The sequence below is a fragment of the Pseudomonas oryzihabitans genome, assembly GCF_024652905.1.
In the GTDB taxonomy this organism is placed as follows: Bacteria; Pseudomonadota; Gammaproteobacteria; order Pseudomonadales; family Pseudomonadaceae; genus Chryseomonas; species Chryseomonas benzopyrenica.
Map to the genome: position 1 here is coordinate 181073 of NZ_CP102428.1, position 904308 is coordinate 1085380.

At 64.7% G+C, this 904308-nt stretch carries 826 protein-coding genes, 7 tRNA genes, 10 pseudogenes and 1 riboswitch (2 of these 844 only partly in view); of the genes and pseudogenes, 426 read left to right on the top strand and 417 right to left on the bottom strand.

Translation table 11 applies throughout. The annotated features are described in order from the left end of the window. Positions 1 to 37: the 3' portion of a hybrid sensor histidine kinase/response regulator gene (locus NRG74_RS00855; RefSeq protein WP_257705505.1), read on the top strand. The gene continues 2153 nt to the left of window position 1, outside the view; only the last 37 of its 2190 coding nucleotides appear in the window; its start codon lies off the left edge, out of view; the stop codon is at positions 35 to 37. A gap of 3 nt (positions 38 to 40) precedes the next feature. Here NRG74_RS00855 and NRG74_RS00860 read toward each other — a convergent pair whose 3' ends face one another. The 4 genes from NRG74_RS00860 to NRG74_RS00875 all read right to left on the bottom strand — a co-directional run bounded on the left by NRG74_RS00860 (position 41) and on the right by NRG74_RS00875 (position 4281). Then, positions 41 to 1042, bottom strand: coding sequence for an alpha/beta hydrolase (locus NRG74_RS00860; protein WP_257705506.1), 1002 nt, complete (start codon positions 1040 to 1042; stop codon positions 41 to 43). 20 nt (positions 1043 to 1062) lie between these two features. Further along, positions 1063 to 1923, bottom strand: a complete 861-nt coding sequence (gene ypfJ, locus NRG74_RS00865; protein ID WP_145156245.1) for a KPN_02809 family neutral zinc metallopeptidase — start codon at positions 1921 to 1923, stop codon at positions 1063 to 1065. A 118-nt stretch (positions 1924 to 2041) separates the two neighbouring features. Further along, positions 2042 to 3109 (bottom strand): NAD(P)-dependent alcohol dehydrogenase, encoded by a 1068-nt coding sequence (locus NRG74_RS00870; protein ID WP_173149502.1) that lies wholly within the window; start codon positions 3107 to 3109, stop codon positions 2042 to 2044. 239 nt (positions 3110 to 3348) lie between these two features. Continuing rightward, positions 3349 to 4281: a LysR family transcriptional regulator gene (locus NRG74_RS00875; protein WP_257705507.1), complete on the bottom strand. Its 933-nt coding sequence runs from the start codon at positions 4279 to 4281 to the stop codon at positions 3349 to 3351. Positions 4282 to 4446: 165 nt separating this feature from the next. Here NRG74_RS00875 and NRG74_RS00880 point away from each other — a divergent pair, with 165 nt between their 5' ends. From NRG74_RS00880 to NRG74_RS00890, 3 genes are all read left to right on the top strand, one after another. Then, positions 4447 to 5511 (top strand): SDR family oxidoreductase, encoded by a 1065-nt coding sequence (locus NRG74_RS00880; protein ID WP_017638618.1) that lies wholly within the window; start codon positions 4447 to 4449, stop codon positions 5509 to 5511. 102 nt (positions 5512 to 5613) lie between these two features. Continuing rightward, on the top strand, positions 5614 to 6384 hold the full coding sequence (locus NRG74_RS00885) for a sulfite exporter TauE/SafE family protein (protein ID WP_257705508.1): 771 nt from the start codon (positions 5614 to 5616) through the stop codon (positions 6382 to 6384). 470 nt (positions 6385 to 6854) lie between these two features. Beyond that, entirely contained in the window at positions 6855 to 7742 is an 888-nt protein-coding gene (locus NRG74_RS00890; RefSeq protein ID WP_257705509.1) for an alpha/beta fold hydrolase, read from the top strand. A 203-nt stretch (positions 7743 to 7945) separates the two neighbouring features. Here NRG74_RS00890 and NRG74_RS00895 read toward each other — a convergent pair whose 3' ends face one another. From NRG74_RS00895 to NRG74_RS00920, 6 genes are all read right to left on the bottom strand, one after another. Next, the gene (locus NRG74_RS00895) at positions 7946 to 8917 is read right to left on the bottom strand and encodes a D-2-hydroxyacid dehydrogenase family protein (protein ID WP_257705510.1); all 972 of its coding nucleotides are present in this window, start codon (positions 8915 to 8917) and stop codon (positions 7946 to 7948) included. 122 nt (positions 8918 to 9039) lie between these two features. Beyond that, entirely contained in the window at positions 9040 to 9846 is an 807-nt protein-coding gene (locus NRG74_RS00900) for an ABC transporter ATP-binding protein (RefSeq protein WP_257705511.1), read from the bottom strand. Next, on the bottom strand, positions 9828 to 10841 hold the full coding sequence (locus NRG74_RS00905) for a FecCD family ABC transporter permease (protein ID WP_017638613.1): 1014 nt from the start codon (positions 10839 to 10841) through the stop codon (positions 9828 to 9830). Before NRG74_RS00905 ends, NRG74_RS00900 begins: the two co-directional genes overlap by 19 nt. Next, positions 10838 to 11815 (bottom strand): FecCD family ABC transporter permease, encoded by a 978-nt coding sequence (locus tag NRG74_RS00910; RefSeq protein WP_437181173.1) that lies wholly within the window; start codon positions 11813 to 11815, stop codon positions 10838 to 10840. Before NRG74_RS00910 ends, NRG74_RS00905 begins: the two co-directional genes overlap by 4 nt. 59 nt (positions 11816 to 11874) lie before the next feature. Beyond that, positions 11875 to 12819 (bottom strand): ABC transporter substrate-binding protein, encoded by a 945-nt coding sequence (locus NRG74_RS00915; protein ID WP_257705513.1) that lies wholly within the window; start codon positions 12817 to 12819, stop codon positions 11875 to 11877. Positions 12820 to 12967: 148 nt separating this feature from the next. Beyond that, positions 12968 to 15091: a TonB-dependent siderophore receptor gene (locus NRG74_RS00920; protein ID WP_257705514.1), complete on the bottom strand. Its 2124-nt coding sequence runs from the start codon at positions 15089 to 15091 to the stop codon at positions 12968 to 12970. Positions 15092 to 15256: 165 nt separating this feature from the next. Here NRG74_RS00920 and guaB point away from each other — a divergent pair, with 165 nt between their 5' ends. The 3 genes from guaB (at position 15257) to NRG74_RS00935 (ending at position 20034) form a co-directional block, all read left to right on the top strand. Next, positions 15257 to 16726, top strand: coding sequence for an IMP dehydrogenase (gene guaB, locus NRG74_RS00925; protein ID WP_017638609.1), 1470 nt, complete (start codon positions 15257 to 15259; stop codon positions 16724 to 16726). Between the two features lie 87 nt (positions 16727 to 16813). Beyond that, positions 16814 to 18391, top strand: coding sequence for a glutamine-hydrolyzing GMP synthase (guaA, locus tag NRG74_RS00930; protein WP_133862639.1), 1578 nt, complete (start codon positions 16814 to 16816; stop codon positions 18389 to 18391). 347 nt (positions 18392 to 18738) lie between these two features. Next, a complete protein-coding gene (locus NRG74_RS00935; protein ID WP_257705515.1) occupies positions 18739 to 20034 on the top strand; it encodes a hypothetical protein in 1296 nt (431 codons plus the stop codon). A 556-nt stretch (positions 20035 to 20590) separates the two neighbouring features. On the opposite strand, the gene NRG74_RS00940 is transcribed toward NRG74_RS00935, so the two are convergent. The 3 genes from NRG74_RS00940 to NRG74_RS00950 all read right to left on the bottom strand — a co-directional run bounded on the left by NRG74_RS00940 (position 20591) and on the right by NRG74_RS00950 (position 26747). Then, complete coding sequence (locus NRG74_RS00940; RefSeq protein WP_257705516.1) at positions 20591 to 23038, bottom strand: AAA family ATPase; 2448 nt, start codon at positions 23036 to 23038, stop codon at positions 20591 to 20593. Positions 23039 to 23520: 482 nt separating this feature from the next. Continuing rightward, on the bottom strand, positions 23521 to 25467 hold the full coding sequence (locus NRG74_RS00945; protein WP_257705517.1) for a putative bifunctional diguanylate cyclase/phosphodiesterase: 1947 nt from the start codon (positions 25465 to 25467) through the stop codon (positions 23521 to 23523). A gap of 245 nt (positions 25468 to 25712) precedes the next feature. Next, entirely contained in the window at positions 25713 to 26747 is a 1035-nt protein-coding gene (locus tag NRG74_RS00950; protein WP_257705518.1) for a LysR family transcriptional regulator, read from the bottom strand. A 76-nt stretch (positions 26748 to 26823) separates the two neighbouring features. On the opposite strand from NRG74_RS00950, the gene NRG74_RS00955 reads away from it, so the two are divergent. Next, entirely contained in the window at positions 26824 to 27738 is a 915-nt protein-coding gene (locus tag NRG74_RS00955; RefSeq protein ID WP_257705519.1) for an NmrA/HSCARG family protein, read from the top strand. 379 nt (positions 27739 to 28117) lie between these two features. Here the strand turns inward: NRG74_RS00955 and NRG74_RS00960 are convergent, their stop codons facing one another. From NRG74_RS00960 to NRG74_RS00990, 7 genes are all read right to left on the bottom strand, one after another. Continuing rightward, positions 28118 to 28795 (bottom strand): type 1 glutamine amidotransferase domain-containing protein, encoded by a 678-nt coding sequence (locus tag NRG74_RS00960; protein ID WP_017640032.1) that lies wholly within the window; start codon positions 28793 to 28795, stop codon positions 28118 to 28120. A gap of 146 nt (positions 28796 to 28941) precedes the next feature. Further along, positions 28942 to 30192: a hypothetical protein gene (locus tag NRG74_RS00965; protein WP_257705520.1), complete on the bottom strand. Its 1251-nt coding sequence runs from the start codon at positions 30190 to 30192 to the stop codon at positions 28942 to 28944. Positions 30193 to 30369: 177 nt separating this feature from the next. Further along, positions 30370 to 31545: a chromate efflux transporter gene (gene chrA / locus NRG74_RS00970; protein ID WP_257705521.1), complete on the bottom strand. Its 1176-nt coding sequence runs from the start codon at positions 31543 to 31545 to the stop codon at positions 30370 to 30372. 11 nt (positions 31546 to 31556) lie between these two features. After that, a complete protein-coding gene (gene arsC / locus NRG74_RS00975) occupies positions 31557 to 31982 on the bottom strand; it encodes an arsenate reductase (glutaredoxin) (RefSeq protein ID WP_257705522.1) in 426 nt (141 codons plus the stop codon). Further along, positions 31979 to 33025, bottom strand: a complete 1047-nt coding sequence (gene arsB / locus NRG74_RS00980) for an ACR3 family arsenite efflux transporter (RefSeq protein WP_257706545.1) — start codon at positions 33023 to 33025, stop codon at positions 31979 to 31981. The genes arsC and arsB overlap by 4 nt, the downstream gene beginning before the upstream one ends. Before the next feature lie 83 nt (positions 33026 to 33108). Beyond that, positions 33109 to 33432, bottom strand: a complete 324-nt coding sequence (locus NRG74_RS00985; RefSeq protein WP_064309359.1) for an ArsR/SmtB family transcription factor — start codon at positions 33430 to 33432, stop codon at positions 33109 to 33111. A gap of 71 nt (positions 33433 to 33503) precedes the next feature. Then, positions 33504 to 34427 (bottom strand): LysR family transcriptional regulator, encoded by a 924-nt coding sequence (locus tag NRG74_RS00990; protein ID WP_257705523.1) that lies wholly within the window; start codon positions 34425 to 34427, stop codon positions 33504 to 33506. 64 nt (positions 34428 to 34491) lie between these two features. On the opposite strand from NRG74_RS00990, the gene NRG74_RS00995 reads away from it, so the two are divergent. Both NRG74_RS00995 and NRG74_RS01000 read left to right on the top strand, forming a co-directional pair. Next, a complete protein-coding gene (locus NRG74_RS00995) occupies positions 34492 to 35025 on the top strand; it encodes a GNAT family N-acetyltransferase (protein WP_257705524.1) in 534 nt (177 codons plus the stop codon). Continuing rightward, the gene (locus NRG74_RS01000; RefSeq protein WP_257705525.1) at positions 35025 to 36185 is read left to right on the top strand and encodes an MFS transporter; all 1161 of its coding nucleotides are present in this window, start codon (positions 35025 to 35027) and stop codon (positions 36183 to 36185) included. The genes NRG74_RS00995 and NRG74_RS01000 overlap by 1 nt, the downstream gene beginning before the upstream one ends. A 20-nt stretch (positions 36186 to 36205) precedes the next feature. Here NRG74_RS01000 and NRG74_RS01005 read toward each other — a convergent pair whose 3' ends face one another. Continuing rightward, positions 36206 to 37519, bottom strand: a complete 1314-nt coding sequence (locus tag NRG74_RS01005) for a methyl-accepting chemotaxis protein (RefSeq protein WP_160923334.1) — start codon at positions 37517 to 37519, stop codon at positions 36206 to 36208. A 101-nt stretch (positions 37520 to 37620) separates the two neighbouring features. Further along, a complete protein-coding gene (mntR, locus tag NRG74_RS01010; protein WP_017640022.1) occupies positions 37621 to 38070 on the bottom strand; it encodes a manganese-binding transcriptional regulator MntR in 450 nt (149 codons plus the stop codon). Positions 38071 to 38363: 293 nt separating this feature from the next. Here mntR and NRG74_RS01015 point away from each other — a divergent pair, with 293 nt between their 5' ends. Both NRG74_RS01015 and NRG74_RS01020 read left to right on the top strand, forming a co-directional pair. Beyond that, on the top strand, positions 38364 to 39635 hold the full coding sequence (locus NRG74_RS01015; RefSeq protein ID WP_017640021.1) for an Nramp family divalent metal transporter: 1272 nt from the start codon (positions 38364 to 38366) through the stop codon (positions 39633 to 39635). Positions 39636 to 39760: 125 nt separating this feature from the next. Further along, the gene (locus tag NRG74_RS01020) at positions 39761 to 40768 is read left to right on the top strand and encodes a hypothetical protein (protein WP_257705526.1); all 1008 of its coding nucleotides are present in this window, start codon (positions 39761 to 39763) and stop codon (positions 40766 to 40768) included. Positions 40769 to 41123: 355 nt separating this feature from the next. On the opposite strand, the gene NRG74_RS01025 is transcribed toward NRG74_RS01020, so the two are convergent. Beyond that, entirely contained in the window at positions 41124 to 42059 is a 936-nt protein-coding gene (locus tag NRG74_RS01025; RefSeq protein WP_257705527.1) for a DNA/RNA non-specific endonuclease, read from the bottom strand. Positions 42060 to 42212: 153 nt separating this feature from the next. On the opposite strand from NRG74_RS01025, the gene NRG74_RS01030 reads away from it, so the two are divergent. After that, the gene (locus NRG74_RS01030) at positions 42213 to 43568 is read left to right on the top strand and encodes an OprD family porin (protein WP_257705528.1); all 1356 of its coding nucleotides are present in this window, start codon (positions 42213 to 42215) and stop codon (positions 43566 to 43568) included. Positions 43569 to 44078: 510 nt separating this feature from the next. Here the strand turns inward: NRG74_RS01030 and NRG74_RS01035 are convergent. The 3 genes from NRG74_RS01035 to NRG74_RS01045 all read right to left on the bottom strand — a co-directional run bounded on the left by NRG74_RS01035 (position 44079) and on the right by NRG74_RS01045 (position 51402). Continuing rightward, positions 44079 to 49211 (bottom strand): DUF4011 domain-containing protein, encoded by a 5133-nt coding sequence (locus NRG74_RS01035; RefSeq protein ID WP_257705529.1) that lies wholly within the window; start codon positions 49209 to 49211, stop codon positions 44079 to 44081. A gap of 140 nt (positions 49212 to 49351) precedes the next feature. Continuing rightward, on the bottom strand, positions 49352 to 50734 hold the full coding sequence (locus tag NRG74_RS01040; RefSeq protein ID WP_257705530.1) for a heavy metal sensor histidine kinase: 1383 nt from the start codon (positions 50732 to 50734) through the stop codon (positions 49352 to 49354). Beyond that, positions 50731 to 51402, bottom strand: a complete 672-nt coding sequence (locus tag NRG74_RS01045; protein WP_027598269.1) for a heavy metal response regulator transcription factor — start codon at positions 51400 to 51402, stop codon at positions 50731 to 50733. Before NRG74_RS01045 ends, NRG74_RS01040 begins: the two co-directional genes overlap by 4 nt. 120 nt (positions 51403 to 51522) lie before the next feature. Between NRG74_RS01045 and NRG74_RS01050 the strand changes: the two genes are divergently transcribed. From NRG74_RS01050 to NRG74_RS01065, 4 genes are all read left to right on the top strand, one after another. Then, a complete protein-coding gene (locus NRG74_RS01050; protein ID WP_017640014.1) occupies positions 51523 to 52134 on the top strand; it encodes a hypothetical protein in 612 nt (203 codons plus the stop codon). 65 nt (positions 52135 to 52199) lie between these two features. Further along, positions 52200 to 52826: a cytochrome b/b6 domain-containing protein gene (locus NRG74_RS01055; RefSeq protein ID WP_017640013.1), complete on the top strand. Its 627-nt coding sequence runs from the start codon at positions 52200 to 52202 to the stop codon at positions 52824 to 52826. Beyond that, complete coding sequence (locus NRG74_RS01060; protein WP_257705531.1) at positions 52813 to 53568, top strand: molybdopterin-dependent oxidoreductase; 756 nt, start codon at positions 52813 to 52815, stop codon at positions 53566 to 53568. Before NRG74_RS01055 ends, NRG74_RS01060 begins: the two co-directional genes overlap by 14 nt. Before the next feature lie 201 nt (positions 53569 to 53769). Next, a complete protein-coding gene (locus NRG74_RS01065; protein WP_059315753.1) occupies positions 53770 to 54651 on the top strand; it encodes an NAD(P)-dependent oxidoreductase in 882 nt (293 codons plus the stop codon). Positions 54652 to 54693: 42 nt separating this feature from the next. Here NRG74_RS01065 and mqo read toward each other — a convergent pair whose 3' ends face one another. The 3 genes from mqo to NRG74_RS01080 all read right to left on the bottom strand — a co-directional run bounded on the left by mqo (position 54694) and on the right by NRG74_RS01080 (position 57627). Continuing rightward, a complete protein-coding gene (gene mqo, locus NRG74_RS01070) occupies positions 54694 to 56199 on the bottom strand; it encodes a malate dehydrogenase (quinone) (protein ID WP_437181174.1) in 1506 nt (501 codons plus the stop codon). Between the two features lie 26 nt (positions 56200 to 56225). Beyond that, positions 56226 to 56621: a cupin domain-containing protein gene (locus tag NRG74_RS01075; protein WP_017640009.1), complete on the bottom strand. Its 396-nt coding sequence runs from the start codon at positions 56619 to 56621 to the stop codon at positions 56226 to 56228. Between the two features lie 97 nt (positions 56622 to 56718). After that, positions 56719 to 57627: an AEC family transporter gene (locus NRG74_RS01080; RefSeq protein ID WP_017640008.1), complete on the bottom strand. Its 909-nt coding sequence runs from the start codon at positions 57625 to 57627 to the stop codon at positions 56719 to 56721. A 440-nt stretch (positions 57628 to 58067) separates the two neighbouring features. Between NRG74_RS01080 and NRG74_RS01085 the strand changes: the two genes are divergently transcribed. Further along, positions 58068 to 58892 (top strand): AraC family transcriptional regulator, encoded by an 825-nt coding sequence (locus NRG74_RS01085; protein WP_068383790.1) that lies wholly within the window; start codon positions 58068 to 58070, stop codon positions 58890 to 58892. On the opposite strand, the gene NRG74_RS01090 is transcribed toward NRG74_RS01085, so the two are convergent. Together NRG74_RS01090 and NRG74_RS01095 are read right to left on the bottom strand one after the other, a co-directional pair. Next, complete coding sequence (locus tag NRG74_RS01090) at positions 58872 to 59459, bottom strand: LysE family translocator (protein ID WP_093254550.1); 588 nt, start codon at positions 59457 to 59459, stop codon at positions 58872 to 58874. The genes NRG74_RS01085 and NRG74_RS01090 overlap by 21 nt on opposite strands. Before the next feature lie 207 nt (positions 59460 to 59666). Beyond that, positions 59667 to 61889 carry an ATP-binding protein gene (locus NRG74_RS01095; protein ID WP_257705533.1) on the bottom strand — a complete coding sequence of 741 codons (2223 nt, stop codon included), beginning with the start codon at positions 61887 to 61889 and terminating at the stop codon, positions 59667 to 59669. 253 nt (positions 61890 to 62142) lie between these two features. On the opposite strand from NRG74_RS01095, the gene tadA reads away from it, so the two are divergent. Next, positions 62143 to 62646 (top strand): tRNA adenosine(34) deaminase TadA, encoded by a 504-nt coding sequence (gene tadA, locus NRG74_RS01100; RefSeq protein ID WP_257705534.1) that lies wholly within the window; start codon positions 62143 to 62145, stop codon positions 62644 to 62646. On the opposite strand, the gene NRG74_RS01105 is transcribed toward tadA, so the two are convergent. The 5 genes from NRG74_RS01105 to NRG74_RS01125 form a co-directional block, all read right to left on the bottom strand. After that, positions 62643 to 63041: a SufE family protein gene (locus NRG74_RS01105; RefSeq protein WP_093254558.1), complete on the bottom strand. Its 399-nt coding sequence runs from the start codon at positions 63039 to 63041 to the stop codon at positions 62643 to 62645. The two genes, tadA and NRG74_RS01105, sit on opposite strands and share 4 nt — an antisense overlap. After that, positions 63038 to 64246 carry an aminotransferase class V-fold PLP-dependent enzyme gene (locus NRG74_RS01110; RefSeq protein WP_257705535.1) on the bottom strand — a complete coding sequence of 403 codons (1209 nt, stop codon included), beginning with the start codon at positions 64244 to 64246 and terminating at the stop codon, positions 63038 to 63040. Before NRG74_RS01110 ends, NRG74_RS01105 begins: the two co-directional genes overlap by 4 nt. Positions 64247 to 64296: 50 nt before the next feature. Beyond that, positions 64297 to 65331, bottom strand: coding sequence for a 2,3,4,5-tetrahydropyridine-2,6-dicarboxylate N-succinyltransferase (gene dapD, locus NRG74_RS01115; protein ID WP_042137936.1), 1035 nt, complete (start codon positions 65329 to 65331; stop codon positions 64297 to 64299). Between the two features lie 73 nt (positions 65332 to 65404). Continuing rightward, the gene (locus NRG74_RS01120; RefSeq protein WP_007160615.1) at positions 65405 to 65767 is read right to left on the bottom strand and encodes an ArsC family reductase; all 363 of its coding nucleotides are present in this window, start codon (positions 65765 to 65767) and stop codon (positions 65405 to 65407) included. A 276-nt stretch (positions 65768 to 66043) separates the two neighbouring features. Further along, the gene (locus NRG74_RS01125; RefSeq protein ID WP_064307427.1) at positions 66044 to 66484 is read right to left on the bottom strand and encodes a YhcB family protein; all 441 of its coding nucleotides are present in this window, start codon (positions 66482 to 66484) and stop codon (positions 66044 to 66046) included. Positions 66485 to 66669: 185 nt separating this feature from the next. Between NRG74_RS01125 and NRG74_RS01130 the strand changes: the two genes are divergently transcribed. The 6 genes from NRG74_RS01130 (at position 66670) to rpsI (ending at position 71666) form a co-directional block, all read left to right on the top strand. After that, positions 66670 to 67305, top strand: coding sequence for an alpha/beta hydrolase (locus tag NRG74_RS01130; protein ID WP_257705536.1), 636 nt, complete (start codon positions 66670 to 66672; stop codon positions 67303 to 67305). A 33-nt stretch (positions 67306 to 67338) separates the two neighbouring features. Next, complete coding sequence (locus tag NRG74_RS01135) at positions 67339 to 68685, top strand: tryptophan--tRNA ligase (protein ID WP_231354648.1); 1347 nt, start codon at positions 67339 to 67341, stop codon at positions 68683 to 68685. A gap of 86 nt (positions 68686 to 68771) precedes the next feature. Beyond that, the gene (gene zapE, locus NRG74_RS01140; RefSeq protein WP_017640912.1) at positions 68772 to 69866 is read left to right on the top strand and encodes a cell division protein ZapE; all 1095 of its coding nucleotides are present in this window, start codon (positions 68772 to 68774) and stop codon (positions 69864 to 69866) included. Positions 69867 to 69920: 54 nt separating this feature from the next. Further along, positions 69921 to 70622, top strand: a complete 702-nt coding sequence (gene nfi, locus NRG74_RS01145; RefSeq protein ID WP_184286129.1) for a deoxyribonuclease V — start codon at positions 69921 to 69923, stop codon at positions 70620 to 70622. Between the two features lie 207 nt (positions 70623 to 70829). Further along, positions 70830 to 71258, top strand: coding sequence for a 50S ribosomal protein L13 (gene rplM, locus NRG74_RS01150; RefSeq protein WP_007160609.1), 429 nt, complete (start codon positions 70830 to 70832; stop codon positions 71256 to 71258). Positions 71259 to 71273: 15 nt separating this feature from the next. Beyond that, complete coding sequence (rpsI, locus tag NRG74_RS01155; protein WP_017640910.1) at positions 71274 to 71666, top strand: 30S ribosomal protein S9; 393 nt, start codon at positions 71274 to 71276, stop codon at positions 71664 to 71666. Positions 71667 to 72176: 510 nt separating this feature from the next. On the opposite strand, the gene rne is transcribed toward rpsI, so the two are convergent. Continuing rightward, positions 72177 to 75452, bottom strand: coding sequence for a ribonuclease E (gene rne / locus NRG74_RS01160; protein WP_257705537.1), 3276 nt, complete (start codon positions 75450 to 75452; stop codon positions 72177 to 72179). A 705-nt stretch (positions 75453 to 76157) separates the two neighbouring features. On the opposite strand from rne, the gene rluC reads away from it, so the two are divergent. From rluC to sppA, 3 genes are read left to right on the top strand one after another with little or no spacing between them, the layout of a single operon-like run. After that, positions 76158 to 77111 (top strand): 23S rRNA pseudouridine(955/2504/2580) synthase RluC, encoded by a 954-nt coding sequence (gene rluC / locus NRG74_RS01165; RefSeq protein ID WP_017641874.1) that lies wholly within the window; start codon positions 76158 to 76160, stop codon positions 77109 to 77111. Further along, on the top strand, positions 77104 to 77790 hold the full coding sequence (locus NRG74_RS01170) for an HAD-IIIA family hydrolase (RefSeq protein WP_257705538.1): 687 nt from the start codon (positions 77104 to 77106) through the stop codon (positions 77788 to 77790). Before rluC ends, NRG74_RS01170 begins: the two co-directional genes overlap by 8 nt. Next, complete coding sequence (gene sppA / locus NRG74_RS01175) at positions 77783 to 78775, top strand: signal peptide peptidase SppA (RefSeq protein WP_184286132.1); 993 nt, start codon at positions 77783 to 77785, stop codon at positions 78773 to 78775. Before NRG74_RS01170 ends, sppA begins: the two co-directional genes overlap by 8 nt. A gap of 18 nt (positions 78776 to 78793) precedes the next feature. On the opposite strand, the gene NRG74_RS01180 is transcribed toward sppA, so the two are convergent. Then, positions 78794 to 79372 carry a Maf family protein gene (locus NRG74_RS01180; protein ID WP_257705539.1) on the bottom strand — a complete coding sequence of 193 codons (579 nt, stop codon included), beginning with the start codon at positions 79370 to 79372 and terminating at the stop codon, positions 78794 to 78796. Positions 79373 to 79471: 99 nt separating this feature from the next. Here NRG74_RS01180 and NRG74_RS01185 point away from each other — a divergent pair, with 99 nt between their 5' ends. The 13 genes from NRG74_RS01185 (at position 79472) to NRG74_RS01245 (ending at position 89468) form a co-directional block, all read left to right on the top strand. Beyond that, on the top strand, positions 79472 to 79999 hold the full coding sequence (locus tag NRG74_RS01185) for a YceD family protein (protein ID WP_081594602.1): 528 nt from the start codon (positions 79472 to 79474) through the stop codon (positions 79997 to 79999). A 10-nt stretch (positions 80000 to 80009) separates the two neighbouring features. Beyond that, positions 80010 to 80192, top strand: a complete 183-nt coding sequence (gene rpmF, locus NRG74_RS01190) for a 50S ribosomal protein L32 (RefSeq protein ID WP_007160601.1) — start codon at positions 80010 to 80012, stop codon at positions 80190 to 80192. Positions 80193 to 80225: 33 nt separating this feature from the next. After that, on the top strand, positions 80226 to 81188 hold the full coding sequence (gene plsX / locus NRG74_RS01195; protein WP_082731510.1) for a phosphate acyltransferase PlsX: 963 nt from the start codon (positions 80226 to 80228) through the stop codon (positions 81186 to 81188). A gap of 82 nt (positions 81189 to 81270) precedes the next feature. Beyond that, positions 81271 to 82206, top strand: coding sequence for an ACP S-malonyltransferase (gene fabD / locus NRG74_RS01200; RefSeq protein WP_017641879.1), 936 nt, complete (start codon positions 81271 to 81273; stop codon positions 82204 to 82206). A gap of 14 nt (positions 82207 to 82220) precedes the next feature. Continuing rightward, on the top strand, positions 82221 to 82964 hold the full coding sequence (fabG, locus tag NRG74_RS01205) for a 3-oxoacyl-ACP reductase FabG (RefSeq protein ID WP_257705540.1): 744 nt from the start codon (positions 82221 to 82223) through the stop codon (positions 82962 to 82964). A 167-nt stretch (positions 82965 to 83131) separates the two neighbouring features. Continuing rightward, the gene (gene acpP, locus NRG74_RS01210; RefSeq protein ID WP_007160597.1) at positions 83132 to 83368 is read left to right on the top strand and encodes an acyl carrier protein; all 237 of its coding nucleotides are present in this window, start codon (positions 83132 to 83134) and stop codon (positions 83366 to 83368) included. 137 nt (positions 83369 to 83505) lie between these two features. Next, a complete protein-coding gene (gene fabF / locus NRG74_RS01215; RefSeq protein ID WP_026083937.1) occupies positions 83506 to 84750 on the top strand; it encodes a beta-ketoacyl-ACP synthase II in 1245 nt (414 codons plus the stop codon). Continuing rightward, positions 84750 to 85562 carry an aminodeoxychorismate lyase gene (gene pabC / locus NRG74_RS01220; RefSeq protein ID WP_257706546.1) on the top strand — a complete coding sequence of 271 codons (813 nt, stop codon included), beginning with the start codon at positions 84750 to 84752 and terminating at the stop codon, positions 85560 to 85562. The genes fabF (NRG74_RS01215) and pabC overlap by 1 nt, the downstream gene beginning before the upstream one ends. A gap of 3 nt (positions 85563 to 85565) precedes the next feature. Continuing rightward, on the top strand, positions 85566 to 86624 hold the full coding sequence (mltG, locus tag NRG74_RS01225; protein ID WP_064307435.1) for an endolytic transglycosylase MltG: 1059 nt from the start codon (positions 85566 to 85568) through the stop codon (positions 86622 to 86624). After that, on the top strand, positions 86621 to 87259 hold the full coding sequence (tmk, locus tag NRG74_RS01230; RefSeq protein WP_017641884.1) for a dTMP kinase: 639 nt from the start codon (positions 86621 to 86623) through the stop codon (positions 87257 to 87259). The genes mltG and tmk overlap by 4 nt, the downstream gene beginning before the upstream one ends. Next, entirely contained in the window at positions 87252 to 88235 is a 984-nt protein-coding gene (locus NRG74_RS01235) for a DNA polymerase III subunit delta' (protein WP_017641885.1), read from the top strand. The genes tmk and NRG74_RS01235 overlap by 8 nt, the downstream gene beginning before the upstream one ends. A gap of 39 nt (positions 88236 to 88274) precedes the next feature. After that, a complete protein-coding gene (locus tag NRG74_RS01240) occupies positions 88275 to 88631 on the top strand; it encodes a PilZ domain-containing protein (RefSeq protein ID WP_017641886.1) in 357 nt (118 codons plus the stop codon). Between the two features lie 54 nt (positions 88632 to 88685). Then, the gene (locus NRG74_RS01245) at positions 88686 to 89468 is read left to right on the top strand and encodes a TatD family hydrolase (protein WP_017641887.1); all 783 of its coding nucleotides are present in this window, start codon (positions 88686 to 88688) and stop codon (positions 89466 to 89468) included. A 215-nt stretch (positions 89469 to 89683) separates the two neighbouring features. Here the strand turns inward: NRG74_RS01245 and NRG74_RS01250 are convergent, their stop codons facing one another. Next, positions 89684 to 90814: an aminotransferase class V-fold PLP-dependent enzyme gene (locus tag NRG74_RS01250; protein WP_017641888.1), complete on the bottom strand. Its 1131-nt coding sequence runs from the start codon at positions 90812 to 90814 to the stop codon at positions 89684 to 89686. 171 nt (positions 90815 to 90985) lie between these two features. Here NRG74_RS01250 and NRG74_RS01255 point away from each other — a divergent pair, with 171 nt between their 5' ends. From NRG74_RS01255 to NRG74_RS01270, 4 genes are all read left to right on the top strand, one after another. Then, positions 90986 to 91627, top strand: coding sequence for a TetR/AcrR family transcriptional regulator (locus tag NRG74_RS01255; RefSeq protein ID WP_007160588.1), 642 nt, complete (start codon positions 90986 to 90988; stop codon positions 91625 to 91627). Positions 91628 to 91692: 65 nt separating this feature from the next. Beyond that, complete coding sequence (locus NRG74_RS01260; protein WP_064307437.1) at positions 91693 to 92661, top strand: GTP 3',8-cyclase MoaA; 969 nt, start codon at positions 91693 to 91695, stop codon at positions 92659 to 92661. A gap of 87 nt (positions 92662 to 92748) precedes the next feature. After that, positions 92749 to 93363 (top strand): DUF4823 domain-containing protein, encoded by a 615-nt coding sequence (locus tag NRG74_RS01265; protein ID WP_017641890.1) that lies wholly within the window; start codon positions 92749 to 92751, stop codon positions 93361 to 93363. Between the two features lie 11 nt (positions 93364 to 93374). Continuing rightward, positions 93375 to 93935 carry a DUF1285 domain-containing protein gene (locus NRG74_RS01270; protein ID WP_257705541.1) on the top strand — a complete coding sequence of 187 codons (561 nt, stop codon included), beginning with the start codon at positions 93375 to 93377 and terminating at the stop codon, positions 93933 to 93935. 32 nt (positions 93936 to 93967) lie between these two features. On the opposite strand, the gene NRG74_RS01275 is transcribed toward NRG74_RS01270, so the two are convergent. After that, positions 93968 to 95617, bottom strand: a complete 1650-nt coding sequence (locus NRG74_RS01275; RefSeq protein WP_017641892.1) for an electron transfer flavoprotein-ubiquinone oxidoreductase — start codon at positions 95615 to 95617, stop codon at positions 93968 to 93970. Positions 95618 to 95909: 292 nt separating this feature from the next. Here NRG74_RS01275 and NRG74_RS01280 point away from each other — a divergent pair, with 292 nt between their 5' ends. The 5 genes from NRG74_RS01280 (at position 95910) to NRG74_RS01300 (ending at position 101098) form a co-directional block, all read left to right on the top strand. Beyond that, positions 95910 to 96662 carry an electron transfer flavoprotein subunit beta/FixA family protein gene (locus NRG74_RS01280; RefSeq protein ID WP_017641893.1) on the top strand — a complete coding sequence of 251 codons (753 nt, stop codon included), beginning with the start codon at positions 95910 to 95912 and terminating at the stop codon, positions 96660 to 96662. Next, positions 96662 to 97591, top strand: a complete 930-nt coding sequence (locus tag NRG74_RS01285) for an electron transfer flavoprotein subunit alpha/FixB family protein (protein WP_017641894.1) — start codon at positions 96662 to 96664, stop codon at positions 97589 to 97591. The genes NRG74_RS01280 and NRG74_RS01285 overlap by 1 nt, the downstream gene beginning before the upstream one ends. A gap of 217 nt (positions 97592 to 97808) precedes the next feature. Next, positions 97809 to 99242, top strand: a complete 1434-nt coding sequence (locus tag NRG74_RS01290; RefSeq protein WP_017641895.1) for a PLP-dependent aminotransferase family protein — start codon at positions 97809 to 97811, stop codon at positions 99240 to 99242. Positions 99243 to 99347: 105 nt separating this feature from the next. Further along, positions 99348 to 99875 carry a hypothetical protein gene (locus NRG74_RS01295; RefSeq protein WP_160923362.1) on the top strand — a complete coding sequence of 176 codons (528 nt, stop codon included), beginning with the start codon at positions 99348 to 99350 and terminating at the stop codon, positions 99873 to 99875. A gap of 113 nt (positions 99876 to 99988) precedes the next feature. Next, complete coding sequence (locus NRG74_RS01300; protein WP_160923363.1) at positions 99989 to 101098, top strand: Gfo/Idh/MocA family protein; 1110 nt, start codon at positions 99989 to 99991, stop codon at positions 101096 to 101098. A gap of 60 nt (positions 101099 to 101158) precedes the next feature. Here NRG74_RS01300 and NRG74_RS01305 read toward each other — a convergent pair whose 3' ends face one another. Together NRG74_RS01305 and NRG74_RS01310 are read right to left on the bottom strand one after the other, a co-directional pair. Continuing rightward, entirely contained in the window at positions 101159 to 101326 is a 168-nt protein-coding gene (locus NRG74_RS01305; RefSeq protein ID WP_007160578.1) for a DUF2897 family protein, read from the bottom strand. A gap of 48 nt (positions 101327 to 101374) precedes the next feature. Next, positions 101375 to 101830: a multidrug/biocide efflux PACE transporter gene (locus NRG74_RS01310; RefSeq protein ID WP_257705542.1), complete on the bottom strand. Its 456-nt coding sequence runs from the start codon at positions 101828 to 101830 to the stop codon at positions 101375 to 101377. A gap of 82 nt (positions 101831 to 101912) precedes the next feature. Between NRG74_RS01310 and NRG74_RS01315 the strand changes: the two genes are divergently transcribed. The 5 genes from NRG74_RS01315 to NRG74_RS01335 all read left to right on the top strand — a co-directional run bounded on the left by NRG74_RS01315 (position 101913) and on the right by NRG74_RS01335 (position 107557). Continuing rightward, a complete protein-coding gene (locus NRG74_RS01315) occupies positions 101913 to 102788 on the top strand; it encodes a LysR family transcriptional regulator (protein WP_257705543.1) in 876 nt (291 codons plus the stop codon). 90 nt (positions 102789 to 102878) lie between these two features. Next, the gene (gene pyrF / locus NRG74_RS01320; protein WP_064307442.1) at positions 102879 to 103577 is read left to right on the top strand and encodes an orotidine-5'-phosphate decarboxylase; all 699 of its coding nucleotides are present in this window, start codon (positions 102879 to 102881) and stop codon (positions 103575 to 103577) included. Between the two features lie 103 nt (positions 103578 to 103680). Further along, positions 103681 to 104598, top strand: coding sequence for an AAA family ATPase (locus NRG74_RS01325; protein ID WP_026083939.1), 918 nt, complete (start codon positions 103681 to 103683; stop codon positions 104596 to 104598). After that, positions 104568 to 105551 (top strand): DUF58 domain-containing protein, encoded by a 984-nt coding sequence (locus NRG74_RS01330; RefSeq protein WP_257705544.1) that lies wholly within the window; start codon positions 104568 to 104570, stop codon positions 105549 to 105551. Before NRG74_RS01325 ends, NRG74_RS01330 begins: the two co-directional genes overlap by 31 nt. Next, positions 105548 to 107557, top strand: coding sequence for a transglutaminase TgpA family protein (locus tag NRG74_RS01335; protein ID WP_257705545.1), 2010 nt, complete (start codon positions 105548 to 105550; stop codon positions 107555 to 107557). Before NRG74_RS01330 ends, NRG74_RS01335 begins: the two co-directional genes overlap by 4 nt. Here NRG74_RS01335 and NRG74_RS01340 read toward each other — a convergent pair. The 3 genes from NRG74_RS01340 to NRG74_RS01350 all read right to left on the bottom strand — a co-directional run bounded on the left by NRG74_RS01340 (position 107539) and on the right by NRG74_RS01350 (position 110058). After that, positions 107539 to 107718: a hypothetical protein gene (locus NRG74_RS01340; protein ID WP_257705546.1), complete on the bottom strand. Its 180-nt coding sequence runs from the start codon at positions 107716 to 107718 to the stop codon at positions 107539 to 107541. The genes NRG74_RS01335 and NRG74_RS01340 overlap by 19 nt on opposite strands. A 74-nt stretch (positions 107719 to 107792) precedes the next feature. Next, positions 107793 to 109067 carry a methyl-accepting chemotaxis protein gene (locus NRG74_RS01345; RefSeq protein ID WP_257705547.1) on the bottom strand — a complete coding sequence of 425 codons (1275 nt, stop codon included), beginning with the start codon at positions 109065 to 109067 and terminating at the stop codon, positions 107793 to 107795. 160 nt (positions 109068 to 109227) lie between these two features. Beyond that, positions 109228 to 110058, bottom strand: coding sequence for a TatD family hydrolase (locus NRG74_RS01350; protein ID WP_257705548.1), 831 nt, complete (start codon positions 110056 to 110058; stop codon positions 109228 to 109230). A gap of 88 nt (positions 110059 to 110146) precedes the next feature. Between NRG74_RS01350 and NRG74_RS01355 the strand changes: the two genes are divergently transcribed. After that, the gene (locus NRG74_RS01355; protein WP_257705549.1) at positions 110147 to 111577 is read left to right on the top strand and encodes a transglycosylase SLT domain-containing protein; all 1431 of its coding nucleotides are present in this window, start codon (positions 110147 to 110149) and stop codon (positions 111575 to 111577) included. 153 nt (positions 111578 to 111730) lie between these two features. Further along, positions 111731 to 112036, top strand: a complete 306-nt coding sequence (locus tag NRG74_RS01360) for a hypothetical protein (protein ID WP_064307449.1) — start codon at positions 111731 to 111733, stop codon at positions 112034 to 112036. On the opposite strand, the gene NRG74_RS01365 is transcribed toward NRG74_RS01360, so the two are convergent. The 4 genes from NRG74_RS01365 to NRG74_RS01380 form a co-directional block, all read right to left on the bottom strand. Next, positions 112020 to 113096: a GGDEF domain-containing protein gene (locus tag NRG74_RS01365; RefSeq protein WP_257705550.1), complete on the bottom strand. Its 1077-nt coding sequence runs from the start codon at positions 113094 to 113096 to the stop codon at positions 112020 to 112022. The genes NRG74_RS01360 and NRG74_RS01365 overlap by 17 nt on opposite strands. Before the next feature lie 168 nt (positions 113097 to 113264). Then, the gene (gene greB / locus NRG74_RS01370; RefSeq protein ID WP_257705551.1) at positions 113265 to 113768 is read right to left on the bottom strand and encodes a transcription elongation factor GreB; all 504 of its coding nucleotides are present in this window, start codon (positions 113766 to 113768) and stop codon (positions 113265 to 113267) included. A 3-nt stretch (positions 113769 to 113771) separates the two neighbouring features. Next, complete coding sequence (locus NRG74_RS01375; RefSeq protein ID WP_257705552.1) at positions 113772 to 116282, bottom strand: ABC transporter permease; 2511 nt, start codon at positions 116280 to 116282, stop codon at positions 113772 to 113774. Next, positions 116279 to 116953 carry an ABC transporter ATP-binding protein gene (locus tag NRG74_RS01380; protein WP_257705553.1) on the bottom strand — a complete coding sequence of 225 codons (675 nt, stop codon included), beginning with the start codon at positions 116951 to 116953 and terminating at the stop codon, positions 116279 to 116281. The genes NRG74_RS01375 and NRG74_RS01380 overlap by 4 nt, the downstream gene beginning before the upstream one ends. A gap of 148 nt (positions 116954 to 117101) precedes the next feature. Here NRG74_RS01380 and NRG74_RS01385 point away from each other — a divergent pair, with 148 nt between their 5' ends. The 3 genes from NRG74_RS01385 to NRG74_RS01395 all read left to right on the top strand — a co-directional run bounded on the left by NRG74_RS01385 (position 117102) and on the right by NRG74_RS01395 (position 119088). Further along, positions 117102 to 117656: an arylesterase gene (locus NRG74_RS01385; RefSeq protein ID WP_257706547.1), complete on the top strand. Its 555-nt coding sequence runs from the start codon at positions 117102 to 117104 to the stop codon at positions 117654 to 117656. Positions 117657 to 117754: 98 nt separating this feature from the next. Continuing rightward, positions 117755 to 118036 (top strand): hypothetical protein, encoded by a 282-nt coding sequence (locus tag NRG74_RS01390; protein WP_017641915.1) that lies wholly within the window; start codon positions 117755 to 117757, stop codon positions 118034 to 118036. Positions 118037 to 118110: 74 nt separating this feature from the next. Then, entirely contained in the window at positions 118111 to 119088 is a 978-nt protein-coding gene (locus tag NRG74_RS01395; protein ID WP_017641916.1) for a L,D-transpeptidase family protein, read from the top strand. 122 nt (positions 119089 to 119210) lie between these two features. Here NRG74_RS01395 and NRG74_RS01400 read toward each other — a convergent pair whose 3' ends face one another. Next, positions 119211 to 119462 (bottom strand): Lpp/OprI family alanine-zipper lipoprotein, encoded by a 252-nt coding sequence (locus tag NRG74_RS01400; protein ID WP_007160560.1) that lies wholly within the window; start codon positions 119460 to 119462, stop codon positions 119211 to 119213. Positions 119463 to 119911: 449 nt separating this feature from the next. Here NRG74_RS01400 and NRG74_RS01405 point away from each other — a divergent pair, with 449 nt between their 5' ends. Continuing rightward, a complete protein-coding gene (locus tag NRG74_RS01405; RefSeq protein ID WP_064307454.1) occupies positions 119912 to 120193 on the top strand; it encodes a GNAT family N-acetyltransferase in 282 nt (93 codons plus the stop codon). 58 nt (positions 120194 to 120251) lie between these two features. Here NRG74_RS01405 and NRG74_RS01410 read toward each other — a convergent pair whose 3' ends face one another. Then, the gene (locus tag NRG74_RS01410) at positions 120252 to 121331 is read right to left on the bottom strand and encodes a 3-deoxy-7-phosphoheptulonate synthase (RefSeq protein WP_017641918.1); all 1080 of its coding nucleotides are present in this window, start codon (positions 121329 to 121331) and stop codon (positions 120252 to 120254) included. A 165-nt stretch (positions 121332 to 121496) separates the two neighbouring features. Here NRG74_RS01410 and NRG74_RS01415 point away from each other — a divergent pair, with 165 nt between their 5' ends. The 3 genes from NRG74_RS01415 (at position 121497) to cysB (ending at position 123501) form a co-directional block, all read left to right on the top strand. Further along, positions 121497 to 121823, top strand: a complete 327-nt coding sequence (locus NRG74_RS01415; protein WP_068383835.1) for a thioredoxin family protein — start codon at positions 121497 to 121499, stop codon at positions 121821 to 121823. 108 nt (positions 121824 to 121931) lie between these two features. Further along, positions 121932 to 122414 carry a universal stress protein gene (locus tag NRG74_RS01420; protein WP_017641920.1) on the top strand — a complete coding sequence of 161 codons (483 nt, stop codon included), beginning with the start codon at positions 121932 to 121934 and terminating at the stop codon, positions 122412 to 122414. Between the two features lie 112 nt (positions 122415 to 122526). Then, positions 122527 to 123501 carry an HTH-type transcriptional regulator CysB gene (gene cysB / locus NRG74_RS01425; protein WP_064307456.1) on the top strand — a complete coding sequence of 325 codons (975 nt, stop codon included), beginning with the start codon at positions 122527 to 122529 and terminating at the stop codon, positions 123499 to 123501. 151 nt (positions 123502 to 123652) lie between these two features. Here cysB and NRG74_RS01430 read toward each other — a convergent pair whose 3' ends face one another. After that, positions 123653 to 124576, bottom strand: coding sequence for a LysR family transcriptional regulator (locus NRG74_RS01430; RefSeq protein ID WP_173149397.1), 924 nt, complete (start codon positions 124574 to 124576; stop codon positions 123653 to 123655). Between the two features lie 102 nt (positions 124577 to 124678). On the opposite strand from NRG74_RS01430, the gene araD1 reads away from it, so the two are divergent. Then, positions 124679 to 125674 carry an AraD1 family protein gene (araD1, locus tag NRG74_RS01435; RefSeq protein WP_257705554.1) on the top strand — a complete coding sequence of 332 codons (996 nt, stop codon included), beginning with the start codon at positions 124679 to 124681 and terminating at the stop codon, positions 125672 to 125674. 152 nt (positions 125675 to 125826) lie between these two features. After that, positions 125827 to 127404, top strand: coding sequence for an aldehyde dehydrogenase (NADP(+)) (locus NRG74_RS01440; protein WP_160923375.1), 1578 nt, complete (start codon positions 125827 to 125829; stop codon positions 127402 to 127404). 227 nt (positions 127405 to 127631) lie between these two features. On the opposite strand, the gene NRG74_RS01445 is transcribed toward NRG74_RS01440, so the two are convergent. The 8 genes from NRG74_RS01445 to NRG74_RS01480 all read right to left on the bottom strand — a co-directional run bounded on the left by NRG74_RS01445 (position 127632) and on the right by NRG74_RS01480 (position 137094). After that, positions 127632 to 128780, bottom strand: a complete 1149-nt coding sequence (locus NRG74_RS01445; RefSeq protein ID WP_257705555.1) for an aldose epimerase family protein — start codon at positions 128778 to 128780, stop codon at positions 127632 to 127634. Positions 128781 to 128872: 92 nt separating this feature from the next. Further along, the gene (locus NRG74_RS01450) at positions 128873 to 130612 is read right to left on the bottom strand and encodes an IlvD/Edd family dehydratase (protein WP_257705556.1); all 1740 of its coding nucleotides are present in this window, start codon (positions 130610 to 130612) and stop codon (positions 128873 to 128875) included. A gap of 83 nt (positions 130613 to 130695) precedes the next feature. After that, positions 130696 to 131664: an L-arabinose ABC transporter permease AraH gene (gene araH / locus NRG74_RS01455; RefSeq protein ID WP_059315695.1), complete on the bottom strand. Its 969-nt coding sequence runs from the start codon at positions 131662 to 131664 to the stop codon at positions 130696 to 130698. 44 nt (positions 131665 to 131708) lie between these two features. Further along, the gene (araG, locus tag NRG74_RS01460) at positions 131709 to 133235 is read right to left on the bottom strand and encodes an L-arabinose ABC transporter ATP-binding protein AraG (protein ID WP_257705557.1); all 1527 of its coding nucleotides are present in this window, start codon (positions 133233 to 133235) and stop codon (positions 131709 to 131711) included. Positions 133236 to 133450: 215 nt separating this feature from the next. Next, positions 133451 to 134455, bottom strand: coding sequence for a substrate-binding domain-containing protein (locus tag NRG74_RS01465; protein WP_007160547.1), 1005 nt, complete (start codon positions 134453 to 134455; stop codon positions 133451 to 133453). A gap of 220 nt (positions 134456 to 134675) precedes the next feature. Continuing rightward, positions 134676 to 135545, bottom strand: a complete 870-nt coding sequence (locus NRG74_RS01470; protein ID WP_257705558.1) for an SMP-30/gluconolactonase/LRE family protein — start codon at positions 135543 to 135545, stop codon at positions 134676 to 134678. An 80-nt stretch (positions 135546 to 135625) separates the two neighbouring features. Further along, a complete protein-coding gene (locus NRG74_RS01475) occupies positions 135626 to 136312 on the bottom strand; it encodes a FadR/GntR family transcriptional regulator (RefSeq protein ID WP_017641929.1) in 687 nt (228 codons plus the stop codon). A gap of 29 nt (positions 136313 to 136341) precedes the next feature. Next, positions 136342 to 137094, bottom strand: coding sequence for a FadR/GntR family transcriptional regulator (locus tag NRG74_RS01480; RefSeq protein WP_017641930.1), 753 nt, complete (start codon positions 137092 to 137094; stop codon positions 136342 to 136344). Between the two features lie 268 nt (positions 137095 to 137362). Here NRG74_RS01480 and NRG74_RS01485 point away from each other — a divergent pair, with 268 nt between their 5' ends. Next, positions 137363 to 138673: an MFS transporter gene (locus NRG74_RS01485; protein WP_257705559.1), complete on the top strand. Its 1311-nt coding sequence runs from the start codon at positions 137363 to 137365 to the stop codon at positions 138671 to 138673. On the opposite strand, the gene NRG74_RS01490 is transcribed toward NRG74_RS01485, so the two are convergent. The 3 genes from NRG74_RS01490 to pabB all read right to left on the bottom strand — a co-directional run bounded on the left by NRG74_RS01490 (position 138646) and on the right by pabB (position 142000). Then, positions 138646 to 139926, bottom strand: coding sequence for an MFS transporter (locus NRG74_RS01490; RefSeq protein WP_257705560.1), 1281 nt, complete (start codon positions 139924 to 139926; stop codon positions 138646 to 138648). The genes NRG74_RS01485 and NRG74_RS01490 overlap by 28 nt on opposite strands. Positions 139927 to 139987: 61 nt before the next feature. Then, positions 139988 to 140608 (bottom strand): phosphoadenosine phosphosulfate reductase domain-containing protein, encoded by a 621-nt coding sequence (locus NRG74_RS01495; protein ID WP_059315687.1) that lies wholly within the window; start codon positions 140606 to 140608, stop codon positions 139988 to 139990. A 48-nt stretch (positions 140609 to 140656) separates the two neighbouring features. Continuing rightward, positions 140657 to 142000, bottom strand: coding sequence for an aminodeoxychorismate synthase component I (gene pabB / locus NRG74_RS01500; protein WP_257705561.1), 1344 nt, complete (start codon positions 141998 to 142000; stop codon positions 140657 to 140659). 154 nt (positions 142001 to 142154) lie between these two features. Between pabB and NRG74_RS01505 the strand changes: the two genes are divergently transcribed. From NRG74_RS01505 to prpD, 4 genes are all read left to right on the top strand, one after another. Then, the gene (locus NRG74_RS01505; RefSeq protein WP_017641935.1) at positions 142155 to 142856 is read left to right on the top strand and encodes a GntR family transcriptional regulator; all 702 of its coding nucleotides are present in this window, start codon (positions 142155 to 142157) and stop codon (positions 142854 to 142856) included. A 4-nt stretch (positions 142857 to 142860) separates the two neighbouring features. Next, the gene (gene prpB / locus NRG74_RS01510) at positions 142861 to 143748 is read left to right on the top strand and encodes a methylisocitrate lyase (protein WP_064307466.1); all 888 of its coding nucleotides are present in this window, start codon (positions 142861 to 142863) and stop codon (positions 143746 to 143748) included. Positions 143749 to 143803: 55 nt separating this feature from the next. Then, complete coding sequence (gene prpC / locus NRG74_RS01515; RefSeq protein ID WP_257705562.1) at positions 143804 to 144931, top strand: bifunctional 2-methylcitrate synthase/citrate synthase; 1128 nt, start codon at positions 143804 to 143806, stop codon at positions 144929 to 144931. Positions 144932 to 145043: 112 nt separating this feature from the next. Continuing rightward, positions 145044 to 146528 (top strand): 2-methylcitrate dehydratase, encoded by a 1485-nt coding sequence (prpD, locus tag NRG74_RS01520; protein WP_257705563.1) that lies wholly within the window; start codon positions 145044 to 145046, stop codon positions 146526 to 146528. 111 nt (positions 146529 to 146639) lie between these two features. On the opposite strand, the gene NRG74_RS01525 is transcribed toward prpD, so the two are convergent. The 6 genes and pseudogenes from NRG74_RS01525 to NRG74_RS01545 all read right to left on the bottom strand — a co-directional run bounded on the left by NRG74_RS01525 (position 146640) and on the right by NRG74_RS01545 (position 152261). Next, a complete protein-coding gene (locus NRG74_RS01525) occupies positions 146640 to 146969 on the bottom strand; it encodes a hypothetical protein (RefSeq protein ID WP_064307468.1) in 330 nt (109 codons plus the stop codon). A gap of 26 nt (positions 146970 to 146995) precedes the next feature. Beyond that, a complete protein-coding gene (locus NRG74_RS01530) occupies positions 146996 to 148591 on the bottom strand; it encodes an isocitrate lyase (protein ID WP_064307469.1) in 1596 nt (531 codons plus the stop codon). Between the two features lie 594 nt (positions 148592 to 149185). Then, positions 149186 to 150106, bottom strand: a complete 921-nt coding sequence (locus NRG74_RS24500) for a methyl-accepting chemotaxis protein (RefSeq protein ID WP_437181175.1) — start codon at positions 150104 to 150106, stop codon at positions 149186 to 149188. A 3-nt stretch (positions 150107 to 150109) separates the two neighbouring features. Next, positions 150110 to 151219: pseudogene (locus tag NRG74_RS24505) on the bottom strand (FIST signal transduction protein); the annotation flags it as partial. Positions 151220 to 151463: 244 nt separating this feature from the next. Next, positions 151464 to 151886: a GFA family protein gene (locus tag NRG74_RS01540; protein ID WP_064307471.1), complete on the bottom strand. Its 423-nt coding sequence runs from the start codon at positions 151884 to 151886 to the stop codon at positions 151464 to 151466. Between the two features lie 93 nt (positions 151887 to 151979). Next, complete coding sequence (locus NRG74_RS01545; RefSeq protein WP_064307472.1) at positions 151980 to 152261, bottom strand: peptidylprolyl isomerase; 282 nt, start codon at positions 152259 to 152261, stop codon at positions 151980 to 151982. Between the two features lie 153 nt (positions 152262 to 152414). Here NRG74_RS01545 and NRG74_RS01550 point away from each other — a divergent pair, with 153 nt between their 5' ends. Then, complete coding sequence (locus NRG74_RS01550; protein WP_257705565.1) at positions 152415 to 153263, top strand: CAP domain-containing protein; 849 nt, start codon at positions 152415 to 152417, stop codon at positions 153261 to 153263. On the opposite strand, the gene NRG74_RS01555 is transcribed toward NRG74_RS01550, so the two are convergent. Next, positions 153260 to 153640, bottom strand: a complete 381-nt coding sequence (locus NRG74_RS01555) for a VOC family protein (protein ID WP_257706548.1) — start codon at positions 153638 to 153640, stop codon at positions 153260 to 153262. The genes NRG74_RS01550 and NRG74_RS01555 overlap by 4 nt on opposite strands. 61 nt (positions 153641 to 153701) lie before the next feature. Continuing rightward, on the bottom strand, positions 153702 to 154037 hold the full coding sequence (gene copM, locus NRG74_RS01560; protein WP_257705566.1) for a CopM family metallochaperone: 336 nt from the start codon (positions 154035 to 154037) through the stop codon (positions 153702 to 153704). Between the two features lie 417 nt (positions 154038 to 154454). Between copM and NRG74_RS01565 the strand changes: the two genes are divergently transcribed. Together NRG74_RS01565 and NRG74_RS01570 are read left to right on the top strand one after the other, a co-directional pair. Beyond that, positions 154455 to 155645 (top strand): sugar transporter, encoded by a 1191-nt coding sequence (locus tag NRG74_RS01565; RefSeq protein WP_064307474.1) that lies wholly within the window; start codon positions 154455 to 154457, stop codon positions 155643 to 155645. Positions 155646 to 155802: 157 nt separating this feature from the next. Then, positions 155803 to 156270: a DUF4442 domain-containing protein gene (locus NRG74_RS01570; protein WP_257705567.1), complete on the top strand. Its 468-nt coding sequence runs from the start codon at positions 155803 to 155805 to the stop codon at positions 156268 to 156270. 196 nt (positions 156271 to 156466) lie between these two features. Here the strand turns inward: NRG74_RS01570 and NRG74_RS01575 are convergent, their stop codons facing one another. Continuing rightward, the gene (locus NRG74_RS01575; RefSeq protein ID WP_257705568.1) at positions 156467 to 158860 is read right to left on the bottom strand and encodes a DEAD/DEAH box helicase; all 2394 of its coding nucleotides are present in this window, start codon (positions 158858 to 158860) and stop codon (positions 156467 to 156469) included. Between the two features lie 181 nt (positions 158861 to 159041). On the opposite strand from NRG74_RS01575, the gene NRG74_RS01580 reads away from it, so the two are divergent. The 3 genes from NRG74_RS01580 (at position 159042) to NRG74_RS01590 (ending at position 161602) form a co-directional block, all read left to right on the top strand. Then, positions 159042 to 160403 (top strand): cation:proton antiporter, encoded by a 1362-nt coding sequence (locus tag NRG74_RS01580; protein WP_257705569.1) that lies wholly within the window; start codon positions 159042 to 159044, stop codon positions 160401 to 160403. 29 nt (positions 160404 to 160432) lie between these two features. Beyond that, on the top strand, positions 160433 to 161059 hold the full coding sequence (trhA, locus tag NRG74_RS01585) for a PAQR family membrane homeostasis protein TrhA (RefSeq protein WP_093254650.1): 627 nt from the start codon (positions 160433 to 160435) through the stop codon (positions 161057 to 161059). Between the two features lie 144 nt (positions 161060 to 161203). Further along, positions 161204 to 161602, top strand: coding sequence for a septal ring lytic transglycosylase RlpA family protein (locus NRG74_RS01590; RefSeq protein WP_257705570.1), 399 nt, complete (start codon positions 161204 to 161206; stop codon positions 161600 to 161602). Positions 161603 to 161608: 6 nt separating this feature from the next. Here NRG74_RS01590 and NRG74_RS01595 read toward each other — a convergent pair whose 3' ends face one another. Further along, entirely contained in the window at positions 161609 to 162625 is a 1017-nt protein-coding gene (locus NRG74_RS01595; RefSeq protein ID WP_017641952.1) for a GGDEF domain-containing protein, read from the bottom strand. Between the two features lie 246 nt (positions 162626 to 162871). On the opposite strand from NRG74_RS01595, the gene NRG74_RS01600 reads away from it, so the two are divergent. Further along, entirely contained in the window at positions 162872 to 163504 is a 633-nt protein-coding gene (locus NRG74_RS01600) for a DJ-1/PfpI family protein (protein WP_257705571.1), read from the top strand. Then, on the top strand, positions 163498 to 164121 hold the full coding sequence (locus tag NRG74_RS01605; protein WP_231354699.1) for a glutathione S-transferase family protein: 624 nt from the start codon (positions 163498 to 163500) through the stop codon (positions 164119 to 164121). The genes NRG74_RS01600 and NRG74_RS01605 overlap by 7 nt, the downstream gene beginning before the upstream one ends. Before the next feature lie 39 nt (positions 164122 to 164160). Here NRG74_RS01605 and NRG74_RS01610 read toward each other — a convergent pair whose 3' ends face one another. The 8 genes from NRG74_RS01610 to NRG74_RS01645 form a co-directional block, all read right to left on the bottom strand. Beyond that, complete coding sequence (locus NRG74_RS01610) at positions 164161 to 164508, bottom strand: cupin domain-containing protein (protein ID WP_007160512.1); 348 nt, start codon at positions 164506 to 164508, stop codon at positions 164161 to 164163. A gap of 102 nt (positions 164509 to 164610) precedes the next feature. After that, entirely contained in the window at positions 164611 to 165639 is a 1029-nt protein-coding gene (locus tag NRG74_RS01615; protein ID WP_257705572.1) for an ABC transporter substrate-binding protein, read from the bottom strand. Beyond that, positions 165630 to 166766, bottom strand: a complete 1137-nt coding sequence (locus NRG74_RS01620; protein WP_257705573.1) for an NAD(P)/FAD-dependent oxidoreductase — start codon at positions 166764 to 166766, stop codon at positions 165630 to 165632. The genes NRG74_RS01615 and NRG74_RS01620 overlap by 10 nt, the downstream gene beginning before the upstream one ends. Further along, the gene (locus NRG74_RS01625; RefSeq protein WP_257705574.1) at positions 166763 to 168124 is read right to left on the bottom strand and encodes an NAD(P)/FAD-dependent oxidoreductase; all 1362 of its coding nucleotides are present in this window, start codon (positions 168122 to 168124) and stop codon (positions 166763 to 166765) included. Before NRG74_RS01625 ends, NRG74_RS01620 begins: the two co-directional genes overlap by 4 nt. Beyond that, on the bottom strand, positions 168121 to 168411 hold the full coding sequence (locus NRG74_RS01630) for a (2Fe-2S)-binding protein (protein WP_026083946.1): 291 nt from the start codon (positions 168409 to 168411) through the stop codon (positions 168121 to 168123). The genes NRG74_RS01625 and NRG74_RS01630 overlap by 4 nt, the downstream gene beginning before the upstream one ends. Positions 168412 to 168428: 17 nt before the next feature. Next, the gene (locus NRG74_RS01635) at positions 168429 to 169223 is read right to left on the bottom strand and encodes an ABC transporter permease (protein WP_027598975.1); all 795 of its coding nucleotides are present in this window, start codon (positions 169221 to 169223) and stop codon (positions 168429 to 168431) included. A gap of 4 nt (positions 169224 to 169227) precedes the next feature. Beyond that, positions 169228 to 170094, bottom strand: a complete 867-nt coding sequence (locus NRG74_RS01640) for an ABC transporter permease (RefSeq protein WP_257705575.1) — start codon at positions 170092 to 170094, stop codon at positions 169228 to 169230. Further along, the gene (locus NRG74_RS01645; RefSeq protein WP_257705576.1) at positions 170091 to 171110 is read right to left on the bottom strand and encodes an ABC transporter ATP-binding protein; all 1020 of its coding nucleotides are present in this window, start codon (positions 171108 to 171110) and stop codon (positions 170091 to 170093) included. Before NRG74_RS01645 ends, NRG74_RS01640 begins: the two co-directional genes overlap by 4 nt. 239 nt (positions 171111 to 171349) lie before the next feature. Here NRG74_RS01645 and NRG74_RS01650 point away from each other — a divergent pair, with 239 nt between their 5' ends. Next, entirely contained in the window at positions 171350 to 172180 is an 831-nt protein-coding gene (locus NRG74_RS01650) for an IclR family transcriptional regulator (protein WP_257705577.1), read from the top strand. 222 nt (positions 172181 to 172402) lie between these two features. Here NRG74_RS01650 and NRG74_RS01655 read toward each other — a convergent pair whose 3' ends face one another. Next, positions 172403 to 172870: an RNA methyltransferase gene (locus NRG74_RS01655; protein ID WP_208692104.1), complete on the bottom strand. Its 468-nt coding sequence runs from the start codon at positions 172868 to 172870 to the stop codon at positions 172403 to 172405. 97 nt (positions 172871 to 172967) lie between these two features. On the opposite strand from NRG74_RS01655, the gene NRG74_RS01660 reads away from it, so the two are divergent. Next, a complete protein-coding gene (locus NRG74_RS01660) occupies positions 172968 to 173711 on the top strand; it encodes a class I SAM-dependent DNA methyltransferase (protein ID WP_257705578.1) in 744 nt (247 codons plus the stop codon). Positions 173712 to 173850: 139 nt separating this feature from the next. Here NRG74_RS01660 and NRG74_RS01665 read toward each other — a convergent pair whose 3' ends face one another. Beyond that, positions 173851 to 174609 carry an SDR family NAD(P)-dependent oxidoreductase gene (locus NRG74_RS01665; RefSeq protein ID WP_257705579.1) on the bottom strand — a complete coding sequence of 253 codons (759 nt, stop codon included), beginning with the start codon at positions 174607 to 174609 and terminating at the stop codon, positions 173851 to 173853. Between the two features lie 152 nt (positions 174610 to 174761). Here NRG74_RS01665 and NRG74_RS01670 point away from each other — a divergent pair, with 152 nt between their 5' ends. Beyond that, positions 174762 to 175637, top strand: a complete 876-nt coding sequence (locus NRG74_RS01670; RefSeq protein WP_257705580.1) for a LysR family transcriptional regulator — start codon at positions 174762 to 174764, stop codon at positions 175635 to 175637. A 343-nt stretch (positions 175638 to 175980) separates the two neighbouring features. Here NRG74_RS01670 and NRG74_RS01675 read toward each other — a convergent pair whose 3' ends face one another. From NRG74_RS01675 to NRG74_RS01705, 7 genes are all read right to left on the bottom strand, one after another. Continuing rightward, positions 175981 to 176463, bottom strand: a complete 483-nt coding sequence (locus NRG74_RS01675) for a GNAT family N-acetyltransferase (protein WP_064309061.1) — start codon at positions 176461 to 176463, stop codon at positions 175981 to 175983. A 48-nt stretch (positions 176464 to 176511) separates the two neighbouring features. Continuing rightward, positions 176512 to 177645: a GGDEF domain-containing protein gene (locus NRG74_RS01680; protein WP_257705581.1), complete on the bottom strand. Its 1134-nt coding sequence runs from the start codon at positions 177643 to 177645 to the stop codon at positions 176512 to 176514. Between the two features lie 190 nt (positions 177646 to 177835). Beyond that, entirely contained in the window at positions 177836 to 178885 is a 1050-nt protein-coding gene (locus NRG74_RS01685; protein ID WP_257705582.1) for a hypothetical protein, read from the bottom strand. A 180-nt stretch (positions 178886 to 179065) separates the two neighbouring features. Beyond that, positions 179066 to 180793 carry an AIPR family protein gene (locus tag NRG74_RS01690; protein WP_257705583.1) on the bottom strand — a complete coding sequence of 576 codons (1728 nt, stop codon included), beginning with the start codon at positions 180791 to 180793 and terminating at the stop codon, positions 179066 to 179068. Between the two features lie 103 nt (positions 180794 to 180896). Beyond that, positions 180897 to 182147, bottom strand: a complete 1251-nt coding sequence (locus NRG74_RS01695) for a ribonucleotide-diphosphate reductase subunit beta (RefSeq protein ID WP_017641969.1) — start codon at positions 182145 to 182147, stop codon at positions 180897 to 180899. A gap of 180 nt (positions 182148 to 182327) precedes the next feature. Beyond that, complete coding sequence (locus NRG74_RS01700; RefSeq protein ID WP_257705584.1) at positions 182328 to 185243, bottom strand: ribonucleoside-diphosphate reductase subunit alpha; 2916 nt, start codon at positions 185241 to 185243, stop codon at positions 182328 to 182330. A gap of 605 nt (positions 185244 to 185848) precedes the next feature. After that, a complete protein-coding gene (locus NRG74_RS01705) occupies positions 185849 to 186589 on the bottom strand; it encodes a 4'-phosphopantetheinyl transferase family protein (protein ID WP_257705585.1) in 741 nt (246 codons plus the stop codon). A 377-nt stretch (positions 186590 to 186966) separates the two neighbouring features. Here NRG74_RS01705 and NRG74_RS01710 point away from each other — a divergent pair, with 377 nt between their 5' ends. Further along, on the top strand, positions 186967 to 188313 hold the full coding sequence (locus NRG74_RS01710; protein WP_051226179.1) for a dicarboxylate/amino acid:cation symporter: 1347 nt from the start codon (positions 186967 to 186969) through the stop codon (positions 188311 to 188313). A gap of 411 nt (positions 188314 to 188724) precedes the next feature. Here NRG74_RS01710 and NRG74_RS01715 read toward each other — a convergent pair whose 3' ends face one another. The 3 genes from NRG74_RS01715 to fabA form a co-directional block, all read right to left on the bottom strand. Then, entirely contained in the window at positions 188725 to 189939 is a 1215-nt protein-coding gene (locus NRG74_RS01715) for a sugar MFS transporter (RefSeq protein WP_064308390.1), read from the bottom strand. A 254-nt stretch (positions 189940 to 190193) separates the two neighbouring features. Next, positions 190194 to 191411 carry a beta-ketoacyl-ACP synthase I gene (fabB, locus tag NRG74_RS01720; protein WP_017641974.1) on the bottom strand — a complete coding sequence of 406 codons (1218 nt, stop codon included), beginning with the start codon at positions 191409 to 191411 and terminating at the stop codon, positions 190194 to 190196. A gap of 11 nt (positions 191412 to 191422) precedes the next feature. Next, a complete protein-coding gene (gene fabA, locus NRG74_RS01725) occupies positions 191423 to 191938 on the bottom strand; it encodes a 3-hydroxyacyl-[acyl-carrier-protein] dehydratase FabA (RefSeq protein WP_007160484.1) in 516 nt (171 codons plus the stop codon). A gap of 377 nt (positions 191939 to 192315) precedes the next feature. On the opposite strand from fabA, the gene NRG74_RS01730 reads away from it, so the two are divergent. Genes NRG74_RS01730 through NRG74_RS01755 form a run of 6 tightly spaced genes read left to right on the top strand, consistent with a single transcriptional unit; the run spans position 192316 to position 196326 of the window. Then, the gene (locus NRG74_RS01730) at positions 192316 to 193350 is read left to right on the top strand and encodes an NAD(P)H-dependent glycerol-3-phosphate dehydrogenase (RefSeq protein WP_064308389.1); all 1035 of its coding nucleotides are present in this window, start codon (positions 192316 to 192318) and stop codon (positions 193348 to 193350) included. A gap of 31 nt (positions 193351 to 193381) precedes the next feature. Beyond that, a complete protein-coding gene (locus NRG74_RS01735) occupies positions 193382 to 193681 on the top strand; it encodes a DUF4389 domain-containing protein (RefSeq protein ID WP_093254715.1) in 300 nt (99 codons plus the stop codon). Then, positions 193678 to 194133 (top strand): phosphohistidine phosphatase SixA, encoded by a 456-nt coding sequence (sixA, locus tag NRG74_RS01740; protein WP_257705586.1) that lies wholly within the window; start codon positions 193678 to 193680, stop codon positions 194131 to 194133. Before NRG74_RS01735 ends, sixA begins: the two co-directional genes overlap by 4 nt. A 20-nt stretch (positions 194134 to 194153) precedes the next feature. Further along, positions 194154 to 194591: a hotdog fold thioesterase gene (locus NRG74_RS01745; RefSeq protein ID WP_160923413.1), complete on the top strand. Its 438-nt coding sequence runs from the start codon at positions 194154 to 194156 to the stop codon at positions 194589 to 194591. Between the two features lie 37 nt (positions 194592 to 194628). Then, positions 194629 to 195510, top strand: a complete 882-nt coding sequence (locus NRG74_RS01750; protein ID WP_257705587.1) for an alpha/beta fold hydrolase — start codon at positions 194629 to 194631, stop codon at positions 195508 to 195510. A gap of 6 nt (positions 195511 to 195516) precedes the next feature. Continuing rightward, the gene (locus NRG74_RS01755) at positions 195517 to 196326 is read left to right on the top strand and encodes a DUF4892 domain-containing protein (protein WP_257705588.1); all 810 of its coding nucleotides are present in this window, start codon (positions 195517 to 195519) and stop codon (positions 196324 to 196326) included. On the opposite strand, the gene NRG74_RS01760 is transcribed toward NRG74_RS01755, so the two are convergent. Continuing rightward, the gene (locus tag NRG74_RS01760) at positions 196323 to 197513 is read right to left on the bottom strand and encodes a CynX/NimT family MFS transporter (protein ID WP_257705589.1); all 1191 of its coding nucleotides are present in this window, start codon (positions 197511 to 197513) and stop codon (positions 196323 to 196325) included. The two genes, NRG74_RS01755 and NRG74_RS01760, sit on opposite strands and share 4 nt — an antisense overlap. A 343-nt stretch (positions 197514 to 197856) precedes the next feature. Here NRG74_RS01760 and selD point away from each other — a divergent pair, with 343 nt between their 5' ends. The 5 genes and pseudogenes from selD to NRG74_RS24515 all read left to right on the top strand — a co-directional run bounded on the left by selD (position 197857) and on the right by NRG74_RS24515 (position 202462). Beyond that, the gene (gene selD, locus NRG74_RS01765) at positions 197857 to 198891 is read left to right on the top strand and encodes a selenide, water dikinase SelD (RefSeq protein ID WP_017641981.1); all 1035 of its coding nucleotides are present in this window, start codon (positions 197857 to 197859) and stop codon (positions 198889 to 198891) included. Next, positions 198891 to 199991, top strand: coding sequence for a tRNA 2-selenouridine(34) synthase MnmH (gene mnmH / locus NRG74_RS01770; RefSeq protein ID WP_257705590.1), 1101 nt, complete (start codon positions 198891 to 198893; stop codon positions 199989 to 199991). Before selD ends, mnmH begins: the two co-directional genes overlap by 1 nt. A 78-nt stretch (positions 199992 to 200069) precedes the next feature. Beyond that, entirely contained in the window at positions 200070 to 200360 is a 291-nt protein-coding gene (locus NRG74_RS01775; protein WP_257705591.1) for a hypothetical protein, read from the top strand. A 1028-nt stretch (positions 200361 to 201388) separates the two neighbouring features. Next, positions 201389 to 201529 (top strand): annotated as a pseudogene (locus NRG74_RS24510) (hypothetical protein); the annotation flags it as partial. 219 nt (positions 201530 to 201748) lie between these two features. After that, positions 201749 to 202462 (top strand): methyl-accepting chemotaxis protein, encoded by a 714-nt coding sequence (locus tag NRG74_RS24515; RefSeq protein WP_437181176.1) that lies wholly within the window; start codon positions 201749 to 201751, stop codon positions 202460 to 202462. A gap of 9 nt (positions 202463 to 202471) precedes the next feature. On the opposite strand, the gene NRG74_RS01785 is transcribed toward NRG74_RS24515, so the two are convergent. Genes NRG74_RS01785 through NRG74_RS01800 form a run of 4 tightly spaced genes read right to left on the bottom strand, consistent with a single transcriptional unit; the run spans position 202472 to position 205946 of the window. Beyond that, positions 202472 to 203206, bottom strand: a complete 735-nt coding sequence (locus tag NRG74_RS01785; protein WP_257705593.1) for a YciK family oxidoreductase — start codon at positions 203204 to 203206, stop codon at positions 202472 to 202474. An 8-nt stretch (positions 203207 to 203214) separates the two neighbouring features. Next, complete coding sequence (gene mupP / locus NRG74_RS01790; protein WP_184286353.1) at positions 203215 to 203886, bottom strand: N-acetylmuramic acid 6-phosphate phosphatase MupP; 672 nt, start codon at positions 203884 to 203886, stop codon at positions 203215 to 203217. Between the two features lie 3 nt (positions 203887 to 203889). Next, positions 203890 to 204588 (bottom strand): bifunctional 2-polyprenyl-6-hydroxyphenol methylase/3-demethylubiquinol 3-O-methyltransferase UbiG, encoded by a 699-nt coding sequence (ubiG, locus tag NRG74_RS01795; protein WP_059315629.1) that lies wholly within the window; start codon positions 204586 to 204588, stop codon positions 203890 to 203892. A 32-nt stretch (positions 204589 to 204620) separates the two neighbouring features. After that, entirely contained in the window at positions 204621 to 205946 is a 1326-nt protein-coding gene (locus NRG74_RS01800; protein ID WP_257705594.1) for a TRZ/ATZ family hydrolase, read from the bottom strand. Between the two features lie 118 nt (positions 205947 to 206064). Here NRG74_RS01800 and mtnA point away from each other — a divergent pair, with 118 nt between their 5' ends. The 4 genes from mtnA (at position 206065) to pheA (ending at position 212379) form a co-directional block, all read left to right on the top strand. Further along, positions 206065 to 207138: an S-methyl-5-thioribose-1-phosphate isomerase gene (gene mtnA / locus NRG74_RS01805; RefSeq protein WP_257705595.1), complete on the top strand. Its 1074-nt coding sequence runs from the start codon at positions 206065 to 206067 to the stop codon at positions 207136 to 207138. Positions 207139 to 207371: 233 nt separating this feature from the next. Next, positions 207372 to 210200, top strand: coding sequence for a DNA gyrase subunit A (gene gyrA / locus NRG74_RS01810; protein WP_257705596.1), 2829 nt, complete (start codon positions 207372 to 207374; stop codon positions 210198 to 210200). Continuing rightward, positions 210197 to 211282, top strand: coding sequence for a 3-phosphoserine/phosphohydroxythreonine transaminase (serC, locus tag NRG74_RS01815; RefSeq protein WP_257705597.1), 1086 nt, complete (start codon positions 210197 to 210199; stop codon positions 211280 to 211282). The genes gyrA and serC overlap by 4 nt, the downstream gene beginning before the upstream one ends. 2 nt (positions 211283 to 211284) lie before the next feature. Continuing rightward, positions 211285 to 212379 (top strand): prephenate dehydratase, encoded by a 1095-nt coding sequence (pheA, locus tag NRG74_RS01820; protein WP_017641992.1) that lies wholly within the window; start codon positions 211285 to 211287, stop codon positions 212377 to 212379. A 25-nt stretch (positions 212380 to 212404) separates the two neighbouring features. On the opposite strand, the gene NRG74_RS01825 is transcribed toward pheA, so the two are convergent. Further along, positions 212405 to 212881, bottom strand: a complete 477-nt coding sequence (locus NRG74_RS01825; protein ID WP_257705598.1) for a DUF4124 domain-containing protein — start codon at positions 212879 to 212881, stop codon at positions 212405 to 212407. Between the two features lie 288 nt (positions 212882 to 213169). Here NRG74_RS01825 and mgtE point away from each other — a divergent pair, with 288 nt between their 5' ends. Further along, entirely contained in the window at positions 213170 to 214615 is a 1446-nt protein-coding gene (gene mgtE / locus NRG74_RS01830) for a magnesium transporter (protein ID WP_017641994.1), read from the top strand. A 51-nt stretch (positions 214616 to 214666) separates the two neighbouring features. Here mgtE and NRG74_RS01835 read toward each other — a convergent pair whose 3' ends face one another. After that, positions 214667 to 214981, bottom strand: coding sequence for an Arc family DNA-binding protein (locus NRG74_RS01835; RefSeq protein ID WP_007160462.1), 315 nt, complete (start codon positions 214979 to 214981; stop codon positions 214667 to 214669). Positions 214982 to 215240: 259 nt separating this feature from the next. Here NRG74_RS01835 and NRG74_RS01840 point away from each other — a divergent pair. The 9 genes from NRG74_RS01840 to NRG74_RS01880 all read left to right on the top strand — a co-directional run bounded on the left by NRG74_RS01840 (position 215241) and on the right by NRG74_RS01880 (position 223551). Then, positions 215241 to 215317: transfer RNA gene (locus NRG74_RS01840), tRNA-Arg, on the top strand. 245 nt (positions 215318 to 215562) lie between these two features. Continuing rightward, positions 215563 to 216585, top strand: a complete 1023-nt coding sequence (locus NRG74_RS01845) for a glycosyltransferase (protein WP_026083951.1) — start codon at positions 215563 to 215565, stop codon at positions 216583 to 216585. A 47-nt stretch (positions 216586 to 216632) separates the two neighbouring features. Continuing rightward, positions 216633 to 217697 carry an FAD-dependent oxidoreductase gene (locus NRG74_RS01850; protein ID WP_017641996.1) on the top strand — a complete coding sequence of 355 codons (1065 nt, stop codon included), beginning with the start codon at positions 216633 to 216635 and terminating at the stop codon, positions 217695 to 217697. Further along, positions 217678 to 219309 (top strand): hypothetical protein, encoded by a 1632-nt coding sequence (locus tag NRG74_RS01855; protein WP_257705599.1) that lies wholly within the window; start codon positions 217678 to 217680, stop codon positions 219307 to 219309. The genes NRG74_RS01850 and NRG74_RS01855 overlap by 20 nt, the downstream gene beginning before the upstream one ends. Before the next feature lie 5 nt (positions 219310 to 219314). Continuing rightward, entirely contained in the window at positions 219315 to 220103 is a 789-nt protein-coding gene (locus NRG74_RS01860; RefSeq protein WP_257705600.1) for a pyridine nucleotide transhydrogenase, read from the top strand. Continuing rightward, on the top strand, positions 220103 to 220936 hold the full coding sequence (locus tag NRG74_RS01865; RefSeq protein WP_257705601.1) for a sugar phosphate isomerase/epimerase family protein: 834 nt from the start codon (positions 220103 to 220105) through the stop codon (positions 220934 to 220936). Before NRG74_RS01860 ends, NRG74_RS01865 begins: the two co-directional genes overlap by 1 nt. Then, on the top strand, positions 220933 to 221289 hold the full coding sequence (locus tag NRG74_RS01870) for an SMR family transporter (protein ID WP_007160456.1): 357 nt from the start codon (positions 220933 to 220935) through the stop codon (positions 221287 to 221289). Before NRG74_RS01865 ends, NRG74_RS01870 begins: the two co-directional genes overlap by 4 nt. Positions 221290 to 221302: 13 nt before the next feature. After that, on the top strand, positions 221303 to 222151 hold the full coding sequence (locus NRG74_RS01875; protein WP_257705602.1) for a glycosyltransferase family 2 protein: 849 nt from the start codon (positions 221303 to 221305) through the stop codon (positions 222149 to 222151). A gap of 44 nt (positions 222152 to 222195) precedes the next feature. Further along, positions 222196 to 223551, top strand: a complete 1356-nt coding sequence (locus NRG74_RS01880; protein ID WP_017642001.1) for an MFS transporter — start codon at positions 222196 to 222198, stop codon at positions 223549 to 223551. Positions 223552 to 223593: 42 nt separating this feature from the next. Here NRG74_RS01880 and NRG74_RS01885 read toward each other — a convergent pair whose 3' ends face one another. The 4 genes from NRG74_RS01885 to flgA form a co-directional block, all read right to left on the bottom strand. Continuing rightward, a complete protein-coding gene (locus tag NRG74_RS01885) occupies positions 223594 to 224328 on the bottom strand; it encodes a flagellar brake protein (protein ID WP_017642002.1) in 735 nt (244 codons plus the stop codon). Positions 224329 to 224417: 89 nt separating this feature from the next. Further along, entirely contained in the window at positions 224418 to 224885 is a 468-nt protein-coding gene (locus tag NRG74_RS01890; RefSeq protein WP_257705603.1) for a flagella synthesis protein FlgN, read from the bottom strand. 60 nt (positions 224886 to 224945) lie between these two features. After that, on the bottom strand, positions 224946 to 225254 hold the full coding sequence (gene flgM / locus NRG74_RS01895; RefSeq protein ID WP_017642004.1) for a flagellar biosynthesis anti-sigma factor FlgM: 309 nt from the start codon (positions 225252 to 225254) through the stop codon (positions 224946 to 224948). Between the two features lie 160 nt (positions 225255 to 225414). Continuing rightward, positions 225415 to 226143, bottom strand: a complete 729-nt coding sequence (flgA, locus tag NRG74_RS01900; protein WP_082900444.1) for a flagellar basal body P-ring formation chaperone FlgA — start codon at positions 226141 to 226143, stop codon at positions 225415 to 225417. A 98-nt stretch (positions 226144 to 226241) separates the two neighbouring features. On the opposite strand from flgA, the gene NRG74_RS01905 reads away from it, so the two are divergent. From NRG74_RS01905 to NRG74_RS02050, 30 genes are all read left to right on the top strand, one after another. Continuing rightward, on the top strand, positions 226242 to 227174 hold the full coding sequence (locus tag NRG74_RS01905; protein ID WP_017642006.1) for a chemotaxis protein CheV: 933 nt from the start codon (positions 226242 to 226244) through the stop codon (positions 227172 to 227174). Positions 227175 to 227216: 42 nt separating this feature from the next. Continuing rightward, a complete protein-coding gene (cheR, locus tag NRG74_RS01910; protein WP_257705605.1) occupies positions 227217 to 228044 on the top strand; it encodes a protein-glutamate O-methyltransferase CheR in 828 nt (275 codons plus the stop codon). Positions 228045 to 228266: 222 nt separating this feature from the next. Next, complete coding sequence (flgB, locus tag NRG74_RS01915) at positions 228267 to 228689, top strand: flagellar basal body rod protein FlgB (protein ID WP_017642008.1); 423 nt, start codon at positions 228267 to 228269, stop codon at positions 228687 to 228689. Between the two features lie 2 nt (positions 228690 to 228691). Then, on the top strand, positions 228692 to 229129 hold the full coding sequence (gene flgC, locus NRG74_RS01920; RefSeq protein ID WP_017642009.1) for a flagellar basal body rod protein FlgC: 438 nt from the start codon (positions 228692 to 228694) through the stop codon (positions 229127 to 229129). 12 nt (positions 229130 to 229141) lie between these two features. Next, on the top strand, positions 229142 to 229852 hold the full coding sequence (locus tag NRG74_RS01925; protein ID WP_017642010.1) for a flagellar hook assembly protein FlgD: 711 nt from the start codon (positions 229142 to 229144) through the stop codon (positions 229850 to 229852). A gap of 26 nt (positions 229853 to 229878) precedes the next feature. Then, the gene (gene flgE, locus NRG74_RS01930; RefSeq protein WP_017642011.1) at positions 229879 to 231228 is read left to right on the top strand and encodes a flagellar hook protein FlgE; all 1350 of its coding nucleotides are present in this window, start codon (positions 229879 to 229881) and stop codon (positions 231226 to 231228) included. Between the two features lie 169 nt (positions 231229 to 231397). After that, positions 231398 to 232141, top strand: a complete 744-nt coding sequence (locus NRG74_RS01935; protein ID WP_017642012.1) for a flagellar basal body rod protein FlgF — start codon at positions 231398 to 231400, stop codon at positions 232139 to 232141. 46 nt (positions 232142 to 232187) lie between these two features. Continuing rightward, positions 232188 to 232973, top strand: coding sequence for a flagellar basal-body rod protein FlgG (flgG, locus tag NRG74_RS01940; protein ID WP_017642013.1), 786 nt, complete (start codon positions 232188 to 232190; stop codon positions 232971 to 232973). Positions 232974 to 232994: 21 nt separating this feature from the next. Continuing rightward, positions 232995 to 233690, top strand: coding sequence for a flagellar basal body L-ring protein FlgH (gene flgH / locus NRG74_RS01945; RefSeq protein WP_257705606.1), 696 nt, complete (start codon positions 232995 to 232997; stop codon positions 233688 to 233690). Positions 233691 to 233701: 11 nt separating this feature from the next. After that, positions 233702 to 234802, top strand: coding sequence for a flagellar basal body P-ring protein FlgI (locus NRG74_RS01950; RefSeq protein WP_017642015.1), 1101 nt, complete (start codon positions 233702 to 233704; stop codon positions 234800 to 234802). A gap of 12 nt (positions 234803 to 234814) precedes the next feature. Beyond that, positions 234815 to 236032: a flagellar assembly peptidoglycan hydrolase FlgJ gene (gene flgJ, locus NRG74_RS01955; protein ID WP_017642016.1), complete on the top strand. Its 1218-nt coding sequence runs from the start codon at positions 234815 to 234817 to the stop codon at positions 236030 to 236032. A gap of 8 nt (positions 236033 to 236040) precedes the next feature. After that, a complete protein-coding gene (gene flgK, locus NRG74_RS01960) occupies positions 236041 to 238080 on the top strand; it encodes a flagellar hook-associated protein FlgK (RefSeq protein ID WP_257705607.1) in 2040 nt (679 codons plus the stop codon). 11 nt (positions 238081 to 238091) lie between these two features. Continuing rightward, positions 238092 to 239390: a flagellar hook-associated protein FlgL gene (gene flgL, locus NRG74_RS01965; protein WP_257705608.1), complete on the top strand. Its 1299-nt coding sequence runs from the start codon at positions 238092 to 238094 to the stop codon at positions 239388 to 239390. 92 nt (positions 239391 to 239482) lie between these two features. Beyond that, positions 239483 to 240235 (top strand): class I SAM-dependent methyltransferase, encoded by a 753-nt coding sequence (locus tag NRG74_RS01970; protein ID WP_257705609.1) that lies wholly within the window; start codon positions 239483 to 239485, stop codon positions 240233 to 240235. Next, positions 240232 to 240837: an HAD-IB family phosphatase gene (locus NRG74_RS01975; RefSeq protein WP_059315603.1), complete on the top strand. Its 606-nt coding sequence runs from the start codon at positions 240232 to 240234 to the stop codon at positions 240835 to 240837. The genes NRG74_RS01970 and NRG74_RS01975 overlap by 4 nt, the downstream gene beginning before the upstream one ends. Next, entirely contained in the window at positions 240813 to 241466 is a 654-nt protein-coding gene (locus NRG74_RS01980; protein WP_257705610.1) for an NTP transferase domain-containing protein, read from the top strand. Before NRG74_RS01975 ends, NRG74_RS01980 begins: the two co-directional genes overlap by 25 nt. Before the next feature lies 1 nt (position 241467). Then, entirely contained in the window at positions 241468 to 246768 is a 5301-nt protein-coding gene (locus NRG74_RS01985; RefSeq protein WP_257705611.1) for a glycosyltransferase, read from the top strand. 227 nt (positions 246769 to 246995) lie between these two features. After that, a complete protein-coding gene (locus NRG74_RS01990) occupies positions 246996 to 248447 on the top strand; it encodes a flagellin (protein WP_257705612.1) in 1452 nt (483 codons plus the stop codon). Between the two features lie 75 nt (positions 248448 to 248522). Next, on the top strand, positions 248523 to 248891 hold the full coding sequence (locus NRG74_RS01995; protein WP_257705613.1) for a flagellar protein FlaG: 369 nt from the start codon (positions 248523 to 248525) through the stop codon (positions 248889 to 248891). 63 nt (positions 248892 to 248954) lie between these two features. Beyond that, complete coding sequence (gene fliD, locus NRG74_RS02000; protein ID WP_257705614.1) at positions 248955 to 250400, top strand: flagellar filament capping protein FliD; 1446 nt, start codon at positions 248955 to 248957, stop codon at positions 250398 to 250400. Positions 250401 to 250484: 84 nt separating this feature from the next. Then, entirely contained in the window at positions 250485 to 250865 is a 381-nt protein-coding gene (fliS, locus tag NRG74_RS02005) for a flagellar export chaperone FliS (protein ID WP_027601660.1), read from the top strand. A 14-nt stretch (positions 250866 to 250879) separates the two neighbouring features. Next, positions 250880 to 251191: a flagellar protein FliT gene (locus tag NRG74_RS02010; RefSeq protein ID WP_257705615.1), complete on the top strand. Its 312-nt coding sequence runs from the start codon at positions 250880 to 250882 to the stop codon at positions 251189 to 251191. A gap of 164 nt (positions 251192 to 251355) precedes the next feature. Beyond that, positions 251356 to 252834, top strand: coding sequence for a sigma-54 dependent transcriptional regulator (locus tag NRG74_RS02015; RefSeq protein ID WP_257705616.1), 1479 nt, complete (start codon positions 251356 to 251358; stop codon positions 252832 to 252834). A 239-nt stretch (positions 252835 to 253073) separates the two neighbouring features. After that, positions 253074 to 254228: a sensor histidine kinase gene (locus tag NRG74_RS02020; protein WP_257705617.1), complete on the top strand. Its 1155-nt coding sequence runs from the start codon at positions 253074 to 253076 to the stop codon at positions 254226 to 254228. Beyond that, on the top strand, positions 254225 to 255607 hold the full coding sequence (locus NRG74_RS02025; RefSeq protein ID WP_257705618.1) for a sigma-54-dependent transcriptional regulator: 1383 nt from the start codon (positions 254225 to 254227) through the stop codon (positions 255605 to 255607). Before NRG74_RS02020 ends, NRG74_RS02025 begins: the two co-directional genes overlap by 4 nt. 240 nt (positions 255608 to 255847) lie before the next feature. Beyond that, a complete protein-coding gene (gene tkt, locus NRG74_RS02030; RefSeq protein ID WP_257705619.1) occupies positions 255848 to 257932 on the top strand; it encodes a transketolase in 2085 nt (694 codons plus the stop codon). Beyond that, on the top strand, positions 257929 to 260748 hold the full coding sequence (locus NRG74_RS02035) for a bifunctional transaldolase/phosoglucose isomerase (protein ID WP_257705620.1): 2820 nt from the start codon (positions 257929 to 257931) through the stop codon (positions 260746 to 260748). The genes tkt and NRG74_RS02035 overlap by 4 nt, the downstream gene beginning before the upstream one ends. Before the next feature lie 18 nt (positions 260749 to 260766). Further along, positions 260767 to 261744, top strand: coding sequence for a phosphogluconate dehydrogenase (NAD(+)-dependent, decarboxylating) (gene gnd / locus NRG74_RS02040; RefSeq protein ID WP_257705621.1), 978 nt, complete (start codon positions 260767 to 260769; stop codon positions 261742 to 261744). Between the two features lie 83 nt (positions 261745 to 261827). Then, on the top strand, positions 261828 to 263384 hold the full coding sequence (zwf, locus tag NRG74_RS02045) for a glucose-6-phosphate dehydrogenase (protein WP_257705622.1): 1557 nt from the start codon (positions 261828 to 261830) through the stop codon (positions 263382 to 263384). Further along, positions 263366 to 264184: an HAD family hydrolase gene (locus NRG74_RS02050; protein WP_257705623.1), complete on the top strand. Its 819-nt coding sequence runs from the start codon at positions 263366 to 263368 to the stop codon at positions 264182 to 264184. The genes zwf and NRG74_RS02050 overlap by 19 nt, the downstream gene beginning before the upstream one ends. A gap of 213 nt (positions 264185 to 264397) precedes the next feature. On the opposite strand, the gene NRG74_RS02055 is transcribed toward NRG74_RS02050, so the two are convergent. Then, positions 264398 to 265300 (bottom strand): LysR family transcriptional regulator, encoded by a 903-nt coding sequence (locus NRG74_RS02055; protein WP_257705624.1) that lies wholly within the window; start codon positions 265298 to 265300, stop codon positions 264398 to 264400. Positions 265301 to 265462: 162 nt separating this feature from the next. On the opposite strand from NRG74_RS02055, the gene NRG74_RS02060 reads away from it, so the two are divergent. After that, positions 265463 to 266191 carry an SDR family oxidoreductase gene (locus NRG74_RS02060; RefSeq protein ID WP_257705625.1) on the top strand — a complete coding sequence of 243 codons (729 nt, stop codon included), beginning with the start codon at positions 265463 to 265465 and terminating at the stop codon, positions 266189 to 266191. On the opposite strand, the gene NRG74_RS02065 is transcribed toward NRG74_RS02060, so the two are convergent. From NRG74_RS02065 to NRG74_RS02115, 11 genes are all read right to left on the bottom strand, one after another. Next, positions 266188 to 267108: a LysR family transcriptional regulator gene (locus NRG74_RS02065; protein WP_257705626.1), complete on the bottom strand. Its 921-nt coding sequence runs from the start codon at positions 267106 to 267108 to the stop codon at positions 266188 to 266190. The genes NRG74_RS02060 and NRG74_RS02065 overlap by 4 nt on opposite strands. A 62-nt stretch (positions 267109 to 267170) precedes the next feature. Beyond that, positions 267171 to 268169, bottom strand: a complete 999-nt coding sequence (locus NRG74_RS02070; protein WP_257705627.1) for an acyltransferase family protein — start codon at positions 268167 to 268169, stop codon at positions 267171 to 267173. A 356-nt stretch (positions 268170 to 268525) separates the two neighbouring features. Further along, positions 268526 to 269233: a GntR family transcriptional regulator gene (locus NRG74_RS02075; RefSeq protein ID WP_064308347.1), complete on the bottom strand. Its 708-nt coding sequence runs from the start codon at positions 269231 to 269233 to the stop codon at positions 268526 to 268528. 57 nt (positions 269234 to 269290) lie between these two features. After that, positions 269291 to 270316, bottom strand: coding sequence for a proline racemase family protein (locus NRG74_RS02080; protein WP_257705628.1), 1026 nt, complete (start codon positions 270314 to 270316; stop codon positions 269291 to 269293). A gap of 10 nt (positions 270317 to 270326) precedes the next feature. Next, positions 270327 to 271808, bottom strand: a complete 1482-nt coding sequence (locus NRG74_RS02085; RefSeq protein ID WP_257705629.1) for an aldehyde dehydrogenase family protein — start codon at positions 271806 to 271808, stop codon at positions 270327 to 270329. Positions 271809 to 271821: 13 nt separating this feature from the next. Beyond that, on the bottom strand, positions 271822 to 273081 hold the full coding sequence (locus NRG74_RS02090) for an NAD(P)/FAD-dependent oxidoreductase (RefSeq protein WP_257705630.1): 1260 nt from the start codon (positions 273079 to 273081) through the stop codon (positions 271822 to 271824). Positions 273082 to 273270: 189 nt separating this feature from the next. Further along, positions 273271 to 274149 (bottom strand): dihydrodipicolinate synthase family protein, encoded by an 879-nt coding sequence (locus NRG74_RS02095; RefSeq protein ID WP_184286486.1) that lies wholly within the window; start codon positions 274147 to 274149, stop codon positions 273271 to 273273. A gap of 25 nt (positions 274150 to 274174) precedes the next feature. Continuing rightward, a complete protein-coding gene (locus NRG74_RS02100) occupies positions 274175 to 274840 on the bottom strand; it encodes an amino acid ABC transporter permease (RefSeq protein WP_158890917.1) in 666 nt (221 codons plus the stop codon). A gap of 7 nt (positions 274841 to 274847) precedes the next feature. After that, positions 274848 to 275519, bottom strand: a complete 672-nt coding sequence (locus NRG74_RS02105) for an amino acid ABC transporter permease (RefSeq protein ID WP_064308342.1) — start codon at positions 275517 to 275519, stop codon at positions 274848 to 274850. 10 nt (positions 275520 to 275529) lie between these two features. Continuing rightward, positions 275530 to 276351, bottom strand: coding sequence for an amino acid ABC transporter ATP-binding protein (locus NRG74_RS02110; RefSeq protein WP_017642044.1), 822 nt, complete (start codon positions 276349 to 276351; stop codon positions 275530 to 275532). Positions 276352 to 276406: 55 nt separating this feature from the next. After that, entirely contained in the window at positions 276407 to 277252 is an 846-nt protein-coding gene (locus NRG74_RS02115) for a transporter substrate-binding domain-containing protein (RefSeq protein WP_257705631.1), read from the bottom strand. Between the two features lie 352 nt (positions 277253 to 277604). Between NRG74_RS02115 and NRG74_RS02120 the strand changes: the two genes are divergently transcribed. The 3 genes from NRG74_RS02120 (at position 277605) to NRG74_RS02130 (ending at position 281452) form a co-directional block, all read left to right on the top strand. After that, positions 277605 to 278951, top strand: coding sequence for an aspartate aminotransferase family protein (locus tag NRG74_RS02120; RefSeq protein WP_257705632.1), 1347 nt, complete (start codon positions 277605 to 277607; stop codon positions 278949 to 278951). Between the two features lie 57 nt (positions 278952 to 279008). Then, the gene (locus NRG74_RS02125) at positions 279009 to 280502 is read left to right on the top strand and encodes a CoA-acylating methylmalonate-semialdehyde dehydrogenase (RefSeq protein ID WP_017642047.1); all 1494 of its coding nucleotides are present in this window, start codon (positions 279009 to 279011) and stop codon (positions 280500 to 280502) included. Between the two features lie 212 nt (positions 280503 to 280714). Further along, positions 280715 to 281452 carry a hypothetical protein gene (locus tag NRG74_RS02130; protein ID WP_257705633.1) on the top strand — a complete coding sequence of 246 codons (738 nt, stop codon included), beginning with the start codon at positions 280715 to 280717 and terminating at the stop codon, positions 281450 to 281452. Positions 281453 to 281455: 3 nt separating this feature from the next. On the opposite strand, the gene NRG74_RS02135 is transcribed toward NRG74_RS02130, so the two are convergent. The 3 genes from NRG74_RS02135 to NRG74_RS02145 all read right to left on the bottom strand — a co-directional run bounded on the left by NRG74_RS02135 (position 281456) and on the right by NRG74_RS02145 (position 283504). Next, complete coding sequence (locus tag NRG74_RS02135) at positions 281456 to 281998, bottom strand: invasion associated locus B family protein (protein WP_257705634.1); 543 nt, start codon at positions 281996 to 281998, stop codon at positions 281456 to 281458. A 75-nt stretch (positions 281999 to 282073) separates the two neighbouring features. Continuing rightward, complete coding sequence (locus NRG74_RS02140) at positions 282074 to 282412, bottom strand: zinc ribbon domain-containing protein YjdM (protein WP_026083960.1); 339 nt, start codon at positions 282410 to 282412, stop codon at positions 282074 to 282076. Between the two features lie 78 nt (positions 282413 to 282490). Continuing rightward, positions 282491 to 283504: a sensor histidine kinase gene (locus NRG74_RS02145; protein WP_064308339.1), complete on the bottom strand. Its 1014-nt coding sequence runs from the start codon at positions 283502 to 283504 to the stop codon at positions 282491 to 282493. 259 nt (positions 283505 to 283763) lie between these two features. On the opposite strand from NRG74_RS02145, the gene NRG74_RS02150 reads away from it, so the two are divergent. Next, positions 283764 to 284138 carry a response regulator gene (locus NRG74_RS02150; protein WP_017642052.1) on the top strand — a complete coding sequence of 125 codons (375 nt, stop codon included), beginning with the start codon at positions 283764 to 283766 and terminating at the stop codon, positions 284136 to 284138. A gap of 82 nt (positions 284139 to 284220) precedes the next feature. Here the strand turns inward: NRG74_RS02150 and NRG74_RS02155 are convergent. Next, positions 284221 to 284296: transfer RNA gene (locus NRG74_RS02155), tRNA-Asn, on the bottom strand. Between the two features lie 82 nt (positions 284297 to 284378). Then, on the bottom strand, positions 284379 to 285581 hold the full coding sequence (locus tag NRG74_RS02160; RefSeq protein WP_257705635.1) for an amino acid aminotransferase: 1203 nt from the start codon (positions 285579 to 285581) through the stop codon (positions 284379 to 284381). Positions 285582 to 285828: 247 nt separating this feature from the next. Here NRG74_RS02160 and uvrB point away from each other — a divergent pair, with 247 nt between their 5' ends. From uvrB to flhB, 33 genes and pseudogenes are all read left to right on the top strand, one after another. Beyond that, positions 285829 to 287838 carry an excinuclease ABC subunit UvrB gene (gene uvrB / locus NRG74_RS02165; protein WP_093254813.1) on the top strand — a complete coding sequence of 670 codons (2010 nt, stop codon included), beginning with the start codon at positions 285829 to 285831 and terminating at the stop codon, positions 287836 to 287838. Between the two features lie 78 nt (positions 287839 to 287916). Next, entirely contained in the window at positions 287917 to 289398 is a 1482-nt protein-coding gene (gene gltX, locus NRG74_RS02170) for a glutamate--tRNA ligase (protein ID WP_257705636.1), read from the top strand. 57 nt (positions 289399 to 289455) lie between these two features. Further along, positions 289456 to 289590, top strand: a complete 135-nt coding sequence (locus NRG74_RS02175) for a hypothetical protein (RefSeq protein WP_257705637.1) — start codon at positions 289456 to 289458, stop codon at positions 289588 to 289590. A gap of 154 nt (positions 289591 to 289744) precedes the next feature. Further along, a complete protein-coding gene (gene hisC / locus NRG74_RS02180; RefSeq protein WP_064308335.1) occupies positions 289745 to 290857 on the top strand; it encodes a histidinol-phosphate transaminase in 1113 nt (370 codons plus the stop codon). After that, a pseudogene (locus NRG74_RS02185) lies at positions 290850 to 291773 on the top strand (prephenate dehydrogenase/arogenate dehydrogenase family protein); the annotation flags it as partial. The gene hisC and the pseudogene NRG74_RS02185, both read left to right, overlap by 8 nt. 20 nt (positions 291774 to 291793) lie before the next feature. Beyond that, a complete protein-coding gene (gene cmk, locus NRG74_RS02190; RefSeq protein WP_007160398.1) occupies positions 291794 to 292480 on the top strand; it encodes a (d)CMP kinase in 687 nt (228 codons plus the stop codon). A 140-nt stretch (positions 292481 to 292620) separates the two neighbouring features. Then, positions 292621 to 294300 carry a 30S ribosomal protein S1 gene (gene rpsA, locus NRG74_RS02195; RefSeq protein WP_059315566.1) on the top strand — a complete coding sequence of 560 codons (1680 nt, stop codon included), beginning with the start codon at positions 292621 to 292623 and terminating at the stop codon, positions 294298 to 294300. A gap of 187 nt (positions 294301 to 294487) precedes the next feature. Then, positions 294488 to 294775: an integration host factor subunit beta gene (ihfB, locus tag NRG74_RS02200; protein ID WP_007160396.1), complete on the top strand. Its 288-nt coding sequence runs from the start codon at positions 294488 to 294490 to the stop codon at positions 294773 to 294775. A 244-nt stretch (positions 294776 to 295019) separates the two neighbouring features. Then, the gene (locus NRG74_RS02205; protein ID WP_017642060.1) at positions 295020 to 295241 is read left to right on the top strand and encodes a hypothetical protein; all 222 of its coding nucleotides are present in this window, start codon (positions 295020 to 295022) and stop codon (positions 295239 to 295241) included. Between the two features lie 139 nt (positions 295242 to 295380). Then, entirely contained in the window at positions 295381 to 296355 is a 975-nt protein-coding gene (locus NRG74_RS02210) for an NAD-dependent epimerase/dehydratase family protein (RefSeq protein ID WP_017642061.1), read from the top strand. Next, complete coding sequence (locus NRG74_RS02215) at positions 296352 to 297410, top strand: MraY family glycosyltransferase (protein ID WP_082900443.1); 1059 nt, start codon at positions 296352 to 296354, stop codon at positions 297408 to 297410. The genes NRG74_RS02210 and NRG74_RS02215 overlap by 4 nt, the downstream gene beginning before the upstream one ends. Before the next feature lie 10 nt (positions 297411 to 297420). Beyond that, complete coding sequence (locus NRG74_RS02220; protein ID WP_017642063.1) at positions 297421 to 299403, top strand: polysaccharide biosynthesis protein; 1983 nt, start codon at positions 297421 to 297423, stop codon at positions 299401 to 299403. Positions 299404 to 299624: 221 nt separating this feature from the next. Beyond that, a complete protein-coding gene (rfbB, locus tag NRG74_RS02225; protein ID WP_064308332.1) occupies positions 299625 to 300689 on the top strand; it encodes a dTDP-glucose 4,6-dehydratase in 1065 nt (354 codons plus the stop codon). 72 nt (positions 300690 to 300761) lie between these two features. Further along, positions 300762 to 301643 (top strand): glucose-1-phosphate thymidylyltransferase RfbA, encoded by an 882-nt coding sequence (gene rfbA, locus NRG74_RS02230; protein ID WP_007160390.1) that lies wholly within the window; start codon positions 300762 to 300764, stop codon positions 301641 to 301643. Continuing rightward, positions 301643 to 302179: a dTDP-4-dehydrorhamnose 3,5-epimerase gene (rfbC, locus tag NRG74_RS02235; RefSeq protein WP_017642065.1), complete on the top strand. Its 537-nt coding sequence runs from the start codon at positions 301643 to 301645 to the stop codon at positions 302177 to 302179. The genes rfbA and rfbC overlap by 1 nt, the downstream gene beginning before the upstream one ends. Then, complete coding sequence (gene rfbD / locus NRG74_RS02240; RefSeq protein WP_257705638.1) at positions 302176 to 303090, top strand: dTDP-4-dehydrorhamnose reductase; 915 nt, start codon at positions 302176 to 302178, stop codon at positions 303088 to 303090. The genes rfbC and rfbD overlap by 4 nt, the downstream gene beginning before the upstream one ends. A gap of 59 nt (positions 303091 to 303149) precedes the next feature. Next, complete coding sequence (locus NRG74_RS02245) at positions 303150 to 303443, top strand: ComEA family DNA-binding protein (RefSeq protein ID WP_173149256.1); 294 nt, start codon at positions 303150 to 303152, stop codon at positions 303441 to 303443. A 145-nt stretch (positions 303444 to 303588) separates the two neighbouring features. After that, a complete protein-coding gene (gene fliE / locus NRG74_RS02250) occupies positions 303589 to 303930 on the top strand; it encodes a flagellar hook-basal body complex protein FliE (protein WP_257705639.1) in 342 nt (113 codons plus the stop codon). A gap of 14 nt (positions 303931 to 303944) precedes the next feature. Continuing rightward, a complete protein-coding gene (gene fliF / locus NRG74_RS02255) occupies positions 303945 to 305753 on the top strand; it encodes a flagellar basal-body MS-ring/collar protein FliF (protein ID WP_257705640.1) in 1809 nt (602 codons plus the stop codon). Further along, entirely contained in the window at positions 305740 to 306750 is a 1011-nt protein-coding gene (gene fliG, locus NRG74_RS02260; RefSeq protein ID WP_017642070.1) for a flagellar motor switch protein FliG, read from the top strand. The genes fliF and fliG overlap by 14 nt, the downstream gene beginning before the upstream one ends. A 67-nt stretch (positions 306751 to 306817) precedes the next feature. Then, positions 306818 to 307597, top strand: coding sequence for a flagellar assembly protein FliH (fliH, locus tag NRG74_RS02265; RefSeq protein ID WP_257705641.1), 780 nt, complete (start codon positions 306818 to 306820; stop codon positions 307595 to 307597). Beyond that, positions 307587 to 308933, top strand: a complete 1347-nt coding sequence (fliI, locus tag NRG74_RS02270; RefSeq protein ID WP_017642072.1) for a flagellar protein export ATPase FliI — start codon at positions 307587 to 307589, stop codon at positions 308931 to 308933. Before fliH ends, fliI begins: the two co-directional genes overlap by 11 nt. A gap of 6 nt (positions 308934 to 308939) precedes the next feature. Continuing rightward, a complete protein-coding gene (gene fliJ / locus NRG74_RS02275) occupies positions 308940 to 309383 on the top strand; it encodes a flagellar export protein FliJ (RefSeq protein WP_017642073.1) in 444 nt (147 codons plus the stop codon). A gap of 48 nt (positions 309384 to 309431) precedes the next feature. Then, positions 309432 to 309788 carry an Hpt domain-containing protein gene (locus NRG74_RS02280; RefSeq protein WP_093254832.1) on the top strand — a complete coding sequence of 119 codons (357 nt, stop codon included), beginning with the start codon at positions 309432 to 309434 and terminating at the stop codon, positions 309786 to 309788. A 75-nt stretch (positions 309789 to 309863) separates the two neighbouring features. Beyond that, on the top strand, positions 309864 to 311270 hold the full coding sequence (locus NRG74_RS02285) for a flagellar hook-length control protein FliK (protein ID WP_257705642.1): 1407 nt from the start codon (positions 309864 to 309866) through the stop codon (positions 311268 to 311270). 119 nt (positions 311271 to 311389) lie between these two features. Beyond that, positions 311390 to 311911, top strand: coding sequence for a flagellar basal body-associated protein FliL (fliL, locus tag NRG74_RS02290; protein WP_017642076.1), 522 nt, complete (start codon positions 311390 to 311392; stop codon positions 311909 to 311911). 8 nt (positions 311912 to 311919) lie between these two features. After that, on the top strand, positions 311920 to 312891 hold the full coding sequence (gene fliM / locus NRG74_RS02295) for a flagellar motor switch protein FliM (RefSeq protein ID WP_017642077.1): 972 nt from the start codon (positions 311920 to 311922) through the stop codon (positions 312889 to 312891). Positions 312892 to 312946: 55 nt separating this feature from the next. Then, positions 312947 to 313402 carry a flagellar motor switch protein FliN gene (gene fliN / locus NRG74_RS02300; protein ID WP_017642078.1) on the top strand — a complete coding sequence of 152 codons (456 nt, stop codon included), beginning with the start codon at positions 312947 to 312949 and terminating at the stop codon, positions 313400 to 313402. 3 nt (positions 313403 to 313405) lie between these two features. After that, on the top strand, positions 313406 to 313819 hold the full coding sequence (fliO, locus tag NRG74_RS02305; RefSeq protein ID WP_160923475.1) for a flagellar biosynthetic protein FliO: 414 nt from the start codon (positions 313406 to 313408) through the stop codon (positions 313817 to 313819). Beyond that, entirely contained in the window at positions 313816 to 314613 is a 798-nt protein-coding gene (fliP, locus tag NRG74_RS02310) for a flagellar type III secretion system pore protein FliP (protein ID WP_093254838.1), read from the top strand. The genes fliO and fliP overlap by 4 nt, the downstream gene beginning before the upstream one ends. A gap of 28 nt (positions 314614 to 314641) precedes the next feature. Further along, on the top strand, positions 314642 to 314911 hold the full coding sequence (gene fliQ / locus NRG74_RS02315) for a flagellar biosynthesis protein FliQ (RefSeq protein ID WP_017642081.1): 270 nt from the start codon (positions 314642 to 314644) through the stop codon (positions 314909 to 314911). 3 nt (positions 314912 to 314914) lie between these two features. Further along, entirely contained in the window at positions 314915 to 315691 is a 777-nt protein-coding gene (gene fliR, locus NRG74_RS02320; protein WP_017642082.1) for a flagellar biosynthetic protein FliR, read from the top strand. A gap of 12 nt (positions 315692 to 315703) precedes the next feature. Then, positions 315704 to 316852: a flagellar biosynthesis protein FlhB gene (flhB, locus tag NRG74_RS02325; protein ID WP_064308324.1), complete on the top strand. Its 1149-nt coding sequence runs from the start codon at positions 315704 to 315706 to the stop codon at positions 316850 to 316852. Here flhB and sodC read toward each other — a convergent pair. Further along, positions 316845 to 317372 carry a superoxide dismutase family protein gene (gene sodC / locus NRG74_RS02330; protein WP_017642084.1) on the bottom strand — a complete coding sequence of 176 codons (528 nt, stop codon included), beginning with the start codon at positions 317370 to 317372 and terminating at the stop codon, positions 316845 to 316847. The genes flhB and sodC overlap by 8 nt on opposite strands. Before the next feature lie 225 nt (positions 317373 to 317597). Between sodC and flhA the strand changes: the two genes are divergently transcribed. The 14 genes from flhA (at position 317598) to NRG74_RS02400 (ending at position 331870) form a co-directional block, all read left to right on the top strand. Next, complete coding sequence (flhA, locus tag NRG74_RS02335) at positions 317598 to 319724, top strand: flagellar biosynthesis protein FlhA (protein WP_037064353.1); 2127 nt, start codon at positions 317598 to 317600, stop codon at positions 319722 to 319724. Between the two features lie 10 nt (positions 319725 to 319734). Next, on the top strand, positions 319735 to 321063 hold the full coding sequence (gene flhF / locus NRG74_RS02340; protein WP_064308323.1) for a flagellar biosynthesis protein FlhF: 1329 nt from the start codon (positions 319735 to 319737) through the stop codon (positions 321061 to 321063). A 92-nt stretch (positions 321064 to 321155) separates the two neighbouring features. Further along, on the top strand, positions 321156 to 321986 hold the full coding sequence (gene fleN / locus NRG74_RS02345) for a flagellar synthesis regulator FleN (RefSeq protein ID WP_017642087.1): 831 nt from the start codon (positions 321156 to 321158) through the stop codon (positions 321984 to 321986). After that, positions 321983 to 322723 carry an RNA polymerase sigma factor FliA gene (fliA, locus tag NRG74_RS02350; protein ID WP_026083964.1) on the top strand — a complete coding sequence of 247 codons (741 nt, stop codon included), beginning with the start codon at positions 321983 to 321985 and terminating at the stop codon, positions 322721 to 322723. Before fleN ends, fliA begins: the two co-directional genes overlap by 4 nt. 87 nt (positions 322724 to 322810) lie before the next feature. Then, positions 322811 to 323185, top strand: coding sequence for a chemotaxis response regulator CheY (locus NRG74_RS02355; protein ID WP_169853335.1), 375 nt, complete (start codon positions 322811 to 322813; stop codon positions 323183 to 323185). Between the two features lie 19 nt (positions 323186 to 323204). Further along, positions 323205 to 323993, top strand: coding sequence for a protein phosphatase CheZ (locus NRG74_RS02360; protein ID WP_093254844.1), 789 nt, complete (start codon positions 323205 to 323207; stop codon positions 323991 to 323993). A gap of 26 nt (positions 323994 to 324019) precedes the next feature. Then, a complete protein-coding gene (locus NRG74_RS02365) occupies positions 324020 to 326263 on the top strand; it encodes a chemotaxis protein CheA (protein WP_257705643.1) in 2244 nt (747 codons plus the stop codon). Between the two features lie 82 nt (positions 326264 to 326345). Further along, on the top strand, positions 326346 to 327464 hold the full coding sequence (locus tag NRG74_RS02370; RefSeq protein ID WP_257705644.1) for a protein-glutamate methylesterase/protein-glutamine glutaminase: 1119 nt from the start codon (positions 326346 to 326348) through the stop codon (positions 327462 to 327464). 34 nt (positions 327465 to 327498) lie between these two features. Beyond that, on the top strand, positions 327499 to 328239 hold the full coding sequence (locus tag NRG74_RS02375; RefSeq protein ID WP_026083965.1) for a flagellar motor protein: 741 nt from the start codon (positions 327499 to 327501) through the stop codon (positions 328237 to 328239). 11 nt (positions 328240 to 328250) lie between these two features. Beyond that, positions 328251 to 329114 carry a flagellar motor protein MotD gene (gene motD / locus NRG74_RS02380; protein ID WP_257705645.1) on the top strand — a complete coding sequence of 288 codons (864 nt, stop codon included), beginning with the start codon at positions 328251 to 328253 and terminating at the stop codon, positions 329112 to 329114. Between the two features lie 35 nt (positions 329115 to 329149). Further along, complete coding sequence (locus NRG74_RS02385; RefSeq protein ID WP_017642094.1) at positions 329150 to 329938, top strand: ParA family protein; 789 nt, start codon at positions 329150 to 329152, stop codon at positions 329936 to 329938. Between the two features lie 57 nt (positions 329939 to 329995). Continuing rightward, entirely contained in the window at positions 329996 to 330901 is a 906-nt protein-coding gene (locus tag NRG74_RS02390; protein WP_160923479.1) for a chemotaxis protein CheW, read from the top strand. A gap of 73 nt (positions 330902 to 330974) precedes the next feature. After that, complete coding sequence (locus NRG74_RS02395; protein ID WP_007160357.1) at positions 330975 to 331454, top strand: chemotaxis protein CheW; 480 nt, start codon at positions 330975 to 330977, stop codon at positions 331452 to 331454. Next, positions 331454 to 331870 (top strand): DUF2802 domain-containing protein, encoded by a 417-nt coding sequence (locus NRG74_RS02400; RefSeq protein ID WP_007160356.1) that lies wholly within the window; start codon positions 331454 to 331456, stop codon positions 331868 to 331870. Before NRG74_RS02395 ends, NRG74_RS02400 begins: the two co-directional genes overlap by 1 nt. A 28-nt stretch (positions 331871 to 331898) precedes the next feature. Here the strand turns inward: NRG74_RS02400 and NRG74_RS02405 are convergent, their stop codons facing one another. Next, positions 331899 to 332822 carry an aspartyl/asparaginyl beta-hydroxylase domain-containing protein gene (locus tag NRG74_RS02405; RefSeq protein ID WP_017642096.1) on the bottom strand — a complete coding sequence of 308 codons (924 nt, stop codon included), beginning with the start codon at positions 332820 to 332822 and terminating at the stop codon, positions 331899 to 331901. A 170-nt stretch (positions 332823 to 332992) separates the two neighbouring features. Between NRG74_RS02405 and NRG74_RS02410 the strand changes: the two genes are divergently transcribed. After that, a complete protein-coding gene (locus NRG74_RS02410; protein ID WP_017642097.1) occupies positions 332993 to 333532 on the top strand; it encodes a DUF2058 domain-containing protein in 540 nt (179 codons plus the stop codon). Between the two features lie 9 nt (positions 333533 to 333541). Here the strand turns inward: NRG74_RS02410 and NRG74_RS02415 are convergent, their stop codons facing one another. Further along, positions 333542 to 334186, bottom strand: coding sequence for a YciC family protein (locus tag NRG74_RS02415; RefSeq protein ID WP_257705646.1), 645 nt, complete (start codon positions 334184 to 334186; stop codon positions 333542 to 333544). A 30-nt stretch (positions 334187 to 334216) separates the two neighbouring features. Continuing rightward, on the bottom strand, positions 334217 to 334783 hold the full coding sequence (locus NRG74_RS02420) for a cysteine hydrolase family protein (protein WP_093254853.1): 567 nt from the start codon (positions 334781 to 334783) through the stop codon (positions 334217 to 334219). Positions 334784 to 335057: 274 nt separating this feature from the next. Between NRG74_RS02420 and NRG74_RS02425 the strand changes: the two genes are divergently transcribed. Further along, the gene (locus tag NRG74_RS02425) at positions 335058 to 335834 is read left to right on the top strand and encodes a DUF2076 domain-containing protein (RefSeq protein ID WP_257705647.1); all 777 of its coding nucleotides are present in this window, start codon (positions 335058 to 335060) and stop codon (positions 335832 to 335834) included. Positions 335835 to 335893: 59 nt separating this feature from the next. Here NRG74_RS02425 and NRG74_RS02430 read toward each other — a convergent pair whose 3' ends face one another. Next, a complete protein-coding gene (locus NRG74_RS02430) occupies positions 335894 to 336352 on the bottom strand; it encodes an Lrp/AsnC family transcriptional regulator (protein WP_257706549.1) in 459 nt (152 codons plus the stop codon). A 128-nt stretch (positions 336353 to 336480) separates the two neighbouring features. Here NRG74_RS02430 and yedA point away from each other — a divergent pair, with 128 nt between their 5' ends. Further along, positions 336481 to 337386, top strand: coding sequence for a drug/metabolite exporter YedA (gene yedA / locus NRG74_RS02435; protein ID WP_257705648.1), 906 nt, complete (start codon positions 336481 to 336483; stop codon positions 337384 to 337386). A 226-nt stretch (positions 337387 to 337612) separates the two neighbouring features. Continuing rightward, entirely contained in the window at positions 337613 to 338278 is a 666-nt protein-coding gene (locus tag NRG74_RS02440; RefSeq protein ID WP_064308317.1) for a YceH family protein, read from the top strand. Here NRG74_RS02440 and NRG74_RS02445 read toward each other — a convergent pair. The 6 genes from NRG74_RS02445 to NRG74_RS02470 are packed head-to-tail and all read right to left on the bottom strand — an operon-like array spanning position 338266 to position 344897. Continuing rightward, positions 338266 to 339849, bottom strand: coding sequence for a BatD family protein (locus NRG74_RS02445; RefSeq protein WP_257705649.1), 1584 nt, complete (start codon positions 339847 to 339849; stop codon positions 338266 to 338268). The genes NRG74_RS02440 and NRG74_RS02445 overlap by 13 nt on opposite strands. Beyond that, a complete protein-coding gene (locus tag NRG74_RS02450) occupies positions 339846 to 341519 on the bottom strand; it encodes a tetratricopeptide repeat protein (protein ID WP_257705650.1) in 1674 nt (557 codons plus the stop codon). The genes NRG74_RS02445 and NRG74_RS02450 overlap by 4 nt, the downstream gene beginning before the upstream one ends. Further along, the gene (locus NRG74_RS02455; RefSeq protein ID WP_017642106.1) at positions 341516 to 342514 is read right to left on the bottom strand and encodes a VWA domain-containing protein; all 999 of its coding nucleotides are present in this window, start codon (positions 342512 to 342514) and stop codon (positions 341516 to 341518) included. Before NRG74_RS02455 ends, NRG74_RS02450 begins: the two co-directional genes overlap by 4 nt. Further along, positions 342507 to 343001 carry a DUF4381 domain-containing protein gene (locus tag NRG74_RS02460; protein WP_184286583.1) on the bottom strand — a complete coding sequence of 165 codons (495 nt, stop codon included), beginning with the start codon at positions 342999 to 343001 and terminating at the stop codon, positions 342507 to 342509. The genes NRG74_RS02455 and NRG74_RS02460 overlap by 8 nt, the downstream gene beginning before the upstream one ends. Further along, positions 342998 to 343936 carry a DUF58 domain-containing protein gene (locus NRG74_RS02465; RefSeq protein ID WP_064308312.1) on the bottom strand — a complete coding sequence of 313 codons (939 nt, stop codon included), beginning with the start codon at positions 343934 to 343936 and terminating at the stop codon, positions 342998 to 343000. Before NRG74_RS02465 ends, NRG74_RS02460 begins: the two co-directional genes overlap by 4 nt. Before the next feature lies 1 nt (position 343937). Next, positions 343938 to 344897, bottom strand: coding sequence for an AAA family ATPase (locus NRG74_RS02470; protein ID WP_017642109.1), 960 nt, complete (start codon positions 344895 to 344897; stop codon positions 343938 to 343940). A 317-nt stretch (positions 344898 to 345214) separates the two neighbouring features. Between NRG74_RS02470 and NRG74_RS02475 the strand changes: the two genes are divergently transcribed. After that, on the top strand, positions 345215 to 347305 hold the full coding sequence (locus NRG74_RS02475; RefSeq protein WP_257705651.1) for an LTA synthase family protein: 2091 nt from the start codon (positions 345215 to 345217) through the stop codon (positions 347303 to 347305). 55 nt (positions 347306 to 347360) lie between these two features. On the opposite strand, the gene NRG74_RS02480 is transcribed toward NRG74_RS02475, so the two are convergent. The 3 genes and pseudogenes from NRG74_RS02480 to NRG74_RS02485 all read right to left on the bottom strand — a co-directional run bounded on the left by NRG74_RS02480 (position 347361) and on the right by NRG74_RS02485 (position 348642). Beyond that, positions 347361 to 347576: a cold shock domain-containing protein gene (locus NRG74_RS02480; RefSeq protein WP_160923550.1), complete on the bottom strand. Its 216-nt coding sequence runs from the start codon at positions 347574 to 347576 to the stop codon at positions 347361 to 347363. Positions 347577 to 347744: 168 nt separating this feature from the next. Continuing rightward, positions 347745 to 347978 (bottom strand): annotated as a pseudogene (locus NRG74_RS24405) (cold shock domain-containing protein membrane protein); the annotation flags it as partial. A 193-nt stretch (positions 347979 to 348171) separates the two neighbouring features. Next, positions 348172 to 348642 (bottom strand): Dps family protein, encoded by a 471-nt coding sequence (locus NRG74_RS02485; protein WP_017642112.1) that lies wholly within the window; start codon positions 348640 to 348642, stop codon positions 348172 to 348174. 211 nt (positions 348643 to 348853) lie between these two features. Here NRG74_RS02485 and aspS point away from each other — a divergent pair, with 211 nt between their 5' ends. From aspS to NRG74_RS02560, 15 genes are all read left to right on the top strand, one after another. After that, positions 348854 to 350629, top strand: a complete 1776-nt coding sequence (gene aspS, locus NRG74_RS02490; protein ID WP_064308309.1) for an aspartate--tRNA ligase — start codon at positions 348854 to 348856, stop codon at positions 350627 to 350629. A 105-nt stretch (positions 350630 to 350734) separates the two neighbouring features. Then, positions 350735 to 351481 (top strand): YebC/PmpR family DNA-binding transcriptional regulator, encoded by a 747-nt coding sequence (locus NRG74_RS02495; protein WP_017642114.1) that lies wholly within the window; start codon positions 350735 to 350737, stop codon positions 351479 to 351481. Continuing rightward, positions 351481 to 352041, top strand: coding sequence for a crossover junction endodeoxyribonuclease RuvC (ruvC, locus tag NRG74_RS02500; protein WP_007160336.1), 561 nt, complete (start codon positions 351481 to 351483; stop codon positions 352039 to 352041). Before NRG74_RS02495 ends, ruvC begins: the two co-directional genes overlap by 1 nt. A gap of 46 nt (positions 352042 to 352087) precedes the next feature. After that, positions 352088 to 352690: a Holliday junction branch migration protein RuvA gene (gene ruvA / locus NRG74_RS02505; RefSeq protein ID WP_231354808.1), complete on the top strand. Its 603-nt coding sequence runs from the start codon at positions 352088 to 352090 to the stop codon at positions 352688 to 352690. Between the two features lie 4 nt (positions 352691 to 352694). Beyond that, a complete protein-coding gene (gene ruvB, locus NRG74_RS02510) occupies positions 352695 to 353747 on the top strand; it encodes a Holliday junction branch migration DNA helicase RuvB (RefSeq protein WP_017642116.1) in 1053 nt (350 codons plus the stop codon). Positions 353748 to 353798: 51 nt separating this feature from the next. After that, positions 353799 to 354248, top strand: coding sequence for a tol-pal system-associated acyl-CoA thioesterase (gene ybgC, locus NRG74_RS02515; protein WP_017642117.1), 450 nt, complete (start codon positions 353799 to 353801; stop codon positions 354246 to 354248). 2 nt (positions 354249 to 354250) lie between these two features. Then, the gene (gene tolQ / locus NRG74_RS02520; protein ID WP_026083969.1) at positions 354251 to 354943 is read left to right on the top strand and encodes a protein TolQ; all 693 of its coding nucleotides are present in this window, start codon (positions 354251 to 354253) and stop codon (positions 354941 to 354943) included. 11 nt (positions 354944 to 354954) lie between these two features. Further along, positions 354955 to 355401, top strand: a complete 447-nt coding sequence (gene tolR / locus NRG74_RS02525) for a protein TolR (RefSeq protein ID WP_017642119.1) — start codon at positions 354955 to 354957, stop codon at positions 355399 to 355401. After that, positions 355398 to 356504 carry a cell envelope integrity protein TolA gene (tolA, locus tag NRG74_RS02530; RefSeq protein ID WP_231354809.1) on the top strand — a complete coding sequence of 369 codons (1107 nt, stop codon included), beginning with the start codon at positions 355398 to 355400 and terminating at the stop codon, positions 356502 to 356504. Before tolR ends, tolA begins: the two co-directional genes overlap by 4 nt. Beyond that, the gene (gene tolB / locus NRG74_RS02535) at positions 356501 to 357799 is read left to right on the top strand and encodes a Tol-Pal system beta propeller repeat protein TolB (protein WP_017642121.1); all 1299 of its coding nucleotides are present in this window, start codon (positions 356501 to 356503) and stop codon (positions 357797 to 357799) included. The genes tolA and tolB overlap by 4 nt, the downstream gene beginning before the upstream one ends. Positions 357800 to 357858: 59 nt before the next feature. Further along, positions 357859 to 358380 carry a peptidoglycan-associated lipoprotein Pal gene (pal, locus tag NRG74_RS02540; protein ID WP_017642122.1) on the top strand — a complete coding sequence of 174 codons (522 nt, stop codon included), beginning with the start codon at positions 357859 to 357861 and terminating at the stop codon, positions 358378 to 358380. Between the two features lie 6 nt (positions 358381 to 358386). Beyond that, a complete protein-coding gene (gene ybgF, locus NRG74_RS02545) occupies positions 358387 to 359214 on the top strand; it encodes a tol-pal system protein YbgF (protein WP_017642123.1) in 828 nt (275 codons plus the stop codon). Between the two features lie 71 nt (positions 359215 to 359285). Further along, positions 359286 to 359936 carry a 7-carboxy-7-deazaguanine synthase QueE gene (gene queE, locus NRG74_RS02550; protein ID WP_257705652.1) on the top strand — a complete coding sequence of 217 codons (651 nt, stop codon included), beginning with the start codon at positions 359286 to 359288 and terminating at the stop codon, positions 359934 to 359936. Between the two features lie 2 nt (positions 359937 to 359938). Then, on the top strand, positions 359939 to 360613 hold the full coding sequence (queC, locus tag NRG74_RS02555) for a 7-cyano-7-deazaguanine synthase QueC (RefSeq protein WP_017642125.1): 675 nt from the start codon (positions 359939 to 359941) through the stop codon (positions 360611 to 360613). A 60-nt stretch (positions 360614 to 360673) separates the two neighbouring features. Further along, a tRNA-Lys gene (locus tag NRG74_RS02560) sits at positions 360674 to 360749 on the top strand. Positions 360750 to 360927: 178 nt separating this feature from the next. Here NRG74_RS02560 and NRG74_RS02565 read toward each other — a convergent pair. From NRG74_RS02565 to NRG74_RS02580, 4 genes are all read right to left on the bottom strand, one after another. Beyond that, positions 360928 to 362058 carry a site-specific integrase gene (locus tag NRG74_RS02565; RefSeq protein WP_186327067.1) on the bottom strand — a complete coding sequence of 377 codons (1131 nt, stop codon included), beginning with the start codon at positions 362056 to 362058 and terminating at the stop codon, positions 360928 to 360930. After that, a complete protein-coding gene (mobH, locus tag NRG74_RS02570) occupies positions 362055 to 363920 on the bottom strand; it encodes a MobH family relaxase (protein WP_144948964.1) in 1866 nt (621 codons plus the stop codon). The genes NRG74_RS02565 and mobH overlap by 4 nt, the downstream gene beginning before the upstream one ends. 210 nt (positions 363921 to 364130) lie before the next feature. Next, on the bottom strand, positions 364131 to 364853 hold the full coding sequence (locus tag NRG74_RS02575; protein ID WP_108576350.1) for an anti-sigma factor family protein: 723 nt from the start codon (positions 364851 to 364853) through the stop codon (positions 364131 to 364133). A 29-nt stretch (positions 364854 to 364882) separates the two neighbouring features. After that, the gene (locus tag NRG74_RS02580) at positions 364883 to 365395 is read right to left on the bottom strand and encodes an RNA polymerase sigma factor (RefSeq protein ID WP_027597937.1); all 513 of its coding nucleotides are present in this window, start codon (positions 365393 to 365395) and stop codon (positions 364883 to 364885) included. Between the two features lie 130 nt (positions 365396 to 365525). On the opposite strand from NRG74_RS02580, the gene NRG74_RS02585 reads away from it, so the two are divergent. The 4 genes from NRG74_RS02585 (at position 365526) to NRG74_RS02600 (ending at position 369038) form a co-directional block, all read left to right on the top strand. Beyond that, positions 365526 to 365879, top strand: a complete 354-nt coding sequence (locus tag NRG74_RS02585) for a DUF305 domain-containing protein (RefSeq protein ID WP_051398701.1) — start codon at positions 365526 to 365528, stop codon at positions 365877 to 365879. A gap of 5 nt (positions 365880 to 365884) precedes the next feature. Further along, positions 365885 to 367345 (top strand): YncE family protein, encoded by a 1461-nt coding sequence (locus NRG74_RS02590; RefSeq protein ID WP_037007585.1) that lies wholly within the window; start codon positions 365885 to 365887, stop codon positions 367343 to 367345. A gap of 25 nt (positions 367346 to 367370) precedes the next feature. Continuing rightward, entirely contained in the window at positions 367371 to 367745 is a 375-nt protein-coding gene (locus tag NRG74_RS02595) for a COG4315 family predicted lipoprotein (RefSeq protein ID WP_027597935.1), read from the top strand. Positions 367746 to 367874: 129 nt separating this feature from the next. Continuing rightward, the gene (locus NRG74_RS02600) at positions 367875 to 369038 is read left to right on the top strand and encodes a TDT family transporter (RefSeq protein ID WP_027597934.1); all 1164 of its coding nucleotides are present in this window, start codon (positions 367875 to 367877) and stop codon (positions 369036 to 369038) included. Positions 369039 to 369203: 165 nt separating this feature from the next. On the opposite strand, the gene NRG74_RS02605 is transcribed toward NRG74_RS02600, so the two are convergent. From NRG74_RS02605 to NRG74_RS02625, 5 genes are all read right to left on the bottom strand, one after another. Next, the gene (locus NRG74_RS02605) at positions 369204 to 369554 is read right to left on the bottom strand and encodes a DUF190 domain-containing protein (protein WP_027597933.1); all 351 of its coding nucleotides are present in this window, start codon (positions 369552 to 369554) and stop codon (positions 369204 to 369206) included. 10 nt (positions 369555 to 369564) lie between these two features. Further along, positions 369565 to 369948, bottom strand: a complete 384-nt coding sequence (crcB, locus tag NRG74_RS02610) for a fluoride efflux transporter CrcB (RefSeq protein ID WP_027597932.1) — start codon at positions 369946 to 369948, stop codon at positions 369565 to 369567. A 107-nt stretch (positions 369949 to 370055) separates the two neighbouring features. Continuing rightward, a riboswitch (Fluoride riboswitch) is annotated at positions 370056 to 370116 on the bottom strand. 151 nt (positions 370117 to 370267) lie between these two features. Further along, positions 370268 to 371539, bottom strand: a complete 1272-nt coding sequence (locus NRG74_RS02615; protein WP_257705653.1) for an IS3 family transposase — start codon at positions 371537 to 371539, stop codon at positions 370268 to 370270. Positions 371540 to 371769: 230 nt separating this feature from the next. After that, entirely contained in the window at positions 371770 to 372123 is a 354-nt protein-coding gene (locus NRG74_RS02620; protein ID WP_144948969.1) for a type II toxin-antitoxin system RelE/ParE family toxin, read from the bottom strand. 3 nt (positions 372124 to 372126) lie between these two features. Continuing rightward, the gene (locus NRG74_RS02625) at positions 372127 to 372408 is read right to left on the bottom strand and encodes a type II toxin-antitoxin system ParD family antitoxin (protein WP_144948972.1); all 282 of its coding nucleotides are present in this window, start codon (positions 372406 to 372408) and stop codon (positions 372127 to 372129) included. 230 nt (positions 372409 to 372638) lie between these two features. On the opposite strand from NRG74_RS02625, the gene NRG74_RS24450 reads away from it, so the two are divergent. Further along, positions 372639 to 372887 carry a hypothetical protein gene (locus tag NRG74_RS24450; protein WP_367576073.1) on the top strand — a complete coding sequence of 83 codons (249 nt, stop codon included), beginning with the start codon at positions 372639 to 372641 and terminating at the stop codon, positions 372885 to 372887. Positions 372888 to 372934: 47 nt separating this feature from the next. On the opposite strand, the gene NRG74_RS02630 is transcribed toward NRG74_RS24450, so the two are convergent. From NRG74_RS02630 to NRG74_RS02660, 7 genes are all read right to left on the bottom strand, one after another. After that, complete coding sequence (locus NRG74_RS02630) at positions 372935 to 374473, bottom strand: conjugal transfer protein TraG N-terminal domain-containing protein (RefSeq protein ID WP_144948979.1); 1539 nt, start codon at positions 374471 to 374473, stop codon at positions 372935 to 372937. A 22-nt stretch (positions 374474 to 374495) separates the two neighbouring features. Continuing rightward, a complete protein-coding gene (locus tag NRG74_RS02635; RefSeq protein WP_144948982.1) occupies positions 374496 to 374876 on the bottom strand; it encodes a hypothetical protein in 381 nt (126 codons plus the stop codon). A 2-nt stretch (positions 374877 to 374878) separates the two neighbouring features. Then, complete coding sequence (locus NRG74_RS02640) at positions 374879 to 376270, bottom strand: integrating conjugative element protein (protein WP_391564162.1); 1392 nt, start codon at positions 376268 to 376270, stop codon at positions 374879 to 374881. Further along, complete coding sequence (locus NRG74_RS02645; protein WP_186327069.1) at positions 376267 to 377214, bottom strand: TIGR03756 family integrating conjugative element protein; 948 nt, start codon at positions 377212 to 377214, stop codon at positions 376267 to 376269. The genes NRG74_RS02640 and NRG74_RS02645 overlap by 4 nt, the downstream gene beginning before the upstream one ends. Then, positions 377211 to 377648 (bottom strand): TIGR03757 family integrating conjugative element protein, encoded by a 438-nt coding sequence (locus NRG74_RS02650; RefSeq protein ID WP_186327070.1) that lies wholly within the window; start codon positions 377646 to 377648, stop codon positions 377211 to 377213. The genes NRG74_RS02645 and NRG74_RS02650 overlap by 4 nt, the downstream gene beginning before the upstream one ends. 412 nt (positions 377649 to 378060) lie before the next feature. Further along, the gene (locus NRG74_RS02655; protein WP_027602314.1) at positions 378061 to 378342 is read right to left on the bottom strand and encodes a hypothetical protein; all 282 of its coding nucleotides are present in this window, start codon (positions 378340 to 378342) and stop codon (positions 378061 to 378063) included. A gap of 1407 nt (positions 378343 to 379749) precedes the next feature. After that, positions 379750 to 379983, bottom strand: a complete 234-nt coding sequence (locus NRG74_RS02660; protein ID WP_144949569.1) for a hypothetical protein — start codon at positions 379981 to 379983, stop codon at positions 379750 to 379752. A gap of 233 nt (positions 379984 to 380216) precedes the next feature. Here NRG74_RS02660 and NRG74_RS02665 point away from each other — a divergent pair, with 233 nt between their 5' ends. Beyond that, positions 380217 to 380393, top strand: coding sequence for a hypothetical protein (locus NRG74_RS02665; protein ID WP_155951382.1), 177 nt, complete (start codon positions 380217 to 380219; stop codon positions 380391 to 380393). A 441-nt stretch (positions 380394 to 380834) separates the two neighbouring features. Here NRG74_RS02665 and NRG74_RS02670 read toward each other — a convergent pair whose 3' ends face one another. The 14 genes from NRG74_RS02670 to NRG74_RS02735 all read right to left on the bottom strand — a co-directional run bounded on the left by NRG74_RS02670 (position 380835) and on the right by NRG74_RS02735 (position 390635). Further along, the gene (locus NRG74_RS02670; protein ID WP_144944358.1) at positions 380835 to 381170 is read right to left on the bottom strand and encodes a hypothetical protein; all 336 of its coding nucleotides are present in this window, start codon (positions 381168 to 381170) and stop codon (positions 380835 to 380837) included. Next, on the bottom strand, positions 381154 to 381333 hold the full coding sequence (locus NRG74_RS02675; RefSeq protein ID WP_144944360.1) for a hypothetical protein: 180 nt from the start codon (positions 381331 to 381333) through the stop codon (positions 381154 to 381156). The genes NRG74_RS02670 and NRG74_RS02675 overlap by 17 nt, the downstream gene beginning before the upstream one ends. After that, positions 381314 to 382000: a DsbA family protein gene (locus tag NRG74_RS02680; RefSeq protein ID WP_144944362.1), complete on the bottom strand. Its 687-nt coding sequence runs from the start codon at positions 381998 to 382000 to the stop codon at positions 381314 to 381316. The genes NRG74_RS02675 and NRG74_RS02680 overlap by 20 nt, the downstream gene beginning before the upstream one ends. Then, positions 381997 to 382305, bottom strand: a complete 309-nt coding sequence (locus tag NRG74_RS02685; protein ID WP_144944364.1) for a hypothetical protein — start codon at positions 382303 to 382305, stop codon at positions 381997 to 381999. Before NRG74_RS02685 ends, NRG74_RS02680 begins: the two co-directional genes overlap by 4 nt. Next, positions 382302 to 385328: a conjugative transfer ATPase gene (locus NRG74_RS02690; protein ID WP_144944366.1), complete on the bottom strand. Its 3027-nt coding sequence runs from the start codon at positions 385326 to 385328 to the stop codon at positions 382302 to 382304. The genes NRG74_RS02685 and NRG74_RS02690 overlap by 4 nt, the downstream gene beginning before the upstream one ends. After that, positions 385328 to 385774 (bottom strand): TIGR03751 family conjugal transfer lipoprotein, encoded by a 447-nt coding sequence (locus tag NRG74_RS02695; protein WP_058783932.1) that lies wholly within the window; start codon positions 385772 to 385774, stop codon positions 385328 to 385330. Before NRG74_RS02695 ends, NRG74_RS02690 begins: the two co-directional genes overlap by 1 nt. Continuing rightward, on the bottom strand, positions 385752 to 387272 hold the full coding sequence (locus tag NRG74_RS02700; RefSeq protein ID WP_058783933.1) for a TIGR03752 family integrating conjugative element protein: 1521 nt from the start codon (positions 387270 to 387272) through the stop codon (positions 385752 to 385754). The genes NRG74_RS02695 and NRG74_RS02700 overlap by 23 nt, the downstream gene beginning before the upstream one ends. Continuing rightward, positions 387256 to 388173 carry a TIGR03749 family integrating conjugative element protein gene (locus tag NRG74_RS02705; protein WP_058783934.1) on the bottom strand — a complete coding sequence of 306 codons (918 nt, stop codon included), beginning with the start codon at positions 388171 to 388173 and terminating at the stop codon, positions 387256 to 387258. The genes NRG74_RS02700 and NRG74_RS02705 overlap by 17 nt, the downstream gene beginning before the upstream one ends. Next, a complete protein-coding gene (locus NRG74_RS02710; protein WP_058783935.1) occupies positions 388170 to 388826 on the bottom strand; it encodes a PFL_4703 family integrating conjugative element protein in 657 nt (218 codons plus the stop codon). Before NRG74_RS02710 ends, NRG74_RS02705 begins: the two co-directional genes overlap by 4 nt. Beyond that, on the bottom strand, positions 388823 to 389203 hold the full coding sequence (locus NRG74_RS02715; RefSeq protein ID WP_058783936.1) for a TIGR03750 family conjugal transfer protein: 381 nt from the start codon (positions 389201 to 389203) through the stop codon (positions 388823 to 388825). The genes NRG74_RS02710 and NRG74_RS02715 overlap by 4 nt, the downstream gene beginning before the upstream one ends. Positions 389204 to 389218: 15 nt before the next feature. After that, positions 389219 to 389587, bottom strand: a complete 369-nt coding sequence (locus tag NRG74_RS02720; protein WP_144944368.1) for a TIGR03745 family integrating conjugative element membrane protein — start codon at positions 389585 to 389587, stop codon at positions 389219 to 389221. 20 nt (positions 389588 to 389607) lie between these two features. Continuing rightward, positions 389608 to 389847, bottom strand: a complete 240-nt coding sequence (locus NRG74_RS02725) for a TIGR03758 family integrating conjugative element protein (protein WP_058783937.1) — start codon at positions 389845 to 389847, stop codon at positions 389608 to 389610. Continuing rightward, a complete protein-coding gene (locus tag NRG74_RS02730; protein WP_241493299.1) occupies positions 389844 to 390140 on the bottom strand; it encodes an RAQPRD family integrative conjugative element protein in 297 nt (98 codons plus the stop codon). Before NRG74_RS02730 ends, NRG74_RS02725 begins: the two co-directional genes overlap by 4 nt. 165 nt (positions 390141 to 390305) lie before the next feature. Beyond that, positions 390306 to 390635 carry a hypothetical protein gene (locus NRG74_RS02735; RefSeq protein ID WP_144944372.1) on the bottom strand — a complete coding sequence of 110 codons (330 nt, stop codon included), beginning with the start codon at positions 390633 to 390635 and terminating at the stop codon, positions 390306 to 390308. A 149-nt stretch (positions 390636 to 390784) separates the two neighbouring features. Between NRG74_RS02735 and NRG74_RS02740 the strand changes: the two genes are divergently transcribed. After that, on the top strand, positions 390785 to 391096 hold the full coding sequence (locus tag NRG74_RS02740) for a hypothetical protein (protein ID WP_058783940.1): 312 nt from the start codon (positions 390785 to 390787) through the stop codon (positions 391094 to 391096). Positions 391097 to 391107: 11 nt separating this feature from the next. On the opposite strand, the gene NRG74_RS02745 is transcribed toward NRG74_RS02740, so the two are convergent. The 10 genes from NRG74_RS02745 to NRG74_RS24520 form a co-directional block, all read right to left on the bottom strand. Continuing rightward, positions 391108 to 391770, bottom strand: coding sequence for a competence protein CoiA (locus tag NRG74_RS02745; protein WP_144944374.1), 663 nt, complete (start codon positions 391768 to 391770; stop codon positions 391108 to 391110). Between the two features lie 26 nt (positions 391771 to 391796). Continuing rightward, positions 391797 to 393254: a UvrD-helicase domain-containing protein gene (locus NRG74_RS02750; RefSeq protein ID WP_257705654.1), complete on the bottom strand. Its 1458-nt coding sequence runs from the start codon at positions 393252 to 393254 to the stop codon at positions 391797 to 391799. Between the two features lie 108 nt (positions 393255 to 393362). After that, positions 393363 to 394109, bottom strand: coding sequence for a TIGR03747 family integrating conjugative element membrane protein (locus tag NRG74_RS02755; RefSeq protein ID WP_144944378.1), 747 nt, complete (start codon positions 394107 to 394109; stop codon positions 393363 to 393365). A 40-nt stretch (positions 394110 to 394149) separates the two neighbouring features. Then, entirely contained in the window at positions 394150 to 396408 is a 2259-nt protein-coding gene (gene traD / locus NRG74_RS02760) for a type IV conjugative transfer system coupling protein TraD (protein ID WP_144944380.1), read from the bottom strand. A 2-nt stretch (positions 396409 to 396410) separates the two neighbouring features. Further along, complete coding sequence (locus NRG74_RS02765) at positions 396411 to 396668, bottom strand: hypothetical protein (RefSeq protein WP_144944382.1); 258 nt, start codon at positions 396666 to 396668, stop codon at positions 396411 to 396413. 9 nt (positions 396669 to 396677) lie between these two features. Continuing rightward, positions 396678 to 397178, bottom strand: coding sequence for an integrating conjugative element protein (locus tag NRG74_RS02770; RefSeq protein ID WP_144944384.1), 501 nt, complete (start codon positions 397176 to 397178; stop codon positions 396678 to 396680). Beyond that, on the bottom strand, positions 397175 to 397753 hold the full coding sequence (locus tag NRG74_RS02775) for a transglycosylase SLT domain-containing protein (RefSeq protein WP_186326998.1): 579 nt from the start codon (positions 397751 to 397753) through the stop codon (positions 397175 to 397177). Before NRG74_RS02775 ends, NRG74_RS02770 begins: the two co-directional genes overlap by 4 nt. Further along, a complete protein-coding gene (locus NRG74_RS02780; protein ID WP_144944386.1) occupies positions 397738 to 398490 on the bottom strand; it encodes a TIGR03759 family integrating conjugative element protein in 753 nt (250 codons plus the stop codon). The genes NRG74_RS02775 and NRG74_RS02780 overlap by 16 nt, the downstream gene beginning before the upstream one ends. A 12-nt stretch (positions 398491 to 398502) precedes the next feature. Beyond that, on the bottom strand, positions 398503 to 399207 hold the full coding sequence (locus NRG74_RS02785) for a methyl-accepting chemotaxis protein (protein WP_144944388.1): 705 nt from the start codon (positions 399205 to 399207) through the stop codon (positions 398503 to 398505). Positions 399208 to 400158: 951 nt separating this feature from the next. Next, complete coding sequence (locus tag NRG74_RS24520; protein WP_115946590.1) at positions 400159 to 400371, bottom strand: DUF7740 domain-containing protein; 213 nt, start codon at positions 400369 to 400371, stop codon at positions 400159 to 400161. A 107-nt stretch (positions 400372 to 400478) separates the two neighbouring features. On the opposite strand from NRG74_RS24520, the gene NRG74_RS02795 reads away from it, so the two are divergent. The 4 genes from NRG74_RS02795 to NRG74_RS02810 are packed head-to-tail and all read left to right on the top strand — an operon-like array spanning position 400479 to position 404088. Next, positions 400479 to 400913, top strand: coding sequence for a LexA family protein (locus NRG74_RS02795; RefSeq protein ID WP_042133106.1), 435 nt, complete (start codon positions 400479 to 400481; stop codon positions 400911 to 400913). Further along, entirely contained in the window at positions 400906 to 402174 is a 1269-nt protein-coding gene (locus NRG74_RS02800; RefSeq protein ID WP_257705655.1) for a Y-family DNA polymerase, read from the top strand. Before NRG74_RS02795 ends, NRG74_RS02800 begins: the two co-directional genes overlap by 8 nt. A 46-nt stretch (positions 402175 to 402220) precedes the next feature. Then, positions 402221 to 402775: a Pycsar system effector family protein gene (locus NRG74_RS02805; RefSeq protein WP_144944392.1), complete on the top strand. Its 555-nt coding sequence runs from the start codon at positions 402221 to 402223 to the stop codon at positions 402773 to 402775. Then, a complete protein-coding gene (locus tag NRG74_RS02810) occupies positions 402763 to 404088 on the top strand; it encodes an adenylate/guanylate cyclase domain-containing protein (RefSeq protein WP_257705656.1) in 1326 nt (441 codons plus the stop codon). The genes NRG74_RS02805 and NRG74_RS02810 overlap by 13 nt, the downstream gene beginning before the upstream one ends. A 15-nt stretch (positions 404089 to 404103) precedes the next feature. Here the strand turns inward: NRG74_RS02810 and NRG74_RS02815 are convergent, their stop codons facing one another. Next, positions 404104 to 404508: a DUF6173 family protein gene (locus tag NRG74_RS02815; RefSeq protein WP_144944394.1), complete on the bottom strand. Its 405-nt coding sequence runs from the start codon at positions 404506 to 404508 to the stop codon at positions 404104 to 404106. 195 nt (positions 404509 to 404703) lie between these two features. On the opposite strand from NRG74_RS02815, the gene NRG74_RS02820 reads away from it, so the two are divergent. Both NRG74_RS02820 and NRG74_RS02825 read left to right on the top strand, forming a co-directional pair. Then, a complete protein-coding gene (locus NRG74_RS02820; RefSeq protein WP_058786674.1) occupies positions 404704 to 405333 on the top strand; it encodes a recombinase family protein in 630 nt (209 codons plus the stop codon). Positions 405334 to 405567: 234 nt separating this feature from the next. Further along, positions 405568 to 405819 (top strand): helix-turn-helix domain-containing protein, encoded by a 252-nt coding sequence (locus NRG74_RS02825; RefSeq protein ID WP_241493298.1) that lies wholly within the window; start codon positions 405568 to 405570, stop codon positions 405817 to 405819. Between the two features lie 265 nt (positions 405820 to 406084). Here NRG74_RS02825 and NRG74_RS02830 read toward each other — a convergent pair whose 3' ends face one another. Further along, positions 406085 to 406474 carry a Cd(II)/Pb(II)-responsive transcriptional regulator gene (locus NRG74_RS02830; protein ID WP_437181166.1) on the bottom strand — a complete coding sequence of 130 codons (390 nt, stop codon included), beginning with the start codon at positions 406472 to 406474 and terminating at the stop codon, positions 406085 to 406087. A gap of 334 nt (positions 406475 to 406808) precedes the next feature. Between NRG74_RS02830 and NRG74_RS02835 the strand changes: the two genes are divergently transcribed. Continuing rightward, positions 406809 to 409019, top strand: a complete 2211-nt coding sequence (locus NRG74_RS02835; protein ID WP_425326784.1) for a heavy metal translocating P-type ATPase — start codon at positions 406809 to 406811, stop codon at positions 409017 to 409019. Between the two features lie 372 nt (positions 409020 to 409391). On the opposite strand, the gene NRG74_RS02840 is transcribed toward NRG74_RS02835, so the two are convergent. After that, the gene (locus NRG74_RS02840; protein ID WP_184286725.1) at positions 409392 to 410819 is read right to left on the bottom strand and encodes a heavy metal sensor histidine kinase; all 1428 of its coding nucleotides are present in this window, start codon (positions 410817 to 410819) and stop codon (positions 409392 to 409394) included. A 5-nt stretch (positions 410820 to 410824) separates the two neighbouring features. Next, on the bottom strand, positions 410825 to 411499 hold the full coding sequence (locus tag NRG74_RS02845; protein WP_058786670.1) for a heavy metal response regulator transcription factor: 675 nt from the start codon (positions 411497 to 411499) through the stop codon (positions 410825 to 410827). A 265-nt stretch (positions 411500 to 411764) separates the two neighbouring features. Here NRG74_RS02845 and NRG74_RS02850 point away from each other — a divergent pair, with 265 nt between their 5' ends. From NRG74_RS02850 to NRG74_RS02865, 4 genes are all read left to right on the top strand, one after another. Further along, on the top strand, positions 411765 to 412973 hold the full coding sequence (locus NRG74_RS02850) for a TolC family protein (protein ID WP_058786669.1): 1209 nt from the start codon (positions 411765 to 411767) through the stop codon (positions 412971 to 412973). Between the two features lie 47 nt (positions 412974 to 413020). Beyond that, positions 413021 to 414289: an efflux RND transporter periplasmic adaptor subunit gene (locus NRG74_RS02855; RefSeq protein WP_391564147.1), complete on the top strand. Its 1269-nt coding sequence runs from the start codon at positions 413021 to 413023 to the stop codon at positions 414287 to 414289. A 9-nt stretch (positions 414290 to 414298) separates the two neighbouring features. Beyond that, positions 414299 to 417436: a CusA/CzcA family heavy metal efflux RND transporter gene (locus tag NRG74_RS02860; RefSeq protein WP_058786668.1), complete on the top strand. Its 3138-nt coding sequence runs from the start codon at positions 414299 to 414301 to the stop codon at positions 417434 to 417436. A 91-nt stretch (positions 417437 to 417527) separates the two neighbouring features. Continuing rightward, positions 417528 to 417737: a hypothetical protein gene (locus NRG74_RS02865; RefSeq protein WP_058786667.1), complete on the top strand. Its 210-nt coding sequence runs from the start codon at positions 417528 to 417530 to the stop codon at positions 417735 to 417737. 495 nt (positions 417738 to 418232) lie between these two features. Here NRG74_RS02865 and NRG74_RS02870 read toward each other — a convergent pair. Further along, positions 418233 to 419165 (bottom strand): annotated as a pseudogene (locus NRG74_RS02870) (ISNCY family transposase); the annotation flags it as partial. A 323-nt stretch (positions 419166 to 419488) separates the two neighbouring features. Here NRG74_RS02870 and NRG74_RS02875 point away from each other — a divergent pair. The 8 genes from NRG74_RS02875 to NRG74_RS02910 all read left to right on the top strand — a co-directional run bounded on the left by NRG74_RS02875 (position 419489) and on the right by NRG74_RS02910 (position 426714). Further along, positions 419489 to 419755, top strand: coding sequence for a hypothetical protein (locus NRG74_RS02875; protein WP_241493296.1), 267 nt, complete (start codon positions 419489 to 419491; stop codon positions 419753 to 419755). 316 nt (positions 419756 to 420071) lie between these two features. Then, positions 420072 to 420266, top strand: a complete 195-nt coding sequence (locus NRG74_RS02880; RefSeq protein WP_058786665.1) for a co-regulatory protein PtrA N-terminal domain-containing protein — start codon at positions 420072 to 420074, stop codon at positions 420264 to 420266. A gap of 127 nt (positions 420267 to 420393) precedes the next feature. Next, the gene (locus NRG74_RS02885; protein ID WP_058786664.1) at positions 420394 to 422238 is read left to right on the top strand and encodes a copper resistance system multicopper oxidase; all 1845 of its coding nucleotides are present in this window, start codon (positions 420394 to 420396) and stop codon (positions 422236 to 422238) included. A gap of 122 nt (positions 422239 to 422360) precedes the next feature. Then, positions 422361 to 423230: a copper resistance protein B gene (locus NRG74_RS02890; protein WP_258196363.1), complete on the top strand. Its 870-nt coding sequence runs from the start codon at positions 422361 to 422363 to the stop codon at positions 423228 to 423230. Between the two features lie 53 nt (positions 423231 to 423283). Continuing rightward, entirely contained in the window at positions 423284 to 423661 is a 378-nt protein-coding gene (gene copC, locus NRG74_RS02895) for a copper resistance system chaperone CopC (RefSeq protein ID WP_058786663.1), read from the top strand. 2 nt (positions 423662 to 423663) lie between these two features. Next, positions 423664 to 424596: a copper homeostasis membrane protein CopD gene (copD, locus tag NRG74_RS02900; RefSeq protein WP_044340847.1), complete on the top strand. Its 933-nt coding sequence runs from the start codon at positions 423664 to 423666 to the stop codon at positions 424594 to 424596. 55 nt (positions 424597 to 424651) lie between these two features. Next, positions 424652 to 425338, top strand: a complete 687-nt coding sequence (locus tag NRG74_RS02905) for a heavy metal response regulator transcription factor (RefSeq protein WP_044340846.1) — start codon at positions 424652 to 424654, stop codon at positions 425336 to 425338. Beyond that, positions 425335 to 426714 (top strand): heavy metal sensor histidine kinase, encoded by a 1380-nt coding sequence (locus tag NRG74_RS02910; protein WP_044340845.1) that lies wholly within the window; start codon positions 425335 to 425337, stop codon positions 426712 to 426714. Before NRG74_RS02905 ends, NRG74_RS02910 begins: the two co-directional genes overlap by 4 nt. Positions 426715 to 427052: 338 nt before the next feature. Here the strand turns inward: NRG74_RS02910 and NRG74_RS02915 are convergent, their stop codons facing one another. From NRG74_RS02915 to NRG74_RS03125, 43 genes are all read right to left on the bottom strand, one after another. Then, positions 427053 to 429296, bottom strand: a complete 2244-nt coding sequence (locus NRG74_RS02915) for an SNF2-related protein (RefSeq protein WP_144944398.1) — start codon at positions 429294 to 429296, stop codon at positions 427053 to 427055. A 116-nt stretch (positions 429297 to 429412) separates the two neighbouring features. Beyond that, positions 429413 to 430864: a DUF6094 domain-containing protein gene (locus tag NRG74_RS02920; protein ID WP_058786661.1), complete on the bottom strand. Its 1452-nt coding sequence runs from the start codon at positions 430862 to 430864 to the stop codon at positions 429413 to 429415. Positions 430865 to 430918: 54 nt separating this feature from the next. Next, positions 430919 to 431497, bottom strand: coding sequence for a hypothetical protein (locus NRG74_RS02925; RefSeq protein ID WP_144944400.1), 579 nt, complete (start codon positions 431495 to 431497; stop codon positions 430919 to 430921). A gap of 65 nt (positions 431498 to 431562) precedes the next feature. After that, positions 431563 to 431928, bottom strand: a complete 366-nt coding sequence (locus NRG74_RS02930; RefSeq protein ID WP_257705657.1) for a hypothetical protein — start codon at positions 431926 to 431928, stop codon at positions 431563 to 431565. Positions 431929 to 432005: 77 nt separating this feature from the next. Then, positions 432006 to 432638, bottom strand: a complete 633-nt coding sequence (locus NRG74_RS02935) for a DUF3275 family protein (protein ID WP_058786265.1) — start codon at positions 432636 to 432638, stop codon at positions 432006 to 432008. Positions 432639 to 432922: 284 nt separating this feature from the next. Beyond that, complete coding sequence (locus NRG74_RS02940) at positions 432923 to 433627, bottom strand: ABC transporter substrate-binding protein (RefSeq protein ID WP_184286730.1); 705 nt, start codon at positions 433625 to 433627, stop codon at positions 432923 to 432925. An 80-nt stretch (positions 433628 to 433707) separates the two neighbouring features. Continuing rightward, the gene (locus tag NRG74_RS02945) at positions 433708 to 434262 is read right to left on the bottom strand and encodes a hypothetical protein (RefSeq protein WP_184286732.1); all 555 of its coding nucleotides are present in this window, start codon (positions 434260 to 434262) and stop codon (positions 433708 to 433710) included. A gap of 64 nt (positions 434263 to 434326) precedes the next feature. After that, positions 434327 to 434758, bottom strand: a complete 432-nt coding sequence (locus tag NRG74_RS02950) for a hypothetical protein (RefSeq protein WP_184286734.1) — start codon at positions 434756 to 434758, stop codon at positions 434327 to 434329. Positions 434759 to 434874: 116 nt separating this feature from the next. Next, positions 434875 to 435099: a hypothetical protein gene (locus tag NRG74_RS02955; RefSeq protein WP_044340834.1), complete on the bottom strand. Its 225-nt coding sequence runs from the start codon at positions 435097 to 435099 to the stop codon at positions 434875 to 434877. A gap of 51 nt (positions 435100 to 435150) precedes the next feature. Next, complete coding sequence (locus NRG74_RS02960) at positions 435151 to 435318, bottom strand: hypothetical protein (protein ID WP_165904673.1); 168 nt, start codon at positions 435316 to 435318, stop codon at positions 435151 to 435153. A gap of 141 nt (positions 435319 to 435459) precedes the next feature. Then, the gene (locus tag NRG74_RS02965; protein ID WP_184286736.1) at positions 435460 to 435930 is read right to left on the bottom strand and encodes an STY4534 family ICE replication protein; all 471 of its coding nucleotides are present in this window, start codon (positions 435928 to 435930) and stop codon (positions 435460 to 435462) included. Positions 435931 to 436033: 103 nt separating this feature from the next. Continuing rightward, a complete protein-coding gene (locus NRG74_RS02970) occupies positions 436034 to 436273 on the bottom strand; it encodes a hypothetical protein (protein ID WP_044340832.1) in 240 nt (79 codons plus the stop codon). Positions 436274 to 436576: 303 nt separating this feature from the next. Further along, positions 436577 to 436702 carry a hypothetical protein gene (locus tag NRG74_RS02975; protein WP_007160880.1) on the bottom strand — a complete coding sequence of 42 codons (126 nt, stop codon included), beginning with the start codon at positions 436700 to 436702 and terminating at the stop codon, positions 436577 to 436579. 256 nt (positions 436703 to 436958) lie between these two features. Then, positions 436959 to 437378, bottom strand: a complete 420-nt coding sequence (locus NRG74_RS02980) for a hypothetical protein (protein ID WP_184286738.1) — start codon at positions 437376 to 437378, stop codon at positions 436959 to 436961. Positions 437379 to 438631: 1253 nt separating this feature from the next. Continuing rightward, positions 438632 to 440668, bottom strand: coding sequence for a DNA topoisomerase III (locus NRG74_RS02985; protein WP_184286740.1), 2037 nt, complete (start codon positions 440666 to 440668; stop codon positions 438632 to 438634). 108 nt (positions 440669 to 440776) lie between these two features. Beyond that, entirely contained in the window at positions 440777 to 442669 is a 1893-nt protein-coding gene (locus NRG74_RS02990) for an acyltransferase family protein (RefSeq protein ID WP_184286742.1), read from the bottom strand. A 203-nt stretch (positions 442670 to 442872) separates the two neighbouring features. Continuing rightward, positions 442873 to 443310, bottom strand: coding sequence for a type IV pilus biogenesis protein PilM (pilM, locus tag NRG74_RS02995; RefSeq protein WP_257705658.1), 438 nt, complete (start codon positions 443308 to 443310; stop codon positions 442873 to 442875). A gap of 20 nt (positions 443311 to 443330) precedes the next feature. Then, positions 443331 to 444746 carry a shufflon system plasmid conjugative transfer pilus tip adhesin PilV gene (gene pilV / locus NRG74_RS03000; protein ID WP_257705659.1) on the bottom strand — a complete coding sequence of 472 codons (1416 nt, stop codon included), beginning with the start codon at positions 444744 to 444746 and terminating at the stop codon, positions 443331 to 443333. After that, positions 444743 to 445678 carry an ATPase, T2SS/T4P/T4SS family gene (locus NRG74_RS03005; RefSeq protein ID WP_058778672.1) on the bottom strand — a complete coding sequence of 312 codons (936 nt, stop codon included), beginning with the start codon at positions 445676 to 445678 and terminating at the stop codon, positions 444743 to 444745. The genes pilV and NRG74_RS03005 overlap by 4 nt, the downstream gene beginning before the upstream one ends. A gap of 6 nt (positions 445679 to 445684) precedes the next feature. Next, complete coding sequence (locus tag NRG74_RS03010) at positions 445685 to 446209, bottom strand: type 4 pilus major pilin (protein WP_058778673.1); 525 nt, start codon at positions 446207 to 446209, stop codon at positions 445685 to 445687. Between the two features lie 34 nt (positions 446210 to 446243). Further along, positions 446244 to 447335 (bottom strand): type II secretion system F family protein, encoded by a 1092-nt coding sequence (locus tag NRG74_RS03015; protein WP_184286746.1) that lies wholly within the window; start codon positions 447333 to 447335, stop codon positions 446244 to 446246. Continuing rightward, entirely contained in the window at positions 447325 to 448941 is a 1617-nt protein-coding gene (locus NRG74_RS03020) for a GspE/PulE family protein (protein WP_184286748.1), read from the bottom strand. Before NRG74_RS03020 ends, NRG74_RS03015 begins: the two co-directional genes overlap by 11 nt. Positions 448942 to 448956: 15 nt before the next feature. Next, on the bottom strand, positions 448957 to 449562 hold the full coding sequence (gene pilP / locus NRG74_RS03025) for a type IV pilus biogenesis protein PilP (protein ID WP_184286751.1): 606 nt from the start codon (positions 449560 to 449562) through the stop codon (positions 448957 to 448959). A 28-nt stretch (positions 449563 to 449590) separates the two neighbouring features. Continuing rightward, positions 449591 to 450925, bottom strand: coding sequence for a type 4b pilus protein PilO2 (gene pilO2, locus NRG74_RS03030; RefSeq protein WP_257705660.1), 1335 nt, complete (start codon positions 450923 to 450925; stop codon positions 449591 to 449593). Positions 450926 to 450929: 4 nt separating this feature from the next. Next, complete coding sequence (locus NRG74_RS03035; protein ID WP_257705661.1) at positions 450930 to 452666, bottom strand: PilN family type IVB pilus formation outer membrane protein; 1737 nt, start codon at positions 452664 to 452666, stop codon at positions 450930 to 450932. Continuing rightward, positions 452663 to 453871, bottom strand: coding sequence for a TcpQ domain-containing protein (locus tag NRG74_RS03040; RefSeq protein ID WP_257705662.1), 1209 nt, complete (start codon positions 453869 to 453871; stop codon positions 452663 to 452665). The genes NRG74_RS03035 and NRG74_RS03040 overlap by 4 nt, the downstream gene beginning before the upstream one ends. Before the next feature lie 170 nt (positions 453872 to 454041). Next, on the bottom strand, positions 454042 to 454788 hold the full coding sequence (locus tag NRG74_RS03045; protein WP_257705663.1) for a hypothetical protein: 747 nt from the start codon (positions 454786 to 454788) through the stop codon (positions 454042 to 454044). Between the two features lie 163 nt (positions 454789 to 454951). Continuing rightward, the gene (locus NRG74_RS03050; RefSeq protein WP_257705664.1) at positions 454952 to 455653 is read right to left on the bottom strand and encodes a DUF6236 family protein; all 702 of its coding nucleotides are present in this window, start codon (positions 455651 to 455653) and stop codon (positions 454952 to 454954) included. Between the two features lie 566 nt (positions 455654 to 456219). After that, positions 456220 to 456690: a single-stranded DNA-binding protein gene (locus NRG74_RS03055; RefSeq protein ID WP_257705665.1), complete on the bottom strand. Its 471-nt coding sequence runs from the start codon at positions 456688 to 456690 to the stop codon at positions 456220 to 456222. A gap of 1 nt (position 456691) precedes the next feature. Beyond that, on the bottom strand, positions 456692 to 457267 hold the full coding sequence (locus NRG74_RS03060) for a DUF3158 family protein (protein ID WP_257705666.1): 576 nt from the start codon (positions 457265 to 457267) through the stop codon (positions 456692 to 456694). Positions 457268 to 457272: 5 nt separating this feature from the next. Continuing rightward, on the bottom strand, positions 457273 to 458070 hold the full coding sequence (locus NRG74_RS03065; RefSeq protein ID WP_257705667.1) for a PFL_4669 family integrating conjugative element protein: 798 nt from the start codon (positions 458068 to 458070) through the stop codon (positions 457273 to 457275). After that, complete coding sequence (locus NRG74_RS03070; RefSeq protein WP_257705668.1) at positions 458063 to 458809, bottom strand: hypothetical protein; 747 nt, start codon at positions 458807 to 458809, stop codon at positions 458063 to 458065. The genes NRG74_RS03065 and NRG74_RS03070 overlap by 8 nt, the downstream gene beginning before the upstream one ends. Continuing rightward, positions 458806 to 460101, bottom strand: a complete 1296-nt coding sequence (locus NRG74_RS03075) for an STY4528 family pathogenicity island replication protein (RefSeq protein ID WP_184286788.1) — start codon at positions 460099 to 460101, stop codon at positions 458806 to 458808. The genes NRG74_RS03070 and NRG74_RS03075 overlap by 4 nt, the downstream gene beginning before the upstream one ends. Beyond that, the gene (locus NRG74_RS03080) at positions 460098 to 460874 is read right to left on the bottom strand and encodes a DUF2857 domain-containing protein (RefSeq protein ID WP_257705669.1); all 777 of its coding nucleotides are present in this window, start codon (positions 460872 to 460874) and stop codon (positions 460098 to 460100) included. The genes NRG74_RS03075 and NRG74_RS03080 overlap by 4 nt, the downstream gene beginning before the upstream one ends. A 37-nt stretch (positions 460875 to 460911) precedes the next feature. Further along, a complete protein-coding gene (locus NRG74_RS03085) occupies positions 460912 to 462660 on the bottom strand; it encodes a ParB family protein (protein ID WP_184286794.1) in 1749 nt (582 codons plus the stop codon). Further along, positions 462657 to 462935 (bottom strand): Arc family DNA-binding protein, encoded by a 279-nt coding sequence (locus NRG74_RS03090; RefSeq protein ID WP_184286797.1) that lies wholly within the window; start codon positions 462933 to 462935, stop codon positions 462657 to 462659. The genes NRG74_RS03085 and NRG74_RS03090 overlap by 4 nt, the downstream gene beginning before the upstream one ends. Continuing rightward, the gene (locus NRG74_RS03095) at positions 462932 to 463171 is read right to left on the bottom strand and encodes a hypothetical protein (protein WP_007160909.1); all 240 of its coding nucleotides are present in this window, start codon (positions 463169 to 463171) and stop codon (positions 462932 to 462934) included. Before NRG74_RS03095 ends, NRG74_RS03090 begins: the two co-directional genes overlap by 4 nt. Further along, entirely contained in the window at positions 463168 to 463557 is a 390-nt protein-coding gene (locus tag NRG74_RS03100) for a hypothetical protein (protein ID WP_184286800.1), read from the bottom strand. The genes NRG74_RS03095 and NRG74_RS03100 overlap by 4 nt, the downstream gene beginning before the upstream one ends. Before the next feature lies 1 nt (position 463558). Then, positions 463559 to 463990, bottom strand: a complete 432-nt coding sequence (locus NRG74_RS03105) for a hypothetical protein (protein ID WP_184286803.1) — start codon at positions 463988 to 463990, stop codon at positions 463559 to 463561. Further along, positions 463987 to 465399, bottom strand: coding sequence for a replicative DNA helicase (gene dnaB, locus NRG74_RS03110; protein WP_257705670.1), 1413 nt, complete (start codon positions 465397 to 465399; stop codon positions 463987 to 463989). Before dnaB ends, NRG74_RS03105 begins: the two co-directional genes overlap by 4 nt. Continuing rightward, complete coding sequence (locus NRG74_RS03115; protein WP_184286806.1) at positions 465396 to 466097, bottom strand: DUF2786 domain-containing protein; 702 nt, start codon at positions 466095 to 466097, stop codon at positions 465396 to 465398. Before NRG74_RS03115 ends, dnaB begins: the two co-directional genes overlap by 4 nt. Next, the gene (locus NRG74_RS03120; RefSeq protein ID WP_184286809.1) at positions 466097 to 466858 is read right to left on the bottom strand and encodes a hypothetical protein; all 762 of its coding nucleotides are present in this window, start codon (positions 466856 to 466858) and stop codon (positions 466097 to 466099) included. Before NRG74_RS03120 ends, NRG74_RS03115 begins: the two co-directional genes overlap by 1 nt. A 1-nt stretch (position 466859) precedes the next feature. Further along, a complete protein-coding gene (locus tag NRG74_RS03125; RefSeq protein ID WP_437181167.1) occupies positions 466860 to 467744 on the bottom strand; it encodes a ParA family protein in 885 nt (294 codons plus the stop codon). A 372-nt stretch (positions 467745 to 468116) separates the two neighbouring features. On the opposite strand from NRG74_RS03125, the gene NRG74_RS03130 reads away from it, so the two are divergent. Together NRG74_RS03130 and NRG74_RS03135 are read left to right on the top strand one after the other, a co-directional pair. Further along, positions 468117 to 468596 (top strand): hypothetical protein, encoded by a 480-nt coding sequence (locus NRG74_RS03130; protein ID WP_017642126.1) that lies wholly within the window; start codon positions 468117 to 468119, stop codon positions 468594 to 468596. Positions 468597 to 468841: 245 nt separating this feature from the next. Continuing rightward, positions 468842 to 469240: a hypothetical protein gene (locus NRG74_RS03135; RefSeq protein ID WP_017642127.1), complete on the top strand. Its 399-nt coding sequence runs from the start codon at positions 468842 to 468844 to the stop codon at positions 469238 to 469240. Positions 469241 to 469451: 211 nt separating this feature from the next. On the opposite strand, the gene NRG74_RS03140 is transcribed toward NRG74_RS03135, so the two are convergent. From NRG74_RS03140 to NRG74_RS24530, 3 genes and pseudogenes are all read right to left on the bottom strand, one after another. Continuing rightward, a complete protein-coding gene (locus tag NRG74_RS03140; RefSeq protein ID WP_257705671.1) occupies positions 469452 to 471443 on the bottom strand; it encodes a putative bifunctional diguanylate cyclase/phosphodiesterase in 1992 nt (663 codons plus the stop codon). A 175-nt stretch (positions 471444 to 471618) separates the two neighbouring features. Continuing rightward, entirely contained in the window at positions 471619 to 472491 is an 873-nt protein-coding gene (locus NRG74_RS24525; RefSeq protein WP_437181177.1) for a methyl-accepting chemotaxis protein, read from the bottom strand. Between the two features lie 33 nt (positions 472492 to 472524). Then, a pseudogene (locus NRG74_RS24530) lies at positions 472525 to 473535 on the bottom strand (methyl-accepting chemotaxis protein); the annotation flags it as partial. A gap of 553 nt (positions 473536 to 474088) precedes the next feature. Here NRG74_RS24530 and NRG74_RS03150 point away from each other — a divergent pair. From NRG74_RS03150 to NRG74_RS03160, 3 genes and pseudogenes are all read left to right on the top strand, one after another. Beyond that, a complete protein-coding gene (locus NRG74_RS03150; RefSeq protein ID WP_257705673.1) occupies positions 474089 to 474331 on the top strand; it encodes a DUF1654 domain-containing protein in 243 nt (80 codons plus the stop codon). A gap of 149 nt (positions 474332 to 474480) precedes the next feature. Next, positions 474481 to 475004 (top strand): annotated as a pseudogene (locus NRG74_RS03155) (N-acetyltransferase family protein). Positions 475005 to 475276: 272 nt separating this feature from the next. Beyond that, positions 475277 to 478321 carry an autotransporter domain-containing protein gene (locus NRG74_RS03160; protein ID WP_437181178.1) on the top strand — a complete coding sequence of 1015 codons (3045 nt, stop codon included), beginning with the start codon at positions 475277 to 475279 and terminating at the stop codon, positions 478319 to 478321. 91 nt (positions 478322 to 478412) lie between these two features. On the opposite strand, the gene NRG74_RS03165 is transcribed toward NRG74_RS03160, so the two are convergent. The 3 genes and pseudogenes from NRG74_RS03165 to NRG74_RS24540 form a co-directional block, all read right to left on the bottom strand. Beyond that, positions 478413 to 479333, bottom strand: coding sequence for a substrate-binding domain-containing protein (locus NRG74_RS03165; RefSeq protein WP_257705675.1), 921 nt, complete (start codon positions 479331 to 479333; stop codon positions 478413 to 478415). Between the two features lie 14 nt (positions 479334 to 479347). Then, on the bottom strand, positions 479348 to 480061 hold the full coding sequence (locus NRG74_RS24535) for a methyl-accepting chemotaxis protein (protein ID WP_437181179.1): 714 nt from the start codon (positions 480059 to 480061) through the stop codon (positions 479348 to 479350). A 192-nt stretch (positions 480062 to 480253) separates the two neighbouring features. After that, positions 480254 to 481333: pseudogene (locus NRG74_RS24540) on the bottom strand (methyl-accepting chemotaxis protein); the annotation flags it as partial. Positions 481334 to 481704: 371 nt separating this feature from the next. Here NRG74_RS24540 and NRG74_RS03175 point away from each other — a divergent pair. The 6 genes from NRG74_RS03175 (at position 481705) to NRG74_RS03200 (ending at position 490545) form a co-directional block, all read left to right on the top strand. Beyond that, entirely contained in the window at positions 481705 to 481986 is a 282-nt protein-coding gene (locus NRG74_RS03175; RefSeq protein ID WP_017642136.1) for a hypothetical protein, read from the top strand. 302 nt (positions 481987 to 482288) lie between these two features. Beyond that, positions 482289 to 482552 carry a hypothetical protein gene (locus tag NRG74_RS03180; protein ID WP_093252677.1) on the top strand — a complete coding sequence of 88 codons (264 nt, stop codon included), beginning with the start codon at positions 482289 to 482291 and terminating at the stop codon, positions 482550 to 482552. A gap of 288 nt (positions 482553 to 482840) precedes the next feature. Then, the gene (locus NRG74_RS03185; protein WP_257705677.1) at positions 482841 to 485030 is read left to right on the top strand and encodes a TonB-dependent siderophore receptor; all 2190 of its coding nucleotides are present in this window, start codon (positions 482841 to 482843) and stop codon (positions 485028 to 485030) included. A gap of 83 nt (positions 485031 to 485113) precedes the next feature. Further along, positions 485114 to 486367 carry an enterochelin esterase gene (gene fes, locus NRG74_RS03190; RefSeq protein WP_257705678.1) on the top strand — a complete coding sequence of 418 codons (1254 nt, stop codon included), beginning with the start codon at positions 485114 to 485116 and terminating at the stop codon, positions 486365 to 486367. 21 nt (positions 486368 to 486388) lie between these two features. Continuing rightward, the gene (locus NRG74_RS03195; protein WP_160923498.1) at positions 486389 to 486595 is read left to right on the top strand and encodes an MbtH family protein; all 207 of its coding nucleotides are present in this window, start codon (positions 486389 to 486391) and stop codon (positions 486593 to 486595) included. A gap of 11 nt (positions 486596 to 486606) precedes the next feature. Beyond that, positions 486607 to 490545 (top strand): enterobactin synthase subunit F, encoded by a 3939-nt coding sequence (locus tag NRG74_RS03200; RefSeq protein WP_257705679.1) that lies wholly within the window; start codon positions 486607 to 486609, stop codon positions 490543 to 490545. Here NRG74_RS03200 and NRG74_RS03205 read toward each other — a convergent pair. From NRG74_RS03205 to fepD, 3 genes are read right to left on the bottom strand one after another with little or no spacing between them, the layout of a single operon-like run. Next, complete coding sequence (locus NRG74_RS03205) at positions 490542 to 491348, bottom strand: ATP-binding cassette domain-containing protein (protein WP_257705680.1); 807 nt, start codon at positions 491346 to 491348, stop codon at positions 490542 to 490544. The two genes, NRG74_RS03200 and NRG74_RS03205, sit on opposite strands and share 4 nt — an antisense overlap. After that, positions 491345 to 492343, bottom strand: coding sequence for an iron-enterobactin ABC transporter permease (gene fepG, locus NRG74_RS03210; RefSeq protein WP_160923500.1), 999 nt, complete (start codon positions 492341 to 492343; stop codon positions 491345 to 491347). The genes NRG74_RS03205 and fepG overlap by 4 nt, the downstream gene beginning before the upstream one ends. Further along, positions 492340 to 493335 (bottom strand): Fe(3+)-siderophore ABC transporter permease, encoded by a 996-nt coding sequence (gene fepD, locus NRG74_RS03215; RefSeq protein ID WP_257705681.1) that lies wholly within the window; start codon positions 493333 to 493335, stop codon positions 492340 to 492342. The genes fepG and fepD overlap by 4 nt, the downstream gene beginning before the upstream one ends. 126 nt (positions 493336 to 493461) lie before the next feature. Here fepD and entS point away from each other — a divergent pair, with 126 nt between their 5' ends. After that, positions 493462 to 494691 carry an enterobactin transporter EntS gene (gene entS, locus NRG74_RS03220; protein WP_017642145.1) on the top strand — a complete coding sequence of 410 codons (1230 nt, stop codon included), beginning with the start codon at positions 493462 to 493464 and terminating at the stop codon, positions 494689 to 494691. Positions 494692 to 494753: 62 nt separating this feature from the next. Here the strand turns inward: entS and fepB are convergent, their stop codons facing one another. Beyond that, positions 494754 to 495722, bottom strand: coding sequence for a Fe2+-enterobactin ABC transporter substrate-binding protein (fepB, locus tag NRG74_RS03225; protein WP_064308276.1), 969 nt, complete (start codon positions 495720 to 495722; stop codon positions 494754 to 494756). A gap of 283 nt (positions 495723 to 496005) precedes the next feature. Between fepB and NRG74_RS03230 the strand changes: the two genes are divergently transcribed. From NRG74_RS03230 to dhbA, 4 genes are read left to right on the top strand one after another with little or no spacing between them, the layout of a single operon-like run. Beyond that, positions 496006 to 497193 (top strand): isochorismate synthase, encoded by a 1188-nt coding sequence (locus tag NRG74_RS03230; protein ID WP_257705682.1) that lies wholly within the window; start codon positions 496006 to 496008, stop codon positions 497191 to 497193. Further along, positions 497190 to 498815 (top strand): (2,3-dihydroxybenzoyl)adenylate synthase, encoded by a 1626-nt coding sequence (locus tag NRG74_RS03235; RefSeq protein WP_257705683.1) that lies wholly within the window; start codon positions 497190 to 497192, stop codon positions 498813 to 498815. The genes NRG74_RS03230 and NRG74_RS03235 overlap by 4 nt, the downstream gene beginning before the upstream one ends. A gap of 8 nt (positions 498816 to 498823) precedes the next feature. After that, positions 498824 to 499687, top strand: a complete 864-nt coding sequence (locus NRG74_RS03240) for an isochorismatase family protein (RefSeq protein WP_257705684.1) — start codon at positions 498824 to 498826, stop codon at positions 499685 to 499687. A gap of 10 nt (positions 499688 to 499697) precedes the next feature. Then, the gene (gene dhbA, locus NRG74_RS03245; protein WP_059315463.1) at positions 499698 to 500453 is read left to right on the top strand and encodes a 2,3-dihydro-2,3-dihydroxybenzoate dehydrogenase; all 756 of its coding nucleotides are present in this window, start codon (positions 499698 to 499700) and stop codon (positions 500451 to 500453) included. A gap of 389 nt (positions 500454 to 500842) precedes the next feature. Here the strand turns inward: dhbA and rapA are convergent, their stop codons facing one another. Continuing rightward, a complete protein-coding gene (rapA, locus tag NRG74_RS03250) occupies positions 500843 to 503677 on the bottom strand; it encodes an RNA polymerase-associated protein RapA (RefSeq protein WP_257705685.1) in 2835 nt (944 codons plus the stop codon). 250 nt (positions 503678 to 503927) lie between these two features. Here rapA and NRG74_RS03255 point away from each other — a divergent pair, with 250 nt between their 5' ends. From NRG74_RS03255 to NRG74_RS03270, 4 genes are all read left to right on the top strand, one after another. Next, positions 503928 to 504194, top strand: coding sequence for an aspartate-semialdehyde dehydrogenase (locus NRG74_RS03255; RefSeq protein WP_257705686.1), 267 nt, complete (start codon positions 503928 to 503930; stop codon positions 504192 to 504194). 3 nt (positions 504195 to 504197) lie between these two features. Continuing rightward, positions 504198 to 504782: an alpha-ketoglutarate-dependent dioxygenase AlkB family protein gene (locus NRG74_RS03260; RefSeq protein ID WP_160923508.1), complete on the top strand. Its 585-nt coding sequence runs from the start codon at positions 504198 to 504200 to the stop codon at positions 504780 to 504782. Next, positions 504779 to 504937: a hypothetical protein gene (locus tag NRG74_RS03265; RefSeq protein WP_007160293.1), complete on the top strand. Its 159-nt coding sequence runs from the start codon at positions 504779 to 504781 to the stop codon at positions 504935 to 504937. Before NRG74_RS03260 ends, NRG74_RS03265 begins: the two co-directional genes overlap by 4 nt. Before the next feature lie 129 nt (positions 504938 to 505066). Further along, complete coding sequence (locus NRG74_RS03270) at positions 505067 to 505513, top strand: Hsp20 family protein (RefSeq protein ID WP_017642155.1); 447 nt, start codon at positions 505067 to 505069, stop codon at positions 505511 to 505513. Positions 505514 to 505579: 66 nt separating this feature from the next. On the opposite strand, the gene NRG74_RS03275 is transcribed toward NRG74_RS03270, so the two are convergent. Beyond that, complete coding sequence (locus NRG74_RS03275) at positions 505580 to 506488, bottom strand: LysR family transcriptional regulator (protein WP_184286867.1); 909 nt, start codon at positions 506486 to 506488, stop codon at positions 505580 to 505582. Positions 506489 to 506581: 93 nt separating this feature from the next. On the opposite strand from NRG74_RS03275, the gene NRG74_RS03280 reads away from it, so the two are divergent. From NRG74_RS03280 to aroQ, 6 genes are read left to right on the top strand one after another with little or no spacing between them, the layout of a single operon-like run. Further along, positions 506582 to 507532 (top strand): ketopantoate reductase family protein, encoded by a 951-nt coding sequence (locus tag NRG74_RS03280; protein ID WP_257705687.1) that lies wholly within the window; start codon positions 506582 to 506584, stop codon positions 507530 to 507532. Next, entirely contained in the window at positions 507529 to 507924 is a 396-nt protein-coding gene (locus NRG74_RS03285) for a VOC family protein (RefSeq protein WP_257705688.1), read from the top strand. The genes NRG74_RS03280 and NRG74_RS03285 overlap by 4 nt, the downstream gene beginning before the upstream one ends. Before the next feature lie 8 nt (positions 507925 to 507932). Beyond that, positions 507933 to 508391 carry a MaoC family dehydratase gene (locus NRG74_RS03290; RefSeq protein ID WP_257705689.1) on the top strand — a complete coding sequence of 153 codons (459 nt, stop codon included), beginning with the start codon at positions 507933 to 507935 and terminating at the stop codon, positions 508389 to 508391. Further along, positions 508388 to 509620: a CaiB/BaiF CoA transferase family protein gene (locus tag NRG74_RS03295; protein ID WP_257705690.1), complete on the top strand. Its 1233-nt coding sequence runs from the start codon at positions 508388 to 508390 to the stop codon at positions 509618 to 509620. Before NRG74_RS03290 ends, NRG74_RS03295 begins: the two co-directional genes overlap by 4 nt. Beyond that, positions 509617 to 510435, top strand: a complete 819-nt coding sequence (gene aroE, locus NRG74_RS03300) for a shikimate dehydrogenase (protein WP_257705691.1) — start codon at positions 509617 to 509619, stop codon at positions 510433 to 510435. Before NRG74_RS03295 ends, aroE begins: the two co-directional genes overlap by 4 nt. An 8-nt stretch (positions 510436 to 510443) precedes the next feature. Beyond that, the gene (gene aroQ, locus NRG74_RS03305) at positions 510444 to 510890 is read left to right on the top strand and encodes a type II 3-dehydroquinate dehydratase (protein ID WP_017642162.1); all 447 of its coding nucleotides are present in this window, start codon (positions 510444 to 510446) and stop codon (positions 510888 to 510890) included. 357 nt (positions 510891 to 511247) lie between these two features. Here aroQ and NRG74_RS03310 read toward each other — a convergent pair whose 3' ends face one another. Then, on the bottom strand, positions 511248 to 512078 hold the full coding sequence (locus tag NRG74_RS03310) for a GNAT family N-acetyltransferase (RefSeq protein WP_257705692.1): 831 nt from the start codon (positions 512076 to 512078) through the stop codon (positions 511248 to 511250). Further along, entirely contained in the window at positions 512069 to 512590 is a 522-nt protein-coding gene (locus tag NRG74_RS03315) for a cupin domain-containing protein (RefSeq protein WP_257705693.1), read from the bottom strand. The genes NRG74_RS03310 and NRG74_RS03315 overlap by 10 nt, the downstream gene beginning before the upstream one ends. Before the next feature lie 87 nt (positions 512591 to 512677). Between NRG74_RS03315 and NRG74_RS03320 the strand changes: the two genes are divergently transcribed. The 6 genes from NRG74_RS03320 to NRG74_RS03345 are packed head-to-tail and all read left to right on the top strand — an operon-like array spanning position 512678 to position 520097. Next, positions 512678 to 514909, top strand: coding sequence for an ABC transporter substrate-binding protein (locus tag NRG74_RS03320; protein WP_257705694.1), 2232 nt, complete (start codon positions 512678 to 512680; stop codon positions 514907 to 514909). Further along, positions 514906 to 515883, top strand: coding sequence for an ABC transporter permease (locus NRG74_RS03325; RefSeq protein ID WP_257705695.1), 978 nt, complete (start codon positions 514906 to 514908; stop codon positions 515881 to 515883). Before NRG74_RS03320 ends, NRG74_RS03325 begins: the two co-directional genes overlap by 4 nt. Before the next feature lie 5 nt (positions 515884 to 515888). Next, a complete protein-coding gene (locus tag NRG74_RS03330) occupies positions 515889 to 517346 on the top strand; it encodes an ABC transporter permease (protein WP_257705696.1) in 1458 nt (485 codons plus the stop codon). Continuing rightward, positions 517343 to 518995 (top strand): ABC transporter ATP-binding protein, encoded by a 1653-nt coding sequence (locus tag NRG74_RS03335; protein ID WP_257705697.1) that lies wholly within the window; start codon positions 517343 to 517345, stop codon positions 518993 to 518995. Before NRG74_RS03330 ends, NRG74_RS03335 begins: the two co-directional genes overlap by 4 nt. Further along, positions 518992 to 519528, top strand: coding sequence for a GNAT family N-acetyltransferase (locus tag NRG74_RS03340; RefSeq protein ID WP_257705698.1), 537 nt, complete (start codon positions 518992 to 518994; stop codon positions 519526 to 519528). The genes NRG74_RS03335 and NRG74_RS03340 overlap by 4 nt, the downstream gene beginning before the upstream one ends. After that, the gene (locus NRG74_RS03345; RefSeq protein ID WP_160923521.1) at positions 519525 to 520097 is read left to right on the top strand and encodes a GNAT family N-acetyltransferase; all 573 of its coding nucleotides are present in this window, start codon (positions 519525 to 519527) and stop codon (positions 520095 to 520097) included. The genes NRG74_RS03340 and NRG74_RS03345 overlap by 4 nt, the downstream gene beginning before the upstream one ends. Before the next feature lie 38 nt (positions 520098 to 520135). Here NRG74_RS03345 and NRG74_RS03350 read toward each other — a convergent pair whose 3' ends face one another. The 13 genes from NRG74_RS03350 to NRG74_RS03410 all read right to left on the bottom strand — a co-directional run bounded on the left by NRG74_RS03350 (position 520136) and on the right by NRG74_RS03410 (position 534626). Next, on the bottom strand, positions 520136 to 521347 hold the full coding sequence (locus NRG74_RS03350; RefSeq protein ID WP_064308266.1) for an MFS transporter: 1212 nt from the start codon (positions 521345 to 521347) through the stop codon (positions 520136 to 520138). 389 nt (positions 521348 to 521736) lie between these two features. Continuing rightward, positions 521737 to 522252 carry a DUF4142 domain-containing protein gene (locus NRG74_RS03355; protein ID WP_064308265.1) on the bottom strand — a complete coding sequence of 172 codons (516 nt, stop codon included), beginning with the start codon at positions 522250 to 522252 and terminating at the stop codon, positions 521737 to 521739. 123 nt (positions 522253 to 522375) lie between these two features. Beyond that, entirely contained in the window at positions 522376 to 523131 is a 756-nt protein-coding gene (locus NRG74_RS03360; protein WP_257705699.1) for a hypothetical protein, read from the bottom strand. Beyond that, positions 523131 to 523325, bottom strand: a complete 195-nt coding sequence (locus NRG74_RS03365) for a hypothetical protein (RefSeq protein ID WP_064308263.1) — start codon at positions 523323 to 523325, stop codon at positions 523131 to 523133. Before NRG74_RS03365 ends, NRG74_RS03360 begins: the two co-directional genes overlap by 1 nt. Before the next feature lie 94 nt (positions 523326 to 523419). Then, on the bottom strand, positions 523420 to 524661 hold the full coding sequence (gene alaC / locus NRG74_RS03370; RefSeq protein WP_184286906.1) for an alanine transaminase: 1242 nt from the start codon (positions 524659 to 524661) through the stop codon (positions 523420 to 523422). A gap of 74 nt (positions 524662 to 524735) precedes the next feature. Continuing rightward, the gene (locus tag NRG74_RS03375) at positions 524736 to 525458 is read right to left on the bottom strand and encodes a hypothetical protein (protein ID WP_184286910.1); all 723 of its coding nucleotides are present in this window, start codon (positions 525456 to 525458) and stop codon (positions 524736 to 524738) included. Then, positions 525455 to 526597, bottom strand: coding sequence for a methyl-accepting chemotaxis protein (locus tag NRG74_RS24410; RefSeq protein WP_307773997.1), 1143 nt, complete (start codon positions 526595 to 526597; stop codon positions 525455 to 525457). The genes NRG74_RS03375 and NRG74_RS24410 overlap by 4 nt, the downstream gene beginning before the upstream one ends. Before the next feature lie 390 nt (positions 526598 to 526987). Continuing rightward, complete coding sequence (locus NRG74_RS03385; protein ID WP_257705700.1) at positions 526988 to 528235, bottom strand: acid phosphatase; 1248 nt, start codon at positions 528233 to 528235, stop codon at positions 526988 to 526990. Between the two features lie 68 nt (positions 528236 to 528303). Then, complete coding sequence (locus NRG74_RS03390; RefSeq protein ID WP_017642176.1) at positions 528304 to 528876, bottom strand: ANTAR domain-containing response regulator; 573 nt, start codon at positions 528874 to 528876, stop codon at positions 528304 to 528306. An 11-nt stretch (positions 528877 to 528887) separates the two neighbouring features. Beyond that, entirely contained in the window at positions 528888 to 530084 is a 1197-nt protein-coding gene (locus NRG74_RS03395) for a CmpA/NrtA family ABC transporter substrate-binding protein (RefSeq protein WP_064308259.1), read from the bottom strand. Between the two features lie 244 nt (positions 530085 to 530328). Then, complete coding sequence (locus NRG74_RS03400) at positions 530329 to 532710, bottom strand: penicillin acylase family protein (protein WP_257705701.1); 2382 nt, start codon at positions 532708 to 532710, stop codon at positions 530329 to 530331. Positions 532711 to 532835: 125 nt separating this feature from the next. Beyond that, on the bottom strand, positions 532836 to 533615 hold the full coding sequence (locus NRG74_RS03405) for a hypothetical protein (RefSeq protein WP_257705702.1): 780 nt from the start codon (positions 533613 to 533615) through the stop codon (positions 532836 to 532838). Between the two features lie 42 nt (positions 533616 to 533657). Then, positions 533658 to 534626: an alpha/beta hydrolase gene (locus tag NRG74_RS03410; protein ID WP_257705703.1), complete on the bottom strand. Its 969-nt coding sequence runs from the start codon at positions 534624 to 534626 to the stop codon at positions 533658 to 533660. Positions 534627 to 534761: 135 nt separating this feature from the next. On the opposite strand from NRG74_RS03410, the gene aroC reads away from it, so the two are divergent. The 13 genes from aroC (at position 534762) to NRG74_RS03475 (ending at position 545648) form a co-directional block, all read left to right on the top strand. Further along, the gene (gene aroC / locus NRG74_RS03415) at positions 534762 to 535853 is read left to right on the top strand and encodes a chorismate synthase (RefSeq protein ID WP_160923530.1); all 1092 of its coding nucleotides are present in this window, start codon (positions 534762 to 534764) and stop codon (positions 535851 to 535853) included. A 14-nt stretch (positions 535854 to 535867) separates the two neighbouring features. Beyond that, a complete protein-coding gene (locus tag NRG74_RS03420; RefSeq protein ID WP_257705704.1) occupies positions 535868 to 537031 on the top strand; it encodes an MFS transporter in 1164 nt (387 codons plus the stop codon). Positions 537032 to 537154: 123 nt separating this feature from the next. After that, on the top strand, positions 537155 to 537769 hold the full coding sequence (locus NRG74_RS03425) for a methylthioribulose 1-phosphate dehydratase (RefSeq protein ID WP_017642183.1): 615 nt from the start codon (positions 537155 to 537157) through the stop codon (positions 537767 to 537769). Continuing rightward, positions 537766 to 538317 carry a 1,2-dihydroxy-3-keto-5-methylthiopentene dioxygenase gene (locus NRG74_RS03430; RefSeq protein ID WP_017642184.1) on the top strand — a complete coding sequence of 184 codons (552 nt, stop codon included), beginning with the start codon at positions 537766 to 537768 and terminating at the stop codon, positions 538315 to 538317. The genes NRG74_RS03425 and NRG74_RS03430 overlap by 4 nt, the downstream gene beginning before the upstream one ends. Next, positions 538314 to 539000: an acireductone synthase gene (gene mtnC / locus NRG74_RS03435; protein WP_257705705.1), complete on the top strand. Its 687-nt coding sequence runs from the start codon at positions 538314 to 538316 to the stop codon at positions 538998 to 539000. The genes NRG74_RS03430 and mtnC overlap by 4 nt, the downstream gene beginning before the upstream one ends. Before the next feature lie 105 nt (positions 539001 to 539105). Beyond that, a complete protein-coding gene (locus NRG74_RS03440; protein WP_026083979.1) occupies positions 539106 to 539318 on the top strand; it encodes a PLD nuclease N-terminal domain-containing protein in 213 nt (70 codons plus the stop codon). Positions 539319 to 539414: 96 nt separating this feature from the next. Further along, positions 539415 to 540266, top strand: a complete 852-nt coding sequence (gene speE / locus NRG74_RS03445) for a polyamine aminopropyltransferase (RefSeq protein WP_257705707.1) — start codon at positions 539415 to 539417, stop codon at positions 540264 to 540266. A 104-nt stretch (positions 540267 to 540370) separates the two neighbouring features. Next, positions 540371 to 540712 (top strand): ribonuclease E inhibitor RraB, encoded by a 342-nt coding sequence (locus NRG74_RS03450; RefSeq protein ID WP_257705708.1) that lies wholly within the window; start codon positions 540371 to 540373, stop codon positions 540710 to 540712. 257 nt (positions 540713 to 540969) lie between these two features. Continuing rightward, positions 540970 to 542379, top strand: a complete 1410-nt coding sequence (locus NRG74_RS03455; RefSeq protein WP_017642188.1) for a circularly permuted type 2 ATP-grasp protein — start codon at positions 540970 to 540972, stop codon at positions 542377 to 542379. Positions 542380 to 542441: 62 nt separating this feature from the next. Continuing rightward, positions 542442 to 543395 carry an alpha-E domain-containing protein gene (locus NRG74_RS03460; protein WP_017642189.1) on the top strand — a complete coding sequence of 318 codons (954 nt, stop codon included), beginning with the start codon at positions 542442 to 542444 and terminating at the stop codon, positions 543393 to 543395. Next, complete coding sequence (locus NRG74_RS03465; RefSeq protein ID WP_017642190.1) at positions 543392 to 544192, top strand: transglutaminase family protein; 801 nt, start codon at positions 543392 to 543394, stop codon at positions 544190 to 544192. The genes NRG74_RS03460 and NRG74_RS03465 overlap by 4 nt, the downstream gene beginning before the upstream one ends. 95 nt (positions 544193 to 544287) lie before the next feature. Further along, positions 544288 to 545025, top strand: a complete 738-nt coding sequence (locus tag NRG74_RS03470) for a proteasome-type protease (protein ID WP_017642191.1) — start codon at positions 544288 to 544290, stop codon at positions 545023 to 545025. A gap of 533 nt (positions 545026 to 545558) precedes the next feature. Then, positions 545559 to 545648: transfer RNA gene (locus NRG74_RS03475), tRNA-Ser, on the top strand. Positions 545649 to 545722: 74 nt separating this feature from the next. Here NRG74_RS03475 and NRG74_RS03480 read toward each other — a convergent pair. The 3 genes from NRG74_RS03480 to NRG74_RS03490 form a co-directional block, all read right to left on the bottom strand. Then, complete coding sequence (locus NRG74_RS03480; RefSeq protein ID WP_257705709.1) at positions 545723 to 546535, bottom strand: HDOD domain-containing protein; 813 nt, start codon at positions 546533 to 546535, stop codon at positions 545723 to 545725. Positions 546536 to 546719: 184 nt separating this feature from the next. Next, positions 546720 to 547448 (bottom strand): UDP-2,3-diacylglucosamine diphosphatase, encoded by a 729-nt coding sequence (gene lpxH, locus NRG74_RS03485; RefSeq protein WP_257705710.1) that lies wholly within the window; start codon positions 547446 to 547448, stop codon positions 546720 to 546722. Next, the gene (locus tag NRG74_RS03490) at positions 547445 to 547939 is read right to left on the bottom strand and encodes a peptidylprolyl isomerase (protein ID WP_007158996.1); all 495 of its coding nucleotides are present in this window, start codon (positions 547937 to 547939) and stop codon (positions 547445 to 547447) included. Before NRG74_RS03490 ends, lpxH begins: the two co-directional genes overlap by 4 nt. Before the next feature lie 146 nt (positions 547940 to 548085). Here NRG74_RS03490 and NRG74_RS03495 point away from each other — a divergent pair, with 146 nt between their 5' ends. Further along, on the top strand, positions 548086 to 549774 hold the full coding sequence (locus tag NRG74_RS03495; protein WP_257705711.1) for a glutamine--tRNA ligase/YqeY domain fusion protein: 1689 nt from the start codon (positions 548086 to 548088) through the stop codon (positions 549772 to 549774). Beyond that, positions 549774 to 551159 (top strand): cysteine--tRNA ligase, encoded by a 1386-nt coding sequence (gene cysS, locus NRG74_RS03500; protein WP_257706550.1) that lies wholly within the window; start codon positions 549774 to 549776, stop codon positions 551157 to 551159. Before NRG74_RS03495 ends, cysS begins: the two co-directional genes overlap by 1 nt. Positions 551160 to 551749: 590 nt before the next feature. Here the strand turns inward: cysS and NRG74_RS03505 are convergent. Next, a complete protein-coding gene (locus NRG74_RS03505) occupies positions 551750 to 553060 on the bottom strand; it encodes a DEAD/DEAH box helicase (protein ID WP_257705712.1) in 1311 nt (436 codons plus the stop codon). 138 nt (positions 553061 to 553198) lie between these two features. Here NRG74_RS03505 and NRG74_RS03510 point away from each other — a divergent pair, with 138 nt between their 5' ends. Further along, positions 553199 to 555091 (top strand): alkaline phosphatase family protein, encoded by a 1893-nt coding sequence (locus NRG74_RS03510; RefSeq protein WP_257705713.1) that lies wholly within the window; start codon positions 553199 to 553201, stop codon positions 555089 to 555091. 18 nt (positions 555092 to 555109) lie between these two features. On the opposite strand, the gene NRG74_RS03515 is transcribed toward NRG74_RS03510, so the two are convergent. From NRG74_RS03515 to NRG74_RS03545, 7 genes are all read right to left on the bottom strand, one after another. Beyond that, entirely contained in the window at positions 555110 to 556186 is a 1077-nt protein-coding gene (locus NRG74_RS03515) for an FUSC family protein (protein WP_257705714.1), read from the bottom strand. A gap of 243 nt (positions 556187 to 556429) precedes the next feature. Next, positions 556430 to 557674, bottom strand: coding sequence for an NAD(P)/FAD-dependent oxidoreductase (locus NRG74_RS03520; protein ID WP_257705715.1), 1245 nt, complete (start codon positions 557672 to 557674; stop codon positions 556430 to 556432). A gap of 53 nt (positions 557675 to 557727) precedes the next feature. Further along, entirely contained in the window at positions 557728 to 558969 is a 1242-nt protein-coding gene (locus NRG74_RS03525; protein WP_160924524.1) for a zinc-dependent alcohol dehydrogenase, read from the bottom strand. A gap of 155 nt (positions 558970 to 559124) precedes the next feature. Beyond that, positions 559125 to 559901, bottom strand: a complete 777-nt coding sequence (locus tag NRG74_RS03530) for an NYN domain-containing protein (protein WP_017642202.1) — start codon at positions 559899 to 559901, stop codon at positions 559125 to 559127. Positions 559902 to 559913: 12 nt separating this feature from the next. After that, positions 559914 to 560840 carry a histone deacetylase family protein gene (locus NRG74_RS03535; protein ID WP_173148029.1) on the bottom strand — a complete coding sequence of 309 codons (927 nt, stop codon included), beginning with the start codon at positions 560838 to 560840 and terminating at the stop codon, positions 559914 to 559916. Then, complete coding sequence (locus tag NRG74_RS03540; protein ID WP_184286951.1) at positions 560837 to 561469, bottom strand: exopolysaccharide biosynthesis protein; 633 nt, start codon at positions 561467 to 561469, stop codon at positions 560837 to 560839. The genes NRG74_RS03535 and NRG74_RS03540 overlap by 4 nt, the downstream gene beginning before the upstream one ends. Then, positions 561466 to 563082, bottom strand: a complete 1617-nt coding sequence (locus NRG74_RS03545) for a histidine kinase famiy protein (RefSeq protein ID WP_307773998.1) — start codon at positions 563080 to 563082, stop codon at positions 561466 to 561468. Before NRG74_RS03545 ends, NRG74_RS03540 begins: the two co-directional genes overlap by 4 nt. 170 nt (positions 563083 to 563252) lie before the next feature. On the opposite strand from NRG74_RS03545, the gene tesB reads away from it, so the two are divergent. The 3 genes from tesB (at position 563253) to NRG74_RS03560 (ending at position 566068) form a co-directional block, all read left to right on the top strand. Then, positions 563253 to 564113, top strand: coding sequence for an acyl-CoA thioesterase II (gene tesB / locus NRG74_RS03550; protein ID WP_257705716.1), 861 nt, complete (start codon positions 563253 to 563255; stop codon positions 564111 to 564113). A gap of 112 nt (positions 564114 to 564225) precedes the next feature. Next, on the top strand, positions 564226 to 565674 hold the full coding sequence (locus tag NRG74_RS03555) for an ATPase domain-containing protein (RefSeq protein ID WP_093252542.1): 1449 nt from the start codon (positions 564226 to 564228) through the stop codon (positions 565672 to 565674). Between the two features lie 25 nt (positions 565675 to 565699). Further along, complete coding sequence (locus NRG74_RS03560; RefSeq protein ID WP_017642208.1) at positions 565700 to 566068, top strand: response regulator; 369 nt, start codon at positions 565700 to 565702, stop codon at positions 566066 to 566068. Positions 566069 to 566149: 81 nt separating this feature from the next. Here NRG74_RS03560 and NRG74_RS03565 read toward each other — a convergent pair whose 3' ends face one another. After that, a complete protein-coding gene (locus NRG74_RS03565; protein ID WP_017642209.1) occupies positions 566150 to 566401 on the bottom strand; it encodes a CsbD family protein in 252 nt (83 codons plus the stop codon). A 136-nt stretch (positions 566402 to 566537) separates the two neighbouring features. On the opposite strand from NRG74_RS03565, the gene NRG74_RS03570 reads away from it, so the two are divergent. The 3 genes from NRG74_RS03570 (at position 566538) to cadR (ending at position 568950) form a co-directional block, all read left to right on the top strand. Continuing rightward, positions 566538 to 567941 (top strand): hypothetical protein, encoded by a 1404-nt coding sequence (locus NRG74_RS03570; RefSeq protein ID WP_257705717.1) that lies wholly within the window; start codon positions 566538 to 566540, stop codon positions 567939 to 567941. A 170-nt stretch (positions 567942 to 568111) separates the two neighbouring features. Next, positions 568112 to 568291: a hypothetical protein gene (locus tag NRG74_RS03575; RefSeq protein WP_017642211.1), complete on the top strand. Its 180-nt coding sequence runs from the start codon at positions 568112 to 568114 to the stop codon at positions 568289 to 568291. Between the two features lie 188 nt (positions 568292 to 568479). Then, the gene (gene cadR, locus NRG74_RS03580) at positions 568480 to 568950 is read left to right on the top strand and encodes a Cd(II)/Pb(II)-responsive transcriptional regulator (RefSeq protein WP_017642212.1); all 471 of its coding nucleotides are present in this window, start codon (positions 568480 to 568482) and stop codon (positions 568948 to 568950) included. 7 nt (positions 568951 to 568957) lie between these two features. On the opposite strand, the gene rimO is transcribed toward cadR, so the two are convergent. Next, positions 568958 to 570283, bottom strand: a complete 1326-nt coding sequence (gene rimO / locus NRG74_RS03585) for a 30S ribosomal protein S12 methylthiotransferase RimO (protein ID WP_093252824.1) — start codon at positions 570281 to 570283, stop codon at positions 568958 to 568960. A gap of 306 nt (positions 570284 to 570589) precedes the next feature. Between rimO and NRG74_RS03590 the strand changes: the two genes are divergently transcribed. Beyond that, entirely contained in the window at positions 570590 to 572431 is a 1842-nt protein-coding gene (locus NRG74_RS03590; protein WP_017642214.1) for a potassium transporter Kup, read from the top strand. A gap of 46 nt (positions 572432 to 572477) precedes the next feature. Here the strand turns inward: NRG74_RS03590 and NRG74_RS03595 are convergent, their stop codons facing one another. The 5 genes from NRG74_RS03595 to NRG74_RS03615 form a co-directional block, all read right to left on the bottom strand. Further along, the gene (locus NRG74_RS03595; protein ID WP_257705718.1) at positions 572478 to 572783 is read right to left on the bottom strand and encodes a hypothetical protein; all 306 of its coding nucleotides are present in this window, start codon (positions 572781 to 572783) and stop codon (positions 572478 to 572480) included. A gap of 238 nt (positions 572784 to 573021) precedes the next feature. Then, positions 573022 to 574296 carry a virulence factor family protein gene (locus NRG74_RS03600; RefSeq protein ID WP_184286963.1) on the bottom strand — a complete coding sequence of 425 codons (1275 nt, stop codon included), beginning with the start codon at positions 574294 to 574296 and terminating at the stop codon, positions 573022 to 573024. Positions 574297 to 574303: 7 nt separating this feature from the next. Beyond that, complete coding sequence (mprF, locus tag NRG74_RS03605) at positions 574304 to 576961, bottom strand: bifunctional lysylphosphatidylglycerol flippase/synthetase MprF (RefSeq protein ID WP_256562900.1); 2658 nt, start codon at positions 576959 to 576961, stop codon at positions 574304 to 574306. A gap of 190 nt (positions 576962 to 577151) precedes the next feature. Then, positions 577152 to 577228, bottom strand: a tRNA-Met gene (locus NRG74_RS03610). 91 nt (positions 577229 to 577319) lie between these two features. Next, complete coding sequence (locus tag NRG74_RS03615; RefSeq protein WP_017642218.1) at positions 577320 to 577466, bottom strand: hypothetical protein; 147 nt, start codon at positions 577464 to 577466, stop codon at positions 577320 to 577322. A gap of 173 nt (positions 577467 to 577639) precedes the next feature. Between NRG74_RS03615 and NRG74_RS03620 the strand changes: the two genes are divergently transcribed. The 3 genes from NRG74_RS03620 to dinB all read left to right on the top strand — a co-directional run bounded on the left by NRG74_RS03620 (position 577640) and on the right by dinB (position 579414). Then, positions 577640 to 577957: a hypothetical protein gene (locus NRG74_RS03620; protein WP_017642219.1), complete on the top strand. Its 318-nt coding sequence runs from the start codon at positions 577640 to 577642 to the stop codon at positions 577955 to 577957. Positions 577958 to 577989: 32 nt separating this feature from the next. Continuing rightward, positions 577990 to 578223, top strand: coding sequence for a hypothetical protein (locus NRG74_RS03625; RefSeq protein WP_017642220.1), 234 nt, complete (start codon positions 577990 to 577992; stop codon positions 578221 to 578223). A gap of 93 nt (positions 578224 to 578316) precedes the next feature. Beyond that, positions 578317 to 579414, top strand: coding sequence for a DNA polymerase IV (gene dinB, locus NRG74_RS03630; protein WP_017642221.1), 1098 nt, complete (start codon positions 578317 to 578319; stop codon positions 579412 to 579414). Between the two features lie 4 nt (positions 579415 to 579418). Here the strand turns inward: dinB and NRG74_RS03635 are convergent, their stop codons facing one another. Continuing rightward, complete coding sequence (locus tag NRG74_RS03635) at positions 579419 to 582187, bottom strand: response regulator (RefSeq protein ID WP_017642222.1); 2769 nt, start codon at positions 582185 to 582187, stop codon at positions 579419 to 579421. Between the two features lie 211 nt (positions 582188 to 582398). On the opposite strand from NRG74_RS03635, the gene NRG74_RS03640 reads away from it, so the two are divergent. The 5 genes from NRG74_RS03640 to mazG all read left to right on the top strand — a co-directional run bounded on the left by NRG74_RS03640 (position 582399) and on the right by mazG (position 588838). Further along, positions 582399 to 583289: an alpha/beta hydrolase gene (locus NRG74_RS03640; protein ID WP_173148021.1), complete on the top strand. Its 891-nt coding sequence runs from the start codon at positions 582399 to 582401 to the stop codon at positions 583287 to 583289. A gap of 80 nt (positions 583290 to 583369) precedes the next feature. Further along, positions 583370 to 584269, top strand: a complete 900-nt coding sequence (gene cysM / locus NRG74_RS03645; protein WP_017642224.1) for a cysteine synthase CysM — start codon at positions 583370 to 583372, stop codon at positions 584267 to 584269. Further along, positions 584256 to 585620, top strand: a complete 1365-nt coding sequence (rlmD, locus tag NRG74_RS03650) for a 23S rRNA (uracil(1939)-C(5))-methyltransferase RlmD (RefSeq protein WP_257705719.1) — start codon at positions 584256 to 584258, stop codon at positions 585618 to 585620. The genes cysM and rlmD overlap by 14 nt, the downstream gene beginning before the upstream one ends. A 63-nt stretch (positions 585621 to 585683) precedes the next feature. Beyond that, on the top strand, positions 585684 to 587924 hold the full coding sequence (relA, locus tag NRG74_RS03655) for a GTP diphosphokinase (protein WP_093252518.1): 2241 nt from the start codon (positions 585684 to 585686) through the stop codon (positions 587922 to 587924). Positions 587925 to 587992: 68 nt separating this feature from the next. Further along, a complete protein-coding gene (gene mazG, locus NRG74_RS03660; RefSeq protein ID WP_257705720.1) occupies positions 587993 to 588838 on the top strand; it encodes a nucleoside triphosphate pyrophosphohydrolase in 846 nt (281 codons plus the stop codon). Positions 588839 to 588952: 114 nt separating this feature from the next. Here the strand turns inward: mazG and NRG74_RS03665 are convergent, their stop codons facing one another. Together NRG74_RS03665 and NRG74_RS03670 are read right to left on the bottom strand one after the other, a co-directional pair. Next, positions 588953 to 589267 carry an EscU/YscU/HrcU family type III secretion system export apparatus switch protein gene (locus NRG74_RS03665; protein WP_017642228.1) on the bottom strand — a complete coding sequence of 105 codons (315 nt, stop codon included), beginning with the start codon at positions 589265 to 589267 and terminating at the stop codon, positions 588953 to 588955. After that, complete coding sequence (locus tag NRG74_RS03670; RefSeq protein WP_257705721.1) at positions 589264 to 590838, bottom strand: flagellar hook-length control protein FliK; 1575 nt, start codon at positions 590836 to 590838, stop codon at positions 589264 to 589266. The genes NRG74_RS03665 and NRG74_RS03670 overlap by 4 nt, the downstream gene beginning before the upstream one ends. A gap of 107 nt (positions 590839 to 590945) precedes the next feature. On the opposite strand from NRG74_RS03670, the gene ccmA reads away from it, so the two are divergent. From ccmA to NRG74_RS03720, 10 genes are read left to right on the top strand one after another with little or no spacing between them, the layout of a single operon-like run. Then, complete coding sequence (gene ccmA / locus NRG74_RS03675; protein WP_257705722.1) at positions 590946 to 591551, top strand: cytochrome c biogenesis heme-transporting ATPase CcmA; 606 nt, start codon at positions 590946 to 590948, stop codon at positions 591549 to 591551. Further along, positions 591548 to 592219 carry a heme exporter protein CcmB gene (ccmB, locus tag NRG74_RS03680; RefSeq protein ID WP_017642231.1) on the top strand — a complete coding sequence of 224 codons (672 nt, stop codon included), beginning with the start codon at positions 591548 to 591550 and terminating at the stop codon, positions 592217 to 592219. The genes ccmA and ccmB overlap by 4 nt, the downstream gene beginning before the upstream one ends. Positions 592220 to 592229: 10 nt before the next feature. Beyond that, complete coding sequence (locus tag NRG74_RS03685; RefSeq protein ID WP_184286989.1) at positions 592230 to 592976, top strand: heme ABC transporter permease; 747 nt, start codon at positions 592230 to 592232, stop codon at positions 592974 to 592976. Beyond that, positions 592973 to 593149: a heme exporter protein CcmD gene (gene ccmD / locus NRG74_RS03690; protein ID WP_017642233.1), complete on the top strand. Its 177-nt coding sequence runs from the start codon at positions 592973 to 592975 to the stop codon at positions 593147 to 593149. Before NRG74_RS03685 ends, ccmD begins: the two co-directional genes overlap by 4 nt. Beyond that, a complete protein-coding gene (gene ccmE, locus NRG74_RS03695) occupies positions 593146 to 593601 on the top strand; it encodes a cytochrome c maturation protein CcmE (RefSeq protein WP_257705723.1) in 456 nt (151 codons plus the stop codon). Before ccmD ends, ccmE begins: the two co-directional genes overlap by 4 nt. After that, positions 593598 to 595559: a heme lyase CcmF/NrfE family subunit gene (locus NRG74_RS03700; protein WP_257705724.1), complete on the top strand. Its 1962-nt coding sequence runs from the start codon at positions 593598 to 593600 to the stop codon at positions 595557 to 595559. Before ccmE ends, NRG74_RS03700 begins: the two co-directional genes overlap by 4 nt. Beyond that, positions 595559 to 596092 carry a DsbE family thiol:disulfide interchange protein gene (locus NRG74_RS03705; RefSeq protein WP_017642236.1) on the top strand — a complete coding sequence of 178 codons (534 nt, stop codon included), beginning with the start codon at positions 595559 to 595561 and terminating at the stop codon, positions 596090 to 596092. The genes NRG74_RS03700 and NRG74_RS03705 overlap by 1 nt, the downstream gene beginning before the upstream one ends. Then, positions 596089 to 596538, top strand: coding sequence for a cytochrome c-type biogenesis protein (locus NRG74_RS03710; RefSeq protein ID WP_257705725.1), 450 nt, complete (start codon positions 596089 to 596091; stop codon positions 596536 to 596538). The genes NRG74_RS03705 and NRG74_RS03710 overlap by 4 nt, the downstream gene beginning before the upstream one ends. Further along, positions 596535 to 597722 (top strand): c-type cytochrome biogenesis protein CcmI, encoded by a 1188-nt coding sequence (ccmI, locus tag NRG74_RS03715; protein ID WP_257705726.1) that lies wholly within the window; start codon positions 596535 to 596537, stop codon positions 597720 to 597722. Before NRG74_RS03710 ends, ccmI begins: the two co-directional genes overlap by 4 nt. Before the next feature lie 35 nt (positions 597723 to 597757). Then, on the top strand, positions 597758 to 598660 hold the full coding sequence (locus NRG74_RS03720) for a hypothetical protein (protein ID WP_257705727.1): 903 nt from the start codon (positions 597758 to 597760) through the stop codon (positions 598658 to 598660). Here NRG74_RS03720 and NRG74_RS03725 read toward each other — a convergent pair. After that, a complete protein-coding gene (locus NRG74_RS03725) occupies positions 598586 to 600691 on the bottom strand; it encodes an NAD(P)-binding protein (protein WP_257705728.1) in 2106 nt (701 codons plus the stop codon). The two genes, NRG74_RS03720 and NRG74_RS03725, sit on opposite strands and share 75 nt — an antisense overlap. Positions 600692 to 600896: 205 nt before the next feature. On the opposite strand from NRG74_RS03725, the gene NRG74_RS03730 reads away from it, so the two are divergent. Beyond that, positions 600897 to 607466, top strand: a complete 6570-nt coding sequence (locus NRG74_RS03730; RefSeq protein ID WP_257705729.1) for a response regulator — start codon at positions 600897 to 600899, stop codon at positions 607464 to 607466. A gap of 6 nt (positions 607467 to 607472) precedes the next feature. Continuing rightward, entirely contained in the window at positions 607473 to 608387 is a 915-nt protein-coding gene (locus NRG74_RS03735; protein ID WP_017642241.1) for a diguanylate cyclase domain-containing protein, read from the top strand. 18 nt (positions 608388 to 608405) lie between these two features. On the opposite strand, the gene NRG74_RS03740 is transcribed toward NRG74_RS03735, so the two are convergent. The 8 genes from NRG74_RS03740 to NRG74_RS03775 all read right to left on the bottom strand — a co-directional run bounded on the left by NRG74_RS03740 (position 608406) and on the right by NRG74_RS03775 (position 617178). Further along, entirely contained in the window at positions 608406 to 609434 is a 1029-nt protein-coding gene (locus tag NRG74_RS03740; protein ID WP_017642242.1) for a GGDEF domain-containing response regulator, read from the bottom strand. Between the two features lie 96 nt (positions 609435 to 609530). Next, positions 609531 to 610568: a chemotaxis-specific protein-glutamate methyltransferase CheB gene (gene cheB / locus NRG74_RS03745; protein ID WP_257705730.1), complete on the bottom strand. Its 1038-nt coding sequence runs from the start codon at positions 610566 to 610568 to the stop codon at positions 609531 to 609533. Then, positions 610565 to 612745: a hybrid sensor histidine kinase/response regulator gene (locus NRG74_RS03750; RefSeq protein WP_257705731.1), complete on the bottom strand. Its 2181-nt coding sequence runs from the start codon at positions 612743 to 612745 to the stop codon at positions 610565 to 610567. Before NRG74_RS03750 ends, cheB begins: the two co-directional genes overlap by 4 nt. Beyond that, positions 612742 to 613269 carry a chemotaxis protein CheW gene (locus tag NRG74_RS03755; RefSeq protein WP_064308947.1) on the bottom strand — a complete coding sequence of 176 codons (528 nt, stop codon included), beginning with the start codon at positions 613267 to 613269 and terminating at the stop codon, positions 612742 to 612744. Before NRG74_RS03755 ends, NRG74_RS03750 begins: the two co-directional genes overlap by 4 nt. Beyond that, the gene (locus tag NRG74_RS03760) at positions 613266 to 614513 is read right to left on the bottom strand and encodes a CheR family methyltransferase (protein WP_184287021.1); all 1248 of its coding nucleotides are present in this window, start codon (positions 614511 to 614513) and stop codon (positions 613266 to 613268) included. The genes NRG74_RS03755 and NRG74_RS03760 overlap by 4 nt, the downstream gene beginning before the upstream one ends. Next, the gene (locus NRG74_RS03765; RefSeq protein WP_184287024.1) at positions 614510 to 614965 is read right to left on the bottom strand and encodes a chemotaxis protein CheW; all 456 of its coding nucleotides are present in this window, start codon (positions 614963 to 614965) and stop codon (positions 614510 to 614512) included. Before NRG74_RS03765 ends, NRG74_RS03760 begins: the two co-directional genes overlap by 4 nt. Positions 614966 to 614967: 2 nt before the next feature. Then, on the bottom strand, positions 614968 to 616773 hold the full coding sequence (locus NRG74_RS03770) for a methyl-accepting chemotaxis protein (protein WP_017642248.1): 1806 nt from the start codon (positions 616771 to 616773) through the stop codon (positions 614968 to 614970). 204 nt (positions 616774 to 616977) lie between these two features. After that, positions 616978 to 617178, bottom strand: coding sequence for a general stress protein (locus NRG74_RS03775; protein WP_017642249.1), 201 nt, complete (start codon positions 617176 to 617178; stop codon positions 616978 to 616980). A gap of 644 nt (positions 617179 to 617822) precedes the next feature. Here NRG74_RS03775 and NRG74_RS03780 point away from each other — a divergent pair. From NRG74_RS03780 to cysE, 3 genes are read left to right on the top strand one after another with little or no spacing between them, the layout of a single operon-like run. Next, positions 617823 to 618365: a helix-turn-helix domain-containing protein gene (locus tag NRG74_RS03780; RefSeq protein WP_017642250.1), complete on the top strand. Its 543-nt coding sequence runs from the start codon at positions 617823 to 617825 to the stop codon at positions 618363 to 618365. A gap of 9 nt (positions 618366 to 618374) precedes the next feature. Next, positions 618375 to 618941: a GNAT family N-acetyltransferase gene (locus tag NRG74_RS03785; protein WP_093252478.1), complete on the top strand. Its 567-nt coding sequence runs from the start codon at positions 618375 to 618377 to the stop codon at positions 618939 to 618941. Positions 618942 to 618956: 15 nt separating this feature from the next. Continuing rightward, a complete protein-coding gene (cysE, locus tag NRG74_RS03790; RefSeq protein ID WP_093252473.1) occupies positions 618957 to 619745 on the top strand; it encodes a serine O-acetyltransferase in 789 nt (262 codons plus the stop codon). Here cysE and NRG74_RS03795 read toward each other — a convergent pair. Further along, positions 619727 to 620467, bottom strand: a complete 741-nt coding sequence (locus NRG74_RS03795; RefSeq protein WP_257705732.1) for an NUDIX domain-containing protein — start codon at positions 620465 to 620467, stop codon at positions 619727 to 619729. The two genes, cysE and NRG74_RS03795, sit on opposite strands and share 19 nt — an antisense overlap. Positions 620468 to 620472: 5 nt before the next feature. Beyond that, positions 620473 to 622998: a mechanosensitive ion channel domain-containing protein gene (locus NRG74_RS03800; protein WP_257705733.1), complete on the bottom strand. Its 2526-nt coding sequence runs from the start codon at positions 622996 to 622998 to the stop codon at positions 620473 to 620475. 473 nt (positions 622999 to 623471) lie between these two features. Here NRG74_RS03800 and NRG74_RS03805 point away from each other — a divergent pair, with 473 nt between their 5' ends. Genes NRG74_RS03805 through NRG74_RS03815 form a run of 3 tightly spaced genes read left to right on the top strand, consistent with a single transcriptional unit; the run spans position 623472 to position 626315 of the window. Then, entirely contained in the window at positions 623472 to 624557 is a 1086-nt protein-coding gene (locus NRG74_RS03805) for an ABC transporter substrate-binding protein (protein ID WP_257705734.1), read from the top strand. Further along, positions 624538 to 625530: an ABC transporter permease gene (locus NRG74_RS03810; protein ID WP_257705735.1), complete on the top strand. Its 993-nt coding sequence runs from the start codon at positions 624538 to 624540 to the stop codon at positions 625528 to 625530. Before NRG74_RS03805 ends, NRG74_RS03810 begins: the two co-directional genes overlap by 20 nt. Further along, positions 625524 to 626315: an ABC transporter ATP-binding protein gene (locus tag NRG74_RS03815; protein WP_160924494.1), complete on the top strand. Its 792-nt coding sequence runs from the start codon at positions 625524 to 625526 to the stop codon at positions 626313 to 626315. The genes NRG74_RS03810 and NRG74_RS03815 overlap by 7 nt, the downstream gene beginning before the upstream one ends. Positions 626316 to 626349: 34 nt before the next feature. On the opposite strand, the gene NRG74_RS03820 is transcribed toward NRG74_RS03815, so the two are convergent. After that, entirely contained in the window at positions 626350 to 627384 is a 1035-nt protein-coding gene (locus NRG74_RS03820; protein ID WP_257705736.1) for an AraC family transcriptional regulator, read from the bottom strand. Continuing rightward, positions 627381 to 628403, bottom strand: coding sequence for a carbon-nitrogen hydrolase family protein (locus NRG74_RS03825; RefSeq protein ID WP_257705737.1), 1023 nt, complete (start codon positions 628401 to 628403; stop codon positions 627381 to 627383). The genes NRG74_RS03820 and NRG74_RS03825 overlap by 4 nt, the downstream gene beginning before the upstream one ends. Before the next feature lie 196 nt (positions 628404 to 628599). On the opposite strand from NRG74_RS03825, the gene NRG74_RS03830 reads away from it, so the two are divergent. The 3 genes from NRG74_RS03830 to NRG74_RS03840 all read left to right on the top strand — a co-directional run bounded on the left by NRG74_RS03830 (position 628600) and on the right by NRG74_RS03840 (position 633189). Next, positions 628600 to 630654: an NADPH-dependent 2,4-dienoyl-CoA reductase gene (locus NRG74_RS03830; protein WP_257705738.1), complete on the top strand. Its 2055-nt coding sequence runs from the start codon at positions 628600 to 628602 to the stop codon at positions 630652 to 630654. 286 nt (positions 630655 to 630940) lie between these two features. Further along, positions 630941 to 632254: a chromosome partitioning protein ParA gene (locus NRG74_RS03835; protein WP_177323674.1), complete on the top strand. Its 1314-nt coding sequence runs from the start codon at positions 630941 to 630943 to the stop codon at positions 632252 to 632254. Positions 632255 to 632265: 11 nt separating this feature from the next. Next, positions 632266 to 633189, top strand: coding sequence for a 1-aminocyclopropane-1-carboxylate deaminase/D-cysteine desulfhydrase (locus NRG74_RS03840; protein ID WP_257705739.1), 924 nt, complete (start codon positions 632266 to 632268; stop codon positions 633187 to 633189). On the opposite strand, the gene NRG74_RS03845 is transcribed toward NRG74_RS03840, so the two are convergent. Next, positions 633162 to 634142 (bottom strand): DUF1853 family protein, encoded by a 981-nt coding sequence (locus tag NRG74_RS03845; protein ID WP_257705740.1) that lies wholly within the window; start codon positions 634140 to 634142, stop codon positions 633162 to 633164. The two genes, NRG74_RS03840 and NRG74_RS03845, sit on opposite strands and share 28 nt — an antisense overlap. Positions 634143 to 634182: 40 nt before the next feature. Between NRG74_RS03845 and NRG74_RS03850 the strand changes: the two genes are divergently transcribed. From NRG74_RS03850 to NRG74_RS03860, 3 genes are read left to right on the top strand one after another with little or no spacing between them, the layout of a single operon-like run. Then, entirely contained in the window at positions 634183 to 635067 is an 885-nt protein-coding gene (locus NRG74_RS03850; protein WP_007158929.1) for an NAD(+) kinase, read from the top strand. Beyond that, the gene (locus NRG74_RS03855; protein WP_017642264.1) at positions 635067 to 636026 is read left to right on the top strand and encodes a metallophosphoesterase; all 960 of its coding nucleotides are present in this window, start codon (positions 635067 to 635069) and stop codon (positions 636024 to 636026) included. Before NRG74_RS03850 ends, NRG74_RS03855 begins: the two co-directional genes overlap by 1 nt. After that, a complete protein-coding gene (locus NRG74_RS03860) occupies positions 636023 to 636892 on the top strand; it encodes a rhomboid family intramembrane serine protease (protein ID WP_184287061.1) in 870 nt (289 codons plus the stop codon). The genes NRG74_RS03855 and NRG74_RS03860 overlap by 4 nt, the downstream gene beginning before the upstream one ends. On the opposite strand, the gene NRG74_RS03865 is transcribed toward NRG74_RS03860, so the two are convergent. Beyond that, a complete protein-coding gene (locus NRG74_RS03865) occupies positions 636893 to 637216 on the bottom strand; it encodes a hypothetical protein (RefSeq protein ID WP_257705741.1) in 324 nt (107 codons plus the stop codon). A gap of 69 nt (positions 637217 to 637285) precedes the next feature. Beyond that, positions 637286 to 639052, bottom strand: coding sequence for a thiamine pyrophosphate-requiring protein (locus NRG74_RS03870; protein ID WP_017642267.1), 1767 nt, complete (start codon positions 639050 to 639052; stop codon positions 637286 to 637288). 111 nt (positions 639053 to 639163) lie between these two features. On the opposite strand from NRG74_RS03870, the gene prmB reads away from it, so the two are divergent. Together prmB and NRG74_RS03880 are read left to right on the top strand one after the other, a co-directional pair. Continuing rightward, complete coding sequence (prmB, locus tag NRG74_RS03875) at positions 639164 to 640078, top strand: 50S ribosomal protein L3 N(5)-glutamine methyltransferase (protein WP_064308961.1); 915 nt, start codon at positions 639164 to 639166, stop codon at positions 640076 to 640078. Positions 640079 to 640128: 50 nt separating this feature from the next. Further along, the gene (locus NRG74_RS03880; RefSeq protein WP_017642269.1) at positions 640129 to 641448 is read left to right on the top strand and encodes a DEAD/DEAH box helicase; all 1320 of its coding nucleotides are present in this window, start codon (positions 640129 to 640131) and stop codon (positions 641446 to 641448) included. A 55-nt stretch (positions 641449 to 641503) separates the two neighbouring features. On the opposite strand, the gene NRG74_RS03885 is transcribed toward NRG74_RS03880, so the two are convergent. From NRG74_RS03885 to NRG74_RS03900, 4 genes are all read right to left on the bottom strand, one after another. Next, entirely contained in the window at positions 641504 to 643336 is a 1833-nt protein-coding gene (locus NRG74_RS03885) for a putative bifunctional diguanylate cyclase/phosphodiesterase (protein WP_257705742.1), read from the bottom strand. A 114-nt stretch (positions 643337 to 643450) separates the two neighbouring features. Further along, positions 643451 to 644413: an L-histidine N(alpha)-methyltransferase gene (egtD, locus tag NRG74_RS03890; protein ID WP_173147962.1), complete on the bottom strand. Its 963-nt coding sequence runs from the start codon at positions 644411 to 644413 to the stop codon at positions 643451 to 643453. Positions 644414 to 644416: 3 nt separating this feature from the next. After that, the gene (gene egtB, locus NRG74_RS03895) at positions 644417 to 645700 is read right to left on the bottom strand and encodes an ergothioneine biosynthesis protein EgtB (protein ID WP_257705743.1); all 1284 of its coding nucleotides are present in this window, start codon (positions 645698 to 645700) and stop codon (positions 644417 to 644419) included. A 98-nt stretch (positions 645701 to 645798) separates the two neighbouring features. Then, on the bottom strand, positions 645799 to 647025 hold the full coding sequence (locus tag NRG74_RS03900; RefSeq protein WP_257705744.1) for a maltoporin: 1227 nt from the start codon (positions 647023 to 647025) through the stop codon (positions 645799 to 645801). A gap of 206 nt (positions 647026 to 647231) precedes the next feature. On the opposite strand from NRG74_RS03900, the gene NRG74_RS03905 reads away from it, so the two are divergent. Further along, positions 647232 to 648176, top strand: a complete 945-nt coding sequence (locus tag NRG74_RS03905) for an NAD(P)-dependent oxidoreductase (RefSeq protein ID WP_257705745.1) — start codon at positions 647232 to 647234, stop codon at positions 648174 to 648176. A 53-nt stretch (positions 648177 to 648229) separates the two neighbouring features. Further along, the gene (locus tag NRG74_RS03910; RefSeq protein WP_257705746.1) at positions 648230 to 652573 is read left to right on the top strand and encodes a DEAD/DEAH box helicase; all 4344 of its coding nucleotides are present in this window, start codon (positions 648230 to 648232) and stop codon (positions 652571 to 652573) included. Between the two features lie 16 nt (positions 652574 to 652589). Here NRG74_RS03910 and NRG74_RS03915 read toward each other — a convergent pair whose 3' ends face one another. Then, the gene (locus NRG74_RS03915) at positions 652590 to 653315 is read right to left on the bottom strand and encodes a TorF family putative porin (protein WP_257705747.1); all 726 of its coding nucleotides are present in this window, start codon (positions 653313 to 653315) and stop codon (positions 652590 to 652592) included. A gap of 465 nt (positions 653316 to 653780) precedes the next feature. On the opposite strand from NRG74_RS03915, the gene NRG74_RS03920 reads away from it, so the two are divergent. Continuing rightward, complete coding sequence (locus NRG74_RS03920) at positions 653781 to 653912, top strand: hypothetical protein (RefSeq protein ID WP_256204554.1); 132 nt, start codon at positions 653781 to 653783, stop codon at positions 653910 to 653912. An 81-nt stretch (positions 653913 to 653993) separates the two neighbouring features. Here the strand turns inward: NRG74_RS03920 and NRG74_RS03925 are convergent, their stop codons facing one another. The 5 genes from NRG74_RS03925 to NRG74_RS03945 form a co-directional block, all read right to left on the bottom strand. Beyond that, complete coding sequence (locus NRG74_RS03925) at positions 653994 to 654758, bottom strand: ABC transporter ATP-binding protein (RefSeq protein WP_257705748.1); 765 nt, start codon at positions 654756 to 654758, stop codon at positions 653994 to 653996. 34 nt (positions 654759 to 654792) lie between these two features. Further along, complete coding sequence (locus NRG74_RS03930; protein ID WP_257705749.1) at positions 654793 to 655905, bottom strand: succinylglutamate desuccinylase/aspartoacylase family protein; 1113 nt, start codon at positions 655903 to 655905, stop codon at positions 654793 to 654795. Positions 655906 to 655942: 37 nt separating this feature from the next. Continuing rightward, entirely contained in the window at positions 655943 to 656653 is a 711-nt protein-coding gene (locus tag NRG74_RS03935) for an ABC transporter permease (protein ID WP_064308978.1), read from the bottom strand. Next, a complete protein-coding gene (locus NRG74_RS03940) occupies positions 656650 to 657390 on the bottom strand; it encodes an ABC transporter permease (RefSeq protein ID WP_184287087.1) in 741 nt (246 codons plus the stop codon). Before NRG74_RS03940 ends, NRG74_RS03935 begins: the two co-directional genes overlap by 4 nt. A 102-nt stretch (positions 657391 to 657492) precedes the next feature. Then, positions 657493 to 658272 carry an ABC transporter substrate-binding protein gene (locus tag NRG74_RS03945; protein ID WP_064308980.1) on the bottom strand — a complete coding sequence of 260 codons (780 nt, stop codon included), beginning with the start codon at positions 658270 to 658272 and terminating at the stop codon, positions 657493 to 657495. A 350-nt stretch (positions 658273 to 658622) separates the two neighbouring features. On the opposite strand from NRG74_RS03945, the gene NRG74_RS03950 reads away from it, so the two are divergent. Both NRG74_RS03950 and NRG74_RS03955 read left to right on the top strand, forming a co-directional pair. Further along, positions 658623 to 659060: a GNAT family N-acetyltransferase gene (locus NRG74_RS03950; protein WP_257705750.1), complete on the top strand. Its 438-nt coding sequence runs from the start codon at positions 658623 to 658625 to the stop codon at positions 659058 to 659060. Between the two features lie 3 nt (positions 659061 to 659063). After that, positions 659064 to 659549: a hypothetical protein gene (locus NRG74_RS03955; RefSeq protein WP_257705751.1), complete on the top strand. Its 486-nt coding sequence runs from the start codon at positions 659064 to 659066 to the stop codon at positions 659547 to 659549. Here the strand turns inward: NRG74_RS03955 and NRG74_RS03960 are convergent. The 31 genes and pseudogenes from NRG74_RS03960 to NRG74_RS04115 all read right to left on the bottom strand — a co-directional run bounded on the left by NRG74_RS03960 (position 659489) and on the right by NRG74_RS04115 (position 697078). Continuing rightward, on the bottom strand, positions 659489 to 660523 hold the full coding sequence (locus tag NRG74_RS03960; protein WP_257705752.1) for an FUSC family protein: 1035 nt from the start codon (positions 660521 to 660523) through the stop codon (positions 659489 to 659491). The two genes, NRG74_RS03955 and NRG74_RS03960, sit on opposite strands and share 61 nt — an antisense overlap. A gap of 72 nt (positions 660524 to 660595) precedes the next feature. After that, positions 660596 to 662317, bottom strand: coding sequence for an ATP-dependent DNA ligase (locus tag NRG74_RS03965; protein ID WP_257705753.1), 1722 nt, complete (start codon positions 662315 to 662317; stop codon positions 660596 to 660598). Further along, entirely contained in the window at positions 662314 to 663333 is a 1020-nt protein-coding gene (locus tag NRG74_RS03970; RefSeq protein WP_257705754.1) for a ligase-associated DNA damage response exonuclease, read from the bottom strand. Before NRG74_RS03970 ends, NRG74_RS03965 begins: the two co-directional genes overlap by 4 nt. A gap of 61 nt (positions 663334 to 663394) precedes the next feature. Beyond that, complete coding sequence (cobA, locus tag NRG74_RS03975; RefSeq protein ID WP_257705755.1) at positions 663395 to 664141, bottom strand: uroporphyrinogen-III C-methyltransferase; 747 nt, start codon at positions 664139 to 664141, stop codon at positions 663395 to 663397. 239 nt (positions 664142 to 664380) lie between these two features. After that, positions 664381 to 665181, bottom strand: a complete 801-nt coding sequence (locus NRG74_RS03980) for an ABC transporter ATP-binding protein (RefSeq protein WP_184287133.1) — start codon at positions 665179 to 665181, stop codon at positions 664381 to 664383. 197 nt (positions 665182 to 665378) lie between these two features. Further along, positions 665379 to 666224 (bottom strand): nitrate ABC transporter permease, encoded by an 846-nt coding sequence (gene ntrB, locus NRG74_RS03985; RefSeq protein WP_257705756.1) that lies wholly within the window; start codon positions 666222 to 666224, stop codon positions 665379 to 665381. A gap of 31 nt (positions 666225 to 666255) precedes the next feature. Next, positions 666256 to 667580 (bottom strand): annotated as a pseudogene (locus tag NRG74_RS24455) (CmpA/NrtA family ABC transporter substrate-binding protein). 236 nt (positions 667581 to 667816) lie between these two features. Further along, complete coding sequence (locus NRG74_RS04000; RefSeq protein ID WP_257705759.1) at positions 667817 to 669061, bottom strand: nitrate- and nitrite sensing domain-containing protein; 1245 nt, start codon at positions 669059 to 669061, stop codon at positions 667817 to 667819. Positions 669062 to 669124: 63 nt separating this feature from the next. Then, positions 669125 to 670795: a bifunctional protein-serine/threonine kinase/phosphatase gene (locus NRG74_RS04005; RefSeq protein WP_257705760.1), complete on the bottom strand. Its 1671-nt coding sequence runs from the start codon at positions 670793 to 670795 to the stop codon at positions 669125 to 669127. Positions 670796 to 670868: 73 nt separating this feature from the next. After that, a complete protein-coding gene (locus tag NRG74_RS04010) occupies positions 670869 to 672902 on the bottom strand; it encodes a M13 family metallopeptidase (RefSeq protein WP_257705761.1) in 2034 nt (677 codons plus the stop codon). 315 nt (positions 672903 to 673217) lie between these two features. Continuing rightward, positions 673218 to 674669 (bottom strand): NADH-quinone oxidoreductase subunit NuoN, encoded by a 1452-nt coding sequence (gene nuoN / locus NRG74_RS04015; protein WP_257705762.1) that lies wholly within the window; start codon positions 674667 to 674669, stop codon positions 673218 to 673220. A gap of 7 nt (positions 674670 to 674676) precedes the next feature. Continuing rightward, complete coding sequence (nuoM, locus tag NRG74_RS04020) at positions 674677 to 676209, bottom strand: NADH-quinone oxidoreductase subunit M (RefSeq protein ID WP_064308993.1); 1533 nt, start codon at positions 676207 to 676209, stop codon at positions 674677 to 674679. A gap of 27 nt (positions 676210 to 676236) precedes the next feature. Next, a complete protein-coding gene (nuoL, locus tag NRG74_RS04025; protein ID WP_257705763.1) occupies positions 676237 to 678084 on the bottom strand; it encodes an NADH-quinone oxidoreductase subunit L in 1848 nt (615 codons plus the stop codon). Continuing rightward, positions 678081 to 678389, bottom strand: coding sequence for an NADH-quinone oxidoreductase subunit NuoK (nuoK, locus tag NRG74_RS04030; RefSeq protein ID WP_257705764.1), 309 nt, complete (start codon positions 678387 to 678389; stop codon positions 678081 to 678083). The genes nuoL and nuoK overlap by 4 nt, the downstream gene beginning before the upstream one ends. A gap of 25 nt (positions 678390 to 678414) precedes the next feature. Beyond that, positions 678415 to 678927: an NADH-quinone oxidoreductase subunit J gene (nuoJ, locus tag NRG74_RS04035; RefSeq protein ID WP_257705765.1), complete on the bottom strand. Its 513-nt coding sequence runs from the start codon at positions 678925 to 678927 to the stop codon at positions 678415 to 678417. Between the two features lie 9 nt (positions 678928 to 678936). Continuing rightward, positions 678937 to 679485, bottom strand: a complete 549-nt coding sequence (gene nuoI, locus NRG74_RS04040) for an NADH-quinone oxidoreductase subunit NuoI (protein ID WP_017642306.1) — start codon at positions 679483 to 679485, stop codon at positions 678937 to 678939. Between the two features lie 10 nt (positions 679486 to 679495). Further along, positions 679496 to 680506 (bottom strand): NADH-quinone oxidoreductase subunit NuoH, encoded by a 1011-nt coding sequence (gene nuoH, locus NRG74_RS04045; protein WP_017642307.1) that lies wholly within the window; start codon positions 680504 to 680506, stop codon positions 679496 to 679498. Continuing rightward, positions 680503 to 683220, bottom strand: a complete 2718-nt coding sequence (nuoG, locus tag NRG74_RS04050; RefSeq protein ID WP_257705766.1) for an NADH-quinone oxidoreductase subunit NuoG — start codon at positions 683218 to 683220, stop codon at positions 680503 to 680505. Before nuoG ends, nuoH begins: the two co-directional genes overlap by 4 nt. Positions 683221 to 683358: 138 nt before the next feature. Beyond that, complete coding sequence (nuoF, locus tag NRG74_RS04055; RefSeq protein WP_093252346.1) at positions 683359 to 684708, bottom strand: NADH-quinone oxidoreductase subunit NuoF; 1350 nt, start codon at positions 684706 to 684708, stop codon at positions 683359 to 683361. Further along, complete coding sequence (nuoE, locus tag NRG74_RS04060) at positions 684705 to 685205, bottom strand: NADH-quinone oxidoreductase subunit NuoE (RefSeq protein WP_017642310.1); 501 nt, start codon at positions 685203 to 685205, stop codon at positions 684705 to 684707. The genes nuoF and nuoE overlap by 4 nt, the downstream gene beginning before the upstream one ends. Positions 685206 to 685207: 2 nt before the next feature. After that, on the bottom strand, positions 685208 to 686992 hold the full coding sequence (gene nuoC / locus NRG74_RS04065) for an NADH-quinone oxidoreductase subunit C/D (RefSeq protein ID WP_017642311.1): 1785 nt from the start codon (positions 686990 to 686992) through the stop codon (positions 685208 to 685210). Positions 686993 to 687043: 51 nt separating this feature from the next. Beyond that, positions 687044 to 687718 (bottom strand): NuoB/complex I 20 kDa subunit family protein, encoded by a 675-nt coding sequence (locus NRG74_RS04070; RefSeq protein WP_007158886.1) that lies wholly within the window; start codon positions 687716 to 687718, stop codon positions 687044 to 687046. Between the two features lie 10 nt (positions 687719 to 687728). Next, a complete protein-coding gene (locus tag NRG74_RS04075) occupies positions 687729 to 688142 on the bottom strand; it encodes an NADH-quinone oxidoreductase subunit A (protein ID WP_007158885.1) in 414 nt (137 codons plus the stop codon). A 259-nt stretch (positions 688143 to 688401) separates the two neighbouring features. Further along, positions 688402 to 689163, bottom strand: coding sequence for a secretin N-terminal domain-containing protein (locus NRG74_RS04080; protein WP_257705767.1), 762 nt, complete (start codon positions 689161 to 689163; stop codon positions 688402 to 688404). Continuing rightward, the gene (locus tag NRG74_RS04085) at positions 689160 to 689690 is read right to left on the bottom strand and encodes a hypothetical protein (protein ID WP_093252342.1); all 531 of its coding nucleotides are present in this window, start codon (positions 689688 to 689690) and stop codon (positions 689160 to 689162) included. Before NRG74_RS04085 ends, NRG74_RS04080 begins: the two co-directional genes overlap by 4 nt. A gap of 12 nt (positions 689691 to 689702) precedes the next feature. Continuing rightward, positions 689703 to 690881 carry a ribosomal protein uL16 3-hydroxylase gene (locus tag NRG74_RS04090; protein WP_257705768.1) on the bottom strand — a complete coding sequence of 393 codons (1179 nt, stop codon included), beginning with the start codon at positions 690879 to 690881 and terminating at the stop codon, positions 689703 to 689705. A 201-nt stretch (positions 690882 to 691082) separates the two neighbouring features. Further along, positions 691083 to 692453, bottom strand: coding sequence for an adenylosuccinate lyase (gene purB, locus NRG74_RS04095; RefSeq protein WP_017641462.1), 1371 nt, complete (start codon positions 692451 to 692453; stop codon positions 691083 to 691085). Positions 692454 to 692536: 83 nt separating this feature from the next. Beyond that, positions 692537 to 693157, bottom strand: coding sequence for a high frequency lysogenization protein HflD (gene hflD, locus NRG74_RS04100; RefSeq protein ID WP_017641461.1), 621 nt, complete (start codon positions 693155 to 693157; stop codon positions 692537 to 692539). Then, the gene (gene mnmA / locus NRG74_RS04105; RefSeq protein WP_221433671.1) at positions 693154 to 694236 is read right to left on the bottom strand and encodes a tRNA 2-thiouridine(34) synthase MnmA; all 1083 of its coding nucleotides are present in this window, start codon (positions 694234 to 694236) and stop codon (positions 693154 to 693156) included. Before mnmA ends, hflD begins: the two co-directional genes overlap by 4 nt. Before the next feature lie 28 nt (positions 694237 to 694264). Continuing rightward, entirely contained in the window at positions 694265 to 694717 is a 453-nt protein-coding gene (locus tag NRG74_RS04110) for an NUDIX hydrolase (RefSeq protein WP_257705769.1), read from the bottom strand. 129 nt (positions 694718 to 694846) lie between these two features. Continuing rightward, entirely contained in the window at positions 694847 to 697078 is a 2232-nt protein-coding gene (locus NRG74_RS04115) for an NADP-dependent isocitrate dehydrogenase (RefSeq protein WP_257705770.1), read from the bottom strand. Positions 697079 to 697501: 423 nt separating this feature from the next. On the opposite strand from NRG74_RS04115, the gene NRG74_RS04120 reads away from it, so the two are divergent. Beyond that, positions 697502 to 697711: a hypothetical protein gene (locus NRG74_RS04120; protein ID WP_007158876.1), complete on the top strand. Its 210-nt coding sequence runs from the start codon at positions 697502 to 697504 to the stop codon at positions 697709 to 697711. Between the two features lie 425 nt (positions 697712 to 698136). Here the strand turns inward: NRG74_RS04120 and NRG74_RS04125 are convergent, their stop codons facing one another. The 3 genes from NRG74_RS04125 to NRG74_RS04135 form a co-directional block, all read right to left on the bottom strand. Next, positions 698137 to 699603: an inorganic phosphate transporter gene (locus NRG74_RS04125; RefSeq protein ID WP_173147933.1), complete on the bottom strand. Its 1467-nt coding sequence runs from the start codon at positions 699601 to 699603 to the stop codon at positions 698137 to 698139. 224 nt (positions 699604 to 699827) lie between these two features. Next, positions 699828 to 700184 (bottom strand): 6-carboxytetrahydropterin synthase QueD, encoded by a 357-nt coding sequence (gene queD / locus NRG74_RS04130; protein WP_257705771.1) that lies wholly within the window; start codon positions 700182 to 700184, stop codon positions 699828 to 699830. A 106-nt stretch (positions 700185 to 700290) separates the two neighbouring features. After that, on the bottom strand, positions 700291 to 700548 hold the full coding sequence (locus NRG74_RS04135; protein ID WP_093252321.1) for a hypothetical protein: 258 nt from the start codon (positions 700546 to 700548) through the stop codon (positions 700291 to 700293). A 114-nt stretch (positions 700549 to 700662) separates the two neighbouring features. Between NRG74_RS04135 and NRG74_RS04140 the strand changes: the two genes are divergently transcribed. Beyond that, entirely contained in the window at positions 700663 to 701280 is a 618-nt protein-coding gene (locus tag NRG74_RS04140) for a hypothetical protein (protein ID WP_257705772.1), read from the top strand. Here the strand turns inward: NRG74_RS04140 and NRG74_RS04145 are convergent. The 3 genes from NRG74_RS04145 to NRG74_RS04155 all read right to left on the bottom strand — a co-directional run bounded on the left by NRG74_RS04145 (position 701235) and on the right by NRG74_RS04155 (position 704718). Beyond that, positions 701235 to 703106, bottom strand: a complete 1872-nt coding sequence (locus NRG74_RS04145) for an ABC transporter ATP-binding protein (protein WP_257705774.1) — start codon at positions 703104 to 703106, stop codon at positions 701235 to 701237. The two genes, NRG74_RS04140 and NRG74_RS04145, sit on opposite strands and share 46 nt — an antisense overlap. A 104-nt stretch (positions 703107 to 703210) precedes the next feature. Then, complete coding sequence (locus NRG74_RS04150) at positions 703211 to 703765, bottom strand: peptidylprolyl isomerase (RefSeq protein WP_026083888.1); 555 nt, start codon at positions 703763 to 703765, stop codon at positions 703211 to 703213. Between the two features lie 62 nt (positions 703766 to 703827). Next, the gene (locus NRG74_RS04155; protein WP_064309000.1) at positions 703828 to 704718 is read right to left on the bottom strand and encodes a LysR family transcriptional regulator; all 891 of its coding nucleotides are present in this window, start codon (positions 704716 to 704718) and stop codon (positions 703828 to 703830) included. A gap of 172 nt (positions 704719 to 704890) precedes the next feature. Between NRG74_RS04155 and NRG74_RS04160 the strand changes: the two genes are divergently transcribed. The 3 genes from NRG74_RS04160 to rarD all read left to right on the top strand — a co-directional run bounded on the left by NRG74_RS04160 (position 704891) and on the right by rarD (position 707312). Next, the gene (locus NRG74_RS04160) at positions 704891 to 705481 is read left to right on the top strand and encodes a DUF3060 domain-containing protein (protein WP_257705775.1); all 591 of its coding nucleotides are present in this window, start codon (positions 704891 to 704893) and stop codon (positions 705479 to 705481) included. Positions 705482 to 705555: 74 nt separating this feature from the next. Then, positions 705556 to 706407 carry an EamA family transporter gene (locus tag NRG74_RS04165; RefSeq protein ID WP_093252313.1) on the top strand — a complete coding sequence of 284 codons (852 nt, stop codon included), beginning with the start codon at positions 705556 to 705558 and terminating at the stop codon, positions 706405 to 706407. Continuing rightward, the gene (gene rarD, locus NRG74_RS04170; RefSeq protein ID WP_257705776.1) at positions 706404 to 707312 is read left to right on the top strand and encodes an EamA family transporter RarD; all 909 of its coding nucleotides are present in this window, start codon (positions 706404 to 706406) and stop codon (positions 707310 to 707312) included. The genes NRG74_RS04165 and rarD overlap by 4 nt, the downstream gene beginning before the upstream one ends. On the opposite strand, the gene NRG74_RS04175 is transcribed toward rarD, so the two are convergent. Genes NRG74_RS04175 through puuE form a run of 4 tightly spaced genes read right to left on the bottom strand, consistent with a single transcriptional unit; the run spans position 707309 to position 710254 of the window. Continuing rightward, entirely contained in the window at positions 707309 to 707809 is a 501-nt protein-coding gene (locus NRG74_RS04175) for an ureidoglycolate lyase (protein WP_257705777.1), read from the bottom strand. The two genes, rarD and NRG74_RS04175, sit on opposite strands and share 4 nt — an antisense overlap. Continuing rightward, entirely contained in the window at positions 707806 to 708813 is a 1008-nt protein-coding gene (gene alc / locus NRG74_RS04180) for an allantoicase (protein WP_257705778.1), read from the bottom strand. The genes NRG74_RS04175 and alc overlap by 4 nt, the downstream gene beginning before the upstream one ends. 23 nt (positions 708814 to 708836) lie before the next feature. Beyond that, a complete protein-coding gene (gene uraD / locus NRG74_RS04185) occupies positions 708837 to 709349 on the bottom strand; it encodes a 2-oxo-4-hydroxy-4-carboxy-5-ureidoimidazoline decarboxylase (RefSeq protein WP_257705779.1) in 513 nt (170 codons plus the stop codon). Further along, complete coding sequence (puuE, locus tag NRG74_RS04190) at positions 709346 to 710254, bottom strand: allantoinase PuuE (RefSeq protein ID WP_184287200.1); 909 nt, start codon at positions 710252 to 710254, stop codon at positions 709346 to 709348. Before puuE ends, uraD begins: the two co-directional genes overlap by 4 nt. Positions 710255 to 710468: 214 nt before the next feature. On the opposite strand from puuE, the gene uraH reads away from it, so the two are divergent. Continuing rightward, positions 710469 to 710840, top strand: coding sequence for a hydroxyisourate hydrolase (gene uraH, locus NRG74_RS04195; protein ID WP_257705780.1), 372 nt, complete (start codon positions 710469 to 710471; stop codon positions 710838 to 710840). A gap of 69 nt (positions 710841 to 710909) precedes the next feature. Here uraH and NRG74_RS04200 read toward each other — a convergent pair whose 3' ends face one another. Together NRG74_RS04200 and NRG74_RS04205 are read right to left on the bottom strand one after the other, a co-directional pair. Then, positions 710910 to 711956 carry an SGNH/GDSL hydrolase family protein gene (locus NRG74_RS04200; protein WP_257705781.1) on the bottom strand — a complete coding sequence of 349 codons (1047 nt, stop codon included), beginning with the start codon at positions 711954 to 711956 and terminating at the stop codon, positions 710910 to 710912. Between the two features lie 178 nt (positions 711957 to 712134). Continuing rightward, positions 712135 to 712458, bottom strand: a complete 324-nt coding sequence (locus NRG74_RS04205; RefSeq protein ID WP_017641441.1) for an ArsR/SmtB family transcription factor — start codon at positions 712456 to 712458, stop codon at positions 712135 to 712137. 92 nt (positions 712459 to 712550) lie between these two features. Between NRG74_RS04205 and NRG74_RS04210 the strand changes: the two genes are divergently transcribed. Further along, positions 712551 to 713648, top strand: a complete 1098-nt coding sequence (locus NRG74_RS04210; RefSeq protein ID WP_257705782.1) for an NADH:flavin oxidoreductase/NADH oxidase — start codon at positions 712551 to 712553, stop codon at positions 713646 to 713648. A 153-nt stretch (positions 713649 to 713801) separates the two neighbouring features. Here NRG74_RS04210 and guaD read toward each other — a convergent pair whose 3' ends face one another. Genes guaD through xdhA form a run of 4 tightly spaced genes read right to left on the bottom strand, consistent with a single transcriptional unit; the run spans position 713802 to position 719779 of the window. Then, positions 713802 to 715106: a guanine deaminase gene (gene guaD, locus NRG74_RS04215; protein WP_257705783.1), complete on the bottom strand. Its 1305-nt coding sequence runs from the start codon at positions 715104 to 715106 to the stop codon at positions 713802 to 713804. A gap of 20 nt (positions 715107 to 715126) precedes the next feature. Continuing rightward, positions 715127 to 715951, bottom strand: a complete 825-nt coding sequence (xdhC, locus tag NRG74_RS04220) for a xanthine dehydrogenase accessory protein XdhC (RefSeq protein WP_257705784.1) — start codon at positions 715949 to 715951, stop codon at positions 715127 to 715129. Then, positions 715948 to 718347 (bottom strand): xanthine dehydrogenase molybdopterin binding subunit, encoded by a 2400-nt coding sequence (gene xdhB, locus NRG74_RS04225; protein ID WP_257705785.1) that lies wholly within the window; start codon positions 718345 to 718347, stop codon positions 715948 to 715950. The genes xdhC and xdhB overlap by 4 nt, the downstream gene beginning before the upstream one ends. Then, complete coding sequence (gene xdhA, locus NRG74_RS04230) at positions 718340 to 719779, bottom strand: xanthine dehydrogenase small subunit (protein ID WP_257705786.1); 1440 nt, start codon at positions 719777 to 719779, stop codon at positions 718340 to 718342. Before xdhA ends, xdhB begins: the two co-directional genes overlap by 8 nt. A 314-nt stretch (positions 719780 to 720093) precedes the next feature. Between xdhA and NRG74_RS04235 the strand changes: the two genes are divergently transcribed. After that, positions 720094 to 722670 carry a bifunctional diguanylate cyclase/phosphodiesterase gene (locus tag NRG74_RS04235; RefSeq protein ID WP_257705787.1) on the top strand — a complete coding sequence of 859 codons (2577 nt, stop codon included), beginning with the start codon at positions 720094 to 720096 and terminating at the stop codon, positions 722668 to 722670. Here the strand turns inward: NRG74_RS04235 and NRG74_RS04240 are convergent. Both NRG74_RS04240 and NRG74_RS04245 read right to left on the bottom strand, forming a co-directional pair. After that, positions 722667 to 723293: a LysE family translocator gene (locus tag NRG74_RS04240; protein ID WP_257705788.1), complete on the bottom strand. Its 627-nt coding sequence runs from the start codon at positions 723291 to 723293 to the stop codon at positions 722667 to 722669. The two genes, NRG74_RS04235 and NRG74_RS04240, sit on opposite strands and share 4 nt — an antisense overlap. A 181-nt stretch (positions 723294 to 723474) precedes the next feature. Beyond that, positions 723475 to 724926: an efflux transporter outer membrane subunit gene (locus NRG74_RS04245; protein ID WP_257705789.1), complete on the bottom strand. Its 1452-nt coding sequence runs from the start codon at positions 724924 to 724926 to the stop codon at positions 723475 to 723477. Between the two features lie 96 nt (positions 724927 to 725022). Here NRG74_RS04245 and NRG74_RS04250 point away from each other — a divergent pair, with 96 nt between their 5' ends. The 7 genes from NRG74_RS04250 (at position 725023) to NRG74_RS04280 (ending at position 734680) form a co-directional block, all read left to right on the top strand. Beyond that, positions 725023 to 725640: a TetR/AcrR family transcriptional regulator gene (locus NRG74_RS04250; protein ID WP_257705790.1), complete on the top strand. Its 618-nt coding sequence runs from the start codon at positions 725023 to 725025 to the stop codon at positions 725638 to 725640. A 76-nt stretch (positions 725641 to 725716) separates the two neighbouring features. Further along, the gene (locus tag NRG74_RS04255; protein ID WP_257705791.1) at positions 725717 to 726832 is read left to right on the top strand and encodes an efflux RND transporter periplasmic adaptor subunit; all 1116 of its coding nucleotides are present in this window, start codon (positions 725717 to 725719) and stop codon (positions 726830 to 726832) included. Next, a complete protein-coding gene (locus NRG74_RS04260; protein ID WP_257705792.1) occupies positions 726829 to 729897 on the top strand; it encodes an efflux RND transporter permease subunit in 3069 nt (1022 codons plus the stop codon). Before NRG74_RS04255 ends, NRG74_RS04260 begins: the two co-directional genes overlap by 4 nt. Before the next feature lie 38 nt (positions 729898 to 729935). Beyond that, positions 729936 to 730742 carry an oxidoreductase gene (locus NRG74_RS04265; protein WP_257705793.1) on the top strand — a complete coding sequence of 269 codons (807 nt, stop codon included), beginning with the start codon at positions 729936 to 729938 and terminating at the stop codon, positions 730740 to 730742. 73 nt (positions 730743 to 730815) lie between these two features. Further along, a complete protein-coding gene (locus NRG74_RS04270) occupies positions 730816 to 732276 on the top strand; it encodes a DHA2 family efflux MFS transporter permease subunit (RefSeq protein ID WP_257705794.1) in 1461 nt (486 codons plus the stop codon). Between the two features lie 164 nt (positions 732277 to 732440). Beyond that, a complete protein-coding gene (gene fabF, locus NRG74_RS04275) occupies positions 732441 to 733727 on the top strand; it encodes a beta-ketoacyl-ACP synthase II (RefSeq protein WP_257705795.1) in 1287 nt (428 codons plus the stop codon). A gap of 338 nt (positions 733728 to 734065) precedes the next feature. After that, complete coding sequence (locus NRG74_RS04280; RefSeq protein WP_017641426.1) at positions 734066 to 734680, top strand: TetR family transcriptional regulator; 615 nt, start codon at positions 734066 to 734068, stop codon at positions 734678 to 734680. A 194-nt stretch (positions 734681 to 734874) separates the two neighbouring features. On the opposite strand, the gene NRG74_RS04285 is transcribed toward NRG74_RS04280, so the two are convergent. Genes NRG74_RS04285 through NRG74_RS04295 form a run of 3 tightly spaced genes read right to left on the bottom strand, consistent with a single transcriptional unit; the run spans position 734875 to position 737658 of the window. After that, positions 734875 to 735801, bottom strand: a complete 927-nt coding sequence (locus NRG74_RS04285; RefSeq protein WP_257705796.1) for a sugar ABC transporter substrate-binding protein — start codon at positions 735799 to 735801, stop codon at positions 734875 to 734877. A gap of 46 nt (positions 735802 to 735847) precedes the next feature. Then, complete coding sequence (locus NRG74_RS04290; protein WP_133861009.1) at positions 735848 to 736636, bottom strand: TIM barrel protein; 789 nt, start codon at positions 736634 to 736636, stop codon at positions 735848 to 735850. Positions 736637 to 736641: 5 nt separating this feature from the next. Next, positions 736642 to 737658 carry a Gfo/Idh/MocA family oxidoreductase gene (locus NRG74_RS04295; protein WP_017641423.1) on the bottom strand — a complete coding sequence of 339 codons (1017 nt, stop codon included), beginning with the start codon at positions 737656 to 737658 and terminating at the stop codon, positions 736642 to 736644. Between the two features lie 182 nt (positions 737659 to 737840). Here NRG74_RS04295 and NRG74_RS04300 point away from each other — a divergent pair, with 182 nt between their 5' ends. After that, positions 737841 to 739826 carry a sigma-54-dependent Fis family transcriptional regulator gene (locus NRG74_RS04300; protein WP_017641422.1) on the top strand — a complete coding sequence of 662 codons (1986 nt, stop codon included), beginning with the start codon at positions 737841 to 737843 and terminating at the stop codon, positions 739824 to 739826. An 81-nt stretch (positions 739827 to 739907) separates the two neighbouring features. On the opposite strand, the gene NRG74_RS04305 is transcribed toward NRG74_RS04300, so the two are convergent. The 6 genes from NRG74_RS04305 to cydP all read right to left on the bottom strand — a co-directional run bounded on the left by NRG74_RS04305 (position 739908) and on the right by cydP (position 745448). Continuing rightward, entirely contained in the window at positions 739908 to 741869 is a 1962-nt protein-coding gene (locus NRG74_RS04305) for a methyl-accepting chemotaxis protein (protein ID WP_257705797.1), read from the bottom strand. A gap of 214 nt (positions 741870 to 742083) precedes the next feature. Further along, positions 742084 to 742380 (bottom strand): cyd operon YbgE family protein, encoded by a 297-nt coding sequence (locus NRG74_RS04310; protein ID WP_257706552.1) that lies wholly within the window; start codon positions 742378 to 742380, stop codon positions 742084 to 742086. Beyond that, entirely contained in the window at positions 742367 to 742483 is a 117-nt protein-coding gene (cydX, locus tag NRG74_RS04315; RefSeq protein WP_007158843.1) for a cytochrome bd-I oxidase subunit CydX, read from the bottom strand. The genes NRG74_RS04310 and cydX overlap by 14 nt, the downstream gene beginning before the upstream one ends. A gap of 25 nt (positions 742484 to 742508) precedes the next feature. Further along, complete coding sequence (cydB, locus tag NRG74_RS04320; protein ID WP_257705798.1) at positions 742509 to 743648, bottom strand: cytochrome d ubiquinol oxidase subunit II; 1140 nt, start codon at positions 743646 to 743648, stop codon at positions 742509 to 742511. A 10-nt stretch (positions 743649 to 743658) separates the two neighbouring features. Next, positions 743659 to 745272, bottom strand: coding sequence for a cytochrome ubiquinol oxidase subunit I (locus tag NRG74_RS04325; protein ID WP_257705799.1), 1614 nt, complete (start codon positions 745270 to 745272; stop codon positions 743659 to 743661). A gap of 32 nt (positions 745273 to 745304) precedes the next feature. Then, positions 745305 to 745448: a cytochrome oxidase putative small subunit CydP gene (gene cydP / locus NRG74_RS04330; protein ID WP_017641416.1), complete on the bottom strand. Its 144-nt coding sequence runs from the start codon at positions 745446 to 745448 to the stop codon at positions 745305 to 745307. A 259-nt stretch (positions 745449 to 745707) separates the two neighbouring features. On the opposite strand from cydP, the gene NRG74_RS04335 reads away from it, so the two are divergent. Then, positions 745708 to 745968, top strand: coding sequence for a hypothetical protein (locus NRG74_RS04335; protein ID WP_017641415.1), 261 nt, complete (start codon positions 745708 to 745710; stop codon positions 745966 to 745968). 65 nt (positions 745969 to 746033) lie between these two features. Continuing rightward, positions 746034 to 747035 (top strand): membrane dipeptidase, encoded by a 1002-nt coding sequence (locus tag NRG74_RS04340; RefSeq protein ID WP_064309025.1) that lies wholly within the window; start codon positions 746034 to 746036, stop codon positions 747033 to 747035. A gap of 35 nt (positions 747036 to 747070) precedes the next feature. On the opposite strand, the gene NRG74_RS04345 is transcribed toward NRG74_RS04340, so the two are convergent. The 6 genes from NRG74_RS04345 to NRG74_RS04370 all read right to left on the bottom strand — a co-directional run bounded on the left by NRG74_RS04345 (position 747071) and on the right by NRG74_RS04370 (position 755818). Then, positions 747071 to 748210, bottom strand: a complete 1140-nt coding sequence (locus NRG74_RS04345) for an NAD(P)/FAD-dependent oxidoreductase (protein WP_051226162.1) — start codon at positions 748208 to 748210, stop codon at positions 747071 to 747073. Positions 748211 to 748454: 244 nt separating this feature from the next. Beyond that, positions 748455 to 750923: a PAS domain-containing protein gene (locus NRG74_RS04350; protein WP_257705800.1), complete on the bottom strand. Its 2469-nt coding sequence runs from the start codon at positions 750921 to 750923 to the stop codon at positions 748455 to 748457. A 237-nt stretch (positions 750924 to 751160) separates the two neighbouring features. Next, the gene (locus tag NRG74_RS04355; protein ID WP_257705801.1) at positions 751161 to 752609 is read right to left on the bottom strand and encodes an amidase; all 1449 of its coding nucleotides are present in this window, start codon (positions 752607 to 752609) and stop codon (positions 751161 to 751163) included. Positions 752610 to 752629: 20 nt separating this feature from the next. Further along, entirely contained in the window at positions 752630 to 753847 is a 1218-nt protein-coding gene (locus NRG74_RS04360) for an MFS transporter (RefSeq protein ID WP_257705802.1), read from the bottom strand. A 10-nt stretch (positions 753848 to 753857) separates the two neighbouring features. Next, positions 753858 to 754784, bottom strand: coding sequence for a SphA family protein (locus tag NRG74_RS04365; protein ID WP_257705803.1), 927 nt, complete (start codon positions 754782 to 754784; stop codon positions 753858 to 753860). Positions 754785 to 754849: 65 nt separating this feature from the next. Continuing rightward, positions 754850 to 755818: a helix-turn-helix domain-containing protein gene (locus NRG74_RS04370; protein ID WP_257705804.1), complete on the bottom strand. Its 969-nt coding sequence runs from the start codon at positions 755816 to 755818 to the stop codon at positions 754850 to 754852. Positions 755819 to 756001: 183 nt separating this feature from the next. Between NRG74_RS04370 and NRG74_RS04375 the strand changes: the two genes are divergently transcribed. Together NRG74_RS04375 and NRG74_RS04380 are read left to right on the top strand one after the other, a co-directional pair. Continuing rightward, complete coding sequence (locus NRG74_RS04375) at positions 756002 to 756994, top strand: dienelactone hydrolase family protein (protein WP_257705805.1); 993 nt, start codon at positions 756002 to 756004, stop codon at positions 756992 to 756994. Positions 756995 to 757204: 210 nt separating this feature from the next. Further along, entirely contained in the window at positions 757205 to 758437 is a 1233-nt protein-coding gene (locus tag NRG74_RS04380) for a glutamate carboxypeptidase (RefSeq protein ID WP_064309028.1), read from the top strand. A 56-nt stretch (positions 758438 to 758493) separates the two neighbouring features. On the opposite strand, the gene NRG74_RS04385 is transcribed toward NRG74_RS04380, so the two are convergent. Further along, positions 758494 to 759465 (bottom strand): endonuclease, encoded by a 972-nt coding sequence (locus tag NRG74_RS04385; RefSeq protein ID WP_026083883.1) that lies wholly within the window; start codon positions 759463 to 759465, stop codon positions 758494 to 758496. Between the two features lie 230 nt (positions 759466 to 759695). On the opposite strand from NRG74_RS04385, the gene NRG74_RS04390 reads away from it, so the two are divergent. Next, positions 759696 to 759890: a hypothetical protein gene (locus tag NRG74_RS04390; RefSeq protein ID WP_017641404.1), complete on the top strand. Its 195-nt coding sequence runs from the start codon at positions 759696 to 759698 to the stop codon at positions 759888 to 759890. 137 nt (positions 759891 to 760027) lie between these two features. Here the strand turns inward: NRG74_RS04390 and NRG74_RS04395 are convergent, their stop codons facing one another. The 5 genes from NRG74_RS04395 to NRG74_RS04415 form a co-directional block, all read right to left on the bottom strand. Further along, entirely contained in the window at positions 760028 to 760282 is a 255-nt protein-coding gene (locus NRG74_RS04395; RefSeq protein ID WP_017641403.1) for a DUF2790 domain-containing protein, read from the bottom strand. A gap of 170 nt (positions 760283 to 760452) precedes the next feature. Beyond that, on the bottom strand, positions 760453 to 761625 hold the full coding sequence (locus tag NRG74_RS04400; RefSeq protein WP_017641402.1) for an MFS transporter: 1173 nt from the start codon (positions 761623 to 761625) through the stop codon (positions 760453 to 760455). A 76-nt stretch (positions 761626 to 761701) separates the two neighbouring features. Further along, positions 761702 to 762190 carry a DUF3237 domain-containing protein gene (locus NRG74_RS04405; protein ID WP_257705806.1) on the bottom strand — a complete coding sequence of 163 codons (489 nt, stop codon included), beginning with the start codon at positions 762188 to 762190 and terminating at the stop codon, positions 761702 to 761704. Positions 762191 to 762228: 38 nt separating this feature from the next. Beyond that, the gene (locus tag NRG74_RS04410; RefSeq protein ID WP_257705807.1) at positions 762229 to 763563 is read right to left on the bottom strand and encodes an alginate export family protein; all 1335 of its coding nucleotides are present in this window, start codon (positions 763561 to 763563) and stop codon (positions 762229 to 762231) included. 127 nt (positions 763564 to 763690) lie between these two features. Continuing rightward, a complete protein-coding gene (locus NRG74_RS04415) occupies positions 763691 to 764953 on the bottom strand; it encodes a serine hydrolase domain-containing protein (RefSeq protein WP_437181168.1) in 1263 nt (420 codons plus the stop codon). Positions 764954 to 765096: 143 nt separating this feature from the next. Here NRG74_RS04415 and NRG74_RS04420 point away from each other — a divergent pair, with 143 nt between their 5' ends. Then, a complete protein-coding gene (locus NRG74_RS04420) occupies positions 765097 to 765744 on the top strand; it encodes a TetR/AcrR family transcriptional regulator (RefSeq protein ID WP_257705808.1) in 648 nt (215 codons plus the stop codon). Positions 765745 to 765762: 18 nt separating this feature from the next. Here the strand turns inward: NRG74_RS04420 and NRG74_RS04425 are convergent, their stop codons facing one another. Continuing rightward, positions 765763 to 766953, bottom strand: coding sequence for an aromatic amino acid transaminase (locus tag NRG74_RS04425; protein ID WP_257705809.1), 1191 nt, complete (start codon positions 766951 to 766953; stop codon positions 765763 to 765765). 258 nt (positions 766954 to 767211) lie between these two features. Between NRG74_RS04425 and NRG74_RS04430 the strand changes: the two genes are divergently transcribed. The 3 genes from NRG74_RS04430 (at position 767212) to NRG74_RS04440 (ending at position 768749) form a co-directional block, all read left to right on the top strand. Beyond that, the gene (locus NRG74_RS04430; protein WP_257705810.1) at positions 767212 to 767631 is read left to right on the top strand and encodes a CidA/LrgA family protein; all 420 of its coding nucleotides are present in this window, start codon (positions 767212 to 767214) and stop codon (positions 767629 to 767631) included. Then, positions 767624 to 768310: an LrgB family protein gene (locus NRG74_RS04435; RefSeq protein WP_257705811.1), complete on the top strand. Its 687-nt coding sequence runs from the start codon at positions 767624 to 767626 to the stop codon at positions 768308 to 768310. Before NRG74_RS04430 ends, NRG74_RS04435 begins: the two co-directional genes overlap by 8 nt. 223 nt (positions 768311 to 768533) lie before the next feature. After that, the gene (locus tag NRG74_RS04440; protein WP_231893098.1) at positions 768534 to 768749 is read left to right on the top strand and encodes a hypothetical protein; all 216 of its coding nucleotides are present in this window, start codon (positions 768534 to 768536) and stop codon (positions 768747 to 768749) included. A gap of 139 nt (positions 768750 to 768888) precedes the next feature. Here NRG74_RS04440 and NRG74_RS04445 read toward each other — a convergent pair whose 3' ends face one another. Beyond that, entirely contained in the window at positions 768889 to 769134 is a 246-nt protein-coding gene (locus NRG74_RS04445) for a hypothetical protein (protein WP_064309036.1), read from the bottom strand. A 671-nt stretch (positions 769135 to 769805) separates the two neighbouring features. Then, on the bottom strand, positions 769806 to 770234 hold the full coding sequence (locus NRG74_RS04450; protein WP_257705812.1) for a nuclear transport factor 2 family protein: 429 nt from the start codon (positions 770232 to 770234) through the stop codon (positions 769806 to 769808). A gap of 171 nt (positions 770235 to 770405) precedes the next feature. On the opposite strand from NRG74_RS04450, the gene NRG74_RS24460 reads away from it, so the two are divergent. Beyond that, positions 770406 to 770633 (top strand): diguanylate cyclase domain-containing protein, encoded by a 228-nt coding sequence (locus NRG74_RS24460; protein WP_367576069.1) that lies wholly within the window; start codon positions 770406 to 770408, stop codon positions 770631 to 770633. Between the two features lie 181 nt (positions 770634 to 770814). Here NRG74_RS24460 and NRG74_RS04455 read toward each other — a convergent pair whose 3' ends face one another. From NRG74_RS04455 to NRG74_RS04465, 3 genes are all read right to left on the bottom strand, one after another. Then, positions 770815 to 772209, bottom strand: coding sequence for an OprD family porin (locus NRG74_RS04455; protein WP_257705813.1), 1395 nt, complete (start codon positions 772207 to 772209; stop codon positions 770815 to 770817). 72 nt (positions 772210 to 772281) lie between these two features. Beyond that, positions 772282 to 772845, bottom strand: coding sequence for an antibiotic biosynthesis monooxygenase (locus NRG74_RS04460; protein ID WP_257705814.1), 564 nt, complete (start codon positions 772843 to 772845; stop codon positions 772282 to 772284). A gap of 66 nt (positions 772846 to 772911) precedes the next feature. Next, positions 772912 to 773598, bottom strand: a complete 687-nt coding sequence (locus NRG74_RS04465; protein ID WP_257705815.1) for a hydrolase — start codon at positions 773596 to 773598, stop codon at positions 772912 to 772914. A 269-nt stretch (positions 773599 to 773867) separates the two neighbouring features. Here NRG74_RS04465 and NRG74_RS04470 point away from each other — a divergent pair, with 269 nt between their 5' ends. Continuing rightward, the gene (locus NRG74_RS04470; RefSeq protein ID WP_257706554.1) at positions 773868 to 774329 is read left to right on the top strand and encodes a Rid family hydrolase; all 462 of its coding nucleotides are present in this window, start codon (positions 773868 to 773870) and stop codon (positions 774327 to 774329) included. On the opposite strand, the gene NRG74_RS04475 is transcribed toward NRG74_RS04470, so the two are convergent. Further along, the gene (locus NRG74_RS04475) at positions 774326 to 775327 is read right to left on the bottom strand and encodes a LysR family transcriptional regulator (RefSeq protein ID WP_257705816.1); all 1002 of its coding nucleotides are present in this window, start codon (positions 775325 to 775327) and stop codon (positions 774326 to 774328) included. The genes NRG74_RS04470 and NRG74_RS04475 overlap by 4 nt on opposite strands. Positions 775328 to 775904: 577 nt before the next feature. On the opposite strand from NRG74_RS04475, the gene NRG74_RS04480 reads away from it, so the two are divergent. From NRG74_RS04480 to NRG74_RS04500, 5 genes are all read left to right on the top strand, one after another. Next, positions 775905 to 776903: a response regulator gene (locus NRG74_RS04480; protein ID WP_257705817.1), complete on the top strand. Its 999-nt coding sequence runs from the start codon at positions 775905 to 775907 to the stop codon at positions 776901 to 776903. Positions 776904 to 776961: 58 nt separating this feature from the next. Continuing rightward, on the top strand, positions 776962 to 777330 hold the full coding sequence (locus tag NRG74_RS04485; RefSeq protein ID WP_017641385.1) for a response regulator transcription factor: 369 nt from the start codon (positions 776962 to 776964) through the stop codon (positions 777328 to 777330). Next, positions 777330 to 782801, top strand: coding sequence for a trifunctional serine/threonine-protein kinase/ATP-binding protein/sensor histidine kinase (locus NRG74_RS04490; protein ID WP_257705818.1), 5472 nt, complete (start codon positions 777330 to 777332; stop codon positions 782799 to 782801). Before NRG74_RS04485 ends, NRG74_RS04490 begins: the two co-directional genes overlap by 1 nt. An 84-nt stretch (positions 782802 to 782885) precedes the next feature. Then, on the top strand, positions 782886 to 783464 hold the full coding sequence (locus tag NRG74_RS04495) for an AraC family transcriptional regulator (protein WP_017641383.1): 579 nt from the start codon (positions 782886 to 782888) through the stop codon (positions 783462 to 783464). Between the two features lie 649 nt (positions 783465 to 784113). Continuing rightward, on the top strand, positions 784114 to 784551 hold the full coding sequence (locus tag NRG74_RS04500; RefSeq protein ID WP_257705819.1) for a hypothetical protein: 438 nt from the start codon (positions 784114 to 784116) through the stop codon (positions 784549 to 784551). 274 nt (positions 784552 to 784825) lie between these two features. On the opposite strand, the gene NRG74_RS04505 is transcribed toward NRG74_RS04500, so the two are convergent. The 4 genes from NRG74_RS04505 to NRG74_RS04520 form a co-directional block, all read right to left on the bottom strand. Further along, a complete protein-coding gene (locus NRG74_RS04505) occupies positions 784826 to 785143 on the bottom strand; it encodes a hypothetical protein (protein WP_093252168.1) in 318 nt (105 codons plus the stop codon). A 314-nt stretch (positions 785144 to 785457) separates the two neighbouring features. Further along, complete coding sequence (locus NRG74_RS04510; RefSeq protein WP_160922723.1) at positions 785458 to 785949, bottom strand: DUF4126 domain-containing protein; 492 nt, start codon at positions 785947 to 785949, stop codon at positions 785458 to 785460. 111 nt (positions 785950 to 786060) lie between these two features. Further along, on the bottom strand, positions 786061 to 786792 hold the full coding sequence (locus NRG74_RS04515; protein WP_257705820.1) for a TrmH family RNA methyltransferase: 732 nt from the start codon (positions 786790 to 786792) through the stop codon (positions 786061 to 786063). Next, positions 786792 to 788441 carry an NAD(P)/FAD-dependent oxidoreductase gene (locus tag NRG74_RS04520; protein ID WP_184287349.1) on the bottom strand — a complete coding sequence of 550 codons (1650 nt, stop codon included), beginning with the start codon at positions 788439 to 788441 and terminating at the stop codon, positions 786792 to 786794. The genes NRG74_RS04515 and NRG74_RS04520 overlap by 1 nt, the downstream gene beginning before the upstream one ends. Positions 788442 to 788686: 245 nt before the next feature. Here NRG74_RS04520 and rlmE point away from each other — a divergent pair, with 245 nt between their 5' ends. Continuing rightward, positions 788687 to 789307, top strand: coding sequence for a 23S rRNA (uridine(2552)-2'-O)-methyltransferase RlmE (gene rlmE, locus NRG74_RS04525; RefSeq protein WP_017641377.1), 621 nt, complete (start codon positions 788687 to 788689; stop codon positions 789305 to 789307). Between the two features lie 361 nt (positions 789308 to 789668). Further along, entirely contained in the window at positions 789669 to 790040 is a 372-nt protein-coding gene (locus NRG74_RS04530; protein ID WP_093252156.1) for a hypothetical protein, read from the top strand. Positions 790041 to 790179: 139 nt separating this feature from the next. Here the strand turns inward: NRG74_RS04530 and NRG74_RS04535 are convergent, their stop codons facing one another. Next, positions 790180 to 791838 (bottom strand): methyl-accepting chemotaxis protein, encoded by a 1659-nt coding sequence (locus NRG74_RS04535; protein WP_257705821.1) that lies wholly within the window; start codon positions 791836 to 791838, stop codon positions 790180 to 790182. Positions 791839 to 792527: 689 nt separating this feature from the next. Between NRG74_RS04535 and hpaR the strand changes: the two genes are divergently transcribed. After that, complete coding sequence (hpaR, locus tag NRG74_RS04540; protein WP_017641374.1) at positions 792528 to 792992, top strand: homoprotocatechuate degradation operon regulator HpaR; 465 nt, start codon at positions 792528 to 792530, stop codon at positions 792990 to 792992. On the opposite strand, the gene hpaI is transcribed toward hpaR, so the two are convergent. From hpaI to NRG74_RS04580, 8 genes are all read right to left on the bottom strand, one after another. Continuing rightward, positions 792989 to 793786, bottom strand: coding sequence for a 4-hydroxy-2-oxoheptanedioate aldolase (gene hpaI / locus NRG74_RS04545; RefSeq protein ID WP_257705822.1), 798 nt, complete (start codon positions 793784 to 793786; stop codon positions 792989 to 792991). The two genes, hpaR and hpaI, sit on opposite strands and share 4 nt — an antisense overlap. A 9-nt stretch (positions 793787 to 793795) precedes the next feature. After that, complete coding sequence (gene hpaH, locus NRG74_RS04550) at positions 793796 to 794599, bottom strand: 2-oxo-hept-4-ene-1,7-dioate hydratase (RefSeq protein ID WP_257705823.1); 804 nt, start codon at positions 794597 to 794599, stop codon at positions 793796 to 793798. Between the two features lie 3 nt (positions 794600 to 794602). Next, positions 794603 to 795910, bottom strand: a complete 1308-nt coding sequence (locus NRG74_RS04555; RefSeq protein WP_257705824.1) for an MFS transporter — start codon at positions 795908 to 795910, stop codon at positions 794603 to 794605. Between the two features lie 44 nt (positions 795911 to 795954). Beyond that, positions 795955 to 796356 (bottom strand): 5-carboxymethyl-2-hydroxymuconate Delta-isomerase, encoded by a 402-nt coding sequence (locus tag NRG74_RS04560; RefSeq protein WP_257705825.1) that lies wholly within the window; start codon positions 796354 to 796356, stop codon positions 795955 to 795957. A gap of 22 nt (positions 796357 to 796378) precedes the next feature. After that, complete coding sequence (hpaD, locus tag NRG74_RS04565) at positions 796379 to 797302, bottom strand: 3,4-dihydroxyphenylacetate 2,3-dioxygenase (protein WP_257705826.1); 924 nt, start codon at positions 797300 to 797302, stop codon at positions 796379 to 796381. A 63-nt stretch (positions 797303 to 797365) separates the two neighbouring features. Further along, complete coding sequence (gene hpaE, locus NRG74_RS04570) at positions 797366 to 798826, bottom strand: 5-carboxymethyl-2-hydroxymuconate semialdehyde dehydrogenase (RefSeq protein WP_257705827.1); 1461 nt, start codon at positions 798824 to 798826, stop codon at positions 797366 to 797368. 2 nt (positions 798827 to 798828) lie between these two features. Then, positions 798829 to 799617: a fumarylacetoacetate hydrolase family protein gene (locus NRG74_RS04575; RefSeq protein ID WP_257705828.1), complete on the bottom strand. Its 789-nt coding sequence runs from the start codon at positions 799615 to 799617 to the stop codon at positions 798829 to 798831. Next, the gene (locus NRG74_RS04580) at positions 799614 to 800276 is read right to left on the bottom strand and encodes a fumarylacetoacetate hydrolase family protein (protein WP_257705829.1); all 663 of its coding nucleotides are present in this window, start codon (positions 800274 to 800276) and stop codon (positions 799614 to 799616) included. The genes NRG74_RS04575 and NRG74_RS04580 overlap by 4 nt, the downstream gene beginning before the upstream one ends. 125 nt (positions 800277 to 800401) lie before the next feature. On the opposite strand from NRG74_RS04580, the gene hpaA reads away from it, so the two are divergent. Beyond that, complete coding sequence (gene hpaA, locus NRG74_RS04585) at positions 800402 to 801337, top strand: 4-hydroxyphenylacetate catabolism regulatory protein HpaA (protein WP_257705830.1); 936 nt, start codon at positions 800402 to 800404, stop codon at positions 801335 to 801337. On the opposite strand, the gene hpaC is transcribed toward hpaA, so the two are convergent. Together hpaC and hpaB are read right to left on the bottom strand one after the other, a co-directional pair. Beyond that, positions 801334 to 801843, bottom strand: a complete 510-nt coding sequence (gene hpaC, locus NRG74_RS04590; protein ID WP_160922713.1) for a 4-hydroxyphenylacetate 3-monooxygenase, reductase component — start codon at positions 801841 to 801843, stop codon at positions 801334 to 801336. The two genes, hpaA and hpaC, sit on opposite strands and share 4 nt — an antisense overlap. 11 nt (positions 801844 to 801854) lie before the next feature. Beyond that, complete coding sequence (gene hpaB / locus NRG74_RS04595) at positions 801855 to 803417, bottom strand: 4-hydroxyphenylacetate 3-monooxygenase, oxygenase component (protein ID WP_017641363.1); 1563 nt, start codon at positions 803415 to 803417, stop codon at positions 801855 to 801857. A gap of 206 nt (positions 803418 to 803623) precedes the next feature. Between hpaB and feaR (NRG74_RS04600) the strand changes: the two genes are divergently transcribed. After that, the gene (gene feaR, locus NRG74_RS04600; RefSeq protein WP_257705831.1) at positions 803624 to 804574 is read left to right on the top strand and encodes a transcriptional regulator FeaR; all 951 of its coding nucleotides are present in this window, start codon (positions 803624 to 803626) and stop codon (positions 804572 to 804574) included. On the opposite strand, the gene NRG74_RS04605 is transcribed toward feaR (NRG74_RS04600), so the two are convergent. From NRG74_RS04605 to NRG74_RS04635, 7 genes are all read right to left on the bottom strand, one after another. Further along, positions 804571 to 806067 carry an aldehyde dehydrogenase family protein gene (locus tag NRG74_RS04605; RefSeq protein ID WP_257705832.1) on the bottom strand — a complete coding sequence of 499 codons (1497 nt, stop codon included), beginning with the start codon at positions 806065 to 806067 and terminating at the stop codon, positions 804571 to 804573. The genes feaR (NRG74_RS04600) and NRG74_RS04605 overlap by 4 nt on opposite strands. A 130-nt stretch (positions 806068 to 806197) precedes the next feature. Then, positions 806198 to 806965 carry an SDR family oxidoreductase gene (locus NRG74_RS04610; protein ID WP_064308550.1) on the bottom strand — a complete coding sequence of 256 codons (768 nt, stop codon included), beginning with the start codon at positions 806963 to 806965 and terminating at the stop codon, positions 806198 to 806200. 1 nt (position 806966) lies between these two features. Beyond that, on the bottom strand, positions 806967 to 807758 hold the full coding sequence (locus NRG74_RS04615; RefSeq protein ID WP_017641359.1) for an SDR family NAD(P)-dependent oxidoreductase: 792 nt from the start codon (positions 807756 to 807758) through the stop codon (positions 806967 to 806969). Then, positions 807755 to 808567 carry a molybdenum cofactor biosynthesis F family protein gene (locus tag NRG74_RS04620; protein WP_064308549.1) on the bottom strand — a complete coding sequence of 271 codons (813 nt, stop codon included), beginning with the start codon at positions 808565 to 808567 and terminating at the stop codon, positions 807755 to 807757. The genes NRG74_RS04615 and NRG74_RS04620 overlap by 4 nt, the downstream gene beginning before the upstream one ends. An 88-nt stretch (positions 808568 to 808655) precedes the next feature. Beyond that, positions 808656 to 809309, bottom strand: a complete 654-nt coding sequence (locus NRG74_RS04625) for a helix-turn-helix transcriptional regulator (RefSeq protein ID WP_257705833.1) — start codon at positions 809307 to 809309, stop codon at positions 808656 to 808658. 2 nt (positions 809310 to 809311) lie between these two features. Next, positions 809312 to 809677, bottom strand: coding sequence for a cupin domain-containing protein (locus NRG74_RS04630; protein WP_017641356.1), 366 nt, complete (start codon positions 809675 to 809677; stop codon positions 809312 to 809314). A 25-nt stretch (positions 809678 to 809702) separates the two neighbouring features. Next, positions 809703 to 811001 carry an NAD(P)/FAD-dependent oxidoreductase gene (locus tag NRG74_RS04635; RefSeq protein WP_160922706.1) on the bottom strand — a complete coding sequence of 433 codons (1299 nt, stop codon included), beginning with the start codon at positions 810999 to 811001 and terminating at the stop codon, positions 809703 to 809705. Positions 811002 to 811363: 362 nt separating this feature from the next. Here NRG74_RS04635 and NRG74_RS04640 point away from each other — a divergent pair, with 362 nt between their 5' ends. From NRG74_RS04640 to feaR (NRG74_RS04650), 3 genes are all read left to right on the top strand, one after another. Next, on the top strand, positions 811364 to 812863 hold the full coding sequence (locus NRG74_RS04640) for an APC family permease (protein ID WP_017641354.1): 1500 nt from the start codon (positions 811364 to 811366) through the stop codon (positions 812861 to 812863). A gap of 1 nt (position 812864) precedes the next feature. Continuing rightward, positions 812865 to 813440 (top strand): DUF3156 family protein, encoded by a 576-nt coding sequence (locus NRG74_RS04645; RefSeq protein ID WP_017641353.1) that lies wholly within the window; start codon positions 812865 to 812867, stop codon positions 813438 to 813440. Between the two features lie 115 nt (positions 813441 to 813555). Further along, positions 813556 to 814497 (top strand): transcriptional regulator FeaR, encoded by a 942-nt coding sequence (feaR, locus tag NRG74_RS04650; RefSeq protein WP_257705834.1) that lies wholly within the window; start codon positions 813556 to 813558, stop codon positions 814495 to 814497. A 24-nt stretch (positions 814498 to 814521) separates the two neighbouring features. Here the strand turns inward: feaR (NRG74_RS04650) and NRG74_RS04655 are convergent, their stop codons facing one another. Then, on the bottom strand, positions 814522 to 815274 hold the full coding sequence (locus NRG74_RS04655; RefSeq protein ID WP_257705835.1) for a DeoR/GlpR family DNA-binding transcription regulator: 753 nt from the start codon (positions 815272 to 815274) through the stop codon (positions 814522 to 814524). A gap of 104 nt (positions 815275 to 815378) precedes the next feature. Between NRG74_RS04655 and NRG74_RS04660 the strand changes: the two genes are divergently transcribed. Beyond that, entirely contained in the window at positions 815379 to 815975 is a 597-nt protein-coding gene (locus NRG74_RS04660) for an NUDIX domain-containing protein (protein WP_257705836.1), read from the top strand. An 80-nt stretch (positions 815976 to 816055) separates the two neighbouring features. Here NRG74_RS04660 and NRG74_RS04665 read toward each other — a convergent pair whose 3' ends face one another. After that, positions 816056 to 816616 (bottom strand): DUF1993 domain-containing protein, encoded by a 561-nt coding sequence (locus NRG74_RS04665; protein WP_257705837.1) that lies wholly within the window; start codon positions 816614 to 816616, stop codon positions 816056 to 816058. A 41-nt stretch (positions 816617 to 816657) separates the two neighbouring features. Next, positions 816658 to 817290, bottom strand: a complete 633-nt coding sequence (locus tag NRG74_RS04670) for a pyridoxamine 5'-phosphate oxidase family protein (protein WP_257705838.1) — start codon at positions 817288 to 817290, stop codon at positions 816658 to 816660. Between the two features lie 307 nt (positions 817291 to 817597). Between NRG74_RS04670 and NRG74_RS04675 the strand changes: the two genes are divergently transcribed. Then, positions 817598 to 818302, top strand: a complete 705-nt coding sequence (locus NRG74_RS04675; protein WP_257705839.1) for a glutathione S-transferase family protein — start codon at positions 817598 to 817600, stop codon at positions 818300 to 818302. 108 nt (positions 818303 to 818410) lie between these two features. Here NRG74_RS04675 and NRG74_RS04680 read toward each other — a convergent pair whose 3' ends face one another. Together NRG74_RS04680 and NRG74_RS04685 are read right to left on the bottom strand one after the other, a co-directional pair. Beyond that, positions 818411 to 819556 (bottom strand): mechanosensitive ion channel family protein, encoded by a 1146-nt coding sequence (locus tag NRG74_RS04680; RefSeq protein ID WP_257705840.1) that lies wholly within the window; start codon positions 819554 to 819556, stop codon positions 818411 to 818413. 477 nt (positions 819557 to 820033) lie between these two features. After that, entirely contained in the window at positions 820034 to 822061 is a 2028-nt protein-coding gene (locus NRG74_RS04685) for a peptidase U32 family protein (protein ID WP_184287407.1), read from the bottom strand. Positions 822062 to 822421: 360 nt separating this feature from the next. Between NRG74_RS04685 and NRG74_RS04690 the strand changes: the two genes are divergently transcribed. Then, a complete protein-coding gene (locus tag NRG74_RS04690) occupies positions 822422 to 823495 on the top strand; it encodes an MFS transporter (protein ID WP_257705841.1) in 1074 nt (357 codons plus the stop codon). 300 nt (positions 823496 to 823795) lie between these two features. Further along, positions 823796 to 828892 (top strand): ATP-binding protein, encoded by a 5097-nt coding sequence (locus tag NRG74_RS04695; RefSeq protein WP_257705842.1) that lies wholly within the window; start codon positions 823796 to 823798, stop codon positions 828890 to 828892. 392 nt (positions 828893 to 829284) lie between these two features. Here the strand turns inward: NRG74_RS04695 and NRG74_RS04700 are convergent, their stop codons facing one another. Further along, positions 829285 to 830151, bottom strand: coding sequence for a LysR family transcriptional regulator (locus NRG74_RS04700; protein WP_257705843.1), 867 nt, complete (start codon positions 830149 to 830151; stop codon positions 829285 to 829287). 103 nt (positions 830152 to 830254) lie between these two features. Here NRG74_RS04700 and NRG74_RS04705 point away from each other — a divergent pair, with 103 nt between their 5' ends. Both NRG74_RS04705 and NRG74_RS04710 read left to right on the top strand, forming a co-directional pair. Beyond that, positions 830255 to 831781, top strand: coding sequence for an NADH-quinone oxidoreductase subunit L (locus NRG74_RS04705; RefSeq protein WP_257705844.1), 1527 nt, complete (start codon positions 830255 to 830257; stop codon positions 831779 to 831781). Beyond that, positions 831778 to 834225: a YbcC family protein gene (locus NRG74_RS04710; RefSeq protein WP_257705845.1), complete on the top strand. Its 2448-nt coding sequence runs from the start codon at positions 831778 to 831780 to the stop codon at positions 834223 to 834225. The genes NRG74_RS04705 and NRG74_RS04710 overlap by 4 nt, the downstream gene beginning before the upstream one ends. An 86-nt stretch (positions 834226 to 834311) precedes the next feature. On the opposite strand, the gene NRG74_RS04715 is transcribed toward NRG74_RS04710, so the two are convergent. The 3 genes from NRG74_RS04715 to NRG74_RS04725 all read right to left on the bottom strand — a co-directional run bounded on the left by NRG74_RS04715 (position 834312) and on the right by NRG74_RS04725 (position 836851). Then, positions 834312 to 834728: an NUDIX hydrolase gene (locus NRG74_RS04715; protein WP_257705846.1), complete on the bottom strand. Its 417-nt coding sequence runs from the start codon at positions 834726 to 834728 to the stop codon at positions 834312 to 834314. A 339-nt stretch (positions 834729 to 835067) separates the two neighbouring features. Further along, a complete protein-coding gene (locus NRG74_RS04720) occupies positions 835068 to 835283 on the bottom strand; it encodes a hypothetical protein (RefSeq protein ID WP_160922692.1) in 216 nt (71 codons plus the stop codon). 110 nt (positions 835284 to 835393) lie between these two features. Then, complete coding sequence (locus NRG74_RS04725) at positions 835394 to 836851, bottom strand: efflux transporter outer membrane subunit (protein ID WP_257705847.1); 1458 nt, start codon at positions 836849 to 836851, stop codon at positions 835394 to 835396. Positions 836852 to 837340: 489 nt separating this feature from the next. On the opposite strand from NRG74_RS04725, the pseudogene NRG74_RS04730 reads away from it, so the two are divergent. Together NRG74_RS04730 and NRG74_RS04735 are read left to right on the top strand one after the other, a co-directional pair. Beyond that, positions 837341 to 838647: pseudogene (locus NRG74_RS04730) on the top strand (ATP-binding protein). Positions 838648 to 838732: 85 nt separating this feature from the next. Next, complete coding sequence (locus NRG74_RS04735) at positions 838733 to 840535, top strand: ABC transporter ATP-binding protein (RefSeq protein WP_257705848.1); 1803 nt, start codon at positions 838733 to 838735, stop codon at positions 840533 to 840535. Between the two features lie 201 nt (positions 840536 to 840736). On the opposite strand, the gene NRG74_RS04740 is transcribed toward NRG74_RS04735, so the two are convergent. Continuing rightward, positions 840737 to 840949, bottom strand: coding sequence for a hypothetical protein (locus NRG74_RS04740; RefSeq protein ID WP_017641334.1), 213 nt, complete (start codon positions 840947 to 840949; stop codon positions 840737 to 840739). Positions 840950 to 841244: 295 nt separating this feature from the next. Then, positions 841245 to 842132, bottom strand: coding sequence for a LysR family transcriptional regulator (locus tag NRG74_RS04745; protein WP_257705849.1), 888 nt, complete (start codon positions 842130 to 842132; stop codon positions 841245 to 841247). A gap of 203 nt (positions 842133 to 842335) precedes the next feature. Here NRG74_RS04745 and NRG74_RS04750 point away from each other — a divergent pair, with 203 nt between their 5' ends. The 5 genes from NRG74_RS04750 to NRG74_RS04770 are packed head-to-tail and all read left to right on the top strand — an operon-like array spanning position 842336 to position 848948. Continuing rightward, complete coding sequence (locus tag NRG74_RS04750; protein ID WP_017641332.1) at positions 842336 to 843718, top strand: glutamine synthetase family protein; 1383 nt, start codon at positions 842336 to 842338, stop codon at positions 843716 to 843718. A gap of 11 nt (positions 843719 to 843729) precedes the next feature. Further along, positions 843730 to 845223, top strand: coding sequence for an aldehyde dehydrogenase (locus tag NRG74_RS04755; RefSeq protein ID WP_257705850.1), 1494 nt, complete (start codon positions 843730 to 843732; stop codon positions 845221 to 845223). 55 nt (positions 845224 to 845278) lie between these two features. Then, complete coding sequence (locus tag NRG74_RS04760; protein WP_257705851.1) at positions 845279 to 846556, top strand: NAD(P)/FAD-dependent oxidoreductase; 1278 nt, start codon at positions 845279 to 845281, stop codon at positions 846554 to 846556. A gap of 45 nt (positions 846557 to 846601) precedes the next feature. Continuing rightward, complete coding sequence (locus tag NRG74_RS04765; RefSeq protein WP_257705852.1) at positions 846602 to 847348, top strand: gamma-glutamyl-gamma-aminobutyrate hydrolase family protein; 747 nt, start codon at positions 846602 to 846604, stop codon at positions 847346 to 847348. A 58-nt stretch (positions 847349 to 847406) separates the two neighbouring features. Continuing rightward, positions 847407 to 848948, top strand: coding sequence for an APC family permease (locus NRG74_RS04770; RefSeq protein WP_257705853.1), 1542 nt, complete (start codon positions 847407 to 847409; stop codon positions 848946 to 848948). Positions 848949 to 848978: 30 nt separating this feature from the next. Here the strand turns inward: NRG74_RS04770 and NRG74_RS04775 are convergent, their stop codons facing one another. Beyond that, positions 848979 to 850124: an MFS transporter gene (locus NRG74_RS04775; RefSeq protein WP_257706555.1), complete on the bottom strand. Its 1146-nt coding sequence runs from the start codon at positions 850122 to 850124 to the stop codon at positions 848979 to 848981. A 173-nt stretch (positions 850125 to 850297) separates the two neighbouring features. Between NRG74_RS04775 and NRG74_RS04780 the strand changes: the two genes are divergently transcribed. Continuing rightward, positions 850298 to 850903, top strand: coding sequence for a TetR/AcrR family transcriptional regulator (locus NRG74_RS04780; protein ID WP_257705854.1), 606 nt, complete (start codon positions 850298 to 850300; stop codon positions 850901 to 850903). A 61-nt stretch (positions 850904 to 850964) separates the two neighbouring features. Here the strand turns inward: NRG74_RS04780 and NRG74_RS04785 are convergent, their stop codons facing one another. Together NRG74_RS04785 and NRG74_RS04790 are read right to left on the bottom strand one after the other, a co-directional pair. Further along, the gene (locus NRG74_RS04785; RefSeq protein WP_064309585.1) at positions 850965 to 851507 is read right to left on the bottom strand and encodes a nuclear transport factor 2 family protein; all 543 of its coding nucleotides are present in this window, start codon (positions 851505 to 851507) and stop codon (positions 850965 to 850967) included. A 205-nt stretch (positions 851508 to 851712) separates the two neighbouring features. Then, positions 851713 to 853419, bottom strand: coding sequence for an amidase (locus NRG74_RS04790; RefSeq protein ID WP_257705855.1), 1707 nt, complete (start codon positions 853417 to 853419; stop codon positions 851713 to 851715). Between the two features lie 228 nt (positions 853420 to 853647). On the opposite strand from NRG74_RS04790, the gene NRG74_RS04795 reads away from it, so the two are divergent. Beyond that, positions 853648 to 854586 (top strand): cation diffusion facilitator family transporter, encoded by a 939-nt coding sequence (locus tag NRG74_RS04795; RefSeq protein WP_093251969.1) that lies wholly within the window; start codon positions 853648 to 853650, stop codon positions 854584 to 854586. Positions 854587 to 854596: 10 nt separating this feature from the next. Here the strand turns inward: NRG74_RS04795 and NRG74_RS04800 are convergent, their stop codons facing one another. Both NRG74_RS04800 and NRG74_RS04805 read right to left on the bottom strand, forming a co-directional pair. After that, the gene (locus NRG74_RS04800; RefSeq protein WP_184287457.1) at positions 854597 to 855850 is read right to left on the bottom strand and encodes a DUF2254 domain-containing protein; all 1254 of its coding nucleotides are present in this window, start codon (positions 855848 to 855850) and stop codon (positions 854597 to 854599) included. Positions 855851 to 855856: 6 nt separating this feature from the next. Beyond that, the gene (locus NRG74_RS04805) at positions 855857 to 856489 is read right to left on the bottom strand and encodes a cyclodeaminase/cyclohydrolase family protein (protein ID WP_017641321.1); all 633 of its coding nucleotides are present in this window, start codon (positions 856487 to 856489) and stop codon (positions 855857 to 855859) included. Positions 856490 to 856674: 185 nt separating this feature from the next. Here NRG74_RS04805 and NRG74_RS04810 point away from each other — a divergent pair, with 185 nt between their 5' ends. From NRG74_RS04810 to NRG74_RS04830, 5 genes are read left to right on the top strand one after another with little or no spacing between them, the layout of a single operon-like run. Continuing rightward, positions 856675 to 858042, top strand: coding sequence for a GntT/GntP/DsdX family permease (locus NRG74_RS04810; RefSeq protein WP_017641320.1), 1368 nt, complete (start codon positions 856675 to 856677; stop codon positions 858040 to 858042). A 13-nt stretch (positions 858043 to 858055) separates the two neighbouring features. After that, positions 858056 to 858607, top strand: coding sequence for a chromate transporter (locus NRG74_RS04815; protein WP_093251952.1), 552 nt, complete (start codon positions 858056 to 858058; stop codon positions 858605 to 858607). Beyond that, positions 858604 to 859128: a chromate transporter gene (locus tag NRG74_RS04820; RefSeq protein ID WP_257705856.1), complete on the top strand. Its 525-nt coding sequence runs from the start codon at positions 858604 to 858606 to the stop codon at positions 859126 to 859128. Before NRG74_RS04815 ends, NRG74_RS04820 begins: the two co-directional genes overlap by 4 nt. Positions 859129 to 859177: 49 nt before the next feature. Continuing rightward, a complete protein-coding gene (locus tag NRG74_RS04825; protein ID WP_257705857.1) occupies positions 859178 to 859660 on the top strand; it encodes a GNAT family N-acetyltransferase in 483 nt (160 codons plus the stop codon). Further along, a complete protein-coding gene (locus NRG74_RS04830; RefSeq protein ID WP_257705858.1) occupies positions 859657 to 860568 on the top strand; it encodes a bestrophin family protein in 912 nt (303 codons plus the stop codon). The genes NRG74_RS04825 and NRG74_RS04830 overlap by 4 nt, the downstream gene beginning before the upstream one ends. 154 nt (positions 860569 to 860722) lie before the next feature. On the opposite strand, the gene NRG74_RS04835 is transcribed toward NRG74_RS04830, so the two are convergent. Then, positions 860723 to 860920 carry a DUF1272 domain-containing protein gene (locus tag NRG74_RS04835; RefSeq protein WP_257705859.1) on the bottom strand — a complete coding sequence of 66 codons (198 nt, stop codon included), beginning with the start codon at positions 860918 to 860920 and terminating at the stop codon, positions 860723 to 860725. Positions 860921 to 860936: 16 nt separating this feature from the next. Continuing rightward, positions 860937 to 861923, bottom strand: a complete 987-nt coding sequence (locus tag NRG74_RS04840) for a GlxA family transcriptional regulator (RefSeq protein WP_257705860.1) — start codon at positions 861921 to 861923, stop codon at positions 860937 to 860939. A gap of 138 nt (positions 861924 to 862061) precedes the next feature. On the opposite strand from NRG74_RS04840, the gene scpB reads away from it, so the two are divergent. Continuing rightward, entirely contained in the window at positions 862062 to 862805 is a 744-nt protein-coding gene (gene scpB, locus NRG74_RS04845; RefSeq protein WP_257705861.1) for an SMC-Scp complex subunit ScpB, read from the top strand. 170 nt (positions 862806 to 862975) lie between these two features. On the opposite strand, the gene gap is transcribed toward scpB, so the two are convergent. Further along, positions 862976 to 863980 (bottom strand): type I glyceraldehyde-3-phosphate dehydrogenase, encoded by a 1005-nt coding sequence (gene gap, locus NRG74_RS04850; RefSeq protein WP_257705862.1) that lies wholly within the window; start codon positions 863978 to 863980, stop codon positions 862976 to 862978. 136 nt (positions 863981 to 864116) lie between these two features. Here gap and edd point away from each other — a divergent pair, with 136 nt between their 5' ends. From edd to NRG74_RS04910, 12 genes are all read left to right on the top strand, one after another. Continuing rightward, a complete protein-coding gene (gene edd, locus NRG74_RS04855) occupies positions 864117 to 865946 on the top strand; it encodes a phosphogluconate dehydratase (protein WP_257705863.1) in 1830 nt (609 codons plus the stop codon). Next, entirely contained in the window at positions 865943 to 866920 is a 978-nt protein-coding gene (locus NRG74_RS04860; protein WP_257705864.1) for a glucokinase, read from the top strand. Before edd ends, NRG74_RS04860 begins: the two co-directional genes overlap by 4 nt. 262 nt (positions 866921 to 867182) lie before the next feature. Beyond that, positions 867183 to 867923 (top strand): response regulator, encoded by a 741-nt coding sequence (locus NRG74_RS04865; RefSeq protein WP_257705865.1) that lies wholly within the window; start codon positions 867183 to 867185, stop codon positions 867921 to 867923. After that, positions 867913 to 869361, top strand: a complete 1449-nt coding sequence (locus tag NRG74_RS04870) for an ATP-binding protein (RefSeq protein ID WP_307773999.1) — start codon at positions 867913 to 867915, stop codon at positions 869359 to 869361. Before NRG74_RS04865 ends, NRG74_RS04870 begins: the two co-directional genes overlap by 11 nt. Positions 869362 to 869484: 123 nt before the next feature. Further along, complete coding sequence (locus NRG74_RS04875) at positions 869485 to 870747, top strand: ABC transporter substrate-binding protein (RefSeq protein WP_184287483.1); 1263 nt, start codon at positions 869485 to 869487, stop codon at positions 870745 to 870747. Between the two features lie 141 nt (positions 870748 to 870888). Then, positions 870889 to 871806: a carbohydrate ABC transporter permease gene (locus NRG74_RS04880; protein ID WP_017641308.1), complete on the top strand. Its 918-nt coding sequence runs from the start codon at positions 870889 to 870891 to the stop codon at positions 871804 to 871806. Next, positions 871799 to 872629, top strand: a complete 831-nt coding sequence (locus NRG74_RS04885; protein WP_140216771.1) for a carbohydrate ABC transporter permease — start codon at positions 871799 to 871801, stop codon at positions 872627 to 872629. Before NRG74_RS04880 ends, NRG74_RS04885 begins: the two co-directional genes overlap by 8 nt. Positions 872630 to 872640: 11 nt before the next feature. After that, positions 872641 to 873741 carry an ABC transporter ATP-binding protein gene (locus NRG74_RS04890; RefSeq protein ID WP_257705867.1) on the top strand — a complete coding sequence of 367 codons (1101 nt, stop codon included), beginning with the start codon at positions 872641 to 872643 and terminating at the stop codon, positions 873739 to 873741. A gap of 128 nt (positions 873742 to 873869) precedes the next feature. Then, positions 873870 to 874775, top strand: coding sequence for a carbohydrate kinase family protein (locus tag NRG74_RS04895; protein WP_017641305.1), 906 nt, complete (start codon positions 873870 to 873872; stop codon positions 874773 to 874775). A 40-nt stretch (positions 874776 to 874815) separates the two neighbouring features. After that, the gene (locus NRG74_RS04900; RefSeq protein ID WP_257705868.1) at positions 874816 to 876027 is read left to right on the top strand and encodes an AGE family epimerase/isomerase; all 1212 of its coding nucleotides are present in this window, start codon (positions 874816 to 874818) and stop codon (positions 876025 to 876027) included. Between the two features lie 205 nt (positions 876028 to 876232). After that, positions 876233 to 877633 carry a carbohydrate porin gene (locus NRG74_RS04905; protein WP_184287496.1) on the top strand — a complete coding sequence of 467 codons (1401 nt, stop codon included), beginning with the start codon at positions 876233 to 876235 and terminating at the stop codon, positions 877631 to 877633. 92 nt (positions 877634 to 877725) lie between these two features. Further along, complete coding sequence (locus NRG74_RS04910) at positions 877726 to 877899, top strand: DUF1289 domain-containing protein (RefSeq protein ID WP_082900493.1); 174 nt, start codon at positions 877726 to 877728, stop codon at positions 877897 to 877899. A gap of 231 nt (positions 877900 to 878130) precedes the next feature. Here the strand turns inward: NRG74_RS04910 and NRG74_RS04915 are convergent, their stop codons facing one another. Further along, entirely contained in the window at positions 878131 to 879006 is an 876-nt protein-coding gene (locus tag NRG74_RS04915) for a LysR family transcriptional regulator (protein ID WP_257705869.1), read from the bottom strand. 141 nt (positions 879007 to 879147) lie between these two features. On the opposite strand from NRG74_RS04915, the gene leuC reads away from it, so the two are divergent. The 18 genes from leuC (at position 879148) to NRG74_RS05005 (ending at position 897274) form a co-directional block, all read left to right on the top strand. Next, complete coding sequence (gene leuC / locus NRG74_RS04920) at positions 879148 to 880572, top strand: 3-isopropylmalate dehydratase large subunit (protein WP_257705870.1); 1425 nt, start codon at positions 879148 to 879150, stop codon at positions 880570 to 880572. An 11-nt stretch (positions 880573 to 880583) separates the two neighbouring features. Continuing rightward, positions 880584 to 881228 carry a 3-isopropylmalate dehydratase small subunit gene (leuD, locus tag NRG74_RS04925; RefSeq protein ID WP_064309567.1) on the top strand — a complete coding sequence of 215 codons (645 nt, stop codon included), beginning with the start codon at positions 880584 to 880586 and terminating at the stop codon, positions 881226 to 881228. 45 nt (positions 881229 to 881273) lie between these two features. Then, complete coding sequence (locus tag NRG74_RS04930) at positions 881274 to 882038, top strand: class I SAM-dependent methyltransferase (protein ID WP_017641298.1); 765 nt, start codon at positions 881274 to 881276, stop codon at positions 882036 to 882038. Between the two features lie 19 nt (positions 882039 to 882057). Continuing rightward, positions 882058 to 883140 (top strand): 3-isopropylmalate dehydrogenase, encoded by a 1083-nt coding sequence (gene leuB, locus NRG74_RS04935; RefSeq protein ID WP_257705871.1) that lies wholly within the window; start codon positions 882058 to 882060, stop codon positions 883138 to 883140. 57 nt (positions 883141 to 883197) lie between these two features. Next, a complete protein-coding gene (gene asd / locus NRG74_RS04940; RefSeq protein ID WP_007158663.1) occupies positions 883198 to 884310 on the top strand; it encodes an aspartate-semialdehyde dehydrogenase in 1113 nt (370 codons plus the stop codon). 78 nt (positions 884311 to 884388) lie between these two features. Further along, positions 884389 to 885384, top strand: coding sequence for an aspartate-semialdehyde dehydrogenase (locus NRG74_RS04945; RefSeq protein ID WP_231355027.1), 996 nt, complete (start codon positions 884389 to 884391; stop codon positions 885382 to 885384). A 123-nt stretch (positions 885385 to 885507) separates the two neighbouring features. Beyond that, a complete protein-coding gene (locus NRG74_RS04950; RefSeq protein WP_257705872.1) occupies positions 885508 to 888186 on the top strand; it encodes a FimV/HubP family polar landmark protein in 2679 nt (892 codons plus the stop codon). 71 nt (positions 888187 to 888257) lie between these two features. Next, complete coding sequence (truA, locus tag NRG74_RS04955) at positions 888258 to 889109, top strand: tRNA pseudouridine(38-40) synthase TruA (protein ID WP_017641294.1); 852 nt, start codon at positions 888258 to 888260, stop codon at positions 889107 to 889109. Between the two features lie 54 nt (positions 889110 to 889163). Then, a complete protein-coding gene (locus NRG74_RS04960; RefSeq protein WP_026083875.1) occupies positions 889164 to 889793 on the top strand; it encodes a phosphoribosylanthranilate isomerase in 630 nt (209 codons plus the stop codon). Positions 889794 to 890004: 211 nt separating this feature from the next. Continuing rightward, a complete protein-coding gene (gene accD, locus NRG74_RS04965; protein ID WP_017641292.1) occupies positions 890005 to 890874 on the top strand; it encodes an acetyl-CoA carboxylase, carboxyltransferase subunit beta in 870 nt (289 codons plus the stop codon). Then, positions 890871 to 892163, top strand: a complete 1293-nt coding sequence (folC, locus tag NRG74_RS04970; RefSeq protein ID WP_257706556.1) for a bifunctional tetrahydrofolate synthase/dihydrofolate synthase — start codon at positions 890871 to 890873, stop codon at positions 892161 to 892163. The genes accD and folC overlap by 4 nt, the downstream gene beginning before the upstream one ends. A gap of 3 nt (positions 892164 to 892166) precedes the next feature. Next, entirely contained in the window at positions 892167 to 892826 is a 660-nt protein-coding gene (locus tag NRG74_RS04975) for an SPOR domain-containing protein (protein ID WP_160922661.1), read from the top strand. Between the two features lie 54 nt (positions 892827 to 892880). Beyond that, the gene (locus NRG74_RS04980; protein WP_017641289.1) at positions 892881 to 893426 is read left to right on the top strand and encodes a CvpA family protein; all 546 of its coding nucleotides are present in this window, start codon (positions 892881 to 892883) and stop codon (positions 893424 to 893426) included. Between the two features lie 82 nt (positions 893427 to 893508). Beyond that, complete coding sequence (gene purF, locus NRG74_RS04985) at positions 893509 to 895017, top strand: amidophosphoribosyltransferase (protein ID WP_017641288.1); 1509 nt, start codon at positions 893509 to 893511, stop codon at positions 895015 to 895017. Between the two features lie 10 nt (positions 895018 to 895027). Further along, positions 895028 to 896239, top strand: coding sequence for an O-succinylhomoserine sulfhydrylase (locus NRG74_RS04990; RefSeq protein ID WP_017641287.1), 1212 nt, complete (start codon positions 895028 to 895030; stop codon positions 896237 to 896239). Further along, positions 896236 to 897003 carry an SDR family oxidoreductase gene (locus NRG74_RS04995; protein WP_017641286.1) on the top strand — a complete coding sequence of 256 codons (768 nt, stop codon included), beginning with the start codon at positions 896236 to 896238 and terminating at the stop codon, positions 897001 to 897003. Before NRG74_RS04990 ends, NRG74_RS04995 begins: the two co-directional genes overlap by 4 nt. 80 nt (positions 897004 to 897083) lie before the next feature. After that, positions 897084 to 897159: transfer RNA gene (locus NRG74_RS05000), tRNA-Val, on the top strand. A gap of 38 nt (positions 897160 to 897197) precedes the next feature. Continuing rightward, positions 897198 to 897274 (top strand) — tRNA-Asp (locus NRG74_RS05005). A 481-nt stretch (positions 897275 to 897755) separates the two neighbouring features. Here NRG74_RS05005 and kdgR read toward each other — a convergent pair. Further along, a complete protein-coding gene (gene kdgR, locus NRG74_RS05010) occupies positions 897756 to 898538 on the bottom strand; it encodes a DNA-binding transcriptional regulator KdgR (RefSeq protein ID WP_026083874.1) in 783 nt (260 codons plus the stop codon). A gap of 300 nt (positions 898539 to 898838) precedes the next feature. Between kdgR and NRG74_RS05015 the strand changes: the two genes are divergently transcribed. The 5 genes from NRG74_RS05015 to NRG74_RS05035 all read left to right on the top strand — a co-directional run. Further along, entirely contained in the window at positions 898839 to 899822 is a 984-nt protein-coding gene (locus tag NRG74_RS05015; RefSeq protein ID WP_257705873.1) for a sugar kinase, read from the top strand. A gap of 4 nt (positions 899823 to 899826) precedes the next feature. Next, positions 899827 to 901038 (top strand): D-mannonate dehydratase ManD, encoded by a 1212-nt coding sequence (gene manD / locus NRG74_RS05020; RefSeq protein WP_064309558.1) that lies wholly within the window; start codon positions 899827 to 899829, stop codon positions 901036 to 901038. Positions 901039 to 901052: 14 nt separating this feature from the next. Next, on the top strand, positions 901053 to 902081 hold the full coding sequence (locus tag NRG74_RS05025) for a Zn-dependent oxidoreductase (protein ID WP_257705874.1): 1029 nt from the start codon (positions 901053 to 901055) through the stop codon (positions 902079 to 902081). Positions 902082 to 902150: 69 nt separating this feature from the next. After that, complete coding sequence (locus NRG74_RS05030) at positions 902151 to 903428, top strand: MFS transporter (RefSeq protein WP_257705875.1); 1278 nt, start codon at positions 902151 to 902153, stop codon at positions 903426 to 903428. Then, positions 903425 to 904308 carry the 5' portion of a mannitol dehydrogenase family protein gene (locus NRG74_RS05035; RefSeq protein WP_257705876.1) on the top strand. It continues 550 nt past the right edge of the window, so the window shows 884 of its 1434 coding nt (coding positions 1-884); it begins with the start codon at positions 903425 to 903427; its stop codon lies beyond the right edge, outside the window. The genes NRG74_RS05030 and NRG74_RS05035 overlap by 4 nt, the downstream gene beginning before the upstream one ends.

Genomic DNA, 904308 nt, shown 5'->3' on the forward strand with positions numbered 1-904308 from the left:
GGAGCTGCTGGGCAAGCCCGAAACCCTGGAAGGTTGAGCGCTAGCCGCCAGCGCCGAACAGCGCCCGACGACCCTCGGGCGAGGTGAAAAGGGCATCGCCGTTGTGACCGACGCCCGGCACCTCCACCAGCTGCTGGCGCAGCTCCGGATGACGGCCCTGCAGGTAACGGTAGTAGTTCAGTCCGCGGGCTAGACGATAGGGGCCCTGGGCCTCGGCGGCGCAACCCTTGTCCAGCGCCGGATGGTTGGGGTCGGTGTCCTCGGCGCCGAGCAGGTAGGTGATGTCCAGCCCTGCATAGTGCTGTTCCAGACGGGTGGCGGTCCGTCCCTCGGCATAGGCCGGTAGACCCTGCATGCCGTATTTCCAGGTGTCGAAATCTAGGCAACTGGCCGCGCCGGCGAAGGGCACGGGCCGGCCCTGGGCATCCGGACGGCGGGCATCGAAATAGGCATAGGACGACGGATTGGCCACCACGTATCTCAGGCGGATGCCCGTGGCGGCGAGGGCGCGCTCGCCCTGGCCGAGCACGGCGTAGCGCTGCACCACCTGGCCACCGCCGGAATGCCCGGCGATCACCACCTCCTGCAGATTGGGCAGGCGCTGGCGGTCCGCCAGGCGGGCGAGCAGGGCGTCGAACACCGCGAAGCTGCTCAGCGGTTGCGGACCCAGGGCGGGCTCGCCGCCCATCCAGGCATTGCCTTGCCAGCGCAGCAGGGTGTCCGGCAGTCGATGACGCCGGACGTCCGTTTCGTTGAGGAATTGCGGGGCGATCACCAGGGTGTCCGCCGTGGCACCGGCCGCTGCCGTGGCCGTTTCGCCTGAGCGGAAATAGGTCGCGGCGTTGCGCAGGCGGCCATGCACGATGACCAGGGCGCGGTGTATTTCCGGATGGGGCCGGTCCCAGTCGGTGGACAGCTGCAGCGCGGCCTGTGCCTGGCCGATCGGCAGCCGGTCGCTGACGATACGGGCGACCCCCTCAGGGGGCGCCGCCAGGGCGGAGCCCCAGGCCAGGGCCAGGCACAACGCGAGCAGGCGACGCATCGGGGATCTCCCGCTAGAGGTCAGAGCGCCTTGGCGGCGAAGGTGTCGCAGCTCTCCACCTTGCCACTGTCGAAGCCGGTGCGGAACCACTTGACCCGTTGCGCGGAGCTGCCGTGGGTAAAGGAATCCGGTACCACGCGACCCTGGGATTGGCGTTGCAGACGGTCGTCGCCAATGGCGTTGGCGGCGTTCAGCGCCTTCTCCAGGTCACCCGGCTCCAGCCAGTTCAGCCGCTTCTGGGCGTCGTTGGCCCAGACCCCGGCATAGCAGTCGGCCTGCAATTCCAGGCGCACCGACAACCCGGTGGCACCCTCGGTGGGAATACCGCGGCGGCGCGCCGCTTCCATCTTGCCCGTGGTGCCGGTGAGGTTCTGCACATGGTGGCCCACCTCGTGGGCGATGACGTAGGCGCGGGCGAAGTCGCCGTCGGCGCCGAAGCGCTGCTGCAGTTCCTGGAAGAAGGTCAGGTCCAGGTAGACCTTGCTGTCCACCGGGCAATAGAAGGGGCCGCTGGCCGCGGTGGCGCCACCGCAACCGGATTGCACCTGGCCGTTGAACAGCACCAGCTTGGGCGGCTGGTACTGCTCGCCATGCGCCTGGAAGATGCGCGTCCAGGTGTTTTCGGTCTCACCCAGCACCACGCGGACGAAGTCCACCTGGCGATTGTCGGCCGGGGCGGTGGTCTCCTGCTGGCTGGGCGCGCTCTGGCCGCTGAGGCTGATCAGGTTGCCGAGGATCTGCGTCGGACTCTGGCCGCTGAGCAGGCCGAACACCACCACCAGGGCCACGCCACCCAGGCCCAGGCCGCCGCCGATCTTCATGCCGCGTCCGCCGCTGGCCTGTTGCACGTTGTCGCTACGTTGTCCCTTGTCCCACTGCATGGCGCTTGCCTCCTGATCTTTGCTATCGATAAGACCGCAGGTCACAGCAAAAATGCGTTACCGGAAATGACAACGCCCGCGACGGGCGCGGGCGTTGTCAGCGGAGCGGAGCGTGGGATCAGGCCGCGGTCTGGCCCTGCTTGAGGCTCTGCATGTCGATCACGAAGCGATACTTCACATCGCTCTTGAGCATGCGCTCATAGGCGTGGTTGATGTCCTGGATGGCGATCTGCTCGATGTCCGAAACGATGCCGTGCTTGGCGCAGAAGTCCAGCATCTCCTGGGTCTCGCGGATGCCGCCGATGAGCGAGCCGGCCAGCTGGCGGCGCTTCATCACCAGGTTGAAGACGCTGGGCGCCGGGTGCGGCTCGGCGGGTACGCCGACCAGGGTCATGGTGCCGTCCCACTTGAGCAGGGTGAGGAAGGCGTCCAGGTTGTGCGGCGCGGCCACGGTATTGAGGATGAAGTCGAAGCTGTTGGCGTGCGCGGCCATCTCGTCTTCGTTCTTCGACACCACCACCTCGTCGGCGCCCAGACGCAGGGCGTCGTCCTTCTTGTTGGCGCTGGTGGTGAAGAGCACCACGTGGGCACCCATGGCGTGGGCGATCTTCACGCCCATGTGGCCGAGGCCACCCAGACCGACGATGCCGACCTTCTTGCCCGGGCCGACCTTCCAGTGGGCCAGCGGCGAGTAGGTGGTGATGCCGGCGCAGAGCAGCGGCGCCACGGCGGCCAGGTTCTCGGTGTGGCTCACCTTGAGCACGAACTTCTCGTTGACCACGATGTGGTCGGAGTAGCCGCCCTGGGTGTTTTCGCTGCCACCGTAGAGGTTGCCGTTGTAGGTGCCGGTGAAGCCGTTCTCGCAATAGGACTCTTCGCCGGCATCACAGGGCGCGCAGTGCTGGCAGCTGTCGACCATGCAGCCGACGCCGACGCTGTCGCCGACCTTGAAGTTCTTCACGTGGGCACCGACCGCGGTGACGGTACCGACGATCTCGTGGCCGGGCACGGACGGATAGAGGGTGTTGTTCCACTCGTTGCGCGCGGTGTGCAGGTCGGAATGGCAGACGCCGCAGAAGAGGATGTCGATCTGCACGTCGTGGGCGCCGGGTTCGCGCCGCTCGAAGGAGAAGGGCGCCAGGGGCTGGTCGGCGGACTGGGCAGCGTAGCCTTGGGCTTGGCTCATGAGATACCTCATCTAGATGGTGGAACTGCAGGGTGGAGCGGGGCGGCCAGGCGGGCCTGGCCAGCTAGCAAACCGTCGATCCTGCGCAGCCAGGCACGGCGGCACCAATCGATCGTCTCGATATCGGTCATGCCGCCCATCAATGGAACTCATGGGCGGGCAGGGCACGAGGTCTTACGACCGGGGTGCCAGAGCAGATGTTCCCGCCCTTGCCACGGCCCGCCGTCGACCGGTCGTGCCTAGCGGGACAGCCTGGGCGCCACGGTGGGCAACAGCCGGGTGGCCAGGTGATCGAGCAGCAGCCGGACCCGTGGCAGGGTCTCGCGACTGCGTGGCCATACCAGGTTGATCGGCGAGCCCTCGACGCCATGTTCGGGCAGCGCATCGACCAGGGCGCCACTGGCCAGGTGCGTGCCGATCAGCCAGGTCGGCAACTGGGCGATGCCATGGCCGGCCAGGGCGGCCAGCACCTCGCCTTCGCCATCGCCTACCACCAGGCGTGGCTGGAAGATCCAGCGTTCGCTGTCGCCCGGCTGCTCGCCGCGCAACTGCCAGGGGCTGATCAGGCCGTCGGCCTGGCGAAAGCCGATGCACTGGTGCTCGACCAGGTCGGCTGGGGTCTGGGGTCGGCCATGCTGGGCGAGATAGGCCGGAGCGGCGCAAAAGACCTGGCGCTGGGTGCCCAGGAAGCGATGCCCCAGGCTGGCCGGCCAGGCGTCGGAGCCGCCGATGCGCACCAGGATGTCGATGCCCTCGTGGACCGGATCGACGAAGCGATCCGACAGCGACAGATCCGGTTGCAGCAGGGGGTAACGATGCAGCAGCTCCAGGATCAGCGGCAGTACGTGCAGGCGGCCATAGGAAGCGGGCAGGTCGATGCGCACCCGGCCATGGGGCTCGCCGTCCTGCGCGGTCAGCCCCAGCTCGGCCTGTTCCAGCTCGGCCAGCACCCCGGTGCAGGTGCGATAGAAACTGGCGCCGGCCTCGGTCAGGCGCAGACGGCGGGTGGTGCGCTGGAACAGCCGCACGCCCAGTCGGCTTTCCAGTCGCGCCACGCTCTTGCCGATGGCCGAACCGGTGAGATTGAGGCGCTCGCCGGCCGCGGTGAAGCTGCCGAGATCGGCCACGGTGACGAAGACGTCGAGGCCCTTGAGGCGTTCAGAGGAATACAAGGCTGGCTTCCTATTATGGAATCTGATTCCTATTAAATAGGAATTTATACCCAGGATACGCCGTTAATTCTCCAATAGGCTGGAATCAACCCTGAGACAAGGCACTCCCTTATCTACAGCGCCTGCACTGCCGCAGGCCCCTTTTCTTCCCTATCTGGAGGTTTCATGCGCAAGGGCACCGCTCTTATCGTCGGCGTCACCGGCATTTCCGGCTACAACCTGGCTCATACCCTGGTGGCCTCGGGTTGGACCGTCTATGGTCTGGCCCGCAAACCCGTGGCCCAGGAAGGCGTCATCCCGGTGGCCGCCGACCTGCTCGACGCCGAGTCCACCCGCCAGGCCCTGGCCGGCCTGCCGATCAGCCATGTGTTCTTCTGCACCTGGACCCGCCGTGACACCGAGAAGGAAAACGTCGAGGCCAATGGCGCCATGATGAACAACCTCTGCCAGGCCCTGGACGGCGCGCCGCTGCAGCACCTGGCGCTGGTCACCGGTACCAAGCATTACCTGGGCTCCTTCGAGGAATACGGCAGCGGCAAGGCCGAGACGCCCTTCCGCGAAAGCGAGCCGCGCCAGCCCGGTGCCAACTTCTACTACACCCTGGAAGACATCCTCTTCGCCGCCGCCGAACGGCATGGCTTCGGTTGGAGCGTGCACCGCTCCCACAGCATGATCGGCCAGGCCAAGGGCACCAACGCCATGAACATGGGCCTGACCTTGGCAGTCTACGCCTCCCTGTGCAAGGCCACCGGCCAACCCTTCGTCTTTCCCGGCTCCCGTACCCAGTGGGACAGCCTGACCGACGTTACCGACGCCGGCCTGCTCGCCGAGCAGCTGGAGTGGGCGGCCCTGGCGCCGGCGGCGCGCAACCAGGCCTTCAACACCGTCAATGGCGATGTCTTCCGCTGGCGCTGGCTGTGGAGCGAGATCGCTGCCTTCTTCGACCTGGAGCCGGCACCCTATCCCGAGCAGCCCATGCCGCTGGAAGCACGGATGAAGGACACGGCCCCGGCGCAGTGGCGCAAGCTGGCCGAGGAACATGGCCTGGTGGAGGCCGATGTCGACAAGCTCGCCTCCTGGTGGCACAGCGACGCCGACCTGGGCCGTGAAATCGAGTGCCTCAACGACATGACCAAGAGCCGCGACCTGGGCTTCTTCGGCTATCGTGACACCCGGGCGAGCTTTCTCGACCTCTTCACCCGCCTTAGAGCCCAGCGCCTGATTCCCTGAGTCGCTCTGGATCGCCGGTTCCCGTGAACGCGGGCAGCCGGCGGTTTTCACGAGCCGTTCCGGGGGCGCAGAATGCGATTTCTTGTCGCAGGATGCGCTTTCATGCTCGAAACCCTCGCTGCCCTCGTTCCCGCCTTTAGCCCGCTCGACTGGCTGTTCATCGAAGCCATCGTGGTCCTGGCCTACCTGATCTTTGGCGTGGCCGGTTTCGGCAGCGCCCTGGTCGCCGGTCCCTTGCTCACCAGCTGGATGCCGCTATCGCGCATCGTGCCCTTGCTGGTAATGCTGGATTTCCTCGCGTCCTTCCACAACTGGCTGCCGGATCGCCGCGCCATCGCCGGGCGCGAACTCAAGCGATTGCTGCCCATGCTGCTGCTCGGCGCCGCCCTGGGCACCTATCTCTTGATGCGCACCGATGCCCGGCTGCTGATGCTCTGGCTGGGGCTCTTCGTGGTCGCCTATTCCACCTACAGCCTGCTCACGCCCAAGGGTTTTCGCCAGCTGGCGCCGGCCTGGTCGATCCCCGCAGGTGGCGTCGGAGGCCTCTGCGGCGCCCTGTTCGGCAGCGGCGGTTTTCTCTATGCGCTCTATCTCAATGGCCGCCTGGAAGACAAGAACGCCATCCGCGGCACCCAGAGCTTTCTCATCGGCTGCAGCGCTTCCATTCGCATCGTCCTGCTGCTGATCGCCGGTGCATACAGCGACGGCAGCCTGCTGCTCTTGGCCGTCTGCCTGCTGCCGGCCATGCTGCTTGGCGGCTGGATCGGCCGCCACCTGCAGCGACGTCTGTCCCGCGAACGCTTCACCCGCCTGGTGACCTGGCTGGTGCTGGTCTCCGGCGTGACCCTGATCGGACGGTATCTGGCGGGGTAGTCAAGTCATCCTGGGCGGAAGACCCGTAGGTTGGGTTGAGACAGCTCCATCGTCGAAGCCCAACGGGGCCGGATCCCCGCGTAGGGCTTCGCTGCGCTCAACCCAACCTACGTCGCTGGCGATCCTGATCGGACGGTATCTGGCGGGGTAGTCAGGTCATCCTGGGCGGAAGACCCGTAGGTTGGGTCGAGACAGCTTCATCGTCGAAGCCCAGCGCCAGGCCGCACCGTGGAATGTTGGGCTTCGCTGCGCTCAGCGCCAACCTACGTCGCTGATCGCGGCCATGCCGGTGCGTCGTAGCGACCGCTCCTACGGGAAGCGGATACTCCCGTAGGAGCGGCCCATGGCCGCGATGCTCTTGGATCGCCATAGGATGGAAAACCGCCTGGCGTTTTCCCCGACGCCTCGACGTCGGGAACTCCCAAGCCCACCTGAGTCTCCGCTCTAGAGCCCCTTTGCGGAGAACTCCCATGCTCACCTCCATCCAGGCAGGCGTATTGGACGTGACCTATCAGGTCCAAGGACCGGAAACTGGTCCGCCGGTCCTGCTGCTGCACGGCTTTCCCTACGACATCCATGCCTATGACGAGGTGGCTGAAGAACTGGCTGCGCAGGGCTGCCGGGTCTATGTGCCCTACCTGCGTGGCTATGGCACGACGCGCTATCTGAGCGCCGACACCCCGCGCTCCGGCCAGCAGGCCGCCCTGGCCCATGACGTCCTGGCGCTGCTCGATGCCCTGGGTCTCGAGCGGGCGACCTTGGCTGGCTATGACTGGGGCGGTCGCGCCGCCGGTATCGTGGCCGCGCTCTGGCCGGAACGGGTCGCGGGGCTGGTGCTGGGCGACGGCTATCCGATCCAGGACATCGCCGCCGCGGCGACCCAGCCGGCCGAGCCGGCGGCGGAGCTGCGCTATTGGTACCAGTACTACTTCCACGGTGAGCGGGGCCGCGCAGGCCTGGCGGAACATCGTCACGACTTCTGCCGACTGCTCTGGTCACTGTGGTCGCCCAGCTGGCGCTTCAGCGACGCCACCTACGCGCTTACCGCCGCGGCCTTCGACAATCCCGATTTCGTCGACACCGTGATCCACTCCTATCGCCACCGCTACGGCCTGGCACCGGACGATCCGGCTTATGCCGAGACCGAGCACCGGCTCGCCGCGCAGCCGCCCATCAGTGTGCCCACCACGGTCTTGGCCGGCGCGGACGACGGGGTGACCCCGGTGCAGGGCGAGGCTGCCGTGGCGCGGCATTTCCATGGATCTTTCCGCTACGAGGTGCTGCCACGCTGCGGCCACAACATCCCCCAGGAAGCCCCGGCCGCCTTCGCCGCCGCGGTAAGGGAGCGGCTTCCGTAGGTTGGCGTTGAGACGGTTCCACCGTCGAAGCCCAACGCCGGACCGCGCCGTGGATTGTTGGGCTTCGCTGCGCTCAGCGCCAACCTACGTCGGCTCGCCAGGGTGCCGTAGGTTGGTGCTGAGACGGCTCCATCGTCGAAACCTACCGGATACAACTAAGCCAAGGTGGTGAAAACGCTGCCGCCTTGGCGTGTGTATCGAAGCTACCGCCCCAATACCTCCGGGTTGGCGACACCCGTCGGTTCACCCGCGAAGAAGCCCACCAGGTTGGCGAAGGCCTCGCCGAAATAGAGCTCGTAACTGTGCTTTTCCACATAGCCCAGATGCGGCGTGCAGAGCACCTTGGGGTGGGCGAGCAAGGGGTCATCCGGTGCCACGGGTTCCTGCTCGAAGACATCCAGCGCCGCCTGGCCGGGATGCCCCCGTTCCAGCGCCGTGAGCAGGGCGCCGGGTTCGATCAGGCCGGCGCGGGCGGTGTTGACCAGCAGGGCGCTCTTCTTCATCCGCGCCAGGTCCTCGGCGCGCACGCAGCCGCGGCTGCGCTCGCTGTATCTGAGGTGCAGGCTGATGACATCGGCCTCGGCGAAGAAAGCCTCCTGGCTGGCGGCCGCGCGGTGGCCGTCGGCTTCGGCGCGGGCGCGCGAGGCCTCGCTGCCCCAGACCAGCACCGGCATGCCGAAGGCCTGGCCGTAGCGCGCCAGGCGCTGACCGATCTTGCCGTAGCCCCAAATGCCGAGGATCTGTCCATCCAGCCGTTCGCCCAGGTTGACCTGCCAGCGCCCGGCATAGAGGGCGTCGATGGCCGGCTTGAGCCGGCGGCGGGCCATGAGGATCAGGGTCCAGGTCAACTCGGCGGTGGAGACCGGCGAGCCGCTGCCTTCGCAGACCGCCACGCCCTGGTGAGTGCAGGCGGCCACGTCGAGATGGGCGGTGGCCTTGCCGGTCTGGCTGATCAGCTTGAGCCGCGGCAGGTGCGCCAGCAGCTCGGCGTCGATACGGGTGCGCTCGCGGGTCAGCACCAGGGCATCGGCATCGCGGAAGCGCTCCACCAGCACCTGGGGATCGCGCTCGGCGTCGTGATAGAGCGTCACCTGGTGCCCGGCGCGCTGGAGCAAGGGATAGCAATCCAGGGTTTCGACGACGTGCTGGTAGTCGTCGGGGATGACGATATGCATGGCGGGCTCCGTTGTTGTTCTGAACCGCCAGTGGAGCACCTGCAAGGTCGTCCGACAAGATCCGGCATCGCTCTCGTAGGTTGGGCTGATACGGCTTCACCGTCGAAGCCCAACGGCCAGGCCTAGTAAGGAATCACCAGCGGCGTGCCCGCCAGGGGATTCTCGATCACCGCGCATTTGAGGCCGTACAGCGCCTCGATCAGCTCGGGCGTGACGATTTCCGCCGGTGGCCCCTCGGCGAGGATGCGCCCGGCGCGCAGGGCGATGATGTGGTCGGCGTAGCGACAGGCCTGATTGAGGTCGTGCAGCACCGCCACCAGGGTGCGACCACCCTCGCGATTGAGCCGGCAGAGCAACTCCATCAGCTCCACCTGGTGAGCGATGTCCAGGTAGGTGGTGGGCTCGTCGAGCAGCAGCAACGGGGTCTCCTGGGCCAGTGCCAGGGCGATCCAGACGCGCTGGCGCTGGCCGCCGGACAGGCTGTCCACCGCCCGCTCGGCCAGTTCCAGGGTATTGGTGGCTTCCAGGGCGTGCTGCACCGCGCGCTCGTCGGCATCCGTCCAGCCGGCGAAGGCCTGGCGATGGGGATGGCGCCCACGCGCCACCAGATCGCTGACCAGGATGTCGTCCGGCGCCACGGCGCTCTGCGGCAGCAGGCCGATGCGACGGGCCACCTCGCGGGTCGGCAGGTCCTGGATCAGCCGGCCGTCCAGGCGTACCTCGCCGGCACTGGGGCGGATCAGCCGCGCCAGGCTGCGCAGCAGGGTCGACTTGCCGCAGCCATTGGGACCGATGATGACGGTGAAGCGGCCATCGGGCAGCCGCACATCGAGGTCGGCGCAGATCGGCTGGCCGCCGTAGCCCACGGTAAGGCCGTGAGCGGCGAGGCGGCTGGAGGGGGCGTCTTGGCTCATGAGGTCCGCCGCCATTCGCGGCTCAGCAGGAAGATCAGATAGAGGCCGCCCAGGGCGCCGGTGAGCAACCCGACCGGAATCTGGAAGGGCGCCAGCAACCGCTGGGCCAGCAGATCGGCCAGGGCGGTGAGGCAGGCGCCGAGCAGGGCGGGGGCGAGGATACCCAGATCGGCGCTGCGGGTTAGGCGACGGGCCAGTTGGGGCGCCGCCAGGGCGACGAAGCCGATGGGGCCGGCGGTGGCGATGGCCAGGGCGGCCAGGGCCACGGCGACGGCCAACAGCAGATTCTGGCTGGGCAGTACGGCCAGGCCTAGGGCGCGGGCCAGGTCGTCGCCCAGCTCCAGCAGGCGCAGCCGGCGCGCCAGCCAGGCGGCCAGCGGCAGCAGCAACAGGCAGCCGGCGAGCAGGGTCAGGGTGCGGCTCCAGGTCAGCATGTCCAGGCTGCCGAACAGCCAGAGCCGGGCCTCCTGGGCTTCGTCCAGCTCGGCGCGGGTCAGCAGGTATTCGTTGAGCGAGGCGAGCAGGGCGCTGATGGCGATGCCCAGCAGGATCATCCGCTCGCCGCGGATGCCGGCCAGGGCGGCGAGTCCGGCCACCAGTACCGCGGCCAGGAGACCGCCGCTGAGGGCGCCCAGCATCAGCGCCGCGCCGCCCAGTTGCAGCCAGAGCAGGGTGATCAGCGCACCGCTGGCCGAGCCGACGGTGAAGCCCACCAGATCCGGACTGGCCAGGGGATTGCGCGCCAGCCGCTGGAAGATGGCACCGCTGGCACCCAGGGCCGCGCCGACGCCAAAGGCCGCCAGTAGTCGCGGCAGGCGCAGCTCCAGCAGGATCAGACTGGCCAGGGCGTCGCCCCGACCGAGCAGGGTGGCCGCCACCCGGTGCGGCGCCGGAGCGAAGGCGCCGCCGCTGAGGGTCAGGGCACAGATACCGATGGCCGCCAGCAGGAGCAGCAACAGGCAGGCCTTGAAGCGCGCCGAGCGGCGGGGGGCGAAGCGATGGCGACTCAAGGGCGCACCCGCCGGGCGGAACGGATGATCAGCGCGAGGAGCACCGGGGTGCCGAGCAGGGCGCAGACGATTCCCGCCTCCAGCTCGCCCGGCAGGGCCACGCGGCGGCCCAGGGTATCGGCCAGCAACAGCAGATTGGCTCCGGCCAGGGGCGCCAGCGCCAGGATCCAGCGCCAGTCGGCGCCCACCAGCAGGCGCAAGGCGTGGGGCACTACCAGGCCGAGAAAGCCGATGGGTCCGGCCACCGCAGTGGCGGCGCCGCACAGCAGCACGATGGCGACGAAGGCGAGCAGCCGCAGTTGTCCGGGGCGGGCGCCGAGGGCGCGACCGAGGTCGTCGCCCAGGGCCAGGGCATTGAGCCGGCATCCCAGGGGTAGGCCCAGCAGCAGGCCGATCAGCAGCAGCGGCAGGATGCCGAGGGCGCCACCTGGCGTCTGGCCGCTCAGGGCGCCTACCGCCCAGAAGCGATAACTGTCGAACACCGCGCTGTCGAACAGGGTGATGATGCCGGTGCAGGCGTTGAGGCTGGCGCTCAGGGCGATGCCGGCCAGGATCAACCGTATGGGCTGACCGCGGGCCGGGGCACTGCCACCGAGCAGATAGACCAGGCCGGCGGCCAGGGCCGCGCCCAGCAGGGCACAGGCCAGGCGCGTCGGGGCATCGTCCAGCCCCAGCAGCGACAGCCCGGCCACCACGGCGAAGGCCGCCCCGGCGTTGATGCCCAGCAGTCCGGGGTCGGCCAGAGGATTGCGCGTCAGCGCCTGCATCAGGGCACCGGCCAGGCCCAGGGCCGCACCCACCAGCAGTCCGAGCAGGGTGCGTGGCAGACGCAGCTGCCAGAGCACCACGGCCTCGGTGGAGTCATCGGGCGCGACGAGCAGGTGCAGGATCTGCGCCGCCGACAGCGACCGTGCGCCTATGCCCAGACTCGCCACCACCGCCAGCGCCAGGACGATCAGCAGCAGGACCAGCACCAGGCCACCGCGGGCGGCGGATGCCCGTTGTGCAAGAGGCGCGGGGCGGGCCGGCGGGGTCATGTCATCCCCAGGGCGCCGGCGACCGTGCCGATCACCTGGCGGGCGGCGAGGGGCCCGGCGTTGAGATAGAAGGCGTCGGTATCCACGCGAACGGCCCGGGACTGACGCACCGCAGTCAGCCGCGGCCACAGCGGTTGCCGCGCCAGGCTGGCCAGGGCGGTGCCCTGCTCGGCGTAGAACAGCCAGTCGGCGTCGGCCAGATCCAACAACTCGGGGCTGACATCCCGCGAGGTGCCCTTGAAGCGCTGCGCCGCCGGACGGGTCACGCCCATCGCCTGCAGCAGCCCGCCGGCAAAGGAATCCGCGCCCATCAGGCGCAGTCGCGCGCCGCTGGAAAACAGCAGGGAGGCGGAGGGTGGCTGGGCGCCGAAGCGCTGCGCCAGGCCGGCGAGATCCCGATCCAGCTCCGCCAGCAGGCGCTCGGCCTGCTGGCGCCGCCCCAGGGCATCAGCCAGCACCAGGAAGTCCGGCCGCCAGTTGCCACCGGTGCCGCGCGCCACCACCGTGGGGGCGATGCGCGAAAACAGCTCCAGGCCGCCGGCCTTGAGCACGGTGCGATTGAGCACGATGAGATCCGGCGCCAGGCGCGCCAGGGCTTCCAGATCCGGCGCCTGACGACTGCCCAGGTCGACCATGGCGTCCAGCTCGCTGGCGCGGCTGGCGAGGACGGTGCGCAGATAGCCGGGCGCCAGGTCGCGATTGTCCACCCGGGTGGTGCCGGCCGGGATCACGCCCAGGCTTAGAGCGGCGTCCAGCTGGCCGGTGGAGATCACGGCCACCCGCTGGGGTTGGCGTGGGATAAGGGTGCTGCCCACCACATGCTCCACCTGCCGCGGGAATTCACCATCCGCCGCCGACGCACGTGCGCATACCCGACCCGGCAGCCCGGCGAGCAGGGCGGTACCGGCGGCGAATTGCAGAAGGGCGCGGCGATCGAGCATGACGGGGACTGGCTGAAGACCGAAAGAGGCCCGCCAGGCGGGCCGAGGCCCCACGGCGGGGCGGCTAGGATAGAGCATCAACACGGGGCTGGCATTCTTTACCCCCTCTCCCCCTGGAAGAGGGCTGGGGTGAGGGCAGGCCGCTGGCTTAGAAGCTCACCGTGGCACTCAGCCGCGCCGTCCGCGGCTCACCCACGGCCACCTGCAGCGGGCTGTTGGCGCTCGACGGGTAGTATTCCTTGTCGAACAGGTTATCCACGTTCAGCTGCAGCCGGGTCTGGTAGCCGGTCACCGGCAGGTCCCAACGCAGGAAGGCGTCGGCCACGGTGTAGCTGCTCATGTAGAAGCTGTTGGCCGCATCGCCGGCGCGCTCGCCGACGTAGCGGGCGCCGCCACCGAGGTGCCAGCCACCCAGGTTGGACGGTACCAGCAGGTGATGGGTCAGATAGAGACTGCCGCTGTGCTCGGGTGCCTGGGTCAGGCGATTGCCTTCGTTGCTGGGGTCGTCGAGCACCTTGGTCTTGTTGTAGGCATAGGTGGCGACCATGTCCCAGCGTTCGGCCAGGCGACCGGTGAGATCCACTTCCACGCCGCGGGAGCCGACCTTGCCGGCGGCTTCGCTGACATTGAGCCTACCGGTCGGCACGACAACATTGGTCTTTTCAATGTCATAGAGCGCCACGTTCAGATTGAGCCCGGGTGCGAGGTCGTACTTGGCCCCCACTTCGTAGCTACGGCCTTCCTCCGGATCGAAGGTATTGCCGGAGCCATCCTGGGTGTTCGGGACAAAGGAGCGGCTATAGTTGCCGTAGAGCGACAGCGCATCGGTGGCCTGGAACACGACACCGGCCAGGGGCAGCAGGGCATTGTCCTGGCGATCCAGGGTTTCGCGACGGCTGCTGCCGGTGCCCACGCGACCGTACTGGTCGAAGTGCTGATAGCGACCGCCCAGTACCAGGATCCAGCGATCGTTCAGGTGCCAGTTGTCCTTGACGTAGAGCGAGGTGGATTCCAGTTCGCTGACCAGATCGCTGGTCGCGGGATCGACTCGGCTGGGCGCAGCCAGGCGACCATAGCTGGGATTGAAGATATTAAAACTCGGCGTGGCACCGGTGTTGCGGTAGGTCTTGCCGCGCACCTGGCTGTTGTCTTCGTGATCGACACCGACCAACAGATCGTGCCGTTGGCCGAACAGCTCCTGGCGACCGACGACGTCCCAACTGGCGTACTTGGTCTCATAGTCATAGTGCCCGCCATTCGCCTGGCGATTCAGCTGGCCAGTGGTCGCCAGTTGATTGGACGTTTGCGGCTGAGCGAACGAAAGCCCATAGCGGTCGTTGTTCCAGGCATAGGTCAAACGGGTCTTCCAGTCATCGCTGAGCTGATACTCATAGCGCGCACTGGCGGTCTCGGTGATACCGTCGCCCTTGGCCCATTGCTCGTCCAGGCGCTTGTTGTAGTCGACTTTGGCCGGATGCCCATTGACGAACACCGTCCCCCGATCCACCGGGCCGCTGTAGTCGTTATAGGAATAGGCCAGGGTCAGGCTGGCGCGCTCGCCGGTCCAGGAGAGCGACGGCGCCACCAGACTGTGCTGATCCACGCCATAATTGCGCCAGTAGTCCTCGTTCTGGCGCTCGGCGATCAGCCGATAGGCGAAGCCGCTGTCACCCAGGGGGCCGGTGGTGTCGACGCCGAGATTGCCGCCGCCCTCGCTGTAGGCCGAGCCGCTCAGGGTGGTGCGTTGCTGGTACTGCGGCTGCTTGCTGACCACGTTGATCAGGCCGCCGGGCTCCAGGGCGCCATAGAGCAGCGAGGCGGGGCCCTTCAGGACTTCCACGCGCTCGGCGGTGGCATCGAAGTTGTGCGACAGATTCGAGCGCACCCCATCGCGAAAGATGGAGCCATCGGCGTTGCTGCCGAAGCCACGTTTGACGAAGGCATCCTTGGTCCCGGCCAGGGTGTTGCTCTGGGTCACGCCGCTGACGAATTTAGAGGCGTCGTCCAGGGTCCGCACCTCGTAGTCTTGGAGCAGTTGCGGAGTCACGGTCTGCACCGACTGCGCCTCTTCCTTGATCGGCACGTCGCTCTTGCTCGCGGTCGAGGCGCGGGTCGCCCGATAGCCCTGGTCGGCCTCGCTGGCCGTAGCGGAGATGTCCATGGGGGCGAGGGTGGTGTCAGCCGCTGCCAGCAGATCCGAACTGGTCGCCAGGGCCAGGGTGCTGAAGGCGAAGGGCGCGAAACGGCGAAGGGCTCTGGGCGGCGTGTTCAAGGGCGTTCTCGGGAGGGGCGGAAAAGGTGGCGGCGATTCTATGTTGATAGTCATTCTCACGTAAATCGAATCCTCTTACCGTTGATGCTCGGGTGCGTTGCCGCCCATCCCCAAGCGCAGGTATAATGTCGCGCTCCTAAATTTTCCCGCCCGGGAGCGCCCGCCATGCTGCGCATCAGCCAAGAAGCCCTGACGTTCGACGATGTTCTCCTCATCCCCGGCTATTCGGATGTCCTGCCGAAAGACGTCAGTCTCAAGACCCGCCTGACCCGTGGCATCGAGCTGAACATTCCCCTGGTGTCCGCCGCCATGGACACCGTGACCGAGTCCCGCCTGGCCATCGCCATGGCCCAGGAAGGCGGCATCGGCATCATCCACAAGAACATGACCGTCGAGCAGCAGGCCGCGGAAGTCCGCAAGGTCAAGCGCTTCGAGGCCGGCGTGGTGAAGGACCCCATCACCATCGACGCCGACGCCAGCGTGCGCGATCTGTTCGACCTGACCCGCCTGCACAACATCTCCGGCGTCCCGGTGATCTCTGGCCGTGACTTGGTGGGTATCGTCACCTCCCGCGACGTGCGCTTCGAGACCCGACTCGACGTGCCGGTGCGCGAAGTCATGACCCCCAAGGATCGCCTGGTCACCGTGCGCGAAGGCGCCGACAAGCAGGAAGTCCGCGAGCTGCTGCACAAGCACCGCATCGAGAAGGTGCTGATCGTCGACGAAGCCTTCGCGCTCAAGGGCATGATGACCGTTAAGGACATCGAAAAGGCCAAGGCCTACCCCAACGCCAGCAAGGACGACGCCGGTAGCCTGCGCGTCGGTGCCGCCGTCGGTACCGGTGCCGAGACCCCCGAGCGCGTGGCTGCGCTGGTCGCCGCTGGCGTCGACGTCATCGTGGTCGACACCGCCCACGGTCACTCCAAGGGCGTGATCGAGCGCGTGCGCTGGGTCAAGCAGACCTACCCGCAGGTGCAGGTGATCGGCGGCAACATCGCCACCGCCGAAGCCGCCAAGGCCCTGGCCGATGCCGGCGCCGACGCGGTCAAGGTCGGCATCGGCCCGGGTTCCATCTGCACCACCCGCATCGTCGCCGGTGTCGGCGTGCCGCAGATCTCCGCCATCGCCAACGTCGCCGCCGCCCTCGAAGGCACCGGCGTGCCGCTGATCGCCGACGGCGGCATCCGCTTCTCCGGTGACCTGTCCAAGGCCATCGTCGCCGGTGGCTACTGCGTGATGATGGGCTCCATGTTCGCCGGTACCGAAGAGGCCCCGGGCGAGGTCGAGCTGTTCCAGGGCCGCTCCTACAAGTCCTATCGCGGCATGGGCTCCCTGGGCGCCATGTCCCAGACCCAGGGCTCCAGCGACCGCTACTTCCAGGACTCCGCCTCCGGCGCCGAGAAGCTGGTCCCCGAAGGCATCGAAGGCCGCGTCCCCTACAAGGGCCCGCTGGCGGCGATCATCCACCAGCTGATGGGCGGCCTGCGTGCCTCCATGGGCTACACCGGCTGCGCCACCGTCGAGCAGATGCGCACCAAGCCGCAGTTCGTGCGCATCACCGGCGCCGGCATGGCCGAATCCCACGTCCACGACGTGCAGATCACCAAGGAAGCGCCTAACTACCGCGTTAGCTGATTCCTAATCTGTTGTTCTTATCGTTGCGATTCGGGGCTGTCTAGACAGCCCCGAATCGTCTGAACCTAGCGCTATCGAGACCTGGCCATGTCCCAAGACATCCACGCCCACCGCATCCTCATCCTCGACTTCGGCTCCCAGTACACCCAGCTCATCGCTCGCCGCGTGCGCGAACTGGGCGTCTATTGCGAGCTGCATCCCTTCGACATGGACGACGCCGACATCCGCGCCTTCGCTCCGCGCGGCATCATCCTTGCCGGCGGGCCCGAGTCGGTCCATGAGGCCGGCAGCCCGCGCGCACCCAAGGCGGTGTTCGACCTGGGCGTACCGCTGTTCGGCATCTGCTACGGCATGCAGACCATGGCCGAGCAACTCGGCGGCAAGGTCGAAGGCTCCAACATCCGCGAATTCGGCTATGCCAAGGTCGACGTGGTCGGCAAGAGCCGCCTGCTCGAAGGCATCCAGGACCACCTCGACGACGACGGCGTACTCGGCCTGGACGTCTGGATGAGCCATGGCGACAAGGTCGGCAAGCTGCCGGAAGGCTTCCACATCGTTGCCAGCACCCCGAGCTGCGCCATCGCCGCCATGGGCGACGACGAGCGCGGCTGGTACGGCGTGCAGTTCCACCCCGAGGTGACCCACACCAAGCAGGGCGGGCGCATCCTCTCGCGCTTCCTGAAGGACATCTGCGGCTGCGAAGCCCTCTGGACCCCGGCCAACATCGTCGAGGACGCCATCGCCCAGGTGCGCGCCCAGGTCGGCAGCGCCAACGTGCTGCTGGGCCTCTCCGGCGGTGTCGACTCCTCCGTGGTCGCGGCCCTGCTGCACAAGGCCATCGGCGACCAGCTGACCTGCGTCTTCGTCGACAACGGCCTCTTGCGCCTGCACGAGGGTGACCAGGTGATGGCCATGTTCGCCGAGAACATGGGCGTCAAGGTGATCCGCTCCAATTCCGAGCAGCGTTTCCTGACCAACCTGGAAGGCGAAGCCGATCCGGAGAAGAAGCGCAAGATCATCGGCCGCACCTTCATCGACGTCTTCGACGCCGAAGCCAGCAAGCTCGACAACATCAAGTTCCTGGCCCAGGGCACCATCTACCCCGACGTCATCGAGTCGGCCGGCGCCAAGACCGGCAAGGCCCACGTCATCAAGTCCCACCACAATGTCGGCGGCCTGCCCGAGGAGATGAACCTCAAGCTGGTCGAGCCGCTGCGCGAACTGTTCAAGGACGAGGTGCGCAAGATCGGTCTGGAACTGGGCCTGCCCTACGACATGGTCTACCGCCACCCCTTCCCGGGCCCGGGCCTGGGCGTGCGCATCCTCGGCGAAGTGAAGAAGGAATACGCCGACCTGCTGCGTCGCGCCGACGACATCTTCATCAGCGAACTGCGCAAGGCCGACTGGTACCACAAGGTTAGCCAGGCCTTCGTCGTCTTCCAGCCGGTGAAATCCGTTGGCGTGGTCGGCGACGGCCGCCGCTACGCCTGGGTCGTCGCCCTGCGCGCGGTGGAAACCATCGACTTCATGACCGCCCGCTGGGCCCATCTGCCCTACGAGCTGCTGGAAAAGGTCTCCAACCGCATCATCAACGAAATCGACGGCATCTCCCGCGTCACCTACGACGTCTCGAGCAAACCGCCGGCGACGATTGAGTGGGAGTAAGTTCAAGTCCGCCTTGAACCGACAAAAAGTCATAAAGGTATCCCGAAAGCCCGCTTAAACGCGGGCTTTCGCTTTTTTGGGTTTGCTAAGTTGCGACAGTATTCTGCTCCATAGCTGTAGTGTTAATCTGGCAGGGTATTGAGCCGTCGAAAGACTAATATTGCTAGAAATAGAAAATAAATGAGTTTTATGTGTTTTAATGTATTGGTTGCTCGGGGCGATTGAGATCTTCTTATTGATGGCTTCGGATTGAAAGTGAATATGTGATTAATTTAGTAAGTTGGTCCATTTTCTTCATGTAAGCCTCTGCTAAAATAGTTAATCACTGCCATCTCGCGGTAGTTCAAATGAATGAATTTAATAAGATGGAAAATGAGGGGCGAGATGATTTCTCGCAGCCTACGAAGGATTTGATCGCTAAACGATCTGGCTACATTTGCGCATATCCGAACTGCAAGCGAATGACGGTCGCTGGATCAGATGACCGAAAGTCTGGTCTTACCTTGACTGGCGTTGCAGCGCATATCACAGCCGCGTCTCAAAAAGGACCTAGATATGATCCTGGTATGAGTAAAGACGAGCGCGGCAGCGCGGCAAATGGAATATGGATGTGTCAGATCCATGGGAAACTTATTGATGACAACGCTAGCAGGTGTTCAACCGTCGAGCTCCATCGTTGGAAGGCGCAGCACGAAAAGTGGGTATTTGACCGAGTTGAAAGTGGTTTTGAACTCTTACATCGAGGAGTATCACAAATAAGCTTCGGGGGGGTAGGGGTATTTTCCGATGGTTTGAAGGTGGCACTGCGTCGAAACAATATTTTGGTGGGTGATAATGAATCGGGTAAAACGTCATTTTGCGAAATTCTATCCGCATTTTCTGGTGGTGATCACTGGAAGCAGTTCAATCGAAGATTCAGGTTTTCAAAAAGAGCGGCCGATCACGCCTATATTCAGCTTTCATATCAGGATGACGGTATTGTAAGGAGTGTCAGGATCAGTCCGCAGGTAATTAGCGCTGGTAGGAAAAAAACGGAAAATTTGCGTCAGCGAATTCATGTGGAGGTTGATGGTTGTCCTTCTTTTGATTGGCCTAGATCAATGCTCAGAATTTTGTATTTCAAAGAGCAGCTATATCGAACGCATCACTCGGATCCCAAAGACATTTTTGTCAAAGCCCTTAGATATCTAGCTACCGTGTTTGGTACCACAGAAGATCTTGTCTGGGACTCTTTACGAGAGGAATTTTTCACAAGTTCGACATTTGGATACCGGTTCAGACGCACTGGCCATCGAAGCGTTGAAGTACTTGTGCCAGATGGCCGAGATTTTTTTCTTCACCATGGGTCCTTGAGCTCCACAGAGAGGCAACTGGCTTTTCTTGAAATAGCGCTAAAGCTAGTTTCCTGTGCTTCAGGAAAAGAAAGTTGGATTTATATATTTGATACTGACTACTTTCAGCGATTGCACCCGGTTAGAAAATCGGATGTGTTCAAGAAACTAGCTGAATTTACAAATAAAAACGTTCAGACTGTATTTTGTCTCAATTCTGTAGTTGATGCTGAGCTGCTCAAAAATATCCATTTTGATAAGTGGGTTAACGCTGAGCGTTTCGGAGAATTAACAATGCATTCATTTTTATGACGAAGCTCCCGGTATAGTCATTCATTATGTGGTTTATGATGCTAGATAAATTTATTATTTAGAGTGTCTAATCCCGGATAGGCCAGATGACAATGATTTAACAGGGTTCGGGGGCAGCTTTAACTGACTGTCTCTGGCTATGTCCGTCGGAATTTTTGGTCGGTTACTTATAGTTCGGGTGCCGGTTTTTATAGACAGCCGTTGATGTTCTTGTATAATCTTTTAAATAACTGGTGGGTCAATTGTGAGTTAATCGTATGGAGTAAGAGTGGCAGTCTGTATAGTTAAATAAGATTTTTCTATAATTTAGCGTGCTAGATTTATTGGCTTAGTTTTGTCCGCTAGCTATAAGTGTTGGGCGAAGGAGGCTGTCACCGACCGCTGCTGTAAACACAAAGCTACGATTTACGAAGGAAAGGAAGTGGCCAAAAACGGACTTCTAGAAACGTTCTTGGAGGCGCCCATCAAGCTGGGTATGGCTCAGTTCAAGTATTGGGAACAGACAAAATCTGTTTAGTCGGCGGCCGCGAGGCGCACCGACTAAAGTTGAATCAGGTTAGAATGGGATGTCCGAGTCAGAACCAGAATCATCTGTCCCTACCGAATATGGTTTTGGCGCACGCGTCGCGACCATAGAGGTAATTAAAGATGCAGTAGTGCCTGCGGGATCGGTGGGGTTTTCACTACTAGGCTTGCTGGAAACTATGATAGACGTAGTTGTTTCAATAGTAGCGTCGCCAGCATCTCCTGATGAATCTTCATCTTCCGTCTCATCCTCTGCTGGATCTAAATCGACAAAGTTGCGGCCCATCATCATTTTGTAATGAGGCATATGGCCCATGATCTTGAATATTTTAAAGAAGATTCTCATGTAGCTGTGCGCCATACCATCGCTTATTGCTACGTACAGCTCATCTGGTGAATAGTGGGACCCATCGTTCACCCAGCTAATCAACGACTGGCACTGGACTTTTTCCTGTCCTTCGAGTTTTCCGATAATGACATTTGTATCTGTATTACCCAGAATTTTGAAGTAATTTTCTAGAATTCTGCGCATCGTGTTCTGGATGGTAAGCGTAGGCAATGGATTTTTCGCTAGCTCTGCCCACAAAAGCTGGTAAGAAGTCTTGATTGGGTTGGTTTCAAATTTTTCAATTCTCGAGAAGTAGTCTGGCTTCCGCACTATCCAAAATGTTTCATCTTTAATAGGATCATCACCAGCCCTTTGAGGGTTAAACGTGATTTCTTTGTGAAAATGCACATTATGGGTTAGGACAAAGACCTGCTTGATATTGTTCCCTTTCTGGCGAGCCTCGTGAAAGAGTTTTTTGATTAAGCTACTTACAATGAATAGCACGTCGCTATCCAGGCTTGAAACTGGGTCATCAATGACGACAATTCGATCAGTATTGATACCCGAGGTCGTGATGCTTCCCCTCAGCAAATGATAGAAATACAGGAAGGTAACGAAGGTCTTTTCGCCTTCACTGAGCGTTGCCTTAGCATCAGTTCCATCGCTTCTAATCAGTCGATATGAATTTTCGGTACACGCAGTATCCAGGGAAAAACTTCGAAAGCCGAAATCTTTGAGGATTTTGTTGATCGCAATTACGGTAGGCCTCACGCTTGTCAACGAGGTTTCGATACTTGCAATCTCCGCGTCAGCTTTAGAGATGTCTAATTCTGCCTTGTCCAGGCTTGCGCTAATGCCAGCAATTGCTTTGCTAATACGATTAATATCAGTGGTGTAGTCAGTGAGAGTGTCTTTAAGCTCAACGTCGAGAAGATATCGCCAAACCGAGCCGGTTAATTTTTTTTGTTCGACGGAGAAGTCTGAAACAAGGCGATTATGCTCAGAGATCTTTAAGTTGGCTGAATTGATCAATTTAGAAATTTTTTTCGTAACTTCAGCAAGATCTTCCAGCGCTACATCAATACTGGGGCTGGCTATTTTTTGATCAATGCGCTGTCTGTTCACCAATATAATTGCATTCAGGGCGTGTAATTCAGTCTCAAATTTTTCTTTGTCTAAATGCTTGCAGTCTGTGGTCAGGAGTGTCTGAGCTTGGGCTAATAGTGTATCTGCTGTTGACCGATAAGTATCGCGAAACTGCGATAGAGCTCTAGTGTCAGCCTCAAATGTTTCGTCGAAGTAATCTTCAAGTCTTTTCTCGAAATCATGAGGTAGTTTCTGTTGACAGAAAGGGCAGTCATCATCGGTATGGCCCAGATACTTCATGCCTTGCCTAATCCAGTCACTGTTCCCTAAGTGCTGGATCATCGCAGACACACTGACATCCTCTTTGCCAAGCACTTTTTTGCTGAGCACAGGATTTTGCTGAAGCCCTACTAAACGAGATAGGTCAAGGCTAGGAGCAGTAATTATTATTGATGGTGCGTCACGATAGAGAACCTCCGCTCGTTTGCGCAAGTCCTCTAATTCAGCCAGCTGCGATGTATTGTCTCTGCACTCCTGCAAAACCCTACTCTTGAAGGCTTCCTTGTTGTTTCTCAGACCTGAAAAAGCTATTTGAAAATCTTTGTCGTGTTTTTGTTTTTGTTCCCAACACCGTGTTAATAGCTTTGCTTCCAGCGCTTTTTTTTCGCCGATCTTGCCGCTTTCGCCATCGAGACCTTTCAGGTTTTCTTGTGCTCTAGTTTTGACTTGTTCGTAACCGCGTCTTTCTCTCTGAAGCGCCTCTAAACGATCAAGCTGCGCCTTCTCGGTTTTCCCCAGCGTGAAAACACCCTTGAACTGCTTCGAATCAGTAAAGTTCGCAGCGATGAAGTCGTTGTTATAGACCATGGCAGGGATCGGATTGCCCTTTGCCCAAGTGACCTTGGAGGCGGGCGATAGTGCTGGCTCGCCTATCAGCCTGCTGATCGTTGTTTTTCCTGCTCCATTTGCACCGTAGAAATAATTTACAGTCTTCAGGTCTTGAATCATTTCGGGGGTTACGGAACTGTAGGTCGCTATGTCGGAAAGGGTGATCGATTCAATCATGTCTCTCATCCATGGGAGGGAAGTGGGGGAGCAAGCCAAAGGGTGGCGCTAATGCCGCACCATCACCTTGGAATCTAGGGCAGGAAGTGGCATTTTGAGGTCTCAGAATAGACCACTACACAAGCTCGTGAAGCCGGTTGCGCTTAAGAATAGCATCGCGAGATCGGAGTGGTGATCTTGCCTATATTTATCCGTCGCTCTAGGAAGTGGTTAAGCGCGTCCTACGATACCAGCCACAGTTAACCACCGAGTATCTCCTAAAATTGGGAATCATCGAAAAGGGAGCATATTTATTTTTCGACCGCTTTCCGCTTGTGGCAGGTTTCTATTAGTCATGCTGGGTATCCTCCAGAATCGGACAGTCTTTTCGTAGACTGAGAATGCTGCTCTTTAGGCTTGAGGAAAATTACGAATTAGGCGCGGTTGACGGATTAGGACTGCCGCGGGGATATGGCCACAAGCTCCCTGGCCCTCCTAACAGATCAAACCGCTAGTACCCTGTTCAAATGCTCCCCCTCCAACCACCCCCTAATATCACTCGCCCGCATAGGCTTGGCGAACAGATAACCCTGTGCCCGAGTACACCCAAGATTCTTTAGCGCACCCAGTTCTGCCGCGGTTTCCACCCCCTCCACGATGCATTCCAGCTGCATGTCCTGGCACAGGGCGATCAGGGATTTGACAATCTTGAAGCTGGCCGGGTCGAGGTGGAGGTTGGTGACGAAGGTGCGGTCCACCTTGAGTTTGGTCAGGGGTAGCGCGTGGATCTGGCTCAGGCTGGAATAGCCGGTGCCGAAGTCGTCGAGGGAGATGCCGCAGCCCAGTTCGCGAAAGCGGCTGATGGCGCGCTGGGTCTGGGGCAGGTCCTGGATGGCGGCGGTTTCGGTGATCTCCAGGTCGAGGCAGGCCGGGTCGAAGCCGCTGCGCTTGATCAGTTCGACGATCTGCTGGGCGGCTTCCTCGGAGGCACAGTCGTGGGCGGAAAGGTTGAAGGCCAGGCGGATGCCGGCGGGCCAGCGCGCGGCCGCGTTCAGCGCCTTGTTCAGCAGCGGCAGGGTGAGTCTATTGACCATGCCGACGCGCTCGGCGGTGGCGATGAAATCTCCCGGCGGGACGTTGCCCAGCTCCGGGCTTTCCCAGCGCGCCAGGGCCTCGAAGGCCACCGTCTGCTTGCTGTGGATGTCCACGATGGGCTGGAAGACCATGTAGAACTCGCGCTCCAGGTCGGCCCGACGCAGGGCCTGTTCGGTCAGGCCTTCGCGATTGAGTTGCTGGCGATGGGCGGTGCTGAACAGGCAGGCCGTGCCGGGGCGGTGGCGCTTGCTCTGGTACAGGGCGTAGTCGGCGTGTTCATAGACGTCCGTGGCGGAAAAGGCCTGGTCGGGAAAGGTCGCGATGCCCAGCGAGCCACTGATCTGGATGGGCATGTCCACCAGCAGGAAGGGCTCGCGCAGGCTGGCGCAGACCTTTTCGCCAAAGGTCCGCAGCTGCTCGTCGTTCAAGACCCGGGTGATGATCAGGCTGAATTCGTCGCCGCCCAGGCGGGCCAGGTGGACGTCCTCGTCGAGCAGTCCGCTCAGGCGCTGGCCGACCTGATAGAGCAGCCGGTCGCCCACGCTATGGCCATAGATGTCGTTGACCGGCTTGAAGCCGTCCAGGTCGATCAGGCCCACGGCGAGACGGGTTCCCTGGGCGCGCGCATCGGCCAGCAGCCTATCGAGGCGGGCGAAGAACTGCCGCCGATTGGCCAGGCCGGTCAGGCTGTCCTGGTTGGCCAGCTTGAGGTTTTCCTCGCTGAGCTTGGCTGTTTGCGCCTGCATGTTCACCAGGCGGGTGAAGTCACCGTACTGCGCCTTGAGGATGACCAGCATGGCGATGGACACCAGCAGGACGTCGATCGCCGTGGCCACGAAGGTGCCGATGGTGGTGGAAGCGAAGAACACCACGAAGGCCGTGTTGACCACGGCGGTGGTGGCCAGGGCCGCGGGCAGCAGGTGCATCATGCAGAAGATGCAGCCGATCACGGTGATCGCCATGTAGAAGCCCACATGCGCCTGGGTATAGCTGTCGCCATAGGGAAACAGCGCCAGCGCCCAGGCGGTGAAGGCCGAGGCGACGATGGGCGCGAGCCTGTTGGTGCGCTTCAGGGCCGAGAGCATCTGCGCCGGACTGCGCGGCTGTTTGCGCGTGCGGAACCATTCGGCCGCCCGGATCACGCCGAACAGCGTCATGAGCAACGGGCAATACACCACCAGCCAGCGCGGCGCGACGGCATAGTGGGTGCCGGCCAGCATCAGGGTGTTGGTCAGCAGGATGAAGTACATCATCGGCAGCTGGCGAGACAGCGCGAGGTATTGCGCCTTGACCAGGCCAGGATTGTCCTTGGGCACGGACATCAGGGCGCGCACGCCGAGCAGGATTTTCTTCATCGGGCAATGCTCTGAAAATACGACCAGGTAACCAACTGCACGGAATATCCTTTCCAGCCTGGGCGGCGCAGGGTTAGAGGCTGCGCTCATGGAGAGGCTGTCGGCTGGCGCCTGCTTTTCTGCAGTCTTCGCGACTAATGGCACTTGGCCGGAGTTGCGGGCCTTTACCTTTCCAGGGCCGATACATTGCTGTGAAGCCTTTGGCAAAGGCCGGCTTTCCACGCCTGCGCGGTCTTCGCTTACCGTCAGGAAGCTGCACCTTCCTTGCGCGAAGCCCTGGACGCAGCCAATTGCCCGAGTGTTGCAGCGCCGGGTTCCACGGCACGTCTGCGTGGTACCCAGGCGACGACCGCATCGATGAAGGCACGCACCTGAGGCGGCAGAAAGGTACGGTCGGGATAGACCAGCGCGATATGCAGTTCAGTGCCGACGACGTCGGCGAGGACCTGCTGGAGCGCGCCACGCTCCAGGTCTCGCGCTACCAGGTCTTGGGGAAGAAGCGCGATGCCAAGCCCGGCTACGGCAGCCTCGCACAGGAGGGTGATGTCGTTCGAGAAGAAGGTGCCTTCCACATGAAGCTTGCTTCCGGAGGTCATGGGCCAGTGAGTGTCCGGGAGCTCGCCACGCGTGAAGCCGAGCAAGCAGTGGTGATGCTTGAGATCGTGGTGCGTGCGCGGTACGCCGCGAGCGGCCAGGTAAGCAGGCGCCGCAATGGCGATCATTCGGTCGCGCAAGAGGGTACGGGCGATCAAGCCGGGCTCGAGCTGGCTGCTGGCCCTGAGCGCGACATCGTAGTCACCGCGAAGCAGGTCGACGTGATGGTTTGACGTGTGGATATGGACGCGTAGCTCGGGATAGCGCGCCGCGAATTCGCAGAGCATGGCATGGAAGCCAAGACCCGGCATGGGCGGCGTCGAGACGCGCAAATCACCACGCACTACGTCGTCTGTCCTGCGCACGCTCTGCTCGGCAAGACGCACCGCCTCGAGTGCGATGCAGGCCTCCCGATAGAACACCTCGCCCACCTCGGTAAGGACCAGACTGCGCGTGGTGCGAAGCAGCAGGCGAGCGCCAAGACGTTCCTCGAGGCGGGCAAGACGTCGGCTCACGGTGGCCCGCGGAATGCACAATTCGGCCGCGGCGCGCGAAAGGGATTTGGCCTCGACCGTCTTGGTGAAGGCGACGAGTTCGGCTGTTTCTATTGGCTCGCTCATATGGATCAAATCATAGCAAGTGATGCCATTTTTTGGAGAATTGATGCATCGGTCAGCCAAACGCAAGATGGCGTTCGAGTCACCCTGACAAGCGCGCTTGGCATCCGGCTAGGCGCCCGATCGAGATCGAACGAGGTAAAGGATGTCTAGCGAAAAGCAGCTGATCGCCGTATTCGGTGCGAGCGGAAATCAAGGTGGAGGGGTCGTGCGGGCCTTGAGCCAAGGCGGGCAATTCAGGGTGCGTGCGCTCTCGCGTGACCCGGCTGGGTACGAGGGACCCGCTGACGAAGTGGTCGTCGCGGATCTGGAGCGGCCCGAGACGCTCGCCGCGGCGCTCGAAGGGGCCTATGGCGTCTTTCTCGTCACCAACTTCTGGCAAGCCGGTACCGATGAAATCAAGCAGGCCGGGGCGGCGGTCCAGGCAGCGAAAGCCGCCAACGTGCAGCATCTGATTTGGTCCACCCTGCCGGATGTCGAGGCCATCAGCGGCGGCGAATTCAAGGTGCCTCAGTTCACTGGGAAGGCGAAGGTTGACTCGATCGTCAGGCAGGCTGGGTTTTCGCGGCATACCTTCGTCATTCCACCGGCGTACTACCAGAACTTCATAGGGCCGTACGGGCCGCAAACGCAGCCGGACGGAAGCCTGGGTTGGACGCTGCCTATCGATCCAGCGGTGCGTTGCCTGCACATGGGTGACATAGGCGAGCTGGGCGATCTCGTGGCGGGCGCCTTCGCGCATCCGGAAGAAACGGGGGACGGTGCCTACCTTCCGCTGGTGGGCGACTTCATGAGCTTCAACGACCTGGTCGACACCTTCAATGGCCTGGGGCTCAAGGTGACCTTCACCCAGGTTCCTCGCGAGGCCTATGCAGGCTTCTTTCCCGAAGCCGACGCCCTGGGCGAGACGCTGGCCTACTATCAGACCTACACCTACCTCGGGCCGGGCTCCCACGACGCCGGGATCGCGCTGGCGAACAGGGTGGCGGGTAAGACACCGACGCCCTTTGCCGTCTGGGCGCGGGACAGGCTCCGCCTCGCCGTCGTGCCCTCGGCCTGAATCCTCGCGTTTCTCGACTGAGGCAGAGGACGGCGATAGCTGGACGCGCGAACTGGTGCTGGCTATTGGCTCAGAGTGTACGACTCCGGGCAATAGGGTGCCTCGATGGTGCCAAGGCTTGCGCCAGACGTTTACCGATCAGGAGAGCTGGCGTATCGCGGCGGTAGTTGCTGTCGTCCTTATCACGAGTGGCGTCGTGCCCTCTCGACCGCACCAGAAGCGGCGCCTGCGTGTTGAGCGTCCGGAATCTTCTGGCCGGTTCGATACAGCTGATCGATCCTTGTGGACGATTGATCAGGGGTACGAGCGATTCCCACGGAGCCTGGAGCCGCACCCGCAAAAGCCCGCCATTAGGCGGGCTTTTGCCTGTCCGGGCCGCTCAACCCAGCTTGGTCAGCAGGGCATCCGCCGCGGCTTCCGAGCTGGCTGGATTCTGGCCGGTGACCAGGTTGCCGTCCTCGACCACGAACTCGCCCCAGTCCGGGCCCTTCTCGTAGCGGGCGCCGAGCTTCTTCAGCTCGTCTTCCACCAGGAAGGGCACCACGTCGGTGAGTTGCACCCCGGCTTCTTCGCTGTTGGTGAAGCCGGTAACGGTGCGACCCTTGACCAGCGGGGTGCCGTCGGCGGCCTTGACGTGGCGCAGCACACCAGGGGCGTGGCAGACCAGGCCGAAGGGCTTGTTGGACTGGGCGAAGGCTTCGAGCAGGGCGATGGAGTCGCGGGATTCGGCGAGGTCCCAGAGCGGGCCATGGCCGCCGGGATAGAAGAGGCCGTCGTAGTCGTCGGCGTGCACTTCAGCGAGCTTGACGGTGCCAGCCAGCGCCTTTTGCGCCTCGGGATCGGTCTTGAAACGCTCGGTGGACTCGGTCTGGGCGTCGGGGGCGTCGCTCTTGGGATCCAGCGGCGGTTGGCCACCGGCGGGGGAGGCTAGGGTGATCTCGGCACCGGCATCCTTGAACACGTAGTAGGGGGCAGCGAATTCTTCCAGCCAGAAGCCGGTTTTCTTGCCGGTGTCGCCGAGCTGGTCGTGGGAGGTCAGGACCATCAGGATCTTCATCGCGCGTTCCTCGTGTTCGGAAGGGTATCGCTAGACAGACCCTGGGTTCCTGCTGTGAGTGCCCGGCTCTTGTGGTAAGCCACGAATACCTCACAGAAGCAGCCGGCGAGCCGCCCGGTTGGGGCGGCCGTGGCGTTCAGGGGCGATCAACCCCAGCCAAGCGTGCCGCCCGGCTCATAGCGCTCACGAGCGGAAACGGTGCTGGCGACGTCATCGAGGTTATGAACGCCTACCAGTTTGATCAGCGAGTCCAGGTTGTCGACCTGGCCTTCGTAGCCTGCGTCACGGAAGACATAGGTGTCCTGGCCATAGTGGAAGACGGCGGCATTGACCAGACCGGTGGTGGACTGGGTCACGGTGTTGAGCGCGGCGAACAGGCTGGTCGCCTTCGCCAGGGCGGCGTCCTGGATGGTGACCACGGCTTTCTCGTCGTACACCGCGAAGCCGAAGATGATGTGGTCATCGTTCGCGTTGTAGTCGGTGACCGTCACATGGTTGGCGGCCAGGGAACGGTTGGCGGTGGCGCTGCTACTGCCATCGAAGTTGACCAGACTGGGTTCGAGGGTGAGGTAATCGGGCCCTTCGCCCAGGGTAATGGTGGCCCCGTGACCGTAGCTGCCGCTCAGGTTGGCGTTGTGGGCGGCCACGCCTTTGGTGAACAGCAGGTCAACGTAATCGTTGCCAGCGCCGGCGTTGATGGTCACATCAGCCTGCTGGATATGGGCGTTGATCTGATCGCCACCGGCGCCGGTATCGACGGTGATGGCCTTGACCCGCGAGTGGGCGAGGGAGGCGACGCTATCCAGTTCCGCGGCGGCGATGGTGCTGACACTCACCGAGTCCTTGCCGCTGCCGGTGATCACGCTCTTCAGGAAGGCGCTCTGGCTAGCATAGGTGTAGTCATGGCCTTCGGTGTAGCCATGCAGGAAGTCAATCGACAGGCCGGCAGTGGAAGTAGAGCCATCGAAGGTCTGCAGGCCATCGAAGTTGTTCAGGGTGATGATGTCGCCTTCATTGAACTGATTGGTCGGCACGTCGGTGAGGCTGACGGTCAGCTTGGCAATGGACGAATCGAGGGTGCTGTCGCTGGCGGTGGCACTGCGGGTATGGCCGTCGAGACGCGTCAGCTGGTCTTCCCAATGACCGGTCAGGGTCAGTTCGCTCAGGGTCGAGGCGGCCGCAAAGTGCGGGCCCTTGGCATCGAAGGTCTTGGCGAAGCCGACGTATTCGGGGGCGGCGTTGATATCGAGGGTGAGCCGCGGCTGGCTCTGGAAGGCGTAGTAGGTGACGCCATCGAAGGTGCCGGCTGGCTTGGCGGGCGCGGCGGCCAGGGGCGCCTTGGCGAGGGCAGCGGTGAACAGCGGGGCGGTGGTGTCCAGGGGGTTCTTGTAGGTCATGGCGGTCATCCTTAATGCATGTCAGGCCGAGCGCTCGCTGGACACGTTCTCGCGCAGGGCAAGACGTTTCATACAGCTGAACGTCACGCCGACAGTGCCTAGCTTTCCACGGAGCTACAGCGAACCACGCCGCAATTTCATCGGGCCACTAGTGGCACGCCGCCAAACGGTAGTGCGCTAAAAGTTCAATAGACTGACGAATAGAACGACCAACAGCGCGATCAGCACCGGCGACCAGTGGGTCCGCAAGAGCAGCGCCAGGGCCAGCGCGGCGAGGGCGACATCCAGCGGACCGCGGATGGCCCCCGTCCAGACCGGATCGTAGAGCGCCGCCAGCAGCAGGCCGACCACGCCGGCGTTGAGCCCAGTGAGGGCGCGCTGCCAGCCGGGGTTCTGGCGCAGGGTCTGCCAGAAGGGCAGGGCGGCGAGCAGGACGAGGGCGCCGGGCAGAAAGATCAGCAGGGTCCAGAGCAGGCCGTTGAGCCAGGCGGGCAAGGCCGAGGGCACCAGGGCGCCGAGGTAGGAGGCAAAGGTGAACAGCGGGCCCGGTACCGCCTGGGCCAAGCCATAGCCAGCCATGACCTGGCCATCGCTGACCAGGCCGTTGGGCACCACCACCGCCTGCAGCAGTGGCAACACCACATGGCCACCACCGAAGACCAGGGCGCCGGCGCGATAGACACCCTCGGCCAAGTTGCTCCAGGCGGGCAATAGCAGCAGCGGCAACAGGAACAGCAGCAGGGCGACCACCCCCAGGCGCCGGGAGGTTCCCGTTTGCAGGCCCAGGGCCGGTGGCGTGGCGGTCGGCGCCAGTACCAGGCGACCGACCAGGGCGGCCAGGCCCAGCCCCAGCAGTTGCCCCGCCGAACCGGGCAGCCAGAGCGCCAGGCCGGCGACGACCAGCGCGAGGAGGCGGCGCGGCGTATCCGAGCACAGGCTGCGGCCCATGCTCCAGACCGCCTGGGCCACCACCGCCACGGCAAAGACCTTGAGGCCATGGACCGCCGCCGAGTCGGCCAGCCTAGGATAGTGGGCCAGGCCCAGGGCGAAGAGGATCAGCAGCAGGGCCGAAGGTAGGGTGAAGCCGAGCCAGGCCGCCAGCAGGCCCCAGCCCCCGGCGCGGCCCAGACCCAGGGCCATGCCGACCTGGCTGCTGGTCGGACCGGGCAAGAGCTGACAGAGCGCGACCAGCTCGGCATAGGCAGGCTCGTCCAGCCATTGGCGGCGGGTGACGAAGGCCTGGCGGAAATAGCCCAGGTGGGCGATGGGGCCGCCAAAGCTGGTGCAGCCCAGGCGCAGAAAGATCAGGAAGACCTGCCAGGCGCTGTCCTTATCGCGGGCAATGTCGCGCATGGCGGCCCCGATCAGCCGCGCGGCGCGGCAGGCGGTACCACTACCTCGCCGTCTTCCTTGACGAAAGGCCCGCGTTGCGGCTCGGGCAGGATCTCCAGCACCCGTTCCGAGGGCCGGCAGAGCCGGGTGCCCAGGGGCGTCACGACGATGGGTCTGTTGATCAGGATGGGATGGCGCAGCATGGCGGCGATCAGGGCCGCGTCGTCCAGTTGCGGATCGTCCAGGCCCAGTTCGGCATAGGGCGTGCCTTTCTGGCGCAGCAGGTCGCGCACGGGCATGCGCAGGTCCGCGATCAGCCGTTCCAGCTGCGCCCGGTCGGGCGGTGTCTCGAGATAGTGGATCACCGTCGGCTCGACGCCGCTGTTGCGAATCAGGCCCAGCACGTTGCGCGAGGTGCCGCAGGCGGGGTTGTGATAGATCGTGATGTCGCTGTTCATGGACGGTCTCGACGGGAGGAAAGGGCGCCGCGTTCGTACCAGCCGCGCGAGCCGTTCACCAGGCGCACGACCAGCAGCATCAGCGGTACCTCGATGAGGACTCCCACCACGGTAGCCAGGGCGGCGCCCGAGTGGAAGCCGAACAGGCTGATGGCGGCGGCCACCGCCAGTTCGAAGAAGTTGCTCGCGCCGATCAGCGCCGACGGACAGGCGACGCTGTGGCTCTCGCCCACCAGGCGATTCAGCCAATAGGCCAGCGCCGAATTGAACAGCACCTGGATCAGGATGGGCACGGCCAGCAGGGCGATCACCAGCGGCTGCGCCAGGATGGCCTCGCCCTGGAAGGCGAACAGCAGCACCAGGGTGGCCAGCAAGGCGCCCATCGAGAAGGGTCCCAGGCGGGCCAGGGTGCGCTCGAAGGCAGCCTGGCCCTGGCGCAGCAGCGCGCGTCGCCAGAGCTGGGCGAGGATCACCGGCAGCACCAGATAGAGGATCACCGAAAGCAGCAGGGTGGCCCAGGGCACCGCGATCGACGACAGCCCCAGCAGCAGTCCGACGATGGGGGCGAAGGCGAAGACCATGAGGGTGTCGTTCAGCGCGACCTGGGACAGGGTGAACAGCGGATCGCCCTGGGTGAGGCGACTCCAGACGAAGACCATGGCGGTGCAGGGCGCCGCCGCCAGCAGGATGAGCCCGGCGATGTAGCTGTCCAGCTGGTCGCTCGGCAGCCAGGGGGCGAAGACTTCCCGAATGAACAGCCAGGCGAGCAGCGCCATGGAGAAGGGCTTGACCGCCCAGTTGACGAACAGGGTGACGCCGATCCCGCGCCAGTGCTGGCGCACCTGGCCGAGGGCGCTGAAATCCACCTTGAGCAGCATCGGCACGATCATCACCCAGATCAGCAGGCCGACCGGCAGATTGACCTGGGCCACCTCGATCCGGCCGATAGAGCGGAACAGGCCCGGTGCCAGCTGGCCGAGGGCGATGCCGGCGAGGATGCAGAGCGCTACCCAGAGGCTGAGGTAACGCTCGAAGCTGTTCATTGGGGGTGCTGCCGGTGGGCAGGCGTGGGGACTGTGCATGGCGGGCCTGGTCTTGCGGTCGGTGGATGGGGGTTGGTCGAGGATCAGCAGGAACAGCGCAAGGGTTCGCTGACCACGCAGTCGCCGCCGGCGCAGCAGTGCTCGGTCAGGTAGCCGAGCAGGGCGTTCATCTGGTCGTAGGCCGCGCGATAGATGAGGTTGCGACCCTGCTGTTCCACCGACACCAGGCCGGCGGTGGCCAGCTCCTTGAGGTGGAAGGAGAGGTTGCTGCGGCTCACTTCGAGCTGGTCGGCCAACTGGCTGGGGGTGAGGCCACCCGTGCCCGCCACCACCAGGGCGCGAAAAACCCTCAGGCGTTGGGCGTGAGCGAGGGCGGCGAGGGCGGATACGGCGCTGTCTTCATGCATGATTAGATAATTCAATGATCGTTGAATCATTGAATGTTAAGGCGTGTTCGTTGCCAAGTCGAGCCTCTCGATCAGCGGCGCAACCGCCGCAGCGCTTCCAGTACCTGCTGCAGCGGACGGCTCAGGGGTTTGTCGCGGCGCAGCACCAGGGCCAGGGTGCGCGTCAGCGGCGGCGCCAGCGGCTGGACCCTCAGGCCCTGGCGATGGTGTTCGGTGGCCACGGCGATACCGGGCACCAGGCTGTAGCCGAGACCGGCGGCCACCAGTTCCTTGAGGGCTTCGATGCTGCCCAGCTCCATCACCGGTCGGCTGGGCTGGCCCGCGCGGCGAAACCAGTCGTCGATCAGCAGTCGGGTGCTGCTGCCGGTCTCGAAGGCCAGCAGCGGCGCTTCGGCTAGCGCCGCCGGCGCCAGCGCGCCCCTGGGCAGCGGACTGGCAGGCGGGAGCAGGGCGACGAAGGCATCCTCCAGCAGCGGCTCCACCTGCAGGTTGCGGCCACTGGCGGGCAGGGTGACCAGCCCCAGGTCGAGGCGGTTGTCTTCCACCGCGCGCAAGACGTCCAGGGTGTTGCCGGTGCTGACGCGCACATCCAGCTGGGGAAAACGCTGGCGCAACTGGCCCAGCAGCGGCGGCAGGAGATGGATGCAGGCGGTGGCGCCGGTGCCGATGGCGACCCGTCCGCTGACCGTCTCGCCATGGCTGGCCAGGGCCTGCAGGGCCTGGTCCACCGCCGTCTGGATATGGTCGGCGTGTTCCAGCAGCAGACTGCCGGCGGCGGTGGGCTTGAGGCCGCGCCCCAGGCGCTCCAGCAACTTGAGCCCCAGGCGCCGCTCCAGCTGGCGAATCTGCAGGCTGACCGCCGGCTGGCTCAGCCCCAGGCGATCGGCCGCGGCAGAAAAGCTGCCGGTGGCGACCACCTGGACGAAGGTCTGCAGTTGGGTGAGGTTGAGGTCGGCCATGCCAAGGTTTCGCTTATACCGGGGATAACCGAGCATAGCTTTATCTTTGGCTGGGCGTCCCGGCATGATCGCCCCATCGCCCCCTGGATGGACCACCCTCGTGAACACCGCCCTGCAATTGCGTGACGCCACCCCCGCCGATCTTCCCGCCATCCAGGCCATCTATGCCCAGCACGTATTGCACAGCTGCGCCAGCTTCGAGCTAGAGCCGCCGGACGTGGCCGAGCTGGAACGGCGCCTGGCGACGGTGCGTCAGGCCGGGCTGCCCTATCGGGTGGCCGAGCGGGACGGCGAGGTGCTGGGCTATGCCTATGCGGTGCTCTATCGACCGCGCCCGGCCTACCGCCATACCGCGGAAGACTCGGTGTACGTGCGCGACGGCCTGGGTGGCCAGGGGATCGGTCGGCGGCTGCTGGAGGATATCGTCGCGGCCTGCACGGCGGCGGGCTTTCGCCAACTGGTAGCGGTGATCGGCGACAGCGCCAACCAGGGCTCCATCGCCCTGCACCAGCGGCTGGGCTTTCGCACCGTCGGCACCTTCGAGGCGGTGGGCTTCAAGCATGGACGCTGGGTGGACACGGTCCTGATGCAACTCAGCCTGGGCGAGGGCGAGCGTACCCCGGGGACACGCTGATGACGCCGATGCCGAGCGATCGCGCCATCTGGCAGCTGGGGTTGATGCAGTTGCTGGCCTGGGGCCTGGCCTTCTATCTGCCGGGGGTCTATGGCCCGGCCATGGCTGCGGGACTGGGTTGGGATGCGCGCTGGGTCTATGGCGGCTTTTCCCTGGCGATGCTGACCATGGGTCTGATCTCGCCCTTCAGCGGCGCGGTGATCGAACGCCTGGGTGGCTGCCGCACCCTGCAGCTCGGTTTGGTGCTTGATGCCCTAGGCTGCCTAGGCTTGGCCGCGGCCCAGTCGGCGCCATTGTTCTATTTGGCCTGGGTGACCCTGGGGGTGGGCATGCGGCTGTCGCTGTACGACGCCGCCTTCGCCACCCTGGCGCGCCTGGCCGGCGAACGCTCGCGGGCGGTGATGGTGCGCATCACCCTGCTCGGCGGGCTGGCATCGGCGGTGTTCTGGCCCCTGGGGCATTGGCTGCTGGAGGCGCTGGGCTGGCGCCTGGGGCTGGTGGTCTATGCCGGCATCGCCCTGGCCGGCCTGCTGCTGCTCCTGCCGCTGCCCAATGTGCGCGGACGCTTGCCCAGTGCCGAGCTACCGCCCATGGCGGGGGGTGGCTCGCCACGCCTCGCCGGCGTGCTGTTCGCCACCGGGATGGCGTTGATCGGCTTTCTTTCGGCGGGGTTGTCGGCGCATCTGCCGGCGCTGCTGGCCGAGCGTGGGGTGCCGGTGGGGGTGGCGGCGCTGTGGGGCATCGGCCAGGTCTGCGCGCGGCTGGCGGAGCTGGCCTCCGGGCAGCGGCTGTCGGCGCGTCAGCTCAATCTGCTGCTGGGCCTCGGTCTGCCGCTGAGTTTCGCCCTGGCGCTGGCGAGCGAAGGCCATCTCGGCCTCACCGCCGGCTTCGTCTTTCTTTATGGCGCCCTCAACGGCCTGGTGGCGGTGTTGCGGGCCAGCCTGCCGCTGGAATTGTTCGACCGGGCGCTCTACGCACGCCTGACCGGCAAGCTGCTGGCGCCGAGTTTTCTGCTCTCGGCGGCCGCGCCCTGGTGCTATGCCCTGGCGCGGGAGAGTTGGGGCGATCGGGGCCTGCTCGGACTGTGCCTGCTGGTCAGCCTGGGCGTGACCCTGGCGGCGCTGGGGCTGCTCCGGCGGCGGCGTCCGGCGCCGGCCTGAGGCGGGAGCCGGCCCGCGAGCTAGTTCAGGCGGCGGGCGAACTGACCCACCGCACCGACCACACGCTGGGCCCCGTCCTGGATCTCGGTGATGCGGGTACCCGCGGCGTTGGCCAGCTGCAGGCCCTGTTCCGCCTGGTGCTTGCTCGCGGCCATGTTGGCGACCGCGGTCTGCGCCAGTTGCTGGTTCTGCTGCACCACGCCGACGATCTCTTCGGTGGCCTTGCTGGTACGACCGGCCAGCTGACGGACCTCGTCGGCCACCACGGCGAACCCGCGGCCCTGTTCACCAGCCCGCGCCGCCTCGATGGCGGCGTTGAGCGCCAGCAGGTTGGTCTGCTCGGCGATGCCGCTGATGGTCTTGACGATGGTGCTGATCACCAGCGATTGCTCGCCCAGGGCCTCGATGCCGTTGGAGGCGACCTGCAGCTCCTCGGCGATCTTGCGCATCACCGAGACGGTGTCCTGCACCACCTCCGCCCCCTGACGGGCGCTCTCGTCGGTCTGCTGGGAGATGTCGAAGGCCACCTTGGCCGCCTCGGCCACCGCCTGTTCCTGCTCGACCTGTTCGGTGATGACGGTGGCGAACTTGACCACCTTGTACAGTTCGCCGCGGGTATTGAGTACCGGGTTGTAGGAGGCTTCCAGCCAGACGGTACGCCCGTGGCTGTCGATGCGCTTGAAGCGGCTGGCGATGAATTCCCCGCGATTGAGCCGCGCCCAGAACGCCTGGTAGTCGGCGGAGTTGGCTTCTTCGCTGGTACAGAATTGCCGGTGATGCTTGCCCTGGATCTGCTTGAGCGAATAGCCCATGCCCTGCAGGAAGCGGTCGTTGGCGGTGAGCACCTCGCCGGCCAGATTGAATTCGATGACTGCGGTGGAGCGCAGCAGGGCGTTGATCAGGCCGGAATGCTCGGTGGCGGTTTCCACCTGTTCGGTACGGTCGTTGGCGTAGCAGATGGTCTTGTGGATGCGGCCAGCGGCGTCGCGCAGCGGCTGCCAGGTCGCATAGAGCCAGGCTTCCTGGCCGTTGGCCCGCAGCAGGCGGTACATGCCGCTGGTCTGGGTACCCTGGCTGAGCGCGCTCTTGAGGTCGCGATAGCAGGGCAATTGTTTAACGTATTCTGGAATGAAGGCGTCCAGGGGACGCCCCACCACGTTCTCGGAGCGGTAGCCCATCTCGCGGCAGAAGCGCTCGTTGACGCGCTCGATATTGCCGCGGTCATCCACGGTAAGACTCAGCGCCTGGCTTTCGAAGCCGGCGTGCAGCTGACGCAATTCGGCGACCTCGGCCCGCAGTTGGGCGAGTTCGGTCTTGAGAGGGCGATTGAACATGGCAGGGCACCAAGAGGAGTGAAAGTATGACTTCCACTACTTCGACGGTACCCGGATTTTCTGAAGGGGGAGCCGTGGCGACTTTCGACTAAAGCCGCAGCCTACGCCTGACGACTGGCGATGAAGCGCCGGAAGACTGCCAGGGTGGCCTCGCTGACATGGTGCTCCATGCCTTCGGCGTCGCGGCGCGCGGTATCGGCGTCCACGCCCAGGGTCAGCAGGAAGGTCTCCACCACATGGTGGCGCGCGCGACTGGCTTCGGCCAGGGCCTCGCCTTCAGGAGTGAGGAAGACGCCGCGATAGGGGCGCTGCACGATCAGGCCGGCGGCGGCCAGGCGCTTGAGCATCTTGGCCACGGTCGGCTGGGCCACGCCGATGCGCGCGGCGATGTCCACCTGGCGCGCTTCACCGCCGTCCCGGATGAGATCGGAAATGAGCTCGACATAGTCTTCGATCAGCTCCTGACGATGCGCCTCGCGGACCTGTTGAAAACCTTCCATATGAATGGATGGATCGACCAACCGATTCAGCAGTTCGTCGTCCTTTGTCATGTTGCCCACCTGAATGACCTTCTCCGCAAAGACCTGAGGCGCGTCAAGAGGACGCGTTCGGGCGCCATTTTGACCGAGTTGCGGGCGAATACCAAAGATTCCTTCGCCAATGGGCGTTATCGACGGATGAGATAGAGATTTTTTATTGCTGAATGTGTGAATTTTAGCCTAGGCTAAATTCTCCAAAGGGTATTCCTATTTTGCCGCACGAGTCCGCCATGAAAGAATCCGCCAGCTATGTCGAGCCAGCCTGGCAGGAGTCCGCGCCTTCCGCCCGGCCCAGTCTGGGGCGGATGAATGCCAGCGTGCCGGTACCCGAGGGTGGCAGCTGGTTACGCCGGCTGCTGGCCTTCGTCGGCCCGGGCTACATGGTCTCGGTGGGCTACATGGATCCGGGCAACTGGGCCACGGACCTGGCCGGGGGCTCGCAATTCGGCTACCTGCTGTTGTCGGTGATCCTGCTCTCCAACCTCATGGCCATCCTGCTGCAGGCCCTGGCCGCGCGGCTGGGCATCGCCACCGGGCTGGACCTGGCCCAGGCCTGTCGCGCACGTTATTCGCGGCCGGTCAGTCTGCTACTGTGGATCGCCTGCGAGATCGCCATCATCGCCTGCGACCTGGCCGAGGTGATCGGTACCGCCATCGCCCTCAATCTGCTGTTCGGCATCCCGTTGATGTGGGGCGCCATCCTCACGGCGCTGGACGTCTTTCTCATCCTGCTGCTGATGAATCGCGGGTTTCGCTGGCTGGAAGCCTTCGTCATCGCGCTGCTGACGCTGATCTTCGTCTGCTTTGGCGTACAGATGGTGCTGGCCCAGCCGTCCATCGCCGCGATCGCCGACGGCTTCCTGCCCAAGGCGGAAATCATCACCAATCCGGCCGCTCTCTACCTGGCCATCGGCATCATCGGCGCCACCGTGATGCCCCATAACCTCTATCTGCATTCCTCCATCGTCCAGACCCGCGCCTATCCGCGCACCGAGGAGGGGCGGCGCATGGGCCTGCGCTGGGCGGTGGCCGACAGCACCCTGGCACTGATGCTGGCGCTGTTCGTCAACGCCGCCATCCTGATCACCGCCGCGGCGGTGTTCCACAGTGCCGGGCGCACCGACGTGGCCGAGATCCAGGACGCCTATCACCTGTTGTCGCCGATGCTGGGCGTGGGTATCGCCTCGCTGCTGTTCGCGGTCGCCCTGCTGGCGTCGGGTATCAACTCCACGGTCACCGCGACCCTGGCTGGCCAGATCGTCATGGAAGGCTTTCTGTCGCTGCGCATCCCCGACTGGGCGCGGCGGCTGATCACCCGCGGTATCGCCGTCATCCCGGTGGTGGTGGTGACCGGTCTCTATGGCGAGAGCGGCACGGCCAAGCTGCTGGTGTTGAGCCAGGTGGTGCTGTCCATGCAGCTGCCCTTCGCGGTGATCCCGCTGGTGCGCTTCGTGTCGGATCGCCAGCTGATGGGCTCTTTCGTGATCGGTCGGGTCACGCAGGTGCTGGCCTGGGCGATCGCCGGACTGATCGTGGTGCTCAATGTGAAGCTGCTGGCCGATATCCTGTTGGGTTAGAGGATATCTGAGGTCTGATGATCTTCGGTGGCTCTGGCGTGCTGGTTTGGGAACTTGTGAAAGCGGAAGGGTATCCATCCGTTACCACAATAAGTTCTTCCCTTAACCATCCCGGAGCACTCGCCATGTCCTACGACGCCCGCCAAACCCCAGCCTATGCGGCCACCACGGCCACCGCCCCCTTGCTCAAGCGTATCTCCTGGAGTTCGATCATCGCCGGCGTGGTCATCGCCCTGACGGTTTCGCTGCTACTGAGCCTGCTCGGCACCGCCATCGGCACCGCCTCCATCGATCCGCAGCAGGAAGCCAATCCGCTGGATGGCCTGGGCAAGGGTACCGGTATCTGGGTCGGCGTCAGCGCCGTGGTCTCGGTCTTCATCGGTGCCTGGATCGCCGGTCGCCTGGCCCAGCGCGAAGGCGCCCTGCACGGCATCCTGGTCTGGGCCAGTGTGACCCTGGTCAGCGTCTATCTGGTGTCCAGCGCAGTGAGCGGCGTGGTGCGTACCGGCCTCAACGTGGCGGGCAGCGGCCTGTCGATGATCGGCAGTGGTCTGTCCCAGGCCGCACCGGCGTTGACCAACCAGGTTCAGGATCAACTGCGCCAGCAGGGCATCCAGCTCGACCTGGGCGATCTGCAGAACGAACTGGAAACCGCCTTGCGCCAGACCGGCAAAGCCGAACTGCAGCCGGAAAATCTGCAGCAGCAGGCCCAGGGCGCCCAGCAGGATGCCAAGAACACCGCCCAGAACAGCGCCAACAACCCACAGCAGACCGATGACCAGCTGACCGCCCTGCTGGACCGTCTCAAGGCCCGTGGCGACCAGGCTTGGAACGCCGCCGACCGTCAGGCCCTGGTCAACCTGATCAAGGCCCGTACCGGCAAGAGTGACGCCGAGGCCAATGCCATCGTCGACAAGGCCCAGCAGACCTACCAGCAGGCCTATGCCAAGTACCAGGAGCTCAAGGCCCAGGCCGAGCAGAAGGCTCGTGAAGCCGCTGACGTGGCCGCCCGCAAGGTCTCCCAGGCCAGCTGGGTGCTGCTGATCAGCCTGGTGATCGGTGGCATCGTTGGCGCCATCGGTGGTGCCCTGGGTCGTCGTACCCAACCGGCCAACAAGGTGGTCGCTGCCTAAGCGCCCCCTCTCGCGGATCCTTCGGCTTCCGCTGTAAGACTAGATGCCCGGACTGGCGACGGTCCGGGCATCGGCGTTTTTGGGTGATCGCTTTTTCCAGCTGTCTGGCCGCTCGGCACGAACAGGTGGCGATAGGTCAGCGGGGAGACCAGGATGGGCCTGAGCCTGGCCTGGCCGCGCACCGCACTACTGACGGCCTGCTAAATGTTGAGCGACCTGGCCTTCTACCGACCGGCCCTGGCGGTCAGCACCTGGGCGCTGCGCCTGGGGTTGGCGAATGCTGCCGAACTCTACCTGACCGGGCTCTCCTGCTGGGGCTGCGCAACAGCCTGTCACGCGCCTGCGGCCAACCCAGCTAGAGCAGGATGTCCCCCGGTCCCTGGATGGCCTGCTCCACCGCCTGGCCTGTGGCGCGCTCTTCGTTGGAAAAGCCGTCATGGTCGCGCAGCGGGCCGAAATCGATGCCGGTCAGTTGTTCGATGCGCACGACGCTGCACTGGTAGGTGCGCAGGCGGCCGAAGGCGATGGACAGCTCGTCCAGCTCCCGGCGCTGGTCGATGAGGTAGGCACTGGCAGAGGGTTTGCCGTCGTCACCGAGAAAGGCCACCACCTTCCAGAAGGCCTCGGGAATCCGGGCGTCGCGATAGACACGGTCGTCCGGGCGCAGCACCGGGCCGCTGAAGACGGTGATGCGTGCCTGCCAGCGCTGGGTGTTGTCGAGCAGATAGTCTTCCAGTTCCAGCCAGGTCCGCTGGTTGAAGGCGGCCATCTGCGGCGCGCAATTGGTGAAGTGGAAGGTATCGCGGTTGGCCTGGGCGGCGGCGGGGCCCCAGTTGGGATCCTGGCGCCGCACCAGGTGGCCGCGGTCGAGCAGGTTGTCGGCATAGAGCGCCTCACCGAGCTGGGCCTCCAGCGGCACTCGACCGTCATAGGCCCAGGCGTCGCGGCTACGCGGCACGTCCCGGTGCTGGCCGCCATCGATATTGACCCCGACCCAGAGCGCCATCCGTCGGCTGCGCGAGAGGGTGACCGAGAAGTGGGTGTAGTCCAGGCGATCGCCCGAGGCGGGCAGGGGATGGACGTCGGTGGCCAGGGCGGCGCTCGGGTCTGGCCAGGGGACCTGGAAGTCACCCAGGAAAGCGGCCTGGTAGCCCTGCCGATCCGCCAGGTTGGCGGCGGGCGTGATGCGGGGTTCGGCGCGCAGGCCGGCGGGTTGCGCTGGCAGCAGGGGACGCAGATCGGCGAGGCGCGGGCGATAGGCGAGATCGACGGCAAAGGGCTGGCTGGGCATGGGTTATCTCGGGCGCAGAGGGCGAACCGTCAGCGCAGCACAGGAAGGTGACCGGACGATGACCACGGTCAGCGAAGTGGTATGCGCCGGCGCTAGCTGGCAAACTCGTTCGCGACCTAACGATTTCCACCGAGATCCCCGAGTGAACCGCCCATGAAGCTATCGCTGTTTTCCCCCCTTGCCCGTCGGCGTACCTGGCTGCTCGGCGTGCCCGGCCTGCTCCTTACTGGCGCGGCCCTGGCCAGTCAGCAGTCCGATGCCAAGGGCTTCGTCGAAGACGGTGACCTGACTCTGCTGCTGCGCAACTACTACTACCTGCGCCAGAACGAGGGCGACGGCCATGGCGCCGAGGCACGCAACAGCCGGGATCCGCGCAGCTGGACCCAGGCCTTTCTGCTCAACTACACCTCGGGCTTCACCCAGGGCACCGTGGGGGTCGGGGTGGACGCCTATGGCTACCTGGGCCTCAAGCTCGACGGCGGCGATGGCCACGCCAATACCCCGAACATGCCGGTGGACGGCGACGGCAGCCAGCGCAGCGAATTCAGCAAGGGCGGAGCGGCCGTCAAGCTGCGCGTTTCCAACACCGTGCTCAAGTACGGCGACCAGCAACCCACGGCGCCGGTACTGGCGGCGGGCGGTAACTGGCTGTTTCCCCAGACTGCCCGTGGCTGGAGCCTGGTGAGTCAGGAGGTCGATCACCTGATGCTGGAAGGCGGTCACTTCACCGCCGCCACGGCGCCGCGCACCACCGGCGCGGACGGCGGCATCTTCGCCGGCTACGCCGGCGTGGAAGCGGCCTCGGCCAGCTATGCCGGGGGCGTCTACAAGTTCAGCGATCATCTCAGTGCCTCGCTCTACGCCGGGCACTTCGAAGACGTCTGGGACCAGTACTACGGCAACCTCAACTATGTGCTGCCGCTGGCCACCGAGCAGAGTCTGACCTTCGACGCCAACCTCTACCGCACTCTGGACGCCGGCAGCGCCAAGGCCGGCAGCATCGCCAACACCGCCGGCTCGCTGGCCGCCGCCTTCCAGACCGGCGCCCACACCTTCACCCTGATCCACCAGCGCATCCACGGCGACCAGCCCTTCGACTACGCGGTGTTCGGCGCGCCGGTGCCAGGTGCCTTCGGTGATTCCATCCTGCTCGGCAACTCGATGCAGTTCTCCGACTTCAACGGTCCGGGCGAGCGCAGCTGGCAGGCCCGCTATGACCTGGACATGGAAAGCTACGGCGTGCCGGGGCTGAGCCTGATGGTGCGCCATACCCGTGGCAGCGGCATCGACGGCAGCAAGGTAGCGGCGGATTCGGCCTATGCCGGGCTCTATGGCGACGGCGACAAGGAACACGAGACCGATCTGGAGGCCAAGTACGTCCTGCAGAACGGCCCGGCCAAGGATTTGAGCTTCCGCCTGCGTCAGGCCTGGCATTCCGGCAGCCAAAGCACCGGCGGCACCGTGGCCGAGACGCGGCTGATCACCGAGTATCCGCTGAATATTCTTTGATACCGCTGAGTGGTGGGCAAATCGCCGTAGGTTGGCGCTGAGCACAGCGAAGCCCAACGGTGCCGAGGTCGAGCGCGGCTTGTTGGGCTTCGGCGATGGAGCCGCCTCAGCCCAACCTACGGTGCCAGACAAACCGCCGTAGGTTGGCGCTGAGCACAGCGAAGCCCAACGTTGGCGAGGTCGAGCTCGGCTTGTTGGGCTTCGGCGATGGAGCCGCCTCAGCCCAACCTACGGCATCAGGCAAACCGCCGTAGGTTGGCGCTGAGCGCAGCGAAGCTCAACGGTGCCGAGGTCGCGCCCGGCTTGTTGGGCTTCGGCGATGGAGCCGCCTCAGCCCAACCTACGGCATCAGGCAAACCGCCGTAGGTTGGCGCTGAGCACAGCGAAGCCCAACGTTGCCGAAATCGAGCCCGGCTTGTTGGGCTTCGGCGATGGAGCTGCCTCAGCCCAACCTACGTACCATTCTCGTAGGTTGGCGCTGAGCACAGCGAAGCCCAACAGGCCTCACCCTCAGGCCTTCGCCCGCGATTCTTCCAGCAGCCGCTCGATCTCCCCATGCAACCGCTCGGTCGCCCCGGCGCGGTCGATCCACCATTCGGTGGACCAGACGCGCAGCAGCGTCCAGCCGAGACCCTGGAGGATGGCGCTGCGGGTCTTGTCGCGGTCGCGGGCGGTGGCGGCACTGTGATAGGTGGCGCCGTCGCATTCGATGCCGACGAGGTAGTCCCCCGGGCGGTCGGGATGGACGATGCCCAGGTCGATGCGGAAGCGCGAGACGCCGATCTGCGGCACCACCCGCCAGCCCTTGGCCTGCAGCGCCTGGGCCACGGCTTCCTCGAAGGGCGAGTCGTGTCCACCCAGCGAACCCTTGACCGCGGCCGCCAGGGCCTGGGGACCGCGCTGGGCGAATTCCAGGAACAGCTTGAGATCGCGCACCGCGCGGGCATTGGTGCGATTGAGGTCGATCAGCCCCGGATCGAAGGAGGAGAACACCAGCATCTCCCGGCGCGCCCGGGTTACGGCCACGTTGAGGCGCCGCCAGCCACCGTCCTTGTTCAGCGGACCGAAATTCATCGACATCGTATTGGCGCCCGGCTCGGTGGGACCGAAGCCGATGCCGAGCATGATCAGGTCGCGCTCGTCGCCCTGGACCGTTTCCAGGTTCTTGACCACCACCGGCTCGGCCAGGTCCTCGGCGAAGTGCGCCTCGATCTCCGGGTGCTGCTGGCGCGCGCGGTCGAGCAGGTCGGTGACCAGCCGCTGCTGTTCGCTGTTGAGGGTGATGATGCCCAGGCTCAGCCCGGCGAAGGCCGGATCGAGCAGGCGCTTGACCGCCTCGGCGACCATGGCCTGGGCCTCAATGGCATTGTGGCGGCCCTTGCCCTTGGCGTAGACGCCGTCGACCCGCCGCCATTCCACCGCGCTCGGACGGATCTCCGGGGCGGGGAAGGTGATGAGCTTGCCGTCGTAGTAGTGGTGGTTGGAAAAGGCGATCAGGCTCTCATGGCGACTGCGGTAGTGCCAGTTGAGGCTGTGGCTGTAGATGCCGGCGCCCAGGCATTCGTCAAGGATGCTTTCCAGGTCCTCCGCGGTGTCGTCCTCGCCGGCGGCGCGGTCGAAGAAGCGGGTCGGCGGCATCTGCCGGGGGTCGCCGGCGATCACCACCTGCACGCCGCGGGCAATGGCACCCACCGCATCCCAGGGGGCGATCTGCGAGGCTTCGTCGAAGATCACCAGGTCGAACAGGCCGCCGTCCGGGGGCAGGTACTGGGCGATGGACAGCGGACTCATCAGCATGCAGGGCGCCAGTCGCGCCAGGGCGTCGCCCATTTCCAGGGCCAGCTGACGCAGCGGTCGGTGCCGACGCTGCTTCTGCAACTCGTGCTTGAGCACGGCGAAGCCGCCACCCTGGCGCGCCGCATCGTTCTTCGGTGGCAGGCCGTGGCAGAGAAGGGCGCGGATATGGCGCACGGCAAGGGTCTGCAGACGGTCGTCCAACCGGCGATAGGCCTGGATGTCGCTCTCGTGCTCGGCCGGGACGAAATCGCGCAGCAGCGGCTCGGCGTCCAGGGCGGTGGCGGCGAACCAGCGGGCATAGGCGGTCTCGAACAGGGTCGGGAGATCGTCGGCCGCGGCGGTCGTGGCGCGGGCGATCAGGGGTGCCAGGCCGAGGGCGTCGGCTTCTTCGCGGACGCGTTGCCAGTCACACCAGGCCTTGAGTCGACCGGGCTGCCGCAGCAGCGCGGCGGCGGTGCGTACCAGCTCGGCGGCGGCGGTATCACCGGCCAGTCCCGCCTGCGCGGCGAATGCCTGGCGAGCGGCTTCGGCTGCATCCAGGGCCTCGGCGAAGGCACTGCTGGCCGGGGCCAGGGTGGTGTCCACCGGCTGATCCTCGGGATGCTGCAACCGCCGCGCTGCCGCCTGGCGTAGGGCCAGCAGCTGCTCGGGCGTTTCCGCCAGGGTTGGCAGCGCCGTGCTCAGCCTTTCCGCCAAGGCGCGTCGGGCGAGCAGGGCGTCGAGGTCGCTGGTGACGCCCTGCCAGCCGGCGATACCGGCAAGGGTGGGCGCCAGATCGTCCAGCTCGGTGAGCAGGGTGCGCTGGCGGCGCAGGCGCGGCAGGTCGGCGGCGACATCGGGTTGGCCCTGGGTTTCGCCCTGGCGGGCGAGGTCCTGGGTGACCTGTCGCTGGGCGCGGCTGGCGAAGATCCAGAAGCGTCGAGCGGCGGCATCCCAGGCGGTTTCCAGCTGGGTCAGGGCGACGCGGCGACAGGCTTCGGCGGCATAGGGCACCGACAGCTCGCGCTCCAGCGCCTGGTAGTCCCGCAGCAACTCCAGGGCGCGCCCCAGCTGGCGCTGACGCTCGGCAGCGCCAGGGCCGAAGGCGAAGGCCAGATCCTGGCCGGCGGCGCTCCGCAGCAGCTCGGCGAATTCCAGCAGGCGACGGGGCGCCACCTGGTCCGCCAGTGGCAGACCGAGGACATCGCGCAGGCGTTGCCGCGCCTGCTGCAAGGCGTGTTGGGTGTCGCGCAGCCGTTCGGCAGCGGTAACCAAGGCATCCTGCCAGGCGTTGGACCAGGGATGGGCCGGCAAGAGGGCGAAATCCGCCGCCAGGCTGCGCCCGGTCTCGGCATGCAGGGCCAGGCGGCGTACCGCGGTGCGTAGTTCGGCCAGGGCCTCGGCGTCGTGGGCATCGGCCTGGGACCATGCCAGGCGTGGAGTATCGGGAGCAGCGTCGCGCAGGACGCGGCCAATGCTCTGCTGCAGGGTCAGGCCATTGGGCCAGCGGCGGTGCAGGCGCTCCACCACGGCGTTGAGACGATCCCGCAGGCGCTCCACCTCGGCGGCCTCGGCCAGCCATTCCTCTTCGTCGAGGCCGTCGCGGGTATCCCAGGCGCGCTCCAGCTGCTTGAGCACCTCGGCCTTGGAGGCCTTGCTCGAATGCAGCTCCAGGCAGAATTCGCCAAGCCCCTGGGCCTCCAGGCGGCGATACACCACGTCCAGGGCCGCGCGCTTCTCGGCGACGAACAGCACCCGCCGGCCAAGCGCCAGGTTGTGGGCGATCATGTTGGCGATGGTCTGGGACTTGCCGGTGCCGGGCGGGCCGTCGAGGACGAAATCCTGGCCACCGGCCGAGGCCAGCACCGCCGCCAGTTGCGAGGAATCCGCCGGCAGCGGGGTGAAGAGTTCGGCCGGGGTTACCTGGCGATCCAGCTCGCGTTCGCGGGGAAAGCTGCCGCCGCTCAGGTAGGCGCCAGATTCGGTGGTGCGCTCCAGCAGGTGCCGCACCAGCGGGCTTTCCATCAGCTGGTCGCTGCGCTCGGTGAGGTCCTTCCACATCAGGTACTTGGCAAAGGAAAACTGGCCGAGCAGCAGCTCGCTGCTGACCTCGAAGCCGGGCAGGTCGCGTACCGCGCGGCGGACCTTGGTCCAGATCCCGTCCACGTCGATGCCGTTGCCATCGCCGGGCAGCGGGCCGTCGAGCCCGGGGATGTCCAGGTCGAAATCGTGGCGCAGCAGTTCCAGCAGGGTGAGGTTGAAGCGCGGCTCGTCCTCGAACAGGTGCAGGGTGATGCCGCTGGCGGCGCTCTGCCGTTCCAGGCGCACCGGCAGCAGGATCAGCGGCGCACGGTAGTGCTTGGGATCGTCGGCGGCCTTTTTCCAGCGCAGGAAACCCAGCGCCAGGTAGAGGGTATTGGCGCCGCCCTCGTCGAGATCGCTGCGGGCGCGCCGATAGAGTTCCACCAGCGCCGCGTCCAGCTTGGTCGCATCCAGGGGGGCGACCACCTCGCCACGGGCCAGGGCGCCGCGGGCGTATTCGTCTTCGAGATTCTCGTGCTCGCGGGCCTCGTGCAGCACCGCGTCGCGCCCGCTCACCGCCAGGTCCGGCAACGGCACCAGGCGCAGCGCCCGGCCCTCGGCCAGACGATCTTCCAGCGCCGCCGGCTCGGGGCAGAGCAGGGGTACGCTGCGGGCGTTTTCCGGCACGTGCAGCAGGCGATTGCGGGTGGTGAGGTCGAGCAGCTTGCGTTGCCAGAGCGCCAGGCGACCGACCGGGGTGGTGGGCGCGGCCTCGACGTCCACGTCGAAGGCTGGCAGCGGCGGGGCCTCTTCCAGGGCTTCGCCCGGCAGCAGCAGGCCGTCCAGGGGGGAGGCGAGCTGTCCGGGCACCGCCAGCGGGCGGATGCGCTGCAGACGGGCACGGCGGACGTCCAGGGCCAGTACGAAGGTCTCGTCGTCCAGCTGCCGCTCGGCCAGTTGCACCGCCTGGCTGAAGGACGGCGGCGGGGAAGCGGTGGCCTGGGTGGTCTCGAACACCAGCAGGTCCTTGAGCGCCACCCGCTTGCGTACCGGCTCGGCGTCGTCGGTAAGCAGCTGGGCGAATTCCTGGGGCTGCAGCCAGACGCCGGCGAAGGCATGGCCGCGGGTAATGACCAGCAGCGGATTGAGGCCGGCCTGTTCCAGCGCCGCGCAGGCGAGCAGCGCGAGATCCAGGCAGGTGGCCAGGCCACCGTCGAGGATGGCGCCGGGCGTGCGGATCTTCTGGCCCTGGCGCTCGAAGCTGGCCGGCGGCACCGCGTAGGTCAGCTGCAGGCCGCACAGGGCCGACCAGAGCGCCGAACCGAGCTCCCAGACCCGGCGGCGCGACTCCCCCTCGTAACCATCCAGCGCCGTGGACTTGCCGGCGCGGCGCAGGACCTCGGCGGCTGCCCCCAGCAGGCGATCCACCGCCGGGTCGTTGGGCATGACGAAGGCCGCCGCCAGCTCGGGCATGCTGTCCACGCCGCCCCACTGGTTGCGGGCCAGCAGCTCGACCGGATAGCGCCGCGTCTGCAGGATCTCGTCACCCTGGCGCACCGTGAAAGTCAGCTGGGCGACCAGGCTTTCCTGGAGGCTGCCGAGCAGGGCGGCGTCGAATTCGAGGTCGCGATCATCGAGATAGAGGGTGCCCTGGGGATCGAGGCGCTCCAGGTGCCAGGTGCGTGGCACCACGAAAGCCGGCTCGGCGGTCACCGTGAGGCTGAGGTCAGCCAGGGGGGCCTGGCCGCTGTGGGTGAGGCGCAATTCACGCAGCACGGGCACCGCGTTCTGGTGCGCCGCGAAGCCGATCTTGCCGGCCAGCACCAGTTCGACATCCACGCTCATCGCCTACCACCCTTGCTTATTGCCTAAGGTAGATGAATGTACAGTAGTGGGCGGGTCGATGCAGCCCATAGCCCGCCTGGGCAAGCGGAAAAAGTCCTTTGGTGACGGGCGGTTGCGTGGTTTGAGCGGCAGGTCGCGGTTCAGGCGGCCGGGGTCGGGAAGACCAGGCTGAAATGGATGCCCCGCGCATCCTGCTCGACCTCGGCACGCCCACCATGCAGACGCATGATCGCGGCGACGATGGCCAGGCCCAGACCGTTGGAATCATGGGGCTGATGACGCGAGGGATCGGCGCGATAGAAGCGATCGAATAGCCGTCGCAGGTGTTCCGGCGCCAGGGCGGGACCGGCATTGCTGACGCGGATGCGCCCGCCGTCCGCCTGCAGCTGGATCTCGCCATCCGGGTCGGCATAGCGGATGGCATTGGCTACTAGGTTGCTCAAGGCGCGACGGAGCAGGAGCGGATCGGCGATCACCTCACCGCCGCCTGCCACGACCAGGCGCAGGCCGCGCTCGTCGGCCGGCCCTTCGAAATAGTCGGCGATGCGTGCCAGCTCTTCGTCTAGTCGCAACGGTTGCGGGGTCAGCACCGCCTGGGCGTCGTCGGCGCGGGCAAGGAAGAGGATGCTTTCCACCAGGCGCGAGATGCGCTCCAGCTCTTCCAGGTTGGACGCCAGCAGCGCCTGGTAGTCCTCGGCGCTGCGCACCTGGCGCAGGGCGACCTCGGTATGGCCCATGAGGGCATTGATCGGGGTGCGGATCTCGTGGGCGAGGTCGGCGGAAAACTGCACCAGCCGGCCATAGCCGTCGGCCAGGCGCGCCAGCATGGCGTTGTAATTTTCCACCAGCGGCTGCAACTCGCGCGGGGCATCGGCCAGCTCCAGCGGCGCGGCCAGGCGGGTCGGGGTGATGCCGCCGGCATGGCGGGCGATACGCCGCAGCGGCGCCAGGCCGCGTCGCAACAGCAGATAGCCGAGGCCGGCGGTACACAGGAAGGCCAGGGTCACCGCGCCGATCAGGCCCAGCTGGAAATCGGCCAGGGTGGTGTCTTCGTTGCGCAGCACATGGGCGGCGGTCAGTTCCACCGGGCCTTCGGGGGTGTTCACCGCGACCCGCGCCGCGCGCCAGCGGGTGCCGTCGGCCAGGGTGCCTTCCCGTATATCGGCCGGCGTCGGTCGCCGCGTCTGGGGTACCACGGCAAGATCCGGGAGGGCGATATTCAGCGGATTGGAGGCGATCACCGGCTTGGCACCCGGCGCGCCGATGAGAAAGACATCCTGCTCGTTGCCCAGCATGTTGGCGAACAGCTGCGGACTGCGGCCCAGGGTCTCCAGCGACAGGTCGGCGCTGAGCAGGCTGCGAAAATGCGCCAGGCGACCGAGCAGAGCGTAGTCGGCGCGCTCCAGCACCGTCCGTTCCAGGCTGTGGTAGAGAAACAGGCCGGCACCGCCCACGGCGAGCAGCGCCACCAGGGCGAATCCCAGGGTGGCGCGCAGGATCAGCGAGGGTGAGCGCGCACTCAAGGCCGAACCTCGCAGACGTAGCCGATACCACGCACGGTATGGATCAGCTTGACCGGGTAGGGGTTATCGACCTTGGCGCGCAGCCGCTTGATGGCCACGTCCACCACGTTGGTGTCGCTGTCGAAATTCATGTCCCAGACCTCGGCGGCGATCAGGGTGCGCGACAGCACCTCGCCTTCGCGGCGCAGCAGCAGGTGCAGCAGGGCGAATTCCTTGTTGGTCAGCACGATGAGGTCGTCGCCGCGGGTTACCCGTCGCCGCAGAAGATCCAGCTGCAGATCGGCCAGGTGGAAATGCTCGGGCTCGCGCACCACGCCACGGCGCAACAGGGTGCGGATGCGCAGCAGCAATTCGACGAAGGAGAAGGGTTTGACCAGGTAGTCGTCGGCGCCCAGCTCCAGGCCGCGGATGCGATCCTGCAGGCCGTCGCGGGCGGTGAGAAAGAGCACCGGCACGTCGAGCTTCTTGCGCAAGACCTCCATGATCTGCCAACCGTCGATGCCGGGCAGCATGACGTCGAGGATGATCAGGTCGTAACGGCCGTCCAGGGCCAGGTGCAGGCCATCGGCGCCGTGCTGGGTCCAGTCGACCGCGTAGCCGGATTCGCCGAGACCCTTCTTCAGGTACTCGCCGGTCTTCTGGTCGTCTTCGATGAGGAGAATGTGCATGACGTAATGGTAGGGCCTCCGGTCGCTTCGCTGGGTGACATTTTTGTCATTCGCCGGTCATCTTGCTGACCCCCCACGCGTCGCACTGTGGCGGGGCGATTCCCTATCCCAGGAGGCTTCATGCGTACCCAGACTCTGCTCCGCGGTTCCCTTGCCCTGCTGCTCGCCAGCAGCGCCCTGCTGGCCCAGGCCGCGCCCATGCCCACCGTCAAGCCCATGCGCGGCACCGTAGACAGCGTCCAGGGCGACACCCTGGCCTTCACCACCCGCAACGGTGCCCACCAGACGCTGATGCTGGACGACAAGACCAGCTACCGCGCCGTATCCAAGGCCAACCTGGATCGCATCGAAGCCAACAGCTTCATCGGCTCCGCCGCCACCCCTCAGCCCGATGGCACCCTCAAGGCGCTGGAGGTGACCGTGTTCGAGGCCAGCCTGCGCGGCTCCGGTGAAGGCCACTACGGCTGGGAAAACGCTGACGGCAGCACCGGCACCATGACCAACGGTACCGTGGGCGAACTCAAGAAGGCCAATGGCCGTACCCTGACCGTGCAGTACAAAGGCGGCGAGAAGCAGCTGGTAGTACCGGAAGACGTGCCCATCGCCTATGTCGAGAAGGGCGACCGCAGCCTGCTCAAGCCCGGCGCCAAGGTGGTGCTGTTCCCCGCCGAAGACGGCAAGCACGCCAAGGGCGTGGCCGTAGGTAAGGACGGTTTCACCCCGCCCATGTAAGACCCCCCGCGGTCGCCTGATTGGGATGGCGACCGCCTCCATCTCGCGGTGAAGAGGGACAGATCATGACCACCTCGCGACGGCGTCTGGTGCACCGCTGGCCGGTGCGCCTCACCCATTGGCTCAACGCCCTGGCAATGCCCTGCATGTTCATGAGCGGCTGGGCAATCTACAACGCCTCGCCGCTGTTCCCCTTCACCTTTCCCGCCTGGGCGACCCTTGGCGGTTGGCTGGGCGGCGCCATCGCCTGGCACCTGGCGGTCTTCTGGCTACTGCTGGCGAACGGCCTGATCTATCTGCTCTATGGCCTGTTCAGCGGCCACTTCCGGCGGGATTTCCTGCCGCTGTCACCGCGCGCCATCGGCCGTGATTTCGCCGCGGCCGTGCGCCTGCGTCTGGGTCATCACCTCGGCACCTATAACGCCGTGCAGCGCCTGCTCTACTGGGGCGTACTGGCCCTCGGCGTGCTGGTGGTGCTCTCCGGCCTGGCGATCTGGAAACCAGTGCAATTGCAGGGGCTGGCGGCCCTGCTCGGCGGCTTCGACACCGCTCGCTACGTGCATTTCTTCGCCATGGCCGGCATCGGCGCCTTCGTCGTCGTGCACCTGGCCCTGGTCATCCTGGTCCCCCGCACCCTGCCGCCGATGATCACCGGTCGGGCGCACGAGGAGGTTAACGATGAGTCGGCGTGAACGCCTGCGCCTGGAACCGGCGCAACAGCGGCAGGTGGAGAATCTGCAGCGACGCCTGCTGCTCAAGCAGGGCCTGACGGTGGGCGCCCTGGCCATGCTCAGCGGCTGCAACCTGCAGGACGGCGACAGCGTCGACAAGGTGCTCTGGTCCATGTCGCGCTTCAACGACCGGGTGCAGGCCTGGCTGTTCGGCCGTGAGCGCCTGGCGTCGACCTATGCCGCCAGCCAGATCACCAATCCCTTTCCCTTCAACGCCTTCTACCCCGAATACAACGTTCCGGAAGTGGACCTCAGCGATTACCGCCTGGAGGTCTCCGGCCTGGTCGCCAACAAGCAGGCCTGGACCCTGGAAGACCTGCGCCGCCTGCCGCAGCGCGCCGACATCACCCGCTTCATCTGCATCGAAGGCTGGAGCGCCATCGGCCAGTGGGGTGGGGTGCCCCTGCGTACCTTCCTCGAACGCATCGGCGCTGACACCACGGCCAAGTACGTCGGCTTCAAGTGCGCCGACCGCTACTACTCCAGCATCGACATGGCCTCGGCGCTGCATCCTCAGACCCTGCTGGCGCTGGACTTCGGCCAGGTGGCCTTGCCGCCGGACTACGGCTATCCGCTGCGCCTGCGGGTGCCCACCAAGCTCGGCTTCAAGAATCCCAAGCACATCCAGGCGCTGTTCGTGACCAACGACTATCCCGGCGGGTACTGGGAGGACCAGGGCTACAACTGGTTCAGCGGGATCTAGGCGCAACGTCTGCTGCGCGTCGGCCGAACTGCGTTGAAAAGACCTTCGGAATGCTCATTTACCACTCGTAAACTGCGCTTCCTCAGGTCTTTTCGCCTTGTTTGGCTCTAGCTCGCGAGACTTTGCCTAAGCTTTTGATGGCGGAACCCCGGCCCGGAGGTAGAGTCGAGATACCACCATCCTCTACCGGGAGCTCCCCTCATGTCCGCTCATCCCTCGATCGGTTTCATCGGCTTTGGCGCCATGGCCCAGCGCATGGGCGCCAACCTGCGCGAGGCCGGTTATCCGGTCCGCGCCTACGCCGAACACCAGCAGGACGGCGAGCGCCACGGCACGCCCATGGAGCCCCTGGCGACCCTGTTGCCCCAGGCCGAGGTGGTGATCGTTTCCCTGCCCAACGACGCCATCCTCGAACAGGTGCTGCTCGGTGCCGACGGCGTCCTCGCCCGTCTGGAAAGCGGTCGCCTGCTGATCAACACCAGCACCAACTCGCCCGCGCTATCGCTGCGCCTGGAAGCGGCCGGTCGCGCCCGTGGCATCGCCGTGGTCGAGGCACCGGTGTCCGGCAGCACCCCCGAGGCGGAACAGGCGCAACTGGTGGTCCTGGCCGGTGGCGAACCCGAAGCGGTGGAGCGGGCGCGGCCGATCCTCGAAACCCTGGGCAAGACCGTGCATCACGTCGGTCCGACCGGGCAGGGCGCGGCCATCAAGCTGGCCATCAACGGCCTGATGGGCGCGGGTCTCGCCGCCCTGGCCGAAGCCCTGGCCTATGCCACCCGCGCCGGTCTCGATGCCGAGGTGTTGTTCGAGGTGTTCGGTGACCTGGCGGTGCTCTCGCCCCACCACCAGCGCAAGCTGGCAGCCCTGCGCGAGGGCGACTTCGCGCCGCAATTCCCGGCGGCGCTGATGCACAAGGACATGGGCCTCCTGCTGGCCGAACTCAATGCCACCTTCCAGGGCGCGCCAACCCTGGCCGCCGCCGCGCAGCAACTGGCCCTGGGCGCCGAGCTGCATCCCGACGCGGACTACGTCATCACGGCCGATGTCCTGTTGGAAGAAGCCGAAGACGCCGCTACCCGGTAAGGGGGATGGCCGCATGCCCGTGCATGCGGCCAAGGAGGAGCCTCACACGTCGGCGATCCCCAAGACCTTGGCGGTCTCGGCGCGACTCTGCCGGCAGGCTGCCGCGTCGGTCTTCAAGTCGAGGCCGTAGGTCGGCAGGATGCGCCGCAACGCCGGCAGCCAGGCGTCTTCGGTGAGACGCTCCGGGAAGCAGGTTTCCAGCACCTCCAGAGCGATGGCTGCGGCTGTCGAAGCACCCGGTGAGGCGCCGAGCAGCGCGGCGATGGAGCGATCCGCGGCGCTCACCAGTTCAGTGCCGAATTCCAGTTCGCCCTTCTTGCTCAGTAGGCCATGCTGGCCGGTGGGCTTGATGGTCTGCACCCGTTGCCCGGCCACCGCTTCCTGCCAGTCGCGCTTCTTCGCTAGGGGGAAGAACTGCTGCAGCATGGCGAATTGCTGGCTGGAGCTCTGGAAGATCTGCCCGATCAGGTATTCGGTCAGGTCCAGGTTGTCCTTGGCCACGTTCAGCAACGGCAGGATGTTGTCATGACGCAGCGAGGTGAAGAGATCGGTCAGGGCGCCGTGTTTGAGGAAGCGCGAGGAAAAGCCCGCATAGGGTCCGAACAGCAGCGAGCGCTGGCCGCCGACGATGCGGGTGTCCAGGTGTGGGACCGACATGGGCGGCGAACCCGAGGGCGCCTTGCCATAGACCTTGGCCTGATGCCGTTCGGCCAGCGCCGGGACGTCGCAGCGCAGCCAGATGCCGGAGATGGGAAAACCGCCGAAACCGTGCCCTTCGGGGATGCCGGACTTCTGCAGTAACGGCAGCGAGCCGCCACCGGCACCGATGAAGATGAACTTGGCGGTGACCTCCGTGCGGCCGCCGTGGTCGACATCCTCCACCGTCACCCGCCAGCGACCGCCATCGGTACGCGCCAAGTCCACCACCCGTTGGTGATAGTGCACGGCGAAGCCCGATTGCTGGCTGAGCTGACGCACCAGCAGGTGGGTGAGGGCCCCGTAGTCGACGTCGGTGCCGGTCACCATGCGCGTCGCGGCCACCGGTTCGTCGGCGCTGCGCCCCTCCATGATTAGCGGCGCCCACTGGGCGATCTGCGTGCGGTCCTCGCTGTATTCCATGCCGTGATAGCAGTGATGGGCGCTCATCGTCCGATAGCGTTCGCGGAGGAAGGCGACGTTGTCCGCACCCCAGACGAAGCTCATATGGGGGCAGGCGTGGATGAAAGCCTGCGGGTCCGGGATCGCACCCTTGCGGACCAGGTAGGCCCAGAGCTGGCGCGAGAGATCGAACTGGGTATTCACCTTGAGCGCCTTGGCGATGTCGACGCTGCCGTCATTGCGCTGCGGCGTGTAGTTCAGCTCGCAGTTGGCGGCATGGCCGGTACCGGCGTTGTTCCAGCCCTGGGAACTCTCCTGGGCGCAATCGTGCAGGCTCTCGAACAGCGTCACGCTGAGGCTGGGGTCGAGTTCCTTGAGCAGGGTACCCAGGGTAGCGCTCATGATGCCGGCGCCGATCAACACGACGTCGGGCGAATCCGTGGAAGACAATGACGACATGACAGTTTCCTCAGGCATTACGCCGGCTGGTTGGGAACGAAGCGCAGGTTCGCGTTGGGCTCGTAGATGACGTAGGCACGCCGCCAGGGCTCGTCGCCGAGCAGCTTCCAGCGGTGCCCGGAGCCAGTGTCGTCCTGGGCCAGCAGGACGTCGCCGGGCCGCAGCACGAAGGTCTTGCCCGACTTGACCTCGAACTCCAGGGTGCCGCTCAGGGTGATGACGAACTGGGGCTGCGGGTCTTGGTGCCATTCGAAGGCACCTCCCGCCGTGGTTTCCTGGAAGGACAGCTCGTTTACCGCGATGGGCAGGCCTGAGGCCTTGCCATGCAGGCCTTCGCCCAGTTCCAACTGCCCTTCCTCGAACAACGAATTACCGTCGTTGCCGGTCCAGAGCCGTACACATCGAATGGCCATTTCTGTCTCCTGAAACATCGGTAGGTTGCTTGCGGCGCGGGTTTCACCAAGGCAACGGGGCACCCGCCGGGCCCCGGTTCACGTGAGGGCCGGCCTCTTACAGGCTGGCCGCCAGTACGATGCCCAGGGCTATTCCGGGAATGGCGAGCAGGGTGCTGAACAACACGCTGCGCGCTGCTTCCTCGGCATAGACGCCCTGGGCCATGGCCAGGCTGGGCGCCGCGGTGGCCGATGGCAGCAGGCCGAGCAGGAACACCTGCTGGAGCAGCTCGCCGTGCAGGCCCAGCGCCAGACCCATACCCAGCAGCACTAGCGGCTGCAGCAGATTCTTCAGCAGCAGGTTGCCGAGGATGTCCCGGTCGAAGCTTGGGCGGATGCTGGCCAGGATCAGGCCCAGGGTGAACAGGGCGACGCCGCCTGCCGCCCGGCCGATTTCGTCCGTCGCCGCCACCAGCAATGCCGGGGGCCGCAGGCCGAGCAGGGCGCAGGCCAGTCCCAGCAAGGGCAGCAGCACCAGCGGTTGGCGCACGGCCTTGGCGAGCGCCTGGGCGGCCCCGCCACTGCTCAAGAGCACCAGCGACAAGGGAATGATCACCAGGGTGACGATCAGGTTGCCGACGATCACCGCCAACAGGGCGGACGGGCCGACCGCCGCGAGCAGGACCGGCGGCCCGCAGTAGGCCATGTTGGGAAAGGCCACGGTGATGCCACGCAGGGTCGCCTCGCGCCAGTTGTGTCCGCCGCGCACGCGACCCAGCGCCAGGCCCAGTAGCCAGATACCGATCAGGCCGGTTGCCAGGGTCGCCACATAGGGCAGGTTGAGGATCTGTTCGGGCCGGGTCTTGGCGGCAGCGAGAAAGAGGCTAATGGGCAGGGCGAAGGTGACTACGAAGGCGGCGAGGATCTTGCTCGCCTCCGCGGGCATGACCCGCCAGCGACCGGCACACCAGCCGAGGGCGGTGACGAAGACGATGGGCGCAAGGGCCTGGGCGATGATCTCGATCATGGCCGCGCCCTCCCAGGGATGACGAGGGCGCCAGGGGCAGCGGCTGAAGGTGGTTGGCAGGTGAGTCGCGCGGGGATGTCGGCGGTACGACGGTTCATCCGAAACTCCTGAGCTGGGATCGACAATGTGTCGCTCCAGGCGTGTCCTACGGCAGAGGTGGTGGCCTCGCCTAAAGCGCTCTGGAAGGCGGCTTTGCTCTCTTATTGATGGTGTTTAGAAACTTTTGTTTACAAATAATGTGCGGCAAATTGTCGCATCTAGACCTTGGTCGGATTCCCGTGCTTGCCTTCTTGTGGGTCTTCATCTCGCTCTTCGCGCGGCTGCGCTTCCGCGCGCAGCGTCGGTCGCTCCTGGATGCGGGAGCGTTGCCCTTCCTCTAAGCTACCGGCTGGATTCCCGGGGCGGCCCGGGCACTGGCGGTCCTTGCGGGGAGAAGGATGATGACCACCACCCCGAGTTTCTGGCGCGATCCCGCGCTGCCCTTTCTCGAAGCCCGATCCATCCAGGACGGTCGCGCGCTCTGCTATGCGCCCCATTCCCACGAGAGCTTTTCCATCGGCACCGTGCTGGGCGGTCGTAGCCGCTATCGCAATGGCCCGACCCGCGAACTGGTGGGGGCGGGCACCCTGGTGCTGATGAATCCCGGCGACGTCCATGCCTGCAATCCCCAGGGCGAGGACGCCTGGCGCTATCGCATGCTGCACGTGGACGCCACCTGGCTGGCCGGGCTGCAGCGTCCGGGCGCCGACGACTTCCAGCCGCTGGCCGTGCAGCTGTCCGGGGATGTCACCCTCTACGCTGGCCTGGAGGCCCTGCATGCCTGCCTGGTCGCCCCCGACAGCACCACACTGCAGCGCCAGAGCCGGGCGCTGCTGTACTTCGAAGCCGTGCTGGCGCGCCTGGGTCGCACGCCCGTTGCGATGTCGCTAAGGCGCGAGGATCGCCGCCTGCGTCGCGCCGCCGAGTTTCTCGATGCCCACTGCGGCGAGGGCGTCAGTCTCGACCAGCTCAGCCAGGTGGCGGATCTCTCGCCCACTCAGCTGATTCGCAGCTTTCGCCGGCGCTATGGCCTGACGCCCCACGCCTATCTGATCGACCGCCGCATCCGGCTGGCGCGGCAACGACTGCGCCAGGGCGAGGAGTTGGCGGAGGTCGCCCTGGCCACCGGCTTCGCCGACCAGGCGCATCTGCAGCGCACCTTCAAGCGCCTGGTGGCAGCTACCCCTGGCCAGTACCGCGCCGCTTCAACCCTCCCACAGCAGTGAGGCGGCGCACAGCACCAGCAGCACCGCCAGGCCGCGATTGAGCAGGCGCAGGCGGGGCGCCGCCAGGGCGCGACCGCGCAGCCATTCGCCGGCCACCGCCCAGCAGGCGAGCGAGGCGAAGCAGATCACCAGATAGAGGACGGCGAATAGCGCCAGGCGCCCGCGATCCTCGCCGACGAACAGGGCCACCCCGGCCGCGGCGGCGAGCCAGGCCTTGGGATTGAGCCACTGCAACAAGGCACCATCACGAAAGCCCGGACAGTGCCGCAGCTGGCCGGTGCCCAGGTCCCCGGAGGCCCTCGCCAGTTTCCACGCCAGGTACAGCAGAAAGAGCGCGCCGGCCGCGCGCAAGACCCAGAGCAGCATCGGCCAGGCCGCCAGCACCCCATGCAGGCCAAGGCCGACCGCCACCAGCAACACCACGAAGCCAAGGGTGGCGCCCGCGACATGCCACAGGGCCGGGCGCCAGCCATGGGTCAGGCCGGTGTTGAAGCCCACCAGGTTGACCGGGCCGGGCGAAAGGGAAGCCACCAGGGCAAAGGTGGCCATGGACAGGATCAGGGTCAGGGTCATCGCTAGGTCTCGTCGATTGCGCAGACCTGACCCTAGCGAGCGTGACCGTCCTCCGTATTGAAGAAAATGACTCTTCGAGCCCGACGAAAGGCAGGAATTCGCGGCGTTGCATTGACGTCCATTACAGCGAGCCGAGCGCTCCCCCGGTGGTTTCAACGTCGCTGTCGGCCACCGGGGCTTTCTTCTTTCACGTCCTGACGGCTAGGGCGCGATGGGCAGGGTGAAGGTGAAGGTACTGCCCTCGCCCAGGGTACTGGTGACGCTCAGCTCGCCACCATGGGCCTCGACGATGCCCTTGGCGATATACAGCCCCAGCCCATGGCCGGTGGGGTTGTCTTCCTGCACATGCCAGAAGCGCTCGAAGACCCGCGCCTGCTGCGCCTGGCTCATGCCACGACCGTTGTCGCTCACACTGATCTGGGCCATGGGACCGACCCGCTGCATGCTCAGCTGGACCAGACCACCCGGCGCGGTGAACTTGATGGCATTGCCCAGCAGATTCATCAGCACCTGGAAGATGCGCTCGGCTTCGACCATCACCTGAATATCCTGATCGGCCGCGTATTCCAGGCTGATGTTCTTGATCTCCGCCAGCGGTCGCGACAGCAGGATGGGTTGCGCACAGACGTCGGCCAGACGCGCCTGCTTCAGATCCAGCGCCAGGCGATCGGATTCGATCTTCGACAGGTCTAGCAGGTCGCTGATCAAGGCATTCATGCGGTTGGCCGCGGTCTCTATCACCTCCAGCGAACTGGGCAGGCGGTCATCGCCCAGCGCCAGCTTTTCCAGCTGGCGCTGCAGCATCCCGACCTTCATCAGGATGATGGTGATGGGGCTGCGCAGGTCGTGGGAGACCGCCGCGACGATCTCGTCGCGCAGGCGTACCGCCTGGCGCTCACGCTCGACCTGACGCGCCAGGTCCAGCTCGATGGCCGAACGGCGCAGGTCCTTGGCGGCGAACAGGTCGGATGGGCGCCAGCGCTGGGAGCGCAGCTGTACCAGTTCTTTCCAGGCGTCGAAGGAGCGCCGTGGATGGGGATAGTTGAGGCCAGGACCCGAGGCGGGCGCGGTGGGCTCCAGCTTGGCCGGATTACCGCTCCAGACCACGGTGGTCACGATCTCCGGGCGGAACCAGAGCACCAGGTTACGTACCGGTTTGGGGAGCGCCAGCGCCAGGACGCCGCTGGCCCGGTCGCTGTAGCGACGGGCATCGGGCAGTTCGTCGGCCAGGCAGCGCGTCGCATAGATGCCCGAGGCGTCCATCTCGGCGGTGACCCAGGCGGCGAGGATACGGGCGTCTTCCGCACTGGGGCATTCGCCCAGGCTGCAGAGTTCGTCCTCCACCAGCACCGCGACACCGGTGGCATCCACCAGCTCCAGCAGATCCGTGGCCCGCTCGCACAGGCCGCTGAGCACCTCGCCGCGGCTGTCGCACATCCCCTGGATCAGCGCGGCCAATTGCGCCTCGCGGGCATCGATCTCGCGCTGGACCTGGCGATTCTCCAGCGCGCGGATCATCAGGGACACCAGCACCCCGACCGAGCGGCAGGCCATCCGGGTGCGATAGGGCAGATACAGCGGCTCGCGATGGCCACAGCTGATCAGCCCCCAGAGCTTGTCGTCGCTGATCAGCGAAACGCTCATGGAGGCACGCAGACCCTGGTTGCGCACGTACTGGCAATGGATGGGCGACACGCTGCGCAGCACGGCGTGGGTCAGGTCGATCGGATCCCGCTCGCTGCCGTGTAGAAAGGCCGGCACCAGGGGCACTGCCTGGTACTGGGCGTCGGGAATGTTGCGGATCCAGTTCTCGTGATAGAGCGCCCGCGCCTGGGCAGGAATGTCGGCTGCTGGGAAGTGCATGCCCAGATAGCTGTCGATATCCTCGACGCGGTCCTCGGCCACCACCTGACCATCGCCACCGTCGTCGAAACGATAGACCACCACCCGATCGAAGCCGGTCAGCGCCCGCACTTCCCGTACCGCGCCTTCGCACAGCTCGGGCAGGGTACGCGCCTGTTGCAGACGCGCCAGAGCGCGGGCCAGGCCCGCCGGCTCGACACCGCCGTGGTCATCCGGCTCGAATTCCAGGAACACCAGCCCATGGTTGCGATGCAGGATCACGTCCATGTCGCGAATCGGGCGCGTCCAGCTCAACGGATTGGCTTCTTCCAGATGTTCCAGCGTCAGCGCCTGTCGCACCTGTTCCAACAGGTCGACGGGCAGGACCTGCTGCAGCGGCCGACCCAGCAACTCCACCTGCGGCTTGCCCAGCAACTCGGGCAGGTTGTGACTGACATGCTTGACCAGCCCCTCCACCTCCTCGAAAGCGATGAGATAGCCATGTGCCTGGATAGCGCCTGGAATGCGGATCGGCTCGCTTTCGCAGCTTTGCAGCGACTGACCGGAAGGTGCAGCAATCATGCGACTGTCTCAAATGAACTCTTGAATAGGACCGCTCCAGGGCGATCCTGTTAAAGCTTTAGCACCGAATGGCTGTGAATGTGATGCCGGTCACGCAGTTTCAGCATCCGTTGCACTAGTTTCGCATTCGCAGTAGCCGATAACGATTATTGCGCTTCTCTTTCGGACGAAGGGTTCTTGGACTGACCTGAGATGTCCTGGCTGGCCTCCCTGCCTGACGGCGGTATCATGGACTTTTGCCCAGAGTCTCGACATGGCCCGCTTCCGTCCCTTGCCCATCATCGACCGCAGCCGGGATGACCTATTCATGCGTGAGGCCCTGGCCCTGGCGGAGCAGGGCGCGGGGCAGGGCGAGGTGCCGGTCGGCGCGGTGGTGGTGCTGGACGGAGAAGTCATAGGCCGGGGGTTCAATCGGCCCATCGGGGCCCATGATCCCAGCGCCCACGCCGAGATGCAGGCCATCCGTGATGCCGCCGCGCGCCTGGCCAACTACCGGCTGCCGGGGGCGACCCTCTATGTGACGCTCGAACCCTGCAGCATGTGTGCCGGCCTGATCGTCCACAGTCGCATCCAGCGGCTGGTCTATGGCGCCAGCGAGCCCAGGGCCGGCATGGCGCAAAGCCGCGGTCGCTTCTTCGAGCAGGACTTTCTCAACCATCGGGTGCTGGTGGAAGGCGGGGTGCTGGCCGAGGCCTGCAGCCAGGTGCTGACCGAGTTCTTTCGCGCGCGACGCCATCCGGTGGCTGGCAAGGGTTAGGCCGCCAGTTCGCGCATCCGCGTGAGTACCGCATTCAGGCCATTGCTGCGCGATTGCGACAGCTGCCGTTCCAGGCCCAGCTCGGTCAGCCAGCCATGGATATCGAGACGGCCCAACTCGTCGCGGGTCAGGCCATTGGCCCGCACCAGCACCACCGCGAGCAGCCCTTTGAGTACCCGGGATTCGCTGCTGGCGCGAAAGAAGTGGCGATCGCCCTGGGCTTCATGGGTCAGGCGTACCCGGCTCTCGCAGCCCTGTACCAGATCCTCGTCGCGTTCTTCGCGTACCGCCGGCAGGCGCTCGGCCCACTGCAGCAGCAGGCGCGAGCGCGCCTCCCAGCCCTTGGCGATGACGAAGGCGCGGCGGGCTTCCGCTGCATCGGGAAGCAGATTCATCGCAAGAGCTCCAGGGCGTTGTCGAGTGCCGTGAAAAAGCGCTGCAGGTCTTCGGCATCGTTGTAAAGGCCCAGGGACACCCGCAATGCACCCGGTGTCTGCAGGGTCTGGAACAGCGGCATGGCGCAGTGCTGACCGGCACGCACCGCGATGCCCTGTTCACCCAGCAGGTGGGAAAGATCGCCGACATCGACGCCAGCTACCTGGAAACTGGCCAGGGCGATCTGCGGCTCGCCCAGTACCCGGACGCCCTCGCGGGCGGCTAGCCCGGCCAGCAGCTTCAGACTCAGGGCCTGCTCGTGACCGCGGATCAGCGTCTCATCCTGGCCTTGCAACCAGTCGACCGCCGCGCCCAGGGCGATGGCTGCCCCTATGGGCGGCGTCCCCGCCTCGAAGCCCATGGGGGCGGCGTGAAAGCGGGCGTCGGTGAAGGAGGTGTGCTGCACCATCTCACCACCGAATTGCCAGGGCTTGAGCTGCGCCAGGCAGTCGGCCTTGCCCCAGAGCACACCGATGGCCTCGGGCGCATAGAGCTTGTGGCCGGAAAAGACATAGAAATCGGCGTCGAAGTCGCCTGGGCGATGACGTCCGTGGACCGCGCCCTGGGCGCCGTCCACCACCAGCCAGGCCGGCGAGCGTGCCCGTACCAGGGCGGCGAGCTCCGCCAGCGGTTGCCAGGTACCAAGGACATTGGACAGCTGGCTGACCGCGACCACACGCGTTCTCGGCCCCAGCAACCGCTCGGCGGCTTCCAGGTCCAGATGACCGCTCGGGTTCAGGGGGATGACCCTGAGTTCAAGGCCTCGACGCCGGGCCAACTGCTGCCAGGGCAGCAGGTTGGCGTGATGTTCCAGGGCACTGATGAGGATCTCATCCCCGGCGGCAAGGGCGTCTTCCAGACCATAGGCCAGCAGGTTGAGCGCCTCGGTGGCACCGCGGGTCAGCACCACCTCGTGCGGCGAGGCGGCGCCCAGCCAGGCGGCGATCCGCCCCCGGGCGCCTTCGTAGGCAGCGGTGGTACGCTCGGCCGCCCAGTGCTGGGCCCGGTGCACATTGGCCGCGCCCAAGCGGTAGCTGGCCAGAAGGGCATCCAGCACCACCTGGGGCTTCTGCGCCGTGGCGGCGCTGTCGAGATAGGTGATGCCATCGGCGGCGAAGGCGGTAAAAGCCGGAAATTCGGCTCTCCAAGGGGAGGGTAGCGACATGGCGACAGCTCCGGGGTAGCCCGCATGGCGCGGGCTGCCCGGTTGTGGACTCAGTTGTGCGCGTGCAGCGCTTCGTTGAGTTCGATGGCGGTCTTGTTGGTCTTGCATTCGACCGCGCCGGTTTCCGAATTGCGGCGCAGCAGCAGATCGCTCTGACCGGCCAATTCGCGGGCCTTGACCACCCGCACCAGCTGGTTCTGGTCGTCCAGCACCGCCACCTTGGTCCCGGCGGTCACATAGAGACCGGATTCCACGGTGCAGCGATCGCCCAGCGGGATGCCGATGCCGGCGTTGGCGCCGATCAGGCAGCCTTCGCCGACGCTGATGATGATGTTGCCACCGCCCGACAGGGTGCCCATGGTCGAGCAGCCGCCGCCCAGGTCCGAGCCCTTGCCGACGAAGACGCCCGCGGAGACGCGGCCTTCGATCATGCCGGGGCCGGCGGTACCGGCGTTGAAGTTGACGAAGCCTTCGTGCATCACGGTGGTGCCTTCACCCACGTAGGCACCCAGGCGCACGCGGGCGGTATCGGCGATGCGCACGCCGGCCGGCACCACGTAGTCGGTCATCTTGGGGAATTTGTCCACCGAGAAGACTTCCAGCAACTTGCCGCGCAGACGGGCTTCCAACTGCTCGGCCGGCAGCTCGGCCAGGTCCACGGCGCCCTGGTTGGTCCAGGCCACGTTGGGCAGCAGGGCGAAGATGCCGCTGAGGTTCAGGCCATGGGGTTTGACCAGGCGATGGGACAGCAGATGCAGCTTCAGGTAGGCCTCGGGGGTGGAGGCGGGGGCGGCGTCTTCGGCCAGCAGGGTGGCCACCAGCGGCTTGGTGCTTTCCGCCAGGCGGGTCAGCAACGCCGATTGCACGGCATCAATGCCCTTGAGGGCTTCGGCCAGACCGCGTGCCTGGGCCGGCGCGAAGGCGATGGCCTGGTTGCCGCCCTGGTAGTCCAGCAGCGGTGCGACCGCCTCGACCAGCGCCGCCGGCGGATTCAGCAGGGGCTGCGCATAGAAGACTTCCAGCCAGGCGTCCTGGCGATTCTGGGTGCCGACACCGAAGGCGATACTGAAGAGGGCATTCGACATATGACTGTTCCTGTGCAGAGGCACCGATCCGGTCGGTGCGAGATGTTCGGTAGTAGGGGCGGAGGCCGCGGGGTCAGTTCAGGGCCGCGGCATAGAGCTCGGGCTTGAAGCCCAGCAGGGTACGGTCGCCGAGATCAAGCACGGGGCGCTTGATCATCGAGGGTTGCGCCAGCATCAGGTCGATGGCCTTGGCGGTATCGAGGTCGGCCTTCTGGGCGTCGTCGAGTTTGCGGAAGGTGGTGCCGGCGCGATTGAGCACCTTGTCCCAGCCATGTTCCGCGCACCAGGCCGCCAACCGTTCGCGGTCGATGCCGCTCTGCTTGTAGTCATGGAAGTGATAGGCCTGGCCGTGCTCGTCGAGCCATAGGCGGGCCTTCTTCATGGTGTCACAGGCCTTGATGCCGTAGAGGCTCAGGCCACTGGCCGCTGCGGGCATGGTGTTCTCCTGCGAAAGACTAAGAGCCTGCTCAAAGTCTGCTGCGCGTCGGCCAAACGGCGTTAAAAATGGCATTCGGAATGCTCATTTACCACTCGTAAACTCCGCTTCCTCAGCCATTTTTGCCTTGTTTGGCTCTAGCTCGCGAGCCTTTGAACAGGCTCTAACAACCGCGGATTATGCCATGACGGGCCGGAAAAGGGCCGGACGTCGCGTCCCGAGTGACGAGGGCGGGCGCCGGAAAGCAGAAGGCCGGGGAGTCCCCGGCCTTGGCGATCAACCGCGGCTTTTCACGCCGTAGGTTTCGTCGAGGGTGCCGGGGGTGCCGTCACCCTTGGGCGCGTAGTCCCGCGGCGCTTCGGTCGGACCGTCGATGCGCTCGCGACTGGATGGGTAACGCTGCTCGGCGCTGTGCAGCGAGGCCAGCAGGTGCTGACGGGTCAGCTCGTCCTGGGCCAGACGCTCGGCGCCTTCGGACAGGTGCGACTGCATGTCCTGGTAGGTCTGGGTGAGCTTGCGCACCAGGCCGGCGGTGGTGCTGAAGTGGCTGGTGACCTCGTGCTGGTAGTCGTCGAACTTCTTCTGCAGGTCATCCAGCTGGCGCTGCACGCGGCTCGGCGCGGCACCCGGCACCAGGCGCGCCAGCAGAAAACCTATCCCGACCCCGATCAGCAGCGCGATCAGGGGCAACAACCAGGTAGTGAGCGACTGTTCCACGAAACTTCCTCTATGAGCGGCTTTGCTTTACGGTAACGGCAGACCGGCGAGCCTGTACACTGGGTTGCGTCTTCTGCCATTCGCTGGGCGTCATCATACCCCGCACTCAGGCATCGCGCAGGATCGACCCTATCAAAATCAACTCCTTGGATGAGCACTGTTCGTCCGGGGTCACGGAGTCAAGCGTGTCAGCCCGTGAACAATCTCTGCTGCTGGAGGGCCCCGCGGGCACTCTGGAAGCGCTGTACCAGAGCCCGGACGCCCCTGCCGGCGCGGTCCTGCTCTGCCATCCCCATCCGCTCCATGGCGGCGCCATGCAGAACAAGGTGGTCGCCACCCTGCAGCGCATCGCCCGGGACGCCGGCCAGGCCACCCTTAGATTCAACTTCCGTGGCGTTGGTGCCAGCACCGGCGTGCATGCCGGCGGTGAAGGCGAGATCGACGATGCCGCGGCCGCCGTGGCCTGGTTGCGCGAGCACCATCCCGACCTGCCGCTGACCCTCTGCGGCTTCTCCTTCGGTTCCTGTGTCGCCGCCTGCCTGGGCGGCCGCCTGGAAGGCGAGGGCGTCGCGGTGGAGCGACTGTTCATGCTGGCGCCGCCGGTGGAGCGTTTCACGGTCGATGGCCGTCTGCCCACGCGCGCACGCCTCACCGTGATCCAGCCCGAAGCCGACGAGGTGGTGACCCCCGAGCGGGTCTATGCCTGGTCCGCCGCGCTCGAACAGCCGCACGAATTGCTCCGCGTCGCCGAGTGCAGCCATTTCTTCCATGGCAAACTCGTCGAACTCAAAGATCTGGTCCTGCCGCGCCTGCAGGCCTGACCCCAGTTAGTCTCTCGGATTTCCAGCGCCTCCATGACCACTCGTATTCTCACTGGCATCACCACCACCGGTACCCCGCACCTGGGCAACTACGCCGGGGCCATTCGTCCCGCCATCCGCGCCAGCCTGGCCGCCGATGCCGATTCCTTCTATTTCCTCGCCGACTATCATGCCCTGATCAAGTGCGACGACCCGGCGCGCATCCAGCGTTCGCGCCTGGAGATCGCCGCCACCTGGCTGGCCAGCGGTCTGGATCCGGAGCGCGTGACCTTCTATCGCCAGTCCGACATTCCCGAGATCCCCGAACTGACCTGGCTGCTCACCTGCGTCGCCGGTAAGGGCCTGCTCAATCGCGCCCATGCCTACAAGGCCGCGGTAGACCGCAACCTGGAGCAGGGCGAGGATCCCGACGCGGGCGTGACCATGGGCCTCTACAGCTACCCGGTGCTGATGGCCGCGGACATCCTCATGTTCAACGCCCGGCGCGTACCGGTCGGGCGCGACCAGATCCAGCACGTGGAAATGGCCCGCGACATCGGTCAGCGCTTCAACCACCTGTTCGGCAACGGGCGCGACTACTTCGCGCTGCCCGAGGCGGTCATCGAGGAAAGCGTCTCCACCTTGCCCGGTCTCGACGGCCGCAAGATGTCGAAGAGCTACGACAACACCATCCCGTTGTTCGGCAGCGCCAAGCAGCTCAAGGACGCCATCGCCCGGATCGTCACCGATTCGCGCCTGCCCGGCGAGCCCAAGGATCCTGACAGCGCCCATCTCTTCACCCTCTACCAAGCCTTCGCCACCCCCGAGCAGAGCGCGGCCTTCCGCGCGGCCCTGCAGGACGGTTTGGCCTGGGGCGAAGCCAAGGGTCAGCTGTTCGAGGTACTGGATGCCGAGCTGGGCGAGGCCCGCGAGCGCTATGCGGCGCTGATCGCCCGCCCCGACGATCTGGAAGATATCCTGTTGGCCGGCGCCGCCAAGGCCCGCCGCGATGCCACGCCCTTCCTCGGCGAACTGCGCGAAGCCGTGGGCCTGCGCTCGCTCAAGACCCAGGTCGCCGTCGGCAGCACCAAGAAGAAGACCAGCAAGACCGCCCGCTTCGTCAGCTTCCGTGAGGGTGATAGCTTCCGCTTCCGCCTGCTCGACACCGACGGCACCGAACTGGCGCTGTCGATCCCCTTCGCCGAAGCCAAGACCGCCGGCATCACCAGCAAGCAGCTGGTCGCGACGCCGGCCAGTGTCGTGGCGGGAGACGGCAATGGCTTCCAGCTGCTGCTGGACGATCAGGTGGTGGCCGAAGGCGTCGCCAGCGATTCCCCCGCCGCCCGTGACGCCCTTGTCGAGCGCACCCGCGCCGCCCTGGCGCAATTGGCCGAAGCCTAAAGGGCACCCGCGGTCCCCGGCGTTGTCAACGCCAGGGACCGCCATTACAGTGACCACCCTTTTTTCCCACCCGACCAGAAGCCGCCATGACCCCCCTCGAGCGTTACCAGGCCGACCTCAAGCGCCCGGAGTTTTTCTACGATGCTGCCCAGGAAGAGGCCGTCCGCCATCTGCAGCGCCTCTATGACGAATTGCTCGCGGAGCCCGCGGCCAAGGGTGGCCTGTTCGGCAAGCTGCTCGGGCGCAAGACGGTCACGCCGGTCAAGGGGCTGTATTTCTGGGGTGGGGTAGGGCGCGGCAAGACCTATCTGGTCGATACCTTCTATGACGCCCTGCCGTTCAAGCAGAAGATGCGCACTCACTTCCATCGCTTCATGAAGCGCGTGCATGAAGAGTTGCGCACCCTCAAGGGCGAGAAGAATCCCCTGACCATCATCGCCCGGCGCTTCGCCGACGAGGCGCGGGTGATCTGCTTCGACGAATTCTTCGTTTCCGACATCACCGACGCCATGATCCTGGCGACGCTGCTCGAAGAGCTATTCAAGAACGGCGTGAGTCTGGTCGCCACCTCGAACATCGTGCCAGACGGCCTCTACAAGGACGGCCTGCAGCGCGCGCGCTTCCTGCCGGCCATCGCCTTGCTCAAGGAGCACACCGAGATCGTCAACGTCGACAGCGGCGTGGACTATCGCCTGCGCGCCCTGGAGCAGGCCCAGCTCTTTCACTATCCGCTGAGTGAGGAGGTCGAGGCCGCGATGGCCAAGAGCTTCCGTTCGCTCACCGTCGAGTGCAACGACCTCTGCGAAGACGTGCCGCTGATGATCGAGAATCGCGAGATCCGCGCCCGCCGCACCTGCGAAGACGTCGCCTGGTTCGACTTCCGTGCCCTCTGCGACGGTCCGCGCAGCCAGAACGACTACATCGAGCTGGGCAAGATCTTCCAGACGGTGCTGGTCAGCAACGTCGAGCAGATGGATGCGCTCAAGGACGACATGGCGCGGCGCTTCATCAACCTGGTCGACGAATTCTACGATCGCCAGGTCAAGCTGATCCTGTCCGCCGAGGTCGAACTCAAGGACCTCTATTCGGGTGGCCGCCTGGAGTTCGAATTCCAGCGCACCCTCAGCCGTCTGCTGGAAATGCAGTCCCACGAGTACCTTGCTCGACCGCACAAGCCCTGAACCCTGGCTGGGTTGAAGGATCAATCCTTTGACCCAGGTTTTCGGGAGGTACGTGTGAATTCTGACCCCTTCGCCGATTGGGATGGCTCGCCTACCCAGGCGCGCATCCTGCAAAAGCAACTGGCCAAGCAGGTCCTGTTGCACGACGACTTCGGCTCGCCGCGGCGTTATGCCGGTGTCGATGTAGGCTTCGAGGAGGGCGGCGAGATCACCCGCGCGGTCGCCGTCCTGCTGGATGCCGAGACCTTGCAGCCGCTGGCCCATGCCGTCGCCCGCATCCCCACCGTGATGCCCTATGTGCCAGGCTTGCTGTCCTTTCGCGAACTGCCGGCGTTGCTCCAGGCCTTGGCGGAATTGCCAGAGACCCCCGAGCTGGTGTTCTGCGATGGCCACGGCATCGCCCATCCACGCCGATTGGGTATCGCCGCTCATCTGGGCGTGGTCACTGGTCTGCCGACGATTGGCGTGGCCAAGAAGATTCTCACCGGTCACCACGCCGAACTCGCCGAGAGCCGTGGCAGTCAGGTCGAGTTGCTGGATCGCGAAGGCGCGTTGATTGGGTCGGTGCTGCGCAGCAAGGATCGGGTCAAGCCGCTGATCGTCTCGCCCGGCCACCGGGTCAGTCTGGCCACCGCGCCCGCGCTGGTCATGGCCTGCGTCAGACGCCACCGCCTGCCGGAACCCACACGGCTGGCAGACCACCTGGCCTCACGCCGTCAGGGCTCGGCGGCTACCCAGGCGCTCTTTTCCTTCTGATTCTCTGCTTGCTTTTTTACCCTGAGCGGGTATCATGCCGCAGCTTTCTTGGCGGGGGATGCCTAAGCCTGCCGAGATCGCCGTAGCGGACGCCGACCCGAGCCCCCGAAGAGCGTCTGTTTCCGGCTGCCCCTGACTTGTCTGGGGTTGCACTGTTGTGTAGAATTTGCCGTCTTTTTACCAGGGCGGCCTCTGAGGCCATAGAGAATGAAAACTTTCACCGCAAAACCGGAAACCGTTAAGCGCGACTGGTACGTCGTCGACGCTGCTGGCCAGACTCTGGGTCGTCTGGCTACTGAAATCGCCACTCGCCTGCGTGGCAAGCACAAGCCCGAATACACCCCTCACGTTGACACCGGCGACTACATCGTCGTCATCAACGCCGAGCAGGTTCGTGTGACCGGTGCCAAGACTACCGACAAGATGTACTACCATCACTCCGGTTTCCCGGGTGGCATCAAGTCGATCAACTTCGAAAAGCTGATCGCCCGTGCTCCCGAGCGCGTCATCGAGACCGCCGTCAAGGGTATGCTGCCGAAGAACCCGCTGGGCCGCGACATGTATCGCAAGCTCAAGGTGTACAAGGGTGCGAACCATCCGCACACCGCTCAGCAGCCCCAAGAACTCAAGTTTTAATCGGGATAGTACAACATGTCGGCAACTCAAAATTACGGTACCGGCCGTCGTAAGACTGCCACCGCTCGTGTCTTCCTCCGTCCGGGCACTGGCAAGATCTCCATCAACGATCGCGCTCTGGACACCTTCTTCGGCCGCGAGACCGCGCGCATGGTCGTGCGTCAGCCCCTCGAGCTGACCGAGACCCTGGAGAAGTTCGACATCTACGTTACCGTCGCTGGCGGTGGTGTGAGCGGTCAGGCCGGTGCTATCCGTCACGGCATCACCCGCGCTCTGATCGAGTATGACGAAGGCTACCGCAGCTCCCTGCGCAAAGCCGGTTACGTCACTCGTGACGCCCGTGAAGTCGAGCGTAAGAAAGTCGGTCTGCGCAAAGCGCGTAAGCGTCCGCAGTACTCCAAGCGTTAATCCTTCGGGATACGCTCGAAAAACCCAGCCAAGCGGCTGGGTTTTTTTATGCCCGGCATTTTTCCAGCAGGGATGTCGTAGGTTGGGCTGAGGCAGCTCCACCGCCGAAGTCCGGCAGCGACCGTACCTTGAGGCGTTGGGCTTCGCTACGCTCAGCGCCAACCTACGGGAGTATGCCTGGGCAACGTAGGTTGGGCTGAGACGGCTCTATCGTCGAAGCCCAGCAAGCAAGCAATGCATCCCTGCTGGCATTGGGCTTTGCTACGCTCAGCGCCAACCTACGGGGGGTTACCCAGGCAACGTAGGTTGGGCTGATACGGCTCTATCGTCGAAGCCCAACAGACAATGCATCCGTGCTGGCATTGGGCTTTGCTACGCTCAGCGCCAACCCGTGGGGATGTATCCGGGCGGCGTGGGTGGGGCTTACCAGCTACCGCAGGCCCTGGCACCTCCTTGAATTCCGGGCATGAAAAAGGGCGCCAAGGCGCCCTTTTTCATCTACCGCCAGAATCAGCGGGTGTGGTTTTCCCGCGACTCGTTACGCTTGCGGTCGATCTCGGCCTGAGCGGCTTCATCTGCCTGCACCGTGTCGGCCTTGGGGGCTTCGGCGGAGCTATCGTGCTCACCGGTCAGGGCGACGTTGGCCGCTTCTTCCTGGGCAGGGCTAGGCACGACTTCGACGGGCTCTTCCACCACGATTGGCGCGGACTCGGCTTCAGCGGCGGGCAGCTCTTCGGCGGCCTGGACGGGCTGAGCCTCGGGTGCCTGCTGCGGCTCTACGGTCCCTACCGCTGCGGTAGCGAAGGTTTCCTCGGTTTCCGCGATGGCGCCCAGGGCAGGGGCTTGCGCATCCTGCTCGGCCTGCTTTGCACGGGCAGCCTCAGCTTCACGGGCCAGGCGCTCACGGCGACGACGCTCGCGCGGATCATTGGAGGCGCGACCTGCAGCCGATTCTGCCGAGTCGGTCTCGACCGGTGCTGTGGGGATGGGCGCGGTTGCAGTTACCGGAGCGACCTGCTCGGCGACCGGTGCGGCGATTTCCACTTCCTGATGCGGTGCACGCTCGTCCTGCAGCTGGCTCACCTGGGGGGTGAGGATCTCCGGCTGGGCAGGGGCGTCGGCGGCAGGCTGCTCCAGCGCAGCTTCCTGATTCGCTTCGGCGGCGGCAGGAGTGGTGTCGGCAGCGACTGTCGGTTCCTGCTGGCGAACGTCACGAACCTCTTCCTGGGTAGCAATGGCGGTCACGCTTTCGCTGACCACGACGGCGGTACCCAGGGCGACCGCGGCCGGCGCGACAGGGGCATCGGTGGCTGCAGTACTCTGCTCTTCGTCTTCGATGAAGTTGCCGTTGGCATCACGCTGACGCTCGCGACGGTTGCTGCGACGACGCTGACCGCGCGAACGGCGACGCGGACGCTCTTCGCCTTCTTCCAGCTCCTCGTTGCCGTCCAGTACCTCTTCTTCGTTCAGCTCTTCGGCACTGGCCGCTTCCTGACGCTCTTCGCGCACCTTGCGTTCTTCGCGCGGTTGACGCTCTTCACGCGGCTTGCGCTCTTCGCGAGCCGGACGCTCTTCGGCACTCACGCGCTCTTCGCGCGGCTGACGCTCCTCACGAGGTTGGCGCTCTTCGCGGGGCTGACGCTCTTCACGCGGCTGGCGCTCTTCGCGAGAGGCGCGCTCCTCACGCGGCTGGCGCTCTTCGCGCGGCTGACGCTCCTCGCGGGGCTGGCGTTCTTCACGCGGTTGACGCTCTTCGCGATTGGCGCGCTCTTCGCGGGGCTGACGCTCCTCGCGAGCCGGACGATCTTCACGGGCCTGACGCTCTTCGCGGGGCTGACGCTCTTCACGCGGCTTGCGCTCTTCGCGGGCCGGGCGCTCGCTACGCTCGCCACGGTCGGCGCGGGGCTGACGCTCTTCACGCGGCTTGCGCTCGTCATCACGACGGCCTTCGCGGCGGCGATTCTGCTGGCGACCGTTGCGGCGCTCGTCCTGGCTGCGCTGCTCGTCGCTGCTCTTGGCGGCGACCGGCGCGGCAACGGCCTTATCGGCCATCGGCTGCTCTTCGGTCTTGCCGGCGAACAGGCTGACCAGGGACTTCACCAGGCCCTTGAACAGGTTCGGCTCGGCAGTGGCCTTGGCTGCGGGGGCGGCGGGCGCCACCACTTCGGCGGTGACCGGAGTAGGGGCCGGCGCGCGCTCGGGCGCGACCTTCACCGCCGCTTCCTGGCGCACCAGGGTGCGGGTGGAGCTGACCGGTTGCACCTCTTCGGCTTCGGTATTGGCCATCTCGTAGCTGGACTGGCTGTTCAGCAGCTCGGGATTGTCGTCACGCAGACGCTGCACTTCGAAGTGCGGGGTCTCGATGTGATCGTCCGGCAGGATGATGATGCGCACGCGGGTACGCAACTCGATCTTGGTGATGCTGTTGCGCTTCTCGTTGAGCAGGAAGGACGCGACCTGGATGGGTACGTGGGCACGGACCTCGGCGGTGCGATCCTTGAGGGCTTCTTCCTCGATCAGGCGCAGGATGGCCAGCGACAGGGATTCCACATCGCGGATGATGCCCTGGCCGTTGCAACGGGGGCAGACGATGCCGCTGGTTTCCCGCAGGGAAGGGCGCAGGCGCTGACGGGACATTTCCAGCAGGCCGAAGCGCGAGATGCGACCGATCTGCACGCGAGCGCGGTCGGCTTCCAGGGCTTCGCGGACACGATCTTCCACGGCGCGCTGGTTTTTGACCGGGGTCATGTCGATGAAGTCGATGACGATCAGGCCGCCGATGTCGCGCAGGCGCAGCTGGCGGGCGATTTCCTCAGCCGCTTCCAGGTTGGTCTGCAGGGCGGTTTCTTCGATGTCGCCACCCTTGGTGGCGCGCGCCGAGTTGATGTCGATGGACACCAGGGCTTCGGTGGGGTCGATGACGATGGAGCCACCCGACGGCAGCTTCACTTCGCGCTGGAAGGCGGTCTCGATCTGGCTTTCGATCTGGAAGCGATTGAACAGCGGGACGCTGTCCTGGTACAGCTTGATCTTGCTGGCGTACTGCGGCATCACCTGGCGGATGAAGCTCAAGGCTTCTTCCTGGGCTTCGACGCTGTCGACCAGGACCTCGCCGATGTCCTGGCGCAGGTAATCGCGGATGGCGCGAATGATGACGTTGCTTTCTTGATAGATCAGGAAGGGACCCTTGCGCTCGCCCGAGGCTTCGTTGATGGCGGACCAGAGTTGCAGCAGGTAATCGAGGTCCCACTGCAGCTCTTCGGTGCTGCGGCCCAGGCCGGCCGTGCGCACGATCAGGCCCATGTCGCCCGGAGCGTTCAGGCCGTTCAGGGCTTCGCGCAGTTCGTTGCGCTCTTCACCCTCGATGCGACGGGAGATGCCGCCCGCGCGGGGATTGTTGGGCATCAGCACCAGGTAGCGACCGGCAAGGCTGATGAAGGTGGTCAGGGCGGCGCCCTTGTTGCCGCGCTCTTCCTTTTCGACCTGGACGACTACTTCCTGGCCTTCGGAGAGCACTTCCTTGATGTTGACGCGGCCTTCCGGGTTCTTCTTGAAGTATTCCCGGGAGATTTCCTTCAGCGGCAGGAAGCCGTGGCGATCGGCGCCGAAGTCGACGAAGGCGGCTTCCAGGCTGGGTTCGATGCGGGTGATGCGGCCTTTGTAGATGTTGGCCTTTTTCTGTTCGCGGGCTCCGGACTCGATGTCCAGATCGAACAGGCGTTGACCGTCGACCAAGGCAACCCGCAATTCCTCGGGCTGGGTCGCGTTGATGAGCATTCTCTTCATGTAATACCACTACGTTCCAGGCTCTCGGCCCGCGTGGTGGCAACAGAATTCAGGAGAAGGGTGCACGGGGTCGTATCGAAACCGGAGTAGCTCCGGTCTTCGTGTCCAGCAGCAGGCCCGGGGGCGTGCCGCGACTACGTCTCCTGCAGGCGCTTGAGCGACTGCCTTTGCAGCTCCGCAGAAGGAGGAATCAACCAGGCATGGTGCGGGCGTGACAGCCGAAAGGCTCGGGCAGCCGGGTCGTCGCGGGATTCGTGTCAGGTGTCGCGGTTGGAGCATCGGCCGTTGGCCTTGAGGCTTCCACCTGCGATCGTCACCTTGGCCGAAGCTGGGCGCGAAGCGGGCTGCAGGCGTACTGTCAGGCTACGCGATACGCTGGTTGTGCATCTCCATCCTGCACACAATCTTCAGGAATCTGGTGCCGCCCGCAAGGTCCGGAGCGGTTGTCGTTTTACAGCTGGCACCCTGGGTGCCGCTGCCTTGGTTACCAGGCGGATCGCAGCTCGCCACTCACCCCCTTGGGCAGAGTCGGCGGTCTGCTGGACGGCCAGACGTCCAGTGACTATTGCATTTGCAGCCTATTATTCGCGGGCGGAATCGACGGCCTCGCGAGCGGTGCCATCCAGACAGGACTGATAACCGCCTCCGGACTATAGCAGCAAGCTTTAAGTGCTTCAAATAAGGGAAAATTGCTATCATCTGCCGATGACTAAGCCTCCTTCTCCCAGCACCGGCGTTCAACTGCTCGATGTGCCCGCCGACTATGCCGGCCAGCGTATCGACAACTTCCTGCGTACCCAACTCAAGGGCGCGCCCAAAACCCTCATCTATCGCATCTTGCGCAAGGGCGAAGTGCGGGTGAACAAGGGGCGCATCAAGCCCGACTATCGTCTGCAGGCAGGCGACCAGATTCGCGTACCGCCGCTGCGCCTGTCCGAGCCCGGCGAGCCGGCACCCCTGGCCAAGGGGCTGCTCGAGCGGCTGGAAGAGTCCATCGTCCACGAGGACAAGGCCCTAATCGTCATCAACAAGCCGGCCGGGATCGCCGTACACGGCGGCAGTGGCCTGACCGGCGGGGTCATCGAGGTCTTTCGCCAACTGCGTCCCGAGGCCCGCGACATCGAACTGGTCCATCGCCTCGACCGGGATACCTCGGGCCTGCTGATGATCGCCAAGAAACGCAGCATGCTGCGTTTCCTGCACGAGGCCTTGCGTGGCGACGGCGTCGACAAGCGCTATCACGCCCTGGTGCGCGGCCATTGGCCGGCGGCCAAGAAGAAAATCAATGCGCCTTTGCTGAAGAACACCCTCAGATCCGGCGAGCGCATGGTCGAGGTCAACGACGAAGGCAAGGAAGCGCTCACCGAATTCCGCGTGCTGCGGCGCTATGGCGAATTCGCCACCCTGGTCGAGGCGCGGCCGGTGACCGGGCGGACCCATCAGATTCGCGTCCATGCCCGTCACGCCGGGCACGCCATCGCCGGTGATCCCAAATACGGTGATGAAGACTTCTCCCAGGAGATTCGCGAGCTGGGCGGCAAGCGGCTGTTCCTGCACTCGGCGAGTCTGGTGATCCCCTTGCCCGAAGGCGGTGAGCTGCGCCTGGAAGCGCCGGTCGACGGCACCTGGAGCCAGACGCTGGAGCGGCTGGATGCCTGACTACCAGCTGCTGATCTTCGACTGGGACGGCACCCTGGCAGATTCCATCGGCCGGATCGTCGAGGTGATGCACGTGGCGGCCGAACAGCTGGGGCTGCCGCCGCGTAGCGACGTGGCCATCAAGGGCATCATCGGCCTGGAGCTGGTCGCGGCCATCCAGGCCCTCTATCCGCAGCTGGTGACTCCGGCGCAGATCGAGGGCTTTCGCGATGCCTACAGCGCCGAGTTCGTCCGCCGCGAGCAGGAGGCATCGCCGCTGTTTCCGGAGGTGATGAGTGGGTTGCAGCGCTTTCGCGCCCAGGGTTACCAACTGGCCGTGGCGACCGGAAAGAGCCGGCGTGGGCTGGCCCGCTCGCTGCAGCAGCATGGCCTGAGCGAGTTCTTCGATATCACCCGTTGCGCCGACGAGACAGCTGGCAAGCCCGATCCGCAGATGGTGCAGGAGATCCTCGCCCATTGCGGTGTCGCCCCGGAGCGTGCCCTGCTGGTGGGAGATGCGGTGTTCGACCTGGAAATGGCCCGGCGCGCCGGGGTCGCCGCGGTCGGGGTCGCCTATGGTGCCCAGCCGGCCGAGGTGCTGAGGGATTTCGGACCGCGCCTGGTGATCGAAGCTTTCGCGGACCTGGCGCTGTGGCTGGGTGACAACGTTGTGGGCAGAAGTGAGGTAGGGCATGGCTGACGAGTGGAAGGAAGACAATGGGCGTGCGCGTCCGGCGGACGACAAGACCTGGGCCCTGATCGAGAAGACCATGCTCGCCAGTGTGCGCGAGCAGCGGCGGGCGCGGCGCTGGGGCATCTTTTTCAAGCTGCTGACCTTCGCGTACCTGATCGTCATGCTGGTGCTGTTCACGCCGCTGCTGTCGTTGGGCAAGAAGGGTGGGGTGACCGAGTCCGGTGCCCATACCGCGCTCATCGAGCTCAAGGGCGTGATCGCCGACGACGAGAAGGCCAGTGCCGACAACGTAGTTACGGCCCTGCGCAAGGCCTTCGACGACAGCAACACCCGTGGCGTGGTGCTGCGCATCAACAGCCCAGGCGGCAGTCCGGTGCAATCCGGCTACATCTATGACGAGATCAAGCGTCTGCGCGGCATGCATCCAGACATCAAGCTGTACGCGGTGATCACCGACCTGGGTGCCTCGGGCGCCTACTATGTGGCCAGTGCGGCCGATGCCATCTACGCCGACAAGGCCAGCCTGGTCGGCTCCATCGGCGTGACCGCGGCTTCCTTCGGCTTCGTCGGCACCATGGAAAAGCTGGGTGTGGAGCGGCGCGTCTACACCTCTGGCGAGCACAAGGCTTTCCTCGATCCCTTCCAGCCGCAGAAGCCCGAGGAAACCCGCTTCTGGCAGCAGGTGCTGGATACCACCCATCAGCAGTTCATCGACAGCGTCAAGAAGGGGCGTGGCGACCGGCTCAAGGTCGAGGGTCATCCCGAGCTGTTCTCCGGATTGGTCTGGTCCGGCGAGCAGGCCCTGACCCTGGGACTGATCGATGGCCTGGGCAGTGCCAGCTACGTGGCGCGGGATGTGATCAAGCAAGAGCGGCTGGTGGACTATACCCAGGAAGATTCGCCCTTTGATCGCTTCGCCAAGCGCCTGGGCGCCAGCGTCGCCGAGCGTCTGGCCCTCTATATGGGCTGGCAGGGTCCGACGCTGCGCTAGGGCAGCGTCCAGCAGGTCTCAGGGGGCCTGCAGTCCTGCCTCGCGCAGCAGCGCGGCGAGCCGAATGAGGGGGAGGCCGATCAGACTGGTCGGATCCTCTCCCTGCATGGCGTCGAAGAGCGCGATGCCGAGGCCCTCGGCCTTGAAGCTGCCGGCGCAGTCATAGGGCTGTTCCGCCAACAGGTAGCGGTCGATCGTCGCCGCGTCGAGCGGGCGAAAGCGCACCTGGAAATCCACCACCTCGCTACGGCACTCGCCGGTGCGACTGTCCAGCAGGGCGAGCCCGGTATGGAACACCAGGGTGCGGCCACTGGCCCGGGCCAGTTGCTGGTGGGCCCGTTCATGCGTCAGGGGCTTACCGAGAATCTCGCCATCGATGGCGGTTGCCTGATCCGAGCCGATGATGAGCGTGGGCGCTGGCTGGTCGGCCAGGGCGGCGGCCTTGGCCCGCGCCAGTCGCTCTACCAGCGCCCGCGGGCTTTCGCCGGGTAGCGGCGTCTCGTCGATGTCCGGCGACTGGTGGGCGAAGGGCAGGTGCAACCTTTCCAGCAATTGGCGGCGGTAAGGTGAGCTGGAAGCGAGTAGAATGAGAGGCATCGGTTTGTTCTCGGGCGCGGTCGACCAGAGGTCGGTCGGAATCGCTTCGGGGTTAATTTCCTTTGACAGCCGTAAGGCCGTCCCTATAATGGCGCGCTTATGTTGAATGGGCCAATTCCACCTCAGGTCGATCCTCGCAAATTGGCGGATCGCGGCGTAACCCTCAAGGGTGAGCTGCCTCTCGCGAACATGCGGCGTGTCGGCGAGCAGCTCGTGAAGTCCGAAGGCGCGGTAGCCGTCGTCCTCGACTTCGGGCGTGATCAACAAAAGCAATTCGTCATCCATGGTGTCCTGGATACCGCGGTCGAGATGATTTGCCAGCGTTGTCTGGAGCCGGCAGTGCTTCCCATTAGCAGCGAATTCGATTTCGCCGTGCTCTGGGAAGGGAAGTCGGCCGATGCCTTGCCACAGGGTTACGATGCCCTGGAGGTTGGTGAAGAACCCCTGGATCTGCATAGCCTGATCGAAGAAGAGCTGTTGCTCGCTCTGCCGATCATCCCTGTGCATCCGGAAGGTGCTTGCCAACATCCGGAAGGTTTCGAGGCGCCCGAAGAGCCGGCGGACGAGGAAAAGCGACCCAACCCGTTCAGTGTACTTGCGCAGTTGAAGCGTGACCCAAACGTTTAGGAGTTAAATCATGGCTGTTCAGCAGAACAAAAAATCCCGTTCCGCTCGCGACATGCGTCGTTCGCACGACGCCCTCGAAGCGAACGCTCTGTCCGTGGAAAAGAGCACCGGTGAAGTTCACCTGCGCCACCACGTGTCGCCCGACGGTTTCTACCGCGGTCGCAAAGTGATCGACAAGGGTTCCGACGAGTAATCCTCGATCGAAATCGTCATCGCGATCGATGCAATGGGCGGGGACTTCGGTCCCCGCTGCATTGTTCCTGCTGCACTCGACGCTCTCGAGCGTTTCCCCGCCTTACAGCTTCTCCTCTGTGGTCAGCGCGACGCCCTGTCGGCCTGGTCACCGCCTGCCTCCCTCGCCAACCGCCTGCAGTTCGAATACGTCGATGCCCTCGTCGGGCCCGATGAGCGACCCGCTGCTGTGGTACGAAGTCGCACCCGGACCTCCATGCATGCCGCCCTCGAAGCGGTCCAGCAGGGGCGTGCCCAGGGCTGCCTGAGTGCCGGCAATACCGGGGCCTGGATGGCGCTCGCGCGACAGCTGCTCGGGACGCTGCCGGACATCGATCGACCCGCCATGGTATCGGCGCTGCCCGGGCGGGACAGGCATCAGACGCTGCTGCTGGATCTCGGCGCCAACCTCGACACCTCGGCCGAACAGCTGGTGCAGTTCGCCTATCTGGGCGCGGGGGCGGCCCAGGCGCGGGGTCTGGTGCGGCCAAGGGTCGCGCTACTGAACGTCGGGCGCGAACCGGGCAAGGGCACGCCGGTGATCCAGGACGCCGCCCGGCGCCTCGCTCAGAGTCAGGCCTTCGATTTTATCGGCTTCGTCGAAGGCAGCGATCTCTATGCCGCCGCAGCCGACGTGGTGGTCTGCGATGGCTTCACCGGCAACGCCGTGCTCAAGTCCGGCGAGGCGCTGCTGCGCCTGTTGGTCGAGCGCAGTGGCACGGCCTCCTGGCTCGAACGTCGGTTGCTGCAACCCTGGCTGGCCCGCCGTTTCCGTCATTGGAATCCGGAGCTGCACAATGGCGCGAGCTTTCTCGGCTTGAACGCGGTGGTGGTGAAGAGCCATGGCGCGGCAGGCGAAGTCGGTCTCGTTCAAGCCATCGAGCGCGCTCTGCGCGACGTGGAGACTGATCTGCCTGGCCGTATCCGGTTAAACTTGGCGGCTCTGAAAGCGGTGTGACCGACCGGTCGACACCGACATCTCAGTCTGTCAGTGGCGGAATCGCGGTTTCGCCAGCAATGGACCTACAAGAGACCTGCCTATGTCCGCCTCTCTCGCTTTCGTCTTTCCCGGTCAGGGTTCCCAGGCCCTGGGCATGCTGGGTGAGTTGGCCACGCACCATGCGCTGATCGGCGAAACCTTTGCCGAAGCCTCCGCCGTCCTCGGCTACGACCTCTGGGCGCTGACCCAGCAGGGCCCCCAGGAGTCGCTCAACCAGACCGACCGTACCCAGCCCGCCATCCTGACCGCCTCCATCGCGTTGTGGCGTCTGTGGCTGGCCGAAGGCGGCACCAAGCCGGCCTATGTCGCCGGTCACAGCCTGGGCGAGTACTCGGCGCTGGTTGCCGCGGGCAGCCTGCCGTTCGCCGAGGCGGTACGCCTGGTGGCGCGTCGCGGTGAGCTGATGCAGCAGGCCGTGCCGGCCGGGCAGGGTGGCATGGCCGCCATCCTGGGTCTGGAAGATGCCCAGGTGCTGGCCGCCTGTGCCGAAGCCGCCCAGGGCGAGGTCGTGAGCGCCGTCAATTTCAATGCCCCGGGTCAGGTGGTGATCGCCGGTGCCGCCGCCGCGGTAGCGCGCGCCATCGAGGCTTGCAAGGCGCTGGGTGCCAAGCGCGCCGTGGCCCTGCCGGTCAGCGTGCCGTCCCACTGCGAGCTGATGCGCCCGGCGGCCGAGCGGTTCGCCGAGGACGTACGCGGCTGCACCTGGAGCCAGCCGGAGATTCCGGTGGTGCAAAACGTCAATGCCGGCGTCAACACCGACCTGGACAGCCTCCAGCAGGATCTGCTGGCCCAGCTCTACAGTCCGGTGCGCTGGGTCGAATCCGTGCAGTACCTGGCTGCCCAGGGCGTCACCCACCTGGTGGAGTGCGGCCCCGGCAAGGTGCTGGCCGGTCTGAACAAGAGATGCGTCAAGGGCGTGGAAACGCTGGCCCTGGACACCCCCGACGCCTTCGCCGCCGCGCGCGCGGCTTTTTGAATCGAGGAAACGAGATGAGTCTGCAAGGTAAGGTCGCCCTGGTCACGGGCGCCACCCGTGGTATCGGTCAAGCCATCGCCCTGGAACTGGGCCGCCTGGGCGCCACTGTGATCGGCACCGCGACCAGTGAGGCGGGCGCCCAGCGCATCGCCGAGTCGCTCAAGGCCAACGGTATCGAAGGCACCGGTCTGGTGCTCAACGTCTCCGACAACGCCTCCGTCGCGGCTGCCCTCGAGCAGGTCCAGGCACAATTCGGCGCCCCGTCGATCCTGGTCAACAACGCCGGCATCACCCGCGACAACCTGATGCTGCGGATGAAGGACGACGAGTGGTTCGACGTGATCGATACCAACCTCAACAGCCTGTTCCGCCTGTCCAAGGCTGTGCTCAAGGGCATGACCAAGGGGCGCTGGGGTCGCATCGTCAGCATCGGCTCGGTGGTGGGAGCCATGGGCAATGCCGGCCAGGCCAACTACGCCGCCGCCAAGGCCGGTCTCGAGGGCTTCACCCGGGCGCTGGCTCGCGAGGTGGGTTCGCGCAGCATCACTGTCAACGCCGTTGCGCCTGGCTTCATCGACACCGACATGACCCGTGAACTGCCGGAAGCCCAGCGCACCGCGCTGCTGACCCAGATCCCGGCCGGCCGCCTCGGCCAGGCCGACGAGATCGCCAAGGTGGTCGGCTTCCTGGCCGGCGAGGGCGCGGCCTATGTGACCGGCGCCACGATCCCCGTGAACGGCGGAATGTACATGAGCTGACCGGCGTTACCCCCGCGCGGCTATTGCGCTAAGCTGGTAAACTGTCGGACCAGCAATGGCCGTGCATACGTCTTGATGTCGCGTCAGCTTGAAATACGGAAATCCCTTTCTATACACTTACGCGCAATCCGTTGTGCGGATTTTTCCTTTAGGAGTGAGAACACGGTATGAGCACCATCGAAGAACGCGTTAAGAAGATCGTCGCTGAGCAGCTCGGCGTGAAGGAAGAGGAAGTTACCAACAGCGCTTCCTTCGTCGAGGATCTGGGCGCCGACTCCCTTGACACCGTCGAACTGGTGATGGCTCTGGAAGAGGAATTCGAGACCGAAATCCCGGACGAGCAGGCTGAGAAGATCACCACCGTCCAGGAAGCTATCGACTACATCGTTGCTCACCAGCAATAAGTAGTCGCCAGTTTCGGACACAAGAAGCCGCACGTCCTGTAGGGCGTGCGGCTTTTCTTTAGGTCCAAGGTCAAGATCGCTGGAATCGGCTTTTTTTAAGAGGGGTGGCCGCCCCGGAAGGACAAGAGGAGTTGGGTGTGTCGCGTAGACGTGTCGTGATCACGGGTATGGGCATGGTATCGCCGCTTGGCGCCGATGTGGCGAGCAGCTGGGAAGGCATCCTGGCCGGTCGCAGCGGTATCGCGCCGATCGAGCATATGGACGTCTCTGCCTTCAGCACGCGGATCGGCGGATCGGTCAAGGGATTCGACGTGGAACAGTACCTGTCCGCGAAGGAAGCCCGCAAGCTGGATCTGTTCATCCAATACGGTCTCGCTGCCAGCTTCCAGGCCATGCGTGACAGCGGTATCGAGGTCAACGATGGCAATCGCGAGCGCATGGGTGTCGCCATGGGTTCCGGCATCGGCGGACTGACCAATATCGAGGCGAATTGCCAGTCGCTGCTCGCCCAGGGTCCACGCCGTATTTCCCCCTTTTTCGTCCCGGGCTCCATCATCAACATGGTGTCCGGTTTCCTGTCGATCCATCTGGGTCTGCAGGGTCCCAACTATGCCATCGCCACCGCCTGCACCACGGCGACGCATTGCATCGGCATGGCGGCGCGCAACATCGCCTACGACGAGGCCGATGTCATGGTCGCCGGCGGTTCGGAGATGGCGACCTCAGGTCTGGGTCTGGGTGGCTTCGGCGCGGCGCGTGCCCTGTCGACCCGCAACGACGATCCGACCCGCGCCAGCCGGCCCTGGGATCGCGACCGTGATGGCTTCGTGCTGTCCGATGGCGCCGGTGCCCTGGTGCTGGAAGAGTACGAGCACGCCAAGGCGCGGGGCGCCCGCATCTATGCCGAGCTGATTGGTTTCGGCATGAGCGCGGACGCCTTCCACATGACCGCACCGCCGGAAGACGGCGCGGGTGCCGCGCGCTGCATGAGAGCGACCCTCAAGGACGCCGGCATCGCGCCGGAAGCGGTCGACTACGTCAACGCCCATGGCACCTCCACGCCAGCCGGCGACCTGGCTGAGGTGGCTGCCTTGAAGCAGGTGTTCGGTGAGCAGGCCAAGCGTCTGAGCGTGAGTTCCACCAAGTCCATGACCGGTCACCTGCTGGGTGCCGCGGGTGCGGTGGAGGCCATCTTCACGGTACTCGCCCTGCGCGATCAGGTGGCGCCGCCCACCATCAACCTGGACCATCCCAGCGACGGCTGCGATCTGGACTTCGTGCCCCACGAGGCGCGGCAGCGGCCCATCGAAGTGGCCCTGTCCAATTCGTTCGGCTTTGGTGGCACCAACGGTAGTCTGGTGTTCCGGCGCTTCGACGCTTGATCCAGGACTGGCTCAATGGCCAACCGCTGGATCCCGGCCTGCAACGCGACCGGGGTCTGGCCTATGGCGATGGGCTGTTCGAGACCATCGCGGTACGCCGGGGCCAGCCACGTCTGTTGGACCGTCACCTGCAGCGGCTGGCCACGGGTTGCCAGCGGCTGCGTATTCCCGGCGACATCGCGCAGCTGGACGCCGAGATCCGCGCCTATGCGACGCTGCTGGGAGAGGGCGTCGCCAAGCTGCTGCTCACCCGTGGTGATGGCCTGCGCGGTTATGCCCCGCCGGCCGAGCCCGAGGTGCGACGGCTGTTGCTGGGCTCCCCGGCACCGGCCTATCCGGCAGTCCAGGCCACCGAGGGCATCGCCCTCTATCCATGCACCACACGCCTGGCACACCAGCCGCTGCTGGCCGGACTCAAGCACCTGAATCGACTCGAACAGGTGCTGGCGCGTGGGGAGTGGAGTAGCACCGAGTATGCCGAAGGCCTGATGCTGGCTCAGGACGGCAGGCCGATCGAAGGGGTATTCAGCAATCTGTTCCTGGTTCGCGCGGGGCGGCTGCTGACCCCCGCGCTCGATGATTGTGGCGTGGCCGGCGTGATGCGTGGCCTGCTGCTCGACATCGCCGCCGCGGAGGGCATCCCGACCGAGGTGCTATCGCTGTCGCTGGATGACCTGCTCGGTGCCGACGAAGTTTTCCTCTGCAACAGCCAATATGGTATCTGGCCCGTGCGCCGGTACGCAGCCGCGAACTGGTCCGTGGGACCGGTGACCCGTAAACTGCAAGGTTCGATAAACGAGATTCTGGAATAGCCGATGCGCAAGGCGAGAGCTCTGCTTACGGCGCTGCTGGCCACTGGCGGCCTGCTGCTGGTCCTGGCCGGTTGGCGCCAGCACCAGGCGCTGATTCAGCCGCTGAAGGTCGACGGCGAGCAACTGATCGAGATCCCCAAGGGGGCGACCCCAGGCGGCAGTCTGCTGCGCCTGGAAGAGCAGGGGGTGCTCGACGGCGCCTTCTGGCTACGCCTGTACTGGCGCTTCAATCTGGCCGGGCAGACGCTGCATAGCGGTGAATACCGCCTGACCCCAGGCATGACCGTGGAGCAGCTGTTCGGCCTCTGGCGCAAGGGCGAGGTGGTGCAGTACGGCCTCACCCTGGTGGAAGGCTGGAATTTCCGGCAGGTGCGCGCTGCCCTGGCGCGGCAGCCCAAGCTCGAACACGATACCGCCGAGCTGGACGATGCCGCCCTGATGAAACGCCTGGGGCTGGAGGGCCAGCATCCCGAGGGGCGCTTCTTTCCCGATACCTATCGCTATGTGAAGGGCCAGCGCGAGTCGGATCTGTTGCGCCAGGCCAATCAGCGCCTGCAGGCGGTGCTCGACCAGGAATGGCAGGCGCGCGATCCCGCAGTGCCCTACAAGGACGCCTACCAGGCCCTGATCATGGCGTCGCTGGTAGAGAAGGAGACCGGCGTGCCCGAGGAGCGCGACGAGATCGCCGGCGTCTTCGTCCGGCGCCTGGCGGCCGGCATGCTGCTGCAGACCGATCCCACGGTGATCTACGGCATGGGCGAGCGCTACAACGGCCGGATCACCCGCGCCGATCTGCGCGAGCCCTCGCCCTACAACACCTATCTCAACGCGGGATTGCCGCCGACGCCGATCGCCATGCCGGGACGCGAAGCCATCCATGCGGCGCTGCATCCCAAGGATGGCGACAGCCTGTATTTCGTCGCCCGTGGCGATGGCAGCCATGTCTTTTCCAAGGACCTGGAGGCGCACAATCAGGCGGTCCGCGACTTCCAGCTCAAGCGGCGCTCCGACTATCGCTCCAGTCCCGCTCCGCAGACGCCCGAAACCAAGGAAACCCCATGACGGCAAACGGCCTGTTCATCACCCTCGAAGGCCCCGAGGGCGCGGGCAAGAGCACCAACCGCGACTATCTCGCCGAACTCCTCGGCGCCAGTGGGCGTGAAGTGGTGCTGACCCGCGAGCCGGGTGGCACGCCGCTGGCCGAGCGCATCCGCGAGATCCTGCTGGCGCCGGCCGCCGAGCCCATGGCTGTGGATACCGAATTGCTGCTGATGTTCGCCGCCCGTGCCCAGCATCTGGCCCAGGTCGTCCGGCCCGCCCTGGCGCGGGGTGCCCTGGTACTCTGCGATCGCTTCGTCGATGCGACCTATGCCTACCAGGGCGGCGGTCGCGGTGTCCCCGTGGAGCGCATCGCCACGCTGGAAGCCTTCGTGCTGGGCGATCTGCAACCCGACCTGACCCTGGTATTCGATCTGCCGGTGGAGATCGGCCTGGCCCGGGCGGCCCGCCGTGGTGCCCTGGACAGATTCGAGCAGGAGCAGCGCGCCTTTTTCGAAGCGGTGCGCCAGACCTATCTGGACCGCGCCCAGGCCGTGCCAGCGCGTTATCGCCTGATCGATGCCTCGCGCAGCCTGGCCGAGGTACAGGCGGAGCTGCGCGCCCTGGTCGCCACCCTGGAGCCGACGTCAGGTGGCTGACGTCTATCCCTGGCAGCAGGCGCTCTGGGCGCGGATCTCGTCCCGGCGGCAGCATGCTCATGCCTATCTCCTGCATGGTCCCCGCGGCATCGGCAAGCGCGACCTGGCCGAGCGCTTGGCCGCGTTGCTGCTCTGCCAGGCGCCCCAGGGCGATGCCGCCTGCGGCCAGTGCAAGGCGTGCTCGCTCCTGAGGGCAGGTACGCACCCCGATTATTGTGTGATCCAGCCGGAAGAGGCCGAGAAGCCCATCCGTGTCGATCAGATCCGCGGCCTGGTGGACTTCGTCTCCCAGACCGCCCAGTTGGGTGGGCGCAAGCTGATCCTGCTGGAGCCGGTCGAGGCGATGAACCTCAATGCCGCCAATGCCCTGCTCAAAAGTCTGGAAGAGCCCTCGGGCGCTACCGTGCTGCTGCTGGTGAGCCACCAGCCGAGTCGTCTGCTGCCCACCGTGCGCAGCCGCTGTGTGCAGCAGGCCTGTCCGGTGCCCTCGCGCGCCGAGAGTCTCACCTGGCTGGGCGAATGCTTGCCTGACCTGGACGCGGAAATCCGCACCCAGTTGCTGGTGCTGGCCGGCGGCTCGCCGCTGGCAGCCCTGCGTCTGCATGGCGAGGACGTGCTCGCCCGCCGGGCCCTGGTGGTGGAAGGAGTGAAGCGCCTGCTCAAGCGCCAGGCAGCACCCAGTCAACTGGCCGAGAGCTGGAACGCCGTACCCCTGCCGCTGCTGCTCGACTGGTTCTGCGAATGGACCCATGGCGTGCTGCGTCAGCAGTGGGGTGGCGCCGATGCCGAAGCCGCGCCGGACATGGCCAAGGTGCTGGGTTACCTGGCTGAGAAGAGCGTGCCGCACGAGGTGCTGGCCCTGCAGGAATGGCTGCATGCCGAGCGGCAGAAGGTGCTGGGCAAAGCCAACCTCAACCGCGTATTGTTGCTGGAATCGCTGTTGATCCGCTGGGCCGGCCTGGTGCCCGGACGCTAGCGATCCGCGCGTTCGTCTTGCCTGTCTCGAGAGAATCTCATGAGTTTGCCGCAGAACCTGGGCCCCCGTAATGGCATCCTGTCCCTCACCATCAAGGACAAGTCGGTGCTCTATGCCGCCTACATGCCCTTCATCCGCAACGGTGGCCTGTTCATTCCCACGGGCAAGACCTACAAGTTGGGTGACGAGGTCTTCATGCTGCTCAACCTGATGGACGAGCCGGACAAGATTCCGGTTGCCGGCAAGGTGGTTTGGATCACCCCCAAGGGCGCCCAGGGCAATAGAGCCGCCGGAGTCGGCGTGCAGTTCAACGAAGGCGACAATACCGCGCGCAACAAGATCGAAACCTATCTGGCCGGCTCGCTGAAGTCGGACCGTCCCACCCATACCATGTGAGACTGTCGCCGTCCCGCTCGGGGCGGGGCCTCTCCTGATTCAAGGCTATTTCTCGTGCACTTCGTCGACTCCCACTGTCACCTGGATCGACTCGATCTTTCCCTTCATGACGGCTCCCTGGATGCAGCGCTGGATGCTGCGCGCGCTCGGGGCGTCAGCCAGTTCCTCTGCATCGGCGTCGATGCCGGCAACGCGCCCACGGTGCAGGCCCTGGCCGAACGCTATGCCGATGTCCACTGCGCGGTGGGCATTCACCCGCTGGATGCCGCCCAGGGCAGCGCCATCGATCTCGACTGGCTGCTGGAGCGGCTGGCCCATCCGCGCGTCGCCGCCATCGGCGAGACCGGCCTCGACTATCACTACCAGCCCGACACCGCCGAGATCCAGCAGCAGTCCTTCGCCCTGCACCTCGAAGCGGCCCGCCGCACGGCGCTGCCCCTGGTGATCCATACCCGGGAAGCGCGCGCCGACACCCTGGCGATGCTGGGCGCCGCCGACCTGCCGGGCGCCGGGGTGCTGCACTGCTTCACCGAGGACTGGGCAACGGCCAAGGCCGCTCTGGACCTGGGCTTCTACATCTCCTTTTCCGGCATCCTGACCTTTCGCAATGCCGCCGAGCTGCGCGACGTCGCGCGCCAGGTGCCGGCCGATCGCCTGCTGGTGGAAACCGATTCGCCCTATCTGGCCCCGGTACCTCACCGCGGCAAGGCCAATCTGCCGCAATTCGTGGTCGAGGTCGCTCAATGTCTGGCCGACGTGCGAGGGGTGAGCTTGGCAACCCTTGCCGAGCAGACCACCGCCAACTTCCGCCGGCTGTTTCCCCGCGCTGCCCTCTAGGCAAAAAAATGGCCCGGGTATCCTGGGATACCCGGGCCGGACCAGCGGATCGCCAAGACAGAGAACCGCCTCCCTGGCCCGCGCCGCGGGGGTCGACGCGGCCAGTCACTTGAGTATTGGCCAGCGCGGGGAAAGGTCCAGTCGGGATTGGACGTTTTTTAAACAGTTTTGGAATAGCGCTGCCCCAACACTGGCTATCCCGTGCCTTTCGACCATTAGAAGCGCGCCAGCGCCCCCACCAGATCCAGGGTCTGCTCCAGCACGTGCTCGCTGGTATAGAAGTGCGGCGATAGGCGAATGCCCGGACCTCGCTGGGCGCAGACCACGTCGGCGGTCTTGAGGCGTTCGAACAGTTGGCGGTTGTCCCAGCCTTCGAGCGAGAAGGTGAGGATGCCTGAGCGGCGCTCGGCATTGACCGGCGAATGCAGGATCGCGCCGGGCAGGCGACGGATATGGCTGTCGAGCAGCTCGATCCGCGCCAGCAAGTCCTTACCGACCTGCTCCATGCCGGCATCTTCCAGCAGTGACAGACTCGCCTCCAGGGCCACGGCACCCAGCATGTTGGGGCTGCCGCACTCGAAGCGCATCGCCGTCTTGGCCGGTTGCCATTCGCGCTGGCTGTAGTCGCCGGCGTTGTCCAGCATGTGCCAGCCGTATTCGTGCAGTTTCAATTGCTCGCGCAGATCGGCGCGGCAATAGAAGACCCCCAGGCCTTCCGGGCCAAGCATCCACTTGTGGCCATCGGCCATGGCGAAGGCGCAGTTGCAGGCCTGGGCATCGAAGGGCAGGGCGCCCAGTTGCTGGATGGCATCGACGCACAGCAGCACGCCCTTGGCGTCGCAGCCCTGGCCCAACTGAGGCAGATCCAGCCGCAGGCCACTGGCGTACTGCACGGCGCTGATGGCCATGAGTCGGGTGCGCGGACCACAGGCGGCCAGCAGATTGGCTTCGGGGGTGTCACCCAGGTTGACTTCCACCACCTCGACGCCAAAACGCGCCAAGGCTTCCCAGACCACCCGATTGGAGGGGAACTCCTCGTCGCTGATCACCACCTGGTCGCCACTCTGCCAGTCCAGGCCAAAGGCCACGAAGGAGAGGGCCTCGGAGGTGTTCTTCACCAGGGCGATGTCGCTGCTGGACGGCGCATTGAGCAGGCGGGTCAGGCGATCGCGCAGGCGCTGCTCCAGGACCAGCCAGGTCGGATAGTTGCGCGCACCATACTGGCAGTTCTCGGCGGCGAATTCGGTGACGGCCTGCGCGGCGCGCTTGGGCCACGGGGCCACGGCCGCGTGGTTGAGGTATCTCATGGCGTAGGCCTGAGGGAATTCGTGCTTCCAGGAAGACATTGACTCGATCCGTACAATCTGGGTGTGATGGGGCATAATAAGGGGCGCGCCCGCGCGGTTCACCGATGCTTTCGGTGGAGCTCGCCCAAGGTGTGACGAAGTGCCGGTATGCCGAGGGGCAACTGGCGATTCGAAGGCCCTATCCCTTTTCAAAACAACAAGTGGGCTGCCATGCAGAAAGAATCCCGCAAAGTCCGCGAGTTCCGTCGCCGCGAACAGGAAATCCTCGATACCGCTCTGCAATTGTTTCTCTCCGAAGGAGAAGACAGCGTTACCGTCGAGATGATCGCCGAGGCGGTCGGTATCGGCAAAGGCACCATCTACAAGCACTTCAATTCCAAGGCCGAGATCTATCTGCGCCTGATGCTGGATTACGAGCGGGACCTGGCCGAGCTGTTCCAGTCGGACAACGTCGCCCGGGATCGCGAAGCGCTCTCCCGCGCCTATTTCGAATTCCGCATGAGCGATCCGCAGCGCTATCGCCTGTTCGATCGACTCGAGGAAAAGGTGGTCAAGACGCGTCAGGTGCCCGAACTGGTCGAGCAGCTGCACAGCATCCGCACCTCCAATTTCCAGCGGCTGACCAGCCTGATCGAAGGTCGGATCGACGAAGGCAAGCTCGAGGACGTCCCGCCCTATTTCCATTACTGCGCCGCCTGGGCGCTGGTGCACGGGGCCGTGGCCCTTTACCATTCGCCGTTCTGGCGCGACGTGCTGGAGGATCAGGAAGGTTTCTTCCAGTTCCTCATGGAGATCGGCGTGCGCATGGGCAACCGGCGCAAGCGCGACGTCGAAACGCCTGTCCGATCCTAGGGTCCGATAGAGGCAAGGGATGCCGCGTCATCCCTTTTCTCTTGTTCTAGTGGAGTACCCCCAAGATGATCGTCGACCGCCAGGGTAGGGCGTTTCGCAACTTGCGGATCAGCCTCACGGCGGCCTGCAACTATGCCTGTACGTACTGCGTGCCCAATGGCAAGCGGCTCGTGGCGGCGCAGGACGAACTCAGTGCCGAGACCATGGCCCGGGGCGTGGAATACCTCATCGATGCCGCCGGCATCGAACGGCTGCGCATCACCGGGGGGGAACCCCTGGTCACGCCGCGGCTGGAGCCCTTTCTCGCCCGTGTCTCCCAGCTCGGTCTCAAGGACATAAGCCTGACCACCAACGGTCAGCTGCTGCCACGCAAGCTGGATTTCCTCATCGATCACGGCATCCGGCGCCTCAACGTCTCGCTCGATACCCTCGACGCCGAGGCCTTTCCTCGTCTGGCGCGCGGTGGTGACCTGGCCACGGTGCTGGCCGGACTGGAAGCGGCGCGGGCCGCCGGTCTCAAGATCAAGCTCAACATGGTGCCCCTGCGCGGCCAGAATCTCGACCAGGTGCTGCCGCTGCTGGACTACTGCCTGGAGCGGGGTTTCGAGCTGAGATTCATCGAGCTGATGCGCATGGGGCACCTGGCCAAGAATCCCGCGACCTTCAACAACCAGCTGGTACCCCTGGCCGAATTGCTGGAGATCATAGGTTCGCGCCATGCCTATGTGCAGGCCGATGCCCCGGTGGATTCCACGGCGCTGCGCTATCGCGTCGAGTCGGGCGGCCACTTCGGCGTTATCGCCAACGAAAGCGTGCCCTTCTGCCGGACCTGCTCGCGGCTGCGCCTGTCGTCCACCGGCTGGCTGCATGGCTGCCTGTCGTCAAGCAACCGCCACTATGTCGGCGATCTGCTGGACAAGCCGCGTCATCTGGCCCTGCCGGCGTTGCAGCGGTTGCTGGTCAAGGCCTTGGGCGACAAGCAGGATGTGGCCTTCTCGGGCGGCGTGACCGTCATGAAGATCATCGGCGGCTGATTCACCCGTTGCGCCTGGAGCTGGCGCGAAAGCTGCTAAGGCCCCTGTATCGACGACAACTTGGCGCCGGACAGGGGTCTGCTTTTCATGGTCAAACTGCGTTTTCTCTTCATTTCCGTGCTGCTGGCCTGCCTGGGTGGCTGCATGAACGTCAGCGACATGGCGTCCGGTGTCGAGTACCACCTGCGCGACGCGGGGCTGCTCGACTACAGCAAGACCCAGCGGCTGAACAACTTTCGCTTGCAGGCCGACTCCTATATCTACATAGCCCAGGGCGCCTTCGTACCCATCGGCCATCCTTATGCTCGACCCAACGTGGTAGCCGAAGAGGCCTTCAAGGGCTTCGTGGAGTTTTTCCCGCGGGTAAGGCGCGCGGACAAGCCCGAGGGCTTCGATGAAGCCATGGCCAAGGCCCGGCAACTGGGCGCCCACTATGTGCTCTATACCCGCTTCGCCGGCGCAGACGATCGCATTGGCACCTGGGAGGAGTGGGAAGATCAGGACGATATCGGGCGGGTCGGTCGCGATCGCAGCGTCGTGCAGATGATGCTGGTGGAGGTCGCCACCTTTCGCCTTGTGGACACCGCGCGGATCCGTAGTCGTGGCGGTTTCCTGACGTTCTACGACGAGCGCCCGGAAGACCTGCTCGGACCAGCGCTCAATCAATACGCCCAACGCCTGCTAGGGTTGGGCAGTCGCTAGAGGAAAAAGACGTGAGCCAGGCCGATGTGACGCGCAACCTGTTGGCGCAACTGCCGACGGGCGAAGAGGGCAGTCTGCCGCCCGTGGACCTCTGGCATCCGCCCTTCTGTGGCGACATCGACATGCGCATCGCCCGTGATGGGACCTGGTACCACCAGGGTACGCCCATCACTCGCCCGGCCATGGTGCGCCTGTTCTCTACCATCCTGCGTCGCGATCCCGAGCGCTATGTACTGGTGACGCCCGTGGAATGCGTGGGCATCCAGGTGGAAGACGTGCCCTTCCTGGTCGTGGACGTCGAGTGGAGTGGCAGTGGCAAGGCGCAGGCCCTGGATCTGGTCACCAACGTGGGCGACAGGGTCGCCGTCGCTGCCGAGCATCCGCTGCGCTTCGAAGAACAGGATGACCAGCCGGCACCCTATGTACGGGTGCGTGGCGGGCTGGACGCGCGGCTCAATCGGGCGGTGTTCTATCGGCTGATGGAGAGGGTCGAGGAGGGCACCCACGAGGGCCGGGCCTGGCTCGGCCTCTGGAGTCGCGGCAGCTTCTTTCCCGTCGCGCCCGTTGAATAGAGAAAGGGCCCCGAAGGGCCCTTTTTTTACGCTTACATGTTGGGGTAGTTGGGACCACCGCTGCCTTCCGGCGCCACCCAGGTGATGTTCTGCGCCGGATCCTTGATGTCGCAGGTCTTGCAGTGGACGCAGTTCTGGGCATTGATCTGGAAGCGCGGCTCGCCGCCATCGCGGACCACCTCGTAGACCCCGGCCGGGCAATAGCGCTGCGCCGGTTCGTCGTACAACGGCAGATTCTGCGCGATGGGAATCGACGGGTCCTTGAGCTTCAGGTGAACCGGCTGGTCTTCCTCGTGGTTGGTGTTGGAGAGGAACACCGAGGACAGCTTGTCGAAGCTCAGCTTGCCATCCGGCTTGGGATAGCTGATGCGTTGCGCCTCGTCGGCCTTCTTCAGGCAGGTGTGGTCCATGCGTCGGTCGTGCAGGGTGAAGGGCAGGGCGCCACCCAGCAGGTTGTGCTCGACGAAGGCGAAGGCCGGGCCCAGCAGCGGACCGAACTTGTGCATGGCCGGACCGAAGTTGCGGCTGGCATGGAGTTCTTCCTGCACCCAGCTGCCCTTGAAGCCATCCACGTAACCCTGGAGTTCGTCACCCTCGCGACCGGCTGCCAGGGCGGCGACTATGGCGTCGGCGGCGAGCATGCCGGACTTCATGGCGGTGTGGCTGCCCTTGATCTTGGCCGGGTTGAGGGTGCCCAGGTCGCAACCGATCAGGGCGCCACCGGGAAAGACCATCTTCGGCAGGGAATTCAGGCCACCCTTGACCAGGGCACGGGCGCCATAGGAGACGCGCTTGCCGCCTTCCAGGTACTGGGCCACCACCGGGTGGTGCTTGTAGCGCTGGAATTCGTCGTAGGGCGAGAGGTGCGGATTGCTGTAGGCCAGGTCGACGATCAGACCAACCACCACCTGGTTGTCTTCCAGGTGATAGAGGAAGGAACCACCCGGATTCTCCTTGTCCAGCGGCCAGCCGGAGGTATGGATCACCAGGCCCTGCTCGTGCTTGGCCGGATCGATCTCCCACAGCTCCTTGATGCCGATGCCGTAGTGCTGCGGATCGGCACCTTCGCCAAGCTTGAATTTCTGGCCCAGCTGCTTGCCCAGATGGCCACGGCAGCCTTCGGCGAACAGGGTGTACTTGCCGCGCAGCTCCATGCCGGGGGTGTAGACCCCCTCCTTGGGCTGGCCTTCGCGATCCACGCCCAGGTCGCCGGTGATGATGCCGCGCACCACGCCCTGCTCATCGATCAGCGGCTCCTGGGCGGCGAAGCCCGGATAGATCTCCACGCCCAGGGCTTCGGCCTGCTGGCCGAGCCAGCGGCACAGGTTGCCCAGGGAAATGATGTAGTTGCCCTCGTTGTGCATGGGCTTGGGCACGAAGAAATTCGGCACCTTGGTCGCCTGACGATCATCCTTGAGCAGGTAGATGTCGTCGCGTTTGACCGGGGTGTTCAGGGGCGCGCCGAGTTCCTTCCAGTTGGGAAAGAGCTCGTCCAGGGCGCGGGGTTCGAAGACCGCACCGGAGAGAATGTGGGCACCGACCTCGGAGCCTTTCTCGACCACGCACACACTGATTTCCTGGCCGTTTTCGGCGGCCTGCTGCTTGAGGCGACAGGCCGCGGACAGGCCCGCGGGGCCGGCCCCGACGATCACCACGTCGAATTCCATGTATTCGCGTTCCACGGCTTACTCTCCTCAGGCAAAACTCACGATCTGGTTATTTATGTAGGGGTGCAACAAAAGACTTCATTATATCCGGCGTGCTCCCTGGCACCCATTCAAACGTTTGTTTAAATTTTCTGCAAGCCTGTTAGACTCGGGAGTTACCAGCCCCTGACGGACTGTCGCGTTGACCCCTGCTGCCGTGGAGGTCAACATAAGAAGAATTTGCAACAAGCTTGGAGCGGCAGGGGTCGTGTCCAACGCAAGGTCGCCTTGGCGTCCTGTTTATTCACCAGAATAAATCGAGGGATTCATGAAGGTTCTCGTAGCTGTCAAACGCGTGGTGGACTACAACGTCAAGGTCCGCGTCAAGGCCGACCAGACCGGTGTCGACCTGGCCAACGTCAAGATGTCCATGAACCCCTTCTGCGAGATCGCCGTGGAAGAAGCGGTGCGCCTGAAGGAAAAGGGTATCGCCAGCGAGATCGTGGTGGTGACCGCAGGTCCCGCCCAGGCGCAGGAACAGCTGCGTACCGCTCTGGCACTGGGCGCCGATCGCGCCGTGCTGATCGACACCGGTACCGCCGAGCTGTCGTCGCTCACCACGGCCAAGCTGCTCAAGGCGGTGGTCGACAAGGAACAGCCCCAGCTGGTGATCCTTGGCAAGCAGGCCATCGACAGTGACAACAACCAAACTGGCCAGATGCTGGCGGCCCTCACCGGCTTCGCCCAGGGCACCTTCGCCTCCAAGGTGGAGCAGGCCGGTGATGGCCTCAACGTGACCCGCGAAATCGATGGCGGTCTGCAGACGGTATCGCTCAAGCTGCCGGCGGTGGTGACCACCGATCTGCGCCTGAACGAGCCACGCTACGCCTCGCTGCCCAACATCATGAAGGCCAAGAAGAAGCCGCTGGAAACCCTGACCCCGGACGCCCTGGGCGTGGCGGTGAACGCCTCCTACGAGGTGGTCAAGGTGGAAGCCCCGGCCGGTCGCCAGGCAGGCATCAAGGTCAAGTCCGTGGCCGAACTGGTCGAAAAACTCAAGAACGAAGCGAAGGTGATCTGATGGCCATTCTCGTCATTGCCGACCACGACAACGCCAGCCTCTTCGGCGCCACCCTGAATACCGTGGCCGCGGCCCAGGCCATCGGCGGCGATATCCATGTACTGGTCGCCGGCCAGAATGCCGAGCCGGTCGCCGAGGCCGCCGCCAAGATCGCTGGCGTCAGCAAGGTGCTGCTGGCCGACAACGCCGCCTATGCCCATCAGCTGCCGGAAAACGTCGCGCCGCTGGTGGTCGAGCTGGCCGCCAACTATAGCCACGTGCTGGCCGCCGCCAGCACCAATGGCAAGAACTTCCTGCCGCGCGTGGCCGCGCTGCTGGACGTCGACCAGATCTCCGAGATCATCGCCGTCGAATCCGCCGACACCTTCAAGCGGCCGATCTATGCCGGTAACGCCATCGCCACCGTGCGCTCCACGGCCCCGGTCAAGGTGATCACCGTGCGCGCCACCGGTTTCGACCCGGTCGCCGCCGAAGGTGGTTCCGCCGCCATCGAAGCCGTGAGCCTGGTCAAGGACGCTGGTGTTTCCAGCTTCGTCGGCGAAGAGCTGGCCAAGTCCGATCGTCCCGAGCTGGGCGCCGCCAAGGTGGTGGTCTCCGGTGGCCGCGGTCTGCAGAACGGCGACAACTTCAAGATCCTCTACGCCCTGGCCGACAAGCTGGGCGCGGCGGTAGGTGCCTCGCGCGCCGCGGTGGACGCCGGCTTCGTGCCCAACGACATGCAGGTCGGCCAGACCGGCAAGATCGTCGCGCCCCAGCTGTACATCGCCGTCGGCATCTCCGGTGCCATCCAGCACCTGGCGGGCATGAAAGACTCCAAGGTGATCGTCGCCATCAACAAGGACGAGGAGGCGCCGATCTTCCAGGTGGCCGACTATGGCCTGGTAGGCGATCTGTTCGAACTGATCCCGGAGCTGGAAAAGGCCATCTAAGGTTTTTCGCCAGCCAAGAGCCCGCCCTTTGGCGGGCTTTTTCACGGGCGCGGCAAGCCTCTCGGCAGAGCCCTTGGCGTCAAGGAGGGGTGCGCCGGTTCCTTGTCGTTTTTGGACATTGCCGCCCCGGGAAGGGAAGCGGTAAGGTCGAGGCTAGCTGTACCGGTATACCTCCAGAATAGCCTGCTACTGTTCCGTTCTCGTCCAGGAAGACGCCATGACCAACCTGTTGCTCTATCAGCGCATCGCCCAGCAATTGGCGAACGATATCCGCACGGGGGTCTACAAGCCCGGCGAGCGGGTGCCGTCGGTGCGCAAGCTGAGTCAGCAGCTGGGCGTGAGCCATGCCAGTGTCCTGCAGGCCTATGCCACCCTGGAAGACCAGGGCCTGATCCGTGCCCGACCGCAGTCGGGATTCTATGTGCACCAGACTCCGGCGCTGACCGCGCCGACGCCGGATATCGCCACGGTGGAGCGACCGAGCCTGGTGACCCGCGCCGGCATCATCAGCCAGGTCCTCGCCGAATCCCGGCGCGAAGGGGTGGTGCCCCTGGGCATGGCCGTGCCCCAGACCGATTACCTGCCGCTGCGGGCGCTGCACCAGCAACTGTCCAAGGTCACCCGCTTCCAGGCCCGTGCGGCTTTCTCCTATCTGCACAGTCCGGGCTTCGAGCCCCTGCGCCGTCAGGTGGCGATCCGTCTGCGCGATGCCGGGGTGGTGGTGGGGCCGGAGGAGGTGGTGATCACGCATGGCTGCGTGGATGCCCTGCAGATGTCGCTGCGGGTGCTGACCAAGCCGGGCGATCTGATCGCCACCGAGTCACCGTCCTACTATGGCCTGTTGCAACTGGCCGAGGTGCTCGGTCTCAAGGTGATCGAGATCCCCTGCGACCCCGAGACCGGGCTCAGCGTCGAGGCGCTGCAACTGGCGGCCAGCCAATGGCCGGTCAAGGCCCTGGTAGTCACCGCGCGCCTGAGCAATCCCCTGGGTGGCAGCATGCCCGAGGCACGGCAGAAGCAGCTGCTCAGGCTGGCGGCCGAGCGCAACATCGCCATCGTCGAGGACGACATCTACGGCGAACTGACCTATGAGAGCGGCTCCAAGGCGCTCAAGGCTCTCGACAAGCAGGGGCGCGTCATCTACTGCTCGAGCTTTTCCAAGACCCTCTCACCCGGGGTGCGCATCGGTTGGGTGGTGGCCGGACCCTATCAGGAAGACATCTGCCGGCTGCAGACCTTTACCACCCATTCCGCTTGCAGCGTGACCCAGATGGGCGTCTCGGCCTATCTGGAGAACGGTGGCTATGATCGCCACCTACGCGCCATTCGCCAGGAATACCGGCGCAACATGACCGCCTTCCAGCTGGCGATCCAGGAGCACTTCCCGGAGGGTACCCAGATGAGTCGGCCCAAGGGTGGCTTCATCCTTTGGGTCAGCCTGCCGATGCGGGTGGATACCCGCCTGCTGCACCAGCGGGCGCTGGATCAGGGGGTGAGCATCGCCCCGGGCATGATCTTCAGCAACACCGACCAATTCAACCACTGCATCCGCCTCAATTGCGGGCTGCCCTGGGGGCGTGATGCCCAGCGGGCGCTGATGACCCTCGGACTGCTCGCCCGTCAGCTCTGCCAGGAAACCCTGGCCGCCTAGCGGCGCCCTCGGAACCCGCTGCCGGCCAGGAAGGTCGGTTGTAGTGACTGACTCCTATCGCGTCTGCCGCTCCGGTCCAGGCGCGATGCCTTGAGTGGTGGGCCCATGCGTGAATACCTGGCGATGATGGCGCTGGCAGTGCCCCTGCTGCTGGTGGGTTGCGACAATGATTCGCCGCCAGCGACGGCCAAGACCTCCTCCGCACCAACGCCTGCGCCGATGGCCCAGTCGCCGGTGAGCAAAGCGCCACCCGCCACTGCCGCCGATCTGCGCGCGTATCGGCTGGATCCGCTCCCGGCCAAGGCCTTGGTGCTGCCTGCGCCGCCGCCGAAAAAGCGGGACCTGGCCAAGAACAGTCAACTCAAGAAACCTGCCGTGCCCAAGGCCACGCCGACGCCGGCCCATCCGCTCGACCTCAGCGTACCCAGTGAGGCCGATACGCCTCAGGCCTTGAGGTCGCATCCCGGGGCTGCCAAACGTGCTGAAAACAGCGTGGCCGAAGCAGGTCTGCTGCCGCAGCTGTTTCGCAAGGAGGACGACCCTGGTCGTTTCGAACTGGGCGGTCGAGTGATCAGCCGGGATCGCAGCGACGATTTCGAAGGCGCGGAAGTCGAGTTGCGCTTTCGCCGCTAATCCGATGAGGGCGGCCTGCCGTTGTTGAACAGCGGTCCGGAACTTACTCGCCACGACGCTTGCCGACAGTTCAGGTGGCGGACACAACGTCCGCCTGGATTCGGGAGCGTTCCATGCCCAGTGCGACAGGCAAGATTCGTTATGCGGTGGTAGGCGGTGGCTGGATTTCCCAGGGCGCCTTCATGCCTGGGGTCGGCCAGACCGGCAATTCCGAGATGACCGCCCTGGTCACCGGCGATCCCATCAAGGCGCGGGACCTGGCCGCCAAGTACGGCCTCAAGAGCTACAGCTACGAAGAATTCCCGGCGCTGCTGTCATCCGGCGAGATCGATGCCATTTACTTGGCCACGCCCAATTTCCGCCATCTGGAATTCGCCGTACCGGCGCTGGACGCCGGCATTCACGTCCTGCTGGAAAAGCCCATGGCGATCAGCGAGGAAGAATGCCAGGCGATCAATGCCGCGGCAGAACGCTCCGGAGCCAAGCTGATGATCGCCTACCGCCTGCACTGTGAGCCGGGCACGGTGGAGATGATTGAGCGGGTACGTAATGGCGAGATCGGCGATCCGCGCCTGTTCACCTCGACTTTCACCCAGCCGGTCGACACGGCCAATCATCGCGCCCAGAGTGGCTTCTGGGCCGGTCCCGTCACCGACATGGGGCCCTATCCGCTCAATGCCGTGCGAGCGCTCTTCGCTGACGAACCCATTGAGGTCAGTGCGGTAGGGGTACGGACGCCCGGGCGAGACGTCACCACCTGGGATGCCGTGACCGTGACCCTGCGCTTTCCCGAAGAGCGGCTGGCGAGCTTTACCGTCAGCTTCAGCGGCCCCAACACCGAGCGTTTCCAGCTGGTCGGTCGCAAGGGCGAGATCGAGGCCTCGCCGTGCTTTGGCTTCGGGGAGGGCGTCGCCATTGGCTACCGCCTGACCGTGGAGGGCGAAACCCAGGAGCACAAGGCGCCGGTAGTGGATCACTTCGGCGGCGAGACGGCCTATTTCTCCGATTGCATCCTGCAGGATCGGCAGCCGGAAATGGACGGGGAGGAGGGCTGGCGCGACGTGCGCGTGCTGGCGGCCATCGAGCGCGCCCTGGAAAGCGGTCAGCCGCAACGCCTGGACCCGCTACCCAAACGCCAGGGACCGACCCGTGAGCAGGTACGCAGCCTGCCGCTGGCGCAGGTGCCAGAGTACGTCAACACCAAGGCGCCGTTGGAATCCTGACGAAGCAAGGCCCTGCGGCACGCTGGTGCGGCAGGGCCTTGTCTGGGAGCCAGGGTGCGCTTAGCGGTCCTGGGCCTCCTTGGCATCCATCTCGGCATTGCGCTGCCGGATCTTGGTTTTCTGTTCGTCGGTCAAGGGCACCTTGCGGGCCGTGTCCTTGAGCATGAGCAGGCTGCCGACCACCGAGCCGATGGCGACCAGCAGGATCAACCAGGCATACCAGGGCATCTTTCTTCTCCTTGAGTGGCTGTAAGGCTTCGACCACGGGAGAGCTTATCAGTGCGCCCGGCAAGTCGTGTTCGTACGCTTCAGCCAGGCGGCATAACCCAGGTCGTAGAGCCAGTTGAACGCCAGGGTATAGGGCAGGAAGAACAGGATCAGTCCCAGGTCTAGCAGCAGGGCTTGCCACAGGCTGATGGACAGCCACCAGGCGGCCAGTGGCACCAGCACCAGGATCAAGCCACCTTCGAAGCCGAGGGCGTGCAGCAGCCGTACACCCAGGCCACGGATGAAGCCCAGGCGCTGTTGCAGCCGATCGAAGCCCAGATTGAACACCAGGTTCCAGAGCATGGCGATGGCGGAAAAGGCTGCGGTGAGCAGGCCCATGTGCCCCAGAGACCGATCCAGTAGCCAGGCCAGGGTTGGTGTGGCAAGCAGTACCGCGATTCCCTCGAACAGCAGGGCGTGCAGGATGCGGGCGCTGACGGGACGCTGGGTGAGCGGGCTGGACATGAGATGCCTCCACGATGGACAGGCCTTCAGTCTCATCGGTTAAGCTAGGGAGATCAAAATGGTATCCATAGGCTGAGCCGATATGTATCCCAATGCCGACGCCCTGGAGGCCTTCGTCGAGGCCGCTGCGGCAGGCTCCTTCAGTGCGGCAGCGCGAGTGCTGGGCAAGCGCCAGTCCAGTATCAGCGAGAGCATTGCCCGGCTGGAAGACGAACTGGGTGTGCTGCTGTTCGATCGCCAGGGCCGCTATCCCCAGCTCACGGCGGCCGGCGAGCAACTGCTCGACCAGGCCCGCGCCGTGCTGTCGGCTCACGATCGCCTGGCCAATCGCGCCACCCAGCTGGCGGCCGGGGTGGAGCCACGCCTGACCCTGGTGATCTCCGATACCTATCAGCCCACCCGGTATGAGGCGCTGCTGACGGAGCTGGACCAGCGCTATCCGGATCTCGAATTCGAATGCCTGATCGCCGAGGACGCCGATGTGCTCAACCTGGTGCAGGGGCGAGCGGACTTGGGCCTGCTGGCGGGTCAGCCACCCTATCCGGCGGATATCGAAGCGGCGACCCTGGATGGCCTGGTGACCTTTGGCCTCTATGTCGCTGCCGATCATCCGCTGGCCGCGCTGGAGCGGGTCACACCGGCTGACCTGGCACCCTACCGGTTGCTCCGTCTGAGCACCGTGACCGAGGCCTCCCAGCAGGTCAGCCGTCTGCCGGATACCCGTGGCCGCTGCTGGTCGGCCCCGGACTATCTGCTGCTGCTGGACATGGCGGTGCAGGGCTTCGGCTGGGCCGAGCTGCCGCTGTGGCTGGTGACGACCTTCGGCCAGGGCCGCCTGGTGGAGCTGGCCGTGCCGGGCTGGCCGCAACGGGTGGCGGTGGACGTGGTCTGGTCGCGGCGGCGGCCGCTGGGTCCGGCGGGCAACTGGCTGCGCGAGCGATTGCTCAAGCCGAGTTGAAGGAGGGGAGCGCATGCAGACAGCGGCCAAGTGCCGGCGCGGCGCTTTTCTGCGAAAATGCCGGCCTTTGCCGTTTTGCCGAGAGCTCCCATGTCCGCCTGCCCGTCTCCCATCATCGTCGCCCTGGATTTCCCTTCGTCGTCCGCTGCCCTGGCGCTGGCCGACCGCCTCGACCCCGCCAGCTGCCGGGTCAAGGTCGGCAAGGAGCTGTTCACCGCCAGCGCCGCCGGGGTGGTGGAAGCCCTGCGCACGCGTGGCTTCGAAGTCTTCCTCGACCTGAAATTCCACGACATCCCCAATACCACCGCCATGGCGGTCAAGGCCGCGGCGGAAATGGGCGTCTGGATGGTCAATGTCCACTGCTCGGGTGGCCTGCGCATGATGACCGCCTGTCGCGAGACCCTGGAGGCCTTCCAGGGCCCCAAGCCGCTGCTGATCGGTGTCACCGTGCTGACCAGCATGGAGCGTGAGGACCTGGCCGACATCGGCCTGGACGTGGATCCCCAGGAGCAGGTCTTGCGCCTGGCCGGCCTCGCCGCCCGCGCGGGAATGGACGGCCTGGTGTGCTCGGCCCAGGAGGCCTCGGCGCTCAAGGCCGCGCAACCGGCGCTGCAACTGGTCACTCCCGGCATCCGCCCGGCCGGCAGCGCCCTGGACGACCAGCGCCGCATCCTGACTCCACGCGAGGCGCTGGACGCCGGCTCCGACTACCTGGTGATCGGTCGACCCATCGCCCGTGCCGCCGATCCGGCGCGCGCCGTGGAAGACATCCTCGCCACCCTGAAATAAGCGGTAAACCTCCAGGGCAGCGGTCGCCAGCAAAAGGTGCTGCTATTCTCGTTCTGCAGGCCGACGCCTTCTCGCGTCGGCGCAAGGCGAGAGACCTCAGGGTATGCACGATAGGTTGAACGCCTGTCTCAAGGCGGTAGACGGCGTTTTGTTGGGCAAGGAAACCCAGGTCAGGCTGGCGCTGGCCTGCCTGCTGGCACGGGGGCACCTGCTGATCGAAGACCTGCCCGGCATGGGCAAGACCACCCTCAGCCATGCCCTGGCCAAGGTGTTGGGGCTGTCCTTCCAGCGTATCCAGTTCACCTCGGATCTCTTGCCCGGCGATATCCTCGGCACCTCGGTGTTCGATCGCGACAGCGGCCAGTTCGTCTTCCATCCCGGGCCGGTGTTCGCCGAGTTGCTGCTGGCCGACGAGATCAATCGCGCCACGCCCAAGAGCCAGAGCGCACTGCTGGAAGCCATGGAAGAGGGGCAGGTGACCATCGAGGGCGCCACCCGGCCCTTGCCCGATCCCTTCTTCGTCATCGCCACCCAGAATCCGGTCTCCCAGGGCGGCACCTTCGCCCTGCCGGAATCCCAGCTCGATCGCTTCCTGATGCGGCTGTCGCTCGGCTATCCCGGCCGCGCCGCGGAACGGGCGCTGCTGCTCGGCGGCTCCGGACGCGACCAGCTGCCGCGGCTGGAGCCCCTGCTGGATCACGCCCAGCTGCGGCTGATCCAGGCCGAGGTGCCGCGCATCCATGCCAGCGAGGCGGTGGTGGACTATGTACTGCGCCTGGTGGAAGCCACCCGCACCCAGACCTCCTTCGCCCTCGGCCTGTCGCCCCGCGGCAGCCTGGCGCTGCTGGCCGCGGCGCGGGCTTGGGCGCTGCTGGCGGGCCGTGACCATGTGCTGCCCGAGGATGTCCAGACGGTGCTGCCAGCGGTGGCCGGGCATCGCCTGCGCGACATCGCCGATCCCGCCGGGCACGGTGGCGGCGCCCTGGTGCAATGGCTGCTGCGCGAAGTCCCGGCGCTGTGACCGGCGGCGCCTGGCAGCGCTATCGAGACGGCTGGCTGGCCCGACGGATTCCCCCGGCCACGCGCATCACCCTCGATCAGCGGCGCATCTTCATTCTGCCCACCCGCCAGGGCGGCGCCTTCGCCATCGCCCTACTGCTGATGCTGCTGGCCGGCATCAACTACCAGAACAGCCTGGCCTATGGCCTGACCTTCCTGCTGTTTTCCCTGGCGCTGGTGGCCATGTTGCACACCTATCGCAACCTGGCCGGCCTGCAACTGGCCAGTGGCGGCGCCAGCCCGGTGTTCGCCGGAGAGGCCGCCGGCTTTCGCCTGCGCCTGGAGAGCGATCGCCGCGCGCACCAGGGCATCGCCCTGGGCTGGCGCAACGAGCCGCTGGTGCTCAGCGACGTACCAGCGGGGGAGAGCGTCGCCCTGCAGGTCTTTCATCCGGCGCCGAGCCGTGGCTGGCTGAGGCCCGGGCGACTGCGGGTGGAGAGCCGTTTCCCCCTTGGCCTGTTCGTCGCCTGGAGCTGGTTGGACCTGGACGTACGCGCCCTGGTCTACCCGCAGCCACTGGCGACCACGACACCGCTGCGCAGTGGCCAGGCTGCCGGAAGCGAAGAGGGCCAGCGCCAGACGGGGCAGGGCGCCGACGACTTCCAGGGGCTGCGGCCCTATCAGCCGGGCGATTCGCGTCGGCGGCTGGACTGGAAGGCCTTTTCCCGAGGCCAGGGCCTGCTGGTCAAGGACTTCACCGCCCTGGCCGGTAGCGAACTCTGGCTGGATTTCAGCGTGCTCGATGGCGACACCGAGACGCGACTGTCCTGGCTGTGCCAGGCGGTGCTCGATTACAGCGCCCGCCAGCTGCGCTTCGGCCTGAGGGTGCCCGGGGTAGAGCTGCCGCCGGCTGGCGGTGAAAGCCATCGCGACGCGGCGCTGCAGGCCCTGGCCCTGTTCGGGAGGCCGGCATGAGTGGCGCCGTGCCGCAACCCATTCCGCGCATCGCCCTGATCTGGCTGCTGGTGGCCCAGGCCCTGGTGATCCTGCCGCACCTTACCCATCTGCCGCCCTGGGTCGGGCTGCTCTGGGCCTTTTGCGCCGGCTGGCGGGTGCTGCTGTTTCGCATGAGGGTGCGGGCGCCGACGCGGATCGAAAAGGGCGGCCTGCTGCTTTTGACCATGGGCGGCATCTGGCTGTCGCGCGGCTCCTTCATCGGCCTGGACGCCGGCGCCGTGCTGCTGCTGGTGACCTTCGCCCTCAAGCTGATCGAGATGCACAGTCGCCGCGATGCCCTGGTGGTGATCTACCTGGGTTTCTTTTCCGTAGTGATCGCCTACCTGTTCGAGGACGGCCTGCTCGCCGCGCTCTACAGCCTACTGCCGGTGACCGCCCTGGTGGCGGCGTTGATCGGGTTGCAGCAGAGCATCCTGGCCAGCCGCCCGCTGGCGACCCTCAGGGTCGCCGGCACGCTGCTGCTGCAGGCGGTGCCGCTGATGCTGCTGCTGTTCCTGGTGTTTCCCCGTATCGGTCCGCTGTGGTCGCTGCCGCAACCGGGCGACCAGGCGCGCACCGGGCTGGGCGACAGCATGGCGCCCGGGGAGATCGCCCAGCTGTCGCAGTCCGCCGAGCGGGTGTTCAGGGTGAGCTTCGACGGCGAGCGGCCGGCGCAGCGCGACCTCTACTGGCGCGCCACCACCTACGAGCGCTTCGACGGCGCGCGCTGGTCGGTCGACCCCGACACGGCCTGGAGTCCGGAGCCGGCCTGGACGCCCGTTGGACCCCGGCTGGACTATCAGGTGGTGATGGAGCCGAGCGGTCGACCCTGGCTCTATGGCCTGGACGTGGCGCGCAGCGATCAGCGTGACGTGCGCTTGGCCAGCGACTTCCATCTGCAGCGCCGCCGTCCGGTGGACCAGGCGTTGCTTTATCGGGTATCCAGTTGGCCACAGGCGACCCGCGAGGCGGAGCGGCTGTCCGCGTCCAGCCAGCGCCGAGCGCTGCAGCTGCCCAGCGGCGGCGAGCCGCGCACCCGCGCCTGGGTGACCGGGCTCAAGGCGCGTGCGCCGACCCCTGAATCCCTGGCCCAGGCGATCCTGGCCTACTTCCGCCAGCAGCCCTTCGTCTACACCCTGCAGCCGCCCACGGCCAGCGTCGATGCCATCGACGCCTTTCTCTTCGATAACCGTCGCGGTTTCTGCGCCCACTATGCCGGCGCCATGACCTTCGCCTTGCGGGTGGCGGGAATCCCGGCGCGGGTGGTGGCGGGCTACCAAGGTGGCGAATTCAATGCCGCGGGTGGCTATCTGCTGGTGCAGCAATTCGATGCCCATGCTTGGGTGGAGTACTGGCTGCCGGGGCGGGGCTGGATCAGCGTCGATCCTACTGCCCAGGTGGCGCCCGAGCGGGTCGAGCGCGGCTTGCAGGAGGCTCTGGCGGCCCAGGGCGCGGCCAGTGAATTCCTCGCGGACAACCCCTTCGCCGCCAATCGCTATCGCGACTTGGCCTGGCTCAATGAGCTGCGTCTGGGCTGGGACCGGATCAACTACGGCTGGCAGCGGTGGGTGCTCAACTACCAGGAGGATACCCAGGGCGAATTGCTCAAGCGGTTGCTCGGCGAGGGCTCATTGCAACGGCTGGGGCTGGTCCTGGCGCTGCTAGTATTGGGCGTGCTCGGGGTAATGACGCTGCTGGTGCTCAAGCCCTGGCAGCGGACCCGGGATCCCTTGCTGGCACGCTTCGCCCAGTTCGAACGCCTGCTGGCACGCCAGGGGGTGACGCGCGAAAGCGGCGAAACGGCCGGCCGCTTCGCCGGGCGCGCCATGGCAGAACTGCCAGCGGCACGCGCGGCGATCCTAGCCTTTGCCCAGGAATTCCAGGCGCAGCGCTATGCCGGTCGGCCGCAGGACACGGCGGCTCTGACCGGGGCGCTGAAGCGATTGAAACGCCAGCTGCGTGGCCGTCAGGCGCGCAGCGACTGAGGCACGGGAAGGGTGTCAGGCGCTTGCAGGGCGAAGGCTACCAGGCAGACGACGGCCGCCAGGATCAGCGGTTGAGGGTGTGCGCTGCCCAGCGCCTGGGCAATGCAGCCCAGGCCCAGCAACAACAGCACGGCGGAAGTGAGGGTGGTGACCGAGCGCATGACGGTTCTCCGAAAACGTGCGGGCATCTTGCCGCCTGTCGGGCAACCGTGCGAATGCGCTCTCGCTATGGAGGCTATAGGCGCAACTGGCGGATCGCCTGATTCAGGGTTCCTGCAAGGGCGGCCAGTTCGGTGCTGGTGCTGGCCGACTCCTGCGTCAGCAGCATGGTCCTTTCCGTGACATCGCGGATGCCTACAACCGACCTGCTCATCTCTTCCGCCACCTGGGCTTGCTGTTCCGCGGCCACGGCGATCTGGGTGTTGCTGTCGCGCATCAGGGTCACGGCGGCGGTGATGTCGGCCAGGGCCTGCCCGGCGGCGCCGGCCTGGACCACGCAGTCGTCGGCCTTGAGCGAACTCTCGCGCATGAATTCCACGGCATCGCGGGTGCCCGCCTGGAGACCGTCGACCATGCGGGTGATCTCGTCGGTGGAACCCTGGACGCGCTTGGCCAGGTTGCGTACCTCGTCGGCCACCACGGCGAAGCCACGGCCGGCCTCGCCGGCGCGGGCGGCTTCGATGGCGGCGTTGAGCGCCAGGAGGTTGGTCTGCTCGGCGATACCGTGGATGACGTTGACCACGCTGGTGATGCGCTCGCTGTTCTCGGCCAGCTCTTGGATCATCACCGCGGTCTGCTGCACGCCCTGGGACAGGTCGGCGATGGAATGGCTGACGCGCTCCACCGCCTGCTGGCCGGCGCCGGCCAGGCGGTCGGCTTCCTGGGACTGGTCGCGGGTGCCGGCGGCGTGCTCGGCGATCTGCTGCACGGTGGCGCTCATCTCGTTGATGGCGGTGGCGGCCTGATCGGTCTCGTGCTGTTGATCCTGCATGCCGCCGCGGACGCCCTGCATGCCGCTGGCCAGGCGCCCGGCGCCTTCGTCCAACCGCGAGGCGCTGGCGGCCACGGTACCGACGACGCGGGTGTAGCTGTCCTGCATGGCGTTGAAGGCCTGGGTCATCTGCCCGACCTCGTCATGCCCGCGCACCTCGACCCGGGCGGTGAGATCGCCGTCGCGCTCCACCCGCAGCATGGTGTCCTTGAGGCGTTGCAGATTGCCGAGGATGAAGCGGATCAGGAGCTGCGAGGCCACCAGCAGCACCAGCATCAGCACACCCACGGCCAGGGCGTATTCCGGCGCTCGGGCCAGGAAGATGTCGCCGAAGGTCGGGGCGCTCAGCTTGGCCGCCGCGTCGCCCACGGCGACCTTGACCGCCTTGAGCTGTTCGGCGCGACCGGAGACTTCCAGCTGCATGGCGAACAGCACCAGCAGCAGGCTGGTGACGAAGGCGACGGCATTGACCGCCCAGAACTTGTACTTGAGAGAGATATCGCGCAGCCAGGCAAACATAGGGGGCCTCCAGTCGGCGGGGCCGCACAGCCTGGCAGGCCGGCGCGCCCCGGATCTTGACTGGCGTCAACGTCCCGCGAACAGGGGCGCAACGCCGTGGAACAAGCCCTGAGTTTAACGGCCCGCGCGGCCTCGACTTTAGCGCAGCGGCGTCCTGCGCCTAGTCGAATTCCTCGACCCGCTCTGGCACGGCGATCTCCGGCAGCGCAAAGAAGGCACGAGCGGTGGCGGTGGTGTGCAGGGCGGTCTGCTCGGCCGTTTCGTCGCGCAGGCGCGCCACGGTACGCAGGATCTCGGGGAGGAAGGCCGGTTCGTTGTGGCCATGGCGCGGCTTGGGTCTGAGAGTGCGTGGCAGCAGGTAGGGGGCATCGGTTTCCAGCATCAGCCGCCCGACCGGGATCTGCCCGACCAGCTCGTGCAGGTGCAGGCCACGGCGCTCGTCGCAGATCCAGCCGGTGATGCCCAGGTGCAGGTCGAGATCCAGATAGCCATAGAGCGCCTTGCGCTCGCCGGTGAAGCAGTGCACCACCGCCGCCGGCAGATGGTCGCGATAGTCGCGCAGGATCGCCAGCATTCGCTCGCTGGCGTCGCGCTCATGGAGAAACACCGGGCGGCGTAATTCGGCGGCCAGCGCCAGCTGTTCCTCGAAGCAGCGCTCCTGCTGCGGTCGCGGGGTGAAGTCGCGATTGAAATCCAGGCCGCATTCGCCCAGGGCCCGCACCTTGGGCTGGCTGACCAGGTCACGCAGGGTCCTGGCAGCGGCCGCGTTCCAGGTCGAGGCTTCATGGGGATGGACGCCGGCGGTGCTGAACAGCGCTTCGCCTGCGTCCAGGCGCAGGCAGAGATTGAGGGCGTTCTCGCTGTCTTCCAGGGTGGTACCGGTCAGCACCAGTTGCATCACACCGGCGGCCTGGGCCCGCTCGATCACCGCGTCCACCTCCTTGAGCAGACTGGGGTGGGTGAGGTTGACGCCGATGTCGATCAATTGCATGGTGCGGACCTTCTACAGACTTTGTTCGCTCATTCTATCCGTAGTCCGGGTGCTATCGGCGCTGTCCCGGCCAGGTCAGGAGTCCTGGATGCCGTTTCGATTCACCCTTGCCATCCTCGGCTGCCTGCTCGCCGGTTCCGCCCAGGCGCGGCTCGGCGCCCTGCCACCCGAGGCGCCGCGCCATGTCGCGGCCCGCGATCTGGTCGCCATCGAGCGTGCCGGAGAATTGCGCGTCCTGGTCAACCAGAGTCGCCACAGCTCCGGCGAATGGAACGGTCAGGCCCTGGGCATCGAGTATCGGCGTCTGGAGGCCTTCGCCCGCTACCTGCGGCACCAACCCGGGGGCCGGCCGTTGCGCCTGGTCCTTGTCCCCAAGGCCAAGGACGATCTGCTGGCGGCGCTGCAGAGAGGCGAGGGCGATCTGGTGGCGCCGGGCGAAACCCTGCTGCCACCGCCGCATTCGGTGCTGATCGCCGCGTCGGTGGCGGCGCCCACCAGCCTGGTGGTGGTGGGTGGACGCGGCCAGCGCCTGCCGCGTCAGCTGGAACAACTGGCCGGGCGCCGGGTGGTGCTGCCCCAGGGCAGTGCCGCCGGCCCGGCCCTGGCACGGCTCAACGCCCAGCTGGAAAGGCGCCGGCTGCGGCCGGTACAGGTCGAGTGGGCCGATCCGACCCTGGCGGTGGAAGACGTCCTGGAACTGACCCAGGCCGGCATCTATCCGCTCACCGTTGTCGAGTCCGGGCTGGCCCATCGCTGGGCGCGGGTGCTGTCGCGCCTGCGGGTGGCCGATCGGGTGGTGGTGGCCCATGACCAGGCACAGCTCTGGTATCTGCGCGCCCCGGCGCACCAGCTCGCCGAACGAATACGGGCCTTCGCCCGGCAACCCCAGGCGCATGACGACGACAAGGCCTTTCGCCAGGCCTCTGCGCGCCGCTACCAGGTGCGCGATCCGCTGCAAGCCCACGACCGCAAGCGCCTGGCCCAGGTGCGACCGCTGCTGCAACGCTACGCCAAGGCTTACGACTTCGACTGGCTGACCCTGGCCGCCATGGCCTACAAGGAATCCGGCCTGGATCCCCACGCCCGCGGCGCCGGACGGGCGGCGGGACTACTGCAGATCACCCCCCGGGCGGCGCGCAGTGTCGGGGTGCGCAACCTGCATTCCGCCGAAGACAACGTCAAGGCCGCCACCCGTTATCTGGCTCGCCTGCGCCGGGAATTCTTTTCCAGTCCACGCCTGACCGAGCGCGAACGCCGCGCCTTTACCCTGGCGGCCTACAACCTGGGCCCGGAGCGCGTCCAGGCGCTCAGGGCCAAGGCCCGCAAACAGGGGTTGGACGGTGATCGCTGGTTCTTCCAGGTCGAACGCATCGCCGCCGAGGAGGTGGGCATCGGGGTGGTCAACTACGTGGCCAGCGTCAACAAGTATCGGGTGGCCTTCAGTCGCGAACGAGCACGTCTCGAGGCGCCGGCAGTGGCCACAACGAACGCCAAAGGTGCCAGGCACGAAGACGGTTGAGGGTCGCTTGACAGGGCGGTCGAGCCCTCCCTAGGATGATCCTGCGCCGATTTAAACAGCAACTTGCGGGGCGCTCCCAAATACCGCTAAAGCGCTGGACGGAACAGGCCTCGTACTACCGCCCAGCTGGATCCACGAGGCGGAATTTCGTCCATGCTACCGCTCCCGCTACGCCTTACTCCGCTCACCCAGGGCAAGCTCGCCTGTCATCCGGCCATCCTGCTCGGCGGTCCCGACCAGCCCACCCTGCTGCGTTATCTCGAAGGCTGGCCCAAGCGCTGGCCCCACAGCCGTACCCTGCAGATCCGCTTCGCCGACCGCGCCGAGCAGTTGCGCGGCTTCGGCGACGACAGCTTCGACTTCGCCGTGGTGCAGTCGCCGGGCCAAGCCGGTCTCGCAGCCCTGGTGCGGGAATTGACTCGGGTGGCGCGCCAGGGCGTGATTACCCGACGGCGCTAGCACAGGTATCCGCCAGCCTGAAGCCGCCCTTGCCGGCCAGCTTGGTGGTGTAGAGCGCCTGGTCCGCCCGCGCCAGCAGGGTCGGGCTGTCCTCCATGGCCCGCTGCAGGGCGATGCCGATGCTCACGCTCGTGCCCTGTGACACCAGGCGTCCGAGGATACGCCGGGCCAGGTCCCGAGCCCCGTCTTCGGTGGCGTCCTGCATCACCAGCAGAAACTCGTCGCCGCCCAGGCGTCCGGCGAAATCGCTCTGCCGCACGCTCAGGGTCAACACCTCGCCGCAGGCTTGCAGCAGACGATCGCCAGCGGCATGGCCCTGGGAGTCGTTTACGCCCTTGAAGTCGTCCAGATCGATATAGAAGACCGCCACGCGCCCGGACTCCGAGCGAGGCCGGTACAGGGCGCCTTCGAGCAGCGCGAGAATGCCAGCGCGATTGTAAAGTCCGGTCAGGCTGTCGTGAGTGGCATGCCAACGGCTATCGACTTCGGCCGTCAGGGCGCGCACCAGGGTGCGGTTGAGCCTGTCCAGCAGCATCCAGTTGGCCGTCAGATAGAGCGGTGCCTGCAGCAGGAACAGTCGCAGCATGGGCTCGGGCTGGAACAGGGTGGCCAGTTTCATCGGAATGTCGGTCAGCAGGATCTGCAAGAAGGCATAGCGCGGGATGCCCTGGTTGCGCATGGTGATGGCACCGTTCATGGCCACCGCCGAGGTACAGCCCAGCACCTGCAGCACCACATCGCCGCTGAGGACGCAGGCGGCCGTGCCCAGGCCCAGGGTGGCCGTCCACAGCAGCCCGAGTAGCAGGGAGACTTCGCTGAGCCGCGGCGGTGCGAGCCCTTCCATCAGCTGGATGCAGTGCAGCAGCAACAGACGGGTGATCCAGATCAGGGTATCGAGAATCATCCAGCCGATGAACAAGGGCGTGGGATGCAGGAGGGCGCAGGTCCAACTGATCAACAGACTGTTCAGGGCCCCGACGAACATAGAGCCCCGCGAGGAAAACGGGCCGGCCAGCAGCTGCCGCAGCAGATTTTCGTCGAGCGGGTCCCTGCTGGTCACGAGCCAGCGCAGTAGGCGTTGATTGGGCAAAGCGTAAAGCGTCGGCGCTCTCATGCAGCGAATCCTTGCTTGAGAAGGTGGCGGTCCTCCGCCGGTTGCGCCCTAGATGTTGCCCTATTTATGTGACTTGAATCACATTTTTTCAGACGGAAGCGCCTGCCGAAGCGATCAGTTATCGAGGTACTCGATCTCGACGATATACCAGCACTGTTCGCCGGCCGGCGTCTGCAGGCGGACTTCCGCGTCCAGTGCCTTGCCTACCAGGGCGCGCGCCAGGGGTGAGTCGATGCTGATGAGATTCTGCCTGAGGTCCAGTTCGTCCGGGCCGACGATGCGGTAGCGCTTTTCGGCGCCCGCTTCGTCTTCCAGGGTGACCCAGGCGCCGAAGTAGACCTTGGTCGTATCGGCGGGCCGCGCGTCGATCACCTTGAGATTTTCCAGGCGTTTGCGCAGGAAGCGTACCCGGCTGTCGATCTCGCGCAGCATCTTCTTGCCGTAGATGTACTCGGCGTTCTCCGAACGATCACCCAGGGCGGCCGCCTCGCTCACCGCCTGGGTGACCTGGGGCCGGCGCACGTTCCACAGCTCGTGGAGTTCGGCGCGCAGCCGGGCTTCGCCGGCGGCGGTGATCAGCGGCGTGCCGGCGGTGCGCGGCGGACGATAACGACTCATGGATCAGCTTTCTCTCAGGATGAGTAACGGACTGGCGGTAAGGGCCCGCCGCGTGCCCAGCAGACCGGCCGCGCCGACCAGCAGGGCGCCCAGCACCGGCAAGAGCAGCAGCCAGGGATGGGGTTGCCAGTCCAGGTCGAAGGCCAGCCGGTAGAGCAGGGCGCTGACGATCTCGCAACCGAGCGCCGCGAGCAAGCCGCTGGCGCCGCCGAGCAGGATGAATTCGGTCCGCCGCGCTCGTTGCAGCAACTCGCGCCGGGCGCCCAGCGCACGCAGGAGGGCACCCTGGCGAATGCGCTCGTCGAGGGTCGCCTGCAAGCCGGCCAGCAGCACGGCGATACCGGCGGCCAGCACGAACAGGAGCACGAATTCCACCGCCACGCTGACCTGGCGCAGGATGCTGCGCAGCTGATCGAGCAGGGCGTCGATGGGCAGCAGGGTCACCGCCGGGAATTGACGGGCCAGGGCCAGCAATTCGCGGTCGTGGCCGGGCGGCAGGTAGAAGCTGCCCAGGTAGGTGAAAGGCACGTCTTCCAGGGCGCCCGGGGCGAAGATGACAAAGAAGTTTGGCTGGAAGTTGTCCCAGCCGACCTGGCGCAGACTGCTGACTCGCGCCTCGATCTGGCGGTCGCCGATGACGAAGCCCAGGGTGTCGCCCAGCCCAACGCCGAGGCTGCGCGCCAGCTCGCTTTCCAGCGAGACGCCGGGCAGATCGCCGGCGGGCAGCGCATCCCACCATTGACCGGCTTCCAGGCGGTTGCCGTCCGGCAACCCAGCCGACCAGGTCAGGTTGAGGTCGCGTCGAGTGGCGCGACCGCCGCGGGAGTCGTCCTCCAGGCCTTCCTGCGCCGGATGCCCTTTCACGCTGACCAGACGGCCCTGGACAATGGGGTAGAGCGGACTGGCATGGGGCGAAAGGCCGGTCACCGCCGAGGCGAAGGCCTGGCGCTCGTCCGGCAGCACATTGAGGGCGAAGTGATTGGGCGCTTCGGCCGGCAGTTGCGCCTGCCAGCGTTCCAACAGCTCGCCCCGCAGCAGCACCACCAGGCTCATGGCCAGCAGGATCAGGCCGAAGGCCAGGGTCTGGCCCACCGCCGCCAGCGGATGACGCAGCAACTGGCCCAGACCCAGCCGCCAGGCCAGGGGCGCACCCTGCATGGCCCGACGCAGGCCGCGCAGGGCCAGGTACAGCAGGCTGCCGAACAGCAGGCCGGCGACCAGGCCGCCCACCAGCAGCGCCAGGGTCAGACGCAGATCCAGCGACAGGCGCCACATGATCAGCCCCAGGGCGAGCAGGGCGCAGCCGTAGACCAGCCAGGTGCGCAGGGGCACGGGTTGCAGATCGCTGCGCAACACCCGCAGCGGCGGTACCCGGCCCAGGGCGGCCAGGGGCGGTAGGGCGAAGCCCACCAGGGCTACCAGCCCGGTACCCATGCCAGCCAGCGCCGGACCGATTCCGACCGCTGGCAGGCGCGCTGGCAGGAGTCCGTGCAGCAGTTCGAACAACACCAGCTGTGCCAGCCAGCCGAGCAGGGCGCCGAGCAGACTAGCCGCCAGCCCCAGCAGGCCCAGTTGCAGGCCATAGAGCAGCAGGGCATCACGGCGGGTCAGGCCCAGGCAACGCAGCAGGGCGCTGGCGTCGAAGCGCCGCGTGGCGAAGCGATTGGCTGACAGCGCCACGGCCACGCCCGCCAGCACTACCGCCACCAGACTGGCCAGGCCGAGATAGCGCTGGGCGCGCTCCAGGGCGTTACCCAGCTGCCGATTGCCGTCGCCCGGTCCCTCGAAGCGCTGGTTGGCGGCCAGAGCCGGCGTGAGCGCCTGGCGATAGGCGGCCAGGGCCTGGGCTTCGCCGCGCCAGAGTTCGCGATAGCGCACCCGGCTGCCGGGCTGGATGACCCCGGTGGCGGCCACGTCGTCGAGATTGATCAGCACCCGCGGCGTCAGGCTGTAGAAGTCACCGGCGCGATCCGGTTCATAGGTGAGCACCCGGGTGATGGTGAGGGTCTTGCGCCCAATGTCCAGGCGATCCCCGACCTTGGCGTCCAAGGCCAGCAGCAGGCGCGGCTCGACCCAGGCCTCCCCGGGCGCCGGGGCGCCACCCGGCTGGTCGGGCGCCTCTAGCGCCACGGCGCTGCGCACCTCGCCGCGCAGCGGAAAGTTGGCCTGGACCGCCTTGACGCTGGCCAGCTGCAGGGCCTCGGCACCCGCCGCCATGGTGCTGAAGTTGAGCGAGCGGCTGTGGTCGAGGCCGAGCCGCAGACCGGCGTCCACCTGCTCCGGTCGCGCCGGTTCGCTGCCCAGCAGCACCAGGTCGGCCGCGAGGAATTCGCTGGCGCGATTTTCCATGCCCGCGCCGAGGCGGGCGGTGAAGTAGCCGATGGCGACGCTGGCGGCGACCGCCACCACCAGCGCCAGGCAGAGCATGCGGATCTCGCCGGCGCGGAGCTCGCGCAGACTCTGGCGCCAGGCCAGTCCGAACAGCCGCGTCAGCGGTAGACCGGTGCGCCTCATGCCGCGACCTGCCGGCCGCCTTCCAGGCGCAGTTGGCGGGCGCAACGCGCGGCCAGGCGTTCGTCATGGGTCACCAGCACCAGGGTCGTGCCCCGCTCGCGATTGAGCTCGAACAGCAGATCGCTGATGTGGGCGCCGGTGCGGCTGTCGAGATTGCCGGTGGGCTCGTCGGCGAAGAGGATGCTGGGGCGCGGGGCGAAGGCGCGGGCCAGGGCCACCCGCTGCTGCTCGCCCCCGGAGAGCTGGCGCGGGTAGTGCCGCAGTCGCTCGCCCAGGCCGACCCGTTCCAGCAGGGCCACCGCCTGCTCGCGGGCCTGGCGCGCACCCTCCAGCTCCAGCGGCAGCATGACGTTTTCCAGCGCGGTGAGGCTGTCCAGCAACTGGAAGGACTGGAAGACGAAGCCCACCCGTTCCGCACGCAGGCGGGCGCGGGCGTCTTCGTCGAGGGTGTCCAGTCGCTGGCCGGCGAGATGCACCTCGCCGCTGCTGGGCAGGTCGAGACCGGCCAGCAGCCCCAGCAGGGTGGACTTGCCGGAACCCGAGCTGCCGACGATGGCCAAACTGTCGCCGGCTTCCAGTTGCAGATCCAGCGCCTGGAGGATTGGCAGCGCGCCTTCCGCGCCCGTGACGACCTTGCTAAGGTCGCGTGCCCGCAAAATGACTTCGCTCATGAGGTATCCGATGCCGTATTCGAGGGGCCCGCACGCGGGCGGCTGTGGCGAGTTAGAGTCAAAAAGCCGGACGAAGTCCAGCGCACCTTTGCGCCAAGGCATTGCCTGGCTGCTGGCCCTGCTCTGTCTGACCCTGACACCGCTGGCCATGGCGCGCACCCTGCTGGTGGTGGGCGACAGCATCAGCGCTGGCTACGGCCTGGCCGAGGGTCAGGGCTGGGTGCGGCTGCTGGAGCGGCGCCTGCAGGAGCAACAGCTCGACTATCAGGTGGTGAATGCCTCCATCAGCGGCGACACCACCACCGGTGGCCTGGCGCGACTGCCCAGACTGCTGGCCGATCACCAGCCCGAGGTGGTGGCCATCGAGCTGGGCGGCAACGACGGCCTGCGCGGTCAGCCTCTGACCCAGATCGAACGCAACCTCACCGCCCTGGTGGCGCAGGCCAAGGCCCAGGGTGCCCGTGTCCTGCTACTGGGCATGCGCCTGCCACCCAACTACGGACCGCGCTACACCGACGGCTTCGCCCAGGTCTACACGGACGTGGCCAAGGCCCAGCAGGTGGCCCTGGTGCCCTTCCTGCTCGAAGGGGTAGGGGGCGACCCCGCCTTCATGCAGCCAGACGGCATTCATCCCCAAGCCAATGCCCAGCAACGGCTGCTGGACAACGCCTGGCCGCAGCTGCAGCCGCTGCTGCGCGACTGAACGTCGGACTTTTCCCCGACGGGGCTTTCCGCTAAGGTTGCGCGCCCCGCCGGTCCGGCCAATCGACCGCCTGGCGGAACCGCCCCTGGAGTATCCCGATGTCCCGCCTTTCCCGGTCCATGCACGGCTATCAGCTGATCCAGCCCGATGCCCAGCTCGACCTGTTCGCCTGCCGCGAGGGTCGGGTCCATATCGTCGCCCGGCAGCTGGAGCTGGGCTCGCCTACCGACCGGACCCTGTGCGGCACCCTGCTGCCGGCGCGGCCGCGGCTGCACCCGCTGGATCGCCGCGGACTGGCGCTCAAGACCCTGTGCCCGGCCTGCCTGCAGCGGTTGCAAGGCGCCAAACGGGGGCTGCCCAATCCGTTACAGGCTTTTTGAGGCCCTGCCGGACGCGGATCGAGGCGTGTACAATTCGCGCCGTCACCTTTTTGCTCCTTGCAAGGATTCATCCCATGCCCGCGCGCGTTTCGACCCTGGTCGGTTCCCTCTCGCTGTTTGGTCTGTTGAGCGCGGGTACGGCGCAGGCACTGGAGTTGCCGCTGCCGCCGCCCGGTGAAGACGTGGTCGGCGAGGTTCAGGTCATCAAGGCCGCCTACGAAGACACCTTTGCCGACCTCGGCCAGAAGTACGACCTGGGCTACACCGAGATGGTGGCCGCCAACCCGGGCGTGGATGCCTGGCTGCCGGGCGCCGGTACCGAGATCGTGCTGCCGACGCGCTTCATCCTGCCGCCCGGCCCGCGCGAAGGCATCGTCATCAACATCGCCGAGTACCGTATGTACTACTACCCCAAGGGTGGTCACTCGGTGTTCACCTATCCGCTGGGCATCGGCCGCGAAGGCTGGGGCTCGCCCATCGGCGTGACCAAGGTGGTGGACAAGATCAAGGATCCGGCCTGGTATCCGCCGGAGTCGGTGCGTGCCGAGCATGCCGCCGAAGGCGATCCGCTGCCCAAGGTGGTGCCGCCTGGTCCGGACAATCCCCTGGGTCCCTACAAGATCCGTCTGACCCTGCCGGGCTATCTGATCCACGGCTCGGACAAGAAATTCGGCATCGGCATGCAGGTCAGCCATGGCTGCTTCCGCATGTACAACTTCAATGTGACCGAACTGGTCAGCATGCTGCCCGTGGGTACCCCGGTGCGCATCATCGATGAGCCCTACAAGTTCGGCGTGAGCCAGGGCAAGCTCTACCTGGAAGCTCACCAGCCGGTGACGGTGAAGGGCGATCCGACCGAGATCGACCGTCAGGCCGCGGTGGTCAATGCGTTGATCAAGCGTGACGACCTGCTGCAGGCCAACAGCGCGGTGAATTGGAACACGGTGCGTGACGTGGTCCAGGGCCAGGACGGCCTGCCGGTGGAAATCGCCGACCTGCCTGCCGGCATGGTTACCGGTACGGTGGCCAAGGCGCCCGCTAAGTCGCTGTGAGCTGGACTGGCTGAGCGCGCTCAGCCGGCCAGGCAAACAAAAAGCCCGCCATCTGAGATGGCGGGCTTTTTGTTTGCTCCGGGAAAGGCGACTGTTGCCACTCGCCTTTCCAGCCGAGGCGCTTACTTGCGGCTGGCTTTTTCCAGCATACGCAGGGCGCGCTCGTTGGCTTCGTCAGCGGTCTGCTGAGCTTTCTGAGCGGCGGCCAGAGCCTCGTCAGCGTGACGGTAGGCTTCGTCAGCACGAGCCTGGGCGCGGGCAGCGGCGTCTTCGGTAGCGGTCAGGCGAGCTTCGCTTTCCTTGTTAGCGGTGCTGCAACCAGTGGCCAGAGCAGCGGCCAGAGCCAGGGCGGCGAATTTCAGAGCATTGTTCATCGTAAACCCCTTGAGGTAGACATCCTGTTTTAAGATCAATTTTCCAGGTGGAAAATTGCGGCTACATACTACTCATTACCGGTCGTAAGTAAACTGAGCTAAACCCGTTGAAGAAAGATTTTTTGCGGAAATCCTCCTTCGCTCCCCCGAGTTCGTCCCCGAATGCGTGCAGCCGGTATCAGCAACTGCTTGGATGGCTGAAAGCCACGAACGTTTCAAAACAAAACGTTAGAGGATGACCGGAAGTTGTCAAGTTCAAAGCCGCGCCTGCTCCCGCGCAGGCCGCCTGATATAGTGTGATTTCTCGGTGCGACGGCTGGTCAGAACCTGCTTCTTCCGGAGGGGTCTGACGCGCTGTGGCTCAGTCCCGCACAGGAAGGGTGCGTTCTCGTCTTCGGGTATCACCGATAACAATGGATAAGGCGGAGCCAAACCGCCAAGGAGTAGTCATGAACGAGTCCCTGCACGTGGAACACGATGAAGCCAATCATCAGTTCCAGCTTTCCGTCGACGGCCAGCGCGCCTATCTCGCCTATATGGATCTGGGCAAGCAGACGATGGATTTCTATCGCACCTTCGTACCCGATACCCTGCGTGGGCGCGGCCTGGCAGCGCGGCTGACCGAGCATGCGCTGAACTACGCCGAGAGTCGCGGCTACAGCGTCATTCCCTCCTGCTCCTATGTGGAGCACTACCTGGAGCGGCGTGGCCAGGTGACGCCGCTGGCCTAAACGGCCGCGCCATGAAAAACGCCGGGCTGAGCCCGGCGTTTTCGTATCCGCTGCTGGATCAGCTGCGCGCGCGGCGCGGCAGCACATCCTTGAGCTTGCGGTGCATGTCGAGAATGCTCTTCTCGGTCATGGCCCAGTCGATGCAGGCGTCGGTCACCGAGACGCCGTACTCCAGCTGCGACAGATCCGCCGGAATCGGCTGGCTGCCGAAGCCCAGGTGACTTTCCACCATCAGGCCGACGATGGAATTGTTGCCCTCGACGATCTGGTTGGCGACGTTGTCCATCACCAGCGGCTGCAGGGCCGCATCCTTGTTGGAGTTGGCGTGGCTGCAGTCGACCATGATGTTCGGCTTGACCTTGGCCTTGACCAGCGCCTGCTCGCACAGGGTGACGCTGACCGAATCGTAGTTGGGCTTGCCGTTGCCGCCGCGCAGCACCACGTGGCCGTAGGGATTGCCCTTGGTCATCACCACCGAAACCTGGCCGCGCTGGTCGATACCCAGGAAGCGGTGCGGGCTGGAAACCGACTGCAGGGCATTGATGGCCACGGTCAGGCTGCCGTCGGTGCCGTTCTTGAAGCCGACCGCGGAGGAAAGGCCCGAGGCCATTTCCCGGTGGGTCTGGGATTCGGTGGTGCGGGCGCCGATCGCCGACCAGCTGATCAGGTCCTGCAGGTACTGGGGGGAGATGGGATCCAGGGCCTCGGTGGCGGTGGGCAGGCCCTTTTCCGCCAGGTCCAGCAGCAGCTGGCGGCCGATGTGCAGGCCGTCCTGGATCTTGAAGGAGTCGTCCAGATAGGGATCGTTGATCAGACCCTTCCAGCCCACCGTGGTCCGGGGTTTCTCGAAGTAGACGCGCATGACCAGATAGAGGCTGTCGCTGACCTGGGCGGCCAGGGTCTTGAGCCGCTCGGCGTATTCGTGGGCGGCCTTGATGTCATGGATCGAGCAGGGGCCGATCACCACGAACAGGCGATGGTCCTTGCCGTCGAGGATGTCGCGAATGACCTGGCGGCCCTGGGCGACGGTGTCGGCGGCGAGATCGCTCAGCGGGATCTCCTGTTTGAGCTGCTCGGGCGTGATGAGCGGCTCGTTGGCTTCGATGTTGAGGTCGTTAAGGCGGGGCTGTGCGGCCATGGTGCTACTCGTCGGTCACGGCGCTGCGACAGGACGGGGCCCGTGCAGGCAAAATACGGTGGAGAGGGTGGGGCACCTTAACGCGTGTCCCGCCTGCTCACAATGGTTACGACGCTATTGGCGCGCCCGAGGGCGGGCTTTGGCGATGATCGCGACGAGGAAGCGATGGAATTGGACGATGGCACGGCGGATGCCGTCCTGCTGGCGGCGTCTGGGCGCTCGCTGCTGATCTTTACCAGCGCTGGCTGCGCCACCTGCCGCCTGGCACGCCAGGTACTGCCTGTGGCGACGTTGCCGGTCGAGCGACTGTACTGGGTGGATGCCGAACGCAGCGGGGGACTGGTGCAGCGCTATGGCGTCTTTCATCTGCCGGCGTTGTTCCTGGTCCGGGATGGCGATTTTCTCGGTCCGGTGCAGGCGCCGCTACGGGAGCCGGCGCTGGTGGCGGCGATCCTGACCGCCGCGGAGCGCGAGCCCGAGGAGCTGCCCTGAAAGGGCTCTGGTGTGCGGTTCGCAGCGTGAACCGCAATCCCCTGCTACGCTGGAAAGGGCTATCCCGCGTCGTACCGGCCTGATCGGCTGATCTGGCCAGGAGGAATCGTGATCCGCTCGCTGCTCTATGCCACGGACCTGGGCCTGTGTTCGTCCTATGTCTTTCAGCACGCCTTGAATCTCGCTCGCATCCATCAGGCCCGGCTGTATGTCGTCCATGTGGTGGAGCCGCTCGGCCTCCTGGCCTCCACCCTGCTGCAGCAGTATCTGGATGGCGAATCTCTGGATCGCCTGCGCAATGGCGGTCTGGACCTCGTCCTGGAGACCATCGAACAGCAGGTGTTCGAGTCCCTGCGCGAGGACCTGCAGGAAACCCCCGCCACCGTGGGCCTGGTGAGGGCCGTACGGGTGGTGCAGGGCGATCCGCCAGTGGTCATCCTCAAGCAGGCTCAGGAGTTCGCCGCGGATTTGCTGGTGATCGGCAGTCGCAGCCAGGGCGATGCCCAGGTCGCGCCGTTGGGTCGTACTGCCAGCCGCCTGCTGCAGACCGCGCGCATCCCTGTGTACCTGGTGCCGCTGCGCCAGGGGTGATCCGCCAGCGTCAGCCCTTGTCCCCCAGCGACTTAATTCGATTTCGGTCTAGAAAAAGCTTGAAGCCTGCTTTACTGTTATATGCTTGCGCATGGGTCAGCGAGGAGCCGGCATGAAGCTGCAACAGTTGCGATATATCTGGGAAGTCGCCCACCACGATCTGAACGTCTCCGCCACGGCCCAGAGCCTCTATACCTCGCAGCCCGGCATCAGCAAGCAGATCCGCCTGCTCGAGGACGAGCTGGGGGTCGAGGTCTTCGCCCGCAGCGGCAAGCACCTGACCCGGGTAACGCCGGCCGGCGAGCGCATCATCCAGACCGCGGGCGAGATCCTGCGCAAGTGCGAGAGCATCAAGCAGATCGCCCAGGAATTCTCCAACGAGCGCAAGGGCACCCTGTCCATCGCCACCACCCACACCCAGGCGCGCTATGCGCTGCCGGACGTGATCAGCGAGTTCATCAAGCAGTATCCGGACGTGGCCCTGCACATGCATCAGGGCTCGCCGACCCAGATCGCCGAGATGGCCGCCGACGGCACCGTCGACTTCGCCATCGCTACCGAAGGCCTGGAGCGCTTCAATGATCTGGTGATGATGCCCTGCTATCGCTGGAACCGTTGCGTCATCGTTCCGCAGAACCATCCGTTGGCCAAGGTCGAGAATCTGACCCTGGAACAACTGGCGGAACAGCCGCTGGTGACCTACGTCTTCGGTTTCACCGGGCGCTCCAAGCTCGACGAGGCCTTTGCCCGCCAGGGCCTGGAGCCCAACGTGGTGCTGACCGCGGCGGACGCCGACGTGATCAAGACCTATGTGCGCCTGGGCCTGGGCGTGGGCATCGTCGCCGACATGGCGGTGGACCACAAAGCCGATGCCGACCTGGTCTGCCTGGACGCCAGCCACCTCTTCGAGGCCAGCGTGACCAAGATCGGCCTGCGCCGCGGCACCTTCCTGCGTGGCTTCATGTGCGACTTCATCGGCCGCTTCGCGCCGCACCTGACCCGCGATGTGTTGACCGAGGCCATGCAGACGCCGACCCGCCAGGAGCTGGAGACGCTGTTCCATGGGGTGACGCTGCCGACGTATTGAGAGGGCTTCTTAGCGGCGTTATCGCGGCCACGGCGGTCCGCCGATGCGGCCGCTGCAGCAAGTCAGACCAATCGCGGCCATGGGCCGCTCCTACAAGCACGGACGCTAATGTAGGAGCGGCCCATGGCCGCGATGCGTTTGCCCACCTACCTCACCCCTCCAACCGCCACTGCTCCAGCAGCAGCTGCGCCGCGGCCGACAACCCCGCGCCCTGGCGCACCAGGATCGAATAGGGTTCGTTGCGGGTGCGCTGGACGACCGGCAGGCGACGCAGCAGGCCGTGTCTTGCGCCGAACTGGGCGATGTCGCTGGGCAGCATGGCCACCTGGTTGGGGTCTTCCTGCAGCAAGCCGAGCAGGGTGAAGGTCGAGGCGGTTTCCACGGGATAGCGAGGAAACTCCAGCTCCGCCGCGCGGAATTCCCGTTCCAGGGTCAGGCGCATCGGCAGATTGGCCGGATAGACGATCCAGCGACTGTCGACCAGGTCGGCCAGGCTCAGCGCTGGCGCCTCGGCCAGCGGATGGCGGGGGTGGCAGACGATCTCCAGCCGCTCTTCGCGCACCTCCAGGCAGTCATAGGCATCCGGACGGCGGCTGACGCTGCTGCGGCAGATGGCCAGTTCGATGCGGCCGGCGTCGAGCAAATCGAGCAGGCGCACACTGGTGTCCTCGATGATCTCGATGCCGAGCTGCGGTTGCGCCGCGCCCAGGCGCGATACCGCGGCGATCAATCGCGGCACGGCGCCCATGATCACACCCACCGCCAGACGGCCGCCTTCCCCCTGGAGGATGCCGAGCATCTCTTCGCGCAGATGGGCCAGGTCGCTCTCGATCAGTCGTGCATAGCGGATCACGCAGCGGCCCAGGTCGTTGGGCTGCAGGCCCTGGTGGGTGCGCAGGAAGAGGGTGGCGCCCAGAGTGCTCTCGATTTCGTGCAGCGCCTTGGTGGCCCCGGGCTGGGAAATGGCGATGCGTTCGGCGGCCTTGTGCAGCGAGCCTTCTTCGTCGAGGGCGATCAGCAGCCGTAGCTGACGCAGGCGCAGGCGAGAGGCGATGGAGCCCAGGGATGGCAGCATGGGAATAACCGTTGGTTATCACGGGATAGGGAGCTCTCATTAGGCAGGCCCTGTAGCGCCGAGTAAAGTCTTCCTCAGGCGATAACCAACAAGGAGAATGCCATGCACCTGATTCAGTTCGAAGACCAACAGGGCCAGCGTCACGTCGGCGTGGTCGAGCGCGGCGAAGTCCAGCAGGTCCGTGGTGCCACCAGCACCCGGACCCTGGCGCTGCAGGCCATCCGTGCCGGCGTTTCGCTGGAGTCTCAGGTGCAGACCCTGGGCCTGGAGCCCGGACCGGCCTATGCCGAGCTGCTCGACGGCGGCCGTCTGCTGCCGCCGCTGGACCATGAAGATCCGGCGCACTGCCTGGTCACTGGAACCGGCCTGACCCACCTGGGCAGCGCCGCTACCCGCGACAAGATGCACCAGCAGAACAGCCAGGAGGAGGCCAAGCTGACCGACTCCATGCGCATGTTCAAATGGGGCGTAGAGGGCGGTCGGCCCGCCGCTGGGACCGCCGGTGCCCAGCCGGAGTGGTTCTACAAGGGCGACGGCGGCATCCTGGTGCGCCCAGGTGCCGACATCCCCCTTCCGGAGTTCGCCGAGGATGCTGGCGAAGAGCCTGAGTTGACCGGTCTCTATGTGATCGGCGACGACGGCAAGCCCTATCGCCTGGGTTATGCGGTGGGCAACGAATTCTCCGACCACGTGCTGGAGCGCAAGAACTATCTCTATCTGGCCCATTCCAAACTACGCTATTGCAGCTTTGGTCCGGCGTTGCGTACTGGGGAGTTGCCGCGCCATCTGGTGGGTACCAGCCGCATCCGTCGCGGCGAGCGGGTGGTCTGGAAGAAGGAGTTTCTTTCGGGCGAGGACAACATGTGCCACAGCCTGGAGAACCTGGAATATCACCACTTCAAGTATGCGCAGTTCCTACGGCCGGGCGATGTCCATGTGCATTTCTTCGGCACGGCGACCCTGTCCTTCGCCGACGGTGTGCGCGTCGAACCGGGCGACAGATTCGAGATCGCGGTGCCGGAATTCGGCGAGCCGCTGAGCAATGGCGTCAAGGCCGGCACGGTAGCCTTCCAGCCAGGGCAGGTCCGCCAACTCTGATAGTTGTATGATGACTGCTGACTATGCGAATGCTAGAGTGGGTATCGCACAGGCTGGCCCGGCCGCTCAGACGCTGAGCGTGCCACCCTTTCGAAGACCGCCCCGAGGCGGGTGGTCTTCCCTGAACCCCTAGGTATAAGGAGTCGAGAACAATGCAGATCCAAGGCAAGAACTACATCGGTGGCGCTCGCAGCGGCGAGGGCGAGGTGCGGGTCTACAGCATCGACGCCAGCACCGGCGAAAAGCTGCCCTACGAATTCTTCCAGGCGTCCGCGGCCGAGGTCGATGCCGCCGCCCGTGCCGCCGAGCAGGCCGCGCCCCTGTACCGCAAGCTGAGCGCCGAGAAGCGCGCGGCCTTCCTTGATGCCATCGCCGACGAACTGGATGCCCTGGGCGATGATTTCGTCCAGCTGGTTTGCCAGGAAACCGCGCTGCCGGCTGGCCGTATTCAGGGCGAGCGTGGCCGTACCAGCGGCCAGATGCGCCTGTTCGCCAAGGTGCTGCGCCGCGGTGACTTCCACGGTGCCCGTATCGACACCGCGCTGCCCGATCGCAAGCCGCTGCCGCGTCCTGACCTGCGTCAGTACCGCATCGGCCTGGGTCCGGTAGCCGTCTTTGGCGCCAGCAACTTCCCGCTGGCCTTTTCCACCGCCGGTGGCGATACCGCCGCGGCCCTGGCCGCCGGTTGCCCGGTGGTGTTCAAGGCCCACAGTGGCCATATGGTCACCGCCGAATACGTGGCCGATGCGGTGATCCGCGCCGCCGAGAAGACCGGCATGCCCAAGGGCGTGTTCAACATGATCTACGGCGGTGGCGTGGGCGAGCAACTGGTCAAGCATCCGGCCATCCAGGCCGTGGGCTTCACTGGCTCCCTGCGTGGTGGTCGTGCCCTGTGCGACATGGCCGCGGCTCGTCCGCAACCCATCCCGGTCTTCGCCGAGATGTCCAGCATCAACCCGGTAGTCGTGCTGCCCGAGGCGCTCAAGGCCCGTGGCGACGCCATCAGCGGTGAACTCGCGGCCTCCGTGGTGCTGGGCTGTGGCCAGTTCTGCACCAATCCTGGCCTGGTCATCGGCGTGCGTTCGCCAGAATTCAGCAGCTTCCTGGAACGCCTGGCCGGTGCCATGAACGAGCAGGCACCCCAGACCATGCTCAATCCGGGCACCCTGAAGAGCTACGAGAAGGGCGTCGCGGCGCTGCTGGCCCATTCGGGTGTACAACACCTGGCCGGCGCCAACCAGGAAGGCAACCAGGCGCGTCCGCAGCTGTTCAAAGCTGACGTGAGTCTGCTGCTGGAAAGCGACGAGCTGCTGCAGGAAGAAGTCTTCGGCCCCACCACGGTGGTGGTCGAGGTAGCCGACGAAGCCCAGCTGCACCAGGCGCTGCAAGGCCTGCATGGTCAGCTGACCGCGACCCTGCTGGCCGAGCCGGGCGATCTGCAGCGCTTCGAAGCCATTATCGGCCTGCTGGAGCAGAAAGCCGGTCGCCTGTTGCTCAACGGCTATCCCACCGGCGTGGAAGTCTGCGATGCCATGGTCCATGGCGGTCCCTATCCGGCGACCTCCGATGCCCGCGGCACCTCGGTCGGCACTCTGGCCATCGATCGCTTCCTGCGCCCGGTGTGCTACCAGAACTACCCGGATGCCTTCCTGCCGGAAGCCCTGCAGAACGCCAACCCGCTGGGTATCCAGCGCCTGGTGAACGGCGAGAACACCAAGGCCGCGATCTGATCGCGCTGTCTTGAGTGAGAGAAGACCCGGTGTCGCGAGACGCCGGGTTTTTTATTGGGTGGTGGAAAGGGCTCGTTGCTTTCCACGCTACCAGGCACCAGGCTACGGGCCGCGTCGGAGCAACCCTCTCTCCCTTTGGGAGAAGGTTGGGGTGAGGGAAGCGCCCGGCACGAGCCCAACAGAAAAGGCCGCTCCTGAGAGCGGCCTTTCTTGCATCAGGAGCAGCCTTACTTGCTGGCGAACTTGAAGATGGTCGTCTGGGTGTAGGTCTGGCCGGGATCCAGGCGGGTGGTAGGGAAGTTGGGCTGGTTGGGGGCATCCGGGTAGTGCTGGGTTTCCAGGGTGAAGGCACCCCAGTGGCCATAGGTCTTGCCGGCCTTGCCCTTGATGTTCCCCTCCAGGAAGTTGCCGGTATAGAACTGCACGCCTGGTTCGGTGGTGTAGAGGGTCAGGGTGCGGCCGGAGCCCGGGTCGGTCACCACGGCAGCGGCTTTCTGCAGATCGCCAGCGGTGTTGAGCACCCAGTTGAAGTCATAGCCACCCTGCTTGGGTTCGGCGTACTTCAGTTGCTGGTTGTCGTCGGCGATGTGCTTGCCGATGGCGGTCGGCTTGCGGAAGTCCATCGGCGTGCCGGCCACCGGTGGCAACTCGCCGGTGGGGATCAGCTTGGCGGTCACTGGCGTGTATTTGTCGGCATTGAGCATTGCCACCTGCTTGAGCACGGTGCCACTGCCGGCGCCCGCCAGGTTGAAGTAGCTGTGATTGGTCAGGTTGAGCACCGTCGGCTTGTCGGTGGTGGCGCGGTACTTGAGGGTCAGCTGGTTGTGCTCGTCCAGCTGGTAGGTCACCTGAGTGGCCAGGGTGCCGGGAAAGCCCATCTCGCCATCGGGGGAGACATAGCTCAGGGTCACGCCGACCCAGCCGTCGCCCTTGGCCGGCTCGGCCTTCCACACCTTGGTGTTGAAGCCTTGGGGGCCGCCGTGCAGGGCGTTGGTCTTGTCGTTCTGGGGAATCTGGTAACTCTTGCCATCGAGGCTGAAGCGGCCCTCGGCAATGCGGTTGCCGAAGCGGCCGATGGTGGCGCCAAAGAATACGGTGGGGTTGTCGAGATAACCCTGGACGTCATCGAAGCCCAGCACCACGTCTTCGCTGTGGCCCTTGCGGTCGGGCACCTTGAGCGCCTGCAGCACGCCGCCGTAGGTGATTACCGTGGCCTGCATGCCGTGGCTGTTGGTCAGAACGAACTTCTCGATGGGAGTGCCATCGGGCAGCTTGCCGAAGCTCGACTGCTGGCTGGTGAGGCCGGCCGCCTGGGCGGTAAGGGTGCTGATCATGAGTGACAGTCCAAGTCCGGTGAGGGCTAACGTGCGTTTCATCTCGACCACCTTTTCGGTTTGTTGTTGTACAGGGAACAGCGGGTGTTGTGGTTTGTTGGGCTTCGCGTTGCTCAACCCAACGGTAGAGCCGGTCAATGGGAGTGACGGGGCACTTCGGAACCGCGGCAGCCGACCAGGAAGTCGAAGTCGCAGCCTTCGTCGGCCTGCAGCACATGGTTGACGTAGAGGCGGCGATAACCGCCGGCCAGCAGCTGGTCGGCCGGCGGTTGCCAGTCGGCCAGGCGCGCGGCCAGTTCTTCGTCGGGAATGTCCAGATGCAGGCGGCCGGAAGCGCAGTCCAGCTCGATCATGTCGCCTTCGCGCACCACCGCCAGCGGACCGCCGGCCGAGGCCTCGGGCGCCACGTGCAGGACCACGGTGCCGTAGGCGGTGCCGCTCATGCGGGCGTCGGAGATGCGCACCATGTCGGTGATGCCCTTGGCCAGTAGCTTGGCCGGCAGGCCCATGTTGCCCACCTCGGCCATGCCCGGGTACCCCTTGGGTCCGCAATTCTTCAGCACCATCACGCAGGTCTCGTCGATGTCCAGGTCCGGATCGACGATGCGCGCCTTGTAGTCTTCCAGGTTCTCGAACACCACGGCGCGACCACGGTGCTGCATCAGCGCGGGGGTCGCGGCCGACGGCTTGAGCACCGCGCCCTTGGGCGCCAGATTGCCGCGCAGCACGCAGATGCCGCCATCGGCGCGCAGGGGGTTGTCCAGGGCGCGGATGACCTCGTCGTCGCCATAGATGGGCGCCTCGGCGCAGTTGGCCCAGAGGCTCTTGCCGTTGGCGGTCAGGGCTTCGGGGTGGGGCAGCAGCTTGGCTTCGCCCATGCGGCGGATCACCGCCGGCAGACCGCCGGCATAGTAGAACTCCTCCATCAGGAAGCGCCCGGAGGGTTGCAGGTCGACGATGGTGGGGGTGCCGCGGCCGACGCGGGTCCAGTCGTCCAGCTCCAGGTCCACGCCGATGCGGCCGGCGATGGCCTTGAGGTGGATCACCGCGTTGGTGGAACCGCCGATGGCGGCATTGACGCGGATGGCGTTCTCGAAGGCTTCCTTGGTGAGGATCTTCGACAGTCGCAGGTCTTCTTCCACCATTTCGACGATGCGCATGCCGGACAGGTGCGCCAGCACGTAGCGCCGCGAATCCACCGCCGGAATGGCCGCGTTGTGCGGCAGCGAGGTGCCCAGGGCTTCGGCCATGCAGGCCATGGTGGAGGCGGTGCCCATGGTGTTGCAGGTACCGGCCGAACGCGACATCCCGGCTTCGGCGGAGAGGAATTCGTTGAGGTCGATGGCGCCCGCCTTGTAGGCCTCGTGCATCTGCCAGACGATGGTGCCGGCGCCGATGTCGCGACCGTGGTGCTTGCCGTTGAGCATGGGGCCACCGGTGACGACGATGGCCGGCACGTCACAGCTGGCGGCGCCCATCAGCAGCGCTGGCGTGGTCTTGTCGCAGCCGGTCAGCAGCACCACGGCGTCCACCGGATTGCCGCGGATGGCTTCTTCCACGTCCATGCTGGCCAGGTTGCGGGTCAGCATGGCGGTGGGTCTGAGGTTGGATTCGCCATTGGAGAACACCGGGAATTCCACCGGAAAGCCGCCGGCTTCGTAGATGCCGCGCTTGACGTGTTCGGCGATCTTGCGGAAGTGGGCGTTGCAGGGGGTCAGTTCGGACCAGGTGTTGCAGATGCCGATGACGGGCTTGCCCTGGAATTCATGGTCCGGGATGCCCTGATTCTTCATCCAGCTGCGGTACATGAAGCCGTTCTTGTCGTTGCTGCCGAACCACTGGGCGGAGCGGAGCGGGCGTTTGGGCGTGGTCATTGTCTTGTCCTCGGGCATTTCACGGGCAAAGCGGTCCCCGGCACGGCGCACCTGGCGCCGCGGGGGGAGGGCGAAGTCTGGGTTTAGCGCTGCTTGAAGCGGTCGATCACCACCGCCAGCAGCAGGATGGTTCCGCGGATGACGTACTGGTAGAAGGTGTCGATGTTCTTCAGGTTCATGGCGTTCTCGATGATCGCCAGGATCAGCACGCCGGCGATCACGTGGCGGATCATGCCGATGCCGCCGGCCAGGGAGACCCCGCCCAGCACGCAGGCGGAGATCACCGTGAGTTCGAAGCCCTGGCCGATCATCGGCTGGCCGGAGGTCATGCGCGAGGCCAGGACCACGCCGGCCAGGGCGCCGATCACTCCATGCATGGCGAAGATGATGATCTTGGTGCGGTCGACGTGGACACCGGCCAGCAGCGCGGCCTCCTCGTTGCCACCGATGGCCATGGTGTTGCGACCGAAGGTGGTGTAGTTGAGCAGCCAGCCAAAGAACAGGATGCACAGCAGGGTGATGACGATGGGCACTGGCAAGCCGAACAGCTGGCCGTTGCCGAACACGAAGAACTGCTCCTGGGAGACGCCCACGGCCTTGCCGTCGGAGAAGATGTAGCCCAGGCCGCGCACGATCTGCATGGTCGCCAAGGTCGTGATCAAGGCGTTGATCTTGAGCTTGGCGATCACCAGCCCGTTGATCAGGCCCACCACCAGGCCCATGGCCAGGGCGGCGGCGACGCCGAGAAAGACGCTGTCGAAGTCGCGCATCACCACCGCCGCGACCACGCCGGCACAGGCGATGACCGAGCCCACCGAGAGGTCGAAGTGGCCGGAGGCCAGGCAGAACAGCATGGTGCAGGCGGCGATGCCCACGGTGGAGATCGCCAGGCCCAGGCCACGCATGTTCAGCGGCGAGAGGAAGTTCTGCACGAACAGCGCGCAGAGGGCGAAGATGACCAGCGCGGCCAGCATCATGGCCCAGTCGTCGAGGAAGCGACGCATGTCGAAGCCGCGGCGCGGCGGGGTCAGGCTGTGGGGTTGAGCGGACATGGATAGGACCTCTTTATTGTTATCTCGACCAGCAAGGCGCGCCCTCAGGCGCGGGTACGGGGCAGGGCGAGCTGCAGCAGCCGCTCGTCGTTGAACTCGGCGCGGGCCACCTCGCCGGTGATGGCGCCTTCGCTCATCACCAGGATGCGGTCGGCCACGCCCATGACCTCCATCAGGTCGCTGGAGACCACCACCACGGCGATGCCGCGGGCGGCGAGGTCATGGATGATGGCGTAGATCTCCGACTTGGCACCCACGTCGATGCCGCGGGTGGGTTCGTCGAGCAGGAGCACCTGCATGGGCATCGACAGCCAGCGACCGAGAATGGCCTTCTGCTGGTTGCCGCCGGAGAGATTCTTGATCTTCTGCCCGGCATGGGGCGTCTTCACGTTGAGCGCGCGAATCTGCTTTTCGGCGTTGGCCTTTTCCCAGCGACCCTGGATCAGGCAGCCAAGGCTGGCGTGATGGGCGCGGGCGCTGATGTTGATGTTCTCGGCCACGCTGGCCAGGGGCACGATGCCTTCCTTCTTGCGATCTTCCGGGCACAGCAGGATGCCGGCGGCGATGGCGTCGCGTGGGGACCTGAGGCTGACCGGGGCGCCCTTGAGGCTCAGGCTGCCAGCCTTGTGCTTTTCCAGGCCTGCCAGCAGGCGCAGCAGCTCGGTGCGGCCGGCGCCGACCAGGCCGAAAAGGCCGAGGATCTCGCCCTGGCAGACCTCGAAGCCCACCGGCTGCTGCAGGCCCTGGCCGAGCAGGCCCTCGACCCTGAGGCAGCCGCCGCCGATCTCACGCGGCCGGTAGTCGTAGATGTCGGCGAGATCCCGGCCGACCATCAGGGTGATCAGCTGGTCGGGAGTGATGTCGGCCAGGCGCTCGATGGTGCGCACGTGGCGACCGTCCTTGAATACCGTCACCGCGTCGCAGATGCGGAAGACCTCTTCCATGCGGTGGGAGACATAGAGCACCACCCGGCCTTCGTCGCGCAGCCGGGCGATGATGGTCATCAGCCGATCGGTCTCGCGGGCGGACAGCGAGCTGGTGGGTTCGTCGAAGGCGATGACGCGGGCGCCGCGGGAGAGCGCCTTGGCGATCTCCACCAGCTGACGCTGACCGAGCGACAGGCGCCCGACCTTGGTATTGGGGTCGATCTCTTCGGCCAGACCCTTGAGCAGGTCCAGGGCCTGGCGGCGCAGGTGGCCGCGATTGACGATGCCGTAACGCGCGGGCAGGTGACCGAGAAAGAGGTTCTCGGCGACGGTCATCTCCGGCACCAGCTGCAGCTCCTGCTGGATCACCGCGACGCCGGCGCGGATGGCTTCGGCGGTGCTCTTGAACACCAGCTCCTGGCCGTCGATGTTGAGATGTCCGGTGGTGGGGGTGTGGTAGCCGCTGAGGATCTTCAGCAGGGTCGACTTGCCCGCGCCGTTCTCGCCCATGAGGGCGTGCACCGAGCCGGGACGCACGTTGAAGGAGATGTCGGCGAGCGCCTTGACGCCGGGAAAGGTCTTGCCGATGCCGACGAAACCGAGGCTGTCGGCGCTCTGGGCGGTGGTGTGTTCCAAGGCTGCCATGAGGCACTCCTGTCACAACCTTTTTACGATCTGCTGCGCGTCGGCCAAACTGTGTTGAAAAGCCTCTGGAGGGCCAGCCCCGTCGGAATGCTCATTTACTAATCGTAAACTGCGCTTCCTAAAGCCTTTTCGCCTTGTTTGTCGCTAGCTCGCTAAATCGTAATAAAGGCTCCATATGAAAGGGGGCGGCGCCAGGACCGGCGCCGCCGGGGTCATCACTTCCAGAGGCCGATCTTTTCCAGCTCCTGCTGGAAATTGGCGCGGGTGATGAGGGTGACCTTGTCCATCGCGGTGTACTTGGGCGGTTCCTTACCGGTGGTGACCCACTCGTACATCATGCTGGCGGTCTGGTAGCCCTCTTCGTGGGGGCTGGGCAGCATGGAGCCGAAGAAGCCGCTGTTGGGTTTCTTCAGTTCGCCGATGGCGTCGGTGCCGTTGATGCCGATGCCGATCACCTGCTCGGCCTTGAAACCGGCGCTTTCGGTGGCGCGGACGCCGCCCAGCACGGTGTTGTCGTTCATACCGCCGATGATCAGGTGCTTGGCGCCCGAGGGCAGCTTGACCAGGGCCGAGGTGGTGGAGTCCATGCTGCCAGGCACGTCGAGGGTCTTCTGCGGGGCGAAGATGATGTGGTCGGCGGGCAGGCCGGCCTTCTTCAGGGCTTCCACCGAACCGTCGGTGCGCTTCTTGCCGGTATCCAGCTCGTTGTAGGTGTTGATCACCGCATAGGTGTCATCCCACTTCCAGCCACGCTTCTCGGCTTCGGCGGCCATGGCCGCGCCCTGCTGCTGACCGACCTCGAAGGCGGCCATGCCCAGGTAGGGCACGTCTTCCATGAACTTGCCCTTGGCGTCGACGAAGCGGTCGTCCACCGCCATCACCTTGAGGTCGTTGAGCTTGGCCTTGGCCACGATGGCCGGGCCGAGGGAGACGTCGGGCGGGCAGATCACGAAGCCCTTGGCGCCGTTGGCAGCCAGGCTGTCAATGGCGGCGAGGGTCTTCTCGCCATCCGGCACGGCGATCTTGAGCAGGGTGAAGCCCTTGTCCTTGGCGGCTTTCTCGGCGAAGGCCCACTCGGTCTGGAACCAGGGTTCCTCGGGTTGCTTGACCAGGAAGCCGATCTTGACCGGATCGGCGGCGAAGGCGGAGAGAGACAGGCTGACGGCACCGGCGGCGAGGGCGGCACGCAGCAGAGAACGAACTCCCGGAACACGGAACATAGCTGGAACTCCTTGTTTTTATTGGTGTGGCCAGGCAATGCAAGGCGGCGGGCTGCCGTCGTGGAGGTCAGACGACGCCGCTCTTTATTGATAGTATGATTGGATGAATGCGGGCGCAAGGAAAAGGTGACAGGATTTTTCGTCACCTCTGTCACCAGGCTGTTACATAGGGTCTGGCGCTGAAAGGCGCCGCAGAGGGCGCCAGGGTCGGTAGGATGAATCAGCCAGCAAACCTGTGGCAGGGCATGCCGGCTACCGGCGCGGTCGCCGTGAGCAGGGCGCCGTCGAGGACGCCATCGGCGGCGGCGCTGGTGACGTAGAGGGTGCGCAGATCCGGTCCGCCGAAGACGCAGCTGGTGGGGCGCTGGACCGGCAGCTCGACGATCTCCAGCAACTCGCCCTCGGGCGAGAAACGCAGCAGGCAGTTGCCGTCCCAGCGCGCGTTCCACACACAGCCTTCGCTGTCGATGGCCGAGCCATCCGGCGAGCCGCGCTCGTGGGGACCGGCCCAAACGGTGGGTTCGCCCAGGTTGCCGCTGGCATCCAGCGGATAGCGATAGAGGGTGTCCTTCAGGGTATCGGCACTGATGACGTGGTTGTCGGCGGCGCTCCACACCAGGGTGTTGGCGATGCCGAGATCGCTGGCGTGACGACTGACGCTGCCATCGGGGTCGATGCGGAACAGCCCGCCCGAATGGCGATCGATGGCCACATCGCCACCCTGGGCATCGAGATTGTTCTGCATGGTGCCGAGCCAGAGCCGGCCCTGGGCATCGCAGCGCGCTTCATTGCCGCGATTGCCTGGATCGGGATCGGCGACGCAGAACAGCTCCAGGGCGGGACGCTCTGGCGGGGAATCGAGATCCAGGCGGAAGACGCCATCCGGCAAGGTCACCAGGGCGTCGCCACGGATTGTAGGCACGAAGGCGGAGCAGGGCCTATCCAATTGCCATTCCTGGTAGTGCTCGCCGCGCAGGCGGCAGGCCTTGAAGCCGGCGATGTCCACCCAGTAGAGCGCCTGGGTCTCCTGGTCCCAGAAGGGACCCTCGGCCAGTTTGAAGCGCTGGGGAAGCAGCGGCTGCCAATCCATCGTTCACCTCTCTTGTTGTGGCAGGACGGAAAATCCAAGCATAGGAACCTGGAGAGACGCCGAGGTTGCCGACCGGGACGTCAGTCGGTATAGCGGGCCAGGGTCACCGCTGCGCTATCGATCAGCATCATGCAGGCCCAGACGGCGCGCGCGGCATCGCGGGAGGCGATGCCATCGGCAAGGGTCTTGTGCAGGGGGAGGGTGCGTCGCAGCTCGTCGGGGTCGGCCGACGACAGGGTGAAGGAGGCCGCCAGCAGCGCGCCCAGGGCGGGCACCATCTGCTCGATGAACTGATTGTGGCTGGCCGCCAGGACGCATTCGTGGAAGCGCTGGTCGGCGGTGTTGTAGTCGCCACCGTCGAGGGAGGCTTCCAGATGCTGGTAGGCGACCTGAATCGCCTGGACCTGCTCGGGGGTGGCTCTTTCGCAGGCCCAGCGCACCGCGGCCGGCTCGATGGCGTGGCGCAGGTCCAGCAGGTCCTTGACGAAATGCGCGGGCAGGCCGCCCGTGGCCAACCAGCCCACCACTTGGGTGTCGAACAGGTTCCAGCGGCTGAGCGGCAGGACCCGGGTACCGACCTTGGGGCCGACTTCCAGCATGCCTTTGGCCGCCAGAGTCTTGATCGCCTCGCGCAGGATGGTACGGCTGACGCCGAGTTCCTGGCAGAGGTCCGCCTCTACCTTGAGCGAGCTACCGGGTGGGAATTGCCCAGCCGCCAGACGCTGGCCGAGCTGTTCGACGGTGGAAGCGTGGTAGCTGCTGGACATGAGGGCATACCGCGAGTGGGTTATTGCCCTTAATGATCATACGAAACTTCCTTGGCAGACAAGGGATCCGTCCGGAAGGTCTCGGTGACCAGGTCATCGACCCCGGCCAGCTGCGCGATGGCGGCATGGCGGGCGCAGATCGGATCGCGATGCTGAATGGCGGTCAGGATGGCCTTGTGTCGTGGTACCAGCAGACCGAGGCTTTCATCCTTGAACAGCGCCGCAGAGCGTTCCAGGTAGTCCCGTACCGGGATCAGCATGATGCTGTAGAGGTGAATGAGCAACTCGTTGTGCGTGGCATTGGCGATGGACAGATGAAAGGCCATGTCCGGCTCGGCCATGGCGGTCAGATCCTCGGCCTGCTCCATGCGCTCATAGGCTTCTTCGATCGCCGTCAGGTCTTCGGGCTGGGCATTGGCCGCCGCCATGGCAGCGACCTCCGGCTCGATGATGTTACGCACCTTGACCAGGGTTTCAAAAAAGGAGTGCCGGGAATCACTCTGCAACAGCCAATGCAGGACGTCGGGGTCGAGCAGATGCCACTCGTTGCGTGGCTTCACAACGGTTCCGACCTTGGGCTTGGATCTGACCAAGCCCTTGGCGACCAGCACTCTGGTGGCTTCCCGCAGGACGGGCCGGCTCACCTCGTAGTCTTCGCACAGTTGCGACTCGGGAGGCAGGCGTTGTTCTGGCAAAAACTGGCCAGACACGATCTGAGTACCGAGTTCGTGGACGATGCGAGCGTGTCTGCTTTTGCGCGGCAGCGGTGTCTTGTAATTCATCGAAAGGCATCCGAAGTCGTCGTGCCATCACTATAACACCATCAGCGCGATAACCGATGTTATCGCGGGCCAAGCGGCTCTGTAACGGGGATCAGCGGAAATCAAGAGGTAAGATTTCCTACTTCGTAACAATATTTTAGTATTATCAAAATTACCTTAAGAGTCGATTAATGGCCTAAATTGGGTGTTTAACGATTCAATGATAGTACGTTAGAATTTTGAGCAATCTGCGCTTCAACCGCACAACAACAACAAGTCGGAGAACGCCATGCACCCCGAATCCGTCCTCATCCGCCGGATCACGCGTAAGCTGATCCCCTTTCTCGTATTGCTCTATCTGGTCGCCTACATCGACCGCTCTGCCGTGGGCTTCGCCAAGCTGCACATGGGCGCCGACGTCGGCATCGGCGATGCCGCCTATGGTCTCGGTGCCGGCCTGTTCTTCATCGGTTACTTCCTCTTCGAGGTGCCCAGCAACCTCCTGCTGGAACGCTTCGGTGCGCGTCGTTGGTTCGCCCGCATCCTGATCACCTGGGGTGCCATCACCATGGGCATGGCCTTCGTCCAGGGGCCCAACAGTTTCTATGTCATGCGCTTCTTGCTAGGGGTCGCCGAGGCCGGCTTCTTTCCCGGGGTGCTCTACTACCTCACCCAGTGGTTCCCGGTGCGCCACCGCGGCAAGATCATGGGGCTGTTCATCCTCTCCCAGCCCATCGCCATGCTGATGACGGGACCGCTGTCGGGCATGCTGTTGCAGCTGGATGGCGCCCTTGGTCTGCACGGTTGGCAGTGGCTGTTCCTCTGCATCGGCGCCCCGGCGGTGCTGCTGGCCTGGCCGACCCTGACCCGGCTGCCGGACGGCCCGCAGCAGGTCACCTGGCTGGACGCCGAAGAAAAGCGTTGGCTGGCCACGGAGCTGGAAAAGGACCTGCACCTCTTCGACCAGACCCGCCATGGCAATCCCCTGCATGCGCTCAAGGATCGTCGGGTACTGCTGCTAGCGCTGTATTACCTGCCGGTAACCCTGAGCATCTACGGTCTCGGATTGTGGCTGCCGACGCTGATCCACCAGTTCGGTGGCAGCGATCTCACCACCGGCTTCATCTCCGCCATCCCCTATGCTTTCGGCATCCTCGGCCTGCTCATCGTGCCGCGCAGTTCCGATCGTCTGGGCGATCGCTATGGGCACCTGGCGGTGCTCTATGCCGTGGGCGCCCTGGCCATGGCCGGCAGTGCCTGGTTCGGTACCGCGGTGCTGCAGCTGGCGGCGCTGTCGGTGGTGGCCTTCTGTCTGTTTTCCCTCACCGCGCTGTTCTGGACCCTGCCGGGTCGCTTCTTCGCCGGAGCCAGCGCCGCCGCCGGTATCGCCCTGATCAATTCGGTGGGCAACCTCGGCGGCTATCTCGGCCCCTATGGCATCGGCGCACTCAAGGCCGCGACCGGTACCCTGGCTTCGGGGCTCTATCTGCTGGCCGCGGTGCTGGTATTCGGCCTGCTGCTGACCGGCATCGTCTATACCCGCCTGGAGCGCAAGAACCGTCGGGAAGAGGGTTATGCCGCGGAGCGTTCCGCCGGCTGACGCCCCGGGCAGGTCTCGGCGGCGAACCAGGCGGCGCCGAGACAGACCAGATTGGCCAGCAGCAGATAGGCGGCCGGCGCCATGCGATCCCCCGTGGCGCCGATCAGCCAGGTCACCACGATCTGGGCCGTGCCGCCGAAGGCCGCCACGCCTACTGCGTACACCAGGGAGAAACCGGTGGCCCGCACCTGTTGGGGAAAGCTTTCCACGAGCAGCACGATCAGCGCCGCGCCGCTCATGCCGTGCAGGCCGGAGAGCACCGCCAGGGTCAACAGGAAGGTGCCGGAGCCAGGCGCCTGGGTGATGAGTTCCAGGGCCGGATAGAGCAGCACCAGCAGCAGTAATCGCGGCAGGATCAGCACGATGCGCCGGCCATAGCGATCACTGAGCACGCCGCCCAGGATCGAGCACACCGCCATGGCCGCGCCCATCACCAGGGTGGCGAGCATGGCGATCCCGGCCGGCAGCTTCAGTTCCACCAGGGCGAAGGTGGTCATGTAGTTGAGGAAGTACTGGGTGATGGTGCTGCCGGAGAGGATCAGCAGCCCCAGCAGCAGCGGTCGCCGCTGGGTGGCCAGCACCTCGCCCAGCACCGCGCCGGTGCCCCGGGCTTCGCCGACGTGGGTATCCACCAGGCCGCGACGGATATAGAGGCCGATGGGCAGGATCGCCAAGCCCAGCAGGAAGGGCAGGCGCCAGCCCCAGGCCAGCAGTTGCTCCGGCGTCAGCCAGAGGGTCAGGCCATAGCCGATCAGCCCGGCCGCCACCGCGGCCAGGCCCTGGGCCACTACCTGCCAGCAGGCGTAGGTGCCCCTCTTGTGCAGCGGCGCCGCTTCCAGGATGTAGGTGGTGGCCGGGCCGGCTTCGCCACCCCAGGCCAGGCCCTGCAACAGGCGCGTCAGCACCAGCAGGATGGGCGCGGCGATACCGATCTGCTCGTAGCCTGGCAGCACGGCGATGCCACCGGTGCCCAGGGCCATCAGCACCATGGTCAGCAGCATCGCCGGCTTGCGCCCGACGCGGTCAGCCCAGGCGCCGATGAGAATGGCGCCCAGCGGGCGGACGACGAAGCCTACGCCAAAGGTGATGACGCTGGCCATCAGGCTGGCGAAGGGATTGTCAGAAGGAAAGAACACCTGGCCGATCAGCACGGCGAAGGTGGCGTAGACGCCGAAGTCGAAGAACTCCACGGCGTTGCCGAGCACCACGGCAAAGACGCCCTTGCGGGAGTGGATAGGGCGGGAAGCGGTCATGGGCGATGTTTCAGCAGGAACAGGGCACGCGCCCGGAACCGAGCGCGCGGGAGGTGTCGACTCAGTGGGCGAGGTGCAGGCCGCACTCGCGGTTTTCGTCACCCTTGGTGGGGTCGAAGTAGTCGAATTCGTTGGGCAGGTCGTGGGCGGTCAGGTACTGGTAGAGGTCCTTGGAGGTCCAGTGCAGCAGGGGGGCGACCTTGATCAGGCCGTCCGGGTTGACGCTGACCGGATCCATCTGGGCACGCACTGCGGTGTCGGTGGCGCGCAGGGCGGTGAACCAGACCTCGGGCGCCGTCTCGCGCAGGGCGCGGGCGAAGGGTTCCAGCTTGACCTCTTCGGTGAAGGCGGCATGGCGCGGATCGTCCAGCCCCGGCACCGAGCCGTCGATGGCCTCGCGGTGGGCGCGCGAGCGCTTGGGCAGGTAGGTCACCAGGTTGAGATCGAGCTTGCGCACGATCTCGTCGGCGCAGCGGTAGGTCGCGGGGGTGTTGTAGCCGCTGTCCATCCAGACCACCGGGATGTCCGGCTTGACCTGGCTGACCAGGTGCAGGATCACCGCCTCGAAGGGGCGGAAGTTGGTGGTGACGATGGCACTTTTACCCAGCCCCAGGGCCCAGGCGACGAGCTTTTCGGGATCGCGGCCAAGGTCGGCGTTGATGCGGGCGAGATCGAGAGACATGGCGGGCTCCAGCCGGCGAGAGGATGCCCCCATGGTAGCAAAGCCGGATCAGCTGTGGGCTTCCAGCGTCTCCAGCAGCACCCGCACCTTGGCCAGGGATTCGGCGTATTCGTCTTCCCAGTGGGAATCCATGACTATGCCGCCGCCGCCCCAGCAACTGAGTACCCCGTCTTCGGCCAGCAGGCTGCGGATCAGGATGGAGCTGTCGCTCTCGCCGCGTACGTCCAGATAGAGCAGCGAGCCGCAGTAGGGGCCACGGCGGGTCTCTTCCAGCTCGTCGATGATCTGCATGGCGCGGATCTTCGGTGCCCCGGTGATGGAGCCACCAGGGAAACTGCCGGCCAGCAGGTCCAGGGCGTCCAGCCCAGCGGCCAGTTCACCGGTGACGGCGCTGACCAGGTGGTGGACGTTGGGATAACTCTCCAGGGCGAACAGCTCGGGCACCCGTACCGAGCCGGTCCGACAGCTGCGGCCGAGGTCGTTGCGCAGCAGGTCGACGATCATCAGGTTCTCGGCGCGGTCCTTGGGGCTGGCCAGCAGGGCGCGGGCTTCGGCGGCGTCAGCCTCAGCATCTGCCTGGCGCGGCCGGGTGCCCTTGATCGGCCGGGTCTCCACCTGGCCGCGACTCACTCGGAGGAAGCGCTCGGGCGAATGGCTGAGCAGGGCGCCCCTGTCCAGTGCCAGGTAGCCGGAGAAAGGCGTCGGGCAGGCCGCACGCAGGGCCCGGTAGGCGCGCCAGGGCGAACCCTGGAAGGGCGCGCGGAAGCGCTGGGCGAAGTTGACCTGGTAGCAGTCGCCCGCGGCGATATAGGCCTGGATGGCCTCGATGCGCTGGCGATAGGTGGCGCGGTCGATGTCGGCGGCGAAGGGCGCGGTCAGGCGGAAGCCGTCGGCCTCGGGGCGTGCATCGGCAGCGAACAGCGCGATCAGGCGTTGCCTTTCCGTCTCGTCCAGCCTGGGATGAAAGACCAGTTGGCTGGTCCGCGCCTGATGATCGCTGATCAGCGCCCAGGCATAGAGGCCCAGGCGGGCATCGGGCAGCTGCAGGTCAGCGCGGGCGCCGTCCGGTAGGCGCTCCAGGCGGCGACCGAAGTCATAGCCGAGATAACCCAGCAGGCCACCGGCGAAGGGCAGGTCCACGCCCTCCGGCAGGTCCGCTTGGCCCAGGCTGGCCAGGGCGGTGCGTGTCCGGGCGAAAAAGGCTCGCCCCGACTCGCCGAAGTCGGGTTGCAGCACTTCGCGCGGCCAGGCCGCCATCAGGTCGTAGCGACCGCGCTCGGCTACCGGCCGCCCGGAGTCCAGCAGCACCGCGCCGGGCTCGCCCTGCAACAGGGCGAACCGCACCGTGGGATCGGCGTGGTAGGGCAGGGGATGCAACTGGCAGAGGGGCATGGCGAGGTCGGCTGGGGTGGGCGGCGCGCTAGTGTAGCGAACCGCCTGGGGCGAGAGCGAGATACAGGGTGTCACAGCTGGATTGTCGACAAAGATTGACTGTAATGGCGTTCAGGCGTAGTTATCTGACCCATAAACACAAAAGGTGTCGACAATGATCGATAGCCCCTTCCAGGTCGAAGCGCCCGAGACCGACAGTGGGACCCTCTCCGAGCAGGTCTTCCGCCGGATCCGCGAGGCCATCGTCCGTGGCGACGTGGCGCCGGGCAGCAAGATTTCCGAGCCCGAGTTGGCGCGCACCTACGGCATCAGCCGCGGGCCGCTGCGCGAGGCCATCCACCGGCTGGAAGGCCAGCGCCTGGTGGTGCGGGTGCCCCATGCCGGCGCGCGGGTCGCCGCCCTGAGTCTGGCTGAGCTGGTCGAGCTCTACGAGATCCGCGAATCCCTCGAAGGCATGGCCTGCCGCCTGGCGGCCGAACGCCTCACGCCCCAGGGCATCGACGAACTGCGCCAGCTGCTGGATACCCACGAGCGCGATCCGGCGTTCCAGGCCGGCACCGGTTACTACCTGCAGGAAGGCGACCACGACTTCCACTACCGCATCATCCAGGCCAGCGGCAACGGCATGCTGGTGCGGCTGCTCTGCGGCGAGCTCTATCACCTGGTGCGCATGTACCGGCTCAAGGTCTCCGCCACCCCCAATCGGCCGCGCCAGGCCTTCGCCGAGCACCATCGCATCCTCGATGCCCTGGCCGAAGGCGATGGCGAACTGGCCGAACTGCTGATGCGCCGCCACATCGCCGCCTCCAAGCGCAACCTGCAGCACCATCCCCTAGTCACCGATCAGTCGAGGTAACGCCATGCCTGCCGTCAGTCCCGGCCAGAAATTCCGCGCCGCCGTCGCCGCCGAACGCCCGCTGCAGGTGGTCGGCACGCTCAACGCCAATCATGCGCTGCTGGCCAAGCGTGCCGGCTTCCAGGCCGTCTACCTCTCCGGCGGCGGGGTCGCGGCCGGCTCCCTGGGGTTGCCGGACCTGGGCATCAGCGGCCTGGAAGATGTGCTGATCGACGTCCGCCGCATCACCGATGTCTGCGATCTGCCGCTGCTGGTGGACGTCGATACCGGCTTTGGTGCCTCGGCCTTCAACGTCGCCCGCACCACCCGCGCCCTGATCAAGGCGGGCGCGGCGGCCATGCACATAGAGGATCAGGTAGGTGCCAAGCGCTGCGGTCATCGACCCGGCAAGGAAATCGTCAGCCAGCAGGAGATGGTCGATCGCATCAAGGCGGCGGTGGATGCCCGCACCGACCCGGACTTCGTCATCATGGCACGCACCGATGCCCTGGCCGTGGAAGGCCTGCAAGCGGCCATCGATCGCGCCTGCGCCTGCGTCGAGGCCGGCGCCGACATGATCTTTCCCGAGGCCATCACCGAGCTGCCCATGTACCGCCAGTTCGCCCAGGCGGTAGGGGTGCCGATCCTCGCCAACATCACCGAATTCGGCGCCACGCCGCTGTTCACCACTGAGGAGCTGGCCGGCGCCGACGTCAGTCTGGTGCTCTATCCGCTGTCGGCCTTCCGTGCCGCCAATCGCGCCGCCGAAAACGTCTACACCGCGATCCGCCGCGACGGCAGCCAGCAGGCGGTGGTCGACACCATGCAGACCCGCGCCGAACTCTACGACCGCATCGACTATCACCGATATGAAGACCAGCTGGATCGCCTGTTCCAGCAAGGCAAATCCTGACGCTCCACCCTGAACGCCCGCTTTTTCGCACAACAACTCCAAGAGGAGCGAGACGATGGCAGACAGCAAAACCCTCGGCGGCGCCGGCCTGCGTGGCCAGGTCGCCGGCCGCACCGCGCTATGCACCGTCGGCAAGACCGGCGCCGGCCTCACCTACCGGGGCTATGACATCCGTGAGTTGGCTGCTGGGGCCGACTTCGAGGAGGTGGCTCACCTGTTGCTCTATGGCGAGTTGCCTACCCAGGCGCGACTGGACGCCTATCGCCAGCGCCTGGCTGCGTTGCGCGATCTGCCGCAGCCGCTCAAGGAAGGCTTGGAGCGCATTCCCGCCAGTGCCCACCCCATGGATGTGATGCGCACCGGTGCCTCGCTGCTGGGTACCCTGGAGCCGGAGCACAGCTTCGCCGACCAGCAACAGGTCGCCGACCGCCTGCTCGGCGCCTTCCCGGCGATCCTGCTCTACTGGCATCACTTCAGCCAGAGCGGCACCCGTATCGACTGCAGCAGTGACGCCCCGGACATCGCCAGCCACTTCCTCACCCTGTTGCATGGCAAGGCACCCAGCGACCTGCATGCCCGGGTAATGAACGTCTCGTTGATTCTCTATGCCGAGCACGAATTCAACGCTTCCACCTTTACCGCCCGGGTCTGCGCCTCGACGCTGTCCGACCTCTATTCCTGCGTCACCGGTGCCATCGGCTCCCTGCGCGGGCCGCTGCACGGTGGGGCCAACGAGGCGGCCATGGCGCTGATCGAGCGCTTCGCCTCGCCCGAGGAAGCGGTCACCGGCCTCAAGCAGATGCTCGAACGCAAGGAAAAGGTGATGGGCTTCGGTCACGCCATCTACCGCGACAGCGATCCGCGTAACGAGGTGATCAAGGACTACGCCCGGCAACTGGCGGCGGAGGTGGGCGACAGGGTGCTGTTCCCGGTCTCGGAAGCCATCGACCGCACTATGAAGGAAGAGAAGGGGTTGTTTCCCAACGCCGACTTCTATCACGCCTCGGCCTATCACTTCCTCGGCATCCCGACGCCGCTATTCACCCCGATCTTCGTCTGCTCGCGCACGGCCGGCTGGTGTGCCCATGTCTTCGAGCAGCGCGCCGACAACCGCATCATCCGCCCCAGCGCGGACTACATCGGTGTCGAGCAGCGGGCCTTCACGCCCATCGCCAATCGCTGAACATCTCTGATCGCGGCCATGGGCCGCTCCTACGGGAGCGATCCATGACCAAACTTGTAGGAGCGGCCGCATCGGCGGACCGCCATGACCACGATGTAAGGAACCAAAACCCATGAGCGCCAACGTCGATCTCAACAACCGGCCCGACTACGACCAGGTCATCCAGGACCTGGCCGACTACGTGCTGAACTATCAGGTGGAATCCCAGGAAGCCCTGGACACCGCCCGCAACTGCCTGATGGACACTCTGGGCTGCGGCCTGCTATCCCTGCGCTTCCCCGAGTGCACCAAGCTGCTCGGCCCTCAGGTGGAAGGCACCGTGGTGCCCCAGGGCGCGCGGGTGCCGGGCACCAGCTATCGCCTGGATCCGGTCAAGGCGGCCTGGGACATCGGCTGCATCATTCGCTGGCTGGACTACAACGACACCTGGCTGGCGGCCGAATGGGGCCACCCTTCCGACAACCTCGGCGCCATCCTGGCGGTGGCCGACCACCTCTCCCAGCGCCGCGTCGCCCAGGGCGAAGCACCCCTGACCATGCGCCAGGTGCTGGAGGCCATGATCATGGCCCACGAGATCCAGGGGGTGTTCGCCCTGGAGAACTCCTTCAACCGCGTCGGCCTGGACCATGTTTTCCTGGTCAAGCTGGCGTCCACCGCGGTCAGCGCCAAGCTGATGGGGGCCAACCGCGAGCAGCTGCTGTCAGCCCTGTCCCATGCCTTCGTCGATGGCCAGGCGCTGCGCACCTATCGCCATGCGCCCAATGCCGGCAGCCGCAAGTCCTGGGCCGCCGGCGACGCCTCCAGTCGTGGCGTGCGCCTGGCCGACATCGCCCTGCGTGGCGAGATGGGCATCCCTGGCGTACTCAGCGCACCCCAGTGGGGCTTCTATGACGTGCTGTTCAGCCACACCAACAAGGACCTGGCCACCAAGCCCGTCGACCAGCGCCAGTTCCGCTTCCCCCAGGGCTTCGGCAGCTACGTGATGGAGCACGTGCTGTTCAAGATCAGCTTCCCGGCGGAATTCCACGCCCAGACCGCCGCCGAGGCCGCGGTGATCCTGCATCCCCAGGTCCGCGACCGGGTGGACCAGATCGAGAAGATCGTGGTGATCACCCACGAATCGGCCATCCGCATCATCTCCAAGCAGGGCCCCATGGCCAACGCCGCCGACCGTGACCACTGCCTGCAGTACATGATCGCCGTGCCGCTGCTGTTCGGCGATCTGGTCGCCGAACACTATGAGGACGCCTTCCACCAGGCCCATCCACGGATCGACCAGCTGCGCGAGAAGATGGAGATCGTCGAGGACGAGCGCTACAGCCGCGAATACCTGGAAGCCGACAAGCGTTCCATCGCCAACGCCCTGCAGGTGTTCTTCACCGATGGCAGCAGCACCGAGAAGATCGCCATCGAGTACCCGGTAGGTCATCGCCGTCGTCGTGAAGAGGGCATTCCGCTGCTGGAGCGCAAATTCCAGAGCAACCTGGCGACGCGCTTCACGGCCGCTCGCTGCGCCCAGATCTTCGAGCTGTGCAAGGACCAGGCGGGACTGGAAGCCACCCCCGTGCACCGCTTCGTGGATCTGTTCGTTCTTTGAATAGAGGAGGCGACTCGATCGAGCCTGCAGGGCCATGCAGGATCAGGCGAGTCGCCTCGAAGGTGGGGCAGGGCATGGCGGGTGGTCAACTACCCGTCGCGCCCTTTTCTTTTAGTAGTAACGGTCCACATAGGCCGGGCGTTGCTGCCGACCGGCCAGGCGCCAGTGTTCCTGCAGGGCAGCGTGGACGCTCCTGATGAAGTGCTCGTCCGCTGCCGCCGATTTGCCGACGTAGCCGCCGCCTCTGTTGTAGGTCTTGAAGCGGATGCGCAGGCTGGGATGGCGCTGCTCGAACTGCTCGGGCGTCTCGCCGCCGGGCAGGCGGTCGACATGCACCGCGCCGCTCTCGCAGACCCAGAGGATATGGTTGTGGTTCTTGTCCTTGAGCCCGGCGAAGAGTTGCTTGAGATCGTCCAGGCTGGGGTTGTCGTTCAGGTTCATGAGCGTGTCCTCCACAGTGGCCGTGATCAATGGAATTGGTTCATGGTGTTGTCCTTGCCCGCCGCCTTGAGCGCGGCTTCCCCGGCAAAGTATTCCTTGTGGTCGTCGCCCATGTCCGAGCCGGCCATGTTCTGGTGCTTGACGCAGGCGATGCCCTGGCGGATCTCCTGGCGCTGCACGCCCTTGACGTAGGCCAGCATGCCTTCCTCGGCGAAGTAGCCCTTGGCCAGGTTGTCGGTGGACAGGGCCGCGGTGTGGTAGGTGGGCAGGGTGATCAGGTGGTGGAAGATGCCCGCTTCCCGCGCTGCATCGCGCTGGAAGCTCTGGATCCGCGCATCGGCCAGACGCCCCAGTTCGGTGTCGTCGTAGTCCACGCTCATCAGCTTGGCGCGGTCGTAGGCGGACACGTCCTTGCCTTCGGCCTGCAGGGCGTCGAACACCTGCTGACGGAAACTCAGGGTCCAGTTGAAGGAGGGGCTGTTGTTGTAGACCAGCTTGGCGTTGGGCACGACTTCGCGGATGCGGTCGACCATGGCCTTGATCTGGCCGACGTGGGGCTTCTCGGTCTCGATCCACAGCAGGTCGGCGCCGTTCTGCAGCGAGGTGATGCAGTCCAGCACCACCCGGTCCACGCCGCTGCCGGCACGGAACTGGAACAGGCCGCTGGCCAGGCGCTTGGGCTTGAGCAGCTTGCCGTCGCGGCTGATGAGGACGTCGCCGTTGCCCAGTTGGCTGGCGTCCACCTCGTCGCAGTCGAGGAAGCTGTTGTACTGGTCGCCCAGGTCGCCCGGCTGCTTGCTCACGGCGATCTGCTTGGTCAGGCCGGCGCCCAGGGAGTCGGTGCGGGCGACGATGACGCCCTCGTCCACGCCCAGTTCGAGGAAGGCGTAGCGCACCGCGTTGATCTTGGCCAGGAAGTCCTCGTGGGGCACCGTGACCTTGCCGTCCTGGTGGCCGCACTGCTTCTCGTCGGAGACCTGGTTTTCCAGCTGGATGCAGCAGGCCCCGGCTTCGATCATCTTCTTGGCCAGCAGGTAGGTGGCCTCGGCGTTGCCGAAACCGGCGTCGATGTCGGCGATGATCGGCACCACGTGGGTCTCGTAGTTGTCGATCTTGGCCTGGATGGCGGCGGCCTTGGCGTTCTCGTCGGCGGCGCGGGCGGCATCCAGCTCGCGGAACAGCATGGCCAGCTCGCGGGCGTCGGCCTGACGCAGGAAGGTGTAGAGCTCTTCGATCAGCGCCGGCACGCTGGTTTTCTCGTGCATGGACTGATCGGGCAACGGGCCGAATTCCGAGCGCAGCGCGGCGATCATCCAGCCGGAGAGGTAGAGGTAACGACCTTTCGTGCTGCCCAGGTGCTTCTTGATGGCGATCAGCTTCTGCTGCCCGATGAAGCCGTGCCAGCAGCCCAGCGACTGGGTGTAGGCGCTGCTGTCGGCGTCGTAGGCGGCCATGTCCCGGCGCATGATGGCCGCGCAGTGGCGGGCGATGTCGAGACCGGTCTTGAAGCGGTTCTGCAGACGCATCCGCGCGGCGTATTCCGGGTTGATGGCGCTCCAGTGATTGCCGGCAGTGGTCTTGAGGGCGGCGATGGCCTGAACGTCGTTCTCGTAAGCGGACATGAGTCGATCCTTCTCGATGAGGTTGGCTTGGGTACCAGTCTTTTCCCAACGTCCGGCAGCGGGGTGGCGGTTGCCACCCGGATACCGGTCGCGAAGGCGAAAGGTCAGCCCAGCTGTCGAGTCATGTCGCCGTACGTACCTGCATGGATCCGGACGTCACCTCTGGCGACGCTGCCTCGAGCAGCGCGGCATTTCAGTCGTCTTCTCTTGTAGTGCCTCTTGAGCATCACTACGCAAGACGGCCCGAGGGTCACCCGGAGCCCAGGCGCGACCCGCATGGATAGAGGGTTCGCGTCCGGTGCAACTAAAGATTTGCAGGAGATCAGCATGTCGTCAACCGTGTTTTGTAGTGCTTTCGTATAGTCACTACAAAAGTCGTAGAAGCGGCCGGGAGCGGGTTTGGGGCGTCTATTGCTGACTCATGGGTCGCAGGTTTCGGCAAAACAGGGCCGTAAGCCACGGCACTGGCCGTGACCCTGCGGTCACTCGGGAGGTGCTCCGTGGGGCTCTGGTCTTTGCCCCCGGTGGGGGCAGAGGCGAGGAGGGCGGTGGGACTTGCCGGTCAGTGCCGACGAACGGTAAGTCCCTTGCGGCCTAGGACGACGTGGCGGCAGTGAGGCCGGTCAGGGTGTCGGCGATGTCCTTGGTGCGGTGGGAGGTCTGGGCGGTGAGGCGACCGGACTCGCGCAGGGCGGCGAGCAGCTCCTGCAGCGATCCCACGTCCTTGGCCTGGCCGGCGATATGGGCGCCGACCTCGCTGATGGCGCGGGACAGCTGGTCGATGTCGGCCCCGATCTCGGCGGCGTTCTTGTGGGTGATGGCCGCGAGGTTGCGTACCTCGTCGGCCACCACCGCGAAGCCCCGACCGCTTTCGCCGGCGCGCGCCGCCTCGATGGCCGCGTTGAGCGCCAGCAGGTTGGTCTGGCCGGCGATCTGCTGGATCACCTGGACGATGGACTGGATGCGCAGGCTCGACTGGCTCAGCTCGTTGGCGCTGCGCACCACCTCCTCGGCCTGGTCGGTGAGGTTCTGCACGGTGCCGTCGGCCTGGCGGGTGACTTCGCCCTGCTGCAGGATGTTGCCGGCCAGATCGTCCATGCTGCTGTGCAGTTCGCCGGAGTAGTGCCGCAGCTGCTCACCGATCTCCTGGCGACTCTGGTGGGCCTGGCGCAGGACCTGGCCGAGATCGGCGAGGCCGCCGAACACCGCCTGGATGGAGTCGTCGAGGCCCTGGGCATCCACGATGCCGGTGAAGTTCTGCCGCTTGAATTCGTCGATCTGGTTGACCACCACCTGGCTCAGGCCCGCCAGCTTCTTGATCTGTCGCCGTAGGAAGAAGGCCTTGAATTCGCCGTAGTGGGCGGCGAAGTTGTCGACATAGTCGTCGCGGAAGGGGGCGCCTTCGGGGGTGCGGAAAAAGAACACCGCGGTGAGGGTCTGGTTGAGATTGAGGCCAAGGATCTCGCCAAAGGTGGAAAAGCCCACCACCGGCGTCTGGCCGAACACCTCGCCCATGCGCGGCAGCTCGGCGCCGTTGTTGGCGCGGCGCAGGATGCAGTCGTTGAGCACGCCCACCAGCGGGGTGCCGCTCTTGCCCTGCAGGAAGCGGGCGAAGTCCTGGCGGGTGGTGTCCACCAGGGAGGTGCGCTTGACCATCACCAGCTCCTCACCGGGCGCCACGTCGCAGAACAGGTGGATGCGCTCGCGCTCGTAGTCGATGCGGGCGATGGAGCGAACGAACAGCTCCTCGCCGACGCGGATGGCGAAGGAGTAGTCCGCCAGGCGCTGTTCCAGCTGGTCCGCGCGGCAACTCAGGGCCTCGCAGAGGGCGGCCACCATGCTCTTGATCTGGCCGCGGCTGTCGACCACCTGGCTGATGTAGCGTTCTTCCAGGGAGGCGGTGAGGACATTGAGGCTGAGCGGCGTGGCGCTGAAATTCTGGCTCTTGAACACCCCGAAGCGGGTGTTCCTGGCCATCTTCAGAAAGACCAGCTGGGCGTGGTTTTCATAGGCCTTGCGGCCATCGTGCAGCAGCGTCTGGCGGAAGTCGCCCTTGCCGCCGGCGGAACCGCCGACGAACAGGCAGGGGAAGCGACCGGACTCGTACAGCGCCTCCATGAAGAAGGATTCCGAGGCGGACAGGCCATCGAACAGCACGAAGGCCAGGGTATCGCGGTGATCGATGGGCGTGCGCACCTGCAGGTGCTTGAGCGACTCGGTCAGGCGGGCCAGGCGTTCCTTCATGCTGCGCCGCGGTCCGCCACGGCGGATGTCCTCGCTGTCGAGCGGCACGTGCACCACCTCGGCCGAGGCGATCACCGAGGCGTCGAAGAATTGCAGCACCAGCCGGTCCCAGGCGCCATCGACGGCGCAGTACAGGCGCTGTTCGCTGCCGCAGAGTTCGCCGGAGGTGGTACACAGGCTGATGGAGGCTTCGGGAAAGCGGGCCACCAGTTGCCGGGCGATGACGTCCAGGTCCAGGTGCGGCGAGACGAAGCCGGTGATGAAGGTAGGCTGGAGGGCGACGCCGCCAAGGCGGTCGCCTAGTTCGCGGGCGGAGCAGGTCAGGCTGAACACGCCACTACCGCCCAGGCGGGCGCGCGCGCCGAAGCGTTGCAGAAACCCCATGATTGTTCCTCTTGTGGGCAGGCTGGGAAAGGGAGCTCACCCAGGCATCGGCGCCGTTGGCGGCGGCTTGATAGGGGCGTGCGCTCAGGCCGCAGGCAAGCGGGCAACGGCATCAGAGGGCGAAAGGAGGCCGAGGCTCTGGCACGAGCCTTGGCGCGATAAGGATCGCGGCGGACGCCTTGAGGACAGTCTGACCCAGGCGACCGGCGGTCATGACGGACGCGGAGAACGGAGCGCGGCTGGACTAGTCCTGTTCGCCGTGCTCGGCGAAGGCCTCGGCGCCGGTCAGCCGACGACGCGAGTGCCCGAAGCAGTACCAGGCTGGCTGTTCCTCGATGAAGATCTCGCTGTCCAGCACCCAGTCCTCGCCCTCGAGCAGGCCTACCGGTATGGCGTAGTGCGGCTCGGCCTTGAGGCGATAGAACAGATGGGTGCCACAGTGGCTACAAAAGCCACGCTCCGCCCAGTCGGACGAGGCATGCACCATCAGGGCGTCGCTACCGCCGATCACGGGAGGCTGGGTGCATTCCACCGCCAGCAGCGGGCCACCGCTCCAGCGACGACAGGTTCGGCAATGGCAGGCGGATACGTGGGCGTTGTCGAGACGGCAATCCAACTGGACGGCGCCGCACAGGCACTGGCCGTGACGTTCGAGGGGAAGGGACATGGCGCTATCCTCGGGAGGCAGGAAGTCTGCAGGATAGCCGGTTGGGCGCAGGGAAGGGCGGTGCCCCCGCCGCGAGCGGGAGCACCGGCGCGATCAATCCTCGCGGCTGGTGACTTCCACCAGGTGATAGCCGAACTGGGTCTTTACCGGACCCTGGACCTGGTGCAGCGGGGCGCTGAACACCACGGTGTCGAATTCCTTGACCATCTGGCCCGGGCGGAAGGTGCCCAGGTCGCCGCCCTGACGGCTGGAGGGGCAGCTGGAGTTGTCCTTGGCCACCTGGGCGAAGTCGGCGCCCCCTTCGATGGCGGCTTTGAGTTCGTTGCACTTGTCTTCGCTGGAAACCAGGATGTGGCGGGCAGAGGCTTTGGCCATGGGAGAGACTCCTGTTGAATGAGCGGGCGAGCCTACTCCAATCACCCCTGCAAGCAAACTGCCATCCGTTCCTCGGCTGGCGAGCCGTTTGGGTTGCGCCCCGGGTGCCGGGCGGGTAAATAGCGCTTCCCTGTTTTCCGGATCGGCCCGCCCATGCCTCGCCTTCTTGCCTTTTCCCTGCTGCTGACCACAGGCCTGCTGGCCGATGTCGCCCTGGCGGCGACGCCCGAGGAGGCACGGCTGGTCAGTCTGATCAACGCCTATCGCGCCGCGCCCCAGGGCTGCCCCGGCGTGCGCGCCGCCGCGCCCCTTGCCGCCGACAGTCGCCTGGCCGCCGTCCGGCTGAGCGGCCGGGATCGCCTGCAGAGCGATCTGCGCGCCGCGGGCTACCAGGCGTCGGCGGTGCAGGTGATCATGCTGGCGGGCGCGCCCACCGCCCAGGCGGCCATGGCCGGGCTGCGCCAGCAGTACTGCCGGCCGCTGGCCAGCAACGACTATGCCCAGATCGGGGTGAGTCAGCAGGGACCACGCTGGCAGCTGGTGCTGGCGCGCCCGGTGGTGAGCGCCGGACTGGGTGACTGGCAGAGCGCCGGTAAGGCCGTCCTGGCCGAGGTCAATCGCGCCCGGGCCCAGGCCCGCACCTGCGGTACCCGGCGCTTCGCCGCCACCGCGCCGCTGCGCTGGAGTCCGGCCCTGGCCAATGCCGCCCTGGCCCACAGTCAGGACATGGCCGGCCGCGACTACTTCTCCCACACGGCGCCCGGCGGCGGCACCGTGGCCGAGCGGGTGGCCAAGCAGGGCTACGGCTGGACTCGGATCGGTGAGAACATCGCCGCCGGTGCCGGTTCGGTCACCCAGGCCATGCAGGGCTGGTTGGCCAGCCCGGGGCACTGCGCCAACCTGATGAATCCGGAGTTCACCGAGATGGGGGCGGCCTACGCCCTGAATCCGCGCAGCACCCACAGTCTCTACTGGACCCAGGTGTTCGGTCGGCCGCGCTAGGTCGGGTACTCGGCGATCTCGATCAGGTTGAGATCGGGATCGCGGACATAGACCGAACGGATCGGTCCGGTCGCGCCGGTGCGTGCCACCGGGCCTTCCAGGATCGGCCAGCCTTCGCGTTGGAGATGGGCGATCACGGCGTCCAGCGACTGGCGGGCGATAAAGCAGAGGTCGAGGGCGCCCGGCGCCGGCAGGTGCGCCTTGGGTTCGAATTCGTGCCCCCGCTCGTGCAGGTTGATCTTCTGGTTGCCATAGCGCAGCGCCTTGCGCCCCGCACCGAATACCTCCAGGCGCATGCCCAGCACCCGGGTGTAGAAATCCTCGCAGGCGGCGAGGTCCGTGGTGGTCAGGACCAGATGATCCAGACGATCGATCAGCATGGCGGTCTCCGCGACCGGACTGGCCTTTCACTGTGCCAGTCCCGGGCGCGGCGCACCATCACTTGGCGTGGGCCTTGATCCAGCGATTGAGCTGATCGATCTCCTTCTGCTGGGCCTGGATGATGTCCTCGGCCAGCGTGCGCATCTCCGGGTCCTTGCCGTGCTGGAGCTGGTAGCGGGCCATGTCGACGGCGCCCTCATGGTGGGCCAGCATGCCCTTGGCGAAGGCCAGATCCGGATCCTTGGCCTTGAGGCCTTCTTCCATGCCCTGGTGCATGGCCTCCATGCTCTTCTGCATATCCTGGTGGTTCTGGTGCTGGGTTTCGGCGGCCTGGGCGACGCCGCCCGCCAGTAGGGTGAGGGCGAGCAGGATGGAGGAAAGGACGATACGCATGTTCGGACTCCTGACTGGGCTGATGACGCCGAGGCTAGAGCTTGCCCCTGGGGTAAGGTCAAATCATCCGGCGCGTTTCGCTCGGAGCCGGCGCCGGGTAAAAGGTTTCGCGATGTTTTGTCGCAGCGCCAGGCGGTCAGCGCGCTGAACCCTGGGCGAAAAAGCGACGCCGATCAGGCAGTTGGCCGCTTCGACCAGACGATCGCCATCACTGGGCGCAACTGCGAGAGGTTGTGATGGTCCGACGCAGCAGCGTAGAATTTTTACTACATCCAATTCCAATCCCTACCTACAGCAGACTTCTCGCTCGCGACCCGGCGTCGCAGGCGGGCCAAGCCTTTGCTCGTGGGTTTTCGTCGTCGGCTTTCTGACCGGAAGTCGCTATCCACCCCTTCGCTCTGGAGTAGAAGACCCCCCATGGATGCTACCGCCGAAGCCCGGAAGCCCAGCTGGTCCGGTGTCATCGCCCTGGCCCTGGCCGCCTTCATCTTCAACACCACGGAATTCGTCCCGGTGGCGCTGCTCAGCGACATCGGTCGCAGCTTCGACATGCGTCCCTCGCAGGTCGGGCTGATGCTGACCATTTACGCCTGGGTGGTCGCCCTGATGTCGCTGCCGATGATGCTCGCCACGCGCTCCATCGAGCGGCGGCGGCTACTGATGTTCGTCTTCGCGGTGTTCGTCGCCTGCCACGGCCTGTCCGGGGTGGCCTGGAGCTTCGAGGTGCTGGTGGCCAGTCGCATCGGCATCGCCTTCTCCCATGCGGTGTTCTGGTCGATCACCGCCTCGCTGGCGGTGCGCATTGCCCCGGCCGGCAAGCAGACCCAGGCGCTCGGCCTGCTGGCTACCGGTACCTGCCTGGCCATGGTGCTGGGCATCCCATTAGGCCGGGTGCTGGGCGAATTGCTGGGCTGGCGCTACACCTTCGTCGCCATCGCGGCGCTGGCGGTGGGCACGGTGCTCTGGCTGGCGCGCAACCTGCCGCTGCTGCCCAGCGAGAATTCCGGTTCCCTGGCCAGCCTGCCGGTATTGTTCAAGCGCCCCGCGCTGCTGTGCATCTACCTGCTCACCACCCTGGTGGTGACCGCCCATTTCACCGGCTACAGCTATATCGAGCCCTTCGCCGTGGAAGTGGCGGGCATGGGCGGCATGCAGATCACCGCCTTGCTGCTGCTGTTCGGCGGTTCCGGGGTCATAGGTTCGCTGCTGTTCAGCCGCTACAGCCTGAGATTCCCCAATGGCTTTCTGGTCGCGGCCATCGCCGGCATCGCCTTGTCGCTGCTGTTGCTGCTGCCCTTCGCCTGGAAGAGCTTCATGCTGGAAGGCCTGAGCGTGGTCTGGGGCATCGCCATCATGAGTTTCGGCCTGGCGCTGCAAGCCAAGGTACTGGCCCTGGCCAAGGACGCCACGGACGTCGCCATGGCGCTGTTCTCCGGCATTTACAACGTCGGCATCGGCGGCGGCGCCCTGTTGGGCAGCGTGGTGGGGACCCATGTCGGCATGCCCTACGTCGGCCTGGTCGGCGGTAGCCTGGCGGTGGCCGGCCTGCTGTTCGCGGTGTTCATGACCCGCCGCTACGCCGAGCAACTCAACGCCAATCCGCTGTAAGGCTTGCGGGCGCCTCCTCGACGAGACGCCCCGGCTACGCGACCCAGGGGTCGCGAACTGTCTACCGGGCCGCGCCCGCCAGTCGTGGAGCGGCCCGGGACGAAGCGCTAAGCTGCGGGCTCCTGGCGCCTTGGCCAGACTGCCGGATGCGCTCGCCATGAATCGACTGCTGTTCAATCTCTTTGTCTGGACCAAGGTGCCCATCGCCAAGATCGCCGGCCTGCGCCTGCGCCAGCTGGACGATGCCGGCTGCCAGATACAGGTCACCCATGGCTGGCTGAACCAGAATCCTTTCAAGAGCATGTTCTGGGCGGTGGAGGGCATGGCGGCGGAATTTTCCACTGGCATCCTCGCCGACCGGCACATCCGCCGTTCCGGCAGTCGCTACGCCATGCTGGTGGTGGCCATGAGCGCCCGCTTCACCAAGAAGGCCGTGGGCACCCTCGTCTTTCGCTGCGACCAGGGCGAGGCCATCGCCGAGGTGCTGCGGCTGGCCCGGGACACGGGCGAGCCCCAGGTGCTGCAACTGCGCAGCGTCGGCACCGACGAGAGTGGCGAGCAGGTGGCGGAATTCTTCTTCACCTGGAGCTTCAAGGCGCGGATGCCGGTGGCGACGTCTCGGTAAGAGCGGCCGGCCGGTAGCGTGAAAATCGCGTAGCGTTTTCCACGGGCAAGCCCAACGCAAGACGGTGGAAGGCCGCGCCGTTATCCACCCTCCGCGGCCAACCGCCCCCTCTCCCGGCGGGAAAGGGGGAGAGGCGATCGCGGGTAGGGGTGTCCACGTTGTTGGGCTTCGCTGCGCTCAGCGCCAACCTACGAAACTAACGCCCGAAGCGCCCACCCCGGCGCTCCCCACGCCCCTGACGGCGGCCACCCTTGCCCTGACCCTTCTCCTGGCCCCGCGGCCGACGGCGGCGCGACAACTCGCGGGTGATGGCGTCGTTGAGCAGGTCGCGATGCTCCTGGCCGCGTTCCAGGGCGGGAAACAGTTCGGGCAGGCTGCGCGCCAGGTGCAGATAGGTTTCCACCACGTGCAGAGCGCTTTCCAGGCCGGCGAGATCGGTTCCCAGGGGGATGCGCGGCAGGTCCACCGGCTCGCCCCGGGTCACCAGGCGCAGCCAGCGCTGGGCCTGGCCGCTGGCCGGGCCTTCCAGGCCGCCGCGGATCGGCGTGCAGGCGAAGATCCAGCGCAGCTGGAAATCGATGCCGGGCAGGTCGATCAGCTTGATCCACTCGGCCAGTTCCTCGGGCAGCACCGAGACGAAGGCATCGCCATAGTTGATGTTGCGGTTGAAGGTCAGCCAGGTGCGCAGCAGGCTGGGCTCTTCCATGAAGTCGGACAGGGCGCGCAGGTGCTCCAGGCTCGGCCGCACCTGGAACTGGTGCAGGTCTACCGGATCGTCCGGGCTGTGGAACAGCCGCTTGATGTTGCGCAGCACATGGGGTTCCAGCGCGGTGATCTCGCCTTCGGCATGATGGCCGAAGCGCCCGGCGCGGCCGCCGATCTGCTTGACCTCCTGCACCCGTAGCGGTCGATTCTGCACCCCGTCGAACTTCTCGTCGGTGTAGAAGCACAGGGTATGGGCCGGCAGGTTGAGGCCCATGCCCACCGCATCGGTGGCCACCATGATCTCGGTCTCGCCGTCACGGAAGCGCCGCGCCTGCTCCCGCCGTACCTCCGGCGAGAGGGCGCCATAGACCACCGAGACCCGGCGGCCGGCCATTTCCAGCAGGCCCTTGAGTTCCAGCACCAGCCGCCGGCTGAAGGCCACCAGCAGCGACCCGGGTTCCAGGCGTTCCAGGGTGGTGGCGTGGCGCGCCACCGTGACCGGCGACAGGCGCTTGGTGGGCTTGAGCTCCAGGCGGTCCTCGCACAGGTCGCAGAGGGTGCGTAGCGAGGGTTCGATCAGCGCCGGACCGGTCATCAGTAGGCGCTTGGTGTGGGCGCTGACCAGGGCATCGACCCAGGCCCAGCCGCGTTGCGGATCGGCGAGCATCTGCACCTCGTCGACCACCACCACTTCCCATTGCTGGCGGCGGAAGCGGGCAAATTCCTCGACGGTGCAGCAGAAATGGGTGGCACCCGGGCGGATGATCTCTTCCTCGCCGGTGACCAGGGAGCAGGGCACACCGAGGGATTCCAGGCGCTCCTGGTTCTCCAGCGCCATCAGCCGCAACGGTGACAGGTAGATGGCGTGGGTCACCGCCGCCATGGCTTCGATGGACCTGTGGGTCTTGCCGCTGTTGGTGGGGCCGAGCAGCGCGGTCCAGGTGCGGGTCAGGCGCCGGGCCGGATAGTTCTGGTGGTACTGGCCGAAGCGCGGATTGTTTTCCAGCAGCACGGCGAAGGCCATCTTCTCGCGCTGCTGGCCCACGGCGTGGCGCAGGGCGCGACGCAGCTTGTCGCTCTCCAGGCGCATCAGCTCCTGCAGGCGCGGTGTGCCGAGCTGGTGCAGATCGAAGTCCAGGATGTCGGCTTCGCCCACCAACACGGCGAAACGCTCGCGCAATTCCCCCTCCGCGGTGGCCTTGAGCGCGGCCACATCGGCGTCGCCAAGCAGACGCCCCTGGTTGGCCGCCAGCCGTCGGGGGATCTCCAGGCGAATGTCCTCGTGGGTCAAGACCACATTGAATCTCAACTCGTGGCGCGTCTCGTTGAGCACCTCCACCGCGCGCGGCAGGAAGTCGTCCAGGCGGATCAGCGCCTGGGGTACCCGCTCCAGCACGCGCTGGCGATCCTCCTCGGCCATCTCGGCGAAGGGTGCCGCCAGGATGCTCAGCCGCTCGCGCACGGCATCGCCCAGGCGCTGGCCGACCGCCGCGGCAAAGGTCTCGGCGGAGTCACTGTCGGCCAAGTTCAGTGCCCAGTGCGGTTCGAGCAGCTCGCTCGCCGCGCCGCCGGTGAAGAGCTTTTCGCTGCCGAAGACGTCCACTGGATAGCCGAAGGTCTTGCTGGCACTGAGCAGTGCCTGGCCCAGCAGACGGTCGGGATCGGGCGCACTGCCGGCGGCCACCGCCGCGGCCTCGTCGAGACCCAGCCAGAAGGCCTTGGCGATACGGCCCAGGTGCGGCAGGGGATAACCCGAGTAGCGTTTGAACCAGAGTTCCTGATGCTGTTGCCTGGCAACGAAGTCGGGATGGGTGCGGCCGGCCCAGTCGAGGAAGCGTTGCAGACGTTCGAGGCGGCGTTGCTTGCGGAGGCGGTGATCGCTCATGCGAGAAGAGGCTTTCCAGGAGGACTATTAGGACATGGGACCCTGGCCGGAGCCACGGGGTCACCGCGTGGTGCGCCATTCGGCAGATAGGGGGCACCGCCAAGGCCTTGGCGCAGTCTCCATCAGGAGGGTGGCGTCCGTCACCCACTCTTCCTCTCCTGTTCTGGATCACGCCACCCACATGACTTTTCTCGTCTGGGTCGGGGTATTGGGATCGTTGTTGATGATCCTCGCCCTGACCTCCGCCTATTTGCGCTGGCTACCGGTCACCACCTCGGTGGTCTGTCTGGCCTTCGGCATGCTCATCAGTCCCATCGGCCTGGGGCTGGCCGAGGTCAACTTCCAGCAATCGGCGACCTGGATCGGCCACCTGACCGAGGTGGCGGTGCTCTTTTCGCTGTTCGTCAGCGGCCTCAAGCTGCGGCTGTCCTTCCATCGTTCCTCCTGGCACGGCGCCTATCTGCTGGCCGGGCCGGTGATGATTCTCAGCATCGCCGGCGTCTGCCTGGTCGCTCACTACCTGCTCGGCCTGCCCTGGGGCGTGGCCTTGCTGATCGGCGCCATCCTCGCGCCCACCGATCCGGTGCTGGCCGGGCTGGTGCAGGTCAACCACGCCCAGGATTTCGACCGGGTCCGCTTCGGTCTCTCCGGCGAGGCAGGCCTCAACGACGGCACCGCCTTTCCCTTCGTCCTGCTCGGCCTGCTGCTACTACAACATGGTCAGTTGCAATGGGACTGGACCCTGGAGTGGTTTCTCAAGAGCGTGGTCTGGGGTGTACCGGCTGGGCTGCTGCTGGGCTACTTCATGGGCAAGGGCGTGGGTCGGCTGATGATCTATCTACGCACCCGGCATGGCGACAGCACCATCTCGCCCAACGACTTCCTCGCCCTGGCACTGATCGCCCTGTCCTATGTGCTGGCCGACGAGATCGGCGCCTTCGGCTTTCTCGCGGTGTTCGCCGCCGGCCTGGGCTTACGCCAGGCGGAAGTCCAGACGTCGGGGCATGCGGAAACGCCTTCCGAGCACCTGGCGCAGCCGGTGATCGGGCATCTCACCGGCGCACCGGAGCGCGCCACGGTCGCCAAGGCGGAGGACATCGAGGAGCCGCGCATGGCCGCCGGCGTGATGATGGGCGACATGCTGGCCTTCGGCAGCCTGGTGGAACGCTCCTTCGAGGTGCTCCTGGTGACCCTGCTGGGCGTGGTGCTCATCACCCACTGGGACAGCCGCGCGCTGCTCCTAGGCGCCTTGCTGTTCGTGGTCATTCGCCCGCTGGGAGTGGCGACCATGCTGCCCTTCACCCGCATCGATCGCCAGCAGGGGGCACTGATCGGCTGGTTCGGCATCCGCGGCATCGGTAGCCTGTATTATCTGTGCTACGCGCTCACGCATCACGTCACGGCCGACTGGGCCGGGACCATCGTCGACCTGACCCTGTCGGTGGTGGCCTTGAGCATCGCGGTCCACGGGATTTCCATCCAGCCGCTGCTCGACCGCTACGAGCGCCTCACTGCCCGTCGCGAGGGCTCGGCGAGACCCTGAGCCCGTTTGCGACCCATACCGGAGGACGCATGTATCACGGTGAACGTCTCAATGCCTGGACCCATCTGATCGGTGCCCTGCTGGCCCTGGCCGGTGCCGTCACCCTGGTGGTGCTGGCCAGCCTGCAGGGGGATCCCTGGCGCATCGTCAGCGTGGCCATCTATGGGGTGGCGCTGGTGATCCTCTACAGCGTCTCGACCCTCTACCACAGCGTGAAGGGGCGGGCGAAACGCCTGTTGCAGAAGCTCGATCACCTGTCGATCTATCTGCTCATCGCCGGCAGCTACACGCCGTTCTGCCTGGTGACGCTGCGCGGGCCCTGGGGCTGGACGCTGTTCGGCATCGTCTGGGGCTTGGCGCTGATCGGCATGGCGCAGGAGCTCAAGCCGCGTTCGGAAGCGCGCATCCTGTCGCTGGTGATCTACGCCGTCATGGGCTGGATCGTGCTGGTGGCGGTGGGGCCGCTGCTGGATCGCCTGGGCGGTGAAGGCTTCGCCTGGCTGGTGGCCGGTGGGGTGCTCTACACCGTCGGCATTCTGTTCTTCGTCTTCGACGATCGCTTCCGTCATTGGCATGGCATCTGGCACGGCTTCGTCATGGCCGGCAGCGCCCTGCACTTCGTCGCCATCCTCAGGTATGTGCTGCCGGCGCCCTAGGGCGGTCTTGAGGGGTTCGTCACAGATATGGCGGCCTATGGCCATGCCTCGCGAACCCTTGGGTCGCGGATCGGTTCAGAGATAGCTGAATCCACTCCCCAGTGCGTTGCTTTCCCAAAACGAAGAAGAAGAGGAAGGTGAAACGTGTTCAGCCGTTCCAGATCCCTCGTACTGCTCCTGATGCTTGCCTGCACCGCCTGCCAGGAAAAGGACGCCAAGACCGTAGCGGCGCCGATCAAGAAGGACGCCAGCTTCGAACAGCGCGGCAAGGCGTCCTTCTATGCGCGCAAGTTCCACGGCAGGGAAACCGCCAGTGGCGAGACCTTCAACAACAACGAACTGGTCGCCGCCCACAAGACCCTGCCGCTCGGCACCCGGGTCAAGGTGACCAACCTGGAAAACGATCGCGCCGTGGTGGTACGCATCAATGACCGCGGACCCTATATCCGGGGTCGCATCATCGACCTCTCAAGGGCCGCTGCGCGGCGGGTGGACATGGTCGACGACGGCACCACCGCGGTAAAGGTGGAAAAGCTGGATTAACGCCACTCAGTGTGGCCAGACCATCTGGTCTTTGCCCTGGCGTTTGGCCTGATAGAGACCTTCGTCCGCCCGCCGCAGCAGCTCGTTGAGAGAAACTTCCGGGTCGAGCCGAAGCGCCCCGGCACTGAAACTGATGCCCAAGGGGGCGGCGGCGGCCAGGCGGTTACGCAAGACTTCCAGCAGGTGGCTCACCCGCGCATCGTCCAGGCCGCGGATCAGCAGGCCGAATTCCTCGCCACCCAGGCGACCGACCTGCAGCCTCGGATCGAGCTGATCGATTTCCCGCGCCGTGGCGACCAGTACCTGATCGCCGACCTGATGACCGTGCCGGTCGTTGATCTCCTTGAAGTTGTCGATATCGAGCATGACGAAATGCGCAGGCGTCTGCCCGCTCTCGCCGCGAGCCTCGTCCAGCTGCTGCAGGAGCTTGCGGCGATTGGCGATCCCGGTCAGTTCGTCGGTTTCCGCCAGGATCCGATAGCGCTCCTTGAGAATGAAGGTCCGTCGCATCCATTGGCTGTTGGCGTGGTTGTAGGCGATGCCGATGGCCAGGGTGGCACTGGCCAGCAACCAGACCAGGTGTATTGGCATGGCGGTGGGAACCAGCTGGGTCTGACCGATGAACAGGATGAAGGCGGCGCCGGCGAGGGTGATCAGGTAGTGGGAGAGACGATAGGTCATGCCGCAGGTGCCCAGGACGATGATCACGGCGATGGGCAGATTCCAGTAGTGGCCCACGGCGCCGCCATCCTGGATCTGGATGCGAAAGGCTAGGGCGAGCGCCCAGATGTTGCCGGTAAAGGTAAGACTCATCATGCGCGCGCTGCGTGCAACGCTGAGCAGGGCGCTGATCGCCAGCAACAGCAGCATCACGGCGAAGTAGCGTGGCTTGTAGGGGCTGCCAATCAGCGGATTGCTCCACAGACTCAGCGGCCACAGCGCCAGCATCAGAGGCTGCAATACCTGCAGGGGGGTGCGCAGCACCCGCCGGACATGCTGTTCATAACGAATATCATCGTCCATCGACATCTCGGAACGGGGTAAGGCCGATGGGCGATGGCAAATCGGCAGGCGTTTCGGCCAAGGGGTGGGCCACTGTAATGGCTAAGTGCTATCTCTTCCAGTGGCTCGGCGGTGCTATGGCGCGGTTTAGAAGGGTTTCCGGCGAATGGCCTGACTGTATGGCTGGCCTGGCGCGGCGCTGTATCTGGCCAACTCGCCTGGATGAGACCGAGACTCTCGGCTCACCCCCGCGCACCTGGTAGCCCCATGCACCTCGCCATCCTGACCTTCGACGGCTTCAACGAACTGGACTCCCTGATCGCCCTGGGCATCCTCAATCGCATCAAGCGTCCGGACTGGCGGGTGTCGCTGCTGGCGCCCACGCCCTGGGTGACCTCCATGAATGGCGTCCGTCTGGAGCGGCAGGCCGGCTTCGACGAACTGGCCGACTGCACCGCCGTACTGGTGGGCAGCGGCAGCCGGACGCGTGAACTCGCCCGGGATGCTGACCTGCTGGAGCAGCTTGCCGTGCTCGATCCCGTGCGCCAGCTGATCGGCGCCCAGTGCTCCGGCACCCTGTTGCTGGCGCGTCTCGGCCTGCTCGACGGCGTACCCGGCTGCACCGATCTCACCACCAAGCCCTGGGTACAGGAGGCCGGCATCGAGGTACTGGCACAGCCCTTCTTCGCCCGCGGCAATCTGGCCACCGCCGGTGGCTGCCTGGCCTCCAGCTACCTGGCGGCCTGGGTCATCGCCCGGCTGCTGGGCCGCGAGGCAGCTGCCGAGGCGCTGCACTATGTAGCCCCGGTGGGTGAGAAGGAGGACTATGTGGCGCGTGCGCTCTGCAACATCGAGCCCTATCTCGACCATGAACCCCTGGAGGTCGCCTGCGCATGCTGAAGGTCCTTGGCCGCGTCTCTTCGATCAACGTGCGCAAGGTGCTCTGGTGCCTCGACGAACTGGGCCTGGGCTATGAGCGTGAAGACTGGGGCGCCGGTTTTCGCTCGGCGCAGTCCGCCGACTACCTGCAGTGGAATCCCAATGGCCAGATCCCGGTCCTGCTGGACGGCGACTTCGTGCTCTGGGAATCCAACAGCATCCTGCGCTACCTGGCCAACGCCCGGGGCGGCGAGGCGTTGTATCCCGCCGCACCGCGGGCACGGGCGCGGGTCGATCAGTGGCTGGACTGGCAGGCCAGCGAACTCAATCCGGCCTGGAGCTACGCCTATCTGGCCCTGGTGAAGCAACAGCCGCCGCAGCCCGATCCGCAGCGCCTGGCGCAGGGCATCGCCACCTGGAACGGGCGTATCGCCATTCTGGAGGCGCACCTGGCGCAGCACGGCCCCTATGTGGTCGGCGAGCGCTTCAGCCTGGCCGACATCGCCCTGGGGCTGTCGCTGCACCGCTGGCGCAGCACCCCCATGAAGCGGATCGCGGCACCAGCCATCGAGGCCTATCTCGCGCGCCTGGCCACGCGACCGGCCTGGGCCTGCTATGCCAGTGATGCCACGCCCTGAGCAGCCCGCCGGGCAGCGCCGGTAGGCGCCGCTCGCACGTCAGGCGAAGACGAAATACTTGCGCACCGTCTCGACCACTTCCCAGGTGCCCTTCATGCCGGGTTCGACGACGAAGATGTCGCCGGCCTTGAGGTGAATGGGTTCCTGGCCATCGGGGGTGATGATGCAGTACCCCTCCTGGAAGTGGCAGTACTCCCACTTCACGTAGTCGACGCGCCACTTGCCGGGGGTGCAGATCCAGGTGCCCATGATCTTGCTGCCGTCATCGGAGGTGTAGGCATTGAGGTTGACGGTATGGGGCTCGCCTTCGATGCGCTCCCATTTGCAGGCATCGACCACGGGCAGGGGTTGGGTGTCGCGCAGAACGGTGATGGGCGGGTTGGCCATGGCGGCTCTCCTGGTGATGGAAGCCGCCAAGGGTGAGGGGTCGCCCCGAACCGGGGTTGTCCAGGGTCGACACCGACCAGCGTATTTGCGCTATTCGGCCGACTAGCGCTCCACCTGCCGATTCCAGCGGGCGTTCCACTGCGGCCTTACCTTGTTGACCTCGTCCCAGTCGATGGTCACGGCGGTCTTCAGGTAGTTCTGCATGGCCTCCACCTGGCCGCGGGTCTTGTCGGTGGTGGGGGTATTGGGGTTGGACGGGATCTGGTCGCCCAGTTCCAGCGCCGGGGCCTGGGCCTCGGGGGTCAGCAGGTACTCAGCCAGTTGCTGGGCCAGCTCCGGCTGGTCGTTGTTGGCGGTCACGCATTCGGCGACGTTGAGCACCACGGCGCCCTCCTTGGGCGGCGCGTATTCCACCGGGATGCCCTTGAGCTTGAGAGCGGTGACCTGGGTGGGCGTCAGCGGGAACAGCGCCGCCTCGTCGGTCTGCACCATCTCCGAGAGCTTGGCCGAGCTGGGGATGTACTCCAGCACATTGGGGCCGACGGTGGTGGGCCAGGCCTTGAAGCCGGGGTCGACGTCCTGCTCGGTGCCGCCCTTGAGACGGTTGAACATCAGGAAGCCGTGCAGGCCGAAGGTGGACGAGGACAGCGACTGGAACACCACCTTGCCCTTGTACTTGGGATCGGCCAGATCGGCCCAGGAGGTCGGCGCCGCCCAGCCTTTTTCCTTGAACAGCCGGCTGTTGTAGGCAAGCCCTGTCACGCCCAGGCTGACGGCAGCCGCCTGGTCCTTGATCTTGGCCTTGTCGGGGATCTGCGCCAGGCTCGCGCTGGGCTTGAGCGGACTGCACAGATTCATGCCGATGGCGCGGTACATGATGCCGTCGTCGAGAAACATCACATGGATCGGCGGCTTCTGCGGACTGGCCTGGACCTTGGCGAGGATGTCCGCCGAGGTGCCGGGCACGATCACCACCTTGACGTTGTGCGCCTTCTCGAAGGCGGGCAGCACGCTGTCGGCATAGAGGCGCTCCATGGTGCCGCCATTCATGCCGAGGTAGAGCGTCGGTTCGGCCACGGCGGCCAGGGGCAGGCCGGCGAGGGCCACGAGCAGGGCAGGGGTCAGGCGCATGATTGGGAACTCCTGGGCTGGGAAGGGAAACGGGCGATGGAAAAGGCCTGCAGGCTGTGCCGGGGCGCGCCCTGCAGGATGCACTCGGCCAGGGCTTCGCCAGCCGCCGGCCCGATCTGGAAGCCCGCACCGGCAAAGCCGAAGCCGTGCAGCAGGCCGGGGGTGGTGAGACTGGGGCCAAGCACCGGCTGGTGATCCGGCAGATAACCCTCGACGCCACTCCAGGTGCGGATCGCCTGGGCCCCGCTGAGCGCCGGATAGAGTTCGGCGGCGTTTCTAAGGATGTCGAGGATGGCCAGCTGGCCGGGGCGGGCGCGGTCGGCGTCGAGGGCGAAGCCGCGCCCGCCGCCCAGTACGCAATTGCCACGGGCCACCTGGCGGGCATAGATGCCGCCGCCTTCCACACCGGTGCTGGCGGTCATGAAGGGCGGCAGCGGTTCGGTCACCAGCATGGCCGGATGGGCCGCGGTGAGGGGCACCGGCTCGCCGAAGCGGGCGGCCAGCTCCGCTGCCCAGGCGCCCGCGCAATTCAGCAGCCAGGGCGCGGTGAGGGTCTGGCCGCTGTCAGTACGGAGCTGGAAGCGCTGGCCGTCGTGCTCGACGGTGGTCACGGCGGTCCGTTCGAGGATTCGGGCGCCCGCGCGGGCAGCCGCCTGGGCGAAGGCCGGGGAGACCAGGCGTGGATTGGCGTGGCCGTCTTCGGGGCAGAAGGAGGCGCCCACGGCGATGTCGCCGACCCAGGGAAAGCGCCGGCGCAATTCGCCCCGGTCGAGCAGTTGCAGATCCAGGTCGAAGCCCCGGCTGGCCTGGGCATAGGCCTGCAGGGAGGCGAAGTCGGTCTCGCTGCGGGCCAGCTTGAGGTGGCCGGATCTGAGGTATTCGCCATCGGTACCCAGCAGGTCCCGCAGACCGCCCCAAAGCTGATGGGCGCGACTGGACAGTGGCAATTGCACCAGCGGCCGCCCCTGGCGGCGCACCCCGCCATAGTTGACGCCACTGGCCTGGGCGCCGCAGAAATTGCGTTCCAGCAGGGCGACGCGCTGGCCGCCCTGGGCCAGGAACAGCGCCGCGCTGCTGCCGACGATACCGCCGCCGATGATCAGCACATCCACGTCCAGCCGGCTCATGGCGCCAGCTCCACGCCAAAGGGCAGCGGCTTGATCGGCGCCTGGGCACGCAGCCGGCCGATCTGGTCCAGCGGGCGACCACTGGCGCAGGCGATCAACTCGGCCGCCGCGGCGCCGCAGATCCGTCCCTGACAGCGGCCCATGCCGACCCGGCAGGTGGCCTTGACCCTGTTGATCTCCCAATGACCCTGGGCCACCGCGGCGCGGATCTCCCCGGCGCTGACCTGTTCGCAGCGACAGACCATGAGTGCGTCCGGCGCCTTGGCCGCCCAGTCCGCGGGGAAGGGGAAGGCCCGCTCCAGGCCCTGGCGAAAGACCTCGAAGCGCGCCAGGCGTGCCTGCAGGGCCTGGATACGCGCCCTGTCCACCGGCACGCCACGATCATCCAGCAGACTCAGGGCCGCCAGTTCGCCCGCCAGTTCGGCGGCATCGGCACCCTGGATACCGGCGCCGTCGCCGGCCAGGTAGACCCCGGCCTGGCTACTGCGGCCGCCGTTGTCCCGCACCGGCAGCCAGGCGCGATTGAGCGGATTCCAGGCGAACTCGCAGCCCAGCAGATCGGCTAGCTGGGTCTCGCTGCGCAGCGTCTGGCCGAAGCCCAGGGCGTCGCACGCCAGCCGGTGCTCCTCGCCATCGGCGGCGCGCCAGCGCACGGCAGCCACTCGGCGTTCGCCTTCGACCGCCAGGAGATCGGCGCCCTGGTGCACGGGCACGCCGTGCAGCGCCAGCCAGCTGCGGTAGTAGAGGCCCTTGGCAAAGGTGGCCGGTTGACCGAGCAGCGCCGGAGCTGCAGCGGCCTGGTCGCGGAAGGGCGCGCTGTCCAGCACCGCCAGCGGCTTGGCCCCGGCCTTGGCGTATTGATAGGCGACCAGATAGAGCAACGGGCCGGTACCGGCCAGCACCGGTCGGCTGCCGATGGCGCAGCCCTGGAACTTGAGCGCCACCTGGGATGCGCCCAGGCTGTAGACGCCCGGCAGGGTCCAACCCGGCACCGGCAGGATGCGGTCGGTGGCACCGGTGGCGACGATCACCTGGTCGAAGGCCAGACGATCGACGTAGCGGCCCTGGCTCAGGGTATCCAGAGCGCTTTGCTCGGCATTCCACACCAGGGTGTCGGGTCGATAGTCCAGCGTCGTCTGCATCTCGGTCAAAGCACCGTGCAGCGCCTGAGCCTTGCCGGCTTCGAAGCCATAGAGCGCCTTGAGCGGGCGCCGGAAATTGCCCGGTTGCTGGCGATAGATCTGGCCGCCGCCGCAGGCGCTTTCGTCCAGCAGCACCGGCTCCAGGCCATGGGCGACCAGGGTCTGGGCCGCGCGAATGCCCGCCGGCCCGGCGCCTATCACCACGACGGCGCTCACAGCGGCCGCCCCGGATCGCGGCTGACCTGCTGGCCCGCTTCGAGAAAGGTGGCGCAGGCACGCACCCGGCGGCCGTCGGCCAGGCGCACCCAGCAGTCCTGGCAGGCGCCCATCAGGCAGAAGCCGGCGCGGGGCTCACCGCCGAAGTCGCTGCCGCGCAGGTGATCGCTCTGGGTGAGGATGGCGGTGAGCAGGGTATCGCCCTGCAGGCCCTCGGCCGGCTGGCCGTCGAGGGTAAATGCCAGGGTCGGGCGGTCGCCTTCGGCCACCCGCTTGAGCAGTGCCATGGACGGGGCTCGGCTATTCATTGTTTGCCCACCAGCACGCGATCCAGGCCATAGATGCGGTCGAGCAGGATCATGGTGGCCGCGGTCAGGGCAATCACCAGCGCCGACACCGCCGCCATCATGGGGTCGATGGATTCGGTGGCGTAGACGTACATCCGCACCGGCAGGGTCTGGGTCGCCGGCGAGGTGACGAAGATCGACAGGGTCACCTCGTCGAAGCTGTTGATGAAGGCCAGCAGCCAGCCGCCGGCCACCCCGGGCAGGATCATCGGCAGGGTGATGCGGCAGAACAGCGTGGTGCGACTGGCGCCCAGGCTCTCGGCCGCCTGCTCGGCGCTGCGGTCGATGCCGATGGCGGCGGCGATCACCAGGCGCAGCACATAGGGGGTGATCACCACCACGTGGGCCAGCACCAGCCAGCTGAAGCTGCCATTCACCCCCAGCAGCGCGAACAGCCGCAGCATGGCCACGCCCAGCACCAGGTGCGGGATGATGATCGGCGAGAGGAACAGGCCGTTGAGAAAGCCCTGGCCGGGAAAGCGGTAGCGGGTGATGGCCAGCCCCGCCGGCACCGCGATCAGCGTCGCCAGGGTGGCCGACAGCGCCGCCAGCTGCAGGCTGTTGTAGAAGGCGGTGAGGAAGTCCGCCCGCTCGAACACGGCGGCGAACCAGCGCAGCGAGAAGCCGGCGGTGGGCAGGCTGAGGGTGTTCTCCGGGGTGAAGGCCACCAGGCAGACCACCACCAGCGGCGCCAGCATGAAGACCATCACCAGGGTATGGAAGGCGAGCCCGAGCGGGCCGTTGCGGGTCATGCGGTCAGACTCCCAGGGCACGTTTGTAGCGGCGTTCCACCAGGCGATTCCAGCCCAGCATCACCAGCAGGTTGAGCAGCAGCAGGGCCACCGCCAGGGTGGCGCCCATCGGCCAGTTCAGCTCGGCCAGGTACTGGTCGTAGATCAGGGTGGCGACCATCTTCAGCCGGCGTCCGCCCAACAGACCGGGGATGGCGAAGGAGCTGGCGGCCAGGCCGAAGACGATCAGCGTTCCCGACAGCACCCCGGGCATCACCTGAGGCAGCACGATGCGCCGCAGCACCGTCAGGTGACTGGCGCCCAGCGACAGCGCGGCCTGTTCGGCGGCGGGATCGAGTTTCTGCAGCGAGGTCCACACCGGGATGATCATGAACGGCAGCATCACGTGGACCAGGCCGACGATCACCGCGAAGGGGGTGTAGAGCAGCTTCAGCGGCCGCCCGCCCAGGGCCACGATGGCCTGGTTGACCAGTCCATCGGCGCCCAGCAGCAGACTCCAGCCAAAGGCGCGCACCACCACCGAGATCAACAGCGGCGTCAGCACCAGGATCAGGAAGATCGAGCGCCAGGGCGCGCCCATGCGACTGAGGACGATGGCCTCCGGTACCCCGATCAACACGCAGAGCAGGGTGACCAGGGCGCTGATCCAGAAGGTGCGCAGGAAGATCTCGTAGAAGTAGGGATCGCCCAGCAGGCTCAAGTAGTGGGCCAGGGTGTAGCTGCCTTCCTTGATCCCGGTTTCGTAGTCGAAGACGTTGAAGGATAGCGCCAGGGTCAGCGCCAGGGGCGCCAGCAGCAGTCCGGCGAACAGCACCAGGGCCGGGGCGCTGAGCAGATAGACGCGACCGGTGCCGCGCAGCAGGGTGCTCATGCGGCGGTCTCCGCGGCTTCCAGTTGGCGCAGCAGACCGTCGTCCCAGTGCAGCCCGACGCGCTGACCCTCGTCCAGCGGCGGCAGCCCATCGTTGCTGCGCAGCACCGACACCTCGCCCAGCGCCGTCTCCAGCCGATACAGCCACTGGCTGCCGAGGAAGAAACGGGTCAGCACCCGCCCTTGCAGACGTCCCTCACCGGCGGGGCGCAATTCGATCTTTTCCGGCCGCAGCGAGATCGCCAGGGCGCCGCCGGCGGCGATCTGCGGCCGACCCTGGGCATCCAGGCTGCCGGGCAGCAAGTTGGCCTTGCCGACGAAATCGGAGATGAATCTGTTGCGCGGGTGTTCGTAGAGGCGATAGGGCGCATCCACCTGGGTGATGCGGCCAGCTTCCATCACCACCACCCGGTCGCTGATGGACAGCGCCTCGGACTGGTCGTGGGTCACCATCAGGGTGGTGATGCCCACCTCGCGCTGGATGCGGCGGATCTCGAACTGCATCTCCTCGCGCAGATGGGCGTCCAGGTTGGACAGCGGTTCGTCCAACAGCAGCACCGGTGGTGCTATCACCAGCGCTCGGGCCAGGGCCACCCGCTGGCGCTGACCGCCGGAGAGTTCGCGGGGATAGCGCTCGGCATGCTGACCCAGATGCACCAGGCCCAGGGCTTCCTCGACGCGCCGCGCCAGTTCGGCGCCCGCCACCTTGCGCATGCGCAGGCCGAAGGCGACATTGTCGCGCACCGTCATGTGGGGAAACAGCGCATAGCTCTGGAAGACCACCCCGAGGCCGCGACTGGCCGGCTTGGCGTGGGTGATGTCCTGGCCGTCGAGCAGGATGCGCCCGCTGCTGACGTCGACGAAGCCGGCGATCATCTGCAGGGTGGTGGTCTTGCCGCAGCCGGAGGGGCCGAGCAGGGAGACGAATTCGCCGCGCTCGATGGCCAGGGTCGAACCGGCCACCGCGTAGCTGTCGCCGTAGCGCTTGCTGAGATTGTCGAGAGTCAGGAAAGCCATGGCCGCAATGCTCCTCCGGTCGCGCCCACGGGAGAGGTGGGCAAGGTTTTGGCAGGGCGAAAGACAGCCTGGATCTGGGACGTTGGCGCTCGCTCGATTGGCGGCGTCCGGTGATTGTGAGTATCGCCCTATGGACCTGAAGGTAAGGGCGACCTAGGATGCGGGACAAGCAGGTTTTTCACTGAATGAACTCTTTTTTCAGATTTATTCACTCAGTGGAATATTTTGGAGTGCGGTAGATGGAAGATTCCAGTGAAAGAAAGACAGCGGCAGGTGAGGTAGGTGTTGGCGCCATCAGCCGGGTGTTCGCCGTGGTGCGCGCCCTGGGTGAGGGTGATCCCGAGGGGGAAAAGGTCACCCGCCTGGCCGAGCGCGTCGGCCTGTCGCAACCCACCACCCACCGGCTGCTGCGTGGCCTGGTGGAAGAGGGCATGGTCGAGCAGTGCGCTCGTAGCAAGAGATACCGCCTGAGCCTGGATTTCTTCGCCCTGGCGGCCCGCGCCGGCCAGGTCGGCAACCTGCGCGACCTGGCGCGGCCGAGTCTGCTGCGGCTGTCGGCGTCCCTGGGCGACTCACTGTTCCTGCTGGCGCGCAGCGGCTTCGACGCCATGTGCCTGGACCGCAGCGAGGGGCCCTATCCGATCCGCACCTTCACCGGCGACATCGGCGGTCGCGTGCCCCTGGGCGGCGGCCAGGGCGCCCTGGCGATCCTGGCCTTCCTGCCCGAGGAAGAGCGCGACGAGGTGATCCGCTACAACCTGCCGCGGCTGCGCGATGCCCATCATTACGATGAGGTGCTGCTGCGCGCCGAGATCGACAACGTCCGCCAGCAGGGCTACGCCGCGCGCAACACCGGGGTGCTGGCCGGCATGTCGGGCCTCGCCGTGCCCATCCTCGACCGCAATGGCCGGGCGGTAGCGGCCCTGAGCGTGGGCACCCTGAGCGAACGCCTCAACGCCCAGCGCCTGCCCACGGTGATCGAACTGCTCCGCCGCGAAGCCGGGGTGATCGCCGCGCGCATCAACCCCTTCGATCCGGTCTTGCGCCGGCCGACCCAGGGGTTTGGTTGAAGACGTTGGGACTTGTCTGAAAAGTCGCCGAGCGAAGGTGAGGCAAGGCGCAACGACCAACGGGAGTAACAGCCGAAGGCTGGCCCGAAGGGTGAGCGCCAGCGAATCAAATCAGCGAGGAAGCGGAGTTTACGAGGGGTAAATGAGCATTCCGACCGGGCTGGCGATCCAGCTGATTTTTAACGCAGCATCACCGATGCGCAGGCAGTTTTCAGGCAAGGCCTAGAACAGCGGACCGGAGCGGGTGTTATTCCCCTTCGCCAGCCGGTCATAGAGCACCACGTTGACCGTGGCCGCCAGATTCATGCAGCCCTGGGTGGGGATGTACACCACGTCCTCGCACCAGTCGCGCAGCTCCTGGCTCAGCGAACCGTCCTCCGAGCCGAACAGGTAGAGCGCGCGATCGGGATGGGTGTATTCGGGCAGCGGCCGGGCGCCCTCCACCAGCTCCACCGCCACCGGTACGCACCCCAGCGGCAGGATGCGGCGCAGGTCGTCGATGTTGATCAGCGGGATATCCTGGTGGACCTTCTTGGTATCGGTGACGAAGTCCTTGGCGCGGTCGTAGCGGGTGCCGGTATAGAACACCGAGGCCACCCCGTAGCAACCCGCCGCCCTCATGATGGACCCGACGTTGGACGGCGACTTGGGGTTGCTCAGGCCGATGCAGGCGTATCTCTTGTTGCTCACGTCAGGGGACTCTCGGGAAAACCGCCAGTATAAAGCGTCCATCATCGCGAAAACCGACTAAGATGCGCGCCCGCGTCTCCAGCCCCGAGCCCCTGCGATGTCCGCCACCGCCCTCTACACCGACCTGTCGGCCTACTACGACCTGCTCTGCGCTGACATCGACTACCGGGCCCAGAGCCAGGCGGTACTGCGCCTGCAGCGACTGTTCGGCAACGGTGGCAGTCGTCATCTCGACCTCGCCTGCGGCACCGGCCCCCATGTGCGGCATTTCCTCGATGCCGGCTTCCAGAGCAGTGGGCTGGACCTCAATCCGCCGATGCTCGCCCAGGCCGCGCTGCGTTGCCCGGAGGCGGACTTCTCCTGCCAGGACATGTGCGCCTTCGAGCTGGAGCAGCCGGTCGATCTGATCACCTGCTTTCTCTACTCCCTGCACTACAGCGGCAGCCTCGCACGCCTCCAGGCTTGCCTGATGCAGGTCCGGGCGGCCCTGACCCCGGGCGGCCTGTTCTGCTTCAACGCCGTCGACAAGCGCCGTATCGACAATGCCTCCAGCGTCGGCCACAGCGTCGAACGGGCCGATGGCCACTTCAGCTTCGCCTCCGCCTGGCATTACCCGGGCGAGGGCGAACACCAGCAACTCCGCCTGCGCATCGAACGCCGCCACGCCGGCGCGCAGCAGACCTGGCAGGACGAACACCCCATGGTGGCGGTGGACTTCCCCGAACTGCTGGCCCTGCTGACGCCGCACTTCGAGGTGCAGATGCTGGAGCACGACTATCAGCGCATCGAGCCCTGGGCCGGCGAGGCGGGCAATGCGCTGTTCGTCTGCGTCAGGCGCTAGAGTCTGTTCAAAGTCTCGCGAGCTAGAGCCAAACAAGGCGAAAATGCCTGAGGAAGCGGAGTTTACGAGTGGTAAATGAGCATTCCGAAGGCTTTTTCAACGCAGTTTGGCCGACGCGCAGCAGGCTTTGTACAGAGTCTTAGTGGGCATGGGCGTGCATCCCGCCATCCACCGCGATGACATCACCGGTGAGGTAGCGCGCCAGCGGTGAGACGAGAAAGGCCACCACCTGGCCCACGTCCTCCGGCTCGCCGAAATAGCCGATGGGAATGTGGCGAGCGATAAAGGCCTGGCGCGCCTCGGGCGTCGGGTGCAGCCGCTGCAGGATCTGCTCGGAATTGATCCGCCCCGGCGCGATGGTGTTGACCGTGATGCCCTCGGCCGCCAGTTGGCTCGCCAGCCCCTTGGACCAGAACTGGATCGCCGCCTTGGCCGCCCCGGCGCCGTTCAGGTCCCGCGGCTCCATGCTGCCGCTGAAATTGACGATGCGTCCCCAGCGCCTTTCGCGCATTCCGCCCAGCAGCGCCTGGGTCAGGCGGCGGGTCGCGGTGAAGTTGAGATTCCAGGCTTCGTCCCAGGCCGCATCGTCCGCCGTCACCGAAAGCGGTCTTGTGCCGCCGGCGTTGTTGACCAGGATGTCCACCCGGCCCAATCCCTGCTCCGCTTGCCGCGCCAGGCGCTGGACGTCTTCGGCGTCGGTGATATCCGCGACGATCACCAGCGGCCGGGCATGACCCGCCGCCACGATCTCCTCGGCCAGAGTCTCCAGGGCGTCCCGCCGCCGCGCGGTGATCGCCAGCCGAACGCCTTCGGCAGCCAGGACGCGGGCGATGCCCGTGCCTATGCCCATGCTCGCGCCGGTCACCAGGGCAGTACGGTCGTGCAGTTGCAGATCCATGATCGATTCTCCAGGGGTGAGGATTTTCGTAGGTTGGGCTGAGCGCAGCGAAGCCCAACACTTCGCGACCTCACCCACACCACTAGCCTCACCCATTACCCAAATGAGATAAACGCCACCTAGGTGTAAGGATTCCTTAACAGGAGTGTTGAATGGATCTGCTCGACAGCATGCAGGTGTTCGTTGCCGTGGTGGAGCGCGGCAGCCTGGCCGCTGCGGCCCAGGCCCAGGGCATCTCGCCGACCATGGCCGGCAATCACCTGCGCGGTCTGGAGAAGCGCCTGGGCCTGCAATTGCTGGTACGCACCACCCGGCGCCAGCGCCTGACCGCCTTTGGGGAGGGCTACTACGCCCGCTGCCGCGAGATCCTCGCCCTGGTCGCCGACACCGACCGCCAGGCCGAAACCCAGCGCCTGGCGCCCGCCGGCATCCTGCGCGTCTCGGCGCCGGTGTCCTTTGGCACCTACGGCCTTACGCCGCGACTCGGCGACTATCTGGCGCAGCATCCCCAGGTCACCCTCGATCTGGTGCTGAGCGACCGGGTCCAGGATCTGGTGGAGGAGGGCATCGACATCGCCATCCGCATCGGCGAACTGGCCGACTCCTCGCTGGTGGCGCGACCCCTGGCGCCCTATGTGATGTGGTGCTGCGCCGCGCCCGGCTATCTCGCCCAACGCGGCATGCCCGAGCGACTGGCTGATCTGGAGGCCCACGACTGCCTTGGCATGGACCCTCGCGCCCTGCACCAATGGCGCACCCAGACTGGCACTAACTTCGGCCCGCTGCCACCCGGTCGCCTGCACCTCAACAACGGCCCCGCCCTGCGCCTGGCCGCCCTGCAAGGCCTCGGTGTCATACTCCAGCCCGCCTTCCTGCTGCAGGACGACGTCGCCGCCGGCAGCCTTGTGCGTCTCTTCCAAGGCCAGGAGCTCACCCGCCCCCTGACGGCGCTCTATGCCCAGACGAGATGGCGCTCGGTGACAGTGAGGAGCTTCGTGGAATTCCTGTTAGCGGAGTTCACCCCGTAGCGTGGAAAACGGCGCAGGCCTGTCCACGCCCGTCGGCCACTACCTATTCGTGGTTTACCTACCGCCCCCATGGAAGCGGACTGAAACAAGCGACGTAGGTTTGGCTGAGACAGCTCCACCGTCGAAGCCCAACAATCCAGAGCCAGCGTTGGGCTTCGCTACGCTCAACCCAACCTACCTCGCAAGGCATCGCGCGGACCACCGAGGCCTTGCCCACTAAATCCCCATAGAGGCAGGTCGGGATATGGGACGTAGGTTGGGTTGAGACAGGTCCATCGTCGAAGCCCAACAAGCTGGGACCAACGTTGGGCTTCGCTGCGCTCAACCCAACCTACCTCGTGAGCTATCGCGGCCAATCGATGCCTTGGCCACTATCGCCCAGCCGCTTCTCCATGAACACACTCAACGGATCCTCCCGATACGCCCCAAAAGGACCACGCCGCTGGTAACCCGCTGACTCATAAAGCCTCAAGGCCTCCGGCTGATAGGGCCCCGTTTCCAGTCGTGCCAACTCACACCCGCGGCCTGCCGCTTCACGCTCCAGCTCCGCCAGCAGGCGACCGCCCAGCCCTTGCCCGCGAGCCTTGGGGCTCACATACATCCGCTTGATCTCGCCATAGCCCTCATGCAGCACCATGGCGCCACAGCCCAGCGCGTGACCGCCGTCATCGCGGGCGACCAGGAACAGCACGTTCGGCTGCATGAGCGATGCGAGATCCAGCGCATGGCGGCTTTCAGGTGGATAGAGGCCGTCCTGATAGGCATCCAGTTCGGCGATCAGGGCGATCATCTCGGGTTGGTCGGGGGATTCGAGGGCGATGGGCATGGTGGCTCCGGTCAGGCAGTCGCCCAAGCCTAAGCCATCAGCGCGCCTTCATCCCAGACTCATCCGCAAGCCATCCCGCCCGCCACGCTTGGCGGCGTAGAGGGCACCGTCCCCGCGCTCCAGCAAGGCCGCCAGGTTTTCCGGCGGCTGATCGAACAGCACCGCGCCGATGCTCAGGGTGACGGGCTCGGGCGTCCGCAGGCGCTGCGCCGCCAGCTGGTTGAAGCGCTGGCGCAGTGTGTCTGCCAAACGCACGACATCCGCATCGGCCGCCTCACCCAGCAGCACCACGAATTCATCGCCCCCCAGCCGGGCGGCCAGCGCCTGGCGGGGCAGGGAGGTGCGCAATAGGTCGCTCAGGGCGATCAGCAGGCCGTCACCCGCGGCGTGGCCATGGAGGTCGTTCACCAGCTTGAAGTTGTCCAGATCGATCAGCAGCAGGGCGCCGGGTCGAGCCGGGGTCGCCTGGCTGAACAGTCGTGGCGCCTCGGCTTCCAGGGCGCGGCGATTATGCAGACCGGTCAGGGGATCGCTGCCGGCCAGGCGCTCGATATGCTGCTCGCGGCGATAGCGCACCGTGCCGGTCATCGACAGGGCGATCAGCATCACCGCCATCACCCCCTCCACCAGGGAGATCTGGATGATGACGCCGCGATAGACCGCCAGATCGATCAGGCTGCCGGGGGTGAGCGGCGGAATCATCTTGATCAGATAGAAGAGTCCATGGATCAGCAGCACCGCGCGCAGCTGCCGCTCTCCGGCATTGCGCCGGCGCAGCAGCAGGCTCGCCCGTATCGCCAGGATGCCGATCATGAGCGACTGCACCACCAGCAGCACCTTGGACCACCATGGCTCGTTGGGCAGCAGCAACATCCCGAGCCAGATCGCAACGAAGGCCCACCAGCCCAGACTCAAACGCCGCGCCGTGAAGCGCGCCACGCCGATCAGAAAGAGCCCATGCACGAAGATCAGCAGTCCATTGGCGAACCAGATGCCCACCAGCAGCAGTCCCTGGCTGCGCAACAGCGCCAGGGTGCTACCCACGCAAATCAGGGCGAAACCCGTGCTCCAGTACAGCAGCGCCGACTCGCGCACCGATCGCCACTCGATGGCCAGATAGCCCGCCGCGGCAGCCGCTAGGGCGATGGTGAGGGTCAGCATGGTGGGGGCATCGAGTGCCATGGGCGAATCGGACCTGTCTGGATACGAGAAGGGCGCTCCCTGCCGGGGGCGAGCACACGCCAAGGCGGAGCCGCACCGCAGTCTTATCGACACGGCAGGCGCGGGCTTGAGGCAGAGGATTGCGCGCCATGATGACGGGCCGATAAAGCTAATTCAAACCTGACCTGAGGCTTGCCAGGCGGACCGTCCGTTACTGGGGTTTCACCAGCGTCCGAATCGCCGATGCCGGCAACCGCGCCATGCTGCCATCCGCCAGCCGCAGCACGAAGGCCTCGCCCAGTGACCAGACCACCTGTACCTCCTTGAGCACGCACTGGTCATCGGTGGGCAGCACCCTCGCCTGGTCCTTGGCGCAATAGGCGGTATCCAGCACGATAGCTTTGGCTTGGTAGTTACCCAGGCCCAGCGTCTTGACCATGGTCTCGGGCAGGGTGGTGAGCACCCCGCTATAGCCGGCCAGAAAGAGGGCGAAGAACAGGGAAAACATCATCGCGGCCTTCCAGCCAGCGATGAAGATCATGGAGGTCATCGTCACGACGAAAGCAATGGCGAGAGGCGCGGCGCAAAGCGTTGCCCATTTGGTAAGGAGAGGCCACTCGTTCACCAGTGGATAGGCCTTGCCCAGCATCCAGACGATGAAGTAGCCGACGACCATTACCGGGACATACGCTTGCCAGACGAACTTCAAGAAGCTGAAAGAAGGCAGCGCGAACAGCCATTGAACAACGACACCTGCCACTAGTGTGATAAGTACGGGAGCCAACAGTGAAACGCCTAGGAATAGCTCCGGGTCAATGAAGAACAGAATAATTGCATCGCTCAGCCCTATTAGTAGATAAGGCACGAAGAATACAAGTGCCATCAATAGCATGAGTTTGCGAAAGCGACCTTCACCGCGATAGGGCAGGGCGTAGATGATGTCTTCCTTGATCGCCGGCGTATTGATGAAGCCGTAATAGACCCAAGCTCCTGGTAGGAATAGCGCGGCAACGAAGGCGCCTATGGTCAGAAAGCCCATGCAGGCGGCCGCCAGCAGCAGTGACGAAAACTGGAAGAGATCGAAGCTGGGATAGAAGTGATTGCGGGCGAAATAGGCCAGGAACATCCCGAAGCCTAGGGTCGGCGGTAGTACCTTGGCCAGCAGCGAGGCATGGTGCCGCAGGGCGGTGCCGAAGAACGCGAGGATGAAATCGAAGACGGCATCCGTGTCGGTAGCGGGTTGGTCGGTCCAGCGGGGCATGGGGTCGTCCTTGATCGGAAGTACCAGAACGCCTGGTTTCCGTATTGAAACTTAATCTGTCACTCGAATAGGCATAAGCGACTAAAGCTTATAGAGTTCTAGACTTAATGATCTATCAATGGACAATTTTTCAATTGTCCATGCTGTCAGAATTAACATGTGGCTGTGATTACCGCTGTGTTATTTTTTTATGGTGTTTCTCATGATCTCTTTAAGTTCCGAAGTGTGTAATGAGCGCTTTAAACGATCCTTTGTTGCCCATCCGCCTGCTTCAATTATATTCTTGCAATTTTCAAAGTATTGGAAGTAATCGTCTCTGGGTTTATTTAATTCCTCAATGATATTGAGGCAGTACTTCGTAATTTTTTTTGAATTAAGTTCTGGAGACTTGTCTGCTCCGTTAATTACATATTTTAGTAGCATGAGGCTATGCCAGCGGTATTTCCCAAAATTTCCTGGGAATTTCTTACTGTTGAAGAGTCTATTGAACTTATATAGCGCTAATGTTGCGCAATAATAAGCGATTTCATTTTGGTTGTCTTCGAAAAGTTGACTTCCTGATTGTTCGAAAATTTGCGTTGGGTAACTCGCGGCAGTATGGGGAACCTCTAAGAACATTGATGCAAATGCTCGTGCAACAGATCGAATGTCAAAAACTTTGGTTTCTAGTATACCTCTTCCTGAATATTGATTTTCTCTCCTCTCAAAATATATTTTCGAGTCTTCGGTAGTGTCATCATTCCAGCTATTAAAATAGCTTTCCACCGACTTTGATTTTGACTTCAAGGAAAGAAATTTCTCGTTGGAGACATGGCTTTGATTATTTGTTGCTTCAACGATTTTGTTGATAATTTCCTGATTATCAACTTCAATGACCTTTGCGGTTATCATTGTGTTGCTGTCAATTAAGTCATAGTTTCGATACAGAACATGACTGGTTTGACAGCCATTCACTATTTGATAGTTGAATAAGCTAATAGAATCGCTTTGCACCCGAACATCTGGCGATACGATAGTTATGCCGTTATTTAGAAGCGCAAAGTATTCTTGAGAGTTCTGGCTAGCGAGAGTGCTTCGGATTTCTGAATTAACGTCATTGTCTTCGCCGAGATAGGCTCGAACGTTTTCGTCAAATATACCCCCGCGCATTTTTCCATCTTCTGCTTTGAGTAGAGAGTCTACAAAATTTCTTGCGGGAATAATGGAGATATAGGATTCTTCTACTCCATTCATTTCGTTGTAAGGCACATACCCTTTGACTTTGACAACTGCCTCAACAGGTTGGTGAATTGAGCTCCAGAGTTTTATCAGCTCATCTCTGTCAATTTTTAAGCTTGTAACTTTATTGAAGAATCCAGTTGCTTTTATCTTCTTTTCAGTTGTTTTTAGTGCAGCGTTTAGCTCTTTTGTATCTGGCCAGGTCCCTGTAGCAACAAAATAGGTGGTTGCATTTGGCTTCCCGTTCTTAACTCTATCTACGTTATCAACTACAGCTTCAAATATGCGGCGCGCTTCAGAAAGTACATCGTCTTGAGGGAATTCCGATTCGTCACAAGAAAAATCAAAAACGCCCTCGCCAAAGTTTGTTATTTCTTTTTTTTCAAAGCTTTCAGATGTTTTGGATTGAATGAAAACAAAATCAATTTCAATGCTTCTTTTGTGACTTTTAAATAGAGCCTCAATCTCATCCACAGTTGTAATGATTTCAGAGTCTGCAATGATTGCTACTCCATCGATTCCAGCGTCATCTTCATCGGTTGTGACGTCTCGAATATCAAATTTTCCTGAGTAGAATCGACTGATTAGACAGTGGTTTGCAAACATTTCAAATTGATGTTCTGCGTTTAAGTCAAGAAGCTCTTTTTCTGTAGCAAATTTCTTTAAATGTGTCTGGATAATACGATGCATTTAAGACTCCAAAACAAAGGCCCCGCACTGGCGGGGCCTTTAAATTGCGATCCCAACATCCATGGCAGGTGTTAGGTCAATCTACTCTGTGAAGAGCGTCACATCAATCCCAGCTCAACGCCCCACCGGTCTGATACTCGATCACGCGGGTCTCGAAGAAGTTCTTCTCCTTCTTCAGGTCCATGATCTCGCTCATCCAGGGGAAGGGGTTGGTGGCGCCCGGGTATTCTTCCTTGAGGCCGATCTGGGTCAGGCGGCGGTTGGCGATGAACTTGAGGTAGTCCTCCATCATCGCCGCGTTCATGCCGAGGACGCCGCGGGGCATGGTGTCGCGGGCGTATTCGATCTCCAGCTGGGTGCCCTGGAGGATCATCTGGGTGGCTTCGTCCTTCATCTGGGCATCCCAGAGGCTCGGGTTCTCGATCTTGATCTGGTTGATCATGTCGATGCCGAAGTTCAGGTGCATGGATTCGTCACGCAGGATGTACTGGAACTGTTCGGCGGTGCCGGTCATCTTGTTGCGGCGACCCATGGAGAGGATCTGGGTGAAGCCGCAATAGAAGAAGATGCCTTCCAGTACGCAGTAGTAGGCGATCAGGTTCTTGAGGAACTGGCGATCGGTCTCCGGGGTGCCGGTCTTGAACTCGGGGTCGGAGATGGAACGGGTGTATTTCAGGCCCCAGCTCGCCTTCTTCGCGACGCTCGGGATCTCGTGGTACATGTTGAAGATCTCGCCTTCATCCATGCCCAGCGACTCGATGCAGTACTGGTAGGCGTGGGTGTGGATCGCCTCTTCGAAGGCCTGGCGCAGGATGTACTGGCGGCACTCGGGGTTGGTGATCAGGCGGTAGACGGCCAGCACCAGGTTGTTGGCGACCAGGGAGTCGGCGGTGGAGAAGAAGCCGAGGTTGCGCTTGACGATGCGGCGTTCGTCCTCGGTGAGGCCGTCCGCGCTCTTCCAGGTCGCGATGTCGGCGTTCATGTTCACTTCCTGGGGCATCCAGTGGTTGGCGCAACCATCCAGATACTTCTGCCAGGCCCAGTCGTACTTGAAGGGCACGAGCTGGTTGAGGTCGGCGCGGGCGTTGATCATCTGCTTGTCGCCGACGTGCACGCGCGCGGAGGAACCTTCCAGGTCGTCCAGGCCTTCCTGGATGTCCAGCTCGTTCAGCGCGGCCTTGGCGCGGGCCACTGCATCGGAGTCGTCGGCGGACAGGGCGCGGGCGTCATGGACCAGGGCGTCGCCCTCGGAGTCCAGGCGCTCGGTCTGGGCGGGCGCCTGCTGGCCAGCGGCCTGCGCGGGCTTGGCGGGGGTGGCGTCGTCGTCTTTGTCGAATTCTTCCCAGTTCAGCATGGGGTGTCTCCTGGGTGGCTGTGCGGTGGGGGCGGGGCGGCGGGCCCTCACCCTAGCCCTCTCCCGGAGGGAGAGGGGATAAGAGTGGTGCGCGGGTGCGGGATTTGGCCCTCACCCTAGCCCTCTCCCAGGGGGAGAGGGGATAAAGAGCAGCCCTCTACTGGGAGAGGGCTTGGGGTGTTACTGGCAGGCTTCGCACTCGGGATCGTCGAGGCTGCAGGCCTTGGGCACCGGAGCCGGTGCGGGGGCGGGAGCAGCTTCGGCTTTCTGGGCCGGGGCGGGGGCCGCGCTGGCCTGGACGCCGGTGATAGGATCGGCGCTCACGGCGTTCAGCTTGCCGGTGTTGATGGTGGACTTCTCGGTGCTGGTGGCAGCCAGGGCACGGAGGTAGTAGGTGGTCTTCAGACCGCGGAACCAGGCCATGCGGTAGGTCACGTCGAGCTTCTTGCCCGAGGCGCCGGCGATGTACAGGTTCAGCGACTGCGCCTGGTCGATCCACTTCTGGCGACGGCTGGCGGCCTCGACGATCCACTTGGTCTCCACTTCGAAGGCGGTGGCGTACAGGTCCTTCAGATCCTGCGGGATGCGCTCGATCTGCTGCACGGAGCCGTCGTAGTACTTGAGGTCGTTGACCATTACCGAGTCCCACAGGCCGCGGGCCTTGAGGTCGCGTACCAGGTAGGGGTTGATGACGGTGAATTCGCCCGAGAGGTTCGACTTCACATAGAGGTTCTGGTAGGTCGGCTCGATCGACTGGGACACGCCGGTGATGTTGGCGATGGTCGCGGTCGGCGCGATGGCCATGATGTTGGAGTTGCGGATGCCCTTCTTGGCACGCTCGCGCAGCGGGGCCCAGTCCAGGGTCTCGGACAGGTCGACCTCGATGTACTTGGCGCCGCGCTCTTCGATCAGGCGCTTCTCGGAATCGATCGGCAGGATGCCCTGGGACCACAGCGAACCCTGGAAGCTGGAGTAGCTGCCACGCTCTTCGGCCAGGTCACAGGAGGCCTGGATGGCGTAGTAGCTGATCACTTCCATGGAGGTGTCGGCGAACTGCACGGCGGCATCCGAGCCGTAGGCGATGTGCTGCAGGTACAGCGCATCCTGGAAGCCCATGATGCCCATGCCGACCGGACGGTGCTTGAGGTTGGAATTCTCCGCCTGGGGCACCGAGTAGTAGTTGATGTCGATGACGTTGTCGAGCATGCGCACGGCGGTCTTGACGGTGCGGGCGACCTTGGCGGTGTCCAGCTTGCCATCGACGATGTGGTTCACCAGGTTCACCGAACCCAGGTTGCACACGGCGATCTCGTCCTTGTTGGTGTTCAGGGTGATCTCGGTGCAGAGGTTGGAGCTGTGCACCACGCCCACGTGCTGCTGCGGGCTGCGCAGGTTGCACGGGTCCTTGAAGGTCAGCCACGGGTGGCCGGTCTCGAACAGCATGGACAGCATCTTGCGCCAGAGGTCCTTGGCCTTGATGGTCTTGTGCAGCTTGAGCTTGCCGTACTCGGTCAGGGCTTCGTAGTACTCGTAGCGCTCTTCGAAGGCCTTGCCGTAGAGGTCGTGCAGATCGGGCACGTCGGCGGGGGAGAACAGGGTCCAGTTGCCGTCCTCGAAGACGCGCTTCATGAACAGGTCGGGGATCCAGTTGGCGGTGTTCATGTCGTGGGTACGACGACGGTCGTCACCGGTGTTCTTGCGCAGTTCGAGGAATTCCTCGATGTCCAGGTGCCAGGTTTCCAGGTAGGCGCAGACCGCGCCCTTGCGCTTGCCGCCCTGGTTGACCGCCACGGCGGTGTCGTTGACCACCTTGAGGAAGGGCACGACGCCCTGGCTCTTGCCGTTGGTGCCCTTGATGTAGGAGCCCAGGGCACGCACTGGGGTCCAGTCGTTGCCCAGGCCGCCGGCGAACTTCGACAGCATGGCGTTATCGTGGATGGCGCCATAGATGCCGGACAGGTCGTCGGGCACGGTGGTCAGGTAGCAGCTGGACAGCTGCGGACGCAGGGTGCCGGCGTTGAACAGGGTCGGGGTGGACGCCATGTAGTCGAAGCTGGCCAGCAGGTTGTAGAACTCGATGGCGCGGGCTTCTTTATCTTTTTCCATGTGCGCCAAGCCCATGGCCACGCGCATGAAGAACAGCTGCGGCAGCTCGAAGCGGGTGCCGTGGCTGTGCAGGAAGTAACGGTCGTACAGGGTCTGCAGACCCAGGTAGGTGAACTGCTGGTCGCGCTCGTGATCGATGGCGGCGCCCAGGCGCTCCAGATCGAAGCTGGCCAGTTTCGGGTCCAGCAGCTCCAGCTCCACGCCCTTGGCGACGTAGGCGGGCAGGGCCTTGGCGTAGAGGTCGGCCATCTCGTGGTGGGTGGCGGACTCGGCGACGCCGAGGAAGCTCAGGCCTTCGGCGCGCAGGCTGTCCAGCAGCAGGCGGGCGGTGACGTAGGAGTAGTTGGGCTCACGCTCGACCAGGGTGCGGGCGGTCATCACCAGGGCGGTGTTGACGTCCTTCTCGGCCACGCCGTCGTACAGGTTCTTCAGGGTTTCCTTCTGGATCAGCTCGCCGTTCACCTCTTCGAGGCCTTCGCAGGCTTCGCTGATGATGGTGTTCAGGCGACCCATGTCCAGCGGCTGGGTGGTGCCGTCGGCCTTGGTCACGCGGATGCTCGGGTGCGGCTCGGCGATGTCGCTGGCGGCGCCCTGCTTGCGCTCCTGGCTGCGGGCCTCACGGTAGATCACGTAGCTGCGGGCGACCTTCTGCTCGCCGGCGCGCATCAGCGCCAGTTCGACCTGGTCCTGGATCTCTTCGATGTGAATGGTGCCACCGGAGGGCATACGGCGCTTGAAGGTGCTGCTGACCTGGTCGGTGAGCTGCTTGACGGTGGTGTGGATGCGCGAGGAGGCTGCAGCGGTACCGCCTTCCACGGCGAGGAAAGCCTTGCTGATGGCCACGGTAATCTTGTCGTCGGTATAGGGGACGACGGTACCGTTGCGCTTGATGACGCGCAGTTGACCGGGGGCGGTGGCGCCCAGGTCCTGGCTGTCATCTTGCGCCGGGCGGCCCTGCTGGGCTTGCTCGCGGGTCAGGTCGGTGTGCATGCGGAACTCCCTTGATCGGAAAGAGGGGATCGTCGGCGAGCCGGCGATCCGGAAGAGTGTTGGCCCTGGGCCTGCGCGACGACTGCCTGTCGCGCCATTAGCAATGAAGATTCCAACGAAAAGCCGTATCGGCACCGATTCCCGAGGGAGCCGGCGTTCGGGGTCAGGGACCCTGGAAATTCATGATTCGGGCGACAGGATAAGCCCTCCTCGCTAGGGAAGACAGTCTTGACAGAGGGGTGTTTCGCCGTCCCAGGCTATACCGACGAACTGCTATATATGGTGGTGCGGGGGTGCAAAGGCCACTAGATGTCGCGTTTGTCACGTTTTCAGCTGTGGATAAGACGTGGATAAGCTGTTCGGGACTGGGGGGTATCCTGGGGGTGGTACCCGGTCAGTGCGCGTGAAGGCTGGGATCAGAGCGAGGTGGTCAAATAACGTACAACGTGGCGGAACCGGCATGACAAAAGCGTCGAGGGATATACCGGTTCGCTATGAGCACTTTCTCCACCATAAGAAAACGTTCGATGGCCGCTGCGACGTTCTGCCCCGGCCAACCTCCGCGGACCTCATCGACCAGAGAACCCTTCCTCTGTAGGCATCCCTCAGTGCCGAGGCGCGACCAGCGTCAGCAACCGCTGTTGCTCGTCCAGGCGGAAGTGACCGCGCAGGGATGTCCCGGCGGACCAGCGCGGCGAGAGATCGAGCAGCAGACGGATGTCGAAGGTACCGCCGGGATCGGTGCCAAGGATCTCGGCATCCTGGAAGAAGAACATCTGCCCGACCTGGGGGTGCAGCGCCTTGAACAGACTTTCCTTGGCGGAAAACGCCAGGGTGATGGCAAAGGCCTGCCGATCTTCGTCCAACGCCTGCACGCTTTCCCGTTCGGCCGGGGTGAGGATCTGGTCGGCCAGACGTAGGGCCTTGGCCGGTTCGAGCAGATTCTCCACATCCAGACCGAGACCCTGGTAGTCCCGGGCGCTGCCCACCACCGCGGCTGCCCAGCCATGGCTATGGGTGATGGCGCCGACCCAGCCGGTCGGCCAGGCGGGTCCGCGGTCCGTGGTGCGATGACCGGGCACCGCAGCAGTACCGCTCAGCTGGCGCAGCGCCTCGCGAGCGCAGAGACGACCGGCCAGGTACTCGGCCTGGCGCTTGGCCACGGCGCGGCGGATGTTGTCCGGAGGCAGGGCGCCCAGGCGCAGGGCGTCGCGCTCGAAGCTCACCTGGGCGGGATCGAAACGGCAGTGCAGCAGGCTCAGGGAGGCAAGTTCCGCCGCCAGGGGCGGTAGCAGCTCGGGCGCTGTGCAGCAGCCGGGCAGGTCGGCGGGGGGCAAGACAGGCATCTCAGCCGACTACTCGTGGAGGGTAGCTACGGATCACGACAGGCTCCGAGGGAAGGGCGCGCAAAGGATAGCCGACTACCGGCTCTGGCTGGCGGAAAACCGCCTCGGATGGTGGGGGATTTCCGCCCCTTTTCGTCGGGTGGCGAGGTTCCGCCCGCCGCGGGCTACTAGACTTTTGGCTGAAAGGTGCATGAAAGCTGGCCTTTTGATTGCGCAGCCAAAAGTGGAACGACGATTGCTTAGGTTTAGCCAGATACTGGCGTCACCGTCGCGCGGCCGCCAGATCCACAACAAAAAGCTCTCAGGATGAGAGAGCCAACATCAGTCAGGTGCCCACTCAGACAGGACGTCAGGCAGTGGCCACAAGGGAAAGAGCCATGACAGCAACCGTCGACACAACAACTACTACAGCTCCCGCGCCCAAGCGACCCGTCAAGCAGCCGATCTACAAGAGCCTGTACTTCCAGGTAATCGTGGCGATTGTCCTGGGTATCCTGCTCGGCCACTTCTATCCCCAGACCGGCGCGGCCATGAAGCCGCTGGGCGACGGTTTCATCAAGCTGATCAAGATGGTCATCGCGCCCATCATCTTCTGCACCGTGGTGACCGGCATCGCCGGCATGCAGAACATGAAGGCCGTGGGCAAGACCGGCGGCATGGCGCTGCTGTACTTCGAGATCTTCTCTACCATCGCACTGCTGATCGGCCTGATCGTGGTCAACGTCGTCCAGCCGGGCGCCGGCATGAACGTCGACGTCAGCACCCTGGACACCAAGGGCATCGCGGCCTACGCGGCAGCTGGCGAGAAGCAGAGCACCATCGACTTCCTGATGAACATCATCCCGTCGACGGTCGTCAACGCCTTCGCCACCGGTGAGATCCTGCAGGTCCTGTTCTTCGCCGTGCTGTTCGGCTACGCCCTGCATCGCCTGGGCGAGACCGGTCAACTGGTGTTCAACTTCATCGACCGCATCTCCCACGTCTTCTTCAACATCATCAACGTCATCATGAAGCTCGCCCCCATCGGCGCCTTCGGTGCCATGGCGTTCACCATCGGCAAATACGGCGTCGGCACCCTGGTGCAGCTGGGCTACCTGATGGCCTGCTTCTATATCACCTGCCTGCTGTTCGTACTGGTGGTACTGGGCGCCGTGGCGCGCATGCACGGCTTCAGCATCCTCAAGTTCATCAAGTACATCCGTGAAGAACTGCTGATTGTGCTGGGTACCTCGTCCTCCGAGTCCGCCCTGCCGCGCATGCTGACCAAGATGCAGAAGCTGGGCGCCGAGAAGTCGGTGGTAGGCCTGGTGATCCCCACCGGCTACTCCTTCAACCTCGACGGTACCTCCATCTACCTGACCATGGCCGCGGTGTTCATCGCCCAGGCCACCAACACCCAGATGGACATCACCCACCAGATCACCCTGCTGCTGGTGCTGCTGATCTCCTCCAAGGGCGCCGCAGGCGTCACCGGTAGCGGCTTCATCGTGCTGGCCGCCACCCTGTCCGCCGTCGGTCACGTACCGGTCGCTGGCCTGGCGCTGATCCTGGGTATCGACCGCTTCATGTCCGAAGCCCGCGCCCTGACCAACCTGGTCGGCAACGGCGTGGCCTCCATCGTGGTCGCCAAGTGGTGCGGCCAGCTGGACGAGCAGACCTTGAAGACCGAACTCGCTCGCGGCCCGAACGCCGTCGAAGTCGAGGAAGCTCGCCAGACTGCCTGAGCCTAGCGCGAGGACCGCTCCTGGAGCGGTCCCGCCGGCAAGTGCGAAACGCCCGTATCGAAAGATGCGGGCGTTTTCTTTTGCCTTGGATTTGCTGAGGGAGGGACGCAGGCGCTGTGCCCTGGCGGAAACGCCGAGCGATCAATTGGCTGGGGTTGCCTCAACCGCCGGCCAGGGTGCCTGGGCTGCGGCTCCATCACGCTCTTGGGTGGCAGCCAGGATGCAGTGGAAAGCAGGGGGGGGCGCTGTATGCGGGCCTTGCGAGCGTCGTCTTGCCGGAGGACGAGCAGGCGCAGGTAAGGTGACCAGGCTGCGTGGTCGCAGGCAGGTTGCCGAAGCAGAGGGGAAGGGGACGGGTAATAGCAGGAGGAGGGGTGAAGCGCTGGCAGACCGCCAGCGCTTCGGGGTGGATCAGCGGCGCAGGCTGGGACGGTAGCCCATCACGCCGTAGAACAGGATGTAGAGGTAGCAGACCAGGGGGATAAGGAAGGAGGGCAGCAGGCCGATGGTATCGGCGAAGTAGCCCTGGATGGCCGGCACCAAGGCGCCGCCGACGATACCCATGCACAGCAGACCCGAACCCTTGGAGGTGAACTTGCCCAGGCCCTTGAGCGCCAGGGAGAAGATGGTCGGGAACATGATGGAGTTGAAGAAGCCGATGGCCAGCAGGGCCCACATGGCGACCTTGCCGCCTTGCAGCACGGCCACGGCCAGCAGCACGCCGATGGCGATGGCGTTGAAGCTCAGCACCAGGTTCGGCCGCACCTTGGTCATGATCACGCCGCCGATGAAGCGACCGACCATGGCGCCACCCCAGTACAGCGACAGGTACTTGGCGGCGGTAGCGGCGTTCAGGCCGGCCACGTCCGGGCTTTCCATCAGGCTCACCAGGTAGCTGCCGATGGACACTTCGGCACCCACGTACATGAAGATGCCGACCACGCCGAGCAGCAGGTGGCGATAGGCCCAGACGCTGTTGGCGGCCAGGGCGTTCTCGTCGGTGGCGTTGTCCTGTTCGGTGTCCTTGATCTGCGGCAGGCGGAAGAGGCCAATGATCACCGCCAGGGCGACCAGCATGCCGGCCAGGATCAGGTAGGGCAGCTGCACCGAATGGGCGGCGGAGTCTTCACCGACCAGCGCCAGGATGGTCACCGCGCCCACCAGTGGGCCGACGGTGGTGCCCAGGGAGTTGAAGGCCTGGGTCAGGTTGAGGCGCGAGGCCGCGGTTTCCGGCTTGCCGAGGATGGTGACATAGGGATTCGCCGCTACCTGCAACACGGTGATGCCGGCCGCCAGTACGAACAGGGCGGTCAGGAAGAAGCCGTAGGAGTGGGCTCCGGCCGCCGGGTAGAAGAGCACGCAACCAACGCCGGCAGTGAGCAGGCCGACGATGATGCCCTTCTTGTAGCCCAGACTTTCCACCAGGCGACCCGCCGGGAAGGAGACGATGAAGTAGGCGGTGAAGAAGCAGAACTGGATCAGCGAGGCCTGCAGGTAGCTAAGGGTGAAGACCGCCTTGAGGTGGGGGATGAGGATGTCGTTCAGCGAGGTGATCAGGCCCCACATGAAGAACAGCATGGTGAGGACGATCAAGGGTCCGCGGTAGCTCTGGTTTTGATTGTGCATTGGGGCTCCATGGGTACAACAGTTTCTTGTTTCTGCCCGCGATTCTCGGACAGCGCTGTCTAGGACGGCTGCGCAGACACAGCGAAGCGGCGCGAGATTAAGCTATTCGCGCTGCTGAATCCATTCTTCCTGGAGGTTCGCAGGCGAAGTGCCGGCGCCTTCGACCGCGGGGCCGGTGACCGGTTCAGCGGGGCACGGCGCAGAAATGAAAAACGGCGCCAGAGGCGCCGTTTGGGTCACACAAGCGAGGGTTATCAGCCTTGCCAGCGCTTGAGTACCAGGGTGGCGTTGGTGCCGCCGAAGCCGAAGCTGTTGCTCATGACGAGGTCCAGCTTGGCGTCTTCCTTGGTCTCGCGCAGGATCGGCAGGTCAGCGACTTCCGGATCCAGTTCGTCGATGTTGGCCGAGCCGGCGATGAAGTTGCCTTCCATCATCAGCATGCAGTAGATGGCCTCATGGACGCCGGCGGCGCCCAGGGAGTGGCCGGACAGGCTCTTGGTGGAGCTGATGGCCGGCGCCTTGTCACCGAACACGGCGCGTACGCCCTTGATTTCGGCCACGTCGCCCACCGGGGTGGAGGTGCCGTGGGTGTTCAGGTAGTCGATCTCGCCGTCGACGGTGGACAGCGCCTGCTGCATGCAGCGGATGGCGCCTTCGCCGCTCGGGGCGACCATGTCGTAGCCGTCGGAGGTCGCGCCGTAGCCGACGATCTCGGCATAGATCTTGGCGCCACGGGCCAGGGCGTGTTCGAGTTCCTCGACCACCACCATGCCGCCGCCGCCAGCGATGACGAAACCGTCACGCTTGCTGTCGTAGGCACGGGAAGCCTTTTCCGGCGTCTCGTTGTAGTCGCTGGAGAGCGCGCCCATGGCATCGAACAGCATGCTCTGGGTCCAGTGCTCTTCCTCGCCGCCGCCGGCGAAGACTACGTCCTGCTTGCCGAGCTGGATCTGCTCCATGGCCAGGCCGATGCAGTGAGCGCTGGTGGCGCAGGCCGAGGCTACGGAGTAGTTCAGGCCCTTGATCTTGAAGGGGGTGGCCAGGCAGGCGGAGACCGTGCTGCTCATGGTCCGGGTCACGCGGTAGGGACCGACGCGCTTGACGCCCTTCTCGCGCAGGATGTCCAGGGCTTCCATCTGGTTGAAGGTGGAAGCGCCACCCGAGCCGGCGATCAGGCCGGTGCGAGGGTTGGAGACCTGGTCTTCGGCCAGACCGGAGTCCTTGATCGCCTGCTCCATCGCCAGATAGGCGTAGGCGGCGGCATCGCCGACGAAGCGCTTGACCTTGCGGTCGATCAGTTCTTCGAGGTTCAGGTCGATGGAACCGGAAACCTGGCTGCGCAGACCCATTTCGGCATATTCCGGATTGTGACGGATGCCGGCACGGCCTGCGCGCAGGTTGGCGGAAACGGTGTCTTTATCATTGCCCAGGCACGAAACGATACCCAGACCGGTAATGACGACGCGACGCATGCGAAAAGCCCTTAGAAGCTATCGGTGGAAGTGAACAGGCCGACGCGCAGACCTTCGGCGGAGTAGATCTCGCGGCCGTCCACGCTAACGGTGCCATCGGCGATGGCCAGAATCAGCGACCTGTTGATGGTGCGTTTGATATGGATATTGTAGGTGACCTTCTTGGCGGTCGGCAGTACCTGACCGAAGAACTTCACTTCGCCAGAGCCCAGGGCGCGACCGCGACCCGGATTGCCCTGCCAGCCAAGGTAGAAACCGACCAGCTGCCACATGGCATCCAGGCCCAGGCAGCCCGGCATCACCGGATCACCTTCGAAATGGCAACCGAAGAACCAGAGGTCGGGACGGATATCGAGTTCCGCCACCAGTTCGCCCTTGCCGTATTTCCCGCCTACCTCACTGATATGCGTGATCCGATCGATCATCAGCATGTTCGGTGCGGGCAATTGGGCATTGCCCGGACCGAAGAGCTCGCCACGGCTGCAGCGCAGCAAGTCTTCGTAGGTAAAGGCGTGTTGTTTGGTCATGCAAGCTCCTGTAGCTGGCCTAGGTCCAGGCTCTGGCGACTCCGAAGGTCGCTCTGGGTATGGCTTCGTGTAGCAGTAGACTGCCGGGGCATCGGGAAAGTCACAGGCCAGCGCCCCGCTCGTTAACGGACCATTGTGCACTTTCCGCAGTCAATTCTCCATCCTGGGAGGCCGTTCAGGATCTTGCGGTCCTTGGGTCAGCGAAGCGGGCAGGGCCGAGAAAGAGCTGTTTACCGGTGCTAAATGTGCATCGCGCAGCCGTTTTCAACACCGTTCGGCCGAAACGAGGCAGATCGTGAACAGGCCCTGAGGCGTTCGTGCGGCTACCGTATACTGGGCGGCGAGGCCGCGCGATCGCGGTGATGACGAGAGTTTCGATGACAGTCCAATCCCCCATCGCCGTCCTGGGTGGCGGCAGTTTCGGTACCGCCCTGGCCAATCTGGTCGCCGAGAACGGGCTGCCGGTGCGCCTGTGGATGCGCGATCCGCAACAGGCCGAGACCATCCGCCGCGAGCGCGAGAACCCCCGCTACCTGAAGGGTATCAAGGTGCACGCCGCGGTCGAGGCCACCAGTGATCTGCCGGGCGCCATCCAGGGCTGCGAGCTGATCCTGGTCGCGTTGCCGTCGAGCGCGCTGCGCCAGGCGCTGGCGCCCATCGCCCAGCAACTGGAGGGGCGTTTCCTCGTCAGCACCACCAAGGGCATCGAGGCGCATTCCTTCATGCTGATGAGCGAGATCCTCGCGGAAATCGTGCCGCGCGCGCGCATCGGCATCATCTCCGGCCCCAATCTGGCCCGCGAGATCGCCGAGCATCAGCTCACCGCCACCGTGGTGGCCAGCGAGGACGAAGCCGTGTGCCGGCAGGTCCAGGCGGCACTGCACGGCCGTACCTTCCGCGTCTATGCCAGCGCCGATCGCCTCGGCGTCGAACTGGCCGGCGCCCTGAAGAACGTCTACGCCATCATCGCCGGCATGGCCGCGGCCCTGGCGATGGGCGAGAACACCCGCAGCATGCTGATCACCCGGGCCCTGGCCGAGATGACCCGCTTCGCCGTGCAGCGCGGCGCCAATCCCATCACCTACCTCGGCCTGGCCGGGGTCGGGGACCTGATCGTGACCTGCTCGTCGGAGAAGAGCCGCAACTACCGGGTGGGTCACGCCCTCGGGCGGGGACTGACCCTGGACGAGGCGGTGGCGCAGATCGGCGAGACCGCCGAAGGCGTCAACACCCTGCGCGTGCTCAAGGAAAAAGCGGATGAGCTGGGCGTCTACATGCCCCTGGTAAACGGCCTCTATGCGATCCTGTTCGAGGGTCGCAGTTTGGGGCAGGTGATCGAGGCCCTGATGGGCGGTGAGCCCAAGACCGATGTCGATGTGGCGGACGCCGCCGAGATCCTGAACAGGCTCTGAGCCGCTACACTGTCTGAAAAGAGGAATTCCCATGTCCCAACCCGAGCATTCCCGCGAGCTGCTAGGCCTGCGCCTGATCTGGATGCTGCTGTTCCTGTTCGTCTGGCTGGGTGCGCAGTACGTGCTGGCGGTGGTGGTGCTGGTGCAACTGGTGGTGCGCCTGATCAAGGGCGAGGCCAACCCCGGGCTGATCGCCTTTGGCGCGGCCCTGGGCGCCTATCTGGCGCAGATCGTCCGCTTCGGCACCTTCGCCAGCGAAGTGAAGCCCTGGCCCTTCGCCGATTGGCCGGCCACCGAGCCCGCCGACGATCGCTCCGCCACCGCGCCATGAAGCTCTGGCTGCTGCGGCATGGCGAAGCCGAGGCGCGGGCGTCCAGCGACGAGCTGCGCGAGCTGACCATGGCCGGGCGCGCCGAGGTGTTGCGCAGCGCCCTGCAACTGCAGGGTGCCCAACTGCAGCTCATCCTCGCCAGTCCCTACGTACGGGCGCAGCAGACGGCGGCTCTGGTTCAGCAGCAACTGGGCTGGCCAGGCGAGGTGCGCAGTGCCTCCTGGGCCACGCCCGACGGCGAGCCGGAACGCGCCCTGGACGAGCTGGAGCGCCTGGGTGTGGAGGAGCTGCTGCTGGTGACCCATAATCCCTTCGTCGCTGAACTGGCCGGCTGGTTGCTGCACGGTCATCGGCAGGCACCGGTAGCCATGTGCACCGCGTCCCTGCTGTGCCTGGAGGCGCCGCTGTCCCTGGCCGGCGGTTTCGAGCTGGTCAGTCACTTCCATGGCTGACGCCCTTGCAAGGAAAGTACATGAGCATCTGGCAGACCCTTCCTGATCCTGAGGACCTCGGGCGTGCGCTCGAAAATACCCTCGCCGAACACCTGGACATGCGCATCGAAGCCTGGGACGACAGCAGCCTGACCGCCAGCATGGTGGTCGACCGGCGTACTCACCAGCCCATGGGGCTGCTGCATGGCGGCGCCTCGGTGGCCCTGGCGGAAACCGTGGGCTCGATCGCCAGCATGCTCTGCGTGGATCGTTCGCGCTTCTATTGCGTGGGTCAGGAAATCAACGCCAACCACGTGCGCGGCGTGCGTTCCGGGCGGGTAACGGCGGTCGCGCGACCCCTGCACCTGGGGCGCAGCAGCCATGTCTGGGACATCCGCCTGAGCGATGAGGAAGGACGCCTGACCTGCGTATCGCGGCTGACCGTGGCGGTGGTCCCGCTGCAACGGGACCCCTCCTAGGCATGGCCAGCGTCTGGCTGGCAGGGGAGGCAAGCACATGACGGCCCAGGTGCAGGAGCTGCGCCTGGAGCTGCCTCATATCGAGCTGAGCGCCCGGGTGTTCGGCCCGGAAGACGGCTATCCGGTGCTGGCGCTGCATGGCTGGCTGGACAATGCCATGACTTTCGCCCAGCTCGCCCCCCGCCTGCAGGGTCTGCGCATCGTCGCGCTGGACCTGCCCGGGCACGGGCTGTCGGCACATCGTCCCGCTGGCGTCGGATATGCCATCCAGGACTATGGACTGGATGTGCTCGCTGCCGCGCGGCAACTGGGCTGGGACCGCTTCGGCCTGCTCGGGCACTCCATGGGCGCCATCGTCGGCGTCATCGCCGCCGCGGCCCTGCCGGAGCAGATCGAGCGCCTGGCGCTGATCGATGGCCTGCTGCCCTACACCACGCCGGCGGAGGAGACGTCGGAGAAACTCGGCAAGGCGCTGCTCGCCGAGCTGGAATTGCCCAATCGACGCAAGCCGGTCTATGCCACGGTGGAAGACGCCGTGGCGGCGCGGCTGAAGGGGGCGTTGACGGTCAGTCGCGAAGCCGCCGAGTTGCTCGCTGAGCGCGGCTTGATGGCGGTGCCGGGTGGCTATACCTGGCGCTCCGATCCGCGCCTGCGGCTGCCCAGTCGGATGCGTTTCACGCCGGAGCAGGCGGCTGCCTGCCTGGACGCCGTGCGCTGCCCGACGGCGCTGGTGGTGGCCGCGGGCGGCCTCGTGGCGCCCCATGCCGAGGCCATGCGCCTGGCACGGCAGCAGCCACACTTCAGCCTCCATGAGCTGCCGGGCGGGCACCATCTGCACCTGGACGATGCCGCGGGCGCCCAGGCCGTCGCAGATTGTTTCAATGCCTTCTTTGCCGCCAGCACCGGGCGCGACGAATAATGCGGCATGCCTAGCCGACCGTTCTGCCTCTGCACCACTCTCGTCCGCCGATCCCTGCTGATCGGCCTGCTGTTTTCCACCTGTGGTGTGCAGGCCGCCGTACTGCCCGAAATCGCGCCCATGGATCATGCCCAGCTCGTTCGCGAAACCGGACCGGCAACTGCCGAACGCCTCTATCCGCTGGGGCCGGCCAGTCGCATCGGCGGTCGCCTGCGCCTGGAGGATTCCTTGCAGGTGGAGGGCGAACTCCAGACCCAGACCTTCGAGCTGGCCCCTGGACATCCGCCGCTGGCGCGCCTCGACAGCGAACGCCAGCGCCTGCAGCAGCAGGGTGCGACGCTGCTCTACTGGTGCGAGGGGCGTGACTGCGGCGCCAGCAGCGTCATCGCCAACAGCCTGCTGGGCGATGCCATGCTGTTCGGGCCCGACGACCAGCAGGGTCTGCTGGTATTGCAGCTGGCGGAGCCACAGACGGTGCTGACGCTCTATGGCATCACCCGGGGCAACCGCCGCGGCTACCTGCATGCCGAGCGGCTGCAGGCCGGCCAACCCCTGCCCGAGTTGTTGCCGAGCGCTGCCACCCTGCTCAAGGAATTGCAACGCGACGGTCAGCTGCTGCTGCCCGTCATGGAGCGGACGCCGGAGCAACCCTGGATCGCCCGCCTGGCGGCGGCCCTGGCGCTCAATGGCGATGTCGCCGTGACCCTGGGCGGCGACCAGGCCATGGCCTGGCAGAGCGTCCTGCGCGAGGCGGGAATCCGCGCGCCGCGACTGCAGACCGAAGCCGGTCGAGCCGCCGGGCTCTATCGCCGCTAGACGTCGTTGACGTAGCGGGTCCGCCCCGCGCCCAGACCAAAGAGCGTGGCCAGCACGGCGATCAGGGTGAAGAGCACGCCCATGGGTGCCCAGTCGTGGGTGGCGTCATGGAGGATGCCCACCAGCAGCGGGCCGAGCGAAGCCAGGCTGTAGCCCGCGCCCTGGGCCATGCCCGACAGCCGCCCGGCGGTTTCCGCATCCCGCGAGCGCAGCACCAGCAGGGCGAGCGCCAGGCTGAAGGTGCCGCCCTGGCCCAGGCCGAGCACGACGGCCCACAGCCAGAGACTACCCAGCGGCGCATAGAGGCAGCCCAGCAAGCCGGCGAGGGTCAGGCTCATGGCCACCACGATGGCCAGGCGCTGGTCTCTGCCGCGGGTCGCCAGCCAGGGGGCGGTGAGGGCGCTGACCAGCTGGGTCATCACCGAACCCGACAGCATCAGACCCGCCTGCACCATGCCCAGGCCGCGATCCATCAGCAGGGTCGGCAGCCAGCCAAAGACGATATAGGCCAGCGACGACTGCAAGCCCATGTACAGGGTGATCTGCCAGGCCAGTCGGTTGCGCCACAGCGAACCGCCGGCACCCCGGTGCGGTGCGATGGTGGGCGGCTGGCGCAATTGCGGCAGCCAGACCAGCAGGGCCACCACGGCGACCAGGGCCCAGGTGGCGAGAGCAGGTTGCCAGCGGCCGTCGAAGGCTGCGGCGAGGGGCGCGGTGGCGCCAGCGGCCACGGCGGCGCCAATGCACAGCATCATGGTGTAGAGCCCCATCAGTTGGCCGGCCTGGGCGGGAAAGTCGCGCTTGACCAGGGCTGGCAGCAGCACGCCGAGGATGCCGATGCAGGCGCCGGCGATCAGGCTGCCAAGAAACAGCCCCAGGGGTGGCAGCAGACTGCGCAGGACGATGCCGCCGGCGAGCAGCGCCAGGATGGCGCCCAGGGTACGTTCGCTGCCCCAGCGGCGCGCCAGGCGCGGGGCCAAGGGCGCGAATAGCCCCAGGCAGAGTACCGGCAGGGTGGTGAGCAGGCCGATGGCGCTGCTGGAAAGGCCCGTGCTGGCTTCGATCTGCCGCAGCAGGGGCGCCAGGCTGGAGAGGGCCGGGCGCAGGTTGAGGGCGATGAGCATGAGGCTGGCGAGCAGCAGACCGCGTTGCCAGGGCGTGAGGTGGGACGTCGCTGAAGAAGACATGAGCACTGCTATGACCGGGGAAACCGGCAATGCTAGCGCACCCTGGCCATAACGCACGGCGCTTCCGTTCGCTACCCTTCAGCGGGAAAAAATAGTTGGCGGACCGGCTAAAAAATCGCCAGTTCGTCCATCGCCGCACCGCCGCTCGCTTGTCCGGGGTCGGCCGGAGGTTTTCCACGAGGTTATCCACAGCAACTGTGGATTACCGCCAGAAAACAGTCCTTTTGCTTTGGCTGGCGATCTGTTAGGCGCGGTCGTTCCCCGCCGGCTGACAGGCATTTGCTACTATTACGCCCCTTCGCGCTGGCTGTCGAACCAGCGCCACCGCTGAACCGGAGTAACGATGACCGATCCCATTCGCCTCACCCAATACAGCCACGGTGCCGGTTGTGGTTGCAAGATCGCCCCCAAGACCCTGGAGACCATCCTGGCCGGCAGCGGGGCCCAGCATCTGGATCCGCGGCTGTGGGTGGGCAATGCGTCGCGCGACGATGCGGCGGTCTATGGTCTGGATGACGAGCGTGGGGTGGTCTCCACCACCGACTTCTTCATGCCCATCGTCGATGACCCCTTCGATTTCGGTCGCATCGCCGCCACCAATGCCATCAGCGACATCTATGCCATGGGTGGTGACCCCTTGCTGGCCATCGCCATCCTCGGTTGGCCGGTCAATGTGCTGCCGCCGGAAGTGGCGCGCGAGGTCATCGCCGGCGGTCGGCGGGTCTGCGACGAGGCCGGCATTCCCCTGGCCGGCGGCCATTCCATCGACGCGCCCGAGCCGATCTTCGGCCTGGCCGTGACCGGGATCGTGGAGAAGCGCCACCTCAAGCGTAACGACACCGCGACCTTGGGCAGTCGTCTCTATCTGACCAAGCCGCTGGGCATCGGCATCCTCACCACCGCCGAGAAGCGCGCCCTGTTGCGGCCGGAGGATCGCCATCTCGCGCGTGACACCATGTGCCAGCTCAATCGTCCCGGCAGCCGTTTCGGCCGCCTGGCCGGGGTGACGGCGATGACCGACGTCACTGGCTTCGGGCTGCTCGGCCACTTGGTGGAGATGGCCGACGGCAGTGGCCTGACCGCCGAACTCGACTTCGCCGCCATTCCCCGTCTCGACGGGGTGGATTTCTATCTGCAACAGGGCTGCGTGCCCGGCGGCACCGAGCGCAACTTCGACAGCTACGGCAGCCGCATCGCCCCGCTGGACGAGGCCCGCCGCCAGCTGCTGTGCGATCCCCAGACCAGTGGCGGCCTGTTGGTGGCCGTGGCCCCCGAGGGCGAGGCGGAATTCCTTGGCGTGGCCGCGGAGCTGGGTCTGGCCCTGCAACCCATAGGGCAACTGGTGGCTCGGCGCGCCCATGCGGTCGAGGTGGCTTGATGAACCAGCGTGAGGATGCCCGCGACCTGCGAGCGCTGTTCCTGAGCGATGTACCCCTGATCGATGTCCGTGCCCCGGTGGAGTTCGGCAAGGGTGCCTTTCCCCAGGCGACCAACCTGCCATTGATGAACGACCTGGAGCGCCAGCGCGTGGGCACCCGCTATAAGCAGCAGGGCCAGCAGGCGGCGTTGCAACTGGGTCATCAACTGGTGTCCGGTGCGGTCAAGGAGGCGCGCATCCAGGCCTGGGCCGATTTTGCCCGGGCCCATCCGGAGGGCTATCTCTATTGCTTTCGCGGCGGCTTGCGCTCGCAGATCAGCCAGGAATGGCTGCGCAGCGAGGCCGGCATCGCCTATCCGCGGGTGGTGGGTGGCTACAAGGCCATGCGCACCTTCCTTATCGACACGCTGCAGCAGGCCCTGGCCGAGTGCCGCTTCGTGGTGGTGGGCGGCATGACCGGTACCGGCAAGACCGAGGTGGTGGCCCAACTCGACAACGCCGTCGACCTCGAAGGGCATGCCAACCACCGCGGTTCCAGTTTCGGCAAGCGCGCCACGCCGCAGCCGGGCCAGATCGATTTCGAGAATCGCCTGGCCGTCGATCTGTTGCGCCGCCGCCAGGCGGGGCAGGGGCAGTTCGTGCTGGAAGACGAGTCACGGCTGGTCGGTCGCTGCTCCTTGCCGTTGGAATTGCACCAGGACATGCAGCAGTACCCGCTGGTCTGGCTGGAAGACAGCCGGGAAAATCGCATTGAGCGCATCCTGCGCGACTACGTCATCGACTTGGCGGCGGAATTCCTTGCCCTGCACGGGCCGGAGCAGGGCTTCGCGCTGTTCGCCGAGCAGCTGCGCAAGAGTCTCTCCGGCATCGCCAAGCGCCTGGGTGGCGAACGCTTCCAGAGACTGTCGACCATTCTCGAAGACGCCCTGGCCGAGCAGGAGCGCTCGGGCGACGTTGCCGCGCATCGTGGCTGGATCGAGGGCCTGCTGGCCGAATACTACGATCCCATGTATGCCTATCAGCGCGAGAGCAAGGCGTCGCGGGTGATCTTCAGCGGCGACCAGGCCGCGGTGGTCGAGTTTCTACGCAATCGAGGCTGAACAGCGGCCACGGTTAGCGGTCTACGCTGCGGTTATCCGGCCGTTCCGGCCGGTCGCAGGTCGCAAGGAGAAAAAGAGATGAAAGCGAAACTGGTTCCCGTCCTGGTCGCTACGTTGGCTACCGTGGTGCTCGCGGGATGCTCGGGCAAGGTGGTCAATCGCGACAGCTGCGCCAGCCAGACCCGCTCCGCCTGGCAGGAACTCGACCTGGCCAAGGCCGAAGGTTTTTCCGGCACCGTGAGCTATTCCAAGGCGCTGGCGCTGCTGTCCACCGCCAAGACCCAGCAGCAGGTCGAGGCCTACACCGGTTGCGTGAAGAATGCGGAAAAGGCGCGCTTCTATACTCGCGAGTCTCGCGCCGGTCGTTGATCGTTCGTGCGGCTGGCAAACGGCCGCCATCCAAAGCGACGTCGGCATAACCGAGTGCGACGGATAGCGGCTCGTTAGCCACCCAGCCCCTCAAGAATCGGCTTCTGCGGACGACAGCGTCGGTAGAACTCATTCCGTTGGGGTGCCGTATGAAAGGGATTGCCCGCTATCGCCTGGCCAATTGGCGAACCGCGACCAAGCTGGCGGTGGGCTTTGCTCTGGTGCTGCTGCTGACACTGGTGGTAGCCCTCCAGGGCGGCCTTGCGCTCAAGGATGTCGAGCATCGCTTCGGTTCCCTGCGCGACATGGCGGCGATCAACCGGCAGGTGATGCAGGTGCGCGCCCTGGAGCAGGGCTTTCGCCTGAGTGGCGAGGCCGCCCAGGCCGAGCACCTGCGGCAGGCCCTGCCGGTGGTACTCGAGCGGTTGGGGCAGTTGCAGGCGGAGGTGGGCAATGCCAACGCTGCCGATGTCGATGCCGCCCGCGAGGCCACCAAGGCCTATGGTGCCGCCTTCGCCGACTTCGAGCGCCTCAATACCTCGCGCCGTCTGGCCATGGAAGGGGCGGCCTTCCTGGTGGAGGGCGCGGCCAACAGCCTGGATATCCTCCAGTCCGGTCTGCTGGATGACGGCGCCTATGCGCTCAAGGATTCCGCTGGCAAGCAGGGCGCCGAACTCCTGACCCTGTCGCAGCAGGTCGGCGAACTCTATCGCCTGATGCTCAAGAGCCTCGACGAAGCTCAGGCGCGGGCAGGCAAGAACACGGTGGATGACCAGCCCTTGCCCTCGGCCAGTGCCGCCCTCGAGCTGCTGGCCAAGGTGGAGCCGCAGCTGAGCGATCCGGCCTATTCCTCGGTCATCCAGGATGTCTCCACCAATATCAAGGAATTCATCCGCCGCCTGGGCGACTATGCCGCCGCCCTGGCCCAGGAGCAGACCGCCGGTGCGCGGATGACCAGCCTGGCCGAGGCCGCCGTGGAGCGGGTCGATGCCCTCTATGGGCAACAGGAAGCCGAGTTGCAGGCGATGATGACCAAGCGCCTGCTGACCATCGGCGGCGTTGCGCTGCTGGCGCTGATCGTCGGTGCCCTGGCCGCGCTGATCATCACCCTGGCCATTGTCCGCCCGCTGCGCAAGGTGATCGCTGCCGCCGAACGCATCGCCCAGGGCCAGCTGGATGTCGAGTTGACCGTGGATCGCGGTGACGAGATCGGCCAGCTGCAACGTTCCAGCGCCAGCATGGTGGCGGCGCTGCGCGGCATGGTTCTGCAACTGCAGAATGGCATCGGCCGGCTCGGCCAGTCCGCCGCGGCCCTCGCCGAGCAGGCCCGGGAGGCGCAACTGGGCGTGACCCGCCAGCGCGAGGAAACCGATCAGGTGGCGGCGGCCATGGCTGAATTGGCCGCCACCGCCCAGGGCGTCGCCGCGGACGCCGAGGCCGCCGCCGGTGCCGGCGACCAAGCCGAGCGCCAGGTCAGCGACGGCCAGGCGGTGATCGGCCGCAGTCTGGCCAATATCGAGACCTTGGGGGTGGACGTCCGGGCAGCTGCCGAGCGCCTCGAAGGCGTGTCCCACGACAGCCAGGCGATCAGCAGTGTGCTGGACGTGATCAAGGCAGTGGCCGAGCAGACCAACCTGCTGGCGCTCAACGCGGCCATCGAAGCGGCCCGCGCCGGTGAGCAGGGGCGAGGGTTTGCTGTGGTCGCCGACGAAGTCCGCGCCCTGGCGCGCCGTACCCAGCAGTCGAGTGTCGAGATCGAGCAGCTCATCGTGGTGTTGCAGAAGGGCAGTGGCGAGGCGGTCGCGCGGATGCAGCAGAGCGAGACCCTGCTGGCCGGTACCCTGGGCAGTGCCGGCGATACCCGGCGGGCCTTCGCCGGTATCGCCACGGCGGTGGCCAGCATCCAGCAGAAGAATCAGCAGATCGCCGCGGCGGCCTTGCAGCAGCGGGGCGTGGCCGAAGAGGTGGCGGTCAATGTCACCCGGATTCGCGACGGCGCCGATCAGTCCAGCCAGGCGATGGCGGCGACGGCGTCAGCCAGTCGGGAGCTGGCCGAGCTGGGCGACGAGCTCTCGCGACTGGTGCAGCGCTTCCACGTCTGACCGAACCCGCTACTGGGCGTTGAGCGCCTGCCCGGTGGTGCCTCGACTGTCGGGGCCGAGCAAGTAGAGATAGACCGGCAGGATGGCCTCCGGCGCGGGCACCCGGGCAGGATCTTCCTCGGGATAGGCCGCCGCGCGCATGGCGGTGCGGGTGCCGCCCGGGTTGACGCTGTTGACCCGGATGCCGGCTTCTCCAAGCTCCTCGGCCCACACCTGCATCAGGCCTTCGGTGGCGAACTTGGACACCGAATAGGCGCCCCAGCTGGCCCGTCCCTTGCGACCGACGCTGCTGGAGGTGAAGATCACCGAGGCCGCATCGGCGGCCCTGAGCAGCGGCAACAACGCCTGGGTCAGGGCGAAGCCTGCCTGGACGTTCACCTGCAGCACCTGCGCCAGGGCCGTGGCGGAGGTTTCTTCCAACGGCATCCGCGGTCCCAGCAGGCCGGCGTTGTGCACCAGGCCGTCCAGGCGGCCATGACCTCGCTGCAGGCGCTCCGCCACGGCGGCATAGGCCGCCGCGTCAGCCTGTTCCAGATCCAGTACCAAGGCCTCGGCCTGGCCACCACCGGCCTGGATCTCCTCGCACACCGCATCCAGCGCCGCGGCATCGCGACCCTGGAGGATGACCTTGGCACCCAGGGCCGCACAGCCCTTGGCCAAGGCGGCGCCGATGCCGCGGTTGGCGCCGGTGACGAGGATGACGCGGTCTTTCAATAGCTCGGCGGGAGCCTGGTAGTCGAACATCTGAACCTCTAGCAGCCGCACAGCGCGCGATCGAGCAGGGCGCGCAATTCCAGCGGGTGGTCGATGATGGCGTCGGCACCCCAGTGCTCGGGGTGGTCGTCCGGATGGATGTAGCCGTAGCGTGCCGCCACCGTCTTGCTGCCGGCGGCGCGGCCCGACTCGATGTCGCGCAGGTCGTCACCGATGAACAGGGCGGTCTGGGGATCGACATCCAGTTGCCGACAGGCCAGCACCACCATCTCCGGGTCCGGCTTGCTGTGCGTGACGTGATCCGGGCAGACCAGGCAGGCCGAGCGTTCGGCCAGGCCCAGGCGCTGCATGATCGGCTCGGCGAAGCGCACCGGCTTGTTGGTCACCACGCCCCAGCGCAGCCGGGCGGCGTCGAGATCGCGCAGGATCTCGTCCATGCCCTCGAACAGCCGGGTATGGACCGCGCAGTGCGTCTGGTAGCGTTCGAGAAACTCCAGGCGCAGGGGCTCGAGTTCGGTGCCCAGCGGGTCGACCTCGAAGCCGGCCAGGATCATGGCCTTGGCGCCACCGGAGATGACGCCGCGCAGGCGGGCTTCATCGGCGAGCGCGAGGCCCCTGTCCTGGCGCATGCCCTGGATGATGGCGATGAAGTCCGGCGCCGTGTCCAGCAGGGTGCCATCCATGTCGAATAGGACCGCTTGCAGACGCATGGCCTAGTCCTCGCGCTGGGTGCGCACCATGTAGTTCACCGTCACGTCGCCTTCCAGCTTGTATCTCTTGGTCAGCGGGTTGTAGGTGAGGCCGATGACGTCGCGCAGGTTGAGGCCGGCGGCACGGGCCCAGGCGCCCAGTTCCGAGGGGCGGATGAACTTGCGGAAATCGTGGGTGCCGCGTGGCAGCAGGCGCAGCACGTATTCCGCGCCGACGATGGCGAACAGATAGGCCTTGGGATTGCGGTTGATGGTGGAGAAGAACACCTGGCCGCCCGGCTTGACCAGGTCGTGGCAGGCCTTGATCACCGAGGAGGGATCCGGCACGTGTTCGAGCATTTCCAGGCAGGTCACGATGTCATAGGTGCCGGCGTGCTTGCGCGCGTGGTCCTCGGTGGTCTCCTGGATGTATTCCACCGGCACGCCGGACTCCAGCTGGTGCAAGCGGGCGACGGCCAGGGGCGCCTCGGCCATGTCGATGCCGGTCACCTGGGCACCACGTTGGGCCATGGCCTCACTAAGGATGCCGCCACCGCAGCCGACGTCCAGCACCTTCTTGCCGGCCAGGCCGGCGTGCTGGTCGATCCAGTTGACGCGCAGCGGATTGATGTCGTGCAGCGGCTTGAATTCGCTCTCGCGATCCCACCAGCGGTAGGCGAGGGCCTCGAACTTGGCGATCTCGGCGTTATCGACGTTGGACATGGGGTTCTCCAGAGGCAAGGGAGCGGGGCGCGTCAGGCGCCCTGCTGGATACGGGTGGCCCACTGCTGCGCATTGGCTATGAGTTCGGCCTCGTCCAGGCGCACGAGTTCGCTCTGGCGCAGCAGCGGCACGCCGCCGACCCAGACGTCGCTGACGCGGTCCCGGCCGGTGGCATAGATGAGTTGGGAAACGGGGTCGTAGAGCGGCTGCTGGGCAAGGCCGCTGAGGTCGACGGCGGTCAGATCGGCGGCCTTGCCGACTTCCAGCGAACCCAGGCAGCGCTCCAGGCCCAGGGCGCGGGCACCGTTCAGGGTCGCCATGCGCAGCGCGCGATGGGCATCCAGGGCAGTGGCCGAGCCGGCGACGGCCTTGGCCAGCAGAGCGGCGGTGCGGGTTTCGCCGAGCAGGTCGAGATCGTTGTTGCTGGCCGCACCATCGGTGCCGATGGCCACGTTGACGCCGGCCTGCCAGAGGCGCTCCACCGGGCAGAAGCCGCTGGCCAGCTTGAGGTTGGACTCGGGGCTGTGGATGACGTGGCTGTTGGTTTCGACCAGGTTTTCCAGATCCTCGTCGTCCACCTGGGTCATGTGCACGGCCTGGAAACGCGGACCGAGCAGGCCCAGGCGCCGCAGCCGGCTGAGCGGCCGCTCGCCGGTCTGCTCCAGCGCCTGTTCCACCTCGAAGGCGGTCTCGTGCACGTGCATCTGGATCGGTGCCTGCAGCTGCTCGGCCAGCACCAGGATCTCTTCGAGCTTGGCGTCGGCCACGGTATAGGGCGCATGGGGACCGAAGGCCACGCTGATGCGCTCGTGCAGCTTCATGTCGTCGAACAGCTCCAGGCCACGACGGATCATGTCGTCCGCCGTGCGGGCGCCGGGAATCGGGAAGTCGAGGATCGGCAGGCAGACCTGGGCGCGCACGCCAGTGCGATGGATCGCCTCGCAGGCCACCTGGGGATAGAAGTACATGTCCGAGAAGCAGGTGATGCCGCCCCGGATCTGCTCGGCGATGGCCAGGGTGGTGCCGTCGCGGACGAAATCCTCGTCGACCCAGCGGCCTTCGGCCGGCCAGATGTGATCCTGCAGCCAGGTCTGCAGCGGCAGGTCGTCGGCCATGCCGCGAAACAGCGTCATGGCGGCGTGACCATGGGCATTGATCAGCCCGGGGATCAGCACCTTGCCCGGCAGCTCCAGGGTTTCCTTCGCCGGCTGGCGCAGGGCCTCGGCGCGCGGGGCGAGCAGGGCGATGCAGCCATCGCGCACCCCCAGGGCGTAATCGCGCAGGACCACCCCGGCAGGCTCCACCGGCACGATCCAGCTGGGGAGCAACAAGAGGTCCAGGGGCGCGGGGGTGGGCATCGGCGACGATTCCAAGAGGGGCGAGCCGGCAGTATAGCGGTCCTTGTGGCGCTACCGCTAAATCCGCGCGCCGATGCCGGTATACTGGCGGGCTACAGATTCAGGTCGAGGAGAGATCATGCGAGAGCGTCTGCTGGCGGCGGAAAAGATCAAGGCGATCGACTGGCGGGACGGTGCCCTGCACCTGCTCGACCAGCGCCTGTTGCCGCTGCGCGAACACTGGGTCGCCTGTCACAGCGCCGCCGAGGTGGCCCAGGCCATCCGCGACATGCTGGTGCGTGGCGCGCCCGCCATCGGCATCAGCGCCGCCTATGGCGTAGTGCTGGGCGCCCGGCAGCGCGCCGCGGCGGGTGAGGACTGGGAGGAGACCGTCAGCGCCGACTTCGAGCTGCTGGCGGCGTCGCGGCCCACCGCGGTCAACCTGTTCTGGGCGCTCAACCGGATGCGCGAGCGTCTGACGCGCGCGACCGGGGAAGGCGCCCTGGCGGCGCTGGAAGCCGAGGCGGTGGCCATCCACCTGAGCGATCGCGAAGCCAACCTGACCATGGCCCAGCTGGGCGTCGAACTGATCCGCAAGCACGACGCCAGCAAGCAGACCTTCCTCACCCACTGCAATACCGGCGCCCTGGCCACCGGCGGCTTCGGCACCGCTCTGGGCGTGTTGCGCGCGGCGCACCTGGACGGCCTGGTGGAATGCGTCCACGCCGACGAGACCCGCCCCTGGCTGCAGGGCTCGCGCCTGACCGCCTGGGAGCTGGCCGGGGAGGGCATTCCGGTCAGCCTCAACGCCGATGCCGCCGCGGCGCACCTGATGAAGACGCGCAACGTCGCCTGGGTGATCGTCGGCGCCGATCGCATCACCGCCAATGGCGACGTGGCCAACAAGATCGGCACCTACAACCTGGCGGTCATCGCCATGCACCACGGGGTGCGCTTCATGGTGGTGGCGCCCAGTTCCACCATCGACATGAAGCTCGCGTCCGGTGACGACATCCCCATCGAGGAGCGCGCCGGTCACGAGTTGCTGGAAGTGGGCGGGCAGCGCATCGCCGCCGGCGTGGACGCCTTCAATCCGGTGTTCGACGTCACCCCGGCCGATCTCATCGACGCCATCGTCACCGAGCGCGGCGTGGTGGAGCGCCCGGACGCCAAGAAGATGGCCGAGTTGATGAATCGCCGACGCCTGCATTGAGGTGATCGCCAGGGGCGGATACCTCCCTGAATGTGTTAGAATTTCGCTCTTTGCACAGGCTTTGTTCGAAAGCCCTCGGCAGGCGGTGATGCAGTGCTGAAAACCGGTCGGGGCGCCCTTTGCGCCGCTGGTGACGGGCGCCGCCAGACGGGCTTTCGCCTCTCCTATATCAGGCTCGGCCGACGTGCGGACGAGCCCTAGCGCTTTTCAGATCAGAAGGAACCAGGCTTCTCATGGGTGAACTGGCCAAAGAAATCCTCCCGGTCAATATCGAAGACGAGTTGCGGCAGTCGTATCTCGACTACGCGATGAGCGTCATCGTCGGCCGGGCCTTGCCGGATGTGCGTGACGGCCTCAAGCCGGTGCACCGGCGCGTGCTCTACGCCATGAGCGAGCTGGGCAACGACTGGAACAAGCCGTACAAGAAATCCGCCCGTGTGGTGGGTGACGTCATCGGTAAGTACCACCCCCACGGCGACACCGCCGTCTACGACACCATCGTGCGGATGGCCCAGCCCTTCTCGCTGCGCTACATGCTGGTGGACGGCCAGGGCAACTTCGGTTCGGTGGACGGCGACAACGCCGCGGCCATGCGTTACACCGAAGTGCGGATGTCCAAGCTCGCCCACGAGCTCTTGGCCGACCTGGACAAGGAAACCGTCGACTGGGTGCCCAACTACGACGGTACCGAGCAGATCCCGGCGGTGATGCCCACGCGCATCCCCAACCTGCTGGTCAACGGTTCCAGCGGCATCGCGGTCGGCATGGCCACCAACATCCCGCCGCACAACCTCGGCGAAGTGATCGATGGCTGCCTGGCGCTGATCGAAAACAGCGAGCTGACCGTCGACGACCTGATGCAGTACATCCCCGGTCCGGACTTCCCGACTGCGGGCATTATCAACGGTCGTGCCGGCATCATCGAGGCCTATCGAACCGGTCGTGGGCGCATCTACGTACGGGCCCGCGCCGAGGTCGAGGACATCGACAAGAGCGCCAATCGCCAGCAGATCGTCATCACCGAGCTGCCCTACCAGCTCAACAAGGCACGGCTGATCGAGAAGATCGCCGAGCTGGTGAAAGAGAAGAAGATCGAAGGCATCACCGAGCTGCGCGACGAGTCCGACAAGGACGGCATGCGCGTGGTCATCGAGCTGCGTCGTGGCGAAACCCCCGAGGTGGTGCTCAACAACCTCTACGCCCAGACCCAGCTGCAGACGGTGTTCGGCATCAACGTGGTGGCCCTGCTCGACGGCCAGCCGCGGACCCTGAACCTCAAGGAACTGCTGGAAGCCTTCATCCGTCACCGCCGTGAAGTGGTGACCCGGCGGACCGTCTACGAACTGCGCAAGGCGCGCGAGCGTGGCCACATCCTCGAAGGCCAGGCGGTCGCCCTGTCCAACATCGATCCGGTCATCGAGCTGATCAAGAGCTCGCCGACCCCGGCCGAAGCCAAGGAACGCCTGATCGCCACGCCCTGGGAATCCAGCGCGGTACGCGAGATGGTCGAGCGCGCCGGCGCCGATTCCTGCCGTCCGGACGAATTGCCCGAGCAGTATGGTCTGCACGAGGGCAAGTACCACCTTTCGCCGGAACAGGCCCAGGCCATCCTGGATCTGCGTCTGCACCGCCTGACCGGCCTGGAGCACGAGAAGCTCATCGCCGAGTACCAGGAGATCCTGCTGCAGATCGGCGAACTGATCCGCATCCTGACCAACCCCGAGCGGCTGATGGAAGTCATCCGCGAGGAGCTGGAAAAGGTCAAGGCCGAGTTCGGCGACAAGCGTCGCACCGAAATCATCGCCTCCCAGGTGGACCTGACCATCGCCGACCTCATCACCGAGGAAGACCGCGTCGTCACCATCTCCCACGGCGGCTATGCCAAGTCCCAGCCGCTGCACGCCTACCAGGCCCAGCGCCGGGGCGGTCGCGGCCGTTCGGCCTCGGCGGTCAAGGAAGAGGACTACATCGAGCACCTGCTGGTCGCCAACAGCCATACCACCCTGTTGCTGTTCTCCAGCCTGGGCAAGGTCTACTGGAAGCGTACCTACGAGATCCCCGAGGCCTCCCGCGCCGCCCGCGGCCGGCCGCTGGTCAACCTACTGCCGCTGGCCGAAGGCGAGCGCATCACTGCCATGCTGCCGGTCGATCTGGAAGCCGTGCGCCAGCAGGCGCCGATCGGTGAAGAGGACCTGGGCGAGCAGGACGACAACCTGGACATCGAAGACGCCGTGCTGGTGGAAGACGAGGTCGAAGGCGAAGAGGGCGAGCTCCTCGACGCCGAGCAGGACGAGCCCACCGGTGCCTACATCTTCATGGCCACCCGCAACGGCACCGTGAAGAAGACCCCGCTGGTGCAGTTCAGCCGTCCGCGCAGCAACGGCCTGATTGCCCTGAAGCTAGAGGAGGGCGACAGCCTGATCGCCGCCGCCATCACCGACGGTGCCCGCGAAGTCATGCTGTTCTCCGACGGTGGCAAGGTCATCCGCTTCAAGGAGCGCCATGTGCGCACCATGGGCCGTACCGCCCGCGGCGTGCGCGGCATGCGTTTGGCCGAGAACCAGCGGTTGATTTCCATGCTGATCCCCGAGCCGGGCGCCGAGATCCTGACCGCCAGCCTTAATGGCTTCGGCAAGCGCACCGCCATGGCCGAATACCCGCAGCGTGGTCGCGGTGGTCAGGGCGTGATCGCCATGGTCATCAACGAACGCAACGGTCCCCTGATCGGTGCCATCCAGGTACTGGACGGCGAAGAGATCATGCTGATCTCCGACCAGGGCACCCTGGTGCGTACCCCGGTCGAGGGCATCTCCCGTACCGGCCGTAACACCCAGGGCGTGACCCTGATCAAGCTCGGCAAGGGCGAGAAACTGGTGGGCCTGGAGCGGGTGCAGGAGCCTTCGGTGGACGAAGAGCTGCTGGACCACGAAGCCGAACTGGACGACGAACTGCTCGACAAGGAATTGCCGGTCGACAGCCACGAGCCGGGCCAGGACGATGTGCTGCCCGGTGCCAGCGACGTGCCGAGCGACGACCTTCCGAACGAGGATGACGAGCGATGAGCAAGCGTGCCTACAACTTCTGCGCCGGCCCGGCGGCCCTGCCCGAAGCTGTGCTGCGCCAGGCCCAGGCCGATCTGCTGGATTGGCAGGGCCGTGGCCTGTCGGTAATGGAGATGAGCCACCGCGGTGAAGACTTCACCGCCATTTCGAGCCAGGCCGAGGCCGATCTGCGCGAGTTGCTGGCCATTCCCAGCAACTACAGGGTGCTGTTCCTGCAGGGTGGCGCCAGCCTGCAGTTCGCCCAGCTGGCGATGAACCTGCTGCCCGAGGGCGGCACCGCCGACTACATCGACACCGGCATCTGGTCGCGCAAGGCCATCGAGCAGGCGCAGCACTATGGCACCGTCAACGTCGCTGCCAGCGCCAAGGGCTACGACTACTTCGCCATTCCGGCGCAGAGCGAATGGCAGCTGTCAAAGGACGCCGCCTACGTTCACTACACCCCCAACGAGACCATCGGCGGCCTGGAATTCGACTGGATTCCGGATGTGGGCGACGTGCCCCTGGTGGCGGATGCCTCTTCCGACATCCTCTCGCGCCCGCTGGACGTCTCGCGTTTCGGGCTGATCTACGCCGGCGCGCAGAAGAACATCGGGCCCAGCGGCCTGGTGGTGGTGATCGTCCGCGAAGACCTGCTGGGTCGCGCCCGCGCCGCCTGCCCGACGCTGCTGGACTACAAGGTCGAGGCCGACAACGGCTCCATGTACAACACCCCGGCCACCTTCTCCTGGTACCTGTCGGGCCTGGTGTTCAAGTGGCTGAAGGAGCAGGGCGGTCTGCCCGCCATGGAGCGCCTGAATCGCCAGAAGAAGGAGCTGCTGTATGGCTTCATCGACGCCAGCGACTTCTACAGCAACCCCATCGCCAAGAACGACCGTTCCTGGATGAACGTGCCCTTCCGCCTGGCCGACGAGCGCCTGGACAAGGCCTTCCTGGCAGGCGCCGAGGAACGTGGCCTGCTGTATCTGCAGGGGCACCGTTCGGTGGGCGGTATGCGCGCCTCCATCTACAACGCCGTCACCCTGGAAGCCGTCCAGGCGCTGGTGACCTATCTGGCCGAATTCGAGAAGGAGCACGGCTGATCATGTCGGAACACGAGCTCAAGGCCCTGCGCCTGCGGATCGACAGTCTGGACGAACGCATCCAGGAGCTGATCAGCGAACGTGCCCGCTGCGCCCAGGACGTGGCACGGGTCAAGATGGGGACGCTGGCGGAGGGCGAAAAGCCCGTGTTCTACCGACCCGAGCGCGAGGCCCAGGTGCTCAAGCGGGTGATGGAGCGCAACGGCGGTCCGGTCCGCGACGAAGACATGGCGCGGCTGTTCCGCGAGATCATGTCCTGCTGCCTGGCCCTGGAAGAGCCGCTGCACGTGGCCTACCTCGGCCCGGAAGGCACCTTCTCCCAGGCCGCGGCGCTCAAGCACTTCGGCAAGGCCGTGGTGACGCGGCCTATGGCGGCCATCGACGAGGTCTTTCGCGAGGTCGCCGCCGGCGCCTCCAACTTCGGCGTGGTGCCGGTGGAGAACTCCACCGAAGGGGCGGTCAACCACACCCTGGACAGCTTCCTCGAGCACAACCTGTCGATCTGCGGCGAGGTGGAGCTGCGCATCCACCACCACCTGTTGATCGGCGAGAACACCAAGGCCGACAGCATCACCCGCATCTATTCCCATGCCCAGTCGCTGGCCCAGTGCCGCAAGTGGCTGGACTCCTACTACCCGAGCGTCGAGCGGGTGGCGGTGGCCAGCAACGCCGAGGCGGCGCGGCGGGTGAAGGGGGAGTGGAACAGCGCGGCCATCGCCGGCGACATGGCGGCCTCGCTCTATGGCCTCACCCCGGTGCAGCAGAAGATCGAGGATCGCCCGGACAACTCCACGCGCTTCCTCATCATCGGCAATCAGGACGTGCCGCCCAGTGGCGACGACAAGACCTCCATCATCGTCTCCATGCAGAACAAGCCGGGTGCCCTGCACGAGTTGCTGCTGCCGTTCCACACCAACAACATCGACCTCAGCCGGATCGAGACGCGGCCTTCGCGCAGCGGCAAGTGGACCTACGTCTTCTTTATCGATTTCCTCGGCCACCAGGCCGATCCGCTGATCCGCGACGTGCTGGAGCGCCTGTCCACCGGCGCCGTGGCGCTCAAGGTCCTTGGCTCCTATCCCCGCGCCGTGCTCTGACGGCGCCCTCGATCGGCTGCGTGCGTCAGCGTCGACGCACGCAGCCGTGCTCGTCGAAGGTCACCAGGCGCGAGCGTTCCTTGCGCTGGCGTCCGTCGTAGTGATAGCGGGTCAGGGTATCCAGCTGGGAAATCCGCCGCGGTTGTCCCAGGGCGTTCTCCACGTCCGCTCGGCTCATGCCGACCCTGACCTGTCCGCGGATGATCGCCTGCCGCTTCTCGCTGGCGCTGAGCCGATCACCGCACCCATCCGTCTTGGCGGCTACCACGGTTGGCGCACGCGAGACCTCCTTACGGGGTGCGGCTTTGGGTTTCGCCATCAGGGTGGGCCTGGCGCCACCCGGACGGGGGTTGTCCGCGCGTTGCAGTCTGCTGTCGCTGTCCGAAGCGCAGCCGCTGGCGGAAAAGGTGAGGTGGCCGCTGGCATCTTCGCAGCGATAGACCGTGGCCGAGTGGGCCGGGTCGCAGCCCAGCAACAGGCCGAGCACGAGCAGCTTCTTCATGGGACGTCCTCCTTGACGTAGGCCTCCAGCTTAGCGAAGTAAAGGTCGCTGCACGAGAACCAAAATCGCCGTCTCGATACCCTGCCAAAGCCCTTGCAAATAGCTGTTTTGAAACCCTTTTGCCTTCGCACCGGCAACCGGTCCGGTGTATCATCCCCGCCGTCAGCCCCGCCGGGGCAGTGGTCATCCCCCCTTATGGACTTACCCAGTCAACACTCAATCGCCTTTTTCGTCCCGTTGTTGAGATAGGGTTCGTCGGTGCGCTCCGCCGGCGGGCCGGAGTGCGCTATGACCGTAGTGAAAGAAGCAGACATCAGAAAGCCCCACGAGACGCTGCAGGAGCGGCTCGCCCAGGTCGTCGAGTTGCTGGAGCGCTACGACCTCGCTGTCGAGGCGCGTGAAGACCAGGACCGCGCCCCCGTAGCCCCCGCCGATATTCCCGAAGAAGGACTCGAAGAGCTGCGTGCCCGCCTAGACGAGCTGCACCCGGCCGACGTCGCCTTCATTCTCGAAGCCCTGCCGCAAGAAGATCGTCTGACCGTCTGGGGGCTGGTCAAGACCGAGCGTGATGGCGAGATCCTACTGGAAGTCTCGGACGCCGTCCGCGAGACGTTGATCGCCGACATGGACGATCAGGAAATCCTCGCGGTGGCCGGCCAGCTCGACGCCGACGAACTCGCCGATCTGGCCGCGGACCTGCCGCGCGATGTCGTCCATGAGCTCATGGACGCCCTGGACGCCCAGCAGCGCGAGCGGGTGCGTTCCGCGCTGTCCTACGAAGAGGATCAGGTCGGTGCCCTGATGGACTTCGAGATGGTCACCATCCGCGACGACGTCGCTCTGGAAGTGGTGCTGCGCTACCTGCGCCGGCTCAAGGAGTTGCCCGACCACACCGACAAGCTGTTCGTGGTCGATAACGACAGCATCCTCAAGGGTGTGCTGCCGATCAAGCGATTGCTGGTCAACGATCCGGACAAGCTGGTGGTCGAGGTCATGGCCAAGGAGGCGGTGGCCTTCCATCCGGATGGCGACGCCTATGACGCGGCCCAGGCCTTCGAACGTTATGACCTGGTCTCGGCCCCGGTAGTGGACAAGAACGGCAAGCTGATCGGTCGTCTCACCATCGACGAGATGGTCGATCTGATCCGCGAGGAAAGCGAAAGCGAAGTCCTCAACATGGCCGGTCTGCGCGAAGACGAAGACGTCTTCGCCTCGGTGTGGAAGTCTGTGGGCAATCGCTGGACCTGGCTGGCCACCAACCTCATCACCGCCTTCATCGCTTCGCGCGTCATCGGGCTCTTCGAGGGTTCGATCGAGAAGCTGGTGGCCCTTGCCGCGCTCATGCCCATCGTGGCCGGTATCGGCGGCAACTCGGGCAATCAGGCCATCACCATGATCGTCCGCGCCATGGCGCTGGGGCAGATCAGCGTCACCAGCACCACGCGGCTGCTGCGCAAGGAAATGGGCGTCGCCCTGTGCAATGGGGTCATCTGGGGTGGGGTGATAGGGCTGGTGGCCTTCTATCTCTACAGCAGCTGGTCACTGGGCCTGGTGATGATGGGCGCCATGACTCTCAATCTGCTGTTGGCGGCCTTCATGGGGGTGCTGATTCCCATGACCCTGCAGCGCTTCGGTCGCGACCCGGCCATGGGCTCGAGCGTACTGATCACCGCCGTGACCGACAGCGGCGGCTTCTTCATCTTCTTGGGACTCGCCACCCTGTTCCTGATGTAGGGCAGGGCGGACCGCAACGGGCTGCCCAGGTGCGGGGCAGCCCGGACGCCGTCAGGAGGCGGCGTCGATGTCGTGGGCGATCAGCGAGATCAGGGCATTCTGCTGTCGACCCGAGAGTTGCCGAAAGCGCTGCAGCAGTTCCCGCTCACTGGCGGTGATCTCCGGACTGTCCAGGCGAAGCCCGGGTTCGTCGCCTAGGGCGCCCTCTTGCTGCAAGCTCTGCTCGAGGCGCGCGATGATCTCGGAGTTCATGCTGCGATGATGGTTGCGGGCCACATCCGCGATGCGCTCTCGCATGCCCTCGGGCAGACGCACGACGAATTTGTCAGCGGTACGGCTTGAGTAGGATCTAATGGCCTGGGTCATTGAGGTACTTCATCTGGAGTCAAAAATCAGTGAAGGCGTAAGCCCTCGTCTCGTTCCGCTAGCACTCACGGCACCTTGGACTCTGTAACGACCTGTCCCTAGGCGTCTGTTTTTATTGACGTCAATTTACCGACGTACTGGGCAAATTGCAAAGCTAACGAAGAACTTCCTTCCTCTGCCAGCCTTGCATGCCCGCCTGGATCAGCCGAGCTGGAACATGACAAACGGTTCGCTGCTCGTTAACATGAGTCCCTTTCCTGTCTCAGTAGCTCAATTGGATAGAGCATCCCCCTCCTAAGGGGAAGGTTGGTGGTTCGACCCCACTCTGGGACACCAGATTCCTTTCCAGTACCTCTCCTCGCGGCCCGACGCCGTCAAGCACCCTTGCCGAACCGTTACAGCAGTTCGGAGGATAGGGCAAAAACAGCGACCTTGTCCGACTTCCAGGCTCTTCCAGCAGCGATTTGTGGTTGTGATCACAGCGTAGAGCAGCAGAAGAAAACCTGTCGAATTTATCTGTACTCTCCGTTGGCTAACCGTCTGCATTGCATGAATCTGGAGCGCCTCTGGAGGTTCGCGTCATGGCCTTTTATCCCGTCCTACTTTCAGTCGTCTTCGTCGTTCGTAATCAGGCAACCGAGTTGCAAAACGTGCTTGAGCGCGCCGCAACTGTCATCGGTCCCTTGGTAAGTGATTACGAACTTATCATCGTCGACAACGCCTCCTCTGATGACAGCGTAGCTCGATTAAAGCAACTCACCAGTATCAATGGCCTGCCCAATCTGCAGGTATATGCCCTGACCAAGGAAGTGGATTCGGATACCGCCGCCTGGGTGGGGTTGGAAAATGCCCTGGGCGACTTCGCAGTCGTCATAGATCCGGAAACCGATGACATCGCCTTCCTGCCCGACATGTTGCAACAGGCAGCCGGTGGGGTAGACGTGGTCTTTGCCAACAATCAGCAGAAAGTTCGGCAGACTCTGTCTTACAGCCTTTGCTCCAATGGCTTCAACAGTCTCTACAAGAGATTCAACGGGGTGGATCTGGCCAAGGACGCGCCCCAGTTCCGAATGCTCAGCAAGAAGGTCATCAACTACATCCTGCGCCATCCCGCGCCGGCGTTGACCTACCGGCATCTACCCGCCACCGCAGGGTTCTCGCGCATCAACCTCGAATACAGCATGCCGCCGCGCAGCACCAAGCCCAAGCGGCTGTCCGGCAGTTTCGATCGGGGTGCTCGACTGCTGGTGTCCTCCACCCGCAAGCCCATGCGCATGGTCAGTTTCCTGTCCATCGTGGGGGCCCTGTCCAATCTGCTCTATTCCATCTACGTCATCGCCATCGGCGTGTTCAAGGATGACGTGGCACCCGGCTGGGTGACGATTTCATTACAGCAGTCCGGCATGTTCTTTCTCATTTCGCTGGTCCTGCTGGTGCTTGGCGAATATGTCCTGCAGTTGACCCACAGAGTCAACGAAGGGCCGCTCTATCATGTCGCCCAGGAGTTCACCAGTGCGGTCATGACGCGGCGCGACAAGCTCAATGTCGAAGTGGTGCAGGGCGGTAATGCCGCAAGGCCGGCTACTCAATCCGGCATGGCCTGACGATCATGAGAGATGCGATCGTCATAGGTGGCGGATTCTATGGGGCCATGACGGCCCTGTATCTCATGCGGGTGAGAGGCTTTGCGAAAGTCACGCTGATCGAAAGGGAAGAGGGGCTGTTGAAGCGCGCCTCTTATCATAATCAGGCTCGGGTTCATAACGGCTATCACTATCCCCGCAGTTTCGTCACGGCCTTTCGCAGTCGGGTCAACTTGCCGCGCTTCCTGCGCGACTATCCCGATGTGGTGGTGCGGGACTTCACCAAGTTGTATGCCATCGCCCGCAACAACTCCAAGGTGACGGCCAAACAGTTCGAGCGTTTCTGCCAGGGTATCGAGGCTTCCTTACAGCCCGCACCCGAAGAATTAAGTCGACTGTTCGACGACCGATTGATCGAGTCGGTGTATCTCACCGAGGAATATGCCTTCAACTCCGCGGTGCTCGCCGCGGAAGTCGGTCGTGAACTCGATGCCGTCGGCGTGGAGTTGCGCTTCAAGAGTCGAGTAACGGCGATCCGTGGTGAAACCGGTGGTCTGGGCGTGGAGGTGGTGGACGAAGCGGGCGGGCAGGAGGAGATGCACTGCCGCTATCTCTTCAACTGCACCTACAGCGGTCTTAACCAGTACGGCGGTGATTTCCCCGGTACCACCACGCGTCTGCGTCACGAGATCACCGAGATGGCCCTGGTGGAGATGCCTCCGGAGCTGCGCAATCTCGGCGTGACGGTCATGGATGGTCCGTTCTTTTCCATGATGCCCTTCCCGGCGCGCGGTCTGCACACCCTGTCCCATGTGCGCTACACCCCGCACCTCAACTGGGAAGACGCCAATGGCACCGATCCCTATGCGCTGCTCGACGACTACGACCGTGCCTCGCGGGCGGACTGGATGGTGCGGGATGTGGCCCGCTACATGTCGGCGGCGGCACGGGTGGAATACCGGGATTCGCTGTTCGAGGTGAAGACCATCCTGATGAAGAACGAAGGGGACGACGGCCGTCCCATCCTCTTCGAACAACACCCCCAGTTGCCCGGCTGCTATTCGATGCTGGGCGGCAAGATCGACAACATTTTCGATGCCTTGGAGCGCCTCGATGCCGAACCCTTCCACTGAAGCGACACCCAGGGGGGTGTCCGGCGTCGCCGGTTTCATCAGCGTTCTGGCCTTTTCCATCATCAACTTCTTTCTGTTCGGCAAGGGCGTCATTCTCGACCCCTTCCACCAGGGGGAATATTTCGCCACGCTGCCGACGCTGCTGCACAGTCAGCCGGGCGCCCATGCCTTCACCATCCATGGCGGGCTGGATTTCATCCCGGTATGGCTGGCGCAGACCTGGTTCGGCGCCCAGCACACCTTCCTGGTGACCCAGATCCTCTATGGCCTGTGCAACACCGGCGCGGCCTTGCTGCTGTGGGGCACGGCGGTATTGCTGTGCCCCGTGCCCAAGGGCCGCGCGCGCCTGATCCTACTGGTCGCCGTGGGTGCCCTGGCGACCCAGGTGGTGGGCTATCGCGATCTCTTCCTGCTGTTGTCGCTGTTCCTGTTCTGCCTGCATCGCAAGGTGGAGACCACGCCGCGACGCCTGGTGTGCGAGGTGTCGCTGGGGCTGGCGGCGGGCTTCAATCTGTTCTGGTCCTATGACCGCGGCATCGCCGGGGTGCTGGCCATCGGCTCGGCGGTAGTACTCGCCTTGTTGCTGCAACGGCGGCATCTGCTATCGATCCTGAGTTTCGCGGCGACCATTGCCTGGCTTGGCTTTGGTACCGATTTCTTCGCCCTGACCGACTACGTCAAGAACCTGACCTTCCTGCTGGAAACCTCTTCCCAGTGGGGCTATGGCCTGAGCGCCCGTCCTCTGGCGCTGAGCTTGCTCCTGGTAGTGCCCACGGCCCTGGCAGGTTTCGCCCTGATCCGCTGCCTGCCCTGGCCGTGGCGTTGGAGCGAAGACCTGCCGCTGATTGGCGCCCTGGCGGTGCTGCTCGCGATCTTCTTCAAGATCGGGGTCAATCGCGCGGACTTTCAGCATATCCAGATGGGTTTCTGGGTGCCCTTGCTGAGCCTGCTCTATGCCGCCCGTCGGCAGCGCCTTGCGCGCAATGGCGGCTGGGATCTCTCGGCCCATCCACGGGCGGCAGCAGCCGCCATTGTGGCTTCCGTACTGCTCGGGCTGGTCGGGCTTAATCCCTCACCGTTCTTCGCGGTGTTGCTGGCGGGTGCCCTGCTGGCCTTCAGCCGGCGGCTGCTGGTGCCGGCATTGGCGGCGCTGCTGGTGCTGCTCGCTGCTTTCAATCTGTACAAATCGCCGGTGGAGCGGGTGTGGGCCCAGGGGCTCGCCTGGGTGCCAGCGCTGACCGCCTTGCCGGATGACGCGGCGCTGGCGACACCCGGGGTGCAATGGGCTTCGCGCCGTCTGCAGGAAAGTGGCGCCCAGTGCGTGTTCGACCTGGCCAACAACGGGGTCATCAACGGGGTGACCGATCTGCCGGCCTGCACCAAGTACATCTATCCGGTCTATGCCACGCCGCCCTACGAGGCGGACCTGCTCAGCGATCTGCAGCACGCCGATCCGCCGGCGGTGGTGTATTCGACGACCTTCTGGTCGTTCAACCTGAACAACATTTCCATGCACGACAAGTTTCCACGACTCAAGGCCTACCTGGACGCGCGATATCCCGTCGAGGAGTGCCAAGTGGACTATTGCCTGAGATTCAAGACCAAGGGGTGAGCAACATGAAGACCGACGCATTGATAGGGTACAGCGGCTTCGTAGGGTCGACGCTGCTCAAGCAGAAGGCCTTCGGCGCGCTGTTTCGCTCCACCAATATCGACCAGATCGGCGACCAGCCCTATGGCCAGGTCATCTGCGCCGGTGCCCCCGCGCAGAAATGGATCGCCAACCGCGATCCTGAGGCCGATCGCCAGAAGATCGATGGCCTGATCGATCATCTCTCGCGGATCCAGTGTGATTCCTTCGTGCTGATCAGCACCGTGGATGTCTTCAACCAGCCACTCGGCGTGGATGAAACCACCGCGGTGGACGAAGAGGGGCTGCACGCCTATGGCGCCAATCGCTATCGACTGGAACAGTTCGTCCGTGAGCATTTCGCCAAGGCGCTGATCGTTCGCCTGCCGGGCCTGGTCGGGCCGGGGCTGCGCAAGAACGTGATCTACGACCTGCTCAACGACAACAACCTGCACGCGGTGGAAAGCCGCGGCGTCTTCCAGTTCTATCCGATGGTCAACCTGGGTTATGACATCCAGACCGCCCAGGCGGCCGGGCTGGAGCTGGTGCACCTGACGGCCGCGCCCATCAGCGTGGCGGACATCGCCCGTCAGGGCTTTGGACGCGAATTCGGCAACACCCTGGACGGTACGCCCGCGCGCTACGATTTCCGCAGCGTGCATGCCGAGGTCTTCGGCGGCCGTGACGGCTACCAGTACAGCGCACGCGACACCCTGCTCGCGGTACGGGCTTACGCCCAGTCGGAACCTCCGGTCATCAAGGCGGAGGGTCAGTGATGCGCATCGCCATTTCCAATATCGCTTGGGACGTGGCCGACGACGCCATGGTCGCCGAGATCCTGCAACAGCATCGAGTGGATGCCATCGACATCGCCCCCGGCAAGTATTTCGCCGATCCCAAGACGGCCACCGCCCAGGAGATCCAGGCAGTGCGGCAGCAGTGGCAGGCCCGGGGTATCGAGATCACCGGCATGCAGGCGCTACTGTTCGGTACCACGGGACTCAACGTCTTCGGTAGCGACGACATCCAGCGTGCGTTGCTGGCGCAGCTGGAAGGCGTCTGCCGGGTGGCCGAGGGCCTGGGGGCAACGCGCCTGGTATTCGGCTCGCCGCGCAATCGCGATCGCTCCGGGCTGAGCGACGAAGAAGCCCTGGTGCAGGCACGCGACTTCTTCCGCCGTCTGGGCGATGTGGCCACGGCCCATGGCGTGCAGATCTGCCTGGAGCCGAATCCGCCGCGCTATGGCGCCAACTTCATGACCGACAGCGAATCCACCGCCGCTGTGGTGCGCGCCGTGGAGCATCCGGCGATCCGCATGCAACTCGACACCGGCGCCCTGACCATCAACGAGGAAGATGCCGCACGGGTGCTCGAAGAGCATGCCGAACTGATCGGTCATGTCCATGCCAGCGAGCCGGATCTGGTGACCCTGGGGGAGGGTGGTACCAACCACGACGGCATCGCCTTCGCCCTGACCCGGCGGCTGCCGGAGCAGGTGGTCAGCATCGAGATGCTGCCGGCCAAGCAGGGCTCCAACCTGGCCGCGCTGGAGCGTGGCGTTCAGGTCGCGGTCAAGGCCTATCGTGAGCTGCCGGAGGCCGCGGCATGAAGTGGCTGATCCTGATCCTGGGCATCGCTTCCAACGCCTCGGCGAGCGTGCTGGTGAAGCTGGCCATGTTGCCGCCGCGCCGCTTTCCCAGTCTGAGCGATCCCATGGGTGCCCTGGCCAACTGGCCGTTCTGGCTGGGGCTGTTCATGTATGGCCTGGCCTTTCTGCTGTACGCCGCCGCCCTTGCCAAGCTGCCGCTGAACGTGGCACATCCGGTGCTGACGGCCGGCGCCATCGCCAGCGTCGCCCTGCTGTCGGTGGTGATCTTTCGCGAAGCCTTTCCCTGGACCACGGCGGCAGGCATCGTCCTGATCATCGCCGGCGTCGCCCTCATCACGGCCCGTGTCGGTTGAACCTGGAGGACCTATGACTACTGCAATTCCCGCCACCGAGCGCGCCCTCTGGCAGGTGCCCAGCTATTCGACGACCTTCTGGAACGGTCGCAGCCGTCCGCACTGCGTGGTGATTCCGGTCATCAACGAAGGCGAGCGGATCCTCAACCTCCTGCGGCGCATGGCGGCGGTCAAGATCGCCGACATCGCCGATGTGATCATCGTCGACGGTGGCAGCACCGATGGCTCGCTGGAGCCGCAGCGGCTGCAGGAACTGGGCGTCCGCGGGCTGCTGGTCAAGACCGCATCGGGCAAGCTCAGCTCCCAGTTGCGCTGCGCCTATGCCTTCGTGCTCGACGAGGGTTATACCGGCATCGTGACCATCGATGGCAACGACAAGGACGATCCGGACGCCATCCCGCGCTTCATCGACGCCATCGAGCAGGGCTACGATTTCGTCCAGGCCTCGCGCTTTCTGGCCGGCGGTGTGGCGGAGAACACGCCCAAGTCCCGCGACTTCGCCATTCGCTTCATCCATGCGCCCATGCTGAGCCTGGCCTCGGGTTTCCACTGGACCGACACCACCCAGGGTTTCCGCGCCTACAGCCGGGCCATGCTGCTGGATCCGCGGGTGGCGCCGTTCCGCGACGAGTTCACCACCTACGAGTTGTTGGCCTATCTTTCCTATCGGGTACCGAAATTGGGCTATCGCTGCGTGGAACTCCCCACCGTGCGGCGCTATCCGAAGGGCGAGGTACCCACCAAGATCAGCAGCGTCAGAGGTAATCTGTCGGTGCTGCAGGTACTGATGAAGGCCTGTGCAGGCCACTACAACCCACGCCTGGGCGAGGACGCCCAGCTGGCGGCGCAACGACGAAGCTGATCCCGTCGCGCTTGCCGGGTGCGCAAGAGACGATGGAGTAGGCAATGGTGCGTGTGCTGTCGGCGTTTCGCGGGCTCTATTTCGCGACGCTGTTGATGTTGATCGGGACCGGTCTGCTGAGTACCTATCTGGGGCTGCGACTGGCCGCCGATCAGGTGCAGGGACTCTGGGTCGGTGCCCTGACCGCCGCCTATTACGCGGGACTGGTGATAGGCGGCAAGCTCGGGCATCGGCTGATCGCCAAGGTCGGCCATATCCGTGCCTATGTGACCTGCGCCGGCGTCGTCGGCGCCGCGGTGCTGGGCATCGGCTTGCTGCCCTGGCTACCGATGTGGCTGGCGCTCAGGGTGCTCATCGGCATGGGCATGATGTGTCAGTACATGGTGCTGGAAAGCTGGCTCAACGAGCAGGCCGGCCCTGGCGAGCGCGGCAAGGTCTTTTCCGGCTACATGACCGCCTCCTATCTCGGCCTGGCGCTGGGCCAAGTGGTGCTGGTGGTCTCGCCCGATCTGGGCGTCGACAAGCTGATGCTGGTCGCCATCTGCTATGCCCTGTGCCTGGTGCCAGTAGCGGTCACCGGCAAGATCCACCCGGCGCCGCTCAAGCCTGCGCCGCTGGAACCCACGTTCTTCATCCAGCGGATTCCGCAGTCGCTGACCACCACCCTGGTGGCGGGACTGGTGATCGGCTCCTTCTATGGTCTGGCGCCGCTCTATGCCAGCGCCCAGGGCCTGCCTACCGAACGCATCGGCCTATTCATGGCCTGTTGCATCTTTGCCGGCCTGATCGCCCAGTGGCCGATTGGCTGGCTCTCGGACCGCCATGATCGCAGCTGGCTGATCCGGGTGGTGGCCATCGCCCTGACCCTGGCTGCGCTGCCGCTGGCCGTGCTGCCCCATGTGCCGCCGGTGGTGCTGCTCCCCCTCGGCCTTATCGCCAGCCTGCTGCAATTCGTGCTCTATCCGCTGGCGGTGGCGCTGTCCAATGACCATATCGAGGGGGAGCGGCGGGTATCCCTGAGTGCCATGCTGCTGGTGACCTTTGGCATCGGTGCCTGTATCGGTCCGCTGGTGGTGGGGGCTCTGATGAATCTGGTCGGGCCCAACATGCTCTATGCCTTCGTCGTGCTCTGCGGCGCGATCCTGATCTGGCGCATCCGTCCGGATGCGGTCACCGGCAAGCACCTGGTCGACGAGGCGCCGCTGAGTCATGTGCAGATGCCCGAAGGATCGACCAGTTCACCGCTAGCGGCGGCCCTGGATCCCCGCGTCGACAGCCAGGTGGTGCAGGAGCAGATGCACAGCGAGCCGGTGGTGGAGGAAGAACCTGCCGAGGAGGGGGCACCTCTGCAGGAGGAGATCGAGTTCCCGCAGAACCCAGCTGAGCCCAAGGCGACTTGAGAGGTGGAGGAGGGCGCCCAGTAGTCGTGGGCGTCCGGTCGGTCACTCGAAGCGACGATTTTCTCGCTGCAACTGATAGATGAAACGCTCGATCTGACGCTGCGCAGCGCCCGTCAGGCTGTTGAAGCAGACACCGACGTCGCTGAATTCCATACGCTCCGTGCAGGCCACGTGGCGAATGGTCACCGGGGTATTGATGGCCCCAATGGGCAGTTCGGCGGTAAAGCTCTGCACCTGCTGACCCGGCTGCAGCAGATGGGTGACATTACCGGGAAAGCGCAGCTTGCAGCCCGTGGCTGACAGGTCGATCAACTGGCCGCGCAACTGGATCTGGCTGCTGCCCTGACTCAGTTCTGCAGTGGCGGGCTGGGTCAACAGCAACTTGACCCGATAGGCATTGCGCCGCTGGTGATAGGTGAGCTCCGCGGGCAGGCCGATCCAGTAGCACCGCGTGCCGTCCAGTTCGCTGAACTCGACCGGACGGTCGATCTGCCAGGTGACCTTGATACCTTCGTGAAAGCTGTCCACCCGAAAGGACTGACCTTGCTCCAGCAGGCGTTCGGCCTCACGGGGAATGAATTCGTCCAGCGCGATCAGGCCCTTGGCTTCGTCGATCTCGACGACGAAGCTCTGGAATTGCTGCCCTTGGCGATTGAAGGTGATCCGCAGCGGGATGTGCTGCTGTTGCGCCGGCCGCAGACACGCCAGGATCTCGCCCTTGGAGCGATAGACCTGGGGGGGTTGGGGGGCATTGTCGCTAGCGGAAGAGCCTTGCACCTGGAAACTCCTGTAAACAGCGGTCAGCAAGGATAATGGCTAACGGCCAGCTGTACAGCGAAAAACGCGCTGTGAGAAAAATCCACTGCTCACGCCGAGCTCAGCGGGCGCTGATAGCCACCGCCGGTCTGGTTACCGCGACGGTTGTACAGCGTGGGCGCCGAGGTACCCTGCAGCACATTCAGCAACTTGCCCACCACGAAACGATTGGCCTGGATGATTTGGCCATTGCGGACGTTATGGGCTTTGCATTGCTCCATGAGCTGCGCGAGCTGACTGGAGAGAGCCAGCAGTTCCTCGCCATCGGGCTGTCGGGCGGCATAGGCCTGCAAGCCCGGCAGATCCGCCCGCAAACCCTGAGCCTGAAGCAGGACGGTGCGCTGCTGGGCATGCTGGTCGAGCTGCTTGAGCAGGATCTGCTTGGGGCCCAGCAGCGCTTCCAGCCGATCGAGCTGGCGCTCACTCAAGGCTTGGAACTCCTGCTCGATCAGAGCCAGCAGTTGTTCGCTCAGGTCGATGTCGTGGCGGGTGATGTCGAGCAAGGTAGCACTGGGCATGGCGCGGTTTCCGTTCGAACGTTAACGGCGATCGTCAGAAGGGCCATGCCGAACCGGGCGTCAGGACTCGAACGCCATCAGCTTGTCGGCCACCTTCTGGCTGTCGACCTTGTATGAGCCATCGGCGATGGCCTGTTTCAGGCGGCTGACCTTGTCGCTGTCGACCACCGGCAGATCCTTGAGCCCTGCGGTCAGGGAACTCAGTTGCTTGGCTTCAGCGCTCAAGCTCACCGACTCGCCGGAGGCGGTGCCTTGGGTGGCCTTGACGTCGCTGGTCTGAGCCGTGGATACGTCCTTGGTAGAGGCAGCCTTGGTGTTGCCTATGCCTGCAGTAGAGGACGAATTCAGGCGATTGATATCTAGAGCCATGAGTGGAGATCCTCGTGTCGTCTCGTTCGCATATCCGGCTTATCGGCGTGCTGAGCCGAAACTTTAGCCGTAGACCTGTGCGCCGTGTCACATCCTTCGACAGGATGGCACGCAGAGGTTCAGGATGCGGACGTTCAAGGTACTCCTTTTGCCGCTCTCGCTAAAGCGCTACCTCCACCTGCCCCTGATCGACCACCCGACCGCGGATCACCCGGTTCGAACTCAGGTTGCGTACGCGGATTTCCTCGTCCTTGGCGCCCGCGCTGAGGGCTTCGCCCTGCATGCGAATGCTGAAGGAGGCGCTACGGGCATTGATGACCACCTGTTCACCCTTGCGAATGAGTTCTGCTTGCTCGATAAAGGAAGGCGCCATGACCTGCCCGCTGACCACCTGGCGTTTCAGTTGGGTCCCCAGCACCTGTTCCAGGCTGGTCAGATAACCCTGGGTCAGGGTGCCGACGTCTCGCTCCACCAGGGCCACGTTCTGGTCATCCAGCACCGCACCGCGCAGCAGGGGCTGCAGGGTAACCACCACGGGCCGATACAGCTTGACCTGGACCGGCACGAACACCGTCCAGGGACTGCTGCCTTCGCAGCGGACCTTGATGTTGATCCGGCCCACCGGCGTGGGGTTGCCTTGCTGTGAAAGCGTCAGGGGTTTGTCGCAGGCCGCCAGGCGTAACCGGGGATCCAACGAGTTGATCTGATTTTCGTGGCGTGCGTTGGAACTGGTCTCCAGCAAATATTCCTGCACGCGCTCCTCAAGAAAACTTTCGACAGCGCCGATAAGTTCGTCAGATGAGGTGTAGTCGCCTTCTGCATAGGCCTTTCCGCCCAGGCATGTCAGGATCAACACAAGATTCGCAGCCCAGCGGCAAGAGGTTTTCATAGGTCGGAAACACGTCGCTTCGATCTTCATGAGTCACATCTAAGCAAGCCCTGTGCCGAGTTTTTCAACCGGTCTGTGGCAACGAGAGGAGTCGCCAAATGGCTGGTGTATTGGACGCAGTCAACCAACGTACCCAACTGGTGGGCCAGAACCGTCTGGAACTGCTGCTGTTCCGCCTGGACGGCTCGCAGCTCTACGGCATCAACGTCTTCAAGGTGAAGGAGGTGCTGCAGTGCCCCAAGCTCACCGTGATGCCGAAATCGAGTCCGGTGGTACGAGGCGTGGCCAGCATTCGTGGCGGCACCTTTCCCATCATCGACCTGGCCATGGCCACCGGTCGCCGCGGGTTGCCGGACATCAACAATTGCTTCGTGATCATTACCGAGTACAACACCAAGGTGCAGGGCTTTCTGGTGCGTTCGGTGGAGCGCATCGTCAACATGAACTGGGAAGGCATCAACCCGCCGCCCAAGGGCACCGGGCGTGATCACTACCTTACCGCCGTTACCCGCGTCGACAACCAGCTCGTCGAGATCATCGACGTGGAGAAGATCCTGTCCGAAGTGGCGCCTTCCGTCGAAACGGTGTCGGCCGGCGTCATCAGCGAAATGGTACAGGCCAAGGCCGTCACCAAGCGCGTCCTGATCGTCGATGACTCCTCGGTGGCGCGCAAGCAGGTGAGCCGCTGCCTGGAAACCGTCGGGGTAGAGGTCATTTCCCTCAACGACGGTCGTCAGGCGCTGAACTACCTGCAGGCCATGGTGGCTGAAGGCAAGCGCCCGGAAGAGGAATTGCTGATGATCATTTCCGACATCGAGATGCCGGAAATGGACGGCTACACCCTGACGGCGGAAATCCGTCATGATCCGCGGATGCAGAAAGTGCATATACTGCTGCATACCTCCTTGTCCGGCGTCTTCAACCAGGCGATGGTCAAGAAGGTCGGTGCGGACGACTTCCTGGCCAAGTTCCGTCCCGATGATCTTGCCTCCCGGGTAGCCGAGCGCATCAACGCGGTCGACAGTCACTAGGTGAAGGCGTCTCTATCCCGGTATCCAGAAGGCGGAGCGGCAGTGTCAGCAGTCAACGCGGATTTTGTGCTTTTTCGTGATTTCCTCGAGAAATCCAGCGGGATCCTGCTCGGTGACAACAAGCAGTACCTCGTCTCCAGTCGGCTCAACAAGCTGATGGAGACCGAGGGGATCAAGACGTTGTCGGAGTTGGTGCAGCGCATCCAGATGCAGCCCCGCGGCGGTTTGCGGGAAAAGGTCATCGATGCGATGACGACCAACGAAACCCTCTGGTTTCGCGACACCTATCCCTTCGAGGTGCTCAAGAACCGCCTCCTGCCCGAATTGACCAAGAACACCTTCGGCCAGCGCCTGCGGGTCTGGTCGGCGGCCTGCTCGTCGGGGCAGGAGCCTTATTCGCTGTCCATGACCATGGACGAATTCGAGCGCAGCGCGGCAGGGCAGGGGCGTGGCGGCATGCAGATCGTGGCGACCGATCTGTCCGGTGCCATTCTCACGGCGGCGAAATCCGGTGAATACGATTCTCTGGCCATCGGTCGCGGTCTGTCCCAGGAACGCCTGCAGCGCTACTTCGACGTGCTCCAGCCAAATCGCTGGGCGGTCAAGCCGACGATTCGCAGTCGGATCGAATTCCGCGCCCTGAATCTATTGGACAGCTATGCCAGCCTCGGCAAGTTCGACATGGTGTTCTGCCGCAACGTGCTCATCTACTTCTCCGCTGACGTGAAGAAGGACATCCTCACCCGCATCCATGCCACTCTCAAGCCGGGCGGCTATCTGTTCCTGGGTGCGTCCGAAGCCCTCAACGGCTTGCCGGATCTCTATCAGATGGTGCAGTGCAATCCGGGCATCATCTACAAGGCCAAATAGGCCGGTCGATGGACACCCAAAGGGCAGACCCAGGTCTGCCCTTTCTTTTGCGCCAAAGTTTTGCCGCGCCTGCCTCGGGGGCCGGCAAAGGTGGCGGAAAAACCTTGCCGCTTGCCGTCGTTCTGACTGCCGCGTCGCGCTAAGCCCTTGATTTAGATGGATGTTGGATACTGGCACGGGCCTTGCTAAATCGCTTGCAAGCCACGTCAAAGGTCTCTCGACATGAGCATCAGTTTCGACAAAGCACTCGGGTTGCACGAGCAGGCGCTCAACTTCCGTTCGCAGCGCGCCGAAGTATTGGGCAACAACATCGCCAATGCCGATACCCCGGGCTACAAGGCGCGGGATCTGGATTTCAGCGCCGTCATGGCAGAGCAGGCGGCCAAGAGCGCGCCAGGGGCTTCCGGCCACTATCAGCTGGAAACCACCAACAGCCGCCATATCGCTGCCGAAGGCTTCGACATGGGCATGGGCGACTCGGCCTTGAAGTATCGCATCCCCACGCAGCCCTCGGTGGACCAGAACACCGTGGATGCGCAGGTCGAACAGGCCAACTACGCCGAGAACGCGATGAATTTCCAGGCCAGCTTCACCCTGCTCAATAGCAAGTTCAAGGGGCTGATGTCGGCCCTGCGCGGAGAATAGCCATGTCCCTGAGTTCGCTGTTCAACATCGCCGGTAGCGGCATGAGCGCCCAGAACGTGCGCCTCAATACCGTGGCCAGCAACATGGCCAACGCCGACTCCGTCTCCTCCAGCGTCGATCAGACCTACAAGGCGCGGCATCCGGTGTTCGCTGCCCAGTTCAACGCGGCCCAGGGCGGTGCTTCGCTGTTCGACGACCAGGGCCAGGCCGGGGTCGGGGTGGAGGTCAAGGGTATCGTCGAGGATCCGAGCGAGGTGCAGAAGCGCTACGAGCCCAATCATCCCATGGCGGACAAGGAAGGCTACGTCTATTACCCCAACGTGAACGTGGTGGAGGAGATGGCCGACATGATTTCGGCCAGTCGCGCCTTCCAGACCAACGCGGAAATGATGAATACCGCCAAACAGATGATGCAGAAGGTACTGACCCTCGGTCAGTAAGGAACCGGCGCCATGGCCATCAGCACGACCAACTCCACCGCTCAATCGGTACTCGACAAGTACTCCGTCAACAAGACCGGCACGTCCGCCGAAACCACCGCCAGCGATGGCAAGAAGGGTGGCAAGCTCGGCAAGGACGAGTTCCTCAAGCTGATGGTTGCTCAGATGAACAACCAGAATCCGCTGGAGCCGCAGGGCAACGGCGAATTCATCGCCCAGCTGGCGCAGTTCAGTACCGTCGAGGGCATCACCAACCTGAATACCAGCGTCGGCTCGATTCTCTCCGGTAGTCAGTCTTCCCAGGCACTGCAGGCTTCCACTCTGGTTGGTCGCAAGGTGATCGTCGATACCGACAAGGTCAAGGTGGACACCAGTGCGGACTTCAAGGGGGCGCTCAACCTGACCGCTTCCAGTCCGAACGTTTGGGTCAACGTCTACAACGACGCGGGCAGTCAGGTAAATCGTCTAAACCTGGGGCAGCAATCCAGTGGCCTGGTGAACTTCACCTGGGACGGCACCGATGCCAGCGGCAAGAAGCTGGCTGCCGGCACCTACCGCTTCGAGGCCCAGGCGAACGTGAACGACACCACCACGGCCATGAAGACCAGTCTGCCAGCCAACGTCGACAGTGTGACGCTCGGGCAGAACGGCGGCGAAATGACACTCAACCTTGCCGGCGTCGGCAGTATCGGCATCTCCAAAGTCCAGGCGGTCGGCCAGTAAGGCGCGGCACAAGAGAGGAATCCAGCATGTCTTTCAATATCGGTTTGAGCGGCATCAAGGCCGCGTCCAGTGACCTCAACATCACCGGCAATAACATCGCCAACGCCAGCACCGTCGGCTTCAAGCAGTCCCGGGCGGAGTTCCAGGACCTCTATGCCGCCTCGGTCCTGGGTACCGGCAAGAATGCCCAGGGCAGCGGCGTGCTGCTGGGCAACGTCGGCCAGCTGTTCAACCAGGGCACCATCGATTCCACGCAGAACGCGCTGGACATGGGCATTAACGGTAACGGTTTTTTCGTCACCAGCAACAATGGCGCCATCCAGTACACCCGTGCCGGTTACTTCGGGACCGACAAGCAAGGCTTCATCGTCGACAACAACGGCTACAAGCTGCAGGGCTACACCACCAACGACCAGGGTCTGCTGCAGCCGGGCGTGCGTAGCGACCTGCGCATCGAGACGGCTAGCCAGGCCCCTAAGGCATCCAGCTCGATCAAGCAGACGGTCAACCTGAACTCGACCCAGACGACGCCGACCACCACCCCGTTCAATCCGTCCGATCCGACCAGCTACAACTCCTCGACCTCGGTGAACATCTACGACAGCCAGGGCAACGCCCACGTCCTGTCGCAGTATTTCGTCAAGGGCGCGAACAACTCCTGGACCATGAACGTGCTGATCGACGGCCGCAATCCGGGCGATCCCACCAAGGAAGACGCGACCACCAAGGTTGCTACGCCCTACACCGTGACCTTGCCGTTCACCAGCAGCGGCGCGCTCGATGGCGGCAAGGTGGCCTCGACCGATCTCAAGCAGGTCAATAACGCCACCACCAACACCTTCGAGGGCGTGCTCAAGCTGGACAACTGGGTCCCGGCCATCTCCAACGGCGGTACCCCGGCGACCTGGGCCTCCAATGGCGCTGTCGCCAACCCGGCCGGCATAACCTTGGACATGCGCGGCTCGACCCAATACAGCAGTGCCTTCGCCGTGACCAGCGTCAACCAGGACGGCTACACCACGGGCCAGCTGTCCGGTCTGGAAATCGACGATACCGGCCAGATCTTCGCACGTTACACCAATGGTCAGTCCAAGGTGCAGGGTCAGGTCGTGCTGGCCAACTTCGCCAACGTCCAGGGCCTGACCCCCATGGGCAAGACCTCCTGGACCGAGTCGTCGGAATCGGGTCAGCCAGTAGTCGGCACACCGCGCTCCGGCACCCTGGGTGCCCTGCAGTCCGGTGCTCTGGAGGCATCCAACGTGGACATCTCCACCGAGCTGGTCGACATGATCGTGGCGCAGCGCAACTACCAGGCCAACGCCAAGACCATCGAGACCGAGAACGCCATTACCCAGACCATCATCAACCTGCGTTGATGTCGTTTCTCTGACGGCTTGCCGCTTCGGCGTCAGGAAAAGCCTCCCTCGGGAGGCTTTTCTATTTTCAGGCTACTGATTTTAAAAGGTTTTCAGTTTTTGGAACGGCGCTTGCTAAAGAACCTCCGAACGCAAGCTTGGCGGCAATCTGCCGCCGTCGGAGGATCAGATGGACAAGCTGCTGTACGTCGCCATGACCGGCGCCAGCCAGAACGAGATGGCCCAGCGCGCCCACGCCAACAACCTGGCCAACGTCTCGACTTCGGGATTCCGCAAGGATCTCGAACAGGCGCGCTCGATGCAGGTGTTCGGCGAGACCATGCCGTCGCGCGTCTACTCCATGAGTGAGCGGCCGGCGACGGACTTCACCCCTGGCGCGCTGCAGGAGACGGGCCGTGACCTGGACGTGGCCATCCAGGGGCCGGGCTTCGTCGCGGTCCAGGATCCCTCCGGCAAGGAGGCCTATGTGCGCACCTCCAGCCTGCAGATCGACCCCCTTGGCATGCTGCGGACCGGCAGCGGTTTGCCGGTGCTCGGCAATGGCGGTCCCATTGCCGTGCCGCCTGCTTCCAAAGTGGAAATCGGTCAGGACGGCAGCATCACCGTGCGCGGCTCCGGCCAGGCGGCCAATGCCCTGGCCCAGGTCGACCGCATCAAGCTGGTCAATCCCGACACCAAGCAGATGGAAAAGGGGCTCGACGGCCTGCTGCACATGAAGCAGGGCCAGGCAGCGCCGCCCATGGATGCCAACGTCTCCCTGGTCTCCGGCTTCGTCGAGTCGAGCAACGTCAATGCGGCGGAGGAAATGACCTCGATCCTGTCGCTGTCCCGCCAGTTCGAGCTGCAGGTAAAGATGATGCGCAGCGCGGAAGACAACGACGCGGCGATGGCAAAGGTTTTGCAATTCTCCTGATAACGGCTAGCGCCGACGTAAAACCGGCACTTCGAGGAATACCAGCATGATGTCGTCACTGTGGGTCGCCAAGACCGGTCTGTCCGCCCAGGACATGAACCTCACCACCATCTCCAACAACCTGGCCAACGTGTCCACCACGGGCTTCAAGCGCGATCGCGCCGAATTCCAGGACCTGCTGTACCAGATCCGCCGCCAGCCCGGCGCCCAGTCCACCCAGGACAACCAGCTCCCCTCCGGCCTGCAGCTGGGTACCGGTGTGCGCATCGTCGGCACCCAGAAGAACTTCACCGAGGGTTCGCTGCAGACCACCGACCAGCCGCTGGACATGGCTGTCAACGGCGATGGCTTCTTCCAGGTGACCATGCCCGACGGGACCATCAACTACACCCGTGACGGCACCTTTCACCTCAATGCCGATGGCCAGCTGGTCACCGCCAATGGCTTCGCACTACAGCCTGCCATCGTGCTGCCTGCCGACACCAAGACCTTTACCGTCGGCGAAGACGGCACCGTGTCGGTCACCACCGCCGGTCAGGCCGCGCCCCAGGTCATCGGCAACCTGCAGATCGCCCAGTTCGTCAACCCGGGCGGCCTCCAGGCCGTGGGCCAGAACCTGTTCAGCGAGACCGCGTCCAGCGGCGCGCCTCAGGTCGGTACCCCGGGCTTGAACGGCCTTGGCACCGTGCTGCAGAGCACCCTGGAAAACTCCAACGTGAGCACGGTCGAGGAGCTGGTGAACATGATCACCACCCAGCGCGCCTACGAGATGAACTCCAAGGTCATTTCCACCGCCGATCAGATGCTCGGCTTCGTTACCCAGCAGCTCTAATCCCCTGTGAGGACGCGCTCCATGAAACCTCTATTCGCCGTCGCCCCGCTCCTGGGAGCGCTCGTACTCGCAGGATGCGTAGCCCCGGCCGCCAAGCCGAACGATCCCTACTACGCCCCGGTGCTGCCGCGTACCCCGGTGCCAGCCGCACAGAACAACGGCGCCATCTTCCAGTCGGGGTTCGAGCAGAATCTCTATACCGACCGCAAGGCTTTCCGCATCGGCGACATCATCACCATCACCCTGCAGGAGCGGACCCAGGCCAGCAAGAACGCCAGTTCCGACATCGCCAAGAACACCAAGGCGACTCTGGGGCTGACCTCGCTGTTCGGCGCCAAGCCCTCGATTCCCAATCCGCTGGCCGATGGCGACTTGAGTCTTGACGCCGGTTTCTCCGGTAACCGCTCCAACACCGGCAAGTCCACGGCGGCCCAGGGCAACAGCCTGTCCGGCTCGTTGACCGTGACCATCGCCGAAGTGCTGCCCAATGGCATCCTGGTAGTGCGTGGCGAGAAGTGGTTGACCCTCAACACCGGCAACGAACTCATGCGCATCCAGGGCATGGTCCGCGCCGACGACATCGCCACCGACAACACCGTGTCCTCCACCCGCGTAGCCGATGCACGTATCACCTATTCGGGCACTGGCGCCTTCGCCGATGCCAGTCAGCCGGGCTGGCTGAGCCAGCTCTTCGGCAGCCCCCTGGTGCCCTTCTGAGGATGAGCGCCATGTTCAAGAGCCTCATCGCCGCTGCCGCCCTGGCCCTGGTCATGCCGCTGGCCCAGGCGGATCGCCTGAAGGACATCGCCAGCATCCAGGGTGTGCGGACCAACCAGCTGATTGGCTACGGCCTGGTAGTGGGGCTGCCCGGTACCGGTGACCAGACCACCCAGACGCCCTTCACCGTGCAGACCTTCAACAACATGCTGGCGCAGTTCGGCATCAAGGTGCCGCCGGGCACCACGGCGCAGCTGAAGAACGTCGCGGCGGTATCCATCCATGCCGATCTGCCGGCCTTTTCCAAGCCCGGTCAGACCATCGATATCACGGTGTCCTCCATCGGCAACTCCAAGAGCCTGAGAGGCGGCAGCCTGCTGCTCTCGCCGCTCAAGGGTATCGATGGTCAGATCTACGCCATCGCCCAAGGCAACCTAGTGGTCGGGGGTTTTGACGCTGAAGGCCGTGACGGTTCGAAGATCACCGTCAACGTTCCGTCGTCCGGGCGCATTCCCAATGGGGCCACTGTCGAGCGACCGGTGCCGAGTGGCTTCGACCAGGGCAACAGCATCACGCTGGACCTGAATCGCAGCGACTTCACCACCGCCAAACGCATCGTCGACAAGATCAACGAGACACTTGGCGCGGGTGTTGCATCAGCTGTTGATGCCGGATCGATTCGCGTCACGGCGCCGGTGGATCCCAGCCAGCGCGTCGACTACATCTCGATCCTGGAGAACATGGAGGTCGATCCGGGGCAGGCGGTGGCCAAGGTCATCGTCAACTCCCGCACCGGGACCATCGTCATCGGCCAGAACGTCAAGGTCTCGCCGGCGGCGGTGACCCAGGGCAGCCTGACCGTGACCATCAGCGAGGACCCGCAGGTAAGCCAGCCCAATCCCTTGTCGGGTGGGCAGACGGTGGTGACGCCCCAGTCGACCGTCAAGGCCAAGCAGGAGGCCAAGCCGATGTTCAAGTTCGGTCCGGGCACCACGTTGGACGAAATCGTGAGAGCGGTGAATCAGGTGGGCGCGGCGCCCAGCGACCTGGTGGCCATTCTCGAAGCGTTGAAACAGGCCGGCGCCTTGCAGGCCGATCTGATCGTAATTTAAGGAGAACGGGCGATGGAATCTCGTCTGGGTGGCAACTACGGCAACGTCAAGGATTCGGGGGCCTTTACCGACCTGAATCGGTTGGCCCAGATGAAGGGTAAGGATCGCGACAGCGCGGAAAACGTCAAGAAGGTCGCGGGCGAATTCGAGTCGTTGTTCCTGAACCAGATGCTCAAGTCCATGCGCAGCGCCAATCAGGCGCTGGCGGACAAGGACAGCCCTTTTTCCAGTGAGACCACCAAGCAGTACCAGGACATGTACGACCAGCAGTTGGCCGTCTCCCTGTCCCGGGATGGCGGCGGTATCGGCCTGGCCAATGTCCTGGAGCGTCAGCTGAGCAAGACCGCCCAGCCGTCGGCGCGCCCCAATCCCTTCGCCCAGGTCGGCCAGGCGGCGCCTACCGAAAGCCAACTGGCTGCCGGTCGCAATGCCAAGCTCAACGAGGCTGGTAGTAACAGCCTCAAACCGGTAGGTGCCGCCGTCTCCGGGCGTGACGATTCCAGCGCACTCAACTCTCGCCGGCTGGCCCTGCCCGGGCGTCTGGCCGAGCGTACCGCGGCCAACATTTCCGGCGCGGCCGAGCAGGGCGCCACCCTCAAGCAGAGCTTCCAGGACGTCGCGGCCGCCCAGAGCGCCTGGCGCCAGCAGGCCACGCAACCCGGCAGCAAGCCGGCCGCTGCGACCGAGACCGTCGCCAGCGTGGACGGCGCCGCTGCCACCGGCAAGACCCGTTTCCGCACCCGTCAGGAATTCGTCGACACCATGATGCCCATGGCCGAAGCCGCGGCGAAGCGCCTGGGCGTGGACCCCAAGTACCTGGTCGCCCAGGCGGCGCTGGAAACCGGCTGGGGCAAGCACATGGTCAAGCAGGCCGATGGCAGCAACAGCAACAACCTGTTCGGCATCAAATCCCATGGTTGGGATGGCGGCAGTGCCGCGGCAGTGACCCAGGAATTCGTCAACGGCAAGGCGGTGACCGAGACCGCGAAGTTCCGCACCTACGATTCCTTCGCCGACAGCTTCCACGACTACGTGAACTTCCTGCAGAGCAATGATCGCTACGACAAGGCGCTGTCCACCAACGGCAACTCCGAGCGCTTCATGCAGGGGCTGCAGCAGGCCGGCTACGCCACCGATCCGCAATACGCACGCAAGGTGATCCAGATCGCCCGCAACATGAACACCTATCAGACGGTCGCCTCCCTGGGCACCAGTCCGTCCCGCGGTTGAGGTGAGCCATGGCTGATCTACTTTCCATTGGTCTGTCGGGCCTGAGGTCCACGCAAAACGCTCTGACCACCACCGGCCACAACATCGCCAACGTCAACACGCCTGGCTATTCGCGGCAGGAGACCATCCAGCAGACCAACATCGCCCAGTACAACGGCTCGGGTTATGTCGGTTCCGGCTCCCAGACGGTGGATGTGCGTCGCCTCGCCAGTGATTTCCTCACCAGCCAGGTACGCTCGGCCAACAGCCAGAACAGCGAACTGCAGACCTTCAAGAGCCAGATCTCCCAGCTCGACGGCCTGCTGTCCGACAGCACGACGGGTATCACCCCGGCCATGCAGAAGTTCTTCGCCACCCTGCAGACCGCTGCCCAGGATCCTTCGTCGATTCCGGCGCGGGAGGCCGTGCTCGCCCAGGCCCAGGGCATGGCCAAGTCGTTCAACACACTGTACGACCAGGTCGACAAGCAGAACGGCCAGATCAACGATCAGCTGTCGGCGCTGACCAATCAGGTCAATGCGCTGGCCAAGAGCGTCGGCAGTCTCAACGACGCCATCGCCCGTTCCAAGGCTGCCGGCGGCGCGCCTAACGATCTCATCGACTCCCGTGAGCAGGCGATCAAGCAACTGTCGGGTATGGTCGGTTTGCAGGTGGTGGAACAGGACGACGGCGCGCTGAACCTGTTCGTCGGCACCGGCCAGCCGCTGGTAGTGGGCAATACCGTGTCCAGCATGACGGCCAAGCCCGGCACCGACGATCCCTCACGCTTCCAGATCGTCCTGACCTCGGGCTCGACCGAGCAGAACGTCACCAGCCAGCTCAGCGGCGGCGAGATGGGCGGCCTGCTGTCCTATCGCGACACGGCGCTGGACCACGCCTATAACAGCCTGGGGCAGTTGTCGCTGACCCTGGCGGATACCGTCAACCGCCAATTGGGGCAGGGTCTGGATCTGTCCGGCAATGCCGGCTCGGCACTGTTCGGCGACATCAACGACACCCAGAGCATCGGCCTGCGGGTGATGGGGCGGGCCACCAATACCGGCTCGGCCAACGCGACTCTCAGCATCACCGATACCAGCAAGCTCTCACCGAGCGACTACCGCCTCGATTACAACGGCACCGGCTTCACGGCGCGTCGCGCCAGTGACAACGCGACACTCACGGTCAACAAGAGCGGTACCGATCCGGTCACCCTTACCCTGACCGATGCCGGCGGCAACGATCAGGGCTTCAAGGTGCAATTCAGTGCTGCAGAGCTCGCCAAGGCCCAGGCCGGCGACGTCTTCAGCCTGCAGCCGACGCGGCGTGGCGCCTCTCAGCTCAAGGTGGATCTGGCCCAGGCTGATCAGCTGGGCTTCGCCGGCACGGCCAAGGCGGGGGCCACCACTAATAACCGCGGTACCGGTGCCATTACCCAGCCGGCGCTGACCACTTCAGTCTCGCCGGTCAATACCGCCGACTTCGAGCGGCTGTTCGGGGCCGATGGCCTGAAGCTGAGCTTCAACAGTGCCACCAACCAGTTGGACGGCACCCTGCCGAACGGTGCGACGCTCAACTACCTGTCGCCCACGGCCGGTGTGCTTACCAGTGGTCAGACCAACGCCGTTCGCCTCACGTATACCGATCCGAACACCAATAACAGCTACACCTACGACTTCAACATCAGCGGCGTGCCGCAATCCGGTGACAGCTTCACCCTAGGCACCAATAAGAGCGCCGTTTCGGACAACCGTAACGCTCTGAGCCTGGTGGCCTTGCAGACCAAGCCAACTATGGGTGGCTACGGCAACACCGGCACCACCTACAACAACGCCTACGGCGGCCTGGTAGAGCGGGTCGGTACCCTGACCGCACAGGTACGGGTGGATTCCGCCGCCAGCGAAACGGTACTCAAGCAGTCCCAGGACAATCGCGACTCCCTGTCGGCCGTCAACCTCGATGAGGAAGCCGCCAAACTCGTCCAGTTCCAGCAGTACTACGGTGCCTCGGCGCAGGTCATCAAGATCGCCCAGTCGCTGTTCGACACCCTGCTCGGCGCCTTCAGATAAGGAAACCGGCCATGCGCATTTCTACCGCTCAGGCGTTCAACAACGGTATCAGTGGCCTGCAGAACAACTACGGCAACGTGACCCGTACCCAGGAAGAGATCAGCACCGGCAAGAAGATCCTCACGCCGGCTGACGATCCGGTGGCGTCGATCAAGCTGTTGCAGATCAGCCAGGAGGAGGCACTCAACAGCCAGTACAACACCGGCATGACCGCCGCCAAGAACAGCCTCAACACCGGGGAAGCCATGCTCACCTCGGTGGAAACAGTGTTGACGCGCATCCGCGAGATCGCCGTCCAGGCGGGCAACGGCGCTCTGGATCCGACCGACCGTGCGTCCCTGGCCAAGGAGGTCGGTCAGCGCGAAGACGAGCTGATGAATCTGATGAACAGCAAGGACGCCAGCGGCAAATACCTGTTCTCTGGCTCTATGGGCGACACCCAGCCCTATGTGCGCAATGCCGACGGCACCTACAGCTACAACGGCGACGAAGGCCAGCGCAGCGTGCAGATCGCCAGCTCCACCTTCGTGCCCATCAGCGACAGCGGCAAGGACGCCTTCGAGAACAACTTCAACGCCAATCGTGTCAAGACTGCGCCAACAGCTGGCAACACGGGTACCGGGCGGATCTCGCTGGGCCTTGTAGAAGACAAGAAGGCCTACGACGACACCTTTCCCGCCAGCACGCCGCCGGTCGCTGCCGATGGTATCGGCATCCATTTCCTAGATGACAAGAAGTACGTCATCTATGACCTGTCCAAGGCACCTACGGCCGCCGAATGGGCGGCCTACGATCCGGCCAATCCGCCGGCTGGCCAGCTCAAGGCGGACAGCGTCGATGGCAATCCCTCTACCAGCGACTTCATTCGCTTTGGCGGCATCAAGGTGCAGCTTGATGGTGTGCCCGCAGCCGGTGACGAGTTCAAGATCACCCGCGACACCGCCAACGAGAAGCGCAGCTTGCTCAATGTGGTGTCCGACTTGCGCAAGGCCCTGGAGAGCGGCGATGGCAGCACCGAGGGCGTGTACAAGATGCGCGACAGCGCTGCAGTAGCCCTGAGCAACCTCGATACGGCCTATACCCAGGTCGATGGCATCCGCGGCAAAGTTGGCGCACGCCTCAACGTCATCGACTCCACCAGCGACTTCATCGCCGACGTCAGCCTGGTCAACAAGTCGGTGCAGTCGGATCTTCAGGATCTGGACTATGCTGAGGCTTTGTCCCGCTATGCCTTGCAGAATACGGTTCTGCAGGCGACGCAGCAGAGCTTTGTGAAGGTATCGCAGTTGAGTTTGTTCAATTACCTGTGAGCAAAGGCCCTCGCATGCTTTGGAGCGCTAGGCTAATTTCTGGGATTGCAGACTGATTAGGTGAGGCCAAGACGTTGAGAGATGGGCAGCGGGTGCAGGGCGAAATCGTTGAAATTGACTATGCTGCCACTCAGGCCTTTTTTGAGCGGCGCGGGCGTCAGCATTATCAGAACGCTCTAAGCGCAACCATGTATCAAGACAATGATCCCGGACTGGTTGCTTACCGTGACGAAGCTGAAAAAGCTGCCATCGGTATGGCGCTCTGCAGCCCCGCACCCAGGTCGGTGCTGGATATTGGTTGTGGTATAGGCCGGTGGGGATGGTACCTGGCAGACCGCCATCCGGAGATCGACTATCTCGGTATCGACTTCTCGTCTTCTCTCATTGCCAAGGCGCATGAGGGAGCACTGGAACGCGGATACCGACGAATCAAGTTCCAGACCATGTCGGCGACCGCCATCGACAGCACTCGGCTTGAACTAACACCGCCTTATGATCTGCTTATCGTGTCGGGTCTGCTGATCTATCTGAACGACGCCGATTGTCTAAAAATGTTGACCGATCTCGGGTCGCTCTGCTCATCTGCTACTCGCCTCTATCTTCGCGAGCCAATCGCTCTGGAAAAGCGTCTGACCTTGGATGCCTTTTTTTCTTCAGAGCTGCAAGACCGCTATTCCGCCATTTATCGAACGTTGGACGAGCTCAAGGCGCTGTTGTCCCAGGCTTTTCCAGCGGGCACTCTGGCAGTCGACCAGGAAGGGTTCCTGTTTGAGGATAGTCTGGAGAAACGAGTCGAAACCCGTCAGTACTACCTGATTCTTTCCATGAAGGATGTACAGCAGTGAGGACAGCTTACTGCTTCGATCTCGACGGCACCTTGACCCGCCAGGAGCTTCTCCCTCTCATCGCTGCAACCGTGGGGCTCGAGGATGAGATCTCGCTGCTAACGCAGGCCACAATCGACGGCGTGTTGCCTTTTGACAAATCGTTCAAGTTGCGGGTCCGCTTGCTGAAGGACGCTAATATCGAATGGATACACCAGACGCTGGAGCATAGTGTTGACTTCGACGCTGAAATACTTTCATTTATCGCGAGTCGTCCTGAAGATTGTTACGTGATAACGGGAAATTTGGATATCTGGGTCAAACCGGTTCTTGATCGACTGGGTATCCGCAATTTTGCCTCGAGAGCTAAGCTCGATGACAATGGAAAGCTGGTCGGGATAGATCATATTCTGCATAAGGGTGATGTAGTGGCAGAGCTGCGTAGGCAGTACGACCGCATCATTGCAGTAGGCGATGGCATGAACGATGTGCCCATGTTCGAGGCGGCGGATTGGCGAATCGCCTATGGTGGAACTCATCCGCCGACCGCACTTCTGGTAAAGCTAAGTGATTTTGTAATTTATGACCGGACTGCCCTATGCCGCCTATTGAACATGTTGTGATCAGTGCTGCTGGTATAGGGTCTCGCTTAGGTTTGAATAGGCCGAAGTGTTTGGTAGAGGTGGCAGGGCGCACCCTGCTCGACTACCATCTCGAGCGCTTGGTCGATGTTCCTTTCGTATGGCTTGTCGTAGGCTTTCAGGAAGAAGACGTTATTGCTCATGCCTTGGCGCTCCGGCCAAATATAATTATCGTTCGTAATCCCGACTTTGCGCGAACCAATACGCTGCAAAGCATATTCAGAGTTGCTCGGCATCTGCACGAAAGATTCTTGGTAGTGGATGCCGATACTGTGGTGAGACCGAATAGCTTTAGGGGTTTTATAAAGGCTGCCGAACAATATAATCAACTGGTGGGCGTTTCTAGTTATACAACCAGCGATGGTGTCAGAGTAGTCCTGAATCAGGACAATACGCTTGTTCAGGCTTTCACGCGAGAACCGCATTACGAATGGGAGTGGACGGGCATAGCGATACTCGAGCCCAGCACTGTCGTTGATCAGCCGATTTACGTGTATCAGGCGCTTGAGCCTTATCTGCCGCTACCTGCCTATGAATTGGACGCTTTCGACATAGATACTGTCGCAGATCTAGACATGGCTAGAAGGGTCATGACCGGTGGATGGAAATAGTATGAAAAAAGCGTCCCAGGGGATTAAGGCGCGGCAATTTTGGTCAGCGACCCAAAGGGGTCAGATAGGGCCGGAGCTGCTCTACGAGCGGCAAAGAGAAGTTATTTCGAGCGCCGTTTTACCGTTGCTTGAACCAAGCGACCGGCTACTCGACATAGGCTGTGCAGATGGCCAGTTTTCCTTGCTCTATGCGCAGAAGGTAGCAAAGGTAAAGGGTATTGACCTTGGGTCGGAACTCATTCGGCAGGCCTGCGATCAGGCAGCCAAGATCGGAGCGGCGAACGTTCAGTTTGAAGCGGTAGACATCTTCGAGTTCGAGAGGTCGGAAAGATTCGAGGCGGTCAGCCTGATGGGGGTACTCACTACCATCACCGATGATCTGAGTGCAGCTCGAGTATTGCTACGGGCTGCTGAAGTATTGAGCGACGATGGCATCCTGATACTCAAGGATGCGGTGCTGGTAGGCGCTGACTCCTCAGTCACGCTGGTTACCGATAGCTACGAGGCTGTGTACCGGACCGAGTCTTCCTATCTGGCGCTGGTTCGCTCTTTAGGGTTCGAGCTTTCATCTCGTCACCCCCTGCTGACAATGGACAATTATCAGCAGACGAGCATTCTTTATGTGTTCAGGCAACTGCTGCCCAAGCCCGTCGAAAAGCCTCATTCCAGCCTGAGGGTGGCCTGTTATGGCAGCATGCCGTTCCACTTTCGCTCGCTAAGACCACTGTCAGCATGTTTTGAGAAGAGCCTGCTGAGCCTGGATATCGCTGAGGTGATGGCTTGGCGGCCCGACGTCATCGCGGTGGCCGATGGTTGGTCTGTGGAATTTTGGCGCGACTACTGCGATGCCCATGGAGCAACGCTTGTCGCCATGCGGCATGGTTCTGTCACGCGGTATGGCTACGCCGAACCGCAATACAATCTAGCTGATTACATGTGCGGCAGCGCTTGGGACATAGAGGATACGCTGCTATCTGGAGTCCGCCCACGCCAAGGATTTTTGCTAACCGGCAATGCCTGGGTAGATCAGGTCTTCCGGTTGCCGAAAAGAGTACCAGTCCGCGACTGTCCGACTATTCTATTCGCCCCTACGTATAATCCGGAACTCAGTGCTGCAGTCTATTTCGGTGAAAGACTTGTGCCACTCATACGCCAAGTCTTTCCGACTGCAAGAATTATTATCAAGCCTCACCCTGCGATCGTTCAATACGAGCACGCCTTTGTCGTCGAGAAGGAACGCTTCCGCAATTTAATGGCCGTATGGCGGATGCAGGCAGCGTCCGATTCGCTGGTCGAATTGATCGACGATCCTGAAGCCAGTATTGCTGATAGCTTTGCCGAAGCGGACATATTGGTTGCCGATCGCTCTTCGCTGCTGTTTGAGTTCATGGCGCTGGATCGACCGATTTTGTTGTACTCCAGTGAAAAGCGGGTGGAACACTGGGAATACAATCCTTCGGCGCCTGGTAATGCCTGGCGGGATATAGGGCTGGAGTTTCAGGATGACGATAAGTTCCTGAGTTTGCTAGGGGATGTCTTCGGCGCTCATGAAAGGCGTTGCCGCAAAGCTCAAGTGGAGCGAACTCAGGCACTTCATGGCCGTTATCAAGATGGCCTGTCCACTCAAAGAGTAGCATCCGCTATAGCTAATCTTCCCTGTGTAACCGTCGTCATCAACGGCTATGACGAACAACAATCGCTGCTATTGGTTGAAAATGTCACCCAGGAATGGCCGAGTGCCCATGTGGTATTGATTGGGCAGGTGATTGATAGAGCGGGTGTCAACTCCTACTCAAGCCTTCTCCAATGGACGAATGTATTGGAGAAGCAAGGCGGAAAGACGGGGCTTTTCCTGCTGCTTGAAGGTCATTCCTGCATGCAGCCAGGTAGTTTCCATCCGCTATCGGTAGCGCTTGCGGAAAGCGGTAAAGGCACCTTCCGCGGTAGACGTCATACCCTCTCTGCTGCGGTCGATACCGCTATGGATGACGGCGGAGAGGCAGCCTGGTTGCGTAAGCGGTTGTCCAAGGTACTTGGTAGAACCTGCTGGCAACTGGTGACTTACGATGCACTGATGTGCGAAGTCGCGCACTTGCGTTCGCAACTGAGCGAAGCAGCAATGCAAGTGTGGTGGCATTCGTTGACGACGCCTGGACCTGAACCAACGAATTCACTGTACGTTACGCCAGGGCCAGGGGTCACAAAGCTGGTCGGCAGCGTGCATTATCTCTTCGGCGAAGAATCCAGGTTGAGTATTACCTCGGATATCCGAAGTGACTGGTATGGAAGAGGGCGGTTGCGGCTACATCTGGCTGCTCTTGACCAAAAGAACTACAGTCATTTTCCAGTTGGCTTGACGTTTACCGTCAATGGGCTGGTCCTTGAGCAGCGATTCGAGATTGCTGAGGCGACGCAGGCTTTTGATATTTTCTTCGCGCCTGACGCCCAAGGGCGCGCGGAAGTAGGTATTTTCTGTAATGGCAGCTTTCCAGGGATGCAAGGACTGGTTGGCTCCATTTCACTTGCGGGCACCTTTGATGAGGTTGAGGTACTGCTATCGGTTGTCGACTCCGATCAGGCTGAAAGGCCGTTCCCTCATGTGGTACGTCTCACCGACGACTTGGCTGAGTCGCTTACCGACTACCAGGCCTGGAGTTCTCCACGACGTTTTGGTGTCGAGCAGAAGGCGTTGATCGCCGGCCGGGCTGCCGGGAGCGAACCTCGTACGCAAATGCTTGCCGTGCTACATGGCAACGTATTGGACGTCGAACTCCTTGCGCGCACCCTCTCTAGCATTGGAAGTCAGCTCTATCCCGTAGCAGGCGTGGTGGTCATGGCTGTAGAGGGTCAAGGGCCGACCCCGACTACCGCTGACCAATGGCAGCCTGTGGATAGCTGGTGTGGTTTAGCTCAGGTGCTCGAGTCCACCGGCGCGGACTGGTTCATGGTCATGGAGGTCGGCGACGTCTTGGCTGAGCATGCCTTTCTGTTGATCGCTGAGCATGTTCAGCAGCATCCTGGCTGGCAGTTCTGCTATGTCGATGAAGACGTTCAGGTAAAAAGGGGGGGGTACACCAACCCGCTGTTCAAACCGGACATCAATCTGGATCTGTTGCGCAGCTATCCTTATCTCGGTCCGCGAGTGGCTGTCGCCGCCCGGAGCTATCTCGACCTGCAGGGATTTGCTGACGATATCGGTCAGCTGGGTCCCTATGATTTTGCTTTTCGGGTGATAGAAACCTATGGCCTCGATGCCGTTGGACATATACCGGAAGTGCTGATACACGCTCATTGCTCTTTCGGTGAGTGGGTTTCGCGCCCCGATGTACAACCTTTTATAGCTCCTGTGGTGAGTCGCCACTTGGGACGGCTGAATGTTCCCCATGAAATATATGCTGGCGCACTTTCGGTTATAAATAGAGTGGCCTATAGCTATTCCGGCGAACCGAAGATCAGTCTAATCATACCGACCAAGGATCAGTTGTTCTATTTGCGTCGTTGTATTGAAAGTATCTTCGAGAAGACTTCCTATCCCAACTATGAAATCATCATTGTAGACAATGGAAGCACCGATGCGGCCACCTGCGAGTGGCTTCAGGGAATACGAGATCTCAAGACGCAACAGTTGCGAGTAATCGACTATCCTGAGGCTTTCAATTACTCGGCAATGAACAATCTCGCCGTCGCGCACTCCACCGGCGACTATCTGATTTTGCTCAATAACGATACCGAGGTGATTCAGCCGGACTGGATACAGGCATTGCTCAACCACGCCAGGCGCCCCGAGGTCGGGGTGGTAGGAGCCAAGCTGCATTTTCCCGATGGACGTATCCAGCACGCGGGTGTTGTGCTGGGGCTGGATGGACCAGCCGATCATGCCTTCATAGGCCTGCCCGCGGATGATCCCGGTTACATGCATCGTATGGTAGTCGATCAAAACTATCTGGCGGTAACAGCTGCGTGCCTCATGGTCCCGCGTTCGTTGTATCTCGAAGTTGGTGGACTTGATGAAGGCGATTTTCGTGTTTCCTACAACGACGTCGATTTCTGTCTGAAGATACGCCAAGCTGGCTATCTCTGTGTCTGGACGCCCTATGCGGTTCTCATGCACGAGGGAAGTGTCAGTCAGCGGGAAGTCGACAAGAGCAGCCAGTCGGAAAAGGTCACTAGATTTACCGCTGAGCAATTGTCGATGTATGACCGATGGCTGCCTGTGATTGCCAACGATCCCAGCTACAACCGGAACCTGGCGCTGACGAAACCAGGTTTCGAGCTTGATCCCCGGGAGGCAGGTTGGAAGCCACTGGTCACCTCACTCAGCCCGCGTATCTTGGCGATACCGGCTGACGACAGCGGTTGTGGTCACTATCGGATTTATCAACCCTTCGAAGCGCTCCGTGAACGTGCGCTGATTGAAGGTGGTATAGGCGCAGATATCCTTTCCCCGGCGGAAATCGACCGGATTGCGCCCGATACGATAGTTCTGCAGCGACAGATACTGGATGAGCAGATAAATATGATTCAAAGGCTCAAAAGGTACTCGACCGCGTTTCGCGTCTTCGAGCTGGATGACTACCTGCCTAATTTGCCGCTAAAGAGCGTCCACCGAGAGCATATGCCCAAGGATGTCCTGAAATCTTTGCGCCGAGCACTCTCTCTGGTGGATCGCTTCGTCGTCTCCACTGACGCCTTGGCCGAGCAATTTGGAGATCTGCACTCTGACATCAGAGTGGTCAACAACCGTTTGCCCATCAAATGGTGGGGAAATCTCACACCGCACAAGGCCGCTTCTTCACGTCCACGGGTTGGGTGGGCAGGAGGCATTGGGCATCAGGGGGATCTCGAATTGATTCACGATGTGGTTCGAGATCTCGCGAACGAGGTCGACTGGATATTCTTGGGCTATTGCCCTGAAAGCCTGCGAGCCTATGTGAAGGAATTTCACCATGGGGTACAGATTGAGCAGTATCCCCAGCGTCTCGCCGACCTTGCTCTGGATCTGGCCATTGCACCTTTGGAGGACAATGTATTCAACGCCTGTAAGAGCAATTTGCGGCTGCTTGAGTATGGAGCCTGTGGCTATCCGGTGGTGTGCAGCGACGTACGTGCCTACGCCGGGAGCTTGGACGTGGTTCGCGTCAAGAACCGCTACAAGAATTGGGTGGAAGCCATCCGCGCTCAGGTGGGTGACCTTCCTCCCAGCCGGCTAGCGGGACAGAGACTGCGCGCCCAGGTCATGGGCAACTGGTTATTGGACGAGAAGGGTGTTCTGGACTGGCAGGCGGCCTGGTTGCCAAGCTGATTCAAGTTAGAGGTCTGTTGGCCGATACGAAGGTAGATCGTACTCAGGGGGAAGCTACGGCTTCCCTTTTTTCTTCCTCGCAAAAAAGCAAGAGGAAGTGAAAGAAAAAATTAAAGCTTCCTGAGTCCACGCCGATAAACAAGATGAATGCGAAATGCAGGGGCGCCTGAGCAAGCAGGCCCCGTTCGCATGCTCAGGCACACACGGTTCTACTGGAGGACGCCACCATGGCCCTTACCGTCAATACCAACATTGCTTCTCTGAACACCCAGCGTAACCTGCAAGCTTCCTCGAACGCGCTGTCCACTTCCATGCAGCGTCTGTCCACCGGTAGCCGTATCAACAGTGCCAAGGACGACGCCGCCGGCCTGCAGATTTCCAACCGTCTGACCAATCAGATCAATGGTTTGAACCAGGCGACTCGCAACGCCAATGATGGCATCTCTCTAGCGCAGACCGCTGAAGGCGCCATGCAGCAGTCGACCAATATTCTGCAGCGTATTCGTGACCTGGCCGTGCAGTCCGCCAACGGTTCCAACAGTGACGCTGACCGTGCTGCCCTGCAGAAAGAAGTCTCCGCGCAGCAGTCCGAGCTGAGCCGTATCGCTGATACCACCACCTTTGGTGGCCGCAAGCTGCTCGATGGCTCTTTCGGGACCACCAGCTTCCAGATCGGTTCCAATGCCTACGAAACCATCGATATTACGCTGAAAGATACCTCCTCGACCGCTCTGGGCTCGTATCAGATCGGTGGTGGTGCTACCACCGAAGGTTCTGACGGCACTACTAAGACGGGTAAGGTGACTACCGGTAGTGGCGCTGTCTTCTCCAGCGGCACCATCAACGTTGTAGGCGGTGGCAAATCCGAAAGCGTGACTGTTGCTACTAATGACAGCGCGAAGACTCTGGCCGCAAAATTTGATGGCAAGATCCCTGGTCTGGCAGCGTCTGCCCGTACGGTAGTTCAGGCTGAAGTTGCCGTTACCAGTGGCTCGGTCAACATGAAGATGACGGTTGGCGACAACTCTGTCGACTTGGTAGGCGTTACCAGCACCAAGGAGCTGGCCGCTCAGATCAACTCCAACGCCAGCAAGCTGGGTGTCACTGCTAACTATGATGAGCAGAGCAAGAAGCTGACCATCACTTCTGCTTCGGGTGAGAACATCACCTTCGGCAAAGACACCAACAGTGCTAATGCCACGGTTAAAATCGCTTCTCAAAGCAGCGACGGGAAATTCAGCGCGTCCACCGATATCAAAGCAAATGGTGGTACGGCCACTGGCTACGTGAAGCTGGACTCCCCAACGACCTTCGCAATGACTGGTGCTACTACCGAAGTGTTCGGCAAGAAAACCGCCGAGCTGAGCAAGGTCTCCGACGTCGACATCTCCACTGCAGACGGTGCCCAGAAAGCCCTGTCCGTCATCGACCAGGCCCTGGCCAACATCGATAGCCAGCGTGCCGACCTCGGTGCCGTGCAGAACCGCTTCGACAATACTATCAGCAACCTGACCAACATCTCGGAAAACGCCTCGTCCGCTCGTAGCCGGATCAAAGACACCGACTACGCCCAGGAGACCGCCAACCTGTCGAAGAACCAGGTTCTGCAACAGGCCGGTACCGCGATTCTGGCCCAGGCCAAGCAGCTGCCTCAGTCGGTACTCAGCCTGCTCCAGTAAGGCAGATGATCGGCTAGGTAAGGCAGGGAGAAGAGGGACGCCTCTTCTCCCTTTCATCCGTTATGAGGACAAAACATGGACATCGTCAAAACATCGGGTTTTGCCGCGGTGCCCGCCTCTGGCGCCAATTCGGGAGGAAGCGGGATAGCTGCCGTTTCGTCTTCGGAAAAATCTGCGGCCACTGAGCAGGACAAAACCCAGCAGTCGGCTGCAGAGGTTAACCAGGACGACGTGGATAGCGCCGTTTCCGGATTGAAATCAAAGCTACAGAATGATCGTCGTAATCTCGATTTCCAGGTGGACGACTCCACCGGCGAGGTCGTGGTTAAGGTGATCGACGGCGAGTCAGGCAAGTTGGTACGACAGATTCCTACGGAGGAGGTGTTGAAGTTGTCCAAGCAACTCGACGACTTCCGTAGCCTGATGTTTGAGGCCAAAGCCTGAGCGGCACGGATCTTGTAATCCGGGATCCACAACGACGAAACGTTGGCGGGGGAGATTGAAGACATGGCAGGCATATCTGGTATCGGCGGCTCAGGCCTCGACATCGACACCATCGTCAAAACGATGGTGGCGGCAGAAAAGGCACCCAAGCAGAATCAGATCACCAAGACCGAAAACGAGGCCGTGGCGCAACTCACGGCCGTCGGTTCGCTCAAGAGCGCGATCAGCGATTTCCAGAGCGCTCTGACCACGCTCAATAGCCCCTCCAGCTTTCTGGCCCGTACTGTCAGCACGTCAAAATCGGATGTGTTGACGGCAACCGCCAGCCAGAGTGCCGGCCTGGGTAGTTACCAGGTCGAGGTCAAGCAATTGGCCGCAAATAGCAAGGTCGCCCTGGGAGCCGTGAGCGCTAAGGACAAGTTCAGTCAGGGTACCCTGGACATCAAGGTTGGTAGTACCTCGATCCCCGGTATCAAGATTGACTCCACCAACAACACGTTGGCGGGTATTCGCGACGCCATCAATACGGCGGGTAAATCTCAAGGCCTTAGCGCAACCATCGTCAGCGATACCCAAGGTGCACGCCTGGTGCTGAGCAGCACTCAATCGGGTGACGGCAATGACATCGCGGTGTCGGTCTCAGGAGACGACGGCAGCGGTACCCAAAGTCTTTCCAAGCTGGAGTTCACGCCGTCTGCCAAGCCTACCGACAGCTCTGTGGCCGACCCGCCGACGCCAAGTGATCCGGCCGCCGCGCGGATTTTGACTAGGGCGCAGAGTGCCCTCATGACGGTGGACGGCTTGCAGGTCACCAGCAAGACCAACACCGTCAATGATGCCATCGAGGGCGTCAGCTTCACGCTCAAGACCAAGACGGACAAGGATGCCCCCATAACCGTAGGGGTTAGCCAGGACGAAGCCGGGGTGAAGGGAAACGTCAAGAAATTCGTCGATGCCTATAACAAGCTAATGGGCGTTATCAAGACGCAGACGGCTGTCACTACGGTAGGCGAAAACAGCGCTCCCATCACCGGTGCGCTGGTAGGGGATGCCACCACTCGAACGCTTACTAGCACCATCCGCAACGAGTTGGTGAACATGCAAGGGACGGGGTCAATCAAGGCCTTGGCCGATCTAGGCATCACGACCCAGAAGGATGGCACGCTCGCCATAGACGACACCAAGCTGGGCAAGATGGTAAGCGGTAATTTTTCTGACCTGGCAAGCTTTTTCACGGGTGACAATGGTCTGGCTGCGCGGATGAAGGGAAAACTCGACGTCTATACCCAGGCGGGCGGTATTCTCGAGCAGCGGACCTCGGCCCTGAGTGACGTGCGCAAGAAGGTCACTCAGCAGCAGACGGCGCTGAATACGCGCATGACCTCGCTCCAGGACCGTCTGTACAAACAGTACAATGCTATGGATGCAACCTACTCCCAGCTGTCCAGCACGGCGTCCCAGCTTGCCTCTTCGCTGGCGTCCATGCCGTTCGCGACCAAGAGCTCCTGACACTAGAGAATTTGCCGGATCAGGCGTCAAGTTCTGCTTGTGACGACCGATAAAGAACTATCGGAAACACACAGAGGTTGTGACATGAACGCAATGACGGCCATGCGCCAATACCAGCAAGTCGGTTTGCAGGCGCAGGTGTTCGAAGCCAGTCCCCATCAGCTGATCCAGATGCTCATGCAGGGCGCCTTGGATCGTCTGGCCAAGGCTCAAGGTGCCCTTGAGCGGGGTTGGCTGCCGGAGAAGGGTGAGCTGATCGGCAAGACCGTATCTATCATCGCCGGCTTGAAGGACGTTCTGGATTTCGAGCAGGGTGGCGAGATCGCGACTAACCTGGATCGCCTGTACGACTACATGATCCGCCGGCTCAGCGAAGCCAACCGCAACAATGATCCTGTTATCCTGGAAGAAGTATCCGGCCTGATCCGCGAGATCAAATCCGGCTGGGATGCCATTGCCCCCTGATCTGGAGTCGACCGATGAACGTCGCCATGCAAAAGACCCCGGTGGAACGCGTCGAGCTCGTCTATGAGCAGATGGCCGCTGCGCTCAAGGCCGGAGACTGGACGCGGATCGCCGAGCTGGATCTGGATTGCCGCCTGTTCGTCGACGAAGCCATGTATGCCACGGGCGACGAGGCCGTAGCCCTGCGTGCCAGCCTCGAGCGCCTGCTGTCGCTCTATGCCTCCCTGCTGCAGAGCTGCAAGGCAGAGCGGGACGCCACCGCCCAGGAGCTGACCAGGCTCAACAAATCGAACCAGGCTGCTAAGGTCTATCAACTGTTCGGTTGACTGTCATCTGTTGGACGGTAATTCAAAGTTTGGATATTTCGCCGCCATAAAATTGACCCCGCATCACAATTTGTCTTAACTTGCGCAAGATGCCGACCAGTTGGCACTTGGATGCAGGCGACACCTGCGCGTAGCGAACCGACAAGCCGAATTGGGGCAGGGACATGTGGCGTGAAACCAAGATCCTTCTGATCGACGATGAAGCCGAGCGGCGCAAGGCGGTATCGGTCATTCTCGATTTTCTCGGCGAGGCTCATCTCGCCTGCACCAGTTCCGATTGGCAGTCCTCCCTCGAAGCGCTCGACAGCAGTCGGCAAGTCAGCTGCGTGCTGGTTGGGCGCGTCGAAAGTCGCGGCAACAGTGTCGAGCTGCTCAAGCAGATCGTCGCCTGGGACGAGATGGTCCCATTGCTGCTGCTCGGTGAATCGGCGCAATCGGAGTGGCCGGACGACGTTCGCCGTCGTGTGCTGGTCTCCCTTGAATATCCGCTGGCCTACAATAAGCTGCTGGACTCCCTGCACCGCGCCCAGGTCTATCGCGAGATGTATGACCAGGCCCGGGATCGCGGGCGTCAGCGCGAGCCCGAACTGTTCCGCAGCCTGGTAGGCACCAGCCGCGCCATTCAGGGTGTGCGCAAGATGATGCAGCAGGTGGCCGATACCGAGGCCACGGTGCTTATCCTCGGCGAGTCCGGCACCGGCAAGGAGGTGGTGGCGCGCAACCTGCACTTCCACTCCAAGCGCCGCGAGGCGCCCTTCGTGCCGGTCAACTGTGGTGCCATTCCGGCCGAGTTGCTGGAAAGCGAGCTGTTCGGCCACGAGAAGGGCGCCTTCACCGGCGCCATCACCAGCCGCGCCGGCCGCTTCGAGCTGGCCAACACCGGCACCCTGTTTCTCGATGAGATCGGCGACATGCCGCTGCCCATGCAGGTCAAGCTGCTACGGGTGCTGCAGGAGCGGACTTACGAGCGGGTAGGCAGCAACAAGACCCAGAGCGTGGACGTGCGCATCATCGCGGCGACCCACAAGAATCTGGAGCAGATGATCGCCGCGGGCACCTTCCGCGAAGACCTCTACTATCGCCTCAATGTCTTCCCCATCGACATGGCGCCCCTGCGCGAGCGGGGTGAAGACATCCCGCTGCTGATCAACGAACTGATCGCCCGGATGGAGCATGAGAAGCGCGGCTCCATCCGCTTCAACTCGGCGGCCATCATGTCGCTGTGCCGCCACGAGTGGCCGGGCAACGTCCGTGAGCTGGCTAACCTGGTGGAGCGCATGGCGATCATGCATCCCTATGGGGTCATCGGTGTGGCAGAGTTGCCGCTCAAGTTCCGCTATGTGGAAGACGAAGCCGATCCCATGGTGGAGTCGCTGCGCGAAGAACTTCAAGAGCGCGAGGCCATGGCCGGGATCGGCACCGTCGAGGTGTCGTCCTCGGCGTTGCTGCCCAGCGAAGGCCTGGATCTCAAGGACTACCTGGCCAATCTGGAAAAGAGTTTCATCCAGCAGGCGTTGGACGATGCCGGTGGCGTCGTGGCCCGTGCTGCCGAGCGGCTGCGCATCCGCCGGACCACCCTGGTCGAGAAGATGCGCAAGTACGGCATGGGTCGCCGCGACGACGAGTTCGACGAAGAGATCTAGCGGGCTCTTTGTAGGTTGGGCTGAGCGCAGCGAAGTCCAACGGTGCTCAACTCGGTCATGCGGTTGGGCTTCGACGACGAAGCCGCCTCCACCCAACCTACGGCTCGTTTCTCTCCGAATAGGCGTCACTACCAGGCGGCATGGGTCTTGCTCCAACCCGGACAATGTCAATTGTTCGTCGCGAGCCAAAGTCGATGCCTGCGCAAGCCCTTTCTTCCGCTGTCCCCAACGATGCTGCCATGGAGGCCTCCGCGTCGGCGCAGGCTCGTGAAGCCCTGGGGCAGATGTCGCGTCAGCTGAGCGAATCTTTCCAGTTGCTCGAAGCCCGGATGAATTCGCTGCAGGGTGAACTGGAGTGGGTGTCCGCCCAGCGCTTGCAGGAGTTGGCGGAAAAGGAACGCCTAGCCAGCCGGCTGCAGAATCTGCTCGACGTCTTGCCTGCTGGCATCGTGGTGCTGGACGGCGCCGGGCGCGTGCGTGATGCCAACCCCGTAGCGGAGGCCCTGCTCGGCGAGCCGCTGGCAGGCGAGTTGTGGCGCTCAGTCATCGCACGGGCCTTTGCGCCGCGCCATGACGACGGCCATGAAGTCTCCCTGCGCGACGGGCGCCGCCTGTCCATCGCCATCCGTTCCCTGGACGGGGAGCCGGGTCAACTGGTGCTGCTCAACGACCTCACCGAAACCCGCCATCTGCAGGGCGAGCTGGCGCGGCATGAACGGCTTTCGGCGCTGGGGCGGACCATGGCCTCGCTGGCTCATCAGATCCGTACGCCGCTGACCGCGGCGCTGCTCTATGCCAGCCACCTGGAGGAGGGCGGTCTGGCGCTGGCGCAACAGCAGCGTTTCGCCGGCCGCCTCAAGGAACGGCTGCACGAACTGGAAAACCAGGTCCGCGACATGCTGGTGTTCGCCCGCGGCGAATTGCCCTTGGCGGATCGACTGACGCCCAGCGCGCTGTTCAATGCCCTGCGCGAGGCCGCCATCCCTCATCTGGGCGACTGCCCCGTGCGTTGGCAACTCGACACCCAGGGCGGGCTGCTCGCCTGCAATCGCGACATGCTGGTAGGTGCTGCCTTGAACCTCATCCATAACGCCCTGCAGGCCATGGCCGGCGGCGGTCGCCCGGCGCGCCTCAAGATACATCTCCATCGCCGTGGCGGAGAATTGCGCCTGGCGATCAGCGACAGTGGCCCTGGCATCCCGCTGGCGGTCCAGCAACGGCTGGGCGAACCCTTTCTCAGCACCAAGACCACCGGCACCGGTCTCGGCCTGCCGGTCGCCCTGGCGATGGCCAAGGCCCATGGCGGGCGGCTGAACGTGCGCTCCCGGGTGGGGCGCGGCACGGTGGTGACCTTCATACTGCCGCTGCTGGCGAGCGAGGAGACCCCGGCATGACCCTGCCCATCCTGCTGGTGGAAGACGACCGTGCCCTGCGCGAAGCCCTGGCCGACACCCTGGAACTTGGCGGCTATCGCTATCGCGCCGTGGACAGCGGCGAGGCGGCCCTGCTGGCGCTGGCCGAGGAACCCTTCGGCCTGGTGATCAGCGACGTCAACATGCCGGGCATCGATGGGCATCAGTTGCTGGCCAGTATCCGGCTGCGCGATCCGGCGCTGCCGGTATTGCTGATGACCGCCTTCGGCAGCATCGAACGCGCCGTCGAGGCCATGCGTGGCGGGGCGGCAGACTACCTGGTCAAGCCCTTCGAGCCGCGGCTGCTGCTGGATACCCTGGCGCGCTGCTGCCCCCAGGGACGGCGCGTGCCCGGTGCTCGCCAGCCGGTGGCGGCCGATCCCCAGAGTCGACAACTGCTGGAGTTGGCCAGCCGGGTAGCCCAGAGCGAGGCCACGGTGCTGATCACCGGCGAATCTGGTACCGGCAAGGAAGTGTTGGCGCGCTTCATCCACGATCAATCGGCACGGGCGGAAGGCCCCTTCGTGGCGGTCAATTGCGCGGCCATTCCCGATCACCTGCTCGAAGCCATTCTCTTCGGTCACGAGAAGGGCGCCTTCACCGGGGCGATCGCCGCCCAGCCCGGCAAGTTCGAACTGGCCCAGGGCGGCACCCTGCTGCTGGACGAGATTTCCGAAATGCCCCTGGGCCTGCAAGCCAAGTTGCTGCGCGTCTTGCAGGAGCGCGAGGTGGAGCGGGTCGGGGCGCGCAAGCCGCTGGCTCTGGACATCCGCGTGGTGGCCACCAGCAATCGCAAGCTGGCGGAGGAGGTGGCCGCCGGGCGCTTTCGCGAAGACCTCTTCTATCGGCTGTCGGTCTTTCCGCTGGCCTGGCTACCGCTGCGCGAGCGGCCGGCCGACATCGTACCCCTGGCCGAACGGCTGCTGGCGGTCCAGGCCGCGCGGATGAATCGGCCGGTACCAACCCTGAGCGCTGGTGCGCGCCAGGCCCTGGCCGAGCACCCCTGGCCGGGCAATGTGCGCGAACTGGATAACGCCGTGCAGCGGGCGCTGATCCTGCAACCGGGCCAGCAGATCCAGGCCGAGGATTTCGGGCTGCATTGGTTGGCCACGGGTGTATTCCTGGTGCCTCGGGTGGCGCCCGTACCCGAGGCACCCCCTGACGAGGCCATGCGCCCGCTGGACGCCGATCTGCGCGACCGGGAATTCCAGGTGATTCTCGATACCCTCAGGGCCGAGCGCGGTCGGCGCAAGGAGACCGCTGAACGTCTGGGCATCAGTGCCCGCACCTTGAGGTACAAGCTGGCGCAGATGCGTGACGCCGGCCTGGACGTCGAGCAGTCGCTTGCCGCCGGACACTGAGCGCGCAAGTCGATAGCCGGCTATCTACCGCCATGGAACCAACCCTCCGGCGTGCTGTTCTAGAGAAAGGATCGCGACTGCGGCGTGGGGTCGCAGAGGATGCCTGCCCCCGCCGTCCCGGACCTCGTCCGGCCGCTTTGCTTTTTCTCTTAGGCGCTGCCTTTGTTGAGAACGGTTTCAGGGACCGTAGAGACCGTTTTCGCCGCGGGTGGCGTGTCTGCCAGCACGAGGACGCTTGCCATGGGTTCCACCGCACCTTCCAGCCCCAACGCCGACCAACTGACCATCAATACCATCCGTACCCTGTCTATGGACGCGGTACAGAAGGCCAACTCCGGCCACCCCGGTACGCCGATGGCCCTGGCCCCGGTCGGCCACACGCTGTGGAGCCGCTTCCTCCGCTATCACCCCGAGCATCCGGACTGGCCCAACCGAGACCGCTTCGTGCTGTCGGTCGGCCATGCCTCCATGCTGCTCTATTCGCTGCTGCACCTGGCCGGGGTCAAGGAAATCGACGAGCACGGCACCGCCACCGGCAAGGAGGCGGTCAGCCTCGACGACATCAAACAATTCCGCCAGCTGGATTCCAAGACGCCAGGCCATCCCGAGTACCGCATGACTACCGGGATCGAGACCACCACCGGGCCCCTGGGTCAGGGCTGTGGCAACAGCGTCGGCATGGCGCTGGCGCAGAAGTGGCTGGCCGCGCGGTTCAACCAGCCGGGCGTGACGCTGTTCGACTATGACGTCTACGTCCTCTGCGGCGACGGCGACATGATGGAAGGCGTCACCGGCGAGGCGGCCTCCATGGCCGGCCACCTGGGCCTGGATAACCTCTGCTGGATCTACGACAACAATACCATCAGCATCGAAGGCCACACCGAACTGGCCTTCAGCGAAGACGTGGCCGAACGCTTCCGCGGCTATGGCTGGCACACCCTGCACGTCAAGGATGCCAACGACGCCGAAGCCCTGGCCGCCGCCCTGCATCGCTTCAAGGGCAATACCGGCAAACCGACCCTGATCGTGGTCGACAGCCTCATCGGCTACGGCGCGCCCAACAAGCAGAACACCGCGGCGGCCCACGGCGAGCCCCTGGGCGCGGACGAGATCAAGCTGGCCAAGAAGGCCTATGGCTGGCCGGAGGACGCCGACTTCCTGGTGCCCGACGAAGCCCGTCACCACCTGCGCGACGCCCTGCTGGAACGTGCCAGCGGTCTTTACGAAGACTGGAACCGTGCCTTCGATCGCCTGCGTCAGGACGATCCGACCCGCGCCGATGAACTCCAGCGCATGCGCGCCGGTGAGATGCCGGAAGGGTGGGACGCCAAGCTGCCCAGCTTCGATACCGATGCCAAGGGTGTGGCGTCCCGCGAGTCCGGTGGCAAGGCGCTCAATGCCTTTGCCCAGAACATTCCCTGGTTGGTGGGCGGGGCGGCGGATCTGGCGCCGTCCACCAAGACCAATCTCAAGTTCGATGGCGCGGGCAGCTTCTCCGCCCGTGAGCCGTCGGGGCGCAACATGCACTTCGGCATCCGCGAGCACGCCATGGGCTCCATCGCCAACGGCATGGCGCTCTGCTACCTGCGCAGCTTCACTGCCACCTTCCTGGTGTTCAGCGACTACATGAAGCCGCCGATCCGCCTGGCGTCCATCATGGAATTGCCGGTGGTATTCGTCTTCACCCACGACTCCATCGGCGTCGGCGAAGATGGCCCGACCCACCAGCCCATCGAGCACCTGGCGCAGCTGCGCGCCACCCCGGGTCTGCTGACCCTGCGTCCGGGCGATGCCAATGAAACGGTGCAAGCCTGGAAGATCGCGCTGCAGCAGACCAATCGACCCTCCTGCATGGTGCTGTCGCGGCAACCGCTGCCGACCCTGGATCGCGCCAAGTACGCCAGCGCCGAGGGCGTCGCCCAGGGTGCCTATGTGGTGGCCGATGCCGAAGGCGGCAAGCCCCAGGTGATCCTCATGGCCACCGGCAGCGAACTGGGCCTGGCGATGCAGGCCTATGAGCAGCTCCAGGGCGAAGGGGTGAAGGCACGAGTCGTCTCCATGCCCTGCTGGGAGCTGTTCGAGGAGCAGGACGAGGCCTACAAGCAGTCGGTGCTGCCGGACGAGGTCCTGGGCCGCGTTGCCATCGAGCAGGCCGGTCCCCTGGGTTGGGAGCGCTACATCGGTCGCAAGGGTGCCTCGGTGACCATGAGCACCTTCGGTGCCTCCGCGCCCATCGGCAAGCTGCAGGCGAAATACGGCTACACCGTGGAAAACGTGGTCAAGCTGGCCAAGGAACAGGCGCAACGCAAAGGGAGCGCCACATGAGCAATCCACTCAAACAGCTGACGGAGCAGGGCCAGGCGGTCTGGCTCGACTTCGTCAGCCGCGAGTTCCTCGCCAAGGGTGAGCTGCAGAAGCTGATCGAGCGTGACGGCCTGACGGGCGTCACCTCCAACCCCTCGATCTTCGAGAAAGCCATGGGCCACGGCAGCGACTACGATGCAAGCCTCGAGGCATTCCTGGAACGTGCCGATGCCGAGCCGGTGGATGTCTACGAGCATCTGGCCATCGAGGACATCCAGCAGGCGGCCGACATCCTGCGGCCGGTCTATGACCGGCTCGAAGGGCGCGATGGTTATGTGAGCCTGGAAGTTTCGCCCTACCTGGCGCTGGATACCCGTGCCACCCTGGAGGAGGCGCAGCGCCTCTGGCAGGCCGTGGATCGGCCCAACCTCATGGTCAAGGTGCCCGGTACGCCCGAAGGGGCGGTGACCATCCGCAAATTGGTCGAGGAGGGGATCAACGTCAACGTGACCCTGCTGTTCGATCGCAACGCCTATATGGCCGTGGCGGAGGCCTATATCGCGGGCCTGGAAGCCCGGCTGCACCAGGGCAAGGACATCAGTCGGCTCGCCAGCGTTGCCAGCTTCTTCATCAGCCGGGTCGACGGTGTACTGGACAAACTGATCGACGAGCGCAAGGGCGAGGAGGCCGAACTGGGCGAGTTGCGTGGCAAGGTCGCCATCGCCAATGCCAAGCTGGCCTACCAGGACTACCAGCGGCTGATCCAGTCGCCACGCTGGAAGGTGCTGGAAGCCAGGGGCGCCCATCCGCAGCGACTGCTGTGGGCTTCCACCGGCTCCAAGGATCCGGCCTATCCCGATACCCTCTATGTTGACCAACTGATCGGTCCGGATACCGTCAACACCATGCCGCCCAAAACCATGGACGCCTTCCGCGACCATGGCACGGCAGCTCCTATGCTGAGCACCGATATCGAAGCCGCGCAGCGAGTGGTGGACGCGACTGCCCGTTTCGGGCTGGATCTCGATGGCGTGGCCAAGCGGCTGGTCAAGGACGGCGCCCGGCAATTCGAGGACGCCGCCGATGCCCTGTTGGGCGCGGTCGGCCAGAAGCGCCTCGATTTTCTCGGCGAGCGCCTGAATGCGGCGGACTATCGGCTGCCGCAGGAACTGAATGAAGCCGTCGAGGCCCGCCTCGACGAGGCACGACGTGAAGGCTGGTCGCGCCGGCTGTGGCAGGGCGATGCCTCGCTCTGGACCGGTCGCGACGAAGACCAGTGGGTCGGCTGGCTAGCCGCCGCCCAGGGGCGTCAAGCCGATCCCGTGTCCCTGAAGGCCTTGGCCGACGCCGTGCGCAAGGAAGGCCTGGATACCGTGGTGCTACTGGGCATGGGTGGTTCGAGCCTGGGCCCGGAAGTGCTGGCCAATACCCTGGGTACCGCTACGGGCGGACTCACCCTCAAGGTGCTGGATTCTACCGATCCGGCGCAGATCACCGCGCTGGAAGAGCAGTTGGACCTGCGCAAGACGCTGTTCCTTGTATCGAGCAAATCCGGCTCGACCCTGGAGCCGGAAATCCTGCGTGCCTATTTTCACCAGGCTGTCGAGCGCACGCTGGGCGCGGGTGAGGTGCAACAGCGCTTCGTCGCCATTACCGATCCCGGCTCCAAACTCGAAGCCAGCGCCACGGCCGAAGGCTACCGGGCCATTTTCCAGGGCGATCCCCACATCGGTGGGCGCTATTCGGTGCTGTCGGTGTTCGGCATGGTGCCTCTGGCGCTGCTCGGGCACTCGGTGGCCGATTTCTTCCAGGTGACCCAGCCCATGGTGCTGGCCTGCGGTCCCAGTGCGCCGCCTGCCATCAACCCCGGTATCCGTCTTGGCGTGGTCCTGGGCGAGGCGGTGCGTGCCGGACGTGACAAGGTCACCCTGATCGCCTCGCCGGGTGTCGCCAGTCTGGGTGCCTGGCTGGAGCAGTTGCTGGCCGAAAGCACCGGCAAACAGGGCAAGGGCATCATCCCGGTGGACCTGGAGCCCCTCGGAGAGCCAGGCGTTTACGGTAGGGACCGGCTGTTCGTCAGCCTGGTGCTGGCCGGGGAAGAAGACGCCGAGCGCGACAGTCGCCTGCAGGCCCTGGCCGCCGCGGGGCATCCGGTAGTGGACATCCGTCTGGCCCGTGCCGAGCTGATCGGTCAGGAATTCTTCCGTTGGGAGGTGGCTACCGAAGTAGCGGGTGCCGTCATCGGTATCAATCCCTTCGATCAGCCCGACGTGGAAGCCAGCAAGATCAAGACCCGTGCGCTAACCGATGGCTATGAGCGCGACGGTCGTCTGGCCGGTGATGAGCCGCTGCTGGAGGAGGGCGCCCTGACCCTGTTCGGCGATGCCGACCTGCAGGGGCAGGACACCGCCCGCGCGGCGATCAAGGCGCACCTAGCACGTCTGCAGCCTGGTGACTACCTGGCGGTGCTGGCCTATCTGGAGCGCAATGCCGTGCACGAGGAGGCCTTGAGCGCCATGCGTGATAGCATTCGCGACAGCAAGCGCGTAGCGACCGTCGGCGGCTTCGGCCCCCGCTTTTTGCACTCCACGGGGCAGGCCTACAAGGGCGGTCCCAACTCGGGTGTGTTCATCCAGATTACCGCCGATGCCCAGAACGACCTGGAGATTCCGGGGCGGGGTCTGAGCTTTGGCGTCGTCGAGGCCGCCCAGGCCAAGGGCGACCTTGAGGTACTGGCCGAACGGGGACGGCGCTACCTGCGCGTGCATATCAAGGGCGGCGACATCGACGCCGGTCTGCAACAAATAGTCGAACTGGTCGAGGCGGCGGTCGCCTGACCTCAAGGAGTCATCAGCATGCAATTGGGAATCATCGGACTGGGCCGCATGGGCGGCAACATCGCACGGCGTTTGATGAAGCATGGGCATGAAGTCGCGGTCTATGACCGCAGTGCCGAAACCGTGGCCGGCCTTGGCCAGGAAGGCGCCATCACCGCCGATAGCCTGGATGGCGTCATCGCCGCCCTGGCACAGCCGCGGGCTGTCTGGGTCATGCTGCCGGCCGGCGCGCCGACCGAGCAGACCATCGCCGAGTTGGCCGACCGCCTGGCTCCCGGTGACGTCATCATCGATGGTGGCAACACCTACTACAAGGATGATATCCGTCGCGCCAAGGCCCTGGCCGAGAAGGGCATCGACTACGTCGACGTCGGCACTTCCGGCGGCGTCTGGGGCCTGGAGCGCGGCTACTGCATGATGATCGGCGGCAAGTCCGAAGCCGTCGAGCGCCTGGAGCCCATCTTCGAAGCCCTGGCCCCTGGCTATGGCAGCATCGAGCGTACCCGTGGCCGCAACGCCCCGGACGAGCGGGCCGAGCGCGGCTTCATCTTCACCGGTCCGGCCGGTTCGGGTCACTTCGTCAAGATGGTGCACAACGGCATCGAATACGGCCTGATGCAGGCCTACGCCGAGGGCTTCGACATCCTCAAGATGAAGAACAGCAGCAAGCTGCCGGAAGACGAGCGCTTCGACCTGGACCTGGCCGACATCGCCGAGGTCTGGCGTCGTGGCAGCGTGGTGTCCTCCTGGCTGCTGGACCTGACCGCCCAGGCCCTGGCCGGTGACGTCGAACTGGAGAAATTCTCCGGCTCGGTGGCTGACAGCGGTGAAGGCCGCTGGACCATCGAAGCGGCCATCGAGGAAGCGGTACCGGTCAACGTGCTGTCCGCCGCCCTCTATGCACGCTTCCGCTCCCGCCAGCAAGCCACCTACGCTGACAAGCTGCTGTCGGCCATGAGATTCGGCTTCGGCGGCCACGTCGAAATCCCGCAGTAAAACCCTGGCCGTTCCCCTGTGGAGCGGCCACGGGCCGCGTCCCGGGGGACGGCACCAGCCGCCCTCGTGGATAAGGCCCTGTCATGACCGATTCTCCTGCTGTGACCCCCAGCACCGCCGCCCAGGCGCGGCGCTCCTGCACCAAGGCGCCCACCGCGCCGCCAGCCACGCTCTTTCTGTTCGGCGCCAATGGCGACCTGGTCAAGCGACTGCTGATTCCCTCACTGTACAACCTCCTGCGTGACGGTCTGCTCGACGACCGCACCCAGATCATCGGTGTCGACCACAATCCCAACACCGACGAAGGTTTTGCCGACCGGCTGGAGGCCTTCATCCGTGACCAGGCCGAAGCCAAGGGCAAGTCCCGGGACGAGGCGCTGGATGCCGATCTCTGGGGCCAGCTGCGCGGACGTATCCGCTATCTGCAGGGCGATTTCCTCGAAGACGCCACCTATCAGGCAGTGGGTGAGCGTATCGCCCAGGCCGATACCGACAACGCCGTCTTCTACCTGGCCACCGCCGCGCGCTTCTTTGGCGATGTGGCCGAGCGCCTGGGCAAGGCCGGGCTGCTGGAAGAACGCGAAGACGCCTACCGCCGACTGGTGGTGGAAAAGCCCTTTGGCGCCGACTTGGCCAGCGCCCAGGCGCTCAACCAGCGCCTGCTGGCGAACATGGAAGAAAAGCAGATCTATCGGATCGACCACTACCTGGGCAAGGAGACGGTGCAGAACATCCTGGTCAGCCGTTTCTCCAACGCCCTGTTCGAATCGTTCTGGAACAACCACTACATCGACCATGTGCAGATCACCGCAGCGGAAACCGTGGGCGTGGAGTCGCGTGGCGATTTCTACGAGAAGACCGGCACCCTGAGGGACATGGTGCCCAATCATCTGTTCCAGCTGCTGGCCATGGTCGCCATGGAGCCGCCGGCGTCCTTCAACGCCACCTCGGTGCGCGATGAGAAGGCCAAGGTGGTGGGTGCCATCCGGCCCCAGACCACCGAAGAGGCCCTGGTCAATTCGGTGCGCGGTCAGTACGCCGTCGGGACCATGAATGACAAGCCGGTGAAAGGCTATCGCGAGGAAGAGCGGGTCGATCCGCAAAGCCAGACCGAGACCTATGTGGCGCTCAAGCTGTTCGTCGATAACTGGCGTTGGGCCGGGGTGCCCTTCTACCTACGTACCGGCAAACGCCTGACCGCGCGCGACACCGAGATCGCCATCTGCTTCAAGCACGCGCCCTATGCGCAATTCCGCGATACCAAGATCGACCGGATGAAGCCCAACTACCTGATCATCCAGATCCAGCCCGACGAAGGCATGTGGTTCGATTTCCATGCCAAGCGCCCGGGGCCCCTGGTGGAGCTGGAAAACATCCGCATGGGCTTCGCCTATACCGACTTCTTCGAGATGCAGCCGTCCACGGGCTACGAAACCCTGATCTACGATTCCCTGATCGGTGACCAGACGCTGTTCCAGCGCGCCGACAACATCGAGAACGGTTGGCGCGCCGTGCAGCCGTTCCTCGACGCCTGGCAGCAGGACGGTGAGGTAGAAAGCTATGCCGCGGGCAGCGCCGGTCCCGCCGGTGCCGACGAACTTCTGCAAAAGGACGGCCGCTCATGGCATCCCCTGACCTGATCCCCATCGACCTGCTGGTGTCGGATATCGATGGCACCCTGGTGCGTGACGACAAGAGCCTGAGCGAGGCGGTGATCGCTGCTGTCAAGCGGCTCCAGGCGTCTGGTAAAGCCATCACCCTGGTCAGCAGCCGCCCCCCGCGGGCGCTGCTGCCGCTGGTGCGGCAGCTGGGCATCGACCAGGCGGTGGCCGGGTTCAATGGCGGCAATCTAGTGGAAGCGGATGGCACCCTGATCCGCGCCCATCGGTTGGCGGAGCAGGTCACCCGCGAGGTGCTGGAGCGCCTTGAGCGCGAGGCCTTCGAAGTCTGGCTGTTCGCCGACGACCTCTGGCTGACCCGCGACGGGGAGGGGTCCTACGTCCCCCGCGAGACCCGGGCACTGGGCTATGGACCGACCGTGGTGGACTCCTTCGAACCCTATCTGGATCGCGTCGACAAGATCGTCGCCGCTGGCAGCGATCACGCCGGCCTGGAAGCCCTGGAGGACGAGCTGGGTGAGCGGTTGGGGGAGGGCGCCACGGTGCTGCGCTCCCAGCTCTATTACCTGGACATCACCCACCCCAAGGCCAACAAGGGCGATGCCCTCATCGAGCTGGCCCAGGCCGCGGGCGTGCCCGTGGCGCGCACGGCGGCCATCGGCGATGGCAGCAACGACGTGCCCATGTTCCGCCAGGCGGGCCTGGCCATCGCCATGGGCCAGGCCGGCGCAGGAGTGCGGGAAGCGGCCGACCGGGTCACCGCCAGCAATCAGGAAGACGGTCTGGCCCAGGCCATCGATCGGTGGATCCTGGGGAGCTGATGGCTGGTTAGTGATGTTGGACTTCGCTGCGCTCAACCCAACCTACAGGACTACCGACACGTAGGTTGGGTTGAGCGCAGCGAAGCCCAACAAGGCTCACCTTCGACCATGTAGAAAAAGGCTGCGCCATTTACCTCCCTGCGACAGGGCCCGCCTGTGCGCCCTCCCTCTCCCCTTGGGAGAGAGCCGGGGTGAGGGCCGCCCCAACCCGCGCTAACCCTCCTTCTCCTCCCGATACCCCCGCACATGCTCCACCAGCGCCCGCAGCTTGGGCGCCAGGTTGTGGCGATTCGGATAGTAGAGATAGAAGCCGGGAAAGGGCGGCAGGTAATCTTCCAGCACCCGCTCCAGTTCGCCACGGTCCAGATAGGGCCTGAAGGTGTCCTCCATGCCAAAGGTGATGCCGCCGCCGGCCAGGGCGGTGCGTACCATCAGCAGCATGTCGTTGGTGGTGATCCGGGGTGCAACCGCCACATCGAAGGCGCGACCGTTCTCGCTGAATTCCCAGCGCCAGGGCGCCACCTCCGGTGCCGGGCGCCAGCCGATGCAGCGGTGGTCCGCCAGGTCACGCGGATGCCGAGGTCGGCCATGACGGGCGAAATAGCCTGGGGTCGCCACCGCCACTTCGCGCTGCGGTCCGGTCACTGGAATGGCGATCATGTCCTGCTCGATCACCTCGCCTAGCCGTACTCCGGCATCGAAACCACGGGCGACGATATCGAATTCCTCGTCGGTAACGGTGATGTCCAGGGTCACCTCCGGATAGGCCTCGACGAAGCCGGCCAGCAGCGGGCCATCGAGAAAGCGCTCGGCGATGGAGGTGACCGCGACCCGCAACAGGCCCCGCGGTGGTCCGGCGTGGCTAGCGTCTTCCAGGGCGCCCAGCAGACCGGCCAGGGGGCCTGCGACCTGCCGTTGCAAGCGTTCACCGGCCTCGGTCAGGCGCACGCTACGGGTGGTGCGCTGCACCAGCGAACTGCCCAGTTCGTCTTCCAGACGGCGGATGGCCTGGCTGACCGCGGAGCGACTGACGCCCAGGCGATCAGCCGCCACCCGAAAATTCTCGGCCGTGGCCACCACGACGAAGACCTTGAGCAGATTCAGATCGGTATGCATTGGTGAGTCTGGCTAACCATGGCAGTCAGGAGCAGGGGAATTATCACGACAATGAGCCTTCGCTAAGGTGGTGGCAAGCCTGGAAGGGCGTAGTGCTGGAAGGGCACGCAGCTGACCAGTAGGTCGTCCAGGCAATCCACCCCCATTCGAGAGGAACACCTCATGACTATCGACAAGGTCGTACTCATCACCGGCGCCTCCAGTGGCATAGGCGCGGGCATCGCGCGTGAACTGGGCGCGGCCGGCTGCAAGCTGCTGCTTGGCGCTCGCCGTATCGACAGGTTGGAGGCCCTGGCAGCCGAGATCAACGCCGCGGGTGGCGAAGCCGCCTGCCGCCGGCTGGATGTCACCGACAGCGCCGACGTGGCCGCCTTCGCCGAGGCGGCTCGCGAGCGCTGGGGCCGGGTGGACGTCATCGTCAACAACGCCGGGATCATGCCGCTGTCGCCCCTGGCCTCGCTCAAGACCGAAGAATGGATGCAGATGGTCGACGTCAACATCAAGGGCGTGCTCAACGGCATCGCCGCGGTGCTGCCGGAATTCACCGCGCGCGGCGCTGGCCATGTCATCAACCTGGGCTCCATCGGCGCCCTGTCGGTGGTGCCCACGGCGGCGGTCTATTGCGCCACCAAGCACGCGGTACGGGCGATCTCCGAAGGACTACGGCAGGAGCGTGACGATCTGCGGGTCACCTGCATCCATCCAGGCGTGGTGGAAAGCGAGCTGGCCTCGACCATTACCGATGCGGCGGCGCGAGCGATGATGGACGGCTACCGCGCCATCGCTCTGCAACCCGACGCCATCGGCCGGGCCGTGCGCTACGCCATCGAGCAGCCGGACGACGTGGACGTCAACGAGATCGTCGTCCGCCCGACCCGCAGCGCCAACTAGACCGTTTCGGCCAGGGCTTCGAGAAAGCGCTCCAGCACCAGATTCGGCCGCCGACCCTTGCGGGTGACGGCGGCCAGGGTGGTGTCGAAGTGGAAGCGTTCGGGATCGAGGGCGCGCAACTGGCCCTGGGCCACCCAGGGCTGGGCGACGTGGTCGGGCAGGTAGCCGATGTAGCAGCCGGTGAGGATGAGAAAGGCCACGCCTTCGCGATCCGAGGCCCGCGCCGTGCAATTCAGCGCGGCATGGCGCTCGTGGCCGTCCTGGTTGAGCAGATGGTTGGGGCCTACCGCATCCTGGGCGGCCAGGGTGCTCGCGTCCAGCGCCGCGTCGGCCACCGCGAACAGCGGATGACTGCGGCTGCAATAGAGCAGCGCGCGCTCTTCGTAGAGCGGCAGGTAGTCGAGACCGGCCAGGGCATTGATCAGCGGCAGCACGCCCAGGTGCAGGTGGCCGTCGAGCACGCCGGTCTCGATCTCGCCGGGCAGGGTCATGCCGATGTTGACCACCACCCCCGGCGCAGCACGCTTGAGCGCCGCCAGGGCATGGGTGATGCGCATGTGCGGCTGGGTCACCAGATTGTTGATGATGCCCAGGTTCAGCTCGCCACGCAGGTGCTGGTGCAGCTGGTTGACCTCGCTGCGAAAGCCTTCCAGGGCGGCGAACAGCGACTGGCTGGCCTTGAGCACCTCGCGGCCTTCGTCGGTCAGCGAGAAACCGGCACGACCGCGCTGGCAGAGGCGCATGCCCAGGCGCTTTTCCAGGTCGTTCATGTGCAGGCTGATGGCCGAGCGGGTGATGCCCAGGCGACCTTCGGCGGCGGTGAAGCTGCCGCATTCCACCACCGTCTTGAACAGCCGCAGCAGGCGGATCTCGAAATCGCCGACCTGGGCGAGCAGGGCCTTGCGCGTCGTCTTCATGGCTGCCACCGCAAATGCGGGACAGCATAAGGCGCCGCTTGGCACGGCGCCAGCGACTGGCTTCAGGCGCCGATCAACACCCGGCTGCGCTGCTGGCTGACCTGCTTGACCAGCCAGACCGCGGCGATGCAGCAGAGCAAGGTGATCAGCGTCAGGCACAGGCGAGTGCCCAGATACTGGGCGAAGTTCTGCTCACCCAGCAGGCGGCCGAGCACCCGATAGGCGCCGGCGAGATAGCCGTGCAGAAAATAGATGGCGAAGCTGTAGGCACCGAGCAGGGCCATACCCTTGGCCAGGCGGCCGTCCGTACGTCCCGTGGTCTTGACCTGCTGGCTGAAGACGGCGAAGAGCAACAGGCACAGCGCCAGTTTCTGCAAGCCATAGAAGGCACTGTCGAGTACCGCCGCACCGCTCAGCAGCACCAGGGCCGCCAGCAGCCAGTAGCGCGCCTGGGGACGCTGCAGGCGTTCGCGCTGTTCGCAGGCCAGCATGCCGCAGAGGTAGATCGGCAGGAAATGCAGGGCGGCCAGCAGCGGATCGGCATCGTTGGCCGGGCGGTCGGACACCAGGAAATAGAGCAGGCCGACCATGGTCGCCGCCGGCAGCAGGCCACGCTGGACGATCCACCCCAGGACCGGCGCGAGCAGGAAGATCAGCGTCAGCGCCGGGATGAACCACAGCGGGCCCAGGTGGGCGCCAGTGGCCAGCAGCAGGGCGGTCTGGGCGAAGGGCGGCCAGTCATGGAAGGCGTTCATGTCGATCCACTCGTGCTCCTGCTTGAGCCCGGAAACATAGAGCAGCACGGCGGGAATCGAGATCAGCAGGTAGGGCAGGATGACATTCTGCAGCTTCTTGCCCAGATAGACCTGGTAGCTGTATTTGCCGAGGTTGTAGCGAAAGAAGAAACCGGAGAGGGCGACGAAGATGCAGGTGGTTTCCAGCGATAGCAGATTCAATGCGATCTGCTGGTGCTCGGTGGTCTGGTAGCTGCCCACGGTCATATGGTGGAAAACGATGAGGACGGCCGCCAGGCCGCGGATCCAGTTGAGCTGAATCAGCATGGAGAGGTTTCCTTGAGGAATAGGTAAACCACGCGCTCTGCCTCGGAGGAGGGGCACGGGTTAGCGAAAGCGGACAGTGGGGTACGCGGCAGAGACGGCGGACAGGCTACCGCGCCCGGCAGGACTACGCGCCGGGAAAAGAGGTGAGGCGAGGAGGCCTCGGCGCCACGGGACTACGGTGGCAGGCGGCCAGCTTAAAGTGTTTCAGGCAAATTACTGATTACTAATCAAATTTGTTATTTTCAAGATGTTTCTGTCAATGGAGTTGGCACGCCCATGACCTCTGGCCAGGGGTTTCCCAGTCATGGATCGAAGCTGACGTTGGGCCTGGCAGGCACACCAAGCAGGGCTCATTGTCAGCCCACTGCCATACCGCGCAACAGATCCTGTTCGAGAAAGCTGAGAAAGCGCTGGCGGAACAGCATGGTGTGTTCATGGGCTGCGGCTTCGGCCTCGTCGCCGTCCTGGTGTTCGATAGCGGCGACGATACGATCATGGTCGCGACCGAGCTGGGTGGAGCCAGCACTGTTCATGATGTAGTCGAAGTGCAGGTGTAGCAGTCGCTGTCCCTCGCCCAGCAATCGGTCGTAGCTGGCCGTGAGATAGGCATTCTTGCCGGCACGGGCGATCTCCAGGTGGAAAGCCTTGTTCAGTTCCGACATGGCCTGGAAGTCACCGCTGGCGACCGCGTCCAGGTAGCGCGCGTCCGCCTGTTTGATCAGGTCCAGCTCGCGCGGTGTCCGCCGGATGGCGGCCAGGCGGGTTACGGCGCGCTGCAACAGATCCAGCGCGGACACGTAGTTGGGGAATTCCTCGATCTCGAAGGGCGTTACCAGCAGGGTGCGATTGGGCAGGATGGTGACCAGGCCCTCGCTTGCCAGGCGCGCCAGGGCGTCACGGACCGGCGAGCGTGACAGCCCGAACTGGGTGGCCAGCGATGTTTCGTCCAGGGGCATCCCTGGTTTGAGCTGCAGGGTGAGAATCTGCCGGCGCAGCTCTTCATAGATGTAACGCCCACCGTGACGGCGGGCGGCAACGGTGGGATCAGCGTCTTTGGGAGCCATCGAGGAGTTCTTCACGCTCGGAGGTTGGAGGGCCAGTCTAGCATCGCGTTTGCAGCGCTAACCGAACCCGGCGCCCCAGGTATCGCTGAGCATGAAGCCGGCGGCGAGCGGATCATCCGGATCAATGCCGAGTTGCTGTAGCCCATAGAGCCAGGCACGCCCAGTGACCCTGGGCAGGACCGCTGGCCGACCCGCCACTTCGGTCAGTCCGCGCAAGCCAAGAGTGAATTCACCGCCAATGGTCGAGCGTGAGGTGAGCTGATCGCCTACCGCGACCAGTCCGCGCGCGGCGAGGGTGGCCAGATTCGCCGAGCTGCCGGTGCCGCAGGGCGAGCGATCCACCCGGCCTGGCGGCAAGGTGGTGCAGGTCTGGTAGGTGCAGGCGTCCAGGCGCTTGCGGAACATCACGTAGGCGATCTCGTTCACGCTGGACAGCAGGGGATGCTGAACGCGGACCTGCCGGCCGATCTCGTGCTTTAGTTCTACGCCGAGTTCGGCCAGCTCTCGGGCATGCTCCGGTGCGATGCTCAGCCCGACCTGATCGACATCGATCAGCGCGTAGTAGACCCCACCGAAGGCCACGTCTACCGTCAGGGTGCCATGCTGGGCGGTAGGGACCTGCAGATCCAGCGCCTCGACGAAGGCCGGCACCATGTCCAGGGAGACATTCAGGCAGCGGCCGTCACGGCACTCGGCCTGGGCCACCACCAGACCGGCCGGTGTATCCAGCGTCACGGTGGTCAGCGGCTCCTGCATCGGCAGGATACCCAGCTCCAGCAGCGCCGTGACCACGCAGATGCAGTTGCTGCCCGACATGGGATGGGCCTTGTCCGCCTGCAGCACGATGAACCCCGCCTGGGCCTCAGGGCGGGTCGGTGGCAACAGCAGATTGACCGACATCTGCAGGCAGCCCCGCGGCTCCAGGGTCACCAGGCGCCGCAGGCTGTCATCCACCTCGTTGATATAATTCATCTTGTCGAGCATGGTCCGCCCGGGCACGTCCAGTACGCCCCCGGTGATGACCTTGCCGATCTCGCCTTCGCAGTGGACTTCCGCCAGTTGCAGGGTCTTCTTCCAGCGCATGATGGGCGTCCTATTTGATGTACCAGCCCCAGGGCTGGTCGCTGTCGTAGCGGGTGATCTGCTTAGTTTCCAGGTAGTTCTGCAGACCCCATTCACCCAGTTCGCGACCGATGCCGCTCTGCTTGTAGCCGCCCCAGGGCGCCTCGGTAAAGGTCGGCTGCGAGCAGTTGATCCAGACGATGCCGGCACGCAGTGCGCGGGCCACCCGCTCGCAACGGTCCAGGTCGCGAGACATCACTGCGGCGGCCAGCCCGAAGCGGGAGTCGTTGGCGCTGCGCACCGCCTCGGCTTCGCTGTCGAAGGGCCGCACGCAGACCACCGGACCAAAGATCTCCTCGCGCCAGATCCAGCTGTCCTCGGCCATATCGGCGAAGACCGTGGGTTGTACGTAGTACCCGGTGGGCAGCTGCGTGGGACGCTTACCGCCAGTGACCAGGCGGGCGCCTTCCTCTTCTCCCCGGGCAATGGCGGCCAGCACCTTCTCGTGCTGGCCACGGCTCACCAGGGGGCCCAGCAGCACGCCGGATTCGAGCCCCGGACCGATGGTGATGCGCTGGGCTTCCTGGGCGAGACGCTCCAGCAGCGGTTCATAGAGATCTCGCTGCACCAGGACACGTGAGGTAGCCGAACAGACCTCGCCTTGGTTCCAGAAGATGCCGAACAGGATCCATTCGACCGCTGCTTCCAGGTCGGCGTCGGCGAAGATGACGAAGGGCGATTTACCGCCCAGCTCCAGGCTGATGTTTTTGATTTCGCGGGCCGCGGCCTGCATGATCCGGCTGCCGGTGGGCACGCTGCCGGTAAAGGCCAGCTTGTCGACGTCTGGATGCTCGGCCAGCGGAGCGCCCGCTTCGGCCCCCAGGCCGGTGACCACGTTGATCACGCCGGCAGGCAGCCCGGCCTGGTGGCAGATGTCGGCCAGTTCCAGGGCGGTCAGCGGGGTCAGTTCCGAGGGCTTGAGCACCAGGGTGCAGCCGGCGGCCAGGGCCGGGGCGACCTTCCAGGCGGCCATCAGCAGCGGAAAGTTCCAGGGAATGATGGCCCCGGCCACGCCGATGGGTTCCTGGCGTGCGACGGCGCTGAAGCGTGCATCGCTCAGGGTGATGGCACGCTCGCGATCCCGGTCCAGGCGTTCGGCCTGGTCGGCGTAGAAGTCGAAGCAACCGGCGGCGTCGCCGATGTCCCACAGCGCTTCAGGAAGCGGTTTGCCGTTGTCGCGCACTTCCAGTTCGGCGAGTTGCTGCTGGCGCTCACGGATCGTCGCTGCGATGCGGCGCAGCACCGTCGCCCGTTCGGCGCCGCTCTGCCGCGGCCAGGGGCCTTCGTCGAAGGCACGGCGGGCCGCGCGCACGGCCAGGTCGATGTCCTCGGCGGTCGCCGCGGCGACCTGGGCAAGGGGTGTCTCGAGGGCCGGGTCGAAGGTCTCGAAGGTGCCGCCGCGCAGGGGGCGCACCCATTGGCCGTCGATGTACAGGTGGTCATAGGAAGCCATCGGCGAAGTCCTGTCAGAAGCGCGAGGCGCGGAAAGGGTGGAGGTCGAGGGAGGTGGCACGACCGCTGGCGAGATCGGCGATGAGTCGCCCGGTGGTGGCGCCCAGGGTCAGGCCGAGTTGGCCATGGCCGAAGGCGAGCAGTACGTTGGGCAGGCGCTGGCTGCGGTCGATGATCGGTTTGGTGTCGGGCAGGAAGGGGCGATAGCCGATGCCGTATTCGAAGTCGGTCGTACGCAGCTGCGGCAGCACGCGCCGTGCCTTCTCCAGGATGATGTCGGCCCGTGCGAAGTTGGGTTTGGCGCCTTCACCGGCGAATTCGATGGTGCCGCCGATCTGCAGCCCGCGCGTCATGGGCGCGAAGCAGAAACCGCCATCGGCATAGATGGTGGAGTGGTGGATTTCGACCTCGGGCTCTGGCAGGACCACCTGGTAGCCGGCGATTCCCGCCAGGGGGATGGAGAGTCCGAGTTGGCCGAAGAAGGCCCGTGAGCCATTGCCTGCGGCGATGACCACTCGCTCGGCCGGCAGTCGTCTTCCGTCGGCCAGGGTCACCCCGGTGGCCTGACCCTGATGTTCGTCGAGGCGCGCGACTCGTTCGCGGATCCGACGTCCGCCAGCCTGCTCGAAGCTGGCGGTGAGGGCGGCGATGAAGCCTTCGGTGTCGCTGACCGCGCGCCAGTCGGGAAACAGCAGCCCGTGCTTGAAGCGGCCGGCCAGGGCTGGCTCCAGATCGGCGATGGCGGCGGCGTCCAGTTCTTCCACCTGAAAGCCCAGTCGCTCGCGCAGCTCGAAATGATGGCGCTCCTGGGCCAGCCCCTGGGGCGTGTCGAACACCTCGAGAATGGGGCGTTCGCCTAGCAGGCGCTTGTCAGGGCAGGCCTCCAGCAGCACGGCGTAGTCGCGGTAGACCTCCCGGGTCAGGGTCGCCAGTTCCGCGGCGATCGCCTGGATACGCGTGGGCCGGGCGCAGGCCAGGAAGCGCAGGAACCACGGCAGGATGCTGGGCAAGGCGCTGGGCCGCAGGGCCAGCGGACCCCGCTGGTCCAGCAGCCAGCCGGGGATCTTCTTCAGGATGCCCGGCTTGGAAAGGGGGACCACCTCGCTGACGGCCATCTGGCCGCAGCTCCACTTGGCCGTGCTGTCGCCCGGTGCGGCGGGATCGATCAGCGTGACCGCCAGGCCATCGCGTTGCAGCCAGAGGGCGCAGCACACCCCGACGATACCGCCCCCGACGACGATCGCGGTCCTGGGAACGCCTGACTCCTGATTCATAGTGCTCTCTCGTTGGATGACTGCCTGACGCGCGGACCGGATGGCCAACCCTGCCAGGCCGGCGCAGAGGCGTCCACGCTAGGGGCGCAAGACGCCGCTCGCGTTCTCCACACCTGGCCTTGGGCGCCGTTGAAGCTTGGGCTCATGGAAATCCTCCGCCTACCCCATGGCAGCGGGGTAGGCTCTGGGTCAGCGCTGAGAGGCTTCGAAGACGGCGCGGAATTCGGCTTTCTCGGCGTCGCTCAGCGGCAGCAGCGGCAGCCGGGCATTGCCGGAATTGAAGCCAGCCAGCTCGCAGCCGTATTTCACCTTCTGGATGAATTTGCCCTGTTCCATGCTCGCCATGACTGGGAACAGCGAGCGCATCACCGCCTGGGCACCCTGGATGTCGCCGGCGGTGAAGGCCTTGTGGAAGGCGACGATCTGGTCCGGGAAGCAGTTGGCCGGGCCGCAGATCCAGCTGGTGGCGCCCCATAGAAAGAAGTCCAGTGCCTGGTCATCCGAGCCGCAGGACAGCTGGTAGCCGCCCTTGAAGGTCTCGGTGACCTCGATGGCGCGTAGCAGGTTGCCGGAGCTTTCCTTGATGCCGATGACACGCGGATGGTCGCGGAAGGCTGCCAGTACCGAGGTGCCCACCTCGACGTTGGTGCGGATCGGGTAGTTGTAGAGGATGACGTTGATGTCGGCGAAGGTATCCAGCACGACCTGATAATGGTTGATCAGCTCTTCCTGAGTCGGCAGGGCATAGAAGGGCGGGGCGAGCAGGATGTTGCTGAAGCCGCACTCGATGGCCTGGCGAATCTGCTCGATCACTTCACGGGTGCTGGCTCCGTTGCAGTTGGCGATCAGGGTGCCCTTGCCTTCGGCTACCTCCCTGACCGTCTGCAGCACCAGGCGTCGCTCGGGGTTGTCGAGGGCGTAGTACTCGCCTGTGGAACCCAGGGCGACGAAGCCGGATACCCCGGCTTTGAGCTGATACTCGACGATGGAGGCGAGCGTCGCGCAATCGACGTGGCCGGCCTGGTCGAAGGGGGTGACGAGAGCGGGAAGGATGCCGTGCATGTTCATGGAATTACCTCTTCGGGATGGGCGATCAGTAGGCGAAGCGTCGCAACAGCCGGGCCTCGACGAGGCCGACCAGACGGGTCAGGGGAAAGGCGATGCAGAAGTAGATGACGGCCACCGCCGAGAGGAACTCGACCGGACGCGCCGTGCTGTTGGAAAGGTTCTGGCCGACGAACATCAGGTCCGCCACCCCGACCGAGGAGATCAGAGCGCTTTCCTTGAACAGGCTGATGACGTTCGAGAGCAGCGGCGGTATGGCGCGCAGCAGCGCCTGGGGGAAGATCACATAGAGCACCTTCACCCCGGGCGTCAGGCCGAGTGCCACGCAGGCATCGTGCTGTTCGCCGGCGATGGACTTGAGGGCGCCGCGAAAGGTCTCGCTGGTGATCGCCGCCATGAACAGCGTGAGCGAGATCACTACCGACACATAGGGCGAGATCGACAAGCCGAACACCACTGGAAAGCAGAAGAACACCCAGAACAGCTGGATCAGCAGGGGCGTGCCGCGAAAGAATTCCACATAGAGCCGCACTGGCGCCCGCAGCAGCCGACTGGGCGCCAGCTGGACCAGACTCAGGCCGAAGCCCAGCAGGCTGCCCACCAGGGCGCAGCCGAGGGTGATGGTCAGCGTCAGTCCCAGGCCCTTGAGCAGCACCTGCCAGTAGCCGAGGACGATGGAGAAATCGAGTTGCATATCCATCTCAGCGCTCCAGGGCCGCGTCTTGGCGGCGTTCGACGAGGCGCACCAGCTGGGCGATCGGCAAGGACAGGGCGAAGTAGATCAGGGCGATCAGCGAGTAGGTTTCCAGCGGGCGATAGGCTTCGGTGGCGATGGACTTGCCGATGTACATCAGATCGGCCACGGCCACGATGGCGACCAGGGCGCTCTGCTGGAGGATGCCGATGCCATTGGTCATCAGTACCGGCAGGGCGCTGCGCAGCGCCTGCGGCAGTACCACATAGAGGGTGCGATTCAAGGGCCCCAGGCCGAGGGCGACGCTGGCATCCAGATGCTCACGCGGCACGGCCTGTACGCCGGCGCGGTAGGCCTCGGCATTGAAGGCGGTGAGGTTAAGGCCCAGCGCCAGCACGCCCATGGTGATGGGGTCGACGAAGACGTTGAACAGCATGGGCACGCAATAGAAGAACCAGACGATCTGCAGCAGGACCGGGGTGCAGCGGAAGAACTCGATGAACAGCTGGGCAGGCAGCCGTACCAGGCGCCAGCGATTCAGGGTCAGCAGGCAAAGCAGGAAACCCAGCACCAGGCCCATGAGATTGGCGGCCAGGGCGAGTTGCAGGGTCACCTTGAGGCCCTGCCAGAGCGGGCCCAGGGTGCCGTTGAGAAAATGAAAGTCGAATTGGTAGTTCATGGCGCCGTCCTCAATCCAGGTGCAGGACCTTTTCCAGGAATTCCCGGGTGCGGGGCTCGCGCGGACGTCTGAACAGTTCCTCGGGCGGGCCTTCCTCGACCGGTCGGCCGTTGGCGCAGAACACCACGCGGGTCGCGATGTGCTTGGCGAAGTGCATGTCGTGGGTGACGATGATCATCGCCATGCGCTGCTCGGCCAGCTGCAGCATCACGTTCTGCACCTCGATCACCATTTCCGGGTCGAGGGCGGAGGTGACCTCGTCGAAGAGCATCAGCGCCGGTTCCAGCATCAGCGCGCGGGCGATGGCGACGCGCTGCTTCTGGCCACCCGACAGTTGGCTGGGATAGGCGTGCAGCTTGCTTTCCAGGCCCAGTCGGGCGAGGTACAACCGAGCCTTTTCGGTGGCTTCGGCGCGCGACAATCCGCGTACCTTCATGGGCGCCAGGACCAGATTGCCCAGCACCGACAGGTGGGGAAACAGGGTGTAGTGCTGGAAGACCATGCCGATCTGCCGGTGCAGTTCTCGATCCAGCACCTGACTACGTCCGTTGCGACCTTCTATATAGGGCTGGCCCTGGAAGTGGATGCGGCCGTCCTGGATGCTTTCCAGCCCCATCATCACGCGCAGCAGCGAACTCTTGCCGCTGCCACTCGGGCCGATGATCACCAGACGGTCGTCGGCACGCATGTCCAGGCAGAAGTCGTCCATGACCTTGAGCTCCGGACCATAGCTCTTGCACACGTGCTGGAACTGGACGAAGCCATCGGGACCCGGGCGGGCCTCCGGTGCGGCGGTGGCAAGGGGCGTCGGCATGATGGAAACGGCTTTCATAGGGGCGAACTCCGGTAAGGACTCGTCAGGACGAGTCCTTTGTCTCAGCGGCGGATTACGGGGCTTTCTGGGCGTTGACCTGCTCGGAGGCCTTGTCCACGAGGGCGGCGATCTCACCCGTTTCGCGTCGCTGGGTGAGATAGATGTTCAACACCTGCATGTCGGCCCAGGAGATGTCGCGGCGCACGCCGAAGGCCACGCCCTGCTTGGCCAGCGCCGGCTTGGGCATCACTTCTTTGGCCCAGGTGGGGTTGGCGATGGCGAAGAGGTGATTGGTGTCGCTGGCATCGACCAGCACGTCGGCGCGGCGGGACATCACCGCCAGACGTGTCTCGTCCATACCGGGGAGACGCATCACGGTCCCTTGCTTGATGACGGCCGAGATCGCCTTGTCCGCGGCCGTACCGGACATCACTGCGAAGGTCACGCCGGGTTTGTCGTAGTCCGTCAAGGTCTCGCCGGCCTGGGCCAGCTTGGGGTTGTCCTTGTTCAGCAACAGTGAGATCTGATAGTCGGTGGCGGCCGTGCTGAAGGCCACGGCCAGGGCCCGCTCGGGTGTCTGGTTGAGTGCCATGGCCAGATCCCACTTGCCGCCCTGCAGGCCGGCGACCAGGTTGTCCCAGTTGGTGTCGACGAACTCCACCTTGACCTTGAGCACCCGCTCGCCGAAGTCGCGGCACAGATCGACGAAGTAGCCGCTGTATTTCGCCGAGGCGGCATCACGCATCACATAGGGCGCGGCGACTGCGGCCCCGCATTTCAAGACGCCGGCTTTCTGGACTTGCTGCCACACGCCGGCCTGCTCGGCCTGAGCGGCCGGCTGCCAGAGCAGGGCGCCGGCGATTGCCAGACTACCCAGGACTGCACGAAGGGATTGCGAACGCGATAGACGCCGAGCCATAGCTGCTACTCCATTTGGACGATTGTTATAGGCAGGAGGCAAAAAAGCTTTTTTGTGTATGTAGTTGTATTCAGCGCTGCATGCAGATTAGGAGTGGTGAATTGGGACTGTCAACGGGCTCCCTCAGCAGCGCTGCCGTAAAAGTGCTGCAGCTCCAGTTGAGCTCGGCCGGTAAATCCTTGATATGCCGAAATAAAAGGCTACCCACCGCGGCAGGAAAAAAATTTCCCGAAAACGGAACCAGAGACTTAACGTGATTTTTACTGAATCCAAGTGTGAGAAAAAAACCATTTAACTCACGCAAGGCTGGACGTACTCTGCAGGCTCAACGTCACCGCCCCGAGGCCCTGTCATGAACCAGCCGCTGACCGTTTCCCCACCCGTCGCCGCGCAGCTCAATCTGCGCGCCCACTGGATGCCCTTCACCGCCAATCGCGCCTTCCAGAGGGATCCGCGCATCGTGGTGGCCGCCGAAGGCAGCTGGCTGATCGACGACCAGGGGCGGCGCATCTATGACAGCCTCTCCGGACTCTGGACCTGCGGCGCCGGTCACTCGCGCAAGGAGATCCAGGAGGCCGTGGCGCGCCAGCTGGGCACCCTCGACTATTCGCCGGGCTTCCAGTACGGCCATCCGCTGTCCTTCCAGCTGGCCGAAAAGATGGCCGAGCTGACCCCGGCGGGTCTGGACCATGTCTTCTTCACCGGCTCGGGTTCCGAGAGCGCCGACACCTCGGTCAAGCTGGCGCGGGCCTACTGGCGCATCAAGGGTCAACCGGCCAAGACCAAGCTGATCGGCCGGGCCCGCGGCTACCACGGCGTCAACATTGCCGGCACCAGCCTGGGCGGCATCGGCGGCAACCGGAAGATGTATGGCTCCTTCATGGACGTCGACCATCTGCCCCATACCCTGCAACCGGGCACGGCCTTCACCAAGGGCATGGCCGAGACCGGCGGCGTCGAGCTGGCCAATGAACTGCTCAAGCTGATCGAGTTGCACGATGCCTCCAATATCGCGGCCGTCATCGTCGAGCCCATGTCCGGCTCGGCTGGGGTGATCGTGCCGCCGGTGGGCTATCTGCAGCGCCTGCGCGAGATCTGCACCCAGCACGACATCCTGCTGATCTTCGACGAGGTCATCACCGCCTTTGGCCGCATGGGTCGTCACACTGGCGCCGAATTCTTCGGCGTGACGCCGGACATCATGAACGTGGCCAAGCAGGTCACCAACGGCGCCGTGCCGCTGGGCGCGGTGATCGCCAGCAGCGCCATCTACGACACCTTCATGAACCAGGCCACCCCTGAGCACATGGTCGAGTTTCCCCACGGCTACACCTATTCGGCCCATCCGGTGGCCTGTGCCGCGGGTCTGGCGGCGCTGGAGCTCATGGAGCGTGAAAATCTGGTGCAGCAGGCCGCCGAGCTGGCGCCCAAGTTCGAAGCCTCGCTGCATGGCCTCAAGGGCGCCAAGCACGTGGTGGACATTCGCAACTGCGGCCTGGCCGGTGCCCTGCAACTCGCCCCGCGCGACGGCGATGCAGTGATCCGCCCGTTCGAGGCCGGCATCGCCCTGTGGAAGGCCGGCTTCTATGTGCGTTTCGGTGGCGACACCCTGCAATTCGGGCCTACCTTCAACGCCAGGATCGAAGACCTAGATCGTGTCTTCGCCGCGGTCGGTGATGTCCTCAATCGCCTCGACTGACCCTCTTTCCGGCGCTCCTCAGCGGGAGCGCCCATCCCTCGTACAAGGAGTCCTTTCATGAGCCTCAAGCATCTCATCGGCGGTCAGCTGGTCGACGGTGGCAGCCGTCGCGCACCCGTCTACAACCCCTCCACGGGTGCAGTGATCCGCGAAGTGCCCTTGGCCGATGCGGCCACTCTGCAGCAGGCCGTCGACGCCGCCCAGGCCGCCTTTCCCGCCTGGCGCAACACCCCACCGGCCAAGCGCGCCCAGGTGCTGTTCCGCTTCAAGCAGCTGCTGGAAAGCAACGAAGACCGCCTGGTGCAGCTGATCAGCGAAGAGCACGGCAAGACCTTGGAAGACGCCGCCGGCGAATTGCGCCGTGGCATCGAGAACGTCGAATACGCCACTGCCGCACCCGAGCTGCTCAAGGGCGAATACAACCGCAACGCCGGTCCGAGCATCGACACCTGGTCCGACTTCCAGCCCCTGGGCGTGGTAGCCGGCATCACCCCCTTCAACTTCCCGGCCATGGTGCCGCTGTGGATGTATCCGCTGGCCATCGCCTGCGGCAACACCTTCATCCTCAAGCCCAGCGAGCGCGATCCCAGTTCCACCCTGGCCATCGCCCAGCTGTTCGAGGAAGCCGGCCTGCCCAAGGGCGTGCTCAACGTGGTGCACGGTGACAAGGAAGCCGTGGACGGCCTGATCGACGCCCCCGAGGTCAAGGCGCTGAGCTTCGTCGGCTCCACCCCCATCGCCGAATACATCTATGCCCGCGGCACGGCCAAGGGCAAGCGCGTCCAGGCCCTGGGCGGCGCCAAGAACCACGCGGTGGTCATGCCCGATGCCGACCTCGGTAATACCGTCAATGCCTTGATGGGCGCCGCCTACGGTTCCTGCGGCGAACGCTGCATGGCCATCTCGGTGGCGGTCTGCGTCGGTGACCAGGTCGCCGATGCCCTGATCGCCCGACTGGTGCCGGAGATCGAGAAGCTCAAGGTTGGTCCCGGCACCCAGTGCGGCCTGGACATGGGCCCACTGGTGACCGGCGCGCATTTGGACAAGGTCACCGGCTACGTCGTCGATGGCGTCGCCGCTGGCGCCAAGCTGGTGGTGGACGGCCGCAGCCTCAAGGTCGCCGATCACGAAGAAGGCTTCTTCCTCGGTGGCTGCCTGTTCGATCAGGTCACCCCGGAGATGCGCATCTACAAGGAAGAGATCTTCGGACCGGTACTCTGCGTGGTGCGGGTCAAGAGCCTGGAAGAGGGCATCGCCCTGATCAATGCCCACGAATACGGCAATGGCACCTGCATCTTCACCCGCGACGGCGAAGCGGCGCGGCTGTTCGCCGATCAGATCGAAGTGGGCATGGTCGGCATCAACGTGCCGCTGCCGGTGCCGGTGGCCTACCACAGCTTCGGCGGCTGGAAGAGATCGCTGTTCGGCGACCTTCACGCCTATGGCCCCGACGGTGTGCGCTTCTACACCCGCCGCAAGACCATCACCCAGCGTTGGCCGCAACGTGAGACCCAGGAGGCTTCGCAGTTCGCCTTCCCCAGCAACGGTTGAGCCTGTTTAAAGGCTGCTGCGCGTCGGCCAAACGGCGTTGAAAATGCCCTGGGTCGCCAGCCCGGTCCGCTTCCTCAGGCATTTTCGCCTTGTTTGTCTCTAGCTAGCGAGCCTTTAAATAAGCTCGGAAAGGCTCATTCCTTGGCCTGCCGCACAGCAGGCCGGCCAAGGAAGGCTTTACCCTTCGGCTGCCCTCCATTGCCGAAGCTTCCATGCCTGCCCCTACCTTCACAGCCGTCGCCCGTCTCGGGTGTGTGATTGGCCTCCTACTCGCGAGTCTGAGCGGCTGCAGCCGTCAAGCTGCCCAGGATATCGCCCAGCAATTCGGCAAGACCCGCCCCAGCGAATTCCTGCAGACCAGCTCCGATCGCATGGCTACTCTCGCCATGCAGGCCAATCTGCAGAGTCTCTATCGGCTGATGAACAAGCTCTACCTGCGCAATCCGGCCGAATGGAAGAAGACCGGGCTGCCCGATGCCGCCAGCGCCGAGCGTGAGATCCGCACGGCCATCGAGCAGCGACGCAGCCTGCCGGCACTGGGCGGACGCAAGGACGTGGCGGCCCTGAGCTACGTGCTGGGTGACGATTACCAGGGTGACCGCGTCGGTGCTTTCATCTATGCCATCGGCAGCATGATCATCGCCGCCCACGGCAATCGCACCGAGTTCTACATCACCGATGTGGTGAATGCGCGCTTCGTCAACAATGCCGCCCGTAACATCGAGAAGGCCACTTGGCTGCTCGGCCAGCGCAAGAACGCCGAGGGCGAACCGCTGCTGTTCGCCAACGAGATCTCGGAGGAGGGCAGCAACCTCAGCTTCGCCACCGAGTTCGGCAAGATCGTCGCTCGCCTGGACCTGCTCGCCCAGTTGCTGGACGAGCGCTACCGGCGCATCGGCGTCAACTACGCCCAGAGCCTGCTGTTCATCAACTTCCTGCCGGTGCAGTAGCTATCACATCGGCTTGGTCAGTTCCTTGGCGCGGTCATAGGCCTTGGAGAAGCCCTTGAGCGACAGGCTTTCGCTGGCGGTCTCGCCGTTGGCGACCGGGGTGGTCACGGTCAGGCGCCCACCGCGCTGCAGCTGCTTGAAGACGTCACCGACGAATTCCACCGGCACCACGCAGCCCTGGGGGATGCAGGTATGGAAGGGCCGATTCTCTAGGCTGCGCTTGTCGATCTGCAGCGAGATCGGCTTGGTCACCGCCACGCCGAAGGGCAGCACCAGGATGCCGTCCACGCCTTCGCGATTGGGGCGCAGCTCGGTGACCAGCATGCGCTGGCCCTTGGCACTGTCCTTCTGCTGGGTGATGGCGCACAGCTGCACGGAACGGTCCGCATTACGGGCGATACGGCAGATCACCTGCCAGTCGCCATACTTCTCCGTGACCGACGGCTGGGGTTCCTGGGCGTTGGCAGGCGCCGACTGGGCGAAGGCCTGGCCGGCGAGCAGCAGGGGCGCGAGGAACAGGGCCGGGCGGAGAAAGCGATAAGACATGGAGAGTCCTTGGCAGGAGGAAAAGAGCCTCAAGGGTAGGCCATCGCTCCGCCAGGGAACACCCCGGCACGACGATCAGACCTTTTTGACGAACTCGGATTTGAGCTTCATCGCACCTATGCCCTCGATCTTGCAGTCGATGTCGTGATCGCCATCGACCAGGCGGATGTTCTTGACCTTGGTGCCGACCTTGACCACCAGGGACGAGCCCTTGACCTTGAGATCCTTGATCACGCTGACGGTGTCGCCGTCCTGCAGGGTATTGCCGACCGCATCGCGGATCACCTTGGCCTCGTCCGTGGCGCCGGTGTCACCGGGCGTCCATTCGTGGGCGCACTCTGGACAGATCAGCTGAGCGCCGTCGGCGTAGGTGTATTCGGAAGCACAGAGGGGGCAGGGCGGCAGAGCGGTCATGGCGAAGGACACCTGGCTGGAAAAGCCGCGCATTGTATAGGGTTTTAGCCGCACCCGGGTGTCTGTGAGGCCGTTGCACTAGGCGGCCAGCTGCACCTCGACCACGGTGCCATTGTCGTTGCGATAGCGGGCTTCGCCGCCGAGCTGTTCGGCCAGGCTATTGATGATCTTGAAGCCCAGGCGTTGGCTGGTGCGCGGATTGAACTGCTGCGGCATGCCCCGACCGTTGTCGGCGATGCGCAACAGCAGTCGCTGATCGTCGTCGCGTTGCAGGCTGATGCTGATCAGCCCGCGCTGGCTGGCGTCGAAGGCGTGCTTGAGGGAGTTGGTCACCACCTCGGCCACCAGCATCGACAGGGTGGTCAGGCGGGGAAGGTCGAAATTCAGCGGCTCGGCAGTGATGGCGCAGGAGACGTTGGCCTGTCCCGCGGCGGCCAGCAGGTCATTGGTCAGCAGCTGCAGGTGATGGGCCACTGGCTGCGCGGCGTCGGCCGGATCGTGCAGTCGCCGGTGGATGCGCGAAATGCTCTCCAGTCGCGAACGCGCCTCTTCCAGGGCTTGGGACGCCTGGCTGTCGCCGGGCAACTTGAGTTGCTGCAGCATGAGCAACGAGGCGATGAACTGGATGTTGTTGGCGACCCGGTGCTGCAACTCCTGGAACATCGTCGTCTGGACGTCGTAGAGGTCGTGGATCACCTGCTGCTCGGCGCGCAGTCGGGCGCTTGCTCTATGCATGTAGTGGATCAGGGCGATGTCCACCCCGACGATGACGACGTAGAAGGCCAGGGCCAGAAAGCCCTGGGCGCCGACATCGAAGGTCCAGCCCGGAGGAATGAAGAAGTACCAGGCGGCCAACCCGGACAGCACGGCGCACAGGGTGCCGGCGCGGCTGCCGCAGAAGAAGGTGGTCAGGATGACGGCGGGAAAGAAGGTGAGGTAGGGAAAGCCCTGCAGCAGGACGTCCACCAGGGCGAAGCGTGCCGCCAGGGCCAGGGCGAACGCCAGCAGCGCGAGGCCGTAGGCCAGTACCGGGCGAGCGCGGATCCTGCTGCTGAGATCGCTGATCCAATGACGACGAGACGAAGGATCCAAGGCTCTAACCTGTGGGGTAGACAACGGCGGCGCAAGCTTAACGCATAGCGGTCTCGCTTAGGGGGATGAGCGCACCAAAGGTGGCTTTGCCCGGTCCGACGGCGGCCTGTACAAGAGTTGGACCGCCTCGGCCGTTTCCCCCGCTCGCTAATCGGTCAGGTATGTTTCTTGTACAACAGTGCCCTTGGTCGTACAGCTCAGGACGCTAGTGGATTGCTATGGTCAAACGATTGCAATCTTTCAATCACAGGATCCGCTCATGAATCGCCAGCGTGTACTAGTCGCCGAGGATGAGCCTGTTCTGCGCGAGCTGTTGCAGGAACTCTTCGAAGGCTGGGGTTACCAGGTGTATGCCTTTGGCAGCGCGGATGCCGCCTGCGCCTTCTTGCAGGAAGCGCAGCCCAAGCTGGATCTGCTCTTTACCGATGTGCGGATGCCGGGCCTTCTGAGTGGTGTGGATCTGGCACTCCAGGCGCGTGGCCGTCAGGCCCACCTGCCCATCGTCATCACCTCGGGCTATTGCGACGACAACCCTGCTCGTGCGGCGCGGGCGACCTTCCTGCCCAAACCCTGGGATCTGGAGGCGTTGCACCGCAGTTGCCCAGCGCCCGGTGCTCAAATGAATCCTGTCTAGGCACTCGACAGCTGTGGCGCTGCCCAAATCGCGCCCATGAAAAAGCCCGTAGCGGTCGCCCGCTACGGGCTTTTTCAGATTTTGGCTCCGCGACCTGGACTCGAACCAGGGACCCAATGATTAACAGTCATTTGCTCTACCGACTGAGCTATCGCGGAACAACGGGGCGTATCTTACTGATAGATAACGGGAAGTCAAGCCTCAGCGGCACCAGAAAAACGGTCCGCCGAACGCCCGTCGTCAGCCCTGCAATACCGCGGCGATGGCCTGGATGGTGGGCGGCAGATTGCGCTCGTTCAACGCGGCCACGCAGATGCGTCCGGTACTGACCGCATAGATGCCGAATTCGCTCTTCAGCCGCTCGACCTGCTCGGCGGTGAGGCCGGAGTAGGAGAACATGCCGCGCTGGGCGTTGACGAAGGCGAAGTCGCGGGTAGCGCCAGCCGCGGCCAAGCCTTCCACCAGGGCGTTGCGCATGGTGCGAATGCGCTGGCGCATTTCCCCCAGCTCGGCTTCCCACAGGGCGCGCAGCTCGGGATTGCTCAGCACGCTGGCGACGATGGTGGCGCCATGGGTCGGCGGGTTGGAGTAGTTGGTGCGGATGACCCGTTTGATCTGAGACAGCACCCGGGCGCTTTCCTCGCGGCTTTCGCTGACCAGGGTCAGGGCGCCGACGCGCTCGCCGTACAGCGAGAAGGACTTGGAGAAGGAGCTGGAGACCAGGAAGGTCAGACCGGAATCAGCGAACAGGCGTACGGCCTGGGCGTCTTCCTCGATGCCGTCGCCAAAGCCCTGGTAGGCGATGTCGAGGAAGGGCACCAGGTTACGCGCCTTGACCACGTCCAGCACCGCCTGCCAGTCGGCCGGTTGCAGATCCACGCCGGTGGGGTTGTGGCAGCAGGCGTGCAGCACTACCACCGAGCGCTCCGGCAATGCCTGGAGATCGGCCAGGAAGCCGGCGCGGTTCATGCCATTGCTGGCGGCGTCGTAATAGCGATAGTTCTGCACGGGAAAGCCAGCGCCCTCGAACAGCGCCCGATGGTTTTCCCAGCTCGGGTCACTGATGGCGACCACGGCATCCGGCAGCAGCCGCTTGAGGAAGTCTGCGCCTATCTTCAGCGCACCGGTGCCGCCGACGGCCTGTACGGTGATGGCGCGACCTTCGCGCACCAGGCTCGACTCGGCGCCGAACAGCAGGTGCTGCACGGCCTGGTCGTAGGCGGCGATGCCCTCGATGGGCAGGTAGCCACGCGGCGCCTGAGCGGCCACGCGCTGGCGCTCGGCCTCGGCCACGGCGCGCAGCAGCGGAATGCGGCCCTGCTCGTCGTAGTAGACCCCCACGCCCAGATTGACCTTGTGCGGACGGGCGTCGGCGTTATAGGCCTCGTTCAGGCCAAGGATGGGGTCGCGGGGTGCCATTTCGACGGCGGAGAACAAACTCATGGGGCAGGGGCTCGAATGAGGGGTGAAGGGAAGGGCGGAACGCTTAGGAACCAGGAGTATAGCCCCCTGTAGGCCCCATCGCGACCCGACCTCGGCAGGAGATTTCCTGACGTGCGGCGCCGCGGGCGGATTGCAAAGGGGTGCATGCGACCTCATCTAGGGGCTTCCAGCTTTTTCCTCGTCCACACCGCCCTGGCCTTGCGTCAGCGCGGTGGTGTCCGTGCATTTCCGCGCTACTGAGGCAGCCATGTCCGCATTCCAGCTTTCCACCCGCTACACCCCGGCCGGCGACCAGCCCGAAGCCATTCGCCAGATGGTGGAAGGCCTGGAGGCGGGCCTGTCGCATCAGACCCTGCTCGGCGTGACCGGCTCGGGCAAGACCTTCAGCATCGCCAACGTCATCGCCCAGGTGCAGCGCCCGACCATGGTGCTGGCGCCGAACAAGACCCTGGCCGCGCAGCTCTATGGCGAATTCAAGGCCTTCTTCCCGAACAACTCGGTGGAGTACTTCGTCTCCTACTACGACTACTACCAGCCGGAAGCCTATGTGCCCTCGTCAGACACCTTCATCGAGAAGGACTCGTCCATCAACGACCACATCGAGCAGATGCGCCTGTCCGCCACCAAGGCACTGCTGGAGCGCAAGGACGCCATCATCGTCGCCTCGGTATCTTCCATCTACGGCCTGGGCAGTCCCGAGGCCTACCTGAAGATGGTCTTGCACCTGGATCGCGGCGACCGCATCGACCAGCGCACCATCCTGCGCCGGCTGGCCGAGTTGCAGTACAGCCGCAACGACATGGAATTCGCCCGCGCCACCTTCCGGGTACGCGGCGACGTCATCGACATCTTCCCCGCGGAATCCGATCTGGAAGCGGTGCGCATCGAGCTGTTCGACGACGAGGTGGAGAGTCTGTCGGCCTTCGATCCGCTGACCGGCGAAGTGATCCGCAAGTTGCCGCGCTTCACCTTCTATCCCAAGACCCACTACGCCACGCCGCGCGAAACCCTGCTGGGCGCCATCGAGAACATCAAGCTGGAGCTCGCCGACCGCCTCGAATGGCTGCGCAGCCAGAATCGTCTGCTCGAAGCCCAGCGGCTGGAGCAGCGCACTCGCTTCGACCTGGAGATGATCCTCGAACTGGGCTATTGCAACGGCATCGAGAACTACAGCCGCTACCTGTCCGGGCGTGGTCCGGGCGAGCCGCCCCCCACCCTCTATGACTATCTGCCGAGCAATGCCCTGCTGGTAATCGACGAATCCCACGTCACCGTTCCGCAGATCGGCGCCATGTTCAAGGGCGACCGCTCGCGCAAGGAAACCCTGGTGGAATACGGCTTCCGCCTGCCCTCGGCGCTGGACAACCGGCCGCTCAAGTTCGAGGAATGGGAAGCCGGCGCGCCCCAGACCATCTTCGTCTCGGCGACCCCCGGTCCCTATGAGGAAGAACACGCCGGCCGCGTGGTCGAGCAGGTGGTGCGACCTACCGGCCTGGTCGACCCCATCATCGAGATCCGCCCGGCCACCACCCAGGTGGACGATCTGCTCTCCGAGATCCGCCTGCGCGTGGCCCAGGAAGAGCGGGTGCTCTGCACCACCCTGACCAAGCGCATGGCCGAGGACCTCACCGACTACCTGGCCGACCACGACGTACGGGTGCGCTACCTGCACTCGGACATCGACACCGTGGAGCGGGTGGAAATCATCCGCGACCTGCGCCTGGGCACCTTCGACGTCCTGGTGGGCATCAACCTCTTGCGCGAAGGCCTGGACATGCCCGAGGTCTCCCTGGTGGCGGTGCTCGACGCCGACAAGGAAGGCTTCCTGCGTTCCGAGCGCTCGCTGATCCAGACCATCGGCCGGGCGGCACGTAACCTCAACGGCAAGGCCATCCTCTATGCCGACAACATGACCGGCTCCATGCAGCGGGCCATCGACGAGACCGAACGCCGGCGCAACAAGCAGCTGGCCTTCAACGAAGAGCACGGCATCGTGCCCCAGGGCATCAAGAAGGACATTCGCGACATCATGGAAGGCGCTGCGGCCCCGGGTGCCAAGGGCAAGCGTCGCGTGGCCAAGGCCGCCGAGGATCAGGGTGAGTACGCCGCCGAACTGCGCTCGCCGAGCGAGATCGGCAAGCGCATCCGTCAGCTCGAAGAAAAGATGCTGCAACTGGCGCGCGACCTGCAGTTCGAGTCCGCTGCCCAGCTGCGTGACGAGATCCAGGCGCTGCGCGAGCGCCTGGTCCAGGTGTAAGCCTGCTCCAACTGGCAGCGCCGACCCCGGCGCTGCTACCATTCCGCCTTTGTCCCTTCGCGTTTTTCGAGAAAGCCGATGACCACCGTTCGCACGCGCATCGCGCCGTCGCCCACCGGCGACCCGCATGTCGGTACCGCCTATATCGCCCTGTTCAACCTCTGCTTCGCCCGTCAGCACGGGGGGCAGTTCATTCTGCGCATCGAGGATACCGACCAGGTCCGTTCGACCCGCGAATCCGAACAGCAGATCTACGATGCCCTGCGCTGGCTGGGCATCGAGTGGGACGAGGGCCCGGACGTCGGTGGCCCCCATGGCCCCTATCGGCAGAGCGAACGCAGCGAGATCTACTGGAAGTACGCTCGTGAGCTGGTGGAGAAGGGCCATGCCTTCTACTGCTTCGCCACGCCCGAAGAACTCGACCAGATGCGTGCCGAGCAGCAGGCGCGCGGCGAGACCCCGCGCTACGACGGTCGCGGCCTGCGCCTGAGCCAGGACGAGGTGCAACAGCGCCTGGATGCCGGCCAGCCCTATGTGATCCGCATGAAGGTGCCGGAGGAGGGCGTCTGCGTCGTCCCCGACCTGCTGCGCGGTGATGTCGAGATCCCCTGGGATCGCATGGACATGCAGGTGCTGATGAAGGCCGACGGCCTGCCCACCTATTTCCTGGCCAACGTGGTCGACGACCACTTGATGGGCATCACCCACGTCCTGCGCGGCGAAGAGTGGCTGCCCTCGGCGCCCAAGCTGATCAAGCTCTATGAATACTTCGGCTGGGAGCAGCCGCAGCTCTGCTACATGCCACTGCTGCGCAACCCGGACAAGAGCAAGCTCTCCAAGCGCAAGAATCCCACCTCGGTGACCTTCTACCAGCGCATGGGCTACCTGCCCGAGGCCATGCTCAACTACCTCGGCCGCATGGGCTGGTCCATGCCCGACGAGCGCGAGAAATTCACCCTGGACGAGATGGTCGAGCATTTCGACCTCCAGCGCGTGTCTCTCGGCGGTCCGATCTTCGACGTCGAGAAGCTCTCCTGGCTCAACGGCCAGTGGCTGCGCGAGCTGAGCCCCGAGCGCTTCGCCGCCGAGGTGCAGCAGTGGGCGCTCAATCCCGAGTACCTGCTCAAGATCGCCCCCCTGGTGCAGCAGCGCGTCGAGACCTTCAGCCAGATCGCCCCGCTGGCCGGCTTCTTCTTCAGCGGCGCCCTGAATCTGGAGCCGGCGCTGTTCCAGCACAAGAAGCTGTCCGCCGACCAGGTCCGCCTGGTCATGCAGCTGCTGCTGTGGAAGCTCGAAGCCCTGCGCCAGTGGGACAAGGAGCGCATCACCGCGGTGATCCAGGCCGTCGCCGAGCACCAGCAGCTCAAGCTGCGCGATGTCATGCCGCTGCTGTTCGCCGCCATCACCGGCCAGGCCAGTTCGGTCTCGGTGCTGGATGCCATGGAAATCCTCGGGCCGGACCTCACCCGCTTCCGCCTGCGCCAGGCGGTCGAGTTGCTGGGTGCGCCTTCCAAGAAGGAAACCAAGGAGTGGGAGAAGCTGCTGGCCGAACTCGGCTAACCGGCTTCCGGCCGACCCGCCCTGGGGTCGGCCTCTCGCTTGCGCCAGGACGGACCCATGACCTCCCAGCGGCACACTGTGCCGGAACACGTGCTGGCCTTGCTCAACGCGACGCGGATGATCGCCCTGGCGGTCAATCTCCATCGCCAGGCCGGATTGCCGACCGGCGCGCGATCCTCGATCTGGCCCTGACGATCAACCCGTGACCGGGTCGTTACAGCGCCATCAGTGAGGGGCTTTCCGTCGCGCAGGCGCAACTTCGATTGGTCCGCGACCCGCCTTGGCTTTAAGATGGCGCCCATTTTCGGCGGCCCGACCGTCGTCATCGCAAGTTGAAGAGGTCTCCATGAGCTGCGATTTCCTGGCACAAGCCCTTCCCGGCGTACAGAAACTTTCGCCCTACGTGCCCGGCAAGCCCGTCGATGAACTGGCCCGCGAGCTGGGTATGGCGCCGGCCAGCATCGTCAAGCTCGCCAGCAACGAGAACCCTCTCGGGCCCAGCGCCAAGGCCCTCGACGCCATCCGCGCCGAACTGGCCGAGCTGACCCGCTATCCCGATGGCAACGCCTTCGACCTCAAGCAGGCCCTGAGCGAGCGTTTCGGCGTGGCCGCCACTGGCATCACCCTGGGCAACGGCTCCAACGACATCCTCGAACTGGTCGCCCGCGCCTACCTGGCACCCGGCTACAACGCCGTGTTCAGCGAGCATGCCTTCGCCGTCTATCCCCTGGTGACCCTGGCCATCGGTGCGGAAGGCCGCAGCGTCCCAGCCAAGGACTACGGGCATGACCTCGAGGCCATGCTCGCCGCCATCGATGCCGACACCCGGGTGGTCTTTGTCGCCAACCCCAACAATCCCACCGGCACCTGGTTCGACAGCGAGGCCCTGGCGCGCTTCCTCGCCCGTGTGCCCGAGCACGTCCTGGTGGTACTGGACGAGGCCTACATCGAATACGCCGAAGGTGATGAACTGCCAGACGGCCTGGCGTTCCTGGCCCAGTACCCCAACCTCATCGTCTCGCGGACCTTTTCCAAGGCCTATGGCCTGGCTGCCCTGCGCGTCGGCTATGCCTTCTCCTCGCCAACCGTGGCCGATGTCCTCAACCGGGTGCGCCAGCCGTTCAATGTCAACAGCCTGGCCCAGGCGGCGGCCTGTGCGGCTTTGGCCGATAGCGATTACCTGGCCCGCAGCCGCGCCCTCAACGATGCCGGCATGGCCCAGTTGGAAGCCGGTTTCCGCGATCTCGACCTCAAGTGGATTCCCTCCCGTGGCAATTTCATTGCCGTGGACCTGGGGCGCGAGGCTGCGCCGATCAACCAGGGGCTGCTGCAGGAGGGCGTCATCGTGCGGCCCGTCGCCGGCTATGGCATGCCCACCTTCCTGCGCGTCTCCATCGGCACCGAAGCGGAAAATGCCCGTTTCCTGGCGGCGCTGAGCAAGGTCCTGGGTCGTGGCTGAAGTGGCCACCCCCCTGATCGAACGTCTCGTCGTTGTCGGCCTGGGCCTGATCGGCGGCTCCTTCGCCAAGGGCGCCCGCGCCAGCGGCCTCTGCCGTGAGGTGGTCGGGGTCGACCGGGATCTGGAGACTCGCCGGCTGGCGGTCGAACTGGGCGTCGTCGACCGCTGCGTCGCCGAGCTGGCCGAGGCCTGCCCGGGTGCCGACGTCATCCAGCTCGCCGTACCGATTCTCGCCATGGAGCGGGTGCTGGCCGATCTTGCGGCCCTGCCACTGCAGGGCGCCATCCTCACCGACGTCGGCAGTGCCAAGGGCAATGTGGTACGCGCTGCGCGGCGGGCCTTCGCCGGCCAGTCGCTGCGCTTCGTGCCGGGTCATCCCATCGCCGGCTCCGAGCGCAGTGGCGTCACGGCGGCCAATGCGGCACTGTTCAATCGCCACAAGGTCATCCTGACGCCGCTGGAAGAAACCCTGCCGACCGATCTGGACAAGGTTGATCGGCTCTGGCACGCCATAGGGGCCGATGTCGAGCACATGACCGTCGAGCACCACGACCAGGTTCTCGCCGCCACCAGCCATCTGCCCCATCTGCTGGCCTTCAATCTGGTGGACTCCCTGGCCAAGCGCAGCGAGAACCACGAAATCTTCCACTACGCCGCTGGTGGCTTTCGCGATTTCACCCGTATCGCCGGCAGCGATCCGACCATGTGGCACGACATCTTCATCGCCAATCGCGAAGCCGTGCTGCAGGCGCTGGACACCTATCGCACCGATCTCGACGAACTGCGCGGCGCCATCCAGGCCGGCGATGGTCAGTTCCTCATGGAGGTGCTGACCCATGCGCGCGGCGCGCGCGAATACTTCGGGCGCATCCTCGCCAGTCGTACCCAGGCTGGCGCCCAGGTCGCCGCCCATCATTCTCTTACGGAGGGGCACTCATGAGCAGTACCGCACCCGTCATCACCCTCGATGGTCCCGGCGGTTCGGGGAAAGGCACCCTCGCGGCGCTGGTCGCCCGGCAGCTCGGCTGGAATCTGCTGGATTCCGGCGCGCTCTATCGCCTGCTGGCCTTCGCTGCGCGCAACCATGGCGTGGATTACACCAACGAGGAGTCGCTCAAGCTGCTGGCGGCCCATCTAGACGTCCAGTTCCTCGCCGGCCATGAACACGGCCAGCGCATCATTCTCGAAGGCGAGGACGTCACCGACGTCATCCGGACCGAGGAAGTCGGCGCCGGTGCCTCCCAGGTCGCCACCCTGCCGGCCGTGCGCGATGCCCTGCTGCAGCGCCAGCAGGCGTTCCGCGAAGCGCCCGGTCTGGTGGCCGACGGTCGCGACATGGGCACCGTGGTGTTCCCGGACGCCGAGCTGAAGATCTTTCTGACCGCCGGTGCCGAGGAACGGGCACAGAGGCGTTATCTTCAGTTGAAGCAGAAGGGCGAAAATGTTAGCTTGCCTGCCCTCCTGGAAGAGATCCGTGAGCGGGACGCCCGCGATAGTCAGCGTAGCGTTGCTCCGCTCAAGCCGGCCGACGATGCCGTCGAGCTGGATTCCACGCATCTCTCCATACAACAGGTATTGGAACGCATCCTGACCCTGGCCGCCGAACGCGACCTGGCGGGATGAAGGCCGAGACTCATCCGAGTCGTCGGTGAAAGCTGCCGGGAACCAGTCGCATCCTGGCAGCCGGATGGTAACCACTCACCCCGCATGGGCTGGTCATGCGGTAGCCGGATACATCGGGTATCCATACAACAGGTATGAACATGAGCGAAAGCTTCGCAGAACTCTTTGAAGAAAGTCTGAAATCCCTCGACATGCAGCCGGGCGCCATCATCGTCGGCACCGTGGTGTCGATCGATGGCGACTGGGTTGTGGTCGATACCGGCCTGAAATCCGAAGGCCTGGTTCCGCTCGAGCAGTTCTACAACGAACAAGGCGAGCTGACCATCAACGTGGGTGACGAAGTCCACGTAGCCCTGGATGCCGTCGAAGACGGTTTCGGCGAAACCAAAGTGTCTCGCGAAAAGGCCAAGCGCGCCGAGTCCTGGCTGGTCCTGGAAGCCGCGTTCAGCGCCGACGAAGTGGTCAAGGGTGTCATCAACGGCAAGGTCAAGGGCGGTTTCACCGTCGACGTCAGCGGCATCCGCGCGTTCCTGCCGGGCTCCCTGGTCGATGTCCGTCCGGTGCGTGACACCACTCACCTGGAAGGCAAGGAACTCGAGTTCAAGGTCATCAAGCTGGACCAGAAGCGCAACAACGTTGTCGTTTCCCGTCGTAGCGTCCTGGAAGCCGAGAACAGCGCCGAGCGTGAAGCTCTGCTGGAATCCCTGCAGGAAGGCCAGCAAGTCAAGGGTATCGTCAAGAACCTCACCGACTACGGTGCGTTCGTCGACCTGGGCGGCGTAGACGGCCTGCTGCACATCACCGACATGGCCTGGAAGCGTATCAAGCATCCGTCGGAAATCGTCAATGTCGGCGACGAGATCGACGTCAAGGTGCTGAAGTTCGACCGCGAGCGCAACCGCGTCTCCCTGGGTCTGAAGCAGCTGGGCGAAGATCCGTGGGTCGCCATCAAGGCCCGTTACCCGGAAGGCACCCGCGTTCAGGCGCGCGTCACCAACCTCACCGACTACGGCTGCTTCGCCGAGCTGGAAGAGGGCGTGGAAGGCCTGGTGCACGTGTCCGAAATGGATTGGACCAACAAGAACATCCACCCGTCCAAGGTCGTTCAGGTCGGCGACGAAGTGGAAGTCATGGTTCTGGATATCGACGAAGAGCGTCGTCGTATCTCCCTGGGCATCAAGCAGTGCCGCGCTAACCCGTGGGAAGAGTTCTCGGGTCAGTTCAACAAGGGCGACCGCATCTCCGGCACCATCAAGTCGATCACCGATTTCGGTATCTTCATTGGTCTGGAAGGCGGCATCGATGGCCTGGTACACCTGTCCGACATCTCCTGGAACGAAACCGGCGAAGAAGCCGTGCGTCGCTTCAAGAAGGGTGACGAGCTGGACACTGTGATCCTGTCCGTTGATCCGGAGCGCGAGCGCATCTCCCTGGGCATCAAGCAGCTGGAAGACGATCCGTTCTCCAACTACGCCTCCCTGAACGAGAAAGGCACCATCGTGCGCGGTACCGTCAAGGAAGTCGATGCCAAGGGCGCTGTCATCACCCTGGGCAACGAGATCGAAGGCGTCTTGAAGGCGTCCGAAATCAGCCGTGATCGCGTTGAAGACGCCCGTAACGTGCTGAAGGAAGGCGACGAAGTCGAAGCCAAGATCATCAGCATCGATCGCAAGAGCCGCGTGATCAGCCTCTCCGTCAAGTCCAAGGACGTCGACGACGAGAAGGAAGCCATGAGCTCCCTGCGTAGCAAGCAAGAGCCTGCTGCTGGCCCCACCACCATCGGCGACCTGATCAAGGCGCAGATGGAAAGCCAGAACTAAGTTCGAGCTTGAATAAAAGGCGGCCCTTCGGGGTCGCTTTTTTTTGTCTGGAAGAAAGCGGGCAGGGTGGTCACGACCCGTAAAAAGTTGTGGAGGCCAAAGCCGCCAGCTTGACTTTTCAAAAATCGGCCAGCGTGCTAAAAGTCCTTGAAGGTGATCTAGCCGCTTGATAACGAAGGAAAAATCCATGACCAAGTCGGAGTTGATCGAGCGCATCGTTTCCTATCAGGGGCAGCTGTCGTCCAGGGACGTCGAGCTGGCGATCAAGACCATGCTGGAGCAGATGGCCCAGGCGCTTTCCACCGGGGACCGTATCGAGATCCGAGGTTTCGGCAGCTTCTCTCTGCACTATCGGGCTCCGCGTACCGGGCGCAATCCCAAGACTGGCGAGTCGGTCTTGCTGGACGGCAAGTTCGTTCCGCACTTCAAGCCGGGTAAGGAGTTGAGGGACAGGGTCAACGAGCTGGAGCCATAAAGCCGTCGCTGGTTTCCCGCCTTTTCTTCGTCTCTCGCCAAAGTTTTGATTTTCCTGTCTTTTTTGCTTTCCTCAAAGCTGTCAAAAAAGCGTTATCGATAAGATCTTTATCGTTATTTTGACGTTTACAAAAAAAGTCAAGACGTTTTGATATTTTTGTAGACGGGTTCCGATTTTTGTATGAGACTTCCTTCACATAAGGTCTTGGGTGACCTCGTAGTCCACGCCGAGTGAGGAAGTTGTCATGCGCCACTATCTTTTCATCTGGATCGGTATCGCCGCCTGCTTCACCAGCATGCACTTCGGCCACCCTTTCCTGGCAGTAGCCGCTCTGGCCGGTAGCTGGATGGTTGCGCTGTTCCTGCAGCCCGCTCAGCGTGTCGAGAGCTTCTCGCGTCACTATGTCGCCCAGCCGGCCGCGCGCTTCCAGGCCGTTGAAGTCCAGACTTCCGCCAAGACCTTCTAAGGTTCTTAAGTTTTTTCGGCCCGCCGCGCTCAGGTTCGGCGGGCTTTTTTATGCCTGCGTTTTGCGTCGCTAGGCCCCTGCGGGGCAATGTCTTACCATAAGCGCCCTTTCCTGGCTGACTGCACGGCGCAACACCTTGATGGAACGCAAGATTCTGGTGACAGGGGCGGGGGGCTTCGTTGGCGCGGCCCTGGTCCGGCAACTACAGGCCAAGGGCTATTCGGTGGTCGCGGCGCAACGTCAGGTGGCAGCTGCCTCCGACGACGGCAAGGTCACTCCGGTGATTCGCGAGTTGTCCGCCGCTACCGATTGGTCCGCGCCTCTGACAGGGGTGGATACCGTCATCCACCTCGCCGCCCGCGTCCACCAATTGGGCGAGCAGCCCGGCGCAGCCAGCGAGGCGCGCTACGACGAGGTGAATCGGGCGGCAACTCTCAAGTTGGCCCGGGATGCCCAGGCTGCCGGCGTCCGTCGCTTCATCTTCGTCAGCAGCATCAAGGTCAATGGTGACTGGACCCTTCCCGGCAAGCCCTTTCGCGCTGACGATCTTCCCGCACCCACCGATGCCTACGCGCGTTCCAAGGCCGCTGCCGAACAGCAGCTGTTGGCGCTGATGGCCGAGACCGGGCTGGAAGTGGTCATCGTGCGTCCACCGCTGATCTACGGGCTTGGGGTAAAGGCCAATGTGGCCCGCCTGCTGGACACCCTGGCGCGGGGAGTGCCGCTTCCTTTGGGAGGCATTCGGCACAACAGGCGTAGCCTGCTCGCATTGGAAAATCTGCTCGACCTGTTGATCCTGTGCATCGCGGAGCCCAAGGCAGCAGGTGCCATCCTGCTGGTCAGCGACGATGACGATCTTTCCACCGCCGAGTTGCTCGAAGCCCTCGGTGAAGGCCTGGGCCGGAAACCCCGGCTGATCGCCGTTCCGTCTGCCTGGCTCGAATGGGGCGCCAGATTGCTGGGGCGGAGTGCGGTGGCGCAGCGTCTCTGTGGGTCGCTGCAGGTCGACATCCAGCCCACCAAGGCCTTGCTGGGCTGGCAGCCCCCGCTGTCGGCACGCGCCGCCTTGCGTGCGCTGGGCGCGCAACGGGTCGGTGCGGAGGGCCGGAAATGATGCTGCTCCTATTGCTCCTATTGCTCCTGGCCGGCGGCTGCAGCTGGCTAGGCACGGCGGCGCTCCGCCGCTATGCCCTGTCCGGTGGCCTGCTGGATGAACCCAATGCCCGCAGTTCGCACCAGGTTCCGACCCCGCGCGGTGGCGGTCTGGCAATCGTCGTGGTGTTCGTGCTCGGCTGTATCGTCCTGCAGTTGCTGGGACAGCTCGATGCGGCTTCTTCCGGGGTACTGATCGGTGCGGGATTGCTGGTGGCGGTGCTCGGCTTCGTCGACGATCATCGGCACGTGGGCGCCGGCTGGCGTCTGCTGGGTCACTTCCTGGCGGCGGTCGCTGTCCTGCTGTGGCTGGGCGGCTATGGCGCGCTTCCTGCGCAGCTGTCTGCTGTTCTGGGGCTGCCCGGCTGGCTGGTGATGACCCTTGGCGTCCTCTATCTGGTCTGGATGCTGAATCTCTACAACTTCATGGACGGCATCGATGGTATCGCCGGCGTCGAGGCGCTCGTCGTCTGTCTGGGCATGGCGCTGATCTATGCCGTGACCGGCCATGGCGCCTTGCTGGGCGCACCGCTGCTGCTGGCGGCGGCCGTGGGTGGCTTCCTATGCTGGAATTTTCCGCCCGCGCGCATCTTCATGGGCGATGTCGGCAGTGGTTTTCTCGGTCTGATCCTCGGCATGCTGTCGTTGCAGGCGGCACTGGCCGACCTGGCGCTATTCTGGGCCTGGCTGATCCTGCTCGGCGTCTTCGTGGTGGATGCGACCTGGACCCTGTTGCGGCGGCTGAGCCGGGGCAAGAAGCCCTACGAAGCCCACCGCACCCACGCCTACCAGTGGGCGTCGCGCCGGCACGGGGCCCATCGCCCGGTGACCCTGGCGGTGCTCGCCATCAACCTGTTCTGGTTGCTGCCTATCGCTTTGCTGGTGGGGCTGGGGCTTTTAAGTGCCATACTGGGGCTCTTGCTTGCCTATGGGCCTTTGCTTTGCCTGGCCCTTCGATACCATGCTGGGACCGATGAGGTAGCCATGGCTGCGCAGTCCACCGGATTCAGGGATTAGGGACACTGACATGTTGCGTGACCATCTGGTCAAGCTGAACCGGCGTACAAAACGAGTCATTCAGGTCGCGGTCGACCTGTTGCTGATCTGGCTCTCGCTCTGGTTGGCCTTCTATCTGCGCCTGGGTTCCGTGCAGATGATCGAGCCCTTCAGCGGGCATGCCTGGCTGTTCATCACTGCGCCGGCCATCGCCATTCCCCTGTTCATCCGCTTCGGCATGTACCGCGCGGTCATGCGCTACCTAGGCAACGACGCTCTGATCGCCATCGCCAAGGCGGTGACGTTGTCGACGCTGCTGCTATCGGTAGTCATTTACTGGTATCGCGATCTACCCGAGATCGTCCCGCGTTCGATGATCTTCAACTACTGGATCGTCAGCCTGATCCTGATCGGCGGCCTGCGTCTCGCGCTGCGCCAGTATTTCCTGGGCGACTGGTATCGCGCTATCACCGTGCCCTTCATCAAGCAGCCGGACGAGTTGCCCCGTGTCGCCATCTACGGCGCCGGCTCGGCGGGCAACCAACTGGTCGCGGCGCTGCGCATGGGCCGGGCCATGCGTCCGGTAGCTTTCATCGACGATGACAAGAGCATCGCCAATCGCATCATCGCCGGGCTCAAGGTCTATACTCCCAAACACATCCAGCAGATGATCGACGAGACGGGCGCCGAGGAGATCCTCTTGGCGATACCGTCCGCTACGCGTGCACGCCGGCGCGAAGTGCTTGGGCTGCTGGAACCCTATCCGCTGCACGTTAGAACCGTGCCGCGGATCAGCGACCTGGCCTGCGGCAAGGTGCAGGTAGACGATCTCCAGGAGGTCGACATCGCCGATTTGCTGGGTCGGGATCCCGTTACCCCCCGGCCCGAACTCTTCGCGCGCTGCATCACCGGTCAGGTGGTCATGGTGACCGGGGCAGGGGGCTCCATCGGCTCCGAGCTGTGCCGGCAGATCATCGGCCAGAAGCCACGCACCCTGATCCTGCTCGACCATGCTGAATTCAATCTCTATAGCATCCACCGCGAGCTGGAGGCCTATATCCAGCGCGAAGCCCTACCGGTCACCCTGGTGCCGGTGCTGGGTTCCATCCGCAACGCGCCGCTGCTCCTGCAGGTGATGCGACACTGGAAGGTCGCCACGCTTTACCACGCGGCCGCCTACAAGCACGTGCCCATGGTCGAGCACAACATCGCCGAGGGTTTCGGCAACAACGTCCTGGGTACCCTCAATGCCGCCCAGGCGGCCATCCAGGCCGGCGTGACCAGCTTCGTGCTGATCTCCACCGACAAGGCGGTACGGCCTACCAACATCATGGGCAGTACCAAGCGCCTGGCCGAGATGATCCTGCAGGCGCTCAGCCGTGAAGCGGCGCCTGTGCTGCATGGTCAGGCCGACGGCATCCACCAGGTCAATCGCACCCGCTTCACCATGGTGAGATTCGGCAACGTGCTAGGTTCGTCCGGTTCGGTCATCCCGCTGTTCCGGACACAGATCCGCAAGGGCGGGCCGGTCACCGTCACCCATCCCAAGATCACGCGCTTCTTCATGACCATCACCGAGGCCGCCCAACTGGTCATCCAGGCGGGCGCCATGGGCGAGGGGGGAGATGTCTTCGTGCTCGACATGGGCGAGCCGGTACGCATCGTCGAGCTGGCCGAGCAGATGATCAAGCTGTCGGGCCTGAGCGTACGCTCGCCCACCAATCCCCATGGCGATGTCGCCATCGAGTTCACCGGGCTGCGGCCCGGTGAAAAGCTCTATGAAGAGTTGCTCATCGGTGACGATGTCAGTCCGACCTCCCATCCGAAGATCATGCGCGCCAGTGAAGATTTCCTGGCCTGGGATGCCTTTCGCACCGCCCTCGTCGAGCTCAATCGCGCGATCGAGGCGGGTGATTACCTTCGCGTCCGGCAGCTGCTGCGCGACACCGTTGCCGGCTATTCGCCAGAGGGCGACATCGTCGACTGGCTGCACGGTAAGAGATCCATCGAGTGATCCCGTCCACGCTTTCCCTCGGCCTGGATTTGAAGCCGAGCACAGAAGCGGCAGCCTCCCACCGCTAGGCTGAACTTTCTTTTCCTGCCACTGTTTAACTCAGGTCTTTGGGTGCATGGCTGTGGCTGTGACCCGAGCCAGGGATGGCTGCGCCGTCCTCCGATGTCTCGTCCGCAGCGCCGGGCGCGATGATGTACAAATCGATATAGGCAGGATTCAGGATGAAGGTACTGGTAACAGGTGGCGCGGGTTTCATTGGTTCCGCCGTGGTACGTTTTCTTATCAACGAAACCCAATGCAAGGTTGCCAACGTCGACAAGCTGACGTACGCCGGTAACGTGGACTCCCTGGCCGAAGTCGCCGACTCCGACCGCTACGAGTTCCACCAGGTGGACATCTGCGACTTCGCCGCCCTGCAGCAGGTCTTCGCGTCCTTCCAGCCCGATGTCGTCATGCACCTGGCTGCCGAGTCCCACGTGGACCGCTCCATCGAGGGCCCTGCCGCCTTCATCCAGACCAACGTGGTCGGCACCGGTGTCATCCTGGAAGTGACCCGCGCCTACTGGAACGAGTTGGCGCCGGAAGCCAAGGCCGCCTTCCGTTTCCACCACATTTCCACCGACGAGGTCTACGGCGACCTTCACGGTACCGATGACCTCTTCACCGAGACCACCCCCTATGCGCCGAGCTCGCCCTATTCGGCCAGCAAGGCCGGCAGCGACCACCTGGTGCGTGCCTGGGGCCGGACCTACGGTCTGCCGGTGCTGGTGACCAACTGCTCGAACAACTACGGTCCCTATCACTTCCCCGAGAAGCTGATTCCCCACGTCATCCTCAATGCCATCCACGGCAAGCCGCTGCCGGTCTATGGCGACGGCTCCCAGGTGCGTGACTGGCTGTTCGTCGAAGACCATGCCCGTGCCCTTTACACCGTGGTGACCCAGGGCGAGATCGGTGAGACCTACAACATTGGCGGTCACAACGAGAAGCGCAACCTGCAGGTCGTCGAGACCATCTGCGACCTGCTCGAAGAGCTGGCTCCGCAGAAGCCCGAAGGCGTCGAGCGCTATCGCGACCTGATCACCTTCGTCAAGGACCGTCCCGGTCACGACATGAGATACGCCATCGACGCCAGCAAGATCGGTCGCGAACTGGGCTGGACGCCGGAAGAGACCTTCGAGACCGGCATGCGCAAGACCGTAACCTGGTACCTGAACAATCGTGAGTGGTGGCAGCGGGTACTGTCCGGCGCCTATCGCCTCGAACGTCTCGGCGACGCCGTTTAACGATCCTATCGCGGACACGCCTGCAGGCGTGTCCGACCGACAGCAACAGTCAATTTTCAGAGGACGATTGCCATGAGCAAATACAAGGGAATTCTGCTGGCCGGTGGCTCCGGTACCCGTTTGCACCCCATTACCCTGGGCGTGTCCAAACAGTCGCTGCCGATCTACGACAAGCCCATGATCTACTATCCGCTGTCCGTGCTGATGCTGGCCGGTATTCAGGAAGTCCTGATCATCTCGACGCCGGCCGACCTGCCCGGCTTCCAGCGCATGCTCGGTGACGGCAGCCACTTCGGCATGCAGCTGAGCTATGCCGAGCAGCCCAGTCCGGACGGGCTGGCTCAGGCCTTCATCATCGGTCGCGAATTCGTCGGCGATGACAACGTCTGTCTGGTCCTGGGCGACAACATCTTCTACGGTCAGCGCTTCAGCGAGACGCTGCTCAAGGCGGCGAGCGTGGAGAAGGGCGCCACCGTCTTCGGCTACTACGTGGCCGACCCCGAGCGCTTCGGTGTGGTCGAGTTCGACGAGCAGGGCAAGGCCCTGAGCATCGAAGAGAAGCCCAAGAAGCCGAAATCCAACTACGCCGTCACCGGTCTGTATTTCTACGACAACGACGTGCTGGACATCGCTGCCAACATCAAGCCGTCGCCCCGCGGCGAGCTGGAAATCACCGACGTCAACAACGAGTACCTGCGCCGTGGCTCGCTGAACGTTTCCCTGCTGGGTCGTGGTTTCGCCTGGCTGGATACCGGTACCCACGATGCCCTGCTGGAAGCCGGCCATTTCGTCCAGACCATCGAGAAACGCCAGGGCCTGAAGGTCGCCTGCCTCGAAGAGATCGCCTTCCAGAAAGGCTGGATCACCTGCGAGCAGATGGCATTGCAGGCCGAAGCCCTCAGCAAGACCGGCTACGGCCAGTACCTGGCCCGTTTGTGCAAGGAGCAGGACTGATGCAGGTCTTCGATACCGCGATCCCGGACGTCAAGCTAATCGAACCCAAGGTCTTCGGTGACGACCGCGGCTTCTTCCTGGAGTCCTTCCAGGCGGAGCGCTATGCCCAGCAGGCGGGGATCACCCTGGCCTTCGTCCAGGACAACCACTCACGTTCCGCCCGCAATGTGCTGCGCGGTCTGCATTTCCAGCGCAGCAAGCCGCAAGGCAAGCTGGTGCGCGTCGTGCGCGGCGAGGTGCTGGACGTGGCCGTCGACATCCGTCGCGGTTCGCCTACCTTCGGCAACGTGGTCGCCGAGATCCTCTCGGAAGACAACAAGCGCCAGCTCTGGATACCGCCGGGCCTCGCCCACGGCTTCGTGGTGCTGTCGGAAACCGCTGATTTTGAATACAAGTGCACAGATTATTACGATCCCTCTGATGAAGGGTCTTTGATCTGGAATGATCCGGATCTGAATATCGACTGGCGGGTAACGGATCCCATCCTGTCCGCCAAAGATGCACAAGGTCTTCGATTGGCGGAGCTGTATAGATGAAGATACTGGTTACCGGCGCGAACGGTCAGGTCGGACGTTGTCTGACCGATCGGCTTCAGCGTTCAGAACTGGCATGGGAGGCCCATGGACGTGCCACTCTGGATATCGCTGACGAAGGCTCGGTAACCAGCCATCTCGAGCGATTCGCGCCGGACGTCGTGATCAATGCGGCCGCCTACACGGCGGTCGACAAGGCCGAGCAGGAGCCGGAGATCGCCGCCCGTGGCAATATCGAAGGTCCCGCAGTTCTGGCCCAGGCCTGCGGCGCTGCCGGTATCGCGCTGCTGCATCTGTCCACCGACTATGTCTTCGACGGTACGGCGACCGAGCCCTACCAGGTCGAGGATCCGGTCAGCCCCTCCGGGGTCTACGGCATGACCAAGCTGGAAGGGGAGAATCGGGTGTTCTCCGCTTGCCCGCGCTCGGTGGTGCTGAGAACAGCCTGGGTATTCAGCGAACACTGCAACAACTTTCTCAAGACCATGCTGCGGCTTGCCGCCGATCGCGACGAATTGCGCGTGGTCAGCGATCAGGTGGGTTGCCCGACCTATGCTGGCCATATCGCCGACGCCCTGTTGCAGATCGCCGTCCAGGCTCAGGCTCAGCCCGAGCAGGTGGCCTACGGGCTCTATCACTTCGGTGGCGACAGCGGCCTGAGCTGGTGCGACTTCGCGCGCTACATCGTCGATGCCGGCCAGGAGCTGGGCATGCTGGAGCGCGCGCCGCTGATCACTGGCATCGCCACCTCCGAGTTTCCCACCCTGGCCAAGCGCCCAGCCTATTCCATGCTGGATTCCAGCGCCCTGGAGCAGCATTTCGCTATCCCGCCCAGCGACTGGCGCCAGGGTGTGCGCCAGACCCTGCTGGCGCTCAGGACCGAGCGCGCCCAGGCAGGGTCGCTGGTGAGTTGACCGCCTGATCCTTTGCGTTAAGCTCCTCGAATCAAACAGCGGAACAAGGAGGTTCCTCTATGAGATTCATCTGGATAGTGACGTTGCTGGCCCTGCTCAGTCCCTGGGCGGGTGCTTGCGAGCCCAGCGCGATTGCCGCGACCAAATCTGCCGATCCGGCGCCGCTGAACATCAATGTCGCCGACGCCACCGCGCTGCAACGGCTGCGGGGTATCGGGGCGGTCAAGGCACAGGCCATCGTCGACCATCGCCAAGCCCATGGCGCCTTTGCCTCCGTGGACGAGCTGCTCGAGGTCAAGGGTATCGGCAAGGCCCTGCTGCAGCGCAACCGTGAACTCCTCAGCGTCGACTGATTTTCGGCAAACTTTAACCGTCTCTCGGCATCTTTTTACCAAGCCATTGTTTTAGCTGAATTTTTAGGATCTGGCACAGGCATTGCTCTATCTCTGACACGAGTGGGTACGGCGTCAATTTCCCGTGCCAGAGGAGCAGAGCAAAATGGTTCAAGGTGTCGAGTTCAATCGGTTGATGCTGGAAATGCGCTCCATGCAGACCGAAGCCATGGCCCGGTCGAAAGTCGTCGCAGCGCCTGCTGCCGGCGCAGAGCAGGTCCAGGGTCCGAGCTTCGCCGACATGCTCAGCAAGGCCGTGGGCTCCGTCAACGAGACCCAGCAGACCGCCGGCGAGATGGCCAAGGCCTTCGAGCTGGGTCAGGGTGGCGTCGACCTCACTCAAGTCATGATCGCTTCGCAGAAGGCCAGCGTCTCCGTGCAGGCCTTGACCCAGGTACGCAACAAGTTCGTGCAGGCGTACCAAGACATCATGCAAATGTCGATTTGAGGACGGTCTAGAAAATGGCTGACGCTCTTACCAACGCCCCCGTCCCCACGACCAAGCCCGAGGCTGAAGACAAGCCCAAGAAGTCGTTGCTGGGTCTCAGCTTTCTCGACAACCTGTCCGACATGCCGCTGCTGCGGCAGATGGGGCTGCTGATTGGCCTGGCCGCCAGCGTCGCCCTGGGTTTCGCCGTGGTGCTCTGGACCCAGCAGCCGGACTATCGGCCGCTGTACACCAGCATGAATGGTCTCGACGCTAATCAGGTGCTGCAGGCCCTGGGCGCGGCCGACATCGGCTACAAGGTCGATCCGAATTCCGGCGCCCTGCTGGTCAAGTCCGATGACATTGGCCGCGCGCGCATGAAGATGGCCGCAGCCGGCATCACCCCCTCCGATGGCAACGTCGGCTTCGAACTGCTGGACAAGGAGCAGCCGCTGGGCACCAGCCAGTTCATGGAGGCGGCCAACTATCGTCGCAGCCTGGAAGGCGAACTGGCCCGGACCATCTCCAGCCTCAACGGCATCAAGGGCGCCCGGGTACACCTGGCGATCCCGAAGAGTTCGGTGTTCGTTCGCGACGAGCGCAAGCCGAGCGCTTCTGTGCTGGTCGAGATGTATCCCGGCCGTACCCTGGATGCCGGTCAGGTCATGGCCATCATCAATCTGGTCGCCACCAGCGTGCCGGAACTGGACAAGTCCCAGGTCACCATCGTCGACCAGAAGGGGCAATTGCTGTCCGATCAGCAGAATCTTTCCGAGCTGTCGATCGCCGGCAAGCAGCTGGACTACACCCGCAAGATGGAAGGCTCCCTGACCCAGCGCGTGCAGAACATCATGCAGCCGGTGGTGGGCAACGGTCGCTTCAAGGCCGAAGTGGCTGCCGATGTGGACTTCAATGCCGTGGAGTCGACCTCCGAGCAGTTCAACCCGGATCAGCCGGCGCTGCGTAGCGAGCAGCAGAACAGCGAGCAGCGTCAGACTTCCGGCGGCGGCGCTCAGGGCGTGCCCGGTGCCCTGTCCAACCAGCCACCCGGTCCGTCCTCGACCCCGGAAAAGGCCGGTGCCCAGGGTGGCGGCGCCAACTACATCGCGCCGGGTCAGCCGCTGCGCGACGCCAATGACCAGTACATCTACGACAGCAAGACTAGCCTGCCGGCGACCCTGCCGTACCCGACCGACAAGCGTGAGCAGAACACCCGTAACTACGAGCTTGACCGCAGCATCAGCTATACCCGTCAGCAGCAGGGTCGTCTGCGTCGGCTTTCCGTCGCGGTGGTGCTGGACGATCAGGTCAAGGTCGATGCCACTGGCAAGGTCAGCCATCAGCCCTGGACCCCCGAAGACCTGGCTCGCTTCACCCGCCTGGTGCAGGATGCCGTGGGCTTCGACGCCAGCCGTGGCGACAGCGTGAGCGTGATCAATGCGCCCTTCGCCCCGGTGCAGCAGGAAGAGATCGAGAGCATTCCCTTCTACCAGCAGCCCTGGTTCTGGGGGGTGATCAAGCAGGCCCTCGGCGTCCTCTTCATCCTGGTGCTAGTCTTTGGGGTGCTGCGTCCGGTGCTGAAGAATCTGTCCGGCGGCAACACCAAGGACGCCGCCGCCCTGGCCGCTGCCGGTGGTGCCGGTGCCCTGGGTGCCGGTGGTCTGGATGGCCTGTCGGACGATCTGGCCGACGACAAGGTGAGCCTGGCCGGTCCGGCACCGCTGTTGCTGCCGAGCCCGAGCGAGGGCTATGACGCTCAACTGACCGCCATCAAGCAGCTGGTCAACGATGATCCGGGCCGTGTCGCCCAGGTAGTGAAGGATTGGATCAATGGCGACGAATGAAGCGCAACTTTCCAAGGTAGAGAAGGCCGCCATCTTCCTCCTGTCGCTGGGCGAAGCCGATGCCGCGCAGATCCTGCGCCACATGGGGCCCAAGGAGGTGCAGAAGGTCGGTACCGCCATGGCCCAGATGCGCAACGTCAACCGCGAGCAGGTCGAGCGGGTGCTGGGCGACTTCATCGAGGTGGTGGGCGATCAGACCAGTCTGGGCGTGGGCGCCGATGGCTACATCCGCAAGATGCTCACCCAGGCGCTGGGCGAAGACAAGGCCAGCGGCTTGATCGACCGCATCCTGCTGGGCGGCAACACCAGCGGCCTGGACAGCCTGAAGTGGATGGAGCCGCGCGCCGTGGCCGACGTTATTCGCTATGAGCACCCGCAGATCCAGGCCATCGTGGTGGCCTACCTGGATCCCGACCAGGCCGCCGAGGTGCTCGGGCACTTCGATCACAAGGTGCGCCTGGACATCGTCCTGCGCGTCTCCTCGCTGAACACCGTGCAACCGGCGGCGCTCAAGGAACTCAACCTGATCCTGGAGAAGCAGTTCTCCGGCAGCGCCAGCACCACCCGTACCGCGCTGGGCGGCGTGAAACGCGCCGCCGACATCATGAACTACCTGGACAGCTCGGTCGAAGGCCCGCTGATGGAGGCGATCCGCGACGCGGACCAGGATCTGTCGGGGCAGATTGAGGACCTGATGTTCGTCTTCGACAATCTGGCCGACGTCGACGATCGTGGCATCCAGGCGCTCTTGCGGGAGGTGTCTTCCGATGTGCTGGTGCTGGCGCTCAAGGGCGCCGACGACGGCATCAAGGAGAAGTTCTTCCGCAACATGTCCAAGCGCGCGGCGGAACTGCTGCGCGACGATCTGGAGGCCAAGGGCCCTGTGCGGCTCTCCGAGGTGGAGGGGGCGCAGAAGGAGGTGCTCGCGGTGGCCCGCCGCATGGCCGACGCCGGCGAGATCGTCCTCGGTGGCAAGGGTGGCGAGGAAATGGTCTGACAGCTTGCAAGGATTGGCCTGTGCTTTGCTAAGGTCTGGTCAGTAGCGGTTTTCTGACGGACAGGTAATGAGCAAAGAAGCGGCAAGCGAACTGATCAGAGCGCGGGACCTGGAAGCCTTCGATGTCTGGCGCCTGCCAGCCTTCGACAGCTTCGACGAGCCCGAGGTGATCCCAGCGCCCACCGCTGCCGAGCCCGAGGCCCAGCCGGAACCCCAGATCGAAGAGGTACCGGCCGAAGAGGTCCAGCCGATCACCCTCGAAGAGCTGGAGGCGATCCGTCAGGAGGCCTACAACGAGGGCTTCGCCACCGGCGAGCGTGACGGCTACCACGCTGGCCAGCTCAGGGCGCGCCAGGAAGCCGAGGCGGTGCTGGCTGCCCGGCTGGCCAGCCTGGAAACCCTGATGAGTCATCTGCTCGATCCCATCGGCGAGCAGGACCAGGCCCTGGAAGCCGGCATGGTGCAGCTGGTCCGGCACATCACCCGCGAGGTCATCCAGCGCGAACTCACGCTAGACTCCAGTCAATTGGTTCAGGTGGTGCGCACGGCGCTGAAGCTGCTGCCCATGGGGGCCGAGAACATCCGTATCCAGGTCAGCCCCCAGGACTTTGAATTGATGAAGGCCCTGCGCGATCGCCACGAGGAAAAATGGCGCATCCTCGAAGACGAGACCCTGATGCCCGGCGGCTGCCGGATCGAGACCGAGAGCAGCGTCATCGATGCCAGCATCGAGACCCGTCTGACCCAGGCCCTGACCCAGCTGGCCGAACAGCAGCGCCATCAGGCGACCCAGCCCCAGGAAGCCGATCTGCACATCGACATCGAGGATGCCTCCCATGCGTCTTGAGCGTCTGAGTTTCGAACGCCGCCTCAGCGGTTACGATGAAGCCATCCGGGTCGAGCAGCAGCCGGTGATCGAAGGCCGCCTGTTGCGCATGGTCGGTCTCACCCTGGAGGCCGAAGGCCTGCGCGCCGCCGTTGGCAGTCGTTGCCGGTTGATCAATGGCGGTGGCTACCAGCCCGTGGAAGTCGAGGCCGAGGTGATGGGCTTCAACGGCAACAAGACCTTTCTCATGCCGGTGGGCAGCCTGGCCGGCATCGCCCCCGGCGCCCGGGTGGTGCCCGTGCCGGATACCGGCCGCCTGCCCATGGGGATGTCCATGCTCGGCCGCGTACTGGATGGCCTGGGCAATGCCCTGGACGGCAAGGGCCGCATGCGTGCCGAAGACTGGGTGCCCATGGACGGTCCCACCATCAACCCGCTCAAGCGCGAACCCATCAGCGAGCCCCTGGACGTTGGCATCCGCAGCATCAACGGTTTGTTGACGGTAGGTCGCGGCCAGCGTCTCGGCCTGTTCGCCGGTACCGGCGTGGGCAAGAGCGTGCTGCTCGGCATGATGACCCGGCTGACCAAGGCCGAGATCATCGTGGTCGGGCTGATCGGCGAACGGGGTCGCGAAGTGAAGGAATTCATCGAGCACATCCTTGGCGAGGAGGGCATCAAGCGGGCCGTGGTCGTGGCTTCGCCGGCGGACGATGCGCCCCTGCTGCGCCTGCGCGCGGCCATGTACTGCACCCGCATCGCCGAATACTTCCGCGACAAGGGCAAGAACGTGCTCCTGCTGATGGATTCCCTGACCCGCTATGCCCAGGCGCAGCGGGAGATCGCCCTGGCCATCGGCGAGCCGCCGGCGACCAAGGGCTATCCGCCGTCGGTGTTTGCCAAGCTGCCGCGCCTGGTGGAGCGGGCCGGCAACGCAGAAAAAGGTGGGGGTTCGATCACGGCGTTTTATACTGTGCTCTCGGAAGGCGACGACCAGCAGGATCCCATCGCCGACTCGGCGCGTGGCGTGCTGGATGGTCACTTCGTGCTGTCGCGGCGGCTGGCCGAGGAAGGGCACTATCCGGCGATCGACATCGAGGCTTCCATCAGCCGGGTCATGCCCCAGGTGGTCAGCCCGGAGCATCTGCGCAACGCCCAGCGCGTAAAGCAGCTCTGGTCGCTCTATCAGCAGGCCAAGGACCTGCTCAGCGTCGGTGCCTATGTACCCGGCGGAAATGCCGAAACCGATCTGGCGATCGCCCGCTATGCGCCCATGCAGCAGTTCCTGCGTCAGGGCCTGCGCGAGAGCGAATCGCTGGAGCAGAGTTCCGCCAATCTCCAAGCCGTATTGGGAGGCTGATAGATCATGAAAGGCAGAGCCGAACGTCTGGGGCCGGTGGTGGAGATGAGCGAACGCGACGAGCGTGACGCCGCCCAGCGCCTGGGGCAATGCCAGCAGCAACTGGCCCAGGCCGAGTTCAAGCTGGGGGAATTGCAGCGCTATCGCGAGGATTACCAGCAACGGCTGGTGGTCAATGGCAGCCGTGGTGTCACCGGGCAGTGGCTGATCGGCTATCAGCGCTTTCTCAGCCAGCTGGAAGAGGCGATCGGCCAGCAGGAGCGAAACGCCCAATGGCACCGCGACGTGGTGGCCAAGGCGCGCACCCAGTGGCAGGAGCGTTATGCTCGTCTCGAAGGTCTGCGCAAGCTGGTCGAGCGCTATCGCCAGGAGCAGCGCCTGGTCGAGGACAAGCGCGAGCAGAAACAGATGGACGAATACGCCCAGCGGGCCCGTTCGACCTATATCTAGCCCCGACCTCGACGCTCGTTCCTTGTCTCCCCGTCAGTGAGAATGCCGATGTTTTCCTCCCACCTCGATCCGGAAACGCTCGCCACCCTGCGCGACTGCATGGAGGAGGAATACGTCGACCTCATCGAAACCTTTCTGCTCGACTGCGAAGAGCGTATCGCCGAGCTCAAGCGTAGCGTGATCGGTGCTGATGCCGAGCAGGTCCGTCAGCTGGCGCACAGCTTCAAGGGCAGTGCCGGCAACATGGGCGCAGCGCCTCTGGCGCAGCTGTGTCGGGAGGTGGAGGAGGGCGCTCGGCGGCGGGCCTCCACCGCCGAGCTGGCCATGGGTATCTCCGCCATGGAGCGCGAATTCGCCATTGTCCGCATCCTGTTCAAGGTCGAGCGGCAACGCTACGCCGGCTGACTCGTCAAAGCGCTGGCGTTTGCGGCTGGCGCGTAACTTGCTAGGTATCCGAAAACCCGTCGTTCGGAGCTTTCCATGGCAGTCGTGCCCGATTTCCTTCTGAATACCGCCACCTCTCCAGCCGCTACCGGCAGAGCTGCGGCCAAGACCCCTTCCCAGGATCGCCCGGCGGCGCAGGAGCGGTTCGCCGACGTCTTTGCCCAGGAGCAGCCGCGGGAGCCGGCGCGCAGCGAAAAGCCGCGCGATACCAGCGATAGCAAGGCGCCCAGCCAGGCGCGCAAGAACGAATCCGGGCGTGCCCGGGATGCCGATGACCGGACGCCACGCGCTGCTGATGACGACCGCACGGCGGACGCCAAGCCCCAGGCCGACAGCACCGCCAAGAGCGGCGAGCAATCGGCAGCCGCCACCGACGACAGCGGCAAGGCCTTGCCGGTGGCCAAGGACGAAGACGCCAAGGCGCCGATCGATGCGGTACTGGATCCGCTGTTCATGTTCGGTATGACCGGTCAGCTCCCGCAGCCGGTAGCCGTGCCGGTGGCGACCGCCCAGGCCCCGACCGGGACGACTGCCGAAGCGACCACCACCGCCACCGCTACCGAGACCCCTGATCCGACAGCGGTGCTGGGCGGCGCCTTGGCCTCTGCCATTCCGGGAACCGCCACGGGAGTGGCGGCTGGCGCAACGGCCACCGCGACCAAGACCGGCGAGCAGCAGGCGCCGGACGCCGGCTTGGCGCAACTGCTGGGTCAGCTGCCTCAGGCTCAGGGTGATGCCAACAAGGCCGCCACCAACGCCAACAACTTGGCAGCAACGCAGCTGCAGGGACTGTTGCCAGGGGATGGTACGCCCGTCCCCGCAGCGGATCAGGCGGCCAGCGCTGCGCTGGTCGCGGTCTTGGATCAGGGGGATGGCCAGGACGCGGCGGTACCGAGCAAGGCCGAGGCCTTTGCCGATAAACTCACCTCCCTGTCGCAAGCGCTCAGTACGCCCGCGGCGACGGCTCGCCCGGTCACCGCCACTGTGCCTGGCCAGCCGCTCAGTCCGCAGGCCGGCAACTTCAGCGAGGCGGTGGTCGACAAGGTCATGTGGATGTCCAGCCAGAATCTCAAGACCGCCGACATCCAGATGGAACCGGCGCAACTGGGCAAGCTGGAGGTGCGCATCGACATGACCCAGGACCAGACCCAGGTCACCTTCGCCAGCCCCCACGCCGACGTGCGCGAGGCCCTGGACAATGGCAGCCAGCGGCTGCGCGAACTCTTCGCTCAGCAAGGCATGAACCTGGCTAACGTCAACGTCTCCGACCAGTCGTCCGGTCAGGCCTGGCAGCAGTCGCAGCAGGGTGGCCAGGACGACGGCTCGCGTCGGGGTCGAGGCGGTGTGGCAGGTGGTGGGGAGGAAGAAGCGGTGGCGAACGTCGCCGAAACGCGCGGCTCGGCCACGCTCGCGGCGCGCAGTCTGGTCGACTACTACGCGTGACAGGCCGCCGGCTGCCAGGTGACAGCCTCGGCCGCACCTGCTATATCCCCTTCGTATCAATAGGTTAGCTGCGTCACTCGGCAAGGGTGACGGGCAGCACAGGATTCGGTCGAGTACTTATGGCGAAGAAGCAGGCCCCTGCGGCAGAGGGTGCAGCCGCAGAAGGCAAGGGCAAGGGCAAGCTCAAACTCATCATCATCATCGTCGTGGCCCTGCTGCTGGTCATCGGGGCCTCGGTGGGCGCGACCTGGTTCCTGCTCGGCAAGAAGAGCGCCGAACCCGAGCACGCGGCGCCGGCCGCGCCGGCGGCACCGGTGCATCTCGCCGCGGTCTACCAGGCGCTGGTGCCAGCCTTCGTGGTCAACTACAACGCTGAGGGTCGTCAGCGCTACATGCAGGTCACGGTCACCCTGATGGGACGCGACCAGGGGCAGATGGATGCGCTCAAGGCGCAATTGCCGCAGGTCCGCAACCAGCTGGTGATGCTGTTTTCCGGCCAGGACTTCAACAGCCTCCTTACCCCGGTGGGCAAGGAGATGCTGCGCCAGCAGGCCACCAGCAAGGTTCAGGAGCTGGCGAAGAAACTGACCGGCCAGACTGCCATCGAACAGGTATTGTTCACCAATCTCGTCCTGCAATAGGTAACACCATGGCCGTGCAAGATCTGCTCTCTCAGGATGAAATCGATGCCCTGCTGCACGGGGTCGACGATGGCATCGTCGAGACCGAGACCGATGCCGAGCCGGGCACCATCAAGGGCTATGACCTCACCAGCCAGGATCGCATCGTCCGCGGACGCATGCCGACCTTGGAAATGATCAACGAACGCTTCGCCCGCTACACCCGGGTCAGCATGTTCAACCTGCTGCGGCGTTCGGCGGACGTCTCCGTGGGCGGGGTGCAGGTTACCAAGTTTGGCGAGTACATCCATTCGCTATACGTCCCCACCAGCCTCAACATGGTCAAGATGAAGCCACTGCGCGGCACCGCGCTGTTCATCCTCGATGCCCGGCTGGTATTCAAGCTGGTGGACAACTTCTTTGGCGGTGACGGCCGCCACGCCAAGATCGAAGGCCGGGAATTCACCCCCACCGAACTGCGCGTGGTGCGCATGGTGCTCGACCAGTGCTTCGTCGACCTCAAGGAAGCCTGGGGCGCCATGCTCGACTGCCAGTTCGAATACATGAACTCCGAGGTCAACCCGGCGCTGGCCAACATCGTCAGCCCCAGCGAAGTGGTGGTGGTGAGCACCTTCAACATCGAACTGGATGGCGGTGGCGGCGAACTGCACGTGACCATGCCCTATTCGATGATCGAGCCGATCCGCGAAATGCTCGACGCCGGTTTCCAGTCGGACGTGGACGACCAGGACGAACGCTGGGTCAAGGCCCTGCGCGAGGACCTGCTCGATGTGCGCGTGCCGCTGGAGGCGACGGTTGTCCGGCGCCAACTAAAACTCCGCGATATCCTCAACATGCAGCCCGGCGACGTGATTCCGGTAGAAATGCCGGAGGAAATGCTCATGCGAGCCAACGGCATGCCCACCTTCAAAGTCAAGATGGGCGCACGCAAGGGCAACCTGGCCCTGCAGATTCTCGAACCGGTCAGCCGCGGCCGCTGAGCGACAACCGTTTTCTTGTCCGGGCCGAGGCCCGGCGTAGCACGAGACCCAGACGATGGCAGACAACCCCGAAGAACAAGCCCTGGCGGATGAGTGGGCTGCGGCCCTGGTCGAGGCCGGCGACGCCAGCCAGGACGACATCGATGCCCTGATGGCCCAGGGTACCCAGGTCGAAACCCCCAAGCCGCCCAAGGCGCCGGTGGAAGAATTTGGTCAGAGCAGTGGGGGGTTGGCGGTGAGCGGCATGGAAGGTCCCAACCTGGATGTGATCCTGGACATCCCGGTGACCATCTCCATGGAGGTCGGCCACACCGATATCTCCATCCGCAACCTGCTGCAACTCAATCAGGGCTCGGTCATCGAGCTCGACCGTCTGGCTGGCGAACCGCTGGACGTGCTGGTGAATGGTACGCTGATCGCCCATGGTGAGGTGGTGGTGGTGAACGAGAAATTCGGGATCCGCCTGACCGACGTCATCAGCCCCACGGAACGTATCAAGAAGCTGCGGTGATCCATGAAGAGTCTGCTCCTGCCGCTGGGTCTCCTGCCCCTGACCGCGCGTGCTGCCGAAGCCAGTTCACCGGGGCTGGATGTGGGGGCCCAGCTCGGCCAGCTGCTGCTCGGCCTGCTGCTGGTGATCGCGCTGATTCTCGGTCTGGCCTGGCTGGTGCGCCGGGTACAGCAGCAGGGGCCACGCGGCCAGCAGCTGATCAAGGTGATCTCCACCCAGCACCTGGGGCCGCGCGAGCGGCTGGTACTGGTGCAGGTCGGTCAGGAGCAGTTGCTGATCGGCGTCGCCGGGGGGCGCATCACGCCGTTGCACAGTCTGCGCGAGCCGGTGCGGCTCGGCGAGACGGAAGCGCCGGCCCCGGAATTCGCCCAGCGCCTGCTGGAACTCATCAGCCGCGATCCCAAGGCGAAACCATGACCCCTTTGCGTCTACCGGCCGGCTTGGGACGTACCCTGGGCTGGTTGCTGGGACTGGCCGTGCTGCTGTTCGCGCCCCTGGCGCTGGCGCAGCAGGCCGGGCAGGCCAATCCGCTGTCGATTCCCGCCATCACCCTGAGTACCAATGGCGAGGGGCAGCAGGAGTATTCGGTCAGCCTGCAGATCCTGCTGATCATGACGGCGCTGAGCTTTATCCCGGCGTTCGTCATGCTGATGACCAGCTTTACCCGCATCGTCATCGTCTTCGCCATCCTGCGCCAGGCGCTGGGGCTGCAGACCACGCCGTCCAACCAGGTGCTGGTGGGCATGGCGCTGTTTCTCTCGCTGTTCATCATGGCGCCGGTGTTCGACCGTATCAACACCACCGCCGTGCAGCCCTATCTCAACGAGCAGCTCAGTGCCCAGGACGCCATCGCCCGGGCCCAGGTGCCGATGAAGGACTTCATGCTGGGACAGACCCGGCAATCGGACCTGGAGCTGTTCATGCGGCTGTCCAAGCGCACCGACATCCCCAGCGCCGATCAGGCACCGCTGTCGATCCTGGTGCCGGCCTTCGTCACCTCCGAACTCAAGACCGCCTTCCAGATCGGCTTCATGATCTTCATTCCCTTCCTGGTCATCGATCTGGTGATCGCCAGCGTGCTGATGGCCATGGGCATGATGATGCTGTCGCCGATGATCATCTCCCTGCCGTTCAAGCTGATGCTGTTCGTGCTGGTGGATGGCTGGGCATTGATCATGGGCACCCTGGCCAGCAGCTTCGGCACCGTCTAGCGGTGCCCCCTTTGCGTGGAGAAGCGAAATGACCCCTGAAGTCGCCGTCGACCTGTTCCGCCAGGGTCTCTGGCTCACCGCGCTGCTGGTAACGGTGCTGGTGGTGCCGAGTCTGATCGTCGGTTTGATCGTAGCGGTCTTCCAGGCCGCGACCCAGATCAACGAACAGACCCTGAGCTTTCTGCCACGCCTGATCGTCACCCTGTTGACGCTGATCGTCCTGGGACCCTGGATGATCAGGCAGTTGATGGAATTCATCCAAACCTCGGTCGCCAACATCCCGCGGCTGATCGGCTAGGCCATGCTGGCCCTCAGCGACGCGCAGATCGGCGGCTGGGTCGGCAGCTTCCTGTTTCCGCTGTTCCGCATCGCCGCGCTATTGATGACCATGCCGATCATCGGCACCACCCTGGTCCCGGTGCGGGTGCGGATGTACCTGGCTCTGGCCTTGAGCCTGGTGCTGGTACCGACCCTGCCACCGATGCCTCAGGTGGACGCCATCAGTCCCCAGGCGCTGCCATTGATCGTCGAGCAGATCCTCATCGGCGCGGTGATGGGGTTCAGTCTGCAGCTGTTCTTCCATGTCTTCGTGGTGGCGGGGCAGATCATTTCCACTCAGGCGGGCCTGAGCTTCGCGTCCATGATTGATCCGGTCAACGGCGCCTCGGCCCCGGTCATGGGGCAGTTCTTCACCATGCTGGTGACGCTGCTGTTCCTGGCCATGAACGGTCATCTGGTGGTGTTCGAGATCCTCGCGGAAAGCTTCGTCACCCTGCCGGTGGGCGATACCCTGAGCGTCGAGCACTTCTGGCAGGTCGCCGGACGACTGGGCTGGGTCCTGGGCGCCGGCGTCCTGCTGGTGCTGCCGGCCATCACCGCGCTGCTGGTGGTCAATATCGCCTTTGGCATCATGACCCGCGCCGCACCGCAGCTGAACATCTTTTCCGTCGGCATGCCGCTGATCGTGGTGCTGGGCATGGTCATTGTCTGGCTCGGTACCGCCGATATCCTCTCTCATTATGAAAGTCTCGCCAGCGAGGCGCTGCGATGGCTGCGCGAACTCGCCCGAGCCCGCTAGGAGATACGCCACATGGCTGAATCCGATGGCGAAGACCGCACAGAAGACCCCACGGAGAAACGCAAGCGTGATTCCCGGGAGGAGGGTCAGCTCCCACGATCACGCGAACTCGGTACGGTGGCGGTCATGCTCTCGGGAGTCGGCGGCCTGCTGATGTATGGCGCCTTTCTAGGCGGCAAGCTGCTGGAGGTGATGCGCAGCAACTTCTCCCTGCGGCGCGAAGAGGTCATGGACGAGCGCTTCATGGGCACCTTCCTGCTGGCCTCGGGCAAGGCGGCGATGATCGGGATGCTGCCGATGATCGTCCTGGTGGTGATCGCCGCCATCATCGGTCATATCGCCCTGGGCGGCTTCCTGTTTTCCGGCAAGATGCTCGCGCCCAAGCCGAGCCGGATGAATCCCATGTCCGGCATCGCCCGGATGTTTTCCAAGAATTCCCTGGTGGAATTGCTCAAGGCCCTGGGCAAGTTCTTCATCATCCTCGGCGTGTCGGTACTGGTGCTGATGAGCGAGCGCACGGCGCTGTTGCAGATCGCCAAGCTGCCGACCGAGCAGGCGCTGCTGCACAGCATGCAGGTGGTGGGGCATGCCACCCTGCTGCTGGCCCTGGGATTGCTGATCATCGCCGCCGTGGATGTGCCCTTTCAGATCTTCAGCAATCGCAAGAAGCTGATGATGACCAAGCAGGAGATCAAGGACGAGTACAAGGACAGCGAGGGCAAGCCGGAGGTCAAGGGCAAGATCCGCCAGATGCAGCGGGAGATGGCGCAGCGGCGGATGATGGCCGAGGTACCCAATGCCGATGTGGTCATCACCAACCCGACCCACTTCGCCGTGGCGCTCAAGTACGACGCGGCCAAGGGCGGGGCGCCCGTACTGGTGGCCAAGGGCAGCGACTTCACCGCGCTGAAGATCCGCGAGATCGCCCAGGAGCACCAGGTCTCGCTGCTGGAGTCGCCGGGACTGGCGCGGGCGGTGTATTTCTCCACCGAGGTGGATCAGGAGATCCCGGCCGGTCTCTACGTCGCCGTGGCTCAGGTCCTGGCCTATGTCTATCAGCTCCGGCAGTTCCGTGCGGGGCGCGGGCGCAAGCCCAAGCTGTCCGATCTGCCCATCCCGCCAGATTTGCGGCGGGATGAGGAGGGGAAGGCGCCTACTTGATGACGCCGCAGGCGACACGGGCGCCGCCACCGCCCAGGGGTTTGGGCTGGTCGGAGTAGTTGTCGCCACCGGCATGCACCATCAACGCATGCCCCTTGATCTCTTCCAGACGTTTCAGCCGCGGCGCCAGTACCGGCTGGGTGGCCTGGCCGTCGGCGGTCACATAGAGCGCCGGCAATTCGCCCAGGTGACCGTCGTCCGACCAGGGCGCGCTGTGCTTGCCGGTATTGCGTGGATCCAGGTGGCCGCCTGCGGCGCCCCCGGCGGTCAGGGTGCCGTTCACCTCGGCCGCGCCGCAGTTGGGCTTGGTATGGACATGGAAGCCGTGGATGCCGGGCTCCAGGCCCTTGAGGTCGGGGGTAAAGACCAGACCGTACTTGGAACGGGTCACCTGCACGCTGCCGACGCTTTCGCCTACACCGTCGGTGGTGACCTTGTTCACCGGGATCGTCAGGGATTCGGCCGCCTGGGCGGTACCGACCAGGCAGGTGGCCAACAGCGTCGCGGTCCAGATTTTCATGGTGATGTTCCTCGGATAGGCGCGCTAGCGCGGGTCCCTAGACAGACTCATGGCCTGTGCCCGCGGTTCAGCCAGCGGCTCAGGCGATCCGTAACCAGTCCTGTATCACCCCCGGGAAAACCTCGCTGATTCAAGGTCTTGAGCAGTTGGCCCGGAGCTTGCTCAAGCCCCTGCGAACAGTGCGCTGCGTCAACTTTCCGTGACGCCGGCACCGGCAAGCGAGGAATGGGTGTGAAAGTCGACAAATCCCTGATGATGGGCAACATGCGTGGTCTGGCGCGCGGCAACCTGGGCGTGCCGCTGGCCGTCTTGGCGATGCTCGCCATGATGACCCTGCCGATGCCGCCGTTCCTGCTGGACGTGCTGTTCACCTTCAACATCGCCCTGTCGATCGTGGTCCTGCTCGTCAGCGTCTATGCCCTACGGCCGCTGGATTTCGCGGTCTTCCCGACCATTCTGCTGGTTTCGACCCTGCTGCGCCTGGCGCTGAACGTGGCCTCGAGCCGCGTGGTGCTGCTGCATGGCCAGGACGGCCACGACGCCGCGGGCAAGGTCATCCAGGCCTTCGGCGAGGTGGTGGTCGGCGGTAACTACGTGGTCGGTGCGGTGGTGTTCGCCATCCTCATGATCATCAACTTCGTGGTGGTGACCAAGGGTGCCGGCCGCATCTCCGAGGTGTCGGCGCGCTTCACCCTCGACGCCATGCCCGGCAAGCAGATGGCCATCGACGCCGACCTCAATGCCGGCATCATCGACCAGGCCGAAGCCAAGAAGCGCCGGACCGAAGTGGGCCAGGAAGCCGACTTCTACGGCTCCATGGACGGTGCCAGCAAGTTCGTCCGCGGTGACGCCGTCGCCGGCCTGCTGATCCTCTTCATCAACCTCATCGGCGGCATGGCCATCGGCATGGCCCAGCACGGTCTGCCGTTCGGCGAAGCGGCGCGCATCTACGCCCTGCTGACCATCGGTGACGGTCTGGTCGCCCAGGTTCCCTCGCTGCTGCTGTCGGTCGCTGCCGCCATCATGGTGACCCGGGTGTCCTCGTCGGAAGACATGGGCCAGCAGGTCAATCGTCAGATGTTCGCCTCGCCCAAGGCGCTGGCGGTCTCAGCCTTCATCATCATCGCCATGGGCCTGGTTCCGGGCATGCCGCACCTGCCGTTCCTCGGCCTGGGCGGCGCCGCCGCCGCCGGTGCCTGGCTGATCCACAAGCGCCAGCGTCAGGCCAAGCAGACCGCCGAGGTCGAAGCCAAGAAGCAACAGGACCTGGCCCCCGTGCAGCGCCCGGCCGAGGCCAAGGAGCTGGGCTGGGACGACGTGACCCCGGTGGACATGGTCGGTCTGGAAGTCGGCTACCGCCTGATCCCCATGGTCGATCGCAACCAGGGTGGCCAGCTGCTGGCGCGGATCAAGGGCGTGCGCAAGAAGCTGTCCCAGGACCTCGGTTTCCTCATGCCTTCGGTGCACATCCGCGACAACCTGGACCTGCTGCCCAACGCCTATCGTCTGACTCTTATGGGGGTGAGCGTGGCCGAAGCCGAGATCTATCCCGATCGCGAGCTGGCCATCAACCCCGGCCAGGTCTATGGCACCCTCAATGGCGTCGCCGCCAAGGATCCGGCATTCGGTCTGGAGGCCGTCTGGATCGACGTCACCCAGCGCGACCAGGCCCAGTCCCTCGGTTACACCGTGGTCGACGCCAGTACCGTGGTCGCCACCCACCTCAACCAGGTGCTCTTCAAGCACGCCCACGAGCTGATCGGCCACGAGGAAGTCCAGCAATTGCTGCAGGTGCTGGCCAAGAGCTCGCCCAAGCTGGCCGAAGAACTGGTGCCCGGCATCGTCTCCCTGTCGACCCTGCTCAAGATCCTCCAGCAGCTGTTGCAGGAGCAGGTACCGGTCCGTGACATCCGTACCATCGCCGAAGCCATCGCCAATGTCGGGCCGCGGAGTCAAGATCCCGCCGCCATCGCCGGTGCCGTGCGCGTCGCGCTGTCCCGCGCAATCGTCCAGAACATCGTAGGAATGGAGCCTGAGCTGCCTGTTATCACCCTTGAGCCAAGGTTGGAACAGATGTTGCTAAGTAGTATGCAGAAGGCCGGTCAAGGCGCCGAGGACGGCATGTTCCTCGAACCTGGCATGGCCGAAAAACTGCAGCGTTCCCTCGTCGAGGCGGCGCAGCGTCAGGAAATGATGGGTAAGCCAGTGGTGCTGCTGGTAGCCGGTGCGATCCGCGGGATGATGTCCCGCTTCGCCCGGATGGCGGCACCGAACATGAGTGTGCTGGCCTACCAGGAAATTCCGGACAACAAGCAGGTCACCATCGTCGCTACCGTTGGCCAGAATGGCTGAGGTCTAGATCATGCAAGTCAAACGTTTCTTCGCCGCCGATATGCGTCAAGCCATGAAGCTGGTACGCGACGAGCTGGGCCCGGACGCTGCCATCCTCAGCAACCGCCGGGTCGCCGGCGGGGTCGAGCTGACCGCGGCGCTGGACTACCAGGCTCCGGCACCGGCCGCGCCCAACGCGGAGCTGCAGGCGGAGTTGCGCAAGACCCATGCGAAGATCGCCCAGGCCCATGCCGACCTCAGTATCCGTGCGCCGGGCGTCCCCTCGGCTGCGCCGAAGGACAAGCAGTTGCTCGGCGCCATCAGCGCCGCCGACAGCCGCCGCGAGCCGGTGATCGCGCCGCCGCGCGCCCCCCAGCCGGCTGCCGCCGCGCCTGCCGCCAGTGCCGCGCCGGAAGACCGGCGTGCCCTGGAAGCCATGCGCAGCGAGCTCAGCGGCCTGCGTGAACTGCTGGAAGTCCAGCTCGGCTCCATGGCCTGGACCCAGGTGCAGTCCACCCGTCCGCAGCAGGCTGGCCTCTGGCGTCGCCTGCAGCGCATGGGCCTGCCGGCCGATCTGGCCCGGCACCTGCTCGACAGCGTGGCCAAGATCCAGGATCCGCGCCATGCCTGGCGCATGCTGCTGGCCAACTTCGCCCAGCTGGCCAAGACCACCGACGCCAAGATCCTGGAGGAGGGCGGTGTCGTCGCCTTCGTCGGTCCGGCCGGCATGGGCAAGACCACCACCCTGGCCAAGCTCGCCGCCAATTACGTGCTCAAGTACGGCCCCCAGAGCCTGGCGCTGGTCAGCATGGACAGCTTCCGCATCGGTGCCCAGGAGCAGATCAAGACCCTGGGCCGCATCCTCGACGTGCCCGTCACCCTGGTCGATCCTGGCCAGTCCCTGGCACAGGCCCTGGCCCCCCTGGCGCGCAAGCGCCTGGTGCTGATCGACACCGCGGGCATGCCCGCCAACGATCCGGCGCTCAAGGCGCAGCTCGAAGCCCTGGCCAACCGCCAGCTGAAGATTCGTAACTACCTGGTGCTGGGCGTCACCAGCCAGAGCCAGGTGCTCAAGGCGGCCTACCACAGCTATCGGCGCTGCGGCCTGAGCGGCTGCGTGCTGACCAAGCTGGACGAAGCCGCCAGCCTCGGCGAAGCCCTGGGCCTGGCCATCAGCCAGCGCCTGCCGGTGGCCTACATCGCCGACGGCCCGCGCATCCCGGACGACCTGCATCCGGCGCGCAGCCACCAGTTGGTAAGCCGCGCCGTGAGCCTGCAGGCACCCGAGGAGCCGAGCGAAGAAACCATGGCTGGCATGCTGGCCGGCCTGTATCAGAGCAATGCCCGCCGCGCCGGTTAGCGCAGACGAACGGTAGTGGTGCATCGCATGCCTGGGCACGCCAAATGCACTTGGTCTAAAGTGTGACGGATTTCAATCAAAGGTATCAGGCAATGGGTAGCATGCATCCCGTCCAAGTCATAGCGGTCACGGGCGGTAAAGGCGGTGTCGGCAAGACCAACGTGTCGGTCAACCTGGCCTTGGCCCTGGCCGATATCGGGCGGCGCGTCATGCTGCTCGACGCCGACTTGGGCCTTGCCAACATCGACGTTCTGCTCGGCCTGTCGCCCAAGCGCACCCTGGCCGACGTCATCTCCGGCGAGTGCGAGCTGCGCGACGTGCTGCTGCACGGCCCGGGCGGCATCCGCATCGTCCCGGCGGCCTCGGGCACCCAGGCGATGGTCAATCTGACGCCGGCCCAGCACGCGGGCCTGATCCAGGCCTTCAGCGACATTAGCGAGAACCTCGACGTGCTCATCGTCGATACCGCTGCCGGCATCGGCGATCAGGTGGTCAGCTTCGTTCGCGCCGCCCAGGAAGTCCTGGTGGTGGTGTGCGACGAACCCACCTCCATCACCGACGCCTACGCCCTGATCAAGCTGCTCAATCGCGACCATGGCGTCACCCGGTTCCGGGTTCTGGCGAACATGGCGCTGACGCCCCAGGAAGGTCGCAATCTCTTTGCTAAGCTGACCAAGGTGACCGACAGATTCCTGGATGTCGCCCTGCAATACGTGGGCGCCATTCCGTTCGATGAGGCGGTGCGCAAAGCCGTGCAGAAGCAGCGCCCCGTGTTTGAAGCCTTTCCGCGTGCCAAGGCCTCGCTGGCCTTTCGTGCGGTGGCCCAGAAAGTCGATGGCTGGCCGCTGCCCGCCAATCCGCGCGGCCATCTCGAGTTCTTTGTCGAGCGCCTTGTGCAACCAGCCATCGGTACCCACGCATGACAGCATCCAGCGGGCTTCGCATGTACAGCAAAACCTCGGAACGTACCCAGCAGGAGCAACTCATCAACCGCTATGCGCCGTTGGTGAAACGCATCGCCTACCACCTCCTGGCGCGTCTGCCGGCCAGCGTGCAGGTCGAGGACCTGATGCAGGCCGGCATGATCGGGCTGCTTGAGGCCTCGCGCAAATATGACGCCGGCAAGGGCGCCAGCTTCGAGACCTACGCTGGCATCCGCATCCGCGGCGCCATGCTCGACGAAGTGCGCAAGGGTGACTGGGCGCCGCGCTCGGTGCATCGCAACACGCGCATGGTCACCGACGCCATTCGCGCCGTGGAAGCGCGGACGGGTCGCGACGCTAAAGATTCCGAGGTCGCGGCCGAACTTAAATTGAGTCTGGATGAGTACTACGGCATCCTTGGCGACACCATGGGGAGTCGCCTGTTCAGTTTCGACGACCTCATGGAGGGTGGTGAGCATGGGCTCGAGGAGAGCGGTTCGCATGAACTCGAACCCGGTCGCGGTCTGGAAGATCAGCGCTTCCGCAAGGCCCTGGCCGACGCCATCGCCAATCTTCCGGAGCGTGAACGTCTGGTGCTCTCGCTGTATTACGACGAGGAACTCAACCTCAAGGAAATCGGCGAGGTGCTGGGCGTGAGCGAGTCACGCGTCTGCCAGCTTCACAGTCAATGCGCGGCACGCCTGCGGGCGCGGCTGGCGGAATGGCGTTCGCGTTAACCGGCTGGTACTCAGGCTACTACGATTGCTTAGACGCGCCTCATGGCGTGTGTGCGGATTAGGACGGAGGTCGACTTGGACAAGAACATGAAAATCCTCATCGTGGACGATTTTTCCACGATGAGACGCATCATCAAGAATTTGCTGCGCGATCTGGGATTCACCAATACCGCCGAAGCAGACGACGGCAACACCGCACTGCCGATGTTGCAGAGCGGCAACTTCGATTTTCTCGTCACCGACTGGAACATGCCTGGCATGACCGGCATCGACCTGCTGCGTCAGGTCCGCGCCGACGCGCGGCTGAAAACCCTGCCGGTGCTGATGGTGACCGCCGAAGCCAAGCGCGAGCAGATCATCGAGGCCGCTCAGGCCGGCGTGAACGGCTATGTGGTCAAGCCTTTCACCGCCCAGGTGCTGAAAGAAAAGATCGACAAGATCTTCGAGCGGGTGAACGGCTGAAGAAAGCCGCGGGGACGTTATGGATCAGCTTGGCTCCAACAGCTTCAGCGACTTCGAGTCGAATCTCAAACAGCACGCCCAAGAGTTGGTGAAATGCCTGGAAAGCGGCGATTTCACCCAGGCCGTGCATGTCATCAACGAGCTCAATCAACTGCGTGACCGGGGGCTCTATCAGGAAGTCGGCAAGCTGACCCGCGAGCTGCACAACGCCATCGTCAACTTCGAGATCGATCCGCGCGGCATGGCCGGCGAAGAGGTCTCCCAGATCAGCGATGCCACCGATCGTCTCTCCTACGTGGTGAAGATGACCGAGAACGCCGCCAACCGGACCATGGATCTGGTGGAGGAGAGTGCCCCGCTGGTAGGTAACTTCGGTGACGAAGCCCGTGCCGTGCATGCCGACTGGAAGAAGTTCATGCGCCGGGAAATGGGCGCGGACGAATTCCGCGAGTTGGCCAAGCGCGTCGATGCCTTTCTCAGCCACAGCGAGAGCAGCGCCGAACAACTGTCGTCCAAGCTCAACGACATCCTCCTGGCGCAGGATTACCAGGACCTCACCGGTCAGGTGATCAAACGCGTGGTCAACCTCGTCGGGCAGATCGAGAAAGACCTCGTCAAGCTGGTGATGATGGCCAGCCAGGTCGATCGCTATACCGGCTTCAGTCACGATCACACCGCGCTGATCGAACAGAATCGAAAAGAAAAGACGATGAAGGGTGAAGGTCCGCAGATTCATGCCGATAAGCGTGAAGACGTCGTGGCCGCTCAGGTCGACGTCGACGATCTTCTATCCAGTCTGGGCTTCTGACCCAGACCCTCTTGGGGAGTGCAGGAATGAGCTTCGACGCCGATGAAGAAATCCTCCAGGATTTCCTGGTAGAGGCCGGCGAGATTCTCGAACAGTTGTCCGAACAATTGGTCGAGCTGGAAAGCCGCCCGGATGACATGGATCTGCTGAACGCCATTTTCCGTGGCTTCCATACCGTAAAGGGCGGTGCCGGTTTCCTGCAGCTCCATACCCTGGTCGAGTGCTGCCATATCGCGGAAAACGTATTCGACATCCTGCGCAAGGGCGAACGCCGCGTGGATGCCGAGCTGATGGATGTGGTGCTGCAGGCACTGGATTCCGTCAACGAGATGTTCGGTCAAGTCCGTGAACGCGAAGAGCCGACCCCGGCCTCGCCTGAATTGCTGGCGGCCCTGGCCCGCCTGGCCGAGCCCGCTGGCAGCGAGCCGGCGCCGGTCCCGGCTGCGCCCGTGGCTGCCACCCCGGTCGTGGCCGCCGCGCCGACCGCCCCGGCGGCCGCCGAGCCGGAGCTGAGCGATGCCGATTTCCAGAATCTGCTCGATGCCCTGGGCAGCGAGCCGAGCGCGGCAGCGGCAACGCCTGCGGCCGCCAGTGGCGACGACATCACCGATGACGAATTCGAGGCCCTGCTCGATCAGTTGCATGGCAAGGGCAAGTTCAACGAGGCACCGGCCACCGCGCCGGTTGTCGCTGCGGCTCCTGCCGTGGCTGCGGCTGGTGGCGACGACATCACCGACGACGAGTTCGAGGCTCTGCTCGACGAATTGCACGGCAAGGGCAAGTTCGTCGCGGACGAGGCCGCGGCACCGGTTGCAGCAGCGCCTGCTGCGGCGGCTCCAGCCGCCGCGACGGGCGGTGACGAGATCACCGACGACGAATTCGAATCCCTGCTCGACGAATTGCACGGCAAGGGCAAGTTCAGTGGTCCTGCGGTAGCCGCCGAGTCCGTGGCTGCGCCCGTTGCGGCAGCGCCGGCGCCGGCGCCCGTCGCCGCGCCTCAGCCTGCGCCGGCACCCGCACCGAAGCCGACGCCGGTCGCCGAGGCCGCGGCGCCCAAGCCTGCGGTGGCGGCAGCGCCTGCCGAGCGTCCCACCAGCGAGGCGGAGACCACCGTGCGGGTCGATACCGCGCGCCTGGACGAGATCATGAACATGGTCGGTGAACTGGTGCTGGTGCGTAACCGCCTGGTCCGCCTGGGCCTGAACAGCGGCGATGAGGCCATGGCCAAGGCCGTGTCCAACCTCGACGTGGTCACCGCCGACCTGCAGACCTCGGTCATGAAGACCCGGATGCAGCCGATCAAGAAAGTCTTCGGCCGTTTCCCGCGCCTGGTCCGCGATCTGGCGCGCAGTCTGAAGAAAGAGATCAACCTGGAGCTGGTGGGCGAAGAAACCGACCTGGACAAGAACCTGGTCGAGGCCCTGGCCGATCCGCTGGTGCACCTGGTGCGCAACGCGGTCGACCACGGCATCGAAGGCCCTGCCGAGCGAGAAGAGAACGGCAAGTCCCGCGCCGGACGGGTGGTGCTCTCCGCCGAGCAGGAAGGCGACCACATCCTCCTGTCGATCTCCGACGACGGCAAGGGCATGGACGCGGATCTGCTGCGCAACAAGGCAGTGGAGAAGGGCCTGCTCGACCGCGACGCGGCCGATCGTCTGACCGAGACCGAGTGCTTCAACCTGATCTTCGCTCCGGGTTTCTCCACCAAGGCCGAGATCTCCGACATCTCCGGCCGCGGCGTAGGCATGGACGTGGTCAAGACCAAGATCAGCCAGCTCAACGGTACCCTGAACGTCTACTCGACCAAGGGCCAGGGCTCCAAGATCGTCATCAAGGTACCCCTGACCCTGGCGATCATGCCGACGCTGATGGTGATGCTGGGCAACCAGGCCTTCGCCTTCCCGCTGGTCAACGTCAACGAGATCTTCCACCTCGACCTGTCCCGCACCAACGTGGTGGACGGCCAGGAAGTGGTGGTGGTACGCGACAAGGCGCTGCCGCTGTTCTACCTCAAGCGCTGGCTGGTGCCCAATGCGGCCCATGTCGAGCAGGGGGAAGGGCATGTGGTGATCCTCTCGGTGGGCACTCAGCGCATCGGCTTCGTGGTCGATCAGCTGGTGGGCCAGGAAGAGGTGGTCATCAAGCCCCTCGGCAAGATGCTGCAGGGCACGCCCGGCATGTCCGGGGCGACCATCACCGGCGACGGGCGCATCGCGCTCATCCTCGATGTGCCCAGCATGCTCAAGCGCTACGCCCGTCGCGGGCTCTGAGTCGGCCAGGTACGAGCGGCGTCGGGCCCGTGCCCGGCGCCATCGGGTGGCCTGCGCCGCCCCAGGTTAGGAGTTTCAACGTATGCCGGTAAAAGTACTGGTGGTGGACGATTCCGGCTTCTTCCGGCGTCGGCTCAAGGAAATCCTGGCGGCCGATCCCAACATCTCGGTGGTGGGCACGGCCAGCAACGGGCGCGAAGGGGTCGATCAGGCCCTGGCGCTGCGACCCGATGTCATCACCATGGACTACGAGATGCCGATGATGGACGGCATCACCGCGGTCCGCCACATCATGCAGAAGTGCCCGACCCCGGTGCTGATGTTCTCCTCGCTCACCCATGAAGGCGCCCGGGTCACCCTGGATGCCCTGGATGCCGGCGCGGTGGACTACCTGCCGAAGAATTTCGAGGACATCTCGCGCAATCCGGCCAGCTTGCAAAAGCTGCTGTGCGAGAAGATCCACCATATCGCCCGTTCCAACCGGCGCTTCGCCGTGGCCCCCAGCGTCGCGCCGGCGGTGCCCACTGGTGCCTCGGCCGCGCCTGCTGCTGCCCGCCCGGCACCACGTCCGGCGGCGCCCAGCGGTGCCCAGTCCGCGCATGCGCCCGTGGCTCCGGCTTCGCCGCCGCCCAAGCGCAAGCACTATCGCCTGGTGGCGATCGGCACTTCCACCGGTGGCCCGGTGGCCCTGCAGCGGGTGCTCACCCAGCTGCCAGCCAATTTCCCGGCGCCGCTGGTGCTGATCCAACACATGCCCGCGGCCTTCACCAAGGCCTTCGCCGAGCGTCTGGACAAGCTCTGCCGCATCAGCGTCAAGGAAGCCGAGGATGGCGACCAGTTGCGTCCGGGGCTGGCCTTGCTGGCACCCGGCGGCAAGCAGATGATGGTGGACGGTCGCGGGATGGTGAAGATCCTGCCCGGCGACGAGCGCCTCAACTACAAGCCTTGCGTCGACGTGACTTTTGGCTCCGCGGCTAAGGCCTATGCCGACAAGGTGCTGGCAGTGGTCCTGACCGGCATGGGCGCCGACGGTCGCGAAGGCGCGCGGATGCTCAAGCAGGTCGGCAGCCAGGTATGGGCCCAGGACGAAGCCAGTTGCGTCATCTACGGCATGCCTATGGCCATCGCCAAGGCCAATCTGGCCGATGCCATTTATGGCCTGGACGACATCGGCAGACACCTGACCGAGGCCTGTTCGTGACGGCAGGTGTTCACCGGCCAGAAGGGCATTGAGCGTGGACGTGCTCAGTCTCATCGGCATCCTGCTGGCCTTTACCGCCATCATGGGTGGCAACCTGCTGGAGGGCGGTTCCTTCACCGCCCTGGCCAATGGACCGGCCGCGCTGATCGTGGTCGGCGGCACTCTGGGCGCCGTTCTGCTGCAGACCCGCCTGCCGGTACTGCGCCGCGCCCTGACCATGCTGGCCTGGGTGTTCGTGCCGCCACGGCTGGACCTCGTCGGTGGCATCCGCAAGGTGGTCAACTGGAGCAACGTGGCGCGCAAGGAAGGCCTGCTGGGCCTCGAACCCCTGGTCGCCCGCGAAGCCGATCCCTATGCCGCCAAGGGCCTGCAGTTGCTGGTGGACGGCACCGAACCGGAAGCCCTGCGCAGCATTCTCGAAGTGGACCTCTACGGCCAGGAAGACCGTGACATCGCCGCCGCCAAGGTCTACGAGGCCATGGGGGGTTATGCGCCCACGGTGGGCATCATCGGTGCGGTGATGGGCCTGATCCACGTCATGCAGAATCTGGCCGATCCCTCGCAACTGGGCAGCGGCATCGCCGTGGCTTTCGTCGCCACCATCTATGGCGTCGGCTTCGCCAACTTGCTGTTGCTGCCCGTCGGCAACAAGCTCAAGGCGCTGGCTCAGCAACAGTCCCGCTATCGGGAAATGCTGCTGGAAGGCCTGATGTCCATTGGCGAGGGCGAGAATCCCCGCTCCATCGAAATGAAGCTGCAAGGTTTTCTGGACTAGGAGGACGCCGCATGCCTCGTCGTCGTCGCCGTCCCGAAGAACACGAGAACCACGAACGCTGGCTGGTCTCCTACGCCGACTTCATCACCTTGCTGTTCGCTTTCTTCGTGGTCATGTATTCCATCTCCTCGCTGAACGAGAGCAAGTACAAGGTGCTCTCGGACAGCCTCTCGGGCATCTTCAGCCAGCCGGAGCGCTCGCTCAAACCCATCCCCCTCGGCGACCAGCGTCCGGCGGGCGTGACGCCGACGGTGATGGATGCGAGCGCCGCTCAACCGGCCAAGGTCACCCCCAGCGATCCGCTGCAGCAGATCGCCGACAGCGTGCGAGCCACCTTCGGCGATCTCATCGCCGGCGACCAGCTGAACATCAAGGCCAGTGAAATGTGGCTGGAAATCGAGCTCAGCTCCAATCTGCTCTTCGCCAGTGGCGATTCCCTGCCGAGCAATCCCGCCTTCGGTCTCATGGAGAAGGTGGCCAAGATTCTGGCGCCGTTCAAGAATCCGATCCAGGTACAAGGCTACACGGACGACCGCCCCATCAGCACAGCGCTGTACCCCACTAATTGGGAACTGTCGGCGGCCCGAGCCGCCAGTATCGTGCGGCTGCTGATCGGCAATGGCATCGCCCCGCAACGCTTGGCCGTGGTGGGCTATGGCGCCTATCAGCCGGTGGTCGACAACACCAGTGACGTCAATCGAGCCCGTAATCGGCGGGTCGTCCTGCTGATCTCGCGCAATCTCGACCTGTTCCGGCCGCAGAGCACCTTGCAAAATTCGTCGACTGGCACACAATCTGCAGCATCGCCTGGAGAACCGGCGCCCAAGGTGGCGCCTGTCAAATCTTCGTCGCCGGCTGCTACGCCGGCACCTTGACCCGGCTGGTCGTGTCGTCGGGAGGAAGTCTGCACATGAGAGTCTGGGCTGTCGCCAATCAGAAGGGTGGGGTGGGCAAGACCACCACCACCGTTGCCCTCGCCGGGTTGCTCGGCGATGAGGGCAAGCGCGTCCTGTTGGTGGATCTAGATCCCCACGGTTCCCTGACCAGTTATTTCGGTCAGGATCCGGACAGCCTGGAACACAGCGCGTTCGACCTGTTCCAGCACGGTGGCCAGGTGCCGGAAGGCCTGCCGAAGCGGCTACTGCTGCCCACCAGCCATCCACAGCTGTCGATGCTGCCGTCCAGCACCGCGCTGGCTACCCTGGAACGTCAGTCGCCGGGTCAGAGCGGCCTGGGCCTGGTGATCTCCAAGAGCCTGGCGCAGCTGTGGAACGACTTCGATCATGTGTTGATCGACAGTCCGCCGCTGCTCGGCGTACTCATGGTCAATGCCCTGGCGGCCAGCCAGCATCTGGTGATTCCCACCCAGACCGAATTCCTCGCGCTCAAGGGGCTCGAACGCATGGTCAACACCCTGACCATGATCAACCGCTCGCGCAAGCAGGCACTGCCCTACACCATAGTGCCGACCCTGTTCGACCGCCGGACCCAGGCTTCCATCGGTACCCTCAAGGTCTTGCGCAACACCTATCCGGCCCAGCTGTGGCAGGCCTTCATTCCCATCGATACCCGGTTGCGCGATGCCAGTCGCTCCGGCCAGGTGCCATCGCGCTACGAGGCCAACAGCCGCGGCGTCATCGCCTACCGGGCGTTGCTGCGGCATCTGCTCGAAGGCGCGCCCAGCAGCCAGGTGGCCTGATTCAAGTTTTCCACCCCTCCGGCCGATAGGCTGGACAACTCACCCACGTAGAACGCCATGAGCCAACCGACGTCCCTCGACAATCGTCCTCAGCGTGTCCTCCAGGGCTATCTCGATGCCCTGTTGCTGGATGCGTTCCTGGAACTGCCCACCGCCGAGGCCACCCCAGTGGAGGCTCCCGTGGTGGCTGCGGCCGCGCCGATCGTCAGCGTGAGCGAAGACGAATTCGCCGCTGCGGTGCGTGAGGAGCTCGAACGGGATGCCGCGCGGCAGCCCCGAGTCGTGCCGCTGGCCACCCGCCGTGCCGGGATCGCCCCGCCCGAGGTGCTGCTGCCTGAGCCCCAGGCGCTGCTGGCGCCGGAAACCGACATCGAGCTGGACTGGCGCGTCCCCGAACTGACGCCAGTCGCCGAGCCGGTGCGTCCGGTGGTGGAGGGCATTGCCGTGGGGACTCCGGCGGTGCAGCCGGTAGTGGCGGCTGGCGTACCGCCCAGCGCCGTATATCTGGAAGGTCGACCCGAGTGGGGTGAAGAGCCCTTCGAATGCCTGCTGTTCGACGTCGCCGGCCTGACCCTGGCCGCTCCCCTGGTCTGCCTGGGCTCCATCTATCCGCTCGCCGCCGAAGAGTTGACGCCGCTGTTCGGTCAGCCAGACTGGTTTCTGGGCCTGCTACCCTGCCAGGCTGGTAACCTGCGCGTGCTCGACGCCGCACGTTGGGTAATGCCCGAACGCTATCGTGACGACTATCGCGAAGGGCTGAAATTCGTGATATCGCTGCAAGGCCTGGATTGGGGGCTGGCCGTGCATGGCGTCAGCCATTCGGTACGGCTGGATCCTGCCGAGGTCAAATGGCGGAATCAGCGGGCCACTCGCCCGTGGCTGGCCGGTACGGTGATCGATCAGATGTGTGCGCTGCTGGATGTGGCGGCGCTCGCTGAACAGGTGGTGGGTGGCCGTCGCTAGGGCTGCTCGCTGCAACTAACCAGCGGGTTCGCCCGCTTCGCCGCACGTGCGGTATTTGACGAGGCTAGGGAACATGAAAAAAACGTCCGCACAGGGTTCCGAAGATCCGGTCCTGCAATGGGTCACCTTCCGCCTGGATAACGAGACCTATGGCATCAACGTGATGCAGGTCCAGGAAGTCCTGCGCTACACCGAAATCGCTCCGGTCCCCGGTGCGCCGAGCTACGTGCTGGGCATCATCAACCTGCGCGGCAACGTGGTGACGGTGATCGACACCCGTCAGCGCTTCGGTCTGTTGCCCACCGAAGTGACCGACAACACCCGTATCGTCATTATCGAGGCCGACAAGCAGGTCGTCGGTATCCTGGTCGACAGCGTGGCCGAGGTGGTCTACCTGCGGCAGTCGGAGATCGAGACCGCACCCAACGTTGGCAATGACGAATCCGCCAAGTTCATTCAGGGCGTGTGCAACAAGAACGGCGAGCTGCTGATCCTGGTCGAGCTCGACAAGCTGATGACCGAAGAAGAGTGGTCGGAGCTGGAAAGCATCTGATGCTCGTCGGGCTGATCCTGCTCAGCGTCGCCTTGGGGCTGGCCTGTGCCGGCCTCGGTGGCTGCTGCTGGCTGCTCTGGCAACGCCAGCAGCAGCAGGCGGCCAAGCTGGCCGAGCGGGAGGCCCTGGTCGACAAGCGCATGCAGATCCTGCTCAAGCGTCTGGAAACCTACCAGGCCGGGCAGGTGCGCATGGGTGAGCAGGTGCAGGGGCTGGCCAAGGTGGTGGCGCCCTTGCCCGATCGTTTGACCCAGATCGAGCAGAGCGACCCCACCAGTCTGTCGTTTTCCCAGGCCGCGCGTCTGGTTGGACTGGGCGCCAGCGCTGATGATCTCACCCAGGCCTGCGGCCTGTCCCAGGCCGAAGCCGAGCTGGTGGCCCGTCTGCATCGGCAGCGCCAGCAGCGTTCCGGCTGACCGCCGCCGCCGCCGCAGGATCGCCGCCTCAGCTGACGATCCAGTGATAGAGCGCGATCACCACCAGCACCGCCAGCACCGGCTTGGCGACGCGATAGGCCTTGGGGTGGCGCCGCTTGAATTTCTTCACACCGCCGCCGATACGATCCCCGAATCTCTTGCTGAAGGCATAGGCCTGGTTGATGCCGCCGACGCGTTCGCCTTCGACATTCTGCGGCGCCGTGGCGCTGCCCAGGAAGCGGCTGACCGCCTGGTTGACGCGGGTCAGCAGACGATTGCGCAGAGGGCGCTCCACGTCGCAGAAGAGGATGACCCGGGTCTGGTCGGTCTCGTTCTTGACCCAATGCACATAGGTCTCGTCGAACATCACGTCCTCGCCGTCACGCCAGGCATAGGGCTCGCCGTCGACATAGATGCGGCAGGCGTCCGAATTGGGCGTGGCCAGACCCAGGTGGTAACGCAGCGAGCCGCCGAAGGGATCGCGATGGGGATTCAGATGACTGCCGCCCGGCAGCAGGGCGAACATGGCGCCCTTGACGTTGGGAATCTGCCGCACCAGTTCGACGGTGCGCGGGCAGAGGGTCTGGGCGGAGGGCAGCGGTTCGCCGTACCAGGTCAGGTAGAAGCGCTTCCAGCCCTTCTTGAAGAAGGAACCGAAGCCGGCGTCATTGTCCTTTTCCGCGGCGCGGATATAGCCCTCGTCGAACAGCCGTAGGGCTTCGACGCGAATCTCCTGCCAGTTGTCCTTGAGCACGTCCAGCTCGGGAAAGCGGCTGCGATCCAGGTAGGGTTTGGACGGCACGCTGGAGAACAGGTACATCAAGGCGTTGTAGGGCGCGAACACCGCGGAGTGGTTGACCAGCTGGCGCAGGAAGGGCAGGCGAGCGCGTCCGCGAAGATGGACGAAGAGCACGCTGGCGACGAAGAGCAGGACGATCGCGAAGGTAATCATGGGCGAATGGTGATCGGCAGCGCCCGAACCAGGGGCGGATAGGTAATGACTGCATTATTTCACCCCAGAGAAAGGCTTGCACTCGCTTCGTCGGCTGCGCAGGATGGACACCCTGGCGCGCGGCCGCTTCCGAGCCGCGCCCCCTTGGATGATCTAGACGAGTCGTATCGATGAGCATGTCCCTACGCGACCAACTGCTGAAAGCCGGCTTGGTCAATGAAAAGCAGGCCAAGCAGGCCGTCAAGCAAAAGCAGAAGCAGACCCGCATGGAGCATCGTGGGCAGACGGAAAAGGACCGCTCCCAAGAGCTGGCCGTCCAGCAGGCCCAGGCGGAAAAACTGGCCAAGGACCAGGAACTCAACCGTGCCCAGGAAGAGAAGAAGAAGCGCAAGGCCGAGCAGGCGCAGATCAAGCAGCTGATCGAGACCAGCCGCCTGCCCAAGCTGAGCACCGAGGACTACTACAACTTCGTCGATGACAAGAAGGTCAAGCGCCTGTCGGTCAACGTCATGATGAGGGACAAGCTCAGCAAGGGCAGCCTGGCCATCGTGCGCTACGAAGGCCGCTACGAGGTGGTGCCGCGGGCTACCGCCGAACGCATCCAGGAACGCGATCCCAAGCGCGTGGTGCTGCTCAACGTGCAGAGCGGCGAGCCGGATCCGGACGATCCCTACGCGGCCTATCAGGTGCCGGACGACCTGATGTGGTAAGGCGGCGGGTCAGGCGTTCTGTCTGACCAGCATATAGATGCGATAGACGGCGATGCTGGGGATCAGCTGCAGAAAGCCCGACAGGGTTTGCAGCATGATCTCCGGCACCGCGGCCTCGGCGAACTGCCGGGTGATCCAGGCGTCGAGCAGCCAGGCCGGCAGCACCGTAGCCAGGATGCAGGCCAGCAGGGTGAAGAAGTGCCCGCGGCTCAGACGCAGACTGCCGCGCAGGGCGTCCAGCGATGCCCGTCCTTCAAGGACCAGCAGATTCTCGGCGAAGGCCAGCTTGGCCATGATCAGGAAGCCCGGCACGATCAACAGCGAAAAGCCCAGCATCACCAGCCCCGAGGTCAGGGCCGCGAGGAGGGCGAAGCGTGGCCAGAGCAGCAGGGCGGCGCCCCAGGCGCCGCTCAGACGCGGTGTGGTGCCCTGGGTGCGTGCTTCCAGAAAGATCAGCAGCGCGGCGGTGTACAGCGGATAGCAGAGCAGGCTGACCAGCATGTCCCACAGCCCGCCGTCGACGCCGAAGCGTTCCAGCACCTGATAGCGCAACAGGGCTTCGAGCAGCAGCCAGGGCAGGGTCAGGACAGCCAGGGGCCGCAGATTGCGAGCAAAGAAAGACAGCGAGTCGCGCAGGATATCGACAGGGTTCATGCAGCTCTTCCAGACGGGCAGGAGGGCAGTCTAGCAGGGCGACCCGGTCGCCCGCAGGCGTTCGAGCATGGCCGTGCTGGAGGTGACGGTGGCGTATTCGCCGTGCAGATTGGCCATGGCCATCGCATGGACTTCTTCGGCACTGCGCGGCTGCCCGGCGAAGTCGCGCTTGGCGAAGGTGTAGCAGGCATCTTCGGCGACCCAGGTGGTGAAATCCAGATTGCCGGCGCTGCGCGCCGTGGCCTCCACCGAATTCTCGCTGGCTACGCCGCAGATCAGCAGCGACGCGATGCCGCGCTGGTGCAGCCAGCGCTCCAGACCGCTGTTGGCGAAGGCGTCGGGGACCTGCTTGTCGAACACCGGCTCGCCGGGCAGGGGCGCCAGAGCTGGCTGGAATTCCACCCCGGGCTGGCCCGGCCAGAACACCGAACTCGGACTACGCGACAGGTGCCGGACATGCAGCAGGGGCGCTCGGGCCTGACGCCAGGCCGCCAGCAGATCGGCCATGCGCCGTTCGGCTTCGGGATGGTTGCGCGGCCCCAGGTGCTGGGCGCGGATCCCCTGTTGCTGGTCGATCAGGATGAGCAGGGGCGGCATGGGAGGCCTCGCTGACAAAGGCTCAGATTCCCGCAGCCCTGGCCGGTTGTCCAGTCATGGATGCCCACCCGGAACTACCCATTAGGGCGGCTCTTCAGATGGAAAGGGCATCCACGGGTCACTGGCTGAACCCCTGCTGAATGCCTTGTGGACTCAACTTGAAAAGCGACCACTGCGCCTTTATCTGGCATAACGGCGCACAACCTTGCGCCTTTCGACATCCAGGCCGTTCCCAGGGGAAGGCCACCAGTAGACCGTCTGCGGGAGGGTCATCATGCAACGCGAAGAAAGCCAGCTGATCGAAGGTCTGTTCGACCGTCTCAAGACCACGGAAGCCCAGACGGCGCCCCGTGACCGGGAAGCCGAGGCATTGATCCAGCAGCGCCTGCGCGAGCAGCCCGCAGCGCCCTATTACATGGCCCAGGCGATGCTGATCCAGGAGGCCGCCATCAAGCGCCTGGACCAGCGCGTCAAGGAACTGGAAAGCCAGATGGCCCAGGTCCAGCAGAATCGTCCAAGCAGCGGCGGCTTTCTCTCCAGCCTGTTCGGCGGCGGTAGCAATCAGCCCGCGGGTGGTCAGGCACCGGTCAATGCCGCGCCGTCGCGGGGCTGGAACGATCCTGGTCCGGCCGCCTCACGTCCTGGCACTCCGGGCTATGCCCAGCCCAACCCCGGCTATGGCCAGCCTGCCCCGGGCTATGGCGCGCCCCAGGCGGCGCCCTCGCGCATGGGCGGCTTCATGGGCGGCGCGCTGCAGACCGCGGCCGGGGTCGCCGGTGGCGTGCTGGCGGCCCAGGCCATCTCGGGTCTGTTCCATCATTCGCAACCCGAGGAGATCGTCAACGTCATCAACGAGACCCCAGCCGCCGATCAGGGCCTGGCCGATGCCGGCGCCCAGGGTGGCTGGGCGGACAACGCCAGCTACGACAACGGTGGTGGTTTCCAAGATGCCGGCTACCAGGATAACGGCGGCTTCCAGGATGCGGCCGACTATGGCGATACCGGCGGCGGTTTCCTCGACGACAGTGGCGACGACGACTCCTTCATCTAGCCTGTCGCGTTGAGCCAGCCCTGGTGCCGTGAGGCCCCAGGGCTTCTTTGTCGGCGCTTTCAGCTGGAGGCAAGCGGCAGCGGGCGTTCGAAGGGTGTCGACAGCACCACCACGGTACGGCTCATGCCGAATTGGGTGAGGGTATCGATTAGGGCCTCCAGTTCGCTCATGTCGCGCACGGCGGCGCGCAGCATCAGACAGTCCTCGCCGGTGACCCGGTGGCAGGCGAGAAGCTGGGGCAGGGCTTCCAGTTTCTTCAACAACGGTCCCTGGCTGGTGCTGTGCAGACGCAGGGAGATGAGGCATTCGGTGCCGTAGCCCAGGGCGCGGCGATCGATGCGGGCGCCATAGCCGGTGATGATGCCGGCGTCCTCGAGTTTGGCGATGCGCTCGGCGATGGCCGGCGCGGAAAGACCCAGCCGGCGACCCAGGTCGGCGTAGCTGGCGCGCCCCTCTACCAGCAGCAGGTCGATGAGGCGGCGATCGATATGGTCCGTTTCCGTTTCCTGCCTTCGAATCGAAGGTCACTGTCCTTAAAGTCTGCTGAATCAAAGGCTGGTTAGGCCCTTTCTGTCTCGACTGTATCTTAGCCGTCCGGTCGCGCGCTCCTACAATGTCAGCCTGACCTCTCCGGAATCTCTCGCGCATGGACACCTCCCCCTCGCCCTGCCTCGTGCCGCGCCTGCCCACTTGGCTGCCCTTGCTGGCGGCCTTTTTCGCGCTCTATGTGGTCTGGGGTTCCACCTATCTGGTGATCCGCATCGGCGTGGCCCACTGGCCGCCGCTGCTGATGGCGGGGCTGAGGTTCCTGATCGCCGGGAGTCTGCTGCTGGGCTGGCTGCGCCTGCGTGGGGCGCCCTGGCCCACAGCGCGCGAGACCGCGGCGGCCGCGGTGATCGGCATCCTGCTGCTTGGCGTGGGCAACGGCGGCGTGACCCTGGCCGAGCACTGGGGCGTGACCTCCGGTATCGCCGCCCTGTCGATCGCCACGGTTCCGCTGTTCACCCTGCTGTTCGGCCTGCTCTGGGGGCAGCGCAATACCCTGCTGGAATGGGCCGGCATCGCCCTGGGCCTGGTGGGGATCGCCTTGCTCAACCTGGGCGATACCATGAGCGCTACGCCGCTGGGGGCCGCGGTGATCCTGCTCGCGGCGGCGGCCTGGGCCTTCGGCTCCATCTGGAGTCGCTATCTGCCGTTGCCACGCGGGGCCATGGCTAGCGCGGTGGAAATGTTGGTAGCTGGCGCTGTCCTGCTCAGCGCCAGCTACTTCAGTGGCGAGCGGCTGCAGCATTGGCCAGCCCTGGGCGGTTGGTTGGCGCTGGGCTATCTGGTGGTGTTCGGTTCGCTGATCGCCTTCAGCGCCTATCTCTATCTGCTGGGGCGGGTACGCCCGGCCGCCGCCACCAGCTACGCCTACGTCAATCCGGTGGTAGCGGTGCTGCTGGGCACCCTGTTCGCCGGTGAGCGGATCGGTCCGGCGGAAACGCTGGCCATGCTGGTCATCGTCGGCGCGGTGGTGCTGATCGGGCTGCCGCAGTGGCGACGGCGCTGAGAGCCTGATCAAAGTCTGCTGCGCGTCGGCCAAACTGCGTTGAAAAGGCCTGGAAGGCCAGCCCCGTCGGAATGCTCATTTACCGCTCGTAAACCCGAGCGCGGGTCCGATCCGCTTCCTCAGCCATTTTCGTGGGGCCGCCTAGGCCTTTTTGCTCTAGCTCGCGAGACGTTGAACAGGCTCGGAGGGCAGGCTAGGCTGGCGCGTCATCCAAGCGGAGTCCGCCATGAGCCAAGCAGTCACCCCCGCCTTTGCCGAAGAGCCGCTCGAAGCCAGCGAGATCCGCGTCCTCGGCAGCCTCATCGAAAAGCAGCTGACCACGCCGGAAAGCTATCCCCTGACCCTCAATGCCCTGGTGCTGGCCTGCAACCAGAAGACCAGCCGCGAGCCGGTGCTCAACCTCACCCCGGGCGAAGTGGGGCAGGGACTGCGACGTCTGGAAGAACGCGGCCTGGCGCGCCTGGTCATGGGCAGCCGTGCGGATCGCTGGGAGCAGCGGTTGGACAAGGCCCTGGAGCTACCGCCGCCCCAGTGGGTGCTCTGCGCGCTGCTGTTCCTGCGGGGCCCCCAGACCCTGGGCGAGCTGCTTGCCCGCAGCGGTCGGATGCATGCCTTCGACGATACCGAGCAGGTGCGCCACCACCTGGAGCGCCTGATCGCTCGCGGCCTGGCCACCGGCCTGGGTCGGCAACCCGGTCAGCGTGAAGAGCGCTATCTGCATCTGTTCGGCAATGCGGCGGACCGCGATGCCCAGGTCGCCCAGCTCGGGAGCGCCGCCGAAGGCAGTCCGTCCGCAAGCGGACGCGAAGGCCGACTGGAGGCACTGGAAGCCCGGGTCGTCGCCCTGGAAGAGCGCCTGGCGCGGCTGGAGGAGGCCGCTCAGCGCGGATAGAGCGGCGGCAGGGTATCGTGCACGGCCGCGGGCGTCAGCGGCGGCAGGGCATTGATCGCCTGCCACAGCGTCTCGCCCTGCCAGCGCTGACCGGCTTCGCTGTAGAGCGCCCCATTGAGATCGTCGAGGGCAGCGGCCAGGGGCTCGAATCGCGCGCCCATGGCCGCCAGGGTTTCCGGCTGCTGCCGCGCCCAGGCGTCCAGGGCGTGGCGGGTCACATGGGGATCGTTGCTTTGGCAGGCACGGCGCAGCTCTTCGCGCTGCAGGCGACTGTCGAGATCGGGGGCCGTCGGCAGGACCGCTGGCTGGCGGCGGGCGCGCCACCAGAGGCCGAAGCCGAGCAGCGTGGTCAAGGCGAAGAAGGCCGTCGCCAACTGCCAGCGCCAGAGTCCCTTGGCATTGACGCTGGCCTGGGGAGCGACCGGAGCCGCTACGGGCTGCAGGGTCGGATCCTCGGCGACCACCAGCGGCTGGGCGGGCAGGGTAGCGCGTTCGAGGGTATCGGTCTCGGTGTTCCACCAGACCACCTCCACCGGCGGCAGGACCTTGTCCCCCGTGGACGTGGGAATCAGGGCGACGCGCTCCTCGCGCTGTCCGACCAGGCCGCGCGCCTGGGTCTGCAGGGACAGCCGCGGCTGTTCGGCATAGCGCTTCACGCCCTCGATCTCGGGCAATACCAGCGGGGGTAGCTGACCGGGCGCCAGGCCTTCGGCACGCAGCTGCAGGGTGCGGGTCAGGGCGCTGCCTTCGCGGGCGTCTGCCGGCGCGGGATTCCATTGCTGCGTCAGGGTCAGGCTGCGCGCCGGCACCCAGGGGGTCTGCGGCGGATAGCTGGCCGGCTGCGGCAGGACTTCCAGGGTCAGCGCGGGGGTGCGTAACTGGATCGGCTGACCGGCACGGGAGCTGTCGTCGAGACCACCGGCCAGGGTGGCGCTGAAGGTCTGGGGCGGCAGCACCAGGGTGCCGCTCTGCAGCGGATGGATGGCGTAGCGCCATTCGATCACGCCATGCCGTACCCCCTCGACGTCGCGCTCGTAGACCTGCGGGGTGCCCAGCAGATCCACGCGCGCCTCGCTGGGGTTGGGCGGGGTGAGCACATGGTCGTCATAGAGCGCCACGGCGTGGTAGAGGCGGATGGTCAGGATGGTTTCCGCCTGCACATAGAGCCGGGTGCGCTCCACTGCGGCTTCCAGATAGACCGGTTCGCGGGCTTGGCGCTTGGCGGCAGTGGCCTCCACGGTGACGGTCAGCGGCTGGCTGCGGGCGCCGTCCAGGGTCAGGGCGGGAATGGTCAGGGCGCCGCTGGCCTTGGGTTGCAGGGTCACGTTCCAGCGGGTGGTCACCCGCTCGCCGGGCGGCAGGCTGTTCTGTCGCACCCCGAGTACCTGGAAGTCCTGGTCCAGTGGGCCGAGATCAGGCTTGCCGAACTGGGCGGGATCGGTGGTCTCGAGAATGAGTTCCAGGGTCTCGTTCTGACTGAGCTGACTACGCTCCAGGCGCGCACTGAGATCCGCCGCCTGGACCAGGGGCGCGAGCAGCATGAGGGGCAGCAGCAACGGATGGGACTTCATTGCAGCGCGTTCTCCTCGCGTTGTTGTTGCTGGTACCAGAATTTGCGGCGCAGCAGCTCGTCCGGGTTGTCGGGAATCTCTCGCAGCCATTGCTCGGCGGCCTGACGCTGTTCTTCCGCCAGGGGATCTTCGGCATAGGCCGGCGCGACGAGCCAGTCCGCGCCGGCCTGAGCCTGCTGCTGCGGACTGGCCGCGGCAGTCGCCGTGGACGGCGAGGTACTGCTGCTGGCCGGCTCGTCCGCCTGGGCGCTGCTCTGGCTGGCGTTCTGCGCCTTGCGACTGCGGGCGACGGCCTCGGCCTGGGCCGCGGCGCGCTGGGCGAGCAGGCGTTCGAGACGGTTGCGATTACGCAGGGCAGCGGTCAGATCGGGACGCAACACCAGCGCCGCCCGGTAGGCGCGCAGAGCCTCTTCCAGGCGTCCGGCCATGGCCAGAGCATTGCCGCGATTGTAGTGGCCGTCCGCCGACGGATCCCGGGCGAAGGCCGCGGCGGCGCCGCTGAAGTCGCCCGCGCGATAGCGTGCCACGCCGCGCCAGCGCTCGTCGGTGAAGAGGTCGGCGGCCGCCGCGGCCTGGTCGTCGGCCAGCAGCTGCAGGGCCTGTTGATCGCGGCGCAACCAGAGGTCGTCCCAGCTGCCGGCCTGGGCGGGAGGCGGCGTCAGCAACAGGCAGAAGGGCAGGCACAGCAACCAGCCGCGGCGCGCGCCGCAGGCGACCAGAAGCAGTAGGGGCAGAAGCAGCAGGTAGCCCTGGTCGCGCCAGTCCGAGGGGCCCTGGCCATCGCTGGCCCGCACAGCGTCGGGGCGTTCCAGCAGACCAAGGCGACGCAGGTCGCTGTCGTCGCGCTGCAGACGTTGATAGCGCCCGCCCAGCTCGCGGGCGACGCCTTGCAGGTGGCCTTCGTCCAGTCGAGCGATGCGGATGCCGCCGGCGGCGTCGCTCAGGTAGTTGCCGGTCTCGGCTGCCACCGGGGCGCCCTGAGGCGTACCCGGACCGAGGATCGCCAGCTGGCGCAGCCGACCTTGCAACTGGCGCTCGATCCCCTGCCGTTCGCGGTCATCCAGGTCGCTGGCGATGAGCAGCAGTCGGGCGCTGGCACTGGGGGCCGGGCCGAGCAACTCCAGGGCCTGGGCGATGCCCAGGTCGGCGCGCTGGCCTGGCACCGGCATGATCGACGGCCGCAGCGCCTTGAGCAGATTGTCCATGGTCGGCAGATCGTCGGTCAGGGGCACCAGGGTGTGAGCGCTGCCGGCATAGACGACGAAGGCGGTCTCGCCGTCCTGGCGCGCCTTGAGCAGGTCCTGCAGCTTGCGCTGCACCGCCAGCAGGCGATTGGGGGTGACGTCGGTGGCGAGCAGGTCGGGCGTCAGCGCCAGCACCACCACCAGCGGATCGTTACGGCGAAAGTTCTGCTGTTCACCCTGCTGCCAGCTGGGGCCGGCCAGGGCCAGGCAGGCCAGCAGGCCGGTCAGACCCAGCAGCATCAGGCCGAGGGGCGAGCGCTGGCGCTCGCTGTCGCTGAGCAGCCAGGGTTGCAGCGCCGGCGGCAGCAGCGCCTGCCAGCGCCCGTGGCGATGGCGGCGCTGGCGAAGTGACCAGATCACCAGAGCGACCGGCAGCAGCGCCAGCAGCCACCAGGGACGCAGGAACAGCGGCAGCCAGTCGTTCATGTGGCCTTGCCTCCGCGCCGCCAGCGCCGTGGCCACGGCAGGCGGCCAAGGGCCAGGGCCAGGCCGAGCAGCAACGCCCCGGCCAGCGGCCAGGCATAGAGCTCGCGGGTGGGACGGGCCTGGTCCGGCTGCTGGCGGATGGGTTCGAGACGGTCGAGCTGGTGCGACACGGCGGCCAGTTCGGCGCTGGATCTCACCCGGAAGTAGGCGCCGTTGGTGACCTCGGCGAGGTGCCGCAGCATGGGTTCGTCAAGGTCGCTGGGCGTCGTGCCGGCACCCAGGGTATCCGGGTCGGCGCCGATGCCCAGGGTATAGACGCGCACCCGCTCGCTGGCCGCCAGGCTGGCTGCCACCGCGGGCGTCAGCACGCCGCCGTTGCTGGCCCCGTCGGTGACCAGGATCAGGGTGCGGCTGTTGTCCGGGCGCTTACGCAGGTGCTTGACCGCCAGGCCCACGGCGTCGCCCACCGCCGTGTTGCGCCCCGCGAGTCCGATCTGGGCTTCTTCGAGGAGGGCATGCACCGTGCGCCGGTCGGCGGTCAAGGGCGCCTGCAGATAGGCCTGGGAACCGAACAGGATCAGCCCGACGCGATCGCCCTGGCGGCTGTCGATGAAGCGGCCAAGCAATTGCTTGACCAGGCTCAGGCGGCTGACGCTCTCGTCGCCCAGCTGCATGTCCGGGGTGTCCATCGAGCCGGAGACATCCACCGCCAGCAGCAGGTCGCGACCGCTCACGTCCAGCGGCTGGGGCGGTCCCACCCATTGCGGCCGGGCCGCCGCGCCCAGGATCAGCAGCCAGCCCAGCAGAAAGGGCAGCAGGCGGCGGGCGCCGCCCAGGCCGCCGGTATGGCGGGTGCGCCCGCCGAGGTGTTCGAGTTCACCGAGGAATTCCACACGCAGGGCCGCCTGGCCGCTGTCGGCCGCCGGCAGGAGTACGCGCAGCAGCCAGGGCAGCGGCAGCAGCAGCCACAACCAGGGCCAGGCAAATTCAAACATGCTTGCGGATCCAGGTGGCGACGGCGTCCTGCAGGCCGTCGATGGCGCGGTCGTCCAGCCGGCAATCCGGGCGATAGCCGCCATCGACCAGGATCATGTAGCGCGTCAGACCGGCCGCCGGACAGCGCGAATCGAGAAAGGCCAGCCAGTCGCGCCCGCTCAGGGTCTGGCTCAGCTGATCCGGATAGCTGGCCCGGCAAAGGCGCTTGAGCAGGGCGTTCAGGGCCTGCAACCAGGGCCCAGCCGGCGCGCCATAGGGGCGCGGCAGCCGCGCCAGCTCGGCCAGGGCGGTGGTGCGCAGGTCCTCTTCGGTAGTCGGCTCGACGAGGGGCGCGCTGACCAGGGGCCGCCGACCATGGCGGTGACGCAGAAAGAAGCCCAGCGCCACCACGACCAATACCAGCAGCCACCAGCCCGGCGCCGGTGGCCAGAAGGCCGGCTCCGGCGGCAGCCGCAGCGGCTCCAGACTTGGCGGCCCGGGCGTCACGAGGTGTACCCCGGACGGTGCTGGCGCAAGAGATGCCGCAACTGCTCGATCAGGTCGTCCGCGGTGGACAGCGGCAGCAGCGGAATGCCCAGCCGCAGACTGAGTTCCGTCCAGCGTTCGCGGCGCTGGGCGGCCTGCTCGGCATAGCCCTGGCGGACGTCGGCGCGGTCGGTATCCAATTCCACTTCCGCCTGGCCACTGGCGAAGCGCAGCAGACCGGCCTGGGGTAGTTCGTGATCCAGAGGATCGGAAAGCGGCAGCAGGACCAGGTCACTGTGCCGCGAGAGCAGGGTGAGATGCTGCTCGGTGGCCACGTCCAGGCTGCGCTCGTCGCAGATCACCAGCGCCAGGCTGCCGGGGCGCAGCACCTCACGGGCGCGGCGCAGCACCTGGTTGAAGGTAATGCGCGGCACCTGGGCCAGGGCCGGATCCTGCAGCGCCCGATTGGCGTTGATCAGGTGATCGAAGAAGCGCAGCAGATTCTGCTTGCTGCGCCGTGGGCGGACCTCGTGCAGGCGTTCGCCACCAAAGATCATGCCGCCGATGCGGTCATTGTGCTCCAGCACCGCCCAGCCGATCAGCGCGGCCAGGCGTCCGGCCAGCACCGACTTGAATTGCCGGCGGGTGCCGAAGAAGGTGCGCGGACTCTGCTCCAGCAGCAGATAGACCGGCCGCTCGCGCTCTTCGTGGAACAGCTTGGTATGGGGTTCCCGGGTGCGGGCGGTGACGCGCCAGTCGATGGCCCGTACGTCGTCACCGGGCTGATAGGCGCGCACCTGGTCGAAGTCCACGCCGCGACCGCGCAGGCGCGAATGGTGCAGGCCGATCAATGGGCTGCGCCGTCCGGCGGCGGAAAACAGCTGCACCTCGACCACCCGGTGGCGCATCTCGATGAGCTCGGCCAGGCCCAGGGTCACGCCGTCGCGCTCGGGCATCTCAGGCCACGGCCACCAGATCGAGGATGCGTTGCACCACCCGGTCATGGTCGATGCCGGCGGCCTCCGCCTCGAAGGACAGGATGACGCGATGACGGAGGACGTCGAACACTACCGCCTGGATGTCCTCCGGGCTGACGAAGTCCCGCCCGGCCAGCCAGGCATGGGCGCGGGCGCAGCGATCCAGGGCGATGGAGCCGCGCGGACTGGCGCCATAGGTGATCCAGTGCGCCAAGTCCTGGTCGAAACGGCCCGGGGTACGGGTCGCCATGATCAGCTGGACCAGGTACTCCTCCACGGCGTCGGCCATGTACAGACCGAGCACCTCGCGGCGCGCGGCGTTGATGGCCGCCTGGGTGACGCGCTCGGTCGGCAGGGTCTCGCCGTCCAGGGCTTCGCCACGGGCCTGGGCCAGGATGCGGCGCTCCACCGAGGCGTCGGGATAGCCGATCTTGACGTGCATCAGGAAGCGATCGAGCTGGGCCTCGGGCAGCGGATAGGTGCCTTCCTGCTCGATAGGGTTCTGGGTGGCCATCACCAGGAACAGGTCGGGCAGGGGATATGAGGTGCGGCCGATGCTCACCTGGCGCTCGGCCATGGCTTCCAGCAGCGCCGATTGCACCTTGGCCGGCGCCCGGTTGATCTCGTCGGCCAGGACCAGGTTGTGAAAGATCGGGCCCTGCTGGAAGGAGAAGCTCGCCGTGTCGGGACGATAGATCTCGGTGCCGGTGATGTCGGCCGGCAGCAGGTCGGGGGTGAACTGGATGCGGTGGAAGTCCGCTTCCAGGCCTTCCGCCAGGTCCTTGATGGCCTTGGTCTTGGCCAGCCCCGGGGCGCCTTCCACCAGCAGGTGACCATCCGCCAGGACCGCGATGAGCAGGCGCTCCACCAGGGTTTCCTGGCCGAGGATCTGGCTGGTCAGGTAGGTGCGAAGCACCTGCAGAGCGTCACGGTGAGCCATGGGGCATCCTGAATACGGCGCTGGAGCGGTCAAGGGTGCTGGATTTTACTGCAAGCGGCGGCTGCCGCCCATGCCTGCGCTGACGTCGCGTCCAGAGCAGCCCTTGACGAAATTTTGACGTGCTCCTGCTCAGGCTGGGCGACTGTCGACGCGGCAGAGGTCTCGCTTCGGCATGGCGCGGTGCGGCAAGACTGGCGTGCTACCGCTGGACGGTTAAACTCCCACGCCTACCGACCGCGCCCGAGGCCTCTGCGTGGCCGATCCCGAGCCGCTGGCCACCCGCCGCGAATCCCTGCTGCTTTTGACAAGGTGTTTTCATGTCGCAAACGGAAGTCCCCCAAACCCCGCGCGCCGCGGGCGCTCGCCCGCTGCCGACGCTGGGCAGCCACCTGAGTTTCGTCCTGGGCTGCGGCCTCGCGCTGCTGGTCATGTTCACTCTGCTGCGCCTGGCGCTGCTGGGCTACAACACCGACCTGATCGGCACATCGCCCTTCGCCACCTTCGCCGAGGCCTTCTTCAATGGCGCGCGCTTCGACCTGCGCCTGGTGGTCTATATCTGCGCCCCCTCGCTGTTCTGCCTGTTCAGCCTGAGGGCCATGGCCGCGCGCCGGCTGCAGGCCGGCTGGTTCACCCTGGCCGCCAGCCTCTGTTTGTTGCTGGGCGTCGCCGAGCTGAACTTCTATCGGGAATTCCACCAGCGGCTGAACAGCCTGGTGTTCCAGTACCTGCAGGAAGACCTGCATACCGTCACCAGCATGATCTGGAACGGTTTCCCGGTGGTGCGCCTGCTGCTGGCCTGGGCGGTGGCGACCCTGCTGCTGGGCCTGGTGTTCTTTGGCATCGAACGAGCCACCCGGCGCCATGCCGCGCTGCGACCGGCCGCCTGGTACCGCCGGGGTGCGGTGTTCATGCTCTGCCTGGTGGTGGCCGTCATCGCCGCCCGCGGCACCCTGAGATCCGGTCCGCCGCTGCGCTGGGGCGACGCCTATACCACCGATTCGATGTTCGCCAACCACCTCGGCCTGAACGGTACCCTGACCCTGATCGACGCCGCCGAGAACAGTTTTTCCGATCACCGCGACAACAGCTGGAAGGCCACCATGCCGGCCGCCGAGGCCCTGGCCACCACCCGGCAGCTGCTGCTGACTCCGCGCGATGAGCTGATCGACGCCGACAAGGCCGCCGTCCGCCGGATCTATACCCCGCCCGCCGACGGCCAGCTGCCCAAGGTGCGCAACGTGGTGGTGATCCTCATGGAAAGCATGGCCGGTCGCTACATTGGCGCCCTGGGCAATGAAGACGGCATCACGCCGAACTTCGATGCCCTGGCCAAGCAGGGCACCCTGTTCACCCGCTTCTTCTCCAACGGCACCCATACCCACCAGGGCATGTTCGCCACCATGGCCTGCTTCCCCAATCTGCCGGCCTTCGAGTACCTGATGCGCATGCCCGAGGGCGCGCACCAGTTCTCCGGCCTGCCGCAGCTGCTCAGCACCCGTGGCTTCGACGACGTCTACGTCTACAACGGCAACTTCCAGTGGGACAACCAGTCCGGCTTCTTCAGCAACCAGGGCATGACCCGCTTCGTCGGGCGCGAGGACTTCGTCAATCCGGTGTTCATGGATCCGACCTGGGGCGTCTCCGACCAGGACATGTTCGACCGCTCGGTGCAGGAACTGGACAAGCTGGCCAAGGCGCCGGACGGCAAGCCCTTCTATGCGCTCTTGCAGACCCTGTCCAACCACACCCCTTATGCGCTGCCCAAGGACCTGCCGGTCGCGCCGGTCACTGGCCATGGCTCGCTCGACGAGCACCTGACCGCCATGCGCTACGCCGACTGGTCGTTAGGTCAGTTCTTCGCCAAGGTCCAGCACGAGCCCTGGTACCAGGACACCCTGTTCGTCATCCTCGGCGACCATGGCTTCGGCAACAACGAGCAGATCACCGAGATGGACCTGTCGCGCTTCAACGTACCGCTGTTGCTGATCGGTCCGGGCGTGCAGGACACCTTTGGCGCCCGTCGCGACACCGTGGGTAGCCAGATCGACGTGGTGCCCACCGTGCTGGCGCGCTTCGGCAAGCCGACTCAGCACCAGTGCTGGGGCCGTGACCTGCTGAGCTTGCCCCAGGGCGATCAGGGCGTGGCCGTGATCAAGCCCTCGGGCAGCGACCAGACCGTGGCCCTGGTCACCGGCGATCGCATCCTGGTCAAGCCACGCGATCGTGACGCCGTGCTCTATCGTTACCACCTGGGCACCCAGGCCGGTGGCGAGGTGCTCAAGGGCGATGCCAGCGCGCCCGAGCTGCAGAAGCGCCTGGAGGCCTTTATCCAGACCGCCACCGCCAGCCTGCTCGGCAACACCACCGGCATGAACGACAGCAAGGCCGCCGCCGCCCAGCGGCAGTAACCCTTGCCCATGAAAAAGGCCGCCCGCGGGCGGCCTTTTCTTTGGTCGGCAGAAGTCAGGCGGCGATGACCACGTCTTCGGCCTGCAGGCCCTTGTCCCGCTGGATCACCGAGAACTCCACGCGCTGGCCTTCCATCAGCACCCGATGACCTTCGCCGCGGATCGCGCGGAAGTGCACGAAGATGTCGTCGCCGGTGTCGCGGGAGATGAAGCCGAAGCCCTTGGAGGTGTTGAACCACTTCACCGTGCCGCGCTCGCGGTCATCGGCCAGCGGCCGTGCCGGGATCGCTGCGGCCGCTACGGGGCGCGCCGCCGGGCGAGGACGAGCCTCCGCATCGAGCGCGGGCGCATTGCCGGCCGGGGTGCGAAACTTTTCCGGCAGACTGGCCAGGGCGGCGACCAGGGTCAGACCCAGGGGCAGCAGCTCGGCCGGCAGCCCGCCGATCTGCTCCAAGGGCGCCAGCAGGATAAAGGTTTGGGCCACGACGGCGATCACCAGCAGGGCGCTGGCGAGTTTCTGGGCGCCACTGCTGCGGCTGCGGGAGAAGGGTGTGAAGAGGAGGGTGGCAAGACCCAGCAGGGCCAGGTGGATGGACTCGGGTTGATCGAAGGACGAGGTGTCGGACTGCAGTCCGGGAATCGCCGATAACAGGAGCGCAGCAGCGCCCACCACGACATGGACAGTAGATAACGTGTTCAATGTGAAATCACCTTGGGATAGAGAACACGGGTCTGCCGAAACTGCCGAAACAGTGCTCGACAGCGGCGTGACCCGGCGCTAGGTGCGCGTCCTTATTAAACCCAAAAGGTGAAGGCCACTCAATCGTGGCACCGTCGCAGGTCCGCGCCTGCGACGGTGCCCGGACTCAGGCGGCGAGCAGGCTGCGCAGCATCCAGGCGGTCTTCTCGTGGGTCTGCATGCGCTGGGTCAGCAGATCGGCGGTGGGCTCGTCGTTGACCTTGTCCAGCAGCGGGAAGATGCCCCGCGCGGTGCGCACCACGGCTTCCTGACCCTGCACCAGCAGGCGGATCATCGCCTCGGCGTCCGGTACGCCTTCCTCTTCCTTGATGCTCGACAGGCGCGCATAGGCGGCGTAGGTGCCCGGTGCCGGGAAGCCCAGGGCGCGGATGCGCTCGGCGATGTCGTCCACCGCCACGGCCAGTTCGGTGTACTGCGTCTCGAACATGAGGTGCAGGGTGTTGAACATCGGCCCGGTCACGTTCCAGTGGAAGTTATGGGTCTTCAGATAGAGGGTGTAGGTGTCGGCCAGCAGGCGCGACAGGCCCTCGGCGATCTGGGCGCGATCCTGTTCGGCGATGCCGATGTTGATTTCCATGCTGATGGCTCCTGTGCGGCGGTTACGAAAGGCTCCGAGGCTATCACAGAACCGCTGGCCGTTTAGCCAGTGTTGGCATGTCGAGCTGCGTGCCCGGCTACGGTAAAATCGTGGCGGATGATATAGAATCTCCCGTTCAGTCGAGCGCCCGGTCCTGCCGGCCCGGCGCCTCCACGCATTCAGCCTGTTCTAGAGAAGCGAAACCACGACCATGATGCGCAGCCACTATTGCGGCCAGTTGAACGAGAGCCTGGACGGCCAGGAAATCACCCTCTGCGGTTGGGTCCACCGCCGCCGTGACCACGGCGGGGTCATCTTCCTCGACATCCGCGATCGCGAAGGCCTGGCCCAGGTGGTGTTCGATCCGGATCGCGCCGAAACCTTCGCCAAGGCCGACCGCGTGCGCAGCGAATACGTGGTCAAGCTCACCGGCAAGGTGCGTCTGCGTCCCGAGGGCGCGCGCAACGCCAACATGGCGTCCGGTGCCATCGAGGTGCTGGGCTACGAGCTGGAAGTGCTCAACGAAGCGGAGACGCCGCCGTTCCCGCTCAACGAATACACCGATGTCGGTGAAGAGACCCGCCTGCGCTATCGCTTCATCGACCTGCGTCGTCCGGAGATGGCCGAGAAGCTCAAGCTGCGTTCGCGCATCACCTCCAGCATCCGCCGCTATCTGGACGAAAACGGTTTCCTCGACGTGGAAACTCCGATCCTGACCCGTGCCACCCCCGAGGGTGCCCGCGACTACCTGGTGCCCAGCCGCACCCATCCCGGCAGCTTCTTCGCCCTGCCGCAGTCGCCCCAGCTGTTCAAGCAGCTGCTGATGGTCGCCGGCTTCGACCGCTACTATCAGATCGCCAAGTGCTTCCGTGACGAAGACCTGCGCGCCGACCGCCAGCCGGAATTCACCCAGATCGACATCGAGACCAGCTTCCTCGATGAAAAAGACATCATGGACATCACCGAGACCATGGTGCGCAACCTGTTCAAGGAAGTGCTGGACGTCGAGTTCGGTACGCTTCCGCACATGACCCTGGCCGAAGCCATGCGTCGCTTCGGTTCCGACAAGCCGGACCTGCGCATTCCGCTGGAACTGGTGGACGTGGAAGACCAGCTCAAGGACGTCGACTTCAAGGTCTTCGCCGGTCCGGCCAACGATCCCAAGTGCCGCGTCGCCGCGCTGCGGGTACCGGGCGGGGCGAGCATGCCGCGCAAGCAGATCGACGATTACACCAAGTTCGTCGGCATCTACGGCGCCAAGGGCCTGGCCTACATCAAGGTCAACGAGCGCGCCGCTGGCGTCGAGGGTCTGCAGTCGCCCATCGTCAAGAACATCCCGCTGGACAACATCAACGTCATCCTCGACCGCGTCGGCGCGGTGGATGGCGACATCGTGTTCTTTGGCGCGGACAAGACCAAGATCGTCTCCGAAGCCCTGGGCGCGCTGCGCATCAAGCTCGGTCACGACCTCAACCTGCTGACCTGCCAGTGGGCGCCGCTGTGGGTGGTCGACTTCCCGATGTTCGAGGAAAACGACGATGGCAGCCTGACCGCCATGCACCATCCCTTCACCTCGCCCAAGTGCAGCCCGCAAGAGCTCAAGGCCAACCCCGGTGCCGCGCTGTCGCGCGCCTACGACATGGTGCTCAACGGCACCGAGCTGGGCGGCGGTTCCATTCGTATCCACGACAAGAAGATGCAGCAAGCCGTCTTCGAGGTGCTGGGGATCAGCGAAGCGGAACAGGAAGAGAAGTTCGGCTTCCTGCTGGACGCCCTGAAGTTCGGCGCACCGCCCCATGGCGGCCTGGCCTTCGGCCTGGATCGTCTGGTGATGCTGATGACCGGCGCCTCGTCGATTCGTGAAGTCATCGCCTTCCCGAAGACCCAGAGCGCGGCCGACGTCATGACCCAGGCGCCCGGCGCCGTCGACGCCAAGGCCCTGCGCGAGCTGCACATTCGCCTGCGCGAGCAGCCCAAGGCGGAGTAAGCCTTACCGGAGGAGGGCGCCCAAGTCAGCGCCCTCCGTTTCCTTTTTCATTGCGTCGCGGCCCTCGCTGCCGGCGCAGTCTTCGTCAAGACATTGGAGTAGCTTATGGCCGGTCATTCCAAATGGGCCAACATCAAGCATCGCAAAGAACGCCAGGATGCCAAGAAAGGCAAGATCTTCACCAAGATCATCCGTGAGCTGACCGTGGCCGCGCGCCAGGGCGGCGGCGTTCCAGCCGACAACCCCCGTCTGCGCCTGGCGGTGGACAAGGCGCTCACCGCCAACATGACCCGCGACACCATCGACCGGGCCATCGCCCGTGGCGTGGGCGCCGGCGAAGGCGAGAACGTCGAGGAACTGACCTATGAAGGCTACGCCCCAAGTGGCGTCGCCATCATCGTCGAAGCCATGACCGACAACCGCAACCGTACCGCGGCCGAAGTCCGTCACGCCTTCAACAAGTGCGGTGGCAACCTGGGTACCGACGGCTCGGTCGCCTATCTGTTCGAGCGCAAGGGTCAGATCAGCTACGCCCCTGGCCTGGACGAAGACGCCCTGATGGAAGCCGCGCTGGAAGCGGGTGCCGATGACGTGGTGGCCAACGACGATGGCTCCATCGACGTCTTCACCAGCTTCGCCGACTTCATCGCAGTCAACGAAGCCCTGACCGCCGCCGGCTACAAGGCCGACGAAGCCGAGGTGACCATGATCCCCTCGACCTCCGCGACCCTGGATCTGGATACCGCGCAAAAGGTGCTCAAGCTGATCGACATGCTCGAAGACCTGGACGACGTGCAGAACGTCTATTCCAATGCCGACATCCCCGACGACGTCATGGCGCAGCTCGGCTGATGTCCCTCTACGAGCGCCTGCCGCCCGATGCGCCCGGCACCCTGGTGCTGGGCATCGACCCGGGCTCGCGGCTGACCGGCTTTGGCGTGGTGCGCGACACTGGGCGGGGCTGCGAGTACGTGGCCTCCGGCTGCATCCGCACCGGTAACGGTCCGTTGCCGGAACGGTTGCAGATCGTCTATCGCGGTGTGCGCGACGTCATCGCCCAGTACGGGCCGGTCACCATGGGCATCGAGCAGGTGTTCATGGCGCGCAACGCCGACTCGGCGCTCAAGCTGGGTCAGGCCCGGGGTGCGGCCATCGTCGCTGGCGCCGAGGGTGGCCTGGAAATCTCCGAGTACACCGCGAGCCAGGTCAAGCAGGCCGTGGTCGGCAACGGCGGAGCGGACAAGCAGCAGGTGATGCTGATGGTCATGCACCTGCTGCGGCTGACCGAAAAGCCCCAGATCGACGCCTCCGACGCCCTGGCCATCGCCCTGTGCCATGCCCATACCCGGCAGAGCCTGGTCCCCCATGGCCTGCTGGCGACTCGCCGCCGCGGCGGCCGGCTGCGTCTCTAGCTTCATCCGCTCAAACATCTCGCTCCAGAAGTAGGAAGGTATCCCTGTGATCGGTCGTCTACGTGGCACCCTGGCGGAAAAGCAGCCGCCCCATCTCCTGCTCGACGTGGACGGAGTCGGCTACGAGGTCGAAGTGCCCATGACGACCCTTTATCGGCTGCCGGCCCAGGGCGAGGTCGTCACATTGCATACCCACCTCGTGGTACGGGAAGATGCGCACCTGCTGTACGGGTTTGGCGAAAAACGCGAGCGAGAGCTGTTTCGCGAGCTGATCCGACTCAATGGTGTCGGCCCCAAGCTGGCCCTGGCGTTGATGTCCAGTCTCGAGGTGGATGAATTGGTTCGCTGTGTTCAGGCCCAGGACACCTCTGTCCTGGTCAAGGTGCCGGGAGTGGGCAAGAAGACCGCCGAGCGCCTGCTGGTCGAGCTCAAGGACCGCTTCAAGGCCTGGGAAAATCTGCCGACCATCGCGCCCCTGGTTCTGCCGAACCAGGCCGCCGGCGCCGCCAGCGCCGAGGCCGATGCGGTCAGCGCCCTGGTCGCCCTGGGGTTCAAGCCCCAGGAAGCCAGTCGCGCCGTCGCTGCCGTGGAAGGGGAAGACCTTTCCAGCGAGGAACTCATCCGTCGCGCCCTGAAGGGCATGGTCTGATCCCATGATAGAAACCGATCGCCTGATCTCGGCCGGTGGCCGCGACCGAGAGGAATTCCAGGATCGCGCCATCCGTCCGGTGCGCCTGGCCGACTACATCGGCCAGCCGGTGGTGCGCGACCAGATGGGCCTGTTCATCCAGGCGGCCAAGGGCCGGGGCGAGGCCCTCGACCACACGCTGATCTTCGGCCCACCCGGCCTGGGCAAGACCACCCTGGCCAACATCATCGCCCAGGAAATGCAGGTTTCCCTCAAGAGCACCTCAGGCCCCGTGCTGGAGCGCCCGGGCGATCTCGCGGCGCTGCTGACCAACCTGGAAGCGGGCGATGTGCTCTTCATCGACGAGATCCATCGGCTCTCGCCCATCGTCGAGGAGGTGCTCTATCCGGCAATGGAGGACTACCAGCTCGACATCATGATCGGCGAGGGTCCGGCGGCGCGCTCCATCAAGCTGGATCTGCCGCCCTTCACCCTGGTCGGGGCAACCACCCGCGCCGGCATGCTGACCAATCCGCTGCGTGACCGCTTCGGGATCGTTCAGCGCCTGGAGTTCTACGGCACCGCGGACCTGGCCACCATCGTCACGCGTTCGGCCGGCATTCTGGGCCTTGCCATCGAAGCCGAAGGGGCGATGGAAATCGCCCGCCGGGCACGGGGCACGCCGCGGATCGCCAACCGCCTGCTGCGGCGGGTGCGGGACTTCGCCGAGGTCCGCGGGCAGGGCCATATCAGCCACGACATCGCCAGTCGTGCCCTCGACCTGCTGGACGTCGACGCCCAGGGCTTCGATCACCAGGATCGCCGTCTGCTGCTGACCATGATCGACAAGTTCGACGGCGGCCCGGTAGGGGTGGACAGCCTGGCGGCAGCCATCAGCGAAGAGCGTCACACCATCGAAGACGTGCTGGAACCCTATTTGATCCAGCAAGGCTATATCATGCGCACGCCGCGCGGGCGGGTGGTGACCCGGCATGCCTATCTGCACTTCGGACTCAACCTGCCGACGCGTCTGGCCCAGGGCGGTACGCCCGATCTGTTCGAGGTCAATGGTAACTAAATGCAGTTGCGAACATTTCTGATTGGCAACGGCGAGGCTAGGTTCTAGAGTATGCACGCGCAATCGCGGAGCCCGTCGCCGTCCGTCCTCAGGTGTCGTGTCTACTACGAAGATACCGATGCCGGCGGCATCGTCTACTACGTCAACTACCTCAAGTTCATGGAACGCGCCCGCACCGAGCGACTGCGCGCGCTGGGCTATGCCCAGTCCGAACTCGCCCGGGACGGTCTGCTCTTTGTCGTCCACAGCAGCGAAGCGCGCTACCATGCGCCCGCGCGCCTGGATGACGAACTGCTGATCGGCGCCGAGGTGGTCGAGGCGAAGCGCGCCAGCCTCAGGTTTTACCAAGAGGTGCGGCGGGCAGAAGACGAGGTCCTGCTCTGTGAAGGGTGGGTGACGGTCGCCTGCGTGCGTGCTGACAGCTTCAGGCCCCGGGCGATCCCGACGGCCATGCGAACGGTTCTTGCCGGAAATCCGGCGTCAATTCAATCAGGAGATTAAGCGTGCAACCCAACGTCGACCATATGTCCATGTGGAGCCTCGTCGCCAATGCCAGTCTGGTAGTGCAACTGGTGATGCTCATCCTGGTCGCAGCCTCTGTCACGTCCTGGATCATGATCATCCAGCGCGGCAATGCCATGCGTGCCGCCAAGCGTTCCCTGGATGCCTTCGAAGAAAAATTCTGGTCGGGCATCGATCTGTCCAAGCTGTATCGCCAGGCCGGCAGCAACCCCGACCCGGACTCCGGCGTCGAGCAGATCTTCCGCGCCGGCTTCAAGGAGTTCTCCCGCCTGCGTCAGCAGCCCGGCGTGGATCCCGATGCCGTGATGGAGGGTGTCTCGCGCGCCATGCGCGTCGCCATCTCCCGTGAGGAAGAGAAGCTCGAGCAGGCCCTGCCGTTCCTGGCCACCGTCGGTTCCACCAGCCCCTACGTGGGTCTGTTTGGTACCGTCTGGGGCATCATGAATTCCTTCCGTGGCCTGTCCACGGCGCAGCAGGCGACCCTGGCCACCGTGGCGCCCGGCATCGCCGAGGCCCTGATCGCCACCGCCATCGGTCTGTTCGCCGCCATTCCCGCCGTCGTGGCCTACAACCGCTTCGCCGCCCGTTCGGAAATGCTGATCAACCGCTACTACACCTTTGCGGACGAGTTCCAGGCCATCCTGCACCGCAAAGTCCACGCCAGCGACGAATAAAGAGGTATCCCATGGTTCCTCGCCGCCAGAAACGCAAGCCCGTCGCCGAGATGAACGTGGTGCCCTACATCGACGTGATGTTGGTGCTCCTCGTCATCTTCATGGTGACGGCGCCCATGCTCAATCAGGGCGTCAAGGTCGACCTGCCCAAGGTCGACAGTCAGGCCCTGCCGCAAGACAACGACAAGCAGATCCTCACCGTCTCGGTGAAGTCCGACGGTACCTACTACTGGAACGTCGGGTCCGAGGTGGATACCGATCAGAAGGCCAAGTCCGAGACCGCCGTGTCGCTGCCGCAACTGAGTCAGCAGGTCGGTGCCATCATGCGTCAGCGTGCTGACACCCAGGTGTTCATCCGTGGTGACAAGGCCGCCAACTATGGTGTCGTCGCCGGTGCCATGGGTGCCTTGCAACAGGCCGGCGTGCCCAACGTCGGGTTGATTACCGAGGCGCCTTGATGCGACACCGCGAGCGTTCGTCGTCCGAAAGTTATTTCTGGCCGGTCATCTGGGCGGTCGCCCTGCATGTGCTGATTTTCGGCCTGCTGTTTGTCAGCTTCGCCTTTACCCCTGAATTGCCCCAGTCGCGCCCGGTGGTTCAAGCGACCCTGGTCCAGCTCAAGTCGAAGAGCTCGGCGCAGGTCCAGACCGAGCAAAAGTTGGCAGGGGAGGCGAAGAAGACCGCGGCCAAACAGTACGAGCAGGAGCAGCTGGAGCAGCGTCGCGAGCAGCAGGAAGCCCAGCGTGAAGCGGCGGCGGCCAAGGCGGCTCAGCAACAGAAGGAAGCCCAGCACCAGGCCGCGGAACAAAAGAAAGCCGACGACGCTCGAAAGGCGCAGCAAGCGGAAGCGGCGGCCAAGGCCGCCGAGGCCAAGGCTGAGGCCGAGAAACAGTCCGAGGCCGCCAAGGCGGCTGCGGAAGCCAAGCAGGCTGCCGAGCAGAAGAAGCAGGCGGACATCGCCAAGAAGAAAGCCGACGAAGCCGCCAAGCAGAAGGCGGCCGACGAAGCGGCCAAGAAAGCGGCGGCAGAAGCGGCCAAGCAGAAATCGGCGGAAGAAGCCAAGCAGAAGGCCGCAGCCGAGGCTGCCAAGAAGGAAGCGGCAGCGGAAGCGGCGAAGAAGAAAGCGGCTGACGACGCCAAGAAGAAGGCTGCCCAGGCAGCTGCACGCAAGGCGGCAGAAGACAAGAAGGCCCAGGCGCTGGCGGAGCTGTTGTCCGATGATACCCAGCGGCAGCAGGCCCTGGCCGAAGAGCAGGGCGACGAGGTGGCATCGAGCTTCGATGACCTGATCGTGCGTCTGGTCAGCGAGCAGTGGACGCGTCCGCAATCGGCGCGCAACGGCATGAGCGTCGAAGTGCAGATCAACATGCTGCCGGATGGGACCATCACCAGCGCGACGGTGACCCGTTCCAGTGGCAACAAGGAATTCGATAATTCAGCGGTATCGGCCGTGCGTAACGTCGGTCGTATCCGTGAGCTGCAGCAGCTGGATCGCAAGACCTTCGATCAGCTGTACCGTCAGCGCCGCATGATCTTCAAACCGGAGGACCTGAGTCTGTGAACACCCTGATCCGTTACATTCTGCTGGGCCTGGTCCTGGTGGTGGGCTCCGCCCAGGCGGCCGATCCGCTGGTGATTTCCAGCGGTAGTGATCGCGCCATCCCGATCGCCGTCGTGCCCTTCGGGTGGCAGGGTGGTCAGCCACTGCCGGAAGATCTGGCCAACATCGTCAGCGACGACATGCGCAATTCCGGGGTGTTCTCGCCGATTCCGCGCCAGAACATGCTGAGCCAGCCGAGCCAGGCCAGCGAAGTGATCTTCCGCGACTGGAAAGCCCTGGGCGCCAACTATGTGCTGGTGGGCAACGTCGTGCCCAACGGTGGTCGACTGCAGATCAGCTACGCCCTGTTCAACGTGTCCACCGAACAGCAGGTCCTGACCGGCAATGTCGGCGGCAGCACCGATCAGCTGCGCGACATGGCGCACTTCATCTCCGACCAGGCCTATGAAAAGCTGACCGGGGTGAAAGGTGCATTCTCCACGCGCATCCTCTATGTGACCGCCGAGCGCTTCTCCGCGACCAACACCCGCTATACCCTGCAGCGCGCCGACTATGACGGTGCCCGCTCGGTGACCCTGCTGCAATCGCGCGAACCCATCCTGTCGCCGCGTTTCGCGCCGGACGGCAAGCGCATCGCCTACGTCTCCTTCGAGCAACAGCGTCCGCGCATCTTCCTGCAGTACATCGATACCGGTCGTCGCGAGCAGCTGACCAACTTCGAAGGCCTGAATGGCGCTCCGGCGTTCTCGCCCGATGGCAATCGTCTGGCCTTTGTACTGTCCAAGGACGGAAACCCCGAGATCTATGTGATGGACCTGGGCTCCCGTGCCATTCGTCGTGTGACGAATGACTCCTCCATCGATACCGAGCCGTTCTGGGGCAAGGATGGTCAGACCATCTACTTCACCTCCGATCGCTCCGGCAAGCCGCAGATCTACAAGGCCAGCGTCAGTGGCGGGGGTGCTGAGCGCGTGACTTTCGTTGGCAACTACAACGCCAACCCGAAACTTTCGGCGGATGAAAAGACGCTGGTCATGGTGCATCGCCAGGAAGGTTTCACCAATTTCCAGATCGCTGCACAAGACCTCCAGCGCGGCTCTGTGCGGGTACTTTCCAACACCAGCCTCAACGATTCGCCCACTGTTGCGCCCAATGGCACCATGCTAATCTACGCCACCCGCCAGCAGGACCGAGGCGTACTGATGCTTGTCTCCATCAATGGTCGCGTCCGGATTCCTCTTCCCACCGCCCAGGGTGACGTGCGCGAGCCTTCCTGGTCTCCTTACCTGAACTGACGGCTAATTAGAAAAGTCCTTAGAAACACCAACATTGCGGTTCTTTTAGGAGTTACATGATGGAAATGCTGAAATTCGGCAAGTTCGCTGCACTGGCTCTGGCCATGGCTGTCGCCGTGGGCTGTTCCTCCAAGGGCGGCGACGCCTCCGGTGAAGGCGCTGGTGCTGGCGCTGGCGCCGGTGCTGTCGACCCGAACGCTGGCTACGGTGCCAACGCCGGTGCCGTTGACGGCAGCATGGGCGATGAAGCCGCTCTGCGCGCCATCACCACCTTCTACTTCGAGTACGACAGCTCCGACCTGAAGCCGGAAGCCATGCGCGCTCTGGACGTTCACGCTCGCGACCTGAAGGCCAGCGGCCAGCGCGTCGTTCTGGAAGGTCACACCGACGAACGCGGTACCCGCGAGTACAACCTGGCGCTGGGCGAGCGTCGTGCCAAGGCCGTTCAGCGCTACCTGGTGCTGCAGGGCGTATCCCCGGCTCAGCTGGAGCTGGTGTCCTACGGTAAAGAGCGTCCGGTTGCCGTCGGTCACGACGAGTCTTCCTGGGCTCAGAACCGTCGCGTCGAGCTGAAGAAGTAATAAACGATGTCCAAGCGCCTGCAGTTCTTGATCGCCCTGACCCTTGGTGTACCGGTTGTCGCCGCGGCTCAGGTTCCCGTACAGGATGGTAGTTATGGTGTTGCCCAGTCCGCTGGGCAAGGCTATGGCAACGCAGGCGCGGCCAGTGCCGGAAACGGGGCTCCCGTTTCCGGCATGGGTCAACTGTTCATGCAGTTGCAACAGATGCAGGATGACATCGCTCGCCTGCGTGGCCAGGTCGAGGTTCAGGAAAACGAGATCCGCCAGCTCAAGCAGGAAGGATTGGATCGTTACCAGGATCTGGATGGTCGACTCTCCCAGCTTTCTTCCGCTCCTGCCAACGCAGGTGCCGGAGCCGCTGCCGGTGCCGCCCAGGGTGGCGCCATCGCGGCAAACAACGCGCCGACTCCGCCTGCTTCCGCGGGGGCACCGGCCGCCAGTAGCGAACCGGGTGATCCGGCGAAGGAAAAGCTGTACTACGACGCTGCCTTCGATCTGATCAAGGCCAAGGATTTCGACAAGGCCAGTCAGGCGTTCAACGCCTTTCTGCGCAAGTATCCCAACAGCCAGTATGCGGGCAACGCCCAGTACTGGCTAGGTGAAGTGAATCTGGCCAAGGGCGATCTGCAGGCCGCTGGCCAGGCATTCGCCAAGGTCAGCCAGGCCTATCCCACCAGCAACAAGGTGCCGGATTCGCTGTACAAACTGGGTGGCGTCGAGCAGAAGCTCGGCCGCACCGATCGGGCCAAGGGCATGTACCAGCAGGTCATCAGCCAATATCCCGGAACCTCCGCTGCGCAGCTGGCGCAGCGGGATCTGAAAAGCCTGCCCTAGCGCAGGCTTTTTTCTTCTATCTCCCGCAACGGAGGCGGATGGCCTGTTTAGCCGTCACGCCCGTGGCTTCTATGCAAAAAGATACCCTACGTCTTACCGAAATCTTCTATTCGCTCCAGGGTGAGGCCCGCACCGTCGGTCTTCCCACCGTCTTCGTCCGGCTCACCGGCTGCCCCCTGCGCTGCCAGTATTGCGATACGGCCTATGCCTTCACCGGTGGTGAGATCCATCATCTCGATGCCATCCTGGAGCAGGTCGCCAGCTACCGGCCACGCCATGTCTGTGTGACCGGTGGCGAACCGCTGGCGCAGCCCAATTGCCTCAAGCTGCTCGAGCAGCTGTGTGATGCTGGCTACGAGGTATCCCTGGAAACCAGCGGTGCTCTGGATGTCAGTGGCGTGGACGTGCGCGTCAGCAAGGTCGTCGACCTCAAGACCCCTGGATCCGGGGAAATGGGGCGCAACCTCTACGCCAACATCGCTCATCTCACACCGAACGATCAGGTCAAGTTCGTCATCTGCTCGCGTGAAGACTACGACTGGGCGGTTTCCAAGCTGATCGAATATCGCCTGGATCAGCGGGCGGAGGAGGTGTGGTTCTCGCCCAGCCATGGCCAGGTGGTGCCGCGTGAGCTGGCGGAATGGATTGTGGCCGACAATCTGCCGGTGCGTTTCCAGTTGCAGCTGCACAAGATTCTCTGGAACGACGAGCCGGGACATTGAGCATGAGTCAGCCTAAAGCGGTCATCCTTCTTTCCGGCGGCCTGGATTCCGCCACCATCGTTGCCATGGCCAAGGCCCAGGGCTTCGCCTGCTACACCATGAGTTTCGACTACGGCCAGCGCCATCGCGCCGAGCTGCAGGCCGCCGAGCGCGTAGCGCGTCAGCTGGGTGTCGTCGAGCATAAGGTGATCGGCCTGGATCTCAACGGGATCGGTGGCTCGGCCCTCACCGACCCGGACATCGCCGTGCCGGAGACGCCGGGCGAGGGCATCCCCGTTACCTATGTGCCGGCGCGCAACACCGTGTTCCTGTCGCTAGCCCTGGGTTGGGCCGAGGTGATCGGCGCTCGCCATCTCTTCATCGGGGTGAACGCGGTGGATTACTCCGGCTATCCGGATTGCCGGCCGGAGTTCGTCGAGGCCTTCGAGCGCCTGGCCAATCTCGCCACCAAGGCGGGTGTGGAAGGGGATACCTTCAGGATCGAAGCCCCGCTGCAGTATCTGTCCAAGGCGCAGATCGTCGAGACCGGTACCCGGCTGGGCGTGGACTACGGTCTGACCGTGTCCTGCTATCAGGCCAACGGCGAAGGCGAGGCCTGCGGCCGTTGCGACAGCTGCCGCCTGCGCGCCGAAGGCTTCAAGGCGGCCAAGATTTCCGACCCCACCCGCTACCAGTAAAAAAATTTCATCTAGGGTGTTGATTCTCCTGAGAAAATCGCTAGAATGGCGGCCACTAACGGGTCGTTAGCTCAGTCGGTAGAGCAGTTGGCTTTTAACCAATTGGTCGTAGGTTCGAATCCCACACGACCCACCATCTTCACCAGGAACCCTCCGCAAGGAGGGTTTTTGCGTTTCTCGCAGCTAAGACAAGCAGCCGTCTGGAGCGGAATCTAGCCCTGCGCCTCGATGATGTCAAACTGCACATGCCATGACCAGGAGCCTCAGGCGCGCCTGGTCTCAGCACCTATCTATAAAACTTCAACGCTGATGAGCTATCCGCGTCTGGCTGATGCGAAGGGTTGGGCTCCGTTGCTGATCCATTCAGCCAGCTGATCGAATGCCTCTTGAGAAAAAGATCCAGCAGCATTTGCTGACTGCAGGGCGGGCACTGCCATCGGTTGATTTAGGTGCTTCTTTAAACGCTCATGAGGCAGTCGAGCGCTGGTATCGACGCGTGCGAGCAAACTCTTTGGCATCTTGGTGGCACGGTCTTCCAGAACATTGCGCATCTGGTGTGGATCGGTCTCGATGTACTCCATCGTTGTGACAATGCTGGAGTGATTAAGCAGGGCTTTGGCCACATGGATGTTTCGATCCGATTGCCGCATCAAGTCAGTCGCCAAGGTGTGCCTGAAACGGTGTGGCGTCATGCGCGTTCCCACGAGGGTAGTCAATTTTCTATACATTGACTCAATTTGGTTTATATCCATAGTGTCGCGTTTGTAATGTGGCGAAAATCTGTTCACGTTGAATAGTTGGTCTGTGGCATTGAAATGCAAAGAATCCGCCCAAGCCGTTAGCCTATCAATATGCTCATAGAGCGGGCCAGGAATAGGTAAAACGAATTCTTTGTGTGTCTTGTCGCTTTCACTTCTTATGTTGATGGTCCTTCGTTTCAGGCAGACGTCCTTTCGCTGCATCATTAGCAGTGAGTTAAGGCGAATTCCTGTGTAATGGAACGTCTCGTAGACTGATAGCCAGAACCAGGCAGGCGTGATACTGCTGCGTTTTCCAGAGACTCTTTCACTTTCCTGGAGTCTGAGCAGCAGCGATCGGCCTTGGGTGATAGCCTCGTGCGGCACAGTCTTCTTGCGTTTCTTAGGCGGAACTACGGAAGTTTCAGTAAATGGATTTTGCCGCATGCTCAGTAAATCATGCTTGATCGCATACTGGAAAAGCGTTTTAAGATGACTTGCGTACGTATTCCAGCTGCGCTTTGCTAAGCCGGAATCAAGAATTTCCTTTCTCCAAATTAAGACGTCTCGGTTATGGAGTTTTTCCAGTGCGAAATCTTCACCAAATCTTCGCTCTAGTGCTCTTGCGGCAGCCAAGTAAATGGTTCTGGTAGCGGGCCTTAGGTCGTGAGTCTCGTTGTACTCGCCGGCGATTTCGAGGATGTTCACTCTTCGACCGCCCCCGTTTCCTGTAAGCGCAAACTGCAATTGTCAAAAGGCGGTTGATTGAAAATTAGTTTTGGATCCTCTAGCAGATAGCCTTTGAGGCTCTTTGTCTTGCGGGGGCCCACGACTTCGCACGTCCAGATGTTGAGGTTGTCTGCTGTCTTTCTGTGCTGCTTCAGCTTTTCGAAAGCACGTTGCACCAGTTGCCAGGGATCTAGCTGTCTGGCCTTGGCGTCGATTTCTAAGTGGGGATGCTCTTGGGCGTATCGCTTGAACAGGCCTGGGCTAACCAGGAAAGCGGTGCCATCTACCGTGTGGATCATCGCTTTGGCATCGTTGATCAATAGCTTGTGTGAAAGCACGCCTTGGCGGCTCCAGGCTATGAATGCCTGGCCTAAGTCGGCTGTAGTGATCGATTCAGCTCTTGAATGGGTTGTGGCAGCGATAACGTGTTCTGAAAGGTTATCCACGTCTTGGAGAGTTGGCGCTTCATGGGCTGAAACTGCTGGGGCCTGAGGTGTTGCAGCGAATAGGTCGTCTGCCAGTGCGAGTATGTCTTCCATGGGGTCCAAACCGGTCTGGAATGCGGGCTGCGGCAGTGTTTCGGAATAGGCCATCGCTTGTGAAGATGTGACATTCGTCACATCTTGTGATATCGGATGTGATGGCAAAGTGATATCGCTCGCTGTGCCAGGGTGCGCTATTCCTGGCGGTCCGTCCTCGGTCTGCTCAAGCGTGAAAATTCCTGAAAAAGGGGCTGGTCGATCTGCAGGGTCGGGCCATATCAGCGCAGGCGCGACCTTGAGAAGGGTAAAGGTGTTCTTCCATCCGTGACCGGTATCGATCGTGGCCTTCCAGATAGCCTTGTCCTGAGCGTTGACCTGGATGATGGCCTGATCCTGGATCAGGTTGAAGAACGGTGCATTCGAGGTGGGAATGCCCTCCACACCCTGGGAGAGCATCAGTGCTCGCAGCTGGTCTGAGGCAGGCTTGCTCACGAGCCATAGCGCATCTTGGGTCAGCCACCCGTCCGACGGCCCATCTGGCTGGTTCAGCTTGAATTTCTCGATGACCAGGGTGCGTAGCCCATCGGCCAGCTGACGCTGAATCGTATTTCTGGGCGCCTCCATCGCGCGATGCGGGTTCGCGCCGAGCTCTTGAGCGACACTCGCCTGGTCAGCCTGGACGATCATTTCCCCCAGGACACCGGCGTGCTGGTATTGCCCGGCCAAGACGAAGATCAGTGATGACCAGAGTTCACGATAGCCGCTGAGCCAGTCCAGTACATGCGGTGGCAGCACCTGGAAGTAGACGAGGGCTGAGGCAGCACTATGTAGCTGGTAGTCCCGACCCTTGACGTACCGAAAGCGGTAGGGCTTTTCGATCCGGCCGTGCCAGGGGTGCCAGGGCTTGCCATCTTCATGGACAACCTCGATGTCGACGGCAATCTTGCCTAGGTCATGGAGGAGGGCGCCGTAGGCGACCGCTGCAGACCAGGCCTCTGCCTGGGCCGCCTGCGACTCCGGTGGCGCGCCGATAGGCAGAAGGTAGTTCTGCCGGATCTTGAGGGCGTAGGCGACGATCTCCAGGCCGTGATCGAGGAGGCCCCCGGGGTAGGCGTGGTGGTGGTTTTCCGAAGCAGGAAGCTGCTGTACCAGGTCAGCGTAGCGTTCAAGGGGATCTCGGTAGAGCGAGGCAAACTGCTCGCGTGACAGTGACGTCCGCTGCCAGATGTTCTCGATGAGCTTCTGTCGGCGGGGGAGGGCAAGGAGATCCCTACCTATGGACGGCTGCGTGAAGCCCTGTTTGCCTGGGCCGGGTGGTGGGGATGGTGGGGCTTTCTTCCTGAAAAAGAGATCGAACATGGCATGCCCTTGGTAGTTCTTGGGCCTGCGTTGTCGATCAGCGGGGTCGTGCGAACAATGGTAAACCGCTATCACTGTCCAGAAGGTTGAGGCGGCGGATGGCCACTAGGATCGAGAGCCGGGACACCCTTTGCTCTTCGCAGCCATGAAATGACCCCCAAATGTTGGACAGGGTTGGTTTCAAGCAACGAGCACTGGTCTGAACGGGAACTAGAGAGGTGGCCTCTGAGAGATCGCCTCACGCAAGGTATCAAACGATGCTTCGCTAGGACTCACCAACGCAAAGTTGTAGCCCTGTCCTGACCAATAGTCAGCAGTAACATCGCTTTCCCTACGAGATCCGTGGCCAACGTCGCGCTGGCTGTTGGGATGCCGCACATAGAAGATCACTTGGCGCCCTTTCGTATCCCGGTAGAGCACCATCGCGGCGGCGCCGGTGTCCGTGGCCATGAGACGACCACCCACTGGGATCAAGCCGAAGCGCTCCAGGTTAGGGAGGGCGGGCGCCTGCACAAATGTCCTTTCAAGCCAATGCTGAATCGCACCGTCCTGGCCGGTTACATCGACTGGCGGCCGCCCCTCGGCGCTCGCAAATAGTCGATAAGCCTCCACGGCATCCGCCATTGGAACGTGCGCCCGCCGCAGCATCGATTCCCGTGCCTGCCACCCTAAGCCGCTACCCAGGCCTAACGTCAGCACTAGCGAAGCGAGATAAGTCATACGTCTTTTACGTCTGGCGACTATCCGGTGTCGCACGACTGCTGGCATAAGGTGTGTCGGTAAAGGCTCAAGCACGGGAGAAAAAATCAGCCGTAGCCGACGATTCTGCTCGCGGATATCAGCTACCCGTGCGGCATCTTCCGGATGGGTTGCAAGATAGCGCATCACCTCCTCGTGCCGCAGCGCATCCAACTGATTGTCGGCATAAGCCATCAACTCTTCAGGAGTAGGAGGTCGATACATCATTTCAATACTCGCAAAGCGGCGGTAGCCAAAGGACTTTCGTGGATCTGTCTCAAGGCCGCGCGTGCCCGCGCCAAACGAGACATGACGGTTCCCAGTGGAATGCCAAGCGCCTGTGATACATCGCGATAGCTCATGCCTTCCACCGCGACCAACAGCAGCAGGGCACGCTGTTCGTCATTGAGTCTCTCAAGATTCGTCAACGCTTCTTGATCCAGATAGATCGTCTCAGCCGAAGGCTCAACCGGGACCTCTTGGAATCCCAGCCACTCCAACAGACGACCATAGCGGCGCTCACGACGTCGGCCATCAACGAATTGGCGGTACAGGATGGTGAACAGCCAGGCTCGCACATCACCGGCGGGACAGCGCGTGTTCCCATGCGTAAGCGCCCGTTCTAGACAACTCTGGACCAAGTCATCGGCGCTGGCTTCGTGACGAGTAAGCGATCTTGCGAAGCGACGCAGAGACGGTAGTAGCTGAGAAAGCATGGCGTCATCAAGCATGGACATTCCCCTGGTATCGCTGACAGACGCTTGAGCTGACCTTTTATTCCCCACAATTTTTATTTTTGTAGGTATGGAATAACCCAGACCGTACAAACGTCTGCATTGGAAACTCACCAGTCTGCTGGAGCGCCACGTGTTTTCAGTCAAACACCCGTTGTTGGCAGTCACCCTTCTGGTGCTCGTGCTTCCCATTGCCTGGGCCGAACCTGATAGCAGCGCCGCCACGGCGCAGGCCGACAACCGCCAGGCCATGGATCAGATGATGGCCGCGATGCACAAGCCCAGCAGTGGCAACGTAGACCGCGACTTTGTGACCCAGATGACGGCACATCACCAGGGTGCGATCGAAATGGCACGGATCCAATTGCGGTATGGCCATAACGAACGCCTACGCCGTCTGGCCCAAGAGATCATTGTCACCCAACAACAGGAAATCGCCGTCATGCAGCAGGCGCTTTCTGAATTGCCCGCCTCTCCAACTCGGTAATCCTCATGCCTCGATTGTCGCTCACCCCGCTCGCCGCTGTGTTGTTAGTAATCTCCTGCACCGCTTCAGCCGGTCAAGTTCCGCGTGCTGCTGCACAACCGGACATCACGATTAGTTCCCAAGACCGTGTGTATACGGCGGAGCAGTTCTCCAACACGGTATCGGTGATTGATCCCAGCACGGAAAAATTGCTCGGCGTCATCACCCTAGGCGACAGCCAACCCAAGAACTTGAGTCCTTTGTACAAGGGCGAGCTACTGGTGCATGGCTTGGGATTTTCGCCAGATGGGCGAACCTTGGCCGTCGTAGCGATAGGCTCGAACTCCGTGTCCTTCATCGACACCGCCAACAACCAGGTGAAGGGTAAAACCTATCTGGGTCGCGCGCCTCATGAAGCCTTTTTCACCCCTGACGGCAAAGAGCTCTGGGTCACGGTACGGGGCGAGGACTATATCGCCGTGATCGACCCGGTGACTTTCAAAGAGAAGACGCGAATTGGCGTACCGCCAGGCCCTGGCATGCAGATCTTCTCCCCTGATGGCCGCTATGGCTACGTCTGCTCCTCGTTCACTCCGGAAACCGTAGTGGTTTCGGTTGCCGAGCATCGAATTGTTGGCCGCGTCGCTCAGGCGAGTCCCTTCTGCCCCAACATCGCTGCGTCTGCAGATGGCCAACAGGTCTGGCTCACCCTAAAAGATGTCGGTAAGACCCAGGTGTTCGCAGCCAAACCGCCGTTCAGCTTGATTAAGACGCTTGATACTGGCGCGATCACTAATCACGTCAACTTGGTTCGCAATGCCCGCGGAAGCTTCGCCTATGTAACGGTAGGCGGAGAAAATCGAGTCAAGGTCTTCCGAACCGATGATTTCAGCCAAGTCGCCAGCATTCCTGTTGGCGCTTTGCCCCACGGTCTCTGGCCGTCAGGAGATGGCACGCGGTTGTACGTGGGACTAGAGAATGCTGACAGTGTGGCCGTCATCAATACGCTGACCAATAGCGTTGAAACCACTGTACCCGTGGGGCAGGCGCCCCAGGCTTTGGTCTACGTTCCCCGCGCCGCTACCCAGGGCGCTGGGCTGGCAAATCTTAAGCCGTTAGGGAGCGCCGCCAAGAGTATTCAGATCGCCCTGGCTCCGCCGGGTCAACACGAACGTCATACCACTCAGGTGACACTTTTCGACCAGGGCTTGACTCAGGTCCTGCAGGCCTCGGTTACGGGCCTGGTGGCCAAGCAGCCCTATGTACTAGCGTTGGCTCGTCATGCAGACGGTAGCGGCGCTCTTGAGTCTCTCGCCGCTTTTCAAACCAATCCCGCCGGCGCAGCTATCGTGAATGCGGTAGGACCGATACGCCAACTGGTTCAGCAATCCCAGGCGGATGAACAGCGCTACCTCGTCATCGCACCTGGTGCAGCCGATGCGCCAGGTGCTCCCGTGCAAGTGCAAGTGCTCCAATCGAAATACTAATAACCAATAACCATCGAGGTCCAGCATGCTCAGACAAGTGTTGATTGCCACTGCCATTTTCTCCATGACAGGGCTGGCCGTGGCGGCCACGCCCGCCAAGGTTGGCGACACCACCTTGGGTAAGGTGCTTGTGGATGAAAAGGGTATGACGCTTTACACCTTCACCAAGGACAGCGAGGGTAAGTCCGCCTGCAACGGCCCGTGCGCCAAGAACTGGCCGCCGCTGATGGCACCGGCAGGGGCCAAGAGCGGTGACGGCTATACCGTAGTACAGCGTGAGGATGGTAGCCAGCAATGGGCCTATAAGGGGCAGCCACTCTATACCTGGGTAAAGGACAGCAAGCCCGGTGAAACGACCGGTGAAGGTGTCAATCAAGTCTGGCACGTCGCGAAGCCTTGATCGTGGAGCAGTCCCTGCGGACAGCGGGGACTGCTTATCTATTTAGTAGATTACTTTTTATATCATATTCAATTTTTCAGATAATCGAGCCGGGCTAGACTGTTTGCATTCCTCAGCGGAGCTCACCTCATGACATTAAAGGATGCTATAGCCCTGCGCACCGGCGGCAAGCCGCTCAGCCAGCTCAAGCAGCCGCTCGAAGTCGTTCGCCAGTTCACCCCCAACTGGTTTGCGGCAACGATGGGCACCGGTATTTTGGCAATCGCCTTAGCGAGTTTTCCCGCGTCGGTACCCGGCTTGCGTCTGATCGCCGAAGGACTGTGGCTGTTCAACATCTTGCTTTTCGTTCTATTCAGCGGCTTGTATGCCGCTCGCTGGATCTTGTTCTACAACGAAGCCAAGCAAATTTTTGCCCACTCCACCGTATCGATGTTCTTCGGCACCATTCCGATGGGGTTGGCAACAATCATCAACGGGATGCTGATCTTTGGGCTGCCACGATGGGGTGAGGTGGCTGTCACGATTGCCACCGGACTTTGGTGGGTCGATGCGGCCATGGCACTGGTTTGCGGAGTAGCGATTCCGTACCTGATGTTTACTCGTCAGCAGCACAGCATCGATCAAATGACGGCGGTATGGTTGCTACCTGTGGTAGCCGCCGAAGTGGCCGCTGCCAGTGGCGGGCTGTTGGCACCGCACCTAGCCGATGGCGGGCACCAATTCACCGTGCTGGTGACCAGCTATGTGCTTTGGGCCTATTCGGTACCTGTCGCCCTAAGTGTCCTCGTGATCCTGCTATTGCGGATGGCACTGCACAAGCTGCCTCACGAGAACATGGCTGCATCGAGCTGGTTATCGCTTGGCCCCATTGGTACAGGTGCGTTGGGTCTGCTCGTGATGGGCAGCGACGCGCCGGTCATCTTCGCTGCTCACGGTATGGCCGGAATTGGCGCCGTCGCGCAGGGGCTAGGCGTAATTGGCGGGATCCTACTATGGGGACTCGGCTTGTGGTGGATGAGCCTTGCCATACTGATCACGCTGAAGTACGCGCGCCACGGCATCCCTTTCAACCTGGGATGGTGGGGTTTTACTTTTCCACTGGGCGTCTATGCCGTCACGACGCTACGTTTGGGAAGCACGCTTGGGTCAGGTTTCCTTACCGTCTTCGGTGCCTTTTTGGTCGTCGCCTTGACTGCTCTGTGGGCGGTGGTCGCGGGACGCACCCTAGCCGGTGCCTACCGCGGGACGCTGTTCGTCTCGCCTTGCATTGCTCATCTGCAACCACGCAAATGAGGTCGATTAGGTGGCGCCTCGCTGAGCAACGCTACCAAGCTAGGACCATCAGCCCACTCTCTACGACGAGTGAGCTGATGAGTCCGCAAATGGGGCTCAGTGAAAGCCATCCCTTGATGCCGTTGGTTACCGCGGCCGCCTTAACCGATTCAAAGGTGCGTCAGCTCAGGACGAGGATGACTCTGTCTCTTGGGAAGGGCGGTGGCGTCCTACCGTGCCAATCTCGGCAGGCGTCTTGATGTAGAACAGTGCCAAGTCTTCCGATTCGAGGCGTTGAAACAGCATGTCGTGTTGAATTTGAGTCAGCGCCATCGTTACCTGGATGGGCTGATCGGCAAGCTCAAAAAAATGAGCGGAGTGGCGTTTTCCATCTTGGCCAAAGCCTTCAGCCGCCACTGACAACGTTGCGCCACTTAGGTGAAGCTCTTTAGCAAGATCCAGAAGCCAATCTCCAATCTGCTGATGTTCATGGCGACGATTTTGTTCGGTATAGAACGTAACGAGATAGTCGTTCATGCTATTGCCTTTAGCGTGGGTGCAGCAGGTTGATGGTCAAGATACCCAGGGCTGTCATGCACAGGGACCCCACGACATGAACGCTGATTGCAGTCAGCGCCATGAGCAGCCTTCCTTGCTGGATTAGCATCAGTGTCTCAGCAGAAAACGTCGAGAAGGTGGTTAAGCCGCCGCAAAATCCGGTGATCAGAAACAGCCGCCATTCAGGCGCAATCCCGGGCCAAGCAGCGAAGATGGCTACGGCCATTCCGATGATGTAGCCACCTACAAGATTCGCAACGACCGTCCCAGGCGGGAGCGACGGGAACCAGGCATTTAGCTTCAAGCCCAGTATCCAACGGAGCCAGGCACCCAAGGTCGCACCGAGTGCGATGGCTATGAGCGGCTTCAGCATGGAACGTCTCCCAAGGGGAATGGAAGACTAGGGGCCGGGGAGGGATATGGTCGGTGCATAGCGCTGTCCTCGAAAAAGACAGGGCGCACCTACGCACCCTGCCAAGGGGTTACGTAGGCATCATCAGCACGAGGCGGTTTGAGGAGGAATGCCATCTCCTTAGCGGATCATAGCAGCGCAGCAGATGACTTTGAAGATGGCTCGTTCTTGAAGCCGACATGCCTGCCACTGCTTATTGAGACCCGGAGCATGCCTGCACTCCTCAAACGCCGAGGGTCTAGAAACCGATCGACTCTGCGGTAGCTATGAGGCAAACGTCCTATTCGTCACAGGTATTCACAGCTTTCGCTATTGCCAGACGATATTCAGCTGGACTGCGCCCACCCAGTGCCAATTTGATTCGCTCCTTATTGTAGTAGTCGATATAGGCCCGAATTGCTACTGCCAGCTCCTCTACGCTTGAGAACCTGTTGCAGTGGAAAAGCTCAGATTTTAGTACTGCAAAAAAGCTTTCCATTGCCGCATTGTCGAGGCAATTGGCTCGCCTTGACATACTCTGAGTCAGTCCATGCTGACGGATCAGCTGTTGGTAGGCAGGGTATTGATAGTGCCAGCCTTGATCGGAATGGATGAGCGGTTTCTCATGAGGCCGAAGGGTCTTCAATCCGTCTTTCAACATACGTAAGACCATCTCGAACGATGGGCGCTCACTTATCTCGAAAGCCACAATTTCCTTATTGAAGAGGTCAAGAATCGGTGACAGGTATAGCCGGTTTTGATTGACACGAAACTCCGTTATGTCAGTCGCCCACCGCTGATTGGGCTGCGGTGCGGTAAAGCGGCGTTCCAGCAGGTTAGGCGCCACGCAGGACTCCGGCCCTGTGAATGGACGATAGCGACGGCGTCGCAGCGTGCACTTTAACGACATTTCGCCCATCAGCCGCTGTACTGCCTTGTGATTGATCTGCTGCCCCTGATTGCGTAGCGCCTGCGTGATGCGGCGATAGCCATAGCGACCCCGATGATGCGCGAACATCGTCCGGATGCTCTCTTTGCGGGCACCTTGTTTGTCTGGTTGGCGAGTGACCTTGAGGTGGTAGTAGAAGCTGCTTCGAGGAAGACATGCTCCCTGAAGAAGCGCATCAAGTGGATATCGTGACCGCAACTCCTGCACGATAAGTGCTTTCTGCTGATTGTCCAGGTCACTGTCCTTGAGACCCAAGCTCATGGCTTTGCGCAGAAAGGCGTTTTTGACCTGCAGATAGGCAACCTGCTTTTCCAGCTCTCGGACTGGGTTTGCGATGTGGGGCTTGAAAGCGGATGGATCTGGAACGGGAAGAAGGGGCAAGGAGTCACCTCTGCGTTTGCTGGCCAACCCCTCGATACCATACCTCTGCCACGCATCGACCCAGCGCTGCATTTGGGAGCGATTGAGACTAAATCGCTCACTAGCCCGTCGGATTGATAGGCCTTCGACGATCTGTCGCACCACCTCGATCTTGAAATCGATGCTGTGATAACGATAACGCTTTTGTAGAGCCGCTTTTCCGTGATTGGCATAGGCGCCAATCCATCCTTTTACCTGCACCACGCTGACGTCATGCACCCTAGCGAGGTGGCCGTAGCTGCAATCGCCCTTTTAGTACTGAGCGACGATCTTCAATTTGAACGCTAGAGAGTACTTGGGCATGGTACGCCTTCAAGGCAGCGTCCAACTTTCGGGGGTCATTTCACCAACGGCGGAGCCCTTTCTGGTAGGGCTTTTACCCTTATGGCCCCCTTCCATTACGTCCTTTGCGCCAGCCCCTTCGCCCCTTTTGGCTACTCAGGGTTGACCAGGTGCTCCTTGGGCTCCATCACCTCATGCAGCAGCCGGACGATCTCGATGAGGTCTTCGGCCGCGATCCGGTAGAAGACCACATGGCGAGGCTGGCCGACGCGCCGATCTGCCGGAATACCCCTTTGGGTATGGGCCAGATGGAGACTGCGTAAGCCCTCGTGCAGCTCATCACGGGCACGAGTGACCGGCGCGTAGGGCTCGGCTGCGATCAGATTGAAGCTGTTGACCAGCAGGCTCTGGTAGCGCTTGCGCGCCGCAGGGCCGAACTGCTGGGCGGAGTACACCAGGATGTCAGCGAGATCCTGACGGGCCTCGGCGGAGATACGGTACTTCATGGGTCAGCGGCCTATGCGGCTGTCATCAACTCCCAGGCCTTCCAGGTACTGCTCCAAATCCTCGGCAGGCACCTCGTCGAATGTTCCCTGCTCCAGTTGCTGGATCGCTGAGCCCGTGGCGTTACGCAGCGCTTCGATCTTGGCGGAAACCATGGCCTCTTGTTGAATCAGCAAGCGGAGCCCGTTGCGTACCACCTCGCTGGCGTTCTGGTAGCGACCTGTCTCTACCAAGCGATCAATCTCGTGGGAAAGCGGATCGGGGATGACGATGTTCCGGGTGGGCATGGCTGCTCCAGAGTAGGTATTGTAGGGCTATGGCAGTTTATGCCATGCCACTTGCAGCGTCACTCATCGCAGCGTATAAGTACCGTCATAGAGCCATCGCTCCATGGAATGAGGCAGTAGCCATGACCACGCGAAAACCGGGATCGACGGAAGATTGGACCCACCTCGGGAAGCTAGATACGAGTTGTGTGCTCGTCCGGGCTGAGGGCGCTATTTGGAATGGCTTGGCTATGGTGGGCGTGCCGGCGGGCATCGCTAAACCGCTGAAATGGTGCGTGCGGGCTGTTGTCTTAGTAGCTGCTGCAGCTTACTCGCTATATCTCTTTGTGCCGCTGATGCTTGCACTCGGGTACCTGTGGCTGGCGTCTAATGCTTCTCCAAGTAGCACTAGCGACACAGATCCTGATGCACCTTATGGGCGGGATGCTTTGGGCCACCCCTTGAACTCTTTGGGTAGTAGAGATGTGTGGCGGCTTTAGAAAGCTAGTTTCGAGTCGAGCTCTTAACTAGCTTTCTAACTTTCGAGTTACTTAGCGCCGACTGCCTTTGTCACAACATCTCCCCCCGTTTGGCCTGCTACCTTCGCGCTATTCGTTCCTTCCGTAAGCGCCTGGGCGAGGTTACCTACCTTCGCACCCGCCCAGCTCATTGCCGTTATCCAAAACGCCGGCAGCACCAAGAACATCGTTCCCATCACGAAGTCCAGCAGCAGATCCCCCTGCGCATTGTTCACGCCCATCATGATGTTGAAGTTCAGATGGGGAGAGGCCCCCATGATGTTGCCGTACAGGGCGTCCAGGATCGTGCTGTCGACCCAGCGTGCCAACTGCAGCCAGAAGTCGACGAAGACCAAGGCGAACTGCGCGAAAGTCAGGGTCATGGCTACCTTCAGATCGTAGGTGCCCAGCACCAGCACGATGGGGATGCAGATGATGAAGGCCATCATCAGAAAGGCCAGTACCATAGGCGCAGCCTGCCGCACGCTGTCTATGGCCGGGTACATCGCAATCGAGCCCACCGCCTGACCTGCTGTGGCTGTGATGCGAGAAAGGCTGCTTCCGAAGCTACCTCCCACCTGGCCACCGTAATCGCCATACACCTGGCCCTGGGTCAGTACCTGTTTGCGAGGTGATACCAGGTCACGGATCACCTGGTCTTCTACTTCCTGTTTGCTCATCAGTTTGGCCCACTGCGCGAGCTGAGTGATCAGGCTGGGCTCCACGGCCGCCAAAAGCCGCGCACGCAAGCCAACGGACGAGTCACTCCACCACTGGTTGCAGGTCGGGTACCCGCCACCGCCCGAGGTCTGTGCCAGCCCCGCATCGCGGGTGGTGTCGTAAGGCCAGGATGGCCGGGGAGTGTGTGAGCGAAAGCCGGAAGAGCCGTCGTTGTAGTACCCATTGATGGTCAGGAAGTATTTGGAGCCGATCCAGCTGACATCTTCGAATTCAGCATCGGAGAGTTTCGGCTGGGTCATGAAGAGCTTGGCTCTGGCCTGGGCGTAGCAGTCGTTGGTGAAATCCGCGACCTCCTGAGCGAGAAGGGGACTGCCTATCCGGTTGGCATTTACCTCCATGCGAAGTTGCTGCAGATCCTGGCCACATGGGATGCCTGCGACCGCCCCGGCGGTGAAGCCTTTGGACAGAGCGTGGACGACTGCCCACCAGAGCGGAATCTGGGCACTCTTGCCGTTGAGGGTACTGAAGCTTGTACCCCAGCCGGTCTCGGACGGCTTGAGCACGTCGACCTGGCATTGCTGGGAGCGCGTCTTATCGTACTCCAGGGTCGAAAAGCTCAAGGTCGTCCCGGGGGTTGGAATCAGCCCGAGCAGGATGACGAATATGGCCACGTAGAAACGATTTTCGATCCTGGCCAGACTGAGCACTCCCTTGTTGCCCTCGTCCTGGCCCTCGCCGCGGGCGCGGAGCCACTCCTGGATAACGATGGCAGCGAAGGGCGCCGCGAACAGACCGGTGCTGCCGATCATCTCCCAGATGGCACTGTTGATCAGCCAACCCACAAGGGTCAGGTAATACTCGAGGTAGTCGTTGGTATAGAGCGTCATAGGTCTTCTTTCCTAGCTCGAGCTACAGGTGGAGACGCAGTTCGTAGAGCGCGATGACCAAGACAGCCAGGCTCTCGCATCGGACGAGGCGTGACGGTCCACCTGGCAGGCGACCCAGACGCCTGCGGATTGGCCACCAACCGGCGGCGAGGGCTGCGTAGATGCCCATCCGCCAGGCCTGGAGGAAGCCAGCATGGTCCGCGGTCCAGCGCTGGTAGCCCGCCACATCGCCGAATAGCCACTGGATCATCTGGGTGCAGGTCAGGGCGAGCAGCACGGTGGTCAGCAAGACAGTCACTGTCCAGGCCAGGCTCTTGAGTCCGCCTTTGGCGAGACGAGATGCCCAATGCTGCTTGCGCATAGAGGGACCAGGTTGTCCGGTTTCGCCGGGAAGATGGCTCATGGTCATTGGCCCTTGCTCGGACTCTCGACACGATCCAGCCGGTTCGGCAGAGGATCGCCCTGGAAGATGCCCTTAGAGGCATCCTTGCGGATCGAGGCGCGCTGCAGGATGGTGGTCGGCGAGTTGCCGGCCAGCTCTCGGCGCATGTCCAGCTCGGTCTTGAGGTTCTGGATCTCGGCCTGCAGGTTGGCGGCGTTTTGGTCGACCTGCGTCTGGGCGACCTGGTTGGCGGCCACATTGGGCTCCTGGCGGCCAGCGGCCAGAGTGCGTGTCAGCGACAGGGCCTTCTCGATGACATCGGCCAGGGCGACCTCGGACACGAGCCGCTTGGCCAGCACGTCCTGGTCCTGTTCGGTACGCAGCGATTCGATGATGCCGCGGGTGACTGGGATGGAGTTGCTGCCGGCAGCAGCCAGGTTCTCTGCCGTCATCGGCTGGGTGCCGGCGATGAGCGCGTTCACCGCCTTGAGCTTGGTGTCGTAGGTCTCCTGGATAAGCGGGGTGAGCCCGACCCCGGCCTGGGTCACCGTCTTCTGGCAGTTGTCGCAGGTCTGCTGCTGTTGCTCGCCCAGGACGCGGGTGGCAAAGGTCGCGGCCTCCTGCGGTGATGACCAAGTGCTGCAGACGAGGCCGCCGTTACAGCTGCTGGCAGGGATGCTCCCCGTGCTGTTGGGCGCCCGGCCGCTGAGCATGTTGTAGCCGGCCTTGGTGACGTCGCCGACCACCTTGATGGGCTGCTGGCCACTGCCCCCAGCCTTGCTCCCGCCAACCCAGGTCACGCCCTCGTTCCCGCTCTTCTGCTCGACCTGGTTGATGGCCGCGACGGCATCGGTGGTGCTGGCAGCGGCCGACTTCATTGCCTCACCCTCGGCGAGCTTGTTCCAGCCGACCTGGCCGCCGGCGACATCGAGCATCTTGTCGGCGATGGCGCGGCAGGTGCCTTTCGAGCGATCGAAATCCAGGCGGGCCTGGCCAATGCCGTTGGTGATGAGGTTGTACAGGCCTGGGTTGGCGCGCTGCAGGATCAGGCCGGGGAGGGAAGCGACGGCGCTGGTGGCGTTCTGTAGCACCGAGCTCATGATGGTCTTAAAACCCTGGGTGGCGCCGTTGAGCTGGTTCTGCAGGGTGTTGGTCAGGCTCATGTTTCCGCAGATCAGGTTGGTGTTCCAGCCACCACCGATCTGGATGCTATCCATGTTGCCGACGCTGCCCATGGACACGGCGTTGCCGCCGCCGACGCTGTAGAGCACGTCATCACCGATAACGCTGCCCTGGGACTGCACACGGTAGGGCTCGGCCGCCTGGACAGTGCTGCCGAGGAGAAAGCCGGCCAGGCAGGTGCTGGCCAACAGGGTGAGGCGAGAGGTGTTCATGATCGACGGCTCCCTGATCATTGAAAGTCGGTGCTGCCCAGGAAGACCTGGCCTTCACGCTTGCAGCAGCTGTAGGGGCGCCACAGCGCCCAGGCGTAGGCGCCCACGGCGTCTTGGACGTGTGGGCCCGGGCTGGGAAAGGCAGCGCAGCTCTGGCTTAGCGTGGGCGTGAGCTCCTGCCACTTGCCGGTGGTGGCGTCGCCCTCGAGCAGCTCGCCCGCGGGCCAATAACCGTCCTCGGGCTGGGCAAGCAGCGACTGATAGACGTGGATCTGGCCAGAGCGCGTGACGACGTCGCCGGCGCGCTGGGCCATGACCGCCGCGGCCTTGTAGTCGTCGGGCTGATGCAGGAAGCCGCTGCGCGGATAGACATTGCCCCACAGGTCGCCGGACAAGGTGCCGCCCACTTCGCGCTTGCCCGGGATGAGGGCCTCCGGATACACGACCTCAGGAATGCCGTACCGCCAAGCCAGGTAGTCGTAGTTGCTCAGTAGATAGGGCATGTAGGCGGTACCGGCGCCTTTGCAGGTGTAGCCGGAGCCGCTGGCGAACTGACTGAAGGCGTAGCCACCCGGGTGGCCGATGACTTCAGTGTTCTTGAAGCGGGCGCTGATCGTCGCGTTCGCCTGGGTCGCGCTGTCGCCCGGATCGTTGCCACCAGCGGCGACAGTGCTGACTGGGCTGAAAGAGGCCATCTCGGTCCACGGGTTCTCGCCGGTATTGGCGTAGCTGGACACCACCGCATCGGGCACGAAGTGCCGTACCTTGGCCGAGGTCTTAACCTTGCAGCCGTAGGGGGTGCAGAACAGCCAATAGCAGATGCCGACCACCTTGTATTCGAGGCATTCAGGCGAGAGCGAGGACGACACGATGGTCGCGGTGGTGACCGCTGCCGTGGCCTGCAGGCTGGTGGCCAGCGGGATGGCCAGTACGAGGCGCCGGAGGCGCTGCAGACGCGGCGTCATCGTCCGGTGCTCCGGAAGCGCTCGATGCTGGCCATGGCGGCCGCCACGTCAGGCTGGCCATAGACCACATACTGACGATCCACTACGACGGCCGGTAGCTTGGCCACACCCAGGCTCCAGGCATCGGCCACGTCCTGGTGCGCCCTGGCAAGGTCACGGCCCAGCTGCTGTGCAGAGGCCGAGCGCATCCGCTGTTGCATGATAGCTACGGCCTGGTGCGGATCCGCCGGCAGGCCTTCGGAGAGCTTTTGCTCAAGGCGGTCCGGGGCATCCAGAAGTAAAACCCGGGTGCCGGCGCTGTTGATGAGCGGATGAGCGGCGTCGGAGATGGCCAGCACGTCCGCTGTGGCGAAGGGGACGCAGGCGGTGGCTAGGACAAAGCCCAGCAGGCGGGCTTTCAGGCCTGCTGAGAAGGTAGGGGGGGAAATGGACATGCGCGGTACCAGGCAGAGGAGTGGCTGGTACAGGAAACGCGATCAGAAGGGCTGGGTCAGCGGGAAACCATATCTACGTCGCAGGAGGTTGAATACCCACATCCGAACGGAAGGAGCCTGCTGCGGGTTTCCGCAGTAATTGCGACTTTCTGCGGGATTTCGCATGGACTGTTGTGGGATGGCTTTAATGGCCTCGTCAAAGCACGGGGGCTGCTATCGACCCAAAGCTGCCGTTGGCGGTCGACCCGTAGCTGACCTTCGGCGAGGGCGGTAAACGACCAGAAGCAGGTTATACGGGTGCTGTTCTTCGGCTAGGCCGGCAGTTGGCAGATCACCTGCCTGCAGGTGAGGGCCGAAAAAATCGCGGTGGCCTAGATGACGAGTGGCTGACGCCTGCCTACGATCATATCCCTTACGACCATTTCCTTAGCTTGCTGATCTCCACACGGCGCGTCGCGGCGTGACCGCAGAGCTCGTTGCAGAGGTCGGCCGCGATCGCGCCCATCGAACAGATGTCCAGAATTGCGAGCAACGGACCTTCATAGCTCGTGGTCCTGTCAGTTATTACGTCGCAGACGGTGAGGATCCTATCGTCAGGATTGGTCTCGCTTCGTTCGAGCATCACCTCGAAGTTTGATGGGAAGAACGCCTCCACGTAGGAGGTAAGACTGAATTTATTTACTTGATGACTCATTTTTACCTCCACGTGCGACTTACCTAGCTTGGCAAAGGAGGGTACGTTTCGGTCAAGCGTAAGCGGATCGGATTTTCACCGAACTTTTGCCTTTGTCTTCAGACAACCGGTAATGGTGGCCACTGAACTGTGCACCGATTACCCCTTCCCATGCAGAGCATATATCGTAAACATGGGAGACAACGATGTCAGATATTCGAAGACCAAGAATTGATGCAGGAGCAGCCCCGGAAGACCTTCCGCCTACGCTTGAAGAGACTCAGGCACGGAACGCTCAGATCCGCTTAACCAAAATTGCAAAGCTCCGTCAACAAGCGCTTTCCGACCGCTCGAAGGCGGCCGATAGGAACGAGAAAGTGAATCCCTAACAATAGGGACCGTCGGTAATAGTGGCCACTGAACGAGCGTGTGTTTTCCACTTCCAAGCTTATGAGGCCATTTTCGGCCTCAATGTGAGGTGGTAAATGATCACTACGTCCAGAGTCTTCCAACGCTTCAGTTCGCCGATTGCGCCGGCCATGATAGTGAGATCGCTATTCGGGATTGACGCGGCTATCGCGGGTTCTCGTTTCGCGCAGGCTACTGAGCCTGATGCGGTTGAACCCTTGGACCCTGACCAGGCCGACCCAGCAAATCAGCCTGATTCCGATTTGGACGCTCCGGAAGATCCGGTGACGGGCGATATCGACGACCAAGAGCCAGCGCCTCGCTAGCTTAATTGCAAACCAAACAAAGCCCAGCCATTGCGCCGGGCTTTTTCTTTTCTAAAGTAAAAAATGGATCCATCTGACTGGGGCGGTGAAAATCTGGTTAGATGGGGCACGGCCGGCGGCATTGGTTTGGCCTGGGATCTTAACCAACTCTGCAAGTTCTTCTCCCGCGTCAATGCCGGTGTAACTAACGGCCACGCCGAGAATGACATCCTTGATCGCTGCAGTGTTTCGGGGCTACCTCTGCTTGAACCAAGATTTTCGCTAGAGAACCGGCTATTCAAACCTCAGTGAATGACCTTAAGCCTATTCAAGTCAAGCTCAAGTATGCGGACTTTTTCGAGATTCTCCGCGTAACGCTGGAACAGGATTTCTAAAACGGCCCTATCAGCTGATAATTTCAGTTATTCGATGCTGATTTTTTGCCGGGTGAGATGTTCGACTTCTCTGGTGCCAACGTACAATTTTCTTGCTTCGCTCATTTTTCAATTCCATTCGTAGTTGCCGGCATACCAGCACCATAAGGAGGTTTTTACGTGCCAGTAGCAAGATGCTTTACTTTGAATATCATGCCTTAGCTCGCAAAGTCTGCCGAGTTAGCTCCTCGCCGTGTTAAATTTGCGCAAGCGAAACGATAATGAGAAGATCCCAAAATTAAGCGATGCACTTCGCATTTTAGGTCGCGACTACCGTCTCGCTAGGTCTCTTGAGGTCTTGCGTCAGATTCCAATAGAAAGCGAAACGCCTTTAAAACGGTCTCTTGTCGTTCTTGAATTTCGACAATGCATAGACCCAGCATATTGCGAAGAGCTTCGGTATCAGCTGTTCCATGACATTCATAAATTTGACGTAGTAGCTGATTAATGGCGTCTTGTTCCGCTGAGTACCGCTCGAGCAGCTCTATTCCGTGCTTTCTATCCAGCTCTTTCATGCCACGCTCCTATAGTGAAAATCGCTACGATAACCATTCATGAGAGATAGTATCTATGGCAATATCACGTTTTCGCTCATCTGATGAGCGGTGGATAACAGTCTATCTTACCAGGTGTCTTCTCATTATAGCCTTTGGTTAGATGAGCGGAAATCGAAATGGACGACCTCCGACAGGCGCTGTCTGCGTTAGACCCACCTATAAAGCATTTTATTGAGTATAGGAATAGTGGCATGCTTTTGACGCTGTTGGATATTGAAATTTACGCCAGTGTCTTCAGATTCATCACCCCTCGAACCATGCGAAGCGCAGAGGCCCTGAACCTGACAATACTTTACGCCATCAATGAATTGCGGGTTAAAGGCTCACATCTTCCACTAGATGCAGATACAGTAATTATCAAAGCCTGAGCTATACTAGCGGTCATCTAACATTGAAGCGCTAACGGCGAGCTGGAGATTACCCGCATATGCCTGGATGGCGGCATATTCTGGCAAGTCTATGGCGCAGATATATTTTCCGACACACTCCACTTATTGCCAGGCTGTATTGGGTTCGTTGACTTAAATAAGTCTGTCTATGGGCTGTGGGTTTTATTACACGATAGGCGAACTTCTTCACTGTTAGCTTTTTTCCTACCTGTCCGCTTTCGACCGATTTTAATCCAGTGATGAAGGACTGCTATTGGCCGCTAGCTGCCCTACGACAACGGCAGCTCTGGGTCGATTGCTGTCATGCGCTATTTCGGTAATTTCAGAACTCCACAACGATTTCGAAAGCCGGCGTCTGCTTCAGGTGAGATGTCTCAGCGCTGCCAAGGCACTGCCTACGGCTACTTGGTGCAGATGTTTCTATTCTCGACGCCCCTGCCAATAGCCTCGGCGTTCGGCATACCGCACTGGAAGGGAGGTATCTCCTCGGCGAAGGGCCGCCAGTACCTGGTCATCCGCGATGTCACGAAAGAGGGTGAAGAGCAATCGCTCGGCCGATTCCATCGCTTCCCGCTCACTGCAGTAAGACTCCTGATGTTCATAGGCGCCCACTCGGAACAGCCACTGGTGACTGGACCCTTGGGTGACTCGTGCCAGCTTGATGGGCGGAAGTGCGCTGCCCGCTTCAAATGCGATCCTAAGCTTCGGTACTTCATCGGTGACACGGGGGAGGGGAATATCAGCGGGATTGCTCATCGGCGTTGCCTGGCATTGGAGAACGGTGGTGCGGGGTATCGCGGCGTTGCATCTCGGCATCGATCATCCGCAACAGATGGGTAAGGCGGCTGTTGAGCCGCCGCAGGGTCCGATCGGAAAGGCTGGCTAGCCAAAGGGGGATGTCATTGGCGCCGCTGTGCATCCGCACCTCCCTGACTCGCCAGCCAGTCCATGGCCGATAGCATGCCGGCGTCATCCAGCAGTGACGGAAGCCGGATCGTACGGCCGGACCGATTGTCTCGGAGCTCGAAGGTCGGGGTGGCATCGATCCGCTTCTGCGCTGCGGTTGCGGTCTGCTCAGCGACTACCCGCCGCACTGTCGTATTGTCCTGGATGCACACCTGCAGTTGCGGGAGCGATACGGCTGGTTGCAGGCCCAGTTGATTGATCGGGACTGTTAGGCCAGCACCGTTTCCGCGGCTGTGCTGGTAGACCGCTTCGACCGCCTGCCAGAACACCGGATTGCCGCCCAGCCAGCCGGCGCACGTAACTAGGCGTGCTTCCTGCTGCGCTGCTTCGCCGTGCATGGGCAGCGGCAGGTGATGCCACTGCCAATTCAGCACTTCGTGCCGATCAATCAGTCGCTTGACCTGCGGATAGGCGTCCTTGCAGTAGGGACACTCCAGGTCAGCGTACTCAACCAGAGTGAAGCGGGCCTTAGAGTTGCCGTAGACGAAGGTCGGCGGCGTGGTTGCCTCAGGGGTACGTGCAAATGCCCAGGCGCAGAATTGCCATGCGAGGAAGAGCAGGCAAGGAATTGCCGCAAGGCTCAAGGCAGCCTGTTTGCGCGATAGACCCCCTGTGATCATGCTGAAGCCTCTCGGACATCGGGCTCATCGACCTGCCGGCCCAGCACTTCCCTGTGCAGGACCTCGAGCAGCGCCTGCTGCGCCTCGTCCGGCTGCGGATGCTTGGCCAACCAGTCCTTGAGCGCCGTATCGAGCTGGACCTCGATCTCCCGTCGGTCTACCGCTCGAGATTTCACCGCCTGCAGGTTGGTGATTAGTACTGGGGCGCAGATCTGCAGCGCGGTTAGGGCATCCTGCCCGGGTTGGCTGAGCAGCTGTGTCAGGCTGTCGATGAGGTTTTGGGTAAAGCGGTCCATCGCCCTCATCCGCGTGCTCCCGAAGCGGGTGGCAGATCGAAGGGGTAGGGCTCAATACCGCGCAGCCGATCCAGCCGCGCCGCCACGGCGACGGCCGCGCCCAACTCGTCGGTACCTAACTCTTCCATCAGCTGCGCACGTTCAGCCTTCTCTTCCGGCTCCGTCATTGCCAGGGCCAGGAAGAGGCTTGGCGGTACCGCGCGAAAGAGGATCTCCATGGATTTGGATAGCACCACGCCTTCGGTGTAGGCACCGCTCTGCTTGCGTGCTGACAGCATCAGCTCCTTCTGCGCAGGGGTGAGGGCGCGGAATTTGGAAATCTTCTCGACCTCGTCCGGCGGCATGTTGAGGCAGATCCACCACTCGATCATGTTGAGCATCGGCGCGCCGGAGAGCGGGATGTCGTCGATGTTCTGGGTGGCCAGCCAGAACCAGGCCCCGAGCTTTCGCCACATCTTGGTGATCTTCATGGCATAGGGGAGTAGCAGCGGGTGCTTGGTGATGATGTGGCCTTCGTCGGTCAGCTTGATCAGCGGGCGACCTTTGAATTGGTCACGCTCGGCGATGTTGTTGATCGAGTTGAGTAGCGAGATGTAGGCAATGCCGAGTTGCGCCTGGTAGCCCTCACGGGCGTAGGTGGCAAAGTCGACCACGGTCAGGTCGGCTTCCGGCCAGGGCGTACCAGGGCGGTTGAACATCTCTCCGTCAGCGCCCATGCAGAACATATCCATGGATTCGGCCATCTCCTGCAGACGCTCTCGCCGCGCTGCGGGAAGGCCTTCGTCCCGTGCGGCCCCACTCAAAGCATCGCGGACGTCCTGGGTCAGCACGGTTTTCTCGGCCTTAGAACAGGCCGTAGCCGCATTGATGATGGCGTGACGGATGGCCGCGCGATCGGCGCGGGTCAGACGAGCGTCCTCCTTCTCCTCGCCGCCGGTAATCATCAGGCGGGCCACGATCTCCATCTCACCGAGCACGTCGCGCTGATCGTCCTCGAGGTTGGCCTGAGGGGTACTGTTGCGATCCGACGCCTCTAGGTCCTCGGCATCAAGGACGGCGACTCGTGCAGGATCGTCCGCAAGACGAATGGCGTCAGCAAAGGGTGCTAGGCTGACGCCGGATCCTGGAGAGAGACGAACGCGATGCACGGTCAGACCTAGTCGCTGCGCGAAGTCTGCCAACAGGCCAAAGCTGTTACCGGCCTCGGCGACGAACATGCGTGGCCGGTAACCGGCCAGCCACTGGATCATCAGGTTGTTGAGCGTGGCGGATTTGCCAGCCCCGGTGGGACCGAAGACAAAGCCATGGGCATTCATCTGACGATCTTCCTTGTTGAAGGGGTCGAAGGTCAGCGGCGCGCCGCCGCGGTTGAAGACGGTTGTTCCAGGATGCCCAGTGCCGGTGTGGCGACCCCAGACCGGGGCCAGGTTAGCAACGTGCTGGACGAGCAGCATCTGGGCATACCACTGCAGGGCACGGGGCTGATTCGGATCGAAGTTGGCCGGGAGCCATCTCAGGTAGCTGGAAAGGCCGGCGACCTCATCGTCCGGCTGCACGGGCTCCATGCCAGCCCCCAGCAGGATGTTCGTCAGGTTCATGCAGCGCTGCGTCAACTCCGCTTCATGTTTGCCGCGGACGTAGAAGGCGACGCTGCCCTTGTACAGCTTGTGCTTGCGGCCAATGAGGTATCGCGCATCCTGAATGGCCTCACGGGTCAGCGCCGAGGCCTGATTGTCACCCACAGCTTTCTTGTGCAGGTCGTTGAGGTGGGCTTCAAGAGTGTCTTGAGGTGTAACCACTAGGGTGATGGCCAGCACCGTGTCCTCAGGTAGCTTGTCCATCAGGGCATTGAGCGCATCACCGCCCTGGCGGGTTTCGCCCGTCAAATGCCCGGTCTTAGGCGCCTCGCGAAGCCGATCAAGCATGATCACCCGGGTAGGCTGGCCATCGAAAAACCAGATGCCCTTGTCTGCGTCCGAGCGAGGCTCTCGGTACAGCAGGCACTGCGAGAAGTCCGTGCCGCTGGCCAGCACCGGGATGGTGCCATCCTCGACTTCGGTCGGTGTATTCACCAGCTCGAAAAAGCGGTCATGGTCTTTGCGCGTGGTGCCTAGGTGATCGGGGCAGGGATTGAACCACTGCAGGAGCCAGTGTCGGATCGCACGCTCTTCCATGCGGATGGCTCGGACGCCGGCGTTGGCCAACGAGCCGACCAGGCGCTCACACGTATTGCGCAGATAGAGCGCGGGATCCTGGCCACGCATCAGGCCGTCGCCGACGCTGCGTCGTGATACCACCAGGCGGACGCGGCGCTGCTGGCCACGCCAGGGCAGCTTGGAAACCACTTTATCCTCGAACAAGCCTCCGGGTTTGGAGATGGCCGAGAGGTGGTGCTTCATCAGCCCCTGGTAGAGCTCGGTAAAGGCCGAACCTTGGGCGCGTGGCTTCACGTAGTTACGGAAGCCTTCGAGATAGCTGTCGAACTGGATCTCGTCGTAGGCGTACATCTGAATAACCCAGGGACTGACCTCAAGCTCATCGAAGCTGTCCTGCAGGGCGTTCTCCAGGGCATCCCGCGCTTGGCGTAGCCAGGCCGGTGAGCGGCCTTCGGTGCCGATCGGCACGATATCGAAGAACGCCGCCAAGGACTTGCCGTCCTCGAGCAGCATGGCCTGGTGCTCAGGTAGATACTCGACCCAGGGCAGCAGGTTGGTGAAGCTGGGATTGACATCGTAGAGCCTGGCCACGTCGGCCACGGTCGCAGGCTTCTCCTTGCCTGTCATCCAGGCACCGGGCTCCGGGATGCCATGAGCCTTCAAACGATCCAGATGGCGTTGATAGGCGGCTTCCTCGTCGACCTCCAGCGCGCGGGTGGCACGGATGGATTCGGGGTGGATGACTGGCTCAGCTTCAGCTGACAGAGCCCCTTCATCAACCGCGTCAGTATGTCCAGGCTGGCCCGGTACAAGATCCGGCTCAGCCGCTGAAGTGTCGGTGGTCTTTTTGCCACGCAGGCGTTCGAAGATGCCCATCAGTAGTTCTCCACCCGCTCACCGGGCATGGCGTATTGCACACGCTGATAGAGCGGGAAAACGGTGGTGTAGCCGGGGATGGGTGCTGGGTCGGAGCCGGCCAGGTGCGGGAAGACGTACATGACCAGGTCCGGATTGGGCAGGCGCTTGAACTGGCTGTAGATCTCGTTCTGCGCGGTGCGCGAATAGCCGGCGTTATCCGCCAGCGGCCGAGCCTGAGCCGTGTCCACAGGACGGCGCAGCTCCGCCCGGGCATCGATCAGTTGGCGACCCTGGCTGCTGCCGGCTGAGCCGGTGGTGCCGGCGTTCCAGACGTCCATCATGGTCTGGTCGCCGTGAGGGAGCATCTTCTCCTTGTTGACCGAGCAGCCCGCGGCCAGCAGGGCCATGGCCAGCACAGCCGCCATCTGTAGTCGTGCGTGATTAGTCGAGGTCAGCCGAGGCATGGCGAGCTCCCTTGCGATAGTCGACCTTGCGGCCCTTGAGTTCGTAGTCGATGGCCAGCTCTTGGTCGAGATGGATGGCCACCTTCGCCCCGGGTTGGACGTAAATAGCGGCGAAGGCCTGGCCGTAGAGCTTGTTCACCCAGGTGGAGATATCGCTGACGCCCTGGTTCAGGATCTTGCCCATCGCCTCGTTGCCGGAGATCCCGGTCGTGCCGATGGTGCCGCTGGAGGTCTGCACGTAGCTGGAGCTGCTGCCGTCGCTCTTGATGAGTGAGGCCGCGCCGGCGCCTGCGGCCGTGATCAGCGCCTGGGAGCCGATGTACTGGGCAGCATTGCTGCGGCGATCGCCCGCGATGCACGGGATGCCATAGGGATCGCTGATCCAGCCCATACCGCCCTGGACCGCAGCCGGTTGGCCATTGGTGGAGCTGTTCTGGTTGTTCTGGCCGTTGTTCTGCTGACCGCCGTTCTCCTGCGGTGCCGGCAGGGTACGCACGGTGCCGTCGGTGAAGACAAAGGTCATGCTGCGGATCTGGCCTCGCACGCACGACAGGGTCCAATCGCCTGAGGCGGTACCGCTCACGACGGCGCCGGCGACGTCGGGCAGGTCGATACCGTTGGCGGTCAGGTTGTCGGGGCCGATCAGCACCTTAAAGGGGTAGGGGTCGTTGACCGTGCCGTCGACCGGCACTCTGCCCACCAGTGCGGTCATGGATACCGAACCCATGAGCGTCGAGTTCTGGGGCAGGGTGTAGACCTTGCGCACCTTCTTGCGCGTCTGTTCATCCCCACCCACACCATCCGCCACGCGCTGCGCACCTCCGGACGCCGCGTCCAGGGTCTTCTGGCCAGCGGTGCCGAACGACGTGGGGAAGGCAAAACCACTGGCCGCCTGGCCACTGCCGGCGGCGAGCGGTTTGCCATTGGCATCGACGGCCGTGCCGTCCTGCGGCTCGATCCAGACCAGGTCCGAGCTGCCACTGCCTTTCTTGAACTGATTACCTTCGCCCGGGTTGATGCCGAGCCCGATTGGCATATCGCCGCCGGCGCCTGCAGCGCCCCCCAACTGACTGCCCATCTGCGACAGGGTGTTGAGCTGCTTCTGCAAATTATCAACGAGTCCTTGGGTCTGCTTCTGCTGATTCTCCATGCCCTGGTTGATGCCTGCCTGAACGCGGTTGTCGACCGTGCTGTTGATGTTGCTCAACTGGGCTTTGAGGCCTTCGTTCTCCCGCTTGGCCTCTTCGTTGTCTTTCAGGACCTTGCTCATCTGGTCCTTCAACTGGCGACTCTCGGCGACGATGGTGCGCAGGGTGTCGTTGGCCGTATCGCCTTCAATGCCGAGCGCCTGGGCCTGTTCGGGGGTGAGCTGGGCGGATTGCGGCTGCTCCGGCTCTACGGACTTGCTACGGCCGAGCATTTTCACCCCGACGAATACCACCAGGACGAGGAGGGGTAGCAGAGCGTACTTGAGTAGCGGATTACTTCTGAGCTGCATGGCGCGCCTCCGAGCTCACTCGAGGATCAGCAGCGCTCAGGCTCGGTAACAGCGACTGGCCGAGTCCGTGGTCCTTGGTGACTAGGTAGAGCACCGTGGTGTCGCTGGCATCGCCGCGGGCTCCGAGGTAGGGGTGCTGAAAGGTGGCAGTCGCGAAGTCGCCCATTAGCTCGCGTGGATCCAGGGCCAGGCGCTGGCCGGTCTGGTTTCGCAACTTCACGGCGGTCACCCAATGGTCGTCCAACCGCCAGGCGCCCAACTGGCTTGCCTCGACGGGCAAGGCCGGCATCAGCGTCGACAGGTCCAGGCGCTTGTCGACTTTGACTTGGGCGACGCCGTCGACCGGCTCCACCGTACGGAGCGGGGCATAAAGCATCTGAGCGGCATACCGCGTGAGCACGACGGGAATCGGCGTTTCGCGTTTGGGCGGGGCCGGCTCGTCGTTCTCTTCATCAGCCTGGCTGCTGGCCTTGGCTGTGGCCCTTGGGGCATTGCTTCCGCTGGTCGAAGCTGCCTGGCCATATCGGGTCGGGGTCGTATCGCCGGGCACAATCTTGATCGCCTCCAGCGGGGCGTGACCTTCCTGGGCGGGGGTGGCCGCGATGTCGGCCAGCATGATCTCGCCAGTGGCCGCGTTCTGCAGCTGCAACCGACTCGGTTCGATGGGCTCCTTGGCCAGCAGGTAGATCGCACCACCGGTGCTTTGCACTCGGATCTTGTCGGCGATGGCCGGAGGAACACCGACGCGGACGTTGGCGTCGACGAACAGGATCCGCTCCTGGCCCACCACCAAAGGGATGGCCATGGGGACGCGTTCCCATTTGCGGATCTCGATGGCCTGGGCCAGGCTGCTCAGCAGCAGGCCGCCCAGCACCAGGGCGAGGGAATGACTGGACCTCATGGTGTACCTCGGGCTTTGACTTCGATACCAGCCTCGATCCGCTGCGGCTGACCGCTGTAACAGTCCCATTTCATACCCCAAGGATTTTTCTCGGGATCGACGTCGGCTCTGACGACGTGCAGCGGGTAGCGCGTGAGCGCCGTCTTGACCTTCTCGCCGCCCAGGTACTCGTTCGCGACGACATCGAGCATGACGGTCCACTCGCTGTTGCCCAGCACCTGGACGCGCCGGGTGGGGTCATCGCCGTAGCCCGATCCGGGGATCTCCGCCACGTTGCGCACGCGCCTGCGTAATTCGCCGGCATTGCGCTTGAGCGCCTCATCACCTTCCAGGTAGACCTTGCAGGACGGGGTGATGAAGTTGGCCAGCCGCGCGATGTTGTCGCTGTAGTTCTTCTCGCCATCGGAGGGCCAGCTGTTCATCTGCTGGAAGATGTAGAAGGCGTAGGCATAGACCGACTCAGGCGGTATCTCCCACCAGGGGCGCGTGCTACCCGAGCGCAGGTCCGGGGGCACATGGACGGTCAGGTCCTTCGGCGCCGTGGACCAGCCATAGCCGTTGAACACGGCGATGCCGGTCATCATCCCTAGCGCGAGGCGAAGCGTCGTGATGTGGGCGCGCTGCGAGTCGGAGAGCTTCCAGGCGCGACTCATAGCCCCACCATCCGTTTGCAGCTCCAGCTACCACTGCGGATCACCAGGTGGCGCCCGGCAATCCCCCATTGGGCCAGGCGGCATTCCACTTGCCGCCACAGCCATGTTTCGGGCCGCCCGCGCTTCCAGCGGCGCAGTTGACGTCCGGCAAGCACAAGGCCCAGGGAGCCGCAGGCTAGCGCGGCAAAGATCGGCATGGCCGGAGTCGTGAAAAACGCCAAGGGAATGCCGACCACAAAGCCGAACGAGGCGCAGACGATGATGGTGGCGAACATCTCGTCGGTGGTCAGGCCGCCCACGACAACGGGTTGGGTATTGAGGCGATTCGGCAAGAAGAGAAGCGTGCCGTCCTCGTGCAGGTCCTGGGTGATGTCCATCTGCGCCGTCCTGCCTTACATGATGCCGCTGGCTTTGGTGACGATGAAGATCACCAGGCCGATGAGGATCACGCCGACAACGACGGTGGCACCCAGGTCTTTCCAGGTCTTCTTGTTCGTGTGGATCTCGTGATAGACGCCAATGCCATGGGCGGCCACGACAATGAGGCAGAAGGCGCACAGGGCCAGTGCGATCAGCATGAAGCCGTCGTAGCCATAGTTCTTGAGCGTTTCGAGCCAGGTGGAGCCTTCGCCGCGCGAGGGCGCCTGAGCGCTGGGTAACGCGGCTTGGCTGACGGCCGGCAGCAAGGCCAGGCTGGCTACCGCAGAAGTGAAGCATTTGGCGCGAGCGCCGAGGGTGAACAGACGTTTGAGGGACAGCATGGATTTCTCCTCGAGGGGGGTTAATGCAAGATCAGCCAGGACAGGACGAAGTAGAGGAGCAGCCCCTTGATGAGGGCGCCCTTGGCCGCGGCGGGTTTGAGGTTCTGATTCGCCCAGCCCTTGTAGAGGCTGATGGCGAGCCAGGCGAACCAGAGGGTGGTGACGGCCATGGCCGCGGAGAGCCAGAACAGGTTGCTGGCTGAAGGCGGTATGCCACTCGCCGCCTGAAAGGCAGCGGTTTGCGCAGCGGTCATGCTCATGGCTGGGCGCCTTCGCGCTGGTACTGACCGGAGAGTTCGGCTGCATCGCGTGGCTGCGCGCGGCTCGGTGCCAGATAGTCCTGCAGGCCCTGACGGATTCGCGCAATGTCAGCGGCTAGGCGGTTGTAGTCCAGGCGGTAACGGGTGCTGCCATCGCTGGGCAACTCGGCACTGCGCCGGGCGACGGCCTCGACAGCGTTGAGCTGCCTAATCATCACGTCGACGTTGGCCTGCTCGGAGGCGGTGCCAGCGGCCTGGGCCTGACTCGTCAGGATCCCGAGCGCGATGGCCAGACTGCCGGCAACGGCGAAGCGGCGGGTTGGCGTGCGAGGGTAGGAGGACAGTTTCACAGCGGGGGCCCTGGGCTAGCGGGTTGATGCCGCACAGGATGCCGAGGGCCGTAGGCGAGGTCAGCGGGAAACCATTACTGCACTCAAATAGGTTGCAAACCCGCTTGGTTACTGGCTTCCGATCGGGACGATGAGTCGCTTGAAAAACAGCAGAAAGCCGGTAGCCACCGCGTAGCCAACGCCCCAGCCCTGGTTTCCCTGGGCAGTCTGCTGGCCGACCTGGGCGCGGCCTTCCAGTACCGGCTGCACGCTGACTAGCTCCCAGCCGTCAGCGCCGAGAGCCTGCAGCCGTGTCTGTCGCTCGGGATCGGCGAGAAAGGCGGCGATATCGGGGGTACCGGTTTGCACCTCTTGCTTGAACAACAGCCAGCCGCGTTCTTGGACACGGTAGGTGAGGGGAGCGAATTCGGTGTGGTATTCGAAGCGGGCAGGGGACATGGACGGCTCCAGTTCGATGGGCTTGTCATCTTCGAACTGGCCTCATTGCCCTTACGAGGTAAAACCGTATTCAAGTCCTAAACGGTTACAGCTGGGTGACGAACGAAACCGCCGCCTATGCTGTCGTTAGGAAAATCACGGGAGGTTGTATGACCGAGATTGCGTTTCTCCCCGAAGATGCCAAACAACGCTGGCAGGACCTGACTCATGCAATGGCCGTCATGGGCCTTGGGCATCTGGCCAGGCTGTACGGCCAGCTTGAGGGCTACATCATGGCACTGCTCGACTTCGAGCAAATCACTGCGCCGCAGGGTAAACAACTCCTCAAGGCAGCGGCCGATCTCTTCGGTCATTGCCGGTCTGAATACTTGAAGCATAAGCAGAAGCCACGTCGACATATCGCTGGTGCGGTCGCAGAAAGAGTCAGGCGATCAAAAGGGAAGCGACCGCTGCTGGGCTAAGCTTTCCTATATCAGGCTGATGCTGGACCTCCGTTACGGCTGTAATCTGTGAGGCCATCGATTAGCTCGTCAGCGAACACCGAGCGATCCACCACTTTGAGCACGCCCCGCTTGGTTACAGGGTCGAATCTGCAGATGCGCCAAAAGCCGTGGCCTTCGCCGAAGTCGATGAATACGGGTACGGTTGTATGCCATCGGGCGAACAGTTTGCTCCTGCTGAACCAATGCAGGCTTGCGAAGCCGTTACCGTCTACACGGCTTCTGGACGTCCCGAAATTCGACTGATCGAGTTCATTTCTGGTTCCGTCGATCACCCAAACCATGCGCTGGTAAAATTGTTCCCTCAGCTTAACTTCGGCGGGATCAATCGAGGATCGTTGAAATTCCACGACGACGCCATGCGCCGTTTTGACGTCAGCAATGTGTTTTTCCCCACTCGCGCTGTCATGCAAGATCGTTTCCTGCCATTCGACTGGAAATCGATTTTTCCACGCTCGGTGCCATTCCGTTTCGGCTTCCCACCATCTATCGCAGTTTGCAAGCGAGCGGTGCGCCCAGTGCCAGACAACGTGCTTCCCGCATTTTGCGATGACCTCTTCCCCGCAACCTCGGCAGATACCTCTCCGCTTGGGCTGGGCTTCTGATCGAGTGCCGTCCACGTTGGCAAAGCGCATTTGATGGTTCTTCCTAAAGGGGGGGCTTACGTGGCGATGCTGCCATGCGTTTCCTTGTACCTCTGCATGATATCGATGACCAGCGAGTTCAACGCCAGGATCTGCATAGCCCGGGTCACAGACACGTATAGCAGGTTCAGCTCATCGTCGCGGCTGGCCCGGTCAGTCTCCGGCGCGAGGGGATCCGCACTGAAATCTTCGTACAGCCCCACGAAGTCCCACTCGAGGCCCTTGGCTTTGTGCGCGGTCGTCAAGGTGACTGTAGCGTCTAGTTCGCTGGCCACCGCGCAGCGCCGCAGCTGCTCGATGCGCTTTGGCAGGTCGAAATAGGCCTCGATGATCCGCACCGAGCGCTGCATCTCCGGATCCTGAGTAGCCTTGGCGATCTCTTGGTACTGCTCGAAGTCACGGTAGTCGCGCAAGAGCTTCTTCTGCTGCACCAGGTCATTGCGACCTCGGCTGAACTGGAACAGGTCCTCGAGCTCGCGCAGCGAGTAGCTGTCGATCCCGCCAATCCAGAACATGCGGTGACCACCTTGCTTCTCCAGGCGCAGGGCGTTCTCGATCACGCCGCTTACGGTGCGATGCAACCAGGTTCGGTGGGCAAGGTCCTCGGGCAGCGATCGCTTGACCAGGGTGCGCTGGCCGAGCCCCTGCAGCTTCACCGTCTCGCCCTTGAACGACAGGATGACGTTGGCCACGTGGGCGACGGCCGGGCCGAAGCGGAATGACTGGGTCAGGTAGTGCTTCTCGGCGTCCGCCATCCAGGTCGCGCTGAGGGCATCCTGGGCACCACGAAAGCGGTAGAGCTGCTGGTGGCGATCGCCGACCATGACCTGGATGGTGCGCTGCCGCTGCACCAGGTCGGCGATTACCGGGTTCACGTCCTGGCCCTCATCGAGCAGGATGGCGCCGAAGCGGTTGGACAGGTCCGGGCGGCTCATCTGGTAGAGCTTGAGATAGCCGTCGTGGGTGATCTGCACGCCGGCGTCCTGCAGGTCGATCATGCGCTTCCAGACACTGATGGCCATGCCCACCACCTGGGTGATCCGCCGCTCCTGCAGCGGCGTCAGGCCGCGGCCTTCGTAGCGGGTGAAGTGGCGACCGTCCAGGGCCATGTCGGCGCTGGCCATGAAGGTGTTGAGGGTGTTGACCACGTCCCTGGCCAGCTCCCAGTCCTGGGTATCCAGCACCCGGGCGACCTCGGTGATGCGCAGGTTGCCGGCCTGCTTGTGTTGGTACTGGGTGCCATAGACGGCATAGGCGAGGCCGTGGGCGGTCTTGCAGGTGACGTTGCGCGGAAAGCGATTCTTCGCCGCCATCTCCACCGACTTGTTATAGCAGAGGTACAGCATCTTCACGTCAGCATGGGCGCTGGCGTAGCCCACCAGCGTGGTGGTCTTGCCGGTGCCGGCAAAGGCCTGGATCAGCAGCTTGCGCGCGTTTGACGCGATGGCGGGGGCTTGCTCAGGGGTCCACTGCATGGGGTAACTCCGGATCGGCTGGGACAGGGATTCAATACCACCCCTGCATATTGATGGGCATGACGGCGCTCCTTGTGGCCAGGGTGCGGCCGCGGAGCAGGCCAGCGGCTACAGGTACTTCTTGAACGAGGCGGTCGTGAGGTTCACCGACAAGGCCAGCAGCGCTGCACACGGCAGCAGCACCAGGAGTGGGCTCACGCTGAACGGCAAGGCGATGTAGAGCGACCAGGGCAGCAGGGCCAGCGGCAACATGGTGCTGCGGGCCTTGTGGTAGAAGTAGCTCGACTCGCGGCCCGCGCTGAACTTGCGGATGTCCCGCCTCACCAGGCCGTCGATGAAGCCAACTAGAGCGGCCATAGCGAAGAGCGGCACGGCGAGCACCAAGATCACCAGGCGCACGCAGAACACCAACACAGTGAAAAGGGCGGACAGGCCGTAGGTCTGCACCGTGGTGATGCCTTGCGCGGCCATGTAGCGCAGATCCAACTCGCCACGTGGGCCGGCGGCAGCCAGCTGCTGCATCCCGGTCAGCCAGTGGACCAACCCCGTCTTCACGAACAGCCAGTCATAGAGCAGCCCTACCAGCCAGGTCGCGGTGTGCCCGGGCTCCTGGACCACAACGCTGGACAGGAATCCCTGGGACAGCCAGGCCAGTTCGTGATCGAGCATGCCCTTGGCGTGGTGCCAGCCGGCCTCTGGCCAGAGGAAGTAGAGGCAGAGCCAGTCGACCAGGATGGCGCCGCCCAGGGACAGGAACATCACGCCGATGAAGTGGAAGGGGAAGCTGAGCACCGACCCGATGAAGGTCTGCTCCTTGACCTGTTGCTGTTGGGCGCGCTGAGCGACGTCGGCCATTAGCGGCCTCCTCTGGGGTGCTCGTGGTCAAGGATGGTGGTCATGCCGCGTCCTCCGATCCCTGTGTCATCTTCTTGAAGTCGTCTTGCAGATCCAGCGGCAGATCGTCCGCGACATGGCGCTGGCCAGGCGCCTCCCACCATTCGCTGCCGTTGGCTTGGCCAACCTCGTAAGACTTGCGCATCTTGGCCGCCAGCTCCTGCAGACTGGCCGGCATGACCTCATCAGGGTCGTTCGCCGGTAGTGGTAGGCGAATTTTCCAGAGGTTGCCGCCCTCCATCAGGGCGAAGCATTGACCTTTTGGTAGGCCGATGATGTGCGCCGGTTCCAGCATGGGCACACTGGTAGCGCTGACCTGGTCGTGGGTATTGGACGTGAACGCCGTCTTGCCGTTGACGGCATCGCTCGCGCTGCTCGCCGGCGTCGCCGTGAACACTTGCACCTTGGGTAGCTGATTGGTGAGCAGCTCGGCCGTTGCCGTCTCACGAACCCGCAGCATGAGCAGGTTGTTGAAGTTACCGATTACCTGCCCGGCTTTGGCACGGTTGCCGATCCTGGCCTCGATGTCGGACAGGGTCTGGGTGTAGGCCGTCACCTGCATGCCGGCGCCGCCGCCCTTGTTGATCATGGGGATGAACTCGTCGCCGATGAGCTCGTTGAATTCGTCGCAGTGCAAGTTGATGGTGACCTTACCGCTCGAGCCCCCAGGCAACCCATCATCGATGCCGTACTTGTAGATATGGCCCGCCACCGAGACCAGGTCGGAGAACATCGAGTTGCCAACCGCCGCGGCGACCTCGGTGTCGGACAGGGCGTCCAGGCCGACGTAGACCACCGCGCGCTTTCTCACCACCTGCATCCAGTCGAAGATCGGGCGTGGGTCGTTGACATCCTGGTAGTCCGGCGAGATCAGCTCAGCCATACGGCCAGTGGTGAGCTTCTCCAGCAGCGGCAGGAGCGAGGCGACAATCTTGTCGAAGTAGGTCTTGTCGTAGCGCACTGCGCTGCGCAGGCCATCCATGACCGGATCCGTCACGCGGGTCTGGTTCAGGTACTGGTCAATGGCGATCACGCGCAGTGGCCGGCCCTTCATGTTGAAGGGCACATTCTTGTCGTTGAGCTTGCTCTCGATGAAGATGATCTTCTCCCAGGCCTTGGGATCATTCTCATCGAAGTATTTCTGGGCGTACTCCAGGAACAGCCCTTCAATATTGATTACGTGCTGCTGAATCTGCAGGTAGTCCGGGCGCCGGCCAAGGGCGACCAGGGCCCGGGCAATGATGTTGACGAATCGCCACGCGAACTCCTTGAACGCTGCCGAGTTGCCCTCGCTGGAGAGCTGGCCCGCGACGCGGGTGGCCACCTCGGAGATCCGACCAAAGCGGCCCACCGCGTTGTAGCGGGCGGACTGGTCTGGCCAGCCCAGATGGAAGACGTAGAATTCGTTCAAGCGGCCGGCTTGCTTGCAGTCGAGCCACATGCTCTTCAGTAGATCGGCATCGCCCTTGGGATCGATGACGATGACGACCTCGTGTTCGTACTCGCTGTCATTGGCTGCATCGGACATATCGGCCGAGCGGCGGCGAGACCAGCGATGTGGTCGCTGGGTACGTCGTCCCATCTGCACGGACGCCCGGCGCCGACGGCGCTTGCGACGGATGTCCTGGCTGATGAAGAGCTGAGCCGCGCGTGTCTTGCCCACCCGAGTGGTGCCCAGGACGATGGTGTGACCCACCCGCTCGCCCAGCGGCAGGTTGACGTCGTGCTCGTCGGGTTCGATGCCGTGCAGCCGCGGTAGGCCGCCTACGGGTGGCAGCGGTCGGAAAGGGTTGCAGGGGTTGTCCCAGGCGGTGGCTTTGGCCAGCAGGGTGAGAGGGAAGGGCGCGAACTCCAGGCGCGCCTCGAAGCGCCGTGCCTTGTTGGTCCATTCCGACGGCTCGACATAGGGCGAGTACTGCGGCAGATAGGTGTCGACCAGGCGCTGGGTGTGCTTCTGCTCCCAGCGAAAGCCCTTGCCGATGAACAAGCGCTCGTTGCTGACCGGGATCTCCTTGCTGGTCATGCTGTAGAACGACAGGCGCCGGATGTTGCGCCGGTAGCGCAGCACGCGTAGCGCCTGGCGAAAGCGGTAGGCACCAAATACCAGGAAGGCCACGGCTGTGACCAGGCCGAACAGCGGGGTCAGGGCGACGGCCCAGGGCGCGAACACGCATAGGAAGGCCATCGCCAGGCACACCTGCACCGTGTAGAGCTCCACCGCAGGCCGCAGCAGCGTGTCCAGGGCATGATTGCGGGCCATGGTCAGCGCTCCAGCTCGCCAGCGCCTGGCAGCGCCATGTCGGCGGCGTGCTCCTCGCGAATGGCTTCGGCCTCGCTGTGTGGAAGCGCTGCTTCGAAGCGCTCGCAGAGGGTCAGCTCATCATCCAGCGAGCGGCCTGTGATCTCCCCGCCATGAAGGTCGATCAAGACGCCGAGGTCGCCTGCAAGGGCTTCGCGAGCGGCGGCTCCGGCGGGCATACGGATCACCAGCGTCATATACGGGGATAGGGGGCTGGGCATGAGGGACTCCTATTGCTCCAGAGCGGTGGGGGTGATGAGCACGGGGTAGTGGTTGAGCCCGAGGCGGGCAGCCAGGTCATCGCCGACGACGGGGCTGATGGCCAGCCCAGGGGCCCAGCTGCGGATCGCGGCCAGGCGCTCGGCGCTGGCCACATTGACCGCCAGGCCAGCGGCGCCGAGGCGCTGCAGAGTCTCGCCACGGCTTGCCAGCCACTGACGAGACAGGTCGTCATCACCGATCAGGAAAAACGGCTGCAGACCCGGTGCGTTCAGTGCGCGCCCTTGGACGGTGCCGGGGGTGAGCCGTTGCGATCGCACGGGGAAGCCCAGGGCTTGGGCAGGCTCTGGCAGCGGTGCTTGCCGCTGTGCCTGTACCGGCTCCGGGTTCAGGCTCTGGTAGTAGGGCAGGGCAGAGACGCCGCCGCGGTCTTCGACCACGGTAAGACTGGCGGCCTGGGCGGCCAGCGGCAGGGTCACGGTCAGGATGAGGAGCGAGAGGATCTGCTTCATGGGTTCGAGGCCAGCAAGGTCACGCCGGTGACCCGGCTTAGGTGTTTGGCGAAAAGCTCGCGGTACTTGGCAGCGGGGGCGCCGCCAGCAGGACGGTGATAGCGGCCGGCGACGTTGATCCAGTCGCCGCCCTGGGCGCGTAGCTCGGCAAGCATCTGCGCTGCGACTTCCAGGTTTTTGTAGGGGTTGAGTGCCTCACAGGGCGAGACGCCGCGGCCGAAGCGATGGCCGTTCCAGCCCATGTTGACCTGGGCGATGCCGACGTCGACGCGCTTGGCGCCGGCGGTGCTCAGCGCGACCAATAGCGCAGTGCAGGCATCGGCGCGGGTGGCGAAGCGATAGCCCGCGCCGGCGACATTGAGCGTCCAGGGCCAGGGGATCAGTTGTGCGCCCCTGCCGCGCAGTCGGGTACCACTCTCCTGCAGGGCGACCGAGTACAGCACCTCGGAGGGGATGCCCGCCTGGTGGGCGGCCAGTTGATAGGCCGGGGGCGGTGTCTCGGAAGCCTCGGCGCCGATCGCAAGTGCCTGCAGGATCACACCGGCGCCGAGCACCTTGATCATTGCGGTAGCCATTGCCCATTCACCTCGCGGACAACGGCCGGCAGCTCGCCGCCCAGGCCCAGCTGGACCCAGCGACCGGCGTCGTGGTTGAGGGTAATCTGCCGTCCGCGCACCTTGGCCGGATCGACGCCAGCGAGCACCGCCCAGCGGCGGATCCGGGCATCGTCGTTCTGACTGCCGATCAGGTAGAGGTCGAAGGCCTGGCCAGCGCTCTGCAGCGCCTGAACCCGCTCGGTGCAGGCGGCGCAGCTATCGGTCACGAACACGGCGAGCCGCCCATTGCCGCGCACGGCTGGACTTGCCTGGGGCGCTGCCTGGGCGCCGGCCTGCACCGGCTGTAGGTTCGGGTACAGGCGATTCCAGGCGTCGCGGTAGGCCTGTTCATAGGCCAGCTCCTTCTGCACCCGCTGCGCCTCGGCGCGGACCTGCAGCTCGGCGTAGCGGCGTCGCTCGGCATCGGACTGGGCTTCGATGCCCAGGGCGGTGAGCGGATCCAGACCGGGCGAGTAGACGCCACGACTGCCCTGCATCAGGGTCCGGTAGCGTTGGAATTCCTGACTGCTCAGGCCCCATTCCTGGGCGACGGCACTGTCGTTACGCTGGACCGCGCTTTGGCGTTCAGCGCTACCCGTTTCGCCCGAGAAGACTTGGGGGGCGATAAGGTCTGCGGTGAGTGCCGGTGCGGATGGCGAGAGCAGGATGAGGGCGATCGCAAGGCTCGCCGGTAAGAGAGGGGACTGGGGACGCATGAGTTGCCTCTACTACTTGACGGAAAGGGTGCGGGTCGCGCCGTCGACGCTGAACTGCGCCTGGCGGTCATCGAGATTGGCCAGCCGCCAGCGGGTACCGCCGACGTTGTCGCCCGGGCGCACCAGGTAGAGCTCGCTGAGCTGAGTGCTGCCGGGCGGCGCGACGGAGAGGAAGCGCTCACCGCCGCGGTACTCGATGCCGACCACGGTGAAGGGAGGAGGCGTCTCGATCGGCTTGGGCAGCTCGGACTTGCGGGCAGTTGCCGGCGCGCTGCGCTGCTTAGGAACAATCAGCGGCGGCGGTGCTTTGGCAGGCTCCACTGCTTTTCTGCGCAGGTCTCCCAGGTCGTTTTGCAGGCCTTCCAGCTTGGCCTCGAGCACAACCAGGTCGCCAGACTGGGCCATGCCTTGCAGCGCGGTTTGATTGGCGCGCTGGATCTCCACCAGCATGGCCTGGGCGGTATCGATGCGCTGTGATAGGGCCTGCTGGCTCGCCCGGAAGTCCGCATCCTGGACCGGCTTGCCGCCGGCGAAGCCATCCATCTGATCCTGCATCTTGTCCAGACGTTGGGTGATGGCGTGGACCGTGTTCTGGTCAGCTGTGGCGTTCAGGTCGCGATTGACATGGGACAGCTCAACGTAGAGATACAGGCAGGCACCAGACAAGGCGGCAAAGCCAGTGGCGACGAGCGTTTGTGATAGGGAAGGGCGCTTCATAGGAGACCTCGCACAGGATGCCGTGCACGGTCGCAGAAGCGCTGAAGGGGGTCAGTAGGAAACCTTATCCAGGTCTCAGAAGGTTAGGTTTTGAGGTTCAACAGCCCATAGGTCGCCCTTTGGGCGGGTGCTCAGAACGGGCAGGTTATGATGCGCGCTTTGGCTGAGAGGGCTACCAAGGTGCTAGTGATTCGGCTGGAAAAAGGTGGGGTGATCAATCTGGAGCGCCAGGTAAGTACCTCGAACGGGTACGGCATCTGGGAATACCACCGGAGCCAGAGCTCGACTATGTGGGTCCCTGACCATACGCCCTACCGTCATGTGGCTATGAAGCCGGCGGAGCCACAGGCTGGACAGCAGGTGAGCGTGGCGATCTGCCTGCCTGGTACGCCGGAGAATGAATGGAAGCCCTTCCGGGTAGGGATCGCTAGCTTCGACGGAGTCTGATTCGTCTCCCGTTGCTATCGAGATGCCTTCACTTCTTTATGTGGGATGTTGAGCAATGCGATTTAAAGACGAGCTTCGTGATATTGAGCCGATCACGGCCACAGAAATGTACCGAATTGAAGGGCCTCTCCCGAGGTATATACACGTGGAAGGCGCGATCGCAGAGCTCGCTGAGGCTGAAGCGAAAGCCAACACCGGCTTCTTAGAAAAGCTTGGGCGAGGCGTAGGCGTCATCAGATCACAGCCCAGCTGGGAAGACTGGAAAGGATGGGGTGCAGCACGCCAGTTGAAGTGCGCAGCTCTGGCAAGAGCGGGCTGGCACTATGACGAGAGTCACCTGCCCTATGAGCAAGCCGCTCGCGCATATGAGAAGGTACGGCAGGTTCTGCTTTCGCCTCAGTGCAACTCTGCACAGGAGCTGCTGGAGCTGCTCGAAAGCTCCTAGCTGTTCAGGATCGGTAGAGCTCTTGGCCTTGGAGATCCCCTGCCATCGAAATGGCCATGTCATGCATCTAGGTTTCGGGCGATATGGCGGACGAGATCCAGGGGGTACTGGGCCTGAACGACGTTCAGCATCAGGTCGCGCTGCCGCTTAGGAAGAAGCTTTACGCAGCGCCTGGCCGTATCGCGGACGGCACTTTCAGTCCCGTGAATTCTTACCGTCAGCAGCAGAGCTAGCGTGCAGTAGGTCAGATCACGCTGAGTGGGCTTAGGCATGTATAAATCTCCAGTCGTCGGCGACGAGTGACGTCAGATGGACAGCATAGCGATTCCTTTGCTAACTGTATAAATACACAGTCTGACGAAAGGAGGCTCGCCTTGCCATGTCTATCGAATTTGTTGCCAATCTGGCTCCGTCTGAAACAGCCCTACCGGTCTTCCTCTTCCGTGTCCCCTGCGGGTTCCCATCCCCCGCGCAGGACCATCTCGAGTCGGTCATCTCGCTTGATGACCTGCTGAACATCAAGGCCCCGCATACCTATATCGTCCGCGCTACCGGGGACAGCATGATGGGCCTCGGCATCTTCCCGAATGACTTGCTGATCATCACGCGGGCACGTGAAGCGGTGCCAGGAGATGTCGTGGTCGCGGCGCTCAACCGCGAGCCGTTGATCAAGACGTTGCAGCGAAATGCCAGCGGCCAGTACGAGCTGCACTCAGCCAATCGCCATTACAAACCGATCCCTGTACGGGAAGAAGACGAATTCGAGGTCTGGGGCATCGCTACCGATTGCCTGCGGCGCCTCGGTCATGCCTGACCAGGTCTATGCGCTCATTGATTGCAACAGCTTCTACTGCAGCTGTGAGCGAGTATTCAGGCCTGACCTCAACGGGGTGCCGGTGGTGGTCCTCAGCAACAACGATGGCTGTGTCATTGCGCGCAGCGCCGAAGCGAAGCAGCTGGGCATCAAGATGGCGGCGCCATGGTTTCAGCTTCGCGAATTCGCGCGTCAGCAGGGCGTAGTCGCCTTCAGCTCCAACTACGCGCTATACGGCGACATGAGCGACCGAGTGATGCGTACGATCTGCAGCCTGGTGCCCGCGTATGAGATCTACAGCATCGATGAGTGTTTCGCTGACCTCACGGGTATACGGGAGCCGCTGATCGATGTCGGTCGGTCTATCAAGGACAAGGTCTTCCAATGGACACGCATCCCGGTCGGCGTCGGGATCGCCAACACCAAGACCCTTGCCAAGCTCGCCAACCATGCTGCCAAGCGTTGGGTCGATCGTACGGGCGGTGTAGTAGATCTCCGGGATCCAGACCTACGTGACAAGGTGCTGCGCAAACTGCCCGTCGATGAGGTCTGGGGTGTCGGCCGTCGCCTCAAGGTGAAGCTTGAGGCCATGGGTATCCAGACGGCGTGGGACCTCGCCCAGTACGATGCCTGGTCGCTGCGCAAGCAATTCAGCGTCGTCCTGGAGAAGACTGCCCGCGAGCTTCGGGGCGTGCGCTGTCTCGACCTCGAGGAGGTCGAGCCGCCGAAGCAGATGATCTGTAGCAGCCGCATGTTTGGCATCCGCCAGTATCAACTCTCGGCACTGGCCGAGGCCGTGGCCAGTTACACGTCTCGCGCCGCAGAAAAACTCAGAGCACAGAAATCCTTGTGCCAGGTCCTTCGTGTCGGCATTCAGACCGGCATGTTCAATGCCGATCAGCCACGCTATGCCAATAGCGTGACCCTGCAGCTGCCATATCCCACTGATGACACTCGGGTGCTGATTCAGTATGCCCAGTTCGGCCTGGCCCGGATCTATCGGGAGGGGTACGCCTACTCCAAGGCTGAAATCCTGCTAGCCCAAATCTGCCAGCGCGACGAGATCACCGGCGATCTGTTCATGCCAGCGCAGCCTTCCATTGCAGACCAGCTGATGGCCACTCTTGATGCGGTGAACCGCAAGTACGGCCGCGGCACACTGCGCGCAGCTAGAATTCGCGAAGCACCAGGTTGGAGCATGAGACGGGAGTTGCTCAGCCAGGGCTTCACGACCAAGATCGATCAGGTCTGGAAAATTTAGGCGATAATCGCTATGTGTCTATACCACAGGAATCTTGGGGCAGCGTATGACGAGTGAAGACGAGCAAAAGATTCGAATATCAGGGATGTGGGACTGCCTTAAAAGATTTGATGGATATATTAGTGCGGTGAATGTGCGCTGCGGACTGATAGCTTCATTTTCAGTTGCTGTGTTCGGTGGGGTGCTACTGAAGGCGGACCAGTTGATGCACGGTGGTGGTACCGTGGAGCTGTTGATTACGCTGTTCTTGGCCGCAACCGCCCTTGCTGCATTGCTAAGTATCTACTTTGTTGTGAAAACTATCTGGCCAGATTTGCGAACTAATGTTCAGGGGAAAAATAAACCTTCAATTTTCTTCTTCGGCTCGATTGCGGATAATTTTACGCCTGACACTTATGCAGATGCTTTAAGTGGTATAAGTGCTGATGAGTTTCAGAGGGATCTGGCAATTCAAGTTCATGAGGTCGCGACGGTCACTAAGGAAAAGTTTAGGCTTGTATCTAGAGCTAAAACTTGCGTGAATATAATGGTGTTCTTCTTGATCTGCACCGTAGTTCTTGTGGTTTTCAACTCGTTAGGGGTTAGGTTATGCGTAGCTTGAAGGATGTCTATGCAACTGTTCCTTTAGGTGACCTCAAGGTAGGGCGGTCGGTTACTAGGAAGGATGCAGTATTTGATGGTGTGAGCCGTCGAATGGTTTCTGAATCGTATTCGCTAGAAGATATGAATAAGGCCTTTTTGCCAATTGAAGACAACGATTTTGGGATCCAGTCCCAAATTCGGGCTCTGTTTGGGAAAAGGGGGTTTAATAGGAATGTTATTGGTGGGCATCCGCATTTTGTTCATTTGGAGGAGCAAGGTGCTAGAAGTAATGGTTATGTTGTTACTTTATTCATGGATATCAAGGGCTCTACAAAGCTAGGCTTGCTCTATGACGCTGAAACCGTTTTCTTTATAAAGAACCAAATAATTAAATGCGCGATAGAAACAGTCGGTGCATTTGATGGGCACGTGCACAGAATCATGGGCGACGCCGTTTTGGCCTTTTTCCGTTCTAACGGTGAATCGCCTAGGAATTCCGCTATCGATGCCGTGAACTGCGGTGCTTACCTCGTTGAGTTCATGCGGCAGGTCGTCCGTCCAACGCTTGAACAGCTTTCATTGGCCGAAGATGTTGGAATAAGGATCGGCATTGACTATGGGCCTGAAGAGCAAGTTTTATGGGGTATGTATGGGTATCGTGGGGCGTCTGAAGTAACAGCAACTTCCTTTTATGTAGACGTTGCAGCTAAGCTTCAACAGTGTGCGCCTAAGAATCGTGTGATGCTTGGGGCATCCATCCGAGACTTACTAGACCTGCACGAGGGAGTCGTAGAGACACATTATGTTGTTCGAGACGGGGTTAAAGAAGAAGAGCTATATGTAGCGCCTAACTACACTATTCCGGGTGAAGGTGCGATTAACTACAAGAAATATGTTTTGTCGCAAAAGGCTTATTATGATCTCTTACCTAAGCCTGAGTGGGAAGATCGTCCGATCAGGATAAGTGGGACTTTGAAGGCTGGTAAAGATTTGATTTCGGATGATCAATATTATGCATGTAGTAGGCGTATTGATAAGCCGTATGGAATTGATTTCAAGGCGGTCTTCAATCTGTCAGGCTCGTTTGATAAGGTATTGGTAAAATTCAGGGTTGTAAATAATGGTCAGGAGGCTTTAGATAATGCAGGGTCTTCACGTGATGATCATGAGTCTTTTGTAGAGGCAATACAGCGGCCAAGTGGTGAGTATTTTGCTCATCGGTGGGAGAGAACAAACTACGTCGGGTTGCACTATATGTATGTGTCAGTTTGGGTGGCCAGCTCAATGCTCATAAAAGAGCAATGTTATGGTGTGTATGTGGGGCCAGACTGAATTGGGTAGAGGTTTTTATTCTCCATTTAGTGCGCGCATTTTAGCGTCGTATTCGTCCCAGCTAGCAAATCCAATCGGACGCTTAGGCTCTTCTGGGTTGATTCGACGCTGTCTTATCAAAAGAATACTGATCTGAGAGACGTGTTGTACTAGCTCAACCGGGTCGCCATTAGATGTTGTACCAACAAAAGATATCAGTGACGGATTCCAATAGCCAACGCTTGTAAAAGAGAAAGTTACCTCCCTGCCGAAGCTAACAAGCTGCCCTCCGACCTCATATTCGTCACCGATATCTCGGTGGAAGTCGTTCACCCACTGAATGATTCGACGATAAAATTCGTCGGCCAAGTTTTGGTCTTTCGGCAAAATCGGCATGCGGAAAGGCTCAAATACAGGCTGGATAAACTGATTGTCGCTCATGGATATCTCCGAAATAGCGTGCGCGCTAATTACACTATAGCCCCGTTATCATCGTGCGCAATTGCCGTGCGATTAGGGTGTACCTCACGCGCTACACCTATCGGCCTGGCCCAAGGCGTGGCGAAAAGTAGTCAAACAGACCCAAACGACTACGGGTATATTTCGATACGCCAAACGACTACACCGGAGCCCGCCATGTTCGTTCGCGCCTACCTTCGTGCCTCTACTGACGATCAAGACGCCACCCGCGCCCGGGAGGCCCTGCGCACCTTCGCCGCCGAGCACGGGACGCGGATCGCCGCGACCTATGTCGAAAACGCTTCGGGCACTCTGCTGGACCGTCGCGAGCTGCTGCGCCTTCTGGCAGATGCCGAACCTGGGGACGTGCTGCTGGTGGAAGCGGTGGACCGTCTGACACGTCTCGACCGCGCGACCTGGGACCAGTTGCGGGACCGGATCGCCCAAGCGGGCCTGCACGTGGTGTCGCTCGACCTGCCGATGACCCATGCTCTGTTGCGGCCAGCCTCTGCCGGCGCCGATGGGTACCAAGAGTGGATGACGCGCGCGCTCTCGCAAATGCTGCTGGATTTCCTGGCAGCGACAGCCCGGAAAGACTATGAGACCCGCAGGGCCAGGGCGGCCCAGGGAATCCGCAAGGCGAAAGAGGCGGGGGTCTACAAAGGGCGACCGCGGGATGAGAAGCTGCACGCGCGAATTCGCGAGTGCCTGGCCAAAGGTATGTCAGTGCGCGGGACGGCCAGGCTATTGGAGTGCTCGACCAGCACCGTCAATCGGTGCCGGGCGACACAGGAGGCGGCACTGTAGGGCCAGGCACTGGCAATCTGGTAGCCACACCCATAGGGTCTGGCCACCAGGCCCCGGCCAGGTGTCGGGGCCGATTTACCAGAATGGCTACTTATCGGAAGTCGGCGTGTTACGGCCAAATAGTAATGTCGCGATCCAGCCAAATAGAAATGTCCCGATCACCTGTGGCCGCTAGCCTACCGGCTTTGCTAGCGATGCGGAGCGATCAGGATGTCAGCCCACGAGCGGATCACGATGAGCCTACGCGATGTCGATCGTCTCAAGGTCATCCAGGCGGTGACTGAGGGTTTTATCACGCCTACCCGCGCTGCCCAGCGGCTGCAGCTGAGTACACGGCAGGTTCACCGCCTTGTGCAGCGTTACCGGGACACCGGCGTATCAGGGCTGATCTCCAGAACGCGCGGCCAGCCCAGCAATCACCAGTTGCGTCCCAAAGCGCAACCGTCATGCGTCAGTCGATTAGCGCTGAGGGCCTGGCCGCCCTAGTTGCAGCCGGGGCCGCTTGGGATGTGCGTGCTACTCCAGGCCCTGAGGGGCATGGATGGCAGCTACAGGTACGCTACAGCAAAGAAAGCCGACATTTTCCTCTCCGCTACCGGCGCGAATTGGTGAGAGTGTTTCGGTCGCTCGACGCGCTCAATAGGTATGCACAGAGCGTTGGGATACGGGGCTTCAGAGTAGAAAGCTGAAATGGGTGCTCATGCTGCTGCTCAGTGTCTCCCTGCAGAGTTCGGATATATCCAATGTGGGCTCAAGGCTCACTAGTCCTAATAGGCCCTGGGGTATGGAAAGAACAATCCGCTAGCCCTTGCAGAATACCGCAGGACTCGATGGGGCGCGTTCCACCGCACCTTTCACGTAAGGCAGTCATGTGCTGCTTTAGCTGCAGTAATGCCACGATCCGCGCCTCCACCTGCTGGAGATGGGAATCCAGCAGCGCGTTGACCTCGCTACAGTCCTGCCTTGGGTTTTCGCGCAGGCCCTGCAGGGCACGAATCTCGGCATGCGTCATGTCCAGCGTGCGGCAGTGCAGAACGAACTGCAATTGCTCAAGGTGTGCCTTGCTGTACAACCGGTAATTCCCGGCGCTACGTGCTGGCTCCGACAACAGCCCTTCCTTCTCGAAGTAGCGGATGGTCACAACTTCGCATCCTGTGAGCCGGGCTAGCTCCCCAATCCTCATGTCCACTTCGGCCGCCTTGAGTGCTTGACTCTATAGTAACTATAGGGATTGTAATGCTCCCCATTCAACGGTGAAAGTGGGGGCTGACATGAGCGATTGCGGATCAAAGGGGTGCGGTTGCAGCTCGGCTGCGTCAGGCCCTCTTCTTACGCCCGAACCGACGGCCAGCGCCCTGGCCGAGGCTAGGGAAGCTCACTACCTTATTCAGAATATGGACTGCCCCACAGAGGAAGCGCTCATTCGGCGCAAGCTGGGGGGCTTGTCCGGCGTTGTCGGCTTGGAATTCAACCTGATGAAGCGCACGCTGATCGTACGGCACAACCTGCCTTCGCTGACCCCATTGGAAGAAGCCTTGTCAGCGGTCGGTATGCAGGCGGTGCGTCAGGGAGACGACCCGAGCACGCAGATTACCCGTCTTGGCATAGCCCAGATGGATTGCCCTACCGAAGAGACCCTGATTCGGAAAAAGCTCACCCTTCTTCCTGGTGTAGTTGATCTGGACTTCAATCTGATGCAGCGCACATTGACTGTGCGTCATACCGCCAGCGCGCTAGCCAAGGTACTCGATGCGATCCAGTCGCTAGGCTTCGAAGCTCAGGAGCTGGACACCCAGAATTATCGCACTCCACCATCAAGGGCCTATAGCGACTCGACGCCGTGGCTGCCGCTCGGCTTCTCTCTTGCTGCTGCAATAGCCGCTGAGGGCATGTACTGGTATCTAGGTGGCAATCATTGGTCGGTCCTGGTACTGGCGTTGATTGCCATCTCCCTGGGTGGGTTGTCCACTTACAAAAAGGGCTGGATAGCGCTTAAGAACCGCAATCTCAACATGAACGCCCTAATGTCGATTGCCGTCACCGGGGCCATGTTGATCGGCCATTGGCCGGAAGCGGCGATGGTGATGGTGTTATTCGCCCTCGCCGAGGTCATTGAGGCCAAATCGCTGGATCGTGCCCGCAATGCCATCCGGGACCTACTCGATCTAGCCCCCGAGCAAGCCACGGTGCAGCAGCCTGACGGTACTTGGCTCGATGTGGAGGCCAAGCAGGTCGCTATCGGTAGCCGGGTGCGGGTGCGGCCGGGCGAGCGCATCGCGCTCGATGGTGTGCTGCTAGAGGGCGGCTCCACCGTGAGCCAAGCGCCGATCACTGGGGAAAGCCTTCCCGTTGAAAAGGCCCCCGGCGATCCGGTCTATGCCGGCACTATCAACGAGTCTGGATCCTTCGAATATCGCGTCACGGCGGTGGCCGGCAACTCCACCTTGGCACGCATCATCCAAATGGTGGAAGAGGCGCAAGGCAGCCGCGCTCCAACCCAGCGCTTCGTCGATCAATTCGCCCGCTGGTATACGCCTGCCGTTTTCGTGCTAGCAATTGCCGTGGCGGTACTACCTCCCCTGCTTCTGGGCGCAGCTTGGATGGATTGGCTCTATCGGGCCCTGATTCTGCTGGTGGTGGCCTGCCCCTGCGCCTTGGTCATTTCCACTCCGGTCACCATCGTCAGCGGACTGGCTGCTGCAGCACGCCAAGGCATCCTCATCAAGGGTGGCGTTTATCTGGAGGATGGTCGCAAGCTGCGGTGGCTAGCCTTGGACAAGACCGGCACGCTCACCCACGGCAAACCCGAGCAGACCGACGCTATCTCCTTGAACAGCGCCTTGACCGATAGCAGTCGCAGCATTGCAGCGAGTCTCGCTAGCCGCTCTGACCATCCGGTATCCAAAGCCATCGCGAAAGCCGCCGTTGGCGACGGTGTGGTGCTGCGAGAGGTCGGGGAGTTTGCCGCGCTGCCTGGCCAGGGCGTACGCGGTGTAATCGATGGACAGACCTATCATCTTGGCAACCATCGAATGGTCGACGAATTGAGGGGGTGCTCCTCGGACCTGAAACAGCGCATCACGGCGCTCGAAAGCGAGGGCAAGACCGTGGTGATGCTGGTAGGGGCTGACGATGTACTGGCGATCTTCGCTGTCGCCGACACCATCAAGGACAGCAGCCGCAATGCGATAGCCGAGCTGCATGCGCTGGGTATCCAGACCGTGATCCTGACGGGCGATAATCCACATACCGCCCAAGCGATTGCTGCTCAGGCCGGAATAGATCGCGCCCAAGGTAACCTGCTACCGGCCGACAAGCTGCGCGAAGTCGAACAGCTTGCCCAGTCCAGTAAGGTCGGCATGGTAGGAGACGGTATCAACGATGCCCCGGCATTGGCACGCGCCGACATTGGCTTTGCGATGGGGGCTGCGGGCACCGACACGGCCATCGAGACAGCAGACGTGGCCCTCATGGACGATGATCTGCGCAAGATTCCAACCTTTGTGAAGCTCTCTCGCGCCACCGCTCAGGTGCTCTTGCAAAACATCGTGCTTGCACTTGGCCTAAAAGCCGCTTTTTTGCTGCTGACCTTCACTGGGCAAGCAACCATGTGGATGGCCGTATTCGCCGATATGGGAGCCAGCCTCTTGGTAGTGGGCAACGGGCTAAGGTTGCTGCGCCAATAAGCTGGCATTCCTCGTTGATGACCGGGAGGGTTTGAAAGGTGTCCCACGGCAAATCCTCGCGCCAATCACAACTGCAGTTACTGGGTTACCCAGCCTTCGGGCAGGCCGTAAGGTCTGCTTCAGCACCTCGATCGTTTCGGGCGAGATAAGCAGCTTCATGGGCAGGGGTATGTGTACATTCGTATATGCGTAAAAACGAATAAACAGGTTGCCCGAGTATCCTCGCGCTGCTTGCTGCATTGGAAGACGTTGTAGTTCGTCTGCAGAAAGACGCTGGTCGGGAAGTCCTGCATATGCAGCCCTGTCTATAACAGCTCCGGGTTAGTTATTGACATGTCTACGCTGCCATATCGACCAGCATCGTGCTCACACCTATCTATTGGTGGGGGAACAAAGCGCTTCCGCTTCGCCTTGTTCATCAAAGTTGGTTACGGGCGTAACTGCTGGAGGAAATGTCAGCGTGAAGCGCGTCATTCCCTCATGAGATTCGGCATGCACCAGGCCCCGGTGAGAAATCATAATCGCGCGGACGATCGCCAACCCTAATCCACTGCCGCCTGTAGGTTGATCGCCAGCCCGGTAAAAGCGATTGAAGACATTCGATAACTCATCCGGATCTATGGGAGATCCTTGGTTTATCACAGCTGCCCATCCACCACCTTCCTCTTGCGCGGCAAGCTCTACTATCACAGCCGTTCTTGGATAAGCGTGGCGAATAGCGTTTGATAGCAGGTTCGATAGCGCACGCTGGATCATCAACTTGTCGCCCTCGACTTGAAGCTGTCCTTTGACTACCAGCTCTATTTCGCGCGCTTCGGCATAAGCCTCAAACAGGCTACAGACCTTAAGTGTCTCTTGCTCGACGGCCACTTGGCTCAGTGAGGTTAGCGGTTCGTGGCTGTCCAGACGCGCGAGGAGGAGCATGTCCGCGACAATACGGCTCAAGCGGTCCAGTTCGTCTAGGGAGTCCTCCAAGGCCTTTTGATACGTGGCCTCGTCACGCTTCCGGCTAAGTACCATCTGCGTTCGACCTATGAGGATCCCGAGCGGGGCGCGCAATTCATGGGCAACGTCGTCTGCAAAGCGGTCTAGTTGCTGCACGCCCGTATTGAGGCGCTCCAACATCGTGTTCAGCGCGATGGCTAGATCAGCTACTTCTGCAGGCAGATTGGTGTCATCCACTCGCAATGTCAGCTGCCGGGTAGTAATCGCACGGGCAGTACGGCGGAAGTGGCGTAACGGCGCAAGGCCCTGATAACCCGTCCACCACGCCGCGGCGCCAATCAGCAGTAGCAGAATCGGCAGACTTATCAAGGCTGCACGTAGGAAAGCATCCAACAAAAATCTATCACTGCTGCGGTCCTGGCTGAGCAGTAGCTGTAGTGGAGGCAGCGATGGGATGGTCAGGCTAGTCCGGATAGTTAATAGATCGTGGCCGTCATCAGAATGCCAGGCCAACGTCTGGGTGTCTGGCCAACGGCCCGGCCGTAGCTCATCGGCATAGGCATGGGAGCCAAGCCCATACAGGGGTGTGTCCTCTTCCGCCGAAAGCACGGTGACCGACAGCTCATCGTGGCCGAGCAGAGCGTCAGCTAGTACGTGCTGCCAAGGCGCTTTGGTAGGATCTGCAGGACGCTCTTCCAGGCTGTGCTGGATCTGCCCTAATTTGGCTTGCAGCTGGTCAACAGCACGCTTATCAAGCTCCCGCTCTAGAACGCTGTACACCATAACGACCAAGATGATAGCCAGCAGCAAGCCCACGCCTGTGACGATCATCCCCAGGCGCAGGGCGAGGCTCATGGGTCTCATGAACGGCGCTCCATCACGTAGCCAACGCCTCGTACTGTATGTATAAGCGCCTCCCCGAAGGGCTCATCGACCTTCATCCGCAAGCGTCGAACGGCGACTTCCACCACATTGGTGTCACAGTCGAAATTCATGTCCCAAACGCGCGAGATGATCTCGGTGCGGGAGAGCACTTCGCCCTGGCGTTGCATGAGCAGGTGAAGTAGCGCGAATTCCTTGCTGGTCAAGTCGATGCGCTGGTCCCCGCGAAACGCACGATGGCGAAAGGGATGCAGCTCAAGATCGGCCAGGTGCAGGGTATCACTGACCACTCGCGTTTCGCCGCGTCTGAGCAACGCGCGGATGCGGGCGAGCAACTCCGGAAACTCGAACGGCTTGGTCAGATAGTCGTCAGCGCCGGCGTCCAGTCCTCGGACGCGCTCGCTGGTTCGGCTCTGGCCCGTTAGGAGCATCACGCGGGTCTGCTTGCGTCGCCGCAGCAATTCCAGGACCTCCAGACCGTCCATAGTCGGCAGATTAATGTCCAGCAGGATCAGGTCGTAATCCTGCTGCACAGCCAGATGCAGACCATCAATCCCGGTCGCGGCGCGATCAACCACATAGCCATTCTCCGTGAGGCCTTGCTGCAGATAATCCGCGGCGCGGGCTTCGTCTTCCACTATCAGTAAGCGCATCGTCTGTATCAGTCGTGTCGAGGATGTTGCGGAGGCTGAAGCCTGTAGCCGCTAGAGAGTCAAGCGATCAAGCGTGCCGGTATACCTGGACGGCGGCAACTTCCTTACAGCTTTGTAATGTTGGCGTCACCGGAGCGATAGGTGGCGCTCCCTAGAGTCGGCTCCGCTATCACGCGACGATCTCTTCGAACGTCGCGCCTTCTGCACAGGAGTCGCTGCAGTGCCGTTATCCCTTCCATGTCGATATCCCGCCCCATGGCGCCTGATGGGTCTGGCGCTGGGGCTAGGTCTGCTGCTCGCCGGCGGACCGGTCCAGGCCTCATCGCTGACCCTGGAGCAGGCGCTGGCCCAGGCCCTGCGCGACAATCCCGACTACCTGGCGGCCCGCCAGGAGACCGCCGCGGCCGCAGGTGCACGGCAGCAGGCAGGCCTCCTGCCCAACCCGGAACTCGCCTTCGAGGTCGAGGACACGCGCTCTGCCAGTCAGACGCGCAGTCTCACGCTCACCCAGCCCTTTGAACTGGGTGGCAAGCGCGCCGCCCGGGTGGCGGTGGCCGAGGCCAACGCTGGCGTGGTCAATGCGGACCTCGAGGCGCGACGCTATGCCCTCCGGGCGGACGTCATCCAGAGTTTTTACGAGTTGTTACTGGCCGCTGAAGGGGTGCGGCTCGCCGAGCAATCGCAGGCACTGGCCCAGCGCAGCCTGGACAGCTCAGGGGCGCAAATTCGAGCGGGCAAGATTTCACCGGTATCGGGTACCCGCGCGGAGGTAGAACAGGTCACCCAGCGGCTGGAGCTGAGACGCGCACTGCAGCAGCGTGACAACGCGCGGGTGAGTCTTGCCCGCCAATTGGGTGTCTCCGTGACCGAGCTCGGTGAGCCGGTCGGTGACCTGGATCGTCTGCCCGCACCTCCCGGCGAAGCCCTACTGCTGCAGGCGATCCGCCAGACACCGGCGATGCTCAAGGCGCGGCGGCAGGTAGCCGCCGGGGATGCCGACGTCGATCTGCAGCGCAGCCAGCGCTATCCGGACGTGCGGGTGAGCCTGGGCAGCCAATACGACGAGCTCGAGGGGGAGCGGGTCAATCTGGTGGGCTTCTCGCTCCCGCTACCGCTCTTCGATCGCAACCAGGGCAACCTGCTCGCCGCGTCCAGTCGCGCTGACCAGGCCCGGGATCTACAGCGAGCGACCGAGCTGCAGATCCAGGCCGAAACCCTGCAGGCACTGCGCGACTGGCGTAGTGCATCAGCTGACGTCGACGACTTGCGCAACCGGGTTTTGCCGGCGGGCCAGCGTACGGTCGATGACCTAACTCGCGGCTTCTCGCTGGGACGTTTTGCCCAGCTGGATGTGCTGGAAGCCCAGCGCGCCCTCATTGCCGCTCGGGGTCAGTACCTGCTCTCTCAACGTGCGCAGATCAATGCCTGGGCCCGCCTCGAACGCCTCCACGGCTCGCTCTTCACCTCCCCATGACGCTACAGATCCCGGGATCAGACCCGGTGCGGAGTTCTTGCATGACCATGACTTCATTCAGGCCGAGACTGCTGCGGCCGCTGCTGATTGCAGTAATTGGCGGTGGGCTGCCATTCAGTACCATTCAGGCGGGCACCGGTCACGACCACCCCGAACCCGCTGCCCCCCTAATGAAATCGGCAGATGCCAAGGCTGAGGCGACCCAGCCTCGCCCTGCTCTGGACGAAGGCAAAGACGGCCATGACGCGAACGAGGGCGCCCATGGCGAGGGCGAAGAGACGCATGCCGAAGGCGAAGTCGAGCTGAGCGCAGAGCAGATTCGAGCAGCCGGCATCGAAACCCAGGTGGTCACGCCGGTGAGCGTTGGCGCCTCTTTGAGTCTTCCGGGCGAGATTCGCTTCGATGAAGATCGTACCGCTCACGTGGTGTCCCGTACGCCCGGCGTCGTCGAGGAGGTGAAGGCGAATCTTGGAGACCGGGTGCGCAAGGGACAGGTGCTAGCAGTCATTGCCAGCGAGCAGCTTTCCGAGGTGCGCAGCGAGCTGGCGACCGCGCAGCAGCGGCTGCAACTGGCGCGCACCCTGTATGCCCGCGAGCAGAACCTCTGGCAGGAGCGGATCAGCGCCGAGCAGGATCTACTGCAGGCGCGGCAGACACTGCAGGAAGCCGAGATTGCTGTACGCAACGCCCGTCAAAAAGCACAGGCCTTGGGTGGAGCAGCCTCCGCTCAGGGCGGCAGTCGCTACCAGCTGCGCGCGCCCTTCGACGGCGTGGTGGTGGAGAAGCACCTGGTCCTGGGTGAGCGGGTGGACGAAGCCAGCAACCTCTTCACGCTCACCGACCTGTCCCGCGTCTGGGCCACGTTCGCCGTTCCTGCGCGTGACCTCGATCGAGTCACCGTTGGCCGAAAGGTGGAGGTACTCGCGGGTGAGCTGGATAGCCGCACCGAGGGCACCGTGGCGCATGTTGGCAATCTGCTGGGCGAACAGACCCGGGCGGCGACCGCGCGCGTCACCCTAGCCAATCCGGCGGGCGCCTGGCGCCCGGGTCTGTTCGTTACGGTGCGGCTCGATGACGAGCGACGGGCCAAGGTACTTGGCGTGCCCAATGGCGCCGTGCATGTCGTGGAGGATCGCACCGTGGTGTTCGTCCGGACGGCAGACGGCTTTCAGGCGACACCCGTGGTCACCGGGGTCCGGGACAGTGAGCGCACAGAGATTCGTCAGGGCTTGAGCGCCGGCCAGGTGGTGGCCGATCGCGGTAGCTTCATTCTCAAGTCGGAACTGGGCAAGGGCTCGGCCGAGCACTCCCACTAAGGGCGCATCATGTTCGAACGTATTCTTCGCTTCGCCATTGAGCAGCGCTGGTTGGTGCTGCTTGCCACGCTCGGCATCGCTGCACTCGGGATCTACAGCTATCGCCACCTGCCCATCGATGCGGTGCCGGACATCACCAACGTCCAGGTGCAGATCAATGCAGAAGTACCGGGCGCCTCGCCGCTGGAGGTCGAGCAGCGGGTCACCTATCCGCTGGAAACAGCCATGGCCGGCCTGCCGGGACTGGAGCGGACCCGTTCGTTGTCGCGTTCGGGCTTTGCCCAGATCAGTGTCATTTTCGCCGATGGGACGGATCTGTTCTTCGCTCGCCAGCAGGTGAGCGAGCGCCTCCAGGGTGCGCGCGAAGCCCTGCCAGAGGGTGTGGAGGTCAACCTGGGTCCGCTGTCCACGGGGCTTGGGGAAATCTTCCTCTGGACGGTGAAGGCCGCGCCCCAGGCGCGCCGCGCTGACGGCGAAGCCTATACGCTCACCGATCTGCGGGAGATCCAGGACTGGATCGTCAAACCCCAGTTGCGCACCGTGCCCGGGGTGGCGGAAGTCAACACCATTGGCGGCTATGCCAAGGAATATCAGATCGCGCCCGATCCCAAACGGCTGGCAGGCTATCGCATCACCCTAGAGCAATTGGCGATGGCGCTCGAGCGGAACAACGCCAATGTCGGCGCCGGTTTCATCGAGCGCGCCGGGGAGCAGCTGGTGATTCGGGTACCGGGGCAGCTCGCCTCCGTCGAGGATATCGCCACCATCGTGCTCGCTACCGTGGACGGTACTCCGGTACGGATCCGGGATGTGGCCACGGTCGGGGTCGGGCAGGAGTCACGCTCCGGAGCAGCTACCGAAAATGGCGAAGAGGCGGTGCTTGGCACCGTCTTCATGCGGGTGGGGGAGAACAGCCGCGAGGTGGCCCTGGCAGTGGCCGAGCGCCTGGCGCAGATCAACCGCAACCTGCCGGAAGGCGTGCAGGCGGTCGCCGTGTACGACCGCACCACGCTGGTGGACAAGGCGATCGCTACGGTACGCAAGAATCTTGTAGAGGGTGCGCTGCTGGTCATCGCGGTGCTCTTCGTCTTCCTCGGCAATCTGCGCGCGGCGTTGATCACGGCGCTGGTGATCCCGCTGTCGATGCTCTTCACCTTCAGTGGCATGGCCGCGAATCGGGTCAGCGCCAACCTGATGAGTCTGGGTGCGCTCGACTTCGGCATCATCGTCGATGGCGCCGTGGTGATCGTGGAGAATGCCATTCGCCGGCTGGCTCATGCCCAGGAACGGCACGGTCGGGCGCTCGATCGCCGGGAGCGCTTCCAGGAAGTGTTCGCCGCCGCCCGCGAGGCGCGGAGACCCCTCATCTTCGGGCAGCTGATCATCATGGTGGTCTATCTACCGGTGTTCGCCCTGACGGGTGTGGAAGGCAAGATGTTCCATCCCATGGCCTTTACCGTGGTGATCGCCCTGTTGGGCGCCATGTTGCTGTCCATTACTTTCGTCCCGGCGGCCGTGGCGCTGTTCGTCACGGGTCGGGTGCAGGAGAAGGACAATCGGCTGATGAGCGCGGCGCGGCGCGGGTATGCCGTCGCGCTGGATGCAGCCATGCGTCGGCGGCCACTGGTGTTCGCCGGCGCTGGCCTGAGCGTGGTGCTGACGGTGTTGCTGGCCCTGCGCCTGGGCAGTGAATTCGTGCCCAGCTTGAGCGAAGGTGATTTCGCGCTGCAGGCGCTCAGGGTGCCGGGTACCGGCCTGGGGCAATCGGTGGACATGCAGCAGCGCCTGGAGCGCTCCATCCTGGATCAGGTACCCGAGGTGGAGCGGGTATTCGCGCGTACCGGCACCGCCGAGATCGCCGCGGATCCGATGCCACCGAACATCTCTGATAGCTACGTGATGCTCAAGCCGAAGGCGCAGTGGCCTGATCCAGGCAAGTCCCGCGAGCAGCTGATGGCCGAGCTGGAAGCAGCGGCTGCGCGTGTACCCGGTAGCAATTACGAGCTGTCGCAACCGATCCAGCTGAGATTCAACGAGTTGATTTCCGGCGTGCGCAGCGATGTGGCGGTCAAGGTCTTCGGCGACGACATGGCGGTGCTGAACAAGACCGCTGCGGACATCGCCAGGGTGTTGCAGAAGGTCACCGGCGCTGCCGAGGTGAAGGTAGAGCAGACCGGTGGGTTGCCGCTGCTGAGCGTGCAGATCGATCGTGAGCGAGCCGCGCGCTACGGCCTCAATGTCGGTGACATCCAGGATGTGGTCGCAACTGCGCTCGGCGGACGCAAGGCCGGCACGCTTTTCGAGGGCGATCGCCGCTTCGATCTGATGATCCGCCTCCCGGAAGCCCTGCGTAGCGATCCGGCGGTGCTGGCGCGCTTGCCCATTCCATTGCCGGCGGTGGAAGGGCGCGTCGAGTTCATTCCCCTGGCCGATGTGGCGCGCCTGGAAACGGTGCTGGGGCCGAATCAGGTCAGCCGTGAAGACGGTAAGCGTCTGGTGATCGTCAGTGCCAATGTGCGCGATCGGGACCTGGGTAGCTTCGTGACGGATGCCACTGCCGCCATCACGGACCAGGTGCGAATTCCCGTAGGCTACTGGACCAGTTGGGGCGGCCAATTCGAGCAGCTACAGGCCGCCGCCGCCCGCCTGCAACTCGTGGTGCCGGTGGCCTTGCTGCTGGTGTTCGTGCTGCTGTTCATGATGTTCGGCAATCTGCGCGACGGCCTCGTGGTCTTTACCGGCATTCCCTTCGCCTTGACAGGCGGGGTATTGGCGTTGTGGTTGCGGGACATTCCCTTGTCGATCTCGGCCGGTGTGGGCTTCATCGCACTGTCAGGCGTCGCGGTGCTCAATGGCTTGGTGATGGTCTCCTTCATCCGTGGCCTGCTGGAGGAGGGCAAGCCGCTGGATATCGCCGTGCGCGAGGGCGCGCTGGTCCGCCTGCGGCCGGTGCTGATGACGGCGCTGGTGGCCTCGTTGGGCTTCATTCCCATGGCCCTGGCGACAGGCACCGGGGCGGAGGTACAGCGCCCGCTAGCGACCGTGGTGATCGGCGGCATCCTGTCCTCCACTGCCCTGACACTGCTGGTCTTGCCTGCGCTCTACCACAGCGTCCTGCGCCGTCGCGAACAGCCCCCGGCAGGATGACAGGATTGTAATGCGCGGCTCATCCTGGCGTTAGCCGCGCCCCTCTAGAGTGGCTCTTATACCCACGCTGCACTCTAGAAGGAGAAACACCATGACGTTCCTTAAAACTGCCCTGTTTGCCGCCACCCTCGCCGTTGCGGGCCTCAGCTATGCCGCAGATGGCAGCGAGCGCTCGATCTCGCACAACGAAGATTTCCGCGATAGCCAGGCGGCGCTCCAGCAGCATCGAGAGATGCATGAAACGCTGGCGCAGGAAGGGCGTCAGCCGGATAAAGCATCCAACGTCAAAGCGACCAACTGAGGCTACGCGTCTGTTTGGCCGTAGACGATTGATGCCGCGCATCTGAGGCTCGGACAGAAAGCGCCCTGTGGCGCTTTCTGCACACCTAAAAATATACTGCCCTAGAAAAAACCAGCTTCACAGGCACCACCTGCCCCCCTTTTGCCCGCGCTCCAACTTCCTACTCACCCACCCCGCGCGCGACAGAAGGAAGAAGGAAAACTCGAGCCAGAATCTAAAGCATTAGAAAAAGCTGCGGTCCAGCTCAACTCCTAACGCGGAGGTAGGTGAGGCGAATGTTTTGATTGCTTTCAGGCACTCATCATCCCCTTGTAGCAAGTTGAGCAGCCCGAATCGAACACCACCTACCACCACCCAGCGCGTTGAACGTTGCAACCGTGACCTGCACAGTGGACGTTTGCGCCTGCGCACTTTCGTCAGCGGTCCACAACAAGATTACTGCGCCGGTGAGACAGACATTTCTACTTAGTCACCAGAGCGACATTTCTATTTAGCCTTGACAGGCCGGTGCGCATCGAAATCCGAGCGGGCAATTTTACCGAAGCGGCGATTGTAATCGGCCATGAAAAGCGGCAGATAAGCGTTAGCGGCGTCGACGGTGCTGATGTTTCGTAGTCGCAATTCTTTGACCAGGCGATCCTGCAAGGTGAGATGGGCTCGCTCCACGCGGCCCTTAGCCTGGCTGGAGTTGGCGCAGAAGGTATCGATGTTCAGCTCGAACATGGCCCTGGCGAACTGCGTGTGGCCATTGCCACCCTGAGCATCTTTGCTGTTGACTCGAAACACACTGGCCTTGTCGCTGTAGAGCGCCAAGGGCTTACCGTGGTGCTCCAAGTAGGCCCGGGTAGCCTGGAAGTAGCTGAAGGTCGATTCGCTGCGGGTGAAGGCTAGGTGCATCAGGCGACTGGTGGCGTCGTCGATGTAGACCAGAAGGGTGCATGCCGGTGCTCGGTCCTCGTACCATCGATGATCGCTGCCATCGATCTGGATCAGCTCGCCCAGGCAGGCCCGGCGATTGCGTGGCTGGTACACCTTGGGCGGTCGCTGCCGACGCGGCGTCCATAACCCGGCATCCATCATGATGCGCCGGACGGTTTCCTTGGCCAGGCGTAAGCCGTGACATTCAACGAGCTTTTCGGCCGCAAGCGTGGGACCGAAATCCTGGTAGTGCTGCCGGATTAGAGCGGCGGCACGCTGCTCAAGGCCAGGCCGCAGCTGATGATTGCTGGGCTGGCCGCGCTTACGTGAGGTCAGGCCCGAAACGCCGGCGTCCCGGTAACGCTGCACCAGGCGGTGAACCTGCCGGGTACTCAGCTGCAGGCGCTGGGCGGCGCGTGTGGGCGTAAGGAAACCCTCGGTCACCGCCTGGATGACCTTGAGGCGATCGACTTCGCGTAGGCTCATCGTGATCCGCTCGTAGGCTGACATCCTGATCGCTCCGCATCGGCTGCAAAGCCGCTAGGCTAGCTGCCATACGTGATCGGGACATTTCTATCTGGCTGGATCGCGACATTACTATTTGGCCGTAACACCGGCCAGTACGCGACGACTAGGACCTGTCTCTAACCTTCACATGGCGGGAACCGCGGCGGGTATCGAAAAGCCTCACGCTGCAGTACGACAGACGTCTCTATGTCCTGCACGACACGCTACAAGCACGAGCTTTAGCAGGCCGATACGCAGAGATCTATCACTACCCTGACGGCCGGATTGAGGTCCGTTCAGCAGGGATTCTCTTTTCCTACGAGACGTTGGATCAGTTGCCTGAGGTCAGCCAAGGCACCATCGTGGAAAACAAGCGGCTGGGCCACGTCTTGCAGGTCGCGCAGCGGATGCAAGAGCAGCGCGATAGCCGTCGGTCCCAAGCGGTACCTCGCAATCCAAAGCCAACCAAAGCGCAGCGCCAAGAGCCGCCGAAGAAGAAGGCGAAAGATTTCATGCCGGAGGATATCGTGGCTGCCCTCGATAAAAGCCGGCCTCCGAAGCGTAGCCGTCATGCGTCAGTCAATCAGCGCTGAAGGGCTCAGTGCGCTTGTAGCGGCCGGGGCCGCATACGACGTGCGCGCAATTCCAGGTCCCGACGGCCATGGGTGGCAATTGCAGGTGCGTTACAGCAAAGAGAGCCGACATTTTCCTCTCCGCTCTAGACGCGAAGTAGTAAGGGTATTTCGGTCACTCGATACGCTCAACAGGTATGCACAGGGCATTGGAATACGAGGGTTCCGGGTCGAAAGCTGACTACTTTGTAATCCTCGGCTCAGTCTACTGAAAGCTTTCCAGCGCTACCTTGTGGTCCGCGGCATGTGCCGCTGTGTTTGCCTGAGGTGCTTCGTCATGAACCTTTCTAAAGCTGTGTTCCTCGCTCTTGCTTTCACCCTTTCCTCGTCTGCTTTTGCTGAAGGGGGCGCCGATCGCGTCTTCACTCGCATGATGGACGCCCAACAAGCAGCGCAAAGCGAAAAAGCCGAGCCGAGGCTAGCCGGGATGTCTAAAGAAAAAAAGGATGAGGGCGGCAAGGTTTGCTGCTAGTGGAGCGGCCACCTAATGCTTACAGAAATGTAATCGCGCCCTACAAAGCGCTATGACATCTTTCCGCCTAATCTTCTAACTCCTGTGCACGGCGCCACTGCCGTCCTCCCTACCAGGGCCTGCTCGTATGGAATCAAGAACCTCTCGACGTACCTTCGTCAAAGGCCTCGCGGCTGCAGGCATGCTGGGGGGACTGGGCTTGTGGCGTTCTCCCAGTTGGGCAGCAGCTGGCTCAACGGCGCTCAGCACTCTGACGGGCACGGAGTTCGACCTGTCGATTGGCGAGATGCCAGTGAACATTACCGGCAAGCGTCGCACAGCGATGGTGATCAACGGCGGATTGCCAGGGCCCCTTTTGCGATGGAAGGAGGGCGACACGGTGACGCTTCGCGTGCGCAACAAGCTTGATGCGGCCACCTCGATTCACTGGCACGGCATCATCCTTCCGCCAAACATGGACGGGGTGCCGGGCCTGAGTTTCGCAGGCATTGAGCCGGGCGGGATGTACGTTTATCAATTCAAGCTCCAACAGAACGGGACCTACTGGTATCACAGCCACTCAGGCTTCCAAGAACAGGTAGGGGTCTACGGCCCCCTTGTCATCGAGGCGAAGGAGCCCGAGCCTTTCAAATACGATCGTGAGCATGTGGTGATGCTGACGGACTGGACGGATGAAGATCCGGCTTCGCTGATGCGCACGCTGAAAAAACAGTCCGACTACTACAACTTCCACAAGCGCACCGTTGGCGACTTCGTCAACGACGTCGCTGACAAGGGCTGGGCCGCGACGCTGGCGGATCGCAAGATGTGGGCTGAGATGAAGATGAATCCCACGGACCTTGCGGATGTAAGCGGCGCAACCTACACCTACCTGCTCAATGGCCAGGCTCCGAACATGAATTGGACAGGCCTGTTCCGTCCTGGTGAGAAGCTACGGCTTCGATTCATCAATGGCTCCGCCATGACGTACTTCGACATCCGTATCCCAGGCCTGAAAATGACCGTAGTAGCGTCTGATGGTCTTTACGTGAACCCGGTTGAGGTCGACGAGCTTCGTATCGCCGTGGCCGAAACCTACGATGTCATCGTCGAGCCTACAGGCGAGGCTTACACGGTCTTCGCCCAGTCAATGGATCGTACCGGCTATGCCCGCGGCACCCTTGCCGTGCGGGATGGCTTGGTGGCTCCAGTCCCTCCGCTTGATCCTCGCCCCTTGGTCACGATGGACGACATGGGTATGGGCGGTATGGACCATGGCGGCATGGACCACGGCAGCATGAAGGGTACGAATTCGGCGGCCGGTGATGATATGCAGACCATGAGCAGCATGGGAGGCAGCCCCATGCCAGCCATGGACCACAGCAAGATGTCCTCCGTACAGGGCATGGACCACAGCGCTATGGCGGGGATGGACCATGGTTCGATGTCTGGAATGGGCGGCATGACGATGCAAAGTCATCCTGCGAGTGAGAAGAACAACCCGCTGGTCGACATGCAGGCGATGACGCCTACCGCCAAATTGAATGACCCCGGCCTGGGCCTGCGTAACAACGGACGCAAGGTACTCACCTACGCCGACCTCAAAAGCACTTTCGAAGACCCTGATGGCCGCGAGCCAAGCCGTACCATCGAGCTACATCTGACAGGACACATGGAGAAGTTTGCCTGGTCCTTCGATGGGATCAAGTTCTCCGAAGCTCACCCTCTGGTTCTCAAATACGGGGAGCGTGTGAGGATCGTGCTGGTGAACGACACGATGATGACGCACCCAATTCACCTGCACGGCATGTGGAGCGACCTGGAGGACGAGGAAGGCAACTTCCTGGTTCGCAAGCACACCATCGACATGCCACCCGGATCCAAGCGCAGCTATCGCGTCACCGCCGACGCCCTGGGGCGATGGGCCTACCACTGCCATCTGCTGTACCACATGGAGATGGGTATGTTCCGCGAAGTCCGGGTAGAGGAGTGAAGCCAGTGACCGTGTTGAATCGACTCCACGTTTGTTCGCTGCTTGCAGTTACCAGCTTCACCATCGCACCGGTTTATGCCTTTGCTGCTGAAGCGGTCAGTTCTGACATGGACCACAGCCAAATGCAGGGGATGGATCACTCCAAGATGCAGGGCATGGACCACAGCCAGATGCAGGGTATGGATCACTCCAAGATGCAGGGCATGGACCACAGCCAGATGCAGGGTATGGACTCTGGAATGACCACCATGGCGCCCAGCAAGCCAGCAGCCCCCACGCAAAGCCGCACACCTATTCCGCCCATTACGGATGCCAACCGGGCGGCCGTCTATCAAAGTGGTAAAGGTCATACGGTCCATGACGATGCCCTCAACTACTTCCTGTTGTTCGATCAGCTTGAGTGGCAGAACGCTGATAACGGCAGTGTGCTGAATTGGGACGTCAATGGTTGGGTAGGGGGGGATATTGACCGGCTGTGGATTCGCTCCGAGGGGGAGCGCTCCAACGGCAAAACCGAATCCGCCGAGCTACAAGCGTTGTGGGGCCACTCCATCGGCCCGTGGTGGGACGTGGTTGGTGGCGTACGGCAGGACTTCAAACCAGGACCGTCACAGACGTGGGCCGCGTTTGGCCTCCAAGGCCTGGCCTTATACAACTTCGAGGCCGAAGCGACTGCTTTCCTCGGAGAGGGTGGCCAAACGGCGTTGAGGCTGGAGGGCGACTACGACATCCTGCTGACCAATCGCCTGATCTTGCAGCCAACCGCCGAAGCCAATTTTTACGGGCAGAACGACCCAAAACGCGGAATCGGCTCTGGCTTGTCCGAGACGGAAGTCGGAGTGCGTTTGCGGTACGAAATCTACCGAGAGTTCGCCCCGTACATTGGTGTCAGCTGGAACCGCTCCTATGGCAACACTGCCGATTTTGCCCGGGAGGAAGGGGAAGACCGCAGCGAAGCCCGACTGGTCCTGGGTGTACGTATGTGGTTCTAACCAGACACCAAATCTCATTCCCCACGAACGCCCCTTGGGCTGTAGGAGTTCGCATGTTCAATCGTGCACCTTTCATAACGCTCTTTGCCGCTGGAATGCTGTTTAGCGTCCTGGCTCAAGCCCATCCCAAGCTGGTGTCTTCGACGCCTGCCGAAGGAGCTGAAGGCGCCGCCCCGGCAAAGATCGAGCTGCACTTTTCTGAAAACCTGGTCACTCAGTTTTCCGGCGCGAAACTGGTCATGACGGCGATGCCTGGTATGGAGCATCCGCCGATGGCGGTCAAGGCGGCTGTTTCGGGTGGCAGTGATCCGAAGACCATGGTCATCGCACCTGCCTCGCCGTTGACGGCCGGCACCTACAAGGTTGATTGGCGGGCAGTGTCATCAGATACCCACCCCATCACCGGTAGCGTGACATTCAAGGTCAAGTAAGTATGGAAGATCCGTTCAGCATCGGACTTCGCTTCGCGTTGTATGCCGATTTGATGATGCTGTTCGGGCTGGCGCTCTTCGGCCTTTATAGTTTGCGTGGCCCTGAGCGCCGCTCGGGCATGGTATTGCCGTTCTTGCCTCTGCTGGCTACAAGCGCGGCGACGGGCCTCTTGCTCTCGGTCGTGTCCATGGTGCAAATGGCCAAGGCTATGAGCGGGGTTGAGGAATGGGGCGAGGCCATACCGCATGTTGAGATGATGATCGCCGAGACGGAGCTTGGCACCGCCTGGCTTATCCGTATGGCCGCCCTCGTGGCCGCTGCTGTGGCCATTGCCTTCAATCCTCGTTGGCCATTAGCGAGCCTGCTCGTGGTTTCGCTGCTGGCAGGCGTGGCGCTGGCCACGCTGGCGTGGACTGGGCACGGCGCTATGGACGAAGGCTTGCGCCGCTTCTGGCACTTCAGCGCAGACATTCTCCACCTGTGGGCCAGTGGTGGCTGGTTCGGCGCGCTGGTGGCTTTTGCCCTATTGCTGCGGCCCAGCAAATCGGAAACGCAGGCATCAGTCCAGATCCTCTCGCGCACGCTTACCGGCTTTGAGCGAGCCGGTGCGGTGATCGTGGTGCTGATCGTCTTCACGGGTGTGATGAACTATCTGCTCATCGTCGGACCCCAAATCACGGGTCTGGCACAAAGCACCTATGGCCTGCTGCTGCTGGTCAAACTGGGCCTTTTCGTCGTGATGATCGGGCTGGCTTCGGCCAACCGCTTTCTCTTGAGCCCGGCATTGGAGCAAGCAGTCCACCAAGGCGATTACACGCGTGCGGCACGGTCTATCCGTTACAGCATGGCACTGGAGCTAGGCTCCGCCATTTTGGTGCTAGGACTGATTGCTTGGCTTGGTACGCTGTCTCCCGAGATGGAAGCGGGGAAGTAAGTTTGCCTGGCCCCGTCGTGCCGTCTCGCCAAGATCGTGTCCCCGAGGGTGAAGCATGAAACTGCTGGTAGCCGAAGACGAACCCAAGACAGGAATCTATCTGCAGCAGGGCCTGCGAGAGGCTGGCTTCACGGTAGATCGAGTGGTCACTGGAACGGATGCCATCGATCAGATGCAGACTGAAGCCTATGACCTGCTGATTCTCGACGTGATGATGCCCGGCCTCGATGGTTGGGGGGTGGTAACACGCCTGCGTGCTGCAGGTCAGTCGGTACCGGTGCTGTTTCTGACGGCAAGGGATGGCGTGGATGACCGAGTCAAAGGATTAGAGCTGGGCGCCGATGACTACCTGATCAAGCCCTTTGCCTTTTCAGAGCTGCTGGCACGTGTTCGAACTCTATTAAGGCGCGGGAACGCCAGCCCGCCGGTTCAAACGAACCTGCAGATCGGAGATCTACAGGTTGACCTACTCAAGCGCCGCGCCACGCGGGGCGGCAAGCGAATTGACCTTACCGCTAAAGAGTTCGCCTTGCTGGAGTTGTTGATGCGTCGGCGAGGCGAGGTCCTGTCAAAATCTCTTATCGCATCACAAGTATGGGACATGAATTTCGATAGCGATACGAATGTCATCGAGGTGGCGATTCGGCGGTTAAGGGCCAAGATTGACGATGACTTCGAGGCGAAACTTCTCCACACCTGCCGTGGAATGGGCTACAGGCTAGACGTGCAGGACGAAGGATGAAGCCAGGTTCACTTACCTTCCGCCTCAGCCTCATGTTTGTAGCCGCGGTCGTCGCTGTCCTCATCATCGTGGGCATCGCTTTCAACGAGCTGAGCCGCCACCATTTTCGTGCTCTGGATGCCCAGGCTCTGGAAGAAAAGCTGGAAGCGATCACCCAGATCGCTAAAGAGCCCGGCGCGAATTCGGACCAGCTCAAGATTCGCTGGCACACGCTACTGGGAGCACATCCCGATCTCAGCGCGGTATTTCTCCAGGCTGACGGAAGCCTCTTTTTTGCAGAGCCTCCCCAGTCATCGGTGCCGTCCCTGGCTCAGGCGACCGAGCACGATGGCGTGTGGGAGTGGGAAAGTGACGGACACATGTTCAGGGCCTTGAAGGCGCCAGTCTCGTCGTCGGAGGCCACTGCTCCGCTGACCATGTGGTTGGTACTGGACGTCACGACGCATATGCACTTCTTCGCCATGCTGGAGCGCTGGTTCTGGGGCGTTCTGCTAGCCAGCACCGTGCTGAGTGCCGCACTTGGTTGGCTGGTTGCCAAGAATGGGCTGCGGCCGGTGGCCAAGGTGACCCAGACAGCCGCCTCGATGTCCGCAGGCTCCTTGAAGGAGCGTATTCCTCTGGAGCCCGTGCCCGATGAGTTACGCGAGCTCATCACCGCCTTCAATTCCATGCTCGGTCGCCTGGACGACTCGTTCATACGTCTATCGAATTTTTCTGCCGACATCGCACACGAGCTACGAACCCCGATCAGCAACCTGCGGACTCATACCGAGGTGATCCTGGCCCAAAAGCGGGACTCGGACGTGTACGAGGAGAATCTGACCTCCAACCTGGAAGAGCTCAATCGCCTGTCGGGAATCATCGACGGCATGCTGTTCCTGGCCAAGTCCGACAACGGCCTGATCGTACCTGAACCGGTCGAGCTGGATTTGGGTAGGGTCATCGGCAAGCTGTTCGGATACTACGAGCTTCTGGCTGAGGATAAGGGTATCCAGCTCAAGGCATCGGGAAGCGCCTTGATCTTTGCGGATAGCGTGATGATCGACCGTGTCGTGTCGAATCTGCTGTCCAATGCCCTGCGCTATACCCCTTCTGGAGAGACGATTGAGGTCTACATCCAGGACTATGGCAGCCGTGTAGAGCTTCGGATAGAAAACCCCGGCCCCGAAATTCCGCCGGAGCACCTGGCGAAGATCTTCGACCGGTTCTATCGGGTGGATCCTGCACGCCGCGAAGGTGATGGGAACGCAGGGCTTGGGTTAGCGATTGCCCGGTCACTGATGCAAGCGCATGGTGGCACGATTTCATGTACCTCCCAAGGAGGTCGAACGGCATTCATCCTGACCTTCACGCGCCGGACTAGTCTGCGCACATGACACGCTTATCTAACTCTCAGAAAGGCAGAGCTAGGTACCAACTATTGATGTCACTCAGATAAGAGTTAGGCTCGGCCGTAAGGCCATAATGACATTTTTACTTAGCTGTCAGCGCGACATCTCTTCTTAGCCTTGACACGGCGCGCTCGGGCTCGACGTGCAGCACCTGGGCACGGCGGTGGTAGCGCCGCCAGTTGGTCAGTCCGCAGACGTTGCCATGATCACGCTCGCCGACCGTGTAACTCACCTGCTTTTACCTCATGCCCCAAATGGTGGTCGCAGTCTCAGCAGACGACAAGGAGTTGTTAATAAAAAGCCCCTCTGAAGAGGGGCTGTAGTCAGCCGTTGACCAATTGCCTCGCCAACGCCATCTCGACCGAATCACCATCCTGGTTCAACGCATCGAGCCCTGACTCTGGAACGTCTCCCGACGTGCTCTGAGCCACCGTGATCTTCTTGGCCATCAGCTGCAGGCAGGTGATCTGCGAGCTGCCGGCGTAGCCGAAGAATAGCACCCGTACCGCTTGCTTCTGACCGATCCGCCACGACCGGCGCGCTGCCTGCTGCAGGGTGTAGACGTTGTAGCCCGTCTGCAGGAAGACGATGGTCGGGAAGTCCAGCAGATCCAGACCGGTCTTCACCAGCTCCGGGTTGGTGACCAGCACGTCGACGCCGCGGTCGACCTGGTCGAGGATCCAATCCTCGCGCCTGGCCGTGTCCACCGAAGCACGCAGTACCGCCACCTTCAGACCTGCTTGCTCGAGCAACCGCTTGAGCCTACTGGTCGTGTCCCGGGTGCCGCTGTAGACGGTGTAGGCCAGCACCTTGCGGCCCAGTGCCTTCTCCTGACGGCACAGCTCGATCAGCGCCTCCTCCTTGGGGCTGGCCTGATCTTCGTCGAAGATCGCGTCGACCCTGGCCAGGGTGTCCCGGGTCCGGGGGTGTTTCACCACCTCCGGCCGGAAACAGCAGTCCGGCCAGGCTAGCAGCACGTTGAGCACTACCCCGAGTAGGGTGGTATCTCGCCGTGCTAGGGCCTGGCGAAGCTCCGCGGTCAGTTTGCTGGCCAGCTGCCGATAGGCCGCGTCCTGCTGCGCCTGCATCGGGATGTCGACGAACTCCTCCTGGTATGCCGGCAGCACATTGCCGCCGATGTCCTTGAGCTTGAGAAACACGGTAAAGGGCAGCACGAAGCGGTGGATGCCTTTGGGGCCGAAGCCTGGGGCCTTCACCGTCCGTACCGAGAGCTTCTTGCCCCGGGCCGTCTTGTGCGATTGGCTGTCGCGCTCGGTGTAGATGTCCTTGAGCACGCCGTGGTCGCGCATGAACGACATGGCCGCAGGGGCCATGCTGCCGCGCGCGTTCGGTCGGTAGCCGTCCTCGATCATGCGCCGGGAGAGGATCCGGAACAAAAGGTAGAACAGGTCATCGGCATAGCCGCCCATGAGCGTGCCCGTCAGCAGTAGCGTCTTGCGCGCTTTCGCTGCCAGCACCCCCATGGCCTGGCCTTGGGCCGAGCCGCTGTTCTTGTACTCGTGTCCCTCGTCCACCACCAGCAGGTCGAAGTAGCCGTCCGGCAAGTAGCGCTTGATGAACTCGGTTGGCTGGTAGCCGCCCTCGCCGAAGCCAAATTCCAGGTTGGCCATCGCCCGCTCCATGCGCTTGGCCTGGCGGTCACTGAAGACGAAGTTGCCCTTGGCGTCCATCAGGTTGATGAACTCGTGGACGTTGTCAGCCAGCATCGTGGCGAGAAACTCTTCGCCGAAGTCCGCCACCAACTTCTCGGCCCGGATGGGACCGATGGTCGGTATGCGGCACATCGACTTGAGGATCACGCTGCGCCTGTCACCACCGGCGGTCTTGCCCGGGCGCATCAGCGTCCAGAGGGGCGCCTTGCACTTCGGGCACTGCCGGCGTCGCTCCTCGCGCTGGAAGTCCTCCAGGGTGAGGTAGTTACCTTCCTCGTCCTCGAGCACGCGACCACAGTCTGTACAGCAGGCCAGTCGCCTTCCGCCGGCGGCGCGGCGCGTACCGCACGCCAGCCGCCAGTGGAAGCCCATCCGCATCCGCACGCGGCCCAGGATGAAAAACTCCTGACGACCATCGTACGGCTCGCCCAGGGCCTGGCGGAGCTTGAGCAGCTTCACCAGGGTGTCCGGCCCGTTGAGTACCCAGACGCGCGCGCCCGGGACGGTTTCGAGGATCTCGCGCCGCCACTTGTAGACCAGGTGGGGCGGGGAGACGACCAGGGTGCGGCGATAGCTCTCGGCGTGAAGTACAGCTGCCACGGCGATGGCCATCATGGTCTTTCCGGTCCCCATCTCGGCGTTGATGATGCCGGCCTGTTCGCCGCGGTCGAGTAGCAGCGCAGCGATCGCCTGGACGACATCGGCTTGCGCCGGGAAGGGGGTGCGTTTGAGGCCCGCCATCACGGCCTGGCGCCCGGGGTGAGCAGCGCCGGCATAGACCGGTGGGTTGGAACGGTTGAGGGAGTCGAGCAGACCCTCGCCGAACTCGGCGATGAAGTCGGTCAGGCTGACGGTGGTGAGCAGGGCCGGTTGGCCAGCGTTGAGGTCGGTCATGTGGATCTCCTGAGATGAGAAGCGGGCACGGCCGACCCCGGATGGGTATCGGCGTACCCAGGGGGTGGAAGTAATAGGATGTCAAGTAACAGCGTGGCCGCCGGCGGCGGGTCGGGTTAGTAGTCCGAGGGCAACAGCAGCGTGGTCACGCTGCGGTCAGCTTCGGTGATGATCCAGAGCCGGGGCTCATCGGACATCGAAGTCTCATAGTTGGAAAACAGGCGATTGCCCAGGCGCAGGGCCTGGTCGTTGCTGTGCTTGTCCTCTTGGTCGAGCTCGCCCCAGTCCGCCTGCAGGTGACGCCGCAGGTAGGTCACGGGGTTGAGCTCACCGCGTTCCACCAGCTCGCTCACCGCTGCCGTCATGACGATCCGACCAGGGTCGAAGCGTCCAGCCGGTAGCCGGAGCGGTTCAGGTGCTGCAGGTGGTGGTGGCTCGGCCGCTGCCGGCGCCGAGGTAATGGTCAGGACCTGTCCCAGCGTCTGCGATCCCGGTGTCATGTCCCAGGCCCGGATCACGGGCACGAAACGGTCAGTCAGGATCCGCGATTCCAGGACGTTGCCGTCCTCATCCTCGGTGAACTCGGTGCGGCTGACCTTCTCCTTGTAGGTGTCGCCCTTGAGAACCAGGACGCGCCCATTGGGAGAGGTGACCACGCCCGAGATTGCTCCCGCGGCGAGGGCCAGGGCCAGGTGCCATTGCGACAGCGCCTTGACCGGTGGTCGCGGTACTTGGCCAGCCTGGCCAAAATGCAGGGTGAAGTCGCTCCAGAGTCCGCCCAGTCGACCTGTCTCTAGGGCGAGCTGCTCGGGCTCCAGGGTGACGCGGTAGAAGTGCTCCAGCTCCGTGACGGCAGCTGGCACACCATAGGGTTCACCGAGCCATACCTCTGGTAGCGGTTCGGCCGAGGCCTCGCCGCTGCCGATCGCACGGAAGCGCTCTCGGGTTGCCTTGACGTCAGCGGGTCTCGCCAGGTCCTGCCGGCGGATCCGGATGCCGAAGATCACCACCTGCTTGAAGGTCGGATCCGCGGCCGCATGGATCTGCAGGCTGGTGAAGTGGTTGCAGAGCCAGCCACATAGTTCATCGTCCAGGACGTAGTGCGGCACGATCAGCACCAGGGTGCCGCCGTACTGCAGCAGCGGTAGCGAGCGCTGATAGAACAGCTTCTCCAGTCGCCGGCGGCCGCTGCCCTGATACTGGGTGGCACCACTGTGGTCGGCGACCAGGTCGCCATAGGGTGGGTTGAGCCAGAGCAGCCCAAAGGCCTGCCGCGTGACGATGGTGTCCATCAGGTCGCCCTGTAGGACGCGATCGAGCAGGCCGCGGGCGTGCTCGGCGCGCTCCCGGTCGTACTCCACCGCGCAGGCCTGAACGCGCTCACGCCCGAGGGTATGAGCGGCTTCTGCCAGGGCCACACCTTCGCCGGCGCACGGATCGAGGATCCGCATGGTGCCGGTTGAGGCAGGGCCCAGGGCCTGCAGGGTACGTTCGAGGGTGACCTCATCGGTGGGGTAATAGCCGTTCTTGGCGAAGTTGCGCGCCAGGCGCGGAAACATCAGGGCCATGGTCGGAGCTCCAGTGTCGGGAAAGTGAGGGAGGAAGGGCCGCAAGCGGCCCGATCAGGAAGTGGTGAGCTGACCAGCACGGATGCGCTGGCCAAGGTGGTACTGCAGCTCGTCGAGCTTGAGTCGGAGTCGCCAGCCGGCCAGGTCGCCCAGGGCGCCGGGTAGGCGTTCGAGCATCTGCTCCTGCAGGAGCAGCTCCATGACCGGTCCCTGCCAGTGCGGCAGGAGCGGGAGCGGGCAGGTGTCGACCACCAGCGGCCAGAGGCTGGCCAGGGGATCGATGTTGTCGCGTACCAGGGCGTAGGCCAGGTGATTAGCGCGATCCGGTACCGCGCAGCGCCCGTCGAACAGCCAGACGTGAAGCAGGCTGCCAAACAAGGTGCCGCGCAGCTGGCGGGTCGTGCGTTTCTCCAGTCGCTCGGCGTCCGGAAAGACCGGCACGCTGCGGCCGCTCTGGAGCAGGTGGAATTGCTCGAGGCCGCCTTCGCTGCGTCCCAGGGTGAGCCTGGCCAGGAATTCCTGGACAGCGGTGTCGCGGCCCCAGGCCGAGAGAAAGATCAGCCGCCGTTCTTCATCGCAGACGCAGGCGTCCACCAGCAGATCGGGGCACTCATCGATAGGGTAGAGGGGCATCGTCAGCTCCTGAGGGAGGCAACGCGCCCAGGGGCGGTTGCCCCGAGGTGGGTGAGGGAAGGCGCTCAGCGCGCCGCGTGGTATCGCCGGACGCCTTCGCGCCATTCGAGGTTGATGCCGTGGGTGGCCATAGGAAGACAGTGCAGCGGGCAACTCCAGTAGAAGGGACCCGAGCTTTCATCCAGTGACTTGTGGCCCCAGCGGCCTCCGTGAACATCCAGCAGGTTGCAACCGATCAAGGTGCAGGTTTCGCCGGCAGCCACGCCAGGAAAGACGCCATCGCGCTTGGGTACCAGCTTCACGATCTGCCACAGCACGTTGTCGACCAGGTGATGATCGATGACTGTACGGGTGCAATTGTCGGTTTCGCCGTCGGCGGTGAGTTCGGCGATCAGCGCATCGCGCGTGGGGTGAGAAAACAGCCAGCCCATAGGGAAGGTCCTTGTGGTGATGGCCAGGCCTTCCCGCTGGGAGAGGTCCCAGCCGGGTGTGGTTGTGAGGGGTGAGGTCAGGCCGCGCGATTCCAGGCCTGCGACTTGAAGTCCATGGTGTAGCCCAACTGGCCCAGCCGCTGGCATTGCTGCCGGAGGCGTTGCCGGTCGACCGTGGAGTCGAGCCGCACGGTCTCGCCAAGTGGCCAGACCGTACCGAAGAGCTCCTGGTCAGCTTCATCGACATCGGGCTCAGGTGTCAGCTGAGTAGAGGCAGGTGATGCCGGCATCCCGAAGGGTGCGTTGTCGTCTGCAGGCGCTACCGGAGCGCTGGCAGGCCTGGCGGGACGGGAGGGGCGTGGTCGAGCCTGTGGCGGCGGTGCCGCGACAGGTTGCTCTTCATCGAGCGGGTCCGGCGACTGCGCATCGATCTGCGCATTGTCGTAGGCCGTCAGGGTGTCGAGGTCCTCGAGCACCATGCTGTCCAGGCGCGCGCGAATCTCGATGACCAGGCGGCCGCCGGTGCTGTAGGACGAGGCACGGATCTCGGTGATGACGAACTCGCCGCGGTACTTGCCCTCGACGTGTTGCTCAAGCACAGCGTCCTTAATGACGAATTCGCCGATAGAGGTAGAGAGGCGGCCGACGTTGAAGGCGCCGTTGCGTCCCTGGATGGTGCGGATGGCCAGGTGGCCGGGGATCTTGATCATGGCGGTCCTCATGAATAGGGGGCACGCCATGCCCGACAGGGAATGGGTACCCTGTGGGAGAAAACGGTGAGAGGTGCATCCATCGGCGGAGCCGACCGCTTGCGCTACCGGATGCTCGGCAAGCTAGGGGTTGGATCAGCGCAGCGCGCCGTGGTCTTGAGATCCTGACCACCTGGGCATGGCTGACAACGTCAGCGGCATGTGGGATGAATTTTGAAAGCGACGCCGTACCTGGTCAATAGCTCAGGCAAAAGAAAGGCGCCCGAAGGCGCCTTATAGGAGGGTTAGAACTGAGGCAGGCCTTCGAGCAGGCAGCCATTGGGATCAAGGATCAGGATCCTGACGTCGGCCTGGCCTGCCAGGCCGAGCACCCGTATGGTCTCTGGCATGAAGCCTTCTTCGTATTGCTTGGCCTGCAGGGTCGACAGTTCAAACCCTTCCAGCTTGTTCAGGTGCTCGTCCGTCCAGGGCGTACCGTGCAGCTTAAAGCCGACGGCATCGCTGTCCGGCAGGGTGAAGCACTCGAACATCAGCTGTTGGGTATCGGCGTGCTGCACCAGGTCCTGCAGCTCATCCCACTCGTCATCGGGCAAATGGGAAGAGGTGATTTCGAAGGCTCGACTGTAGAAGCCGGTTTCGAACTGGATACGCTTGAGCAGGCCTTGGGCCCGTTCCAGAGTTTCCGTGTCGCCGAGGTGGAGCTCCTGGCCATTCTCCATAGCCCGAACCGCGTAGACCACGGCACGTATCTGGCCGTTGGCCGGGTAAAGGGTGTGCTGTTCTTCCGTGACATCACCGGGCTCCACAGCCACAGCATGGGTATCGTTGAAGATGCAGTAGTGACCTGCGACCTCTTGGTCGGCTGGATCTTTCTGCCCATCGGGTATCTGCCGGTAGCAGGGCTGGAAGTGGTCGTCGTAGGTGATCAGCAGCTCGCGGCGGATGTACAGGTCCTGGTAACCGCGGATGAAAGGGTTGGGCGTTTTCACGGGCGTTTCCTCAAAACGAGGAGCCGCCCAAAGGGTCGGCCCCTTTGGGTTGTGTAGTGGTAGCGTTCGGTTAAGAAGGGTTACAGCTGGTCTAGATCGTCAGCGAAGAACATGGCGCTGTCTTGATGCTGACAGGTGTTGCAGGTCATCTCGCAGGTGTCGTCGCAGACGGCTTCACCATCCCCAAGAGAATCTGTCACAGGGTGAAGGGGTTTCACGCCACCTTCTGCCGAGACATCAGCCGATCCACATTTCGGGCAAGTCCAGCGGATGGCAGCTTCATCGTCAGGGTAGTGTGGCCAGACCGTCCGCTGAGCACGTTCGACGGCCTCAGCGAAGCCATGGGTCATGGTCATGTCGGCAATCAACTCGATGGGACTGTTGCCCCACACCAGCAGCATCATGCCTTCGTGACCCGCGCGGTTTTCCGATAGGAAGCGCACTCGGGACAGCTCGGTCTCTGCTGCGTGTTCGGCTATCTCGTCTGCGGACCAGGTGGACTGGATGGGAACCCATTCCTCGCCATCCCAAAGCTCGGTTGCGCGCCAGCCTTGACGCTGCAGGTCGGCCAGGACGGCCACCAGACCGGAGTGTTCGGTGATGGCTTGAGTGGCGGAAGTCGAATCATTGTTCATGTGCAGCTCCTCGGACGAAGAGCTGCCCAGAGGGTCAGCCCCTCTGGGTAATGGTCAGGTGTTGCTACAGGTCTTCGAGTGCCATGAGGCCCTGGGTGACACGCAGCAGATGGGTATGGACGCAAATGTCAGAGGGTTGCTCTGATCCGTCCTGGTAGTGAAGCTCAGCTATGAAGCCTTCACGACCCTTGTAGGCCCCGAACACATTGAAAAGCGGCGCTGATAGGGTGGGGCGGTCGAGATCGTGATCGCGGGCGTATCGGACCTGACGAAACCTCTTGAGGTACTCGGCAAACTCCGCCGCGCTCATCGACGTGTACTCGCGCAGGGTCTTGCCTGCGTCATCAATCTCATCACCGAGGTGATCGATGGACATCGAGTAGAACAACCGTGGCTTGTGGCCTAGTGCTCGGTAGAAGGTGAGGGCCTGACCGGCAGCCTCTAGGCTGACGACCGCGCACTCGACGCGTCCTGAGATCACAACGTTATATGGCATGGTTCACATCCTGTTGAGGTTGCAGCATAGCAATCGATAGCTAGCTGGCAAATGCCTAGGCGCTTCAGGGCCATATCCCACCAGGGAGAGAGCCCTGGTGGGTGGTGTTCAGGTGGTCAGATGCTCAGCGAATGCCGAGCCCACTTTCCCGAATGAAGAGCGTCTGCTGCAGCTTTATGGCTGCGGAAGTATTCGGCCGACTCACGGCTAAAGGGCAGGCCTTCATCGTCCAGGGTACCGAGGTAGAAACCGCGGCGGGACTGCAGGACCTGCAACGGGTAGTTGTTGCCGGCGTCGTCGTGATCAAACTTGCTGTGAGCAGGTGCGGTATCGGTTGCCATGGGGCCTCCAAAAGACAAAGGCGCCCGAGGGCGCCTATAGGGTGTGGTCAGTCAGGCCTGGACGCGGTCAGCGCTGGTGGCGTTCATCTCGAACAGAAACCAGGCGTTGTCGCAGAACAGGTCGCTGCTCAGCAGCTCTTCGGTGACGTCGTCATAGGAGACTTCGGCAACGATGGGCAGGGCGGGCAGCTCGGACTTGATGGTGGCGATGACTTGCATGATGGGCTCCAAAATTCAGCTAATGGAGATCACCATGCCCCGGTCCGGGGATGGTGCCCCCGGATGGGTGTGCGAAGAGAAAGGTGGCAAAGCCTGGGTAGAGCAGGGGCGCCCATTGGGCGCCTGGAAGAGCAGGGTGACTCACGCGGCCGATTGGTCGCCTTCGCTCCCTTGATCCGTACCTTGCTGCTCAGCCGGGGCTGCGTCGCGCGGTTTGGCTTCGTAGACGAACTCACCTTCAACCTTGATCCAGCCGATGTACAGGAGACGACCTTTTAGGCTTGCGCCGTGTTGTCCCTGCTTCGGCCCGGAAGAGTAGGTGAAGGGATCAGCCCAGCAATCACCGATGCGGAAGGACACGAGGACCTTCTTCTCAGCGTTGACGGCTTCAATGCAACGACGAACCAGCTTTTCAGCTTCGGCGCCGACGACATTGCAGTCGATGTAGCGGTATTCCACCGCTTCTTTGCTGCCGCACAGGGCTGCTACGGTGACGGCCAAAAACGGCTTGGCGCCTCTGCCTTTGGGTTTCACATCGCGGATGCGGTTGAGGTAACCGATACCGGTAGTGTGCAGGTCGAAGTATTGGCTTTCGTTGGCTTGGTTGCTCATGGTGTATCTCCAGTTTCAATAGGTGAAAACGGAGAACACCTTGCCCGGGAGGGGAAGAGTATTCCCCGCGTGGGTGGGTGTAGCCAGAAAGGGTGGTGCCAGGTCAGTGCATGAATTTCATCGCGGCCAGCAGGATGCCGACAGCAGCAGAAAGCATGACGCCCATGCGGATGGTGAGCTTGAGTTCCAGCTGAGCGAGCTCAGCCTTGATGTCTGCTAAGTCAGCCTTGGTAGCGAGCTGATTTTGCATATCGGACTCCAGAGCATCGATAACAGCAGTGGCTTTGTCATCCGGGACATTGATTGCAATCAACGCCTGGTACAACGCAAAGCTGCTTTTCATTGAAGGTCTCCAGGTTGTGACGGAGACCGGCCCTGACGGGTAGTCCCCGTCGAGGGTGGTGGAAGGTGCATCCATCAACCGGTGGTGCCGGTCAATCGTTCGCGCTACCGAATGCTTAGCGAACTTGGGTTTGGATCAATGTGCTTGGGGCACATCGCAGTCGTGAGATCCGAGACTGCCTGGGGCATGTTGCTGACAACGTCAGCGGCATACACCCTCAGAATGTTCAGGGCCGTATAGCTTGTCAATACCCCGGAAATGAAAAAGCCCTCCGAGGAGGGCTTTGGTAGAGCGGAGCATCAATCAGTGGTGGCCTAGCAGTTTCTGAGCCTTCTGCTTGAGGTTGGGCCAATCAGCCCAGACAGTCAAACCAGTACACAGAGTCAGCAGGCTTCCCAGCATGAGTATCCCGAAGGCGGTCTGGCTCATGTCATTCCTCCTTGGTTAGGTAGATGCCATACAGCCAAATTACTGCACCAGTTACCAGTGCGCAAGCCGTCAACGACTTGTGGTCGCTGAGGAAAAGGCCTACGACAGCAGCTGCTACAGCGGTTGTACCGATCTTACGAAGATCCTCCGCGAGGGCAGCTTGACGCTTAGGTTTCATAGTCTTCCTTCTTCAGGGGTGAAGTCAGGAAAACTGCCCTGACGGGAGGTTTCCCGACAGGGGTGGGTAAGGTGTGAATCAGCTGGCCAGCGCGACCTCAGGGTCGAACGGGGCGATCAGCTGGTCCAGTGAGCCCGGACGCAGCACGCGGGGCGCTGGCGACTGTACGGGCTCAGTGACAGAGGCGGCAGCCTTGGGTTTGCGAGGCTTGCGCTCACGCTTGGGCTTTTCAGGCTGGGCTTCCTGGGTGTTTTGCTTGAACCAGGTGTTGAGGTCGATCGCGTTGCGGCGAACGAACGCCGGGACGTGATCCATCTCCTCGAGCACAGCAGCCGATACGATCGGTTGCGGAAACTCGACTACACGACGTTCAGCCGGTGCTATGGACGGACGCGCAGCACATGCCTGGGCTTGGGCATTACGCACGGAGCGAATGATTTCACGCAGGGCAGTACCGACGGATTCGCCAAAGCGGTAGCTCAGGGTAGGGGTGGTCATGGTGTTTCTCCTGCAGGTAAGTAATGCGGAGAAACACTGATCCCGGGCGGGGGAGTGTGTCCCCGCTGGGTAGGTAGAGCAGATGTGTGAGGTGCCTCCATCAACCGGTAGAACCGGTCAACCGTTCGCGCCTCCGGAAGCTTGGCGAACTATGGGTGCGGATCGACGTGGGTGACCACGTTGCAGTCTTGAGATCCAGAACTGCCTGGGCATGTTGCTGACGACGTCAACGGAACATGGGGGGATCATCAGGGGCGGCAGATAGACCTGTCAAGCGGAGGGAGGGCAGAGCTGGGCGGGAGCGGAAGCGGCGGTCGAGCGAGGGGGGAAGCAGGAGAAGCGCGCCAGGCGCAGCGCTGGGTCTAGCAGCAAGGCGCCTCGGCGAGGGTGAGGCTAGTGGAGCTCAAGAGAAAGATGCCACCTGTGAGCGTGAGCACCGGCACTGGTGGTCCCTGGGCATTGACCTACCGTCCTGATGATCGTCGCATTCACCCGACCCGTTATCGTGGCTAGGGCCAGTAATCGCAAGGCACGCATCCGCGCACAAAGGGATCCCATTTTTGCGCCGGCGGGCACCGGCAGAGAGGAGGGCTACCCGACGGGTAGCCTCGTCCACCAGGCGATGCCGAGAGGACCAGGCTACCCTTCGAATGCAGCTGAAGGGGAGGAACAGTGTGGGCCAACACACCAGGTTGGCCCTAGGTCTAGTATGCACCGAACCTTCTGTGAGCCCTATGTGCCTGTAAACCCGCTTATCACGAAGTTAGACGGCTGCGTGTCAGCTGCGGAGCAGGGAGACACAGGGAGAGCATCACGCAAAGATCTACACGCCCTACCCGATGCTTAGCGTGCTCTTGGGGGTGGAGCTTCAGGACCAGGTCGAGACGCTCCGGGGTTGCCACTGATGACCGCCAGTGCGCGAGCGGGGTGGAACGCTTGCATTATGGGGGGGGAATTCTGCCTAAAGCAATATCGCACGACCTATCACCCTTGCAGTCGGACCCTAATAGGACACCTGCGGTGTCCACTGACCGTCGTAGCCATCGCTACGGCAGGGACCACTCATGAAAGCGGTGACAATCCAGCATCTTGCTGACGATAATGCAAAACCTTGGCGTGTCTCGATTCCTGGTGCGGATGCCTACTTCGCGAGCGAAAGGGAGGCAAATGAGTACGCGGATCTGCTTCAAACGCGACTCCAAGCGCCTCACCCCTGGCCACAGGACGGCAAAAAAGACCCGCAAGATCCTTCCTCAAGCTGAGCGGCCACCTGCCCTTGTCGACGGCTTTGCCTTACCTGGGCCGCCCTTGCCTTTCCCTTTTGACGTTTCGATGTTCACCAGGCCCTTGCAGTCGGGGTAGCGCAGGCAGGACCAGAAGTCGCCGCTCTTACCATTTCGCTGCGCCATTTTGCCCTGGCAGAGCGGACAGGACGGACCCTCGGGGACCTTGATGTTGAGCGTGGTCTGGCGGTACTGGGCGACCAGCTTGCCGATCCAGGCGCCTTGCTTGGCGATGAAGTCGTCCAGCTGCATGGTGCCGGCCTCGATCATGTCCAGGGCCTGCTCCCAGATAGCGGTAGTGCCCGGGTCGGCCACTGCCGGCGGCACTGCGGCGATCAGCGAGACGCCGGCGTCGGATGCTCGCACTGCTTTGCCCTTCTTGAGCAGGAACTGACGATCAATCAGTCCCTGGATGATGCTGGCTCGGGTGGCCTCGGTGCCGATGCCCGTGGTCTCTTTGAGCTTGGCGGCCAGTCGCGGGTCGGTCACCAGCTTGGCCACGGTCTTCATCGCCTTGATGAGATCGCCTTCGGTGTAGGGCTTGGGTGGTTGCGTCTGTTGCGCCTTGAGCTGGGCCTGCTGCACCTGGGCGCGGGAGGCGTTCTGCAGCGGCGGTAGGATCTGCGAGCGGTCCTTCTCCTTGCTGTCCTCATCCTCATCCGCTGCAGGCGCGGCCTGGAACAACGTCTTCCAGCCCGGCACGACGATGCGCTTGCCCACCGCCCGCAACGCCACCTGGTTGCAGTCGAAATCAGCCACCGTCCGGTCGAACTCGTGGTGGGGCATGAACTGGGCGAGGTAGTGCGCGCGGATCAGGCTGTAGACCGCACGTTCCTTGTCGCTCATGGCCGCCAGGTTGGCGGGCTCCAGGGTCGGGATGATGCCGTGGTGAGCGGTGATCTTGGCGTCGTTCCAGGCACGCGAGCGTTGCGCCGGATCGATGCTGGTCAGCACCGGGACAATGGGCGGATCCGTCCGCCGGATCGCCTCGAGCACGGCCGGCACCTCCGGCAGCATGCTGGTGGGCAGGTAGCCGCAGTCGGTCCTTGGGTAGGTCGTCGCCTTGTGCGTCTCATACAACGCCTGGGCGACGTTCAGGGTCTCCTGGGCTCCGAGGCCGAGCTTCTTCGAGCAGATCTCCTGCAGCGTGCCCAGATCGAAGGGTAGGGGTGCCAGCTCCTTGACCCGGTCGGTCTCAACCGAAACCGCAATCGCGGTAGATCCCGCCGTGAGGCGCGCTTGCGCAGCTTGGGCATGGCGCTGGTCCAGGCAGCGCCCCTCGTCATCGGTGATGTCGCGGGCAGGTCGCCACTGGGCGGTGAAGGTCTGGCCGTTGGCGGCCAGCAGCACGTCCAGGCTCCAGAACGGCACAGGGACGAAGTGGGCGATCTCCCGATCGCGGTCGACCACCAGGCGCAGTGTAGGCGTCTGCACCCGTCCTACCGACAGCACCCCACTGTAGCCGGCCTGCCGGCCGAGGAGGGTGAACAGCCGGGTGAAATTCATGCCGATCAACCAGTCCGCCCGGGAGCGAGCCAGCGCCGAGTGATACATGGAGAAGGTTTCGGCCCCGGGCTTAAGGCTCGCCAGGGCCTGGCGGATCGAGGCGTCGTTGAGCGCCGAGAGCCACAGTCGCTGGACGGGGCCGCGGTAGCCGCAGTGCTCCAGCAGCTCGCGGGCGATCATCTCGCCCTCGCGATCGGCGTCGGTGGCGATGACCAGTTCGGTCGCTTCCTTGAGCACCGCCTTGACCGCCTTGAACTGACTGCTGGTCTTGGGCTTGACCTCGACCTTCCAGCTCGCCGGCAGGATCGGCAGCGCGTCCAGTGACCAGGACTTTAACTGCGGATCGTAGGCCTCGGGCGGCGCCTGCTCCAGGAGATGGCCGATCCCCCAGGTCACCACCACCCCGTGACCGCGAATGCAGCCCTCACCGCGCCCGGTGGCGCCGAGCACCCGGGCAATGTCTTTGCCCTGACTGGGCTTCTCGCACAAAAAAACTCGCATGGGTTCACCTGTCCACCGCCACATGGCGTTCGGGTGAACCCTGCCAGAGGACTGACACGACCTCAGCGGCTAACCGTATCCAGCCTCACGATGGTTTAGACGCGTCCTTCATTGCGTGACCTGGAAGACAGGCTCAAATAGTCCTTTCAACAGAAGGTTGCCCGCATCAACGAGGTGGTTGTCGTCGACATAAAGAGACTTCCCGTTCTTGGCCCCAAGGCACCGTTCCTCTGGGCAAAGCCTTGGCATGGGATCAAGCGTTCGAGCGTTACACGCTTGAGCAACCTCATCGATCATCTGCAACGAAGACCTGTTGGCTCGATAATAGTCTTCAACCGGAACACTGAAATCTGAGGAGCTAGCCATCAGGCGCTTTTGCAGCGCAGTCGCCTTATAGACGTTGAATGGCATCGTTGGAACGGGCTTGACCAGGAAGACAGGATGATCCTGTGCGATAGCGCAAACAGTTCGGCGGAATTGCTTGCTGTAAGCGTCATTCAGGGTAGATGTCCCCGGTTCATTTACGGAGGATATGTAGTGGCCGCTGGCCGGATCTCGGTACAGCGAATATCGGTTGAAGATAACTACCGGTACGCCTTCGTAATCGGTCGCAAGCGTTTTCAGCCTTGCCTCTAGGAAGGTTTGGCATAGAGCCTGATCTTTCTTGTCACGCATCTCAAAGTCATTGAGCAAAGGACAACCGCCTTGAGCCCAGACTATGGCTGCTTCCGGGTTGTCTATTTGCAGGGCCGCAGCTGTGGCCTGTGCATGGCTGTCCCCGATCAATATGGCTCGAATGGCACCTTTGCCCATGATGCAGGTGGCGGTGCCCTGGCTATAGAAAGAGCAAGTTTGATCAAAAAGGCTGCTTTCATAGACGGGCGGGTGGTCGTCTCTTTGAGCTGCTCTCAAGTCTGGATGAGATTTAGCAAAGGTTGACAGCAAACTTGCCGCGACGACGAATAGGGCCGTGAAGCCGACGTAATGAATGATAGAGCGTCCATGGGAGCTTCTAGACTTGAATCGTTGCTCAACCAGACGATATGAAAGCGAAGCCATTACCAGGGTCAATCCTATGGCTGACGCTACCCATTTAGCATCGCTTAATTTGCCCATGAAGTAGAGGACGACAACGAGCGGCCAATGCCATAGATAGGCTGAATAGGAAATCTTGCCAAGCCACTGCACGGCGCTCAAGCGGTACACCTTGGATTCGGCTGCAGCGATGATGATCAGTGCAGTGCCGGCTACAGGTAGGATGGCTAGGTACCCAGGCCAGTTATCCGCTGGATTCAGGAGTGCTATCGACGCAGCGATTGCTGCGTAACCGACCACTAGTGGATACGCCTTGGCGTGTGCGGCGATTTTATCCTTCACGACGAAGGCCAGGCCGCCAGCCAGCATTTCAAAAGCGCGTGTCGGTAGTAGATAGAAAGCCTTAGAAGGCGCTAACGGAGTTAAGTAGCAAGATAGCGCGTAGGAAAGACCGCATAGAGCGGCGAGAGTGATCGGTGTGGCTTTAGGAGGCGCCGTCTTCCGCAGACCCAAGAGTATCAGCGGGTATAGCAGGTAGAACTGCCATTCAGCTGATAATGACCAGGTATGCAGCAGCCAATGCTCATTGATCGGGGCCTGAAAATAATCACCATCACGAGCCAGCTCGAAATTACTGAAAAATAGAAGGCTGGATTTTATATCTCGAATCAAAGATCTGAGGTCGTCATTCGGTAGCGCGTAGAAACCAAATGCTAGAAGCACTGTACACAGCACAGCTAATGCAGGAATGATCCGTCTAGCCCGATGTTGGTAAAACTGCAAAAGAGAGAAGCTGTTTTTTTCGAAGCCCGACAATATGATGCTGGTCATTAAAAAGCCGGATATGACGAAAAATATATCAACGCCAATAAAGCCAGAGTCGAATCCTGGGACTTTGAAGTGAAAGAGGGTGACTAGGGAGACGGCCAGTGCGCGGAGCGCGTTTATGTCACTGCGAAATTTCATGTTCTTCCTTGCAGATTGCTACCGGTGGTTGCTTTGCAGCACTCACCGGAGTTGAAGCATGGCATCGCTACAGCGGCGGGCAGACCTTCGATTGGATAGCTTTCATCAAGGAGATGAAGTGCCGCAGCCGTCATGCCTCCCCCCGGGGCGAGAATTAAGCATTGTAGATGACCGCGCTAGAGCAGGGGGAGAGACATCGGCGCTCAACGATAGGCTACGGCCGCCCCAGTGGGCACTGCAGCGGGCAGGACGATGCCGGTTGCACCTCCCGTAGGGCTTATTAGCTGGCCGCCTGAGGCATAACCAACCGCGGTGGATTCCGTGAGCTCACTCAGTGCCGTGACCAGTCCAGTAGGCGGCGTCGGGTAGTAGGTGTAACTGGAGCCAGCTTGAACATAGCCGCTCACACCCGGAGCGTGTATCCACCACGTTGGCAACGCTAGTGCCGAATCTGCTGGAACGCCGTTGGCGCCAGGATTGCTGTAGGCGTACTCGGCTAGGGCGTTGCGATAGATCAGCAGATTGTGAGCCAAAGCTGAGACATCGACGGCGAGACGTCTCGCATCCCCACGATTGACGATGTCCGTCAGAGTGCCCATGGCGATCAGGCCAACTAAGAGGATAATCCAGAGAATGGGCATGACTTAACCTTGGTGGTGAATCAGGATTTGGCGCAGACGTAACGGTTCTTGTCGCCTTCTTCAACCAGCCAGTGCACCAGATAGTATCCCGAAGGGCAGACCCCGCAGTATGGATCCATGCCTTGGCAGCGGATGTTCCCATCCCAACCGCAGTAGTTGGTTGCCATGCCACAGATTGTCCCTGAGACATCAGAGGCCATCGGCTTCCACAACCCATTTTGGCAAGACAGAAGTTTCCCTGCGCCATCGCGGCTCACTAGGCCATTCGGGTTGCAGCCATAGTTTTCATTAGCGGTGCCGTTTAGCTGAAGGTATTCACCGACGTAGGTACGCCCTTCCGAGAACAGGCTATTGCCGCGCATTTGCCCCGGCGTGTACACGTTCTTTCCTGCATAGGCCCTGATCCAGTCGCTATCGGTCATGTGCCAGCCGCCACCCCATTTTTCGCTGTACCAGCCGGTGTCCCCTCGGGTCCTGAACCAGCCTGTGGTGTAGGTTTCTCCCGACATGCTGGCAGTGACGCCCTGGACGTTGCCGCGGGCGTACATCGAGCCGGTGGTGACGTCTCCTGTCACAGCGACACTGCCGCCGACTGTTGCATTGCCATTCATCGAGGCATTGCCCTGCAGGTACATGGATCCAGCCCGCAGGTCGCCGCCGGCGGTGACTGTGCCATTGAGGTTCACGTTGCCGCTGGCATTGACGTTGCGGCCGGCATTCACGTCGCCAGAAATGCTGGCGGTACCCGAGGCGGTGATATTGGCCGCGTTGTTCAGGTCGTTACCGCCCATGTTCAGCGCGGTGTTCATCCGGTTCAGCTCCGGCTTGCCGGCGATGGCATTGCGGTAGAGGTAGTCGTTGGCCAGGGTGCCGTCCTGAAGGAATAAGGCACTGGCGGTATGGCCCGCGCCCGGATTCACACCGTAGTTGCTGAGCGTAAGCGACCAGCCTCCACGCACGCCCTGGACGATGCCGGTGTTGGCGACTGGGACGAAGCCACCCGGAGCGCCGAGATTTTCGGCGATTTCACGAGTACCCATCTCATCGATGGTCTGGCCACCGATGGTGAGCACAATAGATTCGAGCTGGTTGGTGCCCACCCTTCTGGCGAGCACGACGAAGGTCTGACCGAAAGCATTGGTGTCAATGAAGCCAGCGGGGAGGTAATTGGTGTTGCGCAGCATCGCCGGCGTGATCTGCGCTGGCGTCGTGGAGCCGGCCGCGGCGTAGACCGTGGCGAAGTTGTCCTTGAGGTACTTGGCCGCGGCATCCGCTACCTGCTTTTGCTGGTCGGCCGCGATCTGGTAGTTCTGGGAGTCCATGCGGTTCATCAACTGGTTGATGCCGATCCCCGCCAGGATCGACAACACGATCAGGCCAAACAGCACTTCCACGGCGATGAAGCCGGCCTGCCTTACGTTAGCTTGCGCGCTCATGCCCACAGACTCCTGGTGGATTGGTTTTCGATGTCCTGATCCAGGCTCGATATTTCATTCTTGCGGATCTTCTCCCGGATGGCGGGGCCGTCCGCCTCGGTCAGCAGCAGGCTGCGTACCTTGAGGATGCGGCGATCCTTCTGGGTCTCCAGCGTTTGCGCCACGACGGCGACCAGGCCCTGGGCCAGGATCTCGCGGGCGTTCTTGATCTCGTTGCTGGCAAGCGCCAAGACGCGATCAAGGGCCTGTGTCGGACTGCCGGCGTGGAAGGTACAGACGACGAAGACGCCGTTGATGGCGGCGCGCACAGCCTGGACAGCTGCAGCGGTGTCGCGGATCTCGCCGATCAGGATCATGTCGGCGCCCGTGCGTAACGCCCGTAGCAAGGCCTCTTCGTAGCCACCTGTGCGGCGGGACACCTGCATCTGAATGCAGCGTCCCTGCCCGTGCAGCCCGTTTAGGTTCGTTTCGGGAGGATCCTCGATCGCCAGCGCGGTACCGCCGCATTCCTGCAGGCGAGCCGCAATCAGGGACGCAGCGCTGCTGGTCTTGCCAGTACCCATCTCGCCGCAGAAGACGACCAAGCCACGCACCTGGTCATTGAGCATGGCGTTGGCCAGTGGCTCGGGGAAACCAAGCAGGTGGAAGGGGCGGATCTGTGCATTGGATTTTCGAATGATGAAGACGTCTTGAGCGAAGGCGTCCTTGATCTGGGTCACCCGCAGAACAATGCCGTCTTGGACCAGCGAGAATTCAGGGTCTCCATGATCAAGGATTGTGGCCAGGCACTGCTCACGCAGTGCCTGCAGCTCATCACCCCAGGAGGCAGGCGCGCTGTCGCGCCGGCTTCCAGAGCCGTCCAGCCCCTTTACATCGGAGAAATCCGGTCCGAGAAAAAGATCGACGAAATTGGCTTGCGTGATCAGGCTCATACCGGCTCAGTAGGCGGTCCAAGCGACGATGTTGCTGTCCTTGCTGCAGCCGCTCGAGGCGGTCGCGGAATCGACCTCGCCGGTGATCGCGGTACCGCCGTTGATGGTGGTCGTCACCTTGGTGCCCCGGCTGATCTTGGTGGCCAACGTTGCACAGGCATCCGCCGGAAGACCGTTTTCGGTCACGGTGAAGGTCATGCCACCGGATACAACGGTGACGGCGCCGTTCCAGCTGTTGTAAAGGTTCGAGCCCGACTGACTCATGCTCGGCAGGCCCTTGGTGGTGACCAGCTGGGAGATCAGGTTCGTGCCAGACGTGCCATAGCCGGAGCTACTTTTGAGCTTGCGTGTATTGGCGATTAGGGTACCGACGTTGGACTGCTCGGTACTGACATCAGAGCTGCCGAGCAGGCCCAGCCCGGCCGATACGGCCCCGGCGATGCCCAGGGCTACGACGATAAGCACGAACAGGGTGCTCAGCTCCAAGAAACCACGTTGACGGCGACTGCCGGAAAAACTTTGGGTACGCATCTGCGACTTCCTCACTGCAGGGGGTTGGGTTGAATCAGCGGTGTATGTTTGAGGTGACGGCTTCTTGCATGCCGTAGGTGCCCAGCAGCACCAGGATCATTAGCGACCCCATGGCGATGGCTGAGAGGGTCAGCATGGACTTGCTGTAACGCCCCACGATCTTGAGTGACTGCTCCAGCCAACGGATGCTGAAACGGTGAATGGCCTCGGAGAATCCCTTGCGGGTGGCCAGCACGCAGAGGAACTGGACGGCCGTCTTGTCCGGAAAGTCGTGTCCGGCCAGGCGCAGCGCTTCACCGAAATTCTTGCCCATCCGCACGCCGTAGATGGCTGCCACCAGGCGCTCGCGCAGCCAGGGCTTGGCGCCGCGCAAGAGAGACTCCAGGGCCTCGACCTGGTTGATGTTGGCCTTGAGCATCACGGAGATGTTGAGCAGGAAGGTGGAGCCGTGAAGGGCTTTGTAGATCGACCATGGCGGCAGATCCTCAAGCTTCACCCGCAGCGGACCGGTGAAGTAGGGCAGCGTTGTAATGATGACGATCAGCAGGACTACCAGCGTAATGAGCGTGAGCGTTCCCCATTGCTGAACGAAGGTGGCGAGGAGATAGAGCACACGCGGTGCACCGGACCAGCTGTCCGGGTTCGATGCTCGCGTCATGGCCGGCACCATGCGGGTTGCCACAACGTGTAGCAGATACGCCATCAGGGCCCAGATAAAGCAGGGGTACAGCGTCGTGCTCACGACCAGCGAGCCAATCTGGCTGCGCGCCTCGATCATGCGGACGCAATCCAGGAAGGCCTGGACCAGGGCGCCGGAACGCTCGCCGGCGCCGATGATCGCGGCTTCCTGGTAGGGCATCCATTTCTGGCAGGCCTCGGCCAAGGATTTGCCGTTGCGAACGCCTTGGACCATGCCCGCGCTGGCCAGCGCCACCGGGTGACGCGGCTTTTTGCCGTTGTCGCTATAGATCCCACGAACCTCGTCCAGGGCCTGGTCGATACCAACGCCGTTCTCGATCAGCGCGCAGAGGCTTTCGTAGAACTGGATTCGCTCCTTGCTCCCGAATTGCTTGGCGTAAAAGGTATCGGCGAAGGTGCTGAAGCTATCCAGGACCCTACTGATCATGGGGTTGCTCCAGGATGTAAAGATCGAAGTCCAGCGGGCCGACGATGGTTTCGGCCATGCGAGGATCGATCAGGCCGGCGGCGACCTTGCGGATGGTGTGCTGAATCTTGGTGATCCCGCCCATCTCCCGGACCCAGTAAGTTTTCGCCGCACTGGCTCCCTTCTCACGAAAGATCTGCATGAAGCGCTGGTTGGGCAGCAGCACTTCGGCGACGACGGTGCGAGAGGAGACGCCCAGATTGCGGCAGTGCATGCAGCCTGGACCCTGCAGCTTGACGCTTTTCGTATCCATGACCCGCGTCAGTCGCTCGACCAGGGCCGCATTCAGCTGCTCGTGTTGGCTGGCCAGGGGCAGGGCGCAGTGACTGCACAGCACGGGTAGCAGCGACTGGTTGATGAGGCCTGACATGAGCGCGGGGTCTGTGACGAGGCTGGGATCAGCGCCCATGTCGATGAGGCGCTGCAGGCTCGCCACCGCGTTGTTGGTATGCAGGGTCGAGAAGACCAGGTGACCGGTCATGCCGCCGCGGAACGCTGCTTGGGCCGTGGCAAGGTCTCGCACCTCGCCGTACATGAGGATGTCCGGATCTAGGCGCATGGTGTTGGTGATGGCGCCGTCCCAGGTCTCGGCATGACCCAACGGCGACTGGTTGGCCTTGAGCGGATATTCGGGTGGATCCTCAACGGTGAGGATGTGGCGAGTGCCCTCTGTTTCGCTATGCAGCGTATTGAGGGTGACCTGCAAGGTCTTCGACTTGCCGGAACCGGTTGGTCCAGTGATCAGAATGACGCCGTACGGGAGTCGACGCAGCCGATCGAGCAGGGCGATCTGTTCTGAGAGAAAGCCAAGCTCGTCCAAGGACTGTTTGGCTTTCTCGTCATAGAGCAGTCGCAGGACCATGAGGGGACCCCCCACCAGGGGGCGCGAGGCGACCCGCGCGCCGAACAGACCCAGTTGCGCCACAAAGTCGTGCTTGACCCGCGCATCCTGGCTGATCTCCGGCTGATAGTGCTCTTCGGCCACGTCGCACATAGAGTTATAGAGCGCCGAGCACAACTCGCGGCCAATGCGGCTCTGGATCTGACCGTACTCGGTCAGAAGACCATGGATACGAAAGAGGATGTGGGTGATCTCGCGGCCCACCACGAAGTGGACGTCGGAAGCGCCTCGAGCATGGGCCTCGCCCAGCAGTCGAATGACCTCCTGCTGACGTGAGGTTCCGTCTACGGAGATAGCCACGACACTGCGGGACGCCTCGACCTTGTACAGCGCCTGGATGTCACTCAGGGTGCTGGGTACGACTTGGTAATCCAGGTCCGCCCGGTCCAGCTGGCCCATGAATGCCATCACGAAGGGATCGCGCAAATGCTGACCCGAGACCAGCAGCTGTGCGCGATCGGTTTGGCGTAAGCCTTCCACCAAGGCCAGTAGCTGCCGAAGTTCTGGCTTAATCAAACCCCAGGGAGCGCCCTCGGCAGTCAAGACGTTGCGTGCCTGGAGGGGAACGAGCTCGTTAACCAGCTCACTTGCAAGGCGCTGGCCGATCGCCTTGGCCGAGTCATCCGGTTCATCCGCAGCGCTTTCAATGGAAACGTTCGAGGTCATCAGCGGAACTCCAGGTCAGAGACCACCAGGCGTAGCGCCCGGGAGGGCAATAGGCGTAGGTGCGGCTATAGGTGCGGGAGGCATGGGATTCATCGGCGTGACAGTCATCGGCAGGACAGGCCCCTGACTTGCTGCCCCGCTGGCTACCGGATAGCTCGGCGCGCGGTTGGAGAAACCCAGAGGGAAACGCTTCCCGCCGCGGCTGAGTACGACGCTGTCCAACGTCAGGCTGGCGACGTGGTAGCCACCGGGAAGGTCGGTTGACGTCAGGGAGGCATCGATCTCGAATCCGCCGCTGTAGAGCAGGGTGGCGTGCAGTGCCTTACCGGAGCCGTATACCAGCTTCACTACCGGCAACTGCTCGACGGCATTCGCTGGATCGGCCGTCGTCATTCCACGATTGCCTTGGATGGGCAGGGTCTGTTGCGGGTAGCTGGGCTGAGGTACGGAGGTCGCCTGAACGCCACCGCCATTGATCTCGCGCAGCGCCTTGGCGCGCTCGCCCTGGGCTTTGAACAGGATCGTCTCGCTCTGTACCCGGGAAAGCTCACCTACGGTGATACCGTCTGGATCAGCCGACTTCGTCTCAGCGGCCAGCACAGGCCCGGCCAGCGTCAACATGAGGGCGCCGATTACGGCGAGGGGAAGGTCATTTGACATAGAGGTCACCAGTCACCGACCAGGCCAGCTGATCGCTCTGCAGAAGGGTCTTGATCTCGCGTAGCCGCAGGCCCTGGTCGGGCACGTCCTTGAGGACGATCGCCGGCGGCAGCGCCGTGTTGAAGGTCAGCTCGAAGTGCTTGTAGTCCGGCGGCGGCGGAGGGGGCGGTGCCGGCTGGCCGGGCAAGGCTTCCGGCGCTGGCACGACGACCGGGATTTCCTTGAGCGTTGGAGCCAGGCCCTGGCCATGCAGCCAAGAAGTCAGGTCGGCGAGCGCAGCAGCTTCTTGCAGCAGCTCATCGTCGCCAGCCAGCGGCGGCTCGAAAGTCAGTTTGAGCGCGCCGCCGTTACCTTCATCGAAAAAGGCCGGCTGATCGGCGAAGTGCCCGCGGGTAGCGGCAAGGAAACCTGAGGCGGTGCTGTTACCTTCACGTCTGTAGTTGGTGGACAGCAGTACGCCGTCGCATTGCGCCGACGTGAAGAGCCAACCGGCGATCGACAAAGGAAGTTGGTCGATGGCGCCGTTACAGGTGGCAAGAAAGGCCGCCACCCCGGGGCGTCTGACCCAGGGATGTTCCAGGGCCTGCACGGGCAGTTGCTCACCGGAACGCTGACTCAGGGCTCTGAGTTCCTCTTGGCGAGCGGCCTCTGCAGCCTCGGCCGCGCGCCGCGCCAGCTCATGCTGGTGCGCTTTCCACTGGCCGTAGCCTGCGATGCCGCCAACGACTACCAGACCGAGCAGAGCGACCTTGACCCATTCGCCTTTGCTCATGCCGAAGGCGAGCGGACGCAAGGCGTACTCGCGCTTGAGATTGCCAGGCTGCAACAGCGCCTCGATGTCCAGCGGCTGACCGCCTAGCCCGAATTCCTCAGGCAGGAACATCGCGTCGAAGGTGATGGACCGACTCAGCAGTTGGGCTACGCGCTTTTGCACGTCCGCCACGGAGCCAACCAGGTCGGCGTTGGGAATGATCGCGCCATCCAAGACGGCGACCAGGGCGTAGCGTGGCTCATCGGGGGAGATCCGCCAGGCAGCAAGCCAAGAGTCACCCAGTTGACCGGCAAGGGTCGCCGCCAAGGAATACATGCCCTTCATGGCACCCGCGCTGCGTGCGACGAAGCCCGCCTGGATGACGTTACGGGCCCGGCGGATGGCGATGATGTCCATCTTATGCAGGCGGCCGTACTGCCGGGCCTCCTTCATGTAGCTGGTGGGACTGTCCAGCGGATGCCAGTCCAGACCTGACACGAAGCTTTTGCCGTGATAGGTCAGGATCTGCACGTTCTGCGCGGGGGCTGCCGGTGGGGTACCAGAGATAGCCATGCGATCAGCCCGTCACGATCGGCGTGATCAGCACCACCAGGACGCTATGACCCGAGGTCCGCGTGCGGCTGCCGCCGAGGCCGAAGAAGCCGGGGTCACCCACGCCGGTCTTGGCCGCGTTTTCATTGAGCTCTTCGAACCCGGACAGGATCAGCGTCTGGCCGCTGCGCAGCTTGACCTTGGGCGACAGCGACTTGGCGTCGTAGTCCGGCAGCTGGACGCTGGAACCGTTACTGGTGAAGGTCTGGAAGGTCGGTTTGCTGCTCATGTTGATCGATACCATGAGCAGCATCTCGTCGTGATCAAGTACGCGCGGCAGCAGCGTCATGTTGAAGCCGCTGGTGATGGTGCCGGGCGTGAGCGAGGTGCTGGAGCCAACCGACGCTGTTGACGTCGTCTGGCTGGAGGCTAGATAGCCCTGGACGTTACCGATCTGCAGCGGCGCCGGCTGCAGATTGAGGGTGGTGACAGAGGGCGAGCGGACGTTGGAGACTCGGCCCTGCTCGGCGAGGGCCTGGACGATGGCATTGGAGCCTGCCCAGGCCGAGTTAGCGGTATCGACGATGCCGACAGAGGCCGAGGTCGCGCTGGTACTGATGCCGGCGACAGTATTGGAGAGCGACAAGCCCCACTTGGCGTTGAGGGACTTGTAGACCGCAGCCCAATTGAGGCCGAGCTGGTCCGAATCGGTGAGCGTGACCTCGAACACCTTCACATTGAACAGCACTTGCTGCGTAATGCTGCGGTTGGTGCTGTTGAGATAGGCCTCGACCCGGGAGATGACCTCGGGGCGATCCGTGACGGTCAGGGTCCCGGTAGAAGGGGCCAGGTACATCCGCCCGGCCGGGGCAACGCTGAGCATCGCCTTCACGTTGTTCTGAATGTCCTGCAGGATCGAAGACTCCAGGGTCACCGTGGTGCTCTGGTTGCTGCCCGCGTCGCCTGACACACCGGAGCTGGTGCTCGATCCACCGGAGTTGCTGCCGCCGGTGCCGGCGGCGGTGGCCATTCCGGATTTCACGGTGCTGGCGATGACTTGCTTATCGCCAAACGACCAGACATCGAAGACGCGCGTCTCGAAGTAGCTGATTCGAACGGCGCGCTCGACGGGCGAATACCTCCAACCCAGGCCAAGGCGCGCGGTGACCTCATCGAGCAGGCCGGAGGCCTTGCCACTGTACTTGAGGCCGCTGACCTGGCTGCCGCCGGCCTGGCTTGTGAAGTCGGACGCCCGATACCCGGGACCGGCCGAGCCCGCCGCGGCGCCCATTGTCGCCGGGTTGGTGATGACACCTGCAGGCAACAGGCCTGCCAGGCTATCCGGGCTGGGGTTTCCAATCGGCGCTGGGGCAGAGCCTGCCGACTGACCGCTCGGCGTTGCAGCGCTGGGGTTCAGTGCATCGGGCGAGACCAGCACGGCAATATCACACTGGCTGGTTATGTATTGAGCGATCTCGGTGATGCCGACGCTACCGGACGGACGATAGCTGAGCTCGCAATCCAGCGCGGAGGGCATGCCACGTTTGGCCACCACTGGTTGCGTGGAGACCCAGGGCTTGTCGCTGAACACCACGGTCTCGCGCTTGGGCTGTTGCTGCTGGTTACGCAGCAGGGCAGCGTATTGGCTGGCCATGGCGGCGTCGTTCTCGGCGCGCTGGGCCGATTCGTCCACCCGCTGTACCGAGCAGCTGGCGAGCAGGAGCGCCGCCGCCAGGGCGCTCAGGCGAAGGGGGTGGGTCATGACTTCTTCCTCTCGGAAACATGAACGATGCGCTGGCTGGAGTTGCCATCGACGATGAAGGAGCGCCGAGCGCCGTCGTAGAGCGGGAAAACCTGGGCAACGGCTTCGGCGAAGGTGCCGCGGAAGTGCAGAGCGGCCTCGATGGGGTAGTCCAGGTCATCGGGCTCCCAGACCACCTGCCAACCCGCACGCTTGGCCCACGCCTCGACGGACTGACGCAGGGTGCTGCCAATGGGGGCATCCCAGGCCTGGGGCATGGCAGAGGCTGGCTCGGTCAGTCGGACCGAAGGCAGGGTGTAGGCGCCGGCCGCCGTTGCACCCACTGTGGGCAACAGCTTGGCTGGTGTGACGGCAGCGGTAGAAGCAGGCTTGGCAGGAGCCGAAGCCGAAGCCGCTACAGCAGCAGGTTTGGCAGAGGTGCCCTTCGCCAGGGAAGCGTTTGGAGATTGCCCGACATGCAAGGACTCTCCTTGCGCTTTGACCGGCGCGGATGTCAGCGCCGCGCCGGCGGGCATAGGCTTGACTGCCGGTGTGGCGGTTACGTTCGTGGCTGGCTTGGCCGGTTCGGTGTGAGTTTCCAGCGGCTTGGTAGCGGGCACGGTGGCTACAGTCACCACCGAGTTCGAGGCACTGGATACAGGCCTGGTGGCGGCCGTGGTCGGGGGAGCTGCTGGCGCAGCGGCGTATCGCTGACCTTCCGGCAATTGATAGCCCGGGCGGAGCACGAAGCACACCGACCGCACGACCTCGTCGACCTTGACCTGCCAGGCCGGACCAGCCAGTACCTGCAGGGTGTTGCGCAGGCTCATGGGCCCGAGCTTGTACTGCGCCGCCGGTAGCGGGCGAGTGAAGAGAATGTTGACGTGGCCCTGCTCTGGACCGCACAGGCTGTAGCCGGAGCGATTGACCACATACTGCATCGCGTCGCGAACGGTCGGCTTCATGTTGGCCGGGATGTTCACGTCGATGATCTGGGCCATCAGGTCCCGCTGCTCGGTCTCCGGCGCGGTATTCACCAGGGTGTAGCGGCCGTAGCGCACCTGGGGCTCTGAAACAGCACCTTTCGGATAGAGATCGGGCTGGAGCAGCTCCGGATTGCGCGAGCTGTCGGGGCCGGGTGCGCTGGGCGCAGGCTCCTGCTGAGCACAGCCTGCCAATGCGACGGCGAAGGCGAGCGGCGAGAGGGTGGTGAGCTTCCAGATCATGTGCGGTGTGGCCCCATTTCGTAGTGGGGCTCACGGTGCCAGGCACCTGTCTGGAAAGCAGGAGATAACCGTATCTAGACCTAAAAAGGTTGGTTTGAGTATCTTGAAAGGCGACCCAAAGCGTTAATGGCCGGATCCGTCTCTCTGTATCAGCTGATGTCGTTGAGTAGTTAGCTCTCGATGCGGCAGGTATCGGCCCTAATAGGTCCCCATACAGCATCCATCGCCTTATCAAAAATTTTTTTATCGACGACACATTGGGGGCTGAGCGTCTTGCTTTCGCGACCGCAAAAATTTGCCCCAATTTCAAAAGTAGCTATTTCTGTGAAGATGGCATAGAGCGCTGGCCGGCCCTCTTTGCAGTCCTTGCCGTCTATGTTTAAGCGCTCGTCTGGTCCCTTGTGCACGCTCGAAGCAAGCCGAGTAGCATATTCCCTGGTGGGATTAATGCCGTAGGGGCAGTTCGGATATACACCTACAGATCCTACGCAGTCATTTGGTGGTGCGTATATTGACATTATATTCATGGCTGTCTGCGGCACCTTAGAATCGTATTTTTTCTTAAACCAGAGCCCCCATGCACGGATACCACTTTGGACATCGGTAAAAATCGCATGACCTCTTGTGTCTTTTCCCTGTTGATTGGGCCAAGGTCCCGCTGATGGAGTTTTCAATGCTCCGGGATTGTTGTATCTGAGAGCTATAGGAAGGCACGCTGCTCGCGTATCTGGAATTTCAGTAATTTTGCCATTCATCCAGATTTTAATGCCGATACCTCTGGTGTTGTCAGGCGCGAAGAAGTGCGGAGTGGTGTTGTACGGGGCTTTAATAAGATTTTTGCATTTTATATCAGAGTCGGCGTGTGCGAGGTTTACGCTACATGCAGCGATTGCAAAGACAAATCCATATGCTCGCATATCGATTCTCCGATGCGTAATTTGGTTTTATTGCGTTCGCTTATTGAAAATTACCACCAGGCCTGCGGTGGGGCTAGAGGGCAAAGCGTGCTGCGCTTCAAAAAGGTGAAGTGACCTCCATGCATGCAGCTCGAAATCTAGCGTTATCCGGCCTATGTGAAGGCTAGAGAAGCTCTTTGTGAGCGAGATAGGCGTATCTAAAGGGAGTTTCAGGACGGCGGAAGCTACGAAAACCGACAGACCGATTGATGCTTAGACAACTTTGTAGGCTCATTGCAGCCGCTGCAGCTGCAGCTACAGGCAAACCATACTGTTGCCCAAATATCCAACCTGCAGAGGCATTACCAAATGCACTGAATGGGTTGAAGCTGATGGAAAACTCTAAGTCGGAAAGTCTCATTGGAAACTGCCATTCAGTTCCACACCTGAGTAGTTCAGAGCAGGACTGATCTATAGCTGCAATAGCGGAATTGAGGGCGTCTCGACCATTCTCAACCTTAGATAGTCCGGACTTGATGAACTCCAAGTTGTGTCTAAGCTTTATGAGCTCATCGCGTCGACGTTGTTTGAATTCGAGAATTTCGGCAAGGGGCACGTCGACGTTTGGTATGGGAATGGCGCGATGTAGCTGTACGGTTATCCCGTTCCCTTCGCTTAGTAGATCCGCACCGATCAGAAGCAATGAACGCTCACCTTGGGCCATTGCCCAGCTACCTGGTTCCTTAGTATCCAATTGTTCAAATGCTCGAAATTGGATAGCTGCTATTCCTTGCGCCATATCCCCGAACGCTTGAAATCTAGGTCTACTAAGCGTGCCCACCTGCTCCAAAAAGCTCTCATCAGGCCCGCTCTCCACGTGGATCATATTAGAGGTCGGCCATACCAAATGGTCCCAAAACAGCAAAGCAAATCTAAGCTCCTGCTCGTCAAGCCTGCTCGAAACTAGCCGAAGGTTTCGGCCCTCAATATGCATGGGTGGGCTGATGACAAGCCCTCTTTTGCGTACGCTTTGTGGGACTTTCCCATAAAGAGGATCATTTGCCTTTCTCCATCGCGACTCGCCCATCGGAACGCTCCAACCGCTTTGTTCTTATATAAATTAGCAGCACCGCCAGAGGGCGATCAGAAAAATTGCAAAGGTGGTCACCGCCTTGAAGGGATCAAAAGGGCACCTCTTGTGGCACGCCTTCGAATGACCGCCGCGCTATATGAAAGCATGATAGTAGCCGAGTCGCGTTGAGCCACGGCTCCTGTATATCTGAAGGTTGAGCTCGTAGCTGAGGATACACGAGGTGCGAGGTAGATCTCCCAGCAGCTTCACGCAGTGGCGCGACTTTTCTGCCACTGCCCGGCCCGGGGCGACAGGCCCACGCTGAGTGAGTCCTGTCTTCCGGCAGCTTCACGCTGGGGCGGCAAATTTTTCGGGGCCAGCTAGTAGGGGATCTGGTCGTCGAAATCTTCGGACATCGGTGCCGGGGTGGGGGCAGGTGTGCGCGACTGGCCGTTCGCTACCGGCCGTGACTGCGCCTGACCCGTACCCTGGCCCGTGGTGATGGACTCAATGCGTTGTGGCAGGAACCCGACCCGGTTCGCCTGGACCTTCATCGCGGCTTGCTCGATGCCGTTGCCATCCTTCCAGTTGTCGAGGACCGCACGGCCTTCGACCAGCACCCGCATACCTTTCTGGTACAGCCGGCTATAGCTTTCCGCGTCGCGGTGCCAGAGCTCGACGTTGGCCCAGAAACCGCCGCGATCCTCGTAGGAGCCATCCTGCAGGCGGATGCTGTTGTCGAAATAGACGTTCAGCCGGAGCAGGTGCCGCGGATCCTGATTGTCCTTCTGGAACCGCTTGTACTCGGGTGCTGAGCCGATGTTACCTTCCCATACTACTGCTGTGCCCATGTCAGGCCTCCTGTTGGGATGCGGCGTCTTCGCCGCGGGATTGGATGATCTGTTGCAGCTGTTCGGTGTAAACGGCATCGGCCTGGGCCATCTTCTCGGCACACTCGGCGGCCTGCCGGCCGATGGCATGGACCAGGCTGATCTGCATATTCAAAGCAATGCGCTGCAGCTCCATGGCGTGCAGATCCTGGAGCAGTGTTTCGGTGACTAGGTCGTGGCGGCACAGGTCCGCCCAAAGCCCCACGCCCATCTTTCGTGTACCGCTCTGCTGCCAGCGCAGAAAGACTGGGCCAGCTGAGGTGTGCTGGTGCGTCATCCGGATCGGCAGGAGCGTGAAGGGGAAGCGCTGGGCCTGGGCAAGAATCCGCTCCTGGGCCAGGGTGTTCAGGTCGGCTTCAAGGGAACGGCACTGCTCGGCTAATTGGTCCAGTGCTCCCTTACCTTTAAAGGGTTTTAAAAGCCCTTTGTAGAAAGGAGCGTGTTGCAGGTTCGCGAAGACATCCTGTTGCAGGGGCTGGAAGGCAGCCTGTTGCAGGTCTGGGGTTTTCGAGCCTTGAGTGGACTGTTGCAGTGCCATGGCGATCAGGCCTCACTCATCTCGGTGATGTTCTGGGAGCTGGTCATAGCGCCCAGATGCTCATCCTCATCGGCGGAGTCGCCATCGAAACCGTCATCGCCACTACTGGAGCTGGCCGGGACATCGCCGGGACGCTGGATCGCCGGGGCGAACTTGCTACGGCGGGTCCCTTCCAGGACGTCCTTGGGCATTTCCAGGAAGCTGTACATCTGCTGGGCGTTGGTGGCGCGGGCATTGTTGGCGGCGATGTCGTCGCGCGACGCCCCGCTGTAGCCCTTGTAGCGCTGGCCGACGCCGTACAGGCGACGAAGCACGGCGGCGCCCTCATCCAGCCAGGCCTCCTTTGAGCCGTTGTCGATCAAGCCGATGTGAGCGGCCAGGAGGATCCGGCGTACCAGCTCGTCATAGCGGGTGAGCAGGTACACGCCCTTAAAGGCCAGCGGCGAGTTCAGGTACAGCGGCAGCTTGAGCGGCTGGATCGACAGATTGGTCCCCACGTCGAGCTGCTTGGGCAGCATGGCCATGATCTGGTCCAGTCGCTCATCTATAGCGGTCAGCTGCTGCTCCGACTCCTCGATCTTGTCCTCGATGATGATGAGGAAAAGATCGGAGTAGGGATCGTCCTTGGCGGCGCCGGCGGAGATGCGGTTGATGATGTTGGAGAAGCCGGACAAGCCGATCATGCCGGGCTTGTTGTCGGAGCGCTGCCGGCCGAACCAGAGGCGGGAAGCGTGATGGGTATGCAGAGTCAGATTGACGCTCGATCTGAGCGAGCCCAGGTTGAGCTGGAAGGTATCAGCCATGAGAAGGATTCCTTGGGTTGTGAGATGACGCTCGGGCAGGGTGCCGAGACCAGCGCTGGGGGGCAGCCGATAACCGTATTTGGATGCGCGGAGGTTGCAGGCCTACGGCGATAGCGAGGGTGATCCCAGTGGCATCATGCTGAGCTTCGGTCGAGCAAGTGATTCCAGTGGAATCACCCTGAGGGTCCGCTGCTAACGTGATTCCAGTGGAATCACCCCGAGGGTCCGCTGCCGAGGTGATGCCAGTGGCATAACCCTGAGCATCCGTCGGGCAGGTGATGCCAGTGGCATCACGTTGAGTTTCCGTCGTGCAGGTGATGCCGGTGGCATCACCCTGAGCATCCGTCGTGCAGGTGATGCCGGTGGCATCACCCTGAGCATCCGTCGTGCAGGTGATGCCAGTGGCATCACCCTGAGCATCCGTCGAGCGAGTTATGCCAGTGGCATCACCCTGAGTTTCCGTCGTGCAGGTGATGCCACTGGCATCACCTTGGGTTTCCGTCGTGCAGATGATGCCAGTGGCATCACCTTGAGTTTCCGTCGTGCAGGTGATGCCGGTGGCATCACCCTGAGCATCCGTCGAGCAATTGATGCCAGTGGCATCACCCTGAGCATCCGTCGAGCGAGTGATGCCAGTGGCATCACCCTGGGTTTCCGTCGTGCAGGCGTTGTCGACGAAGTAATTCTCAATCTTCAGCTCTGGAAATCTGCTGATGCGGAGGGAAGTGACTGCGCTCATTCGCTGCGTCCCCGTCCCATCATCGCCCTTAGATTTTTGAAGACGTCATTCCCGGTTCGAGCATCGCTGACAGCTCTGGGCTGGATTGGCGCTGGCTCAAACCGTGGAAGCGCAGCCGCTGCAGATGCTGCTGCGGGTAGGGCCAAAGCGGCTGATTGGGCTACAGCTGGCTGCCAATCAGCATTGAAGTCACCGGTCTGGGCCTTCTGGATAAGCTTCATCAGGTAGGCAAGGGGCTTGGCTACCCCACCCGAGGCACACCGTGCGCCCCATTGCTTGATCAGCGGTTGCCGAAGGTCAGGGCTAACTGCCGCGATGGCCTGTTGGGCTCGCTGCTGCTGTTGGGACGTCATCCGTTGGTAGGCACTGGGCCATGCGAATCCTGTGTCCTGCTCCTCGCGCAGTACAGAGCTTTTAGATACATCAGTATTTGTATTCGTATACGTACTAGATGAGTTCGGATTCCGAACTGAGGCTGAAACCCCCTGATTTACACTGAGTTCGGATTCCGAACTGAGGGGCGGGAGCTGATCAACCTGGCTTTTTTGGCTGAGTTCGGAATCCGAACTCAGGTGATTCATGGGCGGCAAGACCGGAGTTCGGAATCCGAACTCAGCCGGAGGGATCGCAGCACGGGCAGGATCTTCAAGTCCCTGGGCGCGGAAACGCTCTCTGAACACTTCAACCCGGGTGGGCAGCTCCTGGGTCTCGCTGACCAGCATCTCGTCGAAGGTGAGACCTGCAATCTCACGGACGGAGCTGTTTGAGTGCTCAAGGCCGTTGGCCACGAGGGGTAGGAAATCGTGATCGAGTTGGATGGCCTCGGAATAGTCCACCGGCTCGTCATGCAGGATGTAGATGTTGCCTTGGACCTGGCCGGTAATCGCATCACGGACGCGGCGGCCGAGGCTCAACCAGCGGGTCAGGCGCAGCACGGTCAAGGCCTTGGCCACGGTCTCGCGTGAAGCGGGACGGCCTGGATTGTTGCCTAGATAGGGTCTCAATTGATCATAGGTCGGGAAGGCGGTGACGCCATCGCCGTTCATGAGCAGGCGAAACACCTGCCAGGTATTGCGCTCCAGGGGGGAGAGACGATCATCGAGCAGCAGCCGGCGCGGGACGGTCTCGTGAGGGTTACCGCTAAATACGATACCGGCGAATTCCTTGGGTAGGTCTTCGCCGGTTTTCTGCCTGTAGTCGCGCTGGGCTTGAACATGGACGTTCAGGTGTGAAGCTGCAACGTCCAGGGCGCGACCGAGTAGATGGGAGACGCGTGGAGCAGGGGTCTTCACCTTTTGTCGCCTTCTGCCGAGTCCAGCTCAATCAAGTCCATCTGCCCAAGGGCAGTCGATTGATCCTGTTCTTGCGCCTCGGAACGGGCATCGCCCGCGGCTTGTTCTTCGGTGGAATAGCGGTCCCGTCTTCTGCGGGCATCGGATATTAATCGAAGGGGGGCACGGGCGATCTTGGGCGGATAGAGGCCCTCATTGAGCCAGGTCTGTACAAGATTCCAGATCAGGCCGAGGGTAATCTGGTCGTGCTTGTGCTTGATGGACTCGAAGGGACCGTTGAGCTCTTCGGTGATGAGCATGCAGATGTCGAGCAGCGCGATCGCGTCCTTGTGGTCGACCTCATGGGTACTCATCAGGTCCAGGAAGCGATACCAGACCTGGTCGGTATCATTGAGTCCCGCCACTCGGCCTGGGCGGCCGGGGACGTTGAGCAACTGACGTACGACATTGATCTCGCTGGGCGCCATGCCAAAGAAGTCTTTGATCATCCCGTTAGTAGCGCCCAGCTGGATGGCCCGATGCACTAGGCGGGTTTCCCGCTCATCGCGTTCGCAGTTCTCCAGGAGCTTCTTGACCATGTCGAGGTCGATTTGGATCTTGCACCAGCGCGCCGGGGCGTTTTTCAGAATGCTATGAGCCTGTGGCTGACGCAGCAGATTCAAGACTTCGACGTCCAGGCCTATATCCAGGCAGCGCTGGACCTGGCCATTGCGCAGGTGATGGAGGATCTGGTCCATCAGCGCCTGGTTCAGGGGGTTGTACTTCGTGGACATATGCGACTTCCTAATGCAGGTCCAGAAGGTGACCGGGCTACTGCCCGGCCTCGAGTTCGATCAGCCGACGAGCGAGACGGATCACCCGAAACAGCTTCACCAGGGCGGCATCGGTCATACGGCCTTCGGTGCTGGCTGGCTTGCTATCGAAAAGGGGATCGCCAAGAAGCAACTGGCCCAGGTTCAAGGTAAATGTCGCGTTCTCTTCCGCGATGCTTGCCGTAAGTGCCTCAGCGTTTTCTGGGTCCCGCGACACCACGTAGCTGTACATGCCCGTCAGGGACTGCAGGAATTGCCAGGATGTCGTCCCGCGTGCGGTCAGCTCTGACTGAGGGGTAGAAAGCGTGAAACCGAGTGCGAAATCGGTGGGCTTGAGCAGCTCACCAGGAACGTCGCACAGCTGGGCGATTTCGAGGACGAGCGTTCTCAGGACCTTGCGCAGTTCGTCCGGGGTATCACTGCTGCGCTCGATGTACCAGACGTCCGAGATGGGATACAGACCCCCGGCCTGGACGGGAATGGCACGCAGGGCATCGCTGTTGAAGTCAGGTAGCGTTTCGCCGTGCTCGGCCGCAATGCGTCGCTGAACATCCCGTACCTTCTGACCGATGCCATCAGGCGTTACGATGTGGCCGTTCAAGCGAGCGGCACGTTCTTCTTCGGTCAGCTGTTCGGGATCCGGCGGAGTGTGTTGTGGAGCAGTCGAGTCGACCGCTCCGGTACCGCCGACGCGCTCAGGTGGTGGCGGAGGTGTGGCAGGGGAGGCGCCTTGCTGCTTCTGCTTGGCTGGCGTACCAGGCTGCTGTTCCAGCGTGGCATTGTTGCCCTGGGCAAGAGGCGCGTTGCCTGAGGCGGGAATTTGAGGGATCTGCCCGTCGGCCACCTGTACCCCCACCAGCTGCGAGCGGCGGCTACTGTCTTGGTGGTCAAGAATCGCCTTGAGCACTTCCTCATAGCTGATATTCAACGCTCTGCGGATCTGGCCGATCAGCTCGTCTTGAATGGAATCGAAAACGAAATTATCGGTAGGGCCGTCGAAGCCGTTGAGCACTTCCTGATAGAGGATCTCGAAGTCAGCCTCTTGACCATTGAAGCCGATCCAGGCCTTGAGCGCGGCGCTACGCAAATTGAGCAGCTTTTCAATTTGAGGCTTGCCCAAGCCGGAGTAAAGCAGTCCGGGGATAGCAGGTACCAACGTTCGCAGCGTCTCCTGCATCCTGCTGATATGGGACTGGGATATGCGATATCCATCCTCAGCCAGCTTCCTCACAAGCTCCCTCTGAGAGATATCTCGGCCCGCTTCTTGGGCATAGAGCTCACGCGCAGCATCAATGCTGACGGCGCGCTCGATAAACATCAGGTTGCCGCGCAGATCATTCTCGGCCAGGTGCCCGGTCAGGGAGACAATCTCGCCGCGGTCAGACCAGGGACGGAATAGGCAATGGATGCGGAAGTAACGCTCGTCCCTGGTTTCCTTCCAGAGTTCATTGAGGATGGCCAGGCGGGTATTGCCACCCGTGCGGATGATGTAGTGATCCTCACCGGGCCGCCGGGTCACAGGCGGTGGCTGGTCCAGCCCACGTGCTTGGATGGATGCCTTGATCTCATCGTGCAACGGGTTTCGCGTGGTACGAGGGTTGTGGTTGTACGGCGCCAATTCGTCCAGCGTAAGGACCATGGGCGTCTCCTTGATCGGATCCGCCAGTCGGGCGACTGGTGTGTTGGATCCCGGAAAACCACCGGCTAACAGGCGCTGAGAGACCGCTTCGTTGCTGGGCTTGCTCATGCGTGGATCTCCTGAGCAGGACGGACAGCCGATCTGCTGGAATCATCATTGGCCGCGAGCAGCTGATCGATGACGCGCTGCAAACGGGAAACCTCATCCTCCAACGCGAGCGTGCGCCCCATGCGGATGATGATTTCAGCATTCATTGAGCGATGAGCCTGCTTGGCCGCCTCGGCGATCTGAGGACGGAGTCCTTTGGGAAAGCGGACGACGAACTTCTCATCCTCTGTGGCAGATTTCCGTACGGATGGCTTGCGCTTGGTTGCGGTAGTCATAGGGTCTGGTCCAATTCGTTCATGGGCTGGGCACGGCGCAGCTGGGCGCGGGCATTGAGGCCGGCGCGGCGATCGCTGGGAGTGAAAGACGTGAAGATGGGGCAGTAGCCGACTTTCAAGAACTTGACGTGGCCGCCCTTGGTACGGGCGACGATCCAGCCCTCGTCCAAGGCAAACGCCACCAGGTCCTGCAGGTTCTTGTTGGCACCACGTAGCGCATGGGCGGGCGTCGTCATGTGCGGCTACCTCCTTTCACGTATCCCGCTTTAAAGGGCAGGCGGTGTGCCCGGGCAAGGTCGTGACAGCGCTCCAAGGGCTGCTGTAGGCGCTTGGACGCAGTGCGCAGGGTGTCCCCAAGCAAGGCGCGGGCTCGAAGGAGCCGTACCAGGTCCTCGTCGGAAACTTCGGTAGCCGGCTTGGCCTCGGCGAGCTGGCGCAGCTCCTCGCGCTGCGCGCTGATTACGAAGCTTGGCCCGCCAGCGGCGCGCTCGGTCGGCTTCACTTCGACGACTTGGCCACCCTTGGCCAGGAAGTCGTTCAGCGCTGCATCCAGCCTCTGCCGGTCACGTTCGCGATCGGTATGAGAAGGGAGATCGTGTTCAGGGGTGTGATGGGAGAGCATGTCATTGGCCTCCCGCCCGTTGCTGGAGCTGGTTGCCCGATTCGATGGCGACGATCTCGGCCAGACCATCGTCCTTGAACAGCAAGTCCAGAGTTTTTATCAGCCCTGCCGCGTCATTGCGGGAGCCGGCGACGCGGAATACCACTGTGGTTTCGTGGTAAGGGCCAGGCTCGGGCTGCTCTACAGGCTCCAGGGGCTCTACATCGAACGAATGGCATACGCTGCAGACGAGGAGCTCATCTGGGGTTAGGGAGCGACGGCAGAAGTGATGGCCGCAGTGGCGGCACTGGTGAGTAACCCCAGACAACATAGCTTGCGGGCTCATCGAGCAGCTCCTTGCCGACTCCCGCCGGCGAACGATCGAGGGGAAGGGCAGGGAAGAGGGGTGTGCTTCATCTGTAGCGGGCGCGGGGGCGTCGGTCAGGAGGTTCATGCGTTCATCTCCTGCCAGGCCTGTGCGCTCAGGTTCTCGAAGCGCGTCTGCTTGGCGATGAAGGCGGCGCGGACCGTGCCGACTTCGCCGTTGCGGTGTTTGCCAACGATCAGCTCAGCGATGCCCTTAAACTCGGTATCCGGGTGGTAGTACTCGTCGCGGTATAGGAACATGATCACGTCCGCGTCTTGCTCGATGGCTCCGGACTCACGCAGATCGGCAAGGCCAGGCCGCTTGTTCGGCCGGGACTCGAGTCCTCGGTTGAGCTGGGATAGGGCAATAACCGGGCACTTCATCTCTTTGGCGAGCGCCTTGAGCGAGCGAGAGATCTCGGCGATTTCGTTGGCACGGTTCTCCTGGCCTTCGCAGCGCATTAGCTGCAGGTAGTCGACCAAGATCAGGGCGGGCGGGCCGAAACGCCGCGCGGCGCGACGGGCTCTGGCGCGCAGCATCGTGGGGGACAGGCCAGCCTGGTCGTCGATGACCAGGCGGTCGCCAAAGCCGTTGATGGTGTTGACGGCCATGGTCAGCTTCGGCCAGTCCTCATCCTCCAACTGCCCAAGCTTGAGCTTCGTGGCATCAATGTGGCCGATGATCGCCACTAGCCTCAGCATCAGCTGTTCAGCCGGCATCTCCAGGCTGTAAACCTGTACCGATTTGCCCAGCGCATGGTGGAGCGCTTTGGTGATGCAATTGAGCAAGAAGGCGGTCTTGCCCATGGCTGGCCGGGCACCGACGATGATCAGGTCGGTGTCCTGCCATCCCGAGGTGAGGGTATCGAGGTCGGTAAGACCTGAAGGAACGCCCGTCACCGGCGTAGGGTTGTTGAAGCGTTCGTCGATGGTGTCGATCAGCTTGCTCAACGTTGCCGTGACGTTGCAGAACTCGGCGCCCTTGCGGTCTTGGCCGAGCGCGAACAGCCGCTGCTCTGTCTGCTCCTGTACTTCGGCGGCATTGGCACCCGGTGCTGACGCCTCGCGGCTGCTGGCAAAGCCCAGCAGGGTCAGCCGGCGCAGATGTGCGCGCTGGGCGACGATCTCCGCGTAGGCGACGATGTTGGCCACCGAGGGGGTGTCCTTGGCCAAGGTCCCCAGATAAGCAAGGCCACCCACCTCGTCGACGTCGGGCATCACCTCGGCAAGGGTCACGACATCGAAGGGCCGCGACTGCGAGGCGAGCAGAGCGATACGCCGAAAGATGAGCTGGTGGTGCCGAAAGAAGAAGTCTTCCTCCAAGAGTACGTCAGCGATCAGGTCCCAGGTGCTGTTGTCGAGCATCAGTCCGCCCAGGACGGACTGCTCGGCTTCCTGGGAGTGTGGCGGAACCAAGCCGGCGGCTACGCGCTCGGCGTCTGGGGCATGCACGAAGTGATCGTGGGCGGAGGCTTCCAGGAGCTGAAGGACGCTCATGGCTGACCTCCCAGCGCAAACTGGTTGCGGCGCTGGCCAACGCCGCGGTGGAGCTGTGCTTGAGCCCCCAGCTCGTAGCCCTGGTAGCGCGCCCGCATGTCGTGGCCCTTGGCCTCGAGATGCTCAAGCTCTACGGTGGTCAGGTCCGGATGGTGAACGGCCAGGTAGGCATCGATGACGCGCTGGGTCTCATCTGGCTTGCCTTTGGCAAACTGGTGGACCTTGACGCTGACTGCTTCGATCCAGCCTTCGGCGAAGACCTGGCCACGACGGCGTTTTGTGGCCAGCTTGCAGCGAGTTTGGCTGCGGACGAAGACCTTGCGCGCGGCCAGGAGCTGCTGGTGGAGCGCGGAATAGGCGTAGCTGGCCATCTCAGGGCCGACACCGATACCGACGAACTTGAAGGCCCAGCCCAGGCGCTGATCGCGAAAGGCCAGGGGATCACAATCGAATGCCTGGGCACACACCAAAGCGAGCTGGTGAAGCCAGTGGGCGGGCGCTCTGCGGGTGCCGGTGGCAACGACTGACTCGCTGGCCAGCACTGCGTGGACGTCAACGTCCATGAGGTCGTGCTGTTGCATGAGTTTGCGCGCTTGACGCAGCGCGATCTCAGCTTCGTTCGGCGCGGCGCCGGCGTCCTTGGCCAGGGCAAAGCACTTGGCGACGCGCTCCAGAATCTTCTGCTTGTTGGCGTCCATCAGGCGGCTCCCCCTTGAGAGGAGGCCATCGAAGTCGCGGGACCTGAGGCCTGTTCGACTTCCAGAAGCGCTTCGGTCCAGACCCTGATGGTCTCCTGGGCGCTGGGATTCGAAAGCTTTGCCTCCCGTACCTCAGCGATTCGCTTCTGTAGGGACTCCAGCCTCTGGGAAGGAGACTGGTCCACGAAAACAAGGTGATATTCGACTGAGGATTTCAAGTCCGCGATGAGGCTGGTTACCTGGTCCAGACGCCATTTCTTGGTGGTTGTCCAGCCTGGAGCTTGAGACTGCATCATGTCGCGAAGGCGACCATCTTCTTTCAGCAACCAGCCATCAGTGATGGGCCTGATTGTGATGTACAGCTTCAGTACCTCGACTTGCTGCTCGACCGTCGTGGTCGGCAGCGGGAAGTGCTGGGCGACCAGCTGCTTCGCTTGTCGCTCGCGTTGCGCGCGAAGCTTGGCGGCAGCCTTCTCCTCGCGCGCCTTGCGCTCCTTGGCGTGCTCGACGTTGTATTTCACTGAGTCCAGTAGGGCAGCAGCGTTGCTCAGTAGCTCGCGCTGCTCGCGAGAGAGCTGCTCGCCGAGGCGACCTAGGAGATTGCCGTACTGGGTCAGCGCCCGAAGCTCGCGGGCTGCGCTGGAGAGCCCGGTCTGCACCTTGCGGAAATCCTTCGCGTCGTAGAATTTTCCCTGTTCCAGCACCACGTCTGCAGTGATGCCTGTGGCCTGGGTCAGATCATGCTTTTGGTGGTTGGCCATCTCACTTGCCCTCTTTCACCAAGGCATGCACGACCGATTCATTCATGGCAGTGAAGCGATCAGCCCACTCTGGGAAGAGTTCGATGGCGAGGTCACGTATGACCTGCAGAGCCGCTGGGGCCTTGCGGTCAGAAGGCTGGCGGTATTCAAGCCGATGAGCTGGGATGCCACGGGTCGCGGACTCCCGGTAGACGACCGCCTTAGGAATGATGGTGCTCGTGACCTGAATATCGGGATGATCTCTGAAGGTCTGGCGGATCGTTGCATCCAGCTGGCGAGCGTCTGAGGTGAGATCAAGGCCGTTCACTACGGCCTTGATGGGCGGTATCGGCAGCCCAAGGCGAGCGTAGGGCCGAAGCCCCTCCAACATCTGGAGAGTGCCGCGGTTGAATTCGCGGGCGGACAGCATTTCAGGGGGGAGGGGGGAAACGGCGAGGTCCGAAGCGAGCATCACCATCTCGAGGAGCACGGTACGGGCGCCCTGCGTATCGATCAGCACGAGGTCGAAGTCATCCTGGAAGATGTCCTTGAGATGAGCCAGGCGAAGCCGGCCATCAGGCGCCTGCAAGAGGAGGTTGATCAGGTGGTTGTGCGGATCGTTGGAATAGATCAGCGACAGGTTCTGAATATTCGTCTTGGAGACAATGCGCTCGAGGCAGGTCTCGTTGCTGGCGATCAACTCGAAGACGCCGCAGGGGGCGGGCTCGACAAGGTCGTAGTACGAGGAAAGGGAAGGCTGGACGGGGTCCAGATCGATCAGTAGGGTACGCAGCCCGGCATCGGCGCAGAACGCGCCTAGGTTAGCTACGGACGTGGTTTTTCCGGTGCCGCCCTTGCCAGAAATCTTGGATGTAGTTTTCAAATTTGCAGCCTCTAATGGGTTCATTAGAGGCCGCTTGTTTTCGCTGAGAGGTGCGTCGCGCCTGGGTGCAGCGGTGGATCAAAAGCAATTGGCTTTTAACCAATTGGTCGTAGGTTCGAATCCCACACGACCCACCATCTTCACCAGAAACCCTCCGCAAGGAGGGTTTTTGCGTTTCAGGGTGTTTGAAAGGCCGCGATCGGTACGTTTGATCCCTGGTTACACTGCCGCTTGCCCACTGAATGATGTGGCAGAGGCGTGACGATCCTTGCCGTGTCAGGCCGTGAGTCGAGAAGAAGGCTTGCATACCGCAAGATCTTACGATCTGGGTGCGTTCTACTTAACCGACCCGCCACCTCAGGATGCACTTTCTTCACACCATCACGGAGCACGGCAATGAGCCCAGATAGCAGCGAAGTGACAGAGGGTTTCCTCCTGCTAGGGTACGCAGATGCCCGGTTGTTGAAGCTTTACCGAACTGGTGAAGTGGACACCCTTGAACTGGTGCGTGATATGGCTTCGCTGACCCTCAACGCCGAGGGCAGTGGGGAAGCGGTACCTGTTTATGAGCAGACCCTTGCGTACGACTCCTTGCCCCAGGCGTGCATGAACAAGACCATTTGCCTTGCCGGAGCGAATGAGGAAGGCGCTATGGATACGCTGATTCGGCATCTTGAAGAGGGTCCCGCCGAAGGCCTTGAATTGCATCCGTTCGATGAGCATGAGCAGCGACTGGATCTGCCGGAGGAGGAGTTCGCGGATTACTCCGAAGAAGATCTGATTGAAGCCACGCGCCTGGCCATGGCGGAGCTCGCAGCTGATGAGGAGGCTAGCGGAGCGAGTTACCAGGGGCTGCCTCCCAGGTCCAAGCGCTAAGGGTTCTCGTAAAGCTGCCTTGATCAGCCTTTAGCCAAGATGGTAGGTCCTCACACCCTGCGGAGGATTGGCAACGGAGCCAGGAGCGCCTGACTGTCCGGCAGGCATTGAGCGAATGGCGTATCCAACGAAGTCTCGCTGCAAAAAAGGACGTAGTGGCAATTGGCTACTCTGACAGGTAAGGTTAATAACCTTAACATCGACCTGTGTCATCCTTAGTACCTTCTCAGCCTTTTCTCGTACGTATGACTGCCTCACGAAGACCTCCCCGCGGCGCGGGCCGCACCGCCAAGCCCGATTCGCTCCGCGCTGCCCACGAGCAGATCACCCGCAACAACGGCACGCTCGCCGATATCGCCGATCTTATCGAGATGGAGGGCAAGGCCAGGCCTGGGCGGCAGCAACCTGACCCTTCCAAGCGCTCCCGTTCCGCAGCCGACAGCCCGACCGGTACGCCCCAGGCGAAGACGGTGGAGCAGGGCAGTCATGGCTCTTTCCTCGCGCAGCCAGTGTTCGGAATCCCATTGCTGGCGCTGCTGGTTTGCACACTGATCCTGGGCGCTGCCGTCGGGGTGCCTCTCGGTGTGGTGACCTACGGAACCGCGCTCTACACGGCGGTGCTGGACGGAATGGCGATCTTCTAGGTTCTGTAAGAAAAATCGCCGAGCGAAGGTCAGGCGAGGCGAAAAAGGCTGAGGAAGCGGAGTTTACGAGCGGTAAATGAGCATTCCGAAGCCTGTTTCAACGAAGCGTCACCGAGCGTAGGCATTTTTCGTACAAAACCTAGGCAGTCTGTGGTGGGGCGTCGTGGTCGCCGCTCGGAACGAGTCGAGGGCAGTGGCTGGTTATTGCGCGTCAGGCTTCCAGAGACGCCGTAAGCTGCCGCTCCTGGCCATCCGGATCTGCCTCGGGTCTGCCCAGCAGATAGCCCTGGGCGAGCCGCACGCCCAGGTGTCGCAGCTGCGCCAACTGATCAGCAGTTTCCACACCCTCGCAGAGCACTTCCAGTTTCATGGCCTCGCCGAGCAACAGCAGGGAAGTCAGGACCTGGCCGCGCTGTTCTTCATCCTTGATCGCCAGAATCCGGCGATCAAGTTTGATCAGCTGAAAGGGCAGCTCCAGGATGGGGCCCAATCCAGCATAGCCACTGCCGAAATCATCCAGGGCCATGCGGATGCCCAGCAACTGGAGGAGGGCGAAGGACTGACGGGTCTTGGTATCTATGACCAGTTCCACGCCTTCGGTGACTTCCAGGACCAGCCGACTGGGGGCGAGACGGGAGAGCCTGAGCGCCGCGGATACCCGTTCGTGCAGCATGGGGTCGGCGAACTGCAGCGGTGAAAGATTGATGGAAACGCTCAGGTGAGGCGGCCACTGACTGGCTGCCAGGCAGGCCTCCTTCACTACCCATTCGCCCAGGGCGATGATGAAGTTGCCCTGTTCGGCCAGCGGAATGAAGATGTCCGGCGATACCATGCCGAGGGTGGGGTGGTTCCAGCGCAGCAGCGCCTCATAGCCGATCACCTGCTGCGGCTGAACGCGATAGATGGGTTGGTAGTGCAGCAGGAATTCATTACTGGCGAGTCCCTTGCGGACATCGTCCGGCGTGAGCAATGCCGCATGCTCAAGAGGCGCACCCAGGACGGCCTCGACACCACCTTCGAACACCCGATCACGGCCATCGCGTTTGGCGCGGTAGAGGGCTCGATCCGCGCAATCCAGCAGATCGTCCGCAGTACTCAAGCCGACGATGCCGCTACGCGCGATGCCTATGCTGACGGTGACATAGGTCTTGTCGTCTTGACGCCCCTGATGCGGAATCTGCAGGTCACGAATGCGTTGCAGGATGGTTTCCGCCGCAGCGAGTGCCTGAGCCGGACCGACGTGCCTGAGGATGACGACAAACTCTTCGCCTCCGTAACGGCCAACCAGGTCGCCAGTGCCCAGGCCTACTGCCAGGGTGGTAGCCACGGTGCGTAGGCATTCGTCGCCGGCGAGGTGGCCATAGTGATCGTTGTAGCGCTTGAAATGATCCACGTCGATCAGGAGCACGGCGCCTTGCTCACCTGCCAGGCGCGATTGCCAGAAGGCTTCGAGCAGCGGACGCAACTGACGGCGATTGGCGAGGCCGGTGAGCGAATCCGTTTCCGAGAGGATCTGCAGGTCCTGGTTGGCCGAATTCAAGGACGCCAGACGGACTTCTTCGCGCAGCTTGTACAGATAGGTGCGACGACCCTCGACATTGAGCCAGTAACTGGCCAGGAGGGAAAAGAACGCCATCACGACGGCATTGGTGATCATCAAGCCGCCCACGATGGCCGATACGGGGGCTTCGTGAACGGCGATGCAGATGACGGTTAGCGCGAAGCCGTTGAACGCAAGGGCAGGCGGCAGAGCGCTCTTCATGCAGGTGTTGACGAAGGTGAGCATCAGCGGCCAGGTGAAAATGAACAGCGTCTGGTTCATTTCCTTGCCGGCCGGGCCATTGATCACCAAGTTGTAGACCACCAGCAGACCGACGTAGAACGGTAGCAAGGCCAGAGCTTCACGCCAACGAACGGGGACTACCCGCAGCAGGCAGATGACTAGCAGTGTGAAGGGGGTGGCTATTCCCAGCATCTGGCCGGCTGCCCACGGCAGGGCATCTTCCATCAGCAGCCACCACCAGAGCAGGAAGCTGTTGTAGCTCAGGGTTCCGATGAGGAGGCAGCGCGTGAGATGGCGGCTACGCTGTTCATGGATGTCCTGATGAAACAGGCGCTCCAGCACCGGCGCGAAGGAAAAGGGCCCCACGGGCACGGCAAGCGTCTGATCGACAAGCCGACCAAGCTCTGGAGAGGTTTTCATAGGGGGTCCGGGCTGACAGGGTGAATAGCGAGGTCCGAAGGCTGACGTTTGGTGGCAATATGATGGCACTTTGTGACCGGCCTCTCGGTTAGAGATTCAGCCCACATGACCGGCGGTTGAGTTGGAGAACCTGACGGCTAGCCTCCTCCGCACCGCGGAGGAGGCTAGGGTCTTTTCAGACCTTGAAGCGAGCGGTCGTCTCCTGCAGCCGCACCCCGATACGTGCCAGTTCCAGGCTTGACGAAGCCGTCTCTTCGCTGGCCGCAGCGGTCTGTTCGGAGATGTCGCGGACAGTGGTCACGCTGCGGCTGATCTCTTCGCCCGCGGCACCCTGCTGTTCCGCGGCGCAGGCGATCTGGCCGTTCATCGACTCGATGTCCTTGACCGACTGGGTGATGCGCTTGAGCATCTCGCCCGCCTCGCGGGACAGGCCGACGCTGCTGTCGGTCAACTGCACGTTATGGTCGAGCACCGTCGCCATGCGGTCGGTGCTCTGGTGCAGACCGGTGATGAGCTGAGCGATCTCGTCGGTCGAGGAGCGGGTGCGCTGGGCCAGGCCGCGGACCTCGTCGGCGACCACGGCGAAGCCGCGTCCCGCCTCGCCTGCCCGGGCGGCTTCGATGGCGGCATTGAGTGCCAGCAGATTGGTCTGTTCGGCCACGGCCTTGATCACGTCGAGCACGCCGCCAATGCTGTCGGCGTGGCCGCGCAAGGTGGTCATGGCGATCTTGGTCGACGCCATCTCGCTGGCCAGCAGCTCGATCTGGGCGACGGCCTTGCTGACGGCCTGGTCGCCCTGCTGAGCCTGCTGACTGGCTTCCAGCGCCGAGCGGGCGGCTGCCCCGGCATTGCGCGCCACCTCGTGGGTAGTCGCCGTCATTTCCTGCATCGCGGTGGCGATCTGATCGGTTTCGCTCTTCTGGGATTGCACGCCGGCGCTGGTCTGTTCGGTAACCGCCGAGAGCTGTTCGGCGGCACTGGCAACCTGAACGACGCCGTCCTTCATCTCGCCGATCAGCCCACGCAGGTTGGTGGTCATCTGCTGCATGCTGATCTGTAGCGCGCCCAGTTCGTCCTTGCGGGTCACTTCCAATTGACGGGTGAAATCGCCGTTGGCGACCGTTTGCGCCAGGAGGACGGTGTCCTTCAGGGGATGGACGATGGACCGCGTGATCAGCCAGGCGCCGATGAGGCCCAGGGCGATCGCGATGGCCAGCCATACCAGCAACAGCTGACGTGCACCGCTTACATCCGTCAGCTGCAATTCCTTCTGGATCGCGGTGAGCTTGTCGGCAATCGACAGCAGCGACGTGATGGTCGTGGTGATACCGGCCTGACCCTGATCCACCTGTACCTGGGTGGTGATCAGTTGCTGCAGGCGTTGCTGGTAGCCCGCGATTTGGTTGCCAAGTGTCTGCAGGGCCTCGGTCGGCAGGCCGCTGGTCGTGCCGAGCAGCTTGACCTTTGCCTGAATCTCATCCAAGGCGCGGTGGGCAGCGCTCTCGTTTTCCTTGCCGGGCGTGGTGGCATAGCTGCGCAGGGCAATGCGCATCTGCTGCAAATCGATAAAGAGGGCCGCCACCTGTTGGCGGTCTTCGAAACGCCCCTCCTGGGCATTGGCTGCTGTGGCCAGGGCCAGCAGATAGGTGTTGGCCGCTTCCGCCGTGGCGGTGGCAGCCTGCTGGACGGCCGCGCGTTCGCGGGTTGCCGTCACCACCTGGTTGTAGAAGTCCCGATAGCGCTTGAGGGCGGCCTTGGCTTCGCTCAGCAGGGCTTCGTTGGCCTTCGAATTGAAGTTGGGCGTGACGTTCCGCAACTGAACCTCGATCTTGTCGAGCGCGGCCAGCCATTTGGCCGCCTGGGTATCGTCGGCCTTGACGATATAGACGAGCCGCTCGATGCGCATGTCGCGCGCCAGGGTACTGAATCCGGAGATATCGCTGATCCTTTCACTGCGGTCGCGCAGGGCGTCCGTGGCCTGCCATCCGGTATAGGCCACCAGCAGGATCATGCCAATGAGTAGGGAGAAACCAAGCGTCAGCTTGGCCCGAACGCTGATGTTGCTGAGGAGATTCCAGCCATTGTGCTGCATGGTGACTACCTGGATAGGGGGCGGGGTTGAGTGAACCTCAGCCGGACATACATTTTTTGTTATCGCAATACCTATCGGTGTAAGAGGGCACCTGGAATAGCTAGCGCGATGGAGTGTGATCTTTTGCTACCAGCCGCTCACCAGATCTGTGGCGGCGGTCAGCCCGGCGGTGGGCGTCTTTACGGACAGCCTGAATGTTGCGAGTTAGTCTGACCTTAGAAGTTAAAAAGTGATCCAGGTCACAGCTTTTGGGGGGATGGCTGGCGGTTATCCCTGGATAGACGGCTTATTGCCATCATGGGTGATGGCTCGGGACTGATCAGCCGAACGCAGGCGGAGTAGGAGCCATGACCTTGACTCTGGGCCACCAGCGAATCGAGGCGCTTGGGTTAGAGCGTTCGTCTGGCGTCAGTGTAGGGGGTGCTTGCTAGGCGATAGCCGTTCGGCGCTGGGCACCTCTGCTCGCACCACCGGTTCTGCTGGTGTCCGGAAACTTGCCAGTCGCCTGGATCGAGGTCTACTGTGCAAATAGACAGTTATGGAGCCTGTGCCCATGGCTCATAGCCAGCCGCCCCAGCCGACCTCTTATGAGCGCCTGACGATGCGGGTGTCGCGACTGGTCAACAATGCGCGCGGGGTTCTCGACAAGCACGTGCACGTGGAGCGTCTGGCGGCGAGCCGTGAGGACTGGGCACTGTTGCTGGAAGCCTTTGGCGAGACCGAAGGCCTGATCGTGGCCCATCGCGATGACGGTAGCATCGACCTGTTCTGGAGGGTCAGCTACGACGACTACTGAGCGACGGCGCGGCCGACAGCGCCGGACAGGCGTCGCGCGACGTGCCGGATCGTGACCTTGTCGCAGGTCGAGAGCTGGCGACGTCACGGCCGTGCAGTAGGGCTGGCTTAGATGCCATTTCAGGGATCGTCGCTTGGAAGGAGATCAGGATGGACATCCAGCGCTTGGGAACGGCCTGGGCTCCGGCCTATCGGCAGCTGATGTTGGAGGCTTACACCGCACATCCGGAGGCCTTCACCTCGAGCCCGCAGGAGCGGGAAAGTCTGCCGCTCAGTTGGTGGGAGGGTCGTCTGCAGGAAGGCGCCCAGGCGCGCGAGCGGGTCTGGGGTGCGACCAGGGCGCGGATCTGCTGGGCGTTGTCGGCCTTGGCCTCGAGACGCGGGAAAAGGGCCGGCACAAGGCGACCCTGTTCGGGATGTACGTGCCCATCCGGTACCGGCGCCTGGGCATAGCGAAGGCTTTGCTGGACGAGCTGCTGGCCCATGCGCAGGAGCTATCCAGGCTCAGGGTCATTCAGCTCACGGTCACCGAAGGCAACCATGCCGCTCAGGCGCTCTATGAACAGGCTGGCTTCACGGTCTTTGGCCGCGAGCCGCTGGCAGTCGCTGTGGGCAATACCTTTGTCACCAAGCTGCACCTCTGGTGTGATCTGGACACCCTGAGGCGCCGCTAGCGCTCAGACGCTGGACCGCGTGACCGGGACCGGGCCAGGATCAGGGCTTTCAGCCAGCAGCACTGTCGGCAGCGGCCCGGGGCATGCCTTTCCTGCCTCGACCCTGGGTCGCCGTTCTGTACTCTATAAGATGTCGTAAAACCGCCTCGAAAGAATCGTCATAGCGTCACATCTGCCCTCTAGGCTCGCCGCCCCAGACAACTTGTAACAAGTTGTATCAAAGAGGCTAAGGGGAAGAGTCGGTGAAACGTTCAGGCAATAAACCCGCGGTAATCACGGCCGTGTTCACGGCATCACTGCTGGCGGTGTCGGTGCAGGCCGCTAGCCGCTCGGGTAGCAATGCCACCAATGGGGTCGATCTGCTGTCGGGATACAATAAGCTCTGGACGCCGGGCGCTACCTGGAATACTGGATCCCCGACCGCCCTGGGCGCGCCCATCCTGCAGCGCAACGTGCAGTATGTGATCGATCTGTCCCACACCCGTACCCACGACCAGGAAGTGGCTGCCTATTACGACGACCGTCGTGACCAGAGCTACAGCCTGATCAGTGGCCTGGGTCCCTTGGCCGAGGCCTATCGAGTCGGCGCGGGAGCCTTCACCACCATTCCCCAATTCGACGCCTCGACCCAGACGGTCAAGTACGAAGACCAGGGCAATGGCTCGGGCGACATCCATTCGCGCCTGGGCAAGGTCGCCCAACTGGTCAAGGCGATTCGCGACGACGCCTCCACCAGTTCGGCGAAGAACTTCTATCAGTATCCTCGGCCCTGGAGGCAGACCAGCGAAGACATCGTGGCGCCGTCCCTGCGTCCGGCGCGCAGCCAAACCCCCGCGAGCGATGGCGGCTTTCCCAGCGGCCATACCAATGCGGCCTATCTGGCCGGCATCGGCTACGGCTACGCCGTGCCCCAGCGCCTGGGAGAGGAACTCTTCCGCGCCTCTGAGCTGGGCAACAATCGCATCGTCGCCGGCATGCACTCGCCGCTGGACGTGATCGGTGGGCGCATCACCGCTACCTATTTCGCCATCGACAACCTGGTCAACAACGTCCAGTTGCGCAGCGATGCCTTCGCCCAGGCCCAGGCCTACTTCGCTCAGCAGTGTGGCGGCGACATCAACAACTGCGTGGCTCAAGTCGATCCGGCTACCGACCAGCAGTCGCAGCACGCGCGGGACCGGGCGCTGTACACCGCCCGCATGACCTACGGCTTCGCCCCCGTTGGCCCGACCAATCTGGCGCCGGTGGTACCGGTCAATGCCGAGGTGTTGCTGGAAACGCGCTTCCCTTATCTCAGCGCCAGCCAGCGCCGCGACATCCTGGCTAGCACCGAGTTGTCCTCGGGCTATGTGGTCATCGACGAATCCAACGGCTACGGTCGGCTCAACCTGATGGCTGCGGCCGATGGCTACGGCGCCTTTAACGGCAACGTCAGCGTCAACATGGATGCGAGCCAGGGTGGCTTCAACGTCCTCGATGCCTGGCGCAACAACATCGGTGGCAGCGGCAGCCTGACCAAGAATGGCAGTGGCGAACTCACCCTCACTGGTCTCAACACCTACAGCGGTGGCACGCTGATCAATGGCGGTACCCTGCGTGGCCACGCCCAGGCCTTCGGCAGCGGCGACATCACCGACAACGCCACCCTGATACTGGAGCAGTCGGTCAACGACAGCCTAGCCAACAGACTGCATGGCACTGGCAGCCTGGTGAAGACCGGGGTCGGCTCCCTGAGCTTGACCGGCAACAGCGATTTCGCCGGTACCACGCGCATCGATCAGGGTCGCCTGGCCATCAATGGCAACCTCGGCAACTCGGCGGTCACCGTCAATACCGGCGCCACCCTGGGCGGTACCGGCAGTCTGGCCAGTCTTCATGTGGCCCAGGGCGGCATTCTCGCCCCCGGCAACTCGGTAGGGCAACTCGACGTCAACGGCAATGCCACCCTCGACCAAGGCTCGATCTATCAGGTCGAGACCGATGCCAGCAACCGCGCCGATCGCCTGGTCGCCACGGGCAGCATCGCCGTCAACGGCGCCACCCTGGCACTGGTTTCCAGCCCCTACTGGCAGCCCTTGGGCAGCTATCAGCTACTCAGCGCCGGTAACCGCCTGAGCGGTCGCTTCGGGCAGATCCAATCCGATTTCGCCTTCCTCACCCCGACGCTGAGCTACAGCGCTAACCAGGCGATCCTAAGCCTGCCACGCAATGGCGTGGCCTTCGCCGACCTGGCCGATGGCCGCAATGCCCGGTCCGCTGCAGAGGGGCTGGATAAGGCCGGCGCCGGCAATGCGCTGTGGAATCAGGTCGTCGCGACCAATGCCACTGGTGCTCGCTCGACCTTCCAGAGCCTGGGCAACGAACTACATGCCTCGACCAAGACGGTGCTGGTGGAGGACAGCCGCCTGGTACGCAACGCCATGGCCGAGCGTCTGCACGACGCCCAGGACGACGCTCCGTCCGGTTCCGGCATCCAGGGCTTGGCCGGCAGCCCCGAGCGCGGCTTGGTCTGGACCCAGGCGCTCGGTGCCTGGGGCCGCAACGACGGCAGTCACGACGCCAGCAGCCTGGACAGCCACAGCCATGGCTTGCTGATTGGCAGTGACATCCCGCTGGACAACGGCTGGCGCGTCGGGGGGCTGGTGGGCTTGGGTCATACCGATCTGGATCTGCGCGACGAATCCGGCTCGCTCGACAGCACCAACTACCACCTGGGGCTCTATGCCGGCCAGCATTGGGATGCCTTCAGTCTCAAGCTGGGCCTGGCCCACAGCTGGCATTCGGTGGCGGCGCAGCGCGACCTGGCGGTCCTCGGCAGCAACCAGCACCTGGCGCCGGACTATGACGCCGACACCACCCAGGCCTTCGGCGAACTGGCCTATCGAATCGACGCGGGCAGTCTGAACCTCTCGCCCTTCGCCAACCTGGCCCAGGTGCACCTGCGGACCGACGGCTTCCACGAGCGCAGTGGTGCCTTGGCGCTGGACAATCCGCGGCAGAACGCCGACGTGACCTTCAGCACCCTCGGTCTGCGCCTGGCGAGCAAACCGCTAGGTGACTGGAAGGTGGTGCCGAGCGCCACCCTGGGCTGGCGCCATGCCTTTGGCGATACCACGCCCGAGCACAAGACGGCCTTAGCCGGTGGGCCGGATTTCAGACTGGTGGGCGCGCCCATCGCGCGTGAGTCCGCCGTGATGCAGGGCGCGCTGGACATGGCGCTGAGCGAAACGGTGTCGCTAGGCCTGGGCTATGACGGGCAACTAAGTGGCCGGACCAAGGACCAGGACCTCAAGGCTCGACTCAGCTGGCGATTCTGAACGGGGCGCGCCAAGTGCCGGAACGGGCAGGGCGCGCAGTTAAGCGCGAGGCGAGGCCGCCGAAGAAGGACGACCCCGCTGCGGCCAGGGGCTAGAAAGACGCCAGGTTGTCCGGGGTGATCAGCTGGAAGGGCACCTGGGTGAGCGTGTTGCTGGTGGAGCCATTGGCCAGGCGCAGCGCCATGTCCACCGCGCCTTCGCCCTGGCCCTTGGCATCCTGCAGGACGCTGACCGCCAGCTTGCCCGCGCGCATTTCCTGCAACCCGTCGGGGGTGCCGTCGATGCCGCCCACCAGGTATTGCGCCAGCGGCTTGCCGGCCTTTTCCAGCCCCCGGATCGCACCGATGGCCATCTCGTCGTTGTTGGCGGCGACGATGTCGAAGGCCACGCCCTTGTTGACCCACTGCATGACCAGATTGGTAGCCTCGCTGCGCTGCCAGTTGGCCGAGGCCTTAACCACGACCTGCATGTCCGGGTAATTGGCCACCACCTTCTCGACGCTTTCGGTACGCAGCTTGGTCGCCGGGTGGTGCGATTCACCCATCAGGATTGCCACCTTGCCCTTGTAGCCGGCGCGGCGTGCCAGCTCCTCCATCTGCATCGTCGCGGCTTCCACCTCGTCCGAACCGACGAAGCCCGCATAGGCCGGCAACGGCGAGACATTGGGGCGATAGTTGATGAACACCAGCGGCACCTTGCTGCTCATCGCCAGGGACAGCATCTCCTGGGTGTTGCTGTCATCGATGAGATTGACGATGACCGCATCGACCCGGGCGGCGATCAGGTTGCGGTACTGGCGTAGCTGCAAGGCGCTGTCGCTACTGGCGTTTTCCAGGAACAGATCGGCGTCCAGGGTACGGGCGCGTTCCTCGACATTATTGATCAGCGCGGTACGGAAGTTGTCGCGCTTGGAGGTCAGGACGCCGATCAGCGGGGCACTGGCCTGGGCAACATTGACGCAGGTGGCGGCCAGCATGAAACCGGCGAGGAGACGAAGCGTTGGCTTGAACATGAGTCGATCCCCGATCAGACACTGAAACGTTGCAGCAGCTCGCGCTGCCGGCTGGCCATGAGCGAAAGGTCCTCGCTGCTGTGCGCGGCACGCTCGGCGCCTTCTGCAGCCCGGAGCGCGGCGTCGTTGATCTGCACCATCATGCGGCTGGTTTGCTGCACGGTGACGCTCTGCTCTTCGGTCGCGGCGGCGATCTGGGTGTTCATCTCGCGGATGGTGCCGACCGCCTGGCTCATGTTCTGCAGGGCTTCGCGGGTGGAGGAGGCCAGTTGCACGCACTCCCCGGACTGGGCGCGACTCACCCCCATGATGTCCACTACCGAGTGGATCTTCTGCTGCATCTGTTCGATCTGCTGCTGGATCTCGCTGGTGGAGCTCTGGGTGCGACTGGCGAGGGAGCGTACCTCGTCGGCGACCACGGCGAAGCCGCGCCCCTGTTCACCGGCGCGAGCGGCTTCGATGGCGGCATTGAGCGCCAGCAGGTTGGTCTGCTCGGCGATATTGCGGATGGCATCGACGATGCCGTCGATGCTCTGGCCATAGCCCTGCAGTTCATCGGTGGCCTGGGCGGCGACCTGGATCTGCTGGGCCTGGCGCTGGATGCTGTCGATGGTCTCGGCGACGGTGATGCCGGTCGCGGTGCTCAGCTCGAAGGTGTGGTCCACGGCATCCTTGGTGTCGAGCGCGTGCTGGGCTACCTCGGCCACGGTGCTTTCCATCTGGGTCATCGCCGAGGCGGCGGACCCGAGGCGTTCGGTCTGCTCCTCCACGGCGCGGGTGGTGCTGGCGCTGATGTCGGCATTGGCCTGGGCGGTACGACGGAGGTCGTCGGCTGACTGGGTAAGGGTGGTCACCGTGGTTTGCAGCGAGCGGATCAGTTCGTTGAGATAGCCGCCCAGCTCGCTGAATTCGTCTTTGCGACTCACATCGAACTGGACCCGCAGATCGCCAGCCGTGACCTGGCACAGCGATTCGCGGAACGCCTGCAGCGGACGCCGCAGGCCGCGCGCGACCCACAGGCCGATGAGCACGGCGGCGCAGATCGCCAGCAGGGCGACGATGAAGAGTACCTGGCGACTGGTGGCCACGCTGGCATCGGTATCGTTCTTGGCTTGCTGCGCCACGGCGACGGCCCCGCCGCTGAGGGTGCGCAGGGCATCCAGGGTCGCCTGCAGCGCCGTGCTGGTACGCTGGCGTTGGTCGTCGAACTGGGCTTCGGCCGCAGCCTGCCGCTCGTAGGCCAGGCGCAGCCCATCGGGCGCGGTCATCTCGTGCAGCAGGCGCGTGACCATCACGCCCACGATACGCGCGTTGCGCTCGTCGAGGGCGGCCAGATCGCGCAGCCGGTCGGTGATGACATCCTGCTGCTGGTTGAGCGCCATGGCCAGGCTCGACAGATCCACGCGTGCCGCCTGGGCGGCGAAGGCGGCGTAGGTCTTGTCCGTTTCGATCAGCAGCAACTGGGCGGCGCGGACCGCCGAAGTGGCGCCTTCCGCCTTCCGTTGTGCGCTGTAGGCCTGCAGGTAGCTGGACAGTCGATTGGCCTCGGGCGTGGCATAGCCCTGCAGGGTCCGGGTTTCACGGCGCACGGTGACCAGCTGGCGGTAGCTGTCGATGAGGATTTTCGCCTGCTGGCCGTAGGCATTGCCCAGTTTCTGCTCTTGATCGAGTGCCTGGACCAGTTGCTCGTGGTCGCGCAACAGCGCCGGCAGGCGCTGGTGCAGCTGCAGGTAGTTGGCGAATTGCTGGTGGAATTGTTGTTCGCGCGTGGCGATCTGGGCGGTATCGGACTCGGCCAGCAGACCGAGCAGGGCCTGGTTGGCGCTCAGCAGCTGCACGTTGATTTCGCCGACCGCCTGGCCGAGCGGGGCGGACTGCTCGGTGATGACCGTCAGCCGTTCATGGATGGACTGGGTACTGTTGAAGCTCACGGCGACGATGCCCAGCAGCAGAAACACCAGGAGAGCGATGCCGCCGACTACCCGTTGAAGAAGCGTCATGGTTGTTCCCTGCTTTATTGGCGATGTTGAGGCAGGAGGCCAACGGCGGCAGACGTCATGGCGCGTCTCGATGCCTGTCCATGGCCAACAGCTCCGCAGCCTAGTCGTATCACCCGACCTTTCCGCATCGTCTGCGGACGTGCGGCCTTCGCCGGGCGACCAGCTGTTGTCGATAATGTTCAGATGCGCGCGCTAGAGCCTGGCGGTGCGGTCCAGGCGCTCGACGACTATCAGCTCGCTGGGCAGGCATGCGGGTTCCGCCACGCCCACCATGCGACGGACACCTCAGGTCGCAAAGCCGGTGCGGCGGGTCAGAAACCAACCCGTGCTTCTCCAGGTCTCTGAAAGGTCTCTTTTCACAGGAATACCCGATGTCGAAAGTTCTGCTGTGCTCCCTCGTACTGGCTACTGCCGCAACCCTGGCGGCGTGCGACAAGACTTCCGAAGACCATGCCCGGGAGGCTCAGGTCCATAGCCAGAAGGCCGAGGAAAAGGCTGCCGAAGGCAAGGTCGACCGGGCTGCCCAGGAGCAGACCAAGGCCCAGGAAGACCGTGCCCAGGCCAATGATGCCGCAGCCAGCGAAGGGCGCCACTCACCTCCCGATTCCGCCGTGCCCGGCTACATCAAGACGCCCAGCAAGGAAAATCCCTGAGTCTCGTCCTCGGTCCGCTGCCGGTTTCGGGCCGGTACAGCGGAGGGGAGGTGAGCGCGATACGGGCGGGCACAGCGGCTGCTGTCACTGATCGCGGGGGCCGCTCCTGGCGCCTCGCGAGTCGGAGTGCCCAGGGGATGAGGTAAGAAGGCCATGCCAAGGCTTCGCCCAGGCGCGCGACAACGTCCCTGGGCGAGCGGATGACCGCTATCGCCCAGGCGAGCAACGGCTGTTTACATCCGGGCCAGGAGGATTAGAGTAGGAAGCCACTTCGCCATCACTCGCCTCTCCCTGGAGCCGCCATGAGCCCTTCGCGACCGATCCACTGGTATCGTACCCGCAGCACGCTCGAACTCGTCGTCCTGGGGCTGGGCGTCATCGCTCTGGTGGTTGCGCTCGATCAGGGGCTGCGCAACTCGCCTTCCGAACACCTCGCCGACTATCACGCCTGCAAGGGCGATGGTGGTCTGGCACGCATGAATGCCATCGGTGAGATCGTTTGCCGGCTGCCCAGCCCGGTGATCGGTCAGGTGGCGGCCAAGACCCCCGCGGTATCCGGTCTCTAACGACTTCGCCGGCTTCTCTGGGGCCTGCTCAAGCCAGGCCTGATTCCCCTCCGGTCGGACCGTGCACGTCCGACCGCGGCTTTCTCCCTCCTTTCTTCTCCATTGCGCCTGCAGTACCAGGCGTGGATCACGGCTGCCTGTTCGCCGCAATGCAAACAGCTATTACTTAACGTAACATTTGATAATGAGAGTTTTTATCATTTAAAGTGCTGGCCCTCGCGCGATGCCGCGAAGAGCAGCCTTCAAGTGCACGGCGTCGGCTGCAACGCCACGGTCACAAGGATCACCATGAACACCCAAGGAACCCTCTGCCAGCCCATCCGCCTTCCTCGCGCGGCCCTTCGTCAGTTGCTCCTGATCGGCGCGCTGATTCCCTTTCCGCTGACGGCCCTGGCCGCCACGGTGGCCGAGCAGAACGCTACGGAACTGGACACCCTGACCATCGAAGGCAATCGCCTCTACGACATGGCGCCCTCGGAACAGACCGGCGGCTATACCGTGGATTCGGCGACCGTGGGCACCAAGACGCCGGCCGCCCTGCGCGACATTCCCCAGTCGATCACCTCCTATACCAGCGAGTACATCAAGGATCGCAACTTCAACACCCTGGACGAGCTGGCCAAGTCCACGGCCGGGTTGCGGGTGCTGACCAACGACAGCGGGCGTTCCTCCATCTATTCGCGTGGCTACGAGTACGACGAATACAACATCGACGGCCTGCCGGCGCCCATGACCAGCATCTTCGGCACCGTGCCCATCCTCTCGCCCTTCGACCGGGTCGAGATCATGCGCGGCCCCTCCGGGCTGTTCAACAGCACCAGCGAACTGGGCGGCATCGTCAACATGGTGCGCAAGCGCGGCACCGACGAGTTCCAGGGGCATATCACCGGGCGCTACGGCTCCTGGGACACCAACTACCAGGAGATCGACCTGGCCGGTCCGCTCACCGCGAGCAAGAACGTCCGTGGCCGCTTCGTCGCCTCCCGCGCCGACAGCAATGGCGAGGTGGACTACAACGCCAACACCGACCAGAGTTACTACGGCGACCTGGACATCGACCTGTCCGACGCCACCCAGATCTCCTTCGGCCTGATCCATCAGGTCAAGAACCTCACCCCGCACAACGGCTATCCCACCGACACCCAGGGCAATCTGCTGGACTTCAGTCAGTCGCGCTTCCTGGGGGCGGACTGGAACTACTTCGACGGCAAGACCACCGACGGCATCTTCGAGCTGACCCATAGGTTCGATAACGGCGGCTATGGGCGCATCGCTGCCCGGGCATCGCACCGGGAAGCGGATTACCTCTATGCCTTCACCGGCGGGGCGGTTCAGGCCAATGGCAACACCAGCATCCGCGCCAGCACCCGGGACTTCGAGCAGGACGCCTATTCCCTCGATGCCAGCTACAGCCAGCCCTTCGAGGCGCTGGGGCAGGTCAGCGAATTCGTCGTGGGTACCGACTACAAGCACTACGACACCGATTACCAGAATGGCAACAGCGTCCTGGGTACGGTCAATGTGAACAGCTATTCGCCAACCCGCTTCGCCAAGCCGGCGCGCGCCTACCAGACCGACTTCAATAGTGAGGATCGCGAGTTCGGCCTCTATTCCAAGGTGACCTTCCGGCCCATCGAGCGCCTGGCGCTGATCGGCGGCGCCCGCGTTTCCTGGTACCGGGGCGAGGCCTACACCACCACCCTGGCCAGCGGCGCCGAGGCGGGGGAAAGCCAGAAGCACAGTGGCTTCGTCACCCCCTATCTGGGCACCGTCTACGACTTGGACGACTACCATTCCCTCTACGCCAGCTACTCTAAGGTCTACAAGCCGCAGAGCGAGCTGGATGGCCAGGGCAAGGCGCTGGATCCGCGCGAGGGTGACCAGTACGAGGTCGGGATCAAGGGCAGCTACTTCAACGGCGATATGAATGCACGGCTGTCGATCTTCCAGCTGACCGACGAGAACCGGGCGGCCCGGCCCTTCGACGCCAACGGCGTGGCCATCACCACCTATTCCGACAGCTCCGGCAAGACCCGGGTGAAGGGCGCCGAGATCGAGGTCAGCGGCAAGCTCACCGAGCAGTGGGAGATGCTCGCCGGCTACACCTACATGGATACCCAGAACCTCAGCGGCGATGGCAATACCCTGTTCGAAGCCATGCCCAAGCACATGGCCTCGCTGTGGACCAAGTACACCCTGGCGGGCGGTCCGCTGACCGGTCTGAGCATCGGCGGCGGGGTGACCGCGATGAGCGATTTCTCTCAGACCAACCAGACCTCTGGAGTCAACGTGTCCGCCCCCGGCTATGCCACGGTGGATGCCAAGTTCTCCTATCCGGTCACCAAGCAACTCACCGCGACCCTGGACGTGAACAACCTTCTCGACAAGGAATACTGGTCGCGCGTAGGTTCGGTCTCCACCTTCAACTTCCAGGGCCCCTCGCGTAGCGTGATGGTCGGCGCGCGTTACGACTTCTGAGGTCCAGGCCGACCCGGGCCAAGCTCGGGCCGGTCGGCGCGATGCAGGCCATGACGATCTCTTCCACGATGCACTGAGATGCGATGAAAGATTCACTCTTCCAGCGGGACGATGTGGGCAGCGAGTCCTGGTGGCAGGCCGTCGCCTGCCGCGGCACGCCGCTGATCGAACCCACTGTGGCCGGGCGCTATCGCCTGACCTTTGTCTGGCGCGATCCCGAGGGTTTGGCCGAGCGCTCCGGTACCCAGCGGGTCTGGCTCAATATCACCGGGGTCACCGACCACCATCAACCGGGCCTGCCGGAGAGCCTGCGGCGTCTGCCAGGCACCGATGTCTGGGCGTGGGAGACCGAGCTGGAGGGTCGCTGGCGCGGCAGTTACTGCCTGATCCCCAGTGGGGAGCCGGCGCCCTTCGAAGGCGAGGTCCAGCCTGATCTCCAGGGCATCCGCCTCTGGTGGCGCAGCGTCTTTCCCCTGGCCCAGGCCGACCGGCTCAATCCCCGCCGCGCCTGGCAGGGTGGCCGCGGGTTGGCGGTGTCGGGTGTGCATCTGCCGGATGCGCCTGCGCAACCGGCCTGGGCGGCCTTCGACACCGATCGCACCCTGTCTCCCGCGGCATGGTCGAGCCTGCAGCAGTTCCAGTGGGACAGCGCCAGACTGGGCAACAGCCGCCCGGTGTGGCTCTTCGCTACCGGTAATACCACCCCTATGGAGCGGCCGCTGGCCATTCTGCTGGATGGGCAATTCTGGGCCCAGACGATGCCCATCGGCGTGCCGTTGCAAGAGCTCACGGATGCCGGCCAGTTGCCGGAAGCGGTCTATCTGCTGATCGACCACAGCGATCGCGCCCTGCGTGGTAGCGAGTTGCCCTGCAATCCCGAGTTCTGGCTGGCGCTGCAGGAAGAGCTGCTACCCCAGGTGCGCGACTGGGCGCCCCATGCCCAGTCGGCCACCTCGACCGTGGTCGCCGGGCAGAGCTTTGGCGGGTTGGCGGCGCTCTATGCCGCCTTGCACTGGCCGGAGCGCTTCGGCTGCGCGCTGAGCCAGTCCGGTTCCTTCTGGTGGCCGCAACGCGGCGAACCAGGCCGACTGTTCGAGGCGCTGGAAAGCGGGCAGGGGAGGGGGCATCCCTTGCGGCTGTTCATCGAGGCGGGGCTGCGCGAGCCGGCCATCCTCGAAGCCTCCCGGGCCTTGGTCCCGCGCCTGCGCGAGCAGGGCCACGCGCTCGACTATCGCGAGATCGATGGGGGCCATGATGCCCTCTGGTGGCGCGGAGGCCTGCTCGACGGCCTGGTCCGGCTCTGGCAACCCCTGGTCGCCGCCGACGCCCACCGCTAATCCCTACTGCCAGGAGGTCCGATGGACGCTCTCAATCCCTTCGACGATCCCGCGCAGGTGCTGCTGATCCTGCGCAATGCCCGGGGCCAGTGCAGCCTCTGGCCGGAGACCATGGCCGTTCCCGCCGGCTGGGCGCCGGTGTTCGGGCCCGCACCGCGCGCGGCCTGCGACGACTGGCTGGCCAGCCACTGGCGCGATATCCGCCCGGCCGCCTCTCTGCTTTCCTGACTGGAGTTCCTGTGTCCTCTACGCCCTCTTGCGTCTTTCCCGAGCTGCCCCTGGTCGCCGCCCAGCCCGGTATCTGGATGGCCGATCAGCTGTCGCCCCATGCCAATGCCTTCGCCGTGGCCCATCTGGTCGAGTTGCGCGGGCCGCTCGACGCCCAGGCGCTGCTGTTGGCCATCGTCCAGGGCCTCGGCGAACTGGACAGCCTCCAGCTCAGGTTCGCCGAGCGTGAGGGCGAACTGATGCAGTGGATCGACAGCGATGCGGTGATCACTGCGCCCGAGTGGCTGGATCTGCGCGATGCGGCGGATCCCGAGCATGCGGCGCGAACGGCCATCCGCGCCGATCTCGACGGCGACCTGAGAGCCACCAGTGGCGGTCCGCTGTGGCTCAACCGGATCTACCAGCTAGGCGACAATCACCTGTTCTGGTACCAGCGTTATCACCACCTGCTGATCGACGGCTATGGCTTCGCCGCCCTGGCCAAGCGGGTGGCCGCCCTGTACAGCGCCGCGGTACGCGGTGAGACGGCCGAGGCCTCGCCCTTCGTCTCCTTCGCCGAGGTGGTGCGCGAGTATCAGGACTATCAGCAGTCGGCCGTCCGCGAGCGCGACGAAGCCTTCTGGCGCGAACGCGGCGCGGCCTTGCCGCCGGCGGCCTCCCTGGCGCCGGGTGGCCTGTCGGGACAGGTGCCCACGCCGCGGGTAGTGGAGGCGCGCGCCCAGGTACCTGCCGAGGTCTTCGCCAGACTGGCCGAACAGGGCAAGGCCCAAGGGGTGACGCCAGCGGATCTGGCCGTGGCCCTGGCCGCCACCTGGTTCGCCCGTCTCAGCGGGCAACCGGCCTTCAGCGCCGGCTTCATCTTCATGAGACGCATGGGGTCGGTGGCGCTCAAATCCGGTGGCGCGACCCTCAACGTCCTACCGCTGGGCGTGCGTATCGACTCGACCCAGAGGCTGCCGGAGCTGGCTGCCGGGTTGGCCGCCGAGCTCAAGAAGGTGCGTCGCCACCAGCGTTACGACGCCGAGCAGATCGCCCGCGATCTCGGCCGGCCGGGCGATGCCGAGCCGCTGACCGGACCGGTCATCAACCTCAAGCTGTTCGATTTCGCCCTGGATTTCGCCGGGGTGCCGGGCATCACCCACGAACTGGCCTCGGGGCCGGTGCGCGACCTGGAGATCGCCCTCTACCTGGAGGCGAGCGGTGCCCTGGACATCAAGCTGCTGGGCAATGCCGAGCGCTATGCCGCCGAGCTGCTGCAGGGACACGCCGCGCGCTTCGGGCTGCTGGCGGAGCAATTGGCCGATCACCCTGGCCTTACCCTGGGTGAGGCAGACCTGTTGGCCCCGGCAGACCGGAACTGGCTGGCCGCGATCAACGCCACTGAGCGCGCGCTACCGGCGACCACCCTGGCGACCCTGTTGGCCGACCAGGCGGCGCGCACCCCCGAGGCTCCGGCGCTGGCCGATCTGCAGCACGCCTTCAGCTATCGGGAAACGCGCCAGCAGGTGCTGGCCCTGGCCCAACGGCTGAGCGCGGCCGGGGTAGGGCGGGGCGATATCGTTGCCGTGGCCCTGCCGCGTTCGGTGTTCCTGTCCCTGGCGCTGCTGGCCACGATCGAACTGGGCGCCGCCTACCTGCCGCTGGACAGCGGCTATCCCGACGAGCGCCTGCAACTGATGCTCGACGACGCCCGGCCACGGGTGCTGGTGACCGATGCCAGCCAACGCGGGCGTTTCCCGGGGTTGGACGATAGCCAGGTGCTGATCCTGGATGCGCCCCTGAAGGGGGTGGACCAGGATCCGGTGTTCGAAGGGCCGCGCCCCGGCGATCCAGCCTATCTGCTCTATACCTCCGGCTCCACCGGTCGCCCCAAGGGCGTGGTGGTGGGGCATGCGGCCATCGTCAATCGCCTGCTATGGATGCAGGACAGCTATCCCATCGGCGCCGGCGACACCGTCTTGCAGAAGACGCCGAGCAGCTTCGATGTCTCGGTCTGGGAGTTCTTCTGGCCGCTGCTGGTGGGCGCCCGGCTGTACCTGGCGCCGCCCGAGGCTCATCGCGATCCCGCGGCGCTGCAGGAGCTGTTCGCTCGCGAGCGGGTGACCACGGTGCACTTCGTGCCGTCGATGCTGGCGGCCTTCGTCGCCAGCCTGGACGAGCCGGCCGCGGTGGCCCGCTGCGCCAGCCTGCGTCAGGTGTTCTGCAGCGGCGAAGCCCTGCCCACCGAGCTGGCCCGTACCTGGGAGCGCCGGGTCGGCGCGCCCCTGCACAATCTCTATGGCCCCACCGAGGCCGCAGTGGACGTCTCCTACCATCCGGCCCATGGCGCCGCCCTGGCGGCCGTCACCGGCAGCAGCGTGCCCATCGGCAAGCCGGTGTGGAATACCGGGCTGCACATCCTCGATGAACGCCTGCGGCCAGTGCCGCCGGGTGTGGCGGGGGAGCTCTATCTGAGCGGGGTGCAACTCGCCGATGGCTACCTGGGCCGACCGGAGCTGACCGCCGCACGCTTCATCGCCGCGCCGGACGGGCAGGGCGAGCGGCTGTATCGCACCGGCGACGTGGCGCGCTGGCTGCCTGAGGGCGTCGTCGAGTACCTCGGGCGCAGCGACGACCAGGTCAAGCTGCGCGGGCAGCGCATCGAACTGGCGGAAATCGACCATGCCCTGCTGGCGCTGCCAGGCGTGGCCCAGGCGGTCACCCATGCCCGGGTGCTGGGCGAGGCGGCCAACAGCGCAGGTGGCGATGCCCGCCAACTGGTGGGTTATCTGATCGCCCAGCCGGGCGCCGCACTGGACCTGGAGCGCCTGCGCACGCGCCTGGGCGAAAGCCTGCCGCCGCATCTGGTGCCAGTGGCCCTGGTGGAGCTGGACACCCTGCCCCTGGGGGCCACCGGCAAGCTGGATCGCAAGGCTCTGCCGGCGCCCCAGGGCGTGGCCAGGGCCGCGAGCCGACCCCTGGCGCCGGGGCTGGAGAGTGAATTGGCGGCGGCCTTTTCCGAGGTGCTCGGCTGCGCCATCGGTGGCGCGGACGACGACTTCTTCGCCCTGGGCGGTCATTCGTTGCTGGCCATGACCCTGGCGGCCAATCTGCGGCGGCGGCTGGGGCAGCCGGTGTCCATGGGCCAGATCATGGTGGCCTCCAGTGTCGCCCGCCTGGCGCGCCAGCTGGAGCAGGACGCGGCCCGCGAGACCCGTGCGGGCTTCGAGACCCTGCTGCCGCTGCGCCCGGGCGACGGTCCCACGCTGTTCTGTTTCCATCCGGCCTCGGGCTTCGCCTGGCAATTCAGCGTGCTGGCTCGGCACCTGGATCCGCGCTGGTCGTTGCTCGGTATCCAGTCGCCGCGTCCGGACGGCCCCCTGGCCCAGGGCGCCGATCTGGAAGCCGTCATCCAGCGCCATCTGCGCACCCTGCGCGAGGTGCAGCCGCAGGGCCCCTATCATCTGCTCGGCTATTCCCTGGGCGGTACCCTGGCCCAGGGCCTGGCGGCGCGACTGCAGGCGGCAGGAGAAGAGGTCGCCTTCCTCGGCCTGCTCGATACCTATCCGCCGGAAACCCAGAACTGGCAGGAGCGCGGGGGCCAGCGCGAGCTGGATCCGGAGGTGCTGGCCGAGGTGAATCGCGAACGCGAGGCCTTTCTCGCCGCCCAGCAGGGGCTGACCGATCCGGCGCTGGGGGAGGGGGCCGAGCTGTTCGCCACCATCGAGGGCAACTACGCCGATTCGGTGCGGCTGCTGGCCACGGCGCGCAGCGCTCGCTTCGACGGCGAGGCGCTGATGTTCGTCGCCCGCCGCACCCTGCCGGCGGGAATGGACGTCAAGGCCACCTGGGCGCCCTGGATCACCCGCCTGCAGGCCCATGAGGTGGATTGCGCCCATGTCGACATCATCGCCCCGGCCCAGCTGGCGCAGATCGGTCCGGTGCTGAATCGGGCGCTGAAAGGACTCTAGCCAGCCGAGCGCCGTGCCAGGGGCACCACCATGGGTGTCCCGGCCACCGGGTCGTCGATGATCAGGCAGTCCAGGTCGTAGACCGCCTTGATCAGCGCGGGGGTGACCACCTCGCGCGGGCGGCCGGTGGCCAGTACCTTGCCGTCGCGCATGGCCACCAGGTGGGTGGCGTAGCGACAGGCGTGGTTGAGGTCGTGCAGCACCATCACCAGGGTGTGGCCCTGCTGGCGATTGAGGTCTTCCAGCAATTCCAGCAGGTCGATCTGGTGGGTGATATCGAGCCAGGTCGTGGGTTCGTCCAGCAGCAGCAGGGGTGTTTCCTGGGCCAGGGCCATGGCGATCCATACCCGCTGGCGTTGGCCGCCGGAGAGGGTGTCCACCGCCCGGTCGGCCAGTTCGAAGACGCCGGTGGCCTGCATGGCGTGGGTCACCGCACGCTCATCGTCGCCGCGTACGCCACCGAACAGGGTCTGGTGTGGATAGCGCCCGCGGGCCACCAGATCGCGCACCGAGATATCGCCCGGGGCCTGGGAGCTTTGGGGTAGCAAGCCCAGCCGGCGAGCGACCTCCTTGGTGCGATAGCTCTGGATCGCCTGGCCGTCCAGCCAGACCTGGCCCTGGCTGGGCGCCAGCAGCCTGCTCAGGGTACGCAGCAGGGTCGACTTGCCGCAGCCGTTGGGGCCGATGATGACCGTCAGCTCGCCATCGGGAATGGTCAGCGAGAGGTCCTCGGCGATCAGCTTGCGGCCGTAGCCCAGGGTCAGGCGCTCGGCGTGCAGGCGCGAGGAAGGGGCGTCGTTCATGAGCGGCGGGACTCCCAGATGAGCAGGCCGATCAGGTAGAGCCCGCCCAGGCTCACCGTGACCAAGCCCACCGGCAGGACATAGGGCAGGAACAGGCGCTGGGCGATCAGATCGGCGCCCAGCAGCAGGACCGCGCCGGTGAGGGCGGCGGCGGGCAGCGCCAGGCGCTGGGTACCGGTCAGGCGGCGGGCGATCTGCGGTGCGGCCAGGGCGATGAAGGAGATCGGCCCGGCCACCGCGGTGCCGGCGGCGGTGAGCACCACGCCCAGGCCCAGTAGCGACAGCCGGGTGCGTTCCACCGGCACACCCAGGGCGCAGGCGGTGTCGTCACCCATCTCCAGCAGGAACAGCCGGCGACTCAGCGCCAGGCTGGCCGCACCCGCCAGCAGGATGAAGACCACCGCCGGCCAGGCCTTGGCCCAGGTCAGGCCGTTGAGCGAGCCGGCGCTCCACAGGCCGGCGCTGAAGGCGGCTTCCAGAGAGGCATGCACGATCAGCCAGGTGTTGAGCGCCATCAGTAGGGCGCGCACGCCGATGCCGACGATGATGAGTCTTAAGGTATCCACGCCGCTGCCGCGCCAGGTGAGGGCATAGACCAGGGCGGCGCTGAGCAGACCGCCGATCAGGGCGGCGGTGGTGCTCCAGAGGATACTGGCCTGGAACAGCACCAGGGCGACCAGCACCCCGCTGTAGGCGCCGGTGTTGAAGCCCATGATGTCCGGGCTGCCGAGGGGATTGCGCAGCAACGACTGGAACAACGCGCCGCTCAGGCCCAGGGCGGCGCCGATCAGCAGTGCCAGGGCCACCCGCGGCAGCCGCCACTGGGTGACCACCAGTTCGATACCGCGCGGCGCCTCGCCGAGCAGGGCGGCCACTACCTGGGCAGGGCTCAGGGCCAGGCTGCCGCTACCCAGGGCGAACACCGCCAGCAGCAGCGCGCCGCCGAGCAGGGCCAGCAGCACGGCGGGCAGGCGCAGGCGACCGGGGCGGTTCATGCTCGACCTCCCTGGCGCTGACGGCGCGCCAGCCAGATCAGCAGGGGTGCGCCAAGAAAGGCGGTCACCACCGAGACGCGCAGCTCGTTGGTGACCAGCAGGCGGCCGACGATGTCGGCGGTGAGGAGCAGGCTGGGGGTGAACAGCAGCACGAAGGGCAGCAGCCAGCGATGGTCCTCGCCGATGGCCCAGCGGCCCAGGTGCGGCACCATCAGACCGACGAAGGCGATGGGTCCGACCGCCGCGGCAGCGGCGCCACAGAGCAGGGTGATGGCCAGCAAGCCGAGCAACTGGGTCTGACGGACCCGGGTGCCGAGGGCCACGGCCAGGTCGGTGCCCAGGCTCAGGGCATTCAGTGCCGGAGCCAGCAGCAGGGCGATAGCCACCCCGCCCAGTACCGGCGGGCTGGCGCTGCGCAGCAGCTCCAGCTGACGCACGTCCAGCGAGCCGAATTGCCAGAATCGCAGCTGATCGTAGACCTGGGGATCGAGCAGGGCGATGCCCGAGCTGACACCTTCGAGCATGGCGCCCAGGGCCACCCCGACCAGCACCAGGCGCATCGGGTTGAAGCCACCGCCACCGGCGATGCCGGCCAGCAGTACCACCAGGCTGGCCAGCAGGGCGCCACCGAAGGCGAAGCCCAGGTACTGCTCTGGACCGCTGGCACCGAACAGGGCGATGCCCAGCACCACGGCGAAACTGGCACCGGCATTGACGCCGAGGATGCCCGGGTCGGCCAGGGGATTGCGCGTCAGCGCCTGCATCAGGGTGCCGGCCACGCCCAGCGCCGCGCCGGCGAGCAGACCGGCGAGGGTCCGTGGCAGCCGTGCCTCGCGCACGATCAGACAGGTCGGCTCGCTGCAGCTGTGGCCCAGCGCCTGCCAGACGTCGGCCAGCGGTATGGCGGTGGCGCCGAGCGCCAGGCTGGCAGCCATCACCAGCAGCAGCAGGAGGGCGGCGCAGCCGAGGATGAAGAGGCGGCGCCTGGTCATCCGGGACGACCGACAGGAAGGGGAGTGGATGAGAACAAGGCGTATTAACACATGATAGTCTGTGTTACATGCTAACAGCCTTGCCTCGGCGGCTCGATAGCGTCCCCTGTGTTTTTCCGGTGATTCATGTCCAAGACGTCCTTTCTGCTCGACTTCGGCCTGCTCAGGTCCCACGCCGCCTTTCGTACCCTGTTCATCGCCCGTCTGGTGTCCGTGCTGTCCCTCGGCCTCTTGGCCGTGGCGATACCCATTCAGGTCCAGGCCCTGACCGACTCGCCGCTCAAGGTGGGCCTGGCGCTGAGCATGGCCGGCATCGGCATGTTCGTCGGCCTGCTCACCGGCGGGGTGCTGGCCGATCGCCTGGAGCGGCGCCGGCTGATCCTCGCCGCCCGCTCCATCTGCGGCCTGGGCTTCATCGGCCTGGCGGTCAACGCCAGCCTGCCCGAGCCATCGCTGACGGCCATCTACCTGCTGGCGCTGTGGGATGGCTTCTTTGGTGCCCTGGGCGTCACCGCGTTGCTGGCGGTGACGCCGATCCTGGTCGGTCGGGAGTCCATGGTGCAGGCCGGCGCGCTGAATATGCTCAGCGTGCGGGTGGCGGCCATCGTCGCGCCGCCGTTGGGCACCTTGCTGATCGCCCAGAGCGGCGTGGCCTGGAACTACATGCTGACCGCCGGCGGCACCCTCATCACCCTGCTGGTGCTACTGCGCCTGCCGCCGCTGCCCCCGCCGGAACAGCCGCGCGAAACGCCCTGGCAGGCCCTGGGAGGCGGCATCGCCTTCCTCTTCGAGAATCGCCTGCTGGGCGCGGTCGCCCTGGTCGGCGCCCTGGTGACCATGGCCAATGCGGTGCGGGTGCTCTATCCGTCGCTGGGCGAGAGTTGGGGGCTGGATACCGGACACCTGGGCTGGCTCTATGCCGCCGCACCCCTGGGCGCGGCCATCGGCGCCCTCACCAGTGGTCGACTGAACCAGGCACCACGCCCCGGCCGTACCCTGCTGATGACCGCGGTGGCCACCTTTCTGGCGGTGGCGGTGTTCGCCCTGTTGCCCGGCTTCTGGCTGTCAGCGCTGTGCCTGGTGCTGTTCGGCTACCTGGGTGCGCTCAATTCCCTGGTGCAGTACGCGCTGATCCAGCGCCTGACCCCGGATCGCCTGCTGGGGCGCATCAATGCGCTGTGGACGGCGCAGAACATCGGCGGCGAGGCCATCGGCGCAGCGCTGTTCGGCGGCCTGGCCAGCCTGCTGCTGCCGGCGCAAGCGGCCTGCGTCTTTGGTCTGGTCGCCACCGGGGTGGCCGCCCTCTGCTGGGCGCTGGCCCGCGGCCTGCGCCGGGCGGAAAGCCTCGGCGCCTGATCCGCTCCGGTGCGTCTTGCGTAGTGTGGAAAACCGCGTAGCGTTTTCCACGATTTCTCGGTTCAAGGCTTGGCGTAGCGCTGTTCCAGGCGATCCAGCAGCAGGTTGGCGCTGTAGGGGTCGAGGCGGAAGGTCTCGGCGCCCAGGGCTTCCACGCGGTTGTCCTTGACCGCCGGCAGGTGCGCCAGCAGCGGATTGCCGCGTACCGCTTCGGCTTCCTTGGTGTCCGCGGCGAACAGCAGAAAGGTCTGGCCGGTGAGGCCGGTGGCGACGTTTTCGCCGGCCAGCTGCAGGATGTCGTGGCGCTGGCCCTGGCTGTGTCCCGTGGTCAGCCCGGCCGGCAGCGTCGCCAGGGTGAAGCCCAGGCTTTCCAGCAACTGGCCCTGGGACGAGGCCGCGGTCCAGAGATTGGCCTGGCGCGTCGCCGGGTTGTAGACGAAGGCGGACACCGGTTGCGGCGGTAGCTGCAGGCGCGCCTTGAGGTCGGAGACCCGCCGGTCGAAATCTGCGACTACCTTGGCAGCAGCGTCCTCGCGACCGGTGGCCTGGCCGAGCAGTTCCACCACCTGTTGCCAGCTGCGATTGTCGTAGCCCACCACCAGTACCGGGGCGATGGCCTTGAGCTGATCGACCAGGCGCAGCGCCGAGTCGTTACCGGCGGCACTGACCAGGATCAGGTCCGGCGCCTCGGCGGCCACCGCCTCGGCATTGGCCTCGCCGATGTACAGCCGCTTCACCTCGTGTTGCTTGGCGACCTGCCCCCACTGGCGCAGGAACCCCTGGTCATCGGCGAATCTGTTGTTGGGCGAGGTGGCGCCGCTGGCCACCACCGGCGCGCCGATGGCGAGCAGGGCGCCGGTGAGGGTGACGCTGGTGGAAACGATGCGTTGCGGCTTGGCCGGCAGGGTCACCTGATTGCCGTCGGCGCTGATCTGTCGGGGCCAGTCCGCCGCGCGGGCGGTACCGCCCAGCGCCAGAATGGCGAGGATCAGCGGGGTGAGAATGCGAAACACTGACGACGAGCTGAACATGGACGCCTTCCGGTTGTAAGATAATCACTCTCATTTTCAAAGATGCACCTCGCTACAGCAAGGGCTGTCGATGGCGGCCAGGGGCGAGCGCGCGCAAAGCGGAAGGCCAGAGCGGTCCGACAGTCTTGCCGATGTTCTGCCCAGTGGCGATTTGCCGACCAGATCAAAGGGTTGCGTGCTGTAGAGGGAAACCGTTTGGCAGCTAACGAATTGACTTCCGCTGATACAAAAGTTAATTTCTGCTTATTGATAAGCATTATCATTTGTGTAGAGGTCCGTAGCAATGTCGAGTAAAAGGGCTGACGTGGTCGGGCAGATCGCCACCGAGCAGCAGGAGCAGGCCGCCTTCCTGTTCCAGTCGGGTGACCGTGTCCTGCGCGGACGCGGCATCTGTGCCCGGGTCGAGACGCCAGCCAGCGGCGGCGCGCACCGGGACAGTCTGTTTTTGCATGCCGTGGAAGAGGCCTTCGCCCGTGCCCGTCAGGCCGGCATCGCCGAGCCGGTGATCATGGGCGCCATTCCCTTCGATACCACCAAGCCCTCCTGCCTCTATGTGCCCCGCGAGCATGCCTGGATGGCGCGCCCGGCACCGGTCAGCAGCGCACCGGTCACCCCGGCGCAGGTGCTCGAGGTGCGCAACCTGCCCAGCGCGGACGGCTTCTGCCTGGCGGTGGAGGAGGCCATCGAGGCCTTCCGCCGCGGTGAGCTGAGCAAGGCGGTGCTGTCGCGCATCCAGGAAGTCCAGCTGGCCGAGCCCGCCGACGTGGAGGCCATCCTCGCCAATCTGGCGCGGCAGAATCCCACCGGCTATCAATTCCGCATCCCTACCGCCGAGGGCGGCGAGCTGGTCGGGGTCAGCCCCGAGTTGCTGGTGCGCAAGCAGGGCGCGCTAGTCCATACCAATCCCCTGGCCGGTTCGGCCAAGCGTCACGCCGACCCCCGGGAAGATCAGCGCGTCGCCCGCGAACTGCTGGAGTCCAGCAAGGACCATTACGAGCACCGCCTGGTGATCGAGGACATCCGCCAGCAGCTGGCGCCGCTGTGCAGCCGCCTGGACGTGCCCGAGGCGCCGTCGCTGCTCAGCACCAACGCCATGTGGCACCTGTCCACCGCCATCGACGGCGAACTGGCCGACCGCCGCACCTCGGCGCTGCAACTGGCCTGCCGGCTGCACCCGACCCCGGCGGTCTGCGGCTTTCCGACGGTGGCCGCGCGCCAGCTGATCGAGCGCATCGAGCCCTTCGACCGTGGCCTGTTCACCGGCATGGTCGGCTGGTGCGATGCCCAGGGCAACGGCGAGTGGGTAGTCACCATCCGCTGTGGCACGGTGCAGGGCGACTGGCTGCGGCTGTTCGCCGGCGCCGGCATCGTCGAAGCCTCCGACCCCGCGGCGGAATGGGCCGAGGTCACCGCCAAACTGGGCACCATGCGCGCCGCCTGTGGCTTGCTCGACGAGGAGAACCCCACGTGAGTCTGGAATTCACCCCCTGGCCGGAAGACCTGGCCGCCCGCTATCGGGCCCTCGGCTACTGGTCCGACCTGCCGATGACCGAGATCCTGGCCCGCAGTCGCGCGGCCCTGCCGGACGCCCCGGCGATCCTCTGTGGCGAGCGGCAGCTGAGCTATGCCGAGCTGGACGAGCGCTCCAGTCGCCTGGCCGCCCACCTGCAGGCCGCCGGTCTGCACCGCCACGACACGGCGCTGGTGCAGCTGCCCAACGTGGCCGAGTTCCATGTGGTGTTCTTTGCCCTGCTCAAGGCCGGCATCGCCCCGGTCAATGCGCTGTTCAGTCACCAGAAGCTGGAGCTGCTGGCCTATGCGCGGCAGATCCAGCCGCGGCTGTTGATCGCTTCCACCGAGCACAACCTGTTCCGTGACGATACCTTTGTCTCCGAGTTGCGTGACGTGGCGCCCGGGCTGAGCGAAGTGCTGCTGGACGGCGCGCAGGATGCACGCAGCCTGCAGCAGCGCCTGGATACCCCCCTGGAGGGTTATCAACTGACGCCCACCGCGGGTGGCGAGGTGGCCTTCTTCCAGCTTTCCGGTGGCAGCACCGGTACACCCAAGCTGATCCCGCGCACCCACAACGACTACTACTACAGCCTCAGACGCAGCGTCGAGATCTGTCAGCTGACCCCGGCGACGCGCTTTCTCTGCGCCCTGCCGGCGGGGCACAACTACACCCTCAGCTCGCCCGGCGCCCTGGGCGTCTTCATCGCCGGCGGCTGCGTGGTCATGGCCCGCGATCCCGAGCCGCTGCGCTGCTTCGCGCTGATCGAGCGCCATCAGGTGGACTGGGTGGCCCTGGTGCCCCCGGCGGTGGCGCTCTGGCTGCAGGCCGCGGCGGCGCCTGAGCAGCGCGCCCGCCTGGCCAGCCTGCGGATGGTGCAGGTGGGCGGTGCCAGCTTCGCCGAGGCCCAGGCCCGACGGGTGCCCACCGAACTGGGTTGCCAGCTGCAGCAGGTGTTCGGCATGGCCGAGGGCCTGGTCAACTACACCCGCCTGGACGACGAACCCGAGCGTCTCTTCACCACCCAGGGCCGGCCCATGAGTCCGGATGACGAGGTGCGCATCACCGACGAAGACGGCCAGCCGGTGCCCGATGGCCAACCTGGTCTGCTGTCCACCCGGGGCCCCTACACCTTCCGCGGCTACTACCGCAGCCCCGAGCACAATGCCCAGGTGTTCGATGCCGAGGGTTTCTACTTCTCCGGCGACGTGGTCCAGCGCGATGCCGCCGGTTACCTCAAGGTGGTCGGCCGGGTGAAGGACCAGATCAACCGCGGGGGCGAGAAGATCGCCGCGGCCGAGATCGAGGGCCTGCTGCTGCGCCATCCCGGTATCACTCACGCGGCCCTGGTGGCCATCGCCGACGAGCTGATGGGTGAGAAGAGCTGTGCCTGCCTGGTGGTCAGCGACCCGGCGCTCAAGCCGGTGGCCCTGCGCCGCTACCTGCGCGAGCAGGGCGTGGCCGAATACAAGTTGCCCGACCGTTTCCAGTTCCTCGACCAGCTGCCGCTCACCGCCGTCGGCAAGATCGACAAGCGCCGCCTGCGCGAGCAGCTGCAGACCCCTTCCACCGAGCGTCTCTAAGGTTTCCCATGGCTATTCCCCGTCTTGCCTCCTATCCCTTGCCCCAGCCCGATGGCTTTCCCGCCAACAAGGTCGCCTGGACGCCCGTGGCCGACCGCGCCGTGCTGCTGATCCACGACATGCAGCGCTATTTCGTCGAGTTCTATGGCGACAGCAGCCCGCTGATCGACCAGGTGGTGGCCAACATCGCCGCCCTGCGCGCCTGGGCCGACGCCCAGGGCGTGCCGGTGGTCTATACCGCCCAGCCCACCGACCAGCCGCCGGCCGATCGCGCTCTGCTCAACGACATGTGGGGTCCGGGTCTGACCCAGGCCGATCCCGCACTGCAGCAGGTGGTGGACGAACTGGCACCCAAGGACGGTGACGTGGTGCTGACCAAGTGGCGTTACAGCGCCTTCCACCGCTCCAACCTGCAGGACCTGATGACCGAGTGGCGGCGCGACCAGCTGATCGTCTGCGGCGTCTATGCCCACATCGGCTGCCTGACCACCTGTACCGACGCCTTCATGAGAGACATCCAGGCCTTCCTGATCGGCGACGCCGTGGCCGACTTCAGCGAAGAAGAGCACCGCATGGCGCTACGCTACGTGGCCACTCGCTGTGGCAGCACCCTGAGCACCGCCCAGGTCACCGGCGCGGGCGCGGTCGTGCTGGACGAAGCCTGGCTGCGCGCCCAGGTCCAGCCGCTGCTCGATGCCGACGACGAGGAGCCGGCGCTGGACGACAACCTCACCGACTTCGGTCTGGATTCGGTGCAGGTCATGACCCTGGTGGGGGAATGGCAGAAGCGCGGCCTGCCTGTCACCTTCGCCGATCTCGCCGCCCAGCCGACCCTGCAGGGCTGGCTGGATCTGCTGCGCGCTCGCGCCTAGGGAGCCGCTGATGACGCAACTGGATTTCACTGGCAAGCGCGTCTGGGTGACCGGCGCAGGGCAGGGCATCGGCCTGCAGGTGGCACGCCGCTTCCAGGCGGCCGGCGCCGAGGTGATCGGCCTCGACCGGCAATTCGCCGAGAGCAGCTATCCCTTTCGCACCCAACTGCTGGATGTTGCCGACGCGGCTCAGGTCGAGGACGTCTGCCAGGCCCTGCTGGCCGAAGAGCGGCGCCTGGACGTGCTGGTCAATGGCGCCGGTGTGCTGCGCCTGGGCACCAGCGACAGCCTGAGCCTGGACGACTGGCAGGCGCTGCTGGACGTTAACGTCTCCGGCCCCTTCTACCTGTTCCGCCAGCTGGTGCCGCTGTTCAAGGCCCAGGGCCGCGGCGCCATCGTCAACATCGCCTCCAACGCCGCCCATGTGCCGCGCCTGCAGATGGCCGGCTACTGCACCTCCAAGGCGGCGCTGGTGTCCCTGAGCCACTGCGTGGCCCTGGAACTGGCGGGCTCGGGCGTGCGCTGCAACGTGGTTTCGCCCGGCTCCACGGCGACCCCCATGCTGGCCGGCATGCTCGGCTCGCCCGAAGGCTATCAGCGCCTGGTGGACGGCCTGCCGGAGGATTTCAAGCTCGGCATCCCGCTGCGCAAGATCGCCCAGCCCGACGAGATCGCCAACACCGTGCTGTTCCTCGCCTCGGACCTGGCCAGCCATATCACCATGCAGGACATCGTGGTGGACGGCGGCGCGACCCTGGCGGCGTGAGGGGTTTCTGTAGGTTGGGTTGAGCGCTAGCGAAGCCCAACAGGCGTTATCCGGCGACCGCCTGTGTTGGGCTTCGACGATGAGGCTGTCTCAGCCCAACCTACGGGATGACGCCGAGACGATAGACCCGTAGGTTGGGTTGAGCGCTAGCGAAGCCCAATAGGCGTTATCCGGCGACCGCCTGTGTTGGGCTTCTACGGCGGAGCTGTCTCAGCCCAATCTACGGGATGACGCCGAACCGGTAGGCCCGTAGGTTGGGTTGAGCGTGAGCGAAGCCCAACATCCCTATCAAACGAATCGCGGCCATGGGCCGCTCCTACGGTTCTGTAGGAGCGGCCCATGGCCGCGCTAGGTATCACTGAAGGGCTTCGTTAACGAAGCCGTTCCACTCAACCCGCCACCAGCACCCGAATGGCTTCCAGCCGCAGCGAGGCCTTGTCCAGGTAGGTCAGGCCTTCTTCGCGCTGCTGGCGCAGGCGGTCGATCTCGTCCTGGCGGACACTGGAGTTGACCGCGCGCAGGGCTTCCAAGCGGGCGATTTCCTCGTCCATGCCCGAGAGGTACGCCTGGCGTGCCTTGGCCACGCGTTCCTCGTGGCGCGGCAGGGCCTTGCCTTCGCCGCCGCCGATCAGCTTGGCCAGGGAGTCGCGCTGGGCCTGGACGAACTTGTTGGCGCTGGTGCGTGGCACGCTTTCCAACTGATCGTTGAGGGTCTCGAAGGCCACCCGGGCGGCCAGGTCGTTACCGTTGGCGTCCAGCAGGCAGCGGATCGCCAGCGGCGGCAGGTAGCGACCCAGTTGCAGGGCACGCGGCGCCACCGCCTCGCTGATGTAGATCAGTTCCAGCAGCACGGTGCCCGGCTTGAGCGCCTTGTTCTTGATCAGCGCCACGGCGGTGTTGCCCATGGAGCCGGACATCACCAGGTCCATGCCGCCCTGGGCCATGGGGTGTTCCCAGGTCAGGAATTGCATGTCCTCGCGAACCAGGGCCACGTTGCGATCGTAGGTGATGGTCACGCCTTCGTCGTCGCCCAAGGGGAAGCCGGCGTCGAGCATCTTCTCGCTGGGCTTGAGGATTAGGGCGTTGTCGGAGTGGTCCTCGCTGTCGATGCCGAAGGCATTGAACAGCTCTTCCATGTACATCGGCAGGGCGAACTGATCGTCCTGTTCGAGGATGTCCTCGACCAGCTGCTCGCCGGCACCGGCGCCGGAGGAGTTGAGCTCCAGCAGGCGGTCACGGCCGTTGTGCAGCTCGGTTTCCAGCGCCACGCGCGCCTGGGCGCCCTGTTCCAGCAGCACCTGCCAGGTGGCGTCATCGCCGCCGGCCAATTGCTCTTCCAGTTCGCTGGCGAAGCGTGCCTGCAGGGCGCTACCAGTGGGCGAGGTGGCCAGGAAGGCGTTCAGTGCCTGGTGGTACCACTGGAACTGGCGTTCCTGGCGGCTGCCTTCGAGGTAGGGCACGTGTAGCTGGATGGTGTGGCGCTGGCCGATCCGGTCCAGGCGGCCGATGCGCTGCTCCAACAGGTCCGGGTGGGCCGGCAGGTCGAACAGCACCAGGTGATGGGCGAACTGGAAGTTGCGGCCTTCACTGCCGATCTCGGAGCAGATCAGCACCTGGGCACCGAATTCCTCGTCGGCGAAGTAGGCGGCGGCGCGGTCGCGTTCGAGGATGCTCATGCCCTCGTGGAACACCGTGGTCGGGATGCCGGACTTGAGGCGCAGGGCGTCTTCCAGATCCAGAGCGGTTTCCATGCGCGCGCAGATGACCAGCACCTTATGCGGCTTGAGCGCCTTGAGGGTATCGATCAGCCACTCGACGCGGCCGTCGTGGCGCCACCAGCGATCATTGTCGTCTTCCGGGGCGAATTCGGTTTCCGGTTGCAGCGACTGGCCGGGCATGACGCCTTCGTCCAGATAGGCATCCGGGAAGGGCAGGGCATGGGCGTGCAGCTCGCGCTCGGGGAAACCCTTGACCGCGGCGCGGGTGTTGCGGAACAGCACGCGACCGGTGCCGTGGCGATCCAGCAGCTCGCGCACCAGGCGGGCGCGGGCCTCGGCATCGCCGGCTGCAGCCGCCGCCAGCAGGGTCTCGCCTTCCTGGCCGAGGAAGCCACCGATGGCGTCCTGGGCCGCCGGGCTCAGGGCGCCGGCATCGAGCAGTTCCTGTACCGCTTCGGCCACCGGGCGGTAGTGCTGGGACTCCTGCTGGAAGGCGGCGAAGTCATGGAAGCGGCTGGGGTCGAGCAGGCGAAGACGGGCGAAGTGGCTGTCCTGGCCGAGTTGTTCGGGGGTCGCGGTCAGCAGCAGCACGCCGGGAATGACCTCGCCCAGTTGTTCGACCAGGCTGTATTCGCGGCTGGCGCCCTCGGGGTGCCAGACCAGGTGGTGGGCTTCGTCGACCACCAGCAGGTCCCAGCCGGCGGCGAAGGCGGCATCCTGGGCCTTTTCGTCGCGTACCAGCCAGTCCAGGGAGACCAGGGCGAGCTGGGCATCCTCGAAGGGATTGCCGTCTTCGCTGGCCATGAAGCGTTCGGCGTCGAACAGCGCGACTTCCAGGTTGAAGCGGCGGCGCATCTCCACCAGCCACTGGTGCTGGAGATTTTCCGGGACCAGGATCAGCACCCGGCTGGCGCGACCGCTGAGCAGCTGGCGATGGATCACCAGGCCGGCTTCGATGGTCTTGCCCAGGCCCACCTCGTCGGCCAGCAGGACGCGCGGCGCGACGCGGTCGGCCACGCTGCGGGCGATGTGCAGCTGGTGCGGGATCGGCTGGGCGCGGGTGCCGCCGAGGCCCCAGAGGCTGGACTGCAGCAGGCGATTGCGGTGCTCGTGGGTGTGGTAGCGCAGGCCGAACCAGGGCAGGGGATCGATCTGCCCGGCGAACAGGCGGTCGCTGGCCAGGCGGAACTGGATGAAGTTCGACAGCTGGGCCTCGGGCACACTGCGTGCTTCGCGCTCCGCGGTGAAGCCGTGGTAGGTCAGCAGGCCATCCGCTTCGGAGACCTCGCGCACGGTGAGCTTCCAGCCCTCGAAATGGGTCACCTCGTCGCCCGGCGCGAAGCGCACCCGGGTCAGGGGCGCATTGCGCTGAGCATACTGGCGCGTCTCACCGGTGGCTGGATAGAGCACCGTGAGCAGGCGGCCGTCCAGGGCCAGGATGGTTCCCAGGCCCAGTTCGGCCTCGCTGTCACTGATCCAGCGTTGTCCCGGTTGATGTGACGCCATGTAGAAGCCTCTCCCCTGCTATCAAAAAGCCGGCTATTTTAGCCAAAGCGGAGTCATAAGCCCAACCTGCTGTTTTGACGCAGAGCCTGTTCAAAATCTCGCGAGCTAGAGCCAAACAAGGCGAAAAGGCCTGAGGAAGCGGAGTTTACGAGTGGTAAATGAGCATTCCGAAGGCATTTTCAACGCGGTTTGGCCGACGCGCAGCAGATTTTGAACAGGCTCTCAGTTCGCTAAATTCGAGGTGCTTGTCATGATCCCCATCATTCCACCCCTTGGCGTGACCCCGCCGAACCAATTGGACCCGGCCCCGGTACGCCCACCCGTGGCCCCGGTGGCGCCCGTGGAACCGCCGGCCGAGACGGCCCATGCGCCCCTGGAGGACGAAGCCACTCTGGATCGCGAGGCGCGTCGTCGTCGCCGGCAGCGCGAGGCCCTGCGCCAGGGCCTCGGCGCCGAACGTGCCCAGGCCCTGGAAGAGCCGGAGCAGGTGGGCGTCCAGGTGGATCTGCGGGTCTAGCCCATGGTCGAGCACCTGGAGCTGCAAGACGCCGAGCTGGCCTTCTACCCGCAGTGGCTACCTCTGGAACAAGCCGACGCCTGGTTGCAGCAGCTGGAGGACGAAACCCCCTGGAGCCAGCCGCAGGTGCGGGTCTTCGGGCGCTGGCACCCGGTGCCGCGGCAGGTGGCCTGGTACGCCGATCCCGGCGTGGTCTACGGCTATGCGGGCCTGGATCATGCCGCCTTGCCCTGGACGCCGCTGTTGCAGCGGATTCGCGACGCCGTCGCGGCGGCCTGTGGTCAGGCCTTCAACGGCGTGCTGCTCAATCGCTATCGCGACGGCCAGGATTCCATGGGTTGGCACAGCGATGACGAGGCCAGTCTCGGCGCCAATCCGCTTATCGCCTCGCTCAACCTGGGCGCTGCGCGACGTTTCGATTTCCGCCGCAAGGGCACCAGCCGCATCGGCCATTCCCTGGAGCTCGGTCACGGCAGCCTGCTGGTCATGGGCGGCGCGACCCAGCATCATTGGCAGCACCAGATCGCCAAGACCCGCAAAGCCAGCGGGGTGCGGCTGAATCTCACCTTTCGCCGGATAGCCCCATGAGCGACGACAGCAATCTCATCGACTTCACCACCGAGCGCGGCAAGCGCATCCACGACCTCAAGGAGCGTCGCCTGCAGGAGGTGCGCTCGGCCTTCGAGCAGGCGCTGCCGCTGACCGCGGCCAAGAAGAAAAAGCGCAAGCCGAAGAAGAAATAGCGGCACTACCGTTCGTCGGGATTGGCCCTTGAAATTTTTTGGGGAATTCCTATCTAGGTTCGTGCGGGATGCCGAAGTCGGGTCCCGCAGGCAACAACGAAACTTGCTGAACCTATCAGGAGATTCACCATGAGCAATGTACTGTCCCTGGCCCCGCTGTTCCGTCATTCCGTTGGCTTCGACCGGTTCAACGACCTGTTCGAATCCGCGCTGCGCAACGACGCTGGCAGCTCCTATCCGCCCTACAACGTCGAGAAGCACGGTGACGACCAGTATCGCATCGTGATCGCCGCCGCCGGTCTCCAGGAAGATGACCTGGACATCGAAGTCGAGCGTGGCGTGCTCACCGTCAAGGGTGGCCGGCGCGAAAACAGCGCCGAGAGCGTGACCTTCCTGCATCAGGGCATCGCCCAGCGCGCCTTCAAGCTTTCCTTCCGCCTCGCCGACCATATCGAGGTGAAGGGTGCCGATCTCAAGCACGGCCTGCTGAGCATCGAGCTGGTGCGGGTGATCCCGGAAGAAGCCAAGCCCAAGCGCATCGCCATCTCCGGCCAGCGCCCGGCCCTGGACAACTGATCGTCCAGGCGTCCTGCCCTAAAGCCCCAGCCCTGAGCTGGGGCTTTTTCGTTTCTGGCCGCTGCGCTAGCGGCTGTGACCGAAGAGCTCCAGCAGCACCCCACGCAACCAGCGATTGCCGGCCTCCTGGTGATAGCGCGCATGCCAGTGCTGCCTGACCGCGAAACCCTCGATCGGCACCGGGCACTCATGGACCTTGAGACCGTAGGTGGCCGCCAGAGTGGTGCCGATATGCCGGGGCAGGGTGACGATGAGGTCGGAGCTGCCCACCACCGCGCCAACCCCCAGAAAGCCCGGTAGCTCCAGCACGATGCGGCGCTGCACCCCGGCTCTGACCAGGCCTGCTTCCAGCAGCTTCTGCCCGGTGCCGGCACTGACCAGCACATGGCCCTCCTCGGCGTAGGCCGTGGCCGTCAAGCGCTCGCCGAGGCGGGAATGGCGGGCGCTGACCAGGCAGACCCAGTCCTGGGGAAACAGCAGTTGCTGATAGAGGCTGCCGCCCAGCCAGGGAATGAAGCCGATCGCCAGGTCGGCTTCGCCGATCTCCAGGGCCTGTTCGGTATTGCCGTCGATCCGGGCGACCTCAAGGCGTACCCCGGGCGCCACCTCCCGCAGCTGCGCCAATATCCGTGGCAGCAGGGTGATGTGGCTGGCATCGCTCAGGCAGAGGCGGAACAGCCGCTGGGCGGTGGCGGGCTCGAAGGCGACCTCCCAAGCCACCAGCCGACGCAGGGATTCGAGCACTTCCCGACAGGGCGTGATCAGGGCCTCGGCTTGCGGCGTGGGCTTCATGCCGCCCGGTGTGCGCACGAACAGCGGATCACGCAATTGCTGCCGCAGCTTGCCGAGCCAAAGGCTGATGGTGGGCTGGCTCTGGCCCAGTTGCTCGGCGGCCCGGGTCACGCTGCCGGTGCGATAGAGCACCTCGAACAGCATCAACAGCTTGGGTTCGGGCAGGCCGTCCGTAGGCAGCATTATCAGAATTCCTGATGGGTGGATTGAGGTCTTTGTATAGCTCAATAGGGGCCGTGGGCCTAGGGTTAGGGCGAAAACAAGGAGTCCTCTCCCATGAAGATCTGCATCCTCGGGGCCGGCGCGCTGGGCAGCACCTTTGGTGCCTGGTTGAGCGAGGCGGGGCATGAGACCTGGCTGCTCAACCGCCCCAATGCCCATATCGAGACGGTCATCCGCGACGGCCTGGACATCGAGACCGCCGCTGGCAGGCGCCGGGTTCAGGTTCGGGCAGCGGTCAGTGCCGAGGCGGTCGGGGTAGTGGATCTGGTGGTGGTGCTGGTCAAGTCCTTCGCCACCACCGCGGCCATGAGCCAGGCCCAGGCGCTGGTCGGTCCCCACACCCTGGTGCTGTCGCTGCAGAACGGCCTCGGCCATGAAGAACTGTTGGCCGAGATCGTCGGCCAGGAGCGGGTGATCGCCGGCAAGACCTATGTCGGCGGCGTGCTGCTCGGCCCCGGGCGGATCCGTAGCGGGGTGGCGGGCAAGCGCACGCTCATCGGCGAACTCGACGGTCAGCTCTCGGCACGCGTCCAGGCCGTTGCCGCCGTCTTCGAGGACGCCGGGCTGGCCACCACGGTCAGCAGCAACATCCGCGGCACCCTCTGGGACAAGTTGCTGGTCAACGTCGCCACCGGTGCCCTGACCGGCATCACCCAACTCACCTATGGCCAGCTCTACAGCGAGCCGCAGCTGCGCGACACCGCCTTGCAGGCGGTCGCCGAGGCCATCGCGGTGGCGCGCGCGGCCGGCGTCGAGCTCGGCCTGCGCGAGCCGCAGGCGGCCTGGGAGCTGGCGCGCGAAGGCTTGCCGCCGTCCTTCAAGACCTCCCTGCTGCAGAGCTTGCAGAAGGGCTCCATCACCGAAATCGACTTCATCAACGGCGCGGTGGTGCGGCTCGGCCAGCAGTACCGCGTGCCCACGCCGGTCAACGCCACCCTGGTCGCCTGCATCAAGGGCATCGAGCGCGCCCTGGCCGACCGACTACAAGAGGACGCGACAGCATGAGCATTCCCAAGGCCTATCTGGAACACGTGGCCATCTGGGTGAAGGACATCCACTGGCACATCCGCTTCTTCCATGAGGTGTTCGGCATGACCCTGCGCGAGGTGCAGGGCACGGTAGAGGCGCCCAGCCAGTACTGGACGCTGGGTGGCATGCAGTTCATGAGCAAGCCGGACTTCGAAGGCCCGGAAGGGCGCCTGGGCCACCTGGGGCTGATGTGCGAGGACCTCGATGCCGCCCTGGCCGCCGCCCGGCGCTTCGAGGGGGTGGAGCAGTTGCCCCAGGGCCCCAACTGGTTGCGCCTGCCCGATGGCCTGGCGCTGGAATTCATCCAGGCCGTGCCGGCCCGCGCCGTGCACGACGCCCTGGCCGTCAACGCCCGTCAAGCCGAGTGACAGCGACCATGACCGTACCAGAAAGATACTTCGAGGATGCCCGCGAAGGTGACGAGGCGATCACGCCGACCTACCAGGTCACCAAGGAGCGCATCCTGGCCTATGCCGACCTCACCGGCGACCACACCCCGGTTCACGTCGACGAGGCCTATGCCAATGCCAGTCACTTCGGCGGCCTGGTCGCCCACGGGCTGATGGGATTGTCCATCGCCGACGGCCTCAAGACCCAATGCGACTACCGCTTCCTGCCAGGGATGTCGCTGGGCTGGACCTGGGACTTCCTGCTGCCGATCCGCGTCGGCGACGAATTGCACGTCAGGCTGCGCGTGGGCGCCATGCGCCCGAGCAAGAGCAAGCCGGGCTGGGGCATCGTGGTGCTGCCCTCGGAGCTGATCAACCAGAAGGGGGAAGTGGTTCAGCGCGGCGAACACCGGCTGATGGTGCCGCGGCGGGAGGGCGTGGTATGAGCCAGCCATTGCCACTGCAAGGCCTGAGGGTCATCGATTACAGCCACTTCCTCGCCGGCCCCTATGTGGGGCGCTGCCTGGCGGCCTTGGGCGCCGAGGTGATCAAGGTGGAGCGCCCTGGCAGCGGCGATGCCGGTCGCCAGCACGCCTTCGTCCTGGATGACCAGCAGAGTGGCTATTTCCTGCAACTCAACATGGGCAAGCAGGGCGTCAGCGTCAATATGAAGGACCCGCGCGGCAAGGCCTTCATGCAGCAGCTGTGCGACAGCGCCGACGTCTTCATCGAGAACTACCGGCCCGGCGCCCTGGACAGGCTCGGCCTGGGCTATGCGGAGTTGTCTGCGCGCAATCCGCGACTGGTGTATTGCTCGATTTCCGCCTATGGCCACACCGGACCCGACGCCCATCGCGCCGGTTTCGGTCTGATCGCCGAGGCCAAGAGCGGCATCATGCAGATGGTCGGCACGCCGGGCGAGGCGCCGCCGCTGCTGCGCATCTCCCTGGGCGACATGTATACCGGCGTCCACGCGGTGGCCGCCATCAACGCGGCGCTGCTGGGCCGGGTCACCAGCGGGCGCGGCCAGCACATCGACATGGCGCTGTACGACACCCTGGTATCGATGCACGAATACGCGGTGCAGTGCTACACCCTGTCCGGCGGCGAGATCCTGCCGCAGCAGACAGGTCATGACATGCCCACCTCGACCCTCTATGGCGTGTTTCGCGCCCAGGACGGCGACCTGGTCATCGCCGCCCAGGTGGACGAATCCTGGAAGCGCTTCGCCGCCCTGGTCGAGCAGGACGCGGGCCAGCCCGGTTTCGGCAGCGACCTGCGCTTCCACACCTCCACCGGCCGCAATGCCCATCGCGAAGCCATCCTGCCCATCGTCAAGGCCTGGGTGGCGGCCAATCCGGTCGCGCGGCTGCTGGAGTTGCTCGACGAGATCGACGTGCCCTGTGCCAAGGTGCAGCGCATCGACGAGGTGATCGAGGATCCGCAGATCAAGGCGCGCGGCATGATTCAGGAGCAGCATCACCCGCGCTTCGGCACCCTGCGCATGCCCAATCTGCCATTCCGCTTTTCCGGGTGCGACACCACCATCCAGCAGGTGGCGCCGGATCTCGGTGAGCACAATGCCGTGGTGGCCCAGAGCCTGGGCTACAGCGCGGAAGAGATCGCCCGGCTGCAGGCCGACGGCGTGCTCTTCAGTCAGGAGCCCTGCGCATGACCAACCACTACGCGGTGATCGGCCGCCCGATCAACCACACCAAGTCGCCGCTGATCCATAGCCTGTTCGCCGCCACCACCGGGCAAGACTTGGAATACGGCGCCATCGAGGGCTCGCCGGAGGACTTCGCCGGCGACGTGCAGCGCTTTCGCGCCCAGGGCGGGCAGGGCCTGAACGTGACCGCGCCGTTCAAGCTGCAGGCCTTCCAGCTGGCCACCGAGTCCAGCGAGAGGGCACGTCTGGCCCGGGCGGCCAATACGCTGAAGTTCGAGGGCGAGCAGGTGCTGGCGGAGAACTTCGATGGCATCGGCCTGCTGCGCGACATCGAGGTCAACCTCGGCCAGCCCCTGGCCGGCACGCGGGTGCTGTTGCTGGGCGCCGGTGGTGCGGTGCGTGGCGCCCTGTTGCCCTTTCTCGCCGCCGGACCGACCGAATTGGTGATGGCCAATCGCGATGGGCGGAAGGCGGCTGAGCTAGCCCAGGAGATCGGGCACCCGCTGCTGAGCGTGCGGAGCTACGCGGCTCTGGAAGGGGAGACCTTCGATCTGGTGATCAATGCCACCTCGGCCAGTCTGGTCGGCGAACTGCCGCCGGTACCGGCCGGGGTCTTCACCCAGGCGGCGCTGGCCTATGAACTGGCCTACGGCAAGGGGCTGACGCCTTTCCTGCGCCTGGCCCGCGAACAAGGCGTGGCGCAACTGGCGGACGGCGTGGGCATGCTGGTGGAACAGGCTGCCGAAGCCTTCGCCTGGTGGCGCGGCGTGCGCCCCGAGACCCGGCCGGTCATCGACCAGCTGACCCTTCCCCTGACCTGAGCGAACCCATGAAGATCCTGATGCTGCACGGTATCAACCACAACATGTTCGGCAAGCGCGATCCGCTGCAGTACGGCACCGTGACCCTGACGGAGATCGACGCCAGGCTAACGGCCCTGGGTGCTGAACTGGGCGTCGAGGTGGAAAGCTTCCAGAGCAACCACGAAGGGGCGATGGTGGAGCGCATCCATCGGGGCTATGAGGAGGGCGTCGACGCGGTACTGATCAACGCCGGCGCCTGGACCCACTACAGCTACGGCATCCGCGACGCCCTGGCGATCCTCACCGTGCCGGTGGTGGAGCTGCACATGTCCAACATCCATGCGCGGGAAGGCTTCCGGCATCACTCGGTATTCGCCGAGATCGTCCTGGGGCAGATCGCCGGCTTCGGCGTGGACAGCTACCTGCTGGCGCTACGCGCGGCAGTGAGCGCGGCCCCGGCGCGTAAAGCCTGAGCCGCCGACCCTCACCCCGACCCTCTCCCACAGGGAGAGGGGGGGCTCCCACGCACGTTGGGCGGGCGATGTTGGGCTTCGCTGCGCTCAGCCCAACCTACGAAAGCACATCGGCGTAGGTTGGGTTGAGGCGGCTCCATCGCTGAAGCCCAACAGGTGCGCAACGATGGGGTAGAAGTCGCATAGCGTCTTCCACCGGCAGGCCTGTCACGCTCCAGAATCGTGGGGACAACATTCGCCGTGGAGGCAGACGGGCTATCGCGGCCATGGGCCGCTCCTACAGTGTAGGAGCGGCCCATGGCCGCGATAAATCCGGGTAGGGAGGCGCACGTTTTCCTGAACATGAGAGCCAAATTGCTATCCTCTGCCGGCACCTGCCCACAGCAGGGTTCCTATGCCGCCCTCTACGGTGAACCCCGCCTTGGCATAGAGCCGTTGGGCGTGATGTTCGCTTTCCGCCACGATCACGAAGGCGTCCACGTGATGTCGTTGGTGCCGAAGCACCGTGCCGAGCAAGGCCTGGCAGAGTCCGCGCCGACGCCAGTCCACCCGCGTGGTAACCGCTTGGAACCGGCCCAGTCGGCCCAGGCGATAGAGGCCAAGATAGGCCAGCAGCCGCTCCTCGCCATCGAATACACCCCACCAGTCGCCCAGGCCGCTGTCGCTCAGTGATCGATAGCGTCGCGCCTGGTAATCCAGATAGCGCCGGTGCGCTTCTGGATGTTCCGCGCCCGGAGTCACCTCTGCCTGGAGCTCACGCCAATGTTGCCAATCGTCGGGGTGTTGGAAGGTTCTGACGTGAAGTCCTTCAGGCAGGACCGAGGCGGGCTGCGGGGCATCGGCGGCGAGACGCATCCAGACCAGGCGCTGATAATCGTAGCCGCAAGGCAGGTCCGCCGGTGGCTCCTTGCCCTGCGGCTCTGGCCAGACGAAAGCACGATGCCCCAGGGGCTGTGGGCTGCCGAGCAGCTGCTCGAAGTCCGCGGACCAGGCCAACACCTGCTGGGCAGTCGGGCGCTGATCCAGCAGGAGGTAGTTGCCGAAGTAGTAGGCAGGGCAGTCCGGTGTGAGCACTCCTACCTGATGCTCGCCATAGCTGAGGCAGGTATCGGGCGCCAATTGCAGCTGGGTGAGGAGTCCTGCGTTGGCGCGAATGGAGGCAGTGAGTCGCAACGGATTCACGGGCATTCGTCGTCCTCTCGTGGCGACATCGCCTCACCCAAATGCGGCCCCAGCTCCCGCTCAGGGCAGTCCCGCCACTGCTTATCCCCAAGACTCGCGGTGAATTCCGGATGCAGCGGATAATGCAGCCGATTGTCCGCCCGGCTGGTATCGCCCACCACCAGCAACTCCACCGGCTCCGCGGTCTCGTTGATGAAGGTATGGGCGACGCCGTCGCCGGCCTTGAAGCCCACGCCGTCCCCCGGCTTGAGCCGGTGGGCGTGACCGTCGATCCAGGCGGTGGGGTGGCCGGCGATCACATAGATGAATTCGTCCTCGGTGGCCTCGGCATGGGGCCTTGAGGTACGCCGGCCAGGTGGCAGCCATTCATGGTGGATGCCCAGGCGGGCGAAGCCGAAGTGGCGGCCGAAGGCGGCGCCCAGGGAAAAGCGCTCGTCACTGCCGGGATAGCCCGGGCCGTCGGGGGCCTGGAGCTGGGACCAGTGGACGATCTTGTCGAAATCTTTCCGGGATTGCATGGGGTGCTGCGCCTCGCGGGAAAATAGCTCAAGCTTGGTCGTTTAGGCGGACATCACCGCCCAGATCTCTTTCGGTAGCGGAACGCGATGCCCAGACTGTCCAGACACCTTCTCGCGCTGTCGACCCTCGTGCTGCTCGGGGGGTGCTCACCCGCTGATACGCCGATCAACAGCCCCTATCGCGCCGGGGCGGAGGGCCAGAATACCCTCTATACCGCCTTTACCACCCGCTCGCCGAAATACTTGGATCCCGCCAGCTCCTATTCCGGCGACGAGACCAATTTCACCTACAACATCTATGAGCCGCTCTATGGCTATCACTATTTCAAGCGGCCCTATGAGTTGATCCCCCGCGGCGCGGAGCGGGTGGTCGCACCCTATTACCTGGACGCTCAGGGCCGGCGCCTGCCGGACGATGCGCCGCCGGCGCAGATCGCCCAGAGCGTCTATGACATCCCCATCCGCCGCGACGCCCGCTATGCGCCCCATCCGGCCTTTGCCCGCGATGCCCAGGGCCACTACCGCTATTTCCCGATCACGCCCGAGGACCTGGCCGACCGCTACCAGATTCCCCACTTTCCCGAGACCGGCAGCCGCGGCGTCACCGCCGCCGACTACGCCTATGGCCTGCGCCGCCTGGCCAGTCCGCGGCTGGTGTCACCCAGCTACGCCATCTTCGCCGAGCACCTGGTAGGGATGCAGGCCTTTGGCGACGGCCTGCGCGCCGCCGACAAGGCCCTGCGCGCCAGCCTGCCCAAGGGCGCACCGCTACCCTGGCTCGACCTGCGTCAGGGCGAGCTGCCCGGCGTGGAGGTGCTGGACGACCACACCCTGCGCCTGCGGGTGATCGGCAAGTACCCCCAGTTCAACTACTGGCTGGCCATGACCTTCGCCGCGCCGGTGCCCTGGGAGGCGGAGCGCTTCTACAGCCAGCCGGGTATGGCCGAACACAATCTCAGCCTGAACAGTTGGCCGGTGGGCAGCGGGCCCTATCGCCTCGCCGAATCCATCCCCAATCGCCGCCATGTGCTGGAGCGCAATCCCAACTACCGCGCCGATCCCTATCCCTGCGAGGGCGAGGGCGAGGCCGAGGATCGCGAGCAGGGCCGGCTGGACGACTGCGGCAAGCCCATGCCACTGATCGATCGGGCGGTGTTCAGCCTGGAAAAGGAAGGGGTGCCGCTGATGGGCAAGTTCATCCAGGGCTATTACGACGCGCCGCAGATCGAGCGCGGCGAATACGGCGTGGCCTTGCGCACCCGCGCCGGCGACTCGCTCGACTCCGCCGAGCTCTATCGCGAACGTGGCCTAAAGTTGCCCACCGCGGTGGAGGCCTCCAACTGGTACCTGGGTTTCAACTGGCTGGATCCGGTGGTAGGGCAGGGCGCCACGCCCGAGCAGCAGGCGCGCAATCGCAAGTTGCGCCAGGCGCTGTCCATCGCCTTCGACTGGGAGAGCTACATCACCGTCTTTCTCAACGGTAACGGCCTGGTCGCCAACGGCCCGCTGCCGCCGGGCGTGCTGGGCTATGAGCCGCCGCCGGCCGGCACCAATCCCGTGGTCTATCGGTTGGTGGACGGCAAGCCCGAGCGGCGTCCCATCGAGGAAGCCAAGCGGTTGCTCGCCGAAGCCGGCTACCCCGACGGTCGCGACGTCCAGAGCGGGCGACCGCTGATCCTGCAATACGATGCCCAGACCAGTGGCGACAGCGCCATGTTCGACTGGATGCGCCAGCAGACCGCCAAGCTGGGCATCCAGCTGGAGCTGCGCGGCTCGGACTACAACAGATTCCAGGACAAGATGCGCAAGGGTGCGGCGCAGATCTTCTTCTGGGGCTGGAACGCCGACTATCCCGATGCCGAGAACTTTCTCTTTCTCTTCTACGGTCCCCAGGGCAAGGCCAAGCATGGGGGCGAGAATGCCGGCAACTACAGCAATCCCGAATTCGACCGGCTGTTCGAGCAGATGAAGAGTCTCGACGACGGCCCGGAAAAGGTGGCGTTGATCCGGCGCATGGTCGCCATCGTGCAACAGGACGCGCCCTGGCTGTTCGGCTGGAATCCCCTGTCTGGTGGCGCCTACCACCAGTGGGTCTACAACGCCAAGCCGACCCAGATGGTGCGTGACCAGCTGCGCTACCTGCGCCTGGACCCGGCCCTGCGCGAGCGCAAGGTGCTGGAGTGGAACCAGCCGGTGCTCTGGCCGCTGTGGTTGCTGCTGGGCATGGCCCTGCTGCTGGTCTGGCCGGCCTGGCGCATCCTCAAGCGCCGCGAGCGGCAGACCGCCTTTGGCGACTCGGCAGGGGAGGAGCGGCCATGATCGGCTATCTGCTGCGACGCCTGGCCTATGGCGTGCTGATCCTCATCGGGGTGAATCTGCTGACCTTCGTGCTGTTCTTCACCGTCAATACCCCGGACGACATGGCGCGCCTGGCCATCGGCGGCAAGTACGTCACCGCCGACGCCATCGAGGACTGGAAGGCGGAGCACGGCTACGACAAGCCACTGCTGATTAATACCACCCGTGAAGGCGTCGAGCGATTCACCGATACGCTCTTCTTCGAACGGTCGGTCAGTCTGCTGGTGTTCGATTTCGGCACCGCCGACAACGGACGCGACATCGGCCGGGAGATCGCCGAGCGCGCCGGACCAAGCCTGGCGCTGGCGCTGCCGACCTTTGTCCTCGGTCTGCTGGCCAGCGTCGGTTTCGCCCTGCTGCTGGTGTACTTTCGCGCCACCCGGCTGGACTTCTGGGGCGTGGTGCTCTGCGTGGTGCTGCTGTCGATCTCCTCGCTGTTCTACATCATCGCCGGCCAGTGGCTGTTCGCCAAGATCCTGCGGTTGGTGCCCTATTCGGGCTACGAAGAAGGCTGGAATCTGTTGCGCTTCCTGGCGCTGCCGGTGGTGGTGGCGGTAATTTCCGGCCTGGGCAGCCAGGCGCGCTTCTATCGCGCGCTGTTTCTCGAAGAGATCGGCAAGGACTATGTGCGCACTGCCCGCGCCAAGGGGCTGGCCGAGCGCCAGGTGCTCCTGCGCCATGTGCTGCGCAATGCGGCGCTGCCGATCCTCACCGGGGTGGTCTCGGCCATTCCGCTGCTGATCATGGGCAGCCTGATCGCCGAATCCTTCTTTGGCATCCCAGGCCTGGGCAGCTACACCATCGACGCCATCAACGGCCAGGATTTCGCCGTGGTCCGCACCATGGTGTTCCTGGGGTCGGTGCTCTACATCGTCGGCCTGATCCTGGCGGACCTGTCCTACACCCTCGCCGATCCGCGCGTTCGCTTCAGGTAGCCGCCATGCCGAAATTCGTCTTGCTCTGGACCGACCTCACCCTCTACCTGCTGGTGGCCGGTAGCCTGTTTTACGCCTGGCGTGCCCGTCGTCAGCCGGCCCTGCGCGCCAGTTGGCGACGGGTGCTGCAGGACGCGCCAGCGATGAGCGCGGCCGTGGTGCTGGCCAGCTTCGTCGCCATCGCCCTGCTGGATTCCGTGCACTACCGTCCACAACTGCCGGCCGCGCCCGGTGCCACGGCGCCGATCTATTCGCCCACGGTGCTCTCCGCCCTCGATGGCCTGCTGGCCGACACCAGCCTGACCCAGCGCGAAAAGACCTATTCCGCGCCCCTGGCCACCCACCAGTTCACCAAGGAAACCCTGGGCACCAGCGCCGATGGCCAGCCGCTGCGCGACTTCCCGCGCCTCAAGCACGTCGGCACCACCCTGGGCGATCCCGCCCGCGAATGGCGTGGCGACGTGCTCCGGCGCCTGGGGCTGGGCCTGCTCGGTGGTCTGGTGTTGGCCCTGGCTACCGCGGCCCTGGTAACGGCGCGGCTGCGCGAAGGGGGCAGCTTCGCCGTGCGTACCGGACTCATCCTGCGCGGCCATACCGCCACCCCCTGGCGCGCCATCCTGCTGACCTGGCTGGGCGTCTGCCTGGTGGCCGGCAGCGTGATCGCCCTGGCCAGCGGCTATCACGTGCTGGGCACCGACAGTACCGGCAACGACGTCCTCTACCAGTCGCTCAAGAGCATCCGCACCGCCTTCGTCATCGGCAGCCTGACCACCCTGGCCATGCTGCCGCCGGCGATCGTTTTCGGCCTGGCCGCCGGCTACTTCAAGGGCCGGGTGGACGACGTCATCACCTATCTCTATACCACCCTGACCTCCATTCCCGGGGTGCTGCTGGTGGCGGCCTGCGTGCTGATGATGCAGGTGTTCATCGACCGCCACCCGGAGCTGTTCGACACCGGTGCGGCGCGCGCCGACCTCCGGTTGTTCATGCTCTGCCTGATCCTCGGCCTCACCGGTTGGGCCGGGCTCTGTCGGCTGCTGCGCGCCGAGGCGCTCAAGCTACGCGAGCTGGAATACGTCCAGGCGGCGCGCGCCTTCGGCGTCTCCCATTTCACCATCCTGCGTCGGCACCTGCTGCCCAATGTCTTCTACCTGGTGCTCATCACCCTGACCCTGGAATTCTCCAGCCTGGTGCTCTACGAAGCGGTGCTGTCCTACCTGGGGATCGGCGTGGACCCGACCATGAATTCCTTTGGCTCCATGATCAACGACGCCCGCACTGAGATGTCCCGTACCCCCATGATCTGGTGGAATCTGCTCAGCGCCTTCGCCTTCATGCTGGCCCTGGTGCTGGCCGCCAATCTGTTCGCCGATGCCGTGCGCGACGCCTTCGATCCACGCAGTCGCCGGCTGAGGTCCGCCTGGCGCAGACGCCGACCCGGCCAGGGCGAGGTGCAGCCATGACGCCGGTGCTGGAAATCCGCGACCTGGAGATCCTGGTCGAAGGCGAGGAGGGCACGCGCCAGGCGGTCAAGCAGCTGGGGCTGGCCATCGCCCGTGGCCAGACCTTCGCCCTGGTCGGAGAATCGGGCAGCGGCAAGAGCGTCACCGCGCTGTCCCTGCTGCGCCTGTTGCCGCCCTCGCTGGGCATCACCCGCGGCGTGGCGCTGCTGGCCGGCACCGATCTGCATCGGCTGCCGGAGCGGCGCCTGCGCGAATTGCGCGGGGGGCGCGTCGGCACCATCTTCCAGGAACCCGCCACCAGCCTGAATCCGGTCATGCGCATCGGCGAGCAGATCGAAGAGACCCTGCGCGCCCATACCCCGCTGCGCGGCGGCGCTGCGCGCGCCCGGGTGGTGGATTGGCTGCGCCGGGTCGGCATTCCCGAGCCGGAGCGGCGTATCGACGACTATCCCTTCCAGTTCTCCGGTGGCCAGAAGCAGCGCATCATGATCGCCCTGGCGCTGGCCGCCGAGCCGGACCTGCTGATCGCCGACGAGCCCACCACGGCGCTGGACGTCACCGTCCAGACGCAGATTCTCACCCTGCTGGCCGACATCCAACGCGAGCTGGGCATGGCCATCCTGCTGATCACCCATGACCTGGCGGTGGTGCGCCAGGTGGCCGATCATGTGGCCCTGATGCGCCATGGCGCGATCGTCGAGAGCGCCCCGGCGGCGGAATTCTTCCAGGCGCCCCGGCATCCCTATGCCCGCGAGCTGTTCGCCGCCATTCCTACCTTCGCCAAACGCGGCCAGACCCTGGCCGGTAGCCCACGCACCCTGCCCGAGCGCCAGCCGGGCGACCGCTTGCTGGAGGTGCGCGACCTGGCCGTGCACTATCCGATCCGCCGCGGTGCCTGGGGCCGGACCCGCGACTGGGTCAAGGCGGTGGACGGCGTGAGCTTCGACCTGCACGCCGGCGAGACCCTGGCGCTGCTGGGCGAATCCGGCTGCGGCAAGACCACGACCGGCAAGGCCCTGCTGCGGCTGCTCGACGGCCCACGCATCCAAGGTAGCGCGCGCCTGGGCGGTGACGACCTGCTCACCGCCGACAGACGTACCCTGCAACGGCTGCGCCGGCAGATCCAGATCGTCTTCCAGGATCCGTTCGCCTCCCTGGATCCGCGCATGCGCATCGGCGCCACCCTGGAGCAGGGGCTTTTGGCCCTGCGGCCGGAGTTGGACGCTGCCGAGCGCCAGCGCCGCGCCGCGGCCCTGGTGGAGCGGGTCGGCCTGCCTGGCGATACGCTGCAGCGTTTCCCCCACGAGTTTTCCGGCGGCCAGCGCCAGCGCATCGCCATCGCCCGGGCGCTGATCGTCGAACCTCAGGTACTGGTCTGCGACGAGCCCACCTCGGCGCTGGACGTCTCGGTACAGGCGCAGATCCTCGACCTGCTGCGCGAACTCCAGGCGGAGAGAGGGCTGGCCTATCTGTTCATCACCCATAACTTCGGCGTGGTCGAATACCTGGCCGATCGCATCGCGGTCATGGACGGCGGGCGCATCGTCGAACAAGGCAGTGCCGAGCAGGTGCTGCGCGCCCCGGTTCACGCCATGACCCAGCGCCTGCTGGCCGCCGTGCCGCGCCTGGATTTCGGGACCTCGCCATGAATTTTCCACCGCGCATCGCCCTGGCCGACTTCGAGCTGGTGTGGCCGCAACCGCGCCTGGCAGAGGCTTTCGCCGAGGCGCTGAACTGGAGCTATGCCGAGCATCGTCGCTTCCTCGGCTGGGCCCGGGAGCACACCACGGTCGCCCAGGCCCGCGACAGCCTGCTCGCCGCCCGTGGCGCCTTCACCCTGACCCAGGGCGAGAAGCGCTACTTTCTGGTGCGCGGTGACGAGCTGCTCGGTTGCCTGGGACTCACCCCGCTGGACGGCGGGCGGCGCTATGAAGTCGGCTACTGGCTGCACAGTCTGCATACCGGCCAGGGCCTGATGACCACCGCGCTGCGCTACTTCGTCGAACAGCGCGGCGAAGCGGGGCTCTATCTCACCACCTCGGCCGCCAACGACTCCAGCCAACGGCTCGCCGAACGGGTGGGTTTCCGGCGCGTCCGGGTGCTGGAAAACGATCGGGATGGCCCGGACGGGCAGCGCTGCGCCACCTGGGTCTACGAATTGCCGCCGCAGGTCAGGTCATGACCGCCCTGAGCATTCCGCTGCAGTATCCACCTCGCTTCACCGTGACCGAGGCGGTGGAGCTGATCGACCTGACCCTCGCCGATCCCGCCGCGGTAGCCGACTACTATCGGCGCAATCGCCAGCACCTGGCCCAGTCGATGCCACGGCGCTCCGATGGCTTCTATACCCTGGCCCAGTGGCAGGGCCAGGCGGCCGCCTATCGTGCCGGTGGACCGGGCCTGAGCGATTTGCGCCTGGTCCTGCGGGCAGGGCCGCTGGTCATCGGTACGGTTAATTTCAGTCAGATATTCCGGGGTGGTTTCCAGGCCTGCTACCTGGGCTACGGCCTGGATGAAGCCTGGCAGGGACGCGGGCTGATGCGCAATGCCGTCCGCCTGGGCCGCGATTTCGTCATCGCCGAGCTGGGCCTGAATCGCATCATGGCCAACCATCTGCCGGACAACCTGCGCAGCGCTCATCTGCTCCAGAGCCTTGGCTTCGAGCGCGAAGGCCTGGCGCGGCGCTACCTGGAGATCGACGGGGTCTGGCGGGATCACGTGCTGACCAGCTATGTGCGTCCCGCCCCCTGAACGACGAAACCCGGCGGATCGATCCGCCGGGTCCTGGTTCAGACGCGTGCCGCGGTGACGGCCGCCGAGCCCCAGGTGGTGCGCCAGCGGCGCTTGACGCTGAGCAGGCCGAACCAGGCGAGCACGCCGAGGGCGGCGAACAGCCAGAGGCCCAGCTGATAGTCGCCGGTGGCCTGCTTGACCGCGCCCAGGCCGGCGGTGAGGGCGAAGCCTCCGATGCCGCCAGCCATGCCGATCAGCCCGGTCATGACGCCGATTTCCTTGCGGAAGCGCTGGGGCACCAGCTGGAATACCGCGCCGTTGCCAGCGCCCAGGCTGAGCATGGCCACCACGAACAGGGCCAGGGCGGCCATGGCGCTGGGCAGGTGGAAGCCCACCGCGGCGATGCAGATGGCCGCCACGGTGTACATGCCGAGCAGGGCGCGGATACCGCCGATACGGTCGGCCAGGGCGCCGCCCAGGGGCCGCATCAGGCTGCCACCGAAGACGCAGGCGGCGGTGTAGTAGCCAGCCATCAGCGGATCCAGACTGTACTGGTCGTGGAAGTAGCCAGGCAGGGTGCTGGCGAGGCCGAGGAAGCCACCAAAGGTCACGCTGTAGAAGAACATGAACCACCAGCTGTCCCGGTCGTTCAGAGCGCGACCGTAGTCCGCCAGCTTCTTCGGCGCCGGACGTTCCGGCGCGTTGCGGGCGCAGAGCACGAAGACCACCAGGGTCAGGATCAACGGGATCAGCGCGAAGCCGAACACGTTGGTCCAGCCAAAGGCCTTGGCCAGCGCCGGGGCGAAAAGGGCGGCGAACACCGTGCCGGAGTTGCCGGCACCGGCGATGCCCAGCGCCTTGCCCTGATGCTGCGGCGGATACCACTGCGACGCCAGCGGCAGGGCCACGGCGAAAGAGGCCCCGGCGAAACCGAGGAACAGCCCCAGCAGCAGGGTCTGCTCATAACTGTGTACGCCGTGCAGCCAGGCCACCAGCAGGGCGAGAATCACCACCACCTGGCCGATGATGCCGGCGGTCTTGGGCGACAGCCGATCGGCGACGAAGCCCAGGATCAGCCGCAGGACCGCGCCCGCGAGGATGGGGGTGGCAACCATCATGCTGCGCTGCTGGGTGGTCAGTTGCAGGTCGGTGGCGATCTGCACGGCCATGGGGCCGAGCACGTACCAGACCATGAAGCTCAGGTCGAAGTAGAGGAAGGCGGCGAACAGGGTCGGCGCATGGCCGGCTTTCCAGAAACTGGGACTCATGGAGGCACCTCGGGCACGTCACGGGCATGAAAAAGGCGCCAGTCCCCCTTGCCCGTTGCCGGGAGGTGAACTGACGCCTTTGTCGGTAAGGTGACCGCCGTTGGCCACCGCTATCCGGGTCTTTGCAAGAGCGAAGCCAAGTCGTCCGAGCCCTGGCCAGATCGCGCCTGGGAGGATCGGGGGTGGGTATCAGGGGTAGGTTGTCGCCCAAAGATTGGGCGCTGCTCCAGACCTTCGCCCTTTATTGGCGCTCTACAGCGCCGTGCCATGGTCGCGACCGTCGATGTAGGTTGGGTTGAGCGGCGCGAAGCCCAACAGTGCCGCTGGCTCATGGCACTGTTGGGCTTCGACGATAGCGTCGTCTCAACCCAACCTACGATCCGCCGCTGTTACTTCGCGTACTTGGTCTGCAGCGCCTTGGCTTCCTGCAGGTGGTGCTCCAGCTTCGGCAGGGTCTTCTCGGCGAAGGCCTTGAGCGCGGCGTCATCGCCGGTCTTGGCTTCGTTACGGAAGATCTCGATGGTCTGCTCGTGGGCCACGACCTGATTGTTGGCGTAGGAGCGATCGAAGGAGTCGTCACGCACCTGCAGGATCATGGCCTTGGCCTTGTCCATCAGCTCGGCGTCGGTGGAGACCTTCAGCTTCTTCTCCTGGGCCAGGCTCTTGAGTTGCTCGTTGGCCTTGGTGTGGTCGTCGATCATGCTCTGGGCGAAGGTCTTGATGTCCTGGGACTTGCTCTTTTCCAGGGCCAGCTTGCCTGCTTCGATCTCGGCGATGCCCTTGGCCGAGGCGTCGTCGACGAATTCGGCCGGAGACAGCTTGTCAGCGGCCTGGGCCAGACCGGCACCGGCAGCCAGCAGGATGGCGAGGGACAGGCTGGAGGCTTTCTTCAGCATGGGCGTCATGGACGTGCTCCTGATTTTCTTGGGCAGTTAGGGAAGGGCATCACCGCAGGGCAGTGAAGGCGCCTGCAAAATGGGACCTGCCTAAAAAGTCATACGTTCCCTGGAAAACGCTGCGAAGCCACATCAGGTGCGGCTTACGCTTGAGCGAAACGCTTCGTAGGCGTCGAAATCGAAGCGCGTCGCCGAGACGATCTGGCTCTGTTTCAAGGTCAGGTAGATGTCCTTGCCCTTGTCCGCGTAGTGGGTGGTGAAGGTCACCCAGAGTTTGTCCTTGTCGCGGTAGCCGCTCATGATCGGCTTGATGCAGACGTCCTGGTCGGCCCCTTGCGTTTCGCTCGGTTCGCCCAGGGTGGTGATGCGGCCGACGTACACCTTGCGCTCTTCCAGGGTCAGCATCAGCGTCTCCCGATTGATCGAGGCGGTCATCAGCAGATCGTCCAGCGGACTGTCCTTGAGGATGCCGGCCAGGATGAAGGTGCGGTAGTTATCCTCGGTGAGGCCGTACTTGCGCTTGATGGTCCAGCGCGCCAGTGCGGCCCAGGCCGTGGGGATGAGCAGGGCCGTCACCGTTACCAGCAGGATCCAGGCGGCCTGCAGCGGATCGTCCAGGGTACCGGTGCGGCGCAACAGCTCGGCGAGACCGGTGAAGTAGTCGAGGGAGAAGGTCCACCCGCTCAGCGACCAGCTACGTCCCTGCAGCAATTGGGCGATGCCCAGGTGCAGGATCACGGCGAGCAGGGTGCAAAACAGACCGAAGCGGGCGCTCTGCAGATAGAGGTACTGGCCCTCGTAGCGATGCAGGCGATAGAAGTACAACGGATGCTTGTGGCAGACGAGAAATCCGCTGACCAGGATCGGCAGGAGCAGCAGCAGGAACATCAGCGGGTGATGAGCCGCCGGGCGCGGTCCAGGTCTTCCTTGAATTCGGGGGAGTCGAAGACCTCCGCCGGATCGATGCGCAGGGTGCCGCGGCCGACCACGCGCATGGACTTGTAGGAGTTGTTGATGCTCGCGGCCAGCTTGAGATCGTCCGCGGAGGGCGATTTGAGCAGGTTGAACAGGCCTTTCAGCATGACGATATCCCGAGGGTGCACTAGGCGCTTATAGCTTGGAACACCAGAACCGGCAAGGATTCGCCGCGCCGCCGGTCGGCGGCGCGGCGCGGGCTCAGGCCGGTTCGACTCCGGTTCTACGCGCGGCTGCCTTGGGCAGCAGGCCGTCGGCGCGGAACATCTGCTTGATGCCGCGCACCGCCTGGCGGATGCGGTCCTGGTTCTCGATCAGGGCGAAGCGCACATGGTCGTCGCCATAGTCGCCAAAGCCCAGGCCCGGCGAGACGCAGACCTTGGCCTCGGCGAGGAGCTTCTTGGCGAACTCCAGCGAACCCAGCTGGGCGTAGGGCTCGGGAATCTTGGCCCAGACATACATGGAGGCCTTGGGATTCTCCACCATCCAACCGGCCTCGTGCAGGCCGCGCACCAGGACATCGCGGCGCTGCTGGTATTGCTGAGCGATGTCGCGCACGCACTGCTGGTCGCCTTCCAGGGCGGCGATGGCCGCCACCTGCAGCGGAGTGAAGGTGCCGTAGTCGTGGTAGCTCTTGATGCGCGCCAGGGCGGCGACCAGCTCGGGATTGCCGACCATGAAGCCGATCCGCCAGCCGGCCATGTTGTAGCTCTTGGACAGGGTGAAGAATTCCACCGCGATGTCCTTGGCCCCGGGCACCTGCATGATGGAAGGCGCCTGCCAGCCGTCGAAGACGATGTCGGCATAGGCCAGGTCGTGCACCACCAACACGTTGTAGCGCTTGGCCAGTTCCACCACGCGCTCGAAGAAGTCCAGCTCCACGCACTGGGCGGTGGGGTTGGAAGGAAAGCCGAGGATCATCATCTTCGGCTTGGGAATGCTCTCGCGAATGGCCCGCTCCAGCTCGGCGAAGAAATCCATGCCCTGCACCAGGGGCACCGAGCGCACCTGGGCGCCGGCGATCACCGCGCCATAGATGTGGATCGGGTAGCTGGGGTTGGGCACCAGCACGGTGTCGCCGGCATCCAGGGTGGCCAGCATCAGGTGCGCCAGGCCTTCCTTGGAGCCAATGGTGACGATGGCTTCGCTGTCGGCATCGATTTCCACCTGGTAACGGTCGCGATACCAGTGGGAGATGGCGCGACGCAGGCGGGGAATGCCCTTGGAGGTGGAATAGCCGTGGGTGTCTTCGCGCTGGGCGACCTGGCAGAGCTTCTCGACGATGTGCGGTGGGGTAGGGCCGTCGGGATTGCCCATGGACAGGTCGATGATGTCCTCGCCCCGACGGCGTGCGGCCATCTTGAGTTCGGCGGTGATGTTGAAGACGTAGGGGGGCAGGCGATCGATGCGCGCAAAGCGGCGCACGGGACTGGAATCAGTCATGCGTTCCTCGAAGTACGTAAGCGCCCGGAACCGTCCGAGCGACGTGGGTCACAGGAGGTGACCTGCAGCGGACATTAGCCGCAGGCCGCTGCGCTTGTCGAGGACTTTGTCCGCTCCAGACGCACCAGGGGCCGCAGCGCCTCTAGCCGGGCGTCGATCAGGGGTGTGAGCAGGGCATAGCAGCCTTCCGGGCTGAGCCTGACCTGGGGCGTGTCCAGCACCTCCTTGTTCAGGCGCTCCAGGGCCTGGGCCAGCGCGGGTTCCAGCGGGCCGTCGAGTAATTGCTCGCAGAGGTATTGCAGGCGTACCCGCAACTCCAGGGGGCAGCGCGAATGCCCGGCCGCTCTTACGCCGATGCCGCGGATCAGCCCCAGATTCTCGATGGCCTGGCAGTGCTCGACCAGTGACGGCCGCTGGGGATGCAGCGCTCTCAGGCGCAGTTCCAGCAGCCGCCAGCGCTGCAGCAGGTTTTCGATCAGTTGGCAGTGGGCCTCCAGATCGGTCGGTGCCTGACGCACCTCCTGCCAGCGCCGGTACTGACCGTCGTCGTCCCATAGCTGCCACAGCGGCTCCAGGCGCTGGTGCAGGGCCGTGCGGCGCTGCTGCGCCTCACGGCTGGTCTGGCCCCCAAGTCCGCGGTGTTGCTGGATGCCCTGCAGCAGATCGAGGCCTACCTGCAGACCCAGAATCAGTTCCTGGCTGGCGTCCTGGTCTCGCCGACGCTCGAGCAGGTTCCAGCCGACCACCCATCCGGCGGACAGAGTGGCGGCGGTGAGCAGCGTACCCAGCATCGTCATGGCTGCACCCGCCTGGTCAGCTTGCGCAGATAGGCGGTGAGGCCATGCAGGGCTTCGCGCTGTTCGGCGTAGGCCTGGGCGCCGAGATGCAGCTGGTGCAGTTGTTCGCTCAGCGCATGGTTGGCCTGGCCATGTTCGGCCAGCGCCTGGCGCATCTGGTCCAGTTGTTCGAGATTACGGTGACTGCGCTGGGCAATGGCATCCAGCTCCTTGGCCAGACCTGCGCAGCGGTGCTGCTGTTGGCCCAGCAGACCCTCGTGCTCGTCGACCTGGCTGGCGACCTGGCGAATGGCGGCGACGATGGTGCCGGTGACGTCGGTGATGCTGCGGGTCGCCTGATCGGTGGCCTGGGCGAGATGCCGCACCTCCTCGGCGACCACCGCGAAGCCGCGGCCCTGCTCGCCCGCCCGTGCCGCCTCGATGGAGGCATTGAGCGCCAGCAACTGGGTTTGCCGGGCCAGTTGCTGGATGGCCACCACGGCCTGTTCCACGTGCTGGGTGCCGCTGAGCAAGGTGCCTACGGTGGTCGCGGTGGCGTCCAGGCTGTGGCGGATGGAGGCCATGCCCTCACCCAACTGGCCGGCACTGGCATGGCCGGTGAGGCTTTGTCCGTGGCTGTCAGCGAAGGCCTCGCCGGCGGCCTCGGCGAGGCCGCGGATGCTGGCCAGGGTACGTTCGATTTCCTCGGCCGCGGCGGCGATCATGGCGATGCCGCGCGCCTGCTCGTCGCCCTGGCGGCGGGACTCTTCGCTCAGCTGGCCCAGGGCCTGACCGGCGTAGTCCGTCTCGCTGCGGATGCGCTCGCTACGTTCCAGCCGTTCGGCCGCGGCGACCAGCAGGGCGGCAGGATCGATGTCGGCCGGTGCCTCGAGCAGCCGGGCAAGTTCGGCGTGCCAGAAGCACTGTTGACGGTGATGCTGGTGCAGCGCCAGGTGGAAGCGCCAAGCCAGCAGCAGCAACAGCCCGAGGCTGCCGACCGCGGCGCTGGTCTGCGCGTTGCCTGCCAGCAGGGTCGACAGGATCGCCAACAGCACGCCACCCCCCAGGCCCATGGCGAGCCTTGAAGGCAGGGTGGTAGCGGGGGGCGGATGCCGATCGAGAGCGGTGGACGAGGCGCTGGCGAAGGAGGGTGCGGTCATGACGACTCCAGTAGGGGCAGCATCCAGGGGCGACCGCGCTAGAGCGGTTGAGCGGGTTCCTCGACCAAGCAATACCTTTGCCAGAGGGCCAGGAACGCGGCCAGTCCGTCTCTCTCGTGATCGCCGCCGCCGCGTGCTGCACCAGCTTCGATCGAGGTGCTCCACGGTAGGGCGCTGTACCGCGCCGCGATCCGCCAGGCGGCGGCTGCATCCAGCTGTGCCGCTGGCGCCAGCGCCGGTATTGGCTGGCACCCACCATGGACCGTTGCCGACCCGGAGTGCCGGCAGGGATGGCCGCGTCGGTACGATCCGGGTGGCCACTGCTTCCCGCGCCGTCCCAGGGCGAACCGGCGTCCCAGCCGGCGGGTTGCCGCGCCGCGTTCAGGTCACTCAGGGCTGACGGATGGCATCCAGCAGATCCAGGCGTTGCCACTGCTCATGGGCGGGGTCCAGGCCCAGTTCGGCGACGCCATGGGACTTGGCCAGACGGGTCTGGGCCGTCGCAAGGGATAGCGTGGGGGCCATGGCCTGGAGCAGCGCTGGCGCCCCTTCCGGGACCTGGACCGGCCGCCCGGCGGAACCCGCGACAGCAGGTAGGCCATAACTCAGGGTGTAGTGCTGGAAGGCTACCGCCGCCTGACTGTTCCAGGGGTCCTGGTCAGCGGCGCTACCTGCCGCGCACTGGGCCAGCGCCATCCCACAGGCCTTGGTCAGCGCCGTGCGCAACTGCTCGCGCGCCTCGTCGAAAAGGCGGCGATAGGCCGGATCGGCCAGGTAGTGGGCGACGTTGTACTGGGCGATCATCCGGCCGCCGATGACGTCCAGCGGGTAGTGCACCCCCAGCACCTGGCGTGAGTAGCCATAGCCGGCACCGCGCGCCAGGATTGCCGTGGCGCGCTCGGGCAGCATGGCGGCGAGCAGCAGGGTGTCGGTGTAACCCACGGTGCTATGGCCGCTGGGGAAGGCGCCCGCCGAGGCCAGGTAGGGCTGGTGGTTGCCGAGCACGACCCGGTCCTGGACCAGGGTCACCGGGTGCTCGGAGCGCAGGAAGGGCCGGGGATAGTCGAAGTGTTTCTTCGCCGGTGCCGTGCTGACTTCCGAGGCCTTGATCAGGGCGGCCGCCTTGCCCAATTCACCTCTTTCGTAGGCGTCGAGAAACGCCTGGCCCAGGCGCGGGCCCAGGGCATCGGCGGTGAAATACAGGAAGGCGATCCCCTCGGCATCGAGCAGCGCGCGATCCTGCAAGGCCGGTGAGGCGTCGTGGTTGATCCGGGCGACGGTGGCGGTACTCGCGGTCAGCAGGCTGGCGGGCAATTGGCGGAAGCCTTCGAGGACCTGGATATCGGCCTGTTGCAAGCCTTCCTTGGCGAAGTCGTAGTGCTGGGCGGTCAGCCAGGCCTGGTCGGCCAGGGGCGTGCCCTGCTTGACCCGTTCGATACCCGGCTGATCGAAGGGCTGGGCGGCCTGGCGCAGGCGCTGCACCAGCAATTCCCGCTGGCGTTGTTCCAGTTGGGCGAAGGCACCTTGCTCGCCCGCCTGTTCCAGGTTGGCGAGAAAGGTCTGTGGCTGAGTGCTGGCCGCCTGGGCCAGGGGGGTGAGCAGGAGTCCACAAACGAGGGGCAGTAGGGTAAGGCGCATGCTAGAGCTCCCGGAAAGGTTGAGCTCCAGTTTCGGCTGTCCCAATTGCAAGAATGTTACAAGGTGTGTCAGCCCAGCAATTCGCTCATGGCGATGATCTGGTCGGCTACCTGGATCAGCTTCTGTTGCTTGCTCATGGCCTGGCGGCGCATCAGGGTGTAGGCCTCGTCTTCGCTGCAGCCACGCATCTTCATCAGCAGACCCTTGGCCTGGTCGACCTTCTTGCGCTCCAGCAACTGCTGCTCACGGGCCTGGAGTTCGGCGCGTAGCGCCTGGTCGGTCTCGAAGCGGGCGCGGGCGACGTCGATGATGGCCTGCAGGCGACTGGTCTGGATGCCCTCGACGATGTAGGCGCTGACCCCCGACTGGATGGCCCGGCGCATCACCGCCGGGTCGTGCTCGTCGGTGAACATGACGATGGGGCGCGGCAGATCGCGGGTCACCAGGCAGACCTGCTCCATGACGTCGCGTCCGGGTGATTGGGTGTCGAACAGGATAACGTCCGGGCGCAGCGCCTCGATGCGCGCGGGCAGGTCGATGGTCAGGCCGGATTCCTCGATGACTTCGAAACCGGCCTCGATCAGCGCGGCCTTGAGGCGGCCGACCTGCTTGGGGGTGTCGTCGATGAGCAGAATGCGCAAGGTCGTTCTCCCTAGTGATCGCTGAGCGCGTGGATGGCGAAGCTGCGGACATAGCCGGCTGGGTCGCTGCCGTCCCAGGTGCGCCCGTCGAACAGGGTGCTGCTGCGCCGGGTGGGCGGAATCGCCAGGCCGGCGTCGATGGCCGCCTGCCGGTACAGCTCGGTGCACTGCACCGCCTCGGCGATGTCCAGGTAATCCGGATCCTCGCGCAGCAAGCCCCAACGACGGAACTGGGTGAGAAACCAGAGGCCGTCGGACAGATAGGGCGGATTGACCTCACCCTGGCGATGGAAGGCCAGCGGGTGCTGGTCTTCCCAGCGGCCATCGCGGCCGTCTTCGTAGTGACCGAGAAAGCGCTGGGCGAGCAGCGCCGGGTCGGTGTTCACATAGTCGGCGCCGCTGATCAGTTGAGCGGTGCCCAGACGATTCTCACGACTTTCCTCGATGAAACGACTGGCGTCGAGCAGGGTGCGGATCAGCGCCCGGGCGGTGTTGGGATAGCGCTCGGCGAAGCGGCCGGTGCAGGCCAGCACCTTTTCCGGGTGGTCCGGCCAGATGGCCTGGGTGGTGGTCAGGGTGAAGCCCTGGCCGCGGGCCACGGCAGCAGCGCCCCAGGGTTCGCCGACACAGAAACCGTCGACCCGGCCGGCGGCCAGATGCTCGGGCATCTGCGGGGGCGGCACCAGGGCGGTGCGCACATCGCGCAGGGGATGGATGCCCTGGGCGGCCAGCCAGTAGTAGAGCCAGAAGATATGGGTGCCGGTAGGAAAGGTGTGCGCCAAGGTCAAGGGCCTGGCGTCCGGTTGGCGGATCCGCTCGACCAGGGAGGCGGTATCCTGCACGCCTTCCCGGGCCAGGCTGCGCGCCAGATTGAGGCTCTGGCCGTTTTGCGCCAGCCCCATGAGCACCGCCATCGGCGTAGCGGCGGTGCCGCCCAGGCCCAGATGCGCGCCATAGACCAGGCCATAGAGACAATGGGCGGCATCGAGCTGGCCATTGAGCAGGTTGTCGCGCAGGGCCGACCAGGAGGGCTGGCGATGCAGATTCAGCGTCAGGCCATGGGGTTCGCCGAAACCCTGAGTCGCCGCCACGATCAGCGAGGCGGCGTCGCTCAGGGGCAGGAAGCCCAGATTGAGTTCGGGCTTTTCCGGGGCATCCGAACCCGCGACCCAAAGATTCGCGGCATGAGGGGAAGACAGGGCAGGCATGGGGTCTCCGGCAACTAACGGACGCCAGGGCACCTCTCTGTGCACCGCCATGGACGTCTCGACTGGGGCCTGCACCATTATGGTGACAGGCACGGCACCATTATCGGGCGCCTTCGTGGTCAGGGCGCCTGCGGGAAAGCGCTTCTGCAGCGGTCCGCAACACGGCCTAAAGAGGCAGCCCGGCTAAGGTTTGCCAGGAGACCGGCAAAACCCGCGCCAAGTCGCGGGCTGCCAGCGGAGAAGGCTACCGTTGCGGAATCAGCAGCAGGCGGTCGCGCCCATAGACGCGCTCCAGATTCTGCGGCTGCAGCGGCAGACTCTGGTACTGCCCCTTCGCCCAGCCCTTGCCCGGAGTGCCGGCCTGACTCGCCTGCAGGGGCTCGGCCAGGCCGAAGTCCACCACCAGGCGCAGTGCCGGCGCCAGCCAGGCCTGGTCATCGCCGCCCCAGTGGCTGGCGGTCAGGTCCAGGGTCGTGCCGTCGCCACCACTGGCATTGCCATCCAGGCGGTGCAAGCGGCCCCAGTGCCAGGCGGCGCGATCGCTGCCCAGCTTGGCCTCGCAGGTTTCGACGGCTCCGGCCAGCGCGCGGGCGAAGATCGCCGGCTTGTCTTCACGGGTAGGCGTGCTGACGTCATCCCAATAGGGGCTGTCGTCACGGGCCAGGAGATGATCGACGATGGCGTTGTAGCCGGTATCGCTGAGGGTGGTGAAGGCCTGCCAGGCCGGGCTCCGGGTGCCCCCCAATTCATCGGCGAAGGTCTTTTCGGCCAGGGCCTGCAGGAAGGCCTCGTAGAGCGCCGCATCCGCGGAGCCGGCGGCCAGGCGACCGTCGAAGCCCTGCAGACGGCGCAGGGCTTCTTCCGCCTGCTGGCGCTGGGTGGCCGGCAGGGCGGCGATGGCCTGGCGCAGTGGCGCGGCGAAGCCGGGGGCGTCGAGCTGGGTCTTGAGCTTGGCCGCCAGGGTGGTGGTCTGGTCCTGCTGCAGAGCCATGGCATCGCGGGTATCGAGGCGCGCGGAGCGCCCGGCCAGTTGTGCCAGGCGCTCCTGGCGCTCGGGGCCCGACCAGTTGCTGGACAGCTGCATGCCGTAGCCGCGCGGTACCACACGCTGGTTGGCGGCGCCCAGCCAGCCCTGGGCCGGATCCTGGTCGTAAGGGTGCAGCATGGGATCGGCGTAGCCATCCCAGGCATAGCGCTCGTCCCAGCCGGGCGAGGGCAGCAGCCCCAGACCGCTGCGGCGATTGGGATAGCGTCCGGTCACCTGCCAGCCGACGTGCTCGGCATCGGCGAACACCAGATTCCAGTCACTGGCGCGCAGCTCGCGGGCCAGTTCGAAGGCGCGCTCCACGTCCTTGGCGCGGGTGAGGTCGAAGAGGGCGTCCAGGCTCTTGTCGGCTTCCAGGCGGCTGCTGCGCAGGGCCAGGCCATAGCCATTGGCGCCCGGCGCCAGGGCCAGATTCAGCAACGGACCACGTGGACTGGTGTAGAGGGTCTCGCGACGGGGCTTTTCACCGCGGACGAAAAAGGTTTCCACCCGCTCGCCGGCGGGTTGCCACTGACCGCCGCTCTGCACCTGGAGACGACCGCCCTGGCGTTGCAGACGCTCGAGGTAGAGGTCCTGGCTGTCGCCCATCAGGGTCGCGGCGCCCCAGGCCAGCTTGCCGTTGTAGCCATCGAGCAGCAGCGGCAGGCCGGGCAGGGTGGTGCCCACGGCCTCGAAGCGCGGCGCCCTCAGGGTCACCAGGGTAAAGGGCGACTGGCCGTTGAAGGCGCTGACCTTGTCCACCGCGAGCAGGCTGCGCCCACTGCGGGTATGACCCGGTGTCGCTGCCCAGGCGGTGCCGGTGGGGCCGCCGAAGGGGGCGAGCTGAGCCAGCTGGCGCTGGACGTCCAGCAGGGCGTCGAGGCCAGGCAACTGGCCACGCAGATTCAGGCCGCGCAGCTTGGCGGTCTCCTCTTCCGGCAGGGGTTCGTCCGGGTAGGTGGGCAAGAGCCAGGCCAGGCGCTCGGGGCCGACTTGAGCGGCCAGGGCCAGCGCCGCGGTCTCCTTGCGCAGGTCCACCGCCTGGGCGAAGTTCAGCAGCTCGAAGAGCAGGGCGCTGTCTTCGGCTTTCCAGTATTCGGCGCGGTAGTCGTGGCCATCCAGCGCGACTCGCTCGCCGGCGCGATAGAGATAGGCGTTGACGCCCCGGGCATAGACTTCGAAGAAGGTCTTCAGACGCGGCGAGGCATTGCTGTAGGCCACCTGGGCAGCCTTGCGCAGATCCACGGTGCGCATGAAACGGTCGCTGTCCAGGCGGCTGTCACCGTAGGCCTCGGCCAGTCGACCCTGGGCCAGCAGGCGCAGCTCGACCATCTGCGCCAGGCGCTCGCTGGCGTGGACATAGCCGAGGGCGAAGAGGGCATCGTGGAAGGTGGTGGTCTCGATCAGCGGCTGGCCGTCGGCGTTGCGGCGCACCGAGGCGGTCTGCGCCAGGCCGCGCAGCGGCAGGCTTCCCTTGAGTTGCGGCTGGCTGTGGGTCGGCTGCTCTTCGCCGAAATACTGGCAGCCGGCAAGGGCGGTCAGCAGGCCGAGGGTAGCGAGGCGCAGGGGCGCACGCGGGCGAAACAGCAGAGGCGAGACCATGAACAGCGGACACTCCGGGCGGATGGATGCGAACGGGTGGCTACGTTAGCAGGGTCCGCCAGGGGAGCAAGCCTCGGGCGAGGGGTGGCGCCTGGGCGCTGCCGACAGGTCGTCTGCAGCGACGTCTAGCGCAGCGCCATCCAGATCAGCAGGGCGGCCTGGAACAGGCAGAACACCGCCAGGCAGCCGATGGCGAAACGCAGGGAGATGTCGTCACGGCGATAGAGGGCGATGCGGTCCTCCAGTTGGCGCAGGCTGGCATCGCGCTCGTCGATCACCCGGTCGCACTGCTCCAGCAGGGTGGCGCCGTCCAGCAGCGACAGCAGCTGGACCTTGTCGGCGTTCCAGTCCTCGCGCAGCTGGCTGACCCGCGCTGCCCGGCAGAGCTGCTGACGTTCGTCGTCCGTTGCGGTCTCGACGGTGAAGCCCTGGGCGCCGAGCACGTGGTCGCGGCGCTTGCGGCTGTCTTCGTCGAGGGCGTCGCGGCGTGCCAGGGGCAGGTCCTGCACCCCGTAGTGGCTCCAGCGCAGGCGCGCCCAGGCGGCGGCCCGGGCCAGCAGGAAGCGGCCCAGGCCACGTTCTTCCGGCTCAATCTGCAAGCCGCGTTCGGGCCCCAGGCGGATCTGGCCCTGGCGATGGTCGACCCAGACCTCCAGCACGTTCACCTCGCGGTGCAGCAGCTGACCAGGAATCTGCACCGTCAGTCGCAGCAGGCTCTCCTCGTCGCCATGGCGCTCGACCAGGCCGAGTTGCACGAAGCGCAGGGGGCGTGCCCCGACCCGTCGATCCGCGGGCTGGGGCATCAGTCGCAGCAGCTGAAAGCGCTCCGGCGGCAGGCTGGCCCAGGGATGGGGTTCATGGGGCGTGGCTTCGACGGCCGGCGATGCTTGGTCAGGGGTTTCCACGGGCAGGCTCCAGCTGTGCGCCTCCTGGGCGCCTTTGCCGGCTTATCGGCCAGTGGGCGGGGAACCTGAGCGCGCGACGAAGGCCGCCACCCGCTCGATCAGCTCACGGGCCAGGGGCAGGTTAGGGTTGTCGTAGGTGGGCAGTTGCGCCTGGAAGTCCGCCGGGGCGATGCGTAGCACATGGTTCATGCCGGCAATGATGGCCAGTTCCGCATCCGGCTTAGCGCGCTGCAGGGCGCGGGCATCGTCCACCTCCACCTGGACGTCATGGGTGCCCTGGATGATCAGCGCCGGGGCGTGGATGCCGGCGAAGGCCCCGGCCGGATCCTGGCGGAACAGCGAGATGAGATAGGGCTGGACGCTGGGGCGGAACAGCACCAGCAACTCCTTCGGCACCTCGGGCACCGGCGTGCCGCGCAGCAACTGGTCGATGATCCACTGGGCGCTGGCCAGACCGGCGGGCGACAGCTTGCCGGCCAGTTGCTCGCGCAGCACCACGTCGATGGGACGGCCGCTGCCGGCCAGGGTCACCACGCCGGCGACCGGCACCCGGTCGGCGGCCAGGCTGGCGATCAGGGCGCCTTCGCTGTGACCGAGCAGGATCACCTTGGAAAAGCGTGGATCGGCGCGCAGCAGCCGGATCCAGCCGACCAGGTCGTCGACATAGCGCTCCACGCTGAGGTGGCTCTCGTCCGGTTCGGCGCTACGGCTCTCGGCCACGCCGCGCTTGTCGAAACGCACGCTGGCGATCCGCTGCCGGCCCAGGGCCTCGGCCAGTCGCTGCAAGGCCGCGTTGCGCGCGCCGGGTCCGTTGCCGTTGCGGTCAAGGGGCCCGGAGCCGGAGACGAAGAGCACCACGGGTTGCGGCCGCTCGCTGCGCGGCAGGATCAGGCTGCCCTTGAGCACGCCGCTGCCGGTGTCGAGCTGGACGGGGCGATAGAGCACGGGGTCGGCCGCGGTGGCGAGGGCGGGCAGGGCGAGGCACAGCAGCAGGGAGAACAGCAGACGCATGACGAAGAGGGCACCGGAGGGCTGGGGTGTGGGGGCCTATCCCGCACACAATCCGTGTAAAAGACCACGGCGCGTGTAAAATCGCCCATTCCCATTTTGAATCTATACCTTTCACCCGTAGCGCGGAGCCCTCGCATGTCCGGCAATACCCTCGGCACGCTGTTCACCGTCACCACCGCCGGCGAAAGCCATGGCCCGGCGCTGGTCGCCATCGTCGACGGTTGCCCACCCGGACTGCCCCTGGACATCGCCGACCTGCAGCGCGACCTGGATCGGCGCAAGCCCGGCACCAGCCGCCACACCACCCAGCGCCAGGAAGCGGACGAAGTGGAGATCCTGTCCGGGGTCTTCGAGGGCGTCACCACCGGTACCCCCATCGGCCTGCTGATCCGCAACACCGACCAGAAGTCCAAGGACTACTCGGCGATCAAGGACCTGTTCCGCCCAGCCCATGCCGACTACGCCTATCATCACAAGTACGGCCTGCGCGACTACCGCGGCGGCGGTCGCAGCTCGGCGCGGGAAACCGCCATGCGCGTGGCGGCCGGTGCCATCGCCAAGAAGTACCTGGCGACCCAGGGCATCCGGGTGCGCGGCTACATGAGCCAGCTGGGCCCCATCGAGATCCCCTTCAAGACCTGGGACAGCGTGGAAGAAAACGCCTTCTTCAGCCCCGATCCGGACCGGGTGCCGGAGCTGGAAGCCTACATGGACCAGCTGCGTCGCGATCAGGATTCGGTAGGCGCGCGCATCACCGTGGTCGCCGACGGCGTGCCGCCGGGTCTGGGCGAGCCCATCTTCGACCGCCTCGACGCCGAACTGGCCTATGCGCTGATGAGCGTCAATGCGGTCAAGGGCGTCGAGATCGGCGCCGGCTTCGCCAGCGTCGCTCAGCGCGGCACCGAGCACCGTGACGAGCTGACCCCGGAGGGCTTCCTGTCCAACAACGCCGGTGGCGTGTTGGGCGGCATCTCCTCTGGCCAGCCCATCGTCGCCCACCTAGCACTGAAAGCTACCTCCAGCATCACCACTCCGGGTCGCTCCATCGACGTCCACGGCAATCCGGTGGATATCATCACCAAGGGTCGCCACGATCCCTGCGTGGGCATCCGCGCCACCCCCATCGCCGAAGCCATGATGGCCCTGGTGCTGATGGATCACCTCCTGCGCCACCGCGCGCAGAACGCCGAGGTGAAAGTGCACACGCCCGTCCTGCCCCAGCTCTGATCCGCGGACGGACGATGCCGGTTCCCTATTGGCGGCTGTCGGGCTTCTATTTCGCCTACTTCGCGCTGCTGGGGGCCACGGCGCCCTACCTGGGTCTGTACTTCCACCACCTGGGCTTTTCCGGCACCGCCATCGGTCAACTGGTGGCCATCCCCATGCTGATGCGGGTGCTGGCACCCAACCTCTGGGGCTGGCTGGCCGATCGCACCGGCCGCCGGCTGAGCATCGTCCGCCTCGGCGCCGCCTGCACCCTGCTGTGCTTCTCCGGCATCTACCTCGGCCAGGGCTTCGCCTGGCTGGCGCTGATCATGGCCGGTCATGCCTTCTTCTGGCACGCGGTGCTGCCCCAGTTCGAAGCCATCACCCTGGCTCATCTGCGCGATCAGCCGCAGCGCTATGCGCGCATCCGCCTCTGGGGCTCCATCGGCTTCATCGCCGCGGTGGCGGGGCTGGGCTGGGCCTTCGAGTACGTCAGCCTGGATCTCTATCCGGCCTATCTGCTGCTGGTGATGGCGATCATCCTGCTGGCCTCGCTGGCGGTGCCGGGGGTCAAGGTCGACCCCGGCCAGCGCTCCGAGGCGCCGGCCGAGCCGTTCCTGACCACCCTGCGCCAGCCGCGGGTTCTAGCCTTCTTCATCGCCGCGGCACTGATGCAGCTGTCCCATGGCCCTTATTACACGGTCTTCACCTTGCACCTGGAAGCACTGGGTTATGGCCGCGGCGTCATCGGCCAGCTCTGGTCGCTGGGGGTGGTCGCCGAGGTATTGATCTTCCTGGTGATGCCGCAACTGCTGGCGCGGCTGTCGCTCAACACCCTGCTGGTCGCCGCCTTTCTCATCGCCGCCGGGCGCTGGTGGCTGCTGGGCGCCCTGGCCGATCACCTCGCGGTGCTGCTGTTCGCCCAATTGCTGCACGCCGCCACCTTCGGATGCTTCCATGCCGCCGCCATCCAGTTCGTCCAATCCCATTTCGACCGCCGCCGCCAGGGCCAGGCCCAATCGCTCTACGCCGCCCTGTCCGGAGCTGGCGGTGCGCTGGGCGCGCTGTATGCTGGCTATGCCTGGCAGGTGTCCGGTGCCCTTGCCGCCTTTGCCGGCGCCTCCCTGGCGGCGCTGGCAGGGGCCTTTCTCATCCTCTTGTCCGTTAGGTCCAGTACGAAAAGTGCATGCGCTCGGTGATGCTTCGTTGAAAAACACTTCGGAATGCTCATTTACCTCTCGTAAACTCCGCTTCCTCAGCGTTTTTCGCCTCGCCTGACCGTTGCTCGGCGACTTTTCGTACAGAACCTAGGAGAACCCTCCATGATCCAGCAGCGTGAGCAACTGGCCCGGGAAATCATCGACGCCGGTCGCTTCCTCTATGGCCGCGGCTGGTCGCCGGCCACCAGCAGCAACTATTCGGTACGGCTGTCCGACAGTCGCTTGCTGCTGACCGTCTCCGGCAAGCACAAAGGTCAGCTGGAGCTGGACGACATCCTCGCCACCGACCTCGACGGCACCCCGCTGGAGGCCAAGAAGCCTTCCGCGGAGACCGCGCTGCACACCCAGCTCTATCGCTGGCAGCCGGAGATCGGCGCCGTGCTGCACACCCACTCGGTGAACTCGACGGTGCTCTCGCGCCAGCTCGAAGGCGATCGCCTGGTGCTGGACGGCTACGAGTTGCAGAAGGCCCTGCATGGCGTCACCACCCACGACGTGCGGGTGGAGATCCCGGTGTTCGACAACGACCAGGACATCCCGCGCCTGGCCGACAAGGTGCAGACCTGGCTGAACGTGCATCCCGACTGCGTGGGGTACCTGATCCGCGGGCACGGCCTCTATACTTGGGGCCCGCGCATGGCCGATGCCTTGCGCCACGTGGAAGCCTTCGAATTCCTCTTCGAATGCGAACTCAAGACCCGGAGCCTGCGTCCATGAGCCGACTGACCGTCTACCACGATGCCGAACCCCGCCAGCCGCTGAAGGTGATCAGCGATGGTGAGCACATCGCCGCCACCCTGGCCGAGGTCGGGGTGCGTTTCGAGCGCTGGCAGGCCACCGCCCCGGTGGCGCCCGGCGCCAGCCAGGAGGAGGTGATCGCCGCCTACCGACCGGAGATCGATCGCCTCATCCAGGAGCGCGGCTACCAGACCGTCGACGTCATCAGCATGCATCCCGAGCATCCGCAGAAGGAGGCGCTGCGCGCCAAGTTCCTCGAAGAGCATCGCCACAATGAAGACGAGGTGCGCTTCTTCGTCGCAGGCCAGGGCCTCTTCACCCTGCACATCGACGACCAGGTCTATGCCGTGCTCTGCGAGAAGGACGACCTCATCTCGGTGCCGGCCGGTACGCCGCACTGGTTCGACATGAGCGAGTCGCCGTCCTTCGTCGCCATCCGCCTGTTCGACAATCCCGACGGCTGGGTGGCCCACTTCACCGGCGTGGACATCGCCCAGCGCTTTCCACGCCTGGAGGTCGAGGCGTGACGATCAAGGCCATCCTCACCGATATCGAAGGCACCACCAGCGCCGTCAGCTTCGTCTTCGACGTGCTCTTCCCCTATGCCCGCGCGCACCTGCCGGCCCATGTGCGCGCCCATGCCGGAGAGCCGGCGGTGGCCGAGCAACTCGATGCCGTGCGTGCCGAAGCCGGCGAGCTGGACGCCGACGTGGAGCGGGTGATCGCCATCCTGCTGGAGTGGATCGCCACCGACCGCAAGGCCACGCCGCTCAAGGCGCTGCAGGGACAGGTGTGGGAGCAGGGCTATCGCGCCGGCAACCTCCGGGGGCACGTCTATCCCGACGCCGTCCAGGCCCTGCGCCAGTGGCATGCCGCTGGACTGCCGCTGTACGTCTATTCCTCGGGCTCGATCCAGGCGCAGAAGCTGATCTTCGGTTGCTCCGAGCATGGCGATCTCACGCCTTTGTTTTCCGGGTATTTCGATACCCTGACCGGCGGCAAGCGCGAGGCCGCCTCCTATGCCCGCATCGCTTCGGCGACCACCCATGCGCCGGCGGAACTGCTGTTCCTTTCCGATGTGGTGGAAGAGCTGGATGCCGCGCGCCAGGCCGGTCTGCCGACCTGCGGCCTGGTGCGTGCCGGTGGCCAGCTGGGCGACCATCCGTGCGTGGCGTCCTTTGCTGACATCGATCTCACCGCCTTCGGTTGAGGCCCATGGCCGGCGTCGCTGCCAAGCGAGCCGGCCGAACTCCACGCCCTCATCGCCAGTCCCAAGTGACGAGACCTGTGTCCTCGCAACGGGAGTCGCGACATGATCAATTCCACCATCGGCGGTGTACTGGGCTTCATCGTCTTCCTGCTCGACATCTGGGCCATCGTCAACGTCATCCGCAGTGACAGCACCAGCAATGCCAAGATCGGCTGGACCGTGCTCATCATCGTGCTGCCGGTGATCGGTCTGATCGCCTGGGCCGCCGCCGGTCCGCGCGGCAATCGCTCGGCCACCGCGCCTACCCATAAAGGCTAACCAGCACAACGCTGGAGCCTGTCACATCCAGCTCTTACAATGCCCGGCTTTTGGCCGGGCATTGTCTGTCTCGGCCCGCCACCTGCGGAGATCGACATGAGCGACTACCTAGAAACCCTCTACGACGGCTATGGCCAGAGATTCACCGTCGAGCGCCTGCTCCACGAGGTGCGTACCGAGCATCAGCACCTGGTGATTTTCCAGAACGCTGTGCTGGGCAAGGTGATGGCCCTGGATGGCGTCATCCAGACCACTGAGGCTGACGAATTCATCTATCACGAGATGCTCACCCAGGTGCCACTGCTCGCCCATCCGGCGCCGAAGCGGGTGCTCATCATCGGCGGTGGCGACGGCGGTATCCTGCGGGAGGTGACCAAGCACCGGGGTGTCGAGCACATCACCATGGTCGAGATCGACGGTTCGGTGGTGGAAATGTGCAAGGAGCACTTTCCTGGTCATTCGGCTGGCGCCTTCGAGGATCCGCGGCTGAATCTGGTGATCGACGACGGCATGAATTTCGTCGCCAACACCACCGAGCGCTATGACGTCATCATCTCCGACTCCACCGATCCCATCGGTCCGGCCGAGGTGCTGTTCTCGGAGAACTTCTACCAGGCCTGCCATCGTTGCCTGAACGACGGCGGCGTGATGGTGGCCCAGAATGGCACGCCCTTCCTGCAGCTGGACGAGGTCAGGACCACCGCCAGCCGGATGTCCGGGCTATTCGCCGACTGGCACTTTTATCTGTCGGCGGTGCCTACCTACATAGGGGGCGTGATGACCCTGGCCTGGGGCAGCAAGGACGCGACCTTGCGTCGGCAAGGTGCCGAAACCCTGGCGCAACGCTACAGTGATACTGGCATCCAGACCCGTTACTACACCCCGGAGCTGCATGCCGCCGCCTTTGCTCTACCTCGATACGTGCTGGAGGCCATCGGCAAGGCGTAAGCCCTGACGGTCGCGGCACCGTTCGAGTGCTCAGCCGCGACTCGCCGGGCGTCGGTAGCGACGGCTCGGCGAGAAGATCATCCGAACCAGAGGAGGGTTGTCCTATGTCCTTGTCGTTTGCCGATGATGTGAGCTTGAACCTGCTGCAGCGGATGAAGGAGGGTGGTTTCGACTTCGCCCGCTTCCATCCCATCGACTTCTTCGCCATCTTCGCCGACGAAGGCAAGGCCCGCATCGCTGCGGACCAGTTTCACGGCGAGTCCCTCAACACCCAGGTAATGCCCCACGAAGAGGGGGGCTGGCATCTGCAGGTCAGCAAGGTGATGTTCGCCACCCACGCCACCATCGACGATTTCGAAAGCGATCTTGAGGCGGTGGTGGTGCCTCTGGGCGGACAACTCGATGGCTGGGGCGTCACCCAGGAAGTCAGCCGCAGGTCCGCCTGATCCCTAGCTTGTCGAGGCGGCATCCCCAAGGGGATGCCTGTCTCATTCTCTGTAATCACTCCGCCGCTCAATCATCGCACTTTCCGCCGGGCGCACCGTCTTAGGCTCATGACGGAAACGTTGCGGTGCATGCGCACGCTTACGTGCCTGGCTTTGGTGCACCGCGCGACCCGCCGCCACGCAAGAGCTTGATCCACAAGGCTCTGGCGCTGGCACGCGGCTTGCGAAGCTGCACCGTGGGTGACAAGGAGATCGGCATGAGCCGCCAACTGTATAACGAGATGTATGACGCCCAGGCGCACTGTCGACCGCACTACGGTCGCTATGCGCAATGGCTGAGCGAGACACCCCCGGAACTCCTGGCCCAGCGTCGTCGCGAAGCCGACCTGCTGTTCCATCGCGCCGGTATCACCTTCACCCTCTATGGCGACGAGCAGGGCACGGAGCGCCTGATTCCCTTCGACGCCCTGCCGCGAGCCATCCCCGCCAGCGAATGGCAGATCATCGAGCGCGGCTGCATTCAGCGCGTCCAGGCGCTGAATCTCTTTCTCCACGACCTCTATCACGACCAGCGCATCATCAAGGCCGGGGTCATACCCGCCGAGCAGGTGCTGGCCAATGACCAGTACCAGCTGGCCATGCAGGGGCTGGACCTGCCCAATGGCATCTATGCGCACATCGCCGGGGTCGACCTGGTGCGCGATGGCGACGGCGCCTACTACGTACTGGAAGACAACCTGCGCACTCCCAGCGGGGTGTCCTACATGCTCGAGAACCGCAAGATGATGATGCGGCTGTTTCCCGAGCTGTTCACCCTGGAGCGCATCGCGCCCATCGACCACTACCCGAACATCCTGCTCGATACCCTGCGCAGCTCCACCCCGGTCAACAACCCCACGGTGGTGGTGCTCACCCCGGGCCGATTCAACAGCGCCTACTTCGAGCACGCCTTCCTGGCGCGGGAAATGGGCGTGGAACTGGTGGAGGGAGCCGATCTGCTGGTGCGCGACGAACAGGTGTTCATGCGCACCACCTCGGGCTTCCGCAAGGTCGATGTCATCTACCGCCGTCTCGACGACGCCTTCCTCGATCCCCTGGCCTTCAATCCGGACTCCCTGCTGGGCGTACCCGGCCTGCTGGCCGCCTATCGCGCCGGTAACGTCATCCTGGCCAACGCCATCGGCACCGGGGTGGCCGACGACAAGTCGATCTATCCCTATGTGCCGGAGATGATCCGCTTCTACCTCAGCGAAGAACCCATCCTCTACAACGTACCCACCTGGCAGTGCCGCAAGCCGGACGAGCTGTCCCATGTGCTGGCCAATCTGCCCGAGCTGGTGGTCAAGGAGGTCCATGGCTCCGGCGGCTACGGCATGCTGGTCGGCCCTACCGCCAGCAGCCTGGAAATCGAAGCCTTCCGCGCGCGGCTCAAGGCCAATCCCAGCGCCTACATTGCCCAGCCGACCCTGTCGCTGTCCACCTGCCCGACCTTCGTCGAGAGCGGTATCGCACCGCGGCACATCGATCTGCGGCCCTTCGTGCTGTCCGGGCGCAAGACGCGCCTGGTGCCCGGGGGCCTCACCCGGGTCGCCCTGCGCGAAGGCTCGCTGGTGGTGAATTCCTCCCAGGGCGGCGGCACCAAGGACACCTGGGTGGTCCAGGACTAGATCGCCAAGAAACAGTGGCCGCCACGGCGGCCTCGCAAGGACCTTTGAAAGGCGACCCCACCATGCTGAGTCGTACCGCTGCCGATCTGTACTGGATGTCCCGCAACCTGGAGCGCGCCGAGAATCTCGCGCGGATGCTGGACGTCAGCTATTCGCTGTCGATGATGCCGCAGAGCGGGCAGGGCGGAGGCCTGGACGAGCTGGCCATGCCGTTGCTCATCACCGGCACCCTGGATGACTACCGGGAAAAGCACGGCGCCCTGCACCCCGAGCGCCTGCTGCACTTCTTCGCCCTGGACGAGCGCAACCCCGGCAGCATCTATTGCTGCCTGCAAGCCGCGCGTAGCAATGCCCATGCGGTGCGTGGACGCATCACCGCCGACATGTGGGAGAACGTCAACGCCACCTGGCTGGAGATGCGCGAGATCGCCGTCACCGGCCTGATCCGCTTCGGCATCAGTCGTTTCTGCGAATGGGTCAAGGAGAGGTCCCACCTGTTCCGTGGTGCCACCGTCGGCACCATCATGAGAAACGACGCCTATCGCTTCATCCGCCTGGGCACCTTCGTCGAACGCGCCGACAACACCCTGCGCATGCTCGATGCCCGCTACCAAGTGCTGGGGGAAGAAGAGGCGGAAGCCATCAGTGACGCCTCCGCCCGCGGCTTCTATCAGTGGAGTGCCCTGCTGCGCGCCCTGAGTGCCTTCGAGGCCTATACCGAGCTCTACCGGGATGCCCTCAACGTGCGCAACGGCGCCGAGTTGCTGCTGTTGCAGGAAGACCTGCCACGCTCGCTGCTGGCCTGCGTGATCGAGCTGCACCGGGTGCTGGCCAGTCTGCCCGGGGAGAACGGCCGCGAGGCCAAGCGTCTGGCCGCGGGTCTCGAGGCGCGGCTGCGCTACACCAGCATCGACGAGGTGCTGGACGAAGGCCTGCACGCCTGGATCGGTGATTTCATCGTCCATGTCCGCCAGCTCGCCAGCGCCATCAACACCGCTTACCTGGAGGCCGTATGAGGCTCGCGATCCATCACGAAACGCTCTATCGCTATGCCGATCAGGTCCGCGCTAGCATCCAGTACCTGCGCCTCACGCCCCAGGACGATGCACGCCAGAAGATCCTTGGCTGGGAGCTGGCCTTGCCACGGCCGGCGCGGGCGCAACGCGATCCCTTCGGCAACATCCTCCATGTGCTGACCCTGGACACGCCCCACGACGCCATCACCATCACCGCCAGCGGCCAGGTGGAGATCGACGAGACCTTCGAGGCGGAACCCTGCCAGGCCTCGGCCTTTCCCTTTTTGCGTCAGACCCGGCTGACCGAGGCCGACGAGGCGTTGACCGCCTTCGCCCGTGAGGTCTGCGACGGGCGCCAGGATCGCGACAGCCTGATCCAGCTGATGGAGCGCCTGCATGAGCGCATGATCTATGTACCTGGCTCCACCGAGGTGGACGGCAATGCCGCCCAGGCCTTCGCCAAGGGCGCCGGGGTCTGCCAGGATCATGCCCATGCCTTCCTGGCCTGCGCCCGCAGCCTGGGCATCCCGGCGCGCTACGTGTCTGGCTATCTGTGCACCGACGACAGCGCGCACCTCTCCAGCCATGCCTGGGCGGAAGCCTGGCATGACGGCGCCTGGTACAGCTATGACGTAACCAATCGCCTGACCCGACCGGAGCGCCACCTGCGGCTGGCCATTGGCCTGGACTACCTGGATGCCTGCCCGGTACGCGGCATGCGCCGCGGTGGTGGGGTGGAGCACATGGAGGCCAAGGTGCTGGTCGAGCCGTTGCAGCAGGTGCAGCAACAGCAATAATCAGCACTGCCGGCAGCGTACGAAGAGACGGCCAGGGGCCGTCTTTCTTTTTCCTCGCCGCTGCGGCAAAAATCGTCTCGATACCCGAGGTTCGCATGACCTATTGCGTCGCCATGAAACTGCACGACGGCCTGGTGTTCGTCGCCGATTCCCGCACCAATGCCGGGGTCGACAACATCGCCACCTTTCGCAAACTGCATCTGTTCCGGATTCCGGGCGAGCGCCTGATCGCCATCCAGTCGGCGGGCAACCTGGCTACCTCCCAGGCGGTCATCAGCCTGTTGCGGCAGCGCCTGGACAGCGAACAGGACAACCTGCACGGAGTGCCCACCCTGTATGAGGCCGCCCGCTTGCTAGGGCAGACCTTGCGCGAGGTCCTGCAGCGCGATGCCGAGGATGCCCCCAGCGGTCATGGCCTGGATCTGAGCTGCTCCTTTCTCCTGGGCGGGCAGATCCGCGGCGCGGAGCCGGAGTTGTTCAACCTCTATCCCCACGGCAATTTCATCGGTGCCACCGAGGACACGCCCTATTTCCAGATCGGCGAGAGCAAGTACGGCAAGCCCATCCTGGATCGGGCGCTGACCTTCGCGACGCCGCTGGAAGAAGCCCTGCGCTGCGCGCTGCTGTCCTACGACGCCACCATTCGCAGCAATCTATCGGTGGGGTTGCCGCTGGATCTGGTGGTCTATCCGCGCGATGCGCTGGCGCAGGTCAGCAGCCATCGGATCGACGAGCACGATCCCTACTTCCAGGCCTTGCGTAAAGGCTGGGGAGAGGGGCTGCGTGACCTGCTGGCAGCCTTGCCGGCAGCACCAGCGGATTATTGGCGCTAGGGATCAGCCAAAGAACCGGGAAAGATTGGGGATGACCAGTACGACGGTGGTGACGATGAGCACGAAACTCGCCTGACGCCACTTGGGGACGGGATTCTTGAACATGACTCGGGGCCTTTATTGTTAGCTGTTTGAAGCCTTTACGTCTTCAGCGGGAAGCGCTTGCGCGACAGCGGCATGCAGTTACTGATACCCGCAGGCTTGAGCACTATCCAGTAGCTATAGAACATAAATTTCAGTTTTGTGGCGATGACCGGCCAGCCGGTTATCAAAAATGTCGCACTAGACGATTTCTCCTTTGCTTTCAGGTAATTGGAAAAATGCTTGCGACGCTACCGTTGGTCGGAGGTATAAAAGGTAACGCAGGGCAGAGAGGCGACTGACCGGTCATCCCGTGAACGGCGCAGAGCAGCGGACTTTCCCAGCCCTGCGTGCAAATGTATGAATCGATTGAAGAAAAAGCTTGCCATCGAAATCGCCTTTGCCTATAGTTGCGCGCCTCGGTGATGCAGATGCAGCCGCCGAGCAAATCTGGTGAGGTGTCCGAGCGGTTGAAGGAGCACGCCTGGAAAGTGTGTATAGGAGAAATCTTATCGAGGGTTCGAATCCCTCCCTCACCGCCAGATCTGAGAGAACCCCTGAGAGCCAGGCTCCAGGGGTTTTTTCTTGCCTGCGATTCGGCCAGGCCATCCAGGAATCAGGCGGCCTGGGCGAAGGTCGCGGCGGTGTCCCGGGCGTTGGGCAGCACGGCCGTCAGCTGTTCCAGGTCGATGCTGGCGAACAGCGGACCGCTCAGGTCCTGCACCTTGCTGTCACCGACATTCTCCTGCAGCACCTCGGCCACGGCGACCGCCTGGGCCACGATCAGCGCATAGCCGTTGCCTTCCGGTGCCTGCAGCGGGCGGGCCTGGTAGCCGATGGCGTCGCGCAGGACCTGGGGTAGCTGCCAGCGGCGGGCGAGTTCGGCACCCACTTCCGGATAGCCGAAGCCCAGTTGCAGGGTCTCGTCGGCGGCGCGATGGCTGCTGGCGGTGGCGCGACCGGCCAGGCTCGGTGCCAGTTCGGGGGCGCCGCTCTGGATCAGCAATTCGCCGATGTCGTGGAGCATGCCGCAGGTAAAGGCGGTTTCCTGGTCCAGGTCGGCTTGTTTGGCCAGTGGCTTGCACAGGCTGGCGACCAGAAAGCTGTTGTACCAGAAGGCCTGCAGATCGAAACCGGGCGCGGCCTTGAAGCCGCCGGCGAAGGCCGAGGCCAGTACCAGGGTGCGCAGGGTGTTGAAGCCCAGGCGCAGGGCGGCGTCTTCGATGCTGGTGGATTCACGGGCGCCGCGGAAGCGCGCCGAGTTGGCCAGGCGCAATACCTTGGCGGCGATGACCGGATCGCGCGCCACGGTGCGCGACAGGGTTTCGATGCTGGTGTTGGGGTCGTCGAACTGCTGGATCAGGACCTGCGCCACTTCGGGGACGTTGGGCAGGTTGTGCAGCTGGGCAAAGAGGGTGTCGAGTTGCATGGGCGTCTCCGCGGAAAAGGGTTACATCTCCTTACACCCTCGTCATCGGTCACCCGTGCGGATTTCTGTAGCGACCATGTGACGATCGGTCGCAGTCCTGGCAGCGGCGATCTGGCAGGCGCGCGGAATTACCTTTTAGGCCAGTCACTTGTCGCGAAAAAGCCAGGTACGCCTGGTGAAGGCCTTACCGTTCGTCGAGGGCGAAATCGACCTGGCTCAGGCCCGCTTCGCTGGCTTCCAACACCCAGCCACGGCGGTCCCAGTCCCCCAGCACGATACGCTCGGCCGGCTGGCCATCGAGCATCAGCTCATGGTGGGCGGGTCTGTGGGTATGACCGTGGATCAGCGTCGTCGCCCGGGCGGCGCGCAGTTCGCGCTCGACTTCGGCCTCGGTGACATCGGTGATGTCCATGGCCTTGGCGCGGGTCTGCTGGCGACTCTCGCTGCGCAGCTTGCGCGCCAGCTTCTGGCGGCTGGCCAGCGGCAGGTGGCGCAGGACGAAGAGGGTGAGGGGATGGCGCAGGATGCGACGCAGCTTCTGGTAGCCCTCGTCGCGGGTGCAGAGGGTATCGCCATGCATGAGCAGCACGCGGCGACCCGGGAAGTCGGCGATATGGCGATCCGGCAGCAAGCGGCAACCCGCCTGGCGGCAGAAGGCCTTGCCGATGAGGAAGTCGCGATTGCCATGCATCAGATAGACGGCCGTGCCGCTGTCGGCCAGCTGGCGCAGGGCGGTGGCGATCTCCTGCTCGAAGGGCCCCATGGCGTCATCGCCGATCCAGGCTTCGAACAGATCCCCAAGGATGTACAGCGCCTCGGCACCGCGGGCACGGGTTTCGAGGAAATGCAAAAACGCCCGGACCAGGTCCGGGCGTTGCGGTTCGAGATGCAGGTCGGAGACCAGTAGAATCACTCGACGATCTCGGCCTTCTCGATGATCACGTCTTCGCTCGGCACGTCCTGGTGACCGGCCTTGCTGGTAGTGGCGACGCCCTTGATGGCGTTGACCACGTCCATGCCCTCGACCACCTTGCCGAACACCGCATAGCCCCAGCCCTGGCTGGTGGGCGCGGTGTGGTTGAGGAAGGTGTTGTCGGAGACGTTGATGAAGAACTGCGCCGAGGCGGAGTGCGGATCCATGGTGCGGGCCATGGCGACGGTGCCGATCGCGTTGGAGACGCCGTTGTTGGCTTCGTTCTTGATCGGGGCGCGGGTCGGCTTCTGCTTCATGCCCGGCTCGAAACCACCGCCCTGGACCATGAAGTTGCTGATCACGCGGTGGAAGATGGTGCCGTCGTAGTGACCGCTCTTGACGTATTCCTTGAAGTTGGCCGCGGTTTCCGGCGCCTTGTCCTCGAAGAGTTCCAGGGTGATGACGCCGTGGTTGGTGTGCAGCTTGATCATGGCAGCGAATCCGTAGCTAAGGGGGACAGCATCCAGACCCGGCGAGGGCCTCAAGGGTTTCGCCGGGACTTGACGGGTTGGGCTATGATACGGGTTTACCTTTGCCCGGCCTACCCTGGCCGTGCGTCTGCCCAGTTAAGGATCCCATGAGCAAGCCGACTTCCGACTCGTCCACCGCCGCCAAAGCCGCCCCCGCGCATTTCCTGCGGCAGATCGTCCAGGCTGACCTGGACGCCGGCAAGCAGGCCAAGATCGTCACCCGTTTCCCGCCGGAGCCCAACGGCTACCTGCACATCGGCCATGCCAAGTCGATCTGTGTGAACTTCGGCCTGGCCAAGGAATTCGGTGGCGACTGCCATCTGCGCTTCGACGACACCAACCCGGCCAAGGAAGACCAGGAATACATCGACGCCATCAAGAGCGACGTGCATTGGCTGGGCTTCGACTGGGCCGGCGAGGTGCGCTACGCCTCCAGCTATTTCGACCAGCTCTATGCCTGGGCGGTGAACCTGATCGAGCAGGGCCTGGCCTACGTCTGCGACCTGACGCCCGAGCAGGCTCGCGAATACCGCGGCAGCCTCACCGAGCCGGGTCGCAACAGCCCCTTCCGCGACCGCTCGGTGGCTGAGAACCTGGACCTCTTCGCCCGCATGAAGGCTGGCGAATTCAAGGACGGCGAAAAGGTGCTGCGCGCCAAGATCGACATGGCCTCGCCCAACATGAACCTGCGCGATCCCATCCTTTATCGCATCCGTCACGCCCATCACCACCAGACCGGCGATGCCTGGTGCATCTATCCGAGCTATGACTTCACCCATGGCCAGTCCGATGCCCTGGAAGGCGTGACCCACTCCATCTGCACCCTGGAGTTCGAGGACCACCGTCCGCTGTACGAGTGGTTCCTGGCCAAGCTGCCGGTGCCGGCCCAGCCACGCCAGTACGAATTCGCCCGCCTCAACCTGAACTACACCGTCACCAGCAAACGCAAGCTCAAGCAACTGGTGGACGAGGCTCATGTGCACGGCTGGGACGACCCGCGCATGTCGACCCTGTCGGGCTATCGCCGCCGTGGCTACACCCCAGCCGCCATCCGCAACTTCTGCGAGATGATCGGCGTGACCCGTTCCAATGGCGTGGTCGACGTGGCCATGCTGGAATTCGCCATCCGCGAGGACCTGGACCAGAACGCCCCGCGCGCCATGTGCGTGCTCAAACCTCTCAAGGTAGTGATCACCAACTACCCCGAGGGCCAGGTGGAGAACCTGGAGCTGGCACGCCATCCCAAGCAGGATCTGGGCGTGCGCCAGCTGCCCTTCACCCGCGAGCTGTACATCGACCAGGGCGACTACGAAGAGAATCCGCCCAAGGGCTACAAGCGCCTGGAGCCAGGTGGCGAGGTGCGCCTGCGCGGCAGCTACGTGATCCGTGCCGATGAGGCCATCAAGGATGCCGACGGCAACGTGGTCGAACTGCGTTGCAGCTACGACCCGGACACCCTGGGCAAGAATCCCGAGGGCCGCAAGGTCAAGGGCGTGATCCATTGGGTGCCGGCCGAAGGTAGCGTGGAGTGCGAGGTGCGCCTCTACGATCGCCTGTTCCGTTCGGCGCAGCCGGAGAAGAGCGAGGAGGGTGGCAGCTTCCTCGACAACATCAATCCTGATTCCCTGGTGGTGCTCAAGGGCTGCCGTGCCGAGCCGTCGCTGGCCCAGGCCCAACCGGAAGACCGCTTCCAGTTCGAGCGCGAAGGCTACTTCTGCGTCGATCTGAAGGATTCGGCGCCGGGCAAGCCGGTGTTCAATCGTACCGTGACCCTGCGCGATTCCTGGGGGCAATGATGGCGCTGCACCTCTACAACACCCTGACCAAGACCAAGGAAGCCTTCACGCCGCTGGTACCAGGGCAGGTGCGCATGTACGTCTGCGGCATGACCGTCTATGACTACTGCCACCTGGGGCATGGTCGCAGCATGGTGGCCTTCGACGTCATCACGCGCTGGCTGCGCCATAGTGGCTACGACCTGACCTACGTGCGCAACATCACCGACATCGACGACAAGATCATTAAGCGCGCCAATGCCAACGGTGAGCCCTTCACCGACCTGGTGGCGCGGATGATCGAGGCGATGCACGAGGACGAGGCGCGGCTGAATATCCGCAAGCCCGACCAGGAGCCGCGCGCCACCGATCACATCGCTGGCATGCACGCCATGATCCAGACCCTGATCGACAAGGGCTATGCCTATGCCCCGGGTAACGGCGACGTCTACTACCGGGTCAACCGCTTCGCTGGCTACGGCAAGCTGTCGCGGCGGCGCGTCGAGGACCTGCGCATCGGCGCGCGCATCGAGCCGGGCGAGGCCAAGGAAGATCCGCTGGACTTCGTGCTGTGGAAGGCCGCCAAGCCGGGCGAGCCGAGCTGGCCGTCGCCCTGGGGCGCCGGGCGACCGGGCTGGCACATCGAGTGCTCGGTGATGTCCACCTGCTGCCTGGGCGAGACCTTCGACATCCACGGTGGTGGCAACGATCTGGAGTTTCCGCACCACGAGAACGAGATCGCTCAGAGCGAGGCGGCCACCGGTAAGACCTACGCCAACGCCTGGCTGCACTGCGGGATGATCACCATCAATGGCGAGAAGATGTCCAAGTCCCTGGGCAACTTCTTCACCCTGCGCGAGGTGCTGGAGAAGTACCACCCCGAGGTGGTGCGCTACCTGCTGATCGCCAGCCACTATCGCAGTCCGATCAACTATTCAGAAGACAACCTGCGCGAAGCCAAGGGTGCTCTGGAGCGCTTCTATCACTCGCTCAAGGGCCTGCCGCAAGCACCGGCGCAAGGCGGCGAAAGCTACGCCGAGCGCTTCGCCCAGTGCATGGACGACGACTTCAACACCGCCGGTGCCTGCGGCGTGCTGTTCGAGCTGGCCCGCGAGATCAACCGCCTGCGCGAGAGCGATCCTGCCGCGGCGGCTGGACTGGCCGGGCGTCTGCGCGAACTGGGTGAGGTGCTGGGCGTGCTGCAGCTGGAGCCGGAAGCTTTCCTGCGCGCCGATGCGGCGGGGCGGGTGGATGCCGCCGAGGTCGAGGCGCTGATCCAGGCCCGGCTCACCGCGCGCGCCGAAAAGAACTGGGCGGAATCCGACCGCATCCGCGACCAGCTCACCGCCCTGGGCGTGGTGCTGGAAGACGGCAAGGGCGGCACCACCTGGCGCCTGGCGGAGTAAGCGACGCCCAGCATAGCGCGGCCATGGCGGTCCGCCGATGCGGCCGCTCCTACGGGGCCGGGCCGCCGTAGGTTAGGTTGAGACGGCTCCATCGTCGAAGCCCAACAGTGCGGGCTCTGGGCCAGACCCGTTTGGCTTCGCAGCGCGCAGCCCAACCTAATGGCCGTTCCTACGGGCTGGCGCTGTCTTCGTAGGTTGGGTTGAGACGGCTCCATCGTCGAAGCCCAACAGTGCGGGCTCTGGGCCAGACCCGTTTGGCTTCGCAGCGCAGCCCAACCTATATGGCCGTTCCTACGGGCTGGCGCTGTTTTCGTAGGTTGGGTTGAGACGGCTCCATCGTCGAAGCCCAACAGTGCGGGCTCTGGGCAAGACCCGTTTGGCTTCGCTGCGCGTAACCCAACCTAACGGCCTTTCCTACGGGCTGCCTCTGTTTTCGTAGGTTGGGTTGAGACGGCTCCATCGTCGAAGCCCAACAGCCGGCTCCGAGCAAGACCTGTTGGGCTTCGCTACGCTCAGCCCAACCTAGGGTCTATTACGGTCATGGCCGCGATTACCTGTCTACCGCCATTCCACCGCGCTAAGCCTTACGGTTACTTGCGTGGCTTGCCGAAGCCGGGCGACTTGCGCACCGACTTGACCTTGGGTTTGCCGTCTTCCACCCAGCGACCCAGGGGCTTGTCGGATACCGGTCCACCCACCTTGGGTTTCTTCGGCTTCTTGGGCTTCTTCATGACCAGTCCGCCCGGACCGGTCTGGGGAACGCGGTGGTCGGGGATGAAATCCGGCTCGTCGCGGCGCACGAGGATCTGACCGATCAGCGTCTCGATGGCCGCCAGTTGCTCGACTTCATCGGCGCAGACCAGTGAAACCGCCTGGCCCTGGTTGCCCGCGCGCCCGGTGCGGCCGATGCGGTGGACATAGTCCTCGGCGACGATGGGCAGGTCCAGGTTGACCACCAGCGGCAGGTCCTGGATGTCCAGGCCGCGGGCAGCCACATCGGTAGCGACCAGGATGTCCGCCTCGCCGGCCTTGAAGCGGGCGAGGGCGCGCAGCCGCGCCGGCTGGGGCTTGTCGCCATGGATGGATTCCGCCGCCAGACCCTCGGCCTGCAAGGCTTCCACCAGTTGCTCCACACCCTTGCGCGTCTTGGCGAACACCAGCACCTGGCCGTGGCGACCGCTGCGATAGAGGTGCAGGAAGAGTTCGGTCTTGCGCTTCTTGTCGACCGGCACGACCCACTGCTTGACGGTGACGGCGGCCGTGTTGCGCGGGCTGACGTCGAGGGTCTGGGGATCGCGCAGCACCGGGGCGGCCAGTTGGCGCACGGCGTCGGAGAAGGTCGCCGAGAACAGCAGGGTCTGGCGCTTGCGCGGCAGCATGACGAACAGCTCGCCCAGTTGCCGGGAAAAGCCCAGGTCGAGCATGCGATCGGCTTCGTCCAGCACCAGCAGCTGCACCTGGTCGAAGCGCACGGCGTTCTGGCTGAACAGATCGAGCAGGCGACCTGGGGTCGCCACCAGCACATCCACACCTTTACGCAGTTTCATCATCTGCGGATTGATGCTCACGCCACCATAGGCCACCGCGGTGCGCAGGGGCAGGTGCTGGGCATAGTCGCGCAGGCTGGCATGGACCTGTTCGGCCAGCTCGCGGGTGGGCGTGAGGATCAGCGCGCGGATATGGTTGGGCGCCACCGCCGGGCCTTCCTGCACCAGTCGCTGCAGCAGCGGCAGGCCGAAGGCGCCGGTCTTGCCGGTGCCGGTCTGGGCGGCGGCCAGCAGGTCGCGACCCGCCAGCACCGCGGGGATAGCCTGACGCTGGATGGGGGTAGGGGAGCTGTGCTCCAGGGCGGCGAGCGCCTGCAGCAGCGGATCGATGAGGCCGAGGTCGGCAAAGGTCATGACAGGCCCGGATGGCGACGAAAAGGGAGCGAATTCTAGGCCGACTGTGATGCGCGCTCAAACTTTGTAGCCAGGCGGCGGCTGCGGGCTGAATCCCGACGCGGCATAGTGGTCAGTTCTGCGTCTACAGGAGAGCCCATGAGCGATACCTCTACCTTGCCCCCGGTACTGGCCGGTCCGCTGTTGCGCCGGGTCGAGTCGTCGCGGTTGCTGCTCTGGCTGGTGACCACCACCGCCGAGGCGCCTGTGCCGCGGCTCTGGCAGGGTGAAGCCGAGTGGGAGGCACAGAGCGAGGTCCAGTGCCTGCGCCTGGGCGCACAGGCCTACCTGCAGCTGCTGGAGGTCAAGCCTAAGGTCGAGTTGCCGACCGATACCTTCATCCACTACGACCTGCAGCTGACCGCGGGCGGCATCCGCGACTGGGCCCCACACTTGCTCTCGGCCGACGGGGACCTGCCATGCCTGGTGCTGCGCGCACGCTTCGATCATCTGCTCCATGGCTCCTGTCGCAAGCCCCATCATGCCTCGGCCGATGGCCTGATCGCGGTGGATCGCCTGCTGCAGGCCAGTGCGACCCCCGAGGAGCGGCCCGCGGCCCTGTTGCTTACCGGTGATCAGGTCTATGCCGATGATGTCGCGGGGCCCATGCTGCTGGCGGTGCAGGCGCTGATCCGTCGCCTCGGACTTCATGGTGAGTTTCTCGAAGGTGCGGTGGTGGCGGACAGCGACGCGCTGATGGCCCATGCCGCCAATCTCTATCACCGCGAAGACCTGCTGCCGGCCTTCAAGTCCAATCGGGCGCTGCGCGAGAAATTCTTTGGTGGGGTGGAAAAGCCGATCTTCACCTCCACCAATGCCCACAATCACCTGGTGACCCTGAGCGAGGTGCTGGCGCTCTATCTGCTCTGCTGGTCCCCCACGCCCTGGAGCCTGATCGAGGTCGTGCCACCGGCGCTCGACGATAAGGACCGTGAGCGTTACGCCGCCGAGTCGCGCTGCATCGAAGGCTTCGTGGCGACCCTGCCCCAGGCTGCGCGGGCCCTGGCCTGGGTACCGACGTTGATGATCTTCGACGACCACGACGTCACCGACGACTGGAATCTATCCGCCCGCTGGGAGGAGACGGCCTATGGGCATCCCTTCTCTCGGCGCATCCTCGGCAATGCCCTGCTGGCCTATCTGCTTTGCCAGGCCTGGGGCAACGCGCCGGAATCGGTCGCCGAGCTGTTGGCCGCCACCGCCTGCCTGTTGGCCACCGCGGGAGACGACGGCAAACTGGACTGTGCGGAGCAGAATCAGTGCATCGACGATCTGCTGCGGTTCCAGGGTTGGCACTATGTGCTCAAGACCAGCCCGCCGCTGATCGTGCTGGACACCCGTACGCGCCGTTGGCGCAGCGAACGCCGCCTGGAGCACCCGTCGGGCCTGATGGACTGGGAGGCCCTTTGCGAGTTGCAGCAGGACCTGTTGGATCATCCGTCGGCGGTGATCGTTTCGGCCGCGCCCATGTTCGGCGTCAAGCTGATCGAGGCGGTGCAGCGCATCTTCACCTGGTTCGGCCAGCCGCTGATGGTAGATGCCGAGAACTGGATGGCCCACCCCGGCGCGGCCAAGACCATGCTCAACATCTTTCGCCACCGGCGCACCCCGGGCAATTACGTGGTGCTCTCCGGCGACGTGCACTATTCCTTCGTCTACGACATCCGCATCCGCGACAAGCGCGGCGAGCCGCGGCTCTGGCAGATCACCAGCAGCGGCATCAAGAACGAGTTTCCACCGCGCCTGCTGGCGACCCTGGATCGACTCAATCGCTGGCTCTATGCGCCCTGGTCGCCGCTCAACGGCTTCACCAAGCGCCGCCGCTGGGAGTTGCAGCCACGGCTGCCGGATCGCCGCGAGGCCGGCGAGCGTCTATGGAACGGTGCCGGCATCGGCCAGGTGTTGCTTGATGAGGAAGGGCGCCCAGCGGTGATTCGCCAGCACAATGCCGATGGCTCGCCGGCCACCGAGTTCGTCGAGCGCCCGGCCTGAGGTCAGCGCGGCCGCTTGCTAGGTTCTCGAGGGGGACAGGCGCCTGATCAGCCAGGTCGAGATCCAGTACACTGGCTCCAGCACCAGAAAACCCAGCAGGATACCGCCCAGCCGCGCCATGCCTGCCACCGGGTCGATATGGTCATAGTGGTCAGGCACCATCACCACCAGAAACGCCAGCGCGAACTGCATGCCGAGATAGCCGATACCGAGCGGGCCGTTCTCGAGGTGTCTGCCGATCAGCACGCCGAGCGCGACGCCCGCCAGCGTCAGCCAGAGACTTTTTTGGCTGACCAGCAGCAGAATGGCCGCCAGGCCGCCGCCGAGCAGGCAACCGAGCATTCGATGCAGCAGCCTTCTGGAGACTGCCTTGCCGGCGCTGCTCAGGCCGTCGAAGGGAACGACCATGACCGCCAGGATGGTGATGGCGGCCTGGCTGATATCCACCTCGATCTTCCCCGTCGCGCCCAACGCCAGCAGGGCCAGGGCTAGACCCCCCTGCAGCGCATGGCGCAATGCCAAGGGTTGCCAGACACCCAGGGTTCGCGGCGCTGAGGCTACCGTGGTCGGTACCCTGGGCCATAGGCGGGCACGGACGCCGTAGGTGGAAAGCGCGCTCACCAGTACGCAAGCCGAGGTGCCGAGCGCCACTTCCAACAGGCGCGACAGGGCGTATTGCTCAAGCTGATCGGGCGCCTGGAGGCTCGCCAGGACCACCATGGCGTAGGTGAGGCCGCCCAGCAACCAGGCGTAGCCATAGCGGCCCACCAGGGTCAGATAGAGTGTGATGCTGCCCACGGTGCCCAGCAGTCCAGCCTGCTCGTAGGGGTTCAGCTGCAGGTGGCGCAGGACGAGCAGGGCACCTGCGGCGCCGATACAGGTACCCAGCACTCGCAGGCAGCCGCGTGCGCAGCTGTCGCGGACATCTGACCTCATCACGATATAGCCGCTGAAAGCCGCCCAACCGACATGCTGAACCCCGGCCAAATGGCCGAGCAGGATCGCCAGCAAGACCGAGGTCAGGGTTTCCAGTTCGTCGACCAGGCGGCGACGGTCGCGGCCGAACTGGCGGAGATCTCCCGCCAGATCGCGCAACAACCGCCTGAATTCCGACAACGCCTGGGAAAGGGGCATGGATCCATGATGATCGCCGTGGTCTCGGCCTAGGTTACAGCGCCTGATCGTCCGGCATCAAAGCAGACTGTTGCCGAGCGGGAGGCGCGATGATCAACCAGGTCGCAGCAGGGGATTGGCTCAGCGAAGCAACGGACCAGACCGCGATTGATCGGGGTCAAGCTCAAGGATCCGAGCGGTAGCGGCGCATCGCGACGGGGCCGCTCAGGCCGACCTGCCGCCAGCGGCCAGCCAGCGCAGCACGCCCTGGCTCGCCGCACGCCCGCTGGCGAAGCAGGCGGTGAGCAGGTAGCCGCCGGTGGGGGCTTCCCAATCGAGCATCTCACCTGCGCAGAAGACGCCAGGCAATTGCCGGAGCATCAGGCCGTCCTCCAGTGCCTCCAGAGGCACGCCGCCGGCGCTGCTGATGGCTTCCGCCAGGGGGCGCGGTCGGACCACGGTGAGCGGCACGGCCTTGCAGGCCTGGGCCAGCCGGGCCATGTCCTGGAAGGCCTCGGGTGGCGCCAGTTCACGGAGCAGGGCGGCGCGAGCGCCGTCGATCCCGGCTTGGCGCCGCAGGTGGTTGGCGAGGGACTGGCTGCCACGTGGCTTGGCTAGGGCGCGTCCCAGTTCGGCCAGGTCGCGCTGGGGCGCCAGATCCAGGCTGAGGATCGCCTGGCCGTCGCGTTCGATGGCCGTGCGGATCTCGGCGGACAGCGCATAGACCAGGCTCCCCTCGATCCCGGTGTCGGTAAGGACGAATTCGCCCTGGCGCGGCGGTTGGCCGGGCAGGGCGAGGGCGGCCGGCTTGATCGGCGCGCCGGCATGGCGGGTCTTGAGAAAGTCGCTCCAGCCAGTGACCTCGAAGCCACAGTTGGCCGGTTCCAGCGGTCGCAGTGTGACGCCACGTTCGGCCAGCAAGGCCTGCCAGGCGCCATCCGAGCCCAGGCGCGGCCAGCTGCCGCCACCCAATGCCAGTACACAGGCCTGGGGTTGCAGGAGGCGCTCGCCTTCTGGGGTTGCCAGGCGCAGCCGACCCTCGACGTCCCAGCCCAACCAGCGACTGCGGGTGTGAATTCGCACGCCTTGATCGCGCAGGCGATGCAGCCAGGCACGCAGTAGCGGCGCGGCCTTCATGTCGGCGGGAAACACTCGTCCCGAGGTGCCGACAAAGGTCTCTATGCCGAGCTCATGGATCCAGGCGCGCAGGGCATCGCTGTCGAAGGCATCGAGCCAGGAGCTGACGTCGCCCTCGCGCTCGCGATAGCGCTGGCGGAAGGTGGCCTGCTCTTCGGCATGGGTGATGTTCATGCCGCCCACGCCGGCCAGTAGGAACTTGCGACCCACGGAAGGCATGGCATCGAAGAGATCCACCGGGATGCCGGCGGCGGCCAGGGTCTCGGCCGCCATCAGCCCGGCGGGGCCGCCCCCGATGACAGCGACGGCAGGGGCGGCGGGGGAGAGAGACATGGCGGCATCCAGGAGCTACGGAAAACCGCCATTGTACGCGAGGTGCTAGGTTCTTAGACCACGCCAGCCTGACCCAGGGGCGCCGCCAGGGGTTCTTCCAGCCGCTCGGGAATCAGCGGTTCGGTGCGCCCCGGCGTCAGGATGACCTTGCGGCAGTCCTCCTGCTTCTTGTCGAAGATCTTGTAGCCTTCGACCGCCTGCTCCAGGGACATCCGGTGGGTGATGATGGCCTCCGGCGCCAGGTCGCCACGCTCGATGTGTTCCAGCAGTTCCGGCAGATAGCGCTGCACGTGGGTCTGGCCCATCTTGAAGGTCAGGCCCTTGTCGAAGGCATCACCGAACAGGAAGCCGTGGATGAAACCGGCATAGACCCCGGGCACGCTCACGGTGCCACCGCGCCGCACGGCCGCGATGCACTGGCGCAGAGCCTTGCCGCTGCTGCCTTCCAGCTTGAGGTTGGCGAGGATGGTCTCGGTGGTGCTGCCCTTGGCCTCGAAGCCCACGGCATCCACGACTCCATCCACGCCCCGCTTGCCGGGCGTCTGCTCGATGATGGTGGCCGCCGGATCGTCGTCCTCGTCGAAGTTGATCGGGATGACGCCATAGGTCTGCTGGGCATAGGCCAGGCGATAGGGGTGGTGATCGACCATGAAGATACGCTCGGCACCCAGCATCCGCGCACAGGCGGCCGACAGCAGGCCGACCGGTCCGGCGCCATAGATGGCGATGCTCGAACCCTGGCCGATGCCGGTGTTGAGCACGGCCTGCCAGGCGGTGGGCAGGATGTCGGAAAGGAACAGCACCTTTTCGTCAGCCAGGGTGCCGGGCACCTTGAAGGGGCCGGTATTGGCCTTGGGTACGCGCACGTATTCGGCCTGGCCGCCCGGTACGCCACCGTAGAGATGGCTGAAGCCGAACAAGGCCGCGCCCGGCGGGATCTGCTTCTTGTTGAGGATGGCGCCGCGGCCGGTGTTGGTGGTCTCACAGGCCGCGTAGAGATCCTGGTTGCAGAAGAAGCAGCTGCCGCAGGCGATGACGAAGGGAATCACCACCCGGTCGCCCTTCTGCACGGCGGTGACCGCCGGGCCGGTCTCTTCGACGACGCCCATGAATTCGTGGCCGAAGATATCCCCGTGCTCGACGGTGGGGATCTTGCCGCGATAGAGGTGCAGGTCCGAGCCGCAGATGGCCGTGGCGGTTACCCGCAGGACGATGTCGTCGGCGTCCTGGATGGTCGGATCGGGGACGGTATCGACACGGACATCGTGGGCACCGTGGTAGGTCAAGGCTCGCATGGCGGTCTCCGTTGGGTAGCGTTTACCTAGAGGTGGAGGCCGCCGCCAGCCGAGCGGTTCCGCGATGTCTGACCGGTGGTATGGCACCTTGATGGCGACCGATCACGGCTTTTCGCCGCCAAGGCCCGGGCCAGAGCCGGGCAGGCGGAACGGTGTCAGCGGTTGCGGATGTACACGGCCTTACCCGCGCTGCCATCAGCAGGATCGCGTTCCTGCACCTCGAACCTGTCGCCATGGGCCTTCACCAGGCCACTGAATTTGCGATGCCCATAGAGGCGGGCATCGAAGTCCGGACGCACCTTGCCCAGGTTGGCCCCGACCATGCCCAGGTTGGCCCAGCCGCCTTCGTCGGAGGCGTCTTCCACGGCCTGTTCGATGAGCTTGAGAATGGTGTTCAACTTGGGCTTGCCACGGTTGGTGGTCGCGGGCTTGTCGGTGGCGCTGGTGGTTTCGCGAGCCTCTTCGCGTGGCTTCGACCTGAGGATCTCGGTGTAGATGAATCTGTCGCAGGCCGAGACGAAGGGATCCGGTGTCTTCTCCTCGCCGAAACCGTAGACCGTCAGGCCTTCCTCGCGCAGCCGCGCCGCCAGGCGGGTGAAGTCGCTGTCGCTGGAGACCAGGCAGAAGCCGTCGAAACGACGGGTATAGAGCAGGTCCATGGCATCGATGATCAGGGCGCTGTCGGTAGCGTTCTTGCCCTTGGTGTAGCCGAACTGCTGCACCGGCTGGATGGAGTGGTCGAGCAGCACCTTCTTCCAGCTGTTCAGTTGCGGTTGGGTCCAGTCGCCATAGATGCGCTTGACGCTGGCCACGCCGAAGCGGGCGATCTCGGCCATGAGGCCGTCGACGATGGCGGCCGGTGCGTTGTCCGCATCGATCAGCACCGCCAGGCGCGCCTGGCTGGATTCGGAGGTCTTGGCGGTCTTGCTCATTGAAGCTCCCGTTCAGTTCAGACCCAGCTCCTGCCAGACCTGGGTCGCGGTGTGATGGAGGATGCCGTGGCGGCGGGCGAGGGCCAGGCGATCGGCCGAATAGCCGCCGCCGATGACCCCTACCACCGGTATATCCGCCGCCAGGCAGCGCCGCAAGACCAGGCCGTCGCGGGCGGCGAGGCCAGCGTCGGTCAGGTCCAGATAGCCGAGGGCATCGTCGCGATGGACGTCCACCCCGGCGTCGTAGAGCACCACGTCGGGCTGATGGAGCGGCAGCAGGTAGCCCAGGGCGTCGTCGAGCACCCGCAGGTAGCCGGCGTCGTCCAGCCCGCGCGGCAGGGGGATGTCCCAGTCGCTCTGCGCCTTGCGCGCCGGATAGTTGGTGGCGCAGTGCAGGGAGACGGTGACGGCGTCCGGCACCTCGGCGAGGATGCGTGCCGTGCCATCGCCCTGGTGCACATCGCAATCCAGGATCAGCACCCGTCCGGCGCGCCCGCTTTCCAGCAGCGACAGCGCCAGGATCGCCAGGTCGTTGAAGATGCAGAAGCCGGCCGGATAGTCGTGATGCGCATGATGGGTACCCCCGGCGAGGTGACAGGCCAGGCCATGACGCAGCGCCAATTCCAGGGTGAGCAGGGAGCCGCCCACGGCGCGGATGGTGCGGCGCACCAGGGCTTCGCTCCAGGGCAGGCCCAGCTGGCGCTGCAGCGGCGGTGCCAACTCTCCGGCCTGGAAGGCCCGGATGTAGTCCGGTGCATGGGCCAGCGTCAGCAACTCGTCCGGGCAGGGTTCGGGGCGCCGCCAGTTATCGGCGCCCAGGATGCCGCTGGCACTCAGGTGCTCGTGCAGCAGACGGAATTTCTCCATCGGAAAGCGATGGCCGGCGGGGAAGGACGGACTGTAGTCCTCGTGGTAGACCAGCGGCAGGCGGGCGCTCAAAACACCAGGAGCTCCAGGATGAACCAGAGGATACCGGTGCAGAAACCCAGCGCCAGGAGGAACAGCAGGCCGTCACGGGCGATCAGCGACAGGGCGAAAGAGGTCAGCGCCAGGCCCGCCGTGGTGTTGGCGAAGGGCACCAGATCCAGCACCGGCATGGTCGCGGCGATCAGGATGCAGAGCAGGGCGGTGACGAAATGCGCGGGCCGCGAGGTGAGCACCCGCAGGCGCGACTTGACAACCTTGTCCACCCAGCGCGCCGGCCGCTGCAACAGGCGCAACGACTTGCGCAATTTGCCGCGCGAGACCGAGCGCTGCAGCACCCAGCGCGGCAGCCAGAAGTGGTCACGCCCCATCAGCAACTGGCCGCTCACCAGCATGACGAAGACGGCGATGGCGGTAGCGATGCCGGGAATGCCGGTCAGCGGCGAGATCGCCAGTACCCCTGGCAAGAGGATCATGGGACCAAAGGAGCGACTGCCGATGGCATCGATCAGGTGCTGCACCGAGACCTGGCTGGGGCTGTTGCCCACCCGCTCCAGACAGGCCAGAAAGCTCTGAAGGTCCACCGGGCCATCCTGCCCGGTGTCGCAGCTGGCGGGCTCGCGCTCCAGGGCTTCGTCCTTCATGGCTGGGCGCTGTCCAGCATGCGGCGGATCCAGCGGGTCAAATCCTGGCGGCCATAGGGCTTGTTGAGAATGGGGAAGCGCTCGCCGTTGCCTTCCTCCAGTTCCAGGGCGTTGTTGGCATAGCCCGTGGTGAGCAGGATGCGCAGCTCGGGCCGGCGCCGCTGCGCCTCCTTGGCCAACATCACGCCATTCATGCCGCCGGGCATGATCAGGTCGCTGAATAGCAGGTCGATGGCGGGTTCGCGGGCAAGGATGTCCAGCGCCTGCTGGCCATTGTGGGCGACCAGCACCTGGTAGCCGGTCTCTTCCAGAATGGCCTGGGCCAGGGCCGCCACGTCCGGGCGATCGTCCACCACCAGGATGGTCTCGGAACCGCCGCCGTCCTCGTGGGGGGTTGGCAGGGGCGCCGGATGCTCGCGCGCCTCTTCTTCGGAGACGGGGAAGTAGAGACGCACCGAGGTGCCTATGCCGACTTCCGAATAGAGCCTCACCAGGCCGCCCGACTGCTTGAGAAAGCCATAGACCATGGACAGGCCCAAGCCGCTGCCCTGACCTTCGTCACGGGTAGTGAAGAAAGGATCCAGGGCCCGACCGAGTACGTCGGTGGACATGCCGCAGCCGGTGTCGGTCAGGGCGATGCAGACATAGTGCCCCTGGGCCAGGCCGCCGTGGGCCAGATCCTGGCCATTGACCTCGACGTTGAGGGTCTCCAGGGTCAGGGTGCCGGTACCTCGCTCCTGCATGGCCAGGCGGGCGTTATCGACGATATTGAGCAGCGCCGTCTCCAGCTGAATCGGATCGAGCCGGCAATTCCACAAGGCCGGTGCCGGCCGGAAGATGAAGCGGAAGGGCCCGCCCAGCGCCTGGGACAGGCGCCCCTGACGGGCCTCGATGAGTTTGTTCAGGTCCACCGCGCGCCCGGTCAGGCGCTGCTTGCGGGCAAAGGCCAGCAGCTGCTGGGTCAGGGTGGCTGCCCGATTCACCGCATCGCGGGTGTTGTCGACATGGCGCTTGGCCTTGTCCTTGTCCAGTTCCGGACGATCCAGATTGATCCTCAGGATGTCCAGGTAGCCGACCATCACCTGCAGCAGGTTGTTGAAGTCGTGGGCGATGCCCCCGGTGAGCTGGCCGAGGGCTTCCATCTTCTGCGCCTGCCGCAGGGCGTCCTCGGCGTCGCGGCGGCGGGAGACGTCCAGCTGCGAGGCGAAGTAGTAGAGCAGCTGGCCCTGGGGATCGAGCACCGGGGAGATGAACAGCGCATTCCAGAAGGTCGAACCATCCTTGCGGTAGTTCAGCAATTCAATGTCGCAATCCCGTTGCTCGCGTAGCGCGCTGCGGATTTCAGCGATGTGTTCCGGGCGCGTGTCCGGCCCCTGCAGGAAGCGGCAGTTACGGCCCATGACCTCGTCCAGCGCGTAGCCCGTGGTGCGCAGGAAGGACTCGTTGGCGAAGATGATCGGATTATCCGGCTGGTGCGGATCCGTCACGATCATCGGCATCCGGGTCTTTTTCACGGCGGCAAAGAAGATGTCGTCGTGCCCGAGACCCTTGCCCAGCTCCGCGATCTTGGCCGCGGACGGATGGGGAGACGAGGCGTTGGCGGTTTCGGTCATGGGGAGGAAGCCTGCGAGCGGACAGCGGTACCCTCATTGTGACCGCTTATGGGGCCACAAGCTCCACCAGTTATCGTCATACGATGAGTAATGTGTCTGGAAGCACGGCGAACGCACAGGATTTGACCGGTTTGCGTATGATGATCGCTCTCTGTCAAGGAACCCTTCCCATGAGCAAGGTGCTGGACAACCTGGTCGAACTGCTGACCCTCGAATCCCTGGCCCCCGATCTGTATCGCGGCGGCAGCCAGGATCTCGGCTTTCCCCAGCTCTTTGGTGGGCAGGTGCTGGGGCAGGCGCTGTCAGCGGCCAGCCAGACCGTGCCCGAGGCGCGCCAGGTGCACTCCCTGCATGGCTATTTCCTGCGCGCCGGTTCGGCCGTGGAGGCGGTGACCTACCAGGTGGATCGCATCCGCGACGGGGGTAGCTTTTCCACCCGCCGGGTCACTGCCTTCCAGGGTGAACAGCCGATCTTTTTCTGCAGCGCTTCCTTCCATATCGAAGAGCCGGGCTTCGAGCACCAGACCACCATGCCGGACGTGCCCGCGCCCGAGACGCTGCAATCGGAGATCGCCCACGCGCAGAAGTACGCCGAGCTGATTCCTTCGCCCTTGCGCGACAAGCTGCTCGGGCCGCGGCCGATCGAGATGCGCCCGGTGGTCTTTACCGACCCCTTCAAGCCGGAGCCCACCGAGCCGGTTCGCCACGTCTGGTTCCGCGCCACCGGCGATCTGCCGGACCAGCCGGCGCTGCATCGCTATCTGCTGGCCTATGCCTCGGACTTCAATCTGCTGCCCAGCTCGCTGCTGCCCCACGGCACCAGTTTCTGGGATCGCTCGCTGCAGATCGCCAGCCTCGACCATGCGGTCTGGTTCCACCGCGATTTCCGCCTGGACGACTGGTTGCTCTACGCCATCGACAGTCCCTGGGCCGGCGGGGCTCGCGGTCTGTGCCGCGGCAGCATCTACAACCGCGCGGGACAGCTGGTGGCCTCGGTGGCCCAGGAAGGACTGATTCGCAAACGCGGCTGAGACCAAGCCCTCTAGCTGGCTATTTCGGTAGCACCCTTATAGGCTCTTGCCTGCGAAGCACCGGGCGCCTAGTTAGGCGTCCCAGACACATCATTAGTTTGAGGCATCGTTCTTGAATCGACTCGAGCGCGTCGTAACCGGTATCCAGGGGCTGGATGAGATCTTGAAGGGAGGCCTGGTTGCAGGCGCGTCCTATGTCATCCAGGGCCGTCCGGGCTCCGGCAAATCGATCATGGCCAATCAGATCGCCTTCAACCATGTGCGCGGCGGTGGCCGGGTGCTGTTCGCAACCATGCTGTCGGAAACCCATGAGCGGATGTTCCAGTTCTTTTCCACGCTGGATTTCTTCGACCGCTCCTGCATCGGGGATCAGGTCCAGTACCTGAGCGCCTTCGATACCATGGAAGGCGAGGGGTTGGATGAGGTCGTGCGTCTCCTGCGGCGAGAAATCAGCCGGCAAAAGGCTAGTCTGCTGGTGGTGGATGGTCTGCTCAACGCTCGGTCGCGTGCGGAAACGCCCATAGACACCAAGAAGTTCATCGCCGAGTTGCAGGGGCATGCGGCCTTTGCCGGTTGCACGGTGATCTTTCTCACCAGCGCGCGTCTCGAAGACGGTAGCCCGGAGCACACCATGGTCGATGGCGTGCTGGATCTGCACGAGGAAGAGATCGGCAGTCGCACCATCCGCCGTCTGGCACTGCGCAAGACTCGCGGTAGCGGCGCGTTGCCGGGCTTCCACGAATTCACCATCTCCGATGCCGGCATCACCGTGTTTCCACGGTTGGAAACTCTCTATCGCGATCCCTCGGTGGGCGCGACCTACCGCTTTGGGCACCAGCGCGTAACCAGCGGCGTGGCTTCGCTGGATGCGATGATCGAGAACGGGCTACCGGAAAGCTCGACCACCTTGCTCATGGGGCCTTCGGGTGCCGGCAAGACGTCCATCTCGCTGAATTTCCTGGCCGCCTGCACGTCCGAGGCCCCCGGTCTGATGTTCAGCTTCTATGAACCGCCGGAGCGGCTGCAGCTCAAGGCCGACGCCCTGGGGCTCGATCTGGCCGGCCGTATCGATCAGGGCGCGCTGCACATGCACTGGCAGCCCACGACCGAGTTGCGCCTTGATGAAGTGGGTCTGAAGCTGCTGGCGCTGGTCCAGCAGCACGGCATCAAACGGCTGGTGATCGACAGTCTGGGCGCCATTGCCCGCTTCGCCTTGCCCCAGGGGCGGCTCATCGAATACTTCAGTGCATTACTGAACGAGCTGCGTACCCAGGGCGTCACAGTTCTAGCTACCTGGGAACTACGGGACATGTTTGGCGCGGATATAGCAGCGCCGGCTCCCGAACTTTCCAGCATGGTGGACAATCTGATTTTGCTGCGATTCGTCGAGGCCGAGGCGGAGATCAAAAGAGTTCTGTCCATCCTCAAGGTGCGGGATAGCCTTTATGACCCCTCGCTACGCGAGATGGTGATAGACAACTCGGGAATCGAACTGAAAAAGGCGTTCAAAGACATGGTGAAGGTGCTTTCCGGTTCAGCCATGCCCTCAATACAACCATGATCGCGTCGGCTGGGAGAGTCTCCACATGACGACGATACTGGTAGTCGATGACGAATTTCTGATAGCGGACATCCTGGCCTTCGCTCTTGAAGACGAAGGCTACATGGTGGTCAAGGCGAGCAACGGCCGCCGAGCGCTTGATGTCTTCGATCGAGAACTACCGTCGCTGGTCATCACCGACTTCATGATGCCGGTGATGAATGGTCGCGAATTAGCGGAGGCCCTGCGCGAACGCCAGGGCCTGCAACACCTGCCCATCATCCTGATGAGCGGTGCCCAGGCGCACCTGGCCCAGGAAAGCGCTGAGCTGTTCGATGCCGTGTTCCAGAAGCCCTTCAACATCGGTGATATCGTGGACACGGTGCGCAAGCACCTCGTTGCCCTGGAATCCTGAGCGAGCCCCAAAACAAAAAGGCCTGTCTGAGCAGGCCTTTTTGTTTTGGGGCTGACGCATCGGCCAGCCCCGCGTCTCCGATCAGGAGCGCGACAGCAGTACGCCCAGAACGAAACCAACACCGCCGGCGATGGCCAGGGCAGTGAAGGGTTTGTCGGCGGTCACGTTGCGTGCGCAGTCGATGGCCTGGCCATATTGCTCCTGCAGCTTGCCTTCCAGTTGACGGGCCTTGCCCTCGGCTTGCCAGTCGGCATTGCCGGTCGCGGCGCCGAAGCTGTCCTGGACCTTGCCGGTAGCGTCCTTGGCATTGCCTATGATCTGATCGGTATTCATGAATGCACCTCGTGTTGGGAAACGGGAGAGGTCATGCCAAGCGGCATGCTTCCCTTATTGATCCGCGCCAGACGCATTTCGTTCAGGTCAATTTGCTGTTCGCGACATCCATCGCGGTTTTCAGCCGAGAGGAACCATGATCTCCAACCGTATTTACGCCTTCTGCCTGCTGTCGCTGATGGCGGGTTGCAGCACCCAGCAGCCGCCTGCCGAACCGGTGACCAATGCCGAGGAGCTCTTCACCCGGCCCGTTATGGCTGAAAGCGTCCTGCGCCAGGGCTCTCGCCTGCAACTGGCGCTGGCCCTGGCGGATGGCGGCGCCGCGTTGGTGGCCTTGGATTGCGTGGATGAACAGGCCGAATTGCTCTTTCTGGAGGGCGATCAGCGCGTCTATCCCGGACGGGTGAATGGCTATGCCGCGCCCCTGGCGCTGAGCGCCGCCAAGGTCGAGGCGCTCAAGCAGCGTCCAGACGTGGCTGCGCTCTGCGCCCAGCCGGCCAGTGCGGATTGGCGTGTCCTCGCCAGCGGCGCCGGTGGCGACACCCTGGTCATCGACCGCAACAGCCTGGTGGACGCCAACGGGGTGCGCCGCTTCTGGGGAGGCCAACAGTTGCCCGTCCAGCTGCAGACGCCGCGCTATGGCGCTCCGGTGCGCCAGTGGCGCGAATCCCTGGCCGCCGACTGTACCGCGCGCCGTTATCTACTGCTGGCGCGTTACGGCCTGGACGACACCGGGCGGATAACTGACAGCCAGCCAGGCGCCCAGGGGCAAGAGACCTTCGCTGCCGCTCCCGTCGAGCGGCGCACCCTGCTGGAAGCCGCCTGTGACCGCCGGGATGCCTTACTGGCCACGCCACGCCTGGGCGGGATCAAGGCCGCCGCGACACCGCCGGCTGCACCGTCGCCCGCTGGCGAGTTGCCCGCGGCCCAGTCTCAGCCTCTGCAGGCGCTCAAGGCGCTGGCGCTGCCCGCGCCAGCCATGGCCGTGCAGCGCTTCGTGGAGGCGGGCGAGAGCCGTTACGATGGCCAGACCCAGGCCTATCGCGAAGAGGTCCGGGTCAGCCCTGGCGCGCAGCCAGGCTTGTTGCGCTTCAGCGCCCAGGGCAGGGCGGCACGGGTCGACTCGCTCAATTGGCGCGGGCTGATCGACCTGGTACGCCGCACCCGCCTCGACAACGGCAATCTGCCGGTGGAAGAACTCGCCAGCCTGGATCGACTGAGCTTCAGCGGCGACTGGCGGAGGCTCGCGGTGGGCAGCCAGATCGGCTACCAGGCCCGGCAGACCCTGACCGGCAATCTGAAAGGCGCGGAGCAGCGGGAGATCAAGCTGTCCTGCAAGGTGGTGGGCGAGGGTGAGGCGCGCAAGGTGCTGGCTACTCTCAGTGGCAGGGCCAAGACTCTCGAATGCCGACATGGCATCTCAGGCAATGGTCCTTTGAGTCGCTGGACCTATCTGGAGGCCTATGGCTTGTTCCACCTGACCAGTGTCGGGGCAGGCCAGGCCATGGGCCTGGAAAAACAGCTGAGCGAGTTGCAATAGGCAGGGCAGCGCGCCTGGCCGATGAGCGAATGTCCGAGGCAGTATCAAGACGTTCCCTAGTGATATTTGCCTAATAGGTAAATATCACTCACCGAAACGCGACTTTTTGGCGGATTAGTACTGGGAGTATGCTTTGTCTATCGAAACAGCACAACCAAGAGGTATTCGCTATGAAAGTCCTGGGTATCCAAGCGCTCGTTGCCGTCCTGTTCATGGGCCTGTTGTCGGGTACCGCTTCCGCGGCCAGTCGCGACCTGTCCAGCAAGTCGATCCGGGCCAATGCCCAAGCGCAATTCCAGTCGGAACATCCCGCCCGTGCTTCCGCGCTGTACCAGAACAACGCCAACTAGTCTGATGTTTGTCGCGACGCCCCGGCGATCCACTCATCGCCGGGGCGTCGTTTTGTCTTCCTGCACGTCCGCACCGGCTGAGCATCGCCAACGTCTCTTCCCACCGCCTGCCGGTAGTTCCAGAACCCTTGCCCCAGGGCCGCGAGCGCGTCAGGCTGTCCGGATGTCAGCGGAGCGAGAAGGGCACGATGAAGATTGGCGAATTGGCCCGGCGCACCGACTGCGCGGTCGAGACCATCCGCTACTACGAGCGTGAAGGCCTGCTGCGTCCGGCGGCGCGTAGCAGCAGCAACTACCGCAGCTATGACGAGGATCAGGTCGAGCGCCTGATCTTCGTGCGTCATTGCCGTTCCCTGGACATGACCCTGGAAGAGATCCGGGCGCTGCTGGCGCTGCGGGATACCGCCACGCCGGGGTGCGCCCAGGTGGACGCCTTGATCGGCGCCCATCTGCATCATGTCGAGGTGCGCATTCGCGAGTTGAATCAGCTGCGCGAACAGCTGGTGACCCTGAGACGGCAGTGCCAGGGGGAAGGCGAGGGCGACCGTTGCGGCATCCTGCGCGAACTCGGTCAGCCGGCGGCGCCATCGGCGACCACCGCCAGCTGCAGTGCGGCCGGGCACGCCCATGTGCCCGGCACCCACCGTCTGCATGACTAGCTAGGGATCAGAGCGCCTCTGCCCAGAGGTCGTACTCGTCGGCGTCCGTGACCCGCACCCAGACCTTGTCGCCTGGCTTGAGGGGATTGGCGCTATCGACATAGACGTTGCCGTCGATTTCCGGGGCATCGGCGTAGGAGCGGCCGATGGCGCCTTGCTCGTCCACCTCGTCGATCAGCACCTCGATCTCGCGACCGATCTTGAGCTGCAGGCGCGCGGCGGAGATGGCCTGTTGGTGCGCCATGAAACGCTCCCAACGCTCCTGCTTGACCTCGTCCGGAACGGCTTCCAGACCCAGCTCGTTGGCCGGCGCGCCCTCGACCGGCGAATACTGGAAGCAGCCGACGCGATCCAGCTGGGCTTCGGTGAGCCAGTCCAGCAGGTACTGGAAGTCTTCCTCGGTCTCGCCGGGGAAGCCGACGATGAAGGTGGAGCGGATGGTCAGCTCCGGGCAGATCTCCCGCCAGCGCTTGATGCGCGCCAGGGTCTTGTCTTCGAACGCCGGGCGCTTCATGGACTTGAGCACCTTGGGGCTGGCGTGCTGGAAGGGGATGTCCAGATAGGGCAGCAGCTTGCCGGCGGCCATCAGCGGAATGACGTCGTCGACGTTGGGGTAGGGGTAGACATAGTGCAGGCGCACCCAGACCCCCATGCCCGACAGCGCCTCGCAGAGTTCCAGCATGCGCGTCTTGACCGGTTGGCCGTTCCAGAAGTCCAGTTTGTACTTGAGATCGACGCCGTAGGCGCTGGTGTCTTGGGAGATCACCAGCAGCTCCTTCACGCCCGCCTTGACCAGCCGCTCGGCCTCGGACAGCACGTCACCCACCGGGCGGCTGACCAGCCTGCCGCGCATGGAGGGGATGATGCAGAAGCTGCAGCTGTGGTTGCAGCCCTCGGAGATCTTCAGATAGGCATAGTGGCGCGGGGTCAGCTTGATGCCCTGGGGCGGGACCAGGTCGATCAGCGGATTGTGCTCCAGCTGCGGCGGCACCACCTCGTGGACGGCGCTGACCACCTGCTCGTACTGCTGCGGACCGGTCACCGCCAGCACGCTGGGGTGCACGCCGCGGATGTTGCCCTCGTCGACGCCCATGCACCCGGTGACGATCACCTTGCCGTTCTCGGCGATGGCCTCGCCGATGGCGTCCAGGGACTCGGCCTTGGCGCTGTCGATGAAACCGCAGGTGTTGACCACCACCACGTCGGCGTCTTCATAGGTCGGCACGATCTCGTAGCCTTCCATGCGCAGCTGGGTAAGGATGCGTTCGGAGTCGACGGTGGCCTTGGGACAGCCGAGGCTGACGAAACCGACCTTGGGGGCGGACGTTTGGATGGACATGGGCTAACCTCGGCGGGCGCTCAGGAGGCGCCTTGATCAAAAAACGCGCGATTCTAGCCATCTCTGCCGCTGCTTGGAAGGGGTACGCCGGTCCTGGCGACCGCACAGAGCTTTTTGCCGACCAGAGAGTCTATGGTCCTTGAAGCGCTGCGCCGAGAGGTTGCCCACGCCACGCTACCGGCCTTTTCAACTTGATCCTGACGCCGCTTCGGCGCAGGATGCGCCGATTTTAGACTCTAGGAGCCCTGCATGAGCCGTCCGGAACACGAGCACGGTGGTAAAGCCCCTTCGGCCTTGGGAATGATCGTGCTCGCCACCGGCGTGGTATACGGCGACATCGGTACCAGTCCTCTCTATACCCTCAAGGAAGTCTTCTCGCCGCACTATGGCCTGGCGCTGAACCACGACAGCGTGCTCGGCATCCTGTCGCTGATCTTCTGGTCGCTCATCTGGGTCGTCACCCTCAAGTACATCACCTTCGTCATGCGCGCCGACAACCAGGGCGAGGGCGGCATCATGGCCCTCACCGCCCTGGCCCGTCGCGCCGCTCAGGGCTCGCCGCGCCTCGCCACCACCCTGGTGTTGCTCGGCCTGTTCGGCGCCGCGCTCTTCTATGGCGACAGCATGATCACCCCGGCGGTCTCGGTGTTGTCGGCGGTGGAGGGGCTGGAACTGGCCTTCGACGGTCTGGAGGCCTGGGTCGTGCCCATCGCCCTGGTGATCCTGGTCGGCATCTTCGCCATCCAGAAGCGCGGCACCGCCACCATCGGCAAGTTCTTCGGCCCGGTGATGGTGCTCTGGTTCACCACCCTGGGCGCCCTGGGCGTCTATGGCATCGTCCAGCAGCCTGAGGTGCTCAAGGCCTTCAATCCCTATTGGGCAGTGGAGTTCTTTGCCGCCAATCCGGTGAAGGGTTTCATCGTCCTGGGCGCGGCCGTGCTGGCCCTGACCGGGGCCGAGGCACTCTATGCCGACATGGGCCACTTCGGGCGCAAACCCATCGCCCGGGCCTGGCTGCTGCTGGTGCTGCCGGGGCTGGTGCTCAACTACTTCGGTCAGGGCGCACTGCTGCTCGCCGATCCCTCGGCGGTCCGTAATCCCTTCTATCTGCTGGCCCCGGAATGGCTGCTGCTGCCGATGATCGGGCTGTCGACCCTGGCCACCGTCATCGCCTCCCAGGCGGTGATCACCGGCGCCTTCTCCATGACCCGCCAAGCTATCCAGCTGGGCTATATTCCGCGCATGCAGATCCAGCACACCTCCAGCCAGGAGCAGGGGCAGATCTACATCCCGCTGATGAACTGGGCGCTGATGCTGGGGGTGATCTTCCTGATCCTGACCTTCCAGTCCTCGGCCAACCTGGCCGAGGCCTATGGCGTGGCCGTGACCGGCACCATGCTGATCACCAGCTGCCTGGTGTCGGCGGTGATCCTCTTGCTGTGGAAATGGCCGCGCTGGATCATGGTGCCGTTGCTGATCGGCTTCCTGCTGGTGGACGTCCTGTACTTCTCGGCCAATGCGCCGAAGATCTTTTCCGGCGGCTCCTTCCCGGTGATCGCCGGTATCGTCATCTTCATCCTGCTGACCACCTGGAAGCGGGGCCGGCAACTGGTGGTGGAGCGCCTGGACGACGGCGCGCTGCCATTGCCGATCTTTATCAGTAGCATCCGTGCCCAACCGCCATTCCGCGCCAAGGGCACCGCGGTGTTCCTCACCGCCCGGACCGACGTGGTCCCCCATGCCATGCTGCACAATCTGCTGCACAACCAGGTGCTGCACGAGCAGGTGGTGCTGCTCACGGTGCGCTACGAGGATCGCCCGCGGGTATCGCGTGGCGAGCGCATGGAGGTCGAGGACTTCGGCGACGGCTTCTATCGCGTGGTGCTGCACTACGGCTTCATGGACGAGCCGGACATCCCCCTGGCCTTGAGCCACTGCCCTTATCCAGGCCTGGATTTCACCCCGATGCGCACCACCTACTTCCTCAGCCGGGAAACGGTGATCGCCTCCAAGCGCCTAGGCATGGCGCCCTGGCGCGAGAATCTCTTCGTCTTCCTGATGAAGAACGCCAACGGCAACCTGAGATTCTTCAAGCTGCCGGTGAACCGGGTGATCGAGTTGGGCACCCAGGTCGAGATCTAGCCGAGCGCAGAAAGAACAAAGGCCCCAGCAGGGGCCTTTTCTTTGCCTAGTTGAATACCGACGGCGGTAGGGCGTCAGGATCGGTGATGAAGGGCATCTGCCAGCTGTCGAGGGTCTGGCCGCGGCCTTCCAGCTCGCTGCGCACCGTGCCTATGTAGCCAGCCAGGCGCAGCGGATCGCTGTAGTCCGTCTCGCTGAGTTGTTCTTCGGTGTAGAGCGTCTTGCCCTGGGCATCCACCACGCCCAGCGCCAGGTCATGGCCATCCGCGCCGGACGATACCACGCAGCCGAGGGGTTGGAAGGCATCCACCAGGATCTTGCTGGCGGCGTCGGCGGAAAGCGGTGTGCTCATGACAGAGGTCTCCGTGGCTGTTGCAGCCATAGACCGTTGGAGACTGCCCCCTTGTTCCGGCCGTTCGTCCGGGACCCAAGCCAGTCCAAAGTCTGCTGCGCGTCGGCTAAGCGGCGTTGAAGATGGCTTCGGAATGCTCATTTACCAATCGTAAACTCCGCTTCCTCAGCCATCTTCGCCTTGCTTAGCTCTAGCTCGCTAGACTTTGAACAGGCTTCAAGCCCGGTCTATCTGGTGGCTATTGCGGCGTACGGGCCTCGATGGCCTTGACCATGAAGTCGGCCAGCTTGTCGTAGTTCTCGTCGAAGTGATGACCGCCCGGGCGGGCCAGCTTCTCACCCGGTTGACCCGGCTGGGTGCAACCACTGTCGTCCTTCTCTTCCTCGCCATAGACGCAGAACAGCTTGGCGGGGGGAATCCTGCTGGTTTCCGGCAGGGTATCGGCCTCATCGCCCGGTTTGCCGAGCCAGCCTTCCACGGCGATCTCGAAATTGCTCTTGCGGCTGAAGGCCAGCAACAGCAGCGAGGTCACCTGGTCCTGATCCGCCTTGGGCAGCCGGTTGTAGACCGCCGGGAGAATGTCGGCGCCAAAGGAGTAGCCGGCCAGGACGAAGTGCTTGGCGTTCCACTTCTCGCGGTATTCCTGCATCAGGTTGGCGAGATCGGCGGCGACCTGCTCGGGACTCTTGTGCTGCCAGAAGTAGCGCAGGGAATCCACGCCCACGACCGGATAACCCGCTTCGTTCATGGCCTGGGCCGAGAGACGGTCGATGTCGCGCCAGCCGCCGTCACCGGAATAGAAGATGGTCACCACGTCGGGGTGGCCGGGTTTGACGTCTGGATCGGCCGGCATCTCGATGGTCGGGATGTCGTTGTGCTGGCCCAGCAGACGATTCTTGAGCTGGGTGCGCAGGACCACCGGCAGGGCGGTGCCGTAGTCGGCGATGGTCAGATCGGCGTTGCTCTGCTGGCGCACGAAGATGGCCGAATCGTCGGTCGGATGATCGTTCCAGGCGATGTGCCATTGACCCGCGGCTGCCTTGGCCGGCAGGGCGTCCGGGCAATCCAGGGTTTCCAGGTTGAAGCCGACGCTCAGGGCCGCGGCCTTCGGATTGTCCTGGGTGGTCAGCCAGCGCCAGGCGCGGGCGGCGCCTGGGCCGATGCCGCCGACGAAGGTTGGGGCGCCACTCAGCTGCTTGGCCGCGTTGGCGAAGTCATCGCTCTGCGCCTGGCAGCCATTGGATACCCTGACCTCGTACTGGACGATCTCGGCGCCGGTGTTGGTGGCCAGGCCCAGCAGATCGGCATCCGCCAGCTGCAGGTCCGACGGCGTGGCCAGCACCACGCGAGCATGGGGCTCGCCCTTGGGCGCTGCCATGGTCAGCAGACGACCATCCGGCTGCTCCAGGACCTTGACCTGGGGCGCCGACGGCCAACGATGGAGCCACCACCAGCCCAGGCCCCCCGCGATCAGCAGGATGACGAGCAGTACTGCGAGTGCACGTTTCAGCATAGGAGTCTCAACGTTTGACCAGGCCGGTGTAACCTCCGGCGATTAGGGCGGCGGTGTCGGCGAAGGCGACCAGGGGATCCAGGCCGGCGGGCACCGCCATGTAGCGCGGCTCCCACTCCGGATCGAACTTGTCCTTGAAGCGGCGCAGGCCCTGGAAGTTATAGAACTGTTCACCGCGTCTGAACACCATGGCGCCCAGGCGTTGGGTGATGGGGGCGCCACGGCGGGGATGCAGGCCGGCCAGCGGGACCATGCCCAGCGAGAAGCGGGCGAAGCCGGCGGCCTTGAAGTGCAGGATCAGCCCGAGCATGAGGAATTCCATGGTCTGCTTGGGCGCATCCGCGGTGACCCGCATCAGGTCGATGCTGGCCAGATCCGGGCGTTCGGTTTCCAGCAGGTTGGCGAAGGCCACCGCCTTGCCCTGGAAGCGCACCACGGCGATGCGGAAGTGCTGGAGATAGGCGGGGTCGAAACGACCCAGGGAAAAGCCTTTCTCGCGCACCTGCTTGCTTTCCAGCCAGACGTCGGAGATCGCCTTGAGTTCGTCCAGTGGCGCCTCGCCCGGGGCATGGAATTCGATGGCCAGGCCATCGCGCTGGCCACGATTCCAAGTGTATCTCAGGTCCTTCTTGCCCTTGCTGTCGAGATCGAAGGCGTGCAGGTCCACGCGCGCCTCTTCGCCGAGCTTGAGCGCGGTGAGTCCGATGTCCATATAGAAGGGTAGATTTTCGGCGCGCACCTGATAGAACACCGGTCGGGCATGGTGCAGGTCGCAGAGATCACGAAACTTCCAGATCAGCTCGGCGCGCGGCTGGGAGCGGCCGATGGGATCGAAGAGGGCGATCAGGCTGCGGCCCCGCCGTCCGTACATCAGGAAGGCATCGTCGCTTTCATGGAAGAGCAGGGCCTTGTCACCGGTCATCACCAGACCGCCATCCGGCTGACTGGATTTGCGCACGATACCGAAGGCGCGCTCGAGCTCGGCGTTGGTCGGGGCTTCGATGGGCGGCGGCGCGGCGCGCAGCAGCCAGCCCAGGGCAATGATCAGCAGCAGGACCGAACTGCCCAGGGCGGCACGCAGGCCGCGTGGCGCATCGGCGTCCAGGGCGAATTGCCACCAGAGACGGGTATCGTAGGGCACGTCCTGGTAGGCGAACAGCAGCAACCACACCGAGGCCGCGACCACGCAGATGCTGGCGGTCACGTACAGCGGCGAGAAGGGTTGCTCCATCAGCCGGCTGCGGCGATAGAAGGATTTGCGGAAGGTGGCGAGCAGCGCCGCCGTCAGCGCCAGGATGGAGGCTTCCTCCCAGTCGAAACCTTTCAACAGGGACAGCAGGGAACCGAGCAGCAGCAAGACCAAGGTCACCGCCCAAGCCGCGGACAGGCGCCGGCGCAATCCCTGCGCCAGCAATAGACAGACGACGCCGATCAGGCTCGCGCCCAGGTGGGAGGCATCGATCAACCGCTGGGGCAGCAGGAAATCCATGCCCTCCAGACGGGTGTCTATTTCAGGGGTGACCCCAGAAAAAAGCAGGACCACCCCAGAAAAAAAAACCAGGATGGCGAGGATGGGTGCCGCGAGTCCCGAGGCGACCCGTACCGCAGGACTGTTCGACAGCAGGCGCCGGCCTTCGCTGAACAGCAGCACCAGACAGGCGATCACGAACGGCAGCAGCACATAGAACAGCCGGTAGACCACCAGCGCCGCGGCGAGCTGAGCGGCACCCAGTTCGTTGGCGAAGGCTGCCAGCAGCACCGCTTCGAACACGCCGACGCCGCCCGGGACGTGGCTGAGCACGCCCGCGGCCAGCGCCAGCAGATAGACCAGCAGGAAGGCACCGAAGGGCGGAGCCGTCGGCAGCAGCAGATAGAGCACCATCGACGCGGCGGTCACGTCGAGGATGGTGATCACCAGTTGCAGCGCGGACAGCCGCAGGGTCGGCAGGCGCAGGGCGCGTTTGCCGATGCGGAAATGCAGGGCATGGGCGCAGGGCTGCTCAGGTGCTCGCCAGCGACGCAGCGCCAGGATGCCGATCGCATAGCCGATCAGGATCACGGCGGACGCGGTAACGATCACCGCTTCCGGTACGCGCAGGGCCTGGGTGGAGGCGGGCAGGTTGGTCAGCGCGGCGATGGCGGCCAGTGGCGGCAGGGCGGTGCCCAGCGCCAGACTGGAAAACACCGTCATCCGCGCCACTTCCAGGGCGCTGAGGCCCTGGCGGGCATAGAGGCGATAGCGTACCGAGCCGCCGGACAACATGGAGAGCCCGACCGCGTTGCCGATGGCGAAGGCGGTGAGGCCGCCCATGGTCCAGGCGCGGGCCGGCAGCTTGACGTCGGCGAAGCGCATGGCCGACCACTCGTAACCGAGCAGGATGGTGAAGCCGGCCGCGGCGGCGATCAGGGCGCCGATCAGGGATGAATGTGGGATATCGTGAAGGGCATCGTGGAGCGCCTCGCCATCGATGCTGCTCAGCAGATGCCAGCAGACCACCAGCGCGGCGGCGAACAACACCAGGGTCACACCCAATTCGATGGGTTGTCGATAGGCCGTCAACCGCTCCAGCAGGCGCCAGGGCAGCGCTTGAGGGGGCGAAACAGGATGGTCCGCAGGGGATGCCGGCTTCGAGGAGACCTCTTTGGCTGGATCAGGTGCAGTCATGCAAACTCCTCTAGACAGGAACGCGCGTCAGATTACTGGTCGCGCGCGGTTTGCCAAGCCTTGTACAGATAAAAAAGCTCTATACCAACCTTTGTAGCTCGCGTAGCTACAGAGTTCGCACCGCTGTGATCTGACCCCGGTCAAATTCAGCGCAAAAAAAAACCACTCAAGAGAGTGGTTTTTTCGAATTTGGTTGCGGGAGCTGGATTTGAACCAACGACCTTCGGGTTATGAGCCCGACGAGCTACCAGACTGCTCCATCCCGCGTCCGATGTGGCTCAGTATAGGGCCAAGAAAAAATTCGTCAAGGAAAAATTTAATATTCTTCAAAGGCTTATTTAGTCAGGCAGGGTCGAGGTCACTTGTCGCCGTCGCTCTTCTGCATCTGGACCGAGGCCTTTTCACCACTGGAGCGATTCTGCTGATCAGACTGATCGCGATCGAAGCAGCCGCCGAGCGCCAGGGTGACGAGCAGGGCGGAGGATAACAATAGAGGGCGTTTCATGGGTGGTCTCCTAGATGTACGTCCTCAGTCGACCTATGAGGATGGCAAAGAGTCCGAAAAGCCGATGAGAGTCCACCGCGCTGACAAGTGAGACGGTGATAGCAAAACGCCGCTTGGTCGCTCAAGCGGGTGGTGGCCATGTGCTATCCTCGCTGGGTGTTATGGAGAACCTCATGCACCCTTCTCAGGATTCGAGTGGTCTGGACCAGCGCATCATGCGCGTGATGGAGCACGACATCGCGACGCTCGTCGCCCAGTTGTGCAATCTTTCGCTGGCGCTGACCGGCAGTAGTGCCAATGGCGCCGCCGATATGGCACTTCAAGTCGTGGAAAAAGTCGAATTGCTCGTCGACGACATGAAGACACTGCGCGTTTCCGCGCAGGCGCTGCTGGACACCACGTCCCGCCATGTTCGATCCGGCCATTTCGAAGAGCGGATCGTCATCGCCGACGACGAGAGTGCACCTTTCGACGATGGGCAACGCGACTGAACCGTTTGACCAGGAAAGTCCAAGGGGTCGCCATGAATCTCCTGCTGGAAACCTTGCTTCAGCATCTCCAGGGTCTGGGGCGTATCGAGTTCTTCGAGCGTAGTGAGCATTTCGCGCGCCTGATGATCACCACCCCGGATGGGGTCATCGCCGAGCGCCACCTCTATTACGATCAGTTGCACCATGCCCATGATCTCAAGGCGGTGGTCGACGAGCTGCGCGAAGAGGTCGTGCATCGGCAGCGCCTGCTGCAGGACGTCGGTTAACCGGCGATTCGTCGTCCGCCATGGACAAATCCGGGCGGTCTTGGCTTACTGTACGGATAATCAGCCGCAGTGCCCGGCCCGGCATCTTTCTCCATGGCTCCGGACAATTCCCCCGCCCAGCTCCCACCCAAGCGCCAGCGCAAGATCATCCATGTCGACTGTGACTGCTTCTATGCGTCCATCGAGATGCGCGATGATCCGCGCCTGGGCAACAAGCCGCTGGCGGTAGGTGGAACCCCTGATCGCCGTGGGGTGGTCGCCACCTGCAACTACGAGGCGCGGGCCTTTGGCGTGCGCTCCGCCATGTCGTCCCATCAGGCGCAAAAGCTCTGTCCCGACCTGGTCTTCGTCAAGCCGCGCTTCGACGTCTACAAGGAGGTGTCGCGGCAGATCCACGCCATCTTCCAGGACTACACCGAGCTGATCGAGCCGCTGTCCCTCGATGAGGCCTACCTGGATGTCACCCAGTGCGAGCTGTTCAATGGCAGCGCCACCCTGATCGCCCGCGACATCCGCCGCCGGGTCTGGCAGGAGTTGAACATCACGGTGTCGGCGGGCGTCGCGCCGAACAAGTTTCTCGCCAAGATCGCCAGTGACTGGAAAAAGCCCAACGGCTTGTTCGTCATCGCGCCCCATGAGGTGGACGACTTCGTCGCCGTGCTGCCGGTGGCCAAGCTGCATGGCGTCGGCAAGGTCACCGCCGACAAGCTCAAGCGCCGTGGCATCGTCCTGTGCAGCGATCTGCAGACCTGGTCGCGCTTCGATCTGCTGCGTGAATTCGGCAGCTTCGGCGAGCGCCTCTGGGCACTGGCCCATGGTATCGACGAGCGCCAGGTCAAGGTGGACAGCCAGCGGCAATCGGCCAGCGTCGAGCGCACCTATGACCGCGACCTGCCCGATGCCGCCGCCTGTGCCAAGGAGTTGCCCGAGTTGCTGGCCAAGCTCGAAGAGCGGTTGACGCGCCTGGCCGACCGCTATCGCCCGGAGCGGCCCTTCATCAAGGTCAAGTTCCACGACTTCACCCAGACCACCCTGGAACAGCAGGGCGCCGGGCGCGATCTCGACAGCTATCGGCGGCTGCTGGAGCAGGCCTATCGGCGGGGCAATCGACCGGTGCGCCTGCTCGGCGTGGGCGTGCGCCTGACCGATCTGCGCGAGGCGGCGCTGCAGTTGCGGCTGTTCGAGGACTAGCCCGCTAGAGCGGGCTCTTGGCCTGGGTGGACAGATTGACGATGGCCGCGTCCAGTTCTTCCAGCGCCGGGCTGGAGGTCGGGGCGCCCTGCTTGAGCAGGGTTTCGCTGTGCTGGCAGGCAGCGCGCAGCTGGGGCACGCCGCAATAGCGGGTAGCGCCATGCAGGCGGTGGACGCGCTCGATGAGGGCGATGCGGTCACCGTCTTCGCGGGCCTGGCGAATGGCCTGACGGTCCGCGGCCAGGGAGGCGAGCAGCATGCTCAGCAGGTCCTTGGCCAGGTCCGGCTTGTTGGCCGCCAGGCGCAGGCCTTCGTCCGCATCCATCACCGCCAGCGTGGAAATGTCCTGGCCGCCGCTGTTGAGGCTGGTGACCTCGGGCGCCGAGCTGTGCAGCAGGCGCAGGCCGGTCCATTTGAGAATGACCTGGGCCAGTTGCCGATCGCTGATGGGCTTGGTGAGGTAGTCGTCCATGCCGCTTTGCAGCAGGGCGCGTTTCTCGTTGGCCATGGCGTGGGCGGTAAGGGCGACGATGGGCACTGGGGTGCCGCCTTCGCTGGCTTCCCAGTCACGGATCGCCTCGGTGGCCTGGCGGCCATCCATGCCAGGCATCTGCACGTCCATGAACACCAGGTCGAAGCGCTCCTGCTGGACGGCTTCCACCGCCGCATAGCCGCTCTCCACCGCCGTGACCTGGGCGCCGAGATCGGTCAGCAGGGTCTCCACCAGCAGCAGGTTGGCTGGATTGTCGTCGACGCAGAGCAGGCGCGGTGGTCTGTCGGTGATGCCCAGGCCGCCACTTTCATTGCGTTGCGGACGCTGGTTGAGCAATTCCGCCACGGCCTGTTCCAGCTTGCGGCTGCAGGCCGGCTTGGAATGCAGTTGGCAATGGACGTCGGGCAGGGAGGCATGGAACACCGCCTGGTCGGTGGTCGGGCAATAGACCAGGGTGTTGCAATCCTGGCGGCCCAGTTCCCAGATGCGCTCGGTGAGCAGGTCCGGCGGAATGCTGCGCGCGCTGACGCCCAGCACCGCGAGACTGACCGGCAGCTTGCCGGAGGCCGGATGGGCGACGGCTTCGCTGAGTTGTTCCAGGGTCTCGAACGGCTCCACGCTCAGGCCGCATTCTTCCAGCTGGTGCTGCAGTGCCTGGCGGGTGAGGGGGTGGGGCTCCACCAGGCCGACGCGACGACCGGCCAGGGCGATGCGCTTGTGGCTCTCGACGCTGCCGTGGGCCTTGGGCAGGTTGAGGGTGATCCAGAATTCCGAGCCTTCGCCGGGAATGCTCTCCAGGCCGATCTCGCCCCCCATCTGCTCGATCAGGCGCTTGGAGATGACCAGGCCGAGACCGGTTCCGCCGGCCTGGCGGGTCAGGGAGTTGTCGGCCTGGGAGAAGGCCTGGAACAGCATCTGGCGGTCTTCGTCGGTCAGGCCGACCCCGGTGTCCTGGACGCTGATGCGCAACTGGGCGTGGTCGTCGGTCTCTTCCTCGACCATGGCGCGCACGGCGATGGTGCCGGAGTGGGTGAACTTGATGGCATTGCTCACCAGGTTGGTGAGCACCTGGCGCAGGCGCTGCGGATCGCCGACCAGGTGGGTCGGGGTGTCGCGATAGACCAGGCAGACCAGTTCCAGGTGCTTTTCATGGGCCGACGGCGCCAGGATGGTCAGGGTGTCCTGGATCATGTCGCGCAGGTTGAACGGCAGATTCTCCAGCACCAGCTTGCCGGCTTCGATCTTCGAGAAGTCGAGGATCTCGTTGATGATGCCCAGGAGGCTCTCGGCGGAATTCTGGATGGTGCTCAGGTAATCCTGCTGGCGCGGGGTCAGCTCGCTCTTCTGCATCAGATTGGTGAAGCCGATGATGCCGTTGAGCGGGGTGCGGATCTCGTGGCTCATGTTGGCCAGGAATTCCGACTTGATGCGGCTGGCCTCCAGCGCCGCCTTGCGCGCCAGATCCAGCTCGATGTTCTGGATCTCGATGGTTTCCAGGTTCTGGCGCACGTCCTCGGTGGCCTGATCGATGTTGTTCTGCATCTCGAACTGGGCATTTTCCATGGCTTCGGCCATGCGGTTGATGCCGGTGGCCAGTTCGTCGAATTCGGGGCTGCCGAGCTGGGTCGGCAGGCGTGTCTCCAGGCGACCCTCCTGCAGCTGGCTGACGCCCTGGGCGATCACCTGCAGCGGCCGGTTGATGCGCCGGCCCATGCGCACGGCGATGAAGGCGGTGAAGGCCAGGCCGAGCAGGATCAGCAGGAGGCCGGCCACCAGGTTGCGATAGCCGCGCAGCAGGGTGGCGTGATGGGAGAGTTCGAGCTGGATCCAGCCCAGGGTCTGGGGCGTGGCCGGGTTGCCGTCGCTGCGGGTCAGGCGCAGGTCGTGGGTCTGCACCGGCAGATTGAAGTGGGTGATGTCGAGGCCAGACCTCATGCTGATGGTCTGGTAGTCCCGCCCGGTGAGTGCCACCGTCATCGAGGGGCCCGCATGGGCGAGGACGTTGCCGTCGTCATCCAGGAAGGTGATGGCCCGGACATCGGCCTGGTCGAGGGCGCGCTGGGCGATACGGTTGAGCTGGTCGTTGTCACCGGTACGCATGGCCGGGGCAATGAGCGGGGCCATCTGCTGGGCCACCAGCTGACCGTGCTCGATGAGCTGGTTGCGCATGTCGGACAGCTGCACCCAGCTGAAATAGACCCCCAGCAGAGCCGCCATGCAGCAGGTCGGGAGGACGCTCAACAGCAGGATGCGTCCCTTGAGTCCCAATTCGTCCAGCACTGCACGTCCCCCGAGGAAATTGGCGAGTCTAACCCCTTTACCAAATGTAAAGAGAGTCTTTGCGAAAGGGGTCGCACCCCTTGGCGCGCTGATTCGAGAAAATCCGCGAAGGCTGCCACGGCTTCTGGCCGAGGTGCACAACCATTGACCCTGTCGGCGGTCTGGTAGGGACTGCCGGTCGTTCCGGTACGGTTGCGTTCGAGGAGATCCTTTGAAGAAGAGTTGCAGTCTGATGCTGGCGGGTGCCCTGTTGCTGGGGACCGGCTGGATGGTGCCGACCCAGGCCCAAGAGCCCAAGAAGACCACCCTGGTGGAGCGGGGGTCGATGTACTACAGCTTCGAGACGCACCTGCTCGACTCGGCGGATGGCAAGCGCCGCTATCGGGTCTATATCGGCATCCCCAAGCAACCGGCGCCGATGATGGGCTATCCCGCGCTCTTTCTGCTCGATGGCGATGCCGCCCTGGCACAGCTGCAGGATGTCTGGCTGTCCCCGCATAAACTGAAGAGTCCGCCGGTGCTGGTGGCCATCGGGTACGCCGATGCCGCGGACGCCATGCAGGAACGCACCTACGACTACACCCCGGCGATCGGCAGTGGGCGCAATCATGATGACGTGCGCAAGGACTGGCCAGCAGGGGGCTCGCGGGCGTTTCTCGATCTGATCGAACAACGCATCAAGCCGCTGCTGACCCAGAGCGTACCGGTGGACCCCAACCGCCAGACCCTCTGGGGCCATGGCTACGGCGGGCTGTTCGTGCTCGATACCCTTTATCGGCAGCCCCAGGCGTTCCAGCGCTATGTGGCGAGCGATGTCGCCTTTGGCTGGCAGCAGGGTTTCATCCTCAAGCGGGCGCAGGAATTCCAGGGCGTGGGGGGCGCCCGTCCGGTGCAGCTGTGGCTGTATTCCGGTACCGAGGACCTCACCCGCAAGGTCGCGCCCGAGGCCGCCAAGCGGCTGGCCGAACGGCTGGCCGGGCTGCCGGGGCTGCAGGTGACGCCGCAGGTGCGGCCCAACCTGGGGCCGGAGGGCATCCTGTCGCTGAGCCTGCCCGCCGCCCTGGAGGTGGCCAGCGACGGTGCCGCCACGCCGCGGCCTTAGCCAGGCGCCGGATGGGTAGGGTCAGCGATGCTTTGGGAGTATCATGGAAGGCTTTCACCCCTGGCGGAACGAGCTGATTCATGAGTCTGCACTATCCCACCATCGCCGATTGCATCGGTAACACGCCGCTGGTGCGCCTGCAGCGCCTGGCCGGCGACACCCGCAGTACCGTGCTGCTCAAGCTGGAAGGCAACAACCCGGCGGGTTCGGTCAAGGACCGCCCGGCGCTGTCGATGATCCGCCAGGCCGAGGCCCGTGGCGACATCCTGCCCGGGGATACCCTGATCGAGGCCACCTCCGGCAACACCGGGATCGCCCTGGCCATGGCCGCCGCGATCATGGGCTATCGCATGATCCTGATCATGCCCGACAACTCCAGCGCCGAACGCAAGGCGGCCATGACCGCCTACGGCGCCGAGCTGATCCTGGTCAGCAAGGAAGAGGGCATGGAAGGCGCGCGGGATCTGGCCACCCGCATGCAGGCCGAGGGCCGCGGCAAGGTGCTCGACCAGTTCGGCAATGGCGACAACCCGGTCGCCCACTACCTGGGCACCGGTCCGGAAATCTGGCGCCAGACCCACGGCAGCATCACCCATTTCGTCAGTTCCATGGGGACCACCGGGACCATCATGGGTACCTCGCGCTACCTCAAGGAGCAGAATCCCAAGGTGCAGATCGTGGGTCTGCAACCGGAGGAGGGCGCGGCCATTCCTGGTATCCGCCGCTGGCCGGAGGCCTACCTGCCGAAGATCTACGAATCCAGTCGCGTGGATCGCATCATCGACATGGGCCAGCAGGAAGCCGAGGACACCATGCGCCGTCTGGCCCGGGAAGAAGGCATCTTCTGCGGTGTGTCGTCCGGCGGTTCGGTGGCGGGCGCCCTGCGCATCGCCCGGGAAGTGGACAATGCGGTGATCGTCGCGATCATCTGTGACCGAGGCGATCGCTACCTGTCGACCGGCGTCTATGACCCGCGCTAAGCGAGGCGGCGGCGGGCTGCGCTTCCAACCCGCCGGTGGCGCCCGGGCGGCGGCGGTGCCGACTGGCAAGCGGCAGCTGCTGGCCATCGAGCGGCTGTCCCATGACGGCCGCGGCGTCGCCCGCGAAGGCGGGCGGACCTGGTTCGTCGCCGGTGCCCTGCCGGGCGAGCAGGTCGAGGCGCGGGTGCTCGGTGCTCGTAGCCAGGTGGTCGAGGCCCGTACCCTCAGGGTGCTGGAAGCCAATCCGCTGCGGCGCACACCGCCCTGCAGCGTGGCCGACCGCTGCGGTGGTTGCACCCTGCAGCACCTGCCCCATGCCGATCAACTGACCCTCAAGCAGGACGCCCTCGCCGAGCAATTCCGCCGGCTGGCCGGGGTGCAACCGTTGGCCTGGGCCGCCCCCATGGTCGGTCCCGAGTTCGGCTATCGCCGGCGCGCCCGCGTCGCGGTGCGCTGGGACGAGCGCCAAGGACGCCTGGAGGTGGGTTTTCGCGCCGAGGCCAGCCAGGACATCGTCACTCCCGACGACTGCCTGGTACTGGTCCCGGAACTGCAGCCGCTGCTGCGGGCGCTACCTGACCTGCTGAGCGGGCTGGCGCGGCCCCAGGCGATCGGTCATGTCGAACTCTTCCAGGGTACGGCCACGGCCCTGCTGGTGCGCCATACCCAGGCGCTGCTGCCAGGCGACCAGGCCCGTCTGCGCGACTTCTGCGCGGCCGCTGGCGTCCAGCTCTGGTGGCAGGGCAAGGGCGAGCCGCAGCCGGATCAGACCGACGCCAGGCTGGGCTATCGATTGGCGCCCTGGGACCTGACGCTGGCCTATCAGCCGGGCGATTTCGTCCAGGTCAACGCCGCCATCAACGAGGCCATGGTCGCCCAGGCGCTGGACTGGCTGGCGCCCACCGCTGACGACCGGGTGCTCGATCTGTTCTCCGGCCTGGGCAATTTCGCCCTGCCACTGGCGCGGCAGGCAGCGGCGGTCACCGGGATCGAAGGGGTCGCGGCGATGACATCCCGGGCAATACAAAATGCGCGTGACAACGGCATCGGCAACGCGCACTTTCTACAGGTGGACCTGTCGAACCCGCTACCCGCCGATCTGGGCAGCCATTCGCTGGCCTTGCTGGATCCGCCACGCGACGGTGCGCTGGAGGTGGTCCGGCAGCTCCGGGGGCTCGGCATCGGGCGACTGGTCTATGTTTCCTGCAATCCGGCCACCCTGGCGCGGGATGCGGGAGAGCTGGTCCGACAGGGCTATCGCATGACAAGGGCGGGCATTCTCGACATGTTCCCGCAGACTGCCCATGTGGAAGCCATGGTGCTGTTCGAAGCGGGCAGGATGCCCGGGTAACGACGGCTCGCCAACCGATGCGAGCCAATCCGGCGAGAAGGCTACGCCGTGAGGAAGGGGTAGATGGTACAGGTCAGAGCGCATCAGCCAGTCAACGTCGATGGCAGCATCAACCTCCACGCCTGGCTGGATCATATCCAGAGCGTGGATCCGAATCTCGATCGCGAGGCCTTGCTGGATGCCTGCGGCTTCGCCCGCACGGCGGAAGAGAATTCCGGTCAGGTCGAGCACACCTGGGCGGAGGGTACCTCCAGCTTCCACACCGGGCTGGAGATGGCCGAGATCCTGGCCGACCTCAAGCTGGATCAGGACAGCCTGATCGCGGCCATCGTCTATCGAGCGGTGCGCGAGGGCAAGGCGACCCTGGAATCGGCGACCGAGCATTTCGGCCCGGTGGTGGCCAAGCTGATCGAAGGCGTGCTGCGCATGGCGGCGATCAGCGAGAGTCTCAATCCGCGCAAGTCCATGGTGCTGGGCAGCCAGACCCAGGTCGACAACCTGCGGCGCATGCTGGTGGCCATGGTCGACGACGTCCGCGTGGCCCTGATCAAGCTGGCCGAGCGCACCTGTGCCATCCGCGCGGTCAAGAACGCCACCGAAGAGCGCCGCAACCGGGTGGCCCGCGAGGTGGCCGACATCTATGCGCCCCTGGCCCATCGCCTGGGCATCGGCCATATCAAGTGGGAGCTGGAGGACCTGTCCTTCCGCTATCTGGAGCCGCAGCAGTACAAGCAGATCGCGACCCTGCTGCACGAACGGCGGCTGGATCGCGAGCAGTACATCGCCGACGTCATGCAGCAGCTGCGGGACGAACTCACCGCCACCGGCATCAAGTCCGACCTCAGCGGTCGGGCCAAGCACATCTATTCCATCTGGCGGAAGATGCAGCGCAAGGGTCTGGAGTTCAGCCAGATCTACGACGTGCGGGCGGTGCGGGTACTGGTGCCCGAGATGCGTGACTGCTATACCGCGCTGGGTATCGTGCATACCCTCTGGCGGCACATTCCCCGCGAGTTCGACGACTATATCGCCAATCCCAAGGAGAACGGCTACCGTTCCCTGCATACCGCGGTGATCGGCCCGGAAGGCAAGGTGCTGGAGGTGCAGATCCGTACCCACGCCATGCACGAAGAAGCGGAGCTGGGGGTCTGCGCGCACTGGCGCTACAAGGGTACCGACGTCAAATCGGCCTCCAACCACTACGAAGAAAAGATCTCCTGGCTGCGTCAGGTGCTGGAATGGCACGAGGAGCTGGGCGACATCGGCGGCCTGGCCGATCAGCTACGAGTCGACATCGAGCCGGACCGGGTCTACGTCTTCACCCCCGACGGCCACGCCATCGACCTGCCCAAGGGCGCAACGCCGCTGGACTTCGCCTATCGGGTGCACACCGAGATCGGCCACAACTGCCGCGGCGCCAAGATCAACGGCCGCATCGTGCCGCTGAACTACCAGCTGCAGACCGGTGAGCAGGTGGAGATCATCACCGGCAAGCAGGGTTCGCCCAGCCGCGACTGGCTCAACCCCAACCTCGGCTACGTCAACACCTCGCGGGCCCGGGCCAAGATCGTCCACTGGTTCAAGTTCCAGGCGCGTGACCAGAACGTCGCCGCCGGCAAGGCCATGGTCGAGCGCGAGCTGTCGCGCCTGGCGTTGCCGCCGGTGGACTTCAACACCCTGGCCGAGAAGGTCAACTACAAGGGCGCCGAGGACATGCTCGCGGCCCTGGGCGCCGGCGATCTGCGCCTGGCCCATGTGATGCACGCCGCTCAGCAGCTGGTGGAGCCGGACAAGGGCCTCGATACCCTCGATCTCCTCCCGCGCAAGCCCACCAACAAGCCGGGCAAGCGCGGCGATGTACAGATCCAGGGGGTGGGCAATCTGCTGACCCAGATCGCTGGGTGCTGCCAGCCGGTACCGGGTGACGCCATCGTCGGCTACATCACCCTCGGCCGCGGCGTGACTATCCACCGACAGGATTGCGCCAATGCCCTGCAGCTGGCCAGTCGCGAGCCGGAGCGGACCATCCAGGTGAGCTGGGGCCCGGTGCCGGTGCAGACCTATCCGGTCGATATCGTGATCAAGGCCTTCGACCGCTCCGGTCTGCTGCGCGACGTCTCGCAGATCCTGCTCAACGAGCGGATCAACGTGCTGGCGGTGAACACCCGCTCCAATCGCGAGGAAAACACCGCCAACATGCTGCTGACCATCGAGATCCCCGGCCTGGACGCCCTCGGCCGCCTGCTCGGGCGCATTTCCCAGCTGCCCAATATCATCGAAGCCCGGCGTAATCGCACTGCCTGAGCGGTGTGGCGACGACCCCACGAGGCGCCTCTGGCGCCTCGTGCTTTTTCCAGCGATAGGATTCACTCATGTACCAGCTCGACGACCTGCTGCACCTCATGGCCCGGTTGCGCGATCCCCGGCACGGCTGCCCCTGGGATTTGCGCCAGGACTACGCCAGCATTGTGCCCCACACCCTGGAAGAGGCCTACGAGGTCGCCGACGCCATCGCCAAGCGGGATTTTCCCCAGCTGCGCGACGAGTTGGGCGATCTGCTGTTCCAGGTCGTCTACTACAGCCAGTTGGGGCGTGAGGATGGCCATTTCGACTTTGCCCAGGTGGTGGACGGCATCACCCGCAAGCTGGTGCGGCGTCATCCCCATGTCTTTCCCGATGGCGACCTGCATGGCCCCCTGGACTTGCCACGGCTGGACGAGGCGACCATCAAGCGGCGCTGGGAAGAGATCAAGGCCGAGGAGCGTGCGGAGAAGGCCGCGGCGCCCGAGCAGCTGTCGCTGCTGGATGACGTGCCGGCTGCGCTGCCGGCCCTGAGTCGGGCGGCCAAGCTGCAGAAGCGCGCCGCCAATGTCGGCTTCGACTGGGCCGATGCCACGCCGGTGGTGGCCAAGATCCAGGAGGAACTGGACGAGGTACGCGAGGCCATGGCCAACGGCCAGGCCACCCAGGTGGCGGAAGAGGTGGGCGATCTGCTATTCGTCATGGTCAATCTGGCGAGGCACCTGCAGGTCGATGCGGAAGACGCCCTGCGCCAGGCTAACGCCAAGTTCGAGCGACGCTTCCGCTATATAGAAGAGGCGCTGAAAGCCCAGGGGCGCACGCCGCAGGAAGCCAGCCTGGAGGAGATGGACGCGTTCTGGGACGCCGCCAAGGTGGAAGAGAAGGGCGTCGTCGGGCATTCGTTGCAGGGTCGCTGAAACCGGGCGTAGGTTGGTGCTGAGCATAGCGAAGCCCAACGCTGCCGAGATCTGGACGGGTTTCGACGTGTCGTCCAAGCCCGGCTGTTGGACTTCGCTGCGCTCAACCGCAACCTACGGCATCCGCTCCCAGCCGTAGGACAGGTCCGGTTGGTCGGCCAGGTGGGCCGGGCACTTGCCCTTGAGGTGCCAGGCGAAGGCGATGATTTCGGCCAGGGTGCGGTAGAGCGCCTCGGGGATTTCCGCGCCCAGCTCCAGGCGCGCCAGGATCCGCACCAGATCAGCGTTCTCGTAAATGGGCACCTCGTGCTCCCGGGCTGTGGCCAGGATGAGTTCGGCCAGTTCGGCGTCGCCCTTGGCGGACAGGATGGGTGCACTGCTGCCGTCATAGGACAACGCGATGGCCTGGCGGGGGGCGGACGTGCTCATGCGGTATCGTCGATCCAACGTTGTTCGAGAGAGGTGCGCGGATGGCGCGCAGGGCGGCCCTGGCGGCTGCTGAGGTCGCCGACCACGAAGCCGGCGGCCAGCAGGCGGTCGCGCAGATGGGGCAATTCGGTATCGATCAGCGTCGCGGTGGCGCCTTTTTCCGCCCAGAACTCGCTCGACAGCCGGCCGCTGGCCAGCTGTGCCCGTACCTGCAGCGGGCCGAGCGGTGCCAGGTCGAAGGCCAGTTCCACCTTCCACAGGCTGTCGCGGGCTTCGCCGCGGGTATCCGGCGGCGGCCGTTCTTCCTGGAAGCGCACCTGCACCGCACCGAGGCGCTCGCCATCGCGCCAGGGAATCTCGGTCTGCCAGGTGGAGAGGTAGTAGCCGTCCGGCAGGACCTGGGTCTGGGCCAGGCTGGCGAGCTGGTGGGTCTGCAGGCGGGCGATGACGCCGGTGGCCAGTTGCAGCAATTCGTCGAGTTCGGCGTTGGCGGCGCTGAGGCCGCGACCGTCGCGTTCGCCCAGGGGAAAGTCCAGGGCGGTGGGTTGGCGACTGGCAGTGGCGGCGCCGCCTAGGGCCCGGCGCAGGGCGTCGGGGAGATTCTGCTGGGCGGCCTGGGCCGCGACCTGGGGATTGCGCAGGGCATCGCCCGGTACGCTGGCCAGCAGTCGATCCACCAGGCGCAGCAGGTTGGCCTTGAAGTCTTCCTGGAGATCGGGACCGCCGCGCTCCAGCAGTTGCTGCTCCAGTTGCAAGCCGCTACGGGCCAGGGCGCGGGTCCAGCCCTGGGCGGTGGTGAGCGTCTCGGTGTGCTCCAGATTGGCCAGCAGCGCCTTGAGCGCGGCCCCCACCGACGGTGGCAGCTCCGCCTCGGGGACGTCCTCCAGCCATTGCAGCAGGGCGTTCATCGACAGCTGGCGTTGGCCCTGGCCCTGCAGCTGGCGGTCGATGTCGAGCTGGTCGAGGCGCTGAGCCATGGGCAGCACCGTGACCTCCTGGCGGTCCTTGATCACCACGGTCAACAGGCTGCCCACCGGCACCGGACGAGCTGACTCCAGCTTGAGCTGGCGGCCTTCGAGGTTGGAGCTCAGGGCCTTGGCGATCACCTCGTAGGTGGGTGCTGCGCCGGGCTGCTGTTGCAGCAGGCTGCTCAGCACCCGTAACTGCAGGGTGGTCCCCACCGGCAGCTGGCGCAGGTCCAGTTGCTGCAGCGGTGGTGGCGGGGCGTCGCCTTCCAGGCTCTGCAGCAGCACCGCCAGCTGGGTGGAGCCCAGGGTGCTCACCAGCAGCTGGCTGCCCACCGGCAGGTTATTGGTCGGACTCTGGGTGGTGAGCAGGACACTGCCGCCCTGGGCCAGCTGCAGCTGCAGCAGGAACTGAAAATTCTGGCCGGCTGGACGGGTGGCGAGCACCTCGGCGGTGGCCGTGCTGCCGGGCGGTATCAGGTCATCGAGGGATTGCAGGGCCTGCAGGATCTGCGCGCCGGCATCCGACGCCTGCGCCGCCGCGGCCCGGACGGGCAGGGCGGGCGTGACGCCGACGCTGGGTGGGATCGCGGAGATGGGGGTCATCGGGCAGGTCCGGTGGAATCGCCTGTGTATAATGGCGCGCCTTCAAGGGCATGTGCCGGGTTAACGGCCAGCGCCCGACCGACTTTAGTGCCGTGAGATCGCCTGTCTTGAATCAGCCCCTGCTCGACGCCGTCGCGCTCCGTTGCGAACGGGGCGGTCGCCTGCTGTTCGACGACCTGAGCCTGGGCCTGGCGGCAGGCGAGTCGCTGCAGATCGGTGGCGTCAACGGCAGCGGCAAGACCAGCCTGCTGCGCATCCTGGCGGGACTGTTGCCGGCGGATGCGGGCGAGGTGCGCCGACCCGCGGCGGCGGAACTGCTCTGGCTGGGTCATGCCCCCGGGATCGCCGAGGGGCTGACCGCGCTGGAAAATCTCCACAGCCTGGCCAATCTCTGGCGCCCGACCACGCCGGCCGCCTGCCTGGCTGCCCTCGCGGCGCTGGGTCTGGCCGACTGGGCGGATGAGCCCTGCAGGCAGCTCTCGGCCGGTCAGCGCCGCCGCGTCGCCCTGGCCCGTCTCCACCTGCCCGCGCCGCCGCGACTCTGGTTGCTGGACGAACCCTTCACCGCCCTCGACGCCGCCAGCTGCACCCAGCTGGAAGAGCGCTTGCGCGCGCATTGCGCCGCGGGTGGCGCCATAGTGCTGACCAGTCATCGCGAGCTGGAGGTCCTGCCCGAGGGGCATCGCCTGCTCTGGCTGGACGGTGGCCGATGAGCGGCGCCTGGCTGGCCATCCTCGGGCGCGAAGGGCGCCTGGCCTGTCGCCGTCCGGCGCTGTGGCTCACGCCCCTGGCCTTCCATGCCCTGGTGGTGACCCTGTTTCCCCTGGCGCTGGGTCCCGATAGCCAGCAGCTGGCCGCCCTGGCGCCGGGACTGCTGTGGATCGCCTTGCTGCTGGCCTTGCTGCTGGGCCAGGAGGCCCTGTTTCGCAGCGACTGGCAGGACGGCTCCCTGGAACTCTGGCTGCTGGCGCCCCAGCCCTTGCCGCTGCTGGTACTGCTCAAGCTGCTGGTGCACTGGTGCTTCGCCGGCCTTGGCCTGGTGGCCCTGACGCCGCTGCTGGCGCTGATGCTGGGGCTGCCCGCCGCGGCCCTGCCAGCGACCCTAGCGGCCCTGACCCTGGGCAGTCTGGCCCTCACGCTGATCGGCGCCATCGGCGCGGCCCTGACCGTGGGCCTGGCCCGTGGTGGCCTGCTGCTGGCGCTGCTCAACCTGCCGCTGCAGATCCCGGTGCTGATCCTGGGCGCCAGCACCCTGGACGCGGCGCGGCTGGGTCTGCCGGTGACGGGGCTGCTGCTCTGGCTGGGCTGCCTGACCCTGCTGGCCCTGACCCTGGCGCCCCTGGCGGTCGCCGCCGGCCTGCGCATCGGCGCGGCCCAATGACGAGGACGACATGAACTGGACCTGGCTGCACCGCCTGGGCTCTCCCGCCATCTTCTATCGTTTGGCCGGCCGGCTGCAGCGGCCCTGCCTGGCGCTGGCCGGACTGCTGCTGGCCGTCGGTCTGGTGTGGGGGCTGTTCCTGGCGCCGCCGGACTACCAGCAGGGCGACAGCTTTCGCATCCTCTATGTGCATGTGCCGGCCGCCTTTCTGGCGCAGTCCTGCTATCTGCTGCTGGCGGTCGCCGGAGCCGTCGGCCTGGTCTGGCGCCTCAAGCTGGCCGACGTGGCCCTGCGCGCGGCCGCGCCGATCGGCGCCTGGATGACGGTGATCGCCCTGGCTACCGGGTCGCTGTGGGGCATTCCCACCTGGGGCACCTGGTGGATCTGGGACGCCCGGCTCACCTCGATGCTGGTGCTGCTGTTTCTCTATCTGGGCGTGATCGCCCTGGGGCAGGCCATCGACCATCGCGAGAGCGCCGCCCGGGCCTGCGCCATCCTGGCGCTGGTGGGCTCGGTCAATCTGCCGATCATCAAGTATTCGGTGGAGTGGTGGAGCACCCTGCATCAGCCGGCCACCTTCAGCCTGGTGGAGCGTCCACCGATGCCCGCGGCCATGTGGCTGCCGCTGCTGGTGATGGTGCTGGGCTTCTACCTGTTCTTTGCCGGCGTGTTGCTGCAGCGCATGCGCCTGGAGGTGCTCAGGCGCGAATGGCGCAGTCGCTGGGTACGCCTGGAACTCGGCGAGGAGGGCGCGTGAGCGGCGTGGACTGGGCGCAAACCCTTGGCATGGGGCGTCATGGCCTCTATGTCTGGCCGGCCTTCGGCCTGACCCTGGTCATCCTCGGCGGCCTGCTGCTGCACGGCTGGCGGGCGCGTCGCCGGCTGGAGCGGGAACTGCGCCAGCGCTGGCTACGGGAGCGGCGGCCATGAATCCGCTTCGTCGTCGCCGGCTGCTGTGGATCCTGCTGCTGTTGCTGGGGGTGGGGGGCGCGGTGGCGCTGGCCCTCAGCGCCCTGCAGCAGAACATCAACCTCTTCTATACCCCGAGCCAGATCGCCCAGGGTGAGGCGCCGCGGGACACCCGCATCCGTGCCGGCGGCATGGTGGAGCAGGGCAGCCTGGTGCGCGCCGCGGATTCCCTCGCGGTGAGCTTCGTCATCACCGACTTCCAGCGCGAGGTGCGGGTGAGCTACGCCGGCATCCTGCCGGACCTGTTCCGTGAGGGGCAGGGGGTGGTGGCCCTGGGCCGACTCGACGACCAAGGCCGCCTGGTGGCCGACCAGGTCCTCGCCAAGCACGACGAGAAGTACATGCCCCCCGAAGTGAGCCAGGCGCTGCGCCAGGCCGGGCGGCCGCTGGACGGCGCGAGGCCGGCGCCATGATCCCGGAACTGGGGCAACTCTGTCTGCTGCTGGCGCTGGCCATGGCCCTGGTGCAGGGCACCTTGCCGCTGCTGGGCGCCTGGCGCGGTCAGGTCGACTGGATGCGGCTGGCGCGCCCGGCCGCCTTTGGCCAGTGGCTGTTCCTGGCGCTGGCCTTTGCGGCCCTGATCTGGGCCTTTCTCCAGGACGACTTCTCGGTGGCCTATGTGGCGGCCAACTCCAACAGTCGCCTGCCCTGGTACTACAAGGTCAGCGCCACCTGGGGCGCCCACGAGGGCTCACTGCTGCTCTGGGCGCTGATCCTGGCGGGCTGGAGCCTGGCGGTGGCCGTCTGCTCGCGCCAGTTGCCCCAGGCCCTGCTGGCGCGGGTGCTGGGTATCCTCGGGCTGGTGGCCACGGGGTTCCTGGCCTTTCTGGTCGCCACCTCCAATCCCTTCGCGCGCCTGCTGCCGCAATTTCCGCGGGAGGGCAACGATCTCAATCCGCTATTGCAGGACCCGGGTCTCATCCTGCATCCGCCCCTGCTCTACATGGGTTATGTGGGCTTTTCGGTGGCCTTCGCCTTCGCCGTGGCAGCGCTGCTGGAAGGTCGGCTGGACGCTGCCTGGGCGCGCTGGGCCAGGCCCTGGACGCTGCTGGCCTGGGCCTTTCTCGGCTGCGGCATCGTGTTGGGCTCCTGGTGGGCCTATTACGAACTGGGCTGGGGGGGCTGGTGGTTCTGGGATCCGGTGGAAAACGCCTCCTTCATGCCCTGGCTGGTAGGGACGGCGCTCCTGCATTCCCTGGCGGTGACCGAGAAGCGCGGCCTGTTCAAGGGCTGGACGGTGCTCCTGGCCATCGCTGCCTTTTCCCTCAGCCTGCTGGGGACCTTTCTGGTGCGCTCGGGGGTGCTGACCTCGGTGCACGCCTTCGCCAGCGATCCCACTCGCGGCGTCTTCATCCTGGCCTTCCTGCTGCTGGTGGTCGGCGGTTCGCTGGCGCTGTTCGCCTGGCGCGCACCGGCGCTCGGCGGCTCGGCGTCCTTTGGCCTGGCCTCCCGGGAGGCCTTGCTGTTGATCAACAACCTGATCCTGGTAACCGCCGCTGCCATGGTGCTGCTCGGCACCCTCTATCCGCTGATCATCGACAGCCTGACGGGTGCCAAGCTGTCGGTGGGGCCGCCCTATTTCGACCTGCTGTTCGTGCCGCTGATGGCGCTGCTGATGCTGGCGCTGGGCGTCGGGGTGCTGGTGCGCTGGAAAAGCAGCCCGGGGCGCTGGCTGGCCCGCTTGCTGGCGCCCATCCTGCTGGCTTGCGCCGTGCTCGCCGGACTCGCCGGTTGGTGGCTGGACCAGCCCAGGGCGGGGATCCTGGCGGTGCTGGCGCTGGCGGCCTGGATCCTGCTGACCGCGCTGCGCGATGTGCTGGGCAAGGTGCTGGCGCTGGGCTGGCGCCGTGGCCTGCGCAGCCAGCCGCGCAGCTACTGGGGCATGCACCTGGCGCACCTGGGCCTGGCGGTGCTGGCCCTGGGCGTGGTGCTGGCCAGCCAGCTGGATGTGCAACGCGATCTGCGCCTGGCGCCGGGCGAGCATGTCGAGCTGCAGGGCTATCGCTTCGGCTTCGCCGGGACCCAGCATTACCAAGGGCCGAACTTCACCTCCGAGCGTGCGCTGCTGCAGGTCGAGCGTGAGGGGCGGGTGATCGCCCTGCTGACCCCGGAGAAGCGCCGCTATCTGGCCAGTGGCGCGGTCATGACCGAAGCGGCCATCGATGCCGGCCTGACCCGCGATCTCTATGTGGCCCTCGGCGAGCCGCTGGGGGAGGGCGTCTGGGCCGTGCGCCTGCAAATCAAGCCCTTCGTCCGGCTGATCTGGCTCGGCGGCCTGCTCACCGCCTTGGGTGGCCTGCTGGCCCTGGCCGATCCGCGCTATCGCCGCCGGCGCTCGTCTTCCCCTGTCGCTGCCACGGAGTCCGCCTGATGCGCCGTCGCCTGTTGCTCTGCCTGCCACTGCTGGCCTTTCTGGTGCTGGCCGGCTTGCTCTTTCGCGGGCTCCATCGCGATCCCCAGGCGCTGCCTTCGGCGCTGGTCGGCCAGCCCTTTCCGGCGTTTTCCTTGCCGGGCGTGCAGGATGAGCGACTGTTCACCCGGCAGGATCTGCTCGGCCGCCCGGCGCTGGTCAATGTCTGGGGCACCTGGTGCGTGGCCTGCCGGGAAGAGCACCCGGTGCTCACTCGACTCAAGGCCGAGGGCGTGGTGATCCACGGCATCAACTACAAGGACGACAATGCCAGCGCTCGGCGCTGGCTGGCGGAATTCCACGATCCCTACCAGCTCGATATCCGCGACGACGAAGGCCGGCTGGGCCTGGACTTGGGCGTCTATGGCGCGCCCGAGACCTTTCTCATCGATGCCCGCGGCGTGGTGCGCTATCGCCATGTCGGGGTGGTCGATCAGCGCGTCTGGGACGCAGACCTCGGGCCGCGCTACCGAGCCCTGGTGGCGACGCCATGAGGGTCGGCTGGCTGCTCCTGTTGCTGGTCTGGTCGACCCTGAGCCAGGCGGCCATCGACCCCTATGGCTTTCGCGACGACGCCGAACGCGCGCGCTTCCAGGCGCTGACCCGCGAATTGCGCTGTCCCAAGTGCCAGAACCAGGACCTGGCCGATTCCAATGCGCCCATCGCCGGCGATCTGCGTCGCGAGATCCAGCGCCTGATGGCGGCCGGGCGGAGCGATGAGGAGATCATCGCCCTCCTGGAGCAGCGCTACGGCGAATTCATCCGCTACCGGCCGCCCTTCGAGGGCCGCACCCTGCTGCTCTGGCTGCTGCCGGGCTTGGCACTGCTGGCTGGGGCCGGGCTGTTGTTGGTCCTGACGCGGCGCCGCCGCCCGGAGCAGACGCTGAGTGACGCCGAACGCCAGCGACTGGCGCAGCTGCAGGCGGAGGAGGAGCCGTGATACTGACCTTCTGGGGGCTGGCGGGATTGCTGCTGATCCTGGCGGTGCTGATCCTGCTGGTGCCGCTGCTGCGCGGTGGACGTGTCATGGCGGATCAGCGGGCGGTGCTCAATCGTACCCTCTATCAGGAACGCCTGGCCGATGCCCGGGCGCGGGCCGCACGGGGGGAGCTGGACATCCAGGCCCTGGCGCTGGCCGAAGCCGAGGCGGGCCGCAGCCTGCTCGCCGACAGTCCTGCCGAGGGTTCTTCGCCGCTGCGCCAGGGCCGGCGCCTGGGTGTCGCGGTCGCCCTGGGCGGCCCGGTCCTGGCCCTGGGGCTCTATCTGCTGCTTGGCGCCTGGCCGGCGCTGCAGCTGAGCCAGCGCCTCGCTACGCCGCCAGCGTCGCCCCAGGCGCTGCTGGCCGATCTGGAAGCGGCGACGCGACTGCAACCCCAGGCGGCCGACAACTGGTATCTGCTGGCGCGCGCCTATGCCGGCCTGGGCCGCTACCAGGCCGCGGTAGCGGCCTTCGAGCAGGTCATCTCGCGTGATGGCCGGCGGGCGGAGGTCCTCGGCCAACTGGCCCAGGCCCGTTTCTTCGCCGCGGGGCGCCAGCTGGATGCCCGCACCCAGGCCCTGGCCGACGAAGCCCTGGCCGCCAATCCCGGCGAGCCCACCACCCTGGGACTGCTGGGCATGGCCGCCTACGAGCGGGGCGCCTACGCCGATGCGGCAGGCTACTGGCAGCGCCTAGTCGCCGTGCTGCCGCCGGCCGATCCCCTGCGCGGCACCCTGGCCGAAGGGGTCACCCGGGCGGAGCGCGCGGCGCGGGCCGCTGGTCAGGTGCTGACCACGCCGGGGCTGGAGGTGGAGGTCAGTCTGGCGCCCGCGGTGGCGCAGCGGGTGCGGCCCGAGGACAGTGTCTTCGTGCTGGCGCTGGCGGTGGATCAGCCCGGTCCGCCGCTGGCGGTACGGCGGCTGCGGGTCGCCGATCTGCCCCGCCGGGTGCGCTTGGATGACGGCAATGCCATGCTGCCCCAACGCAAGCTGTCCGACTATCGCCAGGTGCGACCGGTGGTGGTCATCGCCCGCAGCGGTGATCCGCTCAAGGGGGACTGGCGTCTGGAGGGGCGTCCGCTGGAGCGCTCTTCTAGTGCGTTCAGCCTATTGCGCGTGGAAGCCGACGATGCCATTACGCCATGATCGCGCAGGATGTCGACAATTAGAGCAAGGACGCCATGTATACCTACGAAGACGCCGTCGCCGCGACCACCGAACTCTGTAGCCAGATCGAGAATCTGCCCGCCAGGCGGCGGGCGGTCCGTGAAGATTTCTACAGGAGCTTCGGCGACGCCGATAACGATAACGATGGTCTGAGTTATGGCGACTCGGAACTGGCCTTTCTCGACTGGGAAATCCAGGCTGGCGTCCTGGATCCGGTGACGGGCAGCGCCTGGTGGCGCAACGTCAATCTGCACTTCATCTACCTGTCCGAGTTGGCGGGCTGCCTGGCGACTCACCAGCTGCCAGGCGACCAGGCGCCCTATCCGACGCGCTGCTGGCTGACCTTTATCGCCGATCCCACGCCGCGCCATTGGTACCGGGCGCACAATGCCTCCATCCTGGCCGGTTTCGCCCTGCATCAGGAGGACGCCCGCGCGGAAAACGCGGTGGGTCAGCTGTTTCTCAACATCACCCTGTATCGGCTGATGTTCGCCCAGGCGCTGGTGGAGGAGGCGACGCTGTTCGCTGAGCTGGGCGCGCTGCTGGCCGATCCGCGTGGCTTCTCGGTCAAGTTGCTGGTCAGCCTGGCCGACTTCTATCCGCCGCACTATCCCCTCACCGAGGCCGATCGCGAGGTGATCGAAGGACATGGCCTGGGCATCGAGGAGCTGGGCGTACGTCTCATGGATGGCTGGATTCGCTTGGAATTGCGCAAGCTGTACCGGGAGGCCGCCGAGTGGAATCAGGCCCCCGAGCTGTTGAACTACCTGGATGGCGACCAACCCGCCTATCCGCCCGCCGTGGACCGCTGCGCTGTCTACGCGACGGCCCAGGCGGTGGCGTCACTGGAAGGCGTCCTCGCCGGGCAGGATCTCGCGGTGGCCGAGGACGGCACGAGCGGTCTGCAGGCCGGATAGGGTCGCCGATTCCACGCAGCCCATGTTGAAGCCATTGTGGATCCAGTCACCGGTCAGATAGAGGTTGCGGCAGACGCTGCCGTCGGTCGCCAGGCGATAGCGACTGCTGCCGGCCACGCTCTGCACATAGCGTTCGCTGGGGTCGACGTTGGCGCGCCAGTATTGATAGTCGAAGCGCGCCACGCCACTGACCGTGGCGGGAGCCAGCAGGTATTCCCAGCGATAACCCTGGTCGGTCCCGGCGTCCGGCCAGTAGTCGCGCAGGTTGCCGTTCATGAAGTCGATGAAGGCCTGGTGCACCCGGGCCGCCTGGCGCGCGGGATAGTCGTTCTGCGTGCCGATGGGCGGCGCGGCGTCGGCAGCGAAGACGCCGCAGAAGTAGCTGATGTCCTGGGGCGGGGTGCCGCTCGACCAGTCTTCGCGCGCCACCAGATAGCTGACGTCGGCCCAGGAATCCATCGCCTGGGCGGCGAAGCCGAGCAGTTCCGGTGCCTGGCCGCCTTGGGGCGAACCAGTCCAGCCCAGTTGCCAGACGTCGCGATCCTGCCAGAGCTGCACCGCCTGGGTAGCCACGGTAGCGACGGCCCGGGTCATCCGGGCGAAGGCCGGATCCAGGGCGCAGAGGCTGGGGGAGAGATCGGCCAGACCGGCGACAGAAATACCCAGGATCACCTCGTCGAAGTCGCGGTCGACCTGCAGTTCCAGTTGTTCAACGCCCGACCAGCCGCTCCAGTTGGACTCCAGATTGATGTGCTGCTCCTGTAACCGCTGGGCGACGTCGTCGGAGATCTGCGCGTACAGCGGCGCCGAAGGCCAGCAGGGCAGGCCCTTGACGTCCACCAGGGGCTGGTAGGGCTCCTGCTTGAGCGATACCTGGCGCTGGATCTGCAGGCGGGTCACCCGCGGTCCCTGGCCCTCGTCGGCGGCCTCGATACCGGTCACCTGATGGAAGAACTTGAAGTTCACGCCTCGCTTGGCCAGCACCTCGTAGTAGGGCGCGAAGACCACGTCGCCCATGCCTGCCTGCATGCGCCAGATGAAGGAGCCCTTCGACGTGGTCAGGGCCAGCAGCGCCGCTCGCAGCACGGTGCCGGCCTCGACATCGGGTTGGGCGAGATCGCCGTCGCGATAGGCGAAGATGCCGCCATGCAGCGACTTGAGCACGGCGCCGTCCAGGGTCGCGGCGCTGGCGCCATGGCGGCTCAGCCAGGCCTGGAAGGTTTCCGCGTTGAGCATCTCGAAGCCCTTGGAATAGACCTCGTCGGCGAGCATGCCGATAAGTACCGTCAGGCCGAAATCCATCAGCAGCCACAACCGGTGAGCGCCGACCTGGGTCTGGCTGCGTTCGTGCAGGATCTCGCCTAGGAGGCTGCGTGCCTTGCGCAGGAGCCACAACAGCAACGGATGATCGACGCCGTCGGGCAATTCCGTGCGCGCGCGCTGCAGGTGCCGCTCGGCTTCGTCCAGGGCCAGCTCCTGCAATTCCTCGCGGCAGTGCGCACGCAGGCGGGCGAACAGGCCGGTCGGCGCGGCGGTTGGCGGGGTATCGTCCACCTCGCCCAGGCGTAGCAGCCACTCCAGCAGATCGCCGAGGGCGCCCATGAACGGCTTGGGGTTCCAGCCCTCGCCGGGCTTGCCGGGCAGGGCCAGGGTGTCGATGGGCCAGGTGGTCCATTGATCCTGGAAGTTGTCGGCGAAGGCGGTATGGGAATGCGGGAAGAAGGCCTGGTCGAGGGTCGCCAGGGGCGCGCCGGCGGGTCGGTCCAGCTCCTCGTAACACTGCCTCAGGCTATGGAAGGCGTTGTAGTAGAAGCCGAACCAGACATGGATGCCGTGTTCCTCGATGCGCTGGTGGTCTTCGGCGTTGCGCCCGCTGGCGCCCTTGCCGCCGAGTCGCCAGCCCTGCTGGTAGAGAGTGAGCTGATAGCGTTCCTGCCAGTTGGGCTCGCTCGTAATACGAAAGGCGGCGGTGACGGCGGACACGCCGCCACCCAGAATGGCGATCTTGCGGACAGAAGGGATAGCTTCCATGCCTATTGCTCCGAAGTGTGCAAATTGTTGCACCAGTGGACGAATGCCAAGTGATGGCTAAGGTAATATCACTTTATCGAAAAGTTCCCTTGGGACTTTAGCAAGGCAACGGAAATAGTTGAGGTGCTGACCCGGTGTGCCCGGTTGGCCGAGGATCGAGGCGAGCGCGGTGTTGAGGATTCCAGGCTATAGCTGCAAGACGCAGGTGAGCGAAAGTCGCCATGCCCTGATCTACCGCGGCACGCGCCTGGCCGATGGTCAGCCGGTGATCCTCAAGCAGCTGGCCGCCGACTATCCGACGCCCCAGGCCCAGGCCGGGTTGCGCCATGAGTTCGAGCTGACCCGGCGCGCCAGCGCCAGCGGCGCGGTGAGCGCGGCCCTGGAACTGCTGGAATTCCAGGGCCGCCAGGTACTGGTACTCGAAGACATCGGTGGTACCGACCTGGCCGAGCTGCTCGCCGCCGGGCCGCTGGCGCTGGACGACTTCTTCGACTGGGCGCTGGCCATCGTCCGCGCCCTGGCCCGGCTGCACCGGCTGCGCATCGCCCACAACGACCTCAATCCGCGCAACATCGTCTGCAACTGCACCACGGGGAGTCTGCGCCTGACCGATCTGGGCATCGCCACCGTCTTTGGTGCCGTCAAGGGCGGCGACGCCCGCCTGGAGGGCTCGCTGACCTATCTGGCGCCGGAGCAGAGCGGCCGGACCGGACGTCACCAGGACTATCGCAGCGACTTCTATGCCCTGGGCGTGACCTTCTACGAGATGCTCGCGGGCGAGCCGCCGTTTCGCGCCCAGGACCCCCTGGAACTGGTGCACGCGCACCTGGCGATGCGAGCGCCCTCGCTGGTCGAGCGGGTGCCGACGGTACCGCCCATGCTGGCGGCGCTGGTGGACAAGCTCATGGCCAAGGCCGCCGAAGAGCGCTATCAGGGCTGCTTCGGCATCCTGCGCGATCTGCAGCGCTGCCAGGCGGCCCATCAGGCGGGTGAACGCAGCCCCTTCGCCCTGGGCGAGCAGGATCCGCCCGCGCGACTGGTACCGGTACGCACCCTACAGGGCCGCGGAGCCCCCCTGCGGCTGCTGGAAGAGGCGCTGGCGCGGGCGACCCTGGGCCGGATCGAAGCCGTCTTCGTCAGCGGCCCTTCCGGGGTGGGCAAGTCGGCGCTGGTGCAGGCCTTCGTCCGCCGCCAGGGCGAGCGGGTGCTGCTCGCCCATGGCAAGTTCGAGACCCTTGGCAGCGGCGTGCCCTATGGCGCCCTGCGCCAGGCGCTGCGCGAACTGGTGGAAATCGGCCAGACCCTGGGGGAGCCCTTCGCCGCTCGCCTGGTCGAGGCCCTGGGCGGCAACGCCGGGGTGCTGACCGAAGTGTCCCCGGAGCTGGCCGCCTGGCTCGGTCCCCAGCCGCCAGTGGCCGAATTGCCGCCGCAGCAGGCCGAGCAGCGCTTCGACGAAGCCGTGATCGCGCTGCTGCTGGCTTTTGCCGCGGATACCCGTCCGCTGCTGCTGTGGCTGGACGATCTGCAATGGGCCGACAGTGCTTCGCTGCGACTGATCGAGCGCCTGCTGGCCCGTGCCGACCAGGGTCCGTTGCTGCTGGTGGCGACCCTGCGGGAAGAGCAACTGTCCGGCAGCGGCCTGGAGCGGCTGCTGGGCGCGGCCCTGATCCGCACCCTGTCGCTGGGTCCCCTGTCGCGGGTGGAGATCGAGCGGCTGATCGCCGAACTGCTGCCGGCGCCGGCCGCGGACCAGGCGGCCCTGGCCGGGCTCTGTCTGGACAAGACCCTCGGCAATCCTTTCTTCATCGAACAGCTGCTGCGCAGTCTGCAACAGGAAGGCCTGCTGGAATTCGATGGCGAGACCGGCCAGTGGCATTGGGAGCTGGCCCGGCTCCAGGCACTGGACGTCTACGACAACGTCGTCGATTTCATGGTCGGCAAGCTCAAGGACCTGCCGACCGCTACCTCGCAGTTGCTGCAATGGGCAGCCTGCCTGGGCACTCATTTCTCCAGCGACCGCCTCGCCGCGCTGATGGCGGAATCCCCCGCGGATATCCGCCGACTTTGCCAGGCGCTGGTACAGGAGGGGCTGCTCACCGAACCCGAAGGCGGCCAGGTGGGCGAGCACACGCCCACGCACTACAGCTTCCTGCACGATCAGGTGCGCCATGCCGCCCACTCGTTGCTGGCGTCTGCCGAGCGCGAGCGGGTCCACCTGCGCGCCGGTCAGCTGTACCTCGCCGAAGGCAGCACCGCGCGGCTGGACGCGGTCAGTCACCTCAATCTGGCCCTGGCGCTGATCGAGACGCCCGCCGAGCGGCTGCAGCTGCTGGAGCTCAATCTGGACGCCGCGCGCAAGGCGCGCCAGGCCAACGCCTATCCGGCCGCCCAGGCCTTTCTGCGCACGGCGGTCGCGCTGATCGACGCCGGCGCCTGGGAGACCCGCCATGTGTTGCTGTTCCAGTTGCATCGGGAATGGGCCGAGGTCGCGCACCTCTGTGGCGATGCCACCGAAGCCCTGCGCATCTGCGAACTGCTGCTGCCGCGCGCCCGCAGCACCTTAGAAGAAGCCGGGGTCCGCGCCCTGCAGATCGACCTCTACAGCGGCCTCGGGCGCTTCACCGAAGCCCTGACCGTGGCCAAGGCCGGCATTCAGGTGCTGGGCGAGCCCTGGCCAGAGGCACCGGACGACATCAATCAGGCCATCGGCAGCGACAGTGCCGAGGTCGAGGCCTGGCTCGCCGAGCGCCATCCCGCGGCGCTACTCGATCTGCCGCGCATGGAAGACCCGCGTGCCCAGTTGCTGATCCGCCTGTTGGGCCTGCTCTGGGGCCCGGCGATCAACGTCGACCTGCCCATGAGCCTGCTGGCGGTCATGCGTATCGTCAAGCTGTCGATCCAGTACGGCAATGGCGATCTCTCGCCCTTCGGCTACGCCAACTACGGCTCGTTGCTGTCAGCCTTCCATGGCCGCTACGAACTGGGTTACCAGGTCGGGCGGCTGGCCGTCGACCTGGTGGATCGCACCGGCAATCTGCCGCTCAAGTGCAAGGTCTACACCATGTTCGCGGTGACCAACAGTCCCTGGTCGACCCCCATCGCGGACAACGTCGCCCTGCTGCGCGAGGCCCTGGCGGCCGGTCAGCGTACCGGCGACGTCATCTTCACCGCCTACAGCGCCTTCCACATTCTTAAGCACCTGCAGCACGCCGGCGCGCCGCTCGACGACATCCTGGGGGAAACCGCGGAGATCGAGCGGATCCTGTTGGGGGTCGGCGATCCCAATACCCTGGAGATCTTCACCATCCTGCGCCAGTCGCTGCGCCTGCTGCAGGGCCTCACCCCGGGTCAGGCGACCTGGGACGAGGAGGGCCAGGACGAAGCGGCGTTGGTGCGGCAGATGCAGGACAGCGGTCATGTCCTCTGTCTGAACTACTACGACTTCAACAAGATGCAGGCGGCGCTGCTGTTTCGCCGACTGCCCCAGGCACGGCAGCACGCCGAGGCCATGGAGGCTTCGCTGGCGGCGAGCTTTGGCTGGTTCAGCATCGCCGAGCACGCCTTCTACCAGGCGTTGATCCTGCTCGCCGAGGGCGAACTGGCGGGCGAGGCGCTGGCCAAGATCGAGGCCGCCCAGGAGCGGTTGAGCGGCTGGGCGGCGCACTGCCCGGAAAATTTCGCCCACAAGCGCGATCTGGTGGCGGCCGAGCGGGCGCGCCGCGAGGGCCGCGTCGAGGCCGCCATGGACCTCTACGAGCAGGCCCTGGAATCCGCGCGGCTGCATGGCTTCCGCCAGGGCGCGGCGCTGGTCGAGGAACTCTATGGGCGGTTCTGGCTGGAACAACAGCGTCCGCGGATCGCCCGGACCTATCTGCAGGATGCCCAGCGCAGCTATCTGCACTGGGGCGCCGTGGCCAAGGCCCAGGCGCTGGAAAACGAATTCCCGCACTGGCTGCGCGCCGCCGAGACCAATGCCCTGACCGTGCAGCGCACTCAGGGCCAATCCACCAGCGAGATGATGCGGCTGGACTGGCTGTCGGTGCTCAAGTCGCTGCAGACCATCTCCAACGAACTGGCGCTGGACCAGCTGCTGGCGCGGATGATGCGCATCATCCTGGAGGAGGGCGGTGCCCAGCACGGTTTGCTGCTGTTGCCCGAAGGCGGTCGCTGGCTGGTGCAGGCCTCGGTCTGCAGCGGCGCGGCCGAGCCTCAGGTATTGCAGAGCCTGCCGCTGTCCCTTAACGAACAGGAGTCCGGCGAAAGCCTGGTGCCCCTGACTCTGGTGTCCCAGGTGATCCGGCAGCGCGAACCGGTGATTCTCGATGACGCCGCCCGCGCCGGCCGCTTCGTCCGCGACGCCTATATCCGCGCGCGCCGGCCGCGTTCGGTCTGCTGCCTGCCGATCCTGCGCCAGGGGCGCCTGATCGGCATCCTCTATCTGGAAAACAACCTGCTGGCCCAGGCCTTCACCCCGGGTCGCCTGCAGGTGCTGGGGATCCTGGCCACCCAGGCGGCGATCTCCCTGGAGCACGCGCAGATCTACGAGACCCTGGAGCAGCGCGTCGGCGAACGCACCCGCGAGCTGGACCAGGCGCGCATTCGCGCCGAGGAGGCGGCGGCGGCCAAGTCGCTGTTCCTGGCAACCATGAGCCACGAGATCCGCACCCCGCTCAACGCGGTGATCGGCCTCAGTCGCCTGACCCTGGGCACGCGCCTGTCCAGCGAACAGCGTGGTCACGTCGGCAAGATCCTCGACTCCGGCGAGACCCTGCTGGGCGTGATCAATGACGTCCTCGACTATTCGCGCAACGAGGCCGGCGGTACCCAACTCGAACAGCTGGGCTTCAACCTGGCCAAGGTGCTCGAACGCACCCTCAACCTCTGTGCGCTCAAGGCCCACGAGAAGGGCGTCGAGCTGGTGCTGGATTGCGGTCCGGACATTCCCCTGGCGCTGGAAGGCGATCCGCTGCGCCTGCAGCAGGTGTTGGTCAATCTGCTGAGCAATGCGGTCAAGTTCACCGAGCGAGGCCATGTGCTGGTTCGCGTTGGCGCCGTCTGCGAAGCCGGTCGCGCCCATTTCAGCCTGGCGGTGGAAGACACCGGCATCGGTCTGACCGAAGCCCAGCAGGCGCAACTCTTCCAACCCTTCACCCAGGCGGATGGCTCCATCAGCCGCCGCTACGGCGGTACCGGACTGGGCCTGGCGATCTCCCGCCAGCTCACCGAGCTCATGGGTGGCACCCTGGAGGTCCACAGCGAAGCCGGGCGGGGCTCCTGTTTCACCCTGCGCCTGACCCTGTCGGTGGTGGGCGAGCCCGAGCGGCCGCTCAGCCAGACCTCCCGGCAGGTCCTGCTGGTGGACGACCACGGTCTGGCCCGGCGGACCCTGGGGCAGCGCCTGCGCGAACTGGGCATGCAGGTGGTGGAAGCGGAATCCACCCAGCAGGCCCTGGCGGCCATGGCCACGTCGGTCTTCGAGCTGGCCATCGTCGACTGGCGCCTGGGCGCCGAATGCGGTCTGGCCTTGGCGCGTCAGCTGCGGGCCCGGCAGCCGGAGCTGGCGTTGACCCTGCTGGCCTCGCCCTATGAGGCGGAAGAGGTGCGTAGCCTGGGCGAAGACCTGGGCGGCCTGGAACTCCTCGACAAGCCCGTCACCGGTCCCGCTGTGCAGCGGTTGCTGGCCGGTCTGGGACTGGCGCCGGTCGCCACCCCGACGGTGGGCCAGAGCGTGGTGGATCTGCAGGGCATTCGCCTGCTGCTGGTGGACGACAACGCCATCAATCGCCAGGTGGTCATCGGCTTCCTGCAGGGCAGCGGCATCCTCATCGAGGTAGCCGAAGACGGCCAGGCCGCGCTGGACCAGCTGGAACGGCAGCGCTATGACCTGGTGCTGATGGACGTCCATATGCCGCGCCTGGACGGCCTGTCGGCCACCCGCGAATTGCGCACCCGCCCGGCGCTGGCCGGGCTGCCGGTCATCGCCATGACCGCCAACGGCCTGCCGGGCGATCGGGAGCGCTGCCTGGAGGCCGGCATGAACGATCACCTGGTGAAGCCGCTCGATCCCGCCGAGCTGTTTCGCATCATCGCCGCCTGGGCCAACCTCGAACAGCTGCAGCGCGCCGAGCGCAAGGCGGTGGAGGAGGTGGTCGAGATCAAGGAGGCCGGCGTGCTGGCGCGTGCCCGTGCCAGTGCGGCGCTCGAACCCGAGTCGGCGTTGCGCCTGCTGCGTGGCAGCGCCGAACTCTATGAGCAGTTGATGCGGGATTTCCGCGTGCAACAGGCCGAACTGCCGGGGCGGATCGCTGCCTGGCGGGCAGCGGACGATGTCACCGCGTTGTTCGAGTGCGCCCATGGCCTGCAGGCCACCGCCGCCTATGTCGGTGCCATCGCCCTGCAGGAAGCAGCGCAACGCCTGACCAACCGGATCCGCCTGGCCCAGCCCATCGGCGAGGACGTGCGCCGCCTGCACGCCGAAGCCGAGCGCTGCCTGGCGTCCCTCGACGAGATCCTGGTCGAGGTCGCGGGTGACGAGGAAGCCACCGTCGAGGAACTGGAGGCCCTGCTCGAACGCCTGGTCGGACTGCTGCAGACGTCGGACTTCGCCGCCGAGGAACTGCTCGACACCCTGCTGCGCGCCTGTGTGAGCACCCCCCACAGCGCCGATCTGGTGCGCATCCGTGAGTGGGTCAATGACGTCGAGTTCGAGCATGCCGCCGATGCCACCGCGGATCTGCTGCGGCGGGTGCGGCAGGCCGGACAACGGTCGGGATAACTGCCCATGGAGGGGCGTCGTCCCGACCTGCCATTGATCCTCATCGTCGACGATCAGAAGAGCAACCTGCGTGTCCTCGGCGACCTGCTGCGCGATGAGGCGCGCATCATGCTGGCCAAGAGCGGGGTCCAGGCCCTGACCAAGGCCGCCCGCGAACACCCCGATCTGATCCTGCTGGACGTGGTGATGCCCGGCATCGACGGCCTGCAGCTGATCCAGCTGTTCAAGCGCCGCGCCGAGACCAGCGCCATCCCGGTGATCTTCATCACCGCGGCCAACGACCTGCATCGCGAGGTGGAGTGTTTCGAACTGGGCGCCAGCGACTTCATCCAGAAACCCTTCAATCCGCTGGCGGTGCTGGCGCGGGTGCGGCTGCACCTGCAACTGGCCCGCCAGCGGCGGCTGCTCGAACAGCTGGCGCACATGGATCCGCTGACCGCCGTGGGCAATCGCCGCCGCTTCGACGAGCAGCTGACCATCGAGTGGCAGCTGGCGGTCAGCCGGCGCGGCGCCCTGGCCATCGCCATGCTCGATATCGACTATTTCAAGCAGTACAACGATACCCATGGCCATGGCGCCGGGGATCAGGCCCTGGCGCGGGTCGCCCAGGTGCTGGAGCAGCGCATCCGCGAGCGCGATTGCCTGGCGCGCTACGGCGGCGAGGAATTCGTGCTCTTGCTACCCGGCGCCTCGCGCACGGCCGCGGAAGCGGTGCTGGAACGCTGTCGGCAGGGCATCGCCGAACTGCGCATCGCCCATCCGCTGGCCGAGGATCGCCTCTGGTTGACCATGAGCATGGGCCTGGCCTGCTGCAATCCGACCCCCGAGCAGACCCCGAACGGTCTACTCAAGGCCGCCGACGACCTGCTCTATCAGGCCAAGGCAGAGGGGCGTGATCGCCTGGTCAGTCGCAGCTTCTAGGTCGGTGCCGCCGCGTCCCTAGGCTGGAAGGTCCTTGCCGCTGCCCTCGACCAGATGCACCCGGTTGCGGCCTTCGGCCTTGGCCTGGTACAGCGCCTGGTCGGTGCGTTCGATAAAGGCTTCATGATCGTCGCCGCTTTGCGGCTGGATGCTGCCGACGCCAATGGAGATGGTGACGAAGCCCAGGTCGCTGCCGGAGTGGGCGACCTGTAGCCGCTCGACCCCTGCGCGACAGCCTTCGGCGACCTTGCGCGCGCCTTCGGCATCGGTTTCCGGCAATACCATGGCGAATTCTTCGCCACCGTAGCGGGCCACCAGGTCGGCCGGGCGCTTGAGCTGTTCGGTGAGCACCGCCGCCACCTTCTTCAGGCAGAGATCGCCGCTGAGATGACCATAGGTGTCGTTGTAGCGCTTGAAGTGGTCGACGTCGCACAGCAGCAGGGCGAGCGGCTGGCGATTGCGCCGGGCACGCAGCCATTCGCCTTCGTAGGTCTGGTCGAAATGACGCCGGTTGTTGATGCCGGTGAGGCTGTCGATGGCCACCAGCTTCTGCAGCTGGATATTGGCCTCGGCGAGCTGGCGCTGGCTCTCGCGCAGGAAGCGAAAGGCCTCGTCGCGCTGGGCGCGCAGGACATGGGCCTCGGAGTGGTAGCGCACCCGCGCCAACAGCTCCAGCTTGTCGGGCAGCTTGACCAGATAGTCGTTGGCGCCGGTGGCGAAACTCTGCGCCTTGACCTGGGGATCTTCCTTGGAGGAAAGCACCACGATGGGCACGTCGCGCAGCCCCGGCTCGGCACGGAACCGTCGGACCGTTTCCAGGCCGTCGATCTCGGGCATGATCAGGTCCTGCAAGACCACCGTGGGCTTGAGTTGCAGGGCCATGTTGACCGCCTGGTGGGCATCCAGGCAGTAATGCAGCTCGATATCGGGCTGATCCGCGATCATCCGCCGCAGGGCTTCGATGATGATCAACTGATCGTCTACCAGCAGCAGGCGTACCTTGGGTGCGGTCAGGCTGTCCAGAGTGCTGCCCTCATTCGTGGCCATTACTGCGAGTCCTTGTGCGGGCGGGGTCAGGCATCCCGCGTCTCACCTTGGCCAATCCCTGCCACTGCGCCGTCCAACGCTCCTGTTGGCGACCGGTCATGTCATGCTACGCGAGCTGTTGCCGAAGCGCCGTTGCAGCCAGGCACCGATCTGCGTGGGGCTGAGAACACGTTCCGCGGCGCCCATTCTAACCGCAGCAGCGGGCATGCCGTATACGGCACAACTGGCCTCGTCCTGGGCCAGGGTGGGGCAACCGCTCTGGCGCAGGGCGTAGAGGCCACTGGCGCCGTCCCGTCCCATGCCGGTCAGCAGGATGCCCAGGGCCTTGCCGACCCGGCGCGGGTGGCTGGCGAGGTTGGCGAAGAACACGTCCACCGAGGGACGATAGGGATAATCGGCCGGCTCGACGGTATAGGCGAAGCGGCCACGTGCATCCAGCAGCAGGTGATCGTCGCCCAGGGCCACCGAGACCTGACCGGGCTGCGGCAGGGCGCCGGGCATGGCCGCCGTGACCGGCCAGGCGATCTGGGTCCCGAGCCAGCCGATGAAACTAGGGGCGAAACGCCGATCGATGTGCTGCACCAGCACCACGCTCGCCTCGGAGGTCGGCGTCCAGGTTTCGAACAGACTCACCAGGGCCGCCGGCCCACCGGTGGAGGCGCCGATGGCGACCAGGGTGTCCGGCGTCGCTTGAGCGTCCTCGGTCGGTGCGGCGGCACTGACCAGCTGCGGGCGGGCGGCGCGTTCCGGCAGGCGCACCAGAGGCTCGATGCGGGCGATCTTGCGCAGCAGGGCACCGCCATCGGCACTGCCGCTGAGTGCCGGGGTGGCGGTCACGTCCAGGGCACCGGCGCCCATGGCCCGAAACACCCCCTCGCAATCGTCGGGGGTGGCGGTGACCATGAGGATGGCGCAGGGCGACTGCGCCATGATCCGGCGCGTCGCCTCGATGCCGTCCAGCCGCGGCATCTGCAGGTCCATGAGAATCAGGTCGGGACGGTCCTCGGCGCAACGGGCCACCGCTTCCTCGCCGTCGTGGGCGATCCAGGCGACCGTATGGCGCCCATCGCTGGCCAGCAGGCGGCGCAGGGCTTCGGTGGCCAGTAGCAGATCGTTGACGATGGCGATTCTCATGGCGCTCCGATGAGGTCCTGTACGGCGGTGATGAGGGCATCGTGGTGGAAGCTGCCCTTGGTCAGATAGTAGTCGGCGCCGGCCTGCATGCCCTTGAGGCGGTCTTCGGGGCGATCCTTGTAGGACACGATCATCACCGGCAGGGCATGCAGACGCGGATCGCGGCGCACCAGTTCCACCAGTTCGATGCCATTCATGCGCGGCATGTCGATGTCCGACAGCAGCATGTCGAATTCGCCGCCGCGCACCGCGTTCCAGCCGTCCATGCCATCCACCGCGACCTCCACCTGATAGCCCTGGCCTTCCAGGAGCTTGCGCTCCATTTCGCGCACGGTGAGGGAGTCGTCCACCACCAGGATGCGCTTGACCCGTCGGGTGGCGACGGCGGCACCGCCCTGCACCTGACGCAGCTGCCCCTCGCCGAGCAGGCGCTCGATACCGGTGAGCAGATCGGCGACGTCCAGCAGCAGCACCGGGCTGCCGTCGTCGAGCAGGGCCCCGGCGGTGACCGAACGTAGCTTGCCGAAGATCTCGTCCAGCGGCTTGAGCGCCAGGCCCTGCTCGCCGCGCAGGCGATCCACCACCAGCCCATAGCGGCGCGCCCCGCTGCCGATCACCAGCACCGCCAGGTCGCCGCTGGGCGGCGCGCCTTCCAGCTCCAGCAACTGATAGGCGGCGACCAGGCCCAGGCGATCCTCGCCGAGCAGGAAGAAGGCCTTGCCCTCCAGCGCGTGGACCTCGGCGGGATCCAGGCGCAGTACCCGTTCGATGCGGTTGACCGGCAGGGCATAGGCCTCGCCGGCGATGTCGACGATCAGGGCGCGGACGATGGAGCGACTGACCGGTACCAGCAGGTGGGTAGTGAAGCCCAGGCCAGGGCGGGTTTCCAGGCGGACTTCGCCATCCAGGGCGCGGATGGCATCGGCCACCACGTCCAGGCCCACCCCACGACCGGACAACTCGGTCACCGTCTCCTTGAGACTGAAGCCGGGCAGCAGCAGGAATTCCAGCAACTCGGCCGCGCTCAGTTCGGCGGCCACCGGCGGCGGACTCAGGCGGCGGGCGATGACCGCGGAGCGGATGCGTTCCAGGTCCAGGCCGCGGCCGTCGTCGTGCAGGCTGACCTGCAGGCGCCCGGCGACATGCCGGGCTTCGAGGCGGATCTGGCCGCACTCGGGCTTGCCCAGGGCGCGGCGTTCGGCCGGGGTTTCCAGGCCGTGGTCCACGGCGTTGCGCAGCAGGTGATTGAGCGGACTTTCCAGCCGCGCCAGCACCTCGCGGTCGATCAGGGTATCGGCGCCTTCGACCTGCAGCACGGCCTCCTTGTCCAGCCCCCGGGCCAGGTCACGCACCAGCCGTGGAAAGCCTTGGACGGCATCGCGCAGTGGCCGCATGCGCACCCCGAGCACCTCGTCCAGCAGCCCCTGGCAGACGCCGAGCAGGCGCCGTTCGTAGGCTTCCAGCGCCTGGAGCTGCTGCTGGTAGCGATCGAGCAGGCCTTCCTGGCGCTGGCGCACGTCGCTGCTGACCGCATTGGCCTGACCGAACAGCCCCTGCAATTCCGCGCGATAGCCCTGGAAGCCCTGAACCAGGCCGTGCAGACCGAGGCCCATCACCCGGGCCTCGCTGGTGAGGGCGAGAATCTGATTGAAGCGGCCGCTGTCCACCCGTAGCGGATCACGGCTGCGCTCGGCTTCGGGGGCCGGGTCTTCCGCCACGGCGGGCGCCAGCTCCCGGGCTGGCGCTGGCGCCATCGGGGCAGGGGCAGCGGCGCCAGCGCTCAGCGCCTGTGCCAGCGCCCGCTGGGCATCCCGCTGTTCGCTCTGCCAGCGCTGGCTGGCGGCTTCGTCCAGGCGGCTGACCTCACCGAGGACGTCGACGCAGCGAAACAGCTGATCGATGTCCGCCGGACCGAGGTGGCGGCGACCGGCCTGGACGGCGACCAGGCAATCCTCCATGGCGTGGGCCAGCTCGACCAGGCCGTCGAGGTCGACGATGCGCGCCGCGCCCTTGATGGAATGGGCCGCCCGCATCATCGGCTCGATCACCCCGGTGTCGCTGGAATCGCGCTCCAGGCGCAACAAGCCGCTGTCCAACGCCTGCAGATGGCTCTGCACCTCGCTGGCGAAGAGATCGTAGAGGGACATCTCGCGCACATCGCGCGGTGGCTGACTCATCGCAGCGCCTCTTCCAGGGCCCGCTCCAGGCGCGGCAGATCGAGCAGCCCGACCTGATGCGCGCCTTCGCGATAGACGCCACTCAGGTAGCTGAGCAACTCGCCGCCCAGGGTCGCGGGCGGCGGTTGCACCTCGCTGGGGGCATAGCGTTGCAGTCCTAGCACCTCGTCCACCTGCACGGCCCAGTCACGGCGACCGATATGCAGCAGCAGCAATCGCGGAAAACCGCCGGTCTGCTCGCCCGGGGCCACCGCCAGCAGCAGCTGCAGAGCGATGCAGGGCTGCAACTGACCCCGTACCGGGACGATACCGCGCAGCAGCGGCGAACGCCGGTGGGGCACCCGATGGACGGCGGTGGGTTCGGTGGCCGTGACCAGACAGCCGCCGGGCAAGCCCAGCCATTCCGCGCCGAGGCGAAAGACCAGCGCACTGGCCGACTGCGCCTGGCGATCGTCCAGGGGTTCGGCATAGCGCTCGGCCCAGTCGGCACGCTCCAGGGCGCTGAGTTCGCGGTTCAGGCTCATGCGTCGTCACCGGCACGGGTCTGGATGCGCGCGGCGCGGTCGCGCAGGCGTCCGGCTTCGTCGAGTCGGCCGGCTCTTTCGCAGATCAGCGCCAGGCGGCACAGGGCCGGATAGTGCTCCGGCTCCAGATAGAGCGCCTGGCGTAGCGCCCGCTCGGCCTCGGCGGCGCGGGCATCGGGCAGGATGAGCGCCAGCAGGAAATGGGCACCAGCCTGACTGCGATCCGTATCGAGCAGGGTGCGCAACAGTGTCTCGGCTTCGGCGCCTCGTCCGGCATCGGCCAGCCGCTGGGCTTCTTCCAGGGGCGGGCAGGCGGCCGGGATGGGCGCGGTCGGTAGCGATGCGGGAGCACTTCTGGCCCGCAGGCGGGTAGGGAGCGTCGTCGCCGGGGGCGGCGGGCGCACCGCGGCCTTGCGCCGGGGCGCCGCAGGCGGTGGCGGCCGTAGCGGATCGGCGGTGTCCGCCTGGCGCTTGATCAACGCCGAGGCGTGCGCGACGCCCAGGCTGGCGAAACCATGGCGCATGGCGCTGACCATCTCCGAGCTGCCGACGCAGAGCAGGCCGTCGTCGTGCATGAGCGCGGCCAGGTGGCTGAGGGCTCGGCCCTGGGTCTGGTCGTCGAAATAGATCAGCAGGTTGCGGCAGAGCACCACGTCGAAGGGGGCGCCGTCGCGCAGGCTGCCCAGCTGCAGGATGTTGCCCTGACGAAAGCGCACCTGGTTGCGCACCCGTTCGGTCAGACGCTGGCGATCGCCTTCGGGCTGGAAATAGCGCTCGCGAAAGGCCAGGTCGCGAGCGCGAAAGGAGTTGCGCCCATAGAGGCCGCGGCGGGCGCGCTCCAAGGACGGCTCGTTGATGTCCACCGCGGTGACCTGGAACGCCTGGGCCGGCAGGCCGGTATCGAACAGCGCCATGGCCAGGGTGTAGGGTTCTTCACCGGTGGAGCAGGGCAGGCTGAGCAGGCGTACCGGCGCGCCGCTGCGGGCATGGCGCTCCTGGGCGAAGCGCGCGGCATGGGCGATGGCCTGGGGGTCGCGAAAGAACCAGGTCTCGGGAATGACCAGCAGGTCCAGCAGATCGGCGAATTCGCTTTCGTCGTCGAGGATGCGCGCCATATAGACCTCGGCATCGCTCTCCTGGCGCTCGCGTAGGCGCTGGCGAATGGCGCGGCCGAGCATGTCGTCGGCGATGGCCAGGCCGGTGCGCGCCCGCACCAGGGGCGCCAGCCGGGGATCGAGCTTCACGCGGCCTCCTGGAACAGCAGGGCGGCCAGGGCAGGTGACAGCAAACGATCCTGATCGAGCCACAGCCAGAGGCCTTCTGGCGTCTCCAGCACCTCGCCGAGCCAGGGATAGTCAGGCAGCCGGATGCCCGCGGGGCGAGGCGTGGCGGCGCTGATCCGCCGCACGCCGGCGACGCTTTCCACCACCAGGCCGAGCGGGCGACGGGTGCCATCGGGCAGGGCATGGTCGACCAGCAGGATGCGGGTGTCCTGGCGCGCTTGGGCGGCCGGTCCGCCGCTCATGGCGGTGATGTCCACCACCGGGATGGCTGCGCCGTGCAGATTCATCAGCCCGGCCACTCCGGGTGGCGCGGCGGGAAACCGTGTCAGCTGCAGAAAGGGCAGCACCTGGCGGATCGCCGTCGTGGGCAGGGCCGCGGCAGCGTCGGCCAACTGGAAGACCAGGATCTGCATGGTCAACGGGTGACCGAGAAGGTGGCGACGCTGCTCTGCAGGTCCTGGGCCGCCTGCTGCAGATACTGCACCGCTTCGCTGGTGGCCTTGAGCGCCTCGGTGGTCTGCTGGGTGCTGTCGTTGAGCTGGGTGATGGTCTCGGCGATCTGGCCGGCGCCAACCGCCTGGGACTGCATGCCTTCCAGGACGATATCGAAGCGTGCCGGCAATTTCTGCACGTCCTCGATCACCCCGGCCAACTGATCGCTGACGCTGGCCACCTCCTGCACGCTGCGACGGATCTCTTCGGAGAACTTGTCCATGCCCATGACGCTGGCGGATACCGCGGAATTCATGTCCTTGAGCATCTGCTCGATGTCGTCGGTGGCGGCGGTGGTCTGGTCCGACAGCCGGCGGATCTCGGTGGCCACCACCGAGAAGCCGCGGCCCGCCTCGCCAGCCTTTTCCGCCTCAATGGCGGCGTTGAGCGACAACAGATTGGTCTGGTCGGCGACCTTGGTGATGGTGGTCAGCACCTTGTTGATATGACTGGACTTCTCCGACAGGGCGGCGAGCTTGGCATTGATCGAGTCGGTCGCCGCCACCATGCGCTGCATCGTGCTGTCCATGCTCGCCAGGTTGCTGCGCGCCTGCACCGCGCCCTGGGTGGTCTCGTCCGCCACCTGCACGGCTTCCTCCATGGTGCGCACCAGGGCATTGGCGTTGGCGGCGATTTCCCGGGTGGTGCTCAGCACTTCCACGCTGGTCTGTGCCTGTTCGATGCTGGTGGCTTCCTGCTGGCGCGACGAGGCGGCGATCTCGGTAGTGGAGGAGGTCACCTGGATGCCGGCGCGCTGCACCTTGGCGATCATCCCGCGCAGGTCTTCGATCATCTTGCCCAGGCCACGGGCCAGCTGGCCGATGGCGTCATCGCCGCTGACCGCGGTGCGTCCGGTGAGATCACCGGCGGCAGCCCGGTTGACCACGCTCAGCAGATCGTCGACATCGGCGCGCAGGCGCTGCATCAGGACCTGCTCGCGGGCATGGTCGTCCTGGATCTGTTGGGCCATCTGGTTGAAGGCCAGCCCCACCTGGGCGAGTTCGTCTCGGCCCTGCACGTCCACGCGGGCGCCGCTTTCGCCCGCGGAGATGCGCGCCACGGTAGCGGTCAGGCGGCGGATCGAGCGCAGCAGATGACGGGAGAGCAGCCAGGCGATGAGCGCGGCCAGCAGCACGCAGAGGGCACCGCCGGCAACCAGGGTCCAAGTCAGCTGGTTGCGTACCTCCTCGGTATGACCGGCGCGTTGCGCGGACAGGCGTCGCTCTTCATCGGCGATAGCCTGGATCTCCTGGCGCATCGCCGCGACCTGGCTGGTGAGGTTGTCGATCAGCGGCTCGTTGGCCAGTTGGACCGCGCTGAGATTACCCGTGGCACGCAGGCGCAGCAGCGGTTCGAAGGTGTTCTGTCGCCAGCTATCGAGCTCGGCGATCAGGCGCGCGAAGCGTTGTTGCTGACTGACATTGTCCTGGGTCAGTTGCTGTGGCACACGCAGGGCTGCGGCCAGCGACGGCAGGGCCTGGCGCGCGGTCTCCGCATCGGTGGCGGTCCCGGAATACCAGTAGGTACGCAACTTGGCGCGGGTTTCGAGCAGGTTGTTGTCCAGCGCCGTGACCGACAGCAGTACCTCGGCGGTGTGCCTGTCCCAGCGATTGGCGTCGACCAGGCTCTGCAAGGCGGCATAGGTCAGCCAGAGCAGCAGGACCACCAGGGCGATGATGGCGGCGAAGCCGGCGAAGAGTTTGTTCTGGATGCGAATGTTGTTGAGCATGGGCACCGGTGCAGGCGGACGAGGGCGAAAGGAGTGAGCCCTAAGGGCCACTCGGGCTGTCCGATAACGGTAGCACGGCCATGCATTTATGTGAGTTGGGGCTCACTTGGGAAGGCGCAATAGGAGAGGGGTACTGGTCTGGCAGGGATACAGAGGCAGCCTTCTGGCGTGGAGGACAGGAGGCTGCCGGCAAAACGGTGGATTTCAGGTCGCGGCCGCTTCGCTCTCTGCTTCTGTGCGCCGGGTGCCATGACTGTTCTGGCCACCCTTGCGCCCGGCTTCGGAGGCACGAGCGGGATTGTTGGCGAAATTGCCACCACTGGCACGCCCACCCTTGCGTCCGGCCTCGGCGGCGCGGTCGCGATTATTGGCGAAGTTGCCTGGGTTGCTGCTCTTGTTAGCCATGAGGACTTCTCCCAATTACGGTTATTGATGAAGCGAACGCCGTACCCGCAAAGGCCAAGCGGCTCGACTATTAAGAGTAGGGTTTTGTAAGGGCGGTTCGAATGTGGTGATAGAGGGTGGTTTTATTCGACGGACTTCAAGTTGGATACAAGGTTGATGATGACCATGATCGTGCCAGAGCCCTTGGTAAAAAGGCTGTACAGGAGTTGTAAAAGAATCCGGAAGGTTCGCTAGCAGAATTTCTTACGCACAGCTGAAAAGAGTGAAATCTTTTGAAATATTTTGTCGCAGGGTGCGTCATCGCTGATTTTTTTGCTGCTGGAGGCTGAGACGATTTTTCTCGACGCTGGTTCTTTTGCACGGCCGAAATCATCGCTGGCAAGGCGCTTTTTTCTGAGCGGTAATTGTTACGGGTCGTTCTTTCAGTGATCTGCAAGAGCTCGGCAAAGGTGTCTTCCAGAGCCTTTTGTAAAGTTGGCAGACGATAATGTCTGTAGTCATCAATATTTAAAAGCTAATAATTTTTCCGATAAAGATTAAGGCGATAGTCAGGGCGAAAGTTAGAAGCAAGGGGCTCTCCCACTACGAGACGCTTGTGCTGTTCTCTCTTTTGTGAGAAAAAATCCCCAATATGGGAGGTGGTCATGCTCGATGAACGTTTGGCATCCAGGCTCAGGGCCCTGCGCCTGGAGCGCGGGCTGTCGCTGGACCAACTGGCGGCCCTCAGTGGGGTCAGTCGCGCCACGCTGTCGCGGCTGGAAAATGCCGAGGTCAGCCCGACCACGGCGGTTCTCGGGCAGCTCTGTTCGGCCTACGGCCTGACCCTGACGCGCCTGCTGCATAGCGTGGAAAGCGCCTATCCGGCCCAGGTCGAGCGCCAGGCGCAGCAGATCTGGGCCGATCCCGAGCAGGCCTTCACCCGTCGTTCGGTTTCGCCGCCGGCCCAGGCGCTGGCGGGCGAGGTCATCGAGAGCCAGCTGGGGCCAGGGGTGGATATCCGCTATCAGGCAGCGCCCCGTCCCGGGCTCGAACACCATCTGCTGTTGCTCGAAGGCGAGTTGCAGCTGTGGATCGAAGAGCAGCCCTATCGGCTGGGCGTCGGCGACTGCCTGCGCTATCGCCTCTGGGGTAGCAGTCGCTTCCTGAGCGGCCCGGCGGGCGCCCGTTATCTCCTGTTCATGATCTGAGGTGTGTCCATGAGTGCTTCCCTGCGTATCGAACAGCTCGATGCCGCCGCTTTCACGAGGCATCTGAATGAATTCCAGCAACTACTGGCCGCCTGTGTCGAGCAGGGCGCCAGCATCGGCTTCATCCTGCCGCTGGGTGACGCCGTGAATCGGCGCTTCTGGACCGAGGCCGTGGCCCCGGGCCTGGCCCAGGGTACCCGGCTGCTGTTCGCCGCGCTGCAGGGCGACCGGGTGGTCGGCAGCGTGCAACTGGTGCTGGATACCCCGGCCAATCAGCCGCACCGCGCCGAGGTGGTCAAGTTGCTGGTGCATCCGGACTGCCGTCGCCAGGGGCTGGCGCGTCGGCTGATGCAGGCGGTGGAGGCGGCCGCCCAGGCCCAGGGGCGGGACTTGCTGACCCTGGACACCCGTAGCGACGACCATGCCGAGCCGCTCTATCTGTCCCTGGGCTATCAGGTGGTCGGCCGGATTCCCGGCTATGCCCTGGATGCTCGCCAGCCCGAACGCCGAGACAGCACCACCCTGATGTACAAGACGTTGGCGGTCGCGCCCGCTAAGCTTGGCGCCCCCCGTTAAGGACCCTTTCCTGCCATGCCGCCTCGCTCCGCTACCGAACTCTGGCAACTCCTGCGCGCCCAGGCCGAAGCAGGGTGCCGCGACGCCCCAGCCCTGGCCGAGGGCCTGACGCGAGCGCTGCTGCAGCCGGTGGATCTGGCCGCCGTCCTGGTGCGGCGCTGCGCCGAGGCCCTGGCGGAAGATCCGCGACAGGCCGAGGCACTCGCCGAGCGCTTCGCCGCGCTGCACGCCGAGTGGCCGGAATTGACCGCGGCCGCCTGCGCGGACCTGGAAGCCGTGCTGGCGCGGGATCCGGCCTATGCCAGCCTGCTGGAGATCCTGCTGTTCTCCAAGGGCTTCCTGGCGTTGCAGACCCAGCGCCTGAGCCATGCGCTCTGGCGCAACGGCGAGCGCCTGCTGGCCCTGCACCTGCAGGCGCGCTGCAATCGCCTGCTGGCCATCGACATCCATCCGGCCGCGCGGCTGGGGCGCGGCATCATGCTCGACCACGGCACCGGCATCGTCATCGGCGAGACCGCGGTGGTGGAAGACGACGTCTCCATCCTGCAACAGGTGACCCTGGGCGGTACTGGCAAGGAACAGGGCGATCGCCATCCCAAGGTGCGGCGCGGGGTGATGATCGGCGCCGGGGTCAAGATCCTCGGCAATCTGGAGATCGGCGAGGGCGCCAAGATCGGTGCCAACAGCGTGGTCCTGCACCCGGTGGCGCCCCACACCACGGTGGTGGGCATTCCCGCCCGCCCGGTGGGCCGTCCGCGCGACGCCCATCCGGCCGAGAGCATGGATCAGTCCTTCGACGACTGAGCGAGAAAGACTTCGGCCTTAGGATAGCGCTCGCTGTTCAAGGCGCTGGGCGCCAGCCCTTCGGCATGGGCCAGGCTGCGCACCAGCTCGCGATTGAAGGCGCTGTTGCCCGGGTCCGCCAGGTAGTCGGGCAGCGCCAGCCAGCGGGCATCCTCGATCTCGTCCGGATCCTGGATGGCGATCTCCGCACTCAGGGGGTCGAGGCGGCAGACCACATAGAGATTGGACTTGCCGAAGCGATAGGGGTGGGTGGTCACCAGCCCGACCACGCCGCGCAAGGCGCTGCGGATACCGGTTTCCTCCCAGACCTCGCGGATCACCGCAGGACCCAGGTCCTCGCCGAGCTCGACATGGCCGCCCGGCAGCTTGTAGCCCTGGCTGCCGCGTTCGCGGATCGCCAGGAGTTCGCCGTGGCTGTTCAGCACCAGGCCGCCGACACCCAGGCTGTGGGTCGGGACGAAGGGCGCGAAGGCGGTCGGTGTGCCGCGCCAGACCAGGGTCAGTTCCTCTTCCAGGCAGTTGTGAAAGACGAAACCGGCGCGGGTGGCCACCCCGACCAGTTCGCCAAGGGCCAGCGGCAGGGTCAGCCAGATCAGATTGCGTCCGTCGCGCCGGGCGCTGTCGAGCAACTCGGCCAGCGCCGGGGCAAAGGCCTCGCGGGTGGACGGCAGCGAGGCGGCGTCGATGATCAGGCCGTTGAAGGCGTCTTGGCGATACTGCACGGGGTTCACTCCGCAGGCCGTGGCTGGATGGGCGAGGAGGGCACGATACCGGCTTCGCTGGGCAGCAGCAGACTGGCGCGCGGATTGGCGATCTCGATGCCGCGCTCGCGGAAGCGTTCGAGGATGCGTCGGTTGAGTTCGCGCTGCACGCCCCAGCGGCCCTTGTCGAGGCATCTCATCTGCCCGGCGATGGTCACCATGGCGCCGTCGACGGCATCTACGCCCCAGATCTCCAGATCGGCGAGGATCAGGTCCTTGAAGGCCTCGTCGGCACGCATGCCTGCGCCGATGTCCTTGAGTTCGGCGATGACGCGCTCGATGTCTTCGCCGTAGCCCACGCTGATGCGCAGGGCGGCGTTGCCCAGCCCGCGGTTGATGTTGTTGACCGCCGACACCGAGCTGAAGGGCACGATGTGCAGCGAGCCATCGCCGGCGCGCAGGCGCACGGTGCGGATCGACAGGTATTCCACGGTGCCTGAGACACCGGCCACGGTGACCCAGTCGCCTACCTGCATGGCGTTTTCCAGCAGCAGGAAGATGCCGGTGATGAAGTCCTGCACCAGCTTCTGCGAGCCGAAGCCGAGGGCCACCCCGATGATGCTGGCGCTGGCTAGCAGCGGCGTGGTGTTGATGCCCAGTTCGCTCAGGGCGGTCAGGCCGACGATCAGCGCGACCAGGATGAACAGCCCGGTGCGCAGCATGGGCAGCAGGGTGCGCAAGCGAGCGGCCCGCACCGTGTCGCCGCGTTCGTTCCAGCTGCTCAGCCGACGATTCACCGTGGCGTTGGCGCCTTCCCAGACCACCACGGCGATGACGGCGGCGATGAGGATGGTGAGAAAGGCGGACAGCAGGCTGCGCCCGATGCTGCCTGTGCCGAACCAGTCCAGCACGCTCCAGCCCCAGGACTGGAACAGCGCCAGGACGGTGATCAGGGTGACGATCACCCCCACCAGCCAGCGCGCCAGCGGATAGTAGCGCTGCAGGTGCAGCTCGGTGCCGCTGGCGCTTTCGGTGGTGGCCGGCTGGAACAGCCGACCCAGCAAGCCGAGCAGGAACACCGCCGCCAGGCGTCCGAGGATGACGATACCAGCGGAGAGGGCGACGAAATTCATCAGCCGCGGCAGTCCGTTCTCGATATCCAGCGCCCACATGGTCCAGCCACCCATGACGAACACGGCGGCGAATACGGCCCAGACCTGACCCAGCCAGGCGCGCAGCACGGTCAGGGCACCATTGCCGTCCTGGCGCCCGGCGATCCGCGCGGCCACCGGTCGACGCACGTGGAAGATCAGCCCTACCACCAGCAGATGGGCCAGCAGCGAGACCAGCTTGACGATGGCTTCACGGCCCTCTTCGTTGGCCCCCAGGATGTCCGCGGCCTGGGCCAGCGCCAGGCCGAAGGTGACCAGGGCAACGAAGGCGTGCAGCCAGCGCAACAGGGTGCAGGCGAGGGCGGTCCTGACCTTGAGCAGGCGGATGCCGTGGGCGGCGGGATCGATCAGCAGGCGGATGACGATCAGCGCCAGGCGGGTGGTGAGATAGGCACCGAGGAAGCCACCGACCAGCTCGCGCTGATTGGCATCCGCGCCCACCAGATAGTGGATCAGCAGCGCCGCCGTGGCCCAGAAGGCCAATAGCGGCAGCAGTTCCAGCAATAGCAGTCCCAGGGCGAAGGGCAGGTGCCGCAGGGTGGTCCAGTGCTCCTCGGCGCTGGGTCGGGCGCGGTTGGCGGGTGCGGAATCGGTGGTAGTGGATTCGGTCGCCGGCGCGGCTGGCGAAGGTGCGGCGCTGTCGGACGGGGCGATGGGCACCTCTTCGAGTTGATCCACGCCATCACGCTGGGTCTTGACCAGGGCCACCGCGGCTTCGGCCGGGCGGGTAGCGGCCTCCTCGACCGCCGGTGCCGACGCTTCAGCAGGGGACTGCTGGGCCGCCTGCTGCTGGGCCTGGCGCCGGGCGCGGGTGTCGGCCAGATCGGCATGGCGCTGCAGTCGTTGCCGCGGGCGCCGGAGCGCCCGATGGATCAGCCACTCGCCCACCAGGCCAGCGGCAAAGAGGGTGGCCAGGGTCAGCAAGGCCTGCAGCAGGGCGCGGCGACCCGCTTCGGACGTGAAGCTGGCGCGCGACCAGTCGGGCAGGGTACGCACGGCCCGCTGCACCTGGTTCAGCTCGCTGCCCAGGTTGTCGGCCCAGCGACCGACGCGACTGAGCGTCTGGGCGATCAGGCCATTGGCTTCCAGCGGTACCAGCGCCTTTTCCTCGCCTGGCGGCGGGGCGGCTGCCGCTGGCGCAGTGGCGGCGGTTGCCGTAGCCGCTGGCGCCGCCTTCGTCCCGGTCGTGCTCGCCGGCTGGCTGGCGATGGCCTGCAAGGTCAGGATTAGCTCCTGGCGCCGCTGCGGATCCTGCAGCAGGGCGGCGACCTGGCGCGCCTGCTGGGGGTCGAGGCCGGTCGCCGCCTGGGCAGGGGGTTCGGCGGCGCGCAGGGGCAATGCCAGGCACAACAGCAACAGGGCGAGCAAGGCTTTGAACATGGTTAAGACCTGAGCAGTACCGGAAGACGAGTCTGGCCACATAGACTCGTCAGGCAGCGCGATGACTCCCTGGCGAATGGCGACGCCAAGAAATGACCTGTCCTGCATTCAATCGGTATTAAATGTAAATTTTGCATATTAGATTAGTTCTAAATTGAATTCTACCAATGATCCGCCGGTGTTTTACCGTCGCGCTATTGGATGGCCGCAGCGTATCTGACGTCGGTTCCCGGTCAGGCTCAGCGTCCGATAGCAGGGGGAGCGAGCGGGCGCCTGGTACCTGACTCGGAATCGGCTCGATCGCGCTGGTCCGGCCTTAGCGCTAATGCGCGCCGCACGTGGATTCGCTCCTCTCGGGCATGACGGGAGGCGGCTCGCCGCGGCCGTCGCAGGTCGGTTCATCCGTTCTTTATATCTTCATCGGCACGCCACCCGACGCTGTGGAGCCTGCCCGGATACGTTCAGGAGGCTTCATGACCATCCATACCTTCAATCGCCGCCACCTGCTCGGCATGGCGGGTGCCGCTACCGCTGCAGCGCTGGTCGGCCGGCTGGGCTTCGCCGCCGAGGCGGGCGATGTCCATGCAGGGCACGCCGGCCATGGGGTGGCCCCTGCGGCCAGTCCGGTGGATTTCCTGCAGGACACCGCGCGCTGGGCCTTGCCGGAGCCGCGCAAGGTGCGGCTGGCGGTCAATCTCAATGCCGTCTGCCTGGCACCGGTGACCGTCGCCGATACCCAGGGCATCTTCAAACAGCACAACCTGGACGTGGAGTTCGTCAACTTCGGCAACTCCACCGAGGTACTGCTGGAATCCATGGCCACCGGCAAGGCCGACGCCGCAGTGGGCATGGCGTTGCGCTGGCTCAAGGCGCTGGAGCAGGGCTTCGACGTCCAGCTCACTGGCGGCACCCACGGCGGTTGCCTGCGACTGCTGGCGCGGCAGGGCGGCCCCGGCGACCTGGCGGCGCTCAAGGGGGCCACCATTGGCGTTACCGACATGGCCGCGGCGGACAAGAACTTCTTCGCCCTGATGCTCAAACGCCATGGCGTCGACCCCAGCCGCGACATCACCTGGCGAGTGTATCCGGTGGACCTGCTCGGCCCGGCGCTGGACAAGGGCGAGATCCAGGCGGCCAGCGGCTCGGACCCCATGATGTACCGGGTCAAGCAGCGGCCTGGCATCGTCGAACTGTCCAACAACTTGGTGGAGGATTACGCCAACCTCAGCTGCTGCGTGATCGGGGTCAGCGGCACCCTGGCGCGCCAGGACAAGCCGGTGGCAGCGGCCATCTCCCATGCCATCCTGCAGGCCCACGCCTGGGCGGCGCAGCATCCCGAAGTGGTGGCCGAGCGCTTCCTGCCACTCACGGTGAACAGCTCCCGCGAGGAGTTGCTGGCTATCCTGCGGGAACACACCCACGCTCACTACTCGGTGGGCGAGGCCTTCGTCAGGGAGATTGCCGTCTACGCCCGTGACCTCAAGCAGATCGAGGTGCTGCGGCCGCGGACCGACCCCCTCGCCTTCGCGGAGAGCATCCATGCCGACGTCTTCGCTTGAGCGCATCCACTCGGTCCCGGCGACCGCTCTCACCTGGCGGGGTGGTCTGCTCGCCGCGGCGGCCTGGCTGGCCCTGGCGGTGTTCCTGCCGTTCTATCCTGAGCACGGGCGGCCCTGGCCTTTCACCCGCGAACTGGCCGTAGCGGCCACGGTGGTCGCCGGACTCCTGGCCTTGCTGGCACTACTGCCCAGGCGTAGCGAACGGCTGCTGGCGAGGCTGCGGCGTGCGGGGCCCTGGCTGATCGCGCTACCCCTGCTACTGGGGCTTTGGACCCTGGCGACCGCCAAGCTGCGGCTGCTGCCGGTCCCCTTCTTCGCCCCGCCCCAGGCACTGGTCGAGGTGTTCGTCGACGACTGGCCGCGGCTGGGCTTGAGTCTGGCGCACTCGCTGTGGCTGTTGCTCAACGGGGTCGCTGCCGGCGCCTTCTGCGGTTTTCTCGCTGGTCTCGCCATCGGTTGGTCCCAGCGCATCGGCTACTGGGTGCATCCGGTGCTGCGCCTGCTCGGTCCCATCCCGTCCACCGCGCTATTGCCAATCTGCTTCTTCTTCTTTCCCACCAGTTGGAGCGCGAGCGTCTTTCTTATCGCCCTGGCCACCTGGTTCCCGGTCACCGTACTGACCTGGTCCGGCGTCGCCAGTGTCGATCGCGCCTATTACGAGGTGGCACGGACCCTGGGCGCGAGCAATGCCTTCCTGATCCTGCGGGTCGCCATCCCGGCGGCCTTGCCACAGGTATTCGTCGGGCTGTTCATGGGACTGGGAGCCTCCTTCTCGGTGCTGGTGGTGGCCGAGATGATGGGGGTCAAGGCCGGTCTCGGCTGGTATCTGCAATGGGCCCAGGGCTGGGCAGCCTACGCCAACATGTATGCGGCACTGCTGGTGATGGCACTGCTCTGTTCGGGGTTGATCACCCTGCTGTTCGCTATCCGCGACCGGGTGCTGGCCTGGCAGAAGGGGACGATGAAATGGTGAGTGCAGCAACCTCGATAGTCCCGGAAACCAAGGGGATGGTCATTGCGGTGCGCGGTCTGAGCCACGCCTTCGAGTTGGCGGATGGCCCGCTGCCCGTGCTGGACCGAGTGGATCTGCAACTGGCGGCCGGCGAAAGCCTGGGGTTGCTGGGTCCCTCGGGCTGTGGCAAGTCGACCCTGCTGCGGCTGGTGGCAGGCCTGGAGCCTGTGCAGAGTGGCAGTCTGCTGGCCGATGGCGCCGCCATTTCGGGGCCGCATCACTCCCGGGTCCTGATGTTCCAGGACCCCACCCTTTATCCCTGGCGCCGCGTCTGGGACAACGTCGCCCTCGGTCTGCAGGCGCGTGGCCTGCTCGCCACCCAGCGCGAACGGGTGGACGAGGCCCTGCGCCGGGTCGGGCTGCTGGAGTTTCGCAACGCCTATCCGCGACAGCTGTCCGGGGGCATGGCGCAGCGTGCGGCTCTGGCGCGGGCACTGGTCAACGAGCCACGGCTGCTGCTGCTCGACGAGCCTCTGGGCAAGCTGGATTCCCTGACCCGCATCGCCATGCAGAGCGAGCTGATTCGTCTCTGGCAGCACCAGCGCTACAGCGCCTTGCTGGTCACCCATGACGTCGAAGAGGCCCTGCTGCTGTGCGACCGGGTACTGGTGTTCTCGGCGCGACCGGCTCGGGTACTGGCCGAGATCGTCGTCGATCGCTCCTATCCCCGAAGGCGCGATGATCCCCGGCTGCTGGAATTGCGCCACCACGCCCTGGAGCTGCTTGGGCAGGGCAGCGACTGGTAGCGCCTGGGCCGCACGTGGCGGGGGACCGCGCAGGTCAGGCCAGGCGCGCGGTCCGTCGCCAGTCGCCGGGCGTCTGTTCGGTCCAGCGCTTGAAGGCGCGCTGGAAGGCCGCGGGAGAGGCGAAACCGAGCAGGTAGGCGATCTCGCCGAAACTGGCCTCGGTGTCGCGGATATAGGCGAGTGCCAGGTCGCGACGGGTCAGGTTGAGCAGGGTGCGGTACTGGGTACCTTCCTCGGCCAGCTTGCGCCTCAGCGTCCAGGGGGGCAGGCGCAGTCGACCGGCGATCTGCTCCAGGGTCGGCTCGCCATGGCGCAGCAGTGGCCCCATGACCTCGACCACCCGCTCGGTGAGCCCGCGGGTCCGGGTCAGGCGGCCGTGCTCGTCTTCGCTCAGGGCCAGCAGCTGGCGCCAGGTGGCCGGGCAGTGTTCGGGGCCGGGTAGGCTGAGGCTGGCGGCATCGAGCAGCAGGGCATTCTCGGCGGCGCCGAATTCCACCGGGCAACCGAAGGCGGCCGCGTAGGGTGCCGGATCCGCCGGCGCGGGGTATTCGATGAGCACGCGACGCGGTTGCAGCGCCTGCCCGGCCACCGTGCCCAGCAGCGCCAACCAGGCGCTGAGCACCACGTCCACCACGAAGCGGTTGTAGCCGTTGTAGGGGCTGATGCTATAGAAGTGCAGCCAGGCGTCGCGGCCCTGGGCCGCATAGCGCGACCGGCCCCGGTAGTTGCGGCCATAGAGCGGCTCCAGGGTCAGCAGCGTCTCGGCGGCATGCCGCACGTCCGGCGCCTGGCCCACGGTGATGCCGGCAAGGCCGAGCAAGGCCGGGCGCATCGCCTGGCCCATGGCCAGGCCCAGCGCCGGATCACCGGTCAATTCCAAGGCGGCATGGCCCAGGCGCATGTAGTGAGGGATCGACAGCCGTCCGCCAGGTTCGGCCAGCCGCGCCGCGGTCAGGCCGAAGCGTGCCAGCAGGCCGGCGGCATCGGCACCCCGCTGGGCGACGGCTGCCGCTAGCGCCAGCACGAAGCCGGTGGAGAGGTCGCCCAGGCGCAGCGCCGGCGCACTCATAGCCGCAGATTGATCAGCTTGCTGCCGGCCCGGGCGGGATCGGTGGCCGCTGCCGCATCCGGGGTAAAGGCCTGGCTGCCGCCAGCGGCCTGCCATTCCCAGAGACGGCCGCGCAGCTGCACTTCCAAGGCGGCGCGAATGCCGGCGGCGCGCAGGCGCTGCACATCGAAGGGCGCCGGTGCGGGGGTGGTGCCCGAGGCGAGGGCGGGGATCGCCAGCAGGTCCACCTGGGGATCGTCGAGCACGCCGACGCGACCGGTGTCGCTCCCCTGGATGACGCCCAGGCGACCCAGCGGCGTCTCCAGCCGCAGCAGCGGCGGACTGAGATCATCGCCGTGCGTTTGTGCCGTCAGCGGTCGCACCAGGGGCTGGCCCAGGGGCTTGCCGTCGGGACCAAAGACCAGGGTGACGTTGCGCAGCGGTCCGCTGCCCACCCGCAACTCGCCGTCGACCAGGGTCGGGCCGGGCAGAACGATGGAGCCGGCCACCAGGGTGACGCCGTACTGGCGAGCGAGTCCGGCGAAGAGCTGCTGATAGGCGCTGGCCATGTCCCAGGCCTTCATGCGCAACAGGCTGTCGGCCAGGCGCCGGTCGCCCTCGCTCTGGAACCAGGCACGGGCCACGCGCAGCGGATTGCCCAGCAGCAGCCACTGGATGGCTTCTTCGCTGCGGGCTGCGGCATAGACCTCGGGTTTCTCGCCCATCAGCGCCAGGGGTGTGCCCAGGTGTTCGGGCAGCACCACGATGGTCTGGGTGCCGATCAGCCCCAGCCGACGGGCATTGGCCAGAGAGGCGTCGAGCTTGAGGCGCAGCCGCTCGGGATTGCCGTAGTCCAGGGCGATCAGCTCGGGCTCGATCCCCAATAGATTGCCGGTGGTGGCCGCGGCTGGCGTGGTGGTCAGGTCCACCGCCAGGCTGCTGCGCAGGTCCGACAGATAATGGAAGGCTGGCCGCTGGGCCACCCAGCCCGCCAGCACGGCGAACAGGGCGATCAGCACCAGGAACACGAGCTTGCGCATCGGCACTCCAGAGCGGTCCCGGCTCCTGTGGCCGGGTGGGATGAAGGTGCTCAGGGTAGGAGACCAGACCGCCACTGCCAAGGGGTGGCTGTGCATTTGGGTAAAGAGGTTGTCATTTCTGGTGATTGAGGCCGGGGCGCGCCGCTCCTATCGTGGCGCCAGGCTTTCCCAGAAAGGCCAACCACCGGAGACCGCCATGATCGAGTTTGCCCCCAGTAATACCACCCCTGTTAATAGCTATCCGCATCTGCTCGAACCCCTGCCCATGGGGTCGATCACCTTGCGCAATCGTGTGGTGATGGGGTCCATGCATACGGGGCTGGAAGAACGGCCGGGCGGTTTCGCGCGGATGGCTGCCTTCTTCGCCGAGCGGGCGCGGGGTGGGGTCGGCCTGATCGTCACTGGCGGCATCGCGCCAAACGAAGAGGGCGCGGTGGCCAAGGGCGCGGCCAAGTTGACCACGCCCGAGGAAGCCGAGCACCACCGGCCGGTGACCGAGGCGGTGCATGCCGCCGGCGGGCGTATCTGCCTGCAGATCCTGCACGCCGGTCGCTATGCCTATAACCCCCAGCTGGTGGCGCCCTCGGCGCTGCAGGCACCGATCAATCCCTTCACCCCGCGCGAACTGGACGAGGCCGAGGTGGAGGGGCAGATCGCCGCCTTCATCCGCTGCGCCACGCTGGCGCAACAGGCCGGCTACGACGGCGTCGAGGTGATGGGGTCCGAGGGCTACTTCATCAACCAGTTCATCGCCGCGCGGACCAACCACCGCACGGATCGTTGGGGCGGCGACTTCGCCCAGCGCTGCCGCTTGCCGCTGGCCATCGTCGCAGGCATCCGCGCTGCGACTGGCCCGGACTTCCTGATCATCTTCCGGCTCTCGCTGCTGGATCTGGTGGAGCAGGGCAGCACCCCCGAGGAATGCCTGCAGCTGGCGCTCTGGCTGGAAGATGCCGGGGTCAGCCTGATCAACACCGGCATCGGCTGGCACGAGGCGCGCATCCCCACCATCGCCACCCTGGTGCCGCGCGGCGCCTTCGCCGCCGTCACCGCCCAGCTCAAGGGCCGGGTGCGGGTGCCGCTGATCGCCACCAACCGCATCAATACCCCCGAGGTGGCGGAAGCCATCCTCGCCGCTGGCCAGGCCGACCTGGTGTCCATGGCCCGACCGTTGCTGGCTGACGCGGATTTCGTCGCCAAGGCCGCCGCCGGCCGCGCCGACGAGATCAATACCTGCATCGCCTGCAACCAGGCCTGCCTGGATCACACCTTCGCCGGCAAGCTGACCAGCTGCCTGGTCAATCCGCGCGCCTGCCACGAGACCGAGTTGCAGATCCTGCCCGCCGCCGAATCACGCCGCTTTGCCGTGGTCGGCGCCGGACCGGCGGGCCTGGCCGCCGCCTGCACCCTGGCCGAGCGCGGTCACCAGGTGGTGCTGTTCGAGGCCAGCGAACGCATCGGCGGCCAGTTCAATGTGGCCCGGCGCATTCCCGGCAAGGAAGAATTCGGCGAGACCCTGAGGTATTTCCAGCGTCGCCTGGAGCGACTGGCGGTGGATGTCCGCCTCAATCATCGCGTCAGCGCCGCTGAATTGCAGGCCGAGGGCTTCGCCGCGGTGATCCTGGCCACCGGGGTGACGCCGCGGGTCCCGCCGATTCCCGGTATCGACCATCCCAAGGTGCTGGGCTATCTGGACGTGCTGCTGGAGCGCCAGCCGGTGGGGCGGCGGGTGGCGCTGATCGGAGCCGGCGGCATCGGTTTCGACGTGGCGGATTTCCTCACCCATCGCCACCAGGAGGCGGAGCCCGTCACCGCCTTCTACCGCGAGTGGGGCATAGACCCCAGCTTCAGCAGCCGTGGCGGGCTGGCCCCGGCGACGCCGCCGGCCGTGCCGCGCGAGGTCTGGTTGCTGCAGCGCAAGCCGGGCAAGCCCGGCAAGGGCCTTGGCAAGACCACCGGCTGGATCCACCGTGCGCGCCTGCAGCAGCGTGGCGTCAAGGCGCTCGGTGGGGTGGAATACGTGCGCATCGACGACGCCGGCCTGCACCTGCGCCTGCCCGATGGCGCCGAGCAGGTGCTGGACGTGGACAACGTGGTGCTCTGCGCGGGCCAGGAGTCCCTGCGCGAGCTGGAAGACGAGCTGCTCGGCGCCGGCGTGGCGGTGCATCGGGTGGGCGGAGCGGATGTCGCCGCCGAACTCGACGCCAAGCGCGCCATCGATCAAGCCACCCGGCTGGCCGCGGAGCTGTAACTCTTCGTTGCAATCAGGGATGATTTCTGTGATCCACTCCGCATAACATCCGATCCGGACCGATCCTCGTCCCAATGTCTGGCCTCTGTTCCATCCCACCGACCAGGATTGGCTAAGCTGCCGTCCTGATGCGTCGGGTGGGGGCCTGGCGCATCGGAGCAGTCGGGCGGAGACGCGAGATACAGGCGTCGCCGCCAGAGGTCGGGCGCGGATGCACGTCCGGTCGCCCGGTGGCGAGACGCCGGCCTCGGAATTCATGTGGGATCGACAGAGCACGCGGCGAGAGATGGCAGAGACGTTGAACGAAGAGGCGGTACTGACCCCGGTGGTGCTGGGGTTCGGCGACCAGGGTGTGAATCGCGCCTTGCTGTTTCCCGATTTTCAGGCGCTCTGGCAGGGCGACCAGACGCTGCTCGACTGCGCCGGACGGCGCCATCGCTTCGTCTATCTGCTGCTGGACGACCATCGCCGGGTCAAGGCCACGGTGTTTTTCCTGCTGGCCTTCGATGCCCAGGGCAGTCCGCTGCCGGAATGGGACCTGCCGCTGGTGGAGCTGGCCGAGCGCGGCGGGGTCGGCCCTGACCTGGGCGCCGGGCCGATCCGCCTGGCCAGTCGCAGCCATTGTCCAATCTCCTGGCACCAGGGCGATCTCTGGGATCCGCGTAGCGATGCCGAGCACGACGACTGGCAGGCGATCCGCGATTGCCTGGGGCTGGTCGCACCGCGCGATGGCGAGGTGGAGCTGGCCGGGGAATACCATCCCAGCGCCGCCGACGGCATCGACGTCGAGGCCCGTCTCGAACGGGTCCGCCGCATCCTCGCCCAGGAACACCAGGAGGCGCTGGACAAGCTGATCGCCGGCCAGCGCACCCGGCTGCTGACCCTGACCCGCCAGCATCAGGAAGACCTGGCGCGCCTGCAGCGCGATGCCGACGAATTGCGTACGGCCAAGGCCGAGCTGGAGGTGCGCTATGCCGCCCTGGCCCAGCACCTGGAGCAGCAGCACGACCTGGCCCGCCAGGAGCGTGAAGAACTCAACGAACAGATGCGCACCCTGGAACGCAACGCCCTCTACAAGATCGAGGCGCTGCGCATCCAGTCCGAAGCCGAAAGCGAGGCCCGGGTAGCTGCGGCGGTGGGTGAGCTGAAGAATCAGCTGACCATCCGCGAGGTGGAACTCAAGTACCGCGACGAGCTGGACGGACAGTTGCAGGAAGACATCCGCCAGCTGCGCGAGCGCTGCGCCCAGCTGATCGGCGACAGCAACGAAGGCCAGTTGGAGCGCCTGGCGCGCCAGGGCATCCTGTTCGTCACCTTCCAGCCTGGCGCCGGTCATCTGATCCTCAGTCGCCAGGATGTCCCGCGTTTCAGCGCCGATCCGCTAGGGTATGTCGCCGAGCACTGCAAGGTCAGTCGCGATCAGTACCAGCGCTGGCTGGAGCATCACCAGCAGCCGGTGTGCCTGGCCGAGGTGGACGGCGAACGCTGCGGCCGACCGGTGGTGCGAGTGGAGCATCCGGCCCAGTTCGATCCTCAGCACTCGACGCTGTGCGCCGAGCACCGCGGCGATGACAGCGATGGTGACGTCGCCAATCTCTGAGCCCCTGGCTGATGACGTTTCCCACCCCCGCCGCACTCCAGGAGGTGCGGCTCGCCGCTCTGGCCGCACGCGGCCTGCGCCTGGCGGTGCTACGCCTGGATCAGCGTCCCGCCGCCCATAACGGCAACAAGGGCTACAAGCTGCAGCCCTGGCGCGAACGCCTGGCTCGGGGCGCGGGCCGTGGGCTCATCAGCCTTGGCGGCGCCCACTCCAATCATCTGCACGCGCTGGCCGCCCTGGGCCGGGAGGAAGGCTTCGCCACCGTCGGCCTCCTGCGTGGCGAGCCCTGCCTGACGCCCACCGTCGAGGACGTGCAGGCCAATGGCATGACCCTGCACTGGCTGGGCTATGGCGGCTATCGCCGCCGCCATGACGCCGACTTCTGGCAACCCTGGCAGGCCCGTTATCCCGGGCTGCTGCCGGTTCCCGAAGGCGGCTGCGACGAGTCGGCCGCCGCGACCTGCATGGCGATCGTTACCGAGCTGCGCGAGGGACTCGCCGCCCTGGGCTGGCCCGATTGCCAGCAACTCTGGCTGGCCGCCGGCACTGGCACCACTCTGGCCGGCGTGATCCGCGCCGCCGATCCCGCCTGGCAGGTGGTGGGTGGGCTGGCGGTGCCGCCCGGGCATGGCGTCGAAGCCAACCTGGACCGGCTGCTCGCGCAGCACACCAACCCGAATTGGCGCTTGCTGGACGCCAGCCGCGGTGGCTTCGGGCGCATCGATGCCGAGCTGGCCCGGGCCATGGCGGACTTCGAGGCGCAGACCGGGATCGCCCTGGAGCCGCTCTATACCGGCAAGCTCTGGCTGGCCTTGCGCCAGGAGATCGAAGGCGGCGCACTGCCACCGGGTAGTCGCCTGGTGCTGATCCACAGCGGCGGCCTGCAGGGCCGCCGCGCCCTGGAGGCTCAGCTGGCGGCGTTGGCCGCGGGCTGAATCGGCCAACCGCACGGCACCAGAAACAGTCGGGCGTCCTCGTCGCCTTGGGCGTCGCGACGCACCAGCAACTGCGGCCAGATCGGCTCGCCGTCCGGCAAGGGCAGGCAGGGCGTGTCGGCGACCGCGGGCGCCAGCCAGTGGCCCTTGGGCAGCACCTCCCAGGGGCCGTCCGGTAGCTGTCCGCGCTCGCACCACAGCTGGGGTTGCCGGGGCGGCAAGGTACCGGTCGGCCAGGGCAGGGGGCGGTCGAGGGGCTGGAACAGATAGCCGCCCAGCCACAGCGCCGCCTGCGGCGGAGCGATGTTCAGCGCGGCTAGAGTGGCCCGGGCCAGGGGCGTGGCCGACAGCGGCAGCTGGCGCTGGCGCAGATGGGCGAGCTTGCGCGCCAGCTGATCCTCGCCGCCGGGACCCAGCCAGCGTGGTGCCTGCGCTGGTCCTTCGCCCAGGTAGAACTTCACCGCCAGTTCCAGGTGATGGACGCCTTCGGCGTCCTCTACCAGCAGGTCCAGCTCACCCAGGGTACGCTCGCCCTCGCGCAGGGGCAGGTTGGCAGCGCGCAGCCGTACGCCCGGTGCTCGGGCCAGGGCGAATTGCCAGAGTCTTTCGTACTGCCGGCCCAGGCGGCGGTCGCTGCCCTGGGCAAGCCACGCGGCCAATTCAGCGGGTGCCGCGTCCTGTTGCCGCAGCCAGTCGGCCAGTCTTGCGGGGTGGCCCGCCCAGTCGCTGGCGGCCAGGGGGTGGCGGGTATCGGCGGCAGTCAGCAGCGGCGGGGCGACCAGGGTCCAGGCAAGGTCGCGCACCTGGGGCTGGCTCAGGCGGCGGGGTAGGGCGTGCAGCTCGGCAAAGGGCGTCATGGTGCCAGCATAGGCCAAGCCGGGCCGCTGCGGATCGCCAGCGGCGGCCCGTGGTCGGATGAGGGCGGTTTGCCGCTGCCACGGGCTTTCGCCCATACTTTCCGCACTTTCCAGCCAACGGGGCCGCCGGCGCGTCATGGACTCCTTTCGTAACATCGGCATCATCGGTCGACTCGGCAGCACCCAGGTGCTGGACACCATCCGCCGGCTCAAGACCTTCCTGCTGCAACGCGGGCGCAACGTCATCCTGGAAAACACCATTGCCGAGGTGTTGCCCGGGCACGGCCTGCAGACGGTGTCGCGCAAGCTCATGGGCGAGATCTGCGACCTGGTGATCGTGGTCGGCGGTGACGGCAGCCTGCTCGGCGCCGCCCGCGCTCTGGTGCGGCCACGGGTGCCGGTGCTGGGCATCAATCGCGGCAAGCTGGGCTTTCTCACCGACATCCGTCCCGACGAGCTGGAGACAAAGGTCGCCGAAGTGCTCGACGGCCAGTACCTGATGGAGACGCGCTTTCTGCTCGATGCCTTCGTCGAGCGCGGCGGCGAGATGATCGGCCAGGGCGATGCCCTCAACGACGTGGTGCTGCACCCCGGCAAGTCCACCCGGATGATCGAGTTCGAGCTGTACATCGATGGCCAGTTCGTCTGCAGTCAGCGCGCCGACGGCCTGATCGTCGCCACCCCCACCGGCTCCACCGCCTACTCGCTGTCGGCCGGCGGCCCCATCATGCATCCCAAGCTGGATGCCATCGTGGTGGTGCCCATGTATCCCCATACCCTGTCCAGCCGCCCCATCGTGGTGTCCGGCGACAGCACCCTGTCGATCCTGGTGTCGCCGAACATGACGATCTATCCGCAGGTCTCATGTGATGGCCAGAATCATTTCACCTGCGCACCCGGCGATACCGTGACCATTCAGAAGAAGCCCCACAAGCTCAGGCTGATCCATCCGCTGGATCACAACTACTACGAGATCTGCCGGACCAAGCTCGGCTGGGGCAGTCGCCTGGGAGACGACTGATGCCCCTGGGCTACGATCTGATCGGCGACCTCCACGGCTGCGCCCATACCCTGGACCTGCTGCTGGAGCGCCTCGACTATCGACAGGTGGACGGCGTCTGGCAGCACCCCGAGCGCCAGGCGATCTTCCTCGGTGACCTGGTCGACCGCGGGCCGCGTATCCGCGGTTCCCTGCGCCGGGTGCGCGCCATGGTCGAGGGCGGCCACGCCCACTGCATCCTCGGCAACCACGAACTCAACGCCCTGGCCTGGCACACCCCGGCGCTACCCGGTACCGGCCAGACCTGGGTGCGCGAGCATACGCCGCGCCACCGTCAGCTGATCCAGGAGACCCTGGCGGCCTTCGCCGATCATCACCAGGAGTGGCAGGATCACCTGCGCTGGCTGTATACCTTGCCGCTGTGCAAGGACTTCGGCCACTTCCGCATCGTCCACGCCTGCTGGGATCAGCGGCTGATCGACGAATTCCTCCACCATTATCCGGATGCCTGCATCGACGAGGACTTCGTCCGCCAGTCCATCGTCGGTGGCAGCCTGGCCAGCCGGGTCGCCTCGCGCCTGCTCAATGGCGTGTCGCTGCCCTTGCCCCATGGCCTGCGCCTCACCGGCAGCGATGGCTATGTGCGGGCGCGCTTTCGCACCAAGTTCTGGGAGCGCGATCCCCAGACCTATGGCGACGTGGTCTTCCAACCCGATGCCCTGCCGGCGGAAATCGCCTGCGAACGCCTGAGCGATGAGGAGAAGGCCGGGTTGCTCTGCTATGGCGAAAGCGAGCCGCTGCTGTTCGTCGGCCACTACTGGCGCGACGGCCATCCCGAACCCCTGCGACCCAACCTGGCCTGCCTGGACTACAGCGCGGTCAAGTACGGCAAGCTGGTGGCCTACCGCCTCGACGACGAACGCCAGATCGACCCGGCCAAGTTCGTCTGGATCGATGTCCAGCGCGAGGAGGGCCGATGAACCAGCCGCAACCCGTGCTGCGCGTGCCCCTGGGCCGCGACCTGCTGGCCTTCACCCGCCTGCTGCGGCGCCTGCAGATCCGCCACCGGGTGGTGGAAGAGGGCGACAGCCAGGTGCTCTGGGTGCTGGACCCGGCGCGGGTCGAGGAGACCCGCAGCCTCTATGAACGCTATCCCGACGGCGATCCGCGGGGCGAGGTCCAGGCTACCCGTAGCCCGCGGGGTTTCGGCCTGCTGGCGCAACTCAAGGCCAGTCCGGTCAGCGCCGTCTTTCTCGCCGTCACCCTGCTGCTGGGCCTGGCCACCGAACTGGGCGACAACCTGGCGTTGATCCACTACCTGACGCTGCAGGAATTCCGCCTGATCGACGCCGAGCACATCGCCTTTCTCGATCTCGATGTCAGCCTGTCCCGTGGCGAATGGTGGCGGCTGGTCACCCCGATCTTCTTGCACTTCGGCCTGCTGCACCTGGCGATGAACGCCCTCTGGTACTGGGAGCTGGGTCGCCGCGTCGAATTCCGCCAGGGCGGTGTGATGCTGCTGCTCCTGACCCTGGCCTTCGCTGCCGGCTCCAACCTGGTGCAGTACGCCTGGACCGGACCGGCGCTGTTCGGCGGCCTGTCCGGGGTGCTCTATGGCCTGCTCGGCCATTGCTGGCTGTTCCAGTGGCTGGCACCCAATCCGGCCTATCGCATGCCCCGTGGCGTGGTGGCCATGATGCTGATCTGGCTGGTGATCTGCCTGACCGGCGTCTTCGATCTGCTCGGCTTCGGCTCCATCGCCAATGGCGCCCATGTCGGCGGCCTGGTACTGGGCTGCCTCACCGGTCTGCTAGGTGGTGGCCTGGCGCGGCTGCGGCGGTCTTGATCAGCGCCGCCGCTTGAGCTCGGGCGCCAGACTCAGGGCATTGCGATAGCGCCAGCGCCGTTGGCTGCGGCGGCGCAGCCAGAGCCCGCACAGCAACAGCAGGGCACCGCCAGCCAGGAAGCCCTGGGCAGTCTCGCGCGCCGTCGTCAGATAAGGCGTCAGTTGTGGCGGCTGCAACCAGGCGGCGGCGCCGACCAGCAGCGCGGCCAGGCCGATCAGGACGGAAAAGACCCCTAGGCCGGCGGTCAGGGTGGTCAGGAAGGGCCGCCGCAAGCGCAGCGGCGGCGGATCGAAACGGTCGTGCTCGGGCAACTGCATGCTCATACCCTAGGCTTGGTCAGGCCGCCGAGGTTATACGCCTCGGCGCCTATTGGCGAGCCTGAGACGCGCGGGCTAGCGCAGCAGCTGGCGGGCTCCCTGTTTGAGCATGTCCCAGCGGTTCGGGTCACCGCTGGCGATGGCGCCGAGGAACGCCCTGGCCTGCTCGAAGCTGATATGGGGCGGCAAAGGCGGCACGCTGGGGTCGGTGACGAATTCCAGCACCACCGGGCGATCCGCCTCGAAGGCCTGTTGCCAGGCATCGGCCACCTCGTCCGGGCGATGGATGCGCAGGCCCTTGAAACCCAGCAATTCGCCATAGCGGGCATAGGGGAAGTCGAGCACATCCTGGGCCGGGGCGAACTTGGGATCCCCGGCCAGGGCGCGCTGCTCCCAGGTCACCTGGTTGAGATCGCCGTTGTTGAGCACCATGACGATAAAGGTCGGGTTGCTGAATCTCTTCCAGTACTGCTGGAGGGTGACCAGCTCGGCGTTGCCGTTCATCTGCATGGCGCCGTCACCCACCAGGGCGATCACCGGGCGATCCGGATGGGCGAACTTGGCGGCGATGGCATAGGGAATGCCACAGCCCATGGTGGCCAGCTTGCCCGACAGCGAACCCAGCATCTGGCCGCTCATGCGGATGTCACGGGCATACCAGTTGGTGTGGGAGCCGCTGTCGCCGCAGAGGATCGCATCCTGCGGCAGCTGGCTGGAGAGTTCATGGAACACCCGCTGCGGATTGATCGGCTCGGCGGGCGCTAGGGCGCGCTGCTCGATGGAGTGCCAGGAGTCGGCCACGCTCTTTTCGATGCGCGCCCGCCACCTGTCATGGGGTTTGCTCTCCAGCAGCGGCAGCAGGCGCCTCAGGGTCTCGGCGGCATCGCCCAGCAGCGGCTGCTCGATGGGATACCTCATGCTGATGTTGCGCGCGTGCAGGTCGATCTGCACGGCCCGCGCCTGGCCCTCCTGGGGCAGGAATTCGGTGTAGGGAAAGGTCGAGCCGACGATCAGCAGGGTGTCGCATTCCTTCATCAGCAGATCGCTGGCTTCGGTGCCGAGCAGGCCGATGGAACCGGTGACATAAGGCAGCTCGTCGGAGACCACGCCCTTGCCTAGCAGCGCCTTGGCCACCCCGGCGCTGAGCTTTTCCGCCACCGCCATGACCTCGCTACGCGCCTGTAGGGCACCGGCGCCCACCAGCAGGGCGACCTTCTTGCCGGCATTGAGGATGTCGGCGGCGGCCTGCAGGTCGTCTTCCTGGGCATAGGGGCGCGGCGGAATGGCACCGGCACCGGAGAGGACATTGGCGTGTTGGTGCGGCGGGCTTTCCACCGCCGGCAGTTGCTGGATGTCGTTGGGAATGATCACCGTGGCCACCTGGCGTTCGGCGATGGCCACGCGAAAGGCGCGATCGATGACATGGCGCAGCTGCGCCGGATGCACCACCGTCTCCACGTAGGCGGAGACGTCCTTGAACAGGGTGTGCAGGTCGACTTCCTGCTGGTAGTCGCTGCCAAGCGAGGAGGCCGCCTGCTGGCCCACCAAGGCGACCACCGGCATATGGTCCATCTTGGCGTCGTACAGCCCGTTGAGCAGGTGGATGGCGCCGGGCCCGGAGGTGGCCAGGCAGACGCCGACCTCGCCGGTGAACTTGGCATGGGCGCAGGCCATGAAGGCGGCCATCTCCTCATGGCGTACCCGCACGTAGTCGAACTGGTCGGCCACCCGACCCAGGGCGCCCATGATGCCGTTGATGCCATCGCCGGGATAACCAAAGATGCGCTCGACGTTCCACTGGCCGAGTCGCTCCCAGAGATGGTCGGCTACGGTCTTGCTCATGATGTTCTCCTCGTTGAAGGTCTAGGCTTAGGAAGAAGGGCCCGGACGTTAAGTTCCTGCAGCCGGACCGGGCGCGGGTTAGAATGCGCGGCTGATCATCCGGAGCCTTTCATGAGCGAATCCCGCCTGCGCACCTTGCGCGACCACATCCGCTGGGCCGTCAGCCGCTTCCATGCCGAAGAGCTGTTCTTCGGCCATGGCCATGACAACGCCTGGGACGAGGCCCGTGCCCTGGTGCTGGGCGCCGTGCACCTGCCCTGGGACACCGCCGACCGCTACCTGGACTGCGCCCTGGAAGACGACGAGCGCTACGCACTCGGGGTGCTCTTGCACAAGCGCATCCAGGAGCGCGTGCCCACCGCCTATCTGCTCGGCGAGGCCTGGTTCTGCGGTTTGCCGTTCAGCGTCGACGAGCGGGTGCTGGTGCCGCGCTCGCCCATCGGTGAGCTGATCGACGGTCAGTTCGCCCCCTGGCTGCCAGCCGCGCCGGCGCGCATCCTCGATCTCTGCACCGGCTCGGGCTGCATCGGCATCGCCTGCGCCTATGCCTTTCCCGAGGCCGAGGTGGCGCTGGGCGATCTGTCCTACGACGCCCTCGAAGTGGCCTGGCAGAACATCGAGCGCCACGGCCTGGAAGATCGCGTCTATACCGTGCAGGGCGATGGCTTCGCCGGTCTGCCGGGGCAGCGCTTCGACCTGATCGTCAGTAATCCGCCCTATGTGGATGCCGAGGACTTCGCCGACATGCCGGCCGAATACCAGCACGAACCGGCGCTGGGCCTGGCCTGTGGCGAGGACGGCCTGGATCTGGTGCGGCGGATGCTGGCCGAGGCCGCCGATCACCTCACCGAGCAGGGCATCCTCATCGTGGAGGTGGGCAACAGCCAGGTCCACGTCGAGGCGCTCTATCCGGAAGTCGATTTCACCTGGCTCGAATTCGAGCGTGGCGGCCATGGCGTCTTCCTGCTCGCCGCCGCCCAGTGCCGCGAGCACCAGGCGCTGTTCCGCAGCCGTCTGGTCCCCTGATCACTCGCGGTCGCCCGCGGCGGCCGCCCTTTCTTTACCGAGGTCTACCCGTGTTTACCGAACTCGCTCTGCACGAGCGCCTGCTCAAGGCCCTCGATACCCTGGGCTTCAAGACGCCCACCCCGGTCCAGGCCGCTGCCGTGGGCCCGGCCCTGGAAGGCCATGACCTGCGCGTCACCGCCCGGACCGGCAGCGGCAAGACCGCCGCCTTCCTGTTGCCGCTGCTGGATCGCCTGCTCAAGGATCCCAAGCCCCGCTCCGGCGCTCGCGCCCTGATCCTGCTGCCGACCCGCGAGTTGGCCCAGCAGACCGCCAAGGAAATCGAACGCTTCGGCCAGTTCACCTTTCTCAAGGCCGGCCTGGTGATCGGTGGCGAGGACTTCCGCGTCCAGGCCGCCGGCCTGCGCAAGAACCCGGAGATCCTGGTGGCCACCCCGGGGCGGCTGCTGGAGCAGCGCAACGCAGGCAACGTGGATCTCAAGGACATCGAGATGCTGGTGCTGGACGAAGCCGACCGCATGCTCGACATGGGCTTCTCCGAGGACGTGTTGCAGATCGCCGCGAGCTGCGAGCGCGAGGGTCGTCAGACCCTGCTGTTCTCCGCCACCAGCGGTGGCAACAGCCTGCGTCAGGTGGTCGAGCAGGTCCTGCGCGAGCCGCAGAACCTCATGCTGGACCGTACCGGCGAATTGAACGAAGCCGTGGTGCAGCAGGTGATCCTGGCCGACGAGCCGCCGCACAAGGAGCGCCTGCTGCAGTGGCTGCTGGCCAACGAGACCTATCGCAAGGCCATCGTCTTCACCAACACCAAGGTGCAGGCCGATCGCCTGACCGGCCGCCTGGTGGCCGAAGGTCTCAAGGTTTTCGTCCTGCACGGCGACAAGGACACCAAGGATCGCAAGCTGGCCGTGGAGCGGTTGCAGAGTGGCGCGGTCAAGGTGCTGATCGCCACCGACGTGGCCGCCCGTGGCCTGGACGTCGAAGGCCTCGACCTGGTGATCAACTACGACCTGCCGCGCAGTGGCGACGAATACGTCCACCGCATCGGCCGTACCGGTCGCGCCGGCGAGGCGGGCACGGCGATCTCCTTCGTCACCCATGGCGACTGGAATCTGATGTCCAGCATCGAGCGCTATCTCAAGCTGAGATTCGAGCGCCGTCACCTGCCGGGTCTCAAGGCCAGCTACAACGGTCCGAAAAAGCTCAAGGCGTCCGGCAAGGCGGCGGGCGTCAAGAAGAAAAAGACCGAGGGCAAGAAGGACGGCAAGGCCAAGACCAAGGCCAAAGCCAAGTCCGAGCGTCGCCCCGGTGCCCTGGTGCCGACCTCGGCCGACGGCTTCGCGCCGCCGCGCAAGCGCACCCAGGAGTGATCCCGCGGCGGGCCTGAGCCGCCAGCCCGCGGCGAGACCGCGGGGCAGGGCGGGCTCAGTGCTTGGCGGTGTTGTCGAACAGCTGGAAGACCGGGGCGCGGCGGGTCGAACGCTGCAGATCCGGTTGCTGGACCAGCAGCCAGGCCTGCAATTCCGGTTCCGCCATGGGCTTGCCGATCCAGAAGCCCTGGCCTTCGTCACAGCCCATGGCCAGCAAGCTGGCCAAAGCCTCGGCGGTCTCGATGCCCTCGGCGGTGATGCGAAAGCCCAGCTGATGGGACAGCTCGATCAGCGAGCTGACGATCAGCCGATCCTTGGTGCGATGGGTCAGCTCGCGGACGAAGCTGCGGTCGATCTTGATGGTGTCGGCCGGCAACTCGCGCAGGTGCGAGAGATTGTTGTAGCCGGTGCCGAAGTCGTCGATGGCGATGCCGATGCCCAGCTCGCGTAGCGCCGCCAGCTGCCGATGGATCAGGGCTACATCGCCCAGCAGGGCATTCTCGGTGACCTCCAGTTCCAGGCGCCGGGGATTGACCGGATAGCGCTGCAGCAGGTCGGTGGTGTGCTCGGTGAAGTCCGGATCGTTCAGATCATGGGCCGAAATGTTGATCGCCACCCCCAGCCCTCGTCCTTCGCGTTGCCAGGCATAGGCCTGGCCGATGGCTTGCTGCATCACCCAACGACTCAGGGCGGTGATCAGCGCGGTCTTTTCCGCCAGCGGAATGAATTCCGCCGGACCGATCGGGCCCAGGTGCGGATGCTGCCAGCGCAGCAGCGCCTCGACGCTATGACAGCGACCTGTGGCCAGGTCGATACGCGGCTGGTAGACCAGGCTGAGTTGGTCGTCGGCGCGCAGCGCCTGGGGCAGGGCGCTGAGCAGGGCAAAGGCGCGGCGGTAGGCGGCGTCGTGCTGCGGATCGAAATGCCGGCAGCCGCGCATCTCGGCGCGGGCATCGTCGGCGGTGGCGATCAGGGCGCGTAGCCAGTCGGTGGGATGATCGTCGGTCAGGGACATCACCCCCAGGCCCAGGCGGGTCTGGATGGGAATGCCATTGTAGTCGAGCACCCCGGTCAACTCCTGCTGCAGGCGTTCGAGCAGCGCCTGTTGCGCGGCTTCGTCGGTATCGTGCAAGAGAAAGCCGAAGCGTGCCGGCCCCAGGCGATACAGCGGTTGTTCAGCCGGCAGCAGGCGGCGCAGGTGTTGCTTGATGGCGCGTTGCAGGCCATCGAAATGGGCCTGGCCCATGGCCTTGATGAAGTCGTTGAGATAGCTCTGGGCGAACAGGTCGGCCGCCACGGCCACCACCGGGGTGCCGGCGCGGATCAGGCCTTCGGCGTCTTCGATGAAACGCTGGCCATTGGGCAACTGGGTGACCGGATCCCAGAACGCCTCGGTACGCAGCAGTTCGATGTGCTGGCTGGCGAGGGCCGCCAGCTGCTGCAGGCCCAGCAACCGGTGTTGCGACAGGGCGGCCCGCGGCGCCGAATCGAACAGGCACAGACTGCCAAGCATCAGCCCCTCGGCCGTACGCAGCGGTGCGCCCAGATAGTAGCGGATATTGGGCTCGCCCTTTACTACCCTCAGGCCAGCGAAGCGCACGTCGTGGCGAGCGTCTTCCACCTGCAGCGGCAGAGCGGTCTCCTGCAGATGCTGGCAGAACGACTGCGAACGCGGCACGGTGAAGGGCTCACAGCCCACCGTGGCCCGGCAATGGACCTGCTGGCCGTCAAGAAAGCAGATCATGGCGTAAGGGACATCGAACAGCCGTGCGCAAAGGGCGGTGAGGTCCTGAAAGGCACGGTCGGAAGGACGGTCGATCAAGGCGAGATCGCGCAGCAGTGCAAGACGCTGGCGTTCATTGGCCGCAGTAAGTGGAGCAGGCTCCATAGCAACGTCTCGATACGCTGTAGTAGCAGATTGCTACTTAGAGCGTGATCGGGTCGAGAGTTCCCTCACCACCCGCCTCACACTCTGCCAGTCGTCATTTATCTGTCGAAAGGCTCAGGCCGCGAAGTAGAAGACGGCAAACAGCGCCTTGGGGTCGGTCCACACCCGTACCTGTTTGAAACCGGCGTCTTCGGCCAGCGCGCGAAAACTCTCCAGGCTGTACTTGTAGGAATTCTCGGTATGCAGGCGTTCGCCTTCATGGAAGGTGAATCGGCGGCCTTCGAGACGTACGGTCTGGTCGCGGGTGCTGACCAGGTGCATCTCGATGCGCGCCTGTTCTTCGTTGAAGAAGGCCAGGTGCTGGAAGCGCTGCGGATCCAGATCGGTATCCAGCTCGCGGCGGATGCGTTCGAGCAGGTTGAGATTGAAGGCGGCGGTCACCCCGGCGGCATCGTTGTAGGCCGCATCCAGCCGCGCCCGATCCTTGATCAGGTCGACCCCGATCAGCAGGCCACCGGTCGCTGGCAGCATCCGGTGCAGATTGCGCAGGAAGACGCTCGCCTCCTCGGGCGTGAAATTGCCTATGCTCGAACCTGGAAAGAAGGCGATGGGCCGCAAGCCATCGAGACTGTCGGGCAGGGTCATGGGTCGACTGAAGTCGGCGCAGGCAGCGCTGACGTCCAGCCAGGGGTAGTCGGCTGCCAGGCGCTGGGTACTGCTGAGCAGGAATTCCCGGGAGATGTCGATGCCCAGGTAGCCGGCCGGATGCATCGCCTCCAGCAGCAGACGCACCTTGCGACTGGCGCCGCTGCCCAGTTCGACCAGGGCGGCATCACGGCCGGCCAGGCGAGCGATCTCGGCCGCAGCCTTGGCGAGGATGGCTTCTTCGGTGCAGGTGGGGTAGTACTCGGGCTGGCGGGTGATGGCCTCGAACAACTCGGAGCCGCGCTGATCGTAGAAGTACTTGGGCGACAGCGCCTTGGGGGTCTGGGCAAAGCCCTGGAGCACGTCGTCCCGCAGCGAGCTGTCGGCGACGGTCACCGGTTGCTGATCGAAGAAGCGCACCGCTAGAGCCATGGGTCAGACCTCTCTGGCCAGGCGCAGACCGGAGAACTGCCAGCGCATGGTGGGATAGAAGAAGTTGCGATAGGTGGCGCGCACATGGTCTTGAGGCGTGGCACAACAGCCACCGCGCAGGACCATCTGCCCGGACATGAACTTGCCGTTGTACTCGCCCAGACTGCCCGGCAGCGGCTTGAAACCAGGGTAGGGACGGAAGGCGCTGCCGGTCCATTCCCAGACATCGCCGAACAGCTGGCGCATGCCCTGACCTTCGCCGGCGACTGGTTGCAGGTGATCCTGCTCGACGAAGTTGCCCTGGATCGGCTGGCGCGCCGCCACGGTTTCCCATTCCGCCTCGGTGGGCAGCCGGGCGCCGGCCCAACTGGCGTAGGCGTCGGCCTCGTAAAAGCTCAGGTGGCAGACCGGTGCGGCCGGATCCAGCGGGGTCAGGCCGCCCAGGGTGAAGTGATGCCAGACGCCATCGAGCTTCTGCCAATACAGCGGCGCCTGCCAGCCGAGGCTGCGGATGGCGGCGGCGCCGTCGGACAGCCAGAGATCACTGCGGCCATAGCCGTTGTCTTCGATGAAGGCCAGGTACTCGCCATTGGTGATCAGGCGATCGGCCAGCTGGAAGTCGTCGACGAATTGCCGATGGACCGGCGTCTCGCAATCGAAGGCGAAGCCTTCGCCACCATGGCCGACGTGACGGACGCCGCCTGGATGGCTTTCCCAGCCCAGAGGCGCTATCGGCGCTGCGGCGCCCTTGGCCAGGTCGGCGCGATAGACCGGATGCAGCGGGTTCTGCGCCAGGATGTGCTTGATGTCCATGAGCAGCAATTCCTGGTGCTGCTGCTCGTGGTGCAGACCCAGCTCCAGACGTCGGGCGATCTCGGCGGCGTGCTCGGCGGGCGGCGCGCTGAGCAGCTCGGCCATGGCCGCGTCCACCGCCGCCCGGAAACGATAGACGTCGTCCACGCCGGGCCGTGACAGGTGCCCGCGGGCCGCCCGCGGAAAGGGCTTGCCGTGGGTCTCGTAATAGGAGTTGAACAGGTAGTCGTAGGCTGGATTGGGCGTCTGGTAATCCTTGAGGAAGGGCTTGAGGATGAACGCCTCGAAGAACCAGGTGACGTGGGCCAAGTGCCATTTCGGCGGACTGACGTCTGCCATGCTCTGGATCACGTAATCCTCGACGGTGAGCGGGGCGCAGAGCGCCTCGCTGGTCCGGCGCACGCGCTGGTAGCGGTCGAGCAGGGTGGTGGCGGTGTCACTCGCTGCGGGCAGCGCGCGGGCGAGAGGATTCATGGCGTTCTCCCTGGTCGGCCTTTTGGTTGTCAGGAAACCGACCGGGCGCCAGGGGTTTAGTTCGCCCAGTCAGGACGGGCGGTCTCGCTTGCCGCTCTCTACCACCAGGTTTCCAGCTGCACACCGAAGTTGTTGCCGTGGCGGGCATCGCCGAAGGCGCCGCTGTCGGACAACGCCGTGCCAGCCACCGCAGCGTCCTGGGCGCCACGGTTCCAGCTGGCGTAGGTCCAGTAGAGGCGGATCTCCGGACGGTCCATCAGCCCCATGCCGCCCAGCGCCAGCGTCGGCGCCACGGTGACCTTGTTCAACTTGCGGGTAGCCCCGCTGTCGGGGTGGATCTGGTCGTGGCCGAACTCCACCTGCAGCTTGAACAGCCGGGTGAAGGCGTAACTGGGCCGCACCCCGAAGGAATACCAGGTCTGGCCACCATCGCCCGGCGCCCGGTCGCGCTGGTAGAGCGCCAGCAACTGGCCGCCGAAGCGCGGGGTGAGCTGCCAGCGCGGCGATTCGAGCACGCGCAGGCTTTCGTAATCCTGGTCGGCGGTCAGGCTGCCGGTAGCGCCCAGGCCGGTGCCCGGGCCGCGACCGTACTGCACGGTGAAGACGTTGACTCCGCCGAAGAACTGCGCCTGCTTATGCTCGGCGGTGGCCGACCAGCCGCTGTGGGCGTTCTGCACCTGGCCGGCGCGCTGAACATAGGACAGCCCCAGTTCGATCTCGCCGCCGGGATTGGTCTTGATGCCGCCCAGGTTGAGGTCATGGCGGTTGGCCTTGTCCGGCTGGTCGATGTTGTCCTCGCGACTGAAGGCATAGCTCAGCCGCATACCGCTGTCGCCCAGGCCATAGTCCTCCACGCCGAAGCCGGTGCCGCTCGGATTCCAGTAGTAGAAGTCGTTGATATGGATGTCGTGACGCTTGTAGTAGCGGCGGCCGGCCCAGAGACCGCCACCATTGAGTGCCGGCAGGCTGAGGCTGGTCCAGATCTGCGGCAGGCGCACGTTGCCATTGTCGCCGCTGAAGGTCGGCGTCTGGTCGTAGACGTTGTAGAGGCTGGCCATGCCGTGCACCTTGAGTTCGGTGCCGTCGACGCCCTTGTACAGCGTCTGGTGCAATTCGAGTTCCCAGTAGGTCTCGCATTCGTTACCCAGGCGGTACTTGGCCGGTGCGCCGGGCAGCTGGAAGCAGCTCTGCTTGCCACCTTCCGCGGCGCCGCCGACACCTACCCGGCCGTAGCCACTGAATTCCAGTGCCGCGGCGCTCAGCGGCAGACCGGCCAGCAAGGCAAGGCAGGACGCAGTACCGGCCTGGCGGAGAACTCTACTCATCCCAAAAATCCCTGTGTGGTTGGCGAACGCCGATCGGACCTGGCGTCAGGTCCACAAGTTGCGTGAAAACCCAAGCCATTCAAGAGCTTGGATCGGTTCCACCGCTACGGTGAAGGGGGTCGCAAGCGGCGGCCTAAAGAGAATGGTTGACGACCATGCCCTCCGCTGGCGACGCTGGGTTTTTTGGCCAGGGAAAGTATTACAAGATGAAACCGACGCTGCTGATGGCCCCGCAATTGCCCCAGGGACTGGTAACCCAGCTAGAAGCTCATTACCGGGTACTCGGGCCCTTTTCGCCGAACGATCCTACGGCGCTGCCCGTCGGTGCCGAGCAGGCGGTGGCGCTGCTGACCATTGGTGGCCTGCCGACCCGTGCCGCCCTGCTGGACGCTCTGCCGGCGCTACGCCTGGTGGCCTGCTACGGCACCGGCTACGAAGGCGTGGAGCTGGCCGCCTGTCGCGAGCGCGGCATCGCGGTGACCACTGCCGGCGACGCCAATGCCACCGCCGTGGCGGAATTCACCTTTGGCCTGATCCTGGCCAGCGCGCGTTGCCTGCTGCAGGGCGACGCCTTCGTCCGCAGCGGCCGCTGGCAGGGCAACGCCGTCGAGCGCATGCCCCAGGTGCCGGGCCTGGCCGGGCGGCGCCTGGGCATCTATGGCCTGGGCGAGATCGGTCGGCGCATCGCCCGCCGCGGCGAGGCTTTCGACATGGAGATCGGCTACTTCAATCGCTCGCCCCGTGCGGAACTGGACTACCTCTACCACGGCAGCCTATTGGAGCTGGCGCGCTGGAGCGATGTTCTGGTGGTGGCGGTGCGCGCCAGCGCCGAGACCGTGGGCGCGGTGGATACCGAGGTCTTGGTCGCACTCGGCGCCGAAGGCCACCTGGTCAATATCTCTCGTGGCAGCGTGGTCGACGAAGAGGCCCTGGCCGACGCCCTGGAGCAGGGGGTAATCGCCGGCGCGGCGCTGGATGTCTTCGCCCGCGAACCCGAGGTGCCCGAGCGCCTGCGTCAGCAGCCCAACCTGGTGCTTAGCCCCCATGTCGCGGCCAACGCCGCCTCGGCCCAACAGGCGCAGCAACAGGTGATGCTGGCCAACCTCGAAGCCATGTTGCAGGGAGGCGAATTGCGCAATCGCATCGCCTGAGCCGCCGGTCGGCTTGGGTTGTGGCCCCCGGTGGCCACTCCCATATTGAGCGCATGACCTCGAACTCGCCTGCCGCCGTCCTGGCGGACTTTCACGACGCGCCGCGCAGCTGGTTCACGACGCGCTTTCCCGCCCCGACCGAGGCGCAACGGCAGGCCTGGCCGGCCATTCGCGCCGGCGCCTCGGTACTGGTGGCGGCCCCCACCGGTTCGGGCAAGACCCTGACCGCCTTCTTCGCCGTGCTGGATGGCCTGGTGCAGGAGGCATTGCAGGAGGATGGCCTGCCCGAGGCCTGCCTCTGGCTCTATGTGTCGCCGCTCAAGGCCCTGTCCAACGACATCCGTCTCAATCTCGAAGATCCCCTGGCTGGCATCAGCGCGGCGCTGGAGGCGCAAAACCTACCGCCCCTGGCGTTACGCACGGCGGTGCGCACCGGAGACACGCCACAAAAGGAGCGGGCGGCCATGCGCCGGCGGCCGCCGCATCTGTTGGTCACCACCCCAGAATCCCTTTATGTGCTGCTCGGTTCGGACTCCGGGCGGCGGATGCTGGCCAGCGTGCGTGGCGTCATCGTCGACGAGATCCATGCCATCGCCGACGGCAAGCGCGGCAGTCACCTGACCCTGAGCCTGGCGCGACTGGAGGCCCTCACCGGGCGTCCGCTGCAACGCATCGGCCTGTCCGCGACCCAGAAGCCGCTGGCCGCGGTGGCTGCCTTTCTGGTCGGCCGCGATGCCCAGGGGCAGGCCCGGCCCTGTACGGTGATCGACATCGGCCACCAGCGCGCCCGCGATCTGGCCCTGGAGGTGCCGCCCATTCCCCTGGAGGCGATGCTCTCCACCCAGGCCTGGGAGCTGGTCTACGACCGCCTGGCCGAACTGGCCGAGGCACACCGCACCACCCTGGTGTTCGTCAACACCCGTCGGCTGGCCGAACGCATGGCGCGCCAGCTCTCGGATCGCCTCGGCAATGCCCAGGTCGCCGCCCACCACGGCAGCCTGGCCAAGGAGCAGCGGCTGGATGCCGAGCAGCGTCTCAAGCGCGGCGAATTGCGCCTGCTGCTGGCGACCGCCTCCCTGGAACTGGGCATCGACATCGGCGATGTCGATCTGGTCTGTCAGATCGGCTCGCCGGGCTCCATCGCCGCCTTTCTGCAACGGGTCGGGCGCGCCAACCACCAGGTCGGCGGCCTGCCCAAGGGCCGGCTGTTTCCCACCTCGCGGGACGACCTGGTCGAGTGCGTGGCGCTGCTCGACTGCGTGCGCCGTGGTGAGCTGGATACCCTGCACATCCCCGTGGCGCCGCTGGATGTCCTGGCGCAGCAGCTGGTGGCCGAGGTGGCCTGCCAGGAGTGGTCCGAAGCCGGCCTGCTGGCCGTGCTGCGCCAGGCCGAGCCCTATGCCGGGCTGAGCGAAGCCGACTACCGAGCCGTGGTGGAGATGCTTAGCCAGGGCTATACGGATCGCCGCGGTCCGCGGGCAGCCTATGTCCATCGGGACGCGGTCAATGGGCTCCTGCGCGGCCGCCGGGGCGGCAAGGCGACCGCCGTGATGAGCGGCGGCACCATCCCGGAGAGCGGCGACTTCAGTGTGCTGCTCGAACCCCAGGGCCATACCGTGGGCAGCGTCAATGAGGATTTTGCCTTCGAAAGCCTGGTGGGCGACGTCTTCCAGCTGGGCAACACCGCCTACCGCATCGTCAAGATCGAAGGCAGCAAGGTGCGGGTGGAGGATGCCAAGGGGCAGCCGCCCAACATCCCTTTCTGGCACGGCGAGGCGCCGGGGCGCAGCGATGAATTGTCTGCTGGCCTGGCGCGGCTGCGGGCGGAGCTCGAACCGCTGCTGCCCGGCGCCGACGAGCCGCTGGAAACGGCCATCGTCCGCATCGGCGCGGCCTATGCGCTGGAGGAGGGCGCCACCCGCCAATTGGTGGACTATCTGGGTCGTGCCCGGCAGGCGCTGGGCGCCTTGCCGACCCAACAGACCCTGGTGATGGAGCGCTTCTTCGACCAGGCCGGCGGGATGCAGCTGATCATCCATGCACCCTTCGGCAGCCGCATCAACCGCGCCTGGGGCCTGGCCCTGCGCAAAAGATTCTGCCGCAACTTCAATGTGGAGCTGCAGGCGGCGGCCACCGAGAACGCTCTGATCCTCTCGCTGGCGACGAGCCACAGCTTCGTCCTCGACGAGGTCTGGCGCTACCTGCATCCGGCCACCGCCGAGACCGTGCTGATCCAGGCCCTGCTCGATGCGCCCCTGTTCGCCGTGCGCTGGCGCTGGAATGCCACCACGGCCCTGGCCCTGCCGCGCTTCAGCGCCGGGCGCAAGGTGGCGACCCAGGTGCAGCGCATGCGCAGCGAAGACCTCCTGGCCACGGTCTTTCCCGACCAGGTCGCCTGCCTGGAGAATCTCGCTGGCGAGCGCCAGGTACCTGATCACCCGCTGGTCCGCCAGACCCTCGACGACTGCCTCCACGAGTCCCTCGACAGCCGTGGCTGGCTGGCGCTGCTGGCGCGGATCGCCTCTGGCCAGCTGACCCTGCTCACCCGCGACCTGCCCGGGCCGTCACCACTGGCCGCCGAGGTGCTCACGGCCAAGCCCTATGCCTATCTGGACGATGCCCCGGTCGAGGAGCGGCGGACGCTCGCGGTGCAGAATCGCCGCTTCGGCGGCGCCGAGCCCGACGAGTTGGGCGCCCTGGATCCCGCCGCGATCGCCCTGGTGCGCGAAGAAGCCTGGCCACGGCTGGAAAGTGCCGACGACCTGCATGAAGCCCTGTTGGGCATCGGCTTTCTCACCGAGGCCGAGTTGGCACCGCACCAGACCCAGGCCCGCCAGCTGGTCAAAGCCGGCCGAGCCGGGCGACTGCGGCTGCCGGAGCTCACCCTGTGGATCGCGGCCGAGCGCCTGCCGCTCTTTCAGGTGCTGTTTCCCGATACCCCCACGGAGCCGCTGCTCAGTCCTCCGCCCGGATTCAAGGCGCCGGTGGATCCTGAGGGGGCGCTGGTGGAACTCCTGCGCGCGCGTCTGACCGCCCTCGGTCCGGTGGACCAGGATCTGCTGGCCGCCAGCCTCGGGCTCCCGCCGGCGCGTCTCACGCCGGCCCTGCTGGCCCTGCAGGGCGAAGGCTATGTGCTGCAGGGGCGCTTCACCGAGGCAGGCAGCGCCGTGGAGTGGTGCGAGCGCCATCTCCTGGCGCGGATCCATCGCTATACCCTGGGGCGACTGCGCAAGGCCATCGAGCCGGTGCCCCTGGCCGACTACCTGAGATTCCTCCTGGAGCACCACCATCTGACCGGTCCGGCGACCCTGAGAGGTAACGAGGGCCTTGAGCAGGTCATCGGCCTGCTGGAGGGCTTCGAGGTCGCCGCCGCCGGCTGGGAAGGGGAGGTCCTGCCCAGTCGTCTACCGGATTACCAGTTTACCCACCTCGATGATCTCTGCCGCGCTGGTCGGGTCGTCTGGCTGCGCCTGCCGCAACCCGGACGCGGTGGTGGCGGCCCGGTCAAGGGGTCACCCATCGTCCTGCTGCCCCGGCGCCACCTGGCCGACTGGAACAGCCTCTCCGCGCCACCCCTGGCCGAGGCCCTGTCGCCCAAGGGGCAGCGGGTGCTGGAGGTGCTGACGCGTCGCGGTGCCTCCTTCTTCGACGAGTTGCTCGGCGAGGCGCGCCTGTTGCGCAGCGAGCTGGAAACGGCCCTGGGCGAGCTGGTTGGTAGGGGCGCGGTCAACGCCGACAGCTTCGCCGGTCTGCGCGCCCTGTTGCTACCAGCAGCCAAGCGCGGCAGCCGCACCGGGCTGCGCCGCGGGCGAATGCCTCTCTATGGCGGCATGGACGACGCCGGGCGCTGGGCGGCCTTGCGACTGGCCGAGGCCCCTACCGAGGAGCGGTTGCCGGATGCCCTGCTGGAGCGCTTGGTCGGGCTGTTGCTGCGTCGCTATGGCGTGCTCTGCTGGCAACTGCTGCAGCGTGAGAGCGAGGTGTTGCCCCCCTGGCGCGATCTCTTGCGCGCCTGCCATCGTCTGGAGGCTCGTGGCGAGATCCGGGGCGGTCGCTTCATCGCCGGCTTGTCCGGCGAGCAGTTCGCCGATCCGGCCGCCATTGCACCCTTGCGGGAATGGCGCCAGCGGCCGCCGGAGGATCTGTGGGTATGCGTGTCGGCGCTGGATCCGCTCAATCTGGTCGGCACCTTGCTGCCGGGCGCCAAGGTGCCTGCCGTGGCCGGCAATCGCCTGCTCTATCGCGATGGCGTACCCATCGCCACCCGGGTAGGGGCGAAGATCAATTGGCTGGTCGAGCTGGAGGCCGGGGAACAGGTGCGGGCGCGGCAGGTCCTGCAGCAACTGGGGCGGGAACGTCCCCAGGTGGGGCTTGGGCGCAGTCTGTTGCGGCAGTAGCGGACAGCTGTGGTGTTTAGAAGAAGGGGTGCGAGGCCTTGAGCATCAGGGCGCTGTCGCAATAGGTGTTGTGACCCGAATACACCGAGCAGTCGGCGCCTCTCAGGCTGGTGCCGCTGTAGGTCAGGTTGAACAGGGTGTTCACCCACTTGCGACTCAGATTCACCGACCAGTCATTGAAGCTGCGCACCATGCCGCCGCTGTCGAGGGTGGTGGGCATGTCCAGCACATAGTTGGTGTACTTGAGCGAGACCCCGGTCTTGATCAGCGGCAGGGTACCCAGGTCGGCGTAGAGCGAGGCGTTCTGGCGTCCGGGGTCATTGGCAAAGGCCGCGCCCAGGCGCTTGCCATAGACGGTCATGCCGGAATACAGCTCGCGGCTGGGATCGACGTTCTGGATCAGGTTGCTGTAGTTGATCACACCCAGTTCGTAGCCGTAGCCGGGCGCGAAGCGATGCTTGTAGCCCGCATAGGTATCCATCTCCAGCAGGGGCGCTTCTGCGGACGAGGCGTTGTTGGTCGTCCACTGGCCGAAGTATAGACCGCTGTCATGGGTGAGATCGAAGCCGCCGCCCATGCCGGCGGAGTTCGGCGCGACCAGGCCCTGAGCCATGCTGCGGGACGGCGCCGTGCTCATCTTCAGAGCGAAATCCCCCACCTCGCGCTGCATGCCCAAGCTGGCCGCCATCACCGGGTTGCCCAGGAGTCCGAGGGCGAGAAATAGAGGTAAGGATCTGTTCATGGAAGCACTCCCGCCGTGCTGGTGACGCGCCTGATAGAAGTAATGGAGATAACAACAAGCAGGGAAAACATCGGAGTGCGGACACCCTGATGACATCGTTGTTATTGGATGAGGAACTGCGGCTAACCCGTTATCACTCTGGGATGATAACCAACGAAGGCAGCGTTTTTTCACCATTCGTCAGGTTTCGAGAGGTGGATTGAACTCGCTACGCAGATCAAGACAGACAGATTTGTTATGGGTTCCAATAACAATCGGCATCTGGCCAATCAGTGACGTTTGCTAGCTGAAATCTCTGGCAGGCAGCCTGGAGACATACTTTCTGACAAAGCTCAGCCCTGTTGCGACGAACAACCGCAGCCCTGTGGATTGAATCGGTCGGTGAAGACTCAATATTGTGGAGGAGGGCAGCACGCCCTGCCCGCTGTAGCTGTCCCTGACTGAGCGCTGGCTCGAGGAGTTTCCATGAACGACCGTATACAAGCTCTGATGCTGGACCTGCTCGCCCGACTCGGCCTGGTGAAGGCCATCCCGATTCCCAGTCGCGAGCGCGAGCAGTTGGCCGCCCAACGGCGTCGCGCGCAGCAGCGTCGCTAAGCGGCCTCGGCAGCGGCGGGTGCGAACCTGGGTGGCTGGCGCCGCCTGGTTCGCATGGGGTCCCAGGCAGGGACCCGAGGCCTACTTGAGATTGCCGCTGAGGAACTGGCGCAGACGTTCGCTCCGCGGACTCGCCAGTACTTCGCTTGGCGGCCCTTCTTCCTCCACCACCCCCTGGTGCAGGAACAGCACCTGGGAAGACACCTCGCGGGCAAAGGCCATCTCATGGGTCACCATGAGCATGGTGCGGCCTTCTTCCGCCAGGGCGCGGATGACCTTGAGCACCTCGCCAACCAATTCCGGGTCGAGTGCCGAGGTGGGTTCATCGAACAACATGATCTCCGGTTCCATCGCCAGGGCGCGGGCGATGGCGACCCGCTGCTGCTGACCACCGGAGAGGAAGGCTGGATATTGGTCAGCCACGCGTGCCGGTAGACCGACCTTCTGCAGATAGGTGCGTGCACGGTCCTCGGCTTCCGCCTTGCCCACACCCAAGGCCTTGCGCGGCGCCAGGGTGATGTTGTCCAGCACGCTCAGGTGACTCCAGAGATTGAAATGCTGGAAGACCATGGCCAGGCGCGTGCGCAGATTCTGCAACTGGGCGGCATCGGCCACCCGGACGGCGCCGCGATCCTCGGCCATGCGGATGGGCTCGCCGTCCAGGGTCATGGTCACGGCGTTGGGCTGCTCGAGGAAGTTGATGCAGCGCAGGAAGGTGCTCTTGCCCGAGCCGCTGGCGCCGATCAGGCTGACCACATCGCCGGTCTTGGCCTTGAGCGAGACGCCCTTGAGCACTTCGTGGTCGCCATAACGCTTGTGCAGGCCTTCGACGGTCAGTTTGTACATGGATAGGGATTCCACAGCTGAAAAGGGGTAGGGGTCACGGCGAGAGCAGGTAGCCGCTGCGATAGGCCTCGGTGCCCGCCACGTGTGCGATCACCATGCCAGCCGTGGCCATGCGGCGATTGGAGCGCGCATAGAGGATGCCAGCGACGGCGCTGCGGACCTCCTCCACGCGATCGCTGATGGGGTCGATGACCTGCGCCAGCACCTGACCGACCTCGATGCGCTCGCCTACCTGGGCCTTGAGTACCAGCACGCCCCCCTGGGAGCTCGCCACGGGCTCGACCGCCGCCAGGGGCGTGGCCGGTTGCAGCAGGGGCGGCAGCGGTGCGGCGACGCCGCTCAGGAAGCCCTGATGACGTAGGTAGTTGACGATGGCCTCGGCGTCCGCCGCGGCGAGTTCGTCGCGCACGTCCAGCTGGCCGCGCAGTTCCAGGGTCACCGACAGGCTGCCCAGCGGCAGCCGCTCGCCGAAGCGCTGATGGAGATTCCACCAGAGCAGGGTGAAGCATTCGTCGAAGGACTGGCCGCCCGAGTCGGTGGCGAGCAGGCTGGCCTCGGAACCGAAGTAACGCGCCAGCGGCTCCACCTGGGGCCAGGCTTCCGGCGTGGTGTAGAGGTGGGCGACGGCGTCGAAATCGCAATGCAGGTCGAGCACCACCTCGGCGTCGCAGGCCAGGCGCTGCAGGGTCAGGCGCTGGCTGTCGAGCTGGGTGCTGGCGGTTTCGGCGGCCAGGGCCGTGCGGAAGGCCTCGCGTACCAGGGCCTGGTTGGCGGCCACGTCGTCACCCAGGCGCTCGGCGATGGCGGCTTCGACCTGGGCGGTCATGTCGCGGAAGCGGCGGTTGAAGTTCTGGCCCGTTTCCAGCTCGTAGCGACCCAGGTGCACGTCGGCGACCTGCTGGTCCTGGCCGATGGGGTTGGCCACCGGCACCAGCACCACCTCCGCCAGCAGCTCATCGGCGGCTTCCAGCGCCCGGAGACGCTGCTTGAGGTGCCAGGCGGTGAGCATGCCGGGCAATTCGTCGGCATGCAGCGAGGCCTGAATATAGACCTTGCGGCCACTCTCGGCGGGGCCGAAGTGGAAGCTGTGGATGCAGCGCTCGGTGCCCGGGACCGGGGCGACCAGCGGATGGGTGAGATGGCGCATGACAACTCCGGGGCCGCGCCAGGCGCGGCCGCTTGGGTCAGTGGGTCGGGCCGAGGAAGGCCAGCCAGCGGCGCTCCGCCAGGCGGAACAGGCCGATCAGGATGAAGGACACCGCCAGGTACAGCAACGCGGCCAGGCCGAAGGCCTGGAAGGTCAGGAAGGTGGCGGTGTTGGCATCGCGGGCGATCTTGAGCAGGTCCGGTACCGTGGCGGTAAAGGCCAGGGTGGTGGAGTGCAGCATCATGATGACTTCGTTGCTGTAGAAGGGCAGCGAGCGGCGCAGCGCCGAAGGCAGGATCACGTGCACGTACAGCCGCCAGCCGTCCAGGCCATAGGCCTTGGCCGCCTCGACCTCGCCATGGGGCGTGTTGCGGATGGCCCCGGCGAAGATCTCCGTGGTGTAGGCGCAGGTGTTCAGGGCGAAGGCCAGGATGGTGCAGTTCAGGCCGTCACGGAAGAAGCTGCCCAGCATGGGCTGGTCACGCACGAAGCCCAGGCTGTAGATGCCGGTGTAGCAGATCAGCAGCTGCAGATAGAGCGGGGTGCCACGAAAGACGTAGGTGTAGAAGCCGATCGGCCAGCGCAGCCAGCGGCGCTCCGAGACCCGGGCCACCGACAGGGGCACCGAAACGACGAAGCCGATCACCACCGAGGCCACCAGCAGCCAGAGGGTCATGGCCAGGCCGGTGATGTGGTAGCCATCGGTCCACAGCAGGGGCTTCCAGTATTGCTGGAGGAGTTCGATCATCGCTTGGCCTCCCGCACGCCGACGTGATAGCGCCGTTCCAGGGCCCCGAGGATGGCGTTGGTCACGGCGGTGATGAGCAGATAGATGACGCCGGCGACGATCAGGAAGTAGAACAGCTTGAAGGTGCCCTTGCCGGCTTCCTGGGAGGCGCGGACCAGATCGGCCAGGCCGATGATGGAGACCAGCGCGGTGGCCTTGAGCAGCACCTGCCAGTTGTTGCCGATACCGGGCAGGGCGAATCTCATCATCTGCGGGAAGGTGATCAGGGTGAAGGTCTGCCAGCGGGTCAGGCCATAGGCCACGGCAGCCTCGCCCTGACCGCGCGGTACGGCGAGGATGGCGCCGCGAAAGGTCTCGGTGAAGTAGGCGCCGTAGATGAAACCGAGGGTGGCGATACCGGCGGCCATGGGATCGATGTCGATGTAATCCCAACCCATGTAGTCGGTGAGGGCGCCCAGCCAGTTCTGCAGGCTGTAGAAGATCAGCAGCATCAACACCAGATCGGGCACGCCACGGATCAGGGTGGTGTAGCTCTGGGCAATGAAGCGCAGGGGGGCGAGGCGCGACAGCTTGGCCGAGGCGCCGAGCAGGCCGAGGATGACCGCCACCACCAGCGCGAAGCCGGCGAGCTTGAGGGTCGTCAGGGTGCCTTCCAGGATCAGCGGGCCGTAGCCATGCAGGCTGAGCGTGCCCAGTCCGATGGACTGCAAGAAGGAGTCGAAGGAATTCTGCTGCATGCGTCTTGGGAGAATCGCCTGGTGAGGCCGCGGGCATGGTGAGCGCCAACGGTCATACGTAAAACGCCCCCGGTGGCACCGGGGGCGTCTGCCGAGCGAACCTTACTTGGGATCGTAGAGGTTCAGGTCGCCGAAGTACTTCTTCTGGATCTTGTCATAGGTACCGTCGGCGTGGATGGCCGCGATGCCCTTGTTGACGAAGGTCTTGAACTCGTCGTTGCCCTTGCGGATACCGACGGCGGTATCGGCCGGCAGCAGCTCGTCGTGGATGGCGGTGTTGACGTAGCCCTTGCCCTGGGGCGACTTCATGAAGCCACCCTCGGCCTGCAGCATGTCCTGCATGGCGACGTCGATACGGCCCGACACCAGGTCGGCATAGACCTGATCCTGGTTCTGGTAGCTCTGGACGTTGACGCCGTTGGGCGCCAGCTTCTGCTTGGCGAAGGTTTCCTGGATGGTGCCCTGCTGCACGCCGACGGTCTTGCCCTTCAGGCTTTCCGGAGTGGCCTGCAGGTTGGAGCCTTCCTTGACGACCATGGAGGAGGGACCCGACCACAGCAGGTCGGAGAAGTCGATCTGTTCGGCACGGGCCGGGGTCTTGGTCAGCGAGGACAGGATGCCGTCGAACTTGCGTGCCCGCAGGCCGGGGATCAGGCCGTCGAAGTCACTCACCACCCACTTGCACTTCACTTCCAGCTTTTCGCAGATGGCGTTGCCCAGTTCGATGTCGAAGCCGACAAAGCTACCATCGGCGGCCTGGGATTCGAAAGGCGGGTAGGTGGTGTCCACACCGAAGCGGATCTCTTTCCATTCCTTGGCCATCGCCGAACCGGCGGCCAGACACAGGGCGAGCGCAGAGAGAGTCAGCCAGCTTTTTTTCATGTCGGATCCTAGTGCGAATGTGGATGAAATCATGGCGCCAGTACGACGCCCGTGCCCTCGCGGGAGCAATAAGCTTACCAGTCGGCGAAGATCGTCCCAAATCTGTACGCGGTTGCCGCGTTGGTTACATCCTGTCGCAGCCGACCCAGCCGAGCGGCGCGCATTATGCACCGGAAAGGCGCGGCTTTCCTGCCCAGGGCGGACGAACGCACCGCTTTGGGTCTAAAAAGATACGCCTGCGCCAAAGGTGGGCAGAAAGGTAGCAGAAGAGCCGGCTCGATGAGCGGTCGTATCGGTTCGGTAGCAATCATTCGCCGTGGCTGGGTGTAAAGGAAACGGGAGCAAAAACAATGGCCGTTCGGGGCAAGGCTGTGCAGCTGGCCAGGGTTCACCAGGCGAGCGTTGATCAGGCGGCAGCGGTGGCCCAGGGTTTCCAGGCGTTTGTCAGCGCTCAGCACCCGCAGTTGGCCGATGAGTCGGCCGACGTCCCGCTACAGCTGGTCATCATCGAGGATTCCCGAGTCATTGCCGGCCTCTTGGGGCGAGTGTTCTGGCAGGGTCTGGAGATCGAGGTGCTCTGGGTGGATGAGGGGCATCGCCAGCGTGGATTGGGTCGGCAACTCCTGCAGCAGGCGGAAGCCAAGGCACGCGCCCAGGGTGCTCAGGTCGCGTATCTGCGCACTGCCCAGGCGGCAGCCTTCTATGAGCGGTGTGGCTACCAACACTGTGGCTATCTGCCGCGACCGCTGGGAGCGGGGTTGCACAGCTACCACAAGGCCCTGGGCTAGCCGGTGGCGCGAGGCCTGGGCAGGCTATTGGCGCTGATCGCCCTGGCCGCGCTCTATGGGGCGCTGCATGACCAGCTCAGCTACCGCATAGGTCCGGACTACTTCCACTGCCTGAAATTTCCGCAGTTCGGTTTGCTCGACACCGATGTGGCGCCGCGCTGGCGAGCGGCGAGGGTCGGCCTGCAGGCCGGCGCGGTGGCAGGCCTGCCGCTGGGTCTGGCGCTGCTCTGGCTGGCGCGCGGGCGTGCTGCCATGGAGCGCTATCTCTGGCGCGGCAGCGCGGCCGTCCTGTTCGGAGCCTTGAGCTTCGCCTTTCTGGGCCTGGGCCTGGGCTGGCTCGTCCTGGAACTAGGCAGCATGCAGCGGGTTCCTGCCTGCGTGCAGGACAGCCGTGGCTTCCTGCTGGCGGCCTGGATGCACGATGGCAGCTACCTGGGCGCCTTGCTAGGATTGCTGGTGTTCGCCTGGCGCAACCGGCGGCGTCGCTGAAGGCGGGCGAGTCCTCGTTCGACGCCCGCTTCCAGCGCCAGGAACAGCAGGGCAACCGCACCGCCCAGCAGGGTGCTGCCGATCCGTTCCCAGGCGATGCTCGCCTCGGGGGCGCCGGCCAGGGCGACCATCAGCACCGTGGTGCCGGTGATGAACAGCGTCTGCAGCGAGTAGCGCCCGTCCTGCAGCAGATAGGCGCCCGCCGCGCACAGCAGGCAGGCACCGGCCAGGACGGCGGGCGTATCGTCGAGCCAGACCACCGCGCCCGCCAGCAGGCAGCCGGCCAGGGTGCCGCCCAGCCGACCCAGGCCGCGCCGCCAGGTGTCGCCCAGTCGCGGCTTGAGCACCAGCAGGGCGGTCATGGGCGCCCAGTAGCCGTGGCCGTAGTCGAGCAGGCCGGTCAGGGTCTGGCAGAGGGCGACCACGGCGGCCGCATAGAAGCCGTAGCGGCCGAGCCGTAACCTGTCGGCGAACAGGGCTACCACTTCCCAGAGATGGGCCTTCAGGGAGCCGGTGCGCAGCCGCCACTGGGAGCGGTAGAGGGCCTTTTGCACCAGGGCGAAAAGCAGCAGTTGCAGCAGCCCACCGCCGAGCACCAGGCCGCCCCGCAGCAAGGCTTGCTGCAGATCACCGGGAAAGCCACCAGCGACCAGCAGGGCCACCGTCCACTGCTGGGTGATCCACCAGGGGCCGTTGCCGACGGCGAACAGCCAGGCGCAGCAGGCGGCCCAGAGGGCGCCGGCCATGACCAGCGCCGGCAGCTGATGGCCCAGCAGAGAGCCAACCACGGCAGAAAAGGCCATCCCCAGCGCCGCCACCAGCATGGGCGCCAAGGGTTCTGCGGCAAAGCTCTTGTAGGCGCCGAAGCCTACGGTATAGGCGCCACCCAGGGCTACCACGCAAGGCAGCCAAGCCCCCGTCCACCAGCCGGCAAGCAGGATCGCCGCCAAGGCCGGGAGGCAAGCGAGCGCCAAGGCCCAGCGGGGTTCCTGCGGCGCGCCTATGGCACCATCGGCTACCGGTGGCGGTGCCTGGCCGGTCATCCGCTAGGCCAGCAGCTGCTGCAGGATGTCGAGGGTATCGGCTTCGGCCACCGGCTTGTCGTGGCGCCAGCGCAGCATCCGCGGAAAGCGCACGGCGACGCCGCTCTTGTGGCGCTTGGACAGGGCGATGCCCTCGAAACCCAGCTCGAACACCAGGGTCGGCTCGACACTGCGTACCGGGCCGAACTTCTCCACCGTGGTGCGGCGGACGATGGCATCCACCTTGCGCATCTCCTCGTCGGTAAGCCCCGAATAGGCCTTGGCGAAGGGCACCAGGGTACGTTCGTTGCTCTCCGGCGGACCGTCCCAGACGGCGAAGGTGTAGTCGGAATAGAGACTGGCACGCCGCCCATGGCCGCGCTGGGCATAGATGAGCACCGCATCCACCGAGAAGGGATCGACCTTCCATTTCCACCAGGTGCCCATGTCCTTGGTACGACCGACGCCATAGAGCGAATCCTGGGCCTTGAGCATCATGCCTTCGACCCCCAGGGTGCGTGAGGCCTCGCGCTGGCGGGCGAGATCCTGCCAGTCTTTGCCGTGTAGCAGCGGCGAGGGGCGCAGCAGCGGACTGGCGCAGCGCGCCACCACCCGTTCCAGCTCGGCGCGGCGCTGACGTTGCGGCTGGCTGCGCAGGTCGTGGCCCTGCCATTCGAGCAGGTCGTAGGCGAGCAGGATGACCGGTACGTCTTCGAGGATCTTCTTGCCCAGGGTCTTGCGGCCGATGCGTTGCTGCAGCAGGGCGAAGGGCTGCACGCCGAAGGGGATGGGCGCGGCCGGATCCTGGTCATCCTGGTGCTCGCTGACCTCCTCGCTGCTGAGCAGGGTGTCGGGGGCGGCGTCTTCCTTCCAGACCACGATCTCGCCATCGATCACGGTGCCATCGGGCAGCGATTCCGCGAGGGGATGCAGTTCGGGAAAGCGATCGGTGACCAGGTCCTCGCCCCGCGACCAGATCCACAGCCGGCCGTCACGCTTGACCAGCTGGGCGCGGATGCCGTCCCACTTCCATTCCACCTGCCAGTCTTCGGCCGGACCCAGTTGCGCCTCGAATTGCTCCACCGGCAGTTGCAGGGCATGGGCGAGAAAGAAGGGGTAGGGTTGGCCACCGCGCTGGGCGTGTTCGTCCGGACTTTCCGGGGCGACCAGGCGCGCATAGCCCTCGGCGGTGGGGCGATGGGAGAGATCGGTATAACCCACCAGGCGCTGGGCGACCCGCTTGGGATCCAGGTCCGCCAGGGTGGCCAGGGCGCGGGTCACCAGTAGCTTGGAGACACCGACGCGGAATTCGCCGGTGATCAGCTTGATGCAGACCATCAGACTCTGGCGATCCAGCTCGCCCCAGAGCGGCGGCAGGCGCTCGGCCAGCTCTTCCGGCGGCAGCCCGCGCAGGGGGAGCAGGTATTCCTCCAGCCAGAAGGCCAAGCCTTCGGCATTGGCGGCATCGGCGGTGGGGATAAGCAGTGCCATGGTCTCGGCCAGGTCGCCGACCGCCTGGTAGCTCTCCTCGAACAGCCACTCGGGCAGGCCGGAGAGGGCCATGGTCAGCTCACGCAGCTGGCGCGTCGGCACCAGGCGCCGGGGGCGGCCGCCGGCGAGGAAGTACACCGCCCAGGCGGCATCCGCGGCCGGGGCGCTGCCGAAGTAGTCCACCAGGGCGGCCAGCTTGGCGTTGCTGGAGGTGGTGGCGTCGAGACGGCCATAGAGTTCGGCGAAGGCCTTCATGCCTGGGCCTCCGTGGCGACGGGGGTGTCGTCTTCCTCACCGTATTCGGTGGTGAAGCCCTGGGCGTCCAGACCTTGATCGCGCAGATAGCGCACCAGGGTGGCCACCGAACCATGGGTGACCATCACCCGCTCGGCGCCAGTCTGCTCAATGGCCCACAGCAGGCCCGGCCAGTCAGCGTGGTCGGAGAGCACGAAGCCACGATCCACTCCGCGCCGACGGCGGGTGCCGCGCAACATCATCCAGCCGCTGGCGAAGGCGTCGCTGTGCTCGCCGAAGCGGCGGATCCAGGTGCTGCCGCCGGCCGAGGGCGGGGCGATGATCAGCGCCTGGCGCAACGTGGGGTCGCTCTTCTTGAAGTCGCCGGCATAGTGGGTCTCGGGGATGCGAATCCCGGCCTCGCGATAGACCCGGTTCAGGGGTTCCACCGCGCCATGGGCGAGGATGGGGCCGATCTCCGGATCCAGGCCGTGCAGGAGCCGCTGCGCCTTGCCGAAGGCATAGCTGTAGAGGACGCTGGCCAGTCCCTGGGCCTGGTTGGCGCGCCACCATTCATTGACCTCGGCGAAGATCTCCGCCTGGGGTCGCCAGCGATAGATCGGCAAGCCAAAGGTGGATTCGGTGATGAAGGTATGGCAGCGCACCGGCTCGAAGGGGGTGCAGGTGCCATCGGGCTCCACCTTGTAATCACCCGAGGCCACCCAGACCTCGCCACGGTATTCCAGGCGCACTTGCGCCGAGCCCAGCACATGGCCGGCCGGATGGAAGCTCAGCTTGACCCCGTGGTGGTCGATGACCTCGCCGTATTCCAGGGTCTGGAGGTTGATGTCGGCCCCCAGCCGGGCGCGCAGGATGCCGGCACTGCCCGAGGTGGCGAGATAGTGACCGTTGCCTACCCGGGCATGGTCGCCGTGGCCATGGGTGATGACCGAACGTTCCACCGGATGCCAGGGATCGATGTAGAAGTCGCCGGGCGGGCAGTAGAGGCCGTCCGGGCGGGCGATGACGAGGTCCATGGGCGCCGCTCTGCTGGGGGATTACCCATAGGAACGGCGGCGGGGTGCCTGAGTTCGCCGCTCAGGCCTGGGCGGCGAAGCTCAGCGCCTGTTGCAGAGCCGCCTGGCCCACCACCTCGCCGATCACCAGGATCGCCGGACTGCGCAACTGGAAGAGGGCGGCGTCCACCTGCAGGTCCTGCAGGGTCGAGCGGCACTCGCGTTGGCTGGGCAGGGAGGCGTTCTCGATCATGGCCACGGGGGTGGTCAGCGCGAGACCACCATCCAGCAGACCCTGCTGAATCTCGGCCAGACGCGCCACGCCCATGTAGACCACCAGGGTAGTGCCAGTGGCCGCCAGGGCGGGCCAGTTGGGCGCGCTGTCGTCCTGGGTGTGGGCGGTGACCAGGGTAACGCCGCGGGCCACGCCCCTCAGGGTCAGGGAGATGCCGCAGGCGGTGGCGCCGGCCAGGCCGGCAGTGATGCCATTGACGATCTCGCTGCTGACGCCGCGGGCGGCCAGCCATTCGGCTTCCTCGCCAGCACGCCCGAAGATACAGGGATCGCCACCCTTGAGCCGGGCCACGCAACGGCCCTGGCGGGCGTAGCGCAGCATCAGCCGGTGGATGAAGGCCTGTGGCGTGGAGCGGCAGCCGCCGCGCTTGCCGACGCGGATCACCCGGGCGGCCGGGCAGTGTTCGAGCACCGCCGGATTGACCAGGTCATCGATCATCACCACCTCGGCCTCGCCCAGGGCGCGTACCGCCTTGAGGGTCAGCAACTCGGGATCGCCGGGGCCGGCGCCGATCAACCAGACTTTCCCGCTCATGTAGTGACCTCTCGTAGTCAGGGTGGCGACTGTAACGCAAAAAAAAGGCGTCCCGCTGCAAGCAGCTGGGACGCCTTTGTCCAAAGGGTCTTTCCTCGCCGTTGAAGAAAGACCGCTGATAGCTAGCAGGGTGCACGCTTCATGCCAGCTGCCGCCTGCCCGCATTCTGCGGTGATCCGAGCCGATAGCCACCGACGGCTGCCCCCTTTCGAGGCGGTGTGCCTCGAAAGGGGGCGCGATCAGGCCACCGCGCCGGGGTGGCTGTGCTTTTCATAGAGAAAGCTCAGCACCGCGTGGCGATAGCCGTTGTAGCGCGGATCGTCCACCAGGGTGATGCGATCGCGAGGCCGCGGCAGGTCGATGGTGAGGATTTCACCGATGGTGGCCGCCGGGCCGTTGGTCATCATGACGATGCGATCCGAGAGCAGTACTGCCTCGTCCACGTCGTGGGTGATCATCATCACCGTATTGCGCAATTCGCTCTGGATGCGCATCACTTCGTCCTGCAGATGCGCCCGGGTGAGGGCATCCAGGGCGCCGAAGGGTTCGTCCAGCAAGAGCACCTTAGGCTGCATGGCCAGGGCGCGGGCGATGCCGACCCGCTGCTTCATACCGCCGGAGATTTCGCTGGGCCTCTTGTGCAGGGCATGGCCCATGTTGACCATTTCCAGGTTGTGCAGCGTCCAGGCGTGGCGTTCGGCCTTGCTCTTGGTGCCCTTGAACACCTTGTCCACCGCCAGGGCGACGTTCTCGTAGACGGTCAGCCAGGGCAGCAGCGAATGGTTCTGGAACACCAGGCTGCGCTCGGGACCCGGACCGCGGACCTCGCGATTCTCCAGCAGGATCGAGCCGGAGGTCGGCTCGATCAGGCCGGCGACGATGTTGAGCACCGTGGACTTGCCGCAGCCGGAGTGGCCGATGATGGAGATGTACTCGCCGCGCTCGATCTTGAGATTGACGTCGCGCAGCACCGTGGAGGTGAGGCCGTTGCGGGTGAAGCTCTTGTCGATATGCTCGATGCTCAGATAGGGCTGGGCCATGATGGGAATCCTCTAGTGTGGTGCTTCAGAAGTTCGCGCAAGAATTGGCGAGTGATTTTTGTTCGGTTCGGCGCCCCGAGCGGGCTAGGCGCCCCGAGCGGGCTAGGCGCCCCGAGTGGCAACGCCGCCCCGGGCGGTCCGCCGCTGCGGGCAAAAAGCGCTGCCAAAATTGGGTAGATAGCTTCTGAAACACCGCACTAGTTCGCGGTGCCGCGGGTGACCAGACGACCGATGAAGGCCACCAGCCGGTCGAGCAGGAAGCCGATGACGCCGACGTAGACCAGCGCCAGGATGATGTCGCTGATGCGCGAGGCGTTCCAGGCATCCCAGATGAAGAAGCCGATGCCGACGCCGCCGATCAGCATCTCGGCGGCGATGATGGCCAGCCAGGACAGGCCGACACCGATGCGCAGGCCGGAGAAGATGTAGGGCGCCGCCGCCGGCAGCATGATCTTCTGGAAGTACTCCCAGCCATTGAGGCGCAGCACCCGCGCCACGTTGCGGTAGTCCTCGGGAATGTTGCGGATGCCCACCGAGGTATTGATGATGATCGGCCAGATGGCGGTGATGAAGATGACGAACAGGGCCGAGGGGTGGCTGTCCTTGAAGCCGGCCAGGGACAGCGGCAGCCAGGCCAGCGGTGGCACGGTGCGCAGCACCTGGAACAACGGATCGAGGCCGCGCATGGCCCAGACCGACTGGCCCACCAGCACGCCCAGGGCGATGCCCGCCACCGCGGCCAGCAGGTAGCCGTAGGCGACGCGCTCGAGGCTGGCCAGCAGTTGCCAGGCCATGCCCACGTCATTGCCGCCGTTGTCGTAGAAGGGCTGGGTGATCAGCTCCCAGGTGTCGCTGACCACCTGGCTAGGCGGCGGCAAGGCCGCGCCGGGACGGCTGCACAGCAGCTGCCAGACAATCAGTAGCAAGGCGCCCACCACCAGCGGGGGCAGGCCATTGCGTAGCACCTGCTGGCCAAGCCGACGCAGGCGGGTTTGCGGGCGAAAGGTGGCGAGGGCCTTGGGTGGCCAAGTGTGGGCGTTCATGGGCGAAACTCCTCTGGCAAAAGGGGGGACGTCAGACCTTGAGCGTCAGGCTGGCGAGATAGGCCTTGGGATCGGCGGGATCGAACACCTTGCCGTCGAAGAAGGTTTCCGTGCCGCGCGAGTTGCCGCTGGGGATGTCGCCGGTCGGCACGCCGATGGCCGCCGCCGCTTCGCGCCAGAGATCGGCGCGGTTGACCTTGGCGATCAGCCCCTGGGCATCCAGATCGCCGGGCAGATAGCCCCAGCGCTGGTTCTCGGTGATGAACCAGAGATCGTGGCTCTGATAGGGGAAGGAGGCGTGCTCGTTCCAGAACTTCATCACGTGCGGGCTGTTCTGCACGACCCGGCCAGTGCCGTAGTCGAAGGTGCCCTGCAGGCGGCCGACCACGTCGTCGGCGGGCGCGCCAATCCAGCGGCGCTTGGCACAGATCTCGGCGACCTTGGCCTTGTTGGCCGCCACGTCGCAATACTGCTGAGCTTCCAGTACCGCCTTGAGCAGTGCCAGGGTGGCCCGGGGATTGGCCTGGACGTAGTCGGCGCGCAGGGCCAGGGCCTTCTCTGGGTGGTTGGCCCAGAGTTCGCCGGTGGTCAGGGCGCTGTAGCCGATGTTCTGCTTGATCAGCTGGGCGTTCCAAGGCTCGCCGACGCAGAAGGTGTCCATGTTGCCCACCTTCATGTTGGCCACCATCTGCGCCGGGGCACTACCAAAGTGGTGATGTCCCGATTCGGATCTATGCCATTGGCCGCCAGCCAGTAGCGGATCCAGAGATCATGGGTACCGCCGGGAAAGGTCATGGCCGCCGAGGTCTTCTTGCCGGCGGCCTGGCGGGCGGCCAGGGCGCTCTTGAAGTCACTGGCGTCGAGGCCGATCTTCTGCTCCCGGTAGTCGTTGGACAAGGAGATGCCCTGGCCGTCGACGTTCAGGCGGGCCAACAGCGCCATGGGCAACGGCTGGCCATTGGGGGTGATCTTGCCGGCGGCCAGCTGATAGACCATGGGCGTGAGGATATGGGCGCCGTCGATACCGTTGGCCGCCGAGCCCAGCACCAGGTTATCGCGGGTGGTGCCCCAGGAGGACTGCTTGAGCACCTCCACCTCGGTCATGCCGTACTTGGCGAACAGTCCCAGCTCATCGGCGACGAACAGCGGGGCAGCATCTGTGAGGGCGATGAAGCCGAGCTTGGCCTTGGTCGTCTCCACGGTATCGCTGCCCGCTGCCCAGGCGGCGGATTTCAGACCGGGCGGCAGCAGACTGAGGGCCGCGCCCGCGCCCAGCATACCGAGCGACTGCTTGAGGAAACTGCGGCGGGGGAGTCCACGACCGGCCTGGTCATCGTTACGGGAGTTGTCGTCCATCGTCTGTCCTTAATGCGCGGGCATAAAAAAACGGCGCCCACGCTCGGCAGCCGTGGCTGCGAGGGTGGACGCCGTCGTCCGGGAGATGCTGTGGGAGCGAAACTCGCTCAGGAGGGTGATTGCAGAGACCGTGCCAAGCGCCGAATGGCGGCTTTGCTGGAGATGAGGTGCCGTCTGGCGCACAGTGGCGGGGCGAATCCCTGCCGATGTGCGCCGTCCGGGCGCACGCTGCGGTATCAGCCGGGCTGCGCCAGGATCCGGCGGACCACCTCGGCCAAGGCCACGCCGCTGCGCATCGCCAGGCGCTGCAGATGCTGATGAGCTTCGGCTTCGGGCAGCGCCAACTGCTCCATGAGACGCTGCTTGGCGCGCTCCAGCAGCTTGCGTTCGGCCAGCGCTTGGCGAGTCTCCTGCAATTCCGCCTCGACCTCGTGCAGCCGCCGGGTCTGGGCCTGCAGCAGGTCGAGGATGCCGGCGGGCGCCTCGCCCGGCCCAGTGTCGCTCACCGGATTGGCCGCCAGGCTGAACAGCAGCGGCTGACCCGGTTCGCGGTCGAGTTCGGCCAGCCGCCGCGACAGTTTGCGGTGGCTGTCGAGATCAGCCTGGGCGTCCCTGATGCTGGCCGCGCACCGGGTCCGCAAGGCCGCCACCAGATGCTGGGCCACTGCCTGCATGGCATCCAGACGACGGGTATTGAGCTCGAACCAGAGCTCGGCGAGGACCCCTGCCACCGGCGTGGTCGGTGAGGTGCGCCGGGCCATGGTGCGCAGCTGTTCGATCTGCTGCCGTGAGGCGCAGCCCTGGACCTCGTCCCAGATGGCGGCTGCCCGGGCGTCGGCGTGGTCGAGGAAGCCGGCGAAGCAGCGCAGCTGGCCACCGTCCAGTTCATCCAGGCGCGCCAGCAGATCCTGGTCGAAGTAGCCCTGGGCGAAGCCGACGACGCCCACCGCCCGAGCCTGGCCCGCCAGTTCCTTGCCCTGCATGAAGTTGAACAGGGCGACCAGCGCGCGGCTCAAACCTGGATCGCTGGCCGTGTCCGCCGCCTCGAAGATGACCGCCAGCAGGCTGCCGATAAGGTGCGAGAAGGTACCCGTGGCCTGCTGCATCTGCACCCGGCGTTCGACGATGGCGCGTCTCAGGCCGCTCAGGCCATCGAGCAGGTGCAGGACACAGGCGATGCGATTGAGCAGCCGGGGCCGTTCCTGGGTCACCCGGGCATCGAGGGCCTCCAGGCAGGCGCGCAGCCCAGCCTCGCTGTGACGCGCGGTCGTCGAATGCTGCTCCAGCGCGGTGCGGTAGCGATCGTTGCCGGTACCCAGCAGAACATTGCTGAAACCTCGCTCGCGCTGCAGGTCATGCACCAGTTCACTGGCGCGTTCCACCAGCTCGCACGTCAGGGCGAGCCCTTCCAGCTGCTGCAATTCGCAGCGCCGCGCCGCGAGCATGAAGCGCAGGGCGGGGGGCATCTGGTGATCGGACATGGCGCGGGCTCGGACAGGGTGCTGGCCAGTGGCCTGCAAAAGCTGCTCCACTTCGTCACGCGATCAGTGCCGATAGAGCCAGAGCAGTATCAGCAACAGATTCAGCGTCAGCGAACAGGTCGCCACGATCTGCCAGGTGCGCAGGGGATCGCGCTGCAGCAGCGGCAAGGGGCGGGTCAGGGGTTGGCGTTCGCCTTGTTCCAACAGCAGCAGGGCTTCTTCGGCGGTTTCGAAGCGATCGCCCGGCTCTACCGCCACGGCGCGTTGCAGCCAGTCTTCCAGCCAGGCCGGCGCATCCGGGCGCCGGCGCAGGACGCTGGCGGGCGCGCCGAAGCGTGGGCGCTGGAAGGGTTCCACCTCGCCGTAGGGATAGCCGCCGGTCAGCAGCTGGTAGAGGGTCACGCCAGCGGCATAGAGATCCTGGGTCGGACTCGGCGCGGCGCCCTCGAAGGACTCCGGAGCGCGGTAGCTGGGGGTGCCCGGGCTGTCCTGCAGATCCTGGGACAGTTGCGGGCAATAGGCCAGGCCAAAATCCAGCAGGCGCAGCTCACCGTCCTGGCCGCGATGCAGATTGTCCGGCTTGATGTCACGATGGAGGATGTTGCGTCGGTGCAGCTGGCCGAGGGCACGCAACAGGCGTGAGGCGACGTCCAGCCAGTCGGCCAGCGCCAGGGGTCCGTCGCTGGCCAGCTGTTGTGCCAGGGTGCGCCCGGGATACTCGCGCTGCACGAAATAGAGATGGGCGCGCTGGGGCAGCGGATGCACCTCGACGAAGGCGCGGCCGGCGACGCGGCGCAGGAACCATTCCTCCATGAGCAGGGCATGACCGGCCAGGGTGTCGAATTGCAGCGCCGCGGGCAGGGTCTTGAGCAGCCAGGGGCGGCCAGCTTCGTCCGTGACCCTATAGAGCAGCGATTGCCGCGATTCGGCCAGACGCTCCACCACCGTCCAGCCTTCGAAGGCCTGGCCGGGCTTCAAGGCGGGCAGCGGCGGCCAGGTATCGGCATTGGCCAGGGTGTCGGCCAGGGAGATGTCCGGTAGGCGGTCGACCCGCACCAGCAGGGCGCTGGCGTTATCCTGGCCGCCGGCATGCAGGGCGCCGGCAACCAGAGCCTGGGCCGTAGCATCCAGATCCATGACGCCATCGACCAGGATATGCCTCATGCTGTCTTCGCCCAGTGCCGCCCAGACGCCGTCACTCACCAGCAGCAGGGTTTCGCCGGCGTCCAGCTCGCCTTCGCGAAAATCCACCACCAGGTGGTTCTCCAGCCCCAGGGCCCGAGTCAGCACATGCTGCATGCCGGCCTGCTGCCAGACGTGGTCGACGGTGAGACAGGTCAGCCGACCGCCATGCCAGCGATAGGCACGGCAGTCGCCGACATGGGCCAGGGTGTAGCGCCGCCCGCGGATCACCAGGGCGGTAAGGGTCGTCAGCAGTGGCTGGCCATTGCCGGCGGCCTGCAGCCAGCGATTCTGCGCCAGCAGCAGCCGTTCCAGGGCCTGGGCCACCGGCCAGGTCTCCGGCGTGGAGTAGTAGTCCTGGGCCAGGGCCTGGAGCGTCGCGCGCGCGGCCAGGCCACCGTCCGGACAGCCGCTGACGCCATCGGCCAGGGCGAACAGATGTCCCTTGGTCGCCGCCAGGGCCGCACTGGGCTGGACGCTGCGCAAGGCGTCCTGGTTTTCCTTGCGCGGACCGGTCGCGGTGGCTTCGGCAAAGGCGAGTTCTAGGGGCATGGAAGGGGCGCCGGCAGGGAGGGGCGACAGCCGATGCAAAAGCGATACCCGTTCACCGGACGCCCCCGGCCCCTCACCAGATTTCCACGCGTTTCTCGTCCGGTCGGACCATGGCATCGCCCACCTTGCAGCTGAACGCCTGGGCAAAGGACGGCATGTTGGACGGCGCGCCGATGGCGCGGAATCTCATGGGCGCATGGGGATCGGTGTTGAGCGAGAGGCGTAGCTGTTCCTCACGCACAGAGCTGCGCCAGACCCGTGCCCAGTTGAGGAAGAAGCGCTGCTGCTGGGTGTAGCCATCGAGGGTGCGGTTGGCTTCCTCCGGCTTCTTCGCCAGCGCCAGTTGCAGGGCGTCGTAGGCTGCATTGATGCCGCCGAGATCGCCGATGTTCTCGCCCAGGGTGAGCTTGCCGTTGACGTGCAGGTCCGGGTGGTCCGGCAGCGGACGATAGTTGTCGAATTGCTCAACCAGCTTGCCGGTGCGGGCCTCGAAGGCCTTGCGATCGGCCGGGGTCCACCAGTCCACCTGGTTGCCGGCGCCGTCGAACTTGCTGCCCTGGTCGTCGAAACCATGGCTGGCCTCGTGGCCGATCACCGCGCCGATACCGCCGTAGTTGATGGCATCGTCGCCGTCCGGATAGAAGAACGGCGGCTGCAGGATGGCGGCGGGGAAGTTGATGGTGTTGTCGGTGGGGCTGTAGTAGGCATTGACCGTCTGCGGGTACATGCCCCATTCCTGGCGGTCGGTGGGCTTGCCGATCTTGTCCAGGTCATGGCGATAGTTGAAGCGCGAGGCGGCTTCCAGGTTGGCGTAGAAGCCCTGGGACTTGAGGGTAAGGCCGCTCCAGTCGCGCCAGCGCTCGGGATAGCCGATCTTGGGCAGGAAGCTGTCCCACTTGGCCAGCGCCTTCTGCTTGGTCTCGGGGCTCATCCAGTCGAGCCGCTCGATGCGCGCCTTGAGCGCCAGCATCACGTTGTCCACCAGCTCCTGGGCGCGGGCCTTGGCCTGGGGCGAGAAGTGCTCCTGCACATAGAGCTGGCCAAGGCCTTCGCCCATGGCACCGTTGACTGCGCGCAGCACCCGCTTCCAGCGTTCGCTCTGCTGCTGCTGGCCGCTTAGGGTCTTCTGGTTGAAGTCGAAGCTCTCCTGCTGGAAGGGCTTGGACAGGAGCGGCGCGGCATCGTCGATCACATGGGCGCGCAGATAGGCCTGCCATTGCTCGATGGGGGTCTCGGCCAGCATCCGGTCGAATTCGGCGAAGAAGCCGGGCTGGGACAAGGAAAAACCCTGCTGGCCAGTGACGCCCTGGCTGGCGAAGAAGGCTTGCCAGTCGAAATGCGGCGTGACCTTGTTGGCTTCGGCGAAGCTCAGGTAATGATACTGGTTCTCCGGATTGCGCAGCTCCACCGGCTTGACCGAGGCGCGCGCCAGGCGACTCTCGAAGGCCAGTACCAGCTCGGCCTGGGCGGCCGCCTGGGCCTTGGATACCCCGGTCAGGACCAGCAGTCGGGCGATGTGACCCAAATAGGCCTGGCGCAGCTTGGCGTAGTCGGCCTCGGTGTAGTAATCGGGGGTGGGCAGGCCCAGGCCGCTCTGGTAGGCATAGGCGATCTGCTGCTTGGCATTCTGGTAGTCGGCGCCGGAACCGAAGGAGAACACCTGCATGTCGCCGCGGGCGAAGCTCTGTTGCAGGTACTTCACCACGTCGGCCGTGGTGCGTAGCTCATCGATGGCGGCCAGTTGCGCCTGGATCGGCTGATAGCCGGCGCGCTCGATGGCGGCTTCGTCCATGCCCGAGCGATACAGCCAGCCGATCTTCTGTTCTACCGAACCCGCTTCCGCGCGATCCGCCGAGCGCGCGGCACGTTGCAGGATGGCGTGCTGGTCGTTGAGTGATTTTTCCCCCAGGGCCATGAAGGAACCCCAGCGCGACTTGTCCGGCGGGATGGGGTTGGCCGCCACCCACTTGGCATTGACGAAGGTGTCGAGGTCGGTACAGGCGGTTGCCGGGTCACCCAGTTCGGTGACATCGAACACAGGGGCGGCGAAAGCCTGGCTGCCAAGCAGCAGGCCGATGGTCAGGGCGAGGGGTTTCAACGCAGGCATGGGAGAAAGCGGTCTCCAGAAAAGGGCAGAAGAAGGCAGAGTAGGGGTCGAGGGTAGCGTTCGCGGTGCGCCCCTGCCAAGGGCGGCGGCTTTGTCTGAAAAGTGCCTGCGCTCGGTCATGCAGCGTTAAAAATCCGCTGGATCGCCAGCTCGGTCGGAATGCTCATTTACCATTCGTAAACTCGAGCGCGAGTCCGATCCGCTTCCTCACGGATTTTTGCCTTGCCTAACCTTCGCTCGGCGACTTTTCAAACAAGCCGTGACCCCAGAAACGACGATCCCCGCCGAAGCGGGGATCGTGGGCGGCGTCTGGGATCAGAACACCGTCAGCTGTGCCAGTTGCAGCAGCGGCTGCGGATAGACACCCAGCACGAAGGTGGCGATGGAAATGGCGATCAGCATCACGCCACCGGCGCGCTGACCCCAGTTCATCGGCGCATCGTGGCGCTGCAAGCCCTGCTCGGTCAGGTACAGGGTGACCATCACGCGCAGGTAGTAGAACAGGCCGATGGCGCTGCCCAGCACGATGGCCGCGGTCTGCCACCACATGCCTGCTTCCACGCCCACGGTGATGACGTAGAACTTGCCGATGAAGCCAGCGGTGAGCGGGATGCCGGCCAGGGACAGCATCATCACCGTCAGCGCCGCGGTCAGGTACGGACGGCGCCAGAACAGGCCGCGGTACTCGAACAGGGCATCGGCGTCACGTTGACCGTTGCTCGGGCTGGACATCAGGGTGATCACGCCGAAGGCGCCCAGGCTGGTGAAGACATAGGTCACCAGGTAGACCGCCACGGCTTCCATCGACAGGCCTTCGCCCGAGGCCACCGCCACCAGCAGGTAACCGAAGTGGGAGATGGAGGAGTAACCCAGCAGCCGCTTGAGGTTGCTCTGCATCAGCGCCAGCAGGTTGCCCACCAGCATGGAGGCGATGGCGATGAAGGCGATGGCATCGTGCAGCCAGCCGTCTTCGGTGGCCATGGGCATGGTCTGGAACACCCGTACCAGCACGGCGAAGACGGCGACCTTGCTGGCGGTGGCCAGGAAGGCGCCGACCGGAGCCGGCGAGCCCTCGTAGACGTCCGGAGTCCAGAGATGGAAGGGCACCAGGGACAGCTTGAAGCCGAGGCCGACGATCAGCATGCCAAGGCCGATTTCCATCAGCAGGCCGGTGCTGGCCGGAGCGTCCATCTGCATGCCGATGTCAGCGAAGTTCAGGCTGCCGGACTGGGCGTAGAGCAGGGCCATGCCGAACAGCAGGATGGCCGAGCCGGCGGCGGACAGCACCAGATACTTCATGCCGGCTTCCAGGGAACGGCGATTGAAGTAGCTGTAGGCCACCAGGCCGTAGACCGGTACCGACAGCAGTTCCAGGCCGATGAACAGGCCGGCGACGTTCTGCGCCGCCACCAGCACCAGACCGCCGGTGGCGGAGATCAGCAGCAGCAGGTACAGCTCTTCACGGTTGCCCGGATAGCCTTCCATGTAGGCGTGCGACAGGGTCATGCAGGCCAGGGTGGCGATCAGGATCAGCGCCATGTAGAAGCAGCTGAAGCCGTCGATGCGCAGCAGCGGGGTGACGTCGATGGCGCCGACGCCCAGGGCCAGGATGCAGGACAGCAGGGCCAGGTTGAGACCGATCACGCCCAGGGTCGGGATGATGGTGTGATCCCGCCGCCAAGCGATGCCCAGCATCACCACCACGGCGGTGAGGCCGGTGATGATGATCGGCAGGAGGGCGATGAAGTGTTCGTAGGTAAAGGTCATGGCGCTCTTACCGGGCGGAAACGAGAGAGGAGAAGGCTTCGCCGAGCCACTGCTGGACACCGGCCATGCTCGCGGCCGAGGTATCCAGCACCGGCTGCGGGTAGACGCCGAGCAGCACCAGCAGCACGCCAAGCAACAGCAGCATCGACAGTTCCCGTGCGTTCAGACCCGGCAGGGCACCCTCGGCCTTGGCTGGGCCGAAGTAGGCACGGTGGATCATGATCAGCGAATAGACCGAGGCGAACACCAGGCCGAAGGTGGCGATGACGGTGATCATCGGTACCACCGGGAAGGCGCCCAGCAGGATCAGGAACTCGCCGACGAAGTTACCGGTACCGGGCAGACCCAGGGACGCCGAGGCGAAGAACAGACTCAGGGCCGGCAGGTAGGGCAGGCGTGCCCAGAGACCGCCCATCTCGCGCATGTCACGGGTATGCATGCGCTCGTAGAGCTGGCCACAGAGGATGAACAGGCCGGCGGCGGAAAGACCGTGGGCGATCATCTGCACCACCACGCCCTGCAGCGCCTGGGGGCTGCCGGAGTAGATGCCGATCAGCACGAAGCCCATGTGCGAGACGCTGGAGTAGGCCACCAGGCGCTTGATGTCGGTCTGGGCGAACGACAGGATGGCGCCGTAGAAGATGCCGATGATGCCCAGCCACATGGCGATCGGCGCGAATTCCGCCGAGGCGTTGGGGAACAGCGGGATGGCGAAGCGCAGCAGGCCGTAGGCGGCGGTCTTGAGCAGGATACCGGCGAGGTCGACGGAACCGGCGGTTGGCGCCTGGGCGTGGGCATCGGGCAGCCAGGAGTGCAGCGGCACCACCGGCAGCTTCACCGCGAAGGCGATGAAGAAGCCCAGCATCAGCAGGTATTCCAGCTTGGGGTCCAGCTGCAGCTGCAGCAGGTCTTCGTAGTCGAAGGTCAGGACGCCGGTCGCACCGTAGTTCACCAGTACCAGGGCGATGATCGCCACCAGCATGATCAGGCCGCTGGCCTGGGTGAAGATGAAGAATTTGGTGGCGGCGGTGATGCGGCTCTTCTTGCCGTCCGCGGAGCTATGGCCCCACAGCGCGATCAGGAAGTACATCGGCACCAGCATCATTTCCCAGAAGAAGAAGAACAGGAACAGGTCCAGCGCCAGGAACACCCCCACCACGCCGCCGATGATCCACAGCAGGTTGAGGTGGAAGAAGCCGACGTGGCGCTGCACTTCGCGCCAGGAGCAGGTCACCGCCAGCACACCGAGCAGGCCGGTGAGCAGGATCATCAGCAGCGACAGGCCGTCGAGGCCGAAGTGCAGGCTGATGCCGAAGCGCGGAATCCAGTCCATCTGGAATTCCGCGGTCCAGGCGGTTTCGGCACCAGGGGCCGGCGCCAGGCTGTAGTCGCCGTGGGCCCACAGCCAGAGGCCGAGCGCCAGCTCCAGCAGCATGGTGAACAGAGCGATCCAGCGGGGCACCAGCGGGCCGGTCTTTTCCGTGAGGAAACAGAGCAGGCCGCCGATGAAGGGGATCAGGATTAGCCAGGGCAGAAGCATGACGTGTACTTATCCTTAGTCAGGGGGTCAGGCCAGCAGCAGCGCGCCGAGCAACAGCACGGCGCCTCCCACGATGGAAGCCGCGTACCAGCGCAGACGGCCGTTCTCGGTGATGCTCAGTGCCAGGTTGCCACCGCGTGCCAGCATCGGGATCAAGCCGATGGCCTGGTCGAAGGGATCGCGACGCAGTAGGCGGGTCAGCAGCAGGTACGGCTTGACGAAGATCAGGTCGTACAGCCAGTCGAAGCCCCAGGCGTGATACCACCAGGTCCCGAAGAAGCGGCCCGGTGCGCTCTTGGCCAGACCGTTCACGAAGGAACGCTTGCCAAGGAAGAGCAAGGCGGCCAGGAGGATGCCGGCGATGGCGATGGCCCCCGAGGTGATCTCCAGCGAGTGCTTGGCTTCGCCACCGGCATGGCCGACGGATTCCGGCAGCACACCGGCCAGCGGCGGCACGATCATCGCGCCGACGAAGGTCGAAAGCACCAGCAGTACCGCCAGCGGCAGGTTGTGGGCGATGCCGTGGCCGGCATGAGCCTCGGTGTGCGCCTCGCCATGGAAGGTGATGAAGATCAGGCGGAAGGTGTAGATCGAGGTCAGGAAGGCACCGGCCAGGCCTGCATAGAGCAGGTAGGTGTGACCGCTGGCCATGGCTTCCCAGAGGATCTCGTCCTTGGAGTAGAAGCCGGCGGTTACCAGCGGCAGTGCCGCCAGGGCCGAACCGCCCACCACGAAGCTGGCGTAGGCCAGGGGGATCTTCTTCCACAGGCCGCCCATCTTGAAGATGTTCTGCTCGTGGTGGCAGGCCAGGATCACCGAACCCGAGGCGAGGAACAGCAGCGCCTTGAAGAAGGCGTGGATCATCAGGTGGAAGATCGCCGGTTGCCAGGCGCCTACACCCAGGGCCAGGAACATGTAGCCGATCTGGCTCATGGTCGAATAGGCCAGGATGCGCTTGATGTCGGTCTGGACCAGGGCGGCGAAACCAGCCAGCACCAGGGTCACGGCACCGACGATGCCGACCAGGTGGAGGATCTCCGGTGCCAGCAGGAACAGGCCGTGGGTCCGGGCGATCAGGTAGACGCCCGCGGTCACCATGGTCGCCGCGTGGATCAGCGCCGAGACCGGGGTCGGACCGGCCATGGCGTCCGCCAGCCAGGTCTGCAGCGGCAACTGGGCCGACTTGCCGACGGCACCGCCGAGCAGCGCCAGGGTGGCCAGCACGATCAGCGGATCACCGCTGGCGAAGACGTCCGGCGCCTTCTGCAGCAGCTCCTGGATGTCCAGGGTGCCCAAGGTCATGAACAGGATGAACAGACCGAAGGCCATGAAGACGTCGCCGACGCGGGTGACGATGAAGGCCTTCAGCGCCGCGTTGCCGTTGGCGCGCTCGCTATAGTAGAAGCCGATCAGCAGGTAGCTGCACAGGCCCACGCCTTCCCAACCGAAGTACAGCAGCAGCAGGTTGTCGCCGAGAACCAGCAGCAACATGCTGAAGATGAACAGGTTGGTGTAGGCGAAAAAGCGCGAATAGCCCTCTTCACCGCGCATGTACCAGGAGGCGAACAGGTGGATCAGGAAGCCGACGCCGGTGACCACGCCGAGCATGGTCAGCGACAGGCCGTCCAGGTAGAGAGCCATGTTGGGCGCGAAGCCCTCCACGTTCATCCACTGCCAGAGGACGAGGGTCAGGTGGCCGTCGGCGGGCGGTGCGACGTGGAAGTTCCAGCCGACCCAGGCGGCGACCAGCGCCGCCAGGCCTACCGAACCCACGCCGATCAGCGCGGAGAGATTCTCCGACAGCCGACCGCGGGAGAAGGCCAGCAGGAAGTAGCCGACCAGGGGAAAGGCGAAGGTGAGGGGTAGCAGGTTCATCCGTGCATCTCGCTGGCGGCATCGACGTCGAGGGTGTGGAAGCGGCGATAGAGCTGCAGCAGGATCGCCAGGCCGATACTGGCCTCGGCGGCGGCCAGGCTCAGCACCAGGATGAACATCACCTGGCCGTCGGGAGCGCCCCAACGGCTACCCGCGACCACGAAGGCCAGGGCGGCGGCGTTCATCATGATTTCCAGACTCATGAGCACGAAGAGGATGTTGCGGCGGACCATCAGGCCCACCAGGCCAAGGGCGAACAGGGCGCTGGCGAGGGCCAGGCCGTGTTCCAGAGGTATGGTGTTCATTGGCTGTTCTCCAGTCCTTGGCGACTCACTCGCCGATCCCGTCTTTGACGTCGCTGCGACCCAGGTGATAGGCCGCGACCAGGGCACCCAAGAGCAGCATGGACGCCAGTTCGACCGCCAGCAGATAGGGTCCGAACAGGCTAATGCCCACGGCCTTGGCTTCCACCGAGGTATGGCCGATGGTAGCGCCGCCCGGCGTGCGCGCGAGCACCACCAGCAGTTCCACCAGCAGCGCACCGGCGAGGATCGACGGACCGATCCAGACCTTGGGGGTCAGCCACTTGCGTTCCTGGTCGGCGACGACCGGCCCGAGGTTGAGCATCATCACCACGAAGACGAACAGCACCATGATGGCGCCGGCGTAGACGATGATCTCCAGGGCGCCGGCGAAGGGCGCGCCCAGGGCAAAGAACACCATGGACACGGCCAGCAGCGAGATGATCAGGTACAGCAGCGCATGCACCGGATTGGTGTTGGTGATCACCCGGAAGGTGGCCAGGACGGCCACCCCGGTGGAGAAATAGAAGGCGAATTCCACGACAGCTCCTTAGGGCAGCAGGCTCTTCACGTTGATCGGCTCTGCCTCGCTCTGCGCGGCACCCTTGGGCTTGCCCGCGATGGCCATGCCGGCCACGCGGTAGAAGTTGTATTCCGGATACTTGCCCGGACCCGAGATCAGCAGGTCCTGCTTCTCGTACACCAGCTCCTGGCGCTTGAACTCGGACATCTCGAAGTCCGGGGTCAGCTGGATGGCGGTGGTGGGGCAGGCCTCCTCGCACATGCCGCAGAAGATGCAGCGCGAGAAGTTGATGCGGAAGAACTCCGGATACCAGCGACCGTCTTCGGCCTCGGTCTTCTGCAGGGAGATGCAGCCGACCGGGCAGGCCACGGCGCACAGGTTGCACGCCACGCAGCGCTCCTGGCCGTCGGGGTCGCGGGTGAGCACGATGCGGCCGCGATAGCGCGGCGGCAGGTACACCGGCTCCTCGGGGTATTGCAGGGTGTCGCGCTTGCGGAAGGCGTGGCCGAAGACCATCACGATGCTGCGCAACTGGGTGTAGGTGCCATGCAGGACGTGCAGGATTTCCTTGATCATGACGGATACCTCACTGGCCGATGGCCGGCGTGGCGGTGTAAAGCACCACCGCGCCGGTCACCAGCAGGTTGATCAGGGTCAGGGGCAGGCAGAACTTCCAGCTGAAGGCCATTACCTGGTCGTAGCGCGGACGCGGAATGGACGCGCGCAGCAGGATGAAGATCATGATGAAGAAGGCGGTCTTCAGGGCGAACCAGAAGAACGACAGCCAGGGCAGGGTGTCCAGGAAGGGACCGTGCCAGCCGCCGAAGAACAGGGTCACCAGCAGCGCCGAGATCAGCACGATGCCGATGTACTCGCCGACGAAGAACATGCCCCACTTCATGCCCGCGTATTCGATGTGGTAACCGTCGGCGAGCTCCTGCTCGGCTTCCGGCTGATCGAAGGGGTGACGGTGGGTGACGGCGATGCCGGCGATGAAGAAGGTACAGAAGCCGAAGAACTGGGGAACGATGAACCACCAGCCCTGGTGCTGCGCCTCGACGATGTCCCTCATGTTGAAGGAACCGGTCACGGCCACGATGCCCATCACCGACAGACCCATGAACACCTCGTAGGAGAGCGTCTGGGCCGAGGCGCGCATGGCGCCCAGCAGCGAGAACTTGTTGTTGCTCGCCCAGCCGGCGAAAAGCACGGCATAGACGTTGACGCCGGCCATGGCGAAGAAGAAAAGCAGGCCGACGTTCAGGTCAGCCACGCCCCAGGTGGGGGTGATCGGAATGACCGAGAAGGCCACCAGCAGCGAGCCCATGGCGATCACCGGTGCCAGGGCGAAGATCATCTTGTCGGCGAACGGCGGCGTCCAGTCCTCCTTGAAGAACATCTTCAGCATGTCGGCGCCGAGCTGGAAGGCACCGAAGGGGCCGACCCGGTTGGGACCATGACGGTCCTGCCAGAGACCCAGCAGGCGCCGTTCGACAAAGCTCAGCAGCGCCCCGCAGATGACCACCGCCAGGAGGATGACGATGGCCTTGAGGACGCCGATCACCACGGCGATGAGGGTAGGGGTGAGCCAGGTCATGCCGCGGCCTCCTGCAGTCCTTCCACGGTAAGGCCGGCGAAGTCCACCGGAATCCCTTCGAAGCCGGCGGGCAGGCCGACCAGGCCAGCGGACAGCTCGGCCTTGATCTGCAGTGGCAGGCGCAGTTCCTGACCGGCGACCTGCAGGCGCAGCAGGGCACCTTCGTTGACACCCAGGCGGTCGGCATCGGCCTTGGCCAGGGCCACGTAGGCCGCCGGGATGCGCTCACGCACCGGCTCGGCGCGGGAAGAGGTCTCTTCGCTGCCGAACAGGTGGTACAGCGGTACGGCCTGAAAGCCGGACTCGGCGCCGCGCACGGCAGCGGTCGGCACGGCGAACCAGCTCAGGCGATCACCCTGGGACTCGATCAGGCGTACGCCCGGATCGCCAGCGCGCAGGTGACCACCCACCTCGTCCTGGAACTTGTTCCAGGCCTGGGGCGAGTTCCAGCCCGGTGACCAGGCGAAGGGGATCTGCTGACGCGGCTCGGCGCTGCCGGCATAGCCTTCCATGGAAAAGGCAAAGGCGGTGTCGGCGTCCTGGGGCGCACGCGGCTCGTGCACGCTGAGGTTGGCACGCATGGAGGTACGGCCACTGTAGCGGTGCGGTTCACGAGCGAGCTTGAGGCCCTTCACCCGGAAGCTGGCGTTGGGCGCGGCATCGCGGATGCCGTCCAATTGCGGTGCGGCGGTGGCCACGGCGTCGGTGACGTGGTCCAGTTGGGTCCAGTCCACCGGGCGGTTGTCCAGGGTGTTGCGCAGGGCGTGCAGCCAGCGCCAGCCCTCGCGGACCAGGCTGGAGGGATCGTAATAGCTCGGTTCGTAGACCTGGAAGAAGCGCTGGGCGCGACCTTCCTGGCTGACCAGGGTACCGTCGCCTTCGGCGAAGCTCGCCGCCGGCAGCACCAGGTCGGCGCGCTGGGCGGTGGCGGTACGCTGGTGATCCAGCACCACCAGCGCCTGGGCGCGGGCCAGGGCCTGATCCACCTGCTGGGCCGGGGCACGGCGATAGAGATCGTTCTCCAGCACCACCAGGGCATCGGCCTGGCCGTTTTCCAGGGCGGCGAAGGCGTCTTCGACGGACTCGCCGCCGTAGAGCGCCAGGCCCAGGCTGTTGGCTTCGGGCACCACCAGACTTAGGGAGCCGGCCTTGCCCTTGGCGGCCAGGGCCTTGGCCAGGTTGGCGGCGGCTTCGATCAGCGCCGGTTCACCCAGGGAGGTGCCGGACACCACCAGCGGCCGTTCGGCGGCCAGTAGGGTTTCGGCCAGCAGACGGGCCTGCTCGGCGACTTCGCTGCTCAGACCGTCGACGGCCGGGGCGCTGGCGTCGATGGCGTGGGCCACGGCGTGGCCGAAACGGGCCAGTTCCAGCGGCGAGCCATGCAGACGGGCGTCGGCGACGTCATCCAGGCGGGTGGCGGCGACGCTGGCGATGAACAGCGGATTGCGCTCGCTCTGGCCGATGTTCTGCACGGCGGCGTTCAGCCAGGGCTGGATCTTCTGCGCCGCGGCCATGGCCTCGGGCTTGCCCTTGACGGACTGCCGCAGGGACAGCGCCAGGCGGGCGGCGGTCTGGGTCAGATCCTCGCCGAGGACAAAGACGGCATCGTGCTTCTCCATGGCGCGCAGGGTCGGGACGGGCAGGGGGCTGTCCTTGAGGACCTGCAGCACCAGGCGCACGTTGGCCAGGTCACGGGCGCTCATGCCGCTGGAGAAATTCTCGGCGCCGACCAGTTCGCGCAGGGCGTGATTGCTTTCCAGGCTGGCGCGGGGCGAGCCGATGCCGATCACCTTCTTACCGCGCAGCAGCAGGGCGGCGCGATCCAGGGCGGCGTCGATGCCGGTCTCCAGGCTGCCGTCCTTCAGCAGGGCCTGGCGCGGACGATCCTTGCGATTGACATAGCCATAGCCGAAGCGGCCACGGTCGCAGAGGAAGTACTGGTTCACCGAGCCGTTGAAGCGGTTCTCGATGCGGCGCAGTTCGCCATAGCGCTCGCCGGGGCTGATGTTGCAGCCCGATGAGCAGCCATGGCAGATGCTCGGGGCGAACTGCATGTCCCACTTGCGGTTGTAGCGCTCGGAGTGGGTCTTGTCGGTGAACACCCCGGTGGGGCAGACCTCGGTCAGGTTGCCGGAGAATTCGCTCTCCAGGGCACCGTCCTCGACGCGGCCGAAGTAGACGTTGTCGTGGGCACCATAGACGCCCAGGTCGGTACCGCCGGCGTAGTCCTTGTAGTAGCGCACGCAGCGATAGCAGGCGATGCAGCGGTTCATCTCGTGAGCGACGAATGGGCCGAGGTCCTGATTCTGGTGGGTACGCTTGGTGAAGCGATAACGGCGCTTGTTGTGACCGGTCATCACCGTCATGTCCTGCAGGTGGCAGTGGCCGCCTTCTTCGCAGACCGGACAGTCGTGGGGATGGTTGGTCATCAGCCATTCGATGACGGAGCTGCGGAATTCCTTGGCTTCGGCGTCTTCGATGGAGATGTAGGTCTTGTCGCTGGACGGGGTCATGCAGGACATGACCAGGCGCCCGCGAGTGTCATTCTCGTCGGCGAACTGCTTCACCGCGCACTGGCGGCAGGCGCCGACGCTGCCCAGCGCCGGGTGCCAGCAGAAATAGGGGATGTCGAGCCCCAGGGACAGGCAGGCTTCGAGGAGGTTGTCCGCCCCGTCGACCTCGTACGTCTTGCCGTCTACATGGATAGTGGCCATAGGGTTTTCTTCTCACCCGCGCAGGGCGGGTCTGGCTAATGGGAAAACGTTCGCGCCGCCCTGGCGGTCGCCAGTGGCAGCGCCGGCCGGGTCGAGCCCGGCCAGAAAGCGATGGAAGCGGCCCCGAGGGGCTGGTCCTCAGATCACGGTCGCGGAAGCAGTCGGACGAGGTTCGCTGGGCGCCTTGCGCACACCGGCCTCGAACTCCTCGCGGAAATACTTGATGGCACTACCCAGAGGCTCGACGGCGCCTGGTGCGTGGGCACAGAAGGTCTTGCCCGGGCCGAGGAAGTTGACCAGTTGCAGCAGGGTATCGAGATCGCCCTGCTGGCCTTCGCCCTTCTCCAGGCTGCGCAGGAGCTTGACGCTCCAGGGCAGGCCGTCGCGGCAGGGGGTGCACCAGCCGCAGGATTCGCGAGCGAAGAACTCTTCCATGTTGCGCAGCAGCGAGACCATGTTGACGCTGTCGTCCACGGCCAGGGCCAGGCCGGTGCCCATGCGGGTGCCGACCTTGCCGATGCCGCCGGCGTACATCTGCGCCGAGAGGTGCTCGGGCAGCAGGAAGCCGGTACCGGCGCCACCGGGCTGCCAGCATTTCAGCTTGAAGCCATCGCGCATGCCGCCCGCATAGTCCTCGAACAGCTCCTGGGCGGTGATGCCGAAGGGCAGTTCCCAGACGCCGGGATTCTTCACCTTGCCGGAGAAGCCCATGAGCTTGGTGCCCATGTCTTCGCTGCCTTCGCGGGCCAGGCTCTTGTACCAGTCCACGCCACCCGCGACGATGCCCGGCACGTTGCACAGGGTCTCGACGTTGTTGACGCAGGTCGGCTTGCCCCAGACGCCGACGGCGGCGGGGAAGGGCGGCTTGGAGCGCGGGTTGGCGCGGCGACCTTCCAGGGAGTTGATCAGCGCGGTCTCTTCGCCACAGATGTAGCGACCGGCGCCGGTGTGGACGAACAGTTCGAAGTCGAAGCCGCTGCCGAGGATGTTCTTGCCGAGCAGACCGGCGGCCTTGGCCTCTTCCACCGCGCGCCGCAGGTTGGCGGCGGCGTCGACGTATTCGCCGCGCAGGAAGATGTAGCCACGGTAGGCCTTGAGCGCCCGGGCACTGATCAGCATGCCTTCCACCAACAGGTGCGGCAGCTGCTCCATGAGCAGGCGGTCCTTCCAGGTGTTGGGCTCCATCTCGTCCGCATTGCACAGCAGGTAGCGGATATCGAGGGATTCGTCCTTGGGCATCAAGCCCCACTTCACGCCGGTGGGGAAGCCCGCACCGCCGCGACCCTTGAGGCCGGAGTCCTTGACTTCCTGGACGATGGCGTCGGGTGCCAGCTCGGTCAGCGCCTTGCGCGCCGCGGCGTAGCCGTCCTTCGCCTGATATTCCTCCAGCCAGACCGGGGCGCCGTCTTCACGCAGGCGCCAGGTCAGGGGATGGGTCTCGGGGGTACGGGCGATGCTGTTGGCAGGCCCGAAGGAGGTCAGTCTCATGCGTATCCCTCCAGCAGTTTGGCCACGCCCGCAGGTTGGACATCGCCATGGGTGTCGTCGTCGATCATCAGCGCCGGGGCCTTGTCGCAATTGCCCAGGCAGCAGACCGGCAGCAGGGTAAAGCGGCTGTCGGTGGTAGTCTGGCCCAGGCCGATGCCCAGCTGCCGCTGGATCTCGCCGACCACGGATTCGTGGCCGCCGATGTAGCAGGTCATGCTGTCGCACACCCGGATGATGTGGCGACCGACCGGCACGCGGAAGATCTGGCTGTAAAAGGTCGCCACGCCCTCGACGTCGCTGGCGGGAATGCCCAGCACCTCGCCGATGGCGTAGATGGCGCCGTCCGGCACCCAGCCACGTTCCTTCTGGACGATCTTCAGGGCTTCGATGGACGCCGCGCGCGGGTCCTCGTAGTGATGCATCTCGTGCTCGATGGCCGAGCGCTCGGTGTCGCTCAGGACGAAACGGTCGGTTTGGATCAGGGTTTCGGTGCTCATGCTCAGCGGTCCACGTCGGCCATGACGAAGTCGATACTGCCCAGGTAGGCAATCAGGTCGGACACCATGCTGCCGCGGATGACGGCCGGGATCTGCTGCAGATGCGGGAAGCTCGGCGTCCGGATGCGGGTGCGGTAGCTCATGGTGCTGCCATCGCTCGTCAGGTAATAGCTGTTGGCGCCCTTGGTCGCCTCGATCATCTGGAAGGCTTCGCCCGCCGGCATCACCGGACCCCAGGACACTTGCAGGAAGTGGGTGATCAGGGTCTCGATGTGCTGCAGGGTGCGCTCCTTGGGCGGCGGCGTAGTGAGCGGGTGATCCGCCTTGTACGGGCCTTCGGGCATGTGCTGCAGGCACTGCTCGATGATGCGCAGGCTCTGGCGCATCTCCTCGACGCGCAGCATGCCGCGGTCGTAACAGTCGCCGTTATGGGCGATGGGCACCTCGAATTCGAAGTTCTCGTAGCCGGAGTAGGGGCGGGCCTTGCGCAGGTCGAAGTCCAGACCGGTCGCGCGCAGGTTGGGACCGGTGACGCCCCACTCGAGGGCTTCCTTGGTGTTGTAGACGGCGACGTTCTTGGTCCGGCCGATGAGGATGCTGTTCTTCATCGCGGCCTTTTCGTACTCGTCCAGACGCTTGGGCATCCAGTCGAGGAATTCGCGAACCAGCTTGTCCCAGCCACGTGGCAGGTCATGGGCGACGCCGCCGATACGGAACCAGGCCGGGTGCATGCGGAAGCCGGTGATGGCCTCGATCACCTTGTAGGCGCGCTGACGGTCGGTGAAGGTAAAGAACACCGGGGTCATGGCGCCGACGTCCTGGATATAGGTACCCAGGTACAGCAGGTGGCTGTTGATGCGGAAGAACTCGGCCATCATCACGCGGATGAAGTCGACCCGCGACGGCACCTTGATGCCGGCGAGTTTTTCCACCGAGAGGACGTAGGGCAGGTTGTTCATCACCCCACCCAGGTAGTCGATCCGGTCGGTGTAGGGGATGTAGCTGTGCCAGGACTGACGCTCGGCCATCTTCTCGGCGCCACGGTGGTGGTAGCCGATCTCCGGGACACAGTCGACGATCTCTTCGCCGTCCAGCTGCAGGATGATGCGGAAGGCACCGTGGGCGGAAGGGTGGTTCGGACCCAGGTTGAGGAACATGAAGTCGGAATTTTCCGCATGCTCCTTCATGCCCCATTCCTCGGGCTTGAATCTCAGGGTTTCCTGTTCGAGATCCTGCTTGGCGGCATTCAGCGCATAGGGATCGAACTCGGTCGCGCGCGCCGGATAGTCCTTGCGTAGGGGGTGCCCCTGCCAGTTGTCGGCCATCAGCATGCGCTTGGGCAGCGGGTGACCGTCGAAATGGATGCCGTACATGTCCAGCACTTCCCGCTCGTACCAGTTGGCATTGGGGAAGATGCCGGTGGCGGTGGGCAGGCGCAGGTCGTTGGCGGACAGGGCTACCTTGAGCATCACATCGCTGTTACGGTCGATGGACAGCAGGTGGTAGAAGACCGTGAAGTCCGCGTTGGGCAGGCCGCGGCGATGGGTTCGCAGGCGTTCGTCCACGCCATGCAGGTCATAGAGCATGACGTAGGGGCGGGGCAGGTTGCGCAGGAAGCGCAACACTTCGATGATTCTTTCGCGCGCCACCCAGATCACCGGCATGCCGGTACGGGTGTCTTGCAGGGTCAGGGCGTCGGCGCCGAATTGGCCCTGGAGTTCGCCAACCACCGACGCTTCGCCGGCAGGGGCGAGCGCAGAGGCGGACAGAGCGGTGTCTGCGGTCATGATGTTCCGTCGCTAATCGATCGTCGTCAGCGTGCAGGTCCCGGAAGGGACTTACACTTCGTCTGGGCTGCGCAGGTTGGTGACCTGGATGCGGCGCTCGCGGTTCTGCTCGCGCTGCGAAGGCATCTCGGCGCGGTAGATACCCTGGTCGCCCACCACCCAGGAGAGGGGGCGGCGCTCTTCACCGATGGAGTCCTGCAGGAGCATCAGGCCCTGGAGGAAGGCTTCGGGGCGAGGCGGGCAGCCGGGCACATAGACGTCGACGGGCAGGAACTTGTCCACGCCCTGAACGACCGAGTAGATGTCGTACATACCGCCGGAGTTGGCGCAGGCGCCCATGGAGATCACCCACTTGGGTTCCAGCATCTGCTCGTACAGGCGCTGGATGACCGGGGCCATCTTCATGAAGGGGGTGCCGGCGATGACCATGAAGTCGGCCTGACGCGGCGAGGCCCGGATGACTTCGGCGCCGAAGCGGGCGATGTCATGGGGCGCCGTGAAGGCGGTGGTCATTTCCACATAGCAGCAGGACAGGCCGAAGTTGTACGGCCAGAGGGAGTTCTTGCGCCCCCAATTGACCGCGCCCCGCAGGACATCTTCGAGCTTGCCCATGAAGATGCTGCGGTTGACCTGACTTTCGACGGGGTCGGCCACGGTTTCCCGCTGGCCGGCCGGATAGCGGTCTACTGCCGCATCGGGATCGATCCGGGTGAGATTGTATTGCATTGCCAAAGCCTCATTGTTTCGACTTCGCCTGCCGCTCGCGACGGCTCGCAGGCGCCCAATCGAGCGCTCCGATTCGCCACAGGTAGACAAGACCCGCCAACAGAATTGCTATGAAAATGGAGGCTTCCACGAAGCCGGCCCATCCCGATTCACGGATGGAAACCGACCAGGCGAAGAGAAAGAGGGCTTCGACGTCGAAGATCACGAAGAGCATCGCGACCAGATAGAACTTGGCAGAGAGACGGAGACGAGCACCCCCGGTGGGGACGATGCCGGACTCGAAGGGATCGTTCTTGCTACGGCCCACGGCTTTGCTGCCGAGCAGGCTTGAGACTCCGAGCATGAAGGCGATCAGACCGACCACGCCCAGGAGAAATACCGCGAAGCTCCAGTTGTGGGTCAGTAGGCTGATCGACTCAGACATGCTTTGAATCCTTAATTATTGGGTATCAGGCGCTATCAGTGCGACACGGTGTCGCAACACAGACAGATTTTATGCTCTATCGATTCATTCTGTAAATTTATTGGCTTAAAAAGATTCTATTGGACTGCTTTGAATCAAACTAAACGGAACTTCAGGTTTATTTGAGAATGAATATAAGAATTATTCTCAAATAAGTTTCTTTTGCTTCCTGTGTCCTAGATTGCCAGTTGCCGCCAGAGTTCTGCCGTTCGCCGATTCGCTAGTCGATGAGATCGGCGCGAATGCTCAGTTGACGGTCGTCACGACCCTCGGTCGAGTAGTAGCTGGTGAGGCCGTTCTGGTCGCTCTCGACCTGTTGGCGAAAGCCGCCCAGATCCAGCCATTGCCCCAGCGGGCCGCTGATGCGAGTGGCGGCGCTCTGGGTCTGCACCGTGCCCGGGCGCATGGCCGCGGCGCGATCATCCACGCTGTTGATGTCCAGATGGACCAGGTTGCCGCTCAGACGGGCGGTGACCTGAAAGCCGCGTTCGAGCCGGCGGTAATCGGTCTGGGCGTAGCTCTGGCCATAGGGCGAGGTCTGGTAGGTGGTCACCGGCACGTCTGCGCCGAAGCGGATGAAGGCGGGATAGCCCTCGGTGACCTGGACGCGCTGGGCGCCATCCTCCTTCTGGTCGGTGCTGTCCTCGATGATGCGCACCTGGGGCGAGCGCACATCGCCGTTTACCGAATAGCCCTGACTGGCGCCCGAACTGCCGGCGCGGGTAGCCAGGGTGATGAGCAGGCGCCGCGGTTGGGTATCCAGCTGGGCCAGCAGATTCTTGATCTCGGCCAGCTTGGCCGGCTCGGCGTTGACGATCAGCTGATTGCCATAGACGTTGACCTTGCCTTCGCCGCCGAGGACGGCTTGCAGGGTGGGCAGCAGGTCGTCGGCGGTGCGGTATTGCAGGGGAATGACTTCGGTGCGGGGGGCGGCCCAGACGGTGGCCGTCAACAGCAGCAAGAGCGCCAGCAGGCCTTTCACAGCAGCATCCTCCGCAATTCCTGATCCGGTTGGCTGATGGCCCAGAGGCGATCGAAGACCTGTTGTTGCACCTTGACCGCAGCGCGGTCGCCATAACGGACGAAGCCGGTGGGTGCGCTGCCCGTGCGGCGCAGCAGGGCCTGGTCGTCGACGATCAGGCAGGCGCCTTCCGGTTGCTGGTCGGCCGGTGGTCGCCGAATCAGCAGGTTGCTGGTCAGGCGCTGCGCCAGGGCGATGAGGCGATGGCCCTGGCGCATCGCGAGGGCGCTGTCGTTGATCAGGAGACGTACCTGATGCCGTGGATGGCCCAGCAGCAGGCGCTTGATCGCCGTCTCGACGTCCCGGTTGTCGTAGAGGGGCGCTTCCAGGTCAGGCGTCTGGATACACAGCTGGCGGCTGGCTTGAGCGATGAGGCGGACGCTGTGCTCACGCAGGGCGTCCAGGCCTTCGAGGCGCAGGGCGAGATCCTGGCCGAGCTGAGGTTCGGGCAGGGCGTCCAGGGTCAGATCGGCAAAGGACTCGTCCACGGCGGCTCCCTCTCACTCGTCGTCGTCTTCTCCGGCGAAGATCAGGCTGCCCTGCTGGAGCAGTTCGCGGATCAGGCGCATGGCATCGTCGTCCTGCAGCCAGGGCGCGAGATTGGCCTCGTGCAGGACCTCCGCCGAGCATAGCAGGTCGAGCAGCGGTTGCAGTCGCATGGGCAGCAGGCGGCTCTGGCCGCTGGCGAAGACCATCACCTCTTCTTCCAGGCGACTCCAGGCGATGCGGCCACTAGGATTGCGCATCAGCAGGGCGCCTTCGTCGAGTTCCTTGCGCAGCTGCTTGGCGCTGAGGTTTTCCCTGGCGACCCGCTCCGGGTACCGCGGCTCGGTCATGTGCTGGCCGAACCAGGCCAGCAGCAGGCGATCATCGCTCAGGTGGCGTTCCATCAGGCCGCGCAGGCGCTTGATGGCCTCGGGCGGGATCTCCGCCGGATGCTCGCTGGCCGGCGCGCAACCGGCGTCACTGTAGCGCTCGTCCTCGGGGATGAACTGGGCGAGGAAGTCGGTGAAGTGGGTGAGCACTTCGCCGGCACTGGGCGCGCGGAAGCCGATGGAGTAGGTCATGCACTCGTCCTCGGCGATGCCGTCATGGGCCAGGCCCGGCGGCAGGTAGAGCATGTCACCCGGTTCCAGGACCCATTCGTCGGTCTGCTGGAAGTCGGCGAGGATCTTCAGCTCCAGGCCGTCGATCAGCGGGCTGTCGGCGGTGCATTGCTGGCCGATGCGCCAGCGGCGGCGGCCATGGCCCTGCAGCAGGAAGACGTCGTAGTGATCGTAGTGGGGGCCGACACCGCCACCGGGGGCGGCATAGCTGACCATGATGTCGTCGACGCGCCAGTTGGGCAGGAAGCGGAAGGACTCCAGCACCTCGGCCACCTCGGGGACGAACTGATCGACCGATTGCACCAGCAGGGTCCAGTCCCGCTCGGGCAGGCTGGCGAAGGTGTCTTCCGGTAGGGGGCCGCGGCGCAGTTCCCAGGTACGGTCCTGGCCGATGATCAGGCGGGATTCGATTTCCTCTTCCAGCGACAGGCCGGCCAGTTCGTCGGGCTCCAGGGGATTCTGGAAGTCCGGGATGGCCTGGCGGATCAGCAGGGGTTTGCGCTGCCAGTAGTCGCGCAGGAATTCACGGGCGGTCAGGCCGCCGAGCAGTTGCAGGGGTTGATCCGGGTTCATGCACACCTCGCGCAATGAAAAACGCCCGGCAAGGCCGGGCGTAGAAAAGTAGGCAGCCTCAGAACCTGTTTACGATCTTGCGAGCTAGAGTCAAACAAGGCGAAAAGGCCTGAGGAAGCGGAGTTTACGAGTGGTAAATGAGCATTCCGAAGGCATTTTCAACGCCGTTTGGCCGACGCGCAGCAGATCGTGGGCAGGTTCTCAGACCCGACGGGCCTGTTCGGCAGCGTTGCCGATATAGCCGGCCGGAGTCAGTTGGCGCAGCTCGGCCTTGGCGGCCTCGGGGATTTCCAGGCCGTCGATGAAGTCCTGCAGGGCGCTGGCGCTGATGCCCTTGCCACGGGTCAGCTCCTTGAGCTTCTCGTAGGGGTTGGCCACGCCATAGCGGCGCATCACGGTCTGCACCGGCTCGGCCAGGACTTCCCAGCAGGCGTCCAAGTCTTCGGCGATGCGCGCGGCGTTGAGTTCCAGCTTGCCGATGCCCTTGAGGGTGGCTTCGTAGGCGATCACGCCGTGGGCCAGGCCGGTGCCCAGGTTGCGCAGCACGGTGGAGTCGGTCAGGTCACGCTGCCAGCGGGAGATTGGCAGCTTGCTGGCCAGGTGCTGGAGGATGGCGTTGGCGATGCCCAGGTTGCCTTCGGAGTTTTCGAAGTCGATGGGGTTGACCTTGTGCGGCATGGTCGAGGACCCGATCTCGCCGGCTACGGTCTTCTGCTTAAAGTAGCCGAGGGAGATGTAGCCCCAGATGTCCCGGTCGAAGTCGATCAGGATGGTGTTGAAGCGGGCGATGGCGTCGAACAGCTCGGCGATGTAGTCGTGCGGCTCGATCTGGGTGGTGTAGGGATTCAGGGTCAGGCCGAGGTCGTCTTCGATGAAGGTGCGCGCATTGGCTTCCCAGTCGACGTCGGGGTAGGCGGACAGGTGGGCGTTGTAGTTGCCCACGGCGCCGTTGATCTTGCCCAGCGGGCGGATGGCGGCGATCTGCTCGATCTGGCGTTCCAGGCGATAGACCACGTTGGCCAGTTCCTTGCCCAGGCTGGTAGGGGAGGCGGGCTGGCCGTGGGTCCGCGACAGCATGGGCACGTCGGCGAAGCGATGGGCCAGCACGCGGATCTCGCCGGCGATCTGGCGCATCAGCGGCAGCAGCACCTGGTCACGGCCTTCGCGCAGCATCAGGGCGTGGGACAGGTTGTTGATGTCCTCGGAGGTGCAGGCGAAGTGGATGAATTCGCTCACCGCAGCCAGCTCCGGCAGGTTGGCGACCTCTTCCTTGAGCAGGTACTCGATGGCCTTGACGTCGTGGTTGGTGGTGCGCTCGATGTCCTTTACCCGCTGCGCCTGCTCGACGCTGAACGCGGTGGCCAGCTTGTCCAGCAGGGCATTAGCTTCGGCGGAGAAGGGCGCGACTTCGGGAATGCCCGCGTGGGCGGCCAGGCGCTGCAGCCAGCGGACCTCGACCTGGGCGCGGAAACGGATCAGGCCGAATTCGCTGAAGATGGGGCGCAGGGCGGCGGTCTTGCCGGCGTAACGGCCGTCGATGGGCGATACGGCGGTGAGCGAGGAGAGCTGCATGGGCATTCTCTTGGTAGCGGGGGAGAAAGGGGCGGAATTCTACACGCAAAGGCCGGGGCTGTAGTACCGCCGCCGGCCTGGGATCAGCCGTTGCGCAGGGGATAGAGATTGTCGAGCAGCTTGCGGCGATTGAGCACCAGCTGCCAGCGATGGCCGCCGAGCTGGCGCCAGAGGCGCGCCGAGCGAATCCCGGCCAGCAGCAGGGCGCGTACCCGCGAGGCGGTGGCGGATTGCTGCAGGTAGCGCATCTCGCCGTGCACCTGGATGCGCTGCTTGAAGGTGCTCAGGGTGTCCTCGTAGAGACCACCGCAGGCGGCGATGACGTTCTCGTGGGCCACACCGAAGTGCTCGACCTGGGACTGGATCTGGGTGAGGCGCCGGCCGATGAGGTCGAGCAGGTCGCCGCGCTTCTCCAGCTTGCGTTCCAGGGCGGTCATCGCCAGGGCATAGCGCAGGGGCTCGCGCTGCAGGCTGTTGGGATTGCGCTCCAGGGTGCTGGAAAGGGCGCCCAGGCCCTCGCGCAGCGGCACTACGCTGCCGCCGTAGACGTCCAGGGTGCTGCCCGGATCCCTGACCAGCAGGCTGCCGAGCAGGCAGGCCAGGGGTTCTTCGGGCACCTGGCCGGTGCGCGCCAACTGGTCCACCAGCACGGCGGCCTGGAAGACGCCGCCCAGGGCGATGAGTTGTTCCTGGGTGCGATTCATGCGGCGGGCGCCTCGGCGCAGGCAGGTTGATAGTGTTCGATCACGCCACCGCCCAGGCAGACATCGCCGTCATAGAAGACCACCGATTGACCCGGGGTCACGGCGCGTTGGGGCTCGTCGAAGACCACCCGGTAGCCGCTGCCCTGGCGTTCGATCCGGCAGGGCTGGTCCTGCTGGCGATAGCGGACCTTGGCGGTGAGGCGGCGCGGCTGGGTGAGGTCCAGGTCATTGACCCAGAACATCTCGCTGACGGTCAGGGCCTCGGCGAACAGCCAGGGGTGGGCGTTGCCCTGACCGACGATCAGCACGTTGCGGGTCAGGTCCTTGCTCAGCACGTACCAGGGATCGTCACCGGCATCCTTCATGCCGCCGATGCCCAGGCCCTGGCGCTGCCCAATGGTATGGTACATCAGGCCGTGGTGGCGGCCGATGACCTCGCCGGTGGTGGTCTCGATGTCACCCGGCTGGGCCGGCAGGTACTGCTTGAGGAAGTCGCTGAAGCGGCGTTCGCCGATGAAGCAGATGCCGGTGGAGTCCTTCTTGCGCGCGGTGGCCAGGCCATGCAGCTCGGCGATGGCGCGGACCTCGGGCTTTTCCAATTCGCCCACCGGGAAGAGGGTGCGCGCCAGTTGCTCGCCGCCCACGGCGTGGAGGAAGTAGCTCTGGTCCTTGTTGGCGTCGAGGCCCTTGAGCAGCAGGGTCTGGCCGTCGACGTCGCGGCGGCGCACATAGTGACCGGTGGCGATCAGGTCGGCGCCCAGGGCTAGGGCGTAGTCGAGGAAGGCCTTGAACTTGATCTCGCGGTTGCAGAGGATGTCCGGATTCGGCGTGCGACCGGCCTTGTATTCGGCGAGGAAGTGCTCGAAGACGTGATCCCAGTACTCGGCGGCGAAGTTGGCCGTGTGCAGCGTGATGCCGATGCGGTCGCAGACCGCCTGGGCGTCGGCCAGGTCTTCTTTGGCGGTGCAGTACTCGGTGCCGTCATCCTCGTCCCAGTTCTTCATGAACAGGCCCTCGACCTGATAGCCCTGCTCCTTGAGCAAGAGGGCCGAGACCGAGGAATCCACTCCGCCGGACATGCCGACGATGACGCGGGTGCCGTTCACTTCAAGAACCTCTCATATCTACGATCATCGACAGGGGATAGCGGTGTCCGTCCAGGTATTTCTCGATGGCGTCCAGGACCAGGGGGCTGCGTAGTCGGGCCTGCTCGGCGCGGATCTCGTCGAGGGTGAGCCAGACCGCGCGGGTGATGTCGGCGTCCAGGGCACGCTCGGGCTCGTGGGCCAGGGGGCGGGCATGGAAGGCGGTGCGGTAGTAGGTGACGCCATTGCCCGGCGCGACATAGAGGCCGATGCCGATCACGCCCTGGATCTCCACCTGCCAGGCGGTTTCTTCCAGGGTCTCGCGGCGTGCCGCCTCGATCAGGCTCTCGCCTGGCTCCAGGTGGCCGGCCGGCTGGTTGAGCACCAGGCGACCCTGCTTCTCTTCTTCCACCAGCAGGAAGCGACCGGCGTCTTCCACCACGGTGGCCACGGTGACGTGGGCGTGCCAATTCATCTCGGACTCCGCTATCGGTAATCGCGCAGTATACGCCTTAAGTTTTGTCGGTCCCAAATGCAGCGAACCCCGGCCAGGGCCAGGGTTCGCTGTAATCACCCATTCAGGCTGCGGACGCAGCCCTCAGGTTCAGCCCTTGAGCTGTTCCAGGGCGGCGTTGAGCGTGGCGCTCGGACGCATGGCCTGGCGGGTCTTGGCCTGGTCGGGGTGGTAGTAGCCACCGATGTCCACGGCCTGGCCCTGGACGCCGTTCAACTCGGCGACCACCTTGGCTTCGTCTGCGGTCAGCGACTTGGCCACCGGCTCGAACTGGGCCTTGAGCTGGGCGTCGTCGTTCTGCTCGGCCAGAGCCTGGATCCAGTACAGCGCCAGGTAGAAGTGGCTGCCGCGGTTGTCCAGTTCACCGGCCTTGCGCGACGGCGACTTGTTGCTGTCGAGGAACTGGCCGTTGGCCTGGTCCAGGGTCTTGGCCAGGATCTTGGCCCTGGCGTTGCCGGTGGTCTCGCCCAGGTGGTTGAGGGATTCGGCCAGGGCCAGGAACTCGCCCAGGGAATCCCAGCGCAGATGGTTTTCCTGCACGAACTGCTGGACGTGCTTGGGTGCGGAGCCGCCGGCACCGGTCTCGAACAAGCCGCCGCCGTTCATCAGCGGGACGATGGACAGCATCTTGGCGCTGGTGCCCAGTTCCATGATGGGGAAGAGGTCGGTCAGGTAGTCGCGCAGGACGTTGCCGGTCACCGAGATGGTGTCCTCGCCCTTGCGGATGCGCTCCAGGGACACGCGTGTGGCTTCCTCGGGCGCCAGGACGCGGATGTCCAGGCCGTTGGTGTCGTGATCCTTGAGGTAGCGCTCGACCTTGGCGATGACCTGGGCGTCGTGGGCGCGGTTCTGGTCCAGCCAGAAGATCGCCGGGGTGCCGCTGGCGCGGGCACGGTTGACGGCCAGCTTGACCCAGTCCTGGATCGGCGCGTCCTTGGTCTGGCACATGCGCCAGATGTCACCGGCCTCGACCGGGTGCTCGAAGACCACCTTGCCCTGGTCGTCGGTCACGCGCACGGTACCGTCGGTGGGGATCTGGAAGGTCTTGTCGTGGGAGCCGTATTCCTCGGCCTTCTGCGCCATCAGGCCAACGTTGGGTACGCTGCCCATGGTGCTGGGATTGAAGGCGCCGTTCTGCTTGCAGTCCTCGATCACCACCTGGTAGACACCGGCATAGCAGCGGTCGGGGATGATGGCCTTGGTGTCCTGCAGGTTGCCTTCGGCGTTCCACATCTTGCCGGAGTCACGAATCATGGCCGGCATGGAGGCGTCGACGATGACGTCGCTCGGCACGTGCAGGTTGGTGATGCCCTTGTCGGAGTTGACCATGGCCAGCGCCGGACGCTGGGCGTACTGGGCGTCGAAGTCGGCCTTGATGGCGGCCTGGGTGGCTTCCGGCAGGCTGGACAGGCGGGCGTAGAGGTCGCCGATTCCGTTGTTGCGGTCGAAGCCGGCTTCTTTCAGGGCGGCTTCGTGCTTGGCCAGCACGTCCTTGTAGAACTCGCCGACGATGATGCCGAACATGATGGGGTCGGAGACCTTCATCATGGTGGCCTTCAGGTGCACGGAGAACAGCACGCCCTTGGCCTTGGCGTCTTCGATCTGGGCGGCGATGAAGCTCTGCAGGGCCTTGCGGCTCATGGTCGAGGCATCGACGATCTCGCCCGCCTTGACCGCGGTCTTCTCTTTGAGGACCTTGCTGCTGCCGTCCTTGCCGATCAGTTCGATCTTCAGGCTGCCGGCGTTCTCGACGGTGGCCGAGCGCTCGCTGCCATAGAAGTCATGGGCGTCCATGTGGGCGACGTGGGACTTGGAGTCGGCACTCCAGGCGCCCATGCGATGGGGATGCTTGCGGGCGTAGTTCTTGACCGACAGCGGCGCGCGGCGGTCGGAGTTGCCTTCGCGCAGGACCGGGTTCACGGCGCTGCCCTTGACCTTGTCGTAGCGCGCCTTGACGTCCTTTTCCTTGTCGTCCTTGGGCTCGTCCGGATAGTCCGGCAGGGCGTAACCCTGACCCTGCAGTTCCTTGATCGCGGCCTTGAGCTGCGGCACCGAGGCGCTGATGTTGGGCAGCTTGATGATGTTGGCTTCGGGAGTGGTGGCCAGTTCGCCGAGTTCGGCGAGGTGGTCGGAGATGCGCTGCTCTTCCTTCAGGTACTCGGGGAAGAGGGCGATGATGCGGCCGGCAAGGGAAATGTCACGGGTTTCGAGGGCGACGCCGGAGGAGGCGGTGATGGCCTCGACGATGGGGAGCAGCGAATAGGTCGCCAGGGCGGGCGCTTCGTCGGTCAGGGTGTAGATGATCTTCGACGTGGTGGACATGTCTTGCTTTAACTCCTCTTTATCACAGCTGTGGCGCGAAGCCGGGCGAGCGAGGATCGACCCTTGAGTCGATAGACGCCCCAAGAAGGCGTTATCGGACCGCGCGACAGGCGCGGCGGCGATGGACGTGCGATGCGACAAAGCGTCGCTGCGGAAGTTGCAGGATCGGCCGATACAGCCAGCGGAACCGGCAGGGCCTGCAGCGACCCGTCAGTCGGCGGAGTATAACAGCGCGGCGCCTGGCGTGCATTCGTGCCACTGCAGCTTGGCTGTGGGGGGAAGTCGCCGCCCCGGAAGGGCCGACAAACTTGGGCAAGTTCGTCGCGGTGTCAGGTCAATGAGCTTGACCAATCGACGACTGGCGCTGCACGGAAGTTGCTTAAGGGACTAAACTATTGCCCCTCTAAATTTCACGAGGTCGTTATGAAAACCAAGGACAATGCGTCCAAGAGTCGTTCCTGGGCTATCGTCGGGCTGGAAACGCTCGTCATCGTCGCCCTGTCGCTGTACGTCGCCTTTGGCGCCGGGCTGTTCATCAAGCACCACTGCTGGGACACCCTGACCCCGCAACAGCAAGACCAGATTCTCGAGCAGATGAGCCGCAGTGCTCAGGAAAACACCCTGCTCACCTGATTCGCTTTCGCTCGAATCCCTTCTTCTCAAACAATAAGAATCCTTCCTTTTTCTCCCGCGCACCGCCTAGGTGTCGAGGTGGCTTCGTCACGTCCAGAGCTCTAGCAGACCAGGTGTTCGCCTGGACTCACGGGGGCGGCGGAGGTTGCCTTGGGCGGCACCCTGGGCGAGGACATCGCCACGGGGCGGGCGCGACGCGCCAGGCGCAGCATGGCCCAAAGTATGGCCAGCGACAGGGCTAGCCAGCCAAGTATCAGAAGAAGGATGTAGGTCGCAGGAGTCATTGACGTTCACCGTACGGCTGTCTCGGAAAGGTGTCTTTGCTGGGACACATTTCTCTAGACTCGTCAATAGCTATCCTGTTCAGGCTTTCCCGACGAGGGGTCCAACCGGGCACCGCTCGCGCGGAGCCCGGTGGATGGGGATCACAGGAACAGGTGCGCCAGCCAGAACAAGCCGGCGGAGAGGGCCATGGAGGTCGGCAGGGTCAGGACCCAGGCCATGAGGATGTTGCGCACCGTGCTGCCCTGCAGGCCGCTGCGGTTGGCGACCATGGTGCCGGCCACGCCCGAGGACAGCACGTGGGTGGTGGAGACGGGCAGGGCGAAGACGTTGGCCATGCCGATGGCCGCCACCGCCGTCACCTGGGCGCTGACGCCTTGGGCATAGGTCATGCCCTGGCGGCCGATCTTCTCGCCCACGGTGAGCACCACGCGACGCCAGCCGACCATGGTGCCGATGCCCAGGGCCAGGGCGACGGCGATGATGACCCAGAAGGGGGCGTATTCGGTGGTGCTGGTGAGGTCCTTGCGTAGGCGGCTGAGATCGTCGCGATCGCGCGCGGTCAGCACCGGCAGCTTGCTCACCTTCTTGGCGGTGTCGTCCAGGCATAGCAGGTAGCGGCGCACCTGCTGGCGATGGTCGTCGCTCATGGCACGGTAGTCGGTGACGCCTTCCAGGTCGGCCAGCAGCGCCTGCAGCGTTGGTACGGTCATGTGCGGGGCGCAGCGGAATTCCTGAGGCAGGTCGCGATTGCCGGGTACTTCGGCGAGGAAGTCCTTGAGGTTGTCGCCCTGGCGCTCATAGAACTGGCCCAGGTGGATGGCGGCGTCACGGGTCCGTTCGATCTGGTAGGTGGTGCTGTCCAGATCCAGCACGAACTTGGCCGGGACGATGCCGATGAGCACCAGCATGATCAGGCCGATGCCTTTCTGGCCGTCGTTGGATCCATGCACGAAACTCATGCCCATGGCCGAGAGGACCAGCATCAGGCGATTCCAGAAGGGCGGGTGCTTCTTGGCATCCAGTTCGCGGCGCTGTTCCGGGGTCTTGTGCATCTTCGACAGCGGTCGCCAGCGCTTGAGCGCGAGCAGCAGCAAACCGGCGACGGCGAAGCCGGCCAGTGGCGAGAAGATCAGCGACAGGCCGATGTCGATCGCCTTCTGCCAGTTCACCCCTTCGCTCACCGGGATACCGGTCAACAGGGCGTTGGTCACGCCGACGCCAAGGATGGAGCCGATCAGGGTGTGGGAGCTGGACGCGGGGATACCGAAGTACCAGGTGCCCAGGTTCCAGGTGATGGCGGCGGCGAGCAGCGAAAACACCATGGCCAGGCCGTGGCCGGTGTTGACGTTGATCAGCAGCTCCACCGGCAAGAGGTGGACGATGGCGTAGGCGACGCCGACGCCACCGAGCAGCACGCCGAGGAAGTTGAAGATGCCGGAAAAGAACACCGCGAGGTGCGGGGGCATCGCCTTGGTGTAGATCACCGTGGCGACGGCGTTGGCGGTGTCGTGAAAGCCGTTGATGAATTCAAAGGCCAGCACAAAGGCCAGGGCCAAGACGAGGCTGATGGCGACCCAGGCGTGGAGTCCGCTGAAAAGTTCGAACATGGGGATACGTCGACAGTTGGCAGGCGCGAATTATGGCAGAAAAATGACTGCCGCCATCGGCACCTTGAATGGGAGGGAAAAATTAAGGCTTGTCTGAACAGCAGCCGAGCGAAGGTCAGGCAAGGCGAAAATCAGCGAGAAAGCGGAGTTTACGAGGGGTAAATGAGCATTCCGGGATGATTTTCAACGCAGTATGGCCGAGCGCAGGCGCTTTTCCGATAAGCCTAGTCGCCGCGGTAGATGCAGCCACAGGTGCAGGTCTCATGGACGCGAACCTGGCTGAGTTCGGGGAGCAGGGGCTTGAGCTGTTGCCAGATCCAGCGCGCGAGCACTTCGCTGGTAGGGTTCTCGAGACCCGGGATGTCGTTCAGATAATGGTGGTCGAGACGCTCGTACAGGGGGTTGAAGGCGGCCTTGATATCGGCGAAATCCCGGACCCAGCCGGTATGGGGATCGACAGCACCTTCGATGTGCAGGCCTACCTTGAAGGAATGCCCATGGAGACGTCCGCACTTGTGGCCTGCCGGAACATTGGGCAGGAAGTGCGCGGCTTCGAAAATGAATTCTTTGAAAATTTCCACGATAACCACTCGCGTTGGGCCACGGGGTGTGGCGGCTGCGGGGCGGCAGTCTATCAGCTCGACACCGCCTTGCCGAACCTCGCGGTCGCCGACCAGGGGCGGCGGTCTAACCCGGCATCGACCAGGGCTCCAGCAGGTAGCCATCGCGTGCCAGCTCCAGGCGAGTCTGCTCGATCAGGGCGGCGAGGTGGCCGGCATGGCTGTATTGACTGCGCGCGACATGGGCGATCGAGGCCAGTACCCGGGCGCCGTCGGTCACCTCAAGGGAAAAGCTGGCGTCGCTGGGATCTTCGCGGACGTTGCCGCGCAGGGGCAGAAAGGCCTTTTCGACGATGTGGACGGCACGGGCGAGATCGATGGACATGGGCGGACTCCTTGGCAGGGGGCTTTCAATAGAGGGCCAGGGTCAGGAGAAATTCGGATTTGCCTTCACCGGCGGGCTTAGGCAGTCTCCCGATCTTTGTCTGGACAATTCCCCATGCGCAGCAGCAATCCTCGTACCTTCTGGGCTCTGGTCGGCCTGGCCGCCGCCTTTGGTCTTGTCGGCCTGATCGGCAATCGAGTGGGCTGGGAGCGGTTGGAGATCGGCTATCGAACGGTACCGTCGCCCAGCGGGCTGGACATCGGCGTGGCCGGTCAGGTCATCACCGGCCTGCCGTCCCTGTGCATCGCTCTGGCGCTGGTCACGGTGGTGACGGCGCTGATAATCCGCGGCGGGCGCCGCTTTCGTTCGCGGCTGCCCCTGCCGGTGACGGCGGGCATTCTCTGGGTGCTGCTGGCGGGCCTGCTGGTGCTTTTCTATCCCAGCACCCTGGCATTCCAGTGGGAGAATCATCGCAGCGCGGCGGAGATCGACTTCTATGTCCTGCAGGATCGCCCCGGTCCCTTCCAGGGCACAGCGCAAAAGAGCCAGCGACTGACCTACTACCGCGACTGCGGCGATACCGGGCAGGCGGCCTGCCCGGTGTTCGAGTGCGTGGTGGAGCGGCGCAGCTGGCTGGGTGGCCTGCAGAAGATCGAAGGCTTCTACCCGGGCCTGGACCAGGAACGTCAGCTGGAGCTGCTGCGTACCCGTTGCCTGCCCGGCACGCCGTGACCGACGAAACCGCCGGTCTGGTGCCGCCATAGGCGGGCATAGAGGCCGTTGTAGGCGATCAGTTCGTCGTGAGAACCCATCTCGACAATCTGGCCGCGCTCCATGACCACCAGGCGGTCCATGCGCGAGATGGTCGACAGCCGGTGGGCGATGGCGATCACCGTCTTGCCCTCCATCAGGGTTTCCAGGCTCTCCTGGATCGCCGCTTCCACCTCGGAATCGAGGGCGGAGGTGGCTTCGTCCAGCAGCAGGATCGGCGCGTCCTTGAGCAGGGTACGGGCGATGGCGATGCGCTGGCGCTGACCGCCGGAGAGCTTGACGCCGCGTTCACCCACCTGGGCATCCAGCCCGGTACGACCATGGGCATCAGTGATGCGGGCGATGAAGTCGTCGGCCTTGGCCTTGCGCAGGGCGGCATGCAGCTCTTCATCAGTGGCCTCGGGACGGCCGTAGAGCAGATTCTCGCGGATCGAGCGATGCAGCAAGGAAGTGTCCTGGGTAACCACGCCGATCTGGCACCTTAGGCTTTCCTGGGTGACGTGGGCGATGTCTTGGCTATCGACCAGGATGCGACCGCCTTCCAGATCATAGAGGCGCAGCAGCACGTTGATCAGCGTCGACTTGCCGGCGCCCGAAGGGCCGACCAGGCCGATCTTCTCGCCCGGGGCCACGTCCAGGGTCAGGCCTTCGATGATGCCGGCGCCCTTGCCGTAGTGGAAGGCGATGTCCTCGAACAGCACCGCGCCGCGGGTCACCTGCAACGGCTTGGCGTCCTCGGCGTCGCCGACCTGACGCGGCTTGGCGATGGTGCTCATGCCGTCCTGCACCATGCCGATGTTTTCGAAGATGCCGTTGACCACCCACATGATCCAGCCGGACATGCTGTTGATGCGGATTACCAGGCCGGTGGCCAGGGCGATGGCCCCCACCGAGATGACACCCTGGTGCCAGAGCCAGAGGGCCAGGCCCGTGGTGCCGGCGATGAGGAAGCCGCTGAGGATGGCGATGGTCACGCCCATGGCGGTGATCAGGCGAGCGGCGCTCTCGGCTTTCTCGGTCTGCTCTTCCATGGCCTGGCGGGCGTATTGCTCCTCCTGGGCCGAGTGGGAAAAGAGCTTGAGGGTGGAGATGTTGGTGTAGCCGTCGACGATGCGCCCGGAAAGCTGCGAGCGGGATTCCGAGGCGATGGCCGAGCGCTCCTTGGTCTGGGGCACGAAATACCAGAGGGCGATGACGTAGCCGATGATCCAGAGGACCAGCGGGACCATCAGCCAGACGTCGGCCTGGGCGAACAGGATCAGCGAGGTGACGGCGAAGATCAGCACGTGCCAGATGGCGTCCACCGCCTGCACCGCCGAATCGCGCAGGGAGACGCCGGTCTGCATGATGCGGTTGGAGATGCGCCCGGCGAAGTCGCTGTGGAAGAAGCCTAGGCTCTGCTTGAGCACGTAGCGATGGTTCTGCCAGCGGATCAGGGTGGTGAGGCTGGGGGTGATGGTCTGGTGCACCAGCAGATCGTGCAGGCTGATGAACAAGGGGCGGATGACCAGGGTGACCACCGCCATCCAGATCAGGGTGCCGCCGTGCTCCTGGAAGAACACCGTGCTGTTGGGCGCGCTGCCGGCCAGGTCGACCAGTTGGCCGATGAAATTGAAGAGGGCGACCTCGATGAGGGCGCCGATCAGGCCGACCACCAACAGCAGGGCGAAGGCCGGCCAGGCTTGCTTGAGGAAGTGGAGATAGAAGGCGCCGACCCCAGTGGGCGGCATTTCATCGGGGGCTTCCCGGAACGCATCGATGATGCGTTCGAAGCGGCGAAAGATCATGCGGGGTCCTTGTAGAGAGGAGACAGCGTATCGCGTCGCCGGAAGGGGGACCTCGCCGTTGGGACTGGATGACCGGCGCGCGGCATCCAGCCGGACGGGTCGGCTTACAGCCGTTTGGCAGCGAGAATCATGACCGGTTCACGGGGAATGTCGCGCAGCATGCCCTGGCGGGTGGTCTGGACGCCGGCGATCTGGTCGACGACTTCCATGCCGCGCACGACCTTGCCGAATACGGCGTAGCCGAAGTCGCGCGAACCGTGGTCGAGGAAGGCATTGTTCTCGACGTTGATGAAGAATTGACTGGTGGCGGAGTTGACGTCCGAGGTGCGCGCCATGGCCAGGGTGCCGCGCAGATTCTTCAGGCCGTTGTCGGCTTCGTTCTTGATCGGGGCCTTGGTGCGCTTCTCCTGCATGTCACGGGTGTAGCCGCCGCCCTGGATCATGAAGCCGGGGATGACGCGGTGGAACAGGGTGCCCTTGTAGAAGCCGCTGTCGACATAGCCCAGGAAGTTCTCGGTGCTGACCGGCGCCTTGGCCGCATCCAGTTCGACCTCGATGTCACCCTTGTTGGTGCTGATGAGCACGTGCGGATTGTCCGCGGCCCAGGCGGTGGAGGCGACGAACAGGGCGCAGGCGGCAAGCAGGGCTTTGAACATGATGGATCCTTGAGTGGCGGAGACGACTGGCGAACGATAGCAACCCGGCTGGCACCCCGCCACGGTCAGCGTGGCAGGGCATGTTTGCGCAACAGGTTCATGAGGATCTGCGAGGCCGGGCCCAGCTCGTGCTGGCGCGTCTTGTAGAGCTGGAAGGGATGGAAGCGCTGGGCGCCCTGTTCCAGCGGCAGCGGCTTGAGCAGGCCGGCGTCGAGATCGGTCTGGATGGCGTCCCGGGGTAGCCAGGCGAAGCCCAGGCCGTCACGCAGGAAGGTGGCGGCGGTACTGATGCTGCCTACCGTCCAGCGCTGTTCGGCGGCCAGCCAGCCGGCATCCCGCGGCTGGGCGCGGCCACTGTCGCGGATGACGATCTGCAGCTGCTCTTCCAGATCGGCGGTCACCAGGGTGCGCTGCAATTGATGCAGCGGATGCTCGGGATGGGCGACGGCGACGAACTCCACGGTGCCCAGGGAGGCGCCCAGATGAGCGGCGATCACCAGGCCGGTGATCGCCAGGTCCGCCGAGCCGTCGAGCAGGGCCTCTTCCACCCCGGACAGGACCTCTTCGCGCAGCCGTACCCGGCAGCCACGACTCTGCGGCATGAATTCGCGCAGGCACAGCAGCAGGGGGCGAGTGGGATAGGCGGCATCCACCACCAGCCGCACCTCGGACTCCCAGCCCTGCTCCATATGATAGGCCAGTTCCTCCAGCTGGCTGGCCTGCTGTACCAGGCGCCGCGAACGGCGCAAGAGCACGGCGCCGGCATCGGTCAGCACGGCGCGGCGGCCCTCCAGGCGCAACAGCGGCACGCCGAGCTGCTCCTGCATGCGGGCGACGGTATAGCTGACCGACGACTGGGAGCGATGCAGCACCTCGGCGGCCTGGGCATAGCCGCCGTGATCCACCACCGCCTGCAGGGTCCGCCACTGATCGAGGGAAACGCGAGGAGTCTTCATCGAGCGCTCTGGGGCCACGAAAGGGCGCATGTTAGTGCCTGCGGGGGTGATGGGAAAACGCGGCGGCCATCACGGCCTGAAAAAATGTCGGACGCCGGGTCAAATGTCCCGCCGGCGCTGCGCTCCAAGCCAGCCGATGAGTGTCCCTCTCTAGGCAAGACAAGGAGTCTCCATGTCGTCATTCAAGGCGTTGCTGGGTTGTTGTCTGGTCATCGCGCCGCTGCTGGTCCAGGCCGAGGAATCCGTCGCGGCGGCCGTCGAGTCCATCGATATCGACGGCATGAACATCAGCCGGACCCTCGACTGCGAGGGGCGAGACGTGTCCCTGTCCGGTGAGGGCAATACCCTGACGTTGAAAGGTCAGTGCGGCACCGTGACCGTCTACGGCAGTCATCATCGGCTGGTGCTCGACGGCGCCCAGGCGCTGACCATCCATGGCCTGGGCAGCGTCACCACGGTCAGGGGCGCGGTGGCCAGTCTGAGCATCGGCGGTGGCTATCAGCAGGTGCAGGCCAAGGTGCGCGGCAGCGACGGCATCGCCAAGGTCGATGCCTATGGCTACGGCGCCAAGGCACGGCTGACCCTGCTCAGCCAGGCCGACATCGCCGTGGGCGGTTCCAATCAGCAGGTCTACTGGTCTCGCGCGGCCGGCGTGGCCGAGCCCAAGACCCTGGTCTCGGGCGCCGATAACGTGCTGCAGGCCAATCAGTCGGTGGCGGCGCTTACCGGTGCCGAACCCTCGGGCCTGAACGCCACTCGCTAGACTGCGATAAGCCGGGGGTTTCCCTCCGGCAACGGGCGCGTTAAGGTCGCGCACCTTTTTCGTGCGTCGCCGCCATGCCCTACCTTCTGCTCGTCACCCTTATCTGGGCGTTTTCCTTCAGCCTGATCGGCGAGTACCTCGCCGGTCGGGTCGACAGCGATTTCGCCGTGCTGGTCCGCGTGGCCATCGCCTTCGTGCTGTTCCTGCCCTTCACCCGCTGGCGCGGAGTGCCGGGGCGCTTCGCCCTGGGGCTGATGGCGGCAGGCGCCTTGCAATTCGGCATCACCTATCTGTGCCTGTATCGCAGCTTCGCCGTGCTGACGGTGCCGGAGGTGCTGCTGTTCACCGTGCTCACGCCAATCTATGTGACCCTGCTCGACGATGCCTGGCAGCGCCGCTTCCGCCTCTGGTCGCTGCTGGCCGCCGTGGTGGCGGTCGGGGGCGCGGCTCTGATCCGCTTCCAGCCGCTGACCGGTGACTACCTGCTGGGCTTTCTCTTGCTGCAGGTGGCCAACCTGACCTTCGCCGCCGGCCAGGTGCTGTGCAAGCACCTGGGGCACGCCTATGCCGGGCAGGGTGCGCTGCATCGCTACTTCGGGCTGTTCTTTCTCGGCGCCCTGCTGGTGGCGGCGCTGTCCTTTCTGTTGTTCGGCAATCCGGCGCGGCTGCCCAGCACCGGCCTGCAATGGGGCGTGCTGATCTGGATGGGCGTCTTCGCCACGGCGCTCGGCCTCTACTGGTGGACGCTGGGCTCGTTGCGGGTCAATGGTGGCACCCTGGCGATCATGAACGAGGCCCATGTGCCGGCCGGTCTGCTGGTCAGCCTGCTGATCTGGCAGCACCCGGCCGATCTGCCTAGGCTGTTGCTGGGCGGCGGCATCATCCTGCTGTCGCTGTTCATCAACCGTCAGGGGCGCCAGTCATGAACGTGCTGTCCGGCAAGGGTCTGGGCCTTTCGGTGCTGTCGTCGGTGCTGTTCGCACTGATGCCGGTGTACTTCGCCTGGCTGGCGCCGCTGGACGGCCTGCAGGTGGTGGCCCTGCGGGTGGTCTGGTCGCTGCCGATGGTGCTCCTGCTGGTGGTGGTCCTGCGCGAGGGCAAGGCCTTGCTGGCCACGCTCAAGCGGCTGGTGCGCGAGCCCCGGCTGTGCCTGGCCATCCCGGCGGCGGCGCTGCTGATGGGCATCCAGTGGTGGGTGTTCGTCTGGGCGACCATGAATGGCGAGGCCATGGCGATGTCGCTGGGCTATTTCCTGCTGCCCCTGGCCATCGTGCTGACCGGGCGGCTGGTCTATGGCGAGCGCCTGCGACCGCTGCAGCGCCTGGCGGTGGGCTGTGCGCTGCTGGGGGTGATCAACGAGGTCTGGGTGACCGGAGCGCTGTCCTGGGTCAGCCTGCTGCCGGTGCTGGGCTATCCGCCGTATTTCGTCCTGCGCCGCTGGATGGCGGTGGATGCGCTGTCCGGATTCGTCCTGGAGATGTGCTGCCTGCTGCCCTTCGCGCTGCTCGCCTTGCACTGGTTTTCGCCCAGCCTGATCCTGCAGCAGACACCCTGGCTGTGGGCGCTGCTGCCGGGGCTGGGTCTGCTCAGCGCCATCGCCTTCGCCGCCATGCTGGCCTCCAGCCGCATGCTGCCACTGAGTCTGTTCGGCATCCTCAGCTATGTGGAGCCGGCGCTGCTGGTCTTCGTCGCCCTCTATGTACTGGGCGAACAGCTGCCGGAGGGCGCCATCTGGACCTATGGTCCCATCTGGCTGGCGGTGGCCTGGGTCTGCCTGGACAGTGCGCGCCTGCTGCGCAAGCAACTCCGGCGCGCACCGGCTGCGCCCTAGAGCGCCAGGGTCGGGCATTCACCTGCGGCGAAAAAGAACTCATCGCAGTTGGGCAGGGTGCCGGCGCGATCGACGATGAGGAATTCGTCCTCGTCGCGCAGGGCCAGCACCGGGTGGTGCCAGACCCCGGCATGGTAGTTGATGCCCTGGCGGCCATCGGTGCGAAAGACGCGGATGGCGCCGACATCCGGGGCTGCCGCCGGCGGCGCCACCACCACCAGAAAGGGTTCGCCGCGTAGCGGGACGAAGGCCTGGCTGCCGTGGGGATGACGTTCGAGCATGGCGATGGTCAGCGGATAGCCCAGGCGCCGGGTGCGAAAGATGCTGATGATCGCCGCGCCGTCCGCCGGCCCTGTCTCGACCCGGGCCAGGGCGTGGTATCTCTGGGTCGAGCCATTGTTGATGGGAAACCAGTCCCGGCCCGCCGTCTCGATGACCTCGCCGAAGGGCGCGAAGCCCTCGGCGGTCAGTGGCTCGATGCGCAGTGGCCGGCTCATGCCTGGCCCCGGGCGACCTTGCCGAATAGCCGCAGGCGGCTGACGCCGCCGTCCGGGAAGATGTTCAGGCGCACGTGGGTGATGGGGCCGAGGTCGCGCACCTGATCGCGGAAGCTGTGCTCCTGGTGCATCTGCAGCTTTTGCGGCGGCAGCAGCTCCTTCCAGAACAGGCTCTGGGTCTCGATCTGGCCGTCGGTACCGCCGCGCACATAGGCGCCCTGGATCTGGCAGCTGTCCGGGTAGTTGCCCTTGAAGTGCAGGGTGTCCACCAGGATTTCCTCCACGATGCCGGCATGGCCCAGGGCGATGATCACCCAGTCGTTGCCAGGAGTGCGGCGGCGCGCGGTTTCCCAGCCGTCGGCCATGCTCTCGGCGCGACCCGGATTGAGGATGTTACTCATGCGGCCATAGTGTTCGTCGTTGCAGGCCAGGGCGCGTCCGCCGTTGAGGGCGGCGGCTAGGTCCAGCACCTCGTCTTCGGCCTGGGTCGACCAGTCGCGATGGGGGATGCCGTAGACCCGCAGGCGGGCCACGCCGCCATCGGGATAGATGTTCAGGCGCAGGTGGGTCCAGGGGCGGTCATCGGCGATGGCATGGTAGTGATGACTGTTGCCCTGCATCTCGATGGCTGGCAGCACCTCGGTCCAGGCGGCATCGGCGGCCGGATCGCCCTCGGCGCAGAAGCAGGCTTCCAGGGAGGCGGAGGGCGGATAGTTGCCGGTGAACCAGCGGGTGTCGATGTCGACGCCCTTGATCGAGCCCGGTACGCCCAGGCGGATCACCGCATGGTCGTAGCCTTCGAACCTCTTGCGCCGCGATTCCCAGCCGTCCATCCACTTGCCATTGTCGTCATAGACGCCTTCCTTCCACTCCGGCTCGTGGGGCTGGAGCATGCGGTCGGCGGCGGCGAACCAGTCGTCGGTGACGCTGATGACGCGGGTGCCGAGGCGGGCATCGGCGAGGTTGAGGTACTTCTCGAAGGGCGCGGTGTAGGTGCGTTTCATGGGGTGCTCTTGTCGGGAAAGGGTCAGAGGGTCTGCAGACGGAAGAGGGCGATGCGGTCGATCTCGGCCAGGGCGCGCTGAAATTCCTGCTCCGGGGTGTTGGGCAGGCGCTCCTCGAAGGCCGCAAGGATCAGGTGCCGGTTGCTGCCCTTCACCGCCATGATGAAGGGGAAGCCAAACTTGGCGCGGTAGGCCTCGTTGTGGCGGGTGAAGCGGGCCAGCTCGTCCGGGGTGCATTGATCGAGGCCGGCACCGGCCTGTTCGCCACTGCTGGCGGCGGTCAGCTCGCCGGCCAGAGCGGCGCGACCGGCAAGGTCGGGGTGCGCCTGGATCATCGCCAGCTGCTCGGCTTGGCTGGCCCGGGCGACCTGCGCGGCGAGACGCTGATGCAGGGCGTCGACGCTATCCGGCAGCGGCTGGCCCTCGTCGAAGGCACGCTCGGCGACCCAGGCGGAGTGCTCGTAGATGCCGCCGAAGGCCGCCACGAAGGCGGCGCGATCCAGCTGGCTGGGTGTGACGGTCTGGAAGGCGCTCATGCCGGCGGATGCTCCCGGTGCCAGTGGCGAGCGATGTCCACCCGGCGGGCGAACCAGACCCGTTCGTGGCTCTGGGCGTACTCCAGGAAGCGCTTCAGGCCCACCAGGCGACCGGGGCGGCCGATCAAGCGGCAGTGCAGGCCGATGGAGAGCATCTTGGGCGCGGTGGCACCTTCTGCGTAGAGGGTGTCGAAAGCGTCCTTGAGGTATTGGAAGAATTGCTCGGCGGTGTGGAAGCCCTGGACCTGGGTGAATCTCATGTCGTTGGTGTCCAGGGTGTAGGGGATCACCAGGTGCGGCTTGCCGGTCGGGTTGTTGGGTTCCCAGTAGGGCAGGTCGTCGTCGTAGGTGTCGCTGTCATAGAGAAAGCCGCCTTCCTCCATCACCAGGCGCCGAGTGTTGGGCCCAGTACGCCCGGTGTACCAGCCCAGCGGGCGTTCACCGGTCAGCTCGGTGAGGATCTCGATGGCGCGCTGTAGATGGGCGCGCTCCTCGGCTTCGTCCAGGTACTGGTAGTCGATCCAGCGATAGCCGTGGCTGCAGATCTCATGGCCGGCCTGGACCATGGCGCGGATGACCTCGGGGTGGCGCTCGGCGGCCATGGCCACGGCAAAGACGGTCAGCGGCACCTGGTGTTTGGCGAACAGCTCCAGGATGCGCCAGACGCCGGCGCGGCTGCCGTATTCGTAGAGGGACTCCATCGACATGTTGCGCACCCCCTGCAGGGGCTGGGCGGCGACCATCTCGGACAGGAAGGCCTCGGATTCCTTGTCGCCGTGCAGGATGTTGCGTTCGCCGCCTTCTTCGTAGTTCAGCACGAAGGACAGGGCGATGCGGGCATCACCCGGCCAGCGGGGGTGGGGCGGCTGAGCGCCATAGCCGATCAGATCGCGGGGATAGGTCATGGAAGGGGCATCCTGGCAGTCGAGATGTTTTGTATACAATGTTTGGAGACCTTTGCCGAGTCCCAGCAAGAATCCTGCCTAACTGGTCTGACCGGTCTGAAGACTTTTACGCGCTGGAGGGCAGCGGTTCTGCGGACCGGGCCGGGGCTGGGCTGTATACAATCGGCAGGTGAAAAGCTGCTAGGCTGGCGCACCCCTCTGCAGGAGCTTTCCCATGTCCACTCCATCCGCTGGCGGTTACCTGACGACCCATGTGCTGGACACCACCGGTGGCCGCCCAGGTGCGGATATCGCTGTCCGGTTGTACCGGCTGGAGGGGGCGGCGCGGCAGGCGCTGGGTGAGATGCGGACTAATGCCGATGGTCGCAGCGACACGCCGCTGTTGCAGGGCGAGCATTTCACGGCGGGGGTCTACGAACTGGAGTTCGACGTGGGCGATTACTACCGGCGGCGCGACGTGGCGCTGGAGGAACCGGCCTTTCTCGATACCGTGGTCTTGCGCTTCGGCCTCGCCGACGAGAGGGCGCATTACCATGTGCCATTGTTGGTCTCGCCCTATAGCTATTCGACCTATCGCGGCAGCTAGGTGAGATTGCGCCGCCGCGGTGCGCTTTCGCCCGGGCCGGCACCAGGGTAGGGCGCGGGTCCAGCGGCGTTAGTGGATGGTCGGTTCGGTGTTCGATCGCGCGGTAGCGAGCAGCGGTCGATCCGGCACGGCACTGCCGGGCCAGGTCTGGGCGATGCGTTCCAGCACCACCTGGGCCAGCATGCTGTGGGTCCGACTGGCGAAATGACCACGGGCGCCAAAGATGTAGGCCTGATCGGCGCCCGGTTCGACGTAGCTGTCCGGATCGCAGAACTCGCGACCGGGCAGGCAGGCATCACCTTCGGCATGGGTGAAGCCGTAGTTGCCGTAGTGGGCGAAGACCTCTTCCATCACCCGATAGGCATCCACCAGCAGCAGACGATCACTGGCTGGCAAGTTGGCCTGCAGGGTGTCGTTGTAGAGGCGCACCAGCTCGTGGTTACGCTCGGCCAGGGCGGGTGTCCAGGGTTCGAGATAGGGCGCCTTGCCATAGTCGGTGTTGTTGAGCACCACCAGGCGCTGGGCACCCAGACTCAGCAAATGGCGCAGCAGCTTGACCTCGTTCAGGGCCGTATGGCGGATCCGCGCCTCGACCTGCTCGCGGATCGCCGGGGGCAGGGGGGCGTCGGACATCAGCGCGGCCTTGAGCGTCTTGTCATAGAAGGGCCCGATGATGTCGTTGCCGCCGATCTGCACCAGGACCAGGTCCTGCTGGCGGAAGCGGCCATGCTGCATCTCGAAATTGCGGATCTGCTGGGAAAAGGCCAGCGGCGCTTCGTTGTGATCGAAGCCCGGCTCGGTGAAGCTCCCGGTCACGGCGCCGCCCTCGGCGTAGCAAAGACCATCGGGATCGCTCGGTCCCTCCTGGCCATAGCCTTCCACCTGCCGATTGGGGCCCAGCTCGATACCGTAGGCGTCGGCGATTTCCTGAGGATAGGTACGCCCTGGGTTGGTGGCATAGATATGGCCGAAGGTGCCGCAGTCCATCAGGCTGTCGCCAAAGGCGATCACCCGCTGGATACCGCGCGCCTCGGCGATGGGCTCAGGACTGGGTACGAGGGCGAGCAGCGCGGCGACACCTGCGAGTGCGGTCGCCAATCCCCAGTGCTTGCCCATCCTCTACCTCCCGGCAGCGTCCAGCGCCTATGCTGCCCATAGCTATTCTTTTGCAACCTTCATACCGGGAAGAGCGAAGAACGTCGCTCAGAGTTCCCGGCGCCCGGACCAGCCGAGACGGCAGGCGACGACCAGCACGACGCCGGGCAGCGCCTGGTGGTGCTGCACGCCCACTGAGCTAGTCGGGCTTTGCCACGGGATCGGAGGATTGCGCCAGGATGGCTGCCATCAGACCGGGGAAACGCTGATCCAGGTCTTCGCGGCGCAGCTGGTTCATGTGCGTGGTGCCGGCGTTGCGGGTATGCACCAGTCCGGCATCGCGCAGGACACGAAAGTGATGCGACATGCTGGACTTGGGGCGGCCACCATCGAGTTCGCCACAGGTGGCCTCGGTGACCCGCGCCAGATAACGGACGATATCCAGACGCACCGGATCGCTGAGCGCATGGAATAGACGCTCGAGGGAGAATTCGTCAGGACTGGGATGTTTGAAAGGGCGCATGAGCCAATCATACACCGGGGGTTGGCGATTATGTTGTGTTCGATTAATATCGAAATAACGAACCAAGATCTGTCCTATGGGAGACCGCTCAGATGTCCGCATTGTTCCAACCCTTCACCCTCAAGGACGTGACGCTGCGCAACCGCATCGCCATCCCCCCCATGTGCCAGTACAGCGCCGTCGATGGCGTCATCAATGACTGGCATCAGGTGCACTATGCCGGCCTGGCGCGTGGCGGTGCTGGCCTGGTCGTCGTCGAGGCCACGGCGGTCTCGCCGGAAGGCCGCATCACCCCCGGCTGCGCCGGTATCTGGTCGGACGCCCAGGCTCAGGCCTTCGTGCCGGTGGTCCAGGCGATCAAGGCCGCCGGTTCGGTGCCGGGTATCCAGATCGCCCATGCCGGCCGCAAGGCCAGCGCCAATCGTCCCTGGGAAGGCGACGACCACATCGCCGCCAACGACGCCCGTGGCTGGGACACCATCGCCCCGTCCGCGGTGGCCTTTGGTGCCAACCTGCCCAAGGTGCCCAAGGCCATGACCCTGGACGACATCGCCCGTGTCCGTCAGGACTTCGTCGATGCCGCCAAGCGTGCCTATGAAGCCGGCTTCGAATGGCTGGAGCTGCACTTCGCCCACGGCTACCTGGCGCAGAGCTTCTTCTCGGTGCACTCCAACCAGCGTGACGACCAGTACGGTGGCGACCTCGCCGGCCGCAGTCGCTTCCTGCTGGAAACCCTGGCCGAGGTACGTAAGGTCTGGCCGGAGCACCTGCCGCTGACCGCCCGTTTCGGCGTGATCGAATACGACGGCCGCGACGAAGAGACCCTGGCCGAATCCATCGAGCTGGCCCAGGGCTTCAAGCGCGAAGGCCTGGACCTGCTGAGCGTCAGCATCGGTTTCTCCACCCCGACCGCCAACATCCCCTGGGGCTCGGGTCTGCTGGCGCCCATCACCGAGCAGGTGCGCAAGGCCACCGGCCTCAAGGTCGCCTCGGCCTGGAACATCGATACCCCGGTTTTGGCCAACCAGGTAGTGGCCGACGGGCAACTGGATCTGGTGATGGTAGGCCGCGCTCACCTGGCCGACCCGCACTGGCCCTACTATGCAGCCAAGGCCCTGGGCGTCGACCAGCCGTCCTGGGTGCTGCCGGCGCCCTACGCCCATTGGCTGGAACGCTATCGCACCAGCTGAGTCGGTTCAGGCTGAACGCGCAAGCCGCCCCTCGGGGCGGCTTTTTTGGGCGTATGGGATGAGGGCAGTTTGTTGGGCTTCGCTGTGCTCAGCCCAACCTACGTCGACGGGTAGGCTGGGCTGAGGCGGCGCCATCGTCGAAGCCCAACAGGGTCAGGCGTCGCGACTGTGTACCCGGCGACCCGCGGCATGGGTTTCCCGTACCACGCGGTCGTCGCCAAGGGTGGTGAGGACGAACAGGGTTTCCTCCAGGCTCTTGGACTGCTGCAGGCGGTAGTCCAGCAGCGGGGTGGCCTTGAGATCGAGCACCACGAAGTCGGCGTCGTGGCCGGGGGCCAGGCTGCCGATGCGGTCGTCCAGGCGCAGGGCGCGGGCGCCGCCGAGGGTGGCCAGGTACAGCGACTTGAAGGGGTGCAGGCGATGGCCGCGCAGTTGCTGCACCTTGTAGGCCTCGCCCAGGGTCTGCAGCAGCGAGAAGCTGGTGCCGGCGCCGACGTCGGTACCCAGGCCGACATTGACCTTGAAGGCTTCCATCCGCTCGAGGTCGAACAGGCCGCTGCCGAGGAAGAGGTTGGAGGTAGGGCAGTGGGCCACGGCCGAGCCGGTCTCGTACAGGCGCTGGCATTCGGCATCGCAGAGGTGGATGCCATGGGCGAACACCGAGCGCGGGCCGAGCAGCTGGAAGTGGTCGTAGACATCCAGATAGTTGGCGCGCTCCGGGAACAGTGCCTTCACCCAGTCGATCTCCTTGAGGTTCTCGGAGAGGTGGGTGTGCAGGTAGACGTCCGGGTGCTCGGCCAACAGGCGCCCGGCCGCTTCCAATTGCTCGGGGGTGCTGGTCGGCGCGAAGCGCGGGGTGACCGCATAGTGCAGCCGACCCTTGCCGTGCCAGCGCTCGATCAGCGCCTTGCTATCCCTGTAGGCGGACTCGGCCGTGTCCTGCAGGTAGTCCGGGGCGTTACGGTCCATCAGCACCTTGCCGGCGATCATGCGCAGATCGAGGCGCTCGGCGACCTCGAAGAAGGCATCCACCGACTGCGGATGGACGCTGCCGAACACCAGGGCGGTGGTGGTGCCATTGCGCAGCAGCTCCCCGACGAAAACCTGGGCCACCTCGGCGGCCTTGGCCGGATCGGCGAAGGCACCCTCGGTGGGAAAGGTGTAGGTGTCCAGCCAGTCCAGCAGCTGCTCGGCGTAGCTGGCGATCATGCCGGTCTGCGGATAGTGGATATGGGTGTCGATGAAGCCGGGGGTGATCAGGGCGTGGGGGTGCTCGATCACCGGGGTGCCGGCGGGCAGAGTGGGCAGCAAATCAGCGGCCGGGCCCATGGCCTGGATACGGCCGTCTACGACCAGCAGCAGGCCGTCGGCGTGGTATTCGTAGGAGGCGTCCAGCCCTACCTCGGCCGGGTCGGCAAGGCTGTGGAGCAGGGCGGCGCGATGGGCGATGGCGGTCATAGGGTTCTCTGATTGCAAAGCTAACTTGGGCTGGCGGTGACCAGGCGCAGCGGCAGATCCGCCTGCTCGGCCTGGCGACCGTAGTGGGCGATGACCTCGCCGGCCACCGCGATGGCGATCTCCAGCGGCAGCTTGCCCTGGACCTCGGGCAGGCCCAGGGGGCAGCGCACCGTGGCCAGGCGGTCGGCGCCGTGGCCACGCGCCGCGAGACGGTGGCGGAATTTGGCCCATTTGGTCCGGGAGCCGATCAGGCCAAAGTAGCCATGGTCGCCGCGGGCGAGGATGGCGTCGGTCAACTCCAGGTCCAGGGGGTGATTATGGGTCATGACGATGTAGTAGGCACCCGCCGGCATGCGGGCGATCTCGTCGACCGGCTCTTCGGTGACGATCCTTGCGACGCCAGCGGGCAGCGGATCGGGAAATTCCTGGGGCCGCGAATCGACCCAGCGCACCGCGCAGGGCAAACCGGCCAGCAGCGGCACCAGGGCGCGGGCGACATGGCCGGCGCCGAAGACGATCACCGGGACGTCCTGTGCCAACTGGGGCTCGAACAGCAGGGTGGTGACGCCGCCACAGCACTGGCCGAGGCTGGCGGCCAGGGAAAAACGCTCCAGACGTGGCTGGCGCGTGCCAGCGGCGAGCATCTCCCGGGCGATTTCCACCGCGCGGTATTCCAGATGGCCACCGCCGATGGTCAGGTGCTGCTCTTCGCGGCCCACCAGCATCTTGGTCCCGGCGTCGCGAGGGGTGGAACCCTGCTCGTCGGCCACGGTGATCAGCACACAGGGTTCGCCGCGCGCCTCGAAGTCGGCCAGCAGGGCCAGCCAGCCGCGTTTGCTGTTCATGCGGATTCCTCCGTGACAGGGAGCGGGGCGGCCTGGGCTTCGGCGGCCAGGCAGCGCATGCGCTCCACGCCCCAGAGTACCCGTTCCGGGGTGGCGGGGGCGTCCAGCGCCGGGTGGAAGCGGTAATCCGCCACGCTGGCCACGGCGTCCTGCAGGGCGCACCACACAGAGATGCCGAGCATGAAGGGCGGTTCGCCCACGGCCTTGGAGTGGAACACCGTGGCCTCGGGATTCTGGCGATTCTCCACCAGCCGCACCCGCAGGTCCGGAGGTACGTCACTCACCGCCGGGATCTTGTAGGTGGAAGGACCGGCGGTGAGCAGCTTGCCGGCGTCGTTCCACACCAGTTCTTCCATGGTCAGCCAACCCAGACCCTGGACGAAGCCGCCTTCGACCTGGCCGATGTCGATGGCCGGATTCAGGGAGGCGCCGACGTCATGGAGGATGTCGGTGCGCAGCAGGCGGTATTCGCCGGTGAGGGTATCGATCAGCACCTCGGAGCAGGCGGCGCCGAAGGCGTAGTAGTAGAAGGGCCGCCCGCGGGCCTGGTCGCGGTCGTAGTGAATCTTCGGTGTGCGGTAGTAGCCGGTGCTGGACAGCGACACCTGGCCGACATAGGCCAGCTGGATCAGCTCCTCGAAGCTCAGCAGCCGGTCGCGCACCCTGACGTGGCCGTTGCGGAAGTCGACCTCTTCAGGCCCGACGTGGAAGTGGCGGCTGGCGAAGTCGATCAGGCGGTCCTTGATGGTCTGGGCGGCGTTCTGCGCAGCCTTGCCGTTGAGGTCGGTGCCGCTGGAGGCCGCGGTGGGCGAGGTGTTGGGCACCTTGTCGGTGTTGGTGGCGGTGATCTGGATGCGGGCTATGTCGACCTGGAAGACCTCGGCCACCACCTGGGCGACCTTGGTGTTGAGCCCCTGGCCCATTTCGGTGCCGCCATGGTTCAGGTGGATGCTGCCATCGGTGTAGACGTTGACCAGGGCACCGCCCTGGTTGAGAAAGGAAGAGGTGAAGGAGATACCGAATTTCACCGGAGTCAGCGCCAGGCCCTTCTTCAGTACCGGACTGCCCTGGTTGAAGGCGCGAATGGCTTCGCGCCGCGCCTGGTAGTCACTGCTGGCCGCCAGGTCCGTGGTCATCTCGTCGAGCAGGTTGTCTTCCACCACCTGGTGGTAGTGGGTGAGGTTGCGCGTCTCCTTGCCATAGTAGTTGCGCCGCCGCACCTCCAGCGGGTCGAGGCCGCGATGGCGGGCGATGGCGTCCATGACGTTCTCGATGGCCAGCATGCCCTGGGGGCCGCCGAAGCCGCGGTAGGCGGTGTTGGACGCCAGGTGGGTCTTGCATCTGTGGCCGGTGATCTGGGCGTTGCCGAGGAAATAGGCATTGTCGGCATGGAACATGGCGCGATCGATGATGGCGTTGGACAGGTCGGGCGAATAGCCGCAGTTGCCCGCTAGTTCGAAGCGGATGCCCAGCAGTCGGCCATCATCGTCGAAGCCGACGTCGTAGTCGACGTGGAAGGGATGGCGCTTGCCGGTCATGTGCATGTCTTCGAATCGCGGCAGGCGCATCTTCACCGGGCGCCCGGTGAGATGAGCGAACACCGCGCAGAGCGCCGCCGGCATGCCGGCCTGGCTTTCCTTGCCGCCGAAGCCGCCACCCATGCGCCTCATGTCGACGGTGACCCTGTTCATCGACACCCCCAGGACCTCGGCCACCTGCTTCTGCACCTCGGTGGGATTCTGGGTGGAGGAATAGACCAGCATGCCGCCGTCTTCGGTGGGCATCACCGAGGCCACCTGGGTTTCCAGGTAGAAGTGTTCCTGGCCGCCGATGGCCAGTTCGCCCTGCAGACGATGGGGCGCGGCGGCGAGCGCGGCGGCGGCATCGCCGAGCTTATGACTGTGGCTGGGCGAGATGAAGTGCTCGCGCTTCAGCGCCTCCCTGACATCGAGGATGGCTTCCAGCGGTTCGTATTCGATGAGGGCGGCCTGGGCGGCGCGGCGGGCGGCGTCCAGGCTGGTAGCGGCCACCGCCAGTACCGGCTGGCCCAGGTACTGCACCTCGCCATCGGCCAGCAGCGGATCGCCCGGCAGCACGGCGCCGATGTCCAGTTGGCCGGGCACGTCGGCGGCGGTGATGGCCAGGGCCACCCCGGGGATCTGGTAGCAGGGTGAGAGATCGATGTGCGTGATACGCGCATGGGCGTGCTCGCTCATCCGCGCATAGACGTGCAGCTGATTGGGAAATTCCAGGCGGTCGTCGATGTAGAGGGCTTCGCCGCTGACATGCTTGTCGGCGCTCTCGTGCTTGAGCGGCTTGCCGACGCCGGTGGCCAGGCCGGCAGCGAAGGCGGCGGCCATTTCCTCCGGGGTGCGGGCGGGCAGGGTGCTAGACATGGGCGGTGACCCTCGTGGCGAGCGCGGGCTGGGTGGTCTCCAGATGACATTTGCGCAGCAGATTCTGCGCCGTTAGTAGGCGGTATTCGCGACTGGCGCGGAAATCCGACAGCGGGGTGAAATCCTCGGCCAGGGCCTGGACGGCGCGCTCGATGGACGCGGCGTTCCAGGCCTGGCCGAGCAGCGCCTGTTCGCAGCGCGCTGCCCGCCTGGGCGTGGCCGCCATGCCGCCATAGGCGATGCGCACGCTGGCGACGCGGCCCTGCTCCAGCTCCAGGGCGAAGGCGGCGCAGACTGCGGAGATGTCGTCATCCAGTCGCTTGGACACCTTGAAGGCGCGGAACACCAGGCCATCGCGTGCCCGCGGCACCCGTACCGCCTGGATGAATTCGCCCGGCTCCAGGGCGGTCTGGCGATAGTCGAGGAAAAAGTCGTCGAGGGCCAGTTCGCGCAGCCGTTCGCCCTGGCGCAGCAGCACGTTGGCCCCGAGCGCCAGGAGCAGGGGTGGGCTGTCACCGATGGGCGAGGCATTGCCGATATTGCCGCCGAGGGTGCCCTGGTTGCGGATCTGCAAAGAGGCGAAACGCTGCAGCAGCGCACCGAAATCCGGATAGTCGGCGGCCAGGGCGGCGGCGCAGTCGGCCAGCGGGGTGGCGGCGCCGATCTCGATACATTCCTCGCTGACGGTCACGCCATGCAGCTCGGGCAGGTTGCCCAGGTAGATGAGGGTCTCCAGGCGGCGATGCTGCTGAGTGACTTCCAGGGCCAAGTCGGTACCGCCGGCCAGCAGGCGCGCCGCGGGCTGCGCCTGGTAGAGGCTGGCCAGTTCGCTCAGGGTGGTGGGGCTGTGGCAGCGCCGGTTGGCGCCTTCCAGGCGTGTGTGCGGCGCCGGCGCCAGGGCCTTGAGGCGCTCCAGGGTCTGCTGCTCCCGGGCATCGAACTGGTCCGGCTGGCGCTGGGTGCAGGCCTGTTCGGCAGCGGCCAGGATTGGCCGGTAGCCGGTACAACGGCAGAGGTTGCCGGCCAGGGCCTCGTGGGTGGCAGCGTTATCGGGCGCGGCGACGTTCTTTTGCAAAGCGAACAGCGACATGACGAAGCCCGGGGTGCAGTAGCCGCACTGGGAACCGTGGCAGTCGACCATGGCCTGCTGCACGCTATGCAGACGGCCCTGGTGCTTGAGGTCCTCCACACTGATCAGCTGCCGGCCGTCCAGCGCCGCGACGAAGGTCAGGCAACTGTTGACCGTGCGATAGCGCAGCCGCTCGCCGTCGGGCTCGGCCAGCACCACGGTGCAGGCGCCACAGTCGCCCGAGGCGCAGCCTTCCTTGGTGCCGGTCTTGCCACAGTGCTCGCGCAGGTACTGCAGCACAGTAAGGTTGGGATCGAGCTGCTCTTCGACGCGCAGCTCCTGGTCCAGCAGAAACCTGATCACGGCCGCTCTCCACCTGCTCTCGAATGCCTTGATGGTGGGTAAAGCTGACCGATAGGTCAACATTTGCCCGGGCAAGTGGCCGACCTCTGTCGTTTTTGGGCAAGAGGCCTGGGCAAGGCTGCGCCGTCTTGGCGCGCCCAGCGCTCCTTTGCCCGCGGATGGTGCAAAACCAGCCGCTCTAACCCGTGTTTCTGCGGAATATCCATTCGGACGCTTCAAGGCGCTCAGGCCGGTGCCGATATATAGGCAGACGATTACGGCCTGGTCGCCTGTCGTCAGCACCCTCGTACAACCCGTTGCAACAGGTCGCTACCGTGCCTACCCAACTTAACCGTGTCGCCCGTCAGGCTTCCCTTGGTTTCTTCGCCTTGGTCACCCTCATCTTTACCCTGGCCGGGTGGATGCTGTTCGACCTGTGCGCGCGCATTGACGAGCAGCAACGCCACCACAGCGAGGCGGACGCCCAGCGCGCGTTAGAAACGCGGCTGGACAGGCTTGGCCGGGTCTTGACTGACTATTCGTTCTGGATGGAAGCCTATGCACGGACCAGCAAGAAGGTCGACGTGAATTGGGCCTATGAGGAAGACAACGTCGGCCCCTCCCTTTACAGCGACTATGGCGTGAATGGCGCCTTCATCCTGGCGCCCAACGGCGTCACGCGCTACGCCGTGGTCGGCGGCGGACGCAGCAAGATGCAGCTGGATACCTGGCTGGGTGACGACCAGGCGACCCTGCTGGCCCAGGCCAGGGAGCGCTCGCTCAAGGATGGCCACGCCCAGGGCTATTTCCTGATCGAGGGCAAGCCGGCCAGCGTAATGGTCGCGGTCATCCGCCCGGATGCCACCTACCAGGACTTCAAGCGGCTGTCCTACATGGTGTTCGTCGATATCCTCACGCCGGACAAGCTCGCCCAGCTCGGCCAGCTCTTCGACCTGCATGGGCTGACCGCGCAGCCCGGGGCGCTGCCCGCCTTGGCGGAGCGTCCCACGCTGGTGGTGAGGTCCGACCCGGGTATCGCGGTGACCTTTCACTGGCTGGTGCATGGCATGGGGCAGCGCCTGCTGGCGCAGTTCCTGCCGTTGCTGGCGACGATGTGTGGTCTGGCCTTGCTGCTGGTCTGGTACCTGCGTCGGCGGATCGCGCTGGCGGCGCGGCAGACGGATGTGGCCGAAGATGCCCTGAGGCATAGCGAGCAGCGCTTCCGCACCGTGTCCGAGGCGTCGTCCGACTGGATCTGGGAGAGCGACGCCGAGCAGCGGCTGGTCTATCTTTCGGAGCGTTTCGTGGCCGTCACCGGCTTCAGCCGGGAAGCCTGGCTGGGTCGCCCGTTGCACGAGCTGCTCGGCTATCCGCCGAGCCAGGTCGAGGAGGTAGCCAGGACACCGCTGGCGGCCGGACGCAGTCGCCGTCCGCTGCCTTGCGAGATGCGCGACGCCCAGGCCAAGCTCAGGTACTGCCAGCTCTCGGCTCAGCCCATCATCAGCGGTGGCCTGCTGGCCGGCTTTCGCGGCACCGTGTGCGATGTGACCGAGGAGATCGAGGCCAAGGCGCGCATCGAACACATCAGCCAGCACGATGCCCTCACCGGACTGGCCAACCGTCACCAGTTGCACCGCTACCTGGCGCAGCGCTTCGCCGAGGGCGTCAGTGCCAGTCAGCCGCTGCACCTGTTGGCGCTGGACCTGGACCGCTTCAAGCCGGTCAATGATTCCCTCGGCCATGGCGCCGGCGATCAGGTGCTCTGTCAGGTCGCCCGAGAGCTGCGCGCCAGCGTGCGCGAGGGCGATCTGGTGGCCCGTATCGGCGGCGATGAATTCGTCATCGCGGTGAATGGCTGCCTGAGCGCAGAGCAGGTGAGCCTGCTCTGCAACCGGATGTTGGAGGGCATCGGCCGGACCATGCGCATCGACGAGCACGACATCAACATCGGTGCGAGCGTCGGCATCGCCCAGGCACCCCAGGATGGCCACAGTGCCGAGGATCTGCTGCGCTATGCCGACATCGCCCTGTACGAAGCCAAGGCGGCGGGGCGTAACACCCTGAGATTCTATGAGCCCACCATGAACCAGCGCATCCTCGCGCGGCGTCAGCTGGAGACCGAGTTGCGCCTGGGATTGCAGCGGCTTGAGTTCGAGCTGGATTTCCAGCCGCGTTTCGACGCCAGCAGCCAGCGCCTGCTGGGCGCCGAGGCCCTGGTGCGCTGGAATCATCCCATCCGTGGCCGCCTGGCGCCTGCCGAGTTCATCGGGGTGGCGGAGGAGACCGGGCTGATCCTGGGCCTGAGCGACTGGGTGTTGCAGGAGGCTTGCAGCCAGGCGATGGACTGGTCGCCGGAGTTGATCGTGTCCATCAACCTGTCACCGCTGGAGTTCCAGCGCGACGATCTGGTCGCCCGGATCCACAAGGTGCTCGAGCGCACCGGCATCGACCCGGCACGGGTCGAGCTGGAGCTGACCGAGAACGTCTTGCTGGATGACGCGGCGGGTGCCCTGGAGTTGATGAAGAAACTCAAGGCGCTGGGCGTGCGGCTGTCGATGGACGACTTCGGCACCGGCTATTCCTCGCTGAGCTATCTGCGCACCTATCCCTTCGACTGCCTGAAGATCGACCGCAGCTTCGTCTCCAACATCGAGGTGAGCGAAAGCAACGCGGCCATCGTCGAGGCGATCGTCAGCATGGGACGGGCACTGTCGCTGACGGTGGTGGCCGAGGGGATCGAGACTGCCGGCCAGCTGGCGCGCATCGCCGATCTCAAGTGCGACCAGGCCCAGGGCTTCCATCTGCAGCGGCCGTTGTCCCAGGCGCGTTTCGCGGCCTTGCGGCAGGAGCAGTCACAGCCGTGGGAAGCGTCGAACGATGCCAGCCGCACCTTGGTAGTCGCTGGGCCCTAAGCGGAATCCAGGGCCGCACCCAGCAGCAATGCCGCGAGCACCAGAAACAGCCCACCTGCCACCTGGTTCAGGCGCGCGAGGGTGGTACCCGAGGTCAGGCGGCCATTCAAGGCCGTCACTGCCGCGGCGTAGCTGCAGTGAATGATGAGGCTCAACAGGCAGAAGCTTGCCACGAGCGCTGCCAACTGCGGCAGCACCGGGCGGTCGGCCTGGATGAAGGGCGGAAACAGCGCCAGAAAGAAGATGATCAGCTTGGGGTTGGTGAGGGACACCAGCAAGCCCTGCAGGAGGTGTCTGCCAACGCTGACCGAAGGCCAAGTGGCGGCAGGCTGCCGGCCTTGGGCCGCGGGACTGCGCAGACGCCGCAGCCCCAGCCAACCCAGGTAGAGCGCGCCGACCAGCTGCAACCCCTGCAGGGTCCTTGGCGAGCTGCTCACCAGGGCGCCGAGCGCGGTGCTGGCCAGGATGGCCACCAGCAGTATGCCCAGCACCACCCCGAGGATGCCCGGCAGGGCGCCGCGCAGCCGCAGCTGCAGCGCATTGGTGATCGTGAGCAGTACGCCCGGGCCGGGGCTGGCGATGGTGAGGCCGCACAGCAGGAGGTAGAGGGCGAAGTGTTGCATTGACGTGTCTTAACCTGCTGGCATGGGACGACCGGAATGGCTGTCTACCTGGGGAGCTGACCGGTGCCGGCCATGGGTATCCAGTATGGCCGGCCGGCTTGCAGGGGTCGCGATGCAGAATCCCGGCTTTTGTACCGGACAGCCGCTCGGGCTGGCCAGGTGCAGCAGGTGCCGTCTTCTTCTATCTCAGGCTCAGGGCGGCGGGGGAAGCGGATTGCCAGCCTCCGCCCAACGCCTTGAAGGTGCTTATTGCCGCCTGTGCGGCTGCCGTTTGCGCCTGGGCACGCGCATCGGCCGTGCGTAGCAGGCGTTCATCGGCCTGCAGAACATCGACCAGGGGCAGCACGCCCTTCTGGTAGGCGAGGGCGGCGGCCTGGCGGGCTTGGCTGAGCGAGGCCTCGCCCGCCGTCAGCAGAGTGACCTGCTCTTCGCGCTTCAACTGGCCGGTCAGGGCATCTTCCACGTCTTCGGTGGCGCGCAATGCCGCCAGCCGATAGGCCGCCAGCGATTCTGCGCGCTGTCCCTCGGCCGCCTGGATTTGCGCATCGATCCGGCCGAAGTCGAACAGCCGCCAGCGTACGCCCAGGGCAACGAGCGCCTGATTGGCGTCGTGGCTGAAGAGATTGCCACTGGAAATCGTGGTGGCGCTCCCGAGCAGAGCGCTCAGGGAGATCTTGGGATAGTACTCGGCCATTGCGGCGCCGATCCGGGCATTGGCGGCGGCCAGGCGGCGCTCGGACGCGATCAGGTCCGGACGTCGACGGAGCAGGTCGGCGGGCGTGCCTGCCGTTTCGATGCGGGGGGCGTCGGGAATGGACGCGGCGCCAGCCAGTTGGGTACGCCAGGTGCCAGGTGGCGCCGCCAGCATCACGTCCAGTGCATTCATGGCCCGCTCCAGCGAGAACTCCAGGCCGGGTATCGAGGCCTGGACCTCGGCCAAGCCTCCTTCGGCCTGGCGTAGCTCTCGGTCGGTCGCCAGGTCCTTGCCGTTCAGTAGCCTGACCATCGACAGCAAGCCCTGCTGGGTGTCGACCTGATGGCGAGCGATCGCCAGGCGGGTCTGCAGACCGCGGATGTCGACATAGAGATCGGCGGTCTGGGCAGCCACGGCAAGGCGCACGGCGCGGGCACCCGCCACGCTGGCCTGGTAGTCGGCCTGGGCGGCTTCACTACTTCGGCGCAGACCGCCAAACACATCCAGCTCCCAGCTTGAGTCAAGATTGGCCTCATAGGAAGAACCGCTCCTGACGTAGCCGGGCGCTGAATCGAGCACCCGTCCAAGCGGTGTTTCCAGCGACTGATAGGCACGACCGGCTTGGCCACCAAGATCGCCTGCCGGCAATAGCGCGGCATCGGCCGCCCTAACGCTGGCGCGAGCCTGGGTAATGCGTGCACTGGCTTGCGCCAGATCGAGATTCTGCGCGAGGGCCTGGTTTACCAGGCGGCTCAGGAGCGGATCGTTGAAACGGTCCCACCAGCCAGCCAGCGCCTGATCGGCCAGGGGCGCTGGCACCGGCTCCCGCTGGAAGCTTGCCGGAAGCGCAACTTCAGGGGCGCGGTAGTCAGGTCCTACGGTACAGCCGCTTGCCAGGGCGGCGCTGGCGAGCAGAATAATCTGGAGTCTGGAGCGCATGGGCTTTTATCCTGAGCAACGCCTGAACGGTTTTAGTGACTAATATGTATTTTGGTCACCTTCCGTTTCATTTTGCAACTGTCGGAACGCCTTTCCATGACTACCGAATCCGTTTCACCCGGCCAGGCCCGCGGACCGGCCGAGCACGACGTGCGTCACCAAATCATGGTGGCAGCGAAAGAACACTTCAGCCTTTACGGCTACGAGAAAACCACAGTGTCCGAACTCGCCAGGAGCATCGGGTTTTCCAAGGCCTACATCTATAAATTCTTCGATTCAAAGCAGGCGATTGGCGAGGCCATCTGTGCGGATTGCCTGAGCCGAATTGAGACGGAGGCCAGGGCCGCGGTGGCCTCGACCAGCCAGTCGCACGAAAAGCTAAGAAGGCTGTTTCAGAGCCTTGCAAAGGCAACCTTGCAGCTGTTTTCAGACGATCGGAAGCTGTACGAAATCGCAATCTCAGCGGCGTCGGGTCGCTGGCCGGCCACGATCAGCTACGAAGCGCGGATGCAGGAGCTCCTCAAGGAAATTCTGGTGCAGGGGCGCTGGGAGGGAGAGTTCGAGCGCAAGACGCCGATCGACGACGTGACGACGGCGACCTATCTCGTGTTACGACCCTATCTGAATCCGCTGATGCTGCAGCACAGCTTCGAGCATTTCGACGTCGCTCCCACTCAAGTGGCCAATCTGGTGCTGCGTAGCCTTTCGCCTTAAATTGTCTTGTGACTATTGACTAAAATGGTCACTAGTATCACATTGCGCGCTCTGCTGGCATCCTCTCGGAGCTTCCATGTTCGCGCGCCGTCTGCTTTCCACCGCTGTGGGGGCTACCGTCCTTTCGCTGTCCCTTGGCGGTTGCAACGCCCCTTCCCAGGGCGATCCCCGCACGCAGGCGCCTTTGGTGCGAGCTGCGGTGGCGGAGCCCGCCGAGAGCGCTGGTCGTACCTTTACCGGTATCGTCGCCGCGCGGATCCAGAGCGATCTGGGCTTCCGCGTGACAGGCAAGGTCGCCGAACGGCTGGTGGACATCGGTGAAACCGTCAAGCGCCGGCAGCCGCTGCTGAAGCTTGATCCCATCGATCTGCAACTGGCCCTGCAGGCGCAGCGCGAGATCGTGGCCGCTGCCCAGGCGCGGGCCCGCCAGGCGGCGGACGATGAGGCGCGCTACCGGGATCTACGGGGCACGGGGGCGATCTCGGTCTCCGGCTACGATCAGATCAAGGCTGCGGCGGATACGGCCAGGGCCCAGCTCAAGGCTGCCGAAGCCCAGGCGGAAGTCGCCCTCAACGCCAGCCGTTATACCGTCCTGGTGGCCGATGCGGATGGCACCGTGGTCGATACCCTGGCCGAGCCCGGGCAGGTCGTAGCCGCTGGACAGAGCGTGGTGCGCCTGGCTCGTGCGGGCGCCCGGGAGGTCGTCGTCCAGCTGCCGGAGACCTTGCGTCCGACGCTTGGCTCCCTGGCCCAAGCCAGCCGTCTGGGCGCTACGGAACAGCCGGGACCGGCACGGCTGCGGCAGTTATCCGATAGCACCGACCGCGAGACGCGTACCTTCGAGGCGCGCTATGTGCTCGAAGGGACGCTGGCCAGTGCGCCCCTGGGCACCACCGTGAGACTGCGTATTCCGGAAGAGTCTGTGCCGCGGGCGAATGCCTTGCAGGTGCCGCTGGGCGCCCTGTACGACGCGGGCAAGGGCGCGGGGGTCTGGCGTATCCAGGGCTCGCCCGAGCAGGTCGCCTGGGTACCCGTGCAGATTCGTCAGGTATCGGATGACACTGCCTTGGTGGAGGGGCCGCTGCAGCGGGGTGACCGGATCGTAGCCCTCGGCGTTCATCTGCTCCACGAAGGCCAGACGATCCGCTTGGCCACAGCTGCCAACAGTGCCCTGGAAGGTAAGCAGCCGTGAGCGACAGCCGATTCAATCTGTCGGCGCTGGCCGTCCGCGAGCGCTCCATCACCCTGTTTCTGATTCTGCTGATCTCGGTCGGCGGGGTACTGTCGTTCTTCAAGCTGGGCCGGGCGGAAGATCCGGCCTTCACGGTCAAGGTCATGACTATCGTCACGGCCTGGCCGGGTGCCACGGCGCAGGAGATGCAGGATCAGGTCGCCGAGAAGCTGGAAAAGCGCCTGCAGGAATTGCGCTGGTACGAGCGCTCGGAAACCTATACCCGTCCGGGCTTGGCCTTTACCACCCTGACGCTGCTCGATAGCACACCGCCGGCCGAGGTGCCGGAGGAGTTCTACCAGGCGCGCAAGAAGATCAGTGACGAAGCCAAGACCTTGCCCGCCGGGGTGATCGGGCCAATGGTCAACGATGAATACGCCGACGTCACCTTCGCGCTCTTCGCACTCAAGGCCCGGGGCGAGCCGCAACGGCTGCTGGCACGCGAGGCGGAAACGCTGCGCCAGCGTCTGCTGCATGTACCGGGGGTCAAGAAGGTCAATATCCTGGGTGAGCAGACCGAGCGCATCTATGTGGAGTTTTCTCATGATCGCCTGGCGACCCTGGGCGTGGCACCGCAGGACATCTTCGCCGCGCTCAATGCCCAGAATGTCCTGACGCCCGCGGGCTCCATCGAAACCCTCGGCCCCGAGGTCTTCGTCCGTCTGGATGGCGCCTTCGAGCAGCTCGATGCCCTCCGCGACACCCCGGTGATCGTCAAGGGCCGCACCTTCAAACTGGCAGACATCGCGACGGTGACGCGTGGCTATGAGGACCCCGCCACCTTCCTTATCCGCAGCGGTGGCGAGCCGGCGCTGCTGCTGGGCATCGTCATGCGCGACGGCTGGAATGGCCTGGATCTCGGCAAGTCACTCGAAAGCGAAGTCGGCGCCATAAACGCTGAGATGCCTTTGGGCATGAGCCTGACCAAGGTGACCGATCAGGCGGTCAACATCGCCTCGTCGGTCGATGAGTTCATGGTCAAGTTCTTTGTCGCCCTGCTGGTGGTGATGGTGGTGTGTTTCGTCAGCATGGGCTGGCGGGTGGGCATCGTCGTGGCCGCTGCGGTACCCCTGACGCTGGCCGCTGTCTTCCTGATTATGGCCGCCACAGGCAAGAATTTCGATCGCATTACCCTGGGCTCGTTGATCCTGGCCCTGGGGCTGTTGGTGGACGATGCCATCATCGCCATCGAGATGATGGTGGTGAAGATGGAGGAGGGCTATAGCCGGGTCAAGGCGTCGGCCTATGCCTGGAGCCATACCGCCGCCCCCATGCTGGCCGGCACCCTGGTAACGGCCGTGGGCTTCATGCCCAATGGCTTCGCTCAGTCTGCGGCGGGTGAATACACCAGCAACATGTTCTGGATCGTCGGCATCGCGCTGGTCACCTCCTGGGTCGTGGCGGTGGTCTTCACGCCCTACCTGGGTGTCAAGCTGCTGCCAGAGACCAAGACCGTCGAGGGTGGCCACACCGCGCTTTACGACACGCCGCGCTACTACCGCTTCCGCCGCGTTCTCGGCCAGGTGATTGCGCGCAAGTGGCTGGTCGCGCTGCTGGTGATCGGCCTGTTCGTGGCCGCCATCCTGGGCATGGCTGTCGTCAAGAAGCAGTTCTTTCCCATCTCCGATCGCCCCGAGGTGATGGTGGAGGTGCAGATGCCCTATGGCACCTCGATCAGCGAGACAGAACGGGCGACCGCCAAGGTCGAGGCCTGGCTCGCCCAGCAGGACGATGCCCGAATCGTGACCTCGTACATCGGGCAGGGTGCACCCCGCTTCTTTCTCGCCATGAGTCCGGAGCTGCCGGATCCGTCCTTCGCCAAGATCATCATCCGCACCGACAACCCGGAGGCACGCGAATCGCTCAAGTTGCGCCTGCGCGAGGCAATTGCCGCTGGGCTTGCGCCCGAAGCACGACTGCGGGTCACTCAGCTGGTGTTTGGGCCCTATTCACCGTTCCCGGTCGCCTACCGGGTCAGCGGCCCTGATCCGCAGGTGCTGCGTCGGGTGGCAGGGGAGGTGGAGCAGGTGATGCGTGCAAGTCCGCTGATGCGCACCGTCAACAGCGATTGGGGCACCCGTACGCCGGTGCTGCGCTTCAGGTTGCAGCAGGATCGCCTGCAGGCCATGGGCCTGAGCTCCAGTGCCGTCGCGCAGCAGCTGCAATTCCTGCTCAGCGGCGTGCCGGTTACGGCGGTGCGCGAAGACATCCGTACCGTCCAGGTGGTGGCGCGCGCGGCGGGCGACGTTCGTCTCGATCCTGCGCGGTTGGGCGATCTCACGCTAGTTGGGGCTCAGGGCCAACGCATTCCGCTGTCGCAGATCGGCGATCTGGAGGTGCAGCTGGAAGAGCCGCTCATGCGGCGGCGCGATCGGGTGCCGACGATCACCGTGCGCGGTGATATCGCCGAAGAGCTGCAACCGCCGGACGTTTCCACCGCCGTGCTCCAGCAGCTGCAGCCGATCATCCAGCGGTTGCCGGCGGGCTATCGGATCGTACAAGCGGGCGCCATCGAGGAGTCGGGCAAGGCGATGGCGGCGATGCTGCCGATCTTCCCGCTGATGATCGCCTTGACGCTGCTCATCATCATCCTGCAGGTGCGTTCCATGGCCGCGATGATCATGGTCTTCCTGACCAGTCCCCTGGGGCTGATCGGGGTGGTACCGACCCTGATCCTGTTTCAGCAACCCTTCGGCATCAATGCCCTGGTCGGGCTGATCGCGCTGTCGGGCATCCTGATGCGCAACACCCTGATCCTGATCGGCCAGATCCATCAGAACGAACAGGACGGCCTGCCCCCCTTCCAGGCGGTGGTCGAGGCGACCGTGCGGCGCGCAAGACCGGTGATCCTCACGGCGCTGGCGGCGGTGCTGGCCTTCATCCCCCTTACCCATTCGGTGTTCTGGGGCACCCTGGCCTATACCCTCATCGGCGGCACCCTCGCGGGTACCGTGCTTACCCTGGTGTTCCTGCCGGCGATGTATGCCATCTGGTTCAGGATCAAGCCATCTCCTGAGCACGGCTGATCACTTCTGTCCCCTTCATTCCACTCAAAGGCACCGACATGTCGAACGCAGAAGTTGTCCTCATCACCGGGGTGTCGTCTGGCATCGGACGCGCTACCGCCATCCGATTGGCAGCGCGCGGGTGCCGGGTGTTCGGAACGGTTCGTAACCAGCAAGCCGCCCAGGCCATCCCGGGCGTGGAGCTCGTCGAAATGGATGTCCGCGACGAAGATTCGGTAGGGCATGCCATTGCCGCCATCATCGCCCGGGCCGGACGGATCGATGTCCTGATCAACAATGCGGGCGGGACCTTGCTCGGCGCCCTGGAGGAAACATCGATCGGCGAAGCCCGGAGCCTGTTCGACACCAACGTCTTCGGCCTCCTGCGCACGATCCAGGCGGTGCTGCCACACATGCGTGCGCAAGGCGCCGGTCGCATCGTCAATGTCAGTTCGGTGCTCGGCTTTCTGCCGGCACCGTACATGGCGCTCTATGCGGCCTCCAAACATGCGGTGGAAGGGCTTTCGGAAACGCTGGACCACGAGGTACGCCAGTTCGGGATTCGCGTGGCCTTGGTCGAGCCCTCGTTTACCCGGACGAACCTGGATATCAATGCGCCCCAGACCGCCGTCAAGATCCCGGAGTACCAACAACAGTTTGAATTGGTCGCCCACGCCATCCAAAAGAATGTGCAGAAGGCACCCGATCCCGATGGTGTAGCCGGCACGATCGTCGATGCCGCGCTGGGCGCTTGGAAGATGCGGAACACCCCCAAAGGAGAGGCAACGCTCCTGTCCAGGCTGCGTCGCTTCATGCCAGCCGGTCCCGTCGAGAAGGGCTTGCGAAAGACCTTCGGGCTGGCCTGACCGGATACGCGCCAACCTGCGGGCCACCTCCCTTGCAGGACACGCCCTTGAGTCCAATGAGCGAAGACATCCCATGACCCACCTGGACAGCACCCGTACCGACGTGCCACCGGCCCCCGGCGAAAATGCATCGACAGGTGTGGCGGCCGGTACGCCGTCACCCTGGCCGGTGTTCTGGGTGGCCGCCATCGCGGTATTTCTCGTAGCCATGGATGGCACCATGCTGTTCGCGGCGTTCAGCGCCCTGCGGGACGGTTTCGCGGACGCGACGCCGGCAGATCTTTCCTGGGTACTCAACGCCTACACGGTGGTCTACGCGGCCATGCTCATTCCGTCCGGTGGCTTGGCGGACCGGCATGGACGCAAGAAGGTATTCCTCGCCGGGGTCTGGCTGTTCGTGGGAGCGTCCGTTGCGTGCGGCTTGTCAGGGAGCGTGGAGTGGCTGGTGGCGGCAAGGGTGCTGCAAGCCATGGGCGCTGCCTTGCTCACGCCCGCGTCGCTGTCGCTGGTGCTGGCTGCCTTTCCGGTCACCAAACGCGCGGTGGCGGTAAGCCTATGGGGGGCGGTGGGGGGCCTGGCCGCGGCTGTCGGTCCCAGCCTGGGCTCCTTCGTCGTTGCCTCGCTCGGTTGGCAGTGGGCGTTCTACCTGAATGTACCCCTGGGCCTCTTCGCGCTCTGGCGCGGAGCGAGGATGCTGACGGAGACGAAGCAACAGACCGAGGGGCGACCGCTGGACCTGGTGGGCATGGGCTTGCTGGTGGTGGGCATCGGTGCCCTGGCGTTATCCCTCGTGCAGTCCGACTCTCCGGCCTGGTCACGGCAGGCGCTGCTGGGCGCACTGGGCATCGGGCTGGCGTGCCTGATCGGATTCGTGGTCTGGGCGCGCTTCACCGCCGCCCCTTTGGTGGATCTGCGGCTGTTTCACAACCGCACCTACAGCTACGTCAATCTTGCGAGCCTAAGCTTCGGCATCGCGTTCTCTATGATGTTCTTCGCCTTCTTCTTCTACATGAGCGCGATCTGGAAGTACCCGCTACCCCTCGCTGGTCTGGCCATGATGCCCGGACCGCTGTTGGTGGTACCGACAGCGGCGCTATCGGGTCGGGTGGCGAGCCGTTATGGCCACCGCCCGCTGTTGCTGATCGGGTGCCTGGTCTACGCCCTGAGCGGACTGTGGTTCCTCCAGGTTCCAGGGCTCGAACCCGCCTATCTGACACAGTGGCTGCCGGGCATGGTGCTCAGTGGCGTGGGCGTCGGCCTGGTGCTGCCCTCGCTGGCGGGCGCGGCGGTCAGTCGCCTGGCCGCCGATCACTACGCCGTGGGCGGTGCCATCAACCAGGCCATCCGCCAGATCGGATCGGTCATGGGCGTGGCCTTGACCGTCCTGCTCCTCGGCAGCCCCAACCTGCAACGCGCTGACTTCGATTCCGTTTATCTGTGCCATATCGGTTTGGCGCTACTCACCGCAGCTCTCTGTATCCCGGTCAACTCGCTGCCTGCGGCCGCACCTGTCCGCAATCCAGATAAGCGCTAGGTAACCTGGAGGTGGATCGTGCGAAAGGCATTCAGATACCGCCTTGGAGACCTTCAGCCTTCATCTCCCTAACAGGAGCATCGGGCATACGCGCCTTGATCGGGCGCGAACAAGACACGAGGCCGCCCGCAGGCGCTTCGTCCATCGAGAGAAGAGGTAATGCAATGCAAGGCAACGACAGAACACGCATCGTGGTCACCGGCGTGGGTACCGTCAGTCCACTGGGATGCGGTACCGAGGCCGTCTGGGCGCGGCTGCTGGCCGGTCGCTCGGGACTGAGCCTGTTGCCGGCCGAGGTCAGCGACGGGGTGGGCAGTCTCATCGCCGGTCAGGTACCGAGCCGCGCCGAAGATCCGGAAGCGGGCTACGACCCCCTGGTGGCCATCGCCGCCAAGGACCTGAAGAAGATGGATCGCTTCATCGAGTTCGCTCTGGTGGCGGCCAAGGAAGCGCTCGACCAGGCCGGCTGGCAGCCGATCAGCGAGGCGCAACGGGAGCGGACGGCGACCATCATCGCGTCCGGGGTCGGCGGTTTTGGTGCCATCGCCGAGGCGGTACGGACCACCGATGCGCGTGGCCCACGGCGGCTCTCGCCGTTCACCGCACCCTCGTTCCTGGCCAATATGGCGGCAGGCAACGTTTCCATCCAGTACGGCTTCCGCGGTCCGCTGGGCGCGCCGATCACCGCCTGCGCCGCCGGTGTCCAGGCCATCGGCGACGCCGCCCGGCTGATCCGCAGCGGCGAGGCCGATATCGCTCTCTGCGGCGGGGCGGAGGCGGCAATCAATCGTGTGAGCCTGGGCAGCTTCGCCGTCGCCCGCGCCCTGTCCACGGGATTCAACGAGCGTCCGCAGGAGGCTTCGCGTCCCTTCGACAGTGATCGCGACGGCTTCGTCATGGCCGAGGGCGCGGGGTTGTTGGTGATCGAGACGTTGGAGCATGCCCTGGCACGGGGCGCCACACCCCTGGCCGAGCTGGTGGGCTACGGCACCAGTGCCGATGCCTACCACCTCACCGCCGGCCCGGAGGATGGCAGCGGTGCCCGCCGCGCCATGACGCAGGCGCTGCGCCAGGCCGGTATCGACGCGACCCAGGTCCAGCACATCAACGCCCACGCCACCTCCACCCAGGTGGGCGACAAGGGCGAGCTGGCGGCCATCCGTGCGGTGTTTGGCGACGCGTCCTCAGTCGCCATCACCTCGACCAAGTCGAGCACCGGGCATCTGTTGGGCGCCGCGGGCGGCATCGAGGCCATCTTCACCGTGCTCGCCCTGCGCGACCAGGTCGTGCCGCCGACGCTGAATCTGCACCACCCGGATCAGGCCGCCGAAGGCCTGAATCTCGTGGCCTTGCGGGCGCGCCGGCTGCCGCTCGAATACGCACTGTCCAATGGCTTCGGCTTTGGTGGCGTGAACGCCAGCGTGCTGTTCAGGCGATGGATGGGGAGCTGATAGTTGCTGAACGTGCTTGCACGGGTGGCCCGGCCGGCCACGCGCGCGGCGGTGCACATGATTTTTGGACTCGCGTAGCGGTAGGAACGGCGTTTCCCTGCGTCGTTTCAGATAAGAAATGAGTCCACCAGGAAGAGAAGGCTCTCTTCCTGTTTTTCTCCAGCCGCTGTCCAAAACCTGACTGGGCAGCCGGCACCCACGTAGCTCCCAGGAATGACGAGTGCGCATCGATGTAAGTGCCGAAGAGATGCGCCAGGTAAGCATACATGCAAGAATGTTTGTAAAAGGCAGGCGAAACGTTAGACTGCCAAAACAGACGCCTTTGAAACGAGATAGCGATGCGCCGTACAAAAGAAGACGCTGAGCAGACACGCCAGACCATTCTGGATGCAGCCGAGGCGTTGTTTCTCACCAATGGTGTTTCACGCACCAGCCTCGAAATGATCGCCAGAGAGTGCGGGCTCACGCGAGGAGCGGTGTATTGGCATTTCAGGGACAAGGCGCAGCTGGTCCACGAGATGCTCAATCGCATCCGCATTCCGCTTGACGAAGTCACCCAGCAGCTGAGTATGGATGGGGAGGGCGATTGCCTGATGAGGCTGTACGAACTGTGCGTCGAGTGCATGGAGAAATTCGTTCAGCCGGGACGGGAGCGTCGTGTCATGACCATCCTGATGCACCGTTGCGAATTCACTCAGGAACTGCAGGAAGTCGAACAGCGGGAAAATGCCCTGACCCGCGAATTCGTGGCGCTCGTCGAGCGTCTCTTCGATGGCCAACGGCAGCGCTTGCAGGCCGCGGTGACGCCGAGAAGTGCCAGCCTACAGCTGCATAGTCTGTTTTGCGGCACGCTGGCTGGCATCCTTCGTGACCAGGACATCTTCGCGCCGCTCATGGATGTACGGCTGATCTTCACCCTCTACTTCAGGTCGCTGGTTAAGGACTGGCCCTGACGGTAAATGAGCGTCGCGCCAGCGGAGCAAGGGACCGCCACTGACGCCTTGCTCCCGCTGGACGCGGTACTGAGCTGTCCCGGGCGTCGGTTTTCAGCCTTCAGGGGCGCTCCTGCAGGGCGGTCGCTCTTTTCCGGCAGCGACCCGCATAATTTCGGGACGCTACGCCGTTCAGGCCGGCGCGCTCCCGGTCGCTACTTAAAACGAGCGGTGTAATCCGCCAGGTTGCCGGGCGTGATCAGCTCGTACGGCACCCAGACATCCGCCTGGACCGGTTCCTTGCGGATCATCCTGAGCGCGGATTGCACTGCCTGTACGGCCTGGCCGCGGGGGTCCTGGAACACCGAGGCGGCCAGCAGTCCGCGCTTGATGGCCGCCTGACCATCGGGCAGACCATCCACCCCCACCACCGGAACCTGACCCTTGCCCATTCCGGCCTGTTGCAGCGCCATGGCGGCGCCGATGGCCATCTCGTCGTTGTTGGCGACGATGGCGTCGAAATGGGTCCCGGCAGTCAGCCAGTTGCTGGTCAGGTCCATGCCCTTGCTGCGGTCCCAGTCCGCGTTCTGCTGGGCGATCACCTTGATGTCGGGATAGGCCTTGAGCGCTTCCATGAGACCTTCGGAGCGGCCGCGGGTGGCGTTCTGGGTCAGCTCGCCCATGATCAGGGCGATGTTGCCCTTGCCGTTCAGCTGCTTGGCGATGAACTGCCCCTGCAACTGTCCGGCCTGCAGGTCGTCCGAGGCCACCGCGACCACCCCAGCGGGCAGCTTGGGATCGTCCGGGCGCCGGTTGACGTACACCAGTGGAACCTTGGCCGTGGTGGCGGCGCGGGTAATGTTGACGGTGGCGGCGGTGTCCACCGGCAGCACGATCACGGCGTCCACGTTCTGCGCCAGGAAGCTCTGCACCTGGTTCAGCTGGCGAACGACGTCGCCCTGGGCATCCTCGAATTGCAGGCTGATCTTTTCCGCCTTGCCCGCCTCTTCCAGATTGCGGCGGACATAGGTCATGAAGTTGTCGTCGACCTTGGCGATGCTGACCCCGATACGGTAGTCGGCGAGGGCCAGGGGCGTCAGGGCGAAGGCGAAGGCGGCGCACAGCAGGTTGCGAAGCAGCATGTTCAGTTCCTCTTGTTGTTATGCGAGCGGAAACATCTAGCGGGGACTACAGGGTGAAGGCCGTTCTGAAGCGTTCCAGCGCACGCTCGGTATCACCTTCGGCAGCCCAGCCTTCGAGGCCGACCACACCGCGATAGCCGAGCCTGGCGAGGGCCCGGGCAATGGCCGGGTAGTGAATCTCGCCGGTCCCCGGCTCGCAGCGCCCCGGGACATCGGCTACCTGGATCTCGCCAATGGCCGACCCGGCCCGACGGATCAGCTCGATCAGGTTCCCTTCGCCGATCTGGGCATGGTAGAGGTCCAGGTTGAGCCGCAGGTAGGGACTGGCCACCGCCTCGATCAGGGCCAGGGTGTCTTCGGCGCGGGCGAAGGGCACGCCGGGATGGTCCACCGCGGTATTGAGGTTCTCCAGCAGGAAGACCCGGCCGGCGGACTCGCCCAGGCGGGCGATCTCGGCGAGGGTGTCACGCGCCGCCAGCCAGTGATGGCCGCTCACCTCGGCCAGCGGCTTGACCGGCAGGCCGCGTGGGTCCAGGCCGGTGCCATGCAGATTGAGCGAAGGGCAGGCCAGGCGCTCGGCCACGGCCAGGGATTCCCGGGCACTGGCCAGCAGGGCGGCACGGCCTTCGGCGCTCACCAGGTCGCCTGAGACATAGCCGGTCATGGAGGTGAAGCGCGCGCCGGTGGCCGCCAGGGCGTCGATGTCGTGGCGCGTCCAGTCCCAGATCTCCACGGCGAAGCCCAGGGCGTGCAGGCGGCGGACCCGCTCTACGAAGGGCAGGTCGAGAAAGACCATTTCGGCGCTGACAGCCAGGATGAAGGGCGATGAGGTCATGGGCTTCACTCCGCGACGGCGACCGGCTGGCCGGTCTGCACCGATTCGATGGCGGCCAGGGCGATGGCCAGCGCCGCCCGGGCATCGTGGCCGCCCACCGGCACCGGGGTGCCTTCGCGCACGGCATCGACGAAGGCGCGCAGCTCGGCCAGGTAGGCGTCGCGCAGCAACTCGGCGTCGGAGCGCTGGGTGGTCTGGCTGATGCCTTCGGCGCCGTAGTAGACCAGCTCGCTGGTCCGGGCGTCCCCGGCGGTCAGCATCCCCGCGCTGCCGAACACCTCGCCGCGCACGTCGTAGCCGTACACCGCCTGGAAGTTGGCCTCGGCGGTGGCGATGGCGCCGTTGTCGTAGCGAATGGTCACCACGGCGGTGTCCAGTAGGCCGCGGTCACGGAAATCGGGGCGCACCAGGGCGTCGGCCACTGCGTAGACCTGCACGGCGCGGGCGCCCGGATTGAAGAAGTTGAGGGTGTCGAAGTCGTGGATCAGGGTCTCGAGGAAGATGGTCCAGGGTTTCACCGCCGCCGGATCGTGCAGCGCCGGATCGCGGGTGAGGGAGCGCAGCAGTTGCGGTGTGCCGATCCGCCCCTGGACGATCAGCTCCCGTGCGCTGCGGAAGCTGGTGGCGAATCGCCGGTTGAAGCCCACCTGCAGGGCCACGCCAGCCTCCGCGCAGGCGGCGATGGCCCGGTCGGCCTCTTCCAGGGTCACGGCCATGGGTTTTTCGCAGAACACCGGCTTGCCGGCGCGGGCGGCGGCCACCACTAGTTCGGCATGGCTGCGGGCCGGGGCGACGATGACCACGGCCTCGACGGCGGGATCCTCGATCAACGCCTGGGGGTCGGTGTGGATATGGGCGACATCCAGGGTCTCGCCAAGCCGGGCAGCGGCACCGGGCGCCGGATCGGCCAGGGCGACCAGCCGCGCGCCATGCAGGTGCCGGGCGAGGGCGGTGGCATGGAAGGTACCCATGCGACCGGTACCAATGAGGCCGAGGGCGAGGAGGGGGTTCGTCTGGGGCATGAGGCGTTCTCTTGTGGTTGTTATAGGCGTGGGCGATGCGCCCGACAGGGAGGGAGCAACCGCCATGCCAGGGCAGGAAAGGCAGCCAGGTCGCGGGCTGCAGGACTTGCCAGTCCGCTTTGATGTCTATAAAAAAGACATGTCCAGCTGGACATGTCCAAAGGGTGGACGAGGAGCCGAAGATGCAGGAGCAGGTAGCCCCCAGCGAACTGACGCGGGAATTGCGATTCGTCAGCGAGCTGCAGCGGCCGCCGGTCGCCGAAGGTGTCCAGCGCGAGCTGGATGCCGCCTGGACGGACTGCCTGGCAGGGGCCACTGAACTGGTCGCGGTGCGGCCGGTGATCCGGGCGTCCTGGCTGCGCAGCCGCGCGGCGGGCATCGTCGCGGAGGAATTCCACTACGAGTTCGTCGAGTCGCAGGAGCTGGCCCGCCGGCTGCAGCGGCAGCGCGAGCTGCTGGACATCGCCGCGCCGGTCATGGCCGAGCTGTTGCGCTACAACCCGGACGGGCACCTCAACCTGGCGGATGCCGAGGGCGTGACCCTGGCCGCCTGCGGGCTGGATCTCACCCCGCTGGGCAGTCGTCTGCTGGAGTCGGTGCAGGGCACCAACTGCACCGGCCTGGCCCTGCGCGAGCAGCGGCTGGTATTCGTCCTGGCGGGCGAGAATTTCAAGCGCGAGCTGCGCGAGCGGCGGATGCACTGCGCCTCGGCGCCGGTCCGCGACACCCAGGGACGGCTGCTCGGCGCCCTGACCCTCACCGCGGCGGTGGGCAACTTCCACTGCCATACCCTGGGCACGGTCCAGGCCGCGGCCGATGCGATCTCCCGCCAGCTGGCGCTCACCGCGCTGCTGGACGAGCAGCAGCGGGTGCTGGAGGTCCTCAACGAAGGCGTCATCCTGCTCGACGACGACCGCTGCATCCGTAGCCTGAACGGCTATGCGCGGCGCCTGCTGCAGCTCGACGATCCACAGCGGGGGCGCCCCTTCGCCAGCCTCATCACCCGGGACACCGACCTCGACCTCTGGCTGGATCGTCGCTGGGAACGCCAGGACCGCGACCTCACCCTGTTGCTACCAGACGGCAGCGGCTTGCCGTGCCTGGCCTCCGCCGCGCCCATCGCCCAGGGCGGCTGGGTGCTGTCGCTGCGAGAGAATCGCCGCATCCGCGAGATCACTCGGCAACTGCTGGGTACCCGGGCGCGTTACAGCTTCAGCGATATCCAGGGCCGCTCGCCAGCCTTGCAGAACGCCTTGCGCGTGGCTCAGGCAGCCAGCCACAGCGAGGCCACGGTGCTGGTACTGGGAGAAAGTGGGGTAGGCAAGGAGCTGTTCGCCCAGGCGATCCATAACGCCAGCGCCCGGCGGCATGGGCCCTTCGTCGCTGTGAATTGCGGCGCCATCCCGCGCGACCTGGTGCAGAGCGAGCTGTTCGGCCACGTCGAGGGCGCCTTCACCGGCGCCGCCCGCGGCGGTGCGGCGGGCAAGTTCGAGCTGGCCGATGGCGGCACGCTGTTTCTCGACGAGATCGGCGACATGCCCCTGGAAGCCCAGGCGAGCCTGCTCCGGGTGCTGCAGGAGGGCGAGGTGACCCGGATCGGTGCCAAGAAGGCCCAGGCGGTGGACGTCCGCGTCATCGCCGCGACCCATCGCGACCTGGCCCAGGCCGTGACCGGCGGGAGCTTCCGTGGGGATGTCTTCTATCGCCTCAACGTGCTTCCCCTGCAGGTACCGCCATTGCGGGAGCGTCGCGAAGACATTCCGCTGCTGGTGGCTACTCTGCTCAAGGCGCTGAGCCGTCACCTGGAACGGCCACCGCCGGCCATCGCGGACGAAGCGCTGACGTTGCTGCTGGCCCATAGCTGGCCCGGCAACGTGCGGGAGCTGGAGAACGTCATCGAGCGGGCGGTCAATCTGGCCCAGGGGCCGCTCATACAGCCGGGAGACCTGCCACCTTCGATGGTCGCCAACACGCTGTCCACGGATACCGAGGGCGAGCGCCTCACCCCCCTTGAAGCGGGGCAGCGGGACCTGATCCGTGCCACCTTGCAGCAGACCCGCGGCAACCTTCGTCAAACCGCGACCCGGCTCGGGATCTCGCGCGCCGGGCTTTATGTGAAGCTGCGCCGCTACGCCTTGAATCCGGCGGATTTCCGGCCAGGACGCTGAAATCCGGCAGCGCCAAACTGCAGCGAGCCACGTTCTGGCGAGCGCGTCCTGGCCTGCCGCTCGCTGGCAGCCCCGGCGGCATCAGGCCACCCGGAAACGGCCGACCAGCGCTTGCTGCTGTTCGGCGAGGCGGGCCAGTTCGCGACTGGTGACGGCGGTCTGTTCGGCACCGGCGCTGACCTGGATCACCAGGTCGTTGATGTCGTTGACGTTGCGGCTGATCTCTTCGGCGACCTGACTCTGCTGTTCGGCGGCCGAGGCCACCTGGATGTTGCGGTCGTTGATCAGGGTCACGCCCTCGGCGATCTCGCCGAGCAGCTCGCCGGCGCGGACCACGTTGCTGGCGCCGGTCTGCACCTGGCTCAGGGTCTCCTGCATGGCCTGGGTGGCACGGTCGGAGCCGCTCTGCAGGTGGCTGATCATCTGCTGAATGCTGCCGGTGGATTGCTGGGTCTTCTGCGCCAGGGAGCGCACCTCGTCGGCCACCACGGCGAAGCCACGCCCGGCTTCACCGGCGCGCGCGGCTTCGATGGCGGCGTTGAGGGCCAGCAGGTTGGTCTGCTCGGCGATGCCGCGGATCACGTCCAGCACCGAGGAAATGGCATCGCTCTCCTGCTTGAGTTCGGCGATGATCTCCGAGGTCCGCTCGGCCTGCACCGACAGCCCCTGCACCAGGCCGATGGTGGCCTGCAATTCGCGGCGACCCTGGCTGGTGTTGCCCTCGACCTGGCGCGAGCCTTCGGCCGCCTCGGTGGTACTGCGGGCGACGTCCTTGACCGTGGCGCTCATCTCGGCGATGGCGGTAGCCACCTGGTCGGTCCCCAGACGCTGCTGGGCGACGTTCTGGCTGGTCTGGATGGCGACCGCCGACGCCTCTTCGGCGGCGGTGGCGACCTGCACGGTGGCGGCGCCGATCTCCTGGATGACCTGGCCGAGCTCCTGGCTCATCAGGTTGAGGTTGCCGGTGATGGTGCCGAACTCGTCCTTGCCCTGGTAGGCGCAACGGGCGGTGAGGTCACGGGTGGCCAGGCGGGTAAGGGTGTCGTTGACCTGCTCGACCGCCTGCTTGATGTTGCGAATGATCACCCAGGCCAGCGCCGAGACGGCCACCAGCACCAGCAGCACCAGGCCGAGGGTGGTCCAGAGATCGCGACTGGCGCCCGCACGGGCCTGTTCGGCCTGGGCGCCGACGCTGGCACCCAGGTCCGCCTCCACCTGGCCCATCAGGTCGATACGTTGGGTAGCCAGGTTGAACCAGTCCTCCGGCTTGACGCCCAGGGCATCGCCCAGCGGCACGGTGAAGGCCAGCTGTTGCAGGCGGGTGACTTCCATGGCACTGGGCTGCTTGAAGGTGTCGTCGAGCTGACGGATGAATTCAGGCGTGGCCTTGCGCTGGAAGGCGTCGGCGTAGGCGGAGAATTCGCCCAGGTTGCGGGCGAAGCGCGACAGCAGGCCAGCGTCGAAGCGATTCTGGTTGAAGGCCAAGCCCAGCAGTACACGCTCGCGGCCGGCGCGTTCCTTCATCTCGACGAAGAGATTGAGGGCGCCCAGGGCGCGCAGGATTTCAGGATCATCAACACCCGCTTCGAGGGCATGGGTGTAGCCGATCAGCGCCTTGATCAGGTCGGTGTAGGCCGCGCCGGACTGGGTACTGTTGAGCGCCAGGCCATCGACCTTGCTGCGCAGGTCACGCAGGGTGTCCAAGGCGCGCATGGCGGTCTGGATAGCGGCGTCGTTACCGGTGGCCAACGCACTTAGGTTGTTCTGTGCCTTATCGCTACCTTCGCGGAAGGTCTTGAGCTTGTCCTGCATCGACTTGCCACCACTGCCGAGGAACACGCCGCTGGCACCGCGCTCGCGCTGCAGGCTGGTGACCAAGGCACTGACGCGCTCGGCCGTGGCACTGGCGGTCACGGTGTGCTTCATGTTCTTGAGCGTTTCGTAGCGATCGGCGGTGTAGAGGCCCGAGATCACCAGGAAGCCGGCCAGGGGCAGGAGCAGGATCAGCAGGAGTTTGGTACTGAGAGGGGCGTTCCTGAGCATCGTGAAAGTCTCTGAGGCGGTCAGCGGGTGCGCCGACGACAAGGTAAGGAGCCGGCGAGTCGAGGTCGATTCCGAATATGTCGGCACCTGCAGACGAACCTTTATCGTCAGATTATTTTTTGCTGCGAGCGTGGGGGTGAGACGCACTGCCAGGCGATAAACCTGGTGGTCTGAGCGGCGTCCGGGAATGCCGGACGCTATCATCAGACTTCAATCAGCCCAGCTGTGCCCTGATGAGCAGGGCGTAGCCCAGCACCAGCAGCGGCCAGCCCACCACTGGCCCGAACACCAGGCGCCACAGCCACAGGCGCGGCACGAAGCCCACGCCGTGGACCAGCCCAGCCGAGATGCCGAGCATCACCGCCATCAGCAACGGATGGCTGTAGTGGCCGCTGGCGTCGAGCATCAGCCCCGGGTGGATCAACAGCAGCAGCGCCAGGGGCGCCGCCAGCAGCAGGGACAGCGTCCGCCCCAGTGGGTGGACGCGGGGCAGGGGGTCAGCACTCGGCATCGTCATGGACATCGAGCTCCCGGGTGCTTTCCAGCCAGAGGGCGTTGATGATGCCGAAGCTCGCGGCGAGCAGGACACCGAGGATCCAGGTGAAGTACCACATGGCATGTCTCCTTGAGAGGGGCTGATCAGTAGAGGCCGTGGGGGTTGGCGTCGATGAAGCGGTCGTCGACCTTGCCCCACATGCGCACGTAGCTCCACAGGGTGTAGGCCAGGATGAGCGGCACGAAAATGGCCGCGGCGACGAACATGATGCCCAGCGTCTTGTGGCTGGAGACGGCGTCCCAGATGGTCAAGCTCGAGGCCGGGTCCAGGCTCGACGGCAGCACGAAGGGAAACAGCGCGCAGCCGGCGGTGGCGAGAGTGCCAACGATGGCCAGGGAGGTGCCGGTGAAGGCCAGGCCGGCCTGACGCCAGCTGCTGCCGAGCAGCGCCAGGACGCTGCCGAGCGCGGCCAGCACCGGGGCGAGCAGGGTCAGCGGCTGGGTATGGTAGTTGGCCAGCCAGCCCGGATTGCCGGCGGCTACCACCTTGTGCAGCGGATTCAGGGCGCTGCCCGGATCGCCCTGGCTGACCAGCACATAGCCGTCGAAGCCATAGGCCAGCCAGACACCGGCCAGGCCGAACGTGACGAGATGGAGCAGGGCGCACAGGCCGGTGGCCCGGCGAGCGCGCTCGCCCAGGGCGTTGTGGGTGCGCAGCATCAGCCAGCTGCCGCCATGGGCGCAGAGCATGGCCAGGCTGACCAGGCCGCTGAGCAGCGCGAAGGGGTTGAGCAGCGCGAAGAAGCTGCCGCTGTAGGTGGATCTCAGGGTGTCGTCGAGCTGGAAGGGCACGCCCTGGAAGAGGTTGCCGAAGGCCACGCCGAATACCAGGGCCGGTACCAGGCTGCCGGTGAACAGGCCCCAGTCCCAGGCGTTGCGCCAGCGGGTGTCGTCCAGCTTGCTGCGGTAGTCGAAACCCACCGGACGCAGGAACAGGGCGAAGAGCACCAGCAGCAGCGCCCAGTAGAGCCCGGAGAAGGCGGTGGCATAGACCATCGGCCAGGCGGCGAAGAGGGCGCCGCCGGCGGTGATGAACCAGACCTGGTTGCCGTCCCAGTGCGGCGCAATGCTGTTGATGGCGGCGCGGCGTTCCTTGTCGGTCTTGCCGATCAGGGGCATCAGGATCATGGCGCCCATGTCGAAGCCGTCGGTGAGGGCGAAGCCGATCAGCAGGACGCCGATCAGCACCCACCAGGTGAGCTTGAGCACTTCGTAGTCGAACATGGCAGTCTCCTCAGGCGTTGGCCGGTGCGACGGGCTTGGCGGTGGCGGCCTGGCGCAGGGCGTCGCCGACCTGGGCAGCCCGTTCGTGGAAGTAGCGGCCGGTGTGCAGGCTGCTCGGGCCGAGGCGAGCGAAGCGGATCATCAGGTACATCTCCACGATCAGCAGCAGGGTGTAGAAGGTCACCAGGGCGCCGATGGAACCCCACAGATCGGCCGGGGCCAGGGTCGAGGCCGACAGGTGGGTGGGCAATACCTCGCTGATGGTCCAGGGCTGGCGACCGTGCTCGGCCACCCACCAGCCGGTCTGGGTGGCGACCCAGGGCAGCGGCAGGCTGAACAGGGCCCACTTCAGCAGCCAGGGCTTCTTCAGCTCGTTGCGCCGGGTCGAGGCCCAGAAGGCGCAGATGAACAGCGCCAGCATCAGCACGCCGCTGGCGACCATGATGCGGAAGGTCCAGAACAGGCTGGCGACCCCAGGGATGGTGTCCCGCGCGGCCTGCCGGACCTGCTCGGGGGTGGCCGTGGCGGGATCGTTGACGTATTTCTTCAACAGCAGGCCATAGCCCAGGTCCTGCTTGTGGGCGTCGAAGGCTGCGCGGGTGGCGGCGGAGTCGTCGCCGGCACGTAGCCGCTCCAGCAGCGCGTAGGCCTGGGCGCCGTTGCGGACGCGGGCCTCGTATTGGCTGACCAGATCCTTGATGCCGGTGACCTGTTCGGTGGTGGAGCGGGTGGCGATCAGGCCCATCAGATAGGGGATCTTCACCGCGTAGTCGGTGCGCATCTCCTGTTGATTGGGGATGCCGAACAGGGTGAAGGAGGCCGGGGCTTCCTCGGTGTTCCACTCGGCTTCGATGGCGGCCAGCTTGACCTTCTGGACCTCGCCCACGCGATAGCCGGATTCGTCACCCAGCACGATCACCGAGATGACCGCGGCGGTACCGAAGGCGGCGGCCACGGCGAAGGAGCGCCGGGCGAAGCCGATGTCGCGGCCCTTGAGCAGGTAGTAGCTGGAGATCGCCAGCACGAAGATGGCGCCGGTGACGTAGCCCGAGGCGACGGTGTGGACGAATTTCACCTGGGCCACGGGGTTGAGCAGTAGGGCACCGAAGTCGGCCAGCTCCATGCGCATGGTCACGTAGTTGAACTCGGCGCCGACCGGGTTCTGCATCCAGCCGTTGGCCACCAGGATCCATAGGGCGGAGAGGTTCGAGCCCAGCGCCACCAGCCAGGTCACCAGCAGGTGCTGACCCTTGGACAGGCGATCCCAACCAAAGAAGAACAGCCCGATCAGGGTGGATTCGAGGAAGAAGGCCATCAGGCCCTCGATGGCCAGGGGCGCACCGAAGATGTCGCCGACATAGTGGGAGTAGTAGGCCCAGTTGGTGCCGAACTGGAACTCCATGGTCAGGCCGGTGGTGACGCCCAGGGCGAAGTTGATGCCGAACAGCTTGCCCCAGAACTGGGTCATGTCCCTGTAGACCTGTTTGCCGGTCATCACATAGACCGACTCCATGATTCCCAGGATCACCACCAGCCCCAGGGTCAGGGGCACGAAGATGAAGTGATACAGCGCGGTCATGCCGAATTGCAGGCGTGACAGGTCCACGACGGATTCCGAGATCATCCCGGCAATCTCCTCAGAAGGGGGAAAGGGTGCTAGTCCAGCAGGTGGGCGCTGACCGCCTGGGTGGCGTCGGGCGGGACCGTGGGGGCGCTGAACCAGAGGCTCTTGATCACCATCAGCAGCGCCAGCTTGATCAGCAGGATGACCAAGAGTTCTTTGACCAGGCGTCCGTTCATGGCGACCTCGCGAGCCGTGGCGCCCCTCCAGGGCGGAGTGGCGGCTGCATGCAGGATGCGCCTGCTGGCCCTGGGCAAAACTGATCCAGATCAATTGGCCAGTGGCCATCGCCTGGGGCAGGTTGTCGCAGCCGTTCAGGTCGGGTTCAGAGGCGTTAAGACAGCGTTAAGACGCCAGGGCGCAAGGTAGCACCGTGACTGACGCCGGACCGCTTCCGCGGTGACGCCAGCCCCCATGTTCAAGACCGGAGAATCCACCATGAACGTCTTCAACAAGATGGCCGCACTCGCCCTGCTCAGCACCGCCAGCTACACCGCCATGGCCGCCGAGATTAACGAAAGACGCGCCCAGGCGGCGCTGCAACCCAAGGCGGCGCACGCCGAGGTCGTGGCGGTTCAGCAGCAGGCATCGGCACACTGGGACCAGGTGCTCGATCCCCAGGCCTATGGCCAGGCCGCGGTGCGCTATCAGGCGCGGGCCGTGGATCCGGCGCTGCTGCGAGGCGTGAACGTCGGCTAGCGCCGAGGCCGGCCCCAGTCTGCATGCTATGTTGAACCCCTCGAGACGTGTGGAGGGGGACGAGGATGCAGACTGTCGCGGCCATGGCAACAGGCCTCAAGCCGATACGCTGGGAGGCACATGCCTGCCTGCCCCTGGTGCCGGGACAGGATATGTCTGGCTTGAGTCGCTATCGCGACGCCGGCTTCCATCATGTGTCGATCAATGTCGGCATGGACATGACGCCTTTCACGACGGTGCTGCAAACCCTCGCCGGCTTCCGTGCCTGGCTGGCCCGGCATGACGCGCACTTCCGTCTCGTCGGCGAGGTGGCCGACCTCCACCGGGCGCACGAACAGGGCAAACTGGCCGTTTCCTTCGATCTCGAAGGCTCGACCATGCTGCTCGACGACCCGGCGATGGTCGGGCTCTATGCCGCCCTCGGGGTACGCCAGATGCTGCTCGCCTACAACCGCGACAACGCCTGCGCCGGGGGTTGCCATGGTGAGGGCGGCGGTCTGACGACGCTGGGTCGCGCGGTGGTGGCGGCCGGCAATGCCGCGGGCATCACCCTCGACTGTTCCCATGCCAGCGAGCGTGCCAGCCTGGAGATCATGGCGGTCTCGACCCGGCCGGTGGTCTTCTCCCACACCAACATCAAGGCGCTCCATGATCATCCCCGGACGATCAGCGATCGGCAGATCCGCGCCTGCGCGGAACAGGATGGCGTGATCGGCCTGACCGGGCTAGGCATCTTTCTGGGTGATCCCGGAGCGTCGGTGGCCAGCTATATCCACCAGATCGACTACCTGGCGGAACGAGTCGGAACCCGGCATATCGGCATCGGACTGGATACCGAGTTGTACCCTGCCGACCATGGCCTTCCTACGGGCGTCAACGCGGAAGATTGGTGGCCGGCGCGTCATTATGGACAGCCTCACGGTCATACCCAGTTGCAACCCGAGGCGCTCCCTGAACTGGTACGCCAACTGGCGGGTCGGGGCTACGCCGCCGCTGACATCGACGCCATTCTGGGCGGGAATTTCTTGCGCATCGCGAGCCAGACCTGGCCGTCTGCGGTTACCTGAGTCCCGGTGCAGGGCGCTGTCCCAGGTCTCTTGGCCTAGACGTACTGCGCCGCCGCGTAGCCCGAAGCCCAGGCCCACTGGAAATTGAAGCCGCCCAGATGGCCGGTGACGTCCAGTACCTCGCCGATGAAGTACAGGCCAGGCGACTTGAGCGACTCCAGGGTCTTGGACGAGACCTCGCGGGTGTCGACGCCGCCCAGGGTGACCTCGGCGGTGCGATAGCCTTCGGTGCCCGCCGGGATCAGCTGCCAGTCGTGCAGCCGCGCCGCGATGGCCTTGAGTTCGTCGGGGGTGTACTGCTTCAAGGGCTTGGACTGGAACCAGCTGTCGGCGAGCAGGGTAGCCATCTTCTTGGTGAACAGCTCGCCCAGCAGCGTCTTAAGCTCGCTGTTGGGGCGCGCCTGGCGCTGCTCGGCGAGCCATTGCACCAGGTCGAGGTGGGGCAGCAAGTCGATGCTGAGGGTGTCGCCCGGTTGCCAGTAGGAGGATATCTGCAGGATCGCCGGACCGCTCAGGCCACGGTGGGTGAACAGCAGATTCTCGACGAAGCTCTGGCCATTGCAGCTGATCCGGCAGTCTTCCACCGCCGTGCCGGACAGGGCGCTGCAGAATTCCTTCTGCTGGGGATCGGTGATGGTAAAGGGCACCAGGCCGGCGCGGGTCGGCAGCAGCTGGTGGCCGAACTGGCGCGCGACCTGATAGCCGAAGCCGGTGGCGCCCAGGGTCGGGATCGACAGGCCGCCGGTGGCGATCACCAGGGATTCGCCGCGCACCGGGCCCAGGCTGGTCTGCAACTGATAGCCGCCTGGGTCGAGGCGGGTGATCTCCTCCACCGAGGTATCGAGGCGGATGTCGACGCCGCCCTGTTCGCACTCGTCCAGCAGCAGGGCGAGGATGTCGCTGGCCTTGTTGTCGCAGAACAGCTGGCCGAGCTTCTTCTCGTGGTAGGGCACGCCATGCTTGGCCACCAGGGCGATGAAATCCCACTGGGTGAAACGCGCCAGAGCCGATTTGCAGAAATGTGCATTCTGCGAGAGGAAGTTGGCCGGCTCGCAATAGAGGTTGGTGAAGTTGCAGCGGCCGCCCCCGGACATGAGGATCTTCTTGCCCGCCTTGTTGGCGTGATCGAGTACCAGCACCTGGCGCCCGCGCGCCGCGGCGCTCAGGGCGCACATCAAACCGGCCGCGCCGGCCCCGATGATGATGACCTGGGTATCGAACACTCTTGACTCCTTGCCTGCAGATAGGGGGCCACCGGCCCGCGGCGGCGCATGTTACCTGATCGCCCGCGCTGCAGGGGTGGCCGCTGTCGGCCCGTCCTGGTGCTCCGTCGCGCCCGCTCCTGCGCGGTCGCCGCGCGCGGCGCAGGGCGGTCGTCACCTGAGCGTGGGCCAGTGCCTCAGCGTTGCCGGGACCGTGCTAGGTCGCCAGATGCGTCTCGGGCTCGGCCAGGATTCCCTGCAGCCGGCGCGACAAGGCTTCCGCCGAGTAGGGCTTGTGGATCAGCTCGAAGCCCTGGGCGCCATGGGTCGCCAGCACGTGGCTGTAGCCCGAGGTCAGCAGGATCGGCAGGCTGCGATAGAGGCGTCTGATCTCGATGGCCAGTTCGAGTCCGCTCATGCCGGGCATGACGACATCCGAGAAGACCACGTCGAACTGGCCTGGCTGGTCGGCGAGCAAGGCGAGGGCGCTCTCGGCAGTTACGGCCAGCACGGCGTGGTAGCCGAGATCGCTCAGCAGATCGACGGCGAAGGTACCGACCTCGAGATTGTCTTCGACCACCAGGACGGTGATCCCGCCGCCGTCGGCCGTTGCCGTGGCGTCATTGAGGGATGACGGCTGCCCGATCGTTGGGGCGACCGGCAGATAGAGGTGGAAGGTCGTCCCGCGGCCGATCTCGCTCGTGACCCGTACCTCGCCACCGGACTGCTTGATGAAGCCGAACACCTGGCTCAGGCCGAGACCGGTGCCCTGGCCCACTCGCTTGGTGGTGAAGAAGGGCTCGAAGATCTGCTCCAGGTGCTCCCGGGCGATGCCGCTGCCGTTGTCCGCCAGGGCGATGGCCACCGCCGGCAGGGCGAGTTCGGGCTGTGCCGCGTTGGCCGGGATGCAAGCGACGGTGCTGACGCTGATGATCAGGCGACCGGCACCGCTCATGGCGTCGCGGGCGTTCACCGCGATGTTCACCAGGGCGGTATCGAACTGGCTGGGGTCGGCATAGACCAGGCAGGGGTCGTCGCTCAGGTCGAGTTCGATGCCGACGTGCGAGCCGAGCAGGGTTTCCAGCATGTCGCTCATGGCCAGCACATTCTCCCGGGCGGAAAACACCTCGGGTGCCAGCGTCTGGCGGCGGGCGAAGGCCAGCAGCTGGCCGGTCAATCTGGCGGCGCGATCCACGGTGGTGGAGATCGCCTCCAGGTAGCGCTCGCGGCGGGCTTCGCTGAGGTTCGGGCGCTTGAGCAGGTCGCAGGAGGTACGGGCGACCGTGAGCAGGTTGTTGAAGTCATGGGCGACGCCGCCGGTGAGCTGGCCGATGGCTTCCATCTTCTGCGCCTGGCGCAGGGCGTCCTCGGCGGCCGCGAGATCCAGCGTCTGCTGGCGTTGCTGGGTCACGTCGCGCACGGTGGCGTAGATCAGTTCGCCATTGCGCGTGGCATTCCAGGAAAACCAGCGGTGGGAACCGTCGCGATGGCGGTAGCGGTTTTCGAAGCCGACCAGCGCAATGCCCTGCTTGACGTCGCGGAACGCCTGGCGCGTGGCAACGAGGTCGTTGGTATGGACAAAGGCCAGGAATGGCTGGGCCCTGAGTTCTTCGAGCGACCAGCCCAGGGTCAGCTGCCAGGCCGGATTGAGGTTGACGAAGAAGCCCTCGAGGTCCGCCACGCACAGTGGATCGGTCGAACAGTTCCAGATCTGATCGCGCTCGGCGGTGCGCTCCGAGATGCGCTGCTCCAGTTCGCTGTTGAGCGCGGCGATGGCTTCGGCTCGGGCCTGTTGCGCCTGCTGGGCGAGGATGCGGCTGCTGATGTCGCGGGAGATGCAGACGATCTTCACCTCGCCGGTGCCGGCCACCGCGAAAGGCGAGCAGGACACCTCCCACCAGCGTGGCTCGCCACGGGCGGTGGGGCAGAAGCCCTCGACCCGGGTGGTCTGGCCGTCGACGGCACGCTTGACGGCGTGGCGGATCTTCTCGACTTCCTCGTCCGGCCAGAGCGCCGCGTACTCGCGGCCCATCACCTGATCGACGGACCGCAGCTGGTTCAGCTCCAGGCCCTGGGCGTTCATGAATTCGATATGACCCCCGGCGGAGAGGACCTTGACGCAGTCCAGGCTGGCCTGGAGCAGGCTGCGGGAAAAGCCCTCGCTGTGCAGGACGTTGCGGGCGGCGAGGAAGCGGCGCTGGGCGCCGATCTCCAGCGCGATCATGCCGGCGAAGAGTTCGAAGGCCGCCAGTATCTCGGGGCTGCTCGGCGTGGCCGGTCGTGGGTCGATGGCGCAGAGGGTGCCGAAGAAGCTGCCATCGTCCAGCACGACGGGGACCGAGATATAGCTGCGCAGGCCGTAGCGCCGGGGCGTGTGATGGTGACGGTAGCGGTCGTCCTGCGCGACGTCGTCGATCACCACCGGCTGGCGATGGTCGCGGATCTCGTCGCAGATGGTCGATTTGAGTTCCAGCTCGCCCCCGGGCTGGAGGCCGAAACCGATGAGATCGAGGGTGCTGCAGGCGATCCAGTGGTCGTCGGTCACCCGGGCGACGGCGGCGAAGCCCATGCCGGTCATCCGGCAGACCACGTCCAGGATCTTGGGCACCGCAGCGATCTCGGCGATGAGCTCGAGGTCCTGGGCCAGGGCGTACGAGGGGACGGGAGTCGAGGTGAGAATGCTCATCGGGTCGCTCGTACGGTTGCCTGCCCGGGCAGCAGGGAAGATGGCGAGCGACAGGCTGAAGCCTCCAGCACCGATGCCAGAGGGATTCGTCACAGGCCGTGCGCGGCCAGTATAGCGAGCATCCAAGCGAAGCGGGGGACGGGATGCCCGCTAAGTTGCGAGGGGCATCTCCGTCTTTGGCCTGCGGCCGCCGTCGGCGTTGCCGTGCGGCCGGGGTGGCGGGTCGAGCGCCGACGGTCAGTGGATTCCCGCCAGCGGCGGCCGCCGGTCCGCCCAGGGCTGGGCGCGTTCCAGCTGGGCAGCCAGCGCCAGCAGGGTCCCTTCCTCGCCGAAACGCGCGGCGAAGTGACTGCCCAGCGGCAGGCCATTGCCGGTCCACCAGAGCGGCACCGACATGGCCGGCTGGCCGCTGGCATTGAACAGGGCGGTGAAGGGCGAATAGCTGTGGAAGGCCGCGATGGCCTCGGCCAGCGGACGCTCCCCGTTGCCACCGTCCAGTTCGCCCAGGCGCGGCGGCTCGCGGGTCAGGGTAGGGGTGAGGATCACATCATAGTCGGTGAGAAAGCGCGCCAGAGTCCGGCCCAGGGCGTGCAGGCCTTCCACCGCGGCGGCGTAGCGATGGGCCGGGATGTCGCCCCGCTCGCGCAGGATCACCCGGGTCCGTGCATCCAGCTCCTCTTCGCTGACCGGGGCACCGCGCAGAGTGCCCAGCACCTGCAGGTAGTGGCGGGTGCTGGGGCCGATGATGTCGAAGACCTGGTCGAGAAAGCGTGGCAGATCCACCGGCAGGGTCGCCGGCTCGACGTGGTGACCGAGGCTTTCGCACAGCCGGGCGGTGTGGCGCACCGCGGCCAGGGCCTCGGGGCCGCTCGGCCAGGGCGCCAGGTGCTCGACCAGGGCGATGCGCAGCGGTTTCGGATCGCGCTCCAGCAGGCTGGCGAAGGGGACGGCGTGGGCCGGAGCGGCATAGGGCGCGCCCAGATCGGCACCGGCGGTGGCATCCAGCAGCAGGGCGTTGTCGCGCACCGACAGACTCATGGCATGGGGTGTGCCCATGCCGGCCCAGCCTTCACCGACCATGGGCCCGGAAGGCATCCGGCCACGACTGGGCTTGAGACCGAAGATCCCGCAGCAGGACGCCGGCACTCGCAGCGAGCCGCCACCGTCGTTACCATGGGCGAAGGGCACCACTCGCGCGGCGACCAGGGCGGCCGCGCCGCCGCTGGAGCCGCCGGCGCTGTGGGCGGGATTCCAGGGATTGGCGGTGGCGCCAAAGCGGCGGGACTCGGTGCTGTAGGAGGTACCGAATTCCGGCGAAGTGGTGGTGCCGAGGAACAGGCAGCCGGCCCGACGCAGGCGGGTCACCAGTTCGCAATCGAAATCCGGCCGCGCCTCGCCCAGGGCCAGGGAGCCATTGGTCATGCGGGCCCCGGCGAGGGGGGTGAAGAGGTCCTTGACCAGGGTCGGGACGCCAGCGAAGGTCGCATCGACGTCGAGCGGTGCCTTGGCCGCCGCGCGGGCCTGGTCATACAGCCGTTCGCTTACGGCATTGAGGCCGGGTTCCACGGTGTCCAGGCGTTCGATAACCGCTTCGAGCAGCTCGCTCGCCGTGATCTCGCGCTGCCGCAGCAGCGTCGCCAGGCCGTGGCCGTCTTGGGTGTCCAGCAGGGGTTGCAGGCTATGCATGGAAGATCCTCGAGCAGAAGTCAGGAAGAGCGCGACGGGGTCGGCAGGGCGGTCTTGCGTCGCAGCAGGCCGACGGCGGCCCAGGCGAGGGCGGCGACCAGGGCGGCGCTGGCCAGGGCGCGGATGGCCAGGTGCAGATCGCCGGCGAAGGGCAGGACCGCGGCCACCACCAGGGGACTGGCGAATTGGCCGAAATAGAGGCAGCCGGTATAGCCGCCCATGCCGCGACCCCGGGCCCGGGCGCTCAGGGCGCCCATCACCGGTGCCATGGTGTTGGGCACCAGCATGCCGACACCAAGGCCATGGATGGTCACCGCCACCAGCACGGCTTCGTAACTGCGGGCGTTCACCAGCAGCCAGAGCCCAATGCCCATGCAGGCCAACAGCACGGCATTGCAGCCGGCCAGGCCCCACCAGCGGCGCAGCAGTGGCCACAGCAGCGGCCCACCCAGGGTCGCCAGCAGGCCGAGGCCCGCCGAGGCGCCGATCAGGGTGCTGGAGGTCACGCCCAGTTGCACCAGCAGCAGCGGACTCTGGATAGGCACCACCACGCTGAGCACCATGCCGGCGAAGACCAGTAGATAGTTGACGATCAGCGGCAGCGGCACGCTGTGCTGGGGGCCTTCATCGACGTGGCTCTGGGCGCTGGCGCGGCTGGGCTCCCACAGCAGCCGCAACATGAAGGGCACCAGCAGCAGCGGCAGCAGATAGAGATAGAAGGGCGTGCGCCAGGAATGCTCGCCGAGCGCGCCACCGACCACGAAGAACAGCGAGCCGACCAGGCTGATGGTGATGACCTGGCCATTGACATAGGCCAGACGCTTGCTGCCCTGCCAGTAGTCGGCGATCAGGGTCACGCAGCAGGTCATCACCGCCGCCTCGGCCAGGCCGAAGACCAGGCGAGTGAGGGTGATGGCCGGCAGCGACTGCAACAGTGCCGGCAGCATGCCGAGCACGGCGTAGCACAGCGTCGCCAGGACCAGCAGACGCTTGCGGCCCAGGCGATCGGCCAGCCAGCCGGCCAGGGGCGCGAAGAGGGCGATGGCCAGGGCGGGGCCGGTCATCGCTAGGGGGATCAGCAGCTCGGCACGAGGTTCGACCGGGCCGAATTCGGCGCCCAGCTTGGGAATGATCGGGGCGACCATCACCGAACCCATGATGGTCAGGCTGCTGCCGAGCAGGAGCACGGCGCCCTGGCGCCGACCGGCCAAGGGGCTGGAGGAGGCTTTGAGTGTCATGGGCGAATCCTCAGAAGCTGTGGGAGAGCCGCACGGCGAGGGTGTAGCCCTCGGCGCGGTTGCGGGCGTCGATGTCCTTGTAGAAATGCACCCAGACCGGCGGCAGACCCGGCTGGAAGAAGCTCAGCGCCGGACCCAGCGCCAGTACCCGGGCACGATTGCCACGGCTGAGGCCGGGGGCGTCGTCGTCGGTGAGCTGGCGGTAGTAGTAGCCGCCCAGGCCTAGGGTCCAGGGGCCGACGTGCTGGCCCACGGCGAATTCGTGGCGGTATTCGGTGCCGCTGCGGTAGTCGGTGGCGTGGTTGCGGCTGTTGAAATCGGTCTGGAAGCTGGACGACACCTCGAAGCCCGAGTCGGTGATGTAGCTCAGGTTGAGCATCGGCGAGACGGTCCAGTGGTTGGTGCCTGGATTGACCAGCCGATTCTTGTCGTAGTCACCGGTGGGCGCCTGCACCTGGAACCAGAAGTTCACCCCCAGGTTGCGCGAGGGCTCCCACTGCAGGATCAGCGGAATCACCTGGAAGTCGGCCTGGCGGAAAAGGTCGGCGCTGTCGGAGAACACCGGCACGCCGTTGGCCTTGACGGTGAGGTCCGCGTCCATCTTGAAGAAGGGTGCCACCCCGCCGAAACCGTAGCGGGCGCCCAGCACCCGGTTATCGGTCATCTTCAGATAGGCCAGGCCCAGGGACAGCACATCGATGGAAAAATCGTTGCCGTTGTCGCGGCCATGGCTGTCGCGGACGGAAGTGGCGCGGTAGTAGTTGGCACGCAGCCCGAGGGTGCCGTGGGGCGTGGGCGGCGGGGTGAAGCCGGCGCCGAAGTTGTAGACCCCGAAGGCGGTGGTGGGTGAGCCGTTCTCGGTGGCGTGGCTTGCTGCGGTCATCCCCAGGGCGGCGAAGCCGACGGCGAGGAGGTGAAACGGACGGGTAACGTTCATGGAGTTCCCTCTTCTTATTGGCCAGTTCAGCCTGAGGGAAAGCCGTTACCCGCCGTTAGCCAGATTCAGCACTTTTGCCCGGCGGCCTTGAGGGTGGTGGAGGGCAGTTGCCCGAACAGCGCCTGGTAGTCGCGGGCGAAGCGGCTGAGATGGCAGAAGCCCCACTGGGCGGCGACGTCCTGCACCGACTCGCCTGCGCCCCGGCGCAGGGCACGATGCGCCGCATTGAGGCGCAAGGTACGCAGATAGGCCAGCGGATTGATGCCCAGGGTCTCCTGGAAGCAGTACTGCAGCTTGCGGCGACTGGCGCCGACTCTATTGCACAGTTCGAGGATGCTGGGCGGCTGATCCGGATGGGCCAGGGCGTACTCTCGTGCCCGCCGGATCACCCGTAGTCGAGCGCTCGGTGCCAGTTCGTGGGGCTCGCCGGTGTCGAGCAGATCGAGCAGGTGCATCAGCACGGTGTCGCGCAGCATGGCGCGCGCGCGCGGCTGCGCCAGCCAGGTCAGGACCTGCGCCTCGGGGGTGAAGAGCTCTTGGGCCAGCCGTGCCAACTCCAGATAGGCACCCCCTGCCGGTAGCCGATAGCAGCCGGGCAGGTCGCGCACGCCCAGAGTGCTGTGCTGGCAGGCCAGCAGTCGCGCCATCTCGGCTTCCTGCAGGTTGATGCAGAGCAATTCGAGATTGGCCGGGGTACGCAACTCCGGCAGGTTGTCCCCGCGTGCCACCAGCAACTGGGCCTCGTGGAGGGTATGACCGGCGCAGTGCAGGGCGCCAGCATTGCGGATGGGCAGGCTGAAGGTCAGGGTTTCTCCCTGGGCCTCGCCGCTCTTGAGCATGGCCTGGTTGGATCTGTCCCGTAGCAGGCTGATGTCGTCCAGCCAGAGGTCGCTGAGTTCGCCCTGGAAGCGGCCCGCGGACAGCTGATCGTACTGCATGCGCCAGCCCTCGACGCAGAGCGCGTGCTCGTCGATGTCACCGGTATACCGATGCCGGACGCGCGGCGGTAACGCGAGGGAGCCGTCTTGGTGCATTTAGGAAACCTTTTGGGTAGCAAAGGGCCGTTGGCGCGGGAGCTACAAGTTTCGTACCTCAAGGCGGGAGTGCGCGGCAAAGGTGCCAAATTTGGCTAGTGCAGCAGGTTCTGCTCACCGCCTCCGCAGCAGGGCGCCGTTGATTGGCTACCCTGGGAGGACCCCACAAGAAGGATGCAGCCGATGCGCCATCTGTCCTCTGGATCTTTGCGCCCCGCGCTCGGGACCATTGCCTGCCTTACCTGTGCCACCATCTGTGCCGCCACCTCGCCGGCAACCGATATCCCCGCTCGGCAAGAGGTGTTGACCTTCACCTCGCTGACCCTTAGCGATCAGCAATTCCTGACGGGGGACAAAGGCGGTACCGAGGTCCTGCTCGGTGGCGTGCTGTTGCTGCCTCCAGGCGCGGGCAAGGTCCCGGTGGTGATCCTCCAGCATGGTTCGGGAGGCCTGGGCGCCAACATCACCTATTGGCAGCGGCGGTTCAATCAGGTCGGCATCGCCACCTTCGCCGTGGATGGCTTCTCGGGCCGGGGCATCACCAGTACCGCCACCGACCAGGCCCAGCTGGGGCGGCTCAATTTCGTTCTGGATGACTATCGCGCCGGCGCCCTGCTCGCGCGGCACGCGCGAATCGATCCAGGCAAGATCATCCTCATGGGCTTTTCCCGCGGTGGGCAGGCCTCGCTCTATGCGGCCATGGCGCGCTTCGACAAGCTCTGGAAAAGCCAGGATTTCCAGTTCGTCGGCTACCTGTCGTTCTATCCCGACTGCTCGATCACCTTTCGCGAGCAGGACAGGGTCGTCGCCAAGCCGCTGCGCGTGTACCACGGACTGGCTGACAACTACGATCCCTATTCCCGTTGCGAGGGCTATTTCGCGACGCTCAAGCAGCAGGGCGCCGATCTCCGGGTTCATACCTATCCCCACGCCGAGCATGGCTTCGACAATCCCTATGTCTGGAGTCCGGTGGTGGTCGCGAAGGACAGCCAGACCGTGCGTGACTGCCGGATCGCCGAGAACGCCAAGGGTGAGTTGATCAATCAGCAGACTGGCAAGGTCTTTTCCTATAAGGACAGCTGCGTCGTGCTGGGCCCCAAGGTCGGGCCTGATGCGGCGGCGACCCGGCAGGCCACCCGGGATGTCCTGGAGGCGCTAAAGGCCCTCGTGAACTAGGGCTGACCCCTGACCAGCCCTGGTCTCGCCAGAGGGTGCCCATCCAGGTGCGGCGGAGCAGCACGCCGTCAATGGCTGGCGGCTGCTGGGAGCGATGGTCCTGGGATGATTGCAGGCCTGCGCCAAACAGCTGGCAGCCTCATTTCCCCTATGTCCTTGTTGCGACTACAGTTGTCTGACTAATCCAATAAGGCCAACAAGGAAAGTCCGATGTCCGCTCCGTTCTTGCGTACCACCCTCGCTGCCGTTCTCACCTGCTGCATCGCCTTGCCCGCCAGTGCCGCGCTCGACGCGCGCATCCAGACCGCCGCGGAGCAGGCCAAGGCGCCGACGCTCACGTTGCTGGAGCGGTTGGTGAACATCGACTCGGGGTCCGGCTACGCGCCCGGCCTGACCGAGGTGGGCAAGCTCGTCAGCGCGGAATTGCAGAAACTCGGCGCCACGGTGCAAGAGGTGCCCAACACCGCGCCGGACAAGAGCCAGCACCTGGTGGCGACGCTCAAGGGCAGCGGCAAGGCCAAGATCCTCTTGCTGGCGCACATGGATACGGTGTTCAAGGAAGGCACGGCCAAGGCCCGGCCGTATCGTACCGATGAAAAACGCGCCTATGGCCCGGGCGTGTCCGACGACAAGGGTGGCATCGTGGTCGCCCTGGCGGCGCTGCAGATTCTCAAGGCCCTCGACTTCAAGGACTACGGGCAGATCACCCTGTTGCTGGATGCCAGCGAAGAGACCGGCTCCCAGGCCGCTACCGAGCTGATCGCCAGCACCGCCAAACAGCACGACGTGGTGCTGAATCTGGAGCCGGGGCGGCCGGCCGATGGCCTGGTAGTGTGGCGCAAGGGCAGCGCCACCGCCGTGGTGGAGGTCAAGGGCAAGTCGTCTCATGCCGGCGTTTCCCCGGAACTGGGGCGTAACGCCGCCACCGAGGTGGCGCACCAGGTACTGCAACTGGGCAACCTGGGCGATGCGGAGAAGAAGACTTCGGTCAATTTCACGGTGATCGAAGCGGGTGACCGCATCAATGTGATTCCCGATCACGCCGTCGCCAAGGCCGACGTTCGCGCCGCGCTGCCCGAAGAATTCGACCGGGTGGAAAAGGACCTGGCGCGGATCGCCGCCAACAAGCGGATTGCCGACACCGAGGTGACCACGCGGCTGGAGCGTGGCCTGCCGCCGATGCCGCAGACCGCAGCGAGCGATCGGCTGCTGGCCACGGCCCAGGGCATCTATGGCGAGCTGGGCCGCACCCTGACCGTCGAGGGCAGTGGCGGCGCCGCGGATGCCAGCATCGCAGCGGGTGCCGGCGTACCGACCCTGGACGGCTTCGGCATCGTCGGCGGCAAGCTGCATACCCCCGAGGAATACGTGGAACTGGACAGCGTGACACCGCGCATCTATCTGCTCACGCGGATGCTGGTGGAGCTGTCCAAGGGGCAGTAACTGCCGAAGCGGCTCAGGACCCCTGGGTGCTGCAGGTCAGCGCCTGGGGCTGGCGATCAGGGCGCGCAGTTGCCCGCCTTGGTGAAGCCTGCCGCCTTCGCCTCGGCTTCGGAGGCGAACTTGACCTGGTTCTTCGGCGACACCTGGGCGTAGCTCGGGCAGCCTTGCGGCAGGTGATAGACGTGACTGTTGCGGTTGCCGATGATCGCGCCCTGGCTGGCCGCGGCGGGGCTATCGGTCTTGGCCGGTGCTGAGGGCGTTGACGGCGCTGGCTTGGCCGCCGGCAGAGGACTGACGATGCCGTCACCAACCGGCTGGTAGCCCAGCGTCCAGTGTCGCTCGCCGGACACGAAGGGGTTGCCATGGCCCATCACCGCGGCGATGCGACTATCCCGTTCGCGCTCCCAAGCGGTGACCGGTTGCTGCTTGTCCCAGGCCATAAGCAGTTGCTGTTGCTGGCGCGACATGTTCAGGCCGTAGCGATCGAACATATAGAAGGTGACCCGGGCGACCAGGCCCTTGACCTCGTCGCGCGGTTCGGCGGCGCGTTCCTGGAAGTCGATCTTCGTCGTGCACCGGCCGTATTGCGGTTGCACGCCCTGGGCCATGCCGTAGTTGAAATTGGCCCGGTCACCATTCACCTCGCCCACGGCGGGGTAGAGGTTGAAGAGGTCGGCCTCCATGGCGCGGAACACCGGGTCATCCGCCACGCAGTGTTCCCGTCCGCCGTTCTGCCAGCATTGCCGCTGATGACCGAAGGTCCAGGCCGGCACGATGTGCTCCCACTCGGTGCGTTCGCCGCGGGTTTCCTGCTTGCGCGCCTGGAAACCGCAGGAGGCGGCATCGACCCGTCCTCCGGATTTGCCGACCCACTCCCACTTGCAGCCGCAATAGAGGTCGCCCTGGGCGCTGGTGTTCTGATCGAAATAGACTTTTTGTCTGGCGATTACCTTGGCCTCGACAAAGGTATCGGGCGCCGCGGCGAGCGCGGAGGAGGCCACCAGTGTGGCCAGGAGAAGCGAAAGCAAAAGGCGCATGTATCTTCACAGCTCGATTAGGGCGCCGAATTGTATAGCTTTTGCCTCGCTGATAGCGGGTGCAGGGTACGGAAGTCTTGGGGAGACGCTCTAGCGCGGGCGGCGGTACAGCACCGGGTCGAAACTCAGCTTTCAGCAACAATGAGATTCGCTAAGATTTGTGAACCAAATCTCAAAACCTTGTCTGATGACGCAGTCTGCACTTCTGTCCGGAGTTTTCTATGAATGGCCCCAACCCCTGCTGTGATCTGGGCGGCATGAGCACCTCGGTGCTGGAAGATGAGCTGGCCGAGCGCAAGACGCGTCTGGCCGAGGCCCAGGCCGATGCGCAGCGCCAGTTCCTGTCCTATGCGGACGACCACGCCTGCATCGCCGTCCTGGAGCGGGCCCTGGCCAAGGCCTATCGGTTTTTCTAACGGTCCGCATGCCGACCCGTGGCGTGCGCTACTGGCCCAATAGCCTTGGATTCTGGTGGCGGAAGGGGCCGTTACAGGCGCCCCCTTGGCCAGCACAGCGGTGACCGCCGCGCTTCGGTACCGGGTCGAAAGACGCCTCAATTCTGGTTGTAGCAGCCATTGCCAGACACCAGATAGTCCAGCTCATGTTCCCGGCCGGCGTGATCCAGATAGTCGAGGTGGGCCGGCACGATTCCGCACTGGGCGCTCAGGTCGGTCTGGCTGACGACCTTGTCGACGTCGAGGTGGACGAAGAAACCGGGCTGGTCATGGATCGGAGCGGGATGGTCGGGAGCAGCCAGGGCGGAGCCGGTGGCGAGCAGACCGAAAAGACCGAGCAGGAGCGCTTTCATGGAGAGTCCTCTTGAAGGGGTGGGTAGCGAGTCGCTGACCGGGCCACTCTAGGAGGACAGGGGGGACGCCAGGCTGACCGGGTGATGACAAATCGGTCATGGAGGTTGTCGCCTGGCTGCGCGGAAGGCCGTGATGTTCGCGCGGCACCCCCCTAGCCTGCGGCCAACGCTCAGACCGAGCAGTCCAATGCCTTGCCCTGCACGCCGCGCCGCCCGCAGGCCAGCATGACGATCACCAGCAGGCAGCCGATCAGGATGGCGCCCGCGGACAGCACGAAGAGGCTGCGCCGGTCGTTGCCTTGGATGATCAGGCTCAGCAGGGTCGGGGCCGCGGCGGCGGAGGCGACCTGTACCACGCCGACCAGCTTGGTCAGGCGACCGCTCGGGTCGTGGGTCACGACCGAGGACATGTAGTAGGACAGCGCCAGGTTCCAGCCGAAGTTCATCAAGAACACCGCGAGCAGCAGATCCACGGCGGTGTGGATGCGCGTGGCCAGCATGTAGATGGCGCCGAGCACGGCCAGGGAGCCGGTGAGGATCATCGGTACGCGGCCCAGGTGCCGCCCGGCCACGCTGGGCAGGGCCGCACCGGGCAGGCCGCCGAGCAGCCCGATGCTGATCGCCCAACCGATGTCCACCGGCGCCACGCCAGCGTCGCTGGCGATGCCGTCGACGAAGCCCCACAGCGAGTAGATCGACAGTTGCAGGAACAGCATGCCGAGCAGCGAGCAGACGCCGATCACCGTCAGGCCCGCCCGCAGCGGCGTGTGGGCGAGCCGTTGTTCTTCCGGGCTCTGCCTGGCCGGCAGGCAGCCGCTCAGCAGGCAGACCAGGGCGAACCAGGCCGCCAGGTAATAGATCGCCCCGGCGAAGCCCTGCCACGCGGCGATCATCGGCATGAGCACCGCGCTGCTGGCGAACAGGGCGGTCTGCACGAACAGCAGGATGCCGAAGGACCTGTCCTGCCCCGGCATGCTGCCCAGCCAGTAGATGGCATAGGAGTAGAGCACGCCCGAGCAGAGGCCCGAGAGACCGCGCAAGGCCAACAGCGGATCGAGGGTGGTGACGCTGGCCGTCGCGGCGTTGGCGAACAGCAACAGCAAGGCCGTGCCCAGGGCGATGGTGCGCGGACCGAGGAAGCGGATCATTGGCAGGTACAGCAGTGTCCCGACGATGGAGCCGCACATTTCCACCGACATGGTCCAGCTCTGCTGCGCCAGGGTCAGGCCCAGGCGTTCGGTCAGCAGACCGATGAAGATCGGCTGCACGCCGATGACGAGGATCGAAGCGGCGGCGATGGCGATGCACGCGGCGCGCACCAGGGTTTGGTTGGCGATGGTCATGTCTATTACCTGCCGGCTCGGCCACGGACGGGCCTGCCGCTTCAGTGAAAAGCCTGGCTGCTATAGGGGTTGCCGGTCAGCTGAGGCGATAGCAGTGGATGGCGACCCTATCGACGGCGGGATAGCTCACCTTGCCGATCATCACGCTGCGGGTCAGCCAGTCGAGCCTGCCGCTGGCCACTTGGAAGCGCGGCGTGCAACTGCAGTGGTAGTCCTCTTCGGCGATGGGCCAGAGGCCCTGGGCAACCTGCGTGCGGCCTCGCTCGCTAAGGGTGATCAGACCAAGGTTGTGAATGTTGATCCACTCGCCCTGATCGCTGCGCAGGCTATAGCGAGCGTCCAGCTCACCCACGCCGTCGCTGCGCTGCAGATAGAAATCCGCGCCACCGGCCAACACGTCGCCACGCACGTTCAAGCCTTCGAAATGCCCGCCGGTGATTCGATAGTTGCTGCGCTGGCCATCCGTGCAGGCGCCCAGGTCATCGGCCGGGTCGATGAGGACGTGGAGGCTCAGTACCCACTCCAGCGTGGGTACGGCGATCTCGGTTGGTGTCTTGGTGGTCATCACGCTCTCCTGTGCCCCACGGGGGCTGTGGTGGCTGGTCAGTAGCGATAGGTGAAGTAGAGCTCGAGGGCGCTGAAGCGCTCGTTGTCGCCGAACGCCTGCCGGGCGGCGGACTTGGCCTGCACCCAGTTGTACGAGAGCGAGCTGTAGAACTGCCGGTTGGGCGTCCAGTCGAGGTACACCGCGGTCTCGTCGGCGAAACGCCGGTCATTGACCGCGGCGCCGCGGAAGTTGGCCTGGTCGAGCCAGAACTGGTAGTGGATGACGCCCAGGGTGAGGGTGTCGCTGAGGCGGTTCTTGAGCGAGAACTGCTGGACGCGCTCGTTGCTGTTGAACAGCAGGTAGTTCCCCACCACGTCGCCCACCAGCCAGGTGCTCCAGTCGATGAAGCCCTTGCTCAGCGGATCCCAGGCTTGCTGGCGGTTGTCGGTAGGGTTGTCGTCACCGGAGAAGACGGCGTAGCGGTACCCGAGGGTGGGGGTGAAGGGCAGGTCCTGGAACTGGTAGTCGGCCTGGGCATACCAGGCCTTGGCGTCATAGGTGAGGGCGCCGTCACCGCCGCGCTGCACCGCGTATTCGCCATTCAGGGTCAGGTTCGGCAGGCCTGGCAGGTGGCCACGCAGGGCCCGCAGGTTGTAGACCCGCATGCCGTCGCGGCGCGCCGCGTTGCTGTCTCTGCTGGCCAGGGTATCGACGGTCAGGGCCATGGCACCGAGGGTCACCTGGCCGTCGAGGTCGTAATCCAGGTTGGCGCCGCTCAGGCGGAAATCGCCATAGTGATCGTCGGTGCGCAGGGTGAAGGCCTGTGCCTGGACCGGGCCATGCCCCCACGCCAGGATCGCCGAGTCGCGGAAGGCGGTGCGCGGACCGAGCCAGTAGGCGCCATCGCCGAACAGGTCGAGGTTGCCGTCCATGACGATGAAGCCGGTACCGACCATGAAGTTCTGGCGGCCGGCGGTGAATTTCCAGTCGCCCGCCTGCACTCCGGCATAGAGCTCTTCGGGGGCGAAGCGGCCGTCTGAGCCGCGGGTGAAGCCACCGGCATCACCGTCGCCAAGGGTGGTGGCGCCGACCACCGAGCCACCGGCGAGCAGGTGGACCCTGTCGCTGAGGGAGTAGTCGAGAGCGACGCCGGGTTTGACGTAGAACTCCTGCCAGGCGCTGCGGCGGCCGTCGTTCTTGCCACTGCGTGCATCCACGCGACCGGCGCCGAAATTGACGCCCCGGGTGGAGAGGGAGCCAGCGCCCACCGTCAGGTTGACGTCGCCTTTGAGGTTCTCGTATTCGAAGGGATAGCCCGCCAGGGCCGGCTGGCTGGCCAGCGGCAGGCCGAGCGCCAGCAGCACGCCGGGAAGGCGCTTGGTTGTGCACATATGAAGCTCCTGACTATTTTTCTTGTATTACAGGGCAGTGAAGGGTGGCCAAGATCGCCACCGGATACCTGTCGTAGCAGGTGAGCGCGCGGGCAAGCCGGCGCTCGTTGATCTTGTTAGGGATGGATCAGCCGTGCAGCTGGGCAGCGATGGCGCGCAGCAGGCGTACGGTATCGATGTCCAGTTCGGTGACCGCCTCGGGCAGCGACGACTGCTTGACGACCACCACCTCGGAGGCGAAATCGACGAACAGGTACTGGCCGTGGATGCCACTGGCCATGATGGCCGGACTGTGGTCGTTGAAGACGTACCACTGGCTGCGGTAGGAGGCGCCCGGGGTCCATTCGGAGAAGTCCTTGTGCACGCTATAGATCCCCGGGTCCCCGCCGGCGGCGATGGCCTCGATCACCGCCGGGTCGATGACCTGCTGGGCATCGACCCGCCCGCCGTTGGCCAGCATCAGGCCGAAGCGGCCCATGTCGCGCAGGGTGGCGTTGAAGCCGGCACCGGCGACGCTGCGACCCCAGGGGTCGGCCATGAAGTAGCCGTCGCGTTCGCAGCCGAGTTGCTGCCAGATCCGCTGCAGCTGCTCGGCGCAGCCCAGGCCGCTGGCACGCTCCATCACCCAGGCCAGCACCTCGGTGGTGGCGGTCACGTAATGGAAGAGGCCCCCGTGCTCGCATCTTTTGCGCAGCGACGGCAGGTATTGGTACAGGGATTCGTACTGGGCGTACTCGGGCAGGGCCGGCTTGAAGCCACAGGCGTAGCCGTACTGGGAACTCTCCGAGGCGGGATCGTCGTACAGCTCGGTGTAGTGAACGCCGACGGCCATGTCGAGCAACTGGCGGACGGTGGCGTCGCCGAAGGCGCTGCCGGCCAGTTCCGGCACATAGTGCTGGGTCAGTGCCTGGGCATCGAGCACGCCGTCATGGATGAGTTGCTCACCGAGCACCCCGATCAGCGACTTGGTGACCGAGAACATGATGTGGCGGTCCGTGGCGACCTGGCCGTTGAAGTAGCGCTCGTACACCACGCGGCCCTGGTGCAGCACCAGAAAGCCGTCGGTCTTGCTGGCGCGCAGATGGTCGAGGGCGCTGACGCGGCGGCCGCAGCTGCTCTGGAATCTCAGCGCTTCGAGGGCCACGGGTGCCTGGGCCAGCACCGCGTCCGGTCGCGATCCGGCGGCTACCTCGATGGTGGGGCGCAGGCGTGCCAGGTTGCGGAAGCCCCAGCGGTTGAACGGCGGCGACATCCAGTTGGCCCAGGTCACGCGCTGGTCCGGCTCGGCAGGAAAACCCTGCATCAGTACGGGCTCTTGTTCTTGTTGGTCGTACATCTCGCTGACTTCCCGATTCCGGGAAACCAGGGAGCGGTCGAGGATCTGGTTCATCAGACTCATCCTGGCAATTGCCCTGCGTAGAGCAGGTACGGGAAAATAATTAACCCTGTTAATTTCTTTAGTCAATAAAATATTTTTCGTGGTCAAGGCAAGCCCGCTATCCTTTCGGCCACAACCAGCAAGCAGGAGCGACGGTGAGCGGCCTACGCGAACGTCAGAAGGAATTACGCCGCACGGCCATCTCGGCCGCGGCGGTCATGCTGTTCCAGCGCCAGGGCTTTCGCGAGACCACGGTCGAGCAGATCGCCCGCGAGGCCGGGGTCTCCGCGCCCACGGTGTTCAAGTATTTCGGCAGCAAGCACGAGATCATCCTGGAGATGATCAAGGAGTCCGATCGCCGCGCCCTGATCGACGTGCGCCGGCACATCCGCGACTTCGCGGATCCCGTCGAGGCGCTCTGCCATCTGGAGCACCTCCTCGTCAGCTACGCACTGGAGGTGCTGCCCGCCGCGCTCTGGCGCGAACTGCTGCCGCTGGTGCTGGTGGGGGGCGACAGCGGTCTGCCCCAGGCCTACCGGCAGATGAACCGCGGCCTGCAAGGCGAGATCGCCAGTGTGCTGCGCGAGCTGCAGGCCGCCGGCAAGCTGCGCGCCGATCTGGACGTAGAGCTGGCGGCCTTTCTACTCAACGATTACTCGCACCTGCAACTGCTGCGCCTGACGGCCAGTGACGAGATGGATCGGGAGGGACATGCCGCCAACGTGCGCAACACCACGCGCCTGATCTTCGAGGGCATGCGCGCGGTGCCGGGTTGCAGCGCCAGCGACTTGAATCAGGGTTAGACGGGTGGCGCCAGCGGTTCAGCGGATAACGTCCGCGATCGCCGCAGACACGTAGGCGAGCTTTTCCTCGGTCAGGCCCGCCAAGCACAGGCGGCCATTGTCGACCAGATAGATCCCATGATCCTGACGGAGCCGCAGCACCTGCGCCCGGGTGAGATGCGTATAGGAAAACAGGCCCCGGTGGCGACGGATGCGCTCGCCGAGTGGCAGGCCCGCCTCGACCAACGCCTGTGCCAGCAACTCGCGCATGGCGGCGATGCGGGTGCGCATGGCGTCTACCTCGGTCCGCCAGAGATCGGCCAGTTCGCTGCCCAGGACCAGGTCCACCAGCAGAGCGCCATGCCGCGGCGGACTCGAGTAATGCCGTCTCACCGTGGCTTGCAACTGGCCCAGGGCCTTGGTCGCCAGTGGCGCAGAAGAGCAGACGACCGACAGGGTGCCCAGCCGCTCGCCGTACAGCGAAAAGTTTTTCGAGAAGGAATAGCTCACCAGGAAGCTCAGACCTGCGCGCTCCATTTCCCTGATGGCGAAGACGTCCGCTTCCAGTCCTTCGCCGAAACCCTGGTAGGCACAGTCGACGAAGGCGATGAGTTCGCGTTCGGCCAGTACCTGGATGACCGCCAGCCACTGGGCGTTGGTCAGATCCAGGCCGGTGGGATTGTGACAGCAGGGATGGAGCAGGACGATGCTGTGCCGGGGGAGGGTGCTGAGGGTGCCGAGCATGGCCTCGAAGGCGAGCTCGGCTGAGGCCGGCCGGCAATAGGGGTAGGTGCCGACGGTGAAGCCGGCCCCGGCGAAGAGGGCGAGGTGATTGTCCCAGGTCGGGTCGCTCACCCAGACCCCTGAATCCGGAAACCATTGACGCAGGAAGTCGGCACCGGTCCGCAGGGCGCCCGATCCGCCCAGGGTCTGGATGGTCGCGATCCGCCCCTCCGCCAGCGCCTGGCTCTGGTCACCGAACTGCAGGCGCTGAGCGTTCAGGCGATAAGCGTCGTGACCCGCCATGGGAAGATACATCGAAGGTGCCGGCGCTGCTTTCCTCAGCTGCTGTTCGGCCGCCGCCACCGCCTGCAGCACCGGTAACCTGCCCTGCGCATCCAGATAGACCCCGACACCCAGATTTACCTTTTCGGGTCGGGTGTCGTCCTGATAGGTCTTGATCAGCGACAGTATCGGGTCGCCCGGGTACTCGGCTAGGTGTTCGAACATGGTTGTACGGATATCCGATTGGCAGGGTACGGCGACCTGGATCGAGGCGCTACTCACGGCATTGAGCCGAACGCACCGGGTACCTTTCGCCGATCTCAGCATGGATTTGCACAGGCATTTTCAGCTGTGCCTATAGTGAAAAGGCTAGCATGGGCCCGCTCACGCCAGCCGTAGCAGGTGAGCCGCAGAAAGGCCATATCAGGGCGATTTCCATGCTTTCCGGCGGGGCGCAGGTCCGCAGCTCGATGCGAGTTTTCCATGTTGGACGTTGCCGCGCACGCCGTTATTGAAGGCTATTCAACAAGAAAGCTATCACTCAGGGTGGTTATGAATATCTCGGGTTTTTTGACGCTTGTAGGGTGCTATCTGCTGGGCTCTGGTATGACGAACGTCATAGGGGGCATTCCGGCCAGTGTCCTGGGGATCATCGTTCTGTTCACCCTGTTGATGCTCTTGCGCAGGGTGCCGGAAGGCGTGGAGACCATGGCGGGCAATCTGCTCAGGTACCTGCCTTTGATGCTCGTGGTGCCCGCGGTGGGAATCGTTGATTTCAGCGGTATCGAGGCCTCGGTCTGGTTACGCCTGGTGCTGGTCATCGCCCTGTCTCTGCTGGTCACCGTTCCCTTGTGCGGCTGGCTGCTGCAGTACCTGATCGGTAGAAACAAAGACCATGTCTGATCAAGCCCTGGCGCCCCTGCTGGCCTTGTCCCTGACGCTCGCGGCCTATCAGTTGGCGCTCGTGCTGCAACAGCGCCTGCGCCTGATCATGCTGCAACCCGTGCTGATCACCACGGCGATCGTCGCCACCGTGCTCTGGGTCGGGGGGATTCCCTACGAGACGTATCGCGGCGCCAGCGGGATGCTCTCGATGCTGCTCGGGCCCACCACCGTAGGCCTGGCCGTTCCGCTCTACAAGAACTTCCCGCGGGTAGTGGCGCTCTGCAAGCCGCTGCTGATAACCCTCACGGTAGGGGGCGTCGTGGGCGTTTCCCTGACCCTGTCGTTGGGCTGGCTGTTTGGCTTGTCGGAGACCCTGCTGATGAGCCTGGTGCCGAAGTCGGTCACCATGCCGATCGCCTTGCCGCTGGCGGATCATTTCGGTGGCATCGCGCCCTTGACCGCCGTGATCGTGATGCTGACCGGCGTCATCAGCACCACGCTGGCGCTGCCGCTGCTCAAGGTCTTCAAGGTGGAAGATCCCGCGGCTCGCGGCTTGACCCTGGGCATGAACGGCCATGCCATCGGCACGGCTCATGCCTTGCGCGAGGGCCAGGAAACGGCAGCCTTCTCGGCGCTGGGCATGATTCTGTTGGGCATCGTCACCGCGCTGGTGCTGCCTCTGGTGCTGGGCTTCTGAGCGACAGCGCCTGAGTGAATGGGACAGCTCGCCAGAGTCGCCTCTTGGTGGAGAACGATCAGGGCGAAGCCGACCGCCCTGGTCGAGCTAGCAACTGCCGCTCAGTCATCATTCTCGACACTTCGTGCAATAACCATTGCCAGCCCAGACCCTGTCCGGAAGATGATGGCGATAGGCCAGTCGGTGTTCGGCAGCCGTGCTTACAGGGACAGACGTGATGGGCATGGAAGACAACGAATCTCAGACCCCGCTCCAGCGGCTGGGGCAGCTGAATCTGACCAGGCTCATGGAGCAGGCTCGCATCGATCGAGACTTCATGAGTCGAGTGGTGACCGTACTGGAAGAGTGCGGTGTCGATGATCGTACCGACGAAGAAAACAGCCTGCTCGAATGGGCGCGTGCCTACCAACGGCGGCCGGGTAAAGACACTGGCGGATAGGCGGCTTCACACAGCGCCTGTCATTCCACTCGCGCCCGTGCATCTCGGTCTGGCAATGCAGCTCGGGATGTCTGTCACGGCGTTTCGCCGGCTCCTCGTCCGGGACCCGGTGAGCGGTCGAGTCGACAGGGGCGATGAGTCAGGATTGGCGGGTACCGTCGCATGAGCTGCCGTTGGTGACCGAGTCCAGTTCCAAGGGCGCCAGCAAGGCGGTTTCCGCCACCAGGTCGGCAACTCTCTGATTGAGATCATGTACTGCCTGCAGCACGGCTCGGACGTCCGGGTCATCGCAGTCGACCTGGCTGAGCTGGCTGGCGTTTTCCTGGAGTTGGCGATGAAGGCCAAGTAGCGCTTCGCGGGCTTGGCCTTGGGGATCGGGGTGCATGATCAGGTCTCGAACATCGATCAGGTAAATGGCACCAGGCCACTATGATTCGCCCGTTCGAATATCGCAATAATCATTTGGGCGATGTCGCTGGATTTCGACGAGTGGCTGGCGCGCCACGATCTTCACAGCCTGGTGGCCCCTGGCTTGACGTGCCGAAGGATAGGACTGACGACTCACACGCCTGGTGAAAGCGTCCAATCGTGACGTCGGGCCGCAGTGACAGCGCGGTGCTGTTCTCCAGCCGATCTGATGTCAGGCGCCGCGCTGGCCGATGAAGGAAGCCAGCTTTCTTCAATATGGCTGTCTTGCTCTCCGAGGATGCGCTACGACGCAAGTGGCAAGCGGTCAGGTACTGGTGAACTCTGAGCCGCGGTCAGCTCAGGAACAGTCAGATTGATTTCGAAGGCCAACTGCCGATGCGGACACGCAAGCGGGCCAAGATCGACTGACCTGCTGGCGGAGATTCGCCAGCCCAGCTTAGGGACGTCGATGGCCCGGTGCAGCGTGACAGGACTGTCTAAGGGATCAACACCGATGCCGGCGGCTTGCAGAAGACCCAAGGCCAGCGAGGCGGCAGTTCATAATGTGGCAGCGGTAGGGGGGACCGAGAGAGCGTCGATCTTCTACGACCTTCCATGGCGATCGACGCCGCCTCTGTCGAAGGGTTATCAGAAGCGAAATGCCTGACGACCGATCAATAGCCACTGACCATTCTGCTTCTGCCAGATCTGAAAATTCTCGATTTCAGTTGGCACGACTTTTCCGCTGTTTACAGCCTGGGCCGAGAAGTGATTGCGAACCAGCGCGACATCCCCCGACAGGGTGATCTTCTGGTTGAGCATCTTCAGGTCGTTGAACGCACTCTTCCCCGTCTCGATGTCGGCGATGAACGCCTGCTTGTCCTGAATGTTGCCGCTTGAATGCCCATACGTCAGGTTGTCAGCGGTCAGTGCCTTGAGTTGCGCTATGTCCTTGTGCCACATGGCTTGGGTCAGCTTGTCCACGGCGGCAGCTACGTCACTTTCATCATGGGGAGCGGCGGCGACATAACCGGTGAACAGGCAGAGGAAGCCTACCAAGAGCGTCAGCTTTTTCATGTCGAGATTCCTTTGTTGTAGTTATTGGAACGAAGCGAGGCGTCGCCGATGATTTTGTTTGTCCGTCATCGTACAACTAAATTAATTCTGCCTGCCTGACAGGCGTGAATGCAACCGCTCGTAACTTGCGTAACTCGCCATCCCGGGGTGGGCGGTGATGTGATAAGGCGCATGGGTGAAGATGAGTTCGCTGTCGCTTCGACGTGCAGCGATAGCACCGACGCAGCGGCCATTATCCAACGTCTGCTCCATAGCCCGAAGGCGCCTTTCGACAACCACGGCGCGGATGTGCGGGTCGCCGCGTCGATTGGCATAAGCCGCTCGGGGCCAGGGGCGGCAACAGCCAGGGTGGTGTTCGAGCGTGCCGATCGAGCGACGTATCAAACCGAGGGAGCGTAACGGATCGTACGAGGTTCACGGGCGGGCGACAGGTTCCATCGACTGACCGGCAACGCCTGCGTTTGCGCTTCGGTCGAGTGACGTCCTGCGGTCCATGGCATGAGCCGAGCCGTCAGCACGAACCTGCACGCCGAACGGTGGGACGGTTTCATCGCTAAGCCGCGACTCATGGCGCGTGCCCTCAAATGAAGCCACGCAGCGGGTACTCGACGATGAGATACAGCCGATCAAGGTCTCGCCCGTCCTGGGCGTCGTTGCCTCGGTGACTCACGTGGGAAAGCGTCACCCGCAGATCCTTGGCCGCGCCCTGCTGGACCCGGTAACGCAGGTCGAGATCTCGTTCCCAGTGGCGTCCGCCCGCCTCCAGTGAACGGGCATAGGCGCTGTCAGGACTGGTATGGGTACTGTCGATGCCACGGCCGCTGACGTACCGCGCCATCACACTCAAGCCGGGATGACCGAATACCGCGAGATCCAGATCGTACCGCGCCTGCCAGGACCGCTCGCCGGCGCCGTTGAAATCGGCGTATTTGACCGAGTTCGCCAGGTAGATAGAGTCGCCGCCCACGAAGTCGAAAGGGGTCCGTCCTTCGACCCGTTGGTAAGCCAGGGTGAACGTCTGAGCACCGATGCGATGGCTGCCTAGCAGGCTGTAAGCGAGCGTATCGATCGCGCCAGCGGTGGCAGATCCCTGGTCCCGCGTACGGTAGGCGTTGGCCTCCAGCGTCCAGCTGGCATCGCTCACCCTGAGGTTGAGATAGTCTTGCCGCCAACGGTCATCCAGTTGTGCGGCGTAAAGGGCAGCGCTGAACGTCCGGGTGACGGCGAAGCGTGCGCCGACGAGGCTGATGGCACTGCCGCGGGTAGAGACTCCTGCTCCTTCCAGATCGTCATGAGAAGAGCGACCAGCCTGGTTCTTGAAGCCTGTGAAGTGTCCAAGTTGCAGCTGCATGTCCGGTCGCGGCGTACCCTCGAGCATCCATCCGGTGGCGTATTCCGGTTGCAGGCGCTTGTCAGCCGTATCGAAAACGGGCGTCTCGACCATCATTTCGCCATAGCGAAGTTGATAGGTCCCCATTCGGACTTTCAAGGCTCCACCAGCGGACGCGTAATTCCCACTACGCCCCTTGCCATCGACCGGCAGCAGTCCAGTACCCGTGTGTCCGCGGCCGCCATCGAGCTTCAGTCCAAGGAAACCGTGTACATCGAAACCCACGCCAAGCACCCCGTCGGTGTAGCCGGAGCGCAGCTCGCCGATGACGCCCTGCGCCCATTCCTGTTGGTAGCTCTGCTGGCCGGGACCGACCTCGTCGCGCAGGTCGCTGTGCAGGAAGTAGTTGCGCAGCAAGACATCCCAGCTTGCGGGAGCGGGTGTTTCGGCCGCGGTGGCGGACTGGCCAGTGGCCGTTGCCAGCAACAGACCCAGCAGCCAGCCTCGCAGGACCGAACCCTGCCAGCGCTTTCCCAGGTAACGATGCCCGAGCACTCGCCTACCGGTCGCCACTGCGGTGGAGGGGGCTGACGGCAGGTCTGCCGTGTGCAGATGGCGGTCGAGCAAGGTTGCGGCGGCGCTCATGGGTATTCCTTATGAACGAACGGAAGGGCTATCGCGGACGAAGGGGAGGAGGGCGGCGGAAGGACTGGCGCGCTATGGGGTGTCAGCGCTGAGCCAGGGATTCAGCGCGCGGGTGGCCAGCGGCATGAAGAGGTACACCACCAGCACCACGATGCTCAGAGTGATCAGCAGGTTGCTCATCAGGTAGCCGGCGAGCCAGGGGACGACGCCGAATACGGGCCGCCAGAGGGCGGGTACCAGCAGACTCAGGGGCAGAATGACCAGGAAGCTGACGACCACCTGTTTCCAGCGTGCAGGTGCCTGGTCGGCCTCCCAGGGCGCGAACCAGAAGTCCTTGCCGAGCTGGATTTCGGTGTTGTCGCCATCCTGCAGCCACGGGCGTGCCTGACTGACGAGCCACTGACGGGCAGAGGATTCGAGCCATAGCTGCAGGTGCTGCATCTCGTCGAAGCGCAACACCGAGGTGAAATCAAGGACATCTCCATGGCGTTCGCGGCCTACGTCCACCCCGAGGTGGCCCGGGAATTGACTGGCGGCCTCGATGGTCTGGTGCAGCCAGGTTTCGTAGCGCTGTTCGTGCTGTGGGTGGACCTGTTGGCGCACGACCAGGGTCGCGGTAGTGGAAGAGGGATTCATGAGTAGGACTCCTGCGTGGGCAATGGAAGTGCCAGCACCGCCCGAGACGGTGGGGCTGGCAGTGGCTCAGACGGCCGCGGCGACCGGCGCCAGGGTGGGGCCGTGAGCGACACGCTCGGGGGCCTTGTGCACCATGGTGTAGGCATAGTCGACACCCATGCCGTAGGCGCCGGAATGCTCCTTCACCAGGCCCATGACGGCGTCATAGGTATCGCGGTTCTTCCAGTCGCGCTGCCATTCCAGCAGGACCTGCTGCCAGGTCACCGGGATCACGCCGGCCTGGATCATGCGCTGCATGGCGTAGTCGTGAGCGGCCTGGGTGGTGCCGCCCGAGGCGTCGGCGACCATGTAGATCTCGTAGCCCGCGTCATGCATGGCGGAGAGGGCGAAGGTGGTGTTGCACACCTCCGTCCAGAGGCCGGAGACGATGATCTTGTTGCGGCCATTACGCTTGAGCGCATCGCGCACCTTCTGGTCGTCCCAGGAGTTCATCGAGGTGCGCTCGAGCAGCGGCGCCTCAGGGAACACGGCGAGCAATTCGGGATAGGTGTGGCCGGAGAAGCTTTCGGTTTCGACCGTCGTGAAGATGGTGGGCACGTTGAAGATCTTGGCGGCCTTGGCCAGGCCGACGGTGTTGTTCTTCAGCGTCTGGCGATCGATGCTCTGGACACCGAAGGCCATTTGCGGCTGCTGGTCGATGACGATCAGCTGGCTGTTCAGGGGAGTTAGGACTTCGGTTTTGGAGTTGTTCATGGCTTCACCTATCGATTGAGTGTGGTTTGGGCTGTGCGTCGTGCGGCGATCTCGGCGGCTCGCCTTCAAGGGGGCGACGGCCTCGTTCGCAGCGGTTGTGACCGGAACTGGTATCCAAGGTAAGGGATCAATCGAGGCTGTGCTTGTGCACTTTTGCACCTTTGAAAGCGCAAATTTGCGCCATGAAAATCGTCAGCGCGCTGCTAGGGTTTGGCCTTCCAATCACCCGGATTCCGCATCGCGAATCCACTTTCCGCGAGGAACAGGCAATGGCAGCAGCACAGTTGAAGGACAAGAACACGGCGTACTGGGGCGTACCGTGGGAGCAGGCCTACGGCTATCCGCAGGCCCGTAGGGTGGGTGACGAAATCTTCGTCTCGGGGCAGTTCAATCACGACGCAGACGGCAATCTGGTAGCGCCCGCACCGCTGGACAGCGAGGGTCGCCCCAGCGATTTTTCCACCATGGGCGAGCAGATGCGCACCGCCTACGACAACATCGCCAAGCTGCTCGCGCTCTATGGCGCAAGCCTGGAAGACGTGGTCGAGGAGACTCTCTATGTGCTGGATATGGACGCCGCCTTTGCCGTCGTCGGTAAGGTGCGCAAGGCGGCCTACGGTTGTGAGGCGCCGCGCTGCGCCAGCAACATCATTGGTGTTTCGAGGCTGGCCCAGCGCCCGCAGCTGATCGAGATCGCCTGCCGGGCGGTGATTGGCAGTCGCGCGCGCTAGGTAGAGGCTTCGCTGTCTTCGAGCGCAGTGGCAAACGGGCGCTGACCTTCCACCAGCGCCTTCTGCTCGGCTACCGCCGCCGCACAGAACGCCATGAAGGCCTTTACCCGCCAGGACTTGCGGATGTCCTGATGAGTCAGCAGCCAGAGTTCGTCATTGAGCTCTGGCACCACCGGCCCCACGCGCACCAGACCGGGCGTGCTGTCGCCCAGCATGCAGGGCAGAAAGCCGAAACCCAGCCCTGCCACGATGGCCGCACTGGCGGCGGCGACCGAATCAGTACGGTAGGAGACGTCCTCAGGGGCAACTCGGCATTCCAGGTAGGCAGCCGCCTTGAGGTTGGCCAGGGCGGAGGCGTAGGACACCCAGGCCTGGCCGGCCGCATAGGGATCCTCCTGCCGCACCCTGTTGCGACTGCCATAGGCGGCCCAGGCAATGGTGGCCAGCCTGCGACCGACCAGGCTGTCGGTGGGCTTTCTGGTGGCCCGGATCGCGATGTCGGACTCGTCCCGTGCCAGACTCAAGGTCTGATTCCCCACCAGCACCTCGATGGTCATGCCATCGTTCGCCGCCTTGAAGTCGGCGATGATCGGGGTCAGGAAGTACAGGAGCAGCGAGTCGCTGGTGGTGATCCGCAGTTTGCCCAGTGGACCCTGTGCAGCGCGGGAGACACGTCGTGCGACGCTGACGATATCCAGTTCGACCCGCTCGCCCAAGGCACGCAGTTCCTCGCCTTCGACCGTCAGCTGATAGCCGGAGCGACGGTGGTCGAACAACGCCACGCCCAGGGTTTTCTCCACCTGCGCCACTCGCCGGGAAACGGTTGAGACGTTGATGCCCAGTTTCTTGGCGGTAGCCGCACGGTTGCCGGACTCGCTGAGCGCCTTGATGATGCGCAGGTCGTCCCAGGACAGCTGGTTGACCGCCGCCCCTACATCCCAGCGCGCTGCAGCCTGATCAGGTTGGCTTGGAGAAGCCGGTTTTGCTGAAGCGTCCACACCGGAGGTTTCCGTCTGCTGTTGACGGGCATCATACGAAAAAGGGTGCTGCGGAACCAAGGTGACAACCAAGGAGGTAGATCTTCCAACAAAGGATCAGGCCCTACGCGTGGGGCCATCCAGCATTCGGCATCTACGCGGGTTGCCGCGCGCTTCTGCAGCTTCGAACGTCCCGATTAGCGCTCGTCATGGTCCTATCAGCCGGGCTTCTTCTCCAAAGGACCAAGACGTTAATTAACGTAAATGTGCTGGATTAACGTTAATTAACGCTCAGGCGATATCTCCCCCGTTTAATCTGCTCGCCAGCGTGTCCGTCCATTTGCTGCGCCTGCACCTGTGCCCCAGCTGGACGATTGTTGCGACGGTGTCGTACGCGGCAGCCGATTCGATGGCGCGCTCCAATGACGCGTACCGATGGACGGAACATTCAGGCTTGCCGGTCCGCGCGTTGGCGGATAGCGCCGTAGCCTTGAACCACGGGACCGACGCGTTAATGCCAATTTCAATAGTAATACTATCGATAGATAACTGACGTCATACTTTGATCGTCAGCCACTACCGAGCCGGCTAGGAGCTTATGATTCGTCTAGGAGATGTGTGGGTATCGATCGAGCGCCGTGAGGCGTTTCGCCACGACCAGCCGGTTCGGCTTGGCAGCCGCGCCTTTGACCTGCTCGAGTGTTTGCTGGCAGCGCCTCAGCGGTTGCTTACCAAGGACGAACTCATCGAAGCGGTATGGCCGGATACGGTGGTCGAGGAAAACAATCTCCATGTCCAGATGTCTTCGCTACGCAAGCAGCTGGCGCTGGATCGCGATCTGCTCGAAACCGTGGCCGGCCGTGGTTATCGACTGAATCTGCCCGTCGCACAGATCGCCTCCGCCAAGGTCCATCCGCCAGCGGTCGCCAAGGCGGATGACCGATCGCCCGACTGGAGAGCCCTGGCTACCGTGCATATCGTCGACGATGAATCGACGGTACGTAACGGCCTGGTTCGCCAGCTTAGATCGGCGGGGTTCAGCGCGCTCGCCTACGCCTCCGCCGAGGCCTACCTGTCGACCTGCTCCTTCGAGGATCCCGGCTGTCTGCTACTGGACGTGCGCCTGAGTCAGAGCAGCGGTCTGGATCTGCAGGCGGAGCTTGCCCAGCGTGGTATCAAGGTGCCGATCGTCTTCATGACGGGCTTCGGCACCATCGACCTGTCGGTACGGGCCATGAAGGCGGGAGCGGTCGGCTTCATCACCAAGCCCTTCGACGAGTCGGCGCTGTTCGACAGCCTGCAGGAAGCCCTGGAAACGGCGCATCGACTGCATGTGCAGGCGCGACGCGAAGATGCGATCCGCGCGCGCTTCGCCACCCTGTCGCCGCGCGAACAGGAGGTTTTCGGTCTGCTGGTCCAGGGCCGACGCAACAAGGACATCGCGCTGGCGCTGGGACTCCAGGAGGTTACCGTCAAGCTGCATAAAAAGCACATCATGACAAAACTGAGCACACGCACCCTAGTGGAGCTGGTCCTGCTGGGTAGAATGGCGGGAAGGCTGCCTGATAGCGCGACGCTCGACATCCAATCCGCCTGAACAGGCACTGGATTCGGCGCACCGTTCGGCACTTCGTATCCTCCGCTCAAGGCTGCCCATGGACGCCGTCTGTGTCGTTGATGATGAACTATCCGTCCGCAAGGCGGTGGTGAATCTGCTCAAGTCGGAAGGCTATCAGGCGGTGTCCTTCCCGTCGGGAGAAAGCCTGCTGAATTCCGAATGGAAGGCGCGGGCCTCCTGCCTGCTCATGGATCTGAACATGCCAGGTCTGTCAGGCCGGGAGACCTATGGGCAGCTGTGCATCGCGGGCTACCGCATTCCCATCGTCTACATGTCGGCCGAGGCCGAGGGGGTGGATGTCGAAGCGGTGCGCCTGGATACCAGCGTCCAGTTCCTCGCCAAGCCCTTTACCGCGGAAGCGCTGCTCGCCACGCTGGCTCGGGCCACGGCGCCCTGGGAGTCCTGATGGCAGGAGGACTCGATCGGCCCTGGTGTGATCGCCTGGATTTCAGCGATGAATGGCCGAGCAAGGCGACCTGGATCGCGATCGACGAGGTGGACGGTCTGCACCGCTGGCGTACCTATGACGAGCGTACCCAACGACCCTGGTTGTTGATCACTTCGGCCTCCGCCCAGGTCAACGATCCACGACTGGATCGCGAATATGCGCTGACGCCGCGCCTGGCCGCGGCCTGGGCGGTACTGCCACGCGCCTTGCTCAATACCGCCAATGGACCGGTGCTGGTCCTGGACGATGCGGACGGCGTACCGCTGTCCGCCCTGAGGGCCGTCGATCTACCCATCGATCGCTTCTTCCGGCTGGCCATCGCCGCGACTGCCGCGCTGAACGACGTACACCAGGCGGGTATCCTGCATCGGGACCTCCAACCCGGGAATCTCCTCTGCGGTGCCGGGGATTCGGTGCGTATCACCGGTTTCGCCTATGCCGCCGAGACCGAACGCGTGCCAGGCGCGGGAAGCGACATCGGCTCGTCGAACCTGGCGTATCTGGCACCCGAACTCGCCAACTGCGGACAGGCGGCGGCCACGGTCCGCAGCGATCTCTACGCCCTGGGTATCACGCTGTTCGAACTTGCCACAGGTGACCGACCCTTCGAAGCGGTCGATGCGCCCAGCTGGCTGCACACTCACCTGGCGGTCGAACCACCCTCGGTGACGTCGCGGCGAAGTGACCTGCCCAGCTGTCTGGATCCGCTCATCGCTCGCCTGCTATCCAAGCAGCCGGGTTTACGCTACGCCTCGGCACTGGAGCTCGAGGCCGAACTCCGGCGCTGCCATGCCGATTGGCAGGAGGCCAGTCGCCCGAGTCGGGACGCCTCTGACGTATCGATACAGGTGGCGGAGGCGTCCCCACGCGTCTTGATCGGCAGGACGCAGGACCTTGGGCTACTGCAGGATGCCCTGGATGACCTGCTGGCGGAGCAGGGGGGGCTCATGCTCGTGAGTGGCGAAGCCGGGCTGGGTAAGACGGCGCTGGTGACCGAATTCTTCGCGAATGCGCCCGGACGACAGCTGTATGCGATGGGCAAGGGCAGGGCGCTGGGACATGCCAGCCCCTATGGTTTGCTCGCCAATGCGCTCTCCTCGCTATGCAAGTCGCTGTGCGACGATTCACGCCAGAGCGGCGAATACTGGGCGTCGCGACTCAGGGTGGCGATCGGTGAATTCGGCAGCGCCGTCACGCGGCTGGTGCCGGAACTGGAGCAACTCGTAGGACCTGCGCGCCTCAGCGTGACGCCCAACATGAGCGAGGCACGCCGTCACCTGCATGGCACCCTGCAGCAGCTGCTGCAGGCCGTAGCCACGCCCGATCATCCCCTGGTGCTGTTTCTGGATGATGTGCACCGGGCCGATGCCGAGTCCCTGACATTCCTGCGCGAACTCGAGCCCGGGCAATTTCGGCACCTGTTGCTGGTGGTCGCCTATCGAGCCAGTGCCTTGCGTCCCGAGGCGGCCGCGGCGGCCTTCCTGGCGCATTGCCGTTCACTGAGGTGCCGGGTCAAGGAGGTGCCGCTGGCACCGCTGGACGACCAGGCGCTGACCGAGCTCCTGGTGCAGGAGACCTTCCTCACCGACGCCGAACGGGCGTTCCTGAAGGCGAAGATCGGGCAGGACGGCAGCGTGAATCCGCTGTACTTCCGCCAGGCCGTGGCCGCGTTTCGCGAAAATGCCATGGGCGCCGACATCCCTTCCGGTGGCATGTCCTCGCTGGTGGACCTGCGCGTCGAAAAGCTGCCGATGCGTACGCGCGAGCTGATGGAAAAGCTCGCGCTGCTGGGCAATGAAACCGCCGTGGCGGAGTTGGCGCTGATTGCGGAGCTGGATCCGGCATCTGTCATTCGCTGGCTCAAGCCGGCGTTCGTGGCGGGCCTGATCGTCGAGCACCGCGCCGGATTGTCGTTCGTCCACGATTCCATCTGGGAAGCACTGGCAGCACGGCTGGCACCCGGTGCCCGGCAGGCGATGCATCAGGACTTCGCCCTGCGCCTTACCGCCGCGGTGGCCTCCGGCGACCAGCCCAGCCTGGTCCACCGTGCGGCGTCCCATGTGCTCGAGGTGCCTGCCGATGCCTTTCCCGCGGAACAGACGGCGGCCCTGGTAGCCCTGCTGGTGGACGGCGCGCAACAAGCGCGTGGCCTGGTGGCACCAGCGGTCGCCCTGGATTATCTGCACTATGCCGAGCGACTGAATCCCGCGCTCGCCGTCGGCGATGAGGAGCCGGCCTCCCAGGTCAGGGTCCTCTACGGACAATGCCTCATCCTAAATGCGTCCTACGAGGTGGCCAAGGACTACATCGACACGCAGCTGCAGGCAACTCGCCGCGCCGACCATCGCGCCGAATTGTACCGGCTGCGCTGCGAGATATTTTCGCTGCAGGGGGACTACCGGGGGGCGCTCCAAACCCTGGCGCAGGGCCTCGCCCACCTGGCGCCTGACATCGACCTGCTACTGTCGGATCATGCTGCCGAAGCCTTGGGCCGGAGCGTCGCCGAATCGCTCGGTACCGACCCGGCAGCTGCCTTCGGTCAGCTGGCGCCCTTGACGGACGAGCGCATCAGGGCGAGCGTCGACCTGCTGCGCGCAGCCATCGTCCCAGGTGCCTTCGTCGAACCCAACCTGATGTGGGTGGCCGCCAGCCAGATCCTCCGGCTGACGCTCGCGCATGGACTCAGTGTCGCCGGCGTCGAGGGGCTTGCCTGGTTTGGCGTGGCGACAGCCCATCATCTGGGACGGCACGGCGATGCCTTCCGCTACGCCGAAGTCGCCTCCGAACTCAGTGCCGAGCCGCGCTTCACCAAGGCGCGCGGCGCGGCCCTGATCGCACTCGAGCGGGTGAGCGTCTGGACCAGACCATTGCCCTATTCGGTGGAGTGTGCCGAGTCCGCCTACCGGTTTCTGGTGTCAAAAGGCAGTCCTAGCTTCGCCTGCTATGCGAACAACCACATCATTTCCGACCTGATCGTGCTGGGTGCGCCGATCGAACGCATGCTCCGGCAGATCGATACCGGTCTGCAGTACGCGCGGCACCTCGAATTCACCGATGCCCAGAGCATCCTTTTCATCCAGGCGCTCTACATTCGCCGGCTGGCCGGTGACATCGGCAAGTCCATCCCCATTCCCGATCATGCGGAGCTTGCGCAGCGCGTCGCCCGCTCGCAGATGGGTGAGCTGCACTTCCTCTGGGAGCTGTTCGAGGGGTTGTATCTGTTTCTGGACGGCAACCTTAGTCGAGCGGCGGGGCATCTGGATCGGGCCTGGGCGCTGGCTTGGGCAGCCCCTGTGCACGTCCATCTGGTAGATCTGGCGTTGTTCACGGTGCTCACCCGCGCCGCTCTACAGACCCAAACCGGCACCACCGAGGATTTCAGTCGCCCGCTCCAGTGCCTGAGATCCGCAGCGGAGCTGAACCCGCGCTATTTCGGCGACCGCCTGGCGCTGGCCGAAGCCGAGATCCAGCGCATCGAAGGTAATCATCTGCAGGCCCTGCTGCACTACGAGGACGCGATCGACAAGGCCACCGCCTGCGGGGCGATCCACATCCAGGGGCTGGGCCACGAGCTGGAAAGTCGCTGCCTGGCCCTGGTCAGCATGCATTACGGGGCTCGGGTACACCTGCGACTGGGACGTGACGCCTGGTGCCGGTGGGGCGCCAAGCGCCTGGCCGAACGCCTTGAGTTGACCCATCCCGACTTGCGGGAAGCGCCCGCCTTGGCGCCCAGCCTCGCGCTTCCGGGCAAGCATGAACTCGACGTTCTCGCCATCACCAGGGCCTGCCAGGCGCTCTCGCGGGAGATCGAGCCGGAAGCCCTGATCAAGACGCTGTTGGCCAACGCGACCACCCATGCCGGCGCGACCTTCACCGCGCTGTTGCTAGGCGCCGAGGATGACCTGGAGGTCGAGGCCATCGGCGTCGCCCAGGCCAGTGGCGTGGAGGTAAGGCTTCGAGGCGAGCTGCCCCGTGACCTGCCAATACCTCGTTGCCTGGTCCGGCATGTGCTCGAACATCGCGAGCCGCTCGCCATCAATGGCACCGAAGCCCTGCGCCGTTTCACCCAGGACCCGCACCTGTTGGAGCTCGAACGCGGCTCGGTGGGCTGCATTCCCCTGCTCAAGCAGAACGGGGTCATCGGCGTGCTCTATCTGGAGAACGCCCTCATTCCAGGTATCTTCGAGCCGGCGCGCGTGGACGTCCTGGAGCTGATCGCTGCCCAGGCTGCCATTTCGCTGAGCAACGCCCAGCTCTACAGTGACCTCAGCGCCGAGAACGAGCGGCGGCGAGCCAGCGAAAGCACCTTGCGGCGGATGCAGGCCCTGCTGGCGCTGGGCCAGGCGGTGAGTCGCTATGCAACCTTCTCCTGGAAGCCCCAGGCATCCGCCTCGCTGTGGTCGCGCCAGCTGCTCGATCAGCTTGGCTTGCCTGCCCCGGGTGATGCCGGCTACCTGCACGACGCGGCGCTGCTGGTCCATCCGGACGATCGAGAAACGTTCGGCGAGCAGTTGCGCCAGGGGGTCCACAGCCATGATGCCTTTCGTCTCAAGTTCCGGACGGTGGCACTCGACGGCAATCACCATTTCCTGGAACTGGCCGGGGAGCCGGACGACACGGGCAATGGCTTCATCGGCGTACTGCTGGATATCACCGAACGCAGCCAGACCGACATCGCGCTACGTGCCGCCCGCGGTGAACTGGAGCGGACCTCCCAGGCGAGCGTGCTGGGCGAGCTGGCAGCATCCATCGCCCACGAGATCAATCAGCCGCTGGCTTCCATCCTGTCCAATGCCGGTGCGAGCGTGCGTTGGCTGGATCGGGCGGTCCCCGCAGTGGAAGATGCCCTGGAGGGGATTCGCGATATTCTGTCCGAGGGTCAGCGAGCGGCGGACATCGTCAATGCCATGCGCTCCCTGGCGCGCCAGGCGCCTCCGCAGCGCCAGCCGATCGCGGTAGATGGCGTCATCAATCGGGTGCTGTCCGTCACCCGGGCCGATATTCAGGACCAGAACGTGGGGCTGGTCATCGACATTGCCCCTCATGCCTATGCTCTGGGCGATGCTACTCAGATCCAGCAGGTGGTGCGCAACCTGATCATTAATGCGGTCGAGGCGATGCAGGATCTGCCGCCTTTGCGGCGACGGCTGTACATTTCAGCCCGTCCGGTGCGTGAAGACATCCTGGTGATCGTGCAGGATAGCGGGCCTGGCGTTGCGCCCGGCTGCGAAGATCGCGTTTTTCAGGCGTTCTACACCGACAAGCCCACCGGGATGGGAATGGGCCTGGCCATCTGCTGGTCAATCATCAGTGCCCACGGTGGCTCGCTGCGCTGTACCCGCGGTCGGCGCGGGGAAAGTCTGTTTTTCTTCACGCTGCCGCGCATGGGGGAGGGGATCGCCCAACTTCCTGCAGCCGCGCTTAAATGACCTTTAAGAACGTTTCACATCGGCTAAAGGGCAGCGCCGCGCGATGTCCGGCACGCTCTCTCCATCAGTTTCAGGAGAGATCTCATGCCCAGCTCTTACTTGCCTCACGCCCGCGCCCTGGACGCCGAGACCTACCAACTGGTCGACTTGCTCAAGGACGCCCTGGAGAATGCCTGCGCAGTGGAGACGCGGCGCCTGCTGGAAGCCGGGCGAGAGCTGTGCGGTCACCTCTTGCAGCACTACGCGCGGCCTGAAGGTGAACCACAGGCACGTATCGCGCTGGCACCCTGGCAGGAACGAAAGGCGAAGGAGCTACTGGGCAAGGACCAGGGCGACAGCAGCCGGCTGATGGTCGCGGAAGTCGCGAAAAGCTGCTCGCTCTCGCGTAGTCACTTCTCCCGCGCCTTTAAGAAAGCCACGGGCGTATCCCCTCAGGAGTGGGCCCTGGCCTGCCGAATCGACAAGGCCAAGGGTCTGCTGGTGGAGACAGATCTTTCCGTTGCCTACGTGGCTCTGGAATGCGGCTTTTCCGACCAGTCCCACTTCTGTCGGACCTTCGCAAGGCTTGCCGGTCATACCCCGCGCCGTTGGCGATCCATGCGGCAGGACGTGATGCACGACGCAAGTGATATCCCTGCGGATACTATCCGTACGGCTAGTTGATGTTATTGGTGCAAGTGGAAAGCATGCAGGGACGGCACCGGGCAGCGGCCACGCCGGGTGCGCACTCCGGGCGACAGACGACCCGGCCGTTCTGCCATGCGGCGTCATGACTACAGCGCTTTCCGACAGGTTCCAGGCACTACGGCACCCTGCTGCCGAAAGGTCTCGCCGACGCTGCGCAGTTCGCTTCAGCCTATCTGCAGGGCGATTTGTTCGAGTCGCGGAGACGAGTCACGAGGTAGTTCGATGGCCAATGGCGTTCGACGCCGCGCTGCGAACGGCGTGGGCGAATAGCCGACCGCTCCAGCAGAGCGGTCAAAGCGGTGGTTGGCTGGGACGGACGCGCTTCGCATCCAGGCTCAGGTCGAGCCGATGGAGAGCGGGTAATGACCCCGATCCCGCCCCCGTTGTGTCTGATCCGCGGTACCTGCATGCAACATGGCGTCGCAACGCGGGATCGCTGGCCCTGCACATTGTCCGGGCCGCGGTTTTCCGGTGCTTTCCAGGCGTGTTCTCGAGGTGGCAGGCACCTGTCGGTGCAAAGGGGACAGGGAGTCTTTCCCGTGCGCAGCAGGTCCGAAAGAAGAACATTCGACCCACTGTCTCTATACCCGTCCCAGCTTCCTCTTTCATAACCAGGAGCTTGTCCATGGAATCGGTAGGCAAAGACTACATCGCTGGCGTTCAGATGCTTGCATCGTTCGGAAAGGACCTCAGGCGGGCCAAGGCGCATACGGCCAGGTATTTCGACATCATGGCCGATCTTGCGGGCGGTGAAGACGTCGCTGAAGTCTGGACGCACATTCAGGCGACTGAAGATCGTTTCAAGGCCGTTGTGCTTGGCCGATTCTTCGAAATCATTACTCACCCGCTTTCCCACGACGACGAGGGAAAGATTGCCTGCATTGTCTTGATCCGAAACGCGGTCACCAACGAACCTATCGAGCTTTATCGTTTCATGATCACGAGGGCCGGGGAGGCACAAACCGAGAAGGGAGAAGAGTTGATCAGTCATCGATCAGAAGCCGGCCTCGAGATGCTTTTGGTGCAGATCAGCCTCGCTGTGCTGCATTCGCGTCCCAGTTGAATTACCAAAACATGATAATCACCGCAGCTAGTCGCTAGTCGCTCACCGGCGGCACCTCGACGAAGAGCACGATCCTGACTAGCCAGACGAGCTGCCGCCAGACAGTACGAAGCTCTGAAGATGGACAGATGCTCGCTCTCGAAAGTCTAGGGACCCTACCGGACTGATGTACGCAGCGGTAAGGGCGCCAACAATGTCACGTCAGCGGCGGCCATGGAGGCTGCTGAGGAACATTGGAGATCTGTCTTGGGAGAACATGTATCTGCCTTATCCATCACGGCTGATGGGTAAGCGTTCTTTCAACGTCGGTAAGCGTCTGGTTCATGGCATCGGCATCCGGCCGGCTGATCGTTCCGTCGCGAGCCTGTAGATGCCCCGCACGTGTCTGCACCTGGCCTACGGCCATTTGCAAACGTGCTGCCTGTTGCTTGGACACCTGGTGACCCTTGACGGCAAGGTTTATCCGCTCACTCAACGAGGCTGCCCGGTGCTGGAGGTAGTCGCTATCCGTTTCCAGCGCCTGCTGGCCGAAGGCGGGGCTGCTAAGCAGAATCGCGGGTGCTAGGAGTAGCGGTAGCAACAGATGGCGCATGGCGATTTTCTCGTGGTGAAAGAGGTGTCTTACCATGCCGTGCCGGCACCCTCATAGGTGGCACTCGACAGCCTTGCTCACCCCTTGGACGACAGGCAAAAAAAGCCCCGCTCTCTGGCAGGGCTGAAGTCAATGAGGGTTGGAGCACTCATGCCAACTCTGATCGCGATGTCTAATAGGAGTTCCGGTAGGAGTTCCGGCGGGGTTCTGGACGCTTCATGCCCGGCGATGTTCGCACTCGCTCATGTTGAGGTAGATAGGGCGTGCGCGGCCTGCCGGGCAGCGTGAAGGGCGAGCGGCGTGCGACTTCTGTCCTAGCGATCCTGCAGGGCTCGACGCAACCCGGCGTTGCCCAGCGACACGGCCAAGCAGTCCTCGGCCAGGCCAAGACCCGCATTGACCCAGGCATTGGTGCCGTAGCGCTTGCGTAGATCGATCGCCACCTTGGCGGCAAGACAGGCGGCGCTGGAGCCGATCAATGCGGGCAGCAGTATCGGTTGTCGCCGCGCACCTGCGAGCGCTGCCGCACTGATGCCGCCGGATAGGGCACGGACCAGCAGCGATGGCGCAATGGTGCGATCCGGGGCGAAGGGCATCTTGTCGCCCAACAGCTCACCGGCGGCCAGGGGCATCACGTAGCGCCGTACCTGGCGCGACGCTAGGGTACGTGCAGGTTCGCCCGCGCCCTCTATGTCCGCACGCTCGGCCAGCGCCTGGCTGACCATGGTCGGCGCCAGCATGCTGCGCATGCCTGTCACCACGCCAATAGCCAAGGCGCCCCACAAGAGGTTGCTGGTTGTCGTCATCGTCGATTCTCCCGGTGGTCGTTCCCATACGGACCGGGTGCGCGCGGGACTGTTCAGCTCGATGGAGCCGCAAATCGCGCGCGCTTTCGTAATCCAAAATGAACGATGCCGCTACCGACTCAACTCATAGACGCACATGTTCACCGTCGCCGCCAGATTCAGCGATTCGATGGCGCCCGCGCCGCCGATGGTGAAGGGCTGGGCATTCAGGGCCGCGAGGTGCTCGCGGGGAACGCCGCGGGCCTCGTTGCCGAACAGGTAGCAATCGAAGGCCTTGAACTGGGCTGACTGCACCGGCGTGCCTTGCATATCGAGGCAGGCAAGGCGCGGGAAGCGCTCCTGCAGGCCGTCGAGTGCGACATCCAGCTCCAGCGGCGTGTGGAAGATGGCGCCCATGCTGGCGCGGACCACCTTGGGATTGTAGGGGTCGACGCTGCCAGGGCTGAGCAGGCAGCGAAAGCCGCCGAACCAGGCCAGGGTGCGCAGGATGGTGCCCAGGTTGCCCGGGTCCTGGATCTCGTGCAGATAGACCGCGCGCTCGCCCTCGACGGCTGCCGGTGCGACCGTCAGGGCGGCGGGCATCGGCACCACCGCCAGGATCCCTTGCGGGGTCTTGGTGTCGGCCAGCTGCGCCATCTGCCGGTCACTGATCAGGTGCGTCCGGAACGGACTCTGCCAGTGCTCATAGGCAGTCGTCACATAGAGCTCGGCGCGCTGCAGCGGGGAATTTTGTAGCGCGGCCTTTTGCAGCTCCAGCACCAGGTGCTCGCCCTCCACCAGGAAGTGGCCGAATTCGGCGCGGTACTTCTTCTGGTGGAGCTTCTTGAGGTCGTCGAGCTTCATCAGCCAGCGGCCCGGACCAGCGGGACGTCCTGCTCGTCGCCTTGCGACAGCATGGATCTGGCCAGGGCCTCGGCCACCTTGATGCCATCCACGCCTGCGGACAGGATACCGCCTGCGTAGCCAGCGCCTTCCCCGGCCGGGTAGAGGCCGCGCAGATTCAGACTCTGCAGGCTGTCGTTGTCGCGGGTGATACGCACCGGCGAGGAAGTACGGGTCTCGATGCCCGTGAGGATGGCGTCAGGGCGATCGAAGCCGCGGATCTGCTTGCCGAAGGCGGGCAGCGCCTCGCGGATGGCCTCGATGGCATAGGCCGGCAGCGACGGCGCCAGATCTCCCAGGCGCACGCCCGGCTTGTAGGAGGGTTCCACCTCGCCGAATGCGGTGGAGGGCACGCCGCGAATGAAGTCGCCGACCAGCTGGCCGGGCGCGGAATAGTCGCTGCCGCCCAGTTCGTAGGCGCGGGATTCCAGGCGCTCCTGCAACTCGACGCCGGCCAGCGGATCGCCGGGGAAGTCCTGTTCGGGATTGATCCCCACCACGATGCCGGAGTTGGCATTACGTTCGTTGCGCGAATACTGGCTCATGCCGTTGGTGACCACGCGGCCCGGCTCGGAGGTGGCGGCCACCACGGTGCCGCCGGGGCACATGCAGAAGCTGTACACGGCGCGGCCATTCTTGGCGTGATGCACCACTTTGTAGTCGGCGGCGCCCAGCTCGGGGTGGCCGGCGTATTTACCCAGGCGGGCCTCGTCGATCATGCCCTGGGGATGTTCGATGCGGAAACCGATGGCGAAGGGCTTGGCCTCGATGAACACACCCTGGCGATGCAGCATGCGGAAGGTGTCGCGGGAGCTGTGGCCCAGGGCGAGGACCACGTGGCGGCTGTGCAGGGTCTCGCCATTGGCCAGCACCACGCCTTCGAGCTGACCGTCGTTGATCACCAGATCGGTCACCTTGGTTTCGAAGCGGACTTCGCCGCCGAGGGCGATGATTTCCTCGCGCATGGCTGCCACGACGCCGGTCAGGCGGAAGGTGCCGATATGCGGTTTGCTGACGTAGAGGATCTCCTCCGGCGCGCCAGCGCGAACGAATTCGTGCATCACCTTGCGGGCGTAGAACTTCGGATCCTTGATCTGGCTGTAGAGCTTGCCGTCGGAAAACAGGCCGGCGCCGCCTTCACCGAATTGCACGTTGGATTCGGGCGTCAACACCTTCTTGCGCCACAGCGCCCAGGTGTCCTTGGTGCGGCTGCGCACCTCCTTGCCGCGCTCCAGCACGATGGGCTTGAAGCCCATCTGGGCCAGCAGCAGGGCAGCGAACAGGCCGCACGGGCCGAAACCCACCACCAGCGGGCGCTCGGTCAGATTCGCCGGCGCCTGGCCGACCGGGTAGTAGCCGGTGTCCGGTGCGGGCCGTACGTGCAGGTCATTGGCGAAGCGCGCCAGCACCGTCGCCTCGTCGCGCACTTCCAGGTCGATGATATAGATGAACAGGATGACGCTGTTCTTCTTGCGCGCATCGTAGCTGCGCTTGAACACGGTGAAATTCAGGAGATCGGCGTCGCGCAGGTTCAGGCGGCCGAGGATGGCTTGGCGCAGTTCGGCGGGGGTGTGATCAAGCGGCAGCGACAGTTCGTTGATGCGAATCATGACAATAATCCTGGCCGGTGACTCCGGCAAAGGAAGGGACGAGAAGGGGTGGGGCGGCGATTGTACCCGGCGGCCCCGGCGCTGTCAGGCTGGGACGATGGGCGCGCCTCTGGGCGGTCTGGCGGTCACCCGGGCGATCCCTGATTCGTCCCGGGGCGTTATCGGCTTATAATCGCCGCCACTTCGCGGCCGGCCAGACCTGGCGTGCGTCCGCTTCTCACCCGCTTTCCCGTGGTAGCTCCAACATGAAAAGATCCAAAAGCAGCCGTCGCTGGCTGGATGAACACGTCAACGATCCCTTCGTCAAACGCGCTCAGAAAGACGGCCTGCGCTCGCGCTCCAGCTACAAGCTGATCGAGCTCAACGAAAAGGACAAGCTGATCCGCCCGGGCATGCTGGTCATGGACCTGGGCTCGGCTCCGGGTGGCTGGTCGCAGGTGGCCGGGGGCATCGTCGGCGAAAAGGGCCGCGTGGTGGCCACCGACATCCTGCCGATGGGAGCCCTCGACAACGTCGACTTCGTCCAGGGCGACTTCACCGACGATGCTGTCTTCCAAAAGATCCTCGGCGTGCTCGATGGCCGGCAGCCCGATCTGATCGTCTCCGACATCGCGCCCAACATCAGCGGCGTCGCGGCGGCCGACCAAGCGGCGGCGATGTACCTGGTGGAGCTGACCCTCGACATGGTGCGCCAGGTGCTCAAGCCGGGCGGCAACTATGTGGTCAAGGTGTTCCAGGGCGAAGGCTCCGATGTCTTTCTGAAGGACGTACGCACCTCCTTCGAGAAGGTGTCGATCCGCAAGCCCGAAGCCTCGCGTCCCCGCTCGCGTGAGGTCTATCTGGTGGGCAAGGGTTTCAAGGGCTAGGGCCGCTCCAGCATCAGGCGCGGGCCTGTCGATGGCCCGCTGAGATGCCTGCCCGCCACGCGGTGGAGTCCACGGCGAAAGCCTGGTTGATCATTAATTCCTACCGCGACTTGTCGAGGTCTGCACAGGATCCTGAGACAGGTACGGCGCATCGTCGTGTCCTTCGTCAAGACGTTCCTTAGCCCTGTGGGCCGGGAAACTGCGTGGCCAGGATCTGATTCGCCTATCTATCCATATCTGGCAACTGTGAAGGGATGTTTCCGTCGGGAGTTAATTCCTGAACGACTGCTAGGGTTCTCTATGATCCGCGCCCATACCGGTGTTGCCGCGATCTTTTGCCGAAAAGCAGGGAGCTGGATAGATGGATGGGTATGTGTTCGAGACGGCCAGAAGATTGCTCACGGATATCTACGGCGCCTTGTACGAAATGGAAAACGGGCAGGGCTTTCGCTGTGTAAAGGCCGAACGCGGCCAGCTCTTCCTGTACCGGCCCGCTGCGGGTCTGGCGGAGGGCAATCTGGGCGAGATTGCCTTCGACGTCGAATCCCATGCCAGAAGGGCGGGTCGAGGGATCGTTGAAACCAGACACTTCTTCAAGCAGCTGAAAGCCGACAGCGGCCATGCCACCGAATGTGACAGCCGCTATGACTGGCCACGGGTCGGTTTCTCCGAAAAGGCGGAGGTCAGACTGATAGCGCTGCGACTGCAGGAGTTTCTCGGCCTACGCAGCTGAGGTTTTGTAGGCGTACCCGTTGTTTCGCCGATCCCTGCAGTGCAGGGATGATAGGGCAGGCTTGACAGCTCCCGTGAAGCGTCCTGCAGCTGAAGATGCTCACCCAGGGGTGAACACCTTCGCCAGGGTCGGCTCGCTATCAGGCAGGCTCCTCGAAAAGCGCATAGCCAGTGGGTACGCGACCTTGGGTCGTGTGCCGGGAGCTGTCGACCCGCGCTGCGGCTCGCTTGGCCAGGCCCGGTTCCGACCCCTTGGTAGCGGGGTGCGCCAAGCGTTGCGTGGACGAGGCGCCGTTCAGGACGAAGAACTCCATCAGTTGCTGCAACTGCTCGGCCTGGCTGCTCATCTCTTCGGCGGTGGCGGCCAGTTCCTCGGAGGCCGAGGCGTTCTGCTGGGTCACCTGGCTCAGTTGCAGCATGGCGCTGTTGATCTGGTCGACGCCAGCGCTCTGTTCTTCCGAAGCGGCGGTGATCTCCTGCACCAGGTCGGAGGTCTTGCTGATGGAGGGCACCATGTCGTCCAGCAGCGAGCCGGCGCGTTCGGCCAGGGCCACGCTGCCCTGGGCGACATTACTGATCTCCTGGGCCGCCACCTGGCTACGTTCCGCCAGCTTGCGCACCTCGGAGGCCACCACCGCGAAGCCCTTGCCATGCTCACCGGCGCGCGCCGCTTCGATGGCCGCGTTGAGTGCCAGCAGATTGGTCTGGTAGGCGATGTCGTCGATGATGCCGATCTTGGCGGCGATGGTCTTCATGGCCACCAGGGTGTCTCTCACGGCCTGACCGCCTTCGTTCGCCTCGCGGTTGGCCTTGCCGGCCATGCCGTCGGTTACCTTGGCGTTCTCGGTGTTCTGGGCGATGGAGGCCGACATCTGCTCGACGCTGGCGCTGGTCTCCTCGACCGAGGCGGCCTGCTCGGTGCTGGCCTGGCTGATGCTCTGGGCGGTGGCGGAGATCTCTTCCGAGGCGCTGGCCAGGCCATCGGAGGCACTGCGGACGTCACTGATGATCTGCCCCAGGCGCTGGTTCATGCCGCCCATGGCGCGGAGCAGGGCCGCGGTCTCGTCACGGCCCTCGGCCTCGATGCGCTGGGTGAGGTCGCCGGCGGCCAGGCGATCGGCGATCGCGACCGCGGCGCGCAGGGGGCGGGTGATACTGCGGCTCATCAGGAAACCGAGCAGGATGCCAAAGGCCACACCCACCGCGATGAGGCCGATCAGCATGACTCGACTGCGGGCATAGATCTGGTCGGTGAGATCGTTGGCGTCGCTGGCGTTCTGCTCCTTGCGCTTGGACAGCTCGGTCATCAACACGCCGACCTGATCGCCATAACGGCGGACGCTGGCCAGTTGGTTGTCCAGCTCCGGGTCGGCGTCACGCAGCGCCCTGGTGCCCGCGATCGTCATCGCCTGGTCCAGCTGCGAGGTGTAGCTGCCGAGCAATTCGTCGATCTGCCGGAAGTTGGTCGCCGAGGCCTCGCTGCTGAACAGCGGTCGGGCCTTGGCGAGGTTGTCTCTGACGTTGGCGAGGCCCAGCTTGACCTCCGCCTGGGCGCGACGGCGGTCTTCATCACTGGTCGCCAGCAGGTAGTTGCTGCGTGCGCGACCGATGAAAACGAGATTCAGGTTGGCCTCCTTGATGTACGAAAGCCCGAGCAATTCGTTTTGATAAAGCTGGGTCGCCAGATCGTTGATCTGGCTGCTGTTGCTCAGACCCGCCAATCCCACCAGCAGGCTGATGGACGCCACGGCGATGAAGGACACGATGAGGCGAGTGCCAATGCGGAAATTCTTGAACATCTGAAAGCTCCTGCGAAGAAGCTAGCGTGCGACGCTAGCGAGGACCAATGACGGGTTAATGACGTCAATGATCAGTCTTTCGGATGGACAGATATTAAATTTATAGTGGCCTAGTGCCGTGGTGACGATTAACTGGAACTTAGCGGAATAAGGCTAAGTTGCTCCAGTAAAGGTTTTTGCGATGCGTATTTGAATGCCTGGGTACGTGATAAACCCTCTCTAGCGATTCTTCGAATGACTGGTGAAGTGTCTGTTACGGCAGGATCCAGGCGTTCTGCGGTAGCTAGGGTGATGGCGAGTCGATCAGCATCCATTCTTCGTCATTCCATTCGTACGGAGCGGATGCGGTATTTGAGAAAGTGTCGCTACTTATTCTTGATCAGAAGTATTGCCGCTCGCGGACCGGCTCCTCGTCTTGATGGTAAGGGAGTAAGCGTGGTATCGGAGGCCTGTATCAACCATCCGCGAAGACCTCAGGGTCCCGCAGGGACTTGGTGAAAAGGCCATGTCCGCTTGTTCGACGCTTGGCAACCGAGTCGATTGCGCGGCCAGAGCGATTCCAGGAGCGACCCTTTTCAAGGCCGATTGCAACGATGAGAGTCGACTATGCTCAAGGCCTGGCAAAACCCCTTGGGTCCGGGGCTCGCGCAGCGTGTACGATTGAGCCTCTTTCGCCGCCGAGCCCATCGATGTTGACCCCCCGCGTTTCCCTGACTCTGACCCTGCTGCAAGCACGCGAAGCCGCCATGGCCTTTTTCCGGCCATTGCTCAATCAGCATGGCCTTACCGAGCAGCAGTGGCGGGTCATCCGCTTGCTCAAGCAGCGTGGCGATACGGAAATGCACGAACTGGCCAATCAGGCCTGCATCCTCAAGCCGAGCATGTCCGGGGTGCTGGTGCGGATGGAGCAGACGGGTTATGTGGAGCGCTATCGCAACGCCCGGGATGCCCGACGGGTACACGTCAAGCTGACCGCCCAGGGCGAGGCCTGCTTTGCCGCCATGGCCGGCGGCATGGAGGCGAACTATCAGCGCATCCTCGAACAATTCGGCGAAGAAAAGCTCGGGACGCTGATCGGTCTGCTCGAAGAACTCAAGCGGATCGAGCCGGAAGGCGGGGTGACGCCGCCCGCCGAATCCGCGCAGGACCTCTAGTAGACGCCACCGCCTGCCACGGGCTGCACGTCCTTGAAGGCTGCCAGCAGGGTCTGCAGCCCCTTGACCAGCACGCTGGTATCCACGCCCACGGCAACGAAGCTCGCGCCCAGTTCCAGGTAGCGCCGAGCGAGGCCTTGGTCGGCACTGAGGATGCCGGCGGCCTTGCCGCGGGCGACGATTTGGCCGATGGCCGTCTCGATGGCGGCCTGTACCTCGGGATGCCCTGGATTGCCTCTATGGCCCAGGGCCGCGCTGAGGTCAGCGGGGCCGATGAAGACGCCGTCGACGCCCTCGACTGCCAGAATCTCCGGCAGGGCGGCAAGGCCCGCGCGATTCTCCACCTGCACCAGCAGGCAGAGCTGCTCTTCGGCGCGATTCAGGTAGTCGGACACGGTGTTCCAGCGCGAGGCGCGGGCGAGGGCGCTGCCGACGCCGCGAATGCCTTCAGGCGGATAGCGCATGGCCCGTACCAGCTCCCGCGCCTGGGTGGCGGACTCCACCATGGGCACCAGCAGGGTCTGGGCGCCGATGTCGAGCAACTGCTTGATCAGCACCGCATCGCCTATCGGTGGGCGCACGATGGGCTGGCTACGATAGGGCGCTACCGCTTGCAGCTGGCCGAGCAAACTTCGCAGATCATTGGGCGCGTGCTCGCCGTCGAGCAGTAGCCAGTCGTAGCCGAGGGTCGCGGCCAATTCGGCGGCGTAGGCATCGGCCAGGCCAACCCAGAGGCCGATCAAGGGTTCGCCGCCCTTGAGGCGTTGCTTGAAGGTGTTCAGCGGCAGGTCCATGGGCGCTCCTCAGACGAAGCGGCAGGCGATGCTGCCGAGTTGGTCGTAGTCGACGTGGAAGGTGTCGCCAGGCCGCGCCGCCACCGGACGGGTGAAGGAGCCACCAAGGATGATCTGGCCAGCCTCCAGGGTGACGTCGTGGCCGGCCAGCTTATTGGCGAGCCAGGCTACGCCCTTGGCCGGATGGTTAAGTACCGCGGCGGAGATGCCGGATTCCTCGATGACCCCGTTGCGATAGAGGATGGCCGGAACCCGGCGCAGGTCCAGGTCGTGGGGGCGCACGGCCTTGCCACCCAGGACCACCCCCGCGTTGGCGGCATTGTCGGAGATGGTGTCGAACACCTTGCGCGTGAGCTGGGTCTGGGGATCGACCTGCTGGATGCGCGCGTCGATGATTTCCAGTGCGGGGATCACGTAGTCGGTGGCAGCCAGCACGTCGAACAGTGTGCAGTTGGGGCCACGCAGCGGCTTGCCGAGGATGAAGGCCAGCTCCACCTCCACCCGCGGCACGATGAAGCGGTGAAAGGGGATGTCGGTGCCCTCGTCGAAAAACATGTCGTCCAGCAGCGCACCGTAGTCGGGTTCGCTGATGTTGGACGAGACCTGCATGGCGCGCGAGGTCAGGCCTATCTTGTGGCCCACCAGCTTACGGCCGTCGGCGATCTTCTGCTCGACCCAGGCACGCTGGATGGCGTAGGCGTCGTCAAGGGTGATCTCGGGTCGCTCCAGGGAGAGCTGGCCGATCTGTTCGCGGGAGCGCTCGGCCTGGTCGAGGCGGCGCGCGGCGGCGTGGAGGAAGGCGGTGTCGAGCATGGCTTAGTGTCCTTGAGGATTGACGAGATGGGCGGGGGTGCGCAGCACCAGCAGGGCGCCGAGCGCGATGAGCACGGCGAGCACCTGCAGCGCCAGTGCGCTGCTCTGGGTGGCGTCGCGCATCCAGCCGATGAAGAAGGGCGCGCCGAAGGAGGCGATGCTGCCCAGTGAGCTGATCAGGCCGATGCCGGCGGCCAAGGTGCGCTGGCCGAGAAAGGCCGGAGGCAGTTGCCAGAATTGCGGCAGGGCGGCGCTGGCGCCCATGCCGGCGAGCACCAGGCCGAGCATCACCGGCCAGGCCGCCTGGGGCAGCAGGCTGGCCATGGCTAGGCCCAAGGCGGCCATGAGCAAGGGCACGCAGAGGTGCCAGCGGCGCTCGCGATGGTGGTCGGAGGAGCGGCCGGCCGCGAGCATGAACAGGCAACCCGCCAGGTACGGTAGGGCGCTGAGCAGGCCGACCTGACCGTCGCTGCCGATGCCGGCGCCGTGGATCAGCGCCGGCATCCAGAAGGCCAGGGTGTTAACCGCCAGCATCACCGCGCAATAAATGGCCACCAGTAGCCAGAGGTGGCCGCTGCGCAGTAGGCCGGCGGCGGAGGTCACCGGCTTGCCGGCTTCCTCTTGGGCGAAGTCCTCGTGCAAGCGGGCCTTCTGGCGCTCGTCCAGCCAACGGACGCTCTGGTAGCCATCGGGCAGGGCGCGTAGTACCAGCAAGCCGAGCAGGACCACCGGCAGGCCCTCGAGCAGGAACATCCACTGCCAGCCGCGCAGCAACGGCCCTTCGCGAAAGGCTTCGAGCAGGGCACCGGACAGGGGGCCGCCGAGCACGCCGGCCAGGGGCACCGCCAGGGCGAACAGTGCGGTGACGCTACCGCGGCGCCGGGCTGGGAACCAGCGCGCCAGATAGACTAGGATGCCGGGGAAGAAGCCGGCTTCGGCCGCGCCGAGCAGGAATCTCAGCAGGCAGAAGGCCCACGCCGTCTGCACCAGGAACATGCCGGCCGAGAGCAGGCCCCAGACCACCATCAGGGTGGCGATCCAACGTCGCGGCCCGACACGCTCCAGTGCCAGGTTGCTAAGCACGCCGCAGAGCGCATAGGCGATGAAGAACAGTCCGGCGCCGAAGCCGTAGACGGTATCGCTGAAGTGCAGATCGGCACTCATCTGCGTCTTGGCGAAGCCGATGTTGATGCGATCCAGATGAGCGAAGAGATAGCAGACCAGCAGCAGCGGCAGCAGGCGCCAGGTTATGCGGCGATAGGGCGTTGTCGCCTGGGCTGCGGGGGCAGGAAGATCCAACGCCTGGGGCATGGGAGACCTCGTCGTTATTGTTGTTGTAGGCCGTGCTCGGCGGGTTAGCGGAACAGCGGGTGGAGGCTGCTGCGCTTGCCGTCGTAGACCTGGCCGGGGCTTTCGTCGATCTGCAGGGTGATACCGACCGGGCGCTGCTCCAGCAGGGCGCCCAGGTGCTGCTCCAGGGTGGCGAGCAGGGCGTCGCCGACCTGGCGGTGCAGCTCTGGTGCGCGCCCGGCGCCCATGCGCAGATTGGCGTAGAGGAAGCCGTAGTCGCCCTGGCCATCGGCAATGGCCGCGTGGGCCGCCGGATAGGCCAGCACCCGCACGCCGCCGGTGGGAAAGATGGCCTTGTCAGCCGGGTCGCGCTGGGCCAGCAGGGTGTCGGCCAGGACCCGGCAGAGCGCGGGCAGCTCGGCAGTGCCCTCGAGATCGGGGCTGTAGAGCAGGGTCAGATGGGGCATGGCGAAGGCCTCCGTGTCGCCATCAAAGGCGGCTGCTGTTGGGGATGTTGGCGGGGATGCTGGCCTGGGGCCGGGGGATGGCGGCGCCGGTCTGTGCGGTGACCGGGAAGAGGGCGTTGATCTGCCCGGTCCCGGAGGCAGCAAAGTAGGGCGTCAGCACCTCGACCTGGCCGTCGTAGTCGCTCCAGCCTAGGGCGCCGAGCAACATGGCGGTGTCGTGCATGAAGCCTTCGCCATGGCCCTTGGCGGCGTATTCCGGAAGCATGCCGCAGAATTCCGCCCAGTCGCCGTCCTGCCACATGCGTACCACGCGCTCGTCCAGGGTTTCCAGGAAGGGGCTCCAGATCCTGGTGGCGAATTCCGGTGCCTGGCCGTTCTGGGCGAAGCGATGGGACAACGAGCCGCTGGCAAGAAAGGCGACGGTACCGTCGTAGTGGTCTTCCACCGCGCGCCGCAGCGCCCAACCTAGGCGAGCGCTGTCGTGCAGGTAGTGGGAGGTGCACAGCGACGAGACCGAGATCACCTTGAAGTGCTGATCGGCGTTCATGTAGCGCATCGGTACCAGGGTGCCGTACTCAGGCGCCAGGGTGGTGGCATCGTGGGCCATGGTCTCCACGCCCAGGGCATTGGCGCTCTCCGCCAGCAGCTTGCCCAGCGCCGGATTGCCGGGAAACTCGTAGTCCATGTTGGCAATGAAGTGCGGCAGCTCGTTGCTGGTGTAGAGCCCCTTGAAGTGCGGACCGCAATTGATGTGGTAGTTGGCGTTGACCAGCCAGTGGGTATCGAAAACCACCAGGGTGTCGACGCCCAGTTCGCGGCAGCGACGGCTGATCTCCCGATGGCCATCGATGGCGGCCTGGCGAAAGCCCTTGCGCGGGCCGTCCAGTTCGCTCAGGTACATGGAGGGGACGTGGGTGATCTTGGCGGCGAGTGCGAGGGTGCCCATGTTGTTCTCCCGACCGGGGGCGGCAGGCGACCCCGGGTGATGGTTAGGCGCTGGGTTTGACGATCAAAGGCCCCAGCGGGGGATGTGATGGCTGCCCATGGAGATGCAGACGTTCTTCACCTCGGTGAAGACCTCGAAGCTGTATTCGCCGCCTTCCCGCCCGGTGCCCGAGCCCTTGACGCCGCCGAAGGGCTGGCGCAGGTCGCGCACGTTCTGGCTGTTGATGAACACCATGCCGGCCTCGATGCCCTGGGCCAGGCGGTGGGCCTTGCCGATGTCCTGGGTCCAGACATAAGAGGCAAGGCCATAGTCGGTGTCGTTGGCCAGGCGCAGCGCCTCGGCTTCGTCCTTGAACTTGAGCAGGCAGACCACCGGACCGAAGATCTCCTCCTGGGCGATGCGCATGCGGTTGTCGACGTCAGCGAACACCGTGGGCTGGATGAACTGCCCCTTGGCCAGGTGCGCGGGCAGATTGGCCGGACGCTCCAGGCCGCCGGCTAGCAGGTTTGCGCCTTCTTCGAGGCCGATGCGGATATAGCCGGTGACCTTGTCGTAGTGCGCCTGGGTGATCATAGAGCCGACCTGGGTCTTGGGATCCTGGGGATCACCCACCAGTAGGCGCTTGGCGCGCGCGGCGAACTCGGCCACGAACTGGTCGTAGACGTCTTCCTGAATGAAGATCCGGCTGCCGGCGGTGCAGCGCTCGCCATTGAGCGAGAAGATGGTGAATAGGGCAGCGTCCAGGGCGCGGTCCAGGTCGGCGTCGGCGAAGATCAGCACCGGGCTCTTGCCGCCCAGCTCCATGGAGTACTTCTTCAGACCCGCCGTTTGCATGATCTTGCGGCCGGTGGCGGTGCCGCCGGTGAAGGAGATGGCGCGCACGTCCGGGTGGCGGACCAGGGCATCGCCGGCGGTGCCGCCATAGCCCTGGACCACGTTGAGCACGCCCGGCGGCAGGCCGGCTTCCAGCGCCAAGCGTCCCAGTTCATTGGCGGTCAGCGGCGAGAGTTCGCTCATCTTCAGCACCGCCGTGTTGCCCAGGGCCAGGCACGGCGCGGTCTTCCAGGTGGCGGTCATGAACGGCACGTTCCACGGCGAGACCAGGCCACAGACCCCCACCGGCTGGTGCAGGGTGTAGTTGAGCATCTGGTCGTCCACCGGATAGCTGTGGCCGTCCATGCGGGTGCAGACCTCGGCGAAAAACTCGAAGTTGTGCGAGGCGCGGGGGATCAGCACGTTCTTGGTCTGGTGGATCGGCAGACCGGTATCCAGGGTTTCCAGCTCGGCCAGGTTGGGCACGTTCTGGTCGATCAGTTGGCCCAGCTTGCGCATCAACCGAGCGCGTTCCTTGGCCGGGGTGGCGGCCCACTTGGGGAAGGCTGCCTTGGCCGCGGCCACCGCCTGGTCGATCTCGCGCGGGCCGCCGCTGGCGACCTCGCCCAGGGCTTCGCCAGTGGCCGGGTTGTAGTTGGTGAAGGACTCGGCGCTCTCGACTTCGCGGCCGTCGATCCAGTGCTTGATCATGTTCAGACTCCCTTGGTGTGCTTGGCCGAAGCCGGGTTGGCAAAGAAAGCGGCTTCGCTGACGATGCGGTTGACCAGGCGGCCCACGCCTTCCACTTCCACCACCACCTCATCCCCCGGCACCACGTCGGCCAGGCCTTCGGGCGTGCCGGTAGCGATCATGTCGCCCGGTTGCAGGGTCATGAAGCTGGAGAAGTATTCGATGAGGTAGGGGATGTCGAAGATCATGTCGGCGGTGGTGCCCTCCTGGGTGAGGGTGCCGTTGATCCAGGTTCGCAGCCGCAGATTGCCCGGGTCCGGGACGTCGGCGACGTCAATGATCCAGGGGCCAACAGGGGTGGTGGCGTCGCGGTTCTTTACCCGCAGATTGGGGCGGTAATAGTTCTCCAGGTAGTCGCGGATGGCGTAGTCGTTGCAGACGGTGTAGCCGGCCAGGTAGTCCAAGGCGTCCGCGCGCTTGACGTGGCGCGCCGGCTTGCCGATCACCGCCACCAGTTCGCACTCGTAGTGCATGTAGTCGACGCCATCCGGACGCCATGTCACCTGGTTATGGCCGGTGTAGGTGCCCGTTGACTTGATGAAGGCCAGCGGCTCTGTGGGCGGGGTGAAGGCCAGCTCACGGGCGTGGTCGGCGTAGTTAAGGCCCAGGGCGAACATGGTGCCGGTAGCCGGCGGCAGCCACTCCACGGCATCAGCAGACAGGCGTTCGCCATTGGGCAGGCGGATGTTGAGCTCGTCGTCCAAGGTGACCTGCAGGACGGCGCCCTGGTGGCGGATGCGCGCATGTTTCATGGACGCACCTCCGCGACCACAGTGTTGGCCAGCCGCCCGATGCCGTCGATGACCACCTCCACCCGATCCCCCGGGACCACGTCCACCCGGCCTTCCGGGGTACCGGTGATCAGGACGTCGCCGACGTCCAGGGTCATGAACTCGGTGATCTCCGCCAACAGTTGCGGCAGGCCGCGGACCCAGTTGGCGGTGGTGTTTTCCTGGCGCACCTCACCGTTCACCAGCAGGCGCAGGGTGAGGTCCTCGACCGCAGCCACGGCGTCGCGTGGCACCAGCTGGTCACCCAGGGCACAGAAGCCGTCGCGGCACTTGGCCTTTACCGCCGGGCGGTAGTAGCTGTCTTCGGGCAGGCTGAATTCGTTGACCACCAGGTAGCCGGCGATGTGGTCCAGAGCGTCGGCGGGCTGGACGCGGCTGGCGCGGCGACCGATCACCATCCCCAGCGCCGGACCGGGTTGCAGGCGTTCGCCGGCCGGCGCCGTCACCGAACCCTCATGGCCATTGCGGGTATTGGGCGTCTTGATGAACAGCACCGGACGCTGCGGCGGCTTGAGGTAGGGCTTGTCACCGAATTCGGCGAGGCGACTGTCGAGCAGGCCCCGGTAGTTGAGCGCGACACCGAACAAGGTGCCGCTGGGGGTGGGTAGGGCTGGGGTCATGGTCTCTCCCGAACGGCTTTGCTGGCCGTATTTATTAATATGTTAATGATATAGTTAAGATGTTAATGATCGTCAAGGGTCGGTGGCTCCGCTAAGCTTCCCGAACAACCACAAGAAGGCCTGCCATGCCCCGCGCCACGCCGCAGCTGTTGCCCATTCCCAACATCCATATCGGCGAGGTCTACGATCAGCGCTACGCTGACGCCGAGGTGCATTACGACGCCCTGGGTAACCTCGCCGAGTTCTTTGGCCGCAACATGCGCGCCCATCGCCACGACCGTTTCTTCCAGGTGCACTACGTCGCCAGTGGGCGGGTGCGGGTCTTTCTCGATGACCAGCATTACGAGGAGGAGGGACCGCTGTTCTTCCTGACGCCGCCGCCGGTGCCCCATGCCTTCACCACGGAAGAAGGTAGCGACGGCCATGTGCTCACGGTGCGTCAGCAATTGGTCTGGACGCTGCTGGACGAGGCGCCCGAGCTGTCGCCGGGGACGCCGTTCCAGCCGCTGTGCGTGCCCCTGGGCGACCTGACCGGCCTCGATCGCGAGGAGGCCGACCGCCTCGCCGCGCTGTTCGAGCTCTTGCGGCTGGAGACCCAGGCGCCGCGCCCGGCCCAGCCGAGCAGTCTGAGAGCCCTGGCGCGGCTGTTGTTCATCAGCCTGTTGCGCCTGGCGCCGCGCTCGCGCGCCGCCCAATCCGTTCGTCATGAAGACCTCCTGGTCTTTCGTCGTTTCAACGAGCTCATCGAAGCCCACTACACCGAGCATTGGCCGCTGCCGCGCTATGCCGAGCGACTCGGGGTGACCGAGGCGCGCCTCAACGACAGCTGCCGCCGCATCGGCGGCTTGCCGTCCAAGCGGCTGATCCATGACCGGTTGATGCAGGAGGCCAAGCGCCTGCTGGTGTTCACCGGCGCCTCGGCCAACGAGATCTGCTACGGCCTCGGCTTCAAGGACCCGGCCTACTTCAGTCGCTTCTTCCTCCGCCAGGCCGGGGCCACTCCGGGCGACTACCGCCAGCGGCATCGCGCTGCGGTAGCGAACGGCCGGCGTTCTTGCTAGGCCGCCGACACCGGCTGCAACTGGTGGAAGTGGCGGCCGAAGTAGACGAGGCCGGTGCAGTGTTCACGGGTGGCGATCTCGTCGAGTTCCACCAGGAACACCGAATGGGTGCCTACCTCCTGGGTCTCGACGATGCGGCCCTGCAGGCTGGCCAGAGCATCCTCCAGCAGCGGCAGTCCCTGGGCGCTCCGGCCCCAGGCATGCCGGGCGAAGCGCTCGTCCATGTCCACCCCGGTCATGCCGGCGAAGTGCCGCGCCACCTCTTCGTGCTCGCCGGCCAGGACGTTGACGCACAGCCGCGCATTGGTCTTGAACACGGCATTCATGGCACTGCTGCGGTTGACGCAGACCAGCAGGGTGGGTGGGCTGTCGGTGACCGAGCAGACCGCCGTGGCGGTGATGCCGCAGCGCCCTCCTGGACCATCGGTAGTGATGACGTTGACCGCAGCGGACAGCGCCGCCATGGCGTTGCGAAAGGCCTGTTGCACGGGGGTGAGCGCGTTCATGGGCGAGCTCCTCACTGACGGATGCGATCGAGCATGTTGATGTCGTCGGGATTGGTGAGATGCGGCACGGTCCAGCCGTCGAGGTCGTAGTCGGCCATGCAGCGCTCCACCAGGTCGGTCATCTGCTTCATCGCCCCGGTGCCCTGGGCGTGGCGCAGCGCCTGCATGCGGATCTCGTCCTGGCTGCCGGCGTAGTTGATCTCGTACAGCTCGTGACGCCCGCCGAATTCGGTGCCGATGGCATCCCACAGCAGCTTGAGGATCTTGATGCGTTCTTGGTGACCCATGCCGGCCGAGCCGCGGCAGTAGGTGGCGAGATACTTGTCCAGCATCGGGTCCTTGAGGTCCCGCGAGCCGCTGGGCAGATAGATCAGGCCGCTGGCCACCACCTGCTCGATGACCTTCTTGATCTCCGGATAGGCCTGGGGCGCGAGCACCCGATAAGCCTGCAGGGCTTGGGCGCTGGGCAGCCAGGCACCGCTCTTCCACTCGCTGGCGTTGCCGTGCATGGCGTCGGTCAGCGACCAGAACAGGTTGCGCCAGGCGACCACTTCGCCCATGGCGGCCTGGACGCCGCGGAATTCCAGGGAGCCGGTGCATTGCAGGGCCTTGAACAGGGCGCCGGTGATGAAGTCCAGCTTGACCGCCAGCCGAGTGCAGCCCTGCATGGGGAACAGCCGACCGAACCCCCCCTGGGGAAACCACTGCCGGCAGCGCTCGAAGTCGCGGTAGATCAGCACGTTCTCCCAGGGGATGAACACCCGGTCCATGATCAGGATGGCGTCGTTCTCGTCGAAGCGGCTGGACAGCGGATAGTCGAAGGGTGCGCCGGTCATGCCGGCCACCAGCTCGTAGGAGGGCCGGCAGATCAGCTTCATGCCGGAGGTGTTCATCGGGGCGATGAACATCAGCGCGAAGTCGGTGTTGTCGCCCAGCAACTGCGCCGAGCCCTGGCCGACGAAGTTGTAGTGGGTGAGGGCGGAGTTGGTGGCCACCACCTTGGCGCCGCTGACGATGATGCCGCCCTCGACTTCCTCGTCCACCGAGATGAACACGTCCTTGACCTGATCCACCGGCTTGTCGCGGTCGATGGGCGGATTGACGATGGCGTGGTTGAGATAGAGGCAGGATTCCTGGATGCGCTGGTACCAGGTACGGGCATTCTGCTCGAAGCGCCCGTAGAACTCCGGGTTGGCACCCAGGGCGCTGCCGAAGGCGGCCTTGTAGTCCGGGGTGCGGCCCATCCAGCCGTAGGTCAGTCGCGACCATTCGGCGATGGCGTCGCGCTGCTCGCGCAGGTCGCTGGGGGAACGGGCGAAGCGAAAGAACTTGTGGGTGTAGCCGCCGTTGCCGGTATCGGTCTCCCAGCACAGCTTCTCCTTGGTGGCCGGGTCGTGCAGGGCGTCGTAGAGTTTGGCCATGGAGGCCGCGGCGTTGCGAAAGGCCGGGTGGGTGGTCACGTCCTTGACGCGATCGCCGTAGATGTAGATCTCGCGGTCGTCCCTGAGGCTGGCGAGGTATTCGGCACCGGTCAGGGGGCGATTGGCTTCGGCGCGATAGTCTTCGGGTTTCATGGCGGGCAGGACTCCGTCTCTTTGTTGTTGTGGGTTCGCTCCAGGCGACTGACCCCAGCATCGCCGGCCGCCTGCCGCGACTGAATGGCTTTTCCGCACCACGCCTTGTACTTTTCATAGCGGATCGGCGGCCAGGATTGGCCCTTGGGATCAGATCGATAATATGTTAACTATCTAGACCGCATGACGCTCTTGGGAGACCCGGCATGGACACAGGCACGGCTTCTGGCGATACCTTCGATGGCTGGCTGCACAGCCTGCACGGCGCCTGTGGCGCGCGCTTCCAGGCCGAGCGCGGCCTCGGCGGCGCGCTGTTCATCGGCCAGGTAAGGCCAGGTTGCCTGGCCGGACTGGAGCAGGTGCAGATTCGCACCAACGCCACCCGCATCGCGCGGCGCCTCCCCGCAGGCGCCCAGGATGGCGACCGCCATTGCTTCCTGGTGCTGCAGGGGAGCGGTCGCTCCCTCGTCCATCAGTTCGATCGTACCCTGGCCCTGGAACCGGGCGACCTGGCGCTGGTCGACTCGGCGGCTGACTTCGAGGTCGAGCCTCAGGGGCTGATCGAACACCTGTCGCTGCACCTTCCCCGCCGCGAGGTGCTGGCCCACCTGGCGGGCGAGCAGCTGACCTTCGGTAAGGTGGCGCGACATACCCTGAGCGGCCGAACGCTGTTGTCCTTCTATCGCGAACTGCTGGCCGCCGAGGGCGCCGTGCCAGTGCGCACGGATGAGCAGGGGGCGCTGCAGGAGGTGATCCTGGCGCTACTCGGACCGGCGCTTACTGCCGAGTCGGCTTCCGCGGCTCTGGCCCAGCAGCCGTCTGCCCTACAGCGCCGTGGCGCGGAAGCCTTCATCCTGGAACGGCTACACGAGACCAGCCTCTCACCGGCTCAGGTCGCCGAGGGCATCGGCGTGTCCCTGCGGCAGCTGTACCGGCTGTTCGCGGAAGATGCCATGGGCATCAGCGAGTGGATTCGCCATCGCCGCCTGGCACGCTGCGCGGCCGATTTGCGCGATGGCAGCCAGGATCATCTGCCCATCACCGAGATCGCCTTTCGTTGGGGATTCAGCGATGCGGCCCACTTCAGTCGTGCCTTCAAGCAACAATTTGGTATGGCGCCGCGAGACTACCGCGGCGCGCGGGTGCTTGTTGCCTAGTAGGCGATGCAGACCGACTTGAGTTCGGTGAAGGCTTCCACCGCGCCGCGGCCGAATTCGCGCCCGATGCCGGACTGCTTGTAGCCGCCGAAGGGCAGATTGGGGTCCACCGGGACGTGGCTATTGACCCACACCGTGCCTGCCTCGATGCGCGGGATCAGGTCCAGGGTGCGGCTGAGGTCGTTGCTCCAGATGCTCGCGGTCAGGCCATAGTGGCTGGCATTGATCTGGCGCACGGCTTCATCCAGATCATCGTAGGCCAGCACCGACAGTACCGGACCGAACACCTCTTCCTGGGCCACGCTCATCTCGGCGTTCACCTCCAGCACCGTCGGTTGCACGAAGAAGCCGGGCAGGTCTGGCGCGGCGCCTCCCACAGTGACCTTCGCGCCTTGCTGCCGGGCCTGCTGCAGATGATCCAGCACGCTGCGCTGCTGCTTGCGCGAGACCAGCGGATTGATCTGGGCGTTGGGATCCAGGCCCGCGCCCAGGGTCATGCCGCCCACGGCGGCGCTCAGGGCTTCGAGGAAGGCCGCGTGCAATCGGCGCGGCACGAAGAAGCGCGACGCCGCGGCGCAGACCTGCCCCTGGTTGAGCAGTCCACCCATGAGGGCGCCGCCCACGGCCTTCTCCAGGTCGGCGTCGTCCAGCAGCAGCATGGGATTCTTGCCGCCCAGTTCGAGGGAGAAGCGGGTCATGTTCTGCAGGGCGGCCATGCCCACCTGCTTGCCCACGGCGGTGGAGCCGGTAAAGGACACCTTGTTGACACCGGGGTGGGCGACCAGCGCCGCCCCGGCCTCGGCGCCGCGACCGATGAGAACGTTGAACACCCCCGCCGGTATCCCGGCCTCGATGGCCAGGGCCGCGACCCGCAGCGCGGTCAACGGGGTCTCGTCGGCGGGCTTGATGATGATGGAATTGCCCGCCGCCAGGGCCGGCATGACCTTCCACAGGGCGATCATCAGCGGGAAATTCCACGGCACGATGCCGGCCACCACGCCTACGGCCTCGCGGCGGGTGTAGGCGTTGTAGCGGGCGCCAGCCGGTACCGGGATGGAGACGTCCAGGGTCTGGCCTTCCAGCTTGGTCGCCCAGCCCGCCATGTACCTCATGTATTCGACACTGCCGCCGACCTCGATGGCGCGGGCGATATGGATGGACTTGCCCTGTTCCAGGGTCTCCAGCTGGGCCAGTTCCTCGCCGTGCTGCTCGACGAGGTCGGCGAACCTGAGCAGGATGCGCTCGCGATCGGCCGGCCGCAGGCGACTCCAGCTGCCGCTGTCGAAGGCCGCCCGGGCCGCGGCTACGCAGCGGTCCACGGTGGCGCCATCGGCCAGATGGGTGCGGGAGATGGGCTGGGCGGTGGCCGGGTCGAGCACCTCGAATAGGTCGTTCGCGCCGGTGACGGTCCGGCCGTCGATGAAGCTGCCATGGACCTGATCGAGAAAGGCCGTGACGCGGTCGAGCGGAGCGAGGAGGGCAGTGGTAGGCATGGCAATGTCCTTGTAGTTGTCATTGAGCCGGTCGAGCGGCGATGGGGCAGCTTAGGCAGGCCGGCTCGGCGCGGGCTTGCCTCTGACTGCCGCCTGCCTTGACGCGCTCTGCCAGCGATGGGTGTGTGGATCAGGGGCCCGGTCGTACCTCCGCCAGACCGGCGCCGCCATCCACCACCAGGGTCTGGCCGGTGATGTAGCGTGCGGCGTCGGAGGCCAGGAAGAGCATGGCGGCAGCGATGTCCTGCGGCTCGCCCAGGCGCCTGAGCGGGACGCCGCTCGCGATATGGGCGGCATTGGCGTCGTCCCCCAGGTTGTCCAGCGCCGGCGTCCGGATCATCCCGGGTTCCACGCCGTTGACGCGGATCTGGTCCGCCGCCAGTTCCAGGGCCGCCGCGCGGATGAAGCCGTTCACCCCGGCCTTGGAGGCGGCGTAGTGGGCGAGACCGGGATAGGCGAAGCGCGGGCCGGTCACCGAGGAGGTGATCAGCAGGCTGCCACCGCCCTGGCGCCGCATCAGCGGCGTGGCGGCCTGGGCCAGCCAGAAGCAGGCGGCGAGATTGACCGCCAGGGTGCGCTCCAGCAGCGCCGGGGTGATGGCGGCGAAATCGGTGAGGGGGAAGAAGGCCGCGTTGTGCACCACAACGTCCAGCCGGTCGAGACCGGCCAGCAGCGCCGCGGCGCTGTTTGGTACGGCGAGATCGGTGGCGCCGGCTGCCTCCACGGCCAGGCCCTGGGCGGTCAACTCGGCGGCCAGGGCCGCCGCCGTCTGCGCCTGCAGATCGGCGATCCGTACCTGCGCGCCGGCCCGGGCGAAGCCTTCGACCAGCGCCCGACCGATGCCCTGGGCGCCACCGGTGACCAGCACCTGGCGCTCGCGGAAATCGAAAAGGCTCATGTCAGGCGTCTCCCAGGCGGGTGAAGGCCAGGGTCGGCAGGTCGACGCAGGAGGCGCCGCCATCGGCCACCAGCAGGGTGCCGGTGACCATGGCGGCTTCCGCGGAGGCGAGAAAGGCGCAGACGCTGGCGATCTCCTCGGGCGCGGCAGGGCGACGCAGGGGGACGTCGGCGCAGACCCGGGCATAGGCGGCGTCCAGATCCTCGCCGTGGGCCTGCATCAGCGGCTGCATCTCGGCATCGGCCATGGGCGTGCGTACCCAGCCCGGACAGACGGCGTTGGCACGCACCCCCAGGGGGCCGTAGTCCCGCGCCAGGGAGCGGGTCAGGCCGAGCAGGGCGTGCTTGGCCGTGGTGTAGCCGCATACCTCGGGGCCGGCGACCAGGGCCGCGATGGACGCCACCAGCACCAGGTTGCCGCGCCGCTCGATGAGCGCTGGCAGACAGGCGCGGGCGCTGAAGAAGGCGCTGTCGAGGTTGCTGCGCAGCGCGGCCGCCCAATTTTCCGGGGAGGTATCGATGGCGCTGCCCAGGCCATGGCCGCCGGCGTTGGCGATCAATACGTCGATTCCGCCAAGCTGCCGCTGGATGTCGGCGGTCAGCCCGAGCCAGGCGTCGGGATCGGCGGCGTCACCGCTCAAGGCCAGCCCGCCGATCTCGCCCGCCAGGCGCTCCAGGGGTTCGCGGCGCCGACCGATCAGCACCACCCGATCGCCCTGGCTGGCGAAGCGCCGGGCGCAGGCGGCGCCGATGCCGGTACCGGCACCGGTGATGACCACCACCCGGCCGCTCATGCCGGGTACTCGGTGCGGTTGAGCACCTGGCAATGGGACGCGACCGGGAAGTTGCTCCAGGCCTGGCAGTCGGCATCGCTATAGCCCCATATCTTGCCATCACTACGGTGCTGGTCGAGGTCGATCAGCAGCACGCCGAGGGTGGGTACGATCTTCTCGCGCCAGACGAACAGATAGAGGTGCTCGGCGATGCGGTAGTAGTGGCAGCGATCGGTGTCGGTCAGGCCGCCTTCCACGCCCTGCAGGCATTGCCAGGTATAGAAGTTCTCGTTGAGATAAATGTGTTCATAGACCTCGGTCGGGCTGTAGCGATAGAGATTGCGCAGCCCGACCAGCTCCCGGGTCGGCGCGTGCGGGCAGGCACCGTCCTGCCAGGGTCGATCCAGGCTGCCGTGCAGAATCTCCACCTCGACGCCGGTCAGCGACTGACCCGCCAGGGCCCGGGCATAGAGGCCTTCACGGGTGGCGGCGAGGGTAGGTAGCCGACCGAGCACAGCGGTGAAGGCCTGGTTGGGCAGGTCCAGCACCAGGGTCACCGACCAGTCCTGGTCGTTCTCGCGCTTGATGAAGTCCACCAGAAAGACCTCTGGCCTCAGGGTGGTGGCCCGATAGCTGGCCTCGCCGCCGCCGTTCTCCAGGTGCCATTCCAGGCGCTCCGCGGTGAAACGATGTTCGATGCGCCAACCGTTGGCGAAATGCAGGGTGAGGTGGCGGCCTTGCAGCGCGGCGTTGGCCGGCAACACGAAGCCCTCGGGAGCGAAGCCATCGGCCAGGGCGCCTACGGTGATCCAGTCGGACGTTGAACTCATGATGCGACTCCAGTGCAGGAAGGGAGTCGTCATGTTCAGCGGTGCCCGGCGCCTTGCCCATCAACCGGATGGTTGAGGCGGGCACCGCTCAGAGAAAGAGCGCCGTGACCAGTTCGGTGCGATTGGCTACTCCCACCTTGCGGTAGAGATTGATGAGGTGGGTCTTCACCGTGGGCAGGCCGATCCCCAGCAACTGCGCCAGGCGCTTGTTGCCGTGGCCGGCGCGCAACAGCTCGGCGAGTTCGCGCTCGCGGGGGGTGAGGGCGGTCAGACCCACAGAGGCAGAGTGGGTAGCGAGACGGGGCAGCGCCAGTGCGAGCATGGCCTGCAGACCCTGCAGCCGTTCGAGCTCCCCGGCACTGAAGGCGCCTTCGGCCTCCTGCCGCAGCAGGGATAGCCCCAGCACCGCCTGCCCGGCCTGGCGGGCGAAGATCTCCACCACATCGCAGATGCCGTGGCGGGCGAGAAAGCCGGCATAGCGTTCGCGGCTGCCCGCCGCCTGGGCCGCCTGGCCGAGGCGCAAGGGAACGAGATCGATGGCGAGATTCTGGCAGTGGCGCGGATGCAGCGGATCGCTGCCCTGATAGCGCTCCAGGTAGCTCTGGTGCATGGGCGTGGCGAGGCCCAGCAGCTGGAAATCCGCCGGGCGCGCCTGGTGGTCGATGCGATAGAGCGCCGCCAGGGAGGCGCCGCCCACCCTGGCACAGGCCAGCAGACATTGCCGGGCCAGGGCGTCGCCCATGGTCAGGCCACGGCGTGGTAGTGCTTGACGAAGCTGTCGCTGAGGATCTCCCAGCGCACCGGGGTGCCTTTTTCCACGTACCAGGTGTCGCCCACGCCGAAGCGGGTGGTCTCGCCGGTGGATTCGTCCGTCAGCAGCACCTCGCCGGTGACCACCGTGGCCTGTTCGTTGAAAGGATAGGTCATGCGAAAGGTGCTCTTGCTGACGCCGAAATAGGCCGCGCTTACGGCGTCGGTGGGCGCACCGGCGGTCATCTTGCCGTAGGCCTTGCCGTCGCCGGCAAGAAGCTCCGAGCCGAGATCGGCCACGGTGCCCCAGGGATCGAGCTGGTCGAGGGTGATGTGGCGGGTGATGGGATGCAGCGACATGGTGGACTCCTGTTGGGAAAAAGGGTTAGCGACGACCGTTCCAGTAGCCGGACACCTGATGCCAGGTCTTGCCGCCGGTGAGGAGCAGTGGCCCGAAGACATCCTTGCCGGTGACCTCGATGCGCCGGATGGAGCTGATCAGGTCATAGCGCGCCGAGCCTTCGCTCATGCCCTCGGCCAGCACCTTGCAGATGATGTGGCTGGGGGTGACGCCGAAGCCCGAGTAACCCTGGACGAAAAAGGCGTTGGGCCGGCCGGGCAGGGTGCCGATCTGCGGAAACAGATTGGGACTCACCGCCATGGGGCCACCCCAGGCCAGATCGATCTTCACCTCGGCGAGGTAAGGGAAGATCTTCAACATGAGCTTGCGATTCCAGGCCTTGAGATCCTTGGGGATGTGCTCGACCAGGGAGGTGGCCGAGCCGAACAGCAACCGGTTCTCGTTGGTCACCCGGTAGTAGTCGATCACCGGACGGATGTCGCTGTAAGCCCCGCGAATCGGGCTGATGCGCTGGATGAGCTCATCCGCCAGGGGTTCGGTGACGATCTGGAAGGCGTAGGTGTTGATGGTGGTGCGGTGCAGCTCGGGTTCCAGCTTGTTGAGGAAGCTGTCGCAGGCCCAGAGCAGCTTGCTGGCCGTGACGGTGCCGCGGCCGGTGCGCACCTTGATGCGCTCGCCGTAGCTGACGTCCAGCACCGGGCTGAATTCGAAGATGCGCACCCCCAGGCTGGCGGCCGCCTTGGCTTCGCCCAGCAGCAGGTTCAGCGAATGCACATGGCCGCCGCCGCGATGCAGGAGGGCGCAGCTGTAGGCGTCCGAGCCGATGATCTCGCGCACCTCGCGGCCGGCCAGGAAGCGGATCTCGTGCGGAGTGCCGGTGGACTTGAATTCCTTCTCCCAGGTGCGCAGGGTCTTCGCCTGCCGCTCGTTGAAGCCCATGTAACCGTAGCCATGACAGAAGTCGGCGTCGATGTCGTAGCGGGCGATGCGCGCCTTGATGATGTCGGCGCCGAGGTCGCTGATCTCGAAGATCTGCCGCAGGCCGTCTTCGCCCACCTCCTTCTTGATCTTCTCCAGGTCGTGACCGATGCCGGCCATGATCTGGCCGCCGTTGCGACCGGTACCGCCAAAGCCGAGGTGGCGGGCTTCCAGCACCACGATGTTGGTGATGCCCTTTTCGGCCAGCTCCAGCGCGGTGTTGATCCCGGAGAAGCCCCCGCCGATGACGACGACGTCGGCTTCGATATCGTCCGCCAGCGAAGGAAAGCTCAGGTCGTATTTCTTGGTGGCCGTGTAGTAGGTCGGGGTTTCGAGAGTGATCATCTGCGCGTGCCGTACTGCCAGACTGGAAGGGGAGATGCCGGGGGCATCCGCTCATGGCGCTATTAAGGCAACAACCCCTGGCGAAGCTATTGTCTTTGCCTGCCAGCGCTTTTGATCCTGGCTGCCGGCGCCGCTCCCGCGCGAATCCCGGCGGCGATCGTCCACGGCGCCTGCCCGGTCCGCCGCCCTTGGCAGCGAGAGGCAACTGCGCTGGCACGCCTAGGCAAGGCCGCCGCCCGAGGCCTTCTTTAAGCTGGGATTCGCGGCGTCCCCGACGAAGACGCCCCCGACAATTCATAGCACCCGTCCGGGTAGCCGGACCTTGCCCTGCCTAGAGCAATAACAACCAGAGGGCTTCTGACATGACCTTGCAGCAACGTTTGTCCCAGCACCTGCACCAGGGGGTGGTCGGTTTTCCGACCGCCCTCGCCAGCGCCGTCGGCCTGATCATGGCCAGCCCGGTGATCCTCACGGCCACCACCGGCTTCGGCCTGGGCGGCGGGCTGTTCGCCCTGGCCATGGGCATCGCCCTGGTCATGATGCTGGCGCAATCCACCAGCTTCGCCGAAGCCGCCTGCCTGTTGCCCACCAACGGCTCGGTCTACGACTACCTGGCCTGCGGCCTGGGTCGCTTCTTCGCCATCACCGGCACGCTGTCCGCCTACCTGATCGTGCATGTCTTCGCCGGCACGGCGGAAACCATCCTCAGCGGCACCATGGCGCTGGTCAATTTCGAATCCCTGAATGTCCTGACCGAACCGGGTGGCCAGGCCTGGCTGGTCGGGGTCGGCCTGGTGCTGGGCTTCGCCGTGCTCAACGTGCTGGGCGTGACGGTGTTCGGCAAGGCCGAGGTCATCCTGACCTTCGGCATGTGGACCACCCTGATGATCTTTGGCATCGCCGGTCTGCTCAAGGCGCCCGCGGTGGCCCTGGACGGCCCCTTCGGCGCCTCCCTGGTGGGCGATGACCTGACCACGCTGCTGTCACTGATCGGCATGGCGATGTTCATGTTCGTCGGTTGCGAATTCGTCACGCCCCTGGCGCCCGAGGTACGCAATGCCGCGCGGACCCTGCCGCGCGCCATGCTGCTCGGGCTGCTGGGCGTGGCCGGCTGCATGTTCATCTATGGCGCCGCCATGCGCCGGCAGGTGGAGAATGTCCTGATCGATCCGGCGGCCAATGTCCACCTGCTGGATACGCCCATGGCCATTCCCCACTTCGCCGAGCAGGTGATGGGGCCTTTCGGCCGGATCTGGCTGGGCATCGGCCTGCTGTTCGCCGGGGCGGCCACCATCAATACCCTGATGGCGGGCGTGCCGCGCATCCTCTATGGCATGGCGGTGGATGGCGCGTTGCCACGCGTCTTCACCTACCTGCATCCGCGCTTCAAGACACCGGTGGTGTGCATCGCCGTGGTCGCCGCCATTCCCTGCCTCCACGCCTGGTGGCTGGGCGGCAACGCGGACCGGATCGTGCCGCTGATCCTCGCCGCGGTCTGCGCCTGGAGTACCGCCTACCTGCTGGTCAATCTGTCGGTGGTGCTGCTGCGCCTGCGCCGGCCCGACCTGCCGCGCGCCTATCGCTCACCGCTGTTCCCGCTGCCGCAGATCATCGCCAGTGCCGGCCTGCTGCTGGGCATGTATTTCATCACCCCACCCGGCATGAACGCGGCGGACATCTATCGTCCCTTCGGTGCCATGCTCGGCCTGACGGCCGCCTTCGCGCTGTTCTGGACGCTGGTGGTCCAACGCGTCCACCCGTTCCGCCCGGTGCCGGTGGAAGAGGCGCTGGAAAAGGAGTTCAACCGCGAGGTCGGCCTGCAGTTGCCCGCCATCGAGCCCGTGCTGCGCGGCGCGGTCTGAGATGTGGTCGTTCTGGAAGCAGCCGGCGGGCTATCGCCCCGGCGCGACGCTGGCGCGCCTGGTGCGAGATCTGCCGGGTCTGCAGGTGACGGCACTGGCCATTGACCACCTGCAGGTCGGTCAGGAGGGCCAGGGCTGGACCTTCGAAATCCGGGAGCGGCCCCAGGCGTTGTTTCTCATGCACCTGGTGACCTGTCGCTTCCAGTGGCAGCGGCCAACCTGTGCCGGCACGCCGGTGCGTATCCGGCTGCGGCACAGCGGCTGGTGGCGGCGCACGGGGTTGGCCTTCCGCATCCTCGCAGGGCGCGATCCTGCGCTGGAGCGTTGGTGCGCCGCCCTGGTGCGGGATCCGGCGCTGATCGAGGCGCTGCAGGTGCTGGATTTCCGGGAGCTGGAGCTGGAACGCCGGCAAGGGCAGTGGCGCCTCGTGCTGGAGCCCTATGCGGCCAGCGAGGTGGTCAGCCGCTTTCCGGCCTATCGCCGCTACCTGCGGCTACCGCCGGACCAGGCCCAGGCCGCCTTGCAGGTTCTCGCGCGCCTGCAGGCCTGGATCGCCCCCGAGGTGGCGCCGCATTGAGTGCCGAAAACGGCTAGTGCGCCGGTGTGCTTATTGCGTGCCGAACAGTCAGGTTACCGCGGGTAACGCCGGGACCTCAGGCAACCCGAGCGCACCCTGAACAGAGGAGATCGACATGACCCAACAGGCCCTGATGCAGGATTTCGCCAACTGGACCCAGGCCCTGCGGTCGGTATGCGGCCGCTTCCAATCCTGGCTGGCGCCCGAGCACTCGCTGTTCATCGGCGAGATCCTGCACCATGACATCGGTGGCTTCGCATACACCACCATCAGCACCAATGCCGGGCGTATCGCCTGCGAGCGTCCGCCGGGTGATCAGGTGGATGACCGCACCTGCTTTCTCATCGTCCAGGAGGCGGGGCACTCGGTGCTGCGCCACCAGGGCGAAGCGGTGGAGTTGCGCCCTGGCGACATGGCGCTGATGTGCCCTGAATTCGATTGCGACATCCTGCCCTGCGGACTGATCCGCCATACCTCCTTCCACCTGGATCGTCAGGCGCTCGGACGGCGGCTGGCCGGCGGTGATCCGCGCTTCGGCAAACTGCCGACCGCGGGTCTGACCACCCTGCTGCTGCGCTCCCTGGTCAGCCAGGTCACCCATCTCGACGCGCAAACCGCTACCCCGGAAGAGGGCGCGGCGTTGAGCGAAGCCCTGCACGCGCTGCTGATTCCAGCGCTCGATCAGCGGCACGATCTGCCGCTGGAGAGCGGCGAACACCAGGCGCTGACCGGCCTCAAGCGCAACGCCCTGGCCCTGATCGACGCCTCGCTGGGGCAGCCGCTGCTGTCACCCAACTGGCTGGCCCAGGAGCTGGGCGTCTCGGTGCGCAATCTCTATAGGGCCTTCGAGGACGGCGACAGCATCTGCCAGTCCATCATGCGCGCCCGCCTGGAGCGTAGCGCCGCCGACCTCAGCAGCCCCATGCTCCAGCGCGCCTCCATCACCGAAATCGCCTACCGCTGGGGCTTCACCGATTCGGCCCATTTCAGCCGTGCCTTTCGCAAGCGATTCGCCTGCACGCCAAAGGATTATCGGCGACAGACGTTAGCGGGATGACTACGCGCGACCGAAAGGCGGCAGCTAGGCGTGGATCACGGATACTGCGGCGCTCAGCGCCCCGAGCGCCTCGTCGTCAGGCGCCGCATCCGTCACCAGGGTGCTGACATCGGCCAGCGGGATGATGCCGTAGGGCGAGGCCGCGCCGAGTTTTTCCCGCGTTGCCAGCACAAAGGTCTCCGCCGCTTGACGGCTGATGATGCGCTTGATCGCGGCTTCCTCGGCACTGCCGGTGGTGGCGCCCGTCTCGGGATGCAGCCCGGTCACGCCCATGAAGTAGCTGTCGACTCGCACCCGAGCGATGGCCTCCGCACAGGCTGCGCCAAGGGTCACGATGGAATGCTTGAACAGGCGGCCACCGATGAGTTCGACCTCGATCAGCGGATGCTCTACCAGCTCTACCGCGATGTTCGGGCTATGGGTGACCACGGTGATCTCAAGCTCCTTGGGCAGGTGGCGGACGAGTTGGACATTGGTCGTGCCGCCATCGATAAAGACGATCTGTCCCGGTTGGATCAGGCGGATGCCCGCCTGGCCGAGCGTTACCTTACTGGCCATGGACGCCTCTTCGCGCCTGGCGTAGTCCGCGACGGCAGCCGAAGCCGGCAAGGCGCCGCCATGCACGCGTTGCAGCACGCCTTCCGCTGCCAGCTCCCGCAGATCACGGCGAATGGTGTCTTCCGAGACCCCCAATTGCTGGCTGAAGGTCTTGGCCACCAGCCGGCCTTCCCGGCGCAGCACCTGCTGGATAAGCGCCTTGCGTTCACGGGTCAGCATCGGGGACTCCTGCACGAAAATTCTTGACGTTGCACGAAACTGCACGAATTCTAGCGCGAAGCCCTAGAGTGGTAAATACCGCTCGCCAACCCAGAGGATCGCCTATGAGCATCGCCCCGCGTATTCGTGTCGAAGAGGTCAAGGTGTTGTCTGACGACTGGTTCGTCCTGAAGAAGACCACCTTCGCCTTCCTGCGCAGTGACGGCACCTGGCAGCGGCAATCGCGAGAGACCTACGATCGCGGCAATGGCGCGACCATCCTGCTCTACGATCCCCGGCGGCGCACCGTGGTGCTGACGCGCCAGCTGCGCTATCCGGCTTTCGTCAATGGGCACGACGACCTGCTGATCGAGGCGCCCGCCGGCCTGCTCGACGCCGCCGAACCCGAGGTGCGCATCCGCGCCGAGGTCGAGGAGGAGACGGGCTTTCAGGTACGGGAAGTGCGGCAGGTGTTCGATGCCTTCATGAGTCCCGGTTCGGTGACCGAGCGGCTGCATTTCTTCGTCGGCGAGTACGCCCCGGGCGATCGCAAGTCGGCCGGGGGTGGCAATGCCGCGGAAGGCGAGGACATCGCCGTGCTCGAGGTCGACCTGGACGAGGCGCTGGCGATGATCGATGCCGGGACCATTCGCGACGGCAAGACCATCATGCTCCTGCAGTACGCGGCCCTGAAGCTCATACCACACCTGGCGGTCAGCTGATCTCCAAGGCTGACGACCAGGGCTCCAGCGGCCTGTCTCGGATCCCGGAGACGCGGCTTCCGGCGCTGGCCGCCTGGCGGCTAGGACGACGCGCCGGGCCTCAGGAGGGGCAGTACATGGGCGACGTAGTCGGCCTTGCCCAGCTCGACGCCTTGCGCGCGGAGGATGGCGTAGGCGGTCATCACGTGAAAGTAGAACTGCGGCAGCGCCCAGTCGCGGACGTACTGTTCGGCGGTGAAATCGAAGACCAGCCCCTGGGGCAGTTCGTGGGCGATGGGTTCTCCCTCCGCGACGGCAGACCCTTGGGCCGAGAGGGCCTGTACCCGCTCCAGGGTTTCGCGGATGCGGGTCTGTGCCTGGGCCAGCGTGCCCGGCTGTTCGGCCGCGTTGCGCCCTTCGTCGAGCAGAACCTTCAACTCGGGTGGAAAGCTCTGGCCGTACAGGCGCAGCAGGCCTTCCTGGGCCTGGACGCAGGCGAAGCGGACCTGGGTGGCGAGGGGAAACATGTCAGGCGCCAGGCGGGCGACCAGTAGCGCCTCGGTCGCACCGTCCGACCGCTGGGCTTCGGCCTTGGTAAGCCAGGCCGAGAGAGCGCCCAGCAGGTTGGTGTAGGTGGGGACGAGGATATCGGCGAAGGTCATGGCGGGTCCTTGATGGGGGCTGGAGGCAGTGCCGGGCAGCCCTAGTAGAGCGTGCTGGCGATGCGCTGCGGCAGGGCCTGGTCGTAGGCGTCGCCGTCCACCTGGGTCGGGCAGAGCTGCTTGAGGATGGTGCCGGGAGAAGGCAGCGCGCTGCGCGCCAGGTGCCTGGCAGGATCCCACAGGCCGGCCCGGATCACCGCGCGGCTGCACTGGAAGTAAACGCTGGTGACCGTGACTTCCAGTACGGTCCGCGGGCGCTGACCCTTGACCTCGAAGCGGGCCAGCAAGGCCGGATCCACCGCTATCCGGGCGGTGCCATTGACGCGCAGGGTTTCGCCGATACCAGGGATCAGGAACAGCAGCGCTACCCGGGGATCCTGGAGGATATTGCGCAGCGTATCCAGGCGGTTGTTGCCCCGGCGGTCCGGCAGGTAGAGCGTCCTGGCGTCCTCGACCTGCACGAAGCCCGGCGCATCGCCGCGGGGAGAGGCATCGAGCCCTTGAGATCCTGACGAGGCCAGGACCACGAAGGATGCCGCCTCGATGAAGGGCTGGTACGCGGGGTGGATATGATCGATTTCCTTGAGGATCGAGGGTGCCGCGACCTCACCGTAGAGGCTTTCCAGCGACTCCAGGGTGGTGAGGTAGTCCTGTTGCTGATTGTCCTGCTCCATGCGTGACTCCTGGCTTGTGGTGCTCTGCGCGCCTTGGCTAACGCGTGGCTCTTCTGGTGCCAAGCCTTCGCGACAGGCAAAGGGTTGGCTGAACTGTAGCCGATACGGTGGAGGAGAGCCCAGTCTGTGGGCAGGTTCCCGCGAGCGTCGCCTGGCTAGGGACCTTCGCCATAGCGACCCAAAGAAAGCGCAAGCGGTCGGGTACTTATAGCGGTTTGCCGCTGTCCCAGAAGACCTGATCGGCGCCTGTACCTGCCCCGACAGTCGCCCGCGAACCTCCCATTGGTTGACCAAGAGGAATCTCCTGATGACCCTTCCGCTACGCCTGTACGAACTGACCGGTGCCGACGACAGTTGCCGCTTCAGCCCCTATTGCTGGCGCATACGGCTGGCGCTGGCCCACAAGGGGCTGCCGGTCGAGACCGTTGCCTGGCGCTTCCACGAGAAGGAGGCCATCGCCTTTTCCGGGCAGGGCAAGGTGCCGGTACTGGTCGACGGCGAACGCTATGTGACCGACAGCTGGGCCATCGCCGAGTATCTGGATCACCAGTACCCTGATCGGCCCTCGCTGCTGGGCGATGCCTCGCTCAAGGCGCTGACGCGCTTCGTCAATCAATGGGTCGCCGACAGTGTCCATCCGGCGCTAGCGCGCTTGATCCTGCCCGACGTCCATGCGGTGCTGGATGAAGCCGACAAGGACTATTTCAAGCGGACCCGGGAGGCGGCGTTCGGCGTGTCGCTGGATGCCCTGGCCGCCCAGCGCGAGCGCTCGCTGCAAGCATTTCACGAGGTCCTGAAGCCTCTGCGCAGTACCCTGGCCGTGCAGGATTACCTGGCCGGTGGAGCCCCGGCCTATGCCGATCACATCGTCTTCGGCGCCTTCCAATGGGCTCGGGTCGTCAGCGCGCAATCGCTATTGGCCGAGGACGATCCGCTCACCGCCTGGTGCGAACGCATGCTCGACGCCTACAACGGCCTGGCCCGCCAGGCGCCAACGGCAGCTGAGCGGTAATTCACTGCGACGCTGAGCCATTAGTCCGTCCTTGCACGCCATTGGGACGTCTGCGGAGACAAACGCCCCAGTGGCCAGCATCGGCAGCTCTCGTTTCCTGGCAGGGTCCTACTGCATCACCGGTTGGCGCTGGGCGACCGACTGAGCATCTTCTTGTCGAGCCTGTTCGGAGAGGGAATCCGCAGGCAGGGTTTCGACATAGAGACTGCGGCTGGACAGGGCGAAACGCACGCCGATCCTGGCGAAGGCTTCCATCATCTCGATATTGATCGCCTGCTGGATGTCCATGTACACGTTGTAGCTGGCATCCAGCACGATATAGACGACTTCGAATTCCAGCGAACTGTCACCGAAGGTCAGCAAGTGGGCGCGGTCGAAGCGCGTCTTGTCCTGCCGTTGAATGATTTCCTTCAGGGCAGCGGTGACCTGTTTGATCTGGCTTGGCTGGCTGGCATAGGTCAGGCCGAACTTGAAGACGATGCGACGCTCCTGCAGCTTCTTGTAGTTCTGGATGGTGCTGCCGATCATCTCGGCGTTCGCCATGACGATCTGCTCACCGCCCAGGCTTCTGATCCGCGTCGTCTTCAGGCCCACATGTTCGACGGTGCCTGCCAGCGAGCCCACGACGATGAAGTCACCCACCTCGAAGGGTTTGTCCACCGCGATGGACAGGGACGCGAACACATCGCCCAGAATGTTCTGCACGGCCAGGGCGATGGCGATGCCGCCCACGCCAAGGCTGGCGACGAAGGCGGTGATGTTCACCCCCAGATTGGACAGCATGGCCAGGCTGACCACGGCCCAGAGCAGCACCTTGGCGCCCCAGAGCGACAAGGTGGCCAGGGCGCTGCCCTGATAGACGTCGGCCTGGCTGTGCTTGACGAAGTAATGATGCACCGCCAAGGCCACCGCTCGGTTGGCCCACAGCCCGACCTGCAAGGCCGCTACCACGAACCAGAGGCTGCTGACCCGCGTCAGCCAGCGCTCGGGCAGATCCAGTATCCCCACGCCGATCAGAATGGCGGCCAGCAGCAGCAGGGTATTGCTCGTGCTGGAGAGCACCTGGATGGCGATCTGGCTGACATGAGCGCCCGGCTTTTCCGCGCGGGTCCGCAGGTTTCTCAGGACAAAACCGATGACGGTGCGGGCGAGGGTGAAGCTGAGCAGGATGAGGCACAGCATGGCGAGCCAGTTGGCCAGCGAGATGCCGAGCAGACTGGTCGATAGCAGGGTGTTGAAAAATCCGAGATCCATAAAGCAGGGGGTCTTCTAGCCGGTTCAGAAATCGCCACGACTCGGCCGCGCAGGCGCGGTCGCGACTCGTTTTATCCCAGCGCGCTCTTGGTCAACTGGAACACAGGACACCGTCCGCCAGCTCGGCCATTCAGCCAGGAGCCCACGGATGGCATCAGCCAGGTTTGAGTTCTTTGAGCTGGTGCCGTGCACTTTTTTTCACGGGCGGGCGCGATTCGACTCGTGGTGACAGCACTGCTGGCGACGGCGAGCGCCTCTGGCCCAGTCGTTACCGCAGGCGGTGCCGAGTCGATAAAAAGTCGCTTCACCCACCGTTTGCCAGCCCTGGCTGGAGGCGATGAGCAACGAGGAGATTCGCGCTCGATTGAGCAGAGAATGGCGATTTCGCGAGCGGGCCGACAGCACGTCGACCGGCCGGGCTCCCGAGGCGATGATCTGGCGGGCGAGACCAGATCGACCCAGGGAGCCCACTCGGGCTCAGTGACTGTAGCCGGTCGGCTTGTTGCGGATGGTCTTGAGCAGGTCTTCCGGGCTGATGCTGGCGAGCGCCTTGGCCGCGGCCTGGCTGCCCGGCAGCGGCAGGTCGAGGATATGGCCCTTCATCTTGCCCACCACGTGCATCTCACAGGGCTTGCAGTCGAACTTCAGGGTCAGCACCTCGTCGCCGTGGACCAGCTGCATGGGCGCGACCTTGGTGCGCACGCCGGTGACGCCCTTGGCCTGCTTGGGGCAGAGGTTGAAGGAGAAGCGCAGGCAGTGCTTGGTGATCATCACCGGCACCTCGCCAGGTTCTTCATGGGCCTCGTAGGCCGCGTCGATCAGTTGCACGCCATGACGGTGGTAGAAGTCGCGGGCCTTCTGGTTGTAGACGTTGTAGAGAAACGACAGGTGCGACTCGGGGTACACCGGCGGCGGGCTGGTCTCGGCCTTGCGGCGACCGCGCGGGTGAGCGGCGACGCGTGCGGCGGTCAGCTGTTCGATGGCCTCGCGGCGCAGTGCCTTGAGTTGCGAATTGGGGATGAAGAAGGCCTGGGGCGCATCCAGCGTCACGTCCAGGGCGTGGTACTCGGTGGTGCCCAACTGGGTCAGCAGGTCGCGCAGACCATCCAGCGCCTGTTCTGGCTTGTTGGCCACACCGAAGGGACCGTCCAGGGCAACACGGGCGCTGACGCCTTCCTCGCTGGTGGCGGTCAGCTGGAGCCGTTGCTCGCGCAGCTCGACCTGCCAGCGCACGCCGATACGACGCTCGGCGCTGGTCTTGAGCAGGGCCTGCTGCCAGTTGTGATCCAGGTTGCGCGACAGCGGGTGATTCGGCCGCAGGCGATACAGTCCCTCGGGCATCTCATTGGGTTCGACGCGATAGCGGTAGCGCTTCGCCCCGTCTTCCTCGCCATCTTCATAGAACGTGCTCTTGAGCTCGGCGACGTTGGCGCGAAAGCCCACCACCTCGCGCTTGACCAGCACATTGAGGCCATCACCGTTGGACAGCGGCTCCTCGGTCACGGCGATGAAGTCGCGCTTGTTGACCTTTTCCACCTGACCCACCGGCAGACCGGTAAAGGTCGGCGAGTCGAAGGCGCCGATGTCCACCTTGCGGTCGGTGACGAAGTAGTCGGTGCTGCCGCGGTGGAAGGTCTTGTCCGGGTCGGGCACGAAGAAGTGCGCGGTACGGCCGCTGGAGGCGCGGGCCAGGTCGGTGCGGTCTTCGAGGATCTCGTCGAGCAACTGGCGGTAGTAGGCGGTGATGTTCTTCACATAGCCCATGTCCTTGTAGCGCCCCTCGATCTTGAAGGAGCGCACGCCGGCTTCGACCAGAGCGCGCAGGTTGGCGCTCTGGTTGTTGTCCTTCATCGAAAGCAGGTGCTTCTCGAAGGCCACCACCCGACCCTGGTCATCCTTCAAGGTGTAGGGCAGGCGGCAGGCCTGGGAGCAGTCGCCCCGGTTGGCGCTGCGGCCGGTCTGGGCGTGGGAGATGTTGCACTGGCCGGAAAAGGCCACGCACAGGGCGCCATGGATGAAGAACTCAATGGCCGCGTCGGTCTCGGCGGCGATGGCCGAGATTTCCTGGAGATTCAACTCGCGCGCCAGTACCAACTGGGAGAAGCCGGCCTGATCGAGAAACCTGGCCCGCGCCAGGGTGCGGATGTCGGTCTGGGTACTGGCATGCAACTCGATCGGCGGGATGTCCAGTTCCAGCACGCCCAGGTCCTGCACGATCAGCGCATCCACGCCGGCGTCGTACAACTGGTGGATCAGCTTGCGCGCCGGCTCCAGCTCGTCGTCATGCAGGATGGTGTTGATGGTGGTGAACACCCGCGCGTGGTAGCGCCGGGCGAAGGTCACCAGCTCGGCGATCTCGCTGACCTCGTTGCAGGCATTGTGCCGCGCCCCAAAGCTCGGCCCGCCGATGTACACGGCATCGGCCCCATGCAGGATGGCCTCCCGCGCGATCCCGACATCGCGGGCAGGGCTGAGCAATTCCAGATGGTGCTTGGGCAGGGACATGGCGATTCTTCTCGATCAGGCGTGGCACGGCAAGGCGCGCATTGTAGCGGGCGAGGGGGAGGAGGGCACGCCTGGGGTGCTGGGTGGTTGAGGCATGCGGATCGTCTGGGGGCAGGGGACACACGCCTGACGGCCCAATAGACATCAGTCCGCGTTTCCAGCCTGTACGGCCTTGATCAGAGGGCCGCTGCCGCGACCTGAGCGGCGACCGTAAAGGGCTCAACCATCGATATCTAACTGTATATGAGTTATTGGCATTCCAAAGGGGAATGAATGCCTGTGCCTATTTATCGCTTTTTCAATTAATGGGTCGTCGTAAAACTTCCGTCACCTTTAATAAACATAAAAAACGGAGGACTCATGACCGAATCCCTAGCTTCAAAGCCGGCACCGGCAGTGGCGGAACGGGCTGTGCTACAGACGCGGTCCAGGACCCGCTATCGCTGGGTGGTGCTGGCGGTCATCGTGGTCGTGTACATGCTCGCTGCAGCCGATCGGGCCAATATCGGCATCGCCTTGCCCTATATTCAGAAGGAGTTCGGCGCGACCAATGCCGAGGTGGGTCTGCTGGTCAGTGCCTTCTTCCTGTTCTACTCGCTGGGTCAGATACCGGCAGGCTTTCTATTGAGTAAGGTCAGCGTGCGCGTGGTCGCCCCTGCGGCGATTGGCCTGACGTCGCTGGTGACGCTGCTGATCGGCACCTCCCAAAGCATCGGCATGCTCAAGCTCTATCGCTCGGCCTTGGGCGTGGCAGAAGCTGCCTTGCCGCTGTCGATGCTGAGCACCATCAATCGCTGGTTTCCGCCGCGGGAAAAGGGCACGGCTACCGGGGCGTTCCTGTCCGCCGCGAAGATGGGTGCGGTGATCGCACCGCCACTGGGGGCGGCGCTGATTCTGCTCGATGGCTGGCGCACCATGTTCATCGCCTTCGCCCTGCCAGGCGTGCTGCTCGCCTTGCTGTGGTGGTGGCTCGTTCCCAATGACCCGCGGGCCTGCAAGCAGGTCAGTGACGCCGAAGCCGAGCACATCGAAGATCAGACGACTGCGCACAGCGAGTCGGTCCGTAAGCACCGGGATTTCGGCAGGCTTGACCGCGCGCTGCGCTATGAGCGCACCCCCGTCCTGGATACGTCCCGCTCCGTGTTCAGATCCTGGAACATCTGGGGCTGTGGTCTGGGCTACCTGCTCATGACCGGTGTGGTGAACGTGCTCCTGGCCTGGCTCCCCAAGTACCTGGGTGAGGTGAAGCACTTCGAACTGATGCAGGTCGGCTTCGTGGCGTCCTTGCCCTTCGTTGGCGGGGTGCTTGGCAATATCGTCGGCGGTTGGCTGTCGGATCGAATTCTGGACCGCCGTCGCAAACCGACCATGATGATCAGCGCGGTAGCGACCTGCCGAAGCTGTCCTGCGCAGGGTGGCAGCAGGAGACGTTAATACGGATCAAGCCCTTACCGCTATTATCGCTTCTAATAGTCTGGAGGCTCGCCGGTATTGGTCGCGACTATTGGCGGAAGCCGCTACGGATCCTGAAAACCGCAACATGCTGGTGGAGATACTCCGGCATGCGAACCTCGCTCCTGCAAGCACTGCAGCTAGGAAAGCCTTGAAACTCGTTGACGCGATTGCCTATGGGCCGCAAATTGAGCTGGAGTAGTCACAACGGCGCAGCTCCATTATATTTGCAATTATTCAGATCGGCACAGCGAAAAGTATTTTGAATGGAGAGTTATTGGCATGGCTGAGCTGAAAGAGCAAAGTAATCCATTTTCAACCGGAGGTGGTGGCGTCAATTTTGAAAGCCGGGTACAGGCTTCTTTTTTAGTCGCGCTTTTAGCTGGAACACCTATCCCATGTATGCCTACCAATGCTCGCGTAAAGGAAATTAGCTTCCAAAATAGATATGCCGGAGTGCACACAGATGATTTGCTTGTCTTATCTGAAGACTCAACAAATAACAAGCGATATCTGCGCATTCAAATTAAACATGAAATAACGATAAGCGACTCTGAAGAATCTGTATTTGCCGAAGTGATTTTCGCCGCATGGGAAGACTTCAATAGCCAAGGTTTTAATAAAGATCTTGACTCCATTGCGCTTGTTACTGGTCCATTGACCAAGGTCGATCTTGCCAGCACTATTCCTATACTTGAGTGGGCTCGTCATTCATCAAGCGCCGATGAATTTATCAGAAAAACAACAGCTAAAGGCTTCACAAGTGCCAAGAAAAAGGAACGACTAAGTGCTTTCCGAACGCAATTAAGTCGGGCAAATGGCGACGCATTGTCAGATAATGAACTCTGGGAGTTCCTGAAGGTATTCCATCTTATTTCATATGACTTGGACCAAGCAGCATCAGTTACAGCTGCAATGCTTGGCTCGCTCATTCGTCAACACTCTGACCTACCGCCTTCAGCAGTTTTGGCACAGATTGTAACGACCGCTCAAGAGTTCAACCAGAATGCAGGCACAGTAACAGTCGATAACATTCCTGCCGATTTGAGCTCCTTATTCAGGGTCGGAGTAACTCAGTCACTTGAAGCGGATATAGATAAGCTACAGGAGAGAAGCAGTCATATATATCTAGGTATTTCTAATTCTATATGCGGGAGCCACGTATCCCGAGAGGACATTATTGAAGAGATACGCGATTCTTACGAAGAAGGTGGATTCGTATTTGTTACCGGCGAACGGGGCGCCGGTAAATCTGGTGTTGTCAAAGACTATGTACAGTCCAGAGACTCAAGCGTGGCCACCTTCTACGTCAGGGCCGAGGATTTCGACAAGCCCCATCTTAATGATGTGTTTGCATCTATGGGGATCAGCTCAGACCTACGCCAATTGGCGAGCCATTTCTCTCTCCTTAAAGAAAAAAACTTGATCATTGAGTCAATTGAAAAAGTATTAGAGCTTAATAATTCGGCAGCCTTTATAGATTTATTGAACTTTATAAGATTGCAAGGGGGGTGGTGCGTGATTGCGACAGGACGCGATTATGCATACCAGCAGCTGGCATTTAATTACCTTCAACCCTGCGGTTTGAACTTTAAGAGTGTAAAGGTTTCAGGTTTCACCGGTGGGCAAGTTGAAGAGATCTGTAATAATCTTCCTGAGCTGCGGCAGTTAACGGATAATCCGGCCATCTCGGAGCTTTTGCACAATCCTTTCTTTATTGATCTTGCTGTTCGCGCGCTTGCAAACGGTGCCGAATTTGAGTCCGGCAATACCGAGGGCGACTTTCGAACAATTGTCTGGAATTCGGTCATTGAAAGACAATCGGATCGCAGAAATGGAATGCCCGCTCGGCGCAGAGCTACTTTTATTGAGGTGGCAAAGCTGCGAGCAAAACGAATGGTATTTGGTGTGCCTGATACAGGTTTTGATCCTGCGGTTGTGGTCAAGCTGGAAGAAGATAATCTTATTCGCCGCGATGCCCGTAGCTCTTTGATAAGCCCTTCTCATGATGTATTGGAGGACTGGGCTCTCGGCGAATTCATTGAAAACGAATATTTAGCAAATTTAGGGTCGCCGAATAATTTTCTAGCCGCAATCGGAAGTGAGCCCGCAATTGGTCGCGGCCTCCGCTTGTGGATGAGCTTCAAGCTTGCAGCTGAAGCTGAATTGACAGACCTGATCGAAAGCATACTTACGGCGGATGATGTTGCCAGTCACTGGAAAGATGAGGTTGTCGCCACCGTACTGTTAAGCCCTGATCCAGCTAAATTTTTTAATCTACTGCAAGATCAATTATTAGCTAATCAATGCAGTCTGCTAATTAGATTCAGCTTCATACTGCGTATTGCTTGCCAGCGCCCTGTAGAGGGTGCAGGCGGCTATCCGGATAAAAACTCTGACTCTGGATTCTTGCTGTTATTAAAACCACATGGTCGCGGGTGGGAGGCGCTGATAAATTTCATATTTTCGAATAGAGCATCTTTGTCTGAGTCAGTTCTCCCTCATGCTGTAGAGGTGGCTTACTCATGGTCGGACATTATAAGCATCTGGAGCAAGCTGCCCGCGGAGGCGCCTGCAATTGGTGGTATCTGCTTATTTTTACTTGAATGGGTAGATTCGTATAAAAGGGAGAAGCTACGAACTAAAGTCCTGAAAGTTCTGCTGAAAGTAGTTCCGGCTATACCTGAAGAGTTCAATTCACTGGCAGAGCGCAATGTATTTGCATCAAGGCTGAGGCGCGACCGCCCCAACTATGTGGAGGAGCTTGTCAGGTTGGCTCTTGCTAGCGATTTGGCTCCCATGCTCTGCCGGCATCGCCCTGATTTCATTATGCGGCTTGCCAGGCATGAATGGCTACAGCCTGAAACAGATGACAATAATCAGGTTGGCTATCGCCCTTTATCCGGAATGGGTTTGGATGAAACTTACGGCCTGCAAAACGAAAGAGGCTATTTTCCTGCAAGTGGCTTGAGAGGTCCATTTAGGTACCTCCTGCAACATCATCCCCGCAAAGGTCTAGATTTCATTCTAGACCTTTGCCGCGTTTGCTCCGCGAAGCTCGCAGCGTCTGAGTATGGCCAGAGTCATGAAGATCAACCTCAGGAAATGCCTGATGAGATGGCGGTTCGATCGGTTCTGATTCGTGCTAACGATGGAACCCAGATAACCCACTTTGCATCACCTCATTTGTGGAAAGGATATCGCGGCCACTCCACTGTGCCTTATTTGCTCCAATGTGCCTTGATGGCCCTGGAGAACTGGTTGGTTGAGTATGTAGAGAATCCACCACCCAAGAATGAACTGTCTTGGATATATGAGTACATATTGAAAAGCAGTAACTCAGTGTTAACTACAGCTGTGCTTGCCTCTATAGCCGTGGGGTTTCCTAAGCAGGTCGGCAGTGCCGCGTACCCGTTGCTGAAATGCACCAGTCTCTACACATTAGATCTAATTCGCCAAGTCGAGGAAAGAGGCAGTCAGGAATTAAATTGGTTTGCGATGCGCTTCGATCCCTGGTCTAAGTTCTTTGCTGAGGAGAGAAAAAATTCAGCTCTTAAGCCTTGGAGAGGGGAATCCCTAGAGACATTGCTGGTCAAGTTTCAGTTCATTGAAGAGGATAGATCTGCGGCGTATGAGATTGTTGATGAGCTGAGCGCTCTTGCGGAGGCAGGTGAAAACACCAGCCTGAAGTTCTTGGTTCATCGAGTTGATACACGAAATTGGGAGGCTGTTCCGGACGAGGAAAACAATAGGATCATTTTCCAATCCACTCAGACACTTAGCGAAGATCTTCAGCAGGCTCAGCGTGAACACCAGGAAATTCATGCTCATGACTTTTCCGTCCAGCGACTCTATCTGTGGTCTAGGACGAAATTTGAAAAAAAAGAAACTAGCAGCGCTGGGCTGATTGGAGTCGACGAAGCTATCGCAGATGCAAAGAAAATCCTGGATCTTCTAATTAAGGGGAAGGTTGGGCGCTTCGAAATAATGGCGCTAGGTGCGGTTACTACTACGGCTGCAGTTGCAGTGAGAGATTATTTTGACGCCCTGTCAGCTGAGGATGTTAACTGGTGCTTGGAGGTGATAACTCAAGCAATCCACTTGAATTCGGATGACAGTAGCGACCATATGGCGGTCGATGCTACCGATTCTAATGGAGCTGCCGCTTGTGCGTACGTTCTTGCGAAGCTCTTGGAAGTTGAGCTTGATCCAGAGCCGCGCGAAAAGATTTATTATGCAATCGCTACGGCGATAACGCATGTCAACATACATGTATGTGCGTCTGCTGCTAAAGGAGTGCGTGATTACCTCTGGAACATGGATGAGAACTTTGCTAACAGCTGCATTAGTGGAGCTTTGGAATTTGCACGCTTCGAGCTTGCATCGCGCTATACGTCCATGCGAGCGGTTCCGAATAGCGACCCTGACACACCGCTTAGCGAATGGAGCACGCTCGTTTCCGAGTTTCGAGAGAAGATTCTCGAAGCAGAATTTGAGTTTTCCCCATCTGAAATCAAACCGGAATCTTACTCCTTGTGGCGCATCCATATTCCGATGCTGATGCTCCCTCTCGGCAATTATCATGATAACCATCTTAGTCTTTTATATAAGACCGTTGCGATAATATATGAGGAGGAGAATGAACAGGAAAAGCATTCATCCAATCGATCATTTCGATTGGACCATGATGTGTCTGTAGTGATACAGAATTGCTTGGCTGAGCATGTCATTGCCAGCAAAGGTGATAATTTTAGGCCTATTCGTAATCTCCTGCTGGCAGGATGCCAACAAGCGCCTAGCTTTATATATCTTGTGAAGCTTCGATTCGATACCGCTATGGAGCAACGGTCTGACTATAAAGGCATGTGGGAACTCTGGTGCTTATTGGAGTCTCAGCTGCATGAAATTGCACTCAATGCTGTATATACACCTTACTCAGGTCGTCAGCATGATCTAAATACATTTTTACGCGGCATGCTGTACAGCGATGGCGTGTATCAGAAGCATCCAAACCGGGTTAAAGCGATAACGACAGGATCGCAATACTTGCTTGAATTTTGTAGGCGTTCAGCATGCAACAGCTTGGTCTTTGAGTCGCTGTGCTCGCTCATGTATCAATTCCACGATTTGTTTTTTGACAAGGGCATCCATGTTTTGGCAGCTGAGTACAGGAAGAATTCGAGCATTCTGACGTCTCAAGGAAATTCTGCATATTGCCTAGAAATGGCAATCGCTAAATTTTTTAAGCTCACTGACAAGCTAAGCCCTAAGATGTACGAAGCTTGTTTAGATCTTCTTACGGGAATAGTAGAGACAGGGTCTGCTAGAGCATACTATCTCCGTGAATCACTGATCCGAACACGCAGAATTTCTAGTTAATTTCCGCTGATTGATGATTGGTGCGTAGATCTAGGTCTCCCTAAACGTCCACTTTTAGCCTTGCTCTGTCGGTTACGTTTAGTTGGACATAGCTGGGGTGAGTAAAAGTACTGGCTAAGGCTAGTACCTGCGCGCGACCAAGCCATATGTAACTCCGCGGCTAAATATTGGCAGGTAGCAATTACTCGCTTCACTTCTGCGGCGACCAGTTGCCTACCTATTTCAAGGGTGGGTCAGGATCGTTGGTGTCTTGGATCACAACTACTGGAATGGCTGGACAGAACCTCCAGCGCGGGTGGGTCACAATAACTGGAATCGAAGGGCAGCATCACTGGAATACACACCCGGGGTCAAAGCGCCTCTGGCCCCGAGGTCGTATCTAGCACCGCCGGCTACCCCAGCAACTCCTCCAAGATACTCAACCTGAACTGCCGCTGCAGCGTCACCGCATAGAAGCGTTCGGCGATCTCCGGCACCTCGGCGTAGAGCTGCAGGGCGCCGCTGCGCAGTTCATCCTGCACCACTACGGCGGGCAGCAGGGCCATGTCGCCGGAGTCGCGGGCGAGCAGGCGCAGCAGGGCCATGTCGTCAACTTCGGCGCAGATGCGCGGCGTCAGTCCCTGGCCGCTGCAATAGACCTCGAACTGGCTGCGCACGTCGCTGCTGCGCCCGGGCACGATCAGGCGGGCCTGTTGCAGGTCGCGGTGGAGATCGAAGGGGCGGCGGTCCTGGCGTGGTGGACCGATCAGGCACACCGGCTGGCGATGGAGCAGGCGGCACTGCCAGGTGCGCTGGCTGTCGGCGCTCACCGCCTGGTTGGTCAGCACCACGTCGAGCTTGTGCAGGGCCAGGCGCTCGAGCAATTCGTCCACGCTGCCGGATTCCAGGGTGAGCACCAGGTCTTCCCGGCCAAGGAAGGGGCGCAGCAGGTTTTCCTGGAAGTTGCGCGACAGGGTCGCGACGGAGCCGATGCGCAGCCTCTGGTTCGCCTCCTGGGCGTTCTGCAGGGTGTTCTGCAACTCGCTTCCCAGGGCGAAGATGGTTTCGGCATAGTCCAGCACCAGCTGTCCGGCTTCGGTCAGCCGCAGGCTGCGTCCGGAGCGGAGGAACAGGGGATGGCCGAGCTGGTCTTCCAGCACGCGGATCTGGGTGGAGAGGGCGGATTGGGAGACATGCAGCGCCTCGGCGGCGCGGGTGAGATTGCCTTCCTTGGCCACGGCCCAGAAGTAGTGCAGGTGATGGAAATTGAGGCGACGCATGCTTCGTTCTTCAAAAGTGAACGTTAGGTTCTGATCAATCTATTTTAAATAATTCTTACACATCCTGAAACTGGTGCCCTCTGGTGTTCAAGGAGTGTGCACGATGTCTAGCCCGCTGTTTCCCCTGGCTCCGCTGTTGCCCTGGGTCTATGCCCTGGCGCTGTTGCCGGCGGCCTTTCTCGCTTCACCTGGCCAATTCTGGCGGCCTGCTCGTGTCGCCGGCTATCTGGGCGTCTTGCTGGTTCTTGCCACATGGTTACAGGCGGTCTTCGAAACCCAGCACCCCGACCGCCTCGGCCTGGCGATGGCCGGACTCGTCAGCCTGCTGGCGCTGGTGATCATTGAGTACTCCCAACGCTATCTGGAAGGAGAGCCAGGACAGCGGCGCTATGTGCTCGCCCTGCTGGCCACCCTGGCGGCGGTGGCCACGGTGGTCACCAGCGGCAACCTCTTGCTGCTGGCGGGTGCCTGGATCCTGTCCAGCCTGTGCCTGCACCAGCTGTTGACCTTCTACCGCGAGCGCCCCCAGGCCGTGGTGGCGGCCCACAAGAAATTCATCGCCAGCCGCCTGGCCGATGTCAGCCTGCTGCTGGCGATCCTGCTATTGGTACGGGCGGGCGGTAGCAGCCAGCTCTCACTGATCCTCGCCGCCGTGGAGGCCCAGGTGCAGGCGGGTGGTCTGCTCGGCTGGGAGCTGCAAGGCGCGGCGCTGCTGCTGGCGCTGACGGTGATCCTCAAGTCGGCGCAATTGCCGGTGCATGGCTGGCTGATCCAGGTGATGGAGGCCCCCACGCCGGTTTCGGCCCTGCTGCATGCCGGGGTGGTCAATCTCGGCGGCTTCGTGCTGCTGCGCTTCGCTCCGCTGTTTTCCGCCGCCGTACCGGCGCAGAGCCTGCTGGTGCTGGTGGGCGGCCTGACCGCGGTCCTCGCGGCCCTGGTGATGATGACCCGCATCAGCATCAAGGTCCGCCTGGCCTGGTCGACCTGCGCGCAGATGGGCCTGATGCTGCTGGAATGCGGGCTGGGGCTGTACGAACTGGCGCTGGTGCACCTGCTGGCCCATTCGCTGTACAAGGCCCATGCCTTCCTGGCCGCCGGCGAGACGGTGGCCCATGCCCGGCAACAGGCGCTGCAACCCCAGGCACCTGCGCTCGACCTGGCCGGCCTGCTGCGCGCGCTGCTGGTGGCCGCCCTGATGCTGATCCTGCTGCAAGGGCTCTGGGCCTGGCTGCTGCCCGGCCATGAGCTGCCTCTGGTGGCCCTGACGCTGCTGGCGATCGGCTTGGCGCCCTGGTGCCTGCGCCGCGGCCAGTGGGCGCACGGACTGCTGATGTTCGGCCTGCTGCTGGGCGCCTATCTGCTGTGGCATCAGGCGGCCGGCTGGATCCTCGACCAGCACCTCGCCGAGGCGCCGCTGCCGCTGGCCCTGCTGGCGATGGGCCTGCTGGTCGGTCTCTACCTGCTGCAGGGCCTGCTGCTGGCTCGGCCGCGCGGCGCTCTGGCGCAACGCCTCTACCCGCTGGCCTTTGCCGGCTTCTACCTGGACGAGCACTTCACCCGCCTGACCTTCCGCCTCTGGCCGGCGCATGCGCCCCAGCCCCTGAGCGCCACCCTTGGAGACCACTCATGACTGCCTTCGAAGCGCTTCCCAGCCTCAAGCACAAGGTTCTGCACGAGGCCGCCCGGCAGGCCTGTGCGCGCATCGCACCGACCTGGCCGCTGGATCGCATGATCGCCGTCAGCCCCCTGTGGGAGCGGCGTGATCAGGCCTGGCAGACCGTCGCCGCGCAACTCTGGCAACGCGCCGGCAGCCGCCTGACCCTGGACACCGTCGACTATCGCCAGGCCTGGCAGGACGGCCGCATCGCCGAGCGCCATCTGCAGCAGGCGCTGGCCGAGCAGGGGGCGTCCTGCACGCCGGTACGGCTGCTGGAGGTACTAAACGCCCCTACGGAGGTCGGCCAGGGGCTGCCGCTGCTGGAAGACCTGGCGGAGCCAGGCGTGCCGCTTCCGGGCTGGCCGGCGCTGATCACCCAGCAGATCGGCCAGAGTTGCGCGGCCTGGTTCGATCACGAACAGGCCGATTGGCGGCCGGCGGACAGCGCCGGGCTGTACCAGGCCTGGCGCGCCAGTCTGTTGGCCGACCGGGGTCTGAGCGTGCTCAGCGCCTGTCGCGACCTGCCCCCGCGCATTGCCGAGTTGCCAATGCAACCCGAGGCGGCCCTGGAGGCGGCGGTCGAGCAGCTGGGTCTACCGGCGGAAGACTGGGCCCTCTGGTTCGACTGCCTGCTGTTGCGCAACCTGGGCTGGGCCTCCTGGTGCGCCTATCGGCGCTGGCAGGCCCGGTTGCAGGGCGAGGACGACCAGACGCTGCTGGAGCTGCTGGCCATCCGCGCGGCCTGGGAGTGGCTGGTGGATGATCGCCGGCGCGATGCCGGGAGCCGCTGGCACAGCTGGCGGGCGGCCTGGCAGGAGCGCTCGCAGCAGGCGCCCTCGGCCAATTGGCGGGCGCTGCAGCTGTGGCAGCGCGCCGACGAACTGGCCTGGCAGGAGCAACTGCAGCGGGCCCTGTGCCAGAGCACTCCCGCCGCCGCACCCACGGCACCGCTGGCCAAGCTGTTCTTCTGCATCGACGTGCGTTCCGAGCCGCTCAGACGCGCCCTGGAGCAAACGTGCCCGGAGCTGGAGACCGGCGGTTTCGCCGGCTTCTTCGGCCTGCCCATCGCCTATACCCCGCTGGGTACCCAGGCCACGCGCCCGCAATTGCCGGGCCTGCTCGCGCCGCAGCTGCAGGTGAGCGACGGCAGTGGCGATGCCGAACGGGATCGGCAACTGGCAGAGCTGCGTCAGGAGCGCCTGGCCCGTCAGGGTCGCTGGCGGCTGTTCGAGCGGTTGCCGGCCTCGACCTTCACCCTGGTCGAGAGCGTGGGGCTGGGCTATGCCGGGGCGCTGTTGGGGCGGACCTATGGCCTGGCCGGTGGCGCGCCGTCGCCAGAACTCAGTGCCTGGCGCCGCCACGAGCGGCAGCAGCTGCAACCACGGCTGCCGGCCCTGTCGCGGCTCCAGCAGGTCGACCTGGCCGAGCGCATCCTCAAGGCCATGGGGCTCAGCGGACAACTGCCGCCTCTGTTGGTTTTGGTCGGCCATGGCAGCCAGAGCGCCAACAATCCTCAGGCGGCAGGCCTGGACTGCGGCGCCTGCTGTGGTCAGAGCGGCGAGATCAATGCGCGACTGCTGGCAGGCCTGCTCAACGATCCCGAGGTGCGCATCGGGCTACGGGTGCGCGGCCTCGACCTGCCGCCGCACTGCCAGGTACTGGCCGGGCTGCACAACACCACGACGGATGAGGTGCAGGTCTTTGGTCATGCGGCGCTTCCTGCTGCGCTCCAGCCCAGCTGGCAACGCCTGCGGGCAGCCCTGGACGGAGCGAGCGCCGAGGTGCGTCGGCAACGGGCCAGCACCCTGGGCCTTGCGCCGCTGCAGGAGCAGCCGGCCAAGTTGCTCGGACGGCTGCGGCGGCGCGCCCGCGACTGGGCGCAGACCCGGCCGGAATGGGGACTGGCCGGCAACGCCGCCTTCATCGCCGCGCCGCGGGCACGCACCCGCGCGGTGGATCTGCAGGGCCGCGCCTTCCTGCACGACTACGACTGGCGCCAGGACGCAGGGGGCAAGGTACTGGAGCTGATCATGACCGCACCCATGGTGGTGGCCCACTGGATCAACCTGCAGTACTTCACCTCGACCACCGACAACCTGCGCTTCGGCAGTGGCAACAAGCTGCTGCACAACGTGGTGGGTGGCCATATCGGGGTGTTCGAGGGCAACGGCGGCGACCTGCGCATCGGCCTGGCGCGCCAGTCGCTGCACGACGGTCAGCAGTGGATGCATCGTCCGCTACGGCTGCACGTGGTGATCGAGGCGCCGCGCGCCATGATCGATCAGGTGATCGCCAACCATGCCGTAGTACGCGATCTGGTGCGCAATGGCTGGCTGCACCTGTTGCGCTTGGATGGCCAGCCGGCCTGCCTCGAGCTGCGTACGGCGGGAGGGTGGCGGCCGTTACCGGAGGTCTGACGCCTATCGCTGCCAGAGCGGCCTGATGCCTCAGGCTACTCCGGCAGGGCGGTTGCGGCACGGTCGGGCCTGACCGAGGTCGATCGCTAGTGGCTCAGCAGCTGCCGCTGCAGCAAGGGCCAGATCACCTCGCCGGTCAGGGGCGCCAGCGGCAGAGCGCCGGGCTCGTCTACCGCTACCCATAGCGCCTCTTCGATTTCGGCGGCCGGCAGCGGCTGATCTTGCGCGCCCATGGTTACCTGATACAGCGCGCAATCTACCCTGAAGCCGGGTTCATTGGCGGCCGGCGCCTGGTAGTTGCCAAGAAAGGTCGCGGCGTCCGGCGTGATGACCAGGCCAAGCTCTTCTTCCAGTTCGCGGATCAGGGCCTCCAAGGGTTGCTCCCCCGGATCCACCTTGCCGCCCGGTTGCATGAAGGCGGTGGTGCCCCGCTTGCGCACCAGCAGCACCTGCTGGCGGTCGTTCAGGAGGATGGCGGCGGCGATGTGCAGGGTAGGGGTCAAGGTGAGCGTTCCGGACTAGGTGGGCGGGTCACCGTGCCGGGAGACGGGCGGAAAGGCAACCGGCGGCGATCCTGGCTCAGCCTGCCCGCGAGGGAGGTGGTGGCTGTCAGAGGTCAAGGGCATCGAACAGGATCTTGAACGGCTCGCCTGTGGGCAACAGGCTCATGGGCAGGTATCACGTCGGGCTCGTCGAGATCGATCAGGCCGAGCATGGCGGAGAGGCAGGCCAGCAGCAGAGTCATAGAGACGCCGAAAGCGCGCATTAGCCAAGGCTCATGAAATGTCCTGGGAGCGGAGACGTGTTCCCGTGGATCGACGAAGGGAAAGGTCGCGTCGGCCTCACAGATCGGTATGCAGGGAATAGCCGTTGAAGCCGGCGGCGAACAACATGGCGCCCCAGAGAAAGAAGTCGGTTTGCAGGAACTCGCGCTTTATCGAAACCAGCTTGATGCCGTTGTTCAAGGCGACGGTGGGGTCTATGAGCCACCCCACGAGTACGGCCACCCCGCCCAGTATCATGGCGATGAAGCCGATGCTTTTTACGACGTGCCTCACTGGCGTCTCCTTTTGTGCGAACGCGCATCCGATAGATGGGCGCCTGGAATTCAGGATATCGAGCTGCAGAAGGGCCCGTGTAAAACCTCATGAAGGCCGGTAAACAAGTGTTAACGCGAGGCCATGGGCGACGGGGTCGCAGCGGGTGAAGCGGCTAGATCCGCTTCGCCGCTCCGCTCCCACGCGCCGCCCAGTGCCCGGAACAGGTCGACGTGGGCGATCATCAGCTGCAGCCGGGTTTCGATCAGCGCGTTATCGGCCTGGTAGAGGCTGCGCTGGCTGTCGAGCAGATTCAGGTAGTTGTCCAGCCCTTGCTGATAGCGCTCGCTCGCCAGTTCGACACTGCGCGCGGTGATGTCATGCAGGCGCTGCTGGGCCGCGAGCTGCCGTCTCAAGGGCGCCTCGGCGACGAGTTGATCGGCCACCTCGCGAAAGGCGACCTGGATGCTCTTCTCGTAGCGAGCGATATCCTGATCGCGCCGCACCTCCGCCAGGTCCAGGTTGGCGCGGTTGCGACCGCCGTCGAACAGCGGTACCTGCAATTGGGGGACGAAGCTCCATACCTGATTACCGAGGTTGAACAGGCCGTTCAGATCGGAACTCAGGTAGCCGGCGCTGGCCGTCAGGGTGATGCGCGGGAAGAAGGCAGCCCGAGCGGCGCCGATATTGGCGTTGGCCGCACGCAGGCGGTACTCGGCCGCGCGAATGTCCGGACGGCGTTGCAGCAGGTCAGAGGGCAAGCCCGCCGGGACGGGCAGGTCGAGACCTTGGCGCGCAAGCGGCAAGGGCGCGGGCAGGTCGCTGCGCGGCTCTCCGCCGAGCAGCAGGCGCAGGCTGTTGTCCGCCTGTGCCCGACTCCGTTCCAGGACGGCGAGATCGGCTTCGGTGGTCTCTAGCGCCGTTTGAGCCTGGGCCAGGTCCAGCGCCGAACTCAGGCCGGCGGCATGGCGCTGTTCGACCAGGGCGAGGCCTCGTTGGCGACTTTCCAGGGTATCGCGACTCACGAGCAGTCGTTCATCCAGGGCGCGCTGATTCAGATAGGCCGTCGCCACCTCGGCGATCAGTGACAGCTCCACCGCGCTGCGCGTCTCGCGTTGGGCCAGGTACTCGTCCAGAGTGGCATCACGCAGGTTTCTCAGCCTGCCGAACAGGTCCAGTTCGTAGGCGTTGGTACCCAACCCGACGCTGTATCGGTTGGCCGTCTGGCTGCCGCTTCGCTCCTGGTCGGTACGCGAGGCGCTATCCAGGCTTTGAGTCCGTTCCCGCGTCCGGCTGGCGGTGGCGCCCAGTTCGAACATGAGGTCGGCACGACTGATGCGATAGCGGGCGCGTGCCTCCTGGATATCCAGCGCGACCAGCCGCAGATCCCGGTTTCCCTCCAGGACCTGATCGATCAAGGCGCGCAGGTACGGGTCGGCGAACAGACCCTGGCGGTCCGGTGACAGGTCCGAGGACGCCGTCGGCACGGGATAGCGCTCCGGGACCGGCGGCTGCGGTCGTTCATGGCGGGGTGCCAGGGAGCAACCCGCGAGCAGGACACTCAGCGCCAGGACGGTCACTCCTGTCATGACGAGCCTGCCTGCCGCGAGCTGTTTGCCCAGGGACAGGGATAGGCAGCGGGGCCGAGCCAAGGTGCGTAATGGCATCAGGATCCGCTTTTTTTCGGGTTGGCAGGAAGGGAAGAGTAGGTAGTGGAACATCGGGCGTCCTCGTGGAGAACGCCATGGTAGAGGGCCCGCCTGGGCGGCCTTGTAAAGGTCTGTAGGTCTCTTGTGAAAGAGTGTTAAGGGCTGCCCTTGAGGGCTTGGCGCTCCGTTATGCTCGCCGCCTCCTTGCCCTGGGACCTACCTGTGAAACTCTTTTTCAGCGTCGAAAACGTCATCATCCCCGCCGCGTCAGTGGCCACCGACCAGCGTCGCCGATGCGCGCTCGTGACGTTGCCTGGCCCGCGCCAGGAAGGCGCGGCCCACGGCTCGTGCTGGCCGTCGTTCAAGCTGGCAAAACGGTCCGGATGTGACCCGCAGGGACGACCGCGCCGTGGCGTCGAGTCCTGCTAGATGTTCAAGATCCTGATAAGGCTCTATTGCGTGCTGCTGGTGACCTATGGCGCAGCCAGCTATCTGGTCCCGGAAGCCCTGCAGCAGATGTTCAGTGATCGCTATAGTCGCGTCAGTCTGGAGCAGATGAATGGCCCACTGAAACTGGTGGAGCGGACCTTCGTGGAGACGCCGATCTCTCGTTGGCCGGCGCTGCTGGCTGAGCTGAACGCCGACATCGCGCCCGTCACCTTGCAGCTGGGGCTGCAGACCGATCCTCGGTTGACGAGCGCCGAGCGCCACCGTTTGGCCAAGGGCGAACGGCGCGTCCGCCTGACCGACGATGGCGATCCCAGCGTCGCCCTGATCCCCCTGCCGGGCGGGCACGTCCTCTGGGTCGGCTTCGCCGAGGTTCCGACCGACATAGCCCTGACGTATTGGGCCATGAACGCCCTGATCGGTGCGGCGCTGCTCATCTGTCTGTATGTCTGGCTGCGGCCGCACTGGCGCGATCTGGAGCGGCTCAGGCGCACGGCGGCGCGCCTGGGCAAAGGGCATTTGCAGGAGCGTACCGCGATCTCGCCGCGCTCGGACATCGGCCAGCTGGCGCGGGCATTCGATGACATGGCCCAGGACCTCGAAACCCTGATCGTCCAGCAGCGCGACCTGCTCAATGCGGTCTCCCATGAGCTGCGCACGCCCCTGTCCCGTCTGGAGTTCGGCCTGGCCCTGTTGCAGGCTGACCACTGCCCGCTGAAACACAGCGACAGCTGGAGCAGCAGATTCGCCACGTCCGCGAACTGGATGCGCTGGTGAACGAGCTGCTTTCCTACGCGCGGTTGCAGTCCAGTCAGCAGCCACCCGAGCGTCAAGCACTCACGCTCGGTGCCTTCCTGGACAGTGTCCTGGCGGATTTCAGTGAGGAACAGGAAAGGCGTGGAGTCACCCTGAGCCTGGACATGGCCGCTGCGCCCGAGCAAGCCCTCTTGGCACCAAGACTCACGGCCCGCGCGTTGCAGAACCTGATTGGCAATGCCCTGCGCTATTGCCAGCGTGGGGTCTGGCTGACCGTTGGCCGCGACGCCGACACCCTGCTGATCACCGTCGAGGACGATGGCGAGGGTATTCCGCCGGGCGAGCGGGAGCGGGTGTTCGAGCCCTTCTATCGCCTGGATCGCAGTCGGGATCGTGCTACCGGCGGCTTCGGCCTAGGGCTGTCGATCAGCCGTCGCGCCATAGAAAAGCAGGGCGGGCAGCTGGCGCTGACGCAAAGCGAAAGAGGCGGCGCGCGCTTTGACATCCGGCTGACCGACGCCCTCGCGTCCTGACCCCCAGACAGCCCAAGGCTTCCTTGGCACCCGATGACGCGGACTCGAGTCCGCTCCTTCCTCTGACCGACCTGAAAGCACGCAAATGTCCAGTTCCTCTTCTTCCCCACCATCGCCGGCTGAAACCGAGACCCTCGACGACTACGGCGACCTGGCCAGGCGGCATGTCACCTTCGCGCGAGTTCTCGAGCTACTGGCTCCACATCGGGCCGCACTGGTGCTGGTGGTCTTGCTGATCGCGGTCGCCGGGATCAGCGGCGTGATCAGTCCCTTCCTGATCCGCAGCATCGTCGACGATGCCTTGCCGGCGAAGGACCTGACGCTGCTGGTCTATCTAGCCGCCGGTCTGGTCGGGGTGGCGCTGTTCAATGCCATCGCCAACCTGACCCAGACCTATGTCGCGATTCGGGTGGGCCAGAGCGTCATGCACGATCTGCGGACCCGCCTGTACGGCCACCTGCAGAACCTCTCGCTGGCGTTTTTCGCCGGTACCCGCGCGGGCGAAGTGCAGGCGCGCCTGTCCAGCGACATCGCCGGTCTGCAGACCCTGCTGACCCACTCCGCCACGGATCTGGCGAAGCATCTGAGCGTCGTGGCGGCGACCCTGGTGGCGATGCTGCTATTGGACTGGCGCCTGGCGGGTGTCTCCTTCGCCGTCATTCCCTTGCTGGTCTGGATCAATGGCCGCGTCGCCCAGCTTCGGGAGCGGGTGACCTACCGGCAACAGGAGCAGGTGGCGGACCTTTCCGCCAACATCGCCGAGTCCCTGTCGGCCGGCGGCATCATCCTGTCGCGTACCATGGGCCGCGTGCACTATCTCGTGCAGCGCTTTCAGCGTGACTCCGCGCAGCTGGCGCGCCTGGAAACCCAGGCCAGCACGGCGGGACAATGGGAATTCGCGCTCGTCTTCCTGGCGCTGGATCTCCTGCCGGCGCTGACCTTCCTGGGCGGCGGTCTGTTCATCGGCCTGGGGATGCAGGTGTCCATTGGCACCCTGGTGGCCTTTATCGCCTTGCAGGAGCAATTGCTCTGGCCGCTGCTGGAGATCTTTGAAACGCGGATCGAATTCGCCAAGGGGCGCGCCTTGCTGGCGCGGGTGTTCAGCTACCTGGATACGCCTGCGACGGTCGTCGAAGCGAGCTCACCGACGACTCTTGCGCGGCAGGATTTCCAGCAGGGCATCCGTTTCGAGAACGTCAGCTTCGCCTATGGCGATCGCGCCGTACTCAAGGATCTGACGTTCGAGATACCGGCCGGAAAGCACACGGCGCTGGTTGGCCCCACCGGCTCTGGCAAGACCACCATCTCCTATCTCCTCGCGCGCCTGTACGACGCCGATCAGGGGCGTATCCGCTACGACGGCATCGATATCCGCGAGCTGAGCTTCGCGACGCTGGCCAGCCTGGTCGGCATCGTGACCCAGGATACCTTCCTGCTCAACGCCAGCATCCAGGCCAACCTGCGCTTCGCCAAGCCCGACGCGAGCGAGGCGGAACTCTGGTGGGCGCTGGAAAGGGCGCAGCTGGATGCCACGGTGCGCGGGCTTCCCGAGGGGCTGGGGGCCGGGGTCGGTGACCGGGGCTATCAACTGTCCGGCGGCGAGCGCCAACGTCTGTCCCTCGCCCGCATGCTGCTGCGCGATCCGCCGATCATCCTCCTGGATGAAGCGACCAGCGCCCTGGACAGCAGCACCCAGGCGGCGATGGCCGCGGCCCTGGCTTCGTTGCAAAGGCCGCGGACCCTGATCTCCATCGCCCACCGCCTCAGCACCGTCAGGCAGGCGGATCGGATTCTGGTCATCCAGGCTGGGCAACTGGTGGAGCAGGGCACTCATGAGGAACTGGTCAGGCAGGATGGCCTGTATGCGGCCATGGCCCTGAATGCCTGAATGCCTGAATGCCCTGGGCGGAGGAGCTGCCTGCAATCTATCGCCCGACAGGCTTCCCGCAGGTGCATCCCGACCTGCGGTCCTCACTCCTCGCTGGACGCAAATCCCTCCAGCCAGCGCGCTTCCGAGCAGAGCAGGTGGTGGCGAATGCGGTATCGCGCCGGACACTTCACTGCCCCGGAACGCTGCGGCCGCTGGCCGCTAATGCGCCTCGGTCGCCAGTCTCACGGCGACTTCCTCGACCAGTTGGATGGTTTCTGCCGTCAGGGCTTCGAACTGGAAGAGAATCTCCTGCAGTTGCGAGCTGCCCATATCGACATTGCGCAGTTGATCGATTCTCAAGGTGAGAAGCCGGTGAATGTTCAACAGACAATCACGGTCGGGGTTATCGGGTATGGCGAAGCGGCTGCTCATCGTTGTCTCCGTGGAAGTTGACCACCATGACTCTCGATATCGCCTAACCGGCTTGTTTTTTAAGGCAATTCGTCGCCGACGGCCTACCTGGAAACAGCACTTTTCGTACTTGACTCCGCGTGTCTGCAGAGTACTTGAAAGCGTTAGGTCGCGTTGATGACCTTAACTTCAAAAAGCTCGTCAAGAAGGCGTGAAAAATTCGTTAAAACTTCTGTTTAAGGGTGTTCGGGTGGAACGCGGTACTGGGAAAGTTACCGGTAAGTTGCCATTAAAGCCGACGAACGAGCGCTTCGTTTCAGGCCTGGCAAACATCCGCTATCCGGGTTTTCAACAGATTCGCCAGCTCATCGAAGAGGATCTGCACCGAGCGCAGCGACAGATTGTCCGGGCGGGTCAGCAGCCAGATATCGGTGTCGCAGCCTGGCAGCGCCGGACCTAGGCGTTCGACGCCGTCCAGGCTGCTGATCATGAAGTCGGGGAGGGCGGCCACGCCAAGACCGGCACCTACCAGGCTGCCGACCGAGGACATGCTGCTGCAGCGATAGCGCGGGGTGAGGCTGGGATAGGCCTGCCGCAACCAGGTGACCGAGACGTGATCGGCCAGGGAGTCGTCCGGGGCGATCCAGGGCAATTCAGTGGCCAACGGGCCATAGCCGCTGCGATAGCGCTCATGGCCGCAAACGAAGTAGGAGCTGCGACCGAGCCGCCGGCCGATCAGGTGTTCGGGCGGGGCGTTCGACAGGCGCAGAGCGATATCTGCATCCCGCCGACTCAGGCTGGCGAAGGTGTTGGAGGTGGCCACTTCCAGGGCGACCGCCGGATAGCGCGGCATGAGTTCGGCCAGGCCCGGCAAGAGCAGGCTGCGCAGCACGGCGTCGGTGCAGGTCAGGCGGACGGTGCCACTGATGACGTTCTCGCCATGGGTGAGGGCGATCCGCGCCGCTTCGAGGGCCTGTTCGGCGCGCTCGGCCTGTTCGGCGAGAGCCTTGGCGCTCTGGGTGGGGGTGTAGCCGCGGCGGGTCTTGTCGAACAGCGCGACCTGCAGATTGGCTTCGAGCTTGCGGATGGCGCGAAACACCGTGGAGACATCCACCTGCAGCTGCTCGGCCGCTCGGGCCAGGGTCCGGCCACGCACCAGGGCGAGGATCAGCTTGAGATCGGCATGGCCTATTTGATATTGCATCCGTGCATTCTTCCTTTGCCGATTCGCCGATATGGGTTGCGCTCATGCCAATTTATACTGGCCCAGCCCCGCGAGGGCAATCAGGTGGAAGGGCGGACCTTGGCAGACGGGGTCGGCGCCTGCAGCGACCACCGCCCACAGCCACGCTGCCAGACCCGCACGAGCAAGCATAACGAAGCGGGCCAGCGTCAAGGATGCCTCCCATGAATTCGATATCCCCCCGCGTCGTCCAGCTCACCGAAGCCAACGGCTTTCTCAAGGAGCACCCCGAGATCCAGTACGTCGATCTGTTGATCACCGACATGAACGGCGTCATCCGGGGCAAGCGTGTCGAGCGGGCCAGCCTGTCCAAGGTCTATGAGCGCGGCATCAATCTGCCGGCCTCGCTGTTCGCCCTGGACATCAACGGTTCCACGGTGGAAAGCACCGGCCTGGGGCTGCACATCGGCGATGCCGACCGCACCTGCTTTCCCATCCCCGGCACCCTGAGCTACGAGCCCTGGCAGAAGCGCCCTACCGCGCAGTTGCTGATGACCATGCACGAGCAGGACGGCTCGCCGTTCTTCGCCGATCCGCGCGAGGTGCTGCGCCGGGTGGTGAAGAAATTCGATGACCTGGGGCTGACCATCTGCGCCGCCTTCGAGCTGGAGTTCTACCTGATCGACCAGGAGAACGTGAACGGCCGGCCGCAGCCGCCGCGCTCGCCGATCTCCGGCAAGCGACCGGTCTCCACCCAGGTCTATCTGATCGACGACCTGGACGAATACGTGGATTGCCTGCAGGACATGCTCGAAGGCGCCAAGGAGCAGGGACTGCCGGCCGATGCCATCGTCAAGGAATCCGCGCCGGCGCAATTCGAGGTCAACCTGCATCACGTCGAGGACGCCATCAAGGCTTGCGACTACGCGGTGCTGCTCAAGCGGCTGATCAAGAACATCGCCTACGACCATGAGATGGATTCCACCTTCATGGCCAAGCCCTATCCCGGCCAGGCCGGCAACGGCCTGCACGTGCACATCTCGCTGCTGGACAAGCAGACCGGACAGAACATCTTCGCTACCGAGGATCCCGAGCACCATGCGCCGCTGCGCCATGCCATCGCCGGCATCCTGGAAACCCTGCCGGCGTCCATGGCCTTCCTCTGTCCGAACGTCAATTCCTATCGCCGCTTCGGCGCCCAGTTCTATGTGCCCAACGCCCCGAGCTGGGGCCTGGATAACCGTACCGTGGCGGTGCGCGTACCCACCGGCAGCAGCGAGGCGATCCGCATCGAACACCGGGTCGCCGGGGCCGACGCCAATCCCTATCTGATGATGGCCTCGATCCTGGCCGGCATTCATCACGGCATGACCCAGCAACTCGAACCCTGCGCGCCGGTCAGTGGCAACTCCTACGAGCAGCTCGAACAGAGCCTGCCGAACAACCTGCGCGACGCCCTGCGCCGCCTGGACGACAGCGCGGTGATGAACCAGTACATCAGCCCCGAGTACATCGACATCTTCGTCGCCTGTAAGGAAGCCGAGCTGGAGGAGTTCGAGACCACCATCTCCGATCTCGAATACAACTGGTATCTGCATACCGTCTAGGAGGCGCAATCATGACCGTGCTGACACGACAGGACTGGGAGCGGCGCGCCCAGGCATTGACCGTCGAATCCCGCGCCTTCATCGACGGCCGCTACCAGGCTGCCCTGGGCGGCGCCACCTTCGACGATCTGAGCCCGGTGGATGGTCGTCACCTGGCCCGGGTGGCCAGTTGCATGGCCGAGGATGCCGAAGTGGCTGTACAGGCCGCACGGGCCAGCTTCGTGCGGGGTGACTGGGCGCATCAGGCGCCGGCGCAGCGCAAGCGGGTACTCATCGCCTTCGCCGAGCTGTTGCTGGCGAACGCCGAGGAGCTGGCCCTGCTGGAAACCCTGGACATGGGCAAGCCCATCGGCGATGCCCTGGGTATCGACGTCCCGGCGGCGGCCAATGCCATCCGCTGGAGCGCCGAGGCCATCGACAAGGTCTACGACGAGGTGGCGCCCACGCCGCGCGACCAGCTCGGCCTGGTGACCCGCGAACCGGTGGGGGTGGTCGCGGCCATCGTGCCCTGGAATTTCCCCTTGATGATGGCCTGCTGGAAGCTGGGTCCGGCGCTGGCGACCGGCAATTCGGTGATCCTCAAGCCCTCTGAGAAGTCGCCGCTGACCGCCATCCGCATCGCGGGGCTGGCGCTGGAAGCCGGCATCCCGGCAGGGGTGTTCAACGTGCTGCCCGGCTACGGTCACACCGTCGGCCAGGCGCTGGCGCTGCATGCGGATGTCGACACCCTGGTCTTTACCGGCTCCACCCGCATCGCCAAGCAGCTCTTGATCTATGCCGGCGAATCGAACATGAAGCGGGTCTGGCTGGAGGCGGGCGGCAAGAGTCCCAACATCGTCTTCGCCGATGCCCCGGATCTGGTGGCCGCTGCCGAAGCGGCCGCGGCGGCCATCGCCTTCAACCAGGGCGAGGTCTGTGTGGCCGGCTCGCGGCTGCTGGTCGAGCGCTCGATCAAGGAGCGTTTCCTGGCCTTGGTGGCGGAGGCGCTGCAGGCCTGGGCGCCCGGCCATGCGCTGGACCCCAGCACCCGCGTCGGCGCCCTGGTGGACGAAGGCCATCTGCGCACCGTGCTGGGTTTCATCGAAGCGGGCCGCGCCGAGGGTGCCCGGCTGGTGAGCGGGGGCGCGCGCGCCCTGACCGAGACCGGTGGCAGCTACGTGACCCCGACGATCTTCGAAGGGGTGGACAACGCCATGCGCATCGCCCGGGAAGAGATTTTCGGCCCGGTGCTGGCGGTGATCGAATTCGAGGATGAAGAAGAGGCCGTGCGCATCGCTAACGACACCCCCTATGGCCTGGCCGCGGCCGTCTGGACGCGGGATATCTCCCGTGCCCATCGCGTGGCGCGGGCCTTGCGTGCGGGCAGCGTCTGGGTCAACCAGTATGATGGCGGCGACATGACGGCGCCCTTCGGCGGCTTCAAGCAATCCGGCAACGGACGCGACAAGTCGCTGCACGCCTTCGACAAATACACCGAACTCAAGGCGACCTGGATCAAGCTCTGAACAGGCGCGGCGCTTCCGGTGCAGCCGCCGGAATCGCAAGCAGAGGAATCTCACCATGCAACAACATGTCGGCAGCTACTACGCGGCTTCGCGTAACCTCCACACCGAATACCCGGCGCTGCACGGCAGTGTCGAGACCGATGTCTGCGTCATCGGCGCCGGTTACACCGGGCTTTCCACCGCGCTGTTCCTGCTGGAGCACGGCTTCAGCGTGACGGTGCTGGAGGCGGCGCGGATCGGCTTCGGCGCCTCGGGGCGCAATGGCGGTCAGATCGTCAACAGCTACAGCCGCGACATCGATGCCATCGAGCGCCAGTTGCCGCCCAAGCAGGCGCAACTGCTGGGCGAGATGGCCTTCGAGGGTGGTCGCATCATTCGCGAGCGCATCGCCCGCTACGACATTCAGTGCGATCTCAAGGACGGCGGCGTCTTCGCCGCCCTGACCGGCAAGCAGCTCGGCCACCTGGAAGCCCAGAAGAAGCTCTGGGAGCGCTATGGCCATACCCAGCTGCACCTGCTCGACAAGGCCGGCATCGGCGAGGTGGTCGGCACCGATCGCTATCTGGGCGGCCTGCTGGACATGAGCGGCGGCCATATCCATCCGCTCAACCTGGCCCTGGGCGAGGCGGCGGCGGTGGCCTCCCTGGGCGGCAAGCTCTATGAGCAGAGCGCCGCTACCCGTATCGACCGCGGTGCCAACCCCGTGGTGCATACCGCCAATGGCCAGGTGAAGGCGCGCTTCGTGGTGGTGGCCGGCAACGCCTACCTGGGCGGGCTGGTGCCGGAACTGGCTGCCAAGTCCATGCCCTGCGGCACCCAGGTGCTCACCACCGAGCCGCTGTCCGAGGACATGGCGCGCAGCCTGCTGCCCCAGGACTATTGCGTGGAAGACTGCAACTACCTGCTCGACTACTTCCGCCTCAGCGCCGATCGCCGGCTGATCTACGGCGGTGGCGTGGTCTATGGCGCCCGGGATCCGGCGGACATCGAGGCCATCATCCGGCCGAAGATGCTGCAGACCTTCCCGCAGCTCAAGGACGTGAAGATCGACTTCACCTGGACCGGCAACTTCCTGCTCACGCTGTCGCGACTGCCCCAGGTGGGACGTCTCGGCGACAACATCTACTATTCCCAGGGCTGCAGTGGCCACGGCGTCACCTATACCCACCTGGCGGGCAAGGTGCTGGCCGAGGCCCTGCGCGGCCAGGCCGAGCGCTTCGATGCCTTCGCCGGCCTGCCGCACTATCCCTTCCCGGGCGGGCAACTCCTGCGCGTGCCCTTCACCGCGCTGGGCGCGACCTACTACCAGCTGCGCGATCGCCTCGGTATCTGACCCTGTCCGCCCGCCTGATCCAGGCGGGCACTCTGGAGATAAGCCATGTCCCCTATGCCCCTGATCGGCGTGACGGCGTGCCGGCAGACGCTCGGCAAATACGATTCCCATACCGTCGGCGACAAGTACGTCGAGGCCGCGGGTCATGCCGGCCTGCCGGTGGTGCTGCCGGCGCGCAGCGTGCCGAGCGATCCCCAGGCGCTGCTGGAGCACCTGGACGGCCTGCTGTTCACCGGCTCGCCCTCCAATGTCGAGCCCCATCACTACCAGGGACCGGCGAGTCTCGCCGGCACCCACCACGACGCCTCCCGTGACGCCTACACCCTGCCGCTGCTACGGCTGGCCATCGATCGCGGCATTCCGGTGTTCTGCATCTGCCGCGGCTTTCAGGAGCTCAACGTGGCCCTCGGTGGCAGCCTGCACCAGCGGGTGCAGGATTTGCCCGGGCATGCCGATCACCGCGAGCCCCAGAGCGAATTGCTGGCCGAGCAGTACGCGCCCACCCATCCGGTCCAGGTGCCACCGGGTGGGATGTTCGAGCGCCTCGGCCTGCCGGCCAGCTTCCAGGTGAATTCCCTGCACAGCCAGGGTATCGACCGCCTGGCGCAGGGGCTGCGCATCGAAGCCCTGGCGCCGGATGGTCTGGTGGAAGGGGTGTCCCTGGCCGACGCCCCCGGCTTCGTCGTCGGGGTGCAGTGGCATCCCGAGTGGAATTTCCGCGAGAGCCCCGAATCCCTGACGCTGTTAGACGCCTTTCGGGACGCCTGCCAGCGCCATGCCGCATCGCGTTAGGCACCTTGCCGCGCACGCTGGACTCTGAACAACAATACCAACAGCAGGGCAGAGACCTATGACTGAACAGAGCAAGGGCGCACCTGCAGGCGCTCCGGCCACCGCCGGGCCGGAAGCCCTGGCCGATCCGTCCGCTAAGGGCCTGGCCGCCGGCTCCCTGGGGCTACTCGCCTGCGTGGTGCTGGGCATTTCCACCATCGCCCCCGTCTACACCCTGACCGGCGCCCTGGGGCCGACCGTGCGCGAGGTGGGCGTCTACCTGCCCGCGGTCTTCATCGTCGGCTTCCTGCCGATGCTGCTGGTGGCCCTGGGGTATCGCGAGCTGAACGCCGTGGATCCGGACAGCGGCACCTCCTTCACCTGGTCGACCCGCGCCTTCGGCCCCATGATCGGCTGGATCGGCGGCTGGGGCCTGGTGACGGCCACCACCATAGTGCTGTCCAACCTCGCCGGGGTGGCGGTGGACTTCTTCTATCTCTTTCTCGCCCAGCTCAGCGGTCGAGCGGAGCTGGCGGCGCTGTCGCAGCACCTGCTGGTGAACATCGTCACCTGCTGCGTGTTCATCGCCATCGCGGTCTGGATCAGCTGCCGCGGCATCGGCATGACCATGAGCGTCCAGTACGGGCTGGTCGCCCTGCAACTGCTGGTGCTGGTCGGCTTCTCGCTGGCGGCCTTCAACGCCGCGCCAGCGGCGGCGCCGGTGGTCTTCCACCCCGAGTGGTTCAACCCCTTCAACGTCGAATCCTTTTCCGCCTTTGCCGCCGGGCTGTCGCTGTCGATCTTCATCTTCTGGGGTTGGGATGTCTGCTTGACGGTGAGCGAGGAGTCGGTGGGCAGCCAGAAGGTGCCGGGGCGCGCGGCGACGGTCACGGTGCTGCTGATCCTGCTGCTGTACCTCTTTACCGCCGCGGCCACCCTGCAATTCGCCGGCATTGGCGACGCCGGCCTGGGGCTGGGCAATCCCGAGATCCAGGAAAACGTCTTCGCCCACCTGGCGGGACCGGTGATGGGGCCGCTGGCGATCCTGATGTCCATCGCGGTGCTGGCCAGTACCGCCGCCTCCCTGCAATCCACCTTCATCTCCCCGGCGCGCACCCTGCTAGCGATGGGGTACTACGGTGCGGTGTCGCGCCGCTTCGCCCACATCTGCCCGCGCTCGCGCACGCCGCGCTATGCCACCATCGCCGCCGGTATTGCCACGGGCGGTTTCTATGTGGTCATGCGCACCCTCAGCGACAACGTCCTGGCGGACACCATCACCGCCCTGGGCATGATGATCTGCTTCTACTACTCGCTGACCGCCTATGCCTGCGTATGGTATTTCCGCCGCAGCCTGTTCGACAGCCTGCGCCATGCGCTGCTGCGGGGCCTCTGCCCGCTGCTCGGCGCCATCATCCTCTCGGTGATCTTCTGGCAGACCGCCATCGCCAGCCTGTCGCCGGACTTCGGCAGCGGCTCGCACCTGGGCGGTATCGGCCTGGTGTTCATCATCGCCGTGGTGATCCTGGCCCTGGGTCTGGTGCTGATGCTGTTCGCCCGCTGGCGTGCGCCGGCCTTCTTCCAGGGCGAGACGCGGGAGGCGGTCCCGCACCGGGGCTGAAGGGCGCGGGCCGGGTGCCCGCGCGGACGGTCAGTGGCCCAGGACGGGTAAGACGCTCGCCCGGGTGCCCGCCGGAAAGCCGTGGTGCCGGGCACCCGTCGCGATGGCCAGGGCGCCCAGCGACAAGGTCACCACGGCCCAGCTCAGGGCCTGGGGGCCGACGCCTTCTAGCAACAGGCCGCCTAGGATGCCACCCCCGGCGATGGCGCTGTTCCAGGTCACCACGTTCATCGCCAGGGCTGCATCGGCGCCGCTGCCCGCGGTATCCGCCAGGGCGGTTTGCAGCAGGGTGGCCGCGCCGCCGAACGTCAGCCCCCAGGCGAAGATGCCCAGGTACTGCGCCATCGCCGAATCACGGTTGAGCCCCAGCAGCAGCGCGACCGCGGCGAAGCCGGCAAGACTCACCAGCACGGCGCGCCGCAGGCTGTGATCGACGATCCGCCCGGTGATCCAGATTCCCGCCAGCGAGGCCACCCCGAAGGTCAGCAGCACCCGGTCAACCTGATCGTCCAGGCCGGCCTGGGCCACGAAGGGCGCGATATAGGTGTAGAGCAGGTTGTGGGCCAGCATCCAGGTAAAGACCACACCGAGGATGGCGCGAATGCCGGGCGTGGCGAACACCTGCCGCAGCGGTAGTCGCTGACCCTCGGCTTGCCCCGGATAGTCGGGGACCTTGGCCAGGACCCAGACGATCAGGCCTAGGGTGAGAGCGGACATGGCCGCGAACGCCAGCCGCCAACCCAGCAGACCGCCTAGCCAGGTTCCCAGAGGCACGCCCAGGGACAGGGCAACCGGGGTACCGATCATGGCAATGGCCATCGCTCGCCCTTGCAGGCGCGGCACTACCAGACGCCGGGCATAGCCGGCCAGCAGACTCCAGGCCAGGCCGGCCGCGGCTCCGGCGGCGAAGCGGGCGATCAGCGTCAGCGCATAGCTGGAGGAGAGCGCGGTCAGGGTGTTGAACAGCAAGAAGCCCAGGATGGTCGCCAGCAACACCCGGCGCCGCCGCCAGCGCGCCGTCGCCAGGGTGAGGGGAATCGCGGCAACCAACGAGCCGGCGGCATAGGCGGTCACCGTCTGGCCGGCCAGGGCCGGGGAGACCGTGAGCCCCTGGGCGATCTCGGGGAGCAGGCCGGCGGGCAGGGTCTCGGTCATGATGCAGATGAAACCGGTCATCGCCAGCGCCAATAGCGCGGCAACGGGCAGGCGTTCGGGATCGGGTGTCAAGGTCACGGCAATGCTCCTTAGATATGTATCGATCGGTATATATCTAAGCAGCCGACCGCCTGACTGGTCAATGAATTCTGTATCGTCTAGTATAAAAATCGATTCTGGCGAGGAGATCCGCTGTGGCTCAGGTAGGACGTCCCCGGTCGTTTGACCGTACCCAGGCAATCGATGACGCGCTGCTGCTGTTCTGGCGGTATGGTTATGAGGCGACCTCCCTGAGTCGGCTCAAGGCGGCCATCGGCGGCGGCATCACCGCGCCCAGCTTCTATGCGGCCTTCGGTTCGAAGGAGGCGCTGTTCAAGGAGGTGGTCGCTCGCTACATGGAAACCCATGGCCGGGTGAACGACCCCTTGTTCGACGAGACGTTGACGCCCCGGGAGGCGATCGCCTCGGCCCTCGGGCGTTCCGCGCGGATGCAGTGTGACGCGCAGTTGCCCAAGGGCTGCTTGGTGGCGCTCGGCACTTTGGGCTCCTATGCGGAAGAAGACTCCAGCATTCCACTGCCGCTGCGCGAAGCCCGCGCCCGGATCCGCCAGGGCCTGTTGGCGTGCGTCAGCCGCGGTATCGCCCGTGGCGACCTCGCCGAAGACACCGACGCTCGCGCCCTGGCGACAGTGTTCGAAGGCCTGTTGCTGGGCATTTCACCCATGGCGCGGGACGGGGTGGAGTTACCGGTCATCGAGGGCGCCATCGCCCTGGCGCTGACGCTCTGGGATGGTCACTAGGCGCCCGGCCGAAGCGTCGTCTGAGCTGGGCGTCTTGGGCCACGCGTGCAACGGCGGGGCGTCATGGCGCCTGCCGTTCCCCGGTGGGCCTGGCGGACGAGGAGTCTGCCAAGGCGATACGGTCGATGACGTCCTGGTAGGGGACGAGATCGAGAAAGGCCTCGACCTGGGTCGCACGCGTCCCGTCCAGCTTGAAGATCCATACGTATTCATTGCGATAGGGCGCGCCATCGCGCGCGGTGGCCGTGCCATTCCAGCGCACCACGACCTGGTCCTCGCGCGCCCAGATGGCCTGTACCCGGGGCACGATGGGTGTGGCCAGACGCTGAGCGAAGGGACGTACGGCGCGCTCCAGGAAGTCCTCGCGGCCGTGGTAGGTGCCCGCCGCCGGACCGCTGCCCTGGATGGTCCAGACCACCGTGGGCGAGAGCAGGTCGTCGAAGAGACTGCCACGGCCCGCGCTCCAGTTCGCGAAGGCCCGTTCGACCAGGCGCTGGTTGCGTTCCGTGGTGGATTCGGCTGCGGCGACGCCGCTCCAGGGACTACTCAGCAGGACGAGCGACAGCAGCGCGCGCCCGGTCAGACGATTCGATGGATGCTGCATGGCGGTACCCTCGCGCAGGACGGAATGAGGTGGGCGGCGGCGCCGGCAAACGGCACCCGCCTGGAGCCCACCTTAGGCCGCTGGCGGCGTCCGGATAACCCGCACCCGACTGGACACGTCGGTTAGCGCGCCTAACCGCCAGACGTCGCGATCCGCTGCTGACCGCCGGATGAAGCGCGGCGGCCAGCGTCCACGCCGTCTACCCTCAACCCACCAGCGGCGGTGTCCGCGGCGGTACCTGGCGTTTGGAGCCGGTCGCCTCGTAGGCGGCGGCGAGCCTGAGCAGATTCGAGTCGTCATAGGCCCGCCCGGCGAAGGTCAGGCCCACCGGCATGCCGATGTCGGCCATCACGCCCATCGGTACGGTGACGGTCGGCACGCCCAGGTGGCGGATGGCGAGGTTGCCGTTGGCGACCCAGACGCCGTTGCTCCAGGCGATGTCGGCCGAGGCGGGATTGATCTCGGCATCCGCCGGCGCCACGTCGGCCACTGTGGGAAAGAGCACCGCGTCCAGGTCCTGGGCCTGCAGCCAGTCTTCCAGGTCGATCTTACGCGTGTGTTCCAGGCCGCGCAGGCCGTCGGGGAGGGTGGTGATCTCGTCCAGGGTCTTGAGCCCCCGCTCGGCCATGCGCACGTATTCGGCCATGCCGGCGGCCAGGTCGCCTTCACGGTTGGGCAGGGTGCCGGGTTCGTGGGGAAAGATCAGCTCGCCTTCGACGTCCACCAGCCGGTTCAGGTTGGGATCGTTGTTGTCGCGCAGGAAGGTGTCGAAGCCCCAGGCGGACAGGTCCCAGAGTTCGTCGTGGAGAAAGGCCTGGGAGACGATGCCGCGGTTGAACACCGTGGGCGCGCCGGGGCGGTCGCCTTCGCAATTGGACACCAGCGGGAAGTCCACCTCCACCACGGTGGCGCCGGCCGCTTTCAGGGCGGCGCGGGCCTGTTCCCAGAGGGCGATGACCGAGGGCCGGGTATGGATGCGCTGGCCGGTGGGGCCTCCGATGCCGGGATTGTCGCTGGTGCCGGCCTCCGGGTCCTGGTTGATGAACATGCGCGGCACGCCGAGGCGTTTGCCGGCCAGGGCGCTCGCGTCGACGGCCAGGTCGCTATAGCGGGCCGGGCGGACCTCCGAGGCCTTGGGCAGTGGCACCCAGGGCTGCAGGCGCCAGAGGTCGCCGGAGGTGTCGGGATCGTCCGCCACTACCACGTCGAGCACTTCCAGCAGATCGGCCATGGTGCGGGCATAGGGCACCACCACGTCCATGGTCGGCGTCAGCGGCCAGTTGCCACGCACCGAGATGACCCCGCGCGAGGGAGTGTAGGCGCAGAGCCCATTGTTGGACGCCGGGCCGCGCCCGCTGGACCAGGTTTCCTCGGCCAGGCCGAAGGCGGCGAAGCTGGCCGCGGTGGCGGTGCCGGCGCCATTGGAGGACCCGGAGGCGAAGGGCGCGGTGAGATAGCCAGCGTTGTAGGGGCTTTCCGCGCGGCCATAGACACCGCGCTGCATGCCGCCGTTGGCCATGGGCGGCATGTTGGTCTTGCCCAGGCAGATGGCACCGGCGGCGCGCAGCCGCTCGATGGTGAAGGCATCGCGCTGAGCGACCAGGTCCCTGAACGCCGGACTACCGGAGGCGGCGGTCAGCCCCTTGACCAGATAGCTGTCCTTGGCGGTGTAGGGGATGCCATCCAGCGGCCCCAGGGTCTCGCCCCGGGCGCGACGGCGATCGGACTCGGCGGCTTCGGCCAGGGCCTCGGGATTGCGCACCACCACGGCATTGAGCGCGGTGGCGCTGGCGGGCGGGTCGTAGGCATCGATACGGGCCAGGTACGCCTCGACCAGCTGCACCGCAGTGGTCTGGCCGGTTTCGAGTGCGCGACGCAACTCGGCGATGGAACGTTCGGTAACTTCGATCATGGTGGGTCGCCGTTGAGGATTCTGGGATACGGAAGAGGCTGCTGTCAGAGGCCTTGAAGGAAAGAAGCACCGGTGCAGTGTACACCCGAAGCCTGCCGGCTTTTGATTGCGTCCGTGCATGGAAGCCTTGCCGAACTGCCCATGCAGGCTAGCCTGCTGACCTCTATGATTGGCCTCAATTGAACCTGTTTGCCGCCCTTGGCGGCGATCCCGTGGCTGGAGTGAATCATGCTGAAACGCCTAGGCAACGAGCGCACGGTGCTGCGCTTCTCCATCGTCGTCACGGTGGTCCTGGCGGTCGTGGGCATCGCCTTCGGGGTGCTGTCGGGTTCCTATGCCATCGTCTTCGACGGCTTCTATTCGCTGACCGACGCCTTCATGAGTGGCGTGGCGCTGCTGGTGGCCATGCTGATCCATAGACACGGCCAGGAGGCGGAGGGCGACCGGCGACTGGCCGAGCGCTTCAACATGGGGTTCTGGCACCTGGAACCCATGGTGCTCGCCCTCAACGGCAGCGTGCTGTGCATCGTGGCCTGTTACGCGTTGGTCAACTCGATCATCAGCCTGATGAGCGGCGGCAAGGCGCTGGCGTTCGGCATGGCGCTGCTCTATGCACTGGTCGCTGCGGTATGCTGCTTTGGCTTCGCCGCCCTCGTGCATCGCTTGAACCGGGACATCCAGTCGGACTTTCTCAAGCTCGACATCAAGAGCTGGATCATGTCGGGCAGCATTTCGGCCGCCCTGGTACTGGCCTTCCTGGTTGGCGCCCTGGCCGAAGGCACGGCCTATGCCTGGATCACGCCGTACATCGATCCCCTGGTGCTGGCGATCATCTGCGTACTCATCATTCCCATACCGCTGAAGCTGGTCTGGCAGGCCTTCACGGAAATCCTCATGGTGACCCCGCCGCAACTCAAGCAGCAGGTCGATGAGGTCGCCCAGGGCATGGTTTCGCGCTTCGGCTTTCTCGACTACCGTGCCTATGTGGCCAAGGTCGGCCGAGCCCGGCAGATCGAGCTGTACTTCATCGTGCCGCTGGGCTGGCCGGCCAAGACCCTGGACGAATGGGACGCCATCCGCGACGAGATCGGCGAGGCCATTGGCGGCGAGGGCCCGGACCGCTGGCTGACCATCGCCTTCACCACCGACCCGGCCTGGTCGCGCTAGCCTTGCCGCGCTAGCGGGAGGCGCAGAGGCGTTCGACGTCCGCAGCCAGCTGCTGGAGGATGACGCGGTCTTCGGCCTGGCCCAGGGTGGCTTCGGCCCGGGCCAGCGCCAGGCGGGAATGCCGCAGGCACTCGCGCCTGATCCGCGCATCGCCCTGGACCGCCAGGCGCGCCAGGGATTTCTGCAGCCGCATGCCCACCTCCACCAGGGGCGCCGCGTCGCGGCCCACCGGCAGAAAGAAGTCGTCGAAGAGATCGTCCAGCGACAGCTCCGGCACCTCGATCCGCGGATAGCGAGGCTCGACGGGCTCGCGCCTTTCGGTGAGTTCGGTGAGCAGCCGTTGGGCGCGACCGAGGATGGCGATGGCGGTGCCCGAATCGCTGCGCGAAGGCACCAGCGCCCCGGTGGCGATCTCGCCCAGCACCGTCAGGCCGAAGCGCGGATCCTGGTCGTGCACCCGGCGCGCATCCAGGGTGAAGGCGGCACGCAGGCGCGCGTCCTTTTCCGGCGGTAGGCCTTCCACCCAGAGCAGCGGCTGCGCCGGATCGAGAAAGGCGCCGGGCAGGGCGGCCAGGCGCAGGCGACCGCGGTCGCCGCAGAGGTCCGCCAGCAGCGGCATGTCTACCCGTTGCAGATAACCGGTGCGGTCCGCCAGGACCGGGCGGCCGTTGGCGGGTTCATCGACCGGCGCCGCCACCCCACCCAGGTAAGGATGGGTCAACCAGCGCTGCAGGCTATGCCGGGCGGCGTCTTCGATGCTGTCGCTGGTGGCATCCAGCTGCCCCAGCCGGGAGAGGTGGTCGATCCAACGCAGCAGGGTGAAGACGATCAGCAGGATCACCACCAGGGTGACGGCGAAGAGCACCACGCGGCCGTTGTCGCCGTAGAGGCCGGTGCTCAGGGCGATGATGCCGACCAGGCTGAACAGGAAGGAGCCAAGAAAGGTGGCCAGGGCGTTCTGGGTGGTGCTGTCTTCCAACAGCAACGGATAGGCCCGGGGCGTCACGCTGCTGGCGGCGGCGTTGTAGGCCGTCACCATGGTGCTGAGGGAAAAGGTGGTCACCGCCAGCATGCTGCTGGCGATGATGGTGAGGATCTTGTCGACGGCATCGGCGCCGACCTTGGCCGGCAGACTGGCCGGGATGTGGTCACGCAGGAGCAGGGCGAGGAGGGCGGTCGCCACCCCGGCGACCGAGAACAGGGTGGCGCGGAACCACAGGCGTCGCTGGAGTCCGCGCAGGACCCAGCCCAGGCGGGCCAGCACCGGCCGTCAGCCCATGGCCGGCGGAACGGGGGTGGCGCTCAGCTGGGCGAGTCGCTGATCGGCCTGCTGCTGGAGCTTGTCGCGCATCTGCCGCGCGGCTTCCCGGGCGTCGCCGGATTTCAGGCCATTGCGGTCGGCATCCACGGTGGTCAGCACCGCACCGAGGGCACCATGCACCAGGCGACCGCCGGCCAGAGTGTCGCTGCGCAGCGGTTCGACGGTGAGCGGCGTGGCGATCACGGCGAGATCCAGGGCTTCCAGGCACAGCTGAGCGGTAGCGATGGGAATCTGCACGGCGTTGGCCGCGGCCAGGTTGAGCGCCTGCTGGCGACGTTCGCCCTCGGCGCCGGCGCCACTGGCCTGACGATCGGCTTCCAGGTAGTTGGCGAAGGCCTGCACATCGGCATCGGCACAGGTGCTCAGGGCTTCCTGCAGGCGCTCGCCCAGGGTGATCAGCTCGGCGTGGCGGGTCACCGGCTGGCGCTGCTGGCTGAGCTTCAAGCCCTTGAGGACCAGCGCGACGCCCAGGCAGGCCGCCACGGTCGCCGCCGCGCCACTGCCCGGGGTGGGCAGGGTGGAACCGGTGCCGTCGCGGAACTGGGCGAGGGTCTGCTGCCAGAGAGTAGAGGTTTCGTTCATGCCAACCGCCTGCGAGCAAAGGGTAAGGGATTCGGTCATGACCGAACGCAGTTTGGATCCTGCGAAACGCCTGAGGTTCGCAAGCTAAGTGCAATAAGCGAAAGGGGTTATTTCGATTTACGTCGTACCTCGGACCCCGTTTCGGTTAAGGTATTCCTGAAACAATAAGTTACAAGGAGTCACCTGTGGATCCTGCTGCGCTCGCCTGGGTCGCCCACGACACCCGGCTGATCTCTTGCTGCCTGGCCGCCATCCTGGCCATCGTCCTGCTGATTGGCGTCACCCGGCTGCCACCCTTCCTGGCCATTCTCATCGGCACCTTCATCGCCGGCCTGGGGGCCGGGCTGCCCGCCGAAGCCGTGGCCAAGGCCTTCAGCAAGGGCGCGGGTGGCATCCTCGGCGAGGCCGGCATCATCATCGCTCTGGGCTCCATGCTCGGTGCGCTGATGGCGGAGTCCGGTGCCGCCGATCGCATCGCCAGCACCCTGCTGGGCCTGGGCAAGGGTCGCAGCCTGCCCTGGGTCATGGCCCTGGTGGCCATGGTGATCGGCCTGCCGCTGTTCTTCGAGGTCGGCCTGGTACTGATGGTCCCCATCATCTTCGTCATGGCGCAGCGCTCCGGGCAGCCGTTGCTGCGCATCGCCATTCCGGCCCTGGCCGGGATGACCACCCTGCATGCGTTGCTGCCGCCGCACCCCGGTCCGCTGATCGCGGTCGGGGCATTGCACGCGGACCTTGGCCTGACCATGCTCCTGGGCCTGGTGATCGCCATCCCTGCGGTGATCCTGGCCGGTCCCCTGTACGGCGGCTGGCTGTCGCAGCGCATGACGATCCAGCCGCCGGCGGAGCTGGGTGAGTTGTTCAGCGCCCGGGATCAGGGCGCGCGCCAGCCGGGTTTCGGTCTGTCGTTGCTGGTGATCCTGTTGCCGGTGCTACTGATGCTGGGCAGCACCTTCGCCAAGGTCGCCCTCGACCCGCACAGCGGTCTGGCGGAGGGGCTGAAGTTTCTTGGCGAACCCCTGATCGCCCTGGGGCTCGCCGTGCTGGCGGCCACCGTGCTGCTCGGCTGGGGCAGTGGCATGCCGCGCGAGCGCGTCGGTGGCGTGCTGCGCAAGAGCCTGGCGCCCATCGCCGCGTTGCTGCTCACCATCGGCGCCGGCGGTGGCCTCAAGCAGACCCTGCTCGACGCCGGGGTCAGCCACACCGTGGCCAAGGTCGCCGAGGGCGCCCATCTGCCCTACATCCTGCTGGCCTGGCTGATCGCCGTGGCGCTGCGCCAGGCGACCGGCTCGGCGACGGTGGCGACCACCACCACGGCCGGTATCCTGGCGCCGGTGGTGGCCGGGCTGGCCGGGCCGCAGGCCTCGCTGATCGCCCTGGCCATCGGCGCCGGCTCGGTGTTCTTCTGCCACGTCAATGACGCCGGCTTCTGGATGGTGCGCGAGTATTTCGGCCTGGAGCTCAAGCAGACACTGTGGGTCTGGTCGGTGCTGCAGACCCTGGTTTCCGTCACCGGTCTTGCCGGTACGCTATTGTTGTCACTCTGGATCTGACGAACCCCTGCCCATGGACAACGACTCCACCCTGCACCGGCCGCGGCGCCGCGATCTCTTCCTCGGTTTCTTCGGCCTGGGCATCACGGCCTTCGGTGGGGTGCTGCCGCTGGCGCGGCGCTACCTGGTGGAGAAGCGGCGCTGGCTGTCGGCGGAGGAATTCACCGAATTGCTCGGCCTCTGCCAGTTCTTGCCGGGCGGCAACATCATCAACCTCTCGGTGGCGGTGGGCATGAGATTCGCCGGCTGGAGCGGCGCCCTGGCCGCTGCCGCCGGGTTGCTGGTGGGGCCGACCCTGGTGGTGGTCGGCCTGGGCGTGCTCTACGACCGCTACCATGACGACCCCCTGGTGGGTCGCGCCTTCGCCGGTCTCGCGGCCGCGGCCGCCGGCCTGCTGGTAGCCATGGCGGTCAAGCTCATTCAGCCCTTGCGCGGTCGCTGGCTGGCTTTGGGCATCGCCTGCCTGGCCTTTCTCGCCTTGGCGCTGTTCAAGCTGCCGCTGCTCTGGACCATGCTGGTGCTCACCCCGATCAGCGTCCTGCTCAGCTATCGGCAGGGCCTATGAGCGCGACCCTGCTGGCCCTGGCCCTGATCTTCACCCAGCTCTCGCTGCTGGCCTTTGGCGGTGGCAATTCGGTGCTGCCGGAGATGCAGCGCCAGGTGGTGACGGTGCACGGCTGGATGAGCGCCGCCGACTTCGCCGCCCTGTTCGCCCTGGCCCAGGCGGCGCCCGGTCCCAACCTGATGATCGTCCCGCTGATCGGCTGGCACGTGGCCGGCTGGCCGGGTCTGCTGGTGACCTCCCTGGCCAAGTTCGTACCGTCCTCGCTGTTGACCCTCGGCGTGCTGCACCTCTGGCAACGCTTCGCCGACCGCCCCTGGCGCCGTCATCTGCAGGCCGGACTGGTGCCGGTCACCGTCGGCCTGGTAGCCGCCAGTGCCTGGCTGGTGGGCGCGAGCGTGGCCACCACGCCGCTGTGGGTGCTGATCCTGGCGGCGGGTGCTCTGGGGTCGCTATTTACCCGCTGGCATCCGCTGTGGCTGCTGGCCGGCGGGGTGCTGGTCGGGATAGTGTTTGGTAGCTAAGCCAAAAAGCTGGGCAGGATCGTCCAGCCATCGACCCGAGGACCTCACCTTGCAGCTAAGCCATCGGCCGGTCCAGGACAGTGACCTGCCCGCCCTATGTGAATTCTCCAAGAACCCCACGGAGCTGATGTTCTGGTTTCCCCGTGCCCAATTCCCGCTCACCCCAGTTCAATTGCAGGCCGCCATCGCGGAGCGTCGTGACAATCGCGTCGTGGTGGCGGATGGGCAAGTGGTGGGATTTTCCAACTTCTGCAGGTGGGCGGATGAGGTGTATGCGATTGGCAATGCCATCGTTGATCCCGCCTACCGGGGGCAGGGGGTCGGACGTTACCTGCTGAAGATGATGATAGGGCGCGCGTTCGAGACACACGGCGCTCGTGAAGTGGTCCTTTCCTGTTTCAACGCTAACGTGGTGGGGCTACTGCTCTACCAAGCCTTGGGCTTCACCCCCTATGCCATCGAAGAGCGACGTTCGGTGGCCGGTGAGCGGGTGGCGCTGATTCATCTCAGACTGCCTCGGCCTTACCGGTGATCACCCGCCCCCAGAATCCCTCGCTGCGCGAACTGCTGTTCACGATACGCGGGTCCATCGTCCAGGCGATCTGGCGCAAGCTGCTCTATGTGATGCTGCTGAGCCTGGCGGTAACCCTCAGCCATGGCGTCATCCTGCGCTTCGACTTCGGCCTGACCACCACCCCGCTGACCCTCTGGGGCCTGACCCTGGCGATCTTTCTCGGCTTTCGCAACACCACCGCCTACCAGCGCTTCTGGGAGGCGCGTGGTCTGTGGGGCGAACTGCTGATCGCCGGACGCAACCTGGCGCGCCAGGTCGAGACCCTGTTGCCTAGCCTGAACGCAGCTGAGCGCCGCCAGCTGCTGACCCCGCTGTTGGCCTTTGGTTATGCGCTGCGTGATCACCTGCGCCGGGAAGCGCCGTCTGCTGATCTGCAGCGCGTGCTGGCGGGGGAGGAAACCCTGCTCGCGGCCCCTCACCGACCCAGTGCGCTGATCCGCCGGCTGGGCACTATGCTGGTTGCCCGGGCACGACAGGAAGGGCTTGGTGATCCACTGATCGCCAATGTCGACAACCAGCTGGACCGGCTGACCGCGGTGCTCAGCGGCTGCGAACGCATTCGCCAGACGCCCATTCCCTATCCCTACATCCTGATGCTGCACCGGGTGGTGCACGTCTATTGCTTTCTGCTGCCGTTCTGCCTGGTGGACAGCCTGGGTTGGTTCACGCCGCTGGCGGTGCTGGTGCTGGCCTACACCTTCTTCGGCCTGGACGCCCTGGGCGACCAGATCGCCGACCCTTTCGGCACCCAGCCCAACCACCTGCCGCTGGACGCCCTCAGCCGCGGTCTGGAGATCGCCGTGCTGGATTTGCTGGGCGAGCCTACGCCGGAGCCGATCCGCGCGGAGGCGGGGTTGTTGCGGTGATGGCGTGATGATTCGCGTTGATGCGATCGCGGCCATGGGCCGCTCCTACAGCAGAGGTGTATCTGTAGGAGCGGCCCATGGCCGCGATCAGAAGTCTGCCTCAGAGCGGTCACATCGGCGGATCGCCATGGCCGTGCCGTGCCGTGCCTTGCTGTCAGGTGTCTTGAGCTTCTTTCGCTACCCGCCGCGGACGCCTGACCAGCTCCCCGCGACAGTTCGGACACCGCTCCTGCAGCGGCCCCGCCGCGCATTCCGTGCAAAAGGTGCATTCATAGGAGCAGATCACCGCCTCCTTGCTCTCCATCGGCAACGCCTTGGCGCAGTGCTCACACGAAGTCCGCATTTCCAGCATGGCTGTCGCTCCCTGATCAGGCGCCGAAGCGCGCTGCGTAGTCCTGGGGGCTGACCGCCAGGTGCTTGTGAAAGGTGCGTCGCAGATTTTCCGGATGGCCAAAGCCGCACAGGCGCGAAACGGTGCCGATGGAGGCCTGGCCATCCTGCAGCAGTACTCGCGCCGTCTCCAGCCGGACCTGCTCGACATAGCGACCCGGACCCATGCCCACCTCGCGACTGAACAGCCGCGACAGCGTACGGGGCGCCATGTGGGCACGCTCGGCCAGGCGCTCCAGTCCCAGGTCTTCCCCCAGGTGACCGGGAATCCAGTCGAGCAGGGCGGCCAGTCGTGGCGTCCGTCCCGGATCGGGCGCCAGACAGGCGCTGAATTGCGCCTGGCCGCCGGGACGGCGCAGGAACATCACCAGCCGGCGCGCCACCGCCAGCGCCAGCGGACGTCCGAGATCGGCTTCCACCAGCGCCAGGGCCAGGTCGATGCCGGCGGTGACGCCGGCCGAGGTAAAGACATGGGGATCGCCATCGCGCCCCAGTGGATCATAGGTATGCAGGCGGTCGCCCTGGACCTCGATGTCCGGAAAGGCTGCTAGTTCGTCGACATAGGCCCAGTGGGTGGTGGCCCGGCGGGCGTCGAGCAGGCCGGCGCTGGCCAGCATCAAGGCGCCGGAACACACCGAGCCAAGACGCCGAACCCGGGGCTCCAGATCGCGCAGCCAGGCCTGCAGGCCGGCATCCTGGCGTAGCGTCTCGATGCCTATGCCGCCAGGGATCAGCAGGGTGTCCACCTCATCTACGTCGAGGTCGTACCAGCTCTGTTCGGCCTGGATGCCGATGCCGGCTGACGTCCTGACCAAGCCTTCGGCGGCGCCCAGCAGGCGCAGCTGATAGTAGGCGGGCAGGCCCTGACGTTCCCGTTCCAGGTTGGCCGAGGCGAATACCTGCAGCGGGCCGGTGACGTCCAGGCTCATGACGTCGGGGTAAAGCAGCGCAGCGATCAGCGGCATGGGTGGCTCTCCGTAGCGATCTGGTGAGCATGCCTTGGCGTCCATATAGGCGACAAGGTCAAAGACCCCACAGATCTCGCCATCCGGGTGGCAGGTTGGATTTGGCGTGACCCGCGCCCGGCCTTATCATCGCCGCCCATGAACTACACCGATCCCAAGCAACTGGCACCCTTGCTGGAAGCCATCCTGCTCGCTGCCGGCCGCCCCCTGACCCTGGAGCGTCTGGCCGAACTCTTCGAAGAATACGAGCGCCCCGAGCCCGCCCACCTGCGCGCCGGTCTCGCCGTGCTCGGTGGCTCCTGTCGCAAGCGCGGCTTCGAGCTCAAGGAGGTGGCGTCCGGCTATCGCCTGCAGGTGCGCGAAAAGTACGCGCCTTGGGTCGGGCGACTCTGGGAGGAGCGTCCGCCGCGCTATTCCCGCGCCATGTTGGAGACCCTGGCGCTGATCGCCTATCGCCAGCCGATCACCCGTGGCGAGATCGAAGAGGTGCGCGGCGTGGCGGTCAACAGCCAGATCGTCAAGACGCTGCTGGAGCGCGACTGGATCCGTGTGGTGGGCTATCGCGACGTGCCCGGCCGCCCGGCCATGTTCGCCACCACCAAGTCCTTTCTCGACTACTTCGACCTGCGCAGTCTCGACCAACTGCCGCCCCTGGCCGAGGTCCGCCAGTTGGAACCCGAACCGACGTCGGTGCTGGAAGACCCCGAGTTGAGCCTGGCGGCACTGGGGGTAGGGGAGCCGGAGCAAGAAGAGGACACCCTGGTGATCCCCGAGCGCACCAGCTTTCGCACCCTGCTCACCGAGCTGGACGCCATGGAGACCGGCCTCAAGACCGATTTCGACGACCTGCGCCAGGCGGCGGACGAAGAAGACGAGGGTTGAGTCAGCCCTGTTGGGCTTCGCTGCGCTCAGCCCAACCTACAGTTCCACTACAGTCCGGGCGTTCCGATGAGGATGCCGTAGGTCGGCGCTGAGCAACGTGAAGCCCAACACTCCCACCAAAACGAAAAAAGCGCCCGAAGGCGCTTTCTTCCAACTCAGACCTACAGACCTCAGGCCGGCGCGTTGACCAGCGCCTTGCAGGTATCGAGCATACGGTTGGAGAAGCCCCACTCGTTGTCGTACCAGGCCATGATCTTCACCAGCTTGCCGCTCACCTTGGTGTGGTTGGCGTCGAAGATCGACGACAGGCGGTTGTGGTTGAAGTCGATGGAGACCAGCGGCTTGTCGTTGTAGCCCAGCACCGGCGAAGCTTCGGCCGCCGCCTTCATGAAGGCGTTGATGGTCTTGGCGTCGGTTTCCTTGGCGGTCAGGATGGTCAAATCGACCAGCGACACGTTGATGGTCGGCACCCGCACCGCCATGCCGCTAAACTTGCCTTGCAGCTCCGGCAGAACCAGGCCCACGGCCTCGGCGGCACCGGTCTTGGTCGGGATCATCGACTGGGTGGCCGAACGCGCCCGGAAGGGGTCGGAGTGGTAGACGTCCGACAGGTTCTGGTCGTTGGTGTAGGCATGGATGGTGGTCATCAGACCGTTCTCGATACCCAGTTCGCGCTGCAGCACCTGGGCGACCGGCGCCAGGCAGTTGGTGGTGCAAGAGGCGTTGGAGATGATCTGGTGCGACTGGCGCAGGATGTTGTCATTGACGCCATAGACGATGGTGGCGTCCACCTCTTTGCCCGGTGCCGAGATGATCACCTTGGAGGCGCCGGCTTCCAGGTGGGCAGCGGCCTTGTCGCGGCTGGTGAAGAGGCCAGTGCATTCGAACACCACGTCGATCTTCAGGTCCTTCCACGGCAGCTCGGCCGGGTTGCGGATGGCCGTCACGGCGATGCGGTCGCCATTGACCACCAGCTTGTCGCCCTCGACGGACACCTCGGCAGGGAAGCGGTCATGAACGCTGTCATACTGTAGGAGATGCGCATTGATGGCGGCGTCGCCCAGGTCGTTGATCGCGACGACCTCCAGGTCCTGGCGATAGCCCTCGGTATACAGCGCCCGCAGCACGTTGCGGCCGATGCGTCCAAAACCATTGATGGCAATACGAATACTCATTGAGAGAAACCTCGCGATAGCTGGGTTTTGTTGTAAAAAACATTACACATGACGCGTGCTAAGCGGAATAATAGCGCCAATTTGGCTGTGAATGTTTTAAATAACAACAAATTTAGCCCGGTGGAGAATCGAAACCATGCATCCTCGCGTCCTCGAAGTCACACAGCGGTTGGTGGAACGCAGTCGTCCGACCCGTGAGCGTTACCTCGCCATGATCCGGGCCGCCGCCAGCGACGGTCCGCAGCGCGGCAAGCTGCAATGCGCCAATTTCGCCCATGGCGTCGCCGGGTGTGGATCCTCGACAGATAAGCAGCGCCTCCGTTTGATGGACCAGGCCAACGTCGCCATCGTTTCCAGCTACAACGACATGTTGTCGGCTCACCAGCCCTACGAGCACTACCCGGAGCTGATCAAACAGGCGCTGCGCGAGATCGGCTCCGTCGGTCAGTTCGCCGGCGGCGTGCCGGCCATGTGCGACGGCGTGACCCAGGGCGAGGCCGGCATGGAGCTGAGCCTGGCGAGTCGCGAAGTCATCGCCATGTCCACCGCCGTGGCCCTGTCCCACAACATGTTCGATGCCGCGCTGTTGCTGGGCATCTGCGATAAGATCATCCCCGGCCTGATGATCGGCGCGCTGCGCTTCGGCCATCTGCCGATGATCTTCGTCCCGGGCGGCCCCATGCCGTCGGGCATCTCCAACAAGGAGAAGGCGCGCGTGCGCCAGGCCTTCGCCGAGGGCAAGGCGACCCGCGAAGAGCTACTGGAATCGGAGATGAAGTCCTACCACAGCCCCGGCACCTGCACCTTCTATGGCACCGCCAACACCAACCAGGTGGTGATGGAAGTGATGGGCCTGCACCTGCCGGGTTCTTCCTTCGTCAATCCCTACACCCCGCTGCGTGACGAACTCACCCGCGAGGCGGCGCGCCAGGTGACCCGCATCACCCATCAGGGCGGCAACTTCATGCCGCTGGGCGAGATCGTCGACGAGAAGTCCATCGTCAACTCCGTGGTCGCCCTGAGTGCCACCGGTGGCTCGACCAACCATACCCTGCACATCCCAGCCATCGCCCAGGCCGCCGGCATCCAGCTGACCTGGGACGACATGGCCGAGATCTCGGCGGTGACCCCGACCCTGGCGCAGGTCTATCCCAACGGCAAGGCCGACGTGAACCATTTCCACGCCGCCGGTGGCGTCAACTTCATGGTGCACACCCTGCTCGAAGCCGGGCTGCTGCACGAAGACGTCAACACCATCATGGGCCGCGGCCTGTCGCGCTACCTGCAGGAACCCTTCCTGGTGGACGGCAAGCTGGAGTGGCGCACCGGGCGCGCCGAGAGCCTGGACGAGGACATCCTGCGGCCGGCCAGCCGCCCGTTCAACGAAGAGGGCGGCCTGCGCGTCATGCAGGGCAACCTCGGCCGCGGCGTGATGAAGGTGTCGGCCGTGGCGCCCAAACATCAGCTGGTCGAGGCCCCGGCGCGGGTCTTCCATGACCAGAGCGAACTGGCGGCCGCCTTCAAGGCCGGCGAACTGGAGCGCGACTTCGTCGCGGTGGTACGCTTCCAGGGACCCAAGGCCCTGGGCATGCCCGAGCTGCACAAGCTCACCCCCTACCTCGGCGTGCTGCAGGATCGCGGCTTCAAGGTGGCCCTGGTCACCGACGGCCGCATGTCCGGCGCCTCGGGCAAGGTTCCGGCGGCGATTCATGTCTGCCCGGAAGCCATCGACGGCGGTCCGCTGGCCAAGGTCTGTGACGGCGATCTCATCCGTGTCGATGGGCGTACCGGAGAGCTGAGGATTCTGGTCCCGGCGGACGAATGGATGGCCCGCCAGACGGTCGAAGCGCCCCAGGGCACCGGGGTAGGCTGTGGTCGTGAGTTGTTCGCCTTCATGCGCGGCGCCATGAGCACGGCTGAATCGGGTGCCAGTGCATTTACTTCCAGCCTGGAGGCGCTGAAATGAGTTTGGCTTTGGTTGGCGACATCGGGGGCACCAATGCCCGCTTCGCCCTGTGGCGTGACGGTCGCCTGGAGGCCATCGAGGTCTTCGCCTGTGCGGATTACGCCTGTCCGGAAGACGCGGTACGCAAGTACCTGGCGCAGACCGGCGTGGCGCTGGATGACATCACCGCCGTGTGCCTCGCCTGTGCGGGCCCGGTGGGCGAGGGTGACTTCCGCTTCACCAACAATCACTGGGTGATCAAGCGCGAGCAGTTCTGCTGCGAGCTGGGCCTGACCCATCTGCTGCTGATCAACGACTTCACGTCCATGGCCTGGGCCATCGCCCGCCTGGATCCGGCGGACTCCGTCCAGGTGCGCGACGGCATCGCCTTGCCGACCCGCCCGCGCCTGGTGATCGGTCCCGGCACCGGCCTGGGTCTCGCCAGCCTGGTGCCCAGCGGCAAGGATCGCTGGATCGTGCTGCCGAGCGAGGGTGGTCACGTCGACCTGCCGATCAACACCCAGCGCGAATTCGATATCTGGAAGATCCTCAAGCGCCAGTTCGGCAATCACGTCTCCGCGGAGCGCGTGGTGTCCGGCAGCGGCCTGGTCAACCTCTATCACGCGAGTTGCGAACTGGACGGCCGGACCGCCGCCCTGCATAGCGCGGCGGACATCTGCGAGCTGGCGCTCAAGGGCGATCCCTATGCCGATGCCGTGCTGGAGCAGTTCTTCATCTGGCTGGCGCGGGTCGCCGGCAACGCGGCCCTGACCCTGGGTGCCCTGGGTGGCGTTTACATTGCCGGCGGCATCCTGCCGCGCTTCGTCGAGCGCTTCCAGAGCGGGGCCTTCGCCCATGCTTTCGCCGACAAGGGCAAGACCAGCAGCGCCTACCTCAAGGATATCCCGGCCTGGCTGGTGACCGCCGAGTATCCGGGGCTGTTCGGTGCCGGCGTCGCCCTGGATCAAACCATCGCCGAAGCGCGACAGGTCTAAGAGCCTGTTCAAAGTCTGCTGCGCGTCGGCCAAACTGCGTTAAAAATGGCTTCGGAATGCTCATTTACCATTCGTAAACCCGAGCGCGGGTCCGATCCGCTTCCTCAGCCATTTTTGCCTTGTTTGGCTCTAGCTCGCGATCCTTTGAACAGGCTCTGATCCACCCCGGGGTGGGCGACTACTCAAGGTCGCCCGACCCCGGTATGCTGCCGGCACTACCGGTAGCTGGCCTCCGGCCAAGACAACAAGAGCGAACATCGCCATGTCCACCCTGGGCAAATCCCTCCTGGTCGTCGACGACGACGGGGAAATCCGTGAGCTTCTCGACGCCTATCTCACCCGTGCCGGCTATCAGGTGCGCGCCGTTGGCGATGGCCGCGAGCTGCGCCGGGCGCTGGGTGACTTCGTCCCCGACCTGCTGATCCTCGACGTCATGCTCCCCGGCGAAGACGGCTTCGCCCTCTGCCGCTGGATGCGCGAGCAGTCGAGCTGCCGCCAAGTGCCCATCATCATGCTCACCGCCAGTTCCGACGAGGCGGATCGGGTCATTGGCCTGGAGCTGGGCGCCGACGACTACCTGGGCAAGCCCTTCAGCCCCCGCGAATTGCTGGCGCGCATCAAGGCGCTGTTGCGCCGGGCCGGCTTTGGCGAAACGCGTCCGGCGGCTACCGGTCTGCTGACCTTCGACGACTGGCGCCTAGATCCGGTCAGTCATCGGCTGTTCCACCGCGACGGCGAGGAGGTCATCCTCTCCGGCGCCGATTTCACCCTGCTCAAGCTGTTTCTCGACCATCCCCAGCAGATCCTTGATCGCGACACCATCGCCAATGCCACCCGTGGCCGCGAGGTGCTGCCGCTGGAGCGCATCGTCGACATGGCGGTGAGTCGCCTGCGTCAGCGTCTGAGGGACACCGGCAAGTCGCCGCGGCTGATCCGTACCGTGCGTGGTTCCGGGTATTTGCTCGCCGCCGAGGTCAGCGGGCTGGTCGCCGATGCGGTGTAGCGGTCCGCTCGCGCGGCTGGTGCCGCGTTCCCTGCTGGCGCGGATGCTGCTCCTGACCCTGCTGGCGGTGCTCCTGGCCCAGGGCGCCTCGGCGCTGTTCTGGTCGGCCGCATTGCGCAGCGATCGCAACCAGGGCCTGCAGACCGCGGCCCGCAGCCTGGGCTATTCCATCGCCGCCAGCGTGCGTTATTTCAGCCTGCTGCCACCGGCCTATCGGCCGCTGGTGCTGGAACAGCTGCGCAACATGGGCGGCACGCGCTTCTTCGTCTCGCTCAACGAAAAGCCGCTGACCATGCAGGCACTGCCCGCGACCCCGGGGCGTCGCGCCGTGCTGCAGGAGGTCGAAGCGGTGCTGCGCGAACGCCTGGGCGCCACCATGCCCATGTACGTGGAATTCATCGGCCCGCAGCAGCTGCGGCTGTTCAACGGTGCCTTGGCGCTCGACGAACTGCCGCGCTCCTGGGCGCACTATGCCCTGAGTCTGGAGCCACTGGAGCCGCCGGTGCTGGTGACCCAGATCCGCATCGGCGAAGGGGAGTGGGTGTATCTGGCGACCCTGATGCCGGCGCCTTACTACAGCCTGGACGAGTCCTGGCTGCCCCTGCAGCAGCTGCTGTTCATGGTCTTCAGCAGCGCCTTCCTGCTGCTGTTCATCGGCCTGCTGATCCGCTGGCAGAGTCGCCCGCTCAAGCGGCTGTCGCGCGCTGCGCGGGAGCTGTCGCTGGAGGTCCATACGCCGCCGGTGCGGGAGGAGGGCGCCCAGGAGATCCGCGAGGTCACCCGCGCCTTCAATGCCATGCGTGAACGCATCGCCCGCTATCTGGACGAGCGCGCCCAGCTGTTCAGCGCCATCTCCCACGACCTGCGCACCCCCATCACGCGGCTGCGGCTGCGTGCCGAGTTGGTGGACGACGAGGTGATGCAGGCCAAGCTCGTGCGTGATCTCGACGAGCTGGATCTGTTGGTGAAGGGCGCCCTGCAGTGCGTCAAGGACACCGACATCCACGAGAATCTGGAGCCGGTCGACCTGCAGGCGCTGCTGGTGCAGCTGGTGGAGCCCTTCACCCAGGAGCAGCCCCCGCGGGTATGCCTCACCGGAGAAGCCCAGGGCACCCTGCTGGGCAAGCCTCTGGCGCTCAAGCGCTGCATCGGCAATCTGCTGGACAACGCCCTCAAGTATGGCCATCGCGCTCATTTGCAGGTGGAAGACGACAGTCATGCCTTCGTCCTGCATGTCGACGACGAAGGGCCAGGGGTGCCCGAGCAGGAGCTGGAGCAGGTGTTCCAGCCCCATGTCCGCCTGGCCACCGACCGCCAGGGTTACGGCCTGGGCCTGGGCATCGCCCGCAACCTGGCCCACGCCCATGGCGGCGAGGTGGAGCTGCGCAACCGCCGCGAGGGCGGTCTGCGGGTGACCCTGACCCTACCGCGCAGCTAGGCAGGACCCTACCGCTATGTCACCAGCTCGTGACAAAACGCCTTCCCTTCGTTACCCACGGCCGCAGTCGTCTGACTAGACTCGGCCCAGCTCCAATAAAAAAACAACAAGGAACGACCCCTCATGAAGGCATTGAATCGTCTCGCTCTCGCCGTTTCCCTTTCCTGCGCCGCGCTGGCTGCCCCCCTGACCGCCCATGCCGGTGAGGTCGAGGTGCTGCACTGGTGGACCTCCGGTGGCGAGGCTCGCGCCGTCGATGTGCTCAAGCAACTGATGCAGAAGCAGGGCGATACTTGGAAGGACTTCGCCGTGGCCGGTGGCGCCGGTGAAGCCGCCATGACCGTGCTCAAGACCCGCGCCGTCTCCGGCAACCCGCCGTCCGCTGCCCAGCTGAAAGGCCCCGACATCCAGGAGTGGGCCAGCATGGGCTTCCTGGCCAACATCAGCGACATCGCCAAGCAGGGTAACTGGGACACCATCCTGCCCAAGCGCGTGGCTCAGACCATGCAGCACGACGGCGAGTACGTCGCCGTGCCGGCCGGCATCCACCGCATCAACTGGCTGTGGATCAACCCCGCCGTCTTCAAGAAGGCCGGCGCCAAGGTCCCCACCACCCTGGACGAATTCTTCGAAGCCGCCGACAAGCTGAAGGCCGCTGGCGTCGTGCCCCTGGCCCACGGTGGTCAGAACTGGCAGGACGGTACCATCTTCGAATCCCTGGTCATGGCCATCATGGGCCCGGAAGGCTACGACAAGGTCTTCGTGCAGACCGATGCCGACACCATCCGCAGCGACAAGATGGTCGAGGTCTTCAAGACCTTCAAGCGCATCAAGGGCTACGTCGATCCCAACGCCGCCGGTCGCGACTGGAACCTGGCCACCGCCATGGTCATCGAGGGCAAGGCCGGCATGCAGATCATGGGCGACTGGGCCAAGGCGGAATTCACCGCCGCCGGCAAGAAGCCGGGCGTCGACTACGAATGCGTGGTGATGCCAGGCACCCAGGGCGACTTCATCTACAACATTGACTCCCTGGCCATGTTCAAGATCAAGAACAAGGACAACCAGAAGGCCCAGGACGATCTGGTGCGCACCGTCATCGACAAGCCCTTCCAGGAGGTCTTCAACCTCAACAAGGGCTCCATCCCGGTGCGTAACGACATCGATCTGTCCAAGTTCGACAGCTGCGCCCAGCAGTCCGCCAAGGACTTCCAGGCGGCCAACGCCGATGGCAAGGCCGAGCCGAGCATGGCGCACAGCATGGCCAACACCAGCTACGTGCAGGGCGCGATCTTCGACGTGGTGACCAACTTCTTCAACGACGCCAACGCCGATCCGAAGAAGGCCACCGAGCAACTGGTCGCCGCCATCCAGGCCGCGAAGTAAGCGCAAACAGCCATCGGTAAGGATTGTTTATCGCGGCCGTAGGCCGCTCCTACAGGCCAATCGTCGGCTGTAGGAGCGGCCCATGGCCGCGATCATCCAACTGCCTGACGCCCAGATAATACCACCCCTGAGACCGCCTCCATGGCTCTTACCGAAACTCTTCCCGCGACGGCGGTCAGCCGACGCCCAGACCGGCTGCAGCGCCTGCTGCCCAAGCTGGTGCTGGCGCCCACGGCCATCGCCATGGTCGTCTGCCTCTATGGCTACATGCTGTGGACGGCGGTGATCTCCTTTACCAATTCGCGTTTCCTGCCCAGCTACAATTTCGCCGGCTTCGCCCAGTACGCGCGGCTGCTGGAGAACGACCGCTGGCTGGTGGCCTGCAAGAACCTGGCGATCTTCGGCGGTCTGTTCATCCTGTTGAGCCTGGCCATCGGCGTCTTCTTCGCCATCCTGCTGGACCAGCGCATCCGCCGCGAAGGCTTCATCCGCACCATTTACCTCTATCCCATGGCGCTGTCGATGATCGTCACCGGCACCGCCTGGAAGTGGCTGCTCAACCCCGGAATGGGCCTGGACAAGCTCTTGCGCGACTGGGGCTGGGAAGGCTTTCGCTTCGACTGGCTGGTGGATCCCGACCGGGTCATCTACTGCCTGCTGATCGCCGCCCTCTGGCAGGCCTCGGGCTTCGTCATGGCCATGTTCCTCGCCGGCCTGCGCGGCGTGGATTCCTCGATCCTCAGAGCCGCCCAGGTCGACGGGGCAGGGCTGCCGACCATCTACCTGCGCATCGTCCTGCCCAGCCTGCGGCCGGTGTTCTTCAGCGCGGTGATGATCCTCGCCCACATCGCCATCAAGAGCTTCGACCTGGTCATGGCCATGACCGCGGGTGGTCCCGGCTACGCCTCGGACCTGCCGGCGGTGTTCATGTACCAGCACACCTTCACCCGCGGCCAGATGGGCCTGGGTTCGGCCAGTGCGGTGTTGATGCTCGGCGCGGTGTTGGCGGTGCTGGTGCCCTATCTCTACTCGGAATTGCGGAGCAAGCGAAATGGCTAAGGCTCTGAATGTCAATCGCGTGGCCATCCACGCCACCCTGATCATCGCCTGCGCGGTCTATCTGGTGCCGCTGCTGGTGATGCTGCTGACCAGCTTCAAGACCCCGGATGATGTCCGCACCGGCAACCTGCTGAGCCTGCCCCTGGACTGGACGGTGATCGGCTGGCTCAAGGCCTGGGACGTGGTACACAGCTACTTCTGGAACTCCTTCCTAATCACCGTCCCCGCGGTGCTCATCTCCACCTTCATCGGCGCGCTCAACGGCTACGCCCTGTCGAAGTGGCAGTTCCGCGGCTCGAATCTGCTATTCAGCCTGCTGCTGTTCGGCTGCTTCATTCCCTTCCAGGTGATCCTGCTGCCGATGTCCTTCACCCTCGGCCAGCTGGGCTTGGCCAACACCACCGCCGGCCTGGTGCTGGTGCACGTGATCTACGGCCTGGCCTTCACCACGCTGTTCTTCCGCAACTACTACGTGGGCATCCCCGATGCCCTGATCAAGGCGGCGCGGCTGGACGGGGCAGGCTTCTTCACCATCTTCTTCAAGATTCTGCTGCCGCTGTCCACGCCCATCGTGATGGTCAGCCTGATCTGGCAGTTCACCCAGGTGTGGAACGACTTCCTGTTCGGCGTGGTGTTCGCCAGCGGCTCGTCGCAGCCCATCACCGTGGCCCTGAACAACCTGGTCAACACCAGCACCGGCGCTAAGGAATACAACGTCGACATGGCCGCCGCCATGATCGCCGCGTTGCCGACGCTGCTGGTCTACATCTTCGCTGGCAAGTATTTCGTCCGGGGCCTGACCTCGGGCGTGGTCAAAGGATAAGGAAGGCCACCATGGCAGCTCTCGAACTCAAAAGCGTACGCAAGACCTACGGCAACGCCGCCCAGGAAGCCCTCAAGGGCATCGACATCCGCATCGACGCCGGGCAGTTCCTCATCCTGGTGGGGCCCTCCGGGTGCGGCAAATCCACCCTGATGAACGCCATCGCCGGCCTGGAAGACATCAGCAGCGGCGCCATCTGCCTGGACGGCGAGGACGTCACCCAAGTCGAGCCCAAGGACCGGGATATCGCCATGGTGTTCCAGTCCTACGCCCTGTATCCGACCATGACCGTGCGCCAGAACATCGCCTTCGGCCTGAAGATCCGCAAGACGCCCAAGGAGCAGATCGACGCCGAGGTGGCGCGCGTGGCCAAGCTGCTGCAGATCGAGCACCTGCTGGAGCGCAAGCCGGCGCAGCTCTCCGGTGGCCAGCAGCAGCGGGTGGCCATGGGCCGTGCCCTGGCGCGCCGGCCCAAGCTCTATCTGTTCGACGAGCCGCTGTCCAACCTCGACGCCAAGCTGCGGGTGGAGATGCGCACCGAGATCAAGCTGATGCACCAGCGCCTGCAGACCACTACGGTCTACGTCACCCATGACCAGATCGAAGCCATGACCCTGGGAGATCGGGTCGCGGTGATGAAGGATGGCGAGGTGCAGCAGTTCGGTACCCCTGAAGAGATCTACAACGATCCGGCCAACCTCTTCGTCGCCAGTTTCATCGGCTCGCCGCCGATGAACTTCGTGCCGGTGCGTCTCGAAGCCCGTGAGGGCAGGGTGGTCGCGCGGGTCACCGGCGACACCGGCGACAGCCAGGTGGACTTGCCGGAACTGGATCCGGCGCTGGCTGGCCGAGAGGCTATTCTTGGGGTGCGTCCGGAGCAGATCCAGTCGGCGCATCCGGCCGACAGTGCCGTGCCGGGGATCCTGACGCGGATCCAGGTGGTCGAGCCAACCGGCCCGGACACCCTGCTGTACGCCGAATGGAACGGCACCAAGGTCTGCTGCCGGGTCGCGCCGGGTGAAGCGCCGCGGGCCGGCGACCAGGTGCTGTGGCGGATCGATTCGCGACGGGCGGTGCTGTTCGATCCTGCGAGCGGTCGCCGACTTTCTTGAACAGAGTTCATGGCTGAAACGTTACAGCAGTGGTAAGGTCCGCCCGCCGCCGCGCCTGAGGTCGGGTTGCGGCCTTACCAAAGGCTCGGGATCGACTCCCGGCTGCCGTGACAGACAGGAGAACAAGAATGGCACTACCCCGCGTTGTGGTCTTTGGCGAAGCCCTCACCGACATCGTCCAGGGTAATCCTGGCGAATGGCGGGGTTATCCAGGCGGCGCCCCCTGGAACGTGGCGCGTGGCCTGGCCCGGCTGGGCGTGACAAGCGCCTTTGGTGGTGCCATCAGTCAGGATGGCCTGGGTGATGAGATCGCCTGGCAATCGGAAACCGCCGGTCTCGATACCCGCTTCCTCCAGCGCGTCGCCGCCGACCCGCTGGTGGCCATCGTGCCGTCCAGTCGTCCGCCGCGCTATTTCTTCGCTGGCGAAGCCGATCTCCAGTTCGACCCGGCGCTGCTGCCCGAAGGCTGGCTGGAGGCCGCCGAAGTCTGCCATTTCAGCTGCATCAGCCTGGCCCGCTATCCGCTGGCCGATACCCTGCTGAACCTGGCGCGCCAGGCCAAGGCCGCTGGCAAGCGCCTGAGCTACGATCCCAACTGGCGCAACCTGATGGACGATCGCTATCGCCAGCAGACCTTTCCCGAACTGGTGCGCCTGGCCGACGACATCAAGCTGTCCGACGAAGACATCCGCCAGATCTATCCGGGCCTGGACGAGCGCGCCGCGCTGGACGAATTGCGCGCCCTCAATCCACAGGCCCGCATTCTCTTCACCCGTGGCGAGCACGGCCTGGTGCTCTATACCCCGGACGGCGAATGGCAGCAGCCCGCCATCGCCGTGGATGTCGTCGATACCGTGGGCGCCGGCGATGCCTCCATGGCCGGCTGGCTGGCCTCGGGCCTGCTGGGCCTGACCGACCTGCAGCAGCGCCTGAGATTCGCCGCGGCCAGTGCCTCGGTGTCCTGCCGCCATGCCGGCGCCTATGCGCCGACCCGTGCCGATGTCGAAGCCCTGCTGCAGGTGAGCCCTCACTAGACCGCTTTCCCACAACAACAATAGCCGCCAAGGAAACCCGATGGACTTCCCCGATTTTCGTCGTCGCGACACCCTGCTGGAACACGTCCGCCACACCCTGGCGTTCTACCATCCCCGCTGTGTCGATCCCCAAGGCGGCTTCTATCACTTCTTCAAGGATGACGGCACGGTCTACGATCGCCAGACCCGCCATCTGGTCTCCAGCACCCGCTTCGTCTTCGATTTCGCCATGGCCTACCGGCACTATGGCGATCCGGCCTTTCTGGAAGCGACCCGCCACGGCCTGAGATACCTGCGCGAGCGGCATCGCCAGGCCAACGGCGGCTATGCCTGGTTGCTCGACGGCGACACCGTGGTGGATGGCACCAATCACTGCTATGGCCTGGCCTTCGTGGTGCTGGCCTACGCCCACGGCCTGCAGGCGGGCATCCAGGAAGCGCGCAACTGGCTGAGCGAAGCCTGGGAATCCCTGGAAACCCACTTCTGGCGTGAAGCCGATGGCCTCTATGTCGACGAGATCAGCGCCGACTGGCAGACCGTGGCGCCGTATCGCGGCCAGAACGCCAACATGCACGCCTGCGAAGCCCTGCTGGCCGCCTTCGAAGCCAGCGGCGAGACGCGCTACCTGGACCGCGCCGAGACCCTGGCCCGCAACATGACCCAGCGCCAGGCGGCCTTGACCCAAGGGCAGGGCGGGGTGGCCGACGAGGTCCCCGGTGGCCTGGTCTGGGAGCACTACCACAGCGACTGGTCCATCGACTGGGACTACAACCGCGACGATCCGGCCAACCTGTTCCGGCCCTGGGGTTTCCAGCCGGGGCACCAGATCGAATGGGCCAAGCTGCTGCTGATCCTCGAACGCCATCGCTCCCAGTCCTGGCTGCTTCCGCGCGCCCAGGCGCTGTTCGATATCTCCTGGCGCCTGAGCTGGGACGGCGAGCACGGCGGCCTCTATTACGGCTTCGCCCCGGACGGCTCACCCTGCGATCCGGACAAGTATTTCTGGGTGCAGGCCGAGGCCCTGGCCGCCGCGGCGCTGCTGGCCGAGCGCAGTGGCGAGGCCCGCTATTGGGAACACTATGAGGCGCTCTGGCGCTACAGCTGGAAGCATTTCATCGATCACGAGCACGGCGCGTGGTGGCGCCTGCTCGACCGTCGGAACCACAAGTACTCCGACGACAAGAGTCCGGCCGGCAAGGTCGACTACCACACCATGGGTGCCTGTTACGAAGTCCTCAACGTCCTGCCGTAAGAAGCTGTACACGATCTCGCGAGCTAGAGCCAAACCAGACGAAAAGGCCTGAGAAAGCGCAGTTTACGAGTGGTAAATGAGCATTTCGAAGGCCTTTTCAACGCCGTTTGGCCGACGCGCAGCAGATCGTTTAAAGCTTCTAAGTATTAGAGACGCGGGTTTCGGGCCCTGGGTGTCATCACTTCAATAAAAAGGGATCTCAGTAATGAACAAGCAAAACCACAAGAATCGTCCGGGGCGCGCACTGCCCCTGGTATCGCTGCTGGCCCTGGCGGTCGCCGCGGGTGCCCAGGCGGCGCCCCAGTCCAATCCGGGCGGCAACTTCAGTGGCGTCAACAATACCGAGGCCGCCTTCGAGCCGCTGGGCAACACCATGACCGGTGACTGGGGTGGCGTGCGCAAGGACCTGCGCGACAAGGGCTGGGACATCAAGCTCGAATACGTGGGCGAGGGCGCGACCAACTTGCGTGGCGGCTACGACGACGATCGCACCGGGCGCTGGAGCTCGCAGTACATGTTTGGCCTGTGGGGCGACATGAACAAGATCGCCGGTTGGGAAAACTCGGTGTTCAAGCTGGCCATCACCTCCCGTGACGGCCGCAACCTCACCGACGACCGCATCACCGATCCGCGCGTCGGCGGCTACTCCTCGGTGCAGGAAGTTTATGGCCGTGGCCAGACCTGGCGTCTGACCCAGCTGTGGCTGTCCAAGGGCTTCTTCGACGGTCGCCTGGATATCAAGGCCGGTCGCTTCGGCGAAGGCGAGGACTTCAACTCCTTCGAGTGCGACTTCCAGAACCTGGCGTTCTGCGGTTCCCAGGTCGGTAACTGGGAAGGCATCTGGTACAACTGGCCGGTCAGTCAGTGGGCCCTGCGCGTCAAGTACAGCCTGACCCCCGAGTTGTTCGTCCAAGTTGGGGCCTACGAGCAGAATCCGTCGCTGCTGGAAACCGGCAACGGCTTCAAGCTCAACAGCAGCGGCACCAAGGGTGCGGTCCTGCCGGTGGAAATGGTCTGGTCGCCCAAGGTCAACGGTCTGCCGGGCGAATACCGCGTCGGCTACTACTACAGCACTGCCGATGCCAACGACGTCTACGAAGACGTCAACGGCAACTCCGCGGCCCTCACCGGGCTGGACTACAAGGAACACTCCAGCAAGCACGGCTACTGGGTCGTGGCCCGTCAGCAGATCACCGCGCACAACGATGACCCGAGCCGTGGCCTGTCGGTATTCGCCAACTTCACCGCCCACGCCAAGGACGTCAACAAGGTCAGCAACTACGTGCAGGCCGGCCTGGTCTACAAGGGCCCCTTCGACGGTCGTCCCAAGGATGACATCGGCTTCGGCATCGCGCGCATCAGCACCAATAGCGACTTCCGCGACAACCAGCGCGCCCTCAACCAGGCCGCCGGTGCCACCGACTACAACGATCCGGCCTTCACGCCGCTGCAGCACAACGAGTACGACGCCGAGATCTACTACGGCGTGCACGTGACCAACTGGCTGACCGTGCGCCCCAACCTCCAGTACATCAAGAGCCCGGGCGGCGTGCGTGAAGTCGACAATGCAGTGGTCGGTGGCCTGAAGGTTCAAGCGGTTTTCTAAATCGCCCCCATAGTCCGCCATCCTGCCCGATGGCGCTGGACAGGGCCCTGCAGTGGTTATACTGCAGGGCCTTTTTCATTTCCGAGGTTGCCGTGGGTAAGGTCGAAAGTCCCTGCATCAGCCAGTGCAAGATCAAAGACGACGTCTGCCAGGGATGTGGCCGCAAACGCTCAGAGATCAAGGGATGGAAAGAGCTGAAGGACCGCGAGCGCAAGGAAGTCATCGACAAGTCGAAGAAGCGCCTGAAGAAACTCAAGAAGGGCTGATGCGTTCCTGGCGGCACCGTAGGTTGGGTTGAGCGCAGCGAAGCCCAACGTTGCCCAGGCTGCTCCGCGTTGTTGGGCTTCGACGATAACACCGTCTCAGCCCAACCTACGGCGCTGATCGCGGCCATAGGCCGCTCCTGCAGGTTAGCTTCGTACTTGTAGGAGCGGCCCATGGCCGCGATTGCCAATGCCGGAAACGCATGCCTAATCAATAGGTATACGCTGAACGCGTTACTTCCCTTCCACCTCATCCAGCAATCCCATGAACGCCTGCGCCGCATTCGAATGGGTGCGCTCGGTATGCAGGATGTACCCCAGGCGTCGCTCCAGCTGTATCCCCGGCAGCGGCAGCCGGCGTACCTGGTCGTCCAGCAGGGTCCGCGGCAGGACGCTCCAGGCCAGGCCGATGGACACCAGCATCTTGATCGTCTCCAGGTAATTGGTGCTCATGGCGATATTGGGTGTCAGACCCTGGGCATCGAAGAGCCCATGGACGATCAGCCGGGTAAAGGTGTTGCCACCGGGAAACACCGCTGGATGCCGTGCCACGTCGGCCAGGGTGACCCGGTCCTGGTTGGCCAGCGCATGTTCGGGCGCCGCCACGAAATCCAGGGGATCGCGCCACACCGGCACCGCCTTGATCGGGGCCGCGGTCTGGGGCGCCAGGGTGATGATCGCCAGCTCCACCCGCCCATGCAGGATCTCGTCGTAGGCGGCTTCCGAATCGAGAAAGCGGATGTCCAGCGCCACCTCGGGATATTCCCGGGTAAAGCGCCTGAGGATCGGCGGCAGCCGGTGCAGGCCGATGTGGTGACTGGTCGCCAGCGTCAGTCGGCCGCCGATGGCACCATTGAGATTGGTCAGGGCGCGCCGGGTGTCATCGATCACGCCGAGAATCTGATAGGCGCGGGGGAGCAGGGCACGTCCGGCCTCGGTCAGGCTGACCTCGCGCCCAATGCGGTCGAACAGCCGCAGCCCCAGCTGCAGCTCCAGTGCGGCGATGCGCTTGCTGATCGCGGGCTGGGTCAGGTGCAGGCGCTCGCCAGCGTCGGAAAAGCCGCCGGTTTCGGCCACGGCGACAAAGGCATTGAGGTTGGCGAGGTCCAAGACGTCGAATTCCTGTTGGTTATGCGCTTCATGAAAAAGATGAATTTGTTTCATGCGAGCCTAGCGCGGTATCTTTGACCCCACAAGCACCAAGGGCATGCAAAGGCCCGTGCCGTTCCACGCCTGATGAGGAATCCACCCATGGCTGGCAAGACGCTCTACGACAAACTCTGGGATATGCATCTGGTCAAGCAGCGCGACGACGGTTCCGCGCTGCTCTACATCGACCGCCACATCATCCACGAAGTGACCTCGCCCCAGGCCTTCGAAGGCCTGCGTCTGGCCGGCCGCAAACCCTGGCGCCTCGACGCCAACCTCGCGACCCTCGACCACAACGTGCCCACCACCCCGGATCGCAAGGAAGGCCTCGACTCCATCAAGGACGAGACCTCGCGCATCCAGGTCCGCACCCTGGACGAGAACTGCGACGACTTCGGCATCACCCAGTTCAAGATGAACGATGTCCGCCAGGGCATCGTTCACGTCATCGGCCCGGAGCAGGGCGCCGTGCTGCCCGGCATGACCGTGGTCTGCGGTGACTCCCACACCTCCACCAACGGCGCCTTCGCCGCTCTGGCCCATGGCATCGGCACCTCCGAGGTCGAGCACGTGCTCGCCACCCAGTGCCTGGTGGCCAAGAAGATGAAGAACATGTTGGTGAAGGTGGAAGGCGACTTGCCCTTCGGCGTGACCGCCAAGGACATCGTTCTCGCCATCATCGGCAAGATCGGCACCGCCGGCGGTAACGGCCATGCCATCGAATTCGCCGGCAGCGCCATTCGCGCCCTGTCCATGGAAGGCCGCATGACCATCTGCAACATGTCCATCGAGGCCGGTGCCCGGGTGGGCATGGTGGCGGTGGACCAGACCACCATCGACTACGTCGAGGGTCGTCCCTTCGCGCCCACCGGCGCCGTCTGGGAGGCCGCCGTGGCCGAGTGGCGTGGCCTGGTATCCGATGCCGATGCCCACTTCGATACCGTGGTCGAGCTCGACGCCGCCCAGATCAAGCCGCAGGTCAGCTGGGGCACCTCGCCCGAGATGGTCCTGGCCGTCGACCAGAAGGTACCGGATCCGACCCGCGAAGCCGATCCGGTCAAGCGCGGTTCCATCGAACGCGCCCTTAAATACATGGGCCTCAAGGCCAACCAGCCGATCACCGACATCGTGCTCGATCGCGTCTTCATCGGCTCCTGCACCAACTCTCGCATCGAAGACCTGCGCGCCGCCGCCGCCGTGGCCAAGGGCCGCAAGGTCGCGGCGACCCTCAAGCAGGCACTGGTGGTGCCGGGCTCCGGTCTGGTCAAGGCCCAGGCCGAGCGCGAAGGCCTGGACAAGGTGTTCATCGAAGCCGGCTTCGAGTGGCGCGAGCCGGGTTGCTCCATGTGCCTGGCGATGAACGCCGACCGCCTGGAGAGTGGCGAGCACTGCGCCTCCACCTCCAACCGCAACTTCGAAGGCCGGCAAGGCGCCGGTGGCCGTACCCACCTGGTGAGCCCGGCGATGGCCGCCGCTGCCGCCATCGCCGGTCGTTTCGTCGACGTCCGCGACTTCGCCACCGCCTGAGGAGCCTGACCATGCAAGCCTTTACCCAGCACACCGGTTTGGTCGCCCCCCTGGATCGCGCCAACGTCGATACCGACCAGATCATTCCCAAGCAATTCTTGAAGTCGATCAAGCGCACCGGCTTCGGCCCGAACCTGTTCGACGAGTGGCGCTACCTGGACGTCGGCCAGCCCGGCCAGGACAACAGCAAGCGCCCGCTCAACCCCGAGTTCGTGCTCAATCAGCCGCGCTATGCCGGCGCCAGCATCCTCCTGGCCCGGGAAAACTTCGGTTGCGGTTCCAGCCGCGAACACGCGCCCTGGGCGCTGGATGGCTACGGCTTCCGTTCGGTGATCGCGCCCAGCTTCGCTGACATCTTCTTCAACAACAGCTTCAAGAACGGCCTCTTGCCGATCATCCTCAGCGATGCCGACGTCGACGAGCTGTTCCGCCAGGTCGAAGCCAGCGAGGGCTACCAATTGGTGGTCGATCTCGAGAGCCAGACCGTGCGCCGTCCCGATGGCGTGGCGCTGTCCTTCGAGATCGATGCCTTTCGCAAGCACTGCCTGCTCAACGGCCTGGACGACATTGGCCTGACCCTGCAGGATGCCGACGCCATCGGGAGTTTCGAAGCCCGCTATCGCCAGAGCAGTCCCTGGATGTTCCCCAGCGCCTGAACCCCGTCGCCGGCCCTCAAGGTCGGCGCTCTTTCCGGAGGCTCCATGAGCGGTGACCACGAGCAACACGTACAGCAGCAATTCGGCGCCACCGCCGAGGCCTACCTGACCAGCACCGTCCATGCCCAGGGCGCCGAACTCGCCGAATTGCGTGACGCCGTGGCCCAGCGCGAAGGCGCCAAGGTGCTGGATCTCGGGTGCGGTGGCGGTCACGTCAGCTACAACGTGGCGCCGGTGGCCGGCCAAGTGGTCGCCCTGGATCTGGCCGAGGAAATGCTTTCGGTGGTCAAGCGCACCGCCGCCGAGCAGGGCTTGGACAACATCAGCGTCCAGCCCGGCATGGCCGAGCACCTGCCGTTCGGCGACGCCAGCTTCGACTTCGTCTTCAGCCGCTATTCGGCGCACCACTGGCGCGACATCGGCGCGGCCCTGCGCGAAGTGCGCCGGGTGCTGCGACACGGTGGCGAAATGGCCATCATCGACGTGGTCTCGCCGGCCAACCCGCGCCTGGACACTTACCTGCAGACGGTGGAGATCCTGCGCGACATCAGCCATGTGCGTAATTACTCCCTGGCCGAGTGGCACCGCCTGCTGGACATGGCGCGCCTCGGCGTGACCCGCTGCCGCCGCCAGCGCCTGCGCCTGGACTTCGCCAGCTGGACCGGGCGCATGCGTACGCCCGAGCCGCAGTGCCAGGCCATCCGCAGCCTGCAGAACAAGATCGGTCAGGAAGTCCGCCAGTATTTCGAAATCGACCGCGACGGCTCCTTCAGCGTCGACGTCATGGTTCTCTGGGCCCAGCCCATCTGATTTGGAACAGGAAAAGACAATGAGCAAGCAGATCCTCATCCTGCCGGGCGACGGCATCGGTCCGGAAATCATGGCCGAGGCGGTCAAGGTGCTGGAAGCGGTCAACCGCGACCATGACCTCGGCTTCGAGCTGGTCCACGACGACCTGGGTGGCGCCGCCATCGATCGCTACGGCGTGCCCCTGGCCGACGAGACCCTGGCGCGTGCCCGCGCCGCCGATGCCGTGCTGCTGGGCGCCGTGGGTGGTCCCAAGTGGGACAAGCTCGAGCGCGACATCCGTCCCGAGCGCGGCCTGCTGAAGATCCGTTCCGCCCTGGGCCTGTTCGGCAACCTGCGTCCGGCCATCCTCTATCCGCAACTGGCCGAGGCCTCGACCCTCAAGCCGGAAGTGGTCTCCGGCCTGGACATCCTCATCGTCCGCGAGCTGACCGGCGGCATCTATTTCGGCTCGCCGCGCGAGACCCGGGTGCTGGAGAACGGCGAGCGCCAAGCCTTCGACACCCTGCCGTACAGCGAAGGCGAGATCCGCCGCATCGCCCGCGTCGGCTTCGACATGGCCCGTCTGCGCGGGAAAAAACTGTGCTCGGTGGACAAGGCCAACGTCCTCGAATCAAGCCGCTTGTGGCGCGAAGTGGTGGAGGATGTGGCCAAGGACTATCCCGACGTCGAACTCAGCCACATGTACGTCGACAACGCCGCCATGCAGCTGGTCCGCGCACCCAAGCAGTTCGACGTCATCGTCACCGACAACATGTTCGGCGACATCCTCTCCGACGAAGCCTCGATGCTGACCGGCTCCATCGGCATGCTGCCCTCGGCGTCCCTGGATGCCCACAACAAGGGCATGTACGAACCCTGCCACGGCTCGGCGCCCGACATCGCCGGCCAGGGCGTCGCCAACCCGCTGGCCACCATCCTCTCGGTGGCCATGATGCTCAGGTACACCTTCGGCGCCGCCGCGGCGGCCGAGGCCATCGAGGCGGCGGTGGGTCAGGTGCTGGATCAGGGCCTGCGGACCGGCGACATCTGGTCGGAAGGCAAGCAACGGGTGGGTACCCGCGAGATGGGCGAAGCAGTAGTAGCGGCGCTCGTTAGGCGTTAATCTGATCGGCCGCCAGGGGAGGCGGCCGTCCTCCAAGACAACAAAGGTGCAGTAGCGATGAAACGTGTAGGTCTGATCGGTTGGCGTGGCATGGTGGGCTCCGTGCTCATGCAGCGCATGCTCGAAGAGCGGGATTTCGACTTGATCGAGCCCGTGTTCTTCACCACTTCCAACGTCGGCGGCGAAGGCCCGGCCATTGGCAAGGGCGTGGCGCCGCTCAAGGATGCCTACAGCATCGACGAGCTCAAGACCCTCGACGTTATCCTCACCTGCCAGGGCGGCGACTACACCTCCGAGGTGTTCCCCAAGCTGCGCCAGGCCGGTTGGAAAGGCTACTGGATCGACGCGGCTTCCAGCCTGCGCATGCAGGATGACGCCGTCATCGTGCTGGACCCGGTCAACCGTCGCGTCATCGACCAGGCCCTGGCCGATGGCCGCAAAGATTTCATCGGCGGCAACTGCACCGTCAGCCTGATGCTGATGGCCCTGGGCGGGCTGTTCGAAGCCGGTCTGGTGGACTGGATGAGCGCCATGACCTACCAGGCGGCCTCCGGCGCCGGTGCCCAGAACATGCGCGAACTGATCCGCCAGATGGGCGCGACCCACGCCGCCGTCGCCGACAGCCTGGCCGATCCCGCCAGCGCCATCCTCGACATCGATCGCCAGGTCGCCGAGACCCTGCGTAGCGAAGCCTTCCCCACCGAGCAATTCGGCGTTCCCCTGGCCGGCAGCCTGATCCCCTGGATCGACAAGGAACTGCCCAACGGCCAGAGCCGCGAGGAATGGAAGGCCCAGGCCGAGACCAACAAGATCCTCGGACGCTTCAAGAATCCCATCCCGGTGGACGGCATCTGCGTGCGCATCGGCGCCATGCGCTGCCACAGCCAGGCGTTGACCATCAAGCTCAACAAGGACGTGCCGCTGTCCGACATCCACGGCCTGATCAGCCAGCACAATCCCTGGGTCAAGCTGGTGCCGAACAACCGCGACGTCAGCATGCGCGATCTGACGCCGGCTGCCGTGACCGGCACCCTGAGCGTACCGGTCGGCCGGCTGCGCAAGCTGAACATGGGTTCCCAGTACCTGGGCGCCTTCACCGTTGGCGACCAACTGCTGTGGGGCGCCGCGGAGCCGCTGCGGCGGATGCTGCGAATCCTGCTCGAACAGTGAGCTGACGGTTAAACGTTTGCTTAGGGAGGAGGGCCGCCAGTAAAGTGCGGCCCTCTTTCGTTGCGGACCGTTCCCATCATGACTGCCAGAGATATCGCCCTCATCGGCGCCACCAGTGCCCATGGCGAAGCCATTCGCGAACTCCTCGACGAGCGCGACGTGCCCCTCGGCCGGCTGCACCTGCTCGCCAGTGGTGAGTCGGCAGGTCAGAATCTGCCGTTCCGAGGCAGCAACCTGCGCGTCACCAGCGTTGACGGCTTCGATTTCGCCCAGGTCGGCATCGTCATCCTCGCCGTACCGGCCACGGTGGTGGAAGGTCTCAGGCCGCAACTCACCGCCGCCGGTTGCGCCGTGCTGGATCTCAGTGGCGCCTCGGCCGCGCGCTCCGTCCTGCCCCGGATCAACGGCGAGCGTCTGGACAATCTCTCTGCCGCCGCCTGGCTCGGGGTGCCCCTGGCAGCCACCCAGGCGGCCGCCAGCGTGGCAGCGGTGCTCGCTCGCCTCAATACCCTAGGTGACGCTTCCTTGACCGCCTGCCTGGCGGCGTCCGGCGCTGGCCGTGGCGGCGTCGAGGAATTGGCGCGTCAGGCCACCGAATTGCTCAATGGCCGGCCGGTCGAGGCACGGCTGTTCGAGGGCCAGCTGGCCTTCAATCTGCTCGGTCGCACCGGTGCGCCGGCCGCGGATGGCTATACTGCCCAGGAACATCGCCTGCTGGACGAATGTGAGCAGGTGCTGGGCGAGACCTTGCCGGTACTGGATGTCACCGCACTGCAGGCGCCGGTGTTCTTCGGCGACAGCCTGGCGCTGAGCCTGAGGGCCCGGGCGCCCTGGCAACTGGAGCAGGTGCTGGAAGCCCTGGGGGACGAGCCGGGCCTGGCGCTCGACGAAGAGCTCGATTGTCCGTCCGCGGTAGGCGATGCCCTGGGGCGGGAAGAGGTGTTAGTAGGGCGCGTCCGACTGCATCCACGGGATGCTCGACGACTGGAGTGTTGGCTGGTGGCGGACAACGTCAGATTATCGGCGCTCACAGCCGTTCAGCTGGCCGAATTGTTGCTTAAACAGTCGGCCTAAAAGATACTTCGTGAAATGCTTCGCCCTTTTGGCTTGAGCAAAGGGGTGGTGGACATGGCACGCAGCGATGGACACAGGCGCCCGCACGGTGGCGCGATCGACAGCTTCTAAAAAGGGACGGTCATGGTTCGAGTTCAGAAACTGGTGCGGGCAATTGCAGCGGCGAGCGCCTTGATGTCTGGCGCGGCCCAGGCCCTCAGCCTGGGGGAGATCCACCTCAATTCCGCCCTCAATCAGCCCTTCGATGCCACCATCGATCTGTCGGACCTGCGCGACCTTGGCGCCGCCGAATTGCGCCCCAATCTGGCCTCCGCCGAGGATTTCGGCAAGGCTGGGGTGGACCGCGCCTTCTTCCTCAACGATCTCAAGTTCACGCCGGAGGTGCGCAATGGGCGCACCGTCATCCGCGTGACCTCGGCGCGCCCGGTGCGCGAGCCCTATCTCAACTTCCTGCTCGAAGTGAACTGGCCGAGTGGCCGGATCCTGCGCGAGTACACGGTGCTGCTGGATCCGCCGCTCTATACCCCGCAGGCCGCGGCAGCGCCGTTCGCACCTCAGGTCCCAGCCGCACCGCGGGCGCGCACCACCTCGCCAAGTGCGCCGCGTCCGGCCGCGTCCCCTGCCGCGCCGGCGCCGAGCGCGACCCAGGCGCCTGGCACCTACACCACCGAGCGGCGCGATACCCTCTGGGAAGTGGCGGCGCGCAATCGCCCGGCGTCCAGCGTCACCGTTGATCAGACCATGCTGGCGATCCAGGACCTGAATCCCGACGCCTTCATCGATCGCAACATCAACCTGATGAAAAGCGGCCAGGTGCTGCGCCTGCCCGATCAGGCCCAGGCCGGCGCGCGGCCCCAGCGCGAGGCGGTGGCCGAGATCGCCCGCCAGACCCGCGCCTGGAAGCAGGGTGGCGACAGCGCATCCGCGGGGACGCCACGCCGCCAGGTAGATGCATCGGCCCAGCCGAGTGGCAACGAGACGTCGACACCCGCCGCGCCCAAGGACAACCTCAAGCTGCTTTCCGGTCAGCCCTCCGGTCGCGCCGGCGAATCCGCCGGTGGCAAGGGCGGTGACCAGGCCCTGGCCGATCGCCTGGCGGTGACCCAGGAGAGCCTGGACACCACCCGCCGCGAGAACGAAGAACTCAAGAGCCGCCTCGGCGATCTGCAGTCGCAGCTCGACAAGCTGCAGAAGATCATGCAGCTCAAGGACGCCCAACTGGCGCGGATGCAGGCCAACATGGCCAATCCCCAGGCCGCGGGCCAGCCGGCCCAGCCGCCGGCATCGCCTGAAGCCGCGGCTCCGGTCACGCCCGCGCCGGCCGAGAACACCGCCACGCCGGCGCCTCAGGAGCCGGCGGCGACGACCCCGGCCACTCCAGCCGAGGGCACCCCCGCACCGACCACCACGCCGCCCGCCAGCGAGGCAGGTACCGGCGCGGCACCGCCCGCTGCCAGCGAGCCCAAGGTCATTCCGGTCACGCCAAGCACCCCGGCGACCGAACCGACCGAGGCGACCAACAGCTTCCTCGACGAGATCCTCAGCAACCCGCTGTGGCTCGGCATCATCGGCGGCAGCGCCTTGCTGGCGCTGCTGGTCCTGCTGATGATCAACTCGCGTCGCAATGCGGTGAAGGAGGCCGAGCGTGAGCGTGACGCCGAAGCCGCGCGCAACGATACGGTGTTCGAGGCGGATCCCGAGCTTGGCGACCACCACGCACTCGCCGGCCTGGAATTGGGGCAGGGTACCCAGGACAGCGCGCAGGACGCCGACGCCCAGGACGACGCCCTGGGTCAGGCCGACATCTACATGGCCTATGGTCGCTTCAGTCAGGCGGCTGAGGTGCTCAAGAAGGCCAGCGACCAGGAGCCCCATCGCGCCGATCTGCGCCTCAAGCTCATGGAAGTCTATGCCGAGATGGGCGATAAGGATGGCTTCCAGCGCGAGGAGCGCGAACTCAAGGAGATCGGCGGCGCCCAGCCGGCGGTCGAGCACCTGAAGTCGCGCTATCCGGCAATGGCCACCGTGGCGGTGGCCTCGGCTGCAGTCGGGGCGGCTGCCCTGGCCGCCGCCCACGAACTGAGCGAGGAGCAGACCCGCAATCAGGGTTTCTCGGCCACTGAGGATAGCCAGGATTTCGATCTGTCCCTGGATGACTTCGGCAGCGAGGACACCCAGTCGAATCAGCCGGCTGGTCCGGCCGAGGAGCCGCTGTTTGGCGAAGCCTTCGCCGATGCCCAGGCCAAGGCCGCCGACTCCCGCGACGATTTCGACTTCGATCTCAATTTCGATGCCGAACCCACGGCTACCTCAGCGACCACTCCGGCAGCCAAGGACGACGACTTCGCCCTGGACTTCAGCGAATTCGAGCGGCAGGGTGATCCGGCACAGGACGAGCCGCTCGCGGGTACCAACGCGGGTTCGGCCTTCGACGAGCCGCTGGATGCGCCCGCTACGCAGGCCGCCGACGCCGAGCTGCCAGCAAGTTTCGACCTGTCCGATTTCGACGACGAGCAGCCGGCGCCCAAACGCGAAAGCGACGAAGAATTCGCCGCCCGCCTGCAGGAGGCCTCGCGCCAGTTCGATGCCGAGACCACCAGCGGCACGGGCGGTGGCGAGGGGCTGGACGACTTCGACTTCCTCTCCGGTGAAGACGAGACCGCTACCAAGCTGGACCTGGCGCGTGCCTACATCGACATGGGCGATCCCGAGGGTGCCCGCGACATCCTCGATGAGGTGCTGGCCGAGGGCAATGCCGGGCAGCAGCAGGAAGCGCGAGAGATCATCGCCCAGCTCAGCTGACAGTGGCCGGGCTTGGCAGAGGAGGGGAGGCGCTATAAGCTGCCTCCCCTTTTTTTCGCCTGGCCGTCGCCTTGGATTTTCTAGACCCCACCATCATCGTTCCGCCCCAGCGCATTGCGCTCGGCGTGGAGTACAAGGGCGCCCGCTATCGCGGCTGGCAGCGCCAGCAGCCGGGCGTACGCTCCGTTCAGGAGACCCTGGAAGACGCCCTGTCCGAGGTTGCCGCGGCGCCCATCGCGCTGCATTGCGCCGGGCGTACCGACTGTGGGGTACACGCCACTGGCCAGGTGGTGCATTTCGAGTCCCCCGTCGCGCGGCCGCTCAAGGCCTGGGTGATGGGCACCAACGCCAATCTGCCGTCCGACATCAGCGTCACCTGGGTCAAGCCGGTCAGCAACGAGTTCCACGCCCGTTTCAGCGCCATGGCACGGCGTTATCGCTACGTGATCTACAACGACCCGATCCGGCCCGCCCACCTCGCCGAGGAGGTCACCTGGAATCATCGTCCGCTGCGCATCGAGCCCATGCGCGAGGCGGCCCAGGTGCTGCTCGGTACTCATGACTTCACCTCCTTTCGGGCCAAGGCCTGCCAGGCCAAGTCGGCGATCAAGACCATCCACCACCTGCGTCTCTGGCAGAGCGGGCGGCTGATCGTCCTCGACATCCGCGCCAATGCCTTCCTGCACCACATGGTGCGCAACATCGCCGGAGTGCTGATGGCGGTGGGCTGTGGCGAGCGGCCGGTGGAGTGGGTGAGCGAGGTTCTGGCGGCGCGGGAGCGACGGCTGGGTGGCGTCACCGCCCATCCCTATGGCCTCTACCTGGTGGACGCCGAATATCCCGAAAGCACGCCCGTGCCCAAGCGGCCGCTGGGGCCGCTGTTCCTGGGGCATATCCCCGAGCTGGATGACCCCCAAGGCTGACGCTGCGCGGGTGGTCTGCTAACATCCATCGATTTGGAACGAGGTCATTCCGGTTTGGCTAACGTTCGAGTGAAGATCTGCGGGATCACCCGGGTCGAGGATGCGCTGGCCGCCGCGGCTGCCGGCGCCGATGCCATCGGCCTGGTGTTCTATGCGCGCAGCCCGCGCGCGGTGAGCGCTGCCCAGGCGCGTCAGATCGTGGCGGCGCTGCCGCCCTTCGTGACCACCGTCGGGCTCTTCGTCGATGCCTCGCCCTGCGAGATCGAGGAGACGCTGGATGCCGTGCCCCTGGACCTCCTGCAATTCCACGGCGACGAGACGCCGGCGCAATGCGCCCGTTACCGCCGTCCCTATATCAAGGCCCTGCGCATGCGCGAGGACATCGACCTCGTCGCCATCGCCGGTGACTACGCCGGCGCCCGCGGCTTGCTGCTCGACACCTATGTCGCCGGCGTGCCCGGGGGGACCGGTCAGGCCTTCGACTGGACACGGGTGCCGCGGGACCTTTCGCTGCCGCTGATCGTGGCGGGCGGGCTGGACGCGGACAACGTCGCCACGGCCATCGCCGCGTCCCGGCCCTATGGCGTGGACGTGAGCGGCGGCGTAGAGCAGGCCAAGGGCATCAAGGATGCCGCCGAGATCGCGCGTTTCGTGGCGGCCGTGCGAGGTGCCGCGGTCGCCTGATGTGACCCTCGTCAGGTGGTCGCCGTCCACACCTGCGACATATTCAAGCGGATCCGCCCCTGGTGGGTCTGCCGTCCGGCCCCCAGGGAGCCGGCATGCGACAACAGGGTAGCGGCCCGGGATACAGCGGGCGCTGCCGAACCTATTACAGATGCTCAAGGAAGGCGTGGCCCAGGCCGCGCTGGGAGCCCATGCAAGTGGAGAGAGATGCATGAGCAATTGGCTGGTCGACAAACTGATTCCTTCCATCATGCGGTCCGAGGTGAAGCGCAGTTCGGTGCCGGAAGGTCTTTGGCACAAGTGTCCGGCCTGCGAAGCGGTCCTCTACCGTCCGGAGCTGGAAAAGAACCTGGACGTGTGCCTGAAGTGTGGTCACCACATGCGTATCAACGCGCGTCGCCGCCTGGACATCTTCCTCGACGCCGAAGGTCGTGAAGAGCTGGGCACCGAGCTGGAGCCGGTGGACCGACTGAAATTCCGCGACAGCAAGAAGTACAAGGATCGCTTCACTGCAGCACAGAAGGAAACCGGCGAGAAAGACGCCCTGATCTCCATGCGTGGCACCCTCAAGGGCATGCCGGTGGCGGTCTGCGCCTTCGAATTCTCCTTCATGGGCGGCTCCATGGGCGCCGTGGTCGGCGAGCGCTTCGTGCGCGCGGCCAACGTGGCCCTGGAACAACGCTGCCCGCTGATCTGCTTCTCCGCCTCCGGTGGTGCGCGGATGCAGGAAGCCCTGATCTCCCTGATGCAGATGGCCAAGACCTCCGCGGTGCTGGCGCGCCTGCGCGAAGAGGGCATCCCCTTCATCTCGGTGCTGACCGATCCGGTTTACGGTGGCGTCTCCGCCAGTCTGGCGATGCTGGGTGACGTCATCGTCGCCGAGCCCAAGGCGCTGATCGGCTTTGCCGGCCCGCGCGTGATCGAGCAGACCGTGCGCGAAAAGCTGCCGGAAGGCTTCCAGCGCAGCGAATTCCTGCTGGAGCATGGCGCCGTCGACCTCATCGTGTCGCGCAAGGAATTGCGTGATCGCCTGGCGCGTCTGCTGGCGACCTTCCAGCACCAGCCGGTTCCGGCGGCCTGATGGCGCGCAGCCTCGCGCAGTGGCTGGCCTATCTCGAGCAGCTGCATCCGTCGGCGATCGACATGGGCCTGGACCGGGTGCGCGAGGTCGCGCAGCGGCTGGGCCTGACCCGGCCGGCCCCGCGGGTGGTGACCGTGACCGGCACCAACGGCAAGGGCTCCACCTGTGCCTTTCTCGCCAGCCTGCTGCGCGCCAGCGGGCAGCGGGTGGGCGTCTATGCCTCGCCGCATCTAGTGCGCTACAACGAGCGCGTCGACGTAGACGGCACCCTCGCCAGCGATAGCGAGCTCTGCACCGCCTTCGCCGCGGTGGAAGCCGCGCGGGGCGAGATCAGCCTGACCTATTTCGAAGTGGGTACCCTGGCCGCCTTCTGGCTGTTCGAGCGTGCCCGGCTGGACGTCGCCGTTCTTGAAGTCGGTCTGGGCGGGCGCCTGGATGCGGTCAACCTGATCGACGCCGATCTGGCGTTGGTTACCAGCATCGGCCTGGATCACGCCGAATGGCTGGGCGATACCCGCGACAGCGTCGCCGTGGAAAAGGCCGGGATCTTCCGCGCTGGCAAGCCGGCCCTCTGTGGCGATCTGCAGCCGCCCGCGCCGCTGGCCGCAGCCGCCGAACGCCTGGGTGCCCCCTTGCTGCTGCGCGGGGAAGCCTTCGATCTGCAGATCGAGAGCGCCAGCTGGTTCTGGCGCGGGCGCGATGCCCAGGGCAATGACCTGGCGCTGCCGGGCCTGCCGCTGCTGGATCTGCCCATGGAAAATGCCGCTCTGGCCCTGCAGGCCTACGCCTTGCTCGACCAGCCCTGGCTGCCGGAGCGGATCGCGGTGGCCCTCCAGGCCACGCGCATGACCGGTCGGCTCGATCGTCGCCAGGTCGAGCGGGCAGGGGAAACCCTCAATGTCCTGCTGGACGTGGCCCACAATCCCCACGCCGCCGAGTACCTGGCCCGGCGCCTGGCGATGAAGCCGGTCGCCGGCGTGCGGCGCGCGGTGTTCGGCGTCCTGGCCGACAAGGACCTGGACGGCATCCTGGCGCCCCTGGCAGCGCTGTTCGCCGACTGGGCGGTGGCGAGTCTGCCGACCCCGCGCAGTCGCGACGGCGCCGAGGTGGCCGCCATCCTGAGGGCGCAGGGTGCCCGGGCCGAGGCCCATGCTTCGCTGCTGGCGGCCTTCGAAGCCCAGCTGGCGGCCAGTTCGGCAGACGACGAGGTGGTGGTGTTCGGCTCCTTCTACAGCGTCGCCGAGGTCCTCGCGCAGCTCTCTTCCCTATCCGAATCCGCGGAGGCATAACCCATGCTCAAGCAAAGAGTCATAGGCGCGCTGGTACTGCTGGCGCTGATCATCATCTTCGTACCCATGCTCTTCAATCGCCAGGACGACGCCCGCAAGGTAGCGGTCGAAGCGCCGCCCCAGCCGACCGCGCCCACCGTGCCCAGTACCGAGGTTCAGCCGGTGCAGACGCCCGAGGCGCCGCCGGTGGTGGTGGTGCCGGACGAGCCGGCCAAGCCGCTCGGCAAGCCGCAGACGCCCATCGCCGGTACCTCCGGTCAGGCGCCGGCGCAGAATGCCCCGGTGACGGCGCCGCCGCCCCAGCCTGCCGCGCCGGTCGCCAAGGCGCCTGCCACCCCTGCGCCCGTGGCCAGTGCTCCCGTGGCACCGACGGCTACCCCGGCGCCGGCGGCCAAGCCGGACTCGCGCCTGGGCGCGGCCAACCTGCCCAACAGCTGGTCGGTGCAGCTCGCCAGTCTGTCGTCCCGGCCCAGCGCCGATGCCCTGCAGGCCAAGCTGCGCAGTCAGGGCTACAACGCCTACGTGCGGACCGCCGATGGCATGAATCGCGTCTTCGTCGGGCCGGTGATAGAGCGCAGCGAGGCGGATCGCCTGCGCGATCAGCTCAACAAGCAGAATGGCGTCAAGGGTTTCGTCGTACGCTTTCAGCCGGAGCGCGGTTAACCCGGTCACAAGGCTCTGCTAGAATGCAGGGCCTTTTTGTAAGTGGACCTTGCCGTGGGCTTCACCTGGGTGGACTGGGCGATCGTCGCCGTCGTCATCGTTTCCTGCCTGATCAGTCTCAGGCGCGGCTTCGTCAAGGAAGCGTTGTCATTGGCCACCTGGATCGTGGCCGGTGGCGTGGCCTGGGTCTTCGGCGGGGCGCTGTCCAACTACCTAGTCGACTATATTCAGGTGCCTTCCGGGCGGGTGATCGCCGCCTGTGTCATTCTCTTCGTGCTGACGCTGCTGGTCGGTGCCCTGGTGAGCTTCTTGCTTGGCGAATTGATCCGCGTCACCGGATTGTCGGGCACCGATCGCTTTCTCGGCATGGCCTTTGGCGCCGCCCGCGGTGCGCTGTTGATCACCGTGGCCGTGGGCCTGTTGAGCCTGGGGCCGGTCCAGCAGGATGGCTGGTGGCAACAGTCGGTGCTGGTTCCACATTTTCTTTTAGTGGCCGATTGGTCGAAGAATCTGCTGCTGGGCTTTGCCGGCCAATGGCTGGGCGCGACGCCCATGCCCAGTCTGCAACTGCTGCCGCAGCTGGGGCCCAAGGCTCCTTGAACGCTTTTCCAGGCCTCGCACTGCCGGGGTCATCCTGCGATGGTTCGCCGTCGCATCACTTGAAACAGTGGGGTCGCGTCACATGTGTGGCATCGTAGGTATCGTGGGCAAGACTAACGTCAACCAGTCGTTGTACGACGCGCTCACCGTCCTTCAACATCGCGGTCAGGATGCCGCCGGTATCGTCACCAGCCTGGACGGTAAACTCTTCCTGCGCAAAGACAACGGCCTGGTCCGCGATGTCTTCCAGCAGCGGCACATGCAGCACCTGGTCGGCCACATGGGCATCGGCCATGTGCGCTATCCCACCGCCGGCAGCTCCAGCTCCGCCGAGGCGCAGCCGTTCTACGTGAATTCGCCCTATGGCATCACCCTCGCGCACAACGGCAACCTGACCAACGTCGAGCAACTGTCCCGCGAGATCTACGAATCCGATCTGCGCCACGTCAACACCACCTCCGACTCCGAGGTGCTGCTCAACGTCTTCGCCCACGAGCTGGCGGTACGCAACAAGCTGCAGCCCACCGAGGACGACGTCTTCGCCGCGGTTTCCGAGGTTCATGAGCGTTGCCGTGGCGGTTACGCCGTGGTGGCCATGATCACCGGCTATGGCATCGTCGGCTTTCGCGATCCCAACGCCATCCGCCCCATCGTCTTCGGTCAGCGCCACACCGAATACGGCGTGGAGTACATGATCGCCTCCGAGAGCGTCGCCCTCGATGTACTCGGCTTCACCCTGATCCGCGACCTGGAGCCTGGCGAAGCGGTGTACATCACCGAGGACGGGCGTCTCTACACCCGCCAGTGCGCGCAGAATCCGCACTACGCACCCTGCATCTTCGAACACGTCTACCTGGCGCGCCCGGATTCCATCATCGACGGCATCTCGGTCTACAAGGCCCGCCTGCGCATGGGCGAGAAGCTCGCCGAGAAGATCCAGCGCGAGCGGCCCGAGCACGACATCGACGTGGTCATCCCGATTCCGGACACCAGCCGCACCGCGGCGCTGGAGCTGGCCAACCACCTGGGCGTCAAGTTCCGTGAGGGCTTCGTCAAGAACCGCTACATCGGCCGGACCTTCATCATGCCCGGCCAGGCCGCGCGCAAGAAGTCGGTGCGCCAGAAGCTCAACGCCATCGAGCTGGAATTCCGCGGCAAGAACGTGATGCTGGTGGATGACTCCATCGTCCGCGGCACGACCTGCAAGCAGATCATCCAGATGGCCCGCGAAGCCGGCGCCAAGAAGGTCTACTTCTGCTCGGCTGCCCCGGCGGTGCGCTTCCCCAACGTCTACGGCATCGACATGCCCAGCGTGCACGAACTGATCGCCCACGGCCGCACCACCGAGGAGGTCGGCGAGTTGATCGGCGCCGACTGGCTGATCTACCAGGATCTGCAGGACCTGCAGGAAGCCGTGCGTACCCGCAAGGCGCCCAAGGTCGAGCAGTTCGACTGCGCGGTGTTCGATGGCGAGTACATCACCGGCGACGTCGATGCCGCCTATCTGAATCGGATCGAGCAGGCGCGCAACGACGCGGCCAAGGGCAAGCACAAGGCGGTCAGCGCCATCATCGATCTCTACAACGACTAAGGAGCTGCACATGAGCCAAGACTGGGATGCCGGACGCCTGGACAGTGATCTCGAAGGCGCGGCCTTCGAGACCTTGGCGGTGCGGGCAGGGCAGCAGCGCTCGCCTGAAGGCGAGCATGGCGAAGCCCTGTTCCTGACCAGCAGCTATGTGTTCCGGACCGCCGCGGATGCCGCGGCGCGCTTCGCCGGCGAGGTGCCGGGCAACGTCTACTCGCGCTACACCAACCCCACGGTGCGTACCTTCGAGACCCGCATTGCGGCCCTCGAAGGCGCGGAGCAGGCGGTGGCCACCGCCTCGGGCATGTCGGCCATCCTGGCCATGGTGATGAGCCTGTGCAGCGCCGGCGACCATGTGCTGGTCTCGCGCAGCGTGTTCGGCTCCACCATCAGCCTGTTCGAAAAGTACTTCAAGCGCTTCGGTATCGAGGTGGACTATCCGCCGCTGGCCGATCTCGATGCCTGGCAGGCGGCCTGCAAGCCCAATACCCGGCTGTTCTTCGTCGAGTCCCCGTCCAATCCCCTCGCCGAGCTGGTGGACATCGCCGCCCTGGCCGAGATCGCCCATGCCCAGGGCGCGCTGCTGGCGGTCGACAACTGCTTCTGCACCCCGGCGCTGCAAAAGCCGCTGGCGCTGGGTGCCGACATCGTCATCCATTCGGCGACCAAGTACATCGATGGCCAGGGCCGCGGCATGGGCGGCGTGGTCGCTGGCCGTGCCGAACAGATGAAGGAAGTGGTGGGCTTCCTGCGTACCGCCGGACCGACCCTGAGCCCCTTCAACGCCTGGCTGTTCCTCAAGGGCCTGGAGACGCTGAAGATCCGCATGCAGGCGCACAGCCAGACCGCGCTGGAGCTGGCGCGCTGGCTGGAAGGCCAGCCCGGCGTCGAGCGGGTTCACTATGCCGGCCTGCAAAGCCATCCGCAGCATGAGCTGGCCTGTCGTCAGCAGTCAGCCTTCGGCGCCGTGGTGAGCTTCGAGGTGGCCGGTGGGCGCGACGCTGCCTGGCGTTTCATCGATGCCACTCGGATGATTTCCATCACCACCAACCTGGGCGATACCAAGACCACCATCGCCCACCCGGCGACCACCTCGCATGGGCGGCTGTCGCCGGCCGAGCGTGCCAACGCCGGGATCCGCGACAGCCTGATCCGCATCGCCGTGGGTCTCGAAGACCTGGGTGACCTGCGCCAGGACCTGGCCCGCGGACTGGCGGCGCTATGAGTCTGACGTTCGCACCGGTAGAACTGCGCGTCGCCCTGGTCACGGGTGCGGCGCGGGGGATCGGGCTGGGCATCGCCGCCTGGCTGGTAGCCGAAGGCTGGCGGGTAGTGGTGGCCGACATCGAGCAGGAGCGCGGCGCCAAGGTGGCTGCTGCCCTCGGCGAACGCGCCTTGTTCGTCGCCCTGGACGTGGCTGACGAGAGTCAGGTGGAGTCCGCCGTCGCCCAGGTGATCGGCCAGTTCGGTCGGCTGGACGCCCTGGTCAACAATGCCGGTCTCGCCACCGCTCAGGGCCAGCCGCTGGAAAGCCTGGCGCTGGCGGAGTGGCGCAAGGTGCTCGGCGTGAATCTGGACGGTCCCATGCTGATGGCCAAGCATTGCGCGCCCTATCTGCGCGAGCAGCAGGGTGCCATCGTCAACATCGCCTCGACTCGAGCCCGGCAGTCCGAGCCCCACAGCGAGGCCTATGCCGCGAGCAAGGGCGGATTGCTGGCCCTGACCCATGCCCTGGCCATCAGCCTGGGCCCGGAAGTGCGGGTGAATGCCCTCTGCCCGGGTTGGATCGATGCGCGCGATGCCCATGTCCGCGAAGCCGAGCCGCTGTCCGCCACCGACCATGAGCAGCATCCGGTCGGGCGGGTAGGGACGGTGGAAGATGTCGCGGCCTGCGTGGCCTGGTTGCTGAGCGGCAACGCTGGTTTCATCAGCGGTGAGGCTATCACCTTGGACGGCGGCATGACCCGCAAGATGATCTATCGGGAATAGCGCCTCGTAGAAAATAAAATTGGAAAATTCCTTGACGGATCAAGGGGCTACGAGGAGAATGCGCGTCACCCGAAGGGGATGGCTGATTAGCTCAGCTGGGAGAGCACCTGCATCACACGCAGGGGGTCGGCGGTTCGATCCCGTCATCAGCCACCAAACTCTTCGGGAAGTGTTCCGCAAGGTACACGCACTGCGCGGCGGTAGTTCAGTCGGTTAGAATACCGGCCTGTCACGCCGGGGGTCGCGGGTTCGAGTCCCGTCCGCCGCGCCATATGAGTTGTTTTGGGTCCTCTGAACTGCCCGAACGACGCAAGAGAAGCTGCCCTAGGGCAGCTTTTTTTGTGCCTGGAAAAAAGCCGTGCCTACCGTTTGCCGGCAGGCGTCGCGGCAAGTGCGTTTGGCCATGAGCGTCGGATGTCATAGCCCCTCATTAAGAACGGTTCCCCGCCGACTGAAAAGGCCGCATGGCCCGGCAACTCTCTCGCAACCTCTGCCGCCTCACCGGGCTACCAGCCGAGGGCTGTCTGGCCAGGTGCGGGAAACCGTCGATGGTCCGCGGCCGGAGAGGAACGACGGCGTTGGCGGCGCTTCGGCGGCTGCTGCAGGGCAGGCCGGTGGCCTCGTGCCGATCGTGAATTCGGCCACCCCCGACCTGAGACCGGCACGCCACCTCGTTGCTGGCGCTGGACCCCTGGCTGGCGCCCGTAGCGGGATCGATGTCCTCGGCCATCAGGACCTGTTCTCCGACGGCGCTAGCGCGCCGGGGCACCCAACTGGGCCGAGATGCGCGCCGTGGTGGCGAGCATCTGCTCGACGTACTCGGCCTTGAGGTCTTCACGAAAGCGGAAGCAGGGAAAGGAGACGCTCAGGCCGGCGATGACCTGGCCGAAGCGATCGCGGATCGGCGCCGCCAGGCACCTCATGTTGTCTTCGAATTCCTCGTGGTCCTCGGCGAAACCCAACGCGCGGACGCGTGCCAGTTCCGTCAGGTAGGCAGCCAGGCTGTCGAGGGTGTTGGGCGTGCGACGGACAAAGGTCTCCTGGGCGAGGATCTGCCGTACCTCGGCCTCCGGCCGCCAGGCCATCAGCACCTTGCCGATCCCGGTGCAATACAGCGGCGCCCGCCGCCCGATGCGCGAATACATGCGCAGGGTGTAGCGCGAGTCGAGCTTGTGCACATAGACGATGGCGCCCTCGTCAAAGATGCCGAGGTGGACGGTCTCGCCGGTGAGGTCGTTGAGCAGGCGCATGCCCGATTCGGCTTCGCGGACCAGTTCCAGCTGCGGCAGGGCGCGGGCGCCCAGTTCGAACAGCTTGACGCTCAAGCGGTAGCGGTCCTCGGCATCCTGGACCACATAGCCCAGGGCCTTGAGCGTCTGCAGGAAGCGGTGGACGGTGCTTTTCGACAGGTCCAGCTGCTGCGCCAGCTCCGAGACGCCGCAGTCGTCCTCGCGTTCGCCGAGGGCTTCCAGTACGGCCAGGGTACGTCCGACCGCACTGACCATGTCGTTGCCGAGAGAAGTCGATTTTTCCATGAGACCGCCGGTCGCCTATTTGGTGGAACAGTGTTCCATTCTGATTGACGGATGCGGGAATTGCCAGCAACACTGGGTTCAGCAAAACGGAACACTGTCCCGAAAGTAGTTCGACGACGGTGACCGTCCCCTTCGGTGATCCAGGTCGCCGGATCGAACAAGAACAATAGCCAGGTCCACAGTCATGATGCCCGTACGCCAGCCGCTGGTTGTCTCTTTGTCTTTTCGCGCTCTGATCAGGCGCGGATCTTCGCCTGTCGCCAGGGTGCAAAGTTCGTCTACGGCATGGAGCAAGGACGCATGAGCGCGGCCTTCCTAGCGACTCCCATCACCCGCATCGGCCTCATCGGTGAATGCATGGTCGAGTTGCGCAGTCAGCTGGATGGCCAGCTGGGCCAGGCCTTTGGCGGCGATACCCTGAATGCTGCTGTCTATCTGCGGCGGCTGTTGGGGGGCGACGGGGTGCAGGTGGATTACCTCACCGCGGTGGGCGACGACAGCCTGAGCCAGGCCATGCGCGCCTGCTGGCGTGAGGAGGGCGTAGGGGACGAGCGGGTACGGGTGCTGCCCGGACGACTGCCGGGCCTCTATCTGATCCAGACCGACGCCGACGGCGAGCGGCGCTTTCTCTACTGGCGCGGCGAGGCGGCGGCGCGGGAGTGTTTCGACGGTGCCGAGGCCCAACCGCTGCTGGCGTCTCTGGCCGAGTATCAGGTGCTCTACCTCAGCGGTATCAGCCTGGCGGTGCTGACCGATACCGGCCGCGAGCGGCTGCTGGAGGCTCTGCGTCAGGCTCGTGCCGCCGGCACCCGCATCGTCTTCGACAACAACTACCGGCCGCGGCTGTGGCCGAGTGTCCAGGCCGCGCGCACGGCCTATCACCGGCTGTTGCAACTGACCGATCTGGCACTGGTGACCTGGGAAGACGATGCCGCCCTGTTCGGTTTCGCCGACGAGGCGGCGCTGTTCGCCCAGTACGCCGAGTGGGGCGTGGCCGAGGTAGCGCTCAAGCGCGGCGCCCGCAGCTGCCTGCTGCAGAACCGCCAAGGACGCCAGGAAGTGGCCGGCGAAGCCGTGGCCCGGGTGGTCGATACCACGGCCGCCGGGGACTCCTTCAGCGCCGCCTACCTGGCCTGCCGCCTCCAGGAGGGAGTGCCCGCGGCGGCCGCCTCCTGGGGCCATCGCCTGGCGGCCACGGTCATCCAGCATCCCGGCGCGCTCATCTCGCGCGCAGCCATGCCGGCCATGCCGCCCCTGTTTCTTTCTCTCACTGCCCAGGCCTGAAGCCATGAAGATCACTGAAGCCCGCGTCATCGTCACCTGTCCCGGTCGCAATCTGGTCACGCTCAAGATCGTCACCGACGAAGGCCTCCATGGCCTGGGTGACGCCACCCTCAATGGCCGCGAGCTGGCGGTCGTCGCCTACCTGGAGGAGCACGTGCTGCCGGCGCTGATCGGTCGTGACGCCCACCGCATCGAAGACATCTGGCAGTACCTCTATCGCGGTGCCTACTGGCGGCGCGGACCGGTGACCATGACCGCCATCGCCGCGGTGGACGTGGCGCTCTGGGATCTCAAGGCCAAGGCCGCTGGTATGCCGCTGTACCAGCTGCTCGGCGGCAAGAGCCGCGAGCGGGTGATGGTCTATGGCCATGCCACCGGCAAGGACATCGAGAGCTGCCTGGACGAAGTGGCCCGCCATGTCGAGCAGGGCTATCGCGCGGTACGGGTGCAGTGCGGGGTGCCGGGCATCCCCACCACCTATGGCGTAGCCAAGCGCGAGGGCGAGCGCTACGAACCGGCCGACAGCGACCTGCCAGCGGAGCACGTCTGGGACACCGCCAAGTACCTCAATCACGTACCCAAGCTGTTCGCCGCGGTGCGCGAGCGCTTCGGCGACGACCTGCACCTGCTGCACGACGTGCACCATCGGCTGACGCCCATCGAAGCGGGGCGGCTGGGCAAGAGGGTCGAGGAATACAACCTGTTCTGGCTGGAGGACTGCACCCCGGCGGAAAACCAGGAAGCCTTCCGGCTGATCCGCCAGCACACCACCACGCCGCTGGCGGTGGGCGAGGTGTTCAACTCCATCCACGACTGCCGCGAGCTGATCCAGGAGCAGCTGATCGACTACATCCGCGCCACCCTGGTGCATGCCGGCGGCATCACCCACATGAGGCGCATCGCCGATCTGGCGGCGCTATACCAGGTGCGCACCGGCTTCCACGGCGCCACCGACCTGTCACCGGTGTGCATGGGCGCGGCGCTGCACTTCGACACCTGGGTGCCCAACTTCGGCATCCAGGAGCACATGCCCCACGAGGCGCGCATCGAGGAGGTCTTCCCCCATGCCTATCGTTTCGAGGACGGCCATTTCACCCCGGGCGAGGTGCCCGGCCATGGCGTGGACATCGATGAAGACCTCGCCGCCCGTTATCCGTACAAACGCGCCAGCCTGCCGGTGAACCGGCTGGTGGACGGCACCCTGTGGCATTGGTGAGCGAGGAATCCAGGATGAAAGCCTTTCAGGTCAGAGCACCCCACGAATTCAGCATCGAAGAGGTCGCGGTGCCCGTGTTGGCACCGGGCGAGGTCCGCGTCGGGGTGGCCTATGCCGGCATCTGCGGCTCGGACATGCACATCATCCATGGGCAGAACGCCTTCGTGCGCTTTCCCCGCGTCACCGGCCATGAATTCGCCGGGGTGGTGCGCGAGGTAGGCGAGGGCGTGAGCGGCCTGGCGGTGGGCGATCCGGTCTGCGTCGATCCGGTGATCGCCTGCGGCAGCTGCTATCCCTGCCGCATCGGCCGGCCCAATGTCTGCAGTCGCCTGCAGGTGCTGGGCGTGCATCGTGATGGCGGCTTCAGCGAAGAGGTCTGCGTGCCCGCGGCCAATGCCCATTGCCTGCCGCCCGGCTTGCCACTGGCCCAAGCCGCGCTGGTCGAGCCCTACAGCATCGCCCTCAATGTGCTGGAGCGGATGCAGGTCTTTCCCGGCGATTCATTGCTGATCTATGGCGCCGGTGTGATCGGCCTGACCCTGGTGCAGATGGCCAGGGCGCTGGGCATCGCCGACATCACCGTGACCGATGTGCTGGACGATCGCCTGGCCACCGCCCGTGCCCTGGGCGCGACCCGCGCTCTCAATGGCCGCGATACCGATGTCGAGGCGGCGCTGCGCGAGGCCACCGGCGGCGAGGGCGTGCCCCTGATCGTCGACGCCGCCTGCCATCCGGCCTTGCTTCCGGAGATCGTCCGCCTGGCCTCGCCGGCCGGGCGCATTGGCCTGCTGGGCTTCAGCGCCACGCCCAGCGAGCTGGTGCAGCTGGAGATCATCAAGAAGGAACTGACCCTGGTGGGCTCGCGGCTCAACAACGGGCGCTTCCCGCGGGTCATCGAGCTGCTGGCGGCGGGCAAGCTGGATGCCGCGGCGCTGATCAGCCATCAGGTGGCCAGCCAGGAGATGCCGAGCGCCATCGAGCTGATCGAAAGGCACCCCGAGCAGACGCGCAAGGTGCTGGTGCAGTGGGGCGGCAACGTCTGAAAAATCCGACTCCCCCTGGGGAGTTCTCTTATGCCTTACCGAATAAAGACAATGAGCGGGAGGTAACAAATGGCTGGACAAGGTCGTGGGCTGGTACTCGTCATGCTGTTCCTGGCGGGAGTCGTCAACTATCTGGATCGCTCGGCGCTGTCGGTGGCGGCGCCATTGATCCAGAAGGACTTCGCGCTGACCGCCGGCGAGATGGGGCTGCTGTTCAGCGCCTTCTTCGTCGGCTATGCGGCGTTCAACTTCATTGGCGGCTGGGCCGCCGATCGCTATGGCGCCAAGACCACGCTGCTGCTGGCCATGGTGCTCTGGTCGGCGTTCAGTGGCCTGACGGTGCTGGCCTCGGGCTTCGCCGCGCTGATCGTGATCCGGGTGCTGTTCGGCATGGCCGAGGGGCCCTTGAGCGTCTCCACCAGCAAGATGGTCAACAACTGGTACGCGCCCCATAACCGGGGTCGCACCCTGGGCCTGTCGATGTCGGGCACCCCTTTGGGCGGGGCCATCTCCGGCCCCATCGTCGGGGTGATCGCCGTGGCCTACGGCTGGAAGGTGTCCTTTATCGTCATCATGCTGATCGGCTTCGTCTGGGCCGTGGTCTGGTACCTCTGGATCAAGGACAAGCCGACCGGCCAGTTGGCCGCCGACATCGCCGCCGAGGAGCGCGCCGTGGCCGTGGTGGATACCGAGGTGCGGCCGCTCAAGTACTATCTGCGCCAGCCCACGGTGCTGTTCACCGCCCTGGCGTTCTTTGCCTACAACTACACCCTGTTCTTCTTCCTGACCTGGTTTCCCAGCTACCTGATCCAGGCCTACGGCCTCAACGTGAAGGACATGAGCATCGCCACGGTGATCCCCTGGGTGCTGGGCTTCATCGGCCTGGCGGTGGGCGGCTATCTGTCCGACTGGGTGTTCCGTAAGACCGGCCGGCTGATGTTCTCGCGCAAGGTGGTGCTGGTGACCTGTCTGCTGGCCTGTGCCCTGTGCATCGCCGTGGCTGGCCTGGTCAGCACCCTCTATGCGGCCGTGGCGCTGGTGGCGCTCTCGGTGTTCTTCCTCTATCTGACCGGCGCCATCTACTGGGCGATCATCCAGGACACGGTGCCGGCGGCGCGGGTCGGCGGGGTGAGCGGCTTCATGCACTTCCTGGCCAACACCTCGGGCATCATCGGCCCGGCGGTGACCGGCTACCTGGTGCAGTTCACCGGGGCCTTCACCAGCGCCTTCCTGCTGGCCGGCGCCCTGACCGTGATCGGCTCGCTGTGCGTGGCGCGCTTCGTCAAGCCGCTGGCCGAGCGGCCGGCGAGCGCACCGACCGAGCTGGCCGCGGGAGGCACCCGATGAGCGACTTCGAACGGATCCCCTCGCGCTATCCGGCGCCGGCCATCGGTATCGTCCACCTGGGACTGGGCGCCTTCCACCGTGCTCACCAGGCGGTCTACCTGGAACGCAACCTGGCTCGCCATGGTGGTGGTGCCTGGGGCCTGAGCAGCGCCAACCTGAGGTCGGGGCGGGCGCTGGTGGAGACCCTTCGCGCTCAGCAGGGTCGCTATCACGTGGCCGAGTACCGCAACCGGCGCGAAGGGGTGCTGCGCGAGATCGGCGCACTGCGCGAGGTGCTCTATGCCGGTGACGGCGGTGCCGAGCGCGAGGCCCTGCTGGCGCGGCTGGCCGATCCCGGGGTGCGCATCGTCACCCTGACGGTGACGGAAAAGGGTTACTGCCTGAGTCCCGCCAGCGGTGCCCTGCGGCGCGACGATCCCGGCATCGTCCACGACCTCGCCGAACCGCGGGCGCCGCGCACCCCACCGGGGCTGCTGGTGGAAGGCCTGCGCCGCCGGCGTGCCGCGGGCATCGCACCCTTCACCGTGCTCTGCTGCGACAACATGCCCGACAACGGCCAGCGGACCCGCCAGGCGGTGGTGTCCCTCGCCGAGGCCCAGGACGCGGGCCTGGCGGCCTGGATCGCCACCGAGGTGGCCTTTCCCTGCAGCATGGTGGATCGCATCGTGCCGGCCATGGACGAGGCCGCCTTCGCGCGCTTGCGCGACCTTGGCTGCGATGACCCGGCCGCGGTGGTGGGCGAGGCTTTCAGCCAGTGGGTGATCGAGGATCGTTTTCCCCAGGGACGCCCGGACTGGGAGCACGAAGGGGTGCAGATGGTGGCGGACGTCCGCCCCTTCGAGACCATGAAGTTGCGCCTGCTCAATGGCAGCCATTCGCT

Excerpts from the sequence above, each read along its gene's own strand:
- NRG74_RS02905 (WP_044340846.1), top strand. The coding sequence starts at position 424,652 with ATGAAACTGCTGGTAGCCGAAGACGAACCCAAGACAGGAATCTATCTG.
- flgM (WP_017642004.1), bottom strand. The coding sequence starts at position 225,254 with ATGGCTCTAGATATCAATCGCCTGAATTCGTCCTCTACTGCAGGCATA.
- pilP (WP_184286751.1), bottom strand. The coding sequence starts at position 449,562 with ATGTTGACGCTGGCCGGGCCTGTGCTGGCCGCTGAGACGAAGTCGGCT.
- NRG74_RS03425 (WP_017642183.1), top strand. The coding sequence starts at position 537,155 with ATGATCCAGCAGCGTGAGCAACTGGCCCGGGAAATCATCGACGCCGGT.
- NRG74_RS02820 (WP_058786674.1), top strand. The coding sequence starts at position 404,704 with ATGTTCGTTCGCGCCTACCTTCGTGCCTCTACTGACGATCAAGACGCC.
- NRG74_RS02580 (WP_027597937.1), bottom strand. The coding sequence starts at position 365,395 with ATGTCCATGCTTGATGACGCCATGCTTTCTCAGCTACTACCGTCTCTG.
- ihfB (WP_007160396.1), top strand. The coding sequence starts at position 294,488 with ATGACCAAGTCGGAGTTGATCGAGCGCATCGTTTCCTATCAGGGGCAG.
- NRG74_RS03600 (WP_184286963.1), bottom strand. The coding sequence starts at position 574,296 with ATGCTGAAACGTGCACTCGCAGTACTGCTCGTCATCCTGCTGATCGCG.
- NRG74_RS03150 (WP_257705673.1), top strand. The coding sequence starts at position 474,089 with ATGGCTCATAGCCAGCCGCCCCAGCCGACCTCTTATGAGCGCCTGACG.
- NRG74_RS01880 (WP_017642001.1), top strand. The coding sequence starts at position 222,196 with ATGGTGCGTGTGCTGTCGGCGTTTCGCGGGCTCTATTTCGCGACGCTG.
- nuoH (WP_017642307.1), bottom strand. The coding sequence starts at position 680,506 with ATGACCTGGCTCACCCCTACCCTCATCGCCGTGGTGATCGGCGTCCTC.
- NRG74_RS03885 (WP_257705742.1), bottom strand. The coding sequence starts at position 643,336 with ATGGAGCCTGCTCCACTTACTGCGGCCAATGAACGCCAGCGTCTTGCA.
- NRG74_RS03575 (WP_017642211.1), top strand. The coding sequence starts at position 568,112 with ATGAAAGTCCTGGGTATCCAAGCGCTCGTTGCCGTCCTGTTCATGGGC.
- NRG74_RS04500 (WP_257705819.1), top strand. The coding sequence starts at position 784,114 with ATGGAATCGGTAGGCAAAGACTACATCGCTGGCGTTCAGATGCTTGCA.
- rapA (WP_257705685.1), bottom strand. The coding sequence starts at position 503,677 with ATGGCGTCACATCAACCGGGACAACGCTGGATCAGTGACAGCGAGGCC.
- arsB (WP_257706545.1), bottom strand. The coding sequence starts at position 33,025 with ATGAACAGCTTCGAGCGTTACCTCAGCCTCTGGGTAGCGCTCTGCATC.
- NRG74_RS00965 (WP_257705520.1), bottom strand. The coding sequence starts at position 30,192 with ATGACCTACAAGAACCCCCTGGACACCACCGCCCCGCTGTTCACCGCT.
- NRG74_RS02420 (WP_093254853.1), bottom strand. The coding sequence starts at position 334,783 with ATGCCGCCCCTGCTCATCCTGATCGACCAGCAACAGGGGATCCGCGCC.
- NRG74_RS03290 (WP_257705689.1), top strand. The coding sequence starts at position 507,933 with ATGACCGTACCAGAAAGATACTTCGAGGATGCCCGCGAAGGTGACGAG.
- flhF (WP_064308323.1), top strand. The coding sequence starts at position 319,735 with ATGCAAGTCAAACGTTTCTTCGCCGCCGATATGCGTCAAGCCATGAAG.
- selD (WP_017641981.1), top strand. The coding sequence starts at position 197,857 with ATGACCGATCCCATTCGCCTCACCCAATACAGCCACGGTGCCGGTTGT.
- fliD (WP_257705614.1), top strand. The coding sequence starts at position 248,955 with ATGGCAGGCATATCTGGTATCGGCGGCTCAGGCCTCGACATCGACACC.
- NRG74_RS04615 (WP_017641359.1), bottom strand. The coding sequence starts at position 807,758 with ATGAGCGGCCGGGTGGTGGTCATCACCGGTGCCGGTACCGGCATCGGC.
- NRG74_RS24450 (WP_367576073.1), top strand. The coding sequence starts at position 372,639 with ATGGTGGGCGTGCCGGCGGGCATCGCTAAACCGCTGAAATGGTGCGTG.
- cydB (WP_257705798.1), bottom strand. The coding sequence starts at position 743,648 with ATGTTCGACTACGAAGTGCTCAAGCTCACCTGGTGGGTGCTGATCGGC.
- NRG74_RS24520 (WP_115946590.1), bottom strand. The coding sequence starts at position 400,371 with ATGCCTAAGCCCACTCAGCGTGATCTGACCTACTGCACGCTAGCTCTG.
- NRG74_RS02130 (WP_257705633.1), top strand. The coding sequence starts at position 280,715 with ATGCCTGCCCCTACCTTCACAGCCGTCGCCCGTCTCGGGTGTGTGATT.
- fliR (WP_017642082.1), top strand. The coding sequence starts at position 314,915 with ATGCTGGCCCTCAGCGACGCGCAGATCGGCGGCTGGGTCGGCAGCTTC.
- ruvB (WP_017642116.1), top strand. The coding sequence starts at position 352,695 with ATGATAGAAACCGATCGCCTGATCTCGGCCGGTGGCCGCGACCGAGAG.
- NRG74_RS03490 (WP_007158996.1), bottom strand. The coding sequence starts at position 547,939 with ATGATCAAGCTGCACACCAACCACGGCGTCATCACCCTGGAACTCTTC.
- NRG74_RS04695 (WP_257705842.1), top strand. The coding sequence starts at position 823,796 with ATGGCTGAGCTGAAAGAGCAAAGTAATCCATTTTCAACCGGAGGTGGT.
- mazG (WP_257705720.1), top strand. The coding sequence starts at position 587,993 with ATGTACCAGCTCGACGACCTGCTGCACCTCATGGCCCGGTTGCGCGAT.
- NRG74_RS03205 (WP_257705680.1), bottom strand. The coding sequence starts at position 491,348 with ATGAACGACGCCCCTTCCTCGCGCCTGCACGCCGAGCGCCTGACCCTG.
- NRG74_RS04370 (WP_257705804.1), bottom strand. The coding sequence starts at position 755,818 with ATGCACCAAGACGGCTCCCTCGCGTTACCGCCGCGCGTCCGGCATCGG.
- entS (WP_017642145.1), top strand. The coding sequence starts at position 493,462 with ATGTCCAAGACGTCCTTTCTGCTCGACTTCGGCCTGCTCAGGTCCCAC.
- nuoK (WP_257705764.1), bottom strand. The coding sequence starts at position 678,389 with ATGAACACCATACCTCTGGAACACGGCCTGGCCCTCGCCAGCGCCCTG.
- NRG74_RS04930 (WP_017641298.1), top strand. The coding sequence starts at position 881,274 with ATGAGCGGTGACCACGAGCAACACGTACAGCAGCAATTCGGCGCCACC.
- feaR (WP_257705834.1), top strand. The coding sequence starts at position 813,556 with ATGACCCAACAGGCCCTGATGCAGGATTTCGCCAACTGGACCCAGGCC.
- NRG74_RS03360 (WP_257705699.1), bottom strand. The coding sequence starts at position 523,131 with ATGTTCCTGCTGCTGCTCCTGCCGATCCTGGTCAGCGGATTTCTCGTC.
- NRG74_RS03465 (WP_017642190.1), top strand. The coding sequence starts at position 543,392 with ATGAGGCTCGCGATCCATCACGAAACGCTCTATCGCTATGCCGATCAG.
- NRG74_RS02395 (WP_007160357.1), top strand. The coding sequence starts at position 330,975 with ATGAAAAAAACGTCCGCACAGGGTTCCGAAGATCCGGTCCTGCAATGG.
- NRG74_RS01240 (WP_017641886.1), top strand. The coding sequence starts at position 88,275 with ATGAGTTTGCCGCAGAACCTGGGCCCCCGTAATGGCATCCTGTCCCTC.
- NRG74_RS02285 (WP_257705642.1), top strand. The coding sequence starts at position 309,864 with ATGGCAGTCGTGCCCGATTTCCTTCTGAATACCGCCACCTCTCCAGCC.
- NRG74_RS02715 (WP_058783936.1), bottom strand. The coding sequence starts at position 389,203 with ATGGACATCACCCAGGACCTGCACGAGGACGGCACGCTTCTCTTCTTG.
- NRG74_RS03195 (WP_160923498.1), top strand. The coding sequence starts at position 486,389 with ATGGACGCTCTCAATCCCTTCGACGATCCCGCGCAGGTGCTGCTGATC.
- NRG74_RS01750 (WP_257705587.1), top strand. The coding sequence starts at position 194,629 with ATGACGGCCCAGGTGCAGGAGCTGCGCCTGGAGCTGCCTCATATCGAG.
- NRG74_RS03540 (WP_184286951.1), bottom strand. The coding sequence starts at position 561,469 with ATGAAGGACGAAGCCCTGGAGCGCGAGCCCGCCAGCTGCGACACCGGG.
- NRG74_RS01480 (WP_017641930.1), bottom strand. The coding sequence starts at position 137,094 with ATGAATTACAAGACACCGCTGCCGCGCAAAAGCAGACACGCTCGCATC.
- NRG74_RS03065 (WP_257705667.1), bottom strand. The coding sequence starts at position 458,070 with ATGGCTGATACCTTCCAGCTCAACCTGGGCTCGCTCAGATCGAGCGTC.
- cheB (WP_257705730.1), bottom strand. The coding sequence starts at position 610,568 with ATGAGAATCGCCATCGTCAACGATCTGCTACTGGCCACCGAAGCCCTG.
- NRG74_RS02970 (WP_044340832.1), bottom strand. The coding sequence starts at position 436,273 with ATGAAAAGCAGCTTTGCGTTGTACCAGGCGTTGATTGCAATCAATGTC.
- NRG74_RS03375 (WP_184286910.1), bottom strand. The coding sequence starts at position 525,458 with ATGACGATGCTGGGTACGCTGCTCACCGCCGCCACTCTGTCCGCCGGA.
- NRG74_RS02595 (WP_027597935.1), top strand. The coding sequence starts at position 367,371 with ATGCTCAGACAAGTGTTGATTGCCACTGCCATTTTCTCCATGACAGGG.
- leuB (WP_257705871.1), top strand. The coding sequence starts at position 882,058 with ATGAGCAAGCAGATCCTCATCCTGCCGGGCGACGGCATCGGTCCGGAA.
- NRG74_RS03520 (WP_257705715.1), bottom strand. The coding sequence starts at position 557,674 with ATGTCTCTCTCCCCCGCCGCCCCTGCCGTCGCTGTCATCGGGGGCGGC.
- fabB (WP_017641974.1), bottom strand. The coding sequence starts at position 191,411 with ATGCGTCGCGTCGTCATTACCGGTCTGGGTATCGTTTCGTGCCTGGGC.
- NRG74_RS01300 (WP_160923363.1), top strand. The coding sequence starts at position 99,989 with ATGCCCAGTGCGACAGGCAAGATTCGTTATGCGGTGGTAGGCGGTGGC.
- purB (WP_017641462.1), bottom strand. The coding sequence starts at position 692,453 with ATGCAGCTCTCCTCGCTCACCGCCGTATCGCCCATCGACGGCCGTTAC.
- copD (WP_044340847.1), top strand. The coding sequence starts at position 423,664 with ATGGAAGATCCGTTCAGCATCGGACTTCGCTTCGCGTTGTATGCCGAT.
- NRG74_RS01450 (WP_257705556.1), bottom strand. The coding sequence starts at position 130,612 with ATGACCACGCCCAAACGCCCGCTCCGCTCCGCCCAGTGGTTCGGCAGC.
- NRG74_RS00960 (WP_017640032.1), bottom strand. The coding sequence starts at position 28,795 with ATGAAGATCCTGATGGTCCTGACCTCCCACGACCAGCTCGGCGACACC.
- NRG74_RS02710 (WP_058783935.1), bottom strand. The coding sequence starts at position 388,826 with ATGAGTCGCGCCTGGAAGCTCTCCGACTCGCAGCGCGCCCACATCACG.
- rne (WP_257705537.1), bottom strand. The coding sequence starts at position 75,452 with ATGAAGAGAATGCTCATCAACGCGACCCAGCCCGAGGAATTGCGGGTT.
- NRG74_RS01385 (WP_257706547.1), top strand. The coding sequence starts at position 117,102 with ATGGCGCGCACCCTGCTGGTGGTGGGCGACAGCATCAGCGCTGGCTAC.
- NRG74_RS04000 (WP_257705759.1), bottom strand. The coding sequence starts at position 669,061 with ATGTCCGATCACCAGATGCCCCCCGCCCTGCGCTTCATGCTCGCGGCG.
- NRG74_RS03460 (WP_017642189.1), top strand. The coding sequence starts at position 542,442 with ATGCTGAGTCGTACCGCTGCCGATCTGTACTGGATGTCCCGCAACCTG.
- NRG74_RS02660 (WP_144949569.1), bottom strand. The coding sequence starts at position 379,983 with ATGAAAGAGCTGGATAGAAAGCACGGAATAGAGCTGCTCGAGCGGTAC.
- NRG74_RS04375 (WP_257705805.1), top strand. The coding sequence starts at position 756,002 with ATGCGCCATCTGTCCTCTGGATCTTTGCGCCCCGCGCTCGGGACCATT.
- NRG74_RS02220 (WP_017642063.1), top strand. The coding sequence starts at position 297,421 with ATGTTGCGTGACCATCTGGTCAAGCTGAACCGGCGTACAAAACGAGTC.
- NRG74_RS03735 (WP_017642241.1), top strand. The coding sequence starts at position 607,473 with ATGGAGGGGCGTCGTCCCGACCTGCCATTGATCCTCATCGTCGACGAT.
- NRG74_RS04700 (WP_257705843.1), bottom strand. The coding sequence starts at position 830,151 with ATGCGTCGCCTCAATTTCCATCACCTGCACTACTTCTGGGCCGTGGCC.
- NRG74_RS03775 (WP_017642249.1), bottom strand. The coding sequence starts at position 617,178 with ATGGCTAACAAGAGCAGCAACCCAGGCAACTTCGCCAATAATCGCGAC.
- NRG74_RS02765 (WP_144944382.1), bottom strand. The coding sequence starts at position 396,668 with ATGCCCAGCCCCCTATCCCCGTATATGACGCTGGTGATCCGTATGCCC.
- NRG74_RS01400 (WP_007160560.1), bottom strand. The coding sequence starts at position 119,462 with ATGAACAATGCTCTGAAATTCGCCGCCCTGGCTCTGGCCGCTGCTCTG.
- NRG74_RS00870 (WP_173149502.1), bottom strand. The coding sequence starts at position 3,109 with ATGAGCCAAGCCCAAGGCTACGCTGCCCAGTCCGCCGACCAGCCCCTG.
- NRG74_RS04620 (WP_064308549.1), bottom strand. The coding sequence starts at position 808,567 with ATGAGTTCAACGTCCGACTGGATCACCGTAGGCGCCCTGGCCGATGGC.
- NRG74_RS02175 (WP_257705637.1), top strand. The coding sequence starts at position 289,456 with ATGACCTCCCAGCGGCACACTGTGCCGGAACACGTGCTGGCCTTGCTC.
- NRG74_RS02385 (WP_017642094.1), top strand. The coding sequence starts at position 329,150 with ATGAGAGTCTGGGCTGTCGCCAATCAGAAGGGTGGGGTGGGCAAGACC.
- NRG74_RS03270 (WP_017642155.1), top strand. The coding sequence starts at position 505,067 with ATGAGCAATGTACTGTCCCTGGCCCCGCTGTTCCGTCATTCCGTTGGC.
- NRG74_RS04135 (WP_093252321.1), bottom strand. The coding sequence starts at position 700,548 with ATGTCCATCGATCTCGCCCGTGCCGTCCACATCGTCGAAAAGGCCTTT.
- NRG74_RS02925 (WP_144944400.1), bottom strand. The coding sequence starts at position 431,497 with ATGCCCCTCTACCCTATCGATGAGTGCCCCGATCTGCTGGTGGACGCC.
- NRG74_RS03450 (WP_257705708.1), top strand. The coding sequence starts at position 540,371 with ATGTCCTTGTCGTTTGCCGATGATGTGAGCTTGAACCTGCTGCAGCGG.
- NRG74_RS05015 (WP_257705873.1), top strand. The coding sequence starts at position 898,839 with ATGAGCGCGGCCTTCCTAGCGACTCCCATCACCCGCATCGGCCTCATC.
- NRG74_RS02110 (WP_017642044.1), bottom strand. The coding sequence starts at position 276,351 with ATGAAAGCCGTTTCCATCATGCCGACGCCCCTTGCCACCGCCGCACCG.
- fabD (WP_017641879.1), top strand. The coding sequence starts at position 81,271 with ATGTCCGCCTCTCTCGCTTTCGTCTTTCCCGGTCAGGGTTCCCAGGCC.
- NRG74_RS01775 (WP_257705591.1), top strand. The coding sequence starts at position 200,070 with ATGAAAGCGAAACTGGTTCCCGTCCTGGTCGCTACGTTGGCTACCGTG.
- NRG74_RS01505 (WP_017641935.1), top strand. The coding sequence starts at position 142,155 with ATGATCGATAGCCCCTTCCAGGTCGAAGCGCCCGAGACCGACAGTGGG.
- NRG74_RS01530 (WP_064307469.1), bottom strand. The coding sequence starts at position 148,591 with ATGTCCGCTTACGAGAACGACGTTCAGGCCATCGCCGCCCTCAAGACC.
- NRG74_RS03620 (WP_017642219.1), top strand. The coding sequence starts at position 577,640 with ATGCACCCTTCTCAGGATTCGAGTGGTCTGGACCAGCGCATCATGCGC.
- cysE (WP_093252473.1), top strand. The coding sequence starts at position 618,957 with ATGCCGCCTCGCTCCGCTACCGAACTCTGGCAACTCCTGCGCGCCCAG.
- NRG74_RS01825 (WP_257705598.1), bottom strand. The coding sequence starts at position 212,881 with ATGAAGAAGCTGCTCGTGCTCGGCCTGTTGCTGGGCTGCGACCCGGCC.
- NRG74_RS02670 (WP_144944358.1), bottom strand. The coding sequence starts at position 381,170 with ATGAGCAATCCCGCTGATATTCCCCTCCCCCGTGTCACCGATGAAGTA.
- NRG74_RS02935 (WP_058786265.1), bottom strand. The coding sequence starts at position 432,638 with ATGATCAAGATCCCCGGCCACCTGGCCATCCGCACCATCCAGGGACGC.
- NRG74_RS01310 (WP_257705542.1), bottom strand. The coding sequence starts at position 101,830 with ATGTCCAGCCCGCTCACCCAGCGTCCCGTCAGCGCCCGCATCCTGCAC.
- NRG74_RS03845 (WP_257705740.1), bottom strand. The coding sequence starts at position 634,142 with ATGGGCGAAAGCCCGTGGCAGCGGCAAACCGCCCTCATCCGACCACGG.
- NRG74_RS03820 (WP_257705736.1), bottom strand. The coding sequence starts at position 627,384 with ATGAGTGCGCCGGCGCTGCGCCTGGGCGACCTCTCCACCGGCTTCGTG.
- NRG74_RS02835 (WP_425326784.1), top strand. The coding sequence starts at position 406,809 with ATGAAGCGCACGCTGATCGTACGGCACAACCTGCCTTCGCTGACCCCA.
- NRG74_RS01620 (WP_257705573.1), bottom strand. The coding sequence starts at position 166,766 with ATGAGCCGGCTGGACGTGGATGTGCTGATCATCGGCGGCGGTATCGTC.
- NRG74_RS01980 (WP_257705610.1), top strand. The coding sequence starts at position 240,813 with ATGCCGCCTATTGAACATGTTGTGATCAGTGCTGCTGGTATAGGGTCT.
- NRG74_RS01675 (WP_064309061.1), bottom strand. The coding sequence starts at position 176,463 with ATGCCCATCGCCCTCGAATCCCCCGACCAACCCGAGATGATCGCCCTG.
- ubiG (WP_059315629.1), bottom strand. The coding sequence starts at position 204,588 with ATGTCCAACGTCGATAACGCCGAGATCGCCAAGTTCGAGGCCCTCGCC.
- NRG74_RS04635 (WP_160922706.1), bottom strand. The coding sequence starts at position 811,001 with ATGATCACTCTCGAAACCCCGACCTACTACACGGCCACCAAGAAATAC.
- fliE (WP_257705639.1), top strand. The coding sequence starts at position 303,589 with ATGGTTCAAGGTGTCGAGTTCAATCGGTTGATGCTGGAAATGCGCTCC.
- NRG74_RS04360 (WP_257705802.1), bottom strand. The coding sequence starts at position 753,847 with ATGACACTCAAAGCCTCCTCCAGCCCCTTGGCCGGTCGGCGCCAGGGC.
- NRG74_RS04605 (WP_257705832.1), bottom strand. The coding sequence starts at position 806,067 with ATGCCTACCACTGCCCTCCTCGCTCCGCTCGACCGCGTCACGGCCTTT.
- fliF (WP_257705640.1), top strand. The coding sequence starts at position 303,945 with ATGGCTGACGCTCTTACCAACGCCCCCGTCCCCACGACCAAGCCCGAG.
- rluC (WP_017641874.1), top strand. The coding sequence starts at position 76,158 with ATGACTAAGCCTCCTTCTCCCAGCACCGGCGTTCAACTGCTCGATGTG.
- NRG74_RS02755 (WP_144944378.1), bottom strand. The coding sequence starts at position 394,109 with ATGGCCGACGTCGCTCAGCGCGCCCAACAGCAACAGGTCAAGGAGCAG.
- NRG74_RS02810 (WP_257705656.1), top strand. The coding sequence starts at position 402,763 with ATGCGTAGCTTGAAGGATGTCTATGCAACTGTTCCTTTAGGTGACCTC.
- hflD (WP_017641461.1), bottom strand. The coding sequence starts at position 693,157 with ATGAATCGCACCCAGGAACAACTCATCGCCCTGGGCGGCGTCTTCCAG.
- NRG74_RS04400 (WP_017641402.1), bottom strand. The coding sequence starts at position 761,625 with ATGACCATCGCCAACCAAACCCTGGTGCGCGCCGCGTGCATCGCCATC.
- NRG74_RS04455 (WP_257705813.1), bottom strand. The coding sequence starts at position 772,209 with ATGAGCGCCGCCGCAACCTTGCTCGACCGCCATCTGCACACGGCAGAC.
- tolR (WP_017642119.1), top strand. The coding sequence starts at position 354,955 with ATGGTTCCTCGCCGCCAGAAACGCAAGCCCGTCGCCGAGATGAACGTG.
- NRG74_RS01180 (WP_257705539.1), bottom strand. The coding sequence starts at position 79,372 with ATGCCTCTCATTCTACTCGCTTCCAGCTCACCTTACCGCCGCCAATTG.
- rlmD (WP_257705719.1), top strand. The coding sequence starts at position 584,256 with ATGACCCGCGCTAAGCGAGGCGGCGGCGGGCTGCGCTTCCAACCCGCC.
- NRG74_RS03260 (WP_160923508.1), top strand. The coding sequence starts at position 504,198 with ATGGTCGAGCACCTGGAGCTGCAAGACGCCGAGCTGGCCTTCTACCCG.
- NRG74_RS04665 (WP_257705837.1), bottom strand. The coding sequence starts at position 816,616 with ATGACCTTCGCCGATATCCTCGTCCCCACCTACACCAACCTGCTGGGC.
- NRG74_RS04265 (WP_257705793.1), top strand. The coding sequence starts at position 729,936 with ATGTCGAACGCAGAAGTTGTCCTCATCACCGGGGTGTCGTCTGGCATC.
- leuD (WP_064309567.1), top strand. The coding sequence starts at position 880,584 with ATGCAAGCCTTTACCCAGCACACCGGTTTGGTCGCCCCCCTGGATCGC.
- NRG74_RS04675 (WP_257705839.1), top strand. The coding sequence starts at position 817,598 with ATGACCCTTCCGCTACGCCTGTACGAACTGACCGGTGCCGACGACAGT.
- NRG74_RS03670 (WP_257705721.1), bottom strand. The coding sequence starts at position 590,838 with ATGACCCCCATCTCCGCGATCCCACCCAGCGTCGGCGTCACGCCCGCC.
- NRG74_RS02665 (WP_155951382.1), top strand. The coding sequence starts at position 380,217 with ATGCTTTTGACGCTGTTGGATATTGAAATTTACGCCAGTGTCTTCAGA.
- NRG74_RS03900 (WP_257705744.1), bottom strand. The coding sequence starts at position 647,025 with ATGAGTAGAGTTCTCCGCCAGGCCGGTACTGCGTCCTGCCTTGCCTTG.
- NRG74_RS03395 (WP_064308259.1), bottom strand. The coding sequence starts at position 530,084 with ATGCCTGCCCTGTCTTCCCCTCATGCCGCGAATCTTTGGGTCGCGGGT.
- mobH (WP_144948964.1), bottom strand. The coding sequence starts at position 363,920 with ATGTTCGATCTCTTTTTCAGGAAGAAAGCCCCACCATCCCCACCACCC.
- NRG74_RS02210 (WP_017642061.1), top strand. The coding sequence starts at position 295,381 with ATGGAACGCAAGATTCTGGTGACAGGGGCGGGGGGCTTCGTTGGCGCG.
- NRG74_RS02915 (WP_144944398.1), bottom strand. The coding sequence starts at position 429,296 with ATGACCGACCTCAACGCTGGCCAACCGGCCCTGCTCACCACCGTCAGC.
- NRG74_RS02680 (WP_144944362.1), bottom strand. The coding sequence starts at position 382,000 with ATGATCACAGGGGGTCTATCGCGCAAACAGGCTGCCTTGAGCCTTGCG.
- NRG74_RS03430 (WP_017642184.1), top strand. The coding sequence starts at position 537,766 with ATGAGCCGACTGACCGTCTACCACGATGCCGAACCCCGCCAGCCGCTG.
- NRG74_RS01650 (WP_257705577.1), top strand. The coding sequence starts at position 171,350 with ATGGAAGATTCCAGTGAAAGAAAGACAGCGGCAGGTGAGGTAGGTGTT.
- NRG74_RS04200 (WP_257705781.1), bottom strand. The coding sequence starts at position 711,956 with ATGGGCAAGCACTGGGGATTGGCGACCGCACTCGCAGGTGTCGCCGCG.
- NRG74_RS01575 (WP_257705568.1), bottom strand. The coding sequence starts at position 158,860 with ATGAGCGATCACCGCCTCCGCAAGCAACGCCGCCTCGAACGTCTGCAA.
- xdhB (WP_257705785.1), bottom strand. The coding sequence starts at position 718,347 with ATGTCTAGCACCCTGCCCGCCCGCACCCCGGAGGAAATGGCCGCCGCC.
- NRG74_RS01845 (WP_026083951.1), top strand. The coding sequence starts at position 215,563 with ATGGCCTTTTATCCCGTCCTACTTTCAGTCGTCTTCGTCGTTCGTAAT.
- NRG74_RS03265 (WP_007160293.1), top strand. The coding sequence starts at position 504,779 with ATGAGCGACGACAGCAATCTCATCGACTTCACCACCGAGCGCGGCAAG.
- NRG74_RS01410 (WP_017641918.1), bottom strand. The coding sequence starts at position 121,331 with ATGGCCGCACAGCCCCGCCTTAACGACCTCAACATCGAAGCCAACGAG.
- NRG74_RS01550 (WP_257705565.1), top strand. The coding sequence starts at position 152,415 with ATGCCTCGCCTTCTTGCCTTTTCCCTGCTGCTGACCACAGGCCTGCTG.
- NRG74_RS03330 (WP_257705696.1), top strand. The coding sequence starts at position 515,889 with ATGCCGAAATTCGTCTTGCTCTGGACCGACCTCACCCTCTACCTGCTG.
- fliG (WP_017642070.1), top strand. The coding sequence starts at position 305,740 with ATGGCGACGAATGAAGCGCAACTTTCCAAGGTAGAGAAGGCCGCCATC.
- NRG74_RS02365 (WP_257705643.1), top strand. The coding sequence starts at position 324,020 with ATGAGCTTCGACGCCGATGAAGAAATCCTCCAGGATTTCCTGGTAGAG.
- NRG74_RS01485 (WP_257705559.1), top strand. The coding sequence starts at position 137,363 with ATGCACCCCGAATCCGTCCTCATCCGCCGGATCACGCGTAAGCTGATC.
- NRG74_RS01260 (WP_064307437.1), top strand. The coding sequence starts at position 91,693 with ATGATCGTCGACCGCCAGGGTAGGGCGTTTCGCAACTTGCGGATCAGC.
- NRG74_RS01440 (WP_160923375.1), top strand. The coding sequence starts at position 125,827 with ATGCAGATCCAAGGCAAGAACTACATCGGTGGCGCTCGCAGCGGCGAG.
- NRG74_RS04415 (WP_437181168.1), bottom strand. The coding sequence starts at position 764,953 with ATGAACCAGATCCTCGACCGCTCCCTGGTTTCCCGGAATCGGGAAGTC.
- NRG74_RS04795 (WP_093251969.1), top strand. The coding sequence starts at position 853,648 with ATGCTGAAACGCCTAGGCAACGAGCGCACGGTGCTGCGCTTCTCCATC.
- NRG74_RS01430 (WP_173149397.1), bottom strand. The coding sequence starts at position 124,576 with ATGCTGCCATCCCTGGGCTCCATCGCCTCTCGCCTGCGCCTGCGTCAG.
- NRG74_RS03115 (WP_184286806.1), bottom strand. The coding sequence starts at position 466,097 with ATGGACGCCAACAAGCAGAAGATTCTGGAGCGCGTCGCCAAGTGCTTT.
- rpmF (WP_007160601.1), top strand. The coding sequence starts at position 80,010 with ATGGCTGTTCAGCAGAACAAAAAATCCCGTTCCGCTCGCGACATGCGT.
- NRG74_RS03685 (WP_184286989.1), top strand. The coding sequence starts at position 592,230 with ATGAACTGGACCTGGCTGCACCGCCTGGGCTCTCCCGCCATCTTCTAT.
- NRG74_RS04490 (WP_257705818.1), top strand. The coding sequence starts at position 777,330 with ATGGCAGGAGGACTCGATCGGCCCTGGTGTGATCGCCTGGATTTCAGC.
- NRG74_RS03175 (WP_017642136.1), top strand. The coding sequence starts at position 481,705 with ATGTCGAAAGTTCTGCTGTGCTCCCTCGTACTGGCTACTGCCGCAACC.
- NRG74_RS00940 (WP_257705516.1), bottom strand. The coding sequence starts at position 23,038 with ATGATTGAATCGATCACCCTTTCCGACATAGCGACCTACAGTTCCGTA.
- fliH (WP_257705641.1), top strand. The coding sequence starts at position 306,818 with ATGAGCAAAGAAGCGGCAAGCGAACTGATCAGAGCGCGGGACCTGGAA.
- NRG74_RS01080 (WP_017640008.1), bottom strand. The coding sequence starts at position 57,627 with ATGATCGAGATCATCGCCCAGGCCCTTGCGCCCATCGTCTTCGTCACC.
- NRG74_RS01660 (WP_257705578.1), top strand. The coding sequence starts at position 172,968 with ATGTCCGCCACCGCCCTCTACACCGACCTGTCGGCCTACTACGACCTG.
- alaC (WP_184286906.1), bottom strand. The coding sequence starts at position 524,661 with ATGACTGATTCCAGTCCCGTGCGCCGCTTTGCGCGCATCGATCGCCTG.
- NRG74_RS04890 (WP_257705867.1), top strand. The coding sequence starts at position 872,641 with ATGGCAGCTCTCGAACTCAAAAGCGTACGCAAGACCTACGGCAACGCC.
- NRG74_RS02095 (WP_184286486.1), bottom strand. The coding sequence starts at position 274,149 with ATGAACATGCACGGCATCCTTCCCGCTCTCGTCACCCCCTTCGACCAG.
- NRG74_RS03055 (WP_257705665.1), bottom strand. The coding sequence starts at position 456,690 with ATGGGCACAGCAGTAGTATGGGAAGGTAACATCGGCTCAGCACCCGAG.
- prpC (WP_257705562.1), top strand. The coding sequence starts at position 143,804 with ATGGCAGACAGCAAAACCCTCGGCGGCGCCGGCCTGCGTGGCCAGGTC.
- NRG74_RS01250 (WP_017641888.1), bottom strand. The coding sequence starts at position 90,814 with ATGTCTTCCTGGAAGCACGAATTCCCTCAGGCCTACGCCATGAGATAC.
- NRG74_RS03495 (WP_257705711.1), top strand. The coding sequence starts at position 548,086 with ATGAGCAAGCCGACTTCCGACTCGTCCACCGCCGCCAAAGCCGCCCCC.
- fabA (WP_007160484.1), bottom strand. The coding sequence starts at position 191,938 with ATGACCAAACAACACGCCTTTACCTACGAAGACTTGCTGCGCTGCAGC.
- copC (WP_058786663.1), top strand. The coding sequence starts at position 423,284 with ATGTTCAATCGTGCACCTTTCATAACGCTCTTTGCCGCTGGAATGCTG.
- NRG74_RS03015 (WP_184286746.1), bottom strand. The coding sequence starts at position 447,335 with ATGATCAGTAGGGTCCTGGATAGCTTCAGCACCTTCGCCGATACCTTT.
- NRG74_RS03090 (WP_184286797.1), bottom strand. The coding sequence starts at position 462,935 with ATGACTACCGCAACCAAGCGCAAGCCATCCGTACGGAAATCTGCCACA.
- NRG74_RS04900 (WP_257705868.1), top strand. The coding sequence starts at position 874,816 with ATGGACTTCCCCGATTTTCGTCGTCGCGACACCCTGCTGGAACACGTC.
- fliP (WP_093254838.1), top strand. The coding sequence starts at position 313,816 with ATGACCCCTTTGCGTCTACCGGCCGGCTTGGGACGTACCCTGGGCTGG.
- NRG74_RS02090 (WP_257705630.1), bottom strand. The coding sequence starts at position 273,081 with ATGAATCAGGAGTCAGGCGTTCCCAGGACCGCGATCGTCGTCGGGGGC.
- leuC (WP_257705870.1), top strand. The coding sequence starts at position 879,148 with ATGGCTGGCAAGACGCTCTACGACAAACTCTGGGATATGCATCTGGTC.
- NRG74_RS01610 (WP_007160512.1), bottom strand. The coding sequence starts at position 164,508 with ATGGCCAACCCGCCCATCACCGTTCTGCGCGACACCCAACCCCTGCCC.
- pheA (WP_017641992.1), top strand. The coding sequence starts at position 211,285 with ATGTCGGAACACGAGCTCAAGGCCCTGCGCCTGCGGATCGACAGTCTG.
- NRG74_RS04660 (WP_257705836.1), top strand. The coding sequence starts at position 815,379 with ATGAGCATCGCCCCGCGTATTCGTGTCGAAGAGGTCAAGGTGTTGTCT.
- NRG74_RS04410 (WP_257705807.1), bottom strand. The coding sequence starts at position 763,563 with ATGTGCACAACCAAGCGCCTTCCCGGCGTGCTGCTGGCGCTCGGCCTG.
- flhA (WP_037064353.1), top strand. The coding sequence starts at position 317,598 with ATGGGTGTGAAAGTCGACAAATCCCTGATGATGGGCAACATGCGTGGT.
- flgH (WP_257705606.1), top strand. The coding sequence starts at position 232,995 with ATGAAACCTCTATTCGCCGTCGCCCCGCTCCTGGGAGCGCTCGTACTC.
- NRG74_RS01395 (WP_017641916.1), top strand. The coding sequence starts at position 118,111 with ATGCCCGCGCGCGTTTCGACCCTGGTCGGTTCCCTCTCGCTGTTTGGT.
- NRG74_RS02685 (WP_144944364.1), bottom strand. The coding sequence starts at position 382,305 with ATGAGGGCGATGGACCGCTTTACCCAAAACCTCATCGACAGCCTGACA.
- NRG74_RS01075 (WP_017640009.1), bottom strand. The coding sequence starts at position 56,621 with ATGGCCATTCGATGTGTACGGCTCTGGACCGGCAACGACGGTAATTCG.
- NRG74_RS02800 (WP_257705655.1), top strand. The coding sequence starts at position 400,906 with ATGCCTGACCAGGTCTATGCGCTCATTGATTGCAACAGCTTCTACTGC.
- NRG74_RS04555 (WP_257705824.1), bottom strand. The coding sequence starts at position 795,910 with ATGCCCCAGGCGTTGGATCTTCCTGCCCCCGCAGCCCAGGCGACAACG.
- NRG74_RS04790 (WP_257705855.1), bottom strand. The coding sequence starts at position 853,419 with ATGATCGAAGTTACCGAACGTTCCATCGCCGAGTTGCGTCGCGCACTC.
- NRG74_RS02655 (WP_027602314.1), bottom strand. The coding sequence starts at position 378,342 with ATGAGTCATCAAGTAAATAAATTCAGTCTTACCTCCTACGTGGAGGCG.
- NRG74_RS03295 (WP_257705690.1), top strand. The coding sequence starts at position 508,388 with ATGAGCCAGCCATTGCCACTGCAAGGCCTGAGGGTCATCGATTACAGC.
- sixA (WP_257705586.1), top strand. The coding sequence starts at position 193,678 with ATGAAGCTCTGGCTGCTGCGGCATGGCGAAGCCGAGGCGCGGGCGTCC.
- egtB (WP_257705743.1), bottom strand. The coding sequence starts at position 645,700 with ATGAATCCTCTCGCCCGCGCGCTGCCCGCAGCGAGTGACACCGCCACC.
- kdgR (WP_026083874.1), bottom strand. The coding sequence starts at position 898,538 with ATGGAAAAATCGACTTCTCTCGGCAACGACATGGTCAGTGCGGTCGGA.
- NRG74_RS02920 (WP_058786661.1), bottom strand. The coding sequence starts at position 430,864 with ATGGCCCTGATGTTTCCGCGCCTGGCGCGCAACTTCGCCAAGAACGGC.
- NRG74_RS04875 (WP_184287483.1), top strand. The coding sequence starts at position 869,485 with ATGAAGGCATTGAATCGTCTCGCTCTCGCCGTTTCCCTTTCCTGCGCC.
- mnmA (WP_221433671.1), bottom strand. The coding sequence starts at position 694,236 with ATGTCCGGCGGAGTGGATTCCTCGGTCTCGGCCCTCTTGCTCAAGGAG.
- NRG74_RS03340 (WP_257705698.1), top strand. The coding sequence starts at position 518,992 with ATGAATTTTCCACCGCGCATCGCCCTGGCCGACTTCGAGCTGGTGTGG.
- hpaI (WP_257705822.1), bottom strand. The coding sequence starts at position 793,786 with ATGGACCTGCCGCTGAACACCTTCAAGCAACGCCTCAAGGGCGGCGAA.
- NRG74_RS02415 (WP_257705646.1), bottom strand. The coding sequence starts at position 334,186 with ATGAACCCTGTCGATATCCTGCGCGACTCGCTGTCTTTCTTTGCTCGC.
- ypfJ (WP_145156245.1), bottom strand. The coding sequence starts at position 1,923 with ATGCAGTGGGACAAGGGACAACGTAGCGACAACGTGCAACAGGCCAGC.
- NRG74_RS04520 (WP_184287349.1), bottom strand. The coding sequence starts at position 788,441 with ATGATTCGCATCAACGAACTGTCGCTGCCGCTTGATCACACCCCCGCC.
- rfbD (WP_257705638.1), top strand. The coding sequence starts at position 302,176 with ATGAAGATACTGGTTACCGGCGCGAACGGTCAGGTCGGACGTTGTCTG.
- NRG74_RS04450 (WP_257705812.1), bottom strand. The coding sequence starts at position 770,234 with ATGAAAAAGCTGACGCTCTTGGTAGGCTTCCTCTGCCTGTTCACCGGT.
- NRG74_RS03365 (WP_064308263.1), bottom strand. The coding sequence starts at position 523,325 with ATGCTGAAAGGCCTGTTCAACCTGCTCAAATCGCCCTCCGCGGACGAT.
- NRG74_RS02100 (WP_158890917.1), bottom strand. The coding sequence starts at position 274,840 with ATGCAACTCGATTTCTCCATCGTCCTCGGCTACTGGCAGGTGCTGCTC.
- fliL (WP_017642076.1), top strand. The coding sequence starts at position 311,390 with ATGGCGAAGAAGCAGGCCCCTGCGGCAGAGGGTGCAGCCGCAGAAGGC.
- NRG74_RS02735 (WP_144944372.1), bottom strand. The coding sequence starts at position 390,635 with ATGTCCCCTGCCCGCTTCGAATACCACACCGAATTCGCTCCCCTCACC.
- NRG74_RS03230 (WP_257705682.1), top strand. The coding sequence starts at position 496,006 with ATGTCGAGTAAAAGGGCTGACGTGGTCGGGCAGATCGCCACCGAGCAG.
- NRG74_RS04945 (WP_231355027.1), top strand. The coding sequence starts at position 884,389 with ATGACTGCCAGAGATATCGCCCTCATCGGCGCCACCAGTGCCCATGGC.
- NRG74_RS01570 (WP_257705567.1), top strand. The coding sequence starts at position 155,803 with ATGAATCGACTGCTGTTCAATCTCTTTGTCTGGACCAAGGTGCCCATC.
- NRG74_RS03185 (WP_257705677.1), top strand. The coding sequence starts at position 482,841 with ATGAACACCCAAGGAACCCTCTGCCAGCCCATCCGCCTTCCTCGCGCG.
- hpaH (WP_257705823.1), bottom strand. The coding sequence starts at position 794,599 with ATGCTCGACACCGCCTTCCTCCACGCCGCCGCGCGCCGCCTCGACCAG.
- NRG74_RS03710 (WP_257705725.1), top strand. The coding sequence starts at position 596,089 with ATGAGGGTCGGCTGGCTGCTCCTGTTGCTGGTCTGGTCGACCCTGAGC.
- NRG74_RS04380 (WP_064309028.1), top strand. The coding sequence starts at position 757,205 with ATGTCCGCTCCGTTCTTGCGTACCACCCTCGCTGCCGTTCTCACCTGC.
- mnmH (WP_257705590.1), top strand. The coding sequence starts at position 198,891 with ATGAACCAGCGTGAGGATGCCCGCGACCTGCGAGCGCTGTTCCTGAGC.
- NRG74_RS04760 (WP_257705851.1), top strand. The coding sequence starts at position 845,279 with ATGCAACAACATGTCGGCAGCTACTACGCGGCTTCGCGTAACCTCCAC.
- NRG74_RS01475 (WP_017641929.1), bottom strand. The coding sequence starts at position 136,312 with ATGTCCAGCAGCTACCACGCTTCCACCGTCGAACAGCTCGGCCAGCGT.
- flgA (WP_082900444.1), bottom strand. The coding sequence starts at position 226,143 with ATGAAAACCTCTTGCCGCTGGGCTGCGAATCTTGTGTTGATCCTGACA.
- copM (WP_257705566.1), bottom strand. The coding sequence starts at position 154,037 with ATGCGTATCGTCCTTTCCTCCATCCTGCTCGCCCTCACCCTACTGGCG.
- NRG74_RS02965 (WP_184286736.1), bottom strand. The coding sequence starts at position 435,930 with ATGAGCAACCAAGCCAACGAAAGCCAATACTTCGACCTGCACACTACC.
- NRG74_RS02205 (WP_017642060.1), top strand. The coding sequence starts at position 295,020 with ATGCGCCACTATCTTTTCATCTGGATCGGTATCGCCGCCTGCTTCACC.
- NRG74_RS04950 (WP_257705872.1), top strand. The coding sequence starts at position 885,508 with ATGGTTCGAGTTCAGAAACTGGTGCGGGCAATTGCAGCGGCGAGCGCC.
- rplM (WP_007160609.1), top strand. The coding sequence starts at position 70,830 with ATGAAAACTTTCACCGCAAAACCGGAAACCGTTAAGCGCGACTGGTAC.
- NRG74_RS03240 (WP_257705684.1), top strand. The coding sequence starts at position 498,824 with ATGGCTATTCCCCGTCTTGCCTCCTATCCCTTGCCCCAGCCCGATGGC.
- NRG74_RS03130 (WP_017642126.1), top strand. The coding sequence starts at position 468,117 with ATGAGCCCAGATAGCAGCGAAGTGACAGAGGGTTTCCTCCTGCTAGGG.
- NRG74_RS04775 (WP_257706555.1), bottom strand. The coding sequence starts at position 850,124 with ATGACCGGTTTCATCTGCATCATGACCGAGACCCTGCCCGCCGGCCTG.
- NRG74_RS00900 (WP_257705511.1), bottom strand. The coding sequence starts at position 9,846 with ATGGCGGCGGACCTCATGAGCCAAGACGCCCCCTCCAGCCGCCTCGCC.
- NRG74_RS02495 (WP_017642114.1), top strand. The coding sequence starts at position 350,735 with ATGGCCGGTCATTCCAAATGGGCCAACATCAAGCATCGCAAAGAACGC.
- NRG74_RS02445 (WP_257705649.1), bottom strand. The coding sequence starts at position 339,849 with ATGAAGTCCCATCCGTTGCTGCTGCCCCTCATGCTGCTCGCGCCCCTG.
- fliI (WP_017642072.1), top strand. The coding sequence starts at position 307,587 with ATGCGTCTTGAGCGTCTGAGTTTCGAACGCCGCCTCAGCGGTTACGAT.
- NRG74_RS02785 (WP_144944388.1), bottom strand. The coding sequence starts at position 399,207 with ATGAAGCGCCCTTCCCTATCACAAACGCTCGTCGCCACTGGCTTTGCC.
- NRG74_RS03750 (WP_257705731.1), bottom strand. The coding sequence starts at position 612,745 with ATGAGTCAGCCACCGCGCGATGTGCGCGAGATGTCCCTCTACGATCTC.
- ccmE (WP_257705723.1), top strand. The coding sequence starts at position 593,146 with ATGAATCCGCTTCGTCGTCGCCGGCTGCTGTGGATCCTGCTGCTGTTG.
- pyrF (WP_064307442.1), top strand. The coding sequence starts at position 102,879 with ATGTCCGCCTGCCCGTCTCCCATCATCGTCGCCCTGGATTTCCCTTCG.
- NRG74_RS01850 (WP_017641996.1), top strand. The coding sequence starts at position 216,633 with ATGACGGCCCTGTATCTCATGCGGGTGAGAGGCTTTGCGAAAGTCACG.
- NRG74_RS04680 (WP_257705840.1), bottom strand. The coding sequence starts at position 819,556 with ATGGATCTCGGATTTTTCAACACCCTGCTATCGACCAGTCTGCTCGGC.
- cysB (WP_064307456.1), top strand. The coding sequence starts at position 122,527 with ATGAAGCTGCAACAGTTGCGATATATCTGGGAAGTCGCCCACCACGAT.
- NRG74_RS03480 (WP_257705709.1), bottom strand. The coding sequence starts at position 546,535 with ATGCAACTCGACACCCTCTTTGCCCAGCTGCACAACCTGCCCAACGTC.
- NRG74_RS02390 (WP_160923479.1), top strand. The coding sequence starts at position 329,996 with ATGAGCCAACCGACGTCCCTCGACAATCGTCCTCAGCGTGTCCTCCAG.
- pal (WP_017642122.1), top strand. The coding sequence starts at position 357,859 with ATGGAAATGCTGAAATTCGGCAAGTTCGCTGCACTGGCTCTGGCCATG.
- NRG74_RS01330 (WP_257705544.1), top strand. The coding sequence starts at position 104,568 with ATGGCTGCTGCGCGAAGTCCCGGCGCTGTGACCGGCGGCGCCTGGCAG.
- NRG74_RS02775 (WP_186326998.1), bottom strand. The coding sequence starts at position 397,753 with ATGGCTACCGCAATGATCAAGGTGCTCGGCGCCGGTGTGATCCTGCAG.
- nuoL (WP_257705763.1), bottom strand. The coding sequence starts at position 678,084 with ATGAACCTGCTACCCCTCACCTTCGCCTTTCCCCTGGTCGGCTACTTC.
- dnaB (WP_257705670.1), bottom strand. The coding sequence starts at position 465,399 with ATGAGCGTCCTTCAGCTCCTGGAAGCCTCCGCCCACGATCACTTCGTG.
- NRG74_RS04840 (WP_257705860.1), bottom strand. The coding sequence starts at position 861,923 with ATGCCGCTGATCGCTGCGCTGCTTTACCCCGACGTCATGAGCCTGGAC.
- NRG74_RS03085 (WP_184286794.1), bottom strand. The coding sequence starts at position 462,660 with ATGAGCAAGCCCAGCAACGAAGCGGTCTCTCAGCGCCTGTTAGCCGGT.
- NRG74_RS03125 (WP_437181167.1), bottom strand. The coding sequence starts at position 467,744 with ATGAACCCATTAGAGGCTGCAAATTTGAAAACTACATCCAAGATTTCT.
- chrA (WP_257705521.1), bottom strand. The coding sequence starts at position 31,545 with ATGCGCGACATTGCCCGCGATAAGGACAGCGCCTGGCAGGTCTTCCTG.
- fepG (WP_160923500.1), bottom strand. The coding sequence starts at position 492,343 with ATGAACCGCCCCGGTCGCCTGCGCCTGCCCGCCGTGCTGCTGGCCCTG.
- NRG74_RS01540 (WP_064307471.1), bottom strand. The coding sequence starts at position 151,886 with ATGTCCCTTCCCCTCGAACGTCACGGCCAGTGCCTGTGCGGCGCCGTC.
- rpsI (WP_017640910.1), top strand. The coding sequence starts at position 71,274 with ATGTCGGCAACTCAAAATTACGGTACCGGCCGTCGTAAGACTGCCACC.
- NRG74_RS00860 (WP_257705506.1), bottom strand. The coding sequence starts at position 1,042 with ATGCGTCGCCTGCTCGCGTTGTGCCTGGCCCTGGCCTGGGGCTCCGCC.
- NRG74_RS02845 (WP_058786670.1), bottom strand. The coding sequence starts at position 411,499 with ATGCGCTTACTGATAGTGGAAGACGAAGCCCGCGCCGCGGATTATCTG.
- xdhC (WP_257705784.1), bottom strand. The coding sequence starts at position 715,951 with ATGAACAGCAAACGCGGCTGGCTGGCCCTGCTGGCCGACTTCGAGGCG.
- cadR (WP_017642212.1), top strand. The coding sequence starts at position 568,480 with ATGAAGATTGGCGAATTGGCCCGGCGCACCGACTGCGCGGTCGAGACC.
- NRG74_RS04820 (WP_257705856.1), top strand. The coding sequence starts at position 858,604 with ATGAGCGCGACCCTGCTGGCCCTGGCCCTGATCTTCACCCAGCTCTCG.
- aspS (WP_064308309.1), top strand. The coding sequence starts at position 348,854 with ATGATGCGCAGCCACTATTGCGGCCAGTTGAACGAGAGCCTGGACGGC.
- NRG74_RS02770 (WP_144944384.1), bottom strand. The coding sequence starts at position 397,178 with ATGAAGCAGATCCTCTCGCTCCTCATCCTGACCGTGACCCTGCCGCTG.
- guaA (WP_133862639.1), top strand. The coding sequence starts at position 16,814 with ATGTCCCAAGACATCCACGCCCACCGCATCCTCATCCTCGACTTCGGC.
- NRG74_RS01055 (WP_017640013.1), top strand. The coding sequence starts at position 52,200 with ATGACCACCTCGCGACGGCGTCTGGTGCACCGCTGGCCGGTGCGCCTC.
- NRG74_RS02485 (WP_017642112.1), bottom strand. The coding sequence starts at position 348,642 with ATGGAAATCAACATCGGCATCGCCGAACAGGATCGCGCCCAGATCGCC.
- NRG74_RS02640 (WP_391564162.1), bottom strand. The coding sequence starts at position 376,270 with ATGATCAGGGAGCCGTCGATCATGAACACCTCTCGCCTCACCCTGTTG.
- ybgC (WP_017642117.1), top strand. The coding sequence starts at position 353,799 with ATGCACGCGCAATCGCGGAGCCCGTCGCCGTCCGTCCTCAGGTGTCGT.
- NRG74_RS04515 (WP_257705820.1), bottom strand. The coding sequence starts at position 786,792 with ATGAAGCTCGACGACCTCAAGAAGCTCCACCAGAAGAAGTACCGCGCC.
- NRG74_RS01285 (WP_017641894.1), top strand. The coding sequence starts at position 96,662 with ATGGCCATTCTCGTCATTGCCGACCACGACAACGCCAGCCTCTTCGGC.
- NRG74_RS01715 (WP_064308390.1), bottom strand. The coding sequence starts at position 189,939 with ATGCACAATCAAAACCAGAGCTACCGCGGACCCTTGATCGTCCTCACC.
- NRG74_RS04250 (WP_257705790.1), top strand. The coding sequence starts at position 725,023 with ATGACTACCGAATCCGTTTCACCCGGCCAGGCCCGCGGACCGGCCGAG.
- NRG74_RS03255 (WP_257705686.1), top strand. The coding sequence starts at position 503,928 with ATGATCCCCATCATTCCACCCCTTGGCGTGACCCCGCCGAACCAATTG.
- NRG74_RS01890 (WP_257705603.1), bottom strand. The coding sequence starts at position 224,885 with ATGCCCAGTGCTACCTTGCTCGACATCACCCGCCACGACATCGACCTG.
- NRG74_RS05025 (WP_257705874.1), top strand. The coding sequence starts at position 901,053 with ATGAAAGCCTTTCAGGTCAGAGCACCCCACGAATTCAGCATCGAAGAG.
- araH (WP_059315695.1), bottom strand. The coding sequence starts at position 131,664 with ATGTCCGCTCAACCCCACAGCCTGACCCCGCCGCGCCGCGGCTTCGAC.
- nuoM (WP_064308993.1), bottom strand. The coding sequence starts at position 676,209 with ATGCTTCTGCCCTGGCTAATCCTGATCCCCTTCATCGGCGGCCTGCTC.
- mprF (WP_256562900.1), bottom strand. The coding sequence starts at position 576,961 with ATGACTGCACCTGATCCAGCCAAAGAGGTCTCCTCGAAGCCGGCATCC.
- NRG74_RS04990 (WP_017641287.1), top strand. The coding sequence starts at position 895,028 with ATGAGCCAAGACTGGGATGCCGGACGCCTGGACAGTGATCTCGAAGGC.
- guaB (WP_017638609.1), top strand. The coding sequence starts at position 15,257 with ATGCTGCGCATCAGCCAAGAAGCCCTGACGTTCGACGATGTTCTCCTC.
- NRG74_RS02675 (WP_144944360.1), bottom strand. The coding sequence starts at position 381,333 with ATGCACAGCGGCGCCAATGACATCCCCCTTTGGCTAGCCAGCCTTTCC.
- NRG74_RS02135 (WP_257705634.1), bottom strand. The coding sequence starts at position 281,998 with ATGTCTTATCGCTTTCTCCGCCCGGCCCTGTTCCTCGCGCCCCTGCTG.
- NRG74_RS04805 (WP_017641321.1), bottom strand. The coding sequence starts at position 856,489 with ATGAACGAAACCTCTACTCTCTGGCAGCAGACCCTCGCCCAGTTCCGC.
- NRG74_RS03070 (WP_257705668.1), bottom strand. The coding sequence starts at position 458,809 with ATGAGCGCAGTCACTTCCCTCCGCATCAGCAGATTTCCAGAGCTGAAG.
- feaR (WP_257705831.1), top strand. The coding sequence starts at position 803,624 with ATGGACACAGGCACGGCTTCTGGCGATACCTTCGATGGCTGGCTGCAC.
- NRG74_RS03385 (WP_257705700.1), bottom strand. The coding sequence starts at position 528,235 with ATGCGCCTTACCCTACTGCCCCTCGTTTGTGGACTCCTGCTCACCCCC.
- hpaR (WP_017641374.1), top strand. The coding sequence starts at position 792,528 with ATGTTGACCCCCCGCGTTTCCCTGACTCTGACCCTGCTGCAAGCACGC.
- NRG74_RS01465 (WP_007160547.1), bottom strand. The coding sequence starts at position 134,455 with ATGTTCCGTGTTCCGGGAGTTCGTTCTCTGCTGCGTGCCGCCCTCGCC.
- NRG74_RS04295 (WP_017641423.1), bottom strand. The coding sequence starts at position 737,658 with ATGCCCCAGACGAACCCCCTCCTCGCCCTCGGCCTCATTGGTACCGGT.
- NRG74_RS04345 (WP_051226162.1), bottom strand. The coding sequence starts at position 748,210 with ATGTGCGCCCTGAGCGCCGCGGCGCGCGGGCGCCAGGTGCTGGTACTC.
- NRG74_RS01390 (WP_017641915.1), top strand. The coding sequence starts at position 117,755 with ATGTCCCGCCTTTCCCGGTCCATGCACGGCTATCAGCTGATCCAGCCC.
- NRG74_RS01265 (WP_017641890.1), top strand. The coding sequence starts at position 92,749 with ATGGTCAAACTGCGTTTTCTCTTCATTTCCGTGCTGCTGGCCTGCCTG.
- aroQ (WP_017642162.1), top strand. The coding sequence starts at position 510,444 with ATGAAGATCCTGATGCTGCACGGTATCAACCACAACATGTTCGGCAAG.
- NRG74_RS00985 (WP_064309359.1), bottom strand. The coding sequence starts at position 33,432 with ATGCATGAAGACAGCGCCGTATCCGCCCTCGCCGCCCTCGCTCACGCC.
- fabF (WP_257705795.1), top strand. The coding sequence starts at position 732,441 with ATGCAAGGCAACGACAGAACACGCATCGTGGTCACCGGCGTGGGTACC.
- NRG74_RS02575 (WP_108576350.1), bottom strand. The coding sequence starts at position 364,853 with ATGGCTTATGCCGACAATCAGTTGGATGCGCTGCGGCACGAGGAGGTG.
- dhbA (WP_059315463.1), top strand. The coding sequence starts at position 499,698 with ATGACGCAACTGGATTTCACTGGCAAGCGCGTCTGGGTGACCGGCGCA.
- NRG74_RS04725 (WP_257705847.1), bottom strand. The coding sequence starts at position 836,851 with ATGACAGGAGTGACCGTCCTGGCGCTGAGTGTCCTGCTCGCGGGTTGC.
- NRG74_RS03920 (WP_256204554.1), top strand. The coding sequence starts at position 653,781 with ATGAACGACCGTATACAAGCTCTGATGCTGGACCTGCTCGCCCGACTC.
- NRG74_RS04465 (WP_257705815.1), bottom strand. The coding sequence starts at position 773,598 with ATGAACAACTCCAAAACCGAAGTCCTAACTCCCCTGAACAGCCAGCTG.
- flgE (WP_017642011.1), top strand. The coding sequence starts at position 229,879 with ATGTCTTTCAATATCGGTTTGAGCGGCATCAAGGCCGCGTCCAGTGAC.
- NRG74_RS03815 (WP_160924494.1), top strand. The coding sequence starts at position 625,524 with ATGGTGAGTGCAGCAACCTCGATAGTCCCGGAAACCAAGGGGATGGTC.
- nuoC (WP_017642311.1), bottom strand. The coding sequence starts at position 686,992 with ATGACCGCAGACACCGCTCTGTCCGCCTCTGCGCTCGCCCCTGCCGGC.
- NRG74_RS24410 (WP_307773997.1), bottom strand. The coding sequence starts at position 526,597 with ATGACCGCACCCTCCTTCGCCAGCGCCTCGTCCACCGCTCTCGATCGG.
- NRG74_RS03165 (WP_257705675.1), bottom strand. The coding sequence starts at position 479,333 with ATGTTCAAGCCAACGCTTCGTCTCCTCGCCGGTTTCATGCTGGCCGCC.
- NRG74_RS01185 (WP_081594602.1), top strand. The coding sequence starts at position 79,472 with ATGTTGAATGGGCCAATTCCACCTCAGGTCGATCCTCGCAAATTGGCG.
- NRG74_RS02880 (WP_058786665.1), top strand. The coding sequence starts at position 420,072 with ATGAACCTTTCTAAAGCTGTGTTCCTCGCTCTTGCTTTCACCCTTTCC.
- scpB (WP_257705861.1), top strand. The coding sequence starts at position 862,062 with ATGAACTACACCGATCCCAAGCAACTGGCACCCTTGCTGGAAGCCATC.
- NRG74_RS03720 (WP_257705727.1), top strand. The coding sequence starts at position 597,758 with ATGTATACCTACGAAGACGCCGTCGCCGCGACCACCGAACTCTGTAGC.
- NRG74_RS01705 (WP_257705585.1), bottom strand. The coding sequence starts at position 186,589 with ATGCCTGTCTTGCCCCCCGCCGACCTGCCCGGCTGCTGCACAGCGCCC.
- nuoN (WP_257705762.1), bottom strand. The coding sequence starts at position 674,669 with ATGACCTTTACCTACGAACACTTCATCGCCCTCCTGCCGATCATCATC.
- NRG74_RS03135 (WP_017642127.1), top strand. The coding sequence starts at position 468,842 with ATGACTGCCTCACGAAGACCTCCCCGCGGCGCGGGCCGCACCGCCAAG.
- NRG74_RS00880 (WP_017638618.1), top strand. The coding sequence starts at position 4,447 with ATGCGCAAGGGCACCGCTCTTATCGTCGGCGTCACCGGCATTTCCGGC.
- NRG74_RS01255 (WP_007160588.1), top strand. The coding sequence starts at position 90,986 with ATGCAGAAAGAATCCCGCAAAGTCCGCGAGTTCCGTCGCCGCGAACAG.
- fliJ (WP_017642073.1), top strand. The coding sequence starts at position 308,940 with ATGAAAGGCAGAGCCGAACGTCTGGGGCCGGTGGTGGAGATGAGCGAA.
- NRG74_RS01860 (WP_257705600.1), top strand. The coding sequence starts at position 219,315 with ATGAAGACCGACGCATTGATAGGGTACAGCGGCTTCGTAGGGTCGACG.
- NRG74_RS04285 (WP_257705796.1), bottom strand. The coding sequence starts at position 735,801 with ATGCTGCTTCGCAACCTGCTGTGCGCCGCCTTCGCCTTCGCCCTGACG.
- flhB (WP_064308324.1), top strand. The coding sequence starts at position 315,704 with ATGGCTGAATCCGATGGCGAAGACCGCACAGAAGACCCCACGGAGAAA.
- prpB (WP_064307466.1), top strand. The coding sequence starts at position 142,861 with ATGCCTGCCGTCAGTCCCGGCCAGAAATTCCGCGCCGCCGTCGCCGCC.
- NRG74_RS04210 (WP_257705782.1), top strand. The coding sequence starts at position 712,551 with ATGTCCGCATTGTTCCAACCCTTCACCCTCAAGGACGTGACGCTGCGC.
- prpD (WP_257705563.1), top strand. The coding sequence starts at position 145,044 with ATGAGCGCCAACGTCGATCTCAACAACCGGCCCGACTACGACCAGGTC.
- gnd (WP_257705621.1), top strand. The coding sequence starts at position 260,767 with ATGCAATTGGGAATCATCGGACTGGGCCGCATGGGCGGCAACATCGCA.
- NRG74_RS02475 (WP_257705651.1), top strand. The coding sequence starts at position 345,215 with ATGTCGCAAACGGAAGTCCCCCAAACCCCGCGCGCCGCGGGCGCTCGC.
- NRG74_RS03755 (WP_064308947.1), bottom strand. The coding sequence starts at position 613,269 with ATGAGCCTGAACCGCGAACTCAGCGCCCTGGAGCGTGCCGACTGGGCC.
- NRG74_RS01335 (WP_257705545.1), top strand. The coding sequence starts at position 105,548 with ATGAGTGGCGCCGTGCCGCAACCCATTCCGCGCATCGCCCTGATCTGG.
- NRG74_RS03780 (WP_017642250.1), top strand. The coding sequence starts at position 617,823 with ATGCTCGATGAACGTTTGGCATCCAGGCTCAGGGCCCTGCGCCTGGAG.
- NRG74_RS03410 (WP_257705703.1), bottom strand. The coding sequence starts at position 534,626 with ATGCGTCTGCTGTTCTCCCTGCTGCTGTGCCTCGCCCTGCCCGCCCTC.
- cysS (WP_257706550.1), top strand. The coding sequence starts at position 549,774 with ATGGCGCTGCACCTCTACAACACCCTGACCAAGACCAAGGAAGCCTTC.
- rpsA (WP_059315566.1), top strand. The coding sequence starts at position 292,621 with ATGAGCGAAAGCTTCGCAGAACTCTTTGAAGAAAGTCTGAAATCCCTC.
- gltX (WP_257705636.1), top strand. The coding sequence starts at position 287,917 with ATGACCACCGTTCGCACGCGCATCGCGCCGTCGCCCACCGGCGACCCG.
- NRG74_RS02080 (WP_257705628.1), bottom strand. The coding sequence starts at position 270,316 with ATGCGCTGGAAGAAGACCCTGCAACTGGCGGAAGTCCACTGCGAAGGC.
- NRG74_RS02955 (WP_044340834.1), bottom strand. The coding sequence starts at position 435,099 with ATGGCAACCGATACCGCACCTGCTCACAGCAAGTTTGATCACGACGAC.
- NRG74_RS04470 (WP_257706554.1), top strand. The coding sequence starts at position 773,868 with ATGGCAGCAGCACAGTTGAAGGACAAGAACACGGCGTACTGGGGCGTA.
- NRG74_RS03565 (WP_017642209.1), bottom strand. The coding sequence starts at position 566,401 with ATGAATACCGATCAGATCATAGGCAATGCCAAGGACGCTACCGGCAAG.
- NRG74_RS24460 (WP_367576069.1), top strand. The coding sequence starts at position 770,406 with ATGGGTGAAGATGAGTTCGCTGTCGCTTCGACGTGCAGCGATAGCACC.
- NRG74_RS03420 (WP_257705704.1), top strand. The coding sequence starts at position 535,868 with ATGCCGGTTCCCTATTGGCGGCTGTCGGGCTTCTATTTCGCCTACTTC.
- NRG74_RS01295 (WP_160923362.1), top strand. The coding sequence starts at position 99,348 with ATGCGTGAATACCTGGCGATGATGGCGCTGGCAGTGCCCCTGCTGCTG.
- NRG74_RS04460 (WP_257705814.1), bottom strand. The coding sequence starts at position 772,845 with ATGAATCCCTCTTCCACTACCGCGACCCTGGTCGTGCGCCAACAGGTC.
- NRG74_RS02055 (WP_257705624.1), bottom strand. The coding sequence starts at position 265,300 with ATGCATACCGATCTGAATCTGCTCAAGGTCTTCGTCGTGGTGGCCACG.
- flgL (WP_257705608.1), top strand. The coding sequence starts at position 238,092 with ATGCGCATTTCTACCGCTCAGGCGTTCAACAACGGTATCAGTGGCCTG.
- NRG74_RS01565 (WP_064307474.1), top strand. The coding sequence starts at position 154,455 with ATGGATGCTACCGCCGAAGCCCGGAAGCCCAGCTGGTCCGGTGTCATC.
- rfbA (WP_007160390.1), top strand. The coding sequence starts at position 300,762 with ATGAGCAAATACAAGGGAATTCTGCTGGCCGGTGGCTCCGGTACCCGT.
- NRG74_RS02015 (WP_257705616.1), top strand. The coding sequence starts at position 251,356 with ATGTGGCGTGAAACCAAGATCCTTCTGATCGACGATGAAGCCGAGCGG.
- flgB (WP_017642008.1), top strand. The coding sequence starts at position 228,267 with ATGAGCATCAGTTTCGACAAAGCACTCGGGTTGCACGAGCAGGCGCTC.
- NRG74_RS04995 (WP_017641286.1), top strand. The coding sequence starts at position 896,236 with ATGAGTCTGACGTTCGCACCGGTAGAACTGCGCGTCGCCCTGGTCACG.
- NRG74_RS02910 (WP_044340845.1), top strand. The coding sequence starts at position 425,335 with ATGAAGCCAGGTTCACTTACCTTCCGCCTCAGCCTCATGTTTGTAGCC.
- NRG74_RS02890 (WP_258196363.1), top strand. The coding sequence starts at position 422,361 with ATGCAGGGGATGGATCACTCCAAGATGCAGGGCATGGACCACAGCCAG.
- NRG74_RS03275 (WP_184286867.1), bottom strand. The coding sequence starts at position 506,488 with ATGCTGCCTACGGACGGCCTGCCCGAACCCAAGCTGTTGATGCTGTTC.
- fliM (WP_017642077.1), top strand. The coding sequence starts at position 311,920 with ATGGCCGTGCAAGATCTGCTCTCTCAGGATGAAATCGATGCCCTGCTG.
- NRG74_RS03570 (WP_257705717.1), top strand. The coding sequence starts at position 566,538 with ATGATCTCCAACCGTATTTACGCCTTCTGCCTGCTGTCGCTGATGGCG.
- NRG74_RS04865 (WP_257705865.1), top strand. The coding sequence starts at position 867,183 with ATGTCCACCCTGGGCAAATCCCTCCTGGTCGTCGACGACGACGGGGAA.
- ruvC (WP_007160336.1), top strand. The coding sequence starts at position 351,481 with ATGTCCCTCTACGAGCGCCTGCCGCCCGATGCGCCCGGCACCCTGGTG.
- NRG74_RS03095 (WP_007160909.1), bottom strand. The coding sequence starts at position 463,171 with ATGACGACGCCCGCCCATGCGCTACGTGGTGCCAACAAGAACCTGCAG.
- speE (WP_257705707.1), top strand. The coding sequence starts at position 539,415 with ATGAGCGACTACCTAGAAACCCTCTACGACGGCTATGGCCAGAGATTC.
- flgC (WP_017642009.1), top strand. The coding sequence starts at position 228,692 with ATGTCCCTGAGTTCGCTGTTCAACATCGCCGGTAGCGGCATGAGCGCC.
- NRG74_RS04975 (WP_160922661.1), top strand. The coding sequence starts at position 892,167 with ATGCTCAAGCAAAGAGTCATAGGCGCGCTGGTACTGCTGGCGCTGATC.
- ybgF (WP_017642123.1), top strand. The coding sequence starts at position 358,387 with ATGTCCAAGCGCCTGCAGTTCTTGATCGCCCTGACCCTTGGTGTACCG.
- NRG74_RS02600 (WP_027597934.1), top strand. The coding sequence starts at position 367,875 with ATGACATTAAAGGATGCTATAGCCCTGCGCACCGGCGGCAAGCCGCTC.
- NRG74_RS02105 (WP_064308342.1), bottom strand. The coding sequence starts at position 275,519 with ATGAACTACCAATTCGACTTTCATTTTCTCAACGGCACCCTGGGCCCG.
- NRG74_RS02750 (WP_257705654.1), bottom strand. The coding sequence starts at position 393,254 with ATGCAGTGGACCCCTGAGCAAGCCCCCGCCATCGCGTCAAACGCGCGC.
- prmB (WP_064308961.1), top strand. The coding sequence starts at position 639,164 with ATGAGCGAATCCCGCCTGCGCACCTTGCGCGACCACATCCGCTGGGCC.
- NRG74_RS04240 (WP_257705788.1), bottom strand. The coding sequence starts at position 723,293 with ATGCAACACTTCGCCCTCTACCTCCTGCTGTGCGGCCTCACCATCGCC.
- NRG74_RS04390 (WP_017641404.1), top strand. The coding sequence starts at position 759,696 with ATGAATGGCCCCAACCCCTGCTGTGATCTGGGCGGCATGAGCACCTCG.
- NRG74_RS02625 (WP_144948972.1), bottom strand. The coding sequence starts at position 372,408 with ATGCCCACCCGGAACATCGTCATCCCCGATCCGCTTTCCCACGAGATT.
- NRG74_RS02425 (WP_257705647.1), top strand. The coding sequence starts at position 335,058 with ATGCAACGCGAAGAAAGCCAGCTGATCGAAGGTCTGTTCGACCGTCTC.
- NRG74_RS02120 (WP_257705632.1), top strand. The coding sequence starts at position 277,605 with ATGAACCAGCCGCTGACCGTTTCCCCACCCGTCGCCGCGCAGCTCAAT.
- hisC (WP_064308335.1), top strand. The coding sequence starts at position 289,745 with ATGAGCTGCGATTTCCTGGCACAAGCCCTTCCCGGCGTACAGAAACTT.
- NRG74_RS03530 (WP_017642202.1), bottom strand. The coding sequence starts at position 559,901 with ATGAGCAAGACCGCCAAGACCTCCGAATCCAGCCAGGCGCGCCTGGCG.
- NRG74_RS02635 (WP_144948982.1), bottom strand. The coding sequence starts at position 374,876 with ATGAGCCATCTTCCCGGCGAAACCGGACAACCTGGTCCCTCTATGCGC.
- NRG74_RS02400 (WP_007160356.1), top strand. The coding sequence starts at position 331,454 with ATGCTCGTCGGGCTGATCCTGCTCAGCGTCGCCTTGGGGCTGGCCTGT.
- NRG74_RS01405 (WP_064307454.1), top strand. The coding sequence starts at position 119,912 with ATGAACGAGTCCCTGCACGTGGAACACGATGAAGCCAATCATCAGTTC.
- NRG74_RS03970 (WP_257705754.1), bottom strand. The coding sequence starts at position 663,333 with ATGGACCTCGTCATCGCCCGCCCGGACGGCCTCTACTGCCCGCCCGGC.
- NRG74_RS03100 (WP_184286800.1), bottom strand. The coding sequence starts at position 463,557 with ATGCTCTCCCATCACACCCCTGAACACGATCTCCCTTCTCATACCGAT.
- tkt (WP_257705619.1), top strand. The coding sequence starts at position 255,848 with ATGGGTTCCACCGCACCTTCCAGCCCCAACGCCGACCAACTGACCATC.
- cysM (WP_017642224.1), top strand. The coding sequence starts at position 583,370 with ATGAGTCTGCACTATCCCACCATCGCCGATTGCATCGGTAACACGCCG.
- arsC (WP_257705522.1), bottom strand. The coding sequence starts at position 31,982 with ATGAACAGCGACATCACGATCTATCACAACCCCGCCTGCGGCACCTCG.
- NRG74_RS02975 (WP_007160880.1), bottom strand. The coding sequence starts at position 436,702 with ATGAGCCAGACCGCCTTCGGGATACTCATGCTGGGAAGCCTGCTGACT.
- trhA (WP_093254650.1), top strand. The coding sequence starts at position 160,433 with ATGTATCACGGTGAACGTCTCAATGCCTGGACCCATCTGATCGGTGCC.
- NRG74_RS01730 (WP_064308389.1), top strand. The coding sequence starts at position 192,316 with ATGACAGTCCAATCCCCCATCGCCGTCCTGGGTGGCGGCAGTTTCGGT.
- NRG74_RS24515 (WP_437181176.1), top strand. The coding sequence starts at position 201,749 with ATGGCTGAATTGGCCGCCACCGCCCAGGGCGTCGCCGCGGACGCCGAG.
- hpaD (WP_257705826.1), bottom strand. The coding sequence starts at position 797,302 with ATGGGCACCCTCGCACTCGCCGCCAAGATCACCCACGTCCCCTCCATG.
- NRG74_RS01470 (WP_257705558.1), bottom strand. The coding sequence starts at position 135,545 with ATGGATTGGCAGCCGCTGCTTCCCCAGCGCTTCAAACTGGCCGAGGGT.
- NRG74_RS24500 (WP_437181175.1), bottom strand. The coding sequence starts at position 150,106 with ATGGGCGAGGTGTTCGGCCAGACGCCGGTGGTGGGCTTTTCCACCTTT.
- cydP (WP_017641416.1), bottom strand. The coding sequence starts at position 745,448 with ATGAACGGACGCCTGGTCAAAGAACTCTTGGTCATCCTGCTGATCAAG.
- relA (WP_093252518.1), top strand. The coding sequence starts at position 585,684 with ATGGTACAGGTCAGAGCGCATCAGCCAGTCAACGTCGATGGCAGCATC.
- NRG74_RS04245 (WP_257705789.1), bottom strand. The coding sequence starts at position 724,926 with ATGCGCTCCAGACTCCAGATTATTCTGCTCGCCAGCGCCGCCCTGGCA.
- NRG74_RS04305 (WP_257705797.1), bottom strand. The coding sequence starts at position 741,869 with ATGCTCAGGAACGCCCCTCTCAGTACCAAACTCCTGCTGATCCTGCTC.
- NRG74_RS01685 (WP_257705582.1), bottom strand. The coding sequence starts at position 178,885 with ATGCCCCGCTGGACCGACCAACCCGCTACCGACACGGATGCCGTCTTC.
- araG (WP_257705557.1), bottom strand. The coding sequence starts at position 133,235 with ATGGCAGCCTTGGAACACACCACCGCCCAGAGCGCCGACAGCCTCGGT.
- nuoF (WP_093252346.1), bottom strand. The coding sequence starts at position 684,708 with ATGAGACTGACCTCCTTCGGGCCTGCCAACAGCATCGCCCGTACCCCC.
- NRG74_RS04270 (WP_257705794.1), top strand. The coding sequence starts at position 730,816 with ATGACCCACCTGGACAGCACCCGTACCGACGTGCCACCGGCCCCCGGC.
- NRG74_RS01950 (WP_017642015.1), top strand. The coding sequence starts at position 233,702 with ATGTTCAAGAGCCTCATCGCCGCTGCCGCCCTGGCCCTGGTCATGCCG.
- NRG74_RS02450 (WP_257705650.1), bottom strand. The coding sequence starts at position 341,519 with ATGAACGACTGGCTGCCGCTGTTCCTGCGTCCCTGGTGGCTGCTGGCG.
- NRG74_RS01015 (WP_017640021.1), top strand. The coding sequence starts at position 38,364 with ATGAATGCCAGCGTGCCGGTACCCGAGGGTGGCAGCTGGTTACGCCGG.
- crcB (WP_027597932.1), bottom strand. The coding sequence starts at position 369,948 with ATGCTGAAGCCGCTCATAGCCATCGCACTCGGTGCGACCTTGGGTGCC.
- NRG74_RS02025 (WP_257705618.1), top strand. The coding sequence starts at position 254,225 with ATGACCCTGCCCATCCTGCTGGTGGAAGACGACCGTGCCCTGCGCGAA.
- NRG74_RS03905 (WP_257705745.1), top strand. The coding sequence starts at position 647,232 with ATGAAACCGACGCTGCTGATGGCCCCGCAATTGCCCCAGGGACTGGTA.
- NRG74_RS01870 (WP_007160456.1), top strand. The coding sequence starts at position 220,933 with ATGAAGTGGCTGATCCTGATCCTGGGCATCGCTTCCAACGCCTCGGCG.
- NRG74_RS03705 (WP_017642236.1), top strand. The coding sequence starts at position 595,559 with ATGCGCCGTCGCCTGTTGCTCTGCCTGCCACTGCTGGCCTTTCTGGTG.
- manD (WP_064309558.1), top strand. The coding sequence starts at position 899,827 with ATGAAGATCACTGAAGCCCGCGTCATCGTCACCTGTCCCGGTCGCAAT.
- NRG74_RS02700 (WP_058783933.1), bottom strand. The coding sequence starts at position 387,272 with ATGCAGCTCAGAAGTAATCCGCTACTCAAGTACGCTCTGCTACCCCTC.
- NRG74_RS02465 (WP_064308312.1), bottom strand. The coding sequence starts at position 343,936 with ATGCCCGAGCGCGACGGCGTGACCCTGGGCCTGGCCGAGCTCATCGAG.
- NRG74_RS01875 (WP_257705602.1), top strand. The coding sequence starts at position 221,303 with ATGACTACTGCAATTCCCGCCACCGAGCGCGCCCTCTGGCAGGTGCCC.
- NRG74_RS04640 (WP_017641354.1), top strand. The coding sequence starts at position 811,364 with ATGACCTTGCAGCAACGTTTGTCCCAGCACCTGCACCAGGGGGTGGTC.
- ccmB (WP_017642231.1), top strand. The coding sequence starts at position 591,548 with ATGAGCGGCGCCTGGCTGGCCATCCTCGGGCGCGAAGGGCGCCTGGCC.
- NRG74_RS02645 (WP_186327069.1), bottom strand. The coding sequence starts at position 377,214 with ATGACGCCGCGTCTGCAGCGCCTCCGGCGCCTCGTACTGGCCATCCCG.
- NRG74_RS01345 (WP_257705547.1), bottom strand. The coding sequence starts at position 109,067 with ATGTTTGCCTGGCTGCGCGATATCTCTCTCAAGTACAAGTTCTGGGCG.
- NRG74_RS03850 (WP_007158929.1), top strand. The coding sequence starts at position 634,183 with ATGGACTCCTTTCGTAACATCGGCATCATCGGTCGACTCGGCAGCACC.
- flgG (WP_017642013.1), top strand. The coding sequence starts at position 232,188 with ATGATGTCGTCACTGTGGGTCGCCAAGACCGGTCTGTCCGCCCAGGAC.
- NRG74_RS03120 (WP_184286809.1), bottom strand. The coding sequence starts at position 466,858 with ATGGCCAACCACCAAAAGCATGATCTGACCCAGGCCACAGGCATCACT.
- NRG74_RS01445 (WP_257705555.1), bottom strand. The coding sequence starts at position 128,780 with ATGAAACGCACGTTAGCCCTCACCGGACTTGGACTGTCACTCATGATC.
- NRG74_RS03105 (WP_184286803.1), bottom strand. The coding sequence starts at position 463,990 with ATGAACCTCCTGACCGACGCCCCCGCGCCCGCTACAGATGAAGCACAC.
- NRG74_RS01170 (WP_257705538.1), top strand. The coding sequence starts at position 77,104 with ATGCCTGACTACCAGCTGCTGATCTTCGACTGGGACGGCACCCTGGCA.
- NRG74_RS02855 (WP_391564147.1), top strand. The coding sequence starts at position 413,021 with ATGACTTCATTCAGGCCGAGACTGCTGCGGCCGCTGCTGATTGCAGTA.
- NRG74_RS03510 (WP_257705713.1), top strand. The coding sequence starts at position 553,199 with ATGAGCGATACCTCTACCTTGCCCCCGGTACTGGCCGGTCCGCTGTTG.
- NRG74_RS04880 (WP_017641308.1), top strand. The coding sequence starts at position 870,889 with ATGGCTCTTACCGAAACTCTTCCCGCGACGGCGGTCAGCCGACGCCCA.
- greB (WP_257705551.1), bottom strand. The coding sequence starts at position 113,768 with ATGAGTCGTTATCGTCCGCCGCGCACCGCCGGCACGCCGCTGATCACC.
- NRG74_RS04630 (WP_017641356.1), bottom strand. The coding sequence starts at position 809,677 with ATGTCGCTGCATCCCATCACCCGCCACATCACCCTCGACCAGCTCGAT.
- NRG74_RS04655 (WP_257705835.1), bottom strand. The coding sequence starts at position 815,274 with ATGCTGACCCGTGAACGCAAGGCGCTTATCCAGCAGGTGCTGCGCCGG.
- rfbB (WP_064308332.1), top strand. The coding sequence starts at position 299,625 with ATGAAGGTACTGGTAACAGGTGGCGCGGGTTTCATTGGTTCCGCCGTG.
- NRG74_RS03785 (WP_093252478.1), top strand. The coding sequence starts at position 618,375 with ATGAGTGCTTCCCTGCGTATCGAACAGCTCGATGCCGCCGCTTTCACG.
- NRG74_RS03310 (WP_257705692.1), bottom strand. The coding sequence starts at position 512,078 with ATGCCCGTGAATCCGTTGCGACTCACTGCCTCCATTCGCGCCAACGCA.
- NRG74_RS01760 (WP_257705589.1), bottom strand. The coding sequence starts at position 197,513 with ATGTCTTCTTCAGCGACGTCCCACCTCACGCCCTGGCAACGCGGTCTG.
- NRG74_RS02705 (WP_058783934.1), bottom strand. The coding sequence starts at position 388,173 with ATGAGGTCCAGTCATTCCCTCGCCCTGGTGCTGGGCGGCCTGCTGCTG.
- asd (WP_007158663.1), top strand. The coding sequence starts at position 883,198 with ATGAAACGTGTAGGTCTGATCGGTTGGCGTGGCATGGTGGGCTCCGTG.
- NRG74_RS04495 (WP_017641383.1), top strand. The coding sequence starts at position 782,886 with ATGCCCAGCTCTTACTTGCCTCACGCCCGCGCCCTGGACGCCGAGACC.
- NRG74_RS02630 (WP_144948979.1), bottom strand. The coding sequence starts at position 374,473 with ATGACGCTCTATACCAACGACTACCTCGAGTATTACCTGACCCTTGTG.
- NRG74_RS03050 (WP_257705664.1), bottom strand. The coding sequence starts at position 455,653 with ATGATCCACGTGGAGAGCGGGCCTGATGAGAGCTTTTTGGAGCAGGTG.
- NRG74_RS04625 (WP_257705833.1), bottom strand. The coding sequence starts at position 809,309 with ATGGGCGACGCCCTGGCCCGGCAATGTCTGCTGGCCTGTGCCAGGGTG.
- NRG74_RS00945 (WP_257705517.1), bottom strand. The coding sequence starts at position 25,467 with ATGAAGAAAATCCTGCTCGGCGTGCGCGCCCTGATGTCCGTGCCCAAG.
- NRG74_RS03770 (WP_017642248.1), bottom strand. The coding sequence starts at position 616,773 with ATGCTCAACAACATTCGCATCCAGAACAAACTCTTCGCCGGCTTCGCC.
- NRG74_RS01755 (WP_257705588.1), top strand. The coding sequence starts at position 195,517 with ATGCCTAGCCGACCGTTCTGCCTCTGCACCACTCTCGTCCGCCGATCC.
- NRG74_RS01710 (WP_051226179.1), top strand. The coding sequence starts at position 186,967 with ATGACAGCAACCGTCGACACAACAACTACTACAGCTCCCGCGCCCAAG.
- NRG74_RS03560 (WP_017642208.1), top strand. The coding sequence starts at position 565,700 with ATGACGACGATACTGGTAGTCGATGACGAATTTCTGATAGCGGACATC.
- NRG74_RS01835 (WP_007160462.1), bottom strand. The coding sequence starts at position 214,981 with ATGACCCAGGCCATTAGATCCTACTCAAGCCGTACCGCTGACAAATTC.
- NRG74_RS03060 (WP_257705666.1), bottom strand. The coding sequence starts at position 457,267 with ATGGCACTGCAACAGTCCACTCAAGGCTCGAAAACCCCAGACCTGCAA.
- NRG74_RS04750 (WP_017641332.1), top strand. The coding sequence starts at position 842,336 with ATGAATTCGATATCCCCCCGCGTCGTCCAGCTCACCGAAGCCAACGGC.
- NRG74_RS03320 (WP_257705694.1), top strand. The coding sequence starts at position 512,678 with ATGCCCAGACTGTCCAGACACCTTCTCGCGCTGTCGACCCTCGTGCTG.
- zwf (WP_257705622.1), top strand. The coding sequence starts at position 261,828 with ATGACCGATTCTCCTGCTGTGACCCCCAGCACCGCCGCCCAGGCGCGG.
- NRG74_RS00915 (WP_257705513.1), bottom strand. The coding sequence starts at position 12,819 with ATGCTCGATCGCCGCGCCCTTCTGCAATTCGCCGCCGGTACCGCCCTG.
- NRG74_RS04770 (WP_257705853.1), top strand. The coding sequence starts at position 847,407 with ATGACTGAACAGAGCAAGGGCGCACCTGCAGGCGCTCCGGCCACCGCC.
- NRG74_RS02825 (WP_241493298.1), top strand. The coding sequence starts at position 405,568 with ATGAGCCTACGCGATGTCGATCGTCTCAAGGTCATCCAGGCGGTGACT.
- NRG74_RS01375 (WP_257705552.1), bottom strand. The coding sequence starts at position 116,282 with ATGAGGCGCACCGGTCTACCGCTGACGCGGCTGTTCGGACTGGCCTGG.
- NRG74_RS04310 (WP_257706552.1), bottom strand. The coding sequence starts at position 742,380 with ATGCCGAGTGCTGACCCCCTGCCCCGCGTCCACCCACTGGGGCGGACG.
- NRG74_RS04175 (WP_257705777.1), bottom strand. The coding sequence starts at position 707,809 with ATGAGCCGGCCACTGCGCATCGAGCCACTGACCGCCGAGGGCTTCGCG.
- dinB (WP_017642221.1), top strand. The coding sequence starts at position 578,317 with ATGGCTCCGGACAATTCCCCCGCCCAGCTCCCACCCAAGCGCCAGCGC.
- NRG74_RS03945 (WP_064308980.1), bottom strand. The coding sequence starts at position 658,272 with ATGAAAAAAAGCTGGCTGACTCTCTCTGCGCTCGCCCTGTGTCTGGCC.
- hpaA (WP_257705830.1), top strand. The coding sequence starts at position 800,402 with ATGCCCCGCGCCACGCCGCAGCTGTTGCCCATTCCCAACATCCATATC.
- NRG74_RS04340 (WP_064309025.1), top strand. The coding sequence starts at position 746,034 with ATGCAGACTGTCGCGGCCATGGCAACAGGCCTCAAGCCGATACGCTGG.
- NRG74_RS04480 (WP_257705817.1), top strand. The coding sequence starts at position 775,905 with ATGATTCGTCTAGGAGATGTGTGGGTATCGATCGAGCGCCGTGAGGCG.
- tadA (WP_257705534.1), top strand. The coding sequence starts at position 62,143 with ATGGCCCGCTTCCGTCCCTTGCCCATCATCGACCGCAGCCGGGATGAC.
- NRG74_RS01045 (WP_027598269.1), bottom strand. The coding sequence starts at position 51,402 with ATGCACATTCTCCTCATCGAAGACGACCAGAAGACCGGCGAGTACCTG.
- flgK (WP_257705607.1), top strand. The coding sequence starts at position 236,041 with ATGGCTGATCTACTTTCCATTGGTCTGTCGGGCCTGAGGTCCACGCAA.
- NRG74_RS02740 (WP_058783940.1), top strand. The coding sequence starts at position 390,785 with ATGACCGAGATTGCGTTTCTCCCCGAAGATGCCAAACAACGCTGGCAG.
- NRG74_RS04535 (WP_257705821.1), bottom strand. The coding sequence starts at position 791,838 with ATGTTCAAGAATTTCCGCATTGGCACTCGCCTCATCGTGTCCTTCATC.
- NRG74_RS01135 (WP_231354648.1), top strand. The coding sequence starts at position 67,339 with ATGACCACTCGTATTCTCACTGGCATCACCACCACCGGTACCCCGCAC.
- tmk (WP_017641884.1), top strand. The coding sequence starts at position 86,621 with ATGACGGCAAACGGCCTGTTCATCACCCTCGAAGGCCCCGAGGGCGCG.
- zapE (WP_017640912.1), top strand. The coding sequence starts at position 68,772 with ATGACCCCCCTCGAGCGTTACCAGGCCGACCTCAAGCGCCCGGAGTTT.
- NRG74_RS04090 (WP_257705768.1), bottom strand. The coding sequence starts at position 690,881 with ATGAACCCGGATCAACCCCTGCAACTGCTCGGCGGCCTGACCGCCCGT.
- NRG74_RS02605 (WP_027597933.1), bottom strand. The coding sequence starts at position 369,554 with ATGAACGACTATCTCGTTACGTTCTATACCGAACAAAATCGTCGCCAT.
- NRG74_RS03700 (WP_257705724.1), top strand. The coding sequence starts at position 593,598 with ATGATCCCGGAACTGGGGCAACTCTGTCTGCTGCTGGCGCTGGCCATG.
- gyrA (WP_257705596.1), top strand. The coding sequence starts at position 207,372 with ATGGGTGAACTGGCCAAAGAAATCCTCCCGGTCAATATCGAAGACGAG.
- NRG74_RS01490 (WP_257705560.1), bottom strand. The coding sequence starts at position 139,926 with ATGACCGCTTCCCGCCCTATCCACTCCCGCAAGGGCGTCTTTGCCGTG.
- NRG74_RS01645 (WP_257705576.1), bottom strand. The coding sequence starts at position 171,110 with ATGGCTTTCCTGACTCTCGACAATCTCAGCAAGCGCTACGGCGACAGC.
- NRG74_RS03010 (WP_058778673.1), bottom strand. The coding sequence starts at position 446,209 with ATGCGTACCCAAAGTTTTTCCGGCAGTCGCCGTCAACGTGGTTTCTTG.
- pabB (WP_257705561.1), bottom strand. The coding sequence starts at position 142,000 with ATGCCCCTCTGCCAGTTGCATCCCCTGCCCTACCACGCCGATCCCACG.
- NRG74_RS03860 (WP_184287061.1), top strand. The coding sequence starts at position 636,023 with ATGAACCAGCCGCAACCCGTGCTGCGCGTGCCCCTGGGCCGCGACCTG.
- fliS (WP_027601660.1), top strand. The coding sequence starts at position 250,485 with ATGAACGCAATGACGGCCATGCGCCAATACCAGCAAGTCGGTTTGCAG.
- NRG74_RS03325 (WP_257705695.1), top strand. The coding sequence starts at position 514,906 with ATGATCGGCTATCTGCTGCGACGCCTGGCCTATGGCGTGCTGATCCTC.
- fabG (WP_257705540.1), top strand. The coding sequence starts at position 82,221 with ATGAGTCTGCAAGGTAAGGTCGCCCTGGTCACGGGCGCCACCCGTGGT.
- NRG74_RS02840 (WP_184286725.1), bottom strand. The coding sequence starts at position 410,819 with ATGAGCCTCGCCCTGCGCCTGGGGATGATCGTCACAGGCGTGGGCTTG.
- NRG74_RS03285 (WP_257705688.1), top strand. The coding sequence starts at position 507,529 with ATGAGCATTCCCAAGGCCTATCTGGAACACGTGGCCATCTGGGTGAAG.
- NRG74_RS02990 (WP_184286742.1), bottom strand. The coding sequence starts at position 442,669 with ATGAAATTTCGCAGTGACATAAACGCGCTCCGCGCACTGGCCGTCTCC.
- NRG74_RS01000 (WP_257705525.1), top strand. The coding sequence starts at position 35,025 with ATGACGCCGATGCCGAGCGATCGCGCCATCTGGCAGCTGGGGTTGATG.
- NRG74_RS03930 (WP_257705749.1), bottom strand. The coding sequence starts at position 655,905 with ATGCGCCATCTCACCCATCCGCTGGTCGCCCCGGTCCCGGGCACCGAG.
- NRG74_RS01595 (WP_017641952.1), bottom strand. The coding sequence starts at position 162,625 with ATGGACGATGATATTCGTTATGAACAGCATGTCCGGCGGGTGCTGCGC.
- NRG74_RS04905 (WP_184287496.1), top strand. The coding sequence starts at position 876,233 with ATGAACAAGCAAAACCACAAGAATCGTCCGGGGCGCGCACTGCCCCTG.
- accD (WP_017641292.1), top strand. The coding sequence starts at position 890,005 with ATGAGCAATTGGCTGGTCGACAAACTGATTCCTTCCATCATGCGGTCC.
- NRG74_RS04120 (WP_007158876.1), top strand. The coding sequence starts at position 697,502 with ATGAAAACCAAGGACAATGCGTCCAAGAGTCGTTCCTGGGCTATCGTC.
- NRG74_RS01290 (WP_017641895.1), top strand. The coding sequence starts at position 97,809 with ATGACCAACCTGTTGCTCTATCAGCGCATCGCCCAGCAATTGGCGAAC.
- NRG74_RS04355 (WP_257705801.1), bottom strand. The coding sequence starts at position 752,609 with ATGCATAGCCTGCAACCCCTGCTGGACACCCAAGACGGCCACGGCCTG.
- NRG74_RS02590 (WP_037007585.1), top strand. The coding sequence starts at position 365,885 with ATGCCTCGATTGTCGCTCACCCCGCTCGCCGCTGTGTTGTTAGTAATC.
- NRG74_RS00895 (WP_257705510.1), bottom strand. The coding sequence starts at position 8,917 with ATGCATATCGTCATCCCCGACGACTACCAGCACGTCGTCGAAACCCTG.
- NRG74_RS02360 (WP_093254844.1), top strand. The coding sequence starts at position 323,205 with ATGGATCAGCTTGGCTCCAACAGCTTCAGCGACTTCGAGTCGAATCTC.
- NRG74_RS04430 (WP_257705810.1), top strand. The coding sequence starts at position 767,212 with ATGTTGGACGTTGCCGCGCACGCCGTTATTGAAGGCTATTCAACAAGA.
- NRG74_RS04895 (WP_017641305.1), top strand. The coding sequence starts at position 873,870 with ATGGCACTACCCCGCGTTGTGGTCTTTGGCGAAGCCCTCACCGACATC.
- dapD (WP_042137936.1), bottom strand. The coding sequence starts at position 65,331 with ATGTCGAATGCCCTCTTCAGTATCGCCTTCGGTGTCGGCACCCAGAAT.
- NRG74_RS04440 (WP_231893098.1), top strand. The coding sequence starts at position 768,534 with ATGGAAGACAACGAATCTCAGACCCCGCTCCAGCGGCTGGGGCAGCTG.
- NRG74_RS02985 (WP_184286740.1), bottom strand. The coding sequence starts at position 440,668 with ATGCGAGTTTTTTTGTGCGAGAAGCCCAGTCAGGGCAAAGACATTGCC.
- hpaB (WP_017641363.1), bottom strand. The coding sequence starts at position 803,417 with ATGAAACCCGAAGACTATCGCGCCGAAGCCAATCGCCCCCTGACCGGT.
- NRG74_RS03765 (WP_184287024.1), bottom strand. The coding sequence starts at position 614,965 with ATGCAGATCCTGGTCTTCCAGTTGGCCGACGCTGCCGCGGCCCTGCCC.
- NRG74_RS03355 (WP_064308265.1), bottom strand. The coding sequence starts at position 522,252 with ATGACGCCCATGCTGAAGAAAGCCTCCAGCCTGTCCCTCGCCATCCTG.
- NRG74_RS01360 (WP_064307449.1), top strand. The coding sequence starts at position 111,731 with ATGCTACCGCTCCCGCTACGCCTTACTCCGCTCACCCAGGGCAAGCTC.
- sodC (WP_017642084.1), bottom strand. The coding sequence starts at position 317,372 with ATGAAAATCTGGACCGCGACGCTGTTGGCCACCTGCCTGGTCGGTACC.
- NRG74_RS01990 (WP_257705612.1), top strand. The coding sequence starts at position 246,996 with ATGGCCCTTACCGTCAATACCAACATTGCTTCTCTGAACACCCAGCGT.
- NRG74_RS03525 (WP_160924524.1), bottom strand. The coding sequence starts at position 558,969 with ATGCGAGCCTTGACCTACCACGGTGCCCACGATGTCCGTGTCGATACC.
- NRG74_RS03830 (WP_257705738.1), top strand. The coding sequence starts at position 628,600 with ATGATCGAGTTTGCCCCCAGTAATACCACCCCTGTTAATAGCTATCCG.
- nuoI (WP_017642306.1), bottom strand. The coding sequence starts at position 679,485 with ATGATCAAGGAAATCCTGCACGTCCTGCATGGCACCTACACCCAGTTG.
- NRG74_RS04435 (WP_257705811.1), top strand. The coding sequence starts at position 767,624 with ATGTCTGATCAAGCCCTGGCGCCCCTGCTGGCCTTGTCCCTGACGCTC.
- NRG74_RS00990 (WP_257705523.1), bottom strand. The coding sequence starts at position 34,427 with ATGCTCGGTTATCCCCGGTATAAGCGAAACCTTGGCATGGCCGACCTC.
- NRG74_RS03825 (WP_257705737.1), bottom strand. The coding sequence starts at position 628,403 with ATGCGCAAGCTCGTGTTCCTGGTGCTGATCGCCCTGTTCGCCGTGCTG.
- NRG74_RS03180 (WP_093252677.1), top strand. The coding sequence starts at position 482,289 with ATGAGCCCTTCGCGACCGATCCACTGGTATCGTACCCGCAGCACGCTC.
- NRG74_RS01325 (WP_026083939.1), top strand. The coding sequence starts at position 103,681 with ATGCACGATAGGTTGAACGCCTGTCTCAAGGCGGTAGACGGCGTTTTG.
- NRG74_RS04160 (WP_257705775.1), top strand. The coding sequence starts at position 704,891 with ATGTCGTCATTCAAGGCGTTGCTGGGTTGTTGTCTGGTCATCGCGCCG.
- NRG74_RS04765 (WP_257705852.1), top strand. The coding sequence starts at position 846,602 with ATGTCCCCTATGCCCCTGATCGGCGTGACGGCGTGCCGGCAGACGCTC.
- NRG74_RS00955 (WP_257705519.1), top strand. The coding sequence starts at position 26,824 with ATGTCTAGCGAAAAGCAGCTGATCGCCGTATTCGGTGCGAGCGGAAAT.
- rfbC (WP_017642065.1), top strand. The coding sequence starts at position 301,643 with ATGCAGGTCTTCGATACCGCGATCCCGGACGTCAAGCTAATCGAACCC.
- NRG74_RS04335 (WP_017641415.1), top strand. The coding sequence starts at position 745,708 with ATGAACGTCTTCAACAAGATGGCCGCACTCGCCCTGCTCAGCACCGCC.
- NRG74_RS05030 (WP_257705875.1), top strand. The coding sequence starts at position 902,151 with ATGGCTGGACAAGGTCGTGGGCTGGTACTCGTCATGCTGTTCCTGGCG.
- NRG74_RS01745 (WP_160923413.1), top strand. The coding sequence starts at position 194,154 with ATGAGCATCTGGCAGACCCTTCCTGATCCTGAGGACCTCGGGCGTGCG.
- fliQ (WP_017642081.1), top strand. The coding sequence starts at position 314,642 with ATGACCCCTGAAGTCGCCGTCGACCTGTTCCGCCAGGGTCTCTGGCTC.
- NRG74_RS04530 (WP_093252156.1), top strand. The coding sequence starts at position 789,669 with ATGGATGGGTATGTGTTCGAGACGGCCAGAAGATTGCTCACGGATATC.
- fliN (WP_017642078.1), top strand. The coding sequence starts at position 312,947 with ATGGCAGACAACCCCGAAGAACAAGCCCTGGCGGATGAGTGGGCTGCG.
- NRG74_RS04870 (WP_307773999.1), top strand. The coding sequence starts at position 867,913 with ATGCGGTGTAGCGGTCCGCTCGCGCGGCTGGTGCCGCGTTCCCTGCTG.
- NRG74_RS04140 (WP_257705772.1), top strand. The coding sequence starts at position 700,663 with ATGCGCAGCAGCAATCCTCGTACCTTCTGGGCTCTGGTCGGCCTGGCC.
- NRG74_RS02865 (WP_058786667.1), top strand. The coding sequence starts at position 417,528 with ATGACGTTCCTTAAAACTGCCCTGTTTGCCGCCACCCTCGCCGTTGCG.
- NRG74_RS02035 (WP_257705620.1), top strand. The coding sequence starts at position 257,929 with ATGAGCAATCCACTCAAACAGCTGACGGAGCAGGGCCAGGCGGTCTGG.
- NRG74_RS01800 (WP_257705594.1), bottom strand. The coding sequence starts at position 205,946 with ATGCCCACCCCCGCGCCCCTGGACCTCTTGTTGCTCCCCAGCTGGATC.
- NRG74_RS04155 (WP_064309000.1), bottom strand. The coding sequence starts at position 704,718 with ATGAAGACTCCTCGCGTTTCCCTCGATCAGTGGCGGACCCTGCAGGCG.
- NRG74_RS03505 (WP_257705712.1), bottom strand. The coding sequence starts at position 553,060 with ATGACCTTTGCCGACCTCGGCCTCATCGATCCGCTGCTGCAGGCGCTC.
- NRG74_RS01665 (WP_257705579.1), bottom strand. The coding sequence starts at position 174,609 with ATGGATCTGCAACTGCACGACCGTACTGCCCTGGTGACCGGCGCGAGC.
- NRG74_RS01640 (WP_257705575.1), bottom strand. The coding sequence starts at position 170,094 with ATGAGCACCCTGCTGCGCGGCACCGGTCGCGTCTATCTGCTCAGCGCC.
- NRG74_RS03455 (WP_017642188.1), top strand. The coding sequence starts at position 540,970 with ATGAGCCGCCAACTGTATAACGAGATGTATGACGCCCAGGCGCACTGT.
- NRG74_RS01035 (WP_257705529.1), bottom strand. The coding sequence starts at position 49,211 with ATGAGCGTGGATGTCGAACTGGTGCTGGCCGGCAAGATCGGCTTCGCG.
- NRG74_RS03980 (WP_184287133.1), bottom strand. The coding sequence starts at position 665,181 with ATGGCCCAGCCCTATCTGAGCATCGAGCATATCGACAAGAGCTTCACC.
- NRG74_RS02650 (WP_186327070.1), bottom strand. The coding sequence starts at position 377,648 with ATGTCCATTTCCCCCCCTACCTTCTCAGCAGGCCTGAAAGCCCGCCTG.
- NRG74_RS04165 (WP_093252313.1), top strand. The coding sequence starts at position 705,556 with ATGCCCTACCTTCTGCTCGTCACCCTTATCTGGGCGTTTTCCTTCAGC.
- NRG74_RS01095 (WP_257705533.1), bottom strand. The coding sequence starts at position 61,889 with ATGATTGCTGCACCTTCCGGTCAGTCGCTGCAAAGCTGCGAAAGCGAG.
- hpaC (WP_160922713.1), bottom strand. The coding sequence starts at position 801,843 with ATGAACGCGCTCACCCCCGTGCAACAGGCCTTTCGCAACGCCATGGCG.
- aroE (WP_257705691.1), top strand. The coding sequence starts at position 509,617 with ATGACCAACCACTACGCGGTGATCGGCCGCCCGATCAACCACACCAAG.
- queC (WP_017642125.1), top strand. The coding sequence starts at position 359,939 with ATGAGTCAGCCTAAAGCGGTCATCCTTCTTTCCGGCGGCCTGGATTCC.
- NRG74_RS03045 (WP_257705663.1), bottom strand. The coding sequence starts at position 454,788 with ATGCGAGCATATGGATTTGTCTTTGCAATCGCTGCATGTAGCGTAAAC.
- NRG74_RS03140 (WP_257705671.1), bottom strand. The coding sequence starts at position 471,443 with ATGAAAACCTCTCCAGAGCTTGGTCGGCTTGTCGATCAGACGCTTGCC.
- NRG74_RS02795 (WP_042133106.1), top strand. The coding sequence starts at position 400,479 with ATGTCTATCGAATTTGTTGCCAATCTGGCTCCGTCTGAAACAGCCCTA.
- NRG74_RS03965 (WP_257705753.1), bottom strand. The coding sequence starts at position 662,317 with ATGAAGGCCTTCGCCGAACTCTATGGCCGTCTCGACGCCACCACCTCC.
- NRG74_RS04745 (WP_257705849.1), bottom strand. The coding sequence starts at position 842,132 with ATGCAATATCAAATAGGCCATGCCGATCTCAAGCTGATCCTCGCCCTG.
- NRG74_RS04705 (WP_257705844.1), top strand. The coding sequence starts at position 830,255 with ATGTCTAGCCCGCTGTTTCCCCTGGCTCCGCTGTTGCCCTGGGTCTAT.
- mgtE (WP_017641994.1), top strand. The coding sequence starts at position 213,170 with ATGACCGTAGTGAAAGAAGCAGACATCAGAAAGCCCCACGAGACGCTG.
- NRG74_RS24535 (WP_437181179.1), bottom strand. The coding sequence starts at position 480,061 with ATGACCCAGATGGAAAGCACCGTGGCCGAGGTAGCCCAGCACGCGCTC.
- NRG74_RS02070 (WP_257705627.1), bottom strand. The coding sequence starts at position 268,169 with ATGCTGATTCAGCTCAACTGGATCCGCGGCCTGGCGGCCGTCCTCATC.
- NRG74_RS01995 (WP_257705613.1), top strand. The coding sequence starts at position 248,523 with ATGGACATCGTCAAAACATCGGGTTTTGCCGCGGTGCCCGCCTCTGGC.
- NRG74_RS02010 (WP_257705615.1), top strand. The coding sequence starts at position 250,880 with ATGAACGTCGCCATGCAAAAGACCCCGGTGGAACGCGTCGAGCTCGTC.
- NRG74_RS02690 (WP_144944366.1), bottom strand. The coding sequence starts at position 385,328 with ATGGGCATCTTCGAACGCCTGCGTGGCAAAAAGACCACCGACACTTCA.
- NRG74_RS04575 (WP_257705828.1), bottom strand. The coding sequence starts at position 799,617 with ATGAAACATGCGCGCATCCGCCACCAGGGCGCCGTCCTGCAGGTCACC.
- cydX (WP_007158843.1), bottom strand. The coding sequence starts at position 742,483 with ATGTGGTACTTCACCTGGATCCTCGGTGTCCTGCTCGCCGCGAGCTTC.
- purF (WP_017641288.1), top strand. The coding sequence starts at position 893,509 with ATGTGTGGCATCGTAGGTATCGTGGGCAAGACTAACGTCAACCAGTCG.
- NRG74_RS04835 (WP_257705859.1), bottom strand. The coding sequence starts at position 860,920 with ATGCTGGAAATGCGGACTTCGTGTGAGCACTGCGCCAAGGCGTTGCCG.
- NRG74_RS04110 (WP_257705769.1), bottom strand. The coding sequence starts at position 694,717 with ATGAATTGGCACGCCCACGTCACCGTGGCCACCGTGGTGGAAGACGCC.
- NRG74_RS02215 (WP_082900443.1), top strand. The coding sequence starts at position 296,352 with ATGATGCTGCTCCTATTGCTCCTATTGCTCCTGGCCGGCGGCTGCAGC.
- egtD (WP_173147962.1), bottom strand. The coding sequence starts at position 644,413 with ATGGCTCTAGCGGTGCGCTTCTTCGATCAGCAACCGGTGACCGTCGCC.
- NRG74_RS01985 (WP_257705611.1), top strand. The coding sequence starts at position 241,468 with ATGAAAAAAGCGTCCCAGGGGATTAAGGCGCGGCAATTTTGGTCAGCG.
- NRG74_RS00890 (WP_257705509.1), top strand. The coding sequence starts at position 6,855 with ATGCTCACCTCCATCCAGGCAGGCGTATTGGACGTGACCTATCAGGTC.
- NRG74_RS04510 (WP_160922723.1), bottom strand. The coding sequence starts at position 785,949 with ATGACGACAACCAGCAACCTCTTGTGGGGCGCCTTGGCTATTGGCGTG.
- NRG74_RS02125 (WP_017642047.1), top strand. The coding sequence starts at position 279,009 with ATGAGCCTCAAGCATCTCATCGGCGGTCAGCTGGTCGACGGTGGCAGC.
- plsX (WP_082731510.1), top strand. The coding sequence starts at position 80,226 with ATGGGCGGGGACTTCGGTCCCCGCTGCATTGTTCCTGCTGCACTCGAC.
- NRG74_RS04645 (WP_017641353.1), top strand. The coding sequence starts at position 812,865 with ATGTGGTCGTTCTGGAAGCAGCCGGCGGGCTATCGCCCCGGCGCGACG.
- NRG74_RS02065 (WP_257705626.1), bottom strand. The coding sequence starts at position 267,108 with ATGAAGACGACGCGCAAGGCCCTGCTCGCCCAGGTCGGCGATTTCGAG.
- NRG74_RS04560 (WP_257705825.1), bottom strand. The coding sequence starts at position 796,356 with ATGCCCCATCTGACCCTGCTCTACAGCCCCGATCTCGAGGGCACTGCC.
- NRG74_RS04075 (WP_007158885.1), bottom strand. The coding sequence starts at position 688,142 with ATGTCTGAGTCGATCAGCCTACTGACCCACAACTGGAGCTTCGCGGTA.
- nuoE (WP_017642310.1), bottom strand. The coding sequence starts at position 685,205 with ATGAGCACCGAAACCCTGATCCAAACCGACCGTTTCGTCCTGAGCGAC.
- NRG74_RS01690 (WP_257705583.1), bottom strand. The coding sequence starts at position 180,793 with ATGCATCGTATTATCCAGACACATTTAAAGAAATTTGCTACAGAAAAA.
- flgJ (WP_017642016.1), top strand. The coding sequence starts at position 234,815 with ATGGAATCTCGTCTGGGTGGCAACTACGGCAACGTCAAGGATTCGGGG.
- acpP (WP_007160597.1), top strand. The coding sequence starts at position 83,132 with ATGAGCACCATCGAAGAACGCGTTAAGAAGATCGTCGCTGAGCAGCTC.
- NRG74_RS02355 (WP_169853335.1), top strand. The coding sequence starts at position 322,811 with ATGAAAATCCTCATCGTGGACGATTTTTCCACGATGAGACGCATCATC.
- NRG74_RS04350 (WP_257705800.1), bottom strand. The coding sequence starts at position 750,923 with ATGAGCATTCTCACCTCGACTCCCGTCCCCTCGTACGCCCTGGCCCAG.
- aroC (WP_160923530.1), top strand. The coding sequence starts at position 534,762 with ATGTCCGGCAATACCCTCGGCACGCTGTTCACCGTCACCACCGCCGGC.
- NRG74_RS00935 (WP_257705515.1), top strand. The coding sequence starts at position 18,739 with ATGAATGAATTTAATAAGATGGAAAATGAGGGGCGAGATGATTTCTCG.
- NRG74_RS02980 (WP_184286738.1), bottom strand. The coding sequence starts at position 437,378 with ATGACCACCCCTACCCTGAGCTACCGCTTTGGCGAATCCGTCGGTACT.
- sppA (WP_184286132.1), top strand. The coding sequence starts at position 77,783 with ATGGCTGACGAGTGGAAGGAAGACAATGGGCGTGCGCGTCCGGCGGAC.
- NRG74_RS03925 (WP_257705748.1), bottom strand. The coding sequence starts at position 654,758 with ATGTACAAACTGACCGTCGAAGGCCTGCACAAGCGTTATGGCGACCAC.
- NRG74_RS01925 (WP_017642010.1), top strand. The coding sequence starts at position 229,142 with ATGGCCATCAGCACGACCAACTCCACCGCTCAATCGGTACTCGACAAG.
- NRG74_RS01580 (WP_257705569.1), top strand. The coding sequence starts at position 159,042 with ATGACTTTTCTCGTCTGGGTCGGGGTATTGGGATCGTTGTTGATGATC.
- NRG74_RS01060 (WP_257705531.1), top strand. The coding sequence starts at position 52,813 with ATGAGTCGGCGTGAACGCCTGCGCCTGGAACCGGCGCAACAGCGGCAG.
- nuoG (WP_257705766.1), bottom strand. The coding sequence starts at position 683,220 with ATGGCCACTATCCATGTAGACGGCAAGACGTACGAGGTCGACGGGGCG.
- NRG74_RS03280 (WP_257705687.1), top strand. The coding sequence starts at position 506,582 with ATGAAGATCTGCATCCTCGGGGCCGGCGCGCTGGGCAGCACCTTTGGT.
- araD1 (WP_257705554.1), top strand. The coding sequence starts at position 124,679 with ATGCACCTGATTCAGTTCGAAGACCAACAGGGCCAGCGTCACGTCGGC.
- NRG74_RS03665 (WP_017642228.1), bottom strand. The coding sequence starts at position 589,267 with ATGAGCACGTCCGCCCCCCGCCAGGCCATCGCGTTGTCCTATGACGGC.
- NRG74_RS02860 (WP_058786668.1), top strand. The coding sequence starts at position 414,299 with ATGTTCGAACGTATTCTTCGCTTCGCCATTGAGCAGCGCTGGTTGGTG.
- tesB (WP_257705716.1), top strand. The coding sequence starts at position 563,253 with ATGAGCAAGGTGCTGGACAACCTGGTCGAACTGCTGACCCTCGAATCC.
- NRG74_RS01545 (WP_064307472.1), bottom strand. The coding sequence starts at position 152,261 with ATGGCCAAAGCCTCTGCCCGCCACATCCTGGTTTCCAGCGAAGACAAG.
- NRG74_RS04125 (WP_173147933.1), bottom strand. The coding sequence starts at position 699,603 with ATGTTCGAACTTTTCAGCGGACTCCACGCCTGGGTCGCCATCAGCCTC.
- NRG74_RS01680 (WP_257705581.1), bottom strand. The coding sequence starts at position 177,645 with ATGGCACTCGATGCCCCCACCATGCTGACCCTCACCATCGCCCTAGCG.
- NRG74_RS04860 (WP_257705864.1), top strand. The coding sequence starts at position 865,943 with ATGAGTTTGGCTTTGGTTGGCGACATCGGGGGCACCAATGCCCGCTTC.
- NRG74_RS02815 (WP_144944394.1), bottom strand. The coding sequence starts at position 404,508 with ATGAGCGACAATCAGTTTATCCAGCCTGTATTTGAGCCTTTCCGCATG.
- NRG74_RS03595 (WP_257705718.1), bottom strand. The coding sequence starts at position 572,783 with ATGAGCACACCGCTTTCCGCCGACGCCGCCAGCAAGATCCTGGTGGAT.
- NRG74_RS01865 (WP_257705601.1), top strand. The coding sequence starts at position 220,103 with ATGCGCATCGCCATTTCCAATATCGCTTGGGACGTGGCCGACGACGCC.
- puuE (WP_184287200.1), bottom strand. The coding sequence starts at position 710,254 with ATGACCTATCCCCGCGATCTGATCGGCTATGGCGCTCAGCCGCCCCAC.
- NRG74_RS04115 (WP_257705770.1), bottom strand. The coding sequence starts at position 697,078 with ATGTCCACCACGTCGAAGATCATCTACACCCTGACCGACGAAGCGCCC.
- uraH (WP_257705780.1), top strand. The coding sequence starts at position 710,469 with ATGTCCACTCCATCCGCTGGCGGTTACCTGACGACCCATGTGCTGGAC.
- NRG74_RS00885 (WP_257705508.1), top strand. The coding sequence starts at position 5,614 with ATGCTCGAAACCCTCGCTGCCCTCGTTCCCGCCTTTAGCCCGCTCGAC.
- NRG74_RS03035 (WP_257705661.1), bottom strand. The coding sequence starts at position 452,666 with ATGACCCACCCCCTTCGCCTGAGCGCCCTGGCGGCGGCGCTCCTGCTC.
- NRG74_RS03935 (WP_064308978.1), bottom strand. The coding sequence starts at position 656,653 with ATGATCGAACTCCTCCAGCAATACTGGAAGCCCCTGCTGTGGACCGAT.
- NRG74_RS04290 (WP_133861009.1), bottom strand. The coding sequence starts at position 736,636 with ATGACCTCATCGCCCTTCATCCTGGCTGTCAGCGCCGAAATGGTCTTT.
- NRG74_RS02455 (WP_017642106.1), bottom strand. The coding sequence starts at position 342,514 with ATGTTTGAATTTGCCTGGCCCTGGTTGTGGCTGCTGCTGCCGCTGCCC.
- NRG74_RS04395 (WP_017641403.1), bottom strand. The coding sequence starts at position 760,282 with ATGAAAGCGCTCCTGCTCGGTCTTTTCGGTCTGCTCGCCACCGGCTCC.
- NRG74_RS01085 (WP_068383790.1), top strand. The coding sequence starts at position 58,068 with ATGACCACCACCCCGAGTTTCTGGCGCGATCCCGCGCTGCCCTTTCTC.
- NRG74_RS03810 (WP_257705735.1), top strand. The coding sequence starts at position 624,538 with ATGCCGACGTCTTCGCTTGAGCGCATCCACTCGGTCCCGGCGACCGCT.
- NRG74_RS01415 (WP_068383835.1), top strand. The coding sequence starts at position 121,497 with ATGGAATTGGACGATGGCACGGCGGATGCCGTCCTGCTGGCGGCGTCT.
- NRG74_RS01120 (WP_007160615.1), bottom strand. The coding sequence starts at position 65,767 with ATGCCCGCAGCGGCCAGTGGCCTGAGCCTCTACGGCATCAAGGCCTGT.
- NRG74_RS02725 (WP_058783937.1), bottom strand. The coding sequence starts at position 389,847 with ATGAGCATGACCGCTGCGCAAACCGCTGCCTTTCAGGCGGCGAGTGGC.
- alc (WP_257705778.1), bottom strand. The coding sequence starts at position 708,813 with ATGAAACGCACCTACACCGCGCCCTTCGAGAAGTACCTCAACCTCGCC.
- guaD (WP_257705783.1), bottom strand. The coding sequence starts at position 715,106 with ATGACCGCCATCGCCCATCGCGCCGCCCTGCTCCACAGCCTTGCCGAC.
- NRG74_RS01355 (WP_257705549.1), top strand. The coding sequence starts at position 110,147 with ATGCCGTTTCGATTCACCCTTGCCATCCTCGGCTGCCTGCTCGCCGGT.
- NRG74_RS03080 (WP_257705669.1), bottom strand. The coding sequence starts at position 460,874 with ATGTCCACGAAGTACAACCCCCTGAACCAGGCGCTGATGGACCAGATC.
- NRG74_RS02405 (WP_017642096.1), bottom strand. The coding sequence starts at position 332,822 with ATGATTACCTTCGCGATCGTCCTGCTCTTCGTCGCCAGCGTGCTCTTC.
- NRG74_RS01855 (WP_257705599.1), top strand. The coding sequence starts at position 217,678 with ATGCCGAACCCTTCCACTGAAGCGACACCCAGGGGGGTGTCCGGCGTC.
- NRG74_RS02150 (WP_017642052.1), top strand. The coding sequence starts at position 283,764 with ATGAATCGCCAGCGTGTACTAGTCGCCGAGGATGAGCCTGTTCTGCGC.
- NRG74_RS01340 (WP_257705546.1), bottom strand. The coding sequence starts at position 107,718 with ATGCGCTCGGTCACCACCCTCACTTCCGCCGTGCTGTTGTTGCTGGGC.
- fleN (WP_017642087.1), top strand. The coding sequence starts at position 321,156 with ATGGGTAGCATGCATCCCGTCCAAGTCATAGCGGTCACGGGCGGTAAA.
- NRG74_RS04505 (WP_093252168.1), bottom strand. The coding sequence starts at position 785,143 with ATGCGCCATCTGTTGCTACCGCTACTCCTAGCACCCGCGATTCTGCTT.
- serC (WP_257705597.1), top strand. The coding sequence starts at position 210,197 with ATGAGCAAGCGTGCCTACAACTTCTGCGCCGGCCCGGCGGCCCTGCCC.
- fepD (WP_257705681.1), bottom strand. The coding sequence starts at position 493,335 with ATGACCAGGCGCCGCCTCTTCATCCTCGGCTGCGCCGCCCTCCTGCTG.
- NRG74_RS03315 (WP_257705693.1), bottom strand. The coding sequence starts at position 512,590 with ATGCAATCCCGGAAAGATTTCGACAAGATCGTCCACTGGTCCCAGCTC.
- rarD (WP_257705776.1), top strand. The coding sequence starts at position 706,404 with ATGAACGTGCTGTCCGGCAAGGGTCTGGGCCTTTCGGTGCTGTCGTCG.
- NRG74_RS01280 (WP_017641893.1), top strand. The coding sequence starts at position 95,910 with ATGAAGGTTCTCGTAGCTGTCAAACGCGTGGTGGACTACAACGTCAAG.
- NRG74_RS03915 (WP_257705747.1), bottom strand. The coding sequence starts at position 653,315 with ATGAACAGATCCTTACCTCTATTTCTCGCCCTCGGACTCCTGGGCAAC.
- NRG74_RS02695 (WP_058783932.1), bottom strand. The coding sequence starts at position 385,774 with ATGCCTCGGCTGACCTCGACTAATCACGCACGACTACAGATGGCGGCT.
- NRG74_RS01935 (WP_017642012.1), top strand. The coding sequence starts at position 231,398 with ATGGACAAGCTGCTGTACGTCGCCATGACCGGCGCCAGCCAGAACGAG.
- NRG74_RS02440 (WP_064308317.1), top strand. The coding sequence starts at position 337,613 with ATGAGCCAAGCAGTCACCCCCGCCTTTGCCGAAGAGCCGCTCGAAGCC.
- NRG74_RS01600 (WP_257705571.1), top strand. The coding sequence starts at position 162,872 with ATGCACCTCGCCATCCTGACCTTCGACGGCTTCAACGAACTGGACTCC.
- NRG74_RS03840 (WP_257705739.1), top strand. The coding sequence starts at position 632,266 with ATGACGTTTCCCACCCCCGCCGCACTCCAGGAGGTGCGGCTCGCCGCT.
- hpaE (WP_257705827.1), bottom strand. The coding sequence starts at position 798,826 with ATGATCAAGCACTGGATCGACGGCCGCGAAGTCGAGAGCGCCGAGTCC.
- NRG74_RS04740 (WP_017641334.1), bottom strand. The coding sequence starts at position 840,949 with ATGAGCAGCCGCTTCGCCATACCCGATAACCCCGACCGTGATTGTCTG.
- fepB (WP_064308276.1), bottom strand. The coding sequence starts at position 495,722 with ATGTTCAGCTCGTCGTCAGTGTTTCGCATTCTCACCCCGCTGATCCTC.
- NRG74_RS02280 (WP_093254832.1), top strand. The coding sequence starts at position 309,432 with ATGTTTTCCTCCCACCTCGATCCGGAAACGCTCGCCACCCTGCGCGAC.
- NRG74_RS04785 (WP_064309585.1), bottom strand. The coding sequence starts at position 851,507 with ATGCAGCATCCATCGAATCGTCTGACCGGGCGCGCGCTGCTGTCGCTC.
- NRG74_RS03625 (WP_017642220.1), top strand. The coding sequence starts at position 577,990 with ATGAATCTCCTGCTGGAAACCTTGCTTCAGCATCTCCAGGGTCTGGGG.
- cobA (WP_257705755.1), bottom strand. The coding sequence starts at position 664,141 with ATGAGCGGGAAAGTCTGGTTGATCGGCGCCGGCCCCGGCGATCCCGAG.
- NRG74_RS01005 (WP_160923334.1), bottom strand. The coding sequence starts at position 37,519 with ATGTTCAATCGCCCTCTCAAGACCGAACTCGCCCAACTGCGGGCCGAG.
- NRG74_RS03835 (WP_177323674.1), top strand. The coding sequence starts at position 630,941 with ATGGCAGAGACGTTGAACGAAGAGGCGGTACTGACCCCGGTGGTGCTG.
- pilV (WP_257705659.1), bottom strand. The coding sequence starts at position 444,746 with ATGAGCGCGCAAGCTAACGTAAGGCAGGCCGGCTTCATCGCCGTGGAA.
- NRG74_RS04405 (WP_257705806.1), bottom strand. The coding sequence starts at position 762,190 with ATGACCACCAAGACACCAACCGAGATCGCCGTACCCACGCTGGAGTGG.
- NRG74_RS01630 (WP_026083946.1), bottom strand. The coding sequence starts at position 168,411 with ATGGCACTGCTCAAGCGGGTGGCCGAAGGCGACCGCCCGACCCTGGCA.
- NRG74_RS01380 (WP_257705553.1), bottom strand. The coding sequence starts at position 116,953 with ATGAGCGAAGTCATTTTGCGGGCACGCGACCTTAGCAAGGTCGTCACG.
- NRG74_RS02075 (WP_064308347.1), bottom strand. The coding sequence starts at position 269,233 with ATGGCTCCCAAAGACGCTGATCCCACCGTTGCCGCCCGCCGTCACGGT.
- mtnA (WP_257705595.1), top strand. The coding sequence starts at position 206,065 with ATGCGAGAGCGTCTGCTGGCGGCGGAAAAGATCAAGGCGATCGACTGG.
- NRG74_RS02780 (WP_144944386.1), bottom strand. The coding sequence starts at position 398,490 with ATGCGTCCCCAGTCCCCTCTCTTACCGGCGAGCCTTGCGATCGCCCTC.
- NRG74_RS03545 (WP_307773998.1), bottom strand. The coding sequence starts at position 563,082 with ATGACCGAAACCGCCAACGCCTCGTCTCCCCATCCGTCCGCGGCCAAG.
- NRG74_RS04670 (WP_257705838.1), bottom strand. The coding sequence starts at position 817,290 with ATGGAGCAGGACAATCAGCAACAGGACTACCTCACCACCCTGGAGTCG.
- NRG74_RS04070 (WP_007158886.1), bottom strand. The coding sequence starts at position 687,718 with ATGCAATACAATCTCACCCGGATCGATCCCGATGCGGCAGTAGACCGC.
- NRG74_RS04735 (WP_257705848.1), top strand. The coding sequence starts at position 838,733 with ATGTCCAGTTCCTCTTCTTCCCCACCATCGCCGGCTGAAACCGAGACC.
- NRG74_RS03870 (WP_017642267.1), bottom strand. The coding sequence starts at position 639,052 with ATGAGCAAGACCGTAGCCGACCATCTCTGGGAGCGACTCGGCCAGTGG.
- pilO2 (WP_257705660.1), bottom strand. The coding sequence starts at position 450,925 with ATGGCTATCTCTGGTACCCCACCGGCAGCCCCCGCGCAGAACGTGCAG.
- NRG74_RS03950 (WP_257705750.1), top strand. The coding sequence starts at position 658,623 with ATGGCCGTTCGGGGCAAGGCTGTGCAGCTGGCCAGGGTTCACCAGGCG.
- NRG74_RS04205 (WP_017641441.1), bottom strand. The coding sequence starts at position 712,458 with ATGCGCCCTTTCAAACATCCCAGTCCTGACGAATTCTCCCTCGAGCGT.
- NRG74_RS01315 (WP_257705543.1), top strand. The coding sequence starts at position 101,913 with ATGTATCCCAATGCCGACGCCCTGGAGGCCTTCGTCGAGGCCGCTGCG.
- NRG74_RS03615 (WP_017642218.1), bottom strand. The coding sequence starts at position 577,466 with ATGAAACGCCCTCTATTGTTATCCTCCGCCCTGCTCGTCACCCTGGCG.
- gap (WP_257705862.1), bottom strand. The coding sequence starts at position 863,980 with ATGAGTATTCGTATTGCCATCAATGGTTTTGGACGCATCGGCCGCAAC.
- NRG74_RS04815 (WP_093251952.1), top strand. The coding sequence starts at position 858,056 with ATGGACAACGACTCCACCCTGCACCGGCCGCGGCGCCGCGATCTCTTC.
- NRG74_RS01700 (WP_257705584.1), bottom strand. The coding sequence starts at position 185,243 with ATGCACACCGACCTGACCCGCGAGCAAGCCCAGCAGGGCCGCCCGGCG.
- NRG74_RS02930 (WP_257705657.1), bottom strand. The coding sequence starts at position 431,928 with ATGGGCTGGCTGTTTTCTCACCCCACGCGCGATGCGCTGATCGCCGAA.
- pilM (WP_257705658.1), bottom strand. The coding sequence starts at position 443,310 with ATGCCCATTCTCTGGATTATCCTCTTAGTTGGCCTGATCGCCATGGGC.
- mltG (WP_064307435.1), top strand. The coding sequence starts at position 85,566 with ATGCGCAAGGCGAGAGCTCTGCTTACGGCGCTGCTGGCCACTGGCGGC.
- NRG74_RS04485 (WP_017641385.1), top strand. The coding sequence starts at position 776,962 with ATGGACGCCGTCTGTGTCGTTGATGATGAACTATCCGTCCGCAAGGCG.
- NRG74_RS04445 (WP_064309036.1), bottom strand. The coding sequence starts at position 769,134 with ATGCACCCCGATCCCCAAGGCCAAGCCCGCGAAGCGCTACTTGGCCTT.
- NRG74_RS01695 (WP_017641969.1), bottom strand. The coding sequence starts at position 182,147 with ATGCTGAACTGGGAAGAATTCGACAAAGACGACGACGCCACCCCCGCC.
- NRG74_RS03020 (WP_184286748.1), bottom strand. The coding sequence starts at position 448,941 with ATGACCTCGAACGTTTCCATTGAAAGCGCTGCGGATGAACCGGATGAC.
- NRG74_RS03740 (WP_017642242.1), bottom strand. The coding sequence starts at position 609,434 with ATGGCCACGAATGAGGGCAGCACTCTGGACAGCCTGACCGCACCCAAG.
- NRG74_RS03005 (WP_058778672.1), bottom strand. The coding sequence starts at position 445,678 with ATGAGCCTGATCACGCAAGCCAATTTCGTCGATCTTTTTCTCGGACCG.
- uvrB (WP_093254813.1), top strand. The coding sequence starts at position 285,829 with ATGTCCGCATTCCAGCTTTCCACCCGCTACACCCCGGCCGGCGACCAG.
- NRG74_RS02410 (WP_017642097.1), top strand. The coding sequence starts at position 332,993 with ATGAGCATGTCCCTACGCGACCAACTGCTGAAAGCCGGCTTGGTCAAT.
- NRG74_RS04710 (WP_257705845.1), top strand. The coding sequence starts at position 831,778 with ATGACTGCCTTCGAAGCGCTTCCCAGCCTCAAGCACAAGGTTCTGCAC.
- NRG74_RS02620 (WP_144948969.1), bottom strand. The coding sequence starts at position 372,123 with ATGAAGTACCGTATCTCCGCCGAGGCCCGTCAGGATCTCGCTGACATC.
- NRG74_RS01305 (WP_007160578.1), bottom strand. The coding sequence starts at position 101,326 with ATGCCCTGGTATGCCTGGTTGATCCTGCTGGTCGCCATCGGCTCGGTG.
- NRG74_RS04685 (WP_184287407.1), bottom strand. The coding sequence starts at position 822,061 with ATGTCCCTGCCCAAGCACCATCTGGAATTGCTCAGCCCTGCCCGCGAT.
- NRG74_RS01605 (WP_231354699.1), top strand. The coding sequence starts at position 163,498 with ATGCTGAAGGTCCTTGGCCGCGTCTCTTCGATCAACGTGCGCAAGGTG.
- NRG74_RS04145 (WP_257705774.1), bottom strand. The coding sequence starts at position 703,106 with ATGATCTTTCGCCGCTTCGAACGCATCATCGATGCGTTCCGGGAAGCC.
- NRG74_RS24525 (WP_437181177.1), bottom strand. The coding sequence starts at position 472,491 with ATGCAGCAGATGACCACCAACCTGCGTGGGCTGATCGGCGAGATGAAG.
- NRG74_RS02245 (WP_173149256.1), top strand. The coding sequence starts at position 303,150 with ATGAGATTCATCTGGATAGTGACGTTGCTGGCCCTGCTCAGTCCCTGG.
- NRG74_RS02960 (WP_165904673.1), bottom strand. The coding sequence starts at position 435,318 with ATGCAAGTCATCGCCACCATCAAGTCCGAGCTGCCCGCCCTGCCCATC.
- NRG74_RS04580 (WP_257705829.1), bottom strand. The coding sequence starts at position 800,276 with ATGACCCCAGCCCTACCCACCCCCAGCGGCACCTTGTTCGGTGTCGCG.
- NRG74_RS02060 (WP_257705625.1), top strand. The coding sequence starts at position 265,463 with ATGACTATCGACAAGGTCGTACTCATCACCGGCGCCTCCAGTGGCATA.
- mntR (WP_017640022.1), bottom strand. The coding sequence starts at position 38,070 with ATGACAAAGGACGACGAACTGCTGAATCGGTTGGTCGATCCATCCATT.
- motD (WP_257705645.1), top strand. The coding sequence starts at position 328,251 with ATGCCTCGTCGTCGTCGCCGTCCCGAAGAACACGAGAACCACGAACGC.
- NRG74_RS03335 (WP_257705697.1), top strand. The coding sequence starts at position 517,343 with ATGACGCCGGTGCTGGAAATCCGCGACCTGGAGATCCTGGTCGAAGGC.
- NRG74_RS04255 (WP_257705791.1), top strand. The coding sequence starts at position 725,717 with ATGTTCGCGCGCCGTCTGCTTTCCACCGCTGTGGGGGCTACCGTCCTT.
- traD (WP_144944380.1), bottom strand. The coding sequence starts at position 396,408 with ATGGCCCGCAATCATGCCCTGGACACGCTGCTGCGGCCTGCGGTGGAG.
- NRG74_RS02115 (WP_257705631.1), bottom strand. The coding sequence starts at position 277,252 with ATGGCTCGGCGTCTATCGCGTTCGCAATCCCTTCGTGCAGTCCTGGGT.
- NRG74_RS04885 (WP_140216771.1), top strand. The coding sequence starts at position 871,799 with ATGGCTAAGGCTCTGAATGTCAATCGCGTGGCCATCCACGCCACCCTG.
- NRG74_RS03865 (WP_257705741.1), bottom strand. The coding sequence starts at position 637,216 with ATGAGCATGCAGTTGCCCGAGCACGACCGTTTCGATCCGCCGCCGCTG.
- NRG74_RS03470 (WP_017642191.1), top strand. The coding sequence starts at position 544,288 with ATGACCTATTGCGTCGCCATGAAACTGCACGACGGCCTGGTGTTCGTC.
- NRG74_RS04010 (WP_257705761.1), bottom strand. The coding sequence starts at position 672,902 with ATGCCTGCGTTGAAACCCCTCGCCCTGACCATCGGCCTGCTGCTTGGC.
- NRG74_RS04365 (WP_257705803.1), bottom strand. The coding sequence starts at position 754,784 with ATGAACGTTACCCGTCCGTTTCACCTCCTCGCCGTCGGCTTCGCCGCC.
- NRG74_RS01615 (WP_257705572.1), bottom strand. The coding sequence starts at position 165,639 with ATGCGCCTGACCCCTGCCCTGCTCGTGGCCCTCGCCGGCCTGCCCCTG.
- NRG74_RS04280 (WP_017641426.1), top strand. The coding sequence starts at position 734,066 with ATGCGCCGTACAAAAGAAGACGCTGAGCAGACACGCCAGACCATTCTG.
- NRG74_RS02140 (WP_026083960.1), bottom strand. The coding sequence starts at position 282,412 with ATGACCGCTCTGCCGCCCTGCCCCCTCTGTGCTTCCGAATACACCTAC.
- NRG74_RS04690 (WP_257705841.1), top strand. The coding sequence starts at position 822,422 with ATGACCGAATCCCTAGCTTCAAAGCCGGCACCGGCAGTGGCGGAACGG.
- fes (WP_257705678.1), top strand. The coding sequence starts at position 485,114 with ATGAAAGATTCACTCTTCCAGCGGGACGATGTGGGCAGCGAGTCCTGG.
- NRG74_RS02370 (WP_257705644.1), top strand. The coding sequence starts at position 326,346 with ATGCCGGTAAAAGTACTGGTGGTGGACGATTCCGGCTTCTTCCGGCGT.
- fliA (WP_026083964.1), top strand. The coding sequence starts at position 321,983 with ATGACAGCATCCAGCGGGCTTCGCATGTACAGCAAAACCTCGGAACGT.
- NRG74_RS01025 (WP_257705527.1), bottom strand. The coding sequence starts at position 42,059 with ATGCCCAGCCAGCCCTTTGCCGTCGATCTCGCCTATCGCCCGCGCCTC.
- NRG74_RS01065 (WP_059315753.1), top strand. The coding sequence starts at position 53,770 with ATGTCCGCTCATCCCTCGATCGGTTTCATCGGCTTTGGCGCCATGGCC.
- NRG74_RS02720 (WP_144944368.1), bottom strand. The coding sequence starts at position 389,587 with ATGCTGTCCCTCAAACGTCTGTTCACCCTCGGCGCTCGCGCCAAATGC.
- NRG74_RS02745 (WP_144944374.1), bottom strand. The coding sequence starts at position 391,770 with ATGCGCTTTGCCAACGTGGACGGCACTCGATCAGAAGCCCAGCCCAAG.
- NRG74_RS03350 (WP_064308266.1), bottom strand. The coding sequence starts at position 521,347 with ATGAGTCCCAGTTTCTGGAAAGCCGGCCATGCGCCGACCCTGTTCGCC.
- NRG74_RS02470 (WP_017642109.1), bottom strand. The coding sequence starts at position 344,897 with ATGGCTCACCGTGACGCTCTGCAGGTGCTTCGCACCTACCTGACCAGC.
- NRG74_RS01350 (WP_257705548.1), bottom strand. The coding sequence starts at position 110,058 with ATGCAATTGATCGACATCGGCGTCAACCTCACCCACCCCAGTCTGCTC.
- NRG74_RS04755 (WP_257705850.1), top strand. The coding sequence starts at position 843,730 with ATGACCGTGCTGACACGACAGGACTGGGAGCGGCGCGCCCAGGCATTG.
- mupP (WP_184286353.1), bottom strand. The coding sequence starts at position 203,886 with ATGCGTCTGCAAGCGGTCCTATTCGACATGGATGGCACCCTGCTGGAC.
- NRG74_RS04300 (WP_017641422.1), top strand. The coding sequence starts at position 737,841 with ATGCAGGAGCAGGTAGCCCCCAGCGAACTGACGCGGGAATTGCGATTC.
- cmk (WP_007160398.1), top strand. The coding sequence starts at position 291,794 with ATGAGCAGTACCGCACCCGTCATCACCCTCGATGGTCCCGGCGGTTCG.
- NRG74_RS03345 (WP_160923521.1), top strand. The coding sequence starts at position 519,525 with ATGACCGCCCTGAGCATTCCGCTGCAGTATCCACCTCGCTTCACCGTG.
- NRG74_RS01635 (WP_027598975.1), bottom strand. The coding sequence starts at position 169,223 with ATGACCCGCAACGGCCCGCTCGGGCTCGCCTTCCATACCCTGGTGATG.
- NRG74_RS02850 (WP_058786669.1), top strand. The coding sequence starts at position 411,765 with ATGGGTCTGGCGCTGGGGCTAGGTCTGCTGCTCGCCGGCGGACCGGTC.
- NRG74_RS03940 (WP_184287087.1), bottom strand. The coding sequence starts at position 657,390 with ATGCAGCAGAATTCCTTCGACTCCTTCTTGCAGTCCATCGGACTGGGC.
- NRG74_RS03800 (WP_257705733.1), bottom strand. The coding sequence starts at position 622,998 with ATGTTCAAAGCCTTGCTCGCCCTGTTGCTGTTGTGCCTGGCATTGCCC.
- NRG74_RS02020 (WP_257705617.1), top strand. The coding sequence starts at position 253,074 with ATGGAGGCCTCCGCGTCGGCGCAGGCTCGTGAAGCCCTGGGGCAGATG.
- NRG74_RS03805 (WP_257705734.1), top strand. The coding sequence starts at position 623,472 with ATGACCATCCATACCTTCAATCGCCGCCACCTGCTCGGCATGGCGGGT.
- NRG74_RS03725 (WP_257705728.1), bottom strand. The coding sequence starts at position 600,691 with ATGGAAGCTATCCCTTCTGTCCGCAAGATCGCCATTCTGGGTGGCGGC.
- NRG74_RS01905 (WP_017642006.1), top strand. The coding sequence starts at position 226,242 with ATGGCTGGTGTATTGGACGCAGTCAACCAACGTACCCAACTGGTGGGC.
- ntrB (WP_257705756.1), bottom strand. The coding sequence starts at position 666,224 with ATGAACGCCCACACTTGGCCACCCAAGGCCCTCGCCACCTTTCGCCCG.
- NRG74_RS01735 (WP_093254715.1), top strand. The coding sequence starts at position 193,382 with ATGTCCCAACCCGAGCATTCCCGCGAGCTGCTAGGCCTGCGCCTGATC.
- yedA (WP_257705648.1), top strand. The coding sequence starts at position 336,481 with ATGGACACCTCCCCCTCGCCCTGCCTCGTGCCGCGCCTGCCCACTTGG.
- NRG74_RS01495 (WP_059315687.1), bottom strand. The coding sequence starts at position 140,608 with ATGTCTCTCGATCTCGCCCGCATCAACGCCGACCTTGGCCGCGATCCC.
- NRG74_RS04325 (WP_257705799.1), bottom strand. The coding sequence starts at position 745,272 with ATGATCTCGGAATCCGTCGTGGACCTGTCACGCCTGCAATTCGGCATG.
- edd (WP_257705863.1), top strand. The coding sequence starts at position 864,117 with ATGCATCCTCGCGTCCTCGAAGTCACACAGCGGTTGGTGGAACGCAGT.
- NRG74_RS04005 (WP_257705760.1), bottom strand. The coding sequence starts at position 670,795 with ATGCCCCTAGAACTCGCCTTTGCCGAAGCCACCGCGACCGGTCCGCGC.
- NRG74_RS04425 (WP_257705809.1), bottom strand. The coding sequence starts at position 766,953 with ATGTTCGAACACCTAGCCGAGTACCCGGGCGACCCGATACTGTCGCTG.
- NRG74_RS01785 (WP_257705593.1), bottom strand. The coding sequence starts at position 203,206 with ATGTTCGACTACCAGGCTCCCGCCGAGCTATTGAAAGACCGCGTCATC.
- NRG74_RS02050 (WP_257705623.1), top strand. The coding sequence starts at position 263,366 with ATGGCATCCCCTGACCTGATCCCCATCGACCTGCTGGTGTCGGATATC.
- uraD (WP_257705779.1), bottom strand. The coding sequence starts at position 709,349 with ATGAGCGCCTTCCAGACCGTCACACCCAGCCAGCTGGATCGCGCCGCC.
- NRG74_RS03590 (WP_017642214.1), top strand. The coding sequence starts at position 570,590 with ATGATCGTGCTCGCCACCGGCGTGGTATACGGCGACATCGGTACCAGT.
- NRG74_RS02160 (WP_257705635.1), bottom strand. The coding sequence starts at position 285,581 with ATGAGTTTGTTCTCCGCCGTCGAAATGGCACCCCGCGACCCCATCCTT.
- NRG74_RS03910 (WP_257705746.1), top strand. The coding sequence starts at position 648,230 with ATGACCTCGAACTCGCCTGCCGCCGTCCTGGCGGACTTTCACGACGCG.
- NRG74_RS02945 (WP_184286732.1), bottom strand. The coding sequence starts at position 434,262 with ATGAACAATGATTCGACTTCCGCCACTCAAGCCATCACCGAACACTCC.
- NRG74_RS01110 (WP_257705535.1), bottom strand. The coding sequence starts at position 64,246 with ATGTCGCTACCCTCCCCTTGGAGAGCCGAATTTCCGGCTTTTACCGCC.
- NRG74_RS02885 (WP_058786664.1), top strand. The coding sequence starts at position 420,394 with ATGGAATCAAGAACCTCTCGACGTACCTTCGTCAAAGGCCTCGCGGCT.
- NRG74_RS03040 (WP_257705662.1), bottom strand. The coding sequence starts at position 453,871 with ATGATCTGGAAGCTCACCACCCTCTCGCCGCTCGCCTTCGCCGTCGCA.
- NRG74_RS02950 (WP_184286734.1), bottom strand. The coding sequence starts at position 434,758 with ATGCCATATAACGTTGTGATCTCAGGACGCGTCGAGTGCGCGGTCGTC.
- NRG74_RS01050 (WP_017640014.1), top strand. The coding sequence starts at position 51,523 with ATGCGTACCCAGACTCTGCTCCGCGGTTCCCTTGCCCTGCTGCTCGCC.
- NRG74_RS03400 (WP_257705701.1), bottom strand. The coding sequence starts at position 532,710 with ATGGTCTCGCCTCTGCTGTTTCGCCCGCGTGCGCCCCTGCGCCTCGCT.
- NRG74_RS01525 (WP_064307468.1), bottom strand. The coding sequence starts at position 146,969 with ATGAACCTGAACGACAACCCCAGCCTGGACGATCTCAAGCAACTCTTC.
- fliO (WP_160923475.1), top strand. The coding sequence starts at position 313,406 with ATGAAGAGTCTGCTCCTGCCGCTGGGTCTCCTGCCCCTGACCGCGCGT.
- rlmE (WP_017641377.1), top strand. The coding sequence starts at position 788,687 with ATGAAAAGATCCAAAAGCAGCCGTCGCTGGCTGGATGAACACGTCAAC.
- NRG74_RS01105 (WP_093254558.1), bottom strand. The coding sequence starts at position 63,041 with ATGAATCTGCTTCCCGATGCAGCGGAAGCCCGCCGCGCCTTCGTCATC.
- NRG74_RS02085 (WP_257705629.1), bottom strand. The coding sequence starts at position 271,808 with ATGGCTTCCTATGACCACCTGTACATCGACGGCCAATGGGTGCGCCCC.
- NRG74_RS01030 (WP_257705528.1), top strand. The coding sequence starts at position 42,213 with ATGAAGCTATCGCTGTTTTCCCCCCTTGCCCGTCGGCGTACCTGGCTG.
- NRG74_RS03855 (WP_017642264.1), top strand. The coding sequence starts at position 635,067 with ATGCCCCTGGGCTACGATCTGATCGGCGACCTCCACGGCTGCGCCCAT.
- NRG74_RS01670 (WP_257705580.1), top strand. The coding sequence starts at position 174,762 with ATGGATCTGCTCGACAGCATGCAGGTGTTCGTTGCCGTGGTGGAGCGC.
- NRG74_RS02805 (WP_144944392.1), top strand. The coding sequence starts at position 402,221 with ATGACGAGTGAAGACGAGCAAAAGATTCGAATATCAGGGATGTGGGAC.
- NRG74_RS01020 (WP_257705526.1), top strand. The coding sequence starts at position 39,761 with ATGTCCTACGACGCCCGCCAAACCCCAGCCTATGCGGCCACCACGGCC.
- queE (WP_257705652.1), top strand. The coding sequence starts at position 359,286 with ATGCAAAAAGATACCCTACGTCTTACCGAAATCTTCTATTCGCTCCAG.
- NRG74_RS04610 (WP_064308550.1), bottom strand. The coding sequence starts at position 806,965 with ATGAGCCTTTTCGATTTCCGCGAGCGCCAGGTGCTGGTCACCGGTGGC.